This window comes from Serinibacter arcticus (genome assembly GCF_003121705.1).
Lineage (GTDB): Bacteria > Actinomycetota > Actinomycetes > Actinomycetales > Beutenbergiaceae > Litorihabitans.
Map to the genome: position 1 here is coordinate 1,324,511 of NZ_PYHR01000002.1, position 922,746 is coordinate 2,247,256.

General features: G+C 73.2%; 791 protein-coding genes, 9 tRNA genes, 1 other RNA gene, 22 pseudogenes and 4 riboswitches (2 of these 827 only partly in view). Of the genes and pseudogenes, 321 read left to right on the plus strand and 502 right to left on the minus strand.

Going from position 1 to position 922,746, the window contains the following annotated elements; all coding sequences use genetic code 11:
• The 5 genes in view from C8046_RS06085 to C8046_RS06105 are tightly spaced (at most 16 nt apart) and all read right to left on the minus strand, a layout consistent with a single transcriptional unit that may run on beyond the window.
• On the minus strand, positions 1-260 hold the beginning of the coding sequence (locus C8046_RS06085; protein WP_109228680.1) for a hypothetical protein. The gene continues 370 nt to the left of window position 1, outside the view; 260 of the gene's 630 nt are visible here — the first part of the coding sequence; it begins with the start codon at positions 258-260; the stop codon falls past the left edge of the window.
• The gene (locus C8046_RS06090) at positions 257-1,381 is read right to left on the minus strand and encodes a heme/hemin ABC transporter substrate-binding protein (RefSeq protein ID WP_109228681.1); all 1,125 of its coding nucleotides are present in this window, start codon (positions 1,379-1,381) and stop codon (positions 257-259) included. The genes C8046_RS06085 and C8046_RS06090 overlap by 4 nt, the downstream gene beginning before the upstream one ends.
• A gap of 16 nt (positions 1,382-1,397) precedes the next feature.
• Positions 1,398-2,171 carry a GDSL-type esterase/lipase family protein gene (locus tag C8046_RS06095; protein WP_158277141.1) on the minus strand — a complete coding sequence of 258 codons (774 nt, stop codon included), beginning with the start codon at positions 2,169-2,171 and terminating at the stop codon, positions 1,398-1,400.
• 1 nt (position 2,172) lies between these two features.
• A complete protein-coding gene (locus C8046_RS06100) occupies positions 2,173-3,312 on the minus strand; it encodes a glycosyltransferase (protein WP_109228683.1) in 1,140 nt (379 codons plus the stop codon).
• Complete coding sequence (locus C8046_RS06105; RefSeq protein WP_235866425.1) at positions 3,309-4,451, minus strand: glycosyltransferase; 1,143 nt, start codon at positions 4,449-4,451, stop codon at positions 3,309-3,311. The genes C8046_RS06100 and C8046_RS06105 overlap by 4 nt, the downstream gene beginning before the upstream one ends.
• A gap of 149 nt (positions 4,452-4,600) precedes the next feature.
• Between C8046_RS06105 and C8046_RS06110 the strand changes: the two genes are divergently transcribed.
• The 4 genes from C8046_RS06110 (at position 4,601) to C8046_RS19710 (ending at position 10,030) form a co-directional block, all read left to right on the plus strand.
• Positions 4,601-5,533 carry a nucleoside hydrolase gene (locus C8046_RS06110; RefSeq protein ID WP_109228685.1) on the plus strand — a complete coding sequence of 311 codons (933 nt, stop codon included), beginning with the start codon at positions 4,601-4,603 and terminating at the stop codon, positions 5,531-5,533.
• A 98-nt stretch (positions 5,534-5,631) separates the two neighbouring features.
• Positions 5,632-5,925, plus strand: a complete 294-nt coding sequence (locus C8046_RS06115) for a hypothetical protein (RefSeq protein ID WP_109228686.1) — start codon at positions 5,632-5,634, stop codon at positions 5,923-5,925.
• A gap of 371 nt (positions 5,926-6,296) precedes the next feature.
• Entirely contained in the window at positions 6,297-8,102 is a 1,806-nt protein-coding gene (locus tag C8046_RS18035; protein WP_158277142.1) for a DUF7507 domain-containing protein, read from the plus strand.
• Entirely contained in the window at positions 8,030-10,030 is a 2,001-nt protein-coding gene (locus C8046_RS19710; RefSeq protein WP_158277143.1) for a DUF7507 domain-containing protein, read from the plus strand. Before C8046_RS18035 ends, C8046_RS19710 begins: the two co-directional genes overlap by 73 nt.
• 73 nt (positions 10,031-10,103) lie before the next feature.
• On the opposite strand, the gene C8046_RS06165 is transcribed toward C8046_RS19710, so the two are convergent.
• Positions 10,104-10,571: a hypothetical protein gene (locus C8046_RS06165; RefSeq protein WP_146197076.1), complete on the minus strand. Its 468-nt coding sequence runs from the start codon at positions 10,569-10,571 to the stop codon at positions 10,104-10,106.
• A 553-nt stretch (positions 10,572-11,124) separates the two neighbouring features.
• A complete protein-coding gene (locus C8046_RS06170; RefSeq protein WP_109228688.1) occupies positions 11,125-11,700 on the minus strand; it encodes a hypothetical protein in 576 nt (191 codons plus the stop codon).
• 264 nt (positions 11,701-11,964) lie between these two features.
• On the opposite strand from C8046_RS06170, the gene C8046_RS18050 reads away from it, so the two are divergent.
• Together C8046_RS18050 and C8046_RS06175 are read left to right on the plus strand one after the other, a co-directional pair.
• Positions 11,965-12,150 carry a hypothetical protein gene (locus tag C8046_RS18050; protein ID WP_146197077.1) on the plus strand — a complete coding sequence of 62 codons (186 nt, stop codon included), beginning with the start codon at positions 11,965-11,967 and terminating at the stop codon, positions 12,148-12,150.
• Between the two features lie 158 nt (positions 12,151-12,308).
• A complete protein-coding gene (locus tag C8046_RS06175; protein WP_235866427.1) occupies positions 12,309-13,532 on the plus strand; it encodes an MFS transporter in 1,224 nt (407 codons plus the stop codon).
• On the opposite strand, the gene C8046_RS06180 is transcribed toward C8046_RS06175, so the two are convergent.
• From C8046_RS06180 to C8046_RS06195, 4 genes are all read right to left on the minus strand, one after another.
• On the minus strand, positions 13,516-15,864 hold the full coding sequence (locus C8046_RS06180) for a LuxR family transcriptional regulator (protein ID WP_158277144.1): 2,349 nt from the start codon (positions 15,862-15,864) through the stop codon (positions 13,516-13,518). The genes C8046_RS06175 and C8046_RS06180 overlap by 17 nt on opposite strands.
• Positions 15,865-17,185: 1,321 nt before the next feature.
• Positions 17,186-21,793, minus strand: a complete 4,608-nt coding sequence (locus C8046_RS18625) for an SdrD B-like domain-containing protein (protein WP_109228691.1) — start codon at positions 21,791-21,793, stop codon at positions 17,186-17,188.
• A gap of 505 nt (positions 21,794-22,298) precedes the next feature.
• Positions 22,299-22,372: transfer RNA gene (locus C8046_RS06190), tRNA-Met, on the minus strand.
• A gap of 98 nt (positions 22,373-22,470) precedes the next feature.
• On the minus strand, positions 22,471-25,461 hold the full coding sequence (locus tag C8046_RS06195) for a UPF0182 family protein (protein ID WP_109228692.1): 2,991 nt from the start codon (positions 25,459-25,461) through the stop codon (positions 22,471-22,473).
• A gap of 145 nt (positions 25,462-25,606) precedes the next feature.
• On the opposite strand from C8046_RS06195, the gene C8046_RS06200 reads away from it, so the two are divergent.
• The gene (locus tag C8046_RS06200) at positions 25,607-26,188 is read left to right on the plus strand and encodes a PPA1309 family protein (RefSeq protein ID WP_109228693.1); all 582 of its coding nucleotides are present in this window, start codon (positions 25,607-25,609) and stop codon (positions 26,186-26,188) included.
• Between the two features lie 36 nt (positions 26,189-26,224).
• Here the strand turns inward: C8046_RS06200 and C8046_RS06205 are convergent, their stop codons facing one another.
• The 3 genes from C8046_RS06205 to C8046_RS19210 all read right to left on the minus strand — a co-directional run bounded on the left by C8046_RS06205 (position 26,225) and on the right by C8046_RS19210 (position 27,972).
• A complete protein-coding gene (locus C8046_RS06205; protein WP_109228694.1) occupies positions 26,225-26,776 on the minus strand; it encodes a DinB family protein in 552 nt (183 codons plus the stop codon).
• Between the two features lie 63 nt (positions 26,777-26,839).
• On the minus strand, positions 26,840-27,313 hold the full coding sequence (locus tag C8046_RS19205; RefSeq protein ID WP_235866154.1) for a S16 family serine protease: 474 nt from the start codon (positions 27,311-27,313) through the stop codon (positions 26,840-26,842).
• Positions 27,301-27,972: a hypothetical protein gene (locus tag C8046_RS19210; protein ID WP_235866156.1), complete on the minus strand. Its 672-nt coding sequence runs from the start codon at positions 27,970-27,972 to the stop codon at positions 27,301-27,303. Before C8046_RS19210 ends, C8046_RS19205 begins: the two co-directional genes overlap by 13 nt.
• Positions 27,973-28,115: 143 nt before the next feature.
• On the opposite strand from C8046_RS19210, the gene C8046_RS06215 reads away from it, so the two are divergent.
• On the plus strand, positions 28,116-29,606 hold the full coding sequence (locus tag C8046_RS06215) for a zinc-dependent metalloprotease (protein WP_109228695.1): 1,491 nt from the start codon (positions 28,116-28,118) through the stop codon (positions 29,604-29,606).
• On the opposite strand, the gene C8046_RS19215 is transcribed toward C8046_RS06215, so the two are convergent.
• Complete coding sequence (locus C8046_RS19215) at positions 29,561-30,274, minus strand: M48 family metallopeptidase (protein WP_235866157.1); 714 nt, start codon at positions 30,272-30,274, stop codon at positions 29,561-29,563. The genes C8046_RS06215 and C8046_RS19215 overlap by 46 nt on opposite strands.
• A 166-nt stretch (positions 30,275-30,440) precedes the next feature.
• Here C8046_RS19215 and C8046_RS06225 point away from each other — a divergent pair, with 166 nt between their 5' ends.
• A complete protein-coding gene (locus C8046_RS06225) occupies positions 30,441-31,448 on the plus strand; it encodes a thiamine biosynthesis protein ThiF (protein WP_109228696.1) in 1,008 nt (335 codons plus the stop codon).
• Between the two features lie 19 nt (positions 31,449-31,467).
• On the opposite strand, the gene C8046_RS19930 is transcribed toward C8046_RS06225, so the two are convergent.
• Positions 31,468-31,854 carry a WhiB family transcriptional regulator gene (locus C8046_RS19930; protein ID WP_328587582.1) on the minus strand — a complete coding sequence of 129 codons (387 nt, stop codon included), beginning with the start codon at positions 31,852-31,854 and terminating at the stop codon, positions 31,468-31,470.
• 358 nt (positions 31,855-32,212) lie between these two features.
• Positions 32,213-34,271 (minus strand): annotated as a pseudogene (locus C8046_RS06235) (ATP-dependent DNA helicase UvrD2).
• Between the two features lie 287 nt (positions 34,272-34,558).
• On the opposite strand from C8046_RS06235, the gene C8046_RS06240 reads away from it, so the two are divergent.
• Entirely contained in the window at positions 34,559-34,786 is a 228-nt protein-coding gene (locus tag C8046_RS06240) for a mycoredoxin (protein ID WP_109230787.1), read from the plus strand.
• Here C8046_RS06240 and nudC read toward each other — a convergent pair.
• Together nudC and C8046_RS19220 are read right to left on the minus strand one after the other, a co-directional pair.
• A complete protein-coding gene (gene nudC, locus C8046_RS06245; protein ID WP_328587583.1) occupies positions 34,761-35,588 on the minus strand; it encodes an NAD(+) diphosphatase in 828 nt (275 codons plus the stop codon). The two genes, C8046_RS06240 and nudC, sit on opposite strands and share 26 nt — an antisense overlap.
• Positions 35,498-35,704 (minus strand): hypothetical protein, encoded by a 207-nt coding sequence (locus tag C8046_RS19220; RefSeq protein WP_109228697.1) that lies wholly within the window; start codon positions 35,702-35,704, stop codon positions 35,498-35,500. The genes nudC and C8046_RS19220 overlap by 91 nt, the downstream gene beginning before the upstream one ends.
• A 449-nt stretch (positions 35,705-36,153) precedes the next feature.
• Between C8046_RS19220 and C8046_RS06255 the strand changes: the two genes are divergently transcribed.
• A complete protein-coding gene (locus tag C8046_RS06255) occupies positions 36,154-37,140 on the plus strand; it encodes a phosphotransferase (protein WP_109228698.1) in 987 nt (328 codons plus the stop codon).
• Between the two features lie 19 nt (positions 37,141-37,159).
• Here C8046_RS06255 and C8046_RS06260 read toward each other — a convergent pair whose 3' ends face one another.
• Positions 37,160-40,612 carry an ATP-dependent DNA helicase gene (locus C8046_RS06260; RefSeq protein WP_235866160.1) on the minus strand — a complete coding sequence of 1,151 codons (3,453 nt, stop codon included), beginning with the start codon at positions 40,610-40,612 and terminating at the stop codon, positions 37,160-37,162.
• Between the two features lie 14 nt (positions 40,613-40,626).
• Positions 40,627-43,923, minus strand: a complete 3,297-nt coding sequence (locus tag C8046_RS06265; RefSeq protein ID WP_158277146.1) for a UrvD/REP family ATP-dependent DNA helicase — start codon at positions 43,921-43,923, stop codon at positions 40,627-40,629.
• 125 nt (positions 43,924-44,048) lie between these two features.
• On the opposite strand from C8046_RS06265, the gene C8046_RS06270 reads away from it, so the two are divergent.
• Positions 44,049-44,276, plus strand: coding sequence for a DUF3107 domain-containing protein (locus C8046_RS06270; RefSeq protein WP_109228700.1), 228 nt, complete (start codon positions 44,049-44,051; stop codon positions 44,274-44,276).
• Positions 44,277-44,392: 116 nt separating this feature from the next.
• Here C8046_RS06270 and C8046_RS06275 read toward each other — a convergent pair whose 3' ends face one another.
• Positions 44,393-45,082, minus strand: coding sequence for a ferritin-like fold-containing protein (locus tag C8046_RS06275; protein WP_158277147.1), 690 nt, complete (start codon positions 45,080-45,082; stop codon positions 44,393-44,395).
• A gap of 193 nt (positions 45,083-45,275) precedes the next feature.
• Between C8046_RS06275 and C8046_RS06280 the strand changes: the two genes are divergently transcribed.
• Complete coding sequence (locus C8046_RS06280) at positions 45,276-47,072, plus strand: DEAD/DEAH box helicase (RefSeq protein ID WP_109228702.1); 1,797 nt, start codon at positions 45,276-45,278, stop codon at positions 47,070-47,072.
• Positions 47,073-47,216: 144 nt separating this feature from the next.
• A complete protein-coding gene (locus tag C8046_RS06285) occupies positions 47,217-47,840 on the plus strand; it encodes an L-threonylcarbamoyladenylate synthase (protein WP_109228703.1) in 624 nt (207 codons plus the stop codon).
• Positions 47,841-47,867: 27 nt separating this feature from the next.
• On the opposite strand, the gene C8046_RS06290 is transcribed toward C8046_RS06285, so the two are convergent.
• On the minus strand, positions 47,868-48,485 hold the full coding sequence (locus C8046_RS06290; RefSeq protein ID WP_109228704.1) for a MarC family protein: 618 nt from the start codon (positions 48,483-48,485) through the stop codon (positions 47,868-47,870).
• Positions 48,482-49,321: a PHP domain-containing protein gene (locus C8046_RS06295; RefSeq protein ID WP_109228705.1), complete on the minus strand. Its 840-nt coding sequence runs from the start codon at positions 49,319-49,321 to the stop codon at positions 48,482-48,484. The genes C8046_RS06290 and C8046_RS06295 overlap by 4 nt, the downstream gene beginning before the upstream one ends.
• 69 nt (positions 49,322-49,390) lie before the next feature.
• Between C8046_RS06295 and C8046_RS06300 the strand changes: the two genes are divergently transcribed.
• The gene (locus C8046_RS06300; protein ID WP_235866161.1) at positions 49,391-50,908 is read left to right on the plus strand and encodes an aminopeptidase P family protein; all 1,518 of its coding nucleotides are present in this window, start codon (positions 49,391-49,393) and stop codon (positions 50,906-50,908) included.
• An 81-nt stretch (positions 50,909-50,989) separates the two neighbouring features.
• Here the strand turns inward: C8046_RS06300 and C8046_RS06305 are convergent, their stop codons facing one another.
• A complete protein-coding gene (locus tag C8046_RS06305; RefSeq protein WP_109228707.1) occupies positions 50,990-51,709 on the minus strand; it encodes a general stress protein in 720 nt (239 codons plus the stop codon).
• Positions 51,710-51,819: 110 nt separating this feature from the next.
• Here C8046_RS06305 and C8046_RS06310 point away from each other — a divergent pair, with 110 nt between their 5' ends.
• From C8046_RS06310 to C8046_RS06340, 7 genes are all read left to right on the plus strand, one after another.
• Positions 51,820-53,106, plus strand: a complete 1,287-nt coding sequence (locus tag C8046_RS06310) for a magnesium transporter MgtE N-terminal domain-containing protein (protein ID WP_109228708.1) — start codon at positions 51,820-51,822, stop codon at positions 53,104-53,106.
• Positions 53,099-53,680, plus strand: a complete 582-nt coding sequence (locus tag C8046_RS06315) for a DUF1003 domain-containing protein (protein WP_109230789.1) — start codon at positions 53,099-53,101, stop codon at positions 53,678-53,680. The genes C8046_RS06310 and C8046_RS06315 overlap by 8 nt, the downstream gene beginning before the upstream one ends.
• Before the next feature lie 94 nt (positions 53,681-53,774).
• Positions 53,775-54,659: an ABC transporter ATP-binding protein gene (locus tag C8046_RS06320; RefSeq protein WP_109228709.1), complete on the plus strand. Its 885-nt coding sequence runs from the start codon at positions 53,775-53,777 to the stop codon at positions 54,657-54,659.
• Positions 54,656-55,570, plus strand: a complete 915-nt coding sequence (locus C8046_RS06325; protein ID WP_109228710.1) for an ABC transporter permease — start codon at positions 54,656-54,658, stop codon at positions 55,568-55,570. Before C8046_RS06320 ends, C8046_RS06325 begins: the two co-directional genes overlap by 4 nt.
• 10 nt (positions 55,571-55,580) lie before the next feature.
• On the plus strand, positions 55,581-56,807 hold the full coding sequence (locus tag C8046_RS06330) for a sensor histidine kinase (protein WP_109228711.1): 1,227 nt from the start codon (positions 55,581-55,583) through the stop codon (positions 56,805-56,807).
• Positions 56,804-57,589 carry a response regulator gene (locus tag C8046_RS06335; RefSeq protein WP_109228712.1) on the plus strand — a complete coding sequence of 262 codons (786 nt, stop codon included), beginning with the start codon at positions 56,804-56,806 and terminating at the stop codon, positions 57,587-57,589. Before C8046_RS06330 ends, C8046_RS06335 begins: the two co-directional genes overlap by 4 nt.
• Entirely contained in the window at positions 57,586-58,713 is a 1,128-nt protein-coding gene (locus C8046_RS06340) for an Mrp/NBP35 family ATP-binding protein (RefSeq protein WP_235866162.1), read from the plus strand. The genes C8046_RS06335 and C8046_RS06340 overlap by 4 nt, the downstream gene beginning before the upstream one ends.
• Before the next feature lie 27 nt (positions 58,714-58,740).
• Here C8046_RS06340 and C8046_RS06345 read toward each other — a convergent pair whose 3' ends face one another.
• The 4 genes and pseudogenes from C8046_RS06345 to sigE all read right to left on the minus strand — a co-directional run.
• Positions 58,741-59,175 (minus strand): twin-arginine translocase TatA/TatE family subunit, encoded by a 435-nt coding sequence (locus tag C8046_RS06345; protein WP_109228713.1) that lies wholly within the window; start codon positions 59,173-59,175, stop codon positions 58,741-58,743.
• A complete protein-coding gene (locus C8046_RS06350; RefSeq protein WP_109228714.1) occupies positions 59,176-60,564 on the minus strand; it encodes a S1C family serine protease in 1,389 nt (462 codons plus the stop codon).
• Positions 60,557-61,393 carry an anti-sigma factor family protein gene (locus C8046_RS06355; protein ID WP_109228715.1) on the minus strand — a complete coding sequence of 279 codons (837 nt, stop codon included), beginning with the start codon at positions 61,391-61,393 and terminating at the stop codon, positions 60,557-60,559. The genes C8046_RS06350 and C8046_RS06355 overlap by 8 nt, the downstream gene beginning before the upstream one ends.
• Positions 61,393-62,046 (minus strand): annotated as a pseudogene (gene sigE / locus C8046_RS06360) (RNA polymerase sigma factor SigE); the annotation flags it as partial. The pseudogene sigE and the gene C8046_RS06355, both read right to left, overlap by 1 nt.
• 99 nt (positions 62,047-62,145) lie before the next feature.
• Between sigE and C8046_RS06365 the strand changes: the two are divergent.
• Positions 62,146-62,790 carry an O-methyltransferase gene (locus tag C8046_RS06365; protein WP_109228716.1) on the plus strand — a complete coding sequence of 215 codons (645 nt, stop codon included), beginning with the start codon at positions 62,146-62,148 and terminating at the stop codon, positions 62,788-62,790.
• Between the two features lie 91 nt (positions 62,791-62,881).
• On the opposite strand, the gene C8046_RS06370 is transcribed toward C8046_RS06365, so the two are convergent.
• From C8046_RS06370 to C8046_RS06400, 7 genes are all read right to left on the minus strand, one after another.
• Positions 62,882-64,333 carry a leucyl aminopeptidase family protein gene (locus C8046_RS06370; RefSeq protein ID WP_235866164.1) on the minus strand — a complete coding sequence of 484 codons (1,452 nt, stop codon included), beginning with the start codon at positions 64,331-64,333 and terminating at the stop codon, positions 62,882-62,884.
• 150 nt (positions 64,334-64,483) lie between these two features.
• Positions 64,484-64,651, minus strand: a complete 168-nt coding sequence (locus C8046_RS06375) for a DUF3117 domain-containing protein (protein ID WP_109228717.1) — start codon at positions 64,649-64,651, stop codon at positions 64,484-64,486.
• 190 nt (positions 64,652-64,841) lie between these two features.
• Entirely contained in the window at positions 64,842-65,636 is a 795-nt protein-coding gene (locus C8046_RS06380; RefSeq protein WP_109228718.1) for a TIGR00730 family Rossman fold protein, read from the minus strand.
• Positions 65,637-65,670: 34 nt separating this feature from the next.
• The gene (gene dapE / locus C8046_RS06385) at positions 65,671-66,813 is read right to left on the minus strand and encodes a succinyl-diaminopimelate desuccinylase (protein WP_109228719.1); all 1,143 of its coding nucleotides are present in this window, start codon (positions 66,811-66,813) and stop codon (positions 65,671-65,673) included.
• Positions 66,814-66,823: 10 nt separating this feature from the next.
• The gene (locus C8046_RS06390; RefSeq protein ID WP_109228720.1) at positions 66,824-68,509 is read right to left on the minus strand and encodes an ABC-F family ATP-binding cassette domain-containing protein; all 1,686 of its coding nucleotides are present in this window, start codon (positions 68,507-68,509) and stop codon (positions 66,824-66,826) included.
• A gap of 199 nt (positions 68,510-68,708) precedes the next feature.
• On the minus strand, positions 68,709-69,680 hold the full coding sequence (locus C8046_RS06395; protein WP_109228721.1) for a hypothetical protein: 972 nt from the start codon (positions 69,678-69,680) through the stop codon (positions 68,709-68,711).
• Positions 69,681-69,868: 188 nt separating this feature from the next.
• Positions 69,869-71,335 (minus strand): NAD(P)H-quinone dehydrogenase, encoded by a 1,467-nt coding sequence (locus tag C8046_RS06400; RefSeq protein WP_109228722.1) that lies wholly within the window; start codon positions 71,333-71,335, stop codon positions 69,869-69,871.
• A gap of 48 nt (positions 71,336-71,383) precedes the next feature.
• On the opposite strand from C8046_RS06400, the gene C8046_RS06405 reads away from it, so the two are divergent.
• Both C8046_RS06405 and C8046_RS06410 read left to right on the plus strand, forming a co-directional pair.
• Entirely contained in the window at positions 71,384-72,253 is an 870-nt protein-coding gene (locus C8046_RS06405) for a purine-nucleoside phosphorylase (RefSeq protein ID WP_109228723.1), read from the plus strand.
• Positions 72,253-74,040 carry a phospho-sugar mutase gene (locus tag C8046_RS06410; protein ID WP_199224404.1) on the plus strand — a complete coding sequence of 596 codons (1,788 nt, stop codon included), beginning with the start codon at positions 72,253-72,255 and terminating at the stop codon, positions 74,038-74,040. The genes C8046_RS06405 and C8046_RS06410 overlap by 1 nt, the downstream gene beginning before the upstream one ends.
• A 105-nt stretch (positions 74,041-74,145) precedes the next feature.
• Here the strand turns inward: C8046_RS06410 and C8046_RS06415 are convergent, their stop codons facing one another.
• The 10 genes and pseudogenes from C8046_RS06415 to C8046_RS06460 all read right to left on the minus strand — a co-directional run bounded on the left by C8046_RS06415 (position 74,146) and on the right by C8046_RS06460 (position 86,390).
• The gene (locus tag C8046_RS06415; RefSeq protein WP_109228724.1) at positions 74,146-75,267 is read right to left on the minus strand and encodes an adenosine deaminase; all 1,122 of its coding nucleotides are present in this window, start codon (positions 75,265-75,267) and stop codon (positions 74,146-74,148) included.
• Between the two features lie 41 nt (positions 75,268-75,308).
• Positions 75,309-76,166 carry a hypothetical protein gene (locus C8046_RS06420; protein WP_109228725.1) on the minus strand — a complete coding sequence of 286 codons (858 nt, stop codon included), beginning with the start codon at positions 76,164-76,166 and terminating at the stop codon, positions 75,309-75,311.
• A gap of 85 nt (positions 76,167-76,251) precedes the next feature.
• Complete coding sequence (locus C8046_RS06425) at positions 76,252-77,550, minus strand: thymidine phosphorylase (RefSeq protein WP_109228726.1); 1,299 nt, start codon at positions 77,548-77,550, stop codon at positions 76,252-76,254.
• Positions 77,551-77,663: 113 nt separating this feature from the next.
• Positions 77,664-78,028 (minus strand): annotated as a pseudogene (locus tag C8046_RS06430) (cytidine deaminase).
• Positions 78,029-78,117: 89 nt separating this feature from the next.
• The gene (locus C8046_RS06435; RefSeq protein WP_109228727.1) at positions 78,118-79,401 is read right to left on the minus strand and encodes an ABC transporter permease; all 1,284 of its coding nucleotides are present in this window, start codon (positions 79,399-79,401) and stop codon (positions 78,118-78,120) included.
• The gene (locus C8046_RS06440; protein ID WP_109228728.1) at positions 79,398-80,726 is read right to left on the minus strand and encodes an ABC transporter permease; all 1,329 of its coding nucleotides are present in this window, start codon (positions 80,724-80,726) and stop codon (positions 79,398-79,400) included. Before C8046_RS06440 ends, C8046_RS06435 begins: the two co-directional genes overlap by 4 nt.
• Entirely contained in the window at positions 80,723-82,354 is a 1,632-nt protein-coding gene (locus C8046_RS06445) for an ABC transporter ATP-binding protein (protein ID WP_109228729.1), read from the minus strand. Before C8046_RS06445 ends, C8046_RS06440 begins: the two co-directional genes overlap by 4 nt.
• Positions 82,355-82,496: 142 nt before the next feature.
• The gene (locus C8046_RS06450; protein WP_109228730.1) at positions 82,497-83,618 is read right to left on the minus strand and encodes a BMP family lipoprotein; all 1,122 of its coding nucleotides are present in this window, start codon (positions 83,616-83,618) and stop codon (positions 82,497-82,499) included.
• 381 nt (positions 83,619-83,999) lie between these two features.
• Positions 84,000-85,226 carry an amidohydrolase gene (locus tag C8046_RS06455; protein WP_235866166.1) on the minus strand — a complete coding sequence of 409 codons (1,227 nt, stop codon included), beginning with the start codon at positions 85,224-85,226 and terminating at the stop codon, positions 84,000-84,002.
• 51 nt (positions 85,227-85,277) lie between these two features.
• Positions 85,278-86,390: a mannose-1-phosphate guanylyltransferase gene (locus C8046_RS06460; RefSeq protein ID WP_109228731.1), complete on the minus strand. Its 1,113-nt coding sequence runs from the start codon at positions 86,388-86,390 to the stop codon at positions 85,278-85,280.
• Positions 86,391-86,588: 198 nt separating this feature from the next.
• On the opposite strand from C8046_RS06460, the gene sdhC reads away from it, so the two are divergent.
• From sdhC to C8046_RS06480, 4 genes are all read left to right on the plus strand, one after another.
• Entirely contained in the window at positions 86,589-86,996 is a 408-nt protein-coding gene (sdhC, locus tag C8046_RS06465) for a succinate dehydrogenase, cytochrome b556 subunit (RefSeq protein ID WP_268921387.1), read from the plus strand.
• Entirely contained in the window at positions 86,996-87,445 is a 450-nt protein-coding gene (sdhD, locus tag C8046_RS06470) for a succinate dehydrogenase, hydrophobic membrane anchor protein (RefSeq protein ID WP_109228732.1), read from the plus strand. Before sdhC ends, sdhD begins: the two co-directional genes overlap by 1 nt.
• A gap of 76 nt (positions 87,446-87,521) precedes the next feature.
• Positions 87,522-89,294, plus strand: a complete 1,773-nt coding sequence (gene sdhA / locus C8046_RS06475; protein WP_109228733.1) for a succinate dehydrogenase flavoprotein subunit — start codon at positions 87,522-87,524, stop codon at positions 89,292-89,294.
• Entirely contained in the window at positions 89,294-90,070 is a 777-nt protein-coding gene (locus C8046_RS06480; protein WP_109228734.1) for a succinate dehydrogenase iron-sulfur subunit, read from the plus strand. The genes sdhA and C8046_RS06480 overlap by 1 nt, the downstream gene beginning before the upstream one ends.
• A 112-nt stretch (positions 90,071-90,182) precedes the next feature.
• Here C8046_RS06480 and C8046_RS06485 read toward each other — a convergent pair whose 3' ends face one another.
• From C8046_RS06485 to trpS, 4 genes are read right to left on the minus strand one after another with little or no spacing between them, the layout of a single operon-like run.
• Positions 90,183-91,352 carry a YihY/virulence factor BrkB family protein gene (locus C8046_RS06485; RefSeq protein WP_109228735.1) on the minus strand — a complete coding sequence of 390 codons (1,170 nt, stop codon included), beginning with the start codon at positions 91,350-91,352 and terminating at the stop codon, positions 90,183-90,185.
• Positions 91,353-91,363: 11 nt separating this feature from the next.
• Complete coding sequence (locus C8046_RS18360) at positions 91,364-91,756, minus strand: 2'-5' RNA ligase family protein (protein ID WP_158277148.1); 393 nt, start codon at positions 91,754-91,756, stop codon at positions 91,364-91,366.
• Entirely contained in the window at positions 91,753-91,926 is a 174-nt protein-coding gene (locus tag C8046_RS18365) for a hypothetical protein (RefSeq protein WP_158277149.1), read from the minus strand. Before C8046_RS18365 ends, C8046_RS18360 begins: the two co-directional genes overlap by 4 nt.
• On the minus strand, positions 91,923-92,966 hold the full coding sequence (trpS, locus tag C8046_RS06495) for a tryptophan--tRNA ligase (RefSeq protein ID WP_109228737.1): 1,044 nt from the start codon (positions 92,964-92,966) through the stop codon (positions 91,923-91,925). Before trpS ends, C8046_RS18365 begins: the two co-directional genes overlap by 4 nt.
• Positions 92,967-93,100: 134 nt before the next feature.
• Here trpS and C8046_RS06500 point away from each other — a divergent pair, with 134 nt between their 5' ends.
• From C8046_RS06500 to C8046_RS06525, 6 genes are all read left to right on the plus strand, one after another.
• Positions 93,101-93,901, plus strand: coding sequence for a DeoR/GlpR family DNA-binding transcription regulator (locus C8046_RS06500; protein WP_109228738.1), 801 nt, complete (start codon positions 93,101-93,103; stop codon positions 93,899-93,901).
• Positions 93,898-95,109, plus strand: coding sequence for a galactokinase (gene galK / locus C8046_RS06505; protein WP_109228739.1), 1,212 nt, complete (start codon positions 93,898-93,900; stop codon positions 95,107-95,109). Before C8046_RS06500 ends, galK begins: the two co-directional genes overlap by 4 nt.
• Before the next feature lie 290 nt (positions 95,110-95,399).
• A complete protein-coding gene (locus tag C8046_RS06510; protein ID WP_109228740.1) occupies positions 95,400-96,431 on the plus strand; it encodes a hypothetical protein in 1,032 nt (343 codons plus the stop codon).
• On the plus strand, positions 96,428-98,155 hold the full coding sequence (locus C8046_RS06515; RefSeq protein WP_235866167.1) for a hypothetical protein: 1,728 nt from the start codon (positions 96,428-96,430) through the stop codon (positions 98,153-98,155). The genes C8046_RS06510 and C8046_RS06515 overlap by 4 nt, the downstream gene beginning before the upstream one ends.
• Entirely contained in the window at positions 98,152-98,880 is a 729-nt protein-coding gene (locus C8046_RS06520; protein WP_109228741.1) for an ABC transporter ATP-binding protein, read from the plus strand. Before C8046_RS06515 ends, C8046_RS06520 begins: the two co-directional genes overlap by 4 nt.
• Positions 98,877-100,094 carry an ABC transporter permease gene (locus C8046_RS06525; protein WP_328587584.1) on the plus strand — a complete coding sequence of 406 codons (1,218 nt, stop codon included), beginning with the start codon at positions 98,877-98,879 and terminating at the stop codon, positions 100,092-100,094. Before C8046_RS06520 ends, C8046_RS06525 begins: the two co-directional genes overlap by 4 nt.
• A gap of 18 nt (positions 100,095-100,112) precedes the next feature.
• On the opposite strand, the gene C8046_RS06530 is transcribed toward C8046_RS06525, so the two are convergent.
• The 5 genes from C8046_RS06530 to C8046_RS06550 form a co-directional block, all read right to left on the minus strand.
• Positions 100,113-100,922, minus strand: a complete 810-nt coding sequence (locus tag C8046_RS06530; protein ID WP_235866168.1) for an exodeoxyribonuclease III — start codon at positions 100,920-100,922, stop codon at positions 100,113-100,115.
• Positions 100,923-100,985: 63 nt separating this feature from the next.
• On the minus strand, positions 100,986-102,173 hold the full coding sequence (locus C8046_RS18370) for a hypothetical protein (protein WP_109228743.1): 1,188 nt from the start codon (positions 102,171-102,173) through the stop codon (positions 100,986-100,988).
• Positions 102,170-103,438, minus strand: a complete 1,269-nt coding sequence (locus C8046_RS06540) for a glycosyltransferase (protein WP_109228744.1) — start codon at positions 103,436-103,438, stop codon at positions 102,170-102,172. The genes C8046_RS18370 and C8046_RS06540 overlap by 4 nt, the downstream gene beginning before the upstream one ends.
• Entirely contained in the window at positions 103,435-104,346 is a 912-nt protein-coding gene (locus C8046_RS06545; protein ID WP_109228745.1) for an ATP-grasp domain-containing protein, read from the minus strand. Before C8046_RS06545 ends, C8046_RS06540 begins: the two co-directional genes overlap by 4 nt.
• Positions 104,343-105,284, minus strand: coding sequence for a PIG-L deacetylase family protein (locus tag C8046_RS06550; protein WP_109228746.1), 942 nt, complete (start codon positions 105,282-105,284; stop codon positions 104,343-104,345). The genes C8046_RS06545 and C8046_RS06550 overlap by 4 nt, the downstream gene beginning before the upstream one ends.
• Before the next feature lie 304 nt (positions 105,285-105,588).
• Between C8046_RS06550 and C8046_RS06555 the strand changes: the two genes are divergently transcribed.
• Entirely contained in the window at positions 105,589-105,960 is a 372-nt protein-coding gene (locus C8046_RS06555) for a hypothetical protein (RefSeq protein WP_109228747.1), read from the plus strand.
• 55 nt (positions 105,961-106,015) lie between these two features.
• On the opposite strand, the gene C8046_RS06560 is transcribed toward C8046_RS06555, so the two are convergent.
• From C8046_RS06560 to C8046_RS06570, 3 genes are all read right to left on the minus strand, one after another.
• Complete coding sequence (locus C8046_RS06560) at positions 106,016-106,888, minus strand: bifunctional 5,10-methylenetetrahydrofolate dehydrogenase/5,10-methenyltetrahydrofolate cyclohydrolase (RefSeq protein WP_199224405.1); 873 nt, start codon at positions 106,886-106,888, stop codon at positions 106,016-106,018.
• A 10-nt stretch (positions 106,889-106,898) separates the two neighbouring features.
• A complete protein-coding gene (glyA, locus tag C8046_RS06565) occupies positions 106,899-108,194 on the minus strand; it encodes a serine hydroxymethyltransferase (protein ID WP_109230796.1) in 1,296 nt (431 codons plus the stop codon).
• A 50-nt stretch (positions 108,195-108,244) separates the two neighbouring features.
• Positions 108,245-108,333: riboswitch (ZMP/ZTP riboswitch) on the minus strand.
• Positions 108,334-108,336: 3 nt separating this feature from the next.
• Positions 108,337-108,933, minus strand: a complete 597-nt coding sequence (locus C8046_RS06570; protein WP_109228749.1) for a GNAT family N-acetyltransferase — start codon at positions 108,931-108,933, stop codon at positions 108,337-108,339.
• A gap of 50 nt (positions 108,934-108,983) precedes the next feature.
• On the opposite strand from C8046_RS06570, the gene purU reads away from it, so the two are divergent.
• A complete protein-coding gene (gene purU / locus C8046_RS06575) occupies positions 108,984-109,826 on the plus strand; it encodes a formyltetrahydrofolate deformylase (RefSeq protein ID WP_109230797.1) in 843 nt (280 codons plus the stop codon).
• Between the two features lie 21 nt (positions 109,827-109,847).
• Here purU and C8046_RS06580 read toward each other — a convergent pair whose 3' ends face one another.
• The 7 genes from C8046_RS06580 to C8046_RS06610 all read right to left on the minus strand — a co-directional run bounded on the left by C8046_RS06580 (position 109,848) and on the right by C8046_RS06610 (position 122,191).
• Positions 109,848-110,645 (minus strand): ATP-binding cassette domain-containing protein, encoded by a 798-nt coding sequence (locus C8046_RS06580; protein ID WP_109228750.1) that lies wholly within the window; start codon positions 110,643-110,645, stop codon positions 109,848-109,850.
• Entirely contained in the window at positions 110,642-111,841 is a 1,200-nt protein-coding gene (locus C8046_RS06585; RefSeq protein WP_109228751.1) for an ROK family transcriptional regulator, read from the minus strand. The genes C8046_RS06580 and C8046_RS06585 overlap by 4 nt, the downstream gene beginning before the upstream one ends.
• A 51-nt stretch (positions 111,842-111,892) precedes the next feature.
• Positions 111,893-113,071: a multiple monosaccharide ABC transporter permease gene (mmsB, locus tag C8046_RS06590; protein WP_109228752.1), complete on the minus strand. Its 1,179-nt coding sequence runs from the start codon at positions 113,069-113,071 to the stop codon at positions 111,893-111,895.
• Positions 113,068-114,621, minus strand: coding sequence for a multiple monosaccharide ABC transporter ATP-binding protein (gene mmsA, locus C8046_RS06595; RefSeq protein ID WP_109228753.1), 1,554 nt, complete (start codon positions 114,619-114,621; stop codon positions 113,068-113,070). The genes mmsB and mmsA overlap by 4 nt, the downstream gene beginning before the upstream one ends.
• Positions 114,622-114,711: 90 nt before the next feature.
• Positions 114,712-115,902, minus strand: a complete 1,191-nt coding sequence (gene chvE / locus C8046_RS06600) for a multiple monosaccharide ABC transporter substrate-binding protein (protein ID WP_109228754.1) — start codon at positions 115,900-115,902, stop codon at positions 114,712-114,714.
• Between the two features lie 333 nt (positions 115,903-116,235).
• The gene (locus C8046_RS06605) at positions 116,236-120,780 is read right to left on the minus strand and encodes a PQQ-dependent sugar dehydrogenase (RefSeq protein WP_146197080.1); all 4,545 of its coding nucleotides are present in this window, start codon (positions 120,778-120,780) and stop codon (positions 116,236-116,238) included.
• A gap of 367 nt (positions 120,781-121,147) precedes the next feature.
• On the minus strand, positions 121,148-122,191 hold the full coding sequence (locus C8046_RS06610; protein WP_199224406.1) for a LacI family DNA-binding transcriptional regulator: 1,044 nt from the start codon (positions 122,189-122,191) through the stop codon (positions 121,148-121,150).
• Between the two features lie 166 nt (positions 122,192-122,357).
• Between C8046_RS06610 and C8046_RS18630 the strand changes: the two genes are divergently transcribed.
• The 7 genes from C8046_RS18630 to C8046_RS06640 all read left to right on the plus strand — a co-directional run bounded on the left by C8046_RS18630 (position 122,358) and on the right by C8046_RS06640 (position 129,579).
• The gene (locus C8046_RS18630) at positions 122,358-122,546 is read left to right on the plus strand and encodes a hypothetical protein (protein ID WP_199224407.1); all 189 of its coding nucleotides are present in this window, start codon (positions 122,358-122,360) and stop codon (positions 122,544-122,546) included.
• On the plus strand, positions 122,456-123,628 hold the full coding sequence (locus C8046_RS06615) for an amino acid ABC transporter substrate-binding protein (protein ID WP_216628972.1): 1,173 nt from the start codon (positions 122,456-122,458) through the stop codon (positions 123,626-123,628). Before C8046_RS18630 ends, C8046_RS06615 begins: the two co-directional genes overlap by 91 nt.
• 7 nt (positions 123,629-123,635) lie before the next feature.
• Complete coding sequence (locus C8046_RS06620; protein ID WP_109228756.1) at positions 123,636-124,520, plus strand: branched-chain amino acid ABC transporter permease; 885 nt, start codon at positions 123,636-123,638, stop codon at positions 124,518-124,520.
• Entirely contained in the window at positions 124,504-125,709 is a 1,206-nt protein-coding gene (locus C8046_RS06625; protein WP_235866170.1) for a branched-chain amino acid ABC transporter permease, read from the plus strand. The genes C8046_RS06620 and C8046_RS06625 overlap by 17 nt, the downstream gene beginning before the upstream one ends.
• The gene (locus C8046_RS06630) at positions 125,706-126,452 is read left to right on the plus strand and encodes an ABC transporter ATP-binding protein (protein ID WP_109228757.1); all 747 of its coding nucleotides are present in this window, start codon (positions 125,706-125,708) and stop codon (positions 126,450-126,452) included. The genes C8046_RS06625 and C8046_RS06630 overlap by 4 nt, the downstream gene beginning before the upstream one ends.
• Positions 126,442-127,218: an ABC transporter ATP-binding protein gene (locus C8046_RS06635; RefSeq protein WP_235866171.1), complete on the plus strand. Its 777-nt coding sequence runs from the start codon at positions 126,442-126,444 to the stop codon at positions 127,216-127,218. Before C8046_RS06630 ends, C8046_RS06635 begins: the two co-directional genes overlap by 11 nt.
• A 150-nt stretch (positions 127,219-127,368) precedes the next feature.
• Positions 127,369-129,579, plus strand: a complete 2,211-nt coding sequence (locus C8046_RS06640) for an NADP-dependent isocitrate dehydrogenase (RefSeq protein WP_109228758.1) — start codon at positions 127,369-127,371, stop codon at positions 129,577-129,579.
• A 115-nt stretch (positions 129,580-129,694) separates the two neighbouring features.
• Here the strand turns inward: C8046_RS06640 and C8046_RS06645 are convergent.
• Positions 129,695-130,704: pseudogene (locus C8046_RS06645) on the minus strand (malate dehydrogenase).
• A 195-nt stretch (positions 130,705-130,899) separates the two neighbouring features.
• Here C8046_RS06645 and C8046_RS06650 point away from each other — a divergent pair.
• A complete protein-coding gene (locus C8046_RS06650) occupies positions 130,900-132,039 on the plus strand; it encodes an aquaporin (protein WP_199224408.1) in 1,140 nt (379 codons plus the stop codon).
• Between the two features lie 290 nt (positions 132,040-132,329).
• On the opposite strand, the gene C8046_RS06655 is transcribed toward C8046_RS06650, so the two are convergent.
• The 3 genes from C8046_RS06655 to purN form a co-directional block, all read right to left on the minus strand.
• Positions 132,330-132,581 carry a DUF3017 domain-containing protein gene (locus C8046_RS06655; RefSeq protein WP_109228759.1) on the minus strand — a complete coding sequence of 84 codons (252 nt, stop codon included), beginning with the start codon at positions 132,579-132,581 and terminating at the stop codon, positions 132,330-132,332.
• Positions 132,582-132,606: 25 nt separating this feature from the next.
• On the minus strand, positions 132,607-134,250 hold the full coding sequence (purH, locus tag C8046_RS06660) for a bifunctional phosphoribosylaminoimidazolecarboxamide formyltransferase/IMP cyclohydrolase (RefSeq protein ID WP_109228760.1): 1,644 nt from the start codon (positions 134,248-134,250) through the stop codon (positions 132,607-132,609).
• A 33-nt stretch (positions 134,251-134,283) separates the two neighbouring features.
• Positions 134,284-134,408: riboswitch (ZMP/ZTP riboswitch) on the minus strand.
• A 135-nt stretch (positions 134,409-134,543) separates the two neighbouring features.
• Positions 134,544-135,182, minus strand: a complete 639-nt coding sequence (purN, locus tag C8046_RS06665; RefSeq protein WP_109228761.1) for a phosphoribosylglycinamide formyltransferase — start codon at positions 135,180-135,182, stop codon at positions 134,544-134,546.
• A 92-nt stretch (positions 135,183-135,274) separates the two neighbouring features.
• On the opposite strand from purN, the gene C8046_RS06670 reads away from it, so the two are divergent.
• Positions 135,275-135,952: a hypothetical protein gene (locus C8046_RS06670; RefSeq protein ID WP_146197081.1), complete on the plus strand. Its 678-nt coding sequence runs from the start codon at positions 135,275-135,277 to the stop codon at positions 135,950-135,952.
• Here C8046_RS06670 and C8046_RS18375 read toward each other — a convergent pair.
• The 3 genes from C8046_RS18375 to sucC form a co-directional block, all read right to left on the minus strand.
• Entirely contained in the window at positions 135,936-137,438 is a 1,503-nt protein-coding gene (locus tag C8046_RS18375) for a DUF6350 family protein (RefSeq protein ID WP_109228763.1), read from the minus strand. The genes C8046_RS06670 and C8046_RS18375 overlap by 17 nt on opposite strands.
• 75 nt (positions 137,439-137,513) lie before the next feature.
• A complete protein-coding gene (gene sucD / locus C8046_RS06680; protein WP_109228764.1) occupies positions 137,514-138,401 on the minus strand; it encodes a succinate--CoA ligase subunit alpha in 888 nt (295 codons plus the stop codon).
• Positions 138,402-138,435: 34 nt separating this feature from the next.
• The gene (gene sucC / locus C8046_RS06685; RefSeq protein WP_109228765.1) at positions 138,436-139,602 is read right to left on the minus strand and encodes an ADP-forming succinate--CoA ligase subunit beta; all 1,167 of its coding nucleotides are present in this window, start codon (positions 139,600-139,602) and stop codon (positions 138,436-138,438) included.
• 147 nt (positions 139,603-139,749) lie between these two features.
• On the opposite strand from sucC, the gene C8046_RS06690 reads away from it, so the two are divergent.
• The gene (locus C8046_RS06690) at positions 139,750-140,154 is read left to right on the plus strand and encodes a VOC family protein (RefSeq protein WP_109228766.1); all 405 of its coding nucleotides are present in this window, start codon (positions 139,750-139,752) and stop codon (positions 140,152-140,154) included.
• A gap of 18 nt (positions 140,155-140,172) precedes the next feature.
• Here the strand turns inward: C8046_RS06690 and C8046_RS06695 are convergent, their stop codons facing one another.
• Together C8046_RS06695 and C8046_RS06700 are read right to left on the minus strand one after the other, a co-directional pair.
• On the minus strand, positions 140,173-140,562 hold the full coding sequence (locus C8046_RS06695; protein WP_109228767.1) for a hypothetical protein: 390 nt from the start codon (positions 140,560-140,562) through the stop codon (positions 140,173-140,175).
• A gap of 57 nt (positions 140,563-140,619) precedes the next feature.
• Positions 140,620-143,240 (minus strand): annotated as a pseudogene (locus C8046_RS06700) (UvrD-helicase domain-containing protein).
• A gap of 153 nt (positions 143,241-143,393) precedes the next feature.
• On the opposite strand from C8046_RS06700, the gene C8046_RS06705 reads away from it, so the two are divergent.
• From C8046_RS06705 to C8046_RS06720, 4 genes are all read left to right on the plus strand, one after another.
• A complete protein-coding gene (locus tag C8046_RS06705; RefSeq protein WP_235866174.1) occupies positions 143,394-144,680 on the plus strand; it encodes a sensor histidine kinase in 1,287 nt (428 codons plus the stop codon).
• Positions 144,677-145,366: a response regulator gene (locus C8046_RS06710; RefSeq protein ID WP_109228768.1), complete on the plus strand. Its 690-nt coding sequence runs from the start codon at positions 144,677-144,679 to the stop codon at positions 145,364-145,366. The genes C8046_RS06705 and C8046_RS06710 overlap by 4 nt, the downstream gene beginning before the upstream one ends.
• 105 nt (positions 145,367-145,471) lie before the next feature.
• Positions 145,472-146,410, plus strand: a complete 939-nt coding sequence (locus tag C8046_RS06715) for an ABC transporter ATP-binding protein (RefSeq protein ID WP_109228769.1) — start codon at positions 145,472-145,474, stop codon at positions 146,408-146,410.
• Positions 146,407-147,582, plus strand: a complete 1,176-nt coding sequence (locus tag C8046_RS06720; protein ID WP_109228770.1) for an ABC transporter permease — start codon at positions 146,407-146,409, stop codon at positions 147,580-147,582. The genes C8046_RS06715 and C8046_RS06720 overlap by 4 nt, the downstream gene beginning before the upstream one ends.
• A 78-nt stretch (positions 147,583-147,660) precedes the next feature.
• Here C8046_RS06720 and C8046_RS06725 read toward each other — a convergent pair whose 3' ends face one another.
• From C8046_RS06725 to C8046_RS06745, 5 genes are all read right to left on the minus strand, one after another.
• On the minus strand, positions 147,661-148,149 hold the full coding sequence (locus C8046_RS06725; protein WP_109228771.1) for a DUF456 domain-containing protein: 489 nt from the start codon (positions 148,147-148,149) through the stop codon (positions 147,661-147,663).
• Between the two features lie 3 nt (positions 148,150-148,152).
• Entirely contained in the window at positions 148,153-150,489 is a 2,337-nt protein-coding gene (locus C8046_RS06730; protein WP_109228772.1) for a polysaccharide pyruvyl transferase family protein, read from the minus strand.
• 45 nt (positions 150,490-150,534) lie between these two features.
• Positions 150,535-150,876, minus strand: coding sequence for a hypothetical protein (locus tag C8046_RS06735; protein WP_109228773.1), 342 nt, complete (start codon positions 150,874-150,876; stop codon positions 150,535-150,537).
• Between the two features lie 71 nt (positions 150,877-150,947).
• Complete coding sequence (locus C8046_RS06740) at positions 150,948-151,679, minus strand: LuxR C-terminal-related transcriptional regulator (protein ID WP_109228774.1); 732 nt, start codon at positions 151,677-151,679, stop codon at positions 150,948-150,950.
• Between the two features lies 1 nt (position 151,680).
• Positions 151,681-153,000 (minus strand): ATP-binding protein, encoded by a 1,320-nt coding sequence (locus C8046_RS06745; RefSeq protein WP_235866175.1) that lies wholly within the window; start codon positions 152,998-153,000, stop codon positions 151,681-151,683.
• A 125-nt stretch (positions 153,001-153,125) separates the two neighbouring features.
• On the opposite strand from C8046_RS06745, the gene C8046_RS06750 reads away from it, so the two are divergent.
• Both C8046_RS06750 and C8046_RS06755 read left to right on the plus strand, forming a co-directional pair.
• Entirely contained in the window at positions 153,126-154,700 is a 1,575-nt protein-coding gene (locus C8046_RS06750; RefSeq protein WP_109228775.1) for a PspC domain-containing protein, read from the plus strand.
• Positions 154,697-154,984, plus strand: coding sequence for a hypothetical protein (locus C8046_RS06755; protein WP_109228776.1), 288 nt, complete (start codon positions 154,697-154,699; stop codon positions 154,982-154,984). The genes C8046_RS06750 and C8046_RS06755 overlap by 4 nt, the downstream gene beginning before the upstream one ends.
• Before the next feature lie 81 nt (positions 154,985-155,065).
• Here the strand turns inward: C8046_RS06755 and C8046_RS06760 are convergent, their stop codons facing one another.
• The 3 genes from C8046_RS06760 to C8046_RS06770 form a co-directional block, all read right to left on the minus strand.
• Positions 155,066-156,208: a glycosyltransferase family 4 protein gene (locus tag C8046_RS06760; RefSeq protein WP_328587627.1), complete on the minus strand. Its 1,143-nt coding sequence runs from the start codon at positions 156,206-156,208 to the stop codon at positions 155,066-155,068.
• A 62-nt stretch (positions 156,209-156,270) separates the two neighbouring features.
• Positions 156,271-157,851 (minus strand): glutamine-hydrolyzing GMP synthase, encoded by a 1,581-nt coding sequence (gene guaA / locus C8046_RS06765; RefSeq protein WP_109228777.1) that lies wholly within the window; start codon positions 157,849-157,851, stop codon positions 156,271-156,273.
• 57 nt (positions 157,852-157,908) lie between these two features.
• A complete protein-coding gene (locus C8046_RS06770; protein WP_109228778.1) occupies positions 157,909-158,298 on the minus strand; it encodes a DUF3817 domain-containing protein in 390 nt (129 codons plus the stop codon).
• Positions 158,299-158,389: 91 nt separating this feature from the next.
• On the opposite strand from C8046_RS06770, the gene C8046_RS06775 reads away from it, so the two are divergent.
• The 3 genes from C8046_RS06775 to C8046_RS06785 all read left to right on the plus strand — a co-directional run bounded on the left by C8046_RS06775 (position 158,390) and on the right by C8046_RS06785 (position 163,078).
• Entirely contained in the window at positions 158,390-159,415 is a 1,026-nt protein-coding gene (locus tag C8046_RS06775; RefSeq protein ID WP_109228779.1) for a hypothetical protein, read from the plus strand.
• Positions 159,416-159,614: 199 nt separating this feature from the next.
• Positions 159,615-161,342: an ABC transporter ATP-binding protein gene (locus tag C8046_RS06780; RefSeq protein WP_235866177.1), complete on the plus strand. Its 1,728-nt coding sequence runs from the start codon at positions 159,615-159,617 to the stop codon at positions 161,340-161,342.
• Positions 161,339-163,078 carry an ABC transporter ATP-binding protein gene (locus C8046_RS06785; RefSeq protein ID WP_109228781.1) on the plus strand — a complete coding sequence of 580 codons (1,740 nt, stop codon included), beginning with the start codon at positions 161,339-161,341 and terminating at the stop codon, positions 163,076-163,078. The genes C8046_RS06780 and C8046_RS06785 overlap by 4 nt, the downstream gene beginning before the upstream one ends.
• 42 nt (positions 163,079-163,120) lie before the next feature.
• Here C8046_RS06785 and C8046_RS18380 read toward each other — a convergent pair whose 3' ends face one another.
• The 9 genes and pseudogenes from C8046_RS18380 to C8046_RS06830 form a co-directional block, all read right to left on the minus strand.
• Positions 163,121-163,636, minus strand: coding sequence for a Na+/H+ antiporter subunit E (locus C8046_RS18380; protein WP_158277150.1), 516 nt, complete (start codon positions 163,634-163,636; stop codon positions 163,121-163,123).
• A gap of 23 nt (positions 163,637-163,659) precedes the next feature.
• Positions 163,660-165,456 carry a complex I subunit 5 family protein gene (locus C8046_RS06795; RefSeq protein ID WP_109228782.1) on the minus strand — a complete coding sequence of 599 codons (1,797 nt, stop codon included), beginning with the start codon at positions 165,454-165,456 and terminating at the stop codon, positions 163,660-163,662.
• The gene (locus tag C8046_RS06800) at positions 165,453-166,967 is read right to left on the minus strand and encodes a complex I subunit 5 family protein (protein ID WP_109230805.1); all 1,515 of its coding nucleotides are present in this window, start codon (positions 166,965-166,967) and stop codon (positions 165,453-165,455) included. Before C8046_RS06800 ends, C8046_RS06795 begins: the two co-directional genes overlap by 4 nt.
• The gene (locus C8046_RS06805) at positions 166,964-168,451 is read right to left on the minus strand and encodes a complex I subunit 5 family protein (RefSeq protein WP_109228783.1); all 1,488 of its coding nucleotides are present in this window, start codon (positions 168,449-168,451) and stop codon (positions 166,964-166,966) included. The genes C8046_RS06800 and C8046_RS06805 overlap by 4 nt, the downstream gene beginning before the upstream one ends.
• 121 nt (positions 168,452-168,572) lie before the next feature.
• A pseudogene (locus C8046_RS20195) lies at positions 168,573-168,866 on the minus strand (NADH-quinone oxidoreductase subunit K); the annotation flags it as partial.
• Complete coding sequence (gene mbhE / locus C8046_RS06815) at positions 168,863-169,813, minus strand: hydrogen gas-evolving membrane-bound hydrogenase subunit E (RefSeq protein WP_109228784.1); 951 nt, start codon at positions 169,811-169,813, stop codon at positions 168,863-168,865. The pseudogene C8046_RS20195 and the gene mbhE, both read right to left, overlap by 4 nt.
• Positions 169,810-170,166 (minus strand): cation:proton antiporter, encoded by a 357-nt coding sequence (locus C8046_RS06820; protein ID WP_235866187.1) that lies wholly within the window; start codon positions 170,164-170,166, stop codon positions 169,810-169,812. The genes mbhE and C8046_RS06820 overlap by 4 nt, the downstream gene beginning before the upstream one ends.
• A gap of 55 nt (positions 170,167-170,221) precedes the next feature.
• A complete protein-coding gene (locus C8046_RS06825; protein ID WP_199224409.1) occupies positions 170,222-170,422 on the minus strand; it encodes a hypothetical protein in 201 nt (66 codons plus the stop codon).
• Between the two features lie 364 nt (positions 170,423-170,786).
• Positions 170,787-171,644 carry an SURF1 family protein gene (locus C8046_RS06830; RefSeq protein WP_158277151.1) on the minus strand — a complete coding sequence of 286 codons (858 nt, stop codon included), beginning with the start codon at positions 171,642-171,644 and terminating at the stop codon, positions 170,787-170,789.
• A 329-nt stretch (positions 171,645-171,973) separates the two neighbouring features.
• Between C8046_RS06830 and C8046_RS06835 the strand changes: the two genes are divergently transcribed.
• From C8046_RS06835 to C8046_RS06845, 3 genes are read left to right on the plus strand one after another with little or no spacing between them, the layout of a single operon-like run.
• A complete protein-coding gene (locus C8046_RS06835; RefSeq protein ID WP_109228786.1) occupies positions 171,974-174,475 on the plus strand; it encodes a phosphoketolase in 2,502 nt (833 codons plus the stop codon).
• Positions 174,475-176,550: a phosphate acetyltransferase gene (gene pta / locus C8046_RS06840; RefSeq protein ID WP_235866189.1), complete on the plus strand. Its 2,076-nt coding sequence runs from the start codon at positions 174,475-174,477 to the stop codon at positions 176,548-176,550. The genes C8046_RS06835 and pta overlap by 1 nt, the downstream gene beginning before the upstream one ends.
• Positions 176,547-177,761: an acetate/propionate family kinase gene (locus tag C8046_RS06845; RefSeq protein ID WP_109228788.1), complete on the plus strand. Its 1,215-nt coding sequence runs from the start codon at positions 176,547-176,549 to the stop codon at positions 177,759-177,761. The genes pta and C8046_RS06845 overlap by 4 nt, the downstream gene beginning before the upstream one ends.
• Before the next feature lie 113 nt (positions 177,762-177,874).
• Here C8046_RS06845 and C8046_RS06850 read toward each other — a convergent pair whose 3' ends face one another.
• On the minus strand, positions 177,875-178,909 hold the full coding sequence (locus tag C8046_RS06850; protein WP_146197084.1) for an Acg family FMN-binding oxidoreductase: 1,035 nt from the start codon (positions 178,907-178,909) through the stop codon (positions 177,875-177,877).
• Positions 178,910-179,111: 202 nt separating this feature from the next.
• Here C8046_RS06850 and C8046_RS06855 point away from each other — a divergent pair, with 202 nt between their 5' ends.
• Entirely contained in the window at positions 179,112-180,884 is a 1,773-nt protein-coding gene (locus C8046_RS06855; protein WP_109228790.1) for an ABC transporter transmembrane domain-containing protein, read from the plus strand.
• A complete protein-coding gene (locus C8046_RS06860; protein ID WP_109228791.1) occupies positions 180,881-182,725 on the plus strand; it encodes an ABC transporter ATP-binding protein in 1,845 nt (614 codons plus the stop codon). The genes C8046_RS06855 and C8046_RS06860 overlap by 4 nt, the downstream gene beginning before the upstream one ends.
• A gap of 152 nt (positions 182,726-182,877) precedes the next feature.
• Here C8046_RS06860 and C8046_RS06865 read toward each other — a convergent pair whose 3' ends face one another.
• The 8 genes from C8046_RS06865 to C8046_RS06900 all read right to left on the minus strand — a co-directional run bounded on the left by C8046_RS06865 (position 182,878) and on the right by C8046_RS06900 (position 190,143).
• Entirely contained in the window at positions 182,878-184,392 is a 1,515-nt protein-coding gene (locus C8046_RS06865) for a PTS fructose transporter subunit IIC (RefSeq protein ID WP_109228792.1), read from the minus strand.
• A complete protein-coding gene (locus C8046_RS19935) occupies positions 184,392-184,841 on the minus strand; it encodes a PTS sugar transporter subunit IIA (protein WP_109228793.1) in 450 nt (149 codons plus the stop codon). Before C8046_RS19935 ends, C8046_RS06865 begins: the two co-directional genes overlap by 1 nt.
• A gap of 166 nt (positions 184,842-185,007) precedes the next feature.
• On the minus strand, positions 185,008-185,802 hold the full coding sequence (locus C8046_RS06875) for a DeoR/GlpR family DNA-binding transcription regulator (protein WP_109228794.1): 795 nt from the start codon (positions 185,800-185,802) through the stop codon (positions 185,008-185,010).
• Positions 185,803-186,082: 280 nt separating this feature from the next.
• Positions 186,083-187,483 (minus strand): class II fumarate hydratase, encoded by a 1,401-nt coding sequence (locus tag C8046_RS06880; RefSeq protein ID WP_109228795.1) that lies wholly within the window; start codon positions 187,481-187,483, stop codon positions 186,083-186,085.
• A gap of 23 nt (positions 187,484-187,506) precedes the next feature.
• On the minus strand, positions 187,507-187,794 hold the full coding sequence (locus C8046_RS06885) for a hypothetical protein (RefSeq protein WP_109228796.1): 288 nt from the start codon (positions 187,792-187,794) through the stop codon (positions 187,507-187,509).
• Positions 187,791-188,549 carry a dimethylargininase gene (gene ddaH, locus C8046_RS06890; protein WP_109228797.1) on the minus strand — a complete coding sequence of 253 codons (759 nt, stop codon included), beginning with the start codon at positions 188,547-188,549 and terminating at the stop codon, positions 187,791-187,793. The genes C8046_RS06885 and ddaH overlap by 4 nt, the downstream gene beginning before the upstream one ends.
• Before the next feature lie 23 nt (positions 188,550-188,572).
• A complete protein-coding gene (locus C8046_RS06895; RefSeq protein ID WP_235866190.1) occupies positions 188,573-188,998 on the minus strand; it encodes a GNAT family acetyltransferase in 426 nt (141 codons plus the stop codon).
• A 20-nt stretch (positions 188,999-189,018) separates the two neighbouring features.
• A complete protein-coding gene (locus C8046_RS06900; protein WP_109230808.1) occupies positions 189,019-190,143 on the minus strand; it encodes a GuaB3 family IMP dehydrogenase-related protein in 1,125 nt (374 codons plus the stop codon).
• Positions 190,144-190,299: 156 nt separating this feature from the next.
• Here C8046_RS06900 and C8046_RS06905 point away from each other — a divergent pair, with 156 nt between their 5' ends.
• The gene (locus tag C8046_RS06905) at positions 190,300-191,136 is read left to right on the plus strand and encodes an exonuclease domain-containing protein (protein ID WP_109228798.1); all 837 of its coding nucleotides are present in this window, start codon (positions 190,300-190,302) and stop codon (positions 191,134-191,136) included.
• Between the two features lie 163 nt (positions 191,137-191,299).
• On the opposite strand, the gene C8046_RS06910 is transcribed toward C8046_RS06905, so the two are convergent.
• The 10 genes from C8046_RS06910 to C8046_RS06955 form a co-directional block, all read right to left on the minus strand.
• Positions 191,300-192,595, minus strand: coding sequence for a M20 family metallo-hydrolase (locus C8046_RS06910; protein ID WP_235866192.1), 1,296 nt, complete (start codon positions 192,593-192,595; stop codon positions 191,300-191,302).
• Positions 192,592-193,311: an ABC transporter permease gene (locus tag C8046_RS06915; protein ID WP_109228799.1), complete on the minus strand. Its 720-nt coding sequence runs from the start codon at positions 193,309-193,311 to the stop codon at positions 192,592-192,594. Before C8046_RS06915 ends, C8046_RS06910 begins: the two co-directional genes overlap by 4 nt.
• The gene (locus C8046_RS06920; RefSeq protein ID WP_235866193.1) at positions 193,301-194,029 is read right to left on the minus strand and encodes an ABC transporter permease; all 729 of its coding nucleotides are present in this window, start codon (positions 194,027-194,029) and stop codon (positions 193,301-193,303) included. The genes C8046_RS06915 and C8046_RS06920 overlap by 11 nt, the downstream gene beginning before the upstream one ends.
• Complete coding sequence (locus tag C8046_RS06925) at positions 194,026-195,162, minus strand: ABC transporter ATP-binding protein (RefSeq protein ID WP_109228800.1); 1,137 nt, start codon at positions 195,160-195,162, stop codon at positions 194,026-194,028. The genes C8046_RS06920 and C8046_RS06925 overlap by 4 nt, the downstream gene beginning before the upstream one ends.
• The gene (locus C8046_RS06930; protein ID WP_109228801.1) at positions 195,159-196,793 is read right to left on the minus strand and encodes an aromatic amino acid ammonia-lyase; all 1,635 of its coding nucleotides are present in this window, start codon (positions 196,791-196,793) and stop codon (positions 195,159-195,161) included. The genes C8046_RS06925 and C8046_RS06930 overlap by 4 nt, the downstream gene beginning before the upstream one ends.
• Positions 196,794-196,916: 123 nt before the next feature.
• On the minus strand, positions 196,917-198,014 hold the full coding sequence (locus C8046_RS06935) for an ABC transporter substrate-binding protein (RefSeq protein WP_235866196.1): 1,098 nt from the start codon (positions 198,012-198,014) through the stop codon (positions 196,917-196,919).
• Entirely contained in the window at positions 197,944-199,056 is a 1,113-nt protein-coding gene (locus C8046_RS06940) for a DUF917 family protein (RefSeq protein ID WP_109228802.1), read from the minus strand. Before C8046_RS06940 ends, C8046_RS06935 begins: the two co-directional genes overlap by 71 nt.
• On the minus strand, positions 199,049-200,863 hold the full coding sequence (locus C8046_RS06945; protein WP_109228803.1) for a urocanate hydratase: 1,815 nt from the start codon (positions 200,861-200,863) through the stop codon (positions 199,049-199,051). Before C8046_RS06945 ends, C8046_RS06940 begins: the two co-directional genes overlap by 8 nt.
• Positions 200,856-201,653 (minus strand): IclR family transcriptional regulator, encoded by a 798-nt coding sequence (locus C8046_RS06950; protein ID WP_158277152.1) that lies wholly within the window; start codon positions 201,651-201,653, stop codon positions 200,856-200,858. Before C8046_RS06950 ends, C8046_RS06945 begins: the two co-directional genes overlap by 8 nt.
• Positions 201,650-202,894, minus strand: a complete 1,245-nt coding sequence (locus tag C8046_RS06955) for a dihydroorotase (RefSeq protein ID WP_235866197.1) — start codon at positions 202,892-202,894, stop codon at positions 201,650-201,652. The genes C8046_RS06950 and C8046_RS06955 overlap by 4 nt, the downstream gene beginning before the upstream one ends.
• Positions 202,895-203,203: 309 nt before the next feature.
• On the opposite strand from C8046_RS06955, the gene C8046_RS06960 reads away from it, so the two are divergent.
• The gene (locus C8046_RS06960; RefSeq protein WP_109228806.1) at positions 203,204-204,082 is read left to right on the plus strand and encodes a hypothetical protein; all 879 of its coding nucleotides are present in this window, start codon (positions 203,204-203,206) and stop codon (positions 204,080-204,082) included.
• A complete protein-coding gene (locus tag C8046_RS06965) occupies positions 204,079-204,444 on the plus strand; it encodes a GntR family transcriptional regulator (protein ID WP_109228807.1) in 366 nt (121 codons plus the stop codon). Before C8046_RS06960 ends, C8046_RS06965 begins: the two co-directional genes overlap by 4 nt.
• A gap of 81 nt (positions 204,445-204,525) precedes the next feature.
• Here C8046_RS06965 and guaB read toward each other — a convergent pair whose 3' ends face one another.
• Positions 204,526-205,995 carry an IMP dehydrogenase gene (gene guaB, locus C8046_RS06970; RefSeq protein ID WP_235866431.1) on the minus strand — a complete coding sequence of 490 codons (1,470 nt, stop codon included), beginning with the start codon at positions 205,993-205,995 and terminating at the stop codon, positions 204,526-204,528.
• A gap of 165 nt (positions 205,996-206,160) precedes the next feature.
• Positions 206,161-207,114, minus strand: a complete 954-nt coding sequence (locus tag C8046_RS18060; RefSeq protein ID WP_146197085.1) for a MerR family transcriptional regulator — start codon at positions 207,112-207,114, stop codon at positions 206,161-206,163.
• 263 nt (positions 207,115-207,377) lie between these two features.
• On the opposite strand from C8046_RS18060, the gene C8046_RS06980 reads away from it, so the two are divergent.
• Positions 207,378-207,668, plus strand: coding sequence for a WhiB family transcriptional regulator (locus C8046_RS06980; protein WP_109228809.1), 291 nt, complete (start codon positions 207,378-207,380; stop codon positions 207,666-207,668).
• A gap of 179 nt (positions 207,669-207,847) precedes the next feature.
• Here C8046_RS06980 and groES read toward each other — a convergent pair whose 3' ends face one another.
• Positions 207,848-208,144 (minus strand): co-chaperone GroES, encoded by a 297-nt coding sequence (gene groES, locus C8046_RS06985; protein ID WP_109228810.1) that lies wholly within the window; start codon positions 208,142-208,144, stop codon positions 207,848-207,850.
• 272 nt (positions 208,145-208,416) lie between these two features.
• Between groES and C8046_RS06990 the strand changes: the two genes are divergently transcribed.
• Together C8046_RS06990 and C8046_RS06995 are read left to right on the plus strand one after the other, a co-directional pair.
• Positions 208,417-209,670, plus strand: a complete 1,254-nt coding sequence (locus tag C8046_RS06990) for a class I SAM-dependent methyltransferase (RefSeq protein ID WP_109228811.1) — start codon at positions 208,417-208,419, stop codon at positions 209,668-209,670.
• Positions 209,670-210,818: a glutamate--cysteine ligase gene (locus C8046_RS06995; RefSeq protein ID WP_109228812.1), complete on the plus strand. Its 1,149-nt coding sequence runs from the start codon at positions 209,670-209,672 to the stop codon at positions 210,816-210,818. The genes C8046_RS06990 and C8046_RS06995 overlap by 1 nt, the downstream gene beginning before the upstream one ends.
• A 97-nt stretch (positions 210,819-210,915) precedes the next feature.
• On the opposite strand, the gene C8046_RS07000 is transcribed toward C8046_RS06995, so the two are convergent.
• Positions 210,916-211,593, minus strand: coding sequence for a GNAT family N-acetyltransferase (locus tag C8046_RS07000; protein ID WP_235866200.1), 678 nt, complete (start codon positions 211,591-211,593; stop codon positions 210,916-210,918).
• A gap of 149 nt (positions 211,594-211,742) precedes the next feature.
• Positions 211,743-212,798, minus strand: coding sequence for a tRNA (adenosine(37)-N6)-threonylcarbamoyltransferase complex transferase subunit TsaD (gene tsaD, locus C8046_RS07005; RefSeq protein WP_109230812.1), 1,056 nt, complete (start codon positions 212,796-212,798; stop codon positions 211,743-211,745).
• 84 nt (positions 212,799-212,882) lie between these two features.
• Here tsaD and C8046_RS07010 point away from each other — a divergent pair, with 84 nt between their 5' ends.
• The gene (locus tag C8046_RS07010; RefSeq protein WP_109228814.1) at positions 212,883-213,494 is read left to right on the plus strand and encodes a malonic semialdehyde reductase; all 612 of its coding nucleotides are present in this window, start codon (positions 212,883-212,885) and stop codon (positions 213,492-213,494) included.
• 113 nt (positions 213,495-213,607) lie between these two features.
• Here C8046_RS07010 and rimI read toward each other — a convergent pair whose 3' ends face one another.
• From rimI to glmS, 7 genes are all read right to left on the minus strand, one after another.
• Complete coding sequence (rimI, locus tag C8046_RS19940) at positions 213,608-215,020, minus strand: ribosomal protein S18-alanine N-acetyltransferase (protein ID WP_158277153.1); 1,413 nt, start codon at positions 215,018-215,020, stop codon at positions 213,608-213,610.
• 4 nt (positions 215,021-215,024) lie between these two features.
• Positions 215,025-215,741 (minus strand): tRNA (adenosine(37)-N6)-threonylcarbamoyltransferase complex dimerization subunit type 1 TsaB, encoded by a 717-nt coding sequence (gene tsaB / locus C8046_RS07020; RefSeq protein WP_109228815.1) that lies wholly within the window; start codon positions 215,739-215,741, stop codon positions 215,025-215,027.
• 79 nt (positions 215,742-215,820) lie between these two features.
• On the minus strand, positions 215,821-216,321 hold the full coding sequence (tsaE, locus tag C8046_RS07025; protein WP_109228816.1) for a tRNA (adenosine(37)-N6)-threonylcarbamoyltransferase complex ATPase subunit type 1 TsaE: 501 nt from the start codon (positions 216,319-216,321) through the stop codon (positions 215,821-215,823).
• Entirely contained in the window at positions 216,315-217,490 is a 1,176-nt protein-coding gene (gene alr / locus C8046_RS07030) for an alanine racemase (protein ID WP_109228817.1), read from the minus strand. Before alr ends, tsaE begins: the two co-directional genes overlap by 7 nt.
• 4 nt (positions 217,491-217,494) lie before the next feature.
• On the minus strand, positions 217,495-219,000 hold the full coding sequence (locus C8046_RS07035; RefSeq protein ID WP_109228818.1) for a bifunctional ADP-dependent NAD(P)H-hydrate dehydratase/NAD(P)H-hydrate epimerase: 1,506 nt from the start codon (positions 218,998-219,000) through the stop codon (positions 217,495-217,497).
• A 69-nt stretch (positions 219,001-219,069) separates the two neighbouring features.
• Positions 219,070-219,435: a holo-ACP synthase gene (locus tag C8046_RS07040; protein WP_109228819.1), complete on the minus strand. Its 366-nt coding sequence runs from the start codon at positions 219,433-219,435 to the stop codon at positions 219,070-219,072.
• A gap of 34 nt (positions 219,436-219,469) precedes the next feature.
• Entirely contained in the window at positions 219,470-221,317 is a 1,848-nt protein-coding gene (glmS, locus tag C8046_RS07045) for a glutamine--fructose-6-phosphate transaminase (isomerizing) (protein WP_109228820.1), read from the minus strand.
• 149 nt (positions 221,318-221,466) lie between these two features.
• On the opposite strand from glmS, the gene coaA reads away from it, so the two are divergent.
• Positions 221,467-222,411 carry a type I pantothenate kinase gene (gene coaA / locus C8046_RS07050; protein ID WP_109230814.1) on the plus strand — a complete coding sequence of 315 codons (945 nt, stop codon included), beginning with the start codon at positions 221,467-221,469 and terminating at the stop codon, positions 222,409-222,411.
• A 49-nt stretch (positions 222,412-222,460) separates the two neighbouring features.
• Here coaA and C8046_RS07055 read toward each other — a convergent pair whose 3' ends face one another.
• The 4 genes from C8046_RS07055 to rplM form a co-directional block, all read right to left on the minus strand.
• Positions 222,461-223,150: a DedA family protein gene (locus C8046_RS07055; protein ID WP_109228821.1), complete on the minus strand. Its 690-nt coding sequence runs from the start codon at positions 223,148-223,150 to the stop codon at positions 222,461-222,463.
• A 125-nt stretch (positions 223,151-223,275) separates the two neighbouring features.
• The gene (gene glmM, locus C8046_RS07060; protein ID WP_109228822.1) at positions 223,276-224,664 is read right to left on the minus strand and encodes a phosphoglucosamine mutase; all 1,389 of its coding nucleotides are present in this window, start codon (positions 224,662-224,664) and stop codon (positions 223,276-223,278) included.
• A gap of 15 nt (positions 224,665-224,679) precedes the next feature.
• Complete coding sequence (rpsI, locus tag C8046_RS07065; protein WP_109228823.1) at positions 224,680-225,165, minus strand: 30S ribosomal protein S9; 486 nt, start codon at positions 225,163-225,165, stop codon at positions 224,680-224,682.
• 58 nt (positions 225,166-225,223) lie between these two features.
• Positions 225,224-225,667: a 50S ribosomal protein L13 gene (gene rplM / locus C8046_RS07070; RefSeq protein ID WP_109228824.1), complete on the minus strand. Its 444-nt coding sequence runs from the start codon at positions 225,665-225,667 to the stop codon at positions 225,224-225,226.
• A 403-nt stretch (positions 225,668-226,070) separates the two neighbouring features.
• Between rplM and C8046_RS07075 the strand changes: the two genes are divergently transcribed.
• Positions 226,071-226,502, plus strand: a complete 432-nt coding sequence (locus tag C8046_RS07075) for a DUF5709 domain-containing protein (protein ID WP_109228825.1) — start codon at positions 226,071-226,073, stop codon at positions 226,500-226,502.
• Positions 226,503-226,542: 40 nt separating this feature from the next.
• Here the strand turns inward: C8046_RS07075 and truA are convergent, their stop codons facing one another.
• Positions 226,543-227,409 (minus strand): tRNA pseudouridine(38-40) synthase TruA, encoded by an 867-nt coding sequence (truA, locus tag C8046_RS07080; RefSeq protein WP_109228826.1) that lies wholly within the window; start codon positions 227,407-227,409, stop codon positions 226,543-226,545.
• A gap of 31 nt (positions 227,410-227,440) precedes the next feature.
• On the opposite strand from truA, the gene C8046_RS07085 reads away from it, so the two are divergent.
• Complete coding sequence (locus tag C8046_RS07085) at positions 227,441-228,190, plus strand: ROK family protein (RefSeq protein WP_109228827.1); 750 nt, start codon at positions 227,441-227,443, stop codon at positions 228,188-228,190.
• Here the strand turns inward: C8046_RS07085 and C8046_RS07090 are convergent.
• The 41 genes from C8046_RS07090 to rplJ all read right to left on the minus strand — a co-directional run bounded on the left by C8046_RS07090 (position 228,180) and on the right by rplJ (position 260,939).
• Positions 228,180-228,923, minus strand: coding sequence for an alpha/beta fold hydrolase (locus tag C8046_RS07090; protein WP_158277154.1), 744 nt, complete (start codon positions 228,921-228,923; stop codon positions 228,180-228,182). The genes C8046_RS07085 and C8046_RS07090 overlap by 11 nt on opposite strands.
• Positions 228,924-228,983: 60 nt before the next feature.
• The gene (gene rplQ, locus C8046_RS07095) at positions 228,984-229,535 is read right to left on the minus strand and encodes a 50S ribosomal protein L17 (RefSeq protein ID WP_109228829.1); all 552 of its coding nucleotides are present in this window, start codon (positions 229,533-229,535) and stop codon (positions 228,984-228,986) included.
• Positions 229,536-229,582: 47 nt separating this feature from the next.
• Positions 229,583-230,593 carry a DNA-directed RNA polymerase subunit alpha gene (locus tag C8046_RS07100; RefSeq protein ID WP_109228830.1) on the minus strand — a complete coding sequence of 337 codons (1,011 nt, stop codon included), beginning with the start codon at positions 230,591-230,593 and terminating at the stop codon, positions 229,583-229,585.
• 119 nt (positions 230,594-230,712) lie between these two features.
• On the minus strand, positions 230,713-231,120 hold the full coding sequence (rpsK, locus tag C8046_RS07105; RefSeq protein ID WP_109228831.1) for a 30S ribosomal protein S11: 408 nt from the start codon (positions 231,118-231,120) through the stop codon (positions 230,713-230,715).
• Positions 231,121-231,184: 64 nt separating this feature from the next.
• A complete protein-coding gene (rpsM, locus tag C8046_RS07110; RefSeq protein ID WP_109228832.1) occupies positions 231,185-231,565 on the minus strand; it encodes a 30S ribosomal protein S13 in 381 nt (126 codons plus the stop codon).
• 153 nt (positions 231,566-231,718) lie between these two features.
• Positions 231,719-231,832 carry a 50S ribosomal protein L36 gene (gene rpmJ, locus C8046_RS07115; protein ID WP_015883600.1) on the minus strand — a complete coding sequence of 38 codons (114 nt, stop codon included), beginning with the start codon at positions 231,830-231,832 and terminating at the stop codon, positions 231,719-231,721.
• Between the two features lie 58 nt (positions 231,833-231,890).
• Entirely contained in the window at positions 231,891-232,112 is a 222-nt protein-coding gene (gene infA / locus C8046_RS07120) for a translation initiation factor IF-1 (RefSeq protein ID WP_109228833.1), read from the minus strand.
• 245 nt (positions 232,113-232,357) lie between these two features.
• Positions 232,358-232,933, minus strand: coding sequence for an adenylate kinase (locus tag C8046_RS07125; RefSeq protein WP_268921362.1), 576 nt, complete (start codon positions 232,931-232,933; stop codon positions 232,358-232,360).
• Positions 232,930-234,240: a preprotein translocase subunit SecY gene (gene secY / locus C8046_RS07130; protein ID WP_109228834.1), complete on the minus strand. Its 1,311-nt coding sequence runs from the start codon at positions 234,238-234,240 to the stop codon at positions 232,930-232,932. The genes C8046_RS07125 and secY overlap by 4 nt, the downstream gene beginning before the upstream one ends.
• 108 nt (positions 234,241-234,348) lie before the next feature.
• Positions 234,349-234,861: a 50S ribosomal protein L15 gene (gene rplO / locus C8046_RS07135; protein WP_109228835.1), complete on the minus strand. Its 513-nt coding sequence runs from the start codon at positions 234,859-234,861 to the stop codon at positions 234,349-234,351.
• Position 234,862: 1 nt separating this feature from the next.
• Entirely contained in the window at positions 234,863-235,045 is a 183-nt protein-coding gene (gene rpmD / locus C8046_RS07140) for a 50S ribosomal protein L30 (RefSeq protein ID WP_109228836.1), read from the minus strand.
• A complete protein-coding gene (rpsE, locus tag C8046_RS07145; protein WP_109228837.1) occupies positions 235,045-235,731 on the minus strand; it encodes a 30S ribosomal protein S5 in 687 nt (228 codons plus the stop codon). The genes rpmD and rpsE overlap by 1 nt, the downstream gene beginning before the upstream one ends.
• Before the next feature lie 31 nt (positions 235,732-235,762).
• A complete protein-coding gene (gene rplR / locus C8046_RS07150) occupies positions 235,763-236,140 on the minus strand; it encodes a 50S ribosomal protein L18 (protein WP_109228838.1) in 378 nt (125 codons plus the stop codon).
• 2 nt (positions 236,141-236,142) lie between these two features.
• Positions 236,143-236,679 carry a 50S ribosomal protein L6 gene (gene rplF / locus C8046_RS07155; RefSeq protein WP_109228839.1) on the minus strand — a complete coding sequence of 179 codons (537 nt, stop codon included), beginning with the start codon at positions 236,677-236,679 and terminating at the stop codon, positions 236,143-236,145.
• A 10-nt stretch (positions 236,680-236,689) separates the two neighbouring features.
• On the minus strand, positions 236,690-237,088 hold the full coding sequence (gene rpsH, locus C8046_RS07160; protein ID WP_109228840.1) for a 30S ribosomal protein S8: 399 nt from the start codon (positions 237,086-237,088) through the stop codon (positions 236,690-236,692).
• Positions 237,089-237,156: 68 nt separating this feature from the next.
• Entirely contained in the window at positions 237,157-237,342 is a 186-nt protein-coding gene (locus C8046_RS07165; protein ID WP_109228841.1) for a type Z 30S ribosomal protein S14, read from the minus strand.
• A gap of 1 nt (position 237,343) precedes the next feature.
• Positions 237,344-237,928, minus strand: a complete 585-nt coding sequence (gene rplE / locus C8046_RS07170) for a 50S ribosomal protein L5 (RefSeq protein ID WP_109228842.1) — start codon at positions 237,926-237,928, stop codon at positions 237,344-237,346.
• The gene (gene rplX / locus C8046_RS07175) at positions 237,928-238,275 is read right to left on the minus strand and encodes a 50S ribosomal protein L24 (protein ID WP_109228843.1); all 348 of its coding nucleotides are present in this window, start codon (positions 238,273-238,275) and stop codon (positions 237,928-237,930) included. Before rplX ends, rplE begins: the two co-directional genes overlap by 1 nt.
• Before the next feature lie 3 nt (positions 238,276-238,278).
• Positions 238,279-238,647 (minus strand): 50S ribosomal protein L14, encoded by a 369-nt coding sequence (rplN, locus tag C8046_RS07180; protein ID WP_109228844.1) that lies wholly within the window; start codon positions 238,645-238,647, stop codon positions 238,279-238,281.
• Between the two features lie 70 nt (positions 238,648-238,717).
• Positions 238,718-239,008: a 30S ribosomal protein S17 gene (gene rpsQ / locus C8046_RS07185; protein WP_199224547.1), complete on the minus strand. Its 291-nt coding sequence runs from the start codon at positions 239,006-239,008 to the stop codon at positions 238,718-238,720.
• 8 nt (positions 239,009-239,016) lie between these two features.
• Positions 239,017-239,256: a 50S ribosomal protein L29 gene (rpmC, locus tag C8046_RS07190; RefSeq protein WP_109228846.1), complete on the minus strand. Its 240-nt coding sequence runs from the start codon at positions 239,254-239,256 to the stop codon at positions 239,017-239,019.
• Complete coding sequence (gene rplP, locus C8046_RS07195) at positions 239,256-239,675, minus strand: 50S ribosomal protein L16 (protein ID WP_109228847.1); 420 nt, start codon at positions 239,673-239,675, stop codon at positions 239,256-239,258. The genes rpmC and rplP overlap by 1 nt, the downstream gene beginning before the upstream one ends.
• Before the next feature lie 5 nt (positions 239,676-239,680).
• On the minus strand, positions 239,681-240,481 hold the full coding sequence (gene rpsC, locus C8046_RS07200) for a 30S ribosomal protein S3 (RefSeq protein ID WP_109228848.1): 801 nt from the start codon (positions 240,479-240,481) through the stop codon (positions 239,681-239,683).
• Positions 240,481-240,840: a 50S ribosomal protein L22 gene (gene rplV, locus C8046_RS07205; RefSeq protein ID WP_109228849.1), complete on the minus strand. Its 360-nt coding sequence runs from the start codon at positions 240,838-240,840 to the stop codon at positions 240,481-240,483. The genes rpsC and rplV overlap by 1 nt, the downstream gene beginning before the upstream one ends.
• Before the next feature lie 39 nt (positions 240,841-240,879).
• On the minus strand, positions 240,880-241,161 hold the full coding sequence (gene rpsS / locus C8046_RS07210) for a 30S ribosomal protein S19 (RefSeq protein WP_109228850.1): 282 nt from the start codon (positions 241,159-241,161) through the stop codon (positions 240,880-240,882).
• A 15-nt stretch (positions 241,162-241,176) separates the two neighbouring features.
• Complete coding sequence (gene rplB, locus C8046_RS07215; protein WP_109228851.1) at positions 241,177-242,013, minus strand: 50S ribosomal protein L2; 837 nt, start codon at positions 242,011-242,013, stop codon at positions 241,177-241,179.
• Positions 242,014-242,042: 29 nt separating this feature from the next.
• Complete coding sequence (gene rplW / locus C8046_RS07220) at positions 242,043-242,345, minus strand: 50S ribosomal protein L23 (RefSeq protein WP_109228852.1); 303 nt, start codon at positions 242,343-242,345, stop codon at positions 242,043-242,045.
• On the minus strand, positions 242,342-243,001 hold the full coding sequence (gene rplD / locus C8046_RS07225; protein ID WP_109228853.1) for a 50S ribosomal protein L4: 660 nt from the start codon (positions 242,999-243,001) through the stop codon (positions 242,342-242,344). Before rplD ends, rplW begins: the two co-directional genes overlap by 4 nt.
• Positions 243,002-243,003: 2 nt before the next feature.
• The gene (gene rplC, locus C8046_RS07230; protein WP_109228854.1) at positions 243,004-243,663 is read right to left on the minus strand and encodes a 50S ribosomal protein L3; all 660 of its coding nucleotides are present in this window, start codon (positions 243,661-243,663) and stop codon (positions 243,004-243,006) included.
• A gap of 10 nt (positions 243,664-243,673) precedes the next feature.
• A complete protein-coding gene (rpsJ, locus tag C8046_RS07235; RefSeq protein WP_109228855.1) occupies positions 243,674-243,982 on the minus strand; it encodes a 30S ribosomal protein S10 in 309 nt (102 codons plus the stop codon).
• A gap of 477 nt (positions 243,983-244,459) precedes the next feature.
• Entirely contained in the window at positions 244,460-245,650 is a 1,191-nt protein-coding gene (gene tuf / locus C8046_RS07240) for an elongation factor Tu (RefSeq protein ID WP_109228856.1), read from the minus strand.
• A gap of 105 nt (positions 245,651-245,755) precedes the next feature.
• Entirely contained in the window at positions 245,756-247,858 is a 2,103-nt protein-coding gene (gene fusA, locus C8046_RS07245; RefSeq protein ID WP_109228857.1) for an elongation factor G, read from the minus strand.
• Positions 247,859-247,960: 102 nt separating this feature from the next.
• Positions 247,961-248,431: a 30S ribosomal protein S7 gene (gene rpsG / locus C8046_RS07250; RefSeq protein WP_109228858.1), complete on the minus strand. Its 471-nt coding sequence runs from the start codon at positions 248,429-248,431 to the stop codon at positions 247,961-247,963.
• The gene (gene rpsL / locus C8046_RS07255) at positions 248,431-248,805 is read right to left on the minus strand and encodes a 30S ribosomal protein S12 (RefSeq protein ID WP_109228859.1); all 375 of its coding nucleotides are present in this window, start codon (positions 248,803-248,805) and stop codon (positions 248,431-248,433) included. Before rpsL ends, rpsG begins: the two co-directional genes overlap by 1 nt.
• A gap of 317 nt (positions 248,806-249,122) precedes the next feature.
• A complete protein-coding gene (locus C8046_RS07260) occupies positions 249,123-249,728 on the minus strand; it encodes a hypothetical protein (protein ID WP_109228860.1) in 606 nt (201 codons plus the stop codon).
• On the minus strand, positions 249,728-251,503 hold the full coding sequence (locus C8046_RS07265) for a M91 family zinc metallopeptidase (protein ID WP_109228861.1): 1,776 nt from the start codon (positions 251,501-251,503) through the stop codon (positions 249,728-249,730). Before C8046_RS07265 ends, C8046_RS07260 begins: the two co-directional genes overlap by 1 nt.
• Positions 251,500-251,802 (minus strand): hypothetical protein, encoded by a 303-nt coding sequence (locus C8046_RS07270; RefSeq protein ID WP_109228862.1) that lies wholly within the window; start codon positions 251,800-251,802, stop codon positions 251,500-251,502. The genes C8046_RS07265 and C8046_RS07270 overlap by 4 nt, the downstream gene beginning before the upstream one ends.
• Before the next feature lie 189 nt (positions 251,803-251,991).
• Positions 251,992-255,879: a DNA-directed RNA polymerase subunit beta' gene (locus C8046_RS07275; protein WP_109228863.1), complete on the minus strand. Its 3,888-nt coding sequence runs from the start codon at positions 255,877-255,879 to the stop codon at positions 251,992-251,994.
• Positions 255,880-255,981: 102 nt separating this feature from the next.
• Positions 255,982-259,491: a DNA-directed RNA polymerase subunit beta gene (gene rpoB, locus C8046_RS07280; protein WP_109228864.1), complete on the minus strand. Its 3,510-nt coding sequence runs from the start codon at positions 259,489-259,491 to the stop codon at positions 255,982-255,984.
• A 455-nt stretch (positions 259,492-259,946) separates the two neighbouring features.
• The gene (rplL, locus tag C8046_RS07285) at positions 259,947-260,333 is read right to left on the minus strand and encodes a 50S ribosomal protein L7/L12 (RefSeq protein WP_109228865.1); all 387 of its coding nucleotides are present in this window, start codon (positions 260,331-260,333) and stop codon (positions 259,947-259,949) included.
• 84 nt (positions 260,334-260,417) lie between these two features.
• Positions 260,418-260,939: a 50S ribosomal protein L10 gene (rplJ, locus tag C8046_RS07290; protein ID WP_109228866.1), complete on the minus strand. Its 522-nt coding sequence runs from the start codon at positions 260,937-260,939 to the stop codon at positions 260,418-260,420.
• Positions 260,940-261,277: 338 nt separating this feature from the next.
• Here rplJ and C8046_RS07295 point away from each other — a divergent pair, with 338 nt between their 5' ends.
• A complete protein-coding gene (locus C8046_RS07295) occupies positions 261,278-261,688 on the plus strand; it encodes a DUF4383 domain-containing protein (RefSeq protein WP_109228867.1) in 411 nt (136 codons plus the stop codon).
• A 7-nt stretch (positions 261,689-261,695) separates the two neighbouring features.
• Positions 261,696-262,373, plus strand: coding sequence for a hypothetical protein (locus C8046_RS07300; RefSeq protein ID WP_109228868.1), 678 nt, complete (start codon positions 261,696-261,698; stop codon positions 262,371-262,373).
• A 19-nt stretch (positions 262,374-262,392) separates the two neighbouring features.
• On the opposite strand, the gene C8046_RS07305 is transcribed toward C8046_RS07300, so the two are convergent.
• From C8046_RS07305 to C8046_RS07335, 6 genes and pseudogenes are all read right to left on the minus strand, one after another.
• Positions 262,393-263,391 (minus strand): helix-turn-helix domain-containing protein, encoded by a 999-nt coding sequence (locus C8046_RS07305; RefSeq protein ID WP_109228869.1) that lies wholly within the window; start codon positions 263,389-263,391, stop codon positions 262,393-262,395.
• Between the two features lie 185 nt (positions 263,392-263,576).
• Entirely contained in the window at positions 263,577-264,293 is a 717-nt protein-coding gene (rplA, locus tag C8046_RS07310) for a 50S ribosomal protein L1 (RefSeq protein WP_109228870.1), read from the minus strand.
• Positions 264,294-264,378: 85 nt separating this feature from the next.
• Positions 264,379-264,810: a 50S ribosomal protein L11 gene (gene rplK / locus C8046_RS07315; RefSeq protein WP_109228871.1), complete on the minus strand. Its 432-nt coding sequence runs from the start codon at positions 264,808-264,810 to the stop codon at positions 264,379-264,381.
• A gap of 84 nt (positions 264,811-264,894) precedes the next feature.
• Positions 264,895-265,682: pseudogene (nusG, locus tag C8046_RS07320) on the minus strand (transcription termination/antitermination protein NusG).
• Positions 265,683-265,762: 80 nt separating this feature from the next.
• Positions 265,763-266,020 (minus strand): preprotein translocase subunit SecE, encoded by a 258-nt coding sequence (gene secE / locus C8046_RS07330; protein ID WP_109228874.1) that lies wholly within the window; start codon positions 266,018-266,020, stop codon positions 265,763-265,765.
• Positions 266,021-266,062: 42 nt separating this feature from the next.
• Positions 266,063-266,135 (minus strand) — tRNA-Trp (locus tag C8046_RS07335).
• A 171-nt stretch (positions 266,136-266,306) separates the two neighbouring features.
• Here C8046_RS07335 and C8046_RS07340 point away from each other — a divergent pair.
• The 4 genes from C8046_RS07340 to C8046_RS07355 all read left to right on the plus strand — a co-directional run bounded on the left by C8046_RS07340 (position 266,307) and on the right by C8046_RS07355 (position 270,263).
• Positions 266,307-267,566: a pyridoxal phosphate-dependent aminotransferase gene (locus tag C8046_RS07340; RefSeq protein ID WP_419183552.1), complete on the plus strand. Its 1,260-nt coding sequence runs from the start codon at positions 266,307-266,309 to the stop codon at positions 267,564-267,566.
• A gap of 90 nt (positions 267,567-267,656) precedes the next feature.
• The gene (locus C8046_RS18635) at positions 267,657-268,061 is read left to right on the plus strand and encodes a hypothetical protein (protein ID WP_109228875.1); all 405 of its coding nucleotides are present in this window, start codon (positions 267,657-267,659) and stop codon (positions 268,059-268,061) included.
• On the plus strand, positions 268,051-269,604 hold the full coding sequence (locus C8046_RS07350) for a sensor histidine kinase (protein ID WP_158277155.1): 1,554 nt from the start codon (positions 268,051-268,053) through the stop codon (positions 269,602-269,604). Before C8046_RS18635 ends, C8046_RS07350 begins: the two co-directional genes overlap by 11 nt.
• Positions 269,601-270,263: a response regulator transcription factor gene (locus C8046_RS07355; RefSeq protein ID WP_109228877.1), complete on the plus strand. Its 663-nt coding sequence runs from the start codon at positions 269,601-269,603 to the stop codon at positions 270,261-270,263. Before C8046_RS07350 ends, C8046_RS07355 begins: the two co-directional genes overlap by 4 nt.
• 135 nt (positions 270,264-270,398) lie before the next feature.
• Here C8046_RS07355 and C8046_RS07360 read toward each other — a convergent pair whose 3' ends face one another.
• Positions 270,399-270,896 (minus strand): hypothetical protein, encoded by a 498-nt coding sequence (locus tag C8046_RS07360; protein ID WP_109228878.1) that lies wholly within the window; start codon positions 270,894-270,896, stop codon positions 270,399-270,401.
• Entirely contained in the window at positions 270,893-272,164 is a 1,272-nt protein-coding gene (locus C8046_RS07365; protein ID WP_146197088.1) for a phosphotransferase, read from the minus strand. The genes C8046_RS07360 and C8046_RS07365 overlap by 4 nt, the downstream gene beginning before the upstream one ends.
• Positions 272,165-272,245: 81 nt before the next feature.
• Here C8046_RS07365 and C8046_RS07370 point away from each other — a divergent pair, with 81 nt between their 5' ends.
• On the plus strand, positions 272,246-273,265 hold the full coding sequence (locus C8046_RS07370; RefSeq protein WP_109228880.1) for an adenosine deaminase: 1,020 nt from the start codon (positions 272,246-272,248) through the stop codon (positions 273,263-273,265).
• A gap of 19 nt (positions 273,266-273,284) precedes the next feature.
• Here C8046_RS07370 and C8046_RS07375 read toward each other — a convergent pair whose 3' ends face one another.
• The 4 genes from C8046_RS07375 to C8046_RS07390 all read right to left on the minus strand — a co-directional run bounded on the left by C8046_RS07375 (position 273,285) and on the right by C8046_RS07390 (position 278,720).
• On the minus strand, positions 273,285-275,690 hold the full coding sequence (locus C8046_RS07375; RefSeq protein ID WP_158277156.1) for an FtsX-like permease family protein: 2,406 nt from the start codon (positions 275,688-275,690) through the stop codon (positions 273,285-273,287).
• A 422-nt stretch (positions 275,691-276,112) separates the two neighbouring features.
• Positions 276,113-276,850 carry an ABC transporter ATP-binding protein gene (locus C8046_RS07380; protein ID WP_109230818.1) on the minus strand — a complete coding sequence of 246 codons (738 nt, stop codon included), beginning with the start codon at positions 276,848-276,850 and terminating at the stop codon, positions 276,113-276,115.
• Positions 276,851-276,906: 56 nt separating this feature from the next.
• Positions 276,907-277,554 (minus strand): PadR family transcriptional regulator, encoded by a 648-nt coding sequence (locus C8046_RS07385; protein ID WP_109228881.1) that lies wholly within the window; start codon positions 277,552-277,554, stop codon positions 276,907-276,909.
• Positions 277,555-277,628: 74 nt separating this feature from the next.
• Positions 277,629-278,720 carry a UDP-N-acetylmuramate dehydrogenase gene (locus tag C8046_RS07390; RefSeq protein WP_109228882.1) on the minus strand — a complete coding sequence of 364 codons (1,092 nt, stop codon included), beginning with the start codon at positions 278,718-278,720 and terminating at the stop codon, positions 277,629-277,631.
• A gap of 166 nt (positions 278,721-278,886) precedes the next feature.
• Here C8046_RS07390 and C8046_RS07395 point away from each other — a divergent pair, with 166 nt between their 5' ends.
• On the plus strand, positions 278,887-279,942 hold the full coding sequence (locus C8046_RS07395; RefSeq protein ID WP_109228883.1) for a LacI family DNA-binding transcriptional regulator: 1,056 nt from the start codon (positions 278,887-278,889) through the stop codon (positions 279,940-279,942).
• 51 nt (positions 279,943-279,993) lie between these two features.
• Here the strand turns inward: C8046_RS07395 and C8046_RS07400 are convergent, their stop codons facing one another.
• The 5 genes from C8046_RS07400 to C8046_RS07420 all read right to left on the minus strand — a co-directional run bounded on the left by C8046_RS07400 (position 279,994) and on the right by C8046_RS07420 (position 281,390).
• Entirely contained in the window at positions 279,994-280,464 is a 471-nt protein-coding gene (locus C8046_RS07400; RefSeq protein ID WP_235866202.1) for a MaoC/PaaZ C-terminal domain-containing protein, read from the minus strand.
• The gene (locus C8046_RS07405) at positions 280,461-280,916 is read right to left on the minus strand and encodes an FAS1-like dehydratase domain-containing protein (RefSeq protein ID WP_109228884.1); all 456 of its coding nucleotides are present in this window, start codon (positions 280,914-280,916) and stop codon (positions 280,461-280,463) included. Before C8046_RS07405 ends, C8046_RS07400 begins: the two co-directional genes overlap by 4 nt.
• A 3-nt stretch (positions 280,917-280,919) precedes the next feature.
• On the minus strand, positions 280,920-281,090 hold the full coding sequence (gene rpmG / locus C8046_RS07410) for a 50S ribosomal protein L33 (protein ID WP_158277157.1): 171 nt from the start codon (positions 281,088-281,090) through the stop codon (positions 280,920-280,922).
• Positions 281,091-281,200: 110 nt separating this feature from the next.
• A tRNA-Met gene (locus C8046_RS07415) sits at positions 281,201-281,274 on the minus strand.
• 43 nt (positions 281,275-281,317) lie between these two features.
• Positions 281,318-281,390, minus strand: a tRNA-Thr gene (locus C8046_RS07420).
• 103 nt (positions 281,391-281,493) lie between these two features.
• Here C8046_RS07420 and rarD point away from each other — a divergent pair.
• From rarD to C8046_RS07475, 13 genes are all read left to right on the plus strand, one after another.
• Positions 281,494-282,438, plus strand: coding sequence for an EamA family transporter RarD (rarD, locus tag C8046_RS07425; protein ID WP_109228886.1), 945 nt, complete (start codon positions 281,494-281,496; stop codon positions 282,436-282,438).
• Between the two features lie 66 nt (positions 282,439-282,504).
• Positions 282,505-282,585: transfer RNA gene (locus C8046_RS07430), tRNA-Tyr, on the plus strand.
• 135 nt (positions 282,586-282,720) lie between these two features.
• A complete protein-coding gene (locus tag C8046_RS07435; RefSeq protein WP_109228887.1) occupies positions 282,721-283,227 on the plus strand; it encodes a YajQ family cyclic di-GMP-binding protein in 507 nt (168 codons plus the stop codon).
• A gap of 177 nt (positions 283,228-283,404) precedes the next feature.
• Positions 283,405-284,889 (plus strand): peptide MFS transporter, encoded by a 1,485-nt coding sequence (locus tag C8046_RS07440; protein WP_109228888.1) that lies wholly within the window; start codon positions 283,405-283,407, stop codon positions 284,887-284,889.
• A 108-nt stretch (positions 284,890-284,997) separates the two neighbouring features.
• Positions 284,998-285,300, plus strand: coding sequence for a hypothetical protein (locus tag C8046_RS18065; RefSeq protein WP_146197090.1), 303 nt, complete (start codon positions 284,998-285,000; stop codon positions 285,298-285,300).
• Entirely contained in the window at positions 285,285-285,596 is a 312-nt protein-coding gene (locus C8046_RS19235; RefSeq protein WP_146197009.1) for a hypothetical protein, read from the plus strand. Before C8046_RS18065 ends, C8046_RS19235 begins: the two co-directional genes overlap by 16 nt.
• An 86-nt stretch (positions 285,597-285,682) precedes the next feature.
• Positions 285,683-286,984 carry an MFS transporter gene (locus C8046_RS07445; protein ID WP_235866203.1) on the plus strand — a complete coding sequence of 434 codons (1,302 nt, stop codon included), beginning with the start codon at positions 285,683-285,685 and terminating at the stop codon, positions 286,982-286,984.
• A gap of 127 nt (positions 286,985-287,111) precedes the next feature.
• Complete coding sequence (locus C8046_RS07450; protein ID WP_235866204.1) at positions 287,112-287,642, plus strand: GtrA family protein; 531 nt, start codon at positions 287,112-287,114, stop codon at positions 287,640-287,642.
• A gap of 51 nt (positions 287,643-287,693) precedes the next feature.
• Positions 287,694-289,217, plus strand: a complete 1,524-nt coding sequence (locus C8046_RS07455) for a glycosyltransferase (RefSeq protein ID WP_235866206.1) — start codon at positions 287,694-287,696, stop codon at positions 289,215-289,217.
• 1 nt (position 289,218) lies between these two features.
• A complete protein-coding gene (locus C8046_RS07460; RefSeq protein ID WP_109228890.1) occupies positions 289,219-291,285 on the plus strand; it encodes an ArnT family glycosyltransferase in 2,067 nt (688 codons plus the stop codon).
• A gap of 110 nt (positions 291,286-291,395) precedes the next feature.
• Positions 291,396-292,307 (plus strand): DUF4397 domain-containing protein, encoded by a 912-nt coding sequence (locus tag C8046_RS07465; protein ID WP_109228891.1) that lies wholly within the window; start codon positions 291,396-291,398, stop codon positions 292,305-292,307.
• Complete coding sequence (locus tag C8046_RS07470; protein ID WP_158277158.1) at positions 292,237-294,006, plus strand: glycosyl hydrolase family 8; 1,770 nt, start codon at positions 292,237-292,239, stop codon at positions 294,004-294,006. The genes C8046_RS07465 and C8046_RS07470 overlap by 71 nt, the downstream gene beginning before the upstream one ends.
• A gap of 57 nt (positions 294,007-294,063) precedes the next feature.
• On the plus strand, positions 294,064-294,858 hold the full coding sequence (locus C8046_RS07475) for a polyprenol monophosphomannose synthase (RefSeq protein ID WP_109228893.1): 795 nt from the start codon (positions 294,064-294,066) through the stop codon (positions 294,856-294,858).
• Between the two features lie 133 nt (positions 294,859-294,991).
• Here C8046_RS07475 and C8046_RS19945 read toward each other — a convergent pair whose 3' ends face one another.
• The gene (locus C8046_RS19945) at positions 294,992-295,600 is read right to left on the minus strand and encodes a sugar O-acetyltransferase (RefSeq protein ID WP_109228894.1); all 609 of its coding nucleotides are present in this window, start codon (positions 295,598-295,600) and stop codon (positions 294,992-294,994) included.
• A gap of 424 nt (positions 295,601-296,024) precedes the next feature.
• Here C8046_RS19945 and C8046_RS07490 point away from each other — a divergent pair, with 424 nt between their 5' ends.
• Both C8046_RS07490 and C8046_RS07495 read left to right on the plus strand, forming a co-directional pair.
• Entirely contained in the window at positions 296,025-297,125 is a 1,101-nt protein-coding gene (locus tag C8046_RS07490) for an S-(hydroxymethyl)mycothiol dehydrogenase (RefSeq protein WP_109228896.1), read from the plus strand.
• Positions 297,122-297,733 (plus strand): MBL fold metallo-hydrolase, encoded by a 612-nt coding sequence (locus tag C8046_RS07495; RefSeq protein WP_109228897.1) that lies wholly within the window; start codon positions 297,122-297,124, stop codon positions 297,731-297,733. Before C8046_RS07490 ends, C8046_RS07495 begins: the two co-directional genes overlap by 4 nt.
• Before the next feature lie 71 nt (positions 297,734-297,804).
• Here the strand turns inward: C8046_RS07495 and C8046_RS07500 are convergent, their stop codons facing one another.
• Entirely contained in the window at positions 297,805-298,716 is a 912-nt protein-coding gene (locus C8046_RS07500) for a LysR family transcriptional regulator (RefSeq protein WP_109228898.1), read from the minus strand.
• 121 nt (positions 298,717-298,837) lie between these two features.
• On the opposite strand from C8046_RS07500, the gene C8046_RS19715 reads away from it, so the two are divergent.
• From C8046_RS19715 to C8046_RS07510, 3 genes are all read left to right on the plus strand, one after another.
• Complete coding sequence (locus C8046_RS19715; RefSeq protein WP_268921363.1) at positions 298,838-298,960, plus strand: hypothetical protein; 123 nt, start codon at positions 298,838-298,840, stop codon at positions 298,958-298,960.
• Positions 298,961-299,144: 184 nt separating this feature from the next.
• The gene (locus C8046_RS07505; RefSeq protein WP_109228899.1) at positions 299,145-299,432 is read left to right on the plus strand and encodes a hypothetical protein; all 288 of its coding nucleotides are present in this window, start codon (positions 299,145-299,147) and stop codon (positions 299,430-299,432) included.
• A gap of 58 nt (positions 299,433-299,490) precedes the next feature.
• Entirely contained in the window at positions 299,491-299,739 is a 249-nt protein-coding gene (locus C8046_RS07510; RefSeq protein WP_146197091.1) for a hypothetical protein, read from the plus strand.
• Between the two features lie 6 nt (positions 299,740-299,745).
• Here C8046_RS07510 and C8046_RS07515 read toward each other — a convergent pair whose 3' ends face one another.
• From C8046_RS07515 to C8046_RS07535, 5 genes and pseudogenes are all read right to left on the minus strand, one after another.
• Positions 299,746-301,137 carry an FAD-dependent oxidoreductase gene (locus C8046_RS07515; protein WP_109230822.1) on the minus strand — a complete coding sequence of 464 codons (1,392 nt, stop codon included), beginning with the start codon at positions 301,135-301,137 and terminating at the stop codon, positions 299,746-299,748.
• Between the two features lie 152 nt (positions 301,138-301,289).
• Complete coding sequence (locus C8046_RS07520) at positions 301,290-302,567, minus strand: S8 family serine peptidase (RefSeq protein WP_158277159.1); 1,278 nt, start codon at positions 302,565-302,567, stop codon at positions 301,290-301,292.
• On the minus strand, positions 302,564-303,367 hold the full coding sequence (locus tag C8046_RS07525) for a type VII secretion protein EccB (protein WP_199224601.1): 804 nt from the start codon (positions 303,365-303,367) through the stop codon (positions 302,564-302,566). Before C8046_RS07525 ends, C8046_RS07520 begins: the two co-directional genes overlap by 4 nt.
• Positions 303,253-303,888, minus strand: a pseudogene (locus tag C8046_RS19250) (type VII secretion protein EccB); the annotation flags it as partial. The gene C8046_RS07525 and the pseudogene C8046_RS19250, both read right to left, overlap by 115 nt.
• A gap of 117 nt (positions 303,889-304,005) precedes the next feature.
• Positions 304,006-305,400, minus strand: a complete 1,395-nt coding sequence (locus C8046_RS07535; protein WP_109228903.1) for an EsaB/YukD family protein — start codon at positions 305,398-305,400, stop codon at positions 304,006-304,008.
• Positions 305,401-305,604: 204 nt separating this feature from the next.
• Between C8046_RS07535 and C8046_RS07540 the strand changes: the two genes are divergently transcribed.
• The 4 genes from C8046_RS07540 to C8046_RS07555 all read left to right on the plus strand — a co-directional run bounded on the left by C8046_RS07540 (position 305,605) and on the right by C8046_RS07555 (position 308,221).
• Complete coding sequence (locus C8046_RS07540) at positions 305,605-305,925, plus strand: WXG100 family type VII secretion target (RefSeq protein ID WP_109228904.1); 321 nt, start codon at positions 305,605-305,607, stop codon at positions 305,923-305,925.
• 17 nt (positions 305,926-305,942) lie between these two features.
• Entirely contained in the window at positions 305,943-306,236 is a 294-nt protein-coding gene (locus C8046_RS07545) for a WXG100 family type VII secretion target (protein ID WP_109228905.1), read from the plus strand.
• Between the two features lie 105 nt (positions 306,237-306,341).
• A complete protein-coding gene (locus tag C8046_RS07550) occupies positions 306,342-306,830 on the plus strand; it encodes a hypothetical protein (protein WP_109228906.1) in 489 nt (162 codons plus the stop codon).
• Positions 306,827-308,221, plus strand: coding sequence for a hypothetical protein (locus C8046_RS07555; protein ID WP_109228907.1), 1,395 nt, complete (start codon positions 306,827-306,829; stop codon positions 308,219-308,221). The genes C8046_RS07550 and C8046_RS07555 overlap by 4 nt, the downstream gene beginning before the upstream one ends.
• Before the next feature lie 103 nt (positions 308,222-308,324).
• Here C8046_RS07555 and C8046_RS18390 read toward each other — a convergent pair whose 3' ends face one another.
• From C8046_RS18390 to C8046_RS18395, 3 genes are read right to left on the minus strand one after another with little or no spacing between them, the layout of a single operon-like run.
• Positions 308,325-308,588 (minus strand): FHA domain-containing protein, encoded by a 264-nt coding sequence (locus tag C8046_RS18390; RefSeq protein WP_158277161.1) that lies wholly within the window; start codon positions 308,586-308,588, stop codon positions 308,325-308,327.
• A 41-nt stretch (positions 308,589-308,629) separates the two neighbouring features.
• Positions 308,630-309,664: an RDD family protein gene (locus tag C8046_RS19720; protein WP_109228909.1), complete on the minus strand. Its 1,035-nt coding sequence runs from the start codon at positions 309,662-309,664 to the stop codon at positions 308,630-308,632.
• Entirely contained in the window at positions 309,664-311,052 is a 1,389-nt protein-coding gene (locus tag C8046_RS18395) for a hypothetical protein (RefSeq protein WP_158277162.1), read from the minus strand. The genes C8046_RS19720 and C8046_RS18395 overlap by 1 nt, the downstream gene beginning before the upstream one ends.
• Positions 311,053-311,151: 99 nt before the next feature.
• Here C8046_RS18395 and eccCa point away from each other — a divergent pair, with 99 nt between their 5' ends.
• Positions 311,152-315,168 (plus strand): type VII secretion protein EccCa, encoded by a 4,017-nt coding sequence (eccCa, locus tag C8046_RS07575; protein ID WP_109228910.1) that lies wholly within the window; start codon positions 311,152-311,154, stop codon positions 315,166-315,168.
• A 212-nt stretch (positions 315,169-315,380) separates the two neighbouring features.
• Here eccCa and C8046_RS07580 read toward each other — a convergent pair whose 3' ends face one another.
• From C8046_RS07580 to C8046_RS07670, 19 genes are all read right to left on the minus strand, one after another.
• Entirely contained in the window at positions 315,381-316,175 is a 795-nt protein-coding gene (locus C8046_RS07580) for a putative protein N(5)-glutamine methyltransferase (RefSeq protein WP_109228911.1), read from the minus strand.
• Complete coding sequence (locus C8046_RS07585; RefSeq protein ID WP_109228912.1) at positions 316,172-317,824, minus strand: glycoside hydrolase family 13 protein; 1,653 nt, start codon at positions 317,822-317,824, stop codon at positions 316,172-316,174. The genes C8046_RS07580 and C8046_RS07585 overlap by 4 nt, the downstream gene beginning before the upstream one ends.
• A gap of 7 nt (positions 317,825-317,831) precedes the next feature.
• The gene (locus tag C8046_RS07590) at positions 317,832-318,836 is read right to left on the minus strand and encodes a polyprenyl synthetase family protein (RefSeq protein ID WP_109228913.1); all 1,005 of its coding nucleotides are present in this window, start codon (positions 318,834-318,836) and stop codon (positions 317,832-317,834) included.
• An 8-nt stretch (positions 318,837-318,844) separates the two neighbouring features.
• Complete coding sequence (gene nuoN, locus C8046_RS07595; protein WP_109228914.1) at positions 318,845-320,419, minus strand: NADH-quinone oxidoreductase subunit NuoN; 1,575 nt, start codon at positions 320,417-320,419, stop codon at positions 318,845-318,847.
• Positions 320,416-321,930 carry an NADH-quinone oxidoreductase subunit M gene (locus C8046_RS07600; RefSeq protein ID WP_109228915.1) on the minus strand — a complete coding sequence of 505 codons (1,515 nt, stop codon included), beginning with the start codon at positions 321,928-321,930 and terminating at the stop codon, positions 320,416-320,418. Before C8046_RS07600 ends, nuoN begins: the two co-directional genes overlap by 4 nt.
• A gap of 13 nt (positions 321,931-321,943) precedes the next feature.
• Entirely contained in the window at positions 321,944-323,860 is a 1,917-nt protein-coding gene (gene nuoL, locus C8046_RS07605) for an NADH-quinone oxidoreductase subunit L (RefSeq protein ID WP_109228916.1), read from the minus strand.
• 6 nt (positions 323,861-323,866) lie between these two features.
• Positions 323,867-324,166 (minus strand): NADH-quinone oxidoreductase subunit NuoK, encoded by a 300-nt coding sequence (gene nuoK, locus C8046_RS07610; protein ID WP_109228917.1) that lies wholly within the window; start codon positions 324,164-324,166, stop codon positions 323,867-323,869.
• Positions 324,163-325,149: an NADH-quinone oxidoreductase subunit J gene (locus C8046_RS07615; protein WP_199224410.1), complete on the minus strand. Its 987-nt coding sequence runs from the start codon at positions 325,147-325,149 to the stop codon at positions 324,163-324,165. Before C8046_RS07615 ends, nuoK begins: the two co-directional genes overlap by 4 nt.
• Complete coding sequence (gene nuoI / locus C8046_RS07620) at positions 325,146-325,784, minus strand: NADH-quinone oxidoreductase subunit NuoI (protein ID WP_109228918.1); 639 nt, start codon at positions 325,782-325,784, stop codon at positions 325,146-325,148. Before nuoI ends, C8046_RS07615 begins: the two co-directional genes overlap by 4 nt.
• A complete protein-coding gene (nuoH, locus tag C8046_RS07625) occupies positions 325,777-327,111 on the minus strand; it encodes an NADH-quinone oxidoreductase subunit NuoH (RefSeq protein ID WP_109228919.1) in 1,335 nt (444 codons plus the stop codon). The genes nuoI and nuoH overlap by 8 nt, the downstream gene beginning before the upstream one ends.
• Complete coding sequence (locus tag C8046_RS07630; RefSeq protein WP_109228920.1) at positions 327,108-329,579, minus strand: NADH-quinone oxidoreductase subunit G; 2,472 nt, start codon at positions 329,577-329,579, stop codon at positions 327,108-327,110. The genes nuoH and C8046_RS07630 overlap by 4 nt, the downstream gene beginning before the upstream one ends.
• Entirely contained in the window at positions 329,576-330,865 is a 1,290-nt protein-coding gene (gene nuoF, locus C8046_RS07635; RefSeq protein WP_109228921.1) for an NADH-quinone oxidoreductase subunit NuoF, read from the minus strand. The genes C8046_RS07630 and nuoF overlap by 4 nt, the downstream gene beginning before the upstream one ends.
• Positions 330,862-331,791 (minus strand): NADH-quinone oxidoreductase subunit NuoE, encoded by a 930-nt coding sequence (gene nuoE / locus C8046_RS07640; RefSeq protein WP_109228922.1) that lies wholly within the window; start codon positions 331,789-331,791, stop codon positions 330,862-330,864. The genes nuoF and nuoE overlap by 4 nt, the downstream gene beginning before the upstream one ends.
• Complete coding sequence (locus C8046_RS07645; RefSeq protein WP_109228923.1) at positions 331,788-333,125, minus strand: NADH-quinone oxidoreductase subunit D; 1,338 nt, start codon at positions 333,123-333,125, stop codon at positions 331,788-331,790. Before C8046_RS07645 ends, nuoE begins: the two co-directional genes overlap by 4 nt.
• Positions 333,122-333,880, minus strand: a complete 759-nt coding sequence (locus C8046_RS07650; RefSeq protein ID WP_109228924.1) for an NADH-quinone oxidoreductase subunit C — start codon at positions 333,878-333,880, stop codon at positions 333,122-333,124. The genes C8046_RS07645 and C8046_RS07650 overlap by 4 nt, the downstream gene beginning before the upstream one ends.
• On the minus strand, positions 333,877-334,431 hold the full coding sequence (locus C8046_RS07655) for an NADH-quinone oxidoreductase subunit B (protein ID WP_109228925.1): 555 nt from the start codon (positions 334,429-334,431) through the stop codon (positions 333,877-333,879). Before C8046_RS07655 ends, C8046_RS07650 begins: the two co-directional genes overlap by 4 nt.
• A gap of 9 nt (positions 334,432-334,440) precedes the next feature.
• Positions 334,441-334,803, minus strand: a complete 363-nt coding sequence (locus C8046_RS07660) for an NADH-quinone oxidoreductase subunit A (RefSeq protein WP_109228926.1) — start codon at positions 334,801-334,803, stop codon at positions 334,441-334,443.
• Positions 334,800-336,107, minus strand: a complete 1,308-nt coding sequence (locus C8046_RS07665) for a geranylgeranyl reductase family protein (RefSeq protein WP_109228927.1) — start codon at positions 336,105-336,107, stop codon at positions 334,800-334,802. The genes C8046_RS07660 and C8046_RS07665 overlap by 4 nt, the downstream gene beginning before the upstream one ends.
• A 336-nt stretch (positions 336,108-336,443) precedes the next feature.
• Positions 336,444-337,136, minus strand: a complete 693-nt coding sequence (locus C8046_RS07670) for a demethylmenaquinone methyltransferase (RefSeq protein ID WP_109228928.1) — start codon at positions 337,134-337,136, stop codon at positions 336,444-336,446.
• A 59-nt stretch (positions 337,137-337,195) separates the two neighbouring features.
• On the opposite strand from C8046_RS07670, the gene C8046_RS07675 reads away from it, so the two are divergent.
• The 3 genes from C8046_RS07675 to C8046_RS07685 all read left to right on the plus strand — a co-directional run bounded on the left by C8046_RS07675 (position 337,196) and on the right by C8046_RS07685 (position 339,775).
• The gene (locus C8046_RS07675; protein WP_109228929.1) at positions 337,196-338,119 is read left to right on the plus strand and encodes a hypothetical protein; all 924 of its coding nucleotides are present in this window, start codon (positions 337,196-337,198) and stop codon (positions 338,117-338,119) included.
• Positions 338,120-338,230: 111 nt separating this feature from the next.
• Positions 338,231-339,520, plus strand: coding sequence for an isochorismate synthase (locus C8046_RS07680; protein WP_109228930.1), 1,290 nt, complete (start codon positions 338,231-338,233; stop codon positions 339,518-339,520).
• Between the two features lie 39 nt (positions 339,521-339,559).
• Positions 339,560-339,775: a hypothetical protein gene (locus tag C8046_RS07685; protein WP_158277163.1), complete on the plus strand. Its 216-nt coding sequence runs from the start codon at positions 339,560-339,562 to the stop codon at positions 339,773-339,775.
• A 49-nt stretch (positions 339,776-339,824) separates the two neighbouring features.
• Here the strand turns inward: C8046_RS07685 and C8046_RS07690 are convergent, their stop codons facing one another.
• Positions 339,825-341,534, minus strand: coding sequence for an HNH endonuclease signature motif containing protein (locus C8046_RS07690; protein WP_158277164.1), 1,710 nt, complete (start codon positions 341,532-341,534; stop codon positions 339,825-339,827).
• A 204-nt stretch (positions 341,535-341,738) separates the two neighbouring features.
• On the opposite strand from C8046_RS07690, the gene C8046_RS07695 reads away from it, so the two are divergent.
• The 3 genes from C8046_RS07695 (at position 341,739) to C8046_RS07705 (ending at position 343,863) form a co-directional block, all read left to right on the plus strand.
• Positions 341,739-342,035 carry a DUF2277 domain-containing protein gene (locus tag C8046_RS07695; protein WP_109228933.1) on the plus strand — a complete coding sequence of 99 codons (297 nt, stop codon included), beginning with the start codon at positions 341,739-341,741 and terminating at the stop codon, positions 342,033-342,035.
• Between the two features lie 69 nt (positions 342,036-342,104).
• Entirely contained in the window at positions 342,105-342,944 is an 840-nt protein-coding gene (locus C8046_RS07700) for a DUF4184 family protein (protein WP_109228934.1), read from the plus strand.
• 31 nt (positions 342,945-342,975) lie between these two features.
• A complete protein-coding gene (locus tag C8046_RS07705) occupies positions 342,976-343,863 on the plus strand; it encodes an ATP-grasp domain-containing protein (protein ID WP_109228935.1) in 888 nt (295 codons plus the stop codon).
• A gap of 7 nt (positions 343,864-343,870) precedes the next feature.
• Here the strand turns inward: C8046_RS07705 and C8046_RS07710 are convergent, their stop codons facing one another.
• The 7 genes from C8046_RS07710 to C8046_RS07740 all read right to left on the minus strand — a co-directional run bounded on the left by C8046_RS07710 (position 343,871) and on the right by C8046_RS07740 (position 352,688).
• Positions 343,871-344,260 carry a VOC family protein gene (locus C8046_RS07710; protein WP_109228936.1) on the minus strand — a complete coding sequence of 130 codons (390 nt, stop codon included), beginning with the start codon at positions 344,258-344,260 and terminating at the stop codon, positions 343,871-343,873.
• 42 nt (positions 344,261-344,302) lie between these two features.
• Positions 344,303-345,433, minus strand: coding sequence for a hypothetical protein (locus C8046_RS07715; protein ID WP_146197094.1), 1,131 nt, complete (start codon positions 345,431-345,433; stop codon positions 344,303-344,305).
• 20 nt (positions 345,434-345,453) lie between these two features.
• Positions 345,454-346,572 (minus strand): hypothetical protein, encoded by a 1,119-nt coding sequence (locus C8046_RS07720; protein WP_146197095.1) that lies wholly within the window; start codon positions 346,570-346,572, stop codon positions 345,454-345,456.
• 163 nt (positions 346,573-346,735) lie between these two features.
• Entirely contained in the window at positions 346,736-348,358 is a 1,623-nt protein-coding gene (locus C8046_RS07725) for a S1C family serine protease (protein WP_109228939.1), read from the minus strand.
• Between the two features lie 101 nt (positions 348,359-348,459).
• The gene (menD, locus tag C8046_RS07730; protein ID WP_235866210.1) at positions 348,460-350,202 is read right to left on the minus strand and encodes a 2-succinyl-5-enolpyruvyl-6-hydroxy-3-cyclohexene-1-carboxylic-acid synthase; all 1,743 of its coding nucleotides are present in this window, start codon (positions 350,200-350,202) and stop codon (positions 348,460-348,462) included.
• On the minus strand, positions 350,199-351,161 hold the full coding sequence (locus tag C8046_RS07735; RefSeq protein WP_109228940.1) for an o-succinylbenzoate synthase: 963 nt from the start codon (positions 351,159-351,161) through the stop codon (positions 350,199-350,201). Before C8046_RS07735 ends, menD begins: the two co-directional genes overlap by 4 nt.
• Positions 351,162-351,170: 9 nt before the next feature.
• Positions 351,171-352,688, minus strand: coding sequence for a hemolysin family protein (locus C8046_RS07740; protein ID WP_109228941.1), 1,518 nt, complete (start codon positions 352,686-352,688; stop codon positions 351,171-351,173).
• Positions 352,689-352,763: 75 nt separating this feature from the next.
• On the opposite strand from C8046_RS07740, the gene C8046_RS07745 reads away from it, so the two are divergent.
• Both C8046_RS07745 and C8046_RS07750 read left to right on the plus strand, forming a co-directional pair.
• On the plus strand, positions 352,764-353,096 hold the full coding sequence (locus tag C8046_RS07745) for a hypothetical protein (RefSeq protein WP_199224411.1): 333 nt from the start codon (positions 352,764-352,766) through the stop codon (positions 353,094-353,096).
• A 9-nt stretch (positions 353,097-353,105) separates the two neighbouring features.
• Positions 353,106-354,089, plus strand: coding sequence for a 1,4-dihydroxy-2-naphthoyl-CoA synthase (locus C8046_RS07750; RefSeq protein ID WP_109228942.1), 984 nt, complete (start codon positions 353,106-353,108; stop codon positions 354,087-354,089).
• Between the two features lie 47 nt (positions 354,090-354,136).
• On the opposite strand, the gene C8046_RS18400 is transcribed toward C8046_RS07750, so the two are convergent.
• The 3 genes from C8046_RS18400 to C8046_RS18070 all read right to left on the minus strand — a co-directional run bounded on the left by C8046_RS18400 (position 354,137) and on the right by C8046_RS18070 (position 355,528).
• Positions 354,137-354,307: a hypothetical protein gene (locus C8046_RS18400; protein WP_158277165.1), complete on the minus strand. Its 171-nt coding sequence runs from the start codon at positions 354,305-354,307 to the stop codon at positions 354,137-354,139.
• Between the two features lie 133 nt (positions 354,308-354,440).
• Positions 354,441-355,349: a DUF3048 domain-containing protein gene (locus C8046_RS07755; protein ID WP_235866212.1), complete on the minus strand. Its 909-nt coding sequence runs from the start codon at positions 355,347-355,349 to the stop codon at positions 354,441-354,443.
• Entirely contained in the window at positions 355,346-355,528 is a 183-nt protein-coding gene (locus tag C8046_RS18070; RefSeq protein ID WP_146197096.1) for a hypothetical protein, read from the minus strand. Before C8046_RS18070 ends, C8046_RS07755 begins: the two co-directional genes overlap by 4 nt.
• Before the next feature lie 49 nt (positions 355,529-355,577).
• On the opposite strand from C8046_RS18070, the gene C8046_RS07760 reads away from it, so the two are divergent.
• Both C8046_RS07760 and C8046_RS07765 read left to right on the plus strand, forming a co-directional pair.
• Complete coding sequence (locus C8046_RS07760; RefSeq protein ID WP_235866215.1) at positions 355,578-356,720, plus strand: AMP-binding enzyme; 1,143 nt, start codon at positions 355,578-355,580, stop codon at positions 356,718-356,720.
• A 98-nt stretch (positions 356,721-356,818) separates the two neighbouring features.
• Complete coding sequence (locus tag C8046_RS07765) at positions 356,819-357,736, plus strand: 1,4-dihydroxy-2-naphthoate polyprenyltransferase (protein ID WP_109228945.1); 918 nt, start codon at positions 356,819-356,821, stop codon at positions 357,734-357,736.
• Between the two features lie 25 nt (positions 357,737-357,761).
• Here C8046_RS07765 and C8046_RS07770 read toward each other — a convergent pair whose 3' ends face one another.
• On the minus strand, positions 357,762-358,013 hold the full coding sequence (locus tag C8046_RS07770) for a DUF4229 domain-containing protein (protein ID WP_109228946.1): 252 nt from the start codon (positions 358,011-358,013) through the stop codon (positions 357,762-357,764).
• Positions 358,014-358,090: 77 nt separating this feature from the next.
• On the opposite strand from C8046_RS07770, the gene C8046_RS18640 reads away from it, so the two are divergent.
• Positions 358,091-358,408: a hypothetical protein gene (locus tag C8046_RS18640; protein WP_199224412.1), complete on the plus strand. Its 318-nt coding sequence runs from the start codon at positions 358,091-358,093 to the stop codon at positions 358,406-358,408.
• Between the two features lie 47 nt (positions 358,409-358,455).
• Here the strand turns inward: C8046_RS18640 and ccsB are convergent, their stop codons facing one another.
• The 6 genes from ccsB to C8046_RS07805 are packed head-to-tail and all read right to left on the minus strand — an operon-like array spanning position 358,456 to position 363,606.
• Positions 358,456-359,454, minus strand: coding sequence for a c-type cytochrome biogenesis protein CcsB (gene ccsB, locus C8046_RS07780; RefSeq protein ID WP_235866220.1), 999 nt, complete (start codon positions 359,452-359,454; stop codon positions 358,456-358,458).
• The gene (resB, locus tag C8046_RS07785; protein WP_235866222.1) at positions 359,447-361,084 is read right to left on the minus strand and encodes a cytochrome c biogenesis protein ResB; all 1,638 of its coding nucleotides are present in this window, start codon (positions 361,082-361,084) and stop codon (positions 359,447-359,449) included. The genes ccsB and resB overlap by 8 nt, the downstream gene beginning before the upstream one ends.
• On the minus strand, positions 361,081-361,851 hold the full coding sequence (locus C8046_RS07790) for a cytochrome c biogenesis CcdA family protein (protein WP_109228947.1): 771 nt from the start codon (positions 361,849-361,851) through the stop codon (positions 361,081-361,083). The genes resB and C8046_RS07790 overlap by 4 nt, the downstream gene beginning before the upstream one ends.
• 6 nt (positions 361,852-361,857) lie before the next feature.
• On the minus strand, positions 361,858-362,454 hold the full coding sequence (locus C8046_RS07795; protein ID WP_235866223.1) for a TlpA family protein disulfide reductase: 597 nt from the start codon (positions 362,452-362,454) through the stop codon (positions 361,858-361,860).
• Complete coding sequence (locus tag C8046_RS07800; RefSeq protein ID WP_109228949.1) at positions 362,447-363,094, minus strand: histidine phosphatase family protein; 648 nt, start codon at positions 363,092-363,094, stop codon at positions 362,447-362,449. Before C8046_RS07800 ends, C8046_RS07795 begins: the two co-directional genes overlap by 8 nt.
• A 5-nt stretch (positions 363,095-363,099) precedes the next feature.
• Complete coding sequence (locus C8046_RS07805) at positions 363,100-363,606, minus strand: MarR family winged helix-turn-helix transcriptional regulator (RefSeq protein WP_109228950.1); 507 nt, start codon at positions 363,604-363,606, stop codon at positions 363,100-363,102.
• Positions 363,607-363,723: 117 nt separating this feature from the next.
• Here C8046_RS07805 and C8046_RS07810 point away from each other — a divergent pair, with 117 nt between their 5' ends.
• Positions 363,724-364,254, plus strand: a complete 531-nt coding sequence (locus C8046_RS07810; protein WP_109228951.1) for a YceI family protein — start codon at positions 363,724-363,726, stop codon at positions 364,252-364,254.
• 99 nt (positions 364,255-364,353) lie between these two features.
• On the opposite strand, the gene C8046_RS07815 is transcribed toward C8046_RS07810, so the two are convergent.
• The gene (locus C8046_RS07815) at positions 364,354-364,632 is read right to left on the minus strand and encodes a glutaredoxin family protein (RefSeq protein ID WP_109230827.1); all 279 of its coding nucleotides are present in this window, start codon (positions 364,630-364,632) and stop codon (positions 364,354-364,356) included.
• Between the two features lie 102 nt (positions 364,633-364,734).
• On the opposite strand from C8046_RS07815, the gene C8046_RS07820 reads away from it, so the two are divergent.
• Entirely contained in the window at positions 364,735-365,538 is an 804-nt protein-coding gene (locus tag C8046_RS07820; RefSeq protein WP_109228952.1) for an HAD family hydrolase, read from the plus strand.
• 173 nt (positions 365,539-365,711) lie between these two features.
• Positions 365,712-367,262: a helix-turn-helix domain-containing protein gene (locus C8046_RS07825; RefSeq protein ID WP_109228953.1), complete on the plus strand. Its 1,551-nt coding sequence runs from the start codon at positions 365,712-365,714 to the stop codon at positions 367,260-367,262.
• Between the two features lie 226 nt (positions 367,263-367,488).
• Here C8046_RS07825 and C8046_RS07830 read toward each other — a convergent pair whose 3' ends face one another.
• The 3 genes from C8046_RS07830 to C8046_RS07840 all read right to left on the minus strand — a co-directional run bounded on the left by C8046_RS07830 (position 367,489) and on the right by C8046_RS07840 (position 370,322).
• Positions 367,489-367,587: a 30S ribosomal protein bS22 gene (locus C8046_RS07830; protein ID WP_003792170.1), complete on the minus strand. Its 99-nt coding sequence runs from the start codon at positions 367,585-367,587 to the stop codon at positions 367,489-367,491.
• 183 nt (positions 367,588-367,770) lie between these two features.
• Positions 367,771-368,946: an acetoin utilization protein AcuC gene (locus C8046_RS07835; RefSeq protein WP_109230828.1), complete on the minus strand. Its 1,176-nt coding sequence runs from the start codon at positions 368,944-368,946 to the stop codon at positions 367,771-367,773.
• A 122-nt stretch (positions 368,947-369,068) separates the two neighbouring features.
• Positions 369,069-370,322: an alpha-amylase family protein gene (locus C8046_RS07840; protein WP_109228954.1), complete on the minus strand. Its 1,254-nt coding sequence runs from the start codon at positions 370,320-370,322 to the stop codon at positions 369,069-369,071.
• 185 nt (positions 370,323-370,507) lie between these two features.
• On the opposite strand from C8046_RS07840, the pseudogene C8046_RS07845 reads away from it, so the two are divergent.
• A pseudogene (locus C8046_RS07845) lies at positions 370,508-371,011 on the plus strand (TetR/AcrR family transcriptional regulator); the annotation flags it as partial.
• 15 nt (positions 371,012-371,026) lie between these two features.
• Here the strand turns inward: C8046_RS07845 and C8046_RS07850 are convergent.
• Complete coding sequence (locus tag C8046_RS07850; RefSeq protein WP_109228956.1) at positions 371,027-372,406, minus strand: GntP family permease; 1,380 nt, start codon at positions 372,404-372,406, stop codon at positions 371,027-371,029.
• 159 nt (positions 372,407-372,565) lie between these two features.
• On the opposite strand from C8046_RS07850, the gene C8046_RS07855 reads away from it, so the two are divergent.
• Both C8046_RS07855 and C8046_RS07860 read left to right on the plus strand, forming a co-directional pair.
• The gene (locus C8046_RS07855; RefSeq protein ID WP_109228957.1) at positions 372,566-373,936 is read left to right on the plus strand and encodes a TrkH family potassium uptake protein; all 1,371 of its coding nucleotides are present in this window, start codon (positions 372,566-372,568) and stop codon (positions 373,934-373,936) included.
• A gap of 40 nt (positions 373,937-373,976) precedes the next feature.
• A complete protein-coding gene (locus C8046_RS07860; RefSeq protein ID WP_109228958.1) occupies positions 373,977-374,627 on the plus strand; it encodes a potassium channel family protein in 651 nt (216 codons plus the stop codon).
• A 153-nt stretch (positions 374,628-374,780) separates the two neighbouring features.
• On the opposite strand, the gene C8046_RS07865 is transcribed toward C8046_RS07860, so the two are convergent.
• Positions 374,781-375,866 (minus strand): type IV toxin-antitoxin system AbiEi family antitoxin domain-containing protein, encoded by a 1,086-nt coding sequence (locus C8046_RS07865; RefSeq protein WP_146197097.1) that lies wholly within the window; start codon positions 375,864-375,866, stop codon positions 374,781-374,783.
• A gap of 613 nt (positions 375,867-376,479) precedes the next feature.
• Positions 376,480-376,686, minus strand: a complete 207-nt coding sequence (locus C8046_RS19260) for a hypothetical protein (RefSeq protein ID WP_109228960.1) — start codon at positions 376,684-376,686, stop codon at positions 376,480-376,482.
• An 18-nt stretch (positions 376,687-376,704) separates the two neighbouring features.
• On the opposite strand from C8046_RS19260, the pseudogene C8046_RS19725 reads away from it, so the two are divergent.
• Together C8046_RS19725 and C8046_RS19265 are read left to right on the plus strand one after the other, a co-directional pair.
• Positions 376,705-376,941 (plus strand): annotated as a pseudogene (locus tag C8046_RS19725) (Cpe/LpqF family protein); the annotation flags it as partial.
• Positions 376,915-377,910: a serine hydrolase gene (locus C8046_RS19265; RefSeq protein ID WP_419183576.1), complete on the plus strand. Its 996-nt coding sequence runs from the start codon at positions 376,915-376,917 to the stop codon at positions 377,908-377,910. The pseudogene C8046_RS19725 and the gene C8046_RS19265, both read left to right, overlap by 27 nt.
• Before the next feature lie 38 nt (positions 377,911-377,948).
• Here C8046_RS19265 and C8046_RS07880 read toward each other — a convergent pair whose 3' ends face one another.
• On the minus strand, positions 377,949-379,841 hold the full coding sequence (locus tag C8046_RS07880; protein WP_158277167.1) for a serine/threonine-protein kinase: 1,893 nt from the start codon (positions 379,839-379,841) through the stop codon (positions 377,949-377,951).
• Positions 379,842-379,980: 139 nt separating this feature from the next.
• Here C8046_RS07880 and C8046_RS07885 point away from each other — a divergent pair, with 139 nt between their 5' ends.
• From C8046_RS07885 to C8046_RS07930, 10 genes are all read left to right on the plus strand, one after another.
• Complete coding sequence (locus C8046_RS07885; RefSeq protein WP_109228963.1) at positions 379,981-380,310, plus strand: hypothetical protein; 330 nt, start codon at positions 379,981-379,983, stop codon at positions 380,308-380,310.
• The gene (locus C8046_RS18645; RefSeq protein WP_199224414.1) at positions 380,307-381,611 is read left to right on the plus strand and encodes a WXG100 family type VII secretion target; all 1,305 of its coding nucleotides are present in this window, start codon (positions 380,307-380,309) and stop codon (positions 381,609-381,611) included. The genes C8046_RS07885 and C8046_RS18645 overlap by 4 nt, the downstream gene beginning before the upstream one ends.
• A gap of 90 nt (positions 381,612-381,701) precedes the next feature.
• Positions 381,702-382,505, plus strand: a complete 804-nt coding sequence (locus tag C8046_RS07895) for a hypothetical protein (protein WP_109228964.1) — start codon at positions 381,702-381,704, stop codon at positions 382,503-382,505.
• Positions 382,502-383,656 (plus strand): hypothetical protein, encoded by a 1,155-nt coding sequence (locus tag C8046_RS07900; protein WP_109228965.1) that lies wholly within the window; start codon positions 382,502-382,504, stop codon positions 383,654-383,656. Before C8046_RS07895 ends, C8046_RS07900 begins: the two co-directional genes overlap by 4 nt.
• A 66-nt stretch (positions 383,657-383,722) precedes the next feature.
• Positions 383,723-385,237 carry an alpha,alpha-trehalose-phosphate synthase (UDP-forming) gene (locus C8046_RS07905; protein ID WP_109228966.1) on the plus strand — a complete coding sequence of 505 codons (1,515 nt, stop codon included), beginning with the start codon at positions 383,723-383,725 and terminating at the stop codon, positions 385,235-385,237.
• A complete protein-coding gene (gene otsB, locus C8046_RS07910; protein WP_109228967.1) occupies positions 385,230-386,063 on the plus strand; it encodes a trehalose-phosphatase in 834 nt (277 codons plus the stop codon). Before C8046_RS07905 ends, otsB begins: the two co-directional genes overlap by 8 nt.
• 396 nt (positions 386,064-386,459) lie before the next feature.
• Positions 386,460-387,461: a type IV toxin-antitoxin system AbiEi family antitoxin domain-containing protein gene (locus C8046_RS07915; protein WP_146197098.1), complete on the plus strand. Its 1,002-nt coding sequence runs from the start codon at positions 386,460-386,462 to the stop codon at positions 387,459-387,461.
• Positions 387,462-387,776: 315 nt separating this feature from the next.
• On the plus strand, positions 387,777-388,904 hold the full coding sequence (locus C8046_RS07920) for an ABC transporter ATP-binding protein (RefSeq protein ID WP_109228969.1): 1,128 nt from the start codon (positions 387,777-387,779) through the stop codon (positions 388,902-388,904).
• A gap of 163 nt (positions 388,905-389,067) precedes the next feature.
• Positions 389,068-389,847 carry an ABC transporter ATP-binding protein gene (locus C8046_RS07925; RefSeq protein ID WP_109228970.1) on the plus strand — a complete coding sequence of 260 codons (780 nt, stop codon included), beginning with the start codon at positions 389,068-389,070 and terminating at the stop codon, positions 389,845-389,847.
• A 59-nt stretch (positions 389,848-389,906) separates the two neighbouring features.
• Positions 389,907-391,169 carry a DUF4032 domain-containing protein gene (locus tag C8046_RS07930; protein ID WP_109228971.1) on the plus strand — a complete coding sequence of 421 codons (1,263 nt, stop codon included), beginning with the start codon at positions 389,907-389,909 and terminating at the stop codon, positions 391,167-391,169.
• Between the two features lie 96 nt (positions 391,170-391,265).
• Here the strand turns inward: C8046_RS07930 and rlmB are convergent, their stop codons facing one another.
• The 3 genes from rlmB to C8046_RS07945 form a co-directional block, all read right to left on the minus strand.
• Positions 391,266-392,243: a 23S rRNA (guanosine(2251)-2'-O)-methyltransferase RlmB gene (rlmB, locus tag C8046_RS07935; RefSeq protein WP_109230829.1), complete on the minus strand. Its 978-nt coding sequence runs from the start codon at positions 392,241-392,243 to the stop codon at positions 391,266-391,268.
• 2 nt (positions 392,244-392,245) lie between these two features.
• Positions 392,246-393,667: a cysteine--tRNA ligase gene (cysS, locus tag C8046_RS07940; RefSeq protein WP_109230830.1), complete on the minus strand. Its 1,422-nt coding sequence runs from the start codon at positions 393,665-393,667 to the stop codon at positions 392,246-392,248.
• A gap of 106 nt (positions 393,668-393,773) precedes the next feature.
• Complete coding sequence (locus tag C8046_RS07945) at positions 393,774-394,256, minus strand: CarD family transcriptional regulator (protein WP_109228972.1); 483 nt, start codon at positions 394,254-394,256, stop codon at positions 393,774-393,776.
• Positions 394,257-394,441: 185 nt separating this feature from the next.
• Between C8046_RS07945 and C8046_RS07950 the strand changes: the two genes are divergently transcribed.
• Positions 394,442-394,945, plus strand: a complete 504-nt coding sequence (locus C8046_RS07950; RefSeq protein ID WP_109228973.1) for a hypothetical protein — start codon at positions 394,442-394,444, stop codon at positions 394,943-394,945.
• 65 nt (positions 394,946-395,010) lie between these two features.
• Here C8046_RS07950 and C8046_RS07955 read toward each other — a convergent pair whose 3' ends face one another.
• Both C8046_RS07955 and C8046_RS07960 read right to left on the minus strand, forming a co-directional pair.
• On the minus strand, positions 395,011-395,703 hold the full coding sequence (locus C8046_RS07955) for a response regulator transcription factor (RefSeq protein ID WP_109228974.1): 693 nt from the start codon (positions 395,701-395,703) through the stop codon (positions 395,011-395,013).
• A complete protein-coding gene (locus C8046_RS07960) occupies positions 395,700-396,932 on the minus strand; it encodes a sensor histidine kinase (protein ID WP_109228975.1) in 1,233 nt (410 codons plus the stop codon). The genes C8046_RS07955 and C8046_RS07960 overlap by 4 nt, the downstream gene beginning before the upstream one ends.
• A gap of 177 nt (positions 396,933-397,109) precedes the next feature.
• Here C8046_RS07960 and phoU point away from each other — a divergent pair, with 177 nt between their 5' ends.
• A complete protein-coding gene (phoU, locus tag C8046_RS07965; RefSeq protein ID WP_109228976.1) occupies positions 397,110-397,784 on the plus strand; it encodes a phosphate signaling complex protein PhoU in 675 nt (224 codons plus the stop codon).
• A gap of 86 nt (positions 397,785-397,870) precedes the next feature.
• Here the strand turns inward: phoU and C8046_RS07970 are convergent, their stop codons facing one another.
• From C8046_RS07970 to C8046_RS08000, 7 genes and pseudogenes are all read right to left on the minus strand, one after another.
• The gene (locus C8046_RS07970; protein WP_109228977.1) at positions 397,871-398,608 is read right to left on the minus strand and encodes a phosphoglyceromutase; all 738 of its coding nucleotides are present in this window, start codon (positions 398,606-398,608) and stop codon (positions 397,871-397,873) included.
• A gap of 160 nt (positions 398,609-398,768) precedes the next feature.
• Entirely contained in the window at positions 398,769-399,104 is a 336-nt protein-coding gene (locus tag C8046_RS07975; RefSeq protein ID WP_109228978.1) for a histone-like nucleoid-structuring protein Lsr2, read from the minus strand.
• Between the two features lie 109 nt (positions 399,105-399,213).
• Positions 399,214-399,372, minus strand: a complete 159-nt coding sequence (locus tag C8046_RS18650) for a hypothetical protein (RefSeq protein WP_199224415.1) — start codon at positions 399,370-399,372, stop codon at positions 399,214-399,216.
• Between the two features lie 10 nt (positions 399,373-399,382).
• A complete protein-coding gene (gene lysS, locus C8046_RS07980) occupies positions 399,383-400,945 on the minus strand; it encodes a lysine--tRNA ligase (RefSeq protein ID WP_109228979.1) in 1,563 nt (520 codons plus the stop codon).
• Positions 400,946-400,954: 9 nt separating this feature from the next.
• The gene (gene panC / locus C8046_RS19950; protein ID WP_109228980.1) at positions 400,955-402,787 is read right to left on the minus strand and encodes a pantoate--beta-alanine ligase; all 1,833 of its coding nucleotides are present in this window, start codon (positions 402,785-402,787) and stop codon (positions 400,955-400,957) included.
• Entirely contained in the window at positions 402,784-403,905 is a 1,122-nt protein-coding gene (locus C8046_RS07990; protein ID WP_235866225.1) for a sensor histidine kinase, read from the minus strand. The genes panC and C8046_RS07990 overlap by 4 nt, the downstream gene beginning before the upstream one ends.
• Positions 403,906-404,304: 399 nt before the next feature.
• Positions 404,305-405,089, minus strand: a pseudogene (locus tag C8046_RS08000) (response regulator transcription factor).
• A gap of 100 nt (positions 405,090-405,189) precedes the next feature.
• On the opposite strand from C8046_RS08000, the gene C8046_RS08005 reads away from it, so the two are divergent.
• A complete protein-coding gene (locus tag C8046_RS08005) occupies positions 405,190-405,888 on the plus strand; it encodes a DUF805 domain-containing protein (RefSeq protein WP_109230832.1) in 699 nt (232 codons plus the stop codon).
• A gap of 92 nt (positions 405,889-405,980) precedes the next feature.
• Here the strand turns inward: C8046_RS08005 and C8046_RS08010 are convergent, their stop codons facing one another.
• From C8046_RS08010 to dacB, 9 genes are all read right to left on the minus strand, one after another.
• The gene (locus tag C8046_RS08010; RefSeq protein ID WP_109228982.1) at positions 405,981-407,654 is read right to left on the minus strand and encodes a PH domain-containing protein; all 1,674 of its coding nucleotides are present in this window, start codon (positions 407,652-407,654) and stop codon (positions 405,981-405,983) included.
• On the minus strand, positions 407,651-408,145 hold the full coding sequence (locus tag C8046_RS08015) for a PH domain-containing protein (protein ID WP_109228983.1): 495 nt from the start codon (positions 408,143-408,145) through the stop codon (positions 407,651-407,653). The genes C8046_RS08010 and C8046_RS08015 overlap by 4 nt, the downstream gene beginning before the upstream one ends.
• A 64-nt stretch (positions 408,146-408,209) precedes the next feature.
• Positions 408,210-408,674 (minus strand): DUF3180 domain-containing protein, encoded by a 465-nt coding sequence (locus C8046_RS08020; RefSeq protein WP_109228984.1) that lies wholly within the window; start codon positions 408,672-408,674, stop codon positions 408,210-408,212.
• A gap of 22 nt (positions 408,675-408,696) precedes the next feature.
• Entirely contained in the window at positions 408,697-410,244 is a 1,548-nt protein-coding gene (locus tag C8046_RS08025; RefSeq protein ID WP_146197099.1) for a hypothetical protein, read from the minus strand.
• Between the two features lie 47 nt (positions 410,245-410,291).
• Positions 410,292-412,322: an ATP-dependent zinc metalloprotease FtsH gene (gene ftsH / locus C8046_RS08030; protein WP_109228986.1), complete on the minus strand. Its 2,031-nt coding sequence runs from the start codon at positions 412,320-412,322 to the stop codon at positions 410,292-410,294.
• Positions 412,323-412,523: 201 nt separating this feature from the next.
• A complete protein-coding gene (gene hpt / locus C8046_RS08035) occupies positions 412,524-413,093 on the minus strand; it encodes a hypoxanthine phosphoribosyltransferase (RefSeq protein ID WP_109228987.1) in 570 nt (189 codons plus the stop codon).
• Between the two features lie 106 nt (positions 413,094-413,199).
• Positions 413,200-414,192 carry a tRNA lysidine(34) synthetase TilS gene (tilS, locus tag C8046_RS08040; protein WP_109228988.1) on the minus strand — a complete coding sequence of 331 codons (993 nt, stop codon included), beginning with the start codon at positions 414,190-414,192 and terminating at the stop codon, positions 413,200-413,202.
• A gap of 28 nt (positions 414,193-414,220) precedes the next feature.
• Positions 414,221-415,345, minus strand: coding sequence for a zinc-dependent metalloprotease (locus C8046_RS08045; RefSeq protein WP_109228989.1), 1,125 nt, complete (start codon positions 415,343-415,345; stop codon positions 414,221-414,223).
• Positions 415,346-415,421: 76 nt separating this feature from the next.
• Positions 415,422-416,792: a D-alanyl-D-alanine carboxypeptidase/D-alanyl-D-alanine-endopeptidase gene (gene dacB, locus C8046_RS08050; protein ID WP_158277168.1), complete on the minus strand. Its 1,371-nt coding sequence runs from the start codon at positions 416,790-416,792 to the stop codon at positions 415,422-415,424.
• Between the two features lie 203 nt (positions 416,793-416,995).
• Between dacB and C8046_RS08055 the strand changes: the two genes are divergently transcribed.
• Positions 416,996-417,514 carry an inorganic diphosphatase gene (locus C8046_RS08055; protein ID WP_109228991.1) on the plus strand — a complete coding sequence of 173 codons (519 nt, stop codon included), beginning with the start codon at positions 416,996-416,998 and terminating at the stop codon, positions 417,512-417,514.
• Positions 417,515-417,636: 122 nt separating this feature from the next.
• On the opposite strand, the gene C8046_RS08060 is transcribed toward C8046_RS08055, so the two are convergent.
• Complete coding sequence (locus tag C8046_RS08060) at positions 417,637-418,071, minus strand: DUF6918 family protein (RefSeq protein ID WP_109228992.1); 435 nt, start codon at positions 418,069-418,071, stop codon at positions 417,637-417,639.
• A 58-nt stretch (positions 418,072-418,129) separates the two neighbouring features.
• Positions 418,130-419,587: an NlpC/P60 family protein gene (locus tag C8046_RS08065; RefSeq protein ID WP_109228993.1), complete on the minus strand. Its 1,458-nt coding sequence runs from the start codon at positions 419,585-419,587 to the stop codon at positions 418,130-418,132.
• Between the two features lie 318 nt (positions 419,588-419,905).
• On the opposite strand from C8046_RS08065, the gene C8046_RS08070 reads away from it, so the two are divergent.
• Entirely contained in the window at positions 419,906-421,258 is a 1,353-nt protein-coding gene (locus C8046_RS08070) for a bifunctional o-acetylhomoserine/o-acetylserine sulfhydrylase (RefSeq protein ID WP_109228994.1), read from the plus strand.
• Positions 421,259-421,417: 159 nt separating this feature from the next.
• Positions 421,418-422,644: a homoserine O-acetyltransferase MetX gene (gene metX, locus C8046_RS08075; protein ID WP_235866231.1), complete on the plus strand. Its 1,227-nt coding sequence runs from the start codon at positions 421,418-421,420 to the stop codon at positions 422,642-422,644.
• Positions 422,645-422,838: 194 nt separating this feature from the next.
• On the opposite strand, the gene C8046_RS08080 is transcribed toward metX, so the two are convergent.
• From C8046_RS08080 to C8046_RS08095, 4 genes are all read right to left on the minus strand, one after another.
• Positions 422,839-424,059, minus strand: coding sequence for a LamG-like jellyroll fold domain-containing protein (locus C8046_RS08080; RefSeq protein WP_109228996.1), 1,221 nt, complete (start codon positions 424,057-424,059; stop codon positions 422,839-422,841).
• Positions 423,978-425,486, minus strand: coding sequence for a metallophosphoesterase (locus C8046_RS08085; protein WP_109228997.1), 1,509 nt, complete (start codon positions 425,484-425,486; stop codon positions 423,978-423,980). Before C8046_RS08085 ends, C8046_RS08080 begins: the two co-directional genes overlap by 82 nt.
• A complete protein-coding gene (locus C8046_RS08090) occupies positions 425,483-426,130 on the minus strand; it encodes a discoidin domain-containing protein (protein WP_109228998.1) in 648 nt (215 codons plus the stop codon). The genes C8046_RS08085 and C8046_RS08090 overlap by 4 nt, the downstream gene beginning before the upstream one ends.
• 161 nt (positions 426,131-426,291) lie before the next feature.
• Entirely contained in the window at positions 426,292-427,011 is a 720-nt protein-coding gene (locus tag C8046_RS08095; RefSeq protein ID WP_109228999.1) for a maleylpyruvate isomerase N-terminal domain-containing protein, read from the minus strand.
• Positions 427,012-427,060: 49 nt separating this feature from the next.
• Here C8046_RS08095 and C8046_RS08100 point away from each other — a divergent pair, with 49 nt between their 5' ends.
• Complete coding sequence (locus C8046_RS08100) at positions 427,061-427,504, plus strand: YdeI/OmpD-associated family protein (RefSeq protein WP_109229000.1); 444 nt, start codon at positions 427,061-427,063, stop codon at positions 427,502-427,504.
• A gap of 101 nt (positions 427,505-427,605) precedes the next feature.
• Here the strand turns inward: C8046_RS08100 and C8046_RS08105 are convergent, their stop codons facing one another.
• Positions 427,606-429,528 (minus strand): amylosucrase, encoded by a 1,923-nt coding sequence (locus tag C8046_RS08105; protein WP_109229001.1) that lies wholly within the window; start codon positions 429,526-429,528, stop codon positions 427,606-427,608.
• Positions 429,529-430,073: 545 nt separating this feature from the next.
• On the opposite strand from C8046_RS08105, the gene C8046_RS08110 reads away from it, so the two are divergent.
• From C8046_RS08110 to C8046_RS18075, 4 genes are all read left to right on the plus strand, one after another.
• Positions 430,074-432,278 (plus strand): nucleoside hydrolase-like domain-containing protein, encoded by a 2,205-nt coding sequence (locus tag C8046_RS08110; protein WP_199224416.1) that lies wholly within the window; start codon positions 430,074-430,076, stop codon positions 432,276-432,278.
• 90 nt (positions 432,279-432,368) lie between these two features.
• Positions 432,369-434,519 carry a DUF1593 domain-containing protein gene (locus tag C8046_RS19280; RefSeq protein ID WP_235866233.1) on the plus strand — a complete coding sequence of 717 codons (2,151 nt, stop codon included), beginning with the start codon at positions 432,369-432,371 and terminating at the stop codon, positions 434,517-434,519.
• A 195-nt stretch (positions 434,520-434,714) separates the two neighbouring features.
• Entirely contained in the window at positions 434,715-435,560 is an 846-nt protein-coding gene (locus C8046_RS08120) for an aldo/keto reductase (protein WP_109229002.1), read from the plus strand.
• A 560-nt stretch (positions 435,561-436,120) separates the two neighbouring features.
• A complete protein-coding gene (locus C8046_RS18075) occupies positions 436,121-436,579 on the plus strand; it encodes a hypothetical protein (RefSeq protein WP_146197101.1) in 459 nt (152 codons plus the stop codon).
• Positions 436,580-436,619: 40 nt separating this feature from the next.
• Here the strand turns inward: C8046_RS18075 and recQ are convergent, their stop codons facing one another.
• Both recQ and C8046_RS08140 read right to left on the minus strand, forming a co-directional pair.
• Positions 436,620-438,431 (minus strand): DNA helicase RecQ, encoded by a 1,812-nt coding sequence (gene recQ / locus C8046_RS08135; protein WP_109229005.1) that lies wholly within the window; start codon positions 438,429-438,431, stop codon positions 436,620-436,622.
• Between the two features lie 187 nt (positions 438,432-438,618).
• Positions 438,619-440,094 carry a GH1 family beta-glucosidase gene (locus C8046_RS08140; RefSeq protein WP_109229006.1) on the minus strand — a complete coding sequence of 492 codons (1,476 nt, stop codon included), beginning with the start codon at positions 440,092-440,094 and terminating at the stop codon, positions 438,619-438,621.
• 115 nt (positions 440,095-440,209) lie between these two features.
• Here C8046_RS08140 and C8046_RS08145 point away from each other — a divergent pair, with 115 nt between their 5' ends.
• On the plus strand, positions 440,210-440,467 hold the full coding sequence (locus C8046_RS08145) for a DUF3072 domain-containing protein (protein WP_109229007.1): 258 nt from the start codon (positions 440,210-440,212) through the stop codon (positions 440,465-440,467).
• Positions 440,468-440,480: 13 nt separating this feature from the next.
• On the opposite strand, the gene C8046_RS08150 is transcribed toward C8046_RS08145, so the two are convergent.
• Genes C8046_RS08150 through C8046_RS08170 form a run of 5 tightly spaced genes read right to left on the minus strand, consistent with a single transcriptional unit; the run spans position 440,481 to position 450,433 of the window.
• Positions 440,481-442,082: a glycoside hydrolase family 43 protein gene (locus C8046_RS08150; RefSeq protein WP_109229008.1), complete on the minus strand. Its 1,602-nt coding sequence runs from the start codon at positions 442,080-442,082 to the stop codon at positions 440,481-440,483.
• Positions 442,079-444,505 (minus strand): glycosyl hydrolase family 95 catalytic domain-containing protein, encoded by a 2,427-nt coding sequence (locus C8046_RS08155; RefSeq protein ID WP_158277169.1) that lies wholly within the window; start codon positions 444,503-444,505, stop codon positions 442,079-442,081. The genes C8046_RS08150 and C8046_RS08155 overlap by 4 nt, the downstream gene beginning before the upstream one ends.
• Positions 444,502-446,073 (minus strand): glycoside hydrolase family 43 protein, encoded by a 1,572-nt coding sequence (locus tag C8046_RS08160; RefSeq protein ID WP_146197102.1) that lies wholly within the window; start codon positions 446,071-446,073, stop codon positions 444,502-444,504. The genes C8046_RS08155 and C8046_RS08160 overlap by 4 nt, the downstream gene beginning before the upstream one ends.
• On the minus strand, positions 446,070-448,349 hold the full coding sequence (yicI, locus tag C8046_RS08165; protein WP_109229011.1) for an alpha-xylosidase: 2,280 nt from the start codon (positions 448,347-448,349) through the stop codon (positions 446,070-446,072). Before yicI ends, C8046_RS08160 begins: the two co-directional genes overlap by 4 nt.
• Positions 448,346-450,433 carry a beta-galactosidase gene (locus C8046_RS08170; protein WP_109229012.1) on the minus strand — a complete coding sequence of 696 codons (2,088 nt, stop codon included), beginning with the start codon at positions 450,431-450,433 and terminating at the stop codon, positions 448,346-448,348. The genes yicI and C8046_RS08170 overlap by 4 nt, the downstream gene beginning before the upstream one ends.
• A 184-nt stretch (positions 450,434-450,617) precedes the next feature.
• On the opposite strand from C8046_RS08170, the gene C8046_RS08175 reads away from it, so the two are divergent.
• Positions 450,618-451,631 carry a LacI family DNA-binding transcriptional regulator gene (locus C8046_RS08175; protein ID WP_109229013.1) on the plus strand — a complete coding sequence of 338 codons (1,014 nt, stop codon included), beginning with the start codon at positions 450,618-450,620 and terminating at the stop codon, positions 451,629-451,631.
• A gap of 33 nt (positions 451,632-451,664) precedes the next feature.
• On the opposite strand, the gene C8046_RS08180 is transcribed toward C8046_RS08175, so the two are convergent.
• The 3 genes from C8046_RS08180 to C8046_RS08190 all read right to left on the minus strand — a co-directional run bounded on the left by C8046_RS08180 (position 451,665) and on the right by C8046_RS08190 (position 455,306).
• A complete protein-coding gene (locus C8046_RS08180; protein WP_109229014.1) occupies positions 451,665-452,672 on the minus strand; it encodes a carbohydrate ABC transporter permease in 1,008 nt (335 codons plus the stop codon).
• Positions 452,669-453,592, minus strand: a complete 924-nt coding sequence (locus C8046_RS08185) for an ABC transporter permease (RefSeq protein ID WP_235866235.1) — start codon at positions 453,590-453,592, stop codon at positions 452,669-452,671. The genes C8046_RS08180 and C8046_RS08185 overlap by 4 nt, the downstream gene beginning before the upstream one ends.
• 124 nt (positions 453,593-453,716) lie before the next feature.
• Positions 453,717-455,306, minus strand: a complete 1,590-nt coding sequence (locus C8046_RS08190) for an extracellular solute-binding protein (RefSeq protein WP_235866236.1) — start codon at positions 455,304-455,306, stop codon at positions 453,717-453,719.
• A gap of 378 nt (positions 455,307-455,684) precedes the next feature.
• Between C8046_RS08190 and C8046_RS08195 the strand changes: the two genes are divergently transcribed.
• Positions 455,685-458,123, plus strand: coding sequence for a glycoside hydrolase family 3 C-terminal domain-containing protein (locus C8046_RS08195; protein WP_235866238.1), 2,439 nt, complete (start codon positions 455,685-455,687; stop codon positions 458,121-458,123).
• Positions 458,120-458,596: a hypothetical protein gene (locus tag C8046_RS19285; RefSeq protein WP_235866240.1), complete on the plus strand. Its 477-nt coding sequence runs from the start codon at positions 458,120-458,122 to the stop codon at positions 458,594-458,596. The genes C8046_RS08195 and C8046_RS19285 overlap by 4 nt, the downstream gene beginning before the upstream one ends.
• Before the next feature lie 114 nt (positions 458,597-458,710).
• On the opposite strand, the gene C8046_RS08200 is transcribed toward C8046_RS19285, so the two are convergent.
• From C8046_RS08200 to C8046_RS08240, 9 genes are all read right to left on the minus strand, one after another.
• Positions 458,711-459,715 carry a sugar-binding transcriptional regulator gene (locus tag C8046_RS08200; RefSeq protein WP_109229016.1) on the minus strand — a complete coding sequence of 335 codons (1,005 nt, stop codon included), beginning with the start codon at positions 459,713-459,715 and terminating at the stop codon, positions 458,711-458,713.
• Positions 459,716-459,833: 118 nt separating this feature from the next.
• Positions 459,834-460,778, minus strand: a complete 945-nt coding sequence (locus C8046_RS08205) for a transketolase family protein (protein ID WP_109229017.1) — start codon at positions 460,776-460,778, stop codon at positions 459,834-459,836.
• Positions 460,775-461,755, minus strand: coding sequence for a transketolase (locus C8046_RS08210; RefSeq protein ID WP_109229018.1), 981 nt, complete (start codon positions 461,753-461,755; stop codon positions 460,775-460,777). Before C8046_RS08210 ends, C8046_RS08205 begins: the two co-directional genes overlap by 4 nt.
• Positions 461,752-462,741: a TIM barrel protein gene (locus tag C8046_RS08215; protein WP_109229019.1), complete on the minus strand. Its 990-nt coding sequence runs from the start codon at positions 462,739-462,741 to the stop codon at positions 461,752-461,754. Before C8046_RS08215 ends, C8046_RS08210 begins: the two co-directional genes overlap by 4 nt.
• Positions 462,742-462,843: 102 nt before the next feature.
• Entirely contained in the window at positions 462,844-463,893 is a 1,050-nt protein-coding gene (locus C8046_RS08220) for a D-ribose ABC transporter substrate-binding protein (RefSeq protein ID WP_109229020.1), read from the minus strand.
• Positions 463,894-463,925: 32 nt separating this feature from the next.
• Positions 463,926-465,053 carry an ABC transporter permease gene (locus tag C8046_RS08225; protein WP_109229021.1) on the minus strand — a complete coding sequence of 376 codons (1,128 nt, stop codon included), beginning with the start codon at positions 465,051-465,053 and terminating at the stop codon, positions 463,926-463,928.
• A gap of 1 nt (position 465,054) precedes the next feature.
• Positions 465,055-466,650 (minus strand): sugar ABC transporter ATP-binding protein, encoded by a 1,596-nt coding sequence (locus C8046_RS08230; RefSeq protein WP_109229022.1) that lies wholly within the window; start codon positions 466,648-466,650, stop codon positions 465,055-465,057.
• Positions 466,650-467,309 (minus strand): DUF2291 family protein, encoded by a 660-nt coding sequence (locus C8046_RS08235; protein WP_146197103.1) that lies wholly within the window; start codon positions 467,307-467,309, stop codon positions 466,650-466,652. The genes C8046_RS08230 and C8046_RS08235 overlap by 1 nt, the downstream gene beginning before the upstream one ends.
• Before the next feature lie 76 nt (positions 467,310-467,385).
• A complete protein-coding gene (locus C8046_RS08240) occupies positions 467,386-468,984 on the minus strand; it encodes an FGGY family carbohydrate kinase (protein WP_328587629.1) in 1,599 nt (532 codons plus the stop codon).
• Between the two features lie 74 nt (positions 468,985-469,058).
• On the opposite strand from C8046_RS08240, the gene C8046_RS08245 reads away from it, so the two are divergent.
• From C8046_RS08245 to C8046_RS08255, 3 genes are all read left to right on the plus strand, one after another.
• Positions 469,059-470,039, plus strand: coding sequence for a ribokinase (locus C8046_RS08245; RefSeq protein ID WP_109229025.1), 981 nt, complete (start codon positions 469,059-469,061; stop codon positions 470,037-470,039).
• Complete coding sequence (gene rbsD / locus C8046_RS08250; protein WP_109229026.1) at positions 470,036-470,428, plus strand: D-ribose pyranase; 393 nt, start codon at positions 470,036-470,038, stop codon at positions 470,426-470,428. The genes C8046_RS08245 and rbsD overlap by 4 nt, the downstream gene beginning before the upstream one ends.
• 127 nt (positions 470,429-470,555) lie before the next feature.
• Positions 470,556-471,665 (plus strand): alpha/beta hydrolase, encoded by a 1,110-nt coding sequence (locus C8046_RS08255; protein ID WP_109229027.1) that lies wholly within the window; start codon positions 470,556-470,558, stop codon positions 471,663-471,665.
• A gap of 161 nt (positions 471,666-471,826) precedes the next feature.
• Here the strand turns inward: C8046_RS08255 and C8046_RS08260 are convergent, their stop codons facing one another.
• The 5 genes from C8046_RS08260 to C8046_RS08280 form a co-directional block, all read right to left on the minus strand.
• Positions 471,827-472,873, minus strand: coding sequence for a hypothetical protein (locus tag C8046_RS08260; protein WP_146197105.1), 1,047 nt, complete (start codon positions 472,871-472,873; stop codon positions 471,827-471,829).
• 31 nt (positions 472,874-472,904) lie between these two features.
• Entirely contained in the window at positions 472,905-475,820 is a 2,916-nt protein-coding gene (locus C8046_RS08265; RefSeq protein WP_109229029.1) for an FAD-binding and (Fe-S)-binding domain-containing protein, read from the minus strand.
• Positions 475,821-475,881: 61 nt separating this feature from the next.
• Entirely contained in the window at positions 475,882-476,484 is a 603-nt protein-coding gene (locus tag C8046_RS08270; RefSeq protein ID WP_109229030.1) for a hypothetical protein, read from the minus strand.
• A 96-nt stretch (positions 476,485-476,580) separates the two neighbouring features.
• Positions 476,581-478,038 (minus strand): hypothetical protein, encoded by a 1,458-nt coding sequence (locus C8046_RS08275; protein WP_109229031.1) that lies wholly within the window; start codon positions 478,036-478,038, stop codon positions 476,581-476,583.
• Positions 478,039-478,125: 87 nt separating this feature from the next.
• Complete coding sequence (locus tag C8046_RS08280; RefSeq protein WP_109229032.1) at positions 478,126-478,632, minus strand: RNA polymerase sigma factor; 507 nt, start codon at positions 478,630-478,632, stop codon at positions 478,126-478,128.
• Between the two features lie 222 nt (positions 478,633-478,854).
• On the opposite strand from C8046_RS08280, the gene C8046_RS08285 reads away from it, so the two are divergent.
• Positions 478,855-479,583 carry a glutamine amidotransferase gene (locus C8046_RS08285; protein ID WP_109229033.1) on the plus strand — a complete coding sequence of 243 codons (729 nt, stop codon included), beginning with the start codon at positions 478,855-478,857 and terminating at the stop codon, positions 479,581-479,583.
• A gap of 234 nt (positions 479,584-479,817) precedes the next feature.
• Positions 479,818-480,540, plus strand: a complete 723-nt coding sequence (locus tag C8046_RS08290; RefSeq protein WP_109229034.1) for a glutamine amidotransferase-related protein — start codon at positions 479,818-479,820, stop codon at positions 480,538-480,540.
• A gap of 248 nt (positions 480,541-480,788) precedes the next feature.
• Here the strand turns inward: C8046_RS08290 and C8046_RS08295 are convergent.
• A tRNA-Thr gene (locus C8046_RS08295) sits at positions 480,789-480,861 on the minus strand.
• 90 nt (positions 480,862-480,951) lie between these two features.
• Here C8046_RS08295 and C8046_RS08300 point away from each other — a divergent pair.
• A complete protein-coding gene (locus C8046_RS08300) occupies positions 480,952-481,290 on the plus strand; it encodes a MazG-like family protein (protein ID WP_109229035.1) in 339 nt (112 codons plus the stop codon).
• A 128-nt stretch (positions 481,291-481,418) separates the two neighbouring features.
• On the opposite strand, the gene C8046_RS08305 is transcribed toward C8046_RS08300, so the two are convergent.
• The 22 genes from C8046_RS08305 to C8046_RS08405 form a co-directional block, all read right to left on the minus strand.
• Positions 481,419-482,108, minus strand: coding sequence for an SDR family oxidoreductase (locus C8046_RS08305; RefSeq protein WP_109229036.1), 690 nt, complete (start codon positions 482,106-482,108; stop codon positions 481,419-481,421).
• A 14-nt stretch (positions 482,109-482,122) separates the two neighbouring features.
• Positions 482,123-483,676 (minus strand): alpha/beta hydrolase, encoded by a 1,554-nt coding sequence (locus C8046_RS08310; RefSeq protein ID WP_109229037.1) that lies wholly within the window; start codon positions 483,674-483,676, stop codon positions 482,123-482,125.
• A gap of 1 nt (position 483,677) precedes the next feature.
• Positions 483,678-483,842 carry a hypothetical protein gene (locus C8046_RS18415; protein WP_216628973.1) on the minus strand — a complete coding sequence of 55 codons (165 nt, stop codon included), beginning with the start codon at positions 483,840-483,842 and terminating at the stop codon, positions 483,678-483,680.
• Positions 483,843-483,895: 53 nt separating this feature from the next.
• On the minus strand, positions 483,896-485,068 hold the full coding sequence (locus C8046_RS08315) for a DNA polymerase III subunit delta' (RefSeq protein WP_109229038.1): 1,173 nt from the start codon (positions 485,066-485,068) through the stop codon (positions 483,896-483,898).
• Positions 485,065-485,706, minus strand: a complete 642-nt coding sequence (gene tmk, locus C8046_RS08320; protein WP_109229039.1) for a dTMP kinase — start codon at positions 485,704-485,706, stop codon at positions 485,065-485,067. Before tmk ends, C8046_RS08315 begins: the two co-directional genes overlap by 4 nt.
• Positions 485,703-487,103: an LssY C-terminal domain-containing protein gene (locus tag C8046_RS08325; protein WP_235866442.1), complete on the minus strand. Its 1,401-nt coding sequence runs from the start codon at positions 487,101-487,103 to the stop codon at positions 485,703-485,705. The genes tmk and C8046_RS08325 overlap by 4 nt, the downstream gene beginning before the upstream one ends.
• Before the next feature lie 181 nt (positions 487,104-487,284).
• Positions 487,285-488,340, minus strand: a complete 1,056-nt coding sequence (locus tag C8046_RS08330; RefSeq protein WP_109229040.1) for a Gfo/Idh/MocA family protein — start codon at positions 488,338-488,340, stop codon at positions 487,285-487,287.
• A gap of 194 nt (positions 488,341-488,534) precedes the next feature.
• The gene (locus C8046_RS08335; RefSeq protein ID WP_109229041.1) at positions 488,535-489,407 is read right to left on the minus strand and encodes a hypothetical protein; all 873 of its coding nucleotides are present in this window, start codon (positions 489,405-489,407) and stop codon (positions 488,535-488,537) included.
• A gap of 190 nt (positions 489,408-489,597) precedes the next feature.
• Entirely contained in the window at positions 489,598-492,378 is a 2,781-nt protein-coding gene (gene topA / locus C8046_RS08340) for a type I DNA topoisomerase (protein ID WP_109229042.1), read from the minus strand.
• Between the two features lie 152 nt (positions 492,379-492,530).
• Positions 492,531-493,472: a phosphatase PAP2 family protein gene (locus C8046_RS08345; protein ID WP_109229043.1), complete on the minus strand. Its 942-nt coding sequence runs from the start codon at positions 493,470-493,472 to the stop codon at positions 492,531-492,533.
• A gap of 157 nt (positions 493,473-493,629) precedes the next feature.
• Positions 493,630-495,663, minus strand: coding sequence for a non-homologous end-joining DNA ligase (gene ligD, locus C8046_RS08350; RefSeq protein ID WP_109229044.1), 2,034 nt, complete (start codon positions 495,661-495,663; stop codon positions 493,630-493,632).
• Positions 495,663-496,559 (minus strand): Ku protein, encoded by an 897-nt coding sequence (locus C8046_RS08355; RefSeq protein ID WP_109229045.1) that lies wholly within the window; start codon positions 496,557-496,559, stop codon positions 495,663-495,665. Before C8046_RS08355 ends, ligD begins: the two co-directional genes overlap by 1 nt.
• A gap of 71 nt (positions 496,560-496,630) precedes the next feature.
• Positions 496,631-497,413, minus strand: a complete 783-nt coding sequence (kduD, locus tag C8046_RS08360) for a 2-dehydro-3-deoxy-D-gluconate 5-dehydrogenase KduD (RefSeq protein ID WP_109229046.1) — start codon at positions 497,411-497,413, stop codon at positions 496,631-496,633.
• Positions 497,414-497,428: 15 nt separating this feature from the next.
• Positions 497,429-498,247: a 5-dehydro-4-deoxy-D-glucuronate isomerase gene (gene kduI, locus C8046_RS08365; RefSeq protein WP_109230836.1), complete on the minus strand. Its 819-nt coding sequence runs from the start codon at positions 498,245-498,247 to the stop codon at positions 497,429-497,431.
• Positions 498,248-498,260: 13 nt separating this feature from the next.
• On the minus strand, positions 498,261-499,205 hold the full coding sequence (locus tag C8046_RS08370) for a fumarylacetoacetate hydrolase family protein (protein ID WP_235866242.1): 945 nt from the start codon (positions 499,203-499,205) through the stop codon (positions 498,261-498,263).
• A 5-nt stretch (positions 499,206-499,210) separates the two neighbouring features.
• On the minus strand, positions 499,211-500,398 hold the full coding sequence (locus tag C8046_RS08375; RefSeq protein WP_109229048.1) for a glycoside hydrolase family 88 protein: 1,188 nt from the start codon (positions 500,396-500,398) through the stop codon (positions 499,211-499,213).
• Between the two features lie 70 nt (positions 500,399-500,468).
• Entirely contained in the window at positions 500,469-500,717 is a 249-nt protein-coding gene (locus C8046_RS08380) for a hypothetical protein (RefSeq protein WP_109229049.1), read from the minus strand.
• Positions 500,672-501,175 carry a DUF624 domain-containing protein gene (locus C8046_RS08385; RefSeq protein ID WP_109229050.1) on the minus strand — a complete coding sequence of 168 codons (504 nt, stop codon included), beginning with the start codon at positions 501,173-501,175 and terminating at the stop codon, positions 500,672-500,674. The genes C8046_RS08380 and C8046_RS08385 overlap by 46 nt, the downstream gene beginning before the upstream one ends.
• A gap of 4 nt (positions 501,176-501,179) precedes the next feature.
• Complete coding sequence (locus C8046_RS08390; RefSeq protein ID WP_109229051.1) at positions 501,180-502,061, minus strand: carbohydrate ABC transporter permease; 882 nt, start codon at positions 502,059-502,061, stop codon at positions 501,180-501,182.
• Positions 502,061-502,999, minus strand: coding sequence for a carbohydrate ABC transporter permease (locus tag C8046_RS08395; protein ID WP_109229052.1), 939 nt, complete (start codon positions 502,997-502,999; stop codon positions 502,061-502,063). Before C8046_RS08395 ends, C8046_RS08390 begins: the two co-directional genes overlap by 1 nt.
• A 68-nt stretch (positions 503,000-503,067) precedes the next feature.
• Positions 503,068-504,399, minus strand: coding sequence for an ABC transporter substrate-binding protein (locus C8046_RS08400; protein WP_109229053.1), 1,332 nt, complete (start codon positions 504,397-504,399; stop codon positions 503,068-503,070).
• Between the two features lie 17 nt (positions 504,400-504,416).
• On the minus strand, positions 504,417-506,501 hold the full coding sequence (locus C8046_RS08405; protein WP_235866243.1) for a DUF2264 domain-containing protein: 2,085 nt from the start codon (positions 506,499-506,501) through the stop codon (positions 504,417-504,419).
• A gap of 207 nt (positions 506,502-506,708) precedes the next feature.
• Here C8046_RS08405 and C8046_RS08410 point away from each other — a divergent pair, with 207 nt between their 5' ends.
• Both C8046_RS08410 and C8046_RS08415 read left to right on the plus strand, forming a co-directional pair.
• Positions 506,709-508,622, plus strand: a complete 1,914-nt coding sequence (locus tag C8046_RS08410; protein ID WP_109229055.1) for a heparinase II/III family protein — start codon at positions 506,709-506,711, stop codon at positions 508,620-508,622.
• Positions 508,619-509,770 carry a substrate-binding domain-containing protein gene (locus tag C8046_RS08415; protein ID WP_109229056.1) on the plus strand — a complete coding sequence of 384 codons (1,152 nt, stop codon included), beginning with the start codon at positions 508,619-508,621 and terminating at the stop codon, positions 509,768-509,770. Before C8046_RS08410 ends, C8046_RS08415 begins: the two co-directional genes overlap by 4 nt.
• 103 nt (positions 509,771-509,873) lie before the next feature.
• Here C8046_RS08415 and C8046_RS19290 read toward each other — a convergent pair whose 3' ends face one another.
• A complete protein-coding gene (locus C8046_RS19290; protein WP_235866244.1) occupies positions 509,874-514,307 on the minus strand; it encodes a bacterial Ig-like domain-containing protein in 4,434 nt (1,477 codons plus the stop codon).
• A 527-nt stretch (positions 514,308-514,834) separates the two neighbouring features.
• Between C8046_RS19290 and C8046_RS08430 the strand changes: the two genes are divergently transcribed.
• Positions 514,835-515,578 (plus strand): DUF2268 domain-containing protein, encoded by a 744-nt coding sequence (locus tag C8046_RS08430; RefSeq protein ID WP_199224417.1) that lies wholly within the window; start codon positions 514,835-514,837, stop codon positions 515,576-515,578.
• Between the two features lie 6 nt (positions 515,579-515,584).
• On the opposite strand, the gene C8046_RS08435 is transcribed toward C8046_RS08430, so the two are convergent.
• The 3 genes from C8046_RS08435 to C8046_RS08445 are packed head-to-tail and all read right to left on the minus strand — an operon-like array spanning position 515,585 to position 519,393.
• Entirely contained in the window at positions 515,585-516,409 is an 825-nt protein-coding gene (locus tag C8046_RS08435; protein WP_109229057.1) for a MerR family transcriptional regulator, read from the minus strand.
• A 7-nt stretch (positions 516,410-516,416) separates the two neighbouring features.
• Positions 516,417-517,898, minus strand: coding sequence for a M20/M25/M40 family metallo-hydrolase (locus C8046_RS08440; protein ID WP_109229058.1), 1,482 nt, complete (start codon positions 517,896-517,898; stop codon positions 516,417-516,419).
• A gap of 13 nt (positions 517,899-517,911) precedes the next feature.
• Complete coding sequence (locus C8046_RS08445) at positions 517,912-519,393, minus strand: MFS transporter (RefSeq protein ID WP_109229059.1); 1,482 nt, start codon at positions 519,391-519,393, stop codon at positions 517,912-517,914.
• A 204-nt stretch (positions 519,394-519,597) separates the two neighbouring features.
• Between C8046_RS08445 and C8046_RS08450 the strand changes: the two genes are divergently transcribed.
• Genes C8046_RS08450 through C8046_RS18665 form a run of 3 tightly spaced genes read left to right on the plus strand, consistent with a single transcriptional unit; the run spans position 519,598 to position 520,180 of the window.
• Entirely contained in the window at positions 519,598-519,786 is a 189-nt protein-coding gene (locus C8046_RS08450) for a CopG family transcriptional regulator (RefSeq protein ID WP_199224418.1), read from the plus strand.
• A 10-nt stretch (positions 519,787-519,796) separates the two neighbouring features.
• The gene (locus C8046_RS18660) at positions 519,797-519,955 is read left to right on the plus strand and encodes a hypothetical protein (RefSeq protein WP_199224419.1); all 159 of its coding nucleotides are present in this window, start codon (positions 519,797-519,799) and stop codon (positions 519,953-519,955) included.
• A 21-nt stretch (positions 519,956-519,976) separates the two neighbouring features.
• Positions 519,977-520,180 (plus strand): hypothetical protein, encoded by a 204-nt coding sequence (locus C8046_RS18665; RefSeq protein WP_199224420.1) that lies wholly within the window; start codon positions 519,977-519,979, stop codon positions 520,178-520,180.
• A 4-nt stretch (positions 520,181-520,184) separates the two neighbouring features.
• On the opposite strand, the gene C8046_RS08460 is transcribed toward C8046_RS18665, so the two are convergent.
• The 7 genes from C8046_RS08460 to C8046_RS08490 form a co-directional block, all read right to left on the minus strand.
• On the minus strand, positions 520,185-523,451 hold the full coding sequence (locus C8046_RS08460) for a type I restriction endonuclease subunit R (protein WP_109229061.1): 3,267 nt from the start codon (positions 523,449-523,451) through the stop codon (positions 520,185-520,187).
• A 127-nt stretch (positions 523,452-523,578) separates the two neighbouring features.
• Entirely contained in the window at positions 523,579-524,085 is a 507-nt protein-coding gene (locus C8046_RS08465) for a helix-turn-helix domain-containing protein (RefSeq protein ID WP_109229062.1), read from the minus strand.
• An 86-nt stretch (positions 524,086-524,171) separates the two neighbouring features.
• Positions 524,172-524,909 carry a hypothetical protein gene (locus C8046_RS08470; protein ID WP_109229063.1) on the minus strand — a complete coding sequence of 246 codons (738 nt, stop codon included), beginning with the start codon at positions 524,907-524,909 and terminating at the stop codon, positions 524,172-524,174.
• Complete coding sequence (locus tag C8046_RS08475) at positions 524,906-525,343, minus strand: hypothetical protein (RefSeq protein ID WP_109229064.1); 438 nt, start codon at positions 525,341-525,343, stop codon at positions 524,906-524,908. The genes C8046_RS08470 and C8046_RS08475 overlap by 4 nt, the downstream gene beginning before the upstream one ends.
• A 207-nt stretch (positions 525,344-525,550) precedes the next feature.
• On the minus strand, positions 525,551-526,726 hold the full coding sequence (locus tag C8046_RS08480; RefSeq protein ID WP_146197107.1) for a restriction endonuclease subunit S: 1,176 nt from the start codon (positions 526,724-526,726) through the stop codon (positions 525,551-525,553).
• A gap of 17 nt (positions 526,727-526,743) precedes the next feature.
• The gene (locus C8046_RS08485; RefSeq protein ID WP_109230838.1) at positions 526,744-528,315 is read right to left on the minus strand and encodes a type I restriction-modification system subunit M; all 1,572 of its coding nucleotides are present in this window, start codon (positions 528,313-528,315) and stop codon (positions 526,744-526,746) included.
• Between the two features lie 34 nt (positions 528,316-528,349).
• Complete coding sequence (locus C8046_RS08490) at positions 528,350-530,362, minus strand: hypothetical protein (RefSeq protein WP_109229066.1); 2,013 nt, start codon at positions 530,360-530,362, stop codon at positions 528,350-528,352.
• Positions 530,363-530,535: 173 nt separating this feature from the next.
• Here C8046_RS08490 and C8046_RS08495 point away from each other — a divergent pair, with 173 nt between their 5' ends.
• From C8046_RS08495 to C8046_RS08520, 7 genes and pseudogenes are all read left to right on the plus strand, one after another.
• Positions 530,536-530,799 carry a DUF3892 domain-containing protein gene (locus C8046_RS08495; RefSeq protein WP_158277171.1) on the plus strand — a complete coding sequence of 88 codons (264 nt, stop codon included), beginning with the start codon at positions 530,536-530,538 and terminating at the stop codon, positions 530,797-530,799.
• 19 nt (positions 530,800-530,818) lie between these two features.
• A complete protein-coding gene (locus C8046_RS08500) occupies positions 530,819-531,598 on the plus strand; it encodes a hypothetical protein (protein WP_109229068.1) in 780 nt (259 codons plus the stop codon).
• A gap of 114 nt (positions 531,599-531,712) precedes the next feature.
• The gene (locus tag C8046_RS08505) at positions 531,713-532,168 is read left to right on the plus strand and encodes a DUF898 domain-containing protein (protein WP_235866245.1); all 456 of its coding nucleotides are present in this window, start codon (positions 531,713-531,715) and stop codon (positions 532,166-532,168) included.
• Positions 532,169-532,300: 132 nt separating this feature from the next.
• Positions 532,301-532,411, plus strand: a riboswitch (glycine riboswitch).
• A 273-nt stretch (positions 532,412-532,684) separates the two neighbouring features.
• Positions 532,685-533,608, plus strand: a pseudogene (gene gcvT / locus C8046_RS08510) (glycine cleavage system aminomethyltransferase GcvT); the annotation flags it as partial.
• A 77-nt stretch (positions 533,609-533,685) separates the two neighbouring features.
• Complete coding sequence (locus tag C8046_RS19955) at positions 533,686-533,808, plus strand: glycine cleavage T C-terminal barrel domain-containing protein (protein ID WP_328587630.1); 123 nt, start codon at positions 533,686-533,688, stop codon at positions 533,806-533,808.
• 4 nt (positions 533,809-533,812) lie between these two features.
• The gene (gene gcvP, locus C8046_RS08515; RefSeq protein ID WP_109229069.1) at positions 533,813-536,686 is read left to right on the plus strand and encodes an aminomethyl-transferring glycine dehydrogenase; all 2,874 of its coding nucleotides are present in this window, start codon (positions 533,813-533,815) and stop codon (positions 536,684-536,686) included.
• Between the two features lie 345 nt (positions 536,687-537,031).
• Positions 537,032-537,814, plus strand: a complete 783-nt coding sequence (locus C8046_RS08520) for a hypothetical protein (protein WP_235866246.1) — start codon at positions 537,032-537,034, stop codon at positions 537,812-537,814.
• Between the two features lie 117 nt (positions 537,815-537,931).
• Here C8046_RS08520 and C8046_RS08525 read toward each other — a convergent pair whose 3' ends face one another.
• Positions 537,932-539,557 (minus strand): DUF7059 domain-containing protein, encoded by a 1,626-nt coding sequence (locus tag C8046_RS08525; RefSeq protein ID WP_109229071.1) that lies wholly within the window; start codon positions 539,555-539,557, stop codon positions 537,932-537,934.
• Between the two features lie 112 nt (positions 539,558-539,669).
• On the opposite strand from C8046_RS08525, the gene C8046_RS08530 reads away from it, so the two are divergent.
• The 5 genes from C8046_RS08530 to C8046_RS08550 all read left to right on the plus strand — a co-directional run bounded on the left by C8046_RS08530 (position 539,670) and on the right by C8046_RS08550 (position 544,811).
• Positions 539,670-540,377, plus strand: a complete 708-nt coding sequence (locus tag C8046_RS08530; RefSeq protein WP_109229072.1) for a Crp/Fnr family transcriptional regulator — start codon at positions 539,670-539,672, stop codon at positions 540,375-540,377.
• A gap of 107 nt (positions 540,378-540,484) precedes the next feature.
• Positions 540,485-541,801: an MFS transporter gene (locus tag C8046_RS08535; RefSeq protein ID WP_235866247.1), complete on the plus strand. Its 1,317-nt coding sequence runs from the start codon at positions 540,485-540,487 to the stop codon at positions 541,799-541,801.
• A gap of 319 nt (positions 541,802-542,120) precedes the next feature.
• Positions 542,121-542,408 carry a hypothetical protein gene (locus C8046_RS08540; RefSeq protein ID WP_109229073.1) on the plus strand — a complete coding sequence of 96 codons (288 nt, stop codon included), beginning with the start codon at positions 542,121-542,123 and terminating at the stop codon, positions 542,406-542,408.
• The gene (locus C8046_RS08545; protein ID WP_109229074.1) at positions 542,405-544,240 is read left to right on the plus strand and encodes an alpha/beta hydrolase; all 1,836 of its coding nucleotides are present in this window, start codon (positions 542,405-542,407) and stop codon (positions 544,238-544,240) included. The genes C8046_RS08540 and C8046_RS08545 overlap by 4 nt, the downstream gene beginning before the upstream one ends.
• A 61-nt stretch (positions 544,241-544,301) precedes the next feature.
• On the plus strand, positions 544,302-544,811 hold the full coding sequence (locus tag C8046_RS08550) for a hypothetical protein (protein WP_109229075.1): 510 nt from the start codon (positions 544,302-544,304) through the stop codon (positions 544,809-544,811).
• A 116-nt stretch (positions 544,812-544,927) separates the two neighbouring features.
• Here the strand turns inward: C8046_RS08550 and C8046_RS08555 are convergent, their stop codons facing one another.
• The 6 genes from C8046_RS08555 to C8046_RS18420 form a co-directional block, all read right to left on the minus strand.
• Positions 544,928-545,458 (minus strand): hypothetical protein, encoded by a 531-nt coding sequence (locus C8046_RS08555; protein WP_109229076.1) that lies wholly within the window; start codon positions 545,456-545,458, stop codon positions 544,928-544,930.
• Between the two features lie 75 nt (positions 545,459-545,533).
• Positions 545,534-547,336 carry an alpha/beta hydrolase gene (locus C8046_RS08560; RefSeq protein WP_109229077.1) on the minus strand — a complete coding sequence of 601 codons (1,803 nt, stop codon included), beginning with the start codon at positions 547,334-547,336 and terminating at the stop codon, positions 545,534-545,536.
• On the minus strand, positions 547,333-547,632 hold the full coding sequence (locus C8046_RS08565; RefSeq protein WP_109229078.1) for a hypothetical protein: 300 nt from the start codon (positions 547,630-547,632) through the stop codon (positions 547,333-547,335). The genes C8046_RS08560 and C8046_RS08565 overlap by 4 nt, the downstream gene beginning before the upstream one ends.
• On the minus strand, positions 547,625-548,152 hold the full coding sequence (locus tag C8046_RS08570) for a hypothetical protein (protein ID WP_146197108.1): 528 nt from the start codon (positions 548,150-548,152) through the stop codon (positions 547,625-547,627). Before C8046_RS08570 ends, C8046_RS08565 begins: the two co-directional genes overlap by 8 nt.
• 80 nt (positions 548,153-548,232) lie before the next feature.
• Entirely contained in the window at positions 548,233-550,536 is a 2,304-nt protein-coding gene (locus C8046_RS08575; RefSeq protein WP_109229080.1) for a sodium-translocating pyrophosphatase, read from the minus strand.
• 332 nt (positions 550,537-550,868) lie between these two features.
• Complete coding sequence (locus C8046_RS18420) at positions 550,869-551,291, minus strand: hypothetical protein (RefSeq protein ID WP_158277172.1); 423 nt, start codon at positions 551,289-551,291, stop codon at positions 550,869-550,871.
• Positions 551,292-551,313: 22 nt separating this feature from the next.
• On the opposite strand from C8046_RS18420, the gene C8046_RS08585 reads away from it, so the two are divergent.
• From C8046_RS08585 to C8046_RS18425, 4 genes are all read left to right on the plus strand, one after another.
• Complete coding sequence (locus C8046_RS08585; RefSeq protein WP_109229081.1) at positions 551,314-551,730, plus strand: hypothetical protein; 417 nt, start codon at positions 551,314-551,316, stop codon at positions 551,728-551,730.
• 177 nt (positions 551,731-551,907) lie between these two features.
• Positions 551,908-553,113 (plus strand): hypothetical protein, encoded by a 1,206-nt coding sequence (locus C8046_RS08590; RefSeq protein ID WP_109229082.1) that lies wholly within the window; start codon positions 551,908-551,910, stop codon positions 553,111-553,113.
• Between the two features lie 33 nt (positions 553,114-553,146).
• On the plus strand, positions 553,147-553,674 hold the full coding sequence (locus C8046_RS08595; protein ID WP_109229083.1) for a sigma-70 family RNA polymerase sigma factor: 528 nt from the start codon (positions 553,147-553,149) through the stop codon (positions 553,672-553,674).
• 1 nt (position 553,675) lies between these two features.
• On the plus strand, positions 553,676-554,992 hold the full coding sequence (locus C8046_RS18425; protein WP_109229084.1) for a hypothetical protein: 1,317 nt from the start codon (positions 553,676-553,678) through the stop codon (positions 554,990-554,992).
• 51 nt (positions 554,993-555,043) lie between these two features.
• Here C8046_RS18425 and argS read toward each other — a convergent pair whose 3' ends face one another.
• Positions 555,044-556,789, minus strand: a complete 1,746-nt coding sequence (gene argS / locus C8046_RS08605) for an arginine--tRNA ligase (protein WP_109229085.1) — start codon at positions 556,787-556,789, stop codon at positions 555,044-555,046.
• Positions 556,790-556,848: 59 nt separating this feature from the next.
• Here argS and C8046_RS08610 point away from each other — a divergent pair, with 59 nt between their 5' ends.
• Complete coding sequence (locus tag C8046_RS08610; RefSeq protein ID WP_328587586.1) at positions 556,849-559,350, plus strand: DEAD/DEAH box helicase; 2,502 nt, start codon at positions 556,849-556,851, stop codon at positions 559,348-559,350.
• A gap of 90 nt (positions 559,351-559,440) precedes the next feature.
• Here the strand turns inward: C8046_RS08610 and C8046_RS19730 are convergent.
• The 4 genes and pseudogenes from C8046_RS19730 to C8046_RS08630 form a co-directional block, all read right to left on the minus strand.
• A pseudogene (locus C8046_RS19730) lies at positions 559,441-559,836 on the minus strand (hypothetical protein); the annotation flags it as partial.
• Positions 559,728-560,180: a TadE family type IV pilus minor pilin gene (locus C8046_RS08620; protein WP_199224421.1), complete on the minus strand. Its 453-nt coding sequence runs from the start codon at positions 560,178-560,180 to the stop codon at positions 559,728-559,730. The pseudogene C8046_RS19730 and the gene C8046_RS08620, both read right to left, overlap by 109 nt.
• Positions 560,177-560,452: a DUF4244 domain-containing protein gene (locus C8046_RS08625; protein WP_109230841.1), complete on the minus strand. Its 276-nt coding sequence runs from the start codon at positions 560,450-560,452 to the stop codon at positions 560,177-560,179. Before C8046_RS08625 ends, C8046_RS08620 begins: the two co-directional genes overlap by 4 nt.
• A gap of 247 nt (positions 560,453-560,699) precedes the next feature.
• Complete coding sequence (locus C8046_RS08630) at positions 560,700-561,365, minus strand: hypothetical protein (protein WP_199224422.1); 666 nt, start codon at positions 561,363-561,365, stop codon at positions 560,700-560,702.
• Between the two features lie 166 nt (positions 561,366-561,531).
• Here C8046_RS08630 and C8046_RS08635 point away from each other — a divergent pair, with 166 nt between their 5' ends.
• Positions 561,532-562,422 (plus strand): MerR family transcriptional regulator, encoded by an 891-nt coding sequence (locus C8046_RS08635; protein ID WP_109229087.1) that lies wholly within the window; start codon positions 561,532-561,534, stop codon positions 562,420-562,422.
• A 27-nt stretch (positions 562,423-562,449) separates the two neighbouring features.
• Here C8046_RS08635 and C8046_RS18430 read toward each other — a convergent pair whose 3' ends face one another.
• From C8046_RS18430 to C8046_RS08655, 5 genes are all read right to left on the minus strand, one after another.
• Positions 562,450-562,986, minus strand: coding sequence for a type II secretion system F family protein (locus C8046_RS18430; protein ID WP_158277173.1), 537 nt, complete (start codon positions 562,984-562,986; stop codon positions 562,450-562,452).
• Positions 562,983-563,573 (minus strand): type II secretion system F family protein, encoded by a 591-nt coding sequence (locus tag C8046_RS18435; protein WP_158277174.1) that lies wholly within the window; start codon positions 563,571-563,573, stop codon positions 562,983-562,985. Before C8046_RS18435 ends, C8046_RS18430 begins: the two co-directional genes overlap by 4 nt.
• 128 nt (positions 563,574-563,701) lie before the next feature.
• The gene (locus C8046_RS08645; protein WP_109229088.1) at positions 563,702-564,910 is read right to left on the minus strand and encodes a TadA family conjugal transfer-associated ATPase; all 1,209 of its coding nucleotides are present in this window, start codon (positions 564,908-564,910) and stop codon (positions 563,702-563,704) included.
• Complete coding sequence (locus C8046_RS08650; protein WP_109229089.1) at positions 564,907-565,374, minus strand: hypothetical protein; 468 nt, start codon at positions 565,372-565,374, stop codon at positions 564,907-564,909. Before C8046_RS08650 ends, C8046_RS08645 begins: the two co-directional genes overlap by 4 nt.
• A gap of 35 nt (positions 565,375-565,409) precedes the next feature.
• A complete protein-coding gene (locus tag C8046_RS08655) occupies positions 565,410-565,976 on the minus strand; it encodes a hypothetical protein (RefSeq protein ID WP_109229090.1) in 567 nt (188 codons plus the stop codon).
• Between the two features lie 211 nt (positions 565,977-566,187).
• Here C8046_RS08655 and C8046_RS08660 point away from each other — a divergent pair, with 211 nt between their 5' ends.
• The 3 genes from C8046_RS08660 to acs all read left to right on the plus strand — a co-directional run bounded on the left by C8046_RS08660 (position 566,188) and on the right by acs (position 570,543).
• A complete protein-coding gene (locus tag C8046_RS08660) occupies positions 566,188-567,267 on the plus strand; it encodes a hypothetical protein (RefSeq protein WP_109229091.1) in 1,080 nt (359 codons plus the stop codon).
• 92 nt (positions 567,268-567,359) lie between these two features.
• The gene (locus C8046_RS08665) at positions 567,360-568,424 is read left to right on the plus strand and encodes a hypothetical protein (RefSeq protein WP_109229092.1); all 1,065 of its coding nucleotides are present in this window, start codon (positions 567,360-567,362) and stop codon (positions 568,422-568,424) included.
• Positions 568,425-568,560: 136 nt separating this feature from the next.
• Positions 568,561-570,543 (plus strand): acetate--CoA ligase, encoded by a 1,983-nt coding sequence (gene acs / locus C8046_RS08670; RefSeq protein WP_109229093.1) that lies wholly within the window; start codon positions 568,561-568,563, stop codon positions 570,541-570,543.
• A 188-nt stretch (positions 570,544-570,731) separates the two neighbouring features.
• On the opposite strand, the gene C8046_RS08675 is transcribed toward acs, so the two are convergent.
• Both C8046_RS08675 and C8046_RS08680 read right to left on the minus strand, forming a co-directional pair.
• Positions 570,732-571,532, minus strand: coding sequence for a hypothetical protein (locus C8046_RS08675; RefSeq protein ID WP_109229094.1), 801 nt, complete (start codon positions 571,530-571,532; stop codon positions 570,732-570,734).
• Positions 571,529-573,322, minus strand: coding sequence for a bifunctional lysylphosphatidylglycerol flippase/synthetase MprF (locus C8046_RS08680; protein WP_146197109.1), 1,794 nt, complete (start codon positions 573,320-573,322; stop codon positions 571,529-571,531). The genes C8046_RS08675 and C8046_RS08680 overlap by 4 nt, the downstream gene beginning before the upstream one ends.
• An 82-nt stretch (positions 573,323-573,404) precedes the next feature.
• Here C8046_RS08680 and C8046_RS08685 point away from each other — a divergent pair, with 82 nt between their 5' ends.
• Positions 573,405-574,379, plus strand: a complete 975-nt coding sequence (locus C8046_RS08685) for an alpha/beta fold hydrolase (protein ID WP_109229096.1) — start codon at positions 573,405-573,407, stop codon at positions 574,377-574,379.
• On the opposite strand, the pseudogene nth reads toward C8046_RS08685, so the two are convergent.
• Positions 574,359-575,050, minus strand: a pseudogene (gene nth / locus C8046_RS08690) (endonuclease III). The gene C8046_RS08685 and the pseudogene nth sit on opposite strands and share 21 nt — an antisense overlap.
• A gap of 79 nt (positions 575,051-575,129) precedes the next feature.
• Here nth and C8046_RS08695 point away from each other — a divergent pair.
• Positions 575,130-575,807, plus strand: a complete 678-nt coding sequence (locus C8046_RS08695; protein ID WP_199224426.1) for a Crp/Fnr family transcriptional regulator — start codon at positions 575,130-575,132, stop codon at positions 575,805-575,807.
• A gap of 84 nt (positions 575,808-575,891) precedes the next feature.
• On the opposite strand, the gene C8046_RS08700 is transcribed toward C8046_RS08695, so the two are convergent.
• Genes C8046_RS08700 through C8046_RS08710 form a run of 3 tightly spaced genes read right to left on the minus strand, consistent with a single transcriptional unit; the run spans position 575,892 to position 576,904 of the window.
• Complete coding sequence (locus tag C8046_RS08700; RefSeq protein WP_109229097.1) at positions 575,892-576,374, minus strand: RidA family protein; 483 nt, start codon at positions 576,372-576,374, stop codon at positions 575,892-575,894.
• Positions 576,371-576,532, minus strand: coding sequence for a DUF4177 domain-containing protein (locus C8046_RS08705; protein ID WP_109229098.1), 162 nt, complete (start codon positions 576,530-576,532; stop codon positions 576,371-576,373). Before C8046_RS08705 ends, C8046_RS08700 begins: the two co-directional genes overlap by 4 nt.
• A gap of 9 nt (positions 576,533-576,541) precedes the next feature.
• Complete coding sequence (locus C8046_RS08710; RefSeq protein ID WP_109230845.1) at positions 576,542-576,904, minus strand: WhiB family transcriptional regulator; 363 nt, start codon at positions 576,902-576,904, stop codon at positions 576,542-576,544.
• 162 nt (positions 576,905-577,066) lie between these two features.
• Here C8046_RS08710 and C8046_RS08715 point away from each other — a divergent pair, with 162 nt between their 5' ends.
• From C8046_RS08715 to C8046_RS08725, 3 genes are all read left to right on the plus strand, one after another.
• Entirely contained in the window at positions 577,067-579,607 is a 2,541-nt protein-coding gene (locus C8046_RS08715) for a penicillin-binding protein (protein WP_109229099.1), read from the plus strand.
• Positions 579,604-580,563, plus strand: coding sequence for a metallophosphoesterase (locus tag C8046_RS08720; RefSeq protein ID WP_109230846.1), 960 nt, complete (start codon positions 579,604-579,606; stop codon positions 580,561-580,563). The genes C8046_RS08715 and C8046_RS08720 overlap by 4 nt, the downstream gene beginning before the upstream one ends.
• A gap of 107 nt (positions 580,564-580,670) precedes the next feature.
• Positions 580,671-580,744 (plus strand) — tRNA-Pro (locus C8046_RS08725).
• Between the two features lie 231 nt (positions 580,745-580,975).
• Here C8046_RS08725 and C8046_RS08730 read toward each other — a convergent pair.
• The gene (locus C8046_RS08730) at positions 580,976-581,761 is read right to left on the minus strand and encodes a formate/nitrite transporter family protein (protein WP_235866248.1); all 786 of its coding nucleotides are present in this window, start codon (positions 581,759-581,761) and stop codon (positions 580,976-580,978) included.
• Between the two features lie 158 nt (positions 581,762-581,919).
• Here C8046_RS08730 and C8046_RS08735 point away from each other — a divergent pair, with 158 nt between their 5' ends.
• The 4 genes from C8046_RS08735 (at position 581,920) to C8046_RS08750 (ending at position 587,115) form a co-directional block, all read left to right on the plus strand.
• Entirely contained in the window at positions 581,920-582,585 is a 666-nt protein-coding gene (locus tag C8046_RS08735) for a copper resistance CopC family protein (RefSeq protein WP_158277175.1), read from the plus strand.
• Complete coding sequence (locus C8046_RS08740; RefSeq protein ID WP_109229101.1) at positions 582,582-584,414, plus strand: prolyl oligopeptidase family serine peptidase; 1,833 nt, start codon at positions 582,582-582,584, stop codon at positions 584,412-584,414. The genes C8046_RS08735 and C8046_RS08740 overlap by 4 nt, the downstream gene beginning before the upstream one ends.
• Positions 584,415-584,490: 76 nt before the next feature.
• Positions 584,491-585,867 carry an MFS transporter gene (locus tag C8046_RS08745; protein WP_109229102.1) on the plus strand — a complete coding sequence of 459 codons (1,377 nt, stop codon included), beginning with the start codon at positions 584,491-584,493 and terminating at the stop codon, positions 585,865-585,867.
• 9 nt (positions 585,868-585,876) lie between these two features.
• Positions 585,877-587,115 carry a MalY/PatB family protein gene (locus C8046_RS08750; protein WP_235866249.1) on the plus strand — a complete coding sequence of 413 codons (1,239 nt, stop codon included), beginning with the start codon at positions 585,877-585,879 and terminating at the stop codon, positions 587,113-587,115.
• 84 nt (positions 587,116-587,199) lie between these two features.
• Here the strand turns inward: C8046_RS08750 and C8046_RS08755 are convergent, their stop codons facing one another.
• The 3 genes and pseudogenes from C8046_RS08755 to C8046_RS08765 form a co-directional block, all read right to left on the minus strand.
• Positions 587,200-588,171, minus strand: coding sequence for a serine hydrolase domain-containing protein (locus tag C8046_RS08755; protein WP_158277176.1), 972 nt, complete (start codon positions 588,169-588,171; stop codon positions 587,200-587,202).
• Positions 588,172-588,303: 132 nt separating this feature from the next.
• Positions 588,304-589,403, minus strand: a pseudogene (locus C8046_RS08760) (aspartate-semialdehyde dehydrogenase).
• Positions 589,400-590,680 carry an aspartate kinase gene (locus C8046_RS08765; RefSeq protein WP_199224427.1) on the minus strand — a complete coding sequence of 427 codons (1,281 nt, stop codon included), beginning with the start codon at positions 590,678-590,680 and terminating at the stop codon, positions 589,400-589,402. Before C8046_RS08765 ends, C8046_RS08760 begins: the two are co-directional and overlap by 4 nt.
• 223 nt (positions 590,681-590,903) lie before the next feature.
• Between C8046_RS08765 and C8046_RS08770 the strand changes: the two genes are divergently transcribed.
• The 3 genes from C8046_RS08770 to C8046_RS08780 are packed head-to-tail and all read left to right on the plus strand — an operon-like array spanning position 590,904 to position 594,035.
• Positions 590,904-592,199, plus strand: coding sequence for an ABC transporter substrate-binding protein (locus C8046_RS08770; RefSeq protein ID WP_109229105.1), 1,296 nt, complete (start codon positions 590,904-590,906; stop codon positions 592,197-592,199).
• Positions 592,192-593,154: a carbohydrate ABC transporter permease gene (locus tag C8046_RS08775; protein ID WP_235866250.1), complete on the plus strand. Its 963-nt coding sequence runs from the start codon at positions 592,192-592,194 to the stop codon at positions 593,152-593,154. Before C8046_RS08770 ends, C8046_RS08775 begins: the two co-directional genes overlap by 8 nt.
• A complete protein-coding gene (locus tag C8046_RS08780; protein ID WP_235866251.1) occupies positions 593,151-594,035 on the plus strand; it encodes a carbohydrate ABC transporter permease in 885 nt (294 codons plus the stop codon). Before C8046_RS08775 ends, C8046_RS08780 begins: the two co-directional genes overlap by 4 nt.
• A gap of 27 nt (positions 594,036-594,062) precedes the next feature.
• On the opposite strand, the gene C8046_RS08785 is transcribed toward C8046_RS08780, so the two are convergent.
• From C8046_RS08785 to tatA, 3 genes are read right to left on the minus strand one after another with little or no spacing between them, the layout of a single operon-like run.
• Positions 594,063-594,839 carry a TSUP family transporter gene (locus tag C8046_RS08785; protein ID WP_109229106.1) on the minus strand — a complete coding sequence of 259 codons (777 nt, stop codon included), beginning with the start codon at positions 594,837-594,839 and terminating at the stop codon, positions 594,063-594,065.
• Positions 594,832-595,677, minus strand: a complete 846-nt coding sequence (gene tatC, locus C8046_RS08790) for a twin-arginine translocase subunit TatC (protein WP_235866252.1) — start codon at positions 595,675-595,677, stop codon at positions 594,832-594,834. The genes C8046_RS08785 and tatC overlap by 8 nt, the downstream gene beginning before the upstream one ends.
• 27 nt (positions 595,678-595,704) lie before the next feature.
• A complete protein-coding gene (gene tatA, locus C8046_RS08795) occupies positions 595,705-596,070 on the minus strand; it encodes a Sec-independent protein translocase subunit TatA (protein WP_109229107.1) in 366 nt (121 codons plus the stop codon).
• Positions 596,071-596,222: 152 nt separating this feature from the next.
• Between tatA and C8046_RS08800 the strand changes: the two genes are divergently transcribed.
• Both C8046_RS08800 and C8046_RS08805 read left to right on the plus strand, forming a co-directional pair.
• Positions 596,223-597,188 (plus strand): ABC transporter ATP-binding protein, encoded by a 966-nt coding sequence (locus C8046_RS08800; RefSeq protein ID WP_109229108.1) that lies wholly within the window; start codon positions 596,223-596,225, stop codon positions 597,186-597,188.
• Positions 597,185-598,297 (plus strand): ABC transporter permease, encoded by a 1,113-nt coding sequence (locus C8046_RS08805; protein WP_109229109.1) that lies wholly within the window; start codon positions 597,185-597,187, stop codon positions 598,295-598,297. The genes C8046_RS08800 and C8046_RS08805 overlap by 4 nt, the downstream gene beginning before the upstream one ends.
• Positions 598,298-598,327: 30 nt before the next feature.
• On the opposite strand, the gene C8046_RS08810 is transcribed toward C8046_RS08805, so the two are convergent.
• From C8046_RS08810 to C8046_RS08820, 3 genes are read right to left on the minus strand one after another with little or no spacing between them, the layout of a single operon-like run.
• Positions 598,328-598,936 (minus strand): DUF5063 domain-containing protein, encoded by a 609-nt coding sequence (locus C8046_RS08810; protein WP_109229110.1) that lies wholly within the window; start codon positions 598,934-598,936, stop codon positions 598,328-598,330.
• A complete protein-coding gene (gene recR, locus C8046_RS08815) occupies positions 598,929-599,537 on the minus strand; it encodes a recombination mediator RecR (protein WP_109229111.1) in 609 nt (202 codons plus the stop codon). Before recR ends, C8046_RS08810 begins: the two co-directional genes overlap by 8 nt.
• Positions 599,538-599,542: 5 nt before the next feature.
• The gene (locus tag C8046_RS08820) at positions 599,543-602,359 is read right to left on the minus strand and encodes a DNA polymerase III subunit gamma and tau (RefSeq protein WP_109229112.1); all 2,817 of its coding nucleotides are present in this window, start codon (positions 602,357-602,359) and stop codon (positions 599,543-599,545) included.
• Between the two features lie 346 nt (positions 602,360-602,705).
• On the opposite strand from C8046_RS08820, the gene C8046_RS08825 reads away from it, so the two are divergent.
• The gene (locus tag C8046_RS08825) at positions 602,706-604,397 is read left to right on the plus strand and encodes a peptide ABC transporter substrate-binding protein (protein WP_109229113.1); all 1,692 of its coding nucleotides are present in this window, start codon (positions 602,706-602,708) and stop codon (positions 604,395-604,397) included.
• 114 nt (positions 604,398-604,511) lie between these two features.
• Here C8046_RS08825 and C8046_RS08830 read toward each other — a convergent pair whose 3' ends face one another.
• The gene (locus C8046_RS08830) at positions 604,512-604,790 is read right to left on the minus strand and encodes a hypothetical protein (RefSeq protein WP_109229114.1); all 279 of its coding nucleotides are present in this window, start codon (positions 604,788-604,790) and stop codon (positions 604,512-604,514) included.
• A 21-nt stretch (positions 604,791-604,811) separates the two neighbouring features.
• On the opposite strand from C8046_RS08830, the gene C8046_RS08835 reads away from it, so the two are divergent.
• The 5 genes from C8046_RS08835 (at position 604,812) to C8046_RS08855 (ending at position 609,518) form a co-directional block, all read left to right on the plus strand.
• Positions 604,812-605,750 carry an ABC transporter permease gene (locus tag C8046_RS08835; protein ID WP_268921364.1) on the plus strand — a complete coding sequence of 313 codons (939 nt, stop codon included), beginning with the start codon at positions 604,812-604,814 and terminating at the stop codon, positions 605,748-605,750.
• On the plus strand, positions 605,747-606,772 hold the full coding sequence (locus C8046_RS08840) for an ABC transporter permease (RefSeq protein WP_109229115.1): 1,026 nt from the start codon (positions 605,747-605,749) through the stop codon (positions 606,770-606,772). Before C8046_RS08835 ends, C8046_RS08840 begins: the two co-directional genes overlap by 4 nt.
• On the plus strand, positions 606,769-607,875 hold the full coding sequence (locus tag C8046_RS08845) for an ABC transporter ATP-binding protein (RefSeq protein ID WP_109229116.1): 1,107 nt from the start codon (positions 606,769-606,771) through the stop codon (positions 607,873-607,875). The genes C8046_RS08840 and C8046_RS08845 overlap by 4 nt, the downstream gene beginning before the upstream one ends.
• Positions 607,872-608,786, plus strand: a complete 915-nt coding sequence (locus C8046_RS08850; protein ID WP_109229117.1) for an ATP-binding cassette domain-containing protein — start codon at positions 607,872-607,874, stop codon at positions 608,784-608,786. The genes C8046_RS08845 and C8046_RS08850 overlap by 4 nt, the downstream gene beginning before the upstream one ends.
• Before the next feature lie 153 nt (positions 608,787-608,939).
• Positions 608,940-609,518, plus strand: coding sequence for a YdeI/OmpD-associated family protein (locus C8046_RS08855; protein ID WP_109229118.1), 579 nt, complete (start codon positions 608,940-608,942; stop codon positions 609,516-609,518).
• A 27-nt stretch (positions 609,519-609,545) separates the two neighbouring features.
• On the opposite strand, the gene C8046_RS08860 is transcribed toward C8046_RS08855, so the two are convergent.
• Both C8046_RS08860 and C8046_RS08865 read right to left on the minus strand, forming a co-directional pair.
• Positions 609,546-610,226: a response regulator gene (locus C8046_RS08860; RefSeq protein ID WP_109229119.1), complete on the minus strand. Its 681-nt coding sequence runs from the start codon at positions 610,224-610,226 to the stop codon at positions 609,546-609,548.
• Positions 610,223-611,575 carry a sensor histidine kinase gene (locus C8046_RS08865; RefSeq protein ID WP_109229120.1) on the minus strand — a complete coding sequence of 451 codons (1,353 nt, stop codon included), beginning with the start codon at positions 611,573-611,575 and terminating at the stop codon, positions 610,223-610,225. The genes C8046_RS08860 and C8046_RS08865 overlap by 4 nt, the downstream gene beginning before the upstream one ends.
• Before the next feature lie 163 nt (positions 611,576-611,738).
• Between C8046_RS08865 and C8046_RS08870 the strand changes: the two genes are divergently transcribed.
• Positions 611,739-612,545 (plus strand): DUF4352 domain-containing protein, encoded by an 807-nt coding sequence (locus C8046_RS08870; protein ID WP_109229121.1) that lies wholly within the window; start codon positions 611,739-611,741, stop codon positions 612,543-612,545.
• 86 nt (positions 612,546-612,631) lie between these two features.
• On the opposite strand, the gene ffs is transcribed toward C8046_RS08870, so the two are convergent.
• Positions 612,632-612,728, minus strand: an RNA gene (gene ffs / locus C8046_RS08875) — signal recognition particle sRNA small type.
• A gap of 115 nt (positions 612,729-612,843) precedes the next feature.
• On the opposite strand from ffs, the gene C8046_RS08880 reads away from it, so the two are divergent.
• Positions 612,844-612,928: transfer RNA gene (locus C8046_RS08880), tRNA-Ser, on the plus strand.
• Between the two features lie 84 nt (positions 612,929-613,012).
• Here the strand turns inward: C8046_RS08880 and C8046_RS19960 are convergent.
• From C8046_RS19960 to C8046_RS08890, 3 genes and pseudogenes are all read right to left on the minus strand, one after another.
• Positions 613,013-613,402 carry a hypothetical protein gene (locus C8046_RS19960; protein ID WP_328587634.1) on the minus strand — a complete coding sequence of 130 codons (390 nt, stop codon included), beginning with the start codon at positions 613,400-613,402 and terminating at the stop codon, positions 613,013-613,015.
• 149 nt (positions 613,403-613,551) lie between these two features.
• Positions 613,552-613,731: pseudogene (locus tag C8046_RS19965) on the minus strand (AAA family ATPase); the annotation flags it as partial.
• Complete coding sequence (locus C8046_RS08890; RefSeq protein WP_109229122.1) at positions 613,728-614,060, minus strand: winged helix-turn-helix transcriptional regulator; 333 nt, start codon at positions 614,058-614,060, stop codon at positions 613,728-613,730. The pseudogene C8046_RS19965 and the gene C8046_RS08890, both read right to left, overlap by 4 nt.
• 70 nt (positions 614,061-614,130) lie before the next feature.
• Here C8046_RS08890 and C8046_RS08895 point away from each other — a divergent pair, with 70 nt between their 5' ends.
• Positions 614,131-616,407, plus strand: coding sequence for an LLM class flavin-dependent oxidoreductase (locus C8046_RS08895; protein ID WP_109229123.1), 2,277 nt, complete (start codon positions 614,131-614,133; stop codon positions 616,405-616,407).
• A 93-nt stretch (positions 616,408-616,500) separates the two neighbouring features.
• Here C8046_RS08895 and C8046_RS08900 read toward each other — a convergent pair whose 3' ends face one another.
• Positions 616,501-618,042, minus strand: coding sequence for a catalase (locus C8046_RS08900; protein WP_109229124.1), 1,542 nt, complete (start codon positions 618,040-618,042; stop codon positions 616,501-616,503).
• Positions 618,039-618,512 (minus strand): Fur family transcriptional regulator, encoded by a 474-nt coding sequence (locus C8046_RS08905; RefSeq protein WP_109229125.1) that lies wholly within the window; start codon positions 618,510-618,512, stop codon positions 618,039-618,041. Before C8046_RS08905 ends, C8046_RS08900 begins: the two co-directional genes overlap by 4 nt.
• 83 nt (positions 618,513-618,595) lie before the next feature.
• On the opposite strand from C8046_RS08905, the gene C8046_RS08910 reads away from it, so the two are divergent.
• Positions 618,596-619,465, plus strand: a complete 870-nt coding sequence (locus C8046_RS08910; RefSeq protein WP_109229126.1) for a hypothetical protein — start codon at positions 618,596-618,598, stop codon at positions 619,463-619,465.
• Positions 619,466-619,556: 91 nt separating this feature from the next.
• On the opposite strand, the gene C8046_RS08915 is transcribed toward C8046_RS08910, so the two are convergent.
• The 4 genes and pseudogenes from C8046_RS08915 to dnaK all read right to left on the minus strand — a co-directional run bounded on the left by C8046_RS08915 (position 619,557) and on the right by dnaK (position 623,664).
• Positions 619,557-619,991: a heat shock protein transcriptional repressor HspR gene (locus tag C8046_RS08915; protein WP_109229127.1), complete on the minus strand. Its 435-nt coding sequence runs from the start codon at positions 619,989-619,991 to the stop codon at positions 619,557-619,559.
• 165 nt (positions 619,992-620,156) lie between these two features.
• Positions 620,157-621,156, minus strand: a pseudogene (locus C8046_RS08920) (DnaJ C-terminal domain-containing protein).
• 34 nt (positions 621,157-621,190) lie between these two features.
• Complete coding sequence (locus C8046_RS08925) at positions 621,191-621,811, minus strand: nucleotide exchange factor GrpE (RefSeq protein ID WP_109229128.1); 621 nt, start codon at positions 621,809-621,811, stop codon at positions 621,191-621,193.
• Positions 621,808-623,664 (minus strand): molecular chaperone DnaK, encoded by a 1,857-nt coding sequence (dnaK, locus tag C8046_RS08930; RefSeq protein ID WP_109229129.1) that lies wholly within the window; start codon positions 623,662-623,664, stop codon positions 621,808-621,810. Before dnaK ends, C8046_RS08925 begins: the two co-directional genes overlap by 4 nt.
• A gap of 191 nt (positions 623,665-623,855) precedes the next feature.
• On the opposite strand from dnaK, the gene C8046_RS08935 reads away from it, so the two are divergent.
• Genes C8046_RS08935 through C8046_RS08945 form a run of 3 tightly spaced genes read left to right on the plus strand, consistent with a single transcriptional unit; the run spans position 623,856 to position 626,429 of the window.
• Positions 623,856-624,191, plus strand: a complete 336-nt coding sequence (locus C8046_RS08935) for an ArsR/SmtB family transcription factor (RefSeq protein WP_109229130.1) — start codon at positions 623,856-623,858, stop codon at positions 624,189-624,191.
• Positions 624,191-624,880: a cation transporter gene (locus C8046_RS08940; RefSeq protein ID WP_109230852.1), complete on the plus strand. Its 690-nt coding sequence runs from the start codon at positions 624,191-624,193 to the stop codon at positions 624,878-624,880. Before C8046_RS08935 ends, C8046_RS08940 begins: the two co-directional genes overlap by 1 nt.
• A gap of 34 nt (positions 624,881-624,914) precedes the next feature.
• Entirely contained in the window at positions 624,915-626,429 is a 1,515-nt protein-coding gene (locus C8046_RS08945) for a hypothetical protein (protein WP_109230853.1), read from the plus strand.
• A 27-nt stretch (positions 626,430-626,456) separates the two neighbouring features.
• On the opposite strand, the gene C8046_RS08950 is transcribed toward C8046_RS08945, so the two are convergent.
• Positions 626,457-626,819 carry a VOC family protein gene (locus tag C8046_RS08950; protein WP_109229131.1) on the minus strand — a complete coding sequence of 121 codons (363 nt, stop codon included), beginning with the start codon at positions 626,817-626,819 and terminating at the stop codon, positions 626,457-626,459.
• Positions 626,820-626,878: 59 nt separating this feature from the next.
• Here C8046_RS08950 and C8046_RS08955 point away from each other — a divergent pair, with 59 nt between their 5' ends.
• A complete protein-coding gene (locus C8046_RS08955) occupies positions 626,879-627,322 on the plus strand; it encodes a MarR family winged helix-turn-helix transcriptional regulator (protein ID WP_109229132.1) in 444 nt (147 codons plus the stop codon).
• Positions 627,323-627,393: 71 nt separating this feature from the next.
• On the opposite strand, the gene C8046_RS19970 is transcribed toward C8046_RS08955, so the two are convergent.
• Complete coding sequence (locus C8046_RS19970; protein WP_109229133.1) at positions 627,394-628,374, minus strand: cold-shock protein; 981 nt, start codon at positions 628,372-628,374, stop codon at positions 627,394-627,396.
• Between the two features lie 141 nt (positions 628,375-628,515).
• On the opposite strand from C8046_RS19970, the gene C8046_RS08965 reads away from it, so the two are divergent.
• Positions 628,516-629,967: a DUF2252 domain-containing protein gene (locus tag C8046_RS08965; RefSeq protein WP_109229134.1), complete on the plus strand. Its 1,452-nt coding sequence runs from the start codon at positions 628,516-628,518 to the stop codon at positions 629,965-629,967.
• A 3-nt stretch (positions 629,968-629,970) separates the two neighbouring features.
• On the opposite strand, the gene C8046_RS08970 is transcribed toward C8046_RS08965, so the two are convergent.
• Positions 629,971-630,786 (minus strand): SDR family oxidoreductase, encoded by an 816-nt coding sequence (locus tag C8046_RS08970; protein WP_109229135.1) that lies wholly within the window; start codon positions 630,784-630,786, stop codon positions 629,971-629,973.
• A 162-nt stretch (positions 630,787-630,948) separates the two neighbouring features.
• Positions 630,949-631,737, minus strand: a complete 789-nt coding sequence (locus C8046_RS19975; RefSeq protein ID WP_109229136.1) for a GntR family transcriptional regulator — start codon at positions 631,735-631,737, stop codon at positions 630,949-630,951.
• A gap of 132 nt (positions 631,738-631,869) precedes the next feature.
• Here C8046_RS19975 and C8046_RS08980 point away from each other — a divergent pair, with 132 nt between their 5' ends.
• From C8046_RS08980 to C8046_RS09010, 8 genes are all read left to right on the plus strand, one after another.
• Entirely contained in the window at positions 631,870-632,349 is a 480-nt protein-coding gene (locus tag C8046_RS08980) for a PTS sugar transporter subunit IIA (protein WP_109229137.1), read from the plus strand.
• A 62-nt stretch (positions 632,350-632,411) separates the two neighbouring features.
• A complete protein-coding gene (locus C8046_RS08985; protein ID WP_109229138.1) occupies positions 632,412-633,998 on the plus strand; it encodes a PTS transporter subunit EIIC in 1,587 nt (528 codons plus the stop codon).
• 191 nt (positions 633,999-634,189) lie between these two features.
• Positions 634,190-634,975: a glucosamine-6-phosphate deaminase gene (gene nagB, locus C8046_RS08990; RefSeq protein WP_109229139.1), complete on the plus strand. Its 786-nt coding sequence runs from the start codon at positions 634,190-634,192 to the stop codon at positions 634,973-634,975.
• A 2-nt stretch (positions 634,976-634,977) separates the two neighbouring features.
• Positions 634,978-636,138 (plus strand): N-acetylglucosamine-6-phosphate deacetylase, encoded by a 1,161-nt coding sequence (nagA, locus tag C8046_RS08995; RefSeq protein ID WP_109229140.1) that lies wholly within the window; start codon positions 634,978-634,980, stop codon positions 636,136-636,138.
• 52 nt (positions 636,139-636,190) lie between these two features.
• On the plus strand, positions 636,191-637,069 hold the full coding sequence (locus C8046_RS09000) for a siderophore-interacting protein (protein ID WP_109229141.1): 879 nt from the start codon (positions 636,191-636,193) through the stop codon (positions 637,067-637,069).
• A gap of 133 nt (positions 637,070-637,202) precedes the next feature.
• Positions 637,203-637,355, plus strand: a complete 153-nt coding sequence (locus C8046_RS18440) for a hypothetical protein (protein ID WP_158277177.1) — start codon at positions 637,203-637,205, stop codon at positions 637,353-637,355.
• Between the two features lie 38 nt (positions 637,356-637,393).
• Entirely contained in the window at positions 637,394-637,912 is a 519-nt protein-coding gene (locus tag C8046_RS09005; RefSeq protein ID WP_109229142.1) for a GNAT family N-acetyltransferase, read from the plus strand.
• An 8-nt stretch (positions 637,913-637,920) separates the two neighbouring features.
• Positions 637,921-638,454 (plus strand): DinB family protein, encoded by a 534-nt coding sequence (locus C8046_RS09010; protein WP_328587587.1) that lies wholly within the window; start codon positions 637,921-637,923, stop codon positions 638,452-638,454.
• A gap of 21 nt (positions 638,455-638,475) precedes the next feature.
• Here the strand turns inward: C8046_RS09010 and C8046_RS09015 are convergent, their stop codons facing one another.
• Positions 638,476-638,796 carry a hypothetical protein gene (locus tag C8046_RS09015; protein ID WP_109229144.1) on the minus strand — a complete coding sequence of 107 codons (321 nt, stop codon included), beginning with the start codon at positions 638,794-638,796 and terminating at the stop codon, positions 638,476-638,478.
• 155 nt (positions 638,797-638,951) lie between these two features.
• Here C8046_RS09015 and C8046_RS09020 point away from each other — a divergent pair, with 155 nt between their 5' ends.
• Positions 638,952-639,569, plus strand: a complete 618-nt coding sequence (locus tag C8046_RS09020; protein ID WP_109229145.1) for a dihydrofolate reductase family protein — start codon at positions 638,952-638,954, stop codon at positions 639,567-639,569.
• Positions 639,570-639,588: 19 nt separating this feature from the next.
• Here the strand turns inward: C8046_RS09020 and C8046_RS09025 are convergent, their stop codons facing one another.
• Entirely contained in the window at positions 639,589-640,317 is a 729-nt protein-coding gene (locus C8046_RS09025) for an EF-Tu/IF-2/RF-3 family GTPase (RefSeq protein WP_109229146.1), read from the minus strand.
• A 98-nt stretch (positions 640,318-640,415) separates the two neighbouring features.
• Here C8046_RS09025 and C8046_RS09030 point away from each other — a divergent pair, with 98 nt between their 5' ends.
• A complete protein-coding gene (locus C8046_RS09030) occupies positions 640,416-641,918 on the plus strand; it encodes a SulP family inorganic anion transporter (RefSeq protein ID WP_109229147.1) in 1,503 nt (500 codons plus the stop codon).
• Here the strand turns inward: C8046_RS09030 and C8046_RS09035 are convergent.
• The gene (locus C8046_RS09035; RefSeq protein ID WP_109229148.1) at positions 641,903-642,631 is read right to left on the minus strand and encodes a DUF2510 domain-containing protein; all 729 of its coding nucleotides are present in this window, start codon (positions 642,629-642,631) and stop codon (positions 641,903-641,905) included. The two genes, C8046_RS09030 and C8046_RS09035, sit on opposite strands and share 16 nt — an antisense overlap.
• 205 nt (positions 642,632-642,836) lie before the next feature.
• Here C8046_RS09035 and C8046_RS09040 point away from each other — a divergent pair, with 205 nt between their 5' ends.
• Positions 642,837-643,136 carry a Fe-S cluster assembly protein HesB gene (locus C8046_RS09040; RefSeq protein ID WP_109229149.1) on the plus strand — a complete coding sequence of 100 codons (300 nt, stop codon included), beginning with the start codon at positions 642,837-642,839 and terminating at the stop codon, positions 643,134-643,136.
• Positions 643,137-643,252: 116 nt separating this feature from the next.
• Entirely contained in the window at positions 643,253-643,849 is a 597-nt protein-coding gene (locus C8046_RS09045) for a 1-acyl-sn-glycerol-3-phosphate acyltransferase (RefSeq protein ID WP_109229150.1), read from the plus strand.
• Positions 643,850-643,874: 25 nt separating this feature from the next.
• On the opposite strand, the gene C8046_RS09050 is transcribed toward C8046_RS09045, so the two are convergent.
• Positions 643,875-644,393: a GNAT family N-acetyltransferase gene (locus C8046_RS09050; protein ID WP_109229151.1), complete on the minus strand. Its 519-nt coding sequence runs from the start codon at positions 644,391-644,393 to the stop codon at positions 643,875-643,877.
• Between the two features lie 112 nt (positions 644,394-644,505).
• On the opposite strand from C8046_RS09050, the gene def reads away from it, so the two are divergent.
• Positions 644,506-645,075, plus strand: coding sequence for a peptide deformylase (def, locus tag C8046_RS09055; RefSeq protein ID WP_109229152.1), 570 nt, complete (start codon positions 644,506-644,508; stop codon positions 645,073-645,075).
• Between the two features lie 92 nt (positions 645,076-645,167).
• Here the strand turns inward: def and C8046_RS09060 are convergent, their stop codons facing one another.
• Genes C8046_RS09060 through C8046_RS09070 form a run of 3 tightly spaced genes read right to left on the minus strand, consistent with a single transcriptional unit; the run spans position 645,168 to position 647,904 of the window.
• Entirely contained in the window at positions 645,168-646,160 is a 993-nt protein-coding gene (locus C8046_RS09060) for an NAD-dependent epimerase/dehydratase family protein (RefSeq protein ID WP_109229153.1), read from the minus strand.
• A 9-nt stretch (positions 646,161-646,169) separates the two neighbouring features.
• Positions 646,170-647,174: a DMT family transporter gene (locus tag C8046_RS09065; RefSeq protein WP_146197110.1), complete on the minus strand. Its 1,005-nt coding sequence runs from the start codon at positions 647,172-647,174 to the stop codon at positions 646,170-646,172.
• A 22-nt stretch (positions 647,175-647,196) separates the two neighbouring features.
• Positions 647,197-647,904 (minus strand): YczE/YyaS/YitT family protein, encoded by a 708-nt coding sequence (locus C8046_RS09070; RefSeq protein WP_235866253.1) that lies wholly within the window; start codon positions 647,902-647,904, stop codon positions 647,197-647,199.
• A 60-nt stretch (positions 647,905-647,964) separates the two neighbouring features.
• Between C8046_RS09070 and C8046_RS09075 the strand changes: the two genes are divergently transcribed.
• From C8046_RS09075 to C8046_RS09095, 5 genes are all read left to right on the plus strand, one after another.
• Positions 647,965-649,410: a PLP-dependent aminotransferase family protein gene (locus tag C8046_RS09075; protein ID WP_158277178.1), complete on the plus strand. Its 1,446-nt coding sequence runs from the start codon at positions 647,965-647,967 to the stop codon at positions 649,408-649,410.
• A gap of 107 nt (positions 649,411-649,517) precedes the next feature.
• Entirely contained in the window at positions 649,518-650,177 is a 660-nt protein-coding gene (locus C8046_RS09080; RefSeq protein ID WP_158277179.1) for a GAF and ANTAR domain-containing protein, read from the plus strand.
• Positions 650,174-650,887 (plus strand): GAF and ANTAR domain-containing protein, encoded by a 714-nt coding sequence (locus C8046_RS09085; RefSeq protein ID WP_109229157.1) that lies wholly within the window; start codon positions 650,174-650,176, stop codon positions 650,885-650,887. Before C8046_RS09080 ends, C8046_RS09085 begins: the two co-directional genes overlap by 4 nt.
• A 21-nt stretch (positions 650,888-650,908) precedes the next feature.
• A complete protein-coding gene (locus tag C8046_RS09090; RefSeq protein ID WP_109229158.1) occupies positions 650,909-651,919 on the plus strand; it encodes an ADP-ribosylglycohydrolase family protein in 1,011 nt (336 codons plus the stop codon).
• 183 nt (positions 651,920-652,102) lie between these two features.
• Complete coding sequence (locus C8046_RS09095) at positions 652,103-652,849, plus strand: PfkB family carbohydrate kinase (protein WP_235866448.1); 747 nt, start codon at positions 652,103-652,105, stop codon at positions 652,847-652,849.
• Positions 652,850-652,858: 9 nt separating this feature from the next.
• Here the strand turns inward: C8046_RS09095 and C8046_RS09100 are convergent, their stop codons facing one another.
• A complete protein-coding gene (locus C8046_RS09100) occupies positions 652,859-654,874 on the minus strand; it encodes a threonine/serine ThrE exporter family protein (RefSeq protein WP_146197111.1) in 2,016 nt (671 codons plus the stop codon).
• Positions 654,875-655,124: 250 nt separating this feature from the next.
• Between C8046_RS09100 and C8046_RS09110 the strand changes: the two genes are divergently transcribed.
• Positions 655,125-655,367, plus strand: a complete 243-nt coding sequence (locus tag C8046_RS09110) for a hypothetical protein (RefSeq protein ID WP_109229161.1) — start codon at positions 655,125-655,127, stop codon at positions 655,365-655,367.
• Here the strand turns inward: C8046_RS09110 and C8046_RS09115 are convergent.
• Together C8046_RS09115 and C8046_RS09120 are read right to left on the minus strand one after the other, a co-directional pair.
• Positions 655,364-656,059, minus strand: a complete 696-nt coding sequence (locus tag C8046_RS09115) for a response regulator (RefSeq protein WP_109229162.1) — start codon at positions 656,057-656,059, stop codon at positions 655,364-655,366. The genes C8046_RS09110 and C8046_RS09115 overlap by 4 nt on opposite strands.
• Positions 656,060-656,069: 10 nt before the next feature.
• Positions 656,070-657,356: a sensor histidine kinase gene (locus C8046_RS09120; protein ID WP_109229163.1), complete on the minus strand. Its 1,287-nt coding sequence runs from the start codon at positions 657,354-657,356 to the stop codon at positions 656,070-656,072.
• A gap of 105 nt (positions 657,357-657,461) precedes the next feature.
• Between C8046_RS09120 and C8046_RS09125 the strand changes: the two genes are divergently transcribed.
• Positions 657,462-658,226: an ABC transporter ATP-binding protein gene (locus tag C8046_RS09125; protein WP_109229164.1), complete on the plus strand. Its 765-nt coding sequence runs from the start codon at positions 657,462-657,464 to the stop codon at positions 658,224-658,226.
• Positions 658,211-660,010, plus strand: coding sequence for a hypothetical protein (locus C8046_RS09130; RefSeq protein ID WP_109229165.1), 1,800 nt, complete (start codon positions 658,211-658,213; stop codon positions 660,008-660,010). The genes C8046_RS09125 and C8046_RS09130 overlap by 16 nt, the downstream gene beginning before the upstream one ends.
• Before the next feature lie 31 nt (positions 660,011-660,041).
• Here C8046_RS09130 and C8046_RS09135 read toward each other — a convergent pair whose 3' ends face one another.
• Positions 660,042-660,743 carry an alpha/beta fold hydrolase gene (locus C8046_RS09135; protein ID WP_158277180.1) on the minus strand — a complete coding sequence of 234 codons (702 nt, stop codon included), beginning with the start codon at positions 660,741-660,743 and terminating at the stop codon, positions 660,042-660,044.
• 73 nt (positions 660,744-660,816) lie between these two features.
• On the opposite strand from C8046_RS09135, the gene C8046_RS09140 reads away from it, so the two are divergent.
• The 3 genes from C8046_RS09140 to C8046_RS09150 all read left to right on the plus strand — a co-directional run bounded on the left by C8046_RS09140 (position 660,817) and on the right by C8046_RS09150 (position 664,726).
• A complete protein-coding gene (locus C8046_RS09140) occupies positions 660,817-662,913 on the plus strand; it encodes an NAD(+) synthase (RefSeq protein ID WP_109229167.1) in 2,097 nt (698 codons plus the stop codon).
• 5 nt (positions 662,914-662,918) lie between these two features.
• Positions 662,919-664,082: a hypothetical protein gene (locus C8046_RS09145; RefSeq protein ID WP_109229168.1), complete on the plus strand. Its 1,164-nt coding sequence runs from the start codon at positions 662,919-662,921 to the stop codon at positions 664,080-664,082.
• 92 nt (positions 664,083-664,174) lie between these two features.
• Positions 664,175-664,726: a GNAT family N-acetyltransferase gene (locus tag C8046_RS09150; protein ID WP_109229169.1), complete on the plus strand. Its 552-nt coding sequence runs from the start codon at positions 664,175-664,177 to the stop codon at positions 664,724-664,726.
• A 9-nt stretch (positions 664,727-664,735) separates the two neighbouring features.
• Here C8046_RS09150 and C8046_RS19330 read toward each other — a convergent pair whose 3' ends face one another.
• The 3 genes and pseudogenes from C8046_RS19330 to C8046_RS09160 all read right to left on the minus strand — a co-directional run bounded on the left by C8046_RS19330 (position 664,736) and on the right by C8046_RS09160 (position 666,830).
• Positions 664,736-664,954 (minus strand): ATP-binding protein, encoded by a 219-nt coding sequence (locus C8046_RS19330; protein WP_158277268.1) that lies wholly within the window; start codon positions 664,952-664,954, stop codon positions 664,736-664,738.
• Positions 664,955-665,232: 278 nt separating this feature from the next.
• A pseudogene (locus C8046_RS19980) lies at positions 665,233-666,177 on the minus strand (HAMP domain-containing protein); the annotation flags it as partial.
• A complete protein-coding gene (locus tag C8046_RS09160) occupies positions 666,177-666,830 on the minus strand; it encodes a response regulator transcription factor (RefSeq protein WP_109229171.1) in 654 nt (217 codons plus the stop codon). The gene C8046_RS09160 and the pseudogene C8046_RS19980, both read right to left, overlap by 1 nt.
• A gap of 147 nt (positions 666,831-666,977) precedes the next feature.
• Here C8046_RS09160 and C8046_RS09165 point away from each other — a divergent pair, with 147 nt between their 5' ends.
• The 6 genes from C8046_RS09165 (at position 666,978) to C8046_RS09185 (ending at position 671,308) form a co-directional block, all read left to right on the plus strand.
• Positions 666,978-667,682 carry a class I SAM-dependent methyltransferase gene (locus C8046_RS09165; RefSeq protein ID WP_109229172.1) on the plus strand — a complete coding sequence of 235 codons (705 nt, stop codon included), beginning with the start codon at positions 666,978-666,980 and terminating at the stop codon, positions 667,680-667,682.
• Between the two features lie 53 nt (positions 667,683-667,735).
• Positions 667,736-668,458 (plus strand): hypothetical protein, encoded by a 723-nt coding sequence (locus C8046_RS19340; RefSeq protein ID WP_235866254.1) that lies wholly within the window; start codon positions 667,736-667,738, stop codon positions 668,456-668,458.
• Positions 668,410-669,000: a hypothetical protein gene (locus C8046_RS19345; RefSeq protein WP_235866255.1), complete on the plus strand. Its 591-nt coding sequence runs from the start codon at positions 668,410-668,412 to the stop codon at positions 668,998-669,000. Before C8046_RS19340 ends, C8046_RS19345 begins: the two co-directional genes overlap by 49 nt.
• Positions 669,001-669,017: 17 nt before the next feature.
• The gene (locus C8046_RS09175; protein WP_109230854.1) at positions 669,018-670,049 is read left to right on the plus strand and encodes an ABC transporter ATP-binding protein; all 1,032 of its coding nucleotides are present in this window, start codon (positions 669,018-669,020) and stop codon (positions 670,047-670,049) included.
• Positions 670,036-670,932, plus strand: a complete 897-nt coding sequence (locus tag C8046_RS09180) for an ABC transporter permease (RefSeq protein WP_109229173.1) — start codon at positions 670,036-670,038, stop codon at positions 670,930-670,932. Before C8046_RS09175 ends, C8046_RS09180 begins: the two co-directional genes overlap by 14 nt.
• A gap of 115 nt (positions 670,933-671,047) precedes the next feature.
• Positions 671,048-671,308 (plus strand): hypothetical protein, encoded by a 261-nt coding sequence (locus C8046_RS09185; RefSeq protein ID WP_109229174.1) that lies wholly within the window; start codon positions 671,048-671,050, stop codon positions 671,306-671,308.
• A gap of 103 nt (positions 671,309-671,411) precedes the next feature.
• Here the strand turns inward: C8046_RS09185 and C8046_RS09190 are convergent, their stop codons facing one another.
• Positions 671,412-671,933: a CGNR zinc finger domain-containing protein gene (locus C8046_RS09190; RefSeq protein ID WP_109229175.1), complete on the minus strand. Its 522-nt coding sequence runs from the start codon at positions 671,931-671,933 to the stop codon at positions 671,412-671,414.
• Positions 671,934-672,026: 93 nt separating this feature from the next.
• On the opposite strand from C8046_RS09190, the gene C8046_RS09195 reads away from it, so the two are divergent.
• Entirely contained in the window at positions 672,027-672,899 is an 873-nt protein-coding gene (locus C8046_RS09195) for an alpha/beta fold hydrolase (protein ID WP_109229176.1), read from the plus strand.
• 100 nt (positions 672,900-672,999) lie between these two features.
• On the opposite strand, the gene C8046_RS09200 is transcribed toward C8046_RS09195, so the two are convergent.
• Complete coding sequence (locus tag C8046_RS09200) at positions 673,000-675,456, minus strand: M14 family zinc carboxypeptidase (RefSeq protein ID WP_146197112.1); 2,457 nt, start codon at positions 675,454-675,456, stop codon at positions 673,000-673,002.
• A gap of 328 nt (positions 675,457-675,784) precedes the next feature.
• On the opposite strand from C8046_RS09200, the gene C8046_RS09205 reads away from it, so the two are divergent.
• Both C8046_RS09205 and C8046_RS09210 read left to right on the plus strand, forming a co-directional pair.
• Positions 675,785-677,410: an Ada metal-binding domain-containing protein gene (locus C8046_RS09205; RefSeq protein ID WP_109229178.1), complete on the plus strand. Its 1,626-nt coding sequence runs from the start codon at positions 675,785-675,787 to the stop codon at positions 677,408-677,410.
• On the plus strand, positions 677,407-677,937 hold the full coding sequence (locus tag C8046_RS09210) for a methylated-DNA--[protein]-cysteine S-methyltransferase (RefSeq protein WP_109229179.1): 531 nt from the start codon (positions 677,407-677,409) through the stop codon (positions 677,935-677,937). The genes C8046_RS09205 and C8046_RS09210 overlap by 4 nt, the downstream gene beginning before the upstream one ends.
• Before the next feature lie 126 nt (positions 677,938-678,063).
• On the opposite strand, the gene glsA is transcribed toward C8046_RS09210, so the two are convergent.
• Positions 678,064-679,065 carry a glutaminase A gene (gene glsA / locus C8046_RS09215; RefSeq protein ID WP_109229180.1) on the minus strand — a complete coding sequence of 334 codons (1,002 nt, stop codon included), beginning with the start codon at positions 679,063-679,065 and terminating at the stop codon, positions 678,064-678,066.
• A gap of 59 nt (positions 679,066-679,124) precedes the next feature.
• On the opposite strand from glsA, the gene C8046_RS09220 reads away from it, so the two are divergent.
• From C8046_RS09220 to C8046_RS09250, 7 genes are all read left to right on the plus strand, one after another.
• On the plus strand, positions 679,125-681,260 hold the full coding sequence (locus C8046_RS09220; RefSeq protein WP_109230855.1) for an alkaline phosphatase family protein: 2,136 nt from the start codon (positions 679,125-679,127) through the stop codon (positions 681,258-681,260).
• Positions 681,257-682,063 carry an MBL fold metallo-hydrolase gene (locus tag C8046_RS09225; RefSeq protein ID WP_109229181.1) on the plus strand — a complete coding sequence of 269 codons (807 nt, stop codon included), beginning with the start codon at positions 681,257-681,259 and terminating at the stop codon, positions 682,061-682,063. Before C8046_RS09220 ends, C8046_RS09225 begins: the two co-directional genes overlap by 4 nt.
• A gap of 61 nt (positions 682,064-682,124) precedes the next feature.
• Positions 682,125-682,616, plus strand: coding sequence for a hypothetical protein (locus C8046_RS09230; protein ID WP_109229182.1), 492 nt, complete (start codon positions 682,125-682,127; stop codon positions 682,614-682,616).
• Positions 682,617-682,648: 32 nt separating this feature from the next.
• On the plus strand, positions 682,649-683,290 hold the full coding sequence (locus tag C8046_RS09235) for a hypothetical protein (RefSeq protein WP_146197113.1): 642 nt from the start codon (positions 682,649-682,651) through the stop codon (positions 683,288-683,290).
• A 60-nt stretch (positions 683,291-683,350) separates the two neighbouring features.
• Entirely contained in the window at positions 683,351-683,977 is a 627-nt protein-coding gene (locus C8046_RS09240; protein WP_109229184.1) for a copper resistance CopC family protein, read from the plus strand.
• A complete protein-coding gene (locus C8046_RS09245) occupies positions 683,974-684,576 on the plus strand; it encodes a copper chaperone PCu(A)C (RefSeq protein ID WP_109229185.1) in 603 nt (200 codons plus the stop codon). The genes C8046_RS09240 and C8046_RS09245 overlap by 4 nt, the downstream gene beginning before the upstream one ends.
• Before the next feature lie 38 nt (positions 684,577-684,614).
• Positions 684,615-685,793: a Dyp-type peroxidase gene (locus C8046_RS09250; protein WP_235866256.1), complete on the plus strand. Its 1,179-nt coding sequence runs from the start codon at positions 684,615-684,617 to the stop codon at positions 685,791-685,793.
• Positions 685,794-685,920: 127 nt separating this feature from the next.
• Here C8046_RS09250 and C8046_RS09255 read toward each other — a convergent pair whose 3' ends face one another.
• From C8046_RS09255 to C8046_RS19350, 5 genes are all read right to left on the minus strand, one after another.
• Positions 685,921-687,315 (minus strand): ABC transporter substrate-binding protein, encoded by a 1,395-nt coding sequence (locus C8046_RS09255; protein WP_109229187.1) that lies wholly within the window; start codon positions 687,313-687,315, stop codon positions 685,921-685,923.
• A gap of 8 nt (positions 687,316-687,323) precedes the next feature.
• Positions 687,324-688,283: a carbohydrate ABC transporter permease gene (locus C8046_RS09260; protein WP_109229188.1), complete on the minus strand. Its 960-nt coding sequence runs from the start codon at positions 688,281-688,283 to the stop codon at positions 687,324-687,326.
• A 10-nt stretch (positions 688,284-688,293) separates the two neighbouring features.
• Positions 688,294-689,238: a carbohydrate ABC transporter permease gene (locus C8046_RS09265; protein ID WP_109229189.1), complete on the minus strand. Its 945-nt coding sequence runs from the start codon at positions 689,236-689,238 to the stop codon at positions 688,294-688,296.
• Between the two features lie 177 nt (positions 689,239-689,415).
• Complete coding sequence (locus C8046_RS09270; RefSeq protein ID WP_235866257.1) at positions 689,416-691,248, minus strand: alpha-galactosidase; 1,833 nt, start codon at positions 691,246-691,248, stop codon at positions 689,416-689,418.
• Positions 691,188-691,565 carry a hypothetical protein gene (locus C8046_RS19350; protein WP_235866258.1) on the minus strand — a complete coding sequence of 126 codons (378 nt, stop codon included), beginning with the start codon at positions 691,563-691,565 and terminating at the stop codon, positions 691,188-691,190. The genes C8046_RS09270 and C8046_RS19350 overlap by 61 nt, the downstream gene beginning before the upstream one ends.
• 175 nt (positions 691,566-691,740) lie before the next feature.
• Here C8046_RS19350 and C8046_RS09275 point away from each other — a divergent pair, with 175 nt between their 5' ends.
• The gene (locus tag C8046_RS09275) at positions 691,741-692,901 is read left to right on the plus strand and encodes an ROK family transcriptional regulator (RefSeq protein ID WP_109229190.1); all 1,161 of its coding nucleotides are present in this window, start codon (positions 691,741-691,743) and stop codon (positions 692,899-692,901) included.
• 86 nt (positions 692,902-692,987) lie between these two features.
• On the opposite strand, the gene C8046_RS09280 is transcribed toward C8046_RS09275, so the two are convergent.
• The 6 genes and pseudogenes from C8046_RS09280 to C8046_RS09300 form a co-directional block, all read right to left on the minus strand.
• Positions 692,988-694,094 carry an AI-2E family transporter gene (locus C8046_RS09280; protein WP_109230856.1) on the minus strand — a complete coding sequence of 369 codons (1,107 nt, stop codon included), beginning with the start codon at positions 694,092-694,094 and terminating at the stop codon, positions 692,988-692,990.
• A gap of 5 nt (positions 694,095-694,099) precedes the next feature.
• The gene (locus C8046_RS19355; RefSeq protein WP_235866259.1) at positions 694,100-694,294 is read right to left on the minus strand and encodes a hypothetical protein; all 195 of its coding nucleotides are present in this window, start codon (positions 694,292-694,294) and stop codon (positions 694,100-694,102) included.
• A gap of 53 nt (positions 694,295-694,347) precedes the next feature.
• The gene (locus tag C8046_RS19360; RefSeq protein ID WP_109229191.1) at positions 694,348-695,955 is read right to left on the minus strand and encodes an FAD-dependent oxidoreductase; all 1,608 of its coding nucleotides are present in this window, start codon (positions 695,953-695,955) and stop codon (positions 694,348-694,350) included.
• A 181-nt stretch (positions 695,956-696,136) separates the two neighbouring features.
• Positions 696,137-696,868 (minus strand): annotated as a pseudogene (locus C8046_RS20200) (FAD:protein FMN transferase); the annotation flags it as partial.
• Between the two features lie 22 nt (positions 696,869-696,890).
• Positions 696,891-697,388 carry an FMN-binding protein gene (locus C8046_RS09295; protein WP_109229192.1) on the minus strand — a complete coding sequence of 166 codons (498 nt, stop codon included), beginning with the start codon at positions 697,386-697,388 and terminating at the stop codon, positions 696,891-696,893.
• Positions 697,389-697,454: 66 nt separating this feature from the next.
• Positions 697,455-698,156 (minus strand): Pr6Pr family membrane protein, encoded by a 702-nt coding sequence (locus C8046_RS09300; protein ID WP_146197114.1) that lies wholly within the window; start codon positions 698,154-698,156, stop codon positions 697,455-697,457.
• Between the two features lie 182 nt (positions 698,157-698,338).
• On the opposite strand from C8046_RS09300, the gene C8046_RS09305 reads away from it, so the two are divergent.
• The 5 genes from C8046_RS09305 to C8046_RS09325 are packed head-to-tail and all read left to right on the plus strand — an operon-like array spanning position 698,339 to position 702,432.
• Positions 698,339-698,998 (plus strand): response regulator, encoded by a 660-nt coding sequence (locus C8046_RS09305; RefSeq protein ID WP_158277181.1) that lies wholly within the window; start codon positions 698,339-698,341, stop codon positions 698,996-698,998.
• Positions 698,995-699,831 carry a hypothetical protein gene (locus tag C8046_RS09310; protein ID WP_109229195.1) on the plus strand — a complete coding sequence of 279 codons (837 nt, stop codon included), beginning with the start codon at positions 698,995-698,997 and terminating at the stop codon, positions 699,829-699,831. The genes C8046_RS09305 and C8046_RS09310 overlap by 4 nt, the downstream gene beginning before the upstream one ends.
• The gene (locus C8046_RS09315) at positions 699,768-701,351 is read left to right on the plus strand and encodes a hypothetical protein (protein ID WP_109229196.1); all 1,584 of its coding nucleotides are present in this window, start codon (positions 699,768-699,770) and stop codon (positions 701,349-701,351) included. The genes C8046_RS09310 and C8046_RS09315 overlap by 64 nt, the downstream gene beginning before the upstream one ends.
• A gap of 9 nt (positions 701,352-701,360) precedes the next feature.
• Positions 701,361-702,230, plus strand: a complete 870-nt coding sequence (ppk2, locus tag C8046_RS09320; protein ID WP_109229197.1) for a polyphosphate kinase 2 — start codon at positions 701,361-701,363, stop codon at positions 702,228-702,230.
• Between the two features lie 55 nt (positions 702,231-702,285).
• Positions 702,286-702,432: an SDR family oxidoreductase gene (locus tag C8046_RS09325; RefSeq protein WP_109229198.1), complete on the plus strand. Its 147-nt coding sequence runs from the start codon at positions 702,286-702,288 to the stop codon at positions 702,430-702,432.
• A gap of 25 nt (positions 702,433-702,457) precedes the next feature.
• Here C8046_RS09325 and C8046_RS09330 read toward each other — a convergent pair whose 3' ends face one another.
• The gene (locus C8046_RS09330) at positions 702,458-702,787 is read right to left on the minus strand and encodes a hypothetical protein (RefSeq protein WP_109229199.1); all 330 of its coding nucleotides are present in this window, start codon (positions 702,785-702,787) and stop codon (positions 702,458-702,460) included.
• A 168-nt stretch (positions 702,788-702,955) separates the two neighbouring features.
• Here C8046_RS09330 and C8046_RS09335 point away from each other — a divergent pair, with 168 nt between their 5' ends.
• Together C8046_RS09335 and C8046_RS09340 are read left to right on the plus strand one after the other, a co-directional pair.
• Entirely contained in the window at positions 702,956-703,354 is a 399-nt protein-coding gene (locus C8046_RS09335) for a hypothetical protein (protein ID WP_146197115.1), read from the plus strand.
• 125 nt (positions 703,355-703,479) lie between these two features.
• Positions 703,480-703,944, plus strand: a complete 465-nt coding sequence (locus C8046_RS09340) for a CAP domain-containing protein (RefSeq protein WP_109229201.1) — start codon at positions 703,480-703,482, stop codon at positions 703,942-703,944.
• Positions 703,945-704,132: 188 nt separating this feature from the next.
• Here the strand turns inward: C8046_RS09340 and C8046_RS09345 are convergent, their stop codons facing one another.
• From C8046_RS09345 to C8046_RS09380, 8 genes are all read right to left on the minus strand, one after another.
• Complete coding sequence (locus tag C8046_RS09345; protein ID WP_109229202.1) at positions 704,133-705,995, minus strand: Na+/H+ antiporter; 1,863 nt, start codon at positions 705,993-705,995, stop codon at positions 704,133-704,135.
• Positions 705,996-706,035: 40 nt separating this feature from the next.
• Complete coding sequence (locus C8046_RS09350; RefSeq protein WP_109229203.1) at positions 706,036-706,902, minus strand: universal stress protein; 867 nt, start codon at positions 706,900-706,902, stop codon at positions 706,036-706,038.
• 1 nt (position 706,903) lies between these two features.
• Entirely contained in the window at positions 706,904-708,403 is a 1,500-nt protein-coding gene (locus C8046_RS09355) for an amino acid permease (RefSeq protein WP_109229204.1), read from the minus strand.
• Between the two features lie 80 nt (positions 708,404-708,483).
• Positions 708,484-709,395: a class C sortase gene (locus tag C8046_RS09360; RefSeq protein ID WP_199224428.1), complete on the minus strand. Its 912-nt coding sequence runs from the start codon at positions 709,393-709,395 to the stop codon at positions 708,484-708,486.
• A gap of 122 nt (positions 709,396-709,517) precedes the next feature.
• Complete coding sequence (locus C8046_RS09365) at positions 709,518-710,969, minus strand: SpaH/EbpB family LPXTG-anchored major pilin (protein WP_158277182.1); 1,452 nt, start codon at positions 710,967-710,969, stop codon at positions 709,518-709,520.
• A 104-nt stretch (positions 710,970-711,073) separates the two neighbouring features.
• The gene (locus C8046_RS09370; protein ID WP_109229206.1) at positions 711,074-715,705 is read right to left on the minus strand and encodes an LPXTG cell wall anchor domain-containing protein; all 4,632 of its coding nucleotides are present in this window, start codon (positions 715,703-715,705) and stop codon (positions 711,074-711,076) included.
• A 263-nt stretch (positions 715,706-715,968) separates the two neighbouring features.
• Complete coding sequence (locus C8046_RS09375; RefSeq protein WP_109229207.1) at positions 715,969-716,961, minus strand: RNA polymerase subunit sigma-70; 993 nt, start codon at positions 716,959-716,961, stop codon at positions 715,969-715,971.
• A 163-nt stretch (positions 716,962-717,124) separates the two neighbouring features.
• A complete protein-coding gene (locus C8046_RS09380) occupies positions 717,125-717,490 on the minus strand; it encodes an RNA-binding S4 domain-containing protein (RefSeq protein ID WP_109229208.1) in 366 nt (121 codons plus the stop codon).
• A gap of 22 nt (positions 717,491-717,512) precedes the next feature.
• On the opposite strand from C8046_RS09380, the gene C8046_RS09385 reads away from it, so the two are divergent.
• The 14 genes from C8046_RS09385 to C8046_RS09450 all read left to right on the plus strand — a co-directional run bounded on the left by C8046_RS09385 (position 717,513) and on the right by C8046_RS09450 (position 735,731).
• Complete coding sequence (locus C8046_RS09385) at positions 717,513-718,556, plus strand: GNAT family N-acetyltransferase (protein WP_109229209.1); 1,044 nt, start codon at positions 717,513-717,515, stop codon at positions 718,554-718,556.
• Between the two features lie 244 nt (positions 718,557-718,800).
• A complete protein-coding gene (locus C8046_RS09390) occupies positions 718,801-720,222 on the plus strand; it encodes a dicarboxylate/amino acid:cation symporter (protein WP_109230858.1) in 1,422 nt (473 codons plus the stop codon).
• Positions 720,223-720,473: 251 nt separating this feature from the next.
• Complete coding sequence (locus C8046_RS09395) at positions 720,474-721,529, plus strand: LacI family DNA-binding transcriptional regulator (RefSeq protein ID WP_109229210.1); 1,056 nt, start codon at positions 720,474-720,476, stop codon at positions 721,527-721,529.
• On the plus strand, positions 721,526-722,491 hold the full coding sequence (locus C8046_RS09400) for a carbohydrate ABC transporter permease (RefSeq protein WP_109229211.1): 966 nt from the start codon (positions 721,526-721,528) through the stop codon (positions 722,489-722,491). Before C8046_RS09395 ends, C8046_RS09400 begins: the two co-directional genes overlap by 4 nt.
• On the plus strand, positions 722,488-723,324 hold the full coding sequence (locus tag C8046_RS09405) for a carbohydrate ABC transporter permease (RefSeq protein WP_109229212.1): 837 nt from the start codon (positions 722,488-722,490) through the stop codon (positions 723,322-723,324). The genes C8046_RS09400 and C8046_RS09405 overlap by 4 nt, the downstream gene beginning before the upstream one ends.
• 49 nt (positions 723,325-723,373) lie before the next feature.
• A complete protein-coding gene (locus tag C8046_RS09410; protein WP_109229213.1) occupies positions 723,374-724,711 on the plus strand; it encodes an ABC transporter substrate-binding protein in 1,338 nt (445 codons plus the stop codon).
• A 99-nt stretch (positions 724,712-724,810) separates the two neighbouring features.
• The gene (locus tag C8046_RS09415) at positions 724,811-725,968 is read left to right on the plus strand and encodes an ADP-ribosylglycohydrolase family protein (RefSeq protein ID WP_109229214.1); all 1,158 of its coding nucleotides are present in this window, start codon (positions 724,811-724,813) and stop codon (positions 725,966-725,968) included.
• 234 nt (positions 725,969-726,202) lie between these two features.
• Complete coding sequence (locus C8046_RS09420) at positions 726,203-727,627, plus strand: ADP-ribosylglycohydrolase family protein (protein WP_235866261.1); 1,425 nt, start codon at positions 726,203-726,205, stop codon at positions 727,625-727,627.
• A complete protein-coding gene (locus tag C8046_RS09425) occupies positions 727,624-728,526 on the plus strand; it encodes a ribokinase (RefSeq protein ID WP_109229216.1) in 903 nt (300 codons plus the stop codon). The genes C8046_RS09420 and C8046_RS09425 overlap by 4 nt, the downstream gene beginning before the upstream one ends.
• Positions 728,523-730,547, plus strand: a complete 2,025-nt coding sequence (locus C8046_RS09430) for an SUMF1/EgtB/PvdO family nonheme iron enzyme (RefSeq protein ID WP_109229217.1) — start codon at positions 728,523-728,525, stop codon at positions 730,545-730,547. The genes C8046_RS09425 and C8046_RS09430 overlap by 4 nt, the downstream gene beginning before the upstream one ends.
• Positions 730,544-731,770: a CaiB/BaiF CoA transferase family protein gene (locus C8046_RS09435; RefSeq protein WP_109229218.1), complete on the plus strand. Its 1,227-nt coding sequence runs from the start codon at positions 730,544-730,546 to the stop codon at positions 731,768-731,770. Before C8046_RS09430 ends, C8046_RS09435 begins: the two co-directional genes overlap by 4 nt.
• Positions 731,767-732,681, plus strand: a complete 915-nt coding sequence (locus C8046_RS09440; RefSeq protein WP_109229219.1) for an HpcH/HpaI aldolase/citrate lyase family protein — start codon at positions 731,767-731,769, stop codon at positions 732,679-732,681. The genes C8046_RS09435 and C8046_RS09440 overlap by 4 nt, the downstream gene beginning before the upstream one ends.
• Positions 732,682-732,772: 91 nt before the next feature.
• Positions 732,773-735,238 (plus strand): alpha/beta hydrolase-fold protein, encoded by a 2,466-nt coding sequence (locus C8046_RS09445; protein WP_109229220.1) that lies wholly within the window; start codon positions 732,773-732,775, stop codon positions 735,236-735,238.
• A gap of 37 nt (positions 735,239-735,275) precedes the next feature.
• Positions 735,276-735,731: a hypothetical protein gene (locus tag C8046_RS09450; protein ID WP_109229221.1), complete on the plus strand. Its 456-nt coding sequence runs from the start codon at positions 735,276-735,278 to the stop codon at positions 735,729-735,731.
• Positions 735,732-735,858: 127 nt separating this feature from the next.
• Here the strand turns inward: C8046_RS09450 and C8046_RS09455 are convergent, their stop codons facing one another.
• From C8046_RS09455 to C8046_RS09465, 4 genes and pseudogenes are all read right to left on the minus strand, one after another.
• Entirely contained in the window at positions 735,859-739,953 is a 4,095-nt protein-coding gene (locus tag C8046_RS09455; protein WP_109229222.1) for an Ig-like domain-containing protein, read from the minus strand.
• 137 nt (positions 739,954-740,090) lie between these two features.
• Positions 740,091-743,219: pseudogene (locus C8046_RS19370) on the minus strand (Ig-like domain-containing protein); the annotation flags it as partial.
• A complete protein-coding gene (locus tag C8046_RS18085) occupies positions 743,216-744,055 on the minus strand; it encodes a DUF7507 domain-containing protein (protein ID WP_146197117.1) in 840 nt (279 codons plus the stop codon). The gene C8046_RS18085 and the pseudogene C8046_RS19370, both read right to left, overlap by 4 nt.
• Complete coding sequence (locus C8046_RS09465; RefSeq protein WP_109229224.1) at positions 744,052-745,041, minus strand: hypothetical protein; 990 nt, start codon at positions 745,039-745,041, stop codon at positions 744,052-744,054. Before C8046_RS09465 ends, C8046_RS18085 begins: the two co-directional genes overlap by 4 nt.
• A gap of 566 nt (positions 745,042-745,607) precedes the next feature.
• Here C8046_RS09465 and C8046_RS09470 point away from each other — a divergent pair.
• Positions 745,608-747,398 (plus strand): HNH endonuclease signature motif containing protein, encoded by a 1,791-nt coding sequence (locus tag C8046_RS09470; RefSeq protein ID WP_158277185.1) that lies wholly within the window; start codon positions 745,608-745,610, stop codon positions 747,396-747,398.
• A gap of 102 nt (positions 747,399-747,500) precedes the next feature.
• Here the strand turns inward: C8046_RS09470 and C8046_RS09475 are convergent, their stop codons facing one another.
• From C8046_RS09475 to C8046_RS09500, 6 genes are all read right to left on the minus strand, one after another.
• Positions 747,501-749,339, minus strand: coding sequence for an isopeptide-forming domain-containing fimbrial protein (locus tag C8046_RS09475; RefSeq protein WP_146197118.1), 1,839 nt, complete (start codon positions 749,337-749,339; stop codon positions 747,501-747,503).
• On the minus strand, positions 749,303-751,066 hold the full coding sequence (locus C8046_RS19375) for an isopeptide-forming domain-containing fimbrial protein (protein ID WP_235866451.1): 1,764 nt from the start codon (positions 751,064-751,066) through the stop codon (positions 749,303-749,305). The genes C8046_RS09475 and C8046_RS19375 overlap by 37 nt, the downstream gene beginning before the upstream one ends.
• The gene (locus C8046_RS09485) at positions 751,063-754,437 is read right to left on the minus strand and encodes a DUF7507 domain-containing protein (protein WP_158277186.1); all 3,375 of its coding nucleotides are present in this window, start codon (positions 754,435-754,437) and stop codon (positions 751,063-751,065) included. The genes C8046_RS19375 and C8046_RS09485 overlap by 4 nt, the downstream gene beginning before the upstream one ends.
• 305 nt (positions 754,438-754,742) lie before the next feature.
• Positions 754,743-757,208, minus strand: a complete 2,466-nt coding sequence (locus C8046_RS09490) for a LuxR C-terminal-related transcriptional regulator (RefSeq protein ID WP_146197119.1) — start codon at positions 757,206-757,208, stop codon at positions 754,743-754,745.
• Between the two features lie 522 nt (positions 757,209-757,730).
• Positions 757,731-760,271, minus strand: a complete 2,541-nt coding sequence (locus tag C8046_RS09495) for a LuxR C-terminal-related transcriptional regulator (protein WP_109229230.1) — start codon at positions 760,269-760,271, stop codon at positions 757,731-757,733.
• Positions 760,272-760,391: 120 nt separating this feature from the next.
• A complete protein-coding gene (locus tag C8046_RS09500; protein WP_109229231.1) occupies positions 760,392-761,594 on the minus strand; it encodes a hypothetical protein in 1,203 nt (400 codons plus the stop codon).
• Positions 761,595-761,696: 102 nt separating this feature from the next.
• Between C8046_RS09500 and pdxY the strand changes: the two genes are divergently transcribed.
• The gene (pdxY, locus tag C8046_RS09505) at positions 761,697-762,548 is read left to right on the plus strand and encodes a pyridoxal kinase PdxY (protein WP_109229232.1); all 852 of its coding nucleotides are present in this window, start codon (positions 761,697-761,699) and stop codon (positions 762,546-762,548) included.
• Between the two features lie 162 nt (positions 762,549-762,710).
• Here the strand turns inward: pdxY and C8046_RS09510 are convergent, their stop codons facing one another.
• Both C8046_RS09510 and C8046_RS09515 read right to left on the minus strand, forming a co-directional pair.
• Positions 762,711-763,517 carry an ABC transporter permease gene (locus C8046_RS09510; RefSeq protein WP_235866262.1) on the minus strand — a complete coding sequence of 269 codons (807 nt, stop codon included), beginning with the start codon at positions 763,515-763,517 and terminating at the stop codon, positions 762,711-762,713.
• Positions 763,514-764,299 carry an ABC transporter ATP-binding protein gene (locus C8046_RS09515; RefSeq protein WP_235866263.1) on the minus strand — a complete coding sequence of 262 codons (786 nt, stop codon included), beginning with the start codon at positions 764,297-764,299 and terminating at the stop codon, positions 763,514-763,516. The genes C8046_RS09510 and C8046_RS09515 overlap by 4 nt, the downstream gene beginning before the upstream one ends.
• A gap of 161 nt (positions 764,300-764,460) precedes the next feature.
• On the opposite strand from C8046_RS09515, the gene C8046_RS09520 reads away from it, so the two are divergent.
• Positions 764,461-765,405, plus strand: a complete 945-nt coding sequence (locus C8046_RS09520; protein ID WP_109229234.1) for an EamA family transporter — start codon at positions 764,461-764,463, stop codon at positions 765,403-765,405.
• On the opposite strand, the gene C8046_RS09525 is transcribed toward C8046_RS09520, so the two are convergent.
• The 8 genes from C8046_RS09525 to C8046_RS09560 all read right to left on the minus strand — a co-directional run bounded on the left by C8046_RS09525 (position 765,395) and on the right by C8046_RS09560 (position 772,466).
• Positions 765,395-766,147 (minus strand): ABC transporter ATP-binding protein, encoded by a 753-nt coding sequence (locus tag C8046_RS09525; RefSeq protein ID WP_109229235.1) that lies wholly within the window; start codon positions 766,145-766,147, stop codon positions 765,395-765,397. The two genes, C8046_RS09520 and C8046_RS09525, sit on opposite strands and share 11 nt — an antisense overlap.
• A 1-nt stretch (position 766,148) precedes the next feature.
• Entirely contained in the window at positions 766,149-767,783 is a 1,635-nt protein-coding gene (locus C8046_RS09530; RefSeq protein WP_235866264.1) for an ABC transporter permease, read from the minus strand.
• A 226-nt stretch (positions 767,784-768,009) separates the two neighbouring features.
• Positions 768,010-769,149 (minus strand): thiamine ABC transporter substrate-binding protein, encoded by a 1,140-nt coding sequence (locus C8046_RS09535; protein ID WP_109229236.1) that lies wholly within the window; start codon positions 769,147-769,149, stop codon positions 768,010-768,012.
• 53 nt (positions 769,150-769,202) lie between these two features.
• A riboswitch (TPP riboswitch) is annotated at positions 769,203-769,335 on the minus strand.
• Between the two features lie 7 nt (positions 769,336-769,342).
• Positions 769,343-770,068, minus strand: a complete 726-nt coding sequence (locus C8046_RS09540; RefSeq protein WP_109229237.1) for a hypothetical protein — start codon at positions 770,066-770,068, stop codon at positions 769,343-769,345.
• Positions 770,065-771,336, minus strand: a complete 1,272-nt coding sequence (locus tag C8046_RS09545; protein ID WP_109229238.1) for a hypothetical protein — start codon at positions 771,334-771,336, stop codon at positions 770,065-770,067. Before C8046_RS09545 ends, C8046_RS09540 begins: the two co-directional genes overlap by 4 nt.
• Positions 771,333-771,623: a hypothetical protein gene (locus tag C8046_RS09550; protein WP_109229239.1), complete on the minus strand. Its 291-nt coding sequence runs from the start codon at positions 771,621-771,623 to the stop codon at positions 771,333-771,335. Before C8046_RS09550 ends, C8046_RS09545 begins: the two co-directional genes overlap by 4 nt.
• Positions 771,620-771,940: an SAV_915 family protein gene (locus tag C8046_RS09555; protein WP_146197120.1), complete on the minus strand. Its 321-nt coding sequence runs from the start codon at positions 771,938-771,940 to the stop codon at positions 771,620-771,622. The genes C8046_RS09550 and C8046_RS09555 overlap by 4 nt, the downstream gene beginning before the upstream one ends.
• Positions 771,941-772,049: 109 nt before the next feature.
• Positions 772,050-772,466 carry a (deoxy)nucleoside triphosphate pyrophosphohydrolase gene (locus C8046_RS09560; RefSeq protein WP_109229241.1) on the minus strand — a complete coding sequence of 139 codons (417 nt, stop codon included), beginning with the start codon at positions 772,464-772,466 and terminating at the stop codon, positions 772,050-772,052.
• 56 nt (positions 772,467-772,522) lie between these two features.
• On the opposite strand from C8046_RS09560, the gene map reads away from it, so the two are divergent.
• Positions 772,523-773,290 carry a type I methionyl aminopeptidase gene (gene map / locus C8046_RS09565; protein WP_109229242.1) on the plus strand — a complete coding sequence of 256 codons (768 nt, stop codon included), beginning with the start codon at positions 772,523-772,525 and terminating at the stop codon, positions 773,288-773,290.
• Positions 773,291-773,358: 68 nt separating this feature from the next.
• On the opposite strand, the gene C8046_RS09570 is transcribed toward map, so the two are convergent.
• From C8046_RS09570 to C8046_RS09580, 3 genes are all read right to left on the minus strand, one after another.
• A complete protein-coding gene (locus C8046_RS09570) occupies positions 773,359-775,176 on the minus strand; it encodes an SdrD B-like domain-containing protein (protein WP_109229243.1) in 1,818 nt (605 codons plus the stop codon).
• A gap of 82 nt (positions 775,177-775,258) precedes the next feature.
• Positions 775,259-775,939: a nucleoside/nucleotide kinase family protein gene (locus tag C8046_RS09575; protein ID WP_109229244.1), complete on the minus strand. Its 681-nt coding sequence runs from the start codon at positions 775,937-775,939 to the stop codon at positions 775,259-775,261.
• Positions 775,932-776,831 carry a PfkB family carbohydrate kinase gene (locus tag C8046_RS09580; protein WP_199224429.1) on the minus strand — a complete coding sequence of 300 codons (900 nt, stop codon included), beginning with the start codon at positions 776,829-776,831 and terminating at the stop codon, positions 775,932-775,934. Before C8046_RS09580 ends, C8046_RS09575 begins: the two co-directional genes overlap by 8 nt.
• A gap of 285 nt (positions 776,832-777,116) precedes the next feature.
• Here C8046_RS09580 and C8046_RS09585 point away from each other — a divergent pair, with 285 nt between their 5' ends.
• A complete protein-coding gene (locus C8046_RS09585) occupies positions 777,117-778,106 on the plus strand; it encodes a hypothetical protein (protein WP_109229246.1) in 990 nt (329 codons plus the stop codon).
• Between the two features lie 201 nt (positions 778,107-778,307).
• Here C8046_RS09585 and C8046_RS19380 read toward each other — a convergent pair whose 3' ends face one another.
• Entirely contained in the window at positions 778,308-778,709 is a 402-nt protein-coding gene (locus C8046_RS19380) for a hypothetical protein (protein WP_235866265.1), read from the minus strand.
• Between the two features lie 201 nt (positions 778,710-778,910).
• Here C8046_RS19380 and C8046_RS19385 point away from each other — a divergent pair.
• The 6 genes and pseudogenes from C8046_RS19385 to wecB all read left to right on the plus strand — a co-directional run.
• Positions 778,911-779,447: pseudogene (locus tag C8046_RS19385) on the plus strand (glycosyltransferase); the annotation flags it as partial.
• Between the two features lie 211 nt (positions 779,448-779,658).
• A complete protein-coding gene (locus C8046_RS09595; protein ID WP_109229247.1) occupies positions 779,659-781,395 on the plus strand; it encodes a glycosyltransferase family 4 protein in 1,737 nt (578 codons plus the stop codon).
• Complete coding sequence (locus C8046_RS09600) at positions 781,392-782,288, plus strand: ABC transporter permease (RefSeq protein ID WP_158277187.1); 897 nt, start codon at positions 781,392-781,394, stop codon at positions 782,286-782,288. Before C8046_RS09595 ends, C8046_RS09600 begins: the two co-directional genes overlap by 4 nt.
• Positions 782,275-783,258 (plus strand): ABC transporter ATP-binding protein, encoded by a 984-nt coding sequence (locus C8046_RS09605; RefSeq protein WP_109229249.1) that lies wholly within the window; start codon positions 782,275-782,277, stop codon positions 783,256-783,258. Before C8046_RS09600 ends, C8046_RS09605 begins: the two co-directional genes overlap by 14 nt.
• The gene (locus tag C8046_RS09610) at positions 783,255-784,034 is read left to right on the plus strand and encodes a DUF6270 domain-containing protein (protein WP_109229250.1); all 780 of its coding nucleotides are present in this window, start codon (positions 783,255-783,257) and stop codon (positions 784,032-784,034) included. The genes C8046_RS09605 and C8046_RS09610 overlap by 4 nt, the downstream gene beginning before the upstream one ends.
• Positions 784,031-785,176 (plus strand): non-hydrolyzing UDP-N-acetylglucosamine 2-epimerase, encoded by a 1,146-nt coding sequence (wecB, locus tag C8046_RS09615; RefSeq protein WP_235866266.1) that lies wholly within the window; start codon positions 784,031-784,033, stop codon positions 785,174-785,176. Before C8046_RS09610 ends, wecB begins: the two co-directional genes overlap by 4 nt.
• 7 nt (positions 785,177-785,183) lie before the next feature.
• Here wecB and wecC read toward each other — a convergent pair whose 3' ends face one another.
• The 11 genes from wecC to C8046_RS09665 all read right to left on the minus strand — a co-directional run bounded on the left by wecC (position 785,184) and on the right by C8046_RS09665 (position 808,658).
• On the minus strand, positions 785,184-786,470 hold the full coding sequence (wecC, locus tag C8046_RS09620; RefSeq protein ID WP_109230861.1) for a UDP-N-acetyl-D-mannosamine dehydrogenase: 1,287 nt from the start codon (positions 786,468-786,470) through the stop codon (positions 785,184-785,186).
• Between the two features lie 102 nt (positions 786,471-786,572).
• Positions 786,573-788,459: a glycosyltransferase family protein gene (locus tag C8046_RS09625; RefSeq protein WP_109229252.1), complete on the minus strand. Its 1,887-nt coding sequence runs from the start codon at positions 788,457-788,459 to the stop codon at positions 786,573-786,575.
• Positions 788,456-789,634 (minus strand): glycosyltransferase, encoded by a 1,179-nt coding sequence (locus C8046_RS09630; RefSeq protein ID WP_109229253.1) that lies wholly within the window; start codon positions 789,632-789,634, stop codon positions 788,456-788,458. The genes C8046_RS09625 and C8046_RS09630 overlap by 4 nt, the downstream gene beginning before the upstream one ends.
• Entirely contained in the window at positions 789,631-791,541 is a 1,911-nt protein-coding gene (locus C8046_RS09635; RefSeq protein WP_109229254.1) for a glycosyltransferase family 4 protein, read from the minus strand. The genes C8046_RS09630 and C8046_RS09635 overlap by 4 nt, the downstream gene beginning before the upstream one ends.
• Positions 791,542-791,643: 102 nt before the next feature.
• Entirely contained in the window at positions 791,644-792,231 is a 588-nt protein-coding gene (locus C8046_RS09640; RefSeq protein WP_109229255.1) for a hypothetical protein, read from the minus strand.
• Positions 792,228-792,872, minus strand: coding sequence for a glycosyltransferase (locus C8046_RS09645; protein WP_109229256.1), 645 nt, complete (start codon positions 792,870-792,872; stop codon positions 792,228-792,230). The genes C8046_RS09640 and C8046_RS09645 overlap by 4 nt, the downstream gene beginning before the upstream one ends.
• Positions 792,873-792,949: 77 nt before the next feature.
• Positions 792,950-795,970: a malectin domain-containing carbohydrate-binding protein gene (locus C8046_RS09650; RefSeq protein WP_109229257.1), complete on the minus strand. Its 3,021-nt coding sequence runs from the start codon at positions 795,968-795,970 to the stop codon at positions 792,950-792,952.
• Positions 795,904-802,848 carry a PA14 domain-containing protein gene (locus C8046_RS09655; protein ID WP_328587631.1) on the minus strand — a complete coding sequence of 2,315 codons (6,945 nt, stop codon included), beginning with the start codon at positions 802,846-802,848 and terminating at the stop codon, positions 795,904-795,906. Before C8046_RS09655 ends, C8046_RS09650 begins: the two co-directional genes overlap by 67 nt.
• 104 nt (positions 802,849-802,952) lie before the next feature.
• A complete protein-coding gene (locus C8046_RS19390; protein ID WP_235866267.1) occupies positions 802,953-804,374 on the minus strand; it encodes a hypothetical protein in 1,422 nt (473 codons plus the stop codon).
• A 727-nt stretch (positions 804,375-805,101) separates the two neighbouring features.
• Complete coding sequence (locus C8046_RS09660) at positions 805,102-806,130, minus strand: transglutaminase family protein (protein WP_235866268.1); 1,029 nt, start codon at positions 806,128-806,130, stop codon at positions 805,102-805,104.
• The gene (locus C8046_RS09665) at positions 806,127-808,658 is read right to left on the minus strand and encodes a circularly permuted type 2 ATP-grasp protein (RefSeq protein ID WP_109229259.1); all 2,532 of its coding nucleotides are present in this window, start codon (positions 808,656-808,658) and stop codon (positions 806,127-806,129) included. The genes C8046_RS09660 and C8046_RS09665 overlap by 4 nt, the downstream gene beginning before the upstream one ends.
• Positions 808,659-808,852: 194 nt before the next feature.
• Between C8046_RS09665 and C8046_RS09670 the strand changes: the two genes are divergently transcribed.
• Together C8046_RS09670 and C8046_RS09675 are read left to right on the plus strand one after the other, a co-directional pair.
• Positions 808,853-810,055, plus strand: coding sequence for a S8 family serine peptidase (locus C8046_RS09670; RefSeq protein WP_109229260.1), 1,203 nt, complete (start codon positions 808,853-808,855; stop codon positions 810,053-810,055).
• Between the two features lie 115 nt (positions 810,056-810,170).
• Positions 810,171-810,476: a hypothetical protein gene (locus C8046_RS09675; protein ID WP_109229261.1), complete on the plus strand. Its 306-nt coding sequence runs from the start codon at positions 810,171-810,173 to the stop codon at positions 810,474-810,476.
• A gap of 27 nt (positions 810,477-810,503) precedes the next feature.
• On the opposite strand, the gene C8046_RS09680 is transcribed toward C8046_RS09675, so the two are convergent.
• Positions 810,504-811,031 (minus strand): helix-turn-helix domain-containing protein, encoded by a 528-nt coding sequence (locus C8046_RS09680; protein ID WP_199224430.1) that lies wholly within the window; start codon positions 811,029-811,031, stop codon positions 810,504-810,506.
• A 149-nt stretch (positions 811,032-811,180) separates the two neighbouring features.
• The gene (locus C8046_RS09685) at positions 811,181-812,410 is read right to left on the minus strand and encodes a serine/threonine-protein kinase (RefSeq protein WP_109230862.1); all 1,230 of its coding nucleotides are present in this window, start codon (positions 812,408-812,410) and stop codon (positions 811,181-811,183) included.
• Between the two features lie 139 nt (positions 812,411-812,549).
• Between C8046_RS09685 and C8046_RS09690 the strand changes: the two genes are divergently transcribed.
• The gene (locus C8046_RS09690) at positions 812,550-814,436 is read left to right on the plus strand and encodes a vWA domain-containing protein (RefSeq protein ID WP_109229263.1); all 1,887 of its coding nucleotides are present in this window, start codon (positions 812,550-812,552) and stop codon (positions 814,434-814,436) included.
• A 4-nt stretch (positions 814,437-814,440) separates the two neighbouring features.
• Here the strand turns inward: C8046_RS09690 and C8046_RS09695 are convergent, their stop codons facing one another.
• From C8046_RS09695 to C8046_RS09730, 8 genes are all read right to left on the minus strand, one after another.
• Entirely contained in the window at positions 814,441-814,965 is a 525-nt protein-coding gene (locus tag C8046_RS09695; protein WP_109229264.1) for a gluconokinase, read from the minus strand.
• An 81-nt stretch (positions 814,966-815,046) separates the two neighbouring features.
• Positions 815,047-815,586: a 2-phosphosulfolactate phosphatase gene (locus C8046_RS09700; protein WP_109229265.1), complete on the minus strand. Its 540-nt coding sequence runs from the start codon at positions 815,584-815,586 to the stop codon at positions 815,047-815,049.
• A complete protein-coding gene (locus C8046_RS09705) occupies positions 815,583-816,812 on the minus strand; it encodes a CynX/NimT family MFS transporter (protein WP_109229266.1) in 1,230 nt (409 codons plus the stop codon). Before C8046_RS09705 ends, C8046_RS09700 begins: the two co-directional genes overlap by 4 nt.
• A gap of 7 nt (positions 816,813-816,819) precedes the next feature.
• Entirely contained in the window at positions 816,820-818,019 is a 1,200-nt protein-coding gene (locus C8046_RS09710) for an MFS transporter (RefSeq protein WP_109230863.1), read from the minus strand.
• A 432-nt stretch (positions 818,020-818,451) separates the two neighbouring features.
• Complete coding sequence (locus C8046_RS09715; RefSeq protein WP_109229267.1) at positions 818,452-820,002, minus strand: class I SAM-dependent methyltransferase; 1,551 nt, start codon at positions 820,000-820,002, stop codon at positions 818,452-818,454.
• A gap of 100 nt (positions 820,003-820,102) precedes the next feature.
• On the minus strand, positions 820,103-820,582 hold the full coding sequence (locus tag C8046_RS09720) for a hypothetical protein (protein WP_109229268.1): 480 nt from the start codon (positions 820,580-820,582) through the stop codon (positions 820,103-820,105).
• An 86-nt stretch (positions 820,583-820,668) separates the two neighbouring features.
• Positions 820,669-821,007 (minus strand): TfoX/Sxy family protein, encoded by a 339-nt coding sequence (locus C8046_RS09725; RefSeq protein ID WP_109229269.1) that lies wholly within the window; start codon positions 821,005-821,007, stop codon positions 820,669-820,671.
• Positions 821,008-821,024: 17 nt separating this feature from the next.
• Positions 821,025-821,411, minus strand: coding sequence for a VOC family protein (locus C8046_RS09730; protein ID WP_109229270.1), 387 nt, complete (start codon positions 821,409-821,411; stop codon positions 821,025-821,027).
• Positions 821,412-821,584: 173 nt separating this feature from the next.
• Here C8046_RS09730 and C8046_RS09735 point away from each other — a divergent pair, with 173 nt between their 5' ends.
• Genes C8046_RS09735 through C8046_RS09745 form a run of 3 tightly spaced genes read left to right on the plus strand, consistent with a single transcriptional unit; the run spans position 821,585 to position 823,827 of the window.
• Positions 821,585-822,655: a small ribosomal subunit Rsm22 family protein gene (locus tag C8046_RS09735; RefSeq protein ID WP_109229271.1), complete on the plus strand. Its 1,071-nt coding sequence runs from the start codon at positions 821,585-821,587 to the stop codon at positions 822,653-822,655.
• Complete coding sequence (locus C8046_RS09740) at positions 822,649-823,428, plus strand: M50 family metallopeptidase (RefSeq protein ID WP_235866269.1); 780 nt, start codon at positions 822,649-822,651, stop codon at positions 823,426-823,428. Before C8046_RS09735 ends, C8046_RS09740 begins: the two co-directional genes overlap by 7 nt.
• 21 nt (positions 823,429-823,449) lie before the next feature.
• Positions 823,450-823,827, plus strand: coding sequence for an iron chaperone (locus C8046_RS09745; protein ID WP_109229272.1), 378 nt, complete (start codon positions 823,450-823,452; stop codon positions 823,825-823,827).
• A gap of 158 nt (positions 823,828-823,985) precedes the next feature.
• Here the strand turns inward: C8046_RS09745 and C8046_RS09750 are convergent, their stop codons facing one another.
• Complete coding sequence (locus C8046_RS09750; protein ID WP_109229273.1) at positions 823,986-824,390, minus strand: NUDIX hydrolase; 405 nt, start codon at positions 824,388-824,390, stop codon at positions 823,986-823,988.
• 34 nt (positions 824,391-824,424) lie between these two features.
• Entirely contained in the window at positions 824,425-825,660 is a 1,236-nt protein-coding gene (locus C8046_RS09755; protein ID WP_146197122.1) for a hypothetical protein, read from the minus strand.
• Between the two features lie 169 nt (positions 825,661-825,829).
• Between C8046_RS09755 and C8046_RS09760 the strand changes: the two genes are divergently transcribed.
• Positions 825,830-826,873: a glutathione S-transferase family protein gene (locus C8046_RS09760; RefSeq protein ID WP_109229275.1), complete on the plus strand. Its 1,044-nt coding sequence runs from the start codon at positions 825,830-825,832 to the stop codon at positions 826,871-826,873.
• 84 nt (positions 826,874-826,957) lie between these two features.
• On the opposite strand, the gene C8046_RS09765 is transcribed toward C8046_RS09760, so the two are convergent.
• The gene (locus tag C8046_RS09765; protein ID WP_109229276.1) at positions 826,958-827,572 is read right to left on the minus strand and encodes a TetR/AcrR family transcriptional regulator; all 615 of its coding nucleotides are present in this window, start codon (positions 827,570-827,572) and stop codon (positions 826,958-826,960) included.
• 132 nt (positions 827,573-827,704) lie between these two features.
• Here C8046_RS09765 and C8046_RS09770 point away from each other — a divergent pair, with 132 nt between their 5' ends.
• Positions 827,705-829,210 carry an MFS transporter gene (locus C8046_RS09770; protein ID WP_109229277.1) on the plus strand — a complete coding sequence of 502 codons (1,506 nt, stop codon included), beginning with the start codon at positions 827,705-827,707 and terminating at the stop codon, positions 829,208-829,210.
• Positions 829,211-829,256: 46 nt separating this feature from the next.
• The gene (locus tag C8046_RS09775) at positions 829,257-829,961 is read left to right on the plus strand and encodes an alpha/beta fold hydrolase (protein ID WP_235866270.1); all 705 of its coding nucleotides are present in this window, start codon (positions 829,257-829,259) and stop codon (positions 829,959-829,961) included.
• A 61-nt stretch (positions 829,962-830,022) separates the two neighbouring features.
• Here C8046_RS09775 and C8046_RS09780 read toward each other — a convergent pair whose 3' ends face one another.
• The 5 genes from C8046_RS09780 to C8046_RS09800 form a co-directional block, all read right to left on the minus strand.
• Positions 830,023-830,976, minus strand: coding sequence for a hypothetical protein (locus C8046_RS09780; protein WP_109229279.1), 954 nt, complete (start codon positions 830,974-830,976; stop codon positions 830,023-830,025).
• Between the two features lie 121 nt (positions 830,977-831,097).
• Positions 831,098-832,276: an RtcB family protein gene (locus C8046_RS09785; RefSeq protein WP_109229280.1), complete on the minus strand. Its 1,179-nt coding sequence runs from the start codon at positions 832,274-832,276 to the stop codon at positions 831,098-831,100.
• Positions 832,277-832,431: 155 nt separating this feature from the next.
• Positions 832,432-832,505 (minus strand) — tRNA-Gly (locus tag C8046_RS09790).
• 123 nt (positions 832,506-832,628) lie between these two features.
• Positions 832,629-834,419 carry a hypothetical protein gene (locus C8046_RS09795; protein ID WP_109229281.1) on the minus strand — a complete coding sequence of 597 codons (1,791 nt, stop codon included), beginning with the start codon at positions 834,417-834,419 and terminating at the stop codon, positions 832,629-832,631.
• 236 nt (positions 834,420-834,655) lie between these two features.
• Positions 834,656-837,139, minus strand: coding sequence for a GH36-type glycosyl hydrolase domain-containing protein (locus tag C8046_RS09800; protein ID WP_109229282.1), 2,484 nt, complete (start codon positions 837,137-837,139; stop codon positions 834,656-834,658).
• A 175-nt stretch (positions 837,140-837,314) separates the two neighbouring features.
• On the opposite strand from C8046_RS09800, the gene dcd reads away from it, so the two are divergent.
• On the plus strand, positions 837,315-837,893 hold the full coding sequence (dcd, locus tag C8046_RS09805; protein WP_109229283.1) for a dCTP deaminase: 579 nt from the start codon (positions 837,315-837,317) through the stop codon (positions 837,891-837,893).
• A gap of 2 nt (positions 837,894-837,895) precedes the next feature.
• The gene (locus C8046_RS09810; protein ID WP_109229284.1) at positions 837,896-838,861 is read left to right on the plus strand and encodes a hypothetical protein; all 966 of its coding nucleotides are present in this window, start codon (positions 837,896-837,898) and stop codon (positions 838,859-838,861) included.
• Positions 838,862-838,873: 12 nt separating this feature from the next.
• Here C8046_RS09810 and C8046_RS09815 read toward each other — a convergent pair whose 3' ends face one another.
• From C8046_RS09815 to C8046_RS09830, 4 genes are all read right to left on the minus strand, one after another.
• Positions 838,874-840,724, minus strand: coding sequence for a hypothetical protein (locus C8046_RS09815; protein ID WP_109229285.1), 1,851 nt, complete (start codon positions 840,722-840,724; stop codon positions 838,874-838,876).
• Positions 840,725-840,771: 47 nt separating this feature from the next.
• Positions 840,772-842,559, minus strand: a complete 1,788-nt coding sequence (locus C8046_RS09820; protein WP_109229286.1) for a PQQ-binding-like beta-propeller repeat protein — start codon at positions 842,557-842,559, stop codon at positions 840,772-840,774.
• Positions 842,560-842,597: 38 nt separating this feature from the next.
• A complete protein-coding gene (locus C8046_RS09825; RefSeq protein WP_109229287.1) occupies positions 842,598-844,073 on the minus strand; it encodes a hypothetical protein in 1,476 nt (491 codons plus the stop codon).
• 72 nt (positions 844,074-844,145) lie between these two features.
• Positions 844,146-845,039 carry a hypothetical protein gene (locus C8046_RS09830; protein ID WP_109229288.1) on the minus strand — a complete coding sequence of 298 codons (894 nt, stop codon included), beginning with the start codon at positions 845,037-845,039 and terminating at the stop codon, positions 844,146-844,148.
• A 127-nt stretch (positions 845,040-845,166) separates the two neighbouring features.
• Here C8046_RS09830 and C8046_RS19740 point away from each other — a divergent pair.
• The 6 genes and pseudogenes from C8046_RS19740 (at position 845,167) to mnhG (ending at position 851,988) form a co-directional block, all read left to right on the plus strand.
• Positions 845,167-848,279, plus strand: a pseudogene (locus tag C8046_RS19740) (Na+/H+ antiporter subunit A).
• Positions 848,276-848,779, plus strand: a complete 504-nt coding sequence (locus tag C8046_RS09845; protein WP_109229291.1) for a Na(+)/H(+) antiporter subunit C — start codon at positions 848,276-848,278, stop codon at positions 848,777-848,779. The pseudogene C8046_RS19740 and the gene C8046_RS09845 overlap by 4 nt, the downstream one beginning before the upstream one ends.
• On the plus strand, positions 848,776-850,332 hold the full coding sequence (locus C8046_RS09850) for a Na+/H+ antiporter subunit D (protein WP_109229292.1): 1,557 nt from the start codon (positions 848,776-848,778) through the stop codon (positions 850,330-850,332). The genes C8046_RS09845 and C8046_RS09850 overlap by 4 nt, the downstream gene beginning before the upstream one ends.
• Complete coding sequence (locus C8046_RS09855; protein ID WP_109229293.1) at positions 850,329-851,042, plus strand: Na+/H+ antiporter subunit E; 714 nt, start codon at positions 850,329-850,331, stop codon at positions 851,040-851,042. The genes C8046_RS09850 and C8046_RS09855 overlap by 4 nt, the downstream gene beginning before the upstream one ends.
• On the plus strand, positions 851,039-851,398 hold the full coding sequence (locus tag C8046_RS09860) for a monovalent cation/H+ antiporter complex subunit F (protein WP_235866271.1): 360 nt from the start codon (positions 851,039-851,041) through the stop codon (positions 851,396-851,398). The genes C8046_RS09855 and C8046_RS09860 overlap by 4 nt, the downstream gene beginning before the upstream one ends.
• Entirely contained in the window at positions 851,395-851,988 is a 594-nt protein-coding gene (mnhG, locus tag C8046_RS19985) for a monovalent cation/H(+) antiporter subunit G (RefSeq protein WP_199224431.1), read from the plus strand. The genes C8046_RS09860 and mnhG overlap by 4 nt, the downstream gene beginning before the upstream one ends.
• Before the next feature lie 148 nt (positions 851,989-852,136).
• Here the strand turns inward: mnhG and C8046_RS09870 are convergent, their stop codons facing one another.
• Entirely contained in the window at positions 852,137-852,382 is a 246-nt protein-coding gene (locus tag C8046_RS09870; protein WP_109229294.1) for a DUF4235 domain-containing protein, read from the minus strand.
• 124 nt (positions 852,383-852,506) lie between these two features.
• Between C8046_RS09870 and C8046_RS09875 the strand changes: the two genes are divergently transcribed.
• Positions 852,507-853,124: a TetR/AcrR family transcriptional regulator gene (locus C8046_RS09875; protein WP_109229295.1), complete on the plus strand. Its 618-nt coding sequence runs from the start codon at positions 852,507-852,509 to the stop codon at positions 853,122-853,124.
• A 156-nt stretch (positions 853,125-853,280) separates the two neighbouring features.
• Here the strand turns inward: C8046_RS09875 and C8046_RS09880 are convergent, their stop codons facing one another.
• Both C8046_RS09880 and C8046_RS09885 read right to left on the minus strand, forming a co-directional pair.
• Entirely contained in the window at positions 853,281-854,141 is an 861-nt protein-coding gene (locus C8046_RS09880) for an ABC transporter permease (protein ID WP_109229296.1), read from the minus strand.
• Complete coding sequence (locus C8046_RS09885) at positions 854,138-855,181, minus strand: ABC transporter ATP-binding protein (protein ID WP_109229297.1); 1,044 nt, start codon at positions 855,179-855,181, stop codon at positions 854,138-854,140. Before C8046_RS09885 ends, C8046_RS09880 begins: the two co-directional genes overlap by 4 nt.
• A 100-nt stretch (positions 855,182-855,281) precedes the next feature.
• On the opposite strand from C8046_RS09885, the gene C8046_RS09890 reads away from it, so the two are divergent.
• Entirely contained in the window at positions 855,282-856,130 is an 849-nt protein-coding gene (locus C8046_RS09890; protein WP_158277188.1) for a TetR/AcrR family transcriptional regulator, read from the plus strand.
• Between the two features lie 174 nt (positions 856,131-856,304).
• On the plus strand, positions 856,305-857,360 hold the full coding sequence (locus C8046_RS09895) for an LLM class flavin-dependent oxidoreductase (RefSeq protein WP_109229299.1): 1,056 nt from the start codon (positions 856,305-856,307) through the stop codon (positions 857,358-857,360).
• A 274-nt stretch (positions 857,361-857,634) separates the two neighbouring features.
• Here C8046_RS09895 and C8046_RS09900 read toward each other — a convergent pair whose 3' ends face one another.
• From C8046_RS09900 to C8046_RS09920, 5 genes are all read right to left on the minus strand, one after another.
• A complete protein-coding gene (locus C8046_RS09900; RefSeq protein WP_109229300.1) occupies positions 857,635-858,546 on the minus strand; it encodes a DUF1684 domain-containing protein in 912 nt (303 codons plus the stop codon).
• Complete coding sequence (locus tag C8046_RS09905) at positions 858,543-860,252, minus strand: ABC transporter substrate-binding protein (RefSeq protein ID WP_109229301.1); 1,710 nt, start codon at positions 860,250-860,252, stop codon at positions 858,543-858,545. Before C8046_RS09905 ends, C8046_RS09900 begins: the two co-directional genes overlap by 4 nt.
• A 65-nt stretch (positions 860,253-860,317) precedes the next feature.
• A complete protein-coding gene (locus C8046_RS09910) occupies positions 860,318-861,955 on the minus strand; it encodes a dipeptide ABC transporter ATP-binding protein (protein WP_109229302.1) in 1,638 nt (545 codons plus the stop codon).
• Positions 861,952-862,878 (minus strand): ABC transporter permease, encoded by a 927-nt coding sequence (locus C8046_RS09915; protein ID WP_109229303.1) that lies wholly within the window; start codon positions 862,876-862,878, stop codon positions 861,952-861,954. Before C8046_RS09915 ends, C8046_RS09910 begins: the two co-directional genes overlap by 4 nt.
• Positions 862,875-863,945 carry an ABC transporter permease gene (locus tag C8046_RS09920; RefSeq protein ID WP_199224432.1) on the minus strand — a complete coding sequence of 357 codons (1,071 nt, stop codon included), beginning with the start codon at positions 863,943-863,945 and terminating at the stop codon, positions 862,875-862,877. The genes C8046_RS09915 and C8046_RS09920 overlap by 4 nt, the downstream gene beginning before the upstream one ends.
• Positions 863,946-864,231: 286 nt before the next feature.
• Here C8046_RS09920 and C8046_RS09925 point away from each other — a divergent pair, with 286 nt between their 5' ends.
• The 9 genes from C8046_RS09925 (at position 864,232) to C8046_RS09965 (ending at position 873,709) form a co-directional block, all read left to right on the plus strand.
• The gene (locus C8046_RS09925; protein ID WP_109229304.1) at positions 864,232-865,338 is read left to right on the plus strand and encodes an LLM class flavin-dependent oxidoreductase; all 1,107 of its coding nucleotides are present in this window, start codon (positions 864,232-864,234) and stop codon (positions 865,336-865,338) included.
• Positions 865,335-866,750 carry an NtaA/DmoA family FMN-dependent monooxygenase gene (locus tag C8046_RS09930; RefSeq protein ID WP_109229305.1) on the plus strand — a complete coding sequence of 472 codons (1,416 nt, stop codon included), beginning with the start codon at positions 865,335-865,337 and terminating at the stop codon, positions 866,748-866,750. The genes C8046_RS09925 and C8046_RS09930 overlap by 4 nt, the downstream gene beginning before the upstream one ends.
• Positions 866,747-867,301, plus strand: a complete 555-nt coding sequence (locus C8046_RS09935; protein WP_109229306.1) for an NADPH-dependent FMN reductase — start codon at positions 866,747-866,749, stop codon at positions 867,299-867,301. The genes C8046_RS09930 and C8046_RS09935 overlap by 4 nt, the downstream gene beginning before the upstream one ends.
• Positions 867,298-867,858: a flavin reductase family protein gene (locus C8046_RS09940; RefSeq protein WP_109229307.1), complete on the plus strand. Its 561-nt coding sequence runs from the start codon at positions 867,298-867,300 to the stop codon at positions 867,856-867,858. Before C8046_RS09935 ends, C8046_RS09940 begins: the two co-directional genes overlap by 4 nt.
• A complete protein-coding gene (locus tag C8046_RS09945; RefSeq protein WP_199224433.1) occupies positions 867,855-869,054 on the plus strand; it encodes an LLM class flavin-dependent oxidoreductase in 1,200 nt (399 codons plus the stop codon). Before C8046_RS09940 ends, C8046_RS09945 begins: the two co-directional genes overlap by 4 nt.
• A 206-nt stretch (positions 869,055-869,260) precedes the next feature.
• Positions 869,261-870,499 (plus strand): M20 family metallopeptidase, encoded by a 1,239-nt coding sequence (locus C8046_RS09950; RefSeq protein ID WP_235866272.1) that lies wholly within the window; start codon positions 869,261-869,263, stop codon positions 870,497-870,499.
• Positions 870,496-871,509: an ATP-grasp domain-containing protein gene (locus C8046_RS09955; protein WP_199224434.1), complete on the plus strand. Its 1,014-nt coding sequence runs from the start codon at positions 870,496-870,498 to the stop codon at positions 871,507-871,509. The genes C8046_RS09950 and C8046_RS09955 overlap by 4 nt, the downstream gene beginning before the upstream one ends.
• A complete protein-coding gene (locus C8046_RS09960) occupies positions 871,506-872,531 on the plus strand; it encodes an LLM class flavin-dependent oxidoreductase (RefSeq protein WP_109229308.1) in 1,026 nt (341 codons plus the stop codon). Before C8046_RS09955 ends, C8046_RS09960 begins: the two co-directional genes overlap by 4 nt.
• Before the next feature lie 44 nt (positions 872,532-872,575).
• Positions 872,576-873,709, plus strand: coding sequence for an LLM class flavin-dependent oxidoreductase (locus C8046_RS09965; RefSeq protein WP_109229309.1), 1,134 nt, complete (start codon positions 872,576-872,578; stop codon positions 873,707-873,709).
• A gap of 85 nt (positions 873,710-873,794) precedes the next feature.
• On the opposite strand, the gene C8046_RS09970 is transcribed toward C8046_RS09965, so the two are convergent.
• The 5 genes from C8046_RS09970 to C8046_RS09990 form a co-directional block, all read right to left on the minus strand.
• Positions 873,795-874,469 (minus strand): heme oxygenase (biliverdin-producing), encoded by a 675-nt coding sequence (locus C8046_RS09970; protein WP_235866273.1) that lies wholly within the window; start codon positions 874,467-874,469, stop codon positions 873,795-873,797.
• Between the two features lie 105 nt (positions 874,470-874,574).
• On the minus strand, positions 874,575-875,471 hold the full coding sequence (locus tag C8046_RS09975) for a hypothetical protein (RefSeq protein WP_109229311.1): 897 nt from the start codon (positions 875,469-875,471) through the stop codon (positions 874,575-874,577).
• Positions 875,468-876,307, minus strand: coding sequence for a heme ABC transporter ATP-binding protein (locus C8046_RS09980; protein WP_109230871.1), 840 nt, complete (start codon positions 876,305-876,307; stop codon positions 875,468-875,470). The genes C8046_RS09975 and C8046_RS09980 overlap by 4 nt, the downstream gene beginning before the upstream one ends.
• A gap of 41 nt (positions 876,308-876,348) precedes the next feature.
• Entirely contained in the window at positions 876,349-877,416 is a 1,068-nt protein-coding gene (locus tag C8046_RS09985; RefSeq protein WP_109229312.1) for a FecCD family ABC transporter permease, read from the minus strand.
• Positions 877,413-878,519, minus strand: coding sequence for a heme/hemin ABC transporter substrate-binding protein (locus C8046_RS09990; RefSeq protein ID WP_235866274.1), 1,107 nt, complete (start codon positions 878,517-878,519; stop codon positions 877,413-877,415). Before C8046_RS09990 ends, C8046_RS09985 begins: the two co-directional genes overlap by 4 nt.
• A gap of 270 nt (positions 878,520-878,789) precedes the next feature.
• Here C8046_RS09990 and C8046_RS19745 point away from each other — a divergent pair, with 270 nt between their 5' ends.
• The 4 genes from C8046_RS19745 to C8046_RS10010 all read left to right on the plus strand — a co-directional run bounded on the left by C8046_RS19745 (position 878,790) and on the right by C8046_RS10010 (position 886,815).
• Positions 878,790-883,025 carry an HtaA domain-containing protein gene (locus tag C8046_RS19745; RefSeq protein WP_146197123.1) on the plus strand — a complete coding sequence of 1,412 codons (4,236 nt, stop codon included), beginning with the start codon at positions 878,790-878,792 and terminating at the stop codon, positions 883,023-883,025.
• Between the two features lie 396 nt (positions 883,026-883,421).
• Complete coding sequence (locus C8046_RS10000) at positions 883,422-884,402, plus strand: LLM class flavin-dependent oxidoreductase (RefSeq protein WP_109229314.1); 981 nt, start codon at positions 883,422-883,424, stop codon at positions 884,400-884,402.
• Positions 884,399-886,057 carry an alpha-amylase family protein gene (locus tag C8046_RS10005; RefSeq protein WP_109229315.1) on the plus strand — a complete coding sequence of 553 codons (1,659 nt, stop codon included), beginning with the start codon at positions 884,399-884,401 and terminating at the stop codon, positions 886,055-886,057. Before C8046_RS10000 ends, C8046_RS10005 begins: the two co-directional genes overlap by 4 nt.
• Before the next feature lie 59 nt (positions 886,058-886,116).
• On the plus strand, positions 886,117-886,815 hold the full coding sequence (locus C8046_RS10010; RefSeq protein WP_109229316.1) for a hypothetical protein: 699 nt from the start codon (positions 886,117-886,119) through the stop codon (positions 886,813-886,815).
• A 3-nt stretch (positions 886,816-886,818) separates the two neighbouring features.
• Here C8046_RS10010 and ybaK read toward each other — a convergent pair whose 3' ends face one another.
• The gene (gene ybaK, locus C8046_RS10015; RefSeq protein WP_109229317.1) at positions 886,819-887,304 is read right to left on the minus strand and encodes a Cys-tRNA(Pro) deacylase; all 486 of its coding nucleotides are present in this window, start codon (positions 887,302-887,304) and stop codon (positions 886,819-886,821) included.
• 44 nt (positions 887,305-887,348) lie between these two features.
• Here ybaK and C8046_RS10020 point away from each other — a divergent pair, with 44 nt between their 5' ends.
• The gene (locus tag C8046_RS10020; protein ID WP_109229318.1) at positions 887,349-888,113 is read left to right on the plus strand and encodes a DUF2993 domain-containing protein; all 765 of its coding nucleotides are present in this window, start codon (positions 887,349-887,351) and stop codon (positions 888,111-888,113) included.
• A 37-nt stretch (positions 888,114-888,150) separates the two neighbouring features.
• On the opposite strand, the gene C8046_RS10025 is transcribed toward C8046_RS10020, so the two are convergent.
• From C8046_RS10025 to C8046_RS10090, 14 genes are all read right to left on the minus strand, one after another.
• Positions 888,151-890,274 (minus strand): S9 family peptidase, encoded by a 2,124-nt coding sequence (locus C8046_RS10025; protein WP_235866275.1) that lies wholly within the window; start codon positions 890,272-890,274, stop codon positions 888,151-888,153.
• Positions 890,275-890,348: 74 nt separating this feature from the next.
• A complete protein-coding gene (locus tag C8046_RS10030) occupies positions 890,349-891,104 on the minus strand; it encodes a hypothetical protein (RefSeq protein WP_109229320.1) in 756 nt (251 codons plus the stop codon).
• The gene (locus C8046_RS10035) at positions 891,101-891,832 is read right to left on the minus strand and encodes a hypothetical protein (RefSeq protein WP_109229321.1); all 732 of its coding nucleotides are present in this window, start codon (positions 891,830-891,832) and stop codon (positions 891,101-891,103) included. Before C8046_RS10035 ends, C8046_RS10030 begins: the two co-directional genes overlap by 4 nt.
• The gene (locus C8046_RS10040) at positions 891,832-892,506 is read right to left on the minus strand and encodes an alternate-type signal peptide domain-containing protein (RefSeq protein WP_109229322.1); all 675 of its coding nucleotides are present in this window, start codon (positions 892,504-892,506) and stop codon (positions 891,832-891,834) included. The genes C8046_RS10035 and C8046_RS10040 overlap by 1 nt, the downstream gene beginning before the upstream one ends.
• Positions 892,503-893,198: a signal peptidase I gene (locus C8046_RS10045; RefSeq protein WP_109229323.1), complete on the minus strand. Its 696-nt coding sequence runs from the start codon at positions 893,196-893,198 to the stop codon at positions 892,503-892,505. Before C8046_RS10045 ends, C8046_RS10040 begins: the two co-directional genes overlap by 4 nt.
• A gap of 46 nt (positions 893,199-893,244) precedes the next feature.
• Complete coding sequence (locus tag C8046_RS10050; RefSeq protein WP_109229324.1) at positions 893,245-893,868, minus strand: alternate-type signal peptide domain-containing protein; 624 nt, start codon at positions 893,866-893,868, stop codon at positions 893,245-893,247.
• Between the two features lie 144 nt (positions 893,869-894,012).
• Positions 894,013-896,268: a hypothetical protein gene (locus C8046_RS10055; RefSeq protein ID WP_109229325.1), complete on the minus strand. Its 2,256-nt coding sequence runs from the start codon at positions 896,266-896,268 to the stop codon at positions 894,013-894,015.
• A 422-nt stretch (positions 896,269-896,690) separates the two neighbouring features.
• On the minus strand, positions 896,691-897,674 hold the full coding sequence (locus tag C8046_RS10060) for a class C sortase (RefSeq protein ID WP_109229326.1): 984 nt from the start codon (positions 897,672-897,674) through the stop codon (positions 896,691-896,693).
• Between the two features lie 87 nt (positions 897,675-897,761).
• Positions 897,762-899,228, minus strand: coding sequence for a SpaH/EbpB family LPXTG-anchored major pilin (locus C8046_RS10065; RefSeq protein ID WP_109229327.1), 1,467 nt, complete (start codon positions 899,226-899,228; stop codon positions 897,762-897,764).
• 101 nt (positions 899,229-899,329) lie between these two features.
• Positions 899,330-902,731, minus strand: coding sequence for a SpaA isopeptide-forming pilin-related protein (locus C8046_RS10070; protein ID WP_109229328.1), 3,402 nt, complete (start codon positions 902,729-902,731; stop codon positions 899,330-899,332).
• A 345-nt stretch (positions 902,732-903,076) separates the two neighbouring features.
• Complete coding sequence (locus C8046_RS10075) at positions 903,077-903,616, minus strand: adenine phosphoribosyltransferase (protein ID WP_109229329.1); 540 nt, start codon at positions 903,614-903,616, stop codon at positions 903,077-903,079.
• 57 nt (positions 903,617-903,673) lie between these two features.
• Positions 903,674-905,710, minus strand: coding sequence for a cytochrome c oxidase assembly protein (locus C8046_RS10080; RefSeq protein WP_235866276.1), 2,037 nt, complete (start codon positions 905,708-905,710; stop codon positions 903,674-903,676).
• 298 nt (positions 905,711-906,008) lie between these two features.
• Positions 906,009-909,998 (minus strand): SdrD B-like domain-containing protein, encoded by a 3,990-nt coding sequence (locus C8046_RS10085; protein WP_146197124.1) that lies wholly within the window; start codon positions 909,996-909,998, stop codon positions 906,009-906,011.
• Between the two features lie 291 nt (positions 909,999-910,289).
• On the minus strand, positions 910,290-912,860 hold the full coding sequence (locus C8046_RS10090; protein ID WP_109229332.1) for a helix-turn-helix domain-containing protein: 2,571 nt from the start codon (positions 912,858-912,860) through the stop codon (positions 910,290-910,292).
• A 257-nt stretch (positions 912,861-913,117) separates the two neighbouring features.
• Here C8046_RS10090 and C8046_RS10095 point away from each other — a divergent pair, with 257 nt between their 5' ends.
• From C8046_RS10095 to C8046_RS10120, 6 genes are read left to right on the plus strand one after another with little or no spacing between them, the layout of a single operon-like run.
• Entirely contained in the window at positions 913,118-914,128 is a 1,011-nt protein-coding gene (locus C8046_RS10095) for an AAA family ATPase (RefSeq protein ID WP_419183553.1), read from the plus strand.
• A complete protein-coding gene (locus tag C8046_RS10100; protein WP_109229334.1) occupies positions 914,125-915,057 on the plus strand; it encodes a DUF58 domain-containing protein in 933 nt (310 codons plus the stop codon). The genes C8046_RS10095 and C8046_RS10100 overlap by 4 nt, the downstream gene beginning before the upstream one ends.
• A complete protein-coding gene (locus C8046_RS10105) occupies positions 915,044-915,541 on the plus strand; it encodes a DUF4381 family protein (protein WP_109229335.1) in 498 nt (165 codons plus the stop codon). Before C8046_RS10100 ends, C8046_RS10105 begins: the two co-directional genes overlap by 14 nt.
• Positions 915,535-916,575 (plus strand): vWA domain-containing protein, encoded by a 1,041-nt coding sequence (locus C8046_RS10110; protein ID WP_146197125.1) that lies wholly within the window; start codon positions 915,535-915,537, stop codon positions 916,573-916,575. Before C8046_RS10105 ends, C8046_RS10110 begins: the two co-directional genes overlap by 7 nt.
• Positions 916,572-917,687 carry a vWA domain-containing protein gene (locus tag C8046_RS10115; RefSeq protein ID WP_109229337.1) on the plus strand — a complete coding sequence of 372 codons (1,116 nt, stop codon included), beginning with the start codon at positions 916,572-916,574 and terminating at the stop codon, positions 917,685-917,687. Before C8046_RS10110 ends, C8046_RS10115 begins: the two co-directional genes overlap by 4 nt.
• Positions 917,684-918,562, plus strand: coding sequence for a hypothetical protein (locus C8046_RS10120; protein ID WP_109229338.1), 879 nt, complete (start codon positions 917,684-917,686; stop codon positions 918,560-918,562). Before C8046_RS10115 ends, C8046_RS10120 begins: the two co-directional genes overlap by 4 nt.
• 107 nt (positions 918,563-918,669) lie before the next feature.
• Here C8046_RS10120 and C8046_RS10125 read toward each other — a convergent pair whose 3' ends face one another.
• The 4 genes in view from C8046_RS10125 to C8046_RS19755 are tightly spaced (each overlapping or abutting the next) and all read right to left on the minus strand, a layout consistent with a single transcriptional unit that may run on beyond the window.
• Entirely contained in the window at positions 918,670-920,328 is a 1,659-nt protein-coding gene (locus tag C8046_RS10125) for a dipeptide ABC transporter ATP-binding protein (protein WP_109229339.1), read from the minus strand.
• Positions 920,321-921,874 (minus strand): Sapep family Mn(2+)-dependent dipeptidase, encoded by a 1,554-nt coding sequence (locus C8046_RS10130; protein ID WP_199224435.1) that lies wholly within the window; start codon positions 921,872-921,874, stop codon positions 920,321-920,323. Before C8046_RS10130 ends, C8046_RS10125 begins: the two co-directional genes overlap by 8 nt.
• Positions 921,867-922,253: an ABC transporter permease subunit gene (locus C8046_RS19750; protein ID WP_199224602.1), complete on the minus strand. Its 387-nt coding sequence runs from the start codon at positions 922,251-922,253 to the stop codon at positions 921,867-921,869. The genes C8046_RS10130 and C8046_RS19750 overlap by 8 nt, the downstream gene beginning before the upstream one ends.
• Positions 922,250-922,746 carry the 3' portion of an ABC transporter permease gene (locus C8046_RS19755; RefSeq protein ID WP_268921366.1) on the minus strand. It continues 178 nt past the right edge of the window, so the window shows 497 of its 675 coding nt (coding positions 179-675); the start codon falls outside the window, past its right edge — the gene reads right to left on this strand; the stop codon is at positions 922,250-922,252. The genes C8046_RS19750 and C8046_RS19755 overlap by 4 nt, the downstream gene beginning before the upstream one ends.

Below are 922,746 nucleotides of genomic sequence, written 5' to 3' on the forward strand. Positions count from 1 at the left end.
ACCCAGCCGAACAGCACGTAGACACCGCCGAAACCGCCCTGCACCGACTGGAAGCCGGAGCCGGCCAGCGTGACGGTCGTGGCGCCGTCGAGCGACGCCGTCGCCGACCCGAGGTCGCTCGAGACGCTGACGCGGCCCGCGGCCCGGGCGTCGGGAGCCGGCACGAGAACGGTGAGAGCCGCCGTCGCGACGACGACCGCGCCGAGGAGCGCTGCCGGCCGGAACGCGCGGCCCCGACCCCGCGTCACCGCGGCGCTCACTCGGCCACCGCCGTCGCCCCGGGCGCGTAGATCGCGACCGCGAGGGCCTCGAGCACGTCGGCGCTGGCCGGACCGAAGCTGAGGATCTCGGTGTCGGCCATGTCCACGAACCGTCGGTTCTCGCCGGCCGGGGTGCTCGCCAGGGCCGGGACGGCCTCGAGCAGACCGTCGACCCCACCGGTGGACTCGAGCCCCTTCGTCATGAGGAGCACGAGCTCGGGCTGCATCGCGATCAACCCCTCGTCGGTGACGGGCTCCATCCCGGTCCACCCGATCTCGGACGCGACGTCGATGCCGCCGAGCCCGGTGATGAGGGAGTCGGTGCCGGAGTCCTGACCGAACAGGTAGTAGATGCCGGAGCCGCCGCGCACGTACAGGAAGATCGTGCGCAGCCCCTCCCCCGCGGGCGGGGCGACCTCGGCGATCTCGCGCTCGGTCCTGTCGATCCGCTCCTGCGTGCGCTCGGCCAGCAGCTCGGCCTCGTCCGGCAGCCCGACGGCGGCGCCGACCTGCCGGATCAGGTCGCCGACGGTCTCCAGGCTCCGCCTCGCGTCCACGACGACGACCGGGATCCCGGCCTCGCGCATCTGCAGCACGACGTCCCACGGCCCGAGCGAGGTGTCCGTGATGATCAGCGTCGGCGCCAGGTCGAGGATCGACTCGGCGTTGAGCTCGTGGCCGTTGGCGGTGACCAGGGGCAGGTGGGCAACCTCGGGGAACTGCGAGGAGGTGTCGCGGCCGACGAGGCTGTCGAGCAGCCCGAGCTCGACGACGGTGCGCGCCGTCGACCCGTAGAGGTCGAGCGCGAGGATGCGGCTGGTGTCGTGGACCGTCACCGACGTGCCCTGGGCGTCCGTGACGGTGACGGGCAGCTGGGGCCGGGGGTCGGTGGCGACCGGCACGACGTCGCTCTCGGCGAGCCGGGCCGTGGACGGGCCGACGAAGGTGTGCGGGTCGGCCAGCGGCGTCACGTCGGCCAGGTGGGGACCGGCGGCCGCGGCGGCGGCGTCACCACCGGCGTCGGCCGTGCCCGAGCACGCGGCCAGACCGAGCGAGGTGGCCATCAGGAGCGCGAGCACGGACCCGCGTCGGCGCGCGCGAGAACGATCGATGGAGAACATGCAGGCGAGGCTACCCTCAGTTAGCCAAGCCTTGCCTCTCCTGGTCGGGGGGTGAGATCGCGGGGGTCTCCTCGGCACGGAGCACGGCCCGTCGGACGGCGTACCCGGTGCCCCGCGTGACGTACCAGGTGGCACGGTCGCGACGGCTGAGGGTGACCGACGGCGGCTCGGGCGGCGCCTGCCCCGAGGCGATCCCTGCCCGGCAGAGCAGCTCGAGATAGTCCACGGCGACGGCGTGGTGTCCGGCGGCGGTGAAGTGGATACCGTCCGGGCCGAGCATCCGGGCGCGCCCGACGCGCTCGACGGTGCGCCCGACGTCGAGGTGCAGCGAACCGGACTCCGCCGCGAGAGTCTCGACGGCAGCGTTCAGCGCCTGCACGCGCGCGGACAGCCGCCGCACGCTCCACCCGGGCAGCGCCAGCACGTCGTCGGGCAGCGGCATCGTCGCCGTCAGCAGCGCCGCCCCGCCGGCACGCAGCCGCCGGGCGGTGCCGGTCAGCTCCTCCCCCACGGCCGCGGCGTCGAACCCCAGGCGGAGCACGTCGTTCAGCCCCAGCCACAGCACCGCGACGTCGGGCCGGAAGGCGCAGGCCTGCGCGGCCTGGCGCGTCGCCCCGTCGTTCGCGTCGGCGCCGCGCCAGGCCGCGCTGCCGGCGACGACGTCGGTCCCGCCGGCCCGCAGCGCGCGCGCCAGGTAGCCGGGGAACGGGGTGAGCAGGTCGTTGCTCCAGACGTCGGCGACCCCCTCGGTCAGGCTGTCGCCGAGGGCGAACAGCCGCAGCGTCACCACCTCACGCCCCCGCCGCAGCCGGCAGGTGGTGGCCGAGGACGCCCGCGTGCACGCGGAGCATGGCGTGCGCCGACGCCTCCCACGTGAGGCCCTCGGCGCGCGCCAGCGCCCGCTCGCGGACCGGGGCGCGCTCGGCGCCGGCGAGCTGGACGACCGCGTTCGCGAACGACGTGGCGTGCGCGGGGACCGCACGGCCGCCGTCGCCCACGACCTCCGCCAGCGCCCCGGTGTCCCCGCACACCACGGGCACGCCGCACGCCATCGCCTCGAGCGCGGCGAGCCCGAAGGTCTCGGCGGGCGCGGGAGCCAGCACGACGTCGGCGTCGCGCAGGATCGCGGCGACCTCGTCGGGACGACGGTGCCCGACGAGCTCGACCGGGAAGCCGGCGGCGGCCCGCGCCACGCGCTCACGGTGCGGCCCGTCGCCGACGATCGTCAGCTCGGCGTCCACGTCCCGCAGCACGAGCTCGACCAGCGTCTTGACCGACAGGAAGGGGTACTTCTCCTGCGAGAGCCGACCGACGTGCACCAGGTGCAGCGGCCCGCCCGATCGACGCGCGGGCGCGCCGTCGCCGCGCTCGATCTCGGACCGAGGCCGGAAGACGCCGCGGTCGACGCCGAGCGGGACGACGTGGGCCGGCACCCCGATCCGGCGGAACTCGCTGGCGGCGTAGGCGCTCGGCGTCACGACGGCGTCGAGGCCGGCCGCGCTCGCGGCGTTCAGACCGTTCGCGACGGCGGAGGCGACCGCCCGCGGCACGCCCCAGGTCCGCGCGACGTCCGTGACGTTCTCGTGCGCCACCATCACGCAGGCGATCCCGCGGGCCCGGGCCCAGCGCGGCACCCACCGCAGCGTGGTGCGGTCGGAGATCTCCAGCACGTCGGGGCGGAACGCGGCGATCGCCTCGGCGATCTCGGCCCGCCCGGTCATGAGGCGGTAGCCGGCCGAGCCCGGCAGCGGCCACGACCCGACGGCGCGCACCTGCGCGGGGGTGTCCCAGGCCCAGTCGTCACCCGTCGCGGGGACGATCGCCCCGACGGTGTGGCCCTCGGCCCGGTAGCGCCTGGCCCACTGCCCCAGGGCGGTCTTGATGCCGCCCGAGGTGGGCGAGACGAAGTTGGCGAGCTGCAGGATCCTCATGCGGCGGACCTCCTGGTGGGTGCGGTGAGCGCAGGGGCACCGGAGCCGGGGCGGCCCCGGTGGAGTGCGACGGCCTCGGCGTGGTGGGTGGCGAGCTCGGCGACCGAGGCCTCGATGCCCCGGGTGAGGGAGACGGCGTGCGCGCGGGCGCCGCGGGCGTCCCGATCGGCCAGGACGCGTCCGACCGCGGCGGCGAGCGACGCCGTCGACCCGGGGGTGAAGTGGCTGCCGGTGCGCTCGTCCACCAGCTCGGCCACGCCACCGGCGGCGGGCACCACGGCGGGAACGCCGCAGGCCATCGCCTGCATCGCGGCCTGGCAGAGCGTCTCGTGCCGGCCGGGGTGCACGAAGACGTCCAGGCTCGCGACGGCGGCGGCCAGCTCGGCGCCCTCGAGGCGGCCGGTGAGCACGGCGCCCGGGAGGCGGGCGGCCAGGTCCGTGCGGCTCGGCCCGTCGCCGATGAGGGCGAGGGCCACGTCGTCGCGACCCGCGAGCGAGGACAGCAGCCCGAGCTCCTTCTCGGGGGCCAGCCGGCCCATGTAGCCGACGACCGGGACGTCGCGACCGCCGGTCAGCCGGCGCCGCCACGCGGCGGTGCGCGCGGTGGGCGTGAAGAGGTCCAGGTCGACGCCGCGGTGCCAGCGCCGCACCCGCGGCACGTCGTGGGCGCGGAGGTCGGTGACGGCGTCGTCCGTGCACGCGAGGTTGAGCGTCGCCCGGCGGTGGATCCCCGCGATCCAGCGCCACACGGGGCGCTCGGCGAAGGCGTACCCGTTGGCGACGGCGAACGCGGCGACGTCGGTCTGGTAGACCGCGACGCTCGGGATCGACGCGTCGGCCGCGGCCCTGACGGCCTGCGCGCCGAGCAGGAAGGGTGAGGCGACGTGCACGACGTCGGGCGCGACGTCGCGCAGGAAGGACCGCAACCCCGTGGTCGGGACCGAGGTGGAGTACCCCAGGCGGGTGACGTGGAGCGAGGGCGTCGCCAGGACGCGGGCGACGCCGTCGGGCACGTCCTGCTCGGCGCCCGGCGCCACGAGGGCGACCTCGGCGCCACGACCCAGAAGATGGGTCACCACCTGCTCGACCGACCGCACGACACCGTTCGTGCTCGGTTTCCAGGACTCGGTCACCACCATGACCCGCACGATGGCGACGTTACGGAGCGTGCGTGACGGCGCGGCGGAGCCGAGGTGGCCGGGGGTCGAGGGGTGGGTGAACGCGAGGGCGTCCGCGGTGGCACCATGAAACCGACCCCGCCCGCGTCCGAAGGAGCGTCCGGACACCCATGAACCAGCCCGCACCGGTCTACCTCGACTGCGACACCGGCATCGACGACGCCCTCGCACTGACGTACCTGCTCCACAGCAGCAAGGTCCGTCTCGTCGGCATCGGCACCGTCTCCGGCAACACCTCGTCGCAGGAGGCAGCCGCCAACACCCAGAGCCTGCTGCGCGCCCACGGCTCCTCGGTCCCCGTGGCGGTGGGCTGCCGCGACCCGCTCGGCGGCAGCTATCGCGGCGGCGCCCCGCACGTGCACGGCACCAACGGGATCGGGGACGTCTCGCTGCCCGCGGGCGACGACGTCACCTCCGAGGGCGCGCCCGAGATGCTGCTCCGGCTCGCCCGGGAACACGGGACCGACCTGGACATCGTCGCGATCGGCCCGCTCACCAACCTGGCCCACGCCCTCAGCCTGGATCCGACGCTCCCCCGGCGCGTGGGCACGCTCACGATCATGGGTGGCGCCGTCTGGGCCCCCGGGAACATCACCGGCTCCGCGGAGGCCAACCTCTTCAACGACGCCGAGGCCGCCCGACAGGTGCTCGCCGCCGGATTCACCACGGTCCTCGTCCCACTCGACGTCACCGTCGCGCACTGCTTCGACGACGGCGACGCCGAGGCGTTCACCCGTGCCGGCACGTCGCTGCACGTCGCGCTCGGGGCCATGCTCCACCGCTACATCGACTTCTACGAGAGCGTCGACCACGTCCGCCGCGCCCCGCTGCACGATCCGCTGGCCGCCGCGATCGCCGTCGGAGACATCGAGACCGTCACGCGGGAGACGGCCCTGGCGGTCACGCTGGACGGTCCCGAGCAGGGTCGGACGGTGGCCGTCGCCGACGGACCGACGGTGCAGGTCGTGGTGGGGGCCGGACAGGACACCGCCGACATCATCCGCGGCGGGATCCTGGCGGCGGGGCCGAGCGCCGGCCGGTGACCCGGGCTGCTGCGCGCAGCTGATCCGAGGCGACCCGGCTCGCGGAGGAGGGCTCCTCCGCCCGGGACCACGTCTCGTCGGGGACGTAGGTTGGCCGGATGGACCGGGACGAGAGATTCCACGTCAGGGTGTTCAGCGACTACTCGGCCGAGACGCCCGTCTGGTTCGGGGGCGGACTGGTGGTGGACCTCGAACGTGTGCTCGGGGTCAGTACCGAGCTCGCCGATCGCCTGCGACGTCTGGCGACGCTCTTCGACGACAACGCCCACTGGGAGCACGGCTGGAGCTCCCCCCAGGCGCGGGAGGAGTACCACCGTCTGCTGGAGGAGCTCGTACCGGAGCTGCAGGAGGAGCTTCCTCCGCCGTACTGGGTGACCGCCGGGTCCGAGTAACGGGATGAGCGACGCGCAGGAAGATCACACCCTGCGCCGGAAGCGCGTTCACGCACTCGTTACGTATCTCCTGTAGCGCTACGCATGTTTCGGATCTAGCCTGAACGGGTTCGAGAGCCGACCTGACCGGTGGCTTCGGACCGCTCCCGGCGCATCGATGAGCCGGGTCGCGTTCGTGCGAGAAAGGTCTCTGAGGGATGAAGCAGCTATCACGTTGGTATCGGGGTGGGACGAGAACGGGTTCAGCCGGCCGTCGTCGTTCCTCCCGGGTCGCCGCTCTGGCCAGCGCCACTCTGGTCGCGAGCCTGTCCACCGCGGGGCTGGCGGCCGTCGTCGCGCCGTCGGCCACGGCCGTTCCCGGTCAGCCAGGAGTGCCGTCCGATCCCCCCGTCCTGTACGAGGAGACGTTCGAGAACTACGGGGGGGCCGACAGCGACGTCGTGAACCTCCCGGACTACTCCTCGGGCCAGGGGGTCACCTACACGGCCGACCCCTTCTGGCTCGACGTGCTCATGTGCAACGGCTTCCTTCTCACGTTCCAGGCGCCCGAGAACCCGCCCGCGGGGTACTGCGGCAACTTCCTGTCGGAGTGGCGAGACGTCCGGGTGAAGGCGTACGCGCTGGGCCTGCTGAACTCGCCCGCCGATCCCGAGACCAATCGAGCAGTCTCCAGCAACACCTCGGGCAGCACCGCGGACAATCAGCGCCAGTTCGTCTCGTCCCAGATCCCGCTGGCGGCCAACGGTCGCTTCGTGACCTTCTCCGTCGACGCAGCGGCCACGGCGTGCTTCACCAACTACGCTCCCCTGCTGCGGTTCTACCTGACCGACGCGATCGGCAACGAGACTCCCGTGTCGACGTCGGCGATCAACCCGTGCACCGACTCTCGGACCCAGGTCTACGAAGGTCTCGGCCAGGTCGTCCACTACGGGAGCTTCGCGGCCAACTCCTCGGTCCTGCTGACCACTCCGACGGTTGGCGTCACGATGAGGAACGAGCACGGTGGCGGCGGCGGCAACGACGGAGCGTTCGACAACATTCGGATCTTGGACGTCACACCCCAGCTCGACAAGGCGTTCGTGCCGGCCATCGCGCCGGTGGGAGGCACCTCGACGCTGACCTTCACGGTGACCAACAGCAGCGAGCTCGCAGCCAAGGACGGTTGGTCCTTCACCGACACCCTTCCCGCCGGCCTCATCGTCGCGAGCCCCGCCTCCGTCGGCGGAACCTGTCAGGCATCGACGACGACTGCAGCCGGATCATCGAGCATCGTGATCTCCGAGGGCTCTCTCGGCGCTGGCGAGGTCTCGTGCACCATCACCGTGCCCGTCACCCACTCAGCGGTCCAGGCAGGCCAGAGCGCCCCACTGTCGTTCGAGAACTGCGCCGCGAACATCAGCCCATCGCTCGGCCTGAACCTTCCCGGATGCGCTCCGGTCACCTTCGTGAGCAACCCGGCCATCGAGCTCGCCAAGTCGGCCAGCACGGACGAGGTCACCCTCGGCGAGCAGGTCACGTACTCGTTCGTGGCCACCAACGTCGGCGACGTCACGCTGAGTGACGTCGCCGTCTCCGAGGAGGAGTTCTCCGGGTCGGGCGAACTCTCCGCGCTGCAGTGTGCGCAACCCACCACGCTGGCGCCGGGCGCCTCTCTCACCTGCACGGCCACCTACACCGTCACTCAGGCCGACGTCGACGCAGGTTCGATCTACAACACCGCCACGGCCACCGCCACCGACCCGTTCGGCACCCCGGTCAGCGACGACGACGACGCGATCATCCCGTCCGACGCGCAGGCCGGCTACACGCTGGTGAAGCTCACTGACGTGGTCGACGTCAACGACAACGACCTCACCGACCTCGGCGACGAGATCAACTACACCTTCCAGGTCACCAACACCGGCAACACCACCCTCACCGACGTCAGCATCACCGACCCCATGCTGGCCGATCTCAACATCACCATCACCTGCAACCCGACCACCCTCGCCCCCGGCGCATCGGTCACCTGCGAGGCAGACGCCCCGTACGTAATCACCCAGACCGACGTCGACAACGGCCAGGTCATCAACACCGCCACCGCAACCGCCACCCCGCCCCCGGCGTGGAAACCCCCGAACCCCCCACCTCCACCACCGACACCCCCACCGACCCCGTCGCCGACTACACCCTGGTGAAGCTCGCTGACGTCGTCGACGTCAACGACAACGACCTCACCGACCTCGGCGACGAGATCAACTACACCTTCCAGGTCACCAACACCGGCAACACCACCCTCACCGACGTCAGCATCACCGACCCCATGCTGGCCGATCTCAACATCACCATCACCTGCAACCCGACCACCCTCGCCCCCGGCGCATCGGTCACCTGCGAGGCAGACGCCCCGTACGTGATCACCCAGACCGACGTCGACAACGGCCAGGTCATCAACACCGCCACCGCAACCGCCACCCCGCCCCCCGGCGTGGAAACCCCCGAACCCCCCACCTCCACCACCGACACCCCCACCGACCCCGTGCCCGGAATCACCCTGGTCAAGACGGTGGACGCGACGGAAGTCGTGCTCGGGCAGGAGGTGACGTACACCTTCGTGGCGACGAACTCCGGCAACACGACGCTGACCGGCGTCCTGGTCGAGGAGGTCGAGTTCACCGGGGCGGGCGAGCTCTCACAGCTCGCGTGCGACCCGGCGCAGCCCGCAACCCTCGCCCCGGCAGCCTTCGTCACCTGCACCGCGACCTACACGGTGACGCAGGCCGACGTCGACAACGGTGGCGTGGACAACACCGCCTCAGCGACCGGAACGCCTCCGAGCGGACCGCCGATCTCCGACCAGGACGGTGCCGAGCTTCCGTCCAACCCCGAGGCCGGCTACACGCTGGTGAAGCTCGCTGACGTGGTCGACGTCAACGACAACGACCTCACCGACCTCGGCGACGAGATCAACTACACCTTCCAGGTCACCAACACCGGCAACACCACCCTCACCGACGTCAGCATCACCGACCCCATGCTGGCCGATCTCAACATCACCATCACCTGCAACCCGACCACCCTCGCCCCCGGCGCATCGGTCACCTGCGAGGCAGACGCCCCGTACGTAATCACCCAGACCGACGTCGACAACGGCCAGGTCATCAACACCGCCACCGCAACCGCCACCCCGCCCCCCGGCGTGGAAACCCCCGAACCCCCCACCTCCACCACCGACACCCCCACCGACCCCGTCGCCGACTACACCCTGGTGAAGCTCGCTGACGTCGTCGACGTCAACGACAACGACCTCACCGACCTCGGCGACGAGATCAACTACACCTTCCAGGTCACCAACACCGGCAACACCACCCTCACCGACGTCAGCATCACCGACCCCATGCTGGCCGATCTCAACATCACCATCACCTGCAACCCGACCACCCTCGCCCCCGGCGCATCGGTCACCTGCGAGGCAGACGCCCCGTACGTAATCACCCAGACCGACGTCGACAACGGCCAGGTCATCAACACCGCCACCGCAACCGCCACCCCGCCCCCCGGCGTGGAAACCCCCGAACCCCCCACCTCCACCACCGACACCCCCACCGACCCCGTCGCCGCGCTGTCTCTCGACAAGCAGGTCTCGCGGGTCGAGGACGTGAACGGCAACGGAGTGGTCGACGCCGGAGACCGCATCACGTACGTGTTCGTGGTGACCAACACGGGCACCGTCGTGCTGACGGACGTGAGCGTTGACGACCCGAAGCTCGAGGCGCTGGGCATCACCGTGCGGTGCGACCCGACGACCCTCCGCCCCGGGGCCTCGGTGACGTGCGAGGCCGACTCGCCGTACTCCATCACGCAGGCGGACACGACCGCCGGACGGGTGGTCAACACGGCGAGCGCCGTCGGGGACGCGCCGGCCGGCGTCGTCCCGCCCACGCCGGCGACCGACACGGTCAGCACCACCATCGGAAGCCCCGTGCCCCTCCCCGTGCGTCCAGGGCTTCCGGTCACCGGAGCACACGGGGTCGGACTCGGCCTGACCGCTCTGGCGCTCCTCGGCGTCGGTGGAGCGATGATCGTCGTCCGTCGACGGAGTGAGGTCACGATCTCCCGCGGCTGACACGACCCGCGGGCGGTGCACGGGTCGGCCCCCAGCCACACGGCTGGGGGCCGACCCCGTGGTTCGGGCTGCTTCACACCTGGCTGGGAGAGGTCTGAGCTCGAACACCGCTGAGGTACGTGCTCACCATGTTCCGGATGGAGATGTCGCGTCCTGCTGCGATCTTCGCCAGCAGGATGCCGTCGAACATGACGAGGAGCTCCGACGCCCGCCGGACCGGTTCGTCCACTCCGAGATTCGACAGGATCCCCGCGAGATGCTGGAGCACGTTCTCCTGAGGTTCAGACGCGGCGTCGACGAGGCACCGGAGCTCTGGATCGTTCCTCAGCTCGATCCGCAGAAGGATGGCTGCAACCTGATCGACCTCCCGACTCACCATCAGCTCGAGAGAACTCGCGATGAACTCCACGGCCGCCCGATCATCCGCGATGTGGTCGGTGGGCACGACCTGGACGGACCCCTCGAACCGGGAGCGAAGTCTCCCGAGAGCCGCAACGAGGAGATCCCGGCGCGTTCGGGCGTACCGGGTGGTGGTTCCCATCGGTAGACCGGCCTGCGCGTCGACGGCTCGATGCGTGAGCCCCCGCATGCCCTGGGCTGCGATGACCTGGAGGGCGCCCTCGGCAACCTTCTGCGGTCGATCTCCTGACGAGCGCGGCATCTCAGAGGTCCCTTCGTCGTGACACGTGCCTCATGCCCCGTGTCACGGGTCAGTATCGCCTAACGACGCGGACCGTCACGAGCAGCGCGGGTCACGAGCGAGATCCCAGCGACCTCGCCGGCGCTCCGGCTCCGAGCGTCCAATTGCGCGACCGGGGCGCCTTACGTAGTCGTGCGGGCACCCTCGCGGCCTCCTGACCGACGCGGTGGTGCACCCCAGGGTTCCAGCCACACGCCGCTACCGGCTGCAAGGTGCGCAACGTGCGGAGATGACGAACGGCTGGTCTCAACTTTCGTTGGGACCGCGCAGTTCCTTCGTAGCGGGGGATGCCGTACACCCTCGATACCTGGGACCGCACAAGAGAACCTCGGGCCTGGACACGCTCAGATCGACCGAGCCACGTCACGGGTGGGTACCTGCCTGCTCTGCGTCGTCAGTAGCGGGTCACGGTGACGAGGGTTGCACAGGAGGATTCGTCGGCGTAGGCCTCGATGATCTCCTCGTCCTCCACCTCGGTGAACGGGTAGTTGGTGGGGGCACCCTCGCCGTGGCGAGACATGTCCTGGAAGAGATCGATCGCCTCGATCTGTACCTGGTCGTCGTGGCCCGAGAGCTCGGTCGGGAAGGTCGTGAACTCCTCCAGACGCGGCTCCGCGACAGCGAGACGGCCGTCGTAGTAGGACACGAACGGCGCGATCACGTCCGCGCCGTCAGCGACCGCCGGAGTCGACTCGGAGATGGCGTCGCGCGCCGCACTCAATCGGTCGAGCTGGGCCTGCCCCGCCGCTAGCGCTTCGGCGCGCTGCTCCTCACCGGTACCCGCGAGGGCGAGCGGGAGGTCCCGATTGGTCTCCTCGAGCTCGTGATAGTCGAGCCAGTCGGAGCATGCGACCTGGACGAACTCGGCCGGCGTGACCCCTTCGTACTCGACGGCGGGATCGGAGGAGCAGGCCGATGACGAAAGCCCGAAGCAGACCAGAACTGCCGAAAGAATGACGTGACGTCGCATTAGTCCCCATTGTCGAGATGGCGTCACCTACGGTCTCACACATGTCGCACACCTTCCCCACCCCAGGGAGTCGAATGTCGAGACGACGCGCAGTCGCAGGTTCCGGGGGTGAGAGCGAAGGTGAATTCATTGCTCCTGACTCCACCTGTCGGACCAGAACCGAATAGTTTCGACGCGCCCGACAACCATCCTTCCGTCCGTGGATGAGACGCCCGAGGCTCCACGTCGCGGGCAACGGTTCCGGATGCTTCCCCAGGGGGCTTGATGACTACAGCAACGAGCCGAGCAGCCGGCCACGCCGACATGCTGATCAGCCGCGACGACTGGGATGACGTGAACGCTCCCCAACAGTGGAAGGACTGGCTCGTCGAGACGGGACGTGTCCTGCTCCTCGACCGTCGGGAGCCGATCAAGAGCTCCGCGGCGCCACCTGACGTGACGCGCGCCTGACGCGAGCGCTCGACGTGCCCGTCACACGCTTGCTGACTACGCTCCTAGCGCCGATCGCCGCCTCCGGGCAGTCACCCGACGTGCGTCAACGGTCTGGCTCGCCAAGTGGCGAACGCGCCACCGACCGAGGTACAGAAAGGAGCACGCCCGTGGGTGTGATGAGCGCTGACGAACGCCTCGCCAGCGACGTTGCTCGACGCCGACTCCTGTGGCCCGCCCTGGGCCTTGCGATAGCACTGAACGCTGCTTACGGCGGACTCGGAGGCGTGCTCGTGCCCGCGCAGGTCGCGCTCGTGGATGCCGGAACCAAGGAGGTCAACCTCGCGATCGTGATGACGACGGCGTCTCTCGTGACGATCGTGGTCTCACCTCTGGCCGGTGCCGCATCGGACGGGACCCGATCGCGCTGGGGCCGTCGAGCACCCTGGATCGTGACGGCCTCCGTCGTGGCTGTGCCTGCGGCGCTGGCGCTGGGCTCCGCCCGATCTGTGCTCGCTCTCACCATCGGCTGGGTCCTGACGCAAGCGGCTCTCAACGTGGTGCAGTCACCGTTCGAGGCGGCCGTCGCCGACCGGGTCCTCCCCTCCGAGCGGGGGCGGGCCGGCTCCATCCTCGGCGTCGGTGTGTCGTTGGGGCTCGCCCTGGGAGTGGTGCTGGCCGGCCAGCTCGTGTCCTTCCCTCTGGCTACCGGGGCGCTGCTGACCTCTGCGGTAGCCGTTGCCGCCGCCGTCCTCGTTCGTCGCAATCCCGAGATCGCCAACGCAGGAAGCGGACTGACCTCAGGCCTCCCGACGATGACCTGGCCACGGCGAGCACCGGACTTCACCCGCGTCTTCGTGGGTCGGTTCATGCTGGTGCTGGGCAACCAGCTGGTGTCGGGGTATCTGCTGTTCATCCTCATGGACCATCTAGGACTTAGCCGCGAGGGCGCCGCGGCCACCGCTGGGCTCGTGGTCACCATTCACACCGGATGCATCGCTGTCGCGGCCGCCGTCGCTGGGCGGTTCACGGACAGCTCTCGCCGCCGCAAACCGTTCGTCGTGGTCGCCTCGATCGTCGTCGCCTGTGCCCTGCTGCTTCCCTGGCTCCTGCCGACCGTTCCTGCGGTGCTGTGCTACGCGGTGGTAGCAGGGTTGGGTCGTGGAACGTATCTCGCGGTGGACACGGCGCTGATGATCGACGTCCTGCCGCAGCGTCGGCACACGGGTCGCGACCTCGCCATCCTGGGACTGGCCCAGGTTGTGCCCCAGGCCCTCACCCCCCTCGTCGCCGTCGGGCTCCTGACACTGAGCCACGGTGACTACGGGGTGCTCTTCGCCGCGGCCCTCGGGTTGGTTCTCGTCTCGATCGTGCCGGTGATGCGAATCAACTCGGTTCGTTGAGGTTGACCGCCGAACCTTCGCCGTCATCCTCGGTTCGCCGAAGCAGACCAAAGCTCGTGGCGGCGGCGAGCGCCTCCCTGCGGTTGGTGGCTCCGAGCTTGCGGTAGAGGCTGCGCATCTGGCTCTTGACCGTGTTGGCCGACACGACGAGCTCTTGAGCTATCCGGACGGTGCTGGCCGTGTCGACGAGCTTGCGCAGCACGACCTCCTCGCGCGGTGTCAGGTGTGGAACCTCGGGAATGGCCGAGGCGGTCGATCCGGGTGATCCCCCTCTTTCCCCCTGGGACGTCGAGGCGAAGCGCTGAAGCAGGAGCGCTCCCTCGGCGCCGGGGACCAGGAAGAGCGGAAAGCTGAGGCCGGACGCCTCGAGCTGAGCCTCCAACCGGAGCACGGCTCGTTCCGCCAGCTCCGACCGGCCCAGGCGGAGAAGAGCTGCGGCCTCGAGCGCACCGTGCTCGACTCGCAGCCGCGGCGCGGTCAAGCCCAGGGACGAGGCTCGCGCGAGCCGCGTCAGCGCGAGGTCAGTTCGTCCCTGTGCGAGTGCGAGGCGGCCTCGAGCCAGCGCCCCCGGGGCATCCTCGCGGCGGGTTCGCCGCAGCACTCTCTCGGCGGCCGCCGGCTGACCCGCCGCCAGATGCAGGAGCGCCGCGGTCTCGTCGAGTCGGCGCAGCACGGGTTCCGGCGCCCCGGTCCGCGACCGCCTCGAGCGGCGCACCCTGTCCATGCGCTCGAGACCCTCGAGCGGCCGACCTCGTCGGACGTCGAGGAACGCTCGAACCTGGAGGAGCACGCTCCAGTGTTCGACGGTGGGGAGGATCGGCCAGATCCGGTCGAGCCAGGCTTCCGCCTCGGCGGGCTTTCCGTCCTCGAGGGCGAGCACCACCTGAGCGACGCGAAGATAGGTGCCCTGGTAATCGTCGATCTTGTCCGGCGGCCACGGCCGGGACAGGGCGAGGTCGCGCCACGAACGAGCCTCGTCCAGGTCTCCGCGAAGAGCGGCGGTGCCGGCCAGCAGTGCCCAAGCGTGCAGGTTGGGCTCGAGGGGGGCCGCCGCCGCCGCACCGGCTTCGAAGGCCTCGACGGCCTCTTCACGGAGGTCGCCGTAGAGAAGTCCTATTCCGGCGTGAAGGAGCAGGTCGCTGCGGAGTGCGCCGAGGGCCGCCTGACCGGTGGCGTCGAGCTGACCCAGGGCGCTCGCTGCTCGGCGGGCACCGGCCACACCACCGTCCGCGAGCCCGGTCAGTCGGAGCGCGACGCTTTCCACGGTCGCCATGAGCGCGCGGTCGGACGGGGTGGCCGACCGATTCAGTCGCGCGGATGCAGCCGCGGTGATGAAGAGCTCAGCGGCTCGAAGTCGGTGCTGACGCCGGGAGTTCAACGCCAGACCGAGAGCGAGCGCGACCACCGGATGCTGCTGAAGCCTTCGCACGGGGGTTCTCTCGAAATGCTCGACAAGAATCGCGCCGTGCTCCCACAGCAGTGGAAGCCCACCAGTCGTGAGGACGAGGCCTGCCAGCGCCAGGTCGTCCGCCTGACCGGCAGCCCGAAGTGCGCGAGGCAGGTCACGCCTGGCCAACGCCCAGTTCGCGTGAGCGACGTGGATCGAGCGGTCCTCCGGGCTGGCATCCTGCCTCAGCGTCGCTCGTACGGGGGCAGCGAGACGGATGATCAGATCGCCCCCCACCTGCCGCTCGACGCGCGCCAGTCCTGCGCGCACGACGGCGCGCATCACGTCGTCGACCGCGACTCGCGGGTTCAGGAGTCGAGCGAGCTCGTCCGTCACGGGATCGGCCAGAGCCCAGGAACGCAGCACCCCCTCCGTCTCGGACGAGAGGTCCTGCAACGCGAGCGCCCGGACGCGGCGCCGCACCTCCGCGTCGTGAGCCCTGATCACGTGATGTTCCGTCCGCACGAGCTCGGCGCCCGTTCGGAGACCGTCGTCCTGCCCCACCGGCATGACGCTCACCATGCGAAGCCCTGCCGGGCGGCCGAGGATCGCCCGCTTCAGCTGGGTCGCGACCTCAGCCGACGTGCCAGTCGCCCGCGCAATGTCGTCGACACTCAGCTCGAGGTCCGCCACGACCGCCACGGCGGGGAGGGAGACCTCCGGCTCCCACGAGGCGTCGGCGCTCGCCAGCAGATGGAGCTGCGGTACGGAGCTCGCCACGGTGAGCAGGCTCGCTCGCAACGGTTCCGGAAGACGGTCGAGGTCGTCGACGACGAGCGTCGCGGAACTCCCGAGTCGAAGGAGTGTCCGAACGACGCGCGGGATCAGCTCGTCGGGATCCTCGGGGAGCTCCGGCACCTGCTCCGACAGCAGTCCGGAGTCCATCAGGAGCGCGAGAGCATGCCCCCACCACGCGGCGGGCCTCGAGGACCCGCCAGGAACTCCCACCCAGACGCCCTCCACCACGGTTCGTTCGAGCCGGCTCCACTGCCTCAGCAGGGTGGTGCGACCCGACCCCGGCCACGAGCGGACCAGGACATGCCGAACTGACTCGTCGAAGGCCGGAATGAGCGCCGTTCGGTCGATGAGATGGAGATCGAGGGCTGGCGCGCCATAGATGCGGCGGGAAGGCAAACTTCGTCCCTTTCTCGATGGCTTGATCACGACCCCTCGGCGCAACAGCGACCACCCTAGGGCAACAACCAGGCCGTCGCGCGGCAAGTCGTGGAGAAACATCTTGAACGCGAATCCGGGCCTTCCGCCGCTGCGGTCTGGCCGATTAGCGTGAACCCCGGTACGTGACGCCTCGCGCCCGAGGGTGACGTTCAGGGCGATTTCACTCGGGCGCGTACGCCGTTCGACATTACCCCGCCTAATCTGACCGGGCCTGGTGCGCTCATCATCAATCTTGTGCGCCCCGGGCCCGGGAGCAGGACCCCCCATCCGCTGCCCGGATCCGAACGTCCCGGGACGTTCGGTCGTCGACGCCCGGTCTGCGTGCCCCCGCGCAGACCGGGCGTCCCGCGGAGGGTCGGGAGGCGTCCCCCGGCAACTGCGTCGTCGCGCGAAAGGCCAGGTAGAAGCGAAAGGCGGCAGTTCACGCCAGAACTATCGACGGGCGCGATTTCACCACCACCAACCCCACGCAACGGTTGGACCTCGCGATGCACTGCTTGGGCATGCGGCGGCGGTAGGTGACGGCACGTCCTCCGGAGACGCTGACGATCCTCCGCCCCAGACCAATGGCCGCGAACATTCGAGGAGAAGGGCGACGCAAAAATAGCTCGTCGGCGACGTTCTGGCGCTGATCGGGCTTGCCGCCTGCGCGCTCGACAAAGAGTTGCCAATGCTGTGCAATCACCCCGCCCCGCGAGCAGGAGCTTGACGTTTCAGGGCGGAGTACACGATTTCACGCCAAGGGATGCGCGCATGCGCCTGAACTCCGAGATGGGCGACGACCCAGCATTCGGGCACCCCAGAAATGACGCGGGTGGTGCAGGACGTCGTGACTCCCGCAGGAACGGATGATCGGAGCGCCCGGTTCCGTGAGGGGCCGGGACCGGGCGCTCCACCCGGCTCGCTCGGAGCTGGGTGCCGACGACGGGTGAGGGGCCCGTCGTTGGCGGTGGACCGAGGCCGGGGCGCTCTCGCACCCCGGCCCCGGCCCTGCTCGGCGGTGGCGCGAGCCACCGCCGAGGGATCCGGGTCAGTCCTGCACGGCCGCCCGGCGGCGTCGGACCACCAGGGCCGCCAGTCCCCCGGCGACCAGGAGCGCGGCGATCCCGGCGAACCCGAGAACGTCGGCTCCCGTGTGCGGCAGCGCCGTGGTCGGCGGCGTGACCGCGGGCGTCGTCGGCGGGGTCACCGGCGGCGTCGTCGGCGGGGTCACCGGCGGCGTCGTCGGCGGGGTGACCGGCGGGTTCGGGTCGGTCGTGAAGGTGTTCACGGCCGAGACCGTGAGCTCCTGCAGCTCCTCCGGGTTGCCCGTGACCACCGCACCGGTCTCGAAGCTGCCGTGCTCGATCGTGGTCTCGTCTGCGCCACCGGCGTCGGTCTCCTCCACGAAGCACGTGGCTCCGAGCGGCAGGAGCACCTCGATGCCCTCGGCGTCCACCAGGGTCAGCGTCTCGCCGCCCCGGAGCGTGACCGACTGCGAGACCAGGGTCCCCAGCTGGGGCTCGCCCTCGACGTCGATCTCGATTTCGCACGTGACCAGGAGGGTGAACTCGCGGTCCACGACGTCGGCGTGGTCGGCGTAGGGGCCGTCCAGCACCTTGGACACGGAGATCGTCCCGGCGGAGAACTCGTTCACCACCACGGCCAGCACGGGGCTAACCTGCACATCCCTCGTGATCGTCACGGTCACGGGCGCCGGCACCTCGTCGGCACCACCGGTGGCGGTCTCGGTGACCATGCACTCGGCGCCGACGGGCAGACCCGTGATCGGCTCCGAGGTGAGCTCGCTCTCCTCACCGCTGCGGGTCAGCTCGACCTCGCCGGAGTAGACCTCCACGCCTCGGCTCGTGCAGACCACGTCGAAGGCGAAGGTGTCCCCCGCCAGCGCCACGCCGGCGCCGGTGAGCTGCTTCACGACCACGAGCGAGCCGACGGGCTGGACCAGCCCGGCGTCGACGTCGGGGCGATCGGCGTCGATCCCCAGCACGATCTCACCGCTGGCACCCGTGGCGAGGTCGGCGTCGGAGTCGATGCCGGCGTCCTCGCCCTGGTAGCGCTGGGTGAAGTCGTAGTGGTTCGCCTTCACCCACGCCTCGTCGAACGTCACCACGTACGTGCCCGAGGCGAGGTCGGCGAACAGGTAGGACCCGTCAGCCCCCGTCACGGTCGCGAGCGTGACGGCGTTGCCGTCCACGTCCGTCCCCGTGAGGGTCACCGGCACACCGGCCACCCCGGACTCGCCCTCGCTCTGGAGGCCGTCGGCGTTCGCGTCGAACCAGACCCGGTCACCGATGCTCGAGGAGACCACGGCCACCGTGCGGATGGCGGGGCCCACACCCTGGGAGACCCCGTCGACCCGGCCCGAGGTGATGTTGCGGTACAGGTCGCCCTGCGCGTTGCCCACCGGGGTCATCGTGATCGCGACCGCGAAGTCCTGCTCCGGCGTGAAGGCACCGGGACGTTGGAACCGCAGTCCGGTCACCTCGGAGCTCGTCTGCGGGCAGTCCGCAGCAGAGCCCGAACCCGAGACCACGTCCCCGGAGATCGCGTCGCACCAGACCGTGGCACCCGAGGCCGTGTTGGAGGCGTGGTCGGGGTCTGAGCTGAGCGACGCGGACGGCGCCCTGGTGTACAGGACCGCGATGCCGTCACCCGCCGTCGGGGTCACGGACTCGAGCACCAGGGAGCCCTGGTAGTCGTTCCCGTTCAGACCGTTCGCCGGGAGCACGTCGACGATGTCCACGTTCTCCACGTTCGCGGGAGCGTCGATGTTCGCGAACGCGACCGTCCACGTCAGGGTGCGCGGGTTCGACACCGACGAGGGGTTGACCTCAATGACGGGCTTGTCGACCGTCTTGGAGATCTTGATACCCGTGGGCACCACGAGCTGGATCTGCGCCGTCGACGTGCGAGCGCGCACGCCCGTGGGGTCACCGGTGGCCGCGATCACGGCCGTGTTCGTGTAGACGCCGTTGCGGGCGGTCGCCGTGATCTCGACCTCGTACACGATCGGATCGATCACCTTGTTGATCTCCTGCGATCCCAGGTCCCACTTCACGTACGTCTGGGTAGCTGCGCACGTGACCTCGGCACCGGCTGGGGAGCCGGACTGCACGACCACCGGGGTGATGGCCGCGCCGCTCTCACGCGTCGAGGAGACGAACTGCTGGTAGGGCGGCAGGCAGTCCTCGACCGTGACGTTCTGTGTGAGCCCGCTGGCCGAGCCATCCGCCGTCAGCGTCGGGGTCAGCCGGTACGCGACCGCCGACCCGGCGGTGTACTGGGGAGCCCCCGAGCTCTGGAACTCACCGCTCGTGGGGTTCCTCACGAACTTCTTGATCCGCGCTGACGCCTGCCCCACGACCAGCCGGTCGCCCTGATTGCCGGCGTTCGTCGCCGGGACGTAGCTGGAGTTGTGCGTCGTGTCGGGAGCGGCCACGGCCTCGTCGAGGCTGTGGGCGCCGGCCTTGGTCTGCAGGCTCGCGAAGTTGGGGATGACGGTGCCGTTCGGGCCGGCGCTCGCCAGCACCCGCATCGCGATCGAGAAGTTCACGGTGATCTGGGTCCCGGTCGTGCCGCCCTCGTCGCTGAACGCGAACCGGACGCGGTTGACACCCTGCCAGTTCCCGTCCACGACCGAGGCGCCCGGGACGGCTCCGGGGCTGGTCGCCCAGGTTCCGGTGTTGCACGCGGACTTCTCGGCGCTGCCGGGGTCGGCGGTGTAGCCGTACTCGATCTTGAGGTTGTCGAGCCCGTCGGCGCTGGCCCACCAGCTGTCCTGGATGACGCTCGAGACCCAGGCCGGCGACCCGTTCGAGGCGAACTGCACTCGCGTCTGGGTCGTCGCAGGAAGATCGAACGACACAGGCATGGCGAGCTTGGTGCTGTCCCACACGTCGCACGAGACGAAGGTGCGTGAGAACTCGGCCCCCGACATCGGGAGGATGTCGTGCGAGACCGTCAGGTTGCTCAGCACGGTCTGGCCAGGGAGCACGACGGTGTTGCCGTCGCGCCAGCTCGACGAGCCGGGCGGGCCCTGGAACTCCCAACTCGTGAACTGACCGGTCGGTGTGTTGCCCGGCGCATTGGTGACGCCGCTGAAGCCCTTGCCCAGGCTGAAGCTCCCGCTGCCGCCGTCGAACTTGGTCGTGCCGGTGCGCACGTTGTTCTCCGGCCGCTCACCCTGGTTCGGGTTGCCGTCGATCGCGTTCGCCTGCACCTGGGAGTAGTGGTTGCGCCAGTTGAGGGTGTAGCTGTCGTCGATCTCCTCGCCGAGGTCGCGCACGGCGTCGAACGGCACCTCGATGACGACGACCGTCGAGAGCACGTAACCGGAGTCCGCCGGGAGCGGAGCCGTGCCGGAGGTCAGCGTCGGCACGGTGTAGCCCGTCGTGTCGGCGCCCGTGAACGCGATGTCCACCGGGGTACCCAGCGCGGGCTGGGCGCAGGTGATCGTGCCGCTGTCGCGCACGGCGCTCGCGGCGGAGTTCCCCGCTCGAACGCTCGGGTCGGGGATCTCGCCATAGAGGTTCATCGCGTAACCGGGCGCGCACATCGTCAAGCGCGGCGCGTACCGCTCCAGGGCATCCGGACCGGCCGCCAGCCATGCGGGCGAAACCGTCGTACCGGCACCGAAGAACGCGTCCGGCCGGAGGTCCTCCGTCACCACGACCGGGGAGGCCAGGGGTGTGATCCCCTTGCCGCCTGCGGGAGCCTCCATGGTGAGCGGAAACTCCATCCTCGTGCAGAGCCGGGCGGCGTCGAACGAGCAGATCCGGTAGTTCTGGTAGAACGGCCCGGCGTTGTCCGAACCGCTGCGCGTGCGCTTGGAGACGTCGAAGTTCGCGGCAGCCGAGACCGAGTGGGAGACCGGCCCTGACACGGCGGGCTCGGTCACCTCGGTCGAGGTCGCCGAGACCGCGATCGGACCGAGAACGGTGCCGTTCGGAACCTCGGGACGGACCTTGGAGACGAACTTGTAGTCGAGGGAGCTGCCAGCCGCGCGGTCCTCGACCACACAGGTCACGGTCTGCTGCGGCAGCGCCTCCCACGACGTCATGGTCACCGGGATGGCCGGGGCGGGCAGCGTCCCGGGCGTCACCGACGAGCCGATGACGCAGAAGGGCGGCAGCGACAGGAGCTCCTCTCCCTTGGGGAGCACGAACGTCATCGTCGGGCTGGTCTGGTCGGCGCCCTCGACGCGCAGTCCGACCGTGTAGGTCACCGAGTCGTTCGTCCGCACCACGTCGTTGGTGGGGCTGGAGTCGTTGCCTGCGGCGTCGTCGCCGTCGAACGGCTCCGTGCCGGTCACCTGGGTCAGCGTCACCGACAGCGTCCCGTCACCGACGGCGAGCGCGACAGCGCTGGCCACGGCGCGCTCCGCCGCTGCCGGCACACTCGTGGACGGTGCGCTGGGCTCCGGCGCGACCGCGGTCTCTCCGAGCTGGCCGGAGTCCGGAGCCTCCGTCGACGCCTCGCTGGCGTCGGAGTCCGGCGCGGTCTCTTGCGGAAGGCGGCTCTCGGCCTCAGCCTCCCCGCCGGTCGCCACCTCACCGAGCGGGGTGGCAGGCGTGGCGGTCTCACCGATCGCCGGTGCAGCCACCCCCGCCGTCAGCGTCAGTGCCGCGAGCGCTGCCATCGCGGCAACTCTCCGTCCGCCCCACTTCGCTCGTCCCCTGGTTGTCGATCTCATCATGCTCAGCCCTCTTCGAGTCCCTGTTTCCGGCACCGGGCTACACATGCCGATCGGAGGAGATCCCACTGATGGGCCTCCGGCGTCGTCCCCGGTGAGAGGACGTGCGCGCTCGGATGCCCCCTCGCGACGTCGTCCCCACCCCGCCGCATCGCACGGCCGAGCGTCGGCAAATCTAGGTAGCCGGGTCGAGGTCAGCAGGGCGACGCGGGGAACTTCACCCGTCACTTCACCCCCGGACCCAGGGTCGGACATCGACCTCGTAGCCTCAGACCGCCCCCTCGGTGCCGTGTGCCAGCGCGAGGCTGACCCGACGCACCGCGGTCAACGCGGACCGGCTACACGGTCGGGGTTCGTCGGGAAGAGGTGAGGACTCGCCCCGTGGGTAGCTCCTGCCGGGAATGACGAAAGGCCCGGTCTCAACTTCCGTTGAGACCGGGCCTTTCCTTTGTAGCGGGGGCAGGATTTGAACCTGCGACCTCCGGGTTATGAGCCCGGCGAGCTACCGAGCTGCTCCACCCCGCGTCGGTGAACACCACTCTACGTGTCCACTGCCGAACAGCCAAATCGGGGCCGGGTGACCTGCCTCACGTGCCACGTGGGCGGGCCACCCGGCCCGTCGGTCAGCCGGCGGCGCTGATCTCGTCCTGCGCGGCGATCGCGCGCTCGAGAGCGTCCGCCAGGTCGGCCTGCGCCTCGCCGTACGCGGCCCAGTCGCCGCTGACCTGCGCGGCGCGCGAGTCCGCGAGGGCGGTGCCTGCGTCGTCGAGCGCCGTGGTCAGACGCTCCTGGGGCGTGCCGGGCAGGACCGGGGCGGTCGTGCCGCCGTCGGTCGGCTGCTCCGTGGGCTCCTCGCCTGCGCCGTCGGTCGGGTCCTCACCCGGGTCGACCGGCTCGACCTCGACGTCGGGGTCGATGCCGGCGTCACCGGCGTCCGCCCCCGAGTCGCCGCCGAAGACCTGGTCCAGCGCCTCGTCGAGCGTGGTCGCGAACCCGATCTTGTCGCCGAAGGCCACGAGCACGTAGCGCAGCAGCGGGTACTGGGTGCCCGAGGACGCCTGGGCGTACACCGGCTGGACGTAGAGGAACCCACCGCCGACGGGCAGCGTCAGCAGGTTGCCCTGGACCGCCTGCGACCCCTGGGAGTCGAGGATGTTCAGGGTGTTGGCCGCGGCCTGGTCGGTGTCGAAGTTGTTCTGCACCTGACCGGGTCCGGGGATCGCCGAACCGGCTGACAGCTCGAGCAGCCGGATACGGCCGTAGCTCTCGGCCCGCTCGCCGTCGACGGTGCCGGCGTCGCCGTCCACCGCCGCGAAGCCACGCAGCACGTTGCGGTTCTCGGCCGCGAGGATGAACGAGGTCGTGAGCGAGAACGAGGACTCCTCCTGCTCCGGCATCCGGAGCGTGAGGTAGTACGGCGGCTGGGGCGCGGTGCCGTCGTCGGTCGGGTCCTCCGGCGTGCGCCAGAAGTCCGACCCGGCGAAGAACTGCCCCGCGTCGGTCACGTGGTAGGTGTTCAGCAGCGTGCGCTGGACCTTGAACATGTCCTGCGGGTAGCGGACGTGGCTCATCAGCTCGCCGGACATCTCCGACATCGGCTGGATCAGGTCGGGGTAGACGTTCTTCCACGTCTGCAGGACCGGGTCGCTCTCGTCCCACGTGTACAGCGTGACGCTGCCGTCGTAGGCGTCAACGACGGCCTTGACCGAGTTGCGGATGTAGTTCACGGACGCGGGCTGCTGCGTCACCGTCAGCGGCTGGCCGTTGGCCCCCACCAGCGTCGAGTCGAGCGTGGCCTCCTCGAGCGCCTGACGGGCCGAGTAGGGGTAGGAGTTCGACGTCGTGTACGCGTCGACGATCCACTTGACCTCGCCCACGCCGTCGCCGTCGGTGTCGATGACGGCCGGGTAGGTGGAGGAGTCCACCGTGAGGAACGGCGCGACCTTCTCCACGCGCACGCGCGGGTCGCGGTCGAACAGCACCTGCGACTCGTTCGTCACGCGGTCGGAGAACAGGATCTCCTGGCTGCCGAAGCGGATCGCGAACAGCGCGCGCAGGAACGGGTTGGAGACCTGCGGACCGCCGTCACCCGTGTAGGTCGACAGCACCTCGCCGTCGGTCTCGTCCGAGGGGTAGTCGACCTCCCACGGCGCGGTGCCCTCCGGCGCCCCGACGATCGAGTAGTCCGGGGACTGCTGGCCGAAGTAGATGCGCGGCTCGTAGTCGCCGAGCTCACCGGTGCTGGGGATGCCACCCTCGAAGAACTCGGGCTGTCCGCCCGGTCCGGGCGTGTTCCCGTAGGCGGCGACGACGCCGAACCCGTGCGTGTACACGGTGTGGTCGTTCGTCCAGTTCCGCTGGTTGGCGCCGAGCCCGTTGAGGTTCAGCTCGCGGACGGCGATGACCGTGTCGGCGTTCTGGCCGTCGAGGTCGTAGCGGTCCACCGACAGGTCCTGCTCGAAGGAGTAGTACTGACGGATCTGCTGCAGCTGGCGGAACGTCTGCGAGATGATCGTCGGGTCCATCAGGCGGATGCTGGCCGTGGCCTCGGCGTCCTCGCGGAGCGCGCCGACCTCGGCCTCGGTGGTGGCCTGGTAGTCGATGCGCTCGATGTCCTCGAGTCCGTAGGCGGCCAGCGTCGCGTCGATGTTGCGCTGGATGTACGGCTCCTCCAGGTCCTGCTCGTTCGGTAGTACCTGGAAGCGCTGCACGAGCGCCGGGTAGATGGCGCCCACGACGATCCCGGCCACCAGCATCAGGGCGACGGCGACGGCGGGGAGCCGCCACGTGCCGCGCACGCTGGCCACCACGAAGAGGACGGCGACGACGATCGCGATGCCGGCCAGGATCTCGCGCCCGGGGAGGACGGCGGAGACGTCGGTGTACGCGGCGCCGTCGAAGCGTTCACCCTCCTGCGCGAGCAGCGAGTACCGGTCGAGCCAGTAGGACCCGGCGATCAGCAGCGTGAAGACCGCAGCCAGGACGCCGAGGTGGACGCGGGCGGCGGGGCTGACGTGCGGGCCCTGGCCGACCTGCAGGCCGCCGTACAGGTAGTGGGTCACGACGGCGGCGACCAGGCCGATGAACACGACCGCCATGAGGAAGGAGACCGCGAACCGGAGTGCCGGCAGCGTGAAGAGGAAGAACGACAGGTCCATCCCAAACTGGGGGTCGACCTCGTTGAACGTCTCGCCGTTCAACGCGACCAGGATCGTCTGCCACTGGCTGGACGCGGCGAGGCCGCCGAACAGCCCGAGGACGATCGGGGCGCCGATCAGCACGCCGCGACGCAGCGGCTCGACGGCCTCGCGGTAGCGGTCGAGGTTGCGCTGCTCCTGCGTCGCCGGGGCGTACACGGGACGGTGGCGGTAGGCGAGGTGGAGGTTGAGCCAGGTCGATCCGCCCAGCACGAGGGCACCGGTGGCGAAGAGCGCCGCCCGGGTCAGCCACTCGGTGCGGAGCACCTGGGTCACATCGAGCTGGCTGTACCAGAGCCACTCGGTGACGAGGCCCGCGGACGCGAAGAGCGCGACCAGGAGCACGGCCAGGATGAGGATCGTGGGCCCGAGGGCCGAACGGCGGCGGGCCGGCTTGGCCGGCGCAGCGGAGGTCACGGGGTAGCACCTTCAGGTCGAGGGAAGGACGTGCGGCGGGCAGACCACCACGAAGGGTCAACGCATTCCGCCGCCCTCAAGTTTCCCACAGGGGTTGCGAACGAGGGTCGAGCTGCCCCGAGCACCCGGATGGCAGGATCGTGGCATGACCGAGACCTCCCCCGAGACCTCTCCCGAGCCGGCCTCCCAGCCCTCCTCCGAGTTCACGGCGCCGCAGACCGCCGCCCTCGCCCGGTGCGTGCGCGAGACCGAGCTGCACGTCGCCACGGACGGCTGGGACGCCCCCGTGCGGGTGTTCGCGCTCGTCGGCACCGCCGCGGCCCTCGCCGCCGACCCCTCGCTCGCCGCCGTGCTGCCCGACACCGGCGGCGACCCGCACCACCTCACCGCCGTGGAGCAGGAGGGGCTGCCGGAGGCGGCCTCGCTCGAGGACCTGCTGGCCCAGCTGGCGTGGCCGGACGCGGTGGACGGCGCCGCCGTCGTCGTCGAGCGCCTCGTCGTGCCGCCGGCGGCGGAGAGCGAGCTGCCCGACGACGAGGAGGCGGCCGTCGCGGCGCTCGCCGCCCACCCGGACGCGCAGGACGTGCGCATCGCCGTCGGCGTGCTGCGCAGCGGCGAGTCCTGGTGCGCGCTGCGATCCCGCGCGCACGACACCGACGACCAGGTCGCCGGCGGCACGGACCTCGTCCCCGGGCTGGTGACGGCGCTGACCGCGACGCTCGCCTGAAGGGGCCCGGGGGGTCGGGCGCCCGACGGCGGAGGGTCAGCCCTCGCGCAGGTACAGGTCGCGCAGCAGCGCGATCTCCGCGCCGTGGTGGATGACCTCGCGGTGGATGTGCAGCACGAGCGCGGCCATCGGGTCCTGCTCGAACCCGCCCTCCCCGCACGGCGCCGCGAGCGCGGCACCGTCGAGGCCGCGGACGCCGTCGCACCAGGTCGCGTAGGCCTCGTCCAGCCGGCGCAGCGCCTCGTCGGCCGTGCCGGGGTCGTCGTCGTCCTCGTAGGAGGCCGGCGCGGCCCCGAAGTGGCTGGCGTTGCGCGCCCCGAGCACGCCGACGAGCAGGTGGCCGACGCGCCACGCGATGGTCGTCACCGGGGCCGGCTCGGGCTGCGGGAACGCGGAGTCGATGAGCCACTCCCCCGAGCCGACGGCCATCGGAGCGTCCGACTCGCCGGCGCGGGCGATCGACCAGGAGTCCTCGACCGGACGCCAGAGGAACTCGGCGTCGGTGAGGCCCTCGAGGCGGGGGCGCAGCTGATTCTCCCAGTGCCACGTCAGCTGGCTGAGGAGCAGGGCGGTCCAGGGCAGGGACATCGGTGTCTCCTTCGCTGTGCTCGCCAGGGCGTCCCCGGACGATCGGATCAGCCGGTCAGCCGCTCAGCTGCACGTCGGCAGGTCGGCGGCCTCGTCGGTGCCGACAGCCTGCACCGCGGTCCACGCCTCGTCCAGCGTCTCCACCCTGATGACCTGGAGACCGTCGGGCACGTTGCCCACGACGTCGGCACAGTTGGCCGCCGGGGCGAGGAAGTACTCGGCGCCGTCGCGCACCGAGCCGTTCATCTTCTGCACGATGCCGCCGATGGGACCGACGTTGCCGTCGAGGTCCATCGTCCCCGTGCCGGCGATGACCTCGCCGCCGGTCTGGTCCCCCGGCGTGAGGCGGTCCATGATCCCGAGCGCGAACATCGTGCCGGCGCTGGAGCCGCCGATGTCGCTGATCTCGATGTGGATGTCGACGGGGAACGTGTGCGTCGGGTTGATGAGGACGCCGAGCGTGCTCCCGCCCTGCTCGTCGTCGCCCGTCGTGATGTCGAGGTCGACCTCCTCGCCGTCGCGGGTCACCGTGAGCACGAGCGGGCTGCCGGGGGCGTCGCGCGCAGCACCTCGGTCAGGCCGGAGAAGGCGGTGACCTCGAACCGCTCGCCGTCGATCGTCACGGCGTCGATGACGTCGTCCGTCTCGACGACACCGACAGAGGCCCCGTCCTCGACGACCCCGGCGATCGTGAGGACGGCGGGGACGTCGTAGCCGAGGGTCTCGAGGGCGGCGACCGTGGCCGACGTCTGCGAGGACGTCATCTGGGCCTGGGAGCGCTCGTCCGCCTCCTCGCGCGTCTCCCCATCCGGGAACACGCTCTCGCGCGGCACGACCGAGACGGCCGGGTTGAACCAGCCGCGCAGCACGTTCCCGACGCCGACCGGGTACCCCGGGCCGCCGGCCACCGACACCGTGGTCAGGCGCAGCTGTCCGTCGCTCGGGAAGGTCTCGGTGTCGTCGTCCACGACGATCAGCGGCGTGCCGTCCGACTCCCCCAGGGTGTCGACCGTCGGCCCGGGCATCCGGACCGCGTACGGCGCCGGCACCATCACGCAGATCAGGAGCAGGAGCGCGAGCACCAGACCGAGCACGAGCGCGGCGGCCGGCACGCGGTCCCACGCGGGGGTGGGGGTCGGCATCGGCGCGAAGGTGCGCGGCGCCGACGTGCGGGTCGGCGAGGACGGCGTGCTCATCGCACCATTGTCCCCCGCGCGGGGCCCGTCACGCTCAGTCGCGATCCGCCGTCAGCGAAAGCCCGTCGGGCGTGTCCGGACCGCGGGATACGTTGGGTCCCCGGGCTGGCCCGCCCGAGGGGAACCGAGACGAAGGCGACCTGATGAGCGACGACCTCAGCCCCGACGACGCCCGCCGCACCTGGCAGCAGCTGCTCCAGCAGATGCTCGGTGAGGAGGGTGCCCGCGAGGCGATGGAGGCGCTCGAGGCCGGCGGTTTCGACCCGGCCCAGATGGCGCAGGCCGCAGGGCTGCCCTCCGACGCCGCCGGGATGCAGGCGATGATGGCGCAGATGCAGAGCATGCTGGCGTCCACGGGGACCGAGGGAGTCAACTGGTCGCTCGCCCACGACATCGCCCGCCAGACCGCCCACCAGGGCGGCGACCCCAGCGTGACCGCGGCCGAGAGCGCCCGGACCGTGTCCGCCCTCAGCGTCGCCGACCTCTGGCTCGACGCCGCGACCGACCTCCCGCCCGCCGGCGGCACCCGGTCCGCGTGGAGCCGGGCGCAGTGGGTCGAGGCGACGCTCGAGACCTGGAAGCGCCTCACGGGTCCGGTCGGATCCTCCGTCTCCGACGCCCTGGCCACCGTGCTCGCGCAGAGCGAGGGCCTGACGGGCGGGATGCCCGAGCTCGGCGGGCTGGGTGGTCCGGGCGGTCTGGGCGGTCTGGGTGGCGCCGGCCTCGATCCCGCCGCCATGCTGCGCGGCCTCGGCGGTTCCGTGTTCGGCCTGCAGGTCGGCCAGGCCGCCGGCACGCTCGCCCGCGAGGTCTTCGGCTCCTCCGACACCGGACTGCCGCTGCTCGAGCGCCCTGGCACCGCCCTCGTCCCGCGCAACGTCGCCGACTTCGCCGAGGGCCTCGACGCCCCAACGGAGGAGGTCCTCGCGTTCCTCGCGGTGCGGGAGAGCGCGCACGCCCGCCTCTACGCCCACGTCCCGTGGCTGCGCGCCCACATCCTCGGACTCGTCGAGGAGTACGCGCGCGGCATCAGGATCGACCTCGAGCGCCTGGAGGAGTCGGTGCGCACGATCGACCCGAGCGACCCCGAGGCCCTGCGCTCCGCGATCTCGGGCGGCGTGTTCGCTCCCGAGGTCTCGCCCGAGCAGGCCGGGGCGCTGGAACGCCTCGAGACCGCGCTCGCGCTCGTCGAGGGCTGGGTGGAGGACGTCACGGCCCGGACCGTCGCCCCGCACCTGCCGCACGGGGTGCCGCTGCGCGAGATGATGCGCCGGCGTCGCGCCGCCGGCGGCCCCTCCGAGCACGTCTTCTCCACGCTCGTCGGTCTGCAGCTGCGACCGCGCCGCCTGCGCGAGGCCGCCACCCTGTTCGCCACGCTGGTGGCCGAGGGCGGACCCGAGGCCCGCGACGCCGTGTGGGCGCACCCCGACCTGCTGCCGGACGCGGCCGACCTGGACGCCCCGACCACCTTCACCGCCCGCCGCGAGGAGCAGGGCCGCGAGGACGCCGACTTCGACGCCGCGCTCGCGGACCTGCTCGACGGCGGGACCGGGGCGCCCCCGTCGGCGGCCGACGACGCCGGCTCGGGTCAGAACAAGGACGACGAGGGCGACGGCGGTCCGGCCGCGCCGTGATCCGCCGAGGCTGCTCGGGCGGGTGGGGCTGCGGGGGCGGGTGAGGCTGCGGGGGCGCGTGAGCCGCCGGGCTCCGGCTCGAGGTCGTCCTCGGCGCCGCCGTCGTCGTCCGGCACGCCGTCCCCCGCCACACCGTGGCCCTGCGCCCACGTGACGCCGGCCAGGAACGCCTCGGACTCGGTCTGCCGCGGGTAGCGCCAGGCGAGCTCGCGGAACCGCGGACCGTGGTTGGCCTCGACGAGGTGGGCGAGCTCGTGCACCAGCACGCCGTCGAGCACCCACTCGGGCATCCCCTGCAGCACGTGGGAGAGCCGGATCTCGCCGGTCGACCGCGTCGCCGAGCCCCAGCGGCGACGCATGTTGGTGACCCAGGCGACCGAGGTCGGCCGCGCCCTGCCCTCGAGGTAGCGCTCGGACAGCGCCGCCGCCCGCGCCGCCAGCGCCGCGTCGGACGGCCGACGCCGTCGCTCCGTGGCCGCCAGTCTGGCGAGCATCTTCTCCACCCACTCGGCCTCCTGCGCCGGGCTGAAGCGCGCGGGGATGGCGACGACGATGCGCCCGTTCTCGCGGAAGGCCGTCACGGTGCGCGTGCGCCGGCGGCTGCGCCTGACCTCGATCTCGGGCGCGCCGGGTCCCGGCGGAGTCGTCGCGGCGGTGGTGCTGGTCACGCCTCCAGGGTAGGTCGCGCTCCCGACACCACCGGCCCGGTCGCCGCCCGGCTGTGGACGAGGGCGCCCGTCCACAGTCCCCACGCATCGGTGGCGCCCGCCGTCGTCCACAGGCCGGGCGCGACGGACCGCTCCCGTGCCACCCTCACCGCAGGAGGTGGGGGCGATGCAGCTGGTGGACGGACTGGTGACCCTGTGGCGGTGCGACGGCGAGAGCCAGCTCGGGGCGGACCCACGGTTCGCCGTCGTGCTCGACGGCCTGAGCGGGCCGCAGCAGCGGGCGCTCGACGAGCTGGCGCGGCGCCGGGTGACCGGGGTGACCGACCTGGCCAGGGGTGCGCGCTGCACGCTGCGCGAGGCCCGACACCTCCTGGACCGCCTCGGCACCGCCGGGCTGCTGGTGGACCCGCCGCGCTCGCTCGCCGCGGGGTCCATCGCCCCGGCAGCGGTGCTCGACCGGCTGGGCGGGACGACCGCGGAGGCGAGCCGACGGCGGGCGCGGGCCTCCGCCGTCGTGGTCGGCGGTCCGTCGCTCGGGCTGCTGCTCGCGCGGCTGCTGACGCAGGCCGGGCTGGGCGGGGTCGCCGTCGTCGATCCGGCCCCGGTCTCGCCGGCGGACGTCTCCGTCCTGGGGTACCACCCCGGCGACGTGGGGCGGCCGCGGGAGCTGGCGGCGCTGGCCCATCTGCGCCACGCGCGTGCCGACGTCCGCACGCGGGCGCCGGACCGGCCGGACGTCGTGGTGCTGGTGGAGTCGCGGGTGGCGGTGCCGTTCCGCTCGTCAGGACTGATGGGAGAGGACGTCCCGCACGTCTCGGTGGTGCTGCGCGAGCTCGACGTCGTCGTCGGGCCCGCCGTGCGTCCCGGACTCGACCCCTGCCTGCGCTGCCTCGACCTGCACCGTCAGGACGCAGACGCCTGCTGGCCGGCGATCGCCACGCAGCTGGCGGTCGCGCCGGTGCCGCATCACGACGACGCGACGCTCGCGACGGCGGCGGGGACGGCGTGCGCGAGGGTCACCGCGGTGCTCGACGGCGTCGCGACGGACGGGTACGCGCGGTCGTCGTGGGGCCGCACGAGCGAGGTCGGTCCGGCAGGTGTCGCCGAACGGCGCTGGGCGCCGCACCCGGCGTGCGGGTGCGGCGCCCAGGAGGAGGACGCTCCGATCGGTTGAGGACCGGGCGAGGTCGCGGTCATGCCGCGACCTTCCGCGGCCGGCCGCGACCGCGCTTGCGGGCGACGACCGTGCCGTCGATGAAGACCTCTCCACCCCAGACGCCCCAGGGCTCGCGCCGGGTGAGGGCGCCCTCGAGACAGGCGGCGCGCAGCGGGCAGGCGGCGCACATGGCCTTGGCACGCTCCACGTCGTCACCGCCCTCCGCGAACCAGAGGTCCAGGGTGTCCCCCACCTGGCAGGGCAGGGTGACGTCGACGGTGGGCAGATCGGTGACGGGCTGAGCGGGTGAGAGCTGAGCCGGGGAGAACTCGGACGGCGGGAAGAGCATCGGGTCCGACGCGAGATCGGACGGGTCGGATGAGGGACGGTTGCCGACGGCGACGTCGGACAGCACGAGAGACATGGTGGGAAACCCCGAGGGATGCGTGTTCAGCAGTGACAGGGCCGTGAAGGCCGAGGAGCCGAGGCTCGAGAGCGCCCGATCAGATCGAGCGAGTTGCGCTGCGGCCGCCGGTCAGGCGGTGCGGTCCGGGCCGCCGAGGACGGGTGTCTTTCGGAACCGGTAGACCACGGCCTGCTCGACGAACGAGCGACGGGCGAAGTTATTCATCACGGTTGAGACACCTCCTTCTCTCGGGCGGCCCCTGTGCTGGCTAGGCAGGGCAACGGTTGAACACGAACGTGGACGACACTAGCCGCCCCCTCGCGGGGCGGCCAAGGCTATTTCCGAACTTTCTTCTCGGGGGCTGCCGGCGGCGGGCTCAGGCTCCGCCGTCGAGCGCCTCCGACGGCCGCTGACCTGCGACGATGGCCAGCACCGCGCCGCCGTGCGCCTCGATCTTCGCCGCGCCGATGCCGCGCAGCATCGCGAGCTGGCGGAGGTTCTTGGGCTTGGCCGTGGCGATCGCCACGAGCGTGGTGTCGTGCAGGATCGTGTACGGCGGCTTGCTGGTGGCGCGGGCGAGGTCGGCCCGCCACGCGCTGAGCGCGGCGAAGACCTCGGGATCGGCGTCACCGTGCGTCAGCGCCGCCTCGTTGGCCTCGGCCCTGGCCCGACGGCGCGCGCGTTCCGGGACGCCGCCCCCGCCGTCGCGCGAGGGCCACAGCCCGTCGAGGAACCGGGACGGCTTGCGGCTGGCGCGGCCGCCGGGGGTGCGGGACTTCGCGTAGGACAGCGCGAGGTGCTCGCGGGCGCGCGTCACGCCGACGTAGAGCAGCCGGCGCTCCTCCTCCACGGACTCGGGCGTCTCCGCGAACGAGATCGGCAGCAGGCCCTCGCAGACACCGGCGAGGAAGACGGCGTCCCACTCCAGGCCCTTGGCCGCGTGGAGCGAGGCGAGGGTGACGCCCTCGAGGGTCGGGGCGTGCTGCTCGGCGGCACGCTCGACGAGGTCGTCGACGAACGCCGTCAGGTCGGCGCCGCGGCGTGCGGAGAGGTCGTCCGCGAGCTTCACGAGCGCGTCGAGCGACTCCCAGCGCTCGCGCACGGCACCACGCGTCGCGGGCGGCTGCGTCTCCCAGCCCGCGCCCGCGAGCACGTCGCGCACGATCTGCGGCATGGGCTGGTCGGGGTCGACGGCGCGCGTCGCCCCCGCAGGAGCGCGATGGCCTCCCGCACCTCGCGGCGCGCGAAGAACCGCTCGCCGCCGCGCACCAGGTAGCCGATGCCCGCGGTCGCGAGCGCCTGCTCGAACGCCTCGCCCTGGGCGTTGGTGCGGTAGAGGATCGCGATCTCGCTCGGGGCGACGCCCGTACCCACCAGTGCGGCGATCCGGGTGGCGATGCCGCGCGCCTCGTCCTCGTCGTCGTCGTAGGAGTCGAAGGAGACGGCGGGGCCCGAGGGGCGCTGGGCGATCAGCGTGACCGCGGCGTCGTTGCGTGCGCGTCCCGCGCGGGCGAGCACGTCGTTCGCGAGCCGGACCACCTGGGGCGTGGAGCGGTAGTCCCGGACGAGCCGGACGACCTGCGCGCCCGGGTGCTTCGTGGGGAACTCCACCAGGTGGCGCGGCGAGGCGCCCGTGAAGGAGTAGATGGTCTGCGAGACGTCGCCGACGACGCACAGGTTGTGCCGGTCCCCAGCCACAGGTCGAGGAGCCGCTGCTGGAGCGGCGAGACGTCCTGGTACTCGTCGACGACGAAGTGGCGGTACTGCCCGCGCACCGTGCGCGCAACGTCCTCGCGCTCGGCCAGCACGCCGACCGTGAGGAGCAGGACGTCCTCGAAGTCGATGACGCCGCGCTCGGTCTTGGCGTCCTCGTAGACGGACAGCAGCCGCGCGACGGTCGTGAGGTCGTGCCCGGCGGCACCGGGGCGGCCGGCGGCCGAGGCAGCGCGGACGTAGTCGTCCGGCGTGACGAGGCTGACCTTGGCCCACTCGATCTCGGCCGCGAGGTCCCGGATCGCGAGCCGGTCGGCGCCCAGCCCGAGGCGGCCGGAGGCCTCCGCGACCAGGGGGGCCTTGTGCTCGGCGATGCGCGGGAGCCCCCCGCCCACCACCTGCGGCCAGAAGTAGCTGAGCTGACGCAGCGCGGCGGCGTGGAACGTGCGCGCCTGGATGCCCTGCACGCCGAGGTCCCGCAGCCGCGTGCGCATCTCGGCCGCGGCCCGCGCGGTGAACGTCACGGCGAGCACCTGGGTGGGCATGAACGCGCCGACCGCGACGCCGTGCGCGATGCGGTACGTGATGGCCCGGGTCTTGCCGGTACCCGCTCCGGCGAGCACGCACAGCGGCCCCGAGAGGTGCTGCGCGACGGCGCGCTGGTCGTCGTCGAGCGCGGCCAGGAGGGCGGCGGGGGTGCGGGGCGGGGACTCGGTGGACATCGCCTCCATCCTCGCAGGGGGCGCCGACATCGACGGCGCGGCGGGGGCGGGTGGGCCCGTGACGTGGACGACGACGTCCGGGTGCCGCCTGGGGACAGGCCGACCGCCGTCGGGATCCCGCCTCGACGCGGGAACGACCCGGTGGGCGGTAGGCCGTGCCGCGGAATAGTCGCGCGCGGGGGCGGTTGCTGCCAGGAGAGCCTCCGCGGCCGACCGGCCGCGCGCCCCGCACCGACGAAAGGCGATCCGTGAGCAGCACGACGCTTCCCGAGCCCGGCACCGTGACCATGTACAGCACCACCTGGTGCGGCTACTGCCGTCGGCTGAAGACCCAGCTCGACTCCGCGGGGATCGGCTACACGGAGGTCAACATCGAGACCGACCCCGAGGCCGCCGCCTTCGTCGAGAACGTCAACGGTGGCAACCAGACCGTGCCGACCCTCGTCTTCCCCGACGGTTCCGCCAGCACCAACCCGTCGCTGGCCGACGTCAAGAAGCAGCTCGCCGCCTCCTGAGCGTCCCCCACCGCACCGCCCGGCCTACGGGCGGAGGGCCGCCCGGGCGGCCGTCGGATCGGGGCGTCGGGGATCTCGCCCCCGAACCACGACTCGATGAGCACGCGGGCGATCGACGTCCGCATCGGCAGCACGACCTCGCCCGCCGCGACCGCGCGGGCGAGGTCGTCGCGCGTGAACCACCGCGCGTCGGTGATCTCCTCGCCGTCGGGGCGCGGTTCGGGCCCCTCGACGCCGTCCTCGCCGACGAGGCGGCCGTGGAAGCCGACCATGAGCGACCCGGGAAGGGCCAGGGCTGGCCGCCCGCGTAGGCCAGGGGCCCGACGTCGAGCCCCACCTCCTCCTCGACCTCGCGCCTCACGGCCTGCTCCAGGCCCTCGCCCGCCTCGACGAAGCCCGCCAGCACCGAGCGACGCCTCTCGGGCCACGCGGCGGCGTGGGCGAGCAGCAGGCGGTCGGCGCCGTCGCTGATCGCCATGATCACGGCGGGGTCGGTGCGCGGGTAGTGCGTGGAGCCGTCGCGGTCGCAGCGTGCCGCCCAGCCCGCCTCCACCAGCACGGTCGGGGCGCCGCAGCGCGGGCAGTGGGTGTGGGTGCGGCGCCACGCCGAGAGCGCGACGGCGGACGTCGCCAGCCCGGCCTCGGCGTCGCCCAGCAGGTGACCGGCATCGCGAAGGGAGCCCCAGCCGTCGGGCTCGTTGCCGCGCTCGATCACGGGGCGTCCGCCGGGACGAAGGCGACGTAGGCGCGGCCCGGGGTGCCGGCGTCGGCGTCGTGGTCGTCGCGGCCGAGGTAGAACCACTCCCCCGGCTGATCGACGAGCTCGAGCGGGGAGCGCAGGTCGAGGGCGTCGGGCGCCGAGACGCGCACGTGCGGGGCGGAGACCACCACGACGCCGGTGCTCGGGTCGGCCAGCACGCGGGTCAGCAGCTCCGGGTCGTGGCGGCTCGCGCCGTCGCGCGGGACGGCGGACCGCCCGAGCGGGAACTGGGGGCAGCGGGGACGTTCGACGCGACGGCGGTGGCCGCGGAGGGCGGGAGACTCACCCCCGCCACGCTACGCCGCGCGCGGACCCGCGCCCGCCTCCGGATCCGGCGCCCCGTCCCCGCCCCGCCCGGCCGCGCCGACCGCGCCCTTGCGGTCGCAGCACCCGCGCGACCGCGCCCTTGCGGTCGCAGCACCCACGCGACCGCGCCCATGTGGTCGCTCCAGCGCCCGACCAGCGACCACAAGGACGCGGCAACACCCCGGGCACGACCACGACGGCGCGGTCGGGGCACCGATCGAGCTGCTCGCGCGGCGACCGGTACGCGCGCCCCCGGCGTGCGCTCACCGTCGTCGCGGGTCGACGCCGTTACGTTGGGTCCGTGCCTGACTCGACCGCTCCCGCAGGGCCCTCGACGCCGCCGCAGCCCACGCCGCCGCGCTCGGCCGTCTTCCTCGCCGCCCTCGCCACCTCCGCCGTGCCCGGTCTCGACGTCGTCGCGACCCGGCACCCGAGGGGCGTCGAGGAGCACGTGGAGTACACCGGGATCCTCGACTCCTCCGGCCGCAGCTGGGTCGTGCGCGCGCCGCGGACGGTCGCCTCGGGCGCCGCGCTCGAGGCCGAGTGGGCGCTGCTGGCCGCGCTCGCCGAGGCGACGGACCACCGCGACCTGCCGTTCGACGTCGCCCGCCCCACCGGGTTCGCCGACCTGCCGGAGGGCGGCCGCGCCGTCGTCCACCCCGACCTTCCCGGCCGCGAGCTGCCGCTGCACGAGCTCGCGCCCGGCCCCGGCCTGAGCGCCCACCTCGGCCGGAGCCTCGCGGCCCTGCACGAGGTGGACACGGCCGTCATCGGCGACGCCGGCATCCCCGTCTACACGGCGGAGGAGTGCCGCACGCGCCTGCTGGGCGAGCTCGACGTCATGGCGCAGACCGGTCGCATCGGTCCCGAGGTGCTGCGCCGCTGGGAGACCGCGCTGGAGGACGTGCGGGCCTGGCGGTTCCAGCCGACGTTCGTGCACGGCGACCTCGCGCCCGAGCGGGTGCTCGCCGACCGTGACGGCGTCCTGGCGATAACCGACTTCACCGCCGCCCACGTCGGCGATCCCGCCGTCGACCTCGCCTGGCTGATGGCCGCCGCCCCCGAGGACGCGCTCGAGTCCGTGCTCGAGGCCTACGCCCTGCACCGCGGCGAGGCCGCCGGGTCGATGATCGTGGCGCGCGCCCAGCTCCTCAGCGAGCTGGCCCTCGGCCGCTGGCTGCTGCACGGCCTGCGCCTGCGCGACTCGCTCGTCACCGACGAGGCGGAGGCGATGCTCGCCGACCTGGCCATCGCCGTCGACGGCGCCGCCCCGATCATCCCTCGCTGACGGCAACGCGGCCTCGGCCTCACGCGCCGGCCCCGGCCTCCCCCGCGGCGGCGGCGAGCCCCACCGCGCGCAGCTGACCGAGCTGGTCGGCGACGAGCGCCTCGACCTCGGCCTCACCGAGCATCGGGGCGTCGTGCGTGATGCCGGCCCCCACGAAGTGGAACGAGGCGGCGACCTGCTCGATCGGCACGCCGTGCAGCCGCGACCAGCCGAGCCGGTACAGCGCCAGCTGGAGCTCGCGTGCCACCCGGGCCCGCTCGCCGCGCGCCGGCACCCCGGTCTTCCAGTCGACGACATGGACGGTCGGGGTCGATCCCGTCCCGGGTGCCTCGCCCCGCCACGGGAAGACGGCGTCGATGCGACAGCGCACGCTCGTGCCGGCCACCGGCGTCTCGACGTCGGCCTCGATCGCGATCGGCTCGCGACCCGCCCACGGCGAGGCGAGGAACGCCTCCTGCAGCGCGACCAGCTCGTCGTCGCTGGTCACGGCGTCGGCGAGGTCGAGGTCGTCGACGTCGAGCAGCGCCGCCCGGGCGAAGTGCCGCTCGACCCACGCGTGGAACTGCGTCCCTCGCCGCGTGTGGGGGGACGGTCGCGACGGGATCGGGCGCCGGCGGTCCAGCGCGAACGTCGTCGGGTCGGTCGCCAGCGCCACCACGGACGACGCCGACAGGTGCGACGGATCGGCGAGCGTCCGCCCCCGGGCGGCGTCCTCGATCTCGGCGAGCAGCGTCTCGGCCTGCCACCGCCACTGGACGACCACGGGATCGCGCGTCGCGGGTCGCTCCTCACCCGCCGGATCCGCCTCGTCCCCGCTCCCGGCCGAGGTCGACGCCTCGCCGGTCGGCACCTCGCCCGACGGTCGCGCGTGCTCGATCGGCACGAGCGACGCGGCGCGGCGCAGCGCCGCGGCGAGCTCCTCGTCGGGGGCGGCGGGCCACGGCGCCTGGACCGGAGCGGGCGGCTCCGTCTCCCCCGGCGGCTCGGCCAGCGCGTCCGGCGGCGTCCCGGGCAACGGCTGGGCGGCCCCGGACGCGACCAGCGCACGCAGGAACCGTGACGGCTCGTTCACCGTCTTGCGCCCCGACCGCCAGCACCCCGTCAGCACGAGGATCGAGCGGGCGCGCGTGAACGCCACGTAGGCCAGCCGCCGCTCCTCGCGCAGCTCGCGCTCGCCGTCGGCCTCGCGGAACGCGGTGAGCGCGTCCCGCACGCCCGCGTGGTCCGCACCCGCGTCCACCTCGAGGTCGGGCAGGTGCGCGGCGTCCCCGCGCAGCTCGTAGGGCAGGGCCTCGAGCGAGGTGGTCCAGCCCGAGGACGTCGGGCGACCCTTCGCCGTCGAGATGCTGGGGAAGTCGCCCTCCATGAGCCCGACGACGCCGACGACGTCCCACTCCAGGCCCTTGGAGGCGTGGATCGTCATGATCTGCACGCAGGAGGGATCGGGCTCGGTGCTCGCGACGTCGAGCCCGCGCTCGTACTCGTCCGCGGCGTCGAGCCACGCCAGGAAGGCTCCGAGGGTCGGCGACGGCGAGCCCGCCTCGAACTCCGCGGCCACGACCGCGAGCTCGTCGAGGTTGGCCCGGCCGTGCGCCGCGCCGCCGGCGTGGGCGTGCACCTCGAGGTCGAGTCCGACGGCCTGCTCGACGGCGACGACGAGGTCAGCGAGCGCCAGGTGGGCGAGCCCGCGGACGTCGCGCAGGACCAGCCCCGCCGACCGCAGCCGCTCCAGCCCGGTCGGTGTGAACGAGCGCCCGCGGTCGGAGGTCCACCCCGGATCGGTCGGCAGCAGCTCCAGCGCCTCCACGATGCTGGCGGCGTCGGTGTCCTCCCGCGCGGCGCCGTCGGGTCGGCGCGCGGACGTCCGGGCCCGGGCCAGATCGGCGAGCGCGAACAGGTCGGCGGCCCCGAGCCGGAACGCCGGCCCGGTGAGGATCCGCATCAGGGCATCGCCCCGCGACGGGTCGTAGGCGGCCGTGAGCACCGCGCGGACGTCGCTGACCTCCGGCGTGCGCAGCAGGCCGGCGAGACCCACGACCTGCGCGGGAAGTCCGTGCTCGGCCAGCGCCGCCCGCACCGCCTCGAACTGGCTGCGCTTGCGGCACAGCACCGCCGCGGTCTGCCGGCCCGGCCGCCACGCGGTGCGCAGCGCGCGGGCCAGGGCCGTGGCCTCGGCCGCGGAGTCCTCGGCGAACGTCCAGCGCACGACGCCGGTGCCCGCGCCCGGTCGCGCGAGCAGCGGCGGGACGTCGACGACGGCGGGGGTCTCGCCGCCGCTCGAGACATCGCCGCCGCTCGAACCGTCACCGTCGCCCGCCCCGTCAGCCCCGTCGTCGCCCGCCCGCAGCGGCCCGGACGTGAGGTTGGCCGCCGCGAGGATCGCCTCGTCGTTGCGCCACGACGTCGTCAGGTGAGCGACGACGGCGGGGGCGCCGTCGGGCCGGGGGAACTGCTCGGGGAACGACAGCAGCGCCCCCGCGCTCGCACCGCGCCAGCCGTAGATCCCCTGGTGCGGGTCGCCGACGGCGGTGACCGGGTGACCGTGGGAGAACAGCGCCTGCAGCATGTCGAGCTGAGCGACGGAGGTGTCCTGGTACTCGTCGAGCAGGACCACGCGCGCAGTGGCGCGCTCGCCCTCCCCGACGACCGGGAACCGGCGCGCGAGCGTCGCGGCCGCCGCGACCTGGTCGGGGAAGTCCATCGCCCCGCGAGCACGCTTGCCCGCGCTGAACTCCTCCACCAGCGGCATCAGCGCGGCGCGCGAGCGCAGGGAGGCGATGACCTTGGCGACGTCGGCGTACGGATCCTTCTTGCGGGCGGTCGGCAGCGCGTCGGCGAGGCCGTCGGCGATCCGGTGCAGCTCCCGCGCCGCTCGCTCGGGCGTGAGCATGTGCTCGGCGAGCTCCCCGGCCAGGGTCACGACGGCGCGCACCACCGTGATCGGGGCGTTGGTCAGGTCGAGATCCCCCGTCCAGCTCTCCACGACCTTCGTGGCCACCTGGAACCGGCCCGCCTCGCTCAGCAGCGTCTGGTCGGCCTCGATCCCGAGCCGGACGCCGTGGTCGTTGACGAGCTGCGCCGCGTAGGCGTTGTAGGTGGAGATGCGCGGACGCTCCGTGAGCCAGGAGACGTCGCCGGCCTCGCGCGGCACCGCGGCCCCGGCCGACCCACCGGTTCCGCCCGCCCCGGCCCGCGCCCGGGCCAGCGCCCGCAGGTGTCGCTCGATCCGTCCCGACAGCTCCGAGGCCGCCTTGCGCGTGAACGTCAGCCCCAGGATCTCCGACGGCGCGACGATCTCGTTGGCCACCAGGTAGAGCACGCGATCGGTCATCGTCGCGGTCTTGCCGGACCCGGCGCCCGCGACCACCAGCATCGGCTCCAGCGGCGACTCGATCACAGCGACCTGCTGGTCGGTCGGCTCGGGCTTGCCGAGCAGCGCCGCCAGCTCGCGCGCCCCGATGCTCGTCCCCACGGTCGGCTCCTCGCTCACGGTCCCACCACCCGCGCGCCGGCGTCCTGCGCCGGGCAGCTGCCCGCCACGGGGCAGCCGCCGCAGTAGGGCCCGGTCGTGGCCGTGAAGGTCGCCGAGGCCATCGTCGTGGCCGCGTCGGCGATGAGACGGGTGGTCCACGGGTCCTCGGGGGTCGGTGCCGCCTGGTCCCGCACCCCGGGCCTGGCGGCGGCGCCGTCGACGTAGACCAGGCGCGCCCCGCCGACGCTCGCGTCGGGGAAGCCGCCCGCGAGCACGGCCTCCTGGTAGGCCGCGAGCTGCGGGTGGTGCTCGGCGTCGGCCACGCTCACCCGGGTCGAGGAGGTCTTGAGGTCCACGATGCGCACCGCCCCGTCGCTCAGGTGCTCCACCCGGTCGACCCGGCCGGTGAGGTCGGCGCGACCGACGGTGACGGCGAACGCCTGCTCGGCGTCGACCTCCCCGGGCACGCCGATGACGTACTCGGCCAGCAGCCGCACCATGTTCTCCGCGCGACGGCGCTGGAGCCGGTCGGGCCAGCCGTCGCCGAGCCCGAGGCTCGACCAGCGCGCGTCGAGCTCGGTGAGCATCTCGGCCTCGCTGCCGTGGGGCAGGTCGGCGGCGATGCCGTGCACGAGCGTCCCGAGCTCGGCCGCCACGTACGAGCCCGCCCGACCACCCGCCTGCGTGAGGGCCCACTTGAGGGCGCACTGGTCGAGCGTCGTGAGGTCCGACGGCGTCATCCGCACCTGCTCCTCGTGCGTCCACAGCTCCCGGGTGCTGGAGTCCATGGCCGTGCCCCACCAGGTGGCGGGGTCCGCGCCGGCCACCGCATGGGCGGCCAGCAGCGCGAGCAGCTCGCCGGCCGCGGCGGCGCGGCGGCTCGAGGTGGGGTGCAGCACCTCGCGGCGCAGCGCGGCCGTCAGGCCGCGCAGGTCGAGCGCGGGCGGGACGGCCGTGACAGGGCGGTCCACCTCGGAGTCGGGATCGGGCGGGTCGACGATGTCGAGCAGCCCGGAGGGACGGGTGTCGGAGTCCTGCACGGCCGTGACCAGCAGGTGCGCCCGGGTCCGGCTGACGGCGCTGGCGAGCAGCCTCAGCTCGTCGGCGAGCACGGCGCGCCTGGCGTCGATCGGACGCAGCGGCGCGTCGCCGCGGCCGGTGGCGAGATCACTCACACCGACGGGGTCGAGCAGCCGCGCGCGCAGCCGCAGGTCGGGCCAGACGTCCTCCTGCACCCCGGCCACCGCCACGACGTCCCACTCCAGACCGGCCGCGGTGGCCGCCGTCGCCACCGTCACGGCCTCCGACCGCTCGCCGGTGGCGGCGAGGGTGTCGGAGGCGAACTCCTGGGCCTCGAGGTAGGCGGCGAACCCGCCGATGGCGGCGCCCTCGTGGCGCACCGTGAACGACTCGGCGGCGCGGAAGAGCGCGAGCACCGCGTCCAGGTCGCCGTCGGCACGCTCGGCCGCGGCCCCCGTCCCGAGCGCCCGGCGCCGCCAGACGGGTGCCAGACCGGTCGCGTCCCAGACCGCCCACAGCACCTGCTCGAGGGTCGGGCCCTCCTGCGCGAGCGCACCGCGGCCGGCGCGCAGGACGCGGGTGACGCGCCGCAGCCCGGTGCGCAGCCGGTAGGGCACCGCCTCGGGGACGTCGTCGGCCTCCACGGCCTCGACCAGCAGGTCCGCGCTCGAGCGCTGCCCGCCGGCCGCCGCCTCGGCCCCGCGCAGCGAGCGCCGCAGCGCGCGCATCGCGACGGCGTCGAGACCGCCGACCGGGGACAGCAGCAGCTCGGTGACCTCCTCCGGCGGCAGGGGCTCGCCGTCGGGCAGGGCGGCGAGCGCCAGGGCGCGCAGCAGCGGCCGCACCGCCGGCTCCTCGCGCAGCGGCACCTCGCCCTGGGCGGTCGCCACCGGCACACCGCCGGCACGCAGCCCGCGTCGGAGCGCGGCGACCTGGCCGCTCGCACGCACGAGCACGGCCATCCGGCTCCAGGGCACGCCGTCGCGCAGCCGGTGGGTGCGCAGGGTCCGGGCGATGCAGCGCGCCTCCTCGGGCACGCTGCGCAGCACGGTGACCGTCACGCTGGAGGTCGGGGCGCCGTCGGGATCCGTCACGATCGCGGGCAGGGCGCGTCGTCGGCGCGCGTCGCCCAGCGCCGGCAGCCCGGCCGTGACGGCGGCGACGACGCCGCGCAGCCGGTCGTCGCCGCGCCAGACAGTGGGGAGCACGTGGGTCTGCGCCCCGAACTCGCCGACGACGGCGCGCTCGGCCGCGCCGCCCCGGGCACGACCCCGCCCGGCCGTGGGCCACGCGACGCCGCCGAGCGCGCCGGCGGGGCCGGTGGTCGCCCGGTCGAGGAGGGCGGGGACCGCGCCGCGGAACGTCTGGACCGCCACGTCGGGATCGCCCAGGAGGACGAGCTGGGCACCGTCGTCGGCCAGCACCTGGAGCAGCCGGGCGGAGGCGAGCGTGGCGTCCTGGTAGTCGTCGTGGACGACCGCGCGCAGGCGCGGCCGCGGGTGCCCCGGCAGGTCGAGCTCCCACGCGGCGAGCGCCTGCACGGCCTCGTCGAGGATCGTCGCGACGTCGTAGCGCCGGCCGCGGTCGGGCGTGGTCTCCCCGAGCCGGGTGATCTCCTCGTACTCGGTCAGCACCCGGCCGGCCGCCGACCAGGCCGGACGACCGTGCGCCTCACCGCGCCGCACGAGCTCGGCCCCGTCCCACCCGGCCTCGGCCGCGCGCATCAGCAGGTCGCGCAGCTCGTGCCGGAAGGTCGACAGCGTCAGCGCCTCGGACGGCACCTCGTCCGGCCAGACGGGGTTGCGGCCCACACCCTCGGCGTGACCGGCCAGCATCTCCGTCAGCACCGCGTCCTGGTCGGCGCCCGTGAGCATGCTCGGTGGCACGTCACCCAGGAGGGCGGCGCGAGCCCGCAGCACCGAGAACGCGAACGACGCCGGGGTGCGCACCATCACCCGACCGACCGTGACGGGCAGCCGGGCGGCCAGCGCGTCGCGCAGGCGGCCGGCCGCGCGGCGCGTGGGAGCCAGGAGCAGGAGGTCGTCGGTGCCGCCCAGCTCCGCGAGCGAGGCCATGACCTCGAGCGCGGTGGTGCTCCGCCCCGACCCGGGCGCGCCGAGCACGACGTGGTGTCCGCCGCGCCGGACGGCCTCGAGCGCCGCGGCGCGCGCCGCCTCGCCCTCGGCCGCGGCATCACGCGGCTCGGCCACGGAATCACGCGGCTCGGCCACGCTCCCCGCCGCGGGCGCACGCAGCGACCCGGGGTCGGCGAGGGGCGGCTGCGAGGTCATGGGGTCGATCCCATCACGGGCCGCCGACATCCGACCGCGGCGCTCGCGACCCGGGCCGGAACGCCGGGCTGCGCCGCCAGCGAACGTGCCCGCCGTCGTCGCCGTCGCTGCCTACGATGGCCCACATGGAGATCACGATCGGAATTCGTCAGGTTGCCCGCGAGCTGACCCTGGAGACCAACCAGTCCGCCGACGAGGTCACGGCCGCCGTCGAGAAGGCGCTGGGTGGCGCCATCCTCGACCTCACCGACGCCCGCGGGCGTCGCGTGATCGTGCCGTCGGAGGCCATCGGCTACATCGAGCTCGGCGCCGAGGAGACCCGTCGGGTCGGGTTCGGCGTCCCCACCGCCTGAGACGTACCGCCTGAGCAGGACCGGAGCCGGGTCGGGCGACGCTGCGGCGTCGTCGGGCCCGGCTCCGTCGCTTCCGGCCTCGTCGCCTCTCGGCCTCGACGCCGGCACCCACCGCGTCAGGCAGTCAGGCCGAGCCGCTTCATCCGGCGGGCGTGCTCGCTCGTGAGGCGGCCGGTGAGCGAGCCCACGGCCTCGGGCGAGGTGTCGACCCCCGTGGCCACGGCGACGAGCTCGGGATGCCCGGTGAGGAGCCGCGAGGCGACCCCGAGCCCCTCCCCCACGACGCGCCGGCCCCAGAGCGCCAGGCGCGCCCCCAGCTGGGACTCCGCCGCGATGACGGGGGCGAGCTGCGCCACGACGAAGCCGCCGTGGCCGTTGTCGGCGAGGGCCTCGCCCGCGACGTCGCGCGCCCGGCCGGCCAGTCCAGCGACGATCTCGCGCTGCAGGTCGAGCACGATCCCGTAGCCGATGTAGGTCTTGACCTGCCGCTCCCACCAGTCGCGCGGGACGAGACGGGCGTCGAACTCGCTGAGCAGCTCGCGGAAGGACCAGATGCTGTCGTCCAGCTCCTCCGACGCACCACCCAGCTCCAACGCGTGCGCCTCGACGAGCTCGAGCGAGGAGAGCTCGCTCGCGGCCATCCGGGACAGGGCGATGCGGGTGCGCAGCTCGGGTGCGTGCGCGGCGTCGTCGGCCAGGCGGGCGAACGTCGCGAGCTCACCGGCCGCCACGAGGGCGAGCACCTCCACGACGGCGACGTCGGGCACGGGGGCGGAGCTCGCGGGGACGGTACCGGGGTCGGACATGCGCGCCAGCCTATCCGCGGCACTACACTGGCCCTGACACAGGTTGCCCGGTCGCTGCCAAGCCCCTGCCTCCGCCTGCCGCCCCCGCGGCCGGCTCGAAAACCCGCGATCGGCTGCCGCCACCAGGCGTGAGCTTCGCCGCGGCAGGTCCGCCCGCCCCGAGCCAGACGGCGCCACGAGAGCAAGGCACCACATGTCAGAGACCTCCCTCGACTCCAACGAGCCGATCACCGACCCCACCGACGGCGACGCCGCCGTCACCGAGACCCCCGAGGCCGAGATCGCCGAGATCGCCGCCGAGGTGCTGGACGGCCCGGCCGTCGACCCGCACACCGAGGTCCAGCAGACCTTCGCCGACTTCGCCGTCTCCCCCGAGATCGTGGGCGCGCTGGCCGATGTCGGCATCCTCCACCCGTTCCCGATCCAGGCACTGACCCTCCCGGTCGCCCTCTCGCGGCACGACATCATCGGCCAGGCCAAGACCGGAACCGGCAAGACGCTGGGCTTCGGCGTCCCGCTGCTGCAGAACGTCGTGGCCCCCGGCGAGGAGGGGTTCGACGCGCTCGACTCACCCGGCAAGCCGCAGGCGCTCGTCGTCGTCCCGACGCGCGAGCTCGCGGCGCAGGTGGCCGGCGACCTCGCCACCGCCTCCCGCCGCCGCAAGGTCCGCATCATCCAGCTGTACGGCGGCCGCGCCTACGAGCCGCAGATCGACGCGCTCACGAACGGCATCGAGGTCGTCGTCGGCACGCCCGGTCGCATGATCGACCTGCTCAAGCAGCGTCACCTCGACCTCTCGCACGTGCGCACCGTCGTGCTCGACGAGGCCGACGAGATGCTCGACCTCGGGTTCCTCCCCGACGTCGAGACCCTCATCGCCGCGACGCCCCCGAACCGCCACACGATGCTGTTCTCGGCGACCATGCCCGGCGCCGTCATCGCGCTGGCCCGCCGCTACATGTCGCACCCGACGCACATCCGGGCGCACGACCCCAACGACGACGGCGTCACGCTCAAGGCGATCAAGCAGTTCGTCTACCGCGCCCACGCGCTGGACAAGGTGGAGATGCTCTCGCGCATCCTCCAGTCCCGCGGCCGCGGCCTGACGATCGTCTTCACGCGCACCAAGCGCACCGCCGCCAAGGTGGCCGACGACCTCGCCGAGCGCGGCTTCGCCTCCGCCGCGATCCACGGCGACCTCGGCCAGGGCGCCCGCGAGCAGGCGCTCCGCGCGTTCCGCAACGGCAAGGTCGACGTGCTGGTGGCGACGGACGTCGCGGCCCGCGGCATCGACATCGACGACGTCACCCACGTCATCAACTACCAGTGCCCCGACGACGACAAGACCTACCTGCACCGCGTGGGTCGCACGGGCCGCGCCGGCAACACAGGCACCGCCGTGACGTTCGTCGACTGGGACGACGTGCCCAAGTGGTCGCTCATCGACAAGGCGCTCGGGCTCGACACCCCCAGCCCGCCGGAGACCTACTCCTCCACGCCGTCGCTCTACACGGACCTCGACATCCCCGAGGGCACCCGCGGCCGGCTGCCCCGCTCGGAGCGCACGCGCGCCGGGCTCGGCGCCGAGGCCGTCGAGGACCTCGGCGAGACCGGCAAGCGCGGCGGCAAGGCTCCCTCGCGCGACGGCGGTCGTGGTTCCTCGCGCGACGGCGGCCGCGGCGGTCGCGACGGCGGGCGCGAGTCCGGCCGTGGCGGCCGTGACGGTGGCCGGGACGGTGACCGTCCTCGTGGCGAGCGCACCGGCGAGCCCCGTCGCCGTCGCAACGACGACGCCGCTCTCGCGGCGAAGGCCGAGACGTCCGGCGTGCAGCTCCCGGGCTCCGACGTGAGCATCGCGCTGCCCGACCGCTCCGGCACCGTCCCCGGCCACGCCGTGGCCGCGAACGACGGCGATCGCACGCCGCGCCGGCGTCGCCGCCGCCGCGGCGCCGGTGGTGGCGCGGGCGAGGGACAGGCCTCGGCCGAGTAGCACCACCGCGACCTCCCACGATCCCGTCGGATCGGCGCCCACGGGCGTCGACCCGGCGGGATCGCGTCGTTGCTGCGTCACTCGCAGCCCCGCCCCGTCAGCCCGCCCCTGTCCCGGCACGCCCCGCCGTCCTAGGGTGGGTGGATGGCACGGTTCCTCGAGGTCCACCCCGTCAACCCGCAGGCCCGCGCGATCTCGCAGGTCGTGGCGATGCTCCGCGACGACGACGCGCTGATCGCCTACCCCACGGACTCCTGCTACGCCCTCGGCGCGCGGCTGGACTCGATCACCGGCCCCGAGCGGATCCGGCAGATCCGGCACCTCGACGCCAAGCACGACTTCACGCTCGTGTGCTCCGACTTCCACCAGCTCGGCTCGCTCGTGCACCTGGACAACTCGGCGTTTCGCGCGATCAAGGCCGCGACGCCCGGGCCGTACACGTTCATCCTCCCGGCCACCAAGGAGGTGCCGCGGCGGCTTCACCACCCGAAGAAGAAGACGGTCGGCGTGCGCATCCCGCAGCACCCCGTCGTGCGCGAGCTGCTGCGCGAGCTCGGGGAGCCGCTGCTGACCTCGACGCTGCTGCTGCCCGGGGCCTCCGAGCCGCTGACGGACGGCTGGCAGATCAACGAGGAGATCGGCCACCTCGTCGACGCGGTGCTGGACTCGGGCGAGTGCGGCACCGAGCCGACGACGGTCGTGGACCTGTCCTCGGGCGCCCCCGAGGTGCTGCGCGTGGGCGCGGGCGATCCCACCCCGTTCGAGTAGGACGCACACCCGCCCCGCGGCGGCGCGCTACGCCGTCGCGACGAACGCGATGACCGCGTCGGCGATGAGCTGCACCGCGATGGCGGCCAGCAGCATGCCCGCCAGCCGGGTGACGACGGTGACCCCGCCGTCGCCCAGGATCCGCTTGACGATGCCGGCGAACCGCATCGCGAGGTAGAGGCACACGTGCACGGCGACGATCGCCGCGGCGATGGCCACCCACGCCGCGGGCGAGCGGTCGGAGTTCTCCACCGCCAGCATCGAGGCGACGATCGCGCCGGGACCGGCGAGCAGCGGCGTCCCCAGCGGCACGAGCGCGACGTTGACACCGGAGGGCGACGGCGTGGGGTCCTCGCTCTTGCCGGTGAGGAGGTCGAGCGCCACCAGGAGCAGCAGCAGACCGCCGGACGCCTGGAACGCGGGCACGGAGACGTGCAGGAAGTCGAAGATGTAGCGCCCGAAGAGCGTGAACGCGACGATCACGCCGAACGCCACGAGGATCGCCTGCCGCGCGGCTGCGATCCGCTGCGTGCGGTTCATCGACGACGTGAGCGCGAGGAACACCGGGACCGTCCCGGGCGGATCCATGATCACGAAGAGCGTGAGGAACGTCGTGGTGAAGAGCGTGAGGTCGATCCAGCTCATCGGAGGACCGCCAGGCGCCCGCGCTCGGCGATCGCCGCGAGCGCGTCGGGGTTGGTGATGTTCTCCCCCAGACGGTTGAGCTTGCCGGTGCCGTGGAAGTCGCTGGAGCCGGTGACCACCAGGTCCAGCTCACGGGCGAGGTCGCGCAGGGCGGCGCGGTCGGCGCCCGAGTGGTCCCGGTGGTCGACCTCGATCCCGACCAGCCCGACGGCGGCCAGCGCGGCGATCCCGTCGGCGTCCAGGCTCGCGCCGCGCAGGTGGGCGAACGGGTGCGCGATGACCGGCACGCCGCCCGCCGCGAGCACCAGGGCGATCATCTCCTCCGGCGTCGGCACGTCGTAGTGCACGACGTACGGGCTGCCGTCGCCGAGGATCGAGGCGAAGACGGCGTCGCGCGTCGGCGCGGCCCCGACGGCGACGAGCGCGTCGGCGATGTGGGGGCGGCCCACCGTCGCGCCGGGGGCGACCTGCGCCAGCACGTCGTGCCAGTCGATCGGGAAGTCGCGGGCGAGGTTGGCGACGATCGCCTCGGCGCGGCGCACGCGGGCCGTGCGCGAGCGGGTCAGCGCGGCGGCCAGCGGCTCGTCCTGCGGATCGTGCAGGTAGGACAGCAGGTGGACGCTCGTCCAGCCCGTGCGGGTGGACAGCTCGGCCCCGCGCACCAGGGCGATCCCCGCCTCGTGGGCGGCCTGCGCGGCCTCGTCCCAGCCCGCCGTCGTGTCGTGGTCGGTGAGCCCCAGGACGTCGATCCCGGCCGCCGCCGCGGCCGCCACCAGCTCCCGCGGGGACTGCGTCCCGTCCGAGGCGGAGGAGTGGGTGTGGAGGTCGATGGGCACGAGCGCTGATCCTACGCCGCCGCCGTCGGACCGCCCGGGCGAGGAGCCCGAGGTGGGACGATGGAGCGCATGAGTGACTCCCAGCCCGTCAGCGACCGCGGCAGCAACCGGTCGCAGCGTCCCAGCTCCGCCTCCTTCCGCGAGTTCATGGGCAGCTCCTGGGCCGCCCGGGAGACGACCCCTCCCGAGCGCCTGGAGTCCGCCCCGTTCGCGGCCGAGCGCCGGGCCCGCCTCGGTGCGCAGCTCGCCGGCGACACCCTCGTGATCCCCGCGGGGTCGCTGAAGGTCCGCTCCAACGACACCGACTACGCGTTCCGCCCGCACGCCGCGTTCAGCCACCTCACGGGGCTCGGCACGGACCAGGAGGCCGACGCGGTCCTCGTCCTGCACCCGGTGGCCGACGGCGGTCCCGACGGCGCCACCCACGAGGCCGTGCTCTACACGCGCCCGCTCGCCGCCCGCGACACCGAGGAGTTCTACGCCGACGCCCGCTACGGCGAGTTCTGGGTCGGTGCCCGCTGGACGCTCGAGGAGGCCGAGGCCCTCACCGGCATCCGCGCGGCCCACATCGACGACCTGCGCGACGCCGTCGCCAAGGACGCCTCGACGCCGGGCGTGCGGCTCCGCGTCGTGCGCGGTGCGGACGACACCGTCGCCACCCTCGTGGACGTCGTCGCGGCCGAGAACGGCCACAGCTCGTTCGAGGACTCCGAGCTCGACGACGACCTCGCGACCGCCGTGTCCGAGCTGCGCCTGGTCAAGGACGCCTGGGAGATCGCGCAGCTGCGCCTCGCCGTCGACGCCTCGATCCGCGGGTTCGCCGACGTCGTCGGCGCGCTCCCGCGCGCCGTCGGGCACCGCCGCGGCGAGCGCGTGGTCGAGGGTGTCTTCGCCGCGCGGGCGCGCGAGGAGGGCAACGCCGTCGGGTACGACACGATCGCGGCCGGCGGGGACCACGCCACCACGCTGCACTGGATCCGCAACACCGGCGCGATCGTCGAGGGCGAGCTCCTGCTGCTCGACGCCGGCGTCGAGGTCGACTCGCTGTACACGGCCGACGTCACGCGCACGCTGCCCGTGACCGGGCAGTTCACCGAGGTCCAGCGCCGCGTCTACGAGGCGGTGCGCGAGGCGGCCGACGCCGCGTTCGCCGTCGTGCGCCCGGGGATCCGCTTCCGCGAGGTGCACGCCGCCGCGATGGAGGTCATCGCGGCGCGACTCGAGGAGTGGGGGCTGCTGCCCGTCAGCGCCGAGGTGAGTCTGACGCCTTCAGGACAGCAGCACCGCCGCTGGATGCCGCACGGCACGAGCCACCACCTCGGGCTCGACGTGCACGACTGCGCCCAGGCGCGCGCCGAGATGTACCTCGACGGCGTGCTCGAGCCCGGCATGGTCTTCACCATCGAGCCGGGTCTGTACTTCAAGGCCGACGACCTCGCGGTGCCGCAGGAGTACCGCGGGATCGGCGTCCGGATCGAGGACGACGTGCTCGTCACGGCCGACGGCTACGAGAACCTCAGCGCGGCGCTCCCCCGGACCGCCGACGACGTCGAGGCGTGGATGGCGGGGCTGCTGCCGCGCAGCTGAGGCGAGCCATCACGACGGCGGGCGTCCGCCGGGTCGGGGTCGGGCGCACAGGAGCCGCTGGAGCGGCGCTGCCGCTACCGCCTACGGCTCGCGGCGGTCGCCCTCGATGCGCTGGCCGTACCGCGGCGGCTCGTCGGGCGACGGCTCGGCCGGCTGCTGCGGCTGGGGTGCGGCCTGCGCGGGCGCCGGGTACTGCGGCTGGCCCGTCGGCGTCTGCTGGCCGTACTGCGGCTGGCCCACGGGCGGCTGACCGACGGGCGGCTGCGCCTGACCGAACGACTGCTGCTGCGTCGCCCCGAGCGCCCCGCCGCTCACGGAGATCTCCGCCTTGCGCAGCCGGTCGCGCGCCTCGGCAGCCAGGTCCGGCAGGCAGAGCACCGAGTAGCGGCTGGCCACCACCTGCGAGGAGGAGACGAAGTCGCGCTTGCCACCGGTGAAGGAATAGGAGATGACGCCGAACATCGACCCGAACGCGGCACCGATGGCCGCGCAGGTGAGGATCGTCGCCAGGATGTTGCCCTCGGCGCCGGCGAACAGGCTGAACAGCAGACCCACGAAGATGCCGAACCAGACGCCCGACAGGGCGCCCGCGAGCGCGACCCGCGGGTAGGACAGGCGTCCCGTCACCCGCTCGACCATCTTCAGGTCGGAGCCGACGATCGTCACGGCCTGGACGGTGAAGGCGCCGTCGGCGAGCACGTCGACCGCCTTCTGGGCCTCGAGGTAGGTCGCGAAGGAGGCGATCTCCACCCCCTGCGGCGGGGTGGGGACGCGCATGGCACGGGGGTCGTTGAGGGACATGCCCCCATTCTCGCGCGAAACCGCCGAACGTGCGCGAACTCCTGGATGCGGGTCGCGGCCGCGTCGGCCGGCCGCTCGCGTGCGTCCGGCCAGCGCCTACCCTGGGGGTCGTGAGCACTCCCTCCCGCGTCTTCGCCGCCCGCCTGGCGGGCACCGGTGTGTTCGACCCCAACCGCGACCGCGTGGGCCGCGTGCACGACGTCGTCGTCGTCTCGCGGACGACCGGCGCCCTGCGCGCCGTCGGGCTCGTGGTCGAGGTGGCGGGCAAGAGACGCGTGTTCGTCCCGCTCTCCCGCGTGACCAGCATGGACGCGGGCGCCGTCATCACCACGGGCCTGCTCAACATGCGCCGGTTCGAGCAGCGGGCCGGCGAGATCCAGGTGGTCGGCCAGCTCCTCGACCGCACCCTCACGCTGCACGAGCGCGACGGCGGCGGGGACGCCCGGCTCGAGGACCTCGCGATCGAGCTCCGGCGCGGTCGCGACTGGGACGTCACCAAGCTGTTCGTGCGCCGCACCGTCGCCGGGGGCCTGCGCTGGCGCCGCGGCGAGTCGCTGCTCGTGGACGCCGACTCCGTCGCCGGCCTCACGGTCGAGCGCCCGGGCCAGGGCGCCGCCACGCTGCTCGCGACGCTGGAGGGTCTCAAGCCCGCCGACGTCGCCGACGTCCTGCACGACCTGCCCGAGGGCCGCCGCCTCGAGGTCGCCGTGGAGCTCGACGACGAGCGCCTCGCCGACGTCCTGGAGGAGCTGTCGGACGAGGACTCCGTCGCGATCCTCACGGCGCTCGACACCGACCGCGCCGCCCGCGTGCTCGACGTCATGCAGCCCGACGACGCCGCCGACCTCGTCGGCGAGCTGCCCGCCGACACCGCGGCCGAGCTGCTGGAGCGGATGGAGCCCGAGGAGGCCGACGACGTCCGGCGCCTCCTCGCCTACGGCGAGCACACCGCGGGTGGCCTGATGACGACCGAGCCGGTCATCCTCGGCCCCGAGGCGACGATCGCCTCGGCCCTGGCGCACGTGCGGCGCCGCGACCTGGCACCCGCGCTGTCCACCCTCGTGTTCGTGGTGCGGCCCCCGCTGGAGACGCCCACGGGACGCTTCCTCGGCGTCGTCCACCTGCAGGCGATGCTGCGCGAACCCCCGCACGACGCCCTCGGCACCATCCTGGACAAGGACATCGAGTGGGTCCTGCCCACCGATCCGCTCGGCAAGGTCACGCGCCTGCTGGCCACCTACAACCTGACCGCGCTGCCCGTGCTCGACGAGCAGCACCGCCTGCTCGGTGCGGTCTCCGCCGACGACGTGCTCGACCGGCTGCTGCCGGACGACTGGCGCGACGCCGACGACGCTCTCACCGACGCCTCACTCACCCCGGGAGGTGGCCGTGGCTGACCGTCTCGACACCCCGCTCGAGAAGGCCACCGGCCTCTTCGGGCGCCGTCCGCGCGCCACCCGCAGCGGCGACGGCGTCGGCGCGAACGCCGAGGCCATCGCGCGGTTCTTCGGCACGCCGCGCTTCCTCGTCTACATGACGGTGTTCTGCGTCTTCTGGCTGACCTGGAACACGCTGGCGCCCGAGAACCTGCGCTTCGACAGCTACGCGCTCGGCTTCACGCTGCTGACCCTCATGCTCTCGCTGCAGGCCTCCTACTCCGCGCCGCTGATCCTCCTGGCGCAGAACCGGCAGACCGACCGCGACCGCGTGGCCGCGGAGCAGGACCGTCAGCGCACCGAGCGCAACCTCGCCGACACCGAGTTCCTCGCCCGCGAGATGGCCTCGCTCCGCCTCGCGCTGCAGGACGTCGCCACCCGCGACTACGTGCGCGGCGAGCTGCGCGACCTGCTCGAGGACCTGCGCGAGGAGATCCGCGCCGACAACCGGGCTGAGACCGGGGACGGCGAGGACGACGGCGAGAGCGTGCCCGAGCGTCGCGGTCGCTCCGAGCGGGGCTCCGGCCGCCGCTGAACCGCCGGCCGTCTCGCGACCCACCGGTCGAGGGAGGGCAGGCCCACCGGTCGGTGGCTACCCAGCAGGGCCCCGGCAGGCCAGGCTGGAGGGCATGACCTCCTCCCCCGCCGTCGTGGTCGACGGTCTGCGCAAGAGCTACGGCGACCTCGTCGCCGTCGACGACCTCTCGTTCGAGATCCACCCGGGCGAGACGTTCTCCCTGCTCGGCCCGAACGGCGCCGGGAAGTCCACGACGATCGAGATCCTCGAGGGCTACCGCCGCCGCACGGGCGGCTCCGTCAGCGTGCTCGGCCACGACCCCGGCCGCGGCGGCGCCGACTGGCGCGCGCGCCTCGGCATCGTGCTGCAGGACCTGCCCGAGGGCGGTGCCTACACCGTCCGCGAGCAGCTCACCCAGACCGCCCGGTACTACCCGCACCCGCGGGAGGTGGACGAGGTCATCGCCGCCGTCGGGCTGCAGGCGAAGGCCGACGTCCGCATCGGCAAGCTGTCCGGCGGCCAGCGTCGGCGGGTCGACGTCGCGCTCGGCGTCGTCGGGCGGCCCGAGCTGCTCTTCCTGGACGAGCCGACCACCGGGTTCGACCCGGAGGCCCGCCGCGAGTTCTGGGACCTCATCCGCAGCCTGGCGAGCGAGGGAACGACGATCCTGCTCACCACGCACTACCTCGACGAGGCCGCGCAGCTCGCCGACCGGGTCGGCATCATCATCGGCGGCCGGTTGGCGGACCTCGGCACCGTGGACGCGATCGGCGGCCCCGAGGCCCGCACGCCCGTGGTCACGTGGCGCGAGCACGACGGCGAGCTCAGGCGTCGCTCGACCCTCACGCCCGGCGCCCTCGTCGCCGAGCTGACCGGTCGGCTCGGCGGCGAGCCGCGCGACCTCTCCGTCACCCGCCCGAGCCTCGAGGACGTCTACCTCGCGATGGTGGCCGCCTCGGCCACCACCGCCCAGCCCGCCTCGGAGGTCTCCCGATGAGCACGACCCCGACCCGTCCCGTCACCGTCACCGCTCCCCCCGACGGCGAGGCCGCGGCCGCACCGTGGTTCGGCCTGCTGCGCGCGGTCCGGCTGGCCCCGGCCCGCATCGCGTTCGAGGTCCGCGGCTACTTCCGCCAGGGCGACACGGTGTTCTTCACGTTCCTGTTCCCCGTGCTGTTCCTCGTGCTGTTCTCCGCGATCTTCTCGGGGGACATCACGGCGGCCGGCGCCGCCGGCACCGGAGTCGAGGGCGGGGAGAGCGGGACCGTCATCACGATGGCCACGTACTACCTGCCCGGGATGCTCGCGGCCGGTCTGCTGCTCTCGGGGGTGCAGAACCTCGCGATCGACATCGCCATAGAGAAGGGCGACGGCCGCCTCAAGCGTCTCGGCGGCACGCCGATGAGCCCCGTCACCTACTTCCTGGGCAAGTTCGGGCAGGTCGTAGTCACGGGCCTCGGTCAGGTCGCCCTGCTGCTCCTGGTCGCGCGGTTCGCGTTCGACGTCGCCCTCCCCACCGAGCCCTCGCGCTGGCTGACCTTCGCCTGGCTCTACGTGCTGGGGATGTCGGCGAGCGCCCTCCTGGGGATCGCGCTGTCCTCGGTGCCTCGCTCGGGGAGGTCCGCGAGCGCCGTCGTCATCCCGATCGTGCTCGTGCTGCAGTTCATCTCGGGGGTCTACGTCGCCAACTTCGACCTGCCCGACTCCGTCCAGACCATCGCCTCGTTCTTCCCTCTCGCCTGGATGGCCCGCGGCATGCGGTCGGTGTTCCTGCCCGAGGACTTCGCGATCCTCGAGCGCGGGGAGGTCTGGGGCCAGGGCGAGACCGCCCTCGCTCTGCTGGCCTGGCTCGTGGTCGGCGCGATCCTCTCGCGGCTGACCTTCCGCTGGCTGCGTCGCGACGCGTGAGACTGGGCTCGTGAACATCACCAGCCGGTGGTGGGACGTCGCGATCGTCGGCGCCTGCCTCGCCACGATCGGGGTCGCGACGCTCGACGAGCGCCCGGACCCTCTCTCCCTCCTCGCGGTCGTGGGGCTGCTCGCCCTCGTCCTCGTGCACGTCGTCGTCGGACACCGGGCGCTGCGCCAGAAGGAGACGCCGCTCGTCCACGTCGTCACGGCGGCGATCGTGGTCGCGTTCGGCATCGGCATGGCGGGCTCGGGCACCGTGGCGATCGCCCAGACGGTCCTCTACCCGGCGCTGTGGGCGATGAGCTCGACGTGGACCCGGGGCGTGCTGCGGTCCTGCCTGCTCGCCGTCGCGCTCGTCGTCGGTGCCGGTCTGGGCCGGCAGGACTGGGGCGAGGCGCTGATCACGGCCGCGATCTCGCTGGTGTTCTCGATCGCCGTCGGCACCTGGATCATCCGGATCGCCGAGCACGTGGAGGAGCGCGACGCGCTGCTCGACCAGCTGCGTGCGGCGCAGGCCGACGTCGCCGCCCTCGAGCGCGCCGCCGGGGTCGAGCAGGAGCGCGCCCGGGTGGCCCGCGAGATCCACGACACGATCGCCCAGAGTCTCACCGGCCTCGTGATGGCGGTGCAGCGCGCCCAGGGGGCCCTGGTGCCGGGGGCCGCGCCGCCGCCGTCGACCGCCCACGACCTCGACGTCGTCGCCGAGCTCGCGCAGGACGCGCTCCGGGAGGCCAGGGCGCTGGTGGTGGACTACGCGCGTCCGACGGCGCTGACCGACTCGCTCGAGCGGGTCACCAGCTCCTTCTCGCGCGAGACCGGTGTGCGGCTCGAGCTGCGGATCGACGTCGCCGACCTCCCGCGCGAGCACGAGGTCGTCGTGCTCCGCACGGTGCAGGAGGCCCTCGCCAACGTGCGCAAGCACGCCCACGCGTCGCGCGTGTGGGTCGGCGTCGGGACCACGGCACCGGAGGACGACGGCCCCTCGGGCCATCCCGGCCCCGTCGATGTCCATGTCGCGGCGACCGCCCCGTCCGGCCTCTGGGTCGAGGTCGACGACGACGGCATCGGCCCCGGCGACGGCGTCGACGCCGTGGCGGACGCGGCCGGCACCAGCGGCTTCGGTCTGAGCGGCCTGCACGACCGGCTCGCGCTGGTGGGAGGGTGGGTGACGTTCGGTCCCCGCCGGCCGCGCGGCAGCCGCCTGCGCGCCCACATTCCCCGGAGCCACCCGTGAGCGAGCCCTCGGCCACCTCTGCCGCCCCCGCCGCCCCGAGCGCCGCCGTCGTGCGGGTGCTCGTCGTCGACGACCACCCCATCGTGCGCGCGGGCATCGTCGGCCTGCTGGCGAGCGACACGGGCATCGAGGTCGTGGGCGAGGCCGGCGACGGCGCGCAGGCCGTCGCGCTGGCGGCGCGGCTGCGGCCCGACGTCGTGCTCCTGGACCTGCGGATGCCCGTGCTCGACGGCGTCGCGGCCACCGCGCAGATCCTCGCGACGGGCGGTCCCCGCATCCTCGTGCTCACCACCTACGAGAGCGACGACCAGATTCTCGCCGCGATCGAGGCCGGGGCCAGCGGCTACCTCATCAAGGCGGCGCCGCCGGCCGAGATCGTCGCGGGGATCCGCGCCGTCGCCGCCGGGACCTCACCGCTCTCGCCGTCGGTCGCCACCGCGCTCGTGGCGCGGCTGCGCGAACGACCCACGGCCGGGGCTGCCGCCTCGCCCCGGACCCCGGTCACGAGCGCCGCCACCCCCGACCTCGCCGCACCTCACCCCGCCGCCCCCGACCTCACCGCCCGCGAGCGCGAGGTGCTCGCCCTGGTCGCGCAGGGCCTGTCGAACCCCGCCATCGGCCGCCGGCTCTTCATCGGCGAGGCCACCGTGAAGTCGCACCTGCTCAAGGTGTTCGCGAAGCTCGACGTGTCCGACCGGACGCGGGCCGTGACGCGCGCCATGGAGCTCGGCCTCCTCCTCCCGGACGCACCGCCGACGGAGCGACCTACACTCGAAGGGTGAGTACCGACCCCCGCCTCGACGCCGTCCACCAGGCTCTCGCGGGAGTCCTCGATCCCGAGATCCGCCGCCCGATCACCGAGCTCGACATGGTCAAGGGCGTCGAGCTCCAGGGCGACCACGCGCTCGTGACCGTGGCGCTGACCACGGCGGGCTGCCCGCTGCGGGACACGATCACCGCAGGCGTGACCGACGCCGTCGCGGCCGTCGACGGGGTCGGGAGCGTCGCCGTCGAGCTCATCGTGATGACCGACGACGAGCGCACCGCCCTGCGCACCAAGCTGCGCGGCGGCACGGCCGAGCCGGTCATCCCGTTCTCCCAGCCCGGTTCGCTCACGCGCGTCATCGCCGTCTCCTCCGGCAAGGGTGGCGTCGGCAAGTCCACGGTGACGGCGAACCTCGCCGTCGCGCTCGCGGAGCAGGGCCTGTCGGTCGGGGTGCTGGACGCCGACATCTACGGGTTCTCGATCCCGCTGATGCTCGGGGTGACGCACTCCCCCACCAAGGTCTCCGACATGATCCTGCCGCCGGTCGCGCACAACGTGAAGGTCATCTCGATCGGGATGTTCGCGGCGCCCGGCCAGCCCGTCGTGTGGCGCGGCCCGATGCTCCACCGCGCGCTGCAGCAGTTCCTCGCCGACGTCTTCTGGGGCGACCTGGACGTGCTGCTCCTCGACCTCCCGCCCGGCACGGGCGACATCGCCATCTCGGTGGCGCAGCTCGTCCCCGGGGCCGACCTGCTCGTCGTGACGACGCCGCAGGCCGCGGCCGCCGACGTCGCGGCGCGGGCCGGCTCGATGGCCGCCCAGACGCGGCAGAACGTCATCGGTGTCGTGGAGAACATGTCGTGGCTGACCCAGCCCGACGGCAGCCGTCTCGAGCTCTTCGGCAGCGGCGGCGGCGAGGCCGTGGCCGACCAGCTGACCTCATCGCTCGGCTACCGCGTCCGGCTGCTGGCCCAGGTGCCGCTCGACGTCGCGGTCCGCGAGGGTGGCGACGGCGGGACGCCCGCCGTCATCACGGGGGCCGACGGCGAGGGCGTGAAGGCCCTGCGCGGGCTCGCCAAGCAGCTCGCGGTCAAGGAGCGCGGGCTCGCCGGCAAGCACCTCAGCCTCAGCCCGCTGTAGCGGGGCGTCGGCCCGGGGCGCTCCGGCTCAGGTCGCCTCGTCGTCGAACGGGGCCGGGCCCGACGGCGTGGCCGGGCGCTGCGAGGACGCGGGAGGGACGTAGCGCGACGGCGGCTTCCGCGTCGAGGACGCCGCCCCGCCCGCAGCAGCTCCCGCGGCTGCCCCGGCCCCGACGGCCCCCGCCGCACCGGCAGCGCCCGGCGCCGGCCTCGGGTCGTCGAGCAGCGCCTCGCGCACGATCCGGCGCGGGTCGTACTGCCGCGGGTCGAGGTCCTTCAGGTCGTCGAAGCTGTCGCCCAGCTCCTCGCGGACCCGGTCGGTCGCGCCACGGGCGATGGCACGCACCTCGCGCACGATCCGGCCGAGCTGAGCGGCGTAGGCGGGCAGGCGCTCGGGTCCGACCACCAGCAGCACCACCACCAGGAGGATGCCGACCTCCCAGCCGTTGATGGAGCCGATCATCTAGGAGCTCCGCTCCTCGCCCAGCACGACCGCGACGTCGCGGTCCCCGGCGCTCTCGCGCACCGTGAGCACGACGGTGTCGCCCGGGGCCCGCGCACGGATCGCGACGATCAGCTCGTCGGGCACCGTGAGCGGGACGCCGTCGATCGCGACGATCACGTCGCCGGCGAGGATGCCCGCCGCCTCGGCCGCGCCGCCCGGCGTGACGGGCTCGACGCCGTTGGACGCCGCGTCCGAGACCTTGACCCCGACGCCCTGGTAGCCGGAGTCCAGCAGGACCCCGATCACGGGGTAGGTGGCGAAGCCGTTGGCGATGAGCTGCTCGGCGGTCCGTCGCGCCTGGTTGCTCGGGATGGCGAACCCGAGGCCGATGCTGCCGGCGGCGTTCTGACCGGGCGGCTGCGCGATCGCCGAGTTGATGCCGATGACGCGGCCCTGGTCGTCGAGCAGCGGGCCGCCGGAGTTGCCGGGGTTGATCGCCGCGTCGGTCTGGATCGCGTTGATGAAGGAGGTCTGCTCGGCGTCGCCGGCCTGGACCGGGCGATTGAGCGCGCTCACGATCCCGGCCGTCACGGTGCCCTGGAGCCCCAGCGGGGCGCCGACGGCGACGACTGTCTCGCCGACCCTGACCTCGTCGGAGTCGCCGAGGGCGAGCGGGACGAGCCCCTGCACGTCGACCTTGATGACGGCGAGGTCGTAGTCGCTCGTCACGCCGACGACCGTCGCGGGGGCCTGCTCGCCGTTGCTGAACACGACGGTGAGCTCGGCCCCGCCGTCGACCGCCGCGGCGACGACGTGGGCGTTGGTGAGGATGTGGCCGTCCTCGCGGAGCACGAAGCCGGAGCCGCTGGAGCCCGCGTCGGCCGAGCGGACCTCGATGGCGACCGTCGAGGGCAGCGCCTGCGCCGCGATGGCCGAGATGTCGGCGGCGCCGGAGGGCGCGCCGCCCTCGTCCGGCGTGCTGGGTGCCGGCGGGACGAGCGTGGAGGGCGCCGACGACGGCGGCGGGCTGGACGTCGGCGCGGGGGCCGCGTCCGGGACCGTCTCGATCCCGAACTGCGGGGCGAGCACGAGGCCGAGCAGGGTGCCGACGACCAGCGCGAGCACCGCCGTCGCGGCGACGACACCGCGGCCGACGCCCTGCCGGGGCGACCTGACGCGTCGCTGGCGACGTGCGCTGCGGCGCGACGGAGACTCGGGGGCGGGGCCTCCGCCGTCGGGCAGGGGCCACTGCGGTCCGGCGCCCGAGGAGCCGAGCGGCTGCTGCGGATCGAGTCCGGGCTGCGGGAGCGTCTGGGTCGGGTGCGACCCCTGCTCCGGCGTCGGCCAGGGCCAGGAGTCCTGCGGCGGGGTGGGACGCGGCGGGGTGGGACGGGGCGGCTCAGCCACCGGCGATCACCTGCCAGCCGCGCGACAGGCTCTCGAGCACCCCGGGCGCGCCCGAGGCGTCGAACTCGCGGATCACCGACAGGCTGAGGTCCTCGTCCGTCGACGTGACGGCGACGACCTCGCCACCGGCCTGCGTCAGCCACCAGTCCCCGACGAGATGGACCTCGAGCTGCCCGACCCGCACGCTGCGTGTCACCTCGACGTCGGTGAGGTCGACGACGCCGTGGGTCTCGAGCACCGTCACGGCCTCGCCCTCGACGCTCAGCTCGACCCGGAGGTCGCCCGAGGACAGCTCGGAGACGGTCACGAGCTCGGTGCCGGTGGGCAGCTCAGCTGGCGAGGTCCAGCCCGTGGGCCAGGCGTCGGTGCCACCGTCGGAGGTCTCGACGACGACGGCGTCCGCGCCGCCGGGCATCGGCTCGGCCGCGAGGGCCGTGAGGCGCTCGGGCGAGGTGGTGCGCGAGGCGCCGAGCACGACGAGCGAGCCGCCCGCGACCACGCCGAGCCCCATCACGGAGACGGCGGCGACGGCCACCAGGCGGATCGGGGAACGACGCGGCGTCGACTCCCACGGGGCGCGCGGTCGGTCGGTCCCGGCGTCGGCGGCGTCGGCGGCCGTCAGCGCGAGCAGGCGGTCCTGCAGGCTGGTGGGCACCTCGACGGCGCCGAGCGACGAGGTCAGGCGACGCTGCCGCTGCTGCTGACGCACCAGGTCCGTGCACGCGTCGCAGCCGTCCAGGTGGGCGCGGGCCCGCGCCTCACCCGCCTCGTCGAGGCTGCCGTCGGCGAGCGCCCCGGCGTCGTCGCCGAGATGTCCGAACGGCCACATCACTGCGCACCCCCCGGGGCGAAGCGCGGCCGCGGCAGACCGAGTCGCTCCGTCGGCGGCGTCTCCGGGGCGCCGCGCACGAGCTCGGGCGAGCGGTGCGCGAGCGACGCCCGCAGGCGGGCGCGACCACGGTGGATGCGCGAACGCACGGTGCCGAGCGAGATGCCGAGGACGTCGGCGATCTCGTCGTAGGTGAGGTCCTCGATGTCCCGCAGCACGACGGCGGCGCGGTACTCCGGCGGGAGCTCGTCGAGCGCGGCCTGGATGTCGACGTCGAGGTTGCCGATCTCGAACCCGCGCTCGGGCTCGTCCGCGCGGGCGGCGCGCGGGACGTCGGCGTCGTACTCGCCCAGGGCCGAGGTCTTGTTGCGCGCCTTGCGACGGACCTGGTCCAGGAAGAGGTTCGTGGTGATGCGGTGCAACCAGCCCCCGAACGTTCCCGGCGTGTAGGAGTCGAGCGACCGGAAGACGCGCAGGAAGACCTCCTGGGTGAGGTCCTCGGCGTCGGCCACCTGGCCGGTGAGCCGGTAGGCCAGCCGGTACACCTGCGGGGTGTACTGGCGCACGATCTCGTCCCAGGTGGGCGGCTGCCACTCCTCGGCCTGCACGGAAGTCCTATCGTCGGAAGGCCTCGAGTCTACGTGCCGGAGCGCCTGACGGCTGCTGGCGGAACGGGCGGCACGTGCGGCGCGCCCGGACGCGGGCGGACCGTGCCGCCACCTACGATGAACGACGACGAGAGGAGCCTCCCCATGGCATCAGCCGACCGGGCCGACAAGGCCCAGAGCTGGGCGTACACCGAGGAGCTCGCGGTCGAGCCCGAGGCCGCCGCAGCGGCGCGCGAGCGTGCCGCCGAGTTCGGGATCGAGGCGGTCAGCCCCGCCACCGGCGCGCTGCTGCGCGTGCTCGCCGCGACGGCGCAGGCGAAGCACGTCGTCGAGATCGGCACGGGGACGGGCGTCAGCGGCGTGTGGCTGCTCGAGGGGATGGCCAGGGACGGCGTCCTGACGACGATCGACGTCGAGGTCGAGTACCAGCGCGAGGCGCGCACCGCGTTCGCCGCCGCCGGTGTTCCCTCGTCGCGGACCCGCACGATCGCCGGTCGAGCGCTCGAGGTGCTCCCCCGGCTCGCGGACAGCTCGTACGACCTCGTGCTCATCGACACCGAGGTCGGCGACCTCACCGACCTCGTGGCCCAGGCCAAGCGGCTGCTGCGCCCGGGCGGGACGCTCGCCGTCACCCGCGCGCTCTGGTTCGACCGCGTGGCCGACCCGGCTCGCCGCGACGCCGACACGGTGGCCGTGCGGGAGCTCGTGCGCCAGCTCGGCAACGACGAGGACGTGGTGGTCTCGCTCGTCCCGACCGGCGGCGGCCTGCTGCTCGCGGTCAAGCGCTAGCCAGGACCCCTTCGCTCCCTCGAGAACGCTCCGGCTCGCGGCTCAGGCTCCACAGCCGCGAGCCGGAGCGTTCTCGAGGTCCGGGCCCGGGTCAGAGGTCGCGCAGCCAGCGCGTCAGCAGGCGCACGCCGAAGCCGGTGGCGCCCGTCGGGAGCTCCCTCGACGCCTTCGGCGAGCGGGCCGGGCCCGCGATGTCGAGGTGGATCCAGCGTCGCCCGTGGGCGAACCGCTCCAGGAACAGCGCGGCCGTGACGGCGCCCGCCCTCATGGTCGGGTCCGTGCTCACGTGGCTCACGTCCGCGACGGCGGAGTCCAGCGCCGCGGCGTAGTCCGCCACCATCGGCAGGCGCCAGACGCGCTCCCCCGCGGTCTCGCCGACGGCGGACAGCGCCGCGGCCGCGACGTCGTCGGCGGTGAAGAGGGCGGCGTGCGTGCGGCCCAGCGCGGCGGTCGCCGCCCCGGTGAGGGTCGCGACGTCGAGGATCGTGTCGGGCTCGAGGGTGTCGGCGGCCCACGCCAGCGCGTCGGCCAGGACCATCCGGCCCTCGGCGTCGGTGTTGCCGATCTCGACGGTGGTGCCGTCCCAGGTCCGCACGACGTCGCCCGGCCGGTAGGCCGCGGCCCCGATGGCGTTCTCCGCGAGCGGGAGCACCGCGACGACGCGGTGGCCGACGCCGAGGCGGGCGGCCGTGACGACGGTCGCCAGCGCGACGGCGGCGCCCGTCATGTCGGTCTTCATCGCCACCATGGACTCGCGCGGCTTCAGCGCGAGGCCGCCGGTGTCGTACGTGATCCCCTTGCCGACCACGACGACGGTCCGGGGCTCGCCCGAGGCAGGCGTCGTCGCCGCCTGGTCAGGATCGTGCGTCACGACGACGAGGCGGGGCGGGTTCGGGGACTCGGCGCCCACGGCGACGACCGAGGCGAAGCCCTGCTCGGCCAGCCACGTCTCGTCGTGGACCTCGACGGTCAGGGTCGGCTCGGCGTCGGCCAGCTCGACGGCGCGGTCGGCGATCCAGGCGGGGGTCGCGACGGCGGCCGGGGTGGCGGCCAGGGTGCGGGCGATCATGGTGCCGCGGGCGAGCGCCACGCCCTCGTCCGCGCTGCGACCGACGCGCTCGGCGTCCTTGCCGGCGGCGAACGTCAGGGAGTCCAGCCGTGGCGGCGGGGCCGAGGACTTCTGCCGGTAGGCGGAGGTCGAGGCGAGCAGCGCCCCCTCGACGAACGCCGTCACCCCGGGCACCGAGTCCTGCCCGCGCGTGCGGCGGGCCTCGAGGCCGACGGTGGTGAGCACCCGGCCGGTGACCGCCCGGGCGAGCGCCGCACCCGCGGTGCGCAACGCCGTCGTGCCGGAGTCACCGACGCCCACCAGCACGAGGCGGCGGGGCAGCGACGCCCACACGGCCGAACCGACGAGCAGCGTCGGCAGCGGCACGACGACGACGTCGCCGGCCGCACCCGTCGCGCCGGTCAGGTCCGCGAGGTCGGCCAGGTCGACGCCGTACATCACCGCGGCGTCAGCGGTACCGGTCCGGGGCTGCACCCCCTCGTCGTCCTCACCGGGAGCGACGGGGACGGCGATGGCGTCCCACTCCCCTCGCGCGCAGCACGTTCGAGGGTGGAGCCGAGGACGTCCGTCCCGGGCAGGGCGGCAGTGAGCTGCTCGGCCATGACCGCGGACGGGATGTCGGTGTCAGCCGACGACGCCGGTGAGGGCGTCCTTGAGTGCCTCGGCCTCGTCGGCCTTCAGCTCGACGACCAGGCGGCCGCCACCCTCGAGCGGCACGCGCATGACGATGCCGCGGCCTTCCTTGGTGACCTCGAGTGGTCCGTCACCCGTCCTGGGCTTCATGGCCGCCATCGTTGGGAGTCCCTCCGTCGTAGTCGGTGTCCCCGATGGACGCCGTTGCCGACAGTGACCCCCTGGTCACCGACTGGCGCAACCATTGTAGGACACGGGACGCGCCCGTCGGGTGGCCCGTCCGCGGCCCGGATCGACCGTCGGTGCCGGTCAGGGCCCTGCGGGTGACCCTCGCCACGCCCCGGAGGGGCTACTCGGCACCCTCCGCGGCGGCGTCCGCCGTCGCCTCGGACTCCTGGCGCGCGAGCTCCGCGGCACCCTCGCTGACGATGCGGACCGCCTCGGCGGGCGAGTCGACCAGGTGCAGCAGGTCGACGTCGTGCTCGCCCACCAGACCGCGCTCGCGGACCGTGCTGCGGAGCCAATCCAGGAGCCCGCCCCAGAACTCCGTGCCCACGAGCACGATCGGGAACTGCCGGACCTTGCCCGTCTGGACGAGCGTGATGGCCTCGAACAGCTCGTCGAACGTGCCGAAGCCGCCGGGCAGCACGATGAAGCCGCTCGCGTACTTCACGAACATCGTCTTGCGGACGAAGAAGTAGCGGAAGTCGACGCCGAGGTCGACGAAGGAGTTCATCCCCTGCTCGAACGGGAGCTCGATGCCGAGGCCGACCGAGACGCCGCCGGCCTCGTGCGCGCCCTTGTTCGCGGCCTCCATCAGGCCGGGACCACCGCCGGTGATGACGGCGTAGCCCGCCTCGACGAGCTCGCGCGCGACCTCCTCCGCGAGGGAGTACTCGGCGTCACCGGGCTTGATCCGGGCCGAGCCGAAGACGCTGACGGCCGGGCCGAGCTCCGCGAGCGCCCCGAACCCCTCGACGAACTCGCTCTGGATCCGCATCACGCGCCACGGGTCGGAGTGGACCCAGGAGTCCTCGTCGTTACTCAGAAGGCGTTCGTCGGTGGTCGTCGCCGGCACCATCTGCCCGCGCAGGGTGACCGGGCCCTTCTGGTGGGTACGGCGGGCGCTGCCGGGGATGCTCATCGTTGATGCCTTCCGTGTCGAGGGGGACGTCAGCCTACGAGGCGGGGGCCAGCCAGGCCCGCAGCGCCGCGGCGACGTCGGTGATCTGGGCCGTCGGGCAGCGCTCGTCGTCGGCGTGGGCGAGGTTGGGATCGCCCGGACCGAAGTTGACGGCGGGGACGCCGAGCGCGGAGAAGCGGGCGACGTCGGTCCAGCCGTACTTCGGGTTGACCTCGGCGCCGGTGGCGGCGACGGCGGCACGCACGAAGGCGGCGGCGACCGTGTGGTCCAGGCCGGGGCGAGCACCCTCCGCGACGTCGGTCACCGTGATCGTGACGTCGGGCAGATCGGCGAGGGCGTCGGCCAGCACCGCACGGACGTAGGCCTCGGCGGCCGCGGCGTCGCGGTGCGGGGCGAAGCGGTAGTTCACGGTGACGACGGCCGCGTCCGGAATCATGTTGCCGGCGATCCCGCCGCCGATCCCGACCGCGTTCAGGCCCTCGCGGTAGTCCAGTCCGTCGACCGTGACCGTCTCGCTCTCGTGGGCCGCGAGCGCCGCGAGCACGGGCGCCAGGTCGTGGATCGCGTTGTGCCCGCGCCAGGCGCGGGCGGAGTGCGCCGTCCGACCGGTGGTGGCGACCTCGAGCCGCATCGTGCCGTTGCAGCCGCCCTCGACGTGACCGGCCGTCGGCTCGCCGAGGATCGCGAAGTCGGCGGCGAGCCACGCGGGGTGGCGACGCGCGATGCGGCCGAGACCGTTCTTGTCCGCCTCGACCTCCTCGTGGTCGTAGAAGGCGTAGGTGACGTCGACGGCTGGCTCCGTCACCGTGGCGGCGAGGTGGAGCGCGACGGCGACGCCCCCCTTCATGTCCACGGTCCCGCGTCCCCACAGCACCTCACCGACGGCGTCGTCGTGGCGCAGCTGCGTGGGCAGGTTGCCCTGGACCGGGACGGTGTCGATGTGGCCCGCGATCACGACGCGGCTCGCGCGACCCAGCGTGGTGCGCGCGAGGACGGCGTCGCCATCGCGCAGCACCTCGAGGTGGGGCAGGGCCCGCAGCGCGGTCTCGATCGCGTCGGCGATCGCCCGCTCGTCACCGCTGACGGACGGCAGGTCGCACAGGGCGCGGGTCAGCTCGACCGGGTCGGTCGTGGCGAGATCGGGCAGGGTCGCGGCGGGGGCGGGGGCGTCGGTCACGCCGTCGACCCTACGCGCCCAGGTCCACGACCTCGCCGTCCCAGTGGGTGCGCAGCCAGCGGTCGTGCGTGGCCATCACGACGGCGCCCGGCCAGTCCGCGAGCGCCGCCACCAGCTCGTCCACGAGCGTGAGGGAGAGGTGGTTGGTGGGCTCGTCGAGGAGCAGCACGTCGGGCCGCTGGGCCATCAGCATCGCCAGGACGACGCGGCGGCGGGTGCCGACGGAGAGGTCGCCCACCGGGCGTCCGAGGTCGCGCGGCGCGAGGAGGCCGAGGGCGTCGACGGGGGTGTCGGCGTCGTGTGCCGGGGCGCCGGTGGCGTGCTGGGACGGGGCGAGCAGCGTGAGCAGCTCGCGCGGCGTGCGCCGCTCCCCAGCGAGGGCGAGGTCCTGCTCGAGCAGCGCGATCCGGACGCCGGCCATCCGACCCACCGTGCCGCCGTCGGGCGCGAGGTCGCCCGCGAGGACGTGCAGGAGCGTCGACTTCCCGGCGCCGTTGCCGCCGGTGAGGAGGAGTCGGCGCCCGGCCGCGAGCTCCAGGGCGGGGACGCCCGCGGCGGTCATGTCGAGACGGCCGGTGACCACGACGTCGCGCGCCCACGCCAGGAGACCCTCGGGGCGGGCGCCGCGGTGGACGGGCGGGGCGAACCGCAGCGGTGTGCGGGGCTTGCGCACCTGCCGTTCCTCGAGGTCGGCCAGTCGCCCGGCGGCGTCCTTGACCCGCCGCGAGACCGTCCGGTCGACGCGGGCGCCCTTGAACTTGGTGATGAATTTGTCGTTGTCCGTGGGACCGCGGCCGGGGGCGACCTGGCGCGCGGTCACCCGCACGGCGTGCCGCAGCTCGTCGAGCTCCGCCTGCTCCGCGGCGTACCGCTCCTCCCACGCGGTACGCGCCGCGGCCCGGGCAGCGAGATGGTCGGTGAAGCCACCGCCGGTGAGGGCGACCCCGGTGGCCGCCCCGACCGGGCCGGCGGCCGGGTCGAGATCGGCGATCCCGGTGGCGACGGCGTCGAGGAAGGACCGGTCGTGGCTCGCCATCACGACGGCGCCTGGCGTGCGGCGCAGGACGTCCGCGAGGAAGTCGACGGCGTCGTCGTCGAGGTGGTTCGTGGGCTCGTCCAGCAGGAGCACCCGGGGGCTGCGGATGAGCAGCGAGGCGAGGTGGAGGCGGGTGCGCTGCCCGCCCGAGAGCGTGGCGACGGCGCGGTCCGGGTCCGTCGCGAGCGCCCCGATCCCGAGTCCGCCGAGCGTGGCGGCGGCGCGCGCGTCGGCGTCCCAGACCTGGGCGGCCTCCGCGGCCGCGAGGGCACGCTCGTAGCGCGCGGCGGGGGCGTCGTCGTCGGGCGCGGCGTCCGCGAGCGCCGTCCCGGCGTCGGTGAGCTCCCGCTCGAGCGCGCGCACGTCGGCGAGCGCGTCCTCGACGACGGCCCCGACCGCCGTCGTGCCGGCGTAGGGCAGCTCCTGCGCGAGCAGCCCGACGTCGGCCGGTCGGACGATCTCGCCGGCGTCGGGGTCGAGGGTGCCCGCGAGGAGGCGCAGCAGCGTCGACTTGCCCGAGCCGTTCTCCCCGACGAGGCCGAGCCGGTGGCCGGGGTCGACCTGGAGCGTGACGTCCGTGAGCACGGGCGTGCCGGCGTAGCCGAAGGAGACCCCGCGCGCGGCGAGGACGGGCGTGAGGGAGGGGGTGGTGGATGTCATGGGGAACCTGCCAGGGGTCGGCGTCGAGCACGGGCGCGGGGCAGGTCAGTTCCACATGGGGTCCACCCTGCCCCGCGCGCCGGGCCGCCGTCCACCGCAATACGCCAGACACGTCGAGACCGATGCGTTGCAGGCGAGACCGATGCCCGCAGCGTCGGTCTGGCCTGCAACGCATCGGTCTCGTGCACGGGGTGAGCGGTCAGGCCAGCCCTCCACGACGCCGCAGCGCCGTGCGCGTCCGGGCGAGGTAGTCCGCGGAGCGCTGGTCCGTCCGCACGTCGAGGATCGCCCAGCCGACGTCGAAGAGCCGCTCGCGCCGCACGGCCTCGTCGAAGGGATCGGCCCCGCTCGAGTACTTGCCACGTCCGTGCACCTCGATGCCGACCTTGACCTCCTCCCACCCGAGGTCGACCTCGAGCGGGCCGTCCGGCGTCGCCACCCGGATCAACGTCTGCGGTCGTGGGAGTCCGTCCATGACGACACGGGCCCTCACCCGGCTCTCGGCGGGTGAGCCGATCCGGCCCGTCGCGAGGTCGACCGTCTCGCGCGCCGCGCGCACCCCGCGTCCGCCGACGCTCCCCGCGAGCCGCGCCTGCATCACGTCCTTGTCAGCTCCCACGAGCAGGGCGGAGTCGACGACGGGCAGCGCCTGAACGCACGTCAGGTCGCGAGCGCAGTCAACCGCCGTGAGCTCGAGCGACGTGACGACCAGGCCCGACACCGTCCGCAGATCACCGTCCGGAAGGTCGACGTGGTGGCGCACGAGGGTCCGGTCGCCTCGGCCCTGGCCCGCCGGCTTCGCCCCCTGGGTGATGTGGACGGACCCGTCCCAGGGCGGGACCCAGAGGCCGCTGAGGCGCGCGGCGGTTCGATGGCTGAAGGCGTACTCGGTCGTGAGTCGCTTCTCGACGGCGGCGATCGCGAGGAGCTCCGGGTCGGGGGCCGCGTCCCCCGCGGTCACGAAGACTCCTCGGCGGACACCGATCAGCTCGGAGCGGACGGCCTCGATGCGGCCCGCCCAGCATCCTCGGAAACGCACCAACGACGGAAGGGTCGGCGTGAGCACCGGATAGCCGCGCCGCGGTGCGTCCCGGTCGTGCCACGCCGGCGGCGGGACCGCGGGTCTGTCGGCCGTGCGCTCGAACGGTGTCGTGAGTCGCTCGTCAGTCATGGCAGCACGGTCCCAGCCGCTCGACCCCGACGCGGCCCGCCCCGGCCCCACGGTGAACATCCGCCACCCCGCCCCGTCTGGGGACAGCCGAGCGCTACCGGTGAGACCGATGCGTGGCAAGTGAGACCGATGCCTGCTGCATCGGTCTCGGCTGCCACGCATCGGTCTCGGCGGCCCGGCCGCGGGGGTCAGTCGACGACGGGGGTGTGGAGCTGGCGCGCGCCCTCGGCGATCGAGCCCGAGAGCGACGGGTAGATCGTCATCGCGCTGGCGAGCTGGTCCACCGTGGTCCGGGTCGCGACGGCGAGCGTCAGCACGTGGATGAGCTCGCTCGCGCGCGGCCCCACCACGACACCGCCCAGCACCGACCCCGACCCCTCGCGCGAGATGACCTTCACGAAGCCCTCGTGGATGCCGAGCATCTTGGCGCGCGGGTTGCGCGCCAGCGGGACGATGGAGACGCGGGCGTCGTGCGCGGCGGCATCGGCCTCGCTGATCCCCACGGTCGCGATCTCGGGTGAGGTGAACACCGTCGCCGGCACGCGGCGCACGTCCAGGGGCGCGACGGCGTCGCCCAGCGCGTGCCACATCGCGATGCGTCCCTGCGTGGCCGCCACGGAGGCCAGCGGCAGCACGCCCGTGACGTCGCCGGCCGCGTAGACGCCGCGGACGGTGGTGCGGGAGACGCGGTCGACCGTGATGTGGCCGCTCGGCGTGGTCGCGACGCCGGCGCCGTCCAGCCCGAGCCCGGCCGTGTTCGGCACCCCGCCGACGGCGAGCAGGCAGTGCGAGCCGACGACCTCGCGGCCGTCCTCGAGCGAGACGACGACCTCGTCGCCGCGGCGCACGACGCCGGCCGCCCGGGACCGCGACAGCACCTCCATGCCGCGACGGCGGAACGCGTTCTCGATCAGCTCCGCCGCGTCGGCGTCCTCACCCGGGAGCACGCGGTCGCGGCTGGAGACCAGCACGACGTCGACCCCGAGCGCGCTGAACGCACCGGCGAACTCCGCGCCGGTCACCCCGGAGCCGACGACGATCAGCCGCTCGGGCAGAGCGTCCAGCCCGTACACCTGGGTCCAGGTGAGGATCCGCTCGCCGTCGGGCACCGCCGTCGGGAGCACGCGCGGCGAGGCGCCGGTCGCGAGCAGCACGACGTCGGCGTGCAGCTCGATCTCGTCCTCGGCCGCCGTCGAGACCGTCACCGTGTCGGGCGCCGCGAGGCGACCCTCACCGTCGACCACCCGGATCCCGCGCGCCTCGAGGTTGGTGCGGATGTCGTCCGACTGCTGCTTCGCCAGCGCGAGCACGCGCGCGTTGACCTCGCCGAGGTCCACCTCCAGGGCGGCGTTGCGCAGCTCACCCATGTGGATGCCGAGCTCGTCGGCGCTCTCCACCAGCGCGCGCCACTCCGCCGTCGCGATCAACGTCTTGGACGGAACGACATCGGTGAGCACGGCCGCTCCCCCGAGGCCCTGGCGCTCCACGAGCGTCACGTCCGCCTCGAGCTGGGCCGCGACCAGCGCGGCCTCGTAGCCGCCTGGCCCACCGCCGACGATCACGACCTGGCTGCCGCGCCGTGTCGGGGAGGCGCCGCGCTTGCCGTCGGTCGGGCCGGTGGCCGCAGGCGTCGAGGAGATCGCAGGAGACGTCATGCCCACCATTGTGTCGCTTCCCGTCGGCGCGGACGCTACCGTGCACCAGTGAACGCATCGACCCTCGACATCGACGACCCCCGCACCGACCCGTTCGCCGTGGCCCAGGCCGCGGCGAGGCAGATCGCGGACCTCACGGGGATCACCCGCCACGACGTCGCGCTCGTGCTCGGCTCCGGCTGGGGCGGCGCCGCCGACCTGCTGGGCGAGACGGTCGCCGAGATCCCCGCCGCCGACATCGTGGGCTTCACCGCCCCCGCCGTCGCGGGCCACGGCGCGACCATCCGTTCCATCCGGATCGACCACGACGAGCACGCCCCCACCGGCGAGGGCGCCTACGGCGAGGACCGCTACGCCCTGGTGCTCGGCTCGCGCACCCACTACTACGAGGGCCGCGGCGTGCGGCGCGTCGCCCACGGGGTGCGGACGGCCGCGGCCGCCGGCGCCCGCACCGTCGTCCTCACGAACGGCTGCGGCGGGCTCGTCCCCGAGTGGGAGCCCGGCACGCCGGTCCTGATCAGCGACCACCTCAACCTCACGGCGGCCTCCCCGCTCGAGGGCGCGACCTTCGTCGACCTCACCGACCTCTACACGCCGCGTCTGCGCGAGCTGGCCCGCACGGTCGACCCGAGCCTGGCCGAGGGTGTGTACGTGCAGTTCCGCGGCCCCCACTACGAGACGCCCGCCGAGGTCCGGATGGCCGGCGTGCTCGGCGGCCACCTCGTCGGGATGAGCACGACGCTCGAGGCCATCGCGGCCCGTCAGGCCGGGATGGAGATCCTCGGCATCTCGCTGGTCACCAACGCCGCCGCCGGCATCTCGCCCGACCCGCTCTCGCACGAGGAGGTCCTCGAGGCGGGCGCTGCCGCGGGACCCCGCATCAGCGCGCTGCTCGCCTCGATCGTGCGGAAGCTCTGATGCCCCTGCAGATGGCCCTCTCGCGGGCGCGCGCCTGGGTGCTGGACGACCCCGACGAGGCGACGGCGGCCGAGGTCACCGCGCTGTGCACGGCGGCGGAGCAGGGCGACACCGGGGCCGAGGCGGAGCTGCTCGACCGCTTCTCCGGCACGCTGCAGTTCGGCACGGCCGGGCTGCGCGGCGCGATCGGCGGCGGCAGCAACCGCATGAACCGGGCCGTCGTGCTGCGGGCGGCCGCCGGGCTGACGAGCTACCTCGTCGCCGCCCTCGCGGAGCAGGGCGCCGAGCGTCCCCGCGTCGTCATCGGGTACGACGCCCGCCACTACAGCCGGATCTTCGCGCACGACACGGCCGCCGTCGTCACGGCCGCCGGCGGCGAGGCCCTCCTCATGCCGCAGGAGTGGCCGACGCCGGTGCTCGCCTTCGCGGTCCGCCACCTCGACGCCGACGCCGGCGTCATGGTGACGGCGTCGCACAACCCCGCGGCCGACAACGGCTACAAGGTCTACCTCGGCGGCCGCATCGTGGCCGACTCCGGTCAGGGCGCCCAGATCGTGCCGCCGTACGACGCCGCCATCGCGGCCGGGATCGCGGCGGTCAAGCAGGTCGCCGACATCCCGCGCGCCGAGTCGGGCTGGACCGTGCTCGACGACGACGTGCACGCCGCCTACCTGGCCGCCCTCGCCGGGCGGCCCACCCACGCGGGCGTGGGCTCGCTCCGCGTCGTGACGACGGCGATGCACGGCGTCGGCGGGGCGACGCTCACCTCCGCGCTGGTCGCGGCCGGGGTGACCGACCTGCACACCGTCGCCGAGCAGGCCGAGCCCGACCCGGCCTTCCCGACCGTCGCCTTCCCCAACCCGGAGGAGCCGGGCGCGATGGACCTGGCGTTCGCGTGCGCACGGGAGCTCGAGGCGGACGTGATCATCGCCGTCGACCCCGACGCCGACCGCTGCGCCGTCGCGATCCCCGACGCCTCGGCCGAGGGCGGCTGGCGCCGCCTGAGCGGTGACGAGACCGGCGCACTGCTGGGCGAGCAGGTCGCTCGCGCGGTCGCCGCTGCCCCGGGTTCCGGCGACGGCGTCGCCAACAGTGCCGTGCTCGCCTGCTCGATCGTCTCCTCGCGCCAGCTCGCCGCGATCGCCCGCGCGAACGGCCTGCGCCACCGCGCGACGCTCACCGGCTTCAAGTGGATCTCCCGCGTGCCCGACCTCGTGTTCGGCTACGAGGAGGCGCTGGGCTACTGCGTGCTGCCCGCGGCCGTGCGCGACAAGGACGGCATCTCGGCCGCCGTCGCCGTCGTGAACCTGCTCGCGCAGGCCCGCGAGCGCGGCAGCGACCTGCAGGGCGAGCTCGACGCGCTCGCGCGGCGCGACGGCCTCTACGCGACCACGCCGGTCACCGTCCGCGTGACCGACCTCAGCCTCATCGGCGTGGCGATGGGTCGGCTTCGTGCCGCTCCCCCGGCCTCGCTCGGCGGCAGCGAGGTCACCCGCGTGGTCGACCTCGTCGAGGGGCTCACCGTGCCCGACGAGGACGGGAGCAACGGCGGCGAGTACACCGTGCCCGGCACCGACGGCGTGCTGCTCGAGACGGCGGACGGCTCGCGCGTCATCGTCCGTCCGAGCGGGACCGAGCCGAAGCTCAAGGCCTACCTCGAGGCCGTCGTCCCCGTCGAGGACGAGGCGAGCCTCGCGCACGGCACCGCCGTCGAGCGGGCCCGCGCCCTGGCGCAGGCGCGCCTGGCCGCGATCGCCGACGACGTGCGAGCGGCCACGGGGCTGTAGCGCGACCCCCGCTCCTCGAGGGCGACGCAACGGCGCCGGCGGCGATCCTGATCGGATCGCCGCCGGCGCCGTTGCCTCGCTCCCGCGGGCGGGCGGTGTGGAGGCTCAGCCCTCCGCGCGCGCCGCCTCGTAGCCCGGGACGATCTGCTCGGCGACGATGCGCTCGACGACGTCGCGGTGCGCGAACGCGCCGAACGCGGCCACGAGCGTGGCCTCCTCGAAGTCGTCGAGCGTCCAGTCGGCCTCGGCGGCGAGCAGGTTGAACTCGCGGCTCATCGACGTCGCCGACATGAGGCGGTTGTCGGTGTTGATCGTGACGGCGAAGCCCAGGTCGCGCAGGAACGTCACCGGGTGCTCGGCGATCGTGCCCGCGATGCCCGTCTGCAGGTTGGACGACGGCGCGACCTCGAGCGGGATCTGACGGTCCAGCACCCACTGCGACAGCCGGCCGAGCTGCGCGTGGTCGGTGCTCTCGTGCGCCGGACGGACGATGTCCTCCACGAGGCGCACGCCGTGGCCCAGGCGCAGCGTGCCCTGCTGCACGGCGTCCCAGACGGACGAGGCGCCGTCCGCCTCGCCGGCGTGGATCGTGAACGGGAAGTTCTCGCGGCGCAGCGCCGCGAAGGCCTCCGCCTGGTTCGACGCCGGGAAGCCCAGCTCGGCCCCGGCGATGTCGAACCCGACGACGCCGCGGTCGCGGTTGGCCAGCGCGAGCTCGGCGATCTCGACGCCGCGGTCCGCGTGCCGCATCGCGGTGATGAGCGTGCCGATCGTGATCGTGTGGCCCGCCTCGGCGGCCTCGGCGACGCCGTCGTCGAAGCCCTGCTGCACGGCGTCGACGACCTCCTGGAGCGTCAGCCCCTCGCGCAGGTGCTGCTCGGGGGCGTAGCGCTGCTCGGCGTAGACGACGCCGTCGGCGGCGAGGTCGATCGCGGCGTCACGGGCCACGCGGTGCAGGCCCTCGACGGTCTGCATGACCGCGATGGTGTGCTCGAACGTCTCGAGGTAGCGCACGAGCGACCCGGAGTCGGCCGAGGTGACGAACCACTCGGCGAGCGCGTCGGGGTCCGTGGCCGGGAGCGTGTGCCCGACCTTCTCCGCGAGCTCGATCATGGTGGTGGGGCGCAGGCCGCCGTCGAGGTGGTCGTGCAGCACCACCTTGGGGAGCTTGCAGATCATCGCCTCGGTGAGGGCGGGCGGGGCGTCGTAGCTGTCCTCGGTGCTCATGAGGCAACGGTAGTGCCCGACCGGCGCGGGCGGACGCCGCCTCAGCGCCCGAAGGCGGACTCCGGCAGCAGCGCCCACGTCACGTGCGTCCAGTACCCCAGTGCCGGGTGCGTCCGCCGTCGCGCGAGGAGCTGCTCGATGCCCACCGAGTGGATGCGTCCGCCACCGGGCTCGTAGATCCGCAGCTCGCCCGGCTTCGGATGCGCGCTCGGGACGGCGAGCACGACGTGGCGCGGGATCGCCGTCGTGATCCCCTTCGCGACGTCGCCGCCGGTGTAGAGCGGCACCGGGATGCCGAGCGCGGTCGCCCGCGCGACCGTGGAGAGCACGGCACGGGTGCGCGCGACGTCGACGTCGTGCACCGCCGTGTGGCTGAACCGCACGCCACGGAAGCGCGCCTCGCGCGCCGCGGTCCACGGCGGCGTGCCGATGGCCGCGGGCCAGGTGACGGGGCCGATCGCGCGCTCGCGCGCCCGGGCGAACAGCAGCCGCTCGGCGACGGCGATCCGACCCGCCACGGTGGGCGCCTCGAGGTCCTCGCGCGAGGCCCGCGACAGCTCGGACGGCGGCGACGTGCCCACCCGGACGCCGGTCGTGAGCCACGCGGCGAGGACCGGGTCCCCCGCGGCGGCGAGCAGGAGCAGCGACATCGCGCCGCACGAGGTGGGCCCCTGCTTCACGGGGTCGCCGTTCCACCGCAGGACGCCGACGCGACCGCCGCGCAGCGGGGCGTGCGCCAGCCGTTTCTGCACGGCCAGCAGCGGCGCCTCGCGGTCCAGGCGCCCCACCGGCTGGGGCGGCGCCTCGACGAGCGCCGGGTCGGGCACGGCCCGCTCCCCCAGCCCGACCGCGGCCAGCGCCGGGCGGGCGGCGCTCAGGGTCAGGTGGTGCCGGCTCACGTCTCGCTCCAGTCCAGGGTCACGACGACCACGCTAGGCCAGCGACGCCGTCGACGCGCTCGCCGCCCGGCGGCCGACGATGCGGCTACTCCGCGACGATGCGCTCGAGCACGACGCCGTCGGCCAGCGCGGGGCGCGAGCCCTCGGGGGCGATCGTCACGGCGTCGGCCAGGGCCTCCCGGGCCCGCGCGAAGCGGTCGGGCGTGTCGGTGAGCAGCGTCATCAGCGGCTCGCCCGCGCGGACGACGGCGCCCGGCTTGGCGTGCAGCACGACGCCGGCACCGGCCTGCACGACGTCGTCGCGTCGCGCTCGTCCGGCGCCGAGGCGCCACGCGGCCACGCCGACGGCCAGCGCGTCGAGCCCGACCAGGACGCCGTCGGCCGGGGCCAGCACCGTCTCGCTCTCCTTCGCGACGGGCATCGCCGCCGTCGGGTCGCCGCCCTGCGCGCGGATCATCCGGTTCCAGACGTCCATCGCGCGGCCGTCCTTGAGCGCCGCCTCGGGGTCGGCGTCGGGGCGACCGGCGGCGTCGAGCATCTCGCGCGCGAGCGCGATCGTGAGGTCGACGACGTCCTGCGGCCCTCCGCCGGCCAGCACCTCGACCGACTCCGCGACCTCGATCGCGTTGCCGGCGGTGAGACCGAGCGGCGTGGACATGTCGGTGAGCAGCGCGCGGGTGTCCACTCCGGCGTCGTGGCCGAGCGCGACCATCGTCCGGGCCAGCTCGCGCGCCTGGTCGAGGTCCTTCATGAACGCGCCGGAGCCGACCTTCACGTCGAGGACGAGCGAGGCGGTGCCCTCGGCGATCTTCTTGCTCATGATCGAGGAGGCGATGAGCGGGATGGCCTCGACCGTGCCCGTCACGTCGCGCAGCGCGTAGAGACGACGGTCGGCCGGGGCGAGGCCGGAGCCCGCCTGGCAGATGACGGCGCCGACCTCGTCGAGCTGCCGCATCATCTCCTCGTTGGTCAGGGCGGCGCGCCAGCCCGGGATCGCCTCGAGCTTGTCCAGCGTGCCGCCCGTGTGGCCGAGGCCGCGGCCGGACAACTGCGGCACCGCGACGTCGAACACGGCGACCAGCGGCGCCAGCGGCAGCGTGATCTTGTCGCCCACACCACCGGTGGAGTGCTTGTCCGAGGTGGGGTGACGCAGCGAGGAGAAGTCCATCCGCTCACCGCTCGCGATCATCGCGGCGGTCCAGCGGGCGATCTCGGCGCGGTTCATGCCGCGCAGCAGGATGGCCATCGCGAGGGCGGCCATCTGCTCCTCCGCGACGACGGTGCGCACGTACGCGTCGATCACCCAGTCGATCTGGGCCGCGGAGAGCTCACCGCCGTCGCGCTTGGTGCGGATGACGTCGACGGCGTCGAAGGGCTCGGCCATGATCGGGGACTCCTCGGGGGTTGCGTGGTGGGACGGACGGACGACGCGTCCTTGCGTCGGGCGGGTCGAGCCGGTCGAGGTGGCGCGCCGGGGCGGCTCGCCACCCGGGTGGCTCAGGGCGTGGGGGTGGTGCCGGCCTCGAGGTCGTCAGGGCCGAACGCGCCCGGCAGGACCTCGCTCATCGGGATGATCCCGGCCCACGCCGTGTCGACGAGGAGACCGGGACCGCCGTGCTCCCACAGCAGCTGCCGGCAGCGGCCGCACGGGGCGAGCGTCTGCCCCCGGGAGTCGACGCACGTGAAGGCCACCAGGCGCCCCCGCCCCCGACCACGAGGTCGGAGACGAGGGAGCACTCGGCGCAGAGCGTCACGCCGTAGGCGGCGTTCTCGACGTTGCAGCCCACGATCACCCGGCCGTCGTCGACCAGCGCGGCCGCACCCACCGGGAAGCGGGAGTACGGCACGTAGGCGCGGGTCATGACGTCGCGGGCGGCCGCGCGCAGCGCATCCCAGTCGACGGACGAGGTGGGTTGCCCCTGGGTCGTTCCTGGAGTGGTCACGGCTGACCTCACTTCACGTAGGGGATGCCCTCGGCGGCGGGTGCGCGCACCCGACCGGCGAAGCCGGCGACGGCGAGGATGGTCACGATGTACGGGAGCATCAGCAGGAACTGGGACGGGATCGGCACCTGGAGCTGCTGGATGAAGCCCCCGAGCTGCTTCGACATCCCGAACAGCAGGGCCGCGACGACGGCGCCCTTCGGGCTCCACCGCCCGAGGATCATCGCCGCCAGGGCGATGAAGCCGTTCCCGGCCGTCATGTCCTTGCCGAAGGCGAGGCCGGAGGCGACCGTGAAGAACGCCCCGCCGAGACCGGCGATGGCACCACCCAGGAGGGTGTTGCGCCACCGCGTCCGGTTGACGTTGATGCCGACGGTGTCGGCGGCCTTCGGGTGCTCGCCCACGGAGCGCAGGCGCAGGCCCCACCGGCTGCGGAAGATCATGATCTGGAGCACGATGACGATCGCGTACATGAGGTACACGAGCGCGTTCTGCCGGAACAGGACCGGCCCGAGGACCGGGATCTCCGACAGCAGCGGGATCGGCAGCGTCGTCAGACCGAGCCGGGAGTTCAGGTTCGGGTTCTCGTTCAGCACCGTGGAGAACAGGAAGCTCGTCAGACCGACGACCAGCACGTTGAGCACGACGCCCACGATGATCTGGTTGACGTGGTACCGGATGGCGAAGAACGCCAGCAGGGCGCCGACGGCGACTCCCGCGAACGGCGCGGCGACGAGGCCGACGTAGGCGTTGCCCGCGATCGAGGCGACGACGGCGGCCGCGAAGGCCCCCGCCAGCAGCTGACCCTCGATGGCGATGTTGACGATTCCGACGCGCTCGCACACGACGCCCGAGAGCGCGCCGAACACCAGCGGCGTCGCGAGGAACAGCGCACCGCCGAGGAGACCGGCGACGGGCAGGACCTGCGCCTTGCCGGCCGTCAGCATGACGAGCAGGGCGATGAAGGTGAGGCCGCCCGCCGTCGTGACGAGCCAGATCGGCACCTTGCGGCCGCGCTGCGTGAGCAGGGCGCCGTAGGCCGCGACGGCGATGACCAGCACGGTCAGGACGATCGTCGTCAGCTTGCCCGGGAGGGCGAAGATCGGGATCTGGACGGCGTCGGTCGAGGTCGACAGGCGGATCTGCGCGTCGCCGTCGGCGGTCACGATCGTCAGGATCAGGGCGATGAGGGCGATGACGCCCAGCAGGACAGCCGTGCGCCAGGACGTGCGGGCGCCGACGGCGGGGGCGGTGGTCGCCGGGGCGACGTCGGGGGTCAGGGTGGTGGTCATGCCGCAGCTCCTGCCGTGACGCGCTTCTTGGCGGCGCGGGGTCCGGGTTGGGGTAGGCGCCAGATCGTGCGGACGAGCGGGGGCGCCGCGATGAACAGCACGATGAAGGACTGCAGGACCAGGACGAGGTCCAGCGGGGTGCCCGTCCGGGTCTGCATCAGACGGCCACCGGCCGCGAGGGCTCCGAAGAGCAGGCCGGCCAGCACGGTGCCCAGCGGCTTGCTGCGCCCGAGCAGCGCGACCGTGATGGCGTCGAAGCCGATCGAGCCGGCCACGGACGCCGTGAGCATCCCCTCGGTGCCGAGGACCTGGCTGGCCCCGGCGAGCCCGGCGAGACCGCCGGCGATCGCCATCGCGAGCACGGTCATGGTCGCGACCGAGATGCCGGCGGTCCGCGCGGCCCTGGCGTTGGAGCCGACGGCGCGGAGCTTGAAGCCGAGCGTCGAGCGCTCCATCAGCCACCAGACGGCGGCGGCGAGCACGAGCGCCAGGATGAAGCCGAGGTGCAGCCGGAACGGGTCGGGCAGGAGCGCGGGGAGGCGTGCGGTGTCGGCGACGGGCTTGGAGACGCCCGGCGTCCCGCTCGCGAAGAGCTTCGTGGTGACGATCCACAGCACCAGGTAGGCGGCGATGTTGTTGAGCATGATCGTCACGATCACCTCGTGCGCCCCGGTCCTGGCCTTGAGGACACCGGCGATGGCGGCCCACAGCGCACCACCGACGGCGCCGCCGACGATCGCGAGCACGACGTGCACGACGATCGGCAGGTTCAGACCGAAGCCGAGGTACGCGGCGAACACGGCCCCGAGGATGACCTGCCCCTGACCACCGATGTTGAACAGGCCGGCGCGGAAGGCCAGGCCCACCGAGAGGCCGGCGAGGATCAGCGGCGTCGCGATCGTCAGGGTCTCGGTCAACGGACGGATCGCCCGGGTGAAGTTCGCGGCCTGGCTGTCGAAGATCGCTCCCTGGAAGAGGGCGATGTACGCGCCGGACGCCGCGTCCCACGCGGCCGTGAAGAAGTCGCTCGGGCGGGCGAACAGGTAGCCCGCCGCGGTCTGGACCTCGGGGTCGGTCGCGATGATGAGGATCGCGCCGAGAAGGATGGCCAGCACCACGGCCGCCAGCGTCAGCAGCCACGAGGAGGACATCACCTGGTGGAGGTAGGACTCCGTGCGGGTGGGTCCCGACGTGGACCCGTCCTCGCTCGCGGGGGTCGACGCCGCGGCCGGAGCGACCGCGTCCGCGTCGCCGTCGATCGGGGGCTGAGGCTCCAGCGGATCCTCGTTGGGCGTCGGGCCCAGGGGTGCGTTCGGCCCGGTCATCGGTTCTCCTCCACGTCGTGGACGTCGGTCACCACGGCGACGTGGCCGGGCTCGTTCTCGTGCTCCTGCTCGGCCGCGAGGTCCGCGTCCCCGAGCACGGTGTGGTGCTCCGCCGCGCGCTGGCGGGCCTCCTCCGGCCCGATGCCGGTCATCATCAGACCGAGCACGTCGCGGCTCTCGCCGCCGGGGACGATCCCGACCAGCTCACCGCCGCACATGACGGCGATGCGGTCACCGAGCGCCAGGACCTCGTCGAGCTCCGTGGAGACGATGACGACGGCGGCGCCCTTGTCCCGCTCGGAGACGATGCGGTCGTGGAGGAACTCGATGGAGCCGACGTCGACGCCGCGCGTCGGCTGCGAGGCCACCAGCAGCGAGAGCGGCTTGGACAGCTCACGCGCCAGGACGACCTTCTGCTGGTTGCCGCCCGACAGCGTTCCCACCGGCCGGTCGATCGAGGTGGTGCGGACGTCGAACTCGGCGACGCGCTGCTCCGCGTTCTCCCGCAGGTAGCGCATGTCGAGGGCGCCGCCACGCGAGACGGGCGGGGCGCCGAGGCGGTCGAGCACGAGGTTCTCCACGATCGAGAACTCCCCCACGATGCCGTCGGTCGAGCGGTCCTCGGGGACGTAGGCGAGTCCGGCGTCGAGGCGGTCACGCACGCCCATGCTCTCGATGGGGGCGCCGCGCAGCAGGATCGAGCCGCTCGCCGGCTTCGTGACGCCGAGGATGGCCTCGGTGAGCTCGGTCTGGCCGTTGCCCTGCACGCCGGCGACGGCGAGGATCTCGCCGCTCGCGACGGTGAAGCTGACGTCGTTCACCACGGGCACGCCGTTGCCGTCCCTCACGACGAGGTCGACGATCTCCAGGACGGGCTCACCCGGTCGGGACGGCTCCTTGGCGACACCGAGGCTGACGCTGCGGCCGACCATGAGGGAGGCGAGCTCGGTCTCGGTGGCCGTCGGGGAGGCGGTGCCGACGACCTTGCCCAGGCGGATGATGGTGATCGCGTCGGAGACGGCGCGGATCTCACGGAGCTTGTGGGTGATGAAGAGGATCGAGGTCCCGGCGGCCGCGAGGCGGCGCATGATCTCGATGAGCTCGTCGGTCTCCTGGGGCGTGAGCACGGCGGTGGGCTCGTCCAGGATGAGGAGCTTGGCGTTGCGGGAGAGCGCCTTGACGATCTCGACCCGCTGCTGCACGCCGACGGGGAGGTCGCCGACGAGCGCGTCAGGATCGATCGCGAACCCGAGCATCTCCGACGTCTCGCGCACGATCGCCCTCGCGCGCTTGAGGTCGATGAGGCCGCCCGAGACGGGCTCCTGCCCGAGCACGATGTTCTCGGCGACGGTGAAGACCGGCACGAGCATGAAGTGCTGGTGGACCATGCCGATGCCGGCCCGCATCGCGTCGCCCGGTCCGGCGAAGACCACGGGGGCGCCGTCGATGACGATCTCCCCGGCATCGGGCTCGTACAGCCCGTACAGGGTGTTCATCAGGGTGCTCTTGCCTGCGCCGTTCTCGCCCAGGATCGCGTGGATCTCACCGGGCTCGACCACCATGTCGATGCCGTCGTTGGCCGTGAACGTTCCAAACCGCTTCGTGATGCCTCGGAGCTCGAGACGCATCGGCGGGCCTCCCTCGAAAGTGTCGGTGGTCGAGCAGCCGGCCGGGCGGGCACGCCGGGCAACGGGACTGCTGATGGTGCCACAAGAAGACTGCGGGGCGGGCCCGATCGGCCCGCCCCGCAGTGGTGGTGCTGTGCTCAGATCACGGAGCGTTCGGCGTCTCGATGACGAGGTCGCCCGAGATGATCTGCTCCTGGTACTCGGCGATCTTGTCCTGCAGCTCCTGCGGGACCGAGTCGGCGAAGTCGTGGAAGTCGGCGAGCCCGACGCCCTCGTTCTCGAGCGTGCCGACGTACGGCGTCGCGTCGAAGGAACCGGAGGAGGCCTCGGCGATGGAGTCGAAGACCGCCTGGCCGATCTCCTTCATGACCGAGGTGACGATGATGTCGCCGTAGTCGGTCGAGGCGAAGCCGTCCGAGTCGACCCAGATCATGGTGCCGTTGGCACCCTGGATGGCGGTCGCGGCACCGAGGCCGACCGGGCCGGCGACGGGCATGACGATGTCGGCGCCCTGGTCGATGAAGCCCTGGGCCGTGGTCGTGCCGTTGGCCTGGTTCTCGAAGTCACCGGTGAAGGAGCCCGTCTGGGCCTCCTTGTCCCAGCCGAGCAGCGTGACGTCCGCGCCGTTGTCCTCGTTGTACTTGGTGATGCCGTCCGCGAAGCCGTCCATGAAGATCTGGACGGACGGGATCGGCAGGCCGCCGAAGGTGCCGACGGTGCCGGACTCGGTCATGCCCGCGGCGAGGTAGCCGGCGAGGAAGGAGGCCTCGGCCGTGTTGAACAGCAGCGGCTTGACGTTGTCCAGCTCGAGGAGGGAGAAGTCGTCGTTGCTCAGCGCGGAGTCGATGAGAGCGAACTGGATGTCGGTGTTCGCCTCGGCGGCGGACTGGATCGCCGGCTCGAGCAGGAAGCCGACACCGATGATGTAGGTGCAGCCGTCGGAGATGAGGCTGTCGATGTTGGGTCCGTAGTCGGCGTCGGCGGTGGACTCGACGGCGTTGACCTCGACACCGAGCTCGTCCGCAGCGCGGTCGAGCCCCTCCTTGCCGGACTGGTTGAAGGACTGGTCGTCCCAGCCGCCCTGGTCGGAGACCATGCAGGCCTTGAAGCCCTCGACGACGTCGCCGGTCGGCTCGGCGGACTCGCTGGAGGTCTCCGTACCGGAGGTCTCCTCGGCCGTGCCCTCGTCCGTGGGGGTCCCACAGGCAGCAAGCGTCAGTGCGACAGCAGCAGCTCCGGCCACCGCGATGATCGACTTCTTCACATCCACTCCTCAGCGTTGGTCACTGCGTCGGTCTGGCCCTCCGCAGGAAATGGGCCGCATCGCGGCACCGGCACACCTTGCCACGCGAATGTGTCGGGCGTGTCACAGGTTGGGACGATCCCGTGAATCGTGACCGAACCGTGCTCTTCGTGCTGGGGGCCGGGGCACCGCCGTCGCCCGCGCGCGCCAACCGCGCCCTTGTGGTTGTGCGCCGGCGTCGACCGCGCCCTTGTGGTCGCGGAACGCGCTACCCAACGACCACCAGGGCGCGGCCGCCCCGACACAGCGACCACAAGGGCGCGGTCGGGGCTGCCGACCGGGGGCCGGGGTACCCGACGCGCCGGCGAGCCCGCCCGCTGGACGGCGTCGCCGAGCCGAGCGTCAGACCAGCGGCGCGGGGGCCGGCGCCGTGCCGGCGATGACCGCGGTGCGGGCCAGCATGCGCGCGCCGATGACGATCGCCCGCTCGTCGACCACGAGGTCGGCGCGGTGCAGGTCGGCCACGGGGGCGCCGGGCGTGCGGACGCCGAGGCGCACCATCGCGCCGGGCACCCGGTGGAGGTACCAGCCGAAGTCCTCACCGCCGAGCGACTGCTCGGTGAGGTGCACGGACTCCTCCCCCACGACGTCGGACGCCGCCTCCTCGATGTGGGCGACGCAGCTCGCCTCGTTCACGGTGGGCGGCACGCCGCGCACGTGGTTGACCTCGACCTCGACGCCGTACGGCGCGACGATCTGGGTGATGGCGCGGTCCAGCACCTCGCCGGCGCGGGCCCACTCCTCGACGTCCAGCACGCGCAGCGTGCCCATCAGGGTGCCCGACGTCGGGATCGCGTTCGTCGCGTTCCCCGCGTGCACCGCGCCCCAGGTGAGGTTGACGCCGGCGCGCGGGTCCATCCGCCGTCCCAGCACCCCGGAGGCCTGGGCGATGACCTGCCCGAGGGCGTAGACGACGTCGCCCGTCATGTGCGGACGGGACGTGTGACCGCCGTGCGAGCGGAGCGTCACGGTGATCGGGTCGGAGGCCGACGTGATCGACCCGATGCGGGAGCCGACGGTGCCGACCTCGATCTTGGGGTCGCAGTGCACGGCGTAGATCTGCTCGACGCCCTCGATCACGCCGTTCTGGAGGAAGGTCTCCGCCCCACCGGGCTGGACCTCCTCGGCCGGCTGGAAGACGAGGCGGACGCCGACCGGCAGCTCGCCGCGGACCGACAGGTCCGCGAGCGCCAGCCCGGCGCCCAGCACCGACGCGGTGTGCACGTCGTGACCGCACGCGTGGGAGATGCCCGACCGCGTGGAGGCGTACGGCAGTCCTGTCTCCTCCGGGATGGGCAGCGCGTCGAGGTCGGCGCGCAGGCCGATGCGCCGTCGCGTGGCGGCGCCCGTGCTGCCCGGGAGGTCGCACACGATGCCGGTGGCGCCGACGCGGCGGGGCGAGAGCCCGGCCTCGGTCAGCTCGGAGTAGACGAGCTCGCTCGTGCGGTGCTCGGTCCAGGCCACCTCGGGGAACGCGTGGATCTCGCGGCGCACCTCGAGCAGGCGGTCGGCCCGCTCGGCGAGGACCTTGTCGATGCGGTCGAAGGTGGGGCGCAGGAGGTGTGGCACGGGAGTCGACCCTACCGCTGCGCCCCTCGGCGCCCCCGGGGCGTCCGTCCGTCAGACGAGGTCGGACCGGTCCCGCGCCAGGAGCTCGTCCACGACCGCCTTCACCTGCTGGGCGTGGGCGGCGTCCGTGACCAGGAGGGCGTCGGGCGTCAGGACGACGACGGCGTCCCGCAGCCCCACGACGGCCACCGGCCGGTCGGCGCTCACGAAGGCGCCCGGGGCGTCGATCGCCACCACCGGTGACGCGCCGCCCGCGGAGACCCGGCGCACGCCGTCGCCGTCCGGGGAGACGAGGGTCGCGAGCGAGGCCCAGTCCCCGACGTCGTCCCACGTGAAGGCGCCGGGCACGACGGCGACGCCGCCCGTCGCCGCGACCGGCTCGGCGATCGCGTGGTCGATCGCGATCCGGGTGAGCGTCGGCCACACCCGACCGAGCACCTCCTCGCGCTCGGCGGTGTCCCACGCCGCGGCGATCTCGCGCAGCCCGGCGGCGAGCGGCGGCTGCAGCCGCTCGAGGTGACCGAGCAGCACGTCGGTGCGCGCGACGAACATGCCGGCGTTCCAGGCGACGTCGCCGGAGGCGAGGTAGCCGGCGGCCGTCTCGGCGTCGGGCTTCTCGACGAACTCCACGACGGCGCGCGCGGTCGGGCCGCCCTCGGTCGGCTCCAGCGGCGCGCCGGAGCGGATGTAGCCGAACGCCGTCGACGGCGCCGTGGGGGTGATCCCGATGGTGGTGACGTACCCGGCGCGGGCGGCGACGGCCGCGTGCCGTACCGCGGTGTGGAAGCCCTCGACGTCAGGCACCACGTGGTCGGCGGCGAAGGAGGCGACCAGCACGCTGCCGTGCCGACGCTCGAGGATCGCGGCGGCGAGCCCGATGGCCGCCATCGAGTCGCGCGGTGACGGCTCGGCGACGAGGTTGGCGACGCCGACCTCCGGCAGCTGCTCGGCGACGGCGGCCGCGTGCGCCGTCCCGGTGACCACGACGACGCGGTCGGGGCCGGTGAGCGGGAGCAGGCGGTCGAGCGTCCCCTGGAGGAGCGTGCGCCCCGTGCCGAGCACGTCGAGCAGGAACTTGGGGCGGGAGCGACGTGAGAGCGGCCACAGCCGGGTGCCGGCGCCACCGGCGGGAACGATGGCGTAGAGGTCGTCGATCGGCGTCATGACCCGACCCTAGCGGGGCTCCGCGCGACGCCCCGATCGCGGGTAAGGGGGACCTCAGTCCCAGGTCAGGGGGCACTCGCCGTGCATCGGAGGCGCGGATGGTGTCACGGAGTCATTACAGTAGGAGGGCAGATCCATCACTCGTCAGGAGGCCGAAGCACCGTGGCCAGCGCCCCCACCGTCCCAGCGACCCCGACCGTGCCCCCGCCGAACAGCGGCCGGCGCGGTAAGAAGAAGGGCTTCGGCACCCTCTACCGCGGCACCGAGGGCATGTGGTCCTGGGTGCTCCATCGCGTCACAGGCATGCTGCTGTTCCTGTTCCTCCTCGTGCACGTCCTCGACACGGCGCTCGTCCGCGTCTCCCCCGAGGTCTACAACGAGGTCATCGGCACGTACAAGACGCCGATCATGGGCCTGGGCGAGGTCGGCCTCGTGGCCGCCGTCCTGTTCCACGCGTTCAACGGCATCCGGATCATCCTGGTCGACTTCACGGCCAAGGGTCCGCGGTACCAGCGCGTGATGCTGTGGATCGTCATCGGCCTCACGGTCGCGGCGCTCGCCGGCTTCCTGCCCCGTCACCTCTCCAACGTCTTCGGGGCCCACTGATGACCACACCCGTGATCCCCTCCCCGCGCGCCACCCGTTCCAACGCGATGCGCGGTGGCATCAACACCGAGCTCTACGCGTGGCTGTTCATGCGCGTCTCCGGCGTCATCCTGATCGTCCTGATCTTCGGGCACCTGTTCGTCAACCTCATGGTGGGCGACGGCGTCGCGGCGATCGACTTCGCCTTCGTCGCCGGCAAGTGGTCCGAGCCCTTCTGGCAGGTCTGGGACCTCCTGATGCTGTGGCTCGCGATGATCCACGGCACCAACGGCGTGCGGACGATCATCAACGACTACGCGGAGCGCAACGCCACCCGGATCGTGCTGAAGGCGCTGCTCTACGTGGCCTTCGTCGTCACGGTCGTGATGGGCACCCTGGTCATCTTCACGTTCGACCCGTGCCCCGCCGGCTCGCCCGCGGACCTGCTGCCCTCGATCTGCTTCTCCTGATCACCGCGAGGAGCGCGGGCGCCGGACGTCCGCGCGATCTCGGACCAGCTCTCCCCCACACGCAAAGGAAGTCCACGTGCAGACGCACACCTACGACGTCGTGATCGTCGGCGCGGGCGGCGCCGGCATGCGCGCCGCCCTGGAGTCCTCGGGTCGCGCCCGCACGGCCGTCGTCTCCAAGCTCTACCCCACGCGCTCCCACACGGGCGCCGCGCAGGGCGGCATGTGTGCCGCGCTGGCGAACGTCGAGGAGGACAACTGGGAGTGGCACACCTTCGACACCGTCAAGGGCGGTGACTACCTCGTCGACCAGGACGCCGCCGAGGTGATGGCGAAGGAGGCGATCGACGCCGTCCTCGACCTCGAGCGCATGGGCCTGCCCTTCAACCGCACGCCCGAGGGCAAGATCGACCAGCGCCGCTTCGGCGGGCACACGCGCAACCACGGCGAGGCGCCCGTGCGCCGCTCGTGCTACGCCGCCGACCGTACCGGCCACATGATCCTGCAGACGCTGTACCAGCAGTGCGTGAAGCAGGACGTGGAGTTCTTCAACGAGTTCTACGTCTTCGACGTCATCCTCACGGGCGACCCGCGCACGGACCCCGACGTCCGCGCGGCGGGTGTGGTGGCCTACGAGCTCGCGACCGGCGAGATCCACGTGATCCGCGCCAAGTCGATCGTGTTCGCCACCGGCGGCGCCGGCAAGGTCTACAAGACCACCTCGAACGCGCACACGCTGACCGGTGACGGCATGGCCGTGGCCTACCGCAAGGGCATCCCGCTCGAGGACATGGAGTTCTTCCAGTTCCACCCGACGGGCCTCGCCGGCCTGGGCATCCTGCTCTCGGAGGCCGCCCGCGGCGAGGGCGGCATCCTGCGCAACGGCTCGGGCGAGCGGTTCATGGAGCGCTACGCCCCGACGATCAAGGACCTCGCCCCGCGCGACATCGTGGCCCGCTCGATGGCCAACGAGGTCCGCGAGGGTCGCGGCGCCGGTCCCAACAAGGACTACGTGCTGCTCGACCTCACGCACCTCGAGCCGGCGCACATCGACGCCAAGCTCCCCGACATCACCGAGTTCGCCCGCACCTACCTCGGCGTCGAGCCGTACACCGAGCCGGTGCCCGTCTACCCGACGGCGCACTACGCGATGGGTGGCATCCCCACCAACATCACGACGCAGGTGCTGCGCAACAACACCGACGTCGTGCCCGGCCTGTTCGCCGCCGGCGAGGTCGCGTGCGTCTCGGTGCACGGCTCCAACCGCCTGGGCACCAACTCGCTGCTCGACATCAACGTGTTCGGCAAGCGGGCCGGCATCGCCGCCGCCGAGTACGCGGCCACGGCCGAGCTGGTGGACGTGCCCGAGGGGGCCCACCTCGACGTCGAGAAGGAGCTCGTGCGGATCGCCGCCGGCTCAGGCACCGAGAAGGTCGCCGCGATCCGCAAGGACCTGCAGGAGTCGATGGACCTGAACGCCCAGGTGTTCCGTACCGACGAGTCCCTGCGCCAGGCCATCAAGGACATCGACGCGCTCCGCGAGCGGTACGCGAACGTCGGGGTCTCCGACCGCGGCACGTCGTACAACACCGAGCTCGTCGAGGCGATCGAGCTGGGCTTCCTGATCGACCTCGCCGAGGTCGTCGTCGTCGGAGCGCTCGCGCGGAAGGAGTCGCGCGGTGGTCACTTCCGCGAGGACTTCCCCGACCGCGACGACACCGAGTTCATGGTCCACACGATGGCCTACCCGACCTCCGAGCCCGGCGCGGGCGAGGGTGGCTCCACGGTGCGCCTCGACTACAAGCCGGTCGTCGTGACCCGCTACCAGCCGATGGAGAGGAAGTACTGATGACCGCCGTCGCCGAGACCGAGGCCGAGGCCTCCGCCGACACCGACGCGTTGGGTGCCATCGAGTCCTTCGAGGTCACCCTCCGCGTAGAGCGGTACAACCCCGACGTGGAGGACCCGACCGCCACGTACGAGGACTTCACCCTCACCATGCACGGCACCGACCGCGTGCTGGACGCCCTCCACAAGATCAAGTGGGAGCAGGACGGCTCGCTGACCTTCCGCCGCTCGTGCGCGCACGGCATCTGCGGCAGCGACGCCATGCGTATCAACGGCCGCAACCGCCTCGCGTGCAAGACGCTGCTGAAGGACCTGGACATCTCCAAGCCCATCACGGTCGAGCCGATCAAGGGCCTGCCCGTGAAGAAGGACCTCATCGTCGACATGGAGCCGTTCTTCGCCTCCTACCGCGAGGTCATGCCGTTCCTCATCACGACGGGCAACCAGCCGAGCGCCGAGCGTCTGCAGTCGGCCGAGCAGCGCGCGCGGTTCGACGACACCACGAAGTGCATCCTGTGCGCCGCGTGCACGACGTCGTGCCCCGTGTTCTGGACCGACGGCCAGTACTTCGGTCCGGCCGCGATCGTCAACGCGCACCGCTTCATCTTCGACAGCCGCGACGAGGGCGGCACGCAGCGCCTGGAGATCCTCAACGACAAGGAGGGCGTGTGGCGCTGCCGCACGACCTTCAACTGCTCCGAGGCCTGCCCGCGCGGCATCGAGGTCACCAAGGCCATCGCCGAGGTCAAGCGGGCGATCGTCACGCGCACCTTCTGACGCACCCTCCCGCGAGGGACGACGGCGGGCGGCACCCAGGCGGGTGCCGCCCGTTCGCGCGTTCCGGCCCGGGGCTCCCGGACGCCGTCGTCGGCTCCCCCGGAGACGCCGGTCAGTCCTGCTGGTCGCGCCGCACCTCGCGCGCCGCCCGGCGGGCTCGACGCGCCGCGAGGCGCTGCTCGACCCAGCTGCCCTCGGACTGGCTCGCCGCCAGCGCGGCCTCGAGCTGGGCGGCCTCGGACGCCCGGACCTCGGCCGCCGCCTCGCGCTCCTCGCGGCCCGCCTCGGTCGGCGTGACGACGCCCGTCCGCACGTCGAAGTCCCACGCCAGGGTGCGCGGGACGGACATCGTGACGAAGTTCGGGGTCTCCCCGGCGTGCAGCTCCCTGGCGTCGACGGGGTCGGTGGCGGGCGACGGCGGGTTGGCGATCCACGCCGAGACGTACAGCGTCAGGCGCGAGACGAGGTTGACCCACAGCAGCAGCGTCACGACGCCGACCCCGGCGGCCAGCACCGGGTTGTCGCTCGCGCCTCCCACCAGCGACGTGCCGAGGAAGCGGATGATGCCGGCGCCCAGGGCTCCGGCGGCGGCGCCGATCCACAGGTCGCGCCGGGGCGCCCGCGCCCCGCCGACCACCCCGATCAGCGCCACGAACACGACCAGGTCGACGCCGAACGCCACGAGGAGACCCAGGGCGCGGACGAGGATCGCCCCCAGCGTCGAGCTCAGCCCGAGCAGGTCCGTCACCCACGAGCCCGCCGCGCCGGCGGCGATCCCGAGGACCGCCGTCACGAGCACCGAGACCGCGAGGACGACGAACCCGAGCAGATCGCGCACCTTGGCCAGCACCGGGTTGCCCGGGGGCGTCTGGAGACCGAACATCGCGCGGATCGAGCCGGACAGCGACCCCATCACGGCGAGGGCGGACAGCAGCAGGGTGACCGCGGCGACGACGCTCGTGATGCTGAGGCCGCTGTCGAGCACCAGGGAGTCCGGCGAGAGCATCCCGCCGCTGCCGTCCCCGGTGTCCACGATGCCCGGGAGGGCGTCGTCGACACCGTCCAGGACGGCCTGGCGCAGCTCCTCGTTCCTGCCGATGAGGCTCATCACCACGGTGAACGCGATGGTGAGCGCCGCGAACACCGAGAACAGCGCGGCGTAGGCGATGCCGCCGGCCAGCTGCGCACCGCGCACCGCGCCGTAGCGGGCGTTCATCCGCCCCAGCCGGGTGGCCTGGAAGCGCGCGGCGATCTCCTGGATCCTGGCGATGATGCGCGCCATGGGGCTCTCCCTCAGTCTCGACCGGTGAGCGGGTACGTCCGGATGGTGTTCCACACGCCGTCCGGCCCGCGTTCGTACAGCACGAACGAGCGTGCCTCGAACTCGGCCCGGAAGTCACGGAGCGCGTTCTCGGCGGCGTCGAGGTCCTGCGCCGGAACGTCCTGCGCCACCGTCACGTGCGGGTGGTAGTCGAAGCGGAGCTCGAGCTCCAGCGGGCCCTGCCGCGAGGCGCGCTGGAGCCGGTCGCAGCTGGCGGCCCCGCGCGTGAGGGCCGCGTAGACCACCTGGGTCGTCGGCCGGAAGGACCCGGCTCCTGACAGCTCGATCGTGAACGGGGCGACCGTGCGCGCCGCGCGGGTGAGCTGCTTCTCGACGTCGCTGAGGTCCCACGTCGGGAGCGTCACCGGGGGACGAGGGTGATGTGGGGCGGGATGATCTCGGCGTCCGCGCCGTCGCCGAGCCGCTCGCGCAGCTCGCGCAGCCACTCGCAGTACGGGGACGGGACCTCGATGGCCACGCCGACGCTCGTCCCGTCGGCGAACGGCGACCGGAAGGAGAGCGTCTGCTCCGTCATCGTGCGGGGGTGGCCGCGACGGGGAGGGGTGCCGCCGGCACGAGCCCGACGGCGTCGTACACCCGCGCGAGCGTCTCGCGCGCGATCGTGCGGGCCTTCGCGGCGCCGTCGGCGAGGATCTCGTCGAGCTCCGCCGGATCCGCCATGAGCTCGCCCACACGCTCGCGGATCGGAGCGAACTCCCCCACGACGACCTCGGCGACGGCGACCTTGAGGTGGCCGTACATCTTGCCCTCGAACTCCGCCACGAGATCGTCCACGCTCGTGCCCGAGAGCGCCGAGTGGATGGTCAGGAGGTTGGAGACGCCCGGCTTGGCCTCGCGGTCGAACCGGATCACGGTGTCGGCGTCGGTGACCGCGGACCTGATCCGCTTGCTGAGCACCTTGGGGTCGTCCATGACCTCGAGCAGGCCGTTCACGTGGCCCGACTTGCTCATCTTCGCGGTCGGCTCGGCGAGGTCGTAGATCTTCGCCGTCGCCTTGACGATGCTCGCCTCGGGGACCCGCACGACGTCGCCGTGCCGCGCGTTGATCCGCTGGGCGAGGTCGCGCGCGAGCTCGATGTGCTGGCGCTGGTCCTCGCCGACCGGAACCAGATCGGTGTCGTAGAGCAGGATGTCGGCCGCCATCAGCACGGGGTACGTGAAGAGGCCGACGGTCGTGCCCTCGGCGCCCTGGCGGGAGGACTTGTCCTTGAACTGGGTCATGCGGGAGGCCTCGCCGAAGCCCGTGAGGCACGAGAGGACCCATGCGAGCTGCGCGTGCTCGGGCACGTGCGACTGCAGGAACAGGAGCGAGCGCGCCGGGTCGACGCCGGCCGCCAGGTACTGCGCCGCGGTCTGGCGGCTGCGACGCCGCAGGTCCGCGGGGTCGGGCGAGACCGTCAGCGCGTGGAGGTCGACGACCGAGTAGATCGCCTCGTAGTCGTCCTGCAGCGCGACCCACTGGCGGAGCGCGCCGAGGTAGTTGCCGAGGTGCAGGGAGTCGGCCGTGGGCTGCATGGCCGAGAAGACGCGAGGACGCGTGGGGCGGGCGGTCATTGGTCCATCTTGGCATCGAGGGCCCGTCCGGACCGAACCAGGGCACGGGGACCGCGGCCCGGCCGCTGTCCGATCGTGAGCGGGTGTGAGCGGTTCTGCGTGACGGACGCTCCGGCGGTGGCAGAATCGCCCCCATGGACTCGCCCCTGCTCGCCGATCAGCGGCGCTCCGCCATCCGTGACGAGGTCGTCCGGACCGGTGCCGCCCGCGTGACCGACCTCGTCGCGATGCTCGGCGTCTCGGAGATGACGGTGCGCCGCGACATCACGGCCCTCGCCGAGCAGGGCCTCGTCACCCGGGTGCACGGCGGCGCCGTCGCCCCCGAGGGCAGCGCCGCGGAACCCGCCTTCACGGAGAAGGCGCTGCGGGCCGGCGCCCAGAAAACGGCGATCGCCGACGCCGTCGCCGCGCTGGTCACGCCCGGCACGTCCCTCGGCCTGACGGCGGGGACGACGACGGCCGCCGTCGCCTCCGCCCTCACCCGCCTGCCCCACCTGAGCAGCCTCAGCGTGCTGACCAACTCACCGCCGGCGGCGGAGATCCTGTTCGCCCACCCGCAGCGCCCCGCCGTCGTCGTCACCGGCGGCGAGCCGACGCCGTCGGCCGCCCTCGTCGGCCCCGTCGCTGCCTCGGTGGTCACCACGTTCCACCTCGACCTGCTGGTGCTCGGCGTCAGCGGGATGGATCCCGACGCCGGGTTGACCTCCCCGACGCTGGCCGAGGCGGAGACGCTCGAGGCGTTCCTGCGCGCGGCGCGCCGCGTCGTGGTCGCCGCCGACTCCAGCAAGTGGGGCACGGCCGCCCTGCGCACCATCGCCCGGTGGGACGTCGTCGACGTCCTCGTCACCGACGACGGCCTCCCGCCCGAGGCCCTCGAGCACCTGAGGGACGTCGTCGACGTCGTCCTCGCCACCACCCCGGAAGGATCGCGATGACCACCCCCGCCCCCCAGTGGCTGCCCGCCTGGGAGACCACCGACAGCCTCGCCCGCGTCGCCACGCTGTTCGAGCGCACCTTCGGCGCGAGCACCGACGGCACGTTCTCGGCCCCGGGGCGCGTCAACCTCATCGGGGAGCACACGGACTACAACGGCGGCCTCGCGCTGCCCATCGCGCTCGAGCACCGCACGTACGTGGCGGTCCGGCTGCGCGAGGACTCGCTCGTGCGGCTCGTCTCGGCGCAGGGCGAGGGAGTCTGGGAGGCGGACCTCGACGCCGTCGCCCCGGGCGCCGTGTCCGGATGGGGGTCCTACCTCGTGGGCGTCGCGTGGGCGCTGCGCCAGGACGGCTTCACCGTCCCCGGCTTCGAGGCGGCCGTGGACTCGTGCGTGCCGTTCGGGGCCGGTCTGTCCTCCTCGGCCGCGCTCGAGGCCTCGCTCGCCGTCGGGCTCGACACCCTGCTCGGCCTCGGCCTCGGCGGTGACGACGACGGCCGCTCCCGGCTCGCCGCCGCGTGCGTGCGCGCGGAGAACGAGATCGCCGGAGCCGCGACCGGCGGGATGGACCAGGCCGCGTCGCTGCGCGCCCAGGACGGCCACGCCCTCGCGCTGGACTGCCTCGACGGATCCGTGCGGCACGAGCCGTTCGCCCCGGTGGACCGCGAGCTGCTCGTCATCGACACCCGGGCCCCGCACAGCCTGAACGACGGTCAGTACGCCTCCCGCCGCGCGACGTGCGACGCCGCCGCTGCCGTCCTCGGCGTCCCGACGCTCCGCCACTGGCTCGACGCGGCGACGGACGCGGCGGCCGCCGTCGCGAGCGCCGACGCGCTGCTGGACGACGACGTCGCCCGCCGACGCGTGCGTCACGTCCTCACCGAGATCGACCGCACCCGGCAGGCGCACGACGCGCTGCGCGCCGGCGACTGGGACGCGTTCGGCGCGCTCATGGACGCCTCGCACGCCTCGCTGCGGGACGACTACGAGGTCACCGTGCCGGAGCTCGACGTCGCGGTGGAGGCAGCGCGGGCGGCCGGCGCGGTCGGCGCCCGGATGACCGGTGGCGGCTTCGGCGGCTCGGCCATCGCCCTCGTCCCCGCCGGTACGAGCCACGAGGTGGCCCACGCGGTCGCGCAGGCCTTCGCCGAGCACGGGTTCACGAGCCCCGCGTTCCTGACCTCGCGGGCGGCCGGGCCCGCCGCCTGACGGCCCACACCCCTCCCGCCGAGAAGGACGCCGGCGCCCGTGCTGCCGCACGGGTGCCGGCGTCCTTCTCGCGTGTCGTCGATTCCGTCGACTCGACGGGCCACCCCGCGGCCGGCTCCCGACCCGCGCCCCGCGCCCTCGGGCCGAACCCGAGTCATCCCCGGGTCGAGGGGTGTTCATCCCGCGGTCCGATGCACGATCGTGACCGCCGCGCGAGGCTCGATGCACTGCAGAACGCGCCCCGCTCCGGCTAGGGTGCCATCAAGGGGTTACCAAGTAAGGAGACGACGATGTCGCACCTGTCACGCACCATCTGGGCCTCGGCGGCCGCTGCCACCCTCGCCCTGGGCCTCACGGCCTGCGGCTCCGACGGCGGAGGCGGAGGTGGTGGGGGCGGTGGCGACCTCAGCTACGAGGACTCCCCGCTCGCGGTGTACTTCGGCGCCGGGCAGGCGGAGGAGGATTTCGACATGGAGGCCGAGCAGGCCCGCATGGACGAGGAGAACACGCGCGTCGAGCAGCTCGTCGCCGAGTGCATGGCCGAGCAGGGTTTCGAGTACACCCCGAACACGAACACGGGTTCCTTCGTCTCCGGCCCCGGGATGGACGAGGACTACGACCCCGTCGAGAACGCCCGGCAGTTCGGCTACGGCGCGTTCACCTACGAGGACATGGCCGGGGAGGACGCGGCCGAGGAGTACGTCGACCCCAACGCCGACTACCTCGAGTCGATGTCCGAGTCGGAGCAGACCGCGTTCAACGAGGCGCTGTGGGGCCCGTCCGTCGAGTACGACGAGGACGCCGAGATGGAGACCGAGTGGAACTGGGAGGACAGCGGCTGCTACGGCTCCGCCCAGCACCAGGTCTACGAGGTCGAGAGCGACACGGCCGGCCAGCAGGACGTCTGGTCCGACCCGCGCTGGACCGAGCTGACCGAGGGCATCAACCAGCTCTACACGTCGATGCAGGAGGACCCCCGCCTCGACGAGATCAACACGGCGTGGGCCGAGTGCATGGCCGACGCCGGCCACCCCGACCACGCCAACCCCCAGGCCGCGATGGAGAGCATCTACGAGCTCTCGAACGCCCAGTGGGAGGAGCACGCGGATGACCCGGAGTACATGGGTCCCACCGGCGCCGAGCTCGAGGAGCTGAAGGCGACCGAGATCGAGCTCGCCACGGCCGACTACACGTGCCAGGAGGAGACCGACTACGCCGACGAGCAGCTGCGCCTGCAGTTCGAGATCGAGCAGGAGTTCGTCGACGAGAACAAGGCCGAGCTCGAGGCCTTCGCCGAGGCCATGGCGGGTGCACAGCCGTGAGGTGGCGCGGCGGCCGCGGACGCGACGGTGAGGCCGGGAACGGTCCGGCCGGGGAGCCGGGAGGGATCGGGGGCGACGGAGCCCCCACCGGCGAGATCGACCTCGCGTCGATCGGTGACCCGGAGCCGCAGCACGCGGCGCCGCGAGCGGCGCGCACCCCGCTGAACCGGACGGTGTGGGTGGTGGCCGCGGTCGCGGTCGTCGCCCTCGGCGCCGGGATGCTGCTGTCGCGCTTCGTCATCTCCCCCGCGCAGGCCGCCGCCGACGCCGAGCCGCCCGAGCCCGGCCTCATCACGGTGCCGGTCGAGCTCCGGGCGCTGTCGAGCGACGTCGTCGCCCGCGGGGACGCGCGCTACGACGACGCGGTGGACGTGACCGTGGAGACGTCAGACCTCGGTGGTCCGGCCGTGGTGACCGGGGCCGTTCCCGAGGTCGGCACGCAGGTCGACGCCGGCACGGTCGTCCTCGAGGTCGCCGGTCGTCCCGTGATCGCGCTGCCCGGCGGTTTCCCCGTCTACCGCACACTGCGGTCCGGTGCCACGGGTCCCGACGTGATCCAGCTCCGCGACGCCCTCAACGCCCTCGGCCTGGAGGCGGGCTCGGGCGAGTCCTACGACGGAACCGTGGCCGGGGCCGTCCAGCGGCTCTACGCCAACGCCGGCTACCCCGCCCCCGCCCCGCCCGAGGGCACCGAGGAGAGCCTCGAGATGGCGCGGGAGTCCCTGCGCAGCGCCACCTCGACGCTCGCGAGCGCCCAGGCGGCACTGGCGACGGCAGGCGCCGGCAAGCCGCAGTCCGAGCGACTCCAGCTCGACAACGCCGTCAACGCCGCGCAGCGCGACCTCGACGCCGCCAGGGCCTGCGCGAACGCCCCCGCTCCCGTCGATCCGGAGACGGGACAGACCCTCCCGAAGGAGCCGTGCCCGACCAGCGTCGCCTCGGCCGAGGAGGCCGTGACCCTGGCCCGCGCGCAGCGTTCGGAGGGGCTGGCCGCGCCGGACACGTCGGCCGAGGTCGCCTCCCGCGACGCCGCCCAGACGTCTCTCGACGACGCTCGGGACGCCCTGGCGACGGCCGAGCTCGACGTCCTCACCCCGATGCCGGCGAGCGAGGTGCTGTTCGTCGGTTCCCTGCCGCGCCGGGTCGACAGCGTCGCGATCGAGCGCGGCAGCACGATCAACGGTCCGGTGATGTCGATCTCCGGGGCGACGCTCGAGATCGCCGCCAACCTCGCCCAGGCGGACGCGGACCTGCTGACCGCGGGTCAGGCCGCCGAGCTGCTGCTCGACGACGTGCCGATCCCGGCCACCGTCGCCGAGATCGGTGCCGCGGCGCCGACCGACGGTGGCGGGGACGGCGGCGACGGGGGCTCCGGCGACGAGGGGGCGGGAGGTGGCGACGGCGCATCCGGAGCCGCCGCCGGCCGCTCGCAGGTGGTGCTGCTCCCTGGCGAGCTCTCGGAGGAGCAGCGGACCGCGCTCGCGGGATCCAACGTGCGCATCCGGATCCCGGTGAGCTCGACGGCGGGCGACGTGCTCGCCGTGCCCGTGGCCGCCCTCACGGCCGGCCCCGGCGGCGAGACCCGCGTCGAGGTCCTGCGCAGCGGGGAGGAGGAGCCGGAGCTGGTCGTGGTCACGACCGGGCTGACCGCGTCGGGCTACGCCGAGATCGTCTCGAGCGAGACGCCGCTGGCCGAGGGCGACCGCGTGGTGGTGGGACGGTGACGACCGCTCCGACGGCCGAGCTCGACGAGGCAGTCCCTGGGTCGGCCCCGACACCGCCCGTCATCGACCTGCGCGGCCTGTCCCGCTCGTTCCCGGGAGACCCACCCGTCGTCGCGCTCCGGCCGACCGACCTCGTCCTGGCGGAGGGCGACTACCTCTCGATCGTCGGGCCCTCCGGCTCGGGCAAGTCGACGCTGCTGAACCTGCTCGGCCTGCTCGACCGGCCGACCGCCGGGGAGTACTTCATCGACGGCGAGCCCAGCCACACCGTGTCCGAGCGCCGCCGGACGGCCCTGCGCGCCGGCCGGATCGGATTCGTGTTCCAGTCCTTCCACCTGCTCCCGCACCGCACGGTGCTCGAGAACGTCATGCTCGCCACGATCTACGCGGGCGTTCCACGCGCGGAGCGCTACCCGCGCGCCGTCGCCGCCCTCGAGCGCGTGCACCTCGAGCACCGGCTCACGTTCCGCCCGCCGACGCTCTCGGGCGGCGAGCGTCAGCGCGTGGCCGTCGCGCGCGCCGTCGTCACCAGCCCGCGGCTCCTGCTCGCGGACGAGCCGACCGGCAACCTCGACTCCACGACCTCGGGCGAGGTGCTCGACCTGTTCGACGAGCTGCACCGCGACGGCCTCACCCTCGCCGTCATCACCCACGACGAGGACGTCGCCGCGCGCGCGGAGCGCTCGGTGCGGATCACCGACGGTCGCCTGGAGGTGCTGCGGTGAGCCGGCTGTCGGTCCGCGACCTCGCCGTCGAGGCCTCCCACGGCATCGGTGCCCGTCCGGGCCGCCTCTTCCTCACGATCCTCGGCACGGTGCTGGGCATCGCCGCGCTCGTCGTCACGATGGGCATGGCGCAGACCGGCGCCGGGCAGATCGCGCGACAGTTCGACGCGGTCGGCGCCACGCAGGCCGTGGCCAAGCCCGGCTCCACGCAGACGATGAGCGGCGAGAATCGCGCGAAGGCCCAGCTCCCGTGGGACTCGCCCGACCGCGTGCAGCGCCTGGCCGGCGTCGAGGCGGCCGCCCTGCTGGCCGACGTCGACGTCGCCGGGGCGCGGATCTCCGCCGTCCCGATCATCGACCCGACCGCCGTCGAGGGGGTCTCCCCCAAGGTCGTCGCGACGAGCCCGGAGCTCCTGGAGGCCGTGCGGGGCGAGCTCCTCACCGGCCGGATGTTCGACGCCGGTCACGACGCCCGCGCCGATCGCGTCGTCGTGCTCGGGGCCGACGCCGCGGAGCGTCTCGGGATCAACCGGGTGGACTCGCAGCCCTCGATCTTCATCGGGGACCGCGCCTACACGGTGGTCGGCATCCTCGAGGACACCGCCCGACGACGAGACCTCCTGGACGCCGTCGTGCTGCCGCTCGGCACCGCGCGCGCCGACCTCGGTCTGGAGGCCCCGTCCGAGCTGCAGATGAAGATCGCGGTCGGGTCCGGCGGCGTCGTCAAGGACCAGGTGCCGGTCGCCCTGTCCCCCAACGCGCCCGAGAACGTCGACGTCCAGGCGCCGCCGACGGGCGGCGAGCTGCAGCGCAACATCCGCGGCGACATCAACATCGTCTTCATCGCGCTGGGCGGCGTCGCCCTCATCGTCGGCGGGCTCGGGATCGCCAACGTCACGCTGCTGTCGGTGATGGAGAGGGTCGGCGAGATCGGGCTTCGCCGCGCCCTCGGGGCGACGCGCGGTCAGGTGGCGACCCAGTTCATCGTCGAGTCGGTGGTGGTCGGCCTGCTCGGCGGGTTGATCGGCGCCGCGCTGGGGGTGTTCGTCGTCGTCGGGGTGAGCGTGGCCCAGGAGTGGACACCGATCATCGACATGCCGCTCGCGATCGGCTCCGCACTGCTCGGCGGCGTCATCGGGCTGGTCGCCGGCGCCTACCCCGCGATGAAGGCAGCCTCGCTGGAGCCGGTGGCCGCGCTGCGCGGCGGACTCTGAGGCCCGCCGCGCCTGACGTCAACCGACGTCGTAGCGCACCACGAACGGCGCGTGGTCGCTGAACCGCTCCGCGTACGTCGCGGCGCGGTCCACCCTGGCCTCGTCCACGACGGCGGCCAGCGCCGGCGTCGCCGCCTGGACGTCGATGCGCCAGCCCGAGTCGTTGTCGAACGCCTTGCCGCGCCAGGACCACCAGGTGTACGGGCCGGCGACCTCGCCCGCGACCCGACGGCCGACGTCGACGAGGCCGAGCTCGTCGTACCACCGGTCGAGGTAGGCGCGCTCGGCCGGCAGGAAGCCGGCCGAGGTGCGGTTGCCCTTCCAGTTCTTGATGTCCAGCTCGCGGTGACCGACGTTGATGTCGCCACCGACGACGGCGAGCTCGGCGGCCGCGAGCTCGACCAGCCGGGCGGTCACGCGGTCCAGGTGGGCGTACTTCGCGTCCATCGACGGCGTGCCGGCCGTCCCCGAGTACAGGTACGTGGAGACGAGCGTGAGCACGCGGCCGTCGGGCAGGCGGACGTCGGCCTCGACCCAGCGGCCGACGTCCCCCTCGGGCTCCTCGGCACCCTCGGCGACAGGCAGCAAGGGACGGACGGCCTCGAACGGCAGCCGCGAGGCGATGGCGACGCCGGCGCGGCCCTTCGCGGCGGCCTCGACGTGCACGACGTGCCAGTCCGGGCCCAGCAGCTCGCGGACGACGTCGTCGGGCGCGCGCAGCTCCTGCAGGAGCATCACGTCGGGCGCGCACTCCTGCTGCCAGGCGGGCATCCCGCGACGGACGGCGGCCCGGAGGCCGTTGACGTTGATGGTGGCGACGGTCAGCACGCGCGACACTCTGCCACCGGCCACCGACATGCTCCGGTGGCGTCCGTCTGCCGACCGCCCGTGTCAGTCCGGAGCGCCCCAGACCTCGGCGAGACGGTCCAGGTGCTCCGGCGTGAGCAGCGAGCGCGGGGTGACCGACACGGACGTGACGTCGTGGCTCGCCGAGAACCGCACGCCCTCGGCGACGACCTCGGGGTCGAGGACCCCCTCGGCGCCGTCGTCGGTCGAGGCGACGTCGGCGTCCTGCGTCGCGTCGCCCTCGGCCCACAGACCCACCGACATCGTGACTCGCGCGGGGTCGATCCCGCCCTCCGCCAGGGCGGCCGTGAGGGTCGCCGACTCGACCGGGTCGCGGCCGGCCAGGCCGAGATAGTTCCACACCACGAACCGGTCGACGTCACCCTCGAGGATGGCGAGGTCGTGCCCGCTCGCCGCCCGGCCGTGCACCGGGTCCTCCCACGAGGCGCGCACGTCGACGGCGAGCTCCACCCCGTGCGGGGCCGCCGCCCCGCGCAGCCGACCCAGCAGGTCCGCGAGCACCCGCGAGCGCCACGTGCCGAGCTCCGGCGCCTCGACGTCGATGTCCCCGTCGTCCGTCCGCGGCCAGTCCCGGGCGCCGGTCATCTCGCGGAAGAGGGTCAGGTCGTCGTCGCCGAACGTGGCGCCGTCGAACATCAGCTCGGTCAGCGTGATCTCGTCGGGACCGTACGTCGCCGCCAGGTGCCCGACCATCGCGACGAGCGCCTCGCCCACCTCGCCGTCGTGCAGCGCCGACGCCGAGGCGAACAGCCCCGACCGTGCGCCGTCGACCTCCTCCCCCGCGAGCGCGGGGTCGGCCGCGAGCGTCTCGGGCGCCAGGGCGTCGACGGTCAGCACGACCCGTCTCACCCGGCCGTCCGCGTCGGTCGCGACGGCGTCGATCGCCTCGGCGAGGAAGTCGCGTCCCGTCCGCGCGACGGCGGCGGACTCGCGCTCGCTGCTGCCTGGCCACGGGAACGCGCTCCACTCCGGACGGCCGGCAGCGAGGTGGACCGCGTTGGCGTTGACACGGTCCAGCTCGGCGGCGATCTCGTCCCAGTCGGCGTCCTCGACCACGACGTCCTCGAAGCCGAGGCTCACCGCCCTGGTCCGTGCGTCGACGAGTGCCGCCACGGCGTCCTCCTCGCGGTCGGGGGTGCACGCCGCGAGCGCGACGGGCAGCAGGAGGGCGAGCACGAGGGCGGTGCCGGGTCCCGGCCGCGCGTACCTCACGAGCGCACCGACGGCAGTGAGACGACGCCGGTGCGCTCCAGCTTGTTCCAGCGCTGCGGTGCCCGGCGCACCTCCAGGTCGAGCGCCTTGAGGAAGACGGCGCTCATGAGGATCGAGTAGAGCGGCCAGAGCGTGAGCGTCCAGGCGAACCGCAGGTCGCGCCAGGCCCCGTTGAGGGCGATCGCGACCAGCAGGAACAGCAGCGAGACCGGGACACCGAGCCACAGCACGACCTGCCAGGCGGCCACGGCGGCGGGCGGCAGGTCGTCGAGCCCCTGCGCCAGGGAGGCCAGGACGAACAGCAGCACGGCGATCTGTGCGACCGGCAGGACGAGCGCGTTCAGGGCGAGCAGCGGCAACGAGAGCCCGAACGTCCCGTGGCGCGGGTTCCCGACCATCGAGCGGTGCCGCGCGAACGTCTGCAGGAGTCCGCGGCCCCAGCGCACCCGCTGGCGCCACAGCCCGCGCAGCGTGGAGGGTGACTCGGCGTAGACGATCGCCGACGGGGCGAACACGACGCGGTAGCCGGCCCGGTAGATGCGCCAGGTCAGCTCGAGGTCCTCCCCCAGCGTGTCCTCGTGGAGCCCGCCCGTGCGCTCGAGCACGTCGCGCCGGAACGCCCCGATGTTTCCCGACACGATCGGCAGGCAGCGCAGCACGTCGAGAGCCCGGCGCACGAGACCTGTGCCGACGTGCGAGATCACGGCGAGGAACCGCGTCTGGACCCGGTCCAGGTTGACCGGCCGGTCGTCGCCGCACACGGCCCCGACGCCGTCGTCGACGAACGCCTCGACCATCCGTCCGATCGCCGCGGGCTCGAACACGCCGTCGGAGTCGCTGAGCAGGAGCACCTCCCCCGTCGCCAGGGCGATCCCGGCGTTGAGCGCCGACCCCTTGCCGCCGTTCGGCTTGGTGATCGCGCGGACGCGCGGGTACCGGGCGGCGAGGTCCTGCATCTGCCGGTAGGTGTCGTCCGTGGAACCGTCGTCCACGAGGATCACCTCGAAGTCGGGGTAGGTGCTGCGCATCAACGAGCTCACGCAGCCCTCGAGCACGTTGCCCTCGTTGTAGGCGGGCACGACGACGCTCACCGGCGGCCGACGCGCGCCGTAGATCGACGTCCGGGCCCGGCGGGGCGCCCGGGCGCGGGCCCGGGCACGCACCTCGAAGCCGAGCGCCAGCGGCAGGAAGGCGAGCTTCAGCACGCCGAGGACGAGGGCGCCGAGCCCGACGAGCTCGGCGCTCGCCACGAGGGCGCCGGTCATGACGTCGCGAGCTCCGCCCGACCCAGGTCCCGCAGCACCGAGCGCAGCAGCTCCGGCGCGCTCGCCGAGTTGGCCCCGAAGCGCGCGTTGACCTCCAGCACGACGGGCAGACCGTCCTCGTCCCGACGGATGTCGAGGTCGACCGGCCCCGACAGGTCGAGGGCGACGACGGCGGACTCCGCCAACCACGCGACGTCGGCCGCCTCGTCCGCGTCCAGGCGCACGGTGCTGACGGCGTTCCCGATGCGCCCCTCGCGCATCTCGGTCTTCTCGAGCACGACCACCGTCACGGCGCCGGTGCGCGGCGAGCGGTAGACCTGGGGCGAGTACTCGGTGCCAGGCGCGAACGACTGCAGGATCCAGGAGTCGTCGATCCCCCAGGGCGCCGCCGCGTCCTCGACGAGGCGCACGCCACGCCCTCCGCGGGAGACCCGAGGCTTGGCGATGACGGCGCCGTCGAAGTGGGCCAGCGCCCCGGCGGCCGACGGACAGCTGCCCCCGGGGGCGAACCGCGGGACGGACACCCCGGCCGCGTCCAGCGCCCACATCGTGTAGAGCTTGTCGGCGCAGATCGCGGCCGAGGTGGTGCTGGTGACGACGACGTCGGGGCCGGCCACGCCGTCGCCGAGCAGGTCCGCCAGCCCCGCCACCAGGGCGAGCTCCTCGGCCACCGTGGGGATCACGACGTCGGCACGCACCCGACCGACCAGGTCGCGCAGCGCGACGGCGTACTCCGGAGCGTCCACCCGGGGCAGCGTCGTGGTGAGGGCGAAGCTGGCGTCCGCGATCGGCAGCATGTCCGCACCGATCGCGATGAGATCGGGCTCGCTCTCGCGCAGCTGCGCGAGCTGGGCTCCCAGCGCCCGTCCGGCGGGTCCGCCCGCCCCGGTGACCAGAACCGTCGTCATCCGATGAACTCCTTCACGTTCTGCAGGTAGCGCACGGGCTCGAACCCCTCGGCCGCCGGCACCTTCGCCTGCGCCCCGCGGAACGCCGCGATGCCCTTGACCCGGCTCGCGGTCATGTACGGCTTGCCCGACTGGTCGCGGTGCGTCTGCACCGCCCTGATCTTCAGGTCGACGAAGTCCGAGATGTCGACGAACACGCTCGGGCTGAACGAGCGCGTGACGGACGGCGACTCGAAGCACAGGATCGAGTGCGCCTGGCGCCCGGCCCGCAGCACCGCGCGGTGCACGGCCTGGTGGTCCTGGTGCTGGTCGTGCTCGGAGTGCGTGAGGATCGTGCCCGGCCGGAACGCGGTGATCGCCGCCTCGATGACCTCGATCATCGCGCCGTTCGCGTCCGCGAGGAACGTGTCAGGGAAGTCGTGCACCGTGACGTCGGTGGTGCCGAGCATCCTGGCGCCGGCGACGGCCTCCTCGCGGCGAGCCGCGGGATCACCGCCGCGGGTCCCCCGGCTCATGACGAGCACCTTGACCTCGTGGCCGCGGCGCGCCAGCGAGGCGACGGTCCCGCCGCACGCGAGCTCGAGGTCGTCCGGGTGGGCACCGACGACCAGCACCCGGCGCGGCTCGTCGCGGCGAGGCGCCGCGCGGAAGCCGTGGTGCAGCACGAGGCCGACCAGCCCGGTGAGCACGACCAGCACCCCGGCGTCGACGATCTCGCCGACCGTGTGCGGGTGCGGGTCCCGCACGTGGCGGGCGACGAGCACCACGTACGCGGTCAGGATCGCGGCGTACGCGGCGAGGATCACCAGGCGCACGCGACGCCGTCCCCGGTCGTCGGAGCGCTGGTCGGGCGAGGAGCGCCCCACCTCGCGCTCGCTCACCACGAGATACACCAGCATTGCTAGGGCGACGCACGCGCCCACGGCCGAGACAGCCATCGTCTTCTTCCCCCTGGCACGGGTTACCCCATGTACCCCGCCCCGAGGGAGTCTAGCCGCGCGAGCCGGTGATGAAACCACGCCCGGGCCGATCCCGCACGTCGGGACGGCCTCGCTCCGCACCCGTTGTCCACAGATCGGGATCTGTGACTTCCGTCGGCCGCCAACCTGTCGTCACAATCGACCCATGACACCCTCACATCGCTCCGAACCACCCGATAGCTTCCCCCGAGACCGTGGCCGACCGCCGCCCGAGACGCGCGGCCGGATCGACCCGTCCGCTCCGCTGCTGACCGATGACGACGTGCTGGACAGGGTCGGCGCCCTGGTCCAGACCGCCTACCGCCGTCAGTGGTGGCTCCTGCTGCTCGACGACGAGGGGGCGCAGCTCCCGGTCCTCCCCCAGGTCGAGATGCCGCCGCACCTCGGGGAGATGCAGGTCGAGCGGCTCGCGGAGGCCCTCGTCGAGCTCCTGCACGACGGCGTGGGCCTGGTGCTCGTGTGGGAGGAGCCGTCGCTGCCCGAGCTCACCGATCTCGAGGATCTGCCGGGACCGAGCATGGTGGCCGCCGCCGTCGCCCGGACGGGGCACGCGCTGCGCGCCCAGGTGGTGGTGCGCCGCGGTCACCGGGTCGCGCTGTGGACGCCGCCGACGCCGGCGGGCCGGGCTGGGTGAGCACCGGGGCCGGGTCGGCGGCGTCTGCGCTGCGGCTGCGTCTGCAGCCGGACGGTCAGGCGGTCGGGCGTCCGGCCGCCCGGCGCTCCGCCGCCTCGACGGCGTTGCGGAACAGCAGGGCGATCGTCGTCGGGCCCACGCCGCCGACGCGCGGCGTGATCGCGCCGGCGACGTCCTCGCACGACTCGTCGACGTCGGGCAGGAGCTTCTTGCCCTCGTACCTGACCCCGCCGCCGACCACGGTCACGCCGGGCGTGAGGTGCTCGGGGCGCAGGATCCCGGGGACCCCGACCGCCGCGATGACGACGTCGGCGCGGCGGGTGTAGTCGGCCCAGTCCGGCACCCCGGTGTGCACCACGGTGACGGCGGCGTTCGCCGTCGGACGCTTCTGGCTCAGCAGCAGCGCCAGCGGGCGCCCCAGCGTGGTGCCGCGCCCGAGGATGCAGACCTCCCGACCCGAGACGGGGATCTCGTAGTGCGCCAGGAGCGCCTCGATCCCGGCCGGGGTGCACGGCACGGGACCGGGCATCCCGAGGGCCAGCCGGCCCATGTTGACCGGGTGCAGGCCGTCCACATCCTTGTCGGGGTCGAGGGCCAGCAGCGCGACGTCGAAGTCGATCTGCGGCGGGGTCGGGTGCTGCAGCAGGACCGCGTCCACGTCGTCGGCCTCGTTCATCTCGCGCACCGCCGCCAGCACGTCCGCCTGCGAGGCGTCCTGGCCGAGGTGGATGTGCGGCGAGGTGAGGCCGAGCTCGGCGGCCTTGGTCTGCTTCATCCGGATGTACCCGGCGCTGGCCGAGTCCTCGCCCACGAGGATCGTCCCGAGACCGGGGCGGTGCCCGGCCGCGACGAGCGCGTCGATCCGCGGCGCGAGGGAGGTCAGGACGGCTTCGGCCACGGGCCGACCCGCCATCATCAGGGCTGCCACGTCCGCGGCCCTACTGCGCGAGGCCGGGGTAGAGCGGGAAGTCGGCCGTGAGGCGGTCGACCCGCGCGTGCAGCGCCTCGACGTCGGCGCCGGTGCCCTGGATCAGCGCCGTGGCGATGATCTCGGCGACCTCGGTGAACTCCGCGGCACCGAAGCCGCGGGTGGCGAGCGCGGGCGTGCCGATGCGCAGGCCGGAGGTGACGCGCGGCGGGCGCGGGTCCCACGGCACGGCGTTGCGGTTCACGGTGATGCCGGCGGTGTGCAGGAGGTCCTCGGCCTGCTGGCCGTCGAGCGGGGAGTGACGCAGGTCGACCAGCACGAGGTGGACGTCGGTGCCGCCGGTGAGGACGGAGACGCCCGCGGCGGCGACATCGGGTGCGTTCAGGCGGTCGGCGATGATCTGCGCGCCCTCGAGCGTGCGGGCCTGGCGGTCCTTGAACGCCTCGCCGGCGGCGACCTTGAACGCGACGGCCTTCGCGGCGATGACGTGCATCAGCGGGCCACCCTGCTGGCCCGGGAAGACGGCGGAGTTGAGCTTCTTGCCCCACGGCTCCTCGTCGCGCGCCAGGATCAGGCCCGAGCGGGGGCCGCCGAGCGTCTTGTGCACGGTGGTGGAGACGACGTCGGAGTACGGCACCGGGTTGGGGTGCAGGCCCGCGGCCACGAGGCCCGCGAAGTGCGCCATGTCGGTCCACAGCAGCGCACCGACCTCGTCGGCGATGGAACGGAACGCCTCGAAGTCGAGGTGGCGCGGGTAGGCGGACCACCCGGCGATGATGACGCGCGGCTTCGACTCGAGCGCCTTGGCGCGCAGCGCGTCGTAGTCGATCCGGTAGGTCTCCGGGTCGACCTCGTAGGCGGCGACGTCGTAGAGCCTGCCGGAGAAGTTGATCTTCATGCCGTGCGTGAGGTGGCCGCCGTGCGCCAGCGAGAGGCCGAGGATCGTGTCGCCCGGCGTGGCGAGAGCGTGCAGCACGGCCGCGTTCGCCGTCGCGCCGGAGTGCGGCTGGACGTTGGCGTAGCCGGCGCCGAAGAGCGACTTCGCGCGCTCGATGGCGAGGTTCTCCGCGACGTCGACCTCCTCGCAGCCGCCGTAGTACCGGCGGCCGGGGTAACCCTCGGCGTACTTGTTGGTCAGGACGCTGCCCTGGGCCTGCAGCACGGCGCGCGGCACGAAGTTCTCGCTGGCGATCATCTCGAGCGTCTCGCGCTGGCGCGCGAGCTCACCCTCGAGGACGGCGGCGATCTCGGGGTCGAGGTCCGCGAGGGTCGCGTTGGCGATCTCGGCGTTCGTCAGTTCGGACACGGGGAGCTCCTTGGTCGGCACTCAGGACGTGCGGATGCACACCTGCGTGACCGCGAGACCCAGGCGGGCGACCCCGTGGCCGGCTAACCTCATCGCTCCCCGGTGGTTCGTCCACCTGGCGCCAGTCGCGACGTCGTCGAGCCTACCCGAGGGAGGACCGGCGGGCCGAGTCGTCCGCGGGAGCGACGTCGTTCTCGACGGCGTCGGCCTCCGCGTCGTCACCGTCGCCGTCGCCGTCGCCATCGCCATCGCCATCGCCATCGCCGAGGATCTTCTTGAGGTAGGCATAGGTCAGCTCGCCCGTGTGCTGGTCGTAGGCGTGCTCGAAGCCCTGGCCGGCGTACAGCGACAGGTTCTGCTTGGAGTCCTTGCCCGTGAAGACCCAGACCTCCTGGGTCTGCTCCGGCAGGTACTGCAGCACCGCCATGAGCAGCTGCGTACCGATGCCCGTGCCCTGCAGGTCGGGCACGACGGCGAGCCGGCCGAGCGTGGCCTTGCCGCCCTCGAGCTCGACGCGGATCGAGCCGACGAGGCGGTGGCCCTGCCAGCCGCCGAGCGTGACGACGTCGCTGCGGTCCAGGTCGGTCAGCAGCTCGTCGATGGTCTGGGTCAGGGGCGGGATGTGGGGATCGCCGTACCGCTGGGCCTCGGTCACGAACGCCGCTCGCCTCACGGTGAGCAGCTCCCCCGCGTCCTCGGCCTCCACGACGTCGATGCGCAGGCCCTCGTTGGTGCTCATGACTCGATCATGGCAGACCCGGGCGCGATCGGGCCGGTACCGTGGCCGCCGTGACCAGATGGGTACTCACGCTCTCCTGCCCCGACCGACCGGGCATCGTCGCGGCCGTCGCCGGGGCGCTCGCCGACCTCGCGGGCAACATCACGGAGTCCCAGCAGTACGGGGACGCGGACTCCGGCCTGTTCTTCATGCGGGTCGAGGCCGAGGCCGACGTCGAGCGCGAGGCGCTCGAGGAGGCGCTCGCCGGCGTGACCGAGCAGTTCGACATGACGTGGGAGCTCGACGTCGTCGGTCGCCCCGTGCGGACCGTCGTCATGGTCTCCACCGCCTCGCACTGCCTGCACGACCTGGCCTACCAGCAGCGCTCCGGCCGGCTGCCGGTCGACGTCGTCGCCGTGGTGTCCAACCACACCGCGCTGCAGGGCATCGCCGACTTCTACGAGCTGCCGTTCCACCACGTCCCCGTCACGCGCGAGACGAAGGCCCGGGCCGAGGCCGAGCTGCTCCGGATCGTGCGGGAGACCGACGCCGAGCTGGTGGTGCTCGCCCGGTACATGCAGATCCTGTCGGACGACCTGTGCCGCGAGCTGGCCGGTCGGGTCATCAACATCCACCACTCGTTCCTGCCCTCGTTCAAGGGGGCCCGCCCCTACGCGCAGGCCCACGCCCGCGGCGTCAAGCTCATCGGGGCGACGGCGCACTACGCCACCGCCGACCTCGACGAGGGCCCGATCATCGAGCAGGACGTCGAGCGCGTCGAGCACGACGACGCCGTGAGCGAGCTGCAGGCGATGGGCGAGGACGTCGAGCGACGGGTCCTCGGCCGCGCCGTGCGCTGGCACGCCGAGCACCGCGTGCTGGTCGACGGCCGCCGGACCGTCGTCTTCCGCTGACGCGCAGCCGCGGGGCAGCGCTCAGCCGCGGCGGTAGCCCTCGAGCGCGTCGCCCGAGCGGAAGGCGCCCGTGATGGCGGCGATGAGGTCCTCGTTGGTGGCCTCGCGGCCGAGGAAGGACCCGTTGTTGCGGCCGTGCCGCAGCACCTCGATGCGATCGGCGATGGCGCGGACGTCGTTGAGGTTGTGGCTGATGAAGATCACGCCGAGCCCCAGCTCGCGCAGCTTCTCGATGTGGTTGAGGACCTCGGCCGTCTGCGCGACCGAGAGGGACGCCGTCGGCTCGTCGAGCACGACGATGCGCGGGTTGCCGATGAGGGTGCGCGCGATCGCGACCGCCTGCCGCTGACCGCCCGAGAGCTCACCGAGCCGGGTGCGGATCGAGGGGATGCGGGCGCCCAGGTCCGTCAGGATGCGGCGGGCGGCGAGGTCCATCTCGCCCTCGTCGAGCAGGAAGCTGCCGCGCTTGCGCTGCTCCCGGCCGAGGAAGAGGTTGGCCGTCACGTCGAGGTTGTTGGCGACCGCCAGGTCCTGGAAGACGGTGGCCACGCCGAGCTGCTGGGCCGCCGACGGCGAGGGGATGGCGACCTGCTCACCCTCGATCTCGATGAGGCCCGAGTCGGGCTGCAGGACGCCGGCGACGATCTTCGCGAGCGTCGACTTGCCCGCGGCGTTGTCGCCGACGATCGCGACCACCTCGTGCGCGTGCACGGTGAGGCTCGCCCCCACGAGCGCCTCGACGGCGCCGAAGTTCTTCTCGATCGACTCCAGGCGCAGCAGCGGGTTCTCGCGCGGGTCGACGGCGGCGTGCTGCGTCATCGCTCCCCCTCCCGCTCTCGCGTTCCCCGATCGACCGTGTCGGCGACGTCGGTGTTCTCCAGCACGGTCGCCAGCGCTCCCATCACCTCGGCCTGCTGCCCCAGCGCGGCGGGCACGATCTCGACGGGAGCGATCAGGTTGGGAAGCATCCCACGCCTGAGCTCGCGCCGCATGGGGTCGAGCAGCATCTCCCCCGTCTCGGCGAGCTCGCCGCCCACCACGATCACCTGGGGGTTGAGGGCCTGACAGGTCGCGGCGAGCACGGCCCCGATCTTCTCACCCGCGTCGGCAACCACGCGAGTGCAGCCCGGGTCGCCCGCGAGGGCGCGGTTCATCACGTCCCGCAGCGTGAGGGGTCCGTGGCTGACGACGAGGGGGGCGAGCAGCGCCTCGGCCCCGACGACGGTGTCGAGGCAGCCGCGGGAGCCGCAGCGGCAGATGGCGCCCTGGGGATCGATCTGGACGTGCCCGATCTCTCCGGCGGTCCCGGCGAAGCCGCGGTGCAGCTGTCCGCCGATGACGATGCCGGCCCCGACACCGTGCGAGGCGCGGACGAAGAGGACGTCCGCGTATCCCCGGCCGGCGCCGAGCGTGGCCTCGGCGAGCGCCCCGAGGTTGGCGTCGTTGTCGACCCAGACGGGTTTGCCCAGACGCTTGGACATCACCTGGGCGACGTGCGTGTCGTCCCAGCCGCGCAGCACTCCTCGGACCGAGATGAGCCCGGTGGCGGTGTCGACGGGGGCCGGGATCCCGATGGCGATCCCGACGAGCTCCTCGAGCGTGGCACCGACCCGCTCCAGCATGTCGACGACCAGGAGGGCCGTGCGGTCGAGGGTCGTGTCGAGGCGGTGCTCCGAGGGGAGCGGAAGGGTCTGGTCGGCGACGACGTCGCTGCCGAAGTCGCCCAAGGCCACCCGGAGGTGGCGGTGGCCCACCTGGACGCCGGCCGCGAGGCCCACCCGCCGCGCGACCGTGACGAGCTGGGCTCGTCGGCCGCTGCGGGAGGTGGGCTTGACCTCGACGAGGCCGGCGGAGGTGAGCTCCTTGACGATGGTCGAGACGGTGGCGGCGGACAGACCCGTCGAGCCCACGAGCTCGACCTGGGTCAGTCCGCCGTACCGCTTGACCGACTCGAGGATGGAGGCCCGGTTCGCCTCACGCAGCGATGTCTGCGAACCGGTCGCCCATCCACTCACAGCTGATCACCCTAGGGGTGGATCGTGGTCGTCACGTCGCCACCACCCGCGTCAGCGGGCGATACCGGCGCGACGCTTGTTGAAGATGTCGAATGCGACGGCGAGCAGCAGGACCAGGCCCTTGACGATCTGCTGGAACGACTGGTCCAGACCCATCAGCTGCATGCCGTTGGACATCACGGCCATGATCAGCGCACCGATCATGGCGCCGGTGACGCGACCGACACCACCCGTGGTCGAGGCGCCACCGATGAAGCAGGCCGCGATCGCGTCGAGCTCGAACATGTTTCCGGCGGACGGCTGGGCGCCGTTCATGCGGGAGGAGTACACGACGCCGGCGAGGCCCGCGAGCGTGCCGATGTTGATGAAGATCCACATGTTGACCTTCTTGACCTTCACGCCCGAGAGCTCGGCGGCGTGCAGGTTGCCACCGATCGCGTAGACGTGGCGGCCGAAGACCGAGCGCTGCGTGATGACCGAGTAGGCCAGGATCAGGACGGCCAGGATGATGAGGATGATCGGCAGGCCGCGGCTGTTGGCCAGCTGCCAGGCGAACCACATCACGACGGCGGCGATCAGCACCAGCTTGAGGACGAAGAGCCAGATCGACTCGACGGCCTGCTGGTAGCGGATCTTGCCCTGACGGGCGCGCCACTGGGAGAACGCGAGCCCCACGACGGCGATGGCGAACACCACGAGGGTGAAGACGTCGTACCCGTTGCCGCCGAACAGCCCGTTGAGGAAGCCACCGGCGATGTCCGTGTACGGCGTGCCGAACGGCGAGAGCGAGATGTTCTCGAGCACGCGGGCGGCGAGACCGCGGAAGAGCAGCATGCCCGCCAGCGTCACGATGAACGCGGGGATCCCGACGTACGCGACCCAGAAGCCCTGCCAGACACCCACGAGGAAGCCGACGGCGAGAGCGGCCAGCACGCCGACCCACCACGGCATGCCGTTCTTGATGACCAGGATTCCCGAGACGGCACCCGCGAGCGCCACCACCGATCCGACCGACAGGTCGATGTGACCCGCGATGATCACGATCACCATGCCGATCGCGAGGATCAGGATGTAGGAGTACTGCAGGACGATGTTCGTGATGTTGCCGGGAGAGAGGAAGTTCGAGTTCAGGAACGCGAACAGCGCGACGATCGCGACGAAGGCGACGAGGATGCCGCTCTGGCGCAGGTTGCGCTGCGCCAGCTCCCACACGTTGGCGATGGCGGTCATCGGACGGTCTCCTTCTGATCAGACTTTTCCTGGGTCATGAGCTCCATGAGGCGCTCCTGAGATGCTTCCGCCACGGGCACGTCACCGGTGATGCGGCCGTAGGCGAGGGTGTAGACGCGGTCGCACGTCCCGAGGATCTCGGGCAGCTCCGAGGAGATGACCACGACGGCCTTCCCGGCGGCGACCATGGTGTTGATGAGCTGGTAGATCTCGAACTTCGCGCCGACGTCGATGCCGCGGGTGGGCTCGTCGAGGATGAGCACCTCGGGGTCGGTGTACAGCCACTTCGCCAGCACGACCTTCTGCTGGTTACCGCCCGAGAGCTTGCCGACCAGCGCCATCACGCTCGGGGTCCGGACGCCGAGGTCCTTGCGGTAGCGCTCGGCGACGGCGAGCTCCTCGTTGCCGTTCACCCAGCCGTTGCTGGAGAGCTTGCCGAGGGCCGCCGCAGAGATGTTGCGGCGGATGTCCTCGATGAGGTTCAGGCCGTAGACCTTGCGATCCTCCGTGGCGTAGGCGATGCCGGCCTTGATGGCCTTCGGGACGGTCGAGGTGTCCGTGGGCTTGCCGTGGACGTAGACCTGGCCCGAGATGTCCTTGCCGTAGGAGCGGCCGAAGACGCTCATCGCCAGCTCGGTGCGACCGGCACCCATGAGCCCGGCGATGCCGATCACCTCGCCGGCGCGGACGTAGAAGTTCGCGCCGTCGACGACCTTGCGGCCGGTCTGGGTCGGGTGGTGCACGGTCCAGTTCTCGACGCGGAGGATCTCCTCGCCAGGGCTGGAGTCGCGCGCCGGGTAGCGGTGCTCGAGGTCGCGGCCGACCATCCCGCGGATGATGCGGTCCTGGATGCCGGTGTGCTCCGACATCACGAGGGTCTCGATCGACTTGCCGTCACGGATGATCGTGGTGGAGTCGGCGATGTCCTCGATCTCACCCAGCTTGTGGGAGATGATGATCGAGGTGATCCCGTGGTCGCGCAGCTGCCGGAGCAGGTCGAGCAGGTGCTCGGAGTCGGTGTCGTTCAGCGCGGCGGTGGGCTCGTCGAGGATGAGGAGCTTCACCTCCTTCGACAGCGCCTTCGCGATCTCCACGAGCTGCTGCTTGCCGACGCCCAGCTGGCTGATCGGGGTGGTGGGGTTCTCCGACAGACCGACGCGGGCCAGCAGCTTCGCGGCCTCGGCGTTCGTGTGGTTCCAGTCGATGAGGCCGCCGCGTCCACGCTGCTCGTTGCCGAGGAAGATGTTCTCGGCGACGGAGAGGTAGGGGCTGAGGGCCAGCTCCTGGTGGATGATCACGATGCCCTTGGCCTCGGAGTCGTTGATCGTGGAGAACGCGACGGTCTCGTCCTCGAACACGATGTCGCCCTCGTAGCTGCCGTGCGGGTAGACCCCGGACAGCACCTTCATGAGCGTCGACTTGCCTGCCCCGTTCTCGCCGCAGATCGCGTGGATCTCGCCGCGCGCGACGCTCAGGGACACATCCTGAAGCGCCTTGACCCCGGGGAAGGTCTTGGTGATTCCACGCATCTCGAGGATGGGTGGGTTCATGTCCAGCTCCTTACTTCACGACGCGGGGTCGTGCCGGCCCCACCCGGAGGTGGGACCGGCACGACGGTGAGCTGCGGTGAGCGGGGAGGCTCAGCCAGCCTGGCCGGACGCGACCTCGTCGGCCGTCCAGTAGCCCGAGTCCACGAGGAGCGACTCGATGTTGTCGGCGTAGACGATGTCCGACTCCAGGAGGTAGGACGGGACGACGAAGACGCCGTTGTCGTAGTCCGTGGTGTTGTTGGCCTCGGGCTCCTCGCCGGCGAGGATCTGGTTGCCCGTGGCGACCGCCTGGTCGGCGAGCTTGCGGGTGTCCTTGAAGATCGTCGCGAACTGGACGCCGTCCGCGATGAGCTTCACCGAGGCGATCTCGGCGTCCTGGCCGGAGACGATCGGCAGGCCGTCGGCGATCGTGGTGCCGTAGCCCGCGTTCTGCAGGGCCGTGATGATGCCGCGCGAGATGCCGTCGTACGGCGAGAGCACGCCGTCGACCTCGGCGTCGCCCGAGTAGGACGCCGTCAGCAGGTCCTCCATGCGCTTCTGGGCGACCTCCTGCTGCCAGCGCAGCGTGGCGACCTGGTCGATCGAGGTCTGGTTGGACGGGACGACCAGCACACCGGAGTCGATGTACGGCTGGATGACCGACATGGCGCCGTCGAAGAAGAACTTCGCGTTGTTGTCGTCCAGCGAGCCGGCGAACAGCTCGATGTTGAACGGCCCGGTCTCCGTGCCCTCGGTGCCGTCGGCGTTGAGGACGCCGAGACCGACGAGGAGGGACGTGCCCTGCTGGACGCCGACCTCGAAGTTGTCGAACGTGACGTAGAAGTCGAGGTCCTCGGTGTCGCGGATGAGGCGGTCGTAGGAGATGACCGGGATGTCGGCGGCCGCGGCGGCGGCGAGCTGACCCGAGAGGGCCGTGCCGTCGATGGCGGCGATGATGAGCAGGTCGACGCCGCTCGTGATCATCTGGTCCACCTGCTGCGACTGGGTGGGGATGTCGTCGTTGGCGAACTGCAGGTCGACGGTGTAGCCCTCGTCCTCGAAGCCGGCCTTGACGGCGTCGCCGTCGGCGATCCAGCGCTCGGACGTCTGGGTCGGCATCGAGACGCCCACCGTGATGTCGCCGGCCGCGGGGGCCTCGCCACCGTCGGAGCTGGACTCGTCGGTGCCACCGGCGGAGGACGTCGACTCGCTCGAACCGGCGCCACCGCCACCACAGGCGGACAGGACCAGCGCGGTAGCGGCGGCGACAGCCACGGCGGAACCGTACTTACGAACACGCATGAAAAACTCCTTCGCGTCATTGCCAGGATCAACGGCCCGGGCTGCTTCGCCCGATCCCCGTTGCGGTGCGGTCCGAGCGTCTTGCTCGGATCCGATGGCACGACTCTCTTGTCTTCGGTTCTCAAAGTCAAGCCGAGCGGGAGCGCATCCGGTTACGGTTTGGTCACGAATTTTGGCCGCTGAACCGCCTCGGGCTCAGGATTGAGTTTGGATCTCGAAGACAACGCTTGCCGACTTGGAACGACGCCGTTCGGAGGTCAGGCGAGGGCGTTCGCGCACCGCAGCCCCCGGGAGGGGCTCCCGGGGGCTGCGGCCGTGCTGGTCGTGCTGGTGTCAGCGCCTCTGGTCGAGACGGAACAGGAACGCCGCCATGGCGTCCCGGTTGACCGGGTTGAGCGGACGGAAGATGTCCCTGCCGTCGTTGCCCTCCCCGATCCACCCCGTCGCGATCTTGCTGTCGGCGAGCCAGGCGATCTCGGCGTAGAACTGGTTGCCCGTGCTCACGTCGCTGAACGGCGAGACCACCGGCGGGGTCCACCCCTGGTCGACCAGACCCGCACCCTCGGCGTAGCGGTGCAGGAACGCCGCGATGGCATCACGCGCGATCGGCTCCAACGGACGGAAGCTCGCCGTCCCGTCACCGTTGTCCCAGCCCGTGGAGATCTCCGCCTCGGCCAGCCACGCGATCTCCTCGTAGAACTGGTTGTCCGTGGCCACGTCGCTGAACGGCGAGACCTCCGGCGCCGTGAAGTCCGGCGAACCCGCGAACCGGTACAGGAACGCCGCCATCGCATCACGCGCGATCGGCGTCACCGGGCGGAACTCCGTGCTGCCGTCCGGCAGCGTCCACCCCCGGGTGATGCCGCGCCCGGCCAGCCAGGTGATCTCGTCGAAGAACAGATCACCCTCGGCCACGTCCACGAACGTGATCGGCTCCGGCGGCACGTCCGCCTCGACGACGGTGATCGTGGCCGTACCCGCCACCGCACCGTCGGCGACCGAGGTCGCCGTGACGGTCGCCGTCCCCGGCGCGACCGACGTCACCAGACCGCTCTCCGACACGGTCGCCGCACCGACGGCCGAGCTCGACCAGGTCACCTCCTGAGGAGCCCCGGCCGGAACCACCGCAGCCGAGAGCTGGACGGTCTCACCGACCTCGAGCTCCGCCGTCGCCGGCGTCACGATCACCGCGGCCGGAACCACCGGCTCCTCGACGGGCGTGGCCGTCACCGTGAGGTTGCGCAACCGGCCCGTGTTGTCGAACGAGCCGAAGCCCACGCGACCCTCGGTGAACGTGGAGTCGGTGGCCGTGAGCAGCGGCTGGGAGAGTCCGTCGACCTGGACCGAGATCTCGCCCGTCTCGACGCAGTGCGTCAGCCGGACCTGGTGCCAGTCGTCGTCCGTCACGGCCGGCGGCGCGCCGATCGTGCCGTTCCACTGGTCGTCGATCCGCTCCCGGTCCACGCCGTCGACCTTGAAGATGCCGTTGTGGGCGTAGATCGTGTTGTCCTGCGAGAGGTGGGCGTAGTAGTACTCCGTGTCCGACGTGTGGCCGAACACCAGGATGACGTCCCGGTTGTTGACGTCGGGCGGGGCGTCGAGCTTCACCTCGGCCTCCATCACCACGTCCCCCAGCACCGGACCCTCGCTGAGCACCGCGTACTCGAACGGGCGACGGATGCCGTCGTTCGGGTTCGTGCCGGCCTCGGCGAGGATGACCTCCCCGTTCGTGAACTGCCACTTGGACGGCGTGCGCGGTGCCCAGTTCCCGGCGCCGGCGACGTCGGTGATGGTCAGCTCGTCCGGCGAGCACGCCGCGGGCGCGGTGGGCGTCGGCTCCTCGACGGCGTACCGGGCGTACTGCGCCGCCACCTGCTCCGGCGTCACCGCCGTGTCGAGGAACATCAGGTCGTCCATCCGACCGTTGAACGGGTTCTGCTCGCGGGTGTTCTGCGGGTAGCTGCCGCCGATCTTGATGCCGCGCGGATCGGTGTCGCTCGAACCGCCCGCGCCCCACGGGTTGGCGACGGGGCTGTAGAAGCCGTCGAGCGGCTCACCGTTCATGTACAGCGCCATGGTGCCGCCCACGAAGTCGAACGAGGCGGACAGGTGCACCCACTCCCCCTTGCGGAGGATCTCGTCCCAGGGCAGCTCGGCCGCGTAGGTCCACGAGCTGCCCGTGTCGACGCGGCGGGCCAGGCCCACCACGTGCGGCTTGCCGTTGACGTTGATGACCTCGAGCAGCGATCGCACCGCGTGGCCGTCGGAGCTGCCGGACAGGATGCCCGCCAGACCGATGGCGTTGTAGCGGTCGGAGAGGTCGGCCGTGTTGGAGTTGAGCGCCGGCATCTCTCCCGTGGGCTTGAACCAGCCCATGATCGAGGTCGCGTCGGCGCCGTTGAACGGCCGCAGGGTCTCGACGCCGGCGGCGTTGTACACACCCGCCTTCCAGTCGTCGTTGGTCGCGGCGTTCTTGCTGAGCTGCTGGGTCTGGAGCGCCCGGCCGGCACCGGGGTACGCGGCGTCGTGCACCCGCATCTCCCGACCGCCGTTCACCAGGTCGATCGTGGTCCCGGACTGCCCGAGGTCAGCCTCCTTCGTCAGGTCGCCGGCCGCGGGGGTGTCGAACGCGTAGTGCGCCACGAGGTTGCTCGCGAGCTCGGGCAGCACCTGCGGGGCCGCCTCGAAGGGCGGCTCGACGTCGCCCTCGCGGGCGCCGACGACCTTCCAGATCTTTCCGTCGGCCTTCGAGACCAGGTAGAGCTGGTTCTCGCCGTCGGAACCGAAACGCAGGTCGACCCGCTGGCTGCCGACCAGCTCGGAGAACGTGGTCTCCTCGCCGTCGACGAAGACCTTCAGCTGCGAGATCTCCGCGAGGTCGGCGGGGTCGCCGTCGTTGCGGATCATCTCGTCGGCCTCGGTCGAGAGCACCCAGCCGCGCACGAGATCCGTGAACAGGTACTTGCCCTGCAGCGCCTCGATGTCGCCCCGGTAGACGAACCCGCCGTTGACGGCCACGCCCGCGTCGCCGGTCTGGCCGGGGTCGCGGTTGTGGTCGTAGGCGGCCACGGGGTAGGTGAAGTCGAACTCCGTCGCGTCGTCGGCCGGGAGGGGGAAGATCTGGCGGTCGCGGGCGACGAACGAGCCCTCGCGCTCGGACCAGCCGAAGTTGTCCCCCGGCTCGACGGCGTAGACGGACTCGACCTGCCACTCACCGATGTGGGCCATGTAGAGGGTGTGGTCACCCTCGAGGTCCCAGCTGATGCGGTGCGGGTCGCGCATGCCGACGGCGTAGATCTCGGGCAGCGCACCCGCCGTGCCGACGAAGGGGTTGTCGGCCGGGACCCCGTAGGAGCCGTTGGCGCTGTCGGTGCCGAGCGGGTTGATCCGCATGATCGTGCCCTGCGGCGTGGCCAGGTTCTGCGGGTTGGCGTTGTTCACGCCGTTGCCGCCGTCACCGACCAGGAGGTACAGGTTGCCGTAGTCCGCGTCACCCGGCTCCACCGTCGGGTTGAACGCGATCTGCTGCATCGTGTGGACGCGTCCGTTGAACGGCACGCGCAGCACCTCGCGGTTGGTGCCGGCGAAACGCTCGGCCGCCGGGTCGGTCGCCGTCCACTCCGTCAGCACGCTGTGGAACCCGGTCGAGCCGTAGGCCGGGAAGTCCGGGGTGTCCTGCGTCAGGGCCGTGCCCGCCTCGGTGTGGACCGTGTAGAACTTCCCGTTCGTGGCGAAGTCCGGGTGGAACTCGGCGAAGCCGAGACCCGTCCCCAGGCCGGCGTGGTTGTGGAAGTTGTCGATGAAGGCGTTGCGCACGTTGAGGTAGTCCACGTACTCGCCCGTGTCCTCGTCCACGAGGTAGAGGATCGCGTTCATGTCGGGGACGGCCAGGCGGCCCGAGCCGTCCGGCACCTCGTCGACGTGCTGGACGCGGTTGTGCCGGATGAGGCGCTGGTCCTGCGTGGCCGGCGTCGTGGTGGAGGCGGGCAGCTGCGCGAGCTCCTCGACCTCGATGCCGAGGGAGACGGGTGTCGGGTCGGGAAGCGGGTTGAGCAACGGCTGCTCGACGACGGGCACGGTCTCGCAGTCACCGGGGTTGCCGGTCGGGAGCGCGAGGTTGGCGCCGGTCGGGTCGATGGCGAGGTCGTCCATCATGATCCGGCCGTTGCTGTTGCCTCCGTTGATCCAGAAGAACCGGTCGAGGGCTCCGTTGACGGCCTCGCGGAAGCCGAAGGTCTGCTCGGCACCGGCCGGCAGTCGGGTCTGCGAGGCGTAGATGCCGCCCTGGCTGTAGACGGTGACGCGGTCGGCGGCGTTGTCGGCGACGATCCACACGCACTGCCAGACGTCCTCCGACCAGGTGCCGACGTCGGCGAACGCGCCGCCGTTGCGGACCTTGAGGATGTCGTTGTTCTGGTTGTTGACGTAGGCGCGGCTGTGGCTCGTGGTCGAGGGGGCGTCGACGTCGGTGACGCCGAAGGAGTTGTCCGAGAGGGCGTCCCGGCGCATCCGGAGGAAGACGGTGCCGGTCTCGCCGTCGGGGATCTCCGTGATCGCGCGGTAGGCCGACCGGTTGGGACCGGTGAGCTCGAGCGCGCGGTTGTTCTGGTTGACCGGGTCGAGGACGACCTGGGCCGAGGAGTGGGCGGTCCAGCCGTCCTGGCCGGACAGCGGTCCGACCGTGTACCCCTCGAAGGTGAGGTGCTCGGTGAACCCCTCGACGGCGGCTGCCGCGAGGGACTCGTCCGCCGGGGGTGGCGGGTTCTCGTCCGGGACGGCGGACGCGGGGACGGCGGCCATCGTGGCCCCCAGCGCCACGGACAGGCCGAGCGCAAGGCCCGCCCTGACACGCCTGGATCTGGATCGTGCTGACGTCATCGTCTGGCTCCTCGTCGTTGGGAAGCGCTTTCACGCGGGGACAGCGTTGCATGGCTGGCCTTGCTCGACAAGAGGTGCGATCCGAGTTGGAAACCGCTCTCCGTTCTGCGGGGCCCCGCCTGCCTCCCGAACCGCGGCAGCGGCACCCCGATCCGATCCAGCGGCAATCCTCGGTCGGCCAGGCGCTCGCACGCCCGTGACCTGCGACGACGTCGCGGACGTCCCCCGCGACGCGCACGATCGTCGCCGCTCGGGTTCGGGGTGCCGCTCGAGTGGTCGCGGCGGCGGCGCGCCGGCCAGCGGTGGCGGGCGGCGGGCCGGCGGGCCGGTGGCAGCGGCGGGCGACGACGGGCGCCGGCGGGCGGCGTTACGCGGGCGGCGGGGCCGTCGAGGACCGGACCACCAGCTCCAGCCCGACCTCCACGAACGTCGGCCCGCCCGCGGGCGGCTGCAGCGCGAGCAGCGCCGCCTGCCGCCCCATCGCGGCCATCGGCAGCCGCACGGTGGTGAGCGCGGGCGCGAGGTCCTGCGCGACCTGGATGTCGTCGATCCCGGTCACGGACACGGCCCCGGGCACGTCGATCCCCCGGTCCCGCAGCACCGACAGGGCACCGATCGCCATGGTGTCGTTGAGCGCGATGATCGCGGTGAGGTCGGGGTGGGCGTCGAGCAGCCGCGCGGCGGCGAGCCGTCCGCCGTCGCGCGTGAACGCCGCGTGCTCCCAGGCGACGTCGACGCCGTCGGCGGCCGCGGCGGCCAGCTCGATGCCCGTGCGCCGGTCCGCGACCGTGGTCAGGGAGTCCGGGCCGGAGACGACGCCGAGACGCCGGTGCCCGAGCGCGATGAGGTGCTCGGCCGCCGCGCGGGTCGCGCCGACGTTGTCGGGCAGCACCGAGTGGCAGTCGATGTCGCGGTGGCCGATCGCCACGAGTCGGCCACCCGACGCCGCGAACGCCTCCAGCTCGCGGTTGACGGTGGCGTTCTTGGTCGGGTCCCGGTAGCCCGAGCCGGCGATCACGATCGCGCCCACGCGCTGACTCCGCAGCAGCCGCACGCCGGCGAGGTCGCTCGCGGCCTCGCGGTCCTGGTGGCTGACCTGGACGCTCCAGCCGTGCTCGGCGGCCACCTGGATCACCCCGCCCGCGATCTCGCCGAAGTAGGGGTCGTCGATCTCGTAGACCATCAGCCCGATGACCGAGCTGAAGCCGCCCGCCAGCGAGCGCGCGTGCGGGTTGACGACGTAGCGCAGCTCGTCGGCGGCTTGCATCACCCGGCGGGTCAGGCCCTCCGAGACGGTGCCGGTCCCGGACAGGGCGCGCGACGCCGTCGCGATGGAGACCCCGGCCAGGACGGCGACGTCCGTGAGCCGCGGAGTTGCAGGCCCGTCGCCGTCCTTCAGTCGTACCGTCACGAGCCGCTCCCTCGCCCTCGCCGTGCGCAACCCACGAACGTGGTGTTGCGTAGATCACATCGGCAGCATACGGTGCGGTAACCGCTTACGAATGCGCTTTCCCAAACTCACCCGGCGCAGCGGTCCCTCAGTGGCTGTCTTCTTACGACGAGGTAGGAGCAATCCCGTGGCACGACTTCCCCGCCGCACCCGCGGCACCGGCACGAACCGACGCAGAACCGTCATCGCCAGCATCGGCGTCGCCACCATGGTCACGCTCGCTGCGTGCTCCGGCGGCCCCGGCGACGGCGGCGGCGACGACTCCGAGGACGGCGGGTCCGACGACCCGATCGTCATCGGCATCTCCCTCCCCTGACCGGCGACTTCTCCGAGCCCGGCAAGGGCGTCCAGCGCGGCTACGAGGCCTGGGCCCAGATCGTGAACGAGAACGGCGGGCTGCTGGGCCGCCAGGTCGAGCTGAAGATCCTCGACGACCAGAGCAACGCCGACCGCGTGGTGGCGGACTACGAGGTCCTCATCGCCCAGGACGAGGTCGACCTGGTCTTCGGCCCCTTCTCCACCCGCCTGGTCGTGCCCTCGGCACGCATCGCGCAGGAGTACGGCATGCTCTTCGTCGAGCCGGCCGGTGCCGCCCAGGAGGTCTTCGAGCAGGGCTTCGACAACCTCTTCTACGCCGCCCCGGCGATCGCGGACGACCACTACAACTACCTGGCCGAGCACATCCTGGCGATGCCGGAGGCCGAGCGCCCGCAGACGGTCGCCGTCGCCTCGATGGACGACCCCTTCGCCCAGGGCACCGCCTACGGCCTGCGGGACAAGCTCGAGGAGGGCGGGCTGGAGATCGTCGTCGACGAGGTCTACCCCCCGAACACCACGGACTTCTCCCCCATCGCCGCGAAGATCAGCGACTCGGGCGCCGACGTCGTCATCGGCGGCACGCAGTACCAGGACGCGGTCAACCTGATCGTGGCGCTGCAGCAGCTGAACTACCAGCCCAAGCTCGCCGCCTTCTCCACCGCGCCGACGAACCCGGAGTTCTCCGAGGCCATCGGCTCCAAGACCGAGGGCATCCTCTCGCCGACCGGCTACACGCCGGACGCGACCTGGCCCTCGAACGTCGACTTCGTGGAGGCCTACACCGAGATCCACGGCAACCCCCCGGGTGAGGACGAGGCCAACGCCTACACGACCGGCCAGGTCGTCGCGGCCGCCGTCGAGGCCGTTGGCTGCGCCGAGCAGGGCGACTGCCAGCAGCAGCTCATCGACTGGCTGCGCGAGAACGAGGTCGAGACCGTCGTCGGGCCGCTGACCTGGGACGAGACGGGCAAGCCGCAGGGCGCCCACCTCATCCAGCAGTACGTCGACGGCGCGATCGAGATCGTGCTGCCGGACGAGGCCGCCGAGGCCGCGTTCATCTACCCCAAGCCCGAGTGGTGACGGGGGCATGAGCGGATCGCTCCTCGTCCAGAGCCTCATCCTCGGCGTGCTGCTGGGAGGGCTCTACGCCCTCCTGGCAGCGGGCCTGACGCTCTACTTCGGCGTCATGCGCGTCGTCATGATCGCCCACGCGTCGTTCCTCGTGCTGGCCGCCTACCTCGCCTGGTTCGCGAACTCCCGACTCGGGATCGACCCGCTGCTCACGCTGGTGGTGACGGTGCCGCTGTTCTTCGGGATCGGCGTCGTCATGCAGCGGCTGCTGATCCGCCGGCTCAGGCCGGCGACGCTCACGATGATGTCGGTGCTCCTCACCTTCGCGATCGCGCTGTTCCTCGAAGGACTCATCGGCTTCATCTGGGGCGGCACGCAGCGCCGCATCCAGCTGTCCTACTCCGGCTCGAGCATCGAGCTGTTCGGGGCCCAGATCGCCGTCGTCAAGCTCATCGCCTTCGGCCTCGCCGCCGTCTCGCTCCTGGGCCTGTACGTGCTGATGAAGCACACCCGCTTCGGTCAGGCGCTGCGCGCCACGATCCAGCACCCGGAGGCCGCCCAGCTGGTCGGCATCCGGACCGACCGCGTGGCCGGCCTGGGCTTCGGCCTCGGCCTGGCCACGGCCGCCATCGGCGGCACGGCCCTCTCGCTGGACGCGACCATCTACCCGTCGCTGCACTGGCACTGGATCGGACCGCTGATGGCGATCATCGTCGTCGGCGGCCTGGGATCGATCCCCGGCGCCGCGATCGCGGCCCTCGTGCTCGGGGTGGGCCAGAGCCTGCTGCAGGTGCCGCTCGGCACCACGTGGGCCCAGACCATCTTCTACGTCGCACTGTTCGTGACGCTCATGGTGCGTCCGCAGGGGTTCTTCGGAGGTCGCCTTGCCCAACGCTTCTAGCACTCTCACCTCTCCCGACGCCCCCGCGCGCAGCACCGCCCGCACCGCGTCGGCGGGCCGTTCCCGACGGCGGATCGCGGCAGGCGTCGCGATCCTCCTCGGACTCGCGGTCGTGGCCTTCTTCCCCTCGGCCGCCCCCAACGCCTACGTGCTCTCCGCGGGCGTCGTCATCCTGTCCTACGCCTGCACGGCCACCTCGTGGAACTTCATGGGCGGCTTCACCGGCTACATCTCGCTCGGTCACGCGGCCTGGTTCGGCCTCGGCGCCTACGGCACCGGCCTCATCGTGCGGGACCTGGGACTGCCGTCGTTCGTGGCGTGGGCCCTGTCCGGCGTCGTCGTCGCGATCATCACGGTGCCGATCGGTATCGCGGCCCTCCGGGTCCGCGGCGCCTCGTTCGTGATCGTCTCGATCTCGTTCGTTCTCATCCTGCTGCTGGTCTTCCAGGGCTGGGGCAGCTTCACCGGCGGCTCCAACGGCCTCGTCGTGCCGCGCCCCTTCCCCGACCTGATGCGGCCCGAGCACCACCGGGTGTTCTTCTACCTGTTCGCGGCCCTCCTGATCGTCATGCTCGTGCTGTGGTGGGCGATCAACCGCTCCCGCTTCGGCATCGGCCTCAAGGCGATCCGCGAGGACGAGGACAAGGCGGAGGCCCTGGGCATCCCCACCCGCAACTACAAGCTCGTCGCCTACGTCATCTCGGCCACCCTGACGGGCCTGGCCGGCGGGATGTACGCGCTGTGGTTCGGCGACCTCGACCCGATCTTCCAGTTCTCGATCCTGCTCGGCTCCTACATGGTGCTGATGGCGCTGCTCGGCGGCATCCGCAACCTGTTCGGCCCGCTCGTGGGCGCCGTGATCGTCGGCGTCGGCCTGGAGGTCTTCAAGCTCGAGTTCGGTGACACGCAGTTCCACCTCGTGGCCACGGGCCTGCTGCTCGCGCTCGTCGTGCTCTTCATGCCCGACGGAATCATCCCGGCGGTGACGGCAGGGCTGAAGCGGTTCGGCCCGCAGTCCTCCTCCATCCGGGAGATGACGGCGGCCGAGCTGGCCGAGCGCAACGCCAAGGCGGGTGTGAGCGGGGCGTCGGTGTTCTCGGGCGGGAAGGCCGCTGCGCCGTCGACCGCGACACCGTCCCCCCGGTCCACCCCCGACCCCGACGAGACCACCCGCGAGGAGGAACGATGACGCAGGGCACGGGCACCAACCTCACCACCCGGGGTCTGACGAAGACCTTCGGCGGCGTGCGCGCCGTCGACGGTGCCGACGTCACCTTCCACGAGGGCAAGATCAACGCCCTCATCGGCCCGAACGGCTCCGGCAAGACGACGTTCTTCAACTGCGTCACCGGGATGATCAAGCCCGACAGCGGGACGGTCACCTTCCGCGGCAAGGACATCACGGGCAAGGCACCGCACTCGATCGCCAACGCGGGGATCGGGCGCAGCTTCCAGCTCTGCCGGATCTTCCCGCGCATGACGGTCCTGGACAACGTGCTCGTGGCGGTCCCCCGCACCGGGTTCCGGGCCCTCCTGGGGCCGGCGCGCACGGACGCGGAGGTCGCCAAGGCGCGGCAGCTGCTCGTCAGGGTCGGGATCGACCACCTCGAGGACACCGAGGCGCGCGACCTGTCCTACGGCCAGCAGAAGCTCCTCGAGCTGGCCGGCGTGCTCATGGGCGACCCCGACACGATCATGCTGGACGAGCCGGCGGGCGGCGTGAACCCGTCCCTCATCGGCCGGATCGGCTCGCTCGTGCAGGAGCTCAACGCGGAGGGGACGACGTTCCTCATCGTCGAGCACAACATGGATCTCGTGATGAGCCTGAGCCACCACGTCATCGTGTTCGACCGCGGCCGTCCGATCGCCGAGGGCACCCCCGACATCGTCCAGTCCGACCCTCGCGTCCTGGAGGCCTACCTTGGCGTCTGACACCACACCCCAGTCCTCCGGCGACGGCGACCTGCTCGTCCTCGACGACGTCCAGGCCGGCTACGGCCGTGCCGCGATGGTCCTGCGCGGCCTCACGATCCGGGTCCCCGCCGGCAAGGTCGTCTGCCTGGTCGGACCGAACGGCGCCGGCAAGTCCACGGTGCTCAAGGTCGCGAGCGGTCTGCTCAAGCCCGCCTCCGGGCGGATCCTCGTGGCTGGGGACGACGTCACCGGCCAGGGCCCGCAGCAGATGCTCACCTCGGGCCTGGCCCACGTGCTCCAGGGACACAGCGTGTTCCGGGAGATGACGGTCGCCGAGAACGTGCTGCTCGGGTCGTACACGCTGCGCGAGAGCGCCGTCATCAAGGAGCGGGTCGAGTTCGTGCAGAACCTGTTCCCGATCGTCGGCGAGCGGTGGAAGCAGCTCGCCGGCCTCCTCTCGGGCGGCCAGCAGAAGCAGGTCGAGTTCGCGCGGTCGCTCATGGTGAGCCCGAAGGTCGTGCTGCTGGACGAGCCCTCGATGGGGCTCGACCCGAAGACGACCTCGGTCGTGTTCGAGCAGGTGGTGCGCATGCGCGACGCCGGCGTCGCCGTCCTCCTCGTGGAGCAGAACGCCCGCCGGGCGCTGGAGACGGCGGACATCGGCTGCGTGCTCGACCTCGGCCGGGTGCACATCACGGGCCCGGCACGCGAGCTGCTCGCGGACCCGCAGCTGTCCGAGCTCTACCTCGGCGGCCGCCCGGGCGAGGCGAAGGCCTCGGCCTGAGAACATCACGACGACGGCGAACCGCGCGTTCTCCCTCGGCCCCGCCCTCCTGCGAGGGCGGGGCCGCGTCGTGCGTCCGCGGCGACCACGCCCACTCAGGTATCTTGACGTCGAGAGATATCACCAGCCCCGACGAGCGGAGTCCGCACCATGGCCAGGATCATCTACACCCACACCGACGAGGCACCCCTGCTCGCGACCTACTCCCTGCTCCCCATCGTCGAGGCCTACGCCGCCACGGCCGGGGTCGAGCTCGAGACCCGCGACATCTCGGTCGCCGCCCGCATCCTCGCCCTGTTCCCCGACCACCTCACGCCCGAGCAGCGCGTGGACGACGCCCTCGCCGAGCTGGGCCAGCTGGCCACCACGCCCGAGGCCAACATCATCAAGCTGCCGAACGTCTCGGCCTCCATCCCGCAGCTCAAGGCCGCGGTCGCCGAGCTCCAGTCCCAGGGGTACGCGCTCCCTGACTACCCGGACAACCCCGCCACGGACGAGGAGCGCGCCGTGCGCGCCCGGTACGACAAGGTCAAGGGCTCCGCCGTCAACCCCGTCCTGCGCGAGGGCAACTCCGACCGCCGCGCCCCCGCGTCGGTGAAGAACTACGCCAAGGTGCACCCGCACCGCATGGGCACGTGGAGCCCCGACTCCCGCACGCGGGTCGCGACCATGGGTGCCGGCGACTTCTTCTCCAACGAGCGCTCCGTCGTCGTGCCCTCCGACGACACCCTCACGATCACGCACGTCGCCGCCGACGGCACCCGGACCGTCCTCAAGGACGGGTTGACCGTGCTCGCGGGCGAGGTCGTGGACTCCACGTTCATGAGCGCCGCGGCGCTACGCACGTTCCTCGCCGAGCAGGTCGAGGCGGCCCGCGAGGAGGGCGTGCTGTTCTCGGTGCACCTCAAGGCCACGATGATGAAGGTCTCCGACCCGATCCTGTTCGGCCACGTCGTCGAGGTCTTCTTCCCCGCGCTGTTCGAGACCTACGGCGAGCAGCTCGCGGCCGCTGGCATCTCCGCCAACGACGGCCTGGGCGCCCTGCTCGCCGCCGTCGACACGCTGCCCGACGGCGAGGCGATCCGCGCCGCCGTCACGCAGGGCCTGGCCGACGGCCCGGCGCTGGCGATGGTCGACTCCGACAAGGGCATCACCAACCTCCACGTCCCCAGCGACGTCATCATCGACGCCTCGATGCCCGCGATGATCCGCGGCGGCGGCAAGATGTGGGGCCCCGACGGCGCCGAGGCCGACACCCTCGCCGTCATCCCCGACTCCTCCTACGCCGGCGTCTACGCCGCCGCGATCGAGGACTGCCGCGTCAACGGCGCGCTCGACCCGGCCACCATGGGCTCGGTGCCGAACGTCGGCCTGATGGCCAAGGCGGCCGAGGAGTACGGCTCGCACGACAAGACCTTCGAGATCGCCGCGGACGGCACGGTCGAGCTCACCGACTCCTCCGGCACCGTGCTGCTGAGCCACGACGTGCAGGCCGGCGACATCTGGCGCGCCTGCCAGACCAAGGACGCCTCCATCCGCGACTGGGTCAAGCTCGCCGTGACGCGCGCCCGCGCCACCGGCTCCCCCGCCGTCTTCTGGCTCGACGCCGAGCGCGCGCACGACGCGAACCTCATCACCAAGGTGCGGACCTACCTGGCCGACCACGACACCGCGGGTCTGACCCTCGAGATCATGGACCCGGCCACGGCCTGCACCTTCTCCCTGGAGCGTGCCCGTCGCGGCGAGGACACGATCTCGGTCACGGGCAACGTGCTGCGCGACTACAACACGGACCTGTTCCCGATCCTCGAGCTCGGGACCAGCGCCAAGATGCTCTCGGTCGTGCCGCTGATGAACGGCGGCGGTCTGTTCGAGACCGGGGCAGGCGGCTCCGCCCCGAAGCACGTGCAGCAGCTCGTCAAGGAGAACTACCTTCGCTGGGACAGCCTGGGCGAGTTCTTCGCGCTCGCGGCCTCGTTCGAGCACCTCGCCACGACGACGGGCAACACGCGCGCCCAGGTGCTCGCCGACACGCTGGACCGGGCCACGGGCACGTTCCTCAACGAGGACAAGTCCCCGACCCGTCGCCTCGGCGGGATCGACAACCGCGGGTCGCACTTCTACCTCGCGCTCTACTGGGCGCAGGAGCTCGCGGCGCAGCAGGTGGACGCCGACCTCGCGGCGGCGTTCGCGCCGCTCGCCGCCAGCCTGACGGAGAACGAGCAGACGATCGTGGCCGAGCTCGTCGGGGTTCAGGGCAGCCCGGCCGACATCGGCGGCTACTACCGGCCCGACCCGGTCAAGGCCGACGCGGTGATGCGCCCGAGCGCCACGCTCAACGCGGCGCTCGCGGCTCTCTGAGCCGGGCGGTCCGAGCCCCGTAGGACGCCAGACGCACGACGGACGACGCGCCGGCACCCCTCGTGGGTGTCGGCGCGTCGTCGTCGGTGGCCCTGGCGCCGTTGCCTCTGGGGCGTCAGAGGAGGCCGAGGGCGCGCACGGCGTCGCGCTCCTCCAGCAGCTCCGCCACGGAGGCGTCGATGCGCCCCCGGGAGAACGCGTCGATCTCGAGGCCCTCGACGATCCGCCAGGCCTGCTCGTGCGCGACGACGGGGAACGAGCAGACGATGCCGTCGGGAACGCCGTAGGCGCCCGTCGAGACGAGGCCCGTGGAGGTCCAGTCCCCGCGGGCACGCCCTCGCGGCGCAGCCGGACCTGGTCGATGATCGCCGTCGCGGTCGAGGCCACGGACGAGCCACCGCGGGCCGCGATGATCGCCGCCCCGCGCTGGGCCACGACGTCGATCAGCTCGCCCTCGACCCACGCGCGGTCGAGCACCTCCAGCGCCGGCCGGCCGGCGATCTCCGCGTGCCGCAGGTCGGGGTACTGCGTGCGGCTGTGGTTCCCCCAGATCGCCACGCGCCGCACCTGGTCGGGCGAGACGCCGGCGCGCCGGGCCACCTGGGCCACCGCGCGGTTGTGGTCCAGGCGCGTGAGCGCGGTGAAGCGGTCGGCCGGGACGTCGGGGGCGTGCGCGTGCGCGATGAGGGCGTTGGTGTTCGCCGGGTTGCCGACCACGAGGACGCGCACGTCGTCGGCGGCGTTGTCGTTGATCGCGCGACCCTGCGGTCCGAAGATCCCGGCGTTGGCCGCCAGGAGGTCGGAGCGCTCCATCCCGGCCGAGCGCGGACGGGCGCCGACCAGCAGGGCCACGTTCGCGCCGTCGAACGCCCGGGCCGGATCGGCGGTGACCTCGACGTCGAGCAGGTGCGGTGAGGCGGCGTCCTGGAGCTCGAGCGCGACGCCGTGGGCCGCGCCGAGCGCGCCCTCCACCTCGAGCAGGCGCAGCCGGACCGGGGTCCCCTGACCGAACATCTCCCCGCTCGCCACGCGGAAGAGCAGCGAGTACCCGATCTGACCGGCGGCCCCGGACAGGGTGAGCGTGACGGGGGCGGTCGGGGCGGGGTCGGTCGTGGCGGGGGCCATGGCACTTCCTTCGACGGTGAGGACGGGCGCTTCACCCTAGCGAGCGCCCCGCCGTCGCCCGGTCCCGACCGCCTGTCTCAGCGGGCGGGCGACCGCGGCGCGCCTGTGGCCGCTCCCAGGATTCGGTGCAAGGATGCACCGCGGCGTCACGAGGGCGCTGAAGGAACCAATGACGCCCTGTGAAGGAGCTGACCCATGTCCACAGTTAGCTCGGCAACCGCCGAGAACGTCGATCCCGTCGAGGCAGAGATCCTCGAGGAGACCGACGTCACCCCCGAGTACAGCCTGCTGGCCCGCCTGGGCGCCGAGGCGTTCGGGACGTTCACGCTCGTGCTCATCGGCGTCGGCATCGCGCTGTTCGCCGCCGTCAACGGCGTCGCGGGCAACGGCCTGGCCGTTCCGCTCGGCTTCGGCATCGCCGTCCTGGGTGCCGCGAGCGCCGTCGGGCACATCTCGGGCGGTCACTTCAACCCGGCCGTGTCCCTCGGTGGCGCCATCGCCGGCCGCATCTCCTGGGCCGACCTCGCCCCGTACTGGCTCGCCCAGCTCGTCGGCGGCACCGCCGCCTCGGCGATCCTGTTCTTCACGGTGCCGTCCGGCCTTCCCTCGATCCTGTCCCCGACGGGCGAGGGCACCACACGCTCCCTCTTCTCCGGCACGAGCAACGGCTTCGCCGAGAACTCGCCGGTCTACGGCCTGTTCAGCCGCAGCCAGATCGACCCGGCGATGGCGGCCGACGCGAGCTTCCCGCTCCTGACCGCGCTGATCGTCGAGGTCGTCGCGACGGCCGTGTTCGTCGGCGTGATCCTCGGTGTCACCGACAAGCGCTCGCGCATCTCCTACGCGCCCGCCGCGATCGGCCTCACGCTCGCCGTGCTCATCGCACTCGCCGCGCCGATCACCAACGGTTCGCTGAACCCGGCGCGCTCGACCGCCACGGCGATCTTCTCCGAGGGTTGGGCCCTGCAGCAGCTGTGGGTCTTCTGGGTCGCGCCGCTGCTGGGTGCCGCCATCGCCGGTCTGATCTACCTCCTCGCGACGCCGGCCCCCGCCGCCGTCCAGGAGTGGCCCGAGGTCGAGCCGACGCACGAGGCCGAGGCCGCTGCCGCTGCCGCTGCCGCTGCCGAGTCCGCCGAGGAGGAGGCCGACGTCGACGCGATCGACGCGCTCCTGGCTCGCCAGAGCGCCGCCGCCACGGTGCCGAGCGAGACCGTCGTCGTCGAGGAGGTCCCGGCCACGCAGTCCGAGGCCGCCGCTGCCGAGGCCGCTGCCGCCGAGGCGCAGGCCGAGGTCGAGGGCGACGAGGGCGACCGCGGGACCACCCCGCGCGCCTGATCCACCAACGCCGAACGGGCGCCGGGAGCTGATGCTCCCGGCGCCCGTTCGGCGTTCTCGTGGGCGGTGCGTCGCCGCCCCACCGCGCCCCTGAGGTCGACTCGCCCTTCTACCGCGCCCTTGTGGTCGCGATCCCGACGCGAGGGCGTCCTTGTGGTCGCCACAACCCAGTCGGCACGACCACAAGGGCGCGCCCACCGACCCGGCACGACCACAAGGGCGCGGTCGGCGCACAGACAAGGCGAGCGCGAGTCCGGGCACGACGGCGACCGGCCCGCCGTCGCCGGCCCCTACAGCCCGGGGCTGAAGGACAGGTAGGCGATGAGTCCGCCCAGCAGCACCAGGAGCGCGACGTCGAAACCGCGCGACCGCGCCATCAGCACCCGGTCCGGACGGCCGAACGCGCGGGCGACAGCGAGTCCCAGGAGCACCAGGGCGAGCAGCTGCAGACCGATCCGGACCGAGGCGATGGTCAGCAGACCGGCCGCGACCACGCCCGCGAGCGCGACGAGCTGCACCGTGTTGACCTTGATCCGCTCCACCCGGGAACCCTAACCGCGCCGGACGTCAGTGCGCGAAGTGCCGCGTGCCCGTCAGGTACATCGTCACGCCGGCGGCGGCCGCCGCCTCGACGACCTCGGCGTCGCGCACCGACCCGCCCGGCTGCACGATCGCGCGCACACCGGCGTCGATGAGCACCTGGGCTCCGTCGGCGAACGGGAAGAACGCGTCGGACGCCGCAACGGCCCCGCGGGCGCGCTCGCCCGTCTCCCCCGCGTTCGCGCGCTCGACGGCGAGGCGGCACGAGTCGACGCGGTTCACCTGGCCCATGCCGACGCCGACCGACGCCCCGGTGTCCGCCAGCAGGATCGCGTTCGACTTCACGGCCCGCACCGCGCGCCAGGCGAACGCGAGGTCGCGCAGCGTGGCCTCGTCGGCCGGCTCGCCCGCGGCCAGGGTCCACGACGTCGGGTCGTCGCCACCGCCGTCGACCACCGCGTCGATCGCGTCCCGCGCCTGGAGCAGCACGCCGCCCGAGATCGGACGCAGCTCCACGCCGTCGCGCACGGGCGGCTCGACGACGAGCAGGCGCACGTTCTTCTTGCGCTGCAGGATCTCGAGCGCCTCGCTCTCGTAGGACGGGGCGAGCACCACCTCCGTGAAGACCTCCGCGACCTGCGCGGCCATGGCGGCCGTGACCTCACGGTTGGCAGCGATGACACCGCCGAACGCCGAGACCGGGTCGCACGCGTGCGCCGCGGCGTGCGCTGTGGCGATGTCGTCACCGACCGCGATCCCGCACGGGTTGGCGTGCTTGATGATCGCGACGGCGGGCGCGGGGTGGTCCCACGCGGCACGCCACGCGGCGTCGGCGTCGACGTAGTTGTTGAAGCTCATCTCCTTGCCGTGCAGCTGCTCCGCCTGGGCCAGGCCCGGGTGGGAGCTGCCGCCGACGTAGAGCGCCGCGCGCTGGTGCGGGTTCTCGCCGTAGCGCAGCACCGCGGCGCGCTCCCAGGTCGCGCCGACCCAGCCGGGGAAGCCGGTGGCGACGTCGCCGCCCTCGCGCGCGACGACGTCGTCGGGCGCCACGACGCTGCCCATCCAGGAGGCGACGTCGACGTCGTAGCTCGCGGTGTGGCGGAACGCGCCGGCCGCGAGGCTGCGGCGCTGCGTGAGGGTGAAGCCGCCATCCGTCACGGCCGTGACGACCTCGGCGTAGGAGGCGGGGTCGACGACGACGGCGACGCTCGCGTGGTTCTTCGCGGCGGCGCGCACCATCGACGGGCCACCGATGTCGATGAGCTCGACGCACTCGTCCTGGCCGGCGCCGGAGGCGACCGTCGCGGCGAACGGGTACAGGTTGACGACGACGAGATCGAACGCGTCGATGCCGTGCTCGGTGAGCGTGGCCACGTGCTCGGGGATCCGGCGGTCCGCGAGGATGCCGGCGTGGACGCGGGGGTGCAGCGTCTTCACGCGGCCGTCGAGCATCTCGGGGAAGCCCGTGACGTCCTCGACGCCGGTGACGGCGACACCGGCCGCGGCGATGGTGGAGGCGGTCGAGCCGGTCGAGACGATCTCGACGCCGGCGGCGGCCAGCGCCGTCGCGAGCTCGACGAGGCCCGTCTTGTCGTAGACGGAGACGAGGGCGCGACGGACGGGGACGACGTCGGGCGTGGTCAGCGGGGTGGCGGGCGCGGGGTGAGTCACGGGGTGCTCCTGGGGACGGGTGCGTCGGTTCAGGTCACACGCCCAGGCGATCGGCGGGTGAGGTCGTTGCCAGCACTGGGCCGCTCCCCGGTGGTTGTCCACCTCGTGCCACGGGCACCTCGCGGGTGCCCGGGCGTTCGCCAGTCACGGCCCGCACCGAGTCTACCGGGCCGGGCGCTGGCGGGTTCCGGAGGTGCGCAACCCCCTCGCCGAGGGTGCGCAAACCCCTCGCCGAGGGTGCGCAACCCCCTCGCCGAGGGTGCAGAAACCCCTCGCGGAGGTGGGTCGGCGGGTCAGCCGATGAGGACGCGGCGGCCCTCGACGCGCCAGCCCTCGCGGGCGAGGCGTCCGACGACCTCGACGAGCTGCGCCCGCTCCGCGACCTTGATGCGCTCGGTGAGGGTGTCGAGGTCGTCGTCGTCGAGGACGGGGACGGCCGTCTGAGCGAGGATCGGGCCGGCGTCGACCCCCTCGTCCACGACGAACAGCGTGGCGCCGGCGATCTTCACCCCGTGCGCGAGGGCGTCCGCGGGCGCCTGCATCCCCGGGAACGCCGGCAGCAGCGAGTTGTGCGTGTTGAGGTAGCGGCCCTCGAACGCGGCCAGGAAGTCCGCCCCGACGAGCTTGAGGAAGCCGGCCGAGACGACCAGGTCGGGCTCCAGCGCCGCGACCTGCGCCGTGAGGGCGCGGTCGAAGTCGACGCGCTCGGCGTGGTCGCCGACCCGCTCCACGAACGTCGGGATCCCCCGGTCGCCGGCGAGCGCCAGCCCGGCGGCCGAGTGCCGGTCGGCTCCGACGCCGACGATCTCGACGCCGTAGGCGGGATCGTCGGAGGCGGTCAGGAGGGCGGCGAGATTGGACCCGCCTCCCGAGATGAGGACGACGACACGGGTGGGGCGGTGGGGGCTCACCCTGCGAGGGTAGTCGGGCATCGCGCACAATGGTCCGGGGCGGGTGCCCGTCCGCGCGGTGCGCCGACGTGGTCGGAGGCACCGACCCGGACGACCAGGCGACGGAGGAACGAGTGACCGACCACGAGGTCCGCGAGGACGAGCAGCCCACGACGCCGGAGACCCCGGGCGATCGGGGCGCCGACGTGGCCTACCCCGCGCCGCAGGAGGTGCGCGGAGCCGTCGGGGCTCCCCCGCGCGGCGTTCCCCCGCAGCAGCCGCAGCACCAGCAGCCGCCGCAGCCCGGCCCCCAGCACCACCACAACCCGCAGCAGCCTCCCCAGGGTTCCGGCCCGCAGCAGCCGCGGCGTCCGGGCTCGAACCCGCGGCCCGACGGCGCTCACCGCACCGCGGACTCCCGCGCCGCCGACCCGCGCCCCGAGATCGACAAGGAGTCGCGCCGCGATCTCGGCCGCTACCTCCTGCTGGTGCTGGCCGCCGTCGTGGTCACGATGCTGCGCGTGCCCTGGAGCCTCGCGGCCCTCGCGCTGGCGGCGGTCGCCGTCGTCGTCGGGATCCGGATGATCCTGGCGGCCCGCAGGACGCCCCGGGCGATCTGGAACCCGCTGCTGGTGGCGAGCATCGCCATGAGCGGTTTCGTCGCCTTCACGAGCATCGCGACGCTCGTGACCCTGCCGGCCCAGCTCGCCCTCCAGGAGTGCTCCGACCGGGCGCTGACCGTCTCGGCCCAGGCCGCCTGCGACGCCGAGTTCAGCGACACCCTGACGGGCTTCCTCACCTCCGGCGGCTGAACCGCCGCAGCACCCGGGGCGCCGCCAGGCCGGCCCGCAGCCGGCGTCCGGCGGCGGCCAGGTCACCCAGCACGGGGTACCGGCCGGGGAGGTCCAGGCGCCGCGCCCCCAGGACGAGCACCCACGCGACCGCCGCGGCGACGGCGGTGACCCACGCCGTCGTGCCGGCGACCTCGGCCGTCCGGGTCCCGACGGCCGCCAGCGGGCCGATCGTGGCGCCGTCGACACCGCCGGACAGTCCGGCGAGGACCGTGACCACGGCCGTCGTCGCGACCACGGCCGAGACGAGCGCGAGGACCTGACCGCGCCAGTCGGCACCCGCCCGCCGGACGACCCCCGCGAGCACGAGGGTGAGCAGCGCGATCGGGACGAGCACGACGGCGGCGCCCGGCCCGGGTCCGGCCTCGGGCAGCGCGGCGAGGATCGGGACGACCGGGAGCGGTCCGTCGGCGACCCCGCTCGGCGCGACGTCGACCATCCCGATGGAGAAGCCGGGGCCGAGCCACCAGGCGAGGGCCCAGACGGCGAGCGTGGGGACGGCGAGCAGCTGCCCGACGACGAGGACGACGAGGCTCAGCGGGTCGGCGTCGAGCGCACGCTGGAGCTCCAGCACCGCACCGGACCGGGCGAGCACGAGGCCGACCACGGTGACGGCGCCGAGCACGACGAGGGTCGTCACGGCGCGCAGGCCGCCGCGCAGTCCCACGACGGCGGCGGTCACGGTGTCGGAGGCCGGCAGCGCGGGCAGCGCCCGCGATCGCGCGGCGCCGACGAGCACCGAGACACCGATCACGACGGCGGTGGTCCCCACCGCGCGCGGGCTCGGGGTCTGCTCGGCCAGGGCGTACGCCAGCACGACGACCCCCGCGGCGGCGAGGGCCGCGACGGCGAACGCCCCGGGGTGCGTCAGGCGCGCCCGGCGGACCGACCCGGCCAGCAGCGCGCAGGTGACGAGGGTGAGCGCGAGCGGTGCCAGCGTGACCGCCGTCGTCGACCCGTCGACGCCGAGGACGGCCATCTCCTGACCGAGGCCGAGCAGCCAGCCGGCGCTGCCGTTCCGCGCGGCGTCGAGCCAGCTCGCCTCCCCCAGCACGGGCGAGGCGACGGTGGCGACGTAGGCGGCGATGACCGGGACGGTGATCAGCAGCCAGGAGATGACGACGGACTCGAGCCCCGCCCGGAGCGCGCGCAGCGCCTCGGTCGGCAGGACGCTGCGGCCGGCGGACGGCTCCGGCTCGAGCACCCGGGCCCGCCGGGAGGACGCGCCGTGCTCGCTGGTGCCACCGGGCGCGAGGAGCTCCAGCGCCTGGGTGTCGGTGAGGTCGTCGAGGTCGCGATCGTCGTCGTCGCGGAACGGGCCGCGACGGGCGCGCGGGGCAGGGTCGAGGATCTCGACCTCGATCTCCTGCGCGTCGAGCTCCGCCGTGTCGGTGGAGCGCGGCGTGAGTCGGGGGCGGGAGGTCTGGCCATCCCGACCATGGTGCAACGCGACGACGGCGTGGCTCGTGAGCCACGCCGTCGTCGGTGCTGCCGGGAAACCCGGCGGTGGTTCCTCCCGGGCTCAGCCCAGCAGGTCGCGGACCAGCTGCGCGGTCTCGCTCGGGGTGGTGCCGACCTTGACGCCGGCGGCCTCGAGGGCCTCCTTCTTGGCCTGCGCGGTCCCGGCGGAGCCGGAGACGATGGCTCCGGCGTGGCCCATCGTCTTGCCCTCGGGGGCCGTGAAGCCGGCGACGTAGCCGACGACCGGCTTCGTGACGTTGGCCTTGATGAAGTCGGCGGCCCGCTCCTCGGCGTCGCCACCGATCTCGCCGATCATCACGATGATCTCGGTGTCGGGGTCGGCCTCGAACGCCTCGAGGGCGTCGATGTGCGTGGTCCCGATGATGGGGTCACCGCCGATGCCGATGGCCGTGGAGAAGCCGTACTCGGCCAGCTCGAACATCATCTGGTAGGTCAGGGTGCCGGACTTCGACACGAGGCCGACCTTGCCGGGGCCCGTGATGTTGGCCGGGATGATGCCGACGTTGGACTTGCCTGGGCTGATGATGCCGGGGCAGTTCGGGCCGATGAGACGCGAGCCCCTGGCCTGAGCCAGCGTGAAGAACTCGGCGCTGTCGGCGACCGGGACGCCCTCGGTGATGATGACGACGAGCGGGACGCCCGCCTCGATCGCCTCGACCACGGCGCCCTTGGTGTGGGCCGGCGGCACGAAGATCACGGAGACGTCGGCACCGGTGGCCTCGACGGCCTCGGTGACCGAGCCGTAGACGGGGACGTCCACGGCGTTCTCGCCCTCGCCGAAGGCGACGGACGTGCCGGCCTTGCGGGGGTTGACGCCGCCGACGACGGTGGTGCCCGAGGCGAGCATGCGCGTGGTGTGCTTCATGCCCTCCGAGCCGGTCATGCCCTGGACGATGACGCGCGAGGCGTCGTCGATGAAGATGGCCATGTGAGGTTCAGTCCTTAGTGTCGGGAGCCGGGGCTCAGGCGTTGGCCAGCTCGGCAGCCTTGTCGGCGCCGCCGTCCATCGTGTCGGCGAGGGTGACGAGGGGGTGCGCGGCCTCGGCGAGGATGCGGCGACCCTCCTCCACGTTGTTGCCGTCGAGACGGACGACGAGCGGCTTGGAGGCCTCGCTGCCGAGGATCTCCAGCGCCTTGACGATGCCGTTGGCGACCTCGTCGCACGCGGTGATGCCGCCGAAGACGTTGACGAACACGCTCTTCACCTGCGGGTCGCCGAGGATGACGTCCAGGCCGGCGGCCATCACGGCCGCGGAGGCGCCGCCGCCGATGTCGAGGAAGTTGGCCGGCGTGACGCCGCCGTGCTTCTCGCCCGCGAGGGCGACGACGTCGAGCGTGCTCATCACGAGCCCCGCGCCGTTGCCGATGATCCCGACGCTGCCGTCGAGCTTGACGTAGTTGAGGTCGTGCTCGGCGGCCTTGGCCTCGAGCGGGTCGACCGCCGAGGCGTCCTCGAGGTCCGCGTGGTCGGGGTGGCGGAAGCCGGCGTTCTCGTCGATCGAGACCTTGCCGTCCAGCGCCACGATGCGGCCGTCGCCGGTCTTGACCAGCGGGTTGACCTCCACCAGCGTGGCGTCCTCGGCCTGGTAGACCGTCCAGAGCTTCTGGAAGACGTCGGCGATCTGGTCGGCGACGTCGGGCGCGAACCCGGCGGCCGCGACGATCTCGGCGGCCTTGGCCGCGTCGATGCCGACGGTCGGGTCCACGGCGATGCGCGCGAGGGCTTCGGGCCGCTCGACGGCGAGGATCTCGATCTCCATGCCGCCCTCGACGCTGGCCATGGCCAGGTAGGAGCGGTTCGCGCGGTCGAGCAGCACCGAGAAGTAGTACTCCTCGGCGATGTCGGCGCCCTGCGCGATCATCACGCGGTGGACGGTGTGGCCCTTGATGTCCATGCCGAGGATCGCGGCCGCGTGGTCGTAGGCCTCCTGCGGGGACTTCGCGAGCTTCACGCCGCCGGCCTTGCCGCGTCCGCCGGTCTTGACCTGGGCCTTCACGACGACGACGCCGCCGCCCAGTGTCTCGGCCGCCGCGCGGGCTTCCTCGGGGGTGGTCGCCACGATGCCTCCGAGCACGGGGACGCCGTGCTTCTCGAAGACGTCACGTGCCTGGTACTCGAACAGGTCCACTACGGGTCCTTCCGTATCACGCCGGGTCTCGGCGCTCGAATGCCGACATGTCTCGACGTAGAGACATCGCCGCCCAGCCTAGCCGTCGGCGGCGCCGCGGCGGCACACTGCTCAGGACCCGGAACGCCCACGACCCAGGGGACGACGATGACCGAGACCAGCGCGACCGACGACGGCGAGGACTACGGCACCGTCACGTGGTGGGAGATCCCCGCGACGAACCTCCCCGACTCCGTCCGGTTCTACCGCGAGGCGTTCGACTGGGAGTTCGAGGCGATGGACGCCGACTACGAGATCGTGCTCCACCGCGGGCGGATGGTCGGCGGCATCTACGCCCACGACACCGACACCGGGCAGCTCGGTGACGGAACCCGGCTGACGATCAACGTCGCCGACCTCGAGGCGAGCCTGTCCCGCGTGACGGCGGCCGGCGGGCGCGTGGTGCACGGCCGCGCCGCGATCGGCGAGGGCTTCGGGTGGTGGGCGCTGTTCACCGATCCGAGCGGGCTGACGATCGGGCTCGCGAGCCCGCACCCGCCCGTCGAGGACTGAACCGGCGAGCCGCCGTCGTCAGACTCTCGCGCCGACGCCGACGAGCCCCGCGGCGACCACCAGCAGGACCGTCCCGAGCACGACGGAGACCACGCCGAGGATCCGGAGCGAGCGGGGGGCGGCTCCGATCCAGGCGATCTTCCGGAGGGCGTCGAGCACCACCTCGCGCTCGGCGCCGATCTCGACGTCGGGGTCCGCGAGCGTCGTGCGCGCCGGTACCCGGACGTCACCTCCCGGCGTGGGCACGTCGAGGTGGAGGACGAGGAACGTGGCCTGGGGGACGACGCTCGCGACCACGGCCCGGTAGCGGCGCGACGGCGAGGACCGCCAGAGCGCGACGACGCCGTTGGCGAGCGCTGCCAGGCCGAGCACGCCGAGGACCAGTCCGAGCAGGGTCGCGAACTCCATGGGCCCACGGTAGGTGTCGGCCGGGCTCCCCGCCGCCGGCGACGCCGGCGACACCGGCTAGAGCTTGGTGACCGGCGAGTACCGCAGCAGCAGGCGCTTGGTGCCGCCGCTGCCGAAGTCGATCTTCGCGACGGCGCTGGCGCCCGCGCCCTCGATCGCCACGACGGTGCCCATCCCGTAGGAGTCGTGGGTGACGCGCTCCCCCACCGCGAGCGTCGGCACGTCGACCTGCGGCTTGGCCGAGCCGAAGGTGCCGCCGGTCCGCGGCTGCCCCTGCCGGCTCGTGAGGTCGGACCGGCCGCCGCGCGTCCCTGTGCCGCCGCTCTCGCCGCGACGGCCGCTGCCGTAGGCGGGAGAGAAGTCGTCGTCGTTGCTGCGGGGCCGACCCCGGCCGCCGTAGCCCCCGGAGCCGTAGCCGCCGCCCCAGCCCCCGCGCAGCGTCTGCATCGAGGACTCCTCGCGGCGCCAGTCCAGGACCTCGGTGGGGAGGTCGTCGATGAACCGGGAGGCGGGGAGCTCGTTCGGGACGCCGAACGCGGTGCGGACGGCGGCGCGCGTGATGTAGAGACGGTTCCGGGCGCGGGTCAGGGCCACGTAGGCCAGGCGACGCTCCTCGCTCAGCTGGTCGGGGTCGGCGAGCGAGCGCTGGTGCGGGAAGGTCCCGTCCTCCAGCCCGGTGACGAAGACGACCGGGAACTCCAGACCCTTGGCCGTGTGCACGGTCATCAGCGTGACGACGCCGCCCCGCCGTCCTCGGCCGGGATCTGGTCGGAGTCGGCGACCAGGGCGACCCGCTCGAGGAAGTCCGCCAGATCGCCGTCGGGGTCCGACGCCGCGAACTCGGCCGCGACGGCGTGGAGCTCGGCGAGGTTCTCCACCCGGGAGGCGTCCTGCGGGTCGTCGCTCGCGCGGAGCTCGGCGAGGTAGCCGGAGCGGTCCAGCGCTGCGTCGAGCACCTCGGCCGGGGTCGCCCCGGCCTCCAGCAGCTCCCGCAGCCCGGTCATGAGGTCGGCGAACTCCTTCACCGCCCCCGCGGCGCGGGCCGGCATGCCGATCTCCTCGTAGCGGTCGACCGCGGCGCCGAACGAGATCCGCTCGCGCTCGGCGAACCACGCCAGCGCGCCCTCGGTGCGGTCGCCGATCGCACGCTTGGGCACGTTGAGGATCCGGCGGATGTTCACCGAGTCGTCGGGGTTGGCGACGGCGCGAAGGTAGGCGATCGCGTCCTTGACCTCGCGGCGCTCGTAGAACCGCGTACCGCCGACGACCTTGTAGGGGATGCCGGAGCGGACCAGCACCTCCTCGAGCGAGCGCGACTGCGCGTTGGTGCGGTAGAAGACGGCGACGTCACCCGGCTTGACGCCGTCGGAGTCGCCGAGCGCGTCGATCTCGTCGGCGACGAACCGTGCCTCCTCGTGGTCGGAGTCGGCGACGTAGCCGACGACCTTGGGACCGTTGCCCTCGGCCGTCCACAGGTTCTTGGCGCGGCGGCCGGGGTTGCGGGAGATGACGGCGTTGGCGGCCGTGAGGATGTGCTGCGTGGAGCGGTAGTTCTGCTCGAGCAGGATCGTCCGCGCGTCGGGGTAGTCCTCCTCGAACTCCAGGATGTTGCGGATCGTCGCGCCGCGGAAGGCGTAGATCGACTGGTCGGCGTCGCCGACGACCGTCAGCTGCGCGGGCGGGACGCGGGCGGCCGAGGCCCGCGCGTCGGCGTCGGGACCGACGGCGGCGGCGTCGCCCTCCGGCACCTCCCAGCCCGTCGTGGCGACGCCCGCGAGCTCCTTCACGAGGATGTACTGGGCGTGGTTGGTGTCCTGGTACTCGTCCACCAGCACGTTCCGGAACCGGCGACGGTAGCTCTCGGCGATCGCGGGGAAGGCCTGCAGCAGGTGGACGGTGGTGGCGATGAGGTCGTCGAAGTCGAGCGCGTTGGCCTGGCGCAGCCGGTCCTGGTAGCCGCGGTAGGCGGCGGCGAGGTTGGCCTCGTAGACGTTGGTCTCGGTCACCGTCCGCGCGAAGTCGTCCGGGTCGACCAGCTCGTTCTTGAGGTCGGAGACCCGCTTGGAGAACGCCTTCGGCGGGAACCGCTTGGGGTCGAGGTCCAGGCCCCGACAGACCAGCTGCATGAGTCGCTGGGAGTCGGAGGAGTCGTAGATGGAGAAGCTGGAGCGCAGGCCGAGGGCGGCGTGCTCGCGGCGCAGGATGCGCACGCACGCGGAGTGGAACGTCGAGACCCACATGCTGCGTGCGGGCGGTCCGACCAGCTCCTCGACGCGCTCCCGCATCTCCGCCGCGGCCTTGTTGGTGAAGGTGATCGCGAGGATCTCGCCCGGACGCGCCTGCCCGGTGCCAAGCAGGTAGGCGATGCGGTTCGTCAGGACGCGGGTCTTGCCGGAGCCGGCCCCCGCGATGATCAGCAGCGGACCCCCGCGGTGCTCGACGGCCTCGCGCTGCTGCGGGTTCAGGCCCTCGAGGAGCGAGGACGGCGAGCGGTCCTGACGACGCGACCGGCCCGCGCCGACCGCAGCCTCGGAGCCCTCGGCACCCGGCTGCTGGCTCCGCGCCAGCGGGACGATGCCGGGGAGTCGTGCGCCCGGGGCCGTGACGGCGAGCGCGCCGAGCGACGACGAGGCGTCGCGGCCGTCACCGAGGGGGAGGTTGTCGAAGAGAGTCGTCATGGCCCCTCAAGCGTAGGTCGCGCCACCGACATCCGGGTCCGTCGTCCCCAGCCCCGTCGCGCGGCGCGCGCCACGCTCCGCCGCGCGGCGGAGGCGGGTGTCGGCGGTCGTCGCTAGCGTGGCCTGCGTGACCAGCGACCCGGAGCTCTCGACGTGGCGCCGCCCGGCCCCACCACCGGCGAGCGGCGCGCCGACCTGGCCATCGCCGTCGTGCTCCTGGTCCTGGCCGTCGGATCGCTCACGCTGACGCGAGCGGCCAGCGACATGACGGGCACGGCACCGGTGTGGCTGTCGATGGTCGTGATCGCCGCGCTGACGATCCCGCTGGCCTGGCGCCGCAGCCACCCGAGCCTCGTGGCCGGGATCGCGGCGGTGGCCTTCGTGGTGCTCGGCGAGGCGCGGGTGCCCGAGCTCACGATCTCGAACGTCGCCGTGTTCATGGCGCTGTACACGGTCGGGGCGTGGGAGTCCGACCGGCGGCGTGCGACCTGGGTGCGCGGGGCGATCATCGGCGCGATGTTCGTCTGGCTCCTGACGTCCTTCTTCCGAGCGAGCACCGCCGACCTCGACCTCGGTGGCGCCGGCGTCGGTGCGATGACACCGGTGGCCGCACTGATGCTCCAGCAGGTGCTCGTCAACGTCCTCTACTTCGCGGGGGCGTACTGGTTCGGCAACCACGCGTGGAACGCCGCGCGGCAGCGCGCCGTCGGCGAGGCTCGCGCCGTCGAGCTCCAGGCCGAGCGCGCCCGTCTCTCGCGCCAGGCCGTGACGATCGAGCGCCTGCGGATCGCCCGGGAGCTGCACGACGCCGTGGCGCACCACGTCTCGCTGATGGGGGTCCAGGCCGCGGCCGCGCGGGCGCTGCTGACCCACGACACCGACGCCGCCCGGACCCAGATCGAGGCGTTGGAGGACTCCTCCCGCGCCGCCGTCGCCGAGCTCTACGAGCTTCTCGGCACGCTGCGCGACGACGAGGCGGTCGATCCCGACTCCGCCCCGGGAGTCGCGGAGCTGCCTGCCCTGGTCGCCGAGTCCCGCACCGCGGGCCTGCGCCTGGACCTGCAGACGGTCGGCCACCCGCGTCCGCTGCCCCCGCTCGTCTCGCTCAACCTCTACCGGATCGCGCAGGAGTCGCTGACGAACGTCGTCAAGCACGCCGGGCCCGGGGCGCGGGCCTCCGTCCGCCTCCGGTACGACGTCGACACGGTCGAGCTGGAGGTGTCCGACGACGGCGCGGGCCGCCCCTCGCGCGCCCCCGGCGCCGGCCTCGGCCTCCTGGGCATGCAGGAGCGCGTGAAGACGCTGGCCGGCACGCTCGTCACCCAGCCCCGCCTGGGCGGCGGCTTCGTCGTCCGCGCCAGCGTCCCGCTGCCCTTCGCCGCCGTCACCCCCGGCCGCTCCGACACCGTCCCGACCCCCGCCGTGGAGGCCGCCCGATGACCGACTCCGTCCGGATCGTCCTGGTCGACGACCACGCCCTCATGCGCGAGGGCATCCGCACGATCCTGCAGCTCCAGGGCGACCTGGAGGTCGTGGGCCAGGCCGGCAGCGGCGAGGAGGCGCTCGAGGTCGTCCGGCGCGAGCAGCCCGACGTCGTCTGCATGGACGTCGAGATGCCCGGCATCGGCGGGCTCGAGGCGACGCGGCAGCTCGTGGCCGACCCCGACGTGTGCTCGCGCGTGCTGGTCCTGACCACGTTCGAGCGCGAGGACTACCTGCTGGCGGCGCTCACGGCGGGTGCGAGCGGATTCCTCCTGAAGAACTCCCGCCCGGAGCAGCTCGCCGAGGGGATCCGCACCATCGCCGCCGGCGACTCGCTGCTCTCCCCGGAGGTCACGCGCGCCGTCATCGAGCGCGCGGTGGCGGGCGAGGGCCGGGCCGAGGGCCGCCCCGCCGTCCCCGACGCCACCGGGTCCGCGGCCGTGGCCGGCCTCACCGAGCGGGAGCTCGAGGTGCTGCAGCTGCTGGCGCTGGGCCTGTCCAACGACGAGATCGCGCAGCGCCTGTTCGTCGGCCGCGCCACCGTGAAGACCCACGTCTCCAACGTGCTGATGAAGCTCGCGCTGCGCGACCGCGTGCAGGCCGTCGCGTACGCCTACCGCCACCAGCTCGTCGACCTCGGCTGACCGCGTCTCCCCCACGAGGGGGAGACGCGGGTTCGCCCTCGTGGCCGAGGCGCCGCCGTCGCCCGCTGCCTAGCGTGGAGTCATGGACGAGCGGAAGGAACGGCGATGATCAGCCTTCGCGGAGTGAACAAGTCGTTCGGCAGCCACCAGGTGCTGCAGGACGTGACCTTCGACGTCGCGCGCGGCCGACTCACGGGATTCGTGGGCGGGAACGGCGCCGGCAAGACCACCACCATGCGCATCATCCTCGGGGTCCTGTCGGCGGGGTCGGGCGAGGTCACCCTCGACGGCCGCGCTGTCGACGGTGACGCGCTGCGCGGCTTCGGCTACATGCCGGAGGAGCGCGGCCTCTACCCCAAGATGGAGATCGCCGAGCAGCTGACCTACCTCGCCCGGCTGCACGGCATCGACAAGGCCGGCGCCACCAAGCGGTCCGACGCCCTGCTGGAGCGCCTCGGCCTCGGCGAGCGCCGCTCGGACAAGCTCGAGACCCTCTCGCTCGGCAACCAGCAGCGCGTCCAGGTCGCCGCCGCGCTCGTGCACGAGCCCGACGTGCTGATCATGGACGAGCCGTTCTCCGGCCTCGACCCGCTCGCCGTGGACGAGGTCGTCGCCGTGATCGGCGAGCACGCCGCCCGCGGCATCCCCGTCCTGTTCTCCTCCCACCAGCTCGAGGTCGTCGAGCGGCTGTGCGACGACCTCGTGATCATCGCCGGCGGCCAGATCCGGGCCACCGGCAGCCGCGAGGAGCTGCGCGCCGCCCACAGCGGCGACCGCTGGGAGCTCGTGGCCCGCACCGACGCCGGCTGGGTCCGGTCCGTGGGAGGCGTCGACGTCGAGGAGCTCGCCGGCGACACCACGGTGTTCCGCGCCTCGGAGTCCGTGGCCCAGCAGGTGCTGCGCGACGCCGTCGGCCGCGGCGACGTCAGCTCCTTCCGCCCGGTGCGTCCCACCCTGGGCGAGATCTTCCGCGACATCGTCGTGGACGTCCCCCGCAACGACGGCGAGCCCGAGCTCGCGAGCAGCAAGGAGGCAGCGGCATGAGCACGCAGACCACGCCGGCCACCACCGGCACGAACCCCGGCACCGCCCCCGGCAGCACGTCGGGGCCGCGCGGGAGCCGCCTGTCGTTCGGCCGCGCCAGCCTGCTGGTGGCCGAGCGCGAGATCAGCACGCAGGTCCGCACGAAGTCGTTCATCATCTCCAACCTCGTGACGCTGCTGCTGATCCTCGGCGGCATCGTCGGGGCCAACCTGATCGGCGACCGGCTCGCCTCCGGGGGCGAGGAGGCGACGCGGGTCGCCGTCGTGAGCCAGACGCAGGACGCCGTCGCCGGCATCGACACCCTCGAGGGGGTCTCGGTCGCCGACCGCGCCGCCGCCGAGGAGCTCGTCCGCTCGGGCGACGTCGAGGCCGCGCTGATCCCCGACCGCGCCGCTCCCCTGGGCTTCACGGTCCTCGCCCTCGAGGAGGCGCCCGGCGCCGTCGTCTCCCAGCTGTCGGTGAGCCCCGAGGTGGAGCTCCTCGAACCGCAGCCCACGTCCTCCGCCCTGCGGTCGCTGATCCCGCTCGCGTTCGGTCTCGTGTTCATGATGGCCGCGCTGGGCTCCGGCGCCGTGATCATGCAGAACACGGTCCAGGAGAAGCAGTCGCGGGTCGTGGAGATCCTGCTCGCGGCCGTCCCGGCGAAGGCCCTGCTGGCCGGCAAGATCCTCGGCAACAGCGTGATCGGCGTCGCGACGGCGGCCCTGACTGCCGCGACGGCTGCCCTCGGTCTCGCGATCACGGGTCAGACCGCGCTGCTCGACGTCCTGAGCGCGCCGCTGATCTGGTTCGTCGTGTTCTTCCTCGTCGGGTTCGTGCTCGTCGCCTCGATGTTCGCGGCCGGCGCCTCGCTGGTCTCGCGGCAGGAGGACACCGGTGCCGTCATGATGCCGGCGATGACGGTCCTGATGGTCCCGTACTTCGGCGTCATCTTCTTCGCCGACAACGCCACGGTGATGACCGTGCTGTCCTACGTCCCGTTCAGCGCCCCGGTCGCGATGCCGGTGCGACTGTTCTTCGGCGAGGCCACCTGGTGGGAGCCGCTGCTCGCGCTCGGCATCCTGGCGGCGACGACGGCGCTGGTCATGGTGCTGGCCAGCAAGATCTACACGAACTCGCTGCTGCGGATGGGCTCGCGGGTCCCGCTGCGCGAGGCGCTGCGCGGGAGCTGAGCCCGGCCCTCGCCGTCGAACCCCGTCCGGACCCTGGTCCGGGCGGGGTTCGCCGCGTCGGGGCGGGACGGCGCCGCGTCAGCCGCGGGTGAGGAGCAGCCCGGCGATCCAGGCGACCGTGACCAGCAGGGCGGCCAGGAGCTCGATGACGATCGTCAGGCCCGTGGCCTTGAGCGAGAGCACCGTCGAGCGCCACGCGCCGTCGTGCTGCTCGAGCCGGACGCGCTCGGCGAGGTAGACCCCCAGCGGGAAGCCGATGAAGACCCCCACCACCGGGATGACGAAGAACCCGACGATGCCGAGGAGGCCGCCCCACACCATCGCGGCGGTGGGCACCCCGCCGCGTTTGAGGTAGCGCCCCGCCAGCAGGTACTTCACGAGCTGGCCCGCGGCCGTGAGCAGAACGGCGAGCGCGGCGACCGTCCACCCGACCGCTCCCCGCTCCAGCAGGCCCCAGACAAGAACGGCGCCGCCCACCAGGAGGGCGCCGGGCAGCACCTGCACGACGACGCCGACCAGGCCGACGAGCACGGCGAGGCCGACCAGCACCTCCCCCCAGAGCGGCACGGCCTAGCGTCGGTTCCGCCGGTCGCGCAGCGAGGTGCGCGCGCTCCAGTACTTGCGACGGGCGAGGCCGACGAACCCGGCGTCGCGGGTCGCGACCTCGATCGCCTCCACGGCTCGGCCGAGACGCTCCTCGAGGGCGGCGTTCTGCTCGACGACCTCCGTCAGGCGTCGCTCCATGCCGAGGAGGTGGCCCGCCAGCTCCTCGTGGCGCTCGTGCATGAAGCGCGTGAGGTAGAGCAGGTCGCCGTCACCCTTCTCGGCGATGCGGCGGCGCAGCCGCTCGTCGCGCAGCCGCAGGTCGACGTCGAGGTGCTCGTCGGCCGCGACGATGACGCTGTTGCCGAGCACGCCGGTGCTCGCCCGGCGCTGGTGCCAGAACGCGAGCGGCGGTCCGGGCAGCACGGTCACGGGACCGAGCGCGGCGAGCCGGAGGTTGAACTCCCAGTCCCCGACGACCCCGAACGACTCGTCGAAGCTACCGATCTCCTCGAGCACGGAGCGGCGCAGCAGCAGGCTGATCGGAACCATGCGGTTGTAGCGCAGGAGGTCGGAGACGGTCACGATGCGGACCCGCGGCTCGAACACCTCCCGGCTCTCCTCGACGGCGAGGCCTGTGTCGGGATCGATGCGCTCCCAGACGATCTCGGTCCGGGCCGCGACGGCTCGCTGCTCCGGGTGCCGATGCAGGTGCGCGACGGTGCGGGCGAGGAACTGCGGGTCCCAGGTGTCGTCGTCGTCGTGGATGGACACGAGCTCGCCGTGCGCGAGCGCGATGCCGGCGTTGGAGGCCGCCTCCATCCCGGTGGAGACCTCGCGGTGCAGCACGCGGACCCGTCCGGCGAGGCCGACGGTGGCCGCGACGACCTCGTCCACGGCGTCCCGGTCACCGGCGTCGTTGACCACCACGACCTCGAGCGAGGGGAACGTCTGGGCGGCGATGTCGTCCAGCGCCCGCCCGAGCATGTGCGGGCGGTCCTTCGTGCGGACCACCACGCTGACGACGGGCGCCGCGGGGGCGTCGCCGTCGGCGGGCGTCGCGTGCGGCGCCGGGGCACCCGGCACCGGGATCCGCGGCACCGTGGGCAGCGACGGGGCGGGCGACGGCGACGTGGCGGACCCGAGCGCGGCCACCACGACGTCCCAGAACTCGTCGGCCGCCGCCGCCAGGGCGGGCCGGGCGGCGCGCAGGCCGTCGGCGACGGCATCGCGTCCCTCCCAGAGCGCGAGCAGCCGGCGGGTCAGGAGGCCGGGGGTGCCCGCGACGTCGTCGACGAGCAGGACGGACTCCTCACCGACTCCCCAGTTGTCGAGCGCACCCACGAGCCGGACCGAGGTGTACGCGTCCGCTGCGAGGCCGAGCACCGGCACGGCACCCTCCAACGCGAAGACGGCGGGGTGGTAGCGCGAGGTGATGACGATCGCGGCCTCACGGGCCCGGCGGGCGGACACGAGAGCGTGCTCGACGTCGAGCACCACGGCGGGCACCGTGAGCGAGTCGGCCAGGGCGTCGTGGATCTCGAGGTCGATGTGGCGCTCGCCCGGGACCACCATGTGCGGCACCAGGTGGACGGGGGCACCGGTCGACGTCGCCAGCGCGTCGATCGCCGCGGCCAGCTCCGGCAGCGCGGCGTCGTCGATGCCGAGGCTGCCGTGCGCGACCGTGACGACGATCGCACCGTCGGAGGAGGCGTGGTCCGCAGCCTCGCCGGGGACCCCGGGGGCGGCGTCGGGCAGCGGCACGAGCGACAGGAACGACGCGTCGTCCAGAACTCTCGCGACGCGCTCCGGTGCCGTCAGGGCCGCGGCCAGCCGGCGGGTGGGCTCCTCGCGGGCCGCCACCCCCAGCGTGTTCGCGAACGCCTCGCGGAGCGTGGCGGCGTCCCGGCGGGTGAGCGCCGGACCGATCGTCTGGCCCGTGACGTAGGTCGGCAGGCCGAGGTGGTGGGCGACGGCGAGGGCCGCGGCGCGCTCGTGCAGGAGCCAGCCGTAGCGCGAGTTGAGGTTCCCGCCGCCGGCGACGACGAGGGCGTCGCACGAGCGGACCGCCTCGACGAACGCGTGGATCTGGTCGTCGGCGGGGAGCGCCCGGGGATTCCCGGCCAGCACGTCCTGGATCTCGCCCAGGTAGCGCTCGCGGTCGACGGGCGGCCACGGGAAGACGAGGGTGCCGGCCACGTCGACCTCGCCGCCGAAACGCGCCCGCGAGTCCGCGAGGTCGCGCGTGAGGAGGACCGGGGTGTGGCCGCGAGCCGTGAGCGCGTGCGCCACGGCGTGGGTCATGGCCTCGTCACCCACGTGGTACGCGTGCTGCCCGATGTCTCCGACCACCGCGACGCGCATGCCCCCAGGCTACCAATCCTTGACCGGGCGCAGTCCTGCCGGTTGCTACTTCCAGAGCACCGCGAGGAAGACGTTCACGACGATCAGGCCGGCGGTCCCGCCGAGGTAGCCCGTGGTCACCTTCTCGGGACGGTTCTTCCCGACGATCGCGAGGGCGACGACGGCGAGCGCCACGACCAGCTTGACGCCGATCTTCACGTAGTTCAGGTCCCAGTCCTGGGCGCCGGCGACACCCGTGATCGCGAGCCCGGTCACGAGCGCCAGGTAGAGACCGTGCAGCACCCCGGCGAGGATCGTCGGCTTCTTCATGGTGGCCACGAGGCCACCGAGGGCAACGGCCCAGCCGATCAGGTGCAGGGCGAGAAGGACTCCGACGAGGACGCTCACGTTTCTGACACTACGTCAGGTGGATGCCCGCTCGCACATCGTCGGACCAGCTCCCCGAGGCCACCGGTCCCTCAGAGCAGCCGACGTGCCGCCGCCCACCGCGTGAGCTCGTGCCGCGAGGACAGCTGCAGCTTGCGCAGCACCGCCGAGACGTGCGTCTCGACCGTCTTGACCGAGATGAACAGCTCGCCCGCGACCTCGCGGTAGGACCGGCCCCGCGCGATGAGGCGCATGACCTCGCGCTCGCGCGCCGTGAGGCGGTCGAGCTCGTCGTCGCCGGCCGCCTGCTCGGCCGCGCCCGCTCCCCCCACGGCGCCGAACGCGTCCAGCACGAAGCCCGCCAGGCGCGGCGAGAACACGGCGTCGCCGCCGGCCACGCGCACGACGGCGTCGCACAGCGCCGTCGGGCTGATCGACTTGGTGACGTACCCGCGCGCCCCGGCGCGGATGACGCCGACGACGTCCTCGGCGGCGTCGCTCACCGAGAGCGCGAGGAACCGGACGCCGGGCGCCAGGTCGGCGCACTGCCGCGCCACCTCAGCGCCCCCGCCCCCGCTGCCGCCGGGCAGGTGGACGTCCAGGAGCACGACGGCGGGCCGGGTGCGTCGGACGACCTCGATCGCGCTGGGCACGTCGGCGGCCTCGCCGACGATCTCGATCCGCTCGTCCAGCGACGCCCGCACCCCGGTGCGGAACATGTCGTGGTCGTCGACCAGCACCACCCTCACCCGGCCGTCACCGGCGGCCGCGCCGTCGGGCCCGGGGGTCGTGCTCGTGCTCGGAAGACCTGCTGCCTGCGTCATCTCACTCCTCGCCCTCGCCCCGGGACGACCGGGGCAGGTAGATCCGGACCTCGGTGCCGCCGTCGGGCACCTCGCGCACGCTCGCCTGGCCGCCGCGGCGCCTGACCCGACCGAGGATCGACTCGCGGACCCCGAACCGGTCGGGCGAGACGTCGTCGAGGTCGAAGCCGTCGCCGTGGTCGCGCACGAACACCTCGACCTCGTTCTCGGACGCCTCCAGGTACACCGAGACCGGCGGCCGGCCGTGCGCGATCGCGTTCAGCAGCGCCTCGCGGGTGGCGGCCAGGACGGCGTGGGTCTCCTCGCTCGGGACGACGTCGCCCACGACGACGGTCTCGATCTGGGGCGCCGTGCCGTCCGAGTGGGTGCGCGTGTCCTCGATCTCGGCGACCACCTCCTTGACCTGGACGGCGAAGGACGTCGCCGCGAGAACCCGGTCGTCGTACAGCCAGGACCGCAGATCACGCTCCTGCGCGCGGGCCAGGCGCACCACCTCGGGCTCGGTGGAGCGGGTGCGGATGAGGGCGAGCGTCTGGAGCACGGAGTCGTGCAGGTGGGCGGCGATGTCGGCGCGCTCGGACTCGCGCTCGCGCTCGGCGCGGGCGTCGCCCAGCTCCCGCACCAGCCGCAGCCACCACGGCGCCAGCACGAGCGCGACGCCCGCGAGCACGGCGACGGCGGCCAGCGCCGACTGCACCATCACGACGGGCTCGGCGCGCTGGCCGACCAGGAGGAAGACGCCGATCGCGGTGATGGCGATGCCGCCCGCGAGCCGGATGATGCGCACGCGGCCGTTCGAGGCGGTGCCGCTCGCGCCGTTCGCGCCGCCCGACCCGGGGCGTCGGGCGTCGAGCTCGCTCCACGTCAGCGCGGCTCCCGCGAGGAGCAGCAGGGTCGGCACCACCCAGCTCTGGGTCGGGCGCTCCCCCAGGCGGGAGGCGAGCAGCAGCGCGGCCACCGCGAGGAGGCCGAGGGCGACGACGACGTCGCTCACCTTCACGCCCCGGTGCGGTCCGCCGTCGCCGTGCGTGGTGAGCGGTCGGGCGAGGCGGGACCAGGCGGGGGCGGCCGGCTCACGCCCGGGCACCCCGGGCGGCACGGTGACCCACCAGAAGAGGTACGCGAGCGCTCCCACGCCGCCGAGCAGCGTCGCGACGACGAACGCCGTCCGCACGATGCGGGGATCGACGCCGAGGTGCGTGGCGAGCCCCGAGGCGACGCCGGCCACCCAGCGGCCGCGCACCGGGCGCACGAAGCGGGGGCGCGCCGCGGGAGCGGGCACGCCCGGCTGCGTCTGGCCCTGCGGCGCCGAGGTCGTCACCCCCCGATCGTGGCACGCCGCTCCTGCCTCGGGGAGCGCCCGGGGCGAAGATCAGGGTCGCGACGGGCGGGAATCAGGGGGCTCCCTGATGGCTGCCGGCGTGTCTCGAGGGCCAGGCTGGAGCCATGTCCACACCACACGAGAGCCAGCCGGGTCCGCCGTCCGGTGAGAACGCCGGCGCGTCGCAGCCGTACTCCTCCGGCTCGTCGAGCCCGGGCGGACCGACCGGGTCGCCGAACCCGTACGGCACGCCCGGTCCGTACAGCCCGTCCGGATCCCCCCGGCCGTCGGGCGCCCCGGCCTTCTGGGCCTGGCTGCGCGACCTGGGCGTGACCCGCAGCTCCGAGCGCTGGATCGGCGGCGTCGCCGGCGGCGTCGCCGCGCGCTTCAACCTCGACCCGCTGGTGGTGCGCGGCCTGTTCGCCGCCTCGCTGCTGCTCGGCGGCATCGGCTTCCTGCTCTACGGCGTCGCCTGGGCCCTCCTGCCCGAGCCCGACGGCCGCATCCACGCCGAGCAGGCGCTGCGCGGCCACGGGGACTCCGCGATGGTCGGCATCGTGCTTCTCGTCGTCGCGGGGATCGGCCCGGCCAGCTGGATCGGGGCCCCCTGGGCCGACGGCGGCGTCTGGGACGGCCTCAAGGGCGTCGGCTGGCTCGTGATCGCGGCGCTGGTCGTCTACTACCTGCGGCAGCGCAGGTCGGGCAGGGGCTGGGCGGGGGGACCGGGTCAGCGCACCTCCAGCTCCTCCTCCGGTGCGACGACGACCCCGGCCCCGCCGCCGCCCGGGACGCACCCCGGCCCCGCCGGCCCGCTGTGGGGCTCGGCGTCGACGGCGTCGACGTCGCCCGCCCCGACCGTCCAGGACCTCACCACCCCCTACCCGGAGGTCGGGTCGGAGGGGACGGTGCACCGCAGCGGCAGCCTGCCGCCGCTCGAGCCGCTCCCCCCGCTGACGGGTTCCGGCGCCGCCGGCTCCACCACGCCGGCCTACGCCACCGGCGCCACCGGCGCGAGCGCACCCGCCCGCCCCAAGCCTCCGATCGTGCGGGGCCCGGGAACGGCGATGATCGCCGTCGTCGCCGCCCTCGCGATCCTCACCGTGGCCGCGCTCCTGCTCGCCAACCGCACGGGCGCCGTCGGCGGCATCGGTTGGGGCCTGACCCTCGGCATCCTGGTGGCCCTCATCGGTTCCGCGATCGTCGTCACCGGGCTCCGCGGCCGGCGCAGCGGCGTGCTGACCCTGTTCGCGATCGTGGGGATGCTGGCGGCGTCCTCCGCCGTCTCGAACTCGCAGGGCTGGGACTGGGACTGGGAGGCCACGCAGCTGGTGGGCGAGGTCGACATCACCCCCACCTCGCGCGAGGAGGCCGCCGCGGCCGTCTCCATCGGGGCCGGGAACGCGACCGTCGACCTCACGCAGGTCCCGCTGACGGCCGAGACGCTGACCGTCCCGGTCAGCGTCAACGCGGGCCAGATCGAGATCGTGGTGCCCGCGGGCGCCGACGTCCGCGCGGACATCGACATCTTCGCCGGCGAGGTGAGCTGGACCGTCGACGGCCAGGACGAGACCGCCTCCGGGCGGCTGACCCAACCCCTGACCTACTCCACCGACAGCGTCACCGACGGCGCCGAGCCGCAGCTCGTGCTCGACATCTCGGTCGGCGCCGGCGACATCACGATCACGGAGGCCACCTCATGAGCGCCACGCCCACCCCGCCCGCCTCGTCCGACCCGTTCGGCCCCGGTGCGCCGCCCACGGCGACGCCGGAGCCGCCCCGCGAGATCGCTCACGGTCCCCGGCCGGGCACCGTGGTGTGGGGGCTCATCGTGATCGGCGCCGGGATCGTCGCGATCGTCGCGGCGACCGACGTCGCGCTCGACCTCGAGCTGACCGCGATCGTGGGGCTCGCCGTCGCCGGTGCGCTCCTGCTGGTGACGGCGCTGGTGAGCTCCGCCCGCCACCGGGGCCGCTCCAGGGACTGATCGCCCGGCGGATCGCCCGCTCACCCCTGGGGGTGGGCGGGCGTCGTCGCGTCCCGGGCACACCTCCCCGGGAGAGGAGAGTCAGGGGACGAAGCGGACCAGGCGGCGGGCGCGGGCGTACTCGCGCTCGGCGGCCGCGAGCACGTCGCTCCAGTCGGCGGCCGGCGGCACGGTGCGGTTGTGGTCCGCGATCGCCCCGCGCAGCGCGGCGTCCTGGGCCAGGCGCACGACGGCGGAGATCAGGGCGGCGTCGTCGACGGCGAGCAGGCCGTCCACCTCGTCCGTGACGAACGACGTGATGCCCGTGCCGTCCAGCGCCACCACGGGCAGCCCCGACGCGCGGGCCTCGAGGGCTGCGATCCCGAACGCCTCCAACCGCGCCGGCGAGACGAAGACGTCGTGCCTCGCGTACAGCGCAGGGAGCTGCGCACGCGGCACCCGCCCCAGCAGGTGCACCGCGTCGGCCACCCCGAGGCGCTCGGCCTCGCGCCGGACGGCGGCCGCGTCGGGCCCGTCGCCGGCGATCGTCAGCTCGACGCGCCCGGCTCCCAGCACGGCGCGGGCGCCGGCGAGCGTCTGCACGAGCGTCCGGGTGCGCTTGCGCGGGGCGACCCGCTGCGTGGCGACCAGCCGCAGCACGCCGTCGGCCCCCCGCGGCGGGCCGGTCGGGGCCCACGCCGCGACGTCGAGCCCGTTGGGCAGCACCCCGACGTCGGCCGGCCCGCCCTCGACGGGGAACGCGCTCGCGACCCGGCGCGCGGCGACGTCGCTGACGGCGGACAGCGCGGCGCTCTCGCCGTCCCACCCGAGGACGCGGGCGCCGGCGCGCAGCGGCCGCTCGACGCCGTCGAGCATGCAGTGCCACGTGATCGCGAGCGGCAGGTTCGCGGCCCGCGCCGCGCGCGCCCCCTGGAAGGCGAACGGCGAGAGGACGCCGGCCTGGACGTGCACGACGTCGGGGGCCAGGGCGCGCAGCCGCCGGGCGATCAGGGCGGAGCCGCGCGGGTGCACGGGGAGCCCCCCGACGAGCCGCGAGGCGAGGCGGTGCACCCGGACGCCGTCCGCCGTCGTCGTGACGGAGGCGTGGCGCGAGCGCGCGTCGCCGCCGTCGCGGGGGTCGGCCGCGGTGGCGGTCAGGACGTGGACCTCGTGGCCGGCCGCGACCTGGTGCGCGGCGAGGTCGCCGACCTGGGTCTCGATCCCCCGACGCGGGGCGCGAAGCAGTCGGAGACGTGGACGATCCTCACGGCGCGCCGTCCCCCGCCGACCTCAGGCCCACCCGGTGCTCACTCCCACTCGATGGTGCCCGGCGGCTTGCTCGTGACGTCGAGGACCACGCGGTTGACGTCCTTCACCTCGTTGGTGATGCGCGTGGAGATCGCGGCGAGCACGTCGTAGGGCACGCGGGTCCAGTCGGCCGTCATCGCGTCCTCGGAGGACACGGGGCGCAGCACGATCGGGTGGCCGTAGGTGCGGCCGTCGCCCTGGACGCCGACCGAGCGGACGTCGGCGAGAAGCACGACGGGGCACTGCCAGATGTCGCGGTCGAGCCCGGCCTTCGTCAGCTCGTCGCGGGCGATGAGGTCGGCCTCGCGGAGCGTGTCGAGACGGTCCTTGGTGACCTCGCCGACGATGCGGATGCCCAGGCCGGGGCCGGGGAACGGCTGGCGCCAGACGATGCCCTCGGGCACGCCGAGCTCGAGGCCGACGGCGCGCACCTCGTCCTTGAACAGCGTGCGGAGCGGCTCGACGAGGTCGAACGCGAGGTCGTCGGGCAGGCCGCCGACGTTGTGGTGGCTCTTGATGTTGGCCGCGCCCTCGCCGCCGCCCGACTCCACGACGTCGGGGTAGAGGGTGCCCTGGACGAGGAACTTGACCTCCTCGTCGTGCGCGCCGGCGGCGGCCACGACGTCGCGCGCCGCCTGCTCGAAGACGCGGATGAACTCGCGGCCGATGATCTTGCGCTTGGTCTCCGGGTCGCTCACGCCCGCGAGCGCCTCGAGGAAGCGCTCCTGCGCGTCGACGACGACGAGGTTGACGCCGGTCGAGGCGACGAACTCCTGCTCGACCTGCTCGGCCTCGCCGCTGCGCAGCAGACCGTGGTCGACGAACACGCACGTGAGCTGGTCGCCGACCGCCTTCTGCACGAGCGCCGCGGCGACCGAGGAGTCGACACCGCCCGAGAGACCGCAGATGACGCGGGCGTCACCCACCTGCTCGCGGATCGCGGCCACCTGGTCGGCGATGACGTTGCCGGGCGTCCAGTCGGGGGCGAGCCCCGCGCCGTCGTACAGGAACCGCTCGAGCACCGCCTGACCGTGCTCGGAGTGCTTGACCTCGGGGTGCCACTGGACACCGAACAACCGGCGCCCGGCGTCCTCGAACGCCGCCACGGGCGCGCCGAGCGACGTCGCGAGCACGGTGAAGCCGTCGGGGGCGGTCTTGACCGAGTCGCCGTGGCTCATCCAGGCCTTCTGGGCCTCGGGCGAGCCGGCCAGGAGCACGCCGGACTCGCAGACGTCGATCGCCGTGCCGCCGTACTCGCGCAGACCGGTCCGGGCGACCTCGCCGCCGAGGGCCGCGGCCATCGCCTGGAAGCCGTAGCAGATGCCGAGCACCGGGACCCCGGCGGTGAAGATCGCCGGGTCCACGAACGGGGCGCCCTCCTCGTACACGGACGAGGGTCCGCCCGAGAGGATGATCGCGACCGGGTCCTTGGCGAGCATCTGCTCGGCCGTGAAGGTGTGCGGGACGATCTCGGAGTAGACCCGGGCCTCACGGACCCGGCGGGCGATCAGCTGCGCGTACTGCGCGCCGAAGTCGACGACGAGAACGGGGCGGGGCGCGGCGGTGGGGGTCTGCGTCACGCCCCCAAGGATAGGTGCTCCGGTCGGGGGCGCCGGGCGGTGTCCGGCGCCGCGCGGTCAGACCCGCCGCGACGCCACCGGCCAGCGCGAGGCCCTGGCCTCGACCACGAACGACAGCACCGGCACGACGCCGCCGAGGACCATCACGACGAGGCGGCCGAGACCCCAGCGCGCCTTCGACCAGACGTCGAAGGCCGTGACGATGTAGACCACGTAGATCCAGCCGTGCACGAACGGCACCCAGCCCAGCGCGGAGTCGACCCAGGCGACCTGGAGGACGTACTTCAGCACCATCTCCACGCACAGCACGAGCAGCATCACGCCGGTGACGAACGCCATCACGCGGTAGCGGGCGAACGGCTTGCGCGTGCGCTCGGCGTCCTTCGCCAGGGCGCTCCCGGCGGCCTCGGGGACGGCGGTGGGCGAGGACGGGGCGGGCTGGCTCATGGACTGCTTCCTTCCGAGGGCGGTGCCCCCATCCTCCCGCACCGGCGGGGCGGTCGAAAGCCGGCCGCCCGGCTCCTGGCAGCATGGGCGCATGTCCTCGTCCGACGAGACGCGCCGGCCGGCCGCGAGCACCCCCGACTCCCCGGGCGGGCCCCGCCGGTCCCGCCGCCTCCTCGTCCGGGGCACCGCCGTCGGCGTCGTCGTGGTGCTGCTCGGCGTCGCGGCGCTGCTCCTGCACCAGCGCTCGACCGCCCTCACGCTCCAGGCCGCGCAGGTCGCGGAGTGGACCGAGGAGGTCGACGCCTGGCAGCTCGACGCCCTGGCGGTCGTCCCGGAGCCGACGGTCCGCCTCGGCCCGCTCGTGTCCGGCGCCGCCACCGAGACGGCCGAGGGCATCGCGGCCGTCACCGCGGAGTGCGACCGGGTCGCGAGCGCCGCCACCGCCGCGGCCGATCCGCCGGACGCCCCCGAGGCCCCGGCCGGCCTGGACCGCGCCGCCGCCGGGTACGACGCCGTCGAGAACCGCCTGGCGACGTCGTCGGAGTCGCTGACCGGTTACGCGACGGCCGCCGCCGGCGCCGCGGACGCGCTCGCCGACCTGTGCGCCGTCTACCCCGCGCTGGCGCAGATCAACCTCGACCAGGCGGGCGCGATCGAGGGTCTGAGGGCCCAGCTCGGGGCGTGCGACCTCGCCGACGTCGGCTGCCTCCCCCGGGACCGCGCCGCGTGGCCCGCGATCGCCGACTCCGTCGACGCCGCCTACACCGAGCCCGAGCGCCGACGGGCGGAGCTGTTCGGCGGGTCGTGCCCCTCCGACGCCCTCACGGACGTCTGCGCCACCCTCGCGGCGAACGCGAGCGCCGTCGTCCCGCTGTACGAGCAGGTCGCCCAGGCGATCCGCGACGCCTCCGGCGGCGGGATCACGACGGCGCGCGACGCGCTCGCCGCCCAGCTCGACACCAACGCCGGCGCGCTCGCGGCCACCGCGGCGCCGTTCCTCACCGGCGACGTCACCGATCCGGAGGTCGCCGTGGCACAGGCCTACCGCCAGATCGCCCTCGACGCCGACGCCGCGTGGCTGAGCGCCGACGGCACCCTCATGGTCGCGCTGGACTGAGCCGGGAGATGCGCGTCACCCGGACCGAAAACCGTTAGGTCGGCCCACCCGGCACTCCTACCCTGGAGCACGTGCTCGATCTCCACCGCCCCGCCACCTCGCCCGCCCCACCACCGGGGTCGGGCGCTACCTGTGGTGGCGCGCCGGCCAGCAGCGCGGTCTCGTCGTCGCCGGTGTCGGGCTCGGCATCGTCAACGCGATGACGCAGGCCGCCGCCCCCTACGTGCTCGGACGCGCCGTCGACGACGGCCTCCGCACCGGCGTGATGTCCGCGCTCGTGACGTGGAGCGGCGTGCTGCTCGGCCTGTGGGTGCTGCGCTCGCTCAGCGGTGTGCTCGCACACCGCGTCGACGTCGCCAACTGGCTGCGCGCGTGCCTCGGCACCATCCACCTCATGGGCGACACGGTCGCGACCAAGGGCGAGTCCGTGCGGCGCACGATCGCCACCGGCGAGGTGGTGGCCACGGTCGCCTCCGACTCCCCCCGCATCGGCGAGGTCTACGCGTTCGTCGGCCGCTTCCTCGGTGGCCTCGTCGCCTACGTCGCCGTCGCCGTCATCCTGCTGAACGCCTCGGCCACCCTCGGGCTGGCGGTGCTGCTGGGCATCCCCGTGGTCGCCGGCATCCTCGCGCTCATCGTCAAGCCCCTGCAGGCACGCCAGTCCGAGCACCGCGAGCAGAACGGCCGCCTCACCGTGCTCGGCTCCGACACGGTCTCGGGCCTGCGGATCCTGCGCGGCATCGGCGGCGAGGAGGCCTTCACCGCCCGCTACCGCGCGCAGTCGCAGCGCGTGCGGGAGGCGGGCGTGCGGGTCGCGGGCACGCAGTCGCTGCTCGACATGATGCAGACGCTGCTGCCCGGGCTCTTCCTGGCCGGTGTCCTCTGGTACGGCGCCAGGCTGGCGATCGCGGGCGACATCGAGCCCGGCCAGCTGGTGGCGTTCTACGGCTACGCCGCGTTCCTCACCACCCCGCTCAACGACGCCACGCAGGGTGTGCAGATCCTCACGCGCGCCCGCATCGCCACGGCCCGGGTGCTCACGGTGCTGCGGACCACGCCCGCCGTGTCGGAGTCCGCCTCGACGACGCCGCTCCCGACGGAGCCCTCCGACCTGGTCGACCCCACGAGCGGGCTGCGCGTCGAGCCCGGCCGGCTCGTCGCGCTCGTCGCGGCGGACCCGGACGAGACGGCGGCCATCGCCACGCGCCTGGGGCGGTTCGAGGACGCCTCCGAGCTCCCGAGCCCGACCTACGGCGGGGTCCCGCTGACCACCGCCCCCCTGGCGGAGGTCCGCCGTCGCATCGTCGTGTCCGAGGCCACGCCCAGCATCTTCACCGGGGTGCTCGCCTCCGAGCTCGACGTCCGCGACAGCGGGGACCGGTCGCGCATCGAGGCCGCGGTCAGGGTCGCCGACGCGGGCGACGTGCTCGACTCCCTCCCGGGCGGCCTCGACGGCGCCGTGGCGGAGAAGGGCCGCACGCTCTCGGGCGGGCAGCGGCAGCGCGTCTCCCTCGCGCGGGCCCTCCTCACGGACGCCGAGGTGCTGGTCATGATCGAGCCGACCTCCGCCGTCGACGCCCACACCGAGGCACGCATCGCGAGCCGGCTCAGGCCGGCGCGCGAGGGGCGCACCACGGTCGTCGTGACCGCGAGCCCGCTCGTGCTGGACCGGGTCGACGAGGTCGTGCTCGTCGTGGACGGGAAGGTCGCCACCCGCGGCGCCCACCACGACCTCATGCACGACGCCGAGCTCGCCGCCCGCGGCGACCTCGTCGGGGCCAGGGCCCGCGCCGCGATGGCCTACCGCCGCGTCGTGAGCCGGAGCGTGGACGACTACGCCCCGGCCGAGACCCCCGGCACCCCTCCCCCGACAGCTCCCCCGACCCCGACCACCGGAACCACGACCCCCGCAGGAGGTGCCCGATGAGCACGACGCTCCCCATCGCCGAGGCGCCCCAGCTGCGGCGCGACGCCGCCGCCCTGCTGCGCCGGCACTCGCGCGGCTTCACCAAGGTCGGACTGCTGCAGGCCGTCGCCGCGACCGCCGGGCTCGCGGGACCGTTCCTCCTGGGCCGCATCGTCGACGACGTCGCGGGCGGCGCCGGCCCCTCCGCCGTCGACCAGGCCGTGATCATCCTCGTGGTGGCCGTCCTCGCCCAGTCGGTCACGGTCCGGTACGCGCAGAAGGCCTCGATGGTGCTGGGCGAGACGATCTTCGCCCAGCTGCGCGAGGAGTTCATCGCGACCATCACCTCGCTGCCGCTCTCGACCGTGGAGAAGGCCGGCACCGGCGACCTCGTCGGCCGCACCACCAACGACATCGATCGCGTCCAGCACACCGTCCGGTTCGGCATCCCCCGGGTGCTCGTGGCCGTCACGACGATCCTGCTGACGATCGTGGCAGCGGCCCTGACGAGCTGGATCGTGGCGCTCGGGATCGTCGTCGGCGTACCGATCCTGCTCGCGGCCGTGCGCTGGTACCTGCGGCGCGCGACGACGGCGTACCTGCGGGAGTCCGCCGCCTACACGGCCATGAACGGCACGTTCACCGAGACGGTCGAGGGGGCCCGCACGGTCGAGGCCCTCGCGCTCGCGCACCGCCGGCGACGCCGCACCGACGACGACCTCGTCGAGACCGTCGAGGCCGAGTGGGCGACGCTCAAGCTGCGCCAGGTGCTGTTCCCGGCCGTCGACATGGCCTTCGGCCTGCCCAGCGTGGTCGTCCTGCTGTGGGGCGGCTGGCTGGTCGCCCAGGGCGAGGTGACCATCGGCGCCGTCACGACCGTGGCGCTCTACACGGTCCAGCTGATGGGCCCGGTCTGGGACCTCATCTTCTGGGTGGACGAGATCCAGGTCGCCACCGTCTCGCTCGCCCGCATCTTCGGCGTCAGCGAGGTCAGGCCGGACCGCACGGAGTCGGGCGAGGAGCCGACGGACGAGCACATCGTCGCCGAGGGCGTCACCTACGCCTACCGCGAGGGTCACCCCGTGCTGCACGGCATCGACCTCGACCTCGCGGTCGGTGAGCGGCTCGCGATCGTGGGCCCGTCGGGCGCCGGGAAGTCGACGTTCGGCCGCATGCTCGCCGGCGTCCACCCGCCGTCGGGCGGCACGGTGCGCGTCGGCGGCGTCCCGCTCGTCGACCTCCCGCTCACCGACCTGCGCGGTCACGTCGCGCTCGTCACCCAGGAGCACCACGTCTTCGTGGGGACGCTCGCGGACAACCTGCGGCTGGCCAAGGCCGCGGCGGACGACGCCGAGATCGCCGCGGCGCTCGGCGCCGTCGACGCGCTCGGCTGGGCCCGCGCGCTGCCGCAGGGCCTCGCCACCGAGGTCGGGTCGGGCGGGTTCGAGCTGAGCCCGGCGCAGGCGCAGCAGGTGGCGCTGGCTCGGCTCGTGCTGCTCGACCCCCACACGCTGGTGCTCGACGAGGCCACCTCGCTCATCGACCCGCGTCAGGCGCGCGACCTCGAGGCCTCGCTCGCCGGGGTGCTCGAGGGGCGCACCGTCGTCGCGATCGCGCACCGCCTGTACACGGCGCACGACGCCGACCGGGTCGCCGTGATCGACGGCGGACGGATCACGGAGATCGGCCCGCACGCCGACCTGGTGGACCGGGGCGGGGAGTACGCCAGCCTCTGGCACTCCTGGCAGAGCGAGTAGCGGGACCGTCAGCAGGGGGCCGGTCTCGCCGGCCGGGACGCGTCAGAGGAGTCCGGCGATGCGGCGCTCGAGCTCGGCGGCGGAGGACTCGACGTCGAGCTCGCGGCTGATCACGTGGACGTCCAGCACGTCGCGCCCCGGCCCGTGGAGTCGGGCCGAGAGCGTGCCGGGCATCAGGTTGAGGACGAACGCGAAGACGATCCGCGAGGTCTCGCCCGGCAGCGAGCAGGTGTAGGTGGTCCAGACCGGATCGATGTCGGTCCGGGGCAGCCTGAGCGCCCGGCGGGCGACGTCGATCCCGCCCACCACCGATCGCCCCGCCACCCAGCCGGCCAGCGCGAGCGCGCGGCCGGTCCGTCGCAGCGCGCTCGCCCGCCCGGGGGCCGGCGATCCCGGCCCCCCGGTCACGACGAGGCTGACGGCGGTGGCGACCGCCACGGCGACCGGCGCGTAGCCCGGCGAGGCGTCGGCCTCGGTGACGGCGATCCAGAGGAGCGCGAGCAGCACCGCGCGCACCGCCACGGACCTCAGCCACACCGTCACGCCCGGTCGTCCCACGCCTGCTCCTCCCCTGTCCGCGCTCACGACGCGCCCCGTCCGACGGCCCACACCAGCGCCACCGCGGCGGCGACCAGGAGGAGCAGCCCCGAGCCGATCCACGTGCCGACCGCGCCCTGCGCCCGCTCGAGCAGCGCCGAGGGTCGCGGTCCCGCCGCGATCCGCTCCCCCGCGCGGGCCCGGGCCCGGCCCAGCCCTCGGAAGGCCGACTCCGTCGCCCGCACCGCGGCGCGGACCGCGCGCTCCTCGACGGCCACGACGTCGCCCGGCGGCACGAGGTCGCCGCGCGGGTGCGCGAGCCGCGAGTCGGCGAAGCGGGGACGCGCCGCCAGCACGACGGCCGCGGCGCCGAGCGCGAGCCCGGCGACCACCGGCCACGTCTGCGCGCCCAGCGCCGCGGGATCCAGCAGACCGGGCACCGACAGCACGTCGGCGTGACGCTGCGCGAGCACCGTGACCGGCACCACTGCCCCCACGCACAGGGCGACCCACGCGACGTCGCGCGTGAGGGGCGTCGGGCGCACGTCGCGCTCGCGCCGTCGCATCACGACGGCGAGGCGCACCAGCAGCAGCGTCGACCCGAGCCCGATGAGCGGGAGCACGTCCGCGAGCGGCAGCGCGGTGAACGGGACGACGGCGTCGCCCACCGCCTCCTTGGCCACGTACTTGGCCACGAAACCGCTGGTGAGGGGCAGCCCGGCCAGCGAGGCGCCCGCGACCGCCATCGCGGTCGCCACCACGCGGCGCGGCAGCCGCTCCGCGTCCCACGCCTGGACCCCGAGGAACAGCGCCCCCTTCACCAGCCCGTGGTGCACGGCGTAGACGACCGCGGCCAGCGCGCACGCGGCCGCGAGGTCGGGCTCGATCAGGGCCGCCCCCACGAGCGCCGTGATGAACCCCATCTGGCTGATGCTGCTGTACGCGAGCACCACCTTCGGGTCGTCCTGCAGCAGCCCCACCGGCACCGCCAGGAAGCCGCCGACCAGCGCCAGCAGCAGGAGCAGGGAGCCCCAGCCGGGCTCGCCGTCGCCCTCGCCCAGCGGGAGGAACCGGAGCCAGCCGATCAGGCCGGCCTTGAGCATGACGCCGGAGAGCACGGCGCTCGCGGGCGTGGGCGCCGCGGGGTGGGCCAGCGGCAGCCACACGTGCAGCGGCACGGTACCCGCCTTCACGCCGAACCCGGCGATCAGGAGCCCCACGATCAGCCCGCCCGACGGCGAGTCCGCCACCGCTCCCGGCACGTCGGCCACCGTCGTCGCCCCGGCGGCGGCCACCAGGAGCAGCGCGCCGAGCACGGCGGCCTCGCCGAGCACGGTCAGGACGAGGTAGATGCTCCCGGCCCGACGCGAGAGGGAGGTGCCGGTGTGGATGACGGCCGCGTACCCGACGAAGCTCACGAGCGTGAAGCACAGGTAGAACGTCACGACGTCGTCGGCCACGAAGACGCCGACGTTGCCGACCAGGCACAGCAGCAGGAACGCGCTCAGCACCTCGGGCCGCCGGGTCTTCGCGCGGGGCACGAACGCGAGGGCGAGGGCGTAGAGCGCCGCCGCGAGCCCCACGAGGGGGCGCCCCAGATCGTCCAGCCGCGCGCTCGATCCGAGCAGGAACCAGTCGGCGCGGTGCACGGCGTCGTCGCCCAGGAGCGCGAGCAGCCCGGCGGGGACGGCGGCGAGCCAGGCCCAGCGACCGAGCCCGGCGTGCACCGACGCCGTCCGCGGCGTCCGTGCCCGGCCGGTGACGCCGATGAGGGCGGCGACGAGCAGCGGGACGCCGACGACGGCGACCCACAGGACGTCCTGCGAGGCGGCGGCCGTCACGGGAACGCCTGCCCGGCGATGATCTGGGCCAGCGACCAGGGCGAGTACGACAGCCCCGCGGTGACGCCGAGGACGACGGTGAGCACCGCCGTCACGACGGGCGGCGCGAGGAGCGCCAGGGGTGCCCCGCGACGCGGACGCTCGTCGGCCCAGGCCGCGTCCGCGTCCGGCGGCAGCGCCCACAGCCGGTAGACGACGGGCAGGAAGTAGCCGGCGTTCAGGACGGTGCTGGTCAGCAGGACGGGCACGACCCAGGCGTCGCCGGCGTCGAGCGCGCCCGTGCCGAGCGCCCACTTCGAGACGAAGCCGGCCAACGGCGGGAGACCCATCATCCCGAGCGCCGCGACGGTGAAGGCGGCGCCCGCGAGGGGCAGGCGGCGGCCGACGCCCGCGAGCTCGCTGACCCGGCTGACCTTGAGCTCCTCGGCGAACAGCCCGGCGCAGAAGAACAGCGTGATCTTCATGACTCCCTGGTTGACGATGTGGACGAGCGCCCCGGCGAGCGCGAGCGGGCTGAGCAGCGCCGCGCCGAGGGCGACGTAGGAGAGCTGGGAGACCGTGGAGTAGGCGAGCCGTTTCTTCAGGTCGTCCTGCGCCAGGGCCCGCACGGACCCGTAGACGATCGTGAACGCCGCCATCACCGCGAGGACCGTCAGCACCCCGAGCTGCGCCAGCAGGGCGGCGCCGAAGACGTCGTGCACCACCCGCACGATCCCGAAGGCCCCGGCCTTGACGACGGCGACGGCGTGCAGCAGCGCGCTCACCGGGGCCGGCGCGACCATGGCCGCGGGCAGCCAGCCGTGCAGCGGAAAGATCGCGGCCTTCACGGCGACGCCGATCAGCATCATCGTGGCGATCGCCGTCGCCGTGACCGGCTCGTCGCGGGCGAGCTGCGCGACGGCCTCGACGCCGCCGGAGGTGAACTCGACCGGGCCGACCTCGGCCGTCAGCCAGACGATCCCCGCCAGCAGGACCACGCCGCCGGTGAGCGTGTAGGTCAGGTACGTGCGGGCCCCCGCGAACGCCCCGCTGGTGCCGCGGTGCGCGACCAGCGGGTAGGTCACGAGCGTGAGCATCTCGAAGAAGATCAGGAACGTCAGCAGGTTGCCCGCCAGACCGATGCCGGCGGTGGCGGTGACGCAGAGGCTGAAGAAGCCGAAGAACCGGCTGCGGTTGGGCGACCCCTCGAGGTAGCCGATCGCGTAGATCGTGGTGACGAGCCAGAGCGCCGCCGAGAGCGCCCCGAAGAACAGGCCGAAGGAGTCGGTCACGAGCACGATGTCGAGCCCGGGCACCCACTCGAAGGCCGCCCGCTGCTTCTCGCCGGCGACCACGGGCGGGATCAGGCTGATGACGAGCGCGAGCTTCACCAGCGCGGCGCCCAGGTTGATCGCGGTCCGGGTGCGCACCTGGGACTCGCGGAGAGAGAAGATCACGAGGGCGGGGAGCAGCGACGCCAGCAGCACGAGGTAGGGGATCGCGCTGGTGGTGACGGTCGCGTCGGGGTTCATCGCGCACCTGCCGCGGGGTCGAGGACGGAGCCGGGGTAGCCCGAGCCGATCAGCTCCGCCAGCGGGGCGGCGGCCAGGCCGAGCACGACGGCGAGGACCGCGAGCACGAACGGCGTCACGCTGAGCACGGCGCTCACGCGCTGCGGCGTCGGCACGTCGTCGTCGCCGGGGACGTTGAACGTCGCCCGCACCATCACCGCCGTGTAGGCGAACGCGAGCAGCCCGCCGACGAGCAGCGGCACGAACCACCACCACTCGTCCGAGGCGATCGAGGAGCTCAGGAGCTGCCACTTGGGGACGAAGCCGAAGGTCGGGGGCAGCCCCGCCAGGCTGACGCCGGCGACGCCGAGCGCCGCCACCGTCATCGGCATCCGCGTCACCGCGCCCCGCAGCCCCGCGAGGCGGTCGCTCCCGTAGGCGAGGGCGAGGGTCCCGGCGGCGAGGAACATCGCGGCCTTCGCCAGGCCGTGCGCGAGCGCGATCAGCACGCCTCCGGTCCAGCCGGCGACCGCGGCGTCGTCGATCACGCCGTCGAGCGGGGAGGCCAGCGCCAGCACGAGCACGAGGTAGCCCACCTGCGAGACCGTGGAGTAGGCGACGATCTGCTTCAGGCGCCGCCGTCGCAGCGCCATCACCGCGCCCCACACGACGGCGAGCGCGCCGAACGCCGCCACGACCGTGCCGACGCGGGCCGCGGCCGGGGTGCCTGGAGCGAGCGTGAACCACACGCGCAGCAGCACCACGAGCGAGGCCTTGATCACGAGCGCCGAGAGCACGGCGCTGACCGCCGCCGGGGCTGCGGGGTGGGCCACGGGCAGCCACGAGTGCAGCGGGACGAGCGCGAGCTTGGCCCCGAGGCCGACGGCGCACAGCACCAGCACCACCGGGAGCAGCGGGCTGTCGGCCATGCCCTCGCCCGCGCGGACCATGTCGAGCGTGCCGGTCTCGCCGTAGACGAGGGCGACGGCGAGCAGGAACAGAAGCGAGCCGACGACGGCGACGAACAGGTACCGCAGCGCCGCTCCCGCCGCCCCGCTTCCGCCGAGCGCGACGAGCGAGACGGCGGCGACCGTCACCAGCTCGAGCGTCACGTAGGCGTTGAACAGGTCGCCCGCGATCCAGACGCCGTTGAGGGCGCCGAGCAGGAACAGCCACAGCGGCCAGAACGCCGGCCCGCCGCGGACCTTCTCGTGGCCGGTGGCGTAGATCGTCACCGCGGGCCCCACCACGGCGGTCAGTCCGAGGAAGGCCGCGGCGAGCGCGTCGGCCCGCAGCGCGATGCCGAGCGGGAGGTCCCACCCGGCCAGCACGAGCTCCACGGGGCCGTTCCGGGCGACGTCGAGGACGACGGCGACAGCGACGGCGGAGGTCGCGAGCACCCCCGCGATCGCGACGGCGGGGCGCGCGCGCTCGGGCAGGACGGCGAGGACGGCGGCGACGGCGATCGGCGCCAGCACGAGGAGCGGCAGGAGGGCGGCGGTCACGAGGAACTCCCCCGGGCTCGGCGGCGGCGTCGGTCCCGTCGGCCTCGCCGTCCCCGTCCGTGTCGCCGGCCTCGCCGTCGTCGTCGAGGTCCTCGTCCTCCTCGCCCGCCGCGCGGACCCGGCGCGCGAGCGTGAGGGCGAGCGCCGTCACCGCGGCCATGATGACGATGCCGGTGAGCACGAGCGCCTGCGGCACGGGGTCCGGTCCTGCCTCCGCGACGGCGCCCGCGTCCGAGCCCGCCTCCGAGCCCCCGGTTCCCCGCAGCGCCAGCGCGAGGAGCACCATCATCACGCCGCCGGAGGCGACGTTGAGGGCGACGATCCGGCGGACGTGGTCGCGCACCAGGAGGTGCCCGAGCAGCCCGACGACGAGCACGGCGACCCCCGTGAGCAGGGTGAGCTGGACGAGGGTCACGAGGCGCCCCCCGGTGTGGCGACCTCGAGGTCGGTGTCGGCCCCGGCGGCCAGGAACATGGCCGCGAGCCCGGCGGCGATGCTGAGGGCGAGCAGGGTCTCCACGGCCAGGATGAGCGCGCCGGCGACGGACGCCTCGAGCACGAGCCACCCGCCCGCGGTGACCGCCGTCGCGCCGGCGAGGACGAGGAAGGCGAGCAGCCCGGCCACCACCGCGACCGCCCCGATCCGGCCGCGCGGTCCGGCGATCCGCACCCCTGCGAGGTGGGCCACGACGAGCGCGGCGCCCAGCAGCGCGCCCGCCTGGAACGCACCGCCGGGGCGCGTGGTGCCCGCCACCAGCAGCCACGTGCTCAGCAGGGCGAGCACGGGCAGCAGCACGACGGCGAGCACGCGCACGGCGGGCGAGGGCGCCGCGGGGGCGGGCACGCGCCGTCGGGCGAGACCGGTCACCCCGACCGCCGCGGCGACCAGCACGGCGATCTCGAGCAGCGTGTCGTAGGAGCGGAAGTTGAGCAGCACGGCCGTGACGGGGTGCTCCACCCCGGAGTCGGGCATCGCGGCGGCGACGTCGTCGGCGAGCGGGCTGCGCTCGGCCGGCAGCGCGCTGACGGCGACGCCGAGCGCCACCGCCGTCGCGGCGCCCGCGAGCGCGCCGACCACCAGGACGCGACGGCGAGCTCCGGTCCCCGCCGCGGGCACCGGTGGTCGGCGGTCGGCGATCGCGTCGACGAGCAGCGCGCCCGCGACCCCGCCGCCGAGGGCCGCCTCGGCGAGCGCGACGTCGGGCGCCCCGAGCCGGGCCCACAGCACGGCCGCGACGATGCCGAACACGAGGAACGCCGAGGTCGCGGCCGTGCGCCGCGGTGCGACGACCGCCACCACGGCCACGACGAGCACGGCGAGCAGCAGGGCGAGGTCGAGCACGCCGACGTCCGCGGCGATCACGAGGAGCCGCCGTCGGATTCTCCGGCGCCGTCGTGCCCGGCGGGCTCGTCGCTCTCCTCGCGGCGCGCGAGCAGGTGGCTGTTCGCCGCCGTCGCCAGCAGGGCGAGCAGCCAGATCAGCACGAGCTTCGCGGCCACGCCCCAGCCGTCGCCGCCTCCCGCGACGGCGTGCAGCGTGAGCGCCGCGACGATGAGCCCGAGCCCGAGGTTGTCGGCCTTCGCCACGGCGTGCAGGCGGGTCGCGAGGTCGGGGAAGCGCAGCAGGCCGACCGTGCCGACGACCACGAACAGGGTGCCGACGGCGAGGAGCGTCACCACGAGCACGTCCGCCGCGACGGTCAGGGCGGCGGTCACGGGCGACGCCGAGCGAGGAGGACGAGCACGACCACGGTGGCGAGGGCGACGACGGTCAGGGCGGTGTCGCGCAGCGCGGGGCCCCGGTGGCGGAGGCGAGAACGATCAGCAGCGCGGTGCCGGTGGTGCCCAGCAGGACGAAGGCGGTGAGGCGGTCGCGCGTGGTGGGCCCCCGGGCCGCCCGCCAGAGTCCGGCGAGCACGCAGAGCAGGAGCACGACGGCGGCAGCCGTCATGGCCACGTCCACGGCGTCCACGTGTCTGCCACCTCCTCGGGCCGGCCCATCGGCGCGCTGCATCGTCGATGAGGCCGTCGCGAGAAGCGTGTCGAGCGGGCCCCAGGTCCAGCTCCTATCGTACCGAGACGAACAGTTCAACAGTGCAACGGTCGGGCGTCACCCGTGCGCGCGAGCCGCGATCAGCGTTCGCTGGGGACTCGTACGGGCCGCGCACGACGGCGCCGGACCACGGGGTCGAGCGCGTTCAGCCCGCCGACCTCACCGGTCCCGTCCGCCGACCGGATGCCCGGGTATGACGGTCCGTAGGCGTTGGGCCCGGGTACCGACATCGGGTGTCCGGGCGTCTGGGTGTCGGCCCGTCAGGCCGTAAGGCGCAAGGCCGTCAGGCCTCGGGGCGCTCCGGCGTCCCGCCGCCACCCGCGGCCGCGGGGGCCGCGAGCGCCGCCTGCGCGTCCTCGCGCCGCGCGAGCACGTCGTCGCGCACCAGCCGGTACCAGACGAACAGCGCGAACCCGCCGAACACGTACCACTGGACCGCGTAGGCGAGGTTGCGCAGGTCGACCCCCGTCCCGCCGTCGAGCGACGGGGCGGGGACGACAGCGAGCCCGCCGAGGGCGGCGGTGCTCTCGGCGTCGGGCACGAGGTAGGCGTTGTAGATCGGCAGTCCCCAGGTCCCGGCGAAGTAGGCGGGGCTGATCGAGTCGACCTGACCGGCGGGGAGCGCGAGGTTCTCGAAGGCCTCGCCCGCCGTGATCGCGCCGGTGAGCGTGACCGGCTCCGGCGGCGCCGGCGGGAGGCCCTCGGCCGATGCGCTCCACCCGCGCACGACGGCGAGCCAGGCGTCGGTGCCGTCGACCCGCAGCGGGGTGACGACCAGGTAGCCGGACTCGCCGTCCACGAGGCGGTCCGGCACGAGCACCTCGCCGGCGGGGTCGAAGGTGCCGGTGACCTCGTAGGGGTGACCGACCATCGCCCCCATCACGTGCGCGCCGGGCTCGAGGACCTCGGTCAGCGCGTCCGGCGCGGCGTCGGAGAGCGCGGCGGCCTCGGCCGCCCGCGCGGCGTCGGCCCGCTCGAAGGCGCGGTCGATCTGCCAGGCGCCGAGGTTGGCGCACACGATCGCGGCGGCGACGATGAGCGCGAGGATGCCCAGCATCCGGGGGGTCAGCGCCGCCTCGCGCAGCTCCCGCAGGCCGGGGCGCCCCGACGCGAGGGGCGCGATCGGGGCGTCGTGGGTCACGATCCCAGGGTACGTCGCGAGCCGCGACCGCATCGCCCGCGAGCGGCGCGGTGCCCGGGGCGTCGAGGCCCGGGCGGGCGGCACGACCGGGTCCGGGACAGGCGCCGTCGCCCCGTCCGCAGGGAGCGAGGGCGGCGACGGCCCTGGCGACCCGACCGCCGTCGCCGTCGCACGCCCGGCCGCCGAGCCACCCGCCCGCCCGACGCGCAGCCCGGGACCGCGGTGCCACCGTGAGAACCCTCACAGCTGCGGAGCCGTGCCGCAGATCCACCGACCACGAGGGACGTAGGGCCCTCGCCCCATCGGGGAAACAGGGCACTCTAGAGAGCATGGCCACGGCTCCTGACACCACCCACGCGACACCGACCGCACCGGGGTGGCAGCCCCGCCCCGACTCCGCCCCGCTCGCGACAGCGACCCTCGAACGCATCGACAAGTGGTGGCGCGCCGCCAACTACCTCTCCGTGGGACAGATCTACCTCCTGGCCAACCCCCTGCTGGCCACCCCGCTCGACCGCGACGACGTGAAGCCTCGTCTGCTCGGCCACTGGGGCACCACGCCCGGCCTCAACTTCCTCTACGCGCACATGAACCGCGCGATCACCGAGCGCGACGTCGACGCGATCTACATCACCGGCCCCGGCCACGGCGGTCCGGGCCTCGTCGCGAACTCCTACCTCGAGGGCACGTACACCGAGACGTACTCCGACATCACCCAGGACACCGAGGGTCTGCGCCGGCTGTTCCGTCAGTTCTCCTTCCCCGGCGGCATCCCGAGCCACGTGGCCCCGGAGACCCCTGGCTCGATCCACGAGGGAGGCGAGCTGGGCTACGCGCTCAGCCACGCCTACGGCGCTGCGTTCGACAACCCGGACCTGCTGGTGCTGGCCGTCGTCGGCGACGGCGAGGCCGAGACCGGCCCGCTGGCCACGTCCTGGCACTCCAACAAGTTCGTCAACCCGGCCACCGACGGTGTCGTGCTGCCGGTCCTTCACCTCAACGGGTACAAGATCGCCAACCCGACCGTGCTCGCGCGCATCGGTGACGACGAGCTGCACGACCTCATGCGCGGCTACGGCCACACGCCGTACGAGTTCGTCGCCGGGTTCGACGACGAGGACCACGTCTCCATCCACGGCCGCTACGCCGCGCTGCTGGACGAGGTCCTCGACGAGATCGTCGCCATCAAGGCCCGTGCCGCCGCGGGCGACACCACCCGCCCGATGTGGCCGATGATCATCTTCCGCACGCCGAAGGGCTGGACCTGCCCCGAGATCATCGACGGCAAGAAGGCCGAGGACTCCTGGCGCGCCCACCAGGTGCCGCTCGCGAGCGCCCGCGACACCCCGGAGCACCTCCAGGTGCTCGCCGACTGGCTGGCCTCCTACGGCGCGCAGGAGCTGTTCGACGACGAGGGTCGGCTGGACGCCGACGTCGCCGCGCTCGCACCGTCCGGGAAGAAGCGGATGAGCGCGAGCCCGCACGCGAACGGCGGCGCGCTGCTGCGCGACCTGCGCCTGCCCGACTTCCGCGACTTCGCCGTCGACGTCCCCGCCCCCGGCGGGTCGATCGCCGAGAGCACCAAGGTGCTCGGCCAGTGGCTGACGGAGGTCATCCGCCTCAACCCGGAGAACTTCCGCATCTTCGGGCCGGACGAGACGGCCTCCAACCGCCTCCAGGCCGTGTTCGCCGAGACCGACAAGGTCTGGAACGCCTCGCTGATCGAGGGCGCGGACACCGACGAGCACCTCTCCCCCAGCGGCCGCGTCGTCGAGATGCTGTCGGAGCACCAGTGCCAGGGCTGGCTCGAGGGCTACCTGCTCACCGGGCGCCACGGCCTGTTCAACTGCTACGAGGCGTTCATCCACATCATCGACTCGATGCTCAACCAGCACGCCAAGTGGCTCAAGGTGACGCGCGAGATCCCGTGGCGCCAGCCGATCGGCTCGCTGAACTACCTGCTCTCCAGCCACGTCTGGCGCCAGGACCACAACGGCTTCAGCCACCAGGACCCCGGCTTCATCGACCACGTGGTCAACAAGAAGCCCGAGGTCGTGCGGGTCTACCTGCCGCCGGACGCCAACACGCTGCTGTCGACCTACGACCACTGCCTGCGCAGCCGCGACTACGTCAACGTCGTCGTCGCCGGCAAGCAGCCCGCCCCGCAGTTCCTCACGATGGACCAGGCCGTCGCGCACTGCACGCGCGGCCTCGGCATCTGGGAGTGGGCAGGCACGGAGACCGACGGCGAGGAGCCCGACGTCGTCCTGGCGTGCGCCGGCGACGTGCCGACGGTGGAGACCCTGGCCGCCGCCGACCTGCTGCGCCGGCACGTCCCGGACCTGGCCGTGCGCGTGGTCAACGTCGTCGACCTGATGCGACTCATGGACTCCACCGAGCACCCGCACGGGCTGTCGAGCCGCGACTTCGACGGCATCTTCACCACCGACAAGCCGGTGATCTTCGCCTACCACGGCTACCCGTGGCTGATCCACCGCCTCACCTACCGCCGCACCAACCACGGCAACCTGCACGTGCGCGGCTACAAGGAGGAGGGCACCACGACGACGCCCTTCGACATGGTGATGCTCAACGACCTCGACCGCTACAAGCTGGTCATCGACACGATCGACCGCGTCCCCGGTCTGGCCGCCCGCTACGCCGGTCTGCGCCAGCGCATGGAGGACAAGCGGATCGAGGCGCGCGAGTACACGCGCACCCACGGCGAGGACCTGCCGGAGGTGGCCGACTGGGTCTGGCCCGACGCGGGTGATCTCGCGGACGCGGGCTCCGTGCGGGCGACGGCCGCGACCGGTGGGGACAACGAGTGATGCGCTCGGTCTACCTGGCCTCCCCCGAGGGGAACGTCGGCAAGTCGACGATCGCGCTCGGCCTGCTGGACCTGTTCACGGCCCGCGTGCAGCGCGTCGGGGTGTTCCGCCCCGTCGTCGCCGCGCACGGTGAGGACCGCGTGCTCGAGCTGCTGCTGAAGCACGACGGCGTGGAGCTCGACTACGACGCGTGCATCGGCGTCACCTACGACCAGGTCCACGCCGACCCGGACGCCGCGCTCGACACGATCCTCACCAAGGCCCGCGCGCTCGGCGAGCAGTGCGAGGTGCTCGTCGTCGTCGGCTCGGACTACACCGACGTCGCCGGCCCGACCGAGCTGGCGTTCAACGCCCGCGTCGCGGCCAACCTCGGGTCGCCGGTCGTCCTCGTGCTCGGCGCCCAGGGCCGCACCCCGGCCCAGGTGAAGCAGATCAGCGAGGTCGCGGTGGGCGAGCTCGCCTCGCACCACGCGGCCGTCGCCGGCGTGGTGGTCAACATGGCCGACCCCGAGAACCTCGACGCCTACCGGACCGAGGTCTCCGGCGATGCGCCCGTGTGGGTGTTCCCCGAGATCCCGCTGCTGGCGGCGCCCTCGGTGCGCGACCTCATGAAGGCGCTCGACGGCGAGCTCGTCGCCGGCGAGGAGGAGCTGCTCGACCGCGAGGCCGAGCACATGCTCGTCGGGGCGATGGGCATCGACCACCTCCTCGACCGGCTCAAGGAGGGCTCGTTCGTCATCACGCCGGCCGACCGCGGCGACGCGATCGTCGCGCTGCTCGCGGCGCACGCGGCCGGCGACTTCCCGACCCTCGCGGGCGTCGCGATCAACGGCGGGTTCGACCTCCAGCCCCAGATCGCCCGCCTGGTCGGCAGCCTCGGCCAGCGCCTGCCGATCCTGCGCACCGACCTGGGGACCTTCACGGCCGCCAAGGCGGTCGCGGGGACCCGCGGCGTGCTGAGCAACGGCTCGCAGCGCAAGATCGAGCTCGCGCGCAGCTCCTTCGAGGCGAACGTGGACGGCGACGCGATCCTCGCGGCCCTGTCCGTCGAGCCGTCGAAGGTCGTCACGCCGCTGATGTTCGAGCACATGCTCTACGAGCGCGCCCGGGCCGAGCGGCGTCACATCGTGCTGCCGGAGGGCACGGACGACCGGGTGCTCCGCGCGGCCAGCACCGTGCTGTCGCGCGGCGTCGCGGACCTGACGATCCTGGGCGTCGAGGCGACGGTGCGCCAGCGCGCCGTCGAGCTCGGCCTGGACATCTCCGCGGCCACCGTGCTGGACCCGGCCACGTCCGAGCTGCTCGAGACGTTCGCGCAGGAGTACGCCACGCTGCGCGAGCACAAGGGCATGACGGTCGAGCGGGCGCGGGAGATCGTCGTCGACGTCTCCTACTTCGGCACGCTCATGGTGCACCTGGGGCTCGCCGACGGCATGGTCTCCGGCGCCCAGCACACGACCGCGCACACGATCAAGCCGTCGTTCGAGACGATCAAGACCTCTCCGGGCGTCTCGATCGTGTCGTCGTGCTTCTTCATGTGCCTCGCGGACAAGGTGCTCGTCTACGCCGACTGCGCGGTCAACCCCGACCCCGACGCCGAGCAGCTCGCCGACATCGCGATCTCCTCGGCCCGCTCCGCGGTCCAGTTCGGCGTCGAGCCGCGGATCGCGATGCTCTCCTACTCCACCGGGGAGTCGGGCAGCGGCGCGGACGTGGAGAAGGTGCGAACCGCCACGGAGCTCGTGCGCCAGCGCGCCCCCGAGCTGGTCGTCGAGGGTCCGATCCAGTACGACGCCGCGGTCGACCCGGGCGTCGCCGCCTCCAAGATGCCGGGCTCGCCCGTGGCGGGCCAGGCGACGGTGCTGATCTTCCCCGACCTCAACACGGGCAACAACACCTACAAGGCGGTCCAGCGCTCGGCCGGCGCCGTCGCCGTCGGACCGGTGCTCCAGGGCCTGGCCAAGCCGGTCAACGACCTCTCGCGCGGAGCTACCGTGAAGGACATCATCACCACGGTCGCGATCACCGCGATCCAGGCACAGGACGCCGCGGCGTCCGCGGAAGGCGACGCATGACCGGCGAGTCCACGCCCACGACCGGGACCCGTTCGGTCCTCGTCCTCAACTCCGGCAGCTCCTCGCTGAAGTACCAGCTCGTCGACGCCGCCTCGGGCGAGGCCCTGGCCTCCGGCATCGTCGACCGCGTCGGCGACGCCCTCTCCGGCGTCAAGCACGAGGTGGGCGGGGTGAAGACGGAGCGCCAGCTCCCGATCGCCGACCACGCGGCCGCCCTCGAGGTGGTGCTCGGGCTGTTCGCCGAGCTCGGCCCGCAGCTCTCCGGTGCCGGGATCGTCGCCGTCGGGCACCGCGTGGTGCACGGCGGGACGCGGTTCCTCGGGGCCGTCGTCGTGGACGACGCCGTCGAGGCCGACATCGAGGAGCTGTCGCCGCTCGCGCCGCTGCACAACCCGGCCAACCTCACCGGCATCCGCGTGGCGCGGCGGCTGCTGCCCGACGTGCCGCACGTCGCCGTCTGCGACACGGCCTTCTTCGCCACGCTCCCCGAGGCGGCCTCGACCTACGCCCTGAACGCGGAGGTCGCGCAGGCGCACCAGGTGCGCCGGTACGGCGCGCACGGCACGTCGCACAGGTACGTCTCGACGGAGGCGGCCGCGTTCCTCGGTCGCGACCTCGCCGACCTCCACCAGATCGTGCTGCACCTCGGCAACGGCGCCTCGGCCTCGGCCGTGCGCGGCGGTCGGGCGATTGACACCTCGATGGGGCTGACGCCGCTCGAGGGCCTGGTGATGGGGACCCGGACGGGCGACATCGACCCCGCCGTCGTGTTCCACCTGCACCGCAACGCCGGGATGTCGGTCGACGAGATCGACGACCTCTTCAACCGCCGCTCCGGCATCAAGGGCCTGTCGGGCGTCGCCGACATGCGCGAGCTCCACGCGCTCGTCGAGGCGGGCGACGAGGCGGCCCGGCTCGCGCTGGACGTCTACCTGCTGCGCCTGAAGAAGTACGTCGGCGCCTACCACGCCGAGCTCGGCCGCCTCGACGTCATCACGTTCACCGCCGGCATCGGCGAGAACGACGACGTCGTGCGCGCCGGCGCCCTCGCCGGCCTGGAGGAGTGGGGCATCGTCGTCGACCCGGAGCGCAACGCCGGCCGGGTCAAGGAGCCGACGATCATCTCGCCCGACGGCGCAAAGGTCACCGTGCTCGTGCTCCCCACCAACGAGGAGCTCGAGATCACGCGGCAGGCGCTCGAGGTCATCTAGCCCGACCTGCTCCTGTCCCACCAGCTCCGCCGACGGGCGGTCACCGGTCGATCCGCGAGGATCTCGACCGGCGGCCGCCCGTTCGTCGTCCCTGGTGCGCCGGCCGAACCAGCTCAGCCCAGCAGCAGCTCCGCGACCGGACGGCGCGGTGTCGGGACGTGCGTCGGGGCGCCGAGCGGGTGGCCCAGGCGCAGCACCTGGTGCACGACGACGGCGCCGCCCAGCGCGGTCGACGCGACGGCGTCGAACTCGGCCCGGGAGGCGGGCTCCTCGAGCGCCTGACCGAGCACCCCGACCCCGAGGCCGAGGACCGTGGCCTCGAGCATCGCTCGCTGCATCGCGTAGCCGGCCAGGAGCTGGTCGCGCGGGGTGTCCGAGCCCGAGTGCAGCACGAGCAGCGCCGGCGGGTCCTCGAAGACGACCACGTCGCCGTCGCCCGACGAGCCGAGCGGCGTCTGGGTGAAGTCCCGGACCGGCACCCGGCCGTCGGCGTCCGGCGTCCCGACAGCCCCGCGCGGGATGCCCGTGCCGGCGCGGGCCGCGCCCGCCATCCAGGCCTGGATCTCCTCGAGGTAGGCGCCGGAGTCCTGGCGCTCCGTCTCGGACCGTGCGGTCAGCGCGAGCAGCTGCGGCACGAGGGCCGACGGCGCCGGTGCTCCGAGGATCTCCCCCGAGAAGGCGACGGCGGCCCTGATCTCGGCCCACTCCTCGTCCGTCGGCGGGCCACCCAGGAGCGGACCGCGCGTGGTGCGGCGCTCCTCCATGGCGCCGGCGAGGCGGGCGGCGTGCATCGCGGCGGTGGTCGTGGCCACCTCCCCCAGGGTGACGACGGCGAGCACGCGCCCGTCGTGGGCCGCCCCTCCCGCGCGGGTCTCGCCGGCGGGCGCCCCGCCGTCGGGCAGGTACGCGGTGGTGATGGCACGACCGGTGCGGGCCGTCAGCGCCAGCTCGAGGTTGGCCACCACCGCGCCGATCGAGGCGAGCGCCCAGCGCCCGACGGGGTCGACCGTGCGCGGGGTGACCGAGGCGTCGAGCACGACCTCCACCCCGGAGCCGACGAGCCGGAACCGCCACGGCTGGCTGTTGTGGATCGACGGCGCCGACGAGGCGTCCTCGAGGGCGGAAACGATGCGGTCACGCTCGAGCATGGACCCCTCCGATGTCAGGTGCGGGGCGCCGATCGCCCACCACTTCACGCTAGGACCGCCCCGGGCCGCGTCCCAGGGGCGAAGGTCCCGCTGCCGGACCGGTCGACGGCGACGACGGCCACGCGGTTAGGATCGCCTCACCACGAAAGAGGATGCTGGCAGCACGGCTCGCGGACCCTCGTCGCACCACGGAAGGGGTCTCGTGAGCACCACCACGCCCGCCGGACCGCTGGTCCGCGCGATGTTCCGCCGGCACTGGCGGCCCATCACCGTCGGCTACCTGCTGCGGATCCTGCACCAGGTCTGCGAGGCGCTCGTCCCCGTCGCGTTCGGTCTCGTCATCGGCCGGGCGGTCGCCACGGGCGAGGTGGCCGAGATCCTCCTCGGCGTCGCCGGGATCCTCGGGCTGTTCGCCGTGCTGGCCGTCGCCGGCGGCTACGGCTACTTCTTCACCGGCCGCACCGCGGTCACCGAGGCGCACCGGCTCCGGGTCGCCGCCGTCCGTCGCGTGCTGAGCGACCCGTCGGCCGTGCGCGACCGGCAGGCCGGCGAGCTGCTCTCGATCACGAGCTCCGACACCCGGGCGAGCACCGACGTCGTGAGCGTGCTGGGCGCCCTCGTCGCCGCGATCGTCGGCCTCGGCGTGGCGGGAGGAGTGCTGCTGCGCATCGACGTCACGCTCGGCCTCGGGCTCCTCGGCGCCGTCGTGGTGCTCGTGGCCCTCACCCAGCTGCTCGGCCCGTACCTCGAGCGCCGCCTCAGCGCGCGCCAGCAGGCCGTCGGCCTCGCGGCCGCCGTCGCCGCCGACCTGTTCGCCGGGCTCCGGTCGCTGCGCGGCTTCGGCGGCGTCGCGGAGGGTGTGCGCCGGTACCGCGGCGCGAGCCGCACCTCGCTGTCGGCCGCGGTTGCCGCCACGAGCTCGACGGCGGTGGTCACGGGCGTCAGCGCGATCGCGACCGGCACGCTCGTCGTGCTCACCGCCGTCGTCGCCGCGCGGTACGCCGTGGCCGGGGTGATCAGCGTCGCCGACCTGGTGACCGTCATCGGGATGGCGTCCTTCCTCATGGACCCGCTGAGCCACATCACGATCTCGGTGCGCGATCTCGCGGTGACGCGCGCGAGCGGCCGCCGGGTGGCGGAGCTGCTGGGGCCGGACGGTCGGGAGGAGGGTCGGGCGGAGCGCCGGTCCGGGCGCGCGTCGCGCCGGGCCGGCCGCGGTGCGGGGCCCACCGGCGGCACCGTCGCGGCCGCCGCGGTCCCGCCCGGGGCCGCCGTGCTCGAGGTCGCCGGGGCGTGGGAGGACGGCGTCGACCCCGTCGCGCTGCGCCTGGTGGCGGGCGAGATGCTCGGCGTCGTCACGGTGGAGGTCGCGACGGCGGACCGGTTCGCCGCCGTCGTCAGCGGCGAGGCCGCGCCCGTCCACGGCCGCGCGACGCTCGACGGCGCCGACCTCGCCACCCTTCCCGACGACGCCCGCCTGACCGGCCTGCTCGGCGAGCCGCACGCGGTCCAGCTGCTCGGCGGCACGCTGGCCGCCGCCCTGGCCACCGGCGGTCCCGGACGGGGCGGGGTCGACGTCGACGCCGCGCTCGCCGCCGCGGCCGTCCGGCTCGAGGACCTCGCCGGGCACGACGCCGACGCGGGTCCGGACGGCATCGCGCTGCTCGACCGCGGGGCCAACCTCTCCGGCGGGCAGCGCCAGCGGGTCGCGCTCGCCCGCGCGCTGCACGCCGACCGCCAGGTGCTCGTGCTCCGCGACCCGACCTCCGCCGTCGACCCGGTGACGGAGGACGAGATCGCCGACGGCGTGAGCACGCTCCGCTCAGCCGGGCAGACGATCGTCGTGACCACCTCGCCGCTGTGGCTCAGCCGCTGCGACCGCGTCCTGTTCGTGGACGCCGACGGCGCCTCGACCGTCGGGACGCACGCCGCGCTCGTCGACGTGCCCGCCTACCGCGAGGCGGTGCTGCGATGAGCGCCACCCCGCGCCCGACGGCGGCCGCCGAACCGGCCGGGGCCGCGCTGCCCGTCGCCCCCGGCGGTGCGACGGCGCGCGCCGCCTGGCGCGCCGCCCGCGCCCACCGCGGTCTCCTGGTGACGAGCCTGCTCACCGCCGTCGTCGCGAGCATCGGCACGACGGCGACCCCCGTGCTGCTGGGGCGGGTCGTGGACGCGGTGGCCGCGCTCCGCGAGGACGGCGGAGCGTTCGGCTCCACCGGCCTCGTCGCGCTGTTCTCGGCGATCGGCGCCGCGGTGCTCGTCACCGCCGTCTTCACCGGGCTGTCCCTGCGGCAGGTGGAGCGGCTCGGGGCCGTCGTCGCCGCCGACCTGCGCGAGGGATGCGTCGAGCGCGCCGTGCGGATGGAGGCCGGCCGCTTCGAGCGCGCCGGTGCCGGCGACGTGACCACGCGCGTGACGGAGGACATCGAGCTGTTCACGCTCTCGGTCCCGCTGCTGGCCCACGTCGTCACCTCGCTCATCACGGTGGTCGTGGCGCTGGCGGGCTTCGTCACGCTCGACTGGCGACTGGGCCTCGCCTTCCTCGTGGTCGGGCCCGTCTACGCCCTCGGGCTGCGCTACTACCTGCCCAAGGCCGGTCCGCTCTACGGCGCGGAGCGGGCCCGGTCCTCAGAGCGCTCGCGCGTGCTGCTGGAGTCGATCCACGGCCGCCGCACCGTGCACGCCTACCGGATGGCGCCCGTGCAGTCCGCGCGGGTCGAGGAGACCTCGGCCGCGGCCCTCCTGGCCGGCATCCGGGCCCAGCGGCTCGCGATGCGGTTCGGGCTGACGATGAACATCGCCGAGGGCGTCGGGCTCTCGGGCGTGCTCGCGTGCGGCTTCCTGCTGGTGCGCGGCGACCTCGCCTCGGTGGGCGACGTCACGGCCGCGGCACTGCTGTTCCACCGCCTCTTCGGCCCGCTGGGCATGCTGCTGATGTCCATCGACCAGGTGCAGCGTGCGGCGGCCGCGCTGGCCCGGATCGTCGGTATCGCGACGCTCCCGGTGCCGCCCGTCCGCGCGGGCGGGGCGACGCCGGACGCCGTCGCCGTCCGCGTGCGCGGCCTGCGCCACGCCTACTCCCCCGGGCACGACGTGCTGCACGACGTCGACCTGGACATCCCGGCCGGGACCTCGCTCGCGGTCGTCGGCGAGAGCGGCGCCGGCAAGACGACGCTCGCGGCGATCGTCGCCGGCGTGCTGCCGCCCGTGGCGGGGACGGTCGAGCTGGTGCCGGTCGCGGGTGCCGCAGGAGGTGACGGAGCGCCGATCGCCGTCGTCGGCCTGGACCCCGACCACCTGCGCGACGTCGTCACGATGGTGTCGCAGGAGAGCCACGTGTTCGCGGGCACGCTGCGTGCCGACCTCCTGCTCGCCCGGCCCGCCGCGCAAGACGCGCAGCTGGTCGAGGTGCTGGAGCGGATCGGGGCGGCGGGCTGGGTGCGCGCGCTCCCGAGCGGGCTCGACACCGTCGTGGGGGCGAGCGGGCACCCGCTCACCGCCGCCCAGGAGCAGCACCTCGCCCTGGTGCGCGTCGCGCTGCGGGACGCGCCGCTCGTGGTGCTCGACGAGGCGACCGCCGAGGCCAACAGCTCCGGCTCGCGCGAGCTCGAGCGCGCCGCGGCGCGGCTGCTCCGGGGCCGGACGGCGCTCGTCGTCGCGCACCGCCTCACCCAGGCGCGCGCGTGCGACCGGATCGCCGTGATGCACGAGGGCGTCGTCGTCGAGCTGGGCGACCACGACACGCTGGTGACCGCGGGCGGGCTGTACAGCCGGTTGTGGGCGGCGTGGTCCGCCGACGGCGCCGGCGCGCGCTGACCGCGAGCCACGAGCGCCGCGAGGCCCTTCTGGTCCACTCGCGAGGCCCTTCCGGTCCACCCGCGAGGCCCTTCCGGTCCACCTGCGAGGCCCTTCGTGCGCGACGGCGGGGCCCACCCCGAGAGGTGGGCCCCGCCGTCGTCACTCGATGCTCAGGCGCCGACCGGCACCGCCGCCGCCTGCGTGGCCTCGACCTCGGCCCGGTTGGACCGCGTGTGCTTCAGCAGGACGACCAGCGCCGTCGTCACGAGCACGCCGGCGACGAGCGCGAGGAGGAAACCCAGCGCGTTGCCGACCAGCGGCAGCACCCAGATCCCGCCGTGCGGCGCGACGAGCGTGACGCCGAACGCCATCGAGAGCGCCCCCGTGACGGCCGAGCCGATGGTGGAGGAGACGATGACGCGCCACGGGTCGGCGGCCGCGAACGGGATCGCGCCCTCCGAGATGAACGAGGCGCCGAGGAGCCAGGCGGCCTTGCCGTTCTCGCGCTCGATGTCCGTGAAGAGCTTCTTGCGCACGGTCGTGGCGAGCGCGAGGGCGAGCGGCGCAACCATCCCGGAGATCATGACGGCGGCCATGATCTTGTACTGCGTGGCGTCGCTCGCGAGCCCCTCCGTCGCGAGCCCGGTGACCGCGAAGGTGTAGGCGACCTTGTTGATCGGACCGCCGAGGTCGAAGCCCATCATCGCGCCGAGCAGGAGCCCGAGCAGGACGATCTGCGAGGCCGGCAGGCCGTTCAGCCAGGTCGTCAGGCCCTCCATGAGCGCGGCGATCGGGCGTCCGAGGACCACCAGCATGAGGATGCCGACCAGCGCGCTCGACAGCAGCGGGATCACCACGACCGGCATGATGCCGCGCAGGCCCTTGGGCACCTTCCAGCGGCTGATCCACAGCGCGATGAAACCGGCGGCGAAGCCGGTGACGAGACCACCGAGGAAGCCGGCTCCGATGAAGACGGACGCGGCACCGCCGAGGAAGCCGGGCACGAGGCCGGGTCGGTCGGCGATGCCGAACGCGATGTAGCCCGACAGGACGGGGACGAGGAAGGAGAACGTCAGCTGGCCGGTCTTGAGGAGCACCACCGACCAGTCCTGCAGCGAGGTCGGGTCGAAGCTCGCCAGGACGGCCGCGGCGTCGACCCCGGTCACCTCGATGGCGCCCTCGGCGCCTCCCCACGCGACCTGGGCGAGCATGAAGCTCAGGGCGATGAGGATGCCGCCGGCGGCGACGAACGGGATCATGTGCGAGACACCCGTCATCAGCCACTGCCGCACGCGCGTGGCGGTCGAGACGGTCCGCGGGTCCACCCGCGCCGGGGCGGGGGCCTTGTCGGCGACGCCCGGGGCGGCGACGACGGGGCCGGCCTCGACGGCGGCGATCGCCTCGTCCAGGACCTTCTGCGGCTCGTGCACGGCGCGCTTCACGCCGACGTCGATCGTCGGCTTGCCGGCGAACCGCTCACGGCCCTTGACCTCGAGGTCGGCGGCGAAGATGACGCCGTCGGCGGCGTCGATGACCGAGTGCTCGACCTCCTCGGTCCCGATCGAGCCCTGCGTCTCGACGGAGACCTCGTGCCCGGCGGCCTTGCCGACCTGCTCGAGCGCCTCGGCGGCCATGTAGGTGTGCGCGATCCCCGTGGGGCACGAGGTGACGGCGACGAACTTCATCAGGACACCGCCTCGGTCACGACCGCCGCGACCTGCTCGGCGTCGGCGGCGTCGCGCACGGCGCCCGTGAACGTGGGGCTGACGAGCTTGCGGGCGAGCTTCGCCAGGATCTTGAGGTGCTCGTCGGCACCCTCGGCCGGGGCGGCGATGAGGAACACCAGGGTGGCGGGGCCGTCGGGGCCCTCGAAGTCGACCCCGGCCGGAACCGTGGCGACGGCGAGCGAGGGGGTCAGGACGGCAGCGGACTTGGCGTGCGGCAGGCCGATCGCGCCGGGCATCCCGGTCGCCGTCACCGCCTCGCGGGCCCGCACGTCGGCGGCGAAGGCGGCGGCATCGGTGACGCGGCCCGCGGCGGCGAGTCGCTGGGCCAGGAGGTCGATGACCTCGCCCTTGTCGGCGACGGCGGCGTTGACGGCGACGAGGTCGGCGGTGATGAGCTGGTCGGACATGAGGGCTCCTTCGGGAGGTGGCTCGATCTCGTGCGTCGCACGTGATCTGGGTGACGGTCGGACCCGGGCGAGGGACCTGGTGGGGCGGGTGCTGAGGGTGCTGAGGGTGCTGGTCGTGCGGGCGTGGCTTGCTGTGCCGGTGCGGGTGCCGCTGCCGGCGCTGCGGTCAGCGGCCGGGTGGCGCGTGGGTGCCGGTGGGGGGCGCGCGCACGACGTCGACGCCGGCGGCCTCGATCTCGCTGATCAGCTCGGCGTCCGCCTCGGTGTCGGTGATCAGGGTGTCGATCTCCTCGCACGGCAGGACCGTGATGAGCTCGTCCCGCCCGATCTTGGAGTGGTCGGCCAGGACGACGACGCGGCGGGCCGCCGCCGCCAGCGCGGCCTTCACCTCGGCCTCGGCGACGTCGGGCGTGGTCACCCCCTGCTCTCGGCTGATGCCGTTGGCCCCGAGGATCACGACGTCCGCCTTGATCCGGCTGAGGGCCTGGGTGGCCCACGGCCCGACCGCCACCAGGGTGCGCCCGCGGACGTGGCCGCCGGCGAGGTGGAGCCTGACGTTCGGGCGGACGGCCACGATGCTGGCGATCGGCAGGGCGTGGGTCACCACGGTGATCTCACGGTCGGTGGGGAGCATCGCGGCCAGCCGGGCCGTGGTGGTGCCGCCGTCCAGGACGATCGTGGCGACGTCGCCGATGGCAGCCAGCGCGGCCGCCGCGATCGCGTCCTTCGCCGCGGTGTTGACCACCTCGCGCTCCCGCACGGAGGGTTCGAGCCCCAGTCTCTCGACCGGCACCGCCCCGCCGTGGACGCGGCGCAGGTTGCCGCGCCGCTCGAGGATCGTGAGGTCGCGGCGGATGGTCTCGGTGGCGACGTCGAGGTCACGGGCGAGGCCGGCGACCTCCACACGCCCCTCGGCACGGGCGCGAGCGACGATCGACGCGTGGCGTTCGGACGGGTACATCGGGGACCTCCTCGGTGAGGTTGCGCTACGTGCGGCGTCCCTGCCGCATGCCCGAGTCTGCCCGAGTGGTCGCCGATCCGTCAAGCATTTCCCTCACACTCCCACACGAGTGGGGCGAAACGGGCGGCGCCGTCGTGGAGACCCACACCGTCCGGCTCGCGACGGACGGTCTGCCCCACGACGCAGGACGGGCCCCGACCGCGTGGTCGGGGCCCGTCGGGCTGCGCAGGTCGCTGCGCGTGGTGCGTCGTGCGTGGTGCGTCGTGGGAGCGGTCGTGCCTCAGTTGCGCGGCGTCGTCATGGCCGCGACGTCGAGCGCGACGTCGAGCTGCTCCGACGTCACCTCGCCACGCTCCACGTAGCCGAGCTGCTCGACGGCCTCGCGGATCGTCACGCCGTTCTTGACCGAGTGCTTGGCGATCGCGGCCGCCGCCTCGTAGCCGATGATCCGGTTGAGCGGCGTCACGATCGACGGCGAGGACTCCGCCAGCTCGCGGCAGCGGTCGACGTTCGCGGTGATCCCGTCCACGCAGCGCTCGGCGAGCACGCGGGTGACGTTGCCGAGCAGCGTCGTGGACTCGAGCAGGTTGCGCGCCATCACGGGCAGCATCACGTTGAGCTCGAACAGGCCGGTCGAACCGGAGAACGCGATCGCCTGGTCGTTGCCGATGACCTGCGCGCACACCTGCAGCGCGGCCTCCGGCAGGACCGGGTTGACCTTGCCGGGCATGATCGAGGAGCCGGGCTGGAGGTCGGGCAGCGCGATCTCGCCGAGGCCCGTACGGGGGCCGGAACCCATCCAGCGCAGGTCGTTGCAGATCTTCACGAGCGAGACGGCCACCGTGCGGAGCGCGCCCGAGGTCTCCACGAAGGAGTCCATCGCGCCCTGTGCCTCGAAGTGGTCGTGCGCCTCGACGACCGGCAGCCCGGTCTGCTCGGCGACGTAGCCGATGACCTTCTGCGGGAAGCCCGCGGGGGTGTTGATCCCGGTCCCGACGGCGGTGCCGCCCTGCGGGAGCTCGGCGAGCCGGCCGAGGGTCGACTCGACGCGCGCGATCCCGTAGCGGATCTGCGTGGCGTAGCCGCGGAACTCCTGCCCGAGCATGACCGGCGTCGCGTCCATGAGGTGCGTGCGGCCGGACTTCACGACGTCGGCGAACTCCACCGCCTTCGCCTCGAGCGACTCGGCGAGGGTCGTCAGCCCCGGCAGGAGGACGGTCGTGACGGCCTCGAGGGCGGCCACGTGGATGGAGGAGGGGAAGACGTCGTTGCTCGACTGCGAGGCGTTGACGTGGTCGTTGGGGTGCACCGTGCGCCCGAGCGCGCGCGTGGCGAGCGTGGCGATGACCTCGTTGGTGTTCATGTTCGAGGACGTTCCGGAGCCGGTCTGGAACACGTCGATCGGGAAGTCGTGGTCGAGCTCGCCCTCGATGACGCGGTCGGCGGCCACCGCGATGGCGTCGGCGACGTCGCGCTCGAGCACCCCGAGGTCGGCGTTCGCGCGGGCCGCGGCCTTCTTGATCTGCGCGAGCGCCGCGATGTGGTGCCGCGAGAGGGTGGTGCCGGAGATCGGGAAGTTCTCGACGGCGCGCTGGGTCTGCGCCGCGTACGTCGCGTCCTTGGGGACCCGGACCTCCCCCATCGTGTCGTGCTCGATGCGGTACTCGGTCTCCGCGGCCATTGCGGTACTCCTCGGTGTCGGTGTCAGCGCCGGGACAACTCTGCCACGTCGGCGGTCGCGCGTCGGGCCGCCCGGTCGCGCAGGCCGCGAACCGTGCCGGGGAGGACACCCCCGAGCAGCACGGCCACGACGACCAGGCTCGCGGCGGCCGGCGCCAGGAGGAGGAGCACGCCCACACCCTCCGTGCCCTGTCCGGGGGGAAGCGCCTGGTGGGCCAGCACCCACGCCCTCGTGAACCAGAACCCCAGACCGAGGACGACCACGGAGACCACGACGGCGATGGCGGTCAGTCTGCGCTCGACGCGGTTCACCGCACGCGCACCGAGAGGCACGTGACACAGCCCTCGAGCTTCTCGAACTCGGTGATGTCCGCCGTCACGACCTCCAGGCCCGCGTCCCGCCACTGCTGCGCCGTCTCGGGGGCGCTGGCCGACATCAGCACGGTGGTCTCGTCCAGGACGACGACGGCGGTGCCGGTCACCTCCGGCACGGCGCGGAACGCGGGGAACTGCTCGGGCGCCTCGACCAGGGAGTCGTGGCCGATCACGGTGCCGTCGGGCAGCGCGGTGATCGCGGACTTCAGGTGCAGCGCCGTCGTGACGGGGACGACGACGACCTCGCGGCCGGTCGGCTCGAGGATCGCGCGCAGCTGGGCGATACCGGCCTCGTTGGTGCGCGAGGTGTCACCGACGTAGACGCGCATCCCGATCTTGAGGATGTCGCCCCCGTCGAGCGTGCCGGGCTCCTCGATGGCGTGGACCGTCAGGCCGAGCGCGCGAGCGGCCGCCTCGGCGCCGGGCTTCTCGCCGCGGCGGGACTCGGCTCCGGAGCGCGCCAGCACGGCCAGGTCCCCGAAGACGATCACCGCGTCCTCGATGAAGACGCCGTCGGGCTGGGCGTCGGCCGCCTCGACCTCGACGACCTCCCACCCGCGCGAGGCGAACTGGGCGACGTAGCCCTCCCACTGGCGCAGCGCCAGCGCTGGATTGATCGGCTGCCGCTCGATGTGGGTGATCTCGCCGTCGGCGAGACGGGGCGAGGGACGGCGCACGAGGAGACGGCTCATGCGCTCATCCTGGCAGGCGAACCTCAGCCGTCGAGGCGGCGGCCGTAGACCGCGACGTCCTGGGCCTCGTAGCCCAGCGCGGGATAGACGGCCTCGGCGGGGTTGCCGCGTCGGACCATGAGCTGCACCTTGCGCGCGCCCTGGCGCGCGAGCCAGCCCTCCGCCGTCGTGATCAGCGTGCGGGCGAGGCCCGCCCCGCGACGGTCGGGGGCGACGGCGAGGTAGTAGAGCCAGCCGCGGTGGCCGTCGTAGCCCGCGAGCACCGAGCCGAGGACGAGGCCGTCCTCGACGGCGACGAGCACCGTCGAGGTCGGACCGGCCAGCGCGTCGTCGAGATCGCGGTGCGGCGGGTTCCACGGACGCGTCAGCCCGCAGGCCTCCCAGAGGCTGACGACGGCGGCGCGCAGGTCAGGTGTGGCCTCGTCCGTGAGCAGCAGGACGTCGGGCACGGCGCTCGTCCGCCGCGCGGTCAGCGCGGCGAGTAGGGCGAGACGACGACCTCGACGCGCTGGAACTCCTTCGCGTCGGAGAAGCCGGTCGTGGCCATGGCCTTGCGCAGCGCGCCGATCATGTTGAGCGTGCCGTCCGCGCGGCCGCCCGGACCGTGCAGGATCTCGCGCAGCGTGCCGACCGTTCCGACGCGCACGCGCTCGCCGCGCGGGAGGTCGGGGTGGTGCGCCTCGGAGCCCCAGTGCCAGCCGCGGCCCGGGGCCTCTGTGGCGCGGGCGAGCGCGGCGCCGAGCATCACGGCATCCGCGCCGCAGGCGATCGCCTTCACGATGTCGCCGCTGCGGCCGACGCTGCCGTCCGCGATGACGTGGACGTAGCGGCCGCCCGACTCGTCGAGGTAGTCGCGACGGGCAGCGGCGACGTCGGCGACGGCGGTGGCCATCGGCGCGTGGATGCCGAGGCTGGTGCGGGTGGTGTTCGCCGCTCCCCCGCCGAAGCCGACCAGGACGCCGGCGGCGCCGGTGCGCATGAGGTGCAGCGCGGCCGTGTAGGTCGCGGCGCCGCCCACGATGACCGGCACGTCGAGCTCGTAGATGAAGCGCTTGAGGTTGAGCGGCTCCGCCTCCGAGGAGACGTGCTCGGCCGAGACCGTGGTGCCGCGGATGACGAACAGGTCGACGCCGGCCGCGACGACGGTGCGCCAGTGCTCCTGCGTGCGCTGCGGGGAGAGCGCCCCGGCGACCGTCACGCCGGCGGCGCGGATCTCCTTGATGCGCTCGTGGATGAGCTCGGGTTGGATGGGCGCGGAGTACAGCTCCTGCATCCGGCGCGTCACGTCGCCGGCGGGGATGGTGGCGATCTCCTCGAGCAGCGGCTCGGGGTCGGCGTAGCGCGTCCACAGGCCCTCGAGGTCGAGGACGCCGATGCCGCCGAGGCGGCCGAGCTCGATCGCGGTGGCCGGGCTCATCACGGAGTCCATCGGGGCGGCGACGACGGGGATGTCGACCTGGTAGGCGTCGATCTGCCACGTCACCGAGACGTCGTCCGGCGTGCGGGTCCGTCGGCTCGGGACGACGGCGATGTCGTCGAAGGAGTAGGCGCGACGCCCACGCTTGCCGCGGCCGATCTCGATCTCGTTGCTCACGGTCACCCAGGCTACCGGCCAGGCCGCTCGCCCGTGCCCGATGTCCACGTCGCGGTGGCCGGATCCTCTGCCGCGAGGGCCCCTGCGGCCTCGGATCCACCGGCCCACGGCGTGGACTCCCGGGCGGATGTCGGTGGCCGATGGCAGGGTGAAGGCATGGCAGGCAGCAGCTGGACGCAGAGCAGGGTGCTCGGCTTCGACACGGAGACCACCGGTGTCGACGTCACGAGCGACCGCATCGTCACCGCTGCCCTCGTGATGCGCGAGGGCCTGGGCGGGCTGTCCCGCGTCCGCACCTGGATCATCGACCCCGGCGTCGAGATCCCCGAGGCCGCCTCGGAGATCCACGGCATCACGACGGCGTACGCGCGGGAGCACGGACGTCCTCCCGCCGAGGTTCTCGAGGAGGTCGCCCAGGCGCTCGCCGGGGCGATGGCCGACGGCGTGCCCGTCGTCGCGTTCAACGCCTCCTACGACCTGACGATCCTCGAGTACGAGCTAGCCCGGCACGGTCTCCCGACGCTGACCGACCGCCTCGGCCGCGCGCCCGGCCCGGCGATCGACCCGCTCGTCCTCGACCGCGCGCTGGACCGCTACCGCCCCGGCAAGCGCCGCCTGGGCAACCTCGCCGAGTACTACGGCGTCGTCGCCACGGGTGAGCTGCACGCGGCCGACGTCGACGTCGACGCCACGCTCGACGTCCTCCGCGCCCTCGTGGGCCGGTTCCCCGAGCTGGCCGAGGTGCCGCTCAGCGCCATGCACGAGCGCCAGATCCGGGCGCACCACATGTGGGCGCGCGGCTTCAACGCCTGGCTGGTCCAGAACGGCTACGACCGGCCACCGGCCGACGGCAGCTGGCCCCTCCAGGGCGACTACGCGCTGGGCGAGGAGATCATCGCCGACATCGTCGCCCGCGCCCGGGCCGCCGCAGCGGCGCAGCGGGTCGACCACCCGGTGCCCGTCGCGAGCGCCGCGGTCGCGCACGCGGGCTGACCCGCCACCGCCGGGCGCCCGCCCACCCTGCACTTCCGGCTCACCGAGCCAGCAACCCGCGCCCCAACCGCGGGCTCACCGCGCCTCGCACCCGCCCACCCCGCACTTCCGGCGCACCGAACCAGCAACCAGCGCCCCAACCGCAGGCTCACCACCCGGGCAGTCAGGCCGCCCCGACCGGCTCCGCCCGCGCGTCCATCTGCGCCAGCGTGGCGGCGAGCACGTGGATGCCGTCGGCGATGTCCGCCGTCTCGGACAGCTCCTCGGGGCAGTGGCTCCGCCCGCCGATCGACGGCACGAAGATCATGCCCATCGGACCGAGGTGAGCCAGGTGCGCGGCGTCGTGGCCGGCCCCCGACGGGATCGCCTGCCAGGTGAGCCCGAGCGAGTCGGCGGCGGTGCCGATGACGTCCTGCACGAGCGGGTCGGCGCGCACCGGCTCCTGGTCGTTGAGCCACTCGACCACGAGGTCGACGCCGCGTCGGGACGCCTCCGCCCCGATCGCGTCGACGACGCGACGGCGGGCGCCCGTCAGCCACTCCCCCTCGGTCGAGCGCATCTCGGCCCACACGCGCGCCTCGTCGGGCACCACGTTGAAGGCGCCGGGACCCGACTCGAACCGGCCGACGGTGGAGACCCCGTGCACCGGCGCGCCGCAGCCCTCGCGCTCGATCGCGACGACGGAGGCGGCCGCCGCGGCGAGCGCGTCGTGCCGCATCGTCATCGGCATCGTGCCGGCGTGGTCGGCCCGCCCGGTGAACCGGGCGAACAGCCGCTCGATCCCGGCGATCGCCGTCACCACGCCGATCGAGGTGCCGGTCGACTGCAGCACCGGGCCCTGCTCGACGTGGAGCTCGACGTAACCGTGCAAAGAGCCCGGCTGCCAGGCCTGTCCGAGCGCGGCGGCCGGGTCCAGCCCGAAGGATCGCATGACGTCGCCGAGTCGGTGACCGTCCTCGTCCACGCGCTCGAGGTGCCCCGCGTCCAGCAGACCGGCGATCGACCGCGACCCGACGCACGAGACGCCGAAGGGGTTCGCCTCCTCGCCGAGGAAGTCGACCACCACCAGGTCGCGCTCGAGCTGCTGCCCGCTCTCGCGCAGGCGACGGGCGACCTCGACCGCCCCGATCACCCCGACGATGCCGTCGAACCGGCCCCCGCCGTGCACCGTGTCGGTGTGCGACCCCGTCATCAGCGGCTTCGCGGAGCGGTTCCGCCCGGGCAGCACGCCGACGACGTTGCCCGCCGGATCGATCCGCGCCTCGAGGCCGGCCTCGCGCATGAGCGCCAGCGTCCACTCGCGCGAGGCCCGGTAGGCGTCCGAGAACACCCGCCGCGTCCAGCCCGGCTCCGCCGACTCGGTGAAAGCCCCGGCGAGCGAGGCGATCGTCGTCGCCACCCGGTCCGCGTCAGGCGCCAGCAGATCCAGGTCGAGCGGGCCCCCCGGCCGGTCGCTCACGGCTGCGCCTCGACCGGCGCGCGCTCGTCGATCGCGGCGAGCAGCGCGGGATCGCGCAGCGCGAGCCGGCCGGTGCCCGGCTGCACGAGCCGCACCACGAGGGCCAGCAGCCCGTCGAGCACGAGGGCCAGCGCCGTCACGAGGACGGCGCCGACGAACACGCGCGTGTAGTCGTACAGCGCGAGGCCGTCGAAGATGTAGCGGCCGAGGCCGCCGAGGTTGACGAACGCGGCGATGGTCGCCGTCGCGACGACCTGGAGCGTGGCGCCCCGCAGACCACCGACGATCAGCGGCAGCGCGTTCGGCACCTCCACGCGCCACAGGACCTGCCACTCCGTCATCCCCATCGCTCGCGCCGCGTCGACGGCGCTGCGGTCGACGTTCGCGATGCCCGCGTAGACGCCCGCCAGCAGCGGCGGCACCGCGAGCAGCACGAGGGCCGTGATCGGCGGGATCAGGGTCGAGCTCATGAGCAGCACGAGCAGCGTCATCAGACCCAGGCTCGGCAGGGCGCGCATCGTGTTGGCGAGGCCGACGATGATGCCCTCGCCCTTGCCCGTGTGGCCGATGACCAGGCCCAGCGGCACCGCGATGACGGCGCCGATCCCGAGCGCGAGGCCCGAGTAGTACAGGTGCTGGACGAGCCGGTTGAGGATGCCGGTCGTACCGGCCCAGTTCGTCCCGTCCGCCAGATAGGCGATGAAGTCAGCGAACACGTCCGACCACCTCCCGAAGACGCCCGACCTCGGGCAGGGCCTGCGCGAGCGCGCGGAGCCGTCGTTCCGAGGCCTTGAGGCTGGCGCCCCGGATCCACGGCGTGAACGCCCTCCCGATGAGGGCGATGATGCGGTCGAAGACGATCGCGAGCAGCAGGATCAGCACGAGCCCGGTGAGGATCTGCTCCGGGAAGTCGCGCTGGTAGCCGGTGGTGAACAGCTGGCCGAGGCCACCGATGCCGATCACGGCGCCGACGGAGACCATCGAGACGTTCGTGACGGCGACGACGCGCGTCCCGGCCGTCAGCACCGGGATCGCGAGCGGGAGGTCGACGGCGAGCGCCCGCTTCCACGAGGAGTAGCCGATCGCGGTGGCTGCCTCGCGGGTGGCGGCCGGCACGGCGTCGAGCGCCTCGAACGTGGTGCGCACCGACAGCGCCACGGTGTAGAGCGTCAGGGCGATGACCACGTTGATCGGGTCGAGCACCCGGGTGCCGAGGATCACCGGCAGCACGACGAACAGCGCGAGCGACGGGATCGTGAACACCATGCTCGAGAGCACGACGGCGATCGAGCGCGCCCGCCGGCGGTCGCGCAGCAGGAGTCCGATCGGGAGCGCCACCGCGACACCGACGACGGTCGGCACGACGGCGAGGTAGAGGTGCTCCAGCAGGAGCTCCTGGACGGCCGGCCAGTTCCGGATCCCCCAGAGGTTCACGAGACCGCGTCCGCTGCGTCGACGGGCGCGTCCGTCACGCCGTCACGGCGCTGCGCCGCCAGGGCGGCGAGCACCTCGGGGGCGTCCACGACGCCGAGGAGGGCGCCGTCGTCGTCGATCACGACGCCACGCTCCGACGGCGACGAGAGCACCGCGTCGAGCAGCTGGCGCAGCGTGCGCGACGGCGTCGTCAGCGTCCCGAGACCGGCGAGGGCCTCGGGGCCGCGGCTCGCGACGAGCTGCTGCCGCGTGCCGTTGAGCCAGCCGACCGGCCGGCGCGCCTCGTCCACGACGAGCACCCAGGTCGACGGCGAGAGCTGCGGGAGGGAGGCGAGCGCGTCGACGCCGACCGTCTCGACCTCGCGCACGGGCACGGTCGAGGCGGCGTGGAAGGACAGCGAGCGGTAGCCGCGGTCCCGTCCGACGAGGTTGGTGACGAACGAGTTCACCGGCTGCGTCAGCACGTTCTCGGCCGAGTCGACCTGCTGGAGCACGCCGCCGGTGCCGAACACCGCAACCTGGTCCCCCAGCCGGACGGCCTCGTCGATGTCGTGCGTGACGAACACGATGGTCTTCGCGAGCTCGGCCTGCAGGCGCAGCATCTCGCGCTGGAGGTCGTCGCGGACCACCGGGTCGACGGCGGAGAACGGCTCGTCCATGAGGAGGATCGGCGGATCGGCGGCCAGCGCCCTGGCGACGCCGACGCGCTGCTGCTGGCCGCCGGAGAGCTGCGCCGGGTAGCGCGTGGCCATCCGGAGGTCGAGGCCGACGCGCTCCATCGCCTCCAGCGCGTCGATGCGCGCCTTGCGGCGGCCGACGCCCCGCAGCACCTGGACCGTGGCGACGTTGTCGACCACGGTGCGGTGCGGCATCAGGCCCGCGTTCTGGATGACGTAGCCGATGCCCAGCCGCAGCTCTGTCGGCTTGACGGTGGAGATGTCCCGGCCGCCGACCGTGATCGTGCCCTCGGTCGGGTCGATCATGCGGTTGATCATCCGCATCGAGGTGGTCTTGCCGCAGCCGGACGGCCCGACGAAGACGGTGAACGACCCCTCGGCGATCTCGAGGCTCAGGTCGTCCACCCCGATCGTGCCGTCGGGGAAGCGCTTGGTGACGCCGTCGAACGTGATCATTGGGGTCCTCTCAGACTCCGGCGCAGGGCCCCGGGGTCGTCTGCCAGGTCGGCCGGCAGGGTGTCGGGCAGGTTCTCGTGCTGGGCGTGCCACGTCGCGTCCCGGAGGGCGCGACCGGACATGGCGGTCGCCGCGATCGCGACCAGGGGACGCACCTTCTCGACGACGTCGTGCGCCGAGTCGGCCGAACCGAGCGAGGCGGTGAGGTCGCTCACCGCGCCGTGCAGCCCCGCCACCCCGACGCCGAGCCGTCGCGCGCCGCGCATCGCGATGTCCGCGGTGAGGGCGTCGCTGGCCAGCAGCGTCTCGATGGCGAGCAGGATCTCCACGGCCTCGATCGCGTCGACCGTGGCGAGCACGGCGGCGAAGGCCTGGGAGCTGTGGTCCTCGACGCCGTCGCCCACCGTGGTGCCCGCCGTCGACAGCGGGTTGGCCAGGTGCTTGAGGCGCACGACGATCTGGGAGGCGGTGTTCGCGAGGATCACCGGGGTGAGGAAGCGGGCGGAGGAGGAGGCCGAGGCGATCTGCTCCACCAGGGGCCGGTCGGAGCGCACGCGGTGCACGAGCGAGGCGATGCGACGCTCGGCGAGCATGCCGACGTGGGCGAGCACGAGCCGCGTGGACTCGACCGAGATGGCGAGCTCCAGGACCGAGAAGTTCCCGGTCGGGCGGACGATGCCGGCCTCGACGTCCACGAGCGGGTTGTCGGTCGGCGAGTTCAGCTCGACCGTGAGGATCTCGCGCAGGTCCGACGCCGTCTGGTGCAGCACGCCGTGCACCTGCGGGACCGTGCGGATCGAGAGGGCGTCCTGCAGGGAGATCGTCGCAATCAGCCCGTCGGACAGGTCTCCGCCCGAGACCGCCTCCCGCACGGCCGCGGCGGAGGCGACCTGCCCCGGGAGCGGTCGGGCCTCGGCCACGATCTCGTTGAAGGGGGCGAGGCTCGCCCCGAGGGCCTCGACCGTCATCGCGGCGACGAGGTCCGTGGCCAGGACGAGCGTGTCCAGCGACGTGGAGGCCAGGCACGCCAGCCCGATGGAGCCGGAGTTGTGCCCGACGAGCGCGAGCGCGTCCTTCGGGCCGAGGCGGGTCGGGGACAGTCCCGCGGCCGCGAGCGCCCGCTCGCCGGACACCTTCGTGCCGTCCGGCCCGTAGGTCGTCCCCCGACCGAGCAGCACCGCGCCGACGGCGGCCAGCGGGGCCAGGTCGGCGGCGCCCACCGAGCCGAAGCGCGTCACCACCGGGGTGATGTCGGCGTCGATCAGGGCGATGAGCGCCTCGAACGTCTCCACGGAGATGCCCGAGCCGCCCTGCGCCAGACCGGCCAGGCGCGCGGCCACGATGGCCCGCGACTGCGCCGGGCTCAGCGGGTCGCCGACGCCCGCGGCGTGGGAGGCGATGACGAACTGCTGGAAGTCGGCCTGGAGCTCGGGCGGGATCTCCTGGTCGCGCATCGGGCCGAGGCCACGGTTGACGCCGTAGCTCGGGATCCCGCTGGCCAGCACGGAGTCGATGACGCCGCGCGCCCGGCGGAGCAGGTCGATCGTCACGCGCGGGGCGCGCACGGTGGCGCCCCCGACGGCGACGAGGGCGACCTCGCTCGGCGTGATCCGCTCGGTGCCGAGGTTGATGACGGTGCGGCCGGGATTCCCGGCCGCACCGGAGCCGCCGGTCCCCCGCCGCCCGCGGGCGTGACGGACCGAGCCGGCACGTCGGGGGTGTCGGCGGGGGGAACGCGGTGGTCGAGGCTCATGTCAGCCGATGAGGCCCTTCTCCTCGAGCCACGCGCGCGCGGCCTCGGCCGGCTCGAGCTTCTCGTCGCCCGAGACCTGACCGTTGAGGGCCAGCAGGTCCTCGGTGGTCAGCTCGGCGGAGATCGCGTCGAGGACCTCGGTGATCTGGTCGGTCACCTTGTCGGAGTTGAGCACCGGCACGACGTTCTGCGCGGCGAAGTTCGCGTCCGGGTCCTCCAGGACCACGAAGTCGTTGTCGGCGATCGCCGGCGTCGTGGTGTAGATGTTCGCGGCCTGGACCTGGCCGTCGAGCAGCGCGGACACGGTGGCGGGGCCGCCGCCGTCGGCGATCGCGACGAACTCGACCGGCTCGAAGCCGTAGAGCGCCTTGAGGCCCGGGAGGCCCGAGGCACGCTCCGCGAACTCCGCGTTCGAGGCGAACTTGACCTCGCTGTTGTAGGCGGCGAGGTCCTCGATGGTGGTGAGGTCCCACTCCTGCGCCGTCTCCGACGTCACGACGACGGCGTCCTTGTCCTCGGCCGGGGCCGGCTCGAGCATGGTCAGGCCCTCGGGCTCGAGCACCGCGGGCAGCGCCGCGGTGACGTCGTCGCCCGAGGTCGCCGTCGCCTCGCCGTCCAGGAACAGCAGCAGGTTGCCGGTGTAGTCCGGGATGAGGTCGATGGACCCGTCCTTGAGCGCCGGCACGTAGGCCTCGCGCGAACCGATCTGGAACTTGGTCTCGACGTCCAGACCGGCGTCCTCGAGCGCGATGGCGTAGAGGTTGGCGATGATCTCGGACTCGGTGAAGTTGGCGGAGCCGATGATGATGCTGCCCCCTCCTCCGCGCTGCTCGAGCCGCCGTCGCTGCTGCTGGTGTCGCTGTCGCCCGCGAGCGGGTCGCCGCCGCCGGAGCAGGCGCCGAGCACCAGTGCCGACGCGGCCGCGATGGTCGCGAGAGTCGTGATTCTCCTGATGGACATGTGGTGCTCCTTGGTTGTGGTGCGGTTCGTGAGCCCGGGGCGTGGGTGCATCGCGCCGGGAGAGGGGGTCAGCCGTCGGCGGGCCTGGGAGGGACGTCGGGCAGGTAGCGGAGGAACTCGATACCCATGATGTCCTCACACTCGGCCAGAGAGACAGGATCGGTTGCGGAGCTCGCCAGCGGCAGCGCGGTCGCGTCGACCACGATCACCACCACCTCGAACCCGCCGTCGGCCGCATCCTTGACCGCCAGCGGCAGCCCGGTGTCGGTGCGCAGGATCGCGATCGTGTCGGGATAGGTGGCCACTCGCTCGCCGCCCGAGGTCACGGCCATGTACTCGTTGAGGTAGGGCACCTCGACGTCGCCGACCCGGAACGTGCCGTGGTCCCAGCCGCCCGTGGTGACGGTCGGGGTGGCGTGTCCGAGCTCACCGCGCGCGACGACGCGTCCCCCGGTCTGGCGCAGCACCGCCTCGATCACGGCCTCGCCCTTGTTCCGACGACGGGAGTCCAGCTCCCTCGCCATCGCGGCACCCAGGTCCAGCGCGATGCTGATCGCGCCGATCGCCGCGTGCTCCTTCACCCAGTCGAGCTCGACGACGTTGCGCGCCGAGGCGATGAAGCCGCCCGTGCGCACCGAGATGTCGCGCAGCACGTCGTCGCAGGTGGTGACGAGGCCCGTGTTGACCGAGAGGAAGTGGCCGTGCAGGGCACGGTTGCCGCCCGAGACGACCTGCGTCGTCGTGTAGCCGGGGCGCGTGGTGAGCCCCAGCGAGCCCAGCTTGCCGGTGGGGTGCGCGCGGACGTCGCCGGCGGCGTCGAGCACCTTCACCCCCAGCAGCGACGACTGGATCCAGCCGTTGACGGTCGTGGAGTAGCCGTTCTGGCCCGTCATGACGGCGGAGATCGGGTGCTCGCTGATCCGCATCAGCTCGCGCAGCGCGTCGATGTAGTCGACGGGGCGGATCTCCCAGTTCGCGGCCGCCGGGGCGCCGATGGCCGCGACCGTGGCGACCCACGCGTCGTCGGGCAGCTCGTCGACCGTCGCCAGGACGGGGGTGTTCACGCTGGTCGCGAGTCCGCCCATGAGCACGCCGTGGTGCTCCCAGCCGCCGCCGCCGCAGGCGAACACGCCGCCGCCGAGAACGGCGTTGCGGGCGTCGGTCGCCGTCAGGTCACGCATTCTCGTTCCTCACGTCTGCTCCTTCGATCCGTCCGAACCACGTCACGGGGGCGAGGCCGGTCTCGCCGCCGGCGGCTGCCGAGGTGTGGGCCTGGGGGTAGCCGGCCTGGGCGTGCCGCAGCACGCCGAGCCCGCTGTCGCCGTCGAGCGACCGCACGAGCCTGCCGGCGGTGGCCGGGTCGCCGTCGGCCACGATCGAGACGCCCGCCGACTGCATCCAGCCGGCGTAGCCGCCACCTCCGGAGTGGATCGCGACGAGGTCGGCGCCGGTGGCGGCCAGCACCATCGCGTCCAGCAGCGGCCAGTCGGTCACGCCGTCGGAACCGTCGCGCATGCCCTCGGTGCCGATCCGCGGGTGCGTCATCGAGGCGGCGTCGAGGTGGTCGCGCGAGAACAGCACCGGGGCGCTGAGCTCGCCGGCGGCCACGAGCTCGTTGACCCGGACCGCGATCGCCGACCGCTCCCCGAGCCCGAGCCAGCACGAGCGGGCCGGCAGGCCCTGCTCGGGCACGTGCTCGCGGGCGAGGGCGATCCACTCGGCGATCTCCGGTCGCGCGGGGAACATCGCCGCGACCTCGGCGTCGATCCGGTCGAGGTCGCGCGCGTCCCCCGACAGGGCCACCCAGCGGAACGGCCCGATCCCGCGCGCGAACAGCGGTCGGAGGTAGCCCTCCATGAAGCCGGGCACGGTGAGGATGCGGGCCTCGGCGGCTGCCCGTGCCTCGGCGGTGAGGTGGACGCCGTCGTCGAGCGCGTCGATCGCCTGGACGCGAAGGTTGTTGCCGTTCTCGAACACGATGCTGCCGCGTTCGGCGAAGGTCAGCATCGCCTCCACCTGGCGTGCGATCGACGCCCGGGCGTCCCGCTCCACGCGCTGCGGGTCGGCCTCGCGCGCGGCCGCCCACCCCTCGAGGGCGTAGCCGGCGGGGAGGTAGCCGAAGCGGACGTCGTGCGCGGCCGTCTGGTCGGTCACGACGTCGGGCACCAGCCCCCGCTCGAGCACCGCCTCGAACACCTCCACGGCGTTGCCGAGCAGCCCGACGGCGATGACGTCGCCGGCCTCGAGCGCCGTCGTCAGGGCCGCGAGCGCCTCGTCGAGGTCGGCGCCGACGACGTCGAGCCCGCCCGCTGCCACCAGGCGGTCGATCTTCGCCCCGTCGACCTCGACCGTGAGCGAGGAGAGGCCCAGCATCGCGGCGCTGATCGGCTGCGAGGACCCCATCCCGCCCATGCCGGCCGTGAGCACGAACCGGCCGCGCAGGTGCTCGCGCTCGCGGCCGCCGAAGTGGCGGGCGGCGACGGCGCCGAGCAGCTCGTAGGTACCGGCGAGCACGCCCTGGCGACCGATGTACTGCCAGGCCGCGGCGGTCAGGCCGCCCCAGATCGTCTGGCCGCTGGCGTAGCGCTCGTAGAAGCGGTCCGCGGTCGCCCAGTTGCCGACCGTGTTGTTGACGGCCGAGAGGACGAGGGGGGCGCCGTCGCCGGTCGGCAGGGTGCCGACGGGGAGGCCTGACTGCAGGATCAGGGTGTCGTTCGTGTCGAGCTCGAGCAGCGCCGTCGCGATCCGGGAGGCGGCGTCCCAGTCGCGCGCGGCCTTGCCGAGCGAGGCGTAGACGACGAGCGCGGCGGGGTTCTCCCCCACCTCGAGGACGTTCTCGAACATCCGCAGCAGCCCCTCGGCGCGCCAGGACCGCGCCCGCAGAGCGGTGCCGCGGTGGGCGCGCAGGGGCTCGGCGCCGCGGGCGAGCAGAGGGCTCGAGGGCGCGGGTGACCCGGCCGACCCGGCCGACCCGATCGACTCAGACATAGATCCCCCCTCCGGATCCCCAGGCGTTCTCGGCCTCCGGCCGCGCCAGGAGACCCTCCATCTCCTCCCGCGCCGACCGGAGCCGGGGCAGGAGGCGCTCGAGGTCCGTCACCGAGACCGCGTCGCCGACCAGGGAGAGCGCGCACACGCAATCGCCGCCGGCGAGGACGCCGATCCCGAGTGCGCCCATGCCCGGCGTGATCTCCCCATGGGACAAGGCATAGCCCCGGCTCCGGATGAGCGGCAAGTCGCGCCGGATCGTCTCAGCATCTGGCGTGGCGGCCGTGAACCGGCGCATCGGGCCGACCAGGACGGCCTGCAGCACCTCGGCCGGCGCGTGCGCGAGCAGCGGACCCACGGACGCCCCGGCGTAGAGCGGGTGGACGCGGCCGCGGCTGAGGTGGATGCGGTGGGCGGGGTGGGCGATCGCGCTCTCCAGGCAGACCGCGACGGTGTGCACCCGTACGGTCACGAGCGCGGTGAGCCCGGTGTCGCGCCGGAGCGAGCGCAGGACGCCGGCGGCGAGGTCGACCAGGTGCGCCGAGGCTCCGGTCCGCGCCGCCAGCAGCTCGCTCGGCATCACCCGACCGTCGACCCGGATGACGTAGCCCGAGTCCACCAGCGTCGTGACGTAGCGGTAGACGGTTGACGTGGGCACGTCGAGGGCGCGCGCGACGTCGCTCACGGGCACCGAGCCCACGGACTGGATGTGGGCGAGGATCCGCAGCCCCTGCTGCAACGAGGACAGCTGCCCCACGACGGCGGCGGGCCGGCTCCCGAGGACGGTCACAGGACCGTCCCCCGCCCGGCCGCGGCGGTGACGCCCGCCGTCGTGCTCCAGACGAGCTCGCCGCGCGCGAGCGTGTGCGTGATGCGGCCTCCCGGGCGCAGGCCGTCGTAGGGCGACCAGCCGGCGTTGGAGTGCAGGCGCGTCTCGTCGATGGCCACGTCGGGGTCCGGGGTGAAGACGGCGATGTCGGCGTCCTTGCCCACCTCCAGCGAGCCCTTGCGCCTCTCGAGGCCGTAGCGGCGGGCGGGGGCGACCGTCAGGGCCTCGAGCGCGCGGGTGAAGACGTCGAGGCCCCGGGCCAGCGCCTGGCCGAGCGTGACGGCGGCGATCGTCTCGACCCCGGGGGCGCCGGAGTGGTTGTCGAAGATCCGCCTCTGGTCCTTGAGAGCGGCGGGCCACGGGGCGTGGTCGCTGGAGATGACGGGCACGTCGCCGGCGGCGATGCGGGCCCACAGCCCCTCGCGGTCGGCGCCCTCGCGCAGCGGCGGGTTGATCTTCAGCCGGCCGCGCCGCGTCTCGAGGTCGGCGCTGGTGAAGGTGAGGTAGTGCGGGCAGGTCTCGAACGTGAGGTCGGCGCCCTGACCGCGGTACCAGAGCGCGAGGTCGACGCTGCGCGGGAGCGAGAGGTGGCACAGGTGCAGCGCGGCGCCCGTGGTGGCGGCGATCTCCATCGCCGTCAGCACGCCCAGCGTCTCGGCGACCGGCGGGCGCGAGCGGGTGTGGGCCTGGACGTCGGTGGCGTCGGCCTCCTCCGCCAGGAGGGCCTTGACGACCTCGTTGTTCTCCACGTGCGCGCACAGCGTGCGGCCGGTGTCGCCGACGGCGGCCATCACGTTGATGAGGTCGCGGTCGTCGATGCGCGGGAAGCGGAACGGGTCGGTGTCGAACAGGCTCACCTTGAAGCCGCACACCCCGGCCTGCGCCAGCTCCGCCGCCCGCCGCCAACCGCCGCGGGGCTCGATCGTGCCGAGCAGCGCGACATCGACGTGCGCCTCGTCGTTCGCGAGCTCCTGCTTGGCGCGCAGCCGACCGACGTCGTTGATGGGACCCGTGGCGTCGAACGGCATCTCCACGATGGTGGTGACCCCGCCGGCGGCGGCGCTGCGCGTCGCGGCGGCAATGCCCTCGTGGCCGTGGCTGAGCGAGTGGACGTGGGCGTCCACGATGCCGGGGAGGACGTAGGCCGGCCCGACGTCGAGGCGGCTGGCCCCCGAGCGGTCCTCGCCCGAGGTGGTGGTCACGCGGGCGATCCGCTCGCCGTCGACCCAGACCTCACCGCGCTGCCAGGTGCCGTCGATCAGCAGCGTGCCCGCGACGACGAGGGTCGGGGTGGCGGTGGCGCTCTCGTCCGGGCGCGCCGGTGGGGTGCGTGCGTCATGTCGCTAGTAGGTCCGACCATGCCGACCCCCTCCAAGGCGATTCCCGTGGATCGGGAATCGAGACTACGGGAGGTTTCGCCGCCGTCACAGGGTGGCGTCGGCGGCGATTCCGACGGCCGCGTTTGTCGCACGTGTAGTGTTGCTACAACGCCTACGACAAAGGAGTGACCGATGGAGTGGTGGTTCTGGACGCTGTACGGGCTCGGGCTGTGCCTGATCCGCCTGACGCGGCTGCGGGAGAACGCCCTGCGGACCGACACCCTGCTGCTGTCCCACGCCTGGCGACTGCCACTGAGCTGGACGGCCCACCGCGACGCGACGAGCCACCTCCGCAACCGCGTGGTGGGTGAGGTCGTGGGCGCCGCCGCGGGTCTGGCCGTGGGAACCGCGGTCGCGGTCGGCGCGGACGGCCTCCTCCAGGCCGCACCCGTCTTCGGATTCGGGATCGGCGGCACCGCGGGCAGCGCCGTGACCGGCGTCTCCAGGCTGCCCCGGCGGGACGCCGGTGTCCGGTCGACCCATGCCCGCCACGTCGTTCTGCGCGACTACGTGCCGCCGTGGCTGATCGCCGGGGTGTGGTTCTCCGCCGCCGCCGCCATCGTCGCCAGCCTCCTCGCGCTGCCCGACGGGGACGGAGCGGGCGGGGCGGGCAGGGTCGGGGTCCTCGTCCTGGTCGCCCTGACCGCGCTGTCGTCGGTCGGGTTCCAGCTCGTCGGGCGGCGGGCCGTGCGAGCCCCGAGCGCGGCGCGCACCGATCTGGAGCTCGCGTGGCAGGACGGCCTGCGGTCCCGCGCCGCCATCGACTCGGCCACGCTGTCACTGGGTATCTCGCTCACGACCCTCCTGGTCGCCTTCGCACCCCTCTTCCCCTGGCACCGGGACCTCGTCCTCTACCTGGCGGTGTTCGTCGCCCTCGGGGCCGCCTGCCTCGCGTACTGGGCGGCACGTCCCGCCCGCACCTTCCGCAGGCGTCTGTGGGACGACCGGGTCTTCGAGCTCGAGCCCGCGGACCTGGTCGAGACCCCCGTCCGCACCGGCGACCGCGCGTGACCGCCTCGATTCGGCTCGACCCGGGTTCCGCCGTCGCCCCTTACGAGCAGATCCGGAGCCAGTACGCCGCGGCGATCGACGTCGGTGCGCTCACCCCCGGCACCCGGCTGCCGACGGTCCGCCGCCTGGCCGAGGACCTGGGCCTCGCCGTCAACACCGTCGCCCGCGCCTACCGCGAGCTCGAGGCCGAGGGGCTGGTGGAGACGCGGGGGCGCGCCGGGACCGTCGTCGCGTCGCCGTCGACCGACGCCGCGCGGGCGGAGATCGCCGCCCACGCCGCCACCTACCTCGCGCACGCCCGTCGACTCGGCGTCACGCTCGACGAGGCGGTCACCGCGCTCCGCGAGGCCACCCGTCCCTGAGAGCGCCCGACCCCACGCACACGCGAGAACGCCCCGCGCGGCTCCCTGCTCAGGGAGCCGCGCGGGGCGTTCCGGCTGTGGTCAGCGACGCGAGTAGTTCGGCGAGTCCGCCACCATCTGCACGTCGTGCGGGTGGGACTCCTTGAGCCCCGCCGGCGTGATGCGGACGAACTTGCCGCGCTGCTGGAGCTCGGGCACCGTGCGCGCGCCGACGTAGAACATCGACTGGTGCAGGCCGCCGACGAGCTGGTGCGCCACCGCCGCGAGCGGGCCGCGGTACGGGACCTGGCCCTCGATGCCCTCGGTGATGACGTCGTCGTCGGAGACGTCGCCCTGGAAGTAGCGGTCCTTGGAGAAGCTGCGGCGGTCGCCGCGCGACTGCATCGCGCCGAGCGAGGCCATGCCGCGGTAGCGCTTGTACTGCTTGCCGTTGACGAGCACGAGGTCGCCCGGGCTCTCGTCGGTCCCGGCGAGCAGGCCACCGAGCATCACGGTGTCGGCCCCGGCGACCAGCGCCTTGGCGATGTCGCCGGAGTACTGCAGCCCGCCGTCGCCGATCACCGGCACGCCCGCGTCGCGGCACGCGCGGTAGGCCTCGTAGATCGCCGTGACCTGCGGGACGCCGACGCCGGCGACCACGCGGGTGGTGCAGATCGAGCCGGGGCCCACGCCGACCTTGACGGCGTCGACGCCGGCCTCGACGAGCGCCCTGGCGCCCGCGTAGGTGGCGATGTTGCCACCGATGATCTGGACGCCGCGGGTGGCGGGGTCGGACTTGAGGCGGCGGACCATGTCGAGCATGAGGCGCGCGTGGCCGTTGGCCGTGTCCACGACCAGCACGTCGGCGCCGGCCTCGACCAGCGCCGTCGCACGCTCCCACGCGTCACCGAAGAAGCCGACGGCGGCGCCGACGACGAGGCGACCCTCGCCGTCCTTCGTCGCCGTCGGGTACTGCTCCACCTTGACGAAGTCCTTGACCGTGATGAGGCCGCCGAGGCGACCGTCGGCGTCGACCAGCGGGAGCTTCTCGATGCGGTGCTTGGCCAGCAGCGCGGCGGCGTCCTCGCGGGCGATCCCGACGGGGGCCGTGATGAGCGGCTGCTTCGTCATGACCTCGCGCACGCGCGACGTCGCGAAGTTCTCGCGCGGGACGAAGCGGAGGTCGCGGTTGGTGATGATGCCGACCAGGGACCCATCCTCCTCGACGACGGGGAGGCCAGACACGCGGTACCGACCGCAGAGGATGTCGAGCTCCTCGAGCGTGGCCTCCGGGCCCACCGTCACGGGGTCGGTGATCATGCCGGACTCGGAGCGCTTGACCAGGTTGACCTGGTTCGCCTGGTCCGCGATCGGGAGGTTGCGGTGCAGGATGCCGACGCCACCCTGACGGGCCATGGCGATCGCCATCCGCGACTCGGTCACGGTGTCCATCGCCGCGGAGACGAGGGGGATCCGGACGGAGATCTCCCTGGTCAGGCGCGAGGTGGTGTCCGCCTCGCTCGGGATGACGTCCGTCTCCCCGGGGAGCAGGAGCACGTCGTCGTAGGTCAGGCCGACGAAGCCGAACTTCTCGTCGAGGCCCTCCGGGGCGCCGAGCGGCGCGCTGTCAGTGGCGAAGGAAGCATCAGGAGCGGGCACCGCCCCATCGTACGCGCGGAGCCGAAGGGTCCCGCGGTGGTCCGGGTCACGTCAGGACGCTTGGCACCGCGTGGCACGTCAGGCCTCCGCGAGTCGCTCCGCGACCATGTCGGCGGCCTCGGGCAACGCCGCCGCGAGCGTGCGCACGCGGTGCGCCAGCGGCACCTCGGGCGCGTGCGGGCCGACGAGCAGCAGCCCGTGGAACGTGGTGCCGTGGCGCGGGACGGGCTCGAGCCGGTCCTGGTCGAGGTGCAGCTCGATGACGAGGGCGACGCCGTCGCGGCAGCGCCCGTGCCGCTCCGCCTCCTCGGGGTCGTCGCGCACGACGCGGGCGCGGAGCCCGAGCTCGTGGAGCGACCCGGCGAGGACGTGCGCGGCGACGACGCTCTCCCGCGGGGCGGCGACCAGGACGAGGTCGGGGCGAGTCGACGGGGCGAGGGGCGCGGCGGTCCGCTCGCGGACCACGCCGAGGAACGCCGCCGCGAGCGCCGCCTCCGGGTCGTGACCGGGGACGTCGGAGCGCGGTGTCTCGGCGAGCAGCGCGAGCGCCGGGACGAGCCGACCGCTGTAGGTCTCGATGAGGCCGACCTTGACCACCGACGCCCGCAGGGCGCGCACGAGGCGCTCGTGCCCGGAGTCGACGGCGGCCGCAGCCAGGGTGAGCGGGTCGAGGTCCTCACCGACGGCGTCGGCGGCCGGGGCCGAACGGATCGCCATCCGGGCGGCGTCGGCCAGGGCAACACCGCGCTGCGTCAGCGCCCTCATGGTCTCCAGCCGCGCGAGGTCGTCGGGCGAGTAGCGCCGATGGCTTCCCGCCTGGCGCTGCGTGGGGCCGAGTCCGTAGCGGCGGTCCCAGGTGCGTAGGGTCGACGCGGCCACCCCCAACCTGGCAGCGACGGCCGCAACGGTCAGGTGGCCGTCCGTCTCCTGGACCGGTGTCGTGGCATCGTCCGAACTGCTCAAAGCTCCCCCAAGCTGAACCGAGTGATCACGCTGCGCCCGAGTGTGACACCCCGATCCCCCGACGTGCATGTTGGGATCGTTCCCACCCGCGGCGTGTCAACGATTCGACGACGCGCCGTCGGGGGCGACACGCCGCGATTCCACTACCCCCGACCCGCTTCCCCCACGCCACGCACTGGCGTCAAACCGCCCCCGGACGACAACAACCGGCGTCCACGCCCCCCGCGAGACTCCAAGGAACCGCGCCAGGGGACGAACGTGTCTTGAATCGGTTGTGAATCGCTTGTACTGTGACCGGCGTTACCACGGAGCAGCAGCAGAGGGGGCCCACGATGGCCGAGCTTTCACGACTTCCCGGGCCGGTCATGGATCACTGGGAGTGGCAGTACAAGGGCGCGTGCCGCGAGGTCGAGCCCGCCACGTTCTTCCACCCCGAGGGCGAGCGCGGTTCCGCCCGCCGTCGTCGCGACGAGGCCGCCAAGGCCGTCTGCGGCGCCTGCCCCGTGCTGCAGCAGTGCCGCGACCACGCGCTCGCGGTGAAGGAGCCCTACGGCGTCTGGGGCGGCCTCTCCGAGGACGAGCGCAGCGCCATCCTCAACCCCGCGCTGCGCCGCGCCGGCTGACCCCTCCCGCCGCCACCGCTCCGCACCACCGCGTCGCGCCCCGCGCCGCGCCCACGATCTGGTCGGCATCGCCCCCTTCGACTCCGACCGGGACACCTCCGGGTGTCGACGACGAGGCCCCAGGCGGATCATCCGCCTGGGGCCTCGTCGTTCCCGGCGAACCGGGGTACTGCTGGCTGCTACTTGGTGACGATCGCGAGCACGTCGCGGGCCGACAGGATCAGGTAGTCCTGGCCGGCGTACTTCACCTCGGTGCCGCCGTACTTGCTGTAGATGACGACGTCGCCCTCGGCGACGTCGACCGGGATCCGGTTGCCCGAGTCGTCGACCCGGCCGGGGCCGACGGAGACGACCTTGCCCTCCTGGGGCTTCTCCTTGGCGCTGTCCGGGAGAACCAGGCCGAAGGACGTGGTCTGCTCGGCCTCGAGCGTCTGAATGACGATCCGGTCCTCGAGCGGCTTGATGGAGACCGACACGTCGGACCTCCCCTTCCGTGAGTGAAAAGAACAGTGGTCTGGTCGTCCCGGGCTCGTCCGCCCGCCGTCGCGGGGGTCGGGCGGTCAGGTCCGGTACGACCGGTGCCGGGTCCAGCCCGGCTCCGCCACCACTCTAGGAAGCCATTAGCACTCGGTCAAGGCGAGTGCCAGCGCCGTCGCCCCTCGGACGCGATGCGGACGTGACGTGGACGCGATGCGGACGTCCCCGGGCCGACGACCTGACCACGGCGGGTGTCTGCAAGGATCGAGCCGTGGAACCCGCCAGCATCGAGCCCCTCGTCGACCCCGCCGGGTGGGCGCTGCTGGCCCAGCTCCCCCCGTACGACCCCGCGCAGGCCCTCGCCCTCGGCACCGCGCTGCGCGACACCGGGCTCGACGCGGACCTCGTCGCGGCCGCCCTGACCCAGTCGCGGCTCCGGGCGAGGGCGGTCGCCAAGTTCGGGGACCTCGCCCAGGACATGCTGTTCACGCCCGAGGGGCTCGAGCAGGCGACCCGCCTCACGGTCGCGGCCCGGCACGCCCACCGCTTCCGCACCGCCGGCGCCACGCACGTCGCCGACCTCGGCTGCGGCATCGGCGCCGACTCGATGGCGCTGGCCGGGCTCGGGATGCGGGTGCTCGCCGTCGAACGCGATCCCGCGACGGCGATGGTCGCCTCGATCAACCTCCGCCAGCTCCCCGAGGCGCGCGTCGTGACCGGGGACGCGTTCGACGCCGACCTCACCGGGATCGACGGCGTCTGGGCCGACCCCGCCCGCCGCACCACCTCCGGGCGCCGCCTGCACGAGCTCGCGGACTACTCCCCCGCCGTCGACCGGCTCCTGGAGCTGCGCACCCGGATCCCGCGCGTCGGGCTCAAGCTCGGCCCGGGCCTGGCCCACCGCGACATCCCGTCCGACGCGCACGCCCAGTGGCTCAGCGTCGGCGGCGACGTGGTCGAGGCGAACCTCTGGTTCGGGGACCTCGCCCCCGAGGGCGCGGGGCGGTCGGCGCTCGTGATCGACGGCGCGGGCACCGGCACGACGCTCGCCGAGGCCGGGAACCCGGCCGACGCCGTCGAGCAGGCCGACGCGGGACCGCTCGGGTCCTACCTGTACGAGCCCGACGGCGCCGTCATCCGCGCCGGCCTGGTGGCCCGGGTGGCACGCGACCTCGGCGGCCACCTGATCGACCCGACGATCGCCTACGTCACGACGCCGACGCTCGCCGCGACGCCGTTCGCCACGGCGTTCCGGGTGCTCGACCACATGCCCTTCTCCCTCAAGCGCCTCAAGACCTACCTGCGCGAGCGCGGGGTCGGCGTCCTGGAGATCAAGAAGCGCGGCTCGGCGCTCGACCCGGCGCGTCTGCGCACCCAGCTGGCCCTGCGGGGCGACGCCTCTGCCACGATCGTGCTCACGAGGATCGCGGGCGCCCCGCGCGTGCTCGTCGTCGAGCGCCCGGCACCGACCGGGCCGACGACGCCCGATCCCCCCAGCCCCGCCGTCCCGTCCGAGGAGTCCTGATGGCAGCACCGCGCGAGATCCCGTTCGCCACCTCCCGCCGCGGCACGATCGGGCTGGAGTGGGAGCTGGCGCTCGTCGACGTCGACTCCGGCGACCTGCGCCAGGTCGCGGAGGTCGTGCTCGACGCCGTCCGGCCCGAGGGCGCCGCCGAGCACCCGCACATCAAGCAGGAGCTGCTGCTCAACACGATCGAGGTCATCTCCGGCATCAACGAGACGGTCGGCGGCGCGGCCGACGACCTCGCGCGGGCGATCGCCGAGGTCCGCGCCGTGACCGATCCGCTGCGCGTCGAGCTGATGTGCGCCGGGACGCACCCGTTCGCGCGGTGGAACCAGCAGAAGGTCACCAACAAGCAGCGCTACGCGACCCTCATCGACCGCACCCAGTGGTGGGGCCGGCAGATGCTCATCTACGGCGTCCACGTCCACGTCGGCATCGAGGACCGGGACAAGGTGCTGCCGATCATGCGCGCCATGATGACGCTGCTGCCGCACCTGCAGTCGTTCTCGGCCTCCTCGCCGTTCTGGGGCGGGGAGGACACCGGCTACGCGTCCAACCGCGCGCTGATGTTCCAACAGCTCCCGACGGCGGGGCTCCCGTTCGACCTCGCGACCTGGCCCGAGCTGGAGCAGTACGCGGGCGACATGCTCCACACGGGCGTCATCGACGCGTTCGACGAGGTCCGGTGGGACATCCGCCCGGCGCCGCACCTGGGCACCATCGAGGTGCGGGTGAGCGACGGCACGCCGTCGATCCTCGAGCTGCGGGCGCTGGCCGCGTTCGTGCACAGCGCGATCGAGCACTTCTCCACGATGCTCGACGACGGCCTCGAGCTGCCGCACATGCCGGCGTGGTTCGTGCAGGAGAACAAGTGGCGCTCGGCCCGCTACGGCATGGACGCGATCATCATCCTCAACGCCGAGGGCGACGAGGAGCTGGTCAGCGACGCCGTCTCGCGCTGGATCGAGACGCTCGCGCCCGTCGCGGAGCGCCTGGGGTGCGCGCAGGACCTCGAGAACCTCCGCGTCATCATGCGTCGCGGGGCGTCCTACCAGCGCCAGCGCGCGGTGGCGCGCCGGTCCTCGGGGGCGCTGGACGCCGTCGTGAGCTCGCTGGTGCGGGAGATGCGGGCGGGCACGCCCCTCTGACGGGCCGCCCCACGAGGGGGTACTTCCCGCCCCTCCAGGGGGCACTTCCCGCCCCTCCAGGGGGCACTTCCCGTCGATCGCCCGGCGACCGGGGCGCTCAGCCCTCCCCGAGCGCGAGCTGCGCCCTCACCCCGTCGACGCCGTGCCGCTCGACGTCCGCGCCCAGCAGCCTCCGGTGCTCCTCGACCGACGCGGCCCAGCGCTCGCGCGTGATCCGGTACCGCCGCAGCACCGCCGCCTCGCCCTCGCGCACGGTGAGCTCCTCGCCGTTGAGCTCGTAGCCGACCCGTTCCGAGACGGCGCACGACGCCGGGTTGTCAGCGAACGCCGTCGACGTCACCTCCCGCGCCCCCAGCCCGGCGAACATCAGGTGCAGCATCAGCACCCGCATGCGTCGGCCGCGGCCGCGGCCCTGGTGCTCGCCGCCGAGCCACGACCCGGTCTCGACGCTGCGCCGCACCCCGTAGGCCGAGCCGCTCGCCGCCTGGATCCCGACCGGCTCCCCGTCCAGGAGGACGGCGAGCTCCAGCGTGAGCCGCTCCGGCCCGACGGCGCCGCGCACGCCCCACTGGTAGGTCACGACGCTGCGGGCCACCTGCTCCGGTCCACCCCGCGTCCACGGGAACGTGAACGGCATAGCGTCGTCGGCGTGGATCCCGCGGGAGGCGAGATCGGCGAGCCGCACCAGCAGGTCGTCGTCGATCCAGCGCAGCTCGAGGTCGCCGGCCGTCGCGCGCAGCGCCGAGGCGGGCCAGAGGGCGGCGAGGCTCGACATGGTCCCCATCCTGTCAACGACGGCGACCGGGCGGCGTCGTCGGCGCGATCGCTCGCGTGAACGTCGCGAACCACCCCCGCGTACGTCTGGAACCACCCCCGCGTACGGCGGAAAGGACCCCCTCGAGGCTTGCGCGGCGGGGCGAGGCGTCAGGCGTGCGCCGGCACGGCGACCAGCGACAGCGACATCGAGGAGTCGACCGCGAGGTCGAGGGGCGACGGCGCGACGCCGGCCCGCACCAGCGCCGACCCGAGCGCGGCGATCATGGCACCGTTGTCCGTGCAGTACCGGATCGGCGGTATCCGCACCTCGACGCCCGCCTCCTCGCACCGCTGCGCCGCCAGCTCCCGCAGCCGTGAGTTCGCCGAGAAGCCGCCACCGATCACGAGCGTGGAGACGTCGTGCTCGGCGCACGCCCGGAGGGTCTTGGTGACCAGCACGTCGGCGACAGCCTCCGAGAACGACGCCGCGACATCGGCCTTCGACCACTCCTCGCCCGCGTCCGTCCGGCCCTCGATGTAGCGCGCGACGGCGGTCTTGAGCCCCGAGAAGGAGAAGTCGTACGGGTGCCGCGCGAGCTCGCGCCCCTTCGACAGGCCGCGCGGGAACGCGATGGCGCGGGGGTCGCCCTCCTTGGCCAGCCGGTCGACGTGCGGACCGCCCGGATAGGGCAGCCCGAGCAGCCGGCCCACCTTGTCGAACGCCTCACCGGCAGCGTCGTCGAGCGTCTGCCCGAGCTCGACGACATCGGTCGCGATGTCGTTCACGAGCAGCAGCGAGGAGTGCCCGCCCGAGACGACCAGGGCGAGGAACCGCTCGGGGAACGCGCCGTGCACGAGCTCGTCGACGGCCGCGTGCCCCACGACGTGGTTCACCCCGTAGAGCGGCAGGCCGAGGCCGAGCGCGAGCGCCTTCGCCCCCGCCGTCCCCACGGTCAACGAGCCGACGAGACCCGGTCCGGAGGCGACGGCGATCGCGTCGACGTCGGCCAGCGTCACCTCCGCAGCGGCGAGCGCCTGCGTGATCGTGGGGCGGAGCGCCTCGAGGTGGGCGCGGGAGGCGACCTCCGGCACGATGCCGCCGTAGCGCGCGTGCTCGTCCATCGAGGACGCCGTCACGTCCGCCAGCAGGGTGCGCCCACGCACGAGCGCGACCCCGGTCTCGTCACAGGTCGACTCGATGCCCAGCACCAGCGGTTCAGTCACGGCCACCGAGCCTACTCGGCGTCCGCCGTGTGAGGGCCGTCACACGGCGGAATCCTCGCCGCGCGGGTGGTTGTTGTTTCAAGCATGACGACTCTCGCGTCCCCCCTCGCCCTCGACGACGCCGCGCTCGACCTGCTCTTCCGCGACGCCCGCTCCGTCAACGCCTTCGCCGAGCGTGAGGTCGACCCCGCCGAGATCCAGGCGGCCTACGACCTCCTGCGCTGGGCCCCGACGGCGATGAACACCTCCCCGCTCCGGCTCGCCGTCGTCCCCCGCGGCCGGCAGCGCGAGCGCCTGGCCTCCCACATGAGCGAGGGCAACCGCGCCAAGACGCTGGCCGCGCCGCTCACCGTCGTCGCCGCGTCCGACCCGGCGTTCCACACACACCTCGACGTCCTCGCGCCGCACCGCACCGGACTGGCCGAGTCGCTGGAGCCGCAGGCCGAACGCCGCGAGGGCATGGCGCGGACCAACGCCCTGATCCAGGTGGGTTACCTCGTCCTCGCGCTGCGCTCGCGCGGGCTGCACGTCGGACCGATGGGCGGCTTCGACACCGCCGGCGTCGACGCCGACCTGCTGGCGGACCAGGGCTGGCGCAGCCAGCTCGTGCTGAACGTCGGGTGGGAGGCAGCCGAGGGCGGCATCCACCCCCGCGCGGCTCGCCTCGAGGCGAGCGACGCCGTCGCCGTCCTCTGACGACGCCCGGACGCGCTGGGATCGATCCCGCGCGGGGCAGTAAGTGCCCCCTGGTGGGGCAGTAAGCACCCCCTCGAGGGGCGCTAAGTACCCCCTCGTGGGGGTGGGCGGGCTCAGTCCCCCGTTGCGACCTCGCGCTCCGGGTCGTTGGCCCACTGCGAGAACGAGCCCGGGTACAGCGCCGCCTCCACCCCGATCGAGGCCAGCACCGCCACCTGGTGCGCCGCGGTGACGCCCGAGCCGCAGTAGACGGCGACGTCGACACCGGGCCGGACCTCGAGCCCGGCGAACCGCGCCACCAGGTCCTCGGGCTCCAGCAGCCAGCCGTCGAGCGTGAGGTTGCCGCGTGTCGGGGCGCTGCGCGCCCCCGGCACGTGTCCGGCGCGCGGGTCGACCGGCTCGACGGCGCCCGTGAACCGCTCGTGGTCGCGGGCGTCGAGGAGGACGCCCGGGTAGTCGGCCACCTCGTCGGCCGTGACCGTCGCCAGCCCGCCCGGACGGACGACGACGGCGCCCGGCCGGGGCCGCACGAAGCCGTCCTCGAGGTGGTGGCCGGCGCCGACCCAGGCGCGCAGCCCGCCGTCGACGATGCGCACGTCGGCGACCCCCGCCCAGCGCAGCAGCCACCACGCGCGCGCGGCCGACGTCCCACCGGTGTCGTCGTAGACCAGGACGGTCGAGCCGTCGTCGATGCCCCACCGGCGGGCGGTCGCCTGCAGGTCCTCCGCGGTGGGCAGCGGGTGGCGCCCCTCCTCCGGCGAGGGCGTCGAAGCCAGCTCGGCGTCGAGGTCAACGTAGACGGCGCCCGGCAGGTGGCCGCGCACGTAGACGGCCGAGCCGTCGGTCTGCCCCAGCGCCCAGCGCACGTCGAGCACCACCGGCGGATGCTCGCTCCAGATCAGGTCGTGCGCGGCGTCGACGTCGATGAAGACGCGCTCGCGCGCGGACACCGGCGCGTGCGCGCCGCCGTCCCGCCGGCCGCCCGCCCCGTCGGCCGGGCGCTCGTCCGCGATCCCGGCGTGGTCGCCCAGGGCGCCCTCGCCGTCGGACCCCGCGGTCGTCTCGGCGCCGACCACACCGACGCGGCGCACGAGGTCGAGCCGCATCACGACGGCGTCCGCCCCCTCGGGCTGGTAGTACCGCTTGCGCAGCCCCACCCGCACGAACCCGGCGTTGCGGTAGAGCTGCTGCGCACCGCCGTCGTGGGCCCGCACCTCGAGGAAGAGCTCGCGCGCGCCGGCCTCGCGGGCCGCGGCGAGCAGGGCGTCCAGCAGGGCCGTCGCCACGCCCCGCCGCCGCGCCTGCGGGGCGACGCCGACGGTCATGATCGTCCACTCGGGGTCGAGCGCGACTCCGCCGTAGCCCAGCAGCGCGCCGTCGTCGTCGACCGCCGCGAGGTAGGTGCGGTCGTCGCGGGCGAGCTCGTCGACGTAGGTCTGCCGCGACCAGGCGCCGACGCCGAACAGCTCGGGCTCCAGCTCCTCGACACGGTCGAGGTCGCGCGGCTCCAGCGCTCGCATCTGCATCGGGTCAGTCCTTCGGGGTGGTGACGGTCGGGGCGGGGGGAAGGTCGGGCGGGGACGTCTCGAGTGCCCCCGGCACGCCGTGGACGTCGGGGCGTCGCAGGTACAGCGGCGTGAGCGGCACGGGCTCGCCGGCGGCGACGCGGGCCGCCGCGAGGTGGGCGAGGTGCTCGGGCTGCAGCTGCGTGCCGCCGGGGACGGCCTCGCCGTAGGCGTCGGGGTAGAGCGCCGCGGCGGTCCCGACGCTCGGCACCGGGGCGCCGTCGACGACGGGACGGTGGACCGCGAGGTCGCCCTCGCGGCGCAGCCCGCCGGGGGCGGTCTCGTCGCGCGCGTACGCGGCCGTGTAGACCTCGCGACGGCGGGCGTCGGTCGCCACGAACACCCGGGTGAGCGCGGGGTCGGCCGCGAGGGCGCCCGCCGCCCAGGCGTCGAGGCTCGGCACGCCCCAGACGGGGACGCCGGTCGCGAGCGCCAGCATCTCCGCCGTCGCGAGACCGACCCGCAGCCCCGTGAACGGGGCGGGTCCGGTGCCGACGGCGATCGCGTCCAGGTCCTCCGGCGTCAGGCCGGCCTCGGCCAGGACCTCGGCGACGAGGGGGGCGATGTGCTCGGCGTGCGCGCGGGGATCCTCGGTGGAACGGGCGGCGACCACGTCTCCGTCGGAGACGAGGGCCACGCGGGTTCCGCTCGAGGTGTCGAGCGCGAGGATGACGTCACTCACGCCCTCCAGACTAGGCGCTGGCGGGCGGGGGCCGGTCGATCGCCCGACCGCCGTCCGCCTGCCGTCCGACGGCGAGGGCTCAGCCGGCCAGGGCCGCGGCGAGGTCGACGCCCGCCCACCGGGCGCCGACGCCCCGCACCGTGACCTGCCGCCCGGCGTCGACGGCGTCGCCGCGGGCACGGTCGATCGCGATCTCGAGGCGGTCGTCGCTGAGCGTCTCCGTCAGCCCCGCACCCCACTCGACGACGGTGACGGAGTCCTCGAGGGAGGCGTCCAGGTCGAGCGCGTCGAGCTCGGTGAGACCGCCGAGCCGGTAGGCGTCCACGTGCACCAGGGCGGGGCCGTCCGCGAGCGAGGGGTGCTCGCGGGCGATGACGAAGGTCGGGGAGGCGACCTGGCCGCGGACGCCGAGCGCACGGCCGAGGCCCTGCGTGAGCGTGGTCTTCCCGGCGCCGAGGTCACCGGTGAGGATCACGAGGTCGCCCGCGCGCAGCACCGCGGCGAGCCGCTCCCCCAGCGCCGTCGTGGCCTCGTGGTCGACCAGGTGGACGCGGACCAGGCCCTCGTCCGCCGTCACCACGCCGACTCCTGCGCGCGCTGCTCCGAGGCCGGCCGGCCGGCCGACCCGACGAACACCCGGGGCACCCGGGCGCCGAGCCGCGTGACGATCTCGTAGGGGATGGTGCCGGTGGCCTCGGCCCAGTCCCCGACGGTGGGCTCGCCGTCGTCACCCGGTCCGAACAGGACGGCGACGTCACCCGCCCGGGCGTCGCTGTCGGGCCCGAGGTCGAGCACGAACTGGTCCATGCAGACGCGGCCGGCGACCGTCAGCCGACGACCGTCGACGTCGACCGGGCCGACCCCGCTCGCCGCGCGCGGGATGCCGTCGGCGTAGCCGAGCGGGATGTCGGCCAGCAGCGTGGCGCGGTCGGTCGTGTACGTGTGGCCGTAGCTGACGCCCTGACCCGCGACGGCCTCCTTGACGAGCATGATCTCCGCCTCGAGCCGCATCGCCGGGGTGAGACCGAGCTCGGCGGGGGTCCGACCCGGGATCGGGCTGAGCCCGAAGACGGCGAGCCCCGGGCGCACGAGGTCGAAGTGCATCGCGGGGTTCACCAGCGTCGCGGCGGAGTTGGCGAGGTGGCGCACCTCGAGGTGCGCCCCGCCGGCCTCCGCGCGGGCGACCGCCTCGACGAAGACCGCGAGCTGGGCGTCGGTCACGGGGGACGTCACGTCCTCGGCCGAGGCGAGGTGGGACCAGACCCCGACGATCTCGACGGCGCCGTCGGCCTGGGCGCGCAACGCGTCCGCCAGCACGGCCGACCAGGAGTCCAGGAACATCCCGCCCCGGCCGAGCCCGGTGTCGACCTTGAGGTGCACGCGGGCGGTCCGGCCGGAGAACCGGGCGGCGGAGACGACCTCCTCGAGAGCCCAGGGCGCCCCGACCGACACGTCCAGACCGGCCGCGAGCGCGCTCTCCAGCGGTGCGCCGGGCGCGAAGATCCAGGTGAGGATGCGGCCGGTGACGCCGTGCGCGCGCAGGGTCAGCGCCTCGGCGAGCTGGGCGACCCCGAGCCAGGTGGCGCCGCCCGCCTGGGCGGCGCGCGCGGACGCGACCAGGCCGTGCCCGTAGGCGTCGGCCTTGACCACCGCCATCACCTCGCTGGTGGGGGCGAGCGACGCCAGGTGTCCCACGTTCCCGGCGATGGCGTCGAGGTCGACGACCGCTCGGGCGGGGAAGGTGCTCACGGGGTCAGTCTTCCAGAATCTCCGCGATGACCGCACCGACGGCGCGGGCGACGTCCCCGGCCACGATCGGGCCGCCGCCGCTCGCCCGGCGGGCGGCCCGCCCGTGCAGCAGCGCGGCAGCCGCCACCAGCGGGGCGACCGCCGCGGCATCGGTGCGGCACCGGTCCGACGCGCCCGCGAGCACCGCCCCGACGACGCCCGCGAGCACGTCGCCGGCCCCCGCCGTCGCGAGCCAGGACGTACCGTCGGCCTGCGCGTGCACCGGGGTCCCGGGGCCGGCGACGAGCGTGACCGCCCCCTTGAGCAGCACGGTCGCGCCCGTCGCGGCCACGGCGAGCCGGAGGTGCTCGACCGGGCGTTCCTCGATCTCCTCACGCGTCACGTCGTGCCCGCGCGCGGCGAGCAGTCGCGCCAGCTCGCCGGCGTGCGGGGTGAGGACCACCGTGGCCGGGACGCGTTCCGGCAGGACGTCGAGGCCGCCGGCGTCGACCACCACGGGGAGCCCGTCGGCGAGTCCCCGCTCGAGCGCGTCGCGCGCCTGCGCGAGCCGCGCGTCGTCGTCCGTGCCGATCCCGCTGCCGACCAGCCACGCCTGGACCCGGCCGTCGCCGTGCACGACCTCCGGGTGCCGGGCCAGCACGGCATCCGCCGCGCGGTCGGGGCCGAGGTAGCGCACCATCCCCACCAGCGGGGCGGCAGCGGAGGTCGCGAGCACGGCGGCGCCCGGGTATCCGGCCGAGCCGGCCACGACGCCGAGGACGCCGCGCGAGTACTTGTGGTCGCGGGGGCTCGGCACGGGCCAGAGGCGAGCCACGTCGCCACGCTCCAGACGGACGACGGCGGGGTCGGCCCCCGCGAGGTCGAGCCCGAGGTCGACGACGAGGACCTCCCCCGCGAGCAGGGCGGCGGGCGGGAGCAGCAGCCCGGGCTTGGCCGTGCCCATCGTCACGGTGAGGTCGGCGGCCAGCACGGGTCCGACGAGGCGGCCGTCGTCGACCCCCACCCCGCTGGGGACGTCGACGGCGACGACGAGCGGTCGCCGCCCCCCGTCCGCGCCGGCGAGCGCGTCGACGAGGCGGGCGACGAACGAGGCGGCCGGCTCCCGCAGCCCCGCCTCGGCGCCGATGCCGGTGATCCCGTCGACGACGGCGTCCCCGGCGGCCGCGCGTCCGGCCCCCTCGGGCAGGGCGTCTGCGGGCACGAGCGCGACCCCGGCCGCCCGCGCCGCGGTCGCCGCCGCCTCGTGCGTGCGCGATCCCAGCAGGACGGCGGTGACGGCCGCGCCCCGCGCGGCCAGCTCGGCGGCCGCGTACAGAGCGTCGGCGCCGTTGTTGCCGCCGCCGACCAGGACGTGGACGACGGCGCCCGCCACCCGGCTGCGTCGCTCACGGAGCAGGCGGGCCACCGCCGTCGACACGGCGCGGGCGGCCAGGGCCATCAGTGGCTCGCCCCGGTCGAGCAGGGGCGTCTCGGCGGCGACGACGGTGCGGGCCTCGTGGGCGGTGAGCATGCCTGCCATTGTGCTCCGGACCAGCCCGGAGCTGCCCGGACCAGCCCGGGAGAGGACCGATCCGACCGCTCAGGCCGTGGTGCCGAGCCGCTCCGCGACGGCGAACGCCGAGGCGATCCCGGCGTCGTGCGAGATCGACAGGTGCCAGCGGTCGACGCCGAGCTCGGTGGCCCGGGCCAGCACCGTCCCGGTGAGCTCGACGGTCGGCGCTCCCCCGGGGACGCGGGCGACGGTCGCGTCGTGCCACCGCATGCCGCCGGGCGCGCCGAGCGCCTTGGCGATCGCCTCCTTGGCCGCGAACCGCGCCGCCAGCGAGGCCGGCGGCAGGTCGCGCTCGACCGGGGTGAACAGGCGCTCGGCCAGCCGCGGGGACCGCTCGAGCGTCGCGAGGAAGCGCGCGACGTCGACGACGTCGATCCCGACGCCGACGATCACCGGCTCTCCTCCGTCCGAGCGACCACGCCGGCGGCTACTCGACCGTGACGGACTTGGCGAGGTTGCGCGGCTGGTCGACGTCGAGGCCCTTGGCCTTGGCGAGTTCGCTGGCGAAGATCTGCAGCGGCACGACGGCGACGAGCGGCGACATCAGCGTGGCGGTCTGGGGCACGCGGAAGATGATGTCGGCGTACGGGACCACGGCCTCGTCGCCCTCCTCCGCGATCACCAGGGTGCGGGCACCGCGCGCCCGGACCTCCTGGATGTTGGAGACGATCTTGGAGTGCAGCTGGTCGCGGCCTCGCGGCGAGGGCACCACGACGAACACGGGCTGCCCCTCCTCGATGAGCGCGATCGGGCCGTGCTTGAGCTCGCCGGCGGCGAAGCCCTCGGCGTGGATGTAGGCGATCTCCTTGAGCTTCAGCGCGCCCTCGAGCGCGACCGGGTAGCCGACGTGGCGGCCGAGGAAGAGGAAGGACGGCTCGTCCTTCATCGCCTGCGCGACCTCGCGGACGTAGCCCTCGCCGTCGAGCACCTGCTGGATCTTGGGCGGCAGCTCCTGGAGCTCGCGGAGCGTCTCGCGCAGCTCGTCGGGGAACTTCGTGCCGCGCAGCTGCGCGAGGTAGAGGCCGAGCAGGTAGCACGCGGTGATCTGCGCGAGGAAGGCCTTCGTGGAGGCGACGGCGACCTCGGGGCCGGCGTGCGTGTAGAGCACGGCGTCGGACTCGCGCGGGATCGTCGACCCGTGGGTGTTGACGATCGCCAGGACGTAGGCGCCCTGCTCGCGGGCGTGACGGACGGCCATCAGCGTGTCCATCGTCTCGCCGGACTGCGAGATGGCGACGACGAGCGTGCGCGGCGTGAGGATCGGGTCGCGGTAGCGGAACTCGTGCGCGAGCTCGACCTCCACGGGGATGCGGCACCAGTGCTCGATCGCGTACTTGGCGACGTGGCCGGAGTACGCGGCCGTGCCGCACGCGATCACGATGATCTTGTCGATGCTGCGCAGCACCGTCTCGGGGATGCGCAGCTCGTCCAGGACCAGCGCACCCTTCTCGTCCGTCCGACCGAGCAGCGTGTCGGCGACGGCCTTGGGCTGGTCGTGGATCTCCTTGTCCATGAAGGAGTCGAAGCCACCCTTGACGGCCGCGCTCGCGTCCCAGTCCACGGTGAACTCGCGGGCCTGCGCGGGCGCGCCCTCGAACGTGATGACGTCCACGTCCGTGGGGGTGATCGTGACGACCTGGTCCTGGCCGAGCTCCAGCGCGCGCTTGGTGGAGGAGATGAAGGCGGCGACGTCGCTGCCCATGAAGTTCTCCCCCTCGCCGAGCCCGACCACCAGGGGCGAGTTGCGGCGAGCGCCGACCACGACGTCGGGGATGTCCTCGTGGACGGCCAGCAGCGTGAAGGCGCCCTCGAGGCGGTTCACGACGGCGAGCATCGCGGCCGTGAGGTCGCCCTCGAACGCGCGCTCCAGGAGGTGGGCGACCACCTCGGTGTCGGTGTCCGAGGCGAACGTGGCGCCGTCGGCGAGCATCTCCGCCTTGAGCGGGGCGAAGTTCTCGATGATGCCGTTGTGGATCAGCGCGATCTTGCCGACGACGTGAGGGTGGGCGTTGGCGTCGGTGGGTCCGCCGTGCGTCGCCCACCGCGTGTGACCGATGGCGGCGGTGGCGTCGGCGACCGGGTGCGCCTCGAGCTCACCGAGCAGGTTCGTGAGCTTGCCGGCGCGCTTCGCGGTGACGAGGCCCTCCGGGGTGACCAGGGCGACCCCGGCGGAGTCGTAGCCCCGGTACTCGAGCCGACCGAGGCCGGCGAGCACCACCTCGAGGGGGCGGGGGGACGGGGCAGCAGGGCCGACGTAGCCGACGATTCCACACATGCGGGACACGATAGCCGCAGGCGTGGGCCAGACTGGACCGCGTGAGCAACCACCGCCACGGGGACGTCCCCGTCCTCGCCGCCGACCGGTCGAGCAGCCGGGCCGAGGCCGCCGGAACGGCACCCGCGGTCGACGACGGCGCCCCCCGGGTGGACGAGAGCAACACCACACCGTTCGTGGAGCTGGACCGCCGCGACTGGAGCCGGCTGTCCGCCTCCACCCCCCTCCCCCTGACCGCCGACGACGTCGCCCGCCTGCGCGGCATGAGCGACCCGATCGACCTGGCCGAGGTCGACACCGTCTACCGGCCGCTCTCCCGGCTGCTCGGGCTGTACGTCGCCGGGGTCGGCGGCGTGCACGCCGCGACCTCGACCTTCCTCGGTGAGCGCGCCACGCGCACGCCGTTCGTCATCGGGGTCGCCGGCAGCGTCGCCGTCGGCAAGTCCACGGCGGCCCGCGTGCTGGTGGAGATGCTGCGCCGGTGGCCGGAGACCCCGCACGTCGAGCTCGTCACGACCGACGGCTTCCTGCTCCCCAACGCCGAGCTCGAGCGACGCGGCCTCATGCAGCGCAAGGGCTTCCCGGAGTCCTACGACCGGCGGGCCCTGCTGCGGTTCCTCACCCGGGTGAAGTCGGGCGCCCCCGAGGTGGACGCCCCGGTCTACGACCACCTGCGCTACGACGTCGTTCCTGACCGGACCGTCACCGTGCGACGACCGGACGTGCTCGTCGTCGAGGGCCTCAACGTGCTGCAGCCGGCCCGTCCGGGGCGTGACGGCGCCGCGAGCCTGGCGGTCTCGGACTTCTTCGACTTCTCCATCTACGTCGACGCCCGCGCGCGCGACATCGAGCGCTGGTACGTGGACCGGTTCCTGCGGCTGCGCCGGACGGCCTTCGCCCAGCCCGGCTCCTACTTCCGTCGTTACGCGGACCTCGACGACGCCGAGGCGACCGCCACCGCGCGCGACATCTGGCGGCGGATCAACGAACCGAACCTTCGTGCCAACATCGTGCCGACGCGGTCGCGCGCCAGCCTCGTGATGACGAAGGACGCCGAGCACCGCATCCAGCGCGTGCTGCTGCGCAAGCTCTGAACCTCGACGGCGACCGGTTCCGGACGGGCGCTCCCGCAGCCAGGGACGCTCAGGCCTCGGAGGGTTCGGCCCGCTCGGCCGTCTCGGCCTGCTCGACCGCCGGCCCCCGGCCCTCGCGCGGCCGCAGCTCGACCTCGCCGTGGCCCAGCCGCGCCAGCACCTTGTCGAGCCCGAAGCCGATGATGATGCCGCCCACGACGCCCACCACCACGGACAGGAGCGGTTGGTCGTGGAAGATCGCGCCGGCGACGACGCCGATCACGGTGCTGTAGATCGCCCACATCACGGCGGCGACGAGGTCGTAGGCGACGAAGCGGCGGAGCGGGAAGCCCACAGCCCCCGCGGTCATGTTGACCGCCACCCGGCCGACCGGGATGTAGCGCGCCGACAGGATGAAGACGCCCCCGCGGCGCCGCAGCTGCGCCTCGGCCCAGGCGAGCGAGGCCTGCCCCCGCCCGGAGCGGAAGATGCGGAGCCGGTGGATCGGGATCCGGCGCCCGATCGCGAAGGCGATGAGGTCACCGGACATGGCGCCCGCGGCGGCGATGGGGATCACGAACCACAGCGAGACGGCGTCACCGTGCATCGACAGCGACGCCAGCGCGATGACGATCGACTCGCTCGGGACGGGCGGGAAGAACCCGTCGATGGTGCAGAACGCGTAGAGCGCCAGCAGGATCCAGGGTTGGTCGGCCGCGCCCAGGACGGCGTCCTGGATGCTGTCGAAGATCTCGGGCATGACGTCCCATCGGTGAGCCGGCGTGTGCTGGCTTCACTCTCACACCGCCGGCGGGGCACCGCCTCCGCCCGGGGGTGGATTCCGCGGTCCCTCCCCCGTCGGGGACTCCCCCGAGGCGTGGCCCCTCAGAGGCTGAGGCGCTCCTTGACGACGTCGGCGAGGTCCTCCGCGACGCGCGTGGCGCGCTCGGTGGAGTCGGCCTCGACCATCACCCGCACGAGCGCCTCGGTGCCGGACGGCCGCAGGAGGACGCGTCCGGCGTCGCCGAGCTCGGCCTCCGCCGCAGCGACGGCCGCGAGCAGCGCCTCGTCGCGGGACGCACCCGCGCGGTCGACACCACCCACGTTGATGAGGATCTGCGGCATCCGCCGCACGAAACCCGCCTGCTCGCCGAGCGGGCCACCCTTGACCACGAGCGCCGCGAGCTGGAGCGCCGACAGGACGCCGTCACCGGTGGTGGCGTGGTCGGACATGATGATGTGGCCCGACTGCTCGCCACCGAGGTTGAAGCCGCCCTCGCGCATCCGCTCGAGCACGTAGCGGTCGCCGACCGCCGTCTGCTCGACGGCGATCCCCGCGTCGCGCATCGCGTGCAGCAGCCCGAGGTTGCTCATCACCGTGACGACGAGCGTGTCGTGCGCGAGCAGCTGACGCTGCTGGAGCGAGCGGGCCACGAGGCCCATGATCTGGTCGCCGTCGACGAGGTTGCCGCCCGCGTCGACCGCGAGGCAGCGGTCGGCGTCGCCGTCGAACGCGACGCCCATCTGCGAACCGGAGGCGACGACCGTCGCCTGCAGCTGCTCGGGGTGCGTCGAGCCGCACTTCTCGTTGATGTTGCGCCCGTCGGGCGAGGCGTTGATGACGACGACGTCGGCGCCGGCCTCGCGCAGGGCGGCGGGACCGACCTCGCTGGCGGCGCCGTTCGCGCAGTCGACGGCGATCCGCAGGCCCGTGAGGTCCGTGTCGATCGTCGTCAGGAGGTGGGCGACGTACTCCTCGCCCGCGTGACCCGTGTCGCGGCTCAGCCGGCCGACGTCGGGACCCGTGGGGCGCTCCCACTCGGAGTGCAGCAGCGCCGCGATCTCGTCCTCGAGATCGTCGGGCAGCTTGTGACCGCCGCGGGAGAGGAACTTGATGCCGTTGTCGGCCATCGGGTTGTGCGAGGCCGAGACGACGACACCGATGTCGGCGCCGGTCGAGGCCGTCAGGTACGCGATCGCCGGGGTCGGGAGGACACCGAGGTCGACGACGTCGACGCCCGCCGAGGCCAGACCCGCCGCGAGCGCGGCGGTGAGGAACTCACCCGAGGCCCGGGGGTCGCGGCCCACGACGGCGCGCGGCCGTCCCTGCGGTCGGCCACCGACGCCGACGGCGGCAGCCGAGGCTGCCGCCGTCTCGTCGGAGTGTGCTGCCAGCACACGCGCCGCCGCGACGCCCAGCCCGAGCGAGAGCTCGGGCGTGACGTCGCGGTTGGCACGGCCTCGGACACCATCGGTCCCGAAGATCCTCGCCATGTGGTGCGGGATCGCTCAGCGCTTGGAGTACTGGGGCGCCTTGCGGGCCTTCTTGAGACCCGCCTTCTTGCGCTCCGTGACGCGGGCGTCACGGGTGAGGAAGCCGGCCTTCTTGAGCGTCGCGCGGTTGGCCTCGACGTCGATGCCGTTGAGCGAGCGCGCGATGCCGAGGCGCAGGGCGCCGGCCTGGCCGGAGATGCCGCCGCCGTCGATCCGCGCGACGACGTCGAAACGGTCCTCGAGCTCGAGCAGCGTGAACGGCGAGTTCACGAGCTGCTGGTGCAGCTTGTTCGGGAAGTAGTCCTCGAGCGTGCGCCCGTTGATGGTCCACTTGCCGGTGCCGGGGACGATGCGCACACGCGCGACCGCCTCCTTGCGGCGACCCACGGCAGCGCCGGGGGCGGTGATGCTCTGACCACGGTTGGCCACGGGGGCGGCCGTCTCGGTGGTGTAGCTGCTGGGCGCGTTCTCGTCCAGCTCGTCGGTCAGCGGCTGAGCCACGGTTCTCCTTGGGTGGTTTGGTCACCTGACGCGGCCGGTTGCGGCCGCGGCGCGCGTGTTACTGCGCGACCTGCGTCAGCTCGAAGGCCTGGGGCTGCTGAGCGGCGTGCGGGTGCTCAGTGCCTCGGTACACCTTGAGCTTGCGCAGCTGCGCGCGCCCGAGGCTGGTCTTGGGGATCATGCCTGCCACGGCCTTCTCGATGGCACGCTCCGGCTTGGTGGCGAGCAGCTCGGTGTAGGAGGTGGCGCGGAGGCCGCCCGGGTAGCCCGAGTGGTGGTACGCCATCTTCTTCGCTGCCTTGCTGCCGGTGAGGGCGACCTTGTCAGCGTTCACGACGATGACGAAGTCGCCGCTGTCGACGTGGGCCGCGTAGGTCGCCTTGTGCTTGCCGCGCAGCAGGTTTGCCACGTGGCTCGCGAGGCGGCCGAGGACGACGTCGGACGCGTCCACGACGTACCAGGTGCGGTCGACGTCGGACGGCTTCGGGGTGAACGTACGCACAGTCGTAGCCTTCGTTTCGCTTGCTGGGGGACCCTGCGGCGTTCCCGGTCCGACGTGAGTCGTGACCCGATCCACCGGCAGTGCCCGGATGGTTGCGGCGTGTGCTTGGTGGCCTGGGGATTCTGCTCCCGTGACCGGCCCCCGCTGCTGACGCCCCGTCCGGGCCGCTGCACCGATCACCGCGTGGTGGTCGGGACCGAGGGCCCTGGAGCGTTGGCGCGCGAACGCACAACGACGATCAAGCGTACTGCGGGTGCGAGCTCCCGTCAAAACACGGGGTGAATCGACCTTCGACAGGGATCGCTGGACCCGTACGCCCCACCAGTATGGCCCGCGCCGGGCCGTGCTGGCGACCACGGTCGGGGTCCTGGCCATCCCCTGTGGCGAGTGCCACAGTAGGGAGATGACCGAACGCATCGATCCCGAACAGGCCGCGGAGCAGGACGGCGACCAGCTCAGCGCGGAGGAGACCCTCGACGACGCGCCCGTGGAGGACCCGCTGGACGAGAGCTACTCCCCTCCCGAGCGCGACACCCGCGACCACTGGGGCGAGACCGCCCTGGAGGAGCTGCAGGGCGAGCCCCTCGACCGCCGGCTGGCCCAGGAGGTCCCCGACGTGTGGGACGGTCCCGGCGACGGACGCGAGTCCGACCGCGCCGGACGGCTGGAGGAGAGCAGCGACGGGCAGTGGCAGCAGGACAACTTCGCGCGGGACGCCGGTGTCGCCGGCGGCGCCGCGAGCGCGGAGGAGGCGGCGATGCACACGATGTCGCTGGACGAGCTCCGCGCGATCGAGGAGCGCGAGGCCCAGGGCCTCGAGCCCGAGACCGACTGAGACCCGACCCGCACCACCCGCACGATCCCGACGGCGCCGCTCACCCCTGGTGGGCGGCGCCGTCGTCGTCCGTCCGCAGCACGCGGACCGCCCGCGCCGTCCGCGCCCGGGCCGCGAGCTCGGCATCGGCGGGGTAGCCGACCTCCTCCAGCACGAGGCCGGTGGGCGGTGCGACGGCGACGCCGGAGTCCCGCCTCCCGGCGAGCAGCACCTCGCGGGGCCAGGCGACCGGGCGACGCCCCTCCCCCACGGCCAGCAGCGCGCCGACGAGCGACCGCACCATCGAGTGGCAGAACGCGTCGGCCCGCACGCCGACCTCGACCTGACCGTCGCGGCGTCCGACGGTCGCCGCCTGCAGGGTGCGGATCGTCGTCGCCCCGTCGCGAGGCTTGCAGTACGCGAGGAAGTCGTGCTCGCCGAGCAGTCCCCGGACCGCCTCGTGCATGGCGTCGGCGTCGAGCGGACGGCGGTGGCGCAGCACCCAGGCGCGGGTCAGCGGGTCGACGTCGGCGCCGTCGTCGATCCGGTACGAGTAGCGCCGCCACAGCGCCGAGAAGCGGGCGTCGAAGCCCGCGGCGGCCGGCGTCGCCCTCGACACGACGACGTCGGGCGGCAGGACCCCCGCGAGCCGGGTGACGAGCGCCTCCTCCGGCGCGCGATCGCTCCGGCCGGGGACCGCCTCCCACGTCGCGCGCGGGACGTCGAGGTGGACCACCTGGCCGCGGGCGTGGACGCCTGCGTCCGTCCGCCCGGCGACGGTCAGGGTGACGGGGGTGCGCAGCACGGTGGCGAGGGCGTCGGAGAGCTCGCCCTGGACGGTCCGGCGGCCGGGCTGGACGGCCCAGCCCGAGAAGCTCGTCCCGTCGTAGGCGACGTCGAGGCGCAGGCGCAGGTCGTCGTCACTCACCGGCCGAGGTTATCCCCTAGGTTCGATCGGTATGGAGTCGACTCTGGCCGTGGACTGCGGCGGCGGCGGTCTCAAGGCCTCCGTGCTGGACGCCTCGGGAACGATGCACGCCCCCGCCGTCCGCCGGCCCACGCCCTACCCGTTGCCGCCCGAGCGTCTGCTCGACGAGATCGCGGCGCTGGCGGCCGGGCTGCCGCCCGCCGACCGCGTCACCGTCGGGATGCCCGGCATGGTGCGGCACGGCGTCGTCGTCGCGACACCGCACTACGTCACCCGCTCGGGCCCACGCACGCGCGTGGTGCCGGAGCTGCTGCAGGCGTGGTCGGGGTTCGACATGGAGGCGGCGGTCCGCGCCCGCCTGGGGATCCCCGCCATCGTGCTGAACGACGCGGAGGTGCACGGCTGCGGCGTGGTGTCCGGCACGGGCCTGGAGTTCGTGCTGACGCTCGGCACCGGGCTCGGCAACGCGATCTTCCACGGTGGCCGGCTCGCCCCGCACCTCGAGCTCAGCCAGGCGCCCGTGCGCTGGGGGCTGACCTACGACGCCTACATCGGGGAGCACGAGCGGCTGCGGCTGGGCGATGCGCACTGGTCGCGCCGCGTCAGGCGCGTCGTCGACGCCCTCTCCCCCGTCCTCGCCTGGGACCGCCTCTACCTCGGCGGCGGCAACTCCCGCCGCGTCACGCCCGCCGTCCTGGAGAAGCTGGGCGACACCGTCGTCGTCGTCCCCAACTCCGCCGGCATCGTCGGCGGCGTGCGGGCCTGGACGCTCACGCGCTGAGCGCGTCCAGAAGGGCTCGTCCGTAGGCGCGGGGCCGGTGCAGGCTGACAAGGTGGTTGGCGCGGCGGACCAGCACCCAGGTGGCCGACGGCGCCGCCGCGCGGAAGGACCGCTCGTCGAGGCGGAAGTGGTCCCACTCCCCGATGACGAACCGCAGCGGCAGCCCGCGCTCCTCGAGCGCGGCGACGTCGGCGAGCGGATCAGCGGCGAGCACGGCCCGCAGCGTGGTGGCCTGACCGGCCGAGGCGAGCCCGCCCGCGGCGACGTCGAGTGCGGACGCCGCCCCGACGGCGAGCCTGGCCGCGCGGTCGCTCAGGAGGTCCGCCCCGCCGCCCGTGGCCGCGATCGCGCGCGACAGCGCGATGAAGCCGCGGTGGGCGGCCCCGCCGGGCCTGGCGGTGCAGGAGGAGACCACGACGGCGTCGCACGCCCCGCCGCGCGCGGCCCAGTGGAGCGTGACGTACCCGCCGAGCGACAGCCCGACGACGACCACCCGCCCGGGCGCCCCGGCCACGGCGTCGTCGAGCACCGCCCGCGCGGACTCCAGCGTGAACGGAACGTCCCGACGCGTCCCGTGACCCGGGAGGTCGACGGCGACGGCCTCGTACCCGCGGGCGGTCAGCAGCTCCACCTGGCGGCGCCACATCGTCGCGGACGTGCGGACGCCGTGCACCAGCACGACGCGGGTGCGCGGGCCGGCGCCGTCGCGCCGGGCGTCCTCAGGTGCTGCCACGGTCCCTCCCGGGATACGACGAGGCCCGGACCGCAGCAGCGGTCCGGGCCTCGTGGTGGATCACTTGGAGTCGGCCTCGGCGGCCTTCTCGTCGGTGGTGTCCTCGACGACCTCGTCGGCCGGGGCCTCGGAGTCGGCGGGGGCGTCCTCGACGGTCTCCACGGGCGCCTCGGCGGCCGGGGCGTCGTCCTTCTTCTTCGCCGCACGCTTCGTGGCGGCCGTGGCCTCCGCGACGGTGGACTGCTTGGGGCTCAGCGGCTCCAGCACCAGCTCGATGACCGCCATGGGGGCGTTGTCGCCCTTGCGCGGACCGATCTTCGTGATGCGGGTGTAGCCACCCTGGCGGTCGGCCACGAGGGGCGCGATCTCCGTGAACAGGACGTGCACGACGCCCTTGTCCTTGATGACGGTCATCACGCGACGACGGGCGGACAGGTCGCCGCGCTTGGCGAACGTGACCATCCGCTCGGCGAGGGGGCGAAGGCGCTTGGCCTTGGCCTCCGTCGTCGTGATGCGACGGTGCTCGAAGAGCGACGTGGCAAGGTTCGCCAGGATGTGCCGCTCGTGCGCCGGTCCGCCTCCGAGGCGGGGGCCCTTGGTGGGCGTAGGCATGGTGTCTCCTCGGGTGAGGCCGCGTCAGCGACCTGCAGTTGTGGGTGTCAGCTGAAGTTCGGGTCGAAGTCCACGTCGTCGCCGTCGTAGGCGTCGGCGACGAGGGACGGGTCGAAGTCGGCCGGGCTGTCCTTGAGCGAGAGCCCCAGGCCGGCGAGCTTCTCCTTGACCTCCACGATCGACTTGGCGCCGAAGTTGCGGATGTCGAGCAGGTCGGCCTCGCTGCGGGCCACGAGCTCACCCACGGTGTGGATGCCCTCGCGCTTGAGGCAGTTGTACGAGCGGATCGTCAGGTCCAGGTCCTCGATGGGGAGGGCCAGGTCCTGCGCGAGCTCGACGTCGGTCGGCGACGGGCCGATCTCGATGCCCTCGGCGGCCGTGTTGAGCTCACGGGCCAGGCCGAACAGCTCCACCAGCGTCTTGCCGGCGGACGCGACGGCGTCGCGCGGCGAGATCGCGTGCTTCGTCTCGACGTCGACCACCAGGCGGTCGAAGTCGGTGCGCTGCTCGACACGGGTGGCCTCGACCTTGTAGGTCACCTTGAGGACCGGCGAGTAGATCGAGTCGACCGGGATGCGGCCGATCTCGGTGTCGTACGCCTTGTTCTGCTGGGCGGAGACGTAGCCGCGGCCACGCTCCACGGTCAGCTCGACCTCGAGCTTGCCCTTGCCGTTCACCGTGGCGATGTGCAGGTCGGGGTTGTGGATCTCCACCCCGGCCGGCGGCGTGATGTCGGCGGCGGTGACGACGCCGGGTCCCTGCTTGCGCAGGTACATCACCACGGGCTCGTCGTTCTCCGAGGAGACCACGATGTTCTTGATGTTGAGGATGATCTCGGTGACATCCTCCTTCACCCCGTCCACGGTGGTGAACTCGTGCAGCACACCGTCGATGCGGATGCTGGTGACGGCGGCACCGGGGATCGAGGAGAGCAGCGTGCGACGCATCGAGTTGCCGAGCGTGTAGCCGAAGCCGGGCTCGAGGGGCTCGATGACGAAGCGCGAGCGGAACTCGTCGACGACCTCTTCGGTCAGGGTGGGGCGCTGTGCGATGAGCACTGGTGGTTCCTTCCTGTGACGTCCGCTATTTGACGTCAGTGGCGGGAGCCGGCGGCGGTGGTGCCACCGGCGTGAGGATGCCGGCGGGTGCGCGAGGCACCCGCCGGCATCTCAGGCGATCAGACGCGGCGACGCTTGGGCGGGCGAACGCCGTTGTGAGCCTGGGGCGTCACGTCGGAGATCGAGCCCACCTCGAGGCCGGTGGCCTGGAGCGAACGGATCGCGGTCTCGCGGCCCGAGCCCGGGCCCTTCACGAAGACGTCGACCTTCTTCATGCCGTGCTCCTGCGCACGACGCGCGGCAGCCTCGGCAGCGAGCTGCGCGGCGAACGGCGTCGACTTGCGCGAGCCCTTGAAACCGACCTGGCCGGACGAGGCCCAGGCGATCACCGCACCCGAGGGGTCCGTGATCGACACGATCGTGTTGTTGAACGTCGACTTGATGTACGCGTGACCGTGGGAGACATTCTTCTTCTCCTTGCGGCGCGTCTTGCGTGCGCCGGAAGCGGCGCGAGTCTTGGGAGGCATCCTGAGTCCTTCGTCGAGGTCGTCGAACCACCGGCCGTCACCCTCACGGGCAACGGCTCAGCGGCTACTTGCGACCGGCCTTCTTCTTGCCGGCCACGGTCCGCTTCGGACCCTTGCGGGTACGCGCGTTCGTCTTCGTGCGCTGTCCGCGCACCGGAAGGCCGCGGCGGTGCCGAAGACCCTCGTACGAGCCGATCTCGACCTTGCGGCGGATGTCGGCTGCGACCTCGCGGCGAAGATCGCCCTCGGTCTTGTAGTGCGCCTCGATGTGGTCGCGGAGCTGGACGAGCTCGGTGTCACCGAGCTCGCGCACCCGCAGGTCGGGGCTGATCCCGGTAGCGGCGAGAGTCTCGTCCGCGCGGGTACGGCCGATGCCGTAGATGTAGGTGAGCGCTACCTCGAGCCGCTTGTCGCGGGGGAGGTCGACGCCGACAAGACGTGCCATGCGGTGTCTCCGTCGTGCAACCGGAGGTCGGTCACCTCGTCATCCCCCTGAGGTGGGGGCCCCGGCCTCCGGACCGGGGGGTGCGCTCCGACTTCGCGGAGTGCAGTGACGACGTGCTGGTGGCGGTGGTGCCACCGGGATGTCGGGGCTGGTTCAGCCCTGACGCTGCTTGTGGCGCAGGTTCTCGCAGATCACCATGACGCGACCGTGCCGGCGGATGACCTTGCACTTGTCGCAGATCGGCTTGACGCTGGGCTTGACCTTCATGAGCGTTCCTTGCCGCCGCGCGCCCTGCGGGGGCGACGGCTTGCGTGAGTGTCGGGTGTTACTTGTAGCGGTAGACGATGCGGCCGCGGGACAGGTCGTAGGGCGTGAGCTCGACGACGACCCGGTCCTCGGGGAGGATCCGGATGTAGTTCTGCCGCATCTTCCCGGAGATCATGGCGAGCACCTTGTGCCCGTTGCTCAGCTCGACGCGAAACATCGCGTTGGGCAGCGCCTCGACCACGACGCCCTCGATCTCGATGACGTTGTCCTTCTTCGCCATTGTCCTCCGCTAACTCTCGGTTGTGCCACGCGTGGTGGCGGGGCGCAGCGTCCGTGGATGCACGCTGCTGATGGTGCCGGCGGCGCGGTGACCCGAGCTGCCGTGCGGGGTCGAGATGCGCGCGAGCGCAGACCCAACGAGACATCATACGCGATGTCGCGCGGGCCCTCGACCACCGTGGTCGCCCACCGGGGGCGCCGGCGGGCGGACGACGTCGGGCGGGGTCTCCCCCGCCGTCGCGCCGCCTAGTTCGTGAGCGAGGCGACGGCCTCGAGGATCGACGCCGTGATGGCGTCGAGGTCGCCGGAGCCGGCGACCTGCACGTGGATGCCGCGCGCCGCGTAGGCGTGCGCCAGCGGGGCGGTCTGCTCGGCGTAGACGGCGAGGCGACGACGGATGGCCTCGTCGTTGTCGTCGGCCCGACCCTCGGTCGCCGCACGCCTGGTGAGGCGCTCCAGCAGCTCCTCCTCCTCGACGGCGAGCTCGACGACGCCGTCCAGGGCGACGCCGTGCTCGGCGAGGATCGCGTCGAGCTCGTCCACCTGGGCGGCGTTGCGCGGGTACCCGTCCAGCAGGAAGCCGCCGGCGGCGTCCTCCTGCGCGAGACGGTCGCGCACCATGTCGTTGGTGACGGCGTCGGGGACCAGCTCGCCGCGGTCGGTGTACGACCGGGCCAGGTTCCCCAGCTCCGTCCCGCCGGCGATGTTCGCCCGGAAGATGTCGCCCGTGGAGATGGCCGGCACGCCGAGCGCCTCGGCGACGCGTGCCGCCTGGGTGCCCTTGCCCGAGCCCTGCGGGCCCATGATCACCAGGCGCGTCACTTGAGGATCCCCTCGTAGTGACGCTGCTGGAGCTGGCTGTCGATCTGCTTCACGGTCTCGAGCCCGACACCCACGATGATCAGCAGCGACGTGCCGCCGAACGGGATCGACGTCGAAACCCCGAGGAGCACGAAGGCGATGGTCGGGATGAGGGCGACGAGGAGCAGGTAGACGGCACCGGCCGACGTCACGCGGTTGACCACGTAGCGCAGGTACTCCGCCGTCGGGCGCCCGGCCCGGTAGCCGGGGACGAAGCCGCCGTAACGCTTCATGTTGTCGGCGGTCTCGTCCGGGTTGAACGTGATCGACGTGTAGAAGAACGCGAAGAACAGGATCATCAGCGCGAAGATCGCGATGTAGAGCGGCGCGCCCGGGTCCGCGAGGTTCGCGATGATCCACTGCACCCACGGCTCGGTCTGGTCGCCGAACTGCGCCACCAGCGTCGGGAGCGCGAGGATCGAGGACGCGAAGATCACCGGGATCACACCGGCCATGTTGATCTTGATCGGGATGTACGTGCTCGTGCCGCCGTACGTGCGGCGGCCGACCATGCGCTTGGCGTACTGCACCGGGATGCGGCGCTGCGACTGCTCGACGAACACGACCGCGACGATGAGGACGATGGCGAGCGCGATGACGATCGCGAACTTCGTCAGACCGTCCTGCGCCTGCGTGATGCTCCACAGCGCGGCGGGGAAGCTCGCGGCGATGGAGATGAAGATGAGGAGCGACATGCCGTTGCCGACGCCACGCTCGGTGACGAGCTCGGCGAGCCACATGACGAGGCCCGTGCCGGCGGTCATCGTGAGGATCGTCAGCAGGATCGTCACGACGCTGTCGTCAGCGATGACGGGGCTCGCCGAGTCGGCTGCGCCGCAACCGCCGAACAGCACGCCGGTGCGGGCCGTGGTGACGATCGTGGTGGCCTGGAGGACCGCCAGGAAGATGGTGAGGTAGCGCGTGTACTGCGTCAGCTTCGCCGTCCCCGACTGTCCCTCCTTGTGGAGCGCCTCGAAGCGAGGGATGACCACGCGCAGCAGCTGCACGATGATGCTCGCCGTGATGTACGGCATGATCCCGAGCGCGAACACCGACAGCTGGAGCAGCGCACCGCCCGAGAACAGGTTGATCAGACCGAGGATGTCGTTGTCGGCGGACTGCGACACGCAGATCTGGACGTTGCCGTAGTTCACCCCGGGGCTGGGGACGAACGAGCCGAGTCGGAAGATCGCGATGATCCCCATGGTGAACAGCAGCTTCCGCCGCAGATCGGGCGTGCGGAACGCCTGAGCGAATGCGCCTAGCACTCTTCCTCCAGGTCAAAAGGGGCAGACCCCGCCGCGCGCGCGGGCGCGCGGGGGCGAGAGACGACAACGGGTGGCGACGTAGAGACTCTACGTCGCCACCCGGTGTGGTCAGGCCTGCGTTGCGGTTCCGCCGGCGGCGAGGATCTTGTCCTTCGCGCTGGTGGAGAAGCGCTCGACGGTGATGTCGAGCTTCACGCCGCCCAGGTCGCCGGTGCCGAGCACCTTGACCGGACGGTTGGGACGCACGGCCCCCGCTGCCACGAGGTCGTCCACCGTGACGGTGCCGCCCTCGGGGAACAGCACGGCGAGCTTGTCCAGGTTCACGACCTGGTACTCGGTGCGGAACGGGTTGGTGAATCCACGGAGCTTCGGCAGACGCATGTGCATCGGCATCTGTCCGCCCTCGAAACCGGCGGGAACCTGGTACCGGGCCTTCGTGCCCTTGGTACCACGTCCGGCGGTCTTACCCTTCGAGCCCTCACCGCGACCCACGCGGGTCTTGCGGGTGTGGGAGCCCGGGGCGGGACGGAGGTGGTGCACCCGCAGCGTGCGGGACGCCGGGGTCACCTCCTTCTCCTCGGCCGTGGCCTTGCTCGTGGTGCTCTTCTTGGCCTCTGCCATGTCAGTCGACCTCCTCGACCTTCACCAGGTGGTTGACGACCTGGATCATGCCGCGCACCTGGGCGTTGTCCTCACGGACCGTGACACGGCCGATCTTGCCGAGGCCGAGGGTGCGCAGCGTCTCACGCTGGTTCTGCTTGCCGCCGATGGCGGACCGGGTCTGGGTGACCTGGAGCTGAGCCATCACGCCACCCCCGCCTGGATCTTCGCGACAGCCTCGGCCCGGGCGTTCGCCTGGGCACGGAGCAGCGGCGCGGGGACGACGTCCTCGAGCGGAAGACCACGGCGTGCCGCCACGGCCTCGGGCTGCTCGAGCGAGCGCAGCGCCTCCACCGTCGCGTGGACGATGTTGATGGCGTTGGACGAGCCGAGCGACTTGCTCAGGACGTCGTGGATGCCGGCGCAGTCCAGGACCGCGCGGACGGGACCGCCCGCGATGACCCCGGTACCCGGCGAGGCGGGACGGAGGAGGACGACGCCTGCCGCGGCCTCACCCTGCACCTGGTGCGGGATGGTGCTGCCGATGCGGGGGACGCGGAAGAAGTTCTTCTTCGCCTCCTCCACACCCTTGGCGATGGCGGCCGGAACTTCCTTGGCCTTGCCGTAGCCGACGCCGACCGTGCCGTCGCCGTCACCGACGACCACGAGGGCGGTGAAGCTGAAGCGACGACCACCCTTCACGACCTTGGCGACACGGTTGATCGTGACGATGCGCTCGACGAACTGGCTGCGCTCGGGCTCGCGGCCGCCGCGGTCACCGCGACGGTCACCGCCGCCGCGGCGGTCGCCACCGCGGGCGTTGCCGCGGTCGTTCTCGTTACCACCGGTGGCCGGGGCCCCAGCGGTCCTGGTGCGCTGCGGTGCAGCCATCAGCTGTTCCTCTCGTGCTTGCGGAAGGTCATCACAGGGACAGGCCTCCCTCGCGGGCGCCGTCAGCGACGGCGGCGACGCGGCCGTGGTAGGCGTTACCGCCGCGGTCGAAGACCACGGTGGTGACGCCCGCGGCGACAGCGCGCTTGGCGACTAGGCCACCGACGACCTTGGCCTTGTCGACCTTGACGTCCGTGCTGGCGCGGAGGTCCGCCTCGAGCGTCGACGCCGAGGCGATCGTGGTGCCCGTGGAGTCGTCGACGATCTGCGCGACGATGTGTCGCGCCGACCGGGTGACGACGAGGCGCGGACGCTCCGCCGAACCGACGAGACGCTTGCGGATCCGCAGGTGACGGCGCTTACGGGCCTTCACCGTCGACTTTCCAGCCGACTTGATGGAGATCGCCATGGCTACTTACCAGCCTTTCCGACCTTGCGACGGACCTGCTCGCCCGCGTACCGCACGCCCTTGCCCTTGTAGGGCTCAGGCTTGCGGATCTTCCGAATGTTGGCGGCGACCTCGCCGACCTGCTGCTTGTCGATGCCGGCCACCGAGAACTTGGTGGGCGACTCGACGGCGAACGTGATGCCCTCGGGGGCCGTCACCGTGACCGGGTGGCTGAAGCCGAGTGCGAACTCGAGGGCGCTGCCCTTGGCCACCACGCGGTAACCGGTGCCGACGATCTCGAGCTTCTTCTCGTAGCCATCGGTGACACCGATGATCAGGTTCGCGAGCAGCGTGCGGGTCAGGCCGTGGAGCGAGCGCGAGGCGCGCTCGTCGTTCGGACGCGTCACCACGAGGGTTCCCTCGGTGTGATCCACCTCGATCGGGGCCGGGATGGAGTGCGTCAGCGTTCCCTTGGGGCCCTTGACCGTGACAACACGCTCTGCGAGCGAGACGTCGACGGCTGCCGGGACCACAACGGGGATCTTCCCAATGCGGGACATGGTTCCTCCCTTACCAGACGTAGGCGAGGACTTCCCCACCCACGCCCTTCTTGGCAGCCTGACGGTCGGTGAGCAGACCGGAGGACGTGGACAGGATCGCCACGCCCAGGCCGCCGAGCACCTGGGGCAGGTTCGTGGACTTGGCGTACACCCGGAGACCGGGCTTGGAGATGCGGCGGATGCCGGCGAGCGAACGCTCGCGCTGCGGGCCGAACTTGAGGTTCAGCACGAGGGTCTTGCCGACCTCGGCCTCCTCCTCGCTCCATCCCGCGATGTAGCCCTCCGCCTGGAGGATCTCGGCAATGTGCGACTTGAGCTTCGAGTACGGCATCTTGACCGTCTCGTGGTACGCGGAGTTCGCGTTACGCAGACGCGTGAGCATGTCTGCGATGGGGTCTGTCATCGTCATCGGGCTTCAGCCCTTCCTCGCCGTGGTTTCCCCCACCCCGTCAGGGGTGAGGACCTGCGGCGTAGTTGTTACCAGCTGCTCTTGGTGATGCCCGGGAGCTGGCCGGCGAGGGCCATCTCACGCAGGCAGATGCGGCACAGGCCGAACTTGCGGTAGACCGAGCGGGGACGCCCGCAGCGGTTGCACCGCGTGTAGCCACGGACGGCGAACTTCTGCTTGCCGGCGGCCTTCTGCACCAGGGCGGTCTTCGCCATGTCAGTTCTCCTTGAACGGGAAGCCGAGGTGGCGCAGGAGCGACCGACCCTCGTCGTTGGTGAGCGCGGACGTCACGACCGTGATGTCCATGCCGCGGACGCGGTCGATCGAGTCCTGGTCGATCTCGTGGAACATCGCCTGCTCCGTGAGACCGAACGTGTAGTTCCCGTTGCCGTCGAACTGCTTCGGCGACAGACCACGGAAGTCACGGATGCGCGGGAGGGCGATCGAGACCAGACGGTCCACGAACTCCCACATGCGGTCACCGCGGAGCGTGGTGTGCGCGCCGATCGGCTGGCCCTCGCGGAGCTTGAACTGCGCGATGGACTTGCGAGCCTTGGTGACCTGCGGCTTCTGACCCGTGATGAGCGAGAGGTCGCGGATCGCGCCCTCGATCAGCTTGGAGTCGCGAGCGGCGTCACCGACACCCATGTTCACGACGACCTTCACGAGGCCGGGAACCTGGTTGACGTTCGCGTAGCTGAACTCCTCGCGCAGCGCGGGGACGATCTCCTCGCGGTAGCGCGACTTCAGGCGCGGCAGGACCTTCTCCGCCACCTCGGTGGTCTCAATGGTCTCGGTCATCACACGTCCTTACCGGAGCGCTTGGCGATGCGGACGCGGACCGTACGCTTGCGGCCGTCGCGCTCGACTTCCTCGGTGCGGTAGCCCACCCGGGTGCCCTTCTTGGACTCCGGGTCGACCAGCATCACGTTGCTGATGTGGATGGGGGCCTCGACGGTCTCGATGCCACCCGTGCGGCTGCCGCGCTGCGACTGCGACACCTTGGTGTGCTTCGTGACGCGCTTGATGCCCTCGACGACGACACGGTTGGTCTCCGTGAACACCTCGAGAACGCGGCCCTGCTTGCCACGGTCAGCGCGGCTGCCGGAGATCACGACGACGAGGTCGCCCTTCTTGATCTTCGCCATAACTCAGATCACCTCCGGGGCGAGCGACACGATGCGCATGAACTTCTTGTCACGCAGCTCGCGGCCCACCGGGCCGAAGATGCGGGTTCCACGGGGCTCGCCGTCCTGCTTGAGGATGACGGCTGCGTTCTCGTCGAACCGGATGTACGAACCGTCGGGACGTCGGCGCTCCTTGCGGGTGCGCACGATGACCGCCTTGACGACATCGCCCTTCTTGACGTTGCCGCCGGGGATGGCGTCCTTGACGGTGGCGACGATGACGTCACCGATGCCGGCGTAGCGACGCCCAGAGCCACCGAGAACGCGGATGCAGAGAATCTCCTTGGCACCCGTGTTGTCGGCGACCTTGAGTCGCGACTCCTGCTGAATCATGAACCTGCTCCTGTCGTCGTGCCGGTTCTCGGCATGTGCCGGGCCTGGCCGAACGGATAATTACTGGTGGTCAGCGTGCCTTCTCGATGACCTCGACCACGCGCCACCGCTTGGTGGCGGACAGCGGCCGCGTCTCCATGATGAGAACGAGGTCTCCGACGCCCGCGACGGAAACTTCGTCGTGCGCCTTCACCTTGATGGTGCGCCGGATGACCTTGCCGTAGAGCGGGTGCTTGACCCGGTCCTCCAGCTCGACCACGACGGTCTTGTCCATCTTGTCGCTGACGACGTAGCCCTGGCGCGTCTTGCGGTAGGGCCGCTGCTCGTCGGTCACGGCCTCAGCCGCAGCTTCCTTGCTCATAGTCTCGCTCACTTCACGCTCGTCGGGGCGGTACGGATCCCGAGCTCGCGCTCACGCAGGACCGTGTAGATCCGGGCGATGTCGCGCTTGACTTCCTTGAGTCGACCGTGGCTCTCCAGCTGGCCGGTCGCCGAGGCGAACCGCAGGTGGAACAGCTCGTCCTTGGCCTTGCGCAGCTCGGCGACGAGTCGCTCGTCGTCGAAACCGTCCAGCTCGGACGTCTGCAGGTCCTTCGAACCCACTGCCATCAGATGTCACCACCCTCGCGCCGCACGAAGCGGGTCTTCATCGGAAGCTTGTGCTGGGCGCGACGCATGGCCTCGCGAGCCAGCGGCTCAGGAACGCCGGCGAGCTCGAAGAGAACGCGACCCGGCTTGATGTTGGCGATCCACCACTCCACGGAACCCTTACCGGAACCCATGCGGGTCTCGGCGGGCTTCTTGGTCAGCGGGCGGTCGGGGTAGATGTTGATCCACACCTTTCCACCACGCTTGATGTGACGGGTCATGGCGATACGCGCGGACTCGATCTGGCGGTTGGTGAGGTATCCACCCTCGACCGCCTGGATGCCGAACTCGCCGAACGCGATCGAGGTGCCACCGGTGGCGGCGCCGCGACGCTTGGGGTGGTGCTGCTTGCGGTGCTTGGTCCGCCTGGGGATCAGCATCGGTGTCAGGCCTCCGTTCCGGTGGCGACAGCGGCCGGAGCCTCAGCAGCAGCCGGAGCGGCGGACTCGTCACGACGGCCACGGGGGCGGTCGTTGCGGTCACCACGGTCCGGACGCGGGCCACGGCCACGGGCCGGCGCGCCGGCCTCCTGGGCCGCGTACTCGCGCTCGGTCATGTCGCCCTTGTAGATCCACACCTTCACGCCGATGCGGCCGAAGGTCGTGCGAGCCTCGAAGAAGCCGTAGTCGATGTTCGCGCGAAGCGTGTGCAGCGGCACACGGCCCTCGCGGTAGAACTCCTTGCGGCTCATCTCGGCGCCGCCGAGACGGCCCGAGCACTGCACCCGGATGCCCTTGGCACCGGCACGCTGAGCAGACTGCATGCCCTTGCGCATGGCGCGACGGAACGCGACACGGCTGGCGAGCTGCTCGGCGATGCCCTGCGCCACGAGCTGGGCGTCGAGCTCGGGGTTCTTGACCTCGTGGATGTTCAGCGTGACCTGCTTGCCGGTGAGCTTCTCGAGCTCACCGCGCAGGCGGTCCGCCTCCGCGCCACGACGGCCGATGACGATGCCGGGACGAGCGGTGTGGAGCGTGACGTGCACGCGGTCACGGGTGCGCTCGATCTGCACCTTCGAGACGCCGGCGCGCTCGAGGCCCGCCGACATCAGACGACGGATCTCGACGTCCTCGCGGACGTAGTCGCGGTAGCGCTGACCCGGCTTGGTCGAGTCGGCGAACCACTTGGAACGGTGCTCGGTCGTGATGCCGAGCCGGAACCCGAGCGGGTTGACCTTCTGGCCCATCAGCGAGCCCCTTCCTTCGGCGCCACGATCACAGTGATGTGGCTGGTGCGCTTGAGGACGCGCGCTGCGCGCCCCTGGGCACGCGGACGGATCCGCTTGAGCGTCGGGCCCTCGTCCACGTACGCCTCCGCGATGAACAGCTCGCTCGGGTCGAACCGGACGCTCGCGGCGTCGGCCTTCACACGAGCGTTCGCGATCGCGCTGGCGACGAGCTTGCGCACGTCGACAGCGGCGGCCTGCGGGGCGAACCCGAGCAGGGCAACTGCCTCCTCGGCTCGCTTGCCACGGATGGTGTCCACGACGCGGCGAGCCTTCTGGGGCGTGACGCGGAGATACCGCACCTGCGCCTTGGCTTCCATGTGTCTGTCCTTTTCTGGGACCGTCAGTTCGTCACCGCGTCAGCGGCGACGAGCCTTACGGTCGTCCTTGTCGTGTCCACGGTACGTACGGGTCGGCGCAAACTCTCCGAGCTTGTGTCCGACCATCGACTCGGTGACGAAGACCGGGACGTGCTTCCGGCCGTCGTGCACCGCGAAGGTGTGGCCGAGGAACTCCGGCGTGATCATCGAGCGGCGCGACCACGTCTTGATGACGTTCTTGGTGCCCTTCTCGTTCTGGACGTCCACCTTCTTCTGGAGGTGTCCGTCGACGAAGGGGCCCTTCTTCAGGCTGCGAGGCATGCTTCGTACTCCCTATCAGCGCTTCTTGCCGGTACGCCGACGGCGCACGATGAGCTTGTCGCTCGGCTTGCCCGGACGACGGGTGCGGCCCTCGGCCTGACCCCAGGGGCTGACCGGGTGGCGTCCACCGGAGGTCTTGCCCTCTCCACCACCGTGGGGGTGGTCGACCGGGTTCATGGCGACACCACGGACGGTCGGGCGCTTGCCCTTCCAGCGCATGCGGCCGGCCTTGCCCCAGTTGATGTTCGACTGCTCGGCGTTGCCGACCTCGCCGACCGTGGCGCGGCAGCGCACGTCGACGTTGCGGATCTCGCCGGACGGCATGCGCAGCTGCGCGTAGGGGCCGTCCTTGGCGACGAGCTGCACCGACACACCGGCCGAGCGCGCGATCTTCGCACCGCCACCGGGACGGAGCTCCACGGCGTGGATGACCGTACCCGTGGGGATGTTGCGCAGCGGCAGGTTGTTGCCGGGCTTGATGTCCGCGCCCGGGCCCTGCTCGATCGGGTCACCCTGACCGAGCTTGTTCGGCGCGATGATGTAGCGCTTCTCGCCGTCGGCGTAGTGCAGCAGCGCGATGCGCGCCGTGCGGTTGGGGTCGTACTCGATGTGAGCGACCTTGGCGGGCACGCCGTCCTTGTCGTGACGACGGAAGTCGATCACGCGGTAGGCGCGCTTGTGGCCACCACCCTTGTGGCGGGTGGTGATGCGACCGGTCGAGTTACGACCGCCGGTCTTGCTGAGCGGGCGCACGAGCGACTTCTCAGGCGTCGACCGGGTGATCTCGACGAAGTCGGCGACGGACGAACCGCGCCGGCCCGGCGTCGTCGGCTTGTACTTACGGATTCCCATGATCTAGGTCCTCATCCCATCGGTGCCGGTCAGGAGACCGGACCACCGAAGATGTCGATCGAGCCCTCGCGCAGCGTGATGATCGCGCGCTTGGTGTCCTTGCGCTTGCCGGTGCCGACACGAGTGCGGCGGGTCTTGCCCTGCCGGTTCATCGTGTTGACGTCGGCAACCTTGACCCCGAAGACCTGCTCGACCGCGATCTTGATCTCGGTCTTGTTGGCGTCGGGGTGAACGAGGAAGGTGTACTTGCCCGCGTCGAGCAGGCTGTAGCTCTTCTCGGAGACGACCGGCGCGAGCAGGATGTCGCGCGGGTCCTTGCCGATGGCGCTCACTTGGCGTCCTCCTCGGAGGTGGGCGTGGCGTACTGGCCGGAGTTGACGAGGAAGGCCTCGAGCGCCGACGAGGTGAACACGACGTCGTCGTTGACGAGGACGTCGTAGGTGTTCAGCTGGTCGGGCGTGACGAGGTGGACCTCGACGACGTTCCGCAGGCTCAGCCAGGCGGCGTCCTCGTTCCGGGAGACCACCGCGAGGATGCGGCGGGCCGACGTCGCCGAACGGATCGCCGAGAGGGCGACCTTCGTCGAGGGCGTCTCCAGCACGAGGTCGGAGACCACGTGGACACGGCCGGCGCGAGCCCGGTCGGAGAGGGCGCCACGCAGGGCGGCGGCCTTCATCTTCTTGGGGGTGCGCTGGCTGTAGTCGCGCGGCTGCGGTCCGTGGACCACGCCACCGCCGGCGAACTGAGGAGCGCGGGTCGAACCCTGACGGGCGCGGCCGGTGCCCTTCTGCTTGTACGGCTTGCGACCGCCACCACGGACCTCGGCCCGCGTCTTGGTCTTGTGCGTGCCCTGGCGGGCCGCGGCGAGCTGCGCCACGACGACCTGGTGGATCAGCGGCACGTTGGTGGTCACGTCGAAGACCTGGGCGGGAAGCTCGGCGGTGCCGGTCTTCTTGCCCGTGGCGTCGATGACGTCGATGGAGGTCATGGTCACGCCCCCTTCACGGCGGTGCGGACGACGACGAGCGAGCCCTTGGGTCCGGGCACGGGGCCCGCGACCAGCAGCAGGCCGGCAGCGACGTCCACGGAGTGGATCGTCAGGTTCTGGATGGTCTTGCGGGCGTGACCCATGCGACCAGCCATCTTCATGCCCTTGAACACGCGCGACGGCGTCGAGGCGCCACCGATCGAGCCGGGCTTGCGGTGGTTGCGGTGTGCACCGTGGGACGCGCCGACTCCGTGGAAGCCGTGGCGCTTCATGACACCGGCGGTGCCCTTGCCCTTGGTGGTACCGATGACGTCGATCTTGGCGCCGGCCTCGAAGGCCTCCGCGGTGAGCTCCTGGCCCGGGGCGAAGTCGGAGACGTGCTCCGTACGGATCTCGACGACGTGGCGGCGCGGCGTGACGCCGGCCTTCGCGAAGTGGCCCTTGAGGGGCTGCGTCACCTTGCGCGGGTCGATCTGGCCGAACGCGAGCTGGACGGCGGAGTAGCCGTCGATCTCCTGCGTACGAACAGCCGAGACCACGTTGGTGCCGACGCGGACGACCGTCACCGGGACGAGCTTGCCGGCGTCGTCCCAGACCTGGGTCATGCCGAGCTTCGTCCCGAGCAGCGCCGTCACGGCGGGGCTTGTGGTTGTGGAAGTCATGGTCGGATCCTCAGAGCTTGATCTCGATGTTGACGTCCGCCGGAAGGTCGAGTCGCATGAGCGAGTCGACGGCCTTCGGCGTCGGGTCGATGATGTCGATGAGGCGCTTGTGCGTGCGCATCTCGAAGTGGTCGCGGCTGTCCTTGTACTTGTGCGGAGAACGAATCACGCAGTACACGTTCTTCTCCGTCGGCAGCGGCACGGGGCCGACCACCGTTGCACCGGCACGAGTCACCGTGTCGACGATCTTGCGCGCCGAGCTGTCGATGACCTCGTGGTCATAGGACTTCAGCCGGATGCGGATCTTCTGTCCCGCCATAGCTGTCTGACTCTCTCTCGTCGTTACCGCTCGTGAACTGCTGACCGACCCCCGCGCTCGGGCGTGTCGCTGAGGCGACGTACCCGGGCGGCGCACTCGCGTGCTGCTGCGAGTCGGTACTCGAGTCGGGGTCTGTGCTCCCGCCCCCCGAGAGGGAGGCGGACCGCGATGGCTGCCGGGATCGGATCCCGAGCGCGGCGCTCTGAGAGCAGCGACAAGCGCCCGGATTTCACCGGTAGCTCGCCGTCTGCACGCTGGGCGCGCACGCACGAGTCTCGTTTCCACGAGGCAACCTGGACAGTCTGCCACAGAGGGCGGGATCTGGCCAACCGGGCCGGGTTGTGGGTCCGGTCACGCCGGCCCCGCTCCCCCGGGCGCCGCCAGAGGCCTCTCCCCCGGGTACGCACGAGGGCCCGGGAGCAGATGCTCCCGGGCCCTCGTGGATCAGCTCACCGCTTCCCGCTCGCGCGGGGGGGATCACTTGATGATCTTGGTGACCTTGCCCGAACCGATGGTCCGGCCGCCCTCGCGGATGGCGAAGCCGAGGCCCTCCTCCATGGCGATCGGCTGGATGAGCTCGACCGACATCTCGGTGTTGTCACCCGGCAGGACCATGTCCGTGCCCTCGGGCAGCGTGATGACGCCCGTGACGTCCGTGGTGCGGAAGTAGAACTGCGGGCGGTAGTTCGAGTAGAACGGGTTGTCACGCCCACCCTCCGACTTGGACAGGATGTAGACCTGGCCCTCGAAGTTGGTGTGGGGCGTGTTGGTGCCCGGCTTCACGACGACCTGGCCGCGCTCGACGTCCTCGCGCTTGATGCCGCGGAGCAGGAGGCCACAGTTCTCGCCGGCCCACGCCTCGTCCATCTGCTTGTGGAACATCTCGATGCCCGTGACCGTGGTCTTCTGGGCGTCGCGGATGCCGACGATCTCGACCTCCGAGTTGATCGGGAGCTTGCCGCGCTCGACCTTGCCGGTCACGACGGTGCCACGACCGGTGATCGTGAAGACGTCCTCGATCGGCATGAGGAACGGCTTGTCCATGTCGCGCTCGGGCGTCGGGACGGACTCGTCCACGGCGTTCATGAGCGCCTCGACGGTGGCGACCCACTCCGGGTCACCCTCGAGGGCCTTCAGGCCGGAGACGCGGACCACGGGGGCCTCGTCGCCGTCGAAGCCCTGCGAGGACAGCAGCTCACGGACCTCCATCTCGACGAGCTCGAGGATCTCCTCGTCGTCGACCATGTCGGACTTGTTGAGCGCGACGAGCAGGTACGGCACGCCGACCTGCTTGGCGAGCAGGACGTGCTCACGCGTCTGGGCCATGGGGCCGTCGGTCGCAGCCACGACCAGGATGGCGCCGTCCATCTGCGCCGCACCCGTGATCATGTTCTTGATGTAGTCGGCGTGACCGGGCGCGTCGACGTGGGCGTAGTGACGCGCCTCCGTCTGGTACTCGACGTGCGCGATGTTGATCGTGATGCCGCGCTGCTTCTCCTCGGGCGCCTTGTCGATCTCGTCGAACGGCGTGAAGGGGTTCAGGTCCGGGTACTTGTCGTGCAGGACCTTGGAGATGGCAGCGGTGAGCGTCGTCTTGCCGTGGTCAACGTGGCCGATCGTGCCGATGTTGACGTGGGGCTTGGTCCGCTCGAACTTGGCCTTAGCCACTGTGGTTCCTCCTGGAACTCGGTAGTCGTTCGCCGTTCAGGGCGTTTCCTGGGGCGGTGTCCTACGGTCTGATGGGTCTTGTACTGCTGGGGTCGACCAGTGGGACTACTCGCCCCGGGTCTTCTTGATGATCTCCTCGGCAACGTTCCGAGGAACCTCGGCGTAGTTGCTGAACTGCATCGAGTACACGGCGCGACCCTGGGTCTTCGACCGCAGGTCGCCGATGTAGCCGAACAGCTCCGACAACGGCACCAGTGCGCGGATAACCTTAACCCCGCTCGCGTCGTTCATCGACTGGATCATGCCACGTCGCGAGTTGAGGTCGCCGATGACGTCGCCCATGTACTCCTCGGGCGTCCGCACCTCGACGTCCATGATCGGCTCGAGGATGACCGGGTCCGCCTTGCGGAAGCCCTCCTTCGCGACCATGGAACCGGCGATCTTGAACGCCATCTCCGAGGAGTCGACGTCGTGGTACGCGCCGTCCGTGAGCGACGCCTTGACGCCGACCATCGGGAAGCCGGCGAGCACGCCGGCGCTCAGCGCGTCCTGGATTCCGGCGTCGACGCTCGGGATGTACTCGCGCGGGACGCGACCACCGGTGACGGCGTTGACGAACTCGTACAGCTCGCCGTCCTCGGACTCCAGCGGCTCGAAGGTCACCTGGACCTTGGCGAACTGGCCGGAACCACCCGTCTGCTTCTTGTGGGTGTAGTCGACCTTCTCCACCTTGCGGCGGATGGTCTCGCGGTAGGCCACCTGCGGCTTGCCGACGTTGGCCTCGACGTGGAACTCGCGACGCATGCGGTCGACGAGGATGTCGAGGTGGAGCTCGCCCATGCCCTTGATGACGGTCTGGCCGGTCTCCTGGTCGAGCATGACCTGGAAGGTGGGGTCCTCCTCGGCGAGCTTCTGGATGGCGACACCCAGCTTCTCCTGGTCACCCTTGGTCTTCGGCTCGATGGCCACCTCGATGACCGGGTCCGGGAACGTCATGGACTCGAGCACGATCGGGTTCTGCAGGTCGCAGAGGGTCTCGCCCGTGGTCACGTCCTTGAGCCCGATGAAGGCGTAGATGTGACCGGCGGTGGCCTCCTCGACCGGCATCTCCTTGTTGGCGTGCATCTGGAAGAGCTTACCGATGCGCTCCTTCTTGCCCTTGGTGGCGTTGAGCACCTGGGCGCCCGGCGTGATGCGGCCGGAGTAGATGCGCACGAACGTCAGCTTGCCGAAGAACGGGTGCGTCGCGACCTTGAACGCCAGGGCCGAGAACGGCGCGTCGAGGGCGGCCGGGCGGGAGAGCACGACCTCCTCGTCACGGACGTCGTGGCCGAAGACGTCGGGGACGTCGAGCGGCGAGGGGAGGTAGTCGATGACGGCGTCGAGCATGGGCTGGACGCCCTTGTTCTTGAACGCCGAGCCGCACAGCACCGGGTAGGCCTGCGAGGTGATCGTCAGCTGGCGGATGCCGGCCTTGATCTCCTCGGTCGTGAGCTCCTCGCCGCCGAGGAACTTCTCGAGCAGCGTGTCGTTCGTCTCGGCCACGGCCTCGATGAGGTCGGCGCGGTACTTGTCCGCCTTCTCGGCGAGCTCGGCCGGGATCTCCTCGACGGTGTAGTTCGCACCCATCGCGGTCTCGCCGCGCCAGAGCAGCGCGCGCATCTCGACGAGGTCGACGACACCCTCGAACTCGCTCTCGGCACCGATGGGGAGCTGGATCACGAGCGGCTTCGCGCCGAGGCGCGAGACGATGGTGTCGACCGTGAAGTAGAAGTCGGCGCCGAGCTTGTCCATCTTGTTGACGAAGCAGATGCGCGGGACGTCGTACTTGTCGGCCTGACGCCAGACGGTCTCCGACTGCGGCTCCACGCCCTCCTTGCCGTCGAAGACGGCGACGGCGCCGTCGAGCACGCGCAGGGAGCGCTCGACCTCGACCGTGAAGTCCACGTGACCGGGGGTGTCGATGATGTTGATCTGGTTCTTGTTCCAGAAGCAGGTCACGGCGGCCGACGTGATCGTGATGCCGCGCTCCTTCTCCTGTTCCATCCAGTCGGTCGTCGAGGCGCCGTCGTGCGTCTCGCCGATCTTGTAGTTGACGCCGGTGTAGAACAGGATCCGCTCGGTCGTCGTGGTCTTGCCGGCGTCGATGTGCGCCATGATGCCGATGTTGCGGACCTTGTTGAGGTCAGTCAGCACGTCCTGTGCCACAGGTGCTCGATTCTGGTCGGGATGAGCAGGGAGTCGGTCACGTCGGTGCCGTGACCAGGGGGTGGGAGGGCCGGCGCGCCCGAGGGCGTGCCGGCCACAGCCTCACCAGCGGTAGTGCGCGAAGGCCCGGTTGGACTCGGCCATCTTGTGGACGTCCTCGCGACGCTTCACAGCGGCGCCGAGGCCGTTGGAGGCGTCGAGGATCTCGTTCATGAGGCGCTCGGTCATGGTCTTCTCGCGACGCTGGCGCGAGTAGTCCACGAGCCACCGCATGGCCAGCGCGGTGGCGCGGGCCGGACGGACCTCGATCGGGACCTGGTAGGTCGTACCACCGACGCGGCGGGACTTGACCTCGAGGGCCGGACGGACGTTGTCGAGCGCGCGCTTGAGGACGGCGGCGGGGTCGCCCTGCGTCTTCTCGCGGACACCCTCGAGGGCGTCGTAGACGATGCGCTCGGCGACGGACTTCTTGCCGTCGAGGAGCACGCGGTTGACCAGCTGCGTGACCGTCGGGGAGCCGTAGACCGGGTCGACGACGATCGGGCGCTTCGGGGCGGGGCCCTTACGAGGCATTACTTCTTCTCCTTCTTGGCGCCGTAGCGGCTGCGAGCCTGCTTGCGGTTCCGGACACCCTGCGTGTCGAGCGCACCGCGGACGATCTTGTAACGGACACCCGGAAGGTCCTTCACACGACCACCGCGGACGAGCACGATCGAGTGCTCCTGCAGGTTGTGACCCTCGCCGGGGATGTAGGCCGTGACCTCCATCTGGCTCGAGAGCTTCACGCGCGCCACCTTGCGGAGAGCCGAGTTCGGCTTCTTCGGGGTGGTGGTGTAGACGCGCGTGCAGACGCCACGACGCTGGGGCGAACCCTGGAGCGCCGGGGTCTTGGACTTGCTGACCTTGGGCGAGCGGCCCTTGCGGACCAGCTGCTGAATTGTGGGCACTACTTCTCCGTCTCGAGGTGACTGGGTGACACGAGGTCGTTCCTGTCCGCGATGCCGTGCTCCTACGCTGGATCCCAGGCACCCGACACGCTCCCGGCCGCCCAGAGGGTCGGACCGAGGGGCGCCGGTGGCTCGAGGCCACTCAGTGAGACCGGAGCTCCGACCCGACGATCTCTCGTCGGACGTCGCGGGAGCCGATTTCACGCGCACGCAAGAGCCCGCATCTGCGGGCACCGCGGTCCAGCATAGGTTGCGGGCGCCCCGACGTCAACGCACCGGCCCCGGGCACCGACCGGCGCATCACGCCGGTGCGGACGTCAGGTCAACGGGTGCGTCGTCGAGCACGCCAGTCGCTGCAGGGGGAAGCCCACGGCGTTCCCCAACGAGAACGTGCCGTCCTCGAGGTCGCGCACTCCCCCGGCTCCCTCGACCTGCGACGAGGTGACGTAGCCCGCGCAGATCCGCGCCGTCGCCGGCTCCGCGGGAAGCCGCACCGGTCGGTCGCCCTCCCTGTCGGAGAACGGCTCCAGCGGACGCGGGGCCGTTCCCGTCCCCTCGCGCGTCTCGCCCGGCGCGAGCTCGACGACGGCGGTCGCCGGCGCCTGGGCGTGGTCCACGTCCCCGCGCACCGGGTACATCGCCGCGACGAGAGCCACCCCCTCGGCCACGCTGCGGTCGGCGAACACCAGCGCGCCCCGGGGCTCGACGATCCAGACGGCCTCGGACGAGGTGTTCTCCAGGACGTAGTCCCACCAGATGCCGTCCTGGGTCGTCCGGACGGACGCCGTGACCAGCACGTCGGTCGAGATCGTGTCCTCGGTGATCGAGATGGGGTCCTCCTCCGCCTGGCAGGACGCCATCCCCCCGGCGCCGAGCACGGCGAGCGCCGCCACGGCGGCCAGCCCCGTTCGTCCGTTCCTCATCAGTAGCTCTCCCTCCTGGGGAGTCCCATCTCCTCGCGGAGCCCGTTCTCGGAGAACTCGATCGGGTGGTCGGGGCTGATGATCTCCGGGGTGTCGGGGTCGCCGTCGTGGTCCACGGGGAGGCCGCTCGCGTGGCGCTCGGTCACCTTGATCCCGTGGTTGCCGGTGTCGTCGCCCTCGTAGATCTCCTCGTAGTCGACGTCGTTCACGTAGTCGTAGACGTGACCGAGCTCGTGCTGCAGCACGACGATCGGCGGCGCCCCCCGGAAGTCGTCGATGGTCGGGAGATACCTGACCTCGTCGGGCCGACCGTTCGACGCCGAGCTGTTCTGCTCGTCGGGGTTGGAGGCGGGGGGTGTCCACTCGCTGATCGTCAGGGAGTCCTTCTTGAACCCGAGGAAGCCGGAGTCCTCGTAGTTCTGCTCGAGGTTGGCCAGCATCTGCTGCCCGGTGGGCGAGGACCGCAGCATGTCGAGGTCCGCCTCGACCCTGGCGATGAACTCGGGCGTGCCCTGGATGGTGATGTGCCTGGTCGTCTCGGGGATCTCCACGCGCACGTTCGTCTCGTTGCTGGAGCCGTCCGCACGGCTGTCGTCGTTGCTGGTGTCCTGCCCCGTGCCCCCGACCGTCCTGTCCTCTCCCAGCCCGCCGTAGGAGACGTCGTCGCCCGCACCGCCCAGGATCTGGTCGTCGCCGCGACCGCCGGAGAGGACGTCGTCCCCAGCGCCGCCGTCCAGGACGTCGTCGTCCCCGCCGCCCTCGAGGTAGTCCTCGTCCTGCCCTCCGCTGAGGATGTCGCGGCCGTCGAGTCCGTACAGCGTGTCGCGCCCGCTGCCGCCGACCATGCGATCGTCCCCGCCCTGACCGTCCAGGTAGTCGTGCCCGCCGCCGCCCGAGACGTGATCGTCGCCCGCACCCGCCTCGATCTCGTCGTCGCCGGCGGACCCGAACAGGCGGTCGTCTCCCCCACCACCCTGGATCCGGTCGAGCCCGCCACCGCCGACGACGGTGAAGGACAGCGAGGTCCCGGCGGGCAGCGCGATCGTGTCGGCGCCCCCACCACCCCGGATCGTCACGTCGGTGCCCGCGGGGATCCGGTAGCTGCGGCCGTTGATCGTCACGATCTGGATGTCGGTGAACGGGATCGTCGACACCGTGATCGTGTCGTCCCCGCTGCCGCCGCTCACGACGGCCTCGCCGTCGAGGAAGATGATCCCGGCGCCCGTCCCCTCGAGCGGGGTGTCCACCAGCGGCACCTCGCCCGTGGCGTAGGTGCTCCAGGTCGAGTGGACGACCGCCCACTCCCCCTGTGCCGCCCGGAGCGTGGCGGCGAAGCCGAGCAGCTCGGTGTCGAGCGTCCTGCGGATGTCCAGCGCGGCCGACGTGGCGGCGTCCACGAGGGCTCCGTCCTCCTCGGTCGTGACGTCGAACCCGAGGAGACCGGGAGGGCCGTACCGGCGCGGCAGGTGCATGACCGTCGCCCAGGACCCGTCGAGGGCGCCCTGGGCCTGACGGACGGCCCCGGCCGCGCTCTGGGTGGCGGCGGCCGCCGACTCCGCGGCTCCCGCTGCCACGTCGATGTCCGCCCCGACCTTCGACCCCTGGGAGGCGAACGCCTCCGCCGCGTCGCCGTCCCACTCGGAGACGGCCAGACGGGCCGAGGCGCCGAACGACTCCGCACCGCCGGTGAGCGCACGACCGACGGCGCTCCACGCCGCCGCCGCCGCGTCGAGGGACACCAGCTCCGCCCTCAGGTCCCACAACCCCTCGGTCACGAGATCCTCATCTCCTCGGCGGCGGCCTCGTCGGCGTCGGAGTAGCCGAACGCGCAGGCGTACAGCGTCTCGCTCGCGTTCTCGAGCACCCCGGCGATCGTGGCCGCGGCCGTGCCGGCGGAGTCCGCGGCGAGGGCGTGGGCCTCGCGGAAGGCGGCGGCCCCCGGGGTGGTGCCGGCGGCGAGTCCGGCCAGGCCCGTCAGCGCGACCACCGCGTCCTGCCAGGAGTGGGAGACCTCCACAGCGGTGTCGAGCACGCTGCCGGCCGCCTCGCTCACGACCTCCGGATCGATGTGCATGTCACGCCCTGCCTCAACGTCGGGTACGGGTACGAAGTGGACCCGGTGAGAACGTAGCGCCGCCACCGGCGCCGGTGGGGATCGGGTTCGCGCCCCGTCGTGCCGGAACGGGAACGACGGCGGCCCGCCACCTCCGCAGAGGTGACGGGCCGCCGTCGTGACGGGGTCGCGGTGAGGACCGCCGCTGGATCAGCGGTAGTCGTCGTACCCGCGTCCGAGGTCGAGCTCCTCGAGGGCGATCGCCTCGCCGGAGCCGGAGCCCAGCGGCAGGTAGTCGATCTCGTCGTAGCCGAAGGCCGGGTACAGCTCGGCCTTCGCCTCCTCCGTCGGCTCCACCTGGACGTTGCGGTAGCGGGCGAGGCCCGTACCGGCCGGGATGAGCTTTCCGAGGATGACGTTCTCCTTGAGGCCGAGCAGGGAGTCGCGGCGACCGCTCATCGCGGCCTCCGTCAGCACCTTGGTCGTCTCCTGGAAGGACGCCGCCGAGAGCCACGAGTCCGTGGCCAGCGAGGCCTTGGTGATGCCCATGAGCTCCGGGCGACCGGAGGCGGGGGTACCGCCCTCGGACACCACGCGACGGTTCTCGTCCTCGAACCGGCCGCGCTCGGCGATCTCGCCCGGCAGCAGGTTCGCGTCACCCGAGTCCAGCACGGTCACGCGACGCAGCATCTGCCGCACGATGACCTCGATGTGCTTGTCGTGGATGTCCACGCCCTGGCTGCGGTAGGTCTCCTGCACCTGGTTGACCAGGTGCTTCTGCACCGCCTGCGGACCGAGGATGCGGAGGACCTTCTTCGGGTCGACCGCACCGGCGACGAGCTGCTGCCCGACGGCGACGTGGTCGCCGTCGCCGACCAGCAGGCGCGCGCGCTTGGTGATCGGGTAGGCCAGCTCCTCGCTGCCGTCGTCCGGCGTGACCACCAGGCGACGGATCCGCTCGGAGTCGTCGATCGTCAGACGACCGGCGGCCTCGCTGATCGGGGCCTCACCCTTGGGGGTGCGGGCCTCGAACAGCTCCTGGACGCGCGGCAGACCCTGCGTGATGTCCTCGGCCGCCGCCACACCACCGGTGTGGAACGTCCGCATCGTCAGCTGGGTGCCGGGCTCACCGATCGACTGCGCCGCGATGATGCCGACGGCCTCGCCGACGTCCACGAGCTTGCCCGTGGCCAGGGAGCGGCCGTAGCACTTCGCGCAGGTGCCCACGCGGGAGGCGCAGGTCAGCACGGAGCGGATCTTGATCGTCTCGACGCCGGCGGCGACGAGCTTCTCGATCAGGACGTCGCCGACGTCGGCGCCCGCCTCGGCGAGCACCGTGCCGTCCGAGTCGGCCACCTGGGTGGCCAGCGTCCGGGTGTAGGCGCTCGTCTCGACGGTCTCGGCGCGGGTGGCGGTGCCGTCGCTGCCGATCTCGGCGATGACCGTCACCAGGCCGCGCTCGGTGCCGCAGTCGTCCTCACGGATGATGACGTCCTGCGACACGTCGACGAGACGACGCGTGAGGTAGCCCGAGTCGGCCGTCCGCAGAGCGGTGTCGGCCAGACCCTTGCGGGCACCGTGGGTGGCGATGAAGTACTCGAGGACGGACAGGCCCTCGCGGTAGTTCGACGTGATCGGGCGCGGGATGATCTCGCCCTTCGGGTTGGCCACGAGGCCGCGCATGCCGGCGATCTGACGCACCTGCATCCAGTTGCCTCGAGCGCCCGAGCCGACCATCCGCTGGATGGTGTTGCGCTTGGGGAAGCTCTCCCGCATGGCCGCGGCGACCTCGTCGGTCGCCTTGGTCCAGATGTCGATGAGCTCGCCGCGGCGCTCCTCGTCCGTGATGAGTCCACGCTCGTACTGGCCCTGGACCTTGGCGGCCTGGCCCTCGTACGCCTCGAGGATCGCCTTCTTGCCCTCGGGGGCGACGACGTCGGAGATGGCGATCGTGACACCGGAGCGCGTGGCCCAGGTGAAGCCGGCCGCCTTGAGGGCGTCCAGGCTCGCCGCGACGGCGACCTTCGGGTAGCGCTCGGCCAGGTCGTTGACGATGACCGAGAGCTCCTTCTTGCCGACGACGCCGTTCACGAACGGGTAGTCCACCGGGAGCGTCTCGTTGAAGAGCGCGCGACCCAGCGTCGTGTCGAACAGCACCGTGTCACCCTCGGTGAAGCCGGCGGGCGGCTCCCACCCGAGCGGCGGGACCAGATCCGTCATCCGGATCGTGATCTCGGCGTTCAGGTCGATCTGACCCGCGTCGAAGGCCATGATCGCCTCGGCGAGCGAGGCGAACTTGCGGCCGACGCCCTCGGCGTCGTCCTTGTCGCTCGTCAGGTGGTACAGACCGATGATCATGTCCTGCGAGGGCATGGTGACCGGACGGCCGTCCGACGGCTTGAGGATGTTGTTGCTCGAGAGCATGAGGATGCGAGCCTCGGCCTGCGCCTCCGCGGACAGCGGAAGGTGCACGGCCATCTGGTCGCCGTCGAAGTCGGCGTTGAACGCGCCGCAGACGAGCGGGTGCAGGTGGATCGCCTTGCCCTCGACCAGCTGGGGCTCGAACGCCTGGATGCCGAGACGGTGCAGCGTGGGTGCGCGGTTCAGCAGCACCGGGTGCTCCGTGATGACCTCCTCGAGCACGTCCCACACGACCGAGCGGGCACGCTCGACCATGCGCTTGGCGCTCTTGATGTTCTGCGCGTGGTTGAGGTCCACGAGACGCTTCATCACGAACGGCTTGAAGAGCTCCAGGGCCATCTGCTTGGGCAGACCGCACTGGTGCAGCTTCAGCTGCGGGCCGACGACGATGACCGAGCGGCCCGAGTAGTCGACGCGCTTGCCGAGCAGGTTCTGACGGAAGCGCCCCTGCTTGCCCTTGAGCATGTCGGAGATCGACTTCAGCGGACGGTTGCCGGGGCCCGTGACGGGGCGACCACGACGGCCGTTGTCGAACAGCGCGTCGACGGCCTCCTGCAGCATCCGCTTCTCGTTGTTCACGATGATCTCGGGCGCGCCGAGGTCGAGAAGACGCTTGAGGCGGTTGTTGCGGTTGATCACGCGGCGGTACAGGTCGTTCAGGTCGGAGGTCGCGAAGCGGCCACCGTCCAGCTGCACCATCGGACGGATGTCCGGCGGGATCACGGGGATGCAGTCGAGCACCATGCCCATGGGCGAGTTGGTCGTCGTCATGAACGCGTTGACGACCTTGAGGCGCTTGAGGGCGCGGGTCTTGCGCTGGCCCTTGCCGCTGCGGATGATCTCGCGCAGGTTCTCGGACTCGGCCTCGAGGTCGAACGTCTCGAGACGACGACGGATCGCCTGGGCGCCCATCGAGCCGGAGAAGTACTGGCCGTAGCGGACCTCGAGCTCGCGGTAGAGCAGCTCGTCACCCTCGAGGTCGGCGACCTTGAGGTTCTTGAAGCGGTCCCACACGCGCTGCAGCCGGTCGAGCTCGGCGTCGCTGCGCTTGCGCAGCTGGGCCATCTCGCGCTCGGCGGAGTCACGGACGCGACGACGCGCGTCCGCCTTGGCACCCTCGGACTCGAGCTGGGCCAGGTCGGCCTCGAGCTTCTTGGCGCGGGTGTCGACGTCGAGGTCGCGGCGCTTGGTGATCGCGTCGCGCTCGATGTCGATCTCGTTCTGCAGGCTCGGCAGATCGGCGTGGCGCTTGTCGGCGTCCACGTCCGTGATCATGTACGCCGCGAAGTAGATGACCTTCTCGAGGTCCTTCGGGGCGAGGTCGAGCAGGTACCCGAGGCGGGACGGGACGCCCTTGAAGTACCAGATGTGCGTGACGGGCGCGGCGAGCTCGATGTGGCCCATGCGCTCGCGGCGGACCTTCGAGCGCGTGACCTCGACGCCGCAGCGCTCGCAGACGATGCCCTTGAACCGGACGCGCTTGTACTTGCCGCAGTTGCACTCCCAGTCCCGGGTCGGACCGAAGATCTTCTCGCAGAAGAGTCCGTCCTTCTCGGGCTTGAGGGTGCGGTAGTTGATCGTCTCGGGCTTCTTGACCTCGCCGTGCGACCAGGTACGAACGTCCTCCGCCGAGGCAAGACCGATCCGCAGCTCGTCGAAGACATTGACGTCGAGCAAGTTGTCCTACTTCCTTCGGTGTGTCACCGGTAAGTCGATATCTGTGATCTGCCACCCGCGGTCCCCGCGGTGCGCGTCGTGCGCACCGCGGGGACCCGGGGCTCAGATCTCTTCGACGCTGCTGGCGTCGGGACGGCGAGACAGGTCGATACCGAGCTCTTCAGCAGCGCGGTAGACCTCCTCGTCGGTGTCACGCATCTCGATGAGCGTGCCGTCGGCGGAGAGGACCTCCACGTTCAGGCAGAGCGACTGCATCTCCTTGATGAGCACCTTGAAGGACTCCGGGATGCCCGGCTCCGGGATGTTCTCGCCCTTGACGATGGCCTCGTAGACCTTCACGCGGCCGGGGACGTCGTCGGACTTGATCGTCAGGAGCTCCTGGAGGGCGTAGGCGGCGCCGTACGCCTCGAGCGCCCACACCTCCATCTCGCCGAACCGCTGACCACCGAACTGCGCCTTACCACCCAGCGGCTGCTGCGTGATCATCGAGTACGGGCCGGTCGAGCGCGCGTGGATCTTGTCGTCGACCAGGTGGTGCAGCTTCAGGATGTACATGTAGCCGACCGAGACGGGCTCGGGGAACGGCTCGCCGGAGCGGCCGTCGAAGAGCAGCGTCTTGCCCGAGGAGTCGATCAGGCGGTCGCCGTCACGGGTGACGAGCGTGGAGTCGAGGAGACCCGCCAGCTCGTCCTCGCGGACGCCGTCGAACACCGGGGTGGCCACGGGCGTGCCCGGGGCCCCCTTGAGGTTCTCCGGGGGCAGGTTCTTCGCCCACGAGGGCACCTTGCCGGCCTTGGCGTCGGCGATGCCGGCGTCCCAGCCCGTCTTGGCGACCCATCCGAGGTGCGTCTCCAGGACCTGGCCCACGTTCATGCGGCCGGGGACACCCAGCGGGTTGAGCACGACGTCGAGCGGCGTGCCGTCCGCGAGGAACGGCATGTCCTCGATCGGGAGGATCTTGGAGATGACGCCCTTGTTGCCGTGACGGCCGGCGAGCTTGTCGCCGTCCGTGATCTTGCGTCGCTGCGCGATGTAGACCCGCACCAGCTGGTTCACGCCGGGGGGCAGCTCGTCGCCGTCCTCGCGGTTGAACTCGCGGACGCCGATGACCGTGCCGGACTCGCCGTGGGGCACCTTGAGCGAGGTGTCGCGCACCTCGCGGGCCTTCTCGCCGAAGATCGCACGGAGCAGGCGCTCCTCCGGGGTCAGCTCGGTCTCACCCTTGGGAGTGACCTTGCCGACGAGGACGTCACCGGCGCCGACCTCGGCACCGATGCGCACGATGCCGCGCTCGTCGAGGTCCGCGAGGACCTCCTCGGAGACGTTCGGGATGTCCCGCGTGATCTCCTCCGGGCCCAGCTTGGTGTCGCGCGCGTCGACCTCGTGCTCCTCGATGTGGATCGAGGAGAGCACGTCGTCGGCGACGAGACGCTGGCTCAGGATGATCGCGTCCTCGTAGTTGTGGCCCTCCCACGACATGAACCCGACGAGCAGGTTCCGGCCGAGCGCGAGCTCGCCCTCGTCGGTGGCGGGACCGTCCGCGAGGACCGAGCCGACCTCGACCCGGGCGCCCTCGTCGACCAGCACGCGCTGGTTGTAGGAGGTTCCCTGGTTCGAGCGCTGGAACTTCGCGACGCGGTACGTGAAGGACGTGGCGTCGTCGTGCGCGACCGTGATCGCGTCGGCCGAGACCTCGGTGACGACACCGGGCTTGGTGGCCACGATGACGTCGCCGGCGTCGACGGCGGCACGACGCTCCATGCCGGTGCCCACGAGCGGGGCCTCGGAACGGACCAGCGGAACCGCCTGGCGCTGCATGTTCGCGCCCATGAGGGCGCGGTTGGCGTCGTCGTGCTCGAGGAACGGGATCATCGCCGTCGCGACCGACACCATCTGGCGCGGGGAGACGTCCATGTAGTCGACCTCGTCGGCCGGGACCAGCTCGGTCTCGCCGCCGCGGGTGCGGACCAGGACGGTCTTCTCCGCGAAGGTGGACTTCTCGGTCAGCGGCGCGTTGGCCTGCGCGATGACGTAGCGGTCCTCGTCGTCGGCCGTGAGGTAGAAGACGTCGTCGGAGACGATCCCGTCCTCCACCTTGCGGTACGGCGTCTCGATGAAGCCGAACGGGTTGATGCGCGCGTACGTCGCGAGCGAGCCGATCAGACCGATGTTCGGGCCCTCGGGCGTCTCGATCGGGCACATGCGGCCGTAGTGCGACGGGTGGACGTCACGGACCTCCATCGAGGCGCGGTCACGAGAGAGACCACCCGGGCCGAGGGCCGAGAGACGCCGCTTGTGCGTCAGGCCCGCGAGCGGGTTGTTCTGGTCCATGAACTGCGACAGCTGGCTCGTGCCGAAGAACTCCTTGATGGAGGCGACGACGGGCCGGATGTTGATGAGGGTCTGCGGCGTGATCGCCTCGACGTCCTGCGTCGTCATGCGCTCGCGCACGACGCGCTCCATCCGCGACAGGCCCGTGCGGACCTGGTTCTGGATGAGCTCGCCGACCGCGCGGATGCGACGGTTGCCGAAGTGGTCGATGTCGTCCGTCTCGACGTGCACGGTGACGCGCGCGTCGGCCGGGCCGACCTCGACCTCGTCGACGCCGCGGTGCAGCGCGGCGAGATACTTGACCGTCGCGACGATGTCGGCGACCTGCAGGACGGACTCGGTGAGCTCCGCCTGGCGGCCCAGCTTCTTGTTCAGCTTGTAGCGGCCGACCTTCGCGAGGTCGTAGCGCTTGGAGTTGAAGTAGAAGTTGTCGAGCAGCGCCTGACCGGCCTCGACGGTCGGGGGCTCGCCCGGACGCGTCTTGCGGTAGATGTCGACGAGCGCCTCGTCCTGGGTGTTGACCGAGTCCTTCTCGAGGGTCTCCAGGACCACCGGGAACTCGGCGAACTCCTCGCGGATCTCCGTCTCGGTCAGGCCGAGGGCCTTGAGGAAGACGGTGACCGACTGCTTGCGCTTGCGGTCGATGCGGACACCGACGGTGTCGCGCTTGTCGATCTCGAACTCCAGCCACGCGCCACGGCTCGGGATCATCTTCGACGTGAAGACGTCCTTGTCGGACGTCTTGTCGGCGATGCGCTCGAAGTAGACGCCCGGCGAGCGGACCAGCTGCGAGACGACGACACGCTCGGTGCCGTTGATCACGAAGGTGCCGCGCTCGGTCATGAGCGGGAAGTCGCCCATGAAGACCGTCTGCGACTTGATCTCACCGGTCGTGTAGTTGACGAACTCCGCGGTGACGAAGAGCGGAGCGGAGAAGGTGAAGTCCTTCTCCTTGCACTCCTCGGCCGTGAACTTCGCCGGCTCGAAGCGGTGGTCGCGGAACGACAGCGACATGGAACCACCGAGGTCCTCGATCGGGGAGATCTCGGCGAAGATCTCCTCGAGGCCGGACGACGCCGGCACGGACTGGTTCCGCTTCGCAGCCTCCTCGACACGGGCGCGCCAGCGCTCGTTGCCCAGGAGCCAGTCGAAGCTGTTGGTCTGGAGGCCGAGCAGGTCAGGCGCCTGCATCGGCTCGGAGATCTTGGCGAAGGAGACCCTTCGCGAAGCAGTGCGGTTGGCGATGGCGTCAGCGATCGAAGGGTTGCTCGAGGCAGCCAAGAGGGATCCTTCCCTACGAAAAGGGTGTTCTCAGACGTTGGCCTGCTTACCCCAGGGCAAGGCGGTGATGACCTGACGGAGGCCTGATTTCAGGCACCGGCGATGGGCATCAAGGGGTTGGGGGCACAGGACAGCGCAAAGCGCGAGCATACCCATGATTTCGGGCAGGGTCAACCTGACCCCGCGGGACCTGCGCCAGCCACCTCGAGGGGAACCGTCCAGGCGTCACGCGGCGCTGCGTGAGCTCGTGCTCCCCCGAGGCATCTGCTGCCGCGGTTCGCCACGCAGTCTGCCCCAGGTCGGGCGATCCGTCGAGTCCCGGCCCGGCGAGTCGGCCCGCCGTCCGGATCCGGGTGGCCCGGTTCCGGGGATGCGGCAGGGCCCGCACCGCCGAGGCGGTACGGGCCCTGTCGAGAGCTTGCGGCTGGGCCGCGAGCGATCGCGAGGCGATCAGATCACTTGATGGTGACCGTCGCGCCGGCGCCCTCGAGCTGCTCCTTGGCCTTGTCGGCGGCCTCCTTGTTGGCCCCCTCCAGAACGGGCTTGGGAGCGCCGTCAACGAGGTCCTTGGCCTCCTTCAGGCCGAGACCCGTGATGGAGCGCACCTCCTTGATGACCGCGATCTTCTGAGCGCCGACGGACTCGAGGACGACGTCGAACTCCGTCTTCTCCTCGACCTCCTCAGCGGCGGCCGCGCCCGGGCCGGCGGCGACGGCGACAGCGGCCGGAGCGGCAGCGGTGACCTCGAAGACCTCTTCGAACTGCTTCACGAACTCGGAGAGCTCGATGAGCGTGAGCTCCTTGAAAGCGTCAATGAGCTCGTCGGTGGTGAGCTTCGCCATGATCGGCGTTCCTTCCTGTAAGTGTCCCAGCGCGTGCTGCGCGAGTACTGGTGTTGGTGTGTGACGACGTCCGGCCCCGAAGGGTCAGGCGGCGTCCGCCTGCTTCTCGCGCAGGGCGTCGATGGTGCGGACCGCCTGCGACGCGGGCGCGGTGAAGAGGTACGCAGCCTGGTAGAGCTTCGCCTTCATCGCGCCGGCCGCCTTGGCCAGCAGGACCTCGCGGGACTCGAGGTCCGCGAGGGCGGTGATGTCGGCAGGGGAGATGTCCCTGCCGTCGAGCACACCGGCCTTGACGACCAGTGCGGGGTTGGCCTTGGCAAAGTCGCGCAGACCCTTGGCAGCGGTCACCGGGTCACCGGTGATGAACGCGATGGCCGACGGGCCGGAGAGCTTCTCGGCGAAGGTCTCCAGTCCGGCCTCGCGCGCCGCGATCGCGGTCAGCGTGTTCTTTGCCACGGCGTAGTGCGCATCCGACCCGAGGGCCTTGCGCAGAGCCTTGAGCTGGGCGACCGTCAGGCCGCGGTACTCGGTGAGCACCGCAGCATTCGAGTCACGGAACAGCTGCGTGAGCTCGGCGACGGCTGCCGCCTTGTCCGGCCTCGCCATGGCATTCCTTTCCGATGGTGACCGCCGCTCCCGCGGAGCTCGCCCGAGGGGGCAAGCGAAAAGCCCCGTGCGCAGGGCACGGGGCTCGGACCATCGGCGCACGTGGCACCGGGTACATTCCTCGAACCTGCGCAGGCTTCCCGTGGGAACTTCGCCTCGACCGAGCGTTTGCACGCGCGACGAGGACCGGCGGTCTGGGGTACGGGAAGAAACAGTACACGACGGATCGCGACCTCCGCACCGCGCGTGCCCACCCGGACCCATCCGCTGCGGCCCCCGCTCCGAACTCCTCGCGACCGTCACCACCCGGCGCACGGCCCGAGAGACAAGGATCCATCATGAGGACCAGCCCGAACCGCCTCCTGGCAGCCGTCTTCGGCGCCGTCTACACGCTCGTCGGCCTCGCCGGCTTCGCCGTCACCGCCGGCGTCGCCTTCGCGGGCACCGAGGGTGCCACCCTCATCGTGTTCGACGTCAACCCGCTGCACAACATCGTGCACCTGGGCATCGGTGTCGCGCTCCTCCTCGCCTCGCGCGCCGTGGGCTCGGCCCGCGCCGTCAACACGACGATCGGTGCCGTGTACCTCCTGGTCGGCGTCGTCGGCCTGTTCCTGCTCGACTCCGCGGCGAACATCCTCGCCCTGAACGGCGCCGACAACGTGCTGCACCTCGCCAGCGCCGTGCTGCTCCTCGGCGTCGGTCTGACCCAGGACCGCGGCGTCGCGCCCGCCGCCACCCGGACGGCGTGACCTCCTCATGACCACCGTGGCCCCGACCCGCGTGGGGACGTCGACGACGGGGACGCCGAGCGGCGTCGTCGTGACGGCCCTGCTCGGGCTCGGGGCCGCCGTCATGCTGCTCGCGGCCGTCCCCGGCGTGCTGCGCGACGGCGAGGGCGGAGCCGCCTCGCGCGTGCTGGCGGGGATCGTGCTGGCCGTCGGCCTCGCCGCCCTCGCGTGGTCGCTGCTGGGACTGCGCCGCGGAATCGTGCCCGCCCCGCGGACCGCCGTCGCGACGGCGTTCGGGGTCACCGGCGTCGGGGTCCTGTCCCAGACCGCCGCCCAGGGCGCTCTGCTCGCCGTGCTGCCGGGCGCCCGCGTGCCGGCCGCCGACGACTACGCGACCGCCGCGCTCCTGATCCTCACGGCCTTCGCCGTCGTCCTGGTCCGCCGGGCGGCGATGTCCGGCAGCTCCGCGGCCGGGGCCACCCCCGGCGCCGGCCGGCGGCTGCTGGCCCTCGCGGCCGGCGCGACCGTCGTCGGTGCCCTCGTGACGCCGGGGCTGGCCGCCTCGGCGGCCGGTGCCTCGGCCGTCCCCCACGGGACGCACGGCACCCCGGCGGCGTCGAGCGAGGAGCACACCCCACCCCCGCAGGCCGACTTCCTCGACCCCGCCCGCTCGGACCGACCGGCACCGCCCTCGGGCCACCACTGACCCCGCAGGTGCCCGGGGGTCAGGCGCAGATCGGGTCGCCGAGAGAGACCTCGACCCCGTCGTTGATCACCCAGCCCTCGGCGCAGAACCGGTCGTCGGCCAGGCTCTCCTGGACGATCATGGTCGTCACCGCGTAGGGGCCGTCCTCCACGAGGATCTCCTGCGGCTCCCCCGGGTCCGCCTCGGTCTTCGGGTACAGGCGCAGCCGCAGGTCGTTGCCGTAGGTGTCCCCGTCGTTGCGGTACGCCACGGCCCACACGGTCTCGCAGGCGAACGAGACCCGGATCCCCAGCTGGACGTCGAAGTCCCGCTCGGTGGTGGCGGCGTCGATCGCGTCGTCGATGCACTTCGTGTCCCAGATGTTCGCGCCGTGCGCGACCGGCTGGTTCGCCCCGTGCAGGTGGACCTGCCCGGCGGCGTTGATGGTCGCGCCGGGGGGCACCGCCACCGTCGGAGCGGGCTCCCGGGGCCAGAGGGCGTGGCCGGCCAGCGCGCCCCCGAAGGCCGAGACGGCCACGAGGCCGGCGAGACCGAGCACCGAGGCCGCGCGGCGCGCGCGCGACGCGCGGGGCGGTGCGGGCACAGCACTCGGGTCCGGGAGCGACGCCGGGGGCGGGGGCGGGGGCGGGGCCACCGTGGCGGGCGTCGTCGCGGGCCCCGGAGCGGGCGTGGCCGTCGGGACGGCCTCGTTCCGGCCCTCAGCTTCCTCGTCCGCCGGCACCACGGCGCGGTCCCCGGCCGTCCCGGTGGCGGACTCCGGCACGGCACGGGTCTCGGCGCGGGGGACGCCGGACGCGAGCGTGGCGCGGCGGGCCAGCCACGGGTCCGGGTCGGCCCCGAGCGCCGTCACCACCCCGTACAGGGTGCGCTCGCTGGGCAGGCGCGTGCCGCCGAAGGCCTCGGCAACGATCGAGCGCGAGAGCCCGGCCGAACGGGCGATGGCCTCGTACGTCAGGGCACCGCCCTCGAGTCGGAGGCGGCGCAGATCGCCCGCCAGGTCAAGGACGTCGTCGGACATGGTCTCTCCCCTGCAGTTCCACTGTCCAGGCTGCACCCCCGGTCGAACACGTTTCGATCCAACTTCTCACGGGCCCGCCCCGATCTCCTAGACCCGCGTCGAGGGGCGCCGGAACTGCGAGAGGCGCGAGCGTCGACCCTGGGGTCGGCGCTCGCGCCTCTCGGTGCTGCGGGGTGGTGCTGGCGTCAGCTGTCGTCCTCGGACGCGACGTTGCGCGTCTTGGTGACGTCCAGCGGGATGCCGGGGCCCATCGTCGTCGACGTGGTGCCCTTGATGATGTAGCGGCCCTTGGAGGAGGACGGCTTGAGGCGCAGGACCTCGTCCAGGACGGCCGCGTAGTTCTCGGCGAGCTGCACGTCGGTGAAAGACGCCTTGCCCACGATGACGTGGAGGTTGGCGTGCTTGTCGACGCGGAACTCGATCCGGCCGCCCTTGATCTCCGTGACGGCCTTCGTGACGTCCATGGTCACCGTGCCCGTACGGGGGTTCGGCATGAGACCACGCGGGCCGAGGACGCGGCCGAGGCGGCCGACCTTGCCCATGAGGTCCGGCGTCGCGATCGCGGCGTCGAAGTCCGTGTAGCCGGCCGCGACCTTCTCGATCAGCTCGTCGCCACCGACCTCGTCGGCACCGGCGTCGATGGCCTGCTGCGCGCGCTCGCCGACGGCGAACACGAGCACGCGGGCGGTCTTGCCCGTGCCGTGGGGGAGGTTGACCGTGCCGCGGACCATCTGGTCCGCCTTGCGCGGGTCGACGCCGAGGCGGAAGGCGATCTCCACCGTGGGGTCGAACTTCGACGAGGCGGTCTGCTGGGCCAGACGGAGTGCCGCGAGGGGCGCGTAGGTCTGGTTGCGGTCGATCTGGGTGGCTGCCTTGCGGTAGCTCTTGCCGTGCGTGGCCATTCTTCTGCTCCTAGGTCGTGACTGCAGTCGTGGTGAGGCGGGTCCACGCGGACCCTTCCACTGGGTGGCCCCGAGGGGCCGTGTCTCACTCGGAGACGGTGATGCCCATCGAACGCGCGGTGCCGGCGATGATCTTCTCGGCGGCGGCGAGGTCGTTGGCGTTGAGGTCGTCCAGCTTGGTCGTGGCGATCGTGCGGACCTGCTCACGCGTCAGCGTGGCGACCTTGACGGTGTGCGGGGTCGAGGAGCCCTTGGCCACACCGGCGGCCTTCTTGATGAGCTCGGCGGCCGGCGGCGTCTTGAGGATGAACGTGAACGAACGGTCCTCGTAGACGGTGATCTCGACGGGGATGACGTTGCCGCGCTGCGCCTCGGTGGCCGCGTTGTACGCCTTGCAGAACTCCATGATGTTCACGCCGTGCTGACCGAGCGCCGGACCGATCGGCGGGGCGGGGTTGGCCGCGCCGGCGTTGATCTGGAGCTTGATGAGGCCGGTGGCCTTCTTCTTGGGAGGCATGGTGCGTCCTTCTCTGTGGTGGACCTACGCCGTGGGCGATGACCCGGTTGCATCGATCGCCGCGGGTGCGCGGCGTCGGGACGATCAGATCTTCGCGACCTGACCGAAGGCGAGCTCGACCGGGGTGTCCCGGCCGAAGATGGAGACGAGAACCTTGAGCTTGCCCGACTCGGGCTGGATCTCGGAGATCGAGGCGGGCATGCCCTCGAACGGGCCGTCGGTGACCGTGATCGACTCGCCGACGGTGAAGTCGACCTCGATCGGGCGGGCCGGGGCCGCGCCACCGGCGGCAGCACCCGTCGCGCCGGGGGCCGGCTCGAACGTCGGGGCCAGCATGGAGATGACCTCGGAGATGGTGAGCGGCACCGGGGAGTGCGTGTGGCCGACGAAGCCGGTCACGCCGGGCGTGTGGCGCACGGCGCCCCACGACGCGTCGGTGAGGTCCATGCGGACCAGGACGTAGCCGGGGATGCGGACGCGCTTGACGACCTTCTTCTGCGCGTTGGCCTTGACCTCGACGACCTCCTCCATCGGCACCTCGATCTGGAAGATGTACTCCTCCATGTTGAGGCTCGTGATGCGGGTCTCGAGGTTCGACTTCACGCGGTTCTCGTAGCCCGCGTAGGAGTGGATGACGTACCAGTCGCCCGGGAGGACGGACAGGTCGCGGCGGTAGGCCTCGAGGGGTCGACCTCCTCGGGCTCGTCTGCCTGCTCGGCGCCGGCGTCGTCGACGTCCGCCTCCACGGCGGTCCCGTCGGCGTCGACGGGGGTGGGCTCGGTCGAGTCCCCGGCCGCGTCGAGGGCGACGTCGGACGAGGTGGTGTCGTCGACCTCGTCGATGACGGCGTCGGACGAGGTGCTCTCGGACACGTGAGCCTGCTTTCTCTCGGTTGACTTCTGCACGCCGCGCCGAGCGGGCTCACCAGGAGCAGGCCGGGACGCGGGAAGAACTAGGAGCTGGGGGTTCCCAGCAGCCACAGGACGGCGCGCCCGATCCCGAAGTCCAGCACGAAGACGAACGCCATGCAGACCAGGATGAAGACGAGCACGACGAGCGTGTAGTTGATGAGCTCGGGACGGGTCGGGGTGACGACCTTCCGCAGCTCGGCGACGACCTGTCGCACGAAGAGGACGATTCGACCGAAGAAGCCGAGCTCCTCCGGATGCTTGTCCGGCTTGCTGGCTGCCGTGGTGGGCGTCTCGCTCATGAACCCTCCTCCTCCGACGATCGCTGTAGTGACCTGCTTGTGCAGGGCAGGCGGGACTCGAACCCACAACCGCCGGTTTTGGAGACCGGTGCGCTACCAATTGCGCCACTGCCCTTCGGCCGGACACCGCCACCACGCTCCGACCCCGCCGGGGCGCACACGTGGCCCCGAGGGACTCGTGATCAGCCTCGAGGGGCACAACCGAGCATGGCGGTCCGTGACCACCGGGTGACCACTGTACGGCAGGATCGGGACGTGGTCGAACCGGTCGTGCCACGATAGGCGGGTGACCACGTCGGAGAGCAGCGCGAGCCCGTCCAGCCAGTCCTCAGCCCCCGTGCCGCCCGCGGCGCGGGTCTCCCGCCGGTTCGCCGGCATCGCGGAGTCCGCCACCCTGGCGGTGGACGCGAAGGCGAAGGCCCTCAAGGCGGCGGGTCGGCCCGTGATCGGGTTCGGGGCCGGCGAACCCGACTTCCCCACCCCGCCCGCCATCGTCGCCGCGGCGGCCGCGGCCGCGCAGGATCCGGCCAACCACCGGTACACGCCGGCCGGCGGCCTCCCCGTGCTGCGCGAGGCGATCGCCTCCGCGACGCTCCGTGACAGCGGCTACGAGATCTCCCCGGCCAGCGTGCTGGTGACCAACGGCGGCAAGCAGGCCGTCTTCCAGGCGTTCGGTGCCGTCGTCGACCCGGGCGACGAGGTCCTGCTCCCCGCTCCCTACTGGACCACCTACCCCGAGGCGATCCGGCTCGCCGGCGGTGTCCCCGTCGAGGTGTTCGCCGGCGCGGACGCCGGCTACCTGGTCACGGTCGAGCAGCTCGAGGCCGCGCGCACGAGTGCCACCAAGGCGCTGCTCCTGTGCTCGCCGTCGAACCCCACCGGCGCCGTCTACCCGCCCGAGCAGATCGAGGCGATCGGCCGCTGGGCCCTCGAGCACGGCATCTGGGTCATCACCGACGAGATCTACCAGCACCTCGTCTACGACGACGCGGTCTTCACGCCCGTCCTCAAGGTCGTGCCCGAGCTCGCCGACACCACGATCGTCGTCAACGGCGTCGCGAAGACCTACGCGATGACCGGCTGGCGCGTGGGGTGGATGCAGGGTCCCGCGGACGTGATCAAGGCGGCGACGAACTTCCAGTCGCACCTCACCTCCAACGTCAGCAACGTCTCCCAGCGCGCCGCCGTCGCCGCCCTGACGGGCGACCTGTCCGCCGTCGCCGAGATGCGCAGCGCGTTCGACCGCCGCCGTCGGGCCATGGTCGCCGCGCTGAGCGCGATCGACGGGGTCGACTGCCCGACGCCGACCGGGGCCTTCTACGCCTACCCGTCGGTCGAGGGCCTGCTGGGCCGCGAGATCCGCGGCGTGGTGCCGACGACGTCCGCCGAGCTGGCGAGCCTGATCCTCACCGAGGCCGAGGTCGCGGTCGTCCCCGGCGAGGCGTTCGGGCCGAGCGGCTACCTGCGGCTGTCCTACGCGCTCGGCGACGCCGACCTGGCCGAGGGCGTCGCCCGTCTCGCGTCGCTGCTCGGCGAGGCCCGCTAGGCGCGTCCCCGTCCGATCGGGCCCGAGGAGGTCGCCCGCCGCGCGGTCGCCTCTCATCTTCGTCTCATCCGCGATGGGAATACTCGGCGCATGATCACGGAACGGGGTGCGGGCCGACGCTGGCGACCGCTGCTCGCGGCCGCCGCGGCCGTGCTCCTCGTCGGCCTGCTGACCTTCGGCGTCGGGAACGCGCTGGTGGGCGGTCTCGCCGACCGCGAGATCCCGCTCGGCGACAGCGTCGTCGTGACGCCGGCGCCGACCCCGGAGCCGACGCCCGAACCGACGCCCGAGCCGACGCCCGAGCCCACCGAGCCGCCCGCACCCGAACCGCCGCCGCCCGCCCCCGAGCCTCCCCCGGCACCGGCACCGGCTCCCGCGCCGGCCCCCGCCCCAGCGCCCGTCCCTGTCCCGCCCGCCCCGCACGTGGGCGACGACGACGATGACGATGACGACGACTGGGATGACGACGACGATGACGATGACGATGACGACTGAGCCGATCCCGTCCGCGGCGACCGTGTCGGCGTCGGCGTCGACGATCTCGACGCCGTCGCCGCAGGAGCTCTCCGCCGAGCCGCGACGACGCCGGTGGTGGGGCTCCATCCGGGCCCGGATCCTTCTCGCCCTGGTCGGCCTGTCCGCCGTCGCCCTCGGGGCCGCGGGCGCCACCTTGTACGGGATCGAGCGGGACAGGCTCGAGGAGCGGATGGACGACTCGCTCGCCCGGACCGTGGCGGAGGTCAGGGCGATCGCCGAGAACGACGTCGACCCCGCGACCGGGGCGCCGTTCGCCAGCGCCGAGGACCTCCTGTACTTCGCGCTGCAGCGCTACGTCCCGAGCGACAACGAGGCGGCCTTCTCGGTCGGGGCCACCGGGGTGCTGCAGTACTCCGAGCTGAACCGGCTGCGACCCGACACCGACGGCGAGCTCGTGGGCTCGTTGGCCGGGGCCGCCGAGCGCACCGACGTGGCGATCGAGAGACTCCGCACTGCGACCGCGGACTACCGCTACGTCGTGCTGCCCGTGCAGGTGGGCGAGACGCCGCCGGCCGCGCTCGTCGTCGTGTTCGACAGGACCGCCGAGCTCGCGACGCTGACCCCGACCTTCCGTCTGTACACGCTGATCGCCGCCATCGCGCTGCTGGGGATCGCCGTGGCGGGGTGGCTCATCGTGGAGAAGATCCTCGAACCGCTGCGGCTCCTGCGCCGGACCGCGCAGGAGATCGGCTCCGGTGATCTCGAACGCCGGATCCCCGTCGTCGGCAACGACGACCTCGCCGACATGAGCGTGACGATCAACGACATGCTCGCGCGGCTCGAGGGGGCGTTCACGGCGCAGCAGCAGCTGCTCGACGACGTCGGGCACGAGCTGCGCACCCCGCTCACCGTGGTCAGGGGCCACCTCGAGCTGATGGACCCCGACGACGTCGCGGACGCCACCGCGACCCGGACGCTGGCCCTGGACGAGCTGGACCGGATGTACCACCTGGTCGACGACCTCATGACGATCGCCCGGGTCGATCGCCCCGACTTCGTCTCGCCGCGGGCGTGCGACGTCGCCGGCCTCACGGACGACGTGCTGGCGAAGGCCCGCAGCCTCGGCGAACGGCGCTGGCGCCTGGACGCGCTGGCCGAGGGCGAGGCGCGGCTGGACCCCCAGCGGATCACGCAGGCGCTGCTCCAGCTCGCGTCCAACGCGGTGCGCTACTCGGCGGACGGCAGCACGGTCGGCGTCGGATCGGCGTGGAACGGCTCCGACCTCGAGCTGTGGGTGCGCGACGAGGGCATCGGCATCGCCGAGGACGAGCAGGAGCTCGTGCTCGAGCGCTTCGCCCGCGGTCGCGGCGCGACGACGGACTCCACGGGGCTCGGGCTGGCGATCGTCTCGTCGATCGCGCGGGCCCACGGAGGCGAGGTGCGGATCGTCAGCGCCCCCGGCCGCGGGACCACGGTCACGATCGTCGTGCCCGACGCCGAGGGCGGCACCCTCGAGCTGCCCGCCCTCTCCCCCACCCCTGACGGACGGAACCCGGCATGAGCCAGATCCTGGTCGTCGAGGACTCCGAGCGGATCGCCTCCTTCGTGGCGAAGGGGCTGCGCGCCGCCGGGCACACCCCGACGGTGGTCGGCACGGCGCGCGAGGCGATCGACCTGGCCCTCACCGACGACTACGACCTGATGGTCCTGGACCTCGGGCTGCCCGACGGCGACGGGATGGACGTGGCGGCCGCCGTCCGTGCCCAGGGGTCGAGCATCGCCATCATCATCCTCACGGCGCGCGACTCGGTCTCCGACACCGTCGCGGGACTCGAGGGCGGCGCCGACGACTACATGGCCAAGCCGTTCCGGTTCGAGGAGCTGCTCGCCCGGGTGCGGCTGCGGCTGCGCGACTCCGGCGACGAGGGCGGATCGGCCACCGTGCTCGCGCACGGCGACGTCGAGCTCGACCTGCGCTCGCGCCGCGCACGCGTGGGCGAGCGCGAGGTGGAGCTGTCCGCGCGCGAGTTCGCGCTCGCCGAGACCTTCCTGCGCCACCCGGGCCAGGTGCTGAGCCGCGAGCAGCTGCTCTCGCGCGTGTGGGGCTACGACTTCGACCCCGGGTCGAACGTCGTGGACGTCTACGTGCGCTACCTGCGCCGCAAGCTCGGCGCGGAGAGCGTGACGACGGTGCGCGGCATGGGGTACCGGTTCGGCTGAGGCGGCTCGGGCGACGGCGCCCGGCCGGGGTCGATCGGCGGCACCACCCCGCACACCGTCCGGTCCGGGCGCACGACGACGGCGGGGGTGCAGCTCGCGCTGCACCCCCGCCGTCGTCGTCCGGACGGGTCGCCGTCAGTCCACCGAGGGCGGGCTGACCGGGCTGACCGGGGAAGCGGGCGTCACGGGCGAGACCGGGCTCGGCGGCGTCACCGGGCTGACGGGCGACGCCGGCGTCACGGGGCTGACCGGACTGGCCGGGCTCACGGCCGTGACCGTCGTCGTCGTGCTGTCGTCGCCCGTCCAGGCGGGGTTCGAGGCGCTCGGCGCGGCGGGGGCAGGCGTGACGGCCGGGGCGGGCGCGGCGGGCGCGTCCGTCCTCGGGGCGGCGGGAGCGGGCTGGGTCGGCGCCGGGGTGGTGGGCGCCGACGTCGCGCTCGGCTGCTCGGTCGCGCTGGGGACGCTCGGGGTGGTGGGCGACGGCGTCGCTGAGCCGGCGGCCGGGGCCGCGGGCACGGTCAGCGACGGCGAGTCGGTGACCGTGGGCGTGTCGGCGACGGCGACGGCAGCGCTCCCGCCCGCGAGGCCGAGCGCGCCGAGAGCTGCGGTGACGATCCAGGTCCTGCGATTCATGACATCTCCTTGGTGGTGATGGTGGTGGGGTTCCCCGAGGCGACGCTGCGGGGCAGCGGCACGGTCGGGAGGGACGCACGGGCGCACCAGGCACCCGCGAGATCGAGGAGCGCGGTCACGCGCTCTGGGGCGACCACGCCGACGAGGGCGAGGACGACGGCGGCCGTGCGCGCCGCGAGGGCGGCGGCGTCGCCGGCGTCGGTGCGGCGGGCCTGCGCCCACCACCGCTCGACGGCGGTGCGCGCGCGCTGCGCGGCGACGTCGGCGGCGGCCGAGCCGTCGGTCGACGTCGCCGCGACGCTCGCGTGGGCGAACAGGCAGGCGAGGTCGTCGACCCGGTGGCCCCCGCCCACGCGGTCGACGTCGAGGACGCCCGCGAGCTCGGCCGTCGGGCCGGGACGGACCACGAGGTTGGCCGCGTGCAGGTCGCCGTGCGTCGGGACGACGGGCCAGCGCCGTGCCGTGCGCGCGATCCGGGCCACGACGGCGTCGGCCAGCCGGCGCAGCCGCACGGCGACGTCGCCGTCGAGCACCCCGGTGAGGGCCAGGAGCTGGGCCGGGAGGTCCTGGGCGAAGGAGGTGGTCGACCCGAGGCTCGCGCACGCGGGGTCCATCCGGTCCAGGAGGGCGACGATCTCGTCGAGGTCGGGCGCCCGGCGTCCGTCGGCGATCGCCTCGGCGAGCGTCGCGCCCGGGACCTCGGCCAGCACCAGCACCCCGGGGGCGGGGCGAGCGGTGACCCGGGGCGAGCCGAGCGCCGCCGTCCCGACGTGCTGACGCACGAGCCGGTCGGCCACCGCGGGGCGGACGACCTTGAGGTAGCCCGTGACGCCGTCGACCCCCGTGGCGCGCACGACGGCGCGGCGCAGCGGGCGGTAGGTGACGACCTCGAGCCCGGTCGTGCCCGGCAGCCACGCGGCCACCGCGGCCACGTCGCACGCCGCCGCGAGGCCCGGCAGCGCCGGGTCGCCCGGGTGACGCCAGACGGCGACGTCCAGCTCGCCGTCCTGCAGCAGCGCGACCCCGCCGGCCGCCAGCGCGAGGGGCGCGGTCGAGGCGACGAGGTAGTCCGAGACCGCCCCGGACGCGTCGTAGGTGACGTCGTAGCCGACGCTCGTGCCGTCGGTGCGGTGCTGCACGCGGTCGACGCGGACGGCGAGCTCCACCTCGGGGGTCAGCCCGATCGCGGCGCGCACCAGGTCCTCCGCGCCGGGGCCGCACAGCAGGCCGGCGGCCGGCGCCGTGGTGGTGCGGGCTGTCCTCGTCATGGCACCCATGTCACCCGGTGGGTGTGAGACACCCGTGAGGGGTCGATGAGAGGTCTCTCATGCTGCCTAGACTCGGGGGCGATGCGAGACCTCGCGGCACTCCCCAAGGCCCACCTGCACCTGCACTTCACCGGCTCGATGCGCCCGGCCACGCTGGCGGAGCTGGCGGCCGAGCAGGGCCGGCGTGTGCCGGCGGCGCTGCTCGACGGCGTCGCGGACGTCCCGGCGGACGTGCGCGGCTGGTTCCGGTTCCAGCGCTTGTACGAGGCGGCCAGGGCCGTGGTCCGCACCGAGGGCGCGATGCGCCGGGTGCTGCGCGAGGCCGTCGAGGACGACGCCGCCGAGGGCTCGCGCCGGCTGGAGATCCAGGTCGATCCGACGTCGTACGCCCCGCACGTGGGCGGCCTCGTGCCGGCCCTGGAGATCGTGCTCGACGAGGCGCGGCTCGCGCAGGAGGCGACCGGTGTCTCGGTCGGGGTCGTCGTGGCCTCCTCCCGGATGCGGCACCCCTTCGAGGCGCGCACGCTGGCCCGGCTCGCGGCGCGCTACGCCGGCGACGGTCCCGGCGAGGTGGTGGCCTTCGGCCTGTCCAACGACGAGCGCCGCGGCGAGACGGCCGACTTCGCGCCCGCGTTCGCGATCGCGGCGAGAGCCGGGCTGCCCGGGGTGCCGCACGGGGGCGAGCTGCTGGGCCCCGACCACGTGCGCGACGTCGTGGAGCACCTCCATCCCCGGCGCCTCGGGCACGGCGTGCGTGCGGCCGAGGACCCCGCGCTGCTGGCCGAGCTGGCCGAGGCCGGGATCGCGTGCGAGGTCTGCCCGGCGTCCAACGTCTCGCTCGGGGTCTTCCGGGAGTCGCGGCACGTCCCGCTCACCGCGCTGCTGGAGGCCGGGGTGCCCGTCGCGCTCGGCGCCGACGACCCCCTGCTGTTCGGCACCCGCCTGCTGGCCCAGTACGCCGCCGCGCGCGCCGTGCACGAGCTCGACGACGACGCCCTCGCCACGCTCGCGCGCGACTCGATCGGTGCCAGCCTCGCCCCCGAGCGCGACCGCCGGACGTGGCTGGCCGAGGTCGACGCGTGGCAGGCCGCCCGCGACTGACCTCGGTCGCGAGGGTCCGCTACTGCGCGAGTCGCCGCACCAGCGGCAGCCGGCTCGGGGCCGTCAGCCACGCCCCGGCGACCGCGAGCACCGGGACCACGACGGCGATGCCCGCGACCCACAGCCACGGCACCGTCACGGGAACCTGGACGCCGTACGCGAGCGCCCGCCCGGCGGCCCACCCGTAGGGATCCGTCAGGGTCCACCGCGCGAGGATCCACCCCAGCAGCAGCCCGAGAACGACGCCCAGGCCGACGCCGGTGACGGCGATCACCGCCGCCTGCGCGCCCGCGACGCTGCGCCGCACGCGTGCGGGCGCCCCGACGGCGGCGAGCGTCGCGAGGTCGGCGCGCGTCTCCGCCGCCGCCAGCCCGACGCTGAGCCAGGTGGCGCCGAGCGTCACCACGGCGGCGACGGCGACCAGGAGGAGCAGGAGGATCTGCGACCGGCCGCGGTACGGCTCCTGCACCTCGAGGCTCCCGGCGCCCGCGGAGCCGGTGACCCGATCGGCCCAGCCGCGGTCGTAGGGCGCGTCGACACGCACGACGCCACCCGCCACCACCGCGGTGAGCTCGGGCGCCGTCGCCACGAGGGAGGTCGGCACGATCGCCTCGTGCAGGGGGTCGAAGTCCTGGACGTGCGCAGGCCCGACGAGCACGACCTCGGTGGGCAACGCCTGGGGATCCTCGGGATCGGAGATCTGCACGCTCACGTGCGCCGTTCCGTCGTCCCAGACCAGGCCCTCGTGCCCCACGACGATCCGGCCCTCGGCCAGCGCCTCGGCGGCCGCCCGGCCCTCGTCGCCGAGCCCGAACTGCGCCAGGGCGGTGCCGTCGTCCACGATCACCGAGGTCGCGCCCGGCGCCCACCACGTCGACGTCGTCCCCGGGCCACCCTGGCAGCGCGGGTCGTCCATCAGCGCCTCCCACTCCGCCTGCGTGGTCGTCTCGTCCGCCGGGCACGCCCGGTCCGGCCGGAGCTCGGCGGTCGCCCACGGCGGGACCCTCTCGACGGCGCCGACGACGCCGAGGACGTGGACCGTCGCGCTGCCGGCGACGGGAACCACCTGCTCCACGCGGTCGACGGCGGCGGCCATCACCGCCTCCGCCTCGGCCGGGTCGACCTGCGCCCCCTCGTCCGCGGGGAGGAAGGGCATCCGGACGATCGCCGTGCCGACCCCCACCGCGGGGCGCCAGGCCGCCTCCTGCACCGCCTCCTCCGTCGACACGTAGCTGCCGGCCGCCACGAGCGCCGCCGTCGCCGCGAGCACCGAGGCGACGGCCGGCGTCGTGCGCGAGCGCTGCCGGACGGCGTCGCGCACCGCGAACCGGCCCGCCACCCCGAGCCTCGGCGCGAGCCGGGCGACGAGCGAGACGATGCCGCCGGCGGCGAGCACGACGCCGAGCTCGAGCACGACGATCCCGCTCACCAGCAGCCCGGTCGAGCGGATCGCCGTCCCGACCGCCGCGCCGGCCAGGCCGAGGACCGCGAGCGCGATCCCGATCCAGGGGGTCCGGCGTCGGGGCGAGGCGTCGGCGCGACGGCCGGCGAGCGCCGCCGGGACGTCCAGCCGGGCGGCCGAGCGCGCCGGCATCCAGGAGGAGAGCGCGGCGAGCGCGACGGCGAACACCACGGCCGCGGGCGGGAGCCACCAGGGCACGAGGAACGCCTGGAGGGGGTACGGGTCGTCGCGACGGGCGAACCAGACCACCGTGATCGCGGCGATCCCGACCAGCACGCCGACGACACCGGCCACGAGCCCCGCGACGATTCCCGTGGACAGCACGATCCGCCGCGTGTCGCGGGGGCTGCCACCGGCCGCCCCCACGAGCGCGAGCGTGCGGGTCGACCGTCGGGCCCCGACGGCGAACGCCGGGCCGACGAGCAGGACCGCCTCGATACCCACGATGGCCGCCACGGCCGCCCCGATCCCGATGGTGGACGCCGCGACGGTGGTGGGTGGCCCGAACCGCTCGCGAAACGCTGCGTCGCCGTCGGCGGGCGGGTTCGTCGCGACGTCGCGGCTGGTCACCTCGGCACCGAGACCGTTCAGCGCGACCACGTCGTCCCAGGTCACGGGGTTCTCCCCCAGCACGAACCAGCCCGACGGCGCGAGGTGCGGGGCCCCGGGGAGCGTCAGCAGCTGGGCGTAGGGCCGGCGGCCCTCGGCGAGGACGCCGACCACCTGGAGGTCGTCGGCACCGACGGCGAGCGTGTCGCCGACACCGAGGCCGAGGCGGTCGGCCACGTGGGGCGAGATCGCCGCCTCGCCGTCCGCACCGGGCAGCCGTCCCTCGGCCGCGGCGTAGATCTCGCCGATCGCCGCCGGCTCGAGCGCCTCGACCACCTGGAAGGAGAGCGTCCGATCGTTCGCCTCGAGCGTGGCCGATCCGGTCCAGGCGGGGGCGACGTCGGCCGGCGCCACTCCCAGGGCCTCCCGGATCGCCTCGGTCGTGGGGGCGTGGTCCCGAGCCCCTCCGACCCCAGCCCCGAGCCGTCCGGCATCTGGTAGACCGTGCAGCCCCCGCAGCCGGAGTCGCGGACGAACGCCTGCGCCGTCGGACCGAGGACCAGCTCCGCCCGCGTCAGCGGAGTCCCGCGCTCGGAGAACCCGAAGCTCACGAGGAACACCACGGCCGCGACCGGGAGCCCGATCATCGCGAGCACGATCGTGGACCGTCCCCGGTGGCGCCGGGCGTCGCGCGCGGCCAGCCGCAGCGCCGCTCGCCACCGCGCCAGCCAGGGACCGAGGCCGCGGCGAGCTCCGCCCCGATGGGTGCCGGGCGCGTCGGGGTCCTCGGGCGGCGCTGTCGGCCGGGTCGCCGTCGTCGTCATGGTCCCGCCCCGTCAGTCGTCGAGGTCGTCGGTCGCGCGGCCGCGCCCCGCGCCGACGAGGAGATCCGTCGGGCAGTCGTCGCGGTCGCCGTCGATCACGACGCCGTCGCGCAGGTAGATCGTGCGGTCGGCCCAGGCGGCGAACCGCGGGTCGTGGGTGACGAGCAGCCCGGCGGCACCGGCGTCGACGCGCTGCCGGAGCACGCGCATCACCGCCTCGCCGGTGTGGGAGTCCAGGGCGCCGGTCGGCTCGTCCGCGAGCACCAGGCGCCGCGGCCCCACCAGCGCGCGGGCGATCGCCACGCGCTGCTGCTGCCCGCCCGACATCTCCTCGGGGAAGCGGTCGGCCAGCTCCAGGACGCCGACCTCCGCCAGCGCCGCGCGCGCCTCGGCCCTGGCCTCCCTCGCGCCCACGCCGTCCAGCTCGCGGGGCAGCGACACGTTCTCCGCGGCCGTCAGGGCCGGGATGAGGTTGAGGTCCTGGAAGACGTACCCGACCCGGCGACGGCGGAGCGCGGCCCGGCCCGCCGCGTCCAGGTGGGAGATCAGGTCCTTGCCCAGCTGGACCTCGCCCGAGGAGGGGGTGTCGAGCCCGCCGGCGAGGTTGAGCAGCGTCGACTTGCCCGAGCCGGACGGCCCCATGACGGCGACGAGCTCGCCGAGCCGCACCTGCAGGTCCGCCTCCCGGAGGGCGACCACGCGGCGCTCCCCCTCCCCGTGGACGCGCGTGACCGCCGTGAGCTCCAGCATGACCGGGGCGGCATCCGGGACGGTGCCCGACGGCGGACCGGCCGCCCGACGACCGGTCACGGTCGCTCCCCCGCCGTCGGGGCAGCGCCGGAGCGGCGGGCCGAGCGGGACGCGAGCTCGGCCTCGGGGCCGGCTCCGCCGTCGTCGTCCTCCTCCGCCGCGGGCGGGGGCGGGGTGAAGCGCCCGACCGACGCCTCGACGTGGTCGAGCCAGCGGACCTCGGCCTCGGCGGCGAAGACGAGGTTGTCGAGCACGAGGGTCCAGGCGAGATCCTCGCGCGTGCTCGGGTCCTGGGGCTGACGCGCCTTGAGCCGGGTGTAGTCCCGCAGCGCCCGCATCGACTCGATCCGCTGCGTGTGGACGACGGCGGGGACGTCGACGTCGGGGGACGCGGCCGCGAGCGCGAGCTTGATGACGAGCTCGTCGCGTCCCGGCACCGACCGGTCGACCGGACGGGTCCACCAGACCTCGGCCTCGTCGTAGCCGGCGGGGGTGAGTCGGTACGGCTCCGCCTCCCCGGCCCCGTAGTCGAGGGGCACGAGCTCGACGACGCCGTCGCGGACCAGCCGCTGGATCGTGGTGTAGACCTGCCCGATGTTGAGGGGCCAGGTGCCACCCGTGCGGGCGTCGAACTCCTTGCGCAGCTCGTACACGCCCATGGGTCGTTCGGCGAGCAGAGCTACCAGGCCGTGGCGGACGGTCATCGTCGACTCCTAGTTTCCGGGTAACCCGAAGGTTACCCGGAAACCGGCGGACCGCAAGGGCCGATCGACGTGTGTCAGAGCGAGACGCCCACGAGCACCGGTTCGGGCTCGAGCACGACGCCGAACGCGGACCTCACGCCGTCGCGCACCTCGCGGGCCAGCGACAGGAGGTCCTCCGCGCGGGCGTCCCCGCGGTTGGTGAGCGCGAGGGAGTGCTTGGTGGACAGCGACGCGGCACCCGGCAGGCCGTGGCCACGCTCGAAGCCGGCGTGCGAGATCAGCCAGGCGGCCGAGGACTTCACGGTGCCCGCATCGTCGCCGAGCGGGAACCGCGGCGCGTCCTGCGGCAGCGCCGCGGACTCGTCGGGCGTCAGCAGCGGGTTGGTGAAGAAGGACCCGGCGCTCCACGTGTCGTGGTCGGCGGCGTCCAGCACCATGCCCTTGCCCCTGCGCAGCCCGAGGACGGTCTCGCGGACGAGGGCGGCGGGGACCCGCTCCCCCACCTCCACCCCGAGCGTGCGCGCGAGCTCGGCGTAGCGCACGGGCGCGGAGAGGGTCGCGTGCGGGATCTGCAGACCGACCTCGAGGACGACCCAGCGCGGCGTCGGACCCCAGGCACGGCCGTCGGCGTCACCCGCGAACGACCGCTTGAGCAGCGACGTGCGGTAGCCGAGACCCAGCTCGGAGCGGGCGAAGGTCTTGATGCGCCCGGTGCCGCGGTCCCACGTGCGCACGAACGCCAGGACGTCGCCGACCTCCTGGCCGTAGGCGCCGACGTTCTGGACCGGCGTCGCGCCCACGCTGCCCGGGATGCCCGAGAGCGCCTCGATGCCGGACCAGCCCTCCTCGACGGCGCGGGCCACGAGGTCGTCCCAGCCCTCGCCCGCGGGCACCACGACGTCGGCGCCGCTGCAGGCCGAGGACTCGCGCACCTCCAGGCCGCGGCGGACGTCACGCACGACGACGCCGTCGAACGCCTCGTCCGAGGCGAGCACGTTGGAGCCGCCACCCAGCACCAGGAGCGGCGTGCCGCTCTCGTCCGCCTCGGTCACGGCGGCGAGCAGCTCCGCCTCGCTGGTGGCCTCGCGGTAGTCACGAACGGTCCCGCCCACGCGGAGCGTGGTGAGGTCGGCGAGGGAGCGGGCGGCGGCGGGGCTGGCGGTCACGCCCCGAGCCTACGGGGCGTCGTGACGCCGGGCGGTGACCGCGCTCGGGCCCACCAGCCACGATCGAATCGATTCGCGGCGCGACCTCTGCACTAGGGTGAGGCATCCAGCGGGGCCCCACGACGGGCCACCCCACCGTGGCCCGATCCCAGGCGAAGGAGTGCGTGTGACGCGGAACGGACGAGCGACGCTCTCCGACGTCGCGCGCCTGGCAGGCGTCTCGGCCTCGACGGCGTCGCTGACCTTCTCCGGCTCGGGTCCCGTCTCCCTCGCCACCCGCGAGCGCGTGCTCGCCGCGGCCGCCGAGCTCGGCTACTCGGGCCCCGACCCGCTGGCGCGCTCCCTGCGCCGCGGCGAGAGCGGCGTCGTCGGCGTCATCACGAACGAGCTGGCCTCGAGCTTCCGGGACCCCGTCGCGCTGCGCACCCTCGACGGTCTGGCCGACGCGCTCGGCGCGCACGACCTCGGCATGCTGCTCATCCGCGCGACCGACGAGGGCGAGGGCGCCGACCTCATCCGCCGCGCGGCCATGGACGCCGCGGTGTTCCTCCGCCCGCTGGGCCCCCACGAGGGCGTGGTCGAGCTCCTGCGGGGCCGCGGCATCGCCGTCGTGCTCCTCGAGTCGATCGCGGAGGGGGCGGCGTCGGTGAAGATCGCCGACGCGGACGGCATGGCCGAGCTCGCCGCCCGCGTGCGCGATCTCGGGCACACACGCGTCGCCGTCGTCTCGCTGCCCTGGGCCCCTGGCGTCCCGCCGGGCCTGCGCGAGGACACCGAGCCCGATCCCGACTCCTTCCCCTTCACGCTCGCGCGCCTCACGGGCATCCGTTCGGCCGGGGTCGTGCCGACGCAGATCTACGTCAGCGCCGGCTCGCTGGTCGAGGAGGGGTTCGAGGCCGCCAAGGTGCTGCTCGCCCAGCCCGAGCGCCCGACGGCGATCATGGCCTGCTCCGACCTGCTGGCCGCCGGCGTGCTGCTCGCAGCCAGGGAGCTGGGCCTCGCGGTGCCGGGCGACCTGTCGATCACCGGGTTCGACGGCGTGGACCTGCCGTGGCTGGCCCCCGACGTCATCGACTCGGTCGAGCAGCCCGCCAGCCGCAAGGGCCAGCTGGGCGGCGAGGCCGCCGTCGCGATGATGGCGGGCGGCGAGCCGACGTCGATCGAGCTCGAGGTGTGGCAGCGGCCGGGGACGACGCTGGGCCCGGTGCCGCAGGAGGTCTGACCTCCGGCCGTCAGGCGTGGGACGCCGTGAGGAGTGGTCGGGCCGGTGCGGTCAGACGCGGACGAGCGCCTGGGCCTTGGCCAGCACGGTGACCCCGAGCGCCTCGGCCCGCAGGTCGACGCGGACGCACGCGGCGCCGTCGTCGTCGGTCTGGTCGACGGCACCGAGCGTGCCCGTGACCGTCAGCAGCACGTCACCGGTGGCGGGGACCGGGATCGGCCGCGAGAAACGCGTGCCGTAGCGGGCCACGCGGCCAGGACCGGACGGGTCGTGCTCGGCGAGCCAGTCCGTCAGCGCGGAGCCGGCGAGCCCCATCGTCAGCATGCCGTGGGCGATGACGCCCGGCAGACCCACCGACGTCGCGACGGCGTCGTTGTAGTGGATCGCGTTGAAGTCGCGGCTGGCGCCCGCGTAGCGGACGAGGCGGTCGCGGGTGACGGCGACCTCGCGCGTGAACAGCACGTCCCCGACGGCGGCGTCGGCCAGTGCCGGGAGGCTCGGCGGCGTCATCTCGGCGCTCATGCGTCGGCTCCTCGGACGGCGAGCGTCGAGACCACGGAGGCGACGGCGTCACCGCTCGCGTCGGTGATCTCGGTGCGGGTGGTCACGAGGGTCAGGCCGCCGCGGGAGGTGATCGAGTCGACGTGGACCGCCGTGGTCACGGACTCCCCCGCCACCAGCGGGCGGCAGTGGGTGAACGTCTCGTCGGCGTGCACGACGCGCGAGAAGTCGACCCCGGAGGCCGGGTCGGCGATGTACTCCGCCTCGGCCTCCTGCGCGATCACGACGGCGAAGGTCACCGGCGCGACGAGGTCGGCAAAGCCGGCAGCCCGGGCCTCCGCGATGTCGCGGTGGACCGGGCTGGAGGCGCCGACGGCGTCGGCGAAGGCGACCACGTCACGACGGGTCACCTCGAAGGGCGGGGTACCGGTGAACACGCTCCCCACACGGGAGGCGTCAACGGTGGCTGACATGGGTCAGCGGGTCTCGCGGTGCGCGGTGGAGGAATTGCAGCGCGAGCAGTACTTCTTCAGCTCAAGACGGTCGGGGTTGTTCCGACGGTTCTTCTTGGTGATGTAGTTGCGCTCCTTGCACTCCGAGCACGCAAGGGTGATCTTCGGGCGGATGTCTGAGCTCTTGCTGGCCACGGCCGTGTCCTTTTCGTCGCGATGCTGCGTGTGTGACGCCATCGACCGCGCCAGTGCAGCTGCTGACGTGCCGGTTGCCGAGCCTATCCGGGATGGCCCGGCGGCTTCGGTAGCGGGAGCGGGGATCGAACCCGCGACCTCACGATTATGAGTCGTGCGCTCTAACCGTCTGAGCTATCCCGCCTCGAGCTCAGCCCGCACGCTGGTGCGTGCGGGCCGAACATCAGAGCCCCGAAAGGGAATCGAACCCTTGACCTTCTCCTTACCATGGAGACGCTCTGCCGACTGAGCTATCGGGGCAGCCATGCGAGGGTACACGCATCTTGCCGCCGGAGTGAAATCGGCACTGTGCCGCGCCTGCGGGCCTCCCGCCCCTGACCGGCCCCGGTCGTAGGCTCACCGCGTGCCCACCCCCACCCCGTCCCGCTGGGGCGCTCCCGCAGGGGCCACGGCCTACCTGCTGTGGGGCCTCATCCCGCTCTACATCAGCGCGCTCGCTCCGGCCGGCGCCGTCGAGATCGTCGCGCACCGCGTGCTGTGGAGCCTGGGCCTGTGCCTCCTCCTGCTCGCCGTCACGCGCTCCTTCGGCGCCGTCGCCGCGATCGTGGCCGACCGGCGCGCGCTCGGAATGCTGGCGCTCGCCGCGGCGCTGATCGCCGTCAACTGGGTGACCTACGTGCTGGCCGTCTCGACCCACCACACCGCCGACGCCGCGCTGGGCTACTTCATCAACCCGATCGTCACATCGGTGCTGGCGGTCGCCGTGCTGCGGGAACGGCTCGTGCGCTCCCAGCAGGTGGCGCTGGGACTGACGGTGGTCGCGGTGCTGGTGATCGCCGTCGGGTACGGACGGGTCCCGTGGCTGGCCCTCGTGCTGGCCTTCTCGTTCGGGCTGTACGGGCTGATCAAGAACCGCGTCGGCACCCAGGTCGGGGCCCTCCCGGGGCTGACCGTGGAGACGGCGGTGCTGGCGCCGGTGTCGCTCATCTACCTCGTGGTGCTCGCGGTCACCGGGGTCGGGGCCTTCGGCGGGCCGGGCGAGGTGGCCGGACCGGTCTGGTTCGGACTGCTGCTGGCCCTGTCGGGACCGATCACCGCCATCCCCCTCCTGCTGTTCGCGACGGCGGCGCGGCGCCTCCCGCTGGCGACCATGGCGTCGCTGCAGTACATCGCGCCGATCATGCAGCTCGGCGTCGCGGTGCTCGTCATGCACGAACCGATGCCGGCCGCGCGGTGGATCGGGTTCGGGCTCGTGTGGGTCGCGCTCGTGGTGATCACGATCGACGGCGTGCGGCGGCACCGCCGCCAGCCGGTGGTCACGACGGAGCCGGGGGCGCCGGCCGCGTGAGGCGGATTTCACCCTGGGACGACGGTCCTGTAGAGTTCCACACCGGTCCTGCGGGACCGACCACACGGCAGGTTGCCCGAGCGGCCAATGGGATCTGACTGTAAATCAGACGCGAAAGCTTCGGGGGTTCGAATCCCTCACCTGCCACGTGTCACGAAGGCCCGGAATCCTCGCGATTCCGGGCCTTCGTCGTGTTCGGGGATCCTCGACGTCGACCGCTCCCGCTAGGTTGGACCCCAGAAGCCCGACCGTCCCGTTCCCGAGCTGCCCCAAGGAGATGTCATGGCTGACTCCTCGTTCGACGTCGTGAGCAAGGTCGACCGCCAGGAGGTCGACAACGCGCTGAACCAGTCCTCGAAGGAGCTCGCGCAGCGCTACGACTTCAAGGGCGTCGGCGCCTCGATCGCGTGGAGCGGCGAGAGCATCGTGCTCGTCGCCAACTCCCCCGAGCGCGTGGCCGCCATCCTCGACGTGTTCGAGACCAAGCTGGTCAAGCGCGGCGTCTCGCTGAAGTCGATCGACTTCGGCGACGACGCGGACGCCAAGGAGGCCAAGCTCTCCGGCAAGGAGTACCGCCTCGCGGGCACCCTCCGCGAGGGTCTCAGCTCGGAGAACGCCAAGAAGATCACCAAGCTGATCCGCGACGAGGGCGCCAAGGGCGTCAAGACGCAGATCACCGGCGACGAGGTGCGGGTGAGCAGCAAGAGCCGCGACGACCTGCAGGCCGTCCAGCAGCTCCTCAAGGGTGCCAACCTCGACTTCGCGGTGCAGTTCGTCAACTACCGCTGAGTCGCCGGCCCGCCGGCCCCACCCTCCGCCCCTGACCGCCTCCGCCCTCCCCGGGGCGGGGGCGGTCCGCGTTGCGCGCACCGATGGCCGGTTCGCGGCAGGTGAGGCGACCAACCGCGTGCGCAACGGCGACCCGCGACGGCGCCGCACCGGTGCCGCGGTCGTAGTCTCGTCCGCGTGAGCAACGCAGTCACCGCGCCGCAGCGCGAGAAGACGTTCTTCGGGCATCCCCGAGGCCTGTCCACCCTGTTCTTCACGGAGATGTGGGAGCGGTTCTCCTACTACGGCATGCGGGCCCTGCTCGTGCTGTACATGGTCGCGCCGGTCACCGGGGACAACCCGGGCCTCGCGATGGGCGACGGCGCCGCCAAGGCCATCTACGGCACCTACGCCGGGCTGGTCTACCTCACACCCGTGGCGGGCGGCTGGATCGCCGACCGGCTGCTCGGCCTGCGCCGCACGGTCCTGTACGGCGGCATCGTCATCGCGGCCGGGCACTTCCTCATGGCGGTCCCCGTCGAGGGAACCTTCTGGCTGGGACTGCTGGCGATCTCGCTCGGCACGGGCCTGCTCAAGCCGAACATCTCCGGCATGGTCGGGAAGCTCTACGCCGACGACGACACCAAGCGCGACGCCGGCTTCTCCCTGTTCTACATGGGCATCAACATCGGCTCGTTCGCCGCCCCGCTGATCTGCGGAACCCTCGGCCAGAACTTCAGCTGGCACTGGGGCTTCGGCGCCGCGGGCGTCGGGATGACGCTCGGCCTGCTGCAGTACGTGCTCGGCCGCAAGAACCTGCACGGCGTGGGCGACGAGCCCGACGCCCCGGCCGACCCGGCCGAGCGCCGTCGGGCGATGGTGGTGGGCGCCGTCGTCCTGGGGATCATCGGAGCGCTCGTGGCCGTGTTCACGGCGGTGGGCCAGGAGCCGGTCGTGGCCGTCACGACGGCGGTGACGATCCTCATCCTGCTCGTCCCGATCTGGTACTTCCGCCAGGTGCTCGGCCGGACGCGGGCCGACGCCGGGGCGCGCTCGCGGGTCACGGCCTTCATCTGGCTGTTCATCGGGGCCGCCGTCTTCTGGATGATCTTCGAGCAGTCGGGCTCGACGCTCAGCCTGTTCGCCCAGAACGTCACCAACCTGACCGTGACCAGCGGCTTCAGCGTCCCGGCGTCCTGGCTGCAGTCGATCAACCCGCTCTTCATCGTCATCTTCGCGCCCGTGTTCTCGGCGGTCTGGCTCCGCTGGGGAGACCGGGCGCCGCGCACGTCGGTGAAGTTCGGCATCGCCCTGCTCGTGGTCGGCGCATCGTTCCTCCTCCTCATCGTCCCGATGCAGGCCTACGAGGACTCCGGCACCCGGGCCACGGTCTGGTGGCTCGTGAGCGTCTACCTCCTCCAGACGTGGGCCGAGCTCCTGCTGTCCCCGAACGGCCTGTCCGCCACCACCAAGCTCGCGCCTGCCGGCTCGCTCGGTCAGTTCCTGGCGCTGTGGTTCCTCGCGACGTCCGTGGGCACGACCGTCGGTGGCCAGATCGCCAGCATCACCTCCGACAGCCCGGTGCTGTCCTTCGCCGTCTGCGGCGGCATGGCCGTCGCGTTCGGCGCCGTGATGCTGGTCGCCGTCCGACGGATCAACGCCCTGATGGGCGACGTGCACTGACGCGAGCCCGGGGCTCGCAGTGGCAGCGCGGACCCCGCGTGCGCACGGTTGTCCACAGGCCAGCACGCCTCGTGGCGCCGCGAGCGGGCCGTGCCCGAGACTGTGGCGATGACGACGCCGACGCAGGGCCCTCGGGGCGATGCCCTCCCCGTCCCGACGCCGAACGGCCTGCCGCCGGGGTACCCGCAGCACCGTCCGCCCGGGTCCGCGCCGCCCCGCCGATCCTGGCCGAGCAGTGCGCGGAGCGCGGGGATGTGGGCCCTGGTGTTCTCGGTCGCGCTCTCCCTCGGTGTCGCGCTCGCCGTCGCCGTCGTCATCGGGGCGATGGGACTCGTCCTCCCGAGAGCACCCCGGTCGTGGCGCTCCTGGCCGTGCTCGTCCTCGGGCAACCTCTCGTGGCTGTGCTGCTGACGCGGAGGGTCCGCGAGCCCCTGCCGCGGGCGATGCGTGGGTACGGCTTCGCCGCGATCGTGATGGCCGTGACGCTCGTGGGCGTCGCCCTGATCACCGCTGGAGCAGGAGCGCTGGGGCTCGGGCTCGTCTGGCTGGCCATGCTGGTGGACGAGATCCTGGGATGGGGGGTCCTCCTCGTCCCCCTCGGGATGCTCACCTCGGCCGTCATCGCCACGCCGCTCGTCTTCTCGGCGGTGCACCGGCGAGCCGAACGGCGGGCGTACCGGAGGGAGCACCGCACCCCTCCGTCCTGAGACGCGCGGCGGAGAGCGGTCGCGATCCGCGCGGGGAGCTGCCGGGTCACGAGCCGGGCAGGAGCGTGCGGCCGTACGCTCGGGCCGTGTCGCTGCCCTCCTCCTCGAATCGCCGCCGCGTGCAGCGCCGCACCGTCGCGCTCCTCTCGCTGGCACAGGTCCTCAGCGGCGTCGCCGCCGGCAGCATCGTCTCCGTCGGGTCACTCCTCGCCGTGCAGCTGTCGGGCTCCGACGCCTGGGCCGGATCGGTCGCGACGTCGGCGACGCTCGGGGCCGCCGTCGCCTCCCTCCTGCTCGCCCGGCTCGCGCTCGCCCGCGGCCGGCGCGCCTCGCTGGCCACCGGACTCGCCCTCGCCTCCGTCGGGGCGCTCGGCGTGGTCGCCGCCGCCGTCGTGGAGGTGTTCCCGCTCCTGCTGCTGTCGGGCGCCCTCATGGGCACGGGCAGCGCCGTCAACCTCCAGGCGCGCTTCGCGGCGACCGATCTCAGCGATGCGACGAGCCGGGCCCGCGACCTGTCGCTCGTGGTGTGGATGAGCACCGTGGGCGCCGTCGCGGGGCCCAACCTCGTCCGGTTCGGCTCCCCGATCTCCGACGCCCTCGGTCTCCCCGAGCTCGCCGCCCTGTTCGTGCTCTCGGCCGCCGGCATGATCGCGGCGATGCTCGTGATCTGGATCGGGCTGCGTCCCGACCCGCTGCTGGAGCAGCAGCGGCTGGACGCCGGGCGCGGTGACGACGCCGCCCCGACGACGCCGCCGGCACCGTCAGCGCCGCCCACCCCACCCCACCACCGAGCCCAGCTGGCGGCGGCCTTCCGGATCCTGCGCACGCACCCCGCCGCGAGCGCCGCCCTGGTCGCGATCCTGGCCGCCCACGCCGTGATGGTCGCGGTGATGTCGATGACGCCGGTCCACATGGAGGGCCACGGCGCCTCGATCACCCTCGTCGGGCTGACGGTCAGCCTCCACATCGCCGGGATGTACGCGCTCTCCCCGGTGATGGGTGCCGCGGCCGACCGGTTCGGCGGGCCGAGGGTGCTGATCGGAGGTCTGGCGGTCCTCGCCCTCGCGACGCTCACGGCCGGCCTCGCCGGACCGCACCACGCCGCCACGACGGCCGGACTCGTCCTGCTGGGCCTCGGCTGGTCGGCGGCCACGGTTGCCGGCTCGGCCATGATCGCGCGTACGGTTCCCGGCGCCGAGCGCGTGACCGTGCAGGGTCTGACCGACTCGCTGATGTCGCTCGCCGGCGCGGGTGGCGGCGCGCTCGCCGGGGTGATGCTCGCCCTCACCGGCTACGGCGGGCTCAACGCCGGGGCCGGGGCCCTGGCGGTCGCGGCCATCGCCGTCGTGATCGTGGTGGGACGTCGCCGCTCCTCCCAGCCGGACTGACCCGTCCGCCTTTAGCGCACGGTCCAGCCACCCGGGTCCCAGCCGTCCTCGGTCCCAGGATGCGAGAAGTTTCAACCAGTTTCGGATCTGACCCATCCGACACCGGGGGTCAGCCCGAACCCCTGCTGTGACCGTTCCCACGCAGGCGTCAGCGCGCCGCCGTCCGCCCAGCGCCTCCCCGTCCTCGGGTGAGCCCTCGGCGACGCGTCCGGGACGCCGCTCGGTCCTCTCCTCCCTGCCGCCCCGCCTCGTCGAGCTGCTGCGTTTCGGCGCCGTCGGCGGTCTGGCGTTCGTCGTCGACCTCGGCATCTACAACCTGCTGCGACTGACGATCGCCGAGGACAAGCCGATCGGCGCGAAGGTGGCCTCGGTCGCCGTCGCCACACTGGTCGCCTGGCTGGGCAACCGCTACTGGACCTTCGCGGGACGACGCCGGAGCTCGGCCCCCGGCGAGCTCCTCGCCTTCGTCGTGGCGAACGTCCTCGGACTCCTCATCGCTGCCGCCTGCCTCTTCGTCTCGCACTACGTCCTCGGGTTCACCTCGACCCTCGCGGACAACATCGCGGGCAACGGGATCGGGCTCGTCCTCGGCACGCTCTTCCGCTACGTCGTCTACCGGCGCTTCGTGTTCAACCACGCCGATCCCGCAGCCCGCTGACGCGGTCCGCCGACCACCTCTCTCATCGCGACCGTGCCCGGAAGGACCCCCGTGCCCCTCGTCATCGCGCAGGACGACGCCCCCGTCCTCACCCCGATCGACCCCGCACCTCTCCCCACCCCCGTGCCGGCAGGCCCGAACCGCGGTCCCGCGGACGTCGAGGTCGTCGGACAGGTCGTCCAGTGGTGGCAGGGCTCCTCACCCCTGCAGCTCGTCGGCTACGGCCTGATCGTGCTCGTCGCGCTCGTCCTGACGGCGATCGCCCTCACCACGCTGTGGTGGATGCTCCACGCGTGGCGCAGCACCTCGGCGCTCACCGCCACGGGCTTCCGCACGGCCAACGCCAACGAGCGCACGCCGACGCTGTCCTTCACGCTCCTCGTGCCCGCCCGGCACGAGGAGGAGGTGCTGGCCCACACGCTCGAGCGCCTCGTCGAGCAGGACCACCCCGACGTCGAGATCATCGCCATCGTCGGCCACGACGACCCGGGCACCGAGGCGGTCGCCCGCTCCGTGGCCGACCGCTTCCCCGACCGGGTGCGCGTCGTCGTGGACGACTCCGTCCCCAAGAACAAGCCCAAGGCGCTCAACCTCGCCCTCCAGACCTCGCGCGGCGAGATCGTGGGCGTCTTCGACGCCGAGGACGAGGTCCACCCCCAGCTGCTGCGCCTCGTGGACGAGCGGTTCGCGACCACCGGCGCCGACGTCGTCCAGGGCGGCGTGCAGCTGATGAACATCGAGACGTCGTGGTGGTCGCTGCGCAACGTGCTCGAGTACTACTTCTGGTTCCGCTCCCGCCTGCACTTCCACGCCGAGCAGCGGTTCATCCCGCTCGGGGGCAACACCGTCTTCCTGCGCACCGACCAGGTCCGCGACGCCGGCGGCTGGGACGCCGAGTGCCTCGCCGAGGACTGCGAGATCGGGGTGCGGCTGTCCAGCCAGGGCGCTCGCGTCGTCGTGGCGTACGACCCCGAGGTCGTCACCCGCGAGGAGACGCCGGGCTCGCTCCCCTCGCTCTACAAGCAGCGCACCCGCTGGAGCCAGGGCTTCCTGCAGGTGCTGCGCAAGGGCGAGTGGAAGAAGCTCCCCGGCCGCAGCCAGCGCCTGATGGCGCGCTACATGCTCTCGATGCCGTTCCTCCAGGCCGGTACCGGCCTGCTGATCCCGATCTCGCTCGCGCTGGTGCTGTTCGCCAAGGTGCCGACGCCGATCGCGCTGATCTCATTCCTGCCCCTGGTCCCCACCGTGATCGTGCTGTGCGTCGAGGTCGCCGGGCTCGGGGAGTTCGGCCGCGTCTACGACCGCAAGGTCCGGATCCGTGACTACGTCCGCCTCGTGCTGGGCACCTTCCCGTACCAGGTGTTCCTCGCCCTCGCGGCGGTCCGCGCCGTCGTCCGGGAGACCCGGGGCGAGCGCGGCTGGGAGAAGACCGAGCACGCCGGCGCCCACATCGACCGGAGCGCGGGCGTCCCGTCCCTCTCCGCCCCGTCCCCGGCCGCCTCGAGCACCGACGCCTCACCGACCGCCACGTCCGACACCACCGCCCCGGTCACCGCCGGCGCCGCGAGGAGCTGAGATGGCCCTGCTGATCGAGCACCCCACGCCGGGCGCCCCCGACGAGACCCCCACCGAGCTCCTGCAGCTGGCCGGCGGCCCGACGACGACCCCGCGCGGGTCAGACGGGTCCGACGACTCCGACGGCCCTCGTCCCACCCGCCGCGAGCGCCTGCGCGCGATCCTTCCCGACGCCCTCTGGCTCGCCCCGCTGCTCGCGATCGGCGGCGTCGTCAACGGGATCGGCCTGTTCCGGGTGCCGCAGTTCATCGACGACGAGGGCACCTACACGGCCCAGGCCTACGCCGTCGAGCGCCTCGGCGAGCTCACCCACTACACCTACTGGTACGACCACCCCCCGCTGGGCTGGCTCCAGATGGCCGGCTGGACCAACCTGACCGGCGCGTTCGACCGCTACCCCAGCGCCGTCATGGCGGGCCGCGAGACGATGATGGTGGCTCTCCTCGCCGCCACGGTCCTGCTCTGGACGCTCGTCCGACGGATCGGGGCGCCGCGGATCGTCGCGGCCGTCGCCGTCCTCCTCTTCACGGTCAGCCCGCTGGCCGTGCAGTTCCACCGCACCGTCTACCTCGACAACATCGCCGTGGTGTGGATCCTGCTGGCGTTCGTGCTGGCCACCGCCAGGCACCGCCAGCTCGGCGCGTTCGTCGCTGCGGCCGTCGCGGCCGGGATCGCGGTCCTGACCAAGGAGACCTTCCTCCTCATGGTCCCGTTCGTGTTCTGGGTCATGGTGCGAGGCGCCGCCCCCACCACCCGGCGCTACACCCTGACCGCCGCCGGCGCCGTCCTCACGCTCACGGGGATCGGCTACCTCCTGTTCGCGCTCCTCAAGGGCGAGCTCGTCCCCGGCATGAACCGCGTCAGCCTCTGGGACGGCATCGCCTTCCAGCTGCTCGACCGCGACCCCAGCGGCTCGCTGACCGACGCCGACAGCCTGGTGCGGGCCACGACCGACGTCTGGGTCGACCTCGACCCGGTGTTCCTCGTGACGGGCGGCCTGACGATGGTCGTCGGCCTGTTCCTGCGCCGCACCCGGCCCTACGCCGCAGCGCTCGCGCTGCTCGTGCTCATGGTCGTGCGTCCCGGCGGGTACGTGCCCGTCCCCCACATGATCGGGATGCTTCCGCTCATGGCGCTGCTCGTGCCCGTCGTCGTCTGGACGGCGCTGCGGACGGCCCGTCGGGTCCGCGCCCCCGGCACCCGGGCGGCGCGCACGCGTTCGGCCGCGGTGCTCGTCCCGACGGCGGCGCTCGCCGCCGCCGGCCTCGCGCTGGCGGTGCCGCAGTGGTCCAGCCAGCTGCGGGGCCAGCTCATCCCCGACTTCAACCAGCCCTTCGCCCAGGCGCAGGAGTGGGTCGAGCAGAACGTTCCGACCGACTACCGGCTGCTCGTGGACGACGTCATGTGGGTCGACCTCGTGGAGGCGGGCTTCCCGCGCGAGAACGTCGTCTGGTACTACAAGGCCGACACCGACCCCGCGGTCATCGCCCAGTCGCCCAACGGCTGGCAGGACTCGGACTACGTCATCACGACCGACTCGATGCGGACCTTCCCCTCGGAGTTCCCGCGCGTCCGCCAGGCGATCGACAACTCGACCCTCGTGGCGAGCTTCGGCGAGGGCGACCGCGCCGTCGAGGTCCGCCGCGTGCGCGCCGAGGGGATCGACGCGGCCTCCGCGAACGACGGCGCGGCGTCCGAGCGACGCGCCCTGCTGGGCCCGCAGCTCTCGACCAACCCGAACGTCGTGCTCGACGGCGTCGCCCCCGGCGACTCCGGCAGCGCCGACGACGCGGTGTCCTCCGGGCGATTGGACGACCGCCTCGCCGTCGCCCTCGCCCAGCTCGGCGCCGCCGGCCCGATCACCGTCGAGCTGCCCGCCGTGGTCGGCGAGGAGGACGGGGTGCTGCGCACGGCTCTGATCACCCAGCGCGACGGTGCCGCGCTCACCACGGACGCCGAGATCGAGCTGGCGGACTGGTTCACGAACCAGAACCCCGGTTTCGCGCCGCAGTCGGTGACCACCACGGACGAGGGGCTGCTGGTGACCTACTCGCTCACCACACCGTGACGGCCCCAGCCGCCCGCGGCCCCCGCACCCCGACGACCGCACCACCCCGACCGCACGCCCCTCGAACCACCAGCCCGCCCGAGAACGCCAGGACGAGAGATGGAGTCCCCATGACCACCACCCGCACCGCCCCGACCACCTCGACAGCGCCGGCCGCCCGCCGCTCCCGCACCACGTCGCGCGCCACCCGCGCCACCGTCACGCTCGGCCTCACGTTCGGCCTGGCGGCGCTCGGTGCCGCGGCCCCCGCCGCCGCCGCGCCCGCCGAGCCCGCCCCCGTGGACGGCTGGGTGCGTCTGGGTCACTTCTCCCCCGACACCCCCGCGGTCGACGCGCGGCTCACCGCCGTCGCCGGCACGACCGACCTGACGTTCGAGGACGTCGGCTACGGGGACGTCTCCGGCTACACCCGCCTGCCGCAGGGCACGTACACCGTCGCGATGATCCCGGCCGGCGCCCCCGAGGGCACCGACCCCGCCATCACCCAGACCTTCGAGGTCGTCCCCGGCGGCGCGGCGACGGTGGCGGCGGTCGGCCTCAACGCCGACCTGTCCGGCCGGGTCATCGCCGACGACCTCACACCCCCGGCCGACGGCCAGGCGCGCGTCCGTCTCATCCAGGCCTCCGTCTCCTCCCCCGAGGTCGACGTCACCACCGACACGGGGACCCCCATCGCCCGGGGCGCCGCGTTCGGTACCGCGACCGACTACGCCGAGGTCGGCGCCGGTCGCTGGACGCTCGACGTCGAGGGGACGCAGTCCGGCACGGTCCAGGTGGACCTCCCCGCCGGCAGCGTCAACACGCTCGTCGTCCTCGACGACGGCGACCAGATCACGCTCACGACCCTCGAGGACGCGAGCGGACCGTCGGCGGCACCGCAGGGGGGTGTCGCCACCGGTGAGGGAGGTCTCGTGCTGGAGGCCGACCGCCGCACGGGCGCCGCGATCGCCGGTGTCGCCGGGGCCCTGGGCCTCGTCGTCGGTCTTCGCGCGCTCGTCCGTCGCCGTCCGGAGGTCGCGTGAGGACCGCAGCTCGGACCGGGGTCCTCGCCGTCGCCCTGACCGGCGCGCTCGCCCTGGGGCGTGCGCGCCGGGTGACCCGGCGCCGGCCCCCACGACGCCCGCGGGTACCAGCGCCCCCGAGCCCGACCGGGCGCGCACCGCGGTCGAGGCCGGCGAGGACTTCCTCGCCACCTACGTCGACCCCGACGGCCGCGTCGTGCGCCACGACCAGGAGGGCGACACCGTCAGCGAGGGCCAGGCCTACGGGATGCTCGTGGCGGTCGGCGTCGGCGACGCCGAGACGTTCGACGCCACGTGGACCTGGACCCGCGACAACCTCCAGCGTGCGGACGGCCTGCTGTCCTGGCGCTGGGCGGACGGCGCCGTCGTCGACGACGAGCCCGCATCGGACGCCGACCTCGACGCCGCCCGCGCCCTCGTGCTGGCCGGCGAGCGGTTCGACGAGCCCGCCTACACCGAGGCGGCGACCGCGCTCGGGCAGGCGGTGCTCGACCTCGAGACCGCGGAGACGGCCCTCGGCCGGGTCCTGCTCGCGGGCCCGTGGGCCGACGTCGACCCCTACCAGGTCAACCCCAGCTACCCCTCCCCCGTGGCCACCCGGCTGCTCGCCGAGCTCGACGGCGACCCGCGCTGGGCCGAGCTCGACGCCGGGTCGCGCGCCGTCACCGCGGAGCTCACCACCGGCGGCACGCTGCCGCCGAACTGGGCCCAGGTGCACGCCGCCGACGGCCGCGTCGAGGCCATGCCCGGTCCGGACGGTCGCGGGGTGCTCTTCGGGTACGACGCCGCGCGCACCCTCGTGCGGTACGTCGAGTCCTGCGACCCGGACGACCACGCGGCGATCGCGCCGGCCGTGGGCGCGCTCGAGCAGCAGGAGGTGCTCGCGGCCGAGCTCGACCTCGGCGGCGCCGCCCTGACCCAGGACCAGCACCCCGTCACCTACGTGGCGCGGGCGGCGATCAGGGCGCTCGACGGCGACCTCACCGGGGCCGCGGCCGACCTCCGCGCCTCGGACGCGGTCGTGGAGGAGAACCCGACGTACTTCGGCGCGGCCTGGGCCGCGCTGGGTCGGCTCTCCCTCGAGACGGACCTGCTCGGAGGCTGCCCGCCGCTGGCCGGGGACGAGTCCGCCGCGGCGACGACGGACGGGGCGCAGGCCTCGCCGTCGGGCACCTCCGACGCGGAGGGCCGCCTCACCCTGCAGCCCCGCGCCGAGGGCGTCCCGACGGCGACCGGCCCGCAGCCGATCCCGGCCGCGGGCGTCGTCCCGACGACGGTGCGCATCCCGGAGATCGACGTGACCTCCGCGCTGGAGGACCTCGTCCGCGACCCCGATCGGGTCCTCAACGACCCGGCGGTGCCGGAGGTCGCGGGCTGGTTCTCCGAGGGCACGGTGCCGGGGAGCGTGGGTCCGGCGGTGATCGCCGGCCACGTCGACTCCGGTGTCGAGGGCGCGATCTTCCGCGACCTCGACCGGCTCACCGCCGGCTCGGAGGTGCTCGTCGACCTGTCCGACGGCACGACGGCGACCTTCCGCGTCACGCACGCCGAGGTCGTCCCGCAGGCGCAGTTCCCCACGGAGGTCGTCTACGGCCCGGTCCCGGACGCGCAGCTCCGCCTCATCACGTGCCACACCTTCGACCGCGCCGCCGGCCGCTACACCCAGAACCTCGTCGTCTTCGCGACCCTCGTCGCCTAGTCCGATCCGACCACCGCCCGACCTTCCCCCAGCACCGCCCACCCCCAGGAGCCGACCATGACCGCCACCCGCCCCGAGGTCCAGCGACCCGTCGTCGTCGTGCCCACCTACGACGAGATCGAGAACCTGCCGGTCCTCCTCGAGCGCCTGCACGCCGCCGCACCGCAGGCGCACGTCCTGATCGTCGACGACGGCTCGCCCGACGGCACCGGCGTCCTCGCCCAGGAGCGCGCCGACGAGCTGCCCTGGGTCCACGTGCTGCACCGCACGAGCAAGGACGGTCTCGCGGCCGCCTACCTCGCCGGCTTCGCCTGGGCGCTGGCGCGCGACTACGACGCCGTCATGGAGATGGACGCCGACCTCTCCCACCACCCCGAGGACGTGCCGCGCCTGCTCGCCGCCCTGACGAGCGCCGACGTCGTGCTCGGCTCGCGCTGGGTGCCCGGTGGCGGCGTGGAGAACTGGCCGCTGCACCGCCGCGTCCTCTCGCGCGGCGGGTCCTTCGTCGCCCGGATCGCGCTCGAGATGTCGCTGCGCGACGCCACCGGCGGGTTCCGCGCCTACCGCCGTGACGCGATGACGCGCCTGGATCTGGCGAGCGTCGCCTCGCGCGGCTACGTGTTCCAGATCGAGCTGGCCCACCGCGCGCTGGACGCCGGCCTCGTCGTCACCGAGGTCCCGATCGTCTTCACCGAGCGCGTGCACGGCGTCAGCAAGATGAGCGGCGGCATCGTGCGCGAGTCGCTGACGCGGCTGACCTGGTGGGGCGCCGAGCGCCGCCTGTCCCGGCTCGCCGTCGCGGCACGCCGTCGTGGCGACCGCGGCCCGAGCCGGGCCGCGCAGGCGAGCTGACGCCGCTCACCCCAGCGACCGCGCCACCCCCCACCACCCCCGCCGCCCGTGAGGGCGATCCCTCCGCCGTCGCGACGATGCTCCCGGCGTCGTCGCGACCGCGGATGGATCGCCCTCGCGGGCGCTGGTGCGTTCAGTGCCGGGGGACGTAGCCCGTCCGGTCGGCGTCGGTGATCGTGCGCAGCACCCGGGCGGGGTTGCCCACGGCCACGACGCCGGCCGGCACGTCCTTCGTCACGACGCTGCCGGCGCCGATCACCGCGCCGTCGCCGATGCTCACGCCCGGAAGCACCGTCACGCCGCCGGCGATCCACACGCCGTCGCCGATCGTGATCGGCCGGGCGGTGCACATGCCGCCGATGCGCTCGCCCAGGTCGAGGGCGTGGTTGGACGTGTAGAACCCGACCTTCGGGCCCACCAGCACGTCGTCGCCGATCGTGATGGGCGCGCCGTCGAGCATCACGCAGTCGAAGTTCCCGAAGAATCGCGCCCCGAGGTGGATGTTCACGCCGAACTCGCACCGGAACGTCGGTTCGAAGGTGGCCCCCTCCCCGACGCCGCCGAGCACCGCGCGCAGCAGCTCCTCGCGCTCGGCCGCATCGCCGCCGTAGGCCGCGTTGTACGCGTTCGTCGCCAGCACCGACGCGCCCCGGGCCGCGATCAGCTCGGGGGTGAGGTCGTCGTAGGGCTCCCCCGTGGCCATGTGGGCGAGCTGGGCGGCCAAGGTGCTCGTCGGCGTCATGCGACCATCCTCCCGCCCGCCTCAGACCCGCTGCTACGGTGCGCCATGACCTCTGCCGGCCCAGCCCCCGCCCCTGGCCCGTTCCCCGACGTCCTCGAGGTATAGGTCGACGCGCACAAGCTCCTCGCGTTCGACGGTCGCGTCCTGGAGCTCTTCGGCTGGGCGGACGCGCACCGCCTCCACATCTCCGAGCAGCCCCGCCTGGAGTTCGTTGACGAGGGGCGGCGAGAGACCCCGAGGATGCACGTCGTGACCGACCGGCGGACGTTCCGGTACGACTACGACCCGGCCCGGCGCCCCGACCTGGAGCGGCTCGACGCCGAGCTGCGGGCCGCCCGACCCTGACGGCGTCGGAGGCCGTCAGTAGGGTGGACGGTGCCGAGGCCGCGACGGCGCGGCGCACCGATCGACCGAAGGGCCCCTCATGCCACGCACCTCCCAGGCCGTCATCGCCCGAGCCAAGGACGCCCCCGTCGAGCTCGTCACGATCTCCGTGCCCGACCCCGGCCCCGGTGAGGCGGTCGTCCGCGTCCAGGCCTCCGGCGTCTGCCACACCGACCTGCACTACAAGCTCGGCGGCATCGGCGAGGACTTCCCCTATTTGCTCGGCCACGAGGCCGCCGGCATCGTGGAGGAGGTCGGGGAGGGCGTCACCGACGTCGCCCCCGGCGACTACGTCGTGCTCAACTGGCGCGCCGTCTGCGGCGACTGCCGCGCCTGCAACCGCGGCCGTCCCTGGTACTGCTTCAACACCCACAACGCGGCGCAGAAGATGACGATCGCCGACGGCGAGGGCGCGGGCACCGAGCTCTCCCCCGCGCTGGGCATCGGTGCCTTCACCGAGTTCACCCTCGTCGCCGCCGGCCAGTGCACCAAGGTCGACCCCGCCGCTGCCCCGGAGGTCGCGGGCCTGCTGGGGTGCGGCGTCATGGCCGGCATCGGCGCGGCCATCAACACCGGCAACGTGGGCCGCGGCGACTCGGTCGCCGTCATCGGCTGCGGCGGCGTGGGGGCGGCGGCGGTCGCCGGGGCACGCCTCGCGGGTGCGGCCACGATCATCGCCGTCGACCTCGACGAGCGGAAGCTTGCCAAGGCCACGGAGCTGGGCGCCACGCACACCGTGAACGCGGGCGAGGGCGACGTCGTCGAGGCGATCCGGGCCCTGACCGACGGGAACGGCGCCGACGTGGTGATCGACGCCGTCGGGCGCCCCGAGACGTGGAAGCAGGCGTTCTACGCCCGCGACCTCGCCGGGACGGTCGTCCTGGTGGGCGTCCCGACGCCGGACATGCAGGTCCCCGAGCTCCCGCTGCTGGACGTCTTCGGCCGCGGCGGCTCCCTGAAGTCCTCCTGGTACGGCGACTGCCTGCCCTCGCGGGACTTCCCCCTCCTCATCGACCTCTTCCTGCAGGGGCGCCTCCCGCTGGACGCCTTCGTGACCGAGACGGTGGGGATCGGCGACGTCGAGGCCGCGTTCGACAAGATGCACGGCGGCGACGTGCTGCGAAGCGTGGTCGTGCTGTGACCGCGCGCATCGACCACGGCACCTCCGCGGGGACGTTCTCGCTGGACGGTGAGACCTACGACGTCGAGAACAACATCTGGGTGATCGGCGACGAGGCCGAGTGCCTCGTCGTGGACGCCCCCCACTCGGTGGCGGACGTCCTGGCCGTCGTCGCGGGTCGACGCGTCACCGCGATCGTCTGCACCCACGCGCACGACGACCACGTGCGGATCGCCCCCGACCTCGCCGAGGCGACGGGTGCCCCGATCCTCCTGCACCCCGCGGACGCCCCCGTCTGGGAGCTCACACACCCGGACCGCGCGCCCGACGGCGAGCTGGCCGACGGCCAGGAGCTCACCGTGGGCGGCACCACCGTCCGCGTGCTCCACACCCCCGGCCACGCGCCCGGGGCCGTGTCGCTGCACGTGCCGGAGCTCGGCGTCGTCCTCACCGGGGACACCCTGTTCCAGGGCGGCCCGGGGGCGACGGGCCGGTCGTTCTCCGACCCCGCCCTCATCGTGGAGTCCATCCGCCGGGTGCTGTTCGCGCTCCCCGACGACACGGTGGTCCACACGGGCCACGGCGACTCGACCACGATCGGCGCGGAGGCCGACGCCCTCGGGCGCTGACCCCGGCTGCACCGCACGACGACGACGGCGCCGCCACCCTCGCGAGGGTGGCGGCGCCGTCGTCGTCCGTGTCAGTCTGCGGTGGCGCCGAGGTTCTCGCGCAGGAGGTCGACGACGGCCGTCACCGTGCGGGAGCGGGCCGCGATCGAGCGGACGTACAGCTCGATCGTGCGGAAGGCGTCGTCGTCGGCGAGCGGCACGCTCACCACCGAGGCCGGGAGGTGCGGTCGGCCCATCCGCGGCAGCACCGTGACCGCGAGTCCCACCTCGACGTAACGCACGAGCGACTGCAGCTCGACGGCCTCGAAGGCGTTCCCGACGAGCTCGATGAGGTCGGGCGAGTGCGAGGCGATCCACGCGCCGTAGGGGTCCTCGTGCGGCGTGATCGCCAGCCGCTCGCGCGCGAGCTCAACGAGGTGGACGTCCCGACGTCCGGCGAGCCGGTGCCCGCGCGGGACGACGACGTCGAGCGGGTCGGTCCCGATCCGGATGCGGGTGAGCGTGTCCGACGGTCGCCCGGCGGGCTGGGCCGTGCCGAGGGCCTTGGCCAGCAGGGCGTCGACGCGTCCGATCGCGAGCAGGTCGAACGCCGGCTCGGGCTCGAGCTCTGTGGGCACCAGGTCGAGCAGCGGGTAGTCCGTCCGCGCGCGGGCGATCGCCGGGATCACGAGCTGGCGCAGCGCAGTCGGGAACGCCGCGATCCGGAACCTCCCCTGAGGTGCGGCCTCGACGTTCGCGGCGAGCCGGAGGTGCTCGAGGTCGTCGACGATCCCCCGGGCCTGCTCGACGACGGCGAGCCCCGCCGGTGTGAGGACGATCCCGCGCCCGGCGCGCGCCACCATCGGCACCCCGAGCGTCTTCTCCAGCTTGCGCAGGTGCTGGGTGATGTTGGGCGCCGAGTACGCCAGGAGCCGGGCGGCCTGGGTGACCGAACCGGTGTCGCAGACGGCGATCAGCACACGCAGGCTGACGGGATCGATCATGAAGCAATGCTAAAGCGTGGGCGCTAGTTCTACTAACTAGTGCTGAGCAGTTTTCCTCGCCAGACTGGGGTCATCACGGCGCGCAGTCCGCGCGCGAGAACCCCGAAGGTGGAGATTTCCCATGATCGTCGCAGCGCTCGCCCTTGTCGTCGCCGTCGTCGTCGGCATCGTCGTCGAGGTGCGCCACGACGGTCTGGCACGTCGCCCGTTCGACCCCATGTACAACAGCCGCGTCCCCAGCTGACGTCCGGCTCACCGAGCACGAAGGCCGCGGTCCCCCGGTAGGGACCGCGGCCTTCGTCGTTCCCGTCCGCCACCGTTCGCTCCGCCGCCCCCGCCCGTTCACACCGGTTCGCGTGCGGACCATTGCCCCGGCCGCCATCCCTTCCTACGCTGGAGGAACGCCGAGCCGACCGACGGAGGTCGCCATGCCGCAGCTGTGGGACCGCATCGCGGGCCGACGCGAGCCCGCCGCCGACCCCATGCTCACGCTCGAGACGCAGGCGCACCTGAGCCGCCTGACCCGAGAGCTCTGGCGTCTCGACGGCGTCCGCGGCGACTTCGCGCACGCGCACCACGTCCGGGCGGCCCAGGGCGCGTACGAGGGCGTGCTGCGCCGGGCCCTCCGCCTCGCCGGCGGCGACGACCGCGCGCACCCGCTCGGCGACGTCGTCGGGCTGGAGCTCGAGCTCAGCTCGCGCGGCTGGGCCTGGTAGCGGTTCGCCCCTGCGGACACCTCCCGGGTCCCAGCGCCTGATCGGGCAGACTCCTGCCATGACTCGAGGGACGCCGGCGCGCGAGCCGGATGCGGAGGCGCCAGGTCCGGACGTGACCGGGGGGCCGCCGCCCCACCAGGGCAAGCGGGCCGTGGTGGCGTGGACGGCGGCGATCGTGCTGCTCGCCGTCGGGGTCCTCGTGACGTACCTGATGGTCCGTGCCCAGTCGCCCGAGACCCTCGGGCTCAGCCTCGGCGAGTCGCCGTGGCGCCTGCCGCTCGTCCTGCGGCCGAACGAGCCGAGCTAGCCGGCCTCAGCGCACGAGGGAGTCGCGCGAGGCGCGCGACAGCGAGGTCATCTCCTCGCGCGGCACCACCTTGACGCGCTCGCGCCCCCCGGCCTCGCCGAGGGACCGCTCGTGGGACGACAGGGCCTCCCAGCCCTCCCACGTCGTGACCGGCACGCCACGGTCCTCGAGCAGCGCGAGCACGTCGACCTCCTCGGCGCCGTCGGCCACGCGCGGACGCAGGCCGAGCCCGGCCTCGACGTCCTCGGCCAGGTGGCGGATCGTCTCCTGGGCGTCGGACTTGGTGTGACCGATGAGCCCGACCGGACCGCGCTTGATCCACCCGGTCGCGTACAGCCCGGGGATCTGCGCGCCGTCGGCATCCACCACGCGGCCACCCTCGTTGGGGATGACGCCGCGGACGGCGTCGAACGGCACGTCGGGCACGGGCGAGCCGAAGTAGCCCACCGCGCGGTAGACGGCCTGCACGGGGGTGTCGACGACGACGCCGGTCCCGCGCGAGGTGCCGTCGCCGACCAGCTCCGTGCGCTCGGTGCGCAGCGCGGCGACGCGCCGGGCGCCGTCGGGCCCGACCTCGCCGACGACCTCGACCGGCTGGTGGAGGAAGTGCAGGTGGATGCGGCGCGAGGCCGTCGAGTCCTCGGGGTCGTTCAGCGCCCAGTCGGTCAGCGTCGCCACGACCTGGCGCGTCTGGTTCGACTTGGCCATCGCGGCCTCGGAACCCTCGTCGAACGCAAAGTCCTCGGGGTAGACGATGACGTCGACGTCGGGCACGTGACCCAGCTCGCGCAGCTCCAGCGGCGAGAACTTCGCCTGGGCCGGCCCGCGGCGGGCGAAGACGTGGACGTCGGTGACCGGCGAGGCCGCGAGGCCCTCGGCCACGTTCGCGGGGATCTCGGTGGGGCCGAGGTCGGCCGGGTGCTTGGCGAGCATGCGGGCGACGTCGAGCGCGACGTTCCCGGCACCGAGCACCGCGATCTCACGCGCCTCGAGCGGCCACGTGCGCGGGACGTCGGGGTGCCCGTCGAACCAGGAGACGAAGTCGGCCGCACCGTAGGAGCCGGGCAGGTCGATGCCGGGGATGTCGAGCGCGGCGTCCCTGATCGCGCCGGTCGCGACGATGACGGCGTCGTAGTGCTCCGCGAGCTCGGCGAGCGTGATGTCGACCCCGAGGTTGACGTTCCCGATCAGGCGGATGTCACCGCGGCCGAGGATCTTGTCGAGCGCGTTGACGATGGCCTTGATGCGCGGGTGGTCGGGCGCGACGCCGTACCGCACCAGCCCGTACGGGGCCGGGAGGCGGTCGAACAGGTCGATCGCGGTGCCCGGCAGCGTGCGGGACAGGATGTCGGAGGCGTAGATCCCGGCGGGACCGGCCCCGACGACGGCGACGCGCAGCGAGCTCACTCAAGTACCTCATCCGTGGGGGTGGCGCCCGGGTGTGGCCTCGGGCGCGGTCACCTCCAGTGTACGGGCGCGAGGTAGGTAAGCCTCAGTCGCCTCGGTCACACCGCCTCGCGCGGGGTGGTCGGTCAGCGCGGGGAGGTCGGTCAGGAGGCGGGGCCGCGTCCGCGCGGCGTGCGGGCCACGATCAGGCTCCCCGCGACCACGACGGCGGCGCCGAGCGCCCACCACCCGAGCGTGCTGCGGGCGGTCGCCCAGCGATCGGGATAGGCCGTGATCGTCACCGGCTCCGTCACCACCGGTGGGCTCGGCAGGGCGGGGACGGCGTCGCTCACCGGGCCGCGGGCGCTGCCGTCGTCGACGAAAGCGATCGCGTCGGCCGCCTGCACGAGTCCCCAGCCCACGAGGTCGGAGCGCTCCTCGGGCACCGACCGCGCCGCCGTCGCCGTGATCCGGTAGGCCCACTGGGCCGGCGTCTCGTCCGGGTGCGCCTGCGCCACGAGCGCCGCGACCCCGGCGACGTGCGCCGTCGCCCAGCTCGTCGCCGCCGCGGCCGTGCCCATCCGGCAGTCCCCGCCGGACCGCCCCGTGGCGAGGATCCCGACGCCGGGCCCACCGACGTCCGCGTGCGCGCCCCGGTAGGCGTTCACCTCCGCGAACCCCTCGTCGTAGGCGCCGACGGCGAGCACGCCGGGCAGCGCGGCCGGGTAGCGCGGCCGGGTGGGGTCGGCGTCGGCGTTCTCGACGTTGCCCATCGAGGCCACCACCAGGCTGCCGGCGGCCGTCGCCTCGTCGACCGCGACGGCCAGGTCCGGGGTCTCCTGGATGGTGCTCATCGCGACGACGATGATGTCGACGTCGAGCTGGCTCGCCTCGCGGATCCCCTGGGCGATGCGTCCGGGCTGCGGATCCGTGCCGGCCTGCTCGGCCGCGTCGGTGTCGTCCTCGTAGTAGACGCGGACGGGCACGATCGTCGCGTCGCGCGCGATGCCGACCAGCGCGGAACCCTCCACCGGGCGGCCGGCGATGATCGTCGCCACGGCCGAGCCGTGGCCGAAGGTGTCCGCGGTGCCCGTGCTGTCGGCCGGGTCGAGCGCGACGACGTCGCGGCCGGGCTCCACGGCCCCGACGAGGTGGGGGAAGTCGGGGCGGACGCCGGAGTCGACCACCGCGACGCGCACACCGGCACCTGTGGCGACGTCGTTCGCGGCGGCGCGGCCGATCGCCGCGGGCGCCCAGCCCTCCTCCGCGATGAGCTCGCCCGGCTGGCAGTCCGCCGGCGCCTGCGGCGCCGCGGCGGCGTGCGGGAGGGTCGCGAGGCCGGACGGGAGGGTGGCGGGGGCGAGGACGACGCCGACGGCGAGCGCCGCCGTCGCGACGAGCGCCGGCACCCGCCGACGGACGCCGTGCACGGACCGGCTCACGGCGTGGCCTCCTCGCCCCCGTCGGCCACGGGCACCTCGGTCTGCGACATCGCCGCCCGGTCGATCGACAGGGTCGGACCGGAGGGGACCAGGTCGCCCCACGCGTACGGCACCCTGATCGGCACGACCTGGTCGGCGCCACCGGTCGGGAACAGCCGCAGCAGCGCGTCCTCGCGCGGTCCGCTGGGTCCGCCCTCGATCGCGTAGGCGAGACCGTTCTCGTCGATGAAGCGCACCGGGCCCTCCGGGCTGCTCGGCGAGGCCGTGAACAGCGCGAGCGCCCCCGTGCCGGGCGAGACCGTCACGCGCCCGCTCGCGTCCGGCGCCTGCCCGGGCACGAGGACCGCGGCGAACGCCTCGACGTCGAGCTCGGCGCACGGCGCGAGGTCGGGGCTCACCGGCTCGCCGATCGCGGTCGGCCACGACTCGGGGATCGGGATCCCGTCGGTCGCGTCCTCGACCTGGGAGAGGGCGTCGGCGGGGACGACGATCCGCTCCGCGGCATTCTCCCGCGTCGCGTAGACGGCGTCGGCGAGCGGCGACAGCCGCGCGAGGCGACCGTCGGCCAGGGCGACGTACGGCTGCCCGGTGTCGGCGTTGACCACCACGGACCCGGTCGTGACGCCGGCGATCTGCCCGAGGGCGCCCTCGGGCACGCCCCCGGCACCCTCGACGGCGAACGGTGTCATCTCGGCGCCGGTGCCGAACAGCGCGAGCCAGTCGGCCCGCGCGGGGACCACGTCGTCGGGCGTGAAGTCGAGGGCGCGGACGACACCGGCGGAGCTCGCGGTGTCGGGCACGAGGTGGGCCTGCGAGCCCTGCACCACGTAAAGGGCCTCCCCACCGTGACGAGGGCCGAGGCGACGCCCGCGGGCGCGGCGTCCGCCTCGGCGTCGGACCCGCCCGCCTCGTCCGCCTCGCCGGCCGGCAGGGTGGTGGAGGTGGCGCCGTCCTCGGCCGGGCACGCGAGCCAGCCGTCCACGACGAGCCGGCCGGGCTCGGGCAGGAAGTCCGGCGCGCCGGTGATCCCTGCCCGCGGCAGACGCTCCTTGTCGGCCAGCAGCGAGTCGGCGACGCTGTGGATGGCGGCGTCGGGCTCCACCAGGAGCCGCGCGCTGGCCATGTTCGTGACGGGGACGAGCCGGCCGTCGTCGGTGACGTAGCGGGCGGCGTTGTCCCTGACCACGAGGATCTGACCGTTCTCCCACCCGCGAGGCAGGCCGCGGTTGAGCAGGCCGCTGCCCAGTCCGCCGACCACCACGAGCACCGCCAGCACGATCCCCGCCACGACGCCGCGCACCGGTGAGGTGGGCTCCAGCTCGCGCCCCCGGGGGCGCCGGAGACGAACGCGGTGAGCAGGCGCCGTCGGCTGAACGACTGCGCCTCGACGAGCTCCTTCTTCGTCGCCACGACTACCGGCTCCCGGCGATCGGGGCGGTCACGGCATGGCTCCCGCGGCGACGACGGCGAGCGGCGGCAGCGCCGCGAGCAGGACGAGCTGGGCGACGTCGGCCGCGCGCGCGAGCCGCAGCTGTCGGCCGGAGACGAGCAGCGCCACGATGACGACGGCGAAGGCGCCGCCGAGCAGCACCACCACCAGCGCGGGGCGCCAGGTGGGCTGGGTCAGGGCGGCCGTGAGGACGGCCAGCAGGAAGCCGCCGGCACCGGTCGCCGTCACGACGGCGACGTCGCCGCGCGCCCGCGACTCGCGCACCGTCAGCAGCAGCGCACCGAACCCGACGGCGGTGAGCAGCAGCCCCGCGACTCCCGAGGCGGCGACGCCGGGCGTGAGGCCGAGCAGCGCGGCCCCGGCGCCGGCGCGCATCGCGATCTGGAGCCGCTGACCCGTGGCCGCCTGCTCCCTGACCGCATCGATGTCCACGGGCGGGACGTCGTCGAGCACCTCGCGGTCGTCGCGCGGCGTGACGACCCGCAGGGGCGTCGCCGTGAGCGCCAGCCACGGCACGCCGACCAGGGCGCACGCGACGACGGCGAAGGCCACCACGGTGACGACCGGCGCCGTGTCGGCACCGCGCCAGGCCGTGACGCCACCGACCGCGAGGCCGACGGCCCCGGTGATCGCGGGGGCCACCATGGCTTCGCGGACCCCCGGTGCCAGGGCGGCGAGCGCGGCCGCGACCGCGAGGATCGCCCCACCGCCGGCCGCGAGCGCGAACGCCGCTGCGCCGTCGTCCAGCCGGGCGAGACCGTCGAGCCCGAGGAACGCCGCGGTCCCGGCGAGCAGCGCGGCCACGACGCCGATCGTCAGCGACGCGGTGCGCGGGGCGCCGGTGCGCTCGAGGACGACGGCGGTGACGAGCGCCAGCAGCGCGCCGGCTCCGCCCAGGCTCGCGGTGAGCACGGCACCGAGACCGCTGACGGCCAGGACCGCACCACCGGTGACGAGGAAGACCGCCGCGACGCCGACGGCGGCACGCGCGGCGTCCTGCGGGCTCCACGGTGCGCTGCCCGACTCCACGACGTCGGCGACGGCCTCCACCACGTCGTCGTAGCGGGCGTTGCCGGCGCGCGGCTGGGCCGCGGCGAGCGTGAGCACGGCGCCGTCGGGAACGCCAGCGCCGCCGAGCGTGACGTCACCGCCGAGGCGACGTCCCTGGGCCGTGACGAGCTCCAGCCCGGTGTGCGCGGAGGTGACCTCGAGCTGGCCGAGCGTGCGGGCGAGACCGGGAAGGACCTCGACGAGCGGGACCTCGGCCGGGAGCGTGAGATCGGCCCGGCGCGGACCGGCGGCCACCGTCACGCGGACGAGCGCTCCACCGGCGGAGCCGGCCTCACCGCCCGGCGGTGAGGGGGCGGGCGCGGGGACCGTCATGAACGGCGTGCTCCTTCGGGTCGGCGGCGGGCACCGCCCAGCATAGGTGGCGCCGGAAGGCTGCAGGCCGATGGGGAGTTCTCCCCATCGCACTTTCCCACCCCCCGTTCTAGTGTCCTTTCCAGGTCACCGCACCGGTGACGGACGACCAGCCACTGGGCCGGAGTCGCACAGGCCGTACGGCCACTACAGGAGGAGCGTGACATGGCAGCAGACAAGTTCTCCGCCGAAGAAGGAGCCCTACGGGCAGGCGCCGACCACGTGGCGACCGCGAAGACGACCCTGGACGGTCAGCTCGCCGACCTCCGTGGCCGCCTGACCTCGCTCGAGGGTCAGTGGCGCGGTTCGGGCGCCACGGCGTTCACGACCGTGATGACGCGCTGGGACAACGACACCCGCCGTCTCACCGGCGCCCTGGAGACCTTCGAGGCGAACCTCAAGGGCACCGACACGGCCTACACCGAGACCGACGACAGCGCGCAGCAGGCCATGAACGCGTTCAACAGCAGCCTCACCGGAAACTGAGAAGGAGCGACACGGACATGGGTAACTCGGGAATCACAGTCGGCTTCTCCGCTCTGGAGACCGCTTCCGGCGACATCACCACCGGCGCCAACGGGATCGCCAGCACCCTGGCCGACCTCGAGGGCAAGCTGAAGAACCTCGAGGCGGACTGGGACGGTGACGCGAAGGAGGCCTACCGCGTCGCCCAGGCCCAGTGGAACGGCGCCCTCGAGGACATGAAGGCCCTCCTCCTGCAGGTCGGCACCACGGTCACCAACAGCCACGACGCCTACAAGGGTGTCGAGGGCAAGGCCGCGGCCGCCTGGCAGTGACGCCGGCCGCGTGACGGTCGCACCGGAGCCCCCAGGGCTCCGGTGCGTGCCGCCTCCCGGCTCGGCTCCAGCACCCATCCACCCTCGGACCTCAGGGGAATCACCATGGACCGCATCCAGGTCGACGACTCCGTCGTCAGGAACCACGTCACCGTCATGGAGGAGTCCTCCGACGACCTCCGTCGCGACGAGCAGGCGCTCCAGCTCACCGCTGAGCTCGGCGAGCGCGAGCCCTACTCGCCGACCGACCCTGGCGTCCGGTTCGAGAACGTCCTCGACGAGGCGCTGGAGACCTACGAGGACTCGCTCGCCGCGATGGGCGACGAGCTGCTCGTGATGGCTCGCAAGCTCACCCAGCTCGCCGGCGAGGTCGTCGCCGTCGACGACGACCTCGCCCAGCAGCTGCGCACCATCGCCGACGGCATCGACGGCGGTGTCGGCACCCGCACCGACTGCCCGACTCCCGTCGGACCGTCGAGCGGCCCGCTCGCCGGGACCCGCCGGCCCGACCTCCCGCCCGTCGAGCGCGCCGAGCGCCTCGGCGGCGGGCACTCCGTGACTCCGATCGCACCGAACGAGGGGATGCAGGCATGAGCGACGAGCGCCGGTTCGAGCTGGCCGCGAAGTTCGACGACTCCTCGGGCCGCGAGCCCACGTTCGCCGTGGGCCGGGTCGAGGCCGCCTCGTTCTCCGACGAGGTGCAGGGCACGCTCAGCAGCCACCCGGTCGAGGCCGGCGCGTGGGTCGCGGCCCCCCAGACCTGGGTGGGTCCGGGCCGACCCGCCCACCTCCAGGGCGTCCTGAAGGCCGACCGAGGAGGGAAGAAGGAATGGTCCGAGGCGCGCCTCGTGAGCGGTCACCGCCGCAAGAAGCGCATCCGCCGACCGCGCCGCATCCCGCGCGGCCTCATGAACCTCGAGCTGGTCGCGACAGCCTTCACCGAGCAGGCGAACGTCCGCGCGGAGCAGCGCGAGACGATCCGGCGCACGAGCAGCGGGATGGAGGCCACGGCCCGTCGCCTGCGGCAGCAGTCCGAGGCGCCGATGCTCGACGGGCTCCAGGGCGACCCCGCCCGCATCGCCTACCTCACCCTCGCGCTCCACCTGATGGACGCGGCCGACGCGATGGAGAACACGCTGCGCGCGCTCGACATCGTCGAGAACGCGATGCGTGACGCGAACGAGGAGTTCCAGCGCATCCGCAAGATCGAGCTCGCCCCCGGCCACAAGAGCCTGCTGGCGCTCGGCGAGCTGATCGCGCTCCCCGGCGTCGGCACGCTGACGCCCGCGGACGCCGAGCGGCACTGGATGCTCGAGGTCGACAAGGAGCAGAAGCTCGCCGCGCGGCAGGCGATGGACGAGTTCGACAGCGCGCTGGCCCGCGCCGCCTCCCTCGTCCGTCCGATCGAGGTCCCGACGTTCCCCGACGACGAGACGCGCACCCCGGTCGACCCGATCGTCGAGCGGCCGTCCATCGTGGTCGACCCGAAGGAGGCCCCGGAGGACTCCCAGGTGGCCAAGGAGACGCCCGGCGGTCCGTCGGGCGCCGGGGCGGCGGCGGCCGGTGCCGCCGCGGCCGGTGGCGCGGCCCGTGCCGCCCGGTCGGCCGCCGGACGCGCGTTCGCCGGCGGCGGGGGTGGTGGTGGGGGTGGTGCTCGCGCCGCCGAGAAGGAGAAGTGGGTCTCGACGCGGCACCTGCACGACACCGGGCCCGACGGGACGATGGACCCCGCCGCCGCGGCACGCTCGGAGCAGCGGACGCCGTCGCTGGGGACCGTCACCCCCGCCGGCGAGGGTGGGCACCTCGCCCCGATGGTGGGCGGTCAGGGCGGCAGCACCGGCGGCGAGGAGGAGTCGGGCACGGCGATCGTCCGCGACACCGCACAGGAGGAGGCCGCGACCGCGGCAGCCGTCGCGGCGGCGTCGGCGACGGCGGGCAGCCGGGGCTCCATCGAGGCCGCGCCCGCGGAGTCCGACGACTGGTGAGTCCGGTCCGGGTACGGATCTGAACGACCGACGGGGTGGGAGGCGAGAGCCTCCCGCCCCTTCGTCGTGCTGCGGACTGCGTCGTGCGCGTGGTGGCCGCTCGTCAGTCGAGCGCGACGTCGATCCGGACCTGGCCGAGCTCGAGGACGGCACCGGGCACGAGCCGCGCGGGCTCCCCGGGGACGAGCCTGACGCGCTCGCCGTCGGGCGTCACGAGCCGGGTGCCGTTGGCCGAGCCCGCGTCCTCGACCCACGCGACGCCGTGCGCCACACGGATGCGCAGGTGAGTGCGCGAGAGGGAGCGGGCGACGTCGGCGATCTCGACGACCTGGACGTCCGGCGTCTCCGCGCGCGGCCGACGACCCACGACCGCCGCACCGGTGATCCGGTGGTCGGTCCCGGCCGCCGTCAGGACGACGGCGGTGACCGGCGGCGCGGGGGCGGCCGGGGGCTGGAAGGTAGCAGGCGGGGTCGCCGGCGCCGCGGGCGACGGCGCGGCCGTCGGGCGCGGCGGGACGACCGTGCGCGGTCGGACGGGCGACGGAGTCTGGGGCTGGGCGGGGGCCTGGCCCGGCTGCTGGGGCACTGCGGGCACGACCGGCGCCGGGGCCGCGGTGGGCGCGACGGGCGCCGCGGGAACGACCGGCGCCGCGGGGGCCGCCGGGACCGGGCCCGACGTCGTCGGGCGGGCCGCCGGACGTGGCGGCACGACCGGGGCTGCCCCGCCGGACGGCCGGCGCCGGCGGCCAGACCGGAGCGCATGGCGCGGAAGTCGCGCATCGAGATGGAGTCGTCGCTCACCGGCACCTCGAGCAGCTCCGGCGGACGCCAGGGGCCGGAACCGCTGCCGCCGGCGGTCGGGTTGCCGGGCCAGACGGGGGCCGATCCGGGCGCCGTCGGGAGCGGCGGGACGGAGATCGGTCCGGCGGACGCGCCGGCGTGGCGGGCGGCGGGCACCGGGGCGACGGGGGCGCCGGCAGCAGCGGCCGGCGCGACGGGCCGGAGCGAGACGACGTCGGTGCCCGCGACCCGGTCGTGCCAGGCGCGGGTCCGGCCCGCCGTCGCGAGCAGGGCGATCTGACCGAGGCCGGCGGCGAGGTGCGCGGCGCCGAGGAGTCCGGCGCGCACCGCCTCGCGGCGCAGCCCGGGGGCGAGGTCGGCGCCGAGCGTCGTCGCCCGGGTCCGTGTCACGAGCTTGCCGAGCGTCACACCGCGACGGGCCTCCACGGCCACCGTCACGACGGCGATCTCGGCGGCCAGCACGATCCCCAGCACCCAGCCACCGAGCACGACGGCGACGGCCCCGGGGACGACGACGGCCGCGAGGTCGATCGCGTACCCGGCGAGACGCTGGCCGACCCCGGCGCGCGGCAGCGACGGCGCGGCGACGGCGGTCGCCGCGGGGGGCGGCGCCGTCGGACGGGGCGGGACGGTGACGGACATCAACCGGACGCTAACAGACGGACCCCGGCCAGCACCCCGGCCGCGAGCAGTGCCAGGGCGGGCGCGAACGCGACCGCGAGCGACTCGAGGTTGTCGGCGGTCCTGGACCAGCGGACCGACCGCCAGCCCCGGCCGAGCGCGAACGCGCACGTGACGGTGAGCAGCGCGGCGAGGAGGGCGCCGACGGCGATCAGCGTGGCCGTCCCGCCGTCGAGCACCCGCGTGAACCACACGACCGTGAGGAGGCCGGTGACGGCGGCGGCCAGCCGCGGTCCGAGGCGGGCGGCCGTGAGCCGCTCCTGCCGCGGGATCAGCACGAGCGCCCCGGCGACGGCGACGCCGAGCGCGCCGGTCGCCCACAGCTGCACGTGGCCGGGCCACGACGTCGTCGCGGGCGGCGGAGCCAGCAGCACGAGCGGGGCCGCCGCGGCCACGAGCACGCCCAGCAGGACGGCTGCCCAGGTGCGCCGGGTCTGGGCGGTGGTGATCGTGCGGCGGACCGTGGAGGCGCGCACGAACGCCGGCGAGACGACGGGCTTCTCGCGCACCGCCGTCGCCGTCCGCTGCGCGGCGCTGAGGTCGACGACGACGTGGTCGGGCACGTCGAGGCTCCCGGCCGGGAGGGCCCGCGCGACGATCGGGGCGACGCCGAGCAGGACGGCGGCCGCGGCCGGCACCGGGGCGCCCGTCATCACGGTCACCACGGCGGCCGCCGCGGGCACCACGGTGAAGGCCAGCAGGACGCCGGCCTCGACGGCCGGCGGCGTGCCGTGCACGCGGGCGTACCGCAGCGCGGTCGCCGCTCCGGCCGCGAGCAGGGCGACGGTGACGGGCACGAGGAGGGCGGGCACGCCGTCGATCTCGACCAGCGGCGCCGGGACCCCGAGAAGCCCCGCCGCGGCGGCGCTGGTCCAGGTCGCGACCGTCGCGGCCGTCGCCGCCCGCGCCGTCGTGGGCCGGGTCACCAGGGCGAGCACGACGGCGAGGAGCCCCGCCGCGAGGGCGGGGACCAGCGCGACGTCGGCGGTGTCGGTCGCGAGCTGGGCGCCCCGGACGAGGGCGAGGGCCGCCGTCGCGCCGGCGACGAGCCACAGCGCGGCCGCCGGCGACGTCCCGCCGGGCCGGTCCTCCCCCGTCCGGCCCGCGGCCGGGCGACCGGGCGCCGGCGCGGTGGCGACGACGAGCACGTCGCCGCCGGCGAGACGCTCGAGGTCGTCGGTCGGCCCGAGGACGACGCCGCCCGCGGTCACGAGCGTGGTGGTGGGTGGAAGGTCGACGGCGGCGAGGAGGTCGGCGACCGTCACGGCCCGGCCGAGCACGACGTCGTGGCGCCCGTGCGGGGTCACGACGGTGCAGGTGGTCGCGGCGTCAGCAGCCGTCGTCGACATCGCACCTCCCGCGGTCCTGGAACTGCCACGAGTCTAGGTGGGCAACTACCCTGGGGCGGTGGTTGCGAGGGGAGGCGTCCTCCCCGCCGGAAGGGTGACATGAGCGTGGAGACCGGCCGGGTGGAGGCACCCGCCGTGCCCAGCGGCACGATCGAGCTGCAGGCACCGCCCGACCTCGTCAAGCCGGAGGGCGGCAGCAGCACCGCGATGACGATCATGCCCGTGATGGGCAGCGTCGGCTCGATCGCCGTCATCTCCCTCGGCGCCGGTGGCTCGGGCGGGGTCTCGACGACCCGCATCCTCATGGGCGGGTTCATCCTCGTCGCCTCGCTGGGTTTCGTGGTGGTCAACCTCCTGCGCCAGCGCTCGATGCACCGCGCCGCCGTCACCGGCTCGCGCCGCGAGTACCTCGCCTACCTCGCCGGGCTGCGCGAGGACGTCCGCGACGCCGCCGCCAAGCAGCGGCGCAACGCGGAGTGGCACATGCCCTCGCCGACCGCGCTCGCCGTCGTCGCGGAGGAGGGCACCCGCGTCTGGGAGAGACGGGCGGGTGAACCGGATCTGCTGCACGTGCGGATCGGCACCTCCCAGGCCCCCCTGTGCGTGACGATCGACGAGGCCGAACCGGCGCCCAACGCCCAGCCGGACCCCGTCGCCGCGAGCGCCGCGCACCGCTTCGTCACGACCCACTCCGTGCAGACCGACCTGCCCGCGCGCATCGACCTGATGTCCTCCTCGCGGGTCGAGGTCGCGGGCGACGACGAGCCGTCCCGCGCGCTCGTGCGCGCCATGCTGTGCCACCTCGCGACGTTCGCCTCGCCCGCCGACGTGCGCATCGCCGTCCTCGCCTCGCCCGAGAATCTCGCGGCCTGGGAGTGGGTGAAGTGGCTCCCCCACGCGTGGTCGCCCACCCAGAACGACGGCGCCGGGCACGTCCGCGTGATCGGTTCCGACCCGGCCGAGATCCTGCGGCTGCTCCCGCTCGGCGAGCGCGGGCCGTTCTCGCTCGCCGCCGAGCAGGCGCTCCCGCACGTGGTGCTCGTGACCGACGGCGTGCGGCTGCCCGCGACCCACGGCCTCGCCCGCGAGGGCGGCCTGCAGGGCGTCACCGTGCTCGACCTGCCCCAGGAGTGGGGCGAGATCGCCGACGTCCACCACACCCGTCTGCTCCTCCAGCCGACCGCCGACGGCGAGACCTCCCGCGTCAGCGTGGTGCGCTACGGCGTCGAGCCGCGCACGGGCGAGGCCGACACGCTGTCGGTCGCGGGTGCCGAGGCGACGGCGCGCCGCCTGATCCGCGGCGGGCTGCCGACCGAGGACGAGTCGGGACCGCGCACCGTGACCTCCGCCGAGCTCGTCGACCTGCTCGGGGTCGGCGACGTCCGCGACTTCACGCCCGCGATCGGCTGGCGGCCGCGCTCGCGGCGCGACCGGCTGCGCGTCCCGATCGGCATGACCTCGCACGGCGCCCCGATCCACCTCGACATCAAGGAGTCCGCCGAGGAGGGCATGGGCCCGCACGGGCTCATCATCGGCGCGACCGGCTCGGGCAAGTCCGAGGTGCTGCGCACGCTCGTGCTCGCGCTGGCGATGACGCACTCCTCCGAGGACCTCAACTTCGTGCTCGTCGACTTCAAGGGTGGCGCGACGTTCGCCGGCATGGCGGACATGCCGCACGTCTCGGCGATCATCACCAACCTCGGCGAGGAGCTCTCGCTGGTCGATCGCATGCAGGACGCGCTGCAGGGCGAGATGACCCGGCGGCAGGAGCTGCTCCGCTCGGCGGGCAACTTCACCAACGTCGGCGAGTACACCAAGGCGCGCAAGGAGGGCCGCACGGACCTGCCGCCGCTGCCCGCGCTGCTCATCGTCTGCGACGAGTTCTCCGAGCTGCTGTCGGCCAAGCCGGAGTTCACCGACCTGTTCGTCGCCATCGGCCGCCTCGGACGCTCGCTCCAGATGCACCTGCTGCTCTCCTCCCAGCGCCTGGAGGAGGGACGTCTGCGCGGGCTCGAGTCCCACCTGTCCTACCGGATCGGACTCAAGACCTTCTCGGCGGCGGAGTCGCGCACGGTCCTCGGCGTCACCGACGCGTACACGCTGCCGTCGGTGCCGGGCATGGGCTACCTCAAGCCCGACACCACCTCGCTCATCCAGTTCCGCGCGGCCTACGTCTCCGGCCCGCCGCCGCGCCGCCGTCGTCGTCGCCGTCGGACCGCGGGCGACGTCACGCTCACCCCGTTCACGGCTGCGCCCGTCGAGGCGCAGCGCGTGGTGGAGGTCGAGCCCGAGGAGGTCGGCGACGCCGACGCCGGACGAGCGACGTTCGACATCGCCGTGCGGCGGATGAAGGACCAGGGTCCGGAGGCGCACCAGGTGTGGCTGCCCCCGCTCGAGGTCCCGCTGACGTTCGACGAGCTCGCCCCCGACCTCGTCGTCGAGCCCGGCCGGGGCCTGCACTCCCCCGGCTGGCGCGCCGCGGGCGACATGGTCGTCCCGCTCGGCCTCGTCGACCGGCCGCTCGAGCAGCGTCGCGAGACGCTGACGATCTCGCTCGCCGGGGCGGGTGGGCACGTCGGCGTCGTCGGTGCGCCGCGCAGCGGCAAGAGCACGATGCTGCGCTCGATCGTCACCGGCGTCGCGCTGACGCACACGCCCCAGGAGGCGCAGTTCTACATCCTCGACTTCGGCGGCGGCACGTTCACGCCGTTCCGCGACCTCCCGCACGTGGCGAGCGTGACCGGCCGGTCGGAACCCGACATCGTGCGCCGCACCGTCGCCGAGGTGACCTCGATCGTCAACGCGCGCGAGAAGTACTTCCGCGACAAGGGGATCGACACCGTCGAGACCTACCGCTCGCGGCGCACCCCCGGCGACCCGACGGGGATCGACGACGGCTACGGCGACGTCTTCCTCGTCGTCGACGGCTGGACCACGCTGCGCAGCGAGTTCGACGACGTCGAGCCGCTCATCCAGGCGCTCGCCGGCCGCGGCCTCACGTTCGGCCTGCACGTCCTGCTCGGCACCGGTCGCTGGATGGACCTGCGCTCGCAGATGAAGGACGTCGTCGGCACGCGCCTCGAGCTCCGGCTGGGCGACTCGCTGGACTCCGAGGTCGACCGCAAGGTCGCCCAGGCGGTGCCGGCGAACCGTCCCGGGCGCGGGCTCATGCCGTCCAAGCACCACATGCTCGGCGCGCTCCCCCGCATCGACGGCGACCCCCGCCCCGGCACGCTCGGCGCCGGCGTCAGCGACCTCGTGCAGACGATCGCGTCGGCGTGGGACGGGCCCGCGGGTCCGAAGCTCCGCCTGCTGCCGGAGATGCTCACGCTCGAGGAGCTGCGCGAGGAGGCCGGGGTGCCGGCCTCGGGCGCCGCCGGCGAGGCCGGGCCCGACGGCGAGGCGACGGTCGGCGACCGTCGTCTGCTGCTCGGCATCGACGAGTCCGCGCTGGCCCCCGTCGCCTTCGACGCCGCGGCGGAGCCGCACGTGCTGCTGCTCGGCGACAGCGGGGCCGGCAAGACGTCGTTCCTGCGCGGCCTCGTGCACGAGGTCATGCGGACGAGGACGCCGAAGGAGGCGCAGTTCGTCGTCCTGGACTACCGTCGCGCGCTGCTCGGCGAGATCCCGGACGACTACCTCAACGGGTACTACACGGGGCACGAGCAGGCGACCTCCAGCCTCCAGGGGCTCGCGCAGTTCCTGCGCACGCGCCTGCCCGGACCTGACGTCACCCCGGCCGAGCTGCGCGCACGGTCCTGGTGGAAGGGTCCTGACGTCTTCCTGCTGGTCGACGACTACGACCTGGTGGCGACGTCGGCGGGCAACCCGCTGACGGCGATGACGCCGCTCTTCGCCCAGGCGGCCGACCTCGGGCTGCACGTCGCGATCACCCGCCGCGTCGGTGGCGCGAGCCGGGCGCTGTACGACCCGGTGATCCAGCCGCTGCGCGACCTCGCCGTCCCGACCATCCTGCTGTCGGGCAACCCCGACGAGGGCGCTCTGCTCGGACGTGTGCGGCCGCGTCTGGCGGTGCCGGGCCGCGCCCAGATCGTCACGCGCGACGAGGGCCTCCGCGTCGCCCAGCTGGCCTACCACCCGCCGGCCCACCTCTGACCCGCTGACTGCCGCCCCGCCGTCGCCCACCTACCCATCGGCGAGGGGTTTGCGCACCACCGGCGAGGGGCTTCTGCACCACCCGCGAGGGGCTTGCGCACCACCGACGAGGGGGTAGTGGCGCTCCTCGCCGGGCCAGAGGTGCGCAACCCCCTCGCGGGTGGTGCGCAACCCCCTCGCCGATGTGCAGAAACCCCTCGCCGTGAGGTCAGTCAGGCGGGGCGGGTGCCGATCACGACGGCGGTGCCCTCGTCGTCGTCGACCGTCTCCGGGCGGAGGCCGGCCGCCGCCAGGACCGCGCACGCGGGGGCCGCCTGGTGCTCGGCGACCTCGCTCAGCAGCACCCCGCCGTGGGCGAGCCACGCCGGCGCCTCCGCGGCGACGCGGCGCAGCACGTCGAGACCGTCGACACCGCCGTCGCGCGTCGACCGTGGCTCGGCGAACCGGACGTCGCGCGGCATCAGGTCCTCGGCGCCGCTCGGTACGTAGGGCACGTTCGCGGTGATCGTGGCGAGGGTGCCGCGCAGCCAGGCGGGCACGCCGTCGAACAGGTCGCCCACGACCGCCGTCCCGCCCACCGGCGCCAGGTTGGCCGCGGCCAGCGCCACCGCGCGCGGGTCGACGTCGCTCGCGTGCACCCCGAGCCCCCTCACGCGCTCCGCCAGCAGGCGCCCGAGCGCTCCGTTGCCGCAGCACAGGTCGAGCACGCGCGACCCGGGGGGTGTGCGCCGCGCCGCCTCGGCGACCAGCAGCAGCGACCGCTGCCGCGGGACGAACACCCCGGGCCCGACGGCGAGGCGCACGCCGTCGAGCTCGACCCACCCGAGCACGTGCTCGAGCGGCTCCCCCGCGACCCGCCGGGCGACGAGCGCCTCGCGGTCCGACGGCGGGGTCCCGAGCAGCAGCGCGGCCTCCTCCTCGGCGAACACGCAGCCCGCGGCGCGCAGCCGGAGGACCAGCGCCTCGGCCGCGGCCTCGCCCTCCCGATCCGTCCCGTCGCCCGTCACGCGTCGACCGGCCGCACCACGACGGCGCCGTCCCCGGGCACCAGCCGCTCACCGTCGCCCACGAGCGGCCCCGTGGCCAGCAGCACCTCGCCGTCGGGCACCGGCACGGCGTCGGCGCCGAGGTTGATCATCACCACGAGAGGCTCCCCGCCCGCCGCGGTCCGGCGGTACGCGAGCACGCCGTCGGGCGCGGGCAGCCACTCCAGCGCCCCGCGCCGTGCCGCGACCTCGCGCCGACGCAGCGCGAGCAGCGCCCGGTAGTGGCGGAGCATCGAGCCCTCGTCCCGTTCCTGGTGCGCGACGGCGAGCTCGCCCCACCCGGTCGGCTGCGGCAGCCAGCCCGCGTCGGCCTCCGTGAACCCGTACGGCGGCGCGTCGCCCTCCCAGGGCAGCGGCACCCGGCAACCGTCGCGCCCCCGGACGGTCCCGCCGCTGCGGGCGACGGCCGGATCCTGCAGGGCCTCGGGCGGCAGGTCCTCGACCTCGGGCAGCCCGAGCTCCTGGCCCTGGTAGACGAACGCGGCCCCGGGCAGCGTCAGCAGCAGCACGGCGGCGGCCCGGGCCCGCGCGGTGCCGCGCGCAACGTCCTGCGCCGTCAGCAGCTCCCCGTCGCCCCCGGTCGGCACGTAGGCGCCGCGCAACCCGCCGGCGCCCGCGCGGGCGTAGCGCGTGACGGAGCGCGGGGTGTCGTGGTTGTCGGTGACCCACGTCGCGGGCGCCCCGACGATCGCGTTGGCGGCCAGGACCGCGTCGACGGCGGACCGCAGCTCGCGCGCGTCCCACGCCGCTCGCGCCAGCTCGAAGCTGAACGCCAGGTGCATCTCGTCCGGGCGGAGGAACAGCGCGACGACGTCGGGGGCGGCCCCGGTCTCGACGACGGCCATCCGGTCGCCGTCGTAGTCGTCCAGCACCCGCCGCACGTCCCGGTAGATCTCGTGCACGCCGCTCGCGTCGTCCTTCGGGATGACCGGCGCCCCGTCGGCGGTGTCGCCCGCACCGAGGTCCTTCACCAGGGCGTCGGACACGTCTATCCGGAACCCGTCGATCCCGCGGTCGAGCCAGAACCGCAGGATGCGCTCGAACTCGGCGCTCACGTCGGGGTGGGACCAGTCCAGGTCCGGCTGCTCCGCGGCGAACAGGTGGTAGTACCACTGCCCGGGCGAGCCGTCGGGCTCGGTCACCCGCGTCCACGACGGCCCGCCGAACACGCTGGTCCAGTTCGTCGGGGGCTCGTCACCACCGGGGCCCCGGCCCTCCCGGAACAGGAACCGCGACCGCTCCGGGCTGCCCCGTCCGGCGGCCAGGCCCGCGACGAACCAGTCGCTCGCGCTCGAGACGTGGTTGGGCACGAGGTCGATCGTCACGCGCAGCCCGCGGGCGTGCGCCTGCGCGACGAGCTCGTCCAGATCGGCGAGGGTGCCGTACCGGGGGTCGACGGCGGTGTGGTCGGCGACGTCGTAGCCACCGTCCACCATCGGCGAGGGGTAGAACGGGCACAGCCACAGCGCGTCGACGCCGAGCGCGACCAGGTGGTCCAGGCGGCGCGTCACCCCCGCGAGGTCACCCTCGCCGTCGCGGCCCGTGTCCTGGAACGAGCGCGGGTAGATCTGGTGGACGACGGCGTCGCGCCACCAGGCCGGCTCGGTCACGCCGACCTCAGGCGAGGCGCTCGACCACGAGCTGGGCGAACTCGCGCAGCGCGTCCTTGGCCGGCGACTCCTCGATCGGGGCGAGCTGCGCGACGGCGTCGCGGGCGTGCTCGCGCGCCATCTCGCGCGCCTGCTCCATCACGGGGTGCTCGCGCAGCCGCGCGACGACCGCCTCGAGGGCCTCGTCGGAGCTGAGGTCGCCCTCGAGGTCGGCGAGGGTCTCGCGGCCCTCGGCGTCCTCGGCCCCGCCCGCGACGGAGCGGCGCAGGAGCAGCACCGGCATCGTCGGCACCCCCTCGCGCAGGTCGGTGCCCGGAACCTTGCCGAGCACCTCCGCCGTCGAGGTGAGGTCGAGCACGTCGTCGGCCAGCTGGAAGGCGACGCCGACCCGCTCGCCGTACTCCACGACCGCGGTGAGCCGCTCCCCCTCGAGGCCGCCGAAGAGCGCCCCGAAGTGCGCGGACGCGGCGATGAGGGATCCGGTCTTTCCCGCGAGCACCTCGAGGTGGTGCTCGACGGGGTCGTCACCCTCCTGGGGCCCGATCGTCTCGTGGAGCTGCCCCACGCACAGGCGCTCGAACGTCTCGGCCTGGATCCGGACGGCGGTCGCGCCGAGCCCGGCCACGGTCTGCGACGCACGTGCGAACAGCAGGTCGCCCGCGAGGATCGCCACGGAGTTGCCCCACACCTCGTGCGCGCTGGGGGCCCCGCGACGCGTGGGCGCGGAGTCCATGACGTCGTCGTGGTACAGCGAGGCGAGGTGGGTCAGCTCGACACCGACCGCCGCCTCGAGGACCGACTCCGAGGTGCCGGAGCCGAGCTGCGCCGCCAGCAGCGCCAGGGCCGGACGCATGCGCTTGCCACCCGCGGCCAGCAGGTGCCTCGACGGTGCGTCCGAGAGCACGCGCGTGCGGCTCACGGCGACGTCGAGCCGACGCTCGATCTCGGCCAGCCCGTCGACGAGGACGGACTCGAGGTCGGCGTCGCTCAGCGGGAGGGGAACAGAACTCAAGCGAGGACTCACGCCACGAATCTAGCCGCCTGCGCGAGCAGGTCGAGAACCGGGGTCGGCCAGACCCCGAGCACGAGCGTGCCCGCGGCGCACGCCACGAGCGCGACGCGGGTGAGCGCCCCCGGCGCCACCGCCTCGGCCCCGGGCTTGTCGGACTCCTCCGGACGGGTGAAGAACATCAGCACGATCAGTCGCACGTAGAAGAACGCGGCAGCGATCGAGGCCACGACGGCGACTACGACCAGGGGCCACGCCCCACCCTCGGCCGCGGCCACGAACGCGGTGAACTTGCCCAGGAACCCGGCCGTCAGCGGGATGCCGGCGAACGAGAGCAGGAACAGCGCCATCGCGCTCGCGAGCCACGGGCTGCGCCGGCCGAGGCCGGCCCACTGCGACAGGTGGGTCGCCTCCCCCGTGACGTTGCCTGCGGCGTCGCGCTCCCGCACGAGGGTCACGACGGCGAAGGCCCCGACCGTGGCGAAGCTGTAGGCCAGCAGGTAGAAGAGCAGCGCGTTCGGGCCGCCCTCCGGCAGCGCCACGATCGCGACGAGCGCGAAGCCCGCGTGCGCGACCGAGGAGTAGGCGAGCGTCCGCTTGACGTCCGTCTGGACGATCGCGAGAACGGTTCCCACCAGCATCGAGGCGATCGCCACGACCCACAGCACGGGCTCGAGGTCCCAGGTGAACCCGGGGGCCGCGACGTAGAGCAGCCGCGCGATCGCGGCGAAGGCCGCGGTCTTGGTCGCGGCGGCCATGAAGCCCGTCACCGGCGTCGGAGCGCCCTGGTAGACGTCGGGCACCCAGGCGTGGAACGGCACGGCACCGATCTTGAAGAGCAGGCCCGTCAGCACCAGCAGCAGGCCGACGACGCCCATGCCCTCCATCCCCACGCTCGCCGTCGCGGCGGTGTTGACCTCCGCGTACGTGAGCGAGGCGGAGTAGCCGAACAGCAGCGCGACGCCGAACAGGAACAGCGCCGAGGAGAACGCGCCGAGCAGGAAGTACTTCAGCGCGGCCTCCTGCGAGAGCACGCGGCGACGGCGGGCGAGCGCCGTCAGCACGTACAGCGGGAGCGAGAGCACCTCGAGCGCGACGAACAGGACGAGGAGGTCGTTCGCCATCGGGAAGACGAGCATGCCGGCGAGGCTGAACAGGGCCAGCGGGAAGACCTCGGTCTGCTCGAGGCCGGCCTTGCGAGCGGCCTCCTCGTAGGCGGAGCCGGGGGCGGCGGCGCCCTGCGGGGCGAACGCCTCCTCACCGCCGGGGAGCTTGGAGGCCATCACGGCGAAGCCCACCAGCGCGATGAGCGCGATGATCATCTGGGACGCGAGGGTGAAGCCGTCCTCGGCGAGCTGCCCCGCCACGACGGTGGACTCCCCGCCGCCGACGACCTCGGTCCAGCGCCACGCGAGCACGCCCAGGACGGCGAGCGGCGCCAGCAGCGCGACCACGACCTGGATGGCCCGACGGCGGGCCGCGGGGGCGAACGCGGCGATGAAGACGCCGAGGACTCCGGCGCCGACGGTGACGAGGACGGGGGTCAGCGCCGCCCAGTCGATCTCGGGTGCGACGAACGTGGTCACTGTGCGCCTCCCAGGGCGAGCACCTCGGCGAGCGGGGTCAGCAGGTCGAGCACCGGGCCGGGCAGCACGCCCAGCACCACCATGGCCACCACGACGGGCACCATGGTCCAGCGCTCACGGGCGCCGAGGTCGCGCAGCGAGCCGTCGGCCTTCGCCTCGGCCAGCGCGGCGCGCGGCTCACCCGTGAAGACCCGCTGGTACACCAGCAGGAAGTAGAGAGCGGCGAGCACGACCCCGAGGGTCGCGACGGCGGCGGCCGGGATCGACGTCGTGAAGCTGCCGACGAGCACGAGGTACTCGCCGACGAACCCGGACAGGCCCGGCAGGGCGACCGACGCCATCCCCGCGATCAGGAACAGCCCGGCGAGCACCGGCGTCAGGCGCTGCATGCCGCCGAACGCGTCGATGCGCCGCGAGCCGCCCCGCTCGGCGAGGTACCCCGCCAGCAGGAACAGCCCGGCGATCGAGAGACCGTGCGCGAGCATGTAGAACATCGCCCCGGTCATCGCGACCTCGGAGCCGATGAAGACGCCCATGACGATGAAGCCGAAGTGCGAGATCGACGTGAAGGCGATGAACCGCATCATGTCCTGCTGGCCCATGGCCACGAGCGCGCCGTAGATGATCGAGATCAGCGCGAGCACCACGATCGCGGGCGCGGCCCAGCGGGAGGCCTCGGGGAAGAGCGGGAGGCAGAGCGCGAGCATCCCGAACGTGCCGACCTTGTCGAGCACGCCGACCAGGAGGGTCGAGGTGCCCGGCGTGGCCTGCGCCGTCGTGTCCGGCAGCCAGGTGTGGACGGGCCACATCGGCGCCTTGACGGCGAAGGCGACGAAGAACGCCACGAAGAGCCAGCGCTGCGTGGTCTCGTCGCTGACCACCCCGGCGAGGTTGTCGATGAGGAAGCCCGTCTCCCCGCCAGGGCCGTGCAGGTAGAGCACGACGACGCCGACGAGCATCACGAGCCCACCGGCCAGGGAGTACACGAGGAACTTCACGGCGGCCGAGCGGCGGTTCGGCCCGCCGAACATGCCGACCAGGAAGTACACCGGGATGAGCATGACCTCGAAGAGGACGTAGAAGAGGAACACGTCGCGGGCCGCGAACACGGCGACCATCAGCGAGGTGAGCACGAGGACGAGCGCCACGAACGTGGCCCGACGGCGGTCGCCGCCCTCGGCGTCGACCGGCACCGCGTGCCAGTCGGCCGCGAGCACGACCGGGACCAGGGCGACGGCGAGCAGCACCATCACGAGCCCGAGGCCGTTGAGCCCGACGGCGTAGCTCACGCCGATCGCGGGGATCCACGGCACCTGCTGGGTCAGCTGCTGCTCCGCGGCGGCGGACAGGTCGAACGTCGTCGCCATCGCGACGGCGATGCCGACCGTGAGGAGCGAGACGACCAGACCGTAGGTGCGCGCGCGGGGGTGCAGGGCGGGGACGAGCCACAGCACGAGTGCTGCCACGAGGGGGACGGCGATCAGGATGGTGATCCAGGGAAGCGAGGTCACGTCTCCTCCTCTCTTACAGACGCACGAGGTGCAGGACGGCGCCGGCGATGACCACGCCGGCAAGGATCATGGCCGCGTAGCTGCGCACGTAGCCGTTCTGGAGCTTCCGCAGGGCCTGGCCGAGGCCGACCGTGCCGGCCGCGGCACCCGTGACCGCGCCGTCGACGACGGCGGTGTCCGCGTAGACCAGCGTGCGCGTCAGGTCCTGGCCGGGGCGCATGGCCAGGGCCTCGTTGACGTCGTCGGCGTAGAAGTCGCGACGCGCGGCACGGGTCAGCGGCGAACCGGTCGGCGCGACGAGCGGGACGTCGTTGCGCGCGTACTGGCGCCAGGCGAGCAGGGCACCGATCGCCACGAGGGCGAGCGTGGTGCCCATGATCACGGGGATCGGAAGCACTGGCTCGTGGTGCTCGACGTGGCCGGTGACCGGCTCGAGCCAGCCGGTGATGCCGTCGCCCAGCGAGAGCAGGAACCCGAGGCTCACGGCGCCGAGCGCCAGCACGATGATCGGGAGCGTCATCACCAGCGGGGACTCGTGCGGGTGGCGCTTCGGGCGCGGGTCGTCGGCACCGAGCGCCGACGCCGAGTCGACCCAGCGCGCCTTGCCGTGGAAGGTCATGAAGAACATCCGCGACATGTAGAACGCCGTCACGCCGGCACCGATGAGCGCGGCGCCGCCGAAGACCCACGGCTGCCAGCCCTCGCCGACGAACGCGGCCTCGATGATCTTGTCCTTGCTGTAGAAGCCGGCGAACGGCGGGACGCCCATGATCGCGAGCCAGCACGCGGCGAAGGTCAGCCAGGTGACGAGCATGACCTTCCGCAGCCCGCCGTAGGTGCGCATGTCGGTGGCGTCGCCGTTGGCGTGCATCACCGACCCGGCGCCGAGGAACAGCCCGGCCTTGAAGAAGCCGTGCGTGACGAGGTGGAAGATCGCGAAGGCGTAGCCGATCGGGCCGAGCCCGGCCGCCAGCACCATGTAGCCGATCTGGGACATCGTCGACCCGGCGAGGGACTTCTTGATGTCGTCCTTCGCGCACGCGATCGCGGCGCCGAGCAGGAGCGTGAACGCACCGATGCAGGCGGTGACGAGCTGCGCCGTCGGGGCCGCGGAGAAGATCGCGTCCGACCGGACGATGAGGTACACCCCCGCGGTGACCATGGTCGCGGCGTGGATGAGAGCGGACACCGGTGTCGGGCCGGCCATCGCGTCGCCGAGCCAGGCCTGCAGCGGGAACTGGGCGGACTTGCCGCACGCGCCGAGCAGGAGGAGGAGGCCGATCGCCGTCGCCATCGGGGTCGTCAGACCCTGCGCACCGGCGTCCACGTCGGAGAAGGAGACCGAGCCGATGCTCGCGAACATCAGGCCCATCGCGACGATGAGCCCCATGTCGCCGACGCGGTTCATCACGAAGGCCTTCTTCGCCGCGACGGCGTAGGAGGTGTTGTAGTTCCAGAACCCGATGAGCAGGTAGGACGCGAGACCCACGCCCTCCCAGCCGACGAAGAGCAGCGCGTAGGAGTCCGCGAGCACGAGGATCAGCATCGCCGCGACGAACAGGTTCAGGTAGGCGAAGAACCGGCGACGGGCCGGATCGTGCGACATGTACCCGATCGAGTAGACGTGGATCAGCGCGCCGACGAACGTGATCAGCATGACGAACGTCAACGAGAGCGGGTCGATCCGCAGCCCGGCGTCGATGGTCAGGTCGCCCGCGGGGATCCACGAGAACAGGTGGAGGTCGTGGATGCGGTCGGCCGCGTCGGCCGCGAGCACCTCGAGGGTGATCAGCAGGCCGATCACGAACGAGGCCGCGACGGCGACGACGGCGAGCAGGTGTCCCCACGCGTCGGAGCGCTTGCCCAGGAGCAGCAGGAGGGTCGCCGAGGCCAGCGGCACGGCGACGAGGAGCCAGGCGTAGTCGATCATCGTGGCTCAGTTCCTCAGCAGGCTCGGCTCGTCGACGGAGACCGTCCGACGAGCGCGGTAGATGGAGACGATGATCGCCAGGCCGACGACGACCTCAGCGGCGGCCACGACCATCACGTAGAAGGCCATCACCTGGCCGGTGAGGGTGCCGTGCACGCGGCTGAACGCCACGAGCGCGAGGTTGCAGGAGTTGAGCATCAGCTCGACGCCCATGAAGGCCAGGATCGCGTTGCGGCGCACGAGCACCGTCACCGCACCGATCGTGAACAGGATCCCTGAGAGCACCAGGTAGTGCAGGAGCGTCACCGGTCGTCCCCCTCGTGGTCGGTGGGTGCCGGCTCGGCGGCGGGCGCGGCCGGGGCCGGCTCGGCGGCGGGCGCGGCCGGGGCCGGCTCGGCGGCGGGCGCGTCGAGATCGGCGTCGCCACCCTCGGCGCGCGCCCCCTCGGCCGCTGCCCGCTCCTGGCTCACGGGGCTCTCGGCGGAGGCCACGCGGGCGGGCTGCACGAACGTGCCGCCCGCGATCTGCGCGACGTGCCCGTCGACGGACGACGGGTCGAGCTCCTGGCCGCGGATGCGCAGCACGCGCGGGACGGAGATGTCGATCGGGTTGCCGTACGGGTCCAGCGCGGGCACGTCGGCGGCGTTGTGCAGCGCGTAGACGCCCGGCGCCGGCATCGGCGTGAGGACCTGGGAGCCCTCGCCGCGGGCGTAGGCCCGCATCCGGAGGCGCACCGTGGCCTTCTGGTCGCGGATCGCCGAGAGGCGCTCCTTGTGCGTCAGCGTGATGGCACCGAGCGCGGCCGTGATCAGCAGCACGCCGACCAGCTCGAGCGCGAACACCGTGCTGCCGAAGATCTCGTAGGCGACGCCGACCGGGTTGGTCAGCTCGTTGGCGGCCTCGAGCCCGACGGCGTCGGGCAGGTTGGCCGTGACGACCACGCCCGTGAGCACCGAGACCAGGCCGAGGCCGAGCAGGACGGCGATCCACCGCTGACCGGCGATCGTCTCGGCGACCGAGTCGGCGGCGTCGACACCCACGAGCATCAGCACGAAGACGAACAGGATCATGATCGCGCCGGTGTAGACGACCACCTGGGCGACGCCGAGGAACGGCGCCTCCAGCGCGGTGTAGAGGAACGCCATCCCGATCATGACGAAGATGAGCCCGACGGCGGCGTGCACGGGCTTGCGCGCGAACAGCAGCGCGAGCGCGGCGACGACCATCAGGGGGGCGATGACCCAGAACAGCACCAGCTCGCCGCCGGTGCCCACGACCGATCCGGTCACTTGGCCGCCTCCCTGGCTGCCTTGCCCGCGGCCGCGAGCGTCGGGTCCTCGGGGCGGTTCTCCTCGACCCAGTCCACCTGGGACTGCGTCGGGCCGGTGACCTCGCCGCGGTAGTAGTCGCCGTCCGTCGTGCCCTCGACCATCGGATGCGGCGCGGCGAGCATGCCCTCCTTGAGCGGGGCGAGCAGGTCCTCCTTGGTGAAGATGAGGCCCTCCCGGGTGGGTCCGGCGAGCTCGAACTCGTTCGTCATCGTCAGCGCGCGCGTCGGGCAGGCCTCGATGCAGAGCCCGCAGAAGATGCAGCGCAGGTAGTTGATCTGGTAGACGCGGCCGTTGCGCTCACCCGGCGAGAGCTGGTTGTCCGGGGTGTTGTCGCCGCCCTCCACGAAGATCGCGTCGGCGGGGCAGGCCCACGCGCACAGCTCGCAGCCGATGCACTTCTCCAGCCCGTCCGGGTACCGGTTGAGCTGGTGGCGCCCGTGGTAGCGGGGCGCCGTCGGGTGCTTCACGAACGGGTACTGCTCCGTCACGGTGGGCCGGAACATGTTCGAGAACGTGACCCCGAACCCGGCGACGGGCGCGAGCAGCTCACCCAGCGCCTTGCCGAGCCCGGCGCTCTTCTTCTCCTCAGCCATCGCTGGCCTCCTCGTCGGACGTCGGTGTGCGGGGGGCGGCGACGACGGTGGCGCGCCGTGGCGACGGCGGCAGCATCTGGCCGGGCAGCGGCGGGACCGGGAAGCCCTCGGCGAAGGCGTCGAGCTCCTGGGGGGCGCCGTCCTTCCCGACGGCCCGACCCGGTGGATCCTTCTTCTCCGGCCAGAGCAGGAGGAACGCGAGCACCACGACCAGCGGGATGCCGATCCACATGAGCATCGTGCTCAGGTCGACGTCGGCGAACTGGCGCACCGCCTGGACGGCGGCGACGGCGACGAGCCACACCAGCGCGACCGGGATGAGGATCTTCCAGCCGATGTTCATGAACTGGTCGTAGCGGAAGCGCAGCAGCGTGCCGCGCAGCCAGAAGAACAGGAACATCACGAGCCAGATCTTCACGACGAACCACAGCAGCGGCCACCAGCCGGAGTTGAGGACCTCCATGCCGGCGTCGTCCTGGAAGAGCGTGAGCGGCCACGGGGCGCGCCAGCCGCCGAGGAACAGCGTCGTGGCGACGGCGGCGACGTTGAACATGTTGATGTACTCCGCGAGGAAGAACCACGCGAACTTCATCGACGAGTACTCCGTCATGTGGCCGGCGACCAGCTCGCCCTCGGCCTCGGGGAGGTCGAACGGGAGCCTGTTGGTCTCGCCGACCATCGAGACGATGTAGACGAGGAAGGCCGGCAGCAGCGCGATCGCCCACCAGAAGCCCCGCTGGCTCTCCACGATCGCCGAGGTCGACATCGACCCGGAGACGATGAACACGCTGACGAGCGACAGGCCCATCGCGAGCTCGTAGGAGATGACCTGGGCCGTGCCGCGGACGGAGCCGAGCAGGGGGTAGGTCGAGCCGGACGCCCAGCCGCCGAGCATGATCCCGTACACGCCGAACGAGGTGACGGCCAGGATGTAGAGCACGGAGACCGGCAGGTCGGTGAGCTGCAGCGGCGTCACGATGCCGAACATGCTCACCTCGGGCCCGAACGGGATGACCGCGAAGACCAGCAGCGAGGAGAACACCGTGATGAGCGGCGCGAGGACGTAGACGAACTTGTCGGCCGCCTTCACCGTGAGGTCCTCCTTGAGGAGGAGCTTCATGGCGTCGGCGAGCGACTGCAGCAGGCCGGCCGGGCCGTGCACGTTCGGTCCGGGGCGGATCTGCATGCGCGCGAGGATCCGGCGCTCGGCCCAGATCGCGACGAGCACGTTGAGCAGCAGGAAGACCAGGATCGCGACGGCCTTGATGACCCAGATCCACCAGGTGTCGTTGCTGAAGTCGGCCACCACGCCGTGCACCGTGTTCATCGGACGACCTCCACGAGCTCTCCGGTACGGGCACCGAGCGTGGCGACGGCGGAGCCGTGGCGCGGGCGGGTCGGGACCCACACCACGCCGTCGGCCATCGCCTGCACCACCAGCGGGTACGTCGCCTCGCCCCGCGGACCGCGGACGGTCACGCTGGCCGCGCCCTCCAGGCCGAGCTGCAGGGCCGTGACGGGCGAGACCGTGGCGACGGCGCGGCGCGCGGTGCCCGCGAGGTGCGGCTCGTCGTCCTGACCGCGGCCGCCGTCGAGCAGGAGCTTCCAGGTGGCGAGCACCGCCTGACCGGCGGCGGGCGACGGCGGCTCGACACGGGAGGGTGCGGACCCGTCCGCGGTCAGGCGGGGGCCGGACCAGGCCGGGAGCACGCCGTCGGACCACGGCGCGTCGAGCTCGGTCGCGAGCAGGCGCAGCACGGCGTCGTCGGACATCGCCGACGTGGCGAACACCTCGGCGAACGGGCGCGGGCGGCCCTCCCACGTGACGTAGCTGCCGGACTTCTCGACCGGCGGCGCGACGGGCAGGACCACGTCGGCGTACGGCGTGACCGAGGAGGTGCGGACCTCGAGCGAGATGACCACTCCCCCGGCCGCGCGGACGGCGACGAGGGCGGCCCGCGCCGCCTCGGGGTCGGGCAGATCGTCGAGGTCGACGCCACCGATCACGACGCCGGCCAGGCCGCCGTCCGTCAGCGCGGCGAGGATGCCGGCCAGGTCGCGACCGGGCGTCTCGGGCGGCGACGCGCCCCAGACCGCCGCGACCTCGGCGCGCGCGGCCTCGTCGGACACCGGCCGGCCGCCGGGCAGCAGGGACGGCAGCAGGCCGGCCTCGACCGCGGCGCGGTCGCCGGCACGGCGCGGCACCCAGGCGAGGCGCGACCCGGTGCGCTCGGCGAGCGCGACGGCGGCGGCCAGGCCCCCGGGGACGGCAGCGAGCCGCTCGCCGGCGAGCACGACGCCGGGGCGGTCGTCCGACCCGAGCTCGGTGACGGCGTCCAGCACCTCGGCCTCGGTGCCCGGTGCGGCGACGAGGAGGTCGGCGCGCAGCTTGCTCGCACCGCCGGACAGCAGGGGCGCGACGGTGCGGACGTGGGCGGTGCCCGCCAGCACGCCCTTGCGCAGCCGCAGGAAGATCGTGGCGGCCTCCTCCTCGGGCTCCAGCCCGACGAGCAGGACGTCGGCGTGCTCGAGATCGGCGTACGTGACCCCGATCCCCGACCCGGCGACGTGCGCGCCCAGCACCTGCTCCTCGACGGCGTCACCGTAGGCGCGGGAGCGGAAGTCCACGTCGTTCGTCCGCAGCACGGTGCGCGCGAAGGCGCTCCAGGCGTGGGCGTCCTCGAGCGTGCCGCGGCCGCCGGGCAGCGCGGCCAGCGCACCGCGACGCTCGCGGATCAGACCGGCGGCGACGTCGAGCGCATCGGCCCAGCTCGTCTCGACCAGCGCGTCCTGCGCGCCGCCGTGCTCGCGCACGAGCGGGGCGGCGAGGCGGTCGGCGCCGGACTGCCAGTGGAAGGCGAACCGGTCCTTGTCGCTGATCCACTCCTCGTTCACGGCCGGGTCGTTGCCCGCGAGCCGACGCAGCACCACGCCGCGGCGGTGGTCCACGCGGATGTCAGCCCCGCACGCGTCGTGCTCGGCGATCGACGGGGCCGAGACCAGGTCGAACGGGCGGGCGCGGAAGCGGTAGGCGGCCGACGTCAGCGCGCCGACCGGGCAGATCTGGATCGTGTTGCCGGAGAAGTAGGACGCGAACGGCTTGCCGGACTCGTCGATCTCGGCCGGGCCCACGGGCGCGCCGCCCTCGAAGCCCAGCACGTCGGCGTCGAACGTCCCGATCTGCTGGCGCGCGCCGCGCATCTGCAGGTCGATGAACGGATCACCGGCGATCTCGTCGGAGAACCGGGTGCAGCGCTGGCACAGGATGCAGCGCTCGCGGTCGAGCAGCACCTGGGTGGAGATGCTCAGCGGCTTGGGGAAGGTGCGCTTGACGTCCACGAACCGCGTCGTGCCGCGGCCGTGGCTCATCGCCTGGTTCTGCAGCGGGCACTCGCCGCCCTTGTCGCAGATCGGGCAGTCGAGCGGGTGGTTGATGAGGAGGAACTCCATCACGCCGCGCTGGGCGGCGTCGGCCGTCTCGCTCGTGAGCTGGGTGTTGACGACCATGCCGGGCGTGACCTCGAGCGTGCAGGAGGCCTGCGGCTTCGGCATCGGCTTGAGGTTGCCCTCGCGGTCGGGCATCGCGACGTCCACCAGGCACTGGCGGCACGCCCCGGCCGGCTTGAGCAGCGGGTGGTCGCAGAACCGCGGGATCGCGATGCCGACGTCCTCGGCCGCGCGGATCACCAGGGTGCCCTTGGCCACCTCGGTGGTCACGCCGTCGATCGTCACCTCGATCAGCGGCACCGGGGCCTTCGCCTTGCCCGTGCGCGAGTCGGGCTGGGTGGTCGTCATGCCGTGACCTCCTGGGCGTGCAGCGTCGAGGCTGCGGGCGGGAACAGCTCGCGCGCCGGCGTGTGGCACCCGGCCTCGAACTCCTCGCGGAAGTACTTCAGACCGCTCTGGACGGGCGTGGCGGCCGCGTCGCCGAGCGCGCAGAAGCTGCGGCCGAGGATGTTGCCGGCGATGTCGGACAGGGCCTGGAGGTCGGCGGGCGTGCCCTTGCCGTCCTCGAGGCGGTGCATGATCTGCTGCAGCCAGAACGTGCCCTCGCGGCAGGGCGTGCACTTGCCGCAGGACTCGTGCTTGTAGAAGTCGATCCAGCGGCTGACGGCGCGGACCACCGAGACCGTCTCGTCGAAGATCTGCAGCGCACGGGTGCCGAGCATCGAGCCCGCGCCCGCCACGCCCTCGTAGTCCAGCGGGACGTCGAGGTGCTCGGCGGTGAGCAGCGGCGTCGAGGACCCGCCGGGCGTCCAGAACTTCAGCTGGTGACCGGCGCGGACCCCGCCCGCGAGCTCGAGCAGCTCGCGCAGCGTGATGCCGAGCGGCGCCTCGTACTGGCCGGGCCGCGTGACGTGGCCGGACAGCGAGAAGATGCCGTGACCGCTGCTCCTGGCCGTGCCGATGCCGGCGAACCACTCGGCGCCGCCGAGCACGATGCCGGGGACGGAGGCGATGGACTCGACGTTGTTGACCACGGTCGGGCGCGCGTACAGGCCGGCGACGGCGGGGAACGGCGGCTTGAGGCGCGGCTGACCGCGGCGGCCCTCGAGCGAGTCAAGCAGCGCCGTCTCCTCGCCGCAGATGTAGGCGCCGGCACCCGCGTGCACCGTGATCTCGAGATCGCCCAGCAGGCCGGCCTCCTTGGCCTCGCGGACCGCGGCCAGCAGCCGGCGGTAGACGTGCACGACCTCGCCGCGCAGGTAGATGAACGCGTGGTCGCACCCGATCGCGTACGACGTGATCGCCACCCCCTCCACGAGCACGTGGGGGTTGGCCATCATGAGCGGGACGTCCTTGCACGTGCCCGGCTCGGACTCGTCGGCGTTGACGACGAGGTAGCGCGGACCACCGTCGGGCGCCGGCAGGAAGCTCCACTTCAGGCCCGTGGGGAACCCGGCGCCGCCGCGGCCGCGCAGACCGGAGCCCTTGACCATCTCGACGAGGTCGGCCTGGCTCATCGTGCGAGCCCGGGCCAGCGCCCGGTAGCCCTGGTGCTCGCGGTAGGTCGCCAGCGTCCAGGAGCGCGGGGCATCCCAGATGTCGGTGAGGACCGGGGTGAGAACGTCGGTGCTCATTCCTTCGTCCCTTCGGTGCCGGACTTCGGTGAGGTCGGCTCCGTCCCCGCCTGGTCGGCGGGCTCGTCCGGGCGCTCGCCCGTGGTGGCCTCGTGGGGGGTGGGCTCGGCGTGCTCGGACGAGGACTGCTCCTCGCCGACCTCGCCGCGTCCGGTGCCGTCCTCGGCCACGTCGGACTCGCCGTCGTGCTCGGCCTCGGGGTAGGCGGGCGCGTGCCAGTCGTGCTCGCGGGAGATCCGCAGACCCACGAGGGTCGCCTCGCCGGCGGACGGACCGTCGTCGACGAGCCCGTCCTCGAACCCGGCCAGGACGCGGGAGACGGCCTTGAAGTCCTGCACGACGGGACCGCGCGAGGCCTCGACCCGCTCGCCGGCGCGCAGCCGGTCGACGAGGTCGACGGCGGAGGCGGGCGTCGCGTTGTCGAAGAACTCCCAGTTGACCATCACGACGGGCGCGTAGTCGCAGGCCGCGTTGCACTCGAGTCGCTCGAGCGTGACCTGGCCGTCGTCCGTCGTCTCGTCGTTGCCGATCCCGAGGTGCGCACTCACGGTGGCGAAGACGTCGTCGCCGCCCATGACCGCGCACAGCGTGTTCGTGCAGACGCCGACGGTGTAGGCGCCGTTGGGCTTGCGCTTGTACTGGCTGTAGAACGTCGCGACGGCGGAGACCTCCGCTCGCGAGAGCCCGAGCGTCTCCGCGCAGAACGCCACGCCCCGGGGCGAGACGAAGGAGTCCACCGACTGGATGAGGTGCAGCAGCGGGAGCAGCGCCGAGCGCGGCTCCGGGTAGCGGGCCACGACGGCGGCGGCGTCCTCGCGCAGGCGGGCCGCCACCTCCTTCGGGTACAGGCTCCCGGCGGCGGCGGGGGTGCCGATCACGGCGGGACCCCTGCCCGCGCCGGCGGACGTCACGGACTCGGTGGTCATCGGTCCACCCCTCCCAGGACGGGGTCGATGGAGGCGACGGCGATGACGACGTCGGCGATCTGGCCGCCCTCGCACATGGCCGCGAGCGACTGCAGGTTGGTGAAGGACGGGTCCCGGAAGTGGGCCCGGTAGGGCCGGGTCGCCCCGTCGGAGACGAGGTGGATCCCGAGCACCCCCTTGGCGTGCTCGATCTGCTGGTACACCTGGCCGGCCGGGACGCGGAAGCCCTCGGTCACCAGCTTGAAGTGGTGGATGAGCGACTCCATCGAGTGCCCCATGATCTCGCGGATGTGGGCTGCGGAGTTGCCCTGGCCGTCCGGTCCGATGGCCAGCTGCGCGGGCCACGCGATCGACGGGTCGTCGACCATGACCGGGTGGCTCTCGCCGTCGCGGTCCTGCTTCTCCAGCCGGTCGAGCACCTGGCGCACGATCCGCATCGACTCGTCGATCTCGTCGAACCGGAGCATCACGCGGGCGAACGCGTCGGCGTCGGTCGACGTCGGGACGTCGAACTCGTAGGTCTCGTAGCCGCAGTAGGGGTCGTCCTTGCGCAGGTCGAACGGGAGGCCGGCCGACCGCAGGATCGGACCGGTCACGCCGAGCGAGAGCGCCGTCGACAGCGGCAGGTAGCCCACGCCCTGCGCCCGGCCCTTGAAGATCGGGTTGGCGTCGATGAGCATGTGCAGGTGCTTCACGTGCTGCGCGAAGCGCGGCATCATGTCGCGGATCGCCTGCGTCGTGCCGGGCGGGATGTCCTGCGCGAGACCGCCGGGCCGGATGTAGGCGTGGTTCATGCGAAGCCCGGAGACGAGCTCGAAGATCTTGAGGATCTCCTCGCGCGCCTGGAAGCCCTCGATCATGATCGTGGTCGCGCCGAGCTCGTTGCCGCCGGTCGCGATCGCGACGAGGTGCGACGCCGCCCGCTGCAGCTCCATGAGCAGGACGCGCACGAGCGTCGCCCGCTCGGGGGCCTCGATGCCGAGCAGCTTCTCGGTGCCGAGGCAGTAGCCGACCTCCTGGAAGAACGGAGCGACGTAGTCCATCCGGGTGCAGAAGGTCACGCCCTGGGTCCAGGTGCGGAACTCCATGTTCTTCTCGATGCCCGTGTGCAGGTAGCCGATGCCCACGCGGGCCTCGCGCACCGTCTCGCCGTCGATCTCGAGGATCAGGCGGAGCACGCCGTGCGTGGAGGGGTGCTGCGGACCCATGTTGACGACGATCCGCTCCTCGCCCAGGCGCGCGGCCTCCTCGGCGATCGCGGCCCAGTCGCCGCCGTTGGCGGTGAACGTGGTCGCGCCGTCGAGATCGTCGGTGATGTTCGTCGTCGTGCTCATCGGTACGACCTCCGCTCGTCCGCCGGGGGGATGGTGGCGCCCTTGTACTCCACGGGGATGCCGCCCAGCGGGTAGTCCTTGCGCTGCGGGTGACCGACCCAGTCGTCCGGCATCGCAATCCGCGCGAGCGCCGGGTGTCCGTCGAAGATGATCCCGAAGAAGTCCCAGGTCTCGCGCTCGTGCCAGTCGTTGGTCGGGTAGACGTTCGTGGTCGAGGGGACGTGCGGGTCGGTGTCGGGCACCACGACCTCCAGGCACAGGGTGTGCGGGGAGTTCGTGATGGAGCGCAGCGGGTAGATCACGTGCAGCTCGCGGCCGACGTCGCTCGGGTAGTGAACGCCGTTCACGCCGAGGCAGAGCTCGAACCGCAGGTCCTGCTCGTCCCGGAGCGTCTGGCAGACGGTCACGATGTGCTCCCGGCGAATCTCCAGCGTGAGCTGGCCGCGGTCCACCACGACCTTCGCGACGGCGTCGTCGTAGGCCACGCCGCGGTCCGCGAGGGCCTCGCCGAGGATGTCGACGACCTCGTCGAACCAGCCCCCGTAGGGGCGCTCGCTCGGGAGGCCGAGCACGACGGCGGTCTGCAGCCCGCCGAAGCCGGACGTGTCGCCGGTGCCCGCGTTGCCGAACAGGCCCTGCCGCTTGGCGACGAGGTCGCCGAGGTTCTGGCCGTCGCGGGAGACCTCGGTCAGGCCGAGGTCCTGGCCGGCCTGCCGGCCGCCGGCCGGACCCTCGGGGGTGTTCGGGGTCGTCATGCGAGCAGGCCCTTCTGGGCGTGGGTCGGGACGGCGGCGAGCGCGGCGGCCTCGGCGGCGCGGGCCGCCTTCACACGGTCGATGCCGAGCGGCGTCGCCTGGACCTGCTTGTGCAGCTCGAGGATCGCGTGCAGCAGCATCTCGGGGCGCGGCGGGCAGCCGGGCAGGTAGATGTCCACGGGCACGATGTGGTCGCAGCCCTGGACGATCGCGTAGTTGTTGAACATGCCGCCCGACGACGCGCACGCGCCCATCGAGATGACCCACTTCGGACCGGACATCTGGTCGTAGACCTGACGGACGACCGGCGCCATCTTCTGCGACAGCCGGCCCGAGACGATCATGACGTCGGCGTGACGCGGGGAGGCTCGGAAGACCTCCATGCCGAAGCGCGAGATGTCGAACCGGGCGCCACCCGTGGCCATCATCTCGATGGCGCAGCAGGCCAGACCCATGGTGACGGGCCACATCGACGCCTTGCGGGCGAGGCCCACCAGGTCGCTGATCGTCCCGAGCGCGAAGCCCGGTGCCTTCTCCTCGATACCAGCCACGGTCTGCTCCTAGTCCCAGTCGAGCGCGCCACGGCGCCACTCGTAGATGTACGGAACGGTGATGAGGGCGATGAACCCCAGCATCGCGACGAGCCCGAAGACGGCGAGGTCGCTGAACGCGACTGCCCACGGGTAGAGGAAGACGACCTCGATGTCGAAGATGATGAAGGTCATCGCCACGAGGTAGTACTTGATGTTGAACCGGCCGTGCCCCAGCGCGTGCGGCGTCGGCATGATGCCGCACTCGTACGCCTCGAGCTTGGCGCGGTTGTAGGTCTTCGGGCCGATCACCGCGCTGGCGGCGAGACCGCCGACGGCCATGAGGGCGGCGACGCCCATCATGATCAGGATCGGGACGTAGGGGTTGGTCATGCGGAACGCACCACCTTCGTGAGAGCGGTGATGATCCGGTCCAGCGCGTCGCCGCCGGTCCGGTCGTAGGAGTCGGACAGCAGCTTGTGGACGAACTTCATCAGCAGCGGGCGCGGCAGGCCGTAGCGCGTGCAGATCCGCATGATGCTCGGGTGCTCGATGATGCGCACGAACTGCTTGCCCAGCGCGTAGTAGCCCCCGAGCTCGGCCTTCATCGTGCGGCTGTATGCCTGCATGGCGCGCTCACGGCTGGCGGCGTTGGGCCGCGCGAGCGCCTGGGCGATGACGTCGGAGCCGATGCGACCGGCCTGCATCGCGTACGCGATGCCCTCGCCGTTGTAGGGCGAGGTCATGCCGCCGGAGTCGCCGACGAGCATGAGGCCGTCCGCGTACAGCGGCTGGCGGTTGAACGCCATGGGGAGGGCGGCGCTGCGCAGGTCGCCGACCTGGTTCTCGGGGGTGAAGCCCCACTCCTCCGGCACGTTCGCCATCCAGCGGCCGAAGATGCCCTTGTAGTCGAGCTTGGTGGTCCTCCCCGTGGAGCTGACGCTTCCCAGGCCGACGTTGGACAGACCGTTGCCCAGGGCGAAGATCCAGCCGTAGCCCGGCAGCAGGTCGCTGGCGTTCGGGGCGCCGTCCCACAGCTCCAGGTGTGACTCCATCATCGTGTCGGTGTAGCGAGGCGAGGCCTGCGGCACCTGGAAGTACGTGCGGATCGCGACGCCGAGCGGGCGGTCGTCGCGCTTCTCGCGCCCCACGGAGGTGGCCAGTCGCGCGGCGACCCCGCCGGCGTCGACGACGAACGGGGCGGTGAACGTCTGCTCGGGCTCGCCGGCGATCGCGCGGCCGCGCTGGTCCACCTGCTTGACGCGGACGCCGGTGATGCGACCGTCGTCGGCGCGCACGGCACCGGTGACGCTGTGGCCCTCGAGGAGCGTGGCGCCCGTGGTGACGGCGTGGCGGATCAACGTCTCGTCGAGGTCGGTGCGCGCGCGGACGAGGCCGTAGCTCGGCACCGTCTCGAGGTCGGGCCAGTCCATCTCGATGGTGTGGCCACCGCCGATGACGCGCAGACCCTGGTTCCGGATCCAGCCGTCCTCCTCGCGGGTCGGCACCCCCATCGAGATGAGCTCCGCGACGGCGCGCGGGGTCAGCCCGTCGCCGCAGATCTTGTCGCGGGGGAAGGTGGCCTTGTCCAGGACGACGACCTGGAGGCCGCGCTGGGCGAGGTAGTGGGCCGTGGCCGCACCTCCCGGACCCGCGCCGACGACGATGACGTCCGCCGTCTGGGCAGCCGTGCCCATCGAATCCACCTCGCCGTCAAGATAGCCGTTCACCAGGGCGCGCGACCGGCGGGAGAACCCGCTGGACATGGTGCGCCGTTGGCACTCTACAAACGCCCCACCGGGGTGTCTCCCAAGGCTCACCTAACCCGTTCGGCAGACGTGGGACCTTGGTCCTACGCCGGCATCGTCGCAGGTGTGGTGGGGCGTGGGTGACCTCCGTCACGGGACGGTGACACCTCTCCAGGCTGCCTCACGCGGACGCGGAGCGCCACTGCTGCGAGGTGACGGGAACGCGTCGGCCCGCCCGGGCGTGACTGGGCGCTCCTGGCGCGACGAGCGTCAGGGCGACGAGCGTCAGGGCGCGACGGCGCGGTGCAGGGCGACGATGCCGCCCGTCAGGTTGCGGTAGCTCACCGAGCGCCAGCCGGCCTCGTGCATGAGGGCGGCGACACCCTCCTGGTCGGGCCAGTCGAGGATCGACTCCTCGAGGTAGTCGTAGGCCTCGGGGTTGGAGCTCACCGCACGCGAGATCGGCGTGAGCACGTTGCGCAGGTAGAACCGGTACAGCGCCCCGAACGCCCTCACCGGCGGCGTGGAGAACTCGCACACGACGAGGCGGCCGCCCGGCTTGGTCACCCGCAGCATCTCGCGCAGCCCGACGACGGTCGGGTTGACGTTGCGCAGCCCGAAGGAGATCGTCGCGACGTCGAAGGTGTCGTCGGCGAACGGGAGCGCCGTGCCGTCCCCCGCGACGAACGCCAGGTCCGGCCGACGACGCTTGCCCTCGAAGACCATGCCGGTGGAGAAGTCGCACGCGACCGTGTCGACCCCGCGGTCGGCGAACGCGGCCGTGGAGGTCCCCGTGCCCGCGGCCAGGTCGAGCAGGCGCTCCCCCGGCTTCGCGTCCACCGCCTGCACGGTGGCGCGCCGCCACAGGCGGTCCATGCCGAGCGAGAGGACGTCGTTGGTGAGGTCGTAGCGACCGGCGACGTCGTCGAACATCCCGGCGACGTCGGCAGGGTCCTTGTCGAGCTGAGCGCGAGCCATGGCTCGATCCTCCCACGCACCGGCGTGCGGACCGTGTGGGCCGGTGGCACAGTGACGAGATGAGGACGACCCCCCGCCCGCTCGTCGTGGCCGCCCTGATCACGCTGACCGCTGTGACCGCCTGCGGTGCGCCCGGTGGGTCCGGCGAGCCGCCCGGGTCCGCCGACCCGCCCGCCGGTGGCGGGCAGGACGACGGCGTCGAGTACCACGTGCACGCCGGGATCGAGGAGCGCGACGGCAGCGGTCCGGTGCTCTGCATCGGACCCATGGCCGCGATCTACCCCTCGCCCCCGTGCGGTGGACCGGCCGTCGACGGGCTCGACTGGGACGACGTCCCCGACGTCTCCTCCGCGGACGGCATCACGTCCGGGCGGGCCCACCTGGTCGGTACCTACCGGGACGGCACCCTGACCCTCACCCGTCCCGCCTCGGCCGAGTCCCCGCTGACGGAGGAGGAGACGCGGGACGCGTTCGGGTCCGCCTCCTTCGAACCGCTCTGCACCGACCCGTGGCGCGGCGGCGACGAGGTCGCTGCGGCCGATCCGATGGCCTGGGAGGCGCAGAACGCGCTCGTCGAGGCGGCGCAGACGCTTCCCGGGTACGTCTCGATGTTCGCCTCCTACTCCGAGGGGCACAGCCCGGAGGGGTTCAGCTCGGAGGAGTACAACGTCGTGCTCTCCTCGTCCGCGGAGGACGCCGACGCCGACGCCGCGCACGCCACCCTGCGCGAGGTCTGGCCGGGCTGGCTGTGCGTCGCGGCGCAGGACCTTCCCACCGACGCCGACCTCCAGGCGGCGAACCGTGCGGTCGTCGACCTCGGCGAGCGGATCGGCTGGCAGTTCTCCGGCCTCGGCGTCGGGGTGCTCGACGTGAGCGTCGTCGTGGCCGACCCCGCGACGCTGGCGGCCATCCACGACGCCGTCTCCCCGTGGCTCACCCCCGACCAGGTCGTCGTGCACGGGGACCTGCAGCCGATCTCCTGACACGGCGGCTCGCCACCCGTCTCCCGGTCGCACGCCCGCCCGGTCCGACGTGCCGCACGCCACGTCGGATCCCCGGATCGGGTCGCCGTCCCGGGCGTAGCCTTGGCAGCGATGTCCGCTCCCGCCCCCGCCGTCACCGGCCTGCCCGTCCCGGCGCTCACCGTCCGCACGACGGCGATCTCGGATCCCGGTGACCTGCTCGACCTGCTGCCCACCAGCGACGGCGTCGCCACGTGGGTCCGGCGCGGCGACGGCATGGTCGCGTGGGGCGAGGCGGCACGGACCGACACCGCGGGCTCCGCGCGGATGGTCGACGCCGACGCCTGGTTCACCCAGCTCCGCCGCGCGGCCGACGTGCGCGACGACGTCGCGGTCCCGGGCAGCGGCCTGGTGGCGTTCGGGGCGTTCGCGTTCGACGACGGCGACCCCGCCGGCGGCAGCCTCGTCGTCCCGCGCATCCTCGTGGGCCGGAGGGCCGGCGTCTCGTGGGTGACGACGATCGATCCCGAGGGGGCCGCCCCGCTCACGCTCGACGGCCCGCGTGACGCCCTCACCTTCCCGACCGACGTGACCTATGCCGCGGGCGCGGCCACGCCGGCGGAGTGGAAGGCCAAGGTGGCCGACGCCGTCGCCCGGATCCGCGCCGGCGAGGCGGCCAAGATCGTGCTGGCCCGCGACGTCTGGGCCACCTCCGCGACCCCGCTGGACACCCGCGCGCTCGTCACCCGGTTCGCGGACGCCTACCCGACCACCTGGGCCTTCGCCGTCGACGGCCTCGTGGGCGCGACCCCCGAGATGCTGGTCCGCCGCGAGCGACGACTGGTCGCCTCCCGCGTGCTGGCCGGCACCATCCGCCGCACGGGCGACGACGAGCGCGACCTCGCCCACGCGGCCGCGCTCGCCCGCTCCTCCAAGGATCTCGAGGAGCACGAGTTCGCGGTCGAGTCCCTGGCCCGGGCGCTCGCGCCCTTCGTGGAGAGCGCGAACGTTCCCGAGGTGCCGTCCGTGCTGCACCTGCCGAACGTCATGCACCTGGCCACCGATGTCACCGCCGTCCTGCAGCGGGGCCCCGACGGCGACCGTCCGTCCTCGCTGCGGCTCGCCGCCTCGCTCCACCCGACCGCGGCCGTCGGCGGCACACCGACCCTCGACGCCGTCCGACTCGTGCGCGAGATCGAGGGCATGGACCGGGGCCGGTACGCCGGCCCGGTCGGCTGGATCGGCTCCGACGGCGACGGTGAGTGGTGCATCGCGCTGCGCTGCGGCGCCCTCGACCCCGACGACCCGCACCGGATCCGCCTGTTCGCGGGCTGCGGCATCGTGGCGGCGTCCGACCCTGGCGCCGAGCTCGACGAGACCGAGGCCAAGCTCGAGCCGGTCCGCCAGGCACTGCTGGGCTGATCGACGGGCCGGGACATCGAGGCGGGTTACTCCGCATGGTTGATCATCACGCGGGTGCCCGACGTCGACCAGGTCTACTTCCAGTCGGCACGCACGGACGACGGCTACCTCGTCGAGTTCCGCGACGGCAGCCCGGACAAGCACTTCGGTGCGACGGTCCCCGACGTCCGGGCAGCCCACGCCCTGGCGACGCAGTGGGCCTTCGAGCTCGACGGGTGGCGCACCGCCGTGCCGTGGGAGAGGCAGACCTTCTAGGGGCGGCCCCCCGGCGCCCACCGGGGCAGCCCGGCGCCAGACGGCACGCTCAGAGGAGCGCATCGTCCGGCCCTGGCCCGTCTTCCCCGCCGAACCGGGCCTCGTCCCGCCCGACGCCGGGCGGACCTCCGCCCGGCCCGTCCCTCGGCGGCATCTCCTCCCGCATTCGACCGCCGGTCGCGGTCAGGACCGGCGGCGGCGTCTCCTGCGACAACGGTGGATCGGATCGCCGCGGGACGAGCAGTCGGTCTGCCAGCCGCGTCGTCGTGCCGAGGGGCCGCCCCGCGGCATCGGTGAAGGCGAACCCGCCGCGGACGATCGCGATGGTCAGGTTGTCGTCGTGGACGGCGTGGTGGTGCCGCGAGCACAGCGTGATCCCGTTGGTGAGCGAGGTCGGACCGTCGTTCTCCCAGAACTGCAGGTGATGGACCTCGCACCACGTCGCCCGGAGGGTGCAGCCGGGGAACTGGCAGTGCCGGTCCCTCGTCAGGATCGCCCGACGCAGGTCCTCGTGGAACGTGCGCTGCGTACGACCGACGTCCAGCGGGGAGCCCTCGGCGTCGAGGACCACCCGCTGCAGCAGGGCGTCGCACGCCAGCACGTCGAGCGCCGCGAACGGGATCAGCGTGCCGTCCTGCAGCTGGGCCAGCTGCGGCTCGACGTCCAGGCCACTGGCGGCGAAGGCCGCGCCCGACCGTCCGGCGCGCTCGCCGCCGGCGGAGGCGCACAGCTGACGACGTCGAACCGTGAGCAGCAGCCAGGTGTCCGCCGGGACGAGGATCGACAGGTGCGGACGGACCTGTGCCCCCGCCTTGTAGGCACCGGAGGAGAGGGCGTTGCTCGCCATCGCCTCGATCGCGTCGGCCGTGCGCTGCTCGCCCGTGCGCTCGTCCCCCGCGGCCGGGACCGGCCTGAGAGCGTCGAGCGCGGTACGGAGCGTCTCGCCGGCGACCGGGTCCAGCAGGCCCTCGATCCTGACCCCGCCGTCCTTCGACGACAACCGCAGGTACCGCCGGGCACGGACCGCACCGAAGCCGTGGTCGGCACTGTCCGCCTCCATCGCCGAGGCCATCGCCGTGAGGCTCCTTCTCAGCTCCGGGGGCGTCACGGCGGTCGCGGCCGCCAGCAGCTCCCGCTCGACCGCCACCATGCGTTCGCGGGTCCGCTCGGAGCTTCCGGCGAGCACCTGGCCGATCACCTCGGCGTGCCCCATCGTCACCGCGCCGTCCTGGGTCGCCGCCTTCACGAGCGGCAGCTGGGCCAGCGCGTCAGCGGTGCGCTCCTCGGCCGTCGCGGCACCTCGGCCCTGCCGGGTCGCCTGCGCTCGCCACTCCGCGAACGTCCGCGCCCGCCCGGTGCGCCAGGACCCGTCGGCCTTGGCCATGGAGACCACGCCCGACCGCGCCGCCTGCAGCACCGAGACGGACTCGTCCAGCACCCGCAGGGTGGCGGTCAGCGCCTCGCCGCGACGAGCCCGCGCCCTGCCTCGCGCCACCGCCGCGAGCGCCCGACCGCCTGCCCGAACGCCAGCCCGATCGCCCGCCGGAGCCGCACCGAGACCACCGGCAGAACCGCGAGCTGCGCCGGCGTCGTCCTCGTCGGACCGTTCGAGAGCCGCGACGGCCGCCTCCGCACCGGCGACGGCCCGCGTCAGATCGGCGACCGCGACTCGGACGCGCTCCGCCGTCCAGACCAGCGCGTCGCACGCCGTCGACCCGGGCTCGGCGTCGGGATCGCGCGGAACCAGCTCAGCAGCCACGGCCACCACCCCTTCCCTCATCTCCGCACCGGGACGACGCCGCCCTGATTCGAACGTCTGTACAAAGAGTAGCGTCGATCAGTGACATCCAGGGCGCCTCGACGACATCTGTGGACACGTCCGCCGCACCCGCGCCGCGCTGAGCACGCTGGTCCGGCCCTCGCTCCCTTGACCCAGCCTCACCGTCGGGCGGACCCTGCTGGCATGTGCCGCAACGTCACCCTCCTCCGAGGCCTCGAGCCGCCAGCCACCGACGACGAGGTCGAGGCCGCCGCCCGCCAGTACGTCAGGAAGGTCACCGGGATCACGCACCCGTCCAAGGTCACCGCGGAGGCGTTCGAGCGCACCGTCGCGGCGGTCGCCGACCTCACCCGGGACCTCCTCGACGAGCTGCCCGAGCGCCAGAAGCCCGCGACCGTGCTTCCCCCGCTGCGCCGCCCCGAGGTGCAGGCGCGGATCGCCGCCCGCGAGGCCGCGAAGTCCGAGGCCGCCGCCGGCTGACGCCGACGCTCACCTCACCGACACACGCCGCACCCGGCGCGGCAACATCCACGACGTAGCGTCGAGGACGTGCCGTTCACCGTCAGCCACGCCGTCGTCGCGATCCCGCTGCGCCGGACGGCCCTGCCCGCCAGCGCCGTCGCGGTCGGAGCGATGACCCCGGACCTCCGGCTCTTCGTCCCCGTCGCCCCGCTGTACGAGATCACCCACTCGCTCGCGTGGCTCCCCGTCACGACGGCGCTGGCCGGCCTCGTCTGGGCGTGCTGGCGGTTCCTCGTGGCACCGGCCGCCTCCGACCTCTCCCCCGTCGCCCTCGCCTCCCGCTACCCCGCCGCCTCCCACCACCCCGGCCGCACTCGCACGACCACCGCCGCCACCGCCGCCTCCCCCGTCGCCCGCCTCGCCCTCACGGTCGCCGCGCTCGCGCTCGGCGTCCTCACCCACGTCGTCTGGGACGCCTTCACCCACCACGGACGCTGGGGCGTCGACGCGGTCGGCTGGCTCACCACCCGGGTCGGCGGCACGTCGCTGTACACCTGGCTGCAGGACGGCTCGAGCGTGCTCGGCCTCGTCGTCATCGCGATCTGGTTCGCCCGCCTCCCCCGCCGCACACTCACCAGCTCCAGCTCCAGCGCCAGCGCCAACGACACCCGCACCACCTCCCGCCACCGCGCCCGCTGGTGGCGCCGCCTCGCCGTCGCCGGCGTGCTCGCCTCACTCGTCGTCGCGGCCGGCGCCGGTGTCGCCACCGGCGGGCCGCTGTGGCGACTCGCCTACGTCGCCTCGACGACGGCGGTGGTCGGCGTCGTCGCCGTCGTCGTCGTCACCTCCCTCGGCTGGCACCTCACCCGCGCCTCGGCCGGCCCGCCCCCCGACCCGGCCACGACGCCCGCCCCAGAATCCCCTTGATCCCCCGCACCCGGGGCCGCACCCTGAACGCATGACCGAGCCGCTGCTCCTGATCCCGTCCGACGTGCTGAACCCGCGCCGCCCGGACGAGCACTTCGCCGCCGAGACGCTCGCGGCGCGCGAGGCCGGACTCGCCGTCGCGCTCGTGGATCACGACGCGCTCGCGCGCCCGGACGGCGAGCTCGACGGCGTCCGCACCGTCCCGGCGAACGTGGCGGACACCCCTCGTCGGGCGGTCTACCGGGGCTGGATGCTCACGTCCGACCGCTACGCGGCCACCGCCGCCGCTCTCGCGGACCGCGGCGTCATCCTCGTCACGAGCCCGGTCGCCTTCGCCCGCGCGCACGAGCTGCCCGGCTGGTACGACGCGATCCGGGAGCACACGCCCGCGAGCGAGTGGACCGTCGGGCCGGGGCGCGAGGCCTTCGAGGCCGCCGCGCGCCGGCTCGGGCCGGGTCCCGCCGTCCTGCGCGACTGGACGAAGTCGATGAAGCACCACTGGGTCGAGGCCGCCTACGTCCCGGACGCGGCCGACGCCGACGCCGCCTGGAACGTCGCCTCGCGCTTCCTCGAGCTGCGCGACGACGCCTTCGTCGGCGGTCTCGTGCTGCGCCGGTTCGAGGAGCTGGAGCCCGACGAGGTGCGCACGTGGTGGGCCCACGGCCGCTGCGTCACCACCGGCGCGCACCCCGACACCCCGCAGGTGGACCGCTCGGCCGAGGCGGCCGCCGCCGTCGCCGCGCTCGCGCCGACGGTCGCGGCGCTCGGGCTCCCGTTCGTCACGGTCGACCTCGCCAGGCGGTCCGACGGCGTCTGGCGGGTCGTGGAGATCGGCGACGGCCAGGTGAGCGACCGGCCGACGTCCCTCGCGCCCGAGGCGATGCTCGACGTCGTGCGCGCGGTCCTCGCGGGCGCCTGACGCGCGATCAGCCCGCGTCGGCCTCGGAGTCCTCGATGATCCCGACGATGTTCCCGGCCGGATCGGCGGTCCACGCGATCACCGGTCCGACCGGCCCGCGCGCGATGCCGCGCTCGTCCTGCTCGAACCCGTCGTAGCGCGCGAAGCTCCCACCGCGACCGACGATCTCGTCGACGGCGGCGTCGAGATCGGCCACCGCCAGCGTGAGCACGGTGAACACCGCGGGCTCGTGGTCGGGCTTGACGTAGATCGACACCTCGCCGTCGAGATGGAGCGTGAGCATCCCCATGTCGTGGTCGCGGGACACGGTGATGCCGAGGACGTCGCGGTAGAACACCTCAGCGGCGTCGAGGTCGGGGGCGGCGAAACCCGCCCAGCCCTTGCGGATCCCAGCCATGGTCGTCTCCCTCGATCGCCGGTGGTGATGGTGGCGCCGAGGCTACTCCGCTCGCGTCGGCGGCACACCCGTCGGCGGCACACCGGTCGATGACCCACCGGTGTACGGCACCCCTCCCACCCCGGTCACCCGCACCTTCACGAGCCAGCCCAGCACCGTGTCGAGCACGGCGAGGTTCGGGACCTGGGCCAGCACGACGTCGCCCACCACCGCCCCGGTCCGGGTCGTGACCTGCAGGGCGACCGGCTCCTTGCGACGCGTGACGGGGTGGAGCGACCCCAGCTCGAGCAGCGCCACCGCCTCTCCGCCGACGAGGAGCTCCTGCCCCGTCAGCACGAGCGGGCCGAAGTCCAGCCGCTCGCCGGCGGCCAACCGCGCCAGCGCGGTGGAGGTCCACGTCTGCCACACCGCGACTCCGACCTCGCCCCCGGTCGCCCCGCCCAGCGACACCGTCCCGGTCTCGCCGATCACCGCCAGGCGCGAGGTGGTCGCCGAGCTGCCGGGGAAGTGGTGGACGGCGAGCCAAGGGACGTCGCGCACCTGACCGCGCCGGGCCAGCCGCACCCCCTCCCGGTAGATCCCGACGTACTCGCTCCCGCGCGAGCGTCCCCGCCACACGAGCACCAGCGCGGCGAGCGTGCCGAGCACGGCGATCGACCAGCCGACCGTCTGCGCGACCTGACCGCCGATGGCGATCCGGAGCCCCAGACCGACCGTGACGGCGACCAGGGCGGACCCGCCGAGGACGCTGGCGACGCCGCGCCAGGCCGTGCGCGACGCGTGCGCGTAGGTCGGGCCAGGGCCGGCGAGGTCCAGCACCAGGCGACGGTCGCGCCGTCGCGCCACCGCGATCGAGGCGATCGCCACGACGGCCATGACGACGACGGCGGCGAGGCACCACCGCTGGGCCAGCAGGGTGCCCGTCGCCTCGTCGAGCACCCGCTCGTAGCTCACCTGGAACGTGCGGACCGAGCGTCGCCCGCGCCGGCCGCACGTGTCGCCCGGCGCCATCGCCTCGCCCTGGCAGAACGGCTGCGGCTGCCGGTCGACGAGCCCGAGCAGCCCGAGCACCGCCAGGACAGCGACGACGCCCAGCGTGGTCAGCGCCGCGACCGGCACGGACGTGACGACTGCGATCGCCTCGCGCTGCGCCCGCCCCGGCTCGTCCGACATCCCCGGCCGCGTGCCGCCGCTCACCGCGCGGGACCCGTCGTCGGCGATCCCCAGGCCGACGGCCTCGACCCGGAGGGGAGTCCCAGACCGGTCCGCTCGATCAGCAGCTGGTCGAGCACCTCGGCGTTGGCGATCTCGGAGGCGGGGACGGCGATGCTCTCGGCCCAGCGCGTCGAGAAGCGCACACGGTGGCCCTCGGCCGTGATCTTCGACAGGTCGGCGAGCGGGAGCCATCGTTCACCGCGCCCGAGCCTGTCCTCCGAGAGCCGGACGGCGCCGAAGCTCAGGATCTCCCGCCCCGCCAGTCGCTGCGGCGCGGCGAGCAACCACGCCTGGTGGACGGCGTCCCCCACCGCGTCGAGCATCGCGGGCGTGAGGACGACGACGGCGGGGTCACCGACGATCGACAGCCTCACCCCCTGGCGGCGTCCCGACCTCGCGGGCGGGCGCAGGTGGACGGAGGTCCACCACTCCTCGCGCAGGTCCCCGCGCCGGGCGATCACGACGCCGTCGGGCTCGATCGCGACGTGGACGGGTCGGGGGCGGAGCATCGCGAGGGCCGCCAGGAGCAACGGCGACGCCACCAGCACGGCGACGGCGGGGACGGCGATCCCTGCGACCAGCGCGACCGTGCCGAGCAGCGCCACGACCGCCCCGCTCCATGCCGTGGGTCGCGTGCTGCTGGGGGCGACCGGGCGCGCCCGGAGCCGCGGCACGAGCGCGACGTCGCGTCGCCAGGCCCGGATCGCGACCAGGATCCTCACGAGCGTCAGCGACGCCAGCACGAGGCCCATCGCGCGCGATCCCGGGGAGTCGACGAGCGGCGCGAGGACGAGCCCCGACAGTCCGACGAGAGCGAGACCGACGACGACGGGCCACGGCCTCGAGGTGAACACGGCCAGCGCCTCCTCCCGCGCCGCTCGGGCCAGGTCGGCCGGGTCGGCCGCGGGGGACGCCGGAGGGGGCGCAGCAGCCGCAGCCGCAGCGGTCACCGGACCGGGATCGACCCCCGGGGCGGGTCGCCGGCCCGCCTGGGCCGCCCTCCGAGCCGCTCCGTCGACCCCGTCAGCCCCCGGAGCCCCGGCGCCACCGAAGCCCGCGCCCGCCCGGAACGGGTAGGACGGGGGCAGCTCGGGCATGACGCCAGCCTAGACAGAGCGCCTCCCCAGGACGGAGCGAGGCCCGGACATCGGCGGTGAGGGGTCCACCGACGTCCGGGCCTCGGGATGGCCGCGCGCCTGACCGCGCGCGACCCGCAGGCGGAGCTGACGGTCTGACCCCCGTCGCTCCGCGGTTCGTGGGTCAGCCGTTCCCGTCGCTGCCGTCGCCCCAGGGCGAACCGGGGAACTGGGGCAGCTGGCTGCCGTCGGGAAGGCTGGGGGTGCCGGAGCCGTCCGAGCCGGAGCCACCCTCGGGCGTCTCCTGGTTCGGGGCCGGCGTCGCGGTCTCGGGACGGACGGCGAGCGTCACGTTGACGTCGATCGCCTCGCCCCCGCGGACCACCGTGAGGGTGACCTCGTCGCCGGCGACGTACTGGCGGACGAAGCCGGTGAGGGCCTCGGCACCGCCGACGGCCTTGGCGTTGATCCCGACGATCACGTCCCCCGCTCGGAGCCCGGCCTCCGACGCCGGGGTGTCGGAGGAGACGGACTCGACCTTGGCGCCGGCGCGGGTCACGCCGTCGGCCGTCGCGGTGGCGTCGGAGAGCGTCACGCCGAGGTAGGCGTGCTCCGCGACGCCGTCCTCGACGAGCTGCTCGGCGACGCTCCGCGCCTGGGACGACGGGATCGCGAACCCGAGGCCGATGCTGCCGGCGGCCTCCGACGTCGTCGCGATCGAGGAGTTGATCCCCACGACCTCGCCGGCCGTGTTGAACAGCGGGCCGCCGGAGTTGCCCGGGTTGATCGCGGCGTCGATCTGGATCGCGTTGGTCACCACGGCGCTGCTCGCGTCGTCGCCGGACGTGGAGACGGGGCGGTCGATGGCCGAGACGATGCCGGTCGTGACGGTGCTCGCGAGTCCGAGCGGGTTGCCGACCGCCATCACGTCCTGGCCGACGAGCACGTCGGAGGAGTCGCCCCAGGGCGAGGCCTTCAGGTCGGCGGGCACGTCGGCCAGCTGGATCACGGCGATGTCGGTCGTCGCGTCCGTGCCGACGATGCTCGCCTCGATGATGCGACCGTCGGCCAGCGTGACGGCGATGCCGCCGTTCGTCGCGCCGCCCACGACGTGGTTGTTCGTCACGACATAGCCGTTCTCGGCGTCGATCACGACGCCCGAGCCCGCACCGGACCCGTTGGCGGTCGTCACGGAGATCGCGACGACCGAGTCCCGCACCTGGCTGGCGAGTGCCTGCCACTCCACGTCCGTGGCCGAGGACGCGGCCACCGGCGTCGTCGTGCCGAGGTCGGCGTAGGCCGAGTTGCTGGACTCCTGCTCGAACGCACCGGTCGCGAGCGCCGTCCCGCCTGACGCGAGGACCGCGGCGAGCAGCGAGGCCGTGACGACGGCGGGCCACTGGCGACGACGACGCGGCTCGGCGGCGGGAGCGGGGGCCGGAGCCACGAACGGCGAGCCGTTCACCGGGCCACCGGGGCCGGCCGCCGTGCTGGCGTAGCCCGGGTAGGGCTGCTGGTGCTGGGGTGCGGCGGCGTGGTGCGCCGCGGCCTGGTGCTCCGCGGCCTGCTGCGGCGCCGACTGCTGCACCGACGGGCGCTCCCAGCCGAAGCCGAAGACGTGACCGGAGTCCTGGCCGGCGGGGACGACGGGCTGCGGGGCGGTCGGCGCGACGGGCACGACCGGCTGCTGCGCCGGCGGGAAGCTCGGCGGCTGCTGACCGGCGGGCCCGGCGGAGGCGACGCCGTCGGACCGGTCGAGCCGGCCCGTCTCCTCGGGCTGCGGCTGCGTGGGGTGGCGCTCGTCCATGTCGTCCTCCGTCGTGGGTCTCCTGCGTCTGGGAAGCAGTCAACCTCGCGGACCTGACGGGGCCCTGGACGGAACCTGTGAACCTCCTGGACGCGGGGCCCTCAGCCCCCGACGGCCTCGCGCGCCGCGGCGACCAGGCGCGCGTGCAGCGCACGACGGCGGGGCGCCGCACCCTCGCGCGGCAGCCGCACCTCCACCACGGACCGCCCTCGCACCGGTGCGGCGAGCGCGCCCTCGAGGCCCGCGAGATCCGTGACGACGGCGTGGCTCGCCCCCGCGCCCCGCGCGAGCGACCCGAGATCGACGGCCTGCGGCGTCGCGAACACGCGCTCGTGCGCGGCGGCGTGCTCGGGCCGGCCGTGCTCGAGCGTGGCGAAGATCGAGCCGCCGTCGTCGGCGAGCACGACGACCTGGACGTCCACCTCGCGCTCGAGCCTCCCCCGCGCCAGTCCCCCGACGTCGTGCTGGAAGGTGAGGTCACCGAGCAGCGCCCGCACCGACCCGTCGCCCTCCCAGGCCAGCGCGCGCCCGACGGCGGTGCTCACCGTCCCGTCGATCCCGGCCACCCCGCGGCTCGCGACGACGGCGGCCCCGGGCACGCCGGCGAGGTCGAGGTGACGGATCGCCATCGACGCCCCGGCGACGAGGAGCCCCGCATCGGCCGCCACCCGCAGCGTCAGGGCCCGGGCGACGACGTCGCCGGACAGCGGCTCGGCCCCGGACCTCGCGGCGACCACGGCGTCGTCGAGCTCGGCGGCCACGGCGCGGTGCGCGGCCTCCCAGGCCTCCGACCACCCGGCGTCGTCGGGCCCGGGCGGCGCGTCGTCGTCCTCCACCACCTCGGCGGCCGACACGTGACGGGCCCCGGGCACGTCGAGCCACGGTCGCCCGGGGGGATCGAGCACCACCACCTCGACGTCGTCGCGCGCCAGCAGGGCCGTGACCTGGCGCGACAGCGTGGGCCGGCCGGCGACGACGACCCGATCGATCTCCGAGCCGAGGGCGTCGAGGAGCGCCGGCGTCGCACCCAGCGTGGCCGCTGCCGCCTCACCGGCGATGCCGGCGGACGGTTCGGCCAGCACCGGCCAGCGGCCGGCGGCGGCGAGGCGCTGACCGAGCCGACCCGCGCCGTCGGCGAGGAGGAGCACGGTGCGCGGACCGCGCTCGAGCGGGGTCGGGACCGACGAGGACCAGCCCCCGGGCACCCGCCCCTGCTCGAGGTCGAGGGGCGGCGCTCCCGGCGCCGGCACCAGGGGGTCGGCGAGCACCACATTCAGGTGCACCGGGCCGATCCCGGGACCTGCCGGCGGGTCCGCGCGCCGCGCCGACCCGACCGACGCGCGCACGAGACGGGCCACCTCGGTGGCCGCCTGGTAGGCCTCGTCGACCTCCGCCGTCGCGCGCGGCCGCGAGATCCCGTGACCCTCGCCGAACATGCCGACGTGCTCGGTCGTCTGGCTCGCGCCGCGCCTGACCAGCTCGGCCGGCCGGTCGCAGCTGACGACCACCAGCGGCACCCGCTGGTGCCCCGCCTCGACGACGGCGGGGTGGAGGTTGGCGACGGCGGAGCCCGACGTCACCACGACCGCGACCGGTCGCTCCGAGCCGGCCGCGAGGCCGAGCGCCACGAAGCCGGCGGACCGCTCGTCGATCACGACGTGCAGCCGCAGCACATCGGCCGCCTCGGCGTCCACCAGCGCGTAGGCCAGCGGTGCGCTGCGCGAGCCCGGCGCGAGCACGACGTCGCGCACCCCGCACCCCACGAGCGCGCGGACCACGGCCCGGGCCAGCTGCTGGGCCTCGGGGAGGTCGGCCTCGGCGATCACGGCGGCCCCGGCGCTCACGCGGCCACCTCCGCGACGCGCGCCAGGCGCTCGAGCCAGCGCTCCGTCGTCGTCGCACCGGCGCCGCCGTCGGCCAGGGGCGACAGCTCGTCGGCGCGCAGCACCGGCATCGTGCCGCCCTCGGGCAGCAGCGGCGTGGCGACGGCGTCGCGCTCGAGCAGGTGGACCGTGGCCAGCCCGCAGGCGTACGGCAGCTCGGGCAACGCCCCCGCGAGCGCCAACCCGGCGGCGATGCCCACCGACGACTCGAGCGCGGAGGACACGACCACCGGCAGCCCCACGGCCTCGGCCAGCTCGAGGCAGGCTCGCACGCCGCCGAGCGGCTGCACCTTGAGCACGACGACGTCGGCCGCCTCCGCCCGCCGGACCGCGAGTGGATCGGCGGCCCGCCTGATCGACTCGTCGGCGGCGATCGGGACGGACTGACGACGGCGGAGCGCCGCCAGGTCCGCGACGTCGGGGCACGGCTGCTCGGCGTACTCCAGACCGCCTGCGGCGCGGTCGAGCAGCGGCAGCCGCCGCAGCGCCTCGTCCAGGTCCCACGCGGCGTTCGCGTCGACCCGGATCCGGCCCGTCGGGCCGAGCGCGTCGCGGACGGCCTCGAGCCGCGCGATCTCCTCGTCCACGCTCTGGCCGGCCTGCGCGACCTTGACCTTCGCCGTCGTGCAGCCGCCGGAGCCCAGGACCAGGGAGCGGGCGACGTCCGGTCCGACCGCGGGGATCGTCACGTTCACCGGCACCCGCGTCCGCACCGGCGTCGGCCAGCCGCGGTCGGCGCTCTCGCGCGCGGCGCGCAACCAGGCGGCGGACTCCGCGTCGTCGTAGTCCCAGAACGGCGAGAACTCGCCCCAGCCCGAGTCGCCGCGGATCAGGACGCCGTCGCGCACGTCGAGGTTGCGGAACCGCGTCCGCAGCGGGGTGGCGTAGACGAGCGGACCGGGGAGCTGGCTGACGGGCACCGCGTCAGCCTACGACTGCGGCCCCGTCGGCCCACTCGACCCGGCCGATCCGGCCGGCCCGGCCGTCTCGAGCCCGCGCGTGGGCGGGTCCCCTGCCTCCTCGGCGGCGATCTCGGGCTCCGCCGTCGCCGGCTCGATCCGGACCGAGACGATGCGGTGGCCGTCGACCTCGAGCACCGTGAGCCGGTGGCCGGCCGGGGCCTGTGCGTCGGACTCCTCGTCCGCGTCGACCTCGCCCACCACGAGCACGCTGTCGCCGATGCGCGCCGTGCGGTCGAGCAGGTCGAGCACGAGACCCCCGACCGTCTCGTAGCCGCCGTCGGGCAGCGGGACGCCCGTGCGCTCCGTGGCGTCCTCGATGGTGAGACCGCCGGGCACGACGACCGGACCGTCGGGGTCGGGGCGGTGCTCGCGGGCCACGGCGTCGTGCTCGTCGTGGATCTCGCCGACGAGCTCCTCCACGAGGTCCTCGAGCGTCACGATGCCGTCCGTGCCGCCGTACTCGTCGATGACGACGGCCATGTGGAGGCGCTCGCGGCGCATCACGGACATGGAGGGCAGGAGCACGTTCGAGCCGGGCAGCACGAGGATGCGGCGGGTGAGGTCGCGGATGCTGCTGGCGGGCTCGCCGGGGACGTCGTCGACCAGGTCGGCCCCGGCGTCGTCGTCACCGCTGTGGCGGGCCGCCTCGAGCGACGGCGAGGCCGGGTCCACCCCCGCCAGGAACAGGTCACGGACGTGGACGAACCCGAGGATCGAGTCGACGTCGCCGTCCTTGACCGGGTAGCGCGAGTACGGCTCCTGCGCGACGTGCGCGATCGCCTCGGCGATGGACATGTCGGCCTCGAGGAAGACGACGTCGTGGCGCGGACGCATCACCTCGACCAGCGTGCGGTCGGCGGCCTCGAACACGTCGCGCAGGATCGCGCGCTCGACGTCGGGCAGGCCCTCGTGGGCCACGACGAGGTCCCGCAGCTCCTCGTCGCTCATCTGCTCGCCGGACTGGTTCGGGTCGCCGCCGAGCAGCCGGACGACGGCGTTCGTCGACCGCGACAGCAGCCAGATGAAGGGCCGCATCAGCGACGCGAACGTGTCGAGCGGGGGCGCGACGGCGAGCGCCAGCTGCGAGGACCGCTGCAGCGCGAGGCGCTTCGGCACGAGCTCGCCGAGCACGAGCGACAGGTAGGCGATCACGAGGGTCATCGCCACGAGGGCGACGTTCGCGGCGACCTGCTCCGACAGCCCCCAGGAGACGAACAGCGGGGCGATGTCCGGGGCGATGGTCGAGGCGCCGTAGGCGGCGGAGAAGAATCCGGCGACCGTCACCCCGATCTGGACGGCGGCGAGGAAGCGGTTGGGGTCGCGGGCCACCTCGGCGACACGACGGCCGCGGCGGCCCTTCTTGGCGATCTGGTCGACCTGGCTGTCCCGGAGCGAGACGAGGGCCAGCTCGGTACCGGCGAAGACGCCGCCGACGAGGATGAAGATGAGGACGAGCGCGATGTTTCCCCAGGTCTGGCCGTCCATCAGGCGATGGCCTCGGCGCGACGGGTGGACCTGGGCTCGGGACTTCGACAATCATCCATCCGTCCATGCAACGGCATGGAGGCGTTCCGCTGCAACTCCCGGCAGGGCGCGTCGTCGCTCTGCCCGGGCTGGGACGTGCACGACGTCGGCCGCTACCCCGCCGCGTCGGTCACGGGCGCGCTGACCCTGCAGCTGCGCACCTCGGGATCGACGGGCGGGGGCCGCGACCGGGTCCGCGGCCTGCGGGTGGTGACCGACGACGCCGCGCTCGACGTCGGGACCGGCCCGCTCGTCCACGGGTCGGCGCTCGACCTCCTGCTCGCCGTCTCGGGTCGGCCCGTGCCCGACGGCGCCCTGCGGGGCCCCGGCGCCGCGCGGCTCGGATCGGCCGGCGACACGCTCTCCTAGGCTGGCGGCATGAGCGACAGCCTCCCCGCCCCGGTCTCCGACACGTTCGACCCGCGCCGCTGGCGCGTGGTGGAGGGCTTCGACCTCACGGACGTCACCTACCACCGGGGCGTGGAGCGCACCGTGGACGAGGACGGCGCGACGGTCGTGCGCGACCTCCCCGTCGTCCGCATCGCGTTCGACCGGCCCGAGGTCCGCAACGCCTTCCGTCCGCACACCGTCGACGAGCTCTACCGGGTGCTCGATCACGCGCGGATGACGGGCGACGTCGGCACCGTCCTCCTCACCGGCAACGGCCCGAGCCCGAAGGACGGCGGGTACGCCTTCTGCTCCGGCGGCGACCAGCGCGTGCGGGGCAGGGACGGCTACCGGTACGCGGTGGAGGGCGAGGACGGGACCCCCACCGGCGAGACGCGCGAGTCGGTCGACCCGGCGCGGGCCGGGCGGCTGCACATCCTCGAGGTGCAGCGCCTGATGCGGACCATGCCCAAGGTGGTCATCGCCGTCGTGAACGGCTGGGCGGCCGGGGGCGGCCACTCGCTGTTCGTGGTCGCCGACCTCGCGATCGCGTCGCGCGAGCACGCCGCCTTCATGCAGACCGACGCCAACGTCGGGTCGTTCGACGCCGGGTACGGCTCCGCGCTGCTGGCACGGCAGGTGGGTCAGAAGCGCGCCCGCGAGATCTTCTTCCTGGCCCGGCGGTACTCCGCCGAGGACGCCGAGCGGTGGGGCGCGATCAACGAGGCCGTGGACCACGCGCGGCTCGAGGACGTGGCGCTGGAGTACGCGGCGACGATCGCGACCAAGTCGCCGCAGGCGATCCGGATGCTGAAGTACTCCTTCAACCTGGCCGACGACGGCCTCGCGGGTCAGCAGGTCTTCGCCGGAGAGGCGACGCGGCTGGCCTACATGACGGACGAGGCGGCCGAGGGGCGCGACGCGTTCCTCGAGCGGCGCGACCCCGACTGGTCGGGGTTCCCGCACTACTTCTGAGGGCGGGGCCGGGTCAAGCCGGGTGAGCGGGACGATCGGGGGGCGGCTCAGCCGCCGCTGATCAGCCCACCGACGAGAGCGACGCCGCGGCTGGCGATCGCGGCGCCGGCGAGGATGAGACCGGTCACCACGAGCAGGGCGATGGCGGCCGGGACGAGGGTGGAGACCCAGTCCCGACGGGTCGGGCGGGTCCGGGGCGAGGACAGCGAGGAGGTCATGCCTCCAGCGTGGCCGCGCCGCGGTCGCGCGGCATCACCCCACCGACCCTGCTGTGCGCGGGGATCTCGACCCCGGGCGGAGGGGTCGGTCATCCCCAGGGATGACGGCCGGGGCCGGGCACCCCGAGAGGGGTCAGGAGATGGCGACCCCGGAGCGACCGGAGCTCGGCACCAGCTCCACCCAGGTGGTGCCCGGCGCGAGCAGGATGGGGGCGCCGTCGGCCCCGGTGAGCACCACGGGCTCGGCGTCACCGGCCTTGCTCCACGTCCCCGGGACGGCGGCGCCGCCGCTGACCACCCAGACCTCGCCGCTGCCCACCATGACGGTCTCGGGCACGGTGTTGCCGGCCGGGTCGAGCGCGCCGGAGTCGCGCACCTCGACGCGCATCACGACGACGTTGGTCGCCCCGAGGCGGTCCCCCGCGGCCGTGACGGCAGGGGCGTTCCCCTCGTTGCGCAGCCAGCGCCCCGAGTCCGCGTCCCAGTCCCAGCTCGGCGACGCCGACGGGAAGGTCGCATCGACGCGCGAGGCCGGCGTCCCGGCCGTCGCCGCCGTGGCCTCGGCCGCCGTCGGGGCGAACGCGAACTGCGCGGGCGGCGGGGAGATCCGGTCGGGGCTCGCCGCGGCGAGGAAGTCGGCCATCGTGCCGTAGACGTTGTGGGGCGCCCGGCGCTCGCTGGAGCGGTACATCCCAGCCGCACCCTCGTCGAAGCTGAGCACCTGCAGCCCGGCCGCCCGCATCGAGGCGACGAACTGCGGCTGCCCTCCGGAGAACACCAGGAGTCCGTGCAGCGGCGCGGCGATCCCGGCGTCCATCGGGCGCACCGAGCGGATCGGGCCGACCGTCTCGGGGACCTGCGAGTGGTAGACCGCGTTGAAGCGCGTGATGCCGCCCTCGACCATCTCCTCCCAGACCACGTCGGCGGCGTCGAGCCCCGTCTGCGGCCGGGACTCGCTCGAGTTCTCGATCTTCACGGCGACGGCGGGGCGCACCTCGGGCGCCCCGGAGACGCCGGTCAGCGGCCAGGTCGGCGGGATCACGGGCTCGGGCGGGGCGACCTTGTCGACGGTGACGTCCGGCTCGATCGTGGTCGGGGGTCGGTGGGCTGCACGACCTCGGGCTCACCGGCGCAGGCCGCGAGCAGCCCGACCGTGAGCAGCAGACCCAGGGCCCGGAGCGCGGTAGGACGACGGCGAGCGCTGACGCGGTTCTGACGCATGGCGACACTGTGCCACGCGCTCTCCCGCGCGGCTCCTAGGCTGGCGGGCGTGCCACCCAACCCCGAGCCCGCGCCGCCGTCCTCGTCCCTGCACGAGGCGCTGGCTCGCGCGCTGACCGGTGGCCCCGCCGTCGTGCTGACGCCCGACCTCCCCGACGGCCGGACGCGCCCCCACGTCCCCGCGGGGGCGGCGCTCGTGCTGGGCACCTCGGGCTCGACGTCGGGTACCCCGCGCCTGGTCGCCCTGACGGCCGACGCGGTCCGCGCCTCCGCCGTCGCGACCCACGAGCGCCTCGGCGGCCCCGGCGGCTGGCTGCTCACCCTCCCGGCCCACCACGTGGCCGGCGTCATGGTCGCGGCCCGCACCCTCGTCGCCGGCACCCGGCTCACGACGGCGACCCCCGGCCCGTTCCGTCCCGCGACCTTCGCCGACGACGCCGAGCGCCACCTCGCGGCTCTGCGCACCGACGATCCGGCCGGGGCCCGTGCCTACACCTCCCTGGTGCCCACGCAGCTGCGCCGGGTGCTCGACGACCCCGGGGCCACGGCCGCCGCCGCCGCGTTCGACGCGGTCCTCGTCGGCGGCGCCGCCACCCCCGCCCCGCTCCTGGAGCAGGCGCGCGCCGCCGGGATCGCCGTCGTCACCACCTACGGCATGACCGAGACGAGCGGCGGCTGCGTGTACGACGGCGTCCCGCTGTCCGGCGTCACGGTGCGGATCGACGACGGCGGCCGCATCGTCCTCGCGGGCCCGCAGCTCGCGCTGGGGTACGTCACGGCGGATGGCCTCACGCCGATCGCGCCGGAGCTCACGACGGCGGACCGCGGCACCTGGGACGGTGCCGTGCTGCGGGTGCTGGGCCGGGCCGACGACGTGGTGCTCACCGGCGGGGTCAACGTCGACCCGGCCGACGTCGAGGCCGCCGCCCTCGCGGTCGACGGCGTGGCGGAGGTCTGCGTCGTCGGCGTCCCCGACCCCGAGTGGGGTCAGCTGGTCGCCGCCGCGATCGTGCCCGGCCCGGGCGCCGCGGACGAGGACGCGCTCGTCGTCGCCGTCCGGGCCGGTGTGCGGGACGCGCTCGGCGGCCCGTGGGTGCCGCGACGCGTCGTGCTGGTCCCCGAGCTGCCGCTGCGCGGTCCGGGCAAGCCCGACCGCGTCGCCGTCGCGCGCCTGCTCGCGCCGCCGGACTGAGGCCCGGTCCGCCCGGTCCGCCCCGTCCGCGAGCGTTAGGGTCGGGTGGCGCCGCGGACGATCCGGCGCCGACCCCCACGCGAGGAGCACGACCCGCCATGACCACCCGAGCCCAGTGGGTCGAGGGCGCCCGCCCCCGCACGCTGCCCGCCGCCGTCGCCCCCGTCCTCGCCGGGACAGGGGCCGCGGCCGGTCTCGGGGCGTTTGACGGCGTCGCGGCCCTGCTGTGCGCGGTCCTGGCGATCGCGCTCCAGGTGGCCGTCAACTACGCCAACGACTACTCGGACGGCGTCCGCGGCACCGACGACGTCCGCACCGGCCCGATGCGCCTGGTCGGCTCCGGTGCCGCCACGCCCGCCGCCGTGAAGCGCGCCGCGCTGCTGGCCGGCGCGGTGGGCGGCGTCGCCGGTCTCGCGCTGTGCGCCTGGACCGGGCACTGGTGGCTGCTCGCGGTCGGCGCGGTCTGCCTGGTCGCGGCCTGGGGGTACACGGGCGGCTCGAAGCCGTACGGCTACCTCGGGCTCGGCGAGGTCATGGTCTTCGTCTTCTTCGGCCTCGTCGCGACGGCGGGAACGACGTTCGCACAGGCCGGCACCGTGAGCGTCGGCGCCTGGTGGGCCGCCGTGGCCGTCGGTTCGATCGCCTGCGCGATCCTCATGGCCAACAACCTGCGCGACGTCCACACCGACGGCCCCGCCGGGAAGCGCACGCTCGCCGTCCGCCTCGGTGAGCGTCGCGCGCGGATCTGCTACGCCGTCATGCTGGCGGTGCCGTACGTGGCCGCAGGGATCGCGGCGGCGACGGCGGCCGGGGCGTTCCCGCTGGCGCTCGCACCGCTGCTGGTCCTCACCACGCTGCCGATCGCGATCGCACTGTCGCTGATCGTGCTGCGGGGGGCGTCAGGTCGGGACCTCATCGGGGTGCTGCGCGACACGGGGCTGCTCGAGCTGGGCGTCGCGGTGGCGTTCGCGCTCGGGCTGTGGTGGAGCGGGCCGGCCGGGGGCCTCACGCTCTGACCCTCGCGGGAGGGCCGGACGGGAGCTACTTCCCGTCGAGCGCCCGGTCCTCGGCCTCCTCGTCCTCACCCTTGGGCTGGTCGACGCGAGCGGCACGGGAGGCGAGCGAGTCCACCGCGGCGTTCCGCTGGCCACGCATCGTGAGGTAGCTGACGGCGGCGGCGACGATGACGCTGACGATCAGCCACGGCCAGCCGCGCATCCCGACGAGGTAGAACAGGCCGAAGGACGCGAGCAGGACGCCGAGGCGCAGGAGCGAGTAGCGGAGCAGGGGCACGCCTCCAGGGTAGTTCGTGCCGGGGGCCGTCCGGAGCCGGGCACGGAGTCACGACGAGGTCGTCGTAGCATCGAAGGATGCCTCGTCTCCTGCTGTTCGTCGTGCTCGCCGGCCTCGTGATCTACGGACTGGTGTGGCTGTCGATGCGTCTGCGCGAGCAGCGCGCCTCTCGCGCCACCGCCCGACCCGCCCCGGACGACGACCCGCAGTTCCTGGCCCAGCTCGACCGGCAGCTGCGCGAGCGGCGCCGCCAGGAGGAGCAGGAGCGTCGCCGTCGCGAGGCCGCGACCGGCGACGACGCGGCCCCGCAGGACGGCGATGCGACGAAGGACGCCGGGGAGAACGAGAAGAAGGAGCCGAAGCCCGAGAGCGACGACTCCTCCACCCCCGACTGAGTCGGGGCCCGCACCGCGGCGGGCTCACGCGTTCTCGAGCGTCGCGGTCAGACCCCCGCGTAGCTGTGCAGCGAGTTCACGAACAGGTTCACCACGTAGTAGTTCACGAGGATCGAGATGAAGCCCGCCACGGAGAACCAGGCGGCGCGGCGACCCTCCCAGCCCCGGGTGGCGCGAGCGTGCAGGTACGCGGCGTACACGACCCAGATGATGAAGCTCCAGGTCTCCTTCGCGTCCCAGCCCCAGTAGCGGCCCCAGGAGTGCTCGGCCCAGATGGCCCCGGTGATGAGCACGAAGGTCCACAGCACGAAGCCGACGGCGTTGATGCGGAAGGCGAGGCGCTCGAGGTCGATGGCGGGCGGGAGCTGGGCGAGGATCCGGCGCTGAGCGCCGCCCTTCGTGACGGCCCGGTCCTTCGCGAGCTGCAGGCCCGAGACGACGGCCGCCGTCCCGAACACCCCCATGGAGCTCGCGGCGATCGACACGTGGATGACGAGCCAGTAGCTCTGCAGCGCGGGCTGGACGGCGTTGGGGTCGGTGTACAGCTCGACGAGGGCGAGCGTGATCGCCGCCACCGCGAACAGTGCGATGAACGTGCCGAGGAACCGCAGGTCGCGCCGGCGGTTGAGGCCGAGGAAGAGAGCCGAGGCGACCAGCACCGAGACCATCGTGAACTCGTACATGTTGGCCCACGGGACCCGACCGGCGGCCACGCCGCGGGTGACCACGCCGGCGAGCAGCAGCAGCGTGGCGACGGTGAACGTCGACATCCCGATGCCGGCGGCCTTGCGGCGCTGCGGGAGCTGCTCGGCCTCCGTGGCGGGACCGCGCGGATCGGGCACCTCGGTGTCGACCGGGACGTCGGCGGAGACGGCGTCCTCGACGGAGGACGGCGCCCCGACGGTCGCGAGCCGCCGTTCCTTCGTGCGAGCGGGGCGGTCGGCCGCCAGGCGCGAGAAGTCTGTCGCGAACGCGATGGTCGCGACCAGGTAGGCGGTCATCGCGGCCGTCACGAGGTACAGGCTGATCTGCCCGATGTCACCCACGGGGTTCTCCTTCGTCCTTCGCCGTCCCACGCACGGGCCGCAGCACGCGCTCCAGCTCGCGTTCGAGCCCGGGGTCGTCACCGCGGGCGAGCGCGGCGGCAGTGACCACTGTACGTCCGTCGTCGTCGGTCCCGACCCTCACGAACACCCGTCGCCGCGGGAGGAACAGGGAGGCCGCCAGGCCGGTGATCGCCAGCAGCGAGAACGTCAGCACCCACGGGAGGGTCGGGTCGTAGCGCAGGTCGAGCCCGACGTAGCGCGGCAGCGACTCGAACGTGATCGTGCCGAGCCCCTCGGGCAGGTCGACGGTCTCCCCCGGGCGGACGACGACGCGGTAGGGCTCCTCGCCGTCGGCCCCCGTCGTCATCACCTGGGTCATCGCGGTGGTGTCGAGCTGGTAGACGTTCTGCGGCACCCCGTCGTCGAGCCCGAGGTTGCCGTACCAGACGTCGAGCACGAGCACCGGATCGTGCGGCACCGGGGAGACCGAGTACGCGTTGCCGTCCTCGTCGACCACGCCCGTCGGCAGGAACGAGCCGTTGAGCCCGATCTGGTCCTGCGTCTGGGTGTCGGGGACCTTGATGACGCCGCGGGAGTCGTAGGTGAGCTGGTTGACGGCCACGAACGGGACCGCCTGCGAGAACGCGACGTTCCCCTCGCCGTCGCGCACCGTGACGTTCGGCGCGAAGCCGTTGCCCATGAGGTAGACGCTCGCGCCGCCCGTGCGCAGCGGGTGGTTGACCCGGATGAGCTCCGGCCGCGCCTCGGTCCCCGGTTCGGTGACCGTGACCTCGGCGCGGAAGTCCGCCGCCTGACCGGTCTCGTCGAACTCGGAGGAGAACCCGTCCAGCCGCATCCGGAACGGGTCGAGCCCCGACTCGTCGAACCAGGCCCCCGCCTCGAAGGAGTCGTAGGCGACCTGCGAGTTCGCGAAGGTGTCGCCCTCCACGACGATCACCTGGCCGCGGTAGTGCACGAACGTGCCGTACCCGACGGCCACGAGCAGGCCGACGAGCGAGAGGTGGAAGACGATGTTGCCGGTCTCGCGGGTGTAGCCGCGTTCGCCCGACAGCGTCGTCACGGGCCCGTCGGTCCGTCGTACGCGATAGCCCTTGAGGGCGCCGGCGGCGGCGTCCACCGCGGCGTCGTGGGCCAGCGGCGTGGCGAACGCGTCCCTGACGGGGAACCGGGCGAACCGGCTCGGGGCGGCGGGCGGCGGCTTGCGCAGCGCCCGGACGTGCTCCAGCGTGCGCGGCACGATGCAGCCCACGAGGCTGATGAACAGCAGCAGGTAGACGGCCGAGAACCACGGCGAGGCGAAGACGTCGAACAGGCCCCAGCGCTCGAGCACGGGCGCGAGGTCCGGGTGGTCGGTGTAGTACTGCGCGACCCGGGCCGGGTCCTGCGGGCGCTGCGGGAACAGCGTGCCGGGCAGCGCCGCGACGGCGAGCAGCAGCAGGAGCAGGAGCGCAACACGCATCGAGGTGAGCTGGCGCCAGGTCCAGCGCAGCCAGGCCACGACGCCGAAGCGGACCGGGGGGCCCGACGCCGCGCCGCCCGCGGCCGGTCCGCGGTCGCGCTGGTCGTCGTCGCCGCCGACGAGCCCCTCGGGGCGGTACCCGGCGCTCACAGGACGGCCACGTACTGGTCGGCCCAGCCCTGGAGCGTCTGGGACAGCTGGATCCACAGCCCGGAGACGAGCGCGAGCCCGAGCAGGACGAGCATGATGCCTCCCGTTCGCATGATGGCGACGCGGTGTCGCTTGAGGAAGCCCACCGTGCGCGCCGACCGGCGGAACGCGAGCGCGATGAGCAGGAAGGGCAGGCCGAGCCCGAGGCAGTAGACGACGGCGAGCAGCGCGCCTCGACCGGGTGACCCGGTGGGCAGCGCGAGGACGGAGATGGCGGCCAGCGTCGGGCCGATGCACGGCGCCCAGCCGAAGCCGAAGGTGATGCCCAGGAGGCCGGCCCCCGCGAGGGACGCGCGGGGCGCGAGGTGCAGCCGCCGCTCGTTCTGCAGGAACGGCAGCCAGCCCGCGAACGACAGCCCCATGAGGATGACGACGACGCCGAGCACGCGCAGCGTGACGTCCTGGTAGGGCACGAACCGGGCCCCGAGCGTCACGAAGACGAGCGTGAAGGCCACGAAGACGAGCGTGAAGCCCCCGATGAACAGGAGCACGCCGGCGAGCAGCCGGCCCTTCTGCCTCCCTGTCGTCTCGGCGAGGTCGGCGCCCGTCATGCCTCCGAGGAAGCCGAGGTAGCCGGGCACGAGCGGGAGCACGCAGGGCGAGGCGAACGAGACGAAGCCGGCGATCAGCGCGACCGGAAGGGCGAGCAGGAGCGGTCCGGACAGGACCGTCTCCTGGAAGGACTGCGCGAGGGAACCGAGATCCACGAACGCTCAGCCCTCGGCCAGGACGTCGTCGACGAGACCGCGCAGCGTCGTGCCGGTCGCGAGACCCACGATGCGGGCGGCCGGTCGGCCGTCGCGGTCGAGCACCACGGTGGTCGGCATGGCGCGCAGCGGCACGAGACCCTCGAGCGCCGCCACCGCCCCGGCGTCGTGATCGTCCAGGCTCGGGTAGGTGATGCCGTACGTCGTGGCGAAGGCGTCGGCCGTCGCGGCGTCGTCCGTGCCGTTGATCCCGAGCAGCTGGACGCCTCGGTCCGCGTAGTCGACCGAGATCTCCGCCAGGTCGGGCGCCTCGGCGCGGCACGGCGGACAGGCGGCGTACCAGAAGTTGAGGACGACGACGTCGCCGCGCCAGTCGGCGAGGTCGATCGCGTTCCCGGCGAAGTCGACGCCGGTGATGTCAGGGGCGTCGGGGCGCTCGGCGGGCGCCCACGTCGTGAACGCGCCGTTGCCCTCCTGGTAGCCCTGCTCGGCCACGGTCGGGTCGGTGTCGTCGCCGGGCGTGCACGCGCTCAGCGCGAGGCTCCCGACGGCGAGCGAGGCGAGCACCGCGACGGTGCGCGTCGCCGTCGTCCACCTACGCACCGGCCACCCCCGAGGCGCCGGGGAGCAGCGAGGCGGCCGGCTCGGTGTAGTCGTGCCCGACGAGCGTCGGGCCGTCGAACGTGAGCGACGTCACCGACGCCAGCGAGCACTCGCGCGAGCGCGGGTCGTGCCAGAGCGGCTTGTTCTGGAGCGCGCGGCGCACGGCCCAGATGGGCGACTGGTGGGAGACGAGGACGGCCTCGTGACCCTCGGCGGCCTCGCGGGCCGCGGCGATCGCCTCGAACATGCGGTCGCGCTGCTGCGCGAACGGCTCGCCCCAGGACGGGCGGAACGGGTTGTAGAGGTGGCGCGCCGACGACGGCGTCGCGAGCGCCCGCCAGCCGCCCCCGGCGACCTGACGGCCCTCCAGCACGTTCTCGGCCTCGAGGAGGCGCTCGTCGATCGTGACGTCGAGCTGCAGCCCGGCGGCGAGCGGCGCGGCGGTCTGCTGCGCCCGCTCGAGCGGGGAGGAGACGATGTGCGTGATGTCGGCGCCGGCCGCGAGGAACGCGTCCGCGACGAGCCGGGCCATCGCGTGACCACGGTCGGAGAGCACGTAGCCCGGCAGTCGGCCGTAGAGAACCTTGTCGGGGTTCTCGACCTCGCCGTGCCTGAGCAGGTGGACCGTGGTTCTCGACATACCCCCTAGTCTCGCAAACCCTCGGAGGGGTGCGGTCCCAGCAGGGTCTCGTCGAGCCCGGCGGCGAGGAGGACGGCGCGCATCGCGTCGCCGACCTGGGCCAGCTGCTCGCGCGGCACGACGTCGACCAGCCGGGCCCGGACGGAGCGGACGTGGAACGGCGCCGCGGCCTGGAGCCGGTCGAAGCCGTCCCGGGTCATGGTGGCGGCGATGCCGCGCTTGTCCTCGACCGTCGGGCGGCGCTCGACCAGTCCGGCCGCCTCGAGCCGGGTGACCGTGTGCGTCACGCGGCTGCGCGAGTGCGCGACCTGGTCGGCGAGGTCGGACATCCGCACGCTCCAGTCGGGAGCCTCGCTGAGCCGGACCAGGATCTCGTACTCCGGCATCGAGAGGCCGGTGGCGATCTCCAGGTCGCGCGAGACCACCCCCAGCAGGTAGGTCATACCCACGATCGAGGCGCGCCAGTCACGCTGCTGCTCCTCGTCGAGCCAGATGTCCTCGTCCCCCGTCATCCGCACAGCGTAGTTGCGGGCCTCGCACCCCCGACGTGGCGAGTGTCACTTGTAGCAACAACCGAACTGTGCTACTAATTGATTGTTCAAGTAAATCGTCAAGTGATCGGACCTCGCATGAGCATCCCCGCCGCCACCTACGCCATCGACGCCTCGCACTCCGAGGTCGCCTTCAACATCCGTCACGCCGGCGTCGCCAAGGTGCGCGGGCGCTTCACCGAGTTCACCGGCGAGATCGTCGTCGCCGACGACCTGGCCGCCTCGAGCGCCACCGTCACGATCGCCGCGAGCAGCGTCGACACCGGCAACGCGCAGCGCGACGGCCACCTCAAGTCCTCCGACTTCTTCAGCGTCGACACGACGCCCGAGTGGACCTTCGTCTCCTCCTCGGTGTCCGGTGCCGCCGACGAGTTCACCCTCGCGGGCGACCTCACGATCAACGGCATCACCAAGCCGGTCTCGATCGAGGTCGAGTACAACGGCACGAACGTGGACGCCTACGGCGCCACCCGCGTCGGCTTCTCCGGCACCACGGAGATCAAGCGAGAGGACTTCAACATCACCTGGAACGCCCCGCTCGAGGCCGGCGGCTTCCTGCTCGGCGACAAGGTGAAGATCTTCCTCGAGATCTCCGCCACCAAGGCCTGATCCACCCTCCCCGAGCACCGCTCGGGTGAGACGCAGCGGGGCCCGTCCGTCCGGACGGGCCCCGCTGTCGTGTCGTCAGGTGCGCGCAGCGCGGGCGGGTCAGGCCCGCAGGGCGGCCAGCACCGCCGCGGCGTCCAGCCGCCAGTGACCGCGCGGCACGCCGTCGACCAGCACCACCGGCACGAGCTCCCCGTACTCGGCCAGCAGCTCGTCGCTCGAGTCGACGTCGACGCTGACCCACCGCTGGCCCGAGGTGGCCGTGACGGCGTCGAGCACGCGGTGCGCGTCCTCGCACAGGTGGCACCCGCGGCGCTCCACCAGGAGCACGCGGGCGTCGGTGGCGGGCGGGGCCGGTGCGGGGATCGAGCTCTCGTCCATGCGGACACGGTAGGCCAGGCCGTCAGGGACCGGGGGCGCACCGCCGCCGGACGGCGACCCGGGCTCGACCACCACGGGGAGGCGGCGCGTATCGTGGCCGCGATGGATGCTCTCGCCACCCTGCCGGTGCTCACGTCCGCGAGCACCCGACCGGCCTGCGCCTTCTTCGACGTCGACAACACCCTGATCCGCGGCGCGAGCGGCTTCCACCTCGCGAAGGAGCTGTACCGCCGGCGGTTCTTCCGCCGTCGCGACATCGCCTGGTTCGCGGGCCAGGCCATCGCCTTCTTCCTGCGCGGCGAGGACGTCCAGCGCGTCGCGGCCGTCCGTTCCCGCGCCCTCGGCGTCATCCGCGGCCGCACCGAGGCCGAGATCGTCGAGATCGGCGAGGAGGTCTACGAGCAGGTGCTCGACAGCCGGATCTTCCCCGGCGCGCGCGCCCTCGTCTCCGCCCACCTCGAGGCGGGCCACCAGGTCTGGCTGGTCACCGCGACCCCGCGCGAGATCGGTGAGCTGATGGCGCGCCGCCTCGGCGCGACCGGCGCCGTCGCCACCGTCGCCGAGACGCGCGACGGGGTCTACACCGGCGAGCTCGTCGGCGACCTCATGCACGGGTCGCGCAAGGCCGAGGCCGTGCGTCAGCTCGCCGAGCGCGCGGGAGCCGACCTCAAGGACTGCGCCGCCTACGGCGACTCGGTCAACGACCTCGAGATGCTGCAGAGCGTCGGCTTCCCCTGCGCCATCAACCCCGAGCCGCACCTGCGCGTGCACGCCCTCGAGGAGCGTTGGCCGGTACGCGACTTCCGCCGCCGCCGTTCGGGGCTGACCTCCGGCGCCGTCGTGGCGGGCGCGGGCGCCGGCCTGTGGGGTCTCGTCGTTCTCGTGCGGCGGTTCGCGCGGGGGTGATCCCCGCGGATCGCGACGGCGATCAGGGAGGCGGGAGGGTCGGACGTGACGAACCTTTCACCTCCCCTTCACGAGTCGTATAGATCACACGGCGCATGCGTGAGGCGAAGAACACGGCTCGCCGGGCTTCGAGGGCCTTGGAATATCTCAGGGAAGGTATACGCTCCCCTGTCATGACGACAACGCTCGAGGACGCCACCACACCGCTCGCGGCCATCGGAACCCTGATCCGGGGAGCCCGCCAGAACATGGGTCTGACACAGACCCAGCTCGCCGAGCGGCTCGGCACGTCCCAGAGCGCGATCGCCCGCATCGAGCAGGGCAGCCAGAACCTCTCGGTCGACATGCTCGCCCGCATCAACGCGGCGCTCGACGCCGACCTGCTCCCGATCTCGACCGGGTCCCCGCGCCCGACGCACCTGCGCGTCACCGGCGGCCAGCGCCTGTCCGGCACGATCACGGTGAACTCCTCCAAGAACGCGGCCGTCGCCCTGCTGTGCGCGTCGCTGCTGAACCGCGGTCGCACGGTGCTGCGCGGCGTCGCCCGCATCGTCGAGGTCGACCGCATCGTCGCCGTCCTGCAGTCCATCGGCGTTCAGGTGACGTGGTCGCCCGACGGTCACGACCTCGAGATCGTCCGCCCCGAGGTCCTCGACCTCACGACGATCGACGACGACGCCGCCAAGCGCACCCGCAGCATCATCATGTTCTTCGGCCCGCTGCTCGGCCAGGAGTCCTCGTTCGACCTGCCCTACGCGGGCGGCTGCAACCTCGGCACGCGCACCGTGGAGCCGCACATGATCGCGCTGCGACCGTTCGGCATGGACGTCGTGGCCAACGCCGGCGCCTACCACGCCTCGGTCGTCCCCGACTCGGGCGAGCCCCTGTCCGTCGTGCTCACGGAGCGCGGCGACACCGTGACCGAGAACGCGATCATGGCCGCCGCCGGTCGTGACGGCGTCACGACCATCCGCAACGCCTCGCCGAACTACATGGTCCAGGACCTGTGCTTCTACCTCGAGCTGCTCGGCGTGGAGATCACGGGCATCGGCTCGACCACGCTGGTGATCAAGGGCCGCTCGCGCATCGACGCCGACGTGGAGTACGCCGTCTCGGAGGACCCGGTCGAGGCGATGAGCCTCCTGACCGCCGGCATCGTGACCGACTCCGAGATCACCGTGGCGCGCGTGCCGATCGAGTTCATGGAGATCGAGCTCGCGACGCTGAGCGAGATGGGCCTGCAGTACTCGCTGACGCAGGAGTACACCGCGACCAACGGACGCACCCGCCTCGTGGACATCACGGTCTACCCGAGCCAGCTCCGTGCGCCGATCGACAAGATCCACCCGATGCCCTTCCCGGGGCTTAACATCGACAACCTGCCGTTCTTCGCCGTCATCGCGGCGGGAGCCAGCGGCCAGACGACGATCCACGACTGGGTCTACGACAACCGCGCCATCCACCTGACGGACCTCACGCGTCTCGGCGCCGACGTCCGCCTGCTGGACCCGCACCGTCTCGACATCAGCGGCCCGACCCACTGGTCCGGCGCGGAGATCAGCTGCCCGCCGGCCCTGCGCCCCGCCGTCGTGATCCTGCTCGGGATGATGGCCGCCAAGGGCACGAGCGTGCTCCGCGGCGTCGACATCATCGCGCGCGGCTACGAGCAGCTCGCCGACCGGCTCATCGAGCTCGGCGCGCAGATCGAGACCTTCCGCGACTGATCCTGCTCCCGTCCGGGAGCGCACGACGGCGGCCGTCACCCTCGGGTGGCGGCCGCCGTCGCGTTGCGGGCGCCGCCGTCACACCCCACCACCCCGCGATCCGGGCGCACTCACCCGACCCAACGCGCCCCAACCACAGGGTCGCCCCCATCAGGGCACGCGAGAGGCCGCCGTCCCTGGTGGGACGACGGCCTCCGGCTACCTCACGCGGCTCGCGCCGCGGCGGTCACTTCTTGTTGCGACGCTGGTGACGCGTCTTGCGCAGCAGCTTGCGGTGCTTCTTCTTTGCCATCCGCTTGCGGCGCTTCTTGATGACGGAACCCACGGGGACCTCACAAATGTCGTCTGGAATCCCACAGCGAGTCGGATCCGGCGTGGCCGGGATCTGAGACATCGCGCCGCGGGCGCTGAATCCCGGACAGTCTAGCGCGTCGCAGCCACCGCTCCGGACGCGATCCGCCCTGCGCCGCCCCACCGCCGACGCCCGCCCTAATCCTGACGGACACGCTCAGTACGACGGGTCGATGCCGTTCGCCGGGAAGACCGCGTGGCGCGTCGCCAGGATCGCGCGGTCGACGTCGTCCGCCGGGTCGAATCCGGACGCGAACGGCACGAAGGCGTCCCCCTCGCCGTCGCCCCACCGCTCGGGTGCCGGCAGGCGGAGCCGCTGCTCGACAGCGGTGCGCCACGCGCGCGGCAGCTCGCCCTCGAGGTCGGGGTCGATCCCCGCCGAGATCGCCGTGAGCCCCGCCCACACGCGCGGCACCACCTCCACCACCGTGTAGCCGCCACCCCCGGTCGCGACCCACCGGTCTCCCGCGTGCTCGCGCGCGAGCTCCCGCACCAGCCGCGCCGCGGCGAGCTGGTGGTCCACGCTCACGCGCAGGTTGGTGAGCTGGTCGTTCCCGTGGGCGTCGGCCCCGTGCTGGCTCACGATGACGTCGGGCGCGAACTCGGCGACCAGCGGCGGCACGATCGCCTCGATCGCCCGCAGCCACTGCGGTCCGCGCGTGCGCGCGGGCAGCGCGAGGTTGACGGCCGACCCGACGGCGTCCGATCCCCCGGTGTCGGCGGGGAACCCGGTGCCGGGGAAGAGCGTCGTGCCCGACTCGTGGACGGAGATCGTCAGCACGCGCGGGTCGTTCCAGAAGATCTCCTGGACCCCGTCGCCGTGGTGGGCGTCCAGGTCGATGTAGGCGACCCTCGCGGCGCCGTTGTCGAGCAGCCACTGGATCGCGACGCCGATGTCGTTGTAGACGCAGAAGCCGGAGGCCCGGTCGGGCATCGCGTGGTGCATGCCACCGGCGATCGAGACGGCGTGCGGCACGTCCGTGGTCCAGACCGAGCGGGCGGCGGCCAGCGTGGAGCCGACGATGCGACGGGCGGCGACGTGGATCTCCGGGAAGACCGGGTTCTCCTCGGTGCCGATGCCGTAGCCCTCGTTGGCCACGCCCAGCGCGCCGGCGCGAACCGACTGGATGAACGGCGGCGTGTGCACGCTCGCGAGGACGGCGTCGTCGGCGGGCGCGACGTCGATCTCGACGACGCCGGGCAGCTCGAGCGCCCGCACCAGATCGCGGGTCAGCGACAGCCGGATCGGCGCCATCGGGTGCCCGGGGCCGAAGTCGTACCTCGGCAGGTCGTCGGACCACACGAACGCGGTCCGCGCACCAGCCTCCACCATCGCCACCCCTATCGCTCCCGGCCCCGCGACCAGCCTAGGGTCACGGCCGCGCGAGCGGCACCGCGGGCGCGAGCCCGGGGTGCACGACGGCGGTCGGGACGCACCCGACCGCCACCGGATCCTCAGCCCCAGGCGAAGAGCACACCGCCGTCGTCGGCGGTCACCCGGGCGCGCGGAGCCCCGGTCACGTCGAGCTCGACGACGAGCGCGCCGACGTCGCCGTCGCGCGGCTCGACCGCGAGCACGCAGCGGGTGTTGCTCAGCTCGCGCACGGTCGTCCGCGCCCACAGCAGCCACGGGTGGCGGCGGCGCACCGCGACCAGGGCGCGGTGCGCGTCAGCCACCGGGCCGTGCACGTCCGCCAGCGCGGACGGGTCGGTCGGGAAGGCCGGCCGCACGGCGTCGTCGCCCCCGAGCCGGTCCTCCTTCACCCCGAGCATCCCCACCTCGTCACCCGCGTAGACCGAGGGCACGCCCGCCGTCGTCATCAGGACGACGAGCGCGAGCACCGCCTTGTCGACGCCGACCCGGCTCGCGATCCGCGTGACGTCGTGGTTGCCCACGAACGTCTGTGGCACGAACGTCGCCAGCAGGTCCTCGTGGCGGCGCAGCGTCCACTCCAGCTCGTAGAAGTTCTCCTGCTCGAGGCTGCTCCAGATCGCCTTCCACAGCTCGTACTGCGTCACGGAGTCGATACCGGACTCGGCCACGTACCCGGCGTAGTCGCCATGGATCATCTCGCCGAGGATCCACGCGCCGGGGTGGCGCTCGCGCACGCGCGGCAGCACCGCGGCCCAGAAGCCGGGGGCGACGGCGTAGGCCGCGTCCAGCCGCCAGCCGTCCGCACCGGCGTCGAGCCAGTGGATCATCACGTCGGCGACCCAGTCGGCGACGGCGGGGTTGTCGTGGTTGAGCGCGACGAGGCTCGAGTGCCCCTCGAAGTCGGCGAACGCCGGGCCGCCGTCGGCGTCCCAGTCGATGCGGAACCAGCCGGCCAGCTCGCCGTCGCGCCCCTCCGCCAGCGCCCGGCGCGCGAGCGGGTGCTCGCGGCCGACGTGGTTGAAGACGCCGTCGAGAAGGACGCGCACGCCGCGCTCCCGGGCGGCCCCGACCAGCGCGTCGAAGTCGGACCGACTCCCCAGCCTGGCGTCGATCTCGAGGTGGTCGAGCGTGTCGTAGCCGTGCGTGCTCGAGGTGAAGACCGGTCCCAGCAGCAGCCCGTTCAGGCCGAGCTCGACGACGTGGTCGACCCACGGCACCAGTCCGCGCAGCCCTCCTCCGGGTGACGGCGGGGCGTGCTCCTCGCGCACGGGCACACCGGCGAACCCCAGCGGGTAGACGTGCCACCACAGAACGTGCTCGGACCACGGGGTCATGCGGATCTCCTTGGTGAGTTCGGCTCAACAACGTTGCTGAGCCTACCTCACCAAGGGGCTAGGGTGGATCGCATGAGCATCGAGCCCGACGGAGGCCGCCCCCGCCGGCGGCTGGACCCGGCCGAGCGCCGCCGCACCATCCTCGAGGCGGCCACCGAGCAGTTCGCCCTGACGGGTACGAGGGCACGGCCGTGTCGGCGGTGGCCGCGGCGGCCGACGCGTCCGAGGCCCTCGTCTACCGCTACTTCCCCACCAAGGCCGCGCTCTACACCGACGTCCTCGCCCAGCACCTCGACGAGCTCAGTACCGCGCAGACCAGCGCGCAGGACGAGCTGCCCGTCGGGACCAGCGCCCGCGACCGGATCCGGACCGCGATCCTGACGCACCTCGACGCCGTCGCCCACGGCCCCCTGGACTGGGCCGCCCCGCTGGCGGACTCCGCCGTCGAGCCGCCGACCGCCCGGGCCGTGCGCCGCGAGGCGCGCCAGGCACACCTCGCCCTCGTGGAGGCGGCGCTCCAGCCGCGGACGGACGCCCGCCACCGCTGGGCGGTCACCGGCTTCCTCGGGTTCCTGGACGTCGCCGTCGTGGCCTGGGTCGCCGGCGGCAGCCTCGAGGAGGAGCGCTGGCCGCTGGTCGACGCCGCCCTCGGTGCGCTCGAGGGAGCCCTCGGCGACTGGGGTCGCTAGCTCGAACCGACTCGCTCAGACGACCAGCGCGATCCCCACCACGAGCGGCAGCGAGACGAGCGAGGCGATGCTCGTCACCATCGTCATGGATTTCAGGGCACCGCGGGTCGTGAGCCCGAGCAGCGTCTTGAACATCCAGAAGAAGTTGCTGTTGACGGTGAGTGCGAACATCGAGCCGGACGCGATCGCGAGCCCGACGGCGATCGGGGCGACGTCGATCGACCCGAGCACCGGCGCGATGATGCCCGCGGCGGCGATGGCGGCGACGGACACGGATCCGATCGCGAGGTGCAGGATCGCCGCGACCATCCAGGCGAGCAGGATGCTCGTCAGGACCGCCGCACCGGAACCCGCCGAGAAGAGGCCGGCGAGCGTGTCGCCCATGCCGCTCGCGTCGATCACGGCCCCCAGGGAACCGCCGACCCCGGTGACGAGCAGGATCTCGCCCGTGGTGCGGAAGCCGCTGGACAGGGCCTGCGCGGCGCCGTCGCGACCGGTCGAGGCGATGACCAGGACGTAGGCGCCGAGGAGGCCGACGAACAGCGCGACGTTGGCGTTGCCGATGAACTCCACGAACGCGTTCGAGCGACCGGCGAGATCGGCGAACGCGCCGTAGGCGATCATCACGAGCGGCACGAGGATCGGCAGCAGCGAGATCCCGAGGGGGACGTCGACGTCGGGCTTCGCGGCGTCCTCCGACGGCCCCGAACCGACCGTGCCGGGGTCGACGTCGACGAGCGGGTCGTCGCCCGTGGTCGGCTCCTCGTCGGTGGCGGGCTTCCAGTAGCCGCGCCGGACGAGCAGGCCGAACAGCCACGTGGACACCAGCGCCGTGACCGGGCCGAGCACGATGCCGTACAGCAGCCACGTGCCGAGCGGGACGTCGAGCAGGCCCGCGATCGAGACGGCCGCGAGCCCCGGGATGACGAACACGTAGCCGGCGAAGATCCCGACGCCGATCGCGCCGGACAGGTGGGCGAGCCCCAGCCCGTTCTTCCCCACGAACGGTGCCGACGACCGGGCGATCGGCGCCGCCAGGACGACCTGGACGTCGACGTAGATCGACGGGAACACCGTCGACATCGCCCCGGCCAGCGCGTACGGCAACCTGCCCGGTCCCACGACGCGCAGCAGCAGCCGGACGAGCTTGCGGAACGTCCCGAGCGAGTGCAGCAAGGCACCTATCAGGACTCCGAACCCGATCAGCAGGCCGACCTTGGCCATGATCGAGCCGAACCCGCCCGTGATCGCCTCGACGGTGCCGGTCATGCCGACGCCGGAGGCGAGCCCGAGGTAGAGGCACGCGATGACCAGCGAGATCACCGGGTCGACCTTGAGCCAGATGATGAGTCCGATCACCAGCACGATGGCGATGACGGTGTGGACGACCTCCATGCGATGGCTCCCTTGCCCTCGGTGACCACCGGTGTACCACGCGGGGCCGCTCGCTGACCACGGCCGCGCCGCACGGCGGTCCGGGCGGTGAGCGGCCTACAGTGGGCGCCGGACAGCACGCCGCCGTCCGTCGTCGTGCGCGTCGCAGGGAGGTCACGGGTGGAGATCCCGGCACCGCTCGTCGCCGCGCGCGACATCGTGGACCGCGTCGCCCGACGCTCCCCCGCCCGCCTCGCCGTCACCGTGTTCGCCTCGGTGATCGCCGTCATCACGTTCCTGCTGTGGCAGCCGGCGGCCACCACGAGCGGCGAGCGCCCGACCTTCGTGGACGCGCTGTTCACCGCCACCTCCGCCGTGTGCGTGACCGGCCTGACCACGGTCGACACCGCCACCTACTGGTCGCCGTTCGGGCAGGTGGTCATCGCCGTCGCGATCAAGATCGGTGGCCTCGGCGTCATGACGCTGGCCTCGATCCTGGGCCTGGCGGTCTCCCGGCGGATCGGTCTCACGCAGCGGCTCCTGACCGCGAGCGAGACGAAGACGAACAAGCTCGGCGAGGTCGGCGGGCTGATCCGCGCGGTCATCGTCGCGTCCGTGGTGCTCGAGGTCGCGCTGGCGCTGATCCTCTTCCCCCGCTTCCTCACCCTCGGGCACGGCGCCGCCGACGCCGCCTGGGAGGCCACGTTCCTGTCGGTCTCGATCTTCAACAACGCGGGCTTCGTCATCATGCCGGAGGGCATGTACCCCTACGTGGGCGACTGGTGGATGTGCCTGCCGATCGTGGTGGGCACCTTCATCGGCGCCATCGGCTTCCCGGTGATCCTCAACGTCTGGACGCACCGGCACCAGCTCCGCCGCGTGGCGCTCCACACCAAGATGACGCTGGCCGCGAGCGGCGTGCTCGTCGTCGTCGGCACGGTGCTGATCGGCGCGTTCGAGTGGTTCAACGAGAAGACGTTCGGCGCGCTGCCCGTGGCCGACCGCATCCTCGCCTCGCTGGTCGCCGGCATGACGCCGCGTTCGAGCGGCTTCTCCACGGTCGACGTCGGCGAGATGCGTGAGGCGACGTGGTTCCTCACCGACGCGCTGATGTTCGTCGGTGGCGGCAGCGCCTCGACGGCGGGCGGCATCAAGGTCACGACGCTGGCGGTCATGCTCCTCGCGATCGTGGCCGAGTCGCGCGGTGACCGCGACATCGACGCGTTCCGACGGCGGATCGACCCGACCGTGCTGCGGCTGGCGGTCGCGGTGTCGTTCATCGGTGCGACTCTCGTCGGCATCGCGACGCTGCTCCTCCTGACGATGACGGACCTCACGCTGGACGTCATCCTGTTCGAGGTGATCTCGGCGTTCGCGACGTGCGGCCTCTCCACCGGCATCACCGCCGACCTCCCCGACGGCGCGCAGCTCGTGCTCGCCGCCCTCATGTTCTTCGGCCGCACCGGCACCATGACGCTGGCCGCGGCCCTGGCCCTGCGCAGCAGGCGCCGGGTCATCCGTCTGCCCGAGGAAAGGCCGATCATTGGTTGATGTGCGACCCGCGCGACCCGCTCGAGAGCGCCGCGCCGAGGTGGACTCCTCCACCGTCCTGGTGATCGGGCTGGGGCGGTTCGGCGCCGCCCTCGCCTCGACGCTGGACCAGCTCGGACGCCGGGTGCTGGGCGTCGAGCGCGACCCCGACCTCATCCGCACCTGGTCCGGGCGCATCCCGCTGGTCGAGGCGGACGCCACCAACCCCGAGGCCCTCGAGCAGCTCGGCGCACGCGACTTCCACACGGTGGTGGTCGGCGTCGGGACCGAGCTCGAGGCGAGCGTGCTCATCACGGGCAACCTCGTGGACCTCGAGATCCCGCAGATCTGGGGCAAGGCGATCTCCGCCGAGCACGGCCGCATCCTGCGCCGCATCGGCGCCCACCACGTCGTCTACCCCGAGTTCGACGCCGGGCAGCGGGTCGCGCACCTCGTGTCGGGGAAGATGCTCGACTACATCGAGATGGAGGACGGCTTCACGATCGTGAAGATGCGTCCGCCCCAGGAGCTGCACGGTTTCACGATCGCGCAGGCGCAAGTGCGCAAGCGCTACGGCGTGACGATCATCGGGGTCAAGGCTCCGGGCGTCCCGTTCCAGTACGCCCTCGACGAGACCCGGATCGACGGCGACGACCTGCTCATCGTCTCGGGCGACTCGACGCTGCTGGAGCGGTTCGCGGCGCGGCCGTAGGGGCGTCGTCGCCGCTGCGGGCTCCGCCCACCCCGGGGTTGCGGCGCACCCCCGTCTCCTCACGCGCCCCAACCCCGGGCTCACCACCGCCGCACCCCGCCCACCCCGGGGTTGCGGCGCACCCCGCCCCCCTCACTCGCCCCAACCCCAGGCTCACCCTGCTCGCCGGCGTTCCGACACCGGTGCACTCCAGGCACCCGCACGGTCCAGGACGTCGCGCACCTGACGAACCATCGTTCCGCCTACCCCGAGGTGCTCCGCCCAGTAGTCCAGGACGCGAGCCCTCTCCGTGGCCACCACGGCGTTCCTCCGGGTGTCGTCCCGGACCGCGACCCCGTGATACTCGCGGCCGTTGAGCTCCACGATGAGCCAGGAACCGTCGGGGAGCCGGAACCCGATGTCGCCTCGGGCGACGAGGACGCCGCTGGCGTCGACGATCCGGACCTGGATGTCGGTCGGCCGGAGGCCCGCCGCGTCGAGGTCGTAGTAGGCCCACGACTCGAGCGGCGACTCCCTCCGCCCGTCGACCAGCGCCCACACCACCGCCAGCCCTGCCGCGCCACGCCGCCCGACGAGGAGCGCCCTGACCTCGGCGACCTCCTCCTCCGTGACGACCTGGCGGTGCAGCGCGCTGTCGAGCATCCCGAGCGCGGTGCGGGGGGAGCATCGCGGCAGCGCCTGCGCCAGTGCATCGACCGGATGGGCGCACCGAAAGGCACCGACCTGAACGGGCGAACGCGTCAGGGACACCTCCCGACACCGGAGCCCGTCCCGGTCCGAACGCGCAGAACCGCAGGTCACCTCCGGGGAGTGGACGGGCAGTCCCCAGACCCCGTGACACGCGAGAGCGGAGAACCCGACCGCCGTCGCCCGCCCACCGAACGCGAGGAGTGCGAGAGCTGCAGCGCGACGGTGCCTTGCATCGGGTCGTAGCTGCAGGGGGCTCGAGGAGGCGACGTCGTAGACGCCCCGCGTAGGTCGCCGCCAGCGTCCGGTCAGGACCCGGCGCTTCGCGACGGCGACCGAGACGCCGCACATCGCGAGCTGGGACGACGTGAGGAGGCCGTGCTGGGTGGTCGCCAGCCGCACGACCGCCGCGGGCAGGAGGTCGGCGAGCACCGGAGCTCGCAACGACGTCGGAGCGGCGGTGCTGCTGGTGTCGAGCAGCACCGGGACCGGTGCCCTCACGATCGGGGGCAGTCGTCTCTCGGCCGAGGTCGGGGTGGTGTCGGTGCCCATGCCCGAGGGAACCGCGACCCCGCAGCTCACCGCCAAGGTGTCGACCGACGATCTGCACATTCCGACGCGGCGTCCCCCTGGGGACAGCGCTCGGCTGGCTGACGCCTCATCTGCGCCCCTCGCTCACCCGCCCCAGCCCACCCAGGGGTCCGGGCGCACCGCAACCCACCCGCACACCCCAACCCCGGCCTCACCGCACCACCCACCATCCAGCAGTCCAGGCGCACCGCAACCCACCCGCACACCCCAACCCCGGCCTCACCGCACCACCCACCACCCAGCAGTCCAGGCGCACCGCAACCCACCCGCACACCCCAACCCCGGCCTCACCGCACCACCCACCACCCAGCAGTCCAGGCGCACCGCAACCCACCCGCACACCCCAACCCCGGCCTCACCGCACCACCCACCACCCAGCAGTTCAGGCGCACCGCAACCCACCCGCGCACCCCAACCACGGGGTCGCCACCCCACACCACCCACCACCCAGCAGTTCAGGCGCACCGCACCCCACCCGCGCACCCCAGCCCCGGGGTCGCCGCCCTCCCCCGACCGTCCTCCCCCGCGCGGCCTCCGCCACGCGACTGATGCGCCGGACCGGCCCGGCGGGTTCTCATGGAGTCATGAGCTCCTCGACCCGCAGACACGCCCCCGCCGCGCTCGTGGCCGCGCTCGCGCTCGTCCTCGGCGCCTGCAGCGGCCCCGCCGACGACGCGACCGACACGCCGTCGACCACCGAGGACGCGACGTCCGCCTCCCCCACCGAGCCCGCCTCCGAGGAGACCGAGGCGGCCGAGGTCGTCGAGATCCCCGCCACCACGGTCGGGAGCAGGTCACCTGGACGATCGCGGCGCTGGCTCCCGATGCCGTCGTCGACCCCGCGGACGCGCAGGCCCGGCTCGCCCCGGCCGTCACCGCCCAGCTCGACGGCGCCGGTCTCGTGCAGGCCTTCGCAGGCGTTGCCGCCACCGGCCCCTGGGAGCCGATCGGCTACGAGGGCGACGACACCTCCGCCGTCGTGCAGCTGCGGGACGCGGGCGGCGAGAAGCTGGAGCTCACGCTCGCTCTCGACGCCGCCGGCCTGATCGAGCGCCTGTTCTTCCAGCCCGCCTTCGAGCACACGCCCGCGACCTCGTGGGAGGAGCTCGGCACCGCCGTCGAGAACCTGCCCGCCGAGACGACGCTCGTGGTCACGGACGTCACCGACCCCGACGCCCCCGAGGTGGTCTTCAGCTCCGGCGAGGAGGGCGCCTTCCCCGTCGGCTCGATCGTCAAGCTGTACGTGCTCGGCGCCGTCGTCGACGCGGTCGAGGCGGGGACGCTGACGTGGGAGGACACGCTCACCGTCACCGACGACCTCAAGAGCCTGCCGAGCGGCGAGCTCCAGGACGCCCCGAGCGGCACCACGGTCACCGTCCGCGAGGCCGCCGAGGCGATGATCGCGATCAGCGACAACACCGCCACCGACATGCTCGTCGCTGCCGTCGGTCGCGAGGCCGTCGAGACGCAGCTGGCCGAGATGGGCCACCACGACCCCTCCCTGAACATCCCGCTGCTCACGACGCGCGACCTGTTCGTGATCGGGTGGGGCGACGACGCCACGCGCCGCACGACCTGGGCCGACGGCGACGAGACCGTCCGTCGTGACCTGCTCGCCTCGCTGCCCTCCGGGCTCCCCGGGGTCGACCCGCTGACGGTCTCGACGCCCGTCTGGCAGGACGGCGTGGACTGGTTCGCGACGCCGGAGGACCTCGTCGCGGCGCACCTCGCCCTGCAGAAGAAGGCGGAGACCCCGGCCGGTGAGCCGGTGCCGGACATCCTCGGCGCCAATCCGGGCTTCGCCCCCGAGGTGGCGTCGACCTTCGACGAGGTCGCGTTCAAGGGCGGAAGCTCCATGGGCGTGCTCGCGCTGAGCTGGTTCGTCTCCGGCCCCGACGGCGACCACGTCCTCACGCTGCAGGCCCGCAGCGACCAGCCGTCGCTGACCACCGACGGCCGGCCCTACCTGGCGGCGACGCAGGACGCGGTGATGCTCCTCGAGTGAGGCTCCTGGAGTCAGGCTCCGGCGAGACGCCGTCGGGATCAGACCTGGGGCGGTGTCGGCAGCGGCCACCACACGCCGTCGCCCCCGCTCCCGATGCCGGCGAGGCCGGCCAGCGCGAGCCCGACGGCGAGCCCCACCAGCAGCAGCACCCACACCTGCCGCACCGTCCCGCTCGGGGCCACGGACCGCCAGAACGCCCGCGCCCCGAGGCGCGTGGCGTCGGCGACCGGCACCCACCAGGCGGCGGTCAGCCCGGCCGCGAGCGCCAGCGGCGTGACGAGCAGCGACCAGCCCGCGGGCACCTGACCCACGAGCTCACCGGCCGCGACCGTCATGCCGAGCCACCACAGGCTCACGGCCACGATCGCGCCGACGCCCAGCGGGACCACCGCGGTGAGCAGCCCGAGGGCGACCATCGGGAGCGTCCACCCGACCGCGGCCCAGCGGTCGGAGGGGCGGGGCCCGTGCCCGAGCCGGCGCACGCGGGTGCGGCGTTCGACGAGCCCGAGCGCGGTCAGCAGCGCGAAGCCGATCCCCGCCGTCGTGACGGCGACGCCGGGCCAGCCGAACGCGAGCGCCACCACGAACGCGCCCGAGGAGACGACGAGCGCCCGCTGCGGTCGCGGCGGCAGCGCCCACGCCGGCGGCGGCGCCTGCGGGGCTGCCGCCCAGGGGACGTCGGCGGGGCCGCCCTGCCCGGCCGCGACGAGCCCCGGCGCCGCGGCGCCAGGCTGCGGGGAGACCAGCGGGGACGACGGCGAGGTCCGGCCGCGCTCGTCGGCCTTCCGTCCGCGACGGGAGCGGGACGGCGGGTACACGGTCGTGGCGTCGGCGCCCGGAGCCGCCCCCGCCGCCGCGGTGTCGACGCCCGCGGAGGTGCGAGGCTGCTGCGCCGGCGGTTGCGTCGTCGGCATCCGCCGCGTGGGCGCCGGTCCGGCACCCGGCCCTGCCCCGTCCCTTACCCCGGTACCGGCCCCGGCCCCGGCCCCGGCCGCAGCCTCGGGCTGCGCCGTCGTCCCCTCGCCCCGCCACGTCGGCCCGGGCGGTGCCGGCACCAGCGTGGTCGCGTCGGCCCCGGCGACGGGGCCGGGGGGCGCCGGGACGAGGGCGGTCGCGGCGGGGACCTCCTGGTCGACGCCGAGCGCGTCGTTCTCGAGCACCTGCAGCAGCACGTGCGGTTCGGGCCGCGCGGCGGGATCGGGTGCGAGGGCGTTCCGGAACGCAGCCGCCACCGCGGGCGAGAGGTGGTCGAGATCGGGCCGCGCCGTCGTCATCCGTCCCAGGACGGCCTCCATCGGGCCGCGACCGAACGGCGGCCGACCCGTGGCCGCGAAGAGCAGCACCGCGGCCCAGCCGAACCAGTCCCCCGCGCGGCCGAGCGCGCCGCCCGACAGCGTCGCGGGGTCGAGGAACCCCGGGGTCCCGGTGACGAAGCCGGTGTGGGTGAGGCGGTCGTCGTCGGCCAGCTGCGCGATGCCGAAGTCGATGAGCACGGGGCCGTCGTAGGTGACCATGACGTTGCCCGGCTTGAGGTCGCGGTGCAGCAGCCCGGCGTCGTGCACCTGCGCGACGGCCTCGAACAGGCCCTCCGCGAGCGGGTGGAGGTCGACCGGGTCGAAGGCGCCCTCCTGGGCGACGGACTCCTCGAGGCTCAGTCCCTCGACGAGGTCCGTGACGACGAACGCGAGGTCGTCCTCCACCTCGGCGTCGAGCACCCGCGCCACGCGGTTCCCGCGCACGCGGTGGAGGTTGGCCACCTCGCGCGCCAGCCGTGAACGCGCGTCCGGGTCGGCGCTGATCGCGGGGTGCAGCAGCTTGATCGCGACGGCGGAGCCCTCGGCGTCGCGCGCCTCCCAGACCGTCCCCATGCCCCCGGACCCGAGACGGTGCACGAGGGTGTACCCCCCGACCTCGTCCCCGGCGCTGACCATGGGGAAGAACGTATCCCGAGGGTGCGGCCGGTCGCCGGGTGCCGCGCGGCGATGGGGAGTTCTCCCCACCGGCCCGATCCCCACGCCGGCCTGCCCTCTGCCTAGCGTGATCCCAGGACGACGAGAGGAGCGTGACGTCATGGGCGACACGGTGTGGTTGGACCCGGCGGGGCTGCGCAGCGTGGCCGGCAAGGTTCGCGAGGTGGAGACGCCGCTGACGGAGGCGGCACCCGACGTCGCGACGGCCTCGAGCGCGTCGGGATCGGCCGGTCACGACATCGCCGCGGACGCGCTGTCGAAGTACGCCTCGTGGTGGGATCCGTTCGCCACCAGCCTCCGCGGCGTCGCGAGCGCCGCCGCGACGACGATGGAGAGCGTCGCCGACGCCTACACCGCGACCGACGACGCGTCCGCCGACGCGTTCGTCCGGGCCACGACCGGGCCCGGGACCGGGGCGGTGCCCCGGTGAGCCTGTTCACCCGTCCCGACGGGAGTCCCGAGGTGCTGCGGAGCACCGCGGCCGATCAACGGCGCGTGCACACGACGACCGAGACGGCTGCGGCCGATCTCCGGCGCGAGGGCGGTTCGCTCGGTGACGTGTGGGAGGGCGACTCCTCGCTCGTCGCCGTCACGAGCCTCAACGGCCTCGCCACCCTCGTGGAGGAGCTGTCCGGAGCCGCACAGCGCGCCTCTGCCGCGATCGACACCTACGCCACGGCTCTGGAGACCTTCCAGGACGAGGTCGACGACCTCAACGCCCGGCACGCGACGGCGCTCGCCCGGTACCAGCGCCGCCCGAACCCGCCGACGACCCCCGAGGAGTCCGTCGAGGCGCAGGACGAGGTGACGGTCTTCGACACCGCGGTGCTCGGGCTCTGGGAGGAGTACCACGACGCCAAGGACACGTTCGAGGACGCGGCGCTGGCGCTGGTCCAGGTGATCGACGCCGACATGCCGCCCCACGTGCCGGAGCACGCCGAGGGCATCAACGACTACCTGCAGGGCCTGATGATCGACTGGATGCAGGAGGTGCCGATCCTCCAGGACTTCCACCAGCTCGTCGAGGCGGGGATGAACCTCGCCCCGGTGCCGGCCGCCGCACTCAGCGTGTACACGAACATCAGCAAGATCGTCGACCACGTGCGCACGGGCACGCCGCTGACCTCGAACGGCATCTTCGGCCGTTTCCTCGACACGAAGCTGAAGATCCCGCCCGCCTTCCTCAACGGCATGGCCACCGGCAGCGTCTCCGGTCCCCTCTCGCGCCTGCTGATGGGGGCCCCGGTCTCCGTGAACGGTGTCCTCACGGCGAGCCGGACCCAGAGCCTGCTCACGCTCGCCCGGGGCAACACCGCCCTCGGCACCGTGGGCAACGTCGGGATGCTCCGCGGTCTGGGCATCGTGGGCGGCGTGGCCTCCACGGGACTGAGCCTGGCGAACGTCATCTCGCAGGGGAACCCGGTGGACGCCTTCAGGGCCAACGGCACCGAGTACGTCCAGGACATCGCCGAGGTCGGGTTCAACGCGTCGCTCACCGCCGCGATGATCGCCCCCAATCCGGTGACGATCGGCGCCGCCGCCGTCACCGGGGTCATCTACGGCGGCCTCGCCGTCTGGAACAACCGTGAGGCGATCGCCGACGGTATCGGGGAGGCCTGGGACGCGACCACCGACTTCGTGGACGACGTCGGCGACGCGATCGGTGACGCGGCGGAGAACGTCGGGGACGCGATCGGCGACGCCGTCTCCTCGCTCAACCCCTTCGACTGACCCCGGCCCCCCGCGGAGCGCTCGACGCCACGCGCGTCGCCGCGCCTGTCCTACCCTGAATCCGTCCTCAGCCCCCGAAAGGCCCCCGCCATGCCCACGATCGACTCGGGCCGCCAGCGCGCGCGGCTCACGCACGAGCACCTCGACGTCGTCACCCACCTCCTGCACGGGCAGCCGGTTCCGGCGGGGCGCGCCGACGCCGAGCGCGAGCTGACCGACGCCGGCCTCCTGCGCTCGGGAGCACCGGTGGAGTTCCTCGCCGAGCTGGTCGCGCAGCTCACGCAGGCGGAGATCTCGATCGACGTCGAGATCTCCGGACGGGACGGGGTCTCGACCCACGGCGCCCTGCTGACCTCGACCCTGTGCTGGACCGTGCAGGGGTGGCCGGGCACGGAGGAGAAGGAGTACGCGCTGCTGGACCCCCGGCTCCTGCCGACCTGGCTCGCCGCCACGCTGGGGCTGAGCACCGAGGGAAGCAGCGAGAGCGAGCCCGAGGTCGACTCGACCGTCGGGGCCCTCGACGCCGCGCTCGCCACCCGCGGCGCCCTGGAGGCGAGGCTCGACGCCGGCGGCAGCCTCCTGGACGGGGCGGCCGAGACCCTGGGTGCGATCGGCGAGACCCCGGGCATCCCCCCTCGGCTCGCCGAGCTCCTGACCTTCGAGCGCCGCGCGTGGCGCGTGACCTGCTCCTGGCGTCAGGGCGACCAGCTGGCCGTCAGGGCGGTCGCCGTCGTCGACGCCGGCCCCCAGGGGCTGTGGCAGCGCGCGCTTCCCGCCGAGCCCGTCGGCCCGGAGCCCCTCCCTCCGACGACCGCCCTGCGCTTCCGGCGGCTCTCGCCCTCGGAGACGTTCCGTGCCGTGGGCGAGCTGGTTCCCCGGTCGACCGAGCGATGACCCCCGTCACCGGGGGCGGACCGGGCGGATCCGTCGGTCCCGCCGCCCCCGACCTCGGGCGGCTCGGCCTCCCCGCCCAGCAGCGGATCGACACCGGCACCGCCCCGATCTCGATGACGCTGCGCGGTCACGACCAGCGCGGCCCCGACGCCCTGGAGCTGTGGGGGGCGGGGGTTCCGACGCTCCTCGGCTCGCCGCAGGGCCGTCACCTGGCCTCCCCCCTCCCCGTCCGGGCCCTCCTGCCGGACCGGATCCTCGAGGGATTCCTCGGCACGCCGCCGCCCGAGGCGATGACCGCGCGCGTGGGGCGGGCCGTCTCGGAGCTGACCAACCCTGCCTGGTGGGTCCGACAGGTCACGAGCCGCGAGGAGAACGCGCACCCGCTGACCCTCGGCGAGACGCTCTGGTCGGTGCGGACCACCCGCGGCCGGACGTTCTCCTTCCGCCGGGGCGAGTCGGAGATCGCCACCATGGTCAAGGGCCGGATCAGCGCGACGGCGGAGCTGACCCCGCTCGACCACCTCGCCGTGGCGACGCTGTCGCTGGTGGCCGAGGAGACGACGATCACCTCCGCCTTCGCCGGCGAGGCGGGCGTGGAGCCCCTCCCGCAGGACCCGCTCGCCCCGACCGGAGGCCCGCGATTCCCGGTCGGACCGGACGGCGCACCGGCCGAGCAGCTCCACCGGTGCCCGCACGGTGACGTCTGGGTCAGCGGGCGCGAGACCGCCGACGGCGGCCGGACCTGGACCACCACCGCCTGGGGGCCTGCCGTGCCGACGGCGACGGTGACCGTCCCGCTCCTCGGCGGCCGGTCGGGGTCGGCCCGGGTGACGGTGCACCTGTCCGGGGCCACCCGGACGGCCGAGTTGGCACCGGGCGGGTCGCCCACGGCGCCGGGCGACGCGCCCGAGACCGATCGGGGACTCCTGGGACGCGCCCGTGACGCCGTCGCCGGCCGGCCCGCCACCGCCGTCGACCTCACGCTGGATGGCCGGACGTGGAGCGTGCTGCCGCAGGACCGGCTGACCCGCACCGTCACCCGCGGCGGGACGGCCCTGGCGTCGTGGTGGGGCCCCGATCTGGTCGTGCACGAGGCGGCGGACCCGCTCGACACGGCGATCGCCGTCGCCCTCCACCACGCGCAGATCTGAGCCGGAACGGGCCACCGACCCCGCCAACGCTCGCCGCCACCCCACCCGCCGCCTACGGTGGAGGGTGTGAGTACAGCAGCCGCAGACCACACGACCACCGGCGGCACGGTCCCCGACCCCGACCCTGCCTCCCCCACCGACCCGACCGGCACCAGGACGGCGGGCGAGTACGACCTCGTCGTCGTCGCGAACCGCCTCCCCGTCGACGTGACGGTCACCGACTCCGGCATCGAGACCACGCGGGCGCCCGGCGGCCTGGTCACCGCGCTCGCGCCGATCATGCGAGACGCCGACGGCGCCTGGGTGGGCTGGGCCGGCACCCCCGACCTCGAGCTCGACGCGTTCGACGACGACGACATCTTCATGGTCCCGGTGGACCTCAGCGCGACCGAGGTCGAGGCGTACTACGAAGGTTTCTCCAACGGCACCCTGTGGCCGCTGCTGCACGACGCCGTCGTCGACCCCGAGTTCCACCGCGCCTGGTGGAACTCCTACGTCACGGTCAACCGCCGGTTCGCGACGGCGGCCGCCAAGGCCGCGGCCCCGGGCGGGACCGTGTGGGTGCAGGACTACCAGCTGATGCTGGTCCCGAGCCTGCTGCGAGCGCTGCGGCCCGACCTGAAGATCGGCTTCTTCCTCCACATCCCGTTCCCGCCGCCGGAGATCTTCTCCCAGCTGCCGTGGCGCAAGCAGGTCGTCGAGGGCATGCTCGGCGCGGACCTCGTGGGCACGCAGCGGGTCAGCGACGCCGCGAACATCCTGCGCTCGGTCCGTCGCCACACGGACCTCACCACCCGCGGCCAGGTCGTCACGGTCGGTGGCCGGTGGACGCGCCCCGAGCGCCACGTGCGCATCGCCGCGTTCCCGATCTCCATCGACACGACGGCGATCGCCGCGCTGGCCGAGACGCCTGAGGTGATCGAGCGGGCGGCCCAGATCCGGCGCGAGCTCGGCGATCCCGCCGTCATGCTGCTCGGCGTCGACCGTCTCGACTACACCAAGGGCATCCGGCACCGCCTCAAAGCCTTCGGCGAGCTCCTCGAGGACGGTTCGGTGAGCGTGCCCGACGTGACGCTCGTCCAGGTGGCCAGCCCTTCCCGCGAGCAGGTGGAGCGGTACAAGGTGCTGCGCGACGACGTCGAGGTGACGGTCGGCCGCATCAACGGCGACCACGGCGCCCTCGGCAAGGCCGCCATCCACTACATGCACCACTCCTACCCGCTGGAGGAGATGGTCGCGATGTACCGGGCGGCCGACGTCATGCTCGTCACGGCGCTCCGCGACGGCATGAACCTGGTGGCGAAGGAGTACATCGCCGCCCGGACCGACCTCGACGGCGTGCTGGTGCTGAGCGAGTTCGCCGGTGCCGCCGACGAGCTGGGCCAGGCGCTCATCATCAACCCGCACGACATCGACGGCCTCAAGCGGGCGATCATGGAGGCCATCTCGATGAGCTCCCGGGAGAAGCGACGGCGGATGAGATCGCTGCGCCGTCGGGTCATCGACTCCGACGTGCAGTCCTGGGCCGCCTCGTTCCTCGGGACGCTGCGCGCGACGCCGGCGCGGGACAGCCATGTCTGAGGCGCCCGTGGTGCCGGGTGAGGCGTTCGCCTCCGCTTCGGAGGTGCACGACGCCGTGGCTCGCGTCGCGTCGTCGGCGCACCTCGCCGTCGCCCTCGACTTCGACGGCGTGCTCGCCCCCCTGGGCGACGACCCGATGGGCGTGACGATGGCCCCCGGCGCGGCCGAGGCCCTCACGGCGCTCGCCGCCCTGCCGGCCACGACGCTGGCGCTGGTCTCCGGACGACGCCTCGTCGATCTCGTGACGCTCGCGTCGCCGCCGGTGGGCACCCTGCTGGCCGCGTCGCACGGGGCCGAGCACGGTCACGTCGAGGACTCGGGCGTGGTCACGGACCCGCTGGACGCCGACGCCGCCGAGTCCGACCTCCTGGAACGGTTGGACGAGGCGCTCACCGCGATCGCCGGGGACACCCCCGGCGTCTGGGTCGAGCGCAAGACGTTCGCGCGCGTGCTCCACACACGCACCGCGGAGGCCCCCGAGGCCGCGGCGGCGACCGACCGCGCGGTCGAGGGGCCGGCCTCCTGGGACGGTGTGCACGCGATCGTGGGCAAGTCCGTGGTCGAGCTGGCGGTGCGCTCGGTGACGAAGGCCGACGGCGTGGCGTGGGTCCGCGAGAGCGTGGCCGCCCGGGCGGGGGTCGAGGCGAGCGAGGTCGCCGTCGTGTTCGCCGGTGACGACACGACCGACGAGAACGCGCTCCTCTCGCTCGGCGTGGACGACCTCGGCGTCAAGGTGGGTCACGGGGAGACCGCGGCGACGCTCCGGATCGCCGACGAGCCCGCCGTCGTGGACCTGGTGCGCGCGCTGATCGCCGCGCGGGCCTGACACCGGGGCGCCCCGGCGCGCAAGCCGGCCGCGCCCTTGTGGTCGCAGGGGCTGGTCGACCGTGCCCTTGTGGTCGCTGCAGGCGTCGAATCACGACCACAGGGGCGCGCTCGAACGGCCCGACGCGCCCTCCTGGTCGCGAGAACGATCCGACCGCTCCCTTGTGGTCGCGACGCCGACCCGACCGCTCCCTCGCGGTCGCTGTACGTGGCGGATCGCGACCACGCGGGCGCAGTCGGGGACGCCACAACCACCGAGCGCGGGTGGCGCGCGTGTCATTCGCCTCGGTGACCTGGCACGCACGTCGACTGTCCCCAGGACACGAACGTGTGGCCTCGATCCCCGCCTGCTCCGGACGCCCTGGCGCGCGGCGTCGACGTCGGGTGGTCTTCACCGATGTCCCCCACCACCCTTCCCGTTCTCCGTCTCGTACCTGACGACCTCCTGGTCGGCGCGCTTCGAGAGGTCGCCGTGCGACAGCTCGGAATCCTCTCCGTCGCCCAGCTGAGGGATCACGGCGTCACCCGCTCCACCGTGCGGAACCGCGTCGAGAAGCGCCGCTGGCGCTCGGTCGCGCGCGGCGTCGTCGACGTCGGAGCCGTTCCCCCGGACCAGCTCCACCCGGCCGAACGCCTGACGCGGTCAGCGGTCCTCGGCCTGGTGGCGCGAGGTCCGGACGCGATCGCCGTCGGGCTCTCGGCACTGGCGCTGTTCGGGGTGTGGGGTGTCCCGCTGAACACTCCCCCGCAGGTGACCAAACCGGACGCGAGCGGACGGAAGAAGCGGGCCGAGGTCGTCTGCCGACGCTTCGTGCCCGGCGACTCGATCACTCACGTGAACGGATTCCGGGTCGTCACGGCCGACCGGGCACTGGCGCAGGCGATCGTCGAGGTGGACGCGCGGACAGCTCTGGGTCTGCTGGACAGCGCGCTGCACCGAGGGGTCATCGACGTCGGCGACCTCGAGCGGGTCAGCTCGCTCGCCTCCCGTCGGCGAGGCGCCAGGAAGATCTGGGACGTGTGGCGGCTGGTGGACGGACGGCGCGAATCGCCGCTGGAGTCCTGGGCCTACTACGACCTCGTCGCCGCCGGGCTGACCCCGACCGACATCCAGGTGACCTTCCGAGACTCCTTCGGCCGGGTCCTCGCCCGCGCGGACATCGGCTTCAAGCTGCCCGACGGGAGCTGGCTGCTCATCGAGCTCGACGGCAGGGAGTACCACCCGCCCGGGCTGGCCGGCGTCGAGGAGTCGCGCGACAACACCCTCTCGATCGATGCCTTCGGCACGACGCTCCGGTACCGCGGCCATCACCTCGGACCGCGGGGGCAGATGATCCGCGAGGTTCGCCGGGCGCTCGAGGCACGGCACTGGGTGCCTGCACGGGCCGCTGCGGCGTGAGTCGGGCACCCGGACCGCGCCCTTGCGGTCACGTCGCCTCGCCCACCGTGCCCTTGTGGTCGCTGTACGACGCCGATCACGACCACAAGGGCGCGTTCAAACCACCTGCGCGACCACAAGGGCGCGGTCACACCCGCCCCGGCGAGTGACCGACCTCACAGCGCCACCACTCCGTCTGTGGCACAATGGCTCCGCCTCACGAGCGTCGGCCACGGCCGAGCAGCGCACCGCGAGGCGTGTCAGCGCAGACGCACTGCCACTCTTCACAACGGATCGTCCGGCACGTACCTGCCGGTGAAGGGATTGCGATCACCTATGGCTACCGTCACCTACGACAACGCCACCCGCATCTACCCCGGGGCCACTCGCCCCTCGGTCGACGCCCTCAGCCTCGAGGTCGCGGACGGCGAGTTCCTCGTCCTCGTCGGCCCCTCCGGCTGCGGAAAGTCCACCTCGCTGCGCATGCTCGCCGGCCTCGAGGACGTCAACTCCGGCCGCATCCTGATCGGCGACCGCGACGTCACCGACGTGCAGCCGAAGGACCGCGACATCGCGATGGTGTTCCAGAACTACGCGCTGTACCCGCACATGTCCGTCGCCGACAACATGGGCTTCGCCCTGAAGATCGCCGGCACCCCGAAGCCGGAGATCCGTCAGCGCGTCGAGGAGGCTGCCAAGATCCTCGACCTCGAGCAGTACCTCGACCGCAAGCCGAAGGCCCTCTCCGGTGGTCAGCGTCAGCGTGTCGCCATGGGCCGCGCCATCGTCCGTCAGCCGCAGGTGTTCCTCATGGACGAGCCGCTGTCGAACCTCGACGCCAAGCTTCGCGTGCAGACCCGTACGCAGATCGCCTCGCTCCAGCGTCGTCTCGGCGTCACCACGGTCTACGTCACGCACGACCAGACCGAGGCCCTCACCATGGGCGACCGCATCGCGGTCCTCAAGGACGGCCTGCTCCAGCAGGTCGGCACGCCGCGTGAGATGTACGACACGCCCGCCAACATCTTCGTCGCCGGCTTCATCGGTTCGCCGGCCATGAACATCGGTGAGTTCCACATCGAGAACGGCGCCGCCAAGCTCGGCCCGGCGAGCATCCCGCTCTCCCGCGAGACCCTCGCCGGCGTCAGCGACGCCGACGGCGGCAAGATCAACCTCGGCTTCCGCCCGGAGTCGCTGGACGTCAGCGACGAGGGCTCCGAGGGCGCCTTCCCCGTCGAGGTCAACCTCGTCGAGGAGCTCGGCTCCGACGCGTTCGTCTACGGCCAGCTGGCCGGCGGCGGCGAGGCTGCCGAGCACATCTCCTCGGGCGCCGGTCAGGCCCAGATCATCGTGCGCGTCGACCCGCGCCGCGTCCCGGCCAAGGGTTCGCGTCTCTGGGTCAAGATCCGCCAGGGCGAGCAGCACCACTTCGCGTCCGCCTCGGGTCTGCGTCTGCCCAACTGACGCCAGCCCCACCCAGCACCACCGCGAGGGCGGTCCCGTCACCGGGGCCGCCCTCGCGGCACGTCCGGCCCCGCGAGCCTCGTGCAGCACCCGACGACACCGACGTCGTCGCCTCGCCCGGACGTCCGCACGCCCCACCCCCGCGGTACGGGAGAATGGACCCATGGCTCACACAGCTGAACCGATCATCGTCGCCAGCGGCCTCCGCGCCGGGTACCTGGGCGAGGAGGTCCTCCGCGGCATCGACCTCACGATCGCGCGCAAGGACGCCCCCGTCGGCATCGTCGGGCCCTCGGGCGCCGGCAAGTCGACGATCGTCCGCGCCCTCATGGGGATCATCACGCCCTACGCCGGGTCCGTGACCTTCCGCGGCCGCACCGTGAGCAAGCTGCGCCGCGGCGACCGCAAGATCTTCGCCGGCGAGGTCCGCCGGGTCTCCCAGGACGGCGTCCCCACCACCGACCCGCGCCTCACCGCCGAGGCGTACCTCAAGGGCGCGCTCAAGGACGCCCGCAAGGCGGGCCGGACGCACGGCACCACGATCGAGGGGCTGCTGAACTTCGTCGCCCTCGAGCAGCACTTCATCGGTCGCCGCATCATCACGATGTCGGGCGGCGAGCGCCAGCGCCTCGCCCTCGCCCACGCCCTGGCGACCCGCCCCGACGTCCTCATCCTCGACGAGCCGCTGACCGCGATCGACCCCGGCCTGCGCTCGGAGGTCCTGCGCCGCGTCAAGGAGCTGACCGTCGACCTCGGCATCAGCGTGCTGCTGGTCTCCCACGACCTCGAGTCGGTCGACCGCCTGTGCCCCACGGTGCACGCGCTCGCCGACGGCGTGTTCGTCCAGAGCGGTCCCCTCTCGGAGATCCTCGCGGCCCCGGCCCACCCCGTCGTGGCCGATCTCGCCGCCGCGGCCCCGCTGACGGCCCAGCGACTGCGCTGACCACCGGCCACCCCCGGCCACGTCGCGACGCCCCACCCCGGCTCCCCGAAGGACCTCCCGTGTCGAACCGTCTGCAGATCACCGCAGCCTCCCCCGATCCCGCGCTCCTCACGCTCCCGTGGCACATCCCGCTGGAGGAGTGGCCGGAGGAGGTGCTGGCCGCGCTCCCCCGCGGGCTGTCGCGCCACGTGGTCCGGTTCGTCAAGCTCTCGGGGCGCGTGATCGCCGTCAAGGAGATCGGCGAGACCGTGGCCCACCGCGAGTACGAGCTGCTCCGCCAGCTCTCGCGGATCGACGTCCCCTCCGTCGAGCCGGTCGGCGTCATCACCGGCCGCCGCAGCCGCGACGGCGAGGAGCTCAACTCGGTCCTCATCACCGAGCACCTCCAGTTCTCGCTGCCCTACCGCGCGTTGTTCAGCCAGTACCTGCGACCCGACACCGCGACACGCCTCATCGACGCCCTGGCCGTCCTGCTCGTGCGCCTGCACCTCAACGGCTTCTACTGGGGCGACGTCTCGCTCTCCAACACGCTGTTCCGGCGCGACGCCGGCGCCTTCGCCGCCTACCTCGTCGACGCCGAGACCGGTGACCTCCAGGAGCGCCTCACCGACGGTCAGCGCGGCTACGACCTCGAGATCGCCCGCGTCAACGTCATCGGCGAGCTGATGGACCTGGAAGCAGGCGAGATCCTCGACTCCTCGGTCGACACCGTCACCGTCGGCGAGATGCTCGTCGTGCGCTACGAGGAGCTCTGGAAGGAGCTGACGGTCTCGGAGTGGTTCGAGCCGGGCGACATGTGGCGCGTGCAGTCCCGCATCAGCCGCCTCAACCACCTCGGGTTCGACGTCGGCGAGCTCGACATGTCCACGGACGTCGACGGCACCCGGATCCGCATCCAGCCCAAGGTCGTCGACGCCGGGCACCACCACCGCCGCCTCATGCGTCTCACGGGGCTGGACGTCCAGGAGAACCAGGCCCGCCGGCTGCTCAACGACATGGACGCCTACCGGGCGGCCATGGACCGCCAGGGCGAGGACGAGGAGTTCGTCGCGCACGACTGGCTGACGAACATCTTCGAGCCAGCGATCCGCGCCGTCCCCCGCGAGCTGCGCGGCAAGCTCGAGCCCGCGGAGATCTTCCACGAGCTGCTCGAGCACCGCTGGTACCGCTCGCAGGAGGCCCAGCGCGACCTCCCGCTGCTCGAGGCGGTGCCGACCTACATCGACCAGGTGCTGCGCCACCGGCCGGACGAGAAGGCGGTCCTCGGCCTCGACACGGCCACGCTCCGCGCGCTGGACGAGGACGACGAGATCATCGGCTGAGAGCCGGGTCGGCCGAACCCGCACCACCCCGAGCACGACGACGGGCGCCCACCTCTCGCGAGGTGGGCGCCCGTCGTCGTGCTACCGGTCCTGAGCTCAGCCGCGAGCGCGCGCGACCTCGTAGAGCGCGAGCGACGCGGCGACGGAGGCGTTGAGGCTCTCCACGCTGGAGGTGATCGGGATCGAGGCGATCACGTCGCACGTGTCGCGCACGAGGCGCGACAGCCCCTTGCCCTCGGCCCCGGCCACGAGCACCACGGGACCGTCGGCGACGTCGAGGTCGCCGATCTGGGTCGAGCCGTCGCCGGCCAGGCCGACGACGAAGAACCCGGCCTGCTGGAAGTCGCGCAGCGTGCGGGTGAGGTTGGTCGCGCGGGCGACGGGCACCCGGGCGGCCGCACCGGCCGAGGTCTTCCACGCGGCGGCGTTCACGCCCGCGGAGCGACGCTCGGGGACGACGACGCCGTGGGCGCCGAAGGCACCGGCCGAGCGGATGATCGCGCCGAGGTTGCGGGTGTCGGTGACGCCGTCGAGCGCCACGATCAGACCGGCCGTCCTCGAGGCGAGCGCCGCCTCGATCAGGTCCTCCGGCTCCGCGTACTCGTACTCGCCGACAGTGAGCAGCACGCCCTGGTGGATGCCGCGCTCGGCGAGGTTGTCGAGCTCGACCTTGGTCGTCTCGATCAGGGGCACGCCCTGGTTCAGGGCGAGCCGGAGGATCTCGCGGACACGGTCGTCGGCCTCGACCGTCGAGAGCACGTAGAGCGTCTTGGCCGGGACGCCGGCGCGCAGCGCCTCGACGACCGAGTTGCGGCCGTAGACCGTCTCGTCGCCGACGGCGCGGGCCGAGCTGCGGCTGCGGCCGGCCTGGCGGGAGCTCGCGGGGCGCTTCTCGTCGCGGCGTGCGGCCGCAGCGGCGCGCTTCGCGGCCGGGTGGTACGGACGGTCGACGGCCTTCGGCGTCGGGCCGCGTCCCTCGAGACCCTGCCGACGGTTGCCGCCGGAGCCGACGGTGGCGCCCTTCTTGCTGCCGGCCTTGCGCGTCGCGCCCCGCCGCTGGGAGTTTCCTGCCATCGTCACTGTCCCTTGATCGTCCAGCGGGCTCCGCCCGCCGCGTCCTCGACGACGACACCGGCCGCCGTCAGGACGTCGCGCAGCTCGTCCGCGCGCGTCCAGTCCTTCGCTTCTCTCGCCGCCCGACGCTGCGCCAGCACGCTCTCCACGAGCGAGCCCAGCGCGTCCTGCACGGCCCCCGAACCGTCCGCACCGTGCCACAGGTGCGCCAGCGGGTCCAGGCCGAGAACGTCAAGCATCCCACGGACCTGCAGCGCCGCGCTCCCGGCCGCCTCGGACTCTCCCGCCGCGAGGGCGGCGTTGCCCCGTCGGACGTGCTCGTGCACGACGGCGATCGCGGCGGCGACGTTCACGTCGTCGTCCATCGCGGCGACGAAGTCCGCGGGCAGCTCGACGCTCGCGACGGCGTCGGAGGTCGCCTCCGCCGTGGCCTCGGCGGCCCGCGTCACGAACCCGACCAGGCGCTCCCAGGTCGCGGCCGCCTCGGCGAGCGTGGCGTCGGAGAACTCGACCGTCGAGCGGTAGTGCACGCCCGCGAGCGCGAACCTGAGCACGGCCGGCGCCGTGCGCTCGAGCACCGCCGTCACGGACAGGTAGTTGCCGAGCGACTTGCTCATCTTCTCGCCGCCGGAGGTGACCCAGGCGTTGTGCAGCCAGTACTGCGCGAACCCGTAGCCGGCCGCGCGGCTCTGGGCCTGCTCGTTCTCGTGGTGGGGGAAGCGCAGGTCGATGCCGCCGCCGTGGATGTCGAAGCTCTCGCCGAGGTAGCGGCGTGCCATCGCGGAGCACTCCAGGTGCCACCCGGGCCGGCCGCGGCCGTACGGGGTGTCCCAGGACGCCGTCGCCGGCTCGGCGGCGCGCGGCGCCTTCCAGAGCGCGAAGTCGTGCGGACTGCGCTTGTCCGGTGCGGCGTCGGCGCTGCCGTCGACGCTGAGGTTCTCCAGCAGCTGGCGGGTCAGCGAGCCGTACTCGGGCAGCGAGCGCACGTCGAACCACACGTTGCCGGCGTCACCGACGTAGGCGTGGCCGCGCTCGACCAGCCGCGTCATCAGCTCGACCATGTCGGTGACGTGGCCGGTGGCACGGGGCTCGTAGGTCGGCGCCTCGATGCCGATCGCCTCGTAGGCGGCGGTGAACATCCGCTCGTGGGTGTAGGCCCAGGCCCACCACGGGCGGTCGGCCTCCCCGGCCTTCGTGAGGATCTTGTCGTCGATGTCGGTGACGTTGCGCACGAGCGTGACGTCGTAGCCGGAGCGGCGCAGCCAGCGCACGAGGACGTCGAAGGCGACGGCGGAGCGCAGGTGACCGACGTGCGGCTCGCCCTGGACCGTGGCCCCGCAGACGTACATCCCGACCCGACCGGGGGTGAGGGGGATGAACTCGCGCACGGAGCGCGTGGCGGAGTCGTACAGGTGCAGGGTCACGACGTCCACCCTAGCGACGACGAGGCCCGGAGCCGCTGCGGAGCCGCTCCGGGCCTCGTCGGTGACACGCTGCGCCCTCGGCGGTCAGGCCGGGGGCGATGGTCGATCAGGACGCGAGAACCTCGTCGAGGATGGCCTCGGCCCTGTCCTCGTCGGTCTTCTCGGCGAGCGCGAGCTCGGACACCAGGATCTGGCGAGCCCGGGCGAGCATGCGCTTCTCGCCGGCCGACAGACCGCGGCTGGTGTCGCGGCGGGAGAGGTCGCGGACGACCTCGGCCACCTTGATGACATCACCCGACGCGATCTTCTCGACGTTCGCCTTGTAGCGACGCGACCAGTTCGTGGGCTCCTCGGTGTACTCGGCGCGCAGCACCTCGAACACCTTGTCGAGCCCTTCGCGGCCCACGACGTCGCGAACGCCGACGAGGTCGACATTCTCTGCCGGGACCTCGATCTTCAGATCGCCCTGGGCGATCTTGAGAGTGAGATAGATCTTCTCCTCGCCGCGCAGCACGCGCGTGGAGATCTTCTCGATGAGAGCCGCACCGTGGTGCGGGTAGACAACAGTCTCGCCGACCTCAAAAGACATCTAGGGCACTCCCCTTTCCACGGCTTAGTCTACCACGGGTAAAGAGCAGGACTTCCCGCCCCACCTGCACGAATACCCCTGTCGGAGCGAATTGTCCGCCCGGTCCGGGCGGACGTGACGTGCGGCGTCGTGCGCCCGCTCCCGGTACGGTGAGGGGGTCCGCTCACGTCCTGCCTGGAGGATGCATGTCCCGCACCGTCACCCGGCTCGCCACTGGCGTCGTCGCCGGCGGCCTCGCCCTCGTCCTCTCGGCCTGCTCGCCGGTCCTGACCACGAAGCCGTACGCCTCGAGCGACGGTGCCCGCGTCACGTGGGAGGGCTCGAACTCGGTCAAGGGCGAGAACGTCCTCGTCCTCGCCGCCGCGGAGGGCGGTCCCGCCCGGATCGTCGGCGGCCTCACGAACATGACCTCCGAGAGCGTCGAGCTCACCTTCGGCTTCGTCGACGGCGAGTCCGAGACCCTCACCATCAACCCCCGCAGCACCGTGCTGCTCAACGGGACGGGCGAGAACGACGTCGTCCTGCAGGACGTGCCCGTCGGGCCCGGGGCGATCGTCCAGATGTCGTTCTCCACCCGGACGCTCGGCGAGGTCGTCCTGCCCATCCCGGTGCTCGACGGCACGCTCGAGGCCTACGCCGATCTCGTCCCCGAGCCGTACGAGGTGCAGCCGGCGGGCGCCGGCGGCTAACCGCCCTCCGCTCGCGACGACGACGCCCGGCCGGGTCTCCCCGGCCGGGCGTCGTCGTCCGTGGCTCAGGTGACGAGCTTGTAGCCGAGCCCTCGCACCGTCACGAGGACGGCCGGCTGGCTGGGGTCGCTCTCGATCTTGGAGCGCAGCCGCTTGACGTGGACGTCGAGCGTCTTGGTGTCGCCGACGTAGTTCGCCCCCCAGATGCGGTCGATCAGCTGCCCCCGGGTGAGGACGCGGTCGGGGTTGCGCAGGAACATCTCCAACAGCTCGAACTCCCGCAGCGGCACGGCCACCAGCTCGCCGTCGACGTTCACCTCGTGACGCTGCGTGTCCATGACGATGCGCCCGACGCTGATCACGTCCGCCGCCTCCTCGCCCTCGCCGCCGACGAGCTCGCCCCGCCGGCGCAGCACCGCCCGCATCCGCGCGAGCAGCTCGCGGTAGGAGTAGGGCTTGGTGACGTAGTCGTCGGCGCCGAGCTCCAGGCCGACCACCTTGTCGATCTCGTCGTCCTTCGCCGTCAGCATGATGACCGGGACGTCGCTCGTGCGTCGCAGCTCGCGACACACCTCCGTGCCGTCCATGCCGGGCAGCATCAGGTCGAGCAGGACGAGGTCGGCGCCGCCCTGACCGAAGAGCTCGACGGCCTCGGTGCCCGAGGCCGCCTGGACGACGTCGAAACCGTCCTTCTCGAGGCGGTAGGCCAGCGGGGCGCGGTAGGACTCCTCGTCCTCGACGAGCAGGATGCGGGTCATGCGGGTCCTTCCGTTCGGTGGCGCCCGGTGACGAGCGTGCCGGTGGTCGCGTCGGCGGTCGACGCCGGGGCGTCCTCGCCGGAGGAGGGGTCGGTGGGACGGGCCGCGGGGATGCGGAGGGTGAAGGTCGAGCCGCGGCCCGGCGTCGACCACACCGTGACCTCGCCGCCGTGGTCGGCGGCGACGTGCTTGACGATCGACAGACCGAGGCCGGTGCCGCCGGTCTGGCGCGACCGGGCGGGATCGACGCGGTAGAAGCGCTCGAACACCCGCGGCAGGTTGGTCGGGTCGATCCCGATCCCCTGGTCCACGACGGCGATCTCGACCAGGTCGTCCTCACCGTGCCGCACGGCGACGGCGATGCGCGTCCCCGGCTCCGAGTAGCGCAGCGCGTTGTCGAGCAGGTTGCGCAGGGCGGTCACCAGCAGCGCCGGGTCACCGTGGACGGCGAGGTCGCCGCCCCGGCCGGCGCGGATGGCGATGTCGCGCGCTCGCGCCTCGACCCCGGCACGCTCGACGGCCTCGTCGACGATGTCGTCGACGAGCACGCTCCGCGCCTCGAGCTGGACGTCGGCGTCCTGCAGCCGCGAGAGGTCGATGATGTCCTGCACCAGGCCGGACAGCCGACGGGACTCGCGTCCCATGCTCTCGGCGAAGGTCCGGACGGCCTCGGGGTCGTCGGCCGCGTCGGTGATCGTCTCGGCGAGGAGGGCGATGGCCCCGACCGGGGTCTTCAGCTCGTGGGACACGTTGGCGATGAAGTCCCGCCGCACGTCGTCGAGCCGGATCTGCGCGGTGCGGTCCTCCGCGAGGATGAGGACGCGGCCCCGCGTCAGCGAGACGACCTGGACCGAGGCGACGAAGCGGCCCGACCCGACGGCGGGTCCGCGGGGCAGCGACAGCTGGACCGCTCGCGACCCACCCTCGAGCCTCGCCTCCACGACCAGCCCGACGAGCTCGGCGTGCGCGAGGCGACCACCGCGGATGATCCCGAGGGCGTGGGCGGGGGCGCTGGCCCGCAGCACCTCGTCGTCGGGCCCGAGCACGACCGAGGTGGAGGGGAGGTGCGCGAGCAGGCTCGACAGGTCGCTGCCGACGTCGGCGTCCGCGCTCCCCCGCTCCTGGGACGAGCGCTGGGCCCGCTCGCTCAGCCGGAACGAGAGGACGCCGACGACGATCACCAGCAGCGCCAGCAGCACTGCGGTGACGATGCCCAACGAGTCACTCACGACCCTGACCCTACGACCGCGCCGCACCGACCGCAGACCGGGTCCGCGCCGCGCGGCGGGTGTTCATCCCGGCATCACCCGTCGTTCACCTCCTCGTCCGGTTGTGACAGCATCGGCGTGGCAGTCTCTGGCGGAAGGCACGACCGGCACGGCCGGACACGAACTGAGGAGCACACGGTGCGGGAGATCTTTCGGCAGGACCTGGAGCAGGTGGGCGACGACCTGGTCCTGATGGCACAGAAGGTGCGCACCGCGATGTCCGACGCGACGGCGGCGCTTCAGAACGGCGATCTGGCCCGCGCCGAGCGCGTGATCGCCTCCGACCACGAGATCGACCAGGTGCACGACTCGCTCGAGGCGCAGTGCGTCACCCTCCTGGCCCGCCAGCAGCCCGTCGCGACGGACCTGCGCATCGTCGTGACCGGCCTGCGGCTCTCCGCGACGCTCGAGCGCATGGGCGACCTCGCCCGCCACGTCGCCGACGTCGCCCGCGGCCGCTACCCCGACCTCGCCCTGCCGCCGATGGCGAAGGACCTCTTCGACCAGGTCGTCACGGCGGTCAACGCCGTGGCGAACGACGTCGTCGACCTCCTCGAGGGCCACGACCTCGCGCTGGCGACCCGTGTGCTCGAGGACGACGACAAGCTCGACGCCCTCCACAAGGAGACCTTCCGCCTGATGCTGGCGCCGTCGGCCGACGTCACCGGCCTCACGGCGCAGCAGCTCGTGGACATCACGCTCCTGGGCCGCTACTTCGAGCGCTTCGGCGACCACTCCGTGTCGGTCGCGCGCCGCATCATGTTCCTCGTCACCGGCGACCCGAGCGCGCACGTCGAGGCCGTCCAGAGCTGACACCTCCCGCACTCCCCGCGTACGGCGAAGGCCCCGTCCACCCGGACGGGGCCTTCGTCGTGCGTGCGGTCGGTCGTGGCGCGGGGTCAGCGACCCTGGTTGGCCACGGCGGCGATCGCGGCGGCGGCAGCGTCGGCGTCGAGGTAGGTGCCACCGGCCTTGACGGGCACCAGGTTCTCGTCGAGCTCGTACACCAGCGGGATGCCCGTGGGGACGTTGAGCCCGGCGATCGTGGCGTCGTCGATGCCGTCGAGGTGCTTGATGATCGCGCGGAGCGAGTTGCCGTGGGCGGCCACCAGGACGGTCTTGCCGTCCTTCAGGTCGGGCACGACGGCGCTCTCCCAGTAGGGCAGGGCACGGACGAGCACCTGGGCCAGGGCCTCGGCGCGCGGGATCGGCTCACCGGCGTAGCGGGCCTCGCTGTCCTGGGAGTACTCCGAGCCCAGCTCGATGTCCGGCGGCGGGACGTCGTAGGAGCGGCGCCAGAGCATGAACTGCTCCTCGCCGTACTCCTCGAGCGTCTGCTTCTTGTCCTTGCCCTGGAGCGCACCGTAGTGACGCTCGTTCAGGCGCCAGGAGCGCTTGGTCTCGATCCAGTGGCGGTCGGCGGAGTCGAGGGCGAGGTTCGCCGTCGTGATCGCGCGGCGCAGGAGCGACGTGTGCACGACGTCCGGGAGGATGCCGGCCTCGGCCAGCAGGCGACCGCCGCGCTTGGCCTCCTCGACGCCCTTCTCGGACAGGGCCACGTCCACCCAGCCGGTGAACAGGTTCTTCGCGTTCCACTCGCTCTCGCCGTGGCGGAGCAGTACCAGGGTGTAGGTCATGCCTCCATCATGGCGCACGACGGCGACGCGTGCAGGGCCCTTCTGCTCCTCGGGCACCCCCGGGTGACGTCATCGGGGCGGGGACGCCGAAGGCCCGCACCTACCGGTGCGGGCCTTCGGTGGAACTGTGCGACGGCGGTGCCGTGCTGGTCGGGGCTCGTCAGTGCGCAGCCTCGTAGGCCTCGCGCACCTCGGCCGGGATCCGGCCCCGCTCGCTGACCGTGTGGCCGTTCTCCGCCGCCCACGACCGGATGGTCGACGCGTCGGAGGACCGGCTCGCGCGGCCGCGGCCTCGAGGGGCGGCCGTGGCCTGCTTGCGACCGCCGGAGCGGCGACCCGCGCCGACCCAGGGGGCCAGGGCGTCACGCAGCTTGGCTGCGTTCGCGTCCGAGAGGTCGATCTCGTAGCTCGCTCCGTCGAGTCCGAAGCTCACCGTCTCGGCGGCGTCTCCGCCGTCGATGTCGTCCACGAGGACAACGCTCACTCTCTGCACCATGAAGTTTTCCTCCTGTCCGCATTCCGGCGAAACCCGGAATGCGGCACCACACTGCCAAGTGAAAACACCATTGTCAATCAGAGATTGCTAGGAAATCGTCAGTTCTCGATTACTGCTGTGATTCCCGACGCAGCTGCTGCTCCTGCGCAAGTCGCTGTGCGCGTTCCTTGCGATCGGCCTGAATCATCGAGCGGACGACGATTCCGAACAGCGCGAGCACACCGATCGACGGCACCAGCGCACCGAGATTCGCCCAGAAGTCCGACATGCCGCTCAGCCTACGCCCGGCCCGCGGACGGCTTCACCAGCGGGAACAGGATCGTCTCGCGGATCCCGCGACCCGTGAGCGCCATGAGGAGGCGGTCCACGCCCATGCCCATCCCGCCCATCGGCGGGAGCGCGTGCTCGACGGCCCGCAGGAAGTCCTCGTCCAGGAGCATCGCCTCGGGGTCGCCCGCGGCCGCGAGCAGCGCCTGCGCCTCGAACCGCTCGCGCTGGACCACGGGGTCGATCAGCTCGGAGTACCCGGTCGCGAGCTCGAAACCGCGGATGTACAGGTCCCACTTCTCCGTGACGCCCGGCTTGCTGCGGTGCGCGCGCGTCAGCGGCGAGGTGTCGACGGGGAAGTCCCGCACGAACGTGGGCGCCACCAGGTGGTCGCCCACGAGGTGCTCGAACAGCTCCTCGGCGACCTTCCCGGGGGTCGGCGCCTTGCCCGAGACGTCCAGTCCGAGCTTCTCCGCGTGACGGTGCAGATCGGCGAGCGGCACCTCGGGGGTGATCTCCTCGCCCAGCGCGTGCGAGACGGAGTCGTAGAGCGAGATCTGCGCCCACTCGCCGCCGACCTCGTAGGGCGTGCCGTCGGCGAGCGTCACCGTCGTCGTGCCGAAGACGTTCTGGGCCGCCTCCTGCACGAGCCCCTGGGTCATCGCGGCGATGCCGTCGTAGTCCGTCCAGGCCTCGTAGGCCTCCATCGCGGAGAACTCCGGGCTGTGGGAGGAGTCGACGCCCTCGTTGCGGAAGTTGCGACCGATCTCGTACACGCGATCGACCCCGCCGACCACGGCCTGCTTGAGGAACAGCTCCGTGGCAATACGCAGGTAGAGGTCCACGTCGAACGCATTCATGTGCGTGACGAAAGGACGCGCGGCAGCGCCACCGGCAAGCGTCTGCAGCGTCGGGGTCTCGACCTCGACGTAGTCGCGCGCGTGGAAGGACTCGCGCAGGGAACGCATCACTCCCGCGCGAATGCGCACCATGTCGCGCGCGTCGGGACGGGCGATGAGATCGAGATAGCGACGACGCACCCGCGTCTCCTCGCTCGTCTCCTTGTGCAGCGTCGGCAGCGGGCGCAGCGCCTTGGACGCGAGCGTCCAGGAGGTGGCCATGACCGAGAGCTCGCCGCGTCGCGAGCTGATGACGCGGCCCGAGACGAACAGGAAGTCGCCGAGGTCGATGTCGGTCTTGAACGCGGCGAGCCGCTCCTCGCCGACCTCGGCCAGCGACAGCATCGCCTGCAGCGTGGTGCCCGAACCGTCGGCGATCGAGACGAAGCAGAGCTTGCCGGTGTTGCGCAGGTGGACCACGCGGCCGGCGACGCCGACGACGTCGTCCGTCTCCTCGCCCTGCTCCAGGTGCGCGTACCCCGCGCGGACGGCGGCGATCGTCGTCGTCACCGGAACCTCGACCGGGTACGGCTCCACGCCGTCGGCCAGCAGCCGCTCACGCTTGTCCTTGCGCACCCGCACCTGCTCGGGATCGGCGCCGAGCTCGAGCTCGACGGCGTCGACGCCCTCGGCGTCGTCGGGGGCGGACGGGAGGGGGCTGGGCGTGTCGGTCACCCCCAGATCCTACCGAGGGGCGACGTCGGGCTCCCCCGCGTCGTCGCGGCCGACGGCGCCGCCGACCACCAGCGGGGTCGTGTCGATGAGCCTCACCCCGTCGACGACGGCGGCCACGACGTAGGTCAGCTCGCCGGCCTCGTCCGGACCGGCCGGGAGGAACGTCGTCGGGGTCACGAGATCGGCGTAGTCGAGCGCGACGCCGTCGACGCCCGTCACCTCGGCGCGGGCGGCGCGGAGCACGGCGGTCACGTCGCCCCCGGCGCCGGCGATGCGTCGCGCGGCCACGACCGAGCGCGACAGGGCCAGCGCCTGCTCGCGGCCCGACGGCGTCAACCGCGCGTTGCGGCTGGACATCGCCAGCCCGTCGGCCTCGCGGGCGACGGGGGCGGCCAGCACCCACAGCGGCATCGCGAGCTCGGCGACCATCCCGCGCACGACGGCGAGCTGCTGGGCGTCCTTCTCCCCGAACACCGCGACGTCGGGCTGCGTGAGGTGGAGCAGCTTGGCCACGACGGTGAGCACGCCGTCGAAGTGCCCGGGCCGGGACGCCCCCTCGTACCGCCTGGCCACGGGGCCGGCGACGACGCCGGCCGCGCGCTCCCCCACGCCGTCGGGGTACATCTCCGCCACGCCGGGGGCGAAGACGAGGTCGGGGGCGTCGGGGCCGAGGCTCCCGAGTGCCGCGAGGTCGCCCTCGAGCGTGCGCGGGTAGGCCTCGAGGTCGCGCGGGTCCCCGAACTGGGTCGGGTTGACGAAGATCGTCACGATCACGTGGTCGGCGGCCGTGCGGGCGGCCCGGACCAGCCCGAGGTGGCCCTCGTGCAGCGCCCCCATCGTCATGACGACGGCGACCCGGCCGCCGAGGCGCGCCCGCGCCGCCCGCAGGTCGGCACGGGTGCGGACGACGGCGGTGCCCGCGGCGGTCGCGACGGCCGCCGGCAGCGCGGGGCCGGGGTGCTCGCGCAGCAGGCGCTCGAGCTCGGCGGCCCGGTCGTCCGAGATGCGTCCGGCCTCCCGGGCGAGCAGCGCGGTGGAGCGGGCGAGGGCGCGGTAGGCGGCGCCGGTCGCCAGCGCGTCGTCGGTGCCCGCGAGGGCGTCGAGGTGGCCGGACACCGTGCCGACGTCGCCCCGGCTGACCGGGCCGGTGAGCGCCTGCTCCCCCGCCGTGAGCGCCCCCTCGAGCGCGGCCCGGGTGAGCGGACCGAGGAGCCGGGCGCCGTCGTCGACCCCCGCCTCCTCGAGCACCCGGCGCGCCTGGACCAGGAGCGTCACGAGGTGGTTGCTCGCGTGGCTGAGGGCCGCGTGGTACGCGCCGCGGGCGGCGTCGGCCAGGAGCACCGGCTCGCCCCCGATCTCGACGACGAGCGCCTGCCCGATGGGCTGGACGGGCGCCGGGGCGGTGACGGCGAACGGGGCGCCCTCGAGCCGCGAGAGGTCGAGTGAGGTGCCGGTGAAGGTCATGGCCGGGTGGACGGCGAGCGGGATCGCCCCCGCCTCGAGGGCGGGCCGGAGCACCTCGACGCCGTGCCGACCGCTCGTGTGCAGCACGATCTGCCCGGGCCGGAACCCGCCCTGGGCGGCGATCCAGGCGGCGACGGACGTGATCGCGTCGTCGGGCACCGTCAGGAGCACGAGGTCGCTGGCGCGCGCGACGTCGACCATGTCGAGCACGGGGACGCCGGTCAGGAGGGTGTCGATGCGGTCGAGGCTGTCGGGCGAGCCGCCGCTGGCCCCGACCACCTCGTGGCCGACCTGGCGGAGCGCGCTGCCGAGCACCGCCCCGACCCTGCCCGCTCCGACGATCCCGACGCTGAGCCGTCCCGGCCGCTGAGAGTTCACCCCACCATTCTCGCGCTCGCGGGGATCAGGACCGTCACCTCCGTGCGGCCGGGCTCCGAGGTGAGGGTGATCGTGCCGGCGTGGGCGGTGACGATCGCCTCGACGATCGCGAGGCCGAGGCCGGTCGAGCGTGCGGCGCCGTCGCCACCGCCGCGCGCCGCGTCACCGCGGGAGAACCGGTCGAAGATGCCGGGCTGCTGGTCGGCCGGGATGCCGGGGCCGTCGTCGCGCACCGTGATCCTGACGTGGGCGTCGGTGCGGTCGAGGCCGAGCGTGACCGTGGTACCGGCGGGGGTGTGGACGCGGCAGTTGGCGAGGAGGTTGACCAGCACCTGGCGCAGTCGCGCCTCGTCACCGCGAACCAGCAGCTCCTCGAGCCCGCCGTCCTCGGGCAGGTCCAGGCGCCAGACGTGGTCGCGACCGGCGGCGTGGGCGTCGGAGACGGCGTCGGCAGCGACGGCGACGAGGTCGACGTCCGACTCGACGATCTCGCGGCCGGCGTCGAGCCGGGCGAGGAGCAGGAGATCCTCCACGAGCGCCTGCATGCGGCGGCTCTCGGACGCGACCCGGGTGACGGCGTGCGTCGAGTCCGCCGACAGGTCGCCGTGGCGGAGCACGAGCTCGGAGTAGCCGCGGATGGAGGCCAGCGGCGTGCGCAGCTCGTGCGAGGCGTCGGCGACGAACTGCCGCACCTGCTGCTCGCTCGCGTGCCGGGCCGTCAGCGACGTCTCCACGTGGCCGAGCAGCCGGTTCAGCGCGGCCCCGACCTGGCCGACCTCCGTGCGCTCGTCGGTGTCGGCGTCGGGCACGCGCTCGTCGATCGCGACCACGCCGCGATCCAGCGGCAGCTCCGAGACCCGGGTCGCGGTCTGCGCCACCCGGTCGAGCGGGCGCAGCGAGCGGCGCACAAGCCAGGTCGCGAGCGCCGTCGCACCGACGACGACGGCGAGGCCGACGACGACCTCGACCCCCACGTAGCTGCTCAGGGTCGCGGCCGCGGTGCTCCAGGGCAGCGCCGTCGCCATCCGCGATCCGTCCTCCCGCTCGACGGTGAGGGCGCGATAGGTGCCGAGGCCGTCGATCTGGATCCAGGTCGGGCTCGCGCCGGCGGCCAGCACCTGGCCGGCCTGGTCGGGGGTGAGCTCCTGCGGCTGGGCCGAGTCGTCGAGGTAGCCCGCGGCGACGACGGCGCCGTCGCGCTCCTCGACGACGACGGTGCCGACCGCCTGGCCACGGACGTTGAGCCCGGGCGGGCCGTCGTCCCACGGGAAGGGGGCGGCTCGCCCGAGGAGTCGGTCGAGCCGGTCTGCTGGCCGCCGGACTGCCCCGGCGGGGAGCCGAGGCCCTCCCCGCGCCCCGCCCGCGCTCGCTGGCGCTGAGGAGCGCGTCGTCGACCCGCCCCGCGAGTTCCGCGCGCAGGCTGACGGCCGAGAAGACCCCGAGGATGACGGCGACGAGGAGCGCGACGAGGGCGACCAGCGCGATGAGCTGCGTGCGCAGCCGGAGCGGGCGAGCCGTCACGTGGTCGGGCCCGTCGGCACCGCGGGCTTGAGCACGTAGCCGGCACCGCGCAGCGTGTGGATCATCGGCTCGCGGCCGGCGTCGATCTTGCGGCGCAGGTAGGAGATGTAGAGCTCGACGATGTTGGCCTGGCCGCCGAAGTCGTACTGCCAGACGCGGTCGAGGATCTGCGCCTTCGACAGCACCCGACGCGGGTTGCGCATGAGGTAGCGCAGCAGCTCGAACTCGGTGGCGGTCAGCTGGACCTCGACGCCGCCGCGACGCACCTCGTGCGAGTCCTCGTCGAGCGTGAGGTCGCCGACCTCGAGCACGGCGTCCGGCCGCTGCGCGAGCGCCCCGAGCGGCGCATCAGGGCGCGCAGCCGGGCGACCACCTCCTCGAGGCTGAACGGCTTGGTGACGTAGTCGTCGCCGCCGGCGGTCAGACCGTGCACGCGGTCCTCGAGCGCGTCACGCGCGGTGAGGAAGAGGACGGGAACCGTGTGGGTGGCGCGGAGCCGACGCAGCACCTCGAAGCCGTCGAGGCCGGGCATCATCACGTCGAGCACGACGACGTCGGGATCGAGGTCCTTCGCCGCCCTGAGCGCGGCGTGCCCGTCGGGCGCCGTCTCCACGCGCCAGCCCTCGTAGCGCAGCACGGTGGCGAGCAGCTCGCGCAGGCTCGCCTCGTCGTCGACCACGAGCACGCGCAGCGGCCCGCCGTCGGGACGGGTGAGGACCTCGGCGGGGGCGCCCTGCGCGGCGGTGGTGGGCGTGCCCGAGGGGGCGGACGTGGTCGACATGGGAGACATCATGCTCCCGCCACCCCCGGCGGTTCCTCGGTGCCACCTGTGCGCTTCCTGTGAGCCCCACGCCCGAGCGGGTTCCGCCATGATGTCGGTCATGGCCTACGACCTCCCTCCTCCCCCGTACCAGGCACCGACCCCGCCACCGGCGTACTCCGCCGGGCCCGGTGCCACCGACGTCCCGCTGGACCAGCCGTTGTACGGGGCGACGTTCCGCCAGGCGCTCAGCCGCTTCTTCCGCAAGTACGCGGTCTTCACGGGCCGCGCGAGCCTGTCGGAGATGTGGTGGGCCTACCTGGCCCAGGTGCTGGGTGTCGGCGTCTTCTACGTGCTGCTCATCGTGCTGAGCGTGTCGCTCACCGACCCCAGGACCGGGGAGATCCCCGACGACCGCGCGTGGCCCATCGCGATCCCCGGCCTCTTCCTGCTCGTCATCACGCTCGGCACCTTCCTGCCGATGCTCGCGGTCATCGTGCGCCGCCTGCACGACACCGGACGCCCCGGCTGGTGGTACCTGATCACCTTCGTCCCCCTCGGCAGCATCGTGCTGCTGGTGTTCCTGTGCCAGAACAGCACGGTGACCGGGTTCGCCTTCGACAGCCGCAACGGGCAGCCGAGCCTGGCGGTGAACCCGATCCTGCGCGGCCAGGTCGGCGGGTTCGCCCCCGGCGGCTGGGGCGGGCCCGCGGGCTACGGAGCTCCTGCGTTCGGCCCGCCGCAGGGCGGACCCGGGTACGGCCAGCCCCCGCAGGACGCGCCCACCTACGGCCAGCCCCCGCAGGACCGCCCGTACTGACGGCGGGACGCGAGCGCGACGACGGCCGCCACCCCTCGGGTGGCGGCCGTCGTCGTGCTCGGGGCCCCGAGGCCGGGGTCAGGGCTCAGGGGTCAGGGCTGCGGCGGCCCGCCGACCTCGGCGGACGCCGTCGGGGCCGCCCCGGCCGCGGGCTCGGGCGCCGCCCCGTCGGCCGCCTCGTCCCGGTGCATCCACCGCTCGGGTCCGGCGGACCGACGCGCGCTGCGCGCCCGCTCGGCCTGCTCGACGAGGAGCTGGGCCGCGACGCCGGCGTCCAGGTGCGGCAGGCTCGGCTCGATCGAGCCCGAGCTGTGCGGCGTGAACGAGACCAGGCGAAGACGACGCTCGAGCGGGCCCTGGGTGACACCGAGGGACTGCGTGCGCTCGTGCGGCACGATCGAGAGCTCGCGGAAGATGCGTCCCTTGCGCAGCGCGATGACGCTGCCGAGCACGCGGAACGCGTTGCGCCGGTAGGCGATCGGGTCGAGCCACCGGGCGCGACGCGGTGACGGGACCCAGCCCTCGCCGTCGTCGATCCCGGTCAGCCCGGCCTGCAGGACGGGCAGGTCCTCGTCCTCGAGCTCGGGGACCGCGAGCCTGATCAGCATGATCAGCTCGTCGCTCGATCCCACCGGCAGGAGGACGTCGGAGGTCTCGGTGCCGTCCGAGGAGGTCCCCTGCGAGGCGAGCGTGAGCCGGGCGCGCCACCAGCCGAAGCGGCGCCAGATCGGCCCCTGCAGCACAGTGAGCGCCTGGATCCGCCCCGGCGGGATGGTGCGGGCCTTGGTCTCCAGCAGTCCGTGCCGGACGCGGAGGCCGTCGGGCGACGTGGCCACGCGGAAGTTGAACTCCGTGGAGAACCGGCTCCACAGGAAGCCGACGGCGCCGAGGAGACCGAAGAGGCTGCTGAAGATCCACTCGCCGCCGCCGCTGAGCAGGCCACCCACGACCACGCCCGTCACGCCGAGGACGACGCCGACCGTGGCTCCGTGCGCGAGGAGCGAGCCGACGAGACGCCCCGCCGGCAGGGCGAACACCTGGTGCTCGGGCGCCTCGGGGGCCAGTCGCCGGCCGGCCGGGCGGGCCGGGCGGGCCGGGTTGGCAAGGTTGGCCGGTTTGGCCGGGCCGGTCGGGGCGGCGCCGTCGACCGCCGGGGCGGTCACGCCGTCGGCACCCACGACCGCGTCGGCGACCTCCGCGGGCGAGGTGGCGCCCTCGAGGTCGGCGTCCTCGACCGAGTCGATGTCGACGCCCGCCGCGCGGGCCAGGATCTCGTTGCGGACGTCGCTGGCCTCGTCCATCGTCAGGTAGGCCAGCGACATGTTGGCCTCGGCGCCGCCGGCCGACTCGACCTTGATGCCGGCGAAGCCGAAGATCCGGCCGAGGATCGGCTGGGTGACCTCGACGGCCTGGATGCGGGTCAGGCGCGCCACCCGCTCCTTGCGGAAGAAGATCCCGGAGCGCTGGACGACGGCCTCGGTCGTGATCGCGTACTCCGTCCGCCGCCAGGCGAAGTAGGAGTAGGTCAGGCCGATGAGGGTCGCCACGAGGATGACGCCCGCGAGGATGAGGACGAGCGTGAGGACGGGGAGGTCGATGCGGAGCAGGTCGTCGAGCCCCTGGATCACGAGGATCACGACGAGCGCCGCCGCGATCTTCCAGGCGTTCAGGAGCGGCGTCACCCGGTGCAGGCGACGCCAGGCGGTCCCGTCGACCGGCGGGGTTCCCGCCGGGCCGGGCTCGGGCGGGAGGGCGGCGTCGGTCACAGCCCGGCCAGCCGCGACTCGCCGAGCTGCGTGAGGCGGTCCTTGAGCCGCGCGGCCTCGGCGCTCAGCAGACCCGGGATCGTGGCGTCCGTGCTGGCCGAGGCGGTGTGGAGCTTGACCTCCGCGATCCCGAGCCCGCGGGTCAGCGGGCCGGAGGAGACGTCCGTGAACTGCATGCGGCCGTAGGGCACCACGACGAGCGTGCGGAACAGCACGCCCTTGCGGACGAGCAGGTCCTCGTCGCGCTCGGCGTAGCCCACGGCCCGCACCTGACGCGGGACGAGCCACACGGTCCACACGAGCAGCACGGCCACGACGACGGCCGCCGTCCACACCCAGCCACCGAAGATCACCCCGAGCACGATGCCGGCGACGAGCGGGAGGCCCAGCCAGATCGCGGCGGTGATCAGGCGCGCCCTGATCAGCTTGTCGGAGACGCGGACCCAGGTCACGCCGTCGGGCTCGAACGGATCCTGCTGCGGAAGACTCATGGCCCACATGGTGCCAGGTGGGCCCGTGCCCGTGGGGGCCCGGGGGCGCGAGTCCCCCGGCGTCTCAGCCCGTGGCCGGTCCCTGACCCGGGGTGTCGTCGTCCTCGGGCACGCGGCACCAGTGCTGGGCCACCAGGCCGGCGACGACGCAGGCGAGCGCGGCGGCCGCCGTCCCGCCTCCCACGAGGGCGTCGGCGCGGGCCGCGGGGGCCCCGAGCCGGTCCAGGACGGCGGCGGTCTGCCCGAGCCCGGCGCCGACGGCGAGCGCCCCGACGTAGGAGGCCGACATCGCGAGGGCGGCCACGCGCGACGCGGCCACGGCGTCCATCGAGACCTTGCCGGCCACGAACCGTCGCACGCGCCAGCCGAGCGCCAGCACGATCGCCGCGAAGGCGGCGAGCAGGACGATGAGGATGGACGGCGGCGGGACGGTCCGTCCCGCGCGCTCGAGCCACCGCAGCGCGAGCAGGGTGACGACGAAGCCGACGACGGCGATCGCCAGCAGGTGGCTCGCCCGGGTGCGTTCCATCAGAGGGCCGACCGCGACGAGGTCACTCGTACCAGTCGAGCGCGAGCCAGCGGACCTGCTCGCGGTCGGGCGCGGTCTCGGCCAGCACGACGACGGGGCCGCCGCCGAGACCGGGCAGGATCGCCTGCGGCTCCAGCTGGGCCCACGGCACGAGGACGGTGGCGCTCGAGTCGACGCCGGGGAGCGGGAGCTCGACGCCGTCGTGGACGCCGACGAGGTCGCCGACGGTGAGGATCTCGACCTCGACGCCGGACCGGCTCGCCGACGCGAGCGTGATCGCCTCGGCAAGGTCACCCGGGCCGAGCGTGGTGCGGACGGTGACGACGGCGGAGTGCAGGTCGCCGCCCCGGGTCGTGGTGCGCGCCAGCGGGGACACGCCGGTCACCTCGATGCCGGCGGCGGCGCCGAGGGCGCGCACGGTGCCGGCGAGCTCGGTCTGCGCGGCACCGCCGCGGCCGGACAGCACGAGGCGGGCGGGCAGCGGGGCATCGACGCTCGGGCGGCGGGACTGGACGGCCTGGAGCGCGGTCGGCGGGACGAGGTCGGAGGCGGGGCCCGGTTCGGGCTCGGGGTCCGGTCCGGGCTCGGCGGCAGGGGCGGGCGCAAGCTCGTCCGCGATCTCCGGGGGCAGCGTGCGGACGGTCGTGCCGAGGTCGGCCTGGTCGATCTCAGGCTCGATCTCGGGCTCGTCGGCGGGCGCCAGCTCGTCGGCCGGGGCAGGCTCGACGGCGGCCGCCTCCCGCAGCGAGCCGACCTCGGGTTCGAGGTCGGAGCTTCCCGCCGTCGCGCCGCTCGGTGCGAGAACGGGAACGGGTGAGGCAGGGGCGGCCGACGCGGCGGTGGCACCGGCCGCGAGGGCCCCGGCCCCGAGGGCACCGCCGGTGATGCCCGCCAGGGTGCCGGGGACGTGGTGCTGGGCGACGCCGCGACCGCTGACCAGCGAGTCGAAGTCGGGGGCGGCGTCGTGCTCGGCGCGATCACCGCGGTCCTCGACCGGCTCGACGGCGGCCGGCTCGGCCTCGAGGGCGTCGGCCTCGGGGTGCGAGGTGTCGTCGTCCGCGTCCAGCTCCACGACGGGAACCGGCGCGAGGGGGACGGGAGCCACGGGGACGGGCGTGGGCACCGCAACCGGCGCGGGCGCCGACGGCACCACCGGGGCGGAGACCGGAGCAGGAGCCTCGACGGGCGTGGCCGAGACCGACGGCGTGGCAGCCGCAGCCACTGCGCCGCCCTCGTGCGCGACCACGCGACGGGGGCGCCGGATGCTGACCTCGACGTCGAGCACGGGCACGCCGAGCGAGGCCTCGGGGCGGTGCAGCGTCACCTCGACGGCGTCGACGTCGACCGCGTCGCGCACGGCGCCCGCCACACCCTCGGCGCGTGCGAGCAGCGACGGGTGGGTCCAGGAGAGCGCCTCGGCCGCCGCCCTGGCGGCGGCGGCGAGGTCGATCTCGTGGTCGGCGTGCAGCACGAGATCGGCGAGGAACGGCTCGTAGCGCTCGGCGTCGCCCGCGGTGGCGGCCACGACGCCGCGACCCGCGAGGCCGACGATCCGGAAGGTGTCAGTCACGTTCCCCACCCTAGCCACGCGGAGCGCCCAGGCACCGGTCGGACGACCTAGACGTCGGGCGTGGCGTCCGGCGGGAGCTCGCCGATCGCCTCGGCCGGGTGCTCGGAGCTGGCGGCGGCCGCCTGGTCCTGCGGCAGGGCGTCGGCCTTGCCGGCGGCGATCTCGGCGGGCGTGGAGACCGGCGGGCGGCTGCTCACCGGACGCGCGGTCGAGGAGTGCCAGACGGGTCGCGGCTCGCGCTTGACGACCGGACCGAAGACCTCGGCGAGGGCGGCCTCGTTCAGCGTCTCCTTCTCGAGGAGCTCGAGCACGAGGGTGTCGAGCACGTCGCGGTACTCCGTCAGGACGGCCCAGGCCTCGTCGTGGGCGTTCTCGACGAGACGGCGGACCTCCTCGTCGACGATGCCGGCGATCTCCTCGGAGTAGTCGCGCTGGTGGCCGTAGTCGCGACCGAGGAAGACCTCGCCGTCGGACTGGCCCAGGCGCAGCGCTCCGACGCGCTCGCTCATGCCGAACTGCGTGACCATCTTGCGGGCCGTGGCGGTGGCCTTCTCGATGTCGTTGGAAGCACCCGTGGTCGGGTCGTGGAAGACGAGCTCCTCGGCGACGCGGCCACCCATCGCGTAGGCGAGCTGGTCGAGCAGCTCGTTGCGGGTGGTGGAGTACTTGTCCTCCGCCGGCATGACCATCGTGTAGCCGAGGGCGCGGCCGCGCGGCAGGATCGTGACCTTCGTGACCGGATCCGTGTAGCGCATGGCCGCGGCGACCAGGGCGTGACCGCCCTCGTGGTAGGCCGTGACCTTGCGCTCGGCGTCGTTCATCAGGCGCGTGCGCTTCTGCGGGCCGGCGATGACGCGGTCGATGGCCTCGTCGAGCGCGCGGTTGTCGATGAGCTGCGCGTGCGAGCGGGCCGTCAGGAGCGCGGCCTCGTTCAGCACGTTCGCCAGGTCGGCGCCCGAGAAGCCCGGGGTGCGCTTGGCGACGGTGGTGAGGTCGACGTCGGCCGTCATCGGCTTGCCGGCGGCGTGCACCGCGAGGATCGCCTTGCGGCCCTTGAGGTCGGGCGCCTCGACCGTGATCTGGCGGTCGAACCGGCCCGGGCGCAGCAGCGCGGGGTCGAGGATGTCGGGGCGGTTGGTCGCCGCGATCATGATGACGTTGGCGTTCTTCTCGAAACCGTCCATCTCGACCAGGAGCTGGTTGAGCGTCTGCTCGCGCTCGTCGTGACCGCCGCCGAGCCCGGCGCCGCGCTGGCGGCCGACGGCGTCGATCTCGTCGATGAAGATGATGGCGGGAGCGCTGGCCTTGGCCTGCTCGAAGAGGTCGCGGACGCGCGAGGCGCCGACACCCACGAACATCTCCACGAAGTCCGAGCCGGAGATCTGGAAGAACGGGACCCCGGCCTCGCCGGCGACCGCCTTGGCGAGCAGCGTCTTACCGGTTCCGGGGGCGCCGTAGAGCAGGACGCCCTTCGGGATCTTCGCGCCGACGGCCTGGTAGCGCTCGGGGTTGGCGAGGAAGTCCTTGATCTCCTGCATCTCCTCGACGGCCTCCTCCGCGCCGGCGACGTCGGCGAACGTGACGTCGGGGTTCTCGCGGTTGACCTGGCGCGCCTTGGACTTGCCGAAGTTCATCATCCTCGAGTTGCCGCCCTGCATGCGGGACATGACGAACCAGAAGACCGCGATGATGATCGCGAGGAAGATGAAGGTCGACAGGAACGACGACCACCACGGCGTGGACGGGACGACCGAGTTGAAGCCCTTGTCGGGCTCGGCGGCGGCGATCAGGTCGGAGACCTCGTCGGCCTGCGGCGTGACGTAGTAGAACTGCACGCGCTCACCGCGGTCGGTGCCCTCGGCGTCCTCGAACGCCTCGGTGAGGGTGAGCTGGACGCGCTGGTAGCCCTCGGTGATCTCGGCCTGCTCGACGGTGTCACCGCCGAGCAGCGCGATGCCGTCGGAGGTGTCGATCGTCTGGACACCCCCTCCGCGGAGGAAGTTCAGTCCGATCAGGAGGATGACGACGGGGAGCAGGATCCACAGCAGGGGCCCACGCGCGAGCTTCTTGACGTTCATGTAGCGGGCCTGGCGGCCCTTCCTTCCGATCGCTGATACTGCAGCGACTCTAAGCGACCACGCGTCACGGGACGCGCGGTGTTCGCTCAGCGCTGCACCGAAGGAGAACGAGAGCGGGCGCGATAACGTTCCCGGTCGCCGTCGGGAACACCCCGTCCCGTCGCGAGCTGTCGGCCTCGGCGGCGGGGGCCGGAGGGGCGATCAGCCGCCGTAGACGTGCGGCGCGAGCACCGCGACGAACGGGAGCTGGCGGTAGCGCTCGGCGTAGTCGAGGCCGTAGCCGACGACGAACTCGTTGGCGATGTCGAAGCCCAGGTAGCGCACGTCGACCTCGACCTTGGCCGCCTCGGGCTTGCGCAGCAGGGTCGCGATCTCGACGGACGCCGGCCCGCGCGAGCGCAGGTTCTCGATCAGCCACGACAGCGTCAGACCGGAGTCGATGATGTCCTCGACGATCAGCACGTGCTTGCCGGTGAGGTCGGTGTCGAGGTCCTTGAGGATCCGCACGACGCCGGAGGACTTGGTGCCGGCACCGTAGGAGGACACGGCCATCCAGTCCATGGAGACGTCGGAGCGCAGGTGGCGCATGAGGTCGCTCATGACCATCGCCGCGCCCTTGAGCACGCCCACCAGGAGGATCTCCTCACCGGCGTAGTCGGTGTCGATCTCCGCGGCCATCTCCGACAGGCGCTGCCGGATCTGCTCCTCGCTCACGACGATGTTGACGAGGTCGCCGCCGACCTCCGGGTAGCTCCAGGCCTGGTTGCTCACGGCTCCAGCGTTTCACACTCGCGACGGCGGGGGCCAACCGCCGGGCGAGCTCGCACCCGCCGACCCACCAACACGAGGGCGCGCCCACCAGGGGGCGCGGGACACCTCAGCGGTCGAGACGCAGCTCCCCGTCCTGCCGCACCACGCGCACTCCCCCGGGCACGTCGGCGCCGCGCTGCCCGCGCCAGGACGTCGCGAGCGCGGCGACGGCGTCCAGGTGCACCGCCCCGAGGTCCCCGGCCGGCGACCCGGCGCTCACGAGCCAGGTCCGCAGCACCCGGGGCAGCAGCGCGGGCGGCGCCGCGAGCAGGGCCTCGACCGCCAGCCCCGACGGCGTCGTGGCGGCCTCCAGCGCCTCGGCGGCGAGGACGTCGAGCAGGTCGGCGTCGGCCCGCAGCTGGTCGGCCGTGCGCGCGAGCGCCGCGACCGGATCCGCGCCGAGTGCGTCGGCCAGCGCCGGCAGCACCCGGTGCCGGACGGCGGACCGCGGCAGCGCCGCTCCCGCGCTCGTGGTCTGCGGCCCGTCGACGGCGTTGCCCGGGTCCTCCCACCACGTCACCCCCTGCGCGGCGCACGCCTCGCGCAGGAGCGCTCGCCGCAGCCCCAGCAGCGGGCGTCGCACCAGACCGCGACGCGGCGGGATCCCGGCCAGCGAGCGGGCGCCGCTCCCCCGCGCCAGCCGCAGCAGGACCGTCTCGGCCTGGTCGTCCATCGTGTGCCCGAGCAGGATCGCGACGGCGCCCGTGCGGGCCGCGACGTCGTCGAACGCCGCGTGGCGGGCCGCGCGCGCCCGCTCCTCGAGCCCGCCCGGCCCCACGACGACGCGCTCGACGAGGACCGGGTCGAGCCCGAGCTCCCGGCACCGACGGGCGGCGCCCTGGGCGACGTCCGCCGATCCGGGCGCGAGGCCGTGGTCGACGACGACCGCCCCGGCCCGCAACCCGGCCCGCGGGGCGACGAACGCCGTCGCCGCCGCCAGGGCGAGCGAGTCGGGGCCGCCGGAGCAGGCCACGAGGACGAGGGAGCCCTCGGGCAGGTCGCGCAGCTCGTCCCTGACCGCGGTGCGGGTCCGGGCGACGGCGGGGTGCGGCCCCGTCACGGTGCCACGCTGGGGTCCACGCGGGAGGTCAACCGTGGACGCGCGCGACCCACGCGGCCGGATCGGTGATCTCGGCCGGGGTCGGGAGATTCTCGGGGCCCGCGAACACGGCGTTGAGCCCGGCGTGGCCGACGCTGCCGCGCACCCCGCGCACGAACGTGGCGCCGTCGCGGTACTGGGCGAGCTTCGCGTCCATCCCGAGCAGCCGACGCATCACGATCGAGGTCAGCGTGCGCTCGTCGCGGCGCTTCTCGAAGCCTGCGCGGATCTGCTTGACGCTCGGGACGGCCGAGGGGCCGACCTCGTCCATCACGACGTCGGCGTGGCCCTCGAGGAGCGACATCACCGCGACCGCCCTGGACAGCACGTCGCGCTGCTCAGGACCGAGGACGACGTCGAGCATCGCCGGGAGGGCGGTGGGACCAGCGGTCCCGGCGTCGGTGTCCGGGTCGGGCGTGCCCGCGGCCTCGGCGTCGTGCGCGACGGTCTCGGGGCCGTCGACCTCGCCGTCACCGTCGTCGGAGCGCAGTGCCCCGCGCAGCCGGCTCAGGAAGGAGGCGGTGCTCTCCTCCCCCTCGGCGCCCTGGGCCTCGATCACCTGACGCAGCGCGCCCCGCAGGTGCTCGGCCAGCCACGGCGCCGCTGCGAACTGGACGGCGTGGGTCTGCTCGTGCAGACAGACCCAGAGGTGGAAGTCCTGCGGATCGGCGTCGAGCTGGCGCTGCACCGCGAGGACGTTCGGCGCGACGACGAGCAGGCGCCCGCGGCCCGGCTCGGGGCTGACGTAGGGGTCGAACTGTCCGAGGACGCGCGTCCCGAGCAGCGCCAGGACCCAGCCGAGCTGCTCCCCGGCGACCCGGGCGGCGCCGGGCATCCGAGGCGCCGGCAGCAGTCCGTCGGTCATGTGGGCGAAGGTCTCGGCGGCCGCGGCGGCCCAGCGCGGCCGGTCCACGACGAGGGCCTGCTGCTCGGCCGCGATCTCGGCGGCCTCGGTCAGACCGGTGACGTCGGCGACGTAGGCGGGGGCGTCGACGGCGGCCGACCGCAGGGAGGCGACGAGCTCGAGCAGTCCGTGCCGGTCGATCGGCGGACCGGCCTTGGCCAGGCTGCCGGCCCGTGCCACCGCGGCGTCCCAGTCGATCGCGTCCGTCATCGCCCCAGCCTAAGCGCCGGTGGTCGGGCCGCACGGTGCCGATCCGTCGCCGTCGAGGGCGGCGTCGGGGTCGGCGTCAGGAGCAGCCGCAGGCGGTCAGCGTGCGGACCCACTCGTCGACCTCGAGGCGGGCGGCGTAGCTGCCCGCCGTGGGGACGCCGTCGGCCATCACCGTGAAGGCGAGCGCGCGACCGTCGGCGGTGACGGTGTACCCGGCGAGGCTGACGACTCCGGGCAGCGTGCCGGTCTTGGCCCGCACCTGTCCCGCGTCGAGGTCGCGGTTCGTGAGGGTTCCCTCGAGTCCGGCCACCGGGAGGGAGAGGGCGAGCTCGCGCATCGCCGGGTTCGTCGCTCCCACGAGCAGGAGGTCGGTGAGCAGCCGGGGACTGACCCGGTTGCTCGACGAGAGGCCGGAGGCGTCGTTGAGCGAGGTTCCCGAGACGTCCACCCCGAGGTTGGCGATCGCCGCGAGGATCGCCGTGGCGGCGCCGTCGAACGTCGCGGGCTGCTCCGCCTCGACGGCGACCAGCCGCCCGATCACCTCGGTCAGCGTGTTGTCGGAGTCGGCCATCGCCAGGTCGAGGATCTCGCCGATCGACGCCGACTCGACCCGGGCGAGCTCGGTGGCGTCGGCGGCGGCGGTCCGGCGCGAGGGGCCCTCGCGGACCTCGATGCCCTGGGCGCGCAGCGCCTCGGCGAAGACACGGGCTGCGGAGTCGGCGGGGTCGGTGTCGCGCTGGTCCCTGCCCGCGATCAGCCCGACGTCGATCCCCAGCGGCTGCACCGGCGCCACGAAACCCCCGGTGTAGTCGATCGAGGACCAGCCCGGGGCGAGCTGGCCGCCGCCGAAGAGCGAGTCGTCGACCCCGAGGGAGACGGACGTCACCCCGCGCCCGGCCAGCGCGGTGGCGGTCGCCGCCGCCAGGTCGCCGAGCCCGGCGCGCCCGACGACGGCCGTCGGGTCACCGGCCCCCGCGGCCAGCGCGATGTCGCCACCGCCCACCAGGACGAGCTCGTCGGCGCCCTGCAGCCGCGCCGTCGTGGGCAGGGTGGCGGTGAGGTCGAGGGTGGCGACGGCGGCCGCGGCCGTGAGGACCTTGGTGGTGGAGGCGGGGAGGCGTGCCGTCGTCTCGTCGGCGGCGGTGACGGTCTCGCCCGTGGCGACGTCGACCACGAGCACGCCCGGCGGGGTCCCGACCTCGGGCGCCGACCGCAGCGCGTCCAGAGCGCTCTGCAGTGCCGCGGCCGTCGGCGTCGGGGCGGCCTCGTCCAGCGAGCGCAGGACCAGCGGGACGGGAGCGCCCGCGGCGGGCGACGGCGTCGGGAACGGCTCGGGGGTGGGCCACGGCGCGGCCGTGGTGAACGGTCCGGGGACGACGCCGGCGCCGTCGGCGGCCACGTACCCGGCCCCGAGACCGACGACCGCCACGACGGTGGCGGCGGTCACGATGACGCGCCTGCGACCCACGCGTGCCCCTCTCGACTCGATCGCGGGGAACCCGCGGCGGACGCCGTCGGAAGGACCCGTCCCTCCCGACCTGCGGGGCGCGGTGTGCAACGCGCCCGACGTGCGTCAGACTGTCCCCCACAGTAGTCACGCGGCGCCGACGCGGGCGACGGCAGTGCCGAGCACAGATGAGAGGTCATGCGGTGAAGTTCGACGTCACGATCGAGATCCCCAAGGGTCACCGGAACAAGTACGAGGTTGACCACGTCTCGGGCCGAATCCGGCTGGACCGCATGCTCTTCACCTCGACCCGCTACCCCGACGACTACGGCTTCATCGAGGGCACCCTCGGCGAGGACGGCGACCCGCTGGACGCCCTGGTGCTCCTCGAGGAGCCGACGTTCCCGGGCTGCCTCATCGAGTGCCGCGCGCTCGGCATGTTCCGCATGCGGGACGAGGCCGGCGGCGACGACAAGGTGCTGTGCGTGCCGGTCGGCGACCAGCGCGCGAGCTGGCGCGACGACATCGACGACGTGTCGGAGTTCCACCGCCTCGAGATCCAGCACTTCTTCGAGGTCTACAAGGACCTCGAGCCGGGCAAGTCCGTCGAGGGCGCCCACTGGGTCGGCCGCGAGGAGGCCGAGGCGGAGATCCTGCGCTCCGTGCAGCGCGCGAAGGACGCCGGGCTGCACCACGCGCACGGCGCCAACGCCCCGCACTGATCCACGCTCGCCCCCGGCGACGACGACGGCCCCGCTCCAGCAGGAGCGGGGCCGTCGTCGTCCGCGAGGGGTTTGCGCACCGCCGGCGAGGGGTTTGCGCACCGCCGGCGAGGGGGTTGTGGTCAGCCGGCGTGCTTCTGGACGAGCGCGCCGATCTTCGGCAGGGCTCCGACGAGCACCTTGCCGAGCTGCGGCTTGAACTTGTCGAACATCGAGCGCTGGTTGCCGGTGCCGACCTCGGACTCGATGGCGGCCATGACGGCGGCGCTCACCTGGTCGGAGTTCGCCGCGACGTAGGCGCCGAAGTCCGTGCCGCCCTGCGCGCGGTGGGTCGTCCAGAACGGGTCGAGCGCGTCGGCGAGCGTGCCCAGGTAGGCGTTCGCGCCGCGCTGGACGACGTCGGGGCGCTTGGCCTTGGCGGCCTTGACCGCGGTCTTCGCGGCGATGCCGGTGAGGCCGCTCATCCCCGCGACCTCGCCGTCGATCAGGGCGGCGAGGTCGGCGACGGCGGCGGGCTTGGTGTCAGCAGCGGTGAGCTGCTCGCGGAGCGTGGTCATGCCTCGATGCTAGGTCAGCCGACACCCCGGCCGACCGTGGCGACCAGCGATCCGGACGTCAGGAGACGCGGCCGTACCCGATGAGGTTGGTCGAGTAGATCTTGTCGTGGACGATCCCGACACCGGGCTTGGCGGCGTGGACCTTCATGCCGGGGCCGGTGTAGATCGCCACGTGGTAGATGCCGCTCGCAGCCCCGTTGTTCGACCAGAAGATCAGGTCGCCCGGCTGCAGCTCGCTCTGGGAGATGCGCGTGGTCGCCTTCCACTGGTCGCGAGAGACCCGCGGCAACGTGATGCCGACGGTGGAGTACGCGTACTTGACCAGGCTCGAGCAGTCGTAGGCGCTGGGGCCGTTCGCCCCGAGCTTGTACGCGAGGCCGACCTTGCCCATGGCCGCGTTGACGGCCTCCTGGCCCTTGGACGTCGCCGGCGGCACGATGACCGGCGGCGCCGGGGCGGGGGCCGGGGGCGGCGTCGGCTTGGGGGTGGGAGACGGAGCAGGGGCGGGAGCCGGAGCGGGAGCCTGGGTGGGCTGGGGCGCAGGAGCCTGCGTCGGCTGGGGAGCGGGAGCCTGGGTGGGCTGGGGCGCAGGAGCCTGGGTGGGCTGGGGCGCGGGAGCCTGTGTGGGCGCCTGCGTGGGCGCCGTCGTCGGGGCGGGCGCGCTCGTCGTCGGAGCGGGGGCGGGCGCGGCTGCCGCCGGCGCGGCCACCGAGCGCGACGCCGCGGCGAGCCGGTCCTGCGCCGCCTTCTCCTCCGCGGCGCGCTGCTGCGCGAGCAGATCCTCCTGGTAGGCGCGCTCGACCTCGATGCTGCGGTTGCGCAGCGTGGCGAGCTCGGCGACGGCGGACGTCATGACGGCGGCGGTCGCGTCGCGCTGCGCGGTGGCGTCCTCCTGCAGACGCTCGGACTCGGCGAGCGCCTCCTTCGCGGCGTCCTCGCGCGTGGTCAACGTCTCCTGCGCCGTGGTCGCGCGATCCGCGGCGACATCGGCCGTGTTCTGGGCCTCACGGGCCGTGTGCACCGAGGTGCCGGCCGCGTCGGTGGCCACGGACATCGCGGCGGAGCGACGCAGGACGTCGGCGAACTCGTCGGCGCCGAGGAAGATCTGGGCCTGACGAACGACGCCACCGCCGTTGCGGTAGCTGGCGAGCGCGACGGCGGCGAGGGCATCGCTGGCCGTGTCGGCCTCGGCCTGGGCGGTGACGACGGCCTCGTCGGCAGCGACCTTGGCCGTGCGGGCCTCCTCGGCCCTGACCTCGGCCGCGAGGTAGTCCTCCCCGGCGACGGCGGCGGCGACCTCGGCATCGGCGAGAGCGGTGTTCGCCGCGGCGAGGTCACCCTCGAGCTCGGCGACCCGCCCAGCCTGCGAGTCGACGGCGGACTGCGCCTGCGCCCGCTCGGCCTCGGTCGGTGCCGCACCGGCGGGGACCAGGAGTCCTCCGAGACCCACGAGGGCGGCGGCCAGGGCTGCTGCGGCGGCGCGGGCGCGAACGCGTCCGGGCGTCGATGCGGTCATGTGTGGGGCTCCTCGCGGTGTCCGGCGTGTCGCTGAAACGATGCGGACACAGGCTCAGCCTCGACTTTAGCCCGCGACTTGAGTGTGTCAAACCCTCCGAGGTCAATTCAACACGCCGCATGCAGGCCCCCAATAATTACACGCGTGTAGTTCCCTGTCGATCTCGCTCGACCGCCGGGGCGGACGACGGCGGCACCTCGCCGTCGCGATCGACCATCCACCCACTGAGACGTCCGGTCCCACTCGTGACCGCGCCACCCACCGGTCCTAGCGTCACCAGCGTCCGCCGTCGTCATCCCATCGCAGGAGGCCGTACCCATGAGCACCGACTGGTCGTTCGAGACCCGCCAGATCCACGCCGGCCAGGTGGCCGACCCCACGACCGGGGCCCGCGCCCTGCCGATCTACCAGACGACGTCGTTCGTGTTCGAGTCCGCGGAGCAGGCGGCTGCGCGGTTCGCCCTCGCCGAGCTCGGCCCGATCTACACGCGCATCACGAACCCGACGACCGAGGCCGTCGAGAACCGCATCGCCTCGCTCGAGGGTGGCGTCGGCGCCCTCCTGGTCGCGTCCGGCCAGGCCGCCGAGACGCTCGCGATCCTCAACATCGCCGAGGTGGGCGACCACGTCGTCGCGAGCTCGTCCCTCTACGGCGGCACGTACAACCTGCTGCACTACACGCTGCCCAAGCTCGGGATCACGACGACGTTCGTCTCCGACCCGCACGACCCGCAGCAGTGGCGCGACGCCGTCCAGCCGAACACGAAGCTGTTCTTCGGCGAGACGATCCCGAACCCGAAGTCCGACGTCCTGGACATCGAGACGGTCGCCGGCATCGCGCACGAGGTCGGCGTCCCGCTCATCGTCGACAACACGGTCGCGACGCCGTACCTGGTGAACCCGATCCAGTGGGGCGCCGACATCGTCGTGCACTCGGCCACCAAGTACCTCGGCGGCCACGGCACCTCGATCGCCGGCGTCATCGTCGACGCCGGCACGTTCGACTACGCCCAGCACCCCGAGCGCTTCCCGAACTACAACACGCCCGACCCGTCGTACAACGGGCTGGTCTACGCGCGCGACCTGGGGGTCGGCGGGATCTTCGGCGCCAACCTCTCCTTCATCCTCAAGGCGCGCGTGCAGCTGCTGCGCGACCTCGGTGCCGCGGTGAGCCCGTTCAACGCGTTCCTCATCGCGCAGGGCATCGAGACGCTCTCGCTGCGCGTCGAGCGTCACGTCGAGAACGCGATCAAGGTCGCCACCTGGCTCGAGGCGCGCGACGACGTCGCGTCCGTCCACTACTCCGGCCTGGAGTCCTCGCCCTGGCACGCCAACCAGGTCAAGTACGCCCCCAAGGGCGGCGGCGCCGTCCTGGCGTTCGAGCTCGACGGCGGGGCCGAGGCCGGCAAGGCGTTCGTCTCCGCGCTGGAGCTGCACTCGAACGTCGCCAACATCGGCGACGTCCGCTCGCTGGTGATCCACCCCGCCTCGACGACGCACAGCCAGCTCACGCCCGCCGAGCAGCTCTACTCGGGCGTGACGCCCGGCCTGGTGCGTCTCGCCGTGGGGCTCGAGCACATCGACGACATCCTGGCCGACCTGGAGCTCGGGTTCACGGCCGCCGCCGCGGTCTCCGGAGCGGCCCCGCAGGCCGTCGACGCGACGGTCTGACACCCGTCGCAGCACGCCCCGTGCGGCCGGAGCGACGGCTCCGTCCGCACGGGCGTTCCGGGTCGGGTCCGCGCCCGGCCGAGCTCCGGCGGGCGCGGATCCCGCCCGCCCACCGACCACGGAGGAGGCCGGACCATGTCCTACCCGTACGATCACCGGGTGAGTGCCAGCGAGCGGCGACCGCCGCGCTCCCGTCTCGCGCCGTCGGCGCGAGGCCAGGTGCGCGCCGAGGACGGCAGCCCGCTGCCCGTGAGCTCCGCGTGGCGCCCGGGCCAGCCCGTCGGCAACCGACGGTTCGTCGACGTCGGGGACATCGACCTCGAGGCCGGCGGCACCCTGCCGGGCGTCCGGCTCGCGTACGAGACCTGGGGCACCCTCAACGAGGCGCGCGACAACGCCGTCCTCGTGCTGCACGCCCTCACCGGCGACTCCCACGTGCTCGGCGACGCGGGCGACGGTCACCTCTCGGCGGGCTGGTGGTCGGAGATGGTCGGACCCGGCCGTCCGATCGACACGAACCGCTACTACGTCGTCGCGCCGAACGTTCTCGGCGGGTGCCAGGGCTCGACCGGACCCGCGTCCCCCGCCGCCGACGGCGTCCCGTACGGCTCCCGCTTCCCCGCCCTCACGGTGCGCGACCAGGTCGCCGCCGAGATCCGCCTCACCGACGCGCTCGGGGTCGAGCAGTGGGCCCTCGTGATCGGCGCCTCGATGGGCGGCCACCGGGTGCTCGAGTGGGCGGTGGGCGTGCCCGACCGGGTGCGGGCGTTCGCCGCGGTCGCGACGGCGGCCCAGACCACCGGCGACCAGATCGCCTGGCTGCACTCCCAGATCGGGGCGATCGTCGCCGACCCGAAGTTCGCGGGCGGCGACTACTACGACGCGCCCGACGGCGAGGGTCCGCACGTCGGCCTCTCGCTCGCCCGCCAGATCGCGCACACGACCTACCGCTCCGCGCGCGAGCTCGACACGCGCTTCGGTCGGATACCGCAGCGTGCCGAGAACCCGCTCGACGGTTCCGGCCGGTTCGCCGTCCAGTCCTACCTCGACCACCACGGCGCCAAGCTCGCCCGACGGTTCGACGCCGGCTCCTACGTGACGTTGACGCAGTCGATGATCACCCACGACCTCGGACGCGACCGGGGCGGCGTCGCGGCCGCGCTCGCCGGGGTGACGGCGCGGGGCCTCGTGATCGCCGTCGACTCCGACCGGCTCTTCCTGCCGGCGCACTCGTCGCTCATCGCGCGAGGGCTGCGGGACGCGGACCTGCACGTCATGCACTCCGACCACGGGCACGACGGCTTCCTCATCGAGTTCGACACGCTCGGCCCCATCGTCGCGGCGTTCCTGGGCGAGGTCGCTCCGGCGGTCCGCCACCACCCCTGACGCGAGGCCCTTCCGGTCCACTCGCGAGGCCCTTCCGGTCCACTCACGAGGCCCTTCCGGTCCACTCACGAGGCCCTTTGGGTCCACTCGCGAGGCCCTTTGGGTCCGTTCGCGAGGCCCTTGCGCACGACGACGGGCGGCACCCTCACCGGGTGCCGCCCGTCGTCGTCCCGGCCCGAACGGGCCCGGAGCCGTCAGCGCAACTCGTGCGACCGACGTCGCGCCAGACCGCCCCGGATCGCGAGGCCCAGCGCCAGCAGCACCACCGCCAGCAGCGCGGAGGTCACGGTGACACCCGTGGCGGCCAGACCCCCGCCGGTTCCCTCGCCGTCGGCACCGTCCGCACGGTCGCCCCCGTCGGCCGACGACGTTCCTTCCGGCTGCCCGGGCGTGCCACCCGGCTGCCCCGGCGTCCCCGGGTCCCCGGGCGTCCCACCCGGCTCCCCAGGAGATCCCGGGGTCCCCGGCACTCCGGGTGCTCCCGGCGTCGGCTCCGCCTCGGCGATCGCGAAGACCAGCTCGGCACCGTCCCCGAGCCGCGTCCCCATCGCGGGGACCGCCTGCACGGACCACGTGCCCGCGCCTGCCACGGTCTGCTCGAGCGTGGCGGCCCAGGTGCCGTCGTCGTCCACCGTGACGACCTGGGGCGCGACGGCGGCGAACATCTCCGCGCCCGCGCCCTGCGACGCAGTCACCTGGACCTGCGACCCGGGTGCCCCGCGCCCGGAGAGCTCCGTCAGCACGAAGTCGGACGGGGTCGTGGCCTCGACGGCCGTGTCCAGAGCGAACGGCGAATCGATGTCGGCCCGCTCGATGAGGAACTCGGCCGGCGTGATCGCCCGATCCACGATGCGGGTCTCGCCCACGCAACCGTTCCAGCCGTGGGACGGCTCGTCCCGCGCCCAGGACGCCCCGATCACCCACGGGTAGTCGGGATTGAAGAGCATGCCGTCCAGCCCCGTGGCGTTGCGGAGCACCGGCACGCCGTCGACGTACATGATCGTCGTGCTCGCGATGGGGTCGTTGACGACGGCGACGTGGTGCCAGCTGTCGAGCAGGATCTCGCCCGACCACAACGAGCTCGAGTAGCCCCACTCCTGGCCCGGGATCGTTCCCCACTGGAACTCGCGCAGGTTGGAGACGCTGAGGAACGCCGGCGACGAGTCGTGGTCGGCCGACCACTGCGTGGGCAGCGCCGAGCGCCGCCCCGCCCGCGTCACGGCGGCTGACCAGCGGTTGTCGTCGGCCGTCCAGCTGCCGTCGAGCTTGAGGAACGACTCGATCGTGTACCCGCCGTCCAGGTCGACGTTCGTCACCGGAGCACCGAACTCCGTCAGGAGGTAGGAGGTGCGTCCGGCCACGCGCGAGGAGTTGGCGAAGCAGACCGCCGCGCCGTCGGAGGAGAAGGCGTGCACGTCGCTGCGCGAGACGGCGATGTCGCCGAGCTCGTCGGCGGCGTCCGTCTGGTCCAGGGCAGGCGGTGCATCGGGCTCGCCCCGACCGCATCGGTGATCGTGCCGTTCTCCGGCACCGGGCCCTCGGCCTGGTCACCGAAGCGCCAGTGCGCCACGGTGCCCTCCACGGCGACGTGGTCCTCGCGGGCACCGGGGGCCTCGATGGCCTCCGGCGGGGCGCCCTCCCAGCCCTGGGAGACGATCTCGCGAGCGCGCTGCGAGAGGTTGCCCAGATCGTCGTCGGTGGGAGCGAAGTCCGGCGCGAAGCCCGCGAATCTGTCGGCGAAGTCGACAGGCAGGGAGAACGACTGCCACTGACCGGTCAGGTACGGCGAGTCGTCCCGGGTGACGTCCTCGGGGAGCTTCTTCGTGATCCACGGCGAAACCGTCTCGACGTCCAGCGACCCGCTGGCGAAGTCCATCTCGATCAGCGAGAGGTAGCCGTTCCCACCGTGAGCGGCCATCTGGTAGTCGGTGAGGATCTGATAGACCTCGTTGCCGGCGTCGTTGATCCGCGTGCGCTGCGTGGCGCCGTGGAAGTGGCCGTTGAGCGTGAGGAAGATCTGGTCGTTGCCCGCGATGAGGCGATCCCACAGCTCCTGGCCGAACCAGAAGTCGGCGGGCGTGATCTGGTCGGACTGGACCCCGATGATCGCGTGCGAGGACAGCACGACGGGAACGTCGGGGTGCGCGTCGAGCACGCCCTGCGCCCAGGCGTAGACGCTCTGGTCGGCGTTCCACGGCAGCGCGAGCGACATGAAGGTCTCGCCCTGCGCCTCGAAGGTGTAGGCGGTGCCGAGCCCGTTCTGGAACGAGTCGACGAAGCCGGGGTTGGCGCTCACGCGGCTCGTGGCGAAGTTCGACAGGTAGCGCGGGGAGTTACCGACGCTGCTGCGCGCCCCCTGGTCGACGACATCGTGGTTGCCCGGGAGGATCGAGTAGCCGAGGCCGCCGTCCTCCAGCACACCCATCGCGCGCGAGGCTGCGGTCCACTCCTGGGCCTGGTTCTCCCGGTCGACGACGTCACCCACGTGGACCACGAACGGAATGTTCAGCTCGGCGGCGTTCTCGACCAGCCACTCGGTCTGCACCTGGAACGGGTCGGTGCCGTAGCGCGGCACGAACTGGTCGGCGGAGTAGCGCGAGTAGAACTGCGTGTCGGGCAGCACGGCGAGCGTGAAACGCGAACCGCTCTCGGCCTGCGCGACGGCGGACGTCGTGGCCCCCGTCGTCGCGATCGGCGCAGCGGTAGCCGGCGGTGCACCGGGAGCGGTCACACCGAGGGTGACGGCGACGGCGGCCGCCGCCCCGAGCGCACCGACCCGGGTGCCACGTGCGGTCCGGGGGTGGTCGGGGGTCTGACGACGACGGGCCGCAGGTGCGCTCACGGGGCGACCTCCTCGGCCGCGAAGACCTCGAGCTCGGACAGCGTCATGTAGCCGCCGTCGGCCTCGAGCACGACGCGGACCGCCGTGGCGCGGACGGGCTCGAACTCCACCGACAGGTCGAACCGCTGGCCGGAGACGTCCACGGGCATCGCCGTCGTGGTCGGCACGTCGAGCCAGCCGCCGCGCACGTCGCGGTACTGCACGGTGACCGAGCGGATCGCGCCCTCGGGCCCGTCGTAGAGACGGATGCCGTCGATCGTCTGCAGCTGCGCGAAGTAGAACGCGACCCAGTCGCGCGGGTTGTGCCCGCCGCCGAACCAGTTGGACCAGCCCTTGTTGGTCGTGTTCCCGTCCTTGAGGTCACCGTTCCCGCGGTCGGGCGCGTAACCGGGCTCGACGTAGGAGGCGCCGGCGCGGACAGTGGTCGTGCGCAGGACGTTGGTGCCGGAGGCGGCGACGGCGAGCGAGGTGGCCGAGTCGGCCGTCGACGGGGCGGCCGACTCGGCGGCCGTCCCGGTGGCCGTCCCGGTGGCCGCCGAGGCGTCGGTCACGGCGGGCTGGGCAGCGGCGTGTCCGGCGCCGACCACCAGTCCGGCCGCGAGGAGTCCGGTCACGGCGCGGGCGCGCCGGGGCGAGACGTGCATGGTGGGGTGTCCTCTCGTGCCGGGGTTGGGGGGCGACCCGGCAAACGATGGTGACGTTAACAACGGCCCCGTGGCGCTCAGCGAGCACGAGGCGAACCTCAGGTGGACGACGCCTGAACTTCTCGCCCCGACGGGCACCGCGCCGTCGAACCGACCCCGCGCTACAGCAGGGGCAGGAACGGCCGCAGGTCCGGCAGCCCCTCGGACAGGTTGCCCGGACGCAGTGCGGTGCCGCGCTCGTCCCACGTGATCCGTCCGGTCGCGAGCCGCACCCAGGCCCGCTCGTCGACCACGTCGAGCTCGTACCCGCTGCGACGGCGGAGGATCGCGAGCAGCTGCTGCGCCACGATCGTCCGCGCCGTCGGGTCGACGGGCGTGGTGACGTGCACCGCGCGCGCGAGGTCGTCGGCGTGCACCACGAGCTCGACGAGCCGGGTCAGCACGAGGGAGGTGAGCGGGATGAGCCCGCGCCGCACGCGCACCACGCTCACGCCGTCCGCACGCAGCCGGGTGAGGTTCGCGACGGCGAGCCCCACCTTCTCCTCGACGTCCCCCACCGGGTCCGCGGCGTGCTCCTGCGCGAGCTCGACGGCGCGGGCGTGGATGCCGGCCGCGTTGTCCGCGTAGCTGGCCAGGTAGCTCGCGAGGTCGTGGCGCCGCTCGTCGCCGTGGACGTCCTGCTCGCCGTCGGCCGCCTCAGCGCCGGCGAGGACGGTCATCGCCTGACCGAGGTGCGCCACGAGGTCGCGCACGCGCCAGTCGGGCAGGGCTGACGTGTCGAAGACGTCGTCGTCGAGCGTGCGCAGCCAGTCCACGACGGCGCTCGACTGCTCGGCGAGGTCGGCGTCGAGGAGGGCGGGGTCGACCGCGATGTCGCTCATGGGGCGAGGCTAGTACCGGGAGGGCCGGTGATCGGGCAGGATCCTCGCCATGGCGACGCACAGCTTCTCGACCACCCTGTTCCTCGACGGCAACAACACCGGGATCGAGGTGCCGGCCGAGGTCGTCGAGGCGCTCGACGCCGGGAAGCGACCGCCCGTCGTCGTCACGGTCAACGGCTTCACCTACCGCTCGACGATCGCCGTGATGGGCGGTCGCTTCCTCATCTCGTTCTCCTCCGACAAGCGCAGGGCCACCGGCCTGGCCGGCGGCGACGCGATCGACGTCACGCTCGAGCTCGACACGGCGCCGCGCACGGTCGAGGTCCCCGCCGATCTCGTGGCGGCTCTCGACGGCGCCCCCGGGGCCCGCGCTGCGTTCGACGCCCTCTCCCCCAGCGCCCGCAAGGCGCACGTCACCGCCGTCGAGGGCGCGAAGGCCACCGAGACCCGGGCGCGGCGGGTGGCCGCCGTCGTCACCAAGCTCGGCTTCTAGGCCACGACGGCGAGACCCGAACGGCCTCGCCACCACACCCGAACGGCCTCGCGACCAGACCAGAACGGCCTCGCCACCACACTCGAAAGGCCTCGCGAACGTCAGCGCGGGGTGGCGTGCAGCCACACGACCCCGTGCGGCGGCAGCGTCACGCCGTCGCGAAGATCCATCGTCCGCGCGGCCACGAGATCCCGGGCGAGCGCGTCGAACCCGCTCAGCGTGACGGCGTCGACCTGCACCGCCTCGTCGCCCACGTTCGCCAGCACGAGCACGCGCGGCCGCTCGTCGGTCCAGCCCGGTCGCTGGAACGCGACCACGCCGCGGTGCGGGGTGTGGAACGGCAGCAGCGTGCCGCCGCCGAGCTCCGGCGTCTCCTTGCGCACCTCGATCAGCCGGCGCAGGCCGGCGAAGAGGCGCCCCGCCGTCGTCGACGGATCGGTGCGTGAGTCGTACGCGGCCTCCGGCCGGAAGGGTCGGTTGACCCAGCGCGAGTCCCCCGCCTCGGCCTCGCGGTCGGCGTAGGCGTAGTCGTTGAGCTGCCCGACCTCGTCCCCGAGGTAGAGCAGCGGGATCCCACCCGTCGAGAGGGCGAGCGCGTGCGCGAGCAGCACCCGGTCGACCCCACCGCGATCACCGGCCTCCACCCCGGCGAGCGACGCCGTCGTCCCGGCGATGCGGCAGTCGCCGGTGCGCGGGTTGTCCTGGAACGGGACCCCGCGCGCGAACGAGCCCGGCACGCGGTCGACGTAGAAGTCGTTGAGGAACCGGCGGTGGGGGTAGCCGTCGATGCCGAGCTCGGCGGCGTCCTCGTCGGCGAAGGTCCAGCCGATGTCGTCGTGGCTGCGCACGTAGTTGACCCACGCGGTGCCGGCCGGCAGGCCGTGACGCCGCTCGAGCGCCTGGTTGAGCAGCGACGCGTCGCGCGTGGCCAGCGCCTCCCACGTCAGCGCCATCTGCAGCGGGTTGTAGGAGATCTGGCACTCCTCCTCGCTGATGTACGTGACGACCTCGTCGGGGTGGACGATCGCCTCGGACTTGAACAGCAGCGACGGCGCGGCCATCCGCAGCACCGCGTTGAACGCCTGGAGCAGGAGGTGCGCCTCGGGCAGGGACTCGCACGTGGTTCCGAGCCGCTTCCAGATGAAGGCGACGGCGTCCATCCGCAGCAGCTCGACGCCCTGGTTCGCGAGGAAGAGCATCTCCCCCGCCATCGCACGGAAGACCGCGGGGTTGGCGTAGTTCAGGTCCCACTGGAAGTGGTAGAACGTCGCCCAGATCCAGCGTCCGTCCGGCAGCTGCACGAACGAACCGGGGTGGTCGTCGGGGAAGATCTCGCGCGTGGTCCGCTCGAAGGCGTCCGGCATCGTGCGGTCGGGGTAGATGAGGTAGAAGTCGGAGTAGTCGACGCCGTCGACCACCTCTCCCGCCACGGCCCGTGTCGCCCACACGTGCTCGTCGCTGGTGTGGTTGAAGATGAAGTCGACCACCAGCGAGATCCCCGCCTCGCGCAGCTCGCGCGCCAGCGCGGCGAGCTCGGCCATCGACCCGAGCGCGGGATTCACGTCGCGGTAGCTGGAGACGGCGTAGCCGCCGTCGGAGTTCCCCTCCGGGCTCGCGAACAACGGCATCAGGTGCAGGTAGGTCAGACCGAGCTCGCGGAAGTACGGGATCTGACGGCGGACGCCGGCCAGCGACCCGGCGTACCGGTCGACGTAGCAGACGCCGCCGAGCATCCCGGCGTCGAGGAAGAAGTGTGGGTCGGCCTCGCGCCGGGCGTCGAGGGCACGGAGGTCGGCGGGCCGCTCGCGCCACGAGTCGGCCGCGAGGTGCACGACGGCGGTGAGCGCCTCGAGCACGTCGGGTCGGGTCCCGTAGAGCTCGCCGAACAGGCGGTGCAGCGTCGGGAAGTGCTGCGCGAACCGGACGGCGAACGCGTCGTCGTGGTCAGGGCCCGGTGCCAGGGCGGGGACGACTGCTCGGACGTGGTCGGCGTCGACCAGGACGGAGCGGTTCAGCAGGGACATCGGTCCTCCTCCAGCCGCATTCACGGCGGGGACGAGCCTAGTGGGGGCGGCCACGGGAGGCCGCTCCGGGTCCAGCGCCGTTCGGGCGCGACGGCGTCGACGCCGCCCGACCTGTTGACCCGCCTCCGGCGCGCCCGTAGACTGGACCGTGACGCGCATATCTATTCATGATGGATTGCAGTCCCGGTAGCTGACGCGACGGAGCGCACTCCGCACTCTCCGACGCGTCTCGCACCATCCCGATCTCCACCAGCCACACGACCACCGTCGGTCGTTCAGCGATGAGGAGGACCACTCGCCGGGGCGCAGCCCCGCCGCCGATCTCGAGCGTCAGACACAGCTCCACGACCTCTGCGAGCAGACGTGGTCGGGCCGAACGCAAGCCGGCCCGACCACGCCAGACCAGGCTAGAGGCGGGGAGTTCCTCCAGCGACCCGGAGCACCGAACCAGGTCGCCGTGTCCGGCGCCGTCCCGGCTCACCCGCACCACCACCCAGGGGGCACCCGCAGGCACCGTCGCCTGCTCGACCTGGAGGTAGAAGCTCGTGCACTCGAGTACCCACCACCGGCTGCGACCCGCAGTCGTCACCGCAGCAACCCTCGGTCTGCTGCTCCCGCTGGCCGTGGCGATTACGGCCGGCGCCGCTCCGACCACCACGTCCGCCGCCCCGACCGCCGTCGCTGCGGACGCAGGAGGGGCGGCACCGGACGCCGTCGACCCGCGACCGCGGACGATCATCACGCAGGACGGCGAGATCGACGACATGGACTCGATGGTCCGCTACCTGTACTACGCCAACGAGTTCGACCTCGAGGGGATCATCTACTCGAGCTCGATGTTCCACTGGCGGGGCGAGGACCCCGACGCCCCCGCCGACGTGAACGGCGTCGGTCAGTGCGGCGGCGGCTTCAGCGGAGCCCGGAGCTGCACCGAGCCGTTCCGTTGGACCGGGACGGCCTGGCTGGACGAGTACCTCGACTCATACGAGGCGATCTACCCCAACCTGGTCAAGCACGCCGACGGCTACCCGACCCCGGACGAGCTGCGTGACCTCTACCTCGTGGGGAACGTCGACTACTCGTCGGCCATGTCGAAGGACACCGAGGGGTCCGACCACATCAAGGACGTCCTGCTCGACGGCGACCCACGTCCGATCTACGTCCAGACGTGGGGCGGCCTCAACACGCTCGCCCGCGCCCTGAAGTCGATCGAGGAGGAGTACCGGTCGACGCCCGGGTGGGAACAGATCTACGCCGACATCACGGACAAGCTCGTGATCTACAACATCCTCAACCAGGACAACACGCTCGCCGGCTACATCAAGCCCTCGTGGCCGGACGTCAAGGTGATCGACAACCAGAGCCAGTTCTGGAGCTTCGCCTACCAGTGGGCTCGCCGCGTGCCGGCGCCGTACCAGTACACGCTGCAGGCGCCGTACATGCAGGAGCACTTCCTGCAGGGACACGGACCTCTCCTGGAGGGCTACCACACCTGGGGTGACGGTCAGGCGATCGACGGCGAGCTCCCCGGCGAGGACCGGTGGTCTCCCGACCGCTCCGTGAATCCGCTCGCGCAGTTCCCCGCGTCGGGCCGCGCGCAGTTCGACTTCATCTCGGAGGGCGACTCCCCGGCCTTCCTGCACCTGCTCGACTCGAACGGTCTCCGCGCCCAGGAGGACCCGACCTGGGGCGGCTGGGGCGGTCGCTTCGCACCGAACGCCTCGGGGTGGCTCGACACGAGCGACGTCAACCCGTACACGAACGCCACCGACCGCAGCTACCCGCAGACGCGCTGGGTCGAGGAGATCCAGAACGACTTCGCCGCCCGTGCCGACTGGGGTGTGGCCGAGAGCTACGAGGACGCGAACCACGCTCCGCAGGCGTCGGTGGCCGAGGGTCTGGACCACGCCGTCCGCGCCGGCCAGCACCTCACCCTCGCGGGCTCCGCCACGGATCCCGACGGCGACACCGTCGATCTGGCCTGGTGGGACTACCACGAGGCCGGGACCTACCCCGGCGCCGCCCTCGAGCTGACCCAGGACGACGGCCAGGTCTCGTTCCAGATCCCGACCGACGCCGAGCCCGGCCAGACCATCCACCTCATCCTCGAGGCCACCGACGACGGCGAACCCGCCCTGACCCACTACCAGCGCGTGGTCCTCAACGTCACCGAGCCCTTCACCGACGTCGCCCCCGACAACCAGTTCCACCTCGAGATCTCCTGGCTCTCCGCCAACGGGATCTCCACCGGCTGGGACAACGGCGACGGCACCCGCTCCTACCGACCCCTGGACTCCATCAACCGCGACGCCATGGCCGCCTTCCTCTACCGCCTCGCCGGCAGCCCCACCTACGTCGCCCCCCGCACCTCGGAGTTCACCGACGTCCCCGTCGGCAGCCAGTTCTACAAGGAGATCCACTGGCTGGCCTCCCGGGGCATCACCACCGGCTGGGCCAACGGCGACGGCACCTACTCCTACCGCCCCGTGACCCCCATCGCCCGCGACGCCATGGCCGCGTTCCTGCACCGCTCGGCCGGCTCCCCCGCCGTCGAGCTCCCCGCCACCTCACCCTTCGCGGACCTCGACCCCGGCAACCAGTTCTACGCCGAGATCGTCTGGATGCACACCACCGGCATCGCCACCGGCTGGGACGGCAACGACGGACGCGACTACTACCGACCCCTGGCCCCCGTCGCCCGCGACGCCATGGCCGCCTTCCTCCACCGCGCCACCGTCAAGCCCGTCTGACCCGACCCGACGCTGGGTGGGGGCCGCCTGTCCCCACCCAGCGCCCCGTCGAGGGCGACGACGCCCTCGACGTCGACGAAAGGAAGCACCGTGAAGCCATTCACCCCTCGTGCCCGAGGGTTCGTCGCCGCGCTCGGCGTGGCGGCCGTGATCGCCCCCCTGTCGATCTCGACCGCCGCCGCCGCCCCGGCACAGACGCCGTACCCGACCGCCTTCACCGCCGTCGGCGGTATCGAGGTCAACGCGGACAAGCCGCGGACCATCGTGACGACCGACCCCGAGCTCGACGACCTCAACTCGCTGCTGCGGATGTTCCTCTACGCCAACGAGATCGACATCACCGGTCTCGTCTACTCCGCGAGCCAGCACCACTTCGAGGGCGATCCCGCCCAGGGGATCGCCCCGTTCCGGTGGCCCGAGCCCGACAGCGTCTTCCACATCGACCAGGCGATCGACGCCTACGAGGAGGTCTACCCCAACCTCGTCGCGCACGACCCGAACTACCCCACCGCCGACGCCCTCCGCGACGTCACGTACTGGGGCAACGTCAAGAACGTCGGTGAGATGACCGAGGACACCGAGGGCTCGGACTTCATCAAGGAGATCCTCCTCGACGACGAGCCCGGTCAGGTATTCCTCGAGGCCTGGGGCGGCCCGAACACGATCTCGCGCGCACTGAAGTCCATCGAGGAGGAGTACAGGGGCACCCCCGAGTGGGACGCCGTGTACGACAAGGTCGTCGAGAAGGCGGTCATCACGAGCTGGGGCCAGCAGGACACGACGTTCACCAGCTACGTCAAGCCGAACTGGCCCGACATCCACAACCGCGAGGTCCGCACGAGCATCTGGGGCTACTCCGCCCGCGGCGTCGTGCTGCCGGAGCACGCGCAGTACCTGACGCCCGGGTGGACGGCGGCGAACGTCTCCTCCGTCGGGCCGATCGGTGAGGCCTACCGTGTCTGGGGCGACGGCAAGCAGATGGCCGCCGGGTTCGACGACGAGGACTACTTCGGACTGTCGGGCTACACGGCCGACGAGCTGCGCGCGATGGGCTACGGCGTCTGGACTCCCCCGCAGCCCAAGGGCGCCTGGATCTCCGAGGGAGACTCCTCCAACTTCGCGCTGCACGTCGACAACGGTCTCCGCAGCTGGGCCCACCCCTCGTGGGGCGGCTGGGGCGGACGTCAGGCCCCCAGCGCGACCGATCCGCTGAGCTGGTCCAACAGCGGCGTCCGCGACATCGGCCCCGACGGCAACCCGAAGAACGACTTCGCCGCCGCGCGCTGGTTCGAGGACTTCCAGCTCGACTTCGCCGCCCGACTCCAGTGGTCCGTGACGCCGGCCTACGCCGACGCCAACCACCACCCCGAGCCGTCCGTCGCCGAGGGCACCGACCTCGCCGTCCGCGCCGGTCAGCACGTCACCCTCAACGGGGCGGTCACCGATCCCGACGGCGACGCCGTCGACCTGACCTGGTGGGACTACGCCGAGGCCGGCACCTACCCGGGGGCGGGCCTGAGCCTGTCCGACGATGACGGAGCGGTCTCGTTCCAGGTCCCGGCCGACGCCGAGCCCGGTCAGACCATCCACCTCATCCTCGAGGCCACCGACGACGGCGAGCCCGCCCTGACCCACTACCAGCGCGTGGTCCTCAACGTCACCGAGCCCTTCACCGACGTCGCCCCCGACAACCAGTTCCACCTCGAGATCTCCTGGCTCTCCGCCAACGGGATCTCCACCGGCTGGGACAACGGCGACGGCACCCGCTCCTACCGACCCCTGGACTCCATCAACCGCGACGCCATGGCCGCCTTCCTCTACCGCCTCGCCGGCAGCCCCACCTACGTCGCCCCCCGCACCTCGGAGTTCACCGACGTCCCCGTCGGCAGCCAGTTCTACAAGGAGATCCACTGGCTGGCCTCCCGGGGCATCACCACCGGCTGGGCCAACGGCGACGGCACCTACTCCTACCGCCCCGTGACCCCCATCGCCCGCGACGCCATGGCCGCGTTCCTGCACCGCTCGGCCGGCTCCCCCGCCGTCGAGCTCCCCGCCACCTCACCGTTCGCGGACCTCGACCCCGGCAACCAGTTCTACGCCGAGATCGTCTGGATGCACACCACCGGCATCGCCACCGGCTGGGACGGCAACGACGGACGCGACTACTACCGACCCCTGGCCCCCGTCGCCCGCGACGCCATGGCCGCCTTCCTCCACCGCGCCACGGTGAAGGAGGTCTAGGCGGGCACTCCCCCGCCGGAACCGGCCCGGCCACCCTCGGGTGGCCGGGCCGGTCTCGTCGGGCCGACCGGGCCGCTCTCCTGTGGGGGCCTGGCAGTACCCGGAACGGCCGCCCCGTCCTCGCGGGGTCGCGAGGGAGTGAGGTGGTGCGCAGCGCCCCCGGGGCACGCACCCACCGACGAAAGGACCAACCCCATGGATCACGTCACCCTCAACAACGGCGTCACGATGCCGATCCTCGGCTTCGGCGTCTACCAGGTCGGCCCCGAGGAGACCCACGCCGCCGTGGCAGCCGCGCTCGACGCGGGCTACCGCCTCCTGGACACGGCCGCGGCCTACGGCAACGAGGAGGCCGTCGGCGCGGCGATCGCGGCGTCGGGCGTCCCGCGCGAGGAGCTGTTCGTCACGACCACGCTGTGGGTCCAGGACGCCGGCGAGGAGCACACCCTCCGTGCCTTCGACGCCTCGCTGACCAAGCTCGGCCTCGACCACGTCGACCTCTACCTGATCCACCAGCCGTTCGGCGACTACTACTCCGAGTGGCGCGCGATGGAGAAGATCCACGCGCAGGGCCGGGCCCGGGCGATCGGCGTCTCGAACTTCTCGGCCGCCCGCCTCCTGGACCTCGCGCTCAACAACGAGGTCGTGCCCGCCGTCAACCAGATCGAGACGAACCCGTTCCACCAGCGCACCGAGTACCACGAGCTGCTCCGGAGCGAGGGGGTGCAGATCGAGTCGTGGGGCCCGTTCGCCGAGGGGCGGAACGGGATGTTCGCCAATCCTCACCTCACCGAGATCGGGGCGGCCCACGGGAAGTCTGTCGCCCAGGTCGTGCTGCGGTGGCTCCTGCAGCGCGGCGTCGTCGCCATCCCCAAGACCGTCAGCCCCGAGCGCATGGCGCAGAACCTCGACGTGTTCGACTTCGTCCTCAGCGACGCCGACATGGCCAGGATCGCGACGCTCGACGAGGGCGGCTCGCAGTTCTTCGACCACGACGACCCCGAGATGGTGCGCCGGCTGAGCACCCACCGGCTGGGCTGAGACGGATGACGACGGCGAGCACCATCTCGCCGTCGTCCGGGGTCCGTCGTCCGCAGTCCGTCGTCCGTCGTCCGTCGTCCGCCGTGGACATCCGAACCGCCCCCGCGGACTCCGCCCGGCTACGGTCGAGACCATGCGATCGATCGCCGACGACCTGCGTACCGCCGCCCTCGACCACCCCGACGCGAAGGCGCTGACCAGGGCGGCCGACGTGCTCGAGAGCTACGCGCGGGCCCCGGGCACCAGGGCCGAGGCGTCACGCGTGGGCCGCATCCTCACCCCCGCCGTCGTCGACGTCATCGGTGGGAGCGTGCGCACGATCTACCGCGAGGACGCCGCCGACACCTCTCCCGGCGTCGGGGGGCTCGTCGAGAACCGGTACGCGGTGGCGGCGGTGATCCTCGCCGCCGCCAGCACCGATGCCGCCGTCGCCGCTCGGGGGGCCGACGCCGCGACGAGCCTCGAACCGCTCGTCGACGGCCTGACCCCGAACGAGGCGGAGGGGCTGCTCCACCTCGCCACGCTCCTGACCGACTCGCCCGCAGCGGGACCGCTCGCCGATGCGGCGCTGGACCGGCTGCGACGCGAGCCTGCGACGCCGGCGCGCTCGTGGGCCGAGTCCCTCGGGGCTGGACCTGCCCCTGGCGCGGTGGGAGATCGCGATCGAGGTTCCCGGCGAGCTCCGCGTTGTCCTGTCGCTGCGCGACCTCCCGGGGAGGAGCTCGTCCTTCTCGGTCTCCATGACCAGGACGACGCGGTGGACCACGATGCTCGGCACCGAGACGACCAGGCCCGGGACCGTGACGGCCTACGAGCACCACGACGACCCCACCATCGCGGGGGAGGTCGAGGCCGCCGGCAGCATCGAGGACTTCCCGCGCCTGCTCGCGTCTCTCGAGAAGGCCAGCCCGGGCATCGCGCTGGACCTCGCGTCGGCGAAGGTCCGGGGGTACCCCGCGCGCCTCCTCCCGGCGGCGGACAAGAAGCGCATCCTCGCCTGGGTCCGGTCGCCCGCCTGACGGGCCCGGCCCGGCTGAGCCGCCCGACCGGCCCCGGCGATCAGCCCTGCTGGCCGACGACGGCGAGCACCGCCTCGCCGTAGGACTCCAGCTTCTTCTCCCCCACGCCCGAGACCTGGCCGAGCCCGTCCAGCGAGGTCGGCCTCGCCGTCGCGATGCTCCGCAGCGTGGCGTCGCCGAACACGATGTAGGCAGGTACTCCCTGCTCCTTGGCGACACCCGCCCGCCAGGCGCGCAGCGCCTCGAACAGCGGCACGTCGCCCGACGCGAGGTCGGCGGATGCGACGGCCTTGCGCGCGGCTCTCGTCCGGCCCGGCCGCGCGACCTCGGTGCGCAGGTGCACCTCGCGGCGCCCGCCCAGCACGTCCGCCGCGGCGTCGGTGACGGCGAGCGTCCCGTACTCGCCCTGGACGGCGAGCAGCCCCTGCGCGAGCAGCTGCCGCACGACACCACGCCACTCGGCGTCGCTCAGCTCGGTGCCGATGCCCCACGTGCTGAGCTGGTCGTGCCTCCCCTTGACCACGCGGTCGTTGGACCGGCCGAGCAGGATGTCGATGTGGTGCCCGGCTCCGAAGCGCTGGTTGCGCTCGCGCTCCAGCCGGACCACGGTCGAGAGCAGCTTCTGGGCGGCCACGGTCCCGTCCCACGACTGCGGCGGCGACAGGCACGTGTCGCAGTTCCCGCAGGCGGTGGACTCCTGGCCGAAGTACGCCAGCAGCCGCACCCGGCGGCACTCGATCGTCTCGCAGAGCGCAAGCATCGCGTCGAGGTGCGCCGAGAGGTTGCGGCGGTGCGCCAGGTCGCCGTCCGAGCCCTCGATCATGCGGCGCTGCTGCACCACGTCCTGCAGCCCGTAGGCGAGCCACGCCGTCGACGGCAGCCCGTCCCGCCCCGCGCGACCGGTCTCCTGGTAGTAGCCCTCGACGCTCTTGGGCAGGTCGAGGTGCGCGACGAACCGGACGTCCGGCTTGTCGATCCCCATCCCGAACGCGATGGTCGCGACCATCACGATCCCGTCCTCGCGCAGGAACCGCGACTGGTTCGCGGCTCGCACGCCGGCGTCGAGGCCCGCGTGGTACGGCAGCGCCGGGATCCCGGCGGCCACCAGGGCTGCCGCCGTCTTCTCGACCGACGCCCGGGAGAGGCAGTACGCGATGCCCGCATCGCCGTCGTGCTCGGTCCGGATGAGCTGGATCAGCTGCTGGACCGGCGAGCTCTTCGGCTCGATCCGGTAGGTGATGTTCGGGCGGTCGAAGCTCGAGACGAACTGCCTCGCCTCGCCGAGGTCGAGGCGCTCGACGATCTCGCGCCGGGTCGCGTCGGTGGCCGTGGCGGTCAGCGCGACGCGCGGGACGTCGGGCCACCGCTCGTGCAGCACGGACAGCCGCAGGTAGTCGGGCCGGAAGTCGTGCCCCCACTGCGCCACGCAGTGCGCCTCGTCGATCGCGAACAGCGCGACCATCCCGCGGTCCAGCAGCTCCACGGCCGACGGCGTCCCGAGCCGCTCCGGCGCGAGGTACAGCAGGTCCAGCTCCCCCGCGAGGAAGGCGCGCTCGACGGCGGAGCGCTCCGCCGATGTCTGGGTCGAGTTGAGGAACCCGGCCCGGGCCCCGACGGCGGTGAGCGCGTCGACCTGGTCCTGCATGAGGGCGATCAGCGGTGAGATCACGACGCCGGTGCCCTCGCGCACGAGCGCGGGCACCTGGTAGCAGAGCGACTTGCCGCCACCCGTCGGCATCAGCACGAGGGCGTCGCCGCCGGTCACCACGTGGTCGACGATCTCGGCCTGCTGGCCGCGGAAGGCCGGGTAGCCGAAGGTGCGCTCAAGGACGTCGAGCGCTGCGGTCGTCATGACAGCCAGCCTAGGCGGGCTGGGTGCCCCCGCCGCCCGGTCGCGAGGCCCTTCGGGTGCGGTCGCGAGGCCCTTCGGGTGCGGTCGCGAGGCCCTTGGTGTCGCCGTCGCGCACAAAAGGCCTCGCGACCGCACCCGAACGGCCTCGCGATGGGCACGAAAGGCCTCGCGAACGGATGGGGTGGAGTCAGGCCGGGTCGGCCTCGTCCAGCCCCGGCAGCTCGCGCGTCGCGATGAGACGCCGGTACCAGTGGGCGGAGTCCTTCCAGGTGCGCTCGAGGGTCGAGTAGTCGACGCGGATGATCCCGAACCGGCGCTCGTAGCCCCACGCCCACTCGAAGTTGTCCAGCAACGACCACGCGAAGTACCCGCGCACGTCCGCGCCGGCCTCGCGGGCCGCGTCGACGGCGGCGACGTGGTCGTGCAGGTAGGACACGCGCCGCGGATCGTGCACGCGACCGTCCGCGGAGACCTCGTCCTCGAACGCCGCCCCGTTCTCGGTGACCATCGTCGGCAGCGCGGGGTAGCGGCGCGTGAGGTCGACGAGCAGGTCGGTCAGGGCGCCGGCGTCGATGTTCCAGCCCATCGCCGTGTACGGGCCAGGCTCGCGCACGAACGCGACGCGGTCGGCCCCGACCCACGGGGTGTGGGCCGACTCCCGGTGACCGGAGTTGTCCGAGGACGTGTCCCCCACCGGGGAGTGACGCACCATCGTGGTGGAGTAGTAGTTCACGCCGAGAACCGTCAGCGGCTGGTGGATCGCCTCCAGATCGCCCTCCTGGACGAACGACCAGTCCGTGATTCCCGCGGTGTCCCCGGCCAGGCGCTCGGGGTAGGCGCCCTCGAGCATCGGCCCGGTGAACGCCCCGTTGGCGAGCGCGTCGATCTGGTCGACCGCGTCGAGGTCGGCCGCGGACGACGGGTCCTGCGGCCGCACGACGTGGAAGTTCAGCGTCACCGAGACCCGCGCCTGCGGCAGCACGTCGCGGATCGCCCGGACGGCGAGGCCGTGGGCGAGGTTGAGGTGGTGGACGGCTGCCAGCGCGGCGGCCGGCTCGGTGCGCCCGGGCGCGTGCACGCCGGAGGCGTAGCCCAGGTAGGAGCTGCACCACGGCTCGTTGAGCGTCGTCCAGGTGTGGACGCGGTCGCCCAGCTCGATCGCCATCAGGCGGGCGTAGGTGGCGAAGGCCTCCGCCGTCGCGCGCACGGGCCAGCCGCCGGCGTCCTCCAGCTCCTGCGGCAGGTCCCAGTGGTAGAGCGTGACGACGGGATCGACGCCGGCTGCGTTCAGCGCGTCGAGGAGGTCGACGTAGAAGCGGACGCCCTCGGGGTTGAGCGGGCCGGTCCCGCCGGGCTGGACGCGCGACCAGGAGATCGACAGCCGGTAGGCGTCGAGGCCGAGCGCCGCGATGTGCTCGACGTCCTCGGGCCAGCGGTGGAAGTGGTCGTCGGCGACGTCGCCCGTGTGGCCGAACTCCGTCACGCCCGGCGTGTGGGAGTAGGTGTCCCAGATCGACGGCGTGCGGCCGCCCTCGGCCGCTCCCCCCTCGATCTGGTACGCGGCCGTGGCGGAGCCGAGCGTGAAGCCGTCGAACGTGCGGGGGCCGGTCTCGTGCGTCACGGTCAGGTCCTTGTCGTGGTCGGAGGTGGTGGTCTGGTTCATGCGGAGGCCTCCTGGGCGTCGGTGCTCATGGTGACGGATGGGATGCGGGGTCTCGGGGACGGTCGGGTGGGAACTGCTTCGTCAGGATGTCGGTCCTCGGGCGTAGCGTCGCCACATGACCGAGAACAGCACGCCCGAGACCCCGCAGACCTCCGAGACCCTCGGCTCGTCCGAGCCCGTCGAGAACCCGTCGCTCGAGAAGGACCCCAGCGACTGGGTGACCGGCGACGAGCCGATCACCGACTCCCAGCGCAGCTACCTCGACACCCTGGCCCGCGAGGCCGGCGAGGAGATCTCCGCGGACCTGACCAAGGCCGAGGCCTCCGAGCACATCGACCGCCTCCAGGAGAAGACCGGGCGCGGCAAGAGCTGATCCCGGTGGGTCGTCAGACCTGACCGACATCGGTGGCCTCCCTCGCCGGTGTCGTCGCGAGTCTCGTGCTCGTGTCCGGGCCGTCCCACGTGCCGTAGCGCACCCGGGTCACCGTGGCGGGCGGACCTCCGGCAGCGCCCTCGACGACCACCCCGAGCACGACGCCGACGAACGAGTCGCTCACCTCGGAGCTGAGCTCGTGGTGCGGGACCGCGGCGAGGACCTGCCAGTCGGGCTCGGCATCCGCCACCGACCGGTCCGCCGCGGCCCGGACGGGTGCCGCCAGCAGCTCGTAGCGGTACCCGTCCGAGCGGATCCCGAGGTCCACCTTCTCCTCCGTCAGAGGAAGCCCGGCCAGCACGCGGGTGGCGCCGGCGAGCGTCTGCACCGCCTCGACCACCGGACCGTCGGCGCAGCTCCGGACCCGCACGACGACGTGCGCCGCCTCGTCCTGCAGGGCGACGAGCGCGACGGACCGCCGGGCCAGGTCGGTGGTGTCGATCCGGCCGGAGAGGGCGAACTCGTGTGCGTCCTGCCGGACGCCGAGGAAGGCCGGGACGCCGCGCTCCCGCAGGCTCACGGGCGACGGCGCCAGCGTCACGGCGACCGCGTCCGGAGCGCCGTCGTCGGGCTCGACCCGCCCCGCCACGGGTCCGCGCAGAGAGATCCAGGCGGGCGGCCGCCCGCCGGCGCGCGGTGCGCCGTCGGCCACCCCCTCCACCCGGCCGACGCCGGGGGCGAGGACGGGCCCGCGCTCGTCCCACCGTGCCGGCACGAGGAAGGTCTCGCGTCCGAGCGTGTGGTGCCCGGCCAGCGGTCGGGTGCCGAGCACGAGCGCCCACAGCTCCCCGGAGGCGGACTCCACCAGATCGGCGTGCCCGACGCACTGGACGAGCGATTCCCCCTCCCCCAGGTGCCGGTGGGTGAGCAGCGGGCTGCGCGGGTCGGTCCGGTACGGCCCGGTGACGACGTCGGCGGTGGCCGCGGTGACGGCGTGGTCGCGACCGGTGCCTCCCTCGGCGCCGATCAGCAGGTAGCGGCCGTCCTTGCGGTAGACGTGCGGGGCCTCGATCCAGGCGCCCGCGACGGCCCCGTGCCACAGCACGTGCTCGGGCCCGACCAGCTCGAGCCGCTCCAGGTCGAGCTCCCGCATCCAGATCTCACCGGGGCCGCGACCCGACGTCGTCGAGTCGCGCGCGGCGGACAGCCAGGCTCGGCCGTCGTCGTCCACGAACAGGTCGGGGTCGATGCCGGCAGCGTCGAGCACCAGGGGTGGGCTCCACGGCCCCGCGGGATCGGTGGCGCGCGTGACGTACGACGTCGCGCCGCTGCGGTTCTTCGCGACGGTGACGACGACGACGAAAGTCCCGGCGTGCCACCGGATCGTCGGCGCCCAGATCCCGTCGGACAGGGCCAGACCGTCCAGGTCCAGCCAGCTGTCGCCCTCGAGGACGTGGCCGACGAGCTCCCAGGTGCGCAGGTCGCGGCTGCGGTGCAGGGGAAGGCCCGGGTGGTACCCGAACGACGAGGTCACGAGGTAGTAGTCCTCGCCCACGCGGCACACGGACGGGTCGGGGTGGCAGCCGGGAAGGACGGGGTTGACGATGCCGGTCACGACGCCGCCCCGCTCGGGAACGTCATCTCGTGGGCCTTGCCCGCGGTCAGCTCCAGGAGCCGGCGCTCGCCGTCGTGCTCGACGACGACCCGGTTGATCGAGGCGACACCGTCGACCCGGACCCGCGCCGTCACCCCGTCCGCCCACCACGCGACGTCGACCACGAGCCCGCCGCGCGCCCGCAGACCTCTGACCCGCCCCTCGCCCCACGGGCAGGCGGGGAGCAGGTGGAGGAGCACCTCGCCGTCGGGCGTGCGCTCGTGCGACTGCAGCAGCGCCTCGACGACGCCCGCCGTGAAGCCGAAGTTCCCGTCGATCTGGAACGGCGGGTGGGCGCAGAGCAGGCTGCGGTGGACGCCGCCGTCGTGCGGGCCCGAGGGCAGGACGCCGCCGGCCGCGTGGTCCACCGGGCGCAGGAACCGGCGCACCATCGCCGAAACTCGCTCGGCGTCACCGAGCCGGGCCCACAGCGCGAGCCGCCAGGCCAGGGACCAGCCGGTGCTCTCCTCGCCCCGTGCCAGCAGGCTGGTCCGCGCCGCGGCGAGCAGGTCGGGTGTCGCCCGGGTCAGGCTGCTGCCGGGGAAGACACCGATCAGGTGGCTCTGGTGCCGGTGCCGGGGGTCGGCGTCGACCTCGTCGCCCGACCACTCCGCCACGCGCCCGTCGGGCAGCACCCGGGGAGCAGGGAGCCGGCCGAGCAGGTCGGCCGCGCGGGCGAGCCGCCCCGGGTCGGCGACGTCGGCCGCGTACCGGAGCACGCCGTCGAGCAGGTCGCGGACCAGCTCGACGTCGCTGGTCGTGGTCCGCGAGAGCGACCGCTCCTGGCCGTCCGCCTCGAGCCACGTGTTCTCGGGACTGGTCGACGGCGACGTGACGACGGCGCCATCCTCACGGGCCTGCACCCACCAGAGAACGAAGTCCAGCGCCCCCCGGACCACCGGCCAGGCGCGCACCAGCGAGGCCTCGTCGCCGAGGACCTCGCGCTCGTCGAGCAGCATCCGCGCCAGCCACGCTCCCCCGAGCGGCCAGAACGACCACGACGGGCTGTCCTGCCCGTGCCCGACCGGGGCGGCGAAGCCCCACGGATCGCTGTTGTGGTGCAGCACCCACCCCGGCGCGCCGTAGAGCTCGCGCGCGACGCGGCTCCCGGTCACCTGGACCCGTTCGAGCCACTCGAGCAGCGGCCGCCGGCACTCCGCGAGGTCGGTGACCAGCGCCGGCCAGTAGTTCATGGGCGTGTTGATGTTGGTCGTGTAGTTGGAGCTCCACGGCGGGCTCGTCTCGTGGTTCCAGATGCCCTGCAGGTTCAGCGCCTGCGTGCCGGGGCGCGACCCCGCGATCGTCAGGTAGCGGCCGAGCTGGAACGCGAGCGTCACGAGGGCGGTGTCGTCACCACCGTTCTCCCGCAGGTCGGTGAGCGCGTCGGCCGTGGTCCGCGGCGTCGTTCCGGACGCCACCCCCGACGGCGCCCCGAGCACGAGGTCGACGCGGTCGAACAGCTCCCCGTGGCCGGCGCGGTGCTCGGCCAGGAGGTCGGCGAGCGACCGGTCTGCGGCGGCCCCGGCGGTCACGTCCGCGAGCGCCCGCAGGTGGTCGCGGTCGCCGTGCAGGGCCGGCCGCGCGCCGTCGGTGGCCGGGTCGGGGAAGGCGTCGGTCGCCGTCGTCAGCACGAGGCGGACCCAGGTCGCGGCCTCGAGGTGGAGCGCGCCGTCGGCCACGCGGGCCGCGCCGTCCGTGAGGACGCGCACGGCCGCGACGGCGGTGACCGAGGGTCCGCCGTAGCGCGGCCCGCCCGGATCTCCGGGCCGCCAGGGCACGACGTCGTGGGGCAGCCGCACGGCGAGCGTCAGTCCAGCGTCGCTCGCGTGGACCTCGGCCCCCGGGTGCGGGGTCTGAAGGCGCACGACGGCGTCGGCCGCGTCCGCCCAGCGCCGCTCGCCCACGAGGGCCTGCGCCGGGGCGCTGGCGATCGTCACCCCGCTGCCGCCGCCCCACTCCTGCCGTACCTCGGCGCGACGGAGGTCCAGGTGGCGGAGCGCCTCGCCGTCGGACCCGGCGCCGTCACTCCCGCCGTCGACCTCCAGCACGAGGTCCACCAGCGGCTGGTAGGCCTGCGAGTGACCGCTCTGGAGCCCGGCCACGGCCGCCTCGGCGGCCGCGACGTCCCCGCGCTCGAGAGCGGAACGCGCCGTGGCCAGCAGCGCCGGCCCGTCCGCGGGAACCTCGGTGTCACCCGGCGCCCCCGACCAGCACGTCGAGTCGTTGACCTGCCAGCGCGCGTCGCGGGCCGTGCCGAAGCACATCGCGCCGATCCGGCCGTTGCCGACCGGGAGCCCGTCGGTCCAGGCGCGGGCCTCCCCCACCGTGATGACGAGCGCGGTCGAGTCGACGGCGTCCGTCAGGGGTCGTCCGTCGCGGCTCACGCCACGCCCGGGTGCAGCAGGGGCGCCTGGCGCAGCGACCGCACGCCGACCTCGCCGCTCCCGACGGCGTACGGTCCGACCACCACGCCGACGAAGCCGTGGGAGACCGTCGTCGAGAGGTGCCCGACGTCGACCTGGGCCACGACCCGCGCGCCGGTCTCCCCCTCCCAGGAGACCTCGGCGGACCGTCCTCGGATGCCGATCCGGACGATTCCCGCCCCGGGCCCGGCGAGCGTGGCCACGTCCTGCGGGACGCCGTCGACGCATCGGGTGACCACCAGCAGCCCCCCGTCGTGCTCGGAGACCGGGGGGCGCAGGGCGGCCGTCAGCCACTGGGTGGAGGACTGCCTCACCACCAGCCCGACCTCCGTGACGTCACCCACCGGCGCGGACAGCTCGAGCGTGATCGTCGAGCACGGTGCGAGCAGGCGCCGGCCCACGAAGGCCGGTGTCGGGGACGCCGGCCCCGCACCCGCCGCGAGGCGAAGGGCGACGCCGTCCTCGTCGGGCGTCACCACCTCGCCGGGCAGGCGCCGGACGGCGACCCAGGGTTCCTCCTGGGCCCGGTCCGCCGGCTGCGACCCGTCCGTCGATGCTGCGGGCCCACCCGGCTCCGGCACGAGCGTTCCGGTACCGGGAGCGAGCACAAGGTGGTCGTCGACCCAGTCGGCCCTGACGAGGAAGGTCTCCCGACCGAGCAGGTCGACGCCGTCGACGAGTCGCGAGGCCAGCACCACGGCCCACCACGTGCCGTCCGGCGCCTCGACGAGGTCGGCGTGCCCCACGTTGACCACCGCCGCCCCCGGACCGAGGTGTCGATGCGTCAGCACGGGATTGTTGGCGTTCACGGTGAAGACGTCCGTCGGCCTCGAGGCGCGACCGGTGACGACGGCGTGGTCGCGTCCCGTCCCGCCCTCGGCCGCCACGAGGTGGACGAACTCCCCGCGACGGTACAGATGGGGCCCCTCGGTCCAGATGCCACCGTGGACGGCGCTCGTGAACACGACGGACTCGGGGCCGATGAGCGCGAGGGTCCGAGGATCCACCTCGCGCACCCACACCTCCCCCTGGCCGTTCCAGTCCTGCCGCTTCGTCTGACGAGCGCCGTGAGCCCAGATGCGATCGCCGTCGATCAGCAGCGAGAGGTCCCCGCCGGTGGCCTCGGGCCACCACACCGGCGCCGACCACGGACCGGCCGCCTCCGGCGCCGTGACGATGAAGTTGCCGCGAGCGCCCTCCGGACCGCCCACGAGCTCGCAGACCACGAGGAACCGATCGCCGTCGTGCCTGATCGTGGGCGCGTACAGACCGCCCGAGTCACCGATCCCGGCGAAGTCGATCTGATCGGTGACGACGTGCCCCACGAGCTCCCAGCTCACCAGGTCGCGCGAACGGTGCACCGGCAGGCCGGGCAGGTACTCGAAGGTCGACGTCACCAGGTAGAACCACGCGTCGCCGTCCTCGTCCACCCGGCAGACCGAGGGATCCGGGTGGAAGCCGGGGAGCACCGGGTTGGTCGCACCGCTCCACGCGAGCTCGTCCATCGCTACCGAGACCGGTGTGGTCACAGGGCGATCACCACCTCGCCGGCGCCGCGAGCGTCGCCCACCGGCTCGCCGAGCGCGCCGAGCGCCACCGACCACGCGCCGGTCGCGTCGGTGCTGCTCACGCGGACCGTCTCGCCGTCGCGCACCACGCGGTAGGACGCGGGTGCCCCGGTGCCGCCGGGCACCGTGGTCGTCGCGTCGTAGCCGTCGGGGATCTCGAACAGGCGCAGCGTGACGCCGTCGGCCCAGTCGTACTCCGGCCGGTCGTGGACCGCGCCGACCGGCAGCACCGTGCCCGGGCGCACGTAGAGCGGCAGCGAGTCGAAGCCGTGCTCCTCGCGACGCCAGCCGTGCCCCTCGACCCGCTCGCCCGAGAGCAGGTGGGTCCAGGTGCCCCGCGGCAGGTAGACCTCGCACCCCGGCTCGGCCGAGAACACGGGGGCGACGAGGAGGGAGTCACCGAGCATGTACTGCGTGCCGAGCCCGGCGACGCCGCGGTCGCCGGGGAACTCCAGCGCCATCGCCCGCATCACCGGGACGCCGGTGCGGCTCGCGGTCTCGCCCGCCGCCCCGAGGTAGGGCATGAGGCTCAGCTTGAGGCGGGTGAAGTCGCGGGTGACGTCGACGGCCTCGTCGTCGAACGCCCACGGCACCCGGTAGGAGTTCGAGCCGTGCAGCCGCGAGTGCGACGACAGCAACCCGAAGGCCACCCACCGCTTGAAGACGGCCGGGTCGGGCGTGCCCTCGAAGCCGCCGATGTCGTGGCTCCAGAACCCGAAGCCGCTCATCCCCAGCGAGAGGCCGCCCCGCAGGGACTCCGCCATCGCCACGAAGGTCGACTCGCAGTCGCCGCCCCAGTGGACCGGGTACTGCTGGCCGCCGGCGGTCGCGGAGCGCGCGAACAGCACCGCCTCGCCCTCGCCCCGCTCCTGCACGAGCAGGTCGAAGACCACCTCGTTGTAGAGCTGCGTGTAGTAGTTGTGCATCCGCTGGGGGTCGCTGCCGTCGTGCCAGACGACGTCGGTGGGGATGCGCTCGCCGAAGTCCGTCTTGAAGCAGTCCACGCCGTCGTCGAGCAGCGCGCGGAGCTTGCCCTGGTACCAGGCCACCGCCTCGGGGTTGGTGAAGTCGACGAGCGCCATGCCGGCCTGCCACTTGTCCCACTGCCAGACGCTGCCGTCGGCGCGAGTGACGAGGAAGCCGAGCGCGCGGCCCTCCTCGAACAGGTAGGAGCGCTGGGCGATGTAGGGGTTGATCCACACGCAGATGCGCAGACCCTTGGCCTTCAGCCGCGCGAGCATGCCGGCGGGGTCGGGGAACATCTCCGGGTCCCACAGGAAGTCGCTCCAGTGGAACTGGCGCATCCAGAAGCAGTCGAAGTGGAACACCGACAGCGGCAGGTCGCGCTCGGCCATCCCGTCGACGAACGAGGTGACCGTCTCCTCGCTGTAGCTGGTGGTGAACGACGTCGACAGCCACAGCCCGTAGCTCCACGCGGGCACCCTGGCCGGTCGGCCGGTGAGCTCCGTGTAGCGCTCGAGGATCTCCTTCGGGGTGTCGCCGTAGATGACGTAGTACTGCAGCTCCGCCCCCGCGACGGAGAACTGCGAGCGCGAGACGACCTCGGTGCCGATCTCGAACGAGACCCGCTCGGGGTGGGCGACGAACAGTCCGTAGCCCGCGTCCGAGAGGTAGAACGGCACGTTCTTGTAGGCCTGCTCGGAGGCGGTGCCGCCGTCCTCGTTCCAGATGTCGACGCTCTGGCCGTTCTTGGCGAACGTGCCGAACCGCTCCCCCAGGCCGTAGATCGTCTCGGCCACGCCCATCGTCAGCTGCTCGCGCACGAACGGCCCCTCGGGGGTGCTGATGACCCCGACGCTCTGGGGCGTGGAGGAGGTCAGGACGCGACCGTCGGGGGCCACGAGCTCGAGGCCCCAGGGCCCGTCGGTGGCGACGCGGGCCGTGAGACGGCCGGCGGTCAGGGTCGCCGGACCCTTGCCCGGCGCCTCGGGCAACGTGATCTCGACGCCGTGGTCGGCCGACACTATCGGGAAGTGCGGGCCGCGGTCGATCCCGCCCAGGTGGTGGGAGATCCGCACCCCGACGACGTCGGGCAGGGGGGAGGTGAGCCGCACCGTGACGAGCGGCCGGTTGAGGGTGTCGCCGCGCGAGCCGATCGGCACGGTCGGGGCGTAGACGAGCAGGTCGTCGCCGTCCGCGACGACGTCCTCGACGTCGCGGGGGCGCAGGACCTCGACGCCGGGGCGCAGCTGCCAGTAGCCGTCGGTGAACTTCATCGTGTCTCCATCAGGACGAGGACGTCGTCGGCCGCGAGCGGCACCGGGACGTCCGGGGTGGTCGAGATCTGTCGGGGGGTCGTGGGGTCGGCGAGCAGGTCGGTGAGGGTGGCCGGGCCGGTCAGGCCGAGGGCGTCCGCGAGAGCGCCCGGTGCCAGCAGCACCTCGGCACCCGTGTGGTTGAGCACGAAGAGCACGTCGCCGCGTCGTGTCACCTCGACGCCCGCGGGCGCGTCGGGCAGCGGCGGGCGCACCCCCGCCTCCGCCAGCGCGCCGTGCAGCACCTCGGCGAGGTCCTCGGGCGGTAGCACCCCGGCCACGAGGCGCGCGCTCCCGGTCCCGCTCCCGGACGTGCGGCGCGTGACGACGGCGGAGCCCGCCAGGTTCCCCAGGCCCGGCAGCGCCTCGTCGCCGGCCAGCGCGAGCAGCACCTCGGCGTCGTCGGCACGGGCGTGGCCCAGGTAGTCGTGCACGCGGGTCTCGCGGCCGTCCGCCCACCGCGCGGGCAGGCCGCCGTCGGGCAGCGGGACATGCTCCTCGACGCCGGCACCCAGCACGTCGCCGACCAGGGCGGGCGTGCGTCCGAGGTGCAGGTGCGTGAGCGGGTCGGCGACGCCGGAGAACGGCCCGACGACGAGGTGGCCACCGTCCTCGACGTAGGTGCGCCAGGTCTGCGCGACCGCGGGGTCGACGACGTAGGTCGACGGGGCGAGCACCGCGCGGTAGGACGCGAGGTCCGCCGTCGGGCTCACGACGTCGACCGCCACGCGCGCGTCCCACAGCACCCGGTGCCAGGCGCGGAGGGTCGCGAGCGGGTCGAGGCGGTCGGTGGGCATCGCCTCGGCGGTCGCGGCCCACCACGAGGGCCAGTCCCAGACCAGCGCGACCTCCGCCGTCGACCGGGTCCCGACGACCGGGGCCAGCCGGGCGAGGTCCGCGCCGAGCCGGCGCACCCCCGCGTGCACGGCCGTGTCGGGGCCGGCGGTGGGCAGCAGCGCCGAGTGGAAGCGCTCCGGACCCGAGCGTGCCTGCCGCCACTGGAAGAAGCAGATGCCGTCCGCCCCGTGCGCCACGGCCTGCAGCGACTCCAGGCGCGAGCGGGCGGGCGACTTGGTGAGGTTGTGCGCCCGCCAGCTGACGCCGCTCGCCGCGGACTCCAGCAGCAGCCACGGCGCCCCGCCGCCCAGCGAGCGCATGAGGTCCTGGGTGAGGGCGGCGTCCGTGAGGGCGCGGGGGTCGGCGGGGTCGGGGTAGGCGTCGTCGGCGATCACGTCGACGTCGTCGGCCCAGGTGGCGTAGTCGGCCAGCGCGAAGAACCCCATGAAGTTCGTGGTGACGGCGCGCTCGGTGTCGTGCTCCCGGATCACCGCACGCTGCTCGCGGTAGACGTCGCGGAGCTCGTCGGAGCTGAAGCGGCGGAAGTCCAGCGCCTGCGTCGGGTTGCGGTGGTACGGCGCCGCGCGCGGCGGCAGCACCTCCTCGAAGCTGCGGTAGCCCTGCGACCACACGCTGGTCGCCCAGGCCTCGTTGAGCGCCTCGATCGAGCCGTATCGCCCCGCCAGCCAGCGCCGGAACGACGCCGCCGCGAGGTCGGAGTGGTCGACCTGGCCGAGCTCGTTGCCGACGTGCCAGAGCACCACCGCGGGGTGGTCGTGGAAGGCGTCGACCACGGCGCGCGTGATCGCCAGGGCGGCCTCGCGGTAGACCGGCGATGAGGCGCTGAACTGGTTGCGCGAGCCGTACGTCAGGCGCACGCCGTCGGCCGTGACCGGCAGCGTCTCCGGGTGGAGCGCGCCCAGCCAGGGCGGCGGCGAGGCCGTCGGCGTCGCGAGGTCGACGGCGATGCCGCCCGCGTGCAGCAGGTCCAGCACCTCGCGCAGCCAGTCGAGCTCGTACCGGCCGGGCTCGGGTTCCAGGCGCGACCACGAGAAGACCCCGACCGTCACCAGCGTGACGCCCGCCTGCTGCATGAGGTCGACGTCCTCGCGCCAGACCTCGCGGTCCCACTGCTCGGGGTTGTAGTCGCCCCCGAACGCGAGGGCGGGCAGCGGCCAGGACCGGCGCTGCTCGGGACGGTCAGACATCGAGAACCTCTCGGGCAACAGCAATCGAAGCGGTTCGACCACCGGCGGTCGACGGCGACGGAGGGGTGGCGTGGTTTACCGCCGGGCGGTGGGGATGGCGGGTCGATCTGCCGCGTCGAACATCATCGACTAGCGTAGCCCTCCGGACGACGCCCACCGGGCGTTGCTGACGAGGGGAGCAGTCGTGGCGACGATCGAGGACGTGGCGCGGCGCGCGGGGGTCTCGCAGTCGACCGTGAGCTACGCGCTGTCGGGCAAGCGCCCCATCTCCGCCGACACCCGTCGCCGGATCGAGAAGGCGATCGAGGAGCTCGGGTACCGCCCGCACGCCGGCGCCAGGGCGCTCGCCTCGGCCCGCACGGACGTCATCGGCCTGATGGCGCCGCTGCGCACCGGCGTCGACGTCAACGTCATCATGCAGTTCGTGGCCGGCGTGGTCACCGGCGCGAGCCGGAGCGGGTACGACGTGCTGCTCCTGACCCAGGACGAGGGCTCGGTCGCCCGCGTCACGAGCTCCTCGATGGTCGACGCCCTCGTGGTGATGGACGTCGAGGACGACGACGCGCGACTGCCGGCGCTGCAGAACCTCCGCCAGCCCGCCGTCCTCATCGGTCTCCCGACCGACCCGCACGGCCTCTCGTGCGTCGACCTCGACTTCGCCCAGGCGGGTGCCGTCGCGGTCCGTCGCCTCGTCGCCGCGGGTCACCGGTCGATCGCCCTGATCGGCAGCCCCGCCGAGGTGGTGAGCCGTCACACGTCCTACGCCGAGCGCATGACGCGAGGGTTCGTCGGCGCCTGCGAGGCCGCCGGCGCCGCCTACCTCGTGCTGCCCACCGCGGCGTCCGCCGCTGGCGCCGTCGCCTCCGTCGACCGGATCCTGGCGATGATGCCGGACGTGACGGGGCTCGTCGTGCACAACGAGGTGGCGCTGCCTCATGTGATCTCCCGTTTCCAGATGCGTGGACGTGGTGTGCCCGACCAGGTGTCGGTGGTGGCGGTGTGCCCCGAGAACGTCGCCGTCTCGCTGCCGTCGCCCGTGACGAGCGTCGACATCCCGGCCGAGTCGATCGGCCAGATCGCCGTCGAGATGCTCACAGGTCTGATGAAGGACCCCTCCCGGGGCGAGGTTCGGCTGGTGAGCCCGCGACTGACCGAGCGGGGCAGCGTGCACGAGGTCGAGGTGGTCACCGGCGCGTGAGCGCCGGCGACCCGACGAGGTCTCCCTCGCCGTCTACCCCTTGACGGCGCCGAAGATGACGCCCTTGGTGAAGTGACGCTGGACGAACGGGTACACGAGCAGGATCGGGATCAGCGCGAGGACCATGATCGCCATCTTGACCGGCAGCCCGGTGACGGCGCCGGTGGCGACGTCGACCTGGCCGGTGCCGCTGCCGGGCAGCGTCACCCCCTGCAGCACGTAGGAGCGCAGCACGAGCTGCAGCGGCCAGAGCGTGTTGTCGTTGATGTAGAGCATCGCGTTGAAGAAGGCGTTGAAGTAGCCGACCCCGTAGAAGAGAGCGACGACCGCGGTCACGGCCGTCGACATCGGCATGATGATCCGGCCCAGGATCCGCCAGTCGCCGGCGCCGTCGATCCGCGCCGCCTCGGTGATGGCCGGGTCGATCCCCATGAAGAACGAGCGCAGGATCAGCACGTTGAAGGCCGACACCGCCCCCGGCAGGATGAGCGCCCACAGGTTGTCGATCAGCCCCAGGTTGCTCACGAGCAGGTAGGTCGGGATCATCCCGGCGCCGAAGAACATCGTGACGAGGAAGACGAACAGGATCGGACGGTGGCCCAGCGAGCTCGGCCGCGACAGGCCGTAGGCGGCCAGGACCGAGACGAACGTCGACAGCACGGTTCCCACCGCGGTGACGAACACGCTCACGCCGGCGGCCCGCGTCACGATCCCGCCCGACAGGATCTGCTGGTAGGCCGCGATCGTCAGGTCACCCGGGATCAGGACCATCCCGCCCGAGCGGTTGACGTCCGCAGTCGTCGAGAACGACGTCAGGACCACCGTGTAGAGCGGCACCACGACGATGAGGACGACGATCGTCAGGACGAGCGCCTTGACGCCCTGTCCCAGCGGGGAGGGCTTGCCCTCCCACGCGTTGCGGTGCTTGTTGATCCGCCGCTGGGGCGGCGGGGTGGGGCGGGCGTCCCGCTCGGGGACGGGGACGGGGACGGCGTCAGGACGGCCCAGCGGCCCCTGACCGGCATCGGTCTGGATACTCATGATTTGCGGTACACCCCGTCCTCACCGAACACGTGCGCGAGCTTGTTGGCACCCAGCACCAGGGCCAGGGAGACCAGGCCCTTCACCAGACCGGCGGCCGCCGCGAAGGCCCAGTCGCCGTTGACGACACCCTGGTAGTAGACGTAGGTGTCGATGACCTCGGCCACCCCCGGCCCCACCGCCCCGCGCTGCAGGATCAGCTGCTCGAACCCGACGGTCAGCGCGTCGCCGAGCCGAAGGATCAGCAGCAGGATGATCGTCGGCCGGATCGCGGGCAGCGTGATGTGCCACATCCGCCGCATCCGACCGGCACCGTCCATGGCCGAGGCCTCGTAGTGCGCCGGGTCGACGGTCGCCAGCGCCGCGAGGAAGATGATGATTCCCCAGCCGGCGTCCTTCCAGACCGCCTGCGAGGTGATGAGCACCAGGAACGTGTCCGGGTTGGTCATCAGGTCGAACCCGGTGAACCCGGCCTGGGCCAGCAGCCTGTTGACCAGCCCCGCCCCGCCGAAGATCTGCTGGAAGATCGTCACCACCAGCACCCAGGAGAAGAAGTGGGGCAGGTAGATGATCGACTGGATCGTCGTGCGGAGCGCCGGCGTGATCACGCTGTTGAGCAGCAGCGCCAAGATGATCGGGATCGGGAAGAAGAACACGAGCTGGAAGCCCGTGATCAGCAGGGTGTTTCCGACGGCGTGCAGGAACTGCGGGTTGTTGAACACCCGCACGAAGTTGTCCCACCCCACGAACGGGCTGTTCGCGATCCCGACGTAGGGCGAGTAGTCCTGCCACGCGATGACGTTCCCGAGCATCGGGACGTAGGCGAACAGCACCAGCAGTCCCACCGCCGGCAGCGTCATCACCAGGAGCGTCTTGTCCCGACGCAGACGATCACGCCACGTGATCCGGTTGATCGGCACACCGTTGTGGTGCGTCGGCTGCTTCTCCCGGCGACCGCGACCACTGCGGCGATCGCGGTGGTCGCCGGCCCCTCCGGCTCCGGGGGCGTGACCCCCGGAGCCGGAGAGCTGCTCGTCGAGACGCTCATGAGTCGGAGCTCTCCTGCGTGCCCTCCTGGGCCTCGTAGATCTCGGTGTAGAACTCGCGGAGCTCGTCACCGCCGGAGCTGCGCCACGTCTCGATCGCGGCGTCGAGGTCGTCGATCGACGCCCGGCCGCGGGCGATGTCCTTCTCCAGGTCAGAGAACGGCTGGCCGATGGACGCGTACTGGTTCGGCTCGGCGATGTTCATCCCGTAGAAGAGCGGCTCCGTGACGTACTTCGCGTTCTCGGCCGACCAGGCGCTGCGCCTCTCGACGTAGTCGGGAAGGTCGGGCTTGGCGTTCACCGCCGGCGGACCGACGAGGAACATGTAGGTCGGCTGCACCTCGCGCTGGGCCTGCGTCGTCGCCGCTGGCACCCCGTTGGCGTCGAGGTCGTAGTGCACGCCTTCGACGCCGTAGTTGATGAGCTGGTACTCCTCGGTGCCGAAGGGAGCCGCGAGGAAGTTCGCCACCTCGAGGAGCTCACGGATCTGGTCCTCGTCGTCGGTCTGCTTCAGGAACGAGCACATGGCCGCACCGCGGGGCTTGTAGATCACCGGGTCGCCCTCGGCGGACACCAGCGGCAGCACCCCGATGTCGAAGGACGGGTTCGCCGGACGGTTGCGCGTGAGCGCCTCGTGCCAGTAGCCGATGCCTGTCGAGGTGAGGACGACCTGGCCGCTCTCGAACCGGGTCCCGGCGTCGGCCTGGTTGTCGGCGACGGCGTCGGGGTGCACGGCGCCCGAGGAGTAGAGCTCGGCCATCCACTCCAGCGCTGCCCGGTACTCCGGCGTCTCGACGCGGTGGACCAGGGCCCCGTCGTCGCCGACCTTCCACCCGGGCTGGGAGGGAAGGAGGTTGAACATGGCGGCCGCGGTGGCCCAGAGGTCGTTCGTCCCCCACTGCCCGTCGCCGGTGTTCGCCACCGCGAAGTCGATGACCTCGTCCGGGTTCGTCGGCAGCTCCTGGTCACCGACCAGGTCGGGACGGTACAGCGCGTAGTCGGTCAGTCCGACCTCGACCGGCATCGGGAGGCCGTAGATCTTCCCGTTCCAGGAGCACGCCTGCCAGGCCTCGGTCGGCAGGTTCGCCAGGTAGGGGAAGTCCTCGACGGCGTCACCGGCGAGGTGGGGCGTGAGGTCGGCGAAGATCGTGCCGACGGCGTCGTTGAAGCGCGGGGGGACGTTCCAGCCGGGGATCGTGGTCCAGTCAGCGACGTCGCGGGGCGAGGCGAGCACGGCCGCCATCTTGTCCCCGTAGGTGTTGCCGTCGGAGATCTGGAACTTGATCGTGGTGCCGATCGCCTCGTTGACCGAGTCGAAGTAGGCGTTTCCGTCCGTCGGCGGGATGGTGCCCCAGAGCGGGGTCATCGCCGTGTAGCTGCCACCGCTGCCCGGCGGGCTGTCGAAGGCCGTGGCCAACGGGTCGGGCATCGAGGTGAACCCCGGAGCCGATCCGTCGACACCCGGGAAGTCCGGCTCGACGAGCTCGACCGGGACGTAGTTGGGCGTGTCCTCGGCCGACAGCCCGTACGACGTCACCTCGTCACCACCCCCACCCGTGCCGGCGCCTCCACCACAGGCGGCCAGCATGGCGACAGCGCTCGCTGCACCGACGGCGGCAACCGTTCGACGTCGACCTCGTCCGGCTGACCGGCCCGTGGAATCGGTGGTTCTCATCGGCGAAACTCCCTGTCGTGTCGCGGAGGGCTCCACTGCCCTCCGAGCTGGTCGCTCCGACTCACCTTTGATCGTCGAAGCGCTTCGCCTCACAGTATGGTGAGTGAACTAAACCACGCAACCCCCTCGGACCGAAGAGTGCGGCGGAGACACGAGATCTGCTGCAATCCCGGGCCGAATACGCCTCGGCGCAGCACCGTTTCAGCAGGTCGGGGAGATGCCTTGCGCATCGAACCGATTCGAGTAACGATTCGATGACGACGCCGAAGCGACCACTGACGAAGGAGTCACATGACAGCCGCCAGCCGCCCCCTCGACGCCACCGAGGTCCTCGCCGCGCTCACGCTCGACGAGAAGATCGCGATGCTCCACCAGCACTCCCCCGCGGTGGAGCGCCTGGGACTCGCGCCGTTCCACACCGGCACCGAGGGACTGCACGGGCTCTCCTGGCTCGGCACGGCGACCGTCTTCCCGCAGCCCGTGGGGCTGGCCGCGTCCTGGGACCCCGAGCTGCTGCGCGCGGTGGGCGACGCCGTCGCGACCGAGGTGCGCGCCAAGCACGCGCAGGACCCTGCGGTCAGCCTCAACGTGTGGGCCCCGGTCGTGAACACGCTGCGCCACCCGCTCTGGGGCCGGACCGAGGAGGGCTACTCCGAGGACCCCGACCTCACGGCGTCCCTGGCGACAGGCTTCTGCCGCGGCCTGCGGGGCGACCACCCGGAGGTGTGGAAGACGGTCCCCACGCTCAAGCACTACCTCGCCTACGGCAACGAGACCGACCGGGCCGTCACCAGCTCGCACCTGCCTCCCCAGTCGCTGCGGGAGTGGGAGCTGCCGGCGTTCGTCGGACCGCTCGCGGCCGGCGTCGTCGGTGCCGTGATGCCGTCGTACAACCTCGTCAACGGCCGACCGAACCACGTCGCGGGCGAGCTCCTGGACGAGCTGCGCTCGTTCTCCCCGACCTCCATCGCGGTCGTCTCCGACGCCCAGGCGCCCTCGAACCTGGTCGACGGCGAGCGCTACTTCGACGACCACGTCGCCTCGCACGCCGCCGCGCTCCTCGCCGGCATCGACTCGTTCACCGACAACTCCGAGGACACGGGCCCGACGATCGAGCGCGTCACCGCCGCGCTGGCGGCAGGGCTGGTCACCGAGGCCGACGTCGACCGGGCGCTCCTGCGCGTGCTCGAGCTGCGCGAGCGCACGGGCGAGCTGTCCGGACAGGACCCCTACGGCGTCGGGCCGGAGGGCATCGACCTGCCCGAGCACCGCGCCCTGGCCCGTGAGAGCGCGGCCCGCGGCGTCGTCGTGCTGGCGAACGACGCCGAGGTCCTGCCGCTGCGCTCCCCCGCCCGGATCGCCGTCGTCGGCCCGTTCGCCGACCGCGTCGTCCACGACTGGTACTCCGGCACCCCGCCGTACACGTCCTCGATCGCCTCGGCCCTGCGCGAGCGCTACCCCGACGCCGAGGTGGTCGTCGCCGACGGCGCCGACCGCGTCGCGCTGCGCTCGCTGACGCACGACCGCTACCTCGAGCTGCAGCCCGACGGCGTGCTGACGGCGACCGCCGTCGCGCCGCACCCCGGGACCCAGCTGGACGTCACGGACTGGGGCGACGGCGTCGCGAGCCTGCGCGCGGTCGGCAACGACCTGCTGCTCACCGGCAGCTCGTGGATCCAGGCCGCCACGTCGAGCAGGATCGGCGGCTGGGTGGCCCAGGAGACCTACCGCCTGCACACCCACCACGACGGCACCGTCTCCGTGCAGCACGTTGGTTCAGGAAAGTGGCTTCGCGTCCAGCACGGCACCCACCTGCTCGTCGCGGACGGCACGGCCACGACGGCGGAGCGCTTCGCCCGCCACGTCGTGGTCGCGGGCACCGCGGCGGTCACGGCGGCGAGCACCGGGTCCGACGTCGTGGTCGTGGCCCTCGGCAACGACCCCCACGTCGCGGGCCGCGAGACCGAGGACCGCCCCGACCTCCTGCTGGCCCCGGGCTCGCGGGAGATCTGGCGCACCGCCGTCGCGACCGGCGCGCCCGCCGTCCTCACCCTCGTCTCGAGCTACCCCTACGCCGTCGCGGAGGAGGCGGCCTCCGCCGCCGCCGTGGTGTGGACGAGCCACGCCGGCCAGGAGCTCGGGCACGGGCTCGTCGACGTCCTCTCGGGCGACCGGGAGCCGTCCGGACGGCTGGCGCAGACCTGGTGGGCCCGCGAGGAGGACGCCGGCGACCTGCTCGACTACGACGTCGTCGGGGCGGGCCAGACCTACCGCTACGCCGACGCGACCCCGCTGTACGGGCTCGGGCACGGGCTGAGCTGGACGAGCGTCGCCTACCGCGGGCTGCGCCTGGCGACGGATCGCGTCGAGGCGCCGGCCGCGACCACGGTGCACGTGGCCGCGGACCGGGCTGAGGCGGGCGACGGCGCGATCGACGCCGTCGTCACGGTCGCCAACACCGGCGCCCGCCCGGTCGACGAGCTCGTCGCGGTCTGGGCGCACGCCCCGGAGCTGCCCGTCCCCGCCCCGCGGCGCCGCCTCGCCGCCTGGACCCGGGTCGACCTCGCTCCGGGTGAGACGCGCGACGTGACGCTCCGCGTCCCCTCGGCGTCCTCGCCGTCTGGGACGTGGCCGCCACGGCCCCCGACGGCGACCCGGCCAGGCCCGCAACACCCGGGGCCTACCGCGTGCAGCCGGGGTCGTACCGGCTGGCGGCCGGCCGATCGGTGACGGACGTCGCCGTGGCGGCGCCGCTCCTGGTCACGGGAGACACCCCGACGACGGTGCGTCCCGAGCGGATCCCGGCCCACGCGTTCCACCGCCACGACGGCGCCGTCACCTCCGACCGCACGCGCGAGCACGGGTCCAGCGTGGAGGTCGCGTCCGCGGGCCGCACCGCCTGGACGAGCTACTCCCGCCTGGACGTCGAGGGGGTCACGGGCGTGACGCTCGTCGCGGCCCGGCGGGCGCTGCCCGCGTGGGGACCGACGTCGGTCCGCCTCGACGTCCGCCCGAGCGGTGGGGGCGACGCCGACTGGCGCGCGTTCACCGCGGAGGTGGAGGTGCCCGACGGCGGACGCTACGACTGGCAGGACCTGGCGCTGCCGGTGCTCGACGCCCCCGGCCTCGACCGGCGCGACGTCGACCTGCGGCTGCAGCTCACGGGCGCCGCGCGGGTCGCGGAGATCCGCCTGACCCGCTGAACGACCGATCCGACGACGAGAACGCACCACGTCGCGCCTGTGGACCCACGGGCGCGACGTGGACCGTTCTCGCGGGCCTGAGGCGCTCGCGGCCGCGGCGTCCGCCCAGGGCCCTCAGGGCTGCGCCGGCGCGTCCGCGAGCAGCCGCTGGGCCGAGTCGACGTCGGTCACCAGCACGTTGATCCAGCCGCCCAGCAGGGCACCGCGGATCGCGGCGTGCTTGCGCACGCCGCCGGCGACACCGACGCGGCGCGGCACCTCGCGCAGCTGGTCGGCGGCGATGCCGATGATGCGGTCGTTGAGCTCGGTCCGGACCGGGCTGCCGTCGGCGTCGAAGAAGCGCAGGCAGATGTCGCCGACGGCGCCGGCGTCCGCGAGCGCCGCGCGCTCGGGCTCACCGAGCACGTTGCCGCTCATCCGCAGCAGCTCGGACGGCTCGACCGAGCCGATGCCGACGAGCGCGACCGTGAGGCGGGGCCACAGGCTCATCACGTTGGTGACGGTCGGGTCGGCCATGAGGGAGTCGCGCGCGCTGGCGGTGCCCAGCACGCCGGGCGTCGGCATGAAGACCGGTTCGGCGCCGGTGCTCGAGGCGAACTGACCGATGAGGCGGGCCGCGAGCATCTGCACGCGCGGGTCGCCGAGGCCGCCGACCACCTGGACCACCGAGTCGACGACGGAGGAGCGGAAGGGGCGCATGGCGTTGACGGCAGCGAGCAGCGAGGCGGACCACGAGGAGATGCCGACGGTGTCGCCGCCGATCAGCGTCGCGGCCAGGTACTCGGCCGTCGCGGCCCCGAGGGCGGGCGTGACGTCGTCGTCGGACCCCCCGGCGTCGACCACCACCGCCTGCTCGAGACCGTAGGCCTGCTCCAGCGCCTCCTCCAGATCCGTGTGGACCCCGGCGGGCAGCGAGACGATCGTGTGGACGATGCCGACCTCGGCCGCGCGCTTGAGCAGGCGCGAGACGCGGGGCTGGGAGACGTGCAGCTCGGCGGCGATGTCCGCCTGGCGCCGACCGTGCTCGTGGTACATCCGGGCGACGCGCGCCATGAGGCGCAGCTGGTCCTCGGAGTGGGTGAAGACGGGTCTGGTGTCGGACCCGGAGGGGGAGCTCATCCGTGCACCTCCTCCGACGACGACCGAGCCCGGTCGGTCTCGTGATGAATATCGTATCGATACTGCATCAGCGATCCTGCCGGGCTCGGTCGGTGTCTCGGGAGCGGGACGCGGGCCGTCAGGCCAGGAGCCCGGACGCCGTCGTCGCGATGCCCTGCGCGCTCATGCCGTGGTGGTCGAGCAGCCACTCGGCGCTGCCGGTGATGGCGAACTCGTCGCGGAACCCCAGGCGCGCCAGGCGGGCGGGGTGGTTCTCGGCGAGCACCTCGGCGACGGCGCCGCCGAGCCCGGTGACCATGGCCTCCTCGATCGTCACGATGCCGCGGGTCTCCCGCGCGGCGGCGAGAACGGCGTCGTCGTCGAGCGGCTTGATCGTCGGCATCGACAGCACGCGGGCGCTCACGCCCGCCGCCGCGAGCACGTCGGCGGCGTCCAGCGCCCGCACCACGGTGGTCCCCGTGGCGATCAGGGTGACGTCGTCGCCGTCGCGCAGGGTGACGGCCTTCCCCGGCACGAACTCGTACCCCTCGGGGTAGACCGACGGGACGCCCATGCGCGAGACGCGCACGTAGACGGGGCCCTCGTGACGAGCCGCCCACCGCACGACCTGCTCGGTCTCGGCGGGGTCCGCGGGGGCGACGACGACGAGCCCCGGCAGGGTCCGCATCCAGGCGAAGTCCTCGATGGAGTGGTGCGTCGGCCCGAGGTCGCCGTAGGCGACACCGGGCGACTGCGCGATCAGCTTGACGTTGTACTGCGAGTAGACGACGTCGGCCTTGATCTGCTCCATCGCGCGGGCCGTGAGGAAGCAGCCGGCCGCGGACACGAACGGGATCTTCCCGCCGTTGGCCAGGCCCGCGGCGATCCCGACCATGTCCTGCTCGGCGATGCCCACGTTCACGGTCCGCTCCGGCAGTGCCTTCTGGAAACCGCCGAGCTTGGAGGATCCGATCGAGTCGTTCACGACGGCGACGACGCGCGGATCCGCCTGCGCCACCTCCGTGATGGTGGCGGCCCAGGTGTCGCGGCAGTCGAAGAGCGTGCGCTCGGTGGTGGCGGTCATGAGGTCTCCTCCTCCGCCTCGATCGAGGCCAGGATCGCGTCGAGCTCCGTCAGCGCCTGCGCGACCTGCTCGGCGCTCGGCACCTTGTGGTGCCAGGCGACGTTGTCGCGCATGTAGCTGACGGGGTGGCCCTTGTCGGTGTGGGCGAGCACGAAGGTCGGCTTCCCCGACGCCGCCGGGACGCCGGCGTAGGCGTCCAGGAGGGCGCCGACGTCGTTCCCGTCGACCTCCACGACCTCCCAGCCGAACGCCCGCAGCTTGTCGCCGAGAGGTTCGAGGTCGACGGTGTCCTCCACGCGCGCCCCCTGCTGCAGGCGGTTGCGGTCGACGAGCGCGACGAGGCGGTCGAGCTTCTGGTGGCCGGCGGTCATGAAGGCCTCCCAGTTGGAGCCCTCCTGCAGCTCGCCGTCACCCAGCAGCACGAACGTGCGGCGCTCGGAGCCGTCCAGGCGGGCGGCGAGCGCCATCCCGACGGCGATGGGCAGACCGTGGCCGAGCGGACCGGTGTTGGCCTCGACGGCGTGGATCTTGTTGCGCGCCGGGTGGCCGTTGAGCATGGACTCGGGCTGCAGGAACGTCCGCAGCGCCTCGGGGGCGATGTAGCCGCCGATCGCGAGCGTCGTGTAGAGCGCGTTGGCGGCGTGGCCCTTGGACAGGACGAGCCGGTCGCGCTCGGGGTCGGCGGCCTCGACCTGCTCGGGGCTGATGTTCATCACCTGCAGGTAGAGCGTGACGAGCGCGTCCGTGATGGAGAACTCGCCACCGATGTGACCGGCGCCGGCGGCGCCGACGGTCTGGATGGCCCGGCGTCGCACCTCGGTCGCGGCGCGGCGCAGGTGCGCCAGCGTCTCGGCGCGGCTCGCGCCGTCGGGCACCCGGCCGAGGACCTCGATCTCGCGGTCGGGGGCGGCCAGCAGCGTCGTCTCGACGGCGTGGGCCAGACCGGCGTGCCGGTCCAGCGGGGTGAGGGTGCTCATGAGCCCTTCCTCATGCTCGACAGGAGCACGTCCTGCACGAGGCGCTGGGCGGCCATCGCGTCGTTGGTCGCCTGAGCGGCGCGCAGGGACTCGATGTCCAGCTCCTCGAGGGCACGGTGCACGGCCTTGAGGAAGCGGATGGAGGTCTTCGCGGCGTCGACCGTGTCCTCGCGGAACGGGAACTGGTCGAGCTGCCAGACGCCCTCCCAGTTGTTGATCTTGAGCGTGTAGAAGAACTCGAAGACCTCGACGGGGTGGACGGTGCCGACGACGAGGTCGTCGTCCCAGCCGCGGAAGTTGTCGTTGACGTCCATGGCCCACAGGAGGCCGTGGTCGATGAGCAGCTGCGCGGACGCCGAGGGCGACTCGCCGCCGAACAGCGCGTGGCCGAAGTCGAGCAGCACACCGACGTTGTCCACGCCCATGGCCTTGATGCCGAGCGCGGTCTTGGCCGCGGAGTCCCAGAACATTCGGCCGCGCGGCTCACGGGGCTTGTACTCGATGACCATCCTGATGTCGGGGTTGGCCAGCGCGAGCTCGCGCATGCCGCCGACGGCCAGGTCCCACTGCATCTTGTGGTCGACCTGGAAGGGGTAGTCCCAGCCGTCCTGGCCGGGCCACACCTTGAGGTAGGAGGCGCCGAGGTCGCGCACGACCTGCGCAGCCTCGTTGAGCACCGCCAGGGCCTCGGCGCGGACGTCGGCGTCCGGGTTGGTGAAGGCGCCGTAGCGGAACCGGCGCATGTAGATCTCGGGCGTGACGCCGATCGCCTCGAGGCCGTTGTTCTCCAGCGCCGCCTTGACGTCGGCGACGGACACGCCCTCGGTGAAGGGGTACGGGACGTCGACGACGGAGAGGTCACCCACGCTGCCGGCGAGGTCGATCTGCTCCAGCGTGGACAGCGCCGGGGCGTAGCCGTCGGTCGCGTAGCGGTCGACGTAGCTGGCGAAGTGCCACAGGCCAGCACCGAAACGAGGTGAAGACATATCTATTCCAATCCGATTGGTGATGCTCAATGCTAGCAGGTGGCCCCTGCCGGTGGCCCCTCCGCGCAGGAGGGGCCACCGACCGTCAGCCTGGCGGGAGGATCAGTCCTCGAGCGCGAACGTGGTGTAGCGGTCCGCGTTGGTCGCGTCGATGAGCACGCAGTCGATCGACTGCTTCTCCGGCTGGCCCGTCTCCCCCGTGCGGATGAAGGAGTCGGCCTGCTCGACGGCGAGCTCGGCGATCTGCACGGCCGGCTGGAGGCCGGTCGCGAGCATCTTGCCGTCCTTGATGGCCTGGACGGCGTCGGGGCTGCCGTCGAACCCGGCGACGATGACCTTGCCGGTCAGACCTGCGGCATCGACGGCGGCGACGGCACCGAGCGCCATCGTGTCGTTGCCGGCGATGATGCCCTTGACGTTCGGGTTGGCCTGGAGCAGCGTCTGCACCTTCGTGAAGGCCTCCTGCTGGTCCCAGTTGGCCGTCTCCTGGGCCACCATCGTCATCGGCGCGTACTGGTCGATGACCGCGTGGTAGGCGTCGGAACGCACGGCGGCGTTGGTGTCGGTCTCGCGGCCGAGCAGCTCGATGTACTCGCCCTCACCCTCCATGGCGGCGGCGAAGGACTCGCCCACGAGGCCGGCGCCCTGGGAGTTGTTGGCGACGATCTGCGCAGCGGCGACGCCGGTCTCGTTGATCTCGCGGTCGATGAGGAACACCGGGATGCCGGCGTCCTTGGCCTTCTGGACGGCACCGACGGTCACGTCGGCCCCGGCGTTGTCGAGGACGATCGCCACGGCACCGTTGGAGATGGCCGAGTCGATGAGCTCGCTCTGCTTGTTGGGGTCGTCGTCGTGGCTGTCGGACTGGGCCTCGTAGCCGAGCGCCTCCGCCGCGGCGACGGCCGCGTCGGCCTCCGCCTTGAAGAAGACGTTCGAGTGGGACGGCGTGATGACGGCGATGAGGCCGCCGGCCTCACCGGTCTCGGCCGGCGCCGACTCCGTGGACTCCGACTCCTCGGCGGTGGCCGAGGACGACGTCTCCTCGGCGGACGTGGACGGGCTCTCCTCGGCGGTGCCGCCGGAGCAGGCACTGAGAAGCAGTGCCGAGACGGCCGCAGCGATCACTGCGCCCTTGCGGATGGTGCGTCGCATCTCCTGATACCTCCTGGTGATCTTTCGTGGGCCTACGCGGTTGCGACAGGCTGACGTTCGGCAAGCTCGCGCTTGACGCTCTGTGCGGCCTGGGCTGCTGCCCTGGCCTTCTTCAACCGCTCCTGGGACTGGTCGAGGATCACCGCGAGAACGATCACGAGACCCTTGATGACGGTCTGCCAGAAGCTGGACACCCCGACGAGCACGAGCCCGTCGGAGAGGAAGCCGATGACGAAGGCGCCGATGAGGGCGCCCTTGACGGTGCCGCGGCCGCCGGCGAGGGACGCCCCGCCGATCACGACGGCGGCGATCGCGTTGAGCTCGAAGGACTGCCCCGTCTGGGGCGCGGCCGACGTGAGCTCGGAGGCGATGATGAGGCCGGCCATACCGGCGCAGACGCCCGAGATGATGTAGACGCGCATCTTCACGGACTTCACCAGCACGCCCGAGAGCTGGGCGGCGCGCTCGTTGCCACCGGTGGCGTACAGGTGGCGGCCGAACTTGGTGCGGGTGGCCAGGATCCAGATGACGATCGCGAAGACGACCATGATCCAGATCGCCGTCGGGATGCCGAGCGGACGCCCGATCCCGAGGAACGAGAAGCCCGTGTTGCCGAGCTCGGGGTCGCCCTGCAGGCGGGGGAACGTCGAACCGTTGGAGATCAGCAGCGCGGCGCCGCGGGCGATGTACATCGTGCCGAGCGTGGCGATGAACGGCGCCACGTTGAATCTCGTGATCAACCACCCGTTCAGGGCTCCGACCAGGCCGCCCACCGCGAGCGAGACCACGACGACGACCCACACGGCCGGGTAGGCGGTGGTGTCGAAGATCGACAGCTCCCAGCCCTGGAGCATCACTCCCGCGACGATTCCCGACAGGCCCACGATCGAGCCGACCGAGAGGTCGATGCCGCCCGTGATGATGACCAGCAGCATGCCCAGCGCGAGGATGGCGTTGTAGGCGACGTGCTTCGTCATCGTGATGAGGTTCGTCGGGGTGAGGAAGGCGTCGGTCATCAGCGCGAAGATGATGACGAGCACGATCAGCGCGACGAACGCGCGCTGGTCGAGCAGGAACTCACCGATGCCCCTGTTGCCGAGAAGGCGGCTCCGGGCCTGCTGCGTGGCGCTCAGCGGCGCCTGGTTCTGGGTCGCGGTCATCTCATGCTCCGTCGTTGGTGCTGTCGGCGATGGCGGGGGTGGACGGCGTCGCCGAGGTGTCGGCGACCGCCATCAGCTGTTCACGGTCGGTGGTGCGCGGGTCGAGCTCGGCGACGATCTCGCCCCGGGCCATCACGAGGATCCGGTCGCACGCGTAGAGCACCTCGCCGACCTCGGAGGTCGCGAAGAGCACGGCGCGGCCGGTGCGGGCCTGGGCGGCGACGAGGGCGAAGATGTCCGCCTTCGCGCCGACGTCGATGCCGCGGGTGGGCTCGTCGAGCACGAGAACGCGGGGGGAGGTCAGCAGGGCCTTGCCGATGACGACCTTCTGCTGGTTGCCGCCCGACAGCGAGCCGATCGGGGCGTCGAAGCTCGCGGTCTTCACGCGCACCTTGGTCCCGGTCTCCGTCACGGCCGCCGTCTCCGCCTTCCGCGAGACGAACCCGCGGCGGATGAACTGACCCACGGCGGAGACCGCCATGTTTGCGCCGACGCTGAGGGTCTGGACGAGTCCGTCCCGCTGGCGGTCCTCGGGCACGAGGATGAGCCCCTCGTCGATCCGACGGGCGACGTCGAGGTGGGCGAGGTCCACGCCGTCGAGCTCCACGGAGCCCGAGAGAATCCGGTTCCGGCCCGCGAGCGCCTCGAGCAGCTCGGTGCGTCCCGCCCCCATCAACCCGTAGATGCCGATGACCTCACCGGCGTGCAGGTCGAAGCTCACGCCGCGCACGGCCAGGCGGCCGGGGCTGTCGGGGTCGGCCACGACGACGTCGCGCACCGCCAGCAGCACCTCCCCGGGGTCGTGCGCCATCGGGGCGTACAGGTCGCCCTCCTCGCGTCCGACCATCTGCGTGACGATCCAGCCGAGGTCGACGTCGGCCATCGGGGCCTCGGCCACGATCCGGCCGTCGCGCAGGACGACGGCGTTGTCGGCGAGCTCGAGGCACTCGTCCAGGTGGTGGGAGATGTAGACGATCGAGACGCCGCGGCTCGTGAGGTCGCGGATCACGCGGAACAGGACCTCGACCTCGGCGTGCGAGAGCGCGGAGGTCGGCTCGTCCATGATCAGGATGCGGGCGTCCTCGGCCAGCGCCCGGGCGATCTCCACGAGCTGCTGCTGACCCAGGCGAAGGTCGCCGGCGAGCATAGTCGGGTCGAGCGGCTCCTCGAGCCGCGCGAGGAACTCGGCGGACGCGCGGCGCTGGGCCGCGAAGTCGACGAAGCCGCCGCGCACCTCCTCGCGAGCCAGGAAGATGTTGTCGGCGATCGACAGGTTCGGGCAGAGGTTGAGCTCCTGGTGGATGATCGCGACACCGTGCGCCACCGCCTCGGTGGGCGAGCGGAAGTCGACGGGGACTCCGTCGAGCGTGATGACACCCGTGGAGGGCTGCTCGACGCCGGCGAGGATCTTCATGAGCGTCGACTTGCCGGCGCCGTTCTCGCCGATCAGCGCGGTCACCTCGCCCACGCGGAGCTCGAACTCGACCCCGCGGAGCGCGTGCGTGCCGCCGTAGGCCTTCGTGACGGCCTCGGCCCGCATGATCACCTCGCCGCGCCGGGCAGCGAGGTCCGCGGCGGGGGCCGCGTCCGTCGTCATCAGCCGACCTCGATGCTGACGGGCACGATCGTGACGTGCGTGACCTCGCCACCGGTCTTGGAGACCCAGGTGGTGCCGCCGACGACGGTGATCTGCTCCCCGATCATCGAGGTCAGGTCGAGGTCGGTGTAGACCTCCGCGGCGGCGAGCTTGTTCAGCTCGATCGCCACGTTCTGGTACTCCGTCTGGTTCACGAAGTCGCCGAACGTCAGCTCGGCGCCCGCGTCGCGCAGGGCGGTGGAGGAGCCGAGCGGCGGGATCGCGACGCCGACCGTGATGCCCTCGGGCATCCCGTCGACCTCGAGCCCGACCTCGCCGAAGGAGCCCTCGACGATCGTGCCGGTCGCCGACACGGGGTAGCTGTACGGCTTGCCCTCGCCCTCACGGCGGCCGAGCTCCTCGCCCGTCGCGTCCGGGTCCGTCAGGATCTGGGGCACGAGCTCCTCGACGGCGACGGCGCGGTCGGTGAGGGAGGGCACGATGACGTCGGTGTAGTTGAGCTCGGCGAACTCGACGGCGGTGTCGGCGGCGACGACCGCCTCACCCGCGCCGACGAAGGTGGTGCTGGCGGCCATGCCGCCCAGCAGCAGCGCCCCGAGCACGGGGCCCACCACCACGCCGCGGCGCCAGAGCGGCCGGGCCTGAGATGTCGCGGTCAATGCGTCCTCCTTCGTTCCTGCTGCTTCTGCACGTGGTCGAGGTGCGTGGGGGTCGGGGTGGTGCGCGTCCTGCGGGTCACGGGTGCGCCCCGGGGGCGTGACCGCGGGAGCGGGCGACGGCGTCGCGCCACGTCGCGCGGCGGGCCGCGCGGTCGGCGTCGGACAGGCGGGGCTCGACGACGCGGTGGGCGGCGCCGTCGCGAGCGCCCTCGCCCTCGCCGTCGCCGTCGCGGGCGGGCCAGGTGTGGCCCAGGGCGCGGGAGGCGAGCATCGCGGCGCCGAGCGCGGACGCCTCGGGCTCCCCCGAGACGCGCACGGCACGGCCGAGCAGGTCGGCCTGCGTCTGCATGAGGAGCGCGGAGGCGGTCGCCCCGCCGTCGGCGTGCAGCACCGCGAGGTGCGCCGCGCCGTCGGACTCCATCGCGGCGACGACGTCGGCGACCTGGTGCGCGACGGCCTCGAACGCGGCCCGCGCGAGGTCGGCCCGGGTGGAGCCGCCGGTGATGCCGGCGATCAGTCCGGTCGCGCCACGGTCGAAGTAGGGCGCCCCGAGTCCGGAGAACGCGGGGACGAACGCGAGGCCGGGCTCGGCCTGCGCCGCGAGCTCGCCGAGCGCGACGACGTCGCCGTCCGTGAGCAGGTCGGCCATCCAGGTGAGCGCGGCGCCCGAGGCGACGATGTTGCCCTCGCGGGCGAAGGCGGGAGCGTCGGTGAGCCACGCGAGCGTGGCGGCGATGCCCGACGGCGCGGGGTCGGCGCTCGCGGCGCCCACCATCACCGAGGAGCCGGTGCCGAAGGTCGCCTTGCCCTCCCCCGCGCGGCCGCCCGAGTGGTGGAACAGCGCGGCGTGCGAGTCGGCCAGCACGGCGTGCACGGGCACCCCGGCCGGGATGCGACCGCCGGGGAGCGTGCGGGCGAGGAGCGCGTCGGAGCGACGGACGGGGGCGAGGGCGTCCAGCGGCACGCCGAACAGCGCGCACAGGTCCTCGTCCCAGGTCTGGGTCGCCAGGTCCAGCAGCAAGGTGCGGGAGGCGTTGCCGGCCTCGGCGGCGAGCTCGCCGGTGAGGCGATGCACGAGGAACGTGTCGATCGTTCCGACGGTGCGGGTGGAGGAGGCGCCGCCGGTTGCGGTGGTCGCGCCGGTCGTGCCGGTCGCGTCGAGCAGCCAACGCATCTTCGGCGCCGAGAACATCGGGTCGAGGTCGAGGCCCGTGCGGGTGCGGACCTCCCCGGCGAGGCCGGGGTCCGCGGCGAGGAGCGCGTCGCACGCCGCGGCCGTGCGGGCGTCCTGCCAGCCGAGGACCGGACCGAGCGCGGTGCCGTCGGCGTCCCAGACGGCGACGGACTCGCGCTGGTTGGAGATCGAGATCGCGGCGAGCGTCGGGTCACCGGCGGCGGTGAGGACCTCGTCGATGGCGGCCTCGGTCGCGTTCCAGAGGTCGTCGGCGTCCTGCTCGACCCAGCCGGGGCGGGGAAGGCGATGCCCACGCGGCGTGAGGCGGAGGCGAGCACGCGGCCGGTGGCCGCCTCGACGAGCAGGGCCTTCGTGTTCGTGGTGCCCTGGTCCAGGGCGAGCACGAGGTCGCCGACGGCAGCGCCGGACCCGGGGGTCCCCAGCGTGCTCGCGGTTGCGTGAGCCTCGTGCATCATCGATCGTCCCTGACCTTCTGCATATTCATTCTACGTTGAATGCGTTGCGCCCAAGGTAGGCACGGTGTTGGATGTTGTCAACCGATCGAGGGAGATCGCATGACAAGCGACGTCGTCGTCGTGGGATCCGTGAACGTGGACCTGCTGCTCACGGTGGACCGCCACCCCACCCCGGGCGAGACCCTGCTCGGGGGTTCCGGGGCCCAGAGCGCAGGCGGGAAGGGCGCCAACCAGGCGCTCGCGGCCGCGCGCCGCGGCGCGTCGACAGGCCTCGTGGGCGCCGTCGGGGACGACGCCGGGGCCGCCGTCGCGCTCGCCCGGCTCACCGCGGCCGGGGTCGATCTGGGTGGGGTCGCGACCGTTCCCGGGCCGACCGGGCTCGCCGTCGTCACCCTCGCGCGCGACGGCGAGAACACGATCGTCGTGGTGCCGGGCGCGAACGCCGCCGTCTCCCCCGCCGTCGTCGAGGCGGCCGCCGGCACGATCACGGCCGCGCGCGTGTGCGTGCTGCAGGCCGAGATCCCCCTGGCGTCGGCGACGGCGGCGGCCCGGATCGCTGCGGCCGCCGGCGTCCGCGTCGTGCTCAACGTCGCCCCGGCCGCCGCGCTCCCCCTGGCCACGCTGCGGCTCGCCGACCCGCTCGTGGTCAACGAGCACGAGGCGGCGCTCGTGCTCGGGTGGGCGCGCGAGGCGGAGGGGCTGTCGGCGGGCGAGCCGCCGTCGTCGCCGTCGTCGTCGTCGCCGTCGCCGACCGAAGGCGGGGAGGTCACCCCGGAGGCCGGGCTCGATCTGGCCCGAGGGCTCCGCGAACTCGGCATCCCGGGGGTCGTGGTCACGCTCGGCGGGGCCGGCGCCGTCGGGATCTCCTCCGACGGCGAGTGGACGGTGCCTGGGCTGCGGGTCGCCGTCGTGGACACCACCGGGGCCGGCGACGCGTTCGTCGGTGCCCTCGCCGCGAGCCTCGCCCGAGGCGCCGGCCTGCACGAGGCTGCCCGGGACGCCACCCGGGTCGCCGCCCACGCCGTTCAGCGCCTCGGCGCCCAGGACTCCTACCCCGAGAAGGACGAGCCCCTCCCATGAAGCGCACCGGAATCATCAACGCCCCGCTGTCCGGCGCCCTCGCGCGCCTCGGCCACACCGACCTCGTCGTCCTCGCCGACGCCGGGCTACCCGTCCCGCCGCACGTACCGGTGGTCGACCTGGCGATCGTCTACGGCCTGCCCCGGTTCACCGACGTCCTCGCCGCGCTGCTGGGCGACCTCGTGGCCGAGCACGCGTGGATCTCGCGCGAGTCCGACGACTGGCCGGGCGGCGAGTGGGTCGACAGCCGCCTCGGGTTCGCCGCCGAGAGGATCGACCACGGCGACCTCAAGGCGATGGTCGCCGACTGCCGGCTCGCCATCCGCACCGGGGAGGACACGGCGTACTCGAACGTGGTGCTGCGCTGCGGCGTCCCGTTCGCTGTGTGAGCCCGGCCCCCGCGAGAACGCTCCAGCTCGCGGCTGACGGCCGTGGGCCGCGAGCTGGAGCGTTCTCGCGGCCGGGTCCGATCGGTTTCGAGGTGACAGCCGGGCGGGCGTTCGCGACGATGGGGCGATGAGACGTCGCGGGCCCGCACCTCTCGCCCGCGTCGGCGAGGTCCTCGAGGTGGTGCGCGACGCCCGCCTCGCCTCGGCGGACGACGGCTCGGGAGCCGAGTGGCCCGCTCCCCCGCCCGTCGATCGTTGGGCCGCCGACGTGCTCGGTCGTGGCCACGAGGCCCGGACGCTGCCGCTCGCGGACGACTTCGAGGGCGAGGTCGTCACGACCCTCGTGCGCTACCGCCCTGAGCTCGATCCCGGCCGCTCGCTCCCGCGCGGGCTCGGATCGGCGGGGGCGCAGCGGTTCGCCGTCGTCTACCTCCACGGCTGGAGCGACTACTTCTTCAACCACGAGCTCGGCCCGTTCTGGTCGGACAACGGCGCCGCGTTCTACGCCCTGGACCTGCGCAAGTACGGCCGCAGCCTGCGCGCGCACCACACCCCGGGCTACGTGGACGACCTCGCGACGTACGACGAGGACCTCGAGGCGGCGCTCGCCGTCGTCGAGCAGGAGCACCCCGGACTCCCGGTGGTCCTGATGGGTCACTCCACCGGTGGCCTGACGGTGAGCCTGTGGGCGGACCGCCACCCGGATCGGCTCGCGGGACTCGTGCTGGTGGCGCCGTGGCTGGAGACGCAGGGCTCGTCGGTGGTGCGCACCCTCTCCGCCCCGATCGTCACGGAGATCGCCAAGAACTTCCCCCTCCGCCTCACCCCGCAGATCGACCTCGGCTTCTACAACCGCACGATCTCGAACCTGCACGACGGCGAGTGGGAGCTCGTCGCGCCCTGGCGCCCGTCGCACAGCTTCCCCGCCCGCTACGGCTGGCTCGCCGCGGTGCTCCGCGGGCACACGAAGGTGGCGCAGGGGCTCGACGTCGACGTTCCGGTTCTCGTGGTGCGCTCCGCGAAGTCGCTCATCTCGCCCGTCTGGGACCCCGCGATGGCCGAGAGCGACATCGTGATCGAGGTCGACGTCATCGCCGAGCGCGCGCTGCGGATCGCCCGCACCGTGACGGTCGCGACGGTCCCCGGCGCGATCCACGACGTGCTGCTCTCGCGCCGCGAGGTGCGCGACGACGCCTACGACCGCATCGCGCGGTGGGTGCGGGGGTACGTGGACTGACCCGCGGTCGCGGTCGCCACCCCCGCGCTGCCGCGCCCTTGTGGTCGCGAAACTGCGCGCGGAGCGACCACAAGGGCGCGGTCACGCAGCCGCCGCAGCCACAAGGGCGCGGTCGGGATGGGCGACGTGGATCCGCGACGGGGTCCCGGGTCGGGGGTGGGTCAGCCGCGGACGGCGCGACGGCGGTGCGGGCGGGCCGGGCGCTCCGGGCGGGCGGGGGCGGCCGACTGGGTCAGCGCCTCCTGGAGCGCCTCCCCGAGGTAGGGGCCGTCGGCCCCGAAGCGCCAGGCGGACCAGCCGTCGGCGACCGGGCGTCCGAGCGCGGCGCTGGCCGCTGATCCGGGCTCGGCGTAGGAGTCGCCGTCGACCACGATCGTGCCGTCGGCCAGCAGCCGTCCGGAGACCCCGCCGTTCTCGCCGGGCAGCACCAGGGACGCCTCGCCCACCAGGGCGACGACGGCCTGCAGCTGCTCGTGCGGCGTGAGCCCGCCCGCGGTCGGCTCGTCGGCGTCCGCCTCCGGCGGCTCGAGACGCTGCACGTCCTCCTGCTCGACGGCGGCCGTCGGCTCGGGGGCCGGCGTCGGCTCGACCGTTGCCTGTACCGCCGGTGCCGGCCTCGGCCCCGGGCGCGGGCCCGGCTTCGGCCCGGGCTTGGCGACGGGCTTCGGCGCTGACTCAGCCGGCGCAGCCTCAGCCACCCCAGCCCCAGCCCCAGCCGGCTCCACCGCACCCTCGGCGCGGCACACCCGCACGACGTCGCCCAGCAGCGGAAGCGCAGCCTCGACAACCGGCGCGACCGTCGTCGCGATCAGCAGGAGCGAGGGCCCGGCGGCGGGCCGCGCCGTCGCCCCGGACCGCAGCTGCCACCAGGCGTCCCGCACGCCGTCGGAACCGCCCGCGTGGCCCGCGGCCAGCTCGGCCGGCGCGACGCTCCGCACGGTCGCGGCCCGCGCCAGCGCGTCCACGAGCGCCTCGGGCGTCAGCTCGGCCACCCCGACCACGAGCACGACGGCGCCGCTCGCGTCGAGCGCGACGACGTCCGTCCCGGCGTCACCGGTCGCGGGTCGCTCGGCCACCGGCACCAGGGCGAGACCAGCCTCCGCGGCCCAGGCGCGAGCGCTCTCGAGCGCATCCGGCAGGACCTCGCCCGGCTCGGAGGAAGGGGCGGCGGTGGCGGCGGGATGCACGGGGATCACGGGAACAGACACCAACTCAGCAGAGGGGTGGGTGGGACGGGCGTCATTCTGCCAGAAGGAGCTGGGCGAGCGTCGTGCCCCTGGTTCCGGCCAGCTGCTCGGCCTGCGTGCGGCACGAGTAGCCGTCGGCGAGGTAGACCGCACCCTCCGGCGCCTCCCGCAGCGCGGGCAGCAGCGCGTTCTCGGCGACCGCCACGCTCACCTCGTAGTGGCCCTTCTCCATGCCGAAGTTGCCCGCCAGCCCGCAGCAGCCGGCGAGCTGCGTGACCGTCGCACCGGTGCGAGCCAGGAGCATCGCGTCGGCGTCGAAACCCATCACGGAGTGCTGGTGGCAGTGCGGCTGCGCGACGACGGTGGTCCCGACGAGCGACGGCGGCGCCCAGTCCTCGCCCGGCCCCAGCTCGGGGTCGGTGAGGAGCTCCGCGAGCGTCCGGACGGCACCGGCGACCTGCGCCGACCGGGGGTCGTCGGGCAGCAGCTCGACGAGGTCGCTGCGCAGCACCGCGGTGCACGAGGGCTCGACGCCGATGATCGGCACGCCCTTCGCGGCCGCCGGACCGAGCACGTCGAGCGTGCGCGCGAGCCGCTTGCGCGCGCCGTCGAGCTGGCCGGTGGAGATCCAGGTCAGGCCGCAGCAGGCGTCGCTGCTCGGGATCCGCACGGTGTACCCGGCCTTCTCGAGCAGCCTGACCATCGCCTGCGCCCCCGCGGGGTCGAGGTGCTCGGAGAAGGAGTCGGCCCAGAGGATCACGTCGCGCGTGCGGGTCCCGGTCGCCGCGACGCCGTCGGACGCGCCGTCGTCGGGCGTCCGCCCCCGTGCCGTCAGCGCCGTCCCGGACCGCTGGGGGAACCAGCGCGAGAAGCGATGGGTGGTGAACGCCGTCATCTTCCGCCGGCCGTCGATCCCCGAGACGGCGAACACGGCCTTTCGCAGCGGCGCGACCCGCAGCGCGAGGTTCGCCAGCCCGGCGACGGGCGGGAACGCCGTCGCGAGCTTCGCCCAGCGCGGCAGCCAGCCCAGCACGTAGTGCGACATCGGCCGCAGCTTGCCCTTGTACCGGCGGTAGGTGACCTCGGCCTTGTACGTGGCCATGTCGACGCCGGCGGGGCAGTCGCGCCCGCACGCCTTGCACGAGAGGCAGAGGTCGAGCGAGTCGGCCACCTCGGGCGCGTCCCAGCCCTGCACGAACGAGCCGTTCGCCAGCTCCTGCAACACGCGGGCGCGACCGCGGGTGGCGTTCCGCTCGTCGCCCGTGGCCTGGTAGCTGGGGCACATGAAGCCGCCCGCGCTGCTGTTGTCCGCACGGCACTTGCCGACGCCGACGCACCGGTGGACCGCCTGGGTGAGGTCCCCGCCGTCGTGCGGCAGGGCGAAGCCCTTGGTCCCCAACGTGATCGCCTGCGGGCGGCGCAGGTTGGCCGTCACGGGCGCCGGCCGCACGACGATGCCCGGGTTGAGGTGGTCGGAGGGGTCCAGCAGGCCCTTGAACTGCTCGAACAGGCCGAGCGCCTCGGGCGTGTACATGTGGTGCAGCAGCCCGCCGCGGGCGCGGCCGTCGCCGTGCTCACCCGAGAGGGAGCCGCCGTAGGACCCCACGAGCCGGGCGGCGTCGTTCATGAACGCCTCGAAGTCGGGGACGTCGCCGGGGCGGTCGAGCGGGAGGTCGATGCGCACGTGGATGCAGCCGTCGCCGAAGTGGCCGTAGGGCAGACCGTCGACGCCGTACTGCGCGAGCAGCGCGTCGAAGTCGCGCAGGTAGGCGCCGAGGTTCTCGGGCGGGACCGCCGCGTCCTCCCAGCCCGGCCACGCCTGGCGGCCGGCGGGCGTGCGCCCGGCGAGACCGACGCCGTCGGCCCGGATCCGCCACAGCGCCGCCGACTTGGCCTTGTCGGTCGTGATGAGCGAGTCGACGCAGTCGCTCGCGGCCACCAGGGCGGCCGCGTTGGCGAGCGCCTCGGTCTCGTCGGCCCCACCGACCTCGCAGAACAGCCAGCCCGCGCCGCGCGGCAGGTCGGGCACCGAGCCGACGTGCTGGCGCACGACGTCGACGAGCCGCGCGTCCATGCCCTCGATCGCGAGGGGCTTCAGGGCCGCGAGCGGGACGACGGCGTCGGCCGCGCTGGGCATGTCGGCGTAGCCGAGCACCACCAGCACGGGCGCCGTCGGAAGGGGGTGGAGCTCGACGGTCGCGCCGAGCAGCGTGACGACGCTGCCCTCGGTGCCCACCAGCGCGCGGGCGAGGTGGCTGCCCCGCTCGGGCAGCAGGTGCTCGAGCGAGTAGCCCGAGACCTGGCGGGTGAAGCGCCCGAGCTCGGTGCGCATCAGGGCGAGGTTGGCGGCCACCAGACGGTCGAGCCCGGCCACCGCCTCGAGGGCGTCGCGACCGGAGCCGGCCGTGAAGCGGCGACCGGCGCCGTCCACGACGTCGAGGCTGCGGACGTTGTCGGCCGTGCGCCCGTAGGCGAGCGCGTGCGGACCGCACGCGTTGTTGCCGATCATCCCGCCGAGCGTGGCGCGGTTCTTGGTGCTCGGGTCGGGCCCGAACCACAGCCCGTGCGGCGCGGCGGCCGTCTGCAGGCTGCTCATCACCACACCGGGCTGCACGACGGCGGTGCGCTGCTCCGGATCGATCTCGCCGATCGCGTGGAGGTGGCGCGAGAAGTCGATGACCACCCCGGGCCCGACGGCGTTGCCCGCCACGCTGGTTCCCGCACCTCGCGCGGTGACCGGGGCCCGGTGGGTACGGGCGACCTCGAGCGTGGCGAGCACCTCGTCGACGTGCCGCGGGAACGTGACGACCTGCGGGACGACGCGGTAGTTCGACGCGTCGGTGGAGTACTCGGCGCGACGGCGGCGTCCCGCGTCGGCCTCGGTCACGCGCGCCAGATCGCTCAGCAGTGCGGCCGTGGCGTCCTCCGGGGGCCGTCCGGCACCGGGCGGACGGGTGAGGGTGGTCACGAGGAGGAGTCTTCCACGGGGGTGACGAGCGCGGTCGGCGCGTCCGGTCCGTGACCCGTGGTCACCCGGCCGCGAGCCACCCGATGGAGGGCGGCGTGGTCGCGTTGGGGATCGTGACCTGGCCGAGCTCACCGAGCTGTGCCGTCACCGCCTGCAGCGGGTCGAGCTCGCTCGGCCCGGTGACCGTCGTGACCGTGGGCACGAAGTCCATCGTGCACACCGCGCCCCCGGTCTGGACGAGGTCGATCTCGACGACGGAGTCCGCCTGGCGCACGGCCTCGGGGATGAGCGGGCACGAGCTGGAACCGAACGTGATGACCAGCAGCGCGTCCCCGGCCTCGTTCCACCCGACGCCGCCGGCCGTGTCCTCGGGCGCCTCGACGCCCGCGGGCAGTCCCCGCACGTAGTCGAACGGGAGGTCGGCACCCTCGGCCCCGGCGCCGTCGCCCTCCGGGGCGTCGGTCTCCGACGCGTCCGTCTCGGGCTCGTCCGTGGGGCGCGTGGTCTCGCCGCCGCCCTCGCTCTGCTCCTGCGAGGGGGACGGGCTCGCCGAGGTCTCCTCGGGGTCGGCGGCCTCCCCCTGGGGCGGCGTGCATCCGGCGAGGCCGACGACGAGGCTGGCCAGGGCGAGGGTGGTGAGCGTTCGAGCTGCGGGGCGACGCATGAGGGACTCCTTCGACGAGTGCCTGGTCACGGTACTACCGGAGCCTGGGAGCGGCGCGGCCGTGGCCGACGCCGGTCCCAGGCTCCGGGTGAGGTCCTACTGCTGGACGCTGAAGTCGAGCTGCTCGTCGGCGACCGCGATCACGGACCACGTGCCGCCGTCGGCGTCGGTGAACTCGTAGGACGGCACGAGCAGCACGGTGCCGTCCGGCTGCCACTGCTGCGCGAGCCCGAGGCGAGCCCCCGTGATCGTCACGTCCTGCACGGGCCACGCGACCGACACCCCGGGGGCCGGGGCGGCGGGCGCCTCGGTGGGCGGCGTCCACTCCTGGGTGACGCTCGTGTCACCCTCCATCGTCCGCGCCCACCCGGTCTGGTAGCCGCCGAACCGCGGGTCGCTGAGGCGCTCCACGCCCTCCTGCTCGCTGACGACGGGGTAGGTCCCGAGATCGACGACGCCGGCGAGGCTCCCGGAGAACGAGGCCAGACCCGTCGAGGTCAGCTCCAGGTAGAACATCAGGTCCGTGCCCTGGCCGGCGACGACGCGGCGCGCCTCCGCCATCGCGGAGACGGCGCCCTCCCACGTCGGGGAGGTGAACTCGAACTGGGTGGGGTCCTCACCGATCGCGGTGAGGACCTCCTTGATCCGCTCGATGGCGGCGTCCCCGCTCGGCGCGTCCTCGGGGCGCGGCTCCTCGCACCCCTCGCACCAGGCCTGGGCGGCGCTGTCGTAGAAGTAGGAGCTGAGCGAGCCGTCGAGACCGACGTTCAGCTGCCGCGTGCCGTCCGTGAGCTCCCAGCCGCCGTTGGCGATGGCCGGAGTGCCCGCCATGCCGAGCGCGGTCGCGAGCTGCACCATGCGCTCCTCCGTCGACGCCGTCGCGGCGTCCAGCCCGAAGGCCTGGGCCGAGCGCTCGGCGGTGCTGAGACCGGTGGAGCTGAACGTGGAGCGACCGAACCCGATCATCATCGAGTCGGCGGCGCTGCGGCTGGCGAAATCAGCAGAGGCCGGCCCGGCGGCCGAGGTCGCCGCGGGTCCGACGGCGCTCTCCTCGGCCGCGCCTGCGTCCCCACCCGCCACCTGCGGCCCGCCCAGCGAGATCGGCGCCGGGGCCGACTCCGCGGAGTCGGCGGCGGAGCTGCCGCCCGAGGCTGCGGAACCGCCGAGCGCGTACCCGCTCGTGCCGACGATCACGGCAGCGGCCGCCGCGGCGACCGGGGCGTACCAGGAGCGGCGACGACGGGCGGTGAGGTCGACGGGAGCCGGCGGCTCGGCGTCGTCCGGATCCGTGGCCGTGGGGGCCGCGTCGGCGGCCGACGGCGTTCCGTCGGCGGACTCGTCGTCGTCGACCCGCGCCTCGACGACGGTCGGGAACTCGGGGCTCACCTCGACCTCGGCGGCAGGGTCGGCGGCGCGCAGTCGCGCCATCACCTTCTCCTCGACGGCGGCCGCCGCGTCGTCGTCGTGCTGGTCACCGGGCTGCGCGTCGTCGTTCCGGTCGTCGTCACGGTCGTCACCGGGAGGGGCGAACCGCCGGAGGTTGTCGTCGCTCATGTCTCGCTCCTTCGTTCGTGTCGGGGCCTGACCCCCACTGCTCCGTATGTGTGTCGCGGCCCGCGAACCTTGCGCGGACGGCGGTCGTCAGAGGTGGAGCCGGTCGGTCCAGGCTTCCCGCAGGCGCTTGCGGGCGCGGGACAGCGCGGCGTCCGCGCCTGACCGCGAGATGCCGAGCACCTGGGCGAGCTCCGCGCCGTCGAGCCCCTCCCACGCGTTGAGCAGCAGGATGTGGCGGTCCCGCTCCGCGACGGCGCCCAGCGCCCCCCTGACCTCGGCGTCGAAGATCGCCGAGATCTCCGGATCCGTGCCCACGCGCGCGGGTGACGGTCGCTCGGGCAGCTCCGCCACCGGGAGGTCGGCGTGCTTGCGGCGGTGGTTGGCGAGCGTGTAGCCGGCCGTCGTGTAGAGCCAGGGGAGGACGGCCTCGCGAGGGACGTCGTCGCGGCGTCGCCACGCGGTCACGAGCACGTCCGCGGCGAGATCCTCCGCGTCCTGCACGGGACCCCGTCGCGCGAAGTAGCGCACGAGCGCGCGCGAGTGCTCCTCGACGACGCCGGTGAACCAGCGTCTGTCCTCGTGCTCCTGGCCCATCGGCCCTCCTCAGGTGGTGCGGTGTCGACCCGTCGGTGTCGGCCGTCGGCCGACCGGCGGGCGTGCGGTCCCCTCCCACGAACATGTCGCGACCCGCCTCGATCTTGCCGCCCCGGGACGACCGATCCGTGGACCGTCCGGGCGAGCTGCACCGCGAGGCCCCCCGTGCGCTTGACTGTGCACCCGGGCGATGGGCCCGGACGAGGCGGCGGGGAGGTCGACATGCGGCAGTTCGTCCTGCTCGCATCGCGTCAGCTGGACGGCGTGGCGGACGAGGAGTACGCGGCCTTCTGCCGCTTCATGGACCTTCCGCCCGAGCGCCTCCGTCGCGTCCGGCTCGAGCAGGGACCCCTGCCGGATCTCGACCTCGACACCGTCGCCGGGGTGGTCGTGGGGGGCAGCCCCTTCACCTCGAGCGATCCGGAGGAGACGAAGTCCGACGTCCAGCTCCGCGTCGAGCGGGAGATCGGTGACCTCCTCGTCGAGATCTGCGACCGCGACCTGCCGTTCCTGGGCGCCTGCTACGGCGTCGGCACGCTCGGCGTGCACCTCGGGGGCGTCGTCGACACGACGTTCGGCGAGCCGGCAGGGGCGGTCCCCGTCACGCTGACCGACGAAGGCCGCAGCGACCCGCTGCTGGCGGGGATGCCGACCACGTTCGAGGCGTACGTCGGCCACAAGGAGGCGCTGCGCGAGGCCCCGCCCGGCAGCGTGCTCCTGGCGTCCTCGCCGACGGCGCCCGTGCAGATGCTGCGCTACCGCCGCAACGTCTACGCGACCCAGTTCCACCCCGAGCTCGACGCCGAGGGCATCGTCTCCCGCCTCCTCGCCTACCGGCACGAGGGCTACTTCGACCCGGCCGAGGTCGACGCCGTCGTCGCCCGCGTGCGGAGCGCGAACGTCATCCACACCGGCCGGATCCTGAAGCGGTTCGCGGCCCTCTACGGATGAGGCGTATCCGGTCGTAGAGCGGGCCGTTGAGCATGGTTTGAGGCTGGCTGACGCAGGCGCTCGCCCCACCCTCACGCTGTCGGCGAACAAGTCTCGACTCGGTCGTGCGCCACGACGAATCGTGCCGTAGCGTCATCCACGGTTCGGGGTCGACGTCGCCCCCTGCTCGGCCCCGAACCACTTCCTCCCCCGCACGTGACACCGACGTCACACGCGCACGGCAGGATCTCCCCCATGACCCGCACCGCCCTCGTGCTGCGACACGACCCCGGCATCGGCCTCGGCAACGTCGCGCCCACCCTCGCCTCCCACGGGTACGCCGTCACCACGATCGACACCCCGGGCGGCGACGTGGGCGCGCTCGATCCGCTCGACTGGGACGTCGTCGTCGCCCTCGGCGGGACGGAGGGCGCCTACGAGACCGACGCGCACCCCTACCTCGCCGCCGAGATCGAGCTGCTCGCCACGCGTGCCGCCGCCCGCCGACCGATCCTCGGCATCTGCCTCGGCGCACAGATGCTCGCGGCGGCCCTCGGCGCGCGGGCCTACCGCGGGGACGCCCACGAGGTCGGCCTCCTCGCCGTCGACCTCACGCCGGCCGGAACCGCCTCTCCCGTGCGACACGTCGCGGGTGTCCGGATGGTCGAGTGGCACCACGACACGTTCGACCTCCCCGACGGCGTGGAGCTCCTCGCGACGTCGCCCTCCTACCCGCAGGCGTACGGCGTCGGCCGGTGGCTGCTGGCGGTGCAGTTCCACCCCGAGGTCGACGACGTGATCCTCGACGGCTGGATCGACCGCTGGTCGGCGGAGGTGCACACGGGGCTGACGGCCGAGGACCTCCGCGCCGACGCGGCGCAGCACCTCGACGCGGCGCAGGCGGCCTCGCGGGCGATGGTCGGCGAGTGGCTGGACGGGTTGGCCGGGCCGGACGGGCCGGACGTGAAGAACGACTGACGGCCGGCTCGCGGCTCGGCCGGGCAGTCGGGGCACCCGCCGGACCGCCGTCGCCCTCGCTGTCTGCGGACGGATGGAGGTCGCCCCGGCAGCACGTCGCTGCGACCTGCAGGAACGCTGCGGTCCCTCGCGCCGGACCGATTCCGTCCGCAGACAGCGAGGTTCGTCCGTCGAGAGCGAAGCCGCACCGGTCGTCGCCCAGGAACGGCGAAGGCCCGGAACCGATGAGGTTCCGGGCCTGGTCGCCGAGCCGCCTAAGGGAATCGAACCCTTGACCTATTCATTACGAGTGAATCGCTCTGCCGACTGAGCTAAGGCGGCGACGCTACCCGAGGATCGCCCGGGCAGCGGCGTCAACTCTACTAGGCGATCGGGGGTGCTCCAAACCGGCCCGCCCGGCATCATGGACGGATGCCCACCACCGCCGCGCAGATCGCCTCCCTGTCCCGATGGATCGACGCGGGCAGCACCGGTCGCGACGCCGAGGCCGTCACCTGGGGGCGCCTGGCGAAGGTGTCCGAGGAGCAGGGCGAGGTGATCGCCGCCTACATCGGCGCGACCGGACAGAACCCGCGCAAGGGCGTCACGCACACGATCGACGACGTCGTGGAGGAGCTCCTCGACGTCGCCCTCACGGCGCTGGCCGCGGTCGAGCACCTGCGCGGCGCGCCCGGCGACTCGCTCGCGCTGCTGGACGCGAAGGTCACCGCCGTCATCGACCGAGCCCGCCCCCACGGCCTGGAGGACTGACGGCCGGCCTGCCGACGGCCTGCCGCGTTGCGCGCACCCGTGGCCGCTTCAGCCGCCGCGAAGCGGCCATCCGTGCGCGCAACGCACCTGCCCGGCGGCGGCCGGCCGGCCACCGGCGGCCGGGGCGGTCAGGCGCCGATGGCCGCCGTCAGGGCGTCCGCGACCGTGTGGTCGCCGCCCACGAGGTCCCACTGATGGTGGATCGAGCCCGCCTCGGCGAGCACGGCTGCGATCGTCGCGGCGACGTCGTCGCGCGTGACGCCGGCCGGCTCGAGGTCGACGCCGAGCTGCACCCGGTCGGTGCCGGGCGAGTCCAGCAGCGCCCCGGGGCGCAGGATCGTCCAGTCCAGGCCGCTCTCGCGGACCGCCTCGTCGGAGTCGCGCTTGGCGACGACGTAGCTGGCCCACACCGCCGAGTCCGACAGCGGCACCTTCGCGTCCACGCCGATCGCCGAGATCTGGACGTACCGACGCACGCCCGCGATCGCGCACCCCTCGAGCGACTTGATCGCGCCCTCGAGGTCGACGCTGCGCTTGCGCAGCACGTTACCGTCCGGCCCACCGCCGGCCGCGAACACGACCGCGTCCACGCCGTCGAACGCCGCGGCGAAGGCCTCGGCCTCCGAGCGCTCGATGTCGAGGAAGCGCGGGCGAGCACCGAGGTCGAGGAGCACCGCGGCCTGCTCGGCCCGGCGCACGAGGGGGACGACGACGTCGCCCCGAGCCCGCAGCAGCGGCACCAGCCGCCGCGCGATCTTCCCGTAGCCGCCCACGACGGCGACGGTCCTGCCCTGCGGTGTGCTGCTGGAATCGGTCATGCGTCCATCATGCGCTACCCGCAGACCGTTCCCTCGGCCGGGAGCTCGCCGGTCAGGAGGTAGGCGTCCACGGCCTCGTCGACGCACGGGGAGACGCCGCCGTAGATGGCGTGGCCCTCGCCGTCGTAGCTGAGCAGCCGCCCGGAGCTGAGCTGGTCCGCCAGCGCGACCGACCACGCGTGCGGCGTCGCCGGGTCGCGCAGCGCGCTGACCACGAGGATCGGGGCGGCGCCCTCGGCCGCGATCGGCTCCCGCACGACGGTTGCCTTCGCGGGCCACAGCACGCACGCCAGCTCGCCCACGGACCCCTCGCCGAACAGGGGCGAGGACGCCTCCAGGTCGCGGGCGCGCCCGAGCGCCTCCTCGACGTCGCTCGTGACCGGGTAGTCGGTGCAGTCGACGGCCGGGTAGGCGAACGGGTAGTTGGGATCGTCGGAGCCGGCGAGGGCGCCGGTGGCCCCGATCTCGTCGACGAGCGAGCCGTCCTCGCCGTCGACGACGTCGGCCAGCCCCGTCACCAGGTCGGGCCAGACGTCCGAGGTGTACATCGCCCCCTGCACGGCGTAGAGCAGCTCCCAGCCGGCGAGCTCGCCGTCCTGCGCGTCCGAGCCCAGCGGGTCGGAGTCCAGCTCCGCGACGACGTCGAGCAGCTCCTCCGCCGCCTCGTCGGGGTCGGCGGCCAGCGGGCACGCGGGCTCGTCCTGGCACTGCTCGACGAACGCGGCGAACACGTCGTCGAACCCGTCGAGCTGCTGGGACTGCAGGTCGGCGTAGCCCAGCGCCGGGTCGATGCCCGAGTCGAGCACCAGCCGGCCGACGCGCTCGGGGAACAGCCCGGCGTAGACCGCGCCGAGGAGCGTGCCGTAGGAGTAGCCGACGTAGGTGAGCTGCTCGTCCCCCACGAGGGCGCGCAGCACGTCGAGGTCGCGGGCCGCGTGCTCGGTGTCGACGTGGTCGAGCAGCGCGCCGGAGAGCTCGGTGCACCGCTGCCCGAGCTGCGCGTAGGCGGTGCGCATCTCCTCGACCGAAGCGGGGTCGTCCAGGTCGAACACGACGGCGGTGGGGTCCTCCTCTCCCGGCTCGAGGCACCGGACCTGCGTGGACGAGCCGACGCCGCGCGGATCGAACCCCACGACGTCGTACTTCGCGAGCACCTCGCTCCCGAAGATGGCGGTGGCCGCGTCGACGAGCTCGACCCCGGACTCCCCCGGGCCTCCCGGGTTGACGAGGATCGTGCCGCGGGCCTCACCCGTGGCGGGCAGGCGCTTGAGCGCGAGCCGGATCCCCTGGCCCGCCACGTCGTCGTAGTCGAGCGGGACGATCACGTCGGCGCACTCGGCGCCGTTGCCGCACGAGCCCCAGGCCAGCGGCTGCGCCTCGACGTCCGCGAGCGTCGCGAAGCCGGTCGACGACGGGGCGTCGTCGAAGCCGCCGACGTCCGGCTCGCGCCGCGGGAGCCCGTCCGGCGGCGTGCACGCGGTGAGGGCGACGAGGCCGGTCAGCGCGGCGACGACGACGGCGCGTGCCGTCCGACGTCCGGCCGGCCGTCGAGCCGCCCCCGGCGTCACGTCAGCCCTCGTCGGTCACGTCGGGCACGGGCGCCACGGGTTGCAGCATCGGCGCGCGCGACTCGTTGCACGCGCTCACGCCGGTCGCCCCGAGCAGCACCACGCCCAGCAGCAGCGCGGCCCGCAGCCGCGGGCGTCGTCGTCCGCCGTCGGCCACTCCCGTCACTCGCGTCACTCGTCCGTCTCGTCCGTCCGGTCCGGTCCCCATCGCCCTTCCCCTCATCCCTGCGGCCGCAGCGCGACCGTCATCGCCTCGACGGCCAGCAGCGGGGCGACGTTCCCCGCCAGGCGGGTCCTCGCCGTCGCGATCGCCTCGGTCCGGCGCAACGTCTGCTCGGGCGTGCTGGCCGAGGCCACCGCCCGCACGTCGGAGACCTGCGCCTGGTTCACCAGGGCGACGTCGGAGCCCACCTGGACCGCGAGCACGTCGCGGTAGAACGAGAGCAGGTCGGTCATCGCGCGGTCCAGTCCGTCGACGACGGCGCGCTTCGACCGGCGCTTCTGGTCCTCCTCGAGCTGCCGGATCTGGGTCCGGACGTTGGCCGGCAGCGTCTTCCCAGCCTCGGCCGTGTCGGCCCCGAGCGCGCGCAACAGCTCGGACTTCTCGACGGCGTCGCGCTCCGCGGAGGACGCGCTCGCCTGGGCGGTGGCCACCTCGACCAGCGCGCCCGCGGCGATCACGGCGTCGCCGACACCCCTGACCCGCGAGGCGATCTCCAGCACGCGGTCGCGCCGCGCGCGGGCCTCGGGGTTCATCGCGAGCGACGTCGCGAGGCCGATGTGGCTCTGGGCGGCGCGGGCCGCGGTGAGCGCGTCGGCGTGGTCGATCCCGTGCCGGCGCACGAGGAGGTCGGCCACGGCGTCGGCGGGCGGGACGCGCAGCGTCACGTGGCGGCAGCGCGAGCGGATCGTGGTGATGACGTCCTGCTCGCTCGGCGCGCAGAGGATCCAGACGGTCCGCGGCGGCGGCTCCTCGATCGCCTTGAGCAGCGCGTTCGCGCTTCGCTCGACGATCCGGTCGGCGTCCTCGACGACGATCACGCGCCAGGGCGCCTCGCCCGGCGTGCGCTGGGCGATCGTCACGAGGTCGCGCACCTCGGCGACCGTGATGACCGTCTTGTCGGTCGCGACGACGTGCACGTCCGGGTGGGTTCCGCGCAGCACCCGCGCGCGGGCGTTCTCCGCGACGGCGGCCGACATCCCGGCGTTCTCCTCGCCGTCGTCGCCCGCCACGAGAGCGGCGGCGAACGCGCGGGCCGCGACGGAGCGGCCGGACCCGGGCGGGCCCGTCACGAGCCACGCGTGGGTCATCGAGCCGGGGTCGGTGACGGCGCGACGCAGCACCGCGACGGCGTCGGGCTGCCCGACGACGTCGTCCCAGACCGAGCTCACGACGTCACCCCCAGGACGGGCGCGAGATGGCCCCGGATCTCGGCCGCGACGGCGTCGACGGGGGCGGACGCGTCGATGACGCGCCACCGCTCGGGCTCGTCGGCCGCCAGCGCGAGGAAGGTCTCGCGCGTGCGGCGGTGGAAGTCGGCGCCGGCGCTCTCGAGGCGGTCGAGCGAGCCCGTGATCCGCTGCGGCAGCAGCACCGGGTCGAGATCGAGGAGGAACGTCATGCGGGGAATCAGACCACCGACCGCCCACATCTGCAGATCGCGGAGCTCGGTCATCCCCAGCTCGCGGCCCCCGGCCTGGTAGGCGAGGGAGGAGTCGAGGTAGCGGTCGGTGAGGACGACGGCGCCGCGCTCCAGCGCCGGACGCACCAGGCTGGCCACGTGGTGGGCCCGGTCGGTGGCGTACAGGAGCGCCTCCGTGCGCGGGTCGACGTGCTCCCCGTGCAGCACGAGCTGCCGCAGGGTGCGCCCCAGCTCGGTCCCGCCGGGCTCGCGGGTGCGCACGACCTCGCGGTGCAGCGTCTCGCCGAGCCAGTCGCCGAGGATCGCGAGCTGCGTGGACTTGCCGGCGCCGTCGCCACCCTCGAACGAGACGAACAGGCCGGCGGGGTCGGCGGAGGACTGGGTCACGTCCCCAGGGTAGTTGGGGCCCGGGGACGCCTCTGGCGTGAGAACTGCCGGGCAGGCTTCCCCGACAGGGCGAGCAGCGTGAGGATGTCGAGCGCCGTCACCGCCAGCGCCACGCCCGCGACGATCTGGGCGTGTCCACCCCACCAGGCGACGAACTGGACGAGGATCGAGAGGCAGCCCAGCAGGAGCACCGTGAGGCGGGCCCAGTCCACCCCGCGCAGCACCATCAGCCCGACGGCAGCGGGCGTGACGGCCACGAGCGCGCCGATCACCAGCAGGATCCGGAAGCCGACCGGCTCGATCTCGAACGACCCGGTCCCCGCCTCGCGCAGGAGCGCGTCGATCCGTTCGGGCCCGAGGATCGCGAGGCCGCCCACGACGGCCCCCACGGCGACGGCCCGCGCGAACGTCGTCACCACGCCGAGGACGATCGAGGCGGGCCGGGAGATCCGCTCGAGCGGTGCGGTGTCGTCCTCCACGTCAGGGAGCTCGTAGGCCCCGCGCTTGCGGTCGTCGTCGTCGAGCGACGCCGCCTCGCGGGGGCCGACGGCGGTGAGCTCGACCACCCGGGAGGTGACGGGCGCGGGGGCGGGCGGTCCGCCGTCGGGGCCCGGCAGCGCGATGACGGGGAGGTCGCCGTCGGTGTGGACCGAGTCGCCGCCCCCGTTGCGCGAGTGGTAGCCGGTGGAGAAGTCCTCCAGCACGTGCACCGAGACCTCGGGCGCCCCGGCCAGGACGGACGCGACGATGTGGTCGCGCTCGACGTCGATGTCCGCCTCGATCTTGTGCGTCACCTGGAGCGTGAACAGCGACAGCCCCACCGCGCGGTCGAACGTGCCCGCCGCGAGCCAGTCCACGCGGGTGCCGCCCGGCAGCAGCCACCCGGGCGGGCAGCGCCAGAAGCGCACGTGGTGGCGCTTGGCCGCGTTGCCGTCGACCTCCTGCTGGTAGGCGAAGTCCTGCTGCTTGCCGAAGAGGAACAGCGGGCTGACGGGCGCCTCGGGGTAGCTGCGGCGCGTGAGCGTCGAGACGACGATCCCCCAGCTCGACCGGAGCGAGACGTCGTCGGCGCGCGTCCAGCCCGAACGCGTCATGACGTCGTGCAGCACGACCTCCTCGCCGAGCAGCGCGAGGTTGACCGGGTCGCCCAGGAGCCCGTCGCTCGTGCGGGTCCGACCGATGAAGTAGTCGGGCACGTAGACGTCGGTGAGGATGCGGTGGAGCCGCGGCAGCACCAGGTAGGCCAGCAGCGCCCAGAACACCACGAGCCCGGGGACGCCCCACCACCCCAGGCGCCAGGTGTCGGAGACGACGAGGATCGCCAGCCAGACGGCAGCCAGGCCCGCGAAGACGAAGCAGAAGCCGTCGACGACCTGGCGCAGGCGGGCGCGGCGCACCAGACGCCGGGAGGGCGCGCGCCGTCGGGGCGTCGCCGGCCGTCGCGACGGCGAGGCCTCGCTGCCCACGGCTCCTCCGCGGTTCGAGACCTCGCGTGGCTGGGGCACGGCGGGGAGCCTATCGCTCGGGTCGGACGGGGTCGGCGCGGCCGGCCGGGCGTCCGGCCGACCGCGCGGCCCCCTACTCGCCGGGGTAGACGACGCCGACCTGGCGACGCACCTCGTCCATGATCTCCATGACCTCGACGGACGCCTGCCACGACATGAGCGGCGAGCTCGTCTCACCGGCGTCGATCCGGCGCGCGGCCTCGGCCGCCTGGAACTGGAAACCGCCCGGGAGGCGCCCGGCGACGTCCTGACGCGTGCCGTCGAGCAGCGCGAGGTGGACGTCGGTGGGGTTGTAGAAGGTGGGGTCGAGGTCGATCCGGCCCTTGGTGCCGGCGATGGTCGCGTTGTTGAGCATCGCCGTCTCCATCGAGGACGTGGCGACCGCGACCGCGCGCTGCCCGTAGCGCAGCACCACGGTCTCGGCCTTGTCGACCCCGAGGTCGGACAGCTCGCCGTAGGCGTGCACCTCGTCCGGGACGCCGAGCACCGCGTGCGCGAAAGAGATCGGGTAGACGCCGAGATCGAGCAGCGCGCCGCCCGCGAGATCCGGGTTCCACAGCCGGTGCTCGGGCCCGCCCGGGATGTTCTGGCCGTGCAGCGCCGTGAGAGAGATGACGTCACCGATCGTCCCGGCGGCGACGGCGTCGACGGTCGCGCGGTAGCTGGGCAGGAACCGCGCCCACATCGCCTCCATCGCGAACAGGCCGCGGGCGGCGGCGGCGTCGAAGATCTCGCGCGCCTCGGCGGCGTTGCGCGTGATCGCCTTCTCGACGAGGACCGGCTTGCCCGCGTTCAGGGCGAGCAGGGCGTGGTCACGGTGCTCGCTGTGCGGGGAGGCGACGTAGATCGCGTCGATCTCGGGGTCGGCCACGAGCTCCTCGTAGGAGCCGTAGGAGCGCGGCACGTCCATCTCGGCGGCGAACGCGGCGGCGCGGTCGGCGCTGCGGGAGCCGACGGCGGCGATCACCGAGGAGGTGTGGTGCGGGATGTCGGTGGCGAACTTCCGTGCGATCCCGCCTGCGGCGAGGATGCCCCACCGGATCGCGGGCGCGTCCTTCGGGTCGGGGTAGGAGCTGAGCGGGGGGAGGGGGGCGGCAGCGGACGGGGCGGCGGCAGTGGCGTCGGTCACTCCGTCAGCCTATGCCCCGCCCCCGCCCACCGCTCGCGAGGCCCTTCCGGCCCACTCGCGAGGCCCTTCCGGCCCGGTCGCGAGGCCCTTCCGGCCCACTCGCGAGGCCCTTCCGGTCCACTCGCGAGGCCCTTCCGGCCCGGCCGCGAGGCCTTTCGGGCCCACTCGCGAGGCCCTTCCGGCCCGCCGTCGCGCTACATCCGCCAGCGCAGGAAGTCCTCCGCCGTGTGCGCCTCGAGCCCGCCGAGGTAGATCCTGCGCCTGTCGCCCGGGGCCGCCGGGTCGTAGAGGACCGTGACGCGATCGCCGACCCTCGGGAGGTCGTCGCGCGGGAACTTCCCGCTGCTCGTGACCCACCGGTCGGTGAGCGAGCGGTCCACGAAGTGCACCGTCCACGGGGCGAGAAGCGCACTCCCCTCGGTGAGCGTCGGGATCTCGGTGACGTCGCCGATCGTGCGCTGACCCTTGAGGACCAGGCGGTCGAGCTCACGACGGCGACCCGCACGTCGCGCCCGGGCGATCACTCCGGTCACGAGGCTGAGAAGGGCGACGCCGACGGCGACCCACGGGATCCAGCGGTCCGCGTGGTACCAGGCCCAGTCGGTGGACGACCAGACCTCGTCTTCGCCGAACGACTCGTCGACCCGGACGCCCACCGTCAGCGGCGGCGGCCACTCGTGGATCCTGGCGGTGAGCCCTGCGGCGAAGCCCGCGAGCCAGACGGTCAGCGGCCCGACGAGCGGGAAGCTCATGATCTGCCCGGTGTAGGCGCGAGCGGCGGCCGTGAGCACGAACATGCCGATGATCGGGAGGACGATACCCACGGGGAGCGCCACCAGGTCGAAGCCCGACGGACCGAGGTCGGTCGGGGACTCGGCGAAGAAGTGGTTGAGCGCGTGGTCCCGGAACTGGCCGAGGAAGGTGTCACCGGCCGTCGCCCACCCGGCGGAGGCGCCACCGGCGAGGATCAGCAGGTTGCCCAGCACGACGCCGATCGCGGCGCCGAAGGAACCTTGACGTGCCTGGGACCGCTCACGCCTGACGCGGGCCGGATCGATGGTGCTCACGGTGCCTCCCCTCACGCCGCGCCCCAGCGGTGCGTCGTAAAGGAAAGGTAAAGCGTGCGTCAAGCAGGCGCAAGAGGTGGTGCCTGAACGGTCTCGCCGTCACACCCGAAGGGCCTCGCCAATAGACCCAAAGGGCCTCGCCGTCACACCCGAAAGGCCTCGCGACCAGACCCGAAAGGCCTCGCGAAGGTCAGGCCTTCTTCGCGGCGGGCTTCTTCGCGGCGGGCTTCTTCGCCGTCGTGGTCCGCGCGCGGGCTGCCGGCTTCTTGGCCGGACCCTTCGCACGCTTCTCAGCGAGCAGCTCGAACCCGCGCTCGGGCGTGATCGTCTCGACGTCGTCCTCGCGGCGCAGCGTCGCGTTCGTCGTGCCGTCGGTGACGTACGGGCCGAACCGGCCGTCCTTCACGAGCACCGGCTTCTCGCTGACCGGGTCGACGCCGAGCTCCTTGAGCGCCGAGGCCGCCGCGCGACCGCGCTGCTTGGGCTGGGAGTAGATCTCCAGCGCCTCTTCCAGCGTGATCTCGAAGATCTGCTCCTCGGCGGTGAGCGAGCGCGAGTCCGTGCCCTTCTTCAGGTACGGGCCGTAGCGACCGTTCTGCGCCGTGATCTCCACGCCCTCGGCGTCGGCACCGACCACGCGCGGCAGCGACATCAGCTGCAGCGCCTGCTCGAGCGTGACCGTGTCGAGCGACATCGACTTGAGCAGCGACCCGGTGCGCGGCTTCTGCTTCGCCGGCGCCTTCTTGCGCGTCTTCGGCTTCGCCGCACCCTCGGCCGCAGGCGGCTCCTCGGGGGCCGGCGGGTCCGGGATCACCTCGGTGACGTACGGCCCGTAGCGACCGTTCTTCGCGACGACCTGGAAGCCCGTGTCGGGGTCGACGCCGAGCTCGATGTCGCCGTCGGACAGCGTCTCGAGGATCTCGCGGGCCCGGGCGGGCGTGAGCTCGTCCGGCGCCACGTCGTCGGGCACCGAGGCACGCAGCGCGGCGCCGTCGGAACCGGTCCCCTCGAGGTAGGGCCCGTAGCGACCCACGCGGAGCGTGATGCCGTCGCCGACAGGGATCGAGTTGATGTCGCGCGCGTCGATGTCGCCGAGGTTGTTGACGAGGTTCGACAGCCCGGGCTTGTCGCCCGCGCCGAAGTAGAACTGCGTCAGCCACTCGACGCGATCCTGGTCGCCGGCCGCGATGCGGTCGAGGTCGGACTCCATGCTGGCCGTGAAGTCGTAGTCGACCAGCTCGCCGAAGTTCTCCTCGAGCAGGCGGACCACGGAGAACGCGAGCCAGCTCGGGAACAGCGCCTGGCCGCGCCGCAGCACGTACCCGCGGTCGACGACGACGGCGATGGTCGCCGCGAACGTCGACGGTCGCCCGATCCCGCGCTCCTCGAGCGCCGCCGTGAGGGAGGCCTCGGTGTAGCGCGGCGGCGGGGAGGTCTCGTGGCCGTCGGCGACGAGGGCGCTGTGCTCCACGCCGTCGCCCTCGCGGACGTCCGGCAGGCGCGAGCCTGCCTTCTCGTCGGCGCCGGCGCCCTTGTCCTCGGCGGTCTCGTCGTAGCGCCCGGCGTCCTTGCCCTCCTCGTACGCGGCGAGGAAGCCGCGGAAGGTGATGACGGTGCCGGAGGCGGAGAACTCGGCGGCAGTGCCCTCGGTGATGGCGCCGGCCGTGGCCGAGGCGATCTCCGCCGTCGTGCTCGCCTGCATCCGGATGGAGGCCGTCGACCCCTTGGCGTCGGCCATCTGCGAGGCGACGGTGCGCTTCCAGATCAGCTCGTAGAGGCGGAACTCGTCGCCCGAGAGGGCCTTGGCCACCTGGGCCGGGGTGCGGAAGTGGTCGCCGGCGGGGCGGATCGCCTCGTGCGCCTCCTGCGCGTTCTTGCTCTTGTTGGCGTACAGGCGCGGCTTGTCCGGCACGTACTCGGCGCCGTAGAGGTCGGCCGCCTGGCGCCGCGCCGCGGAGATGGCCTCGGTCGACAGCGTGACCGAGTCGGTACGCATGTAGGTGATGTAGCCGTTCTCGTACAGCGACTGCGCAGTGCGCATCGCGGCGCGGCTGTTCATGCGCAGCTTGCGGCTGGCCTCCTGCTGCAGCGTGGAGGTGGTGAACGGCGCGGCCGGACGGCGCGTGTACGGCTTGGTCTCGACGGAGGAGACGGCGAACGTCGCGCTCTCGAGCGCGGCGACCAGACCGTGCGCGCCCTCGGCGTCGAGGTGGACGACACCGCCGGCTCGGCCCTTGAGCTGACCGGCGTCGTCGAAGTCGCGGCCCGTGGCCACGCGGGTGCCGCCGAGGCTCGTCAGGCGGGCGCCGAAGGCGGTGCCGGCGGTCTCGCCGCGGCCGCCGGTGAACTGGCCCGTCACGTCCCAGTAGGACGCGCTGCGGAACGCCATCCGCTCGCGCTCGCGCTCGACCACCATGCGGGTGGCGACGGACTGCACGCGGCCGGCCGACAGGCCCGGGCCGATCTTGCGCCACAGGACCGGCGAGACCTCGTAGCCGTAGAGGCGGTCGAGGATGCGGCGGGTCTCCTGGGCGTCGACCAGGCGGGTGTCGAGCTCGCGGGTCGCGTCGAGGGCGCGGAGGATCGCCTCGCGGGTGATCTCGTGGAACACCATGCGCTTGACGGGCACCTTGGGGTCGAGCACCTGCAGGAGGTGCCACGCGATGGCCTCCCCCTCGCGGTCCTCATCCGTGGCGAGGTAGAGCTCGTCGGCGTCCTTGAGCTTGCGCTTGAGCTCGGCGACCTTCTTCTTCTTGTCCGCGTCGACGACGTAGTACGGGTCGAAGCCGTCCTCGACGTTGACCGCGAACTTTTTGTACGGCCCCTTCTTCATCTCCGCGGGCAGCTCGCTGGGCTGCGGGAGGTCACGGATGTGCCCGACGCTGGCCTCGACGTCGTACTCCGCGCCGAGGAACGGCGTGATGGTGCGCGCCTTGGTGGGCGACTCGACGATGACGAGCTTGGTGGGCACGAGGGGCCTTCCGGGGGGTGGGGCACGTGAGCGGGATCGTCCCACCGACGGTGCGGCGGGTGGACGGGTCCGTGGCGCACGCTACCCCGAACGCGCCCCGGTGGCGCAAGCCGGTCCGACGCCGTGGACGCCGGGACCCGGCCGGGAGGACGTCAGCGTCGGGCGAGCAGCTGTGCCCACGACGACGCCGCCGCGCACCCGACGACGGCCACCGCCGAGCCGACGTAGGCGAACGTCAGCGCCGAGCCCGGGACGCCGTCGACGACGCTCGCCGCGTCGGCGGCGAGGCCGGCGGAGCCCAGCGTCGCGACCAGCGCGACGACGCCGACACCGATCCCCACGACCGCGACGAGACCGAGCAGCAGCGAGGCCACGACCCGTCCGGACGTGCCAGGGAAGCCGTCGGCCGCCCGGCCGCTGCCCGGCACCATGAGCAGGAGCGTCCACGCGGTGACGACGGCGATCGCGGCGATCACGTCCGAGGGGCGGTGCCAGCCGAGCGACATCGTGGCGACGGCGGTCGCCGCCGTGTAGGTGGCGCCGAGGATCGCGACGAGCGGGCGCGCCGGGCGGGGCGCCACGAGCAGCGCGACGGCGGCGACCGACGCCGCGACGGTGGTGTGCCCGCTGGGGAGCGAGTTCGCGAGGCTGGCCATGCCGTCGACGTCGGGCCGGTCGATGAGCTCCTTGAGCACCTGGGTGGTGAGGTTCGCGCCCACGACGATCAGCACGGCGCGGGCCGCGTCGCCCCACTGCCGGCGCAGCAGCGAGACCGCGACGGCGACGACCATCGCCCCGACGAGGAACGGCACGCCCACGACCGACAGCACGAGGTGGCTGACGGGCTCGAGCTGGTCGCGGCCGCGCTCGGAGCCGGTGAAGGCGATCTCGTCGACCCACAGGCCGGTCGTCGTCTGCACGAACGAGCGCGCGAGCCCCGCCGCGGCCGCGCCGGCCACGATCGCGCCGAGGAGCGCCCACACCCACCGGGTGGCGCGCTGCGTGTTGACGGGGCGAGGAGCTGCGCCCGGGGCCGCACCCGGGCCGGGGCCCCGGGGGACTCCGCCGGACGGCGCCTGCTGGACCATGGTCATGAAACCTACGGTAAGTCGCCGACCTGGGAGCGCCGGGGGCGACCCGCGCGCGTCACGTCACGCCCCGGGGGAGATCCGGTGAAGGCGAGAACGCACCAGCTCGCGGTCGACGGGCCGGATCCGCGAGCAGGGACGTTCTCGACGGCGGGCCGACCCGTCAGGCCTGCCCCTTCCACCGGGCGGCCCGGAGCACGCCGTCCGGCGTCCAGGAGTCGAAGGAGACCTCGCCCTCGACGTCGGGGCTCACCCAGACCGCGACCTTCGCCTCGGGGCCGGGCACCGGCGTCGTGAACGGGTTCTTCCTGCCCCGCAGCGGCTCGAGCACCCCGAGCAGACGGTCCAGCTCGGCGTCGGTGAAACCCGTCCCGACCTTGCCGACGTACCGCAGCCCGCCGTCGGGCTCGCGCACGCCGAGCAGCAGCGAGCCGATCCCGCCGGCGCGCCGCCCCTGCCCGGGACGCCAGCCACCGACCACGACGCGCGCCTCGGTCTCGTGCTTGACCTTCACCCAGGCGTGGCTGCGACGGCCGGAGGAGTACGTCGCGTCGCGACGCTTGGCGATCACCCCCTCGCCGTCGACGGCGGCACTCGCCCCCAGGGCGTCGTCCAGTCCCCCCGCGAGCAGCGGGGTGACGAGCCAGCCGCCGTCGCCGTCGCCGATCGCGGCCTGGTCGGCCTCTGGCAGGTCCAGCGCCTCGAGCACGTCGCGCCGGTCGGTCCACCGGTGCCCGGTGAGGTCGACGCCGTCGAGCTCCAGCACGTCGAAGACGAGCAGCCGCAGCGGCGGCCTCGGCGCGGTGCCGTGCTCCTGCAGGACGTGGAAGCTCGGGCGCCCCTCGCTCAGGGCGACGATCTCGGCGTCGAGCACGGCGCTGTGGTCCTCGAGGTGGTGCGGGAGCTCGGTGAGACCGGTGAACTCCGAGGTGAGGTCGCGTCCCGAGCGGCCGCGGAACCGCACGACGCCGTCGTCCACCAGCACGAGGGTGCGGTAGCCGTCCCACTTCGGCTCGAACGCCCAGCGATCGGGGTCGAGGTCGGCGTGGGTGAAGGGGTCGTGCGCCGTCGCGAGCATCGGGCTCAGCCCCCTGCCCAGGGTGCCGGTCGGCTTCGCGCGCGACGCGGGCGTCGTCCCGGAACGCGACGCGGGCGTCGCCCCACCCTCCCCCGCGGACCTCTCCTCCGGCGCCGAGAACGAGATCGCCGGGTGCGGCGACGGCGCCTCTCCCCCCGCCTCCGCCACGTCCGCTGGCGTCAGGGCCGAGAACGGGTCGCCGTCCTCGGCCCGCTCCAGCACCTCCTCGATCCGCAGCTGCGCCAGCCCGCCGGCCTCGAGCTCCTCCCACGTCCGGGGCGCCGCGACCCACGGCTGCACCCGGCCGCGCACCGAGTACGGCGAGACGGTCGTCTTGGCCGCGTTGTTCTGCGTGTGGTCGACGAACACCTTCGACTCGCGCAGGTCCCGCTTCATCTGCATGATCGCGAGCGTCGGGAGCTCGGCCACCAGCGAGCTCGCCAGCTCGGCAGCGAACGCGCTCGCGGCCGCCGAGCTCACGCCCTCCAGCGCCGCGTACAGGTGGATGCCCTTGCTGCCGGAGGTGACCGGGACGGACGCGAACCCGACGTCGTCCAGCAGCTCCTTCGCCGCGAGCGCCACCTCGACGCACTCGTCCAGCCCGACGCCGGGCCCGGGGTCCAGATCGACCACCAGCCGGTCCGGGTGGGTGTCCGCGCCGTCGAGCACGAACGCCCGCCGCCCCGCGATCACGTCCGCCGGCAGCCGCCACTGCGGCACGTGCAGCTCGATGCTCGCCATCTGCGCGCACCACACCAGCACGGCGTCCTCGGTCGCCAGCGGGTAGGTCACCTCGCGCTCGTGGTGCACGACGGCGGCGCGCGCCACCCAGTCCGGCGTGCCGGAGTCGAGGTTCTTGGTGAAGAACGGCTCCTGATCCTTCACGTGACTCCCTGGCACGGGCCCGGTCCCGTGCGGCCACCGCTTGCGCGTGACGATCCGGCCGGCGAGGTGCGGCAGCACCACCGGCGCGATGCGCCAGTAGTAGGCGACCAGCTCGGCCTTCGTCGTCGGGCCGACGGTGTCGTCACCGGGGAACAGCACCTTGTCCGGGTTGGTGAGCCGGATCGTGCGCTCCCCCACCCGGACCTGCTGCGCGGCGCCGGACCCGCTGGGCACTAGGAGGCCTTCTTGGCCGTCTTCTTCGCGGGCGCCTTGGCCTTGGTGTCAGCCTTCGCGGCCGGCTTGCTGCCCGATGAGCCCGACGAGCCCGACGACGACCCCCCGCTGGCCTTCTCGCGCGCCTTCTTGCGCTCCTCGACGCTCTTGCGCAGGGCCGCCACGAGGTCGACGACGTCGGTGGTCCCGGTCTCCTCCTCCACCGCCGTGAAGGACTCCCCGCCCGTGAGCTTGTCGTCGATGAGCTGCTTCAGCTGGGCGGTGTAGTCGTCGGTGAACGCGCCGGCGTCGAAGTCCTCGGCCATCGACTCCACCAGGCTCGCGGACATCGCGAGCTCCTTGTCGGAGATCTCGGGCTGCTCGTCGAGCGCGGCGAACTCCGCGGCGCGCACCTCGTCGGGCCAGATCATCGTCTGGACCACGAGCACGTCGTCGCGCACCCGCAGGGCCGCCAGGCGCGTCTTGTTGCGGAGCGCGAAGTGGACGATCGCGGTGCGGTCCGTCTCCTCGAGCGTGCGGCGCAGCAGCGCGTACGCCTTCGGGGAGCGGGAGTCGGGCTCGAGGTAGTAGCTCTTGTCGAGCAGGATCGGGTCGATCTGCTCGTTCGGCACGAACTGCAGCACCTCGATCTCGTGCTTGGCCTGCGCCGGGAGGGCCTTGAAGTCGTCGTCGGTGAGGATGACGCGCTGGCCGTCCTCGGAGTCGTAGGCCTTGGCGATCTGGTCGTAGGTGACCACCTCGCCGCACACCTCGCACCGGCGCTGGTAGCGGATGCGGCCGCCGTCCTCGGCGTGCACCTGGTGGAAGGACACGTCGTGATCCTCCGTGGCGGAGTAGACCTTGACCGGCACGTTCACCAGGCCGAAGGCGAGTGAGCCCTTCCAGATCGATCGCATCGGGCCATTGTGGCGGCTCGCCGTCCCCAGGGGAACGCCTGGCGGCGGATCCCCGGGGACGGCGAGCAGGCTCAGCGGGTCAGCCAGCCGCCGTCGACCGGCAGGATCGCGCCGTGGACGTACTCCGAGGCGGCGGAGGCCAGGAAGACCGCCGCGCCCTTGAGGTCGTCCGGGACTCCCCACCGCCCCACCGGGATGCGGGCGAGGATCTCGGCGGACCGGTCCTCCTGGGCCCGCAGCTGCGCGGTGTTGTCCGTGGCGAAGTAGCCAGGCGCGATCGCGTTGACGTTGATGCCGTCGGCGCTCCACTCGCTCGCCAGCGCGCGGGTCAGCCCGGCCAGCCCGCTCTTGGACGCCGTGTACGACGGCACGATCTTGCCGCCCTGGTAGGAGAGCATCGAGGCGACGTTGATGATCTTCCCGCCCCCCTGCGTCCTCATCACGCGGGCCGCGGACTGCGCCAGGTAGAAGGCCTTGCTGAGGTTGACGTCGATCACGTCCGCCCAGCTCGTCTCGGAGTGCTCGATCGCCGGCTCTCGGCGGATGATGCCCGCGTTGTTGACGAGGATGTCGAGGCGGCCCGCCTGCCCCACGGCGTCGTCCACGAGCGCCCGCACGTCCTGCGGGGTGGCCTCGAGCAGGTCGAGCTGCAGCGACCAGGCGCGGCGTCCGAGGGACTCGACGTCCACCACGGTCTGCTTGGTCTCCGGCGATCCGCTGCGGTCGACGACCACCACGTCGGCGCCGGCCTCCGCCAGCGCGAGGGAGAAGCCGCGGCCCAGGCCGCGTCCGCCGCCGGTGACGAGGGCGACGCGCCCGTCGAGCCGGAAGGCGTCGAGAATCGTCTGCGTCATGGTTGCGTCCTTCCGTCAGCGCAGGGTGCGCGGGTCGACGCCGACGACGTCGCTGTAGTCGACGTTCTCCCCCGCCATCGCCCACACGAAGGAGTAGGCGCCGGTGGCCGAGGCGGTGTGGATGGACCACGGCGGGGACACGACGACGTCGCGGTCGTGGAGCACCAGGTGCCGCAAGTTCTCGGGCTCGCCCATGAGGTGGACCAGCACCTCCTCGCCGAGCCCCGTGTAGAGGTACAGCTCGGTGCGACGCGCGTGGACGTGGGGCGGCATCGTGTTCCAGACGCTGCCCGGCTCGAGCGTGGTGATGCCCAGCACGAGCTGGTTGGAGACGATGCCGTCCGCGTGGACGTACTTGCGGATGGTGCGGTGGTTGGACGTCTCGCCGGCGCCGAGCACGACCGCCTCCACGTCGTCGCGGGAGGCGAGGGCGGCCTGGTCGGCGCGGTGCGCCGGCGCCGAGACCAGGTAGACCGCACCGCTGCCCGTGAGGGAGATGTCGCGGGTGCCGAGCGGCAGGTAGAGCACGTCCTGCGGCCCGAGCGGGAAGGTCGTGCCGTCGGCGCCGACCTCGACCGCCGTGCCCTCGAGCCCGACGAGCGCGAGCTCGCGGCGCTCGAGGAGGTGCTCGGCGCGGAGGATCTCGGGGGCCTCGAGGGCGATCTCGCCGTCGACGACCACGCCGCCGACGAGGATGCGGTCGTCGTGCGCGTAGCCCCAGGTCACGGCGCCCGGGGTGAACAGGCCGGAGAGCACGAAGCGCTCGCGCAGCTGCGCGCCGTCGAGGTCGCGGACGTCGTCGGGATGGGTGCTCCACAGTCGGGTGACGCTCATCGGGTCGTTCCTCTCATCGGGGTCGCCCGGCGCGGGCGGCACCGGACGGGTCGGGGTGGGACGGGGCGACGACGGCGGTGCGGAGGGTTCCGAGCCGGGAGACGGTGATCTCCACGACGTCGCCGGGACGCATGGGAGCCGGGGCGGCGAGCGCCTCCGGCAGCTTCTGGGGGGTGCCGGTGGCGATGACGTCACCGGGTTCGAGGGTCATCACCTGGCTCAGGTAGGAGACCAGGAACGCCATCGAGAAGACCATCCTCGCGGTGCTCGAGGAGACGGTGAGACGACCGTTGTGGCGCAGCGTCACCTCGAGCGCGTGCGGGTCGCCCACCTCGTCGGTCGTGACGAGGGCGGGCCCGAGCGGGGCGAACGTGTCGAAGGACTTGCCGAGCGCCCACTGGCTGGTGCGACCCTGCCAGTCCCTGGCACTGACGTCGTTGACGATCGTGTAACCGGCGACGTGGTCCAGCGCCTCGGCCTCGTCGACCTCGTGACAGCGGCTCCCGACGACGATGCCCACCTCGGCCTCGTAGTCGACGTTCCCGCTGGCGCGGGGCACGACCACGGCGTCCTGCGGCCCCACCACCGTGTTGGCCGTCTTGACGAAGACGTCGGGGAACTCGGGGTCGGCGACCTGCCCGTCCGCCTCGTGGCCGCGGTAGTTGTAGCCGATGCACAGCAGCTTGCCCGGCCGGACCGGGGCCAGCAGCCGGACCTCCGCGATCGGGTGGACCGCGCCGACAGACCCGGCGCCCGCAGCGACGCCGGCCGCGAGCGCCGCCTCCGCGGCCTCGACCAGCGCCCGCGCCCGCGGCAGCGCCCCGGCGGCGAGCAGCGCCGTCAGGTCGTGGTCCCGCGCGGGGGCGCCGCCGTCGTCCAGCACCTCCGCCAGGTCCAGCACGTCGCCGCCGGGCAGCAGGGCACCGGGGGCCACGACGCCGGCACGCTCGTAGGTCACGAGTCTCACCAGAACGTCACCCGGTCGGGGAGCTGGAGCCGCGCGAGCGCCTCCAGGTAGTAGTAGTCGCCCCAGAGGGTGCCCTCGTCGACGCCGATCGTCTTCGGCCAGTCGTAGACCCCGTGCAGGAGCAGCGCGTTCGACCCGGCCGCCTCGCCGCCGTAGTGCGCCGCCAGCGAGTCGACGATCGCGCGGGCCGCCGCGTCGTACCGGGCGGCGCGCTCGGCGTCGGGCACGAGGGCGGCCAGCTCGAGCAGCCCGTTGGCCGCGATGGCCGCCGCCGAGGAGTCCCGGGGCTCGTCGCTGCCCTCGCCGAACACGAGGTCCCAGTAGGCGACGTGGTCGGCGGGGAGGTGGTCGAGGAAGTACTCGGCGCACCGGATCGCGGCCGCCAGGAACGTCTCGTCGCCCGTGTGGCGGTAGTTGATCGCGAAACCGTAGACGCCCCAGGCCTGGCCGCGGGACCAGCACGAGTGGTCGGCGTAGCCCTGCTGGGTGCTGCCGTACAGCGGCTCCCCCGTCGTGACGTCCCAGTGGAAGGTGTGGAAGGTGGTGTCGTCCTCGCGGATGATCGAGTCGCGCAGCGCCGAGACGTGCCGGACCGCCGCGTCGCGGTAGCGGCTCTCGCCCGTCTGCTCGCTCGCCCAGTACAGCAGCGGCATGTTCATCAGGCTGTCGATGATGGTGCGCCCGCGCTGCTCGGGGTTGTTGGCGAGGTCGCCCCACGCCTGGATGATCCCGGCCGGCTCGAGGAAGCGCCTCATCAGGTGGTCGGCCGCCTCCAGGGCCGCGCCGCGGGCGATCGGGTCGCCGGTCAGCCGCCACGCCGGGATGCAGGAGAGCGTGTAGAGGAACCCGAGATCGTGCGTGTGCAGGTCGATCTCCTCCTCGACGCGCTCGACGAACGACGCCACGTGCGCCTCGGCGAGCTCCCGGTAGCGGTCCTCGCCGGAGAGCTCGTGCGCCAGCCAGAGCATCCCCGGCCAGAAGCTCGTGGTCCAGCCGTAGTTGCTGCCGGCCGCCAGCTGGGCGGTGGCCGGGCGGTCGACGTAGCGCTGGTCGACCGTGGTGTCTCCCGGGTAGCGCAGTCCGAACTGCGCCACGTTCGCATCGACGATGCGCAGCGCAGCCGCGACCGCCCCCTCGGGGCTGCTGACGACGACGGTGTCGGCGCGGGATTCGCGCTCGGGCATGGGAGGTCCTTCCTTCGGGCGCGCGGGGGCGCCTCGGTTCACGATCGGGGGTGGGGCGGGCTCGGTCGGGTCAGCCGGCCGCGCCGTCGTCGGGGTGGAGCACGGGACGCAGGCTGTAGCGCGAGTTGCCCCAGACGGCGTAGAGCAGCGGTGCGGCGAGCAGCCCGACGGCGAAGCCCGGCTGCTCCGTGAAGATGAGGGTGAGCGAGCCCAGGACCACGAGCGAGACCAGGGTCAGGTACCACCGGCGCACGGCGAGGTAGAGCGAGACCTTCAGCACGTCGCGCAGCCGGGCGTCGGGCCGCTCGACCCCGGCCACGAACGCGAGCGTGACCGTGGCCAGGGTGAGGACGAGCAGCACGACCAGCAGCGGCGTGAGCAGGGCCCGAGCCGGGTCCCGGCGGCCCACACGAGGTCGACGACGAGCACGGTCGCCACGGCCACCGCCAGGCCGCCGATCGCGAGCGACCGGCGCAGGTGGGTGAGCCACGCCCGGGCGAAGGTCCGCACGACGTCGGTGGAGCGCTGGGTGGTGAAGCCCGCGAACACGGCGCACGCGGCGCTGAGCCCGGGGGCGGCGGCCACCGCGGCCAGCGCCAGCACCGGCCAGGAGGCCGACGGGTCGGTGGTCACCAGGAGCACCAGCAGCGGCAGGGACGCGACCGCGAGCATGATGTTCGTGGCCATCACCAGGTACACGGTGCCGAACACGAGCTGCCAGGTGTCGGCCTTCGCCCGCGGGAGGATCTGCCGGCGCGGAGCCGTCGTCGTCGTCACGGCCTCAGCCCTTCAGACCCGAGGTCGCGATGCCCTGGATGAAGAACCGTTGCCCGAGCATGAACAGGAGCGCGATCGGGAGCACCGACAGCACCGACCCCGTCATGATGAGCGCGTGCTCGGCGTTGTACTGCGACACGAAGGTCTTCAGACCGATCTGGACCGTCCACAGCGTGCGCTCGCGCAGGTAGATGAGCGGGCCCAGGTAGTCGTTCCAGGTGGCGACGAACGTCAGCAGCGTGAGGGTCGCCAGCGCCGGCCCGGAGAGCGGGACGATGATCCGCGCCCAGATGCCGTACTCCGACAGCCCGTCGATCCGGGCGGCCTCGGAGAGCTCCTCGGGGATGGACTCGTAGTACTGCTTCATCAGGAAGACGCCGAACGCCCCGAAGGCCTGCAGGACGAGGATCGCCCAGAGGGTGTTCGACAGGCCGAGCCGGGACAGGATGATGAACTGCGGGATCATGTACGCCTGCCACGGCACGGCGATGGTTCCCAGGTAGGCCAGGAACAGCACGTCGCGGCCGGGGAACTTCGCCTTGGCGAAGCCGTAGGCGGCGAACGAGCCGGTGAGCACCTGCAGGAACGTGACGCCGACCGACAGGATCATCGTGTTGCGCAGCCAGGTGGTCATGTCCGACCGGGTCCAGATGTCGAGGTAGTTGCTCCACACGACGGGGTCGGGCAGCCACTGGATCGGCACCGAGAAGACCTGGTTGTTGTTCTTCAGGGACGAGGAGACCATCCAGAAGAACGGCAGCATGATCGCGGCCGCCGCGATGGTCAGCACGACGTAGAGCACGACGTTGCGGGCGAGACGCTTCGAGCGCCCCGGGTCCCGGTGCTCCTGCGGCGCGGTGGGCCGGTCGAGCGTGAGCGTAGCCATCAGCGATTCCTCCGCTTGTTGACCATGAACTGCAGCACGGTGATCCCGAGGCAGATGACGAACAGGACCATCGCGACCGCCGAGGCGTAGCCGAAGTCGTTCTCCTCGAAGCCCTTGCGGTAGATGTACTGCGACAGCACGAGGGTCGAGGTCCCCGGCCCGCCGTCGGTCATCACGAGGATGAGGTCGAAGATCTTGAAGCTGGCGATCGTGAGCATCACGGTCACCAGGAACGTGGTGGGGCGGATGCACGGGATCGTCACGTTCCAGAACCTCTGGACGGCGTTCGCGCCGTCCACGCGGGCCGCCTCGTAGAGCTCGGACGGGACGGCCTGCAGGCCGGCCAGGAAGAGCAGCATGTAGTAGCCCATGTCGCGCCACGTGCCGACGATGATCACGGCGGGCATCGACCAGTCGGGCGAGGTCGTCCACCCGGGCGGGTCGGAGATGCCGATCGCCGTGAGCATCTGGTTGATGACGCCGGAGTCAGGCGAGAAGAGCATGTTCCACACCACGGCGATCGCGACGATCGAGGTGATGTAGGGGAAGAAGGCGACCGTGCGGAAGAACGCCATGCCGCGCATCTTGCGGTTGAGCAGCAGCGCCAGGCCGAGGGAGATCGCCAGGGTCAGCGGGATGTGGAAGCCGGCGTAGTACACGGTGTTGAACAGGGCCGTGTGGAACGTCTTGTCGGCCGCCAACCGCTGGAAGTTCTCGAGGCCGGTGAACTCGGCGGCGCCGAACACGTTCCAGCTCGTGAAACCGAGGTACAGCAGGATGATCACGGGCGTCAGGGTCAGCGCCGCGAACCCGATGAAGTTCGGCAGGATGAACGTCCAGCCGATCAGTGCGTTGCGCAGCTTCAGTCGGGACCCCGGGCGCCGTTGCTTCGTGGTGCGAGGAGCCCGGGGCGGTGCATCGACGGTCGTCGTCGACATGGTGCCTCCTGGGGCTGGGGACCCGGCCCGGCCGCGCTGGCCGGACCGGGTCCACCGATCGGTTCCGGTTAGTTCAGGACCTCGGACTTGGCGCGGGCCATGGCCTCGGTGATGGCGGCCTCCGGGGCGGTGCCACCGGCGAGGATCGCCGTGTGGGCGTCGCTGAGGATGTTCTGCAGCGCGGCGGTGTCGGCCGAGACCGGGTTCTCCGGACGGACGTCGCGGTTGGAGAACGCCGTGCGGGAGAGGTCGTCACCCGGGGCGCCCTCGACGGCGAAGAACGCGTCGGCGACGGTGTCGTTGGCGATGGCCGGCGTGATGCCGATCTCGGCGAGCGCGACGGCGGCGTCCTCGGAACCGATGAACGCGAGGAACTCCTTCGCGGCGTCGACCTTGTCGTCGGCGATCGCGGGGTTGACCCCGATGCCGGTCGGGTCGGCGAAGGTCACCGGCGTCTCCAGCGTGTCCTCGGTCAGCTGCGGGGAGGGCGCGATGCCCCAGGCGAACTCGTTCGCCTCGCCCGACTCCTGCTGCGCGAGCAGCGTGGCGACGTACCAGGAACCCATCAGCATCATGGCCGACTTCTGCGTGCCGAACTGCGACTGGTAGGTGAGGGAGTTGGTCGTGATCGCGCCGAGGTTCTCCTGCGCGCCCTCGGTCTGCAGCGCGACGGCCCGCTCGTAGTACGGCACGAAGTAGTCCCACTCGCCCGAGAGCAGGTCGGCGCCGTCGGCCTGCGCCGTCGCGAAGCCCTGGACCGTGGACTGCCAGGAGTGCTGGTAGGTGCCCTTGGCGTCGCTGCCGGCGGCGGCGAGCTTCTCGGTGAGCTCGACCGCGAGCGCGTCGTACTCCTCCCACGTGATCGCCTCGGTGGGCACGGGGACCCCGGCCTGCTCGAACAGGTCGACGTCGTAGTAGAGGTACCAGGCGTCCTGGCGGTAGGGGACGGCGTACGTGGCGCCGTCGACCTCGTAGGCGTCCAGGCCGGCGAGGTCGTCCGACAGCTCGCCGGCGACGTCGGAGACGTCGAGCAGCTGGCCGCCGTCCTGGTAGGTGAAGAAGTTCTTGAGGTTCTTCTGGATGTACATGTCCGGCGCCGAGCCGGCCGCCAGGTCGGCGATCATCTGGGTGTCGTACTCGGTCGCGTCGTACTCCTTGAGCTCGACCGTGACGTCGGGGTTCGCCTCGTTGAAGGCGTCGGCCAGGAGCTGGAACTCCGGGGTGGTCGACAGGCTCCAGCCGGCGAGGGAGATCGTGACGGGTCCGCCGCCGCCCTCGCTGGTCTCGCTGCCGCCGCCGGTGCCGGTGTCGCTGCCGCCGGTGTCCCCACCCGAGCAGGCGGTCAGGGCGAGCGTCGCGGCCGCGAGGGTGGCGACTCCCGTGAGAATGCTGCGCTTCATTGCGATGTTCCTCTCCTTCAAGAGGTTCGGTGCCCGACGTGGGCACCTGGCTCGGTTTCTCCCGGCACTCCGGGAATCGGGAGGTCCACCGACGTGGTGGCTCCGTCAGCCCACGCGACGAGCGCGCGGGAGTCTGTGAGGGTGACGCCGGGCACGGCGTCGAGCGAGTCGGAGGGGCCGACACCGTCGGCCCGCTCCCCCGTCGCGGCGGAGCGGCCGAGACCCAGTGCCAGCGCGTACCAGCCGGCGCGCGCGGGCGCCGAGGCCAGCGCGACGGCGGCGTGGTCGCCCAGCGGCGAGGCGTCGCGGCGGCGCTCGACGCGCGTCGCGTCGAAACCCAGCAGCGGGGCGAGGACGGCGCGCACCGCACCGTCGTCGAGCACGACGGCGGGGGTGTCGCCGGTGTCGTCACCGCCACCGGCCAGGCTCTCCAGGGGCGGCGCCGCGGAGGCGAGGGCCCAGCCGCCGGCCTCGAGGGCGACGGCGTCGGCGGAGGCGTCGGCCAGGTGCACGAGGCGCACCTCCCACGCGCCCCGGAGCACCGAGACCGTGGTGAGGGTGCCGGCGCCGGTCGGCGTCCCGCGGTAGCCGCTGCCGTGGTGGTGCTGGACGGCGTCGGGCGCGATCCAGCGGACCTCGGAGCGTGATCCGGCCACGACGGCGCCGTCCGCGGACGTGAGCTGCAGGACGGCCATGCCGCTGCGGTGGCTGCGTCGACCCTCGCCGTCCACGAGCACGACGGTCTGGTCCAGCGGGGCGGTCCAGGCGTCCTCGTCGAGCAGCGGGAGGGTCGCGGTGGAGTAGCCCAGCCGGGCGTACAGGGGCGAGTCCGCCCCCGTGTCACCGACGCGGGCGTGGTCGGTGCCGTGGTTGGCGATGCGCACGACACCGTCCTCGGCCCCCGAGCTGACGGCCCAGACGGGCGCGGCGATCGTTCGCGACACCGGTCCGCGCTCGGCCGGCAGCGGCTCCTCGGTCGCGGTCCAGACGGGGTGGTCGGCCGGGAGCGAGAGGCCCAGGAAGCCCTTGCTCGCCCAGTACGGCGACGAGGGTCCGGAGTAGCTCTGGGCGAGCCGGGGCCAGGCGTGGCGCCAGCCGAGCGTGAGCACGCCGTCCTCGGGCACGCCGTGGTCGGTGAAGGAGGAGAGCACGCCGGAGGCGGCGCGACGCAGCACCCCGGGCGAGTGGGACGGCACCTCGGCGATCGCGCCGACCCAGAACGGTGCCGCGGCGGCGAACCGGTAGACCAGGCTGCGTCCCTGACCCAGCGGGGCGCCGTCGCTGCCGAGCAGGGCCAGGGCGTCGCCGAGGAAGGTGTCGAGGTTCGCGCGGTCCCGCTCCCGGCGCGGGGCTGCGAGGTCGGTCGCACCGGCCATCCGCGCCCAGAGCGTGGGGTAGAGGTGCAGCGCCCAGCCGACGTAGTGGTCGTAGGCGCGGGTGTCGCCGTCGGCGAGCCAGCCACCCTCGCGGGCGAACGTGTCGTGGGTGTCGAGGTCGGCCTGCATCTCCCCCAGGTCGTGGGGGCCGCCGACCGAGCGCAGGAACGTCTGCACGACGAGGCGGAACCAGACCCAGTTGATGCGGGGGTAGGTGTCGTCGCCGACCGCGGGGGCGAGGTAGTCCACGAGCCGCTCCTGCACCGATGAGGTCAGGTTGTCCCAGATCCAGGGGCGGGTGAGGTCGAGGACGAGCGCGAGCGAGGCGGCCTCGACCTTGGCCTGGGGGTGCTCGGTCAGGCGCACCCAGCGGTCGGGCGCCGACGGGTCCGTCCCGGTCTCCAGACCGCGGGCGAACCACCCCGCGAGGTCGCGGGGGTCGGTGCCGCGGTTCCCGGCCAGCCGGAAGCCGCCCAGCAGGAAGGTGCGGGCGAAGCCCTCGAGCCCGTCCACGTCGGCGCCGTAGCCGCCGGCCGGTCCGGGGAAGGTGATGCGGCCGTGACCCGGGCTCGCGTGGCGCTGCGCCGTGTCGAGGAGGTGGTCGGCGAGGCTCGCCCACGTCTCGCGCGTCCATCCCGAGAGCGGGGACGGCGACGCGCCGGGGTCGAGCTGGTGACCACGCTGCTGTTCACGCGCTGCGCGCTCGTCCTGGACCACTGTCTCCACCTCTTCCTCGCCACATCGATGTGCCGGAACGTGACGCCCGCCACAACGCGGGGCCACGGGAAGAGTCAAACCGGACACAAACGTTCATGTCAAGTCATTCGCGTTCACCGATGTTCACCGAGACGCCGCCGTCGCGCCCTGATACGATCAGAACTGATCACACCGATGTGATCCTCCGATGCTGCGGGACACCGCAGGAAGGCGACGATGACCGAGTTCTCCGGGCCCCTGAGCCGGGCGCTCCCCACCTGGCGGACCGCGGTGCGCGCACCGCACGGCCTCGACGGACCGCCCGGCGGCACCGCGCTGCCCGCGCCCCCCGCGACGGACCGCTCCGCGTGGCGGGCGGACCGGCTCGACACCGTCACGGTCACCGACCTCCTCGCCCGGGTCGCGACCGACCGCGGGGCCCCGTGGCCGACCCCGCGGGCCCGCGACCTCGCCCGCCTGCACCGCGACGGCGATCGCGACGCCTACGAGCAGATCGTCTTCGCCCGCCAGGCCCGACTGACCCGCGCCGTGCTCGCGGCCGCCACGACCGGCGAGGAGTGCGACCTCGACGAGGTGGCCGACGGCGTCTGGTCACTGTGCGAGCAGAGCACGTGGTGCTGGCCCGCGCACGACGACGTCGGACCCCGCCGCGGCTGGGTGCTGCCGTCGGCAGGCGATCCCTACCTCGACCTGGGCGCCGGCGAGGTCGCCGGGCAGCTCGCGTGGGTCGACGCCGTGCTCGGCGAGGCGCTCGCGGCCCGCTGGCCAGGACTCCGCGAACGCGTCCGCCACGAGGTGGCCGTGCGGGTGCTCGACCCGTTCCTCACCCGCCGCGACTGGCACTGGATCGGCCTGGACGGCGACGTCCACAACTGGAACCCGTGGATCCACGGGAACGTGCTGGTCAGCGCGCTCGTGCTGGCCGAGCCGGCGGTGCGCGCCGACGCCGTCGTCCTCGCCGTCGAGGGCATCGACCGCTACCTCGCCGCGATGCCTGCCGACGGGGCCGTCGACGAGGGCTACGCCTACTGGTGGAACGGTGCCTGCCGAGCGATGGAGGCGCTGCAGGTGCTGGCCCACGCCACCGACGGCGTCGTCGACGCCCGCGAGCTCCCGCTGCTGCGGGCGCTGGTGGCCTTCCCCGCGCGGTCGCACCTGGGCGGGGAGTGGTTCCTCAACGTGGCCGACGGTCCGGCCCGCCCCGGCGACCAGCCGTGGCACTCGCTCCTGCGGGCCGGCACCTGGTTGGGCGACGCCGATGCGGTCGCCTTCGCCCGCGCCCGCCGCGACCCCGCGCGCGCCCTCACCCGCGACACCGACGGCCTCGGCCGGTGCGTCCTGGCCCTGACGGACCCGCGGTGGCGCGACGCCGCCGCGGTGCCGGTCGCCGCGCCCGTCGATGCCGACGTGTGGTGGCCGTCGGTCCAGGTGCGCCTCGCGCGTCCCCGCCCCGGCCACCGCCTCACGCTGGCCGTCAAGGGCGGTCACAACGGCGAGCACCACAACCACAACGACGTCGGGGAGGTGGTGGTGGCGCGCGACGGTGTCCCGGTCCTCGTGGACGCCGGCCGACCCACCTACACCGCCGCCACGTTCGGCCCCGACCGCTACGACACCTGGTGCCTGCGCAGCGAGTGGCACAACGTCCCCGCGATCGCCGGGCTGGAGCAGGGCGTCGGCGAGCGCTACGCGGCCTCCGACGTCGTCGTCCACCCGCGTGGCCTCGCGCTCGACCTCACCGGGGCCTACCCCGGCGTGGTCGGCACGTGGCGACGGACGGCCGTGCTCGCGGAGGACGGCCGCGCCGTCGTCACGGACGTCTGGGAGCTGCCCGCGGGCACGCCGCCCACGCGCTACCACCTGGTGCTGGCGGGCCACGTGCGCGCGGACGGTCACGACGGCGTCGTGGTCACCCCCGTGGAGGGCGACGGCGACGTCCGCATCGGCTGGACGCTCACCGATGCGGTCGCGAAACGTCCCTCCCCCGAGCCCGTCCTCGAGGAGATCGCGTTGACCGACCCGATGCTCGGTGACGTCTGGGGCTCCGCGCTGACCCGCCTGACCCTCGCCCTGCCCGGGCCCACCGGCACACTTACCCTGGTCGTCCGAGAAGTCGAGGAGACGTCATGACCGATCTTCCGTCGCTGCTGCCCGCCACCCGCCGCACCCAGCTCATGGCGGTGCTCCAGCGCGAGGGCACGGCGCGCGTCAGCGAGCTCGCTGCCGCGACCGGCGTCTCCGCCGTCACGATCCGGCGCGACATCACCCAGCTCGCCGAGGAGGGTCTGGTCACGCGCGTGCACGGCGGCGCGACGCTGGCCGCTCCCTCGGAGCCCGGCCCGGCCCCCGCGACCGCGACCGCGGGCGCGAACGGCGTGGGCCCGACGTCCGAGTCGGGCGAGCGTCACGAGATCGGGATGCTGGTGCCGTCGCTCGACTACTACTGGCCCGACGTCGTGCGTGGCGCCGAGGCGGCCGCCCGCGATCTCGGCTACCGCCTCGTGCTGCGCGGCTCCTCCTACGAGGCCGACGACGACCGCCGTCAGCTCGCGCGCCTGGTGGAGCGGGGCGTGAGCGCCCTCGTGGCCGCGCCCCGGCTCGACGTGCCGAGCACCGACTCGACACTGGCCTGGCTGGCGGGCCTGGACATCCCCGTGGTGCTCGTGGAGCGCGACGCCACCAGCCGCTCCCACCGGGACGTGCTGGAGTCGGTCACCACCGACCACGCCCTCGGTGCCGCGATGGCCGTCCGCCACCTCGCCTCGCTCGGTCACGCACGGATCGGCCTCGTCACCAGCCTGCACTCGCCCCACTCGAGCGCGATCCGCGCCGGCTGGGCCGCGGCCGCGCAGGAGTGCGGTTTCTCCCCCGCCGACACCGTCGAGGCCGAGGTCCCGGACAAGTCCGACCCGGCCTGGGACACCCTCCTGGACGAGGTGCCCGAGCTGTGCCGCAGCACCGGCACCACCGCCCTGCTGGTGCACGCCGACTCCGAGGCCATGACGATCGCCCAGCACGCCGACAAGCACGGCCTGGTCGTCCCGCGCGACCTGTCGGTGATCGCCTACGACGACGAGGTGGTCAGCCTGTTCTCCCCGCCCATGAGCGCTGTGCGACCGCCGCGCAGGTCCGTGGGCAAGGCCGCCGTGGAGCTCGTGGTGGCGCGCATCGACGACCCCGATCGCCCGATCCACCGCATCGTGATCAACCCCTCGCTCCGGGTGCGCGACACGTGCACGCCCCCGCAGGCGGCCTCGGTGGGGACCGCCTCGTCCTGAACGACGCGCAGCTCCCGCTGCTCGACCCGGACGACTCGCCCGAGACGTCCGGGGACGACGGCGCCCCGGCCCCTCGCAGGAAGGACCGGGGCGTCGTCGTCTCTCACTCGTGCTTGTCGGCCCACCGGAACAGGAACGCCGCCATCGCGTCCCGGTTCACGGAGCTGAACGGACGGTAGTAGGACGAGCCGTCGTTGCCGTGCCCGACCCACCCCGTCGCGATCTGGTTCTCCGCGAGCCAGCTGATCTCCGCGTAGAACTGCGTGCTCGGCGCGACGTCCGCGAACGCGGACGAGGCCGGGGCCTCGTACGCCGGGGAGTCGGCGAGGCGGTAGAGGAACGCCGCCATCGCGTCACGGGCGATCGGCTCGAGGGGTCGGAACTCCGCCCCCGCCGCCGTCGCCCAGCCGGTCGAGATCCCCTCGTGCGCGAGCCACGTGATCTCGCGGTAGAACTGGTTGCTCGGGTCGACGTCGACGAACGGCGAGACCGCGGGCGCCTGGAACTCCTCGTCACCGGCGAGCCGGAACAGGAAGGCCGCCATCGCGTCCCGGGCGATCGGCTGCAGCGGCCGGAACTCGTGCTCCCCGCCGGGCAGCTCCCAGCCGGTCGAGATCTCGCGCTCGGCGAGCCAGGCGATCTCCCGGAAGAACAGCGAGTCCACCGGCACGTCGACGAACGGGGACGTCGTCTGCGGCGGGGCGGTAACGGTCACGGTGAAGGTCGCCGAGCGGGAGACCTCACCCACCACGGCCGTCACGGTGACGACCTGCTCCCCGAGCACCTGGGCGTCGAAGCCGCTGACGGCCAGGTCGCTCGCGGCGATGACGCCGGTGCTCCCGTCGGAGTACGTCGCCGTGACCACGAGCCCGGTGAGGTCGAGGACCCCGCCCTGCTCGTAGGCGACCGTCGTCGGCGGCGTCGTGACCGCGATCGAGTCGAGCACCACGGGCTCGACCTTCTCGTTGACCCCGAGCCAGCTGATCACCATGGCCTGGTTGCCGCCGTTGTTCGCGACCCGGTAGACCACCTCGCCGTCGACCGGCATCGTGAACGGTGCGGTGACGACGGCGCGCTGGCCGTTGGCGGTGCTGGGGAAGTTCACCCCACCCACCGGCACGACGGTCGTGCCGCCGGCGCCGTCGGGGACCTCGACGGTCATGGTCATGTTGCGGTTGCCGCCCGAGGCCCACCACTCGGTGTGCCCGCTCGCGATCTCGTACTCGCCGGCCGGGAGCGTCAGGCGGTAGGTGAGCGGGGTGCCGGCGTTCGCCGTGTACCAGCCCGTCTCGCGCATCTTGTCGTACGGGGTCTGGTTCAGCAGGCCCTTGGCGGTGTAGGTGGCACCACGTCCCCAGCCCGTCTGGGCCGAGTACGCGCCGTCGCCCACGTCGTTGAGGAGCGCTCCGCCGTCGGCCTCCACGAGCGCCTTGACCGCCGGGTGGGCGGAGGCGCCGGTGACGGCCGGGGAGTTCGCGTCGATGAAGTAGCGGACGTCGTCGGGGACGACCTCGACGTGGGCGCTCACCACCAGCGAGGGGTTGTTCTCGAAGACACCGTCCACCTTGACCGTCGCGTACGGCTCGGCGAACGCCGGCTCGTTGACGATCCAGGTGACGGCGGCGTCGATCTGGCCGCCCGCCTGGGAGACGGCCCGGACGGTCGCGGGCAGCTCCGGGACGGTGCCGACCTCGGTGGCCAGACGCCCGAGCGGCGTCACGACCGAGACCGGAAGCTCCTCCGGGTCGACCTGCTCCGGGACGTCGCCGCCCGAGAGGACGACGACACCGTCGAGCGTGAACGTGCCGCTGGCCACGGTGATCGTGACGTCGTGCGGCTCGTCGGTCAGACCGCGCAGCCAGTAGGACGTCTGCCGGTCGCCCGTGCCGCCGACCTGGGCCGTGCGGACCGGGTCGTCGTCGACGGCGACCTGCAGGGTCGCGCTGCCGCTGGCGCCGGTGAGGTTGACCCCGGTGCCGTCGGCCTCGAACGTGACGGACTGTCCCGCGGTGAGGCGGCTCTGCGTGCGGTTGAGGTGGGCGAAGCCCGCCTGGATGAACTGGCGGCCTCCCGGGTAGCTCATCCGGGAGTCGGCGTCGTCGATGACGGTGCCGAACCAGGACAGACCCTCGATCGGGGTGATCGAGAGGTTGTCGAACTGGTTGTTGGAGAAGCCGCTGACGAAGGCGATGCGCCCGGCCATGACCGGGTTGCCGCTCGTGTCGACGTAGCGCGCGAGCTGTCCGCCGTCGAACCGCACGGTGATGATGTTCTCGCGGGCCTCGACCTCGAGGGTGCCCCACCCGGCGGGGTCGAACCCGGGCACGGTGCCCTGCTGGACGACCTGCCCGAGCTTGCGGAGCTCCCAGCGACCGTCCTGGTAGATGCGCGCCGTGTAGGTCGCCAGGTCGGCGCCCTGGGCGACGACCTGCCGCACGCCGATGCCGACGAAGTTCGTCAGGCTCGCGTTGCGCACCTGGGTGTCGAAGCGGACGTCGACGGCGGCGGTGTAGTTGGTCCAGCTGTGGTCGCCCAGCACGGTGGCCGGGGTGTCCGTGGCGAGCTTGTTCATCGAGCCGTCGCCCCACGGGTTCCACGTGAACGGCCGGATGCCGGCGTGGATCTGCTGCTGCATGACGTTGCCGCGCGCGGGGTCGCCGGAGTCGACCACCTCGAACGCACCGTTCTGGTCGGCGGTGTAGCGGGTCTTGCCACCGCGCCGCTCCAGGTAGTCCATGGGGACGCCGTTGATCTCCTGGACCGGGTAGTCGTCGTAGGAGTAGTCGTCGGTGTAGGGCAGCGCGAGAACCGTGTCCGTGGCCGGGGAGGCGTACTCGCCCGACTCGTAGGGCTCGACGGTGCCGTGGATCCCCTGGTGGAGGGTCGAGAGGGTCTGGATCGAGTACGGCGCGACCTGGACCTGGTACGCGTCGTGCTCGACGCCGCCGATCGTCTCCGTGCGCACCGGCAGGAGCTTGCCCGGGTTCTGCAGGTAGTTGGCGTCGATCGCGTCACCCGCGCCCGGACCCGTGGTCTCCCACACGAACAGGGGACGGTCGCTCTCACCGAGGTTGGCGACCTTCACCTCGAAGTTGCGCACCGTGGCGGTGTTGTTGGCGTGGACCTGGGTGAACTCGGGGTCCTCCCCCTCGGCCACGTCGGCCTCGGGCGTGCGCAGCGTGAGGTAGGTGCGCGTGGAGGTGTCCACGAGCGTGCCGCCGTCGCCCTTCGTCCCGTCGCCCAGGCTCGCGCCCTCGATGTACTCCCAGCCCTTGTCGATGAACTGCATGAAGTGGCGCACGAGCACCACGCCGATATCGCCCTCGTAGTAGCCGGACCACGGGTCGGAGGCGCGGATCAGGCTCTTCGGCAGGTACTGCGAGCCCTCGTACATCGCGCTGACGGCGGGCTGGAACAGGAACGACGTCATGTGGCCGGGGTTGTTGATCGACCCCTGCCAGCGGTAGGCGTTGATGAACCGGTCGGCGATGTCGACGGGGCCCACGGCGCCGCCGATCCCGCCGCGGTTCGGCTCGACGTTGAGGCGGTACTCCGGCTCGATCATCGGGGCGACGCCCTCGGAGTACAGCACCTCCATGCCGTACTCCTTGTTGAGCCGCGTCAGGCCCGGGTCACCGGCGATGTCGTAGTGGTAGCCGATCGCGTCGATCTGCTCCAGCGCCTCCGGGCTGGCGAGGATGAGGCTCGAGACGCGGTTGACGTTGCGGTAGGAGTCGAGCGCGACGATCTTGATGTCGGAGTAGTCGTAACGGGCGTCCGCGGCCTCGGCGTCGGCCTCGAGGCGCTTCGCGAAGTCCACCGTCCAGGCCAGCTCGGTGGCCATGTAGTTGACGTGCACCTCGTTCTGCGAGGGGCTCAGGTAGTCGAACTCGACGCCGTAGGTGTCGTACGCGGCGTCGACCGTCTCCTTGTACCACTGGTAGCGGAGCTCGCTCGAGTTGTTCGTCCACGACGGCTCGGCCCAGCGCAGCGCCTCGACCTCGATGTCCGGGTTGAACGTCTTGGCGTCGGCGATGAAGTGGAAGCCGGCGCCGCGCAGCACGTTGGCGGGCTCGTCGGCGGTGCGCTTGGTCGCCGGCTCGGTGCCGGAGGACGTGTTGACGTCGGCGCCGAGCTCGACCTTGATGTGGCGCAGGCCCGCCCCCGTCTCCGGGTCGAAGAGCAGCTCCATGATGCGCCAGTAGACGTCCGGCTGCTCCTCCTTGTAGTCCAGGAGGAGGTTGGAGGTGTTGTTGCAGTTCACGGACCCGAATCCGCCGAAGGTGTTGAACGGGTTGCCGTCGGCGTCTCGCTCGACGTCCTCTCCGTTCACGAGGATCTCGGCCCACTGCTGCACGTTCTCGTACGTGAGCGTGGGGAGGTCCTCGGGCGCGATGATGCCCGCGGCCGTGGGAGCGGCGTCGGGGTTTCCGGGGTCCGCGCTCGCGCCGGGCAGCACGAGCAGTGCGCCGGAGAGCCCGAGCGCGGCCGTCGTCAGGCTCGCCGCGGCGAGCCTGAGGGATGGCGTCCTTGCCATGTGTGGTCCTGTTCGTCGGTTCCCCCGGCGTCCGGACGGGAGCGAGGGGTCGGGACCGGCGACGGCCCGTCCCTGCCTCGATCACCCGTGGCCGGGTGTCTGGAGGAGAGCTGGGTGATGACAGGTGTCGTGTGACAGGTGTCGCGGGGCCAGGCCGGAGCATCGGTGCCGCCGAGCCGCGATCCCTCCGCCCCGCCGTGCCGGGATCGCCGGAACGTCAGTGCGCGAAAAGGATCGTTTGTGATCACCTTTGACGAGAGCCAGTCAATCACGCCGCGAGACGAACAGCAACGGCCTCCTCTGGTCTTTAAGTGATCATTTCCGATCACTACGCTGTCGGCGCTTGACCCTGACGTAACGTCAGCCTCTAGCGTCCCGACCATGACGATCACCGTGCTCGACACCGACCGGAGCATGCAGGCCGTGCTCGACGCCCCCGTCTCCGATCGCGCCGACGTCCTCCGCACCGCGGTCGCCCCCGTGGCCGAGATGTACCGCTACTTCCCGGGGAGGTCGATCTCGCGGAGATGCACGCCCACTCGTTCGGGTTCCCGCTGCACGGACGTGACGGGACGGTGCGGGAGGCGCTGGCGGCGCTGCGCGACGCCGACGCGTGGGGGCGCATCCGTCACGCCCTCCGCGACGCCGTCGCCCACCAGGTGGCGGTGCTCCCCGGCGTCGTCGTCCCCGACCTCACCGTCCTGCTGGTCCTCGGCGACCCGGACGACGTCTACTTCATCGACACGGTCCGCGGCTTCAGCGGCAACGGCAGCGCGACGGGCTACCTCTCCCTCACGCTCTGGCCGACGCCGGAGAACCTGCATCGCCTCGAGGCCGCCGCCGTCCACGAGCTCCACCACAACCTGCGCTACGCGCCGGGCGGCGTCGTGTGGGACCCGGCCTCCGTCGTCGTCGGGGAGCAGGTGGTCTCCGAGGGGTTGGCCGACGCGTTCGCGCGCGAGCTCCACGGCGACGCCGGCTACACCCCGATCGGACGGCCGCACCTCGACGACGACGCCGTACTCGCCCGCGTGGCCGGCGGTCTCGACACGGCCGGGATGCAGTCGTTCGTGGCGTGGGTCCACGGCGACGAGGCCGCCGTCCGCTTCGGCGCCGAGCCCGTCGGCCTGCCGACCGGGGCGGGCTACGCCGTCGGGAACCGGCTGGTCGACGCCTACCTCGGCGCGACCGGGACGACGGCGTCCCGGGCGCTCCACGTGCCCAGCAGCGAGATCATCGCCGTCGGGCTCGCGGCGCTCGGCCGGGGCTGAGGGCCGCTACTCCCAGCGGGCGGCCTCCGGGTCGACGCCGCGCGCCCGGGCAGCGGCGTCGATCGCGTCCCGCAGCCAGGAGGTCAGCCCCTCCTGGAGGTCCTCGAGCTCCGCGGTGAAGCCCGGTTCGGAGGCGTAGAGGCGACCCATCACGACGTGCATCGACGGCGTGACGTGGAAGTGCGCACCCATCGCCGCGCGGTGCCGCTCGGCGAGGGCGATCGCCTCCTTCTGCCCTGGGCCGACGCCGGTGCCGCACGCCTGCGCCATCTCCCGGAGCACCTCGCGGGTCTCGTGGACGACGTCGGACCAGTCCTGCGCGCTCCGGCCTGCCGAACGCTCGGCGTACTCCGCCCACTGCGCCGTGTCGCCCCACCGCTCGCGCGCAGCCGCGCTCCACCCCGGGTCCCACCCCGGCCCGAAGACCTCGGCCGCCTCGGCGGCCGGCAGCAGGACCCCCCGCTCGTCGGCGGCCAGGACGGCCTCGACGTCGGCCGCGACCTGCTGCAGGCGCGCGATGCGTTCCGACAGCTCGCCGCGCCGCCGGACCAGCTCCGCCCGGCGCTCGGCCGCCGTCGCGGCGAGGAGTCCCGGGATCTCGGCTAGCGGCACTCCCAGGTCGCGCAGCAGGAGCACGCGCCGGGCGCATGCGACGTCGGCCGGCAGGTAGGCGCGATAACCACCGGAGGACCGGGTCGACGGCGTGACCGCTCCGAGTGCGTCCCAGTGGTGCAGCGTCCGGATGCTCACCCCGAGGGCCCGGGCAACCACGCCGACCGTGACCGCCTCGCCCTCACCCTCGCCCGACGTCGGCGTCGGCGTCGGCGTCATCTCGGCCTCAGCCTGCGAGCAGGTGCCGGAAGAACCGCACCCCGCGCACCAGCGAGTCCGCGGCCACGTGCTCGTCGACGCCGTGGATCCCCGCGCGCTGCTCGGACGTCATCGCCAACGGCGCGAACCGGTAGACGGCGGGCGTCAGCCGGGCCGCGAAGCGCGAGTCGCTCGCCGCGAGCATCGTGTACGGCGCGACGACGGCGTCCGGGTAGGCGTGGCCGACGGCAGCGGCGATCAGAGCCCATCGCTCGTCGTCGAGCGGGGAGACCGGCGTCGGCTCGCTGGCGGCGAGCACCCGCACGCTCGCGCGGGGACCCCGACGCCCGACGGCGGAGCGCACCACGCGCTCGACGTGCGCGACCGCGTCGGCGACGCTCGACGTCGTCGCCACCCGGAGGTTGACGACGGCGCTGGCGCGCGAGGCGATGACGTTCGGCGCGGACGAGCCCCGCAGCACGGTCGCGGTGGCGGTCGTCCGGACGAGGGCCCCCAGCTCGCCGCCCAGCAACGGCAGCACGCGGGCGAGCGGCCGGCGCAGCCCGTCGGCCCGGCCCACCACCCAGCGCAGCGGCAGGGGCAGGTGGGGCGCGACGGCGTCGAACATCGCGACCACGACGTCGTCCACCACCGCCGGGTGCGGGTGGCGCTCGATCGCGGCGAGGGCACGGCCGAGCGCGGACACGACGCCGCGGCGGGGCGGCGTGGAGGCGTGACCGGCGTGGGCCGGGTCGGACTCGACGACGATCTCCAGGTTGACGACGCCCTTCTCCGCGACGCCGACCACCGCCAGCGGGCGCGTCAGGCCGGGGAAGGCCCCCGTCGCGACGGCGCCGCCCTCGTCGACGACGAGCGCCGGCACGACACCGCGCTCGGCGAGCAGGGCGACGGCGGCCTCGGCCGAGGGTCCGTCGCGCTCCTCGTCGGCGCCGAGCAGCAGGTGGAGGTCGTGCGCCGGCCGCCAGCCGTCGCCCAGGAGCTCCTCGACGGCCTCGAGCGTGACGAGCATCGCGCCCTTGTCGTCCAGCGTGCCGCGACCGTGGACGATGAGGTCGCCGTTGCGATCAGGCGCGACGACGCCGGCGAACGGCTCGTGCGTCCAGCCGGAGGCCGCCCAGTCCTCGCCCTTCTCGCCGCGCGGGGCGGGGACGACGTCCTGGTGGGCCATGAGGAGGACGGGGCCGAGCGCCGTCGCACCCGGGGACGTGCGGCCGCTGGTCGTGGCGGTGGTGGTGTCCCCCGCGATCCGCAGCAGCAGCCCCGCGCGGCCGACGGTCTCGACGTCGGCCGCCGCGAACGTCGTCGGGAACATCTCGCCGAGCGCCTCCCGGAAGGCGTCGAAGACGGCGGTCGCGGCGTCGTCGAGCGGGCCGTCGTCGGGGCTGATCGTGGGGATCCGTACGAGCCGGGCGAGGCGCTCCGCGAGCCGGGCTGCCTCGGCCCGATCGCCGTCGGGAGCGGGGGGCGTGGCGCTGGCGGGATCCGACATGCGTCCCAGCCTCTCAGGCGATCGCGTCCGCCGGGACGGACGTGAACGCCACCTTCGGCACGGTGAGCAGCGCGACGATGGCGACGATCGCCGTCACGCCGCAGATCGCCCACACCGTGATGTAACCGCTGAGCGGGGCGGCGGTCTCGTCGACCCCGAGGCCCGCCCCTGCCCCCGCGACGACCACGCCGCCGGCGAGCGCGAGCGCGAAGGCCGAGCTCGCGAACGAGCCGCCGATGGTCTTGGTGGTGTTGGTCAGGCCGGTGGCCATCGCCGTGCGGTCGACCGGGGCGGCCGCGGCCGCGGCGGCGGGGAGCGCGGCGACGAGGGCGCCGGAGCCGAGGCCCGCCACCACCATGCACGCCACCACCTGGACGACGGTGTCGTGCAGCGGGATGAGCCCGAGGTACCCGATCGCCACCAGGCTCGCCGCGCCGATCAGCACCAGGCGCGGAGTGAGGGCCGCAGAGATCCGGGAGAACAGACCGGCGCCGATGAGCAGGCTGAACACGTAGGCGCCGATGATGTACGACGCCTGGGCGGAGTCGAGGCCCAGCCCGTGCCCGGTGGCCGGGTCGGTGCGGACGAACGTCGACAGCGGACCCTGCGCGCCGAGCACGCTGACGCCGAACAGGCCGGCGGTGAGGAAGACCGGCCAGAGCGCGGGTCGGCGCACCAGCGCGATGTCGATGAGCGGTGAGTCGGTCCGCAGCTGGAGACGGACGAACAGCCAGCCGAGCGCGAGCCCGACCAGCACCAGGAGCCCCACCCAGATCGTGATGCCGTCCAGCCGGACGAGACTGAGTCCGCCCGTGACCGCCAGCAGCGCGAGCGAGAGGACGACGGCGCCGCGCGTGTCCACCGCGCCGCCGCCCCGCTCCCCGGAGTCGGGCACGAGGCGCCAGACGACGACGAACGCGGCCGTCACCAGCAGCGCCGGCACCGCGAGGACGAGCGACAGGCTGCCCGCGAGCAGCGTTCCGAGCTGGCCGGCCAGCAGCGCGCCGCCGATCGCGCCGGCCTGGAGGGCGACGACGATGACGCCGGTCGCGCGCCGGGTGACGGCGGCGGTGTCGGGGAGCTTGCGGGCGCGGGAGTAGATGATCGCGACGTTGAGCGGCAGCCACACGACGTAGAAGCCCTGCAGCGACCAGGCGAGCAGGAACAGGGGGAAGGTCGGGGCGATCGCGACGGCCCAGGACGCGAGCGCCGTCACGGCGAGCGAGCCGATGAGCACGCGGCGGTGGCCGAAGATGTCGCCGAGCCGCGCGAGCACCGGGACCACGATGGCCGAGACGAGGAGCTGCAGCGCCTCGAGCCAGTTGATGTCGGCGTCGGGGACGTCGAGGCGGCGTGCCACGTCGGAGAAGAGGGGCGTGTAGTAGCCCTGGAGCACGCCGGAGGTGATCTCGACGACGACGAGCGCCCCCACCACTCCCCCGGCGATCTTCGCGACCCGCGTCGCGCCGCCGCTGCCACCCTGCTGTGTCGTCATCGGAGGATCGTCGCACCGGGTGGGGCCGGGCGCGCGACGGCGCGGCGGGGCCGGTCGTTCGGCCGCGGCCCGTTGCGCGCAGCGGTGGTCGGTTCGGGGCCGCTCAAGCGACCACCGGTGCGCGCAACGCGGCGGGGCCTGCCGGCGGCCGGGGGTCGTTGGTATCGGCGTGATACCAATCGCTCCCTGGAGGCTGCCGTGGCCATGACTCTTCGACTCGACGACGAGGCGCAGGCTGCGCTCGAGCGGATCGCGACGGCGGAGGGCGTCAGCTCCAACGAGGCCGTACGCCGCGCCGTCCTGGAGTACGACACCAACCGCACCTCGGTGCGGGATGCGTTCATCGCTCGCATCGTCGCCGAGGACGGGCCGCTGCTTGACCGACTCGGCTGACCGCTGTCCGATGACCGTCTACCTCGACGTCGAGGACCTGCTCGCGAGTGCCCGCGCGTTCCTCGGCACCGAGCCCCTCGCGCGCAACCCCGCTCTGCTCGCCTCGGCCCTCGCGCGCTCGACGGCGCAGATGTACGGCGTGGAGGCCTACCCCGAGCTGAACGAGTAGTCCGCGGCGCTGCTGATCTCGGTGACGAACAACCACGCCCTGATCGACGGCGACGAGCGACTCGGCTGGGTGGCCACCCGCCTTTTCTACCTGCTCAACGGCAGCGACCTGGTGACGCCGCACGACGAGGCCTGCGACCTCGTCATGGCGATCGCGGACGGCAGCCGTCGCGAGGTCGCCGACTTCGCCGCCACGCTCGCCGCCTGGGTGCGCCCGGCACCCTGACGGCTCAGCGCGCCGCGAGCTGCTCCATCTGGTCGATCACCAGCGTCACGGCACCAGGCTGCTGGTCGGGCGGGTAGCGGTACTTCACGAGCAGCCGCTTCACCGACGAGCGCAGCTTCGCCTTGACGTCGTCCCGCGAGCCCCAGTCCGTCTTGGCGTCGCGCCGCATGATGATCACGAGCTCGCGCGCGATGGTCGCGAGCGTGTCAGTTCCCTGCAGCTCGACCGCCGACGGGTTGGAGGCGACGGCGTCGTAGAAGGCCAGCTCGTCGTTCGAGAGCGGAGGATCGAACTCCGCGCCCCTCGCCCCCTCGGCGAAGATCTCCTCGCCGAGCTCGAACAGTGCCGACATCACCTCCGCCGACGTGAGGTTGGCGTTGGTGTAGCGCGCCATGATCTCGTCGAGCCGCTCGCTGAACGCCCGCTGCCGCACGAGGTTGCCTCGAGCGACGCTCCGTGACTCGCTCATCACGAGGTTGCGCAGCTGCTCGATCGCGAGCTGGTGATCGTCCTGGGCGCGCAACCTATCGAGCATCGCCCGCTCGAACGTGTCGATCCGCACGGGCTCGAGGCCGGCCGCCTCGTAGATCGACAGCACCTCCCCCGAGGCGACGGATCGCGCGACGAGCCCTGCCAGCTCCACCTCGATCTGGGCCGGGATGGGCAGTCCGGCCGCGCGTCGTTCCTCGGTGTCGAGCTTGCCGATCACCACGCGGACCGCGGAGAGGAACTGCACGTCGCCGCGCACCGCCTCGAGCTCCTCCTGGCGTCCGGCCAGCGCCCACGCACGCTGCAGCTGACCCGCCGCCGTCCGGAACTCCGACGACGGCGACGGCGCCTCCGGATCGGCCCCCGGTCGGGGCGTGCGGAGCCAGCTCGCCGTCGTCATCACGGCCCGCAGGAAGTCGCGGCTCTGCTTCGCATCCCGCAGCCGCGTCCGCCAGTCGAACCCGACGAGGCACTCGGCCGCGGCAGCCAGAGCCTCGTGGACGAGGGCGACGGCGTCCTCCACGGTCCGCCCGACGGGTCGGGTCTCCTGGTCGCTCACCGTGTACTCGGCGAGCGCCGCCGCCAGGTTCTCGGTCACGGGCGCCGACGCCACGAGCAGGCCCGCGTTCTTCCGCCGAAAGGTGCGGTTGACCCGCGCGAGCGTCTGCATCAGCAGCGCGCCCTTCATCGGACGGTCGAGGTAGAGCGTGTGCAGCGGCGGAGCGTCGAACCCGGTCAGGAGCATGTCCTTGACGATGACGATCTCGAGCGGGTCGGCGGGGTCGGTCAGCCGCTGCCGGATCGCCCGGTTCGCCGACTCGCGCCGCACGTGGTCGACGACAGGAGCGGTGTCGCTCGCGGTGCCGGAGTAGACGACCTTGATCACGCCCTCGGAGTCCGCCTCGGCGTGCCACTCCGGCCGGAGCGCGACGATCTCGTCGTACAGCCGGGCGCAGATCTCGCGGGTCGCGGCGACGACGAGCGCCTTCCCCGGTGCCTTCTCCGGCTCCGATCCCGACACCAACGCCGCCATCGCTTCGCGCCGGGCCTCCCAGTGCTCGACGATCTCCCTCGCAAGGACCTCGAGCCGCTGCGGCGCCCCGTAGACGGCGTTCACGCGGGCCACGCCCTGCTCGATCCTCGCCCGCTCGACGTCGTCGATCCCCGCCGTGATCTCGTCGGCGAGCTCGTCCACCTCCTCGGGCGAGAGGTCGGCCGACTGCTCCACCTTGAGCAGTCGCGGCTCGAAGTAGACGGGGACGGTCGCGCCGTCGACGACGGCCTGCGTGAGGTCGTAGGTGTGGATGACCTCGCCGAACACCGCCCGGGTGTCGCGGTCGGCGAACGAGATGGGCGTGCCGGTGAAGGCGATGAGCGTGGCTCCGGGGAGCGCGTTCTTGAGGTGCCAGGCGTACCCGTCGAGGTCCTCGTAGTGCGAGCGGTGGGCCTCGTCGACGATGAGCACGATGTTCCGGCGGTCGCTGAGCCGGGGATGGGCGGCACCAGCGTCGCGCTCGGCCTTGCTGAGCCCGAACTTCTGCAGGGTGGTGAAGTAGATCCCGCCGGTGCGGCGCGCCGACAGGTTCTGCCGCAGCGTCGCGCGGGACGTGACCTGCTCGGGCTTCTCGGGGAGGAGCTCGCTGCGCGCGAAGGTCTCGTAGAGCTGGCCGTCCAGCTCCGTGCGGTCGGTGACGACCACGATGGTCGGGTTCCGCAACGCCGGGTGCTTGAGGATCTTCGCCGCGTAGAGCTCCATCTCCATGGACTTGCCCGACCCCTGCGTGTGCCAGACGACGCCGGCCCGGCCGTCCCCGGCGACGGCCGTCACGGTCGCCTCGACGGCGGCGCGCACGGCCGCGATCTGGTGGGGCTTCGCGACGCGCTTGACGAGGCCGCCCTCACCCGAGTCGAAAGCGACGAACCCGTCCAGCAGCTCCAGCAGCCGCTCGGGCGCGAGCAGTCCGTCCGTGAGCTGCTCGAGCGCGTAGGCGAAGTCCTCCTCGGCCAGCGCGACCTCGGCGGCGGTCTCCACCTCACCGAGCGGTGCGGTGACGCCGTCGGCCGCCGCCTCGGCTCCCTCGGGCCGCCGCGGGGTGCCGTCGGCGTCCACGTTCCAGGGCGAGTAGTGGTTGAGCGAGGTGAAAGGGGTCCCGTAGCGCGCCGTCACGCCGTCGGAGATGACCGACACGGCGGCGGCGCGGAACGCCGTCGGGAACTCCCGCACGTACGTCGCGATCTGGGCGTGCGCCGTGTCGAGGGTGGCCGCGGCGTTCGAGGCGTCCTTGAGTTCCGCGATGACAAGGGGGAGTCCGTTGAGGTAGAGCACGACGTCGAAGCGCCGTTCGAGATCGGGGGTCCGGACCGTGACCTGACGGACGGCAAGGAACGTGTTGTTCACCGCCTCGTGCAGATCGACGATGCGGATCGTCGGGGTCCGCTCGATTCCGTCGTCGTCGATGTAGGTGTGGCGGATGCCGTCGACGATCGCGTCGTGGAGACGCTTGTTCTCGGCGATCGCGTCGCTGGACTGCGGGCGCAGCAGCTCCGCTACGGCGAGGTCGAGGTGATTGGTGGGCACGCCAGGGTTGAGCCGGTGCACCGACTGCCGCACTCGGGAGGGGATCACGACGTCGGCCCAGGACTCCCGGTTCGGGCGGACGTTCCCGGAGGCGTCCGTCCACGTGGCGCCGGGGGCGATCTCGCGGCCGTGGAGCGACTCCCACCCCAGCTCGGCGAGATGCTCGACGAAGAGGTCCTCGATCTCGGACTCGTGGAACTTCATGACTCTCCCCTGTTGTCGAAAAGCTGACTCATGGCGTGGGCGAAATGCGGCACGCCGGCGCGGCCGACGTGCGCTGACGATCGGCGGGTGAACGAGGATGCGCAGGCATCGATGAAGGCGACGAACATCAGTCCTTAAGTCGCCTCATGGCTCGAAGCGCCTCGTCGTAGTCCGTTCGATCGACGTCGTACAAACCGTCAGCGACCGGCTGGCGCGTGATCTCGCCGAGGAGCTCCCGGCGCTGGCGGGAACGCTTCTCCCGGTAGGCGAGCACGTCGTCGAGCCGCACGAGCCGGTGCTTCCGAGGGCGTTCGTACGGAAGTTCGCCGTCCTCCAGCAGCTTCACCAGAGTGGGTCGGGAGACGCCCAGCATCTCGGCCGCCTGGCTCGTCGTGAGTCGCACGGACACCGGGGCGACCGTCACCGCATCTCCTCGCCGAAGAGCGGAGACGACGTCGACGAGCACCTCGTAGACGTCGGCCGGCAGGTCGACGCTCTCACCTGCCGGGCCCTGCAGTCGCGCAGGCGTCGAGCCGCCGAGCAGATCGGCCAACGGCTTGAGCGACGACGAGTCGTGCGGGGGAAAGAGCGTGTCGGAGTGGGGTCGGCGGAGGCTCGCGGGAGGGGTCGACATGCGCTTATCGTCGTGGCGAAACGAAAGAAACGCAACTGCACCACCCGCCGCAGAACTCGTCCTCGACATTGCTGTCGTTGCGCTCGTCACAGCAGGCTGGCCGGAGGCGCGAACAGACCGCCGTCGTCGATCTCTACCTTGGTGGCTATCGGCGGCGTCGCATCGGCCGCTCGCGCAACCGCCAGCGAGTGACCAAGCGCGGTGGCGTAGAAGTCGGCCGCCGGGCCTGCCAGTTGGGGATCTGACTTCATCAAGGTGCTGAGGGCCTGACGCCACAGTTCGTGCGCGTCGTCCAACAGCACAGCCATCGCAGGGATCTTCGCAAGCGCTGCGATGACCGTTCGGGTCTCGCCGGACGTGGCCGCGCCTCGCGCCTCGCCGTACAGTGCGCCGATCGCCGACACGTAATGCCGGATCGCGTCGGCCGACTGCTCCCGGTCGTGCTCGGCGCGGACGGTTTCCTGATCGTCATCGTCATCCCAGCCGTGCTCGTCCTCGAACAACGTCCCCCACTCGTACGGGTCAGGGTCCTTGATCGTAGGCTTCACCGACCCCCACGCCCCCTTGTCGTCCCAGAGCCGGACCGCGACCGCGCGGCCAATCAGTTCGTCCTCCTCGCAGATCTCATTGGCGGTGGACAGCACGGCGCCGACCTCGTCTTCGACAGCCGTGGAGTCGCCGTCGGCGAGCGCGCCATCGAGGCGCCACCCTGCGCCCTCGAGCTGCTGGGAGTGCACGTCGTCGTCAGGCTCCTGAGCTTCGACCTCGACCTGCTGCCCCACACGCTCGAACCAGCTGGGCTCTTCGAGCTCATCGTGGCTCATTCGGATTCCGCGACCGTGATGACGCCGTCCATGCCGCGGTCGGGGTGGTAGGACCACTGGAACTCGAGGTCGTCCCACGAGGCCGTCTGCCGTCCGTCCACGGACGTCGTCTGACCGACATGACCGCCCACCGAGGACGGCATGCTTAGCTCGCCGAACACGCAGGAGATGTCGACGAAGTCGGCGCCGGTGTACTCGTCCTCGCCCTGGTTGTCGATCGTCAGGGTGGTGCCGCCGTCACCGAGGGCGAACCCGTCGGTATCGCGGACGTCGCACGAGTCGAGTGCGTCGCCCAGGATCGCGGTGCGGGCCTCGGCCGCGGCGGCGGCCGCCTGCTCCTCGGCACGTTCGTCCGCCGCCGCGCTTCCCGCAAACACCGCAGCAGTTGCTACGGCGCCGACCACGAGGCCGATGACCCCCGTGAGCGTCGGCAAGAACCACGAACGTTGCGGAGCGGCCGGCGTCGGCGTCGGCGGAAGAACCTGCGAGGAGGGTGGCTGGGGGTGCATGGGCTGCGATGACGGTTGGGGCGGAAGGCCCGTGCCCTCCCCGCCGGGGTGGATGGGACGCGACGGATCGGACGGCTCGAGTGCGTACGGGTTGGTCATGCCAGTTCCATTCGGTGTTCGGTAGGCAGATGCTCAGGTGACGTCGGAGACGAGGCGCTCCGCATCGCGGATGGTGAGGCGGCCGGACATCAGCGCGGGCAGGAGAGCGTCGCGGGTTGCTGCCAGTCGCAAGCTCTCCTGCTCGGCAGCCAACGCCCTCGACCAGAGCCCAGACATTGCGGCATCGAACGCCGCTATGTCGGAAGGCCCGGGGATCCGCACGAGCTCGTCGAGGTGCCGTCGCTGGATATGCCCCATCGTGGTGGCCTTGTCGGCAGCAGTTGCCTTAAAGTCGTCGAGCTTGGCGCGAAGCGCCTGGTTGACTAGCCACATCGGCGAGCCCCGGTCCGGGATCACCTTGAAGATGTGCTGGTTGACGATCGCGGGATCGCGGAACCATCGATGAACCGTGAGCGATCCCGACCACGCGAAGAGCAGGTCGCCAGGCAAGACTGTCTGGTCGATCTCGACCTCGCGGTCGGAGTAGACCGTCGACCCTCCGATCCCGGAGTTCAGCTCGGCGATCCGCACGACGACCTTTCCGGACCCACTCGCACCCTTGGTGTAGGCGCCCCCGTTGACGAAACGGGCAAGATCACTCAGGGGCACCGTCTGACCGTCTTTGCCTCGAAGCATCGCCCGGAAGTACGTCGAAGCAAGTTCGTCGCAGCGTCGGACAACCTCGTCCCCGGCGGCGATCTTGTCGTCCAGCGCGCCCAGCACCTCGGCGATCGCCCGCTGATCAGCCACGGGAGGGACCGTGATGTACATCTGCCTCAGGTGCGACGGTCCGAAGTGCTTCATTACCGACCCGACGCCCATCGCCTCGATCTGGGCCTTGAAATCGGACGACCGGAGCGCGTACTCGATGAACTCTGCTGCGATCCCGCTCCCCGCAGGGCGAAATCGAATCAAGCCCGTGTAGGGCACGGCACCCACGCCTGACGACTTGACGACCGCTACCTCTCCGAGCGAGGCCGACGTACTCAAGAGAACGTCACCCTCAGCCAGTCGAAACTGGGACCATCGACGATCCACTACGTCCGGGTCCAGGTAGTTGCAACCTTCGAGCAGATCGGAACCGACCTTCGTCCCGGAGAGGCGGATCAGCGGCGTGCCCTCCGACACGAAGTCCTTCGCCAGGATGCCGGGTCCTTCCCGGAAATCCAGCACTTCGGCTAGGGGAAGTCGGGGGTACGACGAGCTCATGTCAAGCCCCTGCTCGCTCACAGCACCCGCTCCAGCTGCTCGCGCACGACCTTCTCCAGCCGCGCCGATTCGTCGAACGCCGCGAACAGCTCCGCCTGGAGGCGAGCGATCTTCTCCTCGATGGGCTCGCCGTCGTCCTCCTCGGGCGCCGACCCGACGTACCGGCCCGGCGTGAGCGCGTACCCGGCCTCCTTGATCTCAGCCAGCGTCGCCGACTTCGCGAACCCGGGCACGTCCTCGTAGGCCTGCTCACCAGCGGACTCGGTCCCACGCCAGGCGTGGAACGTCCCGGCGATGCGCGCGATGTCCTCATCGGAGAACGTGCGCTCGGCCCGGTCGACCATGTGCCCGAGGTTGCGAGCATCGATGAACAGCACCTGCCCGGTCCGGTCGATCGACCCGCGCTCCCCCACCGACTTGTTCTTCGCGAAGAACCACACGCACACCGGAATGCCGGTGGACCGGAACAGCTGGGTCGGCAGCGCCACCATGCAGGAGACCAGATCGGACTCCACGAGGTTCGCCCGGATGTCACCCTCGCCCCCCGAGTTGGAGCTCATCGAACCGTTGGCCATCACGATGCCCGCGCTGCCGGTAGGCGTGAGCTTGCTGAGGATGTGCTGGATCCAGCCGTAGTTGGCGTTGCCGGAGGGCGGGACGCCATACGTCCATCGCGCGTCGCCCTCGTTGCGGGCCCAGTCCTTGATGTTGAACGGCGGGTTCGCCATCGCGAAGTCGACCTTGAGGTCGGGGTGAACGTCCCGAGAGAACGTGTCCTCCCAGCGCGGGCCGAGATTCGCCGTCATCCCGTGCACCGCGAGGTTCATCCGGGCCATGCGCCACGTGCGCTCGTTGAGCTCCTGCCCGTAGACGCTCAGCGCCTGCGGGTCGGCGCCGTGCCGCTCGATGAACTTCTCCGCCTGCACGAACATGCCGCCGCTGCCGCAGCACGGGTCGTACACGCGACCGGAGTAGGGCTCCAGCACCTCCACCAGCACGCGGACCACGCTCGGCGGCGTGTAGAACTCCCCGCCCCGCTTGCCCTCGGCCGCGGCGAACTTGCCGAGGAAGTACTCGTAGACCTCGCCGAGCACGTCGCGGGCCTTGGAGGCACCGACACCGGTGAAGCGCGCCGAGTTGAACAGGTCCACGAGCTCACCGAGCCGTCGCTGGTCCAGGTTGTCGCGGTTGTAGATCAGCGGCAGCGTGTTCGCCAGGCTCGGGTTCGCCCCCATGAGGTGCTCCAGGGCGCCGTCGATCAGTTCTCCGATCGCAGCCGGAGCCACACCCGCCGAACCCTGACGCCCCTTGGCGTGCAGCGCCAGGTACTCCCAGCGCGACGTCTCGGGCACCCAGAACACGCCCGCGCTCCGGTACTCGTCCGAGTCCTCGAGGAACTGCTCGAGCTGGGACTCCTCGATCCCGTCCGCCCGCAGCTCCGCGGCGATCGCCGCCCGGCGCTCGGAGAACGCGTCCGAGACGTACTTGAGGAACACGAGTCCGAGGATCACGTCCTTGTACTGGCTCGCGTCCAGCGAACCGCGCAGCTTGTCCGCCGCCTTCCAGAGCGTGTCCTTCAGCTCCTTCATCGTCGACGGCGCGAGCGCCACCTGCTCCTTCGTCCTACGCGCCACGGGGGCTCCTCTCCTCGAAACTCTCACTGGCCTGATCCAGAACGATCCTGACGGAACCGTCCGAAATTCCTTCGGCGATCGCCCGGCGCAGCTGCGCCAGACGATCGAGCTCGCCACGCAGCTGGGACTCACGTTCCGCCACCACGGCCCACGCCTCCTCCACCGTTCGAGCCGCCTCCGGGGTGACCCGCGGCAGGAACCACCGCTGCCAGCGGCGATCACCAACCGGCCGGTCGCAGACGGCGGCCGCCGCGAGGTGCGGGCTGACGCCGGACCCGGGAGTGACCCGGATGACGCGAGCCGGCGTCGCGACGAGCGCCCCGCCGTCGACATCCACCACGGCGGCGGGTCGTGGGGTCGCTGTGATCACGACATCCCCTGGCTGCGTCAGACGCGCCGCGGGAAGAACCTGGGCCAGCGTGAACGCGTCGACACGCCGGTCGACGTCGACGACTCCGGCGATCACGTCGGCGGCGGTCAGCACGCGCAGCCCCGAACCCGAACGATCGCTGGTTCGCTCACCCAGCGACTCCGGGACCCGCGCTCCGGGTATCACGCGCAGCTGCCCGAGCCCGATGAGTGCCTCGATCGTGACGAGCTCCGACACATTCGGCACGTGGGACGAGACGATCAGCGGCAGTTCCTCCCGGGGCGGCGTCGCCGAGGATCGAACGAGGTCGGCGGCTCGCTCGGCGAGGGCGAGATCGCTGCTCGACCGCGCCCAGCGGTCACGGTCCGCGAGCGTGAGGAGGCTTCCCCTGCGCAGGACCAGGGCCCGGGTGCGGACGACGGAGGCGTGCGCGAAGGAGTGGCGGCGCCCCGCGTCGTCACCCTCGACCGCGGCGAGGACGTCCGTCACCAGGTCGTCCAGAACGACGCCGGGGAGCGTGCCGCCCACGCCCGCGAGCCGGGCCACGTCGGTGACGGTGGTCCACCGTCTCTCGAGCGCCGTGGCGTCCATGGGGTCGCCCATCACCCAGAGCGTGACTGACTCGCGTGGTCGCCCGGGGATGAGACCGGGAGGAAGCCCGACGATCGCGCGCACGCGACCGGTGCGCAGGAGATCCGCTCGCAGACCGTCCTCGAACGAGACACCGAGTCCACCGGCGAAGGCCGAGCCCCTGCCGATGAGCACCGCCCTCGCACCCGGTGACATCCCGAGCGCGATCTCGTCGGCGTGCTCGAGGGCCTCGGCCGCGTCCCCCACCCCGGTCAGATCGGCAACCACGAGTGGACCGCCGGGCCGGCGCCCAGCCTCGACCACGATCCAGCCGTGGGCGTGCATTCGACGGCGGTGGGCCCGGGCTGCCGCTCCGCCCCCCTGCGACGGAACGACGAGCCTGGCTCCCTCCCAGCCACCGACGACCCGCGGCATCCCCGCGGCGAGGTCACCATCGCCCGGGAAGGCGTCGACGACGGCGACATCCTCGCCCGGCCCCCAGCCGGCCAGTGCGAGTGCCACCCGGGTCACCAGGCTGACCGCCGTGGAGTGGATCCTCGGCGAGGAGCCGGCCCGGCGCCGTCGAACCTCGAGCGCGCTGCCCGGGTCGGGAACGGCGTCGAGCATCAGGGTGACGAATCCGGCGATCTGTCGAGCGTGGGCACCGAGGGCCTCGATCTCAGCGACGAGAAACGCATCGTCCGGATCGAGGTCGTCAGCGAGTGACACGAGTCCCGCCGGGCCGAGTCCGCCGAGATGCTCGCCGGTGAGCCGGGCAAGGACGAGGAGCGCCTCGGCACCCGACGCGACCTCCGCCGTCGAGAGCCCGGGAATCTCGAGGTCGCCGTGCAGGGCGAGCAGCGCGGCCTCGCCGACGCGGTCGCGCCCGGTGTCCCTGAGCCATGCGAGGAGCTCATCCGCCCGGATCAGCTCGCCGGACGGGAAGGGAGTCGATGTGTCTGCTGAGCGCGTGCGCCACATAGAGACGACCGGACGGCGCACGTCGAGCGCACGCGCCACATCCGCATAGCGGAGGCGCAGGGAGCTCAGGTCGACGGGCATGGGATCAACCTAGGGGTTCACGACCACAGGGGTCCGCCCGCAAGCGATAACCCCTGTTATCGCACGGACCCATGCCGAGGATCGGCCGACCAACCATCTTGGTGACACCCGCCGGACACACCGCGCGGAACCAACCCGAGGGAGTCTCCGTGCCTAGCTACACGATTCGTGAGGTGCACGTCGTTGCACCCGGCACCACCTGCGAGCACGTGCTCACCGTCCGGTACACCGTCGGGGCGGAGACCTCCTTGCGGGCCGCCAGCCGCGAGCAGGTCCACGCCTGGATCACCGCCGGCAACGCCTTCGCCACTCACAACGCCCGCACCGGCGCTTCCGCACCGGTCGTCGCGCGCACCAGCCTCCGCGGCACGCGCTACATCGCCACGGTCGCCAATGGCCGCGAGAGCGACAACCTCCTCAGCCTTCCCCGCTTCTGACCTTCCGACCGGAGCCACCATGACCACTCAGATCAATGCACGCTTCAGTGCACGCCGTTCGGGCGCTGCCATCGCGGTCGCCGCATTCCTCGGCCTCGGCCTCGGCGCCTGCTCGACCGACGCCGACGCCGACGCCGACGCGTCGCCGTCGCCGAGCAGCTCGTCGTCGGCCCCCTCCGCCGAGCCGTCGACCGGCACCGCGAGCCCGACGGCCACCCCGTCGGCGACCGCGACGCCCACTCCCACCCCGACGCCGACGCCGGAACCCGAGCCCGAGCCCGACCCGAACGCCTTCGCGCCGACGACCGTCACCGGTACGGGCGCGAGCGTCGTCCCGGTCCCCGCCGGATCCTCCCTCGGCACCATCGCCGCCTCGCACGAGGGCTCGAGCAACTTCGCGCTCTGGGCGATGGACGCCTCGAACAACCAGCTCGACCTCCTCGTCAACGAGATCGGCAGCTACACCGGCACCGTTCCGTGGGGCTTCCGCGATGACGACGTCACGAGCGTCCAGGTCGAGGCCGACGGGAACTGGTCACTCACGTTCTCCTCGGTCTCCTCCGCTCCTCAGCTCACGCTGCCCGCGTCGGGCACCGGCGACACCGTGCTGATCTACCAGGGTGGGGCAGCGACGCCGTCGTTCACCCACCAGGGTGAGAGCAACTTCGCCGTGTGGGTGTACGGCAGCTCCTCCGACCTGCTCATCAACGAGATCGGCGCCTACACGGGAACCCACGCGCTGAAGGCCGGACCCGCGTTCATCGTGGTGGAGGCCGACGGCGCCTGGACGATCGGCTGAGCCGGGAACTCCTCGCCGCGCGAGTTCCGCGGAGCCTTGCTACGTTTCGCAACGGCCGTAGACCTACGTCGTCCGCTGCCACCCACTCTCGATCCACGCCTTCAGGGGACCCCCATGACCTATGCGTTCACGCCCGAACCTCAGCAGCAGCCTCACGCGATCGCACCGCAGTCCGGTGTCCCCGTCGTCGTGAACAACTACCCGTCTGGTCCGACGCCCGTGGCGTCGGGTCACCAGAGCATCCAGATCCCCCTCGGCGTCCCGATGTATCGATTCGACGGCGGTGCAGCCAACTACTTCGGAGCCAGTCTCGCCGCCGCTCTCGTCACCATCCTGACGCTGGGCATCTGCCTCCCCTGGGCCATGGTGATCATGCAGCGGTGGCAGACCAAGCACACCTTCCTCTACGGACGTCGACTTCGCTTCACCGGCACTGCACCTGGACTGTTCGGCCAGTGGATCAAGTGGTGGGCACTCACTCTGATCACCTTCGGCGTCTACTCGTTCTGGGTGCAGCCGCGACTGACCGCGTGGATCGTGCAGCACCAGGAGTTCGACCCGGTCGGCTGACCGACAAGTCGCCTTCCCCCGCTGGAGACGGCGGCCATCCGCGTACGCACGCGGGTGGCCGCCCGCGCCCTCGCCCCGGCCGGATAGGCTGGGCCCCGCAGCACGCAGCACCCACAACTTCACACCCGGCCCCATCACCGCGCGGGAGAGCCCGGACCACGTCGCCCCACCGGACGTGAGTCAGGCACCGAAGGAGCAAGCCTCCCCGCCAACCTCTCAGGTACCCCGTACCGCGCGGCGAGGCCACTCTGGAAAGCAGCGCCGGTCGTCGGTCCTCAGGCCCACGACCAGACGCTCGCCCACGGTGAAAGCCGCGCCCCGCCGTCGCCCCCGACGCGCCCTGCGGTGAATCTCTCAGGCACCCGCGACAGAGGGGGAGTCCCAGCCCGACACAACTGCCCTGTCGCCAGCACCCGGAGGACTCCCGTGACCGACGCCCCGTCGTCCACCCCGCCCCAGCGCACCGAGCTCCACCGCACCCCTCTGCACGAGACGCACGTCGCCGCCGGCGCCACCATGGTCCCGTTCGCGGGCTGGTCGATGCCCGTGAAGTACTCCTCCGACGTCGCCGAGCACGTCGCCGTCCGCAGCTCCGCCGGTCTCTTCGACATCTCCCACATGGGGCAGCTCGTCGTCGACGGCCCCGACGCCGCCGCGTTCCTCGACCACGCGCTCGCCGGCCGGATGAGCGCGCTGGCGCCGCTGCAGAGCAAGTACACGATGATGCTCGCGCCGTCGGGCGGCATCGTCGACGACCTCATCGTCACGAACACGCACACGCCCGAGACGGCGGCCGCACGAGACTCGGCGGCGCCCACCAGCTACCTCGTGGTCGCCAACGCCGGCAACCGCGACGCCGTGCTCGCCGCCCTGATCGAGCGGACGACGACGGCGGAGCGCACCTTCGACGTCGTCGTCACCGACACCCACCGCGCCCTGATCGCGGTGCAGGGCCCCCGCGCGCAGGCGATCCTGGAGGAGCTCGCGGCCGCCGGACGCCTCACGCTCGACGCCTCCTCGGGCGCCACCCTCGCCGACCTGCGCTACTACCGCAGCGCGCCCGGCGCCTTCGACGGCCAGACGATCACGCTCAGCCGCACCGGTTACACCGGCGAGGACGGGTTCGAGATCTCGGTCGCCCCCGAGCGGGCGGTCGAGCTCTGGGAGGCGATCTCCGCCGTCGGGCAGCCGCACGGCCTTGTCCTCGCGGGCCTCGCGAGCCGCGACACGCTGCGCCTCGAGGCCGGGATGCCGCTGTACGGGCACGAGCTCACGCTCGACACGCTGCCGGCGCAGGCGGGTCTCGGACGCGTGGTCGTCACCGCGAAGGAGGACTTCGTGGGGCGCGAGGCGATCCTCGCCGGGCCGCCCGCGGACGCCCCGGTGCTCGTCGGCATCGCGCTGCCTGGTCGGCGCGCGGGCCGCGCCGACTACCCCGTCGTCCTGCCCGACGGCGGTGAGCGCGTCGGCACCGTGACCTCCGGCGTCCTGTCCCCACCCTCGGCCATCCCGTCGCGATGGCCTACGTCGCCCCGCACCTCGCGGAGGTCGGCACCCCGCTCGCCGTCGACGTCCGCGGCACCGCCATCACGGGCGAGGTCGTCGCCCTGCCGTTCTACCGCCGTTCCAAGGAGTCCTGAACCGATGAGTGCCCCCTTCTCCGAGCGTCACATCGGCCTGACCGAGGCCGACAGCCGGGCCATGCTGGCCGCCGTCGGGCACGAGAGCATCGAGAGCCTGATGGACGCGGCGATCCCGCCGGCCGTCGCCGAGTCGTTCCGCGCCGCCGCCGAGGCCGACGAGGATCTCCTCCCCGCCGCCGCCTCCGAGGCGGAGACCCTGGCCGAGCTCCGCGACCTCGCGAGCCGCAACACGGTCACCACCTCGCTCATCGGCCTGGGCTACTACGGCACCCACACCCCGAGCGTCATCCAGCGCAACGTGCTGGAGAACCCGTCCTGGTACACCGCCTACACGCCGTACCAGCCGGAGATCAGCCAGGGCCGGCTCGAGGCGCTCATCAACTTCCAGACGATGGTCACCGACCTCACCGGCCTCGACATCGCCAACGCCTCGATGCTGGACGAGTCCACCGCCGTGGTCGAGGCGATGCTGCTCGCGCGCCGGGCCGCGAAGGTCAAGGGCACGGTCTTCCTCGTCGACGCCGACACGCTCCCCCAGACCAGGCGCCTGCTGGAGCACCGCGCCGAGTCGCTCGGGATCCACCTCGAGACGGTGGACCTGGCCGCGGCGGGTGCGGCGGACGCCGTCGCCGCCCGCCCCGAGGGCGAGATCTTCGGGGCGCATCTGCAGTACCCGGGCGCGAGCGGGCTCGTCTGGGACCCGAGCGAGGTCGTCGCGGCCGTTCGCTCGCGCGGGGCCCTCGCCGTCGTCGCCGCGGATCTCCTCGCTCTGACGCTGATCAAGTCGCCGGGCGAGCTCGGGGCGGACATCGCCGTCGGGACGTCGCAGCGGTTCGGCGTGCCGATGGGCTTCGGCGGCCCGCACGCCGGCTACATGGCGGTGCGCAAGGGGCTCGAGCGGCAGCTGCCCGGACGCCTCGTCGGCGTCTCGCAGGACGCTGACGGCCACCCCGGCTACCGGCTCGCGCTGCAGACGCGCGAGCAGCACATCCGCCGCGAGAAGGCGACCTCGAACATCTGCACCGCGCAGGTGCTGCTGGCCGTGATGGCGTCGATGTACGCGGTCTACCACGGGCCGCAGGGGCTGACGCGGATCGCGCAGCAGGTGCACGACACGGCCTCGCTGCTCGCGAAGGAGCTCACCGAGAGCCACGGCCTGACCGTCCAGCACGACAGCTTCTTCGACACGATCCGGGTCACGGGGATCGACGCGACGGCGGCCTTCGAGCGCCTGCGCGCCGCCGGCTACACGGCCCACGTCGTCGACGACGCGACCCTCCACCTCGCCGTCGACGAGACGATCGACCTGTCCACCGCGATCACCATCGCCTTCGTGGTCTCGGGCCGCGAGGACGAGCACGGCGTCGGCTTCACCTCGATGCAGGCGTCGCACCTCCCGCCGTCGCTCTCGCGCACGTCCGAGTTCCTCACGCACCCGACCTTCAACGCCTACCACTCCGAGACCGCGATGATGCGCTACCTCAAGCGCCTCGCGGACCTCGACTACGCGCTGGACCGCGGCATGATCCCGCTCGGCTCCTGCACGATGAAGCTGAACGCGGCCACCGAGATGGCGGCCGTGACGTGGCCGGAGTTCGCCGGGCTCCACCCGTTCGCGCCCGACGAGGACGCCGAGGGGTACCTGTCGATGATCGACGACCTCGAGACGTGGCTGGCCGACATCACCGGCTACGACGCGGTCTCGCTGCAGCCGAACGCCGGCTCGCAGGGGGAGCTCGCCGGGCTGCTCGCGATCCGCGGCTACCACCACTCGCGCGGCGACGTGCACCGCGACCTGTGCCTCATCCCCGCCTCGGCGCACGGCACGAACGCCGCGTCCGCCGTGCTCGCGGGGATGCGCGTGGTCGTCGTGGCGTGCGACGAGGCGGGCAACGTCGACGTCGCGGACCTGCGCGCCAAGATCGAGAGATACGCCGCCGAGCTCGCCGCGCTGATGATCACCTACCCCTCCACGCACGGGGTGTACGAGCACGAGATCGTCGCCATCACGGACGCGGTGCACGACGCCGGCGGCCAGGTCTACATCGACGGCGCCAACCTCAACGCGCTGGTCGGCTACGGCCGGTTCGGCGACGTCGGCGGCGACGTGAGCCACCTCAACCTGCACAAGACGTTCTGCATCCCGCACGGCGGCGGCGGCCCCGGCGTCGGACCGGTCGCGGCGAAGTCTCACCTCGCGGAGTTCCTGCCCGGTGCGGGCGGGCGCGACCCGCTCGCGAACCCGGTCTCGGCCGCGCCGTACGGCTCGGCGTCGATCCTCCCGATCACCTGGGCGTACGTGCGCATGATGGGCAGCGAGGGGCTGCGCGAGGCGACGGCGGCCGCCGTGCTGTCGGCCAACTACGTCGCCGCGCGGCTGCGCGAGGCGTTCCCGGTGCTCTACACGGGCGACGGCGACCTGGTCGCCCACGAGTGCATCCTCGACATCCGCCCGCTCAAGGCGGCGACGGGCGTGACGGTCGACGACGTCGCCAAGCGCCTGGTGGACTACGGCTTCCACTCCCCCACGATGAGCTTCCCAGTCGCCGGGACGCTCATGGTCGAGCCGACGGAGTCCGAGGACCTCGGCGAGATCGACCGGTTCGTCGAGGCGATGCTGGCGATCCGCGCGGAGGCCGACGCGGTCGCCGCGGGCGAGTGGCCGGTCGGCGACAACCCGCTGGTCAACGCGCCGCACACCGCGCGCTCGGTCATCGAGGGCGAGTGGACGCACCCGTACTCGCGCGAGCTCGCCGTCTACCCGGTACCCGGCGTGATCCGCCACAAGTACTGGCCCGCGGTGCGCCGCATCGACCAGGCGTGGGGCGACCGCAACCTCGCGTGCGCGTGCCCGCCGCCGGAGGCCTTCGCCTAAACCCGCCGCGAGGCCTTTCGGGTCCACTCGCGAGGCCTTTCGCGCCCGTTCGCGAGGCCCTTCGGGTCCACTCGCGAGGCCCTTCGCGCCCGTTCGCGAGGCCCTTCGCGCCCGTTCGCGAGGCCCTTCGGGTCGAGCGCCCCGCCGTTGTCCCCAGGTTTACCCACAGGTACGACGGCGGGGCCGCGCCGCCCCTCACACGTTCGCCATGCTGCCGTCATGGAGACGATCAACGAGGGCCGGCCGTTCCGCACCGCTTCCTGCCCGGACCTCGGGCTCCCCAGCCACCAGGTACGACACCTCGTCCGCACCCATCGCTTGCGGCGAGTCTTCCGAGGTGTTCTGGTGGACGCTTCGGTTGCCGACACCCGAGAGCTCCGCGTGGCAGCGCTGGCGCTCGTGATTCCCGAAGGCGCGACCATCAGCGACCACTCGGCGGCCTGGGTCTACGGCGTCGACACGTATCCGCCGGGTGGCATGCGCGAGATGCGCCCGATGTGCATGGTTCGCCACGGCTTCGGGCGACCGAAGGGGCTCCGCGCCGTCGTGCGCCAGACGACGATGCCCGACCCGGACTTCGTGACCATCGGCGACGTGAAGGTGACCTCGCCCATCCGCACGGTGAGCGACCTGCTGCGGCTGGCGTGGCGACCGCACGCCCTGGCGGCAGCGGATGCGCTGGTGCGCGCCGGCGTCGCCACCCGCCTCGAGGTGATGGAGCACGTCGCCACCCTCCGGCGTCTCCCGGGGACCAGGCAGGCGCAGGAGCTCGCGCCGCTCATCGACCCGCGCGCCCAGACCGCCGGGGAGTCGTGGATGAGGCTGCGGCTCATCGACGCCGGGCTGCCGGTCCCGGACGTCGACCACCGGATCCTCCACCGCGGTCGGGAGTACTGGCTGGACTCCGCCTACGTGGCCCAGCGCGTCGCCGTCGAGTACGACGGCCGCGAGGTCCACAGCGACGAGAAGGATCGTGCTCACGACGGCGGTCGGCGGGGAACGCTGACCGATGAGCTCGCCTGGAAGTTCGTCATCGCGACGTTCGAACGGATCTTCGGCGTCGACGACTCCTTCGAGCGCGAGGTCGGTGAGCTCCTCGGGCTCCCCGTCCGCCCGCGCACCTGGTAGCCACACCGCAAGGGCCTCGCGAGCGCACCCGAAAGGCCTCGCGAGCGCACGCAACGGCCTCGCCACCACACCCGAACGGCCTCGCGAGCGCACCCGAAAGGCCTCGCCAATGAGAAGTCAGACCGCCGGGAGCAGCATCCCGTCCGTGATCAGCCCGCGCAGCTGCGGCTCCAGCTCGGCCGCGAGCGCCGTCGCGTCCACCTCGAGCAGCGCGCTGAGCGCCGCGACGATCTGCCCACCCGTGAGCTCGCCGTCGCACGCCCCGACGAACGCCGCCAGGCCCGTCTCCGTGCGCACCGTGCGCGAGAACCCGCCGCCGGCCCGCAGGATCATCACGCGGGGCGACGCCTCCCCCGGCGTGAAGTACCGCTCGTCCGTGACGTCGCCCGCGACCACCCACCGCCGCGCCAGCAACGCCTCACCGGTCAGGTCGCGCACGAGGTCGACGGCGCCGAGCACGCCCGCGATCGTCGCGCCCAGCGGCTGGGCCACCGTCCCGGTGATCTCCTCCACGCGGCGCCAGGGGCTCACCTCGGCCCCCGCCCCGGCCGGACGCCGCAGCGTCACGAAACCGAAGCCGATGCCCTCGACGTCGCGCGAGGCGAGGTCGGCGAGCCACGCGGCGTAGGCGGCCTCGAAGCGGGCGCGATCGCGGTCGGGAGTCAGGCCGCCGTCGCGCAGCCACAGCTCGGCGTACTCGGCCGGGTCCTGCACCTCGCGCTGCACCACCCAGCCGTCCAGCCCCGACTCGGCGAGCCAGCCGCCCACGCGCTCGGCCCAGTCCTCCCCGCGCCGGTGCTCCCAGTTGCCCAGCATCTGCGCCACGCCCCCGGGCGCGAGCACGGACCCGACGGACGTCACGAGCGAGCGCACGACGTCGTCGCCCACCTGTCCGCCGTCGCGGTAGGTGAACTCGCCGACGCCGCCCGTCGAGCCCGCGGCGTCGCGCGACGTGATGACGAACGGCGGGTTCGACACCACGAGGTCGAACGTCTCCCCCGCCACGGGATCGAGCATCGACCCGGCGCGCACGTCCAGCTCGACACCGGCCAGCGCCGCGTTGAACCGGGTGAACGCGAGCGCCCGTGCGTCGATGTCCGTGGCGACCACGCGGCCTGCGTGCCGCGACGCGTGCAGCGCCTGGATCCCGCATCCCGTCCCGACGTCGAGCACCGAGCCGACCGGCCCGCGCACCGTGATCTGGGCGAGGGTCCGCGACGCCCCGCCGACGCCGAGAACGAAGTCCTCCGGCAGCGCGCCGCGCCGCGCGATCTCGCCCGGGTCCGAGGCGATCCACCAGTCCACCTGCCCGGCCGCGTCGACCGCGGCGTAGGGGCTGAGGTCGACGACGGCGCGCACCTCGTCCCTATCCGCCTCGCCCCGGGTGCGCACCAGGCCCAGGCGCTCGGCACCCGCCGTCCCGAGCCGCGGGAGCGCGGCGTCGAGGTCGCGCCGCGTCGCCACCTCGCCGAGCTGGAACAGTCGCAGCAGCTGGGCGGCTGCGGCCGCACCGCCACCGTCACCGTCCCCCGCACCGCCACCGCCACCGCCTCCACCGGCGAGACCCCCCGCCGTCGCCAACCGCGCCGGCAGCGCCTGCTCGCGGTCCAGGGCGTCGGCGGCCACCGGTCCGAGGAGCGCGCGAACGCCGTCGAGCGTGTAGTCGGCGTCCAGCAGATCGGCGCGCAGATCGGGGAGGTGGCGCGCGTCGTCGGGGCCCGTTCCGGGCGTCGGGGAGGTCACCGACCCAGCCTAGGCAACGGGGGTGCCGCAGCGACGTCGCCTGCTCGTATCCTTGCCCTGCGCGACCCGTCCATCTCATGGGGATGTGGACGGTGCGCCAGGGGGTTTGCCGATGGTCACGAGTTCGCAGTACGAGCACACGGTCGCGGGTGCGCGCCTGATGATGGAGGCGTTCGCCGAACGTCGACTGCCCGAGTGGGAGCACTTCGCGCGGACGACCGACCTGATGACGGTCGAACGCGGCACCGTCCTCGTGCCCGCCCACACCCACCACCCCTACGTCTACCTCGTGACGCGCGGGCTCCTGAAGCTGCGGTTCACGCAGGCCCGGGTCGCGCGGACGGTCTCCTTCCACGGGGAGGGTGAGATCGCGGCGGCGTTCAACGGCCTGGGGGTGGCCGCGTTCGGCAGGGTCGCGCTGCGCGCCACCCCGCACCTGAGCGCCGACCCGCGCGTCTGGCCCGAGGGCAACCCGTTCGAGCTCGTGGCGATCGAACGCACCACCGTGCTGCGGGCGGGGTTCGGGGCGATCGAGGAGCTCGCCGAGCGCAGCCACGCGTGGTCGCGGATGCTCACCACGTTCCTGTCCACGAGCATGCTCCTGATGTGTGCGGGTCTGCCCGACTCCCACCTCGCGACGCCGGAGGAGCGCTACCGCTCGTTCGTCTCGCGCCGTCCCGACCTCGTCGCACGGATCAGCCAGCGGGAGCTGGCCGCTCACCTCGGGGTGACCGAGGTCGGGATGAGCCGGATCGTGAAGCGCGTCGGTGCGCAACGTGCGGCAGCGGCCGCGGGGACCGACACGACCGCGGCCCCCTGACCCGAGGCTCGCCGCCGCGGTGAACGCCCGGTGACCCGCGGGCGTCGCCCCGGGACACGCCTGGCGAGCACTGGCCCGCAGCGGGCCTCGGGCCTAGGGTGCGAAACGTGGACCACGACGGCGTACTCATCCCCCCGCAGCCCTCCTCGCCCCTCCCGGCGGGCTACGCGACGACGACGGCGCCCCGCAAGGTGCTCGCCTCGTGGGGTCTGTGGGACTGGGGTCAGCAGACGTTCAACACCGTGATGCTGACGTTCGTCTTCTCGGTCTACATCACCGACGGCATCGCCGCCGACGAGGTCACCGGCACCGCCGCGCTGTCCGGCGCGCAGACGTGGGCCGGCGTCGTGATCGCGCTGATCTGCCCGCTGATGGGGGTGTTCGCGGACCGCTACGGGCGTCGACGTCGCCTCCTCGGCATCTCCACGCTCGGCCTCGTCCTCGCGATGGCGTCCCTGTTCTGGGCGGAGCCGGACCCGTCCTACCTGATGTTCGCCGTCATCATGCTCGCGGTCGCGAGCGTGGTCTCCGAGATCGCCAGCGTCTTCTACAACGGCATGCTGCTGCAGATCGCGACCCCGTCGACGTTCGGTCGGATCTCCGGCATGGGCTGGGGCCTGGGTTACCTCGGCGGCCTCGTGGCCCTCGTGGTGTGCCTGTTCGCGTTCGTGCTCGGGCGCGAGACCGCGAACATCCAGCCCGTCGCGCTGCTGTGCGCCGCGTGGACCGGCATCTTCTGCCTCCCGCTGCTGCTGATCGGGCCGAACACGGCCCCGGCGGAGAACGTCGGCAGGTTCTCCGTGATCGGCGCCTACCGCGACATCGTGGCCCGCATCGTCGCTCTGTGGCGCACCCAGCGCTCGCTGCTGCACTTCTTCGTCTCCTCGGCGATCTTCCGCGACGGCCTCGGGGCGGTGTTCGCGTTCGCGGGCATCATCGCCGCCGGCTCGTTCGGCTTCTCGACCGAGGAGGTCATCTACCTGGGCATCGCCGCCAACCTCGTCGCCGGCATCTCGACCTGGACCCTCGGTCGCGTCGACGACCGCCTCGGACCGCGCGTCGTGATCATCAGCGGGCTCGTGCTGCTCGTCGTCGCGTGCACGGCGGTCTTCCTCACGACGGCGACGACAGCCTTCTGGATCTGCGCCATCGTGATCTCCGCGTCCGTCGGACCCGTGCAGTCGGCGTCGCGCTCGATGCTCGCGCGGATGACCCCGCCCGGGCTCGAGAACGAGAACTTCGGCCTGTACGCGACGTCGGGCCGCGCGGTGAGCTTCCTCGCCCCGTTCGCCTTCACCGTGGCGATCTCGATCGGTGGCACGCAGAAGGCGGGCATCCTCGGGATCGTGGTGGTGCTGGTCATCGGGCTGCTGGCGTTCCTCCCGCTGCGGGCGACGAACGGCGTGCGGGACGCCGCCGTCTGACGGTTCGCAGCGCGGCCTGGGGCGTCCGAGGCGTGAGACCAGCGGTTCACCACCGGGTCGTCGATTGCGACGACGGCGGGTCTGCGGGCCGCTGAGGAGCCCTCGTGACCGGCGTTCGACGCTGCCCGCGGGGCTCACCGCGGACCGGCTCTGACCTGCGGCGACATCACCTCCGCCACGCTTGCCCGCATCGTGCGGCCCGTCGCTCTGCCACTGCGCTTCCTGCCGATTTCACCCATGGGGAGAACTCCCCATCGCAGCCCGCCGTTCGGCCCTCCAAGGTCGCCCCATCACGGCGATCACGAGGGAGCGGACAACCATGGACGGCTACACCGTCAGAACCGAGACACTCAGCGCAGCAGCTGACACCTGGGACGAGCAGGCCCAGGTCACGTCGAGTGCCAGCAGCCTGGTCACCAGCGCCACCACGGGGGGATTCCGTCCCGACGCGCTCGCCTCGGTAGAGATCTTCGTCCGGACGTGGAGCGACGTCCTTCAGACCATGTCTCGCTCTGCGCAATCCGTGAGCTCCGGCCTGTCCGAGTCAGCGGCGGCGTACGCCGGAACCGACGAGGGCGTCGTCGAGTGGCTGGGGTCGTACGCGTGAGCTCGCTCTCGGACGTTCGCATCCCGCCCGAACCACCGGCACTGCCCGAGCTCGAGGGCACCCCGGGTGACGTCAACACCTTCTCGACCGAGATGGGCAGCGCTGCGGGCAAGATCGAGTCGTTCGCCTCCTTCGCCTGGGGCTCGACGCTTCTCGACGGGTGGGAGGGCGGTGCGGCGGCGGCCTACGGGAACGTCGTCAGCCTGGCCGCGAACGACGCCGGTCCTGCCGGTGCAGCGCTGCAGGCCGCCAGGGCCGCGGCCGCCACCTACAGCGATGCACTCACGGACCTCGAGACACGCCTGGCCGACCTCGCCGAGGACCGCTCGACGTACGCGTCCAACCGCGCGGAGCTCCAGGAGGCGAAGGCGTCAACCGCCTCCGACGACATCGTCACGATCAAACGCCTCGTGGATCGGGCCCAGGAGCTCAGTGACCAGCACGACGCGCTCGTGCTGTCGTTCACGACCTGGACGACCGATGCCGAGACCGCCGACAGCACTCTCGGCGACGCGCTGTTCGCGGTGAACGGCGTCGGGGCGGTCAACTCCACGATCGCTGGTGGGGTCAAAGCATCCACCGGTTTCCCGGGTGCGAACGCGAGCCCGGCGGCGAACGCCGCCTGGTGGGACAGCCTCACACCTGCCGAGAAGGACGCGATGAGCGAGATCCATCCCGATCTGATCGGAAACCTGGACGGCCTGCCCGCCGCTGTGCGTGACGACGCGAACCGCTTCGCTCTGGAGAAGGACATCACCTGGTACCAGGAGCTCGAGCGCCAGGACGAGCTCACGCCCGACCAGCGACGTGCGTACGAGATCGCCCTCGCCGTTCGGGACGCGCTCGACGGCGACAGACAGGTGGATCCGATCACTGGCGAGCAGATTCCCTCGTTGCTCGTCGTCTACAAGCCGGAGGCACACGGTGGAGACGGCGGCGTTGCCATCAGTCTCGGCAACCCCGACGACGTCGACTACCTCGCCATCTCCGTTCCCGGGGTCGAGAACGAGGCCGGCGGCGTCCAGGGTGGGGTCGACAACGCCTACAACCTTCTCCACTCCTCACGCACCTCCGGGACGACGGGGTCGGTCGGCGTCATGTTCTGGCTCGACTACAACTCGCCGAGCGTCGGCATCCTCGACCCGGACTTCGCGTTCGGGACGGGGAGCGGCGATGCCGCTGCCGCCGGCGCCGAGTCGCTCGTCCGCCTCGTCGACGGGATCCGCGAGCAGAACCAGGGCCATCAACCCCTCATCACCGCTGTCGGTCACAGCTACGGCTCGGTGGTGACGTCCCAGGCCGGAGCGATGGGTCTTGCGGTGGACCAGCACGTGCTGATCGGAAGTCCCGGACCGGGCAACGGGAACGGCATCGACCACGCCTCGGACCTCGGAGTATCGGCGGAGAACGTCTACGTCGGAACGTCGAGCTACGACGAGATCGCCGACATCAGCGACGGACGGGACCGGCACGGCGTCGACGTCACGACCGAGGACTTCGGGGCCCAGCGATTCTCCGCCGAGTCGGAGCAACGAGGGACGCGAGACGACGTGATCCCGGTCCTGAATGCCTCGACCGACGACCACAACCGGTACTTCGAGACGACCTACAACGACTCCGAGGACCCCACGGCGGGCGCCACCTACTCCGAGTCGGTTCACGCGATGGGTCAGATCGTGACGGGGCAGGGTTCTGACCCGGGCGTTGCCGACGCCGCCTACGAGGACCCCGGCCGGCGTGGGGGTGGGCGCGTTCCTGCACCCGGAAGCCCTCGTCACGACCCCGAGCGCAGCCACGATCCCGATCCCGTCGTCTGGCCACCTCGCGACTGACCCGACCCGATGGGGAGTTCTCCCCATCGACCGATCGAGGCGGAGTTCATAGGTTCGAGTCATGTCGATCACCGCGATGCAGATGCCCCTGGCCCAGCCCGTTGCCGGCCGTCCTGTGCTGCGGATGCTTCCCGAGCTCCGCGACGAGCAGGCCGACGTCGTCGTCCCCGGTCGGCGCCCCCTCAACCTCGACGAGGTGCGAGCCGAGGCCGACCTCGTCGCACGACGCGCCTGCCGCACCGTCGGCGTGCGCGGCACGTGGGGGACGAGCCGGTGGCGCGCCACCGAGGACCCCGAGACGGTCGTCTCCACGTTCCAGATCCGGGTCGCGGGCAAGGCGCCGTGCGCCGACGTCGCGCAGAGCATCGCCGGTCGCCTCGCGACGAACGGCTGGACCTCCCGAGTCAAGGCCATGACGCCGATCGTCCGGATCGACGCCGAGCGCGACGGCTTCCGCCTCCGTCTCGTCGCGACGGGTGGCACCGTCACGGTTCGCGTGACGGGACGTCCGATCACCGTCGGCGAGAAGCTCGCTCAGCGGGTGCTCGACGGGGTCTTCGAGGAGGACTGAGACCTCCCCGGCGGAGGGGGTTCCGCCGGGGACACCACGACGGGCGCGGACCTTGAGGTCCGCGCCCGTCGTCGTCTCCCGGACGTCCCGGAACGACCCGGGACGACGCCGTGCGCTCAGCTGCGGGAGCCACCCTCCGGGGCGACCAGCTGTCGACTGCGACGCGGCCCGACGGCGACGTCGGCGCCCCTGAGCGTCAGCAGCGCACGCCCCTCGTGGATCACGGCCCGCAGGGCGTGCCCGGCGTCCCCGGCGTCGAGACACGGCACCGGCGACCGGGACGTGAACCGCACCCGCCATCCGAGCGTGCTGAGCTGGCGAGCCACCTCCTCCGCCGTGAGCTCGACGGGCGCGTGCGTGGCCGCCACCGCGGCGACCGTCCCGGGGTGCGCGCCCGCGATCCAGCGCACCTCGATCCGTGACTCGGTGTCGAGCACCGCACAGACGTCGATCAGCCGCGCTCCGACCTCGTCGCGGGTCTGGGCCAGGGTGTGCTCGGCCTCGACCGGGTCGATCGGGCCACCTGCCCGCCGGCCGGGGCCGGGGTCCTCGGCCGGACGCGTGGGCGTGAGCGGGAACGGCGTGACCGCCGCCTCGTGCTCGGGGACGTGAGCGCGCGACAGATCGCGGGGAAGGGCGTGACTCATGGTTGCGACGCTAGGGACGGAGCGCGCCGATCGACCATGGGGAGAACTCCCCATGGTCGGCTGCGCGGTCGGCGGTCACGGTCGGAGGATGTCGTCCGGGTCCATCACCACGTCGTCGAACTTCTCGGGGTCGCGGTCGAACTCCGGATCCTGCGGCCCCTGGAACATCGGGTCGTAGGTGTGCTCGGCACGGGACACGTCGTCGTCGTTGCCGGCGACGATGTTGCCGATGTTGTGCAGCGACTCGCTCCCGTCCTGGAAGTAGCGCGAGTGGTCGTCGAGGCTGGTGCCGTCGAAGTTGTCCAACGCCGTGCCGTCCGTGTTGATCTCCTCGGCCCGGTCGACGGACTCCGCCCGGAACCGGTTCGCGCCGAAGTCGTCCTCGGCGACGTCGTTGCCCAGACCCTTGTCCCAGACCCCGAGCCCGATGGCCCCGTTGTCGGCGAGCCTCGCGACGGGGTCGCGACTGGCGTTCCCGGCCCACACCTCGGCGCCGCCGAGCTCGTCGGCGTTCTCCACGCCCCGGCCAGCGCCCGGACTCCCCACGAGCACGATGTCGTCGGCGTTCAGCCCCGAGCCCGTGGCGCTGTTGGCGACCGTGGTGGACCCGTAGGAGTGCCCGATGACGGTGACGTGCGGGGCGGGGACCTCGTCCGTCGGCGGACGCACGGCGCGAAGACCGTCGACGTAGTCGGCCAGCCGTTCGCCGCCGTCCCGCGCGAGGTCCTCGTTCGTCACGCTGAGATCGAACTCCGGGGTGTCGTAGCCGATCCAGGCGATCGCCGCGGTGGTGGAGCTCGGGTCCGAGACGCGCGCCGAGGAGTAGACGGCGGCGGCATCGTTGGCGATGCTGCCGGCGTCCTCCCCCGTGACGGTCGTGCCGGGGACCACGGTGGCGATGTTGTCCGCCGTGTCGGGATCGCCGTAGGCGATGGCGATCGCGCCCTCGCCGTCGAACGCGTCGGGGTCGTACAGGTGGAGCAGCGGGACGACCTCCTCCCGGGTGACGGGATCGCCCACCTCGTTGCCCAGCGCCTCCTTCGCGGCTCTCGCGTTCGCGAGCTGACGCTCCTGCTCCGGCGTGAGGATCCCCGCCTGCTCCCGACGTTCGAGCACATCGAGGTCGCGCTCCAGGAGCGACCTGTTGGCCTGGTCGCGAGCAGCCGCCGGCACGCCGTCGGCACCACCGACGAGCTCGGGGTAGGCGACGGTGACGGCGTAGCGCTGCTCCTCGGTGAGGCCGCGCCACCATTCGGCGACCTCCTCGGGGCTCGCGCCGGTCCCGGGTGCCCCCGGAAGCTCGATCGCGGCGTCCGCAGGGTCGACGGCCCCCGGGTTGAGCCGCTCGAACGTCGCGAGATCCGCGTTCTGGTTGAGCGCCGTCGCCATCGTCTCCTCGTTGGCGTCACGGTCCCTGACGAGGGCCTCCTGGAGGGAGACGAGATTCTCCCGCGACGTCGCGAGGTCGGAGGCTGCCTCCCGCAGCGGCACGAGCTCCTCCTCGGTGGTCGCTGCAGCCACCTCCTGGATGAGCCACGCCCGTCCGGACCCGAACCGCTGGGCGACCTCGATCACCGTCTCCCGCTCCAGCAGCAACCGTGTGAGCTCGGTGGAGTAGGCGTCGGCCGCCCGTGCGAGGTTCCGCAGGCCGAGCGAGACGCTCTGGGCGTTCGCCCCGGCTGCTGACACGTAGTGGCCGTACGCGCGTGAGGCGTCCCCGGTCCAGCCGTCGAGCGTCGAGCGCGACTGGGCGACGCTGTCGAGGTCGTCCGCTGCCGTGGCGACCCGCAGGAGCGTGTCCGCGAAGGTGTCGACGTCACCCGGCTCCCCCGTGACCTCCGGCGTCGTGGGCGCAGGCTCGGGGATCGTGACGCTCACAGCGCCTCCCTCAGCCACGACTCGAAGGCCTCGCGCGACGCGTCGTCGGTGAGCACGTAGCCCCGGGCGGCGTGCCCGAGGTTCACCGCGATGTCCTCGACGACGGCGGTGCCCTCGCTCAGCGTGCCGCGCCACGACGCGACGACGGTGGCCACCTGGCCCGCCAGGTCACCGCCGAAACCGCCGGTCGGGACGCTGCCGAGCTCCGAGGTCGCGTCCTGCAGCACGACGCGCTCGTCCTCCCAGAGCTGACGAGCGGCGCCGAGCACCTCCGTGTCGACCTCGAGCTCAGCCACGACGCACCCCCACGGGGTTGACGAGGTCGGCGCGACGGCGAGCCCCGACCTCGAGGCTCGCGCCCTCCAGGGTCAGCAGCGCTCCGCCGTCGTGCACGACCACGTGCAGATCGCCGTCCTCCCGTCGCGCGTCCACCACGGCTGCGGGAGTCCGACGCGTGACGGACGCCTGCCAGCCCTGCTCGGTCAGCGTCCTGGTCACCGCGTCCACGTCGAGGTCCGCGCCGGTCACCGTGCAGGAGGCCTCCGCGCGGACCGAACCCCGAGGGCGACCTGAGCGCCAGCGCTCCTGGACGCTCCCGACGATGCCGAGCGAGTGGCGCACCTCGGAGAGCAGCTCGGCGGCATGGGCGAGGGCGTGCTCGAGATCGACCTCGGTCGCGCCGTCCCCGTCGCGGGCACGCCCCGTCGCGGTCGGACCCGCGGCCGGGCGCGTCGCGGGGAGGAGCACCAGGCGCACGTCGGGGTGCCGCTCGCGGAACCGCGCGTACATCGGGTCGAGAGGAACGGTTTGGCTCATGGCCCGACGCTACGGACGAGGAACGGGGTCGACCATGGGGAGAACTCCCCATGGTCGACCCCGCTCCGACTCCCCGTCCGCTAGCGGACGACCGCCTCCCGCTCGGCTCGAGCCGTGTTCTCGCGGTCGCTGCGTGTCGCCCGCAGCCGCGACGCGAGCACCGCGCCACCCGCGATCAGCGCGGCCGCCAGCGCGATCCCGATCCGCAGGGCGTGGTTGGGCTCCGCCGTCGCGCTCATCACCACGATGGCGGGGGCGATGAGCACCGCGACCAGGTTCATCACCTTGATGAGCGGGTTGATCGCCGGACCGGCGGTGTCCTTGAAGGGGTCGCCGACCGTGTCCCCGATGACGGCTGCGGCGTGCTCGGGCGAGCCCTTCCCGCCGTGCGCGCCGTCCTCGATGATCTTCTTCGCGTTGTCCCAGGCACCGCCCGAGTTGGCCAGGAAGACCGCCATGAGGACGCCGGAGCCGATCGCCCCGGCGAGGAACCCTGCCAGCGGCCCGACCCCGAGGCCGAAGCCGACGGCGATCGGGGCGAACGCGGCCAGCAGGCCCGGCGTCGCGAGCTCGCGCAGGGAGTCGCGCGTGCAGATGTCGACGACCTTGCCGTACTCGGGCCGCTGCTCGCCCGTCATGATGCCGGGCATCTCGCGGAACTGCCGGCGCACCTCGAGCACGATGGCGCCGGCGGCGCGCGTGACGGCGTCGACCGCCAGGCCCGAGAAGAGGAAGACCGTCGCGGCCCCCAGGATCACGCCGACCAGGGTGATCGGCGAGATGATCGAGTAGGTCATCATCGCGGCCACCAGACCGTCGGACGCGGCGGCGACGTCGGAGCCCAGGCTCGCGAGCGAGCTGCTGACCGCGTCGGCGTAGGAGCCGAACAACGCGGTGGCGGCCAGCACCGCCGTCGCGATCGCGATGCCCTTGGTGATGGCCTTGGTGGTGTTCCCGACCGCGTCGAGGTCGGTGAGGATGGCGGCGCCCCGCTCGCTCACCTCGCCCGACATCTCGGCGATCCCCTGGGCGTTGTCGCTCACGGGGCCGAACGTGTCCATCGCGACGATCACGCCGACCGTGGTCAGCAGGCCGCAGCCGGCGACGGCGATGAGGAAGAGCGACAGCCAGATCGAGCCGCCCGCGAGGAGGAAGACGCCGCAGATCGCGGCGGCGATGACGCCTGCCGTGTAGACGGCCGACTCGAAGCCGACGCCGATGCCCGACAGGACGACGGTCGCGGCCCCCGTGCGGGTGGTGGCGGCGACGTGCAGGGTGGGCCTCGTCGTCGTGCCCGTGTAGTACCCGGTGATCGCGAGGATCACGCCCGCGAGCACGACACCGATGGCGACGGCGGCCGCGACGATCACCCGCGGGTCGCCGGTGACCTCGCCGATGTCCGCGGTGCCCTGCAGCTGCGCGAAGTCGCCCGGCAGGTAGACGAACGCGGCGATCGCGGCGAGCACGACCCCCGCCACCGCGGAGAGCGCGAAGCCGCGGTAGATGGCCCGCAGTCCGTTCTCGCCCCGCCGGATCCGCGTGAGGAAGACGCCGATGACGGCGACGATCGCACCGATCGCCGTCACGATCAGCGGGAAGACGAGGCCCTGCTCGCCCATCGCGGCACGACCGAGGATCAGCGCCGCCACGAGCGTGACGGCGTAGGACTCGAAGAGGTCGGCCGCCATGCCGGCGCAGTCGCCGACGTTGTCGCCCACGTTGTCGGCGATCGTGGCGGCGTTGCGCGGGTCGTCCTCGGGGATGCCCTGCTCGACCTTGCCGACGAGGTCGGCCCCGACGTCGGCCGCCTTGGTGAAGATGCCGCCACCGACGCGCATGAACATCGCCAGCAGCGCGGCTCCGAAGGCGAAGCCCTCCAGCACGGAGGGCGCGTCGATGCCGAAGATCAGCACCACGCCACTCGCCCCGAGGAGGCCGAGACCCACGACGCTCATCCCGACGGCGCCGCCCGTGCGGAAGGCGATGCGGGCGCCGAACTCCTGCCCGTCGGGCTGGTCGGCCGCCGCGGCGACGCGGAGGTTGGCCCGGGTCGCCAGCCACATGCCGAGGTACCCGATGGCCGCCGAGAACGCCGCCCCCAGGAGGAAGGCGACGGACCGGCCGACGCGGACCCCGCCATCGCCGGGCAGCAGAAAGAGCAGCGCGAACACGATCGCGGCGAACAGGGCGAGGGTGCGGAACTGGCGCCTGAGGTAGGCGCTCGCACCCTCCTGGATGGCTTGGGCGATCTCGCCCATCCTCGGCGAACCCTCCGGCGCCGCCAGCACCTGACCGCGGAGGAACGCGGCGACGGCGAGGGAGGCGAGGGCGAGCACGGCGATGACGGCGACGATCACGAGACTGGAGGTCTCGAGCTGCGGCATGTGTCCTCCTTGACACCACGGCCAGGGGCCGACGGAATGCTGCTCGCGGGCGTCGTCGCCCGCGTCCGAACGAGCATAGTCAGAGGCCTTCCGCGTCGCCCTTCCGGACTTGTCGTGAGGTTGCGCAAGGCAAATGCTTGCAATCGGGCGGAAGGTGCGTTGCCATAGAGGTACCCGCGACCAGCGGGGGACGTAGTCAGGACGGGGTAGGAGATGGTGACCGCCCGAACGCGCAGGCGAACCGTCTCCCTGATCGCCGCCGGTGTGATCGTTCTCGCGGGCTGCACGTCCCAGCAGGACCTGCCGCCCGAGCCGCCGGCCGCCGAGCCCGGCTACCCCCGGTACACGCCCCCAGCGACCGACGACGGTGCCGATGGCGGGACCACCGCGCCGCCGGCCACCAGCACTCCCGACGACGGCGAGCCGAGCGTGGGGGGCGAGCCGACGCTGGCCCCCGTCCCGAGCCCGAGCGACACCCCGAGCCCGACGCCGAACCCGTCCCCGACCCCCACGGCGACCCCGGACCCCACGCCCTCCCCGACGGCCGCGCCGAGCACACCGGCGCCGACCGCGCCGTCGCCCTCGGCCCCGTCACCGACGTCACCTCCCGTCTCGAGCTCACCGCCGCCCTCGACGCCGCCGACCACGTCACCGCCGACGACCCCGCCCGCCACCCCCGTCACGCTCGCCACGACGACCTGGCAGCCGCGCTGCGGCGGTCCTCTCGCCGCGCCGGCCGCACCGAACAGCCTCACGCTGGCGGCAAGCATCCCGTCGGTGGCCAGCGGCGTTTTCCTCCAGACCGAGGGCGTGCTGTCCAGCTCCTACGACGTCGGCACGGTCGCCGAGCGCTTCGTCGCCAGCGTGACCGTCGCGCGCGACGGCGTCGTCGTGTCCACCTGGGCCGAGGGCCAGGAATCCGGTCCGCCGATCTCGGTCGCCGCCGGAGGCACGCTCGTGGTGCCCGTCTCGCACGACCTGGTCGAGTCGTGCGCCGCTCCTGTCGCGACCCTCGGACCCGAGACGACACCGACCGACGCCCGACCGGGAGACGCCGCCGCGAGCGCCGGTACGGGTGCGCTCCCCCCAGGCGAGTACACCGCCGTCATCGGCGTGCACGTCCTCCGCGGGACGTCGCAGGCGTCGTCGGTCGTCGCGACGAGCGACGTGCTGCCGTTCACGATCACCGAGTGACACCCGGTGCGGCCTCCGCACCGCCGCTCGCGAACGTGACCCGATCGTGACCCTCGGATCGTTTCCGGCACCCAACGAACACAGCTCCACGGACGTTCTTCAGATGAGCACCGTCCACCGGACCGGCGCCGCGACCGACCGGTCAGGGCCGCACCGCTCGAGGAACGAGGAGAAGCGATGACGACGACGCCCGCCGGACACACCGGGCAGGGACTCCGACGCACGGCCCTGGCCGCGCTGGCTGTCGGTGCCCTCACGCTCACGGCGTGCGGTCCGGCGGGTTCAGGCGTGGGCGAGGGTTCGAGCCCGGCGGTCACGCCCTCGGGGTCGACGTCGCCCAGCACTCCCGCGACCACGCCGACCTCCGAGCCGACCGAGCCGGCGACCGGATCCGCGAGCCCGACGCCCGCGTCTCCCCCGGCCCCTGTCGGCTCCGAGATCGCCTACCCCGTGTGCGGGGAGTCCTTCGACCTGCCGACCCGACCCCCGCAGCTCCGCCTCGACCTCGTGGACGAGATCGTCGAGCACGGCGACGACGGCGGGGGCGAGCTCCCGGGTCAGCTGTCGGCGACGGTGTCGCTCGCCAACGACGGCGACTCCCCCGTCGCCGGCCTGGTCGACTTCGACGTGTTCCTGGTCGTGGTCGACGGCGACGGTCGCGTCGTCTCCTCCGCCGCCCACCCCTTCAGCCCGGGCCCGGAGTCCTCCCACCACCTCGCCGTCGGGCCGGGTCTGTCCGTCGAGCGCACGGCCTCGGGTCTCACCGGGACGCACTGCACCGACGAGACCTACGAGGGCGTGGTTCGACTCGACCCGGGCAGCTACGAGGCCTTCGCCCTGATGAACGTCTACCAGGATGGTGCCGTGGAGCAGCAGGCGCAGGGCGGACCCTGGCCGCTCGAGGTCACCGCCGAGGCGCCCCCCGCCCGCGACTGGTCGACGTGGGAGGAGCCGCCGCCCCTCGACGGCGCCGTGCCTCTGGGCAGCGGGTGCGGCGTGGCGCTGGACGGGCAGCCATCGACCGGCCTCGCCCTGGAGGCCGGCCCGATCCGCACGCCGCGCGCCGTCGACGACTCGATCGACGAGCTCGCGCTCACCCTCACGTCCGAGCCCGCGCTGACCGGGGCGAACGTGCTCCCGACGGTGCTGCTGTCGAGGGACGGTGTGCTCGTCACCCACGTGCCGGCGACCGACAACACGTCCGTCGTGACGATGTCGGCCGGGTCCACGCTGGGGCTGACGAGCTGGACGTCCCTGCTCGACTGCGAGTCCCAGCCGGTCCCGCCGGGGACGTACACGGCCCACCCGGTTCTCGTCGGGCTGGGCGGCGACGGATTCACGATCGTCGCCCGCGCTGCCGACCAGCAGATCGTCGTCCGGTAGCACCCCCGACATCGAGACCAGGAGGAATCGCAGGTGAACGGGTGGGACGAGGCGGTCGAGGCCGTCGCGCGGACGCGGGGTGACCGCCTCCTGAGGACGGCGTACCTGCTGTGCGGTGATGTCGACGGAGCGAAGGACCTGGTGCAGGACGCGCTGATCAGGACGATGGGGAGCAGCCGGCGGCGCCGCGGTGCCGGGTCGGCAGCCCCGTCCCTGCCCGAGGCGGAGGCGTACGTGCGGCGGGCTATCACGTCGCAGTTCCTCGACGACCGGCGCTCGGCCACGCGCTGGCGCAGCGTCGAGCACCTCGTCGTCCAGCCGGAGTCCGACGGCGCCGGCGAGGCCCGCCGCACCGACACCCGGCTCGACGTCGTCGCGGCCCTCGCGTCGCTGCCGCCCCGGCCGCGGACCTGCCTGGTCCTGCGGTTCTACGCCGATCTGACGGTTCCCCAGATCGCGGCCGAGCTCGAGCTGGCCGAGGGGTCGGTCAAGCGCTACCTGCACGACGGCGTGACGGCGCTCGGCGCCCGTCTCGCCCCTGTCACGTCCGAGGAGGCCTGAGATGTCACTGTCCGACGACGACCTGCGGCGTCTGCTGCACGAGGCGGCCGACGCCGCCCCGGTCGACGGCGCCGCGCTCCAGGCCGACCTCGCGCTCGAGGTCGCCCGCGCCCGGCGCACCCGCACCACGCGCAACGCCGTGACCGGTACCGCCGGGGTCCTGGTGCTCGGGGCGATCGGGTGGGGCGCGGCCGCGCAGCCGTGGAATCCCGCCCCCGAGCCCGACCCGACGCCGACAGCGTCGGTGACCCCGTCCGAGTCACCCACCGAGGCACCGACCCCCACCCCGACACCGACACCGACGGCGACACCGACCGAGACGGTCCCGCCCGAGCCCCCGGCGCCGTCGGGCTCCGACATCGCCGTGCCGGTCTGCGGCGAGGTGTTCGCGCTGCCCGAGCGCGTCCCGCAGCTGTCGTTCACGCTCGAGGGCGACCTGCGCGAGGGAGCAGGACGCGGCGAGGGAGCCGTCGGTTCGCTGACGGCCCCGATGAGGCTGACGAACCACGGCGACACCGAGGCCGTCGGCTACCTCGACTACCAGGCGTTCCTCGTCCTGGTCGACACCGACGGGCGGGTGGTGCTGACCGCGGCGAACCCCGAGTTCGCGACCGCGGAGTCCGGGGTGCAGCTGCAGCTGCTGCCCGACGACGGCGTCGCCATGGAGGGGTTGGCCCAGGGCTTCGAGGCCTGCCCGGGAGCGGCCCCCGAACCCGGGCGGCTCGTCGGTCCCGGCGACTACCAGGTGTACGCGCTCCGGAACGTGTGGAGCGAGGGCGCCGTCGTGCAGCAGGCGCAGGGCGGGCCCTGGCCGCTGACCGTGGCGGAGGCGGCTCCCGAGCCCGTGGAGCCGATGGCGACGCCGGCCGAGGTCCCGACAGGCGCCGACCCGATGCCGGCGTGCGGAGAGCCGTTCTCGCCGTCGGCGGCGACCGGGCTCGATCTCACGGCCGGGTCGATCCGCACGCCGCGGGCGAGCTCGGACTCGATCAACGAGCTGGACCTGACCCTGACGACGTCGGTCCCCCTGGTCGGTTCGGGAGCGACGTGGCAGGCCGTCGTCCTCACGCGGGACGGGATCCGGGTGACGGCGGATCAGGGCACCGACGCCGGCGTCTTCCTGTACATGTCGGCCGGCACGAGCACGGAGCTGTCGGCCTGGGCGAACCTGCTCGGCTGCGACTACGAGCCGCTCCCGCCGGGCACGTACGTCGCGCACCCGGTCCTGATGTACCTGGGCGGCGAGATCCGGGAGGACGGGACCTTCCCGAGCTGGGTCGTCGCGAACGCCCCGGGGCAGACGATCGTCATCCGGTAGAGCGCGACGTGAGGCCGGCGGGGGTCGACGGGACGTCGACCCCCGCCGTCGTCACATCCGCTCGGGGGCGCGGATCCCGAGGAGGCCGAGGCCGTGGTCGAGCACCGACAGCGTGGCCGCGGTGAGGGTGAGGCGCGAGCGGCGGGTCGGCTCGTCGACCGCCGTCAGCACGGGGCACGCGTCGTAGAAGCTGGTGAAGGCCTGCGCCAGCTCGAAGAGGTAGGCGGCGAGGCGGTGCGGTGCCTGCTGGTCGCCGACCTCGGCGACCGTCGCGCCGTAGCGCAGCAGCGCGAGGCCGAGCACGCGCTCGGTGGGCTCGGTGAGCACGACGGCGTCGCTCGCCTTCGCGGGGTCCAGCTCGGCCTTGCGGAAGATCGAGCGGATGCGCGCCGTCGCGTACTGCAGGTACGGCCCGGTGTTGCCCGTGAGGGCGAGCATCCGGTCGAAGTCGAAGACGTAGTCGGTGTCGTGCGCGACCGAGAGGTCGGCGTACTTCACGGCTCCGACGCCGACCTGCGACGCGATCGTCGCGCGCTCGTCGGCGGACAGGTCGGCGCGGGAGGCCTCCACGACGCTGCCTGCCTTCTCCACCGCCTCGTCGATCAGCCAGGCGAGGCGGAGCGGGGCGCCCGAGCGCGTGCGCAGGATCTTGCCGTCGTCGCCGAGCACCGAGCCGATCTGGACGTGGATCGGGTCGGCCTCGACGCCGTCGGGACGGGTGAGCCAGCCGGCGGCCTTCGCCGTCGCGAAGATCATCCGGAAGTGCAGGTTCTGGGAGGCTCCGACGACGTAGAGGATCTGGTCGGCGCCGAGGTCCTGCACGCGGTACCGGATCGCCGCGAGGTCGGTGGTGGCGTAGCCGAACCCGCCGTCGGACTTGCGGATGATCAGCGGGAGCGGCTTCTCGTCGCGACCGGTGAAGCCCTCGGGGAAGACGCAGAGGGCGCCGTCGGACTCGACCGCCAGTCCCTGCGCGATCAGGTCGTCGCAGACCTGCTGGAGCATCGGGTCGTAGAAGCTCTCGCCGGCGAGATCGGCGTCGGTGAGCGTGACGTCCAGCCCCGAGTAGATCCGGTGGAAGTACTCCTTCGAGTGGTCGATCATCCCGCGCCAGATCTCGAGCGACTCGGGATCCTTCGCCTGGAGCTTCACGACGCGGTCACGGGCACGGGTGGCCCACGCCCCGCCGTCGGCGTCGCTGTCGAACTTGGCCCGGGCCGCCTGGTAGTAGGCGTTCGGGTCGGTGGCCAGCAGGTCGGCCTCGGCCGAGTCGGGTCCGACCTCGAGGAAGTGCTCGATGAGCATCCCGAACGGCGTGCCCCAGTCGCCGATGTGGTTCTGCCGGACCACGTGGTGGCCGAGCGCCTCGAGCGTGCGGGCCAGGGAGTCGCCGACGATCGTGGTGCGCAGGTGGCCGACGTGCATCTCCTTGGCCACGTTCGGCGCGGAGTAGTCGATCGGGATGGTCCGCGCGGGCTGGGTCGGGACTCCGAGGCGGTCGTCGCCGACGAGCGTCGCGAGCTGGCCGGAGATCCACTCGGGGCTGACGGTGATGTTGAGGAAGCCGGGACCGGAGACCTCGACCGTGCCGACGTCGGACAGGTCGAGGTTCGCCAGGATCGCGGTGGCCACCTCGCGCGGGTTCTTCCCGACCTTCTTCGCGAGCGCCAGCGCGGCGTTGGCCTGCGTGTCGGCGAACTGGGAGGGGCGGAGGACGGGGTCGACGCCGGACAGGCCGAAGGCGGCCTCGATCGCAGCGGAGACGCGGTCACCCAGGACGGAGGCGGCATCGAGCATGCCCCCAAACCTACCGCCGCGGGGCCGGGGTCGGCGTGCGACCTGGGACGATGGGGGACGTGCCCGACCTCCCGCTCCCCTTCCCCGCCCACGGCGGTGCGGGCCGGGTCGACGGGGACGGCAGCGACCCGGGCGCTCCGCAGGCGGACGTCCTGGAGATCCTGCTCGCGGGCGGCGAGCGCGCCGAACAGCTGCGGCACGTGCGCGAGATCCCCGGCCGTTCCGGGATCCGCGCGGACTGGCCCACCTGGGTCGACCCACGCCTGGTCGCGGCCTACCGCGGCAGCGGCGTCGAGGCGCCGTGGCGGCACCAGGTGGAGACGGCCGAAGCGGTCCACGCCGGGCGTCACACCGTCATCGCGACGTCGACGGGCTCGGGAAAATCGCTCGCCGTCTGGCTGCCCACGCTGTCCGGCATCCTGACGAGCCCCGCGCCGACCGGGAGCGTCGCCTCGTTGCGTCGCCGACCGACCGCGCTCTACCTCTCCCCCACCAAGGCGCTGGCGGCGGACCAGCTCGCCTCGTTGGAGCGGCTGCTCGACGCCGGCGACCTCTCCTCGCAGGTCCGGGTCGCCTCCTGCGACGGCGACACGTCCTTCGACGAGCGCGGCTGGGTCCGCGCGCACGCCGACGTGGTGCTGACCAATCCCGACTTCCTCCACTTCTCCCTGCTCCCGGGCCACGAGCGGTGGACCCGCCTGCTGCGCGGACTCACCCACGTGATCGTCGACGAGTGCCACGCGTACCGCGGCGTGTTCGGCGCCCACGTCTCGCTCGTGTTGCGACGGCTGCTGCGCCTCGCCCGTTTCTACGGCGCCGACCCGATCGTGGTCGCCGCCTCGGCGACCACGGGCGAGCCGGCGGACACCCTCGTCCGCCTCACCGGGGTCGACCCCGACCGCGTCCACGCCACGACCCGGGACACCGCGCCGCAGGGGCGACGACGCATCGTCTTCTGGGAGCCGGCGGCGCTGCGGTCGGCCGGGTGGGAGGACTGGGGCGACGAGGGCTGGGGCGAGGGGGCCACGCTCAGCGGGGCCCCGGAGGTGCCCCGGCGAAGCGCGCTCACGGAGTCGGCCGAGCTCCTGCGCGACCTCGTCCGTGCCCGACGGCGGACGCTCGCCTTCGTGCGCTCGCGCGCCGGCTCCGAGGTGGTCGCCGCCACGGCCGCCGAGGCGATGGGCGAGGACGCCTACGAGGGCGACCCGGTCGAGGTGCTGCGCCGGGGCGGGCGAGTCGCCGTCGCGGCGTACCGGGGCGGGTACCTGCCCGAGGAGCGTCGGACGCTCGAGGACGCCCTGCGCACCGGTCGCCTCACCGCGCTCGCCACGACGAACGCGCTCGAGCTCGGCGTCGACATCTCCGGCCTCGACGCGGTGCTGATGACCGGCTGGCCGGGCACCCGGGTCTCGTTCTGGCAGCAGGCCGGGCGGGCGGGCCGTGCCGGGGCCGACGGCGTCGCCGTCCTCGTCGCGAGCGCCAACCCGCTGGACACCTACCTGGTCAACCACCCCTCCTCGGTGCTGGACGAGGCGATCGAGGTCACGACGTTCGACCCGACCAACCCGTACGTGCTCGCTCCGCACCTGTGCGCCGCGGCGGCCGAGGTGCCGCTGACGCAGGACGACCTGGCCGTGTTCGGCCTGGCCACGACCGACCTGCTGGACGAGCTCGTGCGCCGCGGCCTGCTGCGACGTCGTCCGACCGGCTGGTTCTGGAACCAGGCCCGGCGCGAGGTCCCGTCGCAGCTGACCGACCTTCGCGGGTCCGGTGTCGCCGGGGTGGCGGTGGTCGACGGCGTGACCGGCGCGATGCTCGGGACGGTCGACGGTGGCCGGGCCGACTCGACCGTCCACCCGGGCGCCGTCTACGTGCACCAGGGCCGGACCTTCGTGGTCGAGCAGCTCGAGGACGACGTCGCACTCGTGCTCCCGGGCGACGTCGCGCACCGGACGATGGCCACGGCCGCCCACCACGCGTCGTTCGTGGACGTGCTCGAGGAGATGAGCTGGGGACCGGTGACGTGGCGCTACGGCCACGTCGAGGTGACCAGCCAGGTGCAGGGCTACGACGTGCGGGTGCCGCCGTCGATGGAGGTCGTCGCCCGGCACGAGCTCGACCTCCCCGTCCGCGTGCTGCCGACCACCGGGGTCTGGTGGACGCTCGGGACCGACACCCTGCTGGCCGAGACCGGGATCGCTCCGGGCGACGTGCCCGGGGCGCTGCACGCCGCCGAACACGCCGCGATCGGGGTGCTCCCGCTGCTGGCCACGTGCGACCGGTGGGACATCGGCGGCCTCTCGACGGCGCTGCATCCCGAGACCGGCGCGCCCACCGTGCTCGTCCACGACGGGCACCCGGGCGGCGCCGGTTTCGCCCAGCGCGGCTTCCGCGCCGCACGCCGATGGATCGAGGCGACCTACGAGGCAGTCGCGTCCTGCGGCTGCCGCCACGGCTGCCCGCGCTGCGTCTACTCGCCCAAGTGCGGCAACGGGAACTCCCCGCTCGACAAGGGGGGCGCCCTGGCCGTCCTGGACTACCTGCGCTCGCTCGCGCCCTGACGCGGCCGGATCCGGGGTGCCCGGCGGTGCCGGACCCGCCCTCGCCCGGGCGACCGCGTCACCCACCGGGGTCGTCACGTTCGCCACGACCGTGACGTCCGCGCCCTCGACGATGCACGAGGCCAGCTCGGCACCGACCAGGGCGACGGCCTCGGCCGCCACCCCGCACGGGTCCCCGCCACCCGGTCGGGCGAGCGCGGTGGCCCCGCCCACGGCCCCCAGGTCGGCCGCCGCCTGGGCCGTGGCGCGGGCGTGCTGCACTCCCCCGAGCATCGCCAGCAGGACGACCAGCGCCACTCCCGCTCCGACCACGCCGAGCACGGCCGCCGTCGACGAGCCTCGTTCGCGATCCGGCCGATAGGCCACCCGCGCCTCGCTCACGTCCCCGGCTCCCGCCGCGCCGATGCCTGCCCGCTCACCGTCACGGTGCCCCCGATCGCCGAACCGCCCAGCCGCACGTCGCGCGTGACCGTCACGTGGACCCACTCCCCGTCCTCGGTGACCGCGATGCGCGCCCCCTCCCCGGCGACCCGCGTCGCATCGGCCCTGACCTCCCCGGCGCTCAGCCCGAGCGAGGCCGAGCGTGCACCGACGCGCGCGGCGTCGGCGCAGGCGAGCGCCGCCGTGCCGGCCGACGCCGCCAGCAGCAGGACGAGCAGCACGACCACGATCGCGGGGAGCACGACGGCGAGCTCCGCCGTCGCGCTCCCCCGCTCCCGTCCCCGGTCGAGCTCCGGGGCACGACCGCGACGCTCCCGAGCCGCTCCGGAACGACCGGCGTCGGCCGCTGCCGGATCGACGGGACGGAGCCCCACGGTCGCTCCACTCATCGCGACAGCGCCTCGCGGATGATGCCCAGGAGCATCCCGCGCACCTCGTCGCTGCGCATGATCACGAGCAGCAGCCCGGCGAAGGCCACCGCCGCCAGCGTCGCGATGGCGTACTCCGCCGTCGCCATGCCGGCCTCCGGACGCGCCGTGGCGACCGCCCACCGGGCCGCGATCGCCCGACCCCACTCGTCCCACCTGTCACGGAGGCGTCGCCTGACCCCGGCGAGCACCTCCCTGGTCCGGGCTCCCGCCCGACGAACCGATGCCTGCATCGCCCCACTCCCGTCCCGGCGTCCACCGCCGACCGTCGTGCCGGGCCGACCCTCGACCCACCACCACGGTCGCGACGTCACGAGGCCGCCACCAGCCCCTCCGGACGATCCGTGCGCCGGACCCTCGCCCGGTGCGGCTGGGGACAGTTGGCGGACCGGTCGCGTGTCGGGGAGGTGGTGGTGGGCCCAGGGGTGGAGGGGGCGCTCAGGGGGTGACCGGGTGCGGGGGACGCGCAGACCCGATCGTCTAGACGTCGGCGTCCCAGGGTGTGCCGTAGCCCGGCATGGTCCAGAGCTGGCGCGGGTGCTCGACGGCGTCGGAGACCGGCCAGAAGCGCAGGCGCCACTCGTCTCCGGGCTCGGTCGATCCAGGCCACCCGTAGTTCACGAAGCCTCGCCCGCTGATCTCGACCCAGTACCTCCCCGCCTCCATCGCGACCGAGGTGCTCTCCAGCGTGGGGCTCTCGAGCCAGACCGCTCCTGAGCCGTCGACCTCCACGGCCTCGACGGAGACCTGCTCCCAGGCGTCGACGTCGCTCGGCGGCGGGCTCGACCATCGCTCGACCGCCACGGTCATCGCGAAGTTGTTCTGGTGCGGGCTGAGAACCAGCACCTGCGAGCCGTCACCGGCCGACGGCGGGGCGACCTCGGCCTGATCGAGGAGCGCGAGGGAGTCGGCGCCCATGGCGCCGCCGTTGATGACGAACTGCCCGTAGTCCATCGCCATCACCACGGTGGACGTCGTCAGCAACCCCGACCCGCTCGTGGGAGACGGGATCGCCTCCCCCTCGGCCGTCAGCCCGGGGGCGCTGGGCGTCGTCACCTCCGGCGCCTGCGGACCGGTGGGCGGGGCCGGCTCCGCGGCGCACGCTCCCAGGCCCGCCAGGCCCGGGATCAGGATGGCGAGTCGCACGAGGGGGTGCCTGCTTCTTGCCGCCGTCATGGCACCAGGCTTCACGACCGTGGCGGATCCCGCCATCGCGACGACAGCTGTCAGCTCCCTGTGCCCCGGGTTGCACCTCCCGCAACGTCATGTGGTCGGGTGGTCCACGTCCCGCTCCACCGAGGAAGGTCCACCCGTGCACTCGTCCTTCATCCCGCCGCGTCAGGTCCAGATCGGTGACGCGGCAACGTTCGTCGGCACCACGCCACGGGCCATCCGTCACTACCACGAGATCGGACTGCTGCCCGAGCCCGAGCGGGGCAGCGACGACCGTCGGCGCTACCGCTACGACGACATGATCCAGCTGCTGTGGATCCGGAAGATGGCCGATGCCGGGGTCGCCCTGGACGACATCCGTGAGGCCCTCGCCCATCCGGCCGCCGCCGGCTCCTCCCGCGAGGACGCCGACGACGTCCTCGAGCGCCTCGAGACCACCCTCCTCGCCCGCGAGGCGGCGCTGCAGCGGCAGCGGACCGCCGTCCAGCGCATGCGGCGTCGAGGAAGCCGGCTGGGCCTGCTCTCCGACGTCGTCGCCGGCCGCCTGGAGAACCTGCCCGCCGGTGCCCTGCGGCAGTCGGACCTCGACAACCTCCTGGTGACCGAGCGGATCCTCGGCCCGCTCGTGGCAGCCCTCCAGACGACTCGCATCATCGCTCTGGCCGCCTCCCCGGCGCTGCAGGAGGAGTCCGACCGCGTCGACGCAGCCGAGGAGTCGCTCGACGACACGGTCGCCGTGGACGACCCCCGGGTCGCGCTGGTGGCCGCCGAACGGTGTGCCTTCGAGCAGACCCTGAACGCTGCGATCGAGGCGTCCGGACTGGCGCAGGAGGAGGACGCGCTCCTCGACTCCTGGGACGCGCTGCACCCCGCCGACGGCGCCGCGGCCGACCAGGACCCGAGCGAGGGTCGACGCTCCCTGAGCGCTCTGGAGGCCATCGGACTGATGCCCTACGACCTCTCTCCGGCTCGGTTGCGCAGCATGGAGCTGGCCGAGGAGCTCGCCGTGCAGGGACTTCCCGCATCGTGACCGAGGGCCGGCGGACGCCGCCGGCCCTCACCGCCCCCACCCCAGGAGGTCGCCACCGGTCGCGACCATGACGGGGACCAGTCCCATCAGCACGAACGCCGGCAGCAGACAGAGCCCCAGCGGCAGCACCAGTCGCACCCCGAGCCGCTCGGCCTCCTCCCGTGCCCGGGCCGCCCGCGAGGCTCGTAGCGCCCCGGCGGTCGCAGCGAGCGTTGGCCCCGGCGCGACGCCGTCGCTCCAGGCGAGGCGAAGCGCCTCCAGGACCGGTTCCCAGGTCGTCGGCGCCCGCTCGAACGCCTCCTCCCAGCCCGCACCGAACCGCAGCATCCGAGCCCCGACCTCGACCTCCCGACCGGGCTCCCCGCCGACGGCCTGCCCGAGGTGCTCCAGTGCCGCCGGGACCGACGCCCCCGCGCGCAGGACGGCGGCCACGAGGTCGCATGCGACGGCGGGATCGAGCTCCACCCCGGGAACGACGGCGACCTGTGCCGTCCGCAGGCGACCGCGACCTCGCCCGAGCGTGAGCCACGTCGCGACGGCGAGCGCGAGACCGGCGACGATCACGGGTCCCACCTGCTCCCGGTCCGCTCCGCGCCTCGGACCAGCTGTCGGATCCACCACCGCCCGAGGCCGAGGAACCCCGCGCCCACCACCAGCGAGATCGCGGCGGGCCCTCCGTGCAGCACCGTGCCGAGCGGGTCGGCACCCATCCCGGTACCGACGAGGACGCTCGCCACCGGCAGCCAGACGAGCAGCCGGGCCGTCGTCGCGGGACCGGCCAGGGCCCGACGTCGCTCGGCGTCCGCGGCCTCGACCTCCGTCACCCCGAGCGCGCACTCGTCGAGGATCTCGGCCAGCGGCGTCCCGCAGCGCACGGCGAGGCGGCAGGCGACGACGACCGCATCGGCGGCCGCCGACTCCCCCACCTGCGCCAGCAGCGGCGCCGGCACGCCGTCCGCGTCGACGTCGGCGCCGTCGACGGCCGACCTGCCGAGGGCTCCCTGCCAGGCCTCGACGACACCGGCGCCGGACCGCAGCCGGCTCGCGACCTGGGTGCACAGGACCCCCAGGGGCGGGATCCCGCGCCCCTGACGCGACGCCCGAACGAACCACCGGCGGCCGGGTCGGCCCCCCGGGTTGACGCGATCCACAGCCCGAGCCTCGGTCGCGCGCCCGAAGACCGCTCGGAGCCGACCGCCACTCCCGACCAGCCCGCCGCCGACAAGCGCCACCGCCAGTCCGAGCGCCAGACCCGCCAGCACCGCCTCGCCCACCCCGTTCACCCCCGCCCCAGCTCGAGGCGGCGGGCGAGGGCCTCCCACGCCGGGCCCGGCTCGAGGTCACCGACGCCGTCGACCACCCGGCGCTGCATCGCCAGCGCCGCCGTCAGCACACCGCCCTCCCGCGCCAGCACGGCGATCTGGGTCACGACGCGCCGCCCCGGCAGCCTGACCACGTGGATCACGGCGTCGAACGCGCTCACCGCCTGCGCCGCCACGGTCTCCGCCCCGAGACCCGCGAGCGATCCGAGCGCGACGAGGCGAGCCGGCACGTCCGTCGCGGCGTTCGCGTGGACGGTCGCCATCCCGCCGTCGTGCCCCGTGTTGAGCGCCATGAGGACCTCCCGCACCTCGGCTCCACGACACTCTCCGAGCACGAGCCGGTCGGGGCGCATCCGCATCGCGGCCCTGACGAGCTGCGCGAGGTCGATCGCGCCCGCGCCCTGCACGTTCGCCGCGCGCGCCTGGAGGTGGACCACGTGCGGGTGGTTCGGTTGCAGCTCTCGAGTTTCCTCGATGCAGACCAGCCGCTCGCTCCCCGGCGCCTCCGCGAGCATCGCTGCGAGCAGGGTGGTCTTCCCGCTCCCGGTGCTGCCGCTGATCAGCACGTTCGCTCGCACGGCGACGAGCGCTCGCAGCACCTCCTCCCCGTGCGTCCCGATCCCGCCGCCCTCGCGCCAGTGCCGCAGCTGGAGCGCCAGCGGTCGGTGGCGTCGCAGCGACAGGCACGCGCCACCGGCCGCGACCGGCGCGAGCACCGCGTGCAGGCGGGTCCCGTCGGGCAGCCGCCCGTCGGCGATCGGGGCCGCGTCGTCGAGCCGCTGGCCCGCAGCCGCGGCCAGCCGCGCCGCCAGCGCCCGGACGTCGCCCAGGCCGTCGGACCCCACCAGTCGTACGGCCTCGAGCCCGCGCCCCCGGTCGATCCACACCTCCGTCGGGGAGTTGACCAGCACGTCCGTCACCTCGGGGTCCTCCCAGAGCCGGCGCAGGGCCGCGCTCGTGCCGGCGATGTCCGCGACCGCGTCCGCCACCTGCTCACGCGCCGATCTCACTCCCAGCACCGAGCCCACCCGGACCGCCGGCGCGGACGTTCCGGCGCTACCGCCACCCGCCGTCGCCGAGCCCCGCACCGCCGCGACGACAGCCCCGCGGTCCGGCACCCCGGCCTCGGCTGCGACTCTCCGGCGGATGTCGGCGAGCAGGCTCATGCGAGACCCACCTCCTCGGCCAGGTGCCGAACCGCGCGCACGAGCCCGGACCGGCGTCGCTCCCCCGGCCCGAGCCCGCGCGCGAGGTCCCCGCGCAGCCGTGGCGAGGACGGCAGCCTGCCGGCGAGCGGCAGTCCGCACCACTGCGCCAGCTCCTCGGCACCGGCGATCGCCACCCCCTGGTCGCGACGGACGGCGAGCACCGTCTCGACCCCCGACGAGCCGAGCCGGGCCAGCAGCGCGGCCAGCCCCGCCGCCGATCCGGCGTCGGTTCCGGAGACGACGACGAGGAGGTCGCAGCACCGGACCGTCCCCTCGTCCGCGGTCCGGGGCAGGTCGAGCACGACCCCCCGGCACGCACGCCGGACGGAGGCCAGCACCCCCGGGACCGACGAGCTCGCCGGGGTCCCGCGGGTGTCAGCCGCGAGCACGCTCACCCGCGCCCAGCGCGGCAGGTTCGCCACCAGGGTCGCGGCGGGAAAGGGCCCGGCGTCGGCCGTCAGGTCCGCCCACCGGGGCCGGGCTCGTCCTCGATCCCGAGCACGACGTCCAGGCCCCCACCGAGGTCGACGAGCCCCGCCGACCGTCCCGTGTCGACGGCGGACCTCGCCAGCAGCGCGGCCGTGACGCTCGCCCCGACCCCGCCGCGAGCGCCGACGACGCCGACGGTGCGACTCGCGCTCGACGCGGCGTGCACCGTGATGGCGTCGGCCAGCACCCCGGTGTCCCGCGGCAGCTGCAACACGCCGACCGCCGTCGGGGCGGGGTCGCCGTCGGGCGCCGAGACGGCGACGGCGATCGCCGTCGTCCCCCAGGTCGGCGACGCGGGTGCGGCGAGGGTGGCGTCGTCGAGGTGGGCGTGCGCGGGGACGGGCGGCGCGCCCGGCGGGCGAACCACGACGTCGCCCTCCAACCACTCCACGACGTCGCGCACCGCCGCGACGAGTCGCGGATCACCCGTGCGGAGGGCGACGACGAGCCGCCCGCCGCCGCCCGGCCCGCGGTCGACCGTGGTCGTGCCACGACGCGCTCCCGTCGTCGTCCTCCCCGTGCGACCGATCGCCATGGTCCACCTCCCGGCACGATCGTGGCCCGTTCGACGGCCGACCGGCGGGGGCTGTGGATGACGGCAGACCTCGTCATCGCGTCGACCGCCTGGGGACAGTTCGCGGGCGCAGTCGGCCGGGCCCGGCGCGTCGGGCACGCCCACCCCGATCGGCGCCGACGCCCGGCGCGGCATACTGGCCCGTGTCGTCGGCGAGAAGTGAGAGATCCACATGAGCACCAGCGAGCCCGTCCATCCCCCCTCCTCGCCACCGTCCACCTCCCCGGCGACCGGTGCGGGCGGCCCCGACTTCGGCGGCCCCGCCGCCCCCGTCCCGCCCCGCTCCCGCGGTCGCGCGCACCTCCTCGGCGCCGCGCTCGCCGTCCTGGGCTCGCTGATCGGTTTCGTCGTCCTCACCTACGCCGTCGGGCAGACGGGACCGGCCGAGCCGATCCGTCCCCTCGTGGTCCTCGCGGCCGTCCTCGCGGGCGGCGTCCTCGGTTCGGTCGCGACCTGGGGTGCCCGCAGCGCCGCCGCCCCCGCGATCGCCGGCGGCCTGTGGACCCTGCTCGGCGCGGCGGGGATGCTCCCGAGCCAGCCGCTGGACCCGCTGATCCGCGCCCTCCCCGACCTCGCGGACGGCGTCGGGACCGACGCGGTCGTCACCTACCTCCTCGCCTCGGGCGTCGTGCTGGCGATCGGCGTCACCTTCCTGGGACTGGCCACCGCCGTCTCGATCGCCCGCCGCCGCGGCCGTGCGTGGGAGCGGACCGAGCTGCGCCTCAGCGAGGGCGGCGCGGTCACGACCCCACCCCGGCCCCGCATCCTCAGCCACCTCGGCGCCATCGTCGCCTCGCTCGTGGGTGCGGTCGTCACGGTCGTCGCGCTCGACTCGTTCGTCACGGCCCGCCTCGCGCTGGCGCTCCCGCTCGACCACCGCGACGCCCTCGTGCCGCTCGCCCTCCTCGTCATCGCCGCGTTCGTCACCGCCGTCACGGGGGCGATGTCGAGCCTCGGCCCCGCGGTCGGCGGCATCGTCTGGCTGATCTCCGTCGTCACCGGTGTGCTCGACGGCGAGCTCGGTCTCGGCGCGGTGAGCGACGCCGTCGCCCCCGTCCTGACCGACCTGCTCGACCTCGCCGAGCCGGGCGCCGCCTTCGTGAACGCGGGAGCCGCGTGGAGCCTCGCGCTCGTGCTGGTCGGCGGCGCCGTCGGCTCCCACCACGCCCGCCGCGGCGGCCGCACCACCGAGCGCCAGGAGCAGCAGTTCATCCAGTCGCAGGACGAGGCCTGGTCCGACTCTCCCGGGTGAGCGGTGCACGGGGCGAACTCGGGCGGCGCGCGTCCCCCGAAAACGGCCCGGATCGGCCTACCGTGGCGGCTGAGCCCCACGGAAGGACTTCCATGACCACTCCAGAGCAGCCCGACGAGGGTCTGGACCCGGCGACCGGCGCCAGCCGCGGCCACTCCGCCCCCCGCCCCGTCCCCCCGCTGACCCCCGCGTCGACCGACGAGACCGAGGTCGCGGGAACCGCGACGCCCGCGCGTCCCGTCGACCCCGACGCGACCTCCGTCGCCCTGCCCCGCAGCGGTGACGGCGACGGTGGGACCACGTCCGCGACGTCGTCGACCTCGGGAACCTCGTCCGAGGAGTCCTCGGCCCCGACCCGCGTCAGCGCGTTCCCGGCCGTCGGCCGCACGCGTCCGGCCCCCGCCGTCGACCGCTCGGACGACGCCACCGCGGCCACGACGACGACCCCGGTCGTCCCGCCGGGCGACAGCACCTCCGGCGAGGCCACCACGAAGCTTCCCGCCACCGACCGACCGGCTCCCCCGGCGCCGTCGGAGACGTCGGAGGCCGAGACGACCCGCGTCGTCCCGCTCGCCGACCCCGAGCAGCTCGCTGGCTCGACGAACGGCCGGCTCAAGGCCGGCACGCGCGAGCCGCTGCCCGACGAGGAGTGGACCGCCGAGCCGACCAAGCGCACCGGTGCTCACATCTGGGGCGTCCTGGGCGTCCTGGTCGCGGCGCCCGTGGCCTGGTTCCTCCTCACCGACGGTGCGCTGCGGACGTACAACGGCCTCCCGCCGGACTCCCCCCTCAACGTGGCGGGGCTCCTCAGCCTCGCGGGCGGCCTGGTCACCCTGGTGATCATCGCGCTGGTCACCCGTGTGACGAGCCTGGGTGCCTGGATCTGGGGCGGGATCATCACGCTCGCCGGTCTCGCGACGCTGATCTTCCCCGTCGCCGTGAACGACTGGCTCACCGGCTCGCGCGACGGGTTCCTCACGCTGCACGAGGGCTTCGGCACGAACCTGTACAACTACCTGACCGACACGAGCCGTTCGGGCCTGCTGCTCGCGTTCGGCATCGTGCTGCTGCTGCTCGCGTTCGTCTCGCACGGCGCCCGTCGCAGCGGACGCTACGAGGGCAGGGTCCGCGCCGAGCGCGACGCCCGCGGCCTGTAGTCACCGCACCCCTCGACGGGGCCCGACCGCTCCGGCGGTCGGGCCCCGTCGCCGTTCCGGACGCCGTCGTCCGATGTCGGTGCCCGTGCGTAGAGTGGCTCGCGTCACAGTCCGCCACCGTCGCCGGAGATGAACCATGACCGAATCCGACAGCTCCCCCGCGCTGGAGAACCTCCTGAACGAGACGCGGACGTTCCCGCCCTCGCCGGACTTCGCCGCCGGCGCCGTCGCGGGTGCGGACACCTACGAGCGCGCCGCCGCCGACCGACTGGGGTTCTGGGCCGACCAGGCGCGCGAGCTCGAGTGGTCGACGCCGTTCACCACCGTCCTGGACGACTCCGCGGCGCCGCGCTACGGCTGGTTCACCGACGGCCGCCTCAACGCCGCGCACAACGCCGTCGACCGCCACGTCGCGGCGGGGCACGGCGACCGGGTCGCCATCCTCTGGGAGGGCGAGGACGGCGAGAGCCGTCGGATCACCTACGCCGAGCTGGCCGACGACGTCGCTCGCGCCGCCAACGCCCTCACCGCCCTGGGCGTCGCCACAGGCGACCGGGTCGCGATCTACCTGCCGATGGTTCCCGAGGCCGTCGTCGCGATGCTCGCGTGCGCCCGGATCGGCGCCCCGCACTCCGTCGTCTTCGGCGGGTTCTCCGCCGAGGCGCTCCACAGCCGCATCCTCGACGCCGAAGCGCGCCTCGTGATCACGGCCGACGGCGGGTACCGGCGCGGTGCCGCGAGCCCGCTCAAGCCCGCCGTCGACGAGGCGCTCGCCAAGGGAGGCACCGCCGTCGAGCACGTTCTGGTCGTGCGCCGCACCGGGGGCGAGGTGACGTGGACCGAGGATCGCGACGTCTGGTGGCACGACGTCGTGCCGCAGGCCTCCGCGGAGCACGAGGCCGTCGCCGTCGACGCCGAGCACCCGCTCTTCATCCTCTACACCTCCGGCACCACCGGGAAGCCGAAGGGGATCTTCCACACCACGGGCGGCTACCTGACCCAGGTCGCGTTCACCCACCGCGCGGTCTTCGACCTGCACCCCGAGACCGACGTCTACTGGTGCACCGCCGACATCGGCTGGGTCACGGGACACAGCTACGTCGTCTACGGACCGCTGCTCAACGGCGCGACGCAGGTGATCTACGAGGGCACCCCCGACACCCCCCACAAGGGCCGCTGGTGGGAGATCGTCGCGAAGTACGGCGTCACGATCCTCTACACCGCCCCGACGGCGATCCGCACCTGCATGAAGTGGGGCTCGGACATCCCGGCCGGCTTCGACCTCAGCTCGCTGCGGGTGCTCGGCAGCGTGGGCGAACCCATCAACCCCGAGGCCTGGATGTGGTACCGCCGGGTGATCGGCGGCGACCGCACGCCGATCGTCGACACGTGGTGGCAGACGGAGACCGGCGCGATCATGATCTCCCCGCTCCCGGGCGTCACCGCGGCCAAGCCGGGATCGGCACAGGTGCCCCTGCCCGGGATCGTGGCGGAGGTGCTCGACGACGCCGGCCGGGCCGTCGGGAACGGACAGGGCGGCTACCTCGCGATCACCGAGCCGTGGCCCGCGATGCTGCGTGGCATCTGGGGCGACGAGCAGCGCTTCGCCGACACCTACTGGTCCCGCTTCCCCGGCATCTACTTCGCCGGCGACGGCGCCAAGAAGGACGGCGACGGCGACATCTGGCTGCTCGGGCGCGTCGACGACGTCATGAACGTCTCCGGCCACCGGCTCTCGACAACGGAGATCGAGTCCGCGCTCGTCTCCCACCCGTGGGTGGCCGAGGCCGCCGTGGTCGGGGCGAGCGACGAGACGACCGGTCAGGCCGTCGTGGCGTTCGTGATCCTGCGTGGCGGCGAGGAGATCACCGACCGTCCGGACGACGACGCCGAGGTCGTCGCCGCGCTGCGGGCGCACGTCGGCCAGGTGATCGGCCCGATCGCGAAGCCCCGGTCGATCCTCGTGGTCGCCGAGCTGCCCAAGACGCGCTCGGGCAAGATCATGCGCCGGCTGCTGCGCGACGTGGCCGAGAAGCGTGACGTCGGCGACGTGACGACGCTCGCGGACTCCGGCGTCATGGGCCTCATCCAGCAGGGCATGGCGAAGCCGACCGAGTAGCGGCGGCTCCATACCGTCACGACCGCCGGTTCGAGCGCCCACCGCGCCCTTGTGGTCGCGACGGCGAGTCGAGCGCGCCCTTGTGGTCGCTCAGCGCCGACATCCGCGACCACAAGGACGCGGTCGGACCGGCGCTACGACCACAAGGGCGCGGTCGGCACGAGCGCCCCCAGGCGCGCGCGACCGAGCTACGCCGTCGCCCTGCCCGCCGGGCTCGAGGCGAGCACCACGCAGCCCGCGAGCGCCACCGTGATCGCGGCCACGAGAGGCACGTCCCAGCCGGGCCGGACGGCGTCGCCGAGCGTCGTGATGCCCACGACGCTCGGCACCACAACCTCGATGAGCGAGACCGTGGCGGCGGCGATCGCCACGCTTCCCTTCGCCAGGGCGCGGATGTTCCCGACCACCCCGACCACGCCGCCCAGCAGGACCACGATCGCGACCGGGTGCAGGATCGCGCCCAGCAGCGTGCCGTCGGTCTCGGCGGCACGCGCCCCGATCGCCACGAGCGAGAACCCGAGCCCGGCCCAGACGGCCATCAGCCACGCGGGCGCCCACCGGTAGGACGCCGCCGTCAGCACGGCCAGCACCACGGCGATGACAATGAGCACGGTGAGGAACGACCCTCCCGGCTTGCGCGGGTCCTCGGGGCCCGCCGCCCCCGCGATCACCACGAGCCCGAGCAGCACGATGCCGGCGCCGACCAGGTCGACCCTCCGCAGCGTCACGCCCGGGAGGAATCGCGGCGCCCCCAGCACGGAGATGACGACGGCGGCCGCGATGACGGTCTGCACGAGGAACAGCGGGGCCCGCTCGTAGGCGAGGAGCGAGATGCCGAAGGCCCCGCCGTCGACCACGAGACCGATGATCACGAGCGGCTGGAGGAACGCCCCCATGCCGTCGGCCTTCCGGCTGCCGGCAGCCTGGACCAGCGTGGCGACGCCGTAGAGGATGCAGGAGACGAGCGCGAGCAGCAGACCGACGATCATCGCCGCGCCTCAGCCCCGGCCGCAGGCACACCACGCGCACCCGCCGCCGTCGTCGTGACCGCTCCGGGCGCGGACCGGTCGTACTCCCGCGCGTGGTCGAAGAACCGCCCCAGCACCGGCACCTCGGTGACCCCCTCGGCGTCGGCCATCACGAGCAGCTGGGTCGCAACGAACTCCGGCGCGTCCAGCATCAGCCAGCGCGAGACCCACTCCGGCCCGTACTTCTCGTTGAAGACCGAGAGCGTCTCCATCTGCGTGCCCTTCGAGAACCGCTGCAGCAACGGCTTCACGAGCTGGTCGAGCCGGTTCTCCGACTCGCCCTTGAGCACCTGGCGCATGACGGCGAAGTTCAGACCCAGCCCGCGCATGCCGTCGACGGGCTCCACACCGGGCGCGTGACCGTCACCGATCGCCGCGATGGTGTGCGCGATCGTGAAGTCGATGAGCCCGTTGGGCAGGCCCTCGACATCCATCCGTCGACGCATCACGTCGAGCGACCAGCCGTTGTAGTGCTGGGCCGGCACCCACTGCACGAACGCGTCCACCCGCCCCTCGGCGTTGCGCGTGATCGACATCCACAGCCCGGTGTCCGCCGGATCGAGCAGCCGCGAGAGCGTCATCGAGAAGCCGCGCTCCCCCTCGCCGCGGCGCGACTCGTCGCTCATCGCCAGGATGGCCTCACGCAGCTCCGGCTCGAGCGTGACGGGGTCGTGGAACGTCGTGGTGTAGCCCGCCTTCTCCACCCGCGTGACAGCGTGCCGCAACGACTTGCGCGAGCCTCCCGCGAGCGTGAACTGCGAGCAGTCGACGACGGCCTCGTCGCCCAGGTAGGCGGCCCGCAGTCCCGAGGCCTCGTAGAACGGCAGCCAGTCCTCCGCCGCGGCGACGATCGAGACCGACCACCCGAACTGCTGCGTGAAGTCGAGGAACTCCGCCCAGACCTCGGCGCGCTCCTCCACGGGGCCGACGGGATCGGGCGAGACCAGGCAGACGCCGCTGCGCGCGGAGTAAGCGATCACCGACCGTCCGGCGAAGAAGAAGTCCTTGTCGTCACGGAGCGCGAAGTAGTCCAGGGTTCCCCCGCCGTGGGCCGCCACGATCGCTCGCGCGCGCTCGCGGTCCCGCAGGTGGTCGGCCGACGTCACGACGGCGGGGCGCCGCGGGGCGAGCAGCGTCCAGCCGAGCTGGGCGAGGAACCCGACGAGGAACAGCACCTCGACCACCCGCACGACCGTGAGCGCCCGCTCGTCCACCACGGTCGACGCGTCGTTCTCCGTCAGGAGGACGAGGACGACGCCGATCACGAGGAGTCCCAGCACGGCGATCCCGACGAATCCGAGCGATCGTCGGATCGTCGCGCGCGAGGCGTGCACGGTGAAGGCCCGGCGCTCCCGGAGCAGCCACACCGCCCCCGCGAGCGGGACGAGGCCGAGGAGCGTCGAGAAGTGGGGCGACACGTGCAGGACGGCGGCCAGCACCAGGACGACGACCGACACGCCCAGGGCAAGCACGTGCCCGTGGCGCAGGCCGCGTGCGGCGCCGAGCAGCAGGATGCCGACGAACAGGAAGGAGACGCGAGCCGATCCGTCCACCAACCACGGCAGGACGTCGTGGAGGAAGGCCAGGTGGCCCCAGATGTGCCGCTGCAGCGCGGAGACCACGGTCAGCACGGCGATCACCGCGGCCACCCGAGCGGCGTTGATCCGCACGCGCTGGTGCCGGTGCCGCTCGTCGGCGGCACGCCCGGCCGCACGCGGCAGGAGGACAGAGCTCGCAGGAGAGGCCGTCACAGTCGCGATCCTAGGGTCCGACCCCCGACCCCGCGCGGCCAACCGGTCTCGCCACCGACAGGGCCCCGGTAGCCTCGTCGTCGTGAGTGTCGATCCCGCCAGGCTCCTCGTCGACGGCCCGTGGTCGCACCTGAACGTCTCCGCCAACGGCGCCCGGTTCCACGTCGCTGTGTGCGACCCCGAGGGGGACGACGTCGTCGGCGCCGAGGCGCCCCTCGTCCTCCTCCTGCACGGCTTCCCCCAGACCTGGTACGCGTGGCGCCACCAGCTGCCCGCCCTGGCCTCCGCCGGCTACCGCGTCGCCGCGATGGACCTGCGCGGCTTCGGCAACTCCGACAAGCCCCCGCGGGGCCACGACGCGGTCTCGCTGGCGCGCGACGTCTCGGGCGTGATCCGCTCGCTCGGCGCGACCGACGCCGTCGTGATCGGCCACGGCTACGGCGCCCAGGTCGCGTGGTCGCTGCCGTCGCTCGCCCCGGCGGTCACCCGCGCGATCGGCGTGCTGTCCTCACCTCACCCGCTCCCGCTGCGGGCCCGCAACGCCCGCGTCGTCCCGGCCGGAACCCTGGCCGCCCTGGCCTTCGCGCAGCTGCCGTGGTTCCCCGAGCGGCGGCTGCGGCGCGACTGGGTGACGCAGGTGCTGCGCGCCTGGGGCGCCCCGGGCTGGGAACCCGACGTCGAGGCGACCGACGCCTACGCGCACGCCATGCGACTGCCCTCGGTGGCGCACCACGTCATGGAGCAGGCCCGGTGGCAGGTTCGCTCCACACCGCGCCCGGAGGGCCAGCGCTTCCTGACCGCGATGCGCGAGCAGATCGCGGTGCCGGTGCTCGGCCTGCACGGTGCAGCCGACCGCTGCCTGCCGAGCCACTCGCGCCGCTACGACGCCCGGCACGTGCAGCACGACTACACCTTCCGGATCGTCCCGGGCGCGGGACACTTCCTTCCCGAGGAGGCGCCCGACGTCGTCACGCGCCACCTGCTGGACTTCCTCGCCGACCTGGGGCCCACCCAGGGCGAGAGCGCGAGCGCGGCGTCAGGTCCCGACGAGGGCTGAGGGGCAGATCGCCGCGAGCGGGCACTCCTCGCACGCGGGCCGCCGGGCGTGGCACGTGCGGCGCCCGTGGAAGATCAGGCGGTGGCACAGCACCACCCAGTCCTGGCGCGGGAACAGGTCGCCGAGGCGTCGCTCGACGCGCACCGGATCGGTCTCGGACGTCCACCCGAAGCGCCGGGCGAGCCGTCCCACGTGGGTGTCCACCGTGATCCCGGGCACGCCGAACGCGTTGCCCAGCACCACGTTGGCCGTCTTGCGTCCGACGCCGGGAAGCGCGACGAGCGCGTCGAGATCGCCGGGGACCACGCCGTCGTGATCGGCCACGAGCGCGGCACCGAGACCGCCGAGCGCCTTCGCCTTGGACCGGAAGAACCCCAGCGGTCGCAGGATCTGCTCGAGCGCCTCGGGGTCGGCGTCGGCGAGCGCGGCCGCCGTCGGGAAGCGGGTGAACAGCTCGGGGTGACCTGGTTGACGCGCACGTCGGTGGTCTGCGCGGACAGGACGGTCGCGACGAGCAGCTCCAGCGGGCTGGTGAAGTCGAGCTCGCAGTGCGCGTCGGGGTAGGTCGCGGCAAGGACGGCGGCGACCTCGGCGGGCGGGGCCGGCTCCGCACCCGGCTCCGCACCCGGTTCGGCGCCGTCGCGGGTCGGGGCGGGGTCTTCGGCGCTCACGTGTGCCACGCTAGCCCGGCCAGCCGCGGCCGGTGCCCGACGGTGGCACACTGGTCAGGAACCAGCAGGAGGTCGAAAAGTGTCAGAGGACGTCGTACGGTCGGTCCCCGTCTTCGCGGACCTTGATGACGAGACGTACGCCGCGGTGCGCGGCGTCATGGTCTCCACCAGCGTTCGCCGGGGTGAGGTCCTGTTCCGCGAGGGCGAACCGGGTGACCGGTTCTGGGTCATCGCCGCCGGCAAGGTCAAGCTGGGCCACGCCGCCCCCGACGGGCGCGAGAGCCTGCTCGCCGTGCTCGGCCCGGGCGAGATCGTCGGCGAGCTCTCGGTCTACGACCCGGGCCCGCGCACCGCGACCGCCACGGTGCTCGCCCCCTCGACCTTCCTCGAGCTGGAGCACTCCAAGTTCCTCGATCTCCTCCAGCTGCATCCGGGCCTCTCGCGCCAGCTCCTGCGCTCGCTCGCGCAGCGCCTGCGCAAGACGAACGCCGCGCTGGCCGACCTCGTCTTCTCGGACGTGCCCGGCCGCGTGGCCAAGGCCCTGCTCGACCTCGCGGCCCGCTTCGGCCGCCCGGTCGGGTCCGGCATCCGCGTGCCGCACGACCTGACGCAGGAGGAGCTCGCGCAGCTCGTCGGCGCCTCGCGCGAGACGGTCAACAAGTCGCTCGCGGAGTTCTCCACCCGCGGCTGGATCCAGCTCGACGGCCGCGCCGTCGTGCTCCTGGACCTCCAGCGGCTGGAGAAGCGCGCCCGCTGACGCGACCCACCCGAACGCGAGAACGGCCGCCCGAGCCTCAGCTCGAGCGGCCGTTTCCGCGTCTCGGGGTGGTGCCCGACGGCGTCAGCGCACCTGCGCGATCAGCTCCACCTCGACCGGGGAGTCGAGCGGCAGCACGGTGACGCCGACGGCGGAGCGCGCGTGCGCCGTGCCGAAGACCTCGCCGAACAGCGTGCTGGCGCCGTTGATCACGAGCGGCTGGCCGCTGAAGGACGGGTCGGAGGCCACGAAGCCCACGACCTTGACGATGCGGACGATGTTGTCGAGACCACCCGTGACGTCGGCGACGGCGGCGAGCGCGTTCAGCGCCGCGACGCGCGCGAGCTCGGCGGCCTCGTCCGGTGCGACGAGCCCCTCGCCGGCGCCGACCTTGCCCGTGGCGAGCAGCTCGCCGGCACGGATCGGGAGCTGGCCGGACGTGTGGACGAGGTCACCGACGCGCACCGCGGGGATGTAGGCGGCGACGGGGGTGGCGACCGGGGGCAGCTCGAGGCCGAGCGCGGCCAGCCGGCTCGACGGCGAACCGTCGGCGGCGACGTCGCTCATCGCTCGCCCGACGGGCGCTTGAGGTAGGCCACGAGGCCGTTGCCGCCGGGGCCGGGGACGACCTGGACGAGCTCCCACCCGTCGGCGCCCCACTGGTCGAGGATCTGCTTCGTGCTGTGCACGATGAGCGGGATGGTCGAGTACTCCCAGGTAGTCATGGGGGAATGCTACGCGCGACGGCGGTCCGCGGCCGGGGTGGCCGCACCCACCGAGAGCCGGCGCTCGGTGGCGAACCGCTCCCGCAGCACCGGGTCGATCGCGAGCCGTTCGCGCCACTCCTCGGGCCCGACCTCACGCTCCCGACGCATCGCCCGGCGCTCCCGCTCGGTGAGGCCGCCCCAGACGCCGAAGGCGATCTCCTGCTCGAACGCCTCGACGAGGCAGTCCAGGCGCACCGGGCACGCGAAGCACACCTCTCGGGCGTCCCGCTGCGCGGCTCCCTGCACGAACATGGCGTCGGGGTCCTGCGCCGCTCGGCCGCCGCACGCCGCTCGCACGGCCCAGCTCTCGTCCTGCCTGGTGACGGGCACGATCCTCACCTCCGTCCGTCGTGCTGACTGCACTCCTCGAGCGTGCCCCGGCGAGGCGACCAGGACCCGGGACCTACGTCCCGCGCCGATCACCACAGGATCACCACACGCCCTGGCCCCCGGCCTCACAACCGGCGCGGGGCCGCGCCGTAGTCTGGGGCAATGCCGTCTGCTTCGCGCGCGCCCCGCGCACCTCGCCACTCCGTGAACGTCTTCCAGGCGGTCGCGCTCCTCATGGCGTTCCTCCTGGTCGCCGTCGTCGGTGGTGTGCTCACCGCCGGTCTCCTGATGCCCGCCGTCGCCGCCGTCGGCACGACCTCGGGCGCGGCCCAGCAGCTGTTCGACGACCTCCCCACGGAGCTGCAGATCGAACCGCCGTCGGAGCAGTCCCAGCTCCTCGCGTCCGACGGGACGCACCTGGCCACGTTCTACGCGGAGAACCGCACCGTCGTGCCCCTGGACCAGATCGACCAGAACATGCGCAACGCGGTGATCGCCACGGAGGACCAGCGCTTCTACACCCACGGCGGCGTCGACCCCGAGGGTCTCGTGCGCGCGGTGATGCGCACGCTGAGCGGCGACACGCAGGGTGCCTCGACGCTCACGCAGCAGTACGTCAAGAACGTCCTCATCGAGAAGGGCCTCGTCTCGGGCGACGCCGAGGCGATCGACGCGGCCAAGGAGGCCGACGGCGCCGAGGGCATCAGCCGCAAGCTGCGCGAGATGAAGCTCGCGATCTCGCTGGAGAAGGTCTACGACAAGGACCAGATCCTCGAGGGCTACCTCAACATCGCGCAGTTCAGCGTCTCCGCCTACGGCGTCGAGGCCGCCTCCCAGTACTACTTCGGCCACCCCGCCGCCGAGATGACGCCGGCCGAGGCCGCGCTGGTGGCCGGCGTGACGAAGAGCCCCGGTCTGTACGACCCGGTCCGCGGCGCCGGCGACAACTACCGCGAGGCCACGAACCGTCGCGACACCGTGCTCATGCAGATGCGCGACCAGGGCTACATCACGCCGGAGGAGCACGACGTCGCCGTCGCGACCCCCGTGGCCGAGATGGTCGCCAACGCGAGGCTGCAGCCGGTCGGCTGCTCCACCGCAGGCATCAGCGCGTACTTCTGCGAGTACGTCACCAAGGTGCTGCTGCAGGACGGCTACCTCGGCGAGGACCAGGCCGCGGCCCGCAACGCGCTGCGTCGCGGTGGTTACACCATCACGACGACCATCGACCTCACCAAGCAGCAGCAGGCCTACGACTCGCTCACCGCCGAGGTGCCGGAGAACGACCCGTCCTACAACTCCAAGCGCGAGGGCGTCGTCGGCATCTCCGGCGCGATCAGCACCGTGGTGCCGGGCTCGGGCGACGTCGTCGCGATGGTCCAGAACACCACGTACGGCGAGAAGACCCCCGAGAACCCCCGCGCGACGACGCTGAACTTCAACGTCGACCGCGCCTACGGCGGCGGCGACGGCTTCCAGACGGGGTCGACCTTCAAGGCGTTCGTGCTCGCGCAGTGGCTGATCGACGGCAAGTCGCTGACCCAGACGGTCGACGCCTCCAACGGCCAGCGGTTCACCAACCGCGACTGGAACATCTCCTGCTCCCCCGAGTCCGTTCCCGCGCTCTACGAGCCGAAGAACCTCGAGCCCGGCGGCGGGCAGATGAGCGTCCTCAAGGCCACCGAGGGGTCGGTCAACACGGCGTTCGTCCGCATGGCCTCGCAGATGGACCTGTGCGGGCTGCGCGACACGACCTCCAAGATGGGCGTGCACGTCGGCACCGGCACGATCGACCCGACGCTGCTGCCCGAGGGAAGCTACGCGCGGGCCCTCTACGAGGCCCAGGCCGGGGCCGACATCCTGGCCACGCCGTCGATGGCGCTCGGCTCGAACACCATCGCCCCCCTGACCATGAACGCGGCCTTCGCCACCTTCGCGGCCAACGGCGTCTACTGCGAGCCGCGCTCGATCCTGAAGATCACCGATCGTGACGGCAACGAGATCCCCGTCAAGGGCCCGCAGTGCCAGCAGGCGCTCGACCCGACCATCGCGGCCGGCGTCAACTACGCGCTGGAGAACGTGGTCCAGAACGGGACGGCGACGGCGGCCCGCATCGGCCGCCCCGCCGCCGGCAAGACCGGGACGGCGAACGAGGACTACCACGCGTGGTTCATCGGCTACACGCCGCAGCTGTCCACCGCGGTCTGGATGGGTCACAGCGAGGGCGACATCGCGATGGTCCGCACGACGCTCAACGGGCGCTACCACGCCCAGATCTACGGTGGCCGGATCCCCGCACCGATCTGGGGCAACTACATGGCCAAGGCGACCGAGGGCATGGAGGTCCAGGACTTCCCGCAGGCCGAGGAGCGCCAGATCTACGGAGACCGTGTCGCGGTCCCCCGCGTGGTCGGCCAGTCGGTCAACGGCGGGACGGCGACCCTGCGCAACTCCGGCTTCCAGGTCGTCGTCGGCGAGGGGCGCTACAGCGCCACCGTCGGGGTCGGCGCGATCGCCGAGGCCTCTCCCGGCTCGGGCGCCCGCGTGAGCCCCGGCGCCACGGTGACGATCTACCCGAGCCTCGGCCCGGAGCCGGCGCCGCCGGCCCCGCCGGTCGACCCCAACGCTCCGGTCGACCCGAACGCACCCGCCCAGCCGGGCCAGCCGGGCCAGCCGGAGCCTCCGGGCGGAGGGAACAACTGACCAGGCCCAGCGGCCCCCGCCTCCTGCAGGCGGGGGCCGCCCTGGTCGCGGCGGGCGCCGCCGGAGCCCTGTGGGCGACGGCGGAGGCGCGCGCCTACACGGTGCGCGAGGCCCGCGTGCCCGTGCTCCCCGCCGGCAGCTCGCCGCTGCGGATCCTGCACATCTCCGACCTGCACCTGACGCCGTCGCAGAGGGACAAGGTCGCGTTCGTGCGGGACCTCGCGACGCTGCGGCCGGACGTCGTCGTCGACACCGGTGACAACATGGCGCACCGCGACTCGCTCGCTCCGCTCCTGGATGCGCTGGAGCCGCTGCTGACGATCCCGGGCGCGTTCGTGATGGGGTCCAACGACTACTTCGCGCCGATGGCCAAGAGCTGGACGCGCTACCTGCGCAAGGACCCGCGCGACGCCGACCGCACCACCCCCGCCGAGCGCGAGGCGGAGCCGAGCAACCTGCTGCCCGCCCGGGAGCTCGCGTGGGCCATGACCAACGCCGGCTGGAAGGACCTGACCAACCGGCGCGACGCCGTCGTCGTCGGGGACCACCACCTCGACCTCGTCGGCGTGGACGACCCGCACCTGGACCGCGACGAGATGCCGGGACTCGCGCCGATCCCCCGCGGGGCGCTGCGCATCGGCGTCGCCCACGCGCCCTACCTCCGCGTGCTCGACCGGATGAAGGTGGACGGCGCCGCCCTCGTGCTCGCCGGTCACACGCACGGCGGGCAGCTGTGCCTGCCGGGCTACGGGGCGCTCGTGACCAACTGCGATCTCGACCGTGGCCGCGCGAAGGGTCTGCACGGCTGGCCGGGCGCCCGCCCGGACGAGGCGGGTGGCGAGGACTCGCTGTGGCTGCACGTCAGCGCGGGCCTCGGGACCTCGCCGTTCGCGCCGGTGCGGTTCGCCTGCCGGCCGGAGGCGACCCTGCTGGAGCTGGTGGCCGCGCCCGGCTGAAGGACTGCTCGCGGGCCGTCGACGGGCCGTCCGGGCCCCGGAACTCCCGCGATTCGTGATTCCCCGAAGTTGGGGCTATTCTTGTCTGCGGCTCGCAAGGGCTGGATCGGGGTGTGGCGCAGCTTGGTAGCGCGCTTCGTTCGGGACGAAGAGGTCGCAGGTTCAAATCCTGTCACCCCGACAAAAATGCGGAGGCCCGCCGGCGACAGCCGGCGGGCCTCCGCATGTGTCTGGTGAGCGGATGCCGGGAGCGCGAGCGCCCGGTGAGGAACGAACCGGTCGCTCGCGCGGCTCCTGTCACCCCCACCCGCCCTGCGGCACACCCTGCCCCTTCACCTCTTCGGCGCCGACCCGCCCCGCCGTCCCGCCAGGTACGTCGCGTCGTCGTTCACGTAGGCGTAGTACAGCCCGATCAGCAGACCGCCCCCACGAAGTTCCCCAGCAGGGCTATCCCCACGTTCGCGGCCGCCAGCCCGACGTCGATCCCGTCCTTGAGCCCGACCTCGAGGAACAGCACCGTGTTGGCGACCGAGTGCTCGAAGCTGAGGAAGGCGAAGATGAACACGGCCACGATCATCACGAGGCACCTGGTCAGGTCGTCCTTGATGTAGCCGTTGTAGACCAGCAGCATCGCCAGGTTGATCATGAAGTTGCACAGGATCGCGCGCACGAACAGGTCGCCCATCCCCGCGAGGCCCTCGTCGAAGTAGGCGAGCTTGTGCTCGACGGCGAGGTTCATCTGCTCGCCGGTCGCGCCCTCGGTGAGCGTGCTGAACCGCAGGAGCAGGGCGACGAACAGCCCGCCGATCGCGTTCCCCAGGAAGCACAGACCGAGGATCCGCAGCGCCTTCCCCCACGTCGTGCGGCGGTGGTACGCCCCGATCGTCACGATCATCATGTTCGAGGTGAGCAGCTCGGACTTGGAGTAGTAGATGAAGACGAGGGCCCAGCCGAACACCAGCGCGCCGGCCAGCCGGCCGATCGTGTAGAGCGAGGTCTCGGCCACCTGCACGGCGTCGAACGCCGCGATGATGCCGAAGTTGGCCCCGTAGAGGATCCCGATGATGATGCCCGCCATCGCCGCGCGCTGCAGGTAGCGGCGAGCGAGCGACCCCGACATCGCGGTCTTCGTCTCCAGCGCCTGCAGCACCGTGGAGATGAACGGCTTGCCCGGGAAGAGCGGGTCGGTCGTCGTCATGGCGCCTACGTTCTCACGCGCCCGGGCGCGTGCGACCGGGCCGCTCGTCCCGACCGGGCCGTGACCCTGGTCACGCCTCGACGGCGACCACCGGCCCCGCTCACCCGTCGCACCCGCGACCTACGATGGAGACGCCCTCCCCCGACGAAAGGCACCCCGTGCTCCGCCGCGTTCTCGCCCCGCTCGCCGTCCTCGCCTCGCTCCTGCTGACGCTCGGCCTCACGGCCGCCCCGGCCTCGGCGCACGACGTGCTGATCTCCTCGACCCCGGCCGACGGGGAGACGCTCACGACGGCGCCGACCGAGATCGTGCTGACGTTCAACAACGACATCGCGCAGATCGGCGCCGAGGTCCAGATCACTGGGCCCGACGGCACCGTCGTCAACGAGGCCCCCACCGTCACCGGGCCGGCCGCGACCGTCCTGCTGACGGGCGAGGTCACCTCGGGCACGTACTCGGTGGCCTGGCGCGTGACCTCCTCGGACGGCCACCCCATCGACGGCACCTTCACGTTCGTGCTCGACCTCCTCGTCGTGGAGCCCCCGACGGCGGAGCCCACGTCCGAGTCGCCGTCGCCCTCGGAGACGCCCACCGAGACCGCCGGCGAGACCGCGAGCGAGAGCGCCTCGGCCGAGCCGAGCGACGTCGACTCCGCCACCGTGACCGAGACCGCCCCGGCCACCGAGGGCGGGAGCGCCGGGTTCGACGTGCCCGGCTGGGTCGTCGCGCTGGTCGCGGTCGGCATCGTCGGTGGCGTGGTCGCGCTGATCGTCCGGATGCGCCGCGACGGCCGCTCCGGCGGCGGTCGGGGCCCGACGGCGTGACCACCTCCACCCCGGACCCCGCCGCCACGACTCCGTCCCCGGCGGCCTGGGAGGCACGGTTCCGCGCCGGGCACGTCTCGCTGCCCGACTGGGCGCAGGACGCCCCGGGGCGCGCGTGCGTCGTCGCCACGCACGACGGCGTCAGGCAGGTCCACTCCTTCGACGTCGCCACCGGGGAGCTGACGGTCGCCACCGACCGCCCCGACGGGACCACGGACGCCACCGTCAGCGCCGACGGCGCCTGGCTGTGGTGGTTCGACGACGAGGCCGGCGACGAGCACGGCGTCTGGCGCCGGCAGCCGTTCGGCAGCGCACCCGGCGACGGCGTGACCACCCCTCTCGAGCTCCCGGCCGCGTACTCCGCCGGCCTCCTGCTGGGCTCGCACGGCGTCGTGGTGACCGGGTCCAGCGACGACGACGGCACCCAGGTGCACGCCTTCGTCGTCGACGACGGGGCGCGCGACGCCGTCGGGCGCCTCCTGTACGCCCACGAGGAGGACGCCGGCGTCGCCGCGCTGAGCCACGACGGCACCTGGGTCGCGATCGAGCACAGCGAGCGCGGCGACAGCCGCCACCCCGCCCTGCGGGTGCTGCGCGTGGCCGACGGCGACGCGGTGGCCGACCTGGACGACGGCGAGGGCCTCGGCCTGAGCGCCGCGGCCTTCGCCCCGCTGGCCGGCGACCCGCGGCTGCTCGTGCAGCACGAGCGCTCCGGCCGACCCGAGCTGCTCGTCTGGGACGTGGCCACGGGCGCGACCACCCCGGTCGACCTCGGCCTGCCGGGCGACGTCGCCGACGCCGACTGGTTCCCCGACGCCGGATCGCTCCTGGTCGCCGTCGACCACGAGGCCCGCACCCGGCTGTACCGCCACGACCTCGGCACCGGCGTGACCACCGCGATCGGCCCGCAGGACGGCACCGTCAGCTCGGCCTGCGTGCGGCCCGACGGCGACGTCTGGTTCAGCTGGTCCTCGGCCGCCGAGCCCCGCCGCGTGCGGGCGCTCGCGGACGACCGCGTGCTGCTGGCGGCGCCGGGCGATCCCGCGCCCCCGAGCGTGGACGTCGAGGACGTGTGGGTGGACGGTCCCGGCGGCCGGATCCACGCGCTGCTGCGCCGTCCCGCCGGGGCGGTCGAGCCGCTCCCGGTCGTCGTCGAGGTGCACGGCGGTCCGACGTGGCACGAGTCGGACTCGTTCGCGCCCGACCTGGCCGCGTGGGTGGACCACGGGTTCGCCGTCCTCACCGTGAACTACCGCGGCTCGACCGGCTACGGCTCGCTCTGGCGGGACGCGCTCGAGGCGAAGGTCGGGTTCACCGAGCTCGAGGACGTCGCCGCGGTGCACGCCGACCTCGTCGCCCGCGGCGTCGTCGACCCCGCCCGCTCGGTCCTGGCCGGGGCGTCGTGGGGCGGCTATCTCACGCTGCTCGGCCTGGGGACGCAGCCGGAGCGATGGACGCTCGGCGTCGCCGGCGTGCCGGTCGCCGACTACGTCGCCGCGTACGAGGACGAGATGGAGGGCCTCAAGGCGTTCGACCGCTCGCTGTTCGGCGGGTCGCCGGACGAGGTGCCCGACGCCTACCGGGTCTCCTCACCGCTGACCTACGTCGACGCCGTCACCGCCCCGGTGCTGATCCTGGCCGGGGCGAACGATCCGCGCTGCCCGATCCGGCAGATCGAGACCTACGAGTCGGCGCTGCGCGCCAGGACCGACGCCCCGCCGGTCGAGGGCTACCGCTACGAGGCCGGGCACGGGTCGTACGCCGACGACGAGCGCATCGCCCAGATGCGGGTCCAGCTGGAGTTCGTGCTCCGGCACGTCGCGCCGTAGCCCCACTCGTCCGCGCGGATCTCGCCCGGACGAATGACTTTCCCCGATGTCAGGGGTCTACCCCACCATGGACCCCATGACCGACTCCCCCGACCCCCGCGAGACCGCCGGCTCCGCCGTCGAGACGGTCGTGGACGCCGAGGACCGCGCGGCGATCGACGCCGCGGCCGAGGCCGAGAAGCCCGGCTGGCGCCGCCGGACCGCCCTGTTCCTCACGGGGCAGACGGTGTCGCTGTTCGGCTCGATGCTCGTCCAGTACGCCGTCATGTGGTACCTCACGCTCACCACGAAGGACGGCACCGTGATGGCGCTGTCGACCGTGTTCGGCTTCCTGCCGCAGGCGATCGTGTCGATCTTCGGCGGGGTCTGGGCCGACCGGCACAACCGCAAGCTGCTCATCATGGGTGCCGACGCCTCGATCGCCGTCGCGACCCTGACGCTCGCGATCCTCATGATGCAGGGGACGAACGACCTGTGGCTGATCTACGCCGCGCTCGCCGTGCGCTCGACGGGCGCCGGCATCCAGACGCCGGCGGTCGGCGCGCTGCTGCCGCAGATCGTGCCCACGAACAAGCTGCTGCGGATCAACGGCATCAACCAGACGATCCAGGCGGGGATGATGCTGCTCGCCCCCGCGGTGGCCGCCGCGCTGTATGCGAACTTCGCGATCGAGATGATCTTCTTCGTCGACGTCGTCACGGCCGTGGCCGGGATCGGCCTCCTCGCCCTCATCCCGGTCGCGACGATCCGGCAGGCGGGGGTCGCCGTGACCGGCTACTTCGAGGACCTGCGCGAGGGGGTGCGCTACATCGCGGGTCACGCGTTCGTGCGCTGGCTGATGGGCCTGTACGCGTTCGTGATGGTGCTGGCGGCCGCGCCGTCGTTCCTCACGCCGCTGATGGTCGCCCGCTCCTTCGGCGAGGAGCCGTGGAAGCTGATGACGCTCGAGCTCGCGTTCTCCGTGGGCATGATGGCGGCCGGCGCGACCGTGGCGGTCTGGGGCGAGAAGTTCGACCGGATCACGCTGATCATGGCGTCGGCCGTCGCGTTCGGCGTGCTGTCGATCGGGCTCGGCCTCTCGCCCAACCTGTGGGTGTTCTTCTTCTTCATGTTCCTCGTCGGTGTCACGGTGCCGGCGTTCTCGACGCCCTCGATGACGGCGCTCCAGGAGACGGTCGAACCGGAGCGGCAGGGCCGCGTGTTCGGCTTCCTCGGCATCGTGAGCGCCGTGGCGATGCCGCTCGGGATGGTGGTCTTCGGTCCGCTGGCCAACGTGTGGACGGTGCAGACCGTGCTGGTGATCTCCGGCGTCGCGACCTTCGTCGTCGCGATCCTGGCGCTGGCTCTCCCGGGCGGGAAGCGCGCCATCGCGGCAGCGCGCGCCCACGGGGCGGGGTCCCAGAAGGTGGGAATCCCGGCCGACACCGCCTCCGGGACCGCCGACGGACCCTAGGCTCGTGCGGTGACCTCCGCGAGCGCGCCCGCCCCCTCCCCCACCGGCCAGGACGGCTTCGACGCCGCCCGCGTCGACGCCTTCACCGCCGAGGACCTCCAGGCCCTCGGCTCGCTGAAGTGGACCGCGTTCCCGCGGTCGATCGGGGCGTGGGTGGCGGAGATGGACTTCCCCGTCGCTCCGCCGGTGACCCGCGCGCTGCAGCGTGCCGTGGCGGACAGCGCCTTCGGCTACCTGCCCACGTCCCTCGTCGCGGAGACGAAGCGGGCGTGCGCGGACTGGTACGCCCGCACCACCGGTTGGGCGCCCGCCGTCGCCGACATCCACCTCGTCCCCGACGTGCTGACCGCGCTGCGAGTCACGCTCGACCACGTGACCGGCCCCGGCACCACGGCCGTCGTCACCACCCCGGCCTACATGCCGTTCCTGACCCGGCCCGAGCTCGTGGGTCACGGGCTGCGCACCGTGGCCGCGGCGCGGGATGCCGACGGCCGGTGGGTCCACGACCTGGAGGCCCTCGACGCGACGCTCGCGAGCATCGACGGCCCCGCGCTGCTGGTGCTGTGCAACCCGTGGAACCCCGTCGGCCGCGTGCTGAGCCGCGAGGAGCTGCTGGCGATCGCCGAGGTCGTCGAGCGGCACGGCGCGACCGTCTTCTCCGACGAGATCCACGCCCCCGTGCTGCTGGACGACGACGCCGCGCACGTCCCGTACGCGTCGCTCAGCCCGGCCACGGCCGAGCACACCATCACCGCGGTCTCCGCCTCCAAGGCGTGGAACCTCCCCGGCCTGAAGTGCGCGCAGCTCCTCGCCACCGGGACGCGCCACCGCGAGATCCTCGCCCGGCCGGCGACGTTCGCCGGCTACGAGCCCGCCACGATCGGTCTCGTCGCCAACACCGCCGCCTACGACCTCGGCGGCCCCTGGCTCGAGGGCGCCCGCACCTACCTGCGGGAGAACCGCGACGCCTTCGCCGCCGCGATCGCGGAGGCGATCCCCGACGCCGTCGCGACCCGACCGGAGGGCACCTACCTCGCGCTGGTGGACCTGCGGGCCGTGCGCAGCGCGTCCGGAGCGGCGCTGCCCGACGACCTCGGAGCGTTCTTCCGCGACCACGCCGGCGTCGCCATCACCGACGGCGCCCTGTGCGGCGCCCCGGGGTTCGTCCGGTTCAACCTGGCGCTGCCGCGCCCGCTGCTGCTGGAGGCGGTCGCCGCGCTGGGCTCCGCCGTCGACGCCCTGGACTGAGCTCGACCGCCCCGCGAGAACGCCCAGGCTCGCGGCCCAGCGGCCGCAGCCGCGAGCTGGAGGGTTCTCGAGGGCTTCGGCGAGCTAGGACCGACCGAGGAGCCACTCCGTCGCGCGCCGGTCCGGCGCCACGCTGCGGGGCGAGACGACCACGATCCCCCGACCGGCCTCGCGGTCGAGGCCGACGAAGCTGCGGAAGCCGCCCGTGCCGCCGTTGTGCCAGGTGATCCGGCGTTCGCCCCCGCCCGGCGACGACGTGACCCACACCGACCCGATCCGGTACGCGCCGACGAAGTCGGCCCGCGGCCGCAGCGCGGAGAGGCCGGGGGCGTCGCCGTCGAGCAGGGCCTGCACGAGCCGTGCGGCATCGGTGATCGTCGCGCGCACCCCGCCCGCCGGTCCGATCCCCTCGCCGACCCACGGTTCGCGCGAGCGGCCGCGGCCCGTGGTCCCGACCATCGCCCCGGGACGGATCTCCCCGCGGGTGTCGGGCACGTGCAGGGAGTCCGCGCCGAGCGGCACAGCGAGGCGTGACTCGAGCAGCGCGGCGTACTCGACGCCGGACCGGGCGGCCACGGCGTGACCGAGCAGCGCGAACCCGAGGTTGGAGTACAGCGGCTTCGGCCGTCCGGCCACCCCCGTGCGCGCCGCCTGGCGCAGCACCTGCGCGAGCGACTCCCCGTAGGGGTTGCGGCCGTGCCGCAGGAGGTCCCACGACCGGCGCCACGGGTGCATCCCGGCGGGCAGCCGCGGCAGCCCGGAGCGATGGGTGGCGAGCGCGTCGAGCGGGATCGCGCCGGCGGCCGTACCGGCGAGCGCGGGCAGGGCGTCACCGAGCGCCGTGGTCCGCTCGACCTCGCCGCGCTCCAGGGCGTCCTCGTAGAGGAGGCCGGTCAGGCCCTTGGAGACCGAGCCCAGCTCGACGTGCTGGGCCGGGTCGACCCCGACGCCGGCCACCCGCACGCCGTCGGGATCGACCACGCCGAGCACGCAGTCGCCGATCCCCCACCCGCGGGCGGTTCCGATGAGGTCGAGGTCCCCGATCACGTCTGGCATACCACCACCCTCGCCCGCGAGGCCGCGTCGGGGCATCGCCCGCGGGGGCGATCCCGCCTCCCCCCGGAGGGGGACGGGGCGACGGCGGAGGTCAGCCGACGTCAGGGGCGCGAGCCGCGTCCCGGACCGCCGTCAGCGCGCGGTCAGCTCCGGTACGAGGACCTCGGCGATCTGGACCGCGTTGAGCGCGGCGCCCTTGCGCAGGTTGTCGCCGGAGACGAACAGCACCAGGCCGCGGCCCTCGGGGCCGCCTGGTCGGCGCGGATGCGGCCGACGATCGACGGGTCGGTGCCGGCGGCGTCGAGCGGCGTCGGGACGTCCGAGAGCACGACGCCGGGCGCCTGCTCGAGCAGCTCGCGCGCCCGGTCGGGGGTGATCGCGGCGCCGAACTCGGCGTGCACCGCGAGCGAGTGCCCGGTGAACACCGGCACGCGCACGCACGTGCCCGAGACGAGCAGGTCGGGCAGCTCGAGGATCTTGCGCGACTCGTGGCGCAGCTTCTGCTCCTCGTCGGTCTCGCCCGAGCCGTCCTCGACGATCGAGCCGGCCAGCGGCAGCACGTTGAAGGCGATCGGCTTGACGTAGAGCGAGGGCTCGGGGAAGTCCACGGCGCGGCCGTCGTGCGTCAGGGCCTCGATCTCGGCGCCGGACTCGGCCAGCGCGCGCACCTGGGACCCGAGCTCGGAGACGCCCTTGAGCCCGCCGCCGGAGACGGCCTGGTAGGTGGCGACGCGGAGCCGCTCGAGGCCGGCCTCGCCGTCGAGCACCTTCAGCACCGGCATGATCGCCATGGTGGTGCAGTTCGGGTTCGCGATGATGCCGCGCGGGCGGTCCGCCGCCGCGTGCGGGTTCACCTCGGAGACGACCAGCGGCACCTGCGGGTCGCGGCGCCAGGCGGAGGAGTTGTCGATGACGACGGCGCCGGCCTCGGCGAACCGGGGCGCGAGCTCCTTGGAGGTCCCGCCACCGGCGGAGAACAGCGCGACGTCGATGCCGCGCAGGTCCTCGACCGAGGTGGCCGCGGCGTCCTCGACGACGACGTCGCTCCCCTTCCAGGGCAGCGTCGTGCCCGCGGACCGTGCGGAGGAGAAGTAGCGGATCGAGGCGACGGGGTAATCGCGCTCGTCCAGGAGGCGGCGGATGACCTCGCCGACCTGGCCGGTCGCCCCGACCACCGCGACGTTCAGCCCGACGCGCGCTCCGCCGTCGTCCACCAGGTGCTGCTCGCTCATCGTCCCGATCCTCCGTACACGACGGCCTCGACCTCGGCCGCGTCCAGCCCGAAGGCCGTGTGCACCGCGCGCACGGCCGTGTCGAGATCCTCCGCGGAGGTCACGACCGAGATGCGGATCTCCGAGGTGGAGATCATCTCGATGTTCACACCGGCGTCCCGCAGGGCGCCGAAGAGCTTGGCCGAGACCCCGGGGTGCGACCGCATCCCGGCCCCGACCAGGGAGAGCTTGCCGATGCCGTCGTTGACGATGAGCTCCTCGTAGCCCAGCTCGGCGGCCAGCGCGTCGAGCGCGGCGCGGACGCCGGCCACGTCGGCGGCCGTCAGCGTGAAGGAGATGTCCGTGCGGCCGGTGCCGTGCACGGAGACGTTCTGCACGATCATGTCGATGTTCGCGCCGGCGCCGGCGACGGTCTCGAACAGGCGCGCGGCGGCGCCCGGCACGTCGGGCACGCCGACGGCCGTGATCTTCGCCTGGCTGCGGTCGTGGGCGACGCCGGAGATGATCGGGGCTTCCATGTGAGCTTCCTCCTCCTCGGTGGGGGTGACCACCAGGGTTCCTTCGAGCATCGAGAACGACGAGCGCACGTGCATCGTGACGCCGTGGCGGCGCGCGTACTCGACGCTGCGCAGGTGCAGGATCTTCGCGCCGTTGGCGGCCATCTCGAGCATCTCCTCGCTCGTGATGCTGGCGATGCGGCGAGCGGTCGGGACGATGCGGGGATCGGCTGTGAACACACCGTCCACATCCGTGTAGATCTCGCAGACGTCGGCGTTTAGCGCCGCGGCGAGGGCGACGGCGGTCGTGTCGGAGCCGCCGCGGCCGAGGGTCGTGACGTCGTTGGAGTCGACGTGCACACCCTGGAAGCCGGCGACGATCGCGACGCTGCCGCCCTCCAGACACGTGGAGATCCGAGCGGGGGTGACGTCGACGATCCGCGCGTTGCCGTAGGCGGAGTCGGTGTGGAGACCGGCCTGCTGGCCGGTGAACGCCTGCGCGCCCACGCCGCGGGCGTCGATCGCGATCGCGAGCAGCGCCATCGAGATCCGCTCGCCGGCGGTGAGCAGGATGTCCATCTCGCGCTGCGGCGGCACGCCGCCCGTGCCGACCTGCTCGGCGAGGTCGATGAGCTCGTCGGTCGTGTCCCCCATCGCGGAGACCACGACGACGACGTCGTGACCCTGCGTTCGCATCGCCACGATCCGGTCGGCGACGCGGCTGATGCTGGCGGCGTCGGAGACCGACGATCCGCCGAACTTGCTGACGATGAGCGACACGAGGCTTCCGTACGGTTGCGGGGCGAGGACCGGGGTCGATTCTAGGACGCGGTCCCCCGAGCGACGGGTGGTGCCCACCACGAGAGACGCCGGGAGCGTCGCCGTCGCCCGGGGGACGACGGAACAAGAACCTGGCCGTGCGGAGGTCGGATCCGTACGCTCGAAAACGACGGGCCGTGGGGGCGGTCCTTCGACCACGAAGCACGACTGACCGGAGCACCCCATGACCTTCTCCCGCCGCGGCTTCCTCATCGGGACCGGACTCGTCGCCCTCCCCGTCGCGCTCGGCGGGTGCGGGTTCGCCCCGTCGTCGCAGCCCACGAACCGCCAGGGCACGCTGACCTTCACCACCTGGGGCACCGATGCCGAGCTCGCCGGCTTCCGCTCCGCGATCACCTCGTTCGAGGCCGCCAACGAGGGCGTCACGGTCGAGCTCAACGCCGTGCCCTACGAGCAGATGTTCACCAACATCGACGCGCAGCTGCAGGCGGGCAACCCGCCCGACCTGTTCCGCGTGCCGTACTACACCTTCGGCGCGTACGCGGGCCGGGGCCAGCTGCTCGACCTGAGCCCCCACCTCACCGCGGAGCGCCAGGACGTCTTCACGCCCCAGGCGTGGGCCGCCGTGCAGAACGACGGCGCCACCTTCGGCCTGCCGCACCACACCGACACCTCCGCGATCCTCGTCAACCGCGACCTGCTCACGGCCGCCGGCATCACCGAGATCCCCGAGACCATCGAGGACGCCTGGACCTGGGAGGAGCTGGCCGAGATCGGCGAGCGGCTCAAGGCCGGCCTTCCCGCCGGCACCAGCCCCTGGGCCTACAACTGGCAGGGCAACGGCGTGACCCGCTGGCTCAGCCTGCTGTTCCAGGCCGACGGCGCCTTCCTCGACACGGACCAGGTCACGCCTCTGATCGACTCCGACGCCGGCCGCGAGGCCGTCGAGTTCGCCAGCTCGTTCTTCTCCAACGGCTACGTGCCCGCGAACAACACGATCGCCTCGTCCAGCTACGCGAGCGAGTCGTGGTTCTCGCAGTCGGTCGCCATGGTCTGGTCGGGGGCCTTCCAGCTGCCCGACGCCGATGCGACCGCCGCCTTCGACTGGACCGCCACGTTCGCCCCGCGCAACGCGCGGCCCGGCGGCGACTTCGGCGGCAACGCCCTCGTGGCCACGGCCGACACCGCGCAGCCCGAGCTGGCTGCGGCCTTCCTCGAGCACGTCACCGACGCCGACCCGATGCGCGAGTTCTGCAAGGTCGCCTCGCTGCTGCCGACGCGGGCCGACCTGCTCAACGCCGACCTCGAGTTCGACGTCCGCAGCGACCTCGCCCCCGTCTTCGCCGCCCAGGCCTCGGTCGTGCAGCCGCAGGACGTCGCCCAGGTCGCCAGCCCGTACATGTCCGCGATCATCCCCGTGCTCAAGGAGCAGCTGGACCTCGCCTTCACCGGATCCCAGGACGCGGCGACCACCGTCGCCAACCTGAGCAGCGGGATCGCGGCCGCCACCGGTGCGTGAGAGCGCGGTGGCCGAGGTCGACGCCGGCGCGTCGACCGCGAGCGGCCGGGCCGTGGGGCCGACACGACGTCGTTCCCGTCGTCCCGGCGCCGCCGGCGAGGCGCTGGCCGCGTACGGCTTCCTCGCGCCGACCTACGTGCTGCTCCTGATCTTCGTGCTCGTCCCTCTCGCGGGGGCGTTCGTGGTGAGCCTGCAGCGCACCGACGGGTTCGGCGCCGGCGTCTTCACGGGCCTGGACAACTACGCGCGGCTCGGCTCGGACCCGCTGTTCTGGCGCGCGCTGGCGAACACCGCGGTGTTCACGCTCATCGTCACGCCGCTGTCGATGGCGCTCGGCCTCGTGGCAGCCACCCTGCTCAACACCGCGCTGCCGGCGCGTGGCCTGCTGCGATCGCTGATCATCCTGCCGATGGCGGTCTCCGGCGTGGCGACGGCGCTCATCGGCGTGCTCGTCTTCGACCAGAACTCCGGCATCCTCAACCGGATCCTCGGCTCGGTCGGCATCGCGCCGATCACCTGGCAGTCCGACCCCGTGCCCGCGTTCGCGTCGATCGTCATCGTCACGGTCTGGTGGCGCACCGGCTTCAACATGCTCATCTACCTGGCGGGCCTGCAGGGCATCGGGCCGGACCTGCACGAGGCCGCGCGGCTCGACGGCGCGAACACGCTGCAGCGCTTCAGGAACGTCACCGTCCCGCTGCTGGGTCCGACGTCGTTCTTCCTCACGGTCCTCAACGTCATCTACTCCTTCCAGGTCTTCGACATCGTGTTCGTCCTCACCGGTGGCGGGCCGGCCGGGGCGACGTCCGTGCTCGTCACCTACGCCTACGAGACCGGCTTCGTCACGCGCGACCAGGGCTACGCCGCCGCGATCGGCATGGTGCTGTTCCTGTTCGCGCTGCTCTTCGCCGCCGCGCAGTGGCGCGCGAGCCGGACCAAGGACGTGGCCGAGTGAGCGCCCCCGTGAACGACCGGGTGGGCGCGCGGCCGATCGGCCGCGTGAGCACCCGGGCGCGACGCGAGCGTCGCGAGCTCGTCCTGCGGACGGTGATCGTCGCCGTCGTCGGCCTGCTGACGATCTCGCCGCTCTACTGGATGGTCGCGGTCACGTTCTCCACCCGGGCCGAGCTGCTCGGCGGGGGCGAGCTGCGGCTGTGGCCGCGGGAGGTCACCCTCGAGAACGTCGAGCGCGTCCTGGGGTCCTTCCCCGTCGCGACCTGGTTCGGCAACTCCGTGGCGATCTCCGCCGTCGTCATGGTGCTGTCGGTCTCCACGAGCCTGCTCGCGGGCTACGCGTTCTCCCACCTGCGGTTCCGCGGCTCGACGCCGCTCTTCTTCATCGGCCTCGCCACGATGGTCCTGCCGGTCCAGGTGATCATGGTCGCGCTGTTCCGGATCATCACGACCACCGGGCTGTACGGCACGTACTGGGCCGTCATCCTCCCGACGGCGGCGTCCGCGTTCGGGCTGTTCCTCGCCCGTCAGTTCATGCTCGGGATCCCGCGCGAGCTCATCGAGGCGGCCCGGCTGGACGGCGCCGGCCACCTGACGGTGTTCCGTCGGATCGTGCTGCCGCTGTCGAAGGCGCTCGTGGCCGTGCTGGCGTTCATGAGCCTGCTGTCGTCGTGGAACGACTTCGCCTGGCCCCTGATCGCGCTGCGGGAGAACCGTCTGTTCACGCTCCCGATCGGCCTGCTGTACCTGCAGGGCCAGGCCAACAGCGACTACGGGGCGACGATGGCGTTCGCGCTGATCAACATCCTGCCGATCGCGATCGTCTTCCTCGTCTTCCAGCGCTACTTCATCGCCGGGTTCGCGCGGAGCGGGATCAAGTAGGACGGCGGCCGCTCACGCGGCGGCCGCTCACCAGGTGCGCACGACCTCCCAGCCGAGCCGCACGATGAGCACCGAGACCACCACGAGCAGCACCACGCGCACGAAGCCGGACCCCTTTGAGATCGCCATCCGCGCCCCGATGTAACCGCCCACGAGGTTGGCCGTCCCGACGATCAGGCCGAGCGACCACAGCACGTGACCGTTGGGGACGAAGAAGATCAGCGCCCCGAGGTTGGTGGCGAAGTTGACGATCTTCGCGATCGCCGAGGCCGGCAGGAACGCGTAGCCGAGGATGCCGACCAGCGCGAGCACGAGGAAGGTACCGGTGCCGGGCCCGAGGAGGCCGTCGTAGAGACCGATCGTCAGGCCGACGATTGCGGCGACGACCCGGTGCTTGTTGCCCTCCCAGCGCAGGTCGGTCAGGGCGCCGAGCTGGGGTCGGGCGAGGACGAGCACCAGCACGCCGACGAGGACGACGACGATGATCGGCCGCAGCGCTGACCCCGGGATGAGCGAGGCGAGCGCGGCGCCACCACAGGCACCGGCGAGGGCCGCGAGGGCCGCGGGCGCCGCCGTCGTGAGGTCGGGCTGGACCCTGCGGTAGAAGGTGATCGAGCTGACCGAGGTCCCCATGATCGAGGCGAGCTTGTTGGTGGCGAGCGCCTGGATCGGCGAGATGCCGGGCGTGAGGAGCAGCGCGGGCAGCTGGATCAACCCGCCGCCGCCCACGACGGCGTCGACCCATCCCGCGGCCAGGCCGGCGAGGACGAGGAGTCCGAGGGTGAGGAGGTCGAGCTCAGGCAACGGCGGGACCGGGTCCCGCGTCGCCGCTCGGCGCGGCGGCCTCGGCGTCCTCCGCGGCCTCGCGCCGTGCGCGGCTGCGGTCGATGCGGGCGCACACGAGCAGCGCGATCCCGTAGAGACCGCAGATCGGCACGGCCATGATGATCATCGAGACGGCGTCGGGCGACGGCGTCGCGAACGCGGCGAAGGTGAAGATGCCGACGATCGCCCAGCGCCACCCCTTGCGCCACGTCGAACCGCGCACGACGCGGACGGCGGTGAGGGCGACCATGATCAGCGGCAGCAGGAAGGCCGCCCCGAAGATCAGCATGAACTGCATGACGAACGTCAGGTAGGTCGCCGTGTTGAGGAGGTTGCGGACGCCGTCCGGCGTGGCCGCGGTCAGGAGGTTCACCGCGTTCGGCAGCACCGCCCAGGCGACCCAGGCCCCGCCGAGGAACAGCGGGACGGCGGCGGCGACGAACACCAGGCCCATCCGCTTCTCGCGTCCGGTGAGACCCGGGGCGACGAACGCCCAGAACTGGTAGATCCACCACGGGCTCGAGGCCAGGGTGCCGAGGAAGAACGAGACCCGGACCTTCGTGTCGAAGGCGCCCAGGACCTCGGTGAAGTTGAGCTCGGTGAGCGTGCCCCCGCCCTCGGCGTCACGGATCGGCCCGGCGAGGACCTCGAAGATCGGCTCGTAGAAGATCCAGCCGACCACGGCGCCGACGGCGACGCCGAGCGCCGCGAGGATGAAACGTCGACGCGCCTCCCGCAGGTGCTCGCGCAGGGCCATGCGGCCGTCGGGGTTGCTCCTGCGGGAGCGCGGGTTCGGCTTGCGGGGCAGCGTCACCACCGCTGCCTCCGGGACACGCTGCTCACGTCAGCGCTGCGAGGAGCCAGGGGGCCACTCGGTGGGGGTGCCGGCGGGGTTCGTCGTCGGGGCGTCGGTCGGGCTGGTGACACCGGGCGTCGCCGTCCCACCGGGCGCGTACGGGCCGGCCGCAGGAGGCTGGTCCTGGGGGTACGGCTGCTGCTGCACGTAGGGCTGCTGCTGGCCGGAGGTCTGCTGGGCCTGGGGCGGCGTGCCCGGGGTGGTGGGCTCGTCACCACGCAGGTCCTTGACCTCCTCCTTGAGGATCTTGGCCGACTTGCCGAGGTTCCGCGCGATGTCCGGAAGCCGGCTCGCCCCGAAGACCAGCACGATGACGAGGATGAGCAGGACGATGTGAATGGGCTGGATGCGCACGAGAACGCCCTCCTTGGGGCTCGGATTGTCCCCACTCTAACCGCTCGCGCTGCTGTCGCCCCAGCCTGGTCGGGGAGGTGCGGGCGGGTCGCCGAGAAGGTCGCCGCGCGGCGACCGCCCGGCGCGCGGAACGGAGCCCCTACAGTGCGGTGATGGCCCTCCCCCCGCCGCCCGCGGCGCTCCAGGCGACCTCGCTGCGGCGGGCGTTCGGCCCCGTCGTCGCCGTCACCGACGCCTCCCTGCACCTCGCGCCGGGGTCGATCACGGCGCTCGTCGGCCCGAACGGTTCGGGCAAGACCACGCTCCTGCTGATGCTCGCGGGTCTCCTGTCGCCCGACTCGGGCGACATCAGGATCCACGGGATGTCGTACGCCGAGCACGGCCCCGACGCCCGGCGCCTCGTGGGATGGATGCCCGACGCCTTCGGCACCTGGGACTCCCTCACCTGCGTCGAGGTGCTGACGACCTTCGGCGCGGCCTACCGGCTGCCGGCCGACGTCGCCCGCGACCGGGCGCGGGGGCTGCTGCGCACCGTCCACCTCGAGGAGTTCGCCGACGCCCCCGCCCACGTCCTCTCGCGCGGGCAGAAGCAGCGGCTCGGCCTGGCCCGTGCCCTGATCCACGCCCCGGGGGTCCTGCTGCTCGACGAGCCCGCGTCGGGGCTCGACCCCCGGTCCCGGGTCGATCTCCGCCACCTGGTGCGGTCGCTGGCCGATGCCGGGGTCGCCGTCCTCGTCTCCTCGCACGTGCTCAGCGAGCTCGAGGAGATGGTCGACGACGCCGTCTTCATCAACCGGGGGCAGACGCACCTGGCCCCGGCGGTCTCCCCGTCCTGGCAGTGGCGGATCACGGTGCTGGACCCCGGACCCCTGCACGCGTGGGCCGCCACCGTGGGCCTGCCGCTCGCCCCCGACCCCGACGATCCCGTCGCGGCGGGCACCGCCCCGTTCGCGGGCGACCTCCGACCCGCCACCTTCCTCGTCCACCTCGGCGGGGAGGCGGCCGCGGCCGCCCTCGTGCGCGACGCCGTCACGGCCGGCGTGGCGATCTCGCGCCTCTCCCCCGCTGCGGGACGCCTCGAGCAGACCTACCTCGCGATGGAGACGGAGCGACGATGAGCCAGCAGCCTCCTCCCCCGCCCGCGACGACGGGCGCGCCGCCGCCGAGCGCCCCGACCTCGAACCCTCCGACCCGCGTCCCGCGCGGTCTGACCTGGTGGGGCGTGCGCACCGTCGCCCTGCTCGAGGTGCGTCAGCGCATCCGGTCGACCCGCTGGAAGGTCGCCCTCGTCGTCTGGTTCGTGATGGTCGGTCTCGTCACGGCCGGGATCGTCGCCGTGATGATGCAGAGCTACACCGGCTACTCGGACGTCGACGGCACCGCACTGATCGGGCGGACCGTGTTCGGGCTCGTCGTCCTGTTCGTCCTGTTCCTCGGGCTGCTCGTCGCCCCGACCCTGACGGCCACGACGGTCAACGGGGACCGGAACGCCGGGACGCTCGCCGTCCTCCAGGCGACGACGCTGTCGTCCTGGGACATCGCCGTCGGCAAGCTGCTCGCCTCGTGGGGCGCCGCGCTCGCGTTCCTGGTGGCGTCGTTGCCGTTCCTCGTGTGGGGCCTGGTGCTCGGCGGGACGGGCGTGCTCGCCGCCGTCGCGACGGTGGCGATGCTCGCCGTCGTGCTCGCGGTGGTGTGCGCGATCGGCCTGGCGACCTCGACCCTCGTGACCCGGCCGGCGGGATCGGCGGTGCTGACCTACGTGCTGGTGGCCGCGCTGTCGGTCGGCACGCTCATCGCCTTCGCCCTGTCGTCGTTCTTCCTCACCACCACCGAGACGGTCCGGGTCTACGGGACGGACTGGTCCACCGACGACACGCAGTGCGTCTGGCGCGAGGAGGAGCGGCAGGTCACCCACACGGAGCGGACGGCCTGGCTGCTCGGCCTCAACCCGTTCGTGATGGTGGCGGACTTCTCGGCCACCGACGAGCCGTACCCGACCGCGCCGCTGAGCGCGATCAGCTGGGCGGTCCGGACGGCGCAGGTGGGCCAGGGGACGGAGATCGACGAGTGCTACTCGTCCGGGGCACCTCCCGCCCCGGAGGCCGCGCCGTACTGGCCGTGGAGCCTCGGGGCGTACCTCGTCATCGGAGCGGGGTCGGTGGTGTTCACGGCGCGGAGGCTCGCGGTCCCGACGGCGAAGCTGGCCCGGGGGACGCGGATCGCCTGAGGCGGTCCGGACGCCGGGGCCGTCCGCCGGTCAGGCGCCGTGGAGGGCGTCGAACTCCGCCTCGTGGGCCACCTCGTCGGGGACGTCGAGGCGCAGGTGGCCGAGCAGCACGAGCAGGACGCGCAGCGCGGAGGCCGTGCGCTCGCCCCAGATCTGCAGGTAGGAGAACTGCCACCACCACAGCGCCTCGGAGAGGTGGCCGGCGTCGTGGTGGGCCAGGCCCTGGGCGAGCTCCTGGGCGATCGCGGCGATGTCGCCGGAGAGCGAGGAGAGGCCGACCTCGTCGCCGAGGACCGGGTCGCTGACGTCAGAGTACTCGTCGACGCCGTCCAGCACGTTGGCCAGGCCCGCCCGCAGGGCGTCGACGTCGGGGTCGGGGCCGACGTCGGGCTCGAACCGCTCGGCCGGGACGACGTCGACGATCGCGCCGAGCACGGCGCCGGTCGCGGCGAGCTCCGACAGGGCGAGCAGCAGCAGCGGGAACGCGGCCTCCGGCGCCGTGCCGGCGGACACCTCGGTGACCGTTGACAGGAACGTGCGGGCCTGGTCCGCCGTCCGGACCTCGATCGCGAGGAGGTCCTCGTCGAGGGCGCCGGGCGTGGCCGCGGGCTGGTTCTCGGGGGGCGTGGACTCAGGCATGCAGCCGCACCCGCCCCTCGAACGCGCGCCCGAGCGTGATCTCGTCGGCGTACTCCAGGTCGCCCCCGACCGGCAGGCCCGAGGCCAGGCGGGTGACCGCGAGGCCCATCGAGCCGAGCAGGCGCGAGAGGTAGGAGGCGGTGGCCTCGCCCTCGACGTTGGGGTCGGTGGCGATGATGACCTCGGTGACGACGCCGGAGGCGAGCCGGGTCATCAGCTCGCGGATGCGCAGCTCGTCCGGGCCGATGCCGTTGATCGGGTTGATGGCGCCGCCGAGCACGTGGTACCGACCGCGGAACTCCCGCGTGCGCTCGATCGCGACGACGTCGCGCGGCTCCTCGACGACGCAGATCTGCGTGTCGTTGCGACGCGGGTCGAGGCAGATGCGGCAGGTCTCCGCCTCGGCGACGTTCCCGCACGTCGCGCAGAACCTCACCTTGGCCTTGACCTGGATCAGCGCCTCGGCGAGACGGGCGACGTCGGCCGTGTCGGTGGCGAGGATGTGGAACGCGATGCGCTGCGCGCCCTTCGGTCCGACTCCGGGCAGCTGGCCCAGCTCGGCGATGAGATCAGCGACAGCGCCCTCGTATGCAGCACTCATGGGCCCTACCTCCGAACGTCGGAGACGCCGTCGAGGATCTCGTCGATCACGACCCCGCCCAGCATCTTGGCCACCAGTGTGGCACCCATGAGGCCGGACGAGGACGCCGCGACGGAGTTCGCCACGTCGTCGTCGTCCGCGTCCTCCCACGGCGCGGGCGGCAGGTCCGGGGCCGCGGGGGCGGGCGGGGTGGCGGCCAGGGCCCGCGCGGCGCCGCGGGCCTGCAGGTCGATGACGGGGGCGAGCCGGCTCGGACCCGCCGGGGTCGAGCGGTGCGCGGGTGCCCGGAGGGTCTCGGGAGCGTGCTCCGCCTCCGGCGCGGGCTCGGCGTCGGGGGCGACGTCAGGGGCGTCCGGCGCCATCGGCGCCACGACGCTCAGGTGCGAGCGGACGTGCGGGACGTCGTCGGCGCTGTCGTCGGCGGGGGTGGCGGCGGTGCCGCCCGTGGCGCTGCTGCTCCGGCCCGGCACGGCGACCGGGGCGTCGTCCCAGTCGGCGAGCGCACGGGCGACGGCTTCGGAGACCTGACGAGCCGGGGCCTCGGGCTCGGCGGTCTCGGCGGCCGCGGGCGGCTGCGCCTCGGACGGCGCGGGCTGCCGGGTCGTGGGCGTGGTCGACGGACGCGGGGTGGTCGCGGTCGGCTGCGTGACGATCCGGGGTGAGGCGGCCGTCGGCGCCGGCGACGCCGGGGCACGCTCGGGCTCGGGCTCGGCGCGCGCGGCGTGCTCGGACGCCAGGTAGGGGTCGTGGGCGCCGTACGGGTCCTCGTCGGGCTCGGGCCCGAAGTCGTGGGCAGGACCGGCCTGCGCCGTCGCACCGGGAACCTGCGCCAAGGGACCGCGGCCCTGGCCGTCCGCGCGCGCACCACCCTGCGGGGCGCGCTCGTTGCGACCGCCGCCGTCGCGCTGACCCTGGCCGACGCCCTGGCCGACGCCCTGGCCGACGCCCTGGCCACCGCCGGGACCCGCGGGTCCGCCGTCTCCCCCGGGGCCGCCAGGCCCGTCGGGGCCGGCGACGTCGACCTGCACGCGGAGCCGCAGCCCCACGGTCTCGAAGATCGCCTGCGAGAGCACGGCTCCGCCGTCGCGACCGGTGAACGCCGAGATCAGCCCCGGCGTCGGGAACAGCAGCGTCATCGAGTCGGCCGTGACCTCGCCGGGCTGGGCGTGCTGGGAGATGAGGGTCCAGGTGGCGCGGCTCGAGGCGGCGAGCGTCTCGAGGACCTCGGGCCAGCGACGGCGCAGCTCGGTCCCGTCGACGGCGCCGGCCGACGACGTCGGCTCGGCCGCCGGCTGGTCAGCGGCCGGGGCGGCGGGGGACGCGGGGGCTGCGGGCTCGCGGGGCGCCTCGTCGCGCGCGGCAGGGCGCTCCTCGCTCCGCGGGGCGGGCGTGGTGGTCTGCTCCGCGGCCGGCTGCTGACGCTCGGTCGCAGGACGTTCGGCGGGACGCCGCGTGGGCGTGGGCGCACCCTCGCGAGGCCCGCCGAGCGGACCCGCCCCCGGGATCGCCGCGGCGGCGGGCTGGGCCGGCGGAGCGGTGGTGGCGGAGGCCGCGGGGCGCGACTGCGGAGCCTCGCTCGCACGGGACGGCGTCGCGGGCTGCGTGACGACAGGCGGCGTCGTCGGCTCCGGGGTCGACGCCTGGACCGGGGCGGGGATCGGGGCCGGGATCGTCGCGACGGGCGTGGCGTGGGAGGCGGCGGCCGGGGCGTCACCGAGCCCGCCGATCGCGAGCATCGCGCGGGTCAGGACGAGCTCGAGGAGCAGGCGCGGCGACGTCGCGCCGACCATGTCGGTGAGGCCGGCGTTGACGATGTCGGCGACCGTCGAGAGCCGGTGCGCGCCGAGGGCCGAGGCCTGCGGGCGCATGCGCTCGACCTCGTCGGCCGGGAGCGCGCGCAGGACCGTCTCCGCCTCGCTGCCGGAGGCCGAGATGACGATGAGGTCGCGCAGCCGGTCGAGCAGGTCCTCGACGAACCGGCGCGGGTCCCGGCCGCTCTCGACGACGTGGTCGACGACGCGGAAGAGCGCGGCGCCGTCGCCCGCCGCGAGCGCCCCGACGGCGTCGTCGAGCAGCGTCACGGGCGTGAAGCCGAGCAGCGACGAGGCGAGGTCGTAGGAGACCCCCTCCTCCGCCGCGCCGGCCATGAGCTGGTCCAGCACGGAGAGGGAGTCGCGGACCGAGCCGCCGCCGGCGCGCACGACGAGCGGGAGGACACCGCTGTCGACGGTGATGCTCTCGGCCTCGCACAGCGTGCCCAGGTAGCCCTGGAGCACCGCGGGCGGGACGAGGCGGAACGGGTAGTGGTGGGTGCGCGAGCGGATGGTGCCGATGACCTTCTCGGGCTCCGTCGTCGCGAACACGAACTTCACGTGCGCGGGGGGCTCCTCGACGAGCTTGAGCAGGGCGTTGAAGCCCTGCGGCGTCACCATGTGCGCCTCGTCGATGATGAAGACCTTGTACCGGTCGCGGGCCGGGGCGAACACGGCCCGCTCGCGCAGGTCGCGTGCGTCGTCCACACCACCGTGGCTCGCGGCGTCGATCTCGACCACGTCGAGGCTGCCGGGGCCACCACGCGCCAGCTCGACGCAGCTCTCGCAGACGCCGCACGGGGTGTCGGTCGGACCCTCGGCGCAGTTGAGGCAGCGCGCGAGGATGCGCGCCGACGTCGTCTTCCCGCAGCCGCGCGGTCCCGAGAACAGGTAGGCGTGCGTGGCCCGGTCGGCGCGCAGCGCGGCCCGGAGCGGATCGGTGACGTGCTCCTGCCCGATCACGTCCGCGAACGAGTCCGGGCGGTAGCGGCGGTACAGAGCGGTGGTCACCGGTTCAGGGTAGTCGGCGCCCCCGACATCGCCGGGCGGTCGTCCCCACCCCCGCTCGAACCCCGGACCGCTGCTGCGGCGGTTGCGGTTGGGCCGTGGTCATCCGCAACCAGCGCAGCAGCGGTGTGGGGGCGGTCGGGGCCCGGAGCGAGCTCGGGCGGGCCGGCGGCGGCGGAGCGTGGCCCCGCCGGACGTCTCACCTGGCGGACGTTCGTCGTCTCGACCGGCTGGACCGGCGCGGCGTGCCTACGGTCGAGGAAGTCACCCGGGCCGCACTGACCGCGCCCGGGCGAGACAGCTCCCGGCCGTCACCCGGCCACCGACCTGACCCGTGCGAGGTAACCCCATGACCAGCAGACCGCCGTTCCGACCGACGACGATCGTCCCCGCGATCGCGCTCGCCCTCGTCCTGTCCGCCTGCTCGACCGGGGGAAGCCAGGCTCCGTCCGACTCGCCCACCGGCTCCGCCGACGCCACCTCGGAGCCCACCGCCGACGGCGGCGGCGGCGGCGAGATCACGATCGCCGTCGCCCAGGAGCTCAACACGATCGACCCGCCGTTCGCGATCGACTCCAACAGCGCCGTCGCGATCAACAACGTCTACGAGGGCCTGTACCGGCTGGACGAGGCCAACCAGCCCGTGCCGGCGGGCGCGGCCGACCTGCCAGAGGTCAGCGAGGACGGCCTCACGTACACGATCGCGCTCAACCCCGACGCGACCTGGTCCGACGGCGACCCGGTCACCGCCGGCGACTACGTCTTCGCGTGGAAGCGCGCCGTCGGCCTCGACAACGCGAGCGAGAACCAGAAGTACTTCACGACGATCGCCAACGCCGACGAGATCATCGAGGGTGCGGCCGACCCCGACACGCTCGGTGTCGTGGCCGAGGACGACCACACCCTGACGATCACGCTCGACGCCCCGGTGGCCTACTTCCCGTCGCTCCTGGCCGTCGTCCCGCTGTTCCCGGTCTCCCAGAGCGCCGTGGAGGAGCTGGGCGACGCCTACGGCTCCGACAGCGAGAACGCGGTCTACAACGGCCCGTTCACGCTCGCCGACTTCGCCGGCCCCGGCATCGGCACCGACTGGACGTACGTGAAGAACGACGCCTACTGGGACGCCGAGTCCGTCGGTCTCGACACCATCAACGTGCGGGTCATCAAGGAGACCAACACGGCCGTCAGCCTCTTCCAGAGCGGCGAGCTCGACCAGGTCCAGATCTCCGGCGCCCAGGTCCAGGCGTCCTCCGCCGACCCCGGCTTCGTGAGCGACACGACCGCCACGTCGGCCTTCCTCGGCTACAACCACACCAACCCGGTGCTGCAGAACGCCAAGGTTCGCGAGGCGATCTCCCTGGTGATCGACCGGGAGGCACTCGCGACGGCGGTCCTGGCCGACGGGTCGACGGCGGCCACCGGGCTCGTCCCGCCCGGGCTCGCGACGAACGGGGGCGAGGACTTCGCCGACGCCGCGGGAGACCCGCTGTCCACCGACGTCGAGGAGGCCGCGCGGCTGTGGGAGGAGGCCCGGACCGAGCTCGGCATCACGGAGCTGACCCTCAACCTCCAGACCTTCGACTCCGATCGGGTGAAGACCGTCTCGGAGTACCTGCAGGGCGCCATCGAGACCAACCTCGAGGGCGTCACACTGCAGATCGGCCTGAACCCGGTGGCCAACTTCCTCGAGAAGACCGGGAGCGGCGACTTCGACGTCTACCTCGTCACCTGGGGCGCCGACTTCGCGGACCCGTCGAGCCAGCTCGGGCTGTTCCTCTCGACGGCCGGCACCAACTGGGGCAAGTACTCCAACCCCGAGTTCGACGCCGCGCTCGAGGCGGCCCAGGGAGTGAACGCGACGGACGCCGACGCCCGGTGGGACGACCTGCTCGAGGCGCAGCGGATCCTCATCGACGAGCAGGGGATCACCCCGATCTACTTCCAGAGCTCCACGCTGCTGCGCAACCCGGCCCTGGAGGGCGTGATCTACCACACGGCCGGTCCCGCGTTCGAGTACAGGTCAGCCCGCCTGACGAGCTGACGACCGCGCCCTGCGCCTGACGCGACCACCGAGATCCGGCACCCCGCCGGGCCTCGGTGGTCGTGGCGCGTCGTCCGAGGTCCGGAGCCGCCGAGCGGCGGGAGCCGCGAGCGGTCAGCTCGCCAGCGCAGCCACCGCGGCGACGGCCACCGCCGCCGCTCCCCCTGCCAGCAGCCACCAGGCCGCCCGCGGAGGACGACGGCGGCCGGGCGGGCCGGGCTCGGCGTCGGGCTCGGCGCCCGGATCGGCGTCCGGCACGTCGCTCGGGTCGTCCGCCCGGCGCCGGCGCAACGAGTCGAACTGTCCAGCAGCACGCACCACGAGCAGGGAGCCAGCCATCAGGGCCAGCAGACCCACCATGAACGCGACGTCGGAGACGGCTCGCCACGTCACGCCGACCCCCGGGGGTGGGGCGTGAGCATCGCCGCGTTCGCCCTGCGCCGGCTCGGATACATGGTGATCACCCTGTGGATCATCGTCACGGCCACGTTCTTCCTCATGCACCTTCTGCCGGGTTCGCCGTACGTGGACCTGCAGAAGCTGAGCGAGCAGCAGATCGCGATCCTCAACGAGCGCGCGGGCCTGGACCGGCCGCTCCTCGAACAGTATGTGATCTACGTCCGCAACCTCCTGACGGGCGATCTGGGCGTCTCGTTCCAGTTCAAGAACCAGCCGGTGACGAGCCTGCTCGCGGGTCGGATCGGCCCGTCCATCCAGCTCGGGTTCCAGGCGCTCGTCGTGGGCGCCGTCCTCGGCGTGGTGCTCGGCACGGTGTCGGCGGTCCGCCGCGGATCGTGGATCGACTCCACCTCCACGGTCGTCGCGGTGCTGGGGCGGTCCGTCCCCAGCTTCGTCGTGGCTGTCCTGCTGCAGTACGTCTTCGCCGTCCGGCTGGGGTGGCTGCCGATCGCGTCGTGGAACATGGGCGTGGTGGCGACCATCCTCCCGACGATCGCCCTGGCCATGTCGCCGCTCGCCGACTCCGCACGGTTCGTGCGGACCGAGATGGTGGAGGTGCTCTCCTCCGACTACGCCGAGCTCGCCAGGGCCAAGGGTCTAGGTCGGTGGCGCGTGGCCTGGCACCACGGGCTGCGCAACAGCGTCATCCCGCTCATCACGCTGCTCGGCCCGATGTCGGTGGCGCTGGTGACCGGCTCCCTCGTCGTGGAGAACATCTTCGCCATCCCCGGGATCGGCGAGCAGTTCGTCAAGTCGATCCTCGCGAACGACTACCCCACGATCATGGCGGTCACGATCCTCTACTCCGCGCTCCTGCTGGTGGTCATGCTCGTCGTCGACGTCCTCTACAGCGTCGTCGACCCGCGGATCCGCGTGGGGGGTGCGTCCCGGTGACCCGCCCCTCCCTCCCGCCCGGCCTCACGGCCGAGGCCTTCGGCCCGGCTCACCGACAGGTCGCCGACGCCGCCGTCGACTCCGCCGCTCGCGGCTTCTGGCGCGACTCGTGGGAGCGGCTGCGTCGCCGTCGCGCGGCGATGGTCTCGCTGGTCGTCCTGGCCCTGATCAGCGTCGCGGCGGTGGTGGCGATCTGGTTCTCGCCGCACGACCCGACGGCGCAGCAGACCCTGTTCGTCAACCTGCCTCCGCGGATCCCCGGCCTGGGCATCCCCGGCTGGGACGGGACGACCGTCATCGGGGGCGAACGCGTCGACAAGTACGCCCTCGTGGGGGTCCCCGCGGACGTCCACTTCCTGCTCGGGACCGACGGTCTCGGTCGCGACCTCCTCTCGCGCCTGCTCATGGGCGTGCGGGTCTCGCTCGGCATCGCGCTGGTCGCTGCCGTCCTCGACCTGACGCTCGGCGTGACCTACGGGCTCGTCTCGGGCCTGGCCGCCACCGGGATCGACACCGCGATGCAGCGCGTGCTCGAGGTGCTCTCGGGCATCCCGACCCTGGTCGTCCTCGTCCTCATGCTCACGGTCTTCAGCCCCGGGGTCGTCTCGATCGTGCTGGCCCTCGTCGTCACGGGCTGGATCCCGATGGCGCGACTCGTGCGCGCCCAGACGCTGCGGCTGAAGGACCGCGAGTTCGTCCTCGCCGCGGAGGTCCTCGGGGCGCGGCGGTTCCGGATCGCCGTCCGCCACGTCCTGCCCAACGTGATGGGCGTCGTCGTCGTGCAGACGATGTTCACGATCCCGACGGCGATCTTCTTCGAGGCGTTCCTCAGCTTCATCGGGCTCGGGCTGCGCCCGCCCACCGCCTCGCTCGGCACGCTGCTCGACGAGGGCTTCGACACGTTCACGTTCCTGCCGTACCAGATGCTCGTTCCCGCCCTGACGCTGAGCGTGATCATGATCGCCTTCAACCTGCTCGCCGACGGGCTGCGGGACGCGTTCGACCCCCGGAGCCGACGATGAACCGCGAGCCGGCCACCGCCGTCGCCCCCGTGCTCGAGATCGACGACCTCCACGTCGCGTTCGCCACCCCGGCCGGCCGGGTGCAGGCCGTGCGGGGCGTCTCGCTCACCCTCGCCCCGGGCGAGACGCTGGCCGTGGTCGGCGAGTCCGGCTCGGGCAAGTCGGTCACCGCCAGGGCCGTGCTCGGGCTGCTGGGCCCGAGCGGGGTCGTGGAGAGCGGCTCGGTCAGGTTTCGCGGCACCCCGTTGACCGGCGCGAGCGAGCGTCAGCTGCGTCGAGTGCGGGGCAACGAGATCGCGATGGTCTTCCAGGACCCGATGACGGCGCTGGACCCGACGGTGCCCGTCGGACGCCAGGTGAGCGAGCCGTTGCGGATCCACCGCGGGATCTCCCGCCGTGCGGCGGACGCCGCCGCGGTCCGGCTGCTGGAGTCCGTGGGTATCGAGAACGCCGCCGAGCGTCGCCGCCAGTTCCCGCACCAGTTCTCGGGTGGTCAGCGGCAGCGGATCTGCATCGCGACGGCGCTGGCGTGCGATCCCGCGATCCTCATCGCCGACGAACCGACCACGGCGCTCGACGTCGTGGTGCAGGCCCAGGTGCTGGACCTCCTCGCGGGGCTGCGCGGCAGCGCGTCGACGTCCGTCATCTTCATCACCCACGACCTCGGCGTGGTGGCGAGCATCGCGGACCGGGTCGCTGTCATGTACGCGGGGCGGATCGTCGAGATCGGGACGACGACGGAGATCTTCCTCAACCCGCAGCACCCCTACACGTGGGGCCTGCTCGCGAGCCTGCCCACGGGGACGGCGGACCGCCTGCACGAGATCCCCGGCACGCCGCCCGACATGCTCAGACCGCCGCCCGGCGACGCGTTCGCCGCCCGCAACCCCGACGCGCGGCAGATCGACCTCGAGGTCCAGCCCCCGCTGATCGAGGTCTCGCCGACCCATGCGGCGGCCACCTGGCTGCTCGCCGAGGGCGCCCCGGAGGCCCCGGTCCCTCCCGAGATCGCCGCCCGCCACGCGCGCTTCCGCGAGCGGGCGGACCGGACCACGATCGGGCCCACGCCCGGGCCCACGACGGACAGGACGGTGGAACCGTGACCGAGGCGCTGCTGGAGGTGGAGAACCTCAGCCACGTGTTCTCCCCGGGACGACGGGGGGAGGTGCACGCCGTCCGGGACGTCTCCCTGACGATCGCGCCCGGCGAGACGTTCGGCCTCGTCGGCGCCTCGGGATCGGGCAAGTCGACCCTCGGCCGCTGCGTCGTCGGGCTCCACACCCCCACGAGCGGGACGGTCCGCTACCGCGGAACGACGGTCTCCGATCCTCGGGGACGCCGCGCGTACCGGCGCGAGCGCCAGATGATCTTCCAGGACCCGTACGCCTCGCTCGACCCGAGGATGAAGGTGAGCGACATCGTCGGTGAGGGGATCGACGTCAACCGCCTCGCCCGGACCCGCCAGGGACGCCGGGACCGGATCGACGAGGTCCTCTCCGCCGTCGGCCTCGACCCCGCCCACGGCAACCGGTACGCGCACGAGTTCTCGGGCGGGCAGCGCCAGCGCGTCGGGATCGCCCGCGCCCTCGCCGTCGACCCCGAGCTCATCGTCTGCGACGAGCCCATCTCGGCGCTGGACGTCAGCATCCAGGCGCAGGTGGTCAACCTGCTGGCGGACCTGCGACGCACGCGAGGTCTGACCTACCTCTTCATCGCGCACGACCTCTCGATGGTGCGCCACATCAGCGACCGCATCGGGGTGGTCCACCAGGGCCGACTGGTCGAGCTCGGTCCCAGCGAGACCATCTGGAGCCGCCCCGTCCACCCGTACACGCGCAGCCTGCTCTCGGCGGTCCCCCGGCCCGACCCCGAGGTCGAGCGGCACCGCCGTCGCCTCAGCTACGTCGCTCCGCCCGCCGAGGAGCAGCGCTACCGCGTCGACCTCGAACCGGGCCACCACGTGCTCGTGACCGACGCCGAGCGGGACCGGCTCGGCGACGCCCCGCCCGCCTGATCCCCGCACCGAACCCCCAGACCGCTGCTGCGGCGGTTGCGGTGGGGCGGTGGTCATCCGCAACCAGCGCAGCAGCGGTGTGGGGTTCGGGGGGTGGGGACGGTGACGACGGCTGGCGGCGGGTGTCGGTGGCGCGCGCTACCGTCCCCTGTCATGGGAGCACTTGACGACGGCGAGCGGGTCGTCGCGGCGGACGCCGCGGCCTGGCGGGCCTGGCTGGCCGCGAACCACGCCACCTCTCGCGGCGCGTGGCTGCTCCAGCCGCGCTCCGGGAACGACGACGCGCACGTCAGCTACGAGGACGCGGTCCGCCAGGCGCTCTGCTTCGGCTGGATCGACGGCCCCAAGAAGGCGTTCGACGAGCGCGAGACCGGCCAGTGGTTCTCGCCCCGCCGCCCCGCGAGCGGGTGGGCCGCCACGAACAAGGCGCGGCTCGCCGAGCTCGAGGCCGCCGGCCTGATCGAGGAGGCCGGCCGTCGCGCGATCGAGGCGGCGAAGGCGAACGGCAGCTGGACCGTGCTCGACCGCGCGGAGGCCCTCGTCGAACCACCCGACCTCACTGCGGCGCTCGACGCCGTTCCCGCCGCCCGCGCCGCCTGGGACGGCTTCCCGCCGTCGGCCAGGAAGATGGGGATCGCCTCGGTCGACACCGCCCGACGCCCCGAGACGCGCGCCGCGCGGATCGCGACGGTGGTCGCCGGAGCGGCGGAGGGCCGGCGTCCCCGGCCCTGAGCCTGACCGTCCGACCGCCGGAACGCCTCAGCCGGCGAGCGAGGTGAGCACGGCGAGCTGGACGCGGTTGGCCGCGCCCGTCTTCGCCAGGGCCGCGGCCAGGTGGGTCTTGACCGTGCCCTCCCCCACGTACAGGGCCGCGGCGATCTCGGCGTTGGACGCCCCCGCGACCAGGGCCGTGGCCACCTCCCGCTCGCGCTCGGTGAGAGCTGCGATCCTCCGTCGGGCGTCCATCCGCGCGGTGTCCTCGCCGGCGCTGCGCACCTGACCCAGGACCACGCGCGCCGCGCGCGCCGACAGCGCACCCTCCCCCGCGGCCACCTGCCGGACGGCCGCGACCAGCTCCTCCGGTCCGGAGTCCTTGGCGAGGAAGCCGTCGACCCCGGCGGCGACCGCGTCGAGGATCGCCGACTCGGTGTCGAACGAGGTCATCGCCAGGACGCCGACCCGGCCGGGCAGCGCCCGGAGGTCCCGCGTGGCGTCGATGCCGCTGCGGCGCTCCATCCGCAGGTCCATCACCACGACGTCGGGGTGGTGCGCCTGCACGACGGCGACGACCTCGTCGCCGTCGACGGCCTGCGCCACGACGTCGATCCCCTGCGCGAGCAGGATCCGACCGAGCAGCGTCCGGATCATCGGGTCGTCGTCGACCAGCACCACCCGCACCGGACGGCTCGCCGCCGCACCCCCGCCGTCGTTCCCGCTCATCGCGTTCCTCCCGAGTACCAGGGCAGCTGCGCGCGCACCACCCAGACCTGACGGTCCACACCGGCCCAGAGGTCGCCCCCGAGGGCGCGCGCCCGCTCGCGCATCCCGACGATGCCGGCGCCCGAACCGTGCTGCGCGACGGCGGAGGCGGGACGGCCGGCGGGCAGCCAGCTCGCCACCACGATCTCGACGCCGTGGCCCGCCGTCGCCCGCACCGCGAGCCGCACCCCCGCCCCCGGGGCGTGCTTGAGGGCGTTGGTCAGCGACTCCTGCACGATCCGGTAGACCGCGCGGGTGACGGCCGGCGACGGGTCGACGGCGTCGATCTCGACGGTCTCCGCGATCGCCACCCCGGCCGCCCGCGCGTCCGCGACCAGGCGCGGCAGGTCGCGCAGCGTCGGCGTCCCGCCCGTGTAGCCCTCGGCCTGCGAGTCGCGCAGCGACGTGATCAGCCCGCGCATCTCCTCGAGCGCGCGGTGAGCGGAGTCCCGCACGGCGCGGGCGCTCTCCGGGACCGTGGGATCCGTCGTGGTCACCTCGAGCGCGGCCGCGTGCAGCGAGACGATCGAGAGGTGGTGCGCCACGGTGTCGTGCATCTCGCGCGCGATGAGCTCGCGCTCCTCCTGCCGGTTCAGCTCGCCGCGGAGCGCAGCCGCCGAGGAGGTCTGGATGCTCGCGACGGCGCGGGCGCGCGCCGTGGTCGCGGTCAGCCGCCGGACCCACCCGGCGGTGACGGCGGCCGCGAGGGCCACCAGTCCGACGATGACGTAGCCCCACCAGGTCATCGTCGACGGCACGGTCCCGTTCGAGCCCGCCCCCGAGAAGATGATGGCCGGGAGATCGCGCACGGCGTCGCGCGCGAGCGTGACGCCCGTGACGAGAGCGGTCAGGGCGGTGGCCCCCACCGCGCGCCGCGGCGTCGCCGTCGGGAGGACCCAGCTCAGCGCGAGCAGCGCGCCCAGCGGATCGATCGGGAGCAGGAGTGCGAGACCGGCGTTGACCAGCAGCACCCGGACGGGGAAGCGACGGCGCCACACCATCGAGACTCCCGATGCCAGCGCGGCGAGGAGCCCGAGGACGGACCAGGCGGCGTTGAGACCCGAGGTGTCGTCGTGCAGGCCCTGGTAGGACGTGAACACCATCGCCGTGAAGCCGACCAGGACGACGGCGGCGATCGTCCCGAGGTGGCTGAGCGCCTGCCGGCCGCTGCTCGGGCCGGCGGGGCCGCTCGGGCCTCCCGGGCCGCCCGGCGCACCGGTCCGGACTCCTCCGCCCGACGCCGGACGGGGGTGCCACGCCCCGGGCGCGACGGGGCCCGGCGTCGGGTACGGGCCAGGGGGCGAGGTCACGTCGTCACGCTACGGCCGAGGTACGACGTCCGCCTCTGCTGCCCGGCCACCGGTCGGTGCGAGATCTCCCCCGAACGGTCGGTGGGGTCCGCCCGAACGGCAGAGGCGCTGGGCCCTCGCCCACGACGAACCTGGTGTCACCCCACCGACCCGAGAGGCCATCGTGAACCAGCAGAACCCGTTCGACCCGCCCCAGCCGTTCGCCCAGCAGAGCCCGACGCCCCCGCCGGCCTCCGCCGTCGGCCACGCGTGGCAGGGCGGGCAGAACGGCCAGCCGCAGCAGCCCTTCCCGCCCCAGCAGCTCCCGCCGCAGCCGCCGGTCGAGCCGAAGCGGCGGAGCTGGTTCGCCCGCCACAAGGTCCTCACGGGCCTGGGCGCCCTGGTGGTCGTCGGGATCGTCGCCGGGGTCGCCGGCGGCGGCGGCGGCGGCGGGGACACCGACGCCGCTGCCCCCGCGCCGTCGACCTCCGAGACCGAGCCGGCCGCGACCACCGAGGCGGCCCCGGAGGCGACCCCCGAGGCCGAGGCCGCCGCACCCGAGGCCGAGACCGTCGCCGAGCCGCCCGCGGAGGCGGCCCCCGGGATCGGGGCTCCGGTGCGCGACGGGAAGTTCGAGTTCACCGTGACGGGGATCGAGGGCGGGGTCCCGCTGATCGGCTCCGACATGTTCGGTCAGACGGCGCAGGGGCAGTTCGTGCTCGTCTCGGTGACCGTGGCGAACATCGGCGACGCGGCGCAGAGCTTCTTCGGCGACAACGCCACGCTCGTGGACGACCAGGGCCGCGAGCACTCGGCCGACTCCACCGCGGCGATCTACCTGGAGAGCTCCGAGTCCTTCTACACGGAGATCAACCCCGGCAACGCCGTGGACGCGGTCGTCGTCTTCGACATCCCCGCCGACGCCGTGCCGACGTCGATCGAGCTCCACGACTCGATGTTCTCCGGCGGCGTGACCGTCGCGCTGGGCTGACGGGCCCGCTCCTGGGGCCCCGCCCCTCACGAACCGCCCACGGGTCCGACGCCTGCACCGTCGGGCCCGTGGGTGTCCGCAGAAAGAGTGAGGACCCCCCGCACACCCGTCAGAGCTCGCCTGCCCTTGCTGCCTTCCGGCCCTGGGGGAGTTCAGCGAGATGACGCCGCACGAGGGGTCTGCGTCCAGGATACCCGAACCGCAGGACCACCTCGGCGCCGCCCGGAGGGGCCACCGGCCGCCCCGCGCCGCGGCCGGTTCGGACCAACGCCGCATGTCGGGTATCCTCGTTCGGCCGGGAGGATTCGCCTAGTGGCCTATGGCGCACGCTTGGAAAGCGTGTTGGGTGAAAGCCCTCGGGGGTTCGAATCCCCCATCCTCCGCGCGAAGGCCGAGGCCCCCACCGTCACCGGTGGGGGCCTCGCCCGTTCCCGGACGCGCAGCGCCCGGCATCACCGCGAGCCGGCTCACCCCTCGCCGTCGAGCCCCTCCCCCAGGTACCGCTCAGGCGCCGCGAGGAATCCGCGCCAGCCGCGCACGAGGTCGAGGTCGTCGTAGTCGCAGCGGCGGATCCCCCACTCCCCGAGCTCGAGGCGGTCCGCGCCGGGGAAGGCCGCGAGCGCCGGCGAGTGCGTCGAGATCACGACCTGGGAACCGCCGGCCACCCGTTCGCGCAGCATCGCCATCAGCGCGAGGCAGCCCGTGAGCGAGAGCGCCGCCTCGGGCTCGTCGAGCAGCCACAGACCCCGGATGCGCCACCGGTCCCCGACGAGGTCCAGGAACGACTCGCCGTGGCTGCGCTCGTGGAGCGGATCACGCCAGCCCGACTCCTCGAGGTAGGTGAAGAACGCGTGCATCGTCTCGGCGCGGAGGAAGAAGCCCTTGCGAGGCGCCCCCGCCCGCGGATCAGCTGCAGGTGGTCGGCGAGCGAGGACTCGGTCGCCCGCGAGACGTGCTGCGCCCCGGTCGACCCGCCCTCGGGATTGAGGCCGAAGGCCATCGCCAGCGCCTCGACCAGCGTCGACTTCCCCGACCCGTTCTCCCCCGTGACCACCGTGACCGGCCCGAGGTCGAGCCCGTCGGTCAGCACCTGGCGGACGGCGGGCAGCGTCGCCGGCCAGGTCCCGAGGTCGGGCGGCGCGAGCGGATCGGTCTGGAGCCGGCGGACCGGAAGCAGCGAGATCATCCGGCGGCGCGCTCGACGGCGTCCGCGTGCGTCCAGCGCATCAGCGGCTGCATCGCCACGATGAGGGAGCGACCCCGCTCGGTGAGCGTGTAGCGGACCTGGACGGGCGTCGTCGGCACGATGGTCCGCTCGACCAGCCCGGCGTGCTGCAGCTCCTTGAGCCGCTTCGCCAGCATCCGGTCCGAGAGCCCCTCCACCGTCGCGGTCACCTGCGTGAACCGCGTGGCACCGCGGCCGAGCGCGAGCAGGATGCTGGAGGCCCAGCGCTGCCCCACCAGCTCCATCACCGGGTTGATCCGTCGGCACATCTCGTCGTCGATCAGCTCCATGCTCACTCACCCATCGTAAGCGACTCACCGGGACGTTGCCCCTCCCCCGCTGGAGGCGGACGATCGAGGCATGCCCGACTACGGCCACGACCTCGAGACCGGCGTCTTCCTCACGCCGTCCAACGCCTCCCCTCACGCGCCGGTCCAGCTCGCCCAGGTGGCGGAGGAGCTCGGCTACGACCTGGCGACGTTCCAGGACCACCCCTACCAGCCGCAGTTCCACGACACCTGGACCCTGCTGACCTGGGTGGCCGCGAGCACGAGCCGGATCCGGCTCGCGGGCAACGTGCTCAACGTGCCGCTGCGCCAGCCGGCCGTGCTGGCCCGCAGCGCCGCGAGTCTCGACCTGCTCTCCGGCGGTCGCGTCGACCTCGGCCTCGGCGCCGGCGGCTTCTGGGACGCGATCGAGGCGATGGGGTCGCCCCGCCGCACCCCGGGCGAGGGCGTCACCGCGCTGTCGGAGGCGATCGAGATCATCCGCGGCATCTGGGCCGCCGACGACCGCTCGCCCCTGCGCGTGGCCGGTCAGTTCCACCACGTCGACGGCGCGAAGCGCGGACCGCGCCCGGCGCACCCGATCCCGATCGTCGTCGGCGCCTACAAGCCGCGCATGCTCCGCCTCGTCGGGCGGCAGGCCGACGGCTGGCTGCCGTCACTGGGCTACCTCGGCGAGGACGGGCTCGCCCCGGGCAACTCGACGATCGACGACGCCGCCCGCGAGGCCGGGCGCGACCCGCGCGAGATCCGTCGGCTGCTCAACATCTCCGGTGCCTTCAGCACCCGCACGACCGGCCCGCTCCAGGGCCCGCCCGAGCGCTGGGTCGAGGAGCTGCTCGCACTCGCCGTCGAGCACGGAGTCGGCACGTTCATCCTGGCCACGGACGACCCGGCCACCGTGGCGACCTTCGCCCAGGAGGTCGTCCCTGACCTGCGCGAGCGCGTCGCCGTCGAGCGCCGCGGCCGCGGCACCGCCACCGGCCCCGTCCTCAGCCCCCGCGCCGCCGCGCTGCGCCGGGACGGGATCGACTACGACGGGCTGCCGGCCTCGCTGGTGGGCTCCGCCGTCGAGCCCGGCTCGTTCTCCTACGCCCAGCACCGCGCGACGTACATGCGGGGCGGCCGTCCGGGCCTCGTCCTGCGTCCGGGCACGACGGCGGAGGTCGTCGAGGCGCTCGCGTTCGCCCGCGAGCAGCCCGTGCTCGAGCAGGTGCCGCTCTCGATCCGCTCGGGCGGTCACGGGATCTCGGGGCGCTCGACGAACGACGGCGGGATCGTCCTCGACGTCGGCCGGCTCGACTCGATCGAGGTGCTCGACGTCGAGCGTCGCCTCGTGCGCATCGGGCCGGGCGCGCGGTGGGGAGCCGTCGCGGCGGCGCTCGACAGCCACGGCTGGGCGATCAGCTCGGGCGACTACGGCGGGGTCGCCGTCGGGGGGCTGGCCACCGCGGGCGGCGTGGGCTTCCTGGGTCGCGAGCACGGGCTGACGATCGACGCCGTGCGCGCCGCGGAGGTCGTGCTCGCCGACGGGCAGGTGCTCCGGGTGACCGACACCGAGCACCCGGAGATCTTCTGGGCGCTGCGGGGCGCGGGCGCGAACGTCGGCGTCGTCACCGCCGTCGAGATCGAAGCGGCGGAGGTGGGGGACGTCGGCTGGGTCCAGCTGGCGTTCGACGCGAGCGACGTGACCGACTTCCTCACCGGGTTCGGCGCGGCGATCGAGGCCTCGCCGCGCGACGTCACGCTGTTCCTCATCATGGGGGCGCCGCAGCGCGACGGCCGCGTGATCGCCCAGGTCTACGGCGTCGTCGACCACAGTGACCCCGACACCGTGATCGAGCGGCTGCAGCCGTTCGCGGCGCTCGCGCCGCTGGTCGGCCAGCAGGTGCAGATGGCGCGGTACGCGCATGTGCTGGCAGGCGCCTCCGACGCGGCGCACGCCGCCGTCGGCGAGCCGCACTCGCGCTCGACCCTCGTGGAGCACCTGACGCCCGAGCTGGCGCGCGACGTCGCGACGCTGCTGCGCTCCGGGGCGACGCACTTCTTCTCGGTGCGGTCTGTCGGCGGCGCGATCTCCGACATCGCGGCCGACGCGACGGCCTACGCGGGCCGGTCGGCGAACTTCTCCGTGACGGCGCTCGGGGGGCGGGAGGCGGCGCTGGACGCCGGCTGGGCCGCGGTGCTCGCGCACGGCGAGGGCACCTACCTCAGCTTCGACACCGGGCCGGCGACCGACGTCGTCGCCCGGGCCTTCCCGCCCGCCACGCTCGAGCGGCTGCGCGCGGTCAAGCGCGAGGTCGACCCCGGCAACCTGTTCCGCGACAACGCGTGGGTGATGGCGGGGGTCTGAGGGCCGGCCGGGCCATCGGGCAGCAACGAGGACGGGCACGGTCGGTCGCCGTCACCGGCGACCGACCGTGCCCGTCAGCAGCTCCTGCGGGACTCAGCCCTGGGTCAGCTGGTCCTCGTCGACGTCCGTGCTCGGCGAGGAGTTGCCGGCCGTGTCGGCCTCGCCGCGGCGCAGCGTCTCGCGCACGACGGTCTCGATGCGGGCGCCGAGGTCGGCGTCCACGCTGCTCCAGTAGGCGAACGCCTTCACCAGGGTCGGCTCGGAGACGCCCCCGAGCAGGTGCCCGGAGATGTTGCCCACGAGACGGTCGCGGGCGGCGTCGTCGAGCACCTCGCGCACGAGCGTGCCGGCCTGGCCGAAGTCGTCGTCGGCCTCACGCAGCGTGTACGCCTGACGGACGAACTCGGAGTCGGTCGTCCAGGTGTCCGTCTCGGTGACGGCGGACGGGTCGGCGTGCGGCCCGCCGTGGCTGTTCGGCGCGTAGACCGGACGGCCCTTCGGGTAGTTCTCGGTCCGCATGGCCCCCGCCTGGCTGTAGGAGTGGACCTCGACCTTCGGCGCGTTGACCGGGACCTGCGCGTAGTTCGCGCCGATGCGGTAGCGGTGCGCGTCGGCGTAGGAGAACACGCGACCGAGCAGCATCTTGTCGGGCGAGAGCCCGATGCCGGGGACGAGCGTGGACGGCGCGAACGCGGCCTGCTCGATCTCGGCGAAGAAGTCCTCGGGGTTGCGGTTGAGCTCCATGGTGCCGACCTCGATGAGGGGGTAGTCCTTCTGGGACCACACCTTCGTCAGGTCGAACGGGTTGAAGCGGTAGTCGCGCGCCTCGTCGTACGGCATGACCTGGACGTGCACGGTCCAGGTGGGGAAGTCGCCGCGCTCGATCGCCTCGGACAGGTCGCGGCGGTGGTAGTCGCCGTCGATCCCGGCCATCGCGTCGGCGTCGTCCTGGCTGAAGAACTCGATGCCCTGGTCGGTCTTGAAGTGGTACTTGACCCAGAACTTCTCCCCCGCGGCGTTGATCCACTGGAAGGTGTGCGAACCGAAGCCGTCCATGTGGCGCCAGGTCCGCGGGATGCCGCGGTCGCCCATGAGCCAGGTGACCTGGTGCGCGGAGGCCGGGACGGCCGTCCAGAAGTCCCACTGCATGTCGTTGTCGCGCAGGCCGGTGTCGCTGCGGCGCTTCTGGCTGTGGATGAAGTCGGGGAACTGGATGGTGTCGCGGATGAAGAACACCGGGGTGTTGTTGCCGACGAGGTCGTAGTTGCCCTCGGAGGTGTAGAACTTCAGCGCGAAGCCGCGCGGGTCGCGCCACGTGTCGGGGCTGCCCTGCTCGCCCGCGACGGTGGAGAAGCGCGCCAGCATCGGCGTCTCGGTGCCGGGCTGGAACAGCGCGGCCTTCGTGAAGCGCGAGACGTCCTGCGTCACGCGGAGCGTGCCGAACGCACCGCTGCCCTTCGCGTGCACGACGCGCTCCGGCACGCGCTCGCGGTTGAAGTGCGCCAGCTTCTCGATCAGGTAGTGGTCGTGCAGCAGGATCGGCCCGTTCGGGCCGACCGTGAGGGAGTGCTGGTCGCTGCCGACGGGGGCGCCGAAGTCGTTGGTCGTGCGGGGGGTCGTGGGGGAGGTCGTCATGCTGGTCCTTCCTGCAGTGCGGTCGACGGCGAGGGCCCGGGAGCCTGCGCCGCCTCGGTCTGGCACCGGGGGCAGAGCCCCCAGTAGGTCACTTCCGACTCCGCGAGCGCGAAGCCGTGGTCGAGGGCCGGCTGGAGGCACACCGCGTGCCCGACGGCGCACGGCACGTCGTGGATGAGGCCGCAGCCCCGGCACACCAGGTGGTGGTGGTTGTCGCCGGCGTCGAGCTCGAAGCGGGCGGACCGGGCGCCGGCCGGGTCGATCTCACGCACCAGTCCGGCGCGCACCAGCACGTGCAGGACGTCGTAGACGGCCTGGACCGAGACGGTCTCCAGGGTGGTGCGCACCGAGCCGACGATCTCCTCGGCGGTGGCGTGCGGTCCGGACCCCAGGGCCGCCATCACGGCCAGCCGCGGTCGGGTCACACGCAGACCCCGGCTCCGCAGCGTCGCGACGTCCCGGGCTTCCATCTCCTCAACCCTACCCGTTTTCTTGAATGATTCCAGTTCTGCCGGAACCGGCGGTCGGGGCCGGACCGACCTACGCTGGCTGGATGAGCGACTACCCGGACTACCTCCCCCTCGGCCCCGGCCCGCGCCCCACCGACGGCCCCGGCCTCGTCGAGCGCGTCCGTGTCGTCGCGCGGGAGCAGGACCTGGGCGGGGCGATGAGCTCCGCGACCGACGACATCCTCAGGCGCACGACGGTGGTGCTCGACGGCGACGACGTCACCTCCGCCGTCGTGGACGCGACCGGCGTCTCGATCCCCGAGTCGGCCTTCACCTCCGAGCCGACGGTGCCGGCGAAGCTCCCCGCCGTCGTGGCGGCGACGCCCGGCGTGCTGCGCCGCGGCTCGTTCCGGGCGCACCCCCTGCTCGTGGCCGAGGTCCCCGTGGTCATCGACGCGGAGGTCAGCGACCTCCCGATCCAGTGGATCGACGCGAGCGACGGCACGGTCGGCGTCGAGCCCCTGCCGCCGACCGCGGAGCAGCCGATCTCCGGGTTCCTGCGTGTCAGCGCCCCCAAGCAGGAGGTCATCGACACCGTCCGCCGCATCGCGACGGCCGTTCTGGCCGAGCAGGGCATCACCCTGACGCGGCTCGACGTCGAGCTGACCTCCGTGGGTCCGCGCGAGGTCCGGCTCCAGGCCGACGCCAAGCTGCGCCGCGGGATCCTGTCCGCCTCGGCGCAGGCCAGCGGCTCCGCCTCGGTCGACCAGGCGCTGGTGCTCCGGTTCGCCGACGTCCGGCTCGGCAGCGCGAACCCGATCGTGGCGGGCCTGCTCGCCGTCGCCCGCGGCCGGGTCAAGGAGGCCACGCAGCGACCGATCGACCTCGCCGAGCAGCTGCCGCCGGGGGTGCGGGTCACGGACGTGCAGCTCGACGCGGGGGCCGAGCTCACGCTGAGCGCGCGCCTGGCCTAGATCGGACTCGGCAGGACGCGAGAACGCCCTGGCTCGCGGCTGGAGTGATCCAGCCGCGAGCCAGGGCGTTCTCGTGCGGTGAGGCGGCGCCTCAGCGACCGCCCCGCCACAGGACCAGGGCGCCGGAGCCGCTCGAGGTGCCGGCCGCCGTCGTGCGCTGCGGGACGCGACGGCCCCGCGGGACGGACTCGACGTCGCCCGTGGTGGATGCCGCGAAGACGCGGGAGCCCGGGTCGATCACCGCTCGCAGGCCCTCGAGCGCGGCCCGGAGCGCGGCGTTCTCTCGCTGGAGCTCGAGGATCCGGCCGATGCCCTCGAGGTTGACGCCCTCCGTGGACAGGCGCTGCACCTCGCGGAGCGCCGCGACGTCGCGCAACGAGTAGCGACGGCCGCGGCCCGCGGTGCGGTGGGGCACCACGAGGCCGAGGCGGTCGTACTGCCGCAGCGTCTGCGCGTGCATCCCCGCGAGCTCGGCGGCCGCGGACACGGTGAGGACCGGTGCGTCGTACGCCCTGCTGCTGACCATCGCTCCTCCAGTCGTGTCCGTCGTGCTCGTCGTGCCCACCATTCGCGAGGCCCTTCGGGTCCGTCCGCGAGGCCCTTCGGGCTAGCCGCGTGACCCGAAAGGCCTCGCGACGTGACCACAAAGGCCTCGCGACGAGACCCGAAGGGCCTCGCGAACGGTTGCTGCCTACTGCGCGGCCGAGGCCGCCAGACCCGCGCGCGGGTCGGCGTCACCGGTCGCTGCGGCGAACGCCTCGACGGCGGCGCGCGCCTCGTCCGTCAGCCGCTCCGGCACCACGACCTCGATGCGCACGATGAGGTCGCCGGCACCCGTGGCTGCCTGCACCCCCTTGCCGCGCACACGCAGCCGCTTGCCCGACGGCGACCCCGCCGGCACCTTCACGCGCACCGATCCGCCGTCGAACGTCGGCACCGAGATCGTCGATCCCAGCGCCGCCTCGGCGAACGTGACCGGCACGGTGACGGTGAGGTTGGTGCCGTCGAGGCTGAAGACCGGGTGCGGCGTCACCGTCACCGCGACCACGAGGTCGCCGGCGGCACCGCCGCCCGAGCCTGGACGGCCCTTGCCGCGCAGCTTGATCTTCTGGCCGTCACGCACCCCGGCCGGGATGCGCACCGTCATCGAGCGACCCTCGACCGTGACCGGCATCGCGCCGCCCTCGACCGCGAGGCGGAACGGGAGCGTGAGGGACGCCGTCAGGTCGGCGCCGTTCTCCGGACCGCCGAAGCCTGCCCGACGACGACCGCCGCCGCCCGCAGCCCCGCCGAACATCCCCGAGAGGATGTCCTCGAAGCTGCCCCCGCCGGCGCCGGCCCCGAACGGCGAGCCGCCGCGGGGCTGACCGCCGCCCTGGAACACGCCGCCGAAGAGGTCCTCGAAGCTGCCGCCGGAGCCCGGACCGCCGGCCCCGCGGTGAAGCGGGGGCCGCCGCCGGCCATGGCGCGCAGGCCGTCGTACTGCTTGCGCTGCTCGGGATCGGACAGGACGGCGTACGCCTCGCCGATCTCCTTGAACTTCGACTCGGCCTTGACGTCCCCGGGTTGTGGTCGGGGTGGTGCGTCCGGGCGAGCTTGCGGTAGGCCTTCTTGATGGCGGCGTCGTCAGCGTCCTTGGGCACGCCGAGCATGGAGTAGAAGTCCTTCTCCAACCAGTCCTGACCACTCATGGCCGCCTCCTTCCGTCATCCATCGCCGCTCGCGTCACTCGGGTCCGACGACGCCGACCCGCGCCGGGCGGAGCACCGAGGCTCCGCGGCGGTAACCGGGCTGCGCGACCATCGTGATCGTCGTCGCGACGGCCTCCGCCGACGTGGCGTGCATGAGCGCCTCGTGGTGGGCGGGGTCGAACTCCTCGCCCACCTCACCGAACCGCTCGACGTCGAACTTCGTCACCAGCGCCTGCTCGAGCTTCTCGGCGATCGCGAGGAACGGGCCCTCGAGCTCGCCGTGCTGCCGCGCGAGGGCGACGTCGTCGAGCACCGGGATCAGCGCCTCGACGACCTCGGCCTGGCCGCTGGTGCGGGCCGAGGCCTCCTGCTCGCGCGAGCGCTTCACGAACGCGTTGTAGCGCTGCTCGATGTTGTAGGCGTCGGCCTTGGCGCGCGCCAGCTGGTCCTGCAGCTCGAGCACCTCGGCGCGCAGCGCCTCGGACTCCTCGCCTGCAGCCTCGGGGCCGGTGCCCGACGGCGAGACCTGCGTCTCGCCGTCGGCCACCTCACCCGCAGGGGTCGCGTCGCGGCGCTCGTACGTCTCCGGATCGAACTTCCGCTTGTCGCGGATGATCGGCTCCTCCGGCTGCTCGTCGTACGAGGCCCCGGTCACTTCTTGTCGTCCTCGTCCTCGACGACCTCGGCGTCGACGACGTCGTCGTCGACAGGAGCGTCCTCGGTGGACGTCGGGGCGTCGGTCGGGGCGCCGGCGGCCTCCTGCGCGTAGAGCGCCTGACCGATCTTCTGGCTGACCTCGGACAGCGTCGCCGTGGCCGACTTCACGGCCTCGACGTCGGTGCCCTCGAGCGCCGTGCGCACGCCGGCGATCGCCTCGCGAACCTCGGACGAGACGTCCTCGGGCAGCTTCTCGGCGTTGTCGGTGAGCTGCTTGTCCATCGAGTACGCGAGGTTCTCGGCCGTGTTGCGGACCTCGGCCTCCTCACGACGGGCGGCGTCCTCGGCGGCGTGCGCCTCGGCCTCCTTGATCATGCGGTCGATCTCGTCCTTCGGCAGGGCCGAGCCGCCGGTGATCGTCATCGACTGCTCCTTGCCCGTGCCGCGGTCCTTGGCGGACACGTGCACGATGCCGTTGGCGTCGATGTCGAAGGTGACCTCGACCTGCGGCAGCCCGCGCGGGGCCGGGGCGATGCCCGTGAGCTCGAAGGTGCCGAGCGGCTTGTTGTCCGACGCGAAGTCGCGCTCGCCCTGGTAGACCTGGATGAGCACGGAGGGCTGGTTGTCCTCGGCCGTGGAGAAGACCTCGCTGCGCTTGGTCGGGATGGCCGTGTTGCGCTCGATCAGCTTGGTCATCACCCCGCCGCGGGTCTCGATGCCGAGCGACAGCGGCGTGACGTCGATGAGCAGGACGTCCTTGCGGTCACCCTTGATGACGCCGGCCTGGAGCGCGGCGCCGACGGCGACGACCTCGTCCGGGTTCACGCCCTTGTTGGGCTCGCGGCCACCGGTCAGCTCCTTGACGACCTCGGTCACGGCCGGCATGCGGGTGGAGCCACCCACGAGCACGACGTGGTCGATGTCGGCGACGTTGATGCCGGCGTCCTTGATGACGTTGCGGAACGGGGCCTTGGTGCGCTCGAGGAGGTCGGACGTCATCTGCTCGAACTGCGAGCGGGTGAGCTTCTCCTCGAGGTGGATCGGGCCGTTCTCCGTCATGGAGAGGTACTGCAGCGAGATGGTGGTCGCCGTCGCGGAGGACAGCTCCTTCTTCGCGCTCTCGGCCGCCTCGCGCAGACGCTGCAGCGCGATCTTGTCCTTGGACAGGTCGACGCCGTAGGAGTTCTTCACCTGGCCGACCAGCCACGCGACGATGGCCGCGTCCCAGTCGTCGCCGCCGAGGCGGTTGTCGCCGTTGGTGGCGCGCACCTGGATCGTGGAGAAGTCGTCCTCGTCCTTGCCCACCTCGAGCAGGGAGACGTCGAAGGTTCCGCCACCGAGGTCGAAGACGAGGATGAGCTCGTCCTCCTTGCCGCGCTCCAGGCCGTAGGCGAGGGCGGCGGCGGTGGGCTCGTTGACGATGCGCAGCACGTTGAGGCCGGCGATCTGACCGGCGTCCTTCGTGGCCTGACGCTCGGCGTCGTTGAAGTAGGCGGGGACGGTGATGACGGCGTCGGTGACGGGCTCGCCGAGGTAGGACTCCGCGTCCTTCTTCAGCTTGCCGAGCACGCGCGCGGAGATCTCCTGGGCGCTGTAGGCCTTGTCGTCGATGTCCTGGCTCCAGTCGGTGCCCATGTGGCGCTTGACGGAGGAGATGGTGCGGTCGACGTTGGTGACCGCCTGACGCTTGGCGACCTCGCCGACGAGAACCTCGCCGGACTTGCTGAACGCGACCACGGACGGCGTGGTGCGGGCGCCCTCGGCGTTCGCGATGACGGTGGGCTCGCCACCCTCGAGGACCGCGACGACGGAGTTGGTGGTTCCGAGGTCGATACCGACTGCTCGTGACATGTCTGTACTGCTCCTTCCGGACCCGTCGCGGCGTACCGCGTGGTCCACATTGAGTCTGCCGTACTCAAGTCTGCGCCTCCGGGTTCGGGACGTCAACTGAACTTGAGTCTGTATGGCTCAACCTTGATCGAGCGCCCCGTATTCCGCCGACCTCCTCGCCGTTGGTACACGATTCGATGTAACGTCGTGACGTGCTCGACACCACCGCCACCCTCGGCCACACCGCCGCGATCGCCCGCCTCGGCCACGCCCTGTCCGACCCCACCCGGGCGGGCGCTCTCCTGGCGCTGCGCGAGGCACCCGCCGTCCCGTCCGACCTCGCCGATGCCCTCGGCGTCTCGCGCCAGGCCATGTCGAACCACCTGGCGTGCCTGCGCGGCTGCGGCCTGGTCGAGACCGTCCAGGAGGGGCGCCACCACTGGTACCGGCTCGCGGACGAGCACGTCGCCCACGCCCTCGCCGAGCTCCTGCGCGTCACGCTCGTCGTCGAGCCCGACTGCTGCGACGGCGAGGGGTGCACCTGCTGATGACCGCTCCCGCCGCCGCTGCTCTCCCCGAGGCCCGGCGCGCCACGCTGCACCGGCGCATCCGCCTCGTCGTCGCGTTCACGATCGCCTACAACGTCGTCGAGGCCGTGATCGCCATCGCGGCGGGCACGGCCGCCTCCTCGGCCGCCCTCGTCGGGTTCGGGCTGGACTCGACCGTCGAGGTCCTGTCCGCCGCGGCCGTCGCGTGGCAGTTCACGCGCCGTGACCCCGAGCGGTGGGAGCGCCCCACCCTCCGGGTCATCGCCGTCGCGTTCTTCGCGCTCGCGGCCTACGTCAGCATCAGCTCGGTGACGGCCCTCGCCGCTCGGACGGAGGTCGAGCACTCCACGGTCGGCATCGTCCTGGCGGCGACCAGCGTCGTGATCATGCCGTTCGTCTCTCTCGTCGAGCGACGGGCGGGGCTGGAGGTCGGCTCGGCGACCGCAGTGGCCGACTCCAAGCAGACCCTCATCTGCACGTACCTGTCCGTCGCCGTCCTCGTCGGCCTGATCCTCACGAGCACGCTCGGCTGGTGGTGGGCCGACGCCGTCGCGGGTCTGGTCATCGCGGTCGTCGCGGTCCGCGAGGGGCTCGAGGCGTGGCGGGGCGACGCGTGCGCCACCTCCGCCGGGCGGCTGCTCGAGCAGGACGCCCCGCAGGACGAGGACTGCTGCGACCACGAGCACTGAGCCGGACCTACCCGCGGGGCGCATGATGGGAGCGATGTCGACACGCTCCCGAACGTCCCGCAAGCCCGTCCCGACGCTGTTCGTCCAGGTCGCGCAGCACCCGAGCCTCGGCGTCGAGACCACCTCGGGCAGGCCGTGGGTCGGCGTCGACCAGCAGGTCGGCCACGGTTCGGCCGACGCGCTCTACGCCCTGACGCCGGAGCAGTACGCCGGGGCGCTCGTGGACTCCTCGACGCTCGGCACGTTCGAGGGCGAGTGCTGGCGCGGCGACCATCCCGAGCTGCGCCTGCACGAGCCCGGCGGTGGGTCGTGGAAGCCGGAACGCTGGGTGGGCGCCCGCGCGCGGATGCTCCCGCCGTCGGTCGCCGGTGAGATCTGGCACCACGTCGACGCACTGGGCGAATCCGCCGACAACGAGCGGGCGGCGACCTCGCGGGCGCTGGCCGCCGGAACCACGACCGCGGGGACCGACGGCGACCCCTCCCTGATCTTCCGGCTCACGGGCGACGGCGCGTACCCCCGACCCGAGGCGCTGATCGCCGGACTGGCCCCGGGCAGCGACCGCTCCCGGGCACGGTCCGTCCTGGGCGACCCTCTCCCCGACTCCCCCGACACCTACGCGCTCGAGGGCGACCGGCTGCGCCTGACCTACGGGGGCGACGACGGGGGCGACGGCGACGGCCTCCTCGCCGTCACCCTCGAGCGCCCCGCAGCCCTCCCCCTCCCCGCCGGCCAGATCCGCACCTTCCTCGAGGTGCTCGGGGAGCCCGAGGCCGGCCCCGCCTTCGAGGCGGTCGCGACCCTCGCCGGCGGGACGTCGCGACGCTGGGCCGCCTCCTCCGGCTTCCACCGCCGACTGATCGCGTTCGACGGCGGCGTGGAGGTCCAGGTCGAGGAGGGCCGCGTGCTGAGCGCGCGCGTGCGGCTGGGTGCGGGCTCGGCCGGCGCCGCCTACCCCCACGCCGAGGGGCTGCTCCCCGGGACGACGTGGCCGCCGTCGCGCGACGACGTCCACCGCGCGCTCGGCGCCCCCGCCGCCACGAACGGACGCCTCGAGCTCCACCGGTTCGGGGCGCGGGACCTCCTGATCACCTACGACGGCGACACCCCGACCGACCTGACCGCCGTCGGCCGCGGAGTGAGCGTCACGCACCGGATGCACCGCTGGCGCTCCGGGGAGTTCACGACGTTCCTCGACATCCTCGGCCGCCCCCGGACCGACCCGCTGGTGGGCCGTGTCCACGCCCTGCCGGGGGTGCGCCTCGCCTACCGCCGGGACGTCGTCGACCGGGTCGAGATCGGCGGCAGCGGCCACCCGGCCGAGCGCTTCGCGGCCTTCGTCGACGGGATGCCGCCCCGGCCCACGCGCTCCGACGTGCCGTTCGGGCGACCGCACGACACCGGCGACACCGACGACCTGCGCTACCTCGACCAGGGCTGCGTCCACGTCCGCGCGGCCGACGGCACCCTGGTCTCGACGATCGCCGTGAGCCAGGAGCCGCCGTCCGGCCTGGACCTGCACCGCCCCCGGCCCTGGACCGACCGCTGAGAGCGACAGGACCCGCCCGGCAGGGGCTCAGGCCTTGTCGTGCAGCGTGACGAGGTAGCCGTCGGGGTCGACGAACGTGAAGGTCACCCCGAACGGGCCGGGAGCCGGGTCGACGGCGATCGCCACACCGTCGGCGACCATCCCCGCGTGGACGGCCGCGACGTCAGCGGCGTGCAGCCAGATGCCGACACCGCGACCGAGCGGCGCCTCGTCGAGGTCGACGCCGGGCAGCGGAGGGCGGACGGCGAACGACGCCGGTGCGGTGTCGAAGACGACGGCGGTGGGCGGGCCCGCCTGCCGGGTGAAGCCGAGGTGACGCTCGTAGAACTCCGCGGAGCGGGGCACGTCGCGCACCTGCAGGGAGATGAAACCGGGGCCGGCGACGGACATGATGCCTCTTTCGTTGATGTCAACTACCTGACATCCGAACCGTATGTCAAACTACTGACATGGGTCAAGATGCGCCGCGGATCGAGCTCGCCTCCTCCCCCGGCTACCTGGTCAAGGTGGTCTCGAGCGCCCTGCGCTCGGCGATGGAGGACGTGCTGCGCCCCCTCGGGATGACGATCACGCACTACTCCTGCCTCGAGCTGCTCGCCCAGCGTCCCGGCCTGTCGAGCTCCGACCTCGCGCGCGGGACGTTCGTGACGCGGCAGTCGATGAACGTCCTCCTGCAGAGCCTGCAGCGCGACGGTCTCGTCACCCGTCCCGAGCAGCCCGCCAGCGGTCGGGTCCTGCCCACCGAGCTGACCGACGCCGGACGTCGCCAGCTCGCGGCCGCGAGCGCCGCCGTCCGCGCGGTCGAGGACCGGATGACGGCCGGGCTGGACCCCGCCGAGCGCCGCCGGCTGACCGACCTGCTCGACCGCTGCGCCGTCGCCCTGCGGACCTGACGGCCGCGCCCGCGGGCCCACGGGCGCCCGCCGGACGGTCGGGGCAGCTGATACCGGTCAACGACCGGATCTCAGAGCAGCTCGACCCGATCCGCCTGGGGTCCTCGATCGCTCTGACGGACGACGTACCGGACGCGGTCACCCTCGTGCAGCGCATCCGCGCCGCGCACCACGGACACGTGGACGAACAGGTCGTCACCGCCCGCGTCGGGCGTGATGAAGCCGAAGCCGCGATCGCCGTCGAACCGCGCCACGACGCCCGACCCGCCCCGCACCGGGGCGGACCGGTCCGAGCGCTGCCGGTCCGGCTGCCGGTGGCCCGTCGAGCCGCCGCGACCGGCCGGGGCACCGGCGGACGGACGGCGTGACGCGCCCCCCACGAGGTCGACGTCGCGGGCCAGCGGGCCACGGTCGCCGTCGACGACGGTGAACGTCACACGGTCACCCTCGACCAGATCGCGCACACCCGAGCGCAGGGCCTTGGCGTGCACGAACACGCCGTCGCCCCCGGCGTCGGGCTCGATGAAGCCGAAGCCCTTGTCGGAGTCGAAGAAGGTCACGGTGCCGTCGGCACCGTCCGACGTGGCCGCGCCTGCGACGGGCACCGAGCCCGTCCCTCCCTGCACCGCGAGCGGCAGCACGTGATCCGCCTGCGGCCCCTTCTCGCCGGCGACCACGAGGAACGCGACCCGTTGCCCCTCCCGGATCACGCTGCCACCCACGATGGCGGAGCTGTGCACGAAGACCTCCGTGCCGTCGTCCTGAGCGAGGAACCCGTAGCCCTTGGTCGACTCGTACCAGCTCACCGTGCCGAGCACGCCGAGCACGGAGTCCGAAGGGAGATCACCGGTGACGCGCACCCGCCTGGCCTGGGGGCCTCGATCACCCTCGCCGAGCTCGAACTCGACCTGCTGTCCCTCGCAGAGCCCGCGGTCGGCGTCGGCGCCGACGATCTCCGACGCGTGGACGAACAGGTCCTCGGCACCCTCACCGAGGTCGAGGAATCCGAACCCCCGGTCAGTGTCGAACCAGCGGACGACTCCCTGCGGCACTGTGCACTCCTCGTTCGATCCCAGCCTGCGTCGTACGAGCGCCCATTCTCCCCCACGACCGCCCGCCGTCCCGCGCGAGCCGCCTCTAGACTCGGGCGACCGTCACCGCCGACCCGGAATGCAGCAAGAAGGCGAGCCCGCGTGCCCCAGTTCACCCGCCTCCTGTCCCCCGTCACCGGCAGCGAGCCCATCAGCGGTGCCACCAGCCTGCGCACCCGCCTGATCAGTCGGATCGAGCGCGAGGCGATCGGTCGCGCCCTGCGGGAGACCCGCCCGATCTCCGAGCTGGGCCACTGGGACGTCGAGCCCGACCGCGGCCGCGTCGTCGACATCGTCGAGGCCTCCCACGCGGGGCGCGTCGAGCACCTGGTCCCGATCCGGGTGGCCCGGATGGTCGGATCGCCGTACGGCTTCCTGCGCGGCTCCGCCGTCGTGATGGCCGACGACGTCGCCCGCCTCCCCGTCTCCGGCATCACCCCGGTCATCGGGGGCGACGCGCACCTGGGCAACTTCGGGTTCTACCGCTCGCCCGAGGGCGTGCAGGTGATGGACATCAACGACTTCGACGAGGCCCACGTCGGCGCGTGGGAGTGGGACGTCGCGCGCCTCACCGCCTCGATCTGGGTGGCCGGCCGCGAGAACTCTCGCACCGAGGACGACTGCCGCGACAGCGTGCTCGCGTGCGTCCGCGCCTACGCGGGCGAGGTCGCCCGCCTGGCCCGGATCCCGCTGCTCACCCGGTCCTTCGAGCGGATGGACGTCGAGAACCTCACCGCCGCCGCCAGCGACCCCGGGCTGCTCGCCGCGATCGAGAAGGCCGCGAAGGCGGCGCGCAAGCGCACCAGCGACCGCGCGCTGCCCAAGCTCACCGGCGAGAACGCCCGCGGTGAGCGCGAGATCGTCGCCGAGCCGCCGCTCGTGGAGCGGCTCAGCCAGTCCGACGCCGAGCTCGTCGCCCAGGGCCTCGACCGCTACCTCGACTCGCTCCCGGCCCAGTGGCGGCGGGTCCTGGCCTGGTACGGGCTGAGCGACGTCGCGCACAAGGTCGTCGGCGTCGGGAGCGTGGGACTGCGCGCCTACGTGGCACTGCTCGAGGGCACGCACCCCGACGACGTCCTCTTCCTCCAGCTCAAGCAGGCGCGGCGCTCGGTGCTCGCCCGGTACGTGCACGGCGAGAACGCCTGGCACGACCACCAGGGTCAGCGCGTGGTCGAGAGCCAGCAGGCGCTCCAGACGGTCTCGGACCCGCTGCTCGGGTGGACCGAGTTCGGCGGCAACCAGTACTACGTGCGCACCTTCCGGAACATGAAGGGCACCGTGCCGCTCGACGGCCTGGACTCGGCGGCGCTCGCGGACTACTCCCACATCGTCGGCACGCTGCTCGCGAAGGGACACGCCCGCACGTCCGGCGCCTCGATGATCGCCGCCTACCTCGGCGACGACGACGCCCCCGCCCAGGCGTTCGCCGCCTTCGCCCGGGGGTACGCCGACCAGACCGAGGCCGACCACGCCACGATGCTCGTCGCGGTGCGGTCGGGGCGGCTGCCCGTGGCGGAGGGGTTCACGGGGTCGGCGTTCCGGCCCGGGGGCTGAACCTCAGACGACCAGCGACTGACCGCCGTCGATCCAGACCTCCGTGCCCGTGACGTGGCTCGAGGCGTCGGAGGTGAGGAACCACACGAGGTCGCCCACCTGGTCGGACGTGCCCGAGGTGGTCCCGGTGAGGGGGATCGTGCCGTCGGGGAAGTCGGCGGCCACGCCCAGGTCCTCGGTGTTGCGGTGCTCGGTGTTGTCCCCGATCTCCGTGTCGATCGCGCCGGGGCAGATCACGTTGACCCGCACGCCGTGCTCGGCCAGCTCGACGGCGATCATCTTCGCGAACGCCACCTGCCCCGCCTTGCTGGAGGAGTAGGCCGAGGCGCCGGTGTTGCTGAACGTCCGCGTCCCGTTGATGGACGACACGATCACGACGGCGCCGCCCCGCGCCTTCAGCAGCGGGACCGCGTACTTCACGGTGTGGAACGTGCCGGTGAGGTTGACCGCGATGGTGCGCGACCACTCCTCCGGCTCGAGCTCCTCGAGCGGCGCCCACACCCCGTTGATCCCGGCCGAGGCGACGACGACGTCGATCCGGCCCAGCTCGCGCTCCACACGGGCGACGGCGTCGCGCACCTGGGCCGCGTCCTCGACGTCGACACCGAGCGGGAGGACCTGGCCGCCGTCGGCGACGGCGCGGACCTCCTCGGCGGCGTCGTCCGCACTCGACTGCGAGTGCCCCACGACGACGACGTGGAGCCCCTCGCGCGCCAGCCGGAGGGCCGCGCCGAGGCCGATCCCGGAACCGGCCCCGGTGACGAGTGCGACCCGGCGCTCGGTCGCGCCGTCGGCGTCGGTGCTGTCGTGCTTGCCCACGATGTTCTCCTTCGGTCGGCGAGTCCCTGCCGTTCGACCGTAACCCCGGGGCCGCGCCGCGCGGCCGAGCAGTTCCGCGCACCGGTGGTCGCTTCAGCGACGGCGAAGCGACCATCCGTGCGCGCAACGGCGGGCGGCGGGGCGGCGGGCGGCGACGGCCGGCTACCGCCCGGCGAGCGACATGTGCACCTGGTACCGGTCGCCCCGGTACCAGGACACGACGTGCTCGACCACCTGGTTCGCGGCGCCGGACGTCCTCCGGAACACCAGCACCGGCGCGCCGGGCTCCACCCCGAGCAGCTCGGCGCGCTCGGCGTCGACCGCCTCGGCCCACGCCGTCTGCTCGGCGTGGTCGATCCGGACGCCGTAGACATCGGCGAGCAGGCCGTAGAGAGACCCGGCGAGGTCGCGCGAGCCGAGGTCGGGCGCCACGCGCGCCGAGTACCAGGCGAGCTCGAACGCCATCGGCACCCCGCCCGCCAGCCGGAGCCGCTCGATGCGCCAGGCCTTCTCGCCCTCCTCGAGCCCGAGCGACGCCCGCGCCTCCACCGGCGCCTCGACCAGCTCGACGCTCCGCACGAGGGTGGACGGCACGAGCCCGCGCCGTCGCATGTCCTCGGTGAACGAGGCGAGGTGCAGCGTGGTCTGCACGCGGTGTCCCGCGACGAACGTGCCCTTGCCCTGCACCTTGTAGAGCTTCTGCTCCTCGACCAGCGCCCGGATCGCCTCGCGCACGGTCGCGCGCGAGACGCCGTAGGTCACCATGAGCTCCCGCTCCGAGGGGATCGCCGCGTGCGGCTGCCAGGCGTGGCCGACCTGCGAGAGCAGGATCGAGCGGAGCTGGGCGTGCTTCGGCACCGGGCCGTCGGCGACGACGGACCGATCGGCACCCCCCGCAGCCGCCCCCGGCTCGTCCACGACCTCCGCCGTTCCTCCTGTGACCCGCGTCATAGGCCGTTCCCCCCTCGCTCGATTGACACGCGCACACCGTGTCGTCACTATGGTCGCACTGGTCCGTACCAGTAGCAACCAGTACCGGACCAGTCCCTCCGCACAACGATGTCACACCCCGAGGAGCCCCCCATGACCACGACCGCCGCCGGATCGACGACGATCCTCGCGCCGCTGACCGGCACCCTCCGCGCTCTCGACGCCGTCCCCGACCCCGTGTTCTCGCAGGGGATCATGGGCCCGGGCGCCGCGATCGAGCCGCCCCAGGAGGTCGTCGACGTCGTCGCCCCGGTCTCCGGGACCCTGCTCAAGGTCTTCCCCCACGCGTTCGTGATCCTGACCCCGCAGGGCTGGGGCGTGCTGGTCCACCTCGGGATCGACACGGTCGGTCTCGACGGCGCGGGCTTCACGGTGCACGTCGCGCAGGGCGACGAGATCGCCACCGGCGCGCCCGTCGTCATTTACGACGTCCCGGCCGTCACCGCCGCGGGGCTCGCGACCGTCGTCCCCGTCGTCCTCCTCGAGCACACCGGGGAGGTGGCGCTCGCCGCCGGCCTGGCCGACGGTGCCGCCCTCGCCCCGGGCGCCCCGTTCCTCACGCTCGCCGGCTGAGCCGGTCGTCACCACCCACCCCCGTCCGCCACCCGACCCACCACAGACGAAGGAGACCCACGATGACCGACACCGCCGTCGACACGCCGGCCCGGAAGAGGAGGCGCATGCCGAATCTTCCCGGCTTCGCCCAGCTCCAGCGCCTCGGCAAGAGCCTCATGCTCCCGATCGCGGTCCTGCCCGCGGCGGGCATCCTGCTGCGCCTCGGCCAGGAGGACCTGCTCGGCAAGATCGACACCCCGGTCATCGGCCCGTTCTTCGACGCGATGAGCGCCGCCGGGGACGCCCTGTTCGCGAACCTCCCCCTGCTGTTCGCGGTCGGCGTCGCCATCGGCTTCGCGAAGAAGGCCGACGGCTCGACGGCGCTGTCCGCCGTCGTCGGCTACCTCGTGATGGAGAAGGTCTTCGCCGCGATGTCCCCCGTGGTGCTGGCCGGGAAGGTGGACGCCGCGGGCGATCCGCTGACCATCAACTACAGCGTCTTCGCCGGGATCATCATCGGACTGGTCACGGCCTGGCTCTTCGACCGGTACCACACCATCCAGCTCCCGACCTATCTCGGGTTCTTCGGCGGCCGGCGCTTCGTCCCCATCGTCGTCTCGCTCGCCGCCCTCGTCATCGCGTTCGGCATGAGCTACCTGTACCCGCTGTTCAACGCCGGCCTCACCGGCCTCGGATCGTTCATCGCGGGCACCGGCGCGCTCGGTGCGTTCGTCTACGGGTTCGCCAACCGGATGCTCATCCCGCTCGGGCTGCACCACATCCTCAACTCCTACGTGTGGTTCCTGCACGGCTCCTACGAGGGCCCGAACGGAGTCGTCACCGGTGAGCTCACCCGCTTCGCGGCCGGCGACATGACGGCCGGCGCCCTCACGGCCGGCTTCTACCCGGTGCTCATGTTCGGTCTCCCGGCGGCGGCGCTCGCGATCATCCACGTGGCGCGGCCGAAGCAGAAGAAGGCCGCCATCGGCATCCTCGGCGCGGCGGCGATCACCGCCCTGCTCACCGGTGTCACCGAGCCGCTCGAGTTCGCGTTCATGTTCCTGGCGTTCCCGCTCTACGTGGTGCACGCGGTCCTCACGGGCCTGTCGCTCGCGATCGCCTACCTCCTCGACGTCCACCTGGGCTTCTCGTTCTCCGCCGGGTTGATCGACCTGCTGCTCTACGGCACGGCGCCGGCCGCCCAGAACATCCCGATCCTCGTCGTGATGGGCGTGGTCACCGCCGTCGTCTACTACCTCCTCTTCCGCTGGGTCATCGTGAGGTGGAACCTCCGTACCCCGGGCCGCGAGGACGAGGCGGAGGCCGCCGCCGAGAAGGCGGCGAACGAGGGCGACGGCGCCCCGAGCCCGACCGCGACGACCGCGACTCTCGGACGTGTCGACGAGCTGGTGGACGAGCCAGGTTCGTCGGTCCCGGACTCCCGCGCCGAGCAGCTGATCGCGGCGTTCGGCGGTCGCGAGAACCTGGTCAACGTGGACGCGTGCATCACCCGGCTGCGGATGGAGGTCGCCGACAAGGACCGGGTCGACAAGGCCGCCCTGAAGAAGCTCGGCGCGGCCGGCGTCATCGAGGTCGGCAACAACGTCCAGGCCGTCTTCGGGGTGCAGGCCGAGGCCCTGAAGAACGAGATCACGGACGCGCTCTAGCGTCCCCGCGAACCCCACCGGGCCACGTCCCCCCGCCGGCCCGGTGGATCGGGTCCCGCCTCCCCGTCCCCCACGGACGGCGGGACCCCGGGCCTCCGGTCGGCACCATCGTCGCTGCCGACCGGAACGCTCACACCGCACCACCCGCAGCACCACCCCCCGTCGCCCAGCCCCACCCCCGGAGGAGCCTCATGGAGGTCATCGTCGTCGAGCGGCGGCAGGACGCCGCCGCCCTGGTCGCGGACGCGTACACGGCCCTGCTCACCCGCACGCCCACCGCCGTCCTCGGGCTGGCGACCGGCTCGACCCCGCTGCCCGTCTACGACGAGCTGGTCCGACGTCACGACGCCGGGGACCTCTCCTTCGCGCGTGCCCGGGCCTTCCTGCTCGACGAGTACGTCGGGCTCCCCGCCGACCATCCCGAGCGCTACCGCGCCGTCATCGAGCGCGACTTCACGGGTCGGGTCGACCTCGACCCCGCCGCCGTCGTCGGCCCCGACGGGCTCGCGCAGGACCTCGACGCCGCGGGCCGCGACTACGACGAGGCGATCCGTGCGGCGGGCGGGATCGATCTGCAGATCCTCGGGATCGGCAGCGACGGTCACCTCGCGTTCAACATGCCGATGTCGAGCCTCGCGAGCCGGACCCGGCTGAAGACCCTCACGCCCCGCACCCGCGAGGACAACGCGCGGTTCTTCGACGGCGACCTCGACCGGGTGCCGACGCACTGCCTCACCCAGGGGCTCGGGACGATCATGGAGAGCCGGCACGCCGTGATGCTCGGCTTCGGTCGCGCCAAGGCCCAGGCGATCCGCGAGTGCGTCGAGGGCGCGGTGTCCGCGCGCTGGCCCGCCTCGATCCTCCAGCTGCACCCGCACGCCACCGTGGTGGTCGACGTCGAGGCCGCCTCGCAGCTCGGCTTCACCGACTACTACCGGACGACGTACGCGGGCAAGCCCGCGTGGCAGGGGATCTGAGCATGCTGGTGCGAGCCGAGCGCGCGCTCGTGGACGGCGCCCTGGTGGGCCCCGTCCTGCTGGAGGTCGACGGCGGTCGGATCCGCGCCGTCGTCGTCGACCCCGAGCGGGTGGCCACCGCGACGCCCGACGTCGACCTCGCCGGCGGGACCCTCACGCCCGGGCTGCTCGACCTGCAGGTCAACGGCTCCTTCGGTGCCGACTTCGCCGACGCCACCCCGCAGGAGTGGGCCGCGGCGCTGGACGGGCTCGCCTCGCGGGGGATCACGGGGATCGAGCCGACGATCATCACGGCGCCGATCGCGGACCTGCACGGCGCCTTCGACCGCACGCTGGCCGCCCGGCGGCGCCACGAGCAGGACACCGTCACGCGCATCCTGGGCGCCCACCTCGAGGGTCCGTTCCTCTCGCCCGAGCGCAAGGGCGCCCACCGCGCCGACTGGATGCTCGACCCCTCGCGCGAGCACCTCGACGCGCTGCTCGCCAACCCCGCCACCCGCGAGGTCCTGCTGACGGTGACCCTCGCCCCCGAGCTCCCCGGCGCCCTCGCGGCGATCGAGCGGCTGGCGGGCGACGGCGTCGTCGTCTCGGTCGGCCACTCCGACGCCACGGCGGCCCAGGTCCACGCGGCCGCCGACGCCGGCGCCACGATGGTCACGCACCTGTTCAACGCGCAGCGGCCGCTGAACCACCGCGAGCCCGGCGTCGTCGGTGCCGCGCTCGCGGACGAGCGGCTGTTCGTCGGCACGATCGCCGACGCCCAGCACGTCGACGCGAGCGTCGTCGGGATCGTGGCCGGCGCCGCCCGCGGCCGGATGGTCGCCGTCACGGACGCGATCGTGACGGCGGGGCTGCCGAACCACACCTGGCTCACGTTCGGCGGCGACGAGGTCGCCAACGACGCCACCGGCCTCGGCCGCCGGCGCGACGGCACGATCGCCGGGGCCGGGATCGTGCTCGACGAGGGGGTGCGGCGCCTCGTCGCGGCGGGGCTCGATCCGGCCGTCGTGCTCACCGCGTGCACCGAGGTGCCGGCGCGATCGATCCGTCGCGACGACGTCGGCCGCCTCGCCGTCGGGACCCTCGCCGACCTGGTCTGGTGGGATGCGGCGTGGCACCCGGAGCGGGTCTGGATCGGCGGCGTCGAGCGCGACACCGCCTGACCCTCGGAAGCCGAAGGTAGGGCAGCCTTACCTCTCCCCCTACGATGAGCGCATGGCCCGCTACTCGCGTCTCGTGAAGCCCGCGAACCCCCAGCTCCTCCACCTCACCGTGCTGCGCACCCAGCGGCTCTCCCCGCACTGGATGCGCATCACCCTCGGCGGCGGCGAGATCGAGAAGTTCGAGCCGATGGGCTACGACCAGTGGTTCCGACTCTTCCTCCCGCTCGGCGGCGAGGAGGGCCTCGACCGCCTCCCCGCCAAGGCCAACCGGATGGTCGGCTACCTGCGCTACCTGCGGATCCCGGACGGCGTCCGGCCGGTGATGCGGAACTACACGGTCCGCGCGCACCGGGCCGCCACACCCTCGAGCGGTGCCGAGATCGACGTCGACCTCGTCCTGCACGGCACTCCCGAGGACGGGACCGCCGGCCCGGCGTCACGCTGGGCGCAGACCTGCCTCCCGGGCGAGAGCGTGGTCATCATCGACGAGGGCCTCGCGTTCAACCCGGAGCACGGCGTCGACCATGTGCTGCTCGTCGCCGACGAGACGGGCCTCCCCGCCGTCGCCGGCATCCTGGCCAGCCTCCCGCCGTCGGCCACCGGCCTCGCGATCGTCGAGGCCCCGAGCGCCGAGGACGTGCTCGAGTCCGACCTCCCCCGGCACGACGGCGTCGAGCTGCGCTGGATCGTCCGCGCCCCCGGCGCGAAGCCCGGGACCGAGGCGCTCGACGCCCTCACCGCCCTCCCCGAGGACGCCGTCGACCCCGCGCGCGTGCACGCCTGGATCGCCGGCGAGCAGGCGCTCCCCACGGACGCCCGCCGCCACCTCGTCAACGAGAGGGGCGTCGCCAAGGAGCGCGTGAGCTTCACCGGCTACTGGCGCGTCGGGGCGTCGTCGCCGACGCCGAAGTCCCAGGTCGCGACAGCCTGAGCCCCGCCGTCGTCGGCCTCTCGCACGCTCCGCGAGAAGCTCTCGGCACGACTTTCGATCGCGCGCGTCAGATTTCGGGTCCTCGCACGTCTAGTAGAGGACCGATCAATCCCAGACGCCCAGGAGCGCCGACGTGGTACCCGCGCACGAGCCCGACCCCCGCACCTCCCGCCGACCCGAGGAGCCCCCCGCGATGATCATCTCGGAGCAGGACTGGCGCACCTGGCCCGACGACCCGGACTGGAAGGACGAGCTCCTCAGCTCCGGCCGGATCAAGATCATCTGACCCGGAATGCGCTGGACCCTCCTGACACACTCGGCCCCATGACCGATTCCCCGGCCCGCGAGGGCCTCATCACCGGGACCGGGCGCTGGACGGCCCACCGCGACGCCTGCGTTCCTGACGACGTCGCCCGCATCCTCGCCACCCTGCCCGAGTGGTTCGGGATCCCGAGCGCGACCGCCGAGTACGTCGAGGCCGCCGCGACGTCCGAGACCTGGACGGTCCGCGGCACCGACGACCGCGTCGTCGGTGTCCTGCTCGTCGAACGCCACTTCCCGCACGTGGCGGAGATCCACCTGATGGCCGTGGATCGGGACCACCGGGGCACCGGCGTCGGCCGTGCTCTCGTGGATGCGCTCGAGCGCGCGGCCCACGCCGACGGCGTGGCCCTGCTCGAGGTCAAGACGCTCGGCGCCTCCCACCCCGACCCGGGGTACGCGCGGACCCGCGTCTTCTACGAGCGCTCCGGCTTCCTCCCGCTGGAGACCGTCGATCTCTGGGGGCCCGGAACGCCGTGCCTGATCATGGTCAAGCCGCTCCGGACGGCGGTCGAGGTATGAGCGGCGTCGTGATCGACGAGCAGGGTCGGCCCGAGCCGCCGCTGTGCGCGGGCGAGGCCGAGACGTTGCTCGGTTTCCTCGATTTCCACCGGGCGACGCTCGCCTGGAAGACCTCGGGCCTCGACGCGGCCGGGCTGGCCGCGACCACCGCGGCCTCCACGCTCACTCTCGGCGGCCTCCTCAAGCACCTGACGTTCGTCGAGGACTTCTGGTTCGGCGTGCGCCTGGCCGGTCGCGAACCCGCGGACCCGTGGCGGACCGCCCCGTGGGACGCGGACCCGGACTGGGACCTGAGCTCCGCCGTCGACGACTCCCCCGAGCAGCTGCGCGAGCTCTGGGACGACGCCGTGGCCCGGTCCCGGGAGATCACGGCGGCGACGCTCGCCGACACCGGCCTCGACACCGTGGAGCGGGGCTCCTACCGCGACGGCTCGCGAGTCAACCTCCGGTGGATCCTCGTGCACCTGGTCGAGGAGTACAGCAGGCACAACGGTCACGCCGACCTGCTGCGCGAGGCGGTGGACGGCCTCCGCGGCGAGTGAGGGCGGGTCGCGACGCGAGGCTCAGGCCGCGTTGGGCTCGCTCGCGACCTGCACGTCGATCTTGAAGTTGGTGCCGTCGACCTCGGACAGCGTCACCGTGGTGTCGAACTGGGACATCGTCTCCGGGTCGGTCAGCAGGCAGTCCACGACGGTGCCGTCGACGAGGTCGACGTTCTCCTCGCCGCAGTCGATATCGGGTCGCGAGCCGATCTGGGCCTCGAGCGCGCCCTCGGCCTCCTCGGCGATCTTCTCGGGCGACACCGTGAGGTTGGCCGACGCCGAGCAGGCGGTCAGCAGGAGCGCCGCAACAGCGGCGGCGGAGGCGAGGGCGGTGCGCTTCACGAGGAGACCTCTCGATGGGGGATGAACGACTCCTGCCAACCTATCGGCGGGCCGCCGTGCGTGGGGGTTTCGCCCGCTACTCTCGCCGCGACCGATGACATCCCGGACCCGCCGCGGTCTGACCCGTGTCCAGCACCCGACGCCAGGAGGACCCCATGGCCACGATCGTCTCCACCCTGTTCATCTCGCTCGACGGCGTCGCCGAGATCGACCCGGCGTGGCACTTCCCCTACTTCGACGAGAACATGGGCGCCGCCGTCGGTGCCGACTACGAGAACGTGGACCGGCTCCTGCTCGGCCGCGTCACCTACGACAGCTTCGCGGGCGCCTGGCCCGACCGCGAGGCCGCGGGCGGTGACGACGCCGGCTTCGCCAAGCAGATCGGCGACCTGTCCAAGCTCGTCGCGACGCGCGGCTCGGCGGACCTCGGCTGGCGCAACGTCGAGTCCACGGACGACGTCGTCGCCACGGTCCGCGCCCTGCGCGAGGACGCGAGCGTCGGCAAGGTCCTGATCGCCGGTTCGGTCTCGATCGTCCAGCAGCTGCTCGCCGAGGGTCTGGTCGACGAGCTGAGCCTGCTCGTGCACCCCGTCTCCGCCGGGAAGGGCACCCAGCTCTTCCCGCGCACGGAGGAGCCGCTGCCGTTGCGCCTCGTGCGTTCGGCGATCTTCCCGACCGGCGTCACCCATCTCGTCTACGCCCCGGCCGACTTCCCCGGCCCGGCCTCCTACGACGACGCCGTCGCCAACGTGCCGGTCGCCGAGGAGGGCTGAACCGCCCTCTCCGTCGCCCTCAGAGGGTGACGACGTCGCCGCGCACCAGGTCCTCGCGACGCACCGCCGCGAGCAGGAGGCCGACGTTGTCGCCGGGCGACGCCGTCGTCGTCGTCCGCCGGAACATCTCGATCCCGGTGACGCGGGAGCGTGTGACCGCCTGACCGTGGCGCAGCACGGTCACCTCCTGGCCCACCTGGAGGTGGCCGTGGCTGACCTGTCCGGTCACGACCGTGCCGCGGCCGGTGATCGAGAAGACGTCCTCGATGGTCATGGCGAAGTCGGTGACGGGGTAGCCGGCGTCGTGCACGACGGCGTCGCTCACCGCGGAGGTCGGCCCGGCGCTGCCGGCGGCGGAGGGCCCCGCGTGAGCGCCCGTCGGCGGGAGCCCCGCCGCCGCCCGCTCCGCCGCGATCTCGGCACGGTCGGTCCGCTGCCGGCGCAGCAGCGCGGTCGTCATCAGCACGCTGGACAGCACGGCGCCCGCGGCGACGATCCAGATGCCGTCCTCGGAGTCGGGCATCAGGACGAAACCGATCACGACCGCCACACCCAGGATCACGGCGGTGACGAGCGCCATCCTGGTGAGCAGCCGCGTCATCGCCTGCGCCCGCGCCCGGCCGCCGGAGAGCTGCGGCCCCTGCGGCAGCGACGCGTCCGACGCCCCGGTGACGTTCATCACCGAGGGCAGGTGCGGGATCGGCGTCTGGTTCGGGATCCGCGGCTCGCCGTCCGGGTAGAGGCTCATGGCCGTGACGCTATCGCGCTCGACGACGCGGGCGGCGTTACGATCAGCGACGGTCCGACCGGCGTGCGGCCGGCCAACGCGCCCCCGGAGATGGACCCATGCTCACCGATCTGCGCGCCGTGCTGCGCCGGCCCCGCCTCCTGCGCACCGAGGCGCTGGCGGGTCTCGTCGTCGCCCTCGCCCTGATCCCCGAGGCGATCGCCTTCTCGATCATCGCCGGCGTCGACCCCCGGGTCGGGCTGTTCGCGTCCTTCACCATGGCCGTCTCGATCGCGTTCCTCGGCGGCCGGCCGGCGATGATCTCGGCAGCGACCGGCGCCGTCGCCCTCGTCATCGCGCCGGTCGTGCGCGACCACGGCCTCAACTACCTCATCGCCACCGTCGTCCTCGCGGGTGTCGTCCAGGTGGTCCTCGCCGTGCTCGGCGTCGCCCGCCTCATGCGCTTCATCCCGCGCTCGGTCATGGTCGGCTTCATCAACGCCCTCGCGGCGTTCGTGTTCATGTCGCAGGTGCCGCAGCTCCTCGGCGTGCCGTGGCTGGTCTACCCGCTGGTCGCCGCCGGGATCGCCGTCGTCGTCCTGCTGCCACGGCTGACGACGGCGGTACCGGCGCCGCTCGTGGCGATCGTGATCCTCACGGTCGTCACGGTCGCCTTCGGGATCGCCGTCCCGACCGTCGGGGACGAGGGCGCGCTGCCCGACGCGCTCCCGACGCTGGCGCTGCCGGACGTCCCGTTCACGCTGGAGACGCTGCGGATCATCGCGCCGTACGCCGTGACGATGGCCCTGGTCGGGCTGCTCGAGTCGCTGCTGACGGCCAAGATCGTCGACGACATCACCGACACCCACTCCGACAAGACGCGCGAGGCGTGGGGGCAGGGCGCGGCGAACGTCATCACCGGGTTCTTCGGCGGCCTGGGCGGGTGCGCCGTGGTCGGCCAGACGCTGATGAACGTCAAGACCTCCGGCGCCCGCACCCGGGTCTCCACGCTCCTGGCGGGGATCTTCCTGCTGACGCTGGTGGTGGGGCTCGGCGACGTCGTCGCGGAGATCCCGATGGCCGCGCTCGTCGCGGTGATGGTCATGGTCTCGATCCGCGCGTTCGACTGGCGCTCGATCCGCCCCTCGACGCTGCGGGCGATGCCGTGGTCGGAGACCGCCGTCATGCTCGTCACCCTCCTGACCACCGTCGTCACGCACAACCTGGCGTTCGGCGTCGTGGGTGGGGTGCTCGTGGCGACGGTCCTGTTCGCGCGACGGGTCGCGCACCTGACGTCGGTGACCCGGGTCGGGACGGACGACGGCGACCGGCCGGGTGTCCGGTACGAGGTCACCGGGGCGCTGTTCTTCGCCTCGTCCAACGACCTCGTCTACCAGTTCGACTACCCGGGCGACCCCGACGACGTCGTCATCGACCTCTCGCGGGCCCACGTCTGGGACGCCTCGACGGTCGCCACGCTCGACGCGATCGAGTCGAAGTACCGGGCCCGCGGCAAGCGGGTCACGTTCACCGGGCTCAACGCCGACAGCGCCGCCCGGGTCGAGCGGCTCTCTGGCACCCTCGACGCCCCCGGCGTCGACCGCGATCAGCCCTCGTCGTAGACGACGTCCCAGATCTCCCAGGTGTCGCCGACCTTCTGGAGGCTGTAGGTGACGACGTCGACCCGCTCGGTGCCGTCCGTCCACCGGTACGTCTCGCGGGCGACCACCGTGGCCTCGTCGTCCACGCGCTCGGTCGAGGTGATGGCGAACCCGAACCCCTCCGCCCCGCCCTCGAGCTCGGCCAGGAGGCTGGTCGCCACCTCGTCGAAGCCGGCGCAGTCGACGAAGACACCCGCGAAGAAGTCGGTGGCGACCACGTCCTGCATGCCGTGGCAGTCGACCTCCATGTAGGCGTTGTTGAAGCCCTCGACCGCGATCTGCGGTCCCATGACGAGCGAGCGGAAGAGGACGACCCCGCCGGTGATCAGGACCGCCGCTCCGAGCACGACGGCGACGACCCGTCCGACCACCTGACCCCGCGTGGCGCGTCGACGCGCCGACGACGGCGGTGCGCCCGTGCCGGGGAACGCGGCCGCGGCCTGGGGGTACGGCACGCCGTGCGCGAACGGCTGGGGCTGGCCCTGCGGGTAGGGCTGCTGCTGGCCCTGCGCGAACGGCTGGGGCTGGCCCTGCGGGTAGCCCTGGGTCTGAGCTTGCGGCTGCGGCTGAGATTGCGGCTGCGGAACGGGCTTCACGTGCTCCGTCCAGGCCGCGCCGTCCCACCATCGCAGCGACCCCGACCCGTCCTCGTACCACCCCTGTGCCTGCGCCATGGCTCGAACAGTAGTGACCGATGACGACGACGACACCTCGAACGGGGCCGGACCATAGGCGTGGCTCGGGCCGGCACCAAGCCTGTCCCACCGATCAGGACTCCCGTCCCACCCATCGAAAGATTCGCCGTCGCGGCTTGAAATGTCGCCGCGAGTTCGTTCGGGTGGAGGGCAGGTGGAACGTCCACCCCGAGAGGAGTCGCACGTGCTGACCCTGACCGAGAACGCCCAGACCGCCGTCAACGAGATCGCTGCGCGGGCGGACCTGCCCGCGGGTGGTGGGCTCCGCATCGCCCCGTCCGCCACCCAGCCCGGCGGACTCGACCTCGGCCTCGCGGCCGAGCCCGCACCCGGCGACCAGGTGATCGAGACCGGCGCCGTCCCCGTCTTCGTCGAGCCCCAGACCTCGGCGTCCCTGGACGCCCTCACACTCGACACCGCGCCGGTCACGCCCGACCAGCCGGGCCCGGCCTTCCAGCTGACGCCGCAGGCCGCCGCGAGCTGATCGACGACCCGAGCCCGACGGCGCCCGCCACCTCGCGCCCGACGGCGACCACGACGCCCCGGAGGACCGACGGACCCCCGGGGCGTCGTCGCGTCCACCGCGCCTACGCTGGCCCGATGACCTCTCGACTGCGCCGCGCCGCCGCCCGTACGTTCTGGCGCGTCAGCCGGTGGGAGCTGCGGTCCCAGCCGCAGCGCGACGTCCCCCGCATCCTCATCGGTGCCCCGCACACGTCCAACTGGGACTTCGTGCTGATGCTCGCGATCGCGTGGGAGGCGGACATCCCGCTGCGCTGGCTCGGCAAGAAGTCGCTGTTCGTCGGGCCCGCCGGACCGGTGATGCGCGCCCTCGGCGGGATCGCCGTCGACCGCAGCGACCCGAGCCGGATCGTGGCCGAGGTGCTGCACGAGCAGGCGACCACGGGAGCGTTCTCCCTCGTCGTCACGCCGGAGGGGACGCGGGGCGGCGCCGAGTACTGGAAGTCCGGCTTCTACCGCATCGCCCGCGAGGCCGACCTCCCGGTCACCCTGGGCTACGTCGACCGCACGACGATGACGGCGGGCCTCGGCCCGACGCTCGACCTCACCGGCGACGTCAGCGCCGACATGGACCGGGTCCGGGCGTTCTACGCCGACAAGTCGGGCTTCGCGCCGTCGCGACGGATCGAGCCGCGCCTGCGCTCCGAGACCCCGACCGACCCCGAGACGCCCTGACCGCGACGGCGCTCGACGGCGGGGCTCAGTCCTCGAGAGACTTCTGCAGCAGGTAGGTGCCCAGCCGCACGCCGAGCTTCTCGCCGATCGCCTTCAGGTGCCCGGCCTCCGCGAAGCCGACCTTGCGGTGCAGCGCCAGCGAGCCCTCGGCGCCGCGATCCGAGACGACGGCGATCGCCTGGCGGGCACCGGCGGCCCGGGTGGCGTCGAGGACGGCCGTCAGGAGCGCCGTCCCCACGCCGCGTCCGGTCTCCCCCGGCTCGAGGTAGATCGTCTCCTCGACGGTGAGGTCGTAGGCGGGACGGGCGCGCCAGAAGGTCGTGTAGGCGAAGCCGATGACGCGCTCGCTCGGACCGTCGTCGTCGGTCACGGCCACGAGGAAGGGCCATCCGCGGCGGGCGATGTCCTCGGCCTTCTCCGCCCAGTCCTGCGTGGTCATCGGCACGGTCTCGAACGTGGCGGTGGACGCGGTCACGTAGTGGGCGTAGATCGAGGCCACGGCCTCGAGGTCCTGCCCGTCCAGCGGACGCACGCGTTCGGTCACGGGCCCCAGCCTAGAACGCCACCGTCCCGGCGCCTCCCGGCGTGGACGTCGGGCGGCGGACGTCGACGGTGGCAGGTCGGCCCCCGCACGGCGCGGCAACTACCCTGGATCCGTGGCCATCCTTCCCATCGTCATCTCCGGCGACCCCGTCCTGCACCGCCCCGCGTCCCCCGTCACGGAGGTCACCGACGAGATCCGCGAGCTGGTCGCGGACATGTACGTGACCATGGACGAGGCGCCCGGCGTCGGGCTCGCCGCCCCGCAGATCGGTGTCGGACTGCGGATCTTCGTCTACTCCTACGAGGACGACGAGGGCGCCCCCTGGCGCGGCGTCGTGATCAACCCCGAGCTGTGGATGACCCCGCCCGTCCCCGGTGACCCCGACGTGGACGAGGAGGTCGAGGGCTGCCTCTCCTTCCCCGGCGAGCGCTTCGCGCTCCGGCGCTCCGAGCGCTCGATCGTCACCGGCACCGACCTGGAGGGCGCGCCCGTCCGCCTCGAGGTCGACGGCTGGCGCGCGCGCATCCTCCAGCACGAGTTCGACCACCTCAACGGCACGCTCTACGTCGACCGCCTCACGCACCCGGACGACCGCGACGAGGTCGAGGAGATCGTCAAGGAGCGTGGCTGGGGCAAGCCCGGGCTGTCGTGGCGCCCCGGGGTCGACAACCTCGAGGGCTGAGCCCCACCCGACACCGAGAACGGTCCAGCTCGCGGCTGCAGGCCCCGAACCGCGAGCTGGCCCGTTCTCGACGGCGCCGACAGGCTCAGGTCTCAGGGCGTGGCAGCGAGCGCCAGCAGCTCCCGCTCTCGCGCGTCCGACAGGCCGGATCGCGGCACGCCGCCCGATCCCTCGTGGAACTCCAGCGCCGCGCGGAGGGTCTCCACCAGCGGCCGCAGCGTCAGCCCCTCCTCGCGCGCGGCCGCGTTGCTCCGTGCGGTGAACCCGAACCACTCGGGGTCGTCGAGCCACAGCGGCACCGACCCGGGGCCGGACCACGGCGCGACGCCGTGCGCGAGCAGCCACGCGCCGTCGACCCCCACCAGCTCGCGCTGCACCCCGGCCGCCTCCTGCGCGGCCTCGAGCACCGTCGCCAGCGGCACCGGATCACCGACGGCGTTGTAGGCGCCGGCCACGCGCTCGCGGGCACAGTGCACGATCCAGGCGGCGAGGTCCTCGACGTCGATCAGCTGCACGGGCAGGTCCGGCTCGACCGGCACGAGCACCCGCCCGCCCTCGTCGGCGGGGTGCGCCATCCGCCACGGCCACCAGCCCGACCGGCCCGAGACGTCGCCGTCGCCGCCGATGAGGCCGGCGCGCACGATCGTGGCGCGGCCGGGAAACGCGGCGGCCACCGCCTCCTCGCACGCGACCTTCGCCGGGCCGTACTCGCTCGTGTCGGCCATGTCGTCGCCGTCGAGCGGGGGCAGCAGCGGACCGTCCTCGGCCAGCCCCGGCGAGGCCGTGTCCGCGTAGACGCTCCCGGAGGAGACGAGCACGTAGTGCCCGACGCCGGACAGCTCGGCCACGGACCGGCGCACCTGACCGGGCGAGAGCGAGACGTCGACGACGGCGTCCCACGCCGCCTCGCGCACCTCCGCGAGGCCGTCGGGGTGGGTGCGGTCACCGCGGACCCAGGCGGCGCCGTCGGGCACCTCGCCACTCTCACCACGGGTCAGGCACACCACCTCGTGCCCCTCGCGCAGCGCGGCGGCCACCACCGCGCGCCCCAGGAACACCGAACCACCCAGCACCAGGAGCCTCATGCGACGAGCCTAACGAGGGCCTCCGGCACCGGCCGGGCGGTCGTCGTCGCCGTCGCCGCCCTCCCCCGCCAGCACCGCAACCACGGCCTCGCGCCGTCGCTCCACCACCAGCGCCGCCGACCCGGCCACCGCGACGGTCGCCAGCACCGCCGACCACCGCAGCCCGCCCGCGGAGGCGAGGTCGAGCAGCAGAGCCGTCAGCATCTGCCCGGTGATGACCGTGAGGGTGAGCACGAACGTGCCGAGGTGCCGCACCGCCCAGGCCGCGACGATCGTGATGACGGCGCCGAGCGGCCCGCCCAGGTAGAGGTGCCACTGCGGCGGGAACGTCACGCCGTCGAGGGCACCGGCCAGGCCGGCGACGGCGAGGATCGCCGTGATACCGACCGTCCCGCCGAGCGACGACGTCAGCCCGGCCAGGACCGGGTCGTCCGTGGCCGCGACGACCCGGCCGTTGCCCGCCTGCTGCACGCACAGGACGGCGCCGGCCACGAACAGCACGACCCCGATCGCCACCCCCTGCGCGGGCGAGACCGCGCCGCCCGAGGAGCCGAGCACCGCGATGCCGAGCCCGAGCAGCGCGACGAGCCCGGCGAGCGCGCGGCGCCCGGACAGCCGGATCGCGGCCGGCACGCCCACCCCGCGGGCGTCGAGCGTGAGCCCAGCGACGGTCTGCCCCGCGACCGCGCACACCGAGGCGATCGCGACCCCGACGAGCGGGATGCCGAGCGCCATCGACAGCACGATCGGGATGCCGCAGAGCCCGACGACGAACCACCACCACCGCGCACCCTCGCGGATCGCCCGGGCCACCGCCCGGGTGCGACGCCGCGCGACGATCACGAGCGCCGTCGCCAGCAGCGTGCCGACGTAGGAGACCCAGCCCGAGACGAGCACACCCGTGCCGGCGGTCGCGAGATCGCCGTTGATCCGGCCCTGGAGGGCGATGACGGCGCCGCTGGCCGCGGCCCCGAGGGCGGCGGCCAGGACGACGGAGGGGGCGCGCGAGGTCACGCGCACCAGTATCCCGGGGACGCTACGGGCGGTGAGCCGCCTCGGGCGCGGGTCGCTCGCCGTCGGGCACCGGGTCGGCCCCCGGCCCCGCCGCGGCGACCGGCACGGTCACGCGCGGCAGGAAGAGCTGCACGACCGGCCCGATCGCCAGGGCGTAGACGACCGTCCCGACGCCGACGCTCCCGCCCAGCAGCCACCCGATCCCGAGCACGGTCACCTCGAGCACCGTCCGCACGAGCCGGACCGAGCGGCCGGAGCGGCTCGAGATCGCGACCCACAGCCCGTCGCGCGGGCCGGTGCCCAGCCGCGTGCCCACGTACAGCGCGCCCGCCAGCCCGTTGAGGACGGTGCCGACCACCAGGAACGCGATCTGGAGCCAGAGCGCCTCGGGACGTGGGAAGAGCGCGAGCCCGAGATCGGCCGCGAGCCCGATGACGACGACGTTCGCGATCGTGCCGACCCCGACCCGCAGCCGCAACGGGATCCACGCCAGCAGCACGACGGCGCCGGTGAGGATGACGATCGTCCCGAAGCTGAGACCGGTGATCCCCGCGAGGCCCTCGTGCAGCACGTCCCACGGGTCGAGCCCGAGTCCCGCCTGCACCAGCAGCGCCATCGAGAGCCCGTACAGCACGAGGCCGCCGAGGAGCTGCGGCAGGCGTCGGCCCATCCTGGGCTCGCGGAGCTGGTCGAGGGGGTGGCGCAGGAGCGCACCGAGGTTCGTGGTCACGGGACCAGCATGAACCCGATTGGACTCGTCTTCGATAGCCAATTCTGCGAGACTGGCCTCGTGCCTCCCGTCCCCGTCACCGCCGGCCGCCTCGCCTCCCTCCTCCTCGCCCAGCTCGACGGCTCCCCGCTCGAGCGCCCCGCGTACGCCTCGCTCGCGACGGCGGTGCGCACCCTCGCCGTCGACGGTCGCCTCGGCCAGGATGTGCGTCTCCCGAGCGAGCGCGACCTGTCGACCGCGATGGGCCTCTCGCGCACGACCGTCACCCGCGCCTACGCGGAGCTCATCGCCGACGGCTGGGCGCGGGCGCAGCAGGGGGCGGGGACGTTCCTGCGCATCCCCGGCAGCGTGGGGCACGCGGCGTCGCCGCTCGTCCCGCTCGACGGCGTCGAGGTCGACCTGACGGCGGCGGCCGTCTCGTGCGTCCCCGGCACCTCGGCGTTGATCGAGCGCGCGATGGCCGACCTGCCGGCGCTGCTGCGCGGCAAGGGCTACCAGCCCGTCGGGCTGCCGCGGCTGCGCGAGGTGATCGCCGAGCGGTACACGCGCCGCGGCCTGCCCACGACGCCCGACCAGGTCGTGGTGACGTCGGGGGCGATGTCCGCGATCGCGGTCGTGCTCCGCGCGCAGGTCCGGCGCGGCGACCGCGTGGCGGTGGAGACACCGACGTACGCCTCGGTCCTCGGGGCGGTGCCGGCGGCCGGCGCGCGGGTGGTCGCGCTGCCGGCGGGGCCGCGGTCGGTGTGGGACGCGGACGCCGTCCGCGCCACGGTGCGGGCGAGCACGCCGAGCCTGGCCTACCTGATCCCCGACTTCCACAACCCCACCGGCGAGCTGATGACCGACGAGGCGCGGGCCGGGACGGCCGCCGCGCTCCGGGCCGGCGGGACCCTCGCCCTGGTCGACGAGTCGCTGGTCGACCTCCGCCTCGACCCGGGCCCGATGCCGCTGCCGTTCGGGGTGCACAGCCCGGAGGCGTTCGCCGTCGGGAGCGTCTCGAAGCCGCTCTGGGGCGGCGTCCGGGTCGGGTGGGTGCGGTGCCCGACGACGCAGGTGGCCGCCGTGCAGGCAGCGCGCCTCACGCTCGACATCGGGGCGTCGGCGCTGGACCAGCTGGTCGCTGCGGAGTTCCTCGCCCACCCCGACGAGCTCCTGGGCCTGCGGCTCGAGGCGCTGCGCACGATGAGGACGGCGTGGCTGGACGCCCTGGCCGCCGTCGCCCCGACCTGGGACGTGCGCGAGCCGACGGGCGGGCTGGCGCTGTGGGTCGGGCTGCCCGAGCGGGTGGCCCCCGAGCTCGCGGCCGCCGCGGCGACACGCGGGGTGGGCCTCGCCGTCGGGACGCAGTTCACGAGCGACGGCAGCGCGCGCGAGCGGGTCCGCCTCCCGCTGACCGCGACGCTGGAGGACGTCGACGCCGTCGCCCGGCTCCTCGTCACGGCCTACGACGAGGTGGTCACCCGGGGCACGGCCGCGACGCGGCGGCCATTCCCGCTCATCGCCTGACCTGCGCCTGGACCGCCCCGGTCGGCGGAAGCCACCCGGTGCTACCGTCAGACGACGTCACGTGTGCAGGGTCACTGCTCCGGACCTCGGAGAGGCGGCGTGCCCACGTGGCGCTCTCCTCGTCGTCGCCGCTCTGCGACCGGTACCTGGAGATCGGTGGCGTGGAGGAGGTGGTCGTCCTCGTGAACGGCCCGGGCCTGCCCTCGGAGATCGCCGCTGCGGCGGGCGACTCGCGGTTCGCCTCCCTCGAGATCGACCTCGGCGAAGGCCCGTCCTGGACCGCCGTCCACAGCCGACAGGTCGTCAGCGTCCTCGACCGCACCGCCGCGGACGAACGCTGGCCCGTGCTCGCCCACGCCCTGGCGGAGCTCGACCTCGGCGCCGATCCGCTCGTCGCGTCGCCCCTGGCGATCGCCGGCCTCACGGTCGGCGCGGTCGAGGTCGTCGGCCGCCCGGGCCGCCCGCTCTCGGACGAGAGCCGCCGCGCCGTCGAGGCCCTGGCGCGGCCGACCGCCCTGCTGCTGATGGCCTCGACGCTCCACGACTCGACCCTCGAGGCGAGCGAGAACCCGCACTCCCGCCGCGTCGTCCACCAGGCGACCGGCATGGTGCTGCACGCCCTCCGTCTCTCGCCGGAGGACGCGCTCACGGTGCTCCGTGCCCGTGCGTTCACGCAGGGTCGCCCGCTCGTCGAGGTGGCCACCGACGTCGTCGAGCGCCGGTCCGACCTCCTGCCCTCGCCGCCACCCACCCTGGAGCACTCATGACCTCCCGCACGCGCGAGCGCGACCTCGTCGACACGTTCGTCACGCTGTCGGACACCCTGGTGGCCGACTACGACGTGGTCGACCTCGTCCAGGTGCTGGTGGACCGCACCGCCACGATCTTCCGGGCGGCGTCGGTCGGGCTGCTGCTCGCCGACCCCGACGGCACCGTGGAGGTCCTCGCCTCGACCGACGAGCGGGCCCAGCTGATCGAGCTGATCCAGCTGCGCGCGAACGCGGGTCCGTGCATGGAGTGCTACCGCAGCGGTGAGCCGGTGGAGGTGCCCGACGTTCTGCTGGCGGGTCCGGAGCGCGAGGAGCTCCGCACCGCGATGGTCTCGCTCGATCTGCGGGCGGTGCACTCCGTACCGATGCACCTGCGCGAGCAGACGATCGGGTCGCTGAACCTCTTCCACTCCGATCCCGGCCCCCTCGATCCCGACGACCTCGCCGTCGTGCAGGCGCTGGCCGACGTCGCGACGATCGGCATCCTCCACCAGCGCGCGCTCGTGGAGAGCGACACCGTGCGCACGCAGCTGCAGCGCGCGCTCGACAGCCGCATCGTGATCGAGCAGGCCAAGGGGGCCGTCGCCTACGCGCACGACCTGCGGGTCGACGAGGCATTCGATCGGATCCGCTCGTACGCCCGGGCGAACAGGCTGCAGATCAGCGCCGTCGCCCAGCGCATCGTGGCGTTCGAGCTCGAGGTCTAGCGGCAGGTCTACGGTCGAGCCATGAGCGCGTCGCTGGAGTCGCGGGCCCTCGGGGCTCTCACCGGTCTCGCGCTCGGCGACGCCCTCGGCATGCCGACGCAGGCCCTGCCCCGCGACCTCGTCCGCGAGCGCTGGGGCGCCGTGCTCGAGACGTTCCACGCCGGGCCCGCCGACAACGAGATCTCCGCAGGGATGAGGGCGGGCGCCGTCACCGACGACACCGACCAGGCCCTGATCCTCGGCCACCTCCTCGTCGCCGGCGACGGCACCGTGGACCAGCAGCGCCTCGCCGACGAGCTCCTCGTCTGGCAGAAGATGATGGATGCCGCCGGTTCCGGCGACCTCCTCGGACCCTCGACCGTCCGTGCCCTCGGCCTCGTCGCGGCCGGCGCCGACCCCGAGGTCACCGGTCGTTGGGGCGACACCAACGGCGCCGCGATGCGCATCGCTCCGGTCGGCGTCGCGACGCCGGCGCGCCCCCTCGAGAGGCTCGTCACGCTGGTCCACCGCAGCGGTCGGGTCACGCACAACACCCGGATCGCCGTCGCCGGCGCGGCGGCCGTGGCTGCCGCCGTCAGCGCGGCGCTCGACGGCGCGGACGTCGCCGAGGCGACCGATCTCGCCATCGAGGCGGCCCACCTCGGCGCCGAGCTCGGCCACTACACGGGCGGCGCCGACGTCGCCGCCCGGATCTCGTGGGCGCTGGACGTCGTGCGCGAGCACGCGCTCGAACCCGGCCTCGAGGCGATCGTCGACCTCGTCGGCACCGGCGTCGTCACGCAGGAGGCCGTCCCCGCCTCGTTCGCGGTCCTCGCCCTGACGCCCGACGACCCGTGGCTCACGGTCCGCGCGGCCGCCAGCCTCGGCGGCGACAGCGACACGATCGCCGCGATGGCCGGCGCGATCGCCGGTGCGGTCCACGGCGTCGAGGCCTTCCCCGCCGACGCCGTCGCTCTCCTCGAGGCGGTCAACCCGGACCTCGGGCTCGCCGAGCTCGTCTCCGACCTCCTCGTGCTTCGCGCCCGGCCGTGAGTCGACGGCGATGACCGGTCCCCGCCTCGTGGCGACCTGCTCGGTGATCGTCGACCTGCCGCTCACGGTCCCCCACCTGCCCGAGCGCGGCGGCGACGTCCTCGCGACCGACGCCGCCCCACCGACGCCCGGGGCGGATACAACGTCGCCGTCGCTGCCGCGCGGCAGGGCGCCGCCGTCGTCCTGCTCAGCCCGCTCGGTACCGGCCCGAACGGTGACCTCTGCGCCGCGGCTCTCGCCGCCGAGGTGGTCGTCGTCGCCCTCCCTCGCGTCCCGGCGGCCGACACCGGCCTGTGCGTGACGCTGACCGAGCCCGACGGCGAGCGCACGTTCGTCACCGCCGCCGGTGCCGATTCCCACCTGACGGCGGGGCACCTCAGCGCGGTCCACCCCGCGCCGGGGGACGTCGTCCACGTCTCGGGCTACGACCTCAGCTACCCCGGTGGCCCCGTCCTCGCCGCGTGGGCGGCCGGCCTTCCCGACGGCGTCGCGCTCGTCCTCGATCCCGGCCCGCTCGTGGGCGACCTCGACGCCGCGCTGCTGGTCGCCGTCGCGGGCCGCGCCGACGTCCTCACGCTGAACGAGCGCGAGACCGCCGCGCTGGGCGGCGCGGAGGCCGCGCGCGCCCTGCTGGGCGACGGCGGACCGGGCGACCGCGCGCTGCTGGTGCGTCGCGGGGCCGAGGGCTGCACGGTCACGACGGCCGACGGCGTGAGCACGGACGTCCCGGCCCTCCCCGTCACGGTCGTCGACTCCACCGGGGCGGGCGACGCCCACACCGGTGTCCTTGCCGCCGGACTGCTCGTCGGGCTCCCGCTCCTGGCGGCCACCCGGCGCGCCAACGCCGCGGCCGCCCTCACCGTGAGCCGCCGCGGTCCCGCCACCAGCCCGACCCGCGCGGAGCTGGACGCGCTGCTCGGGGCCGGCTGACCGCCGTCGTCAGGCTCTGACGCGGACGGGCCGAAGGGTCGAGACCAGCCCGTGCAGCGCGATCCCCACGAGCACCCCGAGGGAGATCGCGACCATCGTGGCGCCGGCGGTGAGGATCGTCCCCATGCCGTCGGTCGCCGTCCCGTCGAGCGTCTGCGTGACCCCGACCAGCCCGAGCGCCCCGGGCACGAGCACCCAGAATCCCGGCAGGAACGAGACCAGGGCCGGCGGGCCCTGGCGCTGGCCGGCCGCGTACAGGGCGAGCGGCGTCATGACGGCGGCGCCCACCAGCGCGGACATGACGCCGCCGAACACCAGGCCGCCCAGCACCTGGCCGGCGTAGGCGACGAGCACGACCACCAGCACCCACGGCATCGAGCTGAGGCGGACGCAGTGGTAGAGCGCGACCCCGACCACGAACACGAACACGCCCAGCCACGGCCCCAGCGCCCCGAACGCCTGGCCCGGCGTCTCCGCGATCGCCGACGCCCGCACCCCCACGAGCGCCGCCGCCCCGGAGATCCCGAGCGACAGCAGCACGAGCTGCATCCCGCCGGCGGCCAGACGCGCGGACCCGGCGATCATCTGCCTCGTCGCGAGGTCGATCACGGCCGTGGTCAGCAGGGCCCCGGGCAGGAACGTCACGAGCGGCGGCACGAGCGAGGACAGCACGTCGATCGGCGCACCGGCCCGCACCAGCCCGAACACCACCGCCGACACCGCGAAGGCGCTGGTCAGCACCAGGAGCGCCTGCAGGTAGCCGCTGGTGCGCGCCGTGGCGATCTGGACGACGCCGACCAGCGCCCCGAGCACGCCCGCGACGAGCAGGTCGGGCAGGTTCGCCCCGAGGATCAGCGCGATCCCGAGCGTGTAGGTGACGTAGCCGGCGAGCAGCACCGGCGTCGGGTAGGGCGCGCCCGCGTTGACCGCCTGCTGCAGCAGCCCGAGCCCCTCGACCGGTCCGACCTGGCCGCGGCGGGAGCGCTCGGCGATCTGGAGCACGTCCTCGATCTGGTCGAGCCGGAACGCGCGCACGCCCGCGGCCGCGGCGGCCGTCTGCGACTGCGTCGACCCCGGCACCGTCACGAGGATCGCGGTCGGCAGCGCGATGACCTGGGTGCCGGGGAAGCCGTTGACCCGCCCGACGTCCTCGAGCGTGCGCGTCACCTCGGCGACAGGGCTCGCGCAGTCGATCAGCGCCTCGCCCAGCGCGATGAGGAAGCGGGTGAGGACGGCGGCGTCGGGCACCTCGTCGTCGGCCGGGGCGGTGGTCGGTGTCGGTGTCGGTGCCGGCGCCGGTGCCGGCACGGGCTCCGCGTCAGGCAGCGACGCCGGGGCCAGCACCACCGTGTCCGCGAGGGGATCGAGCTCGCCGGGGATCGCGATCGTCTCGGTCTCGTCCCCCGAGCTGGTCACCGACGGCGCGGGCGCGGGCGCGGGCGCGGAGTCCACCGTCGCCCCCGCGAGCCCCGGCTCCGCGACCGTCGACCGCCGCACCAGCGCCAGCACGAGCGCCGCCAGCGCGAGCACAGCGATCGCGACGGCGATCATCACGCCCGGGATGTCGGACTGCTCGACGGCGGGTGGCGTGTTCCAGACGATCGTCGTCGTCTCGGTGCCCGTCGGCTCCGGCTGGTCGGTGCCCGACGGCGGGGCGGTCGTCTCCCCCGGGCTCCCGCCGGAGGTCTCCTCCGTCCCGTCCGTCGACGTCGTCGTCCCGCCCTCGCCAGGCGTCGGGCCGGTGCCGGGCGAGGTGGTGCCGCCCGTGGTTCCCGGGCCGGAGGTGCCGGGACCGCTCGTGCTCGGGTCGGTGGTGGTGCCGGGACCGGTGGTGCCGGGGTCGGTCGTGCCCGGCTCCGTGGGGACCGGTTCGGTCGTGCTCGGGCCCGTCGTCCCGGGGCTCGTGGTCCCGGGATCCGGCGACGTCGAACCGCCGGTCGTGCCGGGGGTCCCGGGCGTCGTCGTCGGACCGGTCGTGGTCGACGGCGAGGTCACCCCCGCCGCGACGACCTCGTACGCAACCATCGTCCGAGACTAACGAGGCCCGCCAGGGACGCCCGGGGGTCCGGGGTGCCTGCGGTCGTGCCGCGACGCGCGGGAACGCGGTTGTCCCCGCTCAGATCACGATTGGGTAACATTCCCGACGAGTCCACAGTGGAGTGGTTCCCAGGGGAGGCAGACGATGGCGGTCGTACCGGACGCACGAGGCTCGACGGCGCACCACGCTGCCCGCGTCGCCCCCAGGAGCGCGCACCACCGACCCCACCCCTCGCGCGTGGCCTGGTACTGGCTCTGGGGAGCGATCGCGCTCGCCGTCGGGCTCTTCATCGCCGCCGCGGGCTGGGCCGCGCTGGCGGCCGGCCCGATCGTGACGACGGCGGCGCTCGTCGGCGTCGTGACGCACCGCCGTTGGGCGCACCCCGCGCTCTGGATCGGCCTCGGCCTCACCCTCGGCGTGCTGCTGCACGTGATCCTGGGGATCGTGCAGGGCGACACCGCCTCGACGCTGCTCCTCTAGCTGCCCGTCCCGTCGTCCCGCTGCGCCCCACCGCTGCCCCGCGCCTCGTGCGCCAGGATCGCCAGCTGCACCCGGTTGGCGAGGCCCAGCTTCGCCAGCGCGCTCGACAGGTGCACCTTGACGCTGGAGGTCGACAGGAACAGCGTCGTCGCGATCTCCGCGTTCGACAGGCCCTCGGCGACAGCGTCCGCCACCTCCCGCTCGCGCTCGGTGAGCGCCGCGAGACGCTTGCGGGCGAGGGCGACGGGGTCGACGTCCTCGCGCGGCGAGCCCGACGTCGCGAGCGCCACCAGCGCCCGCGTCACCTCGGGCGAGAACGCCGGCTCCCCGGCCGCGACGCGGTGGACGGCGTCGACGATCTCGGCCGGTGGCGTGTCCTTGAGCAGGTAGCCGCTCGCCCCCGCCCGCAGCGCGGCGACGACGGTCGCATCCGCCCCGAAGGTCGTCAGGACGAGCACCGCGGGTGCCTCCTCGCCCAGCCGGGACAGGGCCTCGGTGGCGGCCACGCCGTCGACGAGGGGCATCCGCACGTCCATCAGCACGACGTCGGGACGCAGCCGACGCACGGCCTCGAGCACGTCGGCGCCGTCGCCGACCTCACCGACGACGTCGAGCGCAGGGTCCGCGCCGAGCATGAGGCGCAGGCCGGCGCGCACGAGGGCGTCGTCGTCCACCAGCAGCACCGCGACCATGGATCCCAACCTAGTTCTCGCCCCGCAGCGGCACCGAGGCCGCCAGCACGTACCGGTCGTCGAGCACCGTGTGCTCGAGCGTCCCGCCGTGAACGGCGACGCGCTCGCGCAGCCCGGCCTGACCCGCACCGGCGCCCGGGAGCTCGGCGGCGCTGAGACCGGGGAGGACCGGGTTGGCGACCGTGACCTCGAGGGTCTGCCGAGTCGCCCGGACCTCGACCGCCACCGGTGCCCCCGGGGCGTGCTTGCGCGCGTTCGTCAGCCCCTCCTGCACCACGCGGTAGACCGTGCGCTGCACCGAGGCCGACGGCGCCAGGCCGTCGGGGGCCACCAGCTCCAGCGTGACGACCTGTCCGGCCGACCGCGCCTCCTCGACGAGCCCGGGGATGCTGGCCAGCGTGGGCGCCGGCGGGGACGTGCCCTCGCCGCCGTCGGCCCGCAGCACCTGGAGCACCTCGCGCAGCTCCTCGAGCGACAGCCGGGCGCTGCGGCGCACGACGGCGATCGACTCGGCGAGCTGCTCGGGCGGCACCGGGACGCCGTGGGCCTGGGTGAGCCGGAACTCCAGGGCCCCGGCGTGGACGGCCAGGAGCGAGAGCCGGTGGGCGAGGACGTCGTGCATCTCGCCGGCGATGCGCTCGCGCTCGGCGGCCCTGGCCGCGGCGATCCCCCGCTCCTGCGCGAGCCTGGCCTCCTCCGCGCGCTGCGCGAGCACCTGCACGAGCTGGCGCCGTGCGCGCACCATGAGCCCCGCCGTCGTCACGAGGAGGACGAGCAGCGTGACGATGACCGTCCAGGCCCACGGCTCCGAGATCTCGGGCGGCCGGAACATCAGCAGGTGCGGGAGCGCGAGGACCTGAGCCAGGAGGGCGACGCCGTAGCCCCAGCGGCGGCCGCGGTGCAGCGCGAGCGAGAAGAACCCCACGAGCAGCGCGAGCGAGGCGCTGTTGGAGAACGCGCCGATCACGGCCGCGAGCAGCCCGACCCCCACGGGGAGGTCCCGACGCCACCAGAGCGCGACGCACATCACCACCCCGGCCACGAGGTCGAGCGGCACGAGCCAGCCGGGGATCTCCGACGACGAGGAGAGCCCGAGCGCCTCGGTCAGCCAGATCAGCAGACAGCTGAGGAAGACGAACGAGTCGACGGCCCAGTCACGCGCCGTGCGGGTCCCGCGAGATCCACGGGCGTCCGCGGGGCGGGGCAGCCGCGCCGGGACGGCCCCGGTCTCTCGCTCGAGCGTCCGGGCGAGGTCGCCCGGCAGGAGCCAGGCGTCGACGTCGTCCGAGCGGGACATGCGGCCAGCCTAGGGACGACGGCGTCGCACCACCCTGGCCACCTGGCCACGAGGCCTGGCCGATCGGCCGATGGGACGGCCGCCCGGACGCGGCAGCGTGAGGCCATGACCACTCCAGCCCTCGAGCTCGATGCCCTCACGAAGGACTTCTCCGGCAATCTCGCCGCGGACGCGGTCTCGCTGACGATCCCCCGCGGGTCGCTCACCGGCCTCGTCGGACCCAACGGCGCGGGCAAGACCACCTCCCTGTCGATGGCGGTCGGCCTGCTGCGGCCCGACTCGGGCACCGCCAAGGTCGACGGGATCGACGTCTGGCGCGAGCCGACCCGGGCGAAGGCGCTCCTCGGCGTCCTGCCGGACGGGCTCGCCCTCCCCGAGCGACTGACGGCGAGCGAGCTGCTGCGGTACTGGGGCCTGCTGCGCGGGATGGACCCCGCCGTCGTCGCCGCCCGCACCGCGGAGCTGCTGCGCATCCTCGAGCTGGACGAGGCGGACGAGCGCGGCGTGCTCGTCATCGAGTACTCCACCGGGATGCGCAAGAAGATCGGCCTGGCGACGGCGCTGCTGCACTCCCCGCGCGTGCTCGTGCTCGACGAGCCGTTCGAGGCGGTCGACCCCGTCAGCGCCCGCGTCCTGCGCTCGATCCTGCGGCGGTTCGTCGCCGCGGGCGGCTCGATCGTCATCTCGAGCCACGTGATGTCGCTGGTCGAGGACCTGTGCGACCGCGTCGCGATCATCGCCAGGGGCACGGTGCTCGCGGACGGCACGCTGGCGGAGGTCCGCGGCAGCGGCAGCCTCGAGGACCGCTTCGTCGAGCTCGTCGGCGAGCGCACGGTCGCGGAGGGGGAGCTGACGTGGCTGGGCCGCTGACCACCACGCTCGGCGACGAGCTGCGCCTGCTCGTCGGTCTGCGCCGCACGATCCAGGCCCACAACGAGTCGTGGAAGCGCCCGACCGGGATCGGCCTCGGCGCGCTCGCCGTCGCGCTGACGTGGGCAGCGGTGCTGCTGGCCGAGCCCGACGCGCGGGCCGACGTCGTCGCCGTCCTCGTCACGCTGTGGTCGGTCGGATGGATCGTGGGGCCGATCCTCGCCTCCGGGGCGGGCGTCCTGCGGCCCGAGTACTTCACGCTGCTGCCGCTGGAGCGACGGCGGCTCGGCCTCGGCCTCCTGCTGTCCGTCTACGTCGGACCCGGTGCGATCCTCACGATGCTCGCGCTGCTCGCGATCCCGGCGTGGGGGGTCACGCTCGGCGTCGGCCCGGCGGCCCTCGGCCTCGTCGCGTCGGTCCTGTGGACCATCGGCCTGGTGGCGATCTCCCGCGCCGTCTACTCGCTGCTGGGCGCCGCCATGCGCACGCAGGTCGGCGTCGAGATCGCGGCCGTCCAGTACGGCCTGATGATCTCCGGGACGATGGCTGGCTGGCTCGTCCTGTTCCCCGCGGGCCTGGCGGTCCCGGCCCTGCTGGCCGACGGCCTCGGGGACGGGACGGCCGCCGGGGTGCTGCACGCGTCGCCGTTCGGCTGGCCGGGCGGGATCGTCGAGGCCTCGGTCGCCGGCGACGGCGTGGGGGCCTCGTGGCGCCAGGCTGCGCTCGTGCTCGGCGCGCTCCTCGCCGTCGTCGCCGCGGTCCGCCTCCTCACACCCCACGTGGGCAACCGGACCGCGCGACGCACCCGCCGCCCGCTCGGCTCGCGCGGGATCACGGGTGGCAGCGGCGGGCGGGACCCGCTCCTGGGGCTGCCGGCCACCAGGCTGGGGGCGGTCGTCGGCAAGGAGCTGCGGACCTGGCTGCGGGACCCGTGGCGCAGCCTGGAGATCCGGACGTCGATCTGGATCGCGATCTTCCTGGCGGCCTTCCTCTACGTGGGGAGCCTGGGCGAGATCGACGGCCTGTTCACGTTCGCGCCGGTGGCGGCGCTCGCCGTCGCCATGATGGTCGGCCTCGGCGGGGCGAACCTGCACGGTCAGGACGGCACCGCCCTGTGGATGCTGGTCGTGACCGACTCGCCCGGGGCGCGGCGCGCGGACGTCCGTGGTCGCCAGATCGCCATCACGATCGTGTTCGGCGTACCGGCGGTGATCCTGGTGGTGGGGCTCGCCGCCCTCGCCGACGGCTGGTGGCTGCTGCCCCCGGTCGCGGCGGGCCTCGTCGCGATGCTCGGCGCCGGGGCCGGGATGTCGGCGCTGTTCTCCGTCGTCGGGGTGAGCGCCGGCGTCGATCCCGCCAAGCGCCGCAACGCCACGGATGCCGGGGAGAACCCGCTCCTCCTGCAGATCGGGTTCTGGCTGGCCGTGGGCCTCGCGGCCCCGACCCTGGCGCTCGCCGTGACGACCGTCCTGGGCGCGCCTTTCACGCAGGTGCCGTGGTGGCCCGTCGCGCTGGTCGGCCTCGGGCTCGTCAACGGCGGGGTCCTGGCGTGGGGGCTGGGCCGCGCGGCGCTCGCCGTGCTGACTGCTCGGCTCCCCGAGACGTTCGCCCGGGTGCGCTACCCCGGTCTGCGGCTGGCGCCCGGTGGGACCGGGGCGACGACGGAGGACGGCGCCCCGGCGTGGGCCTCGGCGCTCTCGGACGCGGCGCAGAAGTCCTACCTGGAGGCGCGGGCGCAGAAGGAGAAGGCGGCGACGAAGGTGCGGGAGCGGAACGCGGGCTGAACCGGCCGCGGCGGCCGCGCTCGCCCCGGTATCAGGGGGCGAGCGCGAGCAGCGCCGTCGCGATCTCCTCGGGATGGCTGAGGGCGTTGCAGTGCCCGCCGGGCAGCACGACGACGTCGCACCCCAGACGTTCGGCGGCGAGCCGTCGCTGGAGCGCGAGCGGGAAGAGCCGGTCGTCCGCGGCGGCGAGCACCGTGACCGGGATGCCGGCGGGCCAGGGACCCGGCCACGGCTCGTCGAACGAGCGCTGCGAGGGTGTCCGGTCGTCGACGGCGAGCAGGCGGTCGCGCACGGCGTCCGGCACGTCGTTGAAGAAGTCGGTCTCGCCGTCGAACTCCCCGAGGCCGGCCTCCCGCCTGGCGTCCTCCTGACCGGCGCGGTCGGACCATCCGGTCGCCGGCTCGCCGGGAGTCGGGATCATCGGGTTGAGCAGCACGAGGTGCGCGACGCGGGACGCCCCGATCCGCGCCGCGGCGAGCGGGGCGACGAACGCCCCCATGGACTGACCGACGACGAGGCACCTGGCCGACGCCTCGCCGTCGTGCTCCCGGGTGCGACCGGTCTCGTACGTCGCGACAGCGACGTCGGTGAGCTCCGCCCACCCGTACCGCTCGTCGTGCTGCGGCAGGTCGACGGCGATGCCGCGGTGGCCGAGCGAGGCGAGGACCGGCACGAGCTCGGCCCAGTTGGCGGGGTGCCCGGCGGCGCCGGGGACGAGCAGGATGTCGGTCATGGCTGGTGGACCGGTCGCGGCGGGCGGAGTCATCGGTCAGCCCCGTGTCGCACGCCTGCGGCAGACTCGTCCCATGAGCACCGCCGCCACCGTCCCCAGCCGCGACTTCCGCAACGCCTACCGGCACGGTTTCGCGCGCGTCGCCGCGGTGACGACGCCGGTCGTGCTGGCCGATCCCGCCGCCAACGCGGCCGCGATCGTCGAGCAGGCGAGGGCGCTCGACGCGGACGCCGTCGCCGTCGCCGTCTTCCCCGAGCTCGGCCTCACGGGGTACTCGATCGACGACCTCGTGCTCGCGGACACGCTGCTCGACGCCGTCGAGCACGCGCTCGGCTCGGTGGTCGCGGCGAGCGCCGAGCTGCTGCCCGTGCTCGTGGTGGGGGCGCCCCTGCGGCACGCGAACCGGATCTACAACTGCGCCGTCGTCATCCACCGGGGCCGGATCCTCGGCATCGCCCCGAAGTCGGCGCTGCCGAACTACCGCGAGTTCTACGAGCGCCGCTGGTACGCGCCGGGGGACGACCAGCGCGGCGGCGAGATCACGCTGCGCCAGCTGCCCGCGGCCGGCGTGCTGCCGTTCGGCCCCGACCTGCTGTTCCGCGCCGTCGACCACCCCGACCTCGTGATCCACGCGGAGGTGTGCGAGGACTTCTGGGTGCCGATCCCGCCGTCGGCCGAGGCGTGCCTCGCGGGCGCGACCGTGCTGCTCAACCTGTCCGGCTCCCCCATCACGATCGGCCGCGCCGCCGACCGCCACCTGCTCTCCCGTTCCTCCAGCGCGCGCGGCGTCGCGGCCTACGCCTACGCCGCGGCCGGGCTGGGCGAGTCCACGAACGACGTCTCGTGGGACGGCCAGACGATGATCTACGAGAACGGCTCGCTGCTGGCCGAGACCGAGCGCTTCCCGCACGCCGCCCAGGCGTCGGTGGCCGACGTCGACGTCGCCTCGCTCGCCTCCGAGCGGCTGCGGCAGGGGTCCTTCGACGACAACCGCCGCACGCACGCCGCCCGCGTGGCCGCCTTCCGCACGATCGACTTCACGCTCGACGCCCCGCGCGGTGACGTGGGCCTGCGCCGCGTCGTCGACCGGTTCCCGTTCGTGCCCGACGACGTGGCCCTGCTCGCCCAGGACTGCTACGAGGCCTTCAACATCCAGGTCTCCGGACTCGAGCAGCGCATGCGCGCCATCGGGCTGCCGAAGCTCGTCATCGGCGTCTCGGGCGGCCTCGACTCCACGCACGCGCTGCTCGTGTGCGCGCAGGCGGTCGACCGGCTCGGGCTGCCGCGCGAGCACATCCTCGCGTTCACGCTCCCGGGCTTCGCGACGTCGGACCACACGAAGTCGAACGCGTGGGCGCTCGGACGCGCACTCGGGGTGACGTTCGAGGAGATCGACATCAAGCCGGCCGCGCAGGAGCTGCTGGCTGGGATGGGCCACCCGTTCGCCTCGGGCGAGCCGGTCTACGACGTGACGTTCGAGAACGTCCAGGCGGGCATGCGCACCGACTTCCTGTTCCGGCTCGCCAACCAGCGCGGCGGGATCGTGGTCGGCACCGGAGACCTGAGCGAGCTCGCGCTCGGCTGGTGCACCTACGGCGTCGGTGATCAGATGTCGCACTACTCGGTGAACCCCGGGGTGCCGAAGACCCTGATGCAGCACCTCATCCGCTGGGTGATCTCGACCGAGCAGTTCGACGGCGACACCGACACGGTGCTGCAGTCCGTGCTCGACACCGAGATCTCCCCCGAGCTCGTCCCCGCGGGCCAGGACGGCGCCGTCCAGTCGACCGAGTCGACCATCGGCCCGTACGCGCTGCACGACTTCGCGCTCTTCCACACGCTGCGCCGCGGCGCGGCGCCCTCGAAGATCGCCTACCTCGCCGAGCAGGCGTGGGCCGACCCCGCGCACGGCCTGTGGCCGGAGGGTTTCCCGGTGGACGGCCGACCGTCCTACGACCTCGCGGAGATCCGGCGCTGGCTGACGGTCTTCCTGACGAGGTACTTCGCCAACCAGTTCAAGCGCACCGCGATGCCGAACGGCCCCAAGGTCTCCTCGGGCGGGTCGCTCTCGCCGCGCGGCGACTGGCGGATGCCGTCCGACGCGCGCGCGACGGCGTGGCTCGCCGAGCTCGACGGCGCGCTCGACCCGGTGCTCGGTTCGAAGGAGTAGCGCCGATGGAGGAGACGACCGAGGCGCTCCTCGCCGGGCCGCGGGCACGCCGGCTGCTCGCCGAGCTGATCGAGATCCGGCAGGTCGACGGGTGGTCGGTGACGGCGATGTCGTCGTTGCCGACGGACCGCACCGAGCTGGCGCGCCGCGTCCGCGCGAGGGCCGCCGAGCGCGCCGCCCCGCTCGCGGCCCTGACCGCCGTGGACCCCCGGGTGCTGGCGGCGATCGACGCCGCGACCGTGATGAACATGCCGTGGCAGCCTCCTGACGAGAACGACCAGCTCCTCGCCGACCCGGCGATCGTCGCCGCCCTCCGACCCGCCGCCGAGGCGCTCGCCGCGGCCGAGATGACGCGCGGGTGGCACGCACCGCTCGCCGTCGGTAAGCAGCGGCTGACGCTGTTCGACCTGCCGGACTGGGAGGGCGTGCCGCCCGCGGCCGACCGCCCGCTGGAGGTCACCGGCCTGGACGCCTGGGGCGCCGCGTGGCGCCGAGCGGTGGCCGGTTCTGCCTGGAACCGGGTCGACTGGACGACCCCGGTGGACGAGCACAGCAGCGGCCCCTGGTGGTCCGCCCCGATCGGGCCGTGGTGGAACGGTGAGGAGCCACGCCGTCCGGGAGGCGCCCCGGTGACCACGCCGCCGCTCAACCCCGAGACCGACCACCTCGTCGGCAGCGCCGGTCTCGTCTGGCTCGAGGACTCCCCCGGGGCCGACGAGGCGCTGCTCGTCCCGGTGTCACCGTCGCGGCCGCCGCGGATCTACGAGGTGACCGGCCCCGAGGCGTGGGCCGCGCTGGTCCGCCACTTCCCCGCCGACGTCAGCGCGTCCCGCCGCTCCGACTGGTACCGCCACACCGGCCGCGACGGCGCCTGGGCGGTGCCCGACTGGGCGGCGGTCCGCGAGAGCTACGACGCGGTGCACGTCACCGTCGCCGGCTACCTCACGACCGCCGGCCTCGCGGTCGAGGTGGGCGACGGCGTCGCCACCGTCCTCGCCGGATGGGCCCCCGAGGCGACCGCCTGGCTCACCGACGTCCTCGTCGAGGACGGTCCGCGCGAGCGGTGGCGGCTGGACCGCACGGTGCGGCGCGACGCGGACCACGGTTGGCGCCTGGAGACCGAGAACGACGGCCAACCCGGCCGCGACCGGCGCGTCCGGCGCGGATGAGCCGTCCGATCCGCGCCGGTTGCGCCAGTCGGTCTCGCCCGCACGACGTCACGAGGGTGGACCTTCCCGCCCGAGTGGAGTAGCCATGAAGGATGCCTCTCCCCCTCCTGCGTCCGTGGCGGCCGGACGACGCGGCCGAGCTCCGCACCGCCGTCGCCACCTCCCCCGACCTCGTCACGCAGCTCCCGGTCCTCGACCTCACCACGGAGGACGGCTGTCGCACCTTCATCGACACCCAGCTCGCCCCCGAGGCGGAGGACGGGGCCACCCTGGCGATCACGGTCGCGGGGACCGCCGTCGGGAGCGTGGGGATCAGCGCGATCGACCGCCGGCACGGGACCGCCTGGCTGTCCTACTGGGTGACGACGGCGGCACGCGGCAAGGGCCTCGCGACGGCCGCTCTGGCCACGATCGCCGACCGCGCCATCGACAACCACGGCCTGTTCCGGCTCGAGCTGGGGCACCGCGTGAACAACCCGTCCTCGTGCAGCGTGGCCACGCGCGCCGGCTTCGTCGCCGAGGGCGTCGAGCGCGCGAAGCTCTCCTACGACGGTGAGCGCTTCGACGTCGAGACGCACTCCCGGCTGCGGACCGACCCCTGGCCCGGCGTGCACCGTCTGCTGGTGGCCGAGGGCTCCTGGTAGCCGCCGGCGTCAGGCCGGAAGCCGCAGCACGGCCCGCAGACCGCCCGACGGCGACTCCGCCAGGGTGACGTCGCCGCCCTGCTCGCGCGCCAGCTCCCGGGCGATAGCAAGCCCGAGCCCCGACCCGCCGCCGTCGCGCTCGCGGGCCTCGTCGAGCCGCACGAACCGCTCGAACACCCGCTCGCGCTCGGCCTCGGGGATGCCGGCGCCGTCGTCGTCGACGACCACCTCCCCGGGGACACCCCCACCGCGATCTCGGCACGCGCGTGCCGCACCGCGTTCTCCACGAGGTTGCGCAGGATGCGTTCGGTCGCCCCCGCGTCGCCCGTCGCCGTCCCGTGGCCGGCGACGGCGATGATCGTGTCCCCGCTCGCCGCCGACGCCGGCCCGGCCGCCCGCGCAGCGACCTCCGCGAGGTCGAGCTCCTCACGGGCGAGCGGTCGCGTCCCGAGCCGGGCCAGCAGCAGCAGGTCCTCGACGAGGGTCTGCATGCGCGCGACGTCGGCGCTCAGGTCCGCGACGAGCTCGTCGCGCGGGTAGGCGTCCGGGTGGGCGGTCGCGACGTCGAGCGCGGTGCCCAGGGACGCGAGCGGCGAACGCAGCTCGTGGGCGGCGTCGGCCACGAACGACCGCTGTCGCGCCGCCGCGGCCCGCGCCGTGTCGGCGGCGGCACGCTCGGACGCGACGGCGTCGTCGAGCCGGTCGAGCATCTGGTTCAGCGTGGTCGCGAGCGCCGCGAGCTCCCCCGACGGCGGCACCGGCAGCGAGCCCGGACCACCGGCGGCGACGACGGCGTCGGCCGCCACCCGCAGCTCCTCCACCGGCCGCAGGGTTCGGCCGAGCACGAGCCAGACCAACGCCCCGAGACCGAGCACGAGGAGCGGGACGGCCGCGGCCAGCGACAGGCCGAGCGCGCGGACGGTGGCGGTGACATCGCCGAGCGGGAGCGCAGCGACCACCAGCACGTCCTCCGCGGCGACGTCGCCGGGCGCCGCCACCAGCAGCGCTGCCATCCGCGCCTGTCCGGCGTACGCGCTCGGTGCCGTCGCGAGCACGGGGTCCCCTGCCGGGGCGACCTTTCCGGCCCGCGCCACGAGGTCCGCCAGCACCTCACCCGAGACCACCGGCAGCGTCAGCGACGCGTTGGAGGACGACGCCACCACCCGTCCGTCGACGGCCAGCAGCTGGACCACCTCGCCCGGCTGCGCGACGCCGAGCGCGTCAGGCAGGCGGTCGGTGGTCACGAGGTCGGCGACGGTGGTCACGCGGGCGGTGGCCGCGTCGTCGAGCGCCTGGATCCGGCCCTGCTGCAGGAGCTGCACCAGCAGGACGGCACCCGCGGTGAGCGCCAGCGCGAGCACGCCGGCCGTGACGAGGGTGAGGCGGAGCCGGAGGGTGCGCGGCAGCCGGCCGCGCGCGGACGGACGCGGCTCCGCGCCCGCCGTCGCCATCAGCCCACCGCCCGGTACCCGGCGCCGCGGACGGTCACGATGGCCTCGCGGCCGACCTTGCGCCGCAGGTAGCCGACGTACTGCTCCACGACGTTGACGTCCTCGCCCTCGCCGTCCCACACGTGGTCGAGCAGCTCGACCTTCCCCACGACGCGGTCGCTGTGCCGCACCAGGTGCTCGAGCAGCGCCAGCTCGCGCACGGTGAGGTCGACGTCGCGACCCGCCACCCGCGCACGGTGCGCGCCGGGCTCGACCTCGAGCTGCCCGACGCTGAGCACCACCGGTCGCGGGGTCGCCGGGCGCCGCGCGATCGCCCGGATCCGGGCCACGAGCACGACGAACGAGAACGGCTTGGTCAGGTAGTCGTCGGCGCCGACGTCGAGCCCGTCCGCGACGTCGTGCTCGCCGTCCTTCGCCGAGAGCAGCAGCACCGGCGTCCAGACCTCCTCGGCGCGCAGCGCCGTGACGACGTCGTACCCGTTGCGCCCCGGCAGCATGATGTCGAGCACGATCGCGTCGTAGTCGCCCCACCGCGCGAGCTCGAACCCGCGCACGCCGTCGTGCGCGACGTCGACGGCGAAGCCCTCCGCCACCAGCCCGCGCTGGAGCGAGCGCGCGAGGGCGCGCTCGTCGTCGACCACCAGGATCCGCATGCGGCCAGCATCCCACCGGGCACCGACACGCGGCCCGACGGCGGGCGTCGGACTTCTCAGCGTCCTCTCAGGTCGGTGGCCGCGTCGTCACCAGGTCTGCGCACCCGGCGGCTAGCGTCGAACCACCCACCCGCCGAGGAGAGCACCGTGAGCGCCGACCACTACGACGACTTCGCCGCCAGCTACGACGCCGAGAACCAGGCGAGCCTGCTGAACACGTTCTACAACAAGCCCGCGATCCTCGACCTCGCGGGCGACGTCGCCGGCCACCGCGTGCTCGACGTCGGCTGCGGCTCGGGCCCGATCGCGCTCGCGCTGCACGAGCGAGGTGCACTCGTGACGGGGCTGGACGGCAGCCCCGCGATGCTCGCGATCGCGCGCGAGCGCCTGGGCGAGGACGTCCCGCTCCACGTCGGCGACCTGGCGCAGCCGCTCCCGTTCGACGACGACGCCTTCGACGACGTCGTCGCCTCGCTCGTGCTGCACTACCTGGAGGACTGGGGCTGCCCGCTCGCCGAGATCCGCCGGGTGCTGCGGCCCGGTGGACGGTTCGTCGTCTCGATCAACCACCCGACCGTCCGCGTCGTCACCCACCCCGACGACGGCTACTTCGAGACGTACCGCTACACGGAGACCTTCGAGTTCGACGGCCGGCCCGCCGCGCTGACGATGTGGCACCGGCCGCTGCGAGACGTGCTGCGAGCGTTCACGGACGCGGGGTTCCGCATCCTCGTGGTGGACGAGCCGGCGCCGTCGCCGGACACGCCCGCCGAGCTCCTGCCGCCGCGGATCGCCAGCGGCGAGCGGTCGGCCTTCCTGTGCTTCCTGTTCCTCGTGCTCGAGGCCGCGTGAGTCCCTCGGCTCTCTCAGCGTCCCCTCAGCATCGGGGGCGCACAGTGGTCACCATGAAGAGCACCCGCCTCCGCTGGGCCGTTCCCGCCGCCACCGTCGTGGCCGTCGGCGCCGCCTTCGCGATCCCGACCATGGTCACCGCAACCGCCGACGAGCTCCCCGCGACGACACCCGCCGAGCTCCTGGCCGACGTCGCCGCCGCCGAGCCGACGGCGATGTCCGGCACCGCCGTCTACACCGCCCGTCTCGGCCTCCCCGAGCTGCCGACCGAGGCGACGGGCGGCGCCGACCCCCTCAACCTCCTGTCCGGCTCCTCGACGATCCGACTCTGGACCGACGGCGCCGAGCGCTCGCGCGTCTCGCTCCTGGGCACGACGTCGGAGTACTCGACCGTCGTCGACGGCACCGAGGCCTGGACCTACTCCTCGGCCAAGAACGAGGTCGTCCACGTGAGCCTCGACGGCGCCGCGCTCGCGCAGCTCGACGAGCACGCGGCCAACGAGGCCGTCGCCCCGACCGACATCCCCAGCCCCGAGGTCCTCGCGGAGCAGGTCGTCGCCCTGGCGAGCCTCAGCTCCGAGGTCACCCTCGAGGAGAACGTCGTCGTCGCCGGCCGCGACGCCTACCAGCTCGTCATCTCCCCCGCGTCGAGGGTTCCCTCGTCGACCGGGTGGTCGTGGCGTTCGACGGCGAGACGCTCGTCCCGCTGTCGTTCCAGGCGTGGAGCGTGCGGGACTCCGCAGCTCCCGCTCTCGAGCTGGCCTTCACCGACGTGACGATGGAGGCGCCGAGCGACGCCGCCCTCGCGTTCTCCACCCCGGCCGGTGCGACGGTGCAGGAGAAGGTCATCGGCGCCGCGGACCTGGCCGGTGCCGAGGCCGGTGCCGCCACGGACACCGAGGCCGGCGCCGTCGATCCCGGGTCCTTCGACCCGAGCACGATGACGCCGGGCGCCGTTCCCCCGGACTTCCTCCCCGAGGGCATCAGCATCACCGGTCAGGGCTGGGCCACGGTCGTGGAGCGCTCCGGCGTCGACGTCGCCGGCCTCATCGCCGGTGACCCGGCCGCCATCGCCGACGACCTCGCCGACTCCCCCTGGGCCGGCCGCCCCGCCGAGGACCTCGCGCAGGAGTTCGCCGGTGACGGTACCGGCTTCGCCCTCGACGGCACCGCCCTGTACGAGCAGCTGACGACCCCGGTGGACGGCGGACGTCTGCTGAGCAGCGCGCTGCTCAGCGTGCTCGTGACCGACGACGGCCGCGTGCTGGTCGGCTCCGTGCCGGCCGACACGCTGCTCGCCACCGCCGGGCTGGCGTGACCGCCCCAGCCACGGCGATGCGCGTACGCGACGGCGTCCCCACCTCGGGTGGGGACGCCGTCGTCCGCACGCACGGCCTGACCAAGCGGTTCCGCAGCGGCCAGGTGGCCGTCGACGGGATCGATCTCGAGGTGCCGCGCGGCGCCGTCTACGGCTTCCTGGGTCCGAACGGCTCCGGCAAGACGACGACCATCCGCATGCTCCTCGGCCTCGTGCAGCCCACCTCCGGCGAGGCGCTCGTGCTCGGCACGCCGATGCCGGCGGGCGCCGTCGCCGTCCTCCCCCGCGTCGGCGCCCTCGTGGAGGGTCCGGCGTTCCAGCCCTACCTCACGGGGCGGAAGAACCTCGAGCGGCTCGACGCCGTCGACGCCACCGCCGACCCCCGCACCTCGAAGGCCCGCATCGGCGAGGCCCTCGAGCGCGTGGGGCTCGCGGCCGCCGCCGGCAAGCTCTACCGGCAGTACTCCCTCGGCATGAAGCAGCGGCTCGGCCTGGCCGCGGCGCTGCTGCGACCACGCGACCTGCTCGTCCTCGACGAGCCGACCAACGGTCTCGACCCGCAGGGCACCCGGGAGGTGCGTCACCTCGTGCGCGAGCTGGCCGACGACGGCGCGAGCGTCCTCGTCTCCTCCCACCTCCTCGCGGAGATCGACCAGGTCTGCACGCACGTCGGCGTGATGAGCCGCGGGAAGCTCCTGGTCCAGGGCGAGCGGAGCGCCGTCATCGCCGGCGGTCGCACCGCGAGCAACCGGGTCACCGTCACCACGCTGCCCGACCACGTCGACCGTGCGCGGGCCGCGCTGGCGCGTCTGGCCGGGACGACCACGGCCGTCATCGCCGCGCCACCAGGCGCGGGCGACGACGTCGGCCCCCTCGACGTCGACGGCGGGGTCGCACTGACCGCCGCGCTCGGCAGCGCTGTGCTGGCCGACGTCGCCCCCGCCCTCGTGCTGGCCGGGGTGCCGGTGCTGGGCATCGCCGTCGAGCGCCCGAGCCTCGAGGACGTCTTCGTCGAGCTGACCGGGGAGGGATTCGATGTCGCTCGCTGAGACCACCGCCGACACCGCCGACGCCACGAGGTCCACGGCCGCCACCCCGTTCCCGCGCCGTCGCGGTGCGTTCGGGCGTCTCCTGCGCAGCGAGCTCGGGCTGACGCTCGGCCGCCGTCGCAACCAGCTCCTGCTCGCGCTGCTCACGGCCGTTCCGGTGCTCCTGGGGATCGTGCTCGCGATCGTCAGCGACAGCGCCTACGCGGGCCAGGGTCCGGGCTTCATCGACCGGGTCGCCGGCAACGGTCTGTTCCTCGTGGTGACGTCGCTGTTCCTGTGCACGCCGTTCCTGCTGCCGCTGGTGACGAGCATCGCCGCCGGTGACGCGATCGCGGGCGAGGCCGGCGCGGGCACGTTGCGCTACCTCCTCACGGTCCCGGTGCGGCGCGGCACGCTGCTCGCCGCCAAGGCGCTCGCCGTCATGGCGTTCATGCTCGTGGCGGTCGCGCTCGTGACGGCGGCGGCGCTGCTCGCGGGCGGACTGCTGTTCGGTTTCGACGACCTGTCGCTGCTGTCCGGGCAGGAGATCCCCCTGATGGACGGCGTGCTGCGGATGCTCGGCGTCGCCGGCTACGTCGCGATGTCGCTGACAGGACTCGTCGCCGTCGGGCTCTTCTTCTCGACGCTCGCGGAGGTGCCGGTCGGCGTGATGGCGGCGACCGTCGTCGTCGCGATCGTCTCGACGGTGCTCGACTCGCTCCCGCAGCTGTCGGCGATCCACCCGTTCCTGCTCACGCACCACTGGTTCGACTTCGCGGAGTTCCTGCGGTTCGAGGTCTCCTGGTCCCTGCTGGGCCAGGGGCTGGTCGTCCAGGCGGCGTGGGTCGCGATCTTCGGATCGCTCGCGTGGGCCCGCTTCACGACGGCGGACATCACGTCCTGAGAACGCCCGCCGGCATGGCGGCGGGCCGCATGACGACGGCGGGGCGAGGGCTGGTCAGAGCCCTCGGCCCGCCGTCGTGCTTCTCCCGTGGGGAGCGTCCTCCTACTGTGGAGAGATGAGCCGCCACCCCGCACGGGCCTCCTCGCGCGCCCGGTCACCGATCGCGTGGGCGCTGATCGTCTGCGGCCTCGTCTACACGGGCGTCTGGGTCGCGCTCCACTGGCCGTCCCTGGCTCTGCTCCCGGCGTTCGCACTCGTGGTACCGGGAGCCGCGATCCTCGGGAGCCAGTCGCGGCATCGGCAGGACGCGGAGCTCCCTCCCCAGCGACGCATGGACGGGAGCTACGAGGACACCCCCCGCGAGCAAGGTCGCTGACCCACCCGCGACGCGAGCACGAGGCGCAGCGCGCGGCGTACGAGGAGGGCTATCGGGGCGTACTCGGGATGGCCTACCTCTCCCTGCAGGGATGGCGGGCGCCTCAGCGGGAGCGGGACGTGGAGGCCTTCGTCCTGTCGTAGTGGCGCCGCGCCTTCATGCGGTTCCCGCACACGGCCATCGAGCACCACTGCGCACGGTTGCCGTGACTGCGATCGACGAGGAACAGGCGACACTCGGGGTTGCCGCACGGGCGGAGCCGGCCGGGTCGAGTCTTCTCGAGCTCGTTCCAGGCGATCACGGCACGGGCGGCCAGGAGGCTGTCGGCGGGCGCCTGCAGCGTCCACTCCACGACGCCGGCGCTGATCGAGGGGACCTGGCTGACGTGGAGGAGGAACGGGGTCAGCGACCTCGGGTCGCCCTCCCCGACCACGATGCTCCGAAGCACCTCGCGGACCGCGCGGACCTGCTCCACCTCGCGACGCGTCCCGGTGCCCCCGTGCCGCACGGCCCAGGCGGCTGCCCGGGCGTCGTCGCCGAGAGCGTCCACGACGACGCCACCCTCCACCGGGGTGGAGTTGAGCAGCGCGAGAAGCGTGACCTCGTCCTCCGATACGTCTGCCATACCCCGAGTCTAACCCTGTAAGTCCGCATTGACAGGTTAGGGATCACGACCTACGTTGGCCCTAACCACACAACCCGACCTCAGGAGTTAGACATGTCTCAGGTGCACCACCGCCACCGGACCGTCGACGGGCACCGCATCTTCTACCGCGAGGCGGGCGACCCGACCGCCCCCACGATCGTGCTCCTGCACGGGTACCCGACGAGCTCGTTCATGTTCCGTCACCTGATCCCGCTGCTCGCCGACCGCTTCCACGTCGTGGCTCCCGACCATCTCGGCTTCGGCCTCTCCGACGCACCGAGCACGAGCGAGGTCGAGTACACCTTCGACCTGCTGACCGACGTCACCGAGGCGCTCCTCGCCGATCTCGAGGTGGACCGTTACGCGATCTACGTCCAGGACTACGGGGCCCCCATCGGCTGGCGGCTGGCGCTGCGCCGCCCGGAGGCGATCACGGCGATCGTCACGCAGAACGGCAACGCGTACGACGAGGGTTTCGTCGAGCCCTTCTGGGAGCCGGTCCTGGCGTACCAGCGCACGCAGGACGCCGCGACCGAGGGGGCCATCCGCGAGGCTCTGGGCCTCGACGCGATCCGCTGGCAGTACGTGCACGGAGTCGCCGATCCCACGCTGATCGATCCGGAGGCCTGGGTCCACGACCACGCCCTGATCTCGCGCCCCGGCAACGACCTCGTCCAGCTCGCGCTCTTCCGCGACTACGCCACCAACGTCGCGCTGTACCCCGATCTGCACGAGTACTTCCGCACCAGCCAGGTGCCCGTCCTCGCCGTGTGGGGCGAGAACGACGAGATCTTCGGACCCGAGGGGGCTCGCGCTTTCGGCAGGGACCTGCCCGACGCCCAGATCCATCTCGTTCCCGGCGGGCACTTCCTCCTCGAGAGCGCCGTCCACGACGTCGCCGAGCTCGTCCGCACGTTCCTCGGGCCGAGGCTCGCGGGAGCCTAGCCGGGGCACACCGCGACGACGGCGGGGCGGGGGCTCCTGCGAACCCTCGCCCCGCCGTCGTCACTCAGCGGTACCGCTGACGGGCGGCGTCAGCCGAGCGTCAACCGACCTCGACGACCTCGCTGCCCTCGGGGTCCACGTACCGGTAGAGGAACGCGGCGAACGCGTCCCGGGCGATCGGCGCGAGCGGCCGGTAGAGCGCCGTCCCGTCGTTGCCCTGCCAGCCCGTGGCCACACCGGTGTCGGCCAGCCAGGTGACCTCGGTGTAGAACGCGTCGCCCGGCGCGATGTCCGTGAACGGCGAGACGTCCGGGGCGTCGAACTCCGGCGACTGGGCGGTCCGGTACAGGAACGCGGCGATCGCGTCGCGCGCCACCGGCTCCAGCGGCCGGAACTGCTTGGTGCCGTCGGGCGCCGTCCACCCGGTCGCGATGCCCTCCTCGGCCAGCCAGGCGATCTCCCGGTAGAACTGGTTGTCCGTGGCGACGTCGGTGAACGGCGACACCTCGGGCAGCTCGAAGTCCGGGGAGTCGGCGAGTCGGTAGAGGAAGGCTGCGACGGCGTCGCGCGCGATGGGGTTGAGCGGACGGAACTGCGTGCTGCCGTCCCCGTTCTCCCAGCCGGTGGAGATGCCGGCGTCGACGAGCCAGCGGATCTCGCGGAAGAACTGGTTGTCCGCCCCGACGTCGGTCAGGCGCAGCGGACCGGGCTCGAGCCAGCTCGTGTTCCACGGGCCCCAGTGTCCTGCGGCGTTCTTGGCGCGCACGTGCACCCACTGGCGCTCCCGCACGTCCCAGTCGGGCTGGAGGAGGCCGGTGAACGTCGTCGTCACGGACGGCTCGACGCTCGCGGCGACGGCGACGGCGGTGGCCGGGTCGCCCACGACGACCTCGACGTCGGTGACGGCGTGGGTCACCGGGCGGCGCGTCAGCGAGCCCGGGTGGGAGCCGTAGGTGTCGTCGCTGGCCGAGCCCACGACCGTGACGTTGCCGTCGACGTCGTAGGCCAGGGTGGCGTCGGTGACGGTCGGGCCGAGCGGGGAGACGTACGGGTCGGACGCCGCCTCGGCGCCGTACAGGAGCGCCGGCTTCGCGGCGTTCCAGAACGTCTCGGCGCGCGCGTAGGAGGGGAAGAAGCCGCCGGTCTGCGCGGTCCCGATCTCCCAGGTGTAGGCCGGGATGCCGATCTCGTCGTAGATCCAGTCGATGTCGTTGCCGGCGTTGTTGTAGAGGATCTCCCCCGCCTTGCCGGTGTTGAACTGGTTGAACGCGCTCTGGCGGAAACCGAGCGCCTTGATCGGCTCGAGGTTCGGCACGTTCGCGTTCCGGTCGTACGCGTAGGGGTAGATCACGTAGTCCGAGTAGGAGTGCAGGTTCACGTAGACGCCCTGCCGGTCCGCGGGGGCGGCCGTCTCGGTGCCCACCTTGAACTCGCCGAAGAGCTCCTTCAGGAGCGCGACCTGCGTGGCCGCCTCGGGCTCGGAGAACGGCGCCTCGCCCTTGTAGGTCGCGGCGTTGGGGTTGGCCGACGTGCTCTCGCCGCCCCACGCGGTGGCGTAGTTGCGGTTCAGGTCGATGCCCGGCTGCTGGCTGCTGTAGTTCGGCGACGTGCCCGTGAAGAGGGTGTCGTTGAGGTTCTTGCGCTGCCACGCCTTGGAGCTGTTGGGCGGAGTCGCGTCGCCCGCGGCGTTCGTGGGCACGGCGCCGGACAGCGCCGTCTCGACGACAGCGGCGCCGTCGGGGTTGTTCTGCGGTGCGACCCAGAGCTCGGTGGTGTCGAGCAGGTGGGTGATCTCCGGGTCCGTGCCGTACCCGTCGATGACCTCGGTCGCGAATCGCCAGGCGAGCTCGGACGTGATGATCTCGCGCGGGTGCGCCTGCGCCGTCAGGTAGAACCTCGGCTTCTCGTTCGTGTGCTCGGACCAGTCGCCGTCGGTGTCGGCACCGGCCGTGATGCGGATCGCGAGCAGGTCGTGGCCGCCGCGGCCCTGGGTCTTGAGCCACGAGTCGCCGTAGTCGACGACCTCGACCAGGTCGCCGTAGGCCTCCTCCAGGTCGTAGAGGTACTGGGTGTGCGCAGCCACGGTGCGGTACCCGCCGAAGAACGTCTCGTAGGAGTTGTCGGCGAGCAGCTCGGGGAGCGGGTAGCCGGTCGCGGCGCGGGCGGCGCTTCGCTGGCCGACGGCGGGACCGCCGTCGATGGCGTCGGCGTAGGCCACGTCCTCGACGATCTCGAGGCCGGCGCCGTCGAGCAGGTCGCGCGTCTCGGCGTCGCCGAGCACGGTGACCTGGGACTCGGTGGCGCTGACGACGTCGAGACCGTCGAGCACGCTCGACAGCGCCGCGGGGTCCAGGTCGCCCGGCTCGACGGTGAACAGCGTCGGGCCGGCGGCGGGGCCTGCCGGGTCGGCCGGATCGGCGGTCGCCGGGCCGGCCAGAGCGGCGAGACCGGCCGTGGCGACGGCGATGGCGGCCGCCGCGGCGCCGACGCGGGTGGCGCGTCGGGCTCGGGGCGGTCGCGGCGGTCGTGGCGGCTGTGGGGCGGTGGATCGAGACATCAGGGGTACCTCTCCTCGGTCGGTCAGAACCCGGCGCGGGGGCGCCGTCAACACGAACCACGCACGTTGCGAGGTCCGCGTGAACACGGTCGACGCTACGAACGCCGCGGCGTCGCGCCGGGTCGTGAGCAAGAGCGTCCACATGTCGGGATTCGGACGGGGTCGACGTCCCCGATCGCGCGTCAACGGCTCGCCTGGCGAGACCAGCGGCCCGGGGTTGCGCGGTCGACGGCGGTGCGAGAGGGGGACCGGCTGCGTCGATGCGGGCCCCGACCGTGATGTCCGATCCCCGCCAGTTCAGGCCGCCCCGGTGGGCCACACTGGACGCATGCACCTGCCCCTGGACGCCGAGTCCGCGCACCGCGCGGTGGCCGGTCGCGACCCGCGGTGGGACGGTCGCCTCTACCTCGGCGTCGCGACGACGGGCATCTACTGCCGGCCGTCCTGCCCGGCGCGCACCCCGCTCCCGCACCACTGCCAGTACTTCCCGACGGCAGCGGCCGCCGTCGCCGCCGGGTTCCGCGCCTGCAAGCGGTGCCGCCCCGACGCGCTGCCGGGCACGCGGCACTGGGACGCGCGCGGCGACCTGGTGGCACGGGCGGTTCGACTCATCGCGGACGGGGCGCTCGACGACGGCGGCGTGGCCGCGCTCGCGCAGCGCCTCGCCGTCAGCGAGCGCCACCTGCACCGGATGCTGCTGGCGGAGGCGGGCGCCTCGGCGCAGCAGCTCGGTCGCACGCGCCGCGCCCACGTCGCCCGCACGCTCATCGAGCAGACCGGGATGCCGCTGAGCGACGTCGCCTTCGCCGCCGGATTCGGGTCGATCCGCCAGTTCAACGACGTCATGCTCGCCGAGTTCGGCGCGAGCCCGCGCTCCTTCCGGCGGCCGCGCGGCTCCGGCGTGGCACCGAGCGCCTCGGGGACCACGACGGCGGACGGCACCTCCGCCGTCGACGGCCAGGTGGGTCTCGGCGCCCCGTCGATCGCCCTCCGGCTCGGGTACCGGGGCACGATCGCGGCGCTGACGCTGCGGCGCACGCTCGCGGCGCACGCGATCGGCGGCGTCGAGCGGATCGAGATCGACGGCGGACACACTCGCGTCGTCGACGCCCCGTCCGGTCCGGCGATCGTGCGCGTGGACCTCGGGACGGAGGACGTGCTGGACCAGCCGATCGCGGCGACGTTCCAGCTCGCCTCCCTCACCGACCTCATGCCCGTCATGACCCGCGTGCGACGCTGGCTCGACCTCGACGCGGATCCGGCACTCGTGGCCGAGCACCTCGGAGGCGACCCGCTCCTGGGACCGCTCATCGCCGTCCGGCCGGGGCTGCGGGTGCTGGGGGCGATCGACGGCGCGGAGGTCGCCGTCTGTGCGGTGCTGGGGCAGCAGGTGTCGGTCGCCATCGCCCGCGTGTTCCAGTCCCGGATCGCCGCGGCGTTCGGGGCGCCGGTGGTTGGTGTGCAGAAACCCCTCGCGGAGATGCGCAAGCCCCTCGCCGGTGTTCCTCAGCCCCTCGCCGGTGGGCAGAAGGCCCTCGCGGATGGGGTGCACACCTTTCCGCGGGCCGAGGTGCTCGCCGCGGCCGGGCCGCAGGCGATCAGGGATGCCGCGAACCTCACGCAGGCTCGCGCGCGCACCGTCCACGCCCTCGCCACGGCGATCGCGGAAGGCCTCGTGCTGGAGCCGGGCGTCGACCCCGAGGGCACGCGCGCCGCGCTGCTGGCCCTGCCGGGCATCGGACCGTGGACGGCCGACTACGTGAACCTGCGCGCGCTCCGCGACCCCGACGCCTTCCTGCCGGGCGACCTCGTGCTCCGCAAGGCGCTCGCCGCCGCGACGTCGACACCGCTCAAGGAGCTCACCCCGCGCATCGCCGAGACGCTCGCCCAGCCCTGGCGCCCCTGGCGCTCCTACGCCCTTCAGCACCTATGGACCCAGGAGGTCTACGCATGAGCACGCCACCGCCCACCGCGGCACCGCTGATCCTCGCCACGTACCCGACCCCCGCCGGACCGGCCCACGCCGTCATCACGCCGGAGGACGACGTCGTCCGCCTGTTCGGCTGGCTCGACCCGGCCGAGAACATCGGGCGCCTGCGCCCCGACCTCGCCGCACGTGGCCTGACCGAGGGCGACGGCCCGGCCTCGATCCGCGGCGCCATCGCGGACTACACGGCCGGTGACCTGGACGCGCTGGACGCGATCGCCGTCGAGCAGCCGGGAGGCGAGTTCTTCACCGCCTCGTGGGAGGCGATGCGGCGGGTCCGCCCGGGCCACCCGGTCACCTACACCGAGCTCGCGACGGCGGCCGGTCGGCCCACCGCCGTCCGCGCGGCCGCGAGCGCCTGCGCCCGCAACCTCGTCGCGCTGGTCGTGCCGTGCCACCGCATCGTGCGGACCGACGGCGGCCTCGGCGGGTTCTACTACGGCCTCGAGGTCAAGCGGGCGCTGCAGGAGCACGAGGCCCGCTTCGCGAGCTGACCCGCCCGACCGCGAGCCCACCCGCCCGACCGCGAGGGCGATCCATCCGCCGTGAGGGCGACGCAGCGCGGATCGCTCTCACGACGGATGGATCGCCGTCGCGAGAGCGCGCCTCAGGCAGGCGCCTCAGGCGTACGGCTCGGACGCCAGCAGGTCCAGGCCCAGCGAGCGCGAGAGCATCGCCGCGGACAGGGCCCCGCGCACGGAGTTGCCCGTCCCGTCGAGCAGCGGCGAGTACGTGCCGAGCGCGCAGCGCCCCGGCGAGACGGTGACGATGCCGCCGCCGATCCCCGACTTCGCCGGCATCCCGACGTCGATCAGCCACTCGCCCGACGACTCGTACATCCCGGCGACCAGCATGAGGGCGAGCGTCACGCGCGCGACCTCCTCGCTCACCACCCGCTCGCCCGTCACCGGGTGGTGGCCGCCGTCGGCGAGCACCGCCCCCATCACGGCCAGATCGGCCGCGGTCACCTCGAGCGCGCACGTGCGGGTGTAGATCTCGACGGCGTCGTCCGGGTCCCCCTCGACCGTGCCGAACGAGCGCATGAGGTGCGCGAGGGCCAGGTTGCGGTGGCTGACCTCGCGCTCGGAGTCGAGGGTCTCCTCGTCGAGGCCGAGGTCACGCCCGGCGAACCGTGACAGGCCGTCGCGCACCCAGCGCCACCGCTCCTCGACGCCCTCTCCCGGGATGTGGCTGACGGTCGCGATCGCGCCGGCGTTGACCAGCGGGTTCGTCGGCCCCGCGATCCCCACCTCCACCGCCTGCGCCGAGTGGAACGGCAGCCCGGTCGCGTTCACCCCGACGCGCTCGCGGAGCAGGTCGACGCCGAGCTCCTCCGCCAGCAGCGCGTACGTGAACGGCTTCACGACGCTCTGGATCGTGAACGTCACGCGCGAGTCGCCGTGCTCGTGCAGCTGCCCGTCCACGCCCAGCACGGCCAGGCCGAAGTGCGCCGGATCGGCCCGGCCGAGCGCCGGGGCGACGGTGGACAGCTCGCCGTCGTCGTCCGCGGCGAACTCCTCGTGCACCTGCGTCAGGAACGACGTCACCGACTCGCCCGAGGGCAGGGCGGCGGGGACGACGGTGCGGGGCGTCGCGGCGACGCGGTCGTAGGCGATCTTCATCCCGCCATCCTCCCGTGCCGACCACGCTCCCGGCACCGGTGGCCTGGCAGGCTGGCACCGTGAGCCCCGTCGCGACCACCCCGGACCCCCGGCGATGGCTGCCGACCGCGGTCGACCTGTGGGAGGCGCTGCTCCAGCTCGCCGCGACCGCGCTGGGCCTGAGCGTCGGCATCGCGCTCGTCGAGGACGTGAGCGCCACGAACGGCTGGTCGGTCGTGGGGGCCGCGCTCGCCGTCGCGACCCTGACGTGGCTCGTCGCGGCGCCGCTGCGGGCCGTCGCGAACCTGCTCGGAGGCGTCGTCGCGTTCGTGCTCAGCCTCGCCGCCCAGATCACCCTCATGTGGGCCGCGCTGTACCTGCTGCCCGGCCTCGTCGTGGAGTCGTGGTGGGCCGCGGCCCTGGTGCTGCTGATCACCGGCGCCGTGGTCGCCGCCGTCGCGTGGCTGGTGGGGGCGAGCGACGCGGGGTACGTCGTCGGCGACGTGCTGCGCCGCGGGCGCCGTCGGGCCTCCCAGCGCCGTCGCGCCGAGGCGCGCGGCCTCCCGCTCGCCGACCCCCGACCGCCGGGTCTGCTGCTCGTCATCCTCGACGGCGTCGCCGAACCCGTGCTCCGCCACGCGCTCGACGCCGGCCACGCGCCGACGATGGCGCGCTGGCTCGACGAGGGCAGCCACGTCCTGGACGGCTTCTGGGCGCAGGTCCCGGCCACCACCCCGGCCTCGACGGCCGGCCTCCTCCACGGCACCTCCGACCGCATCCCCGCGTTCCGGTGGTGGGACGCCGCACAGCGTCGTCTCGTGGTGACGAACCACCCGCGGGACGCGGCCGCCGTCGAGACCGCGATGTCCGACGGCGAGGGCCTCCTCGCGCACGGCGGCGCCGCCGTCTCCACGGTCTTCTCGGGCGACGCCCCGCACGCCCAGCTGGTGATGAGCCGCGTCGTCGGCGCGGTGCGCAGTCGGAGCCGCGGCGGCATCTACGTGCGGTTCTTCCTCTCGCCGCTGGTCTTCATGCGCACGCTCGTGCTGACGATCGGCGAGATGGTCAAGGAGGTCTACCAGGCCCGCCTGGCACGGTTGCGCGACGTCAGCCCGCGCATCGGCCGCGGCGGCTGGTACGTGCTGCTGCGCGGCATCACGAACGTCACGCTCCGCGGGCTGAACACCTCGCTCGTGGCCGAGCACATGGAGAAGGGGGTCCCCACGATCGCCGTCGACTTCGTGGACTACGACGAGATCGCCCACCACGCCGGCCCGCTGCGCCCCGAGGCCCTGCGCTCCCTCGAGGGGCTCGACGGCGTGCTCCGCACCCTCGAGACGGTCGGGGAGGTCGCGCCGCGCGACTACCGGATCGTCGTGGTCTCCGACCACGGCCAGTCGCTCGGCGACACGTTCGCGCAGCGCGCGGGCATGCCGCTCGCCGACCTGGTCACCGCGCTGATGGCCGGGCGGGTCGACGACGTCCTCGCGCCCGGTGGCGGCGAGGACTGGGGACCGCTCAACGCGCTGCTGACCGAGGTGGTCTCGCCGCTGCGCCGCCGTCGGACGCCGATCGTGTCGGGTCCCGAGCGGCCGGAGAGGGCGGGGCGGCCGACGCGCCCGGCGCGCCCCACCCGCCCGGGGCGGGCGGAGCCCGCCGCCGATCGTCCCTCTCCCGGAGGTGACGACGTCGTCGTCATCGCGTCGGGCAACCTCAGCCTGGTCTGGTTCACCGGCGACGACGACCGCCTCCCCCTCGAGGCGCTGCAGCCGCGCTGGCCGAGCCTGGTGGCCGGACTCGCGGCGCACCCGCTGATCGCCGTCGTCGTCGTCGACTCGGCGGACGGGCTGCTCGCCGTCGGGCCGCGCGGGGTCCGTCGCCTCGAGGACGTCGGTCCCGACGGCGAGCCGCTCGTCGAGGGCGTCGATCCGCTCACCGCGTTCGAGGACGCCGACGTCGCCGCGAGGGACCTCGCCCGCGCGGCCCGGCTGCCGCACACGGGCGACCTGCTGCTCGTCTCCGCCGTCGACGACGGCCGCGTGCTCGCGTTCGAGAACCAGGTCGGTTCGCACGGCGGCCTCGGCGGCGACCAGAACAGCGCGGTCCTGCTGCACCCGACCTCGCTGGTGCGCGACGACGACTCCCCGCTCGTCGGCGCCGACGCCGTCTTCCACCAGCTCGTGGCGTGGCAGCGCCGGCTGGGGTTGCGGCCGTGACGCCCGAGAACCGCCCCGACGCCGTCACCTGGCTCGGCCACGCGACGTGCGTGATCGACGTCGGCGGCGTCCGGTTCGTCACCGACCCCCTGCTCGGCCGGCACGCCGGCGTGCTCCGGCGGCGCGACGCGCTCGCGCCCGAACCGCGGCACTGGCACGGCAGCGCGGCCGCCCTCGTCTCCCACCTGCACCACGACCACGCGCACCTCGGCTCGCTGCGCTCGGTGGGCGCCGTCGCCCTCTCCGCTCCCGCCAACGCGCGCTGGCTCGAGCAGCACGGGGTGCCCGCGCACCACCTCGGGCCCGACGACTGGTGGTCGCCCGACGGCGCCCCGCACGTCCGCGTCCGAACCGCCCACGCGGTGCACGGGCACCGCCCGATGCCGCACCGCCCCAACGCCGCGACCGGGTTCCTCGTGGTGAGCGACGGCGTCGCGCGCGACGGCTCCCCGCGCACCACCCGCGTGTGGTTCGCCGGCGACACCGAGGCCTACCCCGCGATGGCCCAGCTCGACGAGCTCGCGGGCGGCCCGATCGACCTCGCGCTCGTGCCGATCGGCGGCTGGGGGCCGCGACTGTCGGGCGGGCACCTCGACCCTGTCCAGGCGGCCCGGGTGTGCCGGACGGTCGGGGCCGCGCGCGCCGTCCCGATCCACTGGGGCACGCTGCACGCCCCGCTCGGGCAGCACCTGCCGCGCGGCTGGATGGACCGCGGCGGCGAGGCCTTCGTGGCCGCCGTCCGCCGGGAGGCCCCGGACTGCGAGCCGGTCCTCCTCCAGCCGGGCGACGCCGTCGCTCTCTGACCGCGCCCGCGGCGACCCGCCGTCGTAGTCTCGGGCGACGTCCTCGAGCACAGGAGTTCCCGTGAAACGTCGCACCGCGATCGTGACGACCGGCGTCGCCGTGGTCGGCGTGCTCGGCGCCGTCGTCCTCGTCTCGCTCCCGCTGCTGCAGCACGACACCGAGCGGATCCGCGTCGTGGCGGACCCGCGGCTGCGCGAGGCGATCGAGGTCTACGTGGCCGACGTCGAGGACCGCCTGCTCCTCTCGCCCGAGGACCTCGCGACCCACGACGATCTCGCGGCCCGCTCGGTGGCGCTCGAGGTGGAGGTGTACGCCGACCTCGACCAGCAGATCACCGCGGCGACCGTCGAGATCCAGAACCTCCAGGACGCCCGGATCGAGGGTCCCCACGTCGTCGTGACGGTCACCACCGGCTCGACCATCGACCTGAGCGACGACTCCGGGACCTACCTCGGCTGGTCGCCGGCCTGGAGCGACACCCACGAGCTGACGCTGGAGCGGAACGGTCGCGAGTTCGTCGTGGTCGACGACGTCATCACGTCGGGCCCGTAGCCGCCCCGCGCGGCCGTGGGAGGATGGGCGACGTGAGTCCGAACCGCGTGCGCGTCGTGCGCGGAGCCGTCGCCGGTGGCGTCTCGGTCGGACTCGCCCTCCTCTTCCACCTCGCAGGCGGCGGCGCCGCCCCCGGGGCCCTCGGCCTGGCCGCGCCCCTCGTGCTCGCCTCGCTCGCGGCGACGGCGCTGACCTCGCGCGCCCGGCTGGGCACCACGCTCGCGGCGACGACGATCGGCCAGGTCGCCTTCCACACCCTCTTCACGCTGGGCGCCGCCCCCGTCGCGACGTCGGCCACCGCCGGCCACGGCAGCCACGCCGCCCACGCCGACCCGTCCGCCGCCCTGCAGCACGCCACCGCCGGCGCCGACGCCACCCACGCCGTCGTCGGCGTGCACGGCGACGCCCGGATGTGGGCCATGCACCTGGTCGCGGCCGCCGTCACCGCCGTCGTGCTGCACCACGGCGAGCTCGCTCTCGCGCACCTGGCGGGCCTGGCCGTGCGCGTCGCGCACGCGGTCGGCCTCGGCCGCCGCCCGGCCGCCCCGCTCGCGGCGCCCGTCGTCCTCCTCGCGACCGCGGCACCCGTCGACGGCGAGCGCCCGCGTGCCTGGACCGACCACCTCGTCAGCACCTCCCCGCGCCGCGGACCCCCGGTCGGCCTCGCCGCCTGACCGACCCGGCGTTCTCGCCCCGCGCGAGCGACGTCGCCCTGCGCACCCCCGGGACACCCCATGCCCACGCACCCCAGGGTGCGGCCGCGGCACGCCGTCACGACGGCGCTCGCCCTGGTCGCCCTGACCTGGCTCACCCTGGCGTCGGCCCCACCGGCCGCCGCCCACGACACCCTGGTCGCGTCGACACCCGCCGCTGACGAGAACCTCGACTCCGCCCCGGCGGAGCTCGTGCTCACGTTCTCCGGCGACGTGCTCGACGTCGGCGCCGAGGTCCTTCTCACCGGTCCCGACGGCGAGCACCGCTCGGTGCCGTCCGTCACCGACGGCGTGGTCACCACCGCGCTGCCGGACCTGCCGGTCGGGCACTACGACGCCCGCTGGCGCGTCGTGTCCGAGGACGGCCACCCGATCTCCGGCATCGTGCCGTTCTCGATCGGCGACGCCGGACCACGGCCCGAGCCCACGACCGCACCGTCCACCTCACCGACCCCCACCGACGTCGACGCCGCAGCGCCGACGGACGCCGGCACGCCCGCGACGACCTCCCCCGCCGTGGCCCCCGGGCCGCTGCGCCCGCTCGGGGTCGCCGCGATCGGGGCGCTCGCCGCGCTCGCGGTGCTGGCGACCGTCCGGGCGGTGCGCCGCCGTCGTCACCCCCACCACCCGTCACAGGAGATCTCATGACCACGAGCACCACCCGCACGTCCCGCACCGCCCGCACGCTCGCCACGACCGCCGCCGTCGCGGCTCTCGTCCTGGCCGCGTGCTCGACGCCCGACGACGGCGGGGCCCCCGCCGTCGCCGACGACGCCCCGTCCGGCCCGGCCCTCGAGCTCACCGACGCGTGGGTCAAGTCGGCGGACGAGGGCATGACCGCCGCCTTCGGCACGCTGGCGAACACGGGCGGGGCGGACGTCACGGTCGTGGCCGTCACCTCGCCCGCCGCCACCGCCATGGAGCTGCACGAGACCGTCGAGAAGGACGGCGTCATGGTGATGCAGGAGGTCGAGAGCTTCGACGTCCCCGCCGGCGGGAGCGTCGAGCTCGAGCCCGGCGGAAACCACCTGATGTTCATGGGCCTGACCGCCCCGATCGCCCCCGGGGACGAGATCGAGCTCGTGCTCGAGCTGACCGACGGCAGCACGGTCGAGCTCCTGGCTCCCGCGAAGGACTTCGCCGGCGCCAACGAGAGCTACGAGGGCGGGACGGACATGGACCACGGCGACATGGGCGACATGGACCACGGGGACATGGACCACGGCGACACGGGCGCCGACCACTGATGGAGGACACCCCTCGGGGGCGCCCCAGCCGGCGACAGATGCTCCTCGGGAGCGCCGTCGCCGGTTGGGGCGCGGCCCTCGCCCTCGGGACCGACGCGGTCGCGAGCGGTGCGACTCCGACGCCTCCGCAGCCGTCGCCCCCCGAGGACGCGCACGGCTCGGTGACGATCCCGTTCCACGGCCCCCACCAGGCCGGGATCGCGATCGAGCCGCAGGCGCGGTCGACGTTCCTCGCGCTCGACCTCCTGCCTGCCACCGACCGCGACGGCCTGCGCCGCCTGCTCCGGCTGCTGTCCGACGACGCCGCCCGGCTCACGCAGGGGCGTCCGGCCCTGGCCGACTCCGAGCCCGAGCTCGCCGCGAGGCCCGCCCGGCTGACGGTGACGTTCTCGGTGGGACCCGCCGTCGTCGCGCTCGCGGGTCGGGCCGTGCCCGACTGGCTCGCACCGTTGCCGCCCTTCGGCATCGACCGCCTCCAGGAGGCGTGGTCCGGCGGAGACCTCGTGCTGGAGGTCGCCTCGGACGACGACCTCACGCTCGCCCACGCCGTCCGGATGCTGCTCAAGGACGCTCGCGCGTTCGCGACCCTCCGGTGGGTCCAGGCGGGGTTCCGGCACGCGCACGGCTCGCAGCCGTCGGGCACCACCATGCGGAACCTGTTCGGGCAGAAGGACGGCACGGTCAACCTCGTGCCGGGCACGGCCGACTTCGAGAGCCTCGTCTGGCGGACCGACGGCTGGCTGGCCGGCGGGAGCAGCCTCGTGATCCGCCGGGTCGCGATGGACCTGGACACGTGGGACGAGCTGGACCGGCCCGGCCGCGAGGCCTCGGTCGGGCGCACGCTCGCCACCGGGGCCCCGCTGACGGGCACGGCCGAGCACGACGAGCCCGACCTCGAGGCGTTGGACGCCGTCGGCTTCCCGGTGATCTCGGACGTCGCGCACCTGCGGCGGGCCCGCTCGGAGGACCCGACCCAGCGGTTCTTCCGGCGCGGGTACAACTACGACGATCCGCCGTCGGCCGGCGCGATCTCGAACGCCGGGCTGATCTTCACGTCGTACCAGGCCGATCCGGTCCGGCAGTTCGTACCGATCCAGCAGCGGCTGGACGAGCTCGACCTGCTGAACGAGTGGACGACGCCGATCGGCTCCGCCGTGCTGGCGGTCCTGCCGGGCTGCGCGGAGGGCGGCTACGTGGGCGAGACGCTGCTCGTCTGAGGCGAGCACCGCCGTCGCGCACCGCGAGCCGCACGCACCGCGAGACCGATGCGTTGCCGCCGAGACCGACCCCGCGAGGGTCGGTCTCGGCAGCGACGCATCGGTCTCGGCGGACGGTGCCGCGGTGCTACTCCCAGAGGCGGTTGACCTGCTCCCCCGCGTCGACCAGCGAGTCGGGGTCGGCGCCGAAGGAGAAGATCCGGTCCATCGCCGGCTGCATGATCGTGGTCAGCTGCGACCACTGGTCGACCACCGGGCTGGGCACGGTGGTGCCGTCCTCGATGTGGACGGAGAAGGCCTCGGCGTTGATCCCGATCGCGGTGAACGCGTCGATCGCGCGGTCGGTGGCGTCGAGCGAGGCCGGGAACACGGTCGCCGCGTCGGCCACGCTGAGCTGGCACTCGGGCGAGGCCAGGTGCTTGACCCAGAGCCACGCCTCCTCGGGGTTCGGCGTGCCGGCCCAGATCGAGTCCCCGAGGCCGTTGATGACACTCGCGCGCTCACCGCTGGGACCGATCGGCGTCGGCGCGACCTGGAGCTCCACACCCTCCCGCTCGATGACGTTGCGGGCGTTCCACGACCCCTCCACCAGCGTGGCGTAGGCACCGTTGGCCAGCGCGTCCGTCCCGCCGATGCCGGACGTCGCCACCGCGAACGGCGGCATGTAGCCCTTCTCGATGAGCGAGCGGTACCAGCGGATCGTCTCGATGAACTCCGGGTCGCCGTAGTTGAACGACGTCGACCACGGGTGCTCGTCCGAGTAGACCCAGTTGTTGGACAGGGCGAAGGGTGACCACTGGACCTGGCCGTAGCCGGCCCCGGCCTCGCCGTAGCCCATGCCGTAGACGGCGACGTCCTCGGGGTCGAAGCCCTCCTCGTCGCCGCGGACCCCGTTCGCGTCCACGGTCATCCGGGCGAGGAACGCCTCGAACGTGCCGCCGTCGGTCGGGTTCCACTCGAGGGAGTCGAGGTCCTCGGCGGTGTAGCCGGCGTCGGCCAGCATCGTGGAGTTGTAGAACAGGCCCTCCGTGTCCCAGTCCTTCGGCAGCGCGTACCGGCCGGACTCCGGCCCCTCCCACAGGCTGACGAGCCCGTCCTGGTAGATGTCGAGGTCGACGTCGTCCCGCTCCACGAGCGGGTCGAGGTCGAGCAGCTGGTCGTACTCGACGAACTTGCCGAACTGCTGCGTGTGGTCGACGAAGACGTCGGGGGCGTTCTCCGCCACCATGCGGGCCGTCAGCTGGGTCCAGTAGTCGCCCCAGCCGTACTGCTCGATGTTGATGCGGATGTCGGGGTGGGCGGCCTCGAACTCGGTCGCGCACGCCTGGTAGGCCGGCAGCTGCGCCGAGTCCCACATCCAGTAGGTCAGCGTGACGGGTCCGCCCTCGGCCGCCTCGCCCGGACCGCACGCGGTCAGGACGCCGGCCAGGCCGGTCAGGGCGAGCGCGGCGGCGGCGGTCCGGCGGCGGACGCCCCCTCGGGGGGTGGTGGCTTTCGCGGTGGTGCTGCGTGCATGTGTCATCTGGATCCTCACTTGATCCCGGAGAAGCCGATGGAGTTGACGATCCGCTTCCCCAGCGCGAGGAACAGGATCACGATGGGCAGCGCCGCCACCAGGGTCGCGGCCATCAGGCCGGACCAGTCGGGGCTGCCCTGCGGGGTCTGCGACCGGAAGATGCCGAGCGCGACGGTGAGCACGCGGACGTTCTCCGACTGCCCCACCAGCAGCGGCCAGAAGTACTCGTTCCAGGCGGCGATGTAGGTGAGCACGGCGAGCGTCGTGATGGGCGCCCCGCTCATCGGCAGGATGATCCGCAGGAACGTGCGGGCCCGGCTCGCGCCGTCGAGCATCGCGGCCTCCTCGAGCTCGAACGGGATGCCGAGGAAGAACTGCCGCAGGAAGAAGATCGCGAACGGCGTCATCAGGAGCGTCGGCAGCACCAGCCCGGGGAAGGTGTTGAGCAGCCCGAGCTCCTTGATGAGCACGAAGTTCGGGATGGCCGTGAAGATGCCGGGGACCATGAGCGCGGACAGGAAGACGGCGAACACGGTGTTGCGTCCGGGCCAGCGCAACCGGGCGAACGCGTAGGCGGCCATGGCGGAGAAGAACACCTGGCCGACGGTGATCGACGTCGCCACGATGACGGAGTTGCGCAGGTAGAGCCAGAAGTTGATCCGGCCGCCGGCACCGCCCTGGGCGAGGGAGTCCTCGAGCGTGACGAGGCCGAAGACGCGGCGGAAGCCGTCGAGCGTGAAGCCGGCGGGGAGCAGGTTGTCCGCCTGCGAGGCGAGCAGCGCGTTCGTCGAGAGCGCGGTGCGCAGCATCCAGTAGAACGGGAACAGCGTGATCAGCAGCAGGGCGATCATGCAGATCCAGCCGAGCACCTTGCCCGGGCGGACGCGGCGACGGCGGCGCTGCGGATCGATCGGACCGGTGGGCGAGGCCTCGGTCGGGGCGGGCGTGGCGCCCGGGTCGAGTGTCGTGGTCATCGTCGTCTCCTCAGGCCTCGTCCGACTCGCCGGCCCGCAGCAGCCGCAGCTGCACGAGGGCCACGACCAGCAGGATCAGGAAGAGCACGACCGACAGCGCCGAGGCGTAGCCGAAGTCGAGCTGCTCGAACGCGAGGTCGTAGATGTACAGGTAGATGACGCGGGTGGCGTTGATCGGGCCACCGCCCGTCGTGACGGCCACCGTGTCGAAGATCTGGAACGAGCCGGTCACGGTGACCACCAGCACGAGCGCGAGCACGGGGCGCAGCAGCGGCATCGTGATGGAGCGGAACTGCCGCCACGGGCTGGCGCCGTCGAGCGCGGCCGCCTCGTAGAGCTGCGGCGAGATCATCTGCATCCCGGCGAACAGCAGCAGCGCGGTGTACCCGAGGTGGCGCCAGACGTTGATGAGAGCGATGGTCGGCAGCGCGAGCGCCGGGTTGCCGAAGAACGCCTGCGGGTCCATGCCGAAGCGCTCCAGCAGCACGTTCACGACGCCGAGCTGCACGTCGAGCATGAAGAACCACACCAGCGCGACGATGACGTTGGCGATGAAGTACGGCAGCAGGATCGCGCCACGCACGAGGATCGAGCGGGTCAGGCGCTGCATGAGGACGGCGACGCCGATCGCCAGCACCGTCTGGACGATGATGTTGATCGCGACGTAGTACAGCGTCACGACCAGCGCGTTCCAGAACAGCGGGTCGTTCACCAGCCGCTCGTAGTTGTCCAGGCCCACCCACGTCGGTGGGGCGAGCACCGGGTAGTCGGTGAAGCTGAAGTAGACGCCGCGGATCGTGGGGAGCAGGTAGAACACCACGAAGCCGACGGTCGCGGGGATGAGGAAGATCATCGCCGTCCGCAGGTCCGTCCGGCGCCACACCCCCCGTCGTCTCGGGGGTGCTGACGTGGGTTCGGGTCGGCGGGGCCGCCCGGTCAGGACAGGTGTGGCCATCGGATTCTCCTGGGTCGCGTCGTTGCGGTGAGGTGGGGCGAAGGTGCGGGGTGGGGCGGTGCCGTCGGGGGTCGACGGCGGAGCACGCGTCCCGGTCGGGACGGTGCGTGGGCGCCGGGTCGGCGCGGGCGGGCTGTGCTGGCTGAGCTGCTGTGCTGGCCGTGCTGGTCGTGCTGGCTAGAGCGCCGTCAGGTGCAGCAGGACGGTGTGCTCGGGGAGCTGGTTCGGTGCCTGGAGGCCGGTGGCGGCGAGGACGCGGCCGGTGAGCGCGACGCCGTCGCTCCACCACGCGGGGACCTCGCGGCCGCGACGCGGGCCGGGGTCGTCGCCGGGGGCAAGCGGGGTGACGCGGTAGGTGGTGGCCGGGTCGAGACCGGGGATCCGGACGCGTCCGGGGGGCGCGGTCACGCCCGTCGTCACCTGCACGACGGCGATGATCGCCTCGCGCGCGTCGGCGGAGACCACGCCGTGCACCCGCAGCGCGGGGTCCGGGTCGTCGCTGCGGACCGTGACGCCGTGGTGCAGCAGGTCGCGGTGGGCCGTGTACGCCGCGATCCAGGTCGCGAGCTCGTCGAGGTCGGCGTCGCTCGCGCTCGTGAGGTCCCACTCGACGCCGAGGTGGCCGAACATCGCGGTCGCGGCGCGGAAGCTCAGGTCGTGGCGGCGCCCGGTGGTGTGGGAGTGCGGCGAGGCGACGTGCGAGCCCAGCATCTCCGGCGGCACGAGCAGGCCCGTGCCGGCCTCGATGATCTGGCGCTCGAGCGGGTCGATGCAGTCCGACGTCCAGATCCGGTCCGTGAGCGCGAGGATCCCGAGGTCGGCGCGGCCGCCGCCGCCCGAGCAGCTCTCGAACTCCACGTCGGGGTGCGCCTCGCGCAGCGCGGCGAGGAGCCGGTAGGTCGCGAGCGTCTGCTCGTGCACCCCGGCGGTGCCGGTGGCCTGGCGGCCGGCGTCGAACAGGTCGCGGTTGTGGTCCCACTTCACGAAGCCGATGCGGTGGGCGCCGAGGATCGCGTGCATCCGGTCGTAGATGTACTGCCACGCGTCCGGGTTCGTCAGGTCCATCACCTGCTGGTTCCGCGCGCGGCGGGGCAGGCGGGAGGGCATGCGCAGGATCCACTCGGGGTGGGCCCGGGCGACGTCGGAGTCCTCGTTGATCATCTCCGGCTCGAACCAGAGGCCGAACTCGAGACCGAGCCCGGTGACGTGGTCGACGATCGGGTCGAGGCCGTCGGGCCACACGTCGGCGTCCACGTACCAGTCGCCGAGGCCGGCGTGGTCGTCGCGGCGGTGGTTGAACCAGCCGTCGTCGAGCACGTAGCGCTCGAGCCCGACCCGGGCGGCGGCGTCGGCGAGCGCCCTCAGCTTGTCCAGGTCGTGGTCGAAGTAGACCGCCTCCCAGACGTTGATGAGCGACTTGCGCGGCGTCGTCGGGTGCTCCGGACGGGCCCGCAGGAACTCGTGGAAGCGGCGCGAGAGCGCGTCGATGCCGTCGCCGAACGAGGCGAGCAACCACGGGCTCGTGTACGACTCGCCCTCGCCGAGGCGGACCTCGCCGGCCAGCAGCAGCTCGCCGGCGCCGAGGACCCGCTGGCCGCTCGGCATCTCCTGCTCGGCGAACGTGCGGGTGTTGCCCGACCAGGCCAGGTGCACGCCCCAGACCTCGCCCGAGCGGTAGCCGAACCCGGGGGTGCCCGCGAGCATGAGGAGCGTGCCGTCGTGGCTGCGGCCGCGGCGCGACTCGCGCAGGTGCGTGCCGGCGACCAGCGCGTGCCGCTGCGGGCTGCGCTCGCGCAGGTGCCGACCGGTGAAGTCGAGGATCTCGCCGGCCTCGCGCGGCAGCGGGAGCACCGTGTCGAGCGTGGCCAGGTCGAAGGTGCCGGCGCCGGTGTTGGTCAGCGTGGTGCGGGTGCGCACGAGACCCTGGGCGGTGAGCTGGATCGTCAGCGTCAGCGCGAGGCCCGCGGGCTCGTCGGCCGCCTCGACGACGACCGTGCCCGCGAGCGGCACGCCCGCGTCGTCGCCCCCTCGGTGGCGTGGGCGGCCGTCTGGACGAACGCCGTCGAGAAGTCGGTGCCGGCGCGGTGGCCGGTGACGCCCGGCGTCGCGAGCCAGCCCGCGGACTGCTCCGGCAGCACGCCGAGCGTGAACGGGAGGTCGGCCGTGCCCGAGACGGTGGGCAGCACGCTCGCCCGCTCGATCTCGGCCGCGGCGCTCTCGGATACCTCACCGAGGTCGGCGCCCCAGTGGAGGACCCGCGGCAGCGTCTCGCCGGTGGCCAGCAGCAGGCTCGTGCCGGCGGCTCGCAGGTGGGTGTACGTCGTCATGGCTGACCTCGCTGTCGCTCATCGCTTTACTTGCACAACGCAACTTACGGCACGAGGTCAAGCCAAGGCAACCCCCAAACTGCGCAGGTCCTCCCGCCGCTTTCGTCTAGTCGAACAACTAACCCTGATACGCGCCTCATGCTTTGATTGAGGCACGCAAGCAAAGGAGGTCGCGATGCTCAGGCCGACCACGCCGACGTGGACGTCGGCGACCGGCACGGCGCTCCGCGTCGCGCAGGAGGTCCTGCTCCACGGGCCTCTCTCTCGCGCCGAGCTCGCCCGCCGCTTCGACCTCACCCCCGGCACCCTCACCCGCATCACCAAGGCGCTGATGGACGAGGGGATCCTCACCGACAGCGGACGCGCGACCCAGCTCGGCGCCGCCGCGGGGCTCGAGGAGCAGCGCCTCGGGCGGCCGTCGCAGCCCCTCGACGTCGTGTCCGAGGGCCTGGAGTTCATCGGCGTCAAGGTCGCGGGCGACCACGCCTACGCCGTCCGCACCACGATGCGGGCGCAGGTGCTCGAGAGCGTCGACGCCCCCCTCCCGACGGCCGATCCCGAGGCGGTGAGCGACGTCGTCGCGCACCTGGTCGAGCAGCTGGGCGAGGGCGTCGCCCGGGTCGGGGTGAGCGTCGGCGGCCACGTGAGCGCGACGGCCGTGCGCCGGGGTCCGTTCCTGGACTGGGACGACGTGCCGTTCGGCACCCTGCTGGCCGCCCGGCTGGGCACCGCTCCCGTGCTGAGCAACGACGTCGTCGCCGTCACGGAGGCGACGCACTGGTTCGGTGAGGCGCGCGGGTGCGAGCGCTTCGCGCTCGTCACGATCGGCGCCGGCACCGGCCTGGGCCTCGTGACGCACGGTCGGATCGTGATGGACGACGACGTCGGCCTCGGACTGGTCGGCCACCTCCCCCTCGACCCGTTCGGCCCGGTGTGCCGGCTCGGCCACCGCGGCTGCGCGGAGGCCGTGCTCACGACGGCGGCGATCACCTCGGCGGCCTCCGTGGCCCTCGGGCGGTCGGTCGACCACGCGGAGGTGCTCGCGCTCGCCGCGGCCGGCGACCCCGCCGCCCGCCGCATCGTGGACGACGCCGGCCGCCTGCTGGGACGGTTCATCTCCCTGGTCGCGAACATCACGATGCCGCAGCTCGTGGTGGTGGGCGGCGAGGGCGCCACGCTGGTGCACGTCGCGGGTGACGCGGTGCGCGACGCCGTCGCCGCCGACCGCGACCCGCTGGCGGCCCCGGTGCCGATCACGGTGCAGGAGGGCGGGCTGACGGCGTGGGCGCGCGGCGCCGCCGTCATCGCGATCCAGGACTTCGTCGGCGCGCGCTGACGCGGCGCCCCAGCCGGCGCCCCGGCCGGCGCCCCGGCCGGCGCCGAACCGCGACGGCGATCGAACCGCCGCCGCGGCGATCCTGACTACGTCGTCGCGGGTGCGGGTGCGTCGCCGTCGCGGGAGGTCGTCGGCTCCTCCTCGCCCTCCGGGTCCGGCTCGGGTGCCGCCAGGCGCGCCGGCTCCGTGCTCCGGTCGCCCGTGAGCCATCGCAGCCAGGCCGTCCCCGGGTCGCCCTCCAGCACCAGCGCGCGCACGAGCAGCGTCAGCGGGATCGCGAGGATGGCGCCGAGCGGCCCGATCACGAAGGTCCAGAACAGGACCGAGAAGAAGCTCAGCGTGAGGCTGAGGCTGACCGCGTCGCTGACGAACTTCGGCTGCACGAGCACCTGCAGCACGACGTTCACGACCGAGTAGACGACCGCCACGATGAGCATCAGAGGCCAGCCGCCGATCATGAGCGCCAGCACCATCGGCGGCACGAGACCCAGGATGAAGCCGATGTTCGGGATGAAGTTGGTGACGAACGCGAGCACGGCCCACACGGCGGGTGCCGGGACCCCGAGCCACCACAGCGCGAGACCGTCGATGACCGCCACGATCGCGCCGAACGTCGCGTTGACCGTGAAGTACTTGCGCACCGAGGCGTTGTAGCGGCGGAACCGGTCCACGGTCGCGGTCCGCGAGGCACCGAACGTGCGCTCGGCGCCGGTGTAGCGACCGCCGTCGGCCGCCATGAAGATGACGTAGGCGAGCACGAGGAAGAACCCCGTCAGCACGCCCAGCACGGCGCCGCCGAGCGACCGCGCCCACCCCATGATCGTGGCCGGGTCCAGCACGCTGGCGGCGGCGTCGGCGATCTGGGCCTCCAGCCCGATGGACTCGAGCCACGCCAGGAGTCCGGCGGCCGAGTCCTGCAGCTCGTCGGTGTACTCGATCACGAGGTCGACGAACTCGATGCCGGCCCACGAGAGCAGCAGCGCCAGCACCGCGAGGATGACGTACGCGAGCGTGATGACGACGGTTGTGCCGACCCACGTCGGGAGCCCGCGCCGGTCGAACCGGTGCCGCACCGGGTGGCAGATGATGACGATGACGGCGCCGAGCAGCAGCGGCCCGACGACCTCGCGACCCAGGTAGAGGCCGGCGAGGGCGACGACGCCGGCCGCCAGACCGAGCAGGATCGTCAGCATCGGCGTCAGACCACCGGTCGGGGCACCACCGCTCGGACCCACGGCCGCGGGGCCGTCTCCGGGACCAGGACGGTCGGGACGACGGCGGCGGGCGGCGTCGTCGTCGCGCCGCCGGTCGGCTCGGCGGGATCGCGGTGGTCGCTCGAGGGACGCGGGGTGGCCGTGGCGACGTCGTCTCCACCGGCGGACGGGGTTGGCACGGACGCCAGGCTACCCGGGCCGCGCGGCCCCGCCCGGCGGCGGGGCGGGGGGTTCAGTACCCGAGGAAGACGTCCGTGCGCAGGTGTCGCACCCCGGCCGACCGTGCCGCATCCGTCACCGCGGCGACCGCCACCGGCGATCCCGAGACGAGCACGGTGCGCTCGGCGAGGTCGGGCACGGCGGCCGCGAGCACGTCGGGCGTGAGCGCCGCGCCCTCGACGACCTCCCAGCCCGCGGGCACGGCCGCGCGGGGCGCACCCGGCGGAAGCACCAGCACGAGGCGGACGCCCGACGGCAGCGCCGCGACGGCGGGGAGCGCGGCGCGCACGCCACCCCCGGGGATGTCGGCCGAGGGGGCGGTCACGACGTCGAGCACGTCGGCGACGTCCTTGACCGCGTGCACGAGCACGAGGTCCCGGGCCGCGAGCGTGCCGCGCGCGAGCGCGTCGAGGTGCGCCAGGAACGGCGTGACGCCGATCCCCGCGCCGACGAGCGCGAGCGGCGCGTCGCCGTCGGGCAGGAGGAAGTCGCCGCCCACCGAGGTGACGGGAAGCACGTCCCCGGGCCGGAGCGCGACCAGCGCGGCCTTCACCGGGCTGGGCTCGGCGCCGGGCACGGCCGCGATCCGCGTGACGAGCCTGACCGGCCCGCCCGCGGGGTCCGAGGCGATGCTCAGCACGCGACGGCGGCCGCGCGGGTCGCCCACCCCGGCCGCGGGCACGTCGAGCTCGAGGTACTGACCCGGCAGCATCCGCAGCGGGGCGGACGGCGTGAAGGTGAGGTCGAGCAGGTCGCCGCTGCGGCGCGAGCTCTCCAGCCGCAGCACCACCCGGTGCCGCATCCCGAACGCGAACGCCACGACGTTCCCGACGGCGAGCGCCAGCTCCGGGGTGATGCCCACCGGCAGGGTCGGCACGAAGGGCAGCACCGGCAGGACCGAGATCACGGCCACCAGCACGCCGACGGTGATCCGCTGCCACTGCCGCGGCGGCGTGGTGAGCGGCTCGCTCAGCATGAACGCGCCGAGGAAGACGATCGGCGAGGAGCCGAAGGTGAAGGTCGCGGCCTGGGCGAGCGACAGGCCCGAGCCGGTGTACGCCACGAAGGTCAGGGCGAGGGCGGGCACCACGAAGCTCAGGCCGTACAGCAGGCGTCGCGTGCGCCACAGCACCACCAGGCCGGTCACGGCGACCACGAGCAGCAGCGCCTGGCTGCCCACCCACCAGATGCTGACGCCGAGGCCGCTGAGGCCGACGACGAGCAGGCCGGCCACGACGGGGTTGAGCAGGTGGCGACCGCGCCACGCGAGCAGGTACTTGGAGATCCCGGCGGCGAGGCCGGCGACAGCGAGCACGAGCAGGTCCTGCCCGTACCCCGGCCACAGGATGAGCGCCAGGATGAGGCCGGTGATGACCGACGACGGCGGGTGGGGCCGCGAGCGCGTGACGAGCGCACCGATCCAGGTGCCGGCCGCCGTCGCCACGACGCCCACCACCAGGCTCAGCGCGATCGCGCCGGGGTCGTAGGGCAGCTGCCCCGACGCGGCGGCGACGACGGCGAAGGTGCTGATCAGCACCAGCGAGGCGGTGACCAGCAGGTACATCGAGACCCGGCCGAGGCCGGCGTCCACGACGGCGGTCAGGCGGCGCAGGGCGCTCATGCGAAGACCTCTCCGTAGGCGAGGGCCCCGCCGGGGCGGGACTCGGCGGCCCCGCGGTCGCGGGGAGCCCGGCGTGCACGAGCGGACCGCCGGAGGGCATCGCGACGACGGCGTGCACGCCGTCCAGCGCGGTCAGCACCTGCTCCGGCGGGAGGAAGAACGCCGCCGTGGAGGCGGCGTCGGCGAGCATCGCGGTGCGCGCGACCGCCCACGTGGCCACGATGCCGTCGACCGGGCGGCCGGTGCGGGCGTCGATGACGTGGTGCAGGCCGTCGGCCCACGCGCGGCGGTTGGTCGCGGAGGCGGCGATCGCGCCGTCGCGGACCCCGACGACGCCGACGGCGCGGGTCGGGTCGAAGGGGTGCTCGAGCGCGACGCGCAGCGGCTCCTCGCCCGTCCCGACGGCGCCGGCGTGCCGCATGTCCCCGCCGGCGTCGACGGTGAAGACGTCCTGGCGGGCGCGGAGCAGGATGTCGGCCACGATGTCGACGAGCCGGCCCTTGCCGACGGCCCCGATGTCGAGGACGGAACCGCGCTTCACGGTGAGCAGCGCCGTCGTCCCCTGGAACAGGCCCTCCCAGGTGGGGACGGGCGCGGGTACGCCGGGCGCGGGCGTGAGTCGGTAGCCGGCGTCGTAGCCGAGGTGCTCGAGCGTGGCGCCCACCAGCGGGTTCACCGCGCCGTGGGTCGCCGCGTGCAGGCGCGAGTAGAGGCGGAGCATCGCCTCGCCGTCGTGCCCCACGGGAACGGTCCCGCCCTCACGGCCGAGGGCGGTGACCAGGGAGTCGGACCGGAAGCGGGACCACATGTGGTCGAACTCCGCGATGGCGGCCTGGATGCGCGCCTCGACGCTCAGCGGGAGCGGCTGCGGGGTGTCGATCTGCCACAGCGTCCCGATGCCCTCGAACTGCATCCGGCCCGACGGTGGAGCCTGCTCAGGCACCCGCCTCGCCCTTGATGATCTCCACGGCCTCGTTGAAGCCGCCCGAGGTCAGGGAGGAGCCGGCGACCTTGTCGACGGCGAGCTCGTCCAGCGGGACGCCCTCGACGACGTCGGCGATGCCGTCGATGAACTCGCCCTGGAAGCGCACGGAGTTGGGGTGCTCGGCGAGCGAGACGACCTCGACGTCGGTGACAACGTCGGAGGCGAGGGTCAGCGTGACCTCGACGCTCTCCTCACCGCCCGGGGAGATGTAGCTGCCGGTCGCGGTGTAGCTGCCGTCGGCGTAGGTGCCGCCGGTGGCTGCTCCGGCCTCGTCGGAACCGGCGCTCTCGGAGGCGGACTCCGACGCGGTCTCGGTCGACTCGGCCGAGGACTCCCCCGTCTCGTCGGTGGTGACGGCCGGGTCGTCCGCGGGAGCGCACGCGGCGAGGGCGCTGACGGCAGCGAGAGATGCGGCGACGGTGACGGCGCGGCGGGCTGCGAGGGTCATGGGTCCTCCACGAGTTCGATTGACGGATCAACTATTCCAGTGTGGGCCACGGAACGTGTTGATGCTCTATGAGCGGTCTGTGAGTTTCCTGGGTGAGACGAGCGTCTCGGCCCCGCGACGGGGTGATCGGACCTGCAGCAGCACCCCGAGCGACCAGAGGACCGCGAGCAGGATCGCCCCGGAGACGAGCACGCGCGGCGTCCCGACCACCGACGGGTCCAGGAACGGATACGGGAGCGTCGCGGCGCCGAGGGTGATCAGGAGCCCCATCCCGATCGCCCAGCACGCGGGCCAGACGATCCAGACCGAGGCCCGCCGTGCCACGGCCGCGAACGGCCTCGGGCTCCGCGCGAGCACGTCGCGGCGCAGCACGACGACGGCGAGCACCGGCAGCACGAGGTGCTGGAGCACCGAGGCGACGGCGGCGACCGGCTCGTCCAGCAGCCACCGGCCCTGGCCCTCGCCCGGCGCGATCGCGAGCGCGTAGACGACACCCGCGAGCACCGATCCGACGGTCGCGGCCCCCCGCACGGTCGCGAGCGCCGTCGAGCCCCGCAGCCTCGGCACGAGGGCGAGGGCCGTGCCGAGGGCGAGCAGCAGGGCCGACTGGACGGTGAAGTAGACCAGGTCGACCAGCGGTCGACCGGTGGCGAGCATCTGGGCGGCGACGCCGGCCAGGGCCACAGCGACCAGGGTGCGGGCTCGGGTGCGGGCTCGGGTGCGGGCGAGGGCGTCAGCGACGTTCCCGGGGCGGGGACCGCTCGTCACGCTCACCTCCGGGGTCCCTCGTCCGTCCGCCGGACCTCGCCGCAGGACGCTACCGGCCGCCTCGGGGGCGCGGAAGTCGTCGGGATCGTCGACGTCGGGGCCCGCGACCGCGGCGCGGGGTGCCGGTATCGTTCGGTGCGCTTCGTCAGTGCCCCACCTCGGGCCGAGCGTGGGGGAATGCCGTGAGCACACCGAGAAGGATCAGGGTCGCCGCCGTCGACGACCACCCGGTGCTGCTGCGAGGCCTGCAGGCCACGCTCGCCACGAGCGCCGAGATCGACCTCGTCACGGTGAGCACGACCGTCGGCGAGCTGCTCGCCGTCGACGATCTCCGCGTGGACGTCGTCCTGCTCGACGTCGACCTCCGCGACGGGACCGACCCCGCCGACAACGTGCGCGCCGTCGTCGGCCGCGGTCTGCCGGTGGTCCTCTACACGAGCGAGCACCGCGCCGCGCTCGTCCAGCGCACGATGGCGGCCGGCGCGCTCGGCCTCGTCCTCAAGGGCGACCCCGAGCGCGACGTCGTCGAGGCCGTGCAGTCCGCCGCGCGCGGGGAGGTCTACATGAGCTCGCGCCTGGCGATGGAGCTCGTCTCCCACCCCGCGGGCGAGGTGTCGCTGTCGCCGCGCGAGCGCGAGGTGCTCACGCTGCTGGCGGCCGGCCTGCCGTGGTCCGCCGTCGCGAAGGACCTGGGGATCTCCGTCTCCACCGCCCGCACCCACATGGCGCGCGTGCTCGAGGCGTACTCCGCGATCGGGATGCCGCTGCGCGACGGCCCGCGCGAGGCCGTCGCGCGGGCGCTGAGCTCCGGTCAGATCGACGACCCCTACCGCCTGGGGTGACCTCCGAGCGCGAGGCGTCGACGGGCGCCGGGTTCGACGTCGAGGTCGCGATCCGTCGGGCCTGGGCCGGCGCCTCGGCGCTCATCGTCGCGACCTGGGTCGCCGTCCTGCCGGCGAGCGGTGACGGCCGGCTCCCGGCGCCGACGCTCGCGCTGACCGCGGCCTTCCTCGTCGCGGCCGTGGCGCTGACGGGGCTCAGCTGGCGCGCCCGGCCGCCCGCCGTCGCGACGTGGACGGCCCTGCTCCTCACCCTCGCGCTGTACGCCTGGGGACGACTGGGCGCCTCCGTCGTCGGCGCCGGCCACTCGGCGCTGCTGCTGTCCTACGGGACCCTCACGCTCGCGGTGCTGCTGCGCCGCCGCCCGTGGCCGGCGGTGGCGCTGACCGTCGTCGTGCTCGGCTGGACCGAGAGTCGGCATCCCCTCTCCACCCACACGCTGACCCTGCTCGGCCCCGCGCTCGCGACGGCCGCCTCGTGCCTGCTCGTGCTGCCGATCCTCGACCGGATGGCGGAGCGGATCCGCCGCAGCGCCGACGAGCGGGCCGCGGCCGTGCGCAGCCGCGCCGAGCAGGAGGCGCTCCTGCAGGCGCACCGCGAGTCGCAGGGCATCCTGCACGACGAGGCGCTGGCGGCCCTGCGGACGATCGCGACGCCGGGGATCGATCGCGGGGAGGCGCGCGGGGTCGCCGTCGACGCCTGGCGCGATCTGGGGGGCGGCGCGGCGGGGGTGGGGCCGATCGCGGGGACGACGACCTCGACCTGCTCGCCGTGCTGCGCGGTGCCACCGCGCCCGGTCTGGACGTCGTCCTGCACCACGACGCCGACGTCGTGACGCTGCCCGGACCCGTCGTCCGGGCGCTGGGCGACGCTGTCGGCGAGGCCCTGCGCAACGCCGCGCGCCACGGCGGGGTGACGACGGCGGCGGTGACGGTCGCGGCCGGTGGCGGGGGCGACGGTGGGGACGGGGGTGCCGACGGGGGTGCGGACGACGACGGCGACACCGCGTCCCGGGGCGTGAGCGTCGTCGTGAGCGACACCGGGCGCGGCTTCGACCCGGCCACCACGCGCGCCTCCTACGGGCTGCGGGAGTCCGTGCGCCGTCGGGCGGCACTGGTCGGTGCCGACGTCCGGGTGGACTCGGCGCCCGGCCGCGGGACCCGGGTCTCCCTGAGCTGGTCGGCGGACGTCGCGGCCGAGCACGAGGACGACGGCGGAGGCTCGCGCCCGCTCGGCGCTCGGCTGCGCCGGTGGGCCGGGGACGACGGCCGCACCCCGTCGCTGACGCGCGCCGCCGGGGACCCGCGGCCGGCGGTCGCCGGGGCGATCGTCCCGTTCGCGCTGCTCGCCCTCGCCTGGGGCGTCGCGGGGATCGGCCAGGGGCAGCCGCCGTGGCTTCTGGGCTGGGCCGCGCTGCTGTGCGTCGCGGGCGCGTGGCTCCTCGTCCGGGGTGAGGAGCGCGCCCGGCTGCCCTGGCTCGCGCTCCTGCAGCTGCTCGCGCTCGCCGGCGCCGTGGGCTACCTCCTCGGGGCGCCGCCCGGCGCGCTCGTGACGGGGTTCGCCTGGCCGATCTCGCTGGCCGCGCTCGCGGCGGTCATCACGGCGATGTACCGGCCGGGCTGGGTGGCCGTCGCCGCGAGCGGCGCGCTGGTGCTCGCCGTCGCCACCTTCGCCGTGCTGACCGATCCGGACCGCTCGCCCGCGGCGCTCGTGCCGGCGCTCCCCGCGATCGCGAGCTGCATCTGGCCCGTCGCGGTCGGCGTCACGGGCCGCGCCGTGATGATCGCGCTCGGGCGCCGCGACGAGCAGCAGACCCGGGCCGCCCACGCCGCCCTCGCGCGCGCCCACGCCGCCCGCTCGCGTCGCGCCGCCCTCGACCGACGCCTGCTGCACCTGCAGGACCTGCTCGACCCGGCGCTCGGCGCGGTGGCGCGGGGCGAGGCGGAACCCGGGGATCCCGCCGTCGTGCGCCGCGCCGTCGCGGCGGAGCAGGTCGCGCGCGACGAGCTGCAGGTCCCGTGGCTGCTGACGCCCGCGCTGCGCGACGCCGTCGCCGCCGCCCGCGGGCGCGGGACCGAGGTGGTCTTCACCACCACGAGCGATCTCGTGACGACGCCGCGGGTCGCCCGGGACCTGCTGACCGCGGTCCTGGCCACCGGCGTGACGACGTCGCGCGTGCAGCTGACGGTGGCCGACGACGACGCCCCGGTCACGCTGGTCGTCGCCGTCGAGGACCCGGCGGACCGCGCCGCCGTCGTCACGGCGCTGCGCGGGGCCGCCCCCGACGTGCGGGAGATCGGGACGATCGTGCTGGCGCGCGGCGATCGGCCTGCGCCGGAGCCGCAACCCCGGTAGCGTCCGGGGATGGCGAAGGCGAAGAAGTCGGCGAAGTCCTCCGAGAAGTCATCGAAGAAGGCTCGCAAGAAGATCAAGAACGCCGTCTACGAGGCCGAGCTGTTCCGCCTCCAGACCGAGCTGGTCAAGCTCCAGGAGTGGGTCAAGGCAACCGGCGAGCGCGTCGTCATCATCTTCGAGGGGCGCGACGCCGCAGGGAAGGGCGGCGCGATCAAGCGCATCACCGAGTACCTCTCCCCGCGCGTGGCGCGCATCGCCGCGCTGCCAGCGCCGACCGAGCGTCAGAAGGGGCAGTGGTACTACCAGCGCTACGTGGAGCACCTGCCGGCGGCCGGGGAGATCGTCCTGTTCGACCGGTCCTGGTACAACCGCGCCGGGGTCGAGCGCGTCATGGGCTTCGCCGACGCGGGCGAGGTCGCGCAGTTCATGCGCCAGACGCCGATCTTCGAGCAGCTGCTCATCAACGACGGCATCCACGTGCGCAAGTACTGGTTCTCCGTGTCCGACGCCGAGCAGCTGCGCCGGTTCCGTTCGCGACTGAACGACCCGGTGCGTCGCTGGAAGCTGTCGCCGATGGACCTCGAGTCGATCAACCGGTGGGAGGAGTACTCCCGCGCGAAGGACGACATGTTCGTGCACACCGACACCCCGGCCTCGCCGTGGTTCGTCGTGGAGTCGGACGTGAAGAAGCACGCGCGGCTGAACATGATCTCCCACCTGCTCTCGACCCTCCCGTACACGGACGTGCCGCAGGAGAAGGTCGAGCTGCCCGAGCGCACCGAGTCCAGCGGCAGCTACCGCCGCCCGCCGCGCGAGCTGTCGACGTACGTGCCGGACCACGCGGCGGCGCTGATGGGCGACCCGGAGGGCGACTTCTAGGGGCGGGCGGCGGCCGACGCCGGCGCGCGTCGGCCGGGGGTGCTCGGCGCGGGCGATGACCGCCGCCGCGCCCGCGGGCGTCCCGGGACGCCCGCTCGACATCGCCCACGCGGTGCGCTTCCTGGCGTCGGACGAGGCCGCCCACGTGCACGGGACGGTCCTCGACGTCGACGGCGGGATCGTGGCGGCCCGGGTGGGCTGAGGTGGCTGGGGTGAGGGGGGCGGGGTCAGGCGCGGGTGAGGAGCCAGTACCCGACGGCACCGATCAGGGCGAGCCCGAGGACCCCACCGACGGCGACGGCCCGGGAGCCCGACCGGTGCGCGAGGGCCACGACGCCGACCGACAGCACGGCCTGACCGACGAACCACCCCACCGCGAGGGGAGGGCGGCCCGGCGAGCACCCCGGCGGGGCGGGCCAGACGGCGAGGCACACACCCCCGCGCGGCACGCTGAGCCAGGCGGCCGCTGCGCCCCAGGCCACCAGCACGGCCAGGCTCGCGACGGCCACCAGGCGGACCCGCCTGCTCGGGGAACGTGACAGCTGCGTCTCGGTCATGGACCCATCGTCACCCGACCCCCTCCCCCGCGCGACCGCGCCGTTGTGGTCGCTGCTCTCGGGCGACCGCGTCCTTGTGGTCGCTCCTGCGCCCCGATCACGACCACAAGGGCGCGGCAGCGCGACGCCGAACCACGCCGCCCCGCCCCGCCCCGCACAATGGAGATCATGAGAACGCGCGACGGACGGCCACTGCCCCGGCTGCTGCTCGGCGTGGCCCTCGCGGCCTCGGCGGGTCTCGCCGCCTGCAGCGCTCCCGCACCGCTCGACGCCCCGCCCAGCTCTCCGTCCGCACCGGTCACCGACGTGAGCCCGACGGCGGAGCCCGCCCCTCCCGCTCCCTCCACCACCCCTCCGGCCGAGCCGGTGGTCGAGCCGAGCGCGACGCCGTCGGGCACCGTGGAGGACGCGCTCGCCGGAGCGCTCGACGCCCTGAACGCCGCGCGTACCGCGGCCGGTACCCGAGCGGTCACCGCTGCGGACGCGCTCACCGCCGTCGCCCGGACGCAGGCCGACCACTACGGCGCGGGGGCGAGGACTGGAGCGGTGACCTCGGCACCCAGCTGACCGGTGCCGGCTTCGCGACCGGCGCCGCGCTGGCGCGGTCCGCGACCGACCCGGGCGACGCCGTCGCGCAGTGGCTCGCCGACCCCGACTCTGCCGACGATCTGCTCGACGCCACCTACGGCTCCGTGGGACTCGCCGTCGCGCCGTTGCCGGACGGGCGGCCGATGGTCGTCGTCGTGCTTGGCTACCGCGCGGACGACGGCGCGATCCCCGCCGCGTCCCAGGGCGCCGAGGAGGCGCTGGTCCTGACGAACGCCGAGCGCGCGGCGTTCGGGCTACCTCCGCTGACCGTGAGCGCCGACCTCAACACGGCGGCCCAGGTGCAGGCCGACCACCAGGCCTCGATCGGCGAGATGACCCACGACGGCAACGGCGGGTTCGGGGAGCGGCTGGGCGCTGTCGGCTACCGCACCGGCGCGGAGAACGTCGCCGTCGGGCAGCGGTCGGTGGCCGAGGTGGTGCAGGGCTGGATCTCCTCGCCGGGCCACCACGCCAACATCGTCAACGAGGACATGACGGAGATGGGCTTCGCGGTCGCGTTCGGCTCGGACGGCCGCGCGTACTACGCCCAGACCTTCGGGACGCGCTGACCCGTCTCGCCGACCACCGCGTCACAGCTCATCGACCGCGCCCTTGTGGTCGCCCACCTTCGGCGACCGCGCCCTTGTGGTCGCGCCCGACGCTGACCAGCGACCACAAGGGCGCGGTCCAGCCCGACCAGCGACCACAAGGGCGCGGTCGCAGCAGCCCGAGCACCCCGCGCGCACGCAGCCGCCCCTCACCCCAGCAGCTCGTCCACGTAGCACCAGCGCCAGCTCTCGCCCGGCTCGAAGCTGCGCATCACGGGGTGCCCCGTCTCGGTGAAGTGCCGCTCCGCGTGCCGCCCGACCGAGGAGTCGCAGCACCCGACCTCGCCGCAGGTCAGGCACATCCGCAGATGCACCGTCTCGGTCCCCTCGCGCACGCAGGCCTCGCACACCGGACCGGACGGCACCGAGCAGTCGACCCCGGCCCGCAGGTGCTCGCAGTCGCCGACCTGGGCGGCGGGGGTTGCGAGCGCGGCCGCACCCGCGGGGTCCTCGTCCTCGGAGAACACCGTCAGGAACGCCTCCTCGACGTCCATCGCGTCCATCACGCGCGCGAGGATCTCGTGGTCGATCGTGCCGGCGTCGCGCAGCCGCAGCATCTCGGTGCGCTCGGCGGTGAGCATCCCCAGCCGCAGGCGACGGTGCTGCGACGACGGCGTCTCGCCGTCGGGCCGCCCGAGACGCTCCCACAGTCGGTTCGTGCGCAGCTGGGACTGCGTCGCGAGGTCGGCGATCACCTCGTCCGAGTCGCCCGGACGCCGGATCTCCCCCAGCGCGGTGACGCCCGCGGTGACGGCGGCCTGCGTCACGGACGCCTCCTGCAGCATGTCCTCGCGCGCATCGGGCCCGCGCACCTGGAGCGCCCGCGCGAGCCACGGCAGGCTCAGCCCCTGGATCAGCAGCGTGCCGGCCGTCACCACGAAAGCCCCCAGCAGCAGCGTCTGCCGGTGCGGGGTGTCCTCGGGCAGCAGGAAGGCCGCCGCGATCGTCACGACGCCGCGCATCCCGGCCCAGGACACGATCGCGAGATTCTGCCACGGCACCTTCTCGCCGGTGCTCGTCTCGTCGCCCCGCCGCAGCAGGAACCGTCCGGCGAAGAGCATCACGGGCCGCGACAGCATCGCCACGAGCAGCGCGCCGAGGCAGAACACGGCGACCGTGCCGACGCCGAGGTCGTCGTTGCCGACGTCCTCGAGGATCCAGCGCAGCTGCAGCCCGAGCAGCAGGAACACGGCGTTCTCGAGGAGGAACTGGATGGTGTTCCAGTTGACCCGCTCCGACATCCGCGACTGCGCGTCCTGCACGATCGGCGCCTTGTGCCCCAGCACCAGACCGGCCACCACGACGGCGATCACGCCCGACGCGTGCAGCTCCTCCGCCGGGACGTAGGCGAGGAACGGGGCCATGAACGACAGCAGCGTGTCGCTGACGGTGTCCCGCAGCCGCTTGCGGAGCAGGACGATCACGGCCGCGACGGCGAACCCGATCACCGCCCCGCCACCGGCCGCGACGAGGAAGTCCAGCCCGACCGACGCCACCGACACCGTGCCGGCGAGCGCGAGCACGGCCGTGCGCAGCGCCACGAGCGCCGTCGCGTCGTTGAGCAGGGACTCGCCCTCGAGGATCGTGACGATCCGACGTGGCAGACCGATGCGACGCGCGACGGCGGTGGCCGCGACCGCGTCGGGCGGCGAGACCACGGCCCCGAACGCGAGCGCCGCGGCGAGCGGGATCGGCAGCAGCCACCAGGTCAGCAGCCCGACGGTGAGCATCGTGAACAGGACGAGCCCGACGGCGAGAAGTCCGATCGGCCGGATGTTCGCCCGGATGTCCACGAGCGAGGTGCGGATCGCGGCCGCGTACAGCAGCGGCGGCAGGAACCCGAGGAGGACGAGCTCCGGGGTCAGCTCGATCGTCGGGATGGCCGGGACGAACGAGGCGATCGTACCGACGACGACGAGCACGAGCGGCGCCGGGAAGCCGAGCCGACGGCACAGACTCGTGACGGCCAGGACCGTCGCCCCCAGCGCGAGAATGATGATCGCGATCTCCATGCGGAGAGTGTGAGGGCTGGGGGCGACGCCGACAAACGTCCTAGCCCGGGAAGACCACCACCGGCACCGGCGAGTGCCGCATGATCTTCGCCGCCGTCGAGCCGAGGAAGACCCGCCGGATGACCCCGCCGCCGTGCGAGCCCATGGCGAGCAGGTCGCCCGGCTCCCAGTCCACGGCGTCGACGGCGGAGCGCCAGTCCGGTCCCGCGGCCACCGCCACGTCCTCGTTCGGGTCGAGCCCGGCTGCCGGGGCGCAGGCCCGCAGCGCCCCGAGCGCCTCGTCGCTCCACGCCGCGAAGACCTCGTCCTCGGCTTCGAGCCCGACCTCCGGCGGGTACATCCCGTCGGTGTAGCGGCCGAACGTCACCGCCTCCACCGCGAGCCCGGACGCCCGCCCGAAGGTGGCGATCTCGGTGAGCAGCTCGGGCTCGTCGGCCTCGGACCACGCCGCCACGAGCCGCCGCAGCGGCACCGTGCGGTAGCCGCGCGGCGCGACCACGACCGGGACGGTCGAGGAGTGGGCGATCTTGTTCGCCGTCGCCCCCAGCGTCACCTGGCCGAGCGCACCGTCCTGGCCCGAGCCGAGGACCACCACGCAGGGTTCGAGGTTCTCGACGGCGTCGAGGATCGCCCCCGCGATCGAGCGGGACTCCACGTGGTGGGTGCGCACGGCGACGCCGGGCGCGAGGGTCGCGAGCTCGGCCACGCCGGTGCGGGTGGCCTCGTCGGCGCTCTCGGCCGCCCACTGCCGGAACTCGGCGTCGCCGTTGCCCGGCGAGGCGTGCCAGGTGCGCACGACCACGTGCACGAGCTCGACGTCCTCGCCGCGCGCCTGTGCGAGCACGGCGCCGAACGCCAGGGCCGAGCGCCCGCCCTTCTCCGGCGAGTACGCGATGAGCACGGTCATCTCAGTGCCCCTTCCCGTCGAGCTCGCTGTCGAAGCCGTCCTCCTCGGAGGCGAGCGTGCCCGCGCCCTCGATCAGGGTGCCGTCGGCGGCCAGCAGCGTGTTGAGGCGGGAGTGCTTGCGGCCCCACAGGAAGTAGAACGCCAGCACGACCGACAGCCACGCGAGGAACCACAGGTACGTGTACCAGTGCAGCCCGGACAGGATGTAGACGCACGCGATGATCGACAGGATGGGGATGACCGGGTAGCCCGGGACCTTGAAGCCGCGCGGCAGGTCGGGGTGCGTGCGACGGAGCACGATGACGCCGATGCTCACCACGATGAACGCGATCAGGGTGCCGATCGAGACCAGGTCCCACAGCGAGTCCAGCGGCACGAAGCCCGCGAGGAGACCGACGACGATGGCCACGATGATCGTGTTGTTGACGGGCGTGCGCGTGCGCGGGTTGACCGTCGCGAACGTCTTCGGCAGGAGCCCGTCGCGACCGATGGCGAACAGGATGCGGGTCTGGCCGTACATCGTCACGAGCGTGACGGAGAAGATCGAGATGACGGCGCCGATCGCGAGGACGGTGCCGGGCCACGTGCTCCCGGTGACCATCTCGAGGATCCTGGCCAGACCGGCCTCGCCCTGCGACGGGTCCGAGAACGCCGTCCACGGCTGGGTGCCGAGGGCGGAGACGGCCACGAGCAGGTAGATGACGATGACGATGCCCAGCGCCGACAGCAGCGCGATCGGCAGGGCCTTCTGCGGGTTCTTGACCTCGTCCCCGGCCGTGGAGACGGCGTCCAACCCGATGAACGTGAAGAAGATCGCCCCGGCCGCCAGCGTGACGCCACCAGCCCCGTTCGGCATGAAGTCGGCGAAGTTGTCGGCGTTGAACGCCGTGAGGGCGATGACCGAGAAGAACACCAGGACGGCGAGCTTGATGAGCACCATGATCGCGTTGGCCCTGGCCGACTCGCTGGCCCCCCGGATCAGCAGGAACGCGCACATCGCGACGAGCACGACGGCGGGGAGGTTGATGACGCCGGCGGTCTCCGCGAACGGCCCCGCCTTGATCGCGTCGGGGACGGCCCACCCGGTGACGTTCTCGATGAGCAGGCTGAGGTAGTCGCTCCACCCGACGGCGACGGCCGCCGTCGAGACGCCGTACTCGAGCAGCAGACAGGCCGCGACCCCCATCGCGACCACCTCGCCGAGCGTGGCGTAGGCGTAGGAGTAGGTCGAGCCGGAGACCGGGACGGCCGAGGCCAGCTCGGCGTAGCAGAGGGCGGAGAGCCCGGCCGCGACCCCGGCGAGGAGGAAGGCGATCAGGACCGCCGGGCCGGCGTCGGGCACGGCCTCGTGCATCACGAAGAAGACGCCGGTGCCGACGGTGGCACCGACGCCGAACATGGTGAGCTGGAACGTCGTGATGTTGCGGGCGAGGCCCTCGGACGACGTCACCGTCGCCGAGGTGATCGGCTTCCGCCGGAAGAGCTGCTGCGCTGTGCTCATGGACTTCCCCTGATCGATGGCGGGTACCGCGTGGAGGCATTGTGGACCCCTCGCGTCGCGGGTGTATATCCCGACCGTGATCAGGGTCGACGGTGTGCCCCTCGGGTGATCGGCCGCCCCATGAGCCAGACGTAGGTCCCGACGGCGAGCACCACGCCGCCGAGGATCACCGCCCACCACGGGAACCGGGGCAGGTCCGACGGCGCCCCCTCGGCCTCGAGGTCGGCGATCGGCGTCGGGATCACGCGCTCGCCCGTGACGAGGATGCGCTGCGTGTTGATGCCCAGCGGCGTGCACGTGACGAGCGTGACGAGGTCCTCCCCCGCCACGGGGTAGAGGGTCTCGGTGTCGCTGGGTTCGACGACCTGCGTGGAGCGCACGCGGTAGGTCAGCACCTCGCCGAACACCTCGATCGTGAACGTGTCGCCCTCGACCACCCGGTCCAGGTTCGTGAAGAGCTCGGCCTCCGCGAGGCCGCGGTGCGCCGTGAGCACGGAGTGCGTGCTGGGGCCGCCGACAGGGAGGGCCGTGCCCTCGAGGTGGCCGACCCCCTCGAGCAGGACCTCGTCGCTCGTGCCGTGGTAGATCGGGAGGTCGACGTCGATCGCCGGGATCTTCACGCGCCCCATCGATCCCGTGGGGCCGGCGTTCAGCTGCTGGCGGTAGTCCATCTCGGGCTGCTCCGCGCCGTCCCCGACCGGGACGTTCCGGAACGAGCCGACGACAGCGCCGCCCGTGAGCAGCTCGTTGTAGCGGTGGGCGAGCGCGAGGGACTCCTCCCGACCGGTCGGGTCGAGCTGGCGGACCTGGTCGCCGTACTCGGCGAGCACCTGCGCCTGCTGGTACTGGTGCACCCAGGCCGAGCCCGTCGGGTACAGCACCGTGACCGTGCCGCCGAGGAAGAGCAGCGCGACGACGAACGGCAGCAGCGGCAACCGCCAGCGCCTGCGCGCTCCGCCGCTCGGCGCCGGCTCGTTCCCGCTCTCGACCATCACTCTCCTCGTGAACGACTGTGGCGGGACCCCTCGTGGGGTCCCGCCACAGTCTCGCCCCTGCCGCTGTCGCTGCCCGTCAGCGCCCGCCGGTGCTCACCGGTGGGCGTCGCGGACGTGGATCAGGCGTCCGTCCCGCGCTGACGACGACGGGCCGCGACGATCGCGACGCCGGTGCCGGTCGCGAGCAGGAGGCCACCGGCCACCAGCAGCGCGACGGTGCCCTGACCACCGGTGATCGGCAGGTCGATCGCGGGCTTCTGCGGGTTCCCGACGGTCAGGTTGACGACCGCGTCGCCGTCCACGACCTCGACGGCGAACGCCAGCGGGAGGTCGGGCGACAGGTCGTAGCCGACCGGCGCCGTCGCCTCGCGCAGCCAGTAGTCGCCGGCGGCGAGGCCGGCCACGGTGGCGACACCGGTCGGGTCGACGGAGGTGAACTCGGTGACGCCGTCGACGGAGATCGGGTTGGCGCCCGTCTCCGCGTCCGCCTCGGTGAGGTGGACCGTGAAGACGGCGCCGGCGAGGGTGTTGGTCAGGTCGCCGGCGGCGTGCTTGACGATCTCGACCGCGGCCCACTCGGTGATCGGCGTGTTGGTCGGGATCCCGTTGGTCCGGGCGGCGTCGTTGATGTACGCGGTCGCGGTGTTGGGGATCTCGCCGATGCCGCGGACGATCGTGTCGAACGTGACCGTGAGCACCTCGTTCTGCGCCGCTGTGAGCTGCGCGAGGTCGGTGATCTCGATGTCGAGCAGACCGCCGAGGCCGCCCGGGTGGGTGACGGTGAAGGCCGGCGAGGTGGCCGGCGTCGTGCTGATCGAGGTGGTGACCGAGCCGGGCACGAACTCGAGCCGCGGGTCCAGGGCGTCGGTGACCGCGACGTCGTCGAAGGTCGCGCCGGCGGCCAGCGCCGGGATGTCGACCGTGACGGTCCACGTCACGGTCGAGCCGAGACCGGAGGCGCTCGGGACGCCGGCCGTCTTCTCCGCCGAGGTGACGGAGTTCTTCGGGTAGACGTTGACCGCGGAGTTCCACTCGCCGGCGCCATCGGGGATCGGCACGGTGACCACGAACGGCGCCGCGGTGACGACGATGTTGGCCGGGCTGCCGTCGGGGAGCGTGGCCGCCGGGCTGGGGAGCTCGGTGACGAGGTACGCGCCGATCGGGAGCGTCTGGGTCGGCGTCGTGCCGCTGGCCGCCGAGGTGACCGTGGTGACGGTCGTGAGGCTGGCCCCGGGGATGGTGCTCGGGTCGGCACCGTAGGACGCGGCGAGGTCCCAGCCGACGTTCGTGGTGAGGTCGACGTCGGTGATCTCCTGGATCTGGAACTGCACGCCGCCGAGCGGGACCCAGCCGGCGGGCGGGGTGATCGGGCTGCCGTCGCCGGGCTCGGTGTTGGCCGGGGTGGGCTGCTGGAACTTGTGGATCGTGAGGGATCCGTCGGCGGTCGGCAGGTTGCCGGGCGCGGCGGCCGCGGGGGTCGTCAGCGCGACGGCCCCGAGCAGGACGAGGCCGACGGCCCCGAGGGCGGCGGCCGCGCGGCGGACGACGCCGCGCGGTGTGGATCGGTTCATGGTGGTGCTCCTCAGGAGTGCGGGGTTCGACAGCGGGGACTGGGGTGACGAGGTCGTTCGAGGACGGGCGGCGGGTCCGACCGCGCGGGGCCGGGGAGGTCTGCTCATGCCATGGCTCGCCTCCGACGTCGGACCCAGGCGGCACCCAGGAGCGCCGTCATCAGCACGAGGGCGCCCGCGATGCGGAAGGCGTCCGTGCTGGCTCCCCCGGTGATCGGAAGCTCGACCCCGGGGATGCGTTCGTTGACGAACCGGTAGACGGCGGTCTGCCCGGCCGCGGGGGCCGTGACGTCCGCCGAGGCGACCGGTTGCCAGGTGCCTCCGACGAGCTGCTCCAGCCCCACCTGGCGGTAGGCGAGCAGGCTGCCGGGATCGGCGAGGACCTCCGAGAGCGCGTAGCCGTGCCCGGGGCGGACCTCGAACGTGCTGGCCGGGTTGCCGCCGGGCAGCTGCTCGGCGCCGTCACGCGTCTCGATCGGGAGCGTGCCCGGACCGGCGAACGCCGCGGGGGTGGCCGTGACGTCCCAGGCACCGGCCGTGAACGGCGCGACAGGATCCACGACGTGCTTGAGCAGCGTGATGGTCGCCGTCGCGTTCGTGACGGTGCAGGTGGCCGACGTGGCCCGGGGCAGCGTGATCGTCCCTGACACGAGCGGGACGGCGGCGCCGGCGCCGTTGACGCAGGTCCAGCCGGTGCCGACGTAGGTCGCCGGACCGCCCGACTCCCCCAGCGCGTACGGGGAGCTCGGCGTGATCGGGACGGCGGTCGTCGCCGGGGTCCCGGTGACGCCCGTCGGGCCGGGGCGGTTCGCGGGGGCGCCGGCCGCCGTCAGCGTCCACGACGTCGGCGCCGCGCTGCCGAAGCTGACGGACTTCACCAGGGTCAGCAGGGCGGCGACGGGGTGCTGCGTGCACAGCGTGCCGCCGGGCGGACACGTCTCGGCGAGACCGGGCGGGCCGTCGGCCGTGCGCCGCAGGAAGTTGCGCAGCAGGCCGTCGCCGGTGCTCGCGAGCGGGCTGACCACGACGGCGTAGCTCACCGTCACCGTGCCGCCGGCGGACACCGTGCCGGTCACCGCGAGCTGGGTGGAGGTCGGCGTGAGGGGGGTCGGTGTCGCCGTGACGGCGGAGGGCGGCCCGGTCGAGGTGATCGTCGGGCCGGAGATGATGTCGGCGTCGTCCTGCACGCCGGCGAGGTGGTCGGTGAAGGCGATGGCCGTGGGCGCCGCGCCGAGGCTGCGGAACGCGAGCGAGTACGTCACCGTCTCCCCCGGCGCGACGACGGTCCCGGTCGCGGGGGACGCCGTCTTCACGGGGGCGACGATCCCGGAGGAGGTGCAGACCGATCCCGGCGCCCCGGGGGCGGTGCCGACGCAGTTCGCGAGCACCCCGTCACCGATGGCGGCGAGGGCGTTGATCTGGACCGTGTAACGCACGACGACGGGCGCCTGGAGGGGCGCCATCGCACCCGCGATGCGCAGGACCGGGCCGCCGCCGGCGGCGGGGTCGTAGGTCGCGACGACGCCGGCGTTCGCCGGGACCACCTGGACGCTCGCCGGGAGCACGGCGGCATCGTCGAGGATGCTCCGGCCCGTCGTCGGGTTGCCGAAGGTGTCGACCAGGGAGACGGGCACCGTGGCGGCGCCGGTCTGCGTGAGCGTGATCTCGTACGTCACCTGCGCCCCGGGCATCGGTGTGCCCACGAGCTGCTTGGCCAGGCTGAGCGACCCCGTCGGCGTGTTGACGATCACGCAGGTCCAGGACTGACCGGCGGTCACCGCGACGTCGAAGGTGCGGACAGCCCCGCTCGCCACGAGCGTCCCGCCGGCGTTGCGGCACTCGTAGCGCGAGGAGTAGTCCGCGAGCGTGAACGTCGACCCCGCCGCCATCGTCTCGGAGACGGAGTAGGTCGCCCCGGGCGTGACGGTCTGCGCCGCGATCTGCTGCACCTGGATGCCGTTGGCCGTCCCGGCGGTGGTGGCCGTCGCCACGGTCGTGGCCCCCTGCGCGAGTCGAAGCGCGAACTGGTCGGTCGGCGACCCGCGGCCGACGACGTCCTTCTGCACCGTGAGCGTGGTCGGGGTGATCGGATGGGCGGTGACGCAGGTCGCGGGGGCGGCGGCGCACGTGCCCGCGGCGCCCGTCGCGGCGACGCTGTTGGTCAGCGAACCACCCCCGACGTTGCGCACCGTGGCCGTGTAGGTGACGGTCACCGTGGCCCCGATCGCCAGCGGTCCGCTCCAGGTGATGCGGGGGGTCGGCGTGGCCGAGTAGGCGGCGGAGCCCCCGCCGGTCACCGTGGGTGTGCCGATGGTGGCACCACCGATCACGCCCGAGAGGTCGTCCACGAAGGCTGCCGGGTTGGCGGTCGTGTAGGCGACGTCGGCCGTGTTGCGGACCGTCACCGTGTACGTGACGGTGTCGCCCGGCAGGCGCGGGGTGCCCGAGGCGGGACTCGCGGTCTTGGCAACCGTGTAGTACTGCTCGCGGACGCACGACCCGGAGTCCTGCTTGCTGCCCATGCCGTAGATGCCGCCCGTGAAGGGGTTCGAGGGGCTGAGGGTGACGGCGGTCGTCGCGAGGGTGCTGGATCCGGCCGCGGTCGGGACGGAGGACAGCGGGAGCCGACGCACGGTGTTGTCGCTGAGACCGAGGATGATGTCGTTGCCGGACAGTGCGGCACCCCACACGGAACCGGCCACCAGACCGACACCCGTTCCCTGCCCGCCCGTGCTGGGGAAACGGACGACCTGGGTCCCACCGGTGACGGCGGCCAGCCCGATGACGGAGCCGTCCGGCAGGGTGAGGAAGTCACCGCCCGAGGTCCCGCCGCCCGGGAACGTCCCCCAGTTCTGCAACGTGATGGTGCCGGTCCCGGCCTGGGGGGCGAAGTAGATCTGCGAGCTGCCCGCAGCGCCCAGGAGGAAGCCGGGAGCCCCTGCTCGCACGAAGGCGCTGAGGCCGTTGATCGAGGCGACGGCGGGTGTCAGCGTCCGGGAGGAGCTGACGGTGACGCTGGTCGCTCCGGGTGTCAGGAAATCCAGGACGGGGGTGCTGCCGAACCGGACCCCGACGAGCTGGTCGCCCGACGACGTCCAGGCGAGGTCGCCGTAGACCGTGGTGAGTGCGAGGTCGCGCAGCACGGTGCCGGTGGGGGTGAGCTCGACCAGTCGCGTCTGGGAGTTCGCCCACACGTTCGCCGGGGCGCACTGGGCGACGGTCACCGTGAGGGTCGCGGCGGGGGCGGGGACGAGCGCCGTCGCGATGTTCGCCGGGCCGTTCGTGTACGTCCCCGTGAGCGGGGCGGTCACCCGCACGGTGACGGTGCACGAGACCTGCCCGGCCGCGAGGTCGCCCCCGGCCAGCGCTACTGTGCCGCTCCCGACCGCAGCCGTGACGGTGCCGTTGCCGCAGGTCGACGTCGCCGCCGCCGGGTTGGCGACCACCAGCCCGGTGGGGAGGGTGTTGGTGAAGGCGAAGTCGTTCTTGGCGGCCAGCTCGGTCGTGTTCGTCACGGTGTAGGTCAGGGTCGAGGCACCGACGTTCGTGACGGAGGTGGGCGAGAACGACGTGTCGAGGCTCGGAGTCGCATCGAGCACGCGCACGTTGTCGAAGCCGGCCGGGGTGACTCCGGCGCTGCCGACGGTGGAGACCAGGCGGAGGTTCGCGTTCGCGGCCGTGACGGCGGCGGCCGGTGTGGTCGTCATCTGCTTGCCGCTCACGGTCATCGCGGAGCTGAGCCCGACAGCCACGGGGCGGGTTGCCGAGATGGTCCGGTCCGGGTTCGAGCAGCCCTCCAGCGTCGCGCCGACGTTCGCCCAGGCGCCGGTGGCACCGGGCTGCGCCTGGAACTGGAAGGTCGGCTGGGTGCCGAGCCCCAGCAGCGGGCAGTCGCCGACGACCGTGTCGACGCCGTAGGTGTAGTAGCGCCCCGTCGTCAGCGCGACCGGGGTGGTGGTCTGGAGCACGACGCCGGACGCGTTCGTCCCCAGGACGCCGCAGCTCAGCGGCGTGTCGAGCCCGGTCGCCGTCACCAGGTTGCACTCGCGCTGGCTCGAGACGATGTGCTCGCCGTCGCCCCGGCCCGTCAGGACCCCCATGGCCCGGGCGAGCGTCCGGGCCTCGTTGTAGCTCTGCACGCTTGCAGCCGTGCTGCAGCGGTTCGCGTTCGACGGCGTCGACGCCCACGTCGGCGTACCACCGTTCGCCGTGGCGGTCCCGTTGTTGAAACCGACCACGATGCCGTTGCAGCGGGCGGCGTCGATCCACTCCGCCGAGCCGGTGTAGGTACGACCTCCGGCACCCGTGTACTGGACGCCGGCGCCGTGCACCGTGCCGAAGACCTTGGCTCCCCCTGCCGCCTGGGTCATGCCGTTCTCGAAGTCCTCGAGGAAGACGGCCGTCGCCGGCTCGGGGAGGTCCGCGGCCATGGGGGAGATCGCGGCGCCGGGCGTGGTCCGGGCGATGCGCCCGGCGACCGGCGGCGCGTTCTCGGAGGTGGACTCGGGTGCGCTCCGGACGGCGTCCAGTGCCGGTGTCGCGGGTGGCGCCGGGTCGGGTTCGTTCGGCTCGAGGGCCCCGGGTTCAGGGTCGGCGGGTCCGGAGATCGACGGGTCGGAGGGTCCCTCGTCCGTCGAGGCGGTGCCGGTGGACGGCGCTGCGGCCCCCGGCGTCACCTCCGGCGCGGCCGACACCGTGGGAGCCAGCCCGAGGCCCAGGACGGCCGCCGTCACCACGGCGGCGGCTCGCCGTACGGCGGCCGCTCGTCGACCGTGCGGTCGGGAACGTCTCACGAGGTCTGAACTCCGGGCCGGGGAACTGCCGGCGAGGCTCTGCCGTCGGCGGGTCACGAACCTCGCGGAGCAGCAGTGGCGGACCCTCATCCGACATCGAGCTGGCAGCCGGGAACGAGCCCGGCAGTGTTCAGACTAGGTGCGGTTCCGATCAAGGGCGACCGCACGAGGGGAGTCGATACCCAAACGTGATCTGAGGATCGTCCTCAGTCCAGGTGCGCCGGCAGCCCGAGCGTCGCGAACACGTCCGCGCCGAGGAACACCGTCTCCTCCACGACGACGTCGTCGCGCACCACGAGGGCGTGCACGCCCCACGGGAAGTGACCGCCGGCCGGGTCCTTGCGGTACTGGGCGAACCCGGGGCCACCGTTGACCTCGACAGGGATCAGTCGCGATCCGAGGCACTCGTGACCGGGGCCGGCCATCCAGGCCACGACGTCGTCCCGCCCGGCGAGGTACAGCGAGAACGGCGGCATCGACATCACGGCGTCCTCGGCGAGCATCGTCGCGAGAGCCTCCATGTCGTACCGCTCGAATGCCGCGACGTACCGGGCCACGACGGCCTCCTCGACGGCGCGCTCGGCGTTCGGTCGCGCCGCCTTCGAGCCGTCCTGGACCGACTTCATCGTCTCGCGGGCGCGCTGGAGCTGGCTGTTCGCCGCAGCGACGGAGATCTCCAGCAGCTCCGCCACCTCGGCGGCCCGCCACGCGAGCACGTCGCGCAGGATGAGCACCGCGCGCTGGGAGGCGGGCAGGTTCTGGAGCGCGGCCACGAACGCGAGCCGCACGCTCTCCCTGCTGACGACGACGTCGGCCGGGTCGGCGATCATGGCGTCCAGCACGGGCTCGACGAACGAGCTCGCCGGCAGCGGCTGGCCGAGCGAGGAGGCCACCGGGGGCGACGCCTCGGACTCGAGGTCGACGGGCAGGGCACGCCGCTTGCGCGCGGCGATCTCGTCGAGGCACACGTTCGTCACGATCCGGTACATCCACGTCCGCACGCTGCTGCGGCCGTCGAACTTGTCGGCGGCCTTCCACGCGCGTACGAGCGCGTTCTGCACGGCGTCGTCCGCGTCGGAGACCGAGGCGAGCATCCGGTAGGCGAAGCCGCGGAGCTCACCGCGCAACCGCTCGGCCTGGTCGAGGACGTCGTCGGACAGAGCGGTGGGGACGGTGGTGGGGTCAGCCTGAACAGCCATACCCCACTGGATACCACCCGGCCCCGACATCGCACCAGGGCATCTCCGTACAACGTGCGGGAAACAGCGCCACCCACGCCGAGATCGATCCCTCCGCACCGACGGCGATGCCGACCCGATCGCCGTCGCGACGGAAGGATCGCCGTCGCGAGGCGGTGGAGTGTCAGCGGCCGCGGATGCGGTCGATCTCGCGGCGCTCCCGCTTCGTCGGGCGGCCGGCGCCGCGGTCGCGCACCCCGGCGGGTGCGACGAACTCGCGCGGCGGGGGCGGCGGGGAGTGGTCGAGGTAGCAGCGCTGCGCCTCCGGTGCGCCGACGCGCTTGACGATCACCCCGGTGACCTCGAGGACCCGCAGGCGGTCGCCGACCCGCGCCGTCACGGTCGAGCCCACGCTGATCGTCGTGGCCGGCTTCGCCTTCTGACCGTCGACCTCGACGAGGCCGCCCGAGCACGCCTTGGCCGCACCGGAGCGCGACTTGAACATCCGGACGGCCCACAGCCACGAGTCGACGCGGGCGGCTGCGGGCATCTTCCGATGGTACGCACGCAGAATGCCCGTGACCGGACCGGGCTCCGCCGTCATCATCGTCGGCATGACGCTCCCCGACGACATCACCGTCGTCCCGCTCCCCCACCCCGCCGACCCCTGGCTCGTCGAGGGCATGGTCCAGGTGACGCGCGAGGCGATGCTCGCGGACGCGGGCGACGACGACGGCGCCCCCACCGTGCGCGAGCTGGCTGAGCTGGTGCTCCCCACCGCCTACCGACGGCGCCCGACCGTCGTCGCGCTCGACGGCCGCGCCGGGGAGCGGCCGAGCGCCGTCGTCGGGCACGGGTACGCCTCGCTCCCCCTCACCGACAACCTCCACCTCGCCCTCGTGGGCGTCGCCGTTCGGCCCGCCCACCGCCGTCGCGGGATCGGGGCGGCGCTGTGGGAGCAGGTGCTCGCGACCGTGCGCGCCGAGGGGCGCACCACCTGCCTCGCCGCGACCGAGCACCCCGCCGACGTCCCCGCCGACCCGGCGCTGCGGGTCGAGGCCGCGACCGGTAGCGGCGTCGTCGGGGTCGACGCCGCCACGCGCTTCCTGCAGGCGCGCGGGTTCGCGCTGGCCCAGGTCGAGCGACGCTCGCGGCTGGAGGTGCCGATGGGGCCCGACGACGCCGAGCGCCTCGCGGCGATGGTGGCCGCCGGCCGCGAGCGGCAGGTGGGCTACGACGTCGTGAGCTGGCACGGACGCGTGCCCGACCGGTGGCTGGGCGACGTCGCCGAGCTGTTCCGGCGGATGAGCACGGACGTGCCGCTCGGGGAGCTGGACCACGTCGAGGAGGTGTGGGACGCCGCGCGCGTGCGGACGGCCTTCGACGAGCACGCGGCGCGCGGCCTCGTGCCGTGGGTGTCGGCGATCCGGCACGTGGCCACGGACACGCTCGTCGCGTTCACGGTGCTGCTGGTGCCGGACGAGCGGCCGGAGATCGCCTACCAGGAGGACACGATCGTGATGGTCGAGCACCGCGGGCGGCGGCTCGGGGCGTGGGTGAAGCAGGCGAACTACCTGAACCTCACGGCGGGGGATCCCGCGTGCGGCGGCTGCTGACCTGGAACGCCGAGGAGAACGACCACATGCTCGCGATCAACGTCGCGATGGGGTTCGCCCCGGCCGGCGCCGAGGGTGAGTGGCAGCGGGTGCTGGAGGGCTGAGGGCCCGCGCAACCTGGCGGAGCCCGTCTCACCATGTGGACCAATAGGGCGATGGGCTGGTGCGGGGCGGGGTCGGGGTGATCCTGGAGGCCGACACCTCCACCCCCCGGTGTCGTCGTCGCGCCCGGAAGAAGGTCCCCGTGTCATCCACGTCCGCCCCCGCAACCACCTCCTCCACCCGCAGGAGGCTGCGGTTCCCCTCGTTCGGGGCCCAGATCGTCATCGCGCTCGTGCTCGGTGTCGCGCTCGGCTTCGTCGCCCGCCAGATGGGTCCCGTCGACGCCGACGCTCCCAACTGGCTCACCGACGTCCTCGCGACGATCGGCTCCTCCTTCGTCGGCCTGCTGCGCGCCATCGTGCCGCCGCTCGTCTTCCTCGCGATCGTCGCCTCCATCGCCAACCTGCGACAGGTGAAGAACGCCGCGCGCCTGGCCGGCCAGACGCTGCTGTGGTTCGCGATCACCGCCCTGATCTCGGTCGCGATCGGCATCACGCTCGGCCTCGTGCTGCAGCCCGGCTCGCGCACCAGCATCAGCGCCGACGCCGCCGCCGACCCCGGCCGGAGCGGCTCGTGGATCGACTTCCTCGTCGGCCTGCTGCCGACGAACTTCCTCGGCATCGAGGGCAGCGCGAACGCGGACTCCGGCTCGGTCGGCTTCAGCTTCAACGTGCTGCAGATCGTGGTCATCGCCATCGTGGTCGGCCTCGCGGCCCTCAAGGTCGGCAAGCAGGCCGAGCCGTTCCTCACGTTCGCCGGCTCGGCGCTGTCCGTGATCCAGAAGGTGCTGTGGTGGATCATCCGCCTGGCGCCGCTGGGCACCGTCGGCCTCATCGGCCGCGCCGTCGCGACCTACGGCTGGAACCTCATCCCCTCGCTCGGGATGTTCACGATCGCCGTCTACGCCGGGCTCGCCCTCGTGCTGTTCGTGCTCTACCCGGTGATCCTGCGGGCCAACGGCCTCTCGATCCGCCAGTTCTTCCGCGGCGCCTGGCCCGCGATCCAGCTCGCGTTCGTCTCGCGCTCCTCGATCGGCACGCTGCCCCTGACGCAGCGCGTCACCGAGCGCAACCTCGGCGTCCCGCGGAGCTACGCCTCGTTCGCCGTGCCGCTCGGCGCGACCACCAAGATGGACGGCTGCGCCGCGATCTACCCGGCGATCGCCGCGATCTTCGTCGCGCAGTTCTACGGCATCTCGCTCTCGATCACCGACTACGTGCTCATCGCGTTCGTCTCGGTGGTCGGCAGCGCGGCGACGGCGGGGCTCACCGGCGCCGTCGTCATGCTGACGCTGACCCTCTCCACGCTCGGGCTGCCCCTCGAGGGTGTCGGTCTGCTCATCGCCATCGACGGCATCCTCGACATGGGCCGCACCGCCGTGAACGTCGCGGGCCAGGCCCTGGTGCCGACCGTCGTGGCCAAGCGCGAGGGGATCCTCGACGTCGAGCGCTACGAGTCGGCCTCGGCGGAGGACCTGTTCTCCGACGACGACGACGAGCGCGAGGTCGCGCGCGACGCCGCCGACACGGCCGCGGAGCTGGAGTCCTCCGGCACGCGGAGCTGACCACCTCGGCGCGCTGAGCGCCACCGCACCACCCCGGACGCCCGGGGCGCCTCGAGCTTGTCGAGCCGCCCCGGGCGTTCGTGCGTGCGGAGGCGGCGTGGGTGTCGACGGCGTCGCCCGTCGTCGCCCGCTGCACCGCCCCCGAGGTCACGATTCGGAGTCATCGCTTGACCTCCCGGCCTCCGATGTGGAAACGTCTCCAGCGGGACGGTGTAAACGTTTCCACATCGACGAGGTGACGAGGAGGTCACATGGTCCAGCGGGCAACCCTCACGCAGGTCGCGCAGCGCGCCGGCGTGTCCATCGCGTCCGCCTCGCGCGCGCTCAACGGCCTCGTCGCCAGCCCGGCCACCGTGGAGAAGGTCCGCCGCGCGGCCGACGACCTCGGCTACGTGCCCGATGCGAGCGCCCGCGCGCTGAAGATGGGCAGCACCGGCCAGCTGACCTTCGCCGTCGACGACATCGGCAACCCCGTCTACGTCGAGATGATGACGGGCGTCCAGGAGGTCGTCGCCGCGGGCGGCTACCGCCTCCAGGTCACCAGCACCGGGGCCACCAGCGGCCCCCACAGCGTGCTCGACCTCATCCGCAACCTCCGCCGCGGCTACGCGGACGGCCTCATCCTGTCCCCGCTGCGCGTCACGCCGGAGCTGCTCGCCGAGCTCGCCGCGACCCCCGTGCCCGTCGTCGTCATCGGTCGCCTGCCCCAGCACGCCGGGGTCGACACGGTGATGACCGACTCGGCGCTCGGGGTCGCGCTCGCCGTCGAGCACCTGCACGCGCAGGGCCGGCGCCGGATCGCCTTCCTCAACGGCCCGGGCGACACCACCCCGGGCGCCGCCCGTCGGCGCGGGTTCGACGAGGCCGTCGCCGCGCACCCCGACGTCGTGGCCTCCACCCACGAGGCCGTCGACTTCACGATGTCCGCGGGGCGTGAGGCCGCGCACCGCCTGCTCGACCCCACCGGCCGGAGCACGACGGCGGAGCTCGCCGCCTCCCCCGGCACTCCGGACGCCGTCGTGGCCGCCAACGACCTCCTCGCGATCGGCGCGCTGCACGCCGCCCACGACCTCGGCCTCGACGTCCCCGGACGTCTCGCCGTCACCGGTGTCGACGACACGTCGCTCACCGAGATCGTCCACCCGTCGCTGACGTCCGTCAGCCTCGCCTCGCGTCGTCGCGGGCAGCTCGCCGCCGAGCTGCTGATGCGCCGCCTCGAGGATCCGGCACGAGCCCCGCAGGTGCTCAGCGTCCCCCCGCTGCTGCAGGTGCGAGGCTCCAGCACAACCACGGCAGGAATTCGATGACGACCCTCGCCCCCACGTCCACCCCCGAACCCGCGTCGCCGCCGGGCGACGCGCCGGGCCGCGCCAAGCGTCAGGGCGCCGCCAGCCGCGCCCAGCGCCGCGAGGCCCTGGCGCTCGTGGTCCCGGCCACGCTGCCGATCCTGGTGTTCTCGATCATCCCGCTGGTCACCGGCATCTACCTCGGCTTCACGAACTCGACGCTGAAGCGGAACCCGACGAACGACTTCACGGGTCTGGAGAACTACCAGCGCCTGATCGGGGACACGTTCTTCTGGGAGTCGTTCCGGATCGGTCTGATCTGGGCCGCGTCCGTCGCCGTCCTGACGCTGCTCGCGGCGCTCGGGCTCGCACTCCTGCTCAACGCCGACCTCCGTCTCAAGGGCGTGACCCGGGTCCTGGCGCTGATCCCGTGGGCGATGCCGCCCGTCGTCGTCGCGATCGTCTGGCGCCTCATCTACTCCCCCACCGCCGGGCCGCTCAACGCGGGTCTGGGGTTCTTCGGGATCGAGGGCGTGAACTGGCTCGGCGACTTCTCGACCGCGCTGCCCGCCGTCATCGTCGTGGCCGTCTGGAGCGGCATCCCGCAGTCGACCGTGCTCCTCCTGGCCGGCCTCCAGCAGGTGCCGACCGAGCAGCACGAGGCCGCCGCCGTCGACGGTGCCTCCGCGCTCCGCCGGTTCTGGCACATCACGCTCCCGGCGCTGCGCCCGGTGATCTTCGCTATCACCTCGCTCGACTTCATCTGGAGCTTCAACTCCTTCGGCCTCGTCTACGTCCTGACGGAGGGCGGCCCGGGCGGCAGGACCATGCTCCCGATGCTGTTCACGTACCTCGAGGCGTTCACGAACCGGAACACCGGCTACGCCGCCGCGATGGGCAACGTCATGGTGCTCGCCGTCGTGATCGTCCTGTCGGCCTACCTGTTCGCCCAGTTCCGTCGCGGGAAGGCGGCCCAGTCGTGAAGACGCGCAACCCCGTCGTCCGCTTCGGCCAGTACGTCGCCCTCGCTGCCTACCTGATCTTCCTGGGCTTCCCGCTGCTGTGGCTGCTCTCGACCTCGCTCAAGTCCTCGGGCGAGATCAACTCGCTCGCGGTCAACCTCATCCCGGACACCTTCGCGTGGGGCAACTACCCGCAGGCCCTCGAGCGCCAGAACCTGATCCGCTCGGCCGGGAACTCGCTGTTCGTCTCGGTCGTGACGATGGTGATCACCACCCTGATCTCGATGCCGGCCGCCTACGCGCTCGCGCGGTTCCAGGGGAAGCTGCGGGCCGCCGGCACCGCCTGGATCCTCATCAGCCAGGTCTTCCCGGCGATCCTGCTGATCATCCCGCTGTTCATGGTGCTGCGGACGCTGCAGCTCAACGACACGATGTTCGGCCTGATCCTCGTCTACGTCACGTTCACCCTCCCCTTCACGCTGTGGATGCTGCAGGGCTACGTGGCGGCGATCCCCCGCGATCTCGAGGAGGCCGGCGCGATGGACGGCGCGAAGCGCTTCACCGTGCTCCGCCTCATCGTCTTCCCGCTGCTCATGCCCGGTCTGGTCGCGACGGCGATGTTCACCTTCGTCGCGGCGTGGAACGAGTTCTTCCTCGCCCTCGTGCTCATCCAGTCGCCCGAGCTGTACACGCTGCCGCTCACGCTGCGGATGTTCATCGGCCTCGAGGGCCAGACGGCGCTCGGGCCGCTGGCCGCCGGCGCCGTGCTCGCCACGATCCCCTCGCTCGTCATCTTCGGTCTCCTGCAGAAGCGCCTCACGAGCGGTTCGCTCGCCGGCGCCGTCAAGGGCTGACCTCCCCCACGTCCACCGTCACCACCACACCATCGAGAAAGGCACCACCATGAGAAGGAACCGAGGCGCCGCCGTCGTCGCCGGAGCGTTCGCGCTCACCCTCGTCCTCGCCTCCTGCCAGCAGGGCAGCAGCACGGCCGGGGACAGCGAGTCGCCGGCCGACGGCGAGGACACCACCTCCGCCGACGGCGGGGGCAGCGGCGAGACCGTCAACCTGACCTTCCAGTCGCTCGCCGGCCAGGAGGCCACGATCGCCGAGACCGAGCGTCTCGTCGACGAGTGGAACACGGCCAACCCCGACATCCAGGTGGAGATCGTCCCCGCAGCCTGGGACGGCGTCTACGACAAGCTCGTCACGCAGTTCACGGGTGGCTCCGCCCCCGACATCATCCACTTCGAGGCCGCGGGCATCCGTCCGTTCGCCGTCGACGGCTACATCGCCGACCTGACGGACCTCATCTCCGAGGACCTCAGGTCCGGGATCAGCGAGGGCGTCTGGGAGTCCGTCACGGTCGACGACGCGATCATCGGCTACCCGACGATGATGCAGTCGTACATGGTGTTCGCGAACACCGACCTCCTCGAGGCCGCCGGCGTCGAGATCCCCACGGGCGACACGATGACGTGGGAGGAGCTGCGCGAGATCGCCAGGGCGACGACCAAGGACGGCGTCTACGGCCTCGGTTGGGGCCTGAAGAACCCGACCGCGACCGTGATGTCGCTCGGTCTGGGCAACGACGGCACGTTCTTCTCGGGCGAGGGCACCGAGGCGGAGATCGAGGTCGGCGACGCCGAGCTCGCCGTCCCGACCCAGATGCACGAGATGGCCTACACGGACATGTCGCTGCAGCCCGTCTCGCTCACGCAGTCCGGCGGCGAGGTCCTGCCGTCGTTCTACGGCGGCCAGGTCGCGATGACCGTCCAGGGCAGCTTCCAGGCGACGAACATCGCCGCCGACGCCCCCGAGGGCTTCAACTGGACCGTGCTTCCCCCGCTCGAGGGTTCCGCGAGCGCCGCTCAGTCGGCCAACCCGCAGACGCTCTCGGTCAACGTCGACTCCGAGCACGTCGAGGAGTCGGCGCAGTTCATCGAGTTCCTCATGCAGCCGGAGAACCTCGCCGCGCTCAACTACGCGGACGCCCTGATCCCGACGTCGGAGCAGGCGCGCGAGGCGCTCGCCACCACGACCGAGGGCCTCACCGGCTGGGACCAGATCCTCGCCTCCGGTGACAACCTCACCGCCCCGGCGTTCCTCAAGGTCGACCTCTACCAGCAGTGGAACGAGACCGTGGCGACCCCGGCCCTGCAGCGCTACCTCGCCGGCGAGATCGACGTCGACGCGCTGAAGGCGGAGATGACCGACGGCTGGGCCCAGGTCAACCGCTGACGCACCACCGGCAAGCACCCCGTCCGGGGTGCCGCGTGCAGGCGCGCACCCCGGACGGTCCCCTCGAACGACCGAACCACCGAGAGAAGGAATCACCTGATGAGTCGGCTGGCTGACAGGGTCGCGGGCGTTCTCGCCGGCGCCGCCGTGGGAGATGCGCTGGGCGGCGCGACGGAGGGCTGGACCCCCGAGCAGATCGCGGAGCGGCACGGCGGTGAGGTCACCGGGATCGTGCCCCCGTACTACCCGGACTGGCGCACCGCGCGGCCGATCGCGCCTTACCACAAGGGCGACGGGCACGTCACGGACGACACCCTCATGACGCACGCGCTGGTCGAGGTGTACGCCCACCGCCGAGCCCACCTGGACGCGTACGCCGTCGCCGAGGACCTCGTCCCGCTGATGATCGGCGAGCCGCGCTGGATCCCCGAGCTCGAGCAGGAGGCGCTCATCCTGCAGCGCGTCTTCCTCGCCGAGAAGTGGATCGTCGCCCGCCTGCACTACGGGCACGTGGACCCCCGCGAGGCGGGCGTCGGCAACATCGTCAACTGCGGCGCGACCATGTACATGGCGCCGGTCGGGCTGGTGAACGCGGGCGACCCCCGCGCCGCCTACCGCGAGGCGATCGAGATCGCCGGGGCCCACCAGGTCTCCTACGGCCGGGAGGCCGCGGGCGTGTTCGCGGCGGGCGTGGCCGCGTCGATGAGCCCCGACGCGAGCGTCGAGACGGTGCTCGAGGCGTCGCTCGCCGTCGCCAAGGACGGCACCCGGGCCGCGATCGAGGCGGTGACGACGGCGGTGCGCGAGCTGCTCGCGACGTCGCCCTCCCCGTCCACCGCGGACGTGCGGCGGACGATCCGGGACGCCGTCGCGCCCTACGACACGGTCGGTCCCGAGTACCGCAAGCCGGCGATGGACGCCCGGCTGCCCTCGCGCACGAAGTCGATCGAGGAGCTCCCCGCGGCGCTGGGCTTCGTCCTGGCTCACGACGGCGACACGCGCGCCGCCGTGCTGGGCGCGGTCAACTACGGTCGCGACTCCGACTCGATCGCCACGATGGCGGGCGCGATCTGCGGTGGCCTGAACGGGCTCGACTCGGTGCCCGCCGACTGGCGGACGGACATCGCCACCGCGAGCCGGATCGATCTGGACGCGGTCGCCGAGGTGATGACCGGCGTCGTGCGCGACGTGCTGACGGCCGACGCCGAGGCCGCCTCGGCCCGGGCGGCGGCGACCACCTCGCTGCTCGACGACTGACGTCCTCGTGCATTCGCGAGGCCCTTCCGGTGCGTTCGCGAGGCCCTTCGGGTCACCTCGCGAGGCCCTTCGGGTCACGCGACGACGCCGCAACGGCCTCGCGATCGCACCCGAAGGGCCTCGCGACGGTGCGCAAACCCCTCGCCGCTGTACCGAAGCCCCTCGCCGCTTGACCAGAAACCCCTCGCCGGTGGTGCGCAAGCCCCTCGCCGGTGGTGCAGAAACCCCTCGCAGATGACTGGAGAGACGGAACCGATGCGACTGACCTGGGCCCAGCCCGAGGACCTGCTGCCCCACGAGCTCGTGGCTCTGATCGAGCAGGGGGCCGACCGGGGGGCGGTCGACGGCGTCCGCGCGCGCTGGGTCGCGGCCGGCGGCGATCCCGCCGCGCCGCGCACCGGCGCGGGACCCGTCCCGGCCACGCCCGAGCTGCGGGCGCTCGCCCGTGACCTGCTCGCGGAGGCGGCGACGCTGCAGCCCGTCAGCCCGGACGAGCCCGACGACTGGGACGCGATCGCGGCGCTGCTGCCCGCCACCACCGCCCCCACGACCACCGCCCTCCTCACCGCCACCCCCGACGTCGACCGCTACCGCGGAGCCTGGACGGGCCGCGCCGTCGGCTGCGTCCTCGGCAAGCCGGTGGAGAAGATCCCACGCGACGGCATCGAGACGATCCTGCGCGCCACCGACCGCTGGCCGCTGACCACCTGGTTCACGGCCGTCGGGCTGCCCGGCGACGTCGCCCAGGAGTGGCCGTGGAACCGGCGCAGCGCCCCGACGTCGCTCGCGGAGAACATCGACGGCGCCCCGGAGGACGACGACCTCAACTTCCCGATCCTCGCGCTGCACCTCCTCGCCACCCACGGCCCGGGCCTCACCACCGACCAGGTGGCGCAGGGCTGGCTCGACAACCTCCCCGGCGGCCGCGTCTTCACGGCCGAGCGTGCCGCGTACCGCAACCTGCTCGACGGCCGCCCGATCCCCGAGACCGCCACGCACCTCAACCCGTTCCGCGAGTGGATCGGCGCGCTCATCCGCACGGACGCCTACGGCTGGGCCCACCCTGGCGACCCGCTCGCCGCAGCCCGCCTCGCCTGGACCGACGCCCGCCTCAGCCACACCCGCAACGGCCTCTACGGCGCGATGTGGGCGGCGGCGCTGTGCTCGGCCGCCGTCGCGCTCCCCTCCCCCTCCGACCGGCCCGACGGCGGGACCGCCGCCGTCCTCGACGCCGCCGACACCGTGGTCCCGCCGCGCAGCCGGCTCGCCGCGGCGATCGCGCTGGGCCGCGAGCTCGCCGCGACGGGCCGCCCGCAGGCCGAGGCCCTCGACGTGCTGCACGCCGAGCTCGGCCACCTGCACTGGGTCCACACGCTCAACAACGCCGCCCTCGTCGCGTACGCGATCGCGTCGTCGGACGGCGACGTCGCGGCCGGGGCGTGCACCGCCGTCGTCGGCGGCTGGGACACCGACTCGGCCGGCGCGACGGTGGGGTCCGTGCTCGGCGCGCTCGCCGGCGGCGCCTCCGCCGGGTTGGACCCGACCTGGACCGACCCCCTGCACGGCACGATCGCGACCTCGATGCCCGGCGGCGCCGTCCGCAGCGTCGAGGACCTCGCCACGGCCGCCCACACCCTCGCCGAGAGGTTCACCTCATGAGCACCGCAGGCACCGTCACCGTCGTCGGGAGCGCCAATCTCGACACCACGCTGCGCGTCGCGCGCATCCCCGGCCCTGGCGAGACGATCCTGGCCAGCGGCATCGTGCGCAGCCCCGGCGGCAAGGGCGCGAACCAGGCCGTCGGCGCCGCGCGTTCCGGCGGGGCGGAGGTGGCGTTCGTCGCCGCGCTCGGTCACGACGGCGAGGCGGACCTCCTGCTCGCCTCGCTCACCGGCGCGGGGGTCGGCACCGACCACGTGCGCCGGCTGGACGGCGTCCCGAGCGGCTCAGCCCTCATCACGGTGTCCGACGACGCGGAGAACTCGATCGTCGTCGTCCCCGGCGCGAACGCGGTCCTGCTGGACCTCACCGACGGCGAGCTCGCCGTGGTCAGGAGCGCCGCCGTCGTGCTCGCGTGCCTGGAGATCCCGATGGCCACGGTGCTGGCGGCCGCCCGCGCGGCGCGCCGGTTCGTGCTGAACGCGGCGCCGTCGGCCCCGCTGCCCGACGAGCTCTGGCCGCACCTCGACGTGCTCGTGGTCAACGAGCACGAGGCGCGCGACCTCACGGGCGAGGCCCAGGTGGACGACGCCGTGGCGGTCCTGTCTCGGCGCGTCCCGGCACTGGTCGTCACGCTCGGCGCGGCCGGCGCGCTCGTCGTCGAGGACGGCCTGCGCACCCACGTGCGCGGCAACCCCGTCACCGCCGTCGACACGACCGGGGCGGGCGACTGCTTCTGCGGCGTCCTCGCGGCGCGGCTCGCCGCGGGCGACGACCTCGTCACCGCCACCCGGTGGGGCGGCGCCGCCGGCGCGCTCGCCGTCCAGCGCCCCGGCGCCGCCGACGCGATGCCGACGACGGCGGACGTCGCGACCCTCGTCGAGGGGGCGCAGCGATGAGCGGCGGGTTCGATCCGCTCGTGCCGCGCGAGATCGACCGGTGGTCGGTGCTGCCGCTGGACGCCGACCTCTCCGACGGCGAGGCCGCCGTCGCGCTCGAGGACGCCAAGATCCTCGCCGGGCCCGACGATCCTGCCGACCGGCCGCGCTGGCGCGAGCAGCTGCGCACCTGGCGCGACGGCGTCCTGGCGCGCCATCCCGACCTCGGCGCCCGCTACGACCGGCCCGAGACCGCGTGGTCCTCGCGCTGCTTCGCGGTGGCGCAGGTGTGGCTGTGGGACGAGCTGTTCTTCGACTCAGCTGCTCAGCGCTTCACGCCCGAGCGCCTCCTGGCCGACGCGCGCGAGCGCCTCGGCGGTCTCGACGGCCTCGTGCTCTGGCACGCGTACCCGGTCATCGGCATCGACGACCGCAACCAGTGGGACTTCTACGACGTCCCTGGACTGGCGGAGGCCGCTGCCGCGCTGCAGGCCGCGGGCGTCGCCGTCTTCGTCGACTACAACCCGTGGGACACCGGAACACGTCGGGCCGCCGGCACCGACGCCGAGGAGCTGGCCGCGACCATCCGCCGGCTCGGCGCCGACGGCGTCTTCCTCGACACGCTGCGCAAGGCCGACCCCGAGCTGGTCGCCACGCTCGAGGCGGCGCGCCCCGGCATCGCGCTCGAGGGCGAGTCCAAGCTCGCGACCGAGCGGATCGCCGACCACGCGACGTCGTGGGCCCAGTGGTTCGCCGACTCCCCCGTCCCCGGCGTGCTGCGCGCCCACTGGCTCGAGCGCCGGCACCTGCAGCACCACGTGCGGCGCTGGAACCGTGACCACGCCGAGGAGCTCACGTCGGCCTGGCTCAACGGCGTCGGGGTCATGGTCTGGGAGGTGGTCTTCGGCGTCTGGGTGGGCTGGAACCCGCGCGACGCCTCGACCCTGCGGCGCATGCTGCCCGTCCAGCGCGCGCTGGCGGACGTGCTGCACCGGGGTGACTGGACCCCGCTGACCGACCTGGGCCCCGAGGCCCCCGGGCAGGGCATCTTCGGTTCGCTCTACGAGACGGACGATCTCCGCCTGTGGACGCTGGCGAGCCGGTCCGACGTCGACCACGTCCTCGCCCTCCCGGCCGACGCCCCCGGACGCTGGCTCGCGCTGCACGACGGCGTCGAGCTGGAGCTGGCCGACGGCGAGACCGGCACCCTCGAGGTGACCGTGCCCGCGCGCTCGATCGCGGCAGCGGTGCACGTGCCACCGGGGGTCGCGCCGCCGGATCTCGCATCGCTGCAGGCCGAGCTCGCCGCGATCCGGGCGACCACGCCGGATCACGACGGCGACGCCTCCTTCGGCCACCGGCGCGCGGTCCGCACCGCCGGTGCCCCCTCGCGGGGCGGGGCGCCCGCGGACGCGACGGTCGTCGTCGTGCCCCCGGGCGAGCACGTGCTGACCGTGCGGTTCCGGCAGCGCGAGACCGGGATGTACGACGGCGCCCCGTACGTGGACGAGTGGAAGCCGCTGCCACCCCGGCTGCACGACTCCCGCACGCTCGAACGCGTCGCGACGCTCGCGCACCCGGTCGCCGTCGCCGCCCGTGAGGTGAGCGAGGCGGAGTTCGACGCGTTCGTCGACGCGACCGGCTACGTCCCCGCCGTCGCGCACCGCTTCCGTACCGAGCGCCGCGGGCCGGACGCCCCGGTCACCGGCGTGAACCTCGCCGACACCCGCGCCTACGCCGCCTGGTGCGGCGCGCGCCTGCCGACCGAGGACGAGTGGCAGCTCGCGGCGTCGCTGCAAGGTTTCGAGCGCCGCGCCCCCGCGGTGTGGAGCTGGACGGAGAGCGAGCACACCGACGGCCGCACCCGGTTCGTCATGCTCAAGGGCGGCAGCGACCACGTCAGCGAGGGCTCGGACTGGTACACCGACGGCGGCGTCCGTCCACCCGAGTTCACGCTGAAGTTCCTGGTGCCGGGGCTCGGGATCGAGCGGTCGCCGAGCATCGGCTTCCGGATCTGCTGGGACACCGAGGGAGCATCATGACGGAGAGCAGCACACCGGAGGGCAGCACATTGGAGGGCAGCGGAGCTCTCGCTGGCCTCCGTGTCATCGACGCCTCGACCCTGTTCGCGGGCCCGATGGCCGCGATGCACCTGGGCGACATGGGCGCCGAGGTGATCAAGGTCGAGCACCCGCGCCGGCCCGACCCGTCGCGCGGCCACGGTCCCTCGCGCGACGGTCACAACCTGTGGTGGGCCACGCTCGGGCGCAACAAGCGCACGGTCCAGCTCGACCTCGGCAGCGAGGGCGGGGCCGAGGCGTTCCGGCGGCTGGCCGCGAGCGCCGACGTCGTGATCGAGAACTTCCGCCCCGACACGCTGGAGCGCTGGGGGCTGGGGTACGAGGCGCTGAGCGCCGACAACCCCGGGCTGGTGCTCGCGCGCGTCACCGGGTTCGGGCAGATCGGGCCGTACCGCCGCCGGCCCGGGTTCGGCACGCTCGCGGAGGCGATGAGCGGGTTCGCCGCCATGACCGGCGAGGCGGACGGGCCGCCGACGCTGCCGCCGTTCGGGCTCGCGGACGGGATCGCGTCGCTCGCGACCGCCTTCGCCGTCATGGTCGCGCTCCACTCGCGCGAGCGGACGGGGCTCGGGCAGGTCGTGGACCTCGCGATCGTCGAGCCGATCCTCGCGCTGCTCGGACCGCAGATCAGCCGGTTCCAGCAGCTCGGCACCGTGCAGGCGCGCACGGGCAACCGCTCCTCCAACAACGCGCCGCGCAACACCTACGCCACGGCCGACGGCTCGTGGGTGGCGGTGTCGACGTCGGCGCAGTCGATCGCGGAGCGCGTCATGACGCTCGTGGGTCGCCCCGACCTCGCGCAGCAGCCGTGGTTCGCCGCCGGTTCCACGCGGGCCGAGCACGCCGACGAGCTCGACGAGGCGGTCGGGTCGTGGATCGCGGCGCGGCCGCGCGCGGAGGTCGTCGCGGCCTTCGAGGAGGCCCAGGCCGCGATCGCGCCGATCTACGACGCGTCCGACATCGCCGTCGACCCCCAGTTCGCCGCGCTCGGCACGATCCGCACGCTCGAGGATCCAAACCTGGGCGAGATCGCGATGCAGGGCCCGCTGTTCCGGCTGTCGCGTGACGCGGGCGTCATCGCGCACACCGGGCGCGCGCCCGGCGCCGACACCGACGCCGTGCTCGCGGAGCTCGGCTACTCCGCCGACGAGATCGCGGCGCTGCGCGGGGCGGGGTCGGTGTGAGCGCCCTCCCGCCGGTCACCGGGCTGTACGTGCCCGGCAGCCGCCCCGACCGGTTCGACAAGGCGCTGGCCACGGGCACCGAGCTGCTCATCCTCGACCTCGAGGACGCGGTCGCGCCGGAGGCGAAGGAGGACGCGCTCGACGCCGTCGTCGCCTGGGTGCGCGCGCTGCTCGAGAGCGACGGCGACGCCGACGACGGCGTCGTCGGCGCCGCGACGCCCCCGGTCCTCCAGGTCCGCGTCAACGCCGCCGGCACCCCCTGGCACGACGCCGACCTGGCCGCCCTCGCGGACCTGCCGCCCGCCGTCGAGATCCGCCTCCCGAAGGTGGAGACGACCGGCGAGCTCGACGCCGTCGCCCGCGCCGTCGGGCACCACCCGGTCACGCCGATCCTCGAGACGGCCCGCGGGGTCGAGCACGCCGTCGCGATCGCGGCGCACGACGCCGTGACACGGCTCGCGCTCGGCGAGTCCGACCTCCGCAGCGACCTCGGCACCGGCGCGGGCCCCGACGCCGAGCCCGCGATCACCTACGCGCGGATCCGGCTCCTGTTCGCCGCGCGCGCGGCCGGTCTCGACGCCCCGATGCTGTCCGCCTACCCGGCGATCCGCGACCTCGACGGGCTCCGCGCCGACACCGCGCGCGGCCGAGCGCTCGGCGCGAGCGGCCGGGTGGCGATTCACCCCAGCCAGCTGCCCGTGATCGCCGAGGTGTTCGCGCCGGCCGAGGACGAGGTCGCCTGGGCCACCGCCGTCGTGACCGCCCTGGACGCCTCCCGCGGTGCCGTCACCCGCCTGCCGGACGGCGCGATGGTCGACCCCGCCATGCGCGGCCGGGCCACCCGGATCCTCCGCCGCTCCACCACGACCAGCAGCAGCACCAGCACCACCAGCACCCCACCCCCACGCTGAGGACGACCCATCCGCCGTGAGGGCGCCCCTCCCTGCCTCGCCCTCACGACGGAGGGATCGCCCTCGGCGGACCACTGACGAAGGAGTCATCGTGTCCGACCGTTCTCCCTCCCCTCGAGACCTCCTGCGCCGCGCCGCCGTCGGCGCCGCCGGCGCGGGCCTCGCGCTCGCCGGCGGCGTCGTCGCCGCCCTCCCCGCCCAGGCCGCGCCGGCCGCCGGCACCGTGCAGACGGCGACGGCGCCGTCGGACGCCGTCGGCTCGATCGACTACACGGTGTACCTACCGCCGGGCTACGACCCCGCGGCCGACTACCCCTCCCTGTACCTCCTGCACGGCCGCGGCGACACGATGGCCGCCTGGCCCCAGGTCACCCCGACGCTGGACCGACTCATCGAGGAGGGCGCGATCCCGCCGCTCGTCGTCGTGATGCCGGACGCCCCGTGGTCGATGCGCGGCGGCTACTACGTCGACTCCCTCTACACCGGTGACGACGGCGGAGGCCCCGGCGCCGCCGTCGAGACGGCCTTCACCACCGACCTGATCGAGCACGTGGACACCACCTACGCCACGGTCGACGACCCGGGCGCGCGCGCCGTCGGCGGCTACTCGATGGGTGGCGCGGGCGCGCTGCGCTACGCCACCGCGCACCAGGACCTGTTCTCGGCCGGCCTGATCCTGAGCCCTGCCGTGTACGTCCCGACGCCGCCACTGGACTCCTCCACGCGCGAGTTCGGCGCGTACGGCGTCGGAAACGCCCTCTTCGACGAGGCGCGCTACACCGAGCTCGCCTACCCGAGCACGTTCGCCGCGCTGGACGAGTCCTCGCCGCTCCACCTGTTCATCGCCGTCGGCGACGACGAGTGGGCCAACCCGCTGCCCGAGGACGCGATCCACGACCTCGATCACGAGGCCGCCACGCTCTACAACGCCGCCAAGCGCGTGCCCGGCCTCACCTCCGAGCTGCGCGTCTACGACGGCGGCCACGACTGGGGCGTCTGGGGCCGCGGCTTCGAGGAGGGCATGCGCGACATCGGCCCGCGCCTGCGCACCGCGCCGCCGCCCGCCTTCCCCGGCACGCAGGTCGGCTCCGAGGGCCAGGACTACGCCGGAGGCGTGCTCGCGCTGCCCGACGGCCACGCGATCACGGCCACGAACCTCGCCGCCTCCGGGATGGGCCACACGAGTGCGGGCGCGCTCGACGTCGTCGTGCAGCGCCTCGACACCTCCGGCGAGGTCGTGTGGCGGACGGCGATCGCCGGCCCGGCCAACGACCGGGCCTACGGCGTCGTGAGCGACGGCGCGGGCGGCGTGCTCGTCGGCGGCTTCACGCGCGCGGCGACCGACGACGTGCTCCTCACCCGGATCTCCGGCGACGGCGAGACGCTGTGGACGCGGACGGTCGGCGACCGGGCCGCGGCGGACCGCGCCTACGCGATCACCCCGGACGGCGACGGCGGCGCCTATCTCGCGGGGTACGCGTCCGGCACGCTGCCGCCCGCGGCGGGCCAGGCCGGCCCGGCGCACGCCCCGGCCGGCGACAAGGACGCGGCGCTCGTGCACGTGGACGGTGACGGCGAGGTCGTCTGGACGGCCGGCGTCGGCGGCGCGGGCGAGGACAAGGCCTACGCGGTGACGACGGCGGCCGACGGCACCGTGGTCGTCGCGGGCAGCACCACCGGCGCGATGCCGGGCGGCACGCCCGCCGGCGGGCTCGACGCCTGGGTGGCGGGCTTCTCGCCCGCGGGGGTGCGCCTCTGGCTGCACCAGATCGGCACCGACGGCTCCGACCAGCTGCAGGCGCTCGTGCGGACGCCCGACGGCGTGGTGGCCGCCGGGTACGCGGGCGGCGCCCTGCCCGGCGCGACGTCGGCGGGCGCGTCCGACCTCGTGGCGATCGCGCTGACGTCCGGCGGCGAGACGCTCTGGACCCGGCAGGTCGGCACGGCCGGTGACGACCGCGGCGCCGCGCTCGTGCCAGGGGCCGACGGCGGCGTGGTCCTGATCGGGCACTCCGACGGCGCGTGGGACGTGCCCGCGGGCGGGGTCGACGTCGTCGTGCTGCCGCTCTCGGCGAGCGGTGAGCCCGGTGCCGCGCAGCAGCTCGGGTCCCCCCAGCGCGACGGGGCCGACGAGTGGGACGAGGCCAACGTGTTCGCCTCCGTCGCCGACGACGGCGCGAGCGCCTGGGTCCAGGGGATCACGTTCGGCGCGGTCGACGGCGGGGTCAACCTCGGCCTGACCGACGTCTTCCTGACGCAGGTCGCGCTGGCCGGGGGCGACCCCGAGCCCACGGACCCGCCGACGACGACGTCACCGCCGGCCGAGCCGTCGCCGACCGACACCGGGACGGGCGGCGCGCTGCCCCCGGGTCCGGGTGGACCGGGAGGACCCAGCGGCGGCGGCTTGGGTGCGGGCGGCGGCGCGGGCGGCGCCCTCGGCGCGACCGGCGTCGACGCGCTCGGCCTGGTCGCCGCGGCCACCGCCCTCCTGGCGGCCGGCGGCCTGGCGCTGCGCCACCGCCGTCGCGCCCAGGTCCTCCGCCTGACGGGCGCCTGACGGGCGCCTGACCGCGCACTCGTGGCATCGTCGAGGGATGACGACACTCAACGCAGCCCGCCTCCGGACCGCCGCGCTCACCGCCGTCGGCACCACCGTCTACTACGCCGTTCCCGACCTGATCGACCGCCGCCCGGCCCGTGCCGCCGCCAAGACCGCGATCGTCGCGGGGCTCGCCGCCGTCTCGTTCGACGACTTCCGCCGGACCCGCACGGAGGAGGAGAGCGAGGGGATCGAGGTGCTGCGGGAGCAGCTGGGGCGTCGCACACCGCAGGAGCGCCTCGTCCTCGGCGGTCTCGCCGCGGCGACGGCGGGGGTCTCGACGGCGTTCCTCGTCGCGGCCGAGAAGTGGCTCTACCGGCGCGGGGAGCGTCGCGTCGCGGAGGGGAACCGCTGGGGCCACCTGCGTGGCGCCGTCGTGCTCGGGGCGCTCGCCGGAGCGCTCGCGCTGGCGCCTCCCGGCACGACGGCCGGGCCCGCCGAGGGCGCCTGACCCGAACGCCGCCCGACCCGAGCACCCCAGAACGCCGGAACGCCCCGGGGCCCGCCATCCACGTGGATGGCGGGCCCCGGGGCGTTCCGGCTGCGGGCGGGGTCTCCCCCACCCGCAGCCGTGATCGTCAGGCGATCATCCCGCTGACGTCACCGCGGCGACGGCGAGCCGTCACCATCAGCGCGCGGCCACCGAGCAGGAGCACCAGGGCCCCGGCGAGCAGCCCGAGCACCGTGGTGCCCGTGACGGGCAGCGGCGGGACCGGAGCGACGCTGATGGTCAGCGTGGCGCTGTAGACCACGCCGTTCGTGTCGCTGACGCGGTAGGTGATGCTCGCGTCGCCGCTGAAGCCGGTCGCCGGCGTGAAGGTGATCGTCCCGTCGGGGTTGACCACCCAGGTGCCGACGCCGTCCGTCGTGTGCTGCTTGACGCAGTTGTCCGTTCCCGGGACGACCACGCAGACCGTGCCCGGGTCGAGCGTCTCGCCCTGACCGGGGAAGTCGTTCTCGAGCACCGGAACGGTGACGGAGGTGTTGCCCGGCGTGGACGCCTTGTCGTCGGTCGCCGCACCCGTCGTCAGCACCTCGACGACGGCGACGGCGGTGACCCGCGTGCCGTTGGCGTCGGCGACCGAGTAGGTCACCGGCGTCGTGACGCCCGTGAACCCGTCGGCCGGCGTGAACACCAGGCGGCCGTCCACGACCGTCCAGACGCCCTGGCCCGGAACCTCGAGGCGGTCCACCAGTGCACCGGAACCGTCGACGAGCTTGAGCGACGTCGGGTCGAGCGGCACCTCGGGCGAGCCCGCGGTGTCGTTGGCCAGCACGTCGATCGTGACGGGGGCGTTGTACGGCGTGGTCGCGCGGTCGTCCGTCGCACCCGGCGTGATCGCACCGATCACCACGACCACCGTGGAGGTGGCCGGGTTGCCGTGGCTGTCGGTCACCTCGTAGGTGACCGGCGGCGTCGTGCCGACGAAGGTCGGCTCCGGCGTGAAGGTGATCGCACCGGTGACCGGGTCGATCACGTAGGTCCCGACGCCGGGGACGACGAGCGTCTTGCCGTCCTCCGAGACCTCGGCACCCTCGGGCTGACCCTCGGCCGGGAAGACGACCGAGGTCGGGTCGAGCGCGCCGGCGGTGCCGTCGGCGTTCGGACCGGCCACGTCGTTGCCGAGCGGGTCGATCACCACGGGCAGACCCTGACCGCCGGCACCGGTGTCCGGGTTGGCGATCGGGGCGGGCTGCACCGTGACCGTCACCGTGGAGGTGACGGGCGTGCCGTTGGCGTCGCTGACCTCGTACGTCACCGGGGTGGTGTCACCGACGAAGCCGGGCTCCGGGGTGAAGGTGACGCTGCCGTCGGGGTTGGCCGTCCAGACACCCTGGCCGGGGACCGTGAGCGTGAGGCCGTCCTCGGACAGCTCCGCACCCTCCGGCTGACCCTCGACCGGGAACCGCACCGACTCCGGCACCAGGGGGGCGGTGTCCGCACCCGGGGTGTCGTTGGCGATCACCGGGACGGTGACCGGCGTGAGGTACGGCGTGGCGCCGGTGTCCGGCGTCGCGACCGGGTCGATCCCCGTGACGGTGATCGTGAGCGGCGCCGTGGCGGTGTTGCCGAGGCTGTCCGTGACGGCGTACGTCACGGCCGGGGCCTCGCCGCGGAAGCCGGGCTCGGGGTCGAACGTGATCACACCCGTCTCGGGGTCGACCGTGTAGACACCGACACCCGGGACGGTGAGCTGCTTGCCGTCCTCCGAGACCTCGGCGCCCGCGGGCTGACCCTCGACCGGGAAGACGACCGAGGTCGGGTCGAGGTCGCCCGCGGAACCGTCGGCGTTCTGGCCGGGGATGTCGTTGGCGATGACGTCGACCGTCACGTTGACGTTCTGCGGCGTCGTGGCGGTGTCGGCCGAGGCGACCGGACCGGGGCGGACCGTGACCGTCACCGTGGCGGTGGCGGGCGTGCCGTTGGAGTCGCGGACCTCGTACGTCACCGGGAGGGTGACGCCGTCGAAGCCGGGCTCCGGCGTGAACGTGATGTCACCGTTCTCCTCGACCGTCCAGGTGCCCTGACCGGGCACCGTGATCGTCTTGCCGTCGTCGGAGAGCTCGGAGCCCTCCGGCTGGCCCTCGGTCGGGAAGACCGTGGACCCGGGGACGAGCGGGGCGGTGTCGGCGCCGGCCGCGTCGTTGTCGCCGACGGCGACCGTGACCGGGGTGAGATACGCCGTGTTCGCGGTGTCGTCGACGGCGATCGGGTCGATCGGCGTCACGGTCACCGTGATGGCGGCCTGGACCGGGTTGCCGAGCGAGTCCGTGACCGCGTACAGCACGGGCGTGGTCTCGCCGCGGAACGTGGGCTCCGGGTCGAACGTCACGACGCCGTCGGCGTCGATCGTGTAGACGCCCTCGCCGGGGACGGTGAGCGCCTTTCCGTCGTCCGAGACGGTCGCGCCCTCGGGCTGACCCTCCGTCGGGAAGACGACCGAGGAGGCGTCCCAGGCGCCCGGCTCGCCGTCGGCCTGCAGGCCGGGCGAGTCGTTCGTCAGGACAGGGATCGTGACGGTGACGTTCTGCGGCGTGACCGCGGTGTCGTCGGCGGCGACCGGACCGTCCTGGACCGTGACGGTCAGGGTGGCGGTGTCGGTCGTGCCGTTGGCGTCGGTGATCTGGTAGGTCACCGGTGCCGTCGTGCCCTCGAAGCCGTCGGCGGGCGTGAAGGTCACGCTGCCGTCGGGGTTGACGGCGTAGACGCCCTCACCCTCGACCGTGAGCGTCTTGCCCTCGTCGCTGACCACGGCACCGGCCGGCTGACCCTCGATCGGGAAGACCGTGAGGGCCGGGACCAGCGGGGCCGAGTCGGCGCCCGCCGCGTCGTTCAGCAGACCCGACAGGTTCACCGGGGTGTTGAACGGCGTGCTCGCGGCGTCGTCCGTCGCGACCGGGTCGATCCCGTCGACCGTGATGGTCAGCGTGGCCGAGGCGGGGTTGCCGAGGCTGTCCGTGGCCGTGTAGGTCACGGGCTGCGCCTCACCGCGGAAGGCCGGCTCGGGGTCGAACGTGATCTCGCCGTTCTCGGCCGCCGTGTAGACGCCCTCGCCCGGGACCGTGAGCTGCTTGCCACCGTCGTCGACGATCGCGCCCTCCGGCTGACCCTCGGTCGGGAACACCACCGAGGTGGGGATCCAGGTGCCGAGTGTGCCGTCGGCGTTCAGGCCGGGGGTGTCGTTGCCGAGCACCACGACCGTCACGTCGACGTTCTGCGGCGTGGTGTCGCTGTCGGGCGTCGCCACCGGGCCGGGGCGGACCGTCACCGTGGCGGGGCCGGTCGCCGTCGTCCCGTTGGTGTCGACGATCTGGTAGGTGATCGGCGTCGTCGGGCCGACGAAACCGGGCTCCGGGGTGAACGTGATCGTCCCCGAGGGGTTGACCGTCCAGGTGCCCTGACCGGGGACCGTGAGGGTCGTGCCGTCGTCGGACAGCTCGGCGCCCTCCGGCTGACCGTCGGCCGGGAAGACGGTGTCCTCCGCGACGATCGGGGCCGTGGCGGCGCCGGGCGTGTCGTTGATGGCGCCGGGCAGCGTCACGGGCGTGTTGAACGGCGTGTTCGCGACGTCCGGCACGACGACCGGGTCGATGCCCTCGACCGTGATGGTCAGCGTGGCGGTGGCCGCGTTGCCGAGGCTGTCGGTGACCGAGTAGGTCACCGGCGTCGCGACGCCGCGGAAGGCCGGCTCGGGGTCGAAGGAGATCTGACCGGCCTGGTCGCCGTCCAGCACGACCGTGTAGACGCCCTCGCCCGGGACGGTCAGCGTGCGACCGTCGTCGGAGACGGTGGCGCCCTCCGGCTGACCCTCGATCGGGAAGACCACCGAGTCCAGCAGCCAGGTGCCCGAGGACCCGTCGGCGTTCAGACCGGGGGTGTCGTTGCCCAGCACGTCGGTGACGACCGTGACGTTCTGCGGCGTCGAGTTGACGTCGGCCTCGGCAGCCGGACCGGCCTGCACCGTGACGGTGAGCTCCGCGGTGTCCGTCGTGCCGTTGGTGTCGACGATCTGGTAGATCACCGGCGTCGTCGTGCCCGTGAAGCCGGGCTCCGGCGTGAAGGTGACCGAGCCGTCGTCGGCGAGGACGTAGACGCCCTCACCCGGGACGGTGAGCGTCCTGCCCTCGTCGGAGACGACGGCGTCGGCGGGCTGACCCTCGACCGGGAACACCGTGGACTCCGGGACCAGGGGTGCGGTGTCCGCGCCCGGGGAGTCGTTCGTGGCCCCGCGAGGGTGACCGGGGTGTTGAACGGCGTGGTCGCGGCGTCCGGCGTCGCCGTCGGGTCGATGCCCTCGACCGTGATGGTCAGGAGAGCGGTGGCCGCGTTGCCGAGGCTGTCGGTGACCGAGTAGGTCACCGGCGTCGCGACGCCGCGGAAGGCCGGCTCGGGGTCGAAGGTGATCTGACCGGCCTGGTCGCCGTCCAGCACGACCGTGTAGACGCCCTCGCCCGGGACGGTCAGCGTGCGACCGTCGTCGGAGATGGTGGCGCCCTCCGGCTGACCCTCGATCGGGAAGACCACCGAGTCCAGCAGCCAGGTGCCCGAGGACCCGTCGGCGTTCAGACCGGGGGTGTCGTTGCCCAGCACGTCGGTGACGACCGTGACGTTCTGCGGCGTCGAGTTGACGTCGGCCTCGGCAGCCGGACCGGCCTGCACCGTGACGGTGAGCTCGGCCGTGGTCGGCGTGCCGTTGGTGTCGCGCACCGTGTAGGTCACGGGGGTGGTGTCACCGCTGAACGTGGCCTCGGGCGCGAAGGTGACCGTGCCGTCGTCGTTCAGGGTCCACACGCCCTCGCCGGGGACCGTGAGGGTCTTCCCGCCGTCGGCGATGGTCCAGTCCGAGTCCTCGGGCAGGTCGGCCGCCTCGAACGTGCCGCTGGCGGCGTCGATCGGGATCAGGTCGCTGCCCGGGGTGTCGTTCGCCGCGAACGGGAACGTCACCGGCGTCGCGAACGGCGTGCTCGCCGCGTCGCTGGCGGCGACCGGGACGACCGCCGTGACGACGATCGCGACCGTGGACGTGGCCGGGTTGCCGTTGTTGTCCGTGAGCTGGACCGCGACCGGGGTCGCGGGGCCGGAGAACGTCGGCTCGGGCGAGAAGGTGACCGACCCGTCGGGGTTGATCGTGTAGACGCCCTCGCCCGGGACCGTCAGGGTCTTGCCGTCGTCGGAGACCACGGCGCCGTCCGGCTGACCCTCGGTCGGGAAGACCGTGAGCTCGTCGTCGAAGGTGCCGGGGGTGCCGTCAGCGTTCGTGCCGGGGGTGGCGCCCGCCTTCGGGTCGACGGTGAGGTCGACGCCCTGGAGCGTCTCGCCCGGGACGGTGGCCGCGACCGGGCCGGGGCGCACGACGACGCTGAGCGCGCCGTCGTCCGTCGTGCCGTTGACGTCGGTGATGCGGTACGTGACCGGCGTGGTGGTGCCGGAGTAGCCGTCGACGGGCGTGAACGTCACGGTGCCGTCAGCGGCGATGACGTAGGCGCCCTCGCCGTCGACCGTGATCGTCTTGCCGTCGGCCGAGACGACCGCGCCGGCGGGCTGGCCGTCGGTCGGGAAGATCGTCGCGGCGTCGTCGATCGCCGGCGTGACGCCGCCGACCGTGCCGGGGACGTCGTTCGTCGAGCCCGGCAGGGCCACCGGGGTGTTGAACGCGGTCGGCAGCTGGTCGTCGACGGCGGTCGGGACGATCGCGAGGACCGTGACGACGACCGTGGCGGTGGCGACGTTCTCGTAGGAGTCCGTGACCGCGTAGGTGACCGGCGAGGTCGCGCCGGTGAAGGCGGCCTCGGGGTCGAACGTCACGTCGCCCGTGGTCGGGTCGATCGTGTAGACGCCCTCGCCCGGGACGGTGAGCGTCTTGCCGTCGTCGGAGACGACGGCGCCGTCGGGCTGACCGTCGGTCGGGAAGACGACGGAGCCGGCGTCCAGCGTTCCGGTGTCACAGCCGACGGGGACGTCGGTCTCACCCGGCTCGCACGCGTTGCCCTGGTCGCCGGCGACGTCGTTCGTCAGGACGGGCAGCGTGACGTTCGTGTTCTGCGGCGTCGTGGCCGAGTCCGGCGTGGCCACCGGGGCGGTGCCGACGACGACCGTGAGGTCCGCCGTCGCCGTCGTGCCGTTGGTGTCGGCGACCGAGTACTCCACCGGCGTCGTGGTGCCGGCGAAGTCGGCCTCGGGGGTGAAGGTGACGATGCCGGCGGCATCGACCGTCCACGTGCCCTCGCCGTCGACGACGAGGCTCGTGCCGCCGCCCGTCGCGGCGGGAGAGGTGAACCGGACCGTCGTCGGGTCGATCGGGGCCGAGTCGGCGCCCGCGACGTCGTCGGCAGCCGGGTCGAGCGTCACCGGCGTCGCCGCCGGCGTCTTCGCGGAGTTGTCGGTCGCCGTCGGGGTGATGGCGGTGACGGTCACCGTGATGGTGGTCGACGCGACGTTCCCCTCCTGGTCCAGGACGGTGTAGAAGACCGGGCTGGCGACGCCGGTGAAGGCGGGCTCGGGGTCGAAGCTCACCAGCTCGGTGGCCGGGTCCCAGGTGTAGACACCCTCACCCGGGACCGTGAGCGTGCGGCCGTCGTTCGAGGTCTCCGACCCGGCGGGCAGGCCGGTGGTCTGGAAGGCCACCGAGGCCGGGTCGAGCGCGCCCTCGCTGCCGTCGACCCTGAGGCCGGCCGTGTCGTCGTCGAGGATCGGGAAGCTGACGGTGACGTTCTGCGGCGTGGTGGCCGTGTCGGGGACGGCGCTCGGGCCGGGGCGCACCGTGACCTGGAGGGTCGCGGTGTCGGTCTGGCCGTTGGCGTCGGTGATCTGGTACTCCACCGTGGGGGTGGTGCCGACGTACCCGGGGGCCGGGTCGAAGCGGACCTCACCGCCGGGCTGGATCTCCCAGGTGCCCTCGGGCGTGACGAGCGACTTGCCACCGTTGGTGGCCTCGTCGGACGTGAAGACCGTCAGTCCGGGCTGGATGGCCCCGCCCGGACCCGGGACGTCGTTGGTGCTGCCCGCGAGCGTGACGGCGGTGCCGAAGACGGTGATCGTCGCGTCGTCGATCGCGACCGGGTTCACCGGGGCGACCGTGACGGTGATCGTGGACTGCGCGCGGTTGCCGGAGCCGTCCGCGAAGGAGTAGGTCACCGGGCTCGTCTCGCCGGTGAACGTGGGCTCCGGGTCGAAGCTGACGACGCCGGTGGTCGGGTTCGCCGTGTAGACGCCCTGGCCGGGGACGGTCAGCGTGCGGCCGTCGTCGGTGATCGTGGCGCCGGCGGGCTGGCCCGTCGTCGGGAAGATCACGGAGGTGACGTCCTTGGTGCCGACGCCGCCCGCGGCCGTCTGACCGGCCGTGTCGTTGTCGAGCACGGGGAGCGCGACGGTCACGTCCTGGTTGGTCGTGGCGGTGTCGGGCGCGGCGACCGGACCGGGGCGGAGCGTGGCGGTCACGTTCGCGGTGGCCGTCTGGCCGTTGCTGTCCGTGATGCGGTACTGCGCGGGGGCGTGGTGCCGACGTAGCCCGGGACCGGGGTGAAGACGGCCGTGCCGTTGGGCTGGATGTTCCAGGTGCCCTGGGCGGTGGTCAGCGTCTTGCCGCCGTTGGTGGCGCCGGGAGCGGTGAAGACCGTGAGTGCGTGGATGATCGTCCCGTTGCCGGGGGCGTCGTTGGTGCTTCCGGCGACGGTGACGTTCTGGTTGAACGCCGCGGCACCGCTGTCGTTCACGGCGGTGGGCGGCGTGGCGACGAAGGTTGCGGTGGCCGTGCCGCCGTCGGTGACGGTGACGCCCTGGCCGGTCGGCGGCGTGCCGCCCGCCGTGGCGTTGTTGACCTTGGGCGACGCCGCGAGCACGTCGGTGGCCGTGACCGTGTAGGTCGCGGAGCACGTGGCCGTGCCGTTCGGCTGCAGCGTGCCGCCGAGCGCCGGCGAGCAGGTGATGCCGGACAGGCCGGGCATCGTGTCCGCGACGGTCAGGTTGTTGAGCACCGTGTTGCCGGTGTTGCGGATCGCGAACGTGTAGGTCAGCACCGTGCCGGGGAGCGAGAACGACGTCGGCGAGACCGTCTTGGTCAGATCGATCGACGGCACGGGCAGGTCGTTGCGGAAGGTGCAGGTGATCGAGGCACCGTCCGTGCCCGTGGGGATCGTCACCGTCCCCGGGCTGCCGTTGCCGCTGGAGATCAGCGTCCCGTCCAGGGCCCGGCACTCGTACGTCGTGACGTAGTTGTTCGGGTTGGTGGTGCCGATCGGGGTCTGGACGACCTGGTAGGTCTGACCAGGGATCATGATGCCCGGCGCCGTCGTGGCGGGGGTGCCCCGGGGCCCGTGGGGCTCGTGGGGAACGGCACGGTGCCGGTCCCGCCGCCGCCGGTGTAGTCGTTGCCGCCGGCGCCGACCGTGAAACCGTCGTTCGGGTTGGCCTGACCGCTCGGGAAGGTACCGCCGACCGTCACGGTGGACGGGCCGGCGCAGGTGCCGAGGTCGGTGATGCCCGCACCCGGGAGGGAGATGTCGGTGCCGACGGTGGCGCCCGTGATCGGGTTCAGCTGGCGGATGGCCGTGCCGGTGCTGATGTACAGGTAGCCGTCGGAGGCGAACGCGATGCCGTTGGTGCCACCCGTGTTGTTTCCACGCGAGATCTCGGTCGAGGTCAAGGTGGCCGCTGGCGTGGACGGTGTCGTCGGGATCGTCCCGTTCGCGCGGTAGAGCGCGGCCTGGAACGGCGTGGCGCCATCGCCCGCGACGATGTAGAGGCGACCGGCCTCGTCGAACGCGATGTCGCCGTTCGCGCCGGGCGCGTTGTTGACGGTGACCGCCGCGACGATGCCGGGGGTCGAGGTCGTGGACGCCGGGTTGTAGACGTAGAGGTTGAGGGTGTTGCCGGTGTAGGCGCCGTAGTAGAACAGGCCGTTCAGCGGGTTGACGGCACCGACGGTGCCGGCGCCGACGCCGGACGGCTTGGCGATGACGGTGGTCTGGTCGAGCGCCGGCGTGTAGCGGACGATCGAGTTCGAGGTGCCGTGCATCGCGATCGCGCCACCGGCGCCGATGCCGATCTGGTTCGGGGTGGTTCCGGAGCCCGTGGGAAGAGCCGCATAGGGCTGGGCGGTCACGAGGGAGCGCGTGGTCAGGTCGACCTCACGGATCGTCCCCGCGCTCGAGGTGACGTAGATGGTGTTGAGGCACTTCAGGGCCGGGGCGGCAGCGGCCGGTGCGGCGGTCGTGCTCACCAGCCCTGCGGCCACGACGGCGGTGGTGGCGAGGGACGCCATCAACCGCCGGAATCGCCCCTTGCCACGTTGTCCTGCTGCTCCCTGAACGTGCCCAGCTCTCATCTACTTCTGCCCTCGTATCGATGTGGCGACCCCTGATCGCGTTCACGCTAACAACGCGTCAGAACCGTTGCAGCGCGAGTTCACGGGCTGGTTTGCCCTGGATCGGCCGTCCGCACCCCCCGGCTGCGATCCGGATTGCCCCAAACCGTGCGGAAAACGAGCCTTTCGCCGCTTCTCTGCGCGATGTGGCGCGCTTCACAGGCGACTTTTCGGGACTACCCCGGAGGCCTACCCCTTGAGACGACCCGGCCGCCGACGCGCATCGTCGTGCGTGTTCGGTGAGTTCTGCGTGAGGGGACCGTCTGGCCTCCTCGGAGGGCGAGCCCACGTCATCGCTCACCCGTCGTCGAGTGTCGGCACCACACACCCCTCACACCGCGCGGCGATCGATCGGACCCTCGGTCCGAATCCGTCGCCGCCAGATGGCGACGAACGGCTTTCACCATGCTCGAGCACTGCCTCACACCCTTGACCTCCGCCTCCCTGCTGCTAAAATCGTACACATGTTCGATGACGGAGACGGTTCGCGAGGGTCGCGGGGGAAACCCCCTGGGCGCTCTCGCGACGCCCGCCTCGGCTTCACCGGGCGAGCGCCCCACGACCTCGACGTTCCGACGATCCGTCCCGATCACCTGGGCAGCGCACTCGCCCCGTCCGCCCCCGTCGGACTTCCGCACCTCGCCGCCCTGGAGTCGCTCACCTCGCTGGCCCGGGAGGGCGGCGGCGACCTGACCGACGCCGAGGTCCTCGAGGTCGTCGCCGCCTGGTCGCGCCAGGTCGCGCACGCGGAGTCGATGGTGCGCTCCTGGGCCGCGGCCCTGTCCCGCCGGGAGTCGAACTCCCCCACGTTCGTCTACCCCGACGGCCGCCCGCTGGAGGATGCGGCCGACGAGCTCCGATTCCGTCTCGGCGTCTCGCGCCGTCGCGGCCAGCAGCTCATCGACGAGGGCCGCGCGCTCACCTCCACCCTGTGGCCCGTGCACGAGGCCCTCGACGCCGGGTGGATCGACGCGGGCAAGTCCCGGATCCTGACGGAGATGCTCGGCGAGCAGTCGGTGGAGGTCGCGATCGCGGTCTGCGACGAGGTCCTGCCCGTCGCGAGCGAGCTCGACCATGCCGCCCTCCGCCGTCGGGTCCAGGGACTCCTGATCCAGGTCGATCCCGATCGTGCGGGTGAGCGGACGGAGCGCGCCACCCGGAAGCGTCGGGTGAACGCCGTCCGCCCGCTCCCCGACGGCCAGGCCCTGTTCAGCGCCGTCCTCCCGGCGCCGGCGGCGGTGGCGCTCGCCCAGGCCTGCGAGGCCGCGGCGCGGGCCGCTCGTGCCGCCGGTGACGGACGCACCCTCGAGCAGCTGCGTGCCGACGTCCTGGCCGCCCTCGGCGCGAACGCGCTCGATGCCGGCGAGGTCGCCCTGCCGACCGGCACCGTCCGCTTCTCCGGTCGGACGGCGATCGTCAGGGTCGTCGCGACCCGTGCCGTCCAGGAAGGTCGCCCCTCCCCCGTGTCCGCCGTCAGCGTCGTGGAGCGCGACCTCTGGACCGAGCCCGAGGACGAGGGCTCCGAGTCGGGTGGGCGTCGGCGCGCCGATCTCGACCCCGGCGACGATCCATTCGTCGACCGGGAGCCCCACCTCACCCACCGACCCGGGATCGACGCCCCGGAGCTCGTCGGCTACGGCGCGATCCCGCCGGCGATGGCCAGGGAGCTGATGGACGGACCCCGCTGGCTCCGGGTGGACGAACCCGTCGCTCAGGACGAGTCCCCGCCACCACCGACCGAAGCCTACCGCCCCACCGCCGAGCTCGACACCTGGGTCCGCCTGCGCGACCAGACGTGCGTCGTTCCCGGCTGCCACGTGCCCACGGCTTCCGACGACGTCGATCACGTCATCCCGTGGCCGACGGGCCCGACGTCGGGCGAGAACCTGCACACCCTCTGCCGACGGGACCACCGGCTCAAGACGCACGGTCGCTTCCGCATCCAGCGCCTCCCCGACGGCACCACGGTCTGGCGCACGCGTCTCGGTCAGGAGCTGCGATCCGGTCCCGACGGTGTCGTCATCCGCTACCGCAACGGCGTCGCGGTGCCGCCGCGCGTCACCCACCGCCCCCGTTCGGCGCGCGTCCGTCCCGAGCGCCTCGCGCAGATGCTCTCCCACCACGAGGGTCTGCTCCGGCACGGCGAGCTGCCGCACGTGGACGACGACGCCGGCTGGGCCGGGCTCGAGGCGCTCGAGGACCGGCACGCGCGGGCGATCTTCGAGGTCGACGACCCTGGTGCGCCGCCGCTCTGAGACTCGGCCGCCCCGAGGATGTGGAACGACGTCGGCCCGCGTGACGATCATTCGTCACGCGGGCCGACGTCCTCTCGGTCTCCTCCTGTCAGCCGGGTCGGCTCACACCTCCCCGCGGCGGCGACGTCGCGCCACCAGGAGTCCGCCACCGAGCCCCGTCAGCAGGAGCGCCGCGACGGCGGCCGTCGTGATGGCGGCACCCGTGTGGGCCAGCGGCGGGGTGGGCTTGGTCGGCGTCGCCGGCGGGGTCACCGGCGGCGTGACGGGCGGCGACGGCGGCGTGACCGGAGGCGTGGGCCCCGGCGGCACCGGGTGCTCGGTCTCCACCGGCGGCGGAGTGATCGGCGGAACGCCCGGAGGCGTGGCCGAACCCGAGGCGATGTTGTTGATCAACACACCGGCCGCGTCCTCGTTCACGGTCACCGAGTAGGTGATCGTGATCGACCCACCGACCCCGAGGGAACCGCTCCACGTGAGCGTGGTGCCCTCGAGCACCAGGGCCCCGGGAGCATCGTCGCTGACCATGGAGACGGAGTCAGGGTTGAACTCCGCGTTGTTGAGCACCGCAGCCATGTCGTCGGTGATGACGACCGGATCGAGCACAGTCGCGCCCGTGTTGGTGCCGGTCACCGTGTAGGTGATCGTCTGGCCGCCCTGAACAGCAGTCCCCGAGACGGGGTCGCTGGTCTTGGTGACCTCGAAGCCGGGCACCGGGTGCTCGGTCTCCACCGTCGGCGGAGTGATCGGCGGCAGACCCGGAGGCGTGCCCTCACCCGAGGCGATGTTGTGGAGCACCGCGCCGGCGGCGTCGGCGTTCACGGTCACCGAGTAGGTGATCGTCACCGACTCACCCACGGCCAGGGAACCGTTCCAGGTGAGCGTGGTGCCCTCCAGGACCAGCTGAGCTGCCTCCTGGTCGGTGACTACGGCGACGGCGTCGGAGTTGAACACCGCGTTGTCGAGCACCGCAGACAGGTCGTCGGTGATGACGACCGGATCCAGGACCGTGGCACCCGTGTTGGTGCCCGTCACCGTGTAGGTGATGGTGTCGCCACCCAGAACCGTCGAACCCGAAACCGGGTCAGCAGTCTTGGTCAGCTCGAAACCAGGCACCGGGTGCTCGGTCTCCACCGGAGGCGGCTCGATCGGCGGCAGACCCGGAGGCGTCGCCGAACCGGAGGCGATGTTGTTGATGACCGTGCCAGCAGGCACGTCATCGCTCAGCGACACCGAGTAGGTGACCGTCACCGTCTGACCGACAGCCAGGCTGCCGGTCCAGGTCAGCGTGGTGCCCTCCAGCACCGGAGCCGGAGCAGTCTCGTCCCCGATGGTGGCCACGGCCTCGCCAATCAGGTCAGCGTTGTTCAGCACCGCAGCCAGGTCGTCGGTGATGACGACCGGGTCCAGGACCGTGGCGCCGGTGTTGGTGCCCGTGACCGTGTAGGTGATGGTGTCGCCACCCACGACCGTCGAACCCGAGACGGGGTCGGAGGTCTTGGTCAGCGTGAACCCGGGCACCGGGTGCTCGGTCTCCACCGGAGGCGGCTCGATCGGCGGCAGACCCGGAGGCGTCGCCGAACCGGAGGCCACGTTGTTCACGACCGTGCCCGCGGGCACGTCCGCGTCCAGCGTGACCGTGTAGGTGACCGTCACCGTCTGCCCAACAGCCAGGCTGCCGGTCCAGGTGAGCGTCGTGCCCGCCAGCACCGGGGCCGCGACCGTCTCGTCCCCGATCGTGGCGACGGCCTCGCCGGTGAGCTCGGCGTTGTTCAGCACCTCGGCCAGGTCGTCGGTGATGACGACCGGGTCCAGGACCGTGGCGCCGGTGTTGGTGCCCGTGACCGTGTAGGTGATCGTGTCGCCGCCGGTGACCGTGGAGCCCGAGACGGGATCGCTGGTCTTGGTCAGCGTGAAGCCCGGCACGGGGTGCTCGGTCTCCACCGGGGCGGGGTGATCGGAGGCAGACCCGGGGGCGTGGCCGAGCCCGAGGCGATGTTGTTCACGATCGTCCCTGCCGGGATGTCCGCGTCCAGCGTCACCGTGTAGGTCAGCGCGACCGACTGGCCGACAGCGAGGCTGCCGGTCCACGTGAGCGTCGATCCGTCGATGGACGGCGCAGCAGCTGCCTCACCGTTCACCGTCGCGACCGGAGCACCCGTCAGGTCAGCGTTGTTCAGCACCGCGGACAGCTCGTCCGTGATGACGACCGGCTCCAGGACCGTCGCGCCCGTGTTGGTACCGGTGACCGTGTAGGTGATCGTGTCGCCACCGGTGACCGTGGAGCCCGAGACGGGGTCGGAGGTCTTGGTGAACTCGAAGCCGGGCACCGGGTGCTCGGTCTCGACCGGGGGCGGCGTGATCGGCGGCAGACCCGGAGGCGTGCCCTCTCCCGAAGCCACGTTGTTCACGATCGTCCCGGCCGGGATGTCCGCGTCCAGCGTGACGGTGTAGGTGAGCGTCACAGCCTGGCCGGCAGCCAGACTGCCGTTCCAGGTGAGCGTCGTACCAGCCAGCACCGGAGCAGAACCGAGCGACGCCGTCGGCGCGCCCGTCAGCTCGGCGTTGTCCAGCACCGCGGCCAGGTCATCGGTGATGACGACCGGATCGAGAACCGTCGCGCCGGTGTTGGTGCCGGTCACCGAGTAGGTGATCGTGGAGCCGCCCTGGACGGCAGTGCCCGAGACCGGGTCACTGGTCTTGGTGAGGGTGAACCCGGGCACCGGGTGCTCGGTCTCCACCGGAGGCGGCTCGATCGGCGGCAGACCCGGAGGCGTCGCCGAACCGGAGGCGATGTTGTTGATGACCGTGCCAGCGGGCACGTCCGCGTCCAGCGTGACGGTGTAGGTGATCGTGACCGTCTCGCCCACGGCGAGCGATCCGTTCCACGTCATCGTCGTACCCTCGACCACCGGAGCCCCGCCGAGCGAGGCCACCGGCGCACCGGTGAGCTCGGCGTTGTTCAGCACCTCGGCCAGGTCGTCCGTGATGACGACCGGGTCCAGGACCGTGGCGCCCGTGTTGGTGCCGGTCACCGTGTAGGTGATCGTCGAACCGCCCGTGACCGACGAGCCCGAGACGGGGTCGGAGGTCTTGGTCAACTCGAAACCGGGCACGGGGTGCTCGGTCTCCACCGGCGGCGGCGTGATCGGCGGCACCGGGTTCTCCGGCGTCGTCGGCGGCTGCGCACTGCCCGAGGCGATGTTGTTGATGATCGTGCCAGCAGGCACGTCCTCGTTCAGCGTCACCGTGTAGGTCAGCGTGACCGAGGCCCCAACGGCCAGTGTGCCGTTCCAGGTGAGCGTCGTACCCGCCACGGTCGGTGCGGCTCCCGCCGAGGCGGTGGGCGTGCCCGTCAGGGCCGCGTTGTTCAGCACCTGCGCGAGGTCGTCGGTGATCACGACCGGGTCCAGGACCGTCGCGCCGGTGTTGGTACCGGTCACCGTGTAGGTGATGGTGTCGCCGCCCTGGACCGTCGTCCCCGAGACGGGGTCGGAGGTCTTGGTCAGCTCGAACCCGGGAACCAGCGGCGTCGGGTGCTCGGTGCAGAGCTGGTCGCCCGGCTCGCAGGGACCCTCCGGGGGCACACCGTCTCCCGGCACCACGACGTTGGTGAAGACGCCGTCGCTACCCTCGGGCAGCTCGTCCACCAGCGTGACGCTGTAGATCACGGTGGCGGTAGCGCCGGCAGCCAGGTCACCCGAGACGGTGAACTGGTTGCCGCCCGTGACCGGAGAGAGAGCCAGACCGAAGCCGTTGCCACCGACGAAGGTCGGCTGCCCGGTGATCGAGCCCATGTCCGGCACGTCGAGCAGGTGGTCGGTGTGGTCGACCGACACCGCCTGGCCGCCGACGTTCTGGAACGCGATCGCGTAGGTGATCGTCGAGCCCAGGGCCACTGTGGTCCCCGAGGGGGCGTCGACCCCTTCTGCACGATCAGCTCACCCGGGATCGGGTGCTCGGTGCAGGCGACCTGGCCGGGAAGGGCAGGCTCGCACGCCCCGGGCGGCTCGGTCGGGGGCACGTCGCCCTCGAGGAGCACGTTGACCAGGTTGCCGTCACCGAACGGACCCGTGGGTCCGTTCACGGTGACGGTGTAGGTCACGGTGACCGTCTGGCCGATCGCGAGGGTCCCGTCGATCGTGAAGGAGCCCGTGACGGGCTCGACGGCGGACACGTTGAGCGCACCGGCCGGCGAGGCCGTCGGAGCGGTGGTGACCGTGCCGTCGTCCAGCGCACCCAGGAGCGAGTCCAGGTGGTTGACCGCGACCGGCGTCGCGCCGGTGTTGGTGAAGGTCAGGGTGTAGTCGATCGAATCACCGGGCAGGACCTGCGTGCCCGAGACCGGGTCGGAGGACTTCGTCACCGACAGGCCGGGGACGGGGTGCTCGGTCTCCACCGGCGGCGGCGTGATCGGCGGCAGCCCCGGAGGCGTGGCCGAACCCGAGGCGACGTTGTTCACGATCGTCCCCGGAGCGACGTCGTCGTCCAGCGTCACCGTGTACGTCAGGACGACGCTGCCACCGACGGGAAGCGTGCCGTTCCAGGTCAGCGTGGTGCCAGCGACCGTCGGAGCAGCACCCGCCGAGGCGGTGGGCGTGCCCGTCAGGGTCGCGTTGTTCAGCACCTGGGCGAGGTCGTCGGTGATGACGACCGGGTCCAGCACCGTGGCACCGGTGTTGGTACCGGTCACCGTGTAGGTGATCGTCGAGCCACCCGTGACCGACGTCCCCGAGACGGGGTCCGAGGCCTTGGTCAGCTCGAAGCCGGGCACGGGGTGCTCGGTCTCCACCGGCGGCGGCGTGATCGGCGGCAGCCCCGGAGGCGTGGCCGAACCCGAGGCGACGTTGTTCACGATCGTCCCCGGAGCAACGTCGTCGTCCAGCGTCACGGTGTACGTCAGGGTGACGGCACCACCGACGGCCAGGCTGCCGTTCCACGTGAGCGTGGTTCCGGTCACCGTCGGGGCAGCCCCGACCGAGGAGGTTGGCGCGCCCGTGAGCGTCGCGTTGTCCAGCACGCCCGACAGGTCGTCCGTGATCGTCACGGGATCGAGCGCCGTCGTACCGGTGTTGGTACCGGTCACCGTGTAGGTGATCGTGTCACCACCCTGGACGGACGTGCCCGAGACCGGATCGCTCGACTTGGTCAGCGTGAAGCCGGGCACGGGGGCCGAGACCGTCGTGTTGTAGATGGTGCACAGGACCTGCACGTCACGCTGCCCCAGCACCGTGAAGCCCGGCGTCGCCGCCGAACCTGCGTCGGTCACGGCGACAGGAGCGCCCGTGCTGGCATCGGTGCAGACCGCGTTGCGAGCGGCCGCGCCCGTGCCCACCGGAACGAGCTGGTAGCCGGTCTGCTGCGTCTCGAGAACCTGGACGGTGCCCGAGGTCACGTTGTCGAACTGCAGACCGAAGTTCACGCGTCCGTCGCCGCCGGTGACCGTGGTCGCCGACGTCGGGGCGGCGATGCTGACGCCCGTGGCCGACGTGGCGGCGTTGAACTCCCAGCCAGCGGGAGCGGGGGTCGCCTGCGCGATCGTCCCACCCTGGGGAACGATCATCTTGCGGACCTGGAGGCTGCCCTGGCACCCGCTGTCCGCAAGGGCTGAGAGAACCTCGGCCGCCGCGTCGAAGTCGGCGGCCCGGAAGTAGTCCGATCCCTCGACCGTGCCGGAGACGGCGCGCAGGTTGACGCCGGTGGCGGGGGTGACGGCGGGGCCGACACCGACCGCGAGCACCCGCGCCCCGGTCGCCTTGAGCTGGTTGGCCGAGAAGATGCCGGCGTCGATGTCCTGGAAGGAGTTGAACGCGCTCGCGTTGCTGCCCGGGGCCGGCCCGAAGACCGTCGGGTTGCCGTCGGTCAGCAGGACGACGACGTCGTAGGTGTTGCCCGAGGTAGCCGCGGCAGCGAGCCCGCGGTCCCAGTTGGTGCCGCCACCCGAGGCCCAACCCGCGTACTGGGCCTTCACCGCTGCCGCCTGCGCAGCAGTCGCGACCGGGAGCAGAGCCGGGTGGTTCGACGCGCCGCCCCCGGGGCTGACGGTCGAGAACGAGAACACCGACATGCGCGACGGGGTTCCGCGGAACGCGTCGACGAAGTCGTCCATCGCGGCCTTGGCCGCGGCGATTCCCGTCGCGCCGAGCGAGCCGGACGTGTCCGTCACGATCGCGACGTCGAGACCGCACTGGGCCGACGCCGGCGGGTTCGCACGGGACTGGTTCCAGACACCGGTGGAGCGGCCGATGTTGTCCGCCTGGCCTCCCTGGGCGTTGGAGTCCTCGAGGTTCCGCATGAAACCTCGATCGGGCTCGGTCGTCAGACCCGTCGGCATCGCCGTGGTCGACAGGTAGGTCTGACCGGCGCGCAGCAACGTGTCGGTGCGGAACCGGTAGCCCCAGGAGAACTCGGGCGTCGCGGCGAAGCCACCGAGGCGAGCCGTGGGGTTGGAGTACCAGCCCGGGGGACCCGCCCCTTCCTGGACCACCCAGAACCGGGTGTCCTGCGGGACTCCGGTGGCAGAGATCGCGCCGGGCCGGATGGGCACGACGAAGCTGCAGTCACCGGCGGCGTCGGACACGCACGTCGTCCAGGTCCATGCGGGGTTGTAGCGTGCGCCTGCCGCGCCCTGGCTCGCCGTGGTGGCGCTCGGTGCCGTCGTGGCGCCACCGGGCCCCCACAGCGCGAGCGTCACACCCGCGAGTCCCTGCACCGTGCCGTTCGCGAGGCGGTCGCCGCCCACGCGCACGGAGATCACGGCCTCGTTCGCTGCCGGGATCGGCACGGCCATCGGCGCCACCGCACCCGCGTCGTCGCCGGCCCGTTCCACCCCACCGAGGGCAGGCGCGCTGCGCTCCCAGGTGACGTCACCCTCGGGAGCGAACTCCTCGGGAGCGGTCTCCTCGGTGACGGTCTCACCCGGGACCGCCTCCGCGCTCGCGCCCTCGGTGGGCGCCGTGCTCGACGACTCCGACGTCGTGCTGTCGATCAGCGGCGCCGCCGTCGACGGCACCACCAGACCCGAGATCGCCAGGAACGCCACAAGTGCTGCTGCACCTGCACCGACGAACCTCGATGGCCTCCCCCTGCGGGCGCCCCCTCGCGCCAGACCAGAACTCTGCACCTTCTCCACCTCTCGTTGGTGCCGGCGCCCTCCGCCGACATCTGTCCTCACCGTGACCGTGACACCCGAGCCCTGTGTGCGACAGGGGTCGGGACGCGTCTGCGTGCTGCCGTCGTTCACGTACGTACGTTCTCTGCCGGACTGCGTAACAGTTCCCGTCAGAACGGTTCCACGACCACAGGTGTGGAATGTCCTGGCCGCGCGGCGACCCCGAGCCATGACGGCTACCTCCCCAGGACCGATCGCGGTTGCGTGATCAGGTAGTCGCGGATCTGCGTCCGGCTGTCGACCCCTGCCTTGCGCATGATTCGCAGGACGTGCGTCTCGACGGTCCTGACCGAGAGCACGAGACGCTGCGCGATGACCCGGTTGCTCGCCCCCGCCGCCACCATCCCGGCGATCTCCCGCTCGCGGTCGGTCAGTGCCGAGGCCCCCGGCCCGGGAACGTCGGCGGGGCCCCCGGCGAGATCGTGGCGCAGCCGCTGCAGCTCCTCCGCCGCCTCGCGTCCCCAGGCCTCCTCGTCGTGCCTGCCGGCCGCGAGCACGGCGCGCCGGTACGCGCGGACCGCCGCATGGACGAGCCCGCGCTCCTCGAAGGCGCGCCCGGCCAGGACGAGCCCACCGGCGGACTCCTCCGCCCTGGCCACCGCGTAGTCGGCGTGCGCCAGCGCGGCGGGGGTCCCCCACTCGGTCACGAACTGCCGCACCCGCTCGAGCGGACCGGCGCTGGGCTCGACCTCGAACACGGTCAGCGCTGCAAGGGCCGCCCCGAACAGGTTCCCGGAGCCGCTCAGCGTGGTGAGTGCCGCCTCGAGATGACCGTCGGGATCCACCGACTGGTTCGTCGCCGAACGGGTTGCGAGGTCGTCCCACGCGCGGACGAGGTCGCCGAGCGGTTCGGCGCCGGGCGGCCCGACCGCCACCGCCGGCACCACCACGGGCGAGTCGGCGCCGGCGACCGCGTGCACGATCCCCGTCCGGGCCAGGGCGAAGTACTGACCGGGCCCCGGCTCCAGCGGAAGACCCAGCGCCAGGCCGAGATCGAGCATCTCGGTCAGCCGCGGCACCCGCAGTCCGATGAGCGCCGTCAGGACGACGCACTCCACGGCGCGGCGGATCACGTCGCGGTCGCGCAGAGCGAGCGCGGTCGCGATCAGCTCCTCCAGCGCTCGGACGGCGTCGCTCTCGCGGCCCTCCACGGCCGCCACCACCGCGCCCACCATCACGAGGTCGCTCGCGCGACCCTCGGAGGGCGACCCCGCACCCACCGTCCGCCCCGCGGCCGCGAGGTCACCGATCGCCAGCTGCAGCCGCGCGAGGGTCAGCCGGATCTCCCCCTCGACCCACGGCGCGTGACCGGTCGACCGGGCGAGCTCCTCGGCCTCAGCCAGTCGCTGGGCGACGGGTGTGGCGACGTCGAGACGCAGCGCGAGCGCCAGCAGCAGCTCACCGTGACGAACGGCGTCCTTCGCCGCCCGCCGCAGCCCCGCGACGGCGTCCGCGGCCCCACCGTGCCAGCGTGCGGCGTGCCGCCATCGCAGTGCCTGCCACTCCACGACCGCTCGGTCGCTGCCCGGAAGAACGGCCGAGCCGGCCAGCACGGCGTGCAGCTCCCGCTCGAGACCTGCGCTCTCGAGCACGGTGAGGAGCGCGACGGCGGAGTCGCGGTCCGGCTGTCTCTCCCAGGCGGTCCGGGCCAGGCCGACGCGGTGACTCTCCGTGTCCGCCAGCAGGCGAGCGACCGCCCCGGCCTCGGCCGGCTCCCCGGTGGCCGGCGCCGACGCCGCCGGACCGAGGAGCGCACGCCGACGCAGCGAGGGGACCGTCGCGCGCAGGTGGTCGGCGAGCACCGGCGGACGGACGAGCACCCGGGGACACTCCCTTCCGATCTCCTCCACGAGACCCCGGCGCTCGAGTCGCTCCAGGCTCTCGGGTGACAGCCGGTCGGCGATCGCGTCCAGCTCGGCCGGGCCCAGCAGGGCGAGCATCTCGAGGTCGCGCCGCTCGTCGGCCGACAGGTCGCCGACGAGGTCCTCCAGCACCGGCTCCAGGCCGCGGCCGGTCAGCACGAGGTCGACGGGCTCCCCGCTCGTCCGTCCCAGGTGACGTTCGCCGTTCTCGACGAGAGCCCGTGCCAGGGCGGTCCGGCCGTCGACGTAGGCGTGCAGGCGAGCGGCCAGCGCGAGCCCGACGGGCAGGCCGGTCAGCTCGGCCAGGGTGGTCCGGAGCTCCTCGATCGACGGCCGCGGCGCGGCGACGGTCACGGCGTCGGACGGCATCTCGGCGGTGGCGGACCGCGGGTGACGGGAGACCACGAGGAGGAGCCCCGTGCGCTGCTGGAGCGACCGCAGCACCGCCCAGGCCGTGGGGTCGAGGCGGTGCAGGTCGCGAACCAGCACGATCGTGCGCTCGCCGCGCACGGCTGCCGCCATCTCGTCCACGGCGGCTCCGAGACCGTTGCGGCCCTCCTGCGTCGGGCGCAGACCCGCGTGGACGAGCGCCGCCAGCGGCGCGCCCGGCAGAGGCGGCACGGCCTCCACGTGGATCGTGCGCCACCCCGTGGCCTCGAGCTGCGTACGAACCGCCCCGAGGATCGCCGACCGGTCCTCGGGCTCGGCCGAGACGATCGTCGCGTGTCGGCCGCGCGAGACGGCGTCGAGCACCTTCAGCACGGCGCCACCCCGGCTCATCGTCCGCCGTCCCGCTGGGCGGCGCGGCCCCGCCCCGGACAGGCGCCGGGGTGAGGGGACCTACCACCGCACCGGTCAGCACGGGGGCTGACGGTGACACGGCGGTGCAGAGCGCCGTCGGGGAGGGGCCGCGGACGCCAGCCTGCGCCACGTCGACCGAACGTCGCGGCCGGTCGGGTCCACGGTTGCGTAGCCACTCCGGTGCGGCTACGTAGTCGGACCGCCGGAGACGGCGGAAGGGTGAGGACGGCGGCTCGCTGCACGAGAGGCTCCGGGTGTCGGACGATGAGGAACGCCCGGAAGCGCGGTCGACGACGACGCAGCTCCGGTCCGCGTCCGCTTCCCGACCGTGCGAGGTCGGAGGTGGTGCTGACGCGGGCCCGGTACGACGTCCGGTGTGCCCCCTGGCGGGATCAACCTAGGAAGGTTCGGACCCGCGCGCCCTTCCTGGCGCCGCTCCGGGCCGCGGGTCACCCCGGCTTTCACCCCGTGGCGCACCTTTGACGACGTTGGGGCCGGACATCACCCGTGCGAACGGTCGACCAGACTCGTCAGGCGGGCGACGACGGCCGCCTCCTCCCACCCCGGGACCCCCACCTTGCGGTAGATCTGACGCAGCTGGGTCTTGATCGTATTCGGCGAGACGAAGAGCCGCTCGGCGAGCGCGCGCACGTCGGGCGTGGCTCCGAGCGCGCCCAGGGCGTCGAGCACGACGACCTCACGGGAGGACAGCTGCTGGACCACCTGGGGGACGACCAGGCGCCCGAACCTCGCCTCCAGGTCGGCGACGAACCCCGCAGCCGTCGGGTCGAGCGTCAACGTGCGCATCTGGCGCAACAGCTGGACCGTCGTCGTCCGGCCGTGGCGCGCGAAGGGAACGAGCGTGCCCGTCCGGGTCGCGAGCGCCAGCGCCCGGACCAGGGAGGCGTCGGAGGACGCCCGGTGCCCCAGATCCCGTTCCACCAGCGAGTGGAGCACGAGTGCCCACACGGAGTGCCGACCGGCGTACAGCCGCGGGTCCGTCACGACCCCACCGAGCACCGCCGCCGCCTCCTCGAGCCGGCCCGACTCCCACAGCAGCCGCGCGTGCACGCGGTGCTCGAACGTGAAGTGCGGGGGTCCCCCGCCCACGGCGGCGGCCTCGTCCAGGTCCCCGCGGGCCGTGAGGAGCTCCACCCGGTAGGAGCGCAGGAGGCTCCGCTCGTACGCGGAGAACCGACGTCGCCCCGTGGCTGCGGCGAACACGTCGAGCTGGGTGAGGGCCGCATCCTCCGTCCCGGTCACGAGGCCCAGAACGGTCTCGAGGTTCAGCCTGAGCACCTCGACGACGAGCGGGTCGCGGTCCGGCTCCGCCCCGACCGGACCGAAGCCCGTGCGCAGCTCGGCGGCCGACTCGTCGGTGCGGAGCTGAGCGAGCTGCCGGTAGGCCCGCCCGTAGCTGCGCAGCCGTGGCAGCGGGATCGCCTCGAGGCTTCCTTCGTCCCCGCGCGCGGTCATGGCGGCGGGAACGCCGACGGTCCCGGCCACGAACTCGCCCCCGGCGCGCGCCAGCAGCGTCGCCAGGCTGCCCTCGGGCAGCGCGGCCGCCGAGCGCAGCGCCACCTGGGCCCCCGGGTAGTCACCGGTCGCCAGGTGGGCGAAGGCGAGCTGGGTCAGGACTCCCGCCCGGAGCACGGGATCGTCGACGTCACGTCCCTCCGCCGCCGCGCCCGCCAGCCGCGCCAGCGACTCCGCGTGGTCGCCGTCGACCCGGGCGATCACTCCGAGCACGAGCTCGGCCACCACCTTCTCCCGAGGGCCGAGCGCGACGGACGACGTCTCGGCACGCTCCACGAGACCGAGCGCGCGGCGGACCTGGGCCGGCTCCACCACCCCGGGATGACCGGTGTGGGTGAGGTCCACGAGGGATCGCGCGACCGCCAGCGCCAGGGGCGGCCGGTCCCGGAGCTCGGCATCGGTGAAGAGCCGACCGAGAAGCCCGGCGTCCAGGCGGTCAACGGTCGCGACGTCGGCGGCGAGGAGTCGGGCGAGAGCCTCGCGCTCGCCGTGCTCGACGAGCACTCCCACGGCCCGGTCGGGACGGTCGACGGCCCACAGCACCCGGGCGAGGTCCTGGGTGTGGCTCGACCCGTCGGGACCGCTCGGGGCAGGCCCCGCGAGGGTCAGCAACGCCCGCAGCGACGGCGTGACGGCGACGTCGCCCTCACTGCCGACGGGTGAGAGGAGTCGGGACTCGAGGAGGTCGCGGAGCCCGGTCGGCACTCCGACGTCCCGCGACAGCACGGTCACGGCTGCGGCGGGAACCTGGGGCGCGAGCGCGGCCCGCAGGAGCACCACGGCCAGCTCCGGGGTGGCGAGATCCTCGAGACCCACCTGGGCGACGAGCTCCGCGGTCGCCGTCGTCGCCTCATCCAGCCGGCGCCGGAAGCTCCCTCCGGCGGGTCGGGGGGCGGGATCACCCGGTCCGTCCGTCGCGTCCTCGTCCTCCTCACGGACAAGACGGTCGACGAGGCGACTCACGACGGCGACCCAGCCGCCCGTCGCCTGGTGGATCGCCCAGGCGTCCTCATCGTCCATCACGACCCCGCGCAGCGTGGCGAGCTGCCGGATCTCCGGAGGCGTGAGGTGGAAGGTGACGGGCCTGAGCACACGCGGAGCCGCGATCCCGACCTCGGCCAGCCGAGCCAGGTCCCTCGACGGCGACGCCGTGCCGCGCACCACCACGACCACCCGACCGTCCCGCGGCCCCGAGGCCGCCAGCAGCCTCGCCACCAGGGCGGTCAGGTCGGGGCGCTCGACGCCGAGCCCGACGACGACCGGTCCGTCGTCGACCTCCCCCACGAGGCGCGTCGCCTCGGCGACGATCTGCTCGCCGTCGAGCCGAGGATGCGGGGGGACCCACGGGAACCCGGTCGACTCCGACCACTGCTCCAGGGCCGTCGTCCGGCCGAGACCGGCGGGTCCGCTCAGCAGGACGACCGACGAGTCGACGGCGTCCGAGAGCTCGGCGAGCAGCCGCGGACGCGGGAGCGGGGGGAAGGCGGAACGGCTGCCACGGGGCATGGAAACGGGTCCTCACAAGACGGCGACATCTGGTTGTCCCCGCTCGAGCGGCACGGGCGCCGCTGATCCCCGGGGCCAGTATGCCCGCGTGCCGGAGTCTCGGCACGTCGGCGAACCGACCTAGCCGTCCCCGAGCACCCCCGCCACCGTCACGCCCTCGTCGATGAACCGGTTGTCGTACAGCGCCGTCGGATCGACGTCGGCATCGGCCGGCAGCGAGCCGGTCGCCTGGAGGACGGGCACGAAGGTCTCGACCGTCTCGGCCACCCGGTCGCCGTCGATCATCCCGAAGACGCCCGAGGCGGGGTCGTCGAAGACGAGGTCGTCGCCGAGCTGCGTCTCGACCGAGAACGCCGCCGCCTCCGCCGAGTAGGTCCAGGACGTCTGGTACTGCTCGACCAGGTCGACGATGAGTGCGTTCGTGCGCTCCGGCTCGGCGAGGAAGTCGAGCTGCGAGCGCTGCAGGATCGGCACGAGTCGCTCGAGGCAGTCGGCCTCACCCTCGACGTCGGCCTCGCGCACCGTGATCGGCTCGGGGTAGATCGAGTACCCGAGCTCGTGCAGGTACTGGAACGCGACCGGCTTCATCCACTGCGCGATCTCGTTCTCGTACACGAACGGCTCGTTCGTGCCGAAGCCCTGCTGCATGATCGACGGATCGGTCACGAACCGCTGCGGCGTGCCCTCGTAGGACGTGTCGATCTGGTCCATCGACACGATCCCCTGGTCCGAGAGCAGCGACGGGATGATCTCGCCGCCGGTGACGATCGTCGCGCCGGAGGCGGCGACGTCGGCGATGGTCTCGGCGCCGGGGTGGCTGGCGGGGTCCCACATGTAGATCTGCGGCGACAGCGTGAGCTGGCTCGTGACGGCGACGACGGGGCGTCCGTCCGCGGCGGCCTGGATCGACTGGTCGGTGTTCACCGCGCCGACGAGGATGTCGGTGTCGAGGTAGAGCAGGTCGCTGACGCGCTGGAACCCGACGTTCGGGCCCCCGGCCCTGACCTCGATCTCCACCCCGGTGTCCACGCCCTGCGCGACCAGCGGCCCGCGCACGGCCTTGATGTCGTTGTCGACGACGTAGCCGTTGCCGACCAGCTCGTACATCGCGCCGTGCTCGGACTGGGGCTGCCAGTCCTGCTGCATCACCACCGTGGCGGGACACACATCGGCGAGGTCGAGGGCGGAACCGGCCTCGGCGGCGGGGGCGTCGGAGCCGCTCCCCTCGCCGTCGCCACCCGCGGAGGTGGGCGCACAGGCGGACAGGAGGGTCGCCGTCGCGACGACGAGGGCAAGGGTGGGGGCAGCGAGTCTGGGGGTCATGAGGTGGATCCGTTTCGGGCTCTGGGGAACCAGCCGGTGGTTCCTGGCGATTTCAGCGGCAACGCGAATCGTACGCGCGCGAGGGAGGAATACCCTGTCGGGGTGAAGATCCTCTCGATCCAGTCCTCCGTCGCCTACGGCCACGTCGGCAACTCCGCCGCGGTCTTCCCGCTCCAGCGCATCGGCGTCGAGGTGCTGCCCGTCTACACGGTGCACTTCTCCAACCACACCGGCTACGGCGCGTGGCGCGGTCCGCTGCTCGCGCCCGAGGACGTGCGCGCCGTCATCACGGGTATCGAGGAGCGCGGCGTGCTCGGCCAGATCGACGCGGTGCTCTCGGGCTACCAGGGCGGCGAGGGCATCGGCGACGTGATCCTCGACGCCGTCGCGCGCGTCAAGGCCGCCAACCCGGACGCGATCTACGCGTGCGACCCCGTGATGGGCAACGCGAAGTCCGGCTGCTTCGTGGCACCGGCGATCCCCGAGCTGCTGCGCGACCGCGTGGTCCCGGCGGCCGACATCATCACGCCGAACCAGTTCGAGCTCGGCTTCCTCACGCGGACGGAGCCGCTGTCGCTGGAGTCGACCCTCGAGTCCGTGGACGCGGCCCGCGCGATGGGCCCCTCCACGGTGCTGGTGACGAGCGTGGAGCGTCCCGACCGCCCCGAGGGCACCATCGAGATGCTCGCCGTGACGCCCGACGGCGCGTGGATCGTTCAGACGCCGCTCATCCCGTTCAAGGCGAACGGCTCCGGGGACGTGACGGCGGCGCTGTTCACCGCGCACTACCGCCGCACGGGTGACGCGGCCGACGCGCTGGCCCGCACGACGTCGTCGGTCTTCGACCTCCTGCAGGACACCTACGACTCGGGCGAGCGCGAGCTGCGCCTGGTCGAGTCGCAGGAGTACTACGCCCACCCGCGGATGCAGTTCGAGGTCACGCAGGTCCGCTGACCCGCTACCTCGAGGGGGTAGTTGCCGCCCCTCGAGGGGGTAGTTGCCGCCCCTCGAGGGGGTAGTTGCCGCCCCTCGAGGGGGTAGTTGCCGCCCCTCGCGGGGGTAGTTGCCGCCCCTCGCGGGGGTGGTTGCCGCCCCTCGCGGGGGTGGTTCCAGCCGTCAGCGCCCCGCGGGCGACCCGTACCAGCGCCCGACGACGGCCCGGTCCAGCGCCGCGAACACCGAGAACACGACCACGCCGAACAGCGCCGTCAGCCCGACGGCGGTCAGCAGCGCCTCCATGTTGAGCCGCAGCGTGTAGACCCGCAGCAGCCCGCCGATCCCGACGTCGCCCTGCTGGAAGAAGAAGTCGCCGACGATCGCGCCGATCACGCTGAGCCCGGCCGCCGTCCGCAGCCCGGTGAACACGGACGGCACGGCGGCCGGCGCCTGCAGCTTCGTCAGCCGCTGCCACCGCGTCGCACGCGCCAGCGTGAAGAGGTCGTGCGAGGCCCGGCTGGGGGCCGACGTCAGGCCGAAGAAGGTGTTCGAGATGACGGGGAAGATCGCGATGATCACCGCCACCACCACGCGCGCCGGGATCCCGTACCCGAACCAGATCCCGATCAGCGGGGTGAGCGCGAGGATCGGCACGGTCTGCAGGATGACGGCGTAGGGGTACAGGATCCGCTCGGCCCACCGCGACTGCGCCATCACCACGGCCCAGGCGAGACCGATCACGACGGCGAGCGCCAGTCCCAGCAGCGCCACCAGACTGGTGCGACCCAGGGCCGCGAGCATGGGCTGCATGATCGTCGGGTTCCCGAGGGTCGCGAGAACCTCGTGCGGCGGGGGCAGCAGGAACCGGCGCTCGGGGCTGAGCACGACGAGGCTGACGAACGTCCAGATCACACCGATGCCGGCGAGCGCCGCGAGCACGGAGAGGATCTGGGTGGCCCAGCCGGGCAACCCCCGACGGCGCGTCACGACGCCTCCTCGAGCAGGCGGGAGACGTGCCCGGTGAGCTCCGCGAACTCGGCGGTGTAGCGCACCTCGGGCGAGCGCGGGTGCTCCCACGGAACCGGCACCTCGGCCGCGATCGTGCCGGGTCCCATCACGAGGACGCGGTCGGAGAGGTAGACCGCCTCGGAGACGGAGTGCGTGATGAACAGCGCCCCGAACCGTCGGGCGGCGAACAGGTCCTGCAGCAGCGTCTGGAGGTGGAGCCGCGTGATCTCGTCCAGCGCGCCGAACGGCTCGTCGAAGAGCGCCAGCTCCGGCTCCGAGACCAGCGCTCGGGCGATCGAGACGCGCATCCGCATCCCGCCAGACAGCTGGCGCGGATGCTTCGCGGTGGCGTCGGCGAGCCCGACGGCGTCGAGCCCCGCCAGCGCCCGCGCGCGCCGCTCCTCGCGCGGGAGGCCGCGCAGCTCGCCCACGAGCTCGACGTTGCGCAGCGCGGTGCGCCACTCCAGCAGGGTCGGGTCCTGGAAGACGAACGACGTCGTCGCGTCGGCCGCGACGGTCAGCTCACCCTCCGTGGGCGCGAGGAGGCCGGCCGCGAGGCGCAGGATCGTCGTCTTGCCGCAGCCCGACGGGCCGACCAGCGTGACGAGCTCGCCCGGCGCGACCGCGAGGTCGATGCCCGTCAGCGCGCGGGTGCCGTCCTCGAACACCATGCCCACGCCGTCGAGCCGGAGGGCGGGAGGGCCGGAGATCCCTCGGGGTCCGGGCGGCCCGGACGTCGCGGCAGCGGGCTCGATCGGCACGGGGTCAGCGTAACCGCGCCGCGCGACCGCGCCCCTGTGGTCGCGAATCCGCCCGGATCGCGACCACAAGGGCGCCGTCGCCACGCCTCCCCAGCCACAAGGTCGCGGCCACCATCCGCCGTTGCGGACACGGGTCCGGCCCGGGCGTCCCGTCCGCCACCATGGACCCCGTGACGACCCCACCACCCGCGCTCGCGATCGCCCATGGCGGCGGCGGCACGGGCGTCGGCGCGCTCATGGTCGTCGGCAGCTGCGTCTCGCTGCAGTTCGGCGCCGCGTTCGCCGCCCAGCTGTTCCCCGTGCTCGGCCCCGGCGGCACCACGCTCCTGCGCCTCGGGATCGCCGCGATCGTCCTGCTCGCCGTCTTCCGGCCCCGCGTGCGCACCTGGGCGCGCGCGCAGTGGTTGGCCGTCGGCGCCCTCGGTCTCGCGCTCGCCGGCATGAACGGGGCGTTCTACGCCTCGATCGCGCGCATCCCGCTCGGCATCGCCGTCACGATCGAGTTCCTCGGCCCCCTCGTGCTCGCGGCCGCGCTCACGCGGCGCTGGCGCGACACGGTCTGGGTGCTCGTCGCGGGCGCCGGCATCGTGGCGCTGGGCCTGGGCCATCCCGGCGAGAGCGACGGCGGCGACGGCCCCGTCGGCGGCCTCGACCCGGTCGGCGTCGTCCTCGCCCTGGTCGCCGCCGCCTTCTGGGCCGCCTACATCCTCGCCAACGCCCGGGTCAGCGCTCGCGTCCCGGGGATGGGCGGACTCGCCGTCGCCATGGTGGTCGCGACGGCGGCGGTCGCCCCGCTCGGTGGCGGTGCGGTCGGCGTCGTGACCGAACCGCACCTGCTCCTCATCGCCGCCGGCACCGCCGCGCTGGCCTCGGTCATCCCCTACACGCTCGAGCTCGCGGCCCTGCGGCGCCTGCCGGCCCGCGCGTTCAGCATCCTGCTGAGCCTCGAACCGGCGGTCGCGTGCCTCGCGGGGTTCCTCCTGCTGTCCCAGACGCTGACCTGGGTGCAGGCGCTCGCCGTCGCCGTCGTGGTCGCGGCGAGCGTCGGCTCGACGCTCTCCTCCCGCGGCAATCCGCCGACCCCACCCACCCCCGTCACGCCCTGAGCGGCACCCCGAGGAACCCGGCCACCTCGGCGCTCGCGGGCGCCGCGCGGAGCACGTCCGGCGTCGCCACCTGGGCCAGCCGCCCCTCCAGCATCACGGCCACGCGGTCGGCCACGGTGAACGCCTCCGTGTGGTCGTGCGTCACGTACAGCGCGGTCGTCCCGGCCGCGCGCAGCACCCGTCCGAGCTCCCCGACCAGCTCCTCGCGCAGCCGACGGTCGAGCGAGGACAGCGGCTCGTCGAGCAGCAGCAGCCGCGGCGACGGCGCGAGCGATCGCGCGAGCGCCACCCGCTGCGCCTGACCGCCCGACAGCGTCGCGATCGCGCGGCGCTCGTAGCCCGCCAGCCCGACCAGCTCCAGCATCGCCTCGACGCGGGAGGCCCGTACCGCCCTCGACGCACCCCACTCCGTCCCGCGCAGCCCGTACGCGACGTTCCCCGCGACGTCGCGGTGCGGGAAGAGCTGCCCGTCCTGGAACATCAGCCCGAACCCGCGGCGGTGCGTCGGCACGCGGGTGAGGTCCTCGCCGTCCCACGCCACCGACCCCGCCGTGAGCGGCTCCAGGCCGGCGATCGCGCGCAGCAGGCTGGACTTGCCGCAGCCCGACGGTCCGAGCAGCGCGAGCACCTCACCGCCCGCGATGGCGAGGTCGACGCCGTCGACGGCCGTGGTCGCCCGCGTCCCCTCCCCGTAGCGCACGACGGCGTCGCGCACGCTCAGCCCCGACTCCTGACCGCCCATGTCACACCTCTCCCGCGTGGGCGGGGCGCAGTCGCTCCGCCGTCGTCATCACGAGCCCGACCACGACGGCGAGGATCACCGACGCCGCGAGGGCCATGCCGTAGTTCCCGTCCCCGGGCCGGCCGAGCAGCCGGAAGATCACCACCGGGAGGGTGGGCCGATCGGGGCGGGCGAGGAACGACGTCGCGCCGAACTCCCCCAGCGACACGGCGAACGCGAACCCGACCGCGAGGCCGAGCGAGCGCAGCACCAGCGGTCCGTCCACGGTGAGCAGCACCCGGCCCGGGCCGGCGCCGAGCGTCGCGGCCGCCTGCCGCAGCCGCGGGTCGATCGCGCGCAGCACCGGCAGCACGGCGCGCACGACGAGCGGGATCGCAACCATCGCCTGCGCGATCGGGATGAGCAGGAGCGAGCTGCGCAGGTCGAGCGGCGGCCGGTCGAGGGCGATCAGGAACCCGAACCCGACGGTGACGGCGGAGACGCCGAGCGGGAGCATGACGGCCGCGTCGAGCGCGCCGATCCCCCGGCGGCCGAGGCGCGAACGCGGCCGGCGGGAGAGCACGAGCGCGAGCACCACCCCGACGACGACGGCGATGATCGTCGCGTCCACTGCGATCCTCAGCGAGTTCTCGGTCGCCTGCCAGACGCTCACGCTGAGAGCGCGGTCCCCGGTCGTGGCGAGGTTGGCGTAGTGGCGCAGCGTCCACGCGCCGTCGTGCCGGAACGAGCGCACGAGCATCGTCAGCAGCGGCAGCGCGATCAGGCCCACGACGACGGCGGTCAGCGCGGCGGCCGCGACGTCCAGCCCCGAGCCCCCGCGACCGCGCCCGAGCGCGAGCCGCAGCGGCGCCGTCGCGCGCGAGGTCTCCACCAGGGCGAGCGCGCGCTCGCGGCTGCGACGGGCGCGGCCGGAGACGGTCAGGGCGAGCGCGACGACCACCAGCTGCACCACGCTCAGCACCGAGGCCGCGCGCAGGTCGAGGAATTGGGTGGTCTGCAGCCAGATCTCGACCTCGACGGTCGCGTAGCGCGAGCCGCCGAGCACGAGGACGACGGCGAACGCCGTCGCGCAGAAGAGGAAGACGAGCGAGGCGGCCGAGGCGATCGCCGGCGCGAGCGCCGGAAGGGTCACGGTCAGCAGCGCACGCAGCGGCGAGGCCCCGAGCGCCCGGGCCGCCTGCTCGGTGCGCGGGTCGAGGCGCTCCCACACGGTGCCGACCATGCGGACCACGAGCCCGTAGTTGAAGAACACCAGCGCCGCGATGATCGCCGGGAACGTGCGGTCCCAACCGAGGAAGCCGAGCGGGCCCGCGGGCGCGAGGAGCGCGCGGAACGCGACGCCGACGACCACGCTCGGCAGCACGAACGGCACCGCGACCAGCGCGCGCACCACGCGGCGCCCCGGGAACGTGCGGCGGTAGAGCACGTACGCCCCGGGGACGCCGAGCAGGACGGCGATGACCGTGCCGAGCGAGGCCTGGCCGAGCGTGTGGCCGACGACGCGCCACGTGCGCGCGCTGCCGAGCACCTCCGCGAAGCCGCCGAGGTCGAGCACGCCGTCGGTGACGAAACCGCGCGCGACCAGGGTCGCCACGGGGTAGGCGAAGAACACGCCGAGAAAGGCGAGCGGGAGCACGACGGCGAGGGTCCACGCCGTCGTGCGCCCCGCCGTCGCCCACGAGAGCCTTCGCGAGGCCTTTCTGGCGCGGTCGCGAGGCCCTTCGGGTCCGTTCCCGAGGCCCTTCGGGCTCGCATCCGAGGCCGTTGTGGTCACCACGGCGTCACCGCAGCGCACCCGAAAGGCCTCGCGACGACGCCGCAACGGCCTCGGGAACGGACCCGAAGGGCCTCGCGGATGGTTGTCACCCCAGGACCGTCTGCGTCCAGGTGTCGATCCAGTCGCTCCGGTTCGCGGTGATGTCGGCGGCCGGGACGTCCCACGGCGCGCTCGCGAGCGGCGCGAACTCGGCCCAGTCGGCCGGGAGCTCGACGCCTGCGTCGACGGGGTAGACGTACATCTGCTCGGGGACGTCGGCCTGGACCGGCTCCGAGAGCAGGAAGTCGACGAACGCCTGCGCGCCCTCGGGGTTCGCGGCGCCGTCGAGCACGCCCGCGTACTCGACCTGGCGGAAGCAGGTGTCCAGCAGCGCGGCGGTGGTGGGGACGCCGTCGTCGCCGATGGTCACGGGCGGGGAGGAGGCGTAGGACAGCACGACCGGGCGCTCACCCTCGCCCTCGCCGCCGGAGAAGTCGACGTAGTAGGCGTCGGACCAGCCGTCGACCACGAGCACGTCGTTGTCGCGCAGCTGCTCCCAGTAGGCGACCCAGCCGGACTCGCCCTTGGCCCCGATCGTGGCGAGCAGGAACGCGAGCCCGGGCGAGGACGTCGCGGGGTTGGTCACGACCGTCTGCCCCGCGTACTCGGGCAGCACCAGGTCGTCGAAGGAGGCGGGCGGCTCCTGCCCGTTCTCCTCGTACCAGCCGAGGTCGACGTTGAGGCAGACGTCGGAGACGTCGATCGGCGTCAGCGCGTCCCCGAGCAGGTACTGCTCGGCGCTCGCCGGCAGCGCGGGCGAGGTGTACGGCGCGAACACGCCCTCGTCCACGGCGCGCGAGGCGAACGTCGTGTCGACGCCGAACACCACGTCCCCCAGCGGCGAGGCCTTGGTCAGCACGAGCTGGTTGACGAGCGCGCCGCCGTCGCCGGGCGCGACCTGCGTGACCGCGATGCCCGTCTCCTCCGTGAACGCCGCGAGCACGTCCTCGCTGAGGTTGAACGAGTCGTGGGTGACCAGCGTGATGGACGACGACGGCGACGCGCCCTCGCCCGACGGCTCACCGGAGTCGGTGGCCGAGTCGCTCGGGCTGCTCGTCGCGCTCGGCGCGGGCGAGCCGCCGCCGAGCGAGCAGCCCGCGAGGGCGAGGAGCGAGGCGGACGTGAGCGCCGCCGTCGCGATCAGCGGGCGACGGCGGAGGCGCGGGCGCGCGGTGGTGGGGGTCATGCGGTGGTCCTCCCAGAGGTGCGTGGGAGGGCCCGGCGCGCGGGTGCGCACCGGGGAGAGAATTCCCGACTTCCTTCGCCGGTGCTAACCGGAGCAGGTTCGAGGGTCTGCGGCTGGGCCGCACTCTCAGCGCGTCCGGCGTCGATCGAGTGATCGGGCCGGTGGGGCGCTCCCCTGTCGTTCGAGGACGAGCCTACCGCCGAGGACCCTGCACACCCCGCACGTGGTCGGCCAGCAGCTCGCTGCCGCCGCCGAGCCCGGTGGTCTCCACGACCAGCAGGTCGGTGCGCGGTCGTCGCGACCACGGCCCCGCCTCGCGACGGACGACGACCGCCCCGGGGCGGCGCGGCCGCAGGAGCAGGCGGTCGGCCATCGGGGTGACGAGGTCGACGTCGACGAGCGCGATCTCGGCGCGACCGCCGCGGTCGACGTCGACCACCCGCGTCGGGGTCACGTAGACGGAGCCGGGGGCCAGGCGGCCGGTCGCCGCGAGCACCGGTCCGCCGAGCACCAGGACCGCCCACGGCACCAGGAGCACGAGCCACAGCGGTGCACCGCGCACGATCGCGAGCACGATCATCACCACGGCCCACAGGCCCAGCACGCCGAGCGCGGCGAACGCCAGCACCCGCGACGAGCCGGCGCCGCGCGGGAAACGCATCGCCGGCTCGCCGTCGATCTGGTCGGGCCGCGGCGCCAGGGCGCGGTCGGACCGCGCGCGATCCGCCTCGATCGGGCGGCGCTGGAGCGAGACCGCGGACAGCAGGACCGTGACCCCGAGCGTCATGGCCAGCGTGCCGGAGACCACGGACGACAGCGCGCCCCGGCTCGTCAGGGCCCACCCCACGGCGACGACGAGCACACCGAGCAGCACGAGCGCACCGACGGCGACGGGGGACGCCCGGCGAGCGGCGGTCAATCGAACCAGCCGCCGACCGTGCTGACGACGCTGCCGCCGAAGTCGCCGATCGCCTCGGCCGTGTCCCCGAGCGCCTCGACCCCCGAGTTCCAGGCCTCGCCGACGTCGGGTCCGTTCTCGAAGAAGGAGTCGATGGCGCCGTCGGCGAAGATCGCGACGCCGGCGCCGATGACGGTGCCGACGACCGCACCGACCGCCGTGCCCACACCCGGAACGACCGAGCCGATGAGGGCGCCGGTCCCGGCGGCGGCCCCGATGCCGGCCAGCGCGCCGAGCGCGGCCGACCCGCCCTGCGAGACGGCGATCTGCTCGACGCTCTCGCCCTCCTGCCAGTCGTTGTAGACGCCGAGACCCAGTCCCAGCGGACCGAGGATCTTGCCGGCCGTGCGGAAGATCCGCGAGGTGCGACCCGGCTCGAGGTTCGCCGCCTGGGTCCGCAGGTCGTCGGCCTGGTCCATGAGGCCCTGCGCCGCGAGCCGGTCCGCCTCGATGCGGCTCTGGTCGAGCCAGCCCGGCAGCCAGCTGATGTTGCGGTAGCGCCGGTCCCAGAACCCGCTGTTGTTCGCGATGTCGTCGAGCTGCTGCTGCCCCATGGCGAAGAGCTCGTCCGCGCGGGTGTTGAGCGCGTGCGCCTGCTGGGCGAGGTCGATCGCGTACCGGGCCACGACGCCGTCGCCGAGGATCTCGCCGATCGTCACCATCCACGACGCGTGCGCGCCGGGAGTGATGTCGCCGTTGAGCTTCTCGCACGCCGTCCGGTAGGCCCGGTCGACGCGGTCGGCCTCGGCGCGGACGGCGATGAAGACCCTGACCTTCTCCTGGTGCGCCTGGTAGGCCGCATCGGCCTGCCAGTAGGTGTCGTACGCCTGGGTGTCCGCAGAATCGGTCGGCATCGTCGGGAAGGCCGGGCCGGGACCCGGGTCGCGGACGATGTAGGTGTTGACCACCAGGTCGCCGTCACGGGCGTCGTTGCGCGCCTGCCGCATGTCCTCCAGGCAGCGCTCGAGGCTCGTGGCGAAGTCGTCGACGTCGTCGGCGAGGCTGCGGACCGACGACTCGAGGTCGTCCGTCGTGCGGATCGCGCGCGTGGCCGTCGACCAGAACGCGTACCCCGCCGTCGCCTGCCAGCCCTCGCTCGCCAGCAGCCGGGCGCTGGTGAGGTCGTCGGCCGCGGCCTGCACGGCCGGGGCGAGGGTGTCGCGGAGCCAGGTCACCGTCCCGCGGATCGAGCTCGGGCTACCGGTGATCTCGGTGTCGACGTCGCTCACTGGTCCTCCATCGCGGCGTCGATCTCCTCGAGCGTGGCGGAGGCCTCGGCGTCGGCGAGCTGGTAGTACTCGCGGGCCCGGCCGACCGACTCGGAGGCGGCGGTCAGCGACGACGCGATGTTCCCGACGCTCGTGGTGAGCTGACCCAGCAGCGAGGTGATGACGGCGGAGACGATGCCCGCGTCGGGACCGTCGGGGACCTGGATCCCCTGCAGCGTCGTGGCGCGGTCACCGAGGACGGTCGAGATCGTGCGGAGGTCGTCGAGCTCGACGTCGATGTCGGTCACCGGGCCGGCTCCGGTTCGATCTCCTGCAGCCCCGGGCTGACGTCCACGAACAGCAGGTCGTACGGCGCGGCGTCGAAGGCCTTCTGGAGGCCGGCGACGTCGAGCACGATCCAGTGGTTGTCCGCGAGGTAGAACCGGTGCAGCCGGTCGATCGCCGAGTAGACGTACAGCGCCGTTCGCCCGTCCTCGACGGTGTGCATGAGGATCCGGCGCTGCGCGGGGTCGGCCTCGTCCGTCGTCGGGACGTAGACGAGCGGCGGCATCGGCGGGTTGGTCGGTCCGGCCGGTCGGTCGGGGGTCACTGTCGAGGAGCTCATGGGGCACTTTCGTTTCGGGGCGTGATCCCACGGTAGGACAGCGCTCGGTGACGTGGTGAGAACTCGTTCAGGGGAGAGGTGCCCACCGATCGGGGGCACAGCGGCCCCGTCAGGCGAAGACGGCGTCGGCGACGGCGTCGACGATCGGCACGTCGGCCGGGAGCCAGGGCACCGAGCGCAGCTCGTCGCGCTCGAGCCAGCGCAGCTCGTCGTGGTCCTGCAGGGGCGCGGGCGGACCGGCCGTGATCTCGACCGTCCACACGAGCATCGTGTGGCCCTGGTGGATCGGCCACGTCTGGTCGGGGTTCGGCCCGGCGACGAGGGAACCGAACGTGATCTCCACACCGAGCTCCTCGCGCAGCTCGCGCACGAGGGCGCCGAGGGGATCCTCACCCGGTTCGACCTTCCCCCCGGCGAACTCCCACGCACCGGCGAGGGTCTTGGGCGCGCTGCGGCGTGCGGCGAGGAGGCGGGTGGGAGCGGCGAGATCATCGAGGATCGCGGCCGCGACGACGAGGGCGGGCACCCCCCGATCCTAGGATCCCCGCGGGGTTTCGGCGTCCCGCGCGTACGCTGGGCCGTGTGATCGAGCTCAAGACGCCCACCGAGGTCCAGGAGATGCGCCCCGCGGGCGCGTTCGTCGCCAGCGTGCTCAGCGCGCTGAAGGAGAAGGCGGCCGTCGGCGTCAACCTCCTCGAGCTCGACGAGCTCGCGCACAAGATGATCCGCGACGCCGGTGCGAGCTCCTGCTACATCGACTACCACCCCAGCTTCGGCGCCTCGCCGTTCGGCAAGGTGCTATGCACCAGCGTGAACGACGCCGTGCTGCACGGCCTGCCGTTCGACTACGTCCTGGCCGACGGCGACCTCCTGTCGGTCGACTTCGCCGCCGAGCTGAACGGCTGGGTCACGGACTCGGCCCTCTCGACGATCGTCGGCACCCCGCGCCCCGAGGACCTCCGCGTCATCGAGGCGACCGAGGTTGCGCTGAAGGCCGGTATCGAGTCGGCCGTCGTCGGCAACAAGCTCGGCGACGTGTCCTGGGCGATCGGCGAGGTCGCCCACCAGTACGGCTACAAGGTCAACACCGACTTCGGCGGCCACGGCGTCGGCCGCACGATGCACGGCGACCCCCACATCCCCAACGACGGCCGCGCCGGCCGGGGCCTCAAGATCAAGCCGGGCCTCGTCGTCGCCATCGAGCCGTGGTTCCTCATCGCCACCGACGAGATCTACACCGACCCCGACGGTTGGACGCTGCGGTCCACCGACGGCTCGCGCGGCGCGCACTCGGAGCACACGATCGCGGTCACGCCGACGGGCCCGGTCATCCTCACCGATCGCGGCTGAGGAACCTCCCGCCCGACGACGACGGCGCCCGTCCCGCAGCTGCGGGGCGGGCGCCGTGTCCGTTCCGGCTACGAGAGGTGGCGACGGCGTCGTGCCGCGAGCGCCGCGCCCGCGAGCAGGAGGACGCCGGCCGCCGCGCCGAGCGCGACCGTGTCGGCGCCGGTGGCCGCGAGGCCCGTGCCGGCGCGGGAGGTGGCACCCGCGGAGGGGCCGCCGGACCCGGGCGTGCCGGGCGGCGGCGTCGTCGTCGGACCGGTGGAGCTCGGAGTCGTCGACGGATCGTCGTCCGGGTCGGCCGTGTTGGTCAGCACGACGGCGACCGTGTCGTCCGCGGGGATCGTGAGCCGGGCACCTGCGCCGGACGCCACGCCGTCGACGACGAAGGCGGGCTCACCCCAGGTGACGCCGTCGACGTCGGGCAGCGCGCCCTCGGTCAGGGTGACGACCGTGCCGGCGGGGACGTCGTCGAACGCGACCGGCTCACCGGCGGTGATCTCGACGGTCACCGGGGCGGCGTCGTCGAGCGTGTAGGTGAGCGAGTAGATGGTGTCCGCAGGGACGGCGCCGTCGCCGTCGACGACCTTCGTGACCGTGAAGCCGCCGCTGGCCGGTGCCTGCGGCGAGGTGTAGGAGTTGGTCAGCGTGACGGAGAGCGCCTCCGCCTCGCAGGTCTCGGTGGTGCACGGGGTCTCGACCGTGACACCGGAGGCCGGGGAGAAGGCAGCCTCGTTCCAGGCGTAGCCCGCCGGGAGCGTGGGCAGCGTGGTGGCCGGCTCGGCGAAGACGACCCGCGTCCCCACCGGGAGGCCGGTCAGGACCTGCGGATCGCCGGCGAGGAGGTCGAGCTCGTAGGACTGGACGGCGTCGCTGCCCGGCAGGACGACGGAGTAGGAGACGTCGAAGGACGCCCCGGCGAGCAGGCCGTCGGGGTCGAGGACCTCCTTGGTGATGCTGACGGCACCGAGGGGGTTGGGGGGCATGACGATCCCGGCGCAGGCCGAGGCCTGCAGCTCGATGCCGGAGGAGGTGAGCGCGGCGTCGTTGAGGAAGCCGGTGCGCCACTCGGGGTCGAGCTGCTCGCAGCCCCGGAAGTCGTAGGAGACGTCCCTGGCCACGGTCGCCTCGGCAACGATGCGGATCGTGTGGGTCGCCCCGCCGTCGATGCTCTGGTCGGTGAGCAGCACGGGGTCGACCGCACCGTCGAACGTTGCCGACAGCGGCAGGCCCGCGGGGGAGATCGACTCGGTCGTGACGTCGGTGACGCTCACCGCGTCGGCGAAGCGGAACGTGTCGCTCAGGTCGTAGCGGCCCGGGGTCAGCCCCGTGTTGGTGACGGTGAGCTCGTAGGTGACGCTGGTGGTGAGGTCGTCGGCCACGACGGGAATGCCCACGACCTCCTTGGTGAGTTCGAGCGGAAGGGTGGACATGCCCGCGTCGATCGTGTTGTTGGTGAGTCCCTCGCTCATCTCGATCGGCAGCGTGAGCCCGGTGACGGGATCGGCGTCGGAGTCGACGAAGAACGGCACGCCGGGCGCCCGTGGCGTGGTGAACACCAACCCCTGCGGGAGGGCGAACCCCACGACGTAGGTCGCGGCGGGCAGCGCGCCGAAGCTGTAGCTGCCGACGGCGTTCGTCGTCGCAGTGCGCAGCGCGGTCGTGCCGTCGGCCGCGTACAGCGTGACGGTCACAGCGCCGACGCCCGGCTCACCGGCGTCCTGCCGACCGTTCCGGTTGACGTCGTTCCAGACCTTGTCGCCGATGACGGCGGTGTCGGCCGCGCTCGCGGGCGCGACGGTCACCCCCACGATCCCCAGCGCCAGCGTCCCCGCGACCAGTGCCCCCAGCAGTCGACGCCCCCGCGCGACCGTTCCCCGTGTCCCCCGCATTGCCGTCCGTCCTCGTCGATCGAATCCCCGATGTGGCGATCAGTGTGACCGACGCCGGGCGTTCCGGCGACCGGGACGCAGGTCAGGTTCCCTGCACGAGACGCCACACGGCGTCGGCGCGCCCCGCCGTCGTCGCGATCACCCCGGCGTTCACCTCGTCGCTGCCGAACGAGCGCTCGCGCGCGGCCGCAGGCGAGCGTCCGAACGACTCGTGCCGGGCGACGAGGCGGTCGTGGCGCAGGTCCTCGGGCGGTGCGAGGAACCAGACCTCGTCGAGGAGGTCGCGCACGGGCGTCCACGGGGCCTCCCGCCGCAGCAGGTAGTTGCCCTCGGTCACCACGAGCGGCACGTCCGGCGGGACGGGGATCGCCGAGCCGACGGGTTCCTCGATCTCGCGGCGGAACCGTGGGGCGAGCACGACGCCGTCGAGCGCGGGGTCCTCGCCGTCGGCCCGCGGCGGCTGGGCCCGGAGCCGGCGCAGCAGATCCACGTAGCCGAGGCCGTCGAACGTGTCGTGCGCGCCCTTGCGCGGGGTGCGGCCGAGCGCGTCGAGGACCTCGCCGGCCAGGTGGAAACCGTCCATCGGGACGGCGACGGCGAGGTCGGGCCCCAGCGCGGCCACCAGGTGGTCGGCGAGGTAGGACTTCCCGGAGCCGGGAGCGCCGCAGATGCCGAGGATCCGGCGGCCGCCGCGGTGGGCGAGCGCTCGCGCGCGCTCCACCAGGTCCTCGAGGGTGGTCTCGACGATCGTCGCCTCAGTCATCGGTCGCCCCCTGCCGGGCGGGGAGGTGGGCGGCCCACGCACGCGGCCCGGCGTGGGCCACCCGCAGCGAGGCGACGTCGACGCCGAGCCGCACGGCCGCCGTCGGGCCCTGCCCGCATCCGACGGCGAAGGTGTACGCGCCGTGGAACGCGTCGCCCGCGCCGAGCGTGTCGACGGCGACGACGCGTGGGACGGCGACCTCGCCGTCGTCCCCGTCGGCCCACCACAGCGCCGGTGCGGCGCCGCGCGTCACGACGACGACGCGCGCCCCGCGCTCACGGAGGGCGGCGACCGAGGAGGCGTGGTCGGTGGCGCCGGGGGCGCGGGCGTCGGCGGAGCAGACGACGTGGTCGGCGAGCGGGACCAGCGCGTCCATCGCGGGCTTCCAGCGGCCGAGGTCGAGGACGACGGGGACACCGGCGGTGCGGGCGGCGGTCGCCGTGCCGACGCCGAGGCGCGGGTGGTGGCCGTCGACGAGGACGACGTCGGCGTCGGCCACGAGCGCGGCGAGGGCCTCGCCGTCGGGCGCCTCGACCGTGCTGGCCACGGCGTCGGAGCCGACGACGCTTCGCTCGCCCGTCGCGGTCGTGACGATGATCGCGGACACCGGGGGCGGGGCGGTCGCGTCGGGCGTGACGTCGACGACGTCCACCCCCTGCTCCTCCAGCTCCGCCCGGACCAGCACCGCCGTCGGGCTCTCCCCGAGCGCCGTGAGGAGCGTGGCGCGCCCGCCGAGCGCGGCGAACGCCACGGCGGCGTTGGCGGCCGGACCGCCGGCCGACAGGTGGGTGGCCGTGGCCGTCACCTTCTCGTTCGCGCCCGGCGGGCGCTCGACGTGCTGGGCGACGTCGAGGGTCGCCAGACCGGCGAACAGGCCGTGGGGCTGGGGCATGCGGACCATCCTGCCCGGCCGCATGGCCGACGCCGATCCGCCTCGCTGACTGCGGACGGCCCTCGCTCTCTGCGGACGGATCCGGTGCAGCGACGACTCGTCAGGCATCGCCGCAGGTCAGGGCGTCGGGCTCGAAGTCGGGTCGGCATCCGTCCGCAAACAGCGAGGGCGCGACGGCGCCGCGCGGGCCCCACCATTCATGGCGCCGTCGCCCCGAGCACGTTGTCCACAACGAGTTGTCCACAGGCCGCGCGCCGCAGCGCCCCGTCAGGGCACCCTGGCGCGATGGACATCCTGGCCCGCATCGCCGCCCTCGGCGGTGCCGCTCGCTTCTCCGAGCTCGACAGCTCGCGCTACCGGCTCGCCACGCTGGTCGCCTCCGGCAGCCTCGAGCAGCTCGACCGGGGCGGGTACGCGCTCCCGACGGCACCGCGACCCATCCGCGTCGCCGTCGGCCTCAACGGCGCCGTGTCCTGCGTCTCGGCCCTGCGCGAGCTGGGCTACGACATGCCCGGCGACGCCTCCGTCGTGCACTGCTCGGTGCCGCGTCACCGCGGCCGGAAGGCACCCCTGCCCGTCGGGGTGAGGCGCCACTTCGAGACGTTCGCCCCCGGCGATCTCCCGCGCCGGGTCTCGCTCGTGAGCGCGGCCGCGCGCGCCGCCGTCTGCCTGCCCTACGACGACGCGGTGGTCGCCCTCGACCGGGTGACCCACGCCGCCGACGGCGCCCTCAGGTCCGACGTCGTCGCCGCGGTCGGTCGGATCTCGCGCTCCCGCGCCGCCGCTCTCGACGTCGACGTCGACGGACGGTCGCGGTCGCGCATCGAGACCGAGGCCCGGCTCGCGCTCCGTCGCGCCGGGTTGCGCGTCGCGGCCGGGGTCGACGTGCCCGGTGTCGGCGAGGTCGACCTCCTCGTCGAGGGAGTGCTGATCGTCGAGCTGGACGGCTACGCCTTCCACTCCGACCGCCGGACGTTCCGCCGCGACCGTTCCCGAGCGCGCACGGCGCTGCGCCTCGGCCTGCCCACGGCCCGGTTCTCCTACGAGGACTCCGACCCCGCCCACGTCGTCGCCGAGGTCGTCGCGCTGCTCCGGGCGCTCGACGCCGGCCCGTCCAGACCCGACCCGTCCCTGTCCGGGCCGATCCTGGCGGCGGTCGATGCCGTGCGTACGGCGGCGACCGGGCCGACGTCGGCCGCGCAGGGGTGGCCGCACCTCGGGGCCGTCGACCGGCGTCGGCTGAGGTGGTTGGCCGACTCCGATCCGCCTCGCTGACTGCGGACGGCCCTCGCTCTCTGCGGACGGATCCGGTGCAGCGACGACTCGTCAGGCATCGCCGCAGGTCAGGGCGTCGGGCTCGAAGTCGGGTCGGCATCCGTCCGCAGACAGCGAGGGCCGTCCGCAGACAGCGAGGGCGGAACTCCGCGGCCGCGCCCCGCCAGCCACCTCCGCAGGCCATTCCCGCACGTGGTCGCACTACGATCGCCAGGACCGGCCCGTGCAGGGGACCGTGGCCAGCACAACGATGGTGGGGACGGCGGGGGGGACGACGTGCACATCGCCCTCCTCACGCACTACTACGCCCCCGAGACCGGTGCGCCGCAGCGCCGCTGGAGCGCGTTCGCCGACCGGTTCGTCGCCGCGGGCCACGAGCTCACCGTCCTCGCGCCGCCGCCGCACCACCCCGACGGCACCCTCACGAGCGAGGCGCCGACCCACCAGGTCGGCGCCCGGAGCCGGGGCGAGCACGGCGAGCGCCTCGTGCGCGTGCGCTACCGCCCGCACCGCGGCACGCTCCCCGCGCGCGTCGCGGACCAGGGCGTGACGGCGCTGGACCAGCTCGCCGTCGGGCTCCCCCTGCTGCGGCGGGACGGCCACCGCCCCGACGTCGTCATCGCCACCGCGCCGGGTCTGCCGAGCATCCCCGCCGGCATCGCGCTGGGCCTGCTCCTGGGCCGTCCGACCGTGGTCGAGATGCGCGACGCGTGGCCCGACCTCATCACCCCGAGCGGCCTGCTAGGGCCCGACGACGACCGCAGCCCGCTCCGCCGTCGTGCCACCCGGGCGGCGCACGGCGCGATGACCGCGCTGCAGCGCCGCGCCGCCGCCGTCGTGACGACCACCGGTGCCTTCGCCGACGTGCTCCGCGACCGCGGGGTCGGCCCGGTGCACGTGATCGGGAACGGCACGTCCCTCGACCTCCCGACCGTGCCGGCCCCGCCCCGCGACCGCACCGGGCTCCGGGTGCTCTACCTCGGCACCGTGGGGCGCAGCCAGCGACTGGCCACGGCCGTCGAGGCCGTCGCGCTGGCGCGGGCGCGCGGGCTCGAGGTGACCCTGCGCGTCGTCGGGTCCGGGATCGACGAGCAGCCGCTGCGCGACCTCGCCCGCGACCGCGGCGTCCCGGTCGACCTCGTCGGCCGGGTCCCGCGCTCCGGGGTGTCCGCTCACTACGCGTGGGCCGACACCGCCCTCGTGAGCCTGCGCGACTGGACCCCGTTCGCCTGGACCGTGCCCTCGAAGCTCTACGAGGTCCTCGGCGTCGGACGTCACGTCTCGGCCACGCTCACCGGCGAGGCGGCCGCGATCGTGCGCGACTCCGGCGGCGGCACCGTCACGCCGCCCGAGGACGCCGCGGCGCTGGCCGACTCGTGGCTGCGGCTGGCGGCCGACCGGACCCTGCTCGACGTCGGCCCTCGCCCCGCGCGTGGGTGGCCGAGCACGCCCACCACGACATGCTCGCGCGCCGCTACCTGGCGGTGCTCGACGACGTCGTCCGCGCCTCGCGAGGCCCCGCGCGCGGCCGCCGGGCACGACGGGACGAGCGATGACCGCGCGCCCGCTCCAGCCCGTGCGCGATCTCGTGCTCGGGCTGGGGACGGCGACGACGATGGCGCGCGAGGATCCCGCCCTGCTCCTCGTACAGGCCGCCCGACGCGCCCCCGCGGCGTGGCGCGCGCGGGCGGCGGCGCTGCTCGCGCGCGGACGACGGCGGGGCGCGGCCCACGCCGTCGGGACCTGGCTGGCCGGTCACGACGGCGAGGCGCGCGCCGAGGTGGCGGCGCTCCTCGCGCGGGGCGACGCCCCCGTGGTCGTGGCCGAGATCGGCGTGCTGCTCGACGTCCCGGGCGCCGACGAGGCGGGCACCGCCGCGACCCGCGCCCGCGCCCGGCACCGCCGCGGGGACCTCTCCGGCGCGATCGACGCCGCCGGCGCCACCCCGCTCGGGCGCCGCCTGGCCTCGGAGCGCACCCTCCTGACGGCCGGCACCGACGTGCGGCTCGCGACCGCCGCGACCGCCGCAGCCCGACCGCACCGCTCCCCCCGCCCCGCCGACCGCTCCCCCACCCCCCGCGTCCTCCATCTCCTCACCAGCTCCGTCCCCCGCACCACCAGCGGTTACGCCCTGCGCAGCCAGGAGGTGCTGCGGGCGCAGCGCCGAGCCGGGATCGACGCCGTCGCCGCCACGCGTCTCGCCTACCCGGTGGACGTCGGGCTGCTCGGGACGCCCGACCGCGAGGTGGTCGACGGCGTCGTCCACCACCGGCTCGTCCCGTGGCACCGCGGCGGCACCCCGCGGCATCGGCTGCGGCAGCACGCCGCGCTGGCGCTCGCGCTCGCCCGCGACCTCGAGCCCGACGTGCTGCACACGACCACGCCGTGGAGCAACGCCGTCGTGACCCGGGCCGTCGCCCGCGAGCTGGGCGTGCCGTGGGTCTACGAGGTGCGGGGGCTGCTGGAGGACACCTGGGTCGCCTCCTTCCCCGCGGCCGCCCGGGCGGCCGTCCGGGCGAGCGAGCGGTACCGCCTGCTTCGCGCCCGCGAGACCGAGCTCGCCCGCTCGGCGGACCGGGTCGTCGTGCTCGGCGAGACCGTCCGGACGGCGCTGGTGGAGCGCGGCGTCGATGCCGGACGCGTCGTCGTGGCTCCGAACGCCGTCGACGCGCGCCTCCTCGCCTCCGACCGCTCCCCCGCCGCCGCGCGGTCCGCCCTCGGCCTCGCGCCGGACGGCTTCTGGGTCGGTACCGTGGGCAGCCTGGTGGCCTACGAGGGGACGGATACCCTGATCAGAGCAGTCGCGCTGGCGCGAGCGGACGGCCGGGACGTGCGCGCCGCCGTCGTGGGCGACGGCGTGGCCCGGCCCGCGCTGCAGCGCCTGGTGGACGAGCTGGGACTGGCCGACGTCGTCACCCTCCCCGGTCGCGTCCCCGCCGCGCAGGCCCCCGACTGGTACCTCGCGCTGGACGCGTTCGCCGTCACCCGCACCGACTCCGAGGTCACCCGCACCGTCCTCCCGCTCAAGCCGATGGCGGCCCTGGCGCTCGGCCGCCCGGTGATCGCGAGCGACCTGCCGGCGCTCGCCGAGCTGGTCGGGGACCCCGGCGCCGGGGTCCTCACCGAGCCCGACAGCCCGCGCTCGGTGGCCGACGCCGTCGCCCGGCTCGCCGACGACCCCGCGCTGCGCACGGAGCTGGGCACGGCCGGGCGCCGGTTCGCCGCCGGGCGGACGTGGGACGCCGTCGGGCAGACCTACCGCCGGACGTACGCGGAGCTCCTCGCGTGAGCACCCGACCGCGCCACGTCGTCGTCGTCCCCACCGACGACCTCTCGCCCGTGCTCGCACGGCCGCCCCTGCCCGTCTACCTGCGGCGGCTCTGGCACCGGCGCCACTTCGTCGTGGCGGACTCGCGCGCCCGGGTCGTCTCGAGCAACCGCGCGAACCTGCTCGGATCGATCTGGCTCGTGCTCAACCCGCTGCTCGACGGCGCCGTCTACTTCGTCCTGTTCGGCCTCGTCCTCACGGGCAGCCGCGGGATCGAGAACTACCCCGGCTACCTGATCGTCGGCGTCTTCCTGTTCCAGTTCACGATCCAGTGCCTGGTGCAGGGCTCGCGGGCGATCAGCGGCGGGCGCCCGCTGATCCGCTCCTTCTCCTTCCCGCGCGCCGTGCTCCCGGTCGCGGTCGTGGTGCGCCAGGTGATCCGGTTCCTGCCTGCGCTGATCACGATGCTCGTGCTCGTCATGCTGCTGCCGGTCGCGCTCCCGTCGATGGCCGACGGCGACCCGGTCCGCCAGCCGCTCGCCTGGACCTGGCTGCTGCTGCCCGTCGTCCTGGTGCTGCAGCTCCTGCTCAGCACCGGGCTCGCCCTCGTCGCGGCGCGCGTGACCGCCCGGATCCCCGACCTCACGCAGATCATCGCCATCCTCGCCCGGTTCTGGCTCTACGCCTCGGCGGTGTTCTTCTCGATCGACCGGTTCGCTGACTACCCGGTGCTGCACGCGGTGATGCAGGTCAACCCGATGTACCTCGTGCTCGACGCCGCGCGCGACCTGCTGCTCTACGCCACCGTGCCGTCGGCGGGGACCTGGGCGGGCCTGACCGCGTGGTCGGTCGGACTGCTCGTCGTCGGGACCGTCTGGTTCTGGCGCGGGGAGGAGAGCTATGGCCGCTCCTGAGCTGCCCGGTCCCGAGCTCCCCGGTCCCGAGCTCCCCGGTCCCGAGCTCCCCGGTCCCGAGCTGCCCGCCCCCGACGAGCCGCGCGTGCACGTGGCCGTCGACGACCTCCACGTCCGGTACTCCGCGCCGGACGCCGCCCCGCGCACCGGACGCTCGCGGCTGCGGCGCGGCGTCGACGCCGCACTCGGGCGGGGTCCCAGCGTCGTCGTCCGGGCGCTGGTCGGCGTCTCGCTGGTCGCCCGTGCGGGCGACGCCGTCGGGATCGTCGGGCTGAACGGGTCGGGCAAGAGCACGCTGCTGAGGGCCGTCGCGGGCCTGGAGCGTCCGGCGCGCGGGACCGTGCTGGCGTCCTCGACCCCCGTGCTGCTCGGCGTCAACGCGGCGATGATCCCCGATCTCACCGGGCGCGAGAACGTCCGCCTCGGCTGCCTCGCGATGGGGATGACCCCGGAGGCGACGGCCGCGGCGCTGGGCGACGTCGTCGACCTCTCGGGCATCGGGGCCGCGATCGACCTGCCGATGCGGACCTACTCCTCGGGCATGGGGGCACGCCTGAAGTTCGCGATCGCGGCGGCGTCCGAGCCGGAGATCCTGCTGGTGGACGAGGCCCTGGCCACGGGCGACGCGGCCTTCCGCGAGCGCAGCCGGGAGCGGATGGACCGGTTGCGCGCCGGTGCCGGCTGCGTCTTCCTCGTCTCGCACGCCGCGCAGACGGTCGAGGAGACCTGCACCCGCGCGATCTGGCTGCACCAGGGCCGCGTGGTGCTCGACGGCCCCGCGGTCGAGGTCGCCCAGCGCTACCGCTGGTTCGCGTGGAACCTCGCCCAGGGCGAGGATGCCGTCGCGGAGCGGCTGCTCGAGGAGGCGTTCCGGGCGGGCGTGGAGATCGTGGTCGATCTCGACGGCGCGGCGGGCGTCCCGGGCGGGCGCGGCGTCCGCGGCGTGCGGCACGCGAGGCGGCAGCGGTGACGGCGGGTGCGACCGGGCCGGCGGTGCTGCGCACGCTCGTCGTCGGGAGCTGCGTCTCGCGGGACACCGTCCCCCACCTGCCCGACGGCGACGCCGGGCTGGTCGGCTACGTCGCCCGCCAGTCGCTGATCTCCGCCTACGCGCCACCCGTCGTGCTGCTCGAGCCGCCGGCGATCGCGTCACCGTTCCAGCAGCGCATGGTCCGCGGCGACTTCGCCTCCGACCTGCCGGCCGTCCTGCGCCGCCTCGCCGGCGGGGTCGACCTCGTCCTGTGGGACCTCGTGGACGAGCGGCTCGGCGTCTACGTCCTGCCCGACGACACCGCCGTCACCCGCACGGTCGACCTCGTCGCCGCGCAGGCCGAGACCGACGTCGCCGCGGCGGGGGTGCTCGTCCGCCTGGGCGAGGAGGCGCACCTCGAGATGTGGCGCGAGGCCGCGACCCGGTTCGTCGCCGGCGTGGCGGAGCTCCACCCGGGCGCCGCCCTCGTCGCGGTCGGCCTCCCGTGGGCGGAGCTGACGACGTCGGGCGCCCCGACCCCCGCGAGCTTCGGGGTCGCCGCGGCCGAGGCGAACCGCCGCTACGAGCCCTACTACGCCGTCGTCGAGGCCCTCGGCGCCCCGGTGGTGGGGCGTGGACTCGCCGTGCGAGGCTCGGTCGAGCACCCCTGGGGCGAGGCCCCCTTCCACTACGACTCGGCGGCCTACCGGGCCGTCGCCGACGCGGTTCTCGCCGTCGTGTCCGCCCACCCGAGCAGCAGGAGAGCGCCCCGATGAGACCCCGTGTGATGACGGTGTACGGCACCCGTCCCGAGGCGATCAAGGTCGCCCCGCTCGTCGCGGCGATCGACGCCTCGGACGTGCTCGAGGGGACGACCGTCGTCACCGGCCAGCACCGCGAGATGCTCGACCAGGTCAACGAGGTGTTCGGGATCGTGCCCGACCACGACCTCGACGTCATGAGCCACGGCCAGTCCCTGTCGCACCTGTTCGCGCGGGTCCTCGAACGCCTCGATCCCGTCCTGGAGAGCGTGCGGCCCGACGCCGTCGTCGTGCAGGGCGACACCTCGACGTCGACCGCCGCCGCCCTGGCGGCCTTCCACCGCCGGATCCCGGTGGTGCACCTCGAGGCGGGACTGCGCTCGGGCGACCTGCACTCCCCCTTCCCCGAGGAGGCGAACCGTCGGCTGACCTCCCGCCTCGCGGCGCTGCACCTCGCCCCCACGGCCGGCAGCCGCGAGAACCTCCTGACGGAGGGGGTCCCGGCCACCGACGTCGTCGTCACAGGCAACACCGTGATCGACGCGCTGCTGGACGTCGTGGCGCGTCCCGTTTCCTTCCGCGACGCGGAGGTCTCCCGGGCCGTCGACGGCGACGGCGACCTCCTCCTCGTGACGGCGCACCGGCGCGAGAGCTGGGGCGAGGGGATGCGGGGCATCGGCCGGGCGCTGGCCACGCTGGCCACGCGGCGTCCGGACCTCACGATCGTGCTGCCCGCGCACCGCAACCCGCAGGTGCGCGCCGCGGTGCTGCCCGCCGTCGAGGGGCTGGCGAACGTGCTCGTCGTCGAGCCGCTGGCCTACGCCGAGTTCGCGCACCTGACGCACCGCTCGACCGTGGTGCTGACCGACTCGGGCGGCGTCCAGGAGGAGGCGCCGAGCCTCGGCAAGCCGGTGCTCGTGATGCGCGAGAACACCGAGCGTCCCGAGGCCGTCACCGCCGGCACGGTCCGGCTCGTGGGCACCGATCCCGACCGGATCGTGGCCGAGGTCGACCGGCTGCTGTCCGACCGCGAGGCGTACGCCTCGATGGCCCGCGCGACGAACCCCTACGGGGACGGGCACGCCGCGGTTAGGGGCGTGGCCGCGATCGAGCACCTGCTCGGGGTGGGGACGCGACGCCCGGACCTCGGGGGCTGAGGCGTCCTCAGAGGTCGCGCCAGGCTCCCCTGGTGTCGACGACGACCTTCTCCGCGAGGCCGAGCCGGCTCCGGTCGGCCTGCACGAACGCCGTGTGGTCCACGAGCAGCAGCACGATGTCGGCGTCGGCGACCGCGCCGTCGAGATCCCGCAGCATCACGTGCGGCTGCGTCACGAGCTCGGGCGGGAGCGCGGTGATGAACGGCTCGACGACGTCGATCCTCGCGTGCGGCAGCCGCTGCGCCAGTGACGCCACGATCTGGCGGGCGGGCGACTCGCGCAGGTCGTCGATGTCCGGCTTGAACGCCAGTCCGAGCGCGGCGATCCGCGGCGCGCGGAGGCGGTCGGCGTGCGCCACCACCCGGTCGACGACCCGCCCGGGCACCGCGTCGTTGACCTCGCGCGCCCGCCGGATCAGCTGCGCCTCCTCCGGCGCGCTCGCCACGATGAACCAGGGGTCGACGGCGATGCAGTGGCCACCCACGCCCGGCCCCGGCTGCAGGATGCTCACGCGCGGGTGGCGATTGGCCAGCTCGATCAGCTCCCAGACGTCGACGCCGACGCGCTCGCAGACGTGCGCGAGCTCGTTGGCGAACGCGATGTTCACATCGCGGAAGGAGTTCTCCACCAGCTTGGTCAGCTCGGCCGTGGCGGCGTCCGTCACGGGGATCTCGGCCTGGCAGAACGTCTCGTACAGCTCCCGCGCGCGGTGACCCGCCTCCGGCGTGAGGCCCCCGACGACGCGGTCGTTGGTCACCAGCTCGACCATCACCCGGCCGGGGAGCACCCGCTCCGGGCAGTGGGCGACGTCGATGATCGGACGGCCGCCCTCGCCGTCGAGGCTCAGGTCGGCCCGCACCGCGAGGATCCGCTGCGCGAGGTGCGCCGTCGTCCCCGGGGGCGACGTCGACTCCAGCACCACGAGCTCACCGCCGCGCAGCTGCGGCGCGATCGCGTCGGCGGCCGCGTCGACGTAGGAGAGGTCGGCCGAGTGGTCGGGGCCGAACGGGGTCGGCACGGCGACGATGAAGACGTCGGCCTCGGGCATCACGAGGCTCGCCCGCAGGCGCTCCTGGGCGACGGCCCCCGCCACCATGGTCCCCAGATCGGGCTCGACGAAGGGCACCTCGCCGCGGTTCACCGCCGCCACCGTGGCGGGGTTCACGTCGACGCCGACGACGTCGGCCCCGTGCGTGGCGAGGATCGCCGCCGTGGGCAGGCCGATGTAGCCGAGCCCGACCACCGCGACGCGCTGCCGGCGCGTGACCGGGACGGGGACCGGGGTGAGCGGCACCACCGGGGCGGGGACGACGGCGGCCGCCGTCGGAGGCCCCGTGCGGGCTGGGCGTACCGGGAGGACGGGTGAGGAGGCTGTCGGGTAGAGCACGGTGAACTCCTAGGCGAAGGCGTGCGGGAGGGGCGGGCCGGAGATGACGACCTCGCTGGAGGCGAGGATCTCCGCGTCGGACGCGGTCCAGGTGTGGGTCGAGCTGCCGCGGACCTGGACGAAGGAGAACCGGTCGGCGGAGTAGAGGCGGGCGCCGGCCCGAGCCACGCCGTCGAGGAAGCCCGTGTCCTCGCCCCGCCGCAGGGGCGGGAACGGGAGTGCCAGGACGAGCTCGCGGCGGGTGACGATCGTGGGGCCGGTGACACGGTCGGTGAACCGGTGCTCGCGGTGACCGAACCGCAGGGCGGTGAGGTCGGGCGCGACGAGGTGGACGTAGTGGGCCTGCTTGCCCACGACGTCCGCGCCGCTGTAGGTGAGCGCGTGGGCCTGGTCGGCGAGGTAGTGGGGGCCGTAGAGGTCGTCGTCGTCGATCTTGGCGACCAGGTCGCCGTCGGCCGCCGCCGCGAGCCGGTTCAGGCACGCCCCCAGCGGCACGTCCGTCCCGGCGCGAAGGAGAACGACGTCGGTGACGCCCCGCTCGCTGGCCCGCTGCCGCAGCGTCGACTCCTCGACCTCCCACCCGTGGGTCAGGAGCACGAGCTGGACGTCGACGCCGCGCTGGGCCGCGACGGTGTCGAGGACGTGGTCGAGCTGCTCGGGGCGCCTCGTGGCGACGAGCGCCGACACCCGCGGCGACCGGGAGCCGAGCACGTGCGCGTCGAGACCCGCCGTGGCGAGCACGTCGTCCACGCGGTGGCTGGTGGTGTGGGCCGACCAGATCCGGCGCTGGGCACGGTGCACCATCCGGTCCCGCAGCTCGGGGCTGGCCACGAGCGCGCGCACCGTGTGGGCGGCCTCGTCCCGCTCCGACACCTGGACGACCTCGTCCCGGGGAAACACGGCCGTGATGGCGGGGCTCGGCGTGCTCACGACGGGCGTCCCCGAGGCGGTGATCTCGAAGATCCGCCTGGCGCACATGGTCGGGGAGTCGACGACCGTGTTGACGTTGAGGAAGACCTTGTAGGAGCGATAGGCGGTGAGCATCCGCGGGTAGTCGAGCGACCCGACGACGTGCCGGTCCAGCGGGGCGGGGAACTGGTAGCGCTCGTCCCCGCCGAGCTGGCGCGAGAAGATCTCCAGCCCGTGCTCCATCCGGCCGGAGACGTCGGCCGCGGCCCCGAGCAGCATGTCCATCTGGGCGGCGCGCTCGGGGTGGCGGTGGGCGAAGTACATCCCGGCGAAGGCGACGTCGCGGCTCGCGCCGTCGGCCGTCAGCCGGACGGGGCTGTGGATCGCGGGCTGCGCCGCGAACGTGAGGACGCCGACGCGGTCGTGCCCGAGCTCCGCCCGGTAGGTGTCCAGGAGACGGTCGTCGGTGGTGAGGACGTGGTCGAACAGCCGCGCCGCCTCGAGGAAGTCCTCGTGGTGCACGGGGTCCTCCTTGTTCCAGAAGACCGTGGGCACGCCGAGCTCGCGGCACCGGGCGACCAGGTCGCGCAGCTGGTCGGAGGGCCCGCGGGAACCGGTCAGCAGGTACTGCCAGGCACGGTCGTTGCCGGCCCAGGCGGACTCCACGAAGAGCAGCTCGACCGGGGTGCGGGACAGCTCCTCGCGCCAGCCGCCCGGCGTGACGGCGACCTGGTCCCACTCGTGCTCGAACGACCGGGCGGAGAACTCGTCGAGCACCGTGGCCACCCGCAGGCGCGGACGCCTCGGGGTCGGCGTCGGCGTCGGCCAGGGCGCGACGCCCGAGGCGTCCTCGGCCGAGGGGCGCGGCCCGGCGGGGAACGTCGCGCGACGACGGCGGTGTCGTCGCAGCCCCTCCGGGCCGCCGTGGCGCAGGTGCCAGAACGACCGACGCAGGCTCGCGAGGTCGACGGCGGAGCGCCCGGTCACGACGGCCCCCCGGCCGTGAACAGTCGTCGGAGCCCTGTGGCGAGGTCGCGGGAGAGCGTCGCGGGGTCCTCGTGGCGCGCGTGGGCCTCGACGTCTGCCTGCACCTGCGGACCCACCATGTCGCCGGCCCGCTGGAGTGCCGCGACGAGGCCGGACTCGTCCCCGGGACGGAACGCCGCCCGATGGTGGGGATGCAGGGTCTCGAGCGCCTGCGGCTGGTCGGGGACCACGCACGGCAGGCCGAACGTCTCGTAGAGGTGGGTCGCGCCCGAGTTGAGGACGCGTTCGTACGGCGCGAGCCCGACGTCGGCTGCACGGAGGTAGAGCTGCACCTGGTCGGCGGGGATCTTGGCGGGCTGGATCAGCACGCGCGGGTGGGCCGTCGCGACGGCGACGAAGGCTCGCGCCGCCTCGCTGTCGTCCGGGGCCCCCGCCACGAGGAGTCGGGCGTCGCCGTCGTAATCCCTGGCGTAGCGGTCGAAGGCGCGCAGGAGAAGCGAGAGGCCCTTGTAGGCCTTGATCGCGCCGAGCAGGACGAACACGCGCTCGTGCGGCTCGATCCCCAGGGCGCCACGGGCGTCGGCCCGCGTCACGTTGCTCGCGTAGCAGTCCGCGTAGCTGGGGTGCGGGACGTGCAGGACCCGGCTCTCGTCGAGCACCAGCGAGCCCCGGAGAAGATCGACGGTGTGGGCGGACATGACGTGGACGGCGTCGCACCGCTCGGCGACGCCCTGCCGCAGCTCCTGCTCGGCGTCCTCGAGCACCGCGTCGTGCGGAAGGAGGTTGTGGATCGTCCAGGCGACGGAGCCGCCCTCGTCGCGGAAGCGGTCGAGCCGGCCGAGGAAGTCGGCGGTCGCCCGTCGCGCGGCCGCACGGTCGTCGATGCCGGCCAGGACGCCGCCGAGCCAGTGGAGGTGGACGGCGACCTGCGCGAGCGGTGCCAGCTGGCCGACGGCGCCCAGCTGCTCCGGGCGGAGCACCGGCGTCGCGCCGATCCCGCACTCGGGGAAGGACCGGTAGAGCTGGCTCTGGAACGGGTTCATCCGGGCGACGGGCGTGTAGCCGAGCACGATCGGACGCTCCGCAGACAGCTCCTGCGCCCACCGCAGCTGCGCGAGGGCCTCGCGCAGCGGCGACTGCGAGGAGTGCTGCCAGCCCTGCAGCGCGACCTTCACCGGTCGCCGTCCGCAGCGGCGCGCGCCGCCGTGTAGGCCTCGACGTACCGGGGGCCGTTCTGGCTCCAGCGGCGCTCGCGCACGACCCAGTCCCGGCCGGCCGCACCGAGCTGGGCGGCCTGCTCCGGATCGGCCAGGAGCGTCTGGAGGACGCGCGCGAGGTCGGCCGCGTCGCCCGTTCGGAACGTCAGCCCCCGGTGCGGCGGCCGGACGACCTCCCGCAGGGCGGGCAGGTTGCTCACGACGACGGGCTTGCCGAGCGCCATCGCCTCGAACGGCTTCAGGGGCGTGACGTAGCGGCCCGCGCGCTCGTTGGTCCGCGGGACGACGAAGACGTCGATCAGGCTGTAGTACGCCGCGATCTCCGTGTGGTCGACGGACCCGGTGAAGACGACGTCGTCGCGGACGCCGAGCTCCGCGGCGCGATGCTCGACGAGCTCCCGGCGCGGACCGTCACCCACGACGACGCAGCGGGCACGCACCCCTCGCTCCTTCAGCACGGCCATCGCCTCGACGAGCGTCTCCTGCGACTCCCTCGGGTGATCCAGGTTGGAGACGTAGCCGAACGTCGGCTCCTGCCCGATCCCGAGCCTCTCCGCGAGGTGGCGGTGACGCGCGACGGGGGCGAACTGGTCCACGTCGACGCCGTTGGGGACGAGCCGGATCTTCGAGGGGTCCGCCCCTCGGCGCACGAGCTCGGTCCTCATGCTCTCGGACAGGGTGAGGACGACGTCGGCCCGGTCGAGGCAGAGCTGCTCCGTGGCGACGCGGCGAAGGAACGTCTCGCCCCGCTCCTCCCGGGCGGCCTCGGCGGTCCAGGTGCCCTCGAAGAAGGACCTGACCTCGTAGACGACGGGGATCCCGGTGCGTTCCTTGACGGCGAGCGCGACGAGCGCGGCCTCGTACCCGCGCCGACCCGACGACACGTGCAGGACGGCGGGGCGCACCGTGCGCACCACGCCGAGCACGGCCTGGGCGTACGCGAGCAGCCAGAGGTCGTGCGGGAGGGTGTCGACCCCGTCACCGAGGTCGATGTGGAGGTGCTCGATCCCGTCGACGACGGACCTCGGCACCGGCTCGGCACCGACACGTCGGAGGAATCCCGGCTCGGTCAGCACGACCGGGGTGAGGCCCGCCTCGCGCTCGGCCACGAGGTTCCGGTGGCTGCGGGAGGTGAAGCCGTTCGAGAGGTGCGGCCGGCTCTCCTTGACGAGGTGCAGCACCGTCGTGGTGTCGCGCGGCGTCAGCGTCTCGCGCGGTCCGGGCAGCCGCGGGATCCAGCCCGAGATCTCGCGGAGGCGACCCTCGGTCCGACGGGCGGAGTCGTCGTCGCGACGCTCCAGCGGCTGCAGCGCCCGGTCGACGGCGAGCACCGCCGACACCGCCCCGCGCTTGACCTGGATGTCCCTCACGAGGTGCAGGAACCGCGGGTTGCCACGGTGCCGCGGGAGCAGGGCGCGGGCGAGGACGTGCGCCTCGTCGTACCGTGCGGCGTCGTACGGCTCCTGCACGACCGCGCTGCCGTAGACCACCGAGCTGGGCCAGGTGACCTCGTCGTACAGCTCCCTGACGGTCCTCGGGCTGTCGACCCGACCGCTCTTGACCACGATCCAGGTGCACACGCGGAGCAGGCGGCCGAATGACAGCTCACCGGCCCGCCGGCGTCGGAGCGCCGAGGCCAGGCGGGCGCGGCGGCCGGCGCCCCGCGCGCCCTCGAGGGTGAGGTCGCCGATCTGCTCGACCAGCGCCCCGACGGCGGCCTCGGCCGTCTGCGACGCCTTCAGCACGCGGTTCAGCTCGTGGTGCAGGCGACCCAGCTGCTGCAGGGCGATCTTCAGCTGGGCGTCGCGGTCGAGGAAGTCGGGTGCGCCGAGCAGATCCCCCGACGCCTCCTGCGCCGCGCGCACCGGGGCGAAGGTGTCCCTCGGAGCCCGGACCGCCGCGGGGTCCGCGGATCCGCCGACCGGCGCCCCGCGTCGGTCAGGACTGCTCGTAGGCAACGACATGACTCACCTCGATCGTCGTCTCGACGCCGTCGGGCACCCAGGTGCGCAGGGCGAGGCCCTCGAGGACGACGTCGTCGGGAAGGTCCAGCACGTACTCGACCTCGTGACCCTCGGGCCGCGTGGCGAGGTAGCGGAAGAAACCGACGGAGGCGTGCGGGGAGTGCCCGACCCCCGCTGGCGCAGCTCGGCCGCCCGGCTCGCCGCGAGCGGCTGGCCGTCCTCGGTGAGCAGGCGAAGCGAGGCGAGCGCGAACGACTTCTCGGGCTTCTCACCTCCGCGCGTCCGCGCCGCCAGCGCGACACGTCCGCGAAGCCGCGGCGTCTCGACGGGCGCGAGGGTCGAGGTCAGCCGCAGCGGCTCCGCGAGCATGCTCGGCCGGGTGAAGGCCGCGCTGAGCTCGGGGTGCATGCGGTGCGCGACGGCGGGGAACAGCTCCTCGAGCGGCTCACCCGTGAGCCGGGGGTAGCGGGCGAGGCTCTCGTTGGCCCGCTCCACCGTCGCGACGTCCCCGGGCAGCCCGTCGCCCAGGGCCGAGTCCTGGTAGACGTGCCGCGCCCAGAAGTACCCGGGCTCTCGCGAGTCGAGGATCACCGGGTTCGACTGGTCCGAGCGTGTGTGGGGCGCGCTGACCGGGGCCTCGACCCGACCCCCCGGATGCACCCTGCACACCCCAGCAGCCCGATGGCGAGCATCGGGTAGTGGCACCGCCGGAGGTTGAAGTAGCCCTCGGCGGTCCGCAGACCGGTGATCCCGGCACCGAAGGACACCATGAAGCCGGTGTTGGCCTCGGTGACGTAGGCCGCCATCCTGTCGAAGTAGTCGGCCGTGAGCAGGTCGTCGTCGTCGAGCCGGTAGAAGCCGAACATCCCCCCGTCGGCCGCGAGCTCCGACCGGGCGACGTCCATCGGGCTGCGCGACCAGCCGTCGGGTCCCTGGCGGTCGAGGACCACGAACGGGTACCGCTCGGCCGCCGCCTCCAGCTCGGACCGGAAGGGCTCCGGCAGGTCGACCGGGTAGGAGACGACGTGCCTGACCCGGTGGGAACGGACCCCCTCCGCCAGCTGAGGCAGCACCTCGCCGACGAAGATCTGGGTCCGTTCCCCGAGCCGGCGGGGGTCGAACAGGTAGTCCCGATAGTCCTCGTGGCTCGAGAACCTCGACCCGTTCGACGCCCGCCAGGCGCCCGAGTCCGGTTGCAGCAGGCTGAACCGTGTGTGACCGACGAACAGCATCAGCGCGTGGCCCCCCGACCCACGACCTCCGCAGCGCGCCCTGGCGCCACGGTCACCCCCTTGACCGTGGCCACGACCTACCCCACCTTCACGATCTCGATCGCCGAGACCTTCGGCTGGTCGACCGTCGAGCTGAACGCGATGTTGAGCGTCCCGTCCGTCACGGCGATGGTGTTCGTCGTGATGTAGGCCGTCATCGGAGCCACCTGGGCGTTGAGGTCCAGGTTGTTGATCTCCACGGGGCCGCCCTCGAGGTTCACGGAGAACACCCGCTTGCCGGTGCCGCCCGCACCCCCGCCGGTGGCGCCGTGGTAGATCTCCGCGAAGTGCAGCTTCACCTGGTAGGTGCCGGCCCCGGCGTTGACGGGGACCGCGTAGGAGAAGGTGCCCGGGCCCGTCGTCGCCGACCGCTCGGTGCGGTACAGCTGGTCGCTGGTCGTGCCCAGCACGTCGACGATGGCGTTGTTGGCGTACGTCTTGCCTCCGGAGAAGAAGGCGTCCGCCTGCCAGGTCACACCCCCCACCGTCAGGGCCGGACCACCCGCGTTGATGCGGATCGTCGCGGCCGTGATGGCCGAGGTGTTGATGGCCGCGACGGCCGACGGCGTCGTGTTGCCCGAGGCGTCCACCGCCACGACCCGGTAGTGGGTCGTCGCCGCGGCCGGTGCGCCGTTGTCACGGAAGGTCGTGCCCACCAGGAGAGCGCCGCCCAGGTTGGTCCACGGACCGGTCGCCGTCGTGCCCCGCTCGATGCGGTACCCGATGAGATCTGCGTCGGTCGAGGCCGTCCAGCTCAGATCCACGCCCGTGGCGTTCGCGACACCGGTCGGGGCCGCCGGAGCGACCGGTGGGGTGGTGTCCGACGAGGCGACCGGCAGGATGTTCGTGATCAGGTACACGTTGTCCTGGAAGTCGCAGTTCGTCGGCCCGGTGCCGCACTGCGCGGGTGAGGCGATGTAGTCGTGGCCCGCGAACCAGGCGCCGGGGATGGTCTTCCCGCTGGCGTCCTGGACCGGCCACATCTTCACGGCCATGTACTGGGTCTGGGTCGTGGACTGACCGGCCACCGTGATCCCGAAGTTGCCGCCGGGGTTCGTGGTGATCGCGGTCTTGGTCCCGTCGCTCTTGAGCGGGTAGATCGCCTGCCCGTAGGCCCCGGCGTGCGTGGCCGACGTCCCGTTGATGCTGAACGTCTCGGTCTGGCCGCAGCAGCCGTGGAAGGCGGCGAGCTGGACGGCCTGGACCGGCTTGGCGGTGTCGAGCTTGCGCCACTGGTAGGAGCGCACCTCGTCACCGTTCAGGGGCGAGCCGGGGATCTCCGAGCCGTTGCCGATGGTCGTGGCCGAGGCCGCGGCACCGGAGGTGGTGGTCGAGCCGTACAGCTGGAAGATGTGCTCGAGGGACAGCTCGCTGCCGCCCTCGGGCGCACCCATCCACCCGCCGCGGAGCTGGACCACCTTGGTCGGCAGCGCCGGGTCGCTCGTCGCGATCGTCAGGGTGCCGGAGCGGATGCCGCGGGACCCGGTCGTCGAGACGAACTTCACCTGGAGCGGGATCGACTGACCCGGATCCACGACCAGCGGCAGCGCGGGGGCCCCGACGAGCTCGAACTGGCCGGCCGCGCCCCCGATGTCGAGCGCCGTGATGCGCATGCCCTTCGTACCGGTGTTCGCCACGGTCAGGGTGACCGTGTCGTTGTACTTCAGGGTCTGGTGCGCCGTGCTGGTGCCGAGGCTGTTGACGCGGTGCATGACCAGGAGGTCCTCCGACAGCCCCGGGAGCGGGGTGCCGTCGGCCTGGCGGACGACCTGGGTGTTGGTCAGCTTCAGCGTGCCGCCGATGTTGAGCACCTCGAAGCGGACCGTCCGGGTGGACGTGCGACCCGCCGAGTCCGTCGCCGTGAACACGACGTCGGAGGTGCCGACCGTGGTCAGCTGGAACGGCGCGGTGTAGGCGACGGGGGCGGCGCCGCCGATCGCGTAGGTGAGTGAGGCGATGGTCGCCCCGCTCGCCGGCGCGGCCGTGACGTCGACCGTCGCGGCACCACCGTTGTAGGAGGTGCCGAGCGTCGTGCCGTTCGCCTTCACCGTGATGCTGGGGGCCGCGAGCGGCGTCCCGGCGATCGTGACCCAGTTGAGCTTCGTGTTCACACCGGTGGGCGTGAGCGTGAGCCTGCCGTCGGTCACGGTGACCGTGGCCGAACCCGTCGCGAACGGGGCGGTGCCCGTCGGCGAGTAGTTCGTCACGAGCGGGGTGCCCTCGGCCGCCACGCCGTGGACCGAGTCGGTGAAGCCGGCGTCGCCGACCGAGGCGGTCACGGTGTAGGTGCCGTTGGCGAGGGCGTACTCCCAGGTGCCGACCGTGCCGCCGGAGATGGGATCGCCGGACGTCGTGGTGGCCTGCATCAGGATGAGCCCCTGCCGTGCCGGCTCGCCGGTCGGGTACGTGATCCCCGCCGTCGCCGTCGTCCGGAGCCGGGTCATGCTGGACCGGTCGAACGGTGCGCCGTTGACGAGCCAGCCGCGCCCGGTCGCCGCGCTGTACGCGGCGCCGGTGTCGGCCGTCCACCCGGTCGGGACCGCGGCCGTGGACGGACGGAAGCTGATGTTCGCCGTCGTCGTCGGACCGGTCGGCTCGAGGCCGTCGCCCTTGATCGAGACCCAGTTGAGCTTCGTGTTGGTGCCGGAGTTGCGGACCGTGATCTTGCCGTCGGTGACCGTGACGTCACGGACACCGACCTGGAACGGCGTGGTCGCCGTCGGCACGAAGCTCTGGATGACCGGCTGGCCCTCGACCTGGACGCCGTGGGTGGAGTCCAGGTAGTTGGCGTCACCGACGGACACGGCGACCTGGTAGGAGCCGTTCGGGACCTCGTACTCCCAGACACCGCTCGTGTACGTCGGCTGGGTGGCGTTGTCGAGGAACGCGAAGCCCTGCTGCTGCTGCTTCGTCGGGAACGTGATGCCCCCGGTCGGAGCGGTGCGGTAGCGGGTGGCGTCCGGTCGGGCGACAGGCTGCGAGGTGGCCTCGTTCAGCCAGCCGTAGCCCCGCTCGGCCGTGTACGCGCCGCCGGTCTCCGGCGTCCAGCCCGTCGGCACCGGGGTGCCGTTCGGCTGGAACGCGACCTTGACCTGAGCGCCGTCCGAGGGGTCGTCCCCACCCGGGTCGGTGCCCCGACCGGGACGACGTCGACGAAGCCGATCTTGGTGTTGCGGCCGCCGACCGGGTCGATCGTCAGCGCGCCGTCGGTCACCTGGACGGTGCCCGTGGACACCTTGTGGCGGGTGTTGGAGCCGGCGGCCCCCGACGGCGTGAACGCCGTCAGGATGGTCGTCCCCTCGGCCCGGATCAGGTGCGACTCGACGTCGGTCCCGACGTTCGGGTCACCGACCCCGACCGTGACCTCGTAGGTGCCGTTCGGCACCTGGAGCTCCCAGTAGGCGTTGATCGCGGTGCCGTTGAAGGTGCCCGCGACGTCCAGCGGCTGCATGTGCACGAAGCTGTCGAGGCGGGCATCCGCCTGCGAGCTGTTGCGGTCACGACCGTTGCCGGGCGTGGTGCCGCCGACGGAGATGTCCAGGTCGTCCTCGGTGGTCTGACCCTTCCAGCCGTACGTGAGGCCGCTGCCCTGGCCGGCGCCGGTCCGCGGACCGTAGGCCTGACCGTGGTCGCGCAGGTAGCCCGCCACCACCTCGCCGGTCGGCGAGGTGAAGTCGACCTTGATCGCGTCACCGCCGGATCCCGTCTCCGTCACCGGCTTGATGCCCGAGACGAGGAAGAGGTAGTCCTGGTAGTCACCGTTCGAGGCGTCCTCGAACGCCACGATGTAGGTGTTGGCGATGCGGACCCCGCTGCGGTTCTTCGCCGGGTAGATGCGGGCGCGGTGCGCGTCCGCGGCCGGCGAGTTGAGCCGGTCCTCGGTGAAGCCGTAGCGGTTGAAGACGCCGGAGTAGTAGTAGAAGCCGAACTCGGCCGCCCCCGGGTCGAAGACCGGCGTGCTGCCGGACGTCACGGGCGGGAGCAGCGACTGGTAGCCACCACCGGCCGTGTTGGTGCCGTTGATGCCACCCACCTGGTTCCGGTTGGCGGCAGCGCCGTCACCGGTGTACCAGCCGAACGGGATGTTCTCGGCCGGGGCGTAGTGCGCGAGCGCCTTCCAGGTGACCGGGCCGGTGCCGGACTTCACGAACAGCGGCTCGAGGACCTCCTCGCCCAGGGCGGAGGGGCTCATGCCGATGGCCAGACCGGTCCAGCCGACGTTGACCTCGTAGCCCAGCGTGCCGAGCACCGAGTTCAGCGGCGGCTCGTTGCCGCCCTCGATGCCGTTGGTCGCCAGACCGTACAGGCCGAGCGTCGCGGTGGTCGTGCCGCCGGTCAGGGTCAACTGGGCCGACCGCTCACCGATGGTCGTGCCGGGCGTGAAGCGGACCTGGAGCGTCGTGGACGCCCCGGCCGCCAGGGTGGTCGGCACCGTGCCGACGACCGTGAACTCCGAGGCGTTCGTCCCGGAGACGGCCGCGCTGAACGGCACGGCCTCGGTCGAGGAGTTGGTCACGGTGACCGTCTCGACGTCGGTCTTCTGGGCGGCGCTGGCGTTGCCGGCGTTGGACTTCGCCGCCGACAGCACGAGCTCGTCCTTGCTGACCTTGATCGTGGCCGCCTGCTGGCTCGCCGGCACCCGGAGCAGGTACAGCTTCTGAGCGCTGCCCGACCGGTCGTACTGGTTGAGGTACAGGTTGCCGTTGCGCGTGTCCTCGACGACCTCGAGCGGGTCGTTGAACCCGCCGACGCCCTGCATCGTCGTGTTCGGGACACCGGTCAGCCCGACCTCGGTCTGAGCGCCGAGGATCTTGCCGGTGACCGGGTCGGCCTGCATGAAGATCAGGTCGTTGTTGTTGGAGAAGCGGACCACGACGAGGGCCTTCTCGAGCTGACCGCCGAAGGTCGCGCTGTGGTACTCGATCGCACCGTTCGGGCTCTTGTTGAACTCGAAGTCGTACGCGACGCCCTTGTAGGTCGACTCGGGCAGGACCCCGACGGGGTACTTCGTCTGGTTGCCGGCGGCGCCCCCGCCCCACTTCGGCGGGTTGGCCGGGTCGTTGCCCTCGTGCAGCACCCACTCGCAGCGCGTCGGGTTCGGGTGGCCGTAGTAGCCGCCCGCGACGACGTCGTACAGGTGGTCACGCTGGGTGGGGACGTTCGACGTCGGCGGGACGGAGCGGGGCGTGTAGCTCGGGTCGCGCAGATCGCGCGCCCGGCAGGCCGCCGTGACGTCCTGGCCGTTGACGGTGGCGAACCCCGGGATCCCGGCGGCCGCCTGACGGGTGTACGTGTCGGTCGCGGCGTTGTACGTGACGCCGGGGGTGTTGCCGCCCGCCGCCGTCCCGTTCGTCGGCACGTAGAGGTGACCGTTGGAGTGGTACACGACGTCGTACGCGTTGCGGATGCCCGTGGCGTAGATCTTCAGGGGCGCCGTCGTGGCGTACGGGTTGTAGGTACCGCCCTGCGCGGTCTTCACCGAGAGCGGGTCGTCGCCCTGCGGGTCGTTGATCGACTGCTGGATGCGGGCGTGGTCGGGATCGAAGTGCAGCAGGGCCGCCGTGAGCAGCTGCTCACCGCGCTGGCCCCACGTGCCGTCGAGGTCACCGCCCGCCTGGTTCGAGCCCTGGAGGACGTAGATGTCGCCGTTCGGGCCGTACGTCATCGAGTTCGTCAGGTGGTCGGACTGGGAGCGCGGCATCTCGGTGAAGACCTGCTTGCGGTTCTGCAGGTTCGCGCCGGTGAGAAGGCTGATGCCGCTGGCCCACTGGTTCTGCTCGTTGGAGACGTTCGGCGAGGTGTTGGTGACCCACAGCTTCAGGTCGCCCGCCGTCGAGCTCTGGTCGAACAGGAGGCCGATCATCGCGATGCCCTGGTACCCCAGGTCCTGCATGTTCGACAGGGTGCCGTCGGCGTTGACCGTGAACCGGAACAGGCCCTGGCCGATCGTCGAGCCGTACAGCTTGCCGTCGGGCCCGAAGACGAACGACGCCCAGTACTTGCCGTTGCCGATCGGCAGCTCGACCTTCTCGAACGCGATGTTCGTGAGCGGCTCGAACTCGCTGCCGCCCGGGTCGATGACACCGCCGCCGGTGGTGAAGATCGAGGTGAACGGGACCCAGGCGTTGCCCAGGCGGTCCTTCACCCCGTTGGTCACCTCGAACCGGTAGGTGGTGTTCGGCGACAGCGGCTCCGCCGGGGCGAAGTTGACCGTGTCGTTGCCGCCCGAGGTGTTGGTGGAGCCCGCGACCTCCGAGTTGTCCGAGACCCGAAAGAGCTTCACGTTGCCGGGCATCGTGGTGTCATCCACGCCGAAGCCGGCGTACGGGACCTTGATGGTCGCGGCGACGCCGCCGTTGACGTCGGCGTCGAGCACCCGGTTCTCGGGGAAGACCGTCCAGACGTGCGGGCGGTCGTAGGTGATCGCCTTGACGTCGACGTAGGCGATCTTCGTGTTGAAGCCCGTCCGCGGGTCGAGCGTCAGGCGCCCGTCCCAGACGCCCACCGTGACGGTGGCGGTGGAGAACTCGGCGGCGGTGGTGGCCTGGTAGGCGTTGACGCCGACCGCACCCTCGACGTTGATCGTGTGCTGCGAGTCGTAGACGTTGTTGGCACCCGGCTGGTCGCCGACGGCGACCGTGACCTCGTACAGGCCCTCCGGCACCGCGAGCTCCCAGGTGCCCTCGGTCTTGACACCGCTGGTGCCGTTGCCGTTGTCGACGTCGCCGTACTGCATGTGCAGCATCGAGTCGAGGCGCTCGTCCACGCCCGGACGGTTGCGGTCACGACCGTTGGTCAGCAGGGCGAGCTCGTGCCCGTCCTCGTCGACCCAGCCGTAGGTGAGACCGGTCCCCTGGTTCGCGCTGCTGCGCGCCCCGAAGGCCTGGCCCCAGTCGGCGACGTAGCCCGCCGCCGGCACCGCGTTGGCAGCGGTGAAGTCGACCTTGATGTTCGTGGTGTTCGGCACGGTGGGCCGGCTGATCACCTCGTTCGAGCCGAGGGAGGCGTTGCCCGCCCCGTCCACGGCGACGACCACGTAGAAGTACGTCGTGCCGTTGGTGACCGACGTGTCGGTCCAGGTCGTGCCCGTCACCAGGGCGGCCCCGGAGACCAGGTCGCCGTTGCCGAAGACGCCCGGCTCCAGGTCGCGGTAGACGCGGTAGCCCGCGGTGTCGGACGACGTCGACGCCGTCCACGTGAGCGCCACCGACGCGTTGCCCGAGACGGCCGCGAGAGCGGTCGGCACGGCGGGAGCCTCGGTGTCGGGCACCGAGGTCCAGCCGCCCGTGACCTCGTTCGAGGCGGTCGAGCGGTTGCCGGCGCCATCCACAGCGATCACGACGTAGTGGTAGCTCGCGTTCGCGGCCGCCGTCGTGTCGGTGAAGGACGTGCCGGTGAGAGGCGCGGCGTTCAGCGGGGTGCCGGTGACCGGAACGCCCGCGGCGGTGGCCCGGTACACGTGGTAGCCGACCGTGTCGGTCGACGTGCTGGCGGTCCACCCGAGCACCACGGAGGCGTCGGCGGCGGTGGCGGTCAGCGCCGTCGGGGCGTTCGGAGCCTGGGTGTCCGCTCCCTGACGCACGTAGGAGACCTTGAGCTTGGCGGCGCCGGTGCCCTGGTAGTACTCGACGACCACGGTGTGGGGGCCGGCGGTCAGGGGAACGGTTGCCGTGTGGGTGGTCGTGGCCGCCTGCTTGATCCACTTGTCGATCACGGCGACGCCGTCCACGTAGACCCGGACGCCGTCATCGGAGTTCGCGGTGAACGTGTAGGTACCCGCACCCTCGTCGATCACCCGGGTGTAGCGCGAGGAGAAGTTCACGGCCGGGACACCGGGCGCCGGAGAGGCGTCGATGGCGAGGTTCATGTCGACGGCCGAGACGCAGTCCGAGGCCAGCGCGGACCCCTGCAGGAACTTCCCGTTGAAGTGGTCCACGGACCACTCGTCAGCGTCGCACGTGGCCAGTTCGGTGGAGTAGGAGACCTTGAGCTTGGCGGCACCGGTGCCCTGGTAGTACTCGACGATGATGGTGTGGGGGCCATCGGTCAGGGGCACCGCGGCCGTGTGGGTGGTCGTGGCCGCCTGCTTGATCCACTTGTCGATCACCGCGACGCCGTCCACGTAGACCCGGACGCCGTCATCGGAGTTCGCGGTGAACGTGTAGGTACCCGCACCCTCGTCGATCACCCGGGTGTAGCGCGAGGAGAAGTTCACGGCCGGGACACCGGGCGCCGGAGAGGCGTTGGTGGCGAGGTTCATGTCGATGGCCGAGACGCAGTCCGAGGCCAGCGCGGACCCCTGCAGGAACTTCCCGTTGAAGTGGTCCACGGACCACTCGTCAGCGTCGCACGTGGCCAGCTCGGTGGAGTAGGAGACCTTGAGCTTGGCGGCACCGGTGCCCTGGTAGTACTCGACGATGACGGTATGGGGTCCGTCGTCGAGCGTGACAGCGGCGGTGTGCGTCGTCGTGGCGGCCTGGTTGACCCACTTGTTGATCACCGCGACGCCGTCCACGTAGACCCGGACGCCGTCATCGGAGTTCGCGGTGAACGTGTAGGTACCCGCACCCTCGTCGATCACCCGGGTGTAGCGCGAGGAGAAGTTCACGGCCGGGACACCGGGCGCCGGAGAGGCGTTGGTGGCGAGGTTCATGTCGATGGCCGAGACGCAGTCCGAGGCCAGCACCGACCCCAGCAGGAACTTCCCACCGAAGTGCTCCACCGTCCACTCGCTCGCCGCGCAGGAGGCCAGCGGGACGTTGACGCTGACCGTGGCGGAGGCCGCCGAGCGTCCGGCGGCGTTCACGGCCACCACCGCGTAGCGGTAGGTCGTGCCGGGCTGGACCGTCGTGTCGGTGTGCGACGGCGTGGTGACGCCGGCCGCGAGCGGCGTGCCCGTCGTGACCACCGTGGCGGACGTCGAGCGGTACACGTCGTACGACGTCGCCCCGGCCACGGCGGGCCAGGTGAGGTCGACGTCGTCGCCGTCGACGGCACCGGTGACGACCGGGGCCGCGGGGGCGACGGGTGCCTGCGGCACCGTGACGCTCGCCTCGTTCGAGGCGGGGGACCGCAGGGTGCCCTCGCCGAGAGCGACGACGGCGTAGTGGTAGGTCTGACCGGCGGCGACCGTGCTGTCGGTGTAGCCGGCGGTCGTCAGCGGAGCCGCGTTCAGCGGAGCTCCGTCCGTGGCGACCGGCGAGGTGGCGCTGCGGTAGACGGCGTAGCCGGTGGCTCCCTGGGACGCGGTCCAGGCGAGGGTCGCGGAGCTTGCGGCCACCGTGGCCGTGAGGTTCGCGGGCGCGGCCGGGGCGACGGGTGCCGCCGGGACGACGACGCTGGCCTCGGCGGACGCGGACGAGGAGCCGCCCTCGTTCACCGCGACGACCGCGTAGTGGTAGGTGGTGCCGGCAGCGAGCCCGGTGTCGCCGAAGGCGGGCGCCGTGACGGTGGCGAGCGGCTCGCCGTCGACCGCGACCGGAGTCGTGGTGGAGCGGAAGACCTCGTAGCTGGTGGCTCCCTCGACCGCGGTCCAGGCGAGGGCCGCCGAGACCTTGTCGGCCCCGAGCGTGGCGGTGACGCCCGTGGGCGCGGCCGGGGCCTCGACTGCCTCGGCGGTGCGGTAGATCTCGACGAAGGAGATCTTGGTGTTGTCACCCTCGGCGGCGAGGTTGAGCTGGCCGTCGGTGATCTCGACCTCGGCGATGCCCTGCTCGAACTGGTTGGTCGCGACGCCGGTGAACGGACCCACGATCGTGGCGCCCTCGGCAGCCACCTGGTGGATGCTGTCGTAGTTGCCCCCCGCGGTGTCGCCCACGGCGACGACGACGGTGTAGGTGCCGTTCGGCAGGTCGTAGCGGTACTCACCGATCTCGGTCGTGATACCGGTGGCCGGGTTCGGCGGCGTCTGGGTCGAGCCCGACTGGCCGAACGCCATGTGGATCAGCGAGAGCAGCCGAGGGTCCGTGTGGGTGGCCGGGGCGACGTAGGGACGCACTCGCGTGTTGAGGGCGAAGTCGAAGGGCGTCTTGTCGTCGGCGGTCACCCAGCCGGAGCCGGCCGCGGCCGAGTACGGCGCGCCCGAGTCCTTGGTGTAGCCGGCGGCAGGAGCCGCGGCGGCGGTGGTGAAGTCGATCTTCGCGATCGGCTCGCCCGCGGGCGAGGGGACCGTGGCAGCGGTGGTGGCCGCGGGGGAGGTGGCACCCGACGAGTCGACGGCGACCACGGCGTAGTTCCAGGTCTGGCCCACGAACGTGTCGGGGTCGGAGAACGTGGTGCCGGTGAGGAGGGCCGCACCACCGATCCCGTTGCCGGTGGTGGCGACGGGCGTGGTGGCGGAGCGGTAGACGCGGTAGCCGGCGATGTCCGTGTCCGCGGGGCGACCCACGCGAGCTGCGCCGCGGTGGGGTCGTCACCGCCACCGGTGAGGTTGCCGACGGCGGAGGGCGCCGCCGTCGTCGCGAACCGCTCGAAGACGACCGGGACGTTCGCCGACTCGGCCATGTTGCGCTTGGTCGCGTAGATGCCGCCGAGACCCGAGGCCTCGACGCCGCCCAGCAGGGCGCTGCCGTCGGTGAAGTTCGCCGGGACCGCCACGGTGCCGAGGTTGACCTCGGCACCCGTGCCGATCCGGTAGAAGGCCGTGGCCGTGTCGGTGACCGGGTCCACGTCCATCGTCAGCGTGACCGGCGTGGTGCCCGTGATCGTGTTGGTGTTCGTCGAGAACACCTTCTGCGACGGGCTGTTCGCGTTCGTGTTCGTGACGCCGTTGGTCTCGACGAGCAGCTGGATCTGGCGCTCGGCCGGGGCACCCGTGGTGGGAGCTGCCGTGGACGTCGAGGGAGCCGTCACCGCGAGCTTCACGAAGTTGTCGTCGTTCGGTCCGAACCACAGGCCGGCCTGCGCCGCGTTGTTCGCGGAGGTCGGCAGCTGAAGCGTGGTGCTCAGGCGGACCTTCTTGTCGTCGGTGTCGAGGGGGACGCCGAGGGTGTTGTCCTGCTTGTTCCGGGTCGCGTCGTTGCCGTTCGGACCGTAGACCGCGAACGCGATGCCCTTCGTCGTGGCCACCGTCAGGTTGCCCCCGGCGACGGTCAGGTTCTGCGGGAGGTAGGCGCTGCGCTGCGCCGGGTCTGTCGAGCTGATCTTCGCGGAGGCGGGCTGCACGAGGCTGAACCCGGTGTCGATGTCACCGGCGCCGTGGAGTCCGCCGCCGGTGCCGTCGAACTCGAGCGCGACGTCGTTGTCGGGCGCGAGCTCTGTCGGGGTCAGCGGCGAGTAGGGGGTGGAGGCCCACGTCAACGGATCGACGGGGACGTCGGCGACGGGCATCGCCGCGGCCGGCGGGCCGGCGGCGGCCAGGGTCAGGGCGACGGCGGCGGCGGAGGTGGCGGCGACGACGCGGGTCCGCGCGCGGCTCGACCACGAGGGCGCACGGTAGGGCTGAGCAAAAGATGGTGAACGCATGGGAATCCCCTCTAGGCAGGGCGGCAGGAGATATCAACGCCTCGGCGGAACGCCGAACGTCGTTGTCAGAAATGTCCCCGATGCCCCAGGTCTCGATCGTGAAAGTAGTCGAGGAAAGGGGGCCTGCCAAGGACTAGTTGAATGCGATTGTTTTCCAGGACCGACCGTCCGAGGTACCTCGGGAGAGCGCGCGCGGTGGTCATGCAACGTTTTTCGAGCATGTCTGACACGCTTCGCGAAGCGCTTTCCGACACTTTCGTAGAAGATTACGGTCGCCGGCTAAGCGATTGACTAGGCCAGTGCTTGCGCACCCTCGGAAGTCCTGAGTATTCGCAAAAGTTTGCTGGCTCAGGATGAGTCGAGACTTATCGGGGCAGTTCCCTGCACATTCCTAACGTCGCTTGCATTCGAACCTCAGGGTCGCGATCGCCCCGCGCTGCCACGTTGTGGCCGGAATACGGGCCCGACGACCCTCATGAGCCCGAGGGCGACGATGCTCGCGACGGGGTGAGGTTGTGGTCACGGCTTCGAATCGCGTGAGCGTTCCCGCAGATTCGCCCGACCGTCAGGGGTGACGCGGTTGTGACCGCACCGTGCGCACGGCAGCTCGTCCCGTCGCGGGCCGGGTACCGGGGGCACGGGCGTGCTGCACGTCGTCGAACATCGCCTCGACCTGGTCGAGGACAGGGATCGGAGGACCGCTGGAGGGGTGGTGCGAGGCGGGCCGTCAGCGGTGCCCGCGCTGCCCCGACCCACCGCGCGACGGCGAGGCGTGCGAGCTCCGCACCTCCTCGACCTCCTCCGCCGTCAGCTCCATCAGGTCCACGCCCACCTTGAGCGAGGACCCCTTCCCCTCGGTGAACACGATGCCGCGCAGCGGCGAGACGTCGCGGTAGTCGCGACCCCAGCCGAGCACCACATAGCGGTTGTCGATGAACTGGTCGTTGGTCGGGTCGACGTGCAGCCAGCCCCCGCCCGGCACCCACACCGAGGCCCAGGCGTGCGAGGCGTCGACGCCGCGCAGCTTCTCGCGGCCGGGAGGCGGGTTGGTCTCGATGTAGCCGGAGACGTAGCGCGCCGCGAGCCCCATCGAGCGCACGCACGCGATGAGGAGGTGCGCGAAGTCCTGGCACACGCCCTGCCGCCGCTCGAGCAGCTCGGGCAGGCGGGTGTGGATCGTCGTCGAACCGGACTTGTACTCGAGCTCGGTGTTGATGCGGGTGCAGAGGTCGGCGACGACGTGCGAGAGCGGCGTCCCCGGACCGAACGACGGCGCCGCGAAGGCCCGCACCTCCTCCGTCACGTCGATCATCTGCGAGGCGAGCATCGCCTCGGACACCGCGATCAGCGCGTTGCCGCCCACGCCGTGGCTGGACGCGGCCCCGCGGCCCGGCGCCCCGAGCGTGTGGGTCACCTCGGCCGCCTGGCTCCACGAGATCATCGGCATCCGGTCGATCTGCGCCTGCTTGCGCGTGACCGTCAGCACCGACTCCGCGAGGACCTCGAGCTCGGTGTGCTCCGTGTCGACCTTGAAGTAGCTGGACCGGTTCCCGTGGAAGTCGCGGTGCTCCCCCGTCTGCGCCGCCCCCGGCGAGATGTGCAGCGCCGAGGTGTGCACCTGCTGGCCGTTGCCCTCGCGCGGCAGCATCACGGCCCGGCCGTAGGACGACGTCACCACCCCGGGGTAGGTGTAGGTGGTCCGGTGGGCGAGCCGGTAGTGCCGGACCCCGCGTGAGTCCTCGCGCTGGCGGATCACTCCTCGACTCCCTTCCGGTTGCCCGACGACGACTCGTACGTCCCCGAGGCGTCGAGCCACGGGACCGGCACCGGGTGGGTGAAGTGCACGCGCGCGATCTCGTCGCCGAGCTCGCGCAGGCGCCAGCCCATGGACGCGAGCGTCTCGCTCAGCGTCGTGCGCCGGCCCTCGTCGTCCGGGAGCGCGACCGTGGACGTGTCGAGCTCGTCGAGGAGGTCCACGACGTCGTTCAGCAGCGAGTCGCGCGTGCTCGTCCCGCGCGCCGGCGCCGGCACCTGCGCGAGCGACGCCGCGAGCTTGGTGAGCTGGAAGCGCAGCGACCGCGGGTTGTGCACGTCGAGCAGGAGCAGGTCGAGCACCGTGTCGATGCTGGGCTGCGACTGGTACCGGCGGCGGTAGGTGATGACGCTCTCGTGGGCGACCAGCACCGACTCGAGCACGAGCGAGTCGTCGGCCCGCGCACGCTCGACGGCGGTCGTCGCCCCGAGGACGTCGACCAGCTGCTGGGCCCGCTCGAGACGGCGACCCGCATCCATGAGGCACCACCCGACGTCGCGCTCCATCGACTCCGCCAGGATGCCCGCGATCGCGAGCAGCCCCTCGAGCAGCCGGGCGGCCACGGGGCCGACGTCGGACACGGCGTCGTGGTCGCGGTCCTGCCGCCGACGCTCGCCGGACATCGCCCGCTCGAGCGCCGACAGCGCGGCCCAGGTGTCGGACGAGAGCTGGTCGCGGACGGAGGAGGCTGCGCGCGCCATCCGGGCCAGCGCGTGCGCGACCGTACCGGGCTGGCGCGCGTCGAGCACGAGGTGGGCCGGATCGCCGTCGCCCACCACGTCCGCGAGCGCCTGCCGCAGCACGGCGAGCACCACGGGCTCGTCGGAGCCGGGGCGGAGGGGGAAGCCCGACGTCGTCGTGACGGCGTAGTCGCTCAGGCGGTCGCTGACGGCACGCACCAGACGTGTGACACCCTCGGCGCGCTCGGTGTAGCGACCGAACCAGAACAGGTCCTCGGCCGCTCCGGGCGAGATCGAGGTCGGCAGGCTGAGCGGGGTCGGGTTGGCGTCCTCCGCGACCCACGGGTCGGTGACCGAGTGCGGGCGTGAGGACAGCACCCAGACGTCCTTGGCGGCGTCGTTCGGACCGGGCTCGACGACGTCGGCCCCGGCCTGGCTGATGCGCGCCACCCCGCCGGACATCACCTGGTACCCGCCGGAGCCCGAGACCGCGAACGTGCGCAGCTGCGTCGGCCGGGCCTCGAGCAGGCCACCGTTGACGGCGGGCGTCGTGGATGCCTCGACCCGCTCCTGACCGACCCACAGGTAGGGCTCGGTCGCGATGCGCGCGGAGAGGTCGGCACGCTCGGCGATCGTCAGCTCCCAGCCGCGCATCACGGGCGAGCCTGGTGCCGTCGAGCGCACCACGAGCCGGTCGAGGTTGGCGATGACGTGCGAGCACATCGACCGCTCCCCGCACCAGTAGGTGACGGTCGAGGGGATGATCAGCTCCTCGCCGAGGATGCTGCGGGCCAGTCGCGGCAGGTAGGTCAGCAGCCCCGGGTTGTCGACGACGCCGCTCCCGAGCGGGTTGACGATCGTCACGGCGCCGGTGCGCGCCGCCTCCACGAGGCCGGGGACGCCGAGGCGCGAGTCGCCGCGCAGGTCCAGCGGGTCGCAGTACTCGGCGTCGACGTGGCGCAGCAGGACGTCGACCGGCTCGAGCCGGCCGAGCGCACGCATCCAGAGCCGCCCGTCCTCGACGACGAGGTCCTCGCCCTCCACGAGCGGGTAGCCGAGCATCGTGGCGAGGTAGGCCTGGTCGAACGCCGCGGGCGAGAACGGACCCGGCGTGAGCAGCGCGGCGCGCGGGGTGGGCCCGGCACCGGGCGGGGCGGCGTCGCGGACGGCGCGGCGCATGGCCTGGAAGAACGGGCCGACGCGGCGGATCCGCGCGTGCCGGTAGAGCCCGGACAGCACCTCCGCCACGATCCGCCGGTCCTGCATCGCGAACCCCATGCCCGACGGCGTCTGGGCACGGTCGGCGAGGACCTGCCAGCTGCCGTCGGCGTTGCGCGCGAGATCCGTGCCGACCATGAAGAGCTGGTGCGGACCGGGGTTGCGGATGTCGTTGACGGCGCGGACGAACCCGGGGTGACCGAGCACCAGCGCGGGCGGCAGGAGGCCGCTGGTGAGCAGCTCGGCCTCGCCGTAGACGTCGGTCAGGACGTGGTCCAGGAGCACGGCGCGCTGCTGCAGGCCCTTCTCCACGTGCGCCCACTCGGCCTCGTCGAACAGCACGGGCAGCGGGTCGAGGAGCCAGGGGCGCTCGTCGGTACCGGCACCCTGGCGGACGCCGTTGTTGGCGAGGAGCTCGACGACGTCGTTCGCGCGGGAGGCGAGGGCCGCGCCGTCGTGCAGGTCCACGAGGTCGGCCATCTGGGCCCAGGCCTCGCGAGCCGCCCCCGTGGACTGGAGCATCTCGTCATGGCCGGGGCCGGCGGCCCGGTAGCCCGCAAGCAGATCAGTCATTCGCGTCTCGCGATTTCGTCAAGTGGAACTTTGCTCCGGCGCGCGGAGCACGCGGCGACTTGGGAGGAACATTACCCTCGTAGCGCTGATCAGCGGGGACGTCCGCGCGACGGAGCCGCTCTTCCCTTCGCGGCGGGGATGTCGGAGGCTCGTGGTGCGATGAGGCCACGTCAGCGACCGAAAGGGCCACCCGCATGAGCTTCCCGACGACCCACCAGCCCCGCGGAGCCACCGGCAGGACGATCGTGGTGCTCGACGAACGCGAGTCCACCGCGCAGGAGGTCCTGCACGGTCTCGGGGTGCCGTGCGTCCACGCGAGGGACCTCGGACCCGGCGCGATCGGCACGGCAGGGACGCTGCCGGCGGGCTCCGCCGTCGTCCTCGACGCGCTCGGCATCGCGATCCTCGAGGATGCCTCCGACCTGGTGTCCGAGGCCGCGCAGGACCCGCGCGCCGCCGTCGTCACGGCCGAGCCCGAGGTCTGGGTCCACGCGTTCACCGAGGCGCCCGAGCCCACCACCCCGTTGGCCGACACCGACGCGTCCACCTGGGGGCTCCTGGCCACCGGCGTCGTCGGCCCGGACGGCGTCGCGACGGCGTGGGACGGGTCGGGCGTGCTCGTCGCCGTCCTCGACACGGGGGTCGACGAGGCCCACCCCGACCTGGCCGGGCGCATCGCGCTGTCGCGCTCCTTCGTCGCGGGCGAGGCGGTGCACGACGCCAACGGCCACGGCACGCACGTCGCCGGCACGATCGCGGGCGCGCAGGCCCCCGCCGGCGGGCAGCGGCGCTTCGGCGTCGCCCCGGGCAGCGACCTCCTGGTCGGCAAGGTGCTGGGCGACGGCGGCAGCGGCACCTCCGGCGGCGTGCTCGAGGGCATGAACTGGGCGGTCGAGCAGGGCGCCCACGTCATCTCGATGTCGCTCGGATCGGCCGTCGGCGAGGGCCAGGGCTACCTCCACTACTACGAGGCCGCGGCCCGCGCCGCCCTCGCGGCGGGGTCGCTCATCATCGCGGCGGCGGGCAACGAGGGTCGGCGGCCCGTCGGATCGCCGGCCAACTGCCCCTCGGTGATGGCCGTCGCCGCGCTCGACCAGCGGCTGCTGCGCGCGGAGTTCTCGTGCATCGCGCTCAACGGCGACGGCGGCGAGCTCAACCTCGCCGGGCCGGGCGTCGGCGTGTACTCGTCGTGGCCGGTGGCGCTCGGGTCCTACCGCTCGCTGGACGGCACGAGCATGGCGACGCCGCACGTCTCGGGCCTCGCGGCGCTCGCGGTCCAGGCGAACGGCGTGCGGGGTCAGGCCCTGTGGGACCGTCTGGTCGCAGGGGTCAGGCCGCTCTCGGAGGACGAGCAGCTCGTGGGGTCCGGGCTGGCGGTGGCTCCGACGGCGGGGTGAGCACGCGGAGTTCCTGACGACGCGTTCCTGACGACGCGTTCGCGCGATGGTTGAGCTGCGGCCTCCGAGCGAGGACGATGGCCCCACACGTGCAGGTGTCGAGGAGGAGACTGGCATGCGCTACAACAGGGAGTCGATCCCGGACTCGATCTCGGAGCTCGACGGCGGGGGCGGGCACGAGGACGAGCGGCGGGGATCGACGGACCGGGCCACGGTGATCGTGACGGTCGAGGGGGATCTGCCGGAGGTGCTGCCCGCGCTCCGCGAGGCCGGACTCGTGGTCGAGCGGACGCTGACGTCGCTCTCGATCGTCGTGGGGACCGTGGACGTCGACGGCGAGCGCGCGATCGCGTCGATCAGCGGGGTGCACGTCGAACGCGAGCAGACGATCGCGCTCGGTCCGCCCGGAGGGCCTCAGTAGGGCTGCGGCCGGCGCGGTGCGGCGAGCTCAGCCCCCGCGAACCACGCGCCCGTAGTGGGCGCGGGCCTCGTCCTCGGAACCGGTCCCGCAGACGAGCAGGAACTCCGCGAGCTCGGGGAGCTCCACCTGCAGCAGCAGCGCCGCCTGACGCAGGTCCCGGCCCGACGCGACCTCGCGCAGCGCGTGCCGCACGATCGCGGCGGGATCGGACGGCGCCTGACCGACCGTGCGGGTGAGGTGGCCCGTGACGGTCCGCACCGCCTCGAGCCGCTGCGCCAGCTCGGCGGGCGTCAGGGTCTCGGCCGAGTCCAGCGTCGCGAGCTCCTCCAGACCCCGCACCCGTTCGAGGACGGCGGGGTTGCCGATCTTCACCCGGTGGCCCGCGATGAGCTGCGAGAGCATCGGCGCCGAGAGGCCCAGCACGGAGGCCAGCTGCGTCTGGTTGAGGCCGAAGGTCGTGAGCATCCGACGGAACGTGTCGCCCAGCGGCTCGCCGTAGAGCTCGCGCTGCGCGTCGCGGTTGCGTTCCGCCGTCGCGGAGTCGAGCTGGGACACGGCCACCTCCGGGGTTCACCGCCGCAGCTGTTCACCACTGCAACGCGCGGATTCGCGATCGCGAACACCGTACCCCGGCGCGACGGTCGACGCCCGGGCTGCGGGCTGCCGACCGGGAAGCGCCCGCTCGCGCGACGCGGACCGCCCGATCAGATCTGGAACGCGAGGATCGCCGCGACGATCAGGAGGATCCCGCCGAGCACGAGGGCGACCGCCGGGCCGACCGACGAGCGCGCGGGGTCGGGCGTGGGGGTGGGGGTGGGGGTGGACATGGGGCTCACAGCGCCCGCCGGCCCGCCGTGGAGGCGGGCGGCTCCCGCGTGCTCGCCGCGGGCGGACGTGGCGACGACGCGCTCGGTCGCGCCCGGCTGATCGGGAGGCGTCGGGGAGGGCGGCGTGGGCAGCGCCGGCGCGGTCGACGACGGTGCGGCTGACGTCGGCGCGTGCCGCCCGCCGTCGCCCCACCCCTCCGGCAGCGGCGGTAGCTGGTCGAACACCTCGACGTCGTCGAGCGGCGCCTCTGACGTGGCGACGACGAGGTCCCCGCCGTCGGCCGGGCGGAGCCCGACCAGCCGCTCCCGCGCCGCCGTCGCCGTCGGACGCACGCCGGGCTCCCGCGAGGTGAGCTCGAGCACCAGGGCACGCAGCGTCGCCGCCCGAGACTCGGCCTCACCGGCCGCGTCGACCCCGCCCGAGAGCGCCGGTGCCTCGTCGAGCAGCAGGGCGACGTCGCCGTCGACCACCCCGCCGACGCTCGGGGGGCGCCGCCCCACCAGCATCTCGAGCGCGCACATCCCGGCGGCGTAGACGTCGGCGGCCGGGTGCGGCTCCCACCCCACGACGAGGCACTCGGGGGCGAGGTAGCCGGGGGTGCCGAGCGCGTACGGGCCCTGCGTGAGCCGGGGCTCATCCACGCTCGTGGCGACCCCGAAGTCCGCCAGCCACAGGTGCGGCGGCCCGGTGCCGGTGGCGTCGAGCAGCAGGTTGGCGGGCTTCACGTCGCGGTGCACGAGCCCGAGCACGTGGATCACCTCGAGCGCCTCGAGGACCTGGTCGAGCAGCGTCGCCACCCAGGCGAGCGGCAACGGACCGTGGTCCCCCACGAGAGTCGCGACCGACCCGCCCCGCACGATCGGCATCGTCAGGAGCACGCGGTCGTCCTCACCGGCCCAGCCGGTCGGCGCGAGCACGTGCGCGTGCGCGACCCGCAGCGACTGCTCGCGCATGAAGCGGACGAGCGAGGCGGCGTCGACCTGACGCAGCACCTTCGCGGCGACGTAGGTCTCGTTCCGGCGGTCCCACGCCCGCCAGACGACACCCGATCCGCCCTCGGCGAGAGGGTCGACCAGCTCGTACCGGCCCGCGAACACGTCTCCCACGTCGGACATCGTAGGGAGGCACCGCCGTCGGGCGGGGGCCGGGCCGCGATCGGGGCCTCGTGACCGCCGTCAGGCCCTGACGTCGCCTTTGCGCGAGCAACGGTTGACTTTGCGAACGCAAATACTCTACGGTCGCCGCATGAGCACACCACGCCTCCTCGGAACGGTCGCCACCGCCGTCGCGCTCCTGGCCGGCCTGCTCGCACCCGTCGCTGCGACGGCGGCGCCCGACTCCGGCGCAGCAGCCGAGGACGCGCAGCTCCTCGTGGTCCTGGACTCCTCCTCCTCGATGCTCGAGCCCGCGAGCGACGGCGGCACCCGCGCCGACGCGGCGAAGAACGCGCTGCTCGGGGTCGTCGACACCCTCGGCGAGGACGAGCGCGTGGGGCTGCGGACGTTCGGCGCCACGGTCGTCGGGCTGGACGATCCGGCGTCGTGCACCGACTCCCAGCTCACCGTCCCGATCGCCACCGACAACCGGCAGGCCCTGCGCGACGCCGCCAACGCCTACCTGCCCTACGGCGAGACCCCCATCGGCTTCGCCCTCCAGCAGGCCGGGACCGATCTGACCGCAGCCGGATCGGACGTCCAGCGCACCGTCCTGCTCATCTCTGACGGCGAGTCCAACTGCCAACCCGACCCCTGCGCCGTCGCCCGCGACCTCGCCGCCCAGGGCATCGACCTCACCATCCACGTCGTCGGGTTCGACGTCTCCGGCGCCGCGCGCGACGCCCTCGTCTGCATCGCGAACGCCGGCGGCGGGCAGTACTTCGACGTCACCGACACCACCGGCCTCACGTCCGTCTTCGAGAAGGTCTCCACCCGCGCCTTCCGCGACTTCGCGCTCGACGGCCAAGAGGTCGTCGGCACGGCGGACGCACCCGCCGCCCCCACGCTGACGCCCGGGACCCGGTACATCACGTACCTGCCCGCCCCGGGCTCGGCGCTCAACTACCAGATCGAGCGCACCATCCCCGGTTCCCGGCTGTGGGTCTCGCTCAACGCCACCGCGCAGATCTCGGCCCAGAGCCTCCTGGTCGAGATCTACCCGGACGCGACGGCGGAGGGGTCCCGGTGCGACCACGACCTCTCTTTCCCCTCCACGTGGGGCGGGAGCTGGAGCCTGACGACGATGAGTCTGAGCTCGACCTCGAGGGAGGAGTGCACGGCCGCCGGGACCCAGCTGCTGCGCGTCGAGAACTGGCTCGACTCGACGTCGGCCGACGGGGCACCGGCAGAGGTGCTCGTCATCGAGGAGCCGCCGGTGAGAAGCACGGACGCGCTGCCGCCTTTCCCCGCCGAGACGACCCCGTGGGTCGAGCCGGCCGCCGTCACGCCGCAGCCGGTCCTGGGGGGCACCACGCTCAGCGGGGCCACCCCGGTCGCCGCCGGTTCCTACCGGCTCGACCTGATGCCGGGCGAGACCGCCCTGTTCCGCGTCCCGCTGGACTGGGGCCAGAGCCTTCAGGCGCGCTCGAGCGCCGACGTCGGCACCTCCTTCACGCTGTTCTCGCCGACCCGCCTCGCGGTCACCGGTTCGCTCGTCGAGCCGCCGATCGCCGAGATCGACCCCGACCCCACGTCACCCCCACGGATCGCCGGCCTGCGCACCCCTCCGGTCACCTACCTCGCGCGCGAGAAGACCGGAACTGTCGAGGAGTCGATGCTGCTCGCCGGCGACTACACCCTCGCGGTCACGCGCGCCGTCTGCGGGGGCTGCGGCCAGGACCCCGGACCGGTCCCGGTCATCCTCGACGTTCTGGTCGACGGCGAGGTGAGCGGCGTTCCCGAGTACGTGGAGGCCGCGGTGACGTCGTCAGCGACGCCGTCGCCGTCCGTCTCCACCACCGCATCGGCAACGCCGCCGCCCCCGGGCGACTCTCCGACGTCGTCCGAAACGCCCGAGGCGAGCGAGGACGACGGCGGTCTCCCGGTCGCGGTCCCGGTCGCCGTCGGCGTCCTGGGCCTGGCGCTGCTGGGCGGCGGCACGTGGACGCTGGTGCGACGTCGCCGTTCCGGCGCCTGACCGCCTAGCCCTCGAGGGCGGTGACGACGGCGCTCACGAGGGTGGGGACGTCGTCACCCGCCGAGAGCGTGAGGCCCGCCTCGTCGTCGCCGAGCGGCTCCAGGGTCGCGAGCTGGGACTCGAGCAGGGTGACCGGCATGAAGTGCTCCGACCGGCTCGCGACGCGCCGGCGGAGCTCGGCGTCGTCGACGTCGAGGTGGACGAACGCGACGCCGTCGGGCGCCGTGCGGAGCACGTCCCGGTAGGCGCGCCGCAGCGCCGAGCAGGCGACCACGGACCGGACGGGGCTGCCGGCGGGGTCGGCCGGCGCGGCCGGCTGCTGCGCCATCCAGGCCACCAGCGCGTCGAGCCACGGCCAGCGCTGCTCGTCGGTCAGCGGTGTGCCGCCCGCCATCAGCGCGACGTTGGCCTCGGGGTGGAAGTCGTCGGCGTCGGCGAACGGGACGCCGAGTCGCTCGGCCACCGCCTCCCCGACGGTCGACTTGCCGCAGCCGCTCACGCCCATCACGACGATGTGTGCCGAATCCATGGGTTCCATCCTGGTGCAGAAGCCCCTCGCGGTCGGACCCGAAGCCCCTCGCGACCGCATCCGAAGGGCCTCGCGGTCGGGTCAGGCGGGTGGTGCGGGCGACCAGTCGCCGTCGGACCACCGCGGGACCGCCGTCGACGAGTCGAGGCGGGCGGCCGCGGCCACCTCGTCGCCCCGGCCGTCGGCGGCCAGCGCGCGCCCCGCGACGCTCGCCGACACGAGGTGCACGACGGCACGGCGCAGCCCCGCGAACGCCTCGCACGCCACCGCGGCCTCGGGCGAGGTGTGGTCCGTGCCGCGCTCCGACAGGGCCGCCACCACCGCCCCCGCGCCGAGCAGGTCCTCGGAGCTGAACGCTCCGCCGTCGCCGGCCGCGACGACCGCGATCGAGGTCCGCGACGCGCGCTCGTGCTGGATCGCGAGGCACGCCGTCGCGACGGCGGCCGCGTTCGTGAGGTCGGCGCGGAGCACGACGGCGCCGCCCGTCGACGCCGCCGCCGCGAGCTCGCGCGTGGCGTCGTCGAGCACGTCCACCACGACGACCACGTCGGCCGGCGCGAGCCGCGCCAGCCCCGCGGCGCCCCACGCGAGGCGCACCTGGTAGTCGGCCTGCTCGGTCATCTCGGCTCCTCCGTGACGGTGAGGGTGGGTCGGGGTCGGCGCGCCGCCGCCACCCCGGTGAGGATCATGACGGCCATGATCCCGCTGACGATCGCGAACATCGAGCTCCAGCCGGGGACGTTCTCGTGCACCCACCCCATGACGACCGGGCCGGTCGCGGCGCAGCAGTAGCCGACGGTCTGGACGTGCGCCGCCATCCGGCGGTTCTCGTCGCTGGTGCGGGTGTGGCGCACCACGAGCAGGAAGACGACGGCGAAGTAGCCGCCCTGCGCGAGCCCACCCGCCAGCACCCACACCCCCCACAGCTGGGGTGCGATGAGCATCCCGACGGGCAGCGCCGCCCAGAACGCGCCGACGACGGCGACGAGCACGGCGTCGCTCGGTTTCACGAGCGCGAGGAAGAGCGGCACGAGGAGGGGTCCGAGGATCCCGGCGATGTGGAACCCCGACGCGCCCCAGCCCGCTGCGGCCTGGTCCATCCCGAGGCTCTCGTGCATCGCCGTCGGGAGCCAGGTCGTGATCGTGTAGAAGGAGATCGACTGGCAGGCGAACGTCGCGGCGAGCAGCCAGGCCGTGCCGTTGCGCCACATCGGGGCGACGGCGGAGGTCGGGGGAGGCGCACCGGTCGCCGTCGCGATCCGCGGCTCGCGCGGCGCGAACGCGAGCCAGAGCGCGAGCCCGATCCCACCGAGCAGCACGCCCCACGCCCCGGTCACGAGCTGCCAGCCGTGGGTGGCGGCGAGGGCCGCGGTGGTGGCGGTGGCCGCCGTCGCGCCGACGTTCATCGTGGAGGTGTACGCACCCATGAGGCTCGAGGTCCGCATCGGGTAGTGCCGTCCGATGAGCACGGGCACGACGAGGTTGCCGATCGAGATCGCGGCGCCGATGAGCAGGGTCCCGACGATCGCCAGCGCGAACGAGCCGCCCGAGCGCAGCACCGAGCCGACCACGACGCCGCCCAGGCACAGCAGCCCGGACGTCCGCAGCCCCAGCACGCGCAGGAGGGTCGACGACACGGGTGTGACGAGGCCGAACAGCAGCACCGGGATGCTCGTGAGGAGCGCGACGGCGGAGGCCGAGACCCCGAGGTCGTCCCGCAGGTCCGTGACCACCGGCGGCACGGCCACGATCGGCGCGCGCAGGGCCAGCGCGAGCGCCAGCATCGCCAGGACGCCGCCGATCGCGGCCGAACGGCCCGGCGTCGCTGCCGAGGGGGTGACGGTCACGGGGCGATCATGCCAAGGCGGGAGCCGCCGTCGTGCGTCGGTCCACCGCCCAGCTGACCAGCGCGAGCGCGAGGCCGGCGACCGCGAGCCCCACCCCGACCCAGCTCGGGGCGATGAACCCGAGCCCGGCCGAGATGACGGCCGCGCCGAGCGCGGCCCCGAGGGAGTTGCCGATGTTGAGCGCGGAGTGGTTGAGGGCGGCGGCGAGCGTCTGCGACTCCCCCGCGACGTCCATCAGACGGGTCTGGATCGCGGGCGAGATCGCGGAGGCCAGCGCGCCGACGAGGAACAGGAAGGCCAGGAGCGTGACGGCGGTGCTCGCCGTGAGTGCCAGGCCCGTCATCGCGAGGATGAAGATCGGGAAGAGCTGCAGGACGGCGCGCAGCGAGCCGCGGTCGGCCATCACTCCCCCGGCGAAGTTGCCCAGGGTCATGCCGACGCCGACCGCCACGAGCGTCCACGGGACCACGCTCTCGGCGAGCCCCGCCACCTCGGTCACCAACGGGGCGACGTAGGTGTAGACGGCGAAGAAGCCGCCGAAGCCGATCGAGCCGATGCCGAGCGCGAACCACACCTGGCCGCGGCGCAGCGCGCTGAGCTCGCGGCGGATGGTGGCGCCGGCGTCGCCCTGCTGCTCGGGGACGACGAACGCGATCGCGATCGTGGCGGCCGCGAAGATCGCGGTGACGGCGAGGTAGGCCACGCGCCAGCCGGACTGCTGGCCGAGTGCGGTGATGAGCGGGACGCCGATGACGTTCGCGACCGTGAGTCCCGAGAGCACGAGCGCGACGCCCTGCCCGCGCTTGCCCGGCCCCATCAGCTGGGCCGCGACGAGCGCCGCGATGCCGAAGTAGGCGCCGTGCGGGAGGGCCGCGACGAAGCGGGCGACGACGGCGAGCTCGAACGACGGCGCGATCGCCGAGAGGATCGTGCCGATCGTGAACGCCGCCGTGAAGATGACGAGGAGCCGCTTGCGCGGGAAGCGCGCGACGGACGCGGCGATGGTCGGGGCGCCGACGACGACGCCGAGCGCGTAGGCGGAGATCAGCGCGCCGGACTGGGCGATCGCCTGCTCGGAGCTGGCGGCCCAGACGTTCGGCAGCAGGTCCTGCGCGATCTGCGGCAGCACGCCCATCGCGACGAACTCCGTCGCGCCGATGCCGAAGCCGCCGAGAGCCAGGGCGAGCAGCGCGGCGCGGGTGCGCATCGGCGAGAGCGGGGCCGTCCAGGCGTCGGTGGGTGTGGCGGACGCGTCGGTGGGGGCGTCGTCGACGGGCGGTGTGCCGTAGGGCGCGGCGGTGGATCCAGGGGTGGTCATGCGGCTTCTCCTCGTGCGAACGGCGCTCGACGGTGAGCCGGTGACGGGCGGCCGGGAGCGGCCGCCCGCTGGCTATCGTAACGATTCGACCGACGGCCGGGGGACGGGCACCGCCGGGTTCGACGCCCGGCGCTCCTCACTGTCTGCGGCTCACCCTCGCTGTCTGCGGACGGACGACGGGCCCCGGCTCCGGCGTCGGGCATCACCGCAGGTCAGGGCGATGCGCCGGTGCGACCGACCGGCGGGTGAGCGATCCGTCCGCAGAGGGCGAGGGCCGTCCGCAGAGAGCGAGGCGGGCGGGCGGGCGAGGCGGGCGAGGAGTCAGACCGGTCGGCGCGCGACGAACAGGACGTGCGTGTCCGGCCAGTCGACCGCCTCGCCCGTCACGGGGTCGCGCAGCGCCGCCCCCACCGTGAACCGGTTCGCCACGAGCCAGTCGTTGCGCCACGGGCCGCTCGCCGGCTCGATCTCGAAGCCGACGCCCTCCAGCAGTCGCGCCCAGTCGGACCACTCCATCGTCGTGAAGCGCTCGTGGCACTCCGAGAGCCAGTTGCGGCGGTAGTCGCGGGTGGTGAGGAACTCCATCGCGTCGCGCAGCGGCATCCGGGCCACGCCCGGCGCGACCCGCTCCACCTGACACCGCGCACAGGACAGGGCGGGGAAGTCGGCCGCGAACTGCGTCAGCGTCTGCGACGGTGTGAGGGTCGCGAGGTGCGCCTCCACCCGGTCGGAGTCCCACCCGGTCATGTCGACGGCGGCACCCGGGTCCTCGCCGTCGAGCACGAGGTCGACGAGCCGCTCTCCGTCGGCCGGCCCCAGCACGTCGGAGTTGATCCACACCCCGCCGGGTGCGGTCTGGGCGAAGATCCGCTCGGCGAGCAGGCGCAGGTCGGCGACGCCGTCGCCGTAGCTGGAGATCTCGTGGGTCAGGGCGATGGTCACCGTCGTGTGGACCGACCGCTCCGGGAAGACCGGGGCGTGCAGGAGGTTCCGCTGCGCGAAGAAGACGTTGGGGTTGGCAAAGGCACCCTGGTCCCGGCGGTGCTCCGCCTCGGCGACGAGCGCGCGCGACACGTCCACACCGAACAGGTCGGAGTCGAACAGCCGCGGGTCGCGGGACGCGCGCTCCAGAAGCCCGCCGGCCGCGCAGCCGAGGTCGACGATCCTCCCGGGAACGACGTACGGCGCGACCTGCTCCCACTTGCGGTCGGAGCCCTCGTCGAACGCCTTCGTGTAGACGGCGTAGTCGCGGGTCTCGGTGAGGTCGCCGTCGGCCGAGACCGTCGGATCGGTGTGCGTGGTGCGGATGTGGTCGATCAGGTCATATCGCTCGAGGTAGCGCAGCGCTGCCGGGTGGACGAGCGCGCGCCAGCCCGGCTCGTCGCGCACCGCCAGCTCCAGCACGTGCCACGGGAGGCCCGGCTGCGGGTCGCGCGCGTCCTCGACGGGGACGATCCGGTAGCCCTGCTCGCGGTACAGCGCGGCGACGGCGGGGGTCGAGCACGCGACGACCGTGGAGGCCGGGTCGAGCTCGACGCCGAGCGTGAGCGACGCGCTGCGCAGCACGGTCGTCGCGAACCGCGGGCTCTCGGGGACGTCGGGGACGGGAGCCACGAGCGAGACGAGGCCGGCGACGTCGGACACCGCCTCGATCATGGCCTCGCGCCGGTTCGCAGGCACGGGGTTGCGGCGCGTGCCCGAGTGCGTCGCCGAGGTGATGGCCCAGACGATCGTGGCGCCGTCGGCCATCTCGACGGCGGTGCCGCGCTCGTCGGTCGCCCCGCCGTCCAGGATCTCGCGCAGCCGCTCGACCTGGAACGCGGTGACGAGGTGGTGCCGGCCCGGGAAGAGCACGTGGGAGATCGCGGTCATGGGACAAGCCTGCGGGATCGGCGGCGGCGTTGTGCGCACGGATGGTCGGTTCCCGGGGCGGGAAGCGACCATCGCTGCGCGGAACGGTCGGCCGGCCGGGTCAGGCTCGCTCGGCCAGCACCTCGAAGTCGCCCGCCAGGAGGTCGCCGTCCAGCCGAACCCCGGTCAACCGCTCCAGCAGGCCGAGCGTGGAGTCCTCGTCGAGCGCGTCGATGCCCGCCTCCTCCGGCAGGGGGCGACCCTCGTCCATCACCCGCTCCCCCTGGCTGTCGACGACGTGCCGATGGTCACCGTCCGCCGTCGCGACCGCTAGCGAGTACACGTCACCCGTGCTGGCCACCAGCACCGAGACCACCGTGGTCCCGAGCGCGACGGCGAGCTCGGCCTGCCGGTCGGCCACCGTCATCAGGGCATCGGCGACGAGGAGCCCGCGCGGCGTCACGTGGGCGGCGGGACCCGGGGCCAGCAGCGACGTGGCGTCGTCGCCGGTGCGGATCTCCCCCGTCGGAACCAGGCCGAGCCGGGCGAGGTCCTGAACGCCGGCGCCCTCGAGGTGGACGAGATTCAGGTTGTGGCCCATGGCCGCATGCTGGCACGGCGCGCGTCCGGGCGAACGTCGTCGATGTCGACGACGGGGCACCGGCCGCCCGGTCGCCGTCCCCCCGGCTACCCCGCCGCGAGCGCCCCGCGGTGCCCGACGGCGAGCCACGACTCCAGCTCGGCGTCGCCGTCGAGCAGGGGTGCCGGCACCGTGAGCCAGCGCCGACCCATCGGCCGGTCCACGCCCATGATCGCGGTGACGGCACCGCGCTCCAGCAGCGCCTCGTACTCGACGGGATCGACGCGGACGAGGAGATCGCCGTCGCGACCCACCGAGACGGTCAGCCGGTCGTCGACCATGAACGCGAGCCCGCCGAACATGCGGCGCTCGCCCACCTCGCGTCCCGCGAGCAGCCGCCGCAGCCGCTCGGCGACCGCCGCCTGCGCCGGGTGGGTGACCGCCATCGTCGTCCGCCGCCCGCTCAGTCGACCGGCTGGTCGAGGAACCAGCGGTGGCCGAACGGGTCGCGGAACACGGCCACGCGACCCACCCCGGGGTTGTCCTCCGGACCGCGGTCCAGCGACGTCCCGGCCGCGAGGATCCGACCGGCCAGCGCGTCGACGTCGTCGACCGTGAGGTGGAGCGACACCGCGGCTCCGCGGGCCGGGTCGGGTGCGGCGACGCCCGCGGAGTCGAACTCGTCCGACATCATCCAGCGCGCCTCGCCGACCGCGAGCTCGACGTGACCCACGCGGCCGTCGTCCATGACGATCGGCTCCCTCACGATCCGGGCGTCCAGCACCCGCTGGTACCAGTCGATCGCGGCGCGCGCGTCCGCGACGCAGAGGTAGGGCGTGAGCTCGTTCATGCGAGGACCTCCGGGCCGCCGGGCACCTGACGGAGCGATCGTCCCACCGGGGCGTCGCGGCGGGAAGGGCTGCCCCGCGCGCCGTGGCGCGCAACGGTTGCCGGTTCCGGCCACGCGAAGCGGCCACCGGTGCGCGCAACGTCGCGCCCAGGTCGACCTGGGAGGATGGGCGCGTGCCCGCGTCCTCGTCCATGCCCGCCACCCTGCGCCGGGCGATCGACGACGACCTTGCCGCCCTCCGCACCGGCGGCCCCGGCACCACCGGCCGCACCGAGGCGAGCGCCCGCCGGCTCTCCGCCCGCTACCTGGCCGACCACCCGGCCGACTCCCCGATCGTCGCGACGAGCGACGACGCCGCGGCCTACCTGACCACGCGCATGCCGGCGACCTTCGCCGCCGTCGACTTCGCCCTCGCGCAGCTCCTCGACGCCGTCCCCGGCCTCGACCCGCACTCCGTGCTGGACCTCGGCAGCGGTACCGGTGCCGCGACCTGGGCCGCGTGGGCCACGTTCGACTCCCTCGAGCGCGCCGACCTCGTCGACTACTCGCGCCCGATGCTCGAGGCGGCCACCCGGTTGCTCACGACGGCGGAGCTCACCGTCTCCACGACGCTCGCGGACACCGCGGGCCGGCCCGCGGGCGCCGCGGATGCCGCCTCCTCCCCCACCCACGACCTCGCCGTCGCCGCCTTCGTCCTGTCCGAGCTGACCGAGCTGCAGCAGGACGCCGTCGTCGACCGGCTCGCGGGCGCGGCCCGCCAGGCCGTGCTCGTCGTCGAGCCGGGAACGCCCGCCGGACACCGCCGTATCCTGCGGGTCCGCGACCGCCTGATCGCCGCCGGCTGGCGGATCGCGGCGCCGTGCCCGCACGAGCTGACCTGCCCCGTGCTCGCCCGCGAGGGGGACTGGTGCCACGCCGCCGTCCGGCTCGAGCGCACGCGCGCCCACCGCCAGGCCAAGGGCGGCGAGCGCGGCTACGAGGACGAGAAGCTCGCGTACGTCGCGGCCGTCCCGCCGGCCCGCGACGGAGCCGGCCTCGCCGTCGACCGCCCGACCGCCCGCGTGCTGCGCCACCCGCAGACGCAGTCCGGCCACATCCGGCTCGAGCTGTGCACGACCGACGGCGAGCACGCGCAGCTCGGCGTGACCAAGCGCGACCGCGACGCCTTCCGCGCCGCCCGCAAGGTCGAGTGGGGCGAGGCCTGGCGGCCCGAGCGCGCCGCTGCGGAGCGCGAGGCGTGGTGAGTCGTTGGCCGGCGGCCCTCCCGTGGGCCGACGCGACGTGGTGGGTCGCGATCGTCGAACGGACGCGCCGCGCCTCCGAGGGCTGGACGGCCTACGGCCCCGGCGTCGACGCGTCCTTCGACGGCACCCCCGCCTGGCAGACGTGGCTCCCGCTGGCGATAGCGGTCGCCGTCGTCGTGGTGCCCCTCACCTGGCGCCTCGTGCGCATCGGGGTGACGTGGGTGCACGAGCTGGGGCACGCCGCCGTCGGGATTCTCGTCGGCCGCCGGTTCACCGGCTTCGTCGTGCGCGGCGACATGTCCGGGCACGCGGTCACCGTCGGCAAGCCGCGCGGCCCCGGGCTCGCCTGGACCACCTGGGCGGGCTACCCGGCACCGGCGGTCGTGGGCGCCGGCCTCGTCGCCGCGGCCGTGCACGGCTGGGCTCCGGCGGTGCTCGGTGCGCTGGGGGCGCTGGCCGTCGTCACCCTCGTCTTCGTGCGGTCGTGGTCGACGGCGGGGACCACCCTCGCCGTCGCGCTCACCGCGGGCGCGCTGTGGTGGTGGCGCTCGGACGGCCGCTCCTCCGCCGTCGTGCTGGCCGCCGGGCTGGTGCTCATCCTCGGCGCGTGGCGGCACCTCGCCGCCGTGGCCGGGTCGCCGCGCGACTCCGACCCCGCGGTCCTGGCGCGAAGCACGCGCGTGCCGGGGTGGTTCTGGATCGGGACGTTCGGCCTCGTGATCGCCGGCGCGACGGCGCTCGCCGGGTGGTTGCTGTGGGGCGCGCTGCGCTGAGGCGGCTCGTAGGGTGCTGGCATGGAATCGACGCCGAAGCCGCCCAAGCCGACGACGATCGAGGAGTACCTGGAGCGGCTCGACCCCGAGCCCCGGGCACAGCTGGTGCGGATCAGGTCGCTCGTGAAGGAGCTGGTGCCGACCGCCGAGGAGACCATCAGCTACGGCATGCCGACGCTGACGTACGGCGGCCGGGCTCTCGTCTACTTCACGGCCTCCAAGAAGCACCTGAGCTTCTACCCCTCCTCGTGGGCTCTCGACGCCTTCAGGGACAGGCTCGCGGGCTGGACGACCACGGCCCACGCGGTCCAGTTCACGCTCGACAACCCGCTGCCCGACGACCTGATCGCCGACCTTGTCCGGGCCCACGTGCGTGACATCGACGCCGGGAGGCAGTGAACCTGCTCTGGCGCGGGCCTTGCGCTCGATCGGCGCGGGCTACCTGGTGCAGATCCCGAGCCCGCCGCGTTGCGCGCACGAATGGCCGCATCAGGCGCGGTGAAGCGACCACCGGTGCGCGCAACGGCCCGGCTCTCCGTCGTCACCTTCTGATCAGGTCACGCCCGACGGGCGAAGAACGCGGCCAGCACGGCGTCGTCCTCGTAGCCCAGGTGCATCGTGGCGATCTCGTCGGCGCCGAACAGCGCGACCGCCTGCCCCTCGGTGAGGTCGATCGCCGCGGGGTCGACGTCGCGGCGCAGCAGGAACGTCGTCTCGTGCCCGTAGAAGCGCTCGCGCGCCTCGAGGAGCTCGAGCTCGTCCGGCTCGACGACGAGCGCCATCTCCTCCTCGAGCTCCCGCACGGCGCACGTGAGCGCGTCCTCGCCGGGCTCGCGCATGCCCCCGGGGACGCACCAGAACCCGGGGAACGGGATGGTGGGGATGTCGTCCCGGAGCTGCAGGAGCACCCGGCCGTCGGAGGCCTGGACGATCACCTGGACACCTGCGCGCTCGTCGGTCATCGCTCCATCGTGCCCGAGCCGTCGCCGACGCCGGTCACGGCGCCTTGAGGAACGTGACCTCCTTGAGCACCTGCATCCAGACCGTCCACACCCACGCGACCTGCCCGACGGCGAGCCCCGCCACGAGCAGCCACGTCCAGGCCCTGGCGGCCCACCGGGGCCGCGGCACGAGCGCGACCAGCACGACCGCGAGCGGGAAGGCGAGCAGCAGGAAGCGCAGCTGGCTGGAGATGAGATCGCCGACGGCGGCGAGGTACAGCAGGTACGCGGCGCTCCAGACCCAGAGCTCGACGCCGATCCGGCGCGGCGAGCCGGGCCGCGCGATCGCCGCGAGCGCCAGCAGGCCGACGATCAGCGCCACAGCGGCGATCGTGAGCGCGACGCCGAGCGGCGAGAACGTCTCCACCCGCACCCAGCCGTTGAAGACGCCGACGCCGCGGTCGGGTCGCCAGGCGCCCTGGGTCGCGACGTAGGCGTCACCGCGGCCGGTGGCGAAGCCCGCGATCAGGGGCCAGACCCCGCCCGAGAGCCCGGCGACGCCGAGCAGCCCGACGCCGAGCACCGCCTCGCGGCGACTCAGCGCCTCACGCCCGGCGCGGTGCTCGCGCCAGCGCAGCAGCAGATGGACGGCGACGACCACGGCCATCGGCAGCGCGACCGCCCGCGTGAACCCGAGCGCCGCGACGGCGAGCATCGCCCAGGCGTAGCGCCGCCGAACGAGCAGGAGCAGCGTCGTCGCCACCAGGAGCAGCGCGAGCGACTCGGTGTAGGCGACCTGGAGCACGACGGCGGAGGGGAAGAACGCGATCACGGCCACCGTGGCCAGCGGGAGACCGGGCCGCGCGGCGACGGCCCCCGGTGCCGCCACCGTCACCAGCCGGTGCACCACGAGCAGCGCCACGGCGCCGAGCACGAGCGAGACGAGAGGTGCGACGACGATCCAGGTGCCCCCGGTCGCCGTCGTGATCGCCCTGACGATCATCGGGAACAGCGGGAAGAACGCCCACTCGTTGATGACGACGACGCCGTCCTGCGTCGGGATCGCGTCCGGGTAGCCGTGGAGCCAGATCTGCTCGTACCACCAGCCGTCCCACCACCGGCCGACGAAGACGCCGTACGGGGGACGCCCGGCGTCGTCGGGCCACCAGCCCTCGAACGACTCGCCCTGGTGGGTGCGGGCGATCAGGAGCGCGCCGGTGACGAGGACGCGGCTGGCGAGGTAGACGGCGAGGACCTGCCACACCCAGCGCGGGCGCGGCCTGGTGATCACCGGGTCAATCTAGTGGGCGCGGTGCCTCGCGCCGCGCGCCCGCCGGAGCGCGAGATCGGGCCGTCGGGGTGCCTCGTGGCGCCTCGCTCATCGTTCACCCGCGGGGCCCCGGCGTCGAGGGTGGTGTCCGGACGTAGCCGGGAGGCTGTGGCGCGGGCATGATGGACAGATGGGTGAAACTTCAACGACCGACGCGTCCACGCAGGGCGTGTACTCCAAGCCGGGCGAGGCGTTCGAGCGGGACACCCGCTACATCACCACGCGGGTGACGCGCGACGGCGAGGAGGGCTACCCGGTCGAGGCCGGCCGCTACCGCCTCGTGGCCGCGCGGGCGTGCCCGTGGGCGAACCGGGCGATCATCGTGCGCCGCCTGCTCGGGCTCGAGGACGCGCTGTCGATGGGCCTGACCGGCCCCACCCACGACGCCCGGTCGTGGACCTTCGACCTCGACCCCGGCGGCGTCGACCCGGTGCTCGGCATCGAGCGGCTGCAGGAGGCGTTCTTCCGGCGCGACCCCGACTACCCGCGAGGGATCACGGTGCCGGCGATCGTGGACGTGCCGAGCGGTGCCGTCGCGACCAACGACTTCGCCCAGATGACGCTCGACCTGTCGACCGAGTGGACCGCTTTCCACCGCGACGGCGCCCCCGACCTCCTGCCGGCGGCGCACCGCGAGGAGATGGACGAGGTGATGACGCGGGTCTACACCGAGGTCAACAACGGCGTGTACCGGTGCGGCTTCGCGGGCTCGCAGGAGTCCTACGACCAGGCCTACGACCGGCTGTGGACGGCTCTCGACTGGCTCGAGGAGCGGCTGACCACCCGGCGCTTCCTCGTGGGCGAGACGATCACCGAGGCCGACGTGCGGCTGTTCACCACCCTCGTGCGGTTCGATCCGGTCTACCACGGGCACTTCAAGGCGAATCGCAACCTGCTGCGCGAGATGCCGGCCCTGTGGGGGTACGCCCGTGACCTGTTCCAGACGCCGGGCTTCGGCGACACCGTCGACTTCGCCCAGATCAAGGAGCACTACTACGTGGTCCACAGCGACATCAACCCGTCCGGCATCGTGCCGGCGGGTCCGTCGCTGGGCAGCTGGCTGACGGCGCACCACCGCGAGGAGCTGGGCGGTCGCCCGTTCGGCGACGGCACCGCGCCCGACCCGGTCCGCGACGGCGAGCGCGTCCCCGCGGAGCACACCCCGCTGCGCTGACCCTCACCGCCTGCCCCTCGAGGGGGTACTTCCCGCCGCACCCGGGGGTACTTGCCGCCCCTCGAGGGGGTACTTCCTGCCCCCTCAGCCCTCGCCGGGGTACCCCACGGCGAGCGGCAGCAGCACCCCGTCGATCACGCGCTCCATCGACGCCGCCGAGAACGGCTCGTCCGAGAACGCCTTGAGGTAGAAGACCATCGCGGGCCCGACCGACGCGATGAGGTCGAGGTCGCGCCCCTCCGGGACCTCGCCGCGCTCGCGGCCGCGCTCGAGCAGCCCGCGCAGCACCGCGACCCGGTCGCGAACCAGGCGCTGGTGCAGCATGTCGGTGATCTCGGGGTGCTCCCGGGCGGGTGCGAGGAGGTCGGTCGTGGCGTCGTCGTGCGCCTGGCTGATGAGGCGCGGGAGCGACATCAGGTCCCCCCGGAGCGAACCCGTGTCGGGCACCGACTCGACCGTGAGCGCGGGCGCCCTGGCGACCATCGCGTCGACGGCGAGGTGCACCTTCGAGGACCAGCGGCGGTAGACCGTGGCCTTGCCCACGCCGGCGCACTCGGCGACGTCGTCCATCGTCATCGCGTCGAACCCGCGCGTGACGAGGAGCTCGCGGGCGGCGTCGACGATCGCCGAGTCCTTCGCGGCGTCACGACGGCGGCCGGGGCGTCGCTGCGGTGCGACCTCGGCTCCGATCGGTGGCATGGGTGGCTCCTCTCGCCGCCCTCATTGTGGAGTGCCTCACGCCGTCGAGCAAATTCGACACCGACCGTTCCGGAACTCCGAGTTCTGTATTAGCGTGTCGCCTCGAACGCCCGACGCACCCCTGGAGCACGCATGTCCGCAGCGCCCGCCACCCCCGCCCCGAGCCGCCGCCGCTGGCTCGTGCTGGCCACCGTCGCCCTCGCCCAGCTGATGGTCGTGCTGGACACCACCATCGTGAACATCGCGCTCCCCACCGCCCAGGCCGATCTCGGCTTCGGCGACAACGACCGCCAGTGGGTCGTGACGGCCTACGCCCTCGCGTTCGGCGGCCTGCTCCTGCTGGGCGGCCGTCTCGGCGACATCATCGGCCGCCGACGGATGTTCCTGATCAGCCTCGTCGGCTTCGCCGTCGCGTCCGCGCTGGGCGGTTTCGCCGACAGCTTCGGTCTGTTCGTCGCCGCCCGCGCCCTCCAGGGCGTCTTCGCCGCGGGCCTCGCCCCGGCCGCGCTCGCCGTGCTGACCACCACGTTCACCGTGCCGCGCGAGCGCGCCCGCGCGTTCGGCGTCTTCGGCGCTATCGCCGGCATGGGTGCCGCCGTCGGCCTCCTCCTGGGCGGGTTCCTCACCGAGACCTTCGACTGGCGCTGGAACCTCTTCGTGAACGTGCCGATCGCCGTCGTCGCCTTCGTCGCGGGCTTCGTGCTGCTCGAGCGTCGTCACCAGCGCGGCGAGCACCGACTCGACGTGATCGGCGCCGTCCTCGCCTCCGTCGGCCTGTTCGCCCTGGTCTACGGCTTCTCGCAGGCCGAGCCGCGCGGCTGGGGAGACCTGCTGACGTGGGGCCCGATCGTCGCCGGTGCGATCCTGCTGGTCGCGTTCGTCCAGCGCCAGCGCACCGCCGCCCACCCGCTGCTCCCGCTGTCCGTCGTGCTCGACCGCGATCGCGGCGCCGCGTTCCTCACGATGCTGATCGCGAGCGCCGGCATGTTCGGAGTCTTCCTGTTCGTCACGTACTACCTGCAGTCGGTTCTCGGCTACACCCCGATGCGCACCGGCGTCGCGTTCATGGCCACGTCCGCCGCGATCATCGTGACGGCGCAGCTGCAGACCAACCTGCTGCTCCCGCGGTTCGGCCCCAAGGTGCTCGTGCCGATCGGCATGGCCGTCGGCGCCGGCGCCCTGGTCATCTTCACGACCCTCCAGGCCGACAGCACCTACGCCCACGTCTGGCCGGGGCTGGCGCTGTTCGGCGTCGCGATGGGCCTGATCATGCCCGCGACGTTCCAGCTCGCCACGCTCGGCGTTGCCCGCGACCAGGCCGGTGCCGCCTCGGCCGCCGTGTCCACCAGCCAGCAGATCGGCGGCGCCATCGGCACCGCCGTCCTCAACACGATCGCCGCGACGGCCGCCACGACCTTCGCGGCCGCCAATGCGGCCTCGCCGTCCGTCGGCGTCGACTCGGCGCTGCACAGCTTCCAGACGGCGTACTGGTGGGCGGCGGCCTTCTTCGTCGTCGGGCTCGTCGTGACGGCGCTCCTGTTCCGCACCCGTGCGGACCGGGCCGCGCGCCTGGCCGCGACGGCGACGGCGACGCCCTCCCCGGCCGACGAGACGCCCGCCCCGGCGCTGGCACACTGACCCGATGACGCTGGCGACGAGGACCCAGGGCTCGGGATCGGTACACGTGGGTCTGGTCCACGGGCTCGGGGCCGACTCCACCGCCTGGCAGCCGCTGATCGACGCGATGCTCGCCACGGGGGGCGTCACCGCGACCACCGTCGACCTGCGCGGTCACGGCGAGAGCCCGCGTGCCGACTCCTACGCGCTTGACGAGCTCGCCGCGGACGTGGCCGAGACGCTGCCCGCCGGGCTCGACCTCGTCCTCGGGCACTCGCTCGGAGGGGCGGTGCTCGTCAGGGCGGTCGCTCACCTCCGACCGGCCCACGCCGTCTACCTCGACCCTGGCTTCGGGCTGACGCTGCCGACGTCCGGCATCGGCGGCCGGCTCTTCTGGCTCGCGCCGCGCGTGAGCCTGGCCGTGGCCGCCCTCGCGCAGTCCCGGCGGACCGCCGCGAAGGAGGCCGCCTACACCCCCGCGATCCGAGCGTCGCTCGCGGCGGCCCGGGCGCGGTTCGACTCGTCGATGGCCGTGGACGTCTTCCGCGACGTCGCGTTCCACCCGCTCGCCGTCGAGGCCCCCGTCGTGCCCTCGACGATCGTGCTGTCCGACGACTCCCCCGCCGTCGTGCCCGACCGTCTCGCGACGGCGCTGGAGCACCGCGGCTGGGACGTGCGCCGCATCGCCGGCGTCGGCCACGACATGCAGCTCGAGGCGCCCGAACGCGTCCTCGCGTGCCTCGCCGACCTGCTCGGCCCGCCGCCTCGCTGAGGCGGGCGGCCGGCGAGATCCGGCGCGAAACGCGCCACGCGCCCCACGCGCCCCACCCGCACTACCCGCCCCGGACGAAGGCGGCGATCTCCGCGGCGTAGACGGAGTACGGCCGCTCGAGCGCGTGCTCCCGGACCCGTGCCATCTCCCGACGCAGCGCCTCCGGGTCCGACGCCACCCCCTCGACCGCCTCGCGCAGCAGCGCGGGGTCGTTCACCGGGACGAGCCGAACGGCGAGCTCCTCGTACCCCTGGATCCCGCGCACGGCCGTCGCCACCACGGGCACGCCGAACGTGGCCGCCGACATCAGACGGACGTGGCCCGCGCTGACCGAACGGTCCTTCAGAGCGACGATCAGCAGCTCCGCGTCGGCGAGAAGGGCGTCGTGCTCGGGGCGGGGCACGTCGCTGCGCACGGCGACCCCGGCGACGGCGGCGGGGGTCTCGATCCGCGCCCGCTCCGCCGACGGGCAGATGATCGTGAGCGGCCAGTCCCGTCGTGCCGCTGCCGCGATCACCGTGTCCCAGTCGCACGAGTTCCGCCCGGTCGAGATCCACCCCTCACGTCCAGCTCGTTCCCACGGCACGGGTTCGTCCACGAGCCGGTCGTCGAAGCGGTAGAACGGGATGACGACGAGCCGGGACCGCTCGATGCGGTACCGCTGCGCGTAGTCGTCCCGCTCCCACCCGGTCATCACCTGGGCCCGGAGCACGACGCGCGGAAGCAGGAATCGGTACGCCCACGTCACGAGGCGCCCGCGGCGCCCCGGCAGGAACTCGGTGAGCACCAGCGCCCGACGCCGCGCCACCCACAGCAGAGCGGCGAGAAGGACGAGACCGGCGGCGCTCCGACGGCCCTCGTTCGTGAGGATCGTGCCGGCGCTGCCCGCCGCCCGGACCAGCCGGACCGACTCCACGAGGCGGTGTCCCCCGTCGGTCGGGTCGTGGGCGTCGACGAGCTGCCCGTACCTGATGTCGCTGACGATCTCGGCGGTCGAACCATTGACGGTCACCATGGGGCGCTCCTCGTCCGCGGCACTCCTGAGCGGATGCCTAGCGAAAAACTAACAGGAAACGCACGACGGCGGAGGCCGAGCTCCGTACGGAACCCGGCCTCCGCCGTCGTGATCGGACGCCTCAGTCGCCCTTGACGTTCACGATCTGGTGCAGGACGTGCTCGATCTGCACCAGATCGGCGGCATCGGCCATCACCTGGTCGATGTCCTTGTAGGCCGCCGGGATCTCGTCGATGAACGCGTCGGTGTCCCGGTACTCGATGCCCCGCATCGCCTCCCGCAGCTCGTCGTGGGTGAAGAGCCGACGCGCCGCGGACCGCGAGTGGTTCCGACCGGCGCCGTGCGGGCTGGACGCGAGCGAGAGCCGGTCACCCTTGCCGGTGACGACGTAGGAGGCCGTGCCCATCGACCCGGGGATGAGGCCGGGCTCGCCCTTCCGGGCCCGGATCGCACCCTTCCGGGAGACCCACACCTCCTTGCCGAAGTGCTTCTCCTGCTCGGTGAAGTTGTGGTGGCAGTTGACCCGCTCGGCCTCCACGAGCGACGCACCGAGGTGGGTCTCGACGACGGCGATCACCCTGTCCATCATCTCCTCGCGGTTGGCGAGGGCGAAGTCCTGCGCCCACCGCAGCTCGCGGATGTAGGTCCAGAACTCGTCCGTGCCCTCGACGAGGTAGGCGAGATCGGGATCGGGCAGGTCGATCCACCACCGGGTGCACAGCTCGGCGGCGACGGCGATGTGCCGCAGCGCGATCTTGTTGCCCACGCCCCGGCTGCCCGAGTGGAGGAACAGCCACACGGTGCCGGTCTCGTCGGCCGTCACCTCGATGAAGTGGTTGCCGGAGCCGAGGGTGCCGAGCTGCAGCCGCCAGTTCTTCGCGTACCGCGCCGGGTCGAAGCCCGCCCTCCCGGCCTTCGCCTCGAGCTCGGCCACGCGCGCGGCGGCGGACTCGGTGAGCTCCGTGTTGTAGCTGCCCGCCGAGACCGGCACGACCGCCTCGATCGCCTCGCGCAGCGCGGCGAGGGATCCGGCGGCGCGGAGCTCGTCCTCGCTCCACTGGGTGCGGACCGCGATCATGCCGCAGCCGATGTCGACGCCGACGGCGGCCGGGATGATCGCCCGGAGCGTCGGGATGACGGAGCCGACGGTCGCGCCCTTGCCGAGGTGCGCGTCCGGCATCAGGGCGAGGTGCGGGTGGATGAACGGGAGGGTGGAGGTGCGGACGGCCTGCTCGCGGGTGTTGTCCTCGAGGATCGAGGCCCAGCTGACCAGGTTCGTGGCGAGGTGCTGACGGGTCATCTTCCTGTGTGCTTCCTGGTGGAGAGTGGTGCGCGCAGGACCGTAGCCCGGGCCTCGGTCGCGGGGCGACGGAAATACGGGACGGACGTTCGCCGTCGGGCACCGACAGCGCCCGGGAACGACGAAGGCCGGCCCCTCGCGGGACCGGCCTTCGGTGGAGCGGATGACGGGAATCGAACCCGCGCTATCAGCTTGGGAAGCTGAAGTTCTACCATTGAACTACATCCGCATGAAGCCGAGCCATGTCAGATCGCAGCTAACTCAGCGCGGCAACGCAGACCATAGTAGCCGCTCCGAGCGCCAGGATGAACCCGACACCACGGGCCGGCGACGGCGAGGTGTCGGGCGGGGGCTAGGGGACGTCGCGGCGCGTGATTCCGCGGTAGCCGGCCTCCGCGATCGCGTCCCCGGCGGCGACGGAGTCCGTCTCCACGCCGGCGAACCGCCACAGCTCGGCGCCCGTGACCGGGTCCAGCCCGACGGCCGCGTCCGACAGGTGGAGCACGGTGACGCCGTCGAGCAGGAGGACGTCCCACACGTACGCCTCCTCGCTGACCGGCACCGTCCACGCGACCTGGTCGGCACCCTCGAGCAGCCCGACGGCGGCGTCGTCCTCCCCGATCACGACGGCGCGGCTCGCGTCCCCGTAGCCCGACGGTTCGGCGACGTTCCCGGTCCAGACCTGGGCCCCCGGCGTCGCGAAGGAGTGCAGCAGCTCGCCGGGGGCCCCCGTCGCGAGGTCGAGCCCGATCAGCTCGCGGTCCCGCAGGAAGGCCGGCCGCGCGGGTGAGGAGTCGGACGGGTAGGCCAGCCGGACCCCCGGCGTCGACCACTGCAGCGATCCGGTGAGGTCGTAGCGGTGGACCGACGTGACGGACGTGTCGCCGGGCTTGTCGTAGCTCATGCAGTAGAGCGCGTCCCGGGCCGGCGTGGCGCGGTTGCAGTCGATGACGTCGCCGACGGGGCCGGTCGCGAGGTCGACGAGCATCGCGCCCGGCTGCGACCACAGGAGCGCGGTGCCGCCGTCGAGATCGCGCCAGCGCACGCGCTCCATCGTGCGGTTCGGGTCCGGCTTGTCGCCGCTCCCGGACAGCACGTCGGAGAACATCAGCTCGGCGCCGGCAACCTCTCCGACGTCGGTCGTCCACTTCACGGAGCCGTCAGCCGCGAGGAGGGAGAGTGACGCGTGCGGCGCGTTCGGCTCGGTGACCCCGAGCACGAGGAGTCCCTCGGGGCGGTGGTGCAGCGACCAGACGGACGTGAGCGTCGTCGGGACCTCCGTCACCTCCCCCGTGGCGACGTCGATCCGGGCGAGCACGTACGGCTCGGCGGCGACACCGTCCTCGGGCACGGCCGACGACGTGGTGAGGCACGCGAGGACGGCGTCCACGACGTCGTGGGCGCACGCCCCGTGGCCGATCTCGTGGGTCCACAGCGTCCCGCCGGAGCGCGGATCGAGCCCGGCGACGTGCTCGAGCGTGGAGTAGTTGGCACCGAGCCCGACGATCCACGCGTCGGGGGTGACGGCGATCTGGGACGAGTCGACCTGGCCGTCCCAGGAGTAGACGAGGTCCGCGCCCGCCACGATGCTCGCGGGGTCGACCTGCCAGGCGATCGGGAGCTCGCCGTCGGCGGTCGACGGCGAGGCGGTCGGTCCGGTCGGATCCGCCGTGGAGGTGCCTCCGGGTGAGGCGGGAGCCCCGGTCGAGGCGGGGCCGCGAGGGTCGGTCGGGGAGTCGAACAGCTCACCGATGCTGCCGACGAGCGCGTTCAGGCCGTAGAGGACCGCCGCAGCGAGGGCGACGATCCCGACGACCAGGCGACGACGGCTCGGGGACCGCGAGACCTGGGTGAACGGGTGGGCGGGCGGCGACTGGGGTGCGGGGGACGGCGTCTGTGACGGGGGCCGCGGGGCGACGGGCGGGAGGACGACGGGCGGCGGGTCCGTACCGGCCGGGGGCGCGGGCGACGGCGAGGCGTCGGGAGGCAGCGGCGCCGTCGGATCGCTCGCGGACGGCACCGCCCAGAACGCGTTCGCGGGGCCGGACGGGCCCGGACCGCCGCCCGGTCCTCCCGCCGCCGGTGGGAGGTAGGGGTTCGGCTCGCCGTCGTCGTCGGCACGTCCGCCGCCCCCTGCTGCCATGCCGTCACTCTAGGACCGCGAGACCGCCGACCGGTGGACGGGGAGCGGAGCAGACCTGCCCATCGTCCGACGGCGACGATCACCCCCGGGAGGGACCACACCCACCCCCTCGAGGGGCAGCAACCACCCCCGAGAGGGACTGGAAGTACCCCCTCGAGGGTGGGTGGGTGGCGGGGCGGGCGGCGGGGCGGGCGGCGAGGCGGGTGGGTGGGTGGGTGGGTGCGGCGCGGCCCGCGTCAGAGCGTGACCGCGACCTTCACCACGGACCCGGCCGGCGCGTACGGGACGAGGTTGCCCTCGATCGGGGCGCCGTCGACCACCAGCCGGCCGCGAGCGCCGCGCGCCCCCGAGTTCGTCACCTCGATCTCGTAGGTCGCCCCGCGCGCGACGCGCGTCACCGTGTACGACGGCACCTCGGGCCCGATCTGTGGGTCGACGACGAGGCCGTCGTGGTCGGGTCGCACGCCCAGCAGGTACTGCGAGACCGCCACGAAGTTCCACGCCGCCGTGCCCGTGAGCCAGGAGTTCTTCGCCTCACCCGTGCGAACCGCCTCCTTGCCGGCGATCATCTGGGCGTACACGTACGGCTCGAGCTTGTGCACGTCGCTGATCGCCTCGCGGTAGGCCGGCGTGATCCGCTTGTAGTAGTCGAACGCGCGGTCACCGCGGCCGACGACCGTCTCCGCGATGATCACCCACGGGTTGTTGTGGCAGAAGATCCCGCCGTTCTCCTTGTACCCGGGCGGGTAGGTGGAGACCTCGCCGAGCTCGATCCGGTAGGTCGTGTAGGCCGGGTGCTGGAGCACGAGCCCGTGCGGCGTGCCGAGCAGCTCGCCCACGGAGTCGAGCGCGCGGGTGGCCGGCGACGTCGCCGTCGAGACGCCGTCCTCCCCGCGCTCCACGCCCACCCCGGCCATCACGGCGAAGCCCTGCGGCTCGATCCAGATCTTGCCCTCGGGCGAGGCGTCCGTGCCGACCGGGTTGCCGAAGTAGTCGTAGGCCCGCAGGAACCACTCCCCGTCCCACCCGTGCGCGAGGATCGCCTCCCGCACCTGCGCGACGGCGGTGCGCGCCGCCGTCGCGACGTCGCCCAGCCCGCGACGCTCGGCGAGCGTGGCGTAGGCCTCGCCGTAGAGCACGAGCTGCGCCGCGATGAAGACCGACTCCGCCACGCCGTCGGTCTTGTTCTCGGTGGTCTGGAAGGACTCGCCCGGCTCGGTCGAGAACGCGTTGAGGTTGAGGCAGTCGTTCCAGTCGGCGCGGCCGATCAGCGGCAGGCCGTGCGGACCGAGGTGGTTCACCGTGAACTGGAACGAACGCGTGAGGTGCTCGAACAGCGGCACCTCGGTGCCCACCTCGTTGTCGAAGGGCACGGGCTCGTCGAGGATCGAGAGGTCGCCCGTCTCCTTGAGGTAGCCGTCCACGCCCGCGATCAGCCACAGCGGGTCGTCGTTGAAGCCGGAGCCGACGTCGTTGTTCCCGCGCTTCGTGAGCGGCTGGTACTGGTGGTACGCGCTGCCGTCGGCGAACTGCGTCGAGGCGATGTCGATGATCCGCTCGCGGGCGCGCTCGGGCACCAGGTGGACGAAGCCGAGCAGGTCCTGGTTCGAGTCGCGGAACCCCATGCCGCGGCCGATGCCGGTCTCGAAGAACGACGCCGAGCGCGACATGTTGAACGTGACCATGCACTGGTACTGGTTCCAGACGTTGACCATCCGGTCCAGCTTCGGGTCCGTCGAGGTGACCGAGAACGTCGAGAGCAGGTCGGTCCAGTAGTCCTTCAGGCGCGCGAGCGCGGCGTCGACCGCGGCCGGCGTCGCGAAGCGCTCGAGCAGCGCGTGGGCGCCCGACTTGTTGACGACCTGGTGGGCGTCGTCGGCCCACTTGAGCTCGTCGTCGTTCTCCTCGTAGCCGAGCACGTAGACCAGCTCGTGGCTCTCCCCCGGCGCGAGCTCGAGCCGGGTGGAGTGCGAGCCGATCGGGTACCAGCCGGAGGCGACGGAGTTGGTCGAGGCGCCGGCGCGCGGCACGGCGGCCTCGGCGAGCGACGCGTACGGGCCGCCGACGAAGGAGTCGCGGTCGGTGTCGAACCCGTCCGCCGGCTCGTTGACCGCGAAGACGGCGTAGTGGTTGCGGCGCTCGCGGTACTCGGTGCGGTGGTAGATCGCGCTGCCGCCCGACGGCACCCGCTCCTCCACCTCGACCTCACCGATCGAGAGGTTGCGCTGGTAGTTGGTCTGGTCGTCGGAGGCGTTCCAGAGGCAGAACTCGACGTAGGAGAAGAGGCTGACGCTCTTCGGGGCGTCGGAGACGTTCGTGACGACGACCTTCTGCACCTCGGCGTTCTCGCCGAGCGGCACGAGGACCGTGGTGGCGACGCGGAGGCCGTTCCGCTCGCCGGTGATGCTCGTGTAGCCCATGCCGTGGCGGGTCTCGAAGTGGTCGAGGTCGGCCTTCACCGGCATCCAGCTCGGGGTCCAGACGTCGCCGCCGTCGTTGACGTAGAGGTAGCGGCCGCCGGCGTCCGTGGGGATGTTGTTGTAGCGGTAGCGCGTGAGGCGGCGCATCTTCGCGTCGCGGTAGAAGGAGTAGCCGCCGGCCTGGTGGGAGATCAGGGAGAAGAACTGCTCCGACCCGAGGTAGTTGATCCAGGGGTAGGGCGTGTGCGGCGTCGTGACGACGTACTCGCGGGCGTCGTCGTCGAAGTGACCGAACTGCATGGCGTTCCTCTCGGGGTGGCGGGTGGGGCGCAGGGCTGCGGTGCCGGTGGAAGCGCTCCCACCACCAGGGTAGCCGACCAGATCGGGCGTGGCGGGCAGGGCGGGGTCCGTTCCGGCACCCTTCGCCCACCGGCGCCCTTGCCCGCCCCCGAGGCGCACCGACTACCGTGGTCGCGTGCTGCTCTCCGACCGCGACATCGCCGCCGAGCTCGACTCCGGCCGTGTCGGCCTCGACCCCTACGACCCGGCGATGATCCAGCCGAGCTCGGTCGACGTCAGGCTCGACCGCTTCTTCCGGCTCTTCGACAACCACAAGTACCCGGTCATCGACCCGGCCCAGGACCAGAGCGAGCTGACCCGCCTGGTCGAGGTCGCGCCCGACGAGCCGTTCGTGCTCCACCCGGGCGAGTTCGTCCTCGGCGCCACGCACGAGCGCGTCACGCTGCCCGACGACGTCGCCGCCCGCCTCGAGGGCAAGTCCTCCCTCGGCCGCCTCGGCCTCCTCACGCACTCCACCGCCGGTTTCATCGACCCGGGCTTCACCGGTCACGTGACCCTCGAGCTGTCCAACGTCGCGACGCTCCCCATCACGCTGTGGCCCGGCATGAAGATCGGCCAGCTCTGCTTCTTCCGCCTCTCCAGCCCGGCCGAGCACCCGTACGGCTCCGGCGCCGGCGGCTCCCGCTACCAGGGCCAGCGCGGCCCCACCGCCTCCCGCTCGCACCTGAACTTCCACCGCACCACCGTCGAGTAGCCGTGGGCCCGGTTCACGACGGCGACGCGGCGCTCGACGGGCTCCCCGGGCTCCCCGGGCTCCCGCGCCTCGCCCCCACGGTCGCCGTCCACCACCACCTCCTCCTGCTGGCCGACGACGTCGAGCCGGAGGAGGTCGAGACCCTCGTGACCTCGCTCGTGGTCGGCGCCCGCTGGACCACCACCGTCTCGGCGAGCATGCCGGGCGTGCTCGACCTGCTCCCCGACGCCGACCGCCACTCCCGCGCGACCCTCACCGGTCCGTGGAGCATCGACGCGGCGCGGGACGCGCTGGGGCTCCCGGACTGGGCGAGCACGGCGTTCGTCGTCGACGTCGATCCCGAGCGCTCCCCCGCGGCTCCGCCGCACCCCGGCGGGTACGGTCCGCTGCTGGACGCCTTCGGCCCGCACCACCCCGAGGGCCTCGAGCGCCAGGTGCTCGACGTCGCGCACGCGTGCGCCCGTCGGCTCGCCGGCGCGCTGCGGGTCACCTCGGGCGCCGTCGTCGAGCCGGACCCGGCCTCCGCCGTCGACCTCGCGGTTCACGCCCCGCTGTGGCTGGACCCGGACGCCCTCGCCCACGTGCTCGAGGGCGCGCTGCCGGGGATCGAGCTGCTGCCGGGCGCCGAGGCCGTGCACGCCGAGGGCCACCACCTCGACGGCTACGGCGCGACCTGGCACGACGGCGAGGCCGGCGACCACGTCGTCGTCGAGGTGGAGGCGGCGGAGGTGCTGGCCCCGGCCCTGCGCACCGCGGCGTGGACCGCCGGCGGCGTCATCACCTACCACCTGCGCTGGCTCGACGGCGATCGCACGCCGAGCGGCCGCGCCGGGCTGCGACGGCGCGACCGGGCTCGAGCCTCGCTCGAGGCGGCGGCGCTGGCGCTCCGGGACGCCGTCGGCGGCATCGTGCTCGACGAGGACGGCTTCGTCGTCGCCCCGGAGCAGCTCCGGGACCCGGCGGGCTGACGCCCGCTCCGCCTACGGCAGCTCGACCCGCTGGAGGAGGAACAGCTCCTCCATCAGCAGCCCGCCGTCCACGACGGCGGCCGGTCGGCCGGTGAGGGTGACGCTCCCGAGCACGTCGCCCGTCGCGGCGTCGAGAACGGCCCTCGAGCCCTCGTTGTCCAGGTCGACGAGCACGCGGTCGCCCGCCACGACGACCGTGGGGTACTGCGCGGCGTCGATCGCCGTGGTCCACAGCAGCTGGGACGTGGCCGGGTCGACCACCGAGATGGTCACGACCGTCGGCTCGTCCCAGTCGTCCCGCTCCTCCTGGGTGTAGATCACCGGGACGGCCTGCGTCCCGGCGAGGGTCACCGAGTCCGGCGTCACCAGGATCTCGGGGCCGGGGACACCCGTCGTCGGGTCCACGACGCGGTACAGCGACTCGTACCCGTCGTCCGTGGAGCGGTAGTCGGACGCGAGGAGCAGCGGCACCCGCTCGTAGAGCCCGGTCCGCAGGGACAGGTCGTCGTTCGTCCAGAGGACCTCGCCCGTCGGCGTGAGCGCGGAGGCGCCGGAGTCGTCCCTGGCCTCGCAGACGTAGGCGTCCGCGAGCACCGCCCCCGACCAGCACTCCGCGATGTCCGTGACACCGGTCGGGTCGAGCGCGACCACGCCGCTGGGGAGCGTCAGCACCGCACCGTCCCCGACGCCGACGAGATCGGTCGACCACCCCAGCTCGTACTCGCCCTCGTACTCCTCGACGAACCGCTCGGCGAGGTCCGCGGGGAGGTCGTCGAGGTCGTCGCGCCAGCGCAGCAGCCCCTGGTCGGTGTACCAGGTCAGCGAGGTGTCGCCGGTGGCGAGGTCGGGGGTGTCGAGGGTGACGACGCCGCCCGGCGTGGTGGCGATCAGCGCCACCTCGTCGGTCACGCGCCAGCGGGTCACCTCCTCGCCCGTGGCGACGTTGAGCGTCACGATGCTCGGGTCGCCGTCGAGGAGGCCGGCGCACGTGAGCAGGTCGCTGCCGCGACCGAGCGCGCCGTCGACGGGCGCGCACCTCGCCCGATCGACGTCGAGCAGATCCTTCGCGGATCCGTCCTCGAGCGAGAATGCGCGGAGCACGGTGGGCTCCAGCTCCTGCCACGGGTCGGGGCCGAACCGGCCGACTGCCCAGTCCCCGACGACGACGAGGCTCTGGTTCGGCTCCGCGCCCGCCCGGAGGCCGTGCATCGGGTCCGAGACGAGGAGCGAGTCGTTCTCCACGTCGACGGACCACAGGACGTCGGAGACCGCGGCGGGGACGGAGACCGGCGCGGCGGACGGCGACGAGGACGAGCCTCCCGTCGAGGTCGCCTCCTCGTCCGCCCCGTCCCTGGCCATGTTCGAGCCGACGACGACGGCGACGGCGACGACCGCGACGGCCGCGCCCACCAGCAGGGACGGGCGCTGCTTGCGCGGCGGCGCCACCGGGGGCGTCGAGCCCGTGGCGGTGTACGCGTACGGCTGCCTGCCGGTCCCACCGGGCGGGGTGACACCGGGCGGCGTCGTGCCCGTGCCGCCTGTCCCCGGCGCCGTGCCGTACAGGGCGGGGCCGCCGCGCTGCTGGCGCTTGCGTCCGCGGCGTCCCGGGGCCTGGGGTGCGCGCGCACCCGGCTGCGCGCCCGGGGGCGGCGTCGACCAGGACGGCGGCGCGTTCCACGCCGGGGCCGGCGGCACCGGGGCGGGCGTGCTGGGCGCGGCGGGCGGCCCTGAGGTGGCGGGCGGCGCGGCGGGGGTGGCGGGTGCGGAGGCCGGCGGCACGGCGGCCCCCGGCTGGAACCCGGGCAGTCCACCGGTGAAGTCGTACGCCGGAGGGAGCTCGACGTCGTCATCCGGATCAGGCACGATCCGAGACTACGACGACGGCGGTGCTCGCCGGGGATCGGGGGCGCTCAGCCGAGGTCGACGCGCCGGATCTCGAAGAGCTCGTGCACGAGTGCGCCGCCCGGCACGACGGCGGCGAACGAGCCGCTCCCGGTGAGCAGCCCGAGTACGTCCCCCGTCCTCACGTCGAGCACCACCCACTCGCGGAACGTCCGCGCGACCAGCACCCGGTCCTCCGTGACGAGCACGCGGGGGTGCCGCTCCGTCTCGACGGGCGTGGTCCAGGCGATCGTCCCCGTCGCGGGGTCGAGCACCGAGACCTCCGTCGTGGCGACCTCGTCGGACGTCGCGGAGCCGGGGCGAGCCGTCAGGACCGGGACGGCCGCCGTGCCGTCGACGTCGACCGGGTCCGGGCCACGCAGGATCTCGGGTCCGGCCCGACCCGTGACGGGGTCGAGGATCCGGTAGGACCGGTCCGTGAAGCTGTTGTCGAGGTACTCCTGGGTGAGGAGGATCGGGGCTCTCGTGCGCAGCGTCGACCGCAGGTCGACGTCCTCGCTCTCCCACAGGAGCGCGCCGGACGGCGCGATCCCGCGCGTCACCCCGGTCTCCAGGTCCGAGCAGACGGCGGAGCCCGCCAGGACGGTGCCCCACCGGCAGTCTCCCGACGCGGTGACCCCGCTCTCGTCCACGACGGCCAGCGCGGATCCGGCGACCAGGGCGGCGCCGTCCCCCACCGCCACGAGCTCGGTGGTGTACGCGAGCCGCCAGCCGTCGTCGCGCTGGTGGACGATCTCCTCGCGGACCGCGTCGGGGAGATCCTCGAGGTCGTCGCTCCAGCGCTGGGTGCCGTCCGCGGCGTACCACCGCAGCGCCGTCGCCCCGGTCTCGCCGTCGACCCTGTCCAGGACGACGTACCCGTCCGTCGTCGCGGTCATCAGGTCGACCGGGCTCCGGAGCGGGAACCGCTCGACCTCCGCCCCCGTGGCGACGTCGAGGGTCACCATCGCGGTCGTCCCGCCGATGCCGCCGGCGCACGCGAGCAGGCCGCCGCCCCGCCCGAGATCCTCCGGGACGGCGACGCATCGCGGACGATCCATCGTGACGAGGTCGCTCGCGTCGCCGTCGGCGAGATCGAACGCGCGGACGGTCGCCGGCGTCGTCTCGTCCCACGGGTCCTCGGTGAAGCGTCCGACCACCCGGTCCCCCACCGCCAGGAGGGCGTCGTCGGGGACGGCGTAGTCGGTGGAGCCGTCCATCCCGTCGTCGACGAGGAGGGCGGCGCTCTCGACGTCGTGCGACCACAGGACGCTGCCCGTGCTCGGCAGCTCGGGCAGCGCGACGCCGCCGCTCCCGCCCTCGTTCCCGACGTTGTTGGCGACGAGGACCACCGCCACCGTGACCCCGACCGCCGCGCCGACCAGGCGGTAGGGGCGCTGCTTGCGGGGAGGCGGGGGCGAGGGGCGCGACGGCGGAGGCGTGGGCGACGTGGTGCCGGTCGGGCCGGCGGAGGTGGTCGGGGCGGCGGCGCCGCGGCGGCGCGTCGACGCGGGGGGCGTGCCACCGGGGGCCGTCACGCCCGGGGGTGTGCCGTACAGCGCGGGGCCGCTCGAGCGCCGGTTCCGCCGCTTCGGGGGACGCCCGGGCGGGACCTGGCCGGGCGACGGGTCCGGCGTGGTCGACGGTGGCGGGGTCGGCGGCGTCGCCGGTGGCGGGGTGGACGGTGACGCGACGACCGGGGGAACGGGAGCGGCGGGCGGGATCCGCGGCGTCGCGGGCGGGGTCGTGGTGAATCCGGGAAGACCGACGGAGAAGTCGTACGCGGGCGGGAGCTCGACGTCGTCCGGTTCGGCCACCTCTCGAGACTACGACGAGCTCTGGGGCCCGTGCCCGCTCAGCCGAGCGCGATCCTCGACATCCGGCCGCCCAGCGACGCGAGCAGCACGTCCCCCGAGGTCGTCAGCGTGCCCGAGATGGAGACGACCGCGACCTCCTTGCCCGTCTCGGCCGACAGAACCGTCCACTCCGGCCACGTCCGCTGGACCAGCACGTGCGAGTCCGTCACGACCGTCTCGGCAGACCAGTACGCCTGGATCGTCGTGGTCCACCGCTCCTGCCCCGTGACGGGGTCGAGGGCGACCAGCGTCCGCGGGACCCCGTTCTCTCCCGAGTCGCCGTCCGTCTGGAGGAGCGGAACCGTGGGCGTGCCGACGACGTCGACGCGATCGGCGCCGGTCAGCAGCGCCGGGCCGACCTCACCCGTCGCGGGATCGACCCAGCCGACGGCGCCCGTCTCCCAGTTCTCGGAGACGAGGACGTCCGGCCGCGGCCGGATCGGCACCTCGCGCAGCCGCAGGTCCGGCTGGCTCCACAGCACCTCGCCCGCGCGCTCGAGCCTCGTGCCCTCCCAGGTGGTGCAGGCGACGGCGTCGCCCACGACACCGGCGAACCGGCAGTCCTCCCGGGTGGTCCAGCCGTTCTCGTCGAGCACGAGAGTCGAGCTCGACGACGTCACGACGACCTGGTCGCCGACGTCGACGAAGTCCGCGTACGGCGACGGGCTCGTGGTCCCGTCGCGCTCGAACAGCAGCTCCTCGCCCAGACCGTCCGTCCGGACGTCGGCCTCCCACCGGAGCGTGCCGTCCAGGTCGTACCAGCGCAGACCCGATCCGGCGTCGGGATGGTCGAGCACCACGAGGCCGGTCGCGCTCGCGTGGACGGCGATCGCCGTGGCGGGCACCTCCCACTGCAGGTCGGTGCGGCCGGTGCGCAGGTCGAGGATCTCCACCAGGCCGGCGTCGCCGTTCCCGGTCCCGTCGACAGCGCGGCTGACGCACGCCAGCTGCCGCGGGTCCGCGCCGGCACCGGTGCGCGGAACCGCCTCGCAGCGCACGTCGACCAGGTCCCGGCTCCACTCCAGCGCGCCGTCGTCGAGGTCGTAGGACTCGAGCGTGACCTCCTGCGCACCCATCTCGTTCGCGTCCGGCGGGCCGACCCGCCACAGGGCGTGGTCGCCGACGACGGTCACGGGCTCGTCCCACCAGCGTCCCAGACCGTCGAGGGGCTCCTCCAGGGGCTCGAGGGCGCTACGGGAGGGGACCTGCCAGGCGACGTCACCGAGCGCCGGGGTCGTCGACCCACCGGTCGGGCCGTCACCCCCGGTGTAGACCAGACCACCGACCACGGCGGCGACGGCGACCGCGACCCCCGCGATCAGGCCACCGTTCCGCCTCGGCCGCGGCGCCGGGGTCCCGGGGCGGCCCGGCCCACCAGCGCCACCGCGCCCGCTCCCGCCCGACGCGCCGAACTCCGGCATCCCACCGGGGAAGTCGTACGACGGCGGCGCCTGGTCACCCGGGTTCGTGCTCATGATCGCGACGCTAGCGCCCCGGCCCGCACGGGTGGGAGTCCGATCGCCGACCCTGCCACCCGGGGCCCGGCCTCAGCCCGCGACCCGCGCGATGTGCCGCGCGACCACCGGGTCGGCCAGGTAGTACTCGATGGCGTGCCGCCCGTCGTCGGGGTTGACCACGCCCGGCTCCTCGACCACGTCGCCCGCGGGCAGCAGACCGCCCACCAGGCCACCGATCGCGACGGCGTCGCGTGCGTCACGCGCGTTCACCCACGACCGCACGGGCGTCGGCATCCGCCGCGTCTCCAGACGACCGAGCGCCTGGATCACGGGCTGCCACGCCAGGGGCGCCCCCATCGTGAGGAGGAGCGGCACGTCCCAGGACTCCGCCGCCGGGTGCGCGCGGAGCACGTGGTAGGCGATGACGGCCCCGAGCGAGTGACCCAGCACCACCACGGGGCCACCGGTCGGCGCGGCCTGCGCGACGCCGTCGTCGATCATCTGGCGCAGCCGCGCATCGGTGAGGTAGCCGAAGCACTCGCGGGCGACGAAGGCGACCGTCGCCCCGGACATGCCGGGCACGTAGCGGTCGACGGCGGCCAGCACCGTCCGAACCCGGCCCCAGTCCTCCGAACCCGACCCGGTGTCGGCGGATCCGGTGACCGCCTCGAGCTGCTCGGGCGTGAACGCGAAAGACTCCCCGACGGCGGCGACGACGTCCCGGACGAACTCGCGCTCGTCCACCGGGAGGTCGCCGCGCAGGGAGACCCGCTCCGCCTCGGCACGCGCCACACCGCCGACCAGATGCTTGAGATTGCCCCCGTACCAGGGGAGCCGGACGTCCTCGTCCGTGAAGGGCGCCTCGATGCCCGCGGCGTCGAATCCGCTGCGCAGCGCGACCACCCACTGCTGCTTCATCTCGACGGGTCCGAACAACGGGCGGCTCCGTCCGTGCACCAGAAGAATGTTCACCATGGTGTCCACCTCTCGTCCTTGAGGCCACCATGGTGCCACGTCGCCCCTGACGTGGTCAGCCCTTGGCAAGTACTTGAATGGTGCACGGTAGGATGGTCAACGATCCCCGGCCGCCCTCCGACCTGACGGGACCGCGATGCTCCAGATCCTCCTGCTGCACGTCGCGGCAGCGTTGGTGGCGCCCCTCCTCCTGAACCGCTGGGGGCGGCGCATGTTCGCCGTGCTCGGCCTCGCCCCGGCGAGCGCCGCCGTGTGGGCGCTCACCCACACGAGCGAGGTGATGGCGGGGAATCCCGTCGTCGAGACCTACCGCTGGGTGCCCGAGCTCGACCTCGAGATCACCTTCCGGCTCGACACCCTGTCGTGGTTCATGGTGCTCATCGTCGGTGCGGTCGGCGCCCTCGTGCTCGCCTACTGCGCCTGGTACTTCGCCGCCGCCGCGAGCGGCAAGGGCCGCTTCGGAGGCGTCTTCGTCGCCTTCGCCGGCGCCATGCTCGGGCTGGTCGCGACCGACTCGACGCTCATGCTCTACCTGTTCTGGGAGCTGACCACGGTCTTCTCCTACCTGCTCATCGGTCACTACAGCGATCGCAAGGTCTCCCGCCGCGCCGCCATGCAGGCGATCATCGTCACCACCTTCGGCGGCCTCGCGATGCTCGGCGGGATCATCGTGCTCGGGCAGGTCGAGGGCGGGTCGTACTCCCTGCACGAGCTCGTGACGGCCCCGCCCGCGATGACGACGCTGACCTCCGTCGGCATCATCTGCGTGCTCGTGGGCGCCGTGAGCAAGTCGGCCCTCATCCCGTTCCACTTCTGGCTCCCCGCCGCGATGGCCGCCCCGACACCGGTGAGCGCCTACCTGCACGCGGCCGCGATGGTGAAGGCCGGCGTCTACCTCGTCGCCCGCCTCGCCCCGGGTTCTCCACGTGGGCGTCGTGGGAGTGGCCGCTCCTCATCCTCGCGGGCGCCACGATGCTGCTCGGCGGCTACCGCGCGCTGCGGCAGTGGGACCTCAAGCTCGTCCTCGCCTACGGCACCGTCAGCCAGCTCGGCCTGCTGATCATGCTGGTGGGCCAGAGCGACCGCGCCGTCGCCCTCGCCGGCATCGCGATGATCGGCAGCCACGCGATGTTCAAGGCCACGCTGTTCCTCACCGTCGGCATCGTGGACGCCGCGACCGGTACCCGCGACATCCACCAGCTCTCCAACCTCCGGCGGTCGATGCCGTTCCTGTCGGTCGTCGCCGGGCTCGCCATCGCCTCCATGATCGGGATCGCGCCGCTGGCCGGGTACGTGGCCAAGGAGGCCGCACTCGAGGGGCTCGTCCACGAGGGCGGACCGCGCAGCACCGCCCTGCTGGTGGTCCTGGTGCTCGGCTCGGTCCTCACCGTCGCGTACGGCCTGCGGTTCTGGTGGGGCGCGTTCTCCCGCAAGCACGGGCTCGAGGACACCCCCACGGACCGCGAGGCCTGGCAGATGTTCGTCTCGCCGACGGTCCTCGCCGTCGCCGGCCTCGCGACGGGTCTGGTCCCGGCGCTGGGCGAGCGTCTGCTCGCACCGTTCGCCGACACCTACCCCACGGGCGACGCGGGTCACCTCACGCTGTGGGGCGGCTTCGGCCTCCCGCTGTACCTGACGATCGGTATCCTCGTCGGCGGCGCCGCGCTGTTCTGGTGGCGCGGCCGCGACTCCGGGCTCCAGCGCCGCGCGAGCTTCGCGTTCGACGCCGAGGAGACCTACCGCCGCTTCATGCGCCTGCTCGACCGCGGCGCCGGTTTCGTCACGTCCCTCACCCAGCGCGGTTCGCTGCCGTTCTACCTGACCGTGATCCTGCTCGTGGCCGTCCTGGCGTCCTCGACAGCGATGCTGACCGGCGACGACGTCCGGCTCGGCGACGTCCGGGCCTGGGACTCCCCGGCCCAGCTCGCCGTCGGCGCCGTCGTGATCTTCGGCGCGATCGCCGCCGCCCGCGCCCGCCGCCGCCTCAAGGCCGTGCTGCTCATGGGCATCTCGGGCTACGGCGTCGCCGTCCTCTACGAGCTCCACGGGGCGCCCGACCTGGCGCTGACGCAGGTGCTCGTCGAGACCGTGACCCTCGTGGTGTTCATGCTCGTGCTGCGTCGCCTGCCGACCTACTTCTCCAACCGTCCGCTCGCCGACAGCCGCTGGCTGCGCGCGGCGCTGGGCACCGCCGTCGGGCTGGTGGTCAGCCTCCTGGCGATCATCGCCGTCAACGCCCGCACCGCCACCCCCGTCTCGGTGAACTTCCCGGACGAGGCGTACGACTACGGCTACGGCAGGAACATCGTCAACGTCACGCTGGTCGACATCCGCGCCTGGGACACCATGGGCGAGATCTCGGTGCTCCTCGTGGCCGCCACCGGCGTCGCGTCGCTGGTCTTCCTCCGGGTGCGGACGGCACGCGTCGAGCGGGCCTCCGACCTCGCGGGCGAGCGGCTCGGCGGCATCTGGACCGAGGGCGCCGCCGGCGGCGACAGCCTCGTCCACCTGCAGCGCAAGGGCATGCCGCACCGCGCGGGCCGTCCGTCCAACCCGGGCGGGGCCGAGCACGCCGCGACCGGGGAGCGCCACGACAACACCGACCCGGATCCCCGCGCCCGCTCGATGACGGCCCGCTGGGTCGACTCGACCACGAACGCGCTGCGCAACCAGCGCTGGATCTCGGCCGGCGCCACGCTCGCGCCGCAGCGACGCTCGGTGATCCTCGAGATCGCCACGCGCCTGCTCTTCCACACGATGGTCGTCTTCTCCGTCTTCCTGCTCTTCTCCGGCCACAACGCCCCCGGCGGCGGGTTCGCCGGTGGCCTGGTGGCCGGCGTCGCCCTCGTCCTGCGCTACCTCGCGGGCGGCCGGTACGAGCTGGGCGAGGCGGCACCGGTCAACGCCGGGATCCTGCTCGGCTCGGGGCTGTTCCTGTCCGCGGGCGCCGGCGTCGTGCCGATGCTGTTCGGGGGGACGGTGCTGCAGTCGGCCGTCCTGGAGCTCGACGGCGGACCGCTCGGCGAGATCAAGTTCGTCACGACCGTGTTCTTCGACATCGGCGTCTACCTGGTGGTCATCGGCCTCGTGCTCGACGTGCTCCGCACGCTCGGCTCCGAGATCGACCGCCAGGGCGAGGCCGAGGGCTACGTCGCCCGCGAGATCAGCCACGACGACTCCGACCCGGACGAGGACGACGACGCGATGGTGGCCGCCGAGAACGGTTCGACCGCGGGAGGGGCTCGATGATCGTCGACGTCACCACGCCGAGCATCGTGCTCGTCGTCGTCATGGGGGTGCTGGTCGCCACCGGTGTGTACCTGCTCCTGGAGCGCAGCCTCACCCGCGTGCTCATCGGCGTCGCCCTCGTCGGCAACGGCGTCAACCTGCTCATCCTCACGATGGGGGGTGCCGCCGGGGCGCCGCCGCTGGTCGGGGCGTCCGGGGAGCCGATGAGCGACCCGCTCCCGCAGGCGCTCGTGCTCACCGCGATCGTCATCACGCTGGGCTTCACCGCGTTCATCCTCGCGATGGCCTACCGCTCCTGGCAGCTGCACGGTCACGACGAGGTCCAGGACGACGTCGAGGACCGCCGGATCGCCCGCCGGGCGGAACGCGGCGAGCTGGACGCCCGGTCCGACGAGGCCGCCGCCAACGCGGCCCTCGAGGCCGCCCAGGTCCGCGACGAGACCGAGGACGACGTGGAGAACCTGCACCGCAACGGACCGACCGAAGGAGGGAAGCGATGAGCTGGCTCGCCCCGCTTCCCGTCGTCGTCCCGCTGATCTGCGCGGGGCTCGCGCTCACCCAGGCCCGCCGCCCGCGCGTGCAGGCGATCATCTCGCTCGCCGCGCTGTCGGTCGTGCTCGTCGTGGCCGTGATGCTCATGGTCCAGGCGAACAGCGGACCGCTGGTCGTCAACGTCGGAGGCTGGGCCGCCCCCGTCGGGATCGCCCTCGTGGTCGACCGCCTGTCGGCCCTCATGCTCGTCGTCTCGAGCGTCGTGCTGCTGGGCGTGCTGTCCTACTCCATCGGGCAACGCGCCTCCGACGTGGAGTCCGACGACGACGAGACCCCGGTCTCCGTCTTCCACCCCACCTACCTCGTGCTCGCCGCGGGGGTCGCGAACGCCTTCATCTCGGGCGACCTGTTCAACATCTACGTGGCGTTCGAGATCGTGCTCGGCGCGAGCTTCGTGCTCATCACCCTGGGCGCCACCGGCGACCGCATCCGAGCCGGGACGATCTACGTGATCGTCTCCCTGCTCTCCTCGGTGCTCTTCCTCGTCGCGATCGCGCTGATCTACGGCGCCACCGGCACGCTCAACCTCGCGCAGCTCGGCGAGCGGCTGCCGGAGCTCTCCTCCGGCACCCAGCTGACGCTCCAGGTGATGCTGCTGCTCGCCTTCGCCATCAAGGCGGCGATCTTCCCTCTCTCGGCCTGGCTGCCCGACTCCTACCCCACGGCGCCCGCACCCGTCACGGCGGTGTTCGCCGGCCTGCTGACCAAGGTCGGCGTCTACGCGATCATCCGCACGCAGGTGCTGCTGTTCCCGGGCGGTGCGCTCGACGACGTCCTGCTGTGGCTCGCGCTCCTGACGATGGTGGTCGGCATCCTCGGCGCCGTCGCGCAGGACGACCTGAAACGTCTGCTGTCCTTCACCCTGGTCAGCCACATCGGTTACATGATCTTCGGCATCGCGGTGTCCTCGCAGGTCGGGCTCGCGGCGACGATCTTCTACGTCGCGCACCACATCACCGTCCAGACGGCGCTGTTCCTCGTCACGGGACTGATCGAGCAGCGGGGTGGCACGACGTCGCTCGCCAAGCTCGGTGGGCTGGCCAAGATCGCCCCGGCGCTGGCGATCATCTTCTTCGTCCCCGCGATGAACCTCGCGGGCATCCCGCCGCTGTCGGGCTTCCTCGGCAAGGTCGGGCTCCTGCAGGCCGGTGTCGACCTCGGCACCCCGCTGGGGTACGCGGTCGTCGCGGCCGGCCTCCTGACCTCGCTGCTCACGCTCTACGCGATCATCAAGGCCTGGAACAAGGCGTTCTGGCAGACGGCGCCCGCGTCGCTCCCCGAGGTCCGCACCCCCAAGGGGATGTTCGGCCCGGCGGCCGCGATCGTCGCCGCCAGCTGCGCGATCACCTTCCTCGCCGGCCCGCTGTACACCTACGCCGACAACGCCGCCGACGACCTGCGCGCCCGATCGCCCTACATCGACGCGGTGCTGGTCGACGGCGAGCGCGGTGACGGACAGTCCAACGACGCCACGACCCAGACCGAGGGAGGCGAGGGATGACCGACCCGACCCCCACGACCGCGGCCGCTGCGCCGTCGTCGGGCACCCCGGCGCCTCGGGGTCTCGCCGAGACCCCGGCGGCCACCGTGCCGTCGTCCGGCACCGCTCCGGGCGCCACGAAGCGCGGCCGGCCGTCGGTCCCGGCGGTCCTCTGGCTGACCCTCGTGTGGATCCTGCTGTGGGGCGACCTGACGTGGGCCAACCTGCTCGGCGGGGTCATCGTGGCGTACCTGGTCGCCGCGTTCCTGCCGCTGCCGCGCGTGCCGTTCGCGGGCCGACCCTCGCCGGTCGGCGTGCTGCGGCTGCTCGGCCACCTCGCCGTCGACATCCTCGTCGCGAGCGTGCACGTCGCCTGGGTGGCGATCCGGTTCGGGCGACCCCCGCGCAGCGGCGTCATCCACGTCGAGCTGCGGTCGCGGTCCGACCTGTACCTGACGCTGACGGCCGACCTGTGCTCGCTGGTGCCCGGCTCGATCATCGTCGAGGCGCACCGTGCGACGAGCACGCTCTACGTGCACGTGCTCGACCTGCAGGGGGACGACGCCGTCGACCACGCCCGCAGCGTCGTGCTCGAGCAGGAGGCCCGGGTGCTCTACGCGCTCGCCTCCGCCGAGGAGATCAGCCAGGCCGGTCTGCCGCCGCGCCGCCTCGGTGGCGCGTCCCGCTCCGGCCGCGCGACCGTCCCGACCACCAAGGAGGAGCAGTCGTGAGCCTCGCCGTCGTCATCGCGTGCTCCGTGATGCTCGGGATCGGGGCCGTCTGCGCCCTGGTCCGGGCCGAGCGGGGCCCCAGCATGCTCGACCGGGTCGTGGCCGTCGACGTCGTGGTCGCCACGGTGCTCGGCTCCGTCGCCCTCGTCTCCGCGTGGACCCTGCGCTCCGACCTCGTGCCGGTGCTCGTGGTGCTCGCGCTCGTCGGGTTCATCGGCTCGGTCACGGTCGCGCGGTTCGCCGCCGCCGACCGGGACGAGGAGAAGCGCATCCTCACCCGCGAGGAGGCCAAGGCCGAACGGGAGGCCCGTCGTCGGGCCGAGCTCGAGGAGTCGGGAACGGAGGAGGGCTCGTGATCGCCGAGGGGAGCGTCCTGGACACGGTTCTGCACGTCCTGTCGGCGATCATGCTGCTGGCGGGATCGTTCCTCGCGATGGTCGCGGGGATCGGCATCGCCCGCTTCCCCGACCTGCTGTCGCGCATGCACGCCGCGACGAAGCCGCAGGTGCTCGGGCTGGCGATGCTCATGACGGGCCTCGCGCTCGAGATCCGCACCGGCGCGGTGATCTGGACGCTGGTGCTGGTCGTGGTCTTCCAGCTCATCACCGCACCCGTGTCGGCCCACATGGTCGGGCGCGCGGGCTACCGGACCTCGCAGGTCCAGCGAGACTCGCTGGTGGTCGACGAGCTGACCGACGACCTCGCACTGCTGGAGCGGCTGGCGGCCGAGCACGGGAAGCCTGCGGCGGCGACGGCGCCGGAGGCGACGGAGCACCTCGAGGCGGAGGCGGACTCAGCCGCCGAGGAGGCCGGGCCGGCCGCCGTCGAGGCGCACCGCGACGAGGCCTCGGCGACGGGCGCCTCGTTCGAGGGCGAGATCCTGCGGACGCGGAGCACCGACGACCACGAGGAGTCCCCCGACGAGGCGGCGTCCCACAAGGACTGACGAGGCCTTTCGGGTGTGGTCGCGAGGCCGTTCGGGTGTGGTCGCGAGGCCGTTCGGGCGTGGTCGCGAGGCCTTTCGGGTGTGGTCGCGAGGCCTTTCGGGTGTGGTCGCGAGGCCGTTCGGGCGTGGTCGCGGCCCGCGGGCCGACTCAGTCGGCGCGCTTGGCGATGTAGCGGGTGACCGCGCGCGTGGTGCCGGCGCGAGCGAGGGCGGCCAGCGCGCCGGAGACGGCGGCGAACATCACGAGCTCGCGGACCGTGGCGTCGTCCTCCTGCGACGGCGGGCGATGGCCGGTGACGCGGCGCCACACGAGGTCCAGCGCCTTGGTGGCGGCGAACCCGGCGGCCATGACGGCCAGGGTGGTCACGATCTTCTGATTGCTCGACGAGCTCACGGCGTCCTCCTCGGACCAACGGGTCTTCTGAGCCTAGTTGCTGCGTGGATGCACTCGGCGGTGTCGGATCTATCACATTCTGACGAGCGTGACCGTCCCGTCAGATACGTGCGAGAATTGGGGAATGCCGAAGATCATCGGAGCCACGCTCGCCGAGCACCGGGCCCAGGTCCGCCTGCGCCTCTTCGGTGCGCTCTCGGCCCTGATGGAGCGCGAGGGCTTCGACGCGATCACGTTGGCCGACATCGCCGGCGAGGCGGGTGTGGGTCGCACGGCGGTCTACAACCACTTCCCCGACAAGGAGTCGCTGCTCCTCGGGTTCATCGAGAACGAGACGACGTCGTACATCGGCGCCCTCGAGGAGTCGCTGGCGGGCATCGAGGACCCGGTCGAGCAGCTGCGCACCTACGTGCAGCAGCAGATCCGCCTGAAGCGGGTCTACCACCTGGCTCCCGGCCCGGACCTGCGGACCGTCGTCTCCCGCAACACGATGCTGCGACTGCGCGAGCACATCTCGCAGATCGAGGCCCCGCTGCGCCGCATCCTCATCCAGGGCATCGGCACCGGACGCTTCCCGCGTCAGGACCTCGACGCCGTCGTCCCGCTGATCAACTCCTGCCTCAACGCCCGGCACGTGCCCGAGGACGGGCCGCGCCGCGACCGCGCGATCGAGGAGACGGTGGCGTTCGTGATGCGCGCCGTCGGCGTCGACCCGAGCGTGGCGGTCCGCCGCACCGCCTGACCGAGGTCCGCCTCAAGCCCGGCGGGGCACGCCCCGGTCGCCGACGGACCACAACGGCCTCGCGAACGCACGCGAAGGGCCTCGCGAAAGGGCCCGAACGGCCTCGCCGACGGACCGCAACGGCCTCGCGAATGTCGGAACGTGCCCCCGCGGGGCTCAGCGCGTCGCTCGGCGGATCGCCGAGACCCCCACCCAGAGCCCGACGGCGAGCGTCCCCAGCGCGGCGACGAAGCCCCAGACCACGTCTGCCGTCATCTGCCCGGAGAAGAGCGCCCGCTCCCCGTTGACGAGGTACGTGATCGGGTTGAAGCGCGAGGCCACGCGCATCCACTCGGGTCCGGACTCCAGCGGCAGCATCATGCCGGCGAGCAGCAGGAGCGGGAACGTGACCGACTGCTGCACGGTCCAGAACAGCCACTCCCGGTTCTTCGACGCCAGCCCCAGCGCGTACGAGAGCGATCCGAGACCGATGCCGAAGATCCCGAGCATGACGAGCCCGAGCAGCACGCCCAACGGGTGGATCGTGAACCCGAACGGCACCGCTGCGATCGTGAGGATCAGCGCCTGCAGCACCAGCGGCACGAACTCCTTCAGCGCCCGACCCACGATGATCGACGCCCGCGACAGCGGCGAGGCGAGGATCCGCTCGTAGCTTCCCATCTGCATCTCGAAGAGCAGGTTCGAGCCGGTCATCCCTGTGCCGAACAGCGCGATCATCACCAGGAGCCCCGGCAGGAACCACTGGATGGTCGAGGATCCGGCGGCCTCGGCGCCCGGGCCGGCCATGGCCCCGCCGACCAGCCCCGAGAGCAGCGGCGCGAACAGCACCAGGAACACGATCGGCTGCCCGAGCGCGAACACCTGCGAGAACGGGTCGCGCAGCGTCAGGCGCAGCTCGCGCCAGGCCACGGCCCACGTGTCGTGGAGGAACCGCGCGACCGGGTTGGTCGGCAGCTCGGAGACGAACCGGGACGACGGCGTCGACGCGCCGCTCGCCGTCGTGGTCGCGGCGCTCATGCCGCACCTCCCACGCCGCCACCGGGACCACCGGCGGCGGCCGCCATCGCCTCGACGGCAGCCGCGTCGTCGCCCGACTCCGACTCCTCGCGCAGCGAGCGACCGGTCAGGGCGAGGAACACGTCGTCGAGCGTCGCCTCGGCGATCGAGGCAGCCGTAGGTCGCGCCCCGGCACGCTCGAGCTCGTGCAGAAGCACGGGGAACAGGGCCGGACCGTCGTCGAGATCGAGCCTGACCTTCCCGTCCGCCTCGGGGTCCGCGATCCGCTCGGCGAACCGCGAGTCCCCGCGAAGGACGTCGGCAGCGCGGCGGGCGGCCTCGCCGTCGGGGTAGGTCAGGGTGACGACGTCGGACGCGTGCGTGTGGCGCAGCGCCGTCGGGGTGTCGTCGGCGATGATCGCCCCCTGGTCGATGACGACGACGCGCTCGGCCATCCGGTCGGCCTCCTCGAGGTAGTGGGTGGTGAGCACGAGGGTCATCCCGAACTCGTGGCGCATCCGCTGGACGTGCTCCCAGAGATTGGCGCGGCTCGCCGGGTCCATGCCGGTGCTGGGCTCGTCGAGGAACAGCAGCGGCGGGCGGTTGAGCAGCCCCATCGCGACGTCGAGACGACGTCGCTGGCCGCCCGAGAGCGTGTTGACGGTGCGCTTCTCGACGCCGACGAGGTCGAGCGCGGCGAGCAGGTCGCTCGCGCGCTTGCGGCCCTCGGCTGCCGGGACGCCGTAGAACTGCGCCTGGCTGGCGAGCTCGTCGGCAACCCGGAAGTAGTGGCCGGCGCTGTTGCCCTGGCCGATGTAGCCGATCGTCTGCCGCACCCTGTCGGGATGCGCGACGACGTCGTAGCCCGCCACCTGCGCACTGCCGGCGGTGGGGGCGAGGAGCCCGGTGAGCATCTTGAGCGTCGTGGACTTGCCGGCTCCGTTGGGGCCGAGGATGGCGACGAGCTCGCCGTCGCCGACCGTGAGGTCGATGCCGCGGACGGCCTCGACCACGGACTTCTTCCTGGTGAAGGTCTTCGTGAGACCCGAGGTGGTGATCATCTGACTCCGTACGTCGTACCGTAAACCGGATGCGATTAGCATACGACGTACGGGAAGGGGCGGTAGCCCCTCCCGGCGACCGATGAGGAAGGGTGGGGTGATGACCCAGGAACGCGTGGCGGCCGACGCGACCGCAGGCGACGTCACCGTCGGGGAACCGTCCGGCCTGGCCGAGCAGCTCACCGAGCACGCCGAGGCCATCGGCCTCGAGGCTGTCGTCCCGACCCCCGAGCAGGAGCGCAGGCTCGCACTGCTGTGGGCTCCGCAGGAGCCGAGCACGCGGGGCCGCCCGGCCCGCTTCACGCTGGACGAGGTCGTGACGGCGGGAGTCGCCGTCGCCGACGCCGAGGGGCTGGCCGGCGTGACGATGCGTCGCGTGGCCAGGGAGGTGGGCGCCGGGGCCATGAGCCTGTACACCTACGTCCCTGGCCGAGACGAGCTCCTGGACCTGATGATCGACGCGGCCTACGCCGAGCTCGACCTGCCCGACGGCGACGGCAGCTGGCGCGACGGGCTGATCCGGTACGCGGACTCGTTCCTCTCCCTGTACTCGCGCCACCCCTGGCTGCTCGACCTGAACCAGTGGCGCCTCCCGCTCGCCCCGCACGTGCTCGACGCCGAGGAGGCCGGACTCCGTGTGCTCGCTGCGACGCCGCTCGAGCCGGCCCAGGTGGTGGGGATCCGCGACCTGCTGGAGACGTTCGTCCACGGGCTCGCGCGCGAGAGCGCGAAGGAGCGGCGCGACGGTGCCGATACCGGTATCAACCAGGACGACTACTGGAGCTCGCAGAGCCACTTCTGGGAGACGTACTTCGACACTGAGCGGTACCCGACGATGACGCGGATGTGGCTGTCCGGCGCGTTCGAGACGGACCGGTCGGGGACCGAGAAGGCGATCGAGCCGCTGCTGGAGGCCGTCGAGCGGGCGATCGCCGCCGTCGAGCGCTGACGGCGCCGTCCGTTCCGGATCGAGTGGCGCGTTCGGCGCGCTTCACCGTCCCGATCCGCGCGAGACACGCCAGTCGCCGGGCCCGGCGCGACGCCCGCGGCGACCGGGCGCCCGACTGGCGAGACTGGCCGGGCCGGCACGTCCCCCGGCGGCCCCGTCTCCTACCGTCCGATCATGACCACCCACCCCCTCCAGCTCGGCATCCTCTCCTTCACCTCCTACCTCGAGGACGGCGTCAGCGCGCAGGCCTCGCTCGAGGACGGCATCGCCCTCGTCCAGCACGCCGAGGCCCTCGGCCTCGACGGCGCGTGGCTGCGCGTGCGCCACTTCGAGCGCGCGCTCACGGGCGTCTTCCCCTACCTCGCCGCGCTCGCGCGCGAGACGTCGCGGCTGCGGCTCGGCACCGCCGTCGTCCCGCTCGCGGGCGAGAGCCCGGTGCGTCTGGCGGAGGACGCCGCGACCGTCGACCTGCTCGCCGGCGGCCGCCTCGAGCTCGGCGTCAGCAGCGGCATCCTCGGCGGCAACCCCGCCCTGGCCGACGCGATCACCACCACGTACGGCCACGGCCCGACGGTCGACGGCGAGCCTCGGGCCGCGTGGGTCCTGCGCCGGTTCCTGCTGGGGATCTCGGGCGAGGAGCTCGCCCCGGTCCCGGACGACGTGCGCCTGCAGTTCACGCACGCCGGCGAGGGCCTGCGCATCTACCCGCACTCCCCGCGTCTGCCGGAGCGCATCTGGTGCGGCTCCGGCACGGTCGCGAGCGCCGAGCGGGCGGCCCGTCTCGGACTCAACCTGCAGCTCTCGACGATCAACACCGAGACGCACGCCGCCGGCGTCGCGATCCAGCAGGCCGAGACCCTCGAGGCCTACCACGCGGCGCTCGACACAACCCCGCTCGGGCTGGCCGACCCGCGTCCGCGCGAGGTCTCCATCAGCCGCTACGTCCTCCCGTGGACCAGCGAGCGCGAGCGCACGGATCTGCTCGCGGCCGCCGAGCGCCACATCCCCGGGGTCACCGAGCGGTTCGGCGAGGGGTGGAAGGTGGGGTCGGTGGACGACGTCGTCGAGCAGCTCGCGAGCGATCCCGCCCTGGTCCGCGGCCAGGAGCTGTTCCCGACCACGCTGCTGGCGAACCTGCCCTCGCAGCTGGGCCCGGAGCTGACCCAGCGGCTGGTCGAGGTGCTGGCCACGGAGGTCGCGCCGCAGCTCGGCTGGACGCCGGCGGGCTGACCCCGCGACCGCCCGCCGGGCCACGTCATTCGCGAGGCCCTTCCGGCGCACCCGCGAGGCCCTTCCGGCGCACCCGCGAGGCCCTTCCCGCGCACCCGCGAGGCCCTTCCGGCCCACCCGCGAGGCCCTTCCCGCGCACCCGCGAGGCCCTTCCGGTTGCGACGCAACCCGAAGGGCCTCGCGATGGGACCCGAAGGGCCTCGCCACCGGACACGAAGGGCCTCGCCACCGGACCCGAAGGGCCTCGCGAACGACCCGAAGGGCCTCGCGAACGTCAGTCCGCGACCGCACCGCCCTGGAGCTGCGGGCCCGGGAGGGCGGCCGGCCCACCGCTGACCGGCGGTACGCCCGTGCGACCGGCCGGGGCCTTCTCCCCCGCCGTGACCGCGAACGGCAGCACGTTGCCGGCCACCGGGGCCGGGCACGTGCCGAAGTCGGAGAACGCGTACGGGTAGCTGACCGCGCGGTTGAGGTCGACGACGCCGCGACCCGACGTCGGGTCGCCCTCCACCCCGACCGTGCGCCACGCCGAGCTCGTCACGCCCGAGGTGGTGTCGCGGAACGCGAGCGACCACGCGCCGTGCCGACCGGTCGCGACCAGGCGGTGCTCGACGCCGCCGTGCACGATCACGACCTCGCCCACCGCGCTCGCGCGCTGGGTCAGCCCCGGCGCGGCCGAGTCGACCACGACCGTGCGCGGCTCGTCGTACGGCTCGAGCACGACCGGCAGGCGCCAGTCGGCGTCGAACTCCCAGGCGGGCACTCCCGCGAAGCCGGTGCGTGCCGGCGCCTGCGGGTCCCGCAGGCGCAGCGCGTAGTACCCGCCGCGGCGGAGCACCTCGATCCTCACCTCACCGACGACGGCGAACGCCCGGGCTCCGGCCTCGGCCACCTCCAGCGTGATCTCGCCGTCGAGCGGGGACGACGGCGGGGTCCCGCCGTCCTCGCCCGGCTCGCCCAGGAGGTCCAGGCCGTCGGTGACGTCGGCCGCGACGTGGAGCACGCCGTCGCGCACCCACCACCGTCCGGGCAGGCCGCCGGCGACGGACGGCGCCGCGGCCGTGACCCACTCCAGCCCGACCACGCTCAGCCAGTCGTGCGGACGGCGCAGCCCCTCCTCGCGGCCGGTGCGGAACGCGCGCCAGTCCTGCTCGAGCTCGCCCGCGGTGACGACGTCGGTGCTCATGCGCCGGCCTCCTTCCAGATGTCGTACGCGCTCCACAGCACGCCGCCGGCCTCGTCGATCGCGATGCCGTGGACGCCGGACGCGGCCGCGACGTTGTCCTGCGGCACGTAGATCGGCAGCGAGTAGGCGTTCTCGGCGATGTGCTGCTGCGCCTGCTGGTAGAGGTCGGTGCGGGTGGCGACGTCGTTGGTCGCCGCTGCCTCGGTCAGCAGGGTGTCGAGCGCGGTGTCGTCGACCTTGCCGCGCGCGAGCGTGCCGTCCGTGGCGTAGAGGAAGATCAGCGGCTGGCCGGAGTCGGCGTCGCCGCGAGAGTTGTCGAAGATCTGGTAGTCGTTCGCATCCGCCTTCTCGGTGGCGGTGCCCGCGTCGACCGGCGAGAACTGGAAGTCGATGCCGACGTTCTCCTTGAGGCTGGCGGAGATCGCCTGGCCGAGCAGCTCGCGGTTGTCGCGCAGGTAGGGCGCGGCGGCGTAGTCGACGATCGTGAGACGAGCGCCGCCCTTCGTGCGGTAGCCCTCGGCGTCCCGCTCGGTCCACCCGGCCTCGTCCAGCAGCGCGTTCGCACCGTCGACGTCGGTCTCGTACGAGGCGCCGACGCTCTCGTCGTAGAACGGCGAGATCGAGCTGACCGGGGCGAGCGCACGGTCGACCTCGCCGTGGTGCACGCCCTGGAGCACGGCGTCGAGGTCGACGCCCTTGATGAAGGCCTGACGCACGCGGACGTCGTCGAGCGGCGCCTGCGAGACGTTGAAGTAGTACGTGTACGGCAGACCGTTGTTGAGCGCGCGGTCGTAGGTGAACTCCTCGCTGTCGGCGAAGAGGGGCACGTCGATCGACTGGACGCCGTCGATCGCGTCGACCTGGCCGGAGGTGAGCGCACCGGTGCGCGTGGAGGCCTCGCCGAGGAACCGGTAGGTCACCGAGTCGAGGTGGGCCGGGCCGTCGTGGTCGGCGGCCTCGGGGGCCCAGTCGTAGTCGGCGCGCTGCGTCAGCACGACGTCCTGGCCGGCCGTGTACGACTCGAGCACGAACGGGCCCGTGCCCGCGACGTCGGTGCCGCCGGCCGCGAGGTTCGCGGCGGTGGTGATCGACGTCGGGGAGATCGGCGCGCCGTTGAGCGAGGACAGGTAGTCCAGCAGGAACGCGTCCGGCTGGCTGAGCGTGATGACCACGGTGCGCTCGTCCGGCGTCGCGACGTCGGTGACGTTGCGGAGCGAGAACACCGCCTGGCCGGAGTAGCCCTCGACCCGCGCCTGGTCGAGGTTGGCGAGCACGGCGGCGGAGTCGAGGACGTCGCCGTCGGAGAACGTCACGCCCTCGCGGAGCACCAGCGTCAGCTGCGTCTCGGCGTCGTCGTAGGTGAAGGACTCCGCGAGCCAGGGGTCGTAGCTGCCGTCCGCGTTCTTGTAGAGGTAGGAGTCCACGAGGTTGCGGAGTAGCAGCTTGGCCTTGTTCTGCCCGTTGGTCTGGGGGTTGAGGGTCAGCGGCTCGGTCTCGAGCGCCCACACGAGATCGCCGCCCGCCACGGGTTCGCCCGCGTCGGTCTCGGCCTCGGTGGTCTCGGAGCCGGAGCCTCCGGTGGACCCGGCGCCGCCACCCGTCCCGGCGTCGGCGGAGCCGCACGCGGTGAGGGTGAGCGCCGCGACGGCGAGCAGGGCGGGCAGGGTCGCGCGGCGGGACGGGGGCCGCAGTGTCGAGCGGGACATGGTTCTCCTAGGGGTGGGGCCGGGGCCAGGGGTGTGAACGAGGTGGACGAGGGAACGGGGAGGGGTCAGGCGACCGCGCTCTCGCGCAGGTCGGGCAGCGCCTGGAGGAGGCGCTGGGTGTAGGGGTGGGAGGGGTGGTGGAAGACCTGCTCCACCTCGCCCTGCTCCACGACCACGCCGTCCTTCATCACGACGATCCGGTCGGCGAGGTGGTGGACGACACCGAGGTCGTGGGAGATGAAGAGGATGGCGAGGTTGCGGGAGGCCGCCAGATCCAGCAGCAGGTCGAGCACCTGGGCCTGGATGCTGACGTCGAGCGCGGAGACCGGCTCGTCCGCCACGATCACGGCGGGGTCGGCCGCGAGCGCCCGGGCGATCGCGACACGCTGCCGCTGTCCGCCCGACAGGGTGCGCGGGTGCCGGCCCGCGACGCTCGGGTCGAGCCCGACCTGGGACAGCAGGCTCGCGACGCTCTCGCGGCGGCCGGTCCGGGTGGTCCCGTCGACCTGGCGCAGCGGTTCGGCCACGACCTCCGCCACCGTGTAGCGGGGGTCGAAGGAGGACAGCGGGTCCTGCGCCACGAGCTGGACGTCGAGCCGGCCCGCGGGCCGGACGACCTCGCCCGAGTCGGCCTCCACCAGCCCGAGCAGCACCCGGGCGAGCGTCGACTTGCCCGAGCCGGACTCCCCCACGACGCCGAGCACCTCGCCCTCGCGCAGCTCGACGTCGACGCCGGCCAGCGCGTGCCGCGTGCCGCCGCCGGGCGTCGGGTACGTGCGCACGAGGTCGCGGCCCGACAGGATCACGCGCTCCCCGGGTGCACGCTCCGCCGTCGGGAGCCGCTCGGGACTGCTGAGGCGGACCCCGCGCGAGGCCGCGGACGGGACGGCGGCGAGCAGCGTGCGCGTGTAGTCGTGCTGCGGATCGGTGAGGACCTGCTCGACCGATCCGGACTCCACGACGCGGCCGTCCTTCATCACGAGGATGCGGTCCGCGACGGCGGCGACGACGGCGAGGTCGTGCGAGATGAGCAGCAGCGCCGTGCCGTCGGACCGCAGCTGCGCGAGCAGCTCGAGGATCTGGGCCTGGACCGTGACGTCGAGCGCCGTGGTGGGCTCGTCGGCCACGAGCAGGGACGGCTGCGACGCGAGCGCCGAGGCGATGAGCGCGCGCTGGCGCAGACCGCCGGAGAGCTCGTGCGGGTAGGCGTCCACGCGCTCGGCCGGATCGGGGATGCCGACGGAGGCGAGCAGCTCGACGGCGCGCTCACGCCGTCGGCCGCGGGCCAGCAGTCCCGGAAGCGTGCGCCGGAGCGACTCGCCGATCTCGGCGCCGACCCGGCGCAGCGGGTCGAGGCTGACCAGGGCGTCCTGCAGCACGAGGCCGACGGACGTGCCGCGCAGCCTGCGCCAGCCGCGGTCGGACAGCCGGCGGGCGTCGACGCCGTCGATCGTGAGCTCGTCCGCCACCACCTCGGCGGTGTCGCCGGCGAGCCCGACGAGGGTCCGCGCGGTGACGGACTTGCCCGACCCCGACTCCCCCACGATCGCGACGATCTCGCCGCGGTGGATCTCGAGGTCGAGGCCGTCGACGGCGGGGCGGGCCGCGCCGTCGAACGTCACCGTGAGACCGCGGACGGTCACGAGCGGGGCCTCGGGTGCCTCGCGCGTCCCGGGCGCCCCTCCCGTCGTCGCGGCGCTCATGCGGCGCTCCGCTCGAGGTGGCGCTGGACCGCGCGGCCCAGCACGGTCGCGGACACGACCGTGAGCACGACGGCGAGGCCAGGGAACACGGCCCCCCACCAGGCCACCCGCAGGTAGTTGCGGTTCTCGGCCAGCATCGCGCCCCACTCGGGGGTGGGCGGCTGCGGGCCGAGCCCGAGGAAGCTCAGCCCGGCGGCGCCGATGATGGCGCCGCCGAGGCCGATGGTCGCGAGGACGGGCACGGTGGCCAGGGCGTTCGGCAGCACGTGCCGGAGCGCGAGCCTCGGCCCGGTGAGGCCGAACGTGCGCGCCTGCTCGACGTACCCCGACGTGCGCACGACCTGCGTCTGGGCCCGGACCACCCGGGCGAACCGCGGGATCCCGGCGATGCCGATCGCGACGATGAGGTTGCCCAGGCCGGGGCCCGTGAACGCGATGAGCACGAGGGCCAGCAGGATCTCGGGGAAGGAGGCCAGCACGTCGACGGCGCGGGCGACGACCGTGTCCAGGACGCGGTTGCCGCTCCCGGCCAGCAGGCCGAGCAGGATCCCGCCAAGCGCGGCGAGCGTCGTCGCGGCCAGGCCGATCGTGAGCGAGTACCGGGCGCCGTGGATGATCCGCGCGAGCACGTCGCGGCCCAGGGAGTCGGTGCCGGCGAGGTGCTCGGCGCTCGGCGCGGCGAGGGCCGCGAGCGGATCAGCGGCCAGCGGGTCCACGCCCGTGAGGAGACCGGGGGCGATCGCCGCGACGGCGACGACGACCAGCACCACGGCGGCCGCCAGTCCGCCCCAGCCGAGCACCGGTACGCGCAGCCGCGGGCGGCGGGGACGGGATCGCGGGGCGGCGGCGCGGGCGCCGTCGCCGGCCGCGTCGGAGGCGGAGGACGCGGAGGAGGTGACGCGAGGACGGACGAGGGTGGTCATCGGGTACCGCCTTGGGGGAGGGAGCCGACCGGCTCGGGCAGGAGGGTCGAGACCAGGACAGGGACGCCGTCGTCGGTGGCGGTGCCGGCGACCCCCGGACCGGCGGCACCGACGGCACCGAGGGCCGGGGCGCCGCCGCGACGCCGTGCCCCGGAGCGCAGCCGCGGGTCGATGGCGAGCGTGAGGAGGTCCACCAGCGTGGAGACGGCCACGAACGTCGCGGCCGCCACGAGGGCGACGCCGAGCACCACCGGCAGGTCCTTGCCGTACACGGCGTCGACGGTGATGCCGCCGAGGCCGGGCCGGCCGAAGACCTGCTCGACGATGACCGTGCCGCCGAGCAGTGAGCCGACGACGATCCCGGCGATCTGGAGGCCGGGCAGGCTCGCGTGACGCAGACCGTGCCTCGTGCGGACCGACAGCGGCGACACCCCGCGCGAGCGGGCGGTGAGGGCGAACGGTTCGCGGAGCGCCCGGTCCAGACCCTCCCGCAGCACCTGCGAGAGCAGCCCGGCGATGGGGAGCGCCAGCGCGAGGGCCGGCAGCGCGAGCGACCGCCACCCCGCACCGCCCGCCACGGAGAACCAGCCGAGCTGGAAGCTGAACACCGCCAGGAGCACGATCCCGATCCAGAACGACGGGATCGACAGCAGCACGAGCTCGAGGCCCGAGGCGATCCGGCGCACCGGGCCGACGCGGCCGGAGGTCAGCAGCGCGAGCGTGAGGGCGATGACGACGGCGAGCGCGAATGCCGAGAACGTCAGCGCCACGGTCGAGCCCAGCTGGGCCCCGAGCACCTCCGAGACCGGCGCCCGCAGCAGGTAGGACGTGCCGAGGTCGCCGCGGAACAGGCCGGTGACGTAGAGCGAGTACTGCACGAGCAGCGGGCGGTCGAGACCCCACAGGGCGATGATCTCGGCCCGCAGCTGCTGGTCGTCGCGGTTCTCGCCGAGGATCAGGTCGACGGTGTGGCCGGGGGCGGCGTAGACGGCGAGGAACGTCACCGTGACGGCCGCGAGCAGCACGACGGCGGCGGTGCCGAGCCGGGCGAGCACGAGTCGGAGCACGAGGTCTCTCCTTCCGGTTGGGGGTCTCGGGCCGCGATCGATCGAGGTGCCGCTGCACCGAGAGGGGGGATTGGGCGGTGACGCTACGGACGGCGACGACGACGGCTCCCGGCGATCGCGGGCGTCTCGCCCGCTGAGACGGCCGTGGCGCCGTTCCAGTCCCGTCGTCGCCTGAGCCGTCGAAGGCGTCTCAGCGGGCGAGACGGATGCGAGCGTCCCTGGGCGCCCTCCGCCGCGTCATTAGCGTCCCCGGCAACCCCTTTCCCCACGCCCCAGGAGGTATCCGATGTCGCAGCGACCCCTCGTCGTCGCGGTCGAGCTCGACGGTCACGGTGCCCACCCGGCGGCGTGGCGCGCGAGCGCCGAGCAGCCCGGCGCCGTCTTCGACCCGGCCGTGCTGCGCCGCACGGTGCTGGCCGCCGAGAACGGCGGCTTCGCGCTGGCGACGTTCGACGACGCCCTCACGACCACCCAGGCGACCGCGAGCGCCGGCGGCGTCGCGGGCCGCCTCGACGCCGTCGTGCGCAGCGCGTTCGTCGCCCCGCTGACGGCACGCGTCGGCCTCGGACCGCGCGTCGACCCCCGCGGCGTCGAGCCCTTCCACCTCGCCGCGCAGCTCGCCTCGCTCGACATCGCCTCGCTCGGCCGCGGCGCGTGGGTGGTGGGCGACGCCGACCAGCCCGCCCTGGCCGACGCCGTCGACAGGGTGGTCCCCGAGTCGCCCGAGGACCGCCGTCGCGAGGTGGCCGACGTCGTCACCACCGTCCGCCGGCTGTGGGACTCGTGGGAGGACGACGCCGTCATCAAGGACGTCACGACCGGCCGGTACATCGATCGCGACCGGGTGCACGCCGTCGAGGTGGTCACCCCGACCTTCTCGGTGGCCGGTGCGAGCATCACGCCGCGTCCCCCGCAGGGTCAGCTCGTGGTGCTGGCCGCCGACACCGCGCTCGACCCCGCGGCCGCCGACGTCAGCCTGGTGGGAGGACGCACGGTCGAGGACGTGCTCGCCAGGGCGGCCGCCGCCCGCGCGGCCGGGGCGCCCCGTGTGCTCGCGGAGATCGAGGTGCTGCTGGACGCCGCCGACGCCGCCGCCCCGGATCGCCTCACCGCCCTCGAGGCGCACGCCGTGTGGACCCCGACCGACGCGCTCCGCTTCGTCGGTTCGGCGTCCGGCCTGCTGTTCCTGCTCGAGCAGCTCGCCGGGGCGGTCGACGGCGTCCGGTTCCACCCCGCCGTCCTCAGCGCCGACCTGCCCGTGCTCACCCGCTCGGTCCTGCCGCGGCTCCTCGCAGCCGGCCTGACCCGCCCACCGCGCGCGGGGCAGACGCTCCGCTCCGTGCTCGACCTCCCCCGCCCCGAGAACACCTTCACCCGGAAGGACGCCGCATGAGCACGAACCTCGGCAGCAGAACCGGCAACCCGCCGCCCCGCCCGACCGCCCACGTCCACCTCGGCGTCTTCTTCCAGGGCGTCAACCACCACACCGTCTGGTCCGACCCGCGCTCGGGCTCGCAGACCGACCTCCTCTCGTTCCGCCGGATCGTCGAGACCGCTGAGCGAGGCCTGTTCGACGCGTTCTTCCTCGGCGAGGGGCTCCGGCTGCGCGAGACGAACGGCCGGCTGCACGACCTCGACGTCGTCGGCCGCCCTGACGCGATCACGCAGCTCGCCGCGCTCGCCGCCGTCACCACCCACATCGGCCTGGTGGCGACGCAGAACACCACGTACAACGACCCCGCCGACCTGGCGCGCCGGCTCGCGAGCCTCGACGTGCTCTCGGGAGGGCGCGCGGCCTGGAACGTCGTCACCACCGACAACGCCTGGACCGGGGCCAACTTCCGCCGCGGCGGCTACCTCGACCACGCCGACCGCTACACGCGGGCCGCGGAGTTCCTCACCGCCGCCCGCGCGGTGTGGGACTCCTTCGCCGACGACGCCGTGGCCCCCTCGCGCGACAGCGCGGCCTGGTCCCGGCCCGGGGCCGTCGCGCCCGTGGCCGTGGACGGCCGCACCCTGAGCAGCCACGTCACCCCGACCGTGCCGCGCAGCCCGCAGGGCCACCCCGTGATCTTCCAGGCCGGCGACTCCCCCACCGGCCGCACCTTCGCCGCCGAGAACGCCGACGTCATCTTCTCCGCGCACGGCGGCGACCTCGAGGACGCGCTCACGTTCGCCCGGGACATCCGCCGTCGGACCACCGCGGCCGGCCGCCCCGCCGACGACGTGAAGATCTTCCCCGGCACCGCGTTCGTGCTCGGGGCCACCGAGGCCGAGGCGCAGGAGAAGGCGCGCTGGCTCGCCCACGAGCAGATCTCCGACGCCACGGCGCTGTCGATCATCAGCCACATCTGGGGCGAGGACCTCAGCCACCTCGACCCCGAGGGACCGCTGCCGGAGCACGACCCGGCCCCGCGCGAGCTCGCCCGCACCCGGGGCACGGGCGCCGGTCAGGGGGATCCGGTCCAGCTCGCCCGCAGCCTGCGCTCGCGCGCCGACGAGCGCGGCCTGTCGCTGCGCGAGGTCGTCATCGCCGCCGACCGTCGGCAGGGTTTCGTCGGCACGCCCGACGCCGTCGCGGACCGCCTGGTGGAGTTCGTCCGCAGCGGCGCCGTCGACGGTTTCAACGTCTCGCCGTGGCTCGTGCCGGACGGCCTGGACGACGTCGTCGACCTCCTCGTGCCGGCGCTGCAGGAGCGCGGCGCCTACCCGACGAGCTACCGCGGCACCACGCTGCGCGAGCACCTCGGGCTGCGCGAGCCGCTCACGCGGCGCGCGGACGGCCGGACGGCGGTCGGCGCATGAGCGTCGTGGTGCTGTCGGGCAACCCGCGGGTGGGCTCCCGCACGAGCGCGGTCGCGCTCGAGCTGGCGCGGGCGCTGGTCGCGGCCGGTGTCCCGGGCGGCGCGGGCGACCCGGCGGGGGACGGCGAGATCGTCGCCGTCGAGCTGGCCGACCTCGCGGGCGAGGTGCTCACGGGCGGGGCGGCGACCACGGCCGCGCGCGAGGTCGTGGCGGGCGCGAGCCTGCTCGTCGTCGCGACGCCCGTCTACAAGGGTGCGTACACCGGGCTGCTGAAGGCGTTCCTCGACACCTACGCCGAGGGCGAGCTCGGCGGGGTGCCGACGGTCGCCCTCGTCATCGCGGGCAAGGACGGTCACCTGCACGCCGGCGAGACCCACCTGCGGCCCGTGCTGCTCGAGGTCGGGGCCGCGCTGCCCGCGCCCGCGCTCGCGCTGCCGCAGCGCCTGGTCGGCGAGCACGCCGGCGTGCTCGAGGAGTGGGTCGGACGGTACGGCGCACTGCTGACGGCCTCGTCCCGTGCCGTGACGTCGCCGGTGGCGGTGCCGGCGTGAGCGCCCAGCCGATCCCCCTCGACCTCGAGGCGGCGCAGCACTCCGGCCCGCTGTTCCGGGAGATCTTCCGGCGCCACCCGGCCGGCGTCGCCGTCGTGACGCTCGTCGACCCGGTGCTGGGACGCAACGTCGGCTTCACCGCGACGTCCGTGATCTCCGTGTCCGCCGCCCCGCCCACGCTGGCGTTCTCGATCTCGCGCGGCTCGTCCTCGTGGCCGGCGCTCGCGGCCGCCACCAGCGTCGTCGTCAACTTCCTGCACTCCAGCTCCGGCGGCCTCTCGCAGCGCTTCGCCACCCACGGCGTCGACCGGTTCGCCGGCGTCGACTGGTCTCCGCTCGAGACCGGTGAGCCCGTGCTCGACGGCGCGTCCTCCTGGGTGCGCGCGACCGTGCTCGAGCGGCACCCGACGGCGGACAGCGCCCTGGTCGTGGCCCGCGTCGAGCGCGGCGCCGTCGGCGACGACGAGCCGCTCGTCTTCTACGACCGCGGCTACCACGGGCTGCACGCGCTGCCCCCGCTGGTCGACGTGGCGGACGACGGCGAGGCCGCCTCGTGACCGATCGCCGGGTTCCGCTGTCGGTGCTGGAGCTGAGCCCCGTCGCGGCCGGCGCCGACGCGGGCGACGCGCTGGCCGCGAGCCTCGAGCTCGCGGTCCTGGCCGACCGGCTCGGCTACGAGCGGCTGTGGTTCGCCGAGCACCACCTCACCCCCGGCGTGGTCTCGGCGGCGCCCGCCGTGCTGACGGCGCTGGCCGCCGAGCGGACCTCGCGCATCCGGCTCGGCTCGGGCGCGGTGCTGCTGGGGAGCACGTCGCCCGCGCTCGCCGTCGAGCAGTTCGCCACGGTCGCGCGCCTGCACCCGGGGCGGATCGACCTCGGGCTCGGGCGGGCGCACGTCCCGCCGCCCGCGCCGACGGTCGCCGGGTCGGCACCGGCGCCGCCCGCCCCGGCGGCACCGCCCGCCCGTGAACCGGTCGGCGACCGCACGGTCGCCGGGCTCCTGGTCCCGGCCGCCCCGCCCTTCTCCTTCAGCGATCCCGCGCTGCTGGCCCACCACGGGGTCCGCTCGCGGCTGCTCGGCCGACGCACCGAGATCCCCGACTACCTCGCCGAGCTGACGCTCGCGCTCGACCTGCTCGGGGAGGGCCACGTGGTGGGCGAGGAGGTCGTTCGCAGCGGCGTCGCCTCGGGCGCCGACCTGCAGGTCTGGGCGCTCGCGAGCAGTCCCGGCGAGAGCGCCCGCGCCGCCGGCGCGCTCGGGCTGCCACTCGCCGCGAACTACCACGTCAGCCCGTCCGGGGTGCTCGAGACCGTCGCCACCTACCGCGAGGCGTTCCGGCCGGGCGTGCTGCCGGCCCCTCGGGTGATCGTCTCGGCCGACGTGCTCGTGGCGGAGACCGATGCCCGCGCCGAGACGCTCGCGCGCGGCTTCGACCGGTGGGTGCTGGGCATCCGCACGGCCTCCGGGGCGCTCCCGTACCCGGCCCCCTCCGACGCCGAACCCGTCATCGACGAGCGCGAGCGCGCCCTGATCGGCGACCGCGTGCGGACCCGGTTCGTCGGCGACCCGCGCCGGGTCGTCGACGGGCTCGAGCGCCTGGTCGAGGCGACCGGCGCCGACGAGCTGCTCGTCACGAGCATCGCGCACGACGCCGCCGCGCGCCTGCACTCGTTCGCGCTGCTCGCCCGGGCGTGGGGCGCCGAGGCGGCTCGGCCGACGGCCGAGCGCGAGCCGACGGCGGTCGCCTCATGATCGCGAGGCCTTTCGGGTCCGATCGCGAGGCCCTTCCGGTCACGTCGCGAGGCCCTTCGGGTCCACTCGCGAGGCCCTTCGGGTCCGACGGCGAGGCCCTTCCGGTCGCCCCGTCGCCCCACCCGCCCACCCAGCGCGCGCCCAGCCGCGCGTTCCTCGACGCCCTCGACGAGCGCACCCGACGCCTGAGCGCCACGTTCGAGCCGTTGACGTCACACCACGAGGGCGCCCCGCCGTCGTCGGCCGCCGCGGTGCGCGACGCCGTGCACGTCCTCGGCGACGACCTGCTCATCCTCGCCGCCACCGTGCACGACCTCGCGGAGGAAGCCTTCGCCGAGACCGGGTCGGCCGCCGCCATCGCGACGGCGGTGCGCGCGCGGGGCCACGACGTCGAGATCGGCGTCGGTGGGCTGCCGACCGCGCTGCGCGCCCGCGCCGGTCGCGCGCCCGAGGACGGCGGCACGGGACGCATCGCGATCCTCGCGGAGTACGACGCGCTGCCCGGGATCGGACACGCGTGCGGCCACCAGGTCATCGCGGCGGCCGCCGTCGGCGCCTTCCTCGCGCTCGCGGACCAGGCAGCCGACCTGCCCGGCGAGGTCGTGCTGCTCGGGACCCCCGCGGAGGAGGGCAGCAGCGGCAAGGAGCTGCTCGCCCGCGGCGGCGCGCTGGCGGACCTCGACGCGGCGATCATGGTCCACCCGTTCTCGCACGACGTCGTCGACCACCCCTTCCTCGGGCGTCGCCAGCTCGTGGCGACCTACCACGGCATCGCGGCGCACGCCTCGGCCCAGCCGTTCATGGGGCGCAACGCGCTCGACGCCATCGCGCTGAACTACCAGGCCGTCGCCTACCTGCGCCAGCACCTGCCGCCGAGCGACCGGGTGCACGGCGTCGTCCGCGAGGGCGGGCAGCGGCCGTCGATCGTGCCGGAGCGGGCGCAGGTGGAGTACTACGTGCGCTCCGCGGCGCCCGAGACGCTGCGCGACCTGTCGCGGCGGCTGGAGGACGTCGCCCGCGGCGTCGCGCTGGCCACCGGTACCGAGGTCGAGCTGACCTGGGACCCGCTGCCGGCCACGCTGCCCGTGCGGACCAACGACCCGCTCGTGCGGCGGTGGTCGCAGCACCAGAGCGCGCTCGGCCGGCTGCCGCTCGCGGGCGGCGTCGTCTCGGAGACGCTCGCCGGCTCCACGGACTTCGGCAACGTCAGCGCCCGGATCCCCGGGATCCACCCGATGATCGCCGTCGGCGACGCGGCGCTCCACACGCGGGAGTTCGAGCGTGTCGCGGCCTCGCCGAGCGGAGACCTGGCGGTGCTCGACGGCGCCGCGGGCCTCGCGCTCACCGCGCTCGACTGGCTGCACGACGGCGAGCTCCGGGCCGCGGTCCGCGCCGACTTCGAGGCGGCCGGCGGGGTGCTCGACGTCGAGGGGTACTTCGCGTGAGCGGCGCGGGCGAGCGGGGCGTGGTGCACGCCGTGCACGAGAACCCCGACTGGTTCGGGCCCTTCGCCGCGGCGTTCGAGGAGCGCGGCCTCCCCTACCGCGAGTGGCTGCTGACCGACGGCGGGACGCTGGATCTCGACGACGAGCCGCCCGCCGGCGTCTTCTGGTCGCGGTTCTCGGCGTCCTCGCACACGCGCGGTCACCACGCCGCCAAGGAGCACACGCGCGCCGTGCTCGCGTGGGCGGCCGCGGCCGGTCGCCGCGTGGTCAACGGCCGCTCGGCGCTCGAGGCCGAGGTCAGCAAGGTCGTGCAGCTCAGCGCGCTGCGGCGCCGCGGGGTCGACGTCCCGCGCACCCGCGTGGTCGTCGGCACCGGGCACCTGCTCGAGGCGGCGCGCGCCTGGGAGGACCCGACCGGGGCCGGCTTCCTCACGAAGCACAACCAGGGCGGCAAGGGCCTCGGCGTCGCGCGGTACTCGCACGCGGACGAGCTCGAGGCCGCGCTGGCCGCGGGCGCGCTCGAGGATCCGGTCGACGGCGTCGTGCTGCTCCAGGAGTACGCCGCCCCCGCGGACGGGACGATCACGCGGGTGGAGATCGTCGGCGGCGAGCTGGTCTACGCCGTCCGGGCCGACACCGTGCACGGCGGGTTCCAGCTCTGCCCGGCCGACGCGTGCGCGCTCGACCCGGTCACGGGCCGCCCGCTGCTGCCGCCGGGCGCGACCCTGCCGCCCGTGCCCGGGCAGTCGCTGTTCTCGCTCCACGAGGGCTTCGGCGACGAGCCGTGGCAGGCCGAGCTCGTCGGCCGCTACCGCCAGGTGCTCGACGACCTCGGGATCGAGATCGCCGGCATCGAGCTGCTGCGGACGGCGGACGGTCGCGTCCTCACCTACGACGTCAACACGAACACCAACTACAACGCCGACGTCGAGGCGGTGGCGCCGCGCAGCGGTCCCGGCGCGATCGCCGACCACCTCGGCGCCCTCCTCGCAGACGGAGCCCCCCGGTGACCACCACCTCCCTGTCCTTCCTCACCCCCGGCAACTTCGACGACGACGACCCGGCCCCCGGCCTGGAGAACACGCTGCGGCTCATCGAGCTGGGCGAGGAGCTCGGCTACCAGGGCGCCTGGGTGCGTCAGCGCCACCTGGAGCACGGCATCTCCTCGGCGGCCACGGTGCTCGCGGCGGCGACGCAGCGGACCCGGACCATCGAGCTCGGCAGCGCGGTCATCCCGCTCGGCTACGAGAGCCCGTTCCGGCTCGCGGAGGACCTCGCCACGGTCGACGTGCTCTCGCGCGGGCGGCTGCAGGTCGGCGTCTCGGTCGGGCCGCCGCCGCACGCCGAGCTCATCGGCGCCCTCGTGCACGGCCCCGGGTGGGAGGCGCAGGAGGTCGGGTACGAGCGTGCCGAGCGCCTCGCCGCGAACCTGGAGGGCACCTTCATCGGCGACGCCGACACCCGCATCACCTCGCCCGGCAACGTCCAGCGCCCGCGGCTGCAGCCCGTGGCGCCGGGGCTGCGGGACCGGCTCTGGTACGGCGGCAGCTCGGCCGCGTCGGTGGACTGGGCGGCGCGGAACTCCTTCCACCTGCTGACCGGCAACATCGGCCGCGCCGAGGAGAGCGACGACTTCGTCACCGAGCAACGGGCGCGGATCGCCGCGTTCCGCCGCGGGTGGGCCGGTCCCGGGACGCCGCGCATCGCCGTCGGGCGCGTCGTTCTGCCGACCGACTCCGCGAGCGGGGCGACCCGCCGTCGCTACGCCGCCTACGCGGCCGAGCGCGACGCCCGCACGCACGGTCCGCAGGGCGAGCGCCGCACGCTGTTCGCACCGGACCTCGTGGGCACGAGCGAGGAGCTCGCCGAGCGCCTGCTCGCCGACGGAGCCGTGCAGGACGTCGACGAGCTGCGGCTCGAGCTGCCCTACGAGCTCGCGCTCGAGGACTACGCGCAGGTGCTCCACGACGTCGCCACCCACCTCGCCCCGGCGCTCGGCTGGGCACCGGCGACGACGTCCGTGGCCGCCTGACCCCTGACTCTCGACCCGAACGCGCAACCCGAAGGAGATCCGCCGTGAAGTTCCAGGTGCTCGACATCATCTTCAACCCGCCGAACCCGCTCACCGGCGAGACGCTGCCGGCCGACGTGCGCCTCGAGCGCGTCGTGGAGAACGCCGTCCTGGCGGAGGAGCTCGGCATCGACGCGTACGCCGTCGGCGAGCGACACGCGGGGCCGGTGCTCTCCTCCTCGCCCACCGTGGTGCTCGGCGCGATCGCGCAGGCGACGGACCGGATCCTGCTCAACACCGGCGTCACCGTGCTCTCGCTGCTCGACCCGGTGCGGGTGGCGGAGGACCTCGCGACGATCGACCAGCTGAGCAAGGGGCGGCTGGAGATCACGATCGGCAAGGGCAACGAGGTCGCGCAGTACCCGCTGTTCGGCCGCGACCTGGACAGGCAGTACGACTACCTCGTCGAGAACTACGAGCTGCTGCGCCGACTCCTGTCGGAGGAGGACGTGACGTGGTCGGGGGAGTTCCGCGCCCCGCTCGAGGGCGTCACCACGCTGCCGCGGCCGTACGGCGGCCCGATCCGGATCTGGCACGGGAGCGCGTCCTCGAGCATCGCCGTCGAGCTCGCCGCCCGCTGGGGCGACCCGGTCTTCACAGCCAACGCGCTGCAGCCGCGCGAGAACTACCTGCGCCACCTCGACCACTACCGCGCCGAGTGGGCGCGGCACGGTCAGGATCCCGCGGCGGCGTACGTCGGTTCGGGCTCGGGCGGCCTCTTCCTCGCCGACACGACCGAGGCGGCCACCGAGCTCTACCGCCCGCTGTTCGAGGGGCAGATCGCGCAGTCGGACGCGCGCGGCCACAAGGACGTGCTCGGCAAGGGGACGTCGTTCCGCAACCTCGAGGACGCCGTCGAGCGCGGTCCGGCGCTGATCGGCTCGAGCGAGCGGGTGGCGGAGAAGATCCTCGACTACCACGCGTCCTACGGGCACGACGTGCAGTCGATCTCGCTGAACCCGGCGCTCGAGCACGCGGCGCAGCAGGACCTGCTGCGGAAGTTCGCCGAGGAGGTCGTGCCGCTCGTGCAGCGCGAGGTCTCCACGACGCTCTGGGGGCCGGAGGACGCACGCCGTCCGGCGTTCCTGCGCGAGCGGGAGGCGGCGGGCACGCCCGAGCCGGAGCTGGTCCGGGCCTGAGGAACGACGGCCGGACGACGACGGCCGGGTCGGCGCCGCTGCGGCGTCGACCCGGCCGGGTCGGCGGATCGGTGGGGCGGGCCGCTCAGGCGGCGGTGGAGTCCTCGTCGTTGCGACCGCCGAGGTCGACGAACAGCGCGGCGTTGAGGTCGAAGGCGACCTTCGCCTCCTCGACCACGGCGTCGATCTGCTCGGGCGTGAACGGCGCGGCGTCGAGCAGCGCGCGGTAGTCGTCCTTGAACGGCTTCGGCTTGGGGATCTCGGTGAACGTGTAGAACGTCAGCTCCTCCGGCGTCATGCCGTAGTGCCGCTGCAGCATCCGGGAGATGATCTGGCCGCCCGACAGGTCGCCGAGGTAGCGCGTGTAGTGGTGGGCCACGAACCGCTCGGCGGTGTCGATCCCGTCCAGCACCTCGATGTAGGCGCGGGTCGCCGGGAGGACGTCGACGGCGTCGCGCCAGTCCGGTCCGAGCAGCAGCGCGAGGTCGGCCTCGAGGCTCGGCACCCGCACGAGCGCGTCGATCAGGAACGGGGCCGCGGCGGCGTCGCCCCGCAGGCGCTCGCCGGCCGCCTCGAGCGCGGAGTAGATCGCGTGGTGCTGCGTGGCGAGGTCGATGTACGCCTCGCGGCTGAGCGCGCCGCCCATGAGCTGCGTGACGAAGCCGCGGGTCTCCGCGTGCTCGTGCTGCGGCCGCGTGGCCGTGCGGAGCAGGGAGGACAGGGCGGTGTCCGGGGCGAGGGTCTCGACGATCATAGGCATGGCGGGCATCCTTGTTTCTGACAACTTGTCACGACAGTCTGTCATGACCATTGGAATAAGGAAGCCTTACCTGCGCGTCCGCGGGAGACGTGTCTCAGGGAGCGGTCACTCCGCGCGCGCCGCGTCCTTCCGCCGCTTCGCGACGACGCCGGCCGTCACCGCCGCCGCGATCGCGGCCGCTCCCGCCGACCCGGCGACGACCCAGGGGGCGGCGGACGAGTCGGAACCCGTGTCCGCGCTCCCGACGTCGGAGGTGCCCGACTCCTGCGCGCTCGCCGTGACCTCGCCCTCGGGCGACGGGGTCGCCTGGGGGGTCGGTGTCGCCGTCTCCGACGGACTCTCGGTCGCCGTCTCCGCCGGCGCCTCGGGGGCCGCCTCGGACTCGGCCGCCGCCACGGGCGCGAACGAGATCGGGGTGAACGTCTCGTTGTTGGCGTTGACGACGCCGTGCGCGCCGAACGTGATGATGCCGCAGGTCTCGACGCGGCAGTCGAGCTCGCGCGCGTTCTCCCCGGCCGCGTCCGTGACGGTGAGCACCGGCCCCGGGATCACGAGGTCCGTCGCCCAGGAGCCGTCCAGGGCCAGCTCGGCCCCGTTCGCCTCCGACGCGGTCGAGGACCCGGGGAAGGTGACGAACTTCTGGTAGCCGGCGTTCTCGGCCGCCTGCGTGTCCGGCTGGTAGGCGTACGTCTCGCCGAAGCCGCCGCCGGCGCTGGGCTGCCACGCGCCATCGGCCACCCAGCCGAACAGCACGTACAGGCCGCCGAAGCCGCCGTCGATCGACTGGAAGCCCGCACCCGTGAGCGTGAGGGTGGTCTCGCCGTCGGGCGAGGCGACGCGGTCCCCGAGCGAGCTGACGGCCGTCACCGTCGCGCCCGTGGGGCCGGGCTGCGGTGCGGGTGCGGCGGAGGCGGCACCGGCCGGGAGCACGGCGAGGCCGAGCGCGCCCAGCACGAGCGCGGACCGGCGGATCCGGTGGCGGGCGGTGGTGGTGGGGCTCATGACGACGTCTCCTCGTCGGTCGGGAACGCGGTGGGGATGTCGGTGACGACGGGGCCGGCTGCACCAGGTCGTCGGTGCGCCCGCACCGGCAGCACGACCGGCCCGGGCGAGTCCGGGTGGTGGATCACGTCGACGGGGTGCTCGTAGACCTCGGTCAGCAGCTCGGCGGTCAGCACCTCGTGCGGGGTGCCGTCGGCGCGCACCCGTCCGCCGCGCAGCAGCACCACGCGATCGGCGTAGGCGCCGGCGAGGCTGAGGTCGTGGAGCACGACGACGACGGCGGCGCCGTCCGCCACGAGGCGCGTCACCTCCGTGAGCAGCGCCTCCTGGTGACGGATGTCGAGCGCCGCCGTCGGCTCGTCGAGCAGGAGCACGCGGGTGTCCTGGGCGAGCGCCCGCGCGAACGACGTGCGTGCCTTCTCCCCGCCCGAGAGGGAGGGGAAGCGGCGCGCGGCCAGGTGCGTGACGTCCGCGCGGCGCATCGAGGCGGCCACGACGGCGTCGTCGTCGTCCTCCGACGGCGTCCCCTGCCAGGGCGCGCGACCCATCGCGACGACCTCGGTGGCGGTGAAGGAGAAGCTGAGCTGGGACTCCTGGACCTGGACGGCGCGCACGCGCGCGAGGTCGCGGACCGGCGTCCGCCTCAGCTCGCGGCCCGTGACCTCGACCGTACCGGCGGCCGGGTCGAGGTCACCGGCGAGGACGGCCAGCAGCGTGGACTTGCCCGCGCCGTTGGGCCCGACGAGCGCGGTGAGCTCGCCGGGGCGGACCTCGAGGTCGACGTCGTCGAGGATGAGCGAGCCGCCGAGCACCACCCGCACGCCGCGGGCGGACATGAGGGAGTCGGTCACGCGAGGGTCGGTCGCGGTGGGGTCGGTCACGACCAGCCCCCCGCCCCGCGGCGCGTGCGGCGCAGCAGCCAGAAGAAGAACGGGCCGCCGATGATGGCGGTCAGCATGCCGATCGGGAGGTCGGCGTACGGCACGATCGTGCGCGCCACGAGGTCGGCGGCCAGCAGCACGACGGCGCCGCCCAGCACCGAGGCCGGCACCAGCACGCGGTGGGCCGGGCCCACGATCATCCGGATGACGTGCGGCACCACGAGGCCGACGAACGCGATGATCCCGGCGAAGGCGACGGCGGCGCTGGTCGCGATCGCCACCAGGACGATAACGCCGATCCGGAGCTTCTCGACGTCGACGCCGACGTGCCGGGCCGAGCGCTCACCGAGCGCGAGCAGGTCGAGGCGGCGCGCGACGACGGCCGCCCCGATGATCCCGATGACGATGAGCGGTGCGGCGACGGCGACCTGCACCCAGCGGGTGCCGTTGAGCGAGCCGAGCTGCCAGAAGACGATCTCCTCGCGCGCCTGGGTGTCGCCGAGGAAGGTCATGAACGCGATGACGGCACCGGCGACGGCGTTGACCGCGACACCGGTGAGCACCAGCGTGACGACCTCCGTGCGCCCGTTCTGGCGCGCGGTGAGGTAGGCCAGGATCGTCGCGAGCAGGCCGCCGATGAAGGCGGCCAGCGCCACACCCCACTCCCCCATCGCCGTCCAGCCGAGCACGATCACGAGGCACGCGCCGGCGGCCGCCCCGGAGGAGACGCCGACCACGCCGGGCTCGGCGAGCGGGTTGCCGAACACGCCCTGCATGAGGACGCCGCCGACGGCGAGGCCGGCGCCGACCAGCAGACCGAGAGTCACGCGCGGGAACCGCACGGTCCACAGCGCGCTCTCGCCGTTGGGATGGGTCACGGGCAGGCCGGTCTCGATGCCGACCCGGCGCAGGATGGAGGACAGCACCTCGAGCGGCGGGATGCGGAGCTGGCCGACGCCGGCCGAGACGAGCACCAGCACCACGAGCGCGATGCTCAGGCCGGTGAGCAGCAGGACCACCCGGCGGCGCGAGGTGGTGGCAGCGGTGGCGAGGCCGGCGGTCACGACGCGGCCGCGCCGTCGCCGTCGACCGCCCCGCCGTCGGCCGCCCCGCCGTCGGCCGCCTCGTCCTGCGCGCCGGCGGCGGCGTCGGGGGCGTACACGGCGACGGCGAGGGCCTCGAGCACGTCCGCCGTCATGGGCCCGAAGCTGAGGACCTGGGAGTCGGCCATGTCGACGATCCGGCGGTTCTGGCCCGCGGGGGTCTGGGCGATGGCGGGGACGGACTCGAGCAGGCCGTCGACGCCGCCGGCGGACTCCAGTCCCTTCGTCATGACGAGGAGGAGGTCCGGCTGCATCGAGATCAGACCCTCGTCGGTGACCGGCTTCATGCCGGTCCAGCCGATCTCGGTGGCGATGTCACGGGCGCCGAGGGCGTCGATGATCGCGCCGGTGCCGGACTCGCCGCCGAACAGGTAGTAGATGCCCGAGCCGCCGCGGACGTACAGGAACGCGATCTTCAGGCGGTCCTCGCCCGTCGGCGCGATCGCGGCGATCTCGGCCGTGATCGCGGCGACCTCGGCGTCCGTCCGTTCGGCCAGCAGCTCGCCGGCCTCGCTGACACCGAGGGCGTCGGCGACGTCGCGCACGAGGTCGCCGGTGGTCTCGAGGCTGCGACCGGAGTCGAGGACGACGACGGGGATGCCCGACTCCCGCATCTGGAGCACGACGTCCCAGGGCCCGAGCGAGGAGTCGGTGATGATCACGGTCGGGTCGAGCGCCAGGATCGACTCGGCGTTCAGCTCGTGGCCGTTCCCGGTGACGAGCGGCAGGTCAGCCACCTCGGGGAAGGTCGAGGACGTGTCGCGGCCGACGAGGTTGTCGCCGAGGCCGAGCTCAGCGACCGTGCGAGCCGTCGTGCCGTAGATGTCGAGCGCGAGGATGCGACTGGCGTCGGTGACGGTGACCTCGGTGCCCTGCGCATCCGTCACGGTGACGGGGAGCTGCGGCTCGGGGTCGGCGACGACGGGCTGGACGGCGCCGTCGACGACCGCCGCCGTCGACGGCCCCACGTGCGTGTGCGGATCGGCCAGCACCTGCGCGCCGACATCCGCGAGCCGGGCACCGGGGCGGCCTCGCCACCGTCCGTGGTGGCGGTCGCGGAGCACGCCGCGAGGGCGAGCGCGGCGATCAGCGCGAGCGCGCTCGGGAGCGCGCCGGACAGGCGGAACGGGGTGGGCACGCAGGGAAGCCTAACCTCTCGGCACGCACGTCCGCCGTTGCGTCCGTCACGCCATGACGCCGAAAGCAGCGTTCACATCGTGGCTCTCGTTAGGTAAGCGTGTCCTCACTGGGCTATAAAGAACGATAGGCGTGCCGAAATTCACGTGCGCCCACCCTCCTGCTCCAGACCTGACCCACGCCCGGAGGCGACGCCCGTGTCCAGCACTGCCCCATCCCGCACCGCACCGCGGCGCCGCACGCTCGCGAGCGTCGTCGTCGCCGCCCTCGTGGCAGCGGTCACGCTCGTCGCCGGCGCCGTACCCGCGGCCGCCGCGCCCGCCGAGGTCTCCGGCGCCACCCTGACCTGGGGTGTGAAGGAGAGCTTCCGCAGCTACATCACCAGCCCGATCGCGCACGGATCGGCCTCCGCGATCGGCGTGGCCGGGACCGGCCCGTGGACCTGGTCGAACGGCTCGGGCTCGACGGACACCGGCTCGACGGTCGCCGACGCGGACTTCTCCGGCGGCGTCAGCTTCACCGGTCACGACGGCGCGCTGGACGTCCGCCTGACCAACCCGCGCGTGGTCGTCGAGGGCGGTTCGGGGACGCTGTACCTGGACTCCTACTCCAAGGCGATGGACGGCACGGTCTCGGAGCAGTCCGACATCGCCTTCGCCACGCTCGCGGTCCCCGCACCCGTGAACGACGGCGCGAGCCTCACGTTCTCTGGCGTGGGCGCCACGCTCACCGCCGCCGGTTCGACCGCGTTCGCCACCTTCTACCCGGCCGGCACGGCGCTCGACCCGCTGTCGTTCGTGCTGCCGTACGAGGTGCAGGCGTCGGCCACGACGACGGTGCTCACGTCGTCGGTCAACCCCTCCGCGGTGGGTCAGGAGGTCGCCCTCACGGCGACCGTGACGCCGGCCGACGCCGCCGGCCAGGTCACCTTCCGCGACGGCACGACGACGCTCACCAGCGTCCCGGTCGCCGGCGGTTCGGCCACCCTCACCACGGCGGGCCTCGCCGAGGGCAGCCGCAGCGTGACCGCCGAGTTCGTGCCCGCCGACGCCGCGTTCACCGGCTCGACGTCCGCCCCGCTGGCCCAGCTCGTCCAGGCGGCGGCGCCGATCGCCACCACGACGACGCTGTCCGCCACCCCGGCCGCCGTGTCCGTCGGCGCCCCGGTCGCGCTGACCGCGACCGTCACCCCCGCCGACGCCGCCGGCTCCGTCGAGTTCCTCGACGGTGCCACCTCCCTCGGCCGGGCCACCGTCGCGGGCGGTCGGGCCGCGACGTCGACGACGGCGCTCACCGCCGGCTCGCACGACCTCACCGCCGTCTTCACGCCCGCGGGCACGACGCACGCCGCGTCGACCTCCGCCGTCGCGACGGTCGTCGTCTCCGCCGTCGTCGACCCGGAGCCGGTGCTCGACCCGGCGATCGAGGTCTTCCTCGCCGACGGCACCACGCCGTACACCGGTCAGCCCGTCCACGACGGCGAATCCCTCGTGGTCAAGGGCTCCGGCTTCGACCCCGAGGCCAACGTCGGCGGCCGCGGCGTCCCGATCCCCAACACCCTCCCGCAGGGCACCTACGTCGTCTTCGGCGGCTTCGCCGAGACCTGGAAGCCCTCCGCCGGAGCCGCCGGCAGCGCCCGCAAGGTCGTCTCCCAGAAGTGGGCCCTGGCCGAGTCCGTCCTGGACCAGGTCCCCACCAACTTCCAGGGCGCCATCCGCCCGCAGTGGGTCGAGATCACCGACGAGGGCGACTTCACCGCCACCCTCGCCGTCTCCGCCCCCACCGCCACCCCCGCCCTCCCGACCAACCCCGTCTACGGCGTCTACACCTACGCCGCCGGCGGCGTCGTCAACGCCGACCAGGAGCTCACCGTCCCGGTCAACTACCAGGGCGAGAAGCCCGTCGACCCGGAGCCGGTGCTCGACCCGGCGATCGAGGTCTTCCTCGCCGACGGCACCACGCCGTACACCGGTCAGCCCGTCCACGACGGCGAGTCCCTCGTGGTCAAGGGCTCCGGCTTCGACCCCGAGGCCAACGTCGGCGGCCGCGGCGTCCCGATCCCCAACACCCTCCCGCAGGGCACCTACGTCGTCTTCGGCGGCTTCGCCGAGACCTGGAAGCCCTCCGCCGGAGCCGCCGGCAGCGCCCGCAAGGTCGTCTCCCAGAAGTGGGCCCTGGCCGAGTCCGTCCTGGACCAGGTCCCCACCAACTTCCAGGGCGCCATCCGCCCGCAGTGGGTCGAGATCACCGACGAGGGCGACTTCACCGCCACCCTCGCCGTCTCCGCCCCCACCGCCACCCCCGCCCTCCCGACCAACCCCGTCTACGGCGTCTACACCTACGCCGCCGGCGGCGTCGTCAACGCCGACCAGGAGCTCACCGTCCCGGTCAACTACCAGGGCGAGAAGCCCGTCGACCCGGTCGCCGACCCGAAGATCACTGTGACGCCGTCGACCGACCTCGACCCCGCCGTCGCCAACGTCCTGGAGGTCTCCGGCACCGGGTTCGTCGGTGCGGGAGCTGCCAACGGCGCGTACGTGCTCGTCGGTGAGTCGTCCGTCTGGAACGGCGTCGGCGCGCTGCCGAGCGCCGGTTGGCTGACGCAGATCCACGTCCCCGCCGCGCAGGTGGTGGACGGTGCCTTCACCGCCCGGGTCACGGTTCCGGCCGACACCCTCGACCCGACGAAGAGCTACCAGGTCGCGACATCCGCCGCCCACTGGCTCTCGGTCACCGACCGCACCCTCGACGCGTTCGCGCCGATCACGGTCACGGTGCCCGAGACCCCGCAGCCGGCCACGCCGACCGTGTCCGTCTCGGACGGGGTCCGCCAGGGCTCGAGCGCGACGTTCACCGGTGCCGGCTTCGGTGCGAACGAGGTCGTCTCCGGTGTGGTGAACTCCGACCCGGTCAACCTCGGGACCCAGGTCGCCGACGCCTCCGGGAACGTCACCTTCGCCTGGGCCGTCCCGGCCGACTTCGCGACCGGCGCGCACACCGTCACGCTGACGGACGCCGCGGGCGCGTCGGGCTCGACGACGTTCCAGGTCGCGGCGGCGGTCACGCCTCCGGTGACTCCCCCGGTGACGCCGCCGGTCGGAACGCAGTGCCAGGCGATCTCCGGCGCGACGCTCGCCTGGGGCGTCAAGGAGAGCTTCCGGAACTACATCGCCGGTCCGATCGCGAACGGCTCGTGGACCGTCTCCGGCATCACCGACACCGTCGGCACCTTCGGCTGGAGCGGCGGCGCCGGCACGTACTCCCCCGACGCCACCACCGGTGAGGCAGCCTTCACCGGCGGTGTCTTCTTCAGCGGCCACGGCGGTCAGCTGGAGATCGACCTCGCCAACCTCCGCGTCCAGGTGACGGGTGCCGGTACCGGCATCCTGCTCGCCGACGTCACGAGCAAGTCGCTGGCCGGGGTCGTCACCGACGTCGCGGCCGTGCCGTTCGCGACGCTCGCGTTCACCACGGCGCCGACGATCGGCGCGTTCGAGGTCGCGGCAGCGAGCGCCACGCTCACGAGCGCCGGCTCCGACGCGTTCGCCGGCTTCTACCCCGCCGGCACCGCGCTCGACCCGGTCGCCTTCAACCTCCCGCTGGGCGCAGCCACCCCGTGCGTCCCGCCGACGGACGTCGACCCCGTCCAGGCCGGCACGGGCCCCAACGGTCCCGGCACGACGCCTCCCGGCACGGGTGGCGCGGGCAACGGCGCCGGCAGCGGCGCGGGTTCCACCCCCGCCGGCGGCTCCGGCTCCACCCCGGCCTCGGCCGCGGAGAAGTGCGTCGCCCAGGGCGTGGGCGGCGGCTCGCTGAGCTGGGGCGTCAAGTCCAGCTTCCGCACGTACGTCACCGGCCCGATCGCCGGCGGCAGCATCTCGACGTCGGGCGTCAGCCAGTCCGGCGGGGTCTTCGTGTGGGGCGGCGGTTCGGGTGCATACAACGAGGACGCGAACAAGGGCCGCGTCGGCTACTCCGGCGCCGTCTCGTTCACCGGCCACGGTGGGCAGCTCGACCTGCGGATCAGCAACCCGCGCGTCCAGGTCAACGGCACCGGCTCCGCCGCGCTCATCGCCGACATCACCTCGAAGGGCCTCAACGCCCCCGACGTGGCGAAGAACGGCGTGGTCATCGCGAGCCTCTCGCTCCCGTCGTCCACGACGAGCAACGGCTCGATCGCCTGGAACGGCGCCTCGGCCACGCTCACGGCAGCCGGCGCCGAGGCGTTCGGCGGCTTCTACCAGGCCGGCGCGGCGATGGACCCGGTGACCTTCTCCTTCCCGCTCGGCGGCGAGGTCGAGTGCACCTCGAGCACCGGCACGCTGGCGGCCACCGGCGCCGACGGCGCCACCACGGCGGCCCTCGGCGCGATGCTCCTGATGCTCGCGGGCGCGATCCTCGTGGCCGCGCGTCGCCGGAGCACGACGGCGTAGCGCACACCCAGCACGACGACGGCGGCCGCTCACCCCTCGGGGTGGGCGGCCGCCGTCGTCGTCCCTCGCCCGTGCCCACCGCCCGGCGCGGACCGCGCCCCTCTGGTCGCCACCACGCCCGACCGCGCCCTTGTGGTCGCAATCCTGCGAGTGAAGCGACCACAAGGGCGCGGTCGCCGTCGTCGCACCCGACCGCGCCCCCGTGGTCGCCACCACCGCCCGACCGCGCCCTTGTGGTCGCAATCCTGCGAGTGAAGCGACCACACGGACGCGCTCGACCCACCACCGCGACCACAAGGGCGCGGTCGTGCCCGCCGCGCGCGCTCCGGGGACCGCGACCCCGCCGTCGCGACGTGAACCTTCACACCGCTGCGGACCCTCCGTAACGTCGACGGCATGACGTTCATCGGATTCCACGCCTCCCACGAGCAGGTCCCACCGAGCGCGCTCCTGGAAGCGGTGGTCGAGGCCGAGCGGGTCGGGTTCGACGGCGCGTTCAGCGCCGACCACCTCGCGCCGTGGACGCCGCAGCAGGGTGAGTCAGGAAGCACGCTGGCCTGGATGGGCGCGGCGCTGGCCTCGACGCGGTACTCGATCGGTGCCGTCGCGACGCCGGGCTACCGCTACCACCCGGTCGTCGTCGCCCACGCGATCGCGACCTGGGGCGAGATGTTCCCCGGCCGCTATTTCGCCGCGCTCGGCAGCGGCGAGCTGCTCAACGAGCACGTCATCGGCGGCGAGTGGCCGAGCAAGGACGAGCGCACCGCCCGCCTCGGCGAGACCCAGGACGTCATCCGCCGCCTGCTGGCGGGCGGCGAGGTCAGCCACGACGGCCGCATCACGGTCGACCGCGCGCGCCTGTGGAGCCTCCCGTCCGTCATCCCGCCCCTGATGGCGACGGCGACCAGCACCGCCACCGCGGCGTGGGCCGCCGGCTGGGCCGAGGGTCTCGTGACCGTGGGCACGAGCGCCGAGGAGGTCGCGCCGATCCTCGACGCCTACCGCTCCGCCGGCGGCACCGGACCGGCCTCGGTCCAGGTGCACGTCGCGCACGCCGCGTCCGAGCAGGCCACCTCCGACCTCGTCCGCGACCAGTGGTTGCACGGCGTGATCACGCCGCCGCGGATCTGGGACGTCGCGATGCCCGAGGACTTCGCCGGCCTCGCCGGCGACCCGACCGACGCCGAGCTGCGGCGCGGCGTCGTCGCCTCGGCCGACCTCACCGAGATCGTCGAGCGCGTGGCGGCCACGGTCGCCGTCGGGTTCGACCGCGTCTACGTCCACGAGATCTCGCGCGACCAGCGGGGCTACCTCGCGAGCTGGGCGCCCGAGCTCCTGCGCACGCTGCGCCCCCTCCTGGAGGGGTCGAACCGATGAGACGGTCCGACGCGAGCGACCTGTGGTGGAAGAACGCCGTCATCTACTGCCTCGACGTGAAGCAGTACCTCGACGACGACGCCGACGGCAGCGGTGACCTGCAGGGTCTCGTGCGCCGCGTGGACTACCTGGCCGAGCTCGGCGTCAGCTGCCTGTGGCTGATGCCGATCTACACGACGCCCGGCCGCGACGGCGGGTACGACGTCGCCGACTTCTACGGCATCGACCCCGCGCTCGGAACGCACGGCGACCTGGTGGAGGTCATCCGGACCGCGCGCGACCGCGGGATCCGGGTCATCCTCGATCTCCTGGTCAACCACACCTCCGACCGCCACCCGTGGTTCGTCAACGCGCGACGCAGCCGGAACTCGCGCTACCGGGACTTCTACATCTGGTCCGACGAGGTGCCGCCGGACGCCCCGGAGACGATGTTCCCCGGCGAGGAGGACGGCGTCTGGGAGTGGGACGAGAAGACCGAGCAGTACTACTCGCACAGCTTCTACCACCACCAGCCCGACCTGAACGTGGAGAACCCGAAGGTCCGCGACGAGCTCGCGAAGGTCATCGGGTTCTGGCTCGAGGTGGGCGTCTCGGGGTTCCGGGTCGACGCCGTGCCGTCGTTCGTCTCCCGGACCGACGGCGACAGCGGCACGTCCGAGCGCGACCACCGCGTGCTGCAGTCGCTGCGGCAGTTCGCCCAGCGCCGCTCCGCCGAGGCCATGCTGCTCGGCGAGGTCAACCTCCCCTACGACGAGCAGAAGGCCTACTTCGGGAGCGACGGCGACGGTGAGCTCCACATGCAGTTCGACTTCGTGGCCAACCAGGCGCTGTACCTCTCGCTCGCCCGCCACGATCCCGGGCCCCTGATCACGGCGCTCCAGAGCCGGCCGGAGCTCGCCGCCGAGGCGCAGTGGGGCATCTTCGTGCGCAACCACGACGAGCTCACGCTCGACCAGCTCAGCGACGCCGAGCGCCGGGAGGTGTTCGACGCGTTCGGACCGCAGGAGGACCACCAGGTCTACGGGCGCGGCCTGCGTCGTCGGCTCCCCCCGATGATGGACGGCGACCCGCGCCGCGTCCGGATGATCTACAGCCTGATGTTCTCGCTGCCCGGCACCCCGGTGCTGTTCTACGGCGAGGAGATCGGGATGGGCGAGAACCTGGACATCGACGGGCGGATGGCCGTGCGCACGCCGATGCAGTGGAACCACGACGGCGGGTTCTCGCTGGCGCCGCCGTCGCGCCACGCGACGGCGATGACGTCGGGCGCGTACGGACCACGGCACGTGAACGTCGAGGAGCAGATCAGCGACCCGGACTCGCTCCTGCACTTCGTGAGGAGCCTCGCCCAGACCTACCGGCGCTCACCCGAGATCGGCTGGGGCGAGCTCGCGGTGCTCGATCCCGGGTGCGACGGCGTGCTCGTGCACTCGTGCGACTCGGACGTCGGCCGGTTCGTCGGGGTTCACAGCTTCGCCGACGAGCCGCGCACCGTGCGGTTCGACCTCGGGGAGGAGCCGGACGGCGTCTCCCTCGTGTGCCTGGCGGACGGGTCCACGTTCGAGCCGCTGGACGGCGTGGTGGAGCTCGACCTCGCGGCGTACGGCGCGCGACGGCTGCGGGTGTGCCGGCCCGGGGACCAGCGGCTCCGCTGACGTCGGGGACGCACCTCCCCACCCTGCCCACGAGGCCCGCCGCGTGCCACGATGTGCGCATGGGAACCCCGCCGCACGACGACGACCTCGGCACCGCTGGCGGCACGTCGCCCGGCTCGGTCGGCGGTCCCGGCAGCAGCCGCAGCACCGGCGGCCCGACGACCGCCCCCGCAGGCACGGCCGGGACGACCGGTGCGTTCGCCCCGACGCGGGGTGACCGCGCCGCGGCCTGGTTCACCCACGCGGGCAAGGTCACGGTCATCGCGCTGATCGCCGTCGCCGTCCTCATCGCGGTCTACCTGGCCGCCTCGGCCTTCCTGCCGCGGTGGTGGGCGCAGGTGATCGGCCGTCAGGTCGACGGGAGCATGGGGCAGGGCACGGCCTGGGGCCTGTTCTACGGCTTCCTGTTCACGCTGGTGCCGGTGCTCGTCGTGTCGCTGGTCCGGCGGCGGTGGGCGCAGACCTGGAAGGCCCGCGTCATCATCGTGGTCGTCGCGCTCCTGATCGCCCTCCCGAACTGGCTCACGCTGTGGATCGTCCTCGGCGGGAGCAACGCCGCCCACGCGGGCGAGCGGATCCTCGACGTCCAGGCCCCCGGTTTCCGCGCCGCGACCCTCATGGGCGCGATCGCCGGGCTGCTCATCGGGCTGACCCTGACGTTCACGGCGGTGTGGGTGCGTCGGCGTCGCCAGGCGTTCGCCCAGCGCGAGGCTGCGCTCACGGCTCGCGAGGCCGCGCTGGGTGAGCCGCCGCGCTGACCGCTACGGCTTGCCGATGTCGCCGTACTCCCCGCCCGTGACCCGGAGCAGGTCGTCCGGCGCGAGCTCGATGTCGAACCCGCGCCGGCCGCCCGAGACGAGGATCGTCTCCTGCAGGATCGCGGTGGAGTCGAGCACGAGGCGGTGCGCGAGCTTCTGACCGAGCGGCGAGATCCCGCCCACCACGTAGCCGGTGCGTCGCTGCGCGAGGGTCGGGTCGGCCATCGCCGCCCGCTTGCCCCCGACGGCGCGAGCCACCTCCTTGAGGTCGACCTGCCCCGAGACCGGGGCGACGGCGACGACCAGCTCGCCGTCGACGTCGACCATCAGCGTCTTGTAGACGCGCTCGGGCTCGATGCCGAGCTTCTCGGAGGCCTCGAGGCCGAACGAGGCCGCGCGCGGGTCGTGGTCGTAGAGGTGGGCGACGAAGTCGACGTCGGCCTGCTGAAGGGTGACCGTCGCGGGCGTCCCGGGTGCCGTGGTGCTCACGGACCCAGCCTGCCGGATGGCGCGGGCTCGCGTAGCGTCACCCCGTGAGCATCCTCGACGGCGCCTCGTCCCGTCCCGCGTCCCAGCCCCGTCGCCGACACGGACGAGGCCGCGGCCTCGTGGTCGCGATCGTGGCGCTCCTCCTCCTGGTCGGGATCGCGGTCGTCGTCGACCGGGTCGTGAACGACCGTGTCGAGGCGGGCGTGGCGGAGAACCTCGCCGCGTCCTACGCGGGTGAGGACGTCGATCTCACCATCGGCGGCTTCCCGTTCCTGACCCAGCTCGCGAGCGGGACCTTCCGGGACGTCGAGCTCACCGCCGCCTCGGCGGTGTACGAGGGCTACACGCTGACCGACCTGGACGCTCGCGCGACGGACCTCCCCTACGACGTCGCCACCCAGGTGCTGGGTCGCGCGGGGACGGTCTCGGCGACGGCGACCATCCCGACGGCGACGCTGGAGTCCCTCGCGGCGACCCAGCTCGCCGACGCCGACCTCACGCTCACGACGCGCGACGGCGCTCTCGTCGCCGGCACCGAGGTGCTCGGCGGGCTGACGGTCGACATCGGGTTGCTGCCTCGGGCCGCGGACGGTCAGATCGCCGTCGACATCGGCACCGTGAGCATCGCCGGGTTCGAGGTGCCGCTGGACCAGCTGCCCGCCGGGCTGGCCGATCGTCTCACCGACATCCGCATCGACCTCCCCGGCCTGCCGGCGGGTCTCGGGCTCACGTCGCTCGAGGTCGTCGAGACGGGAGTTCGCGCCACGGTCGAGGGCGTCGACGTCGACCTCGCCGAGGCCGCCGCCTGACCGCCCCGGCCCAGCGGCCGGACCGGCCGCACCGGCCCTACCCCAGCGTCTCCGGCAGCTCGCGCGTCTCGCCGAGCACGTGCTCGGCCAGGAACGCCTCGACCACCTCGTACCAGACCTTCGCGTGCTGCGGCGTGAGGATCCAGTGGTTCTCGTCGGGGAAGTACAGGAACCGGTGGACGGTCGACCCATCGGCGTCCGCGGGCAGCCCGGACTTCTCCAGGAGCTCCGCCCACAGCCGCAGCCCCTCGCCGATCGGCACGCGATAGTCCTTGTCGCCGTGGATGACGAGCATCGGGGTGCGGATGTCCCCGACGAAGCGGTGCGGCGAGTTCGCCAGCGCCATCTCGTGGGTCATCTCCCGCGCCCAGTAGTAGGCGGCGTCCGTCGTCGGGCCGAACTGGTCCAGCGCCCACAGGCTCGCGTGGGTGACGACGGCGCGGAACCGGTCCGTGTGCCCCGCCACCCAGTTGGCCATGTAGCCGCCGAACGACCCGCCCATCGCGGCGGTCCGGGTCTCGTCGACGTCGGCGCGCGCCTCGACCGCATCGGTCGCCGCCATCAGGTCGGTGTACGGCGCCTCGCCCCACGCGCCCCAGCCGCGCTGGATGAAGTCCTGGCCGTAGCCGGTCGAGAGGGCGGGGTCGGGCAGCAGGACGGCGTAGCCGCGGGCGACCATGATCCACGGGTTCCAGCGCCAGCTCCACGCGTTCCAGGAGCCGAGCGGGCCGCCGTGGATCCACAGCAGCAGCGGCGCCGGGCTCTCTGCCGACGCATCCTCCGGCAGCGCCAGGTAGGACCGGACGGTGTGGGTGCTCCCGTCGGCGTCGGTCACCGTGGTGGCGACGTCCTCGAGCCGGCCCGGCAGCACGGGCCGCTCGGACGGTCCGCGCAGCGGCGTCACGCGCTCCTGCGTGCCGGTGAGGTCGATCCGCACGACCTCGCCCGGGTAGGCGTAGCTGGCCCGCACCGCGAACGCGTGCTTGCCCTCGGGGGCGACGACGACGCTGCCGTACGCGCCGTCGTCGGTCAGCCGCTCGGGCTCGCCGCCGGCGAGCAGCACCCGGAACACCGGCGAGTGGCCGTGCTCGTCGGCCGTCACGAGCAGGCCGGCGGAGTCGGGCAGCCAGGTCAGCGACGTCGGCCAGCGGTCCCAGCCGTCAGCGAGCCGACGCGGCTCGCCGCCCGTGCTCGGCACGATCCAGGCGGTCACGCGCGGGGCGTGGTGCGGGTCGGAGATCGACTCGGAGGTGTAGGCCACCCAGGCGCCGTCGGGGCTGATCGACGCGACGGCGAGGTCCGCCTCCTCGTCCGCCACGAGCACCGTGCGCTCACCGGTCGCGACGTCGATCCGCACCAGGTGCTCGCGCACCGACGCGCCCGCGGAGGTGTGCCAGTCGGCCACGACGAACGTGCCGTCGTCGCTCAGCGCGAACGAGGACTCGATCAGCGCCTTGCCGGCGTCGGGGGTGAGGTCGCGGGTGCCGCGGGTGTCGTCGGGGCCCGGCTCGGCGGTCGGAACGGTGACGAGCTCCGGGGTCGCGACGGCGTCGCTCGCGTCCTCCGTCGTGCCCTCGCCGTCGTCCTCGGGCAGCGGCGCACCCTCGACGGCGAACAGCCGCGGGGCGTCCGGCCCGAGGTCGTGGTCCCAGTAGCGGACGGGGTAGCCGGTGTGCAGGATCGCGGCGACCTTCTTGTCCTTGCGCGTCTTGCGGAGGCGGCGCTCGGCCGCCTCGTCCGTCGCACCCGGCAGCGTGTCCGCGGTGACGACGACGCGGTCGGACGCCCGGGCGGTCAGCACACCCGAGATGCCACCGGGACGGCGCGCGAGCACGTGCGCCTCTCCCCCGGCGGCCGGCAGCCGCCAGACGCAGGGCTTGGCGTCCTCGCCGTCCTCGGCACGCGCGGCGACGAACAGGAGGTCGCCGGACGCGGTGAACGCCGGACCGCCCTCACCCTTGGCGCCGCGGGTGAGGCGCCGCGCGGAGGCCTCACCGGACGGGTCCACCTCCCACAGGGACGTGACGTACCTCGTGCGCTTCGGGTCCAGCACGGACTGCGCGACGACGAGCCGCCGCCCGTCGGGAGACAGGGCGATCCCGCCCGTCCGGGGCAGCGCGAGGTAGTCGTCGAGCGTGTGGAACGGAGTGGTCTGGGTCACCACTCTGGTCTATCACGCCGGTCCGACACCCCGGGTCGTCGGGTGCGCGCCCGACGGCACGCACCCCGGCGGGGTCAGGACTCCGTGTCCGTGCGACCGCGTCGTCGGCTCGCGGCCCACAGCCCGGCGCCGCCGCCGAACAGACCGAGCGCGACCAGCGCGCCCAGGCCGACGTCGGCGCCGGTGACGCTGAGGGAGCCACCGGGCCTGCCGGGGGTCGGGCCGGCCGCCGTCGGGGGCGCGGTCACCTGCGGCGTGCCCTGCGGTGTACCGGGCGGTGCGCCCTGCGGCGTGCGGGGCGGCGTCGTCGTCGGGAGCTCCCCGCCGAGCGTGAGAACGACGTCGAAGCTCGCCCGCGCCGGGAGGCCCCCGTTCGCCGCCCGGTTGCCGGTCGTGGCGTCGGCGGGGAGCTCGTAGCTGATCGTCACGGGCGTGGTCGCGCCCTGCGCGAGGGGCACCGTGAGGAACGTCGTGTCACCGTCAGCAGCGAGGTCGGCGAACGACGCCGAGCCACCGTCCCAGGCGAGCGTGAGGTCGTCGTAGACCCCGTCCGTCACGGCCTCGTCGATGTCGACGCCGGTGATGGTCGCCGTCAGCGTGCCCGCCGTCGGGCCGGCGTTGCGCACCTGCAGCGTCCGCCCGGCCGAGTCGCCCGGGACGGCGACCGGCACGCCGACGAACGACTCGGTGGTCGACGACGCGAACGCGTCGCCGTCCCAGGAGAGCTGGATCGCCTCGTCGTGGGCCGGAGCGGCCGACGCCGCTGCCGGGATCGCGAGGAGACCGAGCGTCGTCAGGATCGCCGCGGTGGTTGTCGAGGTGCGCATCATGCTCCCGGACGGAACGTGTCGTAGGTGAACCGCAGCGTGCGGGTGCCCTGGCCGGCGGCCGTGAGCGCGGTCGTGACCGATGCCGACCAGGTCAGGCCCCGGCCCCCGGGCGTGGCCGTGACGGTGCCGTTGGCGCTGCTCGCCGTCGCGCCCGCCGTGTTCGAGTGGCTGCCGGCGTCGCTCGTCGTGCCGCGCGCCGTCAGGCACCACCACTCCGTGGTGACGGCGGTGCCCGCCGAGTAGGCGGCGGAGACGGGCGTGGACTCCTGGGGGTTGGGGGACGGGGCGACGGCGTCGGGCGTGCACGCGGCCCGGTTGGCGACCTTGAAGTAGGCGAGCGTGACACCCGGGTCGGCGAGCGGGGTGCCCGCGGCCCAGGCGCCCTGCCACTGCGTCGCGTACCGCAGCCCCTTGTTCCCCTGGCTGAGGGCGTCGACCTGGAACGCCTGCGCGGCCTTGCCCGAGCTGAGCAGGGCCCCGGCCAGGCCGACTCCGTCGACGGCGACGTCCACGGTGTGGTTCGTGTCGGTGCCGGAGGTGGCGGCGGCCGTGACCTGGCCCGGCAGCCCGGCGGCGAAGTACTCGTAGCCCCAGCTGGAGCTGCCGGCCGCGTTGGCGGCCTGGTCGCTCCACGAGGCGAGCGAGGCCCCGGTGCTGCCGAGGGCGCTCCCCACGAGGAGGGCACCCACCCCGAGCAGGCCGGTGACGGTGGTGGAACGGCGGCTCATCAGAACCCCTCCCCGGTGCGGACCTGCTGGAGCGTCACGGTCAGGGCGCCGAGGTTGACGGCGGCGCCCGCGGCGGCGTTCCCCGGCGTGCGCACCTGGTCGGCGATCGACGTCGGGAACGTCAGCGTGGTGCGGACGGTCAGGTTCCTGGTGACGCCGGCGTTGCTGCCGACCAGCGGCGCGATCGTGACCGGGGAGCCGACGGCCGCCGAGCCCAGCGTGGTGCCGCCGTCGAGCACCGTGTAGCTCGCGGTGGCACCGGCGGGGAGGCTGACCCCGGGGAACGTGACGGCGAACGTCGCGTTGAGGTTGTCGCCCCGGATCAGCGCCGTGGCGCCCTGGGTGATCGTGAAGGAGTCGCCCGGACGCACCAGGAAGGTGCTCGGGTCGATCGTGGTCGGGGTGCCGGCGACGTCGGTGGCGGTGAGGGACCAGACGGGTGTGCCGACCAGCGAGACGTCGAGATCACCGGTGCGGATCGTGCCCGCGGCGACGGCGCCGGGGGCGTCGCCCCAGAGGGCGAACGTCCCGCTGCCGCCGACACCGAGGCCGACCAGGAGCGTGACGCCTGCGACGGCGGGGCGCACCCAGCGACGGCGGGACGGCGGAGCGCCGGTGGCGGCGTCGACGCTGGTTCCAGCGTCCACGCCCTCGGGCTGGGTGTGGCGGCTCATCGGGGGTCCTTGTCGTTCGAGGCGTCGTCGTGGGTGACGACGGGGTCCGCGTCGGTCGCGGTTTTGGCGGGGACGGAGCTGCGGCGACGGCGACCGTCGCGCCAGCCCGAACCGAACAGGTACAGGCCGTAGCCCACGAGGCCGAGGCCGACGGTGGCCACGACCACCGTGGTGCGGTTGCCGGCGGCGTGCGTGACGTGACCGAGGTAGGGCACCGAGTAGATGACCTCGCCCATGATCTGCTCGGGCTCCAGCGGGGCGTCGTCGACCCCGTTGGCGTCGCCGCGGGTGACGTAGGTGGGGCCCTGCGCGGAGGAGAGCACCGAGACCACGCGGTGGGTGATGAGGGTGGGATCGTTCGAGACGGGCTGGAAGGTGACCACGTCACCCACCGTGTAGCGGTCCTGCGGGACCGAGACGACGATGTCTCCCGGGGAGTACGTCGGCTCCATGGAGCCCGAGAGCACGGTCAGCGAGGCGCCGCCCATCACGCGAGGAACGACGGCGAGCGCGAGCGCGAGGCCGACGAGCGCCACGAGGGCGACCGTCACGACGCCCGACAGCACACCACGGAGGAACGACGGCTTCCGGTCGCTCCCCGAGGGGCGCGCGGCGTCGTGACGGGCTCCGGAAGGAGTCCCCGCGGTCGCGCGGGCGTGGCGACGCGAGGTCGCTGGTGCCGTGGTGCTCATGAGGACTCCTTCCGTGTCGCCCGGATCGACCTGGTGCTCGGACCTGTCAGAAACCGGCGCCGGTGCCGGCGTCGCGGGTCTGCTCGAGGCCGACCGCGATGGCGCCGAGGTTGATCGTCGAGTTCGTGTTGACCTGGTTGACGTTCGGGGCGCCCGCGAGGACGGTGACCTTCACGGTGACCTTGACGTTCGCGTCGGTGCCGACGGCGGCCGGCAGCTCCGGCAGGGCCGGGACGTTGTTGACGTTGTCCTCGGAGGTGAAGCTCTGCACGTCGCCCGCGAACGGGACCCAGGTGGTGCCGTCGGTCGTGTAGGACGCGACGCTCTCGACGGTGTACCAGGCGGCCGAGGCGTCCGCCACGGTGGAGGTGAGGTCCGCGACGAGGTTGTCGCCCTCGAGGGCGGCAGAGAAGTAGAACTCGCCCGTGGCGACGTCGCCGGGGACGGCCTTCCACTCGGCGACGTCGATGACGTGGCCCTTGTCGAGGCGGTCGGCCGAGGCGTCGACCCACTCCGTCTCGTCGGCGATGGCCGCGATGTCGAGGTTGCCGGTGGTGATCGTGCCACCGGCGACGTCGGCGGAATCGCTCCAGAGGGCGAACGTGCCGCCGCCGATGAGGAGGGCGGCGCCGGCCGTGCCGGCGAGGATGCCCGTCGTCTTCTTGTTCATGCTGATCTCCTTGACTGACCGAGGTGGATCGCCCCGGGTGAGGGACCGTGATCCGGGCGTGGATCGCGGGTGGTGCGGGTGGTGCGGGGAACCGTTGGTGGTGCGCGGCGGGTCCGGACCGGTTCCAGCCGGGACCGCCGCGGTCTAGGGGGTCTTCCTCAGTCCGCCGCTGGGGGTCCAGTAGCAGTGGAAGGTGGCGCCGGCAGCGAGGGTCGGGACGGTGCAGACCGCATCCGACTTCCGGTTGTCCGTGACGGTGACGGCGGTGAGCGGCGCGGTTCCCGTGTTGCGAACCGTGTAGCTGAAGGTGATGGCCGAGCCGGACGTCCGGGACGAACCCGACGCGATCTCGGTGCTGGCGGCGGGCAGCGCCGTCGACGTTCCGGTGCCCTGCGCCGTCCAGGCCCGCTTCTCCACGGTCATCGTGGTGGTCAGGCTCTGGACGTTGGACACCGTGCACCTCACGTCGTCACCGACGGCGACCCCGGCGATGGTGACGACGGCACCGCTCCGCGTCGGGGTGCGGTTCACGCCGTTGACCGTGCAGGTGGCGTTCGTGAGCGCCCAGCCCTGGTCGGGCGGGATCGTCTCGGTGAGCGTCACGGTCGCGACGCCGGCGGGCTGGGAGTGCTTGACCGTCCAGGTGGCGACACCCGAGGCGTTCGTCGTGGCCGACGACGTCGCGATCGTGGCGACGTTGCCGGCGGAGGTCGCGGTCGCCGTCGCCCCGAAGACCCAGCCCGACGCGACCGCGTTCGGCGCGGAGCCGAAGGGATCGGCGAACTTGGTGACCTGGACGGTGGACTCGCAGGAGAGGCCGGTGGCGATCTGGTCGAGTCCGTCGCGCAGCACCTCCCACCCGGTCTGGAAGTAGTCGGCCTGCGAGGCGTTCACGCCGGGGGCGTAGCCGATCGGGCCGGAGATCGAGCGCAGGTTGCTCGGGTCCTGGCTGAGGCCGGTGCCGACGCCCAGGGTGACCAGACGGGTGCCCCTGGCCTTGACGGCGTTGGCGGAGAAGATCGCCTCCTCCACCTCGCGGAAGGTCGTGCTGTTCCCGGGACCGGCCTCGTTCGTCCCGCGGAGCGTCGGCAGGCCGTCCGTGATGAAGATGGCGACGTCGAACGTCGTGGCCGCGGTCGCCACCTGGTAGAGCCCGCGGTCCCAGTTGGTGCCGTTGTCGCTCGGGACCGTGAGGCCACCGATCTTGGCCGTGAGTGCGTTGTAGCCCGCCGTCGTGTCGACGGACTGCGGCGCGAGCGTCGCGTTGCCGGTCCCCTTGGACGGGGCGTCGTCGCCGAAGGTGAACACGCCGACCGTGCTGCCCGTGCCTCGCAGCGAGTCGACGAAGCCCTGCGACGCGGTGCGCAGCGTGCCGGCGGAGCCGGAGTTGGCGACGGAGGTCGACAGGTCCACCACGAGGGCGACGCGGAGGGCACCGGCGCCGGCGGCGCACTTCGCCTGCAGCGCGGGGTTCGGGTGGGACATCGGCCAGAGAGGTCCGGTGTTGAGGCTGGTGCTCGTGGTCGTCTTGTAGGCCGTGCCCGCGGTGTACGTGGTACCGGCGCGGAGCTGGGCACCGGTCCGGAAGCGGTAGGGCGCGGTGGTGCCCGAGCCCGTGACGAGCGTGTCGTTGATGAACCAGGCCGGCGGGCCGGGGGGTGCGGACTCGGCCACGACCCAGAACTGGACGTCGCGGTTCACGCCGGCGGGCTGGGCCGGAGTCACGACGATCTGCTCGTACTCGAGGCACCCGAGGAACCACGACCGGATGCACGCGCCCCGCACCGTCGTCTGCGCGACCGCCGCCTGCGTCTCGGGGACCGTGAAGCTGCAGTCTCCCTGGGCGTCGGAGGTGCAGCGAGCCCAGTCATCGGCGACGACCGACCCCGGACCGTTCGCGTCGCCGCGCCACAGCCGGAACGTGGCTCCGGGGGCGGGGGCGACGACGGTGTCCGCGGTCCGCGAGCCGCTGACCTTGAGCGTGATGACGGCGGTGGTGGCCGTCGGTGCCGGGACGGCGAGAACGCTGACGTCCCCGGGGGTCCCGGCACGCTCCTGCGACCCGGGGGCGGGAGCGGCGCCGCGAGCCAGCGGGGCAGCCGCCTCGCCGTCGGCCGGGACATCGGTGGAGCTGGGCGCCTGGGCGTCGGGAGCCGACGTCTCGAGGTCCTCGACGACCGGAGCCTCCGTGGCGGGAGCCTCCTCGACGGGGGCCGGCGACAGCTCGCCGGTCGCCTCCTGCGCCATCGCGTCGATGTCCGCCTCGGTGAACCCGTCGACGGGCTGCGCGGAGGACGACGTGACGCCGAAGCCCGCGACGAGGACGGCGGCGGCCAGCGCGGCGATGCCGCGGTGCCGTGCCCTCGGTCGGACCTCCGGTCGTACCCGTGCGTGTCTCATCGTCGATCCCTCAACCTCGTCGGTGGTGCGCCGTCCGATCCGTGGTCCGACCTGGCCCCGAGGAAGGTCGTTCTCGCCTCGGGAAGTCGTTCAGCGGCGCCCGTCGAGCATCACGTGAGCGATGAGACCGTGCAATTGAGTGAATCGATCTTGAGTCGATTGAGGTGCGGATCGACGCCCGGTTGGGAGGGGAAACGCAACGTTAGAAGAGGTTCGACGTCCCCCGGCGCCCCACCTTCTTGAGTGTTGCGTTCCGCCATGTGGGCGTAAGGGAAAATCAACTCAGCAATGAGAAATAGACAAATTCACAAAGGCGAACCAGAGGCTGATCGTCGTCTTCTTCGCATTGGCGCTGGGGATCCTCAAGAAGGACTCAGCGCGACGTCGGGACCGAAGACCCGCCGGTACGCTCCGGCCCCCGTTCAGCGACGCCGACCGACGCCAGGGCGGGCCGCACCGGGCCCCCGCCCGTCGTCGGGCACCGCCGCCGGCTCCTCGTGAGGCCGGACCGGGTAGCCGCTCCACCACACGAGCCCGACGGCGAGGATCACGGCCGCCCCCATCATCACGGCCCACCACGGGAACCCCGGGAGGCCCGACGGCGTCCCGGCCGCCGCCAGGTCCGCCACCGGCGTCGGGGTGACGCGCTCGCCCGTGACGAGGATGCGCTGCGTGTTGATCCCGAGCGGGGTGCAGGTCACGAGCGTGACGAGATCCGCGCCCGGCTCGGCCAGCAGCATCTCGGTCTGGTCCGGCTCGATCACCTGGAAGTCGCGGACCCGGTAGGTCAGGACCTCGCCGAGGACCTCCACGACGAACGTGTCGCCGATCTCGGCGCGGTCGAGGTGGGTGAACATCGTGGCGTTCGCGAGCCCGCGGTGCGCCGTGAGCACGGACCTGCTGTCGAGCCCGCCGACCGGGAGCGACGTGCCCTCCAGGTGACCGATCCCCTCGAGAAGCGTCTCGTCGCTCGTGCCGTGGAAGATCGGCAGGTCGATCCCGAGGGCGTCGTAGCGCAGACGGCCCATGAAGCCCTCGACGGGGCCGGCCAGGAGCTCGTCGTAGACGAGGGATCCCGCGCCGGCGACGACGTCGCTGGCCGGGAGGTTGGCGTTGGCCTCGAGGACCGCGCCGCTGGCGAGCGCGTCGTTGTACGCGGCGGCGTCGGCGAGCTGCTGCGCGCGGTAGCCCGGTTCGTCGTGCGGGGGCTGCTCGAGCGCCGTCTCGGCGAGCTCGACGACCCGCGCCTGCTCGCGCTGCGTGAACCAGCCCGCCGTCTGCGGGTAGAGCACCACCCCGGCGCCCGCCACGATGGCGAGCGCCGCGACAGCCTGGGGCCACGGGAACCGCCAACGCCCCCGGGGCGTTCGAGCGGGCCCCGGCACCTTCTCGGCGGGAGTACTCACGGCAGGCCTCACTTCGTGGACGCAGGTCCGGCGGCGGCGCTGCTCGCGCCGCCGCCGGACCCGACCGGGTGACCGGTCAGCGGCGGATCAGGCTGCCGTGCGGCGACGGCGACGCGTCACCACGACCGTCCCGACGCCGACGCCGATGAGCGCGAGGCCGCCGACCGTCATGGCCAGCGTGCCGCCGGCACCCGTGAGCGGGAGGTCCGGACCCTGGACCTGCGGGTTCGACACGGCCAGGACGACGGCGTTGCTCGAGCCCGGGGTGATCGTCTGCGCGGTGGTGAACGGCTGGGCCGTGTAGCCGGCCGGGACGGCCGTCTCGTAGACGCAGTAGACGTGCGACGGGTCGACGAGCGGGCCGTCGGACGAGTTCGCGACCCACAGGCCGAGCGGGGAGGTCGGCGTCACGCCGGCCCACTGCACGACGCCGGCGGCGTCGGACGTGCCGGTCGCGACCGCACCGGTCGCCGGGACCTCGGCGGGGCAGACGCCGGCCACGGCCGCGTCGAACACCTGGAACTCGGCACCCTGGAGCGCGGTCCCGGCGCCGTCGTTCTTGGTGACGTGGAGCTGGCCCCAGTAGGTGTAGGGGGTGACCTCACCCGGCACCGTCGTGCCGTTGAACGTGCTGGAGTAGTCCTCGTTCGGGACGATGCCGTCGGCGGTGACCTCGTCGACCCGCGTGACGAGCTGCACGGCGATGACGTCGGCGGTCGTGTCCGCGGCCGCCGCGTCGAGCTTGGCCCGACCCGCCGGCGTGAACGTCCAGGTGACGCCCGCGCCGTCGACCGTGTAGTCGGCGCCCTCGACGAGCGGCGTGCCGTTGAGCGTGAGGACCGAGCTGGTGTAGCTGAGCGAGGCGTGCAGCACGTCGGTGATGACGGCCTGCGTGAAGAGCTCGTCGTTGTTCAGTACGGGCACCGGGACCGTGAGGTTCCACGTCACCGTGCTGCCGACCACGACGCCGCCGGGAGCCTCGCTGATCGTCTTGCTCGGCTGGTTGACGACGGCGTTCTTGGGGTTCGTGACGACGTCGTAGATCCAGTCGTTGCTGCTCGGAAGCGGGATCGAGACGTAGAAGGAGGGGACCTTGCTGACGATGTTGTTGTTGCCGTTGTCGGCGCCCTCCTGCACGTAGTAGACGCCGAGGTCGAGGTCCTCGAACGTCGCCGTGCCGTTCGCCGTCTCCTCGACGGTCTGGGTCGGCAGGAGGCAGTAGCCCCCGGCGGGCGCCGCCGGGGCCGTGGCGAACAGGGCGTCGAGCCCGGCCCAGCCGTCGAAGGTGGCGGTGTCGATCGCCGTGCAGGTGCCGCCCTCGAGCGTGCCGACCGGCGTCACGACGAACTCGACGCCGCTGAGCAGGTCGGCCGGGTTCGGGGTCGGGGTCGGCGCGCCCTTGTACTTGTTGACCGTGAGGGAGCCCGAGGTCGGGGCGCCGGGCTGGTCGGGGCCCGGGAGGGCGGTGGCGGCCGAGGCCACGCCGACGACGGCGAGGGCGGCGACGCCGAACGCGGCGAGGGTCCGCCTCGCGAGCTTCGTGGGTCCGGTCATGAGGGGTGTTCCTTTCGATGCCCGCTGTGTGCGCAGCGGAGGCTGGTCCTGACGATGTGGCGCGTTGCTGGGTGAGGGTGCTCGAGACGGTCGGGAGGAGCTCAGGGTCGGGCTCGCCTCCTTCGGAAGAGGAGGAGCACCGCCGCGGCCGCAGCCAGCAGCGCACCCCCTCCGACGGCGAAGGAGTCGGAGCCGAGCCCGCCCGTCAGGGGGAGCGACGGCTGACCTCGCTGGTCGTTGACGATCGGGCCGAGATCGACGGTCAGCGCGGGGCCGATCGTGAACTCGTGGACGGTGGTGCCGAGCTGGTAGCCGGCGGGCGCCCGGGTCTCGACGAGCTCGTAGTCGCCCCACAGGAGATCGACGAGCTGGAAGGCGCCCGGGGCGGGATCGCGGTCGGGGCCGGTGCAGTCGGTCGGTGCGGTCGCGACGCAGTCCGTGACCGCGAGGCCGGCGGCGGGCAGCCCCGGTCCGGTCAGCAGCCACTCGGAGCTCGCCAGAGCCGCACCCGCGCCGTCGACCTTCGACCACACCACGGCGCCGAGATCACGGGCCGTCGCGTTCGTCACCGTCACGGTGGCGAGGGTCGTGCCGGTCGTCGCCTGCACCGGGGCGCTGAACGCGGGGTCGCCCGCCCAGCGGTAGGACAGGTCGGCCGCGACGGGAGCCGCGGCGCGGGTCTCCGTCGTCACGGCGCACTCGGCGCCGGTCGGGATCTGGGCCGTCGACGGCGACACCCAGGTCGCGCCGGCGGCGATCGGTCCCCAGGTGCCGGTGACGACCTCGGCCCCGAGGGTGCAGCGCCACTGGCCCGAGAAGGTCGAGCCGGCGTCGACGGTGCTCCCGGCGGGAACCACCTTCGTCACCTGGAAGGCGCCGCGGACCCGCGTGGCGGAGTTCGTCACGGAGATCGACGACGTGGTCCCCGAGGCGATCGTGACGGCGGGGCCCACCTGGGGCGCGCCCCAGACGTACGAGGAGTTCGGCAGCCCCTGGCTCGCCGTCGGCGGCGTCTCCGTCACCGTGCAGGACGCCCCGGCGGCCACCGAGGTCGCGGCGGGCGTCAGGACGGCGGCGCCGGCGCCCGTGACGGTCCAGGTGCCCGAGGCGACCGTGGCCCCGCCGAGCACGCAGGTGTAGGTCCCGGCGAACGGGATGGCACCCGAGCCGGCGGGAACGGAGGCGTCCAGGATCTTGGTGACCGCCAGCTGTCCGGGGGCAGGTCGGTTCACGTAGGTGCAGTCGACCCGGTCGCCCGGGGCGACGCCGGTGATGCCCTGCGCGCCCGGGCCGGTCAGCGTCGTCGTCGCGGTGGTGCCGTCGAGGTGGGTGACGACGCACTGCGCGCTCTGGAAGACGTAACCGGGCTGCATCGTCTCGCTGACGGTGACCGTCGCCCGGCTCGTCGTGCTGCCGAAGGTGTAGTCCCAGGTGGCGGTGCCGGACGTCGCCGTCTGCTGGGTCGCCGCCTGGGTGCCGGCCACGATCGTGCCGGTCGTGGCGGCCACGCTTGACGTCACGTTCCAGCCGGGCCGTGGCGCCGGGTTCGCCCCCGCACCGTCGGTGACGAGCTTCGTGATGCTCACCTGGGCCGCCACCGGGGAGTTGTAGATGCGGCACTCCACGCTCTGGCCACCGGTGGGAATCGTGATCGACCCGGTGGTGCCGTTGCCCTGGGACCGCTGCACGCCGTCGACGAGACAGCGGTAGCTGCTGACGTACTGGTTCAGGTTCGTGGTGCCTGACGCCGTCTCGCCGAACGTCAGGGCGACGTTGCGGACCGTCGGGAGCGGTCCGATGCGCTGACCCTGGAGGCCGGACGCGTTGCCGGAGGTCGTCACGGTCCCGATCTGCGCGGCCCCCTGGGTAAGCGTCAGCGTGAACTGGTCGGTCGCGTTGACACGGCGGCCCTCGACGAACTTCTCGATCGTGATGGTCGGCGGCGAGGAGCAGGTCGACAGGTCCGTGCTGTCGCCGAGTCCGGTCGTCACGTCGGTCGTCGGGTTCTGGGTCCATCCCGGCATGTCGTACGAGCGCATGGTCGTCGTCGAGGCGAGGAACGCCTTGCCGCTCGCATCGAACGCGATGCCGTTGACGTTGGACATCGTGGTGAACGAGCGCGAGACCGACGAAGCGATCGCCCCACCGCTGGCCGCCGCCAGATTCGCACTGGTGACGCTGTAGACGGTCGTCGAGGTGCCGTCGCCCCGGACGATGAAGAGGTTGCCGGTGGCGTCGAACGCGAAGTCGCCGTTGGCGTTGCCGCCCGATCCGGTCGAGACCGTGCCCTTGAGGGTGACGGCCGGATTCGCGGCGGGGTCGTACTGGTAGAGGCGGAAGCTGCCGGAGGAGGTGAAGCCGCCGAAGTAGTACAGCCCCGAGGAGAGGTCCACGGCGCCGCCGACCAGGTTCGAGCTGGTGTTGCCGCTGGTCGCACCAGTGCTCGACCACACCCCTGTCGTGACGTTGTAGCTGTAGATCGTGCCGCTCATGCTGGTGCCGCTACCGCTGCGCGCGATCGCGTAGACCGGCTGCCCGCCGGAACCGATGCCCAGGCCGTTGAACGAGCTCACGTTGGGGGCACGTGTTCCCTTGGGAGTGACGACGCCGCCCGGCGCGACCTGCTGGAGCTGCCCGTTGTCCGTGACGGAGTAGACGTAGCCCGCCTCGCAGAACGGTCGGTTGCTGGTCTGCCGCAGGACGAAGGTGCCCATGTCGAGCGTGCTGTCACTCCCCGTTCCCGACCAGGTGAGCGTGCTCGAGTCGACCCAGTCCGGCGAGCTGACCCACTCGTAGCCCGCGGGCGCGACGGCGGGGCGCACGCGGTGCCGACCGCCGGCCGTCACGGTCGTGGTGGAGGCGGGCGGCGTGACGCCCGGGGTCGGAGCGATCCACTTCACCAGGTACTCGCCGGGATCGTTGTCGCGGTCGGCGACGGCGCACGCACCGCTCACGCAGTCGGAGACAGCGATCGGGGAGGTGGCCGCGTAGCTGTTTCCGTTCGCCCGTTGGAAGTCGAACGTCGCCCCCGCCACCGGGTTGCCGGCGGTGTCGACCGCGGTCCAGTGGACGTAGGGAGCGGTGGCGCCGTCAGGGGCGCCCACGACCGCCATCGGCGAGACGGCGAGCGCGCCGGCCCCGTCGGTGGACGACGGCTCGGGGGCAGCCACGGCCTCGGGTGCGGCCGACGGCGTCGCGCCGCGCGCCGCATCGGTCGCCGCCGCCGTGGGCTCGACCTCGGGCACCGGTTCGGCGGTGGCCGCGGGATCGACGGCGGGGGCGGACTCGTCCGCCGTCGTCGCGTCGCTGGAGGGCGTCGCCTCAGCGGCGGGTTCGGTTGCGGTCGCCTCGACGGCAGAGAGCTCGGCCGTAGCGAGCTCCGCCGTGGCGGCCGACGACGATGTGACGCCGAGACCGACGACCAGGAGTGCTGCTGCGATCGCGGCGATACCGCGATGCCGTGCCCCCGGTCGGTCGTCAAAATAGACGCGCGCATGCCTCATGAGAGTGGATGTCCTTCTGCCCCTGTCGGGTGGTGCGTCACCCGATCACTGCTCCACCCGTGCACACGAGCGAGAAGAATCTCGAACTCGCGGCGGCCCCCGGCTAGCGCTCGCCCAGCATTGCTCGCGACATTGATCGACGCAAACAGCTCGTCCTAGGAACAGGCCCCAGCACCCATTTTCCTAAGGTTGTCCAAGGTGACGTGGCGCTGTGACAAGCCGTTTGACGTCGTCGTGGACCGGCAATTCTTGAGCCAGAGGGACCCTCAGGCGAATTCCGGGGAACCTCGTCCGCCTCTCAAGCCCGTCCTTGTTTCGTGTGAAGTCGGGGCGAATCCCGCGCCGTCACTCCGAGTAGGTGACCAGCGCCGTGACGTCGTCGATCCGGTGGCGCCCGAGGACCTCGCGAGGCTCGAGGTAGGCGAGCTCCATCACGACCGACACGGCGACCAGGGACCCGCCCAGGCGACGCACGAGGTCCGCCGTCGCGGCGACCGTGCCGCCGGTGGCGAGCACGTCGTCGACGATGAGCACGCGGTCGCCCTCCTTGATCGCGTCGGAGTGGATGGCGAGCGTCTGCGTGCCGTACTCGAGGTCGTAGGTGGTCTCGACGGTGTCGCGCGGGAGCTTGCCCGACTTGCGCACCGGGACGAACGAGGCGCCCATCGCGAGAGCGACCGGCGCCCCGAAGATGAACCCGCGCGCCTCCATCCCGCACACCACGTCGATGTCCGTGGGCGAGGCGGCCACGAGCGCGTCGACGCACGCCTGGAAGGCCTCGGGCGAGGACAGGAGCGGGGTGATGTCCTTGAACGAGACGCCGACCTTCGGGAAGTCGGGGACGTCGGCGATGAGGGCGGCGAGGTCACGGGTCTCGGCGGTCACGACGGGCTCCTGCGGGGGTGTGGGGATGGACCGGCACGGAGTCGCGCGGGCCGGGTCTCAGTCTGGTGCACGGTCTCCGGTGCGCGACATCCTCGAGAGCATGGCGTTGTAGGCCTCGAGGTCCGCCCCGCCGTCGCGATCGGCCGCGCGATCCTGACGCTTGGCGGTCCGCTCGTCGTCGCGCAGCCACGCCAGCCCCAGCGCGATCGCGAGCGCGAGCGACGGGACCTCGCCGAAGCCCCACGCGAACGCGCCGCCGTACTGCTGGTCGACGAGCGCGTCGACGCCCCACGGCAGGCCCAGCGCGCCGAACCACGGCGCCGCCAGCAGCGAGGTGCCCATCGTGAGGGAGAGGCCGAAGAAGGCGTGGAACGCCATCGTCGCGAACAGCAGGACGAGCCGCAGCGGGTAGCTCGGGCGCTTCGGACCGGGGTCGATCCCGACCAGGACGTTGACGAACAGGTACCCCGCGAGCGTGAAGTGCACGATCATCCACAGGTGCACGAGGTGGTTGCTCAGGGACAGCCCGAACAGCGGCGTGTAGTAGAAGACGACCATGCTGCCGGCCACGTTCACGGCCGCGACGACCGGGTGGGAGAAGAAGCCTGCGACCTTGGAGTGCACGAGGCCCAGCAGCAGCTCGCGCGGACCGCGCGTGCCGTCGGGACGTGACGGGAGTGCGCGCACGGCGAGCGTCACGGGGGCGCCGAGCACGAGGAAGATCGGCGCGAGCATCACGAGCACCATGTGCTGCACCATGTGGGCGCTGAACAGGATGTGCCCGTAGACGGCCGCTCCCCCGCTGCTCGTCCACGCGATCAGCAGCAGCCCGACCATGATCGAGACCACGCGACCGAGCGGCCAGTGGTCGCCCCGGCGTCGCAGGCGGAGGTACCAGCCCAGGACGACGACGGCGGCGCTCACCACCCCGGTCAGCACCAGGACGTCGGGCGAGAAGCCGGTGATCCAGCCCAGCAGGGTGGGCTCGCCCGGCACCGGGCTCCCGGTGATGGCCTCCGCGGGGCTGACCCCCTCGAGCGGGACGTCGGGCACGGGCGGCGCCGTGTTCGACAGCGCCGAGGCGATGCCCATCGTCGCCCCCGCGATGAGGATCTCGACGCCGACGAGGCGCCAGAACGCCGTCGTGCGACCCGACGTGAGCGACGGGATCGTGCGGCGACGGTGCAGGTATCCGGCCGCTCCGAGGGCGACGACGGCGACGACCTTCAGGATGAGCAGCACGCCGTAGGGCGTCCCGAGGTTCTCGAGCGAGCCGAGCCGGATCGAGGCGTTCACGACGCCGGACACCGCGACGAGAGCGTAGGCCCAGATCGCGATGGCCGAGTAGCGCTCGGCGGAGGGGACGAGGTCCTTGCCCAGGCGGCCGGCGACGACCGCGAGCACGGCGAGGCCGCCGATCCAGACCGTCACGCCGGCGAGGTGCAGCCAGAGGCTCCCGACGGCGAGCGTGTGGTTCGCGGCCCCGGCCGCGTGCCCGGTCTGGGCGACCGGCGCCAGGGCGGCGAGCGCGACGATCGCGGCCGCCAGCGCGGAGGTGTAGCCCGAGGCGGCGACGGCGAGCAGCGACGCGAGCGCCGTCAGGAGCAGTCCCCAGGCCATCGCCTGCCCGAGCTCGATCTGGGTGAGGAAGACGCCGAGCTCGGCCCCGAACTGCTCACCACCGAGCGGCGTGCCCGAGACCCGGGCGTAGGTGAGGAGGAGCTGGACGACGAGGGCGACCGTCCAGACGACCGACGCCCAGGCGGCGGTCTTCTGCGCCAGCGGCCAGGCCCTGCCCGCGGCCCCGGCGCGACGGACGCGGGAGGGGTCCGTGGCCGTCGCGCTCCGTGGGAGGACGACGGCGGCGAGGACCAGCGCGCCGACGGTGACGGCGCAGGCGGTCTCGACGAGGGCATCCACCACCGGGAGCCCCCAGCGCACGAACGCGCCGGGGTCACCGAGCAACGTGGGGGTGGCGGCGCCGGAGAGCGCGATGCCGACGAGGGTGGCGACGACGACGAGCACGGCTCCCGCGACGAGCGCGAGACCGAGCGGCACGCGCTTCACCGCTGCGCCGGCGTCTGTGGTCACCACTCCTCCAGCGTAGGCCGGGATGAGCGGCACGGACGACGAGGGCCGGGGCCCGCCTGAGGGTGAGGACCCCGGCCTCGCTGAACCGGGTCACCGTGGGGGCACGGGACGGTCCGACGGCACCGGGATCCGCATGGGGGTGCGGATCCCGGCACCGGCCGGGCGGGAACTGGGGGGTACCTGCCCGGGTCGTGCTGCAGCGGTCCGTGCACCGGATCACTGCGGGTGCCAGGCCGGATGGAGTCCGTGTCCCGGCGCTCCCGGAGTGGGCGGGGGGCGCCCCGCTCCGAGAGGGTCGTGGTCAGGAGGTGAGGCGCCTCCTGAGCGTCAGGGCGCCGAGGCCGCCGATCACGAGCACCAGGCCCGTGGTAAGGGGGAGCCACGGTGCGGCGCCGGTGGACGGGAGGGACGACGGCGAGGCCGTGGTCCGGGTCGGGGAGGACGGGGTCCGCGCGGCGCTGCCGGCCGTGGCGCCGGGGTCTACGGGGGTGGGCGGCGTCACGACCGGCGGGGTCACGACCGGCGGCGTCACGACCGGCGGGGTCACGACCGGCGGCGTCACGACCGGCGGCGTCACGACCGGCGGCGTCACGACCGGCGGGGTCACGACCGGCGGCGTCACGAAACCGAAGTCGAGCGTCGGGTCGTGGTCGCCGCCCACCGTCAGGCCCTGGCTCCTCGCGCTCCAGGTGGCCGAGTTCCGCTCCCGGCCGTCGACCTCGATCGTGGGGACGTACGGTGCGAGCGCGGCGATCGTCGACGGGTCCGTGCGGTCGATCGTGACCGTGTACGACCGACCCTCGGCCAGCACCGGCAGGTTCTCGAAGACGTAGGCGCCGTTCGCGTCGGTGGTGACGGACGAGACGGGCGTGCCGTCCACGTCGACCACGGGGGCGCCGTCCGGACCTGTGAGGATCAGCACGACGCCGGGGATGCCCGGCTCGCCGTCGTCCTGCAGACCGTCGCGGTTGGAGTCGAGCCAGACGAGGTCGCCCACCGAGACCCGCTCGGGGATCAGGACGAACCCGAAGTCCAGCGACGGGTCGTGCGCACCATCCACCGTCAGGTCGACCTGCGAGATCGCACGATCGGTGGAGGAGTCGGCCGCACCCACCCCGCCGTCGAGCGACGTCGTGGGCCGGTAGCCCGCCGGCGCCGTCACGACCACCGTGTAGGTCTGACCGTCGGTCAGGACCGGCAGGTTCTCGAAGACGTACCTCCCCTGCGCGTCGGTCGTCGTCGTGGACTCGTACGCGTTGCCGTCGGCGTCCAGCTCGACAGGCTCGCCGTCGGGCCCGAGAACCGTGAGGGTGACCCCTTCCAGCGGCACGTCGGTGTCGTCCTGCACCCCGTCCTCGTTCACGTCGAACCAGACGTAGTCACCCACCGACACCCGTTCGGGAACGTCGCGAGGAGCGTTGTAGATGCGGGCGGACTCGGCGGAGCCGTCGTCCTCGACCACCACGGTCAGCGAGACGAACGTCCCCGTGTACCCGGCGGGGGCGACGACCTCGTGGATCGTGTACTCGCCCGGCTCGACGACCCGCAGCCCCTCGTCGGCCCCACCGGGGCCCGCGACACGGAGCTTGCCGTCGACGACGTACGCGTCGTCGACCACGACCACGCCGTCGGCGTTCGTCACGGTGAACCGCGCGTTCCGGTCGGTGATCGAGACGTTCGGGTCGCTCGAGTCGAGCTTGGAGACGTCGAGCGGGAACTCGTTCGTGGGGGTGATCGTCGCGTCGGTCCCGCCGATCACGTTCGTGATGCCCACCTGCGGCGTGTACTCCGCGATCCGGACCTTGAAGTACAGGTCGATCGACGACTCCTTCACCAGGACCGTGCCGTCGGCGTTCTGGATCGAGACCTGGCGGGAGTCCTCGTCCCAGGTCGCGGTCAGGTTGCCGCGCAGGTTCTGCGAGGTGCCGGGCGTCACCGTGCCGGACGCGACGTTCTGGGGTGTCACGAACCCGACGAACTCCACACCGTCCGGGAGGGCGTCGGCGATCGGGCGGATCCGCACGCCGTGATAGCCACCGTGCGGGATGACCTTCACCCGGTAGACGAACTCGTCCTGGACGAGGGACCCGTCGGGCTCGAGCCCGACCCGGAGGTTCTGCGTGTAGGTGTCGCGCTCGGCGTCGTACACCGTCTTGTTGACCTCGAGCTCGTCGCCGTAGGTCGTGGCGCGGGTGGAGGACTCCGACCGGTAGACGTGCTCGAGGTCCTCCCCGCTCAGCTTTGCCGTGTTGGTGATCGTGATCGTCTGCTTGCCGACGATCGGCCTCGTCTCCAGCGCCAGCGTCACCTCGAGCCGTTCGTCCGCGCGGAGGCCCTTCGAGGCGATCTCGGCGACGCCCGCGGCGTTGAGCTGGAGACGCAGGTTGCCGTCGTCGTCGAGCGTGACGTCGAAGTGCGTGCCGGAGAGCGGGACCCACCAGCCGGCCGACGCCTGGATCGAGTCGCGGATGGCGTCGAGATCGGCCTGGTCCGCGACCTGGAACACGGTGTGGTCGACCTCGTCCACGATCACGCGGCTCGCGAACGTCCCGGTCTCGGTGCCCGCCCCCACGACGAACGTGTACGGGACCCGGGTGCGGGCCCCCGGGGCGACCACGACCTCGGCCGGGCCGGACTTGCTGAACCTGGTCGGATCGACCACGCCACCCGACACGTCGATGGCCTCGACCAGACGCACGTCGGTGCCGGCACGCTGCTCCTGGCCGTGGTCGAAGACCGCGGTGTTCCCCATCAGGTAGGTGTTGTTGGTGGGCAGGGGGTACAGGGGCAGTCGGTGCAGCGTGGTGATGCTGGCCTTCGCGGTGACCGTGAGGACCGCGCGCTCGCGCCCGACGTTCACGGCCAGCGTGCGGCCCTCGACGCTGTAGGTGAAGGGCCCGGCAGCGACGACGCCGGCCTTGCCGCCGCTCACCAGGGTGAGCGGACGCGAGGTCCCGGCGCCGTCGACGACGGCGATGAAGCTCGGGTGGGCGGTCACCCACTCCGCCTGCTCGGGCAGGGTGTCCGTGATGATCACGTCCCGGTCGAGCGTGAAACGCGGCGTCGAGGCGTCCCACGGCGTCAGGTCCGCCGTCAGGACGTAGTCGACCGGGACGCCCTCGGTGAGGGCGCCGTTCTCCGTCGTGATCGGGATGCGGGGCGTCGGCGTGCTCTTCCGGAAGGCGCGGCTCGCGTCGGGGCCGGCCGGTGCGGCGGCGGAACCACCGATCCAGGTCGAGGTGGCGACGTCCTGCCCACCGATGACAGCGGCGTTGGTGAGCGTCGTGGAGTACTGGCCGCCGTTCCCCCCGAGCGCGTCGTAGGAGGCCTGGAGCTGCTGCCGCACGGTGTCGAGCGCCGCGGCGTCGGTGATCCGGGCCTGGTAGGTCAGCACGTAGCGCGACGCGGCGGGGAGGTCGACCGTGGCCGAGAACGAGGTCCCGGTGGCGGACGGCGCCGCGGCCGGAGCGGTGGTGCGGTTGAGCCCGTCGGCGTCCCAGGTCGTGAGCGTCGCGGCGAACGACCCGGGCACGAGGGTGAGACCGGCGCCCAGGGTGTCCTCGATGGTCACCGGGCCGGCCGCGGTGCGATTCACGTCGATCGTGTAGGGGATCGGGACCGTGAGGGCGCTGTCGTCGATGCGGACCACGCCGTCGACGACGCTGACCAGGGGCTGACCGTCAGCGCCGGTCCAGCCGACCCAGGCCGCGCTCTTGCCGGCCCCGTCGCGCACGTTCTCGAACTCGTCGCCGCGCTTCTTCACGATCACGTTCGTGGTCGTCGAGGTCCCGTCGACCTCCCACACCAGCTGCCTCGGCGTGCTCACGGTGACCTCGTCCACCCGGAACTTCAGCGCGATGATGCCCTGGTCGATGCCGACCGGGAACGGGTCCGCGAACCGGATCGCGATCGTCCCGTCGGGCTGGCGCGTGAGACCGGTGACGGCGGTGTTCCCCGGCGGCACGACCAGTGCCGAGTCGGGGATGGTGACCCCGGGCGGGACGGTCAGCACGGCGGTGTGCCCGTCCGCGGTGCGGCCATAGCTGATGCGGATCTCGTAGTCGACGCCTGCCGTGAGCACCGGAAGACCGTCGTAGGTCTCCCCGCTGTGCGTGTAGCTGACGTTGATCGGGCTGTCTCCCGGCGCGGCGACCGCGGTGCCGACGAGGCCGACCGCTCCCGCCAGCACCAGCAGTGCCGAGACGACGACCGCGACGAGTGTCCGCCCCGCCGACCTCGCGCTCCCTGTCATCCCCCTGTGGCGTCCCTCGGACGCAATGACCGTGCTCACTCTCGTGTGGCTCCTCAGATGTCGCGACGGCGAGGACCGCCGCCGTGCGACGCGGCGAGGCCCCCTGGCCGTGCTGTCGCGGCGCCGCCGGGCATGCCTCCCGGTGGTCGCAGTGCGACGGCGTCCACGCTAGGGAGAGGCGGGGCGGTCGACGTCGCGACGGCCGTAGAACTACCCCACCTCCCCACCCGTACCGTTCCGCGCCGAACGAAAGTCGACCGGTCGGTCGGTTGCGCGGCCGCGCGGCCGCGCCCTACGAGCACCCGAGCGCCCGCGCTGCGAGCCCGCGCGCTACACCTCGAGCCGGAGCGCGGCCTCGAGCGCCTCGTCGCGCGTCTTGGCCCCGAGCTTGCGATAGAGGTTCGCGCGGTGGAACTTCACGGTGTTGACCGAGACCGACATGATCTCGGCGATCACCGAGTTCGTGCGTGCCTCCCGGATGTGGCCTAGCAGCTCCCGCTCGCGATCGGAGAGCCGGAACCTCACCACGTGCGACCGCGGCCCCCCGGCGTATCCCCGTGCCGCGAGCGCCGGTGCGAGCAGGTCCGCGTCGGGGGCGGCCTCGACCGCCGCACACAGGCGTTCGATCTGGTCGCTCGAGGCGAGCGAGAGTCCCATCGGTGCCAGGGCACCGGCACCCTCCTCGCCGTAGACCCGGCGGAGGGCAGCGAGGGCGACCGCCTCACCGCCCTCCTCCCTCGTCGCCTCGACCGCGGCGGCCTGCAGCACGGTGCCACGCATCCGCAGCGACAGCTGGGCCAGGACGTCGGGCTCGGGGACGGCCGCGCCCGGAACGTCCTCCCCCGCGGTCCCGAGGAGGTTCACCACCGCGGTCACGAACGAGAAGCGCTGGTCGCGGGCGGCCGGAGCGCCCTCGGGCAGATCACGAGGCGCGACGCCGACGATCCGCGCGCTGAAGACCTCGAGGAACTCCGCCAGGGGGCCGGTCCGACGCGGGCCCAGCTGACGTGCGCGCCACGTCGGGGAGTCCAGCACGCGACGGCGGAGGAGCTCGGTCTGGGCGGCCCCTCCGGTCGCCGCGAGCGCGGCAAGGTGGACCAGCACCAGCACGGGCCAGCTCGCGACGCTCCTGACCGCCGCGAGTCCGTGACTCGTCAGAACCATCGCGTCCTGCAGCCGGCCCTCGTCCAGCGCCTGCCACCCGCGCGTCACGGCGACGAGCACGAGGTCGAGCTCACGCCCGGCCGCGAGCGGCACACCCTCGAGAGGGTCCCCGATCATCGGGAGGTGGGGTGCGCCCCCGACCGCGCCCGTCGCGAGCAGCCCCCGGTGAGCGTCCCGCTCCCAGCGCCGCGTGTCCTCCCCCACGCCGTCGAGCACCTCCAGCACGAATCGCCAGACGGTCCGCGCCTCCTCGTACCTGTCGAGCTGCACGAGGACCTGGCCGACGAGGAGGGCGCTGGACGCGATCGCCGTGCTGGGGTCGTCCACCAGGACGTGCCGGGTGTCGTCCATCAGCTCCAACCACCGGTCGACGGCGCCGTCCGCGAGAGCGAGGTCGCCCGCCTCGCACGCGACGAGAGCGCTGCGGGCGAGGGCGGCGAGCCGGGGGGCAGGGCGCGGGTCGGCGTGCTCGGCCATGCGACGCGCCAGGACTGCGGTGCGCGCGTCGTCCACCGGGTTGGGCTCGACCCCCCGACGGACGAACAGCTCCCGCAGGAGCCCGAGCGACGGCGCCACCACGAGTCTGCTGGCCGGCACCCCGAGCAACGGATTCCACAGGTCGGCGTCGGCGGGCCCGACGAGATCCCAGAGCCGCGCGTGCGCCAGGGACTCGGCGGCCACGAGGTCACCGGCCCGGACGTGGCTCACGACGGCCAGCGCGTGGTCGCCGTGGCTCTCCGCCGAGGCGGCCAACGCCCGGCAGGCGTCTCGCAGGACAGCGTCGGGCAACCCCTCGACGATGCGGTGCCTGACCGTCGCGTCCCAGACGAACGTCAGCTCCCCGCCCGGGGGGGTCGAGAGTACGCCGAACCTCGCACGCCGGAGGCGGTCCACGTCGAGGTCCGGGCACACCTGACGAGCGATCGCGACCGGGACGCGCGGCGCCGGCACGACGGCGCTGATGCGACGGGCCAGGGGCCCGAGCGGTGCCGGCGGGCTCGGGAACAGCGGTGCCGCCACCGTCCAGTCGACCGATTGCACCGCCTGCGTCCTGGTGACGAGCGCGTCGGCGCAGAGCCGGGGTGCCGAGTCCAGGACGGCGGCGACGGTGGCGGGGTGGCCGTCCGTCGCGCGGGCGAGCCTATCCGCGGCCTCGGGACGGGCGTCGAGCCCCAGCCGTTCGCACCGGAGACGGAGCAGCGTGGCCACCTCCGCCGTCGTGAACCACAGGTCGTCCTCGGTCAGGCGCTGGAACGGTGCGCCGTGACCGCTCGCGAACGCGGCGAGCGGTCCGCCGTCGACGGTCGACGCGACGATCGCGAGGTGCGGAACCCGGCGGTGGAGCTCGGCCGCCGCCGGGATCATGATCGCGTGCTGGATCAGGTCCCACTCCGGGAAGACCAGCGTGGCCGGCCCGTCCAGCGTCGCGAGCGCCCGGACGGCGAGCGGAAGCAGGTCCTCGTCGTCGGGCTGCCGGGCCAGGAGGGCGAGCGCGTCACGGTCGACCGGGGCCCCCACCGCCGCGAGTCGGGCCAGGGAGTGTGCCCAGAGCGCTGCGGGCGAGAGCTGGGCGGAGTCGAGGTCCACCATGGCGCGGTGACCGTCGGCGGGTCGGGCGGCCGCCACCCACTGCCGCAGCAGCGTGCGCCGCCCCGACCCGGGCACGCCCTCCACGATCGTCGCGAGGAAGGGCGCGTCGAGGCGCGCCAGAAGTCGGTCGCGTGTCAGCTCGGCCATAGCGCCCCCGCTATCGATCACCGTTGAAGTCCCGTTGCCTGGCGGGCCCTGCACCGGTGACCGCCGAGGATGAATGTCCCACGGCGGCGCCGACCTCGCCACCCAGACCCTCCGGAGCGCGGGGAGGGAGGACCCCCGCGTTAGCGCGCAGCCCCACCGCATGGGCACCTCTCCCCATCGATCCGTACAGGGGAGCCCCAGGCCCCGGTGGCACAATGACTGGCGATCGCCATACCGCCGCACCGAACGGGGACCTCTTGTCCACCCACCTGGCACCCAAGACCAGTCCCATCTCCTACGACGACGGCCAGCGCGCCACCGAGCTCCTCGCGCGCCTCGCGTCCGTGTTCGAGCAGCGGATCGTCGGGCAGCACGGCCTCCGGACCGCCCTGATCACCTCGCTCCTCGCCGGCGGCCACGTGCTGCTGGAGTCGGTGCCCGGACTGGCCAAGACGCTGAGCGCCCAGACGCTCGCCTCCGGTGTGAGCGGCTCGTTCCACCGCATCCAGTGCACCCCCGACCTCATGCCGAACGACATCATCGGCACGCAGATCTACAACTACGCCACGGGCGAGTTCTCCACGCAGCTCGGTCCGGTGCACGCCAACCTCGTGCTGCTGGACGAGATCAACCGCTCCAGCGCCAAGACGCAGTCGGCGATGCTCGAGGCGATGCAGGAGAAGCAGACGTCCATCGGTGGTGAGGTCTACCCGCTCCCGAAGCCGTTCATGGTGCTCGCCACGCAGAACCCCATCGAGGAGGAGGGCACCTACGTGCTGCCCGAGGCCCAGATGGACCGCTTCCTCATGAAGGAGGTGCTGACCTACCCCGGACCCGAGGACGAGGTCGACATCCTCCAGCGGATGTCCAGCGGTTCGCTGACGGCGCCCCTCACGGCCGAGCCCATCTCGCTCGAGGACACCGTCTTCCTGCAGAAGCTCGTCGACAAGGTCTACGTCGACACGGCGATCAAGCAGTACATCGTCGCGATCATCAACACCACGCGCGGCGGCGGTCCGCGCCCGCTGCCCGGGTTCAACCAGCACGTGCGCGTCGGCGCGTCGCCGCGCGGCTCCATCGCGCTGATGCGCGTGGCCCAGGCGCTCGCGCTCCAGAACGGCCGCGCCTACGTGGTGCCCGACGACGTGAAGCAGCTGCGCCACGCCGTCCTGCGCCACCGCATCGTGCGCACCTACGACGCGCTGGCCAACAACGTGCCGCCGGAGTCGCTCATCGACGCGGTGTTCGCGGCGGTCCCGAGCCCGTGACCACCTCGCCCCTCGGGGGTGCCGGGGTCCCCGCCGCCACGAGATCCGCGCACTCGCGCCTGGCCGCCGTGCGCGCCAAGCTCGACCTGCCGCTCGTGCGGCGAGCCGCCGGCCTGCTCGACGGGCGTCACCGCTCGATCTTCTCCGGTCACGGTCAGGACTTCGACGAGATGGCGCTCTACGTGCCTGGCGACGACGTCGGCGACATCGACTGGAAGGCGTCCGCCAGCACGGGTCATCCCGTGATCCGCCGCTTCCAGCGCGAGTCGAACCTCGCGATGGTGCTCGCCGTCGACACCGGCCGCAACATGGCGGCGCTCGCGCCCGACGGCGGCACGAAGGCCGACATCGCGCGTTTCGTCAGCGACGTCATCGGCTACCTCGCGCGCGGCCGCGGCGACCTGCTCGCGCTGGTCGCCGGCGACTCCGAGCGCGTCGTGCAGATCCCGGCGCGCGGCGGGACCGAGCACATGGAGATGCTGCTGCGCCGCATCGACACCATGTTCTCCCTCGACGCCCCGACGTCGAACATCACCCACGTGCTCGACCGCGTGCTGACGTGGTTCACGCGACGCAGCCTCGTCGTCGTCATCACGGACGAGGTCCGCCCGCCGCTCGAGTCGGAGCAGACGATCAAGCGGCTGCGCACCCGGCACGAGCTCATGGTGATCCAGATCGCCGACGCCCTCCCGACGGCGTTCGGCGACGAGGCCGTCGAGGACGTCGACGCCCCGCTCGGCATCCCCGAGTTCCTCCGGGCCCGCTCGGACATGGCCACGGAGGCGCGCGACGCCGTCGCGCGCCGACGCTCCGACGTCGCCGCGATGCTGCGCCGCTACGGCGTCCAGACCGTCACCGTCGAGAGCGAGGTCGACGCCGTCGACCGCCTCATGGACCTGTTGCGGAGGAGCCGACGTGCCGGTCGCTGACACGCTCCTCGCGCTCCCCGTGCTCGCCGTCCCCGCCGACCCGCAGCCGCCCGCGCAGTACTCGTGGTGGGTGTGGGGCATCGGCGTCCTCCTGCTGGTGGTCGTCGCCGCCTGGTACTGGTGGGTCTGGTGGACGACGCGGCCGCGCACGGTCGAGCAGCGCCGCAGCCGGACCGATCCGTACGCGGCGATCCGCACGGAGCACCTCACCGCCGTCGACGAGGCGTACGCGCGCTACACGAGCGGCGAGTCCGACCTGCGCACGCTGCACCTCGACCTCAACCACCTCATCCGCGCGTTCGCGACCCAGCGCGCCGGCATCGACGTCTCCTCCCTCACGGTGAAGGAGCTCGGGCGCCTCGAGCACGGAGGCGCCATCCAGGAGCTCCTCGACGACTACCAGGAGCCCGCGTTCGCCGCCGCCTCCGACGGGCAGGCCCTCACGGCCTCCGACCAGGCGAGGGAGGTGATCCGCACGTGGTGAGCAGCGCTTTGGAACGCCCGTGGATCCTCGTGGTCGCCGTCGTCGTGCTCCTCGCCGTCGCGGCGATCGGCTACGCGACCCGGACCGGTCCGCGCACCCCCGCGAACGTCCGGTGGGTCGCCAACGCCTCCTACCTGACGCAGCTCGCGTCGTTCCGCAGCCGGCTGGCGCGGTACCGGGTGGGGCTGGCCGGCGTCGCCGTCGTCGCGCTCACCGGCGGGATCGCCGCGGGTGTCCTGCTCGCGCGCCCCGTCGACAAGCAGGTCCTCAACTCGGAGCTCGCCACGCGCGACATCGTGCTGTGCCTCGACGTGTCGGGGTCGATGGTCGAGTACGACGCCGAGATCGTCTCGCGCTTCATCGACCTGGTGGAGGGGTTCGACGGCGAGCGCATCGCGCTGTCCATCTGGAACCAGACCTCGCGGACCGTCTTCCCGCTCACCGACGACTACGGCCTGGTGACCGAGGAGCTCGAGCTCGCCCTCGCGGCGCTCGACTTCGACATGGACTCCTACATGAACGGCTCCTTCGACCCGGACGACCTCGACCGCATCCTGCGGTTCGTCGCCGGCACCGAGCTGTCCACGGAGATGTCGAGCTCGCTCATCGGCGACGGGCTGGCCAGCTGCGGCCGCCTGTTCGACGAGGCCGACACCGAGCGCTCGCGCACGATCATCCTCGCCTCGGACAACCAGGTGCTCGGCACGCCGATCTACACGCTCTCGGCCGGGGCCGACTTCGTCGCGGAGCGCGACATCGGCCTCATCGGGATCTACTCGGGCGAGTCCACCGACACCTCCGCCGGCGAGCAGAAGGAGTTCGAGGACGTCGTGGCCACCCACGACGGCCTGTACTTCGAGGCGTCCGACCCCTCCGCCGTCGACGCGATCATCGAGCGGATCCAGGACCAGCAGGCCGTGGACCTCGACGCGACGCCGGAGGTCGTGGTCTCCGACCGACCGGCCACGGCCGCCACCGTCCTCGTGATCGCGTTCGCCGGCCTGGTGCTCCTGCTCTGGAGGCTGCGCACATGACGCTGCAACCGCTCTGGCCCCTGTGGGCGCTCGTGCTCGTCTGGGGCGGGCTGCTCGTGTTCTGCGCCGTCCACCTCGTGCGCCAGCGCCGCCACCGCGGGGCGTGGGCGCGCCGGACGGGTGCCGCGCTCGCGCTCGGCGTGCTGCTGCTCGGGCCCTCGCTCGTGGACCGCAACGGCACCACGATGCAGACGAACGCCGAGGTGTTCTTCGTCGTCGACCGCACCGGGTCGATGGCGGCCGAGGACTACGACGGCGCCCGGCCCCGCCTCGAGGGTGTGCGGTACGACATCCCCGCGATCGTCGACGCCTTCCCCGGCGGACGTTTCACCGTGATCGGCTGGGACTCCCAGGCCACCCGCCAGCTGCCGCTGACGACCGACGCGCGCGCCGTGAAGTCGTGGGCCGAGACCTTCCAGCAGGAGCTGACGTCCTACTCCGCCGGCTCCCAGGTGGACCGCCCGCTCGCCGCGCTCCAGGAGGCGCTCACCGGTGCCGCGGAGCGGAACCCCAACAACGTGCGCATCGTGTACTTCCTGTCCGACGGCGAGAACACGGACGGCTCCGCGTCCTCCGCCGACGCCGAGCTCGCCTCGTTCGAGGCGCTCGCCCCGCTGGTCGACGGCGGGGCCGTGCTCGGGTACGGCACGTCCGAGGGCGGGAAGATGCGCACGTACGACGGCGTGACGCCCCTCGAGTCCGCGCCGTACATCCCCGATCCCACGCAGGGCGGCGCCGACGCCCTCTCGGTGATCGACGAGGTCACCCTGCGCACGATCGCCGAGCAGCTCGGCGTCACCTACGTCCACCGGATCACCCCCGACACGGTCGAGGGCTTCACCTCCGGGATCGACCTCGAGGACATCGCCGGCGACGGCCGCCGCGAGGAGGTCGTCTACCGGCCCGTGCTCTGGCCGGCCGCCGCCGTCGCGCTCGGGCTCATCGCCTGGGAGCTGTTCGTCGTCGCCCGCGCCTACCCGACGCGTCTCGGCCCGGACGGCTTCGAGTCGCGACGGTCAGCGTTCGGCGGCCGGCGGGCACCCGCCCGGACCGCGACGCCGGGCGCCGGGTCCACCGAGCCGATCACCCCGACGAAGGCAGGTGTCCGATGAGCCCGACGCTGACGGAGCTCCCCGCGCCCGGGCAGTTCGAGACGGTCGAGCAGGCGCAGCAGGCCCGCGCCGTGGCGGAGGCGGGCGTGCGCCGTCGCAAGCTCCTGGTGTGGTCCTCCCCCGTCGTCGCGCTGCTGGTGCTCGCGGCGATCTACCTGCTGACGATCACGACGGTGGTGATCGTCGGCGAGCGGTCGTACGAGAACCGGAGCTACGCGACCGCGACGCGCCAGTTCTCCTGGCTGCAGAACGTGAACGCGCTGGAGACCTGGAAGCCGTACTACAACGCCGGCACGGCGCGGTACGCCGGCGGCGGGTTCTTCCGCGCCTCGCAGGAGCTCGAGCAGGCGCTCGAGATCGTGCCGAAGGGCACCGACGGCGCGCGCGGGGCCGACGAGTGCAAGGTCGCGATGAACCTGTCGCTCGCCTACGAGGGGCTCGGCGACGAGGCCGCCCTCGCTGCCGACCCGGCGATGGCCCTGACCTACTACGCGCAGGCGCTCGCCCAGCTCGAGGGGTGCGGCAGCGGCAGCGGCGGCGACTCCGAGCAGGAGTCGGAGGCGCAGGAGAGCCAGGAGCGCCAGGAGGGCAAGCAGGGCGAGCAGGAGCAGGCCCAGGGCGGCGGCGAGGACCCGTCCGATCCGAGCGACCCGGCCGATCCGGGCGAGGACCCCGCCGACCCGACGGACCCGACCGACCCGGGTGAGGAGCCGCCGCCGACCGATCCGGGCGAGGACCAGACCGGCGCGTCCGAGGACCCCGACATGTCCGAGGAGGAGCGGGAGGTCGCGGAGCGCAACGCCGAGGCGGAGCGCGAGCGCCAGGAGCAGGAGCAGCAGGAGGGCGGCGGCTCGGGCGGCGGCCAGGGCTGGTAGCCGGCGGCCTGCCGCCGGCCTGCCGCGGCCGCGTTGCGCGCGCGGATGGCCGCATGGGCCCGGCCGAAGCGGCCACCGGTGCGCACAACGCCGCCGAGCCGCCGCCGTCAGGCCGCCGACCGCGCCGCTCGGCGGCGGCGCTGCTCCACCGGGTCCGGCACCGGAGCAGCCAGCACGAGCTCCCGCGTGTAGTCACGGCGCGGCTGCCGAAGGACGTCGGCGACGTCGCCCTCCTCCACCACCTGCCCGTCCTTGAGGACCAGCACCCGGGTGCACAGGCCCTCCACCACAACGAGGTCGTGGCTGATGAACAGGCACGCGAAGCCGCGCTCGGCCTGCAGCCGCGCCAGCAGCTCGATCACCTGCGCCTGGATGGAGACGTCCAGCGCCGACGTCGGCTCGTCCGCGACCAGCACCGCCGGGTCGAGCGCGAGCGCCCGCGCAATCGCCACGCGCTGCTTCTGGCCGCCGGAGAGCTCGTGCGGGTAGCGCCTCAGCAGGTCCGCCGGCAGGTTGACCTGCTCGAGCAGCTCGGCCGCACGCTCGGTCACGGCGCGCCGGGGCTGCCGCTGCTGCGTCACGATCGGCTCGGCCACGGACTCCAGGACGGACAGCCGCGGGTTGAGCGATCCGGCCGGGTCCTGGAACACCATCCCGACGCGCGCCGCCGCTTGTCGCCTCGCCGCGACGCGCCCCGACTCGAGGTGGACGCCGTCGAGCGTGATCGTGCCCCCCGTGACCGGGGCCAGCCCCAGGATGCTGCGCCCGATGCTGGACTTACCCGACCCTGACTCGCCCACCAGCCCGAGCATCTCGCCCGCGCCGATCGCGAAGCTCACGCCGCGGACGACGTCGGGCGTGCGCGAGAACCGGGTGCGGTAGTTGACCGACAGGTCGCGCACCTGGAGCACCGGCGCGGGGGCCGGCCCGACGCCGTCGCTCACCGTCACCGGCCCGAGCACCGCCGCACGATCACGCCCCCGCGGGACGGCCGCCAGCAGCGCCCGGGAGTATGCGTGCTGCGGCGCCTCGAAGAGCTGGACGGTGGGCGCGCGCTCGACCACCCGGCCGTCCTTCAGCACGACGACGCGGTCCGCCAGGTCCGCCACGACGCCCATGTCGTGGGTGATGAGAAGGATCCCGAGGTCCTGCGTGCGGCGCAGCTCGTCGAGGAGGTCGAGGATCCCGAGCTGGACGGTGACGTCCAGCGCCGTCGTGGGCTCGTCCGCGATGAGCACCCGCGGACCGCCGGCCAGCGCCGTCGCGATCATCACGCGCTGGCGGAGCCCGCCCGAGAGCTGGTGGGGATGGACGTCCACCCGTGTCTCGGGCTCGGGGACCCCGACCGTGCGCAGCAGCTCGACGACCCGACGGCGGACGTCGGCCCGTGAGAGACCCGGCTGGTGCAGCCGCACCACCTCGGCCACCTGCGACCCGACGGTGAACACGGGGTCGAGCGCGAGGCCGGGGTCCTGGAAGATCAGCGCCACCTCGCCGCCGCGCAGCTCTCGCACCCGCGCCAGCTCGGCGTCGAGCACTTCCTCGCCGCGGTAGGTGATGGAGCCGGTCACCTCGGCGTCGCGCGGCAGGAGCCCGAGCACCGCGAGCGCGGACACCGACTTCCCCGAACCCGACTCCCCCACCAGCGCGACGACCTCGCCCGCACGGACCTCGACGTCGATCCCGTCGACGGCCCGCACGTCGGCGCCCGGGAAGCGGACCCCCAGGTCGCGGACCGCCAGCAGCGGCGGGGAGACCTCAGCCACGCTCGCTCCCGCCGTCGGCGAGGAACGCGTCGAGCCGGACGAGCGCGACCACGTACACCTCGAACGCGCGGAACAGCCCGTCGATCGAGGCGTACTCGTCCGGACCGTGCGGGCCGGCGTGCTCGCTGACGAACGACGGCCGCGCGGGCAGCCCCAGCTGCGCCACCAGATCGGGGTTGCGCCCGAAGCCGGGGCCGAACGTGATGGAGCGCGGCAGGTGGCGCGCGTGCGTCCCCCCACCCATCGCGAACGGCGTCTCGTCCACGTCGAGCACCTGGTTGAACGTGCCCTGGAGGAGGCGGACGAGGGCGTCGTCCTCGGGGACGTGGAACGGCGGCGCGTCCCGGACGGCGACGACGTGCCCGCCCCAGCCTGCCGCGAGGGCGGCGAGGCGGGCGGTGAGGTCTCCGCCGTCGCTCGCCACGGGGTAGCGGATGTCGAGCGCGAGGGTCACGCCGCCGTCGACCGGCTCGACGAGCCCGCCGTTCTGGGTCAGCGGACCGGTGACGTCGTCGCTGGTCGCGAGGCCCGAACCGTCGCCGTACGGGGTCGCGAGCGTCGTGGCGAGCGCGCGGGCGGCGGCGAGGTCGGCCGCGTCCAGCGAAGGCACCCGGACGAGCACCTCGGCGAGCACGAGGATCGCGTTCAGGGTCCGGTCGGGGAACGCGGCGTGCCCGGAGCGACCCCGCGCGTGGACGTGCGCCCCGCCGTCGGGTGTCGTGGTCACGGCGACCAGGTCGCGCCACTCCTCGCGGATCCCGGCGCGCGCCTCCTCGACCTCGGAGGTGGGCACCCCGGGCAGGGTGAGCTCCGCCGTCGCCGGCACGGCGTTCTCCGCGACGCCGGCGCGCAGGTGCGCCAGGACGGGGCCCGTCGGGACGTGCAGGCTGATGTTGAGGCCGCCCTTCTGGGCGTGGTTGACCGGGAACGGCCCGTCGGTGATGAGCGACTGGCGCGGCACCGGCGCGTGCTCGACGTAGTGGACGATGTCGGGCATCCCGACCTCCTCCGCGCCCCCGTAGATGATGCGGAGGCTGTGCCGGAGGGGAATCTCCAGATCGCGGAACGCCCGCAGCAGGTAGAGGTCGATCAGGGCCGCGCCCTTGTTGTCGGCGGAACCACGCCCCACGACGACGCCGTCGCGCTCGAACGGTTCGTAGGGTTCGTGCGTCCAGCCCTCGCCCGCCGGGACGACGTCGAGGTGCGACACGAGGCCGATCTCCTCCTCGCCGTCGCCCGAGGTCACCGACAACGCGAAGCCGTCGTGGGGGTGCGTGGCGAACCCCAGCTCGCGGGCGCGCCGCTCGACCAGGTCGATCACCTCCGCGACGGCCGGCCCGAAGGGCGCCCCCGGGGCGGCGAGGGTGGCGTCGGCGACGCTCGGGACTCGCACCCAGGCCAGGAGGTCGGCGACGTACTCCTCGCGGTGATCGTCGAGCCAGGCGCGGGCACGGACCACGAGTGCGCGCTCGACGTCGGACAGCGTGGTGGGGACGAGCGCGGTGGAGGGATCGGGGGTGACGGTGGTGGTGACGGACTCAGACACGGGGGTCGTCCTCTCGGGGAGTCGGGGCGGGGGTGGTCTCGGGAGTGGTGTCGGGGGCCGGGGACGGGCTCCCCGGGCGACGCGACGGACGGCGGGGGCGACGCCACCCGGTCAGGGTGAGGTCGCGCAGCGGCTGGTGCGGGCGGGGGTTGAGCAGGCCGGAGAGGCCGTCGCCGACGAGGTAGACGGCGAGGACCATCGCGACGATCGCCACGCCCGGCGGGATCCAGAGCCACCACTCGTAGGTGAGCACGCGCAGGCTCTGCGCGGCGGAGAGCATGTTGCCCCAGCTCGGATCCGGCTGCTTGACGCCGAGACCCAGGAAGCTCAGCGCCGCCTCCGCGAGCACCGCGCCGGCGACGGCGAGCGTGGCGTTCACCAGGATCGGTCCCGTGGTGTTGCGCAGCAGGTGCCTGGTGACGATGCGGGGGCCGGTACGCCGGAGGCGCGGGCGAACAGCACGAACTCGCGCTCCCGCAGCGAGAGCACCTCGGCCCGCACCAGCCGGGCGAGCCCGGTCCACGAGAGCAGCCCGATGATCAGCACGACGTTCCAGATGCTCGCCCCGAACAGTCCCGCGAGCGTCACGGCGATCGAGTAGAACGGGAAGCACATGAAGATCTCGGTGATCCGCATGAGCGTCGAGTCGACCCAGCCGCCGACGTAGCCGGAGACGGCACCGACCGTGACGCCCACGACGAGCTGCACCAGGGCTGCGGCCAGGCCGACCATGATCGACAGGCGCCCGCCGTGCAGGAGTCGGGCGAGCACGTCGCGGCCGAGGTCGTCGGTGCCGAGCACGTGCTCGGGCGACGGCGGTCGCTCCAGCTGGAGCAGGTCGATCTCGTTGGGGCCGTAGGGCAGCAGGAGCG

Excerpts from the sequence above, each read along its gene's own strand:
- C8046_RS09700 (WP_109229265.1), bottom strand. The coding sequence starts at position 815,586 with ATGACCGAGCAGGCCGACTACCAGGTGCGCCTCGCGTGGGGCGCCGCG.
- C8046_RS06845 (WP_109228788.1), top strand. The coding sequence starts at position 176,547 with ATGACCGGCGAGTCCACGCCCACGACCGGGACCCGTTCGGTCCTCGTC.
- C8046_RS19720 (WP_109228909.1), bottom strand. The coding sequence starts at position 309,664 with ATGTCCGTCACCGTCCCGCCCCGTCCGACGGCGCCGCCCCCCGCGGCG.
- C8046_RS06345 (WP_109228713.1), bottom strand. The coding sequence starts at position 59,175 with ATGATCGGCTCCATCAACGGCTGGGAGGTCGGCATCCTCCTGGTGGTG.
- C8046_RS18070 (WP_146197096.1), bottom strand. The coding sequence starts at position 355,528 with ATGCGTCAGAACCGCGTCAGCGCTCGCCGTCGTCCTACCGCGCTCCGG.
- C8046_RS09935 (WP_109229306.1), top strand. The coding sequence starts at position 866,747 with ATGAGCGTCGTGGTGCTGTCGGGCAACCCGCGGGTGGGCTCCCGCACG.
- C8046_RS08910 (WP_109229126.1), top strand. The coding sequence starts at position 618,596 with ATGAGCGACTACCCGGACTACCTCCCCCTCGGCCCCGGCCCGCGCCCC.
- C8046_RS08730 (WP_235866248.1), bottom strand. The coding sequence starts at position 581,761 with ATGACGACGACCGACCCGCTCTTCCCGGGCAAGCCGTTCATCTCCACG.
- C8046_RS06715 (WP_109228769.1), top strand. The coding sequence starts at position 145,472 with ATGATCAGCCTTCGCGGAGTGAACAAGTCGTTCGGCAGCCACCAGGTG.
- C8046_RS18660 (WP_199224419.1), top strand. The coding sequence starts at position 519,797 with ATGACCGTCTACCTCGACGTCGAGGACCTGCTCGCGAGTGCCCGCGCG.
- C8046_RS06740 (WP_109228774.1), bottom strand. The coding sequence starts at position 151,679 with ATGACGCAGGCAGCAGGTCTTCCGAGCACGAGCACGACCCCCGGGCCC.
- kduI (WP_109230836.1), bottom strand. The coding sequence starts at position 498,247 with ATGAGCGTCACCCGACTGTGGAGCACCCATCCCGACGACGTCCGCGAC.
- C8046_RS09365 (WP_158277182.1), bottom strand. The coding sequence starts at position 710,969 with ATGAACCGATCCACACCGCGCGGCGTCGTCCGCCGCGCGGCCGCCGCC.
- C8046_RS08700 (WP_109229097.1), bottom strand. The coding sequence starts at position 576,374 with ATGAGCGACGTCGCCGCCGACGGTTCGCCGTCGAGCCGGCTGGCCGCG.
- C8046_RS09690 (WP_109229263.1), top strand. The coding sequence starts at position 812,550 with ATGAGCACACCACGCCTCCTCGGAACGGTCGCCACCGCCGTCGCGCTC.
- C8046_RS09135 (WP_158277180.1), bottom strand. The coding sequence starts at position 660,743 with ATGACCGACATCCTGCTCGTCCCCGGCGCCGCCGGGCACCCCGCCAAC.
- C8046_RS19715 (WP_268921363.1), top strand. The coding sequence starts at position 298,838 with ATGATCGTCGCAGCGCTCGCCCTTGTCGTCGCCGTCGTCGTCGGCATC.
- C8046_RS07355 (WP_109228877.1), top strand. The coding sequence starts at position 269,601 with ATGAGCCAGATCCTGGTCGTCGAGGACTCCGAGCGGATCGCCTCCTTC.
- C8046_RS07765 (WP_109228945.1), top strand. The coding sequence starts at position 356,819 with ATGACCACCCGAGCCCAGTGGGTCGAGGGCGCCCGCCCCCGCACGCTG.
- C8046_RS19340 (WP_235866254.1), top strand. The coding sequence starts at position 667,736 with ATGAAGAGCACCCGCCTCCGCTGGGCCGTTCCCGCCGCCACCGTCGTG.
- rplE (WP_109228842.1), bottom strand. The coding sequence starts at position 237,928 with ATGACCGAGACCATTGAGACCACCGAGGTGGCGGAGAAGGTCCTGCCG.
- C8046_RS09605 (WP_109229249.1), top strand. The coding sequence starts at position 782,275 with ATGGCCGCTCCTGAGCTGCCCGGTCCCGAGCTCCCCGGTCCCGAGCTC.
- C8046_RS09005 (WP_109229142.1), top strand. The coding sequence starts at position 637,394 with ATGACCGATTCCCCGGCCCGCGAGGGCCTCATCACCGGGACCGGGCGC.
- C8046_RS07810 (WP_109228951.1), top strand. The coding sequence starts at position 363,724 with ATGAGCATCCCCGCCGCCACCTACGCCATCGACGCCTCGCACTCCGAG.
- C8046_RS07165 (WP_109228841.1), bottom strand. The coding sequence starts at position 237,342 with ATGGCGAAGACCGCCCTGGTGCAGAAGGCCGCCGGCAAGCAGAAGTTC.
- rlmB (WP_109230829.1), bottom strand. The coding sequence starts at position 392,243 with ATGGCAGGAAACTCCCAGCGGCGGGGCGCGACGCGCAAGGCCGGCAGC.
- C8046_RS09435 (WP_109229218.1), top strand. The coding sequence starts at position 730,544 with ATGACGGAGAGCAGCACACCGGAGGGCAGCACATTGGAGGGCAGCGGA.
- C8046_RS07840 (WP_109228954.1), bottom strand. The coding sequence starts at position 370,322 with ATGACCCCGTGGTCCGAGCACGTTCTGTGGTGGCACGTCTACCCGCTG.
- C8046_RS06550 (WP_109228746.1), bottom strand. The coding sequence starts at position 105,284 with ATGGCTGTCTCGGCCGTGGGCGCGTGCGTCGCCCTAGCAATGCTGGTG.
- C8046_RS06730 (WP_109228772.1), bottom strand. The coding sequence starts at position 150,489 with ATGCGCGTCGCGGTGGTCGGAGACATCGGGCAGCACGCGTACCACGTG.
- C8046_RS07630 (WP_109228920.1), bottom strand. The coding sequence starts at position 329,579 with ATGACGACCACCCAGCCCGACTCGCGCACGGGCAAGGCGAAGGCCCCG.
- C8046_RS09210 (WP_109229179.1), top strand. The coding sequence starts at position 677,407 with ATGAGCACGCCACCGCCCACCGCGGCACCGCTGATCCTCGCCACGTAC.
- C8046_RS08665 (WP_109229092.1), top strand. The coding sequence starts at position 567,360 with ATGACCACTCCAGAGCAGCCCGACGAGGGTCTGGACCCGGCGACCGGC.
- C8046_RS07925 (WP_109228970.1), top strand. The coding sequence starts at position 389,068 with ATGGCTCACACAGCTGAACCGATCATCGTCGCCAGCGGCCTCCGCGCC.
- mmsB (WP_109228752.1), bottom strand. The coding sequence starts at position 113,071 with ATGACCGCCATCGCCAACGTGTGGGAGCTGGCGCAGCGCAACCTGCGC.
- C8046_RS10030 (WP_109229320.1), bottom strand. The coding sequence starts at position 891,104 with ATGATGCGCACCTCGACAACCACCGCGGCGATCCTGACGACGCTCGGT.
- C8046_RS06355 (WP_109228715.1), bottom strand. The coding sequence starts at position 61,393 with ATGTGGCCGTTCGGACATCTCGGCGACGACGCCGGGGCGCTCGCCGAC.
- C8046_RS09020 (WP_109229145.1), top strand. The coding sequence starts at position 638,952 with ATGGCCACGATCGTCTCCACCCTGTTCATCTCGCTCGACGGCGTCGCC.
- C8046_RS09795 (WP_109229281.1), bottom strand. The coding sequence starts at position 834,419 with ATGGCAGCAGGGGGCGGCGGACGTGCCGACGACGACGGCGAGCCGAAC.
- C8046_RS09145 (WP_109229168.1), top strand. The coding sequence starts at position 662,919 with ATGGAGGAGACGACCGAGGCGCTCCTCGCCGGGCCGCGGGCACGCCGG.
- C8046_RS06945 (WP_109228803.1), bottom strand. The coding sequence starts at position 200,863 with ATGTCTGAGTCGATCGGGTCGGCCGGGTCGGCCGGGTCACCCGCGCCC.
- C8046_RS07350 (WP_158277155.1), top strand. The coding sequence starts at position 268,051 with ATGACGACTGAGCCGATCCCGTCCGCGGCGACCGTGTCGGCGTCGGCG.
- C8046_RS18065 (WP_146197090.1), top strand. The coding sequence starts at position 284,998 with ATGACGACGCCGACGCAGGGCCCTCGGGGCGATGCCCTCCCCGTCCCG.
- C8046_RS08145 (WP_109229007.1), top strand. The coding sequence starts at position 440,210 with ATGACCGAGAACAGCACGCCCGAGACCCCGCAGACCTCCGAGACCCTC.
- gcvP (WP_109229069.1), top strand. The coding sequence starts at position 533,813 with ATGAGTGCCCCCTTCTCCGAGCGTCACATCGGCCTGACCGAGGCCGAC.
- C8046_RS18060 (WP_146197085.1), bottom strand. The coding sequence starts at position 207,114 with ATGCACGTCGGGGGATCGGGGTGTCACACTCGGGCGCAGCGTGATCAC.
- nuoH (WP_109228919.1), bottom strand. The coding sequence starts at position 327,111 with ATGAACACGGTGCACGGCGTGGTGGCCGACTTCAGCAACGACACCTGG.
- C8046_RS08480 (WP_146197107.1), bottom strand. The coding sequence starts at position 526,726 with ATGAGCTCGTCGTACCCCCGACTTCCCCTAGCCGAAGTGCTGGATTTC.
- glmM (WP_109228822.1), bottom strand. The coding sequence starts at position 224,664 with ATGGCGAGGATCTTCGGGACCGATGGTGTCCGAGGCCGTGCCAACCGC.
- C8046_RS18365 (WP_158277149.1), bottom strand. The coding sequence starts at position 91,926 with ATGACGGAGCAGACGCTCTCCTTCCGGTCGCCGTTCGCCGACGGGACG.
- C8046_RS06690 (WP_109228766.1), top strand. The coding sequence starts at position 139,750 with ATGACCGAGACCAGCGCGACCGACGACGGCGAGGACTACGGCACCGTC.
- C8046_RS09265 (WP_109229189.1), bottom strand. The coding sequence starts at position 689,238 with ATGGCCACACCTGTCCTGACCGGGCGGCCCCGCCGACCCGAACCCACG.
- rpsH (WP_109228840.1), bottom strand. The coding sequence starts at position 237,088 with ATGACGATGACAGACCCCATCGCAGACATGCTCACGCGTCTGCGTAAC.
- C8046_RS07695 (WP_109228933.1), top strand. The coding sequence starts at position 341,739 with ATGTGCCGCAACGTCACCCTCCTCCGAGGCCTCGAGCCGCCAGCCACC.
- C8046_RS07900 (WP_109228965.1), top strand. The coding sequence starts at position 382,502 with ATGACCCCCGTCACCGGGGGCGGACCGGGCGGATCCGTCGGTCCCGCC.
- C8046_RS09100 (WP_146197111.1), bottom strand. The coding sequence starts at position 654,874 with ATGGTTGCGTACGAGGTCGTCGCGGCGGGGGTGACCTCGCCGTCGACC.
- C8046_RS09555 (WP_146197120.1), bottom strand. The coding sequence starts at position 771,940 with ATGAGCTCCTCGACAGTGACCCCCGACCGACCGGCCGGACCGACCAAC.
- C8046_RS09745 (WP_109229272.1), top strand. The coding sequence starts at position 823,450 with ATGGAATCGACGCCGAAGCCGCCCAAGCCGACGACGATCGAGGAGTAC.
- rpsE (WP_109228837.1), bottom strand. The coding sequence starts at position 235,731 with ATGGCTGCACCGCAGCGCACCAGGACCGCTGGGGCCCCGGCCACCGGT.
- rpmD (WP_109228836.1), bottom strand. The coding sequence starts at position 235,045 with ATGGCTCAGCTCCAGGTCACCCAGACCCGGTCCGCCATCGGCGGCAAG.
- rpsG (WP_109228858.1), bottom strand. The coding sequence starts at position 248,431 with ATGCCTCGTAAGGGCCCCGCCCCGAAGCGCCCGATCGTCGTCGACCCG.
- wecB (WP_235866266.1), top strand. The coding sequence starts at position 784,031 with ATGAGACCCCGTGTGATGACGGTGTACGGCACCCGTCCCGAGGCGATC.
- C8046_RS18400 (WP_158277165.1), bottom strand. The coding sequence starts at position 354,307 with ATGACCTCCTCGCTGTCCTCGCCCCGGACCCGCCCGACCCGTCGGGAC.
- C8046_RS06280 (WP_109228702.1), top strand. The coding sequence starts at position 45,276 with ATGTCAGAGACCTCCCTCGACTCCAACGAGCCGATCACCGACCCCACC.
- C8046_RS06240 (WP_109230787.1), top strand. The coding sequence starts at position 34,559 with ATGTACAGCACCACCTGGTGCGGCTACTGCCGTCGGCTGAAGACCCAG.
- C8046_RS06305 (WP_109228707.1), bottom strand. The coding sequence starts at position 51,709 with ATGTCCCTCAACGACCCCCGTGCCATGCGCGTCCCCACCCCGCCGCAG.
- C8046_RS07540 (WP_109228904.1), top strand. The coding sequence starts at position 305,605 with ATGGCAGCAGACAAGTTCTCCGCCGAAGAAGGAGCCCTACGGGCAGGC.
- C8046_RS19360 (WP_109229191.1), bottom strand. The coding sequence starts at position 695,955 with ATGAGCGCCCTGCGCCGCCTGACCGCCGTCGTGGACGCCGGCCTCGGC.
- C8046_RS09845 (WP_109229291.1), top strand. The coding sequence starts at position 848,276 with ATGATCGTCGACGTCACCACGCCGAGCATCGTGCTCGTCGTCGTCATG.
- C8046_RS07670 (WP_109228928.1), bottom strand. The coding sequence starts at position 337,136 with ATGGCTCGCGCTCAGCTCGACAAGGACCCTGCCGACGTCGCCGGGATG.
- C8046_RS07805 (WP_109228950.1), bottom strand. The coding sequence starts at position 363,606 with ATGACGGGGGACGAGGACATCTGGCTCGACGAGGAGCAGCAGCGTGAC.
- C8046_RS06200 (WP_109228693.1), top strand. The coding sequence starts at position 25,607 with ATGACCGAGACCTCCCCCGAGACCTCTCCCGAGCCGGCCTCCCAGCCC.
- C8046_RS08390 (WP_109229051.1), bottom strand. The coding sequence starts at position 502,061 with ATGGCTACGCTCACGCTCGACCGGCCCACCGCGCCGCAGGAGCACCGG.
- C8046_RS08530 (WP_109229072.1), top strand. The coding sequence starts at position 539,670 with ATGGTCACGAGTTCGCAGTACGAGCACACGGTCGCGGGTGCGCGCCTG.
- C8046_RS07550 (WP_109228906.1), top strand. The coding sequence starts at position 306,342 with ATGGACCGCATCCAGGTCGACGACTCCGTCGTCAGGAACCACGTCACC.
- C8046_RS07675 (WP_109228929.1), top strand. The coding sequence starts at position 337,196 with ATGAGGACGACCCCCCGCCCGCTCGTCGTGGCCGCCCTGATCACGCTG.
- C8046_RS18635 (WP_109228875.1), top strand. The coding sequence starts at position 267,657 with ATGATCACGGAACGGGGTGCGGGCCGACGCTGGCGACCGCTGCTCGCG.
- C8046_RS07720 (WP_146197095.1), bottom strand. The coding sequence starts at position 346,572 with ATGCCCGAGCTGCCCCCGTCCTACCCGTTCCGGGCGGGCGCGGGCTTC.
- C8046_RS10120 (WP_109229338.1), top strand. The coding sequence starts at position 917,684 with ATGAGCCCGACGCTGACGGAGCTCCCCGCGCCCGGGCAGTTCGAGACG.
- C8046_RS06510 (WP_109228740.1), top strand. The coding sequence starts at position 95,400 with ATGTCGCACCTGTCACGCACCATCTGGGCCTCGGCGGCCGCTGCCACC.
- C8046_RS09090 (WP_109229158.1), top strand. The coding sequence starts at position 650,909 with ATGAGCGCGTCGCTGGAGTCGCGGGCCCTCGGGGCTCTCACCGGTCTC.
- C8046_RS09150 (WP_109229169.1), top strand. The coding sequence starts at position 664,175 with ATGCCTCTCCCCCTCCTGCGTCCGTGGCGGCCGGACGACGCGGCCGAG.
- rplD (WP_109228853.1), bottom strand. The coding sequence starts at position 243,001 with ATGACCTCCATCGACGTCATCGACGCCACGGGCAAGAAGACCGGCACC.
- C8046_RS07500 (WP_109228898.1), bottom strand. The coding sequence starts at position 298,716 with ATGATCGATCCCGTCAGCCTGCGTGTGCTGATCGCCGTCTGCGACACC.
- C8046_RS08715 (WP_109229099.1), top strand. The coding sequence starts at position 577,067 with ATGCCGTCTGCTTCGCGCGCGCCCCGCGCACCTCGCCACTCCGTGAAC.
- C8046_RS09925 (WP_109229304.1), top strand. The coding sequence starts at position 864,232 with ATGTCGCAGCGACCCCTCGTCGTCGCGGTCGAGCTCGACGGTCACGGT.
- C8046_RS07665 (WP_109228927.1), bottom strand. The coding sequence starts at position 336,107 with ATGGGCACGGCTGCCCAGACGGCGGACGTCATCGTCGTCGGCGCGGGT.
- C8046_RS08660 (WP_109229091.1), top strand. The coding sequence starts at position 566,188 with ATGAGCACCAGCGAGCCCGTCCATCCCCCCTCCTCGCCACCGTCCACC.
- purN (WP_109228761.1), bottom strand. The coding sequence starts at position 135,182 with ATGCCCGACTACCCTCGCAGGGTGAGCCCCCACCGCCCCACCCGTGTC.
- C8046_RS09800 (WP_109229282.1), bottom strand. The coding sequence starts at position 837,139 with ATGCAGTTCGGTCACTTCGACGACGACGCCCGCGAGTACGTCGTCACG.
- nuoF (WP_109228921.1), bottom strand. The coding sequence starts at position 330,865 with ATGAGCACCGACGTTCTCACCCCGGTCCTCACCGACATCTGGGATGCC.
- C8046_RS08375 (WP_109229048.1), bottom strand. The coding sequence starts at position 500,398 with ATGCCCGAGCGCGAATCCCGCGCCGACACCGTCGTCGTCAGCAGCCCC.
- C8046_RS19955 (WP_328587630.1), top strand. The coding sequence starts at position 533,686 with ATGGCCTACGTCGCCCCGCACCTCGCGGAGGTCGGCACCCCGCTCGCC.
- C8046_RS06775 (WP_109228779.1), top strand. The coding sequence starts at position 158,390 with ATGTCCTCGTCCGACGAGACGCGCCGGCCGGCCGCGAGCACCCCCGAC.
- C8046_RS19930 (WP_328587582.1), bottom strand. The coding sequence starts at position 31,854 with ATGTCTCTCGTGCTGTCCGACGTCGCCGTCGGCAACCGTCCCTCATCC.
- C8046_RS08895 (WP_109229123.1), top strand. The coding sequence starts at position 614,131 with ATGCCCGACTACGGCCACGACCTCGAGACCGGCGTCTTCCTCACGCCG.
- C8046_RS09495 (WP_109229230.1), bottom strand. The coding sequence starts at position 760,271 with ATGCCCCGTGGCAGCCGTTCCGCCTTCCCCCCGCTCCCGCGTCCGCGG.
- C8046_RS09780 (WP_109229279.1), bottom strand. The coding sequence starts at position 830,976 with ATGGTGACCGTCAATGGTTCGACCGCCGAGATCGTCAGCGACATCAGG.
- C8046_RS08755 (WP_158277176.1), bottom strand. The coding sequence starts at position 588,171 with ATGCCAGACGTGATCGGGGACCTCGACCTCATCGGAACCGCCCGCGGG.
- C8046_RS08270 (WP_109229030.1), bottom strand. The coding sequence starts at position 476,484 with ATGCGTCGCCCCGCAGCTCGAACGCTCACCACCCTCGCCCTGGCCAGC.
- C8046_RS08355 (WP_109229045.1), bottom strand. The coding sequence starts at position 496,559 with ATGCGATCGATCTGGAAGGGCTCACTCGCCTTCGGCCTGGTGAACGTG.
- C8046_RS08195 (WP_235866238.1), top strand. The coding sequence starts at position 455,685 with ATGACAGCCGCCAGCCGCCCCCTCGACGCCACCGAGGTCCTCGCCGCG.
- C8046_RS09915 (WP_109229303.1), bottom strand. The coding sequence starts at position 862,878 with ATGACCACCCTCGTCCGTCCTCGCGTCACCTCCTCCGCGTCCTCCGCC.
- C8046_RS06995 (WP_109228812.1), top strand. The coding sequence starts at position 209,670 with ATGGCAGCACCGCGCGAGATCCCGTTCGCCACCTCCCGCCGCGGCACG.
- C8046_RS06270 (WP_109228700.1), top strand. The coding sequence starts at position 44,049 with ATGGAGATCACGATCGGAATTCGTCAGGTTGCCCGCGAGCTGACCCTG.
- C8046_RS06445 (WP_109228729.1), bottom strand. The coding sequence starts at position 82,354 with ATGCGTCTCGAGCTCCGAGGCATCACGAAGCGGTTTGGAACGTTCACG.
- C8046_RS10040 (WP_109229322.1), bottom strand. The coding sequence starts at position 892,506 with ATGAGCCGCCACACCCAGCCCGAGGGCGTGGACGCTGGAACCAGCGTC.
- C8046_RS09695 (WP_109229264.1), bottom strand. The coding sequence starts at position 814,965 with ATGGATTCGGCACACATCGTCGTGATGGGCGTGAGCGGCTGCGGCAAG.
- rpsC (WP_109228848.1), bottom strand. The coding sequence starts at position 240,481 with ATGGGCCAGAAGGTCAACCCGCTCGGGTTCCGGCTCGGCATCACGACC.
- C8046_RS08290 (WP_109229034.1), top strand. The coding sequence starts at position 479,818 with ATGACCCGCACCGCCCTCGTGCTGCGACACGACCCCGGCATCGGCCTC.
- C8046_RS08120 (WP_109229002.1), top strand. The coding sequence starts at position 434,715 with ATGGATCACGTCACCCTCAACAACGGCGTCACGATGCCGATCCTCGGC.
- C8046_RS09360 (WP_199224428.1), bottom strand. The coding sequence starts at position 709,395 with ATGGTCGAGAGCGGGAACGAGCCGGCGCCGAGCGGCGGAGCGCGCAGG.
- eccCa (WP_109228910.1), top strand. The coding sequence starts at position 311,152 with ATGAGCGTGGAGACCGGCCGGGTGGAGGCACCCGCCGTGCCCAGCGGC.
- chvE (WP_109228754.1), bottom strand. The coding sequence starts at position 115,902 with ATGCGTGTTCGTAAGTACGGTTCCGCCGTGGCTGTCGCCGCCGCTACC.
- C8046_RS09190 (WP_109229175.1), bottom strand. The coding sequence starts at position 671,933 with ATGGCAGACGTATCGGAGGACGAGGTCACGCTTCTCGCGCTGCTCAAC.
- C8046_RS09720 (WP_109229268.1), bottom strand. The coding sequence starts at position 820,582 with ATGGGCCACAACCTGAATCTCGTCCACCTCGAGGGCGCCGGCGTTCAG.
- C8046_RS18625 (WP_109228691.1), bottom strand. The coding sequence starts at position 21,793 with ATGGCAGCGCTCGCGGCACTGACGCTGACGGCGGGGGTGGCTGCACCG.
- C8046_RS09570 (WP_109229243.1), bottom strand. The coding sequence starts at position 775,176 with ATGCGGGGGACACGGGGAACGGTCGCGCGGGGGCGTCGACTGCTGGGG.
- C8046_RS06695 (WP_109228767.1), bottom strand. The coding sequence starts at position 140,562 with ATGGAGTTCGCGACCCTGCTCGGACTGGTCCTCGGCGTGCTCGGCCTG.
- C8046_RS08985 (WP_109229138.1), top strand. The coding sequence starts at position 632,412 with ATGACCGACACCGCCGTCGACACGCCGGCCCGGAAGAGGAGGCGCATG.
- C8046_RS08915 (WP_109229127.1), bottom strand. The coding sequence starts at position 619,991 with ATGGTCAGCAGCAGGGCGTACGACGCACCGGTCCTCACCGTGTCCGCG.
- C8046_RS08470 (WP_109229063.1), bottom strand. The coding sequence starts at position 524,909 with ATGAGCCACGATGAGCTCGAAGAGCCCAGCTGGTTCGAGCGTGTGGGG.
- C8046_RS09670 (WP_109229260.1), top strand. The coding sequence starts at position 808,853 with ATGAGCTTCCCGACGACCCACCAGCCCCGCGGAGCCACCGGCAGGACG.
- C8046_RS06170 (WP_109228688.1), bottom strand. The coding sequence starts at position 11,700 with ATGCGACGTCACGTCATTCTTTCGGCAGTTCTGGTCTGCTTCGGGCTT.
- C8046_RS18050 (WP_146197077.1), top strand. The coding sequence starts at position 11,965 with ATGACTACAGCAACGAGCCGAGCAGCCGGCCACGCCGACATGCTGATC.
- C8046_RS07975 (WP_109228978.1), bottom strand. The coding sequence starts at position 399,104 with ATGGTGCAGAGAGTGAGCGTTGTCCTCGTGGACGACATCGACGGCGGA.
- C8046_RS07510 (WP_146197091.1), top strand. The coding sequence starts at position 299,491 with ATGACTCGAGGGACGCCGGCGCGCGAGCCGGATGCGGAGGCGCCAGGT.
- C8046_RS07650 (WP_109228924.1), bottom strand. The coding sequence starts at position 333,880 with ATGACGACCCCGAACACCCCCGAGGGTCCGGCCGGCGGCCGGCAGGCC.
- C8046_RS06785 (WP_109228781.1), top strand. The coding sequence starts at position 161,339 with ATGAGCACGACGCTCCCCATCGCCGAGGCGCCCCAGCTGCGGCGCGAC.
- C8046_RS06710 (WP_109228768.1), top strand. The coding sequence starts at position 144,677 with ATGACCGACTCCGTCCGGATCGTCCTGGTCGACGACCACGCCCTCATG.
- rpsK (WP_109228831.1), bottom strand. The coding sequence starts at position 231,120 with ATGCCTCCCAAGACTCGCGCCGCTTCCGGCGCACGCAAGACGCGCCGC.
- C8046_RS08500 (WP_109229068.1), top strand. The coding sequence starts at position 530,819 with ATGACCACTCAGATCAATGCACGCTTCAGTGCACGCCGTTCGGGCGCT.
- C8046_RS09260 (WP_109229188.1), bottom strand. The coding sequence starts at position 688,283 with ATGACCACGACACTCGACCCGGGCGCCACGCCCGCCCCGACCGAGGCC.
- C8046_RS08400 (WP_109229053.1), bottom strand. The coding sequence starts at position 504,399 with ATGAAGCGCAGCATTCTCACGGGAGTCGCCACCCTCGCGGCCGCGACG.
- C8046_RS19975 (WP_109229136.1), bottom strand. The coding sequence starts at position 631,737 with ATGACGCGGGTCACAGGAGGAACGGCGGAGGTCGTGGACGAGCCGGGG.
- C8046_RS09160 (WP_109229171.1), bottom strand. The coding sequence starts at position 666,830 with ATGCGGATCCTGGTGGTCGACGACGAGCGCGCCCTCGCGCGCTCGCTC.
- C8046_RS07000 (WP_235866200.1), bottom strand. The coding sequence starts at position 211,593 with ATGTCGAGCCTCGCCGCCCTCTGGCCCGCCTCGGCGCTGCGCGCGACG.
- C8046_RS07660 (WP_109228926.1), bottom strand. The coding sequence starts at position 334,803 with ATGACCAACCCCTACGTCCCGATCCTGATCATGATGGGCGTCGCCGCC.
- C8046_RS08210 (WP_109229018.1), bottom strand. The coding sequence starts at position 461,755 with ATGAGCACCCTCACCCCGCTGGACCGGCACGCCGGTCTGGCCCACGCC.
- C8046_RS07745 (WP_199224411.1), top strand. The coding sequence starts at position 352,764 with ATGGAGGCGTTCCGCTGCAACTCCCGGCAGGGCGCGTCGTCGCTCTGC.
- C8046_RS09255 (WP_109229187.1), bottom strand. The coding sequence starts at position 687,315 with ATGACACATGCACGCAGCACCACCGCGAAAGCCACCACCCCCCGAGGG.
- C8046_RS09335 (WP_146197115.1), top strand. The coding sequence starts at position 702,956 with ATGAGAACGCGCGACGGACGGCCACTGCCCCGGCTGCTGCTCGGCGTG.
- C8046_RS09905 (WP_109229301.1), bottom strand. The coding sequence starts at position 860,252 with ATGTCCCGCTCGACACTGCGGCCCCCGTCCCGCCGCGCGACCCTGCCC.
- C8046_RS06960 (WP_109228806.1), top strand. The coding sequence starts at position 203,204 with ATGGAGTGGTGGTTCTGGACGCTGTACGGGCTCGGGCTGTGCCTGATC.
- C8046_RS06265 (WP_158277146.1), bottom strand. The coding sequence starts at position 43,923 with ATGACCTCGCAGCCGCCCCTCGCCGACCCCGGGTCGCTGCGTGCGCCC.
- C8046_RS07085 (WP_109228827.1), top strand. The coding sequence starts at position 227,441 with ATGGAGTCGACTCTGGCCGTGGACTGCGGCGGCGGCGGTCTCAAGGCC.
- C8046_RS09420 (WP_235866261.1), top strand. The coding sequence starts at position 726,203 with ATGACTGGAGAGACGGAACCGATGCGACTGACCTGGGCCCAGCCCGAG.
- C8046_RS09490 (WP_146197119.1), bottom strand. The coding sequence starts at position 757,208 with ATGAGCCGGGGTGGCGCCGTGCTGAAGGTGCTCGACGCCGTCTCGCGC.
- C8046_RS19935 (WP_109228793.1), bottom strand. The coding sequence starts at position 184,841 with ATGTCCGACCAGCTCATCACCGCCGACCTCGTCGCCGTCAACGCCGCC.
- C8046_RS08465 (WP_109229062.1), bottom strand. The coding sequence starts at position 524,085 with ATGTCGACCCCTCCCGCGAGCCTCCGCCGACCCCACTCCGACACGCTC.
- C8046_RS08280 (WP_109229032.1), bottom strand. The coding sequence starts at position 478,632 with ATGGGCCAGGAGCACGAGGACAGACGCTGGTTCACCGGCGTCGTCGAG.
- C8046_RS08220 (WP_109229020.1), bottom strand. The coding sequence starts at position 463,893 with ATGCGACGCACCATCCGCAAGGGCGCAGTGATCGCTGCGGCCGTCTCG.
- C8046_RS08505 (WP_235866245.1), top strand. The coding sequence starts at position 531,713 with ATGACCTATGCGTTCACGCCCGAACCTCAGCAGCAGCCTCACGCGATC.
- C8046_RS08095 (WP_109228999.1), bottom strand. The coding sequence starts at position 427,011 with ATGAGCGACATCGCGGTCGACCCCGCCCTCCTCGACGCCGACCTCGCC.
- C8046_RS09400 (WP_109229211.1), top strand. The coding sequence starts at position 721,526 with ATGACGACCCTCGCCCCCACGTCCACCCCCGAACCCGCGTCGCCGCCG.
- C8046_RS08655 (WP_109229090.1), bottom strand. The coding sequence starts at position 565,976 with ATGGCGATCGGTCGCACGGGGAGGACGACGACGGGAGCGCGTCGTGGC.
- C8046_RS06225 (WP_109228696.1), top strand. The coding sequence starts at position 30,441 with ATGCAGCTGGTGGACGGACTGGTGACCCTGTGGCGGTGCGACGGCGAG.
- C8046_RS09880 (WP_109229296.1), bottom strand. The coding sequence starts at position 854,141 with ATGAGCGCCGCGACCACGACGGCGAGCGGCGCGTCGACGCCGTCGTCC.
- C8046_RS09585 (WP_109229246.1), top strand. The coding sequence starts at position 777,117 with ATGGACATCCTGGCCCGCATCGCCGCCCTCGGCGGTGCCGCTCGCTTC.
- rimI (WP_158277153.1), bottom strand. The coding sequence starts at position 215,020 with ATGCAGATGCGAGCGCTGGAGCCGCGCGACCTCGACCGTGTCGAGGAG.
- C8046_RS07300 (WP_109228868.1), top strand. The coding sequence starts at position 261,696 with ATGACCACCGTGGCCCCGACCCGCGTGGGGACGTCGACGACGGGGACG.
- rplX (WP_109228843.1), bottom strand. The coding sequence starts at position 238,275 with ATGGCGAAGATCAAGAAGGGCGACCTCGTCGTCGTGATCTCCGGCAGC.
- C8046_RS08980 (WP_109229137.1), top strand. The coding sequence starts at position 631,870 with ATGACCACGACCGCCGCCGGATCGACGACGATCCTCGCGCCGCTGACC.
- nuoE (WP_109228922.1), bottom strand. The coding sequence starts at position 331,791 with ATGACCACCGAGTCCGTGACGTCCGCCGGCGCGGGCAGGGGTCCCGCC.
- C8046_RS19350 (WP_235866258.1), bottom strand. The coding sequence starts at position 691,565 with ATGACGACGTACACCCACCTGCGAGCCGCCGGCACGAGCCTGCTGCTG.
- C8046_RS08490 (WP_109229066.1), bottom strand. The coding sequence starts at position 530,362 with ATGCCCGTCGACCTGAGCTCCCTGCGCCTCCGCTATGCGGATGTGGCG.
- C8046_RS08950 (WP_109229131.1), bottom strand. The coding sequence starts at position 626,819 with ATGTCCGTCGCCGGCCCCGGTTTCATCTCCCTGCAGGTGCGCGACGTG.
- nagA (WP_109229140.1), top strand. The coding sequence starts at position 634,978 with ATGCTGGTGCGAGCCGAGCGCGCGCTCGTGGACGGCGCCCTGGTGGGC.
- pta (WP_235866189.1), top strand. The coding sequence starts at position 174,475 with ATGCGCTCGGTCTACCTGGCCTCCCCCGAGGGGAACGTCGGCAAGTCG.
- C8046_RS06320 (WP_109228709.1), top strand. The coding sequence starts at position 53,775 with ATGACCTCCTCCCCCGCCGTCGTGGTCGACGGTCTGCGCAAGAGCTAC.
- C8046_RS06570 (WP_109228749.1), bottom strand. The coding sequence starts at position 108,933 with ATGAGCACCAACGAGGGCCTGCGCATCGACGTCGTGGAGGCCGAGGAC.
- C8046_RS06110 (WP_109228685.1), top strand. The coding sequence starts at position 4,601 with ATGAACCAGCCCGCACCGGTCTACCTCGACTGCGACACCGGCATCGAC.
- C8046_RS07535 (WP_109228903.1), bottom strand. The coding sequence starts at position 305,400 with ATGACGGTCCCCGCGCCCGCCCCCTCACCGCCGGGCGGTGAGGCCGGC.
- yicI (WP_109229011.1), bottom strand. The coding sequence starts at position 448,349 with ATGAAGTTCACCGACGGCTACTGGCAGCTGCGCCCCGGCGTCGAGGTC.
- C8046_RS09035 (WP_109229148.1), bottom strand. The coding sequence starts at position 642,631 with ATGGCGCAGGCACAGGGGTGGTACGAGGACGGGTCGGGGTCGCTGCGA.
- C8046_RS07270 (WP_109228862.1), bottom strand. The coding sequence starts at position 251,802 with ATGCACATCGATCCGGAGGTCGTGAGCGAGGCGGCCGGCAGCGTGCTC.
- C8046_RS08570 (WP_146197108.1), bottom strand. The coding sequence starts at position 548,152 with ATGAGCCAAACCGTTCCTCTCGACCCGATGTACGCGCGGTTCCGCGAG.
- C8046_RS08105 (WP_109229001.1), bottom strand. The coding sequence starts at position 429,528 with ATGTCCCTGCTGAACCGCTCCGTCCTGGTCGACGCCGACCACGTCCGA.
- C8046_RS08395 (WP_109229052.1), bottom strand. The coding sequence starts at position 502,999 with ATGTCGACGACGACCGTCGATGCACCGCCCCGGGCTCCTCGCACCACG.
- C8046_RS07400 (WP_235866202.1), bottom strand. The coding sequence starts at position 280,464 with ATGAGCGCCGAGATGACGCCGCCGAGCCTCCCGGCACTGGCCGACGCC.
- sdhD (WP_109228732.1), top strand. The coding sequence starts at position 86,996 with ATGACCACACCCGTGATCCCCTCCCCGCGCGCCACCCGTTCCAACGCG.
- C8046_RS09645 (WP_109229256.1), bottom strand. The coding sequence starts at position 792,872 with ATGCTGTTCGTCGGTCACACACGGTTCAGCCTGCTGCAACCGGACTCG.
- C8046_RS06850 (WP_146197084.1), bottom strand. The coding sequence starts at position 178,909 with ATGCTCGAGCGTGACCGCATCGTTTCCGCCCTCGAGGACGCCTCGTCG.
- C8046_RS06835 (WP_109228786.1), top strand. The coding sequence starts at position 171,974 with ATGGCCACGGCTCCTGACACCACCCACGCGACACCGACCGCACCGGGG.
- C8046_RS07010 (WP_109228814.1), top strand. The coding sequence starts at position 212,883 with ATGACGACTCTCGCGTCCCCCCTCGCCCTCGACGACGCCGCGCTCGAC.
- C8046_RS07055 (WP_109228821.1), bottom strand. The coding sequence starts at position 223,150 with ATGCCCGAGATCTTCGACAGCATCCAGGACGCCGTCCTGGGCGCGGCC.
- C8046_RS08275 (WP_109229031.1), bottom strand. The coding sequence starts at position 478,038 with ATGAGCGACGACAACCTCCGGCGGTTCGCCCCTCCCGGTGACGACCGT.
- C8046_RS06175 (WP_235866427.1), top strand. The coding sequence starts at position 12,309 with ATGAGCGCTGACGAACGCCTCGCCAGCGACGTTGCTCGACGCCGACTC.
- C8046_RS06435 (WP_109228727.1), bottom strand. The coding sequence starts at position 79,401 with ATGACCACCACCCTGACCCCCGACGTCGCCCCGGCGACCACCGCCCCC.
- C8046_RS18075 (WP_146197101.1), top strand. The coding sequence starts at position 436,121 with ATGCGGCGCTGGACCGGCTGCGACGCGAGCCTGCGACGCCGGCGCGCT.
- C8046_RS07835 (WP_109230828.1), bottom strand. The coding sequence starts at position 368,946 with ATGGTGGAGGCTGGTGCGCGGACCGCGTTCGTGTGGTCCGACGACCTG.
- recQ (WP_109229005.1), bottom strand. The coding sequence starts at position 438,431 with ATGACGACCGCAGCGCTCGACGTCCTTGAGCGCACCTTCGGCTACCCG.
- C8046_RS07405 (WP_109228884.1), bottom strand. The coding sequence starts at position 280,916 with ATGTCAGCCACCGTTGACGCCTCCCGTGTGGGGAGCGTGTTCACCGGT.
- C8046_RS08020 (WP_109228984.1), bottom strand. The coding sequence starts at position 408,674 with ATGGAACGCACCCGGGCGAGCCACCTGCTGGCGATCGCCGTCGTCGGC.
- C8046_RS09465 (WP_109229224.1), bottom strand. The coding sequence starts at position 745,041 with ATGGCGTCCCTCGCCACCACCGCCGTCGTGGCCGCAGGGCTGGTGAGC.
- C8046_RS08415 (WP_109229056.1), top strand. The coding sequence starts at position 508,619 with ATGACCGATCTTCCGTCGCTGCTGCCCGCCACCCGCCGCACCCAGCTC.
- C8046_RS06750 (WP_109228775.1), top strand. The coding sequence starts at position 153,126 with ATGTCCACACCACACGAGAGCCAGCCGGGTCCGCCGTCCGGTGAGAAC.
- C8046_RS09280 (WP_109230856.1), bottom strand. The coding sequence starts at position 694,094 with ATGCTGACGATCCTGCTCGGTCTGGCGGCCGGCGTCGTCGCCCTCGCC.
- C8046_RS07800 (WP_109228949.1), bottom strand. The coding sequence starts at position 363,094 with ATGTCGAGAACCACGGTCCACCTGCTCAGGCACGGCGAGGTCGAGAAC.
- C8046_RS07555 (WP_109228907.1), top strand. The coding sequence starts at position 306,827 with ATGAGCGACGAGCGCCGGTTCGAGCTGGCCGCGAAGTTCGACGACTCC.
- C8046_RS19390 (WP_235866267.1), bottom strand. The coding sequence starts at position 804,374 with ATGCGTTCACCATCTTTTGCTCAGCCCTACCGTGCGCCCTCGTGGTCG.
- C8046_RS19960 (WP_328587634.1), bottom strand. The coding sequence starts at position 613,402 with ATGCACGCGTTCTTCACCTACCTCGAGGAGTCGGGCTGGCGTGATCCG.
- C8046_RS09115 (WP_109229162.1), bottom strand. The coding sequence starts at position 656,059 with ATGGTCGCGGTGCTGCTGGTGGACGACGACGCCCTCGTGCGCGCCGGC.
- C8046_RS08255 (WP_109229027.1), top strand. The coding sequence starts at position 470,556 with ATGAGACGTCGCGGGCCCGCACCTCTCGCCCGCGTCGGCGAGGTCCTC.
- C8046_RS07815 (WP_109230827.1), bottom strand. The coding sequence starts at position 364,632 with ATGGACGAGAGCTCGATCCCCGCACCGGCCCCGCCCGCCACCGACGCC.
- C8046_RS07460 (WP_109228890.1), top strand. The coding sequence starts at position 289,219 with ATGGCCCTGCTGATCGAGCACCCCACGCCGGGCGCCCCCGACGAGACC.
- rpsJ (WP_109228855.1), bottom strand. The coding sequence starts at position 243,982 with ATGGCGGGACAGAAGATCCGCATCCGGCTGAAGTCCTATGACCACGAG.
- C8046_RS07370 (WP_109228880.1), top strand. The coding sequence starts at position 272,246 with ATGCGAGACCTCGCGGCACTCCCCAAGGCCCACCTGCACCTGCACTTC.
- C8046_RS09345 (WP_109229202.1), bottom strand. The coding sequence starts at position 705,995 with ATGGAGATCGCGATCATCATTCTCGCGCTGGGGGCGACGGTCCTGGCC.
- C8046_RS18085 (WP_146197117.1), bottom strand. The coding sequence starts at position 744,055 with ATGATCCCTGGTCAGACCTACCAGGTCGTCCAGACCCCGATCGGCACC.
- glsA (WP_109229180.1), bottom strand. The coding sequence starts at position 679,065 with ATGAAGATCGCCTACGACCGCGTCGCCGCGACGCCCCGCACCGTCGTC.
- rbsD (WP_109229026.1), top strand. The coding sequence starts at position 470,036 with ATGAAGCGCACCGGAATCATCAACGCCCCGCTGTCCGGCGCCCTCGCG.
- C8046_RS19210 (WP_235866156.1), bottom strand. The coding sequence starts at position 27,972 with ATGAGCACGCCGTCCTCGCCGACCCGCACGTCGGCGCCGCGCACCTTC.
- C8046_RS08675 (WP_109229094.1), bottom strand. The coding sequence starts at position 571,532 with ATGATCGTCGGTCTGCTGCTCGCGCTCGTCTCCTGCATCCTCTACGGC.
- C8046_RS06380 (WP_109228718.1), bottom strand. The coding sequence starts at position 65,636 with ATGAGCATCCCCGGCAGCGCCCGCCGTACCCACCAGAAGGGCCCGGTC.
- rpmC (WP_109228846.1), bottom strand. The coding sequence starts at position 239,256 with ATGGCAGTGGGTTCGAAGGACCTGCAGACGTCCGAGCTGGACGGTTTC.
- C8046_RS06780 (WP_235866177.1), top strand. The coding sequence starts at position 159,615 with ATGACGCAGGCCGCCGCCCCCTACGTGCTCGGACGCGCCGTCGACGAC.
- C8046_RS09330 (WP_109229199.1), bottom strand. The coding sequence starts at position 702,787 with ATGACCGAGACGCAGCTGTCACGTTCCCCGAGCAGGCGGGTCCGCCTG.
- C8046_RS07385 (WP_109228881.1), bottom strand. The coding sequence starts at position 277,554 with ATGACCGTCCGCCACGGCCTGGTAGCTCTGCTCGCCGAACGACCCATG.
- C8046_RS09025 (WP_109229146.1), bottom strand. The coding sequence starts at position 640,317 with ATGAGCCTCTACCCGGACGGCGAGCCGCGGATCCCGAACCAGACGCCG.
- C8046_RS06460 (WP_109228731.1), bottom strand. The coding sequence starts at position 86,390 with ATGACGCCGATCGACGACCTCTACGCCATCGTTCCCGCCGGTGGCGCC.
- C8046_RS10115 (WP_109229337.1), top strand. The coding sequence starts at position 916,572 with ATGACGCTGCAACCGCTCTGGCCCCTGTGGGCGCTCGTGCTCGTCTGG.
- C8046_RS07680 (WP_109228930.1), top strand. The coding sequence starts at position 338,231 with ATGTCCGCTCCCGCCCCCGCCGTCACCGGCCTGCCCGTCCCGGCGCTC.
- C8046_RS08060 (WP_109228992.1), bottom strand. The coding sequence starts at position 418,071 with ATGACCACGCTCCGCGAGCAGCTCACCGCTGCTGACACCAAGCCCGCC.
- C8046_RS06100 (WP_109228683.1), bottom strand. The coding sequence starts at position 3,312 with ATGAGGATCCTGCAGCTCGCCAACTTCGTCTCGCCCACCTCGGGCGGC.
- C8046_RS09655 (WP_328587631.1), bottom strand. The coding sequence starts at position 802,848 with ATGGCGTTCGGCCAGTCGGGCTCGACCCAGACGCCGCCGAACCCGGCC.
- C8046_RS07740 (WP_109228941.1), bottom strand. The coding sequence starts at position 352,688 with ATGGACGGCCAGACCTGGGGAAACATCGCGCTCGTCCTCATCTTCATC.
- C8046_RS06425 (WP_109228726.1), bottom strand. The coding sequence starts at position 77,550 with ATGGCCGAGCCCTTCGACGCCGTCGACGTCATCCGCACCAAGCGCGAC.
- C8046_RS09595 (WP_109229247.1), top strand. The coding sequence starts at position 779,659 with ATGACCGCGCGCCCGCTCCAGCCCGTGCGCGATCTCGTGCTCGGGCTG.
- C8046_RS19945 (WP_109228894.1), bottom strand. The coding sequence starts at position 295,600 with ATGACGCCGACGAGCACCTTGGCCGCCCAGCTCGCCCACATGGCCACG.
- C8046_RS08540 (WP_109229073.1), top strand. The coding sequence starts at position 542,121 with ATGGACGGCTACACCGTCAGAACCGAGACACTCAGCGCAGCAGCTGAC.
- C8046_RS09275 (WP_109229190.1), top strand. The coding sequence starts at position 691,741 with ATGCTCAGGCCGACCACGCCGACGTGGACGTCGGCGACCGGCACGGCG.
- C8046_RS09355 (WP_109229204.1), bottom strand. The coding sequence starts at position 708,403 with ATGAGCACAGCGCAGCAGCTCTTCCGGCGGAAGCCGATCACCTCGGCG.
- C8046_RS06865 (WP_109228792.1), bottom strand. The coding sequence starts at position 184,392 with ATGAAGTTCGTCGCCGTCACCTCGTGCCCCACGGGGATCGCGCACACC.
- rplR (WP_109228838.1), bottom strand. The coding sequence starts at position 236,140 with ATGGCGATCTCCATCAAGTCGGCTGGAAAGTCGACGGTGAAGGCCCGT.
- C8046_RS07895 (WP_109228964.1), top strand. The coding sequence starts at position 381,702 with ATGCCCACGATCGACTCGGGCCGCCAGCGCGCGCGGCTCACGCACGAG.
- C8046_RS06165 (WP_146197076.1), bottom strand. The coding sequence starts at position 10,571 with ATGGGAACCACCACCCGGTACGCCCGAACGCGCCGGGATCTCCTCGTT.
- C8046_RS08810 (WP_109229110.1), bottom strand. The coding sequence starts at position 598,936 with ATGCCTGAGTCCACGCCCCCCGAGAACCAGCCCGCGGCCACGCCCGGC.
- C8046_RS08575 (WP_109229080.1), bottom strand. The coding sequence starts at position 550,536 with ATGCCGCAGCTCGAGACCTCCAGTCTCGTGATCGTCGCCGTCATCGCC.
- C8046_RS09890 (WP_158277188.1), top strand. The coding sequence starts at position 855,282 with ATGACCCAGGAACGCGTGGCGGCCGACGCGACCGCAGGCGACGTCACC.
- C8046_RS08955 (WP_109229132.1), top strand. The coding sequence starts at position 626,879 with ATGGGTCAAGATGCGCCGCGGATCGAGCTCGCCTCCTCCCCCGGCTAC.
- C8046_RS08435 (WP_109229057.1), bottom strand. The coding sequence starts at position 516,409 with ATGACGCCGACGCCGACGCCGACGTCGGGCGAGGGTGAGGGCGAGGCG.
- C8046_RS07295 (WP_109228867.1), top strand. The coding sequence starts at position 261,278 with ATGAGGACCAGCCCGAACCGCCTCCTGGCAGCCGTCTTCGGCGCCGTC.
- C8046_RS06090 (WP_109228681.1), bottom strand. The coding sequence starts at position 1,381 with ATGTTCTCCATCGATCGTTCTCGCGCGCGCCGACGCGGGTCCGTGCTC.
- C8046_RS08900 (WP_109229124.1), bottom strand. The coding sequence starts at position 618,042 with ATGACGACCTCCCCCACGACCCCCCGCACGACCAACGACTTCGGCGCC.
- C8046_RS06485 (WP_109228735.1), bottom strand. The coding sequence starts at position 91,352 with ATGGCGCGCATCATCGCCAGGATCCAGGAGATCGCCGCGCGCTTCCAG.
- C8046_RS08805 (WP_109229109.1), top strand. The coding sequence starts at position 597,185 with ATGAGCCAGCAGCCTCCTCCCCCGCCCGCGACGACGGGCGCGCCGCCG.
- C8046_RS18640 (WP_199224412.1), top strand. The coding sequence starts at position 358,091 with ATGCCTCGTCTCCTGCTGTTCGTCGTGCTCGCCGGCCTCGTGATCTAC.
- C8046_RS08450 (WP_199224418.1), top strand. The coding sequence starts at position 519,598 with ATGACTCTTCGACTCGACGACGAGGCGCAGGCTGCGCTCGAGCGGATC.
- C8046_RS08705 (WP_109229098.1), bottom strand. The coding sequence starts at position 576,532 with ATGACTACCTGGGAGTACTCGACCATCCCGCTCATCGTGCACAGCACG.
- C8046_RS08440 (WP_109229058.1), bottom strand. The coding sequence starts at position 517,898 with ATGTCGGATCCCGCCAGCGCCACGCCCCCCGCTCCCGACGGCGATCGG.
- rplV (WP_109228849.1), bottom strand. The coding sequence starts at position 240,840 with ATGGAAGCCAAGGCGCAGGTGCGGTATCTCCGCGTCACGCCCCAGAAG.
- dnaK (WP_109229129.1), bottom strand. The coding sequence starts at position 623,664 with ATGTCACGAGCAGTCGGTATCGACCTCGGAACCACCAACTCCGTCGTC.
- C8046_RS08845 (WP_109229116.1), top strand. The coding sequence starts at position 606,769 with ATGAACCGCGAGCCGGCCACCGCCGTCGCCCCCGTGCTCGAGATCGAC.
- C8046_RS09765 (WP_109229276.1), bottom strand. The coding sequence starts at position 827,572 with ATGCCACCGATCGGAGCCGAGGTCGCACCGCAGCGACGCCCCGGCCGC.
- C8046_RS09665 (WP_109229259.1), bottom strand. The coding sequence starts at position 808,658 with ATGACTGATCTGCTTGCGGGCTACCGGGCCGCCGGCCCCGGCCATGAC.
- rplA (WP_109228870.1), bottom strand. The coding sequence starts at position 264,293 with ATGGCCACGCACGGCAAGAGCTACCGCAAGGCAGCCACCCAGATCGAC.
- rplJ (WP_109228866.1), bottom strand. The coding sequence starts at position 260,939 with ATGGCGAGGCCGGACAAGGCGGCAGCCGTCGCCGAGCTCACGCAGCTG.
- ddaH (WP_109228797.1), bottom strand. The coding sequence starts at position 188,549 with ATGAGCCGTCTCCTCGTGCGCCGTCCCTCGCCCCGTCTCGCCGACGGC.
- C8046_RS07475 (WP_109228893.1), top strand. The coding sequence starts at position 294,064 with ATGACCGCCACCCGCCCCGAGGTCCAGCGACCCGTCGTCGTCGTGCCC.
- C8046_RS08555 (WP_109229076.1), bottom strand. The coding sequence starts at position 545,458 with ATGAGTCACGCCCTTCCCCGCGATCTGTCGCGCGCTCACGTCCCCGAG.
- C8046_RS08625 (WP_109230841.1), bottom strand. The coding sequence starts at position 560,452 with ATGCAGGCATCGGTTCGTCGGGCGGGAGCCCGGACCAGGGAGGTGCTC.
- kduD (WP_109229046.1), bottom strand. The coding sequence starts at position 497,413 with ATGACGCAGACGATTCTCGACGCCTTCCGGCTCGACGGGCGCGTCGCC.
- C8046_RS06650 (WP_199224408.1), top strand. The coding sequence starts at position 130,900 with ATGTCCACAGTTAGCTCGGCAACCGCCGAGAACGTCGATCCCGTCGAG.
- C8046_RS09910 (WP_109229302.1), bottom strand. The coding sequence starts at position 861,955 with ATGAGCGCCGCGACGACGGGAGGGGCGCCCGGGACGCGCGAGGCACCC.
- C8046_RS08180 (WP_109229014.1), bottom strand. The coding sequence starts at position 452,672 with ATGAGTATCCAGACCGATGCCGGTCAGGGGCCGCTGGGCCGTCCTGAC.
- C8046_RS07035 (WP_109228818.1), bottom strand. The coding sequence starts at position 219,000 with ATGCTCACCGCCCACGAGGCCCGCACCGTCGTCGCCGCCGAGACGCCC.
- C8046_RS08590 (WP_109229082.1), top strand. The coding sequence starts at position 551,908 with ATGACGACGACGCCCGCCGGACACACCGGGCAGGGACTCCGACGCACG.
- C8046_RS07380 (WP_109230818.1), bottom strand. The coding sequence starts at position 276,850 with ATGCTGGAGCTCACGGCGGTCACGCGCGTCCACGGGGAGGGGGAGCGC.
- C8046_RS06640 (WP_109228758.1), top strand. The coding sequence starts at position 127,369 with ATGGCCAGGATCATCTACACCCACACCGACGAGGCACCCCTGCTCGCG.
- C8046_RS06400 (WP_109228722.1), bottom strand. The coding sequence starts at position 71,335 with ATGACGTCTCCTGCGATCTCCTCGACGCCTGCGGCCACCGGCCCGACC.
- C8046_RS06440 (WP_109228728.1), bottom strand. The coding sequence starts at position 80,726 with ATGACCGGGCCGAACGCACCCCTGGGCCCGACGCCCAACGAGGATCCG.
- C8046_RS06875 (WP_109228794.1), bottom strand. The coding sequence starts at position 185,802 with ATGTACCCGTCCGAACGCCACGCGTCGATCGTCGCTCGCGCCCGTGCC.
- C8046_RS06755 (WP_109228776.1), top strand. The coding sequence starts at position 154,697 with ATGAGCGCCACGCCCACCCCGCCCGCCTCGTCCGACCCGTTCGGCCCC.
- C8046_RS09500 (WP_109229231.1), bottom strand. The coding sequence starts at position 761,594 with ATGACCCCCAGACTCGCTGCCCCCACCCTTGCCCTCGTCGTCGCGACG.
- C8046_RS06540 (WP_109228744.1), bottom strand. The coding sequence starts at position 103,438 with ATGACCGGCGCCCTCGTGGCGAGCGCCGAGCTCGTCGGGCTCGGCGCC.
- C8046_RS07505 (WP_109228899.1), top strand. The coding sequence starts at position 299,145 with ATGCCGCAGCTGTGGGACCGCATCGCGGGCCGACGCGAGCCCGCCGCC.
- C8046_RS10050 (WP_109229324.1), bottom strand. The coding sequence starts at position 893,868 with ATGAACAAGAAGACGACGGGCATCCTCGCCGGCACGGCCGGCGCCGCC.
- nagB (WP_109229139.1), top strand. The coding sequence starts at position 634,190 with ATGGAGGTCATCGTCGTCGAGCGGCGGCAGGACGCCGCCGCCCTGGTC.
- C8046_RS08410 (WP_109229055.1), top strand. The coding sequence starts at position 506,709 with ATGACCGAGTTCTCCGGGCCCCTGAGCCGGGCGCTCCCCACCTGGCGG.
- C8046_RS09785 (WP_109229280.1), bottom strand. The coding sequence starts at position 832,276 with ATGACCCGTCAGCACCTCGCCACGAACCTGGTCAGCTGGGCCTCGATC.
- C8046_RS07645 (WP_109228923.1), bottom strand. The coding sequence starts at position 333,125 with ATGAGCACGACGACGAACATCACCGACGATCTCGACGGCGCGACCACG.
- infA (WP_109228833.1), bottom strand. The coding sequence starts at position 232,112 with ATGGCGAAGAAGGACAACGTCATCGAGATCGAGGGCGTCGTGGTCGAG.
- C8046_RS08225 (WP_109229021.1), bottom strand. The coding sequence starts at position 465,053 with ATGACCGCGACCCAGAACCAGGCGCCGCTGAGCGCCACGCAGCAGGCC.
- C8046_RS10090 (WP_109229332.1), bottom strand. The coding sequence starts at position 912,860 with ATGGCCGAGCTGACACGCGACCGACTTCTGGCGCGCCTCGACGCGCCC.
- C8046_RS08345 (WP_109229043.1), bottom strand. The coding sequence starts at position 493,472 with ATGACCATGGTCCAGCAGGCGCCGTCCGGCGGAGTCCCCCGGGGCCCC.
- C8046_RS07865 (WP_146197097.1), bottom strand. The coding sequence starts at position 375,866 with ATGGGCACCGACACCACCCCGACCTCGGCCGAGAGACGACTGCCCCCG.
- C8046_RS09410 (WP_109229213.1), top strand. The coding sequence starts at position 723,374 with ATGAGAAGGAACCGAGGCGCCGCCGTCGTCGCCGGAGCGTTCGCGCTC.
- C8046_RS08245 (WP_109229025.1), top strand. The coding sequence starts at position 469,059 with ATGACAAGCGACGTCGTCGTCGTGGGATCCGTGAACGTGGACCTGCTG.
- C8046_RS06275 (WP_158277147.1), bottom strand. The coding sequence starts at position 45,082 with ATGTCCGACCCCGGTACCGTCCCCGCGAGCTCCGCCCCCGTGCCCGAC.
- C8046_RS09125 (WP_109229164.1), top strand. The coding sequence starts at position 657,462 with ATGACCACTCCAGCCCTCGAGCTCGATGCCCTCACGAAGGACTTCTCC.
- C8046_RS07825 (WP_109228953.1), top strand. The coding sequence starts at position 365,712 with ATGACGACAACGCTCGAGGACGCCACCACACCGCTCGCGGCCATCGGA.
- C8046_RS06770 (WP_109228778.1), bottom strand. The coding sequence starts at position 158,298 with ATGAGCCAGCCCGCCCCGTCCTCGCCCACCGCCGTCCCCGAGGCCGCC.
- C8046_RS18395 (WP_158277162.1), bottom strand. The coding sequence starts at position 311,052 with ATGTCGACGACGGCTGCTGACGCCGCGACCACCTGCACCGTCGTGACC.
- C8046_RS08855 (WP_109229118.1), top strand. The coding sequence starts at position 608,940 with ATGGGAGCACTTGACGACGGCGAGCGGGTCGTCGCGGCGGACGCCGCG.
- C8046_RS06620 (WP_109228756.1), top strand. The coding sequence starts at position 123,636 with ATGAGCGGATCGCTCCTCGTCCAGAGCCTCATCCTCGGCGTGCTGCTG.
- ftsH (WP_109228986.1), bottom strand. The coding sequence starts at position 412,322 with ATGAACGTCAAGAAGCTCGCGCGTGGGCCCCTGCTGTGGATCCTGCTC.
- mmsA (WP_109228753.1), bottom strand. The coding sequence starts at position 114,621 with ATGAACCCACCCATCCTCGAGATGCGTGGAATCACCAAGACCTTCCCC.
- C8046_RS07710 (WP_109228936.1), bottom strand. The coding sequence starts at position 344,260 with ATGGCTGGGATCCGCAAGGGCTGGGCGGGTTTCGCCGCCCCCGACCTC.
- C8046_RS09240 (WP_109229184.1), top strand. The coding sequence starts at position 683,351 with ATGCCCACGCACCCCAGGGTGCGGCCGCGGCACGCCGTCACGACGGCG.
- C8046_RS09885 (WP_109229297.1), bottom strand. The coding sequence starts at position 855,181 with ATGATCACCACCTCGGGTCTCACGAAGACCTTCACCAGGAAGAAGTCC.
- C8046_RS07945 (WP_109228972.1), bottom strand. The coding sequence starts at position 394,256 with ATGTCTTTTGAGGTCGGCGAGACTGTTGTCTACCCGCACCACGGTGCG.
- C8046_RS08200 (WP_109229016.1), bottom strand. The coding sequence starts at position 459,715 with ATGAGCTCCCCCTCCGGGTCCGACACCAGACCCGTCTTCACCCACTCC.
- C8046_RS08445 (WP_109229059.1), bottom strand. The coding sequence starts at position 519,393 with ATGACGACACAGCAGGGTGGCAGCGGCGGCGCGACGCGGGTCGCGAAG.
- nuoI (WP_109228918.1), bottom strand. The coding sequence starts at position 325,784 with ATGGCTGAGGAGAAGAAGAGCGCCGGGCTCGGCAAGGCGCTGGGTGAG.
- C8046_RS06300 (WP_235866161.1), top strand. The coding sequence starts at position 49,391 with ATGAGTGACTCCCAGCCCGTCAGCGACCGCGGCAGCAACCGGTCGCAG.
- C8046_RS08645 (WP_109229088.1), bottom strand. The coding sequence starts at position 564,910 with ATGAGCCTGCTCGCCGACATCCGCCGGAGAGTCGCAGCCGAGGCCGGG.
- C8046_RS09715 (WP_109229267.1), bottom strand. The coding sequence starts at position 820,002 with ATGACCGCGATCTCCCACGTGCTCTTCCCGGGCCGGCACCACCTCGTC.
- C8046_RS09900 (WP_109229300.1), bottom strand. The coding sequence starts at position 858,546 with ATGAGCACCGACGTCGTCACCGCGGGCGAGCTCGAGCAGGACTGGCGC.
- rpsQ (WP_199224547.1), bottom strand. The coding sequence starts at position 239,008 with ATGAGCAAGGAAGCTGCGGCTGAGGCCGTGACCGACGAGCAGCGGCCC.
- C8046_RS08070 (WP_109228994.1), top strand. The coding sequence starts at position 419,906 with ATGAGCACCGACTGGTCGTTCGAGACCCGCCAGATCCACGCCGGCCAG.
- C8046_RS09060 (WP_109229153.1), bottom strand. The coding sequence starts at position 646,160 with ATGAGGCTCCTGGTGCTGGGTGGTTCGGTGTTCCTGGGGCGCGCGGTG.
- C8046_RS08305 (WP_109229036.1), bottom strand. The coding sequence starts at position 482,108 with ATGACCGATTCCAGCAGCACACCGCAGGGCAGGACCGTCGCCGTCGTG.
- C8046_RS08205 (WP_109229017.1), bottom strand. The coding sequence starts at position 460,778 with ATGACCGCCACCACCGAGCGCACGCTCTTCGACTGCCGCGACACCTGG.
- C8046_RS06605 (WP_146197080.1), bottom strand. The coding sequence starts at position 120,780 with ATGACGTCAGCACGATCCAGATCCAGGCGTGTCAGGGCGGGCCTTGCG.
- C8046_RS07920 (WP_109228969.1), top strand. The coding sequence starts at position 387,777 with ATGGCTACCGTCACCTACGACAACGCCACCCGCATCTACCCCGGGGCC.
- rpsS (WP_109228850.1), bottom strand. The coding sequence starts at position 241,161 with ATGCCTCGCAGCCTGAAGAAGGGCCCCTTCGTCGACGGACACCTCCAG.
- C8046_RS09525 (WP_109229235.1), bottom strand. The coding sequence starts at position 766,147 with ATGGGCGGTCAGGAGTCGGGGCTGAGCGTGCGCGACGCCGTCGTGCGC.
- C8046_RS09760 (WP_109229275.1), top strand. The coding sequence starts at position 825,830 with ATGGGTGAAACTTCAACGACCGACGCGTCCACGCAGGGCGTGTACTCC.
- C8046_RS07970 (WP_109228977.1), bottom strand. The coding sequence starts at position 398,608 with ATGACCTACACCCTGGTACTGCTCCGCCACGGCGAGAGCGAGTGGAAC.
- C8046_RS06205 (WP_109228694.1), bottom strand. The coding sequence starts at position 26,776 with ATGTCCCTGCCCTGGACCGCCCTGCTCCTCAGCCAGCTGACGTGGCAC.
- C8046_RS09575 (WP_109229244.1), bottom strand. The coding sequence starts at position 775,939 with ATGACTGAGGCGACGATCGTCGAGACCACCCTCGAGGACCTGGTGGAG.
- C8046_RS06630 (WP_109228757.1), top strand. The coding sequence starts at position 125,706 with ATGACGCAGGGCACGGGCACCAACCTCACCACCCGGGGTCTGACGAAG.
- C8046_RS09205 (WP_109229178.1), top strand. The coding sequence starts at position 675,785 with ATGCACCTGCCCCTGGACGCCGAGTCCGCGCACCGCGCGGTGGCCGGT.
- C8046_RS09325 (WP_109229198.1), top strand. The coding sequence starts at position 702,286 with ATGACCGCCGCCGCGCCCGCGGGCGTCCCGGGACGCCCGCTCGACATC.
- C8046_RS06415 (WP_109228724.1), bottom strand. The coding sequence starts at position 75,267 with ATGAGCACCGAGGACAGCTACGACGCCCCGCCCGCCCTCACCGAGGCG.
- C8046_RS06545 (WP_109228745.1), bottom strand. The coding sequence starts at position 104,346 with ATGACGACGGTTCTGGTCACCGGGGCGGGCGGACCCGCCGGACGGGCG.
- C8046_RS08190 (WP_235866236.1), bottom strand. The coding sequence starts at position 455,306 with ATGCTGGCCGCCTGTGGTGGAGGCGCCGGCACGGGTGGGGGTGGTGAC.
- C8046_RS18650 (WP_199224415.1), bottom strand. The coding sequence starts at position 399,372 with ATGTCGGACTTCTGGGCGAATCTCGGTGCGCTGGTGCCGTCGATCGGT.
- C8046_RS07365 (WP_146197088.1), bottom strand. The coding sequence starts at position 272,164 with ATGACGAGGACAGCCCGCACCACCACGGCGCCGGCCGCCGGCCTGCTG.
- C8046_RS06410 (WP_199224404.1), top strand. The coding sequence starts at position 72,253 with ATGCCCCTGCAGATGGCCCTCTCGCGGGCGCGCGCCTGGGTGCTGGAC.
- C8046_RS06480 (WP_109228734.1), top strand. The coding sequence starts at position 89,294 with ATGACCGCCGTCGCCGAGACCGAGGCCGAGGCCTCCGCCGACACCGAC.
- C8046_RS09000 (WP_109229141.1), top strand. The coding sequence starts at position 636,191 with ATGGCCCGCTACTCGCGTCTCGTGAAGCCCGCGAACCCCCAGCTCCTC.
- C8046_RS08285 (WP_109229033.1), top strand. The coding sequence starts at position 478,855 with ATGCGGCAGTTCGTCCTGCTCGCATCGCGTCAGCTGGACGGCGTGGCG.
- C8046_RS09535 (WP_109229236.1), bottom strand. The coding sequence starts at position 769,149 with ATGACCCCCACCACCGCGCGCCCGCGCCTCCGCCGTCGCCCGCTGATC.
- trpS (WP_109228737.1), bottom strand. The coding sequence starts at position 92,966 with ATGACCGCCCGCCCCACGCGTCCTCGCGTCTTCTCGGCCATGCAGCCC.
- rpmJ (WP_015883600.1), bottom strand. The coding sequence starts at position 231,832 with ATGAAGGTCAAGCCCAGCGTCAAGCCGATCTGCGACAAGTGCAAGGTC.
- C8046_RS10055 (WP_109229325.1), bottom strand. The coding sequence starts at position 896,268 with ATGAGACACGCACGGGTACGACCGGAGGTCCGACCGAGGGCACGGCAC.
- C8046_RS09825 (WP_109229287.1), bottom strand. The coding sequence starts at position 844,073 with ATGAGCACGAACCCGGGTGACCAGGCGCCGCCGTCGTACGACTTCCCC.
- secE (WP_109228874.1), bottom strand. The coding sequence starts at position 266,020 with ATGAGCGAGACGCCCACCACGGCAGCCAGCAAGCCGGACAAGCATCCG.
- C8046_RS09580 (WP_199224429.1), bottom strand. The coding sequence starts at position 776,831 with ATGCCCCAGCCCCACGGCCTGTTCGCCGGTCTGGCGACCCTCGACGTC.
- C8046_RS08945 (WP_109230853.1), top strand. The coding sequence starts at position 624,915 with ATGTCGACACGCTCCCGAACGTCCCGCAAGCCCGTCCCGACGCTGTTC.
- C8046_RS08140 (WP_109229006.1), bottom strand. The coding sequence starts at position 440,094 with ATGAACCAGACCACCACCTCCGACCACGACAAGGACCTGACCGTGACG.
- C8046_RS08065 (WP_109228993.1), bottom strand. The coding sequence starts at position 419,587 with ATGACCGCATCGACGCCCGGACGCGTTCGCGCCCGCGCCGCCGCAGCA.
- rplP (WP_109228847.1), bottom strand. The coding sequence starts at position 239,675 with ATGCTGATCCCCAGGCGGACCAAGCACCGCAAGCAGCACCACCCCAAG.
- C8046_RS06925 (WP_109228800.1), bottom strand. The coding sequence starts at position 195,162 with ATGATCACGTTCGACGGCGTCACCAAGCGCTTCCCCGACGGCACGATC.
- C8046_RS08300 (WP_109229035.1), top strand. The coding sequence starts at position 480,952 with ATGCCCACCACCGCCGCGCAGATCGCCTCCCTGTCCCGATGGATCGAC.
- C8046_RS07820 (WP_109228952.1), top strand. The coding sequence starts at position 364,735 with ATGGATGCTCTCGCCACCCTGCCGGTGCTCACGTCCGCGAGCACCCGA.
- C8046_RS07950 (WP_109228973.1), top strand. The coding sequence starts at position 394,442 with ATGTCCCGCACCGTCACCCGGCTCGCCACTGGCGTCGTCGCCGGCGGC.
- C8046_RS10070 (WP_109229328.1), bottom strand. The coding sequence starts at position 902,731 with ATGAGGCATGCGCGCGTCTATTTTGACGACCGACCGGGGGCACGGCAT.
- C8046_RS09750 (WP_109229273.1), bottom strand. The coding sequence starts at position 824,390 with ATGACCGACGAGCGCGCAGGTGTCCAGGTGATCGTCCAGGCCTCCGAC.
- nuoL (WP_109228916.1), bottom strand. The coding sequence starts at position 323,860 with ATGATCGACTACGCCTGGCTCCTCGTCGCCGTGCCGCTGGCCTCGGCG.
- C8046_RS09395 (WP_109229210.1), top strand. The coding sequence starts at position 720,474 with ATGGTCCAGCGGGCAACCCTCACGCAGGTCGCGCAGCGCGCCGGCGTG.
- C8046_RS06375 (WP_109228717.1), bottom strand. The coding sequence starts at position 64,651 with ATGGCGGCCATGAAGCCCAGGACGGGTGACGGACCACTCGAGGTCACC.
- C8046_RS06105 (WP_235866425.1), bottom strand. The coding sequence starts at position 4,451 with ATGGTGGTGACCGAGTCCTGGAAACCGAGCACGAACGGTGTCGTGCGG.
- C8046_RS07750 (WP_109228942.1), top strand. The coding sequence starts at position 353,106 with ATGAGCGACAGCCTCCCCGCCCCGGTCTCCGACACGTTCGACCCGCGC.
- C8046_RS09415 (WP_109229214.1), top strand. The coding sequence starts at position 724,811 with ATGAGTCGGCTGGCTGACAGGGTCGCGGGCGTTCTCGCCGGCGCCGCC.
- C8046_RS06180 (WP_158277144.1), bottom strand. The coding sequence starts at position 15,864 with ATGGACTCCGGACTGCTGTCGGAGCAGGTGCCGGAGCTCCCCGAGGAT.
- otsB (WP_109228967.1), top strand. The coding sequence starts at position 385,230 with ATGTCTGAGGCGCCCGTGGTGCCGGGTGAGGCGTTCGCCTCCGCTTCG.
- C8046_RS09430 (WP_109229217.1), top strand. The coding sequence starts at position 728,523 with ATGAGCGGCGGGTTCGATCCGCTCGTGCCGCGCGAGATCGACCGGTGG.
- C8046_RS09855 (WP_109229293.1), top strand. The coding sequence starts at position 850,329 with ATGACCGACCCGACCCCCACGACCGCGGCCGCTGCGCCGTCGTCGGGC.
- rplK (WP_109228871.1), bottom strand. The coding sequence starts at position 264,810 with ATGCCTCCCAAGAAGAAGGCCACCGGCCTCATCAAGCTCCAGATCAAC.
- ppk2 (WP_109229197.1), top strand. The coding sequence starts at position 701,361 with ATGGCGAAGGCGAAGAAGTCGGCGAAGTCCTCCGAGAAGTCATCGAAG.
- C8046_RS09875 (WP_109229295.1), top strand. The coding sequence starts at position 852,507 with ATGCCGAAGATCATCGGAGCCACGCTCGCCGAGCACCGGGCCCAGGTC.
- C8046_RS08860 (WP_109229119.1), bottom strand. The coding sequence starts at position 610,226 with ATGAGCGGGAACGACGGCGGGGGTGCGGCGGCGAGCCGTCCGGTGCGG.
- sucD (WP_109228764.1), bottom strand. The coding sequence starts at position 138,401 with ATGGCCATCTTCATCGACGACGCCTCGCGCGTCATCGTCCAGGGCATG.
- C8046_RS09045 (WP_109229150.1), top strand. The coding sequence starts at position 643,253 with ATGACCTCTCGACTGCGCCGCGCCGCCGCCCGTACGTTCTGGCGCGTC.
- C8046_RS08430 (WP_199224417.1), top strand. The coding sequence starts at position 514,835 with ATGCACGCCCACTCGTTCGGGTTCCCGCTGCACGGACGTGACGGGACG.
- C8046_RS07955 (WP_109228974.1), bottom strand. The coding sequence starts at position 395,703 with ATGACCCGCATCCTGCTCGTCGAGGACGAGGAGTCCTACCGCGCCCCG.
- C8046_RS09770 (WP_109229277.1), top strand. The coding sequence starts at position 827,705 with ATGTCCGCAGCGCCCGCCACCCCCGCCCCGAGCCGCCGCCGCTGGCTC.
- C8046_RS07075 (WP_109228825.1), top strand. The coding sequence starts at position 226,071 with ATGACCGAACGCATCGATCCCGAACAGGCCGCGGAGCAGGACGGCGAC.
- C8046_RS08090 (WP_109228998.1), bottom strand. The coding sequence starts at position 426,130 with ATGCACGTCTCGCCCCGGCGCGCCCGCGCCGTGACCGGACTCCTCGCG.
- rpsM (WP_109228832.1), bottom strand. The coding sequence starts at position 231,565 with ATGGCACGTCTTGTCGGCGTCGACCTCCCCCGCGACAAGCGGCTCGAG.
- C8046_RS08485 (WP_109230838.1), bottom strand. The coding sequence starts at position 528,315 with ATGAAGGAGCTGAAGGACACGCTCTGGAAGGCGGCGGACAAGCTGCGC.
- C8046_RS09450 (WP_109229221.1), top strand. The coding sequence starts at position 735,276 with ATGACGACACTCAACGCAGCCCGCCTCCGGACCGCCGCGCTCACCGCC.
- C8046_RS06365 (WP_109228716.1), top strand. The coding sequence starts at position 62,146 with ATGGCATCAGCCGACCGGGCCGACAAGGCCCAGAGCTGGGCGTACACC.
- C8046_RS07880 (WP_158277167.1), bottom strand. The coding sequence starts at position 379,841 with ATGGTCAGCGCCGGGGACGAGGTCGGGGGGTACACCCTCGTGCACCGT.
- C8046_RS09350 (WP_109229203.1), bottom strand. The coding sequence starts at position 706,902 with ATGACCGTGCTCATCGCGTACTCGCCGGAGAAGGGCGGGCGCTCGGCC.
- C8046_RS08230 (WP_109229022.1), bottom strand. The coding sequence starts at position 466,650 with ATGACGACGGACGCGGCCCCCGCCGCGGACCTCGCTGCCCGGCGCGGC.
- C8046_RS08825 (WP_109229113.1), top strand. The coding sequence starts at position 602,706 with ATGACCAGCAGACCGCCGTTCCGACCGACGACGATCGTCCCCGCGATC.
- C8046_RS08800 (WP_109229108.1), top strand. The coding sequence starts at position 596,223 with ATGGCCCTCCCCCCGCCGCCCGCGGCGCTCCAGGCGACCTCGCTGCGG.
- C8046_RS09730 (WP_109229270.1), bottom strand. The coding sequence starts at position 821,411 with ATGAACGAGCTCACGCCCTACCTCTGCGTCGCGGACGCGCGCGCCGCG.
- C8046_RS08550 (WP_109229075.1), top strand. The coding sequence starts at position 544,302 with ATGTCGATCACCGCGATGCAGATGCCCCTGGCCCAGCCCGTTGCCGGC.
- C8046_RS09140 (WP_109229167.1), top strand. The coding sequence starts at position 660,817 with ATGAGCACCGCCGCCACCGTCCCCAGCCGCGACTTCCGCAACGCCTAC.
- C8046_RS09180 (WP_109229173.1), top strand. The coding sequence starts at position 670,036 with ATGTCGCTCGCTGAGACCACCGCCGACACCGCCGACGCCACGAGGTCC.
- C8046_RS07545 (WP_109228905.1), top strand. The coding sequence starts at position 305,943 with ATGGGTAACTCGGGAATCACAGTCGGCTTCTCCGCTCTGGAGACCGCT.
- C8046_RS07715 (WP_146197094.1), bottom strand. The coding sequence starts at position 345,433 with ATGTCGGACGAGCCGGGGCGGGCGCAGCGCGAGGCGATCGCAGTCGTC.
- C8046_RS06500 (WP_109228738.1), top strand. The coding sequence starts at position 93,101 with ATGGACTCGCCCCTGCTCGCCGATCAGCGGCGCTCCGCCATCCGTGAC.
- C8046_RS09185 (WP_109229174.1), top strand. The coding sequence starts at position 671,048 with ATGAGCCGCCACCCCGCACGGGCCTCCTCGCGCGCCCGGTCACCGATC.
- C8046_RS07435 (WP_109228887.1), top strand. The coding sequence starts at position 282,721 with ATGGCTGACTCCTCGTTCGACGTCGTGAGCAAGGTCGACCGCCAGGAG.
- C8046_RS06215 (WP_109228695.1), top strand. The coding sequence starts at position 28,116 with ATGAGCGACGACCTCAGCCCCGACGACGCCCGCCGCACCTGGCAGCAG.
- C8046_RS08215 (WP_109229019.1), bottom strand. The coding sequence starts at position 462,741 with ATGTCTTCACCTCGTTTCGGTGCTGGCCTGTGGCACTTCGCCAGCTAC.
- rplQ (WP_109228829.1), bottom strand. The coding sequence starts at position 229,535 with ATGCCTACGCCCACCAAGGGCCCCCGCCTCGGAGGCGGACCGGCGCAC.
- C8046_RS07885 (WP_109228963.1), top strand. The coding sequence starts at position 379,981 with ATGGGCGACACGGTGTGGTTGGACCCGGCGGGGCTGCGCAGCGTGGCC.
- C8046_RS07360 (WP_109228878.1), bottom strand. The coding sequence starts at position 270,896 with ATGAATCGCAGGACCTGGATCGTCACCGCAGCTCTCGGCGCGCTCGGC.
- C8046_RS09980 (WP_109230871.1), bottom strand. The coding sequence starts at position 876,307 with ATGTCCGCCCGCGGCGTGCGGGTGGTGCTCGGCGGCTCGCTCATCCTC.
- C8046_RS09725 (WP_109229269.1), bottom strand. The coding sequence starts at position 821,007 with ATGGCGGTCACCCACCCGGCGCAGGCGGCGGTCGCCGAGCGGCTGCGG.
- C8046_RS09520 (WP_109229234.1), top strand. The coding sequence starts at position 764,461 with ATGGACCCCGTGACGACCCCACCACCCGCGCTCGCGATCGCCCATGGC.
- C8046_RS06720 (WP_109228770.1), top strand. The coding sequence starts at position 146,407 with ATGAGCACGCAGACCACGCCGGCCACCACCGGCACGAACCCCGGCACC.
- C8046_RS09200 (WP_146197112.1), bottom strand. The coding sequence starts at position 675,456 with ATGTCTCGATCCACCGCCCCACAGCCGCCACGACCGCCGCGACCGCCC.
- C8046_RS09930 (WP_109229305.1), top strand. The coding sequence starts at position 865,335 with ATGAGCACGAACCTCGGCAGCAGAACCGGCAACCCGCCGCCCCGCCCG.
- C8046_RS10035 (WP_109229321.1), bottom strand. The coding sequence starts at position 891,832 with ATGAGCCGCCGTTCCACCACCGTCACCGGCCTGCTCGGGGTGGGTGCC.
- C8046_RS06860 (WP_109228791.1), top strand. The coding sequence starts at position 180,881 with ATGAGCGCCACCCCGCGCCCGACGGCGGCCGCCGAACCGGCCGGGGCC.
- C8046_RS08045 (WP_109228989.1), bottom strand. The coding sequence starts at position 415,345 with ATGACGGACGCGATCGACTGGGACGCCGCGGTGGCACGGGCCGGCAGC.
- C8046_RS10000 (WP_109229314.1), top strand. The coding sequence starts at position 883,422 with ATGACGTTCATCGGATTCCACGCCTCCCACGAGCAGGTCCCACCGAGC.
- rplC (WP_109228854.1), bottom strand. The coding sequence starts at position 243,663 with ATGACTTCCACAACCACAAGCCCCGCCGTGACGGCGCTGCTCGGGACG.
- C8046_RS07725 (WP_109228939.1), bottom strand. The coding sequence starts at position 348,358 with ATGGACGAGCGCCACCCCACGCAGCCGCAGCCCGAGGAGACGGGCCGG.
- C8046_RS06880 (WP_109228795.1), bottom strand. The coding sequence starts at position 187,483 with ATGGCCGCGGAGACCGAGTACCGCATCGAGCACGACACGATGGGGGAG.
- C8046_RS06940 (WP_109228802.1), bottom strand. The coding sequence starts at position 199,056 with ATGCGTGACCTGACGGCGACCGACGCCCGCAACGCCGTTCTCGGCGGC.
- C8046_RS06115 (WP_109228686.1), top strand. The coding sequence starts at position 5,632 with ATGGACCGGGACGAGAGATTCCACGTCAGGGTGTTCAGCGACTACTCG.
- C8046_RS09470 (WP_158277185.1), top strand. The coding sequence starts at position 745,608 with ATGTTCGATGACGGAGACGGTTCGCGAGGGTCGCGGGGGAAACCCCCT.
- galK (WP_109228739.1), top strand. The coding sequence starts at position 93,898 with ATGACCACCCCCGCCCCCCAGTGGCTGCCCGCCTGGGAGACCACCGAC.
- C8046_RS08905 (WP_109229125.1), bottom strand. The coding sequence starts at position 618,512 with ATGGAAGCCCGGGACGTCGCGACGCTGCGGAGCCGGGGTCTGCGTGTG.
- recR (WP_109229111.1), bottom strand. The coding sequence starts at position 599,537 with ATGAGTGCTGCATACGAGGGCGCTGTCGCTGATCTCATCGCCGAGCTG.
- C8046_RS09675 (WP_109229261.1), top strand. The coding sequence starts at position 810,171 with ATGCGCTACAACAGGGAGTCGATCCCGGACTCGATCTCGGAGCTCGAC.
- C8046_RS09245 (WP_109229185.1), top strand. The coding sequence starts at position 683,974 with ATGACCACGAGCACCACCCGCACGTCCCGCACCGCCCGCACGCTCGCC.
- C8046_RS10065 (WP_109229327.1), bottom strand. The coding sequence starts at position 899,228 with ATGACCGGACCCACGAAGCTCGCGAGGCGGACCCTCGCCGCGTTCGGC.
- C8046_RS08015 (WP_109228983.1), bottom strand. The coding sequence starts at position 408,145 with ATGAGTCTTCCGCAGCAGGATCCGTTCGAGCCCGACGGCGTGACCTGG.
- C8046_RS06290 (WP_109228704.1), bottom strand. The coding sequence starts at position 48,485 with ATGAGCTGGATCGACCTCACGCTCTTCACCACGACGTTCCTCACGCTC.
- C8046_RS08170 (WP_109229012.1), bottom strand. The coding sequence starts at position 450,433 with ATGTCTGACCGTCCCGAGCAGCGCCGGTCCTGGCCGCTGCCCGCCCTC.
- C8046_RS08005 (WP_109230832.1), top strand. The coding sequence starts at position 405,190 with ATGGCCTACGACCTCCCTCCTCCCCCGTACCAGGCACCGACCCCGCCA.
- C8046_RS07705 (WP_109228935.1), top strand. The coding sequence starts at position 342,976 with ATGACCGAGCCGCTGCTCCTGATCCCGTCCGACGTGCTGAACCCGCGC.
- C8046_RS09975 (WP_109229311.1), bottom strand. The coding sequence starts at position 875,471 with ATGAGCCCCACCACCACCGCCCGCCACCGGATCCGCCGGTCCGCGCTC.
- C8046_RS09380 (WP_109229208.1), bottom strand. The coding sequence starts at position 717,490 with ATGCCCGCAGCCGCCCGCGTCGACTCGTGGCTGTGGGCCGTCCGGATG.
- C8046_RS09085 (WP_109229157.1), top strand. The coding sequence starts at position 650,174 with ATGACCTCCCGCACGCGCGAGCGCGACCTCGTCGACACGTTCGTCACG.
- C8046_RS06905 (WP_109228798.1), top strand. The coding sequence starts at position 190,300 with ATGGCAGGCAGCAGCTGGACGCAGAGCAGGGTGCTCGGCTTCGACACG.
- C8046_RS08100 (WP_109229000.1), top strand. The coding sequence starts at position 427,061 with ATGGCGACGCACAGCTTCTCGACCACCCTGTTCCTCGACGGCAACAAC.
- C8046_RS07465 (WP_109228891.1), top strand. The coding sequence starts at position 291,396 with ATGACCACCACCCGCACCGCCCCGACCACCTCGACAGCGCCGGCCGCC.
- C8046_RS08745 (WP_109229102.1), top strand. The coding sequence starts at position 584,491 with ATGACCGACTCCCCCGACCCCCGCGAGACCGCCGGCTCCGCCGTCGAG.
- C8046_RS07260 (WP_109228860.1), bottom strand. The coding sequence starts at position 249,728 with ATGAGGAACGGACGAACGGGGCTGGCCGCCGTGGCGGCGCTCGCCGTG.
- C8046_RS09375 (WP_109229207.1), bottom strand. The coding sequence starts at position 716,961 with ATGGCTGTTCAGGCTGACCCCACCACCGTCCCCACCGCTCTGTCCGAC.
- rplN (WP_109228844.1), bottom strand. The coding sequence starts at position 238,647 with ATGATTCAGCAGGAGTCGCGACTCAAGGTCGCCGACAACACGGGTGCC.
- C8046_RS09850 (WP_109229292.1), top strand. The coding sequence starts at position 848,776 with ATGAGCTGGCTCGCCCCGCTTCCCGTCGTCGTCCCGCTGATCTGCGCG.
- rplL (WP_109228865.1), bottom strand. The coding sequence starts at position 260,333 with ATGGCGAAGCTCACCACCGACGAGCTCATTGACGCTTTCAAGGAGCTC.
- C8046_RS10005 (WP_109229315.1), top strand. The coding sequence starts at position 884,399 with ATGAGACGGTCCGACGCGAGCGACCTGTGGTGGAAGAACGCCGTCATC.
- C8046_RS08460 (WP_109229061.1), bottom strand. The coding sequence starts at position 523,451 with ATGAAGTTCCACGAGTCCGAGATCGAGGACCTCTTCGTCGAGCATCTC.
- C8046_RS19290 (WP_235866244.1), bottom strand. The coding sequence starts at position 514,307 with ATGGCAAGGACGCCATCCCTCAGGCTCGCCGCGGCGAGCCTGACGACG.
- C8046_RS09120 (WP_109229163.1), bottom strand. The coding sequence starts at position 657,356 with ATGTCCCGCTCGGACGACGTCGACGCCTGGCTCCTGCCGGGCGACCTC.
- C8046_RS09385 (WP_109229209.1), top strand. The coding sequence starts at position 717,513 with ATGCCCGTGACCGGACCGGGCTCCGCCGTCATCATCGTCGGCATGACG.
- C8046_RS07490 (WP_109228896.1), top strand. The coding sequence starts at position 296,025 with ATGCCACGCACCTCCCAGGCCGTCATCGCCCGAGCCAAGGACGCCCCC.
- C8046_RS09175 (WP_109230854.1), top strand. The coding sequence starts at position 669,018 with ATGCGCGTACGCGACGGCGTCCCCACCTCGGGTGGGGACGCCGTCGTC.
- C8046_RS08940 (WP_109230852.1), top strand. The coding sequence starts at position 624,191 with ATGACCGCTCCCGCCGCCGCTGCTCTCCCCGAGGCCCGGCGCGCCACG.
- C8046_RS06285 (WP_109228703.1), top strand. The coding sequence starts at position 47,217 with ATGGCACGGTTCCTCGAGGTCCACCCCGTCAACCCGCAGGCCCGCGCG.
- C8046_RS18425 (WP_109229084.1), top strand. The coding sequence starts at position 553,676 with ATGTCACTGTCCGACGACGACCTGCGGCGTCTGCTGCACGAGGCGGCC.
- argS (WP_109229085.1), bottom strand. The coding sequence starts at position 556,789 with ATGCTCGATGCCGCCTCCGTCCTGGGTGACCGCGTCTCCGCTGCGATC.
- C8046_RS09250 (WP_235866256.1), top strand. The coding sequence starts at position 684,615 with ATGCTCCTCGGGAGCGCCGTCGCCGGTTGGGGCGCGGCCCTCGCCCTC.
- C8046_RS09970 (WP_235866273.1), bottom strand. The coding sequence starts at position 874,469 with ATGCCTATGATCGTCGAGACCCTCGCCCCGGACACCGCCCTGTCCTCC.
- C8046_RS06390 (WP_109228720.1), bottom strand. The coding sequence starts at position 68,509 with ATGACATCCACCACCCCCTCCCTCACGCCCGTCCTCGCCGCGCGCGGG.
- C8046_RS06980 (WP_109228809.1), top strand. The coding sequence starts at position 207,378 with ATGGCCGAGCTTTCACGACTTCCCGGGCCGGTCATGGATCACTGGGAG.
- glmS (WP_109228820.1), bottom strand. The coding sequence starts at position 221,317 with ATGTGTGGAATCGTCGGCTACGTCGGCCCTGCTGCCCCGTCCCCCCGC.
- C8046_RS09195 (WP_109229176.1), top strand. The coding sequence starts at position 672,027 with ATGTCTCAGGTGCACCACCGCCACCGGACCGTCGACGGGCACCGCATC.
- C8046_RS10045 (WP_109229323.1), bottom strand. The coding sequence starts at position 893,198 with ATGAGCACCACGGCACCAGCGACCTCGCGTCGCCACGCCCGCGCGACC.
- C8046_RS09295 (WP_109229192.1), bottom strand. The coding sequence starts at position 697,388 with ATGACCCTCGCAGCCCGCCGCGCCGTCACCGTCGCCGCATCTCTCGCT.
- C8046_RS08890 (WP_109229122.1), bottom strand. The coding sequence starts at position 614,060 with ATGGAGCTGATCGACGACGAGATGTGCCGACGGATCAACCCGGTGATG.
- acs (WP_109229093.1), top strand. The coding sequence starts at position 568,561 with ATGACCGAATCCGACAGCTCCCCCGCGCTGGAGAACCTCCTGAACGAG.
- C8046_RS08770 (WP_109229105.1), top strand. The coding sequence starts at position 590,904 with ATGACCTTCTCCCGCCGCGGCTTCCTCATCGGGACCGGACTCGTCGCC.
- rplO (WP_109228835.1), bottom strand. The coding sequence starts at position 234,861 with ATGGCAGAGGCCAAGAAGAGCACCACGAGCAAGGCCACGGCCGAGGAG.
- C8046_RS06580 (WP_109228750.1), bottom strand. The coding sequence starts at position 110,645 with ATGACGCAGCACGCCGCCGTCGACCCGCGCGAGAACCCGCTGCTGCGC.
- C8046_RS09425 (WP_109229216.1), top strand. The coding sequence starts at position 727,624 with ATGAGCACCGCAGGCACCGTCACCGTCGTCGGGAGCGCCAATCTCGAC.
- C8046_RS09030 (WP_109229147.1), top strand. The coding sequence starts at position 640,416 with ATGCTCACCGATCTGCGCGCCGTGCTGCGCCGGCCCCGCCTCCTGCGC.
- rplB (WP_109228851.1), bottom strand. The coding sequence starts at position 242,013 with ATGGGAATCCGTAAGTACAAGCCGACGACGCCGGGCCGGCGCGGTTCG.
- C8046_RS07850 (WP_109228956.1), bottom strand. The coding sequence starts at position 372,406 with ATGGAGGTCGTCCACACCGTCATCGCCATCGTGCTGGTGATCGGACTC.
- C8046_RS10010 (WP_109229316.1), top strand. The coding sequence starts at position 886,117 with ATGGGAACCCCGCCGCACGACGACGACCTCGGCACCGCTGGCGGCACG.
- C8046_RS09895 (WP_109229299.1), top strand. The coding sequence starts at position 856,305 with ATGACCACCCACCCCCTCCAGCTCGGCATCCTCTCCTTCACCTCCTAC.
- C8046_RS09710 (WP_109230863.1), bottom strand. The coding sequence starts at position 818,019 with ATGCGCACCCGCGCCGCGCTGCTCGCCCTGGCTCTCGGCGGCTTCGGC.
- C8046_RS06395 (WP_109228721.1), bottom strand. The coding sequence starts at position 69,680 with ATGACTGACGAGCGACTCACGACACCGTTCGAGCGCACGGCCGACAGA.
- C8046_RS07305 (WP_109228869.1), bottom strand. The coding sequence starts at position 263,391 with ATGTCCGACGACGTCCTTGACCTGGCGGGCGATCTGCGCCGCCTCCGA.
- rplF (WP_109228839.1), bottom strand. The coding sequence starts at position 236,679 with ATGTCCCGCATTGGGAAGATCCCCGTTGTGGTCCCGGCAGCCGTCGAC.
- C8046_RS08620 (WP_199224421.1), bottom strand. The coding sequence starts at position 560,180 with ATGAGTGGAGCGACCGTGGGGCTCCGTCCCGTCGATCCGGCAGCGGCC.
- C8046_RS06800 (WP_109230805.1), bottom strand. The coding sequence starts at position 166,967 with ATGAACCCCGACGCGACCGTCACCACCAGCGCGATCCCCTACCTCGTG.
- C8046_RS06325 (WP_109228710.1), top strand. The coding sequence starts at position 54,656 with ATGAGCACGACCCCGACCCGTCCCGTCACCGTCACCGCTCCCCCCGAC.
- C8046_RS07915 (WP_146197098.1), top strand. The coding sequence starts at position 386,460 with ATGTCCCCCACCACCCTTCCCGTTCTCCGTCTCGTACCTGACGACCTC.